The 922,746-nt window shown below is 37.5% G+C and carries 802 protein-coding genes, 14 tRNA genes and 1 riboswitch (1 of these 817 only partly in view); of the genes, 449 read left to right on the forward strand and 367 right to left on the reverse strand.

Annotated features, from left to right (window positions below):
* The first annotated feature begins 46 nt into the window (after positions 1-46).
* A complete protein-coding gene (locus JM84_RS03120; RefSeq protein ID WP_144782697.1) occupies positions 47-721 on the forward strand; it encodes a haloacid dehalogenase type II in 675 nt (224 codons plus the stop codon).
* Positions 722-728: 7 nt separating this feature from the next.
* Here the strand turns inward: JM84_RS03120 and JM84_RS03125 are convergent, their stop codons facing one another.
* Complete coding sequence (locus JM84_RS03125; protein WP_144782699.1) at positions 729-1,877, reverse strand: lycopene cyclase family protein; 1,149 nt, start codon at positions 1,875-1,877, stop codon at positions 729-731.
* Between the two features lie 56 nt (positions 1,878-1,933).
* Here JM84_RS03125 and pdeM point away from each other — a divergent pair, with 56 nt between their 5' ends.
* The 3 genes from pdeM to JM84_RS03140 all read left to right on the forward strand — a co-directional run bounded on the left by pdeM (position 1,934) and on the right by JM84_RS03140 (position 5,001).
* A complete protein-coding gene (gene pdeM / locus JM84_RS03130; RefSeq protein WP_144782701.1) occupies positions 1,934-2,566 on the forward strand; it encodes a ligase-associated DNA damage response endonuclease PdeM in 633 nt (210 codons plus the stop codon).
* Between the two features lie 118 nt (positions 2,567-2,684).
* Positions 2,685-4,112, forward strand: coding sequence for a pyridoxal phosphate-dependent decarboxylase family protein (locus tag JM84_RS03135; RefSeq protein WP_144782703.1), 1,428 nt, complete (start codon positions 2,685-2,687; stop codon positions 4,110-4,112).
* 88 nt (positions 4,113-4,200) lie between these two features.
* Entirely contained in the window at positions 4,201-5,001 is an 801-nt protein-coding gene (locus tag JM84_RS03140) for a tryptophan-rich sensory protein (RefSeq protein WP_144782705.1), read from the forward strand.
* On the opposite strand, the gene JM84_RS03145 is transcribed toward JM84_RS03140, so the two are convergent.
* Complete coding sequence (locus JM84_RS03145) at positions 4,998-6,347, reverse strand: dihydrolipoyl dehydrogenase family protein (protein ID WP_013750517.1); 1,350 nt, start codon at positions 6,345-6,347, stop codon at positions 4,998-5,000. The two genes, JM84_RS03140 and JM84_RS03145, sit on opposite strands and share 4 nt — an antisense overlap.
* 122 nt (positions 6,348-6,469) lie before the next feature.
* Positions 6,470-6,904, reverse strand: coding sequence for a DoxX family protein (locus JM84_RS03150; protein WP_144782707.1), 435 nt, complete (start codon positions 6,902-6,904; stop codon positions 6,470-6,472).
* A 112-nt stretch (positions 6,905-7,016) separates the two neighbouring features.
* Here JM84_RS03150 and mfd point away from each other — a divergent pair, with 112 nt between their 5' ends.
* Genes mfd through JM84_RS03165 form a run of 4 tightly spaced genes read left to right on the forward strand, consistent with a single transcriptional unit; the run spans position 7,017 to position 11,841 of the window.
* The gene (mfd, locus tag JM84_RS03155; RefSeq protein WP_144782709.1) at positions 7,017-10,430 is read left to right on the forward strand and encodes a transcription-repair coupling factor; all 3,414 of its coding nucleotides are present in this window, start codon (positions 7,017-7,019) and stop codon (positions 10,428-10,430) included.
* The gene (locus tag JM84_RS15345) at positions 10,417-10,569 is read left to right on the forward strand and encodes a hypothetical protein (RefSeq protein WP_158306999.1); all 153 of its coding nucleotides are present in this window, start codon (positions 10,417-10,419) and stop codon (positions 10,567-10,569) included. The genes mfd and JM84_RS15345 overlap by 14 nt, the downstream gene beginning before the upstream one ends.
* On the forward strand, positions 10,559-11,158 hold the full coding sequence (locus tag JM84_RS03160; protein WP_144782711.1) for a hypothetical protein: 600 nt from the start codon (positions 10,559-10,561) through the stop codon (positions 11,156-11,158). Before JM84_RS15345 ends, JM84_RS03160 begins: the two co-directional genes overlap by 11 nt.
* A 2-nt stretch (positions 11,159-11,160) precedes the next feature.
* Complete coding sequence (locus JM84_RS03165) at positions 11,161-11,841, forward strand: DUF2490 domain-containing protein (RefSeq protein ID WP_144782713.1); 681 nt, start codon at positions 11,161-11,163, stop codon at positions 11,839-11,841.
* A 45-nt stretch (positions 11,842-11,886) separates the two neighbouring features.
* Here the strand turns inward: JM84_RS03165 and JM84_RS03170 are convergent, their stop codons facing one another.
* Genes JM84_RS03170 through JM84_RS03190 form a run of 5 tightly spaced genes read right to left on the reverse strand, consistent with a single transcriptional unit; the run spans position 11,887 to position 14,734 of the window.
* Positions 11,887-12,771 carry a YitT family protein gene (locus JM84_RS03170; protein ID WP_144782715.1) on the reverse strand — a complete coding sequence of 295 codons (885 nt, stop codon included), beginning with the start codon at positions 12,769-12,771 and terminating at the stop codon, positions 11,887-11,889.
* A gap of 25 nt (positions 12,772-12,796) precedes the next feature.
* Positions 12,797-13,108: a phosphoribosylpyrophosphate synthetase gene (locus tag JM84_RS03175; protein ID WP_144782717.1), complete on the reverse strand. Its 312-nt coding sequence runs from the start codon at positions 13,106-13,108 to the stop codon at positions 12,797-12,799.
* A 47-nt stretch (positions 13,109-13,155) separates the two neighbouring features.
* Positions 13,156-14,118 (reverse strand): sodium-dependent bicarbonate transport family permease, encoded by a 963-nt coding sequence (locus tag JM84_RS03180; RefSeq protein ID WP_144782719.1) that lies wholly within the window; start codon positions 14,116-14,118, stop codon positions 13,156-13,158.
* Between the two features lie 30 nt (positions 14,119-14,148).
* Positions 14,149-14,457, reverse strand: a complete 309-nt coding sequence (locus tag JM84_RS03185; RefSeq protein WP_144782721.1) for a hypothetical protein — start codon at positions 14,455-14,457, stop codon at positions 14,149-14,151.
* A gap of 28 nt (positions 14,458-14,485) precedes the next feature.
* Complete coding sequence (locus tag JM84_RS03190; RefSeq protein WP_144782723.1) at positions 14,486-14,734, reverse strand: hypothetical protein; 249 nt, start codon at positions 14,732-14,734, stop codon at positions 14,486-14,488.
* Between the two features lie 86 nt (positions 14,735-14,820).
* Here JM84_RS03190 and JM84_RS03195 point away from each other — a divergent pair, with 86 nt between their 5' ends.
* Together JM84_RS03195 and JM84_RS03200 are read left to right on the forward strand one after the other, a co-directional pair.
* Positions 14,821-15,744, forward strand: coding sequence for a LysR family transcriptional regulator (locus tag JM84_RS03195; protein ID WP_144782725.1), 924 nt, complete (start codon positions 14,821-14,823; stop codon positions 15,742-15,744).
* A gap of 174 nt (positions 15,745-15,918) precedes the next feature.
* Positions 15,919-16,743, forward strand: a complete 825-nt coding sequence (locus JM84_RS03200; protein WP_144782727.1) for a helix-turn-helix domain-containing protein — start codon at positions 15,919-15,921, stop codon at positions 16,741-16,743.
* Positions 16,744-16,757: 14 nt separating this feature from the next.
* On the opposite strand, the gene JM84_RS03205 is transcribed toward JM84_RS03200, so the two are convergent.
* From JM84_RS03205 to JM84_RS03215, 3 genes are read right to left on the reverse strand one after another with little or no spacing between them, the layout of a single operon-like run.
* Complete coding sequence (locus JM84_RS03205) at positions 16,758-17,117, reverse strand: YraN family protein (protein ID WP_144782729.1); 360 nt, start codon at positions 17,115-17,117, stop codon at positions 16,758-16,760.
* Positions 17,118-17,132: 15 nt separating this feature from the next.
* Positions 17,133-18,017: a hypothetical protein gene (locus JM84_RS03210; RefSeq protein WP_144782730.1), complete on the reverse strand. Its 885-nt coding sequence runs from the start codon at positions 18,015-18,017 to the stop codon at positions 17,133-17,135.
* On the reverse strand, positions 18,010-18,909 hold the full coding sequence (locus JM84_RS03215; RefSeq protein ID WP_144782732.1) for an LD-carboxypeptidase: 900 nt from the start codon (positions 18,907-18,909) through the stop codon (positions 18,010-18,012). Before JM84_RS03215 ends, JM84_RS03210 begins: the two co-directional genes overlap by 8 nt.
* A 341-nt stretch (positions 18,910-19,250) precedes the next feature.
* On the opposite strand from JM84_RS03215, the gene metG reads away from it, so the two are divergent.
* The 3 genes from metG to JM84_RS03230 all read left to right on the forward strand — a co-directional run bounded on the left by metG (position 19,251) and on the right by JM84_RS03230 (position 24,499).
* Complete coding sequence (gene metG, locus JM84_RS03220) at positions 19,251-21,338, forward strand: methionine--tRNA ligase (protein ID WP_144782734.1); 2,088 nt, start codon at positions 19,251-19,253, stop codon at positions 21,336-21,338.
* Between the two features lie 4 nt (positions 21,339-21,342).
* A complete protein-coding gene (locus tag JM84_RS03225) occupies positions 21,343-23,466 on the forward strand; it encodes a Tex family protein (protein ID WP_144782736.1) in 2,124 nt (707 codons plus the stop codon).
* 130 nt (positions 23,467-23,596) lie between these two features.
* Positions 23,597-24,499, forward strand: a complete 903-nt coding sequence (locus tag JM84_RS03230) for a histone deacetylase (RefSeq protein WP_144782738.1) — start codon at positions 23,597-23,599, stop codon at positions 24,497-24,499.
* A gap of 20 nt (positions 24,500-24,519) precedes the next feature.
* Here JM84_RS03230 and JM84_RS03235 read toward each other — a convergent pair whose 3' ends face one another.
* The 7 genes from JM84_RS03235 to JM84_RS03265 all read right to left on the reverse strand — a co-directional run bounded on the left by JM84_RS03235 (position 24,520) and on the right by JM84_RS03265 (position 35,725).
* Positions 24,520-26,991 (reverse strand): ligase-associated DNA damage response DEXH box helicase, encoded by a 2,472-nt coding sequence (locus JM84_RS03235; protein WP_144782740.1) that lies wholly within the window; start codon positions 26,989-26,991, stop codon positions 24,520-24,522.
* Between the two features lie 65 nt (positions 26,992-27,056).
* Positions 27,057-27,419, reverse strand: a complete 363-nt coding sequence (locus JM84_RS03240; protein ID WP_144782742.1) for an endonuclease domain-containing protein — start codon at positions 27,417-27,419, stop codon at positions 27,057-27,059.
* Positions 27,420-27,564: 145 nt separating this feature from the next.
* Positions 27,565-29,190 (reverse strand): ATP-dependent DNA ligase, encoded by a 1,626-nt coding sequence (locus JM84_RS03245; protein WP_013750496.1) that lies wholly within the window; start codon positions 29,188-29,190, stop codon positions 27,565-27,567.
* Entirely contained in the window at positions 29,187-30,215 is a 1,029-nt protein-coding gene (locus tag JM84_RS03250) for a ligase-associated DNA damage response exonuclease (RefSeq protein ID WP_013750495.1), read from the reverse strand. The genes JM84_RS03245 and JM84_RS03250 overlap by 4 nt, the downstream gene beginning before the upstream one ends.
* Before the next feature lie 124 nt (positions 30,216-30,339).
* Complete coding sequence (locus tag JM84_RS03255) at positions 30,340-30,651, reverse strand: hypothetical protein (protein ID WP_144782744.1); 312 nt, start codon at positions 30,649-30,651, stop codon at positions 30,340-30,342.
* Between the two features lie 158 nt (positions 30,652-30,809).
* The gene (locus tag JM84_RS03260) at positions 30,810-33,239 is read right to left on the reverse strand and encodes a hypothetical protein (protein WP_144782746.1); all 2,430 of its coding nucleotides are present in this window, start codon (positions 33,237-33,239) and stop codon (positions 30,810-30,812) included.
* Positions 33,240-33,298: 59 nt separating this feature from the next.
* Positions 33,299-35,725, reverse strand: coding sequence for a hypothetical protein (locus JM84_RS03265; RefSeq protein ID WP_144782748.1), 2,427 nt, complete (start codon positions 35,723-35,725; stop codon positions 33,299-33,301).
* Positions 35,726-35,842: 117 nt separating this feature from the next.
* On the opposite strand from JM84_RS03265, the gene JM84_RS03270 reads away from it, so the two are divergent.
* Positions 35,843-36,229, forward strand: a complete 387-nt coding sequence (locus JM84_RS03270) for a DUF2721 domain-containing protein (protein WP_144782750.1) — start codon at positions 35,843-35,845, stop codon at positions 36,227-36,229.
* Between the two features lie 34 nt (positions 36,230-36,263).
* Here JM84_RS03270 and JM84_RS03275 read toward each other — a convergent pair.
* Positions 36,264-36,344: transfer RNA gene (locus JM84_RS03275), tRNA-Leu, on the reverse strand.
* A 147-nt stretch (positions 36,345-36,491) separates the two neighbouring features.
* On the opposite strand from JM84_RS03275, the gene JM84_RS03280 reads away from it, so the two are divergent.
* The 5 genes from JM84_RS03280 to JM84_RS03300 all read left to right on the forward strand — a co-directional run bounded on the left by JM84_RS03280 (position 36,492) and on the right by JM84_RS03300 (position 41,228).
* A complete protein-coding gene (locus JM84_RS03280) occupies positions 36,492-37,433 on the forward strand; it encodes a ribose-phosphate pyrophosphokinase (protein ID WP_013750490.1) in 942 nt (313 codons plus the stop codon).
* Positions 37,434-37,459: 26 nt separating this feature from the next.
* The gene (locus JM84_RS03285; protein WP_144782752.1) at positions 37,460-38,095 is read left to right on the forward strand and encodes a 50S ribosomal protein L25/general stress protein Ctc; all 636 of its coding nucleotides are present in this window, start codon (positions 37,460-37,462) and stop codon (positions 38,093-38,095) included.
* Positions 38,096-38,232: 137 nt separating this feature from the next.
* The gene (pth, locus tag JM84_RS03290) at positions 38,233-38,862 is read left to right on the forward strand and encodes an aminoacyl-tRNA hydrolase (protein ID WP_041295622.1); all 630 of its coding nucleotides are present in this window, start codon (positions 38,233-38,235) and stop codon (positions 38,860-38,862) included.
* A gap of 2 nt (positions 38,863-38,864) precedes the next feature.
* Positions 38,865-39,794 (forward strand): bifunctional riboflavin kinase/FAD synthetase, encoded by a 930-nt coding sequence (locus JM84_RS03295; RefSeq protein ID WP_144782754.1) that lies wholly within the window; start codon positions 38,865-38,867, stop codon positions 39,792-39,794.
* A gap of 9 nt (positions 39,795-39,803) precedes the next feature.
* Complete coding sequence (locus tag JM84_RS03300) at positions 39,804-41,228, forward strand: HTTM domain-containing protein (RefSeq protein WP_144782756.1); 1,425 nt, start codon at positions 39,804-39,806, stop codon at positions 41,226-41,228.
* Positions 41,229-41,360: 132 nt separating this feature from the next.
* Here JM84_RS03300 and JM84_RS03305 read toward each other — a convergent pair whose 3' ends face one another.
* From JM84_RS03305 to JM84_RS03340, 8 genes are all read right to left on the reverse strand, one after another.
* A complete protein-coding gene (locus tag JM84_RS03305) occupies positions 41,361-42,110 on the reverse strand; it encodes a PoNe immunity protein domain-containing protein (protein ID WP_144782758.1) in 750 nt (249 codons plus the stop codon).
* Between the two features lie 647 nt (positions 42,111-42,757).
* Complete coding sequence (locus tag JM84_RS03310) at positions 42,758-43,321, reverse strand: hypothetical protein (RefSeq protein ID WP_144782760.1); 564 nt, start codon at positions 43,319-43,321, stop codon at positions 42,758-42,760.
* A gap of 126 nt (positions 43,322-43,447) precedes the next feature.
* On the reverse strand, positions 43,448-43,876 hold the full coding sequence (locus JM84_RS03315) for a hypothetical protein (RefSeq protein ID WP_144782762.1): 429 nt from the start codon (positions 43,874-43,876) through the stop codon (positions 43,448-43,450).
* 89 nt (positions 43,877-43,965) lie between these two features.
* Complete coding sequence (locus JM84_RS03320) at positions 43,966-44,211, reverse strand: hypothetical protein (RefSeq protein WP_144782764.1); 246 nt, start codon at positions 44,209-44,211, stop codon at positions 43,966-43,968.
* A 92-nt stretch (positions 44,212-44,303) separates the two neighbouring features.
* The gene (locus JM84_RS03325; RefSeq protein WP_144782766.1) at positions 44,304-44,864 is read right to left on the reverse strand and encodes a hypothetical protein; all 561 of its coding nucleotides are present in this window, start codon (positions 44,862-44,864) and stop codon (positions 44,304-44,306) included.
* 782 nt (positions 44,865-45,646) lie between these two features.
* Positions 45,647-45,892, reverse strand: coding sequence for a hypothetical protein (locus tag JM84_RS03330; protein WP_144782768.1), 246 nt, complete (start codon positions 45,890-45,892; stop codon positions 45,647-45,649).
* Between the two features lie 92 nt (positions 45,893-45,984).
* The gene (locus JM84_RS03335; protein WP_144782770.1) at positions 45,985-46,545 is read right to left on the reverse strand and encodes a hypothetical protein; all 561 of its coding nucleotides are present in this window, start codon (positions 46,543-46,545) and stop codon (positions 45,985-45,987) included.
* Between the two features lie 119 nt (positions 46,546-46,664).
* Entirely contained in the window at positions 46,665-46,964 is a 300-nt protein-coding gene (locus JM84_RS03340) for a hypothetical protein (protein WP_144782772.1), read from the reverse strand.
* Between the two features lie 362 nt (positions 46,965-47,326).
* Between JM84_RS03340 and serS the strand changes: the two genes are divergently transcribed.
* From serS to JM84_RS03420, 17 genes are all read left to right on the forward strand, one after another.
* On the forward strand, positions 47,327-48,598 hold the full coding sequence (serS, locus tag JM84_RS03345; protein ID WP_013750482.1) for a serine--tRNA ligase: 1,272 nt from the start codon (positions 47,327-47,329) through the stop codon (positions 48,596-48,598).
* Between the two features lie 70 nt (positions 48,599-48,668).
* Positions 48,669-50,462 (forward strand): tetratricopeptide repeat protein, encoded by a 1,794-nt coding sequence (locus JM84_RS03350; RefSeq protein ID WP_144782774.1) that lies wholly within the window; start codon positions 48,669-48,671, stop codon positions 50,460-50,462.
* 12 nt (positions 50,463-50,474) lie between these two features.
* Positions 50,475-50,783, forward strand: a complete 309-nt coding sequence (locus JM84_RS03355) for a DUF4286 family protein (protein ID WP_013750480.1) — start codon at positions 50,475-50,477, stop codon at positions 50,781-50,783.
* Positions 50,783-51,649 (forward strand): 16S rRNA (adenine(1518)-N(6)/adenine(1519)-N(6))-dimethyltransferase RsmA, encoded by an 867-nt coding sequence (rsmA, locus tag JM84_RS03360; RefSeq protein ID WP_144782776.1) that lies wholly within the window; start codon positions 50,783-50,785, stop codon positions 51,647-51,649. The genes JM84_RS03355 and rsmA overlap by 1 nt, the downstream gene beginning before the upstream one ends.
* Positions 51,650-51,720: 71 nt before the next feature.
* Positions 51,721-53,070 (forward strand): magnesium transporter, encoded by a 1,350-nt coding sequence (mgtE, locus tag JM84_RS03365; protein ID WP_108877627.1) that lies wholly within the window; start codon positions 51,721-51,723, stop codon positions 53,068-53,070.
* Positions 53,067-53,492 (forward strand): acyl-CoA thioesterase, encoded by a 426-nt coding sequence (locus JM84_RS03370; protein ID WP_144782778.1) that lies wholly within the window; start codon positions 53,067-53,069, stop codon positions 53,490-53,492. Before mgtE ends, JM84_RS03370 begins: the two co-directional genes overlap by 4 nt.
* Before the next feature lie 75 nt (positions 53,493-53,567).
* Positions 53,568-53,954 carry a cupin domain-containing protein gene (locus tag JM84_RS03375; protein WP_144782780.1) on the forward strand — a complete coding sequence of 129 codons (387 nt, stop codon included), beginning with the start codon at positions 53,568-53,570 and terminating at the stop codon, positions 53,952-53,954.
* 4 nt (positions 53,955-53,958) lie between these two features.
* On the forward strand, positions 53,959-54,120 hold the full coding sequence (locus tag JM84_RS15350; RefSeq protein WP_186439098.1) for a hypothetical protein: 162 nt from the start codon (positions 53,959-53,961) through the stop codon (positions 54,118-54,120).
* 10 nt (positions 54,121-54,130) lie between these two features.
* A complete protein-coding gene (locus JM84_RS03380; protein ID WP_144782782.1) occupies positions 54,131-55,078 on the forward strand; it encodes a 2-hydroxyacid dehydrogenase in 948 nt (315 codons plus the stop codon).
* A 30-nt stretch (positions 55,079-55,108) separates the two neighbouring features.
* Complete coding sequence (locus JM84_RS03385) at positions 55,109-55,621, forward strand: DUF4199 domain-containing protein (RefSeq protein WP_013750473.1); 513 nt, start codon at positions 55,109-55,111, stop codon at positions 55,619-55,621.
* A gap of 21 nt (positions 55,622-55,642) precedes the next feature.
* Positions 55,643-56,035, forward strand: a complete 393-nt coding sequence (locus tag JM84_RS03390; RefSeq protein ID WP_144782784.1) for a VOC family protein — start codon at positions 55,643-55,645, stop codon at positions 56,033-56,035.
* 66 nt (positions 56,036-56,101) lie between these two features.
* The gene (locus JM84_RS03395) at positions 56,102-56,497 is read left to right on the forward strand and encodes a TM2 domain-containing protein (protein WP_013750471.1); all 396 of its coding nucleotides are present in this window, start codon (positions 56,102-56,104) and stop codon (positions 56,495-56,497) included.
* Positions 56,498-56,605: 108 nt separating this feature from the next.
* Positions 56,606-56,935: an ArsR/SmtB family transcription factor gene (locus JM84_RS03400; RefSeq protein WP_013750470.1), complete on the forward strand. Its 330-nt coding sequence runs from the start codon at positions 56,606-56,608 to the stop codon at positions 56,933-56,935.
* Positions 56,935-58,356 carry a pyridoxal phosphate-dependent decarboxylase family protein gene (locus JM84_RS03405; protein WP_144782786.1) on the forward strand — a complete coding sequence of 474 codons (1,422 nt, stop codon included), beginning with the start codon at positions 56,935-56,937 and terminating at the stop codon, positions 58,354-58,356. The genes JM84_RS03400 and JM84_RS03405 overlap by 1 nt, the downstream gene beginning before the upstream one ends.
* Before the next feature lie 187 nt (positions 58,357-58,543).
* Complete coding sequence (locus JM84_RS03410) at positions 58,544-60,037, forward strand: PAS domain-containing sensor histidine kinase (protein ID WP_144782789.1); 1,494 nt, start codon at positions 58,544-58,546, stop codon at positions 60,035-60,037.
* Positions 60,034-60,438 (forward strand): response regulator, encoded by a 405-nt coding sequence (locus JM84_RS03415; protein WP_144782791.1) that lies wholly within the window; start codon positions 60,034-60,036, stop codon positions 60,436-60,438. Before JM84_RS03410 ends, JM84_RS03415 begins: the two co-directional genes overlap by 4 nt.
* A gap of 126 nt (positions 60,439-60,564) precedes the next feature.
* Positions 60,565-61,278 (forward strand): flavodoxin family protein, encoded by a 714-nt coding sequence (locus tag JM84_RS03420; RefSeq protein ID WP_144782793.1) that lies wholly within the window; start codon positions 60,565-60,567, stop codon positions 61,276-61,278.
* 35 nt (positions 61,279-61,313) lie between these two features.
* On the opposite strand, the gene JM84_RS03425 is transcribed toward JM84_RS03420, so the two are convergent.
* The 3 genes from JM84_RS03425 to JM84_RS03435 all read right to left on the reverse strand — a co-directional run bounded on the left by JM84_RS03425 (position 61,314) and on the right by JM84_RS03435 (position 65,087).
* Positions 61,314-63,128 (reverse strand): GNAT family N-acyltransferase, encoded by a 1,815-nt coding sequence (locus JM84_RS03425; protein ID WP_144782795.1) that lies wholly within the window; start codon positions 63,126-63,128, stop codon positions 61,314-61,316.
* A gap of 85 nt (positions 63,129-63,213) precedes the next feature.
* Positions 63,214-64,464 (reverse strand): aspartate kinase, encoded by a 1,251-nt coding sequence (locus tag JM84_RS03430; RefSeq protein WP_144782797.1) that lies wholly within the window; start codon positions 64,462-64,464, stop codon positions 63,214-63,216.
* 137 nt (positions 64,465-64,601) lie between these two features.
* Positions 64,602-65,087, reverse strand: coding sequence for a GNAT family N-acetyltransferase (locus JM84_RS03435; RefSeq protein WP_144782799.1), 486 nt, complete (start codon positions 65,085-65,087; stop codon positions 64,602-64,604).
* A 122-nt stretch (positions 65,088-65,209) separates the two neighbouring features.
* Here JM84_RS03435 and fbp point away from each other — a divergent pair, with 122 nt between their 5' ends.
* The 5 genes from fbp (at position 65,210) to JM84_RS03460 (ending at position 69,516) form a co-directional block, all read left to right on the forward strand.
* Complete coding sequence (fbp, locus tag JM84_RS03440) at positions 65,210-66,214, forward strand: class 1 fructose-bisphosphatase (protein ID WP_144782801.1); 1,005 nt, start codon at positions 65,210-65,212, stop codon at positions 66,212-66,214.
* Between the two features lie 84 nt (positions 66,215-66,298).
* Positions 66,299-66,649 carry a hypothetical protein gene (locus tag JM84_RS03445; RefSeq protein ID WP_013750461.1) on the forward strand — a complete coding sequence of 117 codons (351 nt, stop codon included), beginning with the start codon at positions 66,299-66,301 and terminating at the stop codon, positions 66,647-66,649.
* Between the two features lie 21 nt (positions 66,650-66,670).
* Positions 66,671-67,471: a cell envelope biogenesis protein OmpA gene (locus JM84_RS03450; RefSeq protein ID WP_144782803.1), complete on the forward strand. Its 801-nt coding sequence runs from the start codon at positions 66,671-66,673 to the stop codon at positions 67,469-67,471.
* Positions 67,458-67,952, forward strand: coding sequence for a Rab family GTPase (locus tag JM84_RS03455; protein ID WP_013750459.1), 495 nt, complete (start codon positions 67,458-67,460; stop codon positions 67,950-67,952). Before JM84_RS03450 ends, JM84_RS03455 begins: the two co-directional genes overlap by 14 nt.
* Positions 67,945-69,516: an ATP-binding protein gene (locus JM84_RS03460; protein ID WP_144782805.1), complete on the forward strand. Its 1,572-nt coding sequence runs from the start codon at positions 67,945-67,947 to the stop codon at positions 69,514-69,516. The genes JM84_RS03455 and JM84_RS03460 overlap by 8 nt, the downstream gene beginning before the upstream one ends.
* Before the next feature lie 76 nt (positions 69,517-69,592).
* Here the strand turns inward: JM84_RS03460 and JM84_RS03465 are convergent, their stop codons facing one another.
* Positions 69,593-70,021 carry a fructose 1,6-bisphosphatase gene (locus tag JM84_RS03465; RefSeq protein WP_041295807.1) on the reverse strand — a complete coding sequence of 143 codons (429 nt, stop codon included), beginning with the start codon at positions 70,019-70,021 and terminating at the stop codon, positions 69,593-69,595.
* An 89-nt stretch (positions 70,022-70,110) separates the two neighbouring features.
* Here JM84_RS03465 and JM84_RS03470 point away from each other — a divergent pair, with 89 nt between their 5' ends.
* From JM84_RS03470 to JM84_RS03485, 4 genes are all read left to right on the forward strand, one after another.
* Complete coding sequence (locus JM84_RS03470; RefSeq protein WP_013750456.1) at positions 70,111-70,704, forward strand: HupE/UreJ family protein; 594 nt, start codon at positions 70,111-70,113, stop codon at positions 70,702-70,704.
* A 97-nt stretch (positions 70,705-70,801) separates the two neighbouring features.
* On the forward strand, positions 70,802-71,230 hold the full coding sequence (locus JM84_RS03475) for a deoxycytidylate deaminase (RefSeq protein ID WP_013750455.1): 429 nt from the start codon (positions 70,802-70,804) through the stop codon (positions 71,228-71,230).
* A complete protein-coding gene (locus JM84_RS03480; RefSeq protein ID WP_013750454.1) occupies positions 71,231-72,820 on the forward strand; it encodes a S41 family peptidase in 1,590 nt (529 codons plus the stop codon).
* 9 nt (positions 72,821-72,829) lie between these two features.
* A complete protein-coding gene (locus JM84_RS03485) occupies positions 72,830-73,117 on the forward strand; it encodes a hypothetical protein (protein WP_237699384.1) in 288 nt (95 codons plus the stop codon).
* Positions 73,118-73,323: 206 nt separating this feature from the next.
* Here the strand turns inward: JM84_RS03485 and JM84_RS03495 are convergent, their stop codons facing one another.
* The gene (locus JM84_RS03495; RefSeq protein WP_013750451.1) at positions 73,324-73,908 is read right to left on the reverse strand and encodes a MarC family protein; all 585 of its coding nucleotides are present in this window, start codon (positions 73,906-73,908) and stop codon (positions 73,324-73,326) included.
* A gap of 266 nt (positions 73,909-74,174) precedes the next feature.
* Between JM84_RS03495 and katG (JM84_RS03500) the strand changes: the two genes are divergently transcribed.
* Positions 74,175-76,391: a catalase/peroxidase HPI gene (gene katG / locus JM84_RS03500; RefSeq protein ID WP_144782808.1), complete on the forward strand. Its 2,217-nt coding sequence runs from the start codon at positions 74,175-74,177 to the stop codon at positions 76,389-76,391.
* A 160-nt stretch (positions 76,392-76,551) separates the two neighbouring features.
* Here the strand turns inward: katG (JM84_RS03500) and JM84_RS03505 are convergent, their stop codons facing one another.
* Positions 76,552-78,051 (reverse strand): M20/M25/M40 family metallo-hydrolase, encoded by a 1,500-nt coding sequence (locus tag JM84_RS03505; RefSeq protein ID WP_144782810.1) that lies wholly within the window; start codon positions 78,049-78,051, stop codon positions 76,552-76,554.
* A 210-nt stretch (positions 78,052-78,261) separates the two neighbouring features.
* On the opposite strand from JM84_RS03505, the gene JM84_RS03510 reads away from it, so the two are divergent.
* The 3 genes from JM84_RS03510 to JM84_RS03520 all read left to right on the forward strand — a co-directional run bounded on the left by JM84_RS03510 (position 78,262) and on the right by JM84_RS03520 (position 81,966).
* The gene (locus JM84_RS03510; RefSeq protein ID WP_144782812.1) at positions 78,262-80,058 is read left to right on the forward strand and encodes an AMP-dependent synthetase/ligase; all 1,797 of its coding nucleotides are present in this window, start codon (positions 78,262-78,264) and stop codon (positions 80,056-80,058) included.
* Positions 80,059-80,166: 108 nt separating this feature from the next.
* Entirely contained in the window at positions 80,167-80,733 is a 567-nt protein-coding gene (locus JM84_RS03515) for a DUF3109 family protein (protein ID WP_013750447.1), read from the forward strand.
* A gap of 90 nt (positions 80,734-80,823) precedes the next feature.
* On the forward strand, positions 80,824-81,966 hold the full coding sequence (locus JM84_RS03520) for a methionine aminotransferase (RefSeq protein ID WP_013750446.1): 1,143 nt from the start codon (positions 80,824-80,826) through the stop codon (positions 81,964-81,966).
* Here the strand turns inward: JM84_RS03520 and JM84_RS03525 are convergent.
* Positions 81,963-82,475, reverse strand: coding sequence for a DUF1440 domain-containing protein (locus JM84_RS03525; RefSeq protein ID WP_013750445.1), 513 nt, complete (start codon positions 82,473-82,475; stop codon positions 81,963-81,965). The genes JM84_RS03520 and JM84_RS03525 overlap by 4 nt on opposite strands.
* A gap of 215 nt (positions 82,476-82,690) precedes the next feature.
* Here JM84_RS03525 and JM84_RS03530 point away from each other — a divergent pair, with 215 nt between their 5' ends.
* Positions 82,691-83,161, forward strand: a complete 471-nt coding sequence (locus tag JM84_RS03530; protein ID WP_013750444.1) for an ankyrin repeat domain-containing protein — start codon at positions 82,691-82,693, stop codon at positions 83,159-83,161.
* A gap of 76 nt (positions 83,162-83,237) precedes the next feature.
* Here JM84_RS03530 and JM84_RS03535 read toward each other — a convergent pair whose 3' ends face one another.
* From JM84_RS03535 to JM84_RS03545, 3 genes are read right to left on the reverse strand one after another with little or no spacing between them, the layout of a single operon-like run.
* Positions 83,238-83,900 carry an HAD family hydrolase gene (locus JM84_RS03535; RefSeq protein ID WP_013750443.1) on the reverse strand — a complete coding sequence of 221 codons (663 nt, stop codon included), beginning with the start codon at positions 83,898-83,900 and terminating at the stop codon, positions 83,238-83,240.
* Positions 83,901-84,599 (reverse strand): PolC-type DNA polymerase III, encoded by a 699-nt coding sequence (locus JM84_RS03540; protein WP_144782814.1) that lies wholly within the window; start codon positions 84,597-84,599, stop codon positions 83,901-83,903.
* A complete protein-coding gene (locus tag JM84_RS03545; protein WP_144782816.1) occupies positions 84,600-86,510 on the reverse strand; it encodes a DUF294 nucleotidyltransferase-like domain-containing protein in 1,911 nt (636 codons plus the stop codon).
* A gap of 67 nt (positions 86,511-86,577) precedes the next feature.
* Between JM84_RS03545 and JM84_RS03550 the strand changes: the two genes are divergently transcribed.
* A complete protein-coding gene (locus JM84_RS03550) occupies positions 86,578-87,357 on the forward strand; it encodes an amidohydrolase (RefSeq protein ID WP_041295805.1) in 780 nt (259 codons plus the stop codon).
* Here the strand turns inward: JM84_RS03550 and JM84_RS03555 are convergent.
* Positions 87,344-89,008 (reverse strand): Ig-like domain-containing protein, encoded by a 1,665-nt coding sequence (locus JM84_RS03555; protein WP_013750439.1) that lies wholly within the window; start codon positions 89,006-89,008, stop codon positions 87,344-87,346. The genes JM84_RS03550 and JM84_RS03555 overlap by 14 nt on opposite strands.
* A gap of 41 nt (positions 89,009-89,049) precedes the next feature.
* On the reverse strand, positions 89,050-89,730 hold the full coding sequence (locus JM84_RS03560; protein ID WP_013750438.1) for a ComF family protein: 681 nt from the start codon (positions 89,728-89,730) through the stop codon (positions 89,050-89,052).
* Positions 89,731-89,767: 37 nt separating this feature from the next.
* Between JM84_RS03560 and JM84_RS03565 the strand changes: the two genes are divergently transcribed.
* The 3 genes from JM84_RS03565 (at position 89,768) to JM84_RS03575 (ending at position 95,154) form a co-directional block, all read left to right on the forward strand.
* Entirely contained in the window at positions 89,768-90,667 is a 900-nt protein-coding gene (locus JM84_RS03565) for a hypothetical protein (protein ID WP_144782818.1), read from the forward strand.
* 166 nt (positions 90,668-90,833) lie between these two features.
* Positions 90,834-92,369: a glycine--tRNA ligase gene (locus tag JM84_RS03570; RefSeq protein ID WP_013750436.1), complete on the forward strand. Its 1,536-nt coding sequence runs from the start codon at positions 90,834-90,836 to the stop codon at positions 92,367-92,369.
* A gap of 118 nt (positions 92,370-92,487) precedes the next feature.
* On the forward strand, positions 92,488-95,154 hold the full coding sequence (locus JM84_RS03575; protein ID WP_144782820.1) for a GEVED domain-containing protein: 2,667 nt from the start codon (positions 92,488-92,490) through the stop codon (positions 95,152-95,154).
* A 108-nt stretch (positions 95,155-95,262) separates the two neighbouring features.
* Here JM84_RS03575 and JM84_RS03580 read toward each other — a convergent pair whose 3' ends face one another.
* Positions 95,263-95,604, reverse strand: coding sequence for a hypothetical protein (locus tag JM84_RS03580; RefSeq protein WP_013750434.1), 342 nt, complete (start codon positions 95,602-95,604; stop codon positions 95,263-95,265).
* A gap of 38 nt (positions 95,605-95,642) precedes the next feature.
* Positions 95,643-99,068, reverse strand: coding sequence for a hypothetical protein (locus tag JM84_RS03585; protein ID WP_013750433.1), 3,426 nt, complete (start codon positions 99,066-99,068; stop codon positions 95,643-95,645).
* A 118-nt stretch (positions 99,069-99,186) separates the two neighbouring features.
* Here JM84_RS03585 and JM84_RS03590 point away from each other — a divergent pair, with 118 nt between their 5' ends.
* From JM84_RS03590 to JM84_RS03600, 3 genes are read left to right on the forward strand one after another with little or no spacing between them, the layout of a single operon-like run.
* The gene (locus tag JM84_RS03590; RefSeq protein WP_013750432.1) at positions 99,187-99,951 is read left to right on the forward strand and encodes an exodeoxyribonuclease III; all 765 of its coding nucleotides are present in this window, start codon (positions 99,187-99,189) and stop codon (positions 99,949-99,951) included.
* A 14-nt stretch (positions 99,952-99,965) separates the two neighbouring features.
* Positions 99,966-100,949 (forward strand): flagellar motor protein MotB, encoded by a 984-nt coding sequence (locus JM84_RS03595; protein ID WP_013750431.1) that lies wholly within the window; start codon positions 99,966-99,968, stop codon positions 100,947-100,949.
* Positions 100,950-101,009: 60 nt separating this feature from the next.
* Complete coding sequence (locus JM84_RS03600; RefSeq protein ID WP_013750430.1) at positions 101,010-102,044, forward strand: aldo/keto reductase; 1,035 nt, start codon at positions 101,010-101,012, stop codon at positions 102,042-102,044.
* A gap of 92 nt (positions 102,045-102,136) precedes the next feature.
* Here the strand turns inward: JM84_RS03600 and JM84_RS03605 are convergent, their stop codons facing one another.
* The 7 genes from JM84_RS03605 to panC form a co-directional block, all read right to left on the reverse strand.
* On the reverse strand, positions 102,137-103,282 hold the full coding sequence (locus JM84_RS03605; protein ID WP_013750429.1) for a M23 family metallopeptidase: 1,146 nt from the start codon (positions 103,280-103,282) through the stop codon (positions 102,137-102,139).
* A 121-nt stretch (positions 103,283-103,403) separates the two neighbouring features.
* Complete coding sequence (gene radA / locus JM84_RS03610; RefSeq protein WP_013750428.1) at positions 103,404-104,774, reverse strand: DNA repair protein RadA; 1,371 nt, start codon at positions 104,772-104,774, stop codon at positions 103,404-103,406.
* 131 nt (positions 104,775-104,905) lie between these two features.
* Positions 104,906-106,336 (reverse strand): LuxR C-terminal-related transcriptional regulator, encoded by a 1,431-nt coding sequence (locus JM84_RS03615; RefSeq protein WP_013750427.1) that lies wholly within the window; start codon positions 106,334-106,336, stop codon positions 104,906-104,908.
* Positions 106,337-106,564: 228 nt separating this feature from the next.
* Positions 106,565-107,710 (reverse strand): alpha/beta hydrolase, encoded by a 1,146-nt coding sequence (locus JM84_RS03620; RefSeq protein ID WP_013750426.1) that lies wholly within the window; start codon positions 107,708-107,710, stop codon positions 106,565-106,567.
* Between the two features lie 47 nt (positions 107,711-107,757).
* The gene (locus tag JM84_RS03625) at positions 107,758-108,663 is read right to left on the reverse strand and encodes a YbhN family protein (protein ID WP_013750425.1); all 906 of its coding nucleotides are present in this window, start codon (positions 108,661-108,663) and stop codon (positions 107,758-107,760) included.
* Between the two features lie 53 nt (positions 108,664-108,716).
* The gene (panD, locus tag JM84_RS03630) at positions 108,717-109,067 is read right to left on the reverse strand and encodes an aspartate 1-decarboxylase (protein ID WP_013750424.1); all 351 of its coding nucleotides are present in this window, start codon (positions 109,065-109,067) and stop codon (positions 108,717-108,719) included.
* A gap of 21 nt (positions 109,068-109,088) precedes the next feature.
* The gene (panC, locus tag JM84_RS03635; RefSeq protein ID WP_013750423.1) at positions 109,089-109,937 is read right to left on the reverse strand and encodes a pantoate--beta-alanine ligase; all 849 of its coding nucleotides are present in this window, start codon (positions 109,935-109,937) and stop codon (positions 109,089-109,091) included.
* Between the two features lie 110 nt (positions 109,938-110,047).
* On the opposite strand from panC, the gene JM84_RS03640 reads away from it, so the two are divergent.
* The 5 genes from JM84_RS03640 to JM84_RS03660 all read left to right on the forward strand — a co-directional run bounded on the left by JM84_RS03640 (position 110,048) and on the right by JM84_RS03660 (position 116,627).
* Positions 110,048-110,860 carry a glycogen/starch synthase gene (locus tag JM84_RS03640; protein ID WP_013750422.1) on the forward strand — a complete coding sequence of 271 codons (813 nt, stop codon included), beginning with the start codon at positions 110,048-110,050 and terminating at the stop codon, positions 110,858-110,860.
* Positions 110,861-110,867: 7 nt separating this feature from the next.
* Positions 110,868-112,625 carry a DUF4270 domain-containing protein gene (locus JM84_RS03645; RefSeq protein ID WP_083811790.1) on the forward strand — a complete coding sequence of 586 codons (1,758 nt, stop codon included), beginning with the start codon at positions 110,868-110,870 and terminating at the stop codon, positions 112,623-112,625.
* An 11-nt stretch (positions 112,626-112,636) separates the two neighbouring features.
* A complete protein-coding gene (glmS, locus tag JM84_RS03650; RefSeq protein WP_013750420.1) occupies positions 112,637-114,484 on the forward strand; it encodes a glutamine--fructose-6-phosphate transaminase (isomerizing) in 1,848 nt (615 codons plus the stop codon).
* Between the two features lie 307 nt (positions 114,485-114,791).
* Positions 114,792-116,300, forward strand: a complete 1,509-nt coding sequence (gene atpD / locus JM84_RS03655; RefSeq protein WP_013750419.1) for a F0F1 ATP synthase subunit beta — start codon at positions 114,792-114,794, stop codon at positions 116,298-116,300.
* A gap of 48 nt (positions 116,301-116,348) precedes the next feature.
* Positions 116,349-116,627, forward strand: coding sequence for a F0F1 ATP synthase subunit epsilon (locus JM84_RS03660; RefSeq protein WP_013750418.1), 279 nt, complete (start codon positions 116,349-116,351; stop codon positions 116,625-116,627).
* Positions 116,628-116,708: 81 nt separating this feature from the next.
* Here the strand turns inward: JM84_RS03660 and JM84_RS03665 are convergent, their stop codons facing one another.
* The 4 genes from JM84_RS03665 to JM84_RS03680 form a co-directional block, all read right to left on the reverse strand.
* On the reverse strand, positions 116,709-116,921 hold the full coding sequence (locus tag JM84_RS03665) for a helix-turn-helix domain-containing protein (RefSeq protein ID WP_013750417.1): 213 nt from the start codon (positions 116,919-116,921) through the stop codon (positions 116,709-116,711).
* Positions 116,922-116,924: 3 nt separating this feature from the next.
* Positions 116,925-117,398, reverse strand: coding sequence for a DUF2975 domain-containing protein (locus JM84_RS03670; protein WP_013750416.1), 474 nt, complete (start codon positions 117,396-117,398; stop codon positions 116,925-116,927).
* 9 nt (positions 117,399-117,407) lie between these two features.
* Positions 117,408-117,914, reverse strand: a complete 507-nt coding sequence (locus tag JM84_RS03675; protein ID WP_013750415.1) for a hypothetical protein — start codon at positions 117,912-117,914, stop codon at positions 117,408-117,410.
* 130 nt (positions 117,915-118,044) lie between these two features.
* Positions 118,045-119,817, reverse strand: a complete 1,773-nt coding sequence (locus JM84_RS03680) for a M61 family metallopeptidase (protein ID WP_013750414.1) — start codon at positions 119,815-119,817, stop codon at positions 118,045-118,047.
* Positions 119,818-119,902: 85 nt separating this feature from the next.
* On the opposite strand from JM84_RS03680, the gene JM84_RS03685 reads away from it, so the two are divergent.
* From JM84_RS03685 to bioA, 4 genes are all read left to right on the forward strand, one after another.
* The gene (locus JM84_RS03685) at positions 119,903-121,087 is read left to right on the forward strand and encodes an aminotransferase class I/II-fold pyridoxal phosphate-dependent enzyme (RefSeq protein ID WP_013750413.1); all 1,185 of its coding nucleotides are present in this window, start codon (positions 119,903-119,905) and stop codon (positions 121,085-121,087) included.
* 36 nt (positions 121,088-121,123) lie between these two features.
* Complete coding sequence (locus JM84_RS03690; RefSeq protein WP_013750412.1) at positions 121,124-121,540, forward strand: DUF2007 domain-containing protein; 417 nt, start codon at positions 121,124-121,126, stop codon at positions 121,538-121,540.
* A complete protein-coding gene (gene bioD / locus JM84_RS03695; RefSeq protein ID WP_013750411.1) occupies positions 121,527-122,156 on the forward strand; it encodes a dethiobiotin synthase in 630 nt (209 codons plus the stop codon). Before JM84_RS03690 ends, bioD begins: the two co-directional genes overlap by 14 nt.
* 65 nt (positions 122,157-122,221) lie before the next feature.
* A complete protein-coding gene (bioA, locus tag JM84_RS03700; RefSeq protein WP_013750410.1) occupies positions 122,222-123,487 on the forward strand; it encodes an adenosylmethionine--8-amino-7-oxononanoate transaminase in 1,266 nt (421 codons plus the stop codon).
* Positions 123,488-123,490: 3 nt separating this feature from the next.
* Here the strand turns inward: bioA and JM84_RS03705 are convergent, their stop codons facing one another.
* Positions 123,491-123,928, reverse strand: a complete 438-nt coding sequence (locus tag JM84_RS03705; protein WP_013750409.1) for a cytochrome c oxidase assembly factor Coa1 family protein — start codon at positions 123,926-123,928, stop codon at positions 123,491-123,493.
* 133 nt (positions 123,929-124,061) lie between these two features.
* Here JM84_RS03705 and JM84_RS03710 point away from each other — a divergent pair, with 133 nt between their 5' ends.
* The 9 genes from JM84_RS03710 (at position 124,062) to JM84_RS03750 (ending at position 134,194) form a co-directional block, all read left to right on the forward strand.
* Positions 124,062-125,216, forward strand: a complete 1,155-nt coding sequence (locus JM84_RS03710; RefSeq protein ID WP_261375694.1) for a beta-ketoacyl synthase N-terminal-like domain-containing protein — start codon at positions 124,062-124,064, stop codon at positions 125,214-125,216.
* A gap of 139 nt (positions 125,217-125,355) precedes the next feature.
* Entirely contained in the window at positions 125,356-126,450 is a 1,095-nt protein-coding gene (gene bioB / locus JM84_RS03715; protein WP_144782824.1) for a biotin synthase BioB, read from the forward strand.
* 123 nt (positions 126,451-126,573) lie between these two features.
* Positions 126,574-127,410 (forward strand): cupin-like domain-containing protein, encoded by an 837-nt coding sequence (locus JM84_RS03720; RefSeq protein ID WP_013750406.1) that lies wholly within the window; start codon positions 126,574-126,576, stop codon positions 127,408-127,410.
* Between the two features lie 190 nt (positions 127,411-127,600).
* Entirely contained in the window at positions 127,601-128,032 is a 432-nt protein-coding gene (locus JM84_RS03725) for a response regulator (RefSeq protein WP_041295618.1), read from the forward strand.
* Positions 128,029-128,421 carry a response regulator gene (locus JM84_RS03730; RefSeq protein WP_013750404.1) on the forward strand — a complete coding sequence of 131 codons (393 nt, stop codon included), beginning with the start codon at positions 128,029-128,031 and terminating at the stop codon, positions 128,419-128,421. The genes JM84_RS03725 and JM84_RS03730 overlap by 4 nt, the downstream gene beginning before the upstream one ends.
* A gap of 14 nt (positions 128,422-128,435) precedes the next feature.
* Positions 128,436-131,138 carry a TonB-dependent receptor domain-containing protein gene (locus tag JM84_RS03735; protein WP_144782826.1) on the forward strand — a complete coding sequence of 901 codons (2,703 nt, stop codon included), beginning with the start codon at positions 128,436-128,438 and terminating at the stop codon, positions 131,136-131,138.
* Between the two features lie 16 nt (positions 131,139-131,154).
* Entirely contained in the window at positions 131,155-132,954 is a 1,800-nt protein-coding gene (locus JM84_RS03740; protein ID WP_013750402.1) for a YfiR/HmsC family protein, read from the forward strand.
* Between the two features lie 124 nt (positions 132,955-133,078).
* Positions 133,079-133,669, forward strand: a complete 591-nt coding sequence (locus JM84_RS03745) for a methyltransferase domain-containing protein (RefSeq protein WP_144782828.1) — start codon at positions 133,079-133,081, stop codon at positions 133,667-133,669.
* Between the two features lie 12 nt (positions 133,670-133,681).
* On the forward strand, positions 133,682-134,194 hold the full coding sequence (locus JM84_RS03750; protein ID WP_013750400.1) for a GTP cyclohydrolase: 513 nt from the start codon (positions 133,682-133,684) through the stop codon (positions 134,192-134,194).
* Positions 134,195-134,223: 29 nt separating this feature from the next.
* Here the strand turns inward: JM84_RS03750 and JM84_RS03755 are convergent, their stop codons facing one another.
* The 7 genes from JM84_RS03755 to JM84_RS03785 all read right to left on the reverse strand — a co-directional run bounded on the left by JM84_RS03755 (position 134,224) and on the right by JM84_RS03785 (position 144,603).
* Positions 134,224-135,666: an SLC13 family permease gene (locus tag JM84_RS03755; protein WP_144782830.1), complete on the reverse strand. Its 1,443-nt coding sequence runs from the start codon at positions 135,664-135,666 to the stop codon at positions 134,224-134,226.
* 27 nt (positions 135,667-135,693) lie between these two features.
* Positions 135,694-137,784, reverse strand: coding sequence for a DNA helicase RecQ (recQ, locus tag JM84_RS03760; RefSeq protein ID WP_144782832.1), 2,091 nt, complete (start codon positions 137,782-137,784; stop codon positions 135,694-135,696).
* Positions 137,785-137,875: 91 nt separating this feature from the next.
* Positions 137,876-139,417, reverse strand: coding sequence for an acyl-CoA carboxylase subunit beta (locus JM84_RS03765; RefSeq protein WP_144782833.1), 1,542 nt, complete (start codon positions 139,415-139,417; stop codon positions 137,876-137,878).
* A 3-nt stretch (positions 139,418-139,420) separates the two neighbouring features.
* Positions 139,421-140,872 (reverse strand): acetyl-CoA carboxylase biotin carboxylase subunit, encoded by a 1,452-nt coding sequence (gene accC / locus JM84_RS03770; protein WP_261375695.1) that lies wholly within the window; start codon positions 140,870-140,872, stop codon positions 139,421-139,423.
* Positions 140,873-141,367, reverse strand: coding sequence for an acetyl-CoA carboxylase biotin carboxyl carrier protein subunit (locus JM84_RS03775; RefSeq protein WP_144782835.1), 495 nt, complete (start codon positions 141,365-141,367; stop codon positions 140,873-140,875).
* 109 nt (positions 141,368-141,476) lie between these two features.
* Positions 141,477-141,815 (reverse strand): single-stranded DNA-binding protein, encoded by a 339-nt coding sequence (locus JM84_RS03780; protein WP_108877702.1) that lies wholly within the window; start codon positions 141,813-141,815, stop codon positions 141,477-141,479.
* 556 nt (positions 141,816-142,371) lie between these two features.
* Entirely contained in the window at positions 142,372-144,603 is a 2,232-nt protein-coding gene (locus tag JM84_RS03785) for a response regulator (RefSeq protein WP_013750393.1), read from the reverse strand.
* Positions 144,604-144,976: 373 nt separating this feature from the next.
* Here JM84_RS03785 and acs point away from each other — a divergent pair, with 373 nt between their 5' ends.
* Positions 144,977-146,890 (forward strand): acetate--CoA ligase, encoded by a 1,914-nt coding sequence (acs, locus tag JM84_RS03790; protein WP_261375779.1) that lies wholly within the window; start codon positions 144,977-144,979, stop codon positions 146,888-146,890.
* 53 nt (positions 146,891-146,943) lie between these two features.
* On the opposite strand, the gene JM84_RS15355 is transcribed toward acs, so the two are convergent.
* Complete coding sequence (locus JM84_RS15355) at positions 146,944-147,087, reverse strand: hypothetical protein (RefSeq protein WP_013750391.1); 144 nt, start codon at positions 147,085-147,087, stop codon at positions 146,944-146,946.
* 282 nt (positions 147,088-147,369) lie between these two features.
* Here JM84_RS15355 and trxA point away from each other — a divergent pair, with 282 nt between their 5' ends.
* The 9 genes from trxA to JM84_RS03830 all read left to right on the forward strand — a co-directional run bounded on the left by trxA (position 147,370) and on the right by JM84_RS03830 (position 154,452).
* Positions 147,370-147,666 carry a thioredoxin gene (gene trxA, locus JM84_RS03795; RefSeq protein WP_013750390.1) on the forward strand — a complete coding sequence of 99 codons (297 nt, stop codon included), beginning with the start codon at positions 147,370-147,372 and terminating at the stop codon, positions 147,664-147,666.
* Positions 147,667-148,269, forward strand: coding sequence for a thiamine phosphate synthase (locus JM84_RS03800; RefSeq protein ID WP_013750389.1), 603 nt, complete (start codon positions 147,667-147,669; stop codon positions 148,267-148,269).
* Positions 148,270-148,288: 19 nt separating this feature from the next.
* Positions 148,289-148,453 carry a hypothetical protein gene (locus JM84_RS15360; protein ID WP_013750388.1) on the forward strand — a complete coding sequence of 55 codons (165 nt, stop codon included), beginning with the start codon at positions 148,289-148,291 and terminating at the stop codon, positions 148,451-148,453.
* A gap of 125 nt (positions 148,454-148,578) precedes the next feature.
* Positions 148,579-150,090, forward strand: a complete 1,512-nt coding sequence (locus tag JM84_RS03805; RefSeq protein WP_013750387.1) for a carboxypeptidase-like regulatory domain-containing protein — start codon at positions 148,579-148,581, stop codon at positions 150,088-150,090.
* Positions 150,091-150,198: 108 nt separating this feature from the next.
* The gene (locus tag JM84_RS03810) at positions 150,199-150,816 is read left to right on the forward strand and encodes a DUF4230 domain-containing protein (protein ID WP_013750386.1); all 618 of its coding nucleotides are present in this window, start codon (positions 150,199-150,201) and stop codon (positions 150,814-150,816) included.
* Entirely contained in the window at positions 150,816-151,304 is a 489-nt protein-coding gene (locus tag JM84_RS03815) for an AAA family ATPase (RefSeq protein WP_013750385.1), read from the forward strand. The genes JM84_RS03810 and JM84_RS03815 overlap by 1 nt, the downstream gene beginning before the upstream one ends.
* Positions 151,301-151,657 carry an MmcQ/YjbR family DNA-binding protein gene (locus JM84_RS03820; protein ID WP_013750384.1) on the forward strand — a complete coding sequence of 119 codons (357 nt, stop codon included), beginning with the start codon at positions 151,301-151,303 and terminating at the stop codon, positions 151,655-151,657. Before JM84_RS03815 ends, JM84_RS03820 begins: the two co-directional genes overlap by 4 nt.
* Position 151,658: 1 nt before the next feature.
* Positions 151,659-153,431 carry a MutS-related protein gene (locus JM84_RS03825; RefSeq protein ID WP_013750383.1) on the forward strand — a complete coding sequence of 591 codons (1,773 nt, stop codon included), beginning with the start codon at positions 151,659-151,661 and terminating at the stop codon, positions 153,429-153,431.
* Between the two features lie 19 nt (positions 153,432-153,450).
* Entirely contained in the window at positions 153,451-154,452 is a 1,002-nt protein-coding gene (locus JM84_RS03830; protein WP_144782837.1) for a metal-dependent hydrolase, read from the forward strand.
* On the opposite strand, the gene JM84_RS03835 is transcribed toward JM84_RS03830, so the two are convergent.
* The 4 genes from JM84_RS03835 to JM84_RS03850 all read right to left on the reverse strand — a co-directional run bounded on the left by JM84_RS03835 (position 154,449) and on the right by JM84_RS03850 (position 157,769).
* Positions 154,449-154,868 (reverse strand): response regulator, encoded by a 420-nt coding sequence (locus JM84_RS03835; protein ID WP_013750381.1) that lies wholly within the window; start codon positions 154,866-154,868, stop codon positions 154,449-154,451. The genes JM84_RS03830 and JM84_RS03835 overlap by 4 nt on opposite strands.
* 4 nt (positions 154,869-154,872) lie before the next feature.
* Complete coding sequence (locus tag JM84_RS03840; RefSeq protein ID WP_013750380.1) at positions 154,873-156,285, reverse strand: sensor histidine kinase; 1,413 nt, start codon at positions 156,283-156,285, stop codon at positions 154,873-154,875.
* A 3-nt stretch (positions 156,286-156,288) separates the two neighbouring features.
* On the reverse strand, positions 156,289-156,837 hold the full coding sequence (locus JM84_RS03845) for a response regulator (protein WP_013750379.1): 549 nt from the start codon (positions 156,835-156,837) through the stop codon (positions 156,289-156,291).
* A gap of 98 nt (positions 156,838-156,935) precedes the next feature.
* Positions 156,936-157,769, reverse strand: a complete 834-nt coding sequence (locus tag JM84_RS03850) for an AraC family transcriptional regulator (RefSeq protein ID WP_144782839.1) — start codon at positions 157,767-157,769, stop codon at positions 156,936-156,938.
* A 133-nt stretch (positions 157,770-157,902) separates the two neighbouring features.
* On the opposite strand from JM84_RS03850, the gene JM84_RS03855 reads away from it, so the two are divergent.
* From JM84_RS03855 to JM84_RS03920, 14 genes are all read left to right on the forward strand, one after another.
* Positions 157,903-158,817 (forward strand): dihydrodipicolinate synthase family protein, encoded by a 915-nt coding sequence (locus tag JM84_RS03855; protein ID WP_144782841.1) that lies wholly within the window; start codon positions 157,903-157,905, stop codon positions 158,815-158,817.
* Positions 158,818-158,876: 59 nt separating this feature from the next.
* The gene (locus JM84_RS03860) at positions 158,877-160,373 is read left to right on the forward strand and encodes an aldehyde dehydrogenase (NADP(+)) (RefSeq protein ID WP_144782843.1); all 1,497 of its coding nucleotides are present in this window, start codon (positions 158,877-158,879) and stop codon (positions 160,371-160,373) included.
* 6 nt (positions 160,374-160,379) lie between these two features.
* On the forward strand, positions 160,380-162,092 hold the full coding sequence (locus tag JM84_RS03865) for a DUF885 domain-containing protein (protein ID WP_144782845.1): 1,713 nt from the start codon (positions 160,380-160,382) through the stop codon (positions 162,090-162,092).
* 12 nt (positions 162,093-162,104) lie between these two features.
* Positions 162,105-163,109 (forward strand): 4-hydroxyproline epimerase, encoded by a 1,005-nt coding sequence (locus JM84_RS03870; RefSeq protein ID WP_144782847.1) that lies wholly within the window; start codon positions 162,105-162,107, stop codon positions 163,107-163,109.
* Between the two features lie 21 nt (positions 163,110-163,130).
* The gene (locus tag JM84_RS03875; RefSeq protein WP_144782849.1) at positions 163,131-164,378 is read left to right on the forward strand and encodes an NAD(P)/FAD-dependent oxidoreductase; all 1,248 of its coding nucleotides are present in this window, start codon (positions 163,131-163,133) and stop codon (positions 164,376-164,378) included.
* 163 nt (positions 164,379-164,541) lie between these two features.
* Entirely contained in the window at positions 164,542-165,702 is a 1,161-nt protein-coding gene (locus JM84_RS03880) for a homogentisate 1,2-dioxygenase (protein ID WP_013750372.1), read from the forward strand.
* 8 nt (positions 165,703-165,710) lie between these two features.
* Entirely contained in the window at positions 165,711-166,184 is a 474-nt protein-coding gene (locus JM84_RS03885; protein ID WP_013750371.1) for a CCC motif membrane protein, read from the forward strand.
* Positions 166,185-166,302: 118 nt separating this feature from the next.
* Entirely contained in the window at positions 166,303-167,463 is a 1,161-nt protein-coding gene (gene hppD, locus JM84_RS03890; RefSeq protein WP_013750370.1) for a 4-hydroxyphenylpyruvate dioxygenase, read from the forward strand.
* A gap of 160 nt (positions 167,464-167,623) precedes the next feature.
* Positions 167,624-168,442 carry a DUF3108 domain-containing protein gene (locus JM84_RS03895; RefSeq protein ID WP_013750369.1) on the forward strand — a complete coding sequence of 273 codons (819 nt, stop codon included), beginning with the start codon at positions 167,624-167,626 and terminating at the stop codon, positions 168,440-168,442.
* A 103-nt stretch (positions 168,443-168,545) separates the two neighbouring features.
* Positions 168,546-169,484 carry a tryptophan 2,3-dioxygenase family protein gene (locus JM84_RS03900; RefSeq protein ID WP_013750368.1) on the forward strand — a complete coding sequence of 313 codons (939 nt, stop codon included), beginning with the start codon at positions 168,546-168,548 and terminating at the stop codon, positions 169,482-169,484.
* On the forward strand, positions 169,484-170,791 hold the full coding sequence (locus JM84_RS03905; RefSeq protein ID WP_144782851.1) for a M23 family metallopeptidase: 1,308 nt from the start codon (positions 169,484-169,486) through the stop codon (positions 170,789-170,791). The genes JM84_RS03900 and JM84_RS03905 overlap by 1 nt, the downstream gene beginning before the upstream one ends.
* A 17-nt stretch (positions 170,792-170,808) precedes the next feature.
* Positions 170,809-172,419 carry a glucose-6-phosphate isomerase gene (pgi, locus tag JM84_RS03910; protein WP_013750366.1) on the forward strand — a complete coding sequence of 537 codons (1,611 nt, stop codon included), beginning with the start codon at positions 170,809-170,811 and terminating at the stop codon, positions 172,417-172,419.
* A gap of 172 nt (positions 172,420-172,591) precedes the next feature.
* Positions 172,592-175,810, forward strand: coding sequence for a carboxypeptidase regulatory-like domain-containing protein (locus JM84_RS03915; protein WP_013750365.1), 3,219 nt, complete (start codon positions 172,592-172,594; stop codon positions 175,808-175,810).
* 112 nt (positions 175,811-175,922) lie between these two features.
* The gene (locus tag JM84_RS03920; protein ID WP_013750364.1) at positions 175,923-176,357 is read left to right on the forward strand and encodes a hypothetical protein; all 435 of its coding nucleotides are present in this window, start codon (positions 175,923-175,925) and stop codon (positions 176,355-176,357) included.
* Positions 176,358-176,471: 114 nt separating this feature from the next.
* Here JM84_RS03920 and JM84_RS03925 read toward each other — a convergent pair whose 3' ends face one another.
* Positions 176,472-177,548: an endonuclease gene (locus JM84_RS03925; RefSeq protein WP_013750363.1), complete on the reverse strand. Its 1,077-nt coding sequence runs from the start codon at positions 177,546-177,548 to the stop codon at positions 176,472-176,474.
* A gap of 101 nt (positions 177,549-177,649) precedes the next feature.
* Here JM84_RS03925 and JM84_RS03930 point away from each other — a divergent pair, with 101 nt between their 5' ends.
* Positions 177,650-180,445, forward strand: coding sequence for a TonB-dependent receptor (locus JM84_RS03930; protein ID WP_144782853.1), 2,796 nt, complete (start codon positions 177,650-177,652; stop codon positions 180,443-180,445).
* A gap of 13 nt (positions 180,446-180,458) precedes the next feature.
* Complete coding sequence (locus tag JM84_RS03935; protein WP_041295796.1) at positions 180,459-181,958, forward strand: DUF5689 domain-containing protein; 1,500 nt, start codon at positions 180,459-180,461, stop codon at positions 181,956-181,958.
* 8 nt (positions 181,959-181,966) lie between these two features.
* Here JM84_RS03935 and JM84_RS03940 read toward each other — a convergent pair whose 3' ends face one another.
* Positions 181,967-182,950, reverse strand: coding sequence for an endonuclease (locus tag JM84_RS03940; RefSeq protein WP_144782855.1), 984 nt, complete (start codon positions 182,948-182,950; stop codon positions 181,967-181,969).
* 69 nt (positions 182,951-183,019) lie between these two features.
* Between JM84_RS03940 and hflX the strand changes: the two genes are divergently transcribed.
* The 7 genes from hflX (at position 183,020) to JM84_RS03975 (ending at position 189,727) form a co-directional block, all read left to right on the forward strand.
* Positions 183,020-184,249: a GTPase HflX gene (gene hflX / locus JM84_RS03945; RefSeq protein WP_144782857.1), complete on the forward strand. Its 1,230-nt coding sequence runs from the start codon at positions 183,020-183,022 to the stop codon at positions 184,247-184,249.
* A gap of 169 nt (positions 184,250-184,418) precedes the next feature.
* Positions 184,419-185,027 (forward strand): uridine kinase, encoded by a 609-nt coding sequence (gene udk, locus JM84_RS03950; protein ID WP_013750357.1) that lies wholly within the window; start codon positions 184,419-184,421, stop codon positions 185,025-185,027.
* A gap of 21 nt (positions 185,028-185,048) precedes the next feature.
* Positions 185,049-185,381, forward strand: a complete 333-nt coding sequence (locus JM84_RS03955; RefSeq protein ID WP_013750356.1) for an FtsB family cell division protein — start codon at positions 185,049-185,051, stop codon at positions 185,379-185,381.
* Positions 185,371-186,729, forward strand: a complete 1,359-nt coding sequence (locus JM84_RS03960) for a methylmalonyl-CoA mutase subunit beta (protein ID WP_013750355.1) — start codon at positions 185,371-185,373, stop codon at positions 186,727-186,729. Before JM84_RS03955 ends, JM84_RS03960 begins: the two co-directional genes overlap by 11 nt.
* A 4-nt stretch (positions 186,730-186,733) precedes the next feature.
* Positions 186,734-187,318: a hypothetical protein gene (locus JM84_RS03965; protein ID WP_013750354.1), complete on the forward strand. Its 585-nt coding sequence runs from the start codon at positions 186,734-186,736 to the stop codon at positions 187,316-187,318.
* A complete protein-coding gene (scpA, locus tag JM84_RS03970) occupies positions 187,311-189,437 on the forward strand; it encodes a methylmalonyl-CoA mutase (protein WP_144782859.1) in 2,127 nt (708 codons plus the stop codon). Before JM84_RS03965 ends, scpA begins: the two co-directional genes overlap by 8 nt.
* Entirely contained in the window at positions 189,437-189,727 is a 291-nt protein-coding gene (locus JM84_RS03975) for a YciI-like protein (protein WP_144782861.1), read from the forward strand. The genes scpA and JM84_RS03975 overlap by 1 nt, the downstream gene beginning before the upstream one ends.
* Before the next feature lie 7 nt (positions 189,728-189,734).
* Here JM84_RS03975 and JM84_RS03980 read toward each other — a convergent pair whose 3' ends face one another.
* Both JM84_RS03980 and JM84_RS03985 read right to left on the reverse strand, forming a co-directional pair.
* Positions 189,735-190,586 (reverse strand): hypothetical protein, encoded by an 852-nt coding sequence (locus tag JM84_RS03980; protein WP_144782863.1) that lies wholly within the window; start codon positions 190,584-190,586, stop codon positions 189,735-189,737.
* A gap of 61 nt (positions 190,587-190,647) precedes the next feature.
* A complete protein-coding gene (locus JM84_RS03985) occupies positions 190,648-191,202 on the reverse strand; it encodes an alpha-ketoglutarate decarboxylase (RefSeq protein WP_095522103.1) in 555 nt (184 codons plus the stop codon).
* 97 nt (positions 191,203-191,299) lie between these two features.
* Here JM84_RS03985 and JM84_RS03990 point away from each other — a divergent pair, with 97 nt between their 5' ends.
* Both JM84_RS03990 and odhB read left to right on the forward strand, forming a co-directional pair.
* Entirely contained in the window at positions 191,300-194,047 is a 2,748-nt protein-coding gene (locus JM84_RS03990) for a 2-oxoglutarate dehydrogenase E1 component (protein WP_144782865.1), read from the forward strand.
* 110 nt (positions 194,048-194,157) lie between these two features.
* Positions 194,158-195,408, forward strand: coding sequence for a 2-oxoglutarate dehydrogenase complex dihydrolipoyllysine-residue succinyltransferase (odhB, locus tag JM84_RS03995; protein ID WP_041295617.1), 1,251 nt, complete (start codon positions 194,158-194,160; stop codon positions 195,406-195,408).
* A 291-nt stretch (positions 195,409-195,699) separates the two neighbouring features.
* Here odhB and JM84_RS04000 read toward each other — a convergent pair whose 3' ends face one another.
* Genes JM84_RS04000 through JM84_RS15365 form a run of 3 tightly spaced genes read right to left on the reverse strand, consistent with a single transcriptional unit; the run spans position 195,700 to position 198,487 of the window.
* Entirely contained in the window at positions 195,700-196,365 is a 666-nt protein-coding gene (locus JM84_RS04000) for a response regulator transcription factor (RefSeq protein WP_013750347.1), read from the reverse strand.
* A gap of 9 nt (positions 196,366-196,374) precedes the next feature.
* Positions 196,375-198,285, reverse strand: a complete 1,911-nt coding sequence (locus JM84_RS04005; protein ID WP_013750346.1) for an ATP-binding protein — start codon at positions 198,283-198,285, stop codon at positions 196,375-196,377.
* A gap of 49 nt (positions 198,286-198,334) precedes the next feature.
* The gene (locus JM84_RS15365) at positions 198,335-198,487 is read right to left on the reverse strand and encodes a hypothetical protein (RefSeq protein WP_013750345.1); all 153 of its coding nucleotides are present in this window, start codon (positions 198,485-198,487) and stop codon (positions 198,335-198,337) included.
* Positions 198,488-198,757: 270 nt separating this feature from the next.
* Here JM84_RS15365 and JM84_RS04010 point away from each other — a divergent pair, with 270 nt between their 5' ends.
* Positions 198,758-199,165, forward strand: coding sequence for a hypothetical protein (locus tag JM84_RS04010; protein WP_013750344.1), 408 nt, complete (start codon positions 198,758-198,760; stop codon positions 199,163-199,165).
* Between the two features lie 4 nt (positions 199,166-199,169).
* Here the strand turns inward: JM84_RS04010 and dnaE are convergent, their stop codons facing one another.
* The 3 genes from dnaE to JM84_RS04025 all read right to left on the reverse strand — a co-directional run bounded on the left by dnaE (position 199,170) and on the right by JM84_RS04025 (position 205,341).
* Positions 199,170-203,561 (reverse strand): DNA polymerase III subunit alpha, encoded by a 4,392-nt coding sequence (dnaE, locus tag JM84_RS04015; RefSeq protein ID WP_144782867.1) that lies wholly within the window; start codon positions 203,559-203,561, stop codon positions 199,170-199,172.
* Positions 203,562-203,706: 145 nt separating this feature from the next.
* Entirely contained in the window at positions 203,707-204,153 is a 447-nt protein-coding gene (locus JM84_RS04020) for a ferritin-like domain-containing protein (RefSeq protein WP_013750342.1), read from the reverse strand.
* A 375-nt stretch (positions 204,154-204,528) separates the two neighbouring features.
* Positions 204,529-205,341 (reverse strand): DUF6252 family protein, encoded by an 813-nt coding sequence (locus JM84_RS04025; protein WP_013750341.1) that lies wholly within the window; start codon positions 205,339-205,341, stop codon positions 204,529-204,531.
* A gap of 130 nt (positions 205,342-205,471) precedes the next feature.
* Between JM84_RS04025 and JM84_RS04030 the strand changes: the two genes are divergently transcribed.
* The 4 genes from JM84_RS04030 to JM84_RS04045 all read left to right on the forward strand — a co-directional run bounded on the left by JM84_RS04030 (position 205,472) and on the right by JM84_RS04045 (position 208,708).
* Complete coding sequence (locus JM84_RS04030) at positions 205,472-205,987, forward strand: 30S ribosomal protein S16 (RefSeq protein WP_013750340.1); 516 nt, start codon at positions 205,472-205,474, stop codon at positions 205,985-205,987.
* Between the two features lie 197 nt (positions 205,988-206,184).
* A complete protein-coding gene (gene rimM / locus JM84_RS04035; protein ID WP_013750339.1) occupies positions 206,185-206,709 on the forward strand; it encodes a ribosome maturation factor RimM in 525 nt (174 codons plus the stop codon).
* A 57-nt stretch (positions 206,710-206,766) separates the two neighbouring features.
* The gene (locus JM84_RS04040; protein WP_237699381.1) at positions 206,767-207,471 is read left to right on the forward strand and encodes a tRNA1(Val) (adenine(37)-N6)-methyltransferase; all 705 of its coding nucleotides are present in this window, start codon (positions 206,767-206,769) and stop codon (positions 207,469-207,471) included.
* 58 nt (positions 207,472-207,529) lie between these two features.
* The gene (locus JM84_RS04045; RefSeq protein WP_013750337.1) at positions 207,530-208,708 is read left to right on the forward strand and encodes an acyl-CoA dehydrogenase family protein; all 1,179 of its coding nucleotides are present in this window, start codon (positions 207,530-207,532) and stop codon (positions 208,706-208,708) included.
* Positions 208,709-208,784: 76 nt separating this feature from the next.
* On the opposite strand, the gene JM84_RS04050 is transcribed toward JM84_RS04045, so the two are convergent.
* Positions 208,785-209,687, reverse strand: a complete 903-nt coding sequence (locus JM84_RS04050) for a NifU family protein (protein ID WP_013750336.1) — start codon at positions 209,685-209,687, stop codon at positions 208,785-208,787.
* A 305-nt stretch (positions 209,688-209,992) separates the two neighbouring features.
* On the opposite strand from JM84_RS04050, the gene JM84_RS04055 reads away from it, so the two are divergent.
* Entirely contained in the window at positions 209,993-210,994 is a 1,002-nt protein-coding gene (locus JM84_RS04055; protein WP_144782869.1) for a type IX secretion system membrane protein PorP/SprF, read from the forward strand.
* 95 nt (positions 210,995-211,089) lie between these two features.
* On the opposite strand, the gene JM84_RS04060 is transcribed toward JM84_RS04055, so the two are convergent.
* Both JM84_RS04060 and JM84_RS04065 read right to left on the reverse strand, forming a co-directional pair.
* Positions 211,090-211,971, reverse strand: a complete 882-nt coding sequence (locus tag JM84_RS04060) for a flagellar motor protein MotB (RefSeq protein WP_013750334.1) — start codon at positions 211,969-211,971, stop codon at positions 211,090-211,092.
* Between the two features lie 134 nt (positions 211,972-212,105).
* Entirely contained in the window at positions 212,106-213,275 is a 1,170-nt protein-coding gene (locus JM84_RS04065) for a VWA domain-containing protein (protein ID WP_144782871.1), read from the reverse strand.
* Between the two features lie 208 nt (positions 213,276-213,483).
* On the opposite strand from JM84_RS04065, the gene JM84_RS04070 reads away from it, so the two are divergent.
* Positions 213,484-215,682, forward strand: coding sequence for a histidine kinase (locus JM84_RS04070; RefSeq protein WP_261375698.1), 2,199 nt, complete (start codon positions 213,484-213,486; stop codon positions 215,680-215,682).
* A 3-nt stretch (positions 215,683-215,685) separates the two neighbouring features.
* Complete coding sequence (locus JM84_RS04075; RefSeq protein ID WP_144782875.1) at positions 215,686-216,420, forward strand: LytR/AlgR family response regulator transcription factor; 735 nt, start codon at positions 215,686-215,688, stop codon at positions 216,418-216,420.
* A 9-nt stretch (positions 216,421-216,429) separates the two neighbouring features.
* On the opposite strand, the gene murI is transcribed toward JM84_RS04075, so the two are convergent.
* The 8 genes from murI to JM84_RS04115 form a co-directional block, all read right to left on the reverse strand.
* Complete coding sequence (murI, locus tag JM84_RS04080) at positions 216,430-217,236, reverse strand: glutamate racemase (protein ID WP_144782877.1); 807 nt, start codon at positions 217,234-217,236, stop codon at positions 216,430-216,432.
* 80 nt (positions 217,237-217,316) lie between these two features.
* Entirely contained in the window at positions 217,317-217,829 is a 513-nt protein-coding gene (locus JM84_RS04085) for an OmpH family outer membrane protein (RefSeq protein ID WP_013750329.1), read from the reverse strand.
* Positions 217,830-217,868: 39 nt separating this feature from the next.
* Positions 217,869-218,876 carry an OmpH family outer membrane protein gene (locus JM84_RS04090; protein WP_144782879.1) on the reverse strand — a complete coding sequence of 336 codons (1,008 nt, stop codon included), beginning with the start codon at positions 218,874-218,876 and terminating at the stop codon, positions 217,869-217,871.
* Between the two features lie 37 nt (positions 218,877-218,913).
* Positions 218,914-221,586: an outer membrane protein assembly factor gene (locus JM84_RS04095; protein WP_144782881.1), complete on the reverse strand. Its 2,673-nt coding sequence runs from the start codon at positions 221,584-221,586 to the stop codon at positions 218,914-218,916.
* Positions 221,519-222,259: an isoprenyl transferase gene (locus JM84_RS04100; protein WP_013750326.1), complete on the reverse strand. Its 741-nt coding sequence runs from the start codon at positions 222,257-222,259 to the stop codon at positions 221,519-221,521. The genes JM84_RS04095 and JM84_RS04100 overlap by 68 nt, the downstream gene beginning before the upstream one ends.
* 7 nt (positions 222,260-222,266) lie before the next feature.
* Complete coding sequence (locus JM84_RS04105; RefSeq protein WP_013750325.1) at positions 222,267-222,941, reverse strand: DUF6089 family protein; 675 nt, start codon at positions 222,939-222,941, stop codon at positions 222,267-222,269.
* Positions 222,942-223,096: 155 nt separating this feature from the next.
* Complete coding sequence (locus tag JM84_RS04110; RefSeq protein WP_144782883.1) at positions 223,097-223,981, reverse strand: NAD kinase; 885 nt, start codon at positions 223,979-223,981, stop codon at positions 223,097-223,099.
* Between the two features lie 6 nt (positions 223,982-223,987).
* A complete protein-coding gene (locus JM84_RS04115; protein WP_013750323.1) occupies positions 223,988-224,644 on the reverse strand; it encodes a CBS domain-containing protein in 657 nt (218 codons plus the stop codon).
* 78 nt (positions 224,645-224,722) lie between these two features.
* On the opposite strand from JM84_RS04115, the gene JM84_RS04120 reads away from it, so the two are divergent.
* The 8 genes from JM84_RS04120 to clpX all read left to right on the forward strand — a co-directional run bounded on the left by JM84_RS04120 (position 224,723) and on the right by clpX (position 233,096).
* Entirely contained in the window at positions 224,723-225,436 is a 714-nt protein-coding gene (locus JM84_RS04120) for a pyridoxine 5'-phosphate synthase (protein WP_013750322.1), read from the forward strand.
* A gap of 3 nt (positions 225,437-225,439) precedes the next feature.
* Positions 225,440-226,204, forward strand: coding sequence for an alpha/beta fold hydrolase (locus JM84_RS04125; RefSeq protein WP_144782885.1), 765 nt, complete (start codon positions 225,440-225,442; stop codon positions 226,202-226,204).
* A gap of 128 nt (positions 226,205-226,332) precedes the next feature.
* Positions 226,333-227,604 (forward strand): OmpP1/FadL family transporter, encoded by a 1,272-nt coding sequence (locus tag JM84_RS04130; RefSeq protein WP_144782886.1) that lies wholly within the window; start codon positions 226,333-226,335, stop codon positions 227,602-227,604.
* An 11-nt stretch (positions 227,605-227,615) separates the two neighbouring features.
* The gene (locus JM84_RS04135) at positions 227,616-229,202 is read left to right on the forward strand and encodes an SGNH/GDSL hydrolase family protein (RefSeq protein WP_144782888.1); all 1,587 of its coding nucleotides are present in this window, start codon (positions 227,616-227,618) and stop codon (positions 229,200-229,202) included.
* Between the two features lie 103 nt (positions 229,203-229,305).
* Positions 229,306-229,656, forward strand: coding sequence for a phage holin family protein (locus tag JM84_RS04140; RefSeq protein WP_108877774.1), 351 nt, complete (start codon positions 229,306-229,308; stop codon positions 229,654-229,656).
* Between the two features lie 71 nt (positions 229,657-229,727).
* On the forward strand, positions 229,728-231,050 hold the full coding sequence (gene tig / locus JM84_RS04145; protein ID WP_144782890.1) for a trigger factor: 1,323 nt from the start codon (positions 229,728-229,730) through the stop codon (positions 231,048-231,050).
* Between the two features lie 87 nt (positions 231,051-231,137).
* Positions 231,138-231,812 carry an ATP-dependent Clp endopeptidase proteolytic subunit ClpP gene (gene clpP / locus JM84_RS04150; protein WP_013750316.1) on the forward strand — a complete coding sequence of 225 codons (675 nt, stop codon included), beginning with the start codon at positions 231,138-231,140 and terminating at the stop codon, positions 231,810-231,812.
* 51 nt (positions 231,813-231,863) lie between these two features.
* Positions 231,864-233,096 (forward strand): ATP-dependent Clp protease ATP-binding subunit ClpX, encoded by a 1,233-nt coding sequence (gene clpX / locus JM84_RS04155; protein ID WP_013750315.1) that lies wholly within the window; start codon positions 231,864-231,866, stop codon positions 233,094-233,096.
* A 193-nt stretch (positions 233,097-233,289) separates the two neighbouring features.
* Here clpX and JM84_RS04160 read toward each other — a convergent pair whose 3' ends face one another.
* Positions 233,290-234,801: a GH3 auxin-responsive promoter family protein gene (locus JM84_RS04160; protein ID WP_013750314.1), complete on the reverse strand. Its 1,512-nt coding sequence runs from the start codon at positions 234,799-234,801 to the stop codon at positions 233,290-233,292.
* Positions 234,802-234,902: 101 nt separating this feature from the next.
* On the opposite strand from JM84_RS04160, the gene JM84_RS04165 reads away from it, so the two are divergent.
* Positions 234,903-235,700, forward strand: coding sequence for a DUF2797 domain-containing protein (locus JM84_RS04165; protein WP_144782892.1), 798 nt, complete (start codon positions 234,903-234,905; stop codon positions 235,698-235,700).
* On the opposite strand, the gene JM84_RS04170 is transcribed toward JM84_RS04165, so the two are convergent.
* On the reverse strand, positions 235,697-236,311 hold the full coding sequence (locus JM84_RS04170; RefSeq protein WP_144782894.1) for a LysE family translocator: 615 nt from the start codon (positions 236,309-236,311) through the stop codon (positions 235,697-235,699). The two genes, JM84_RS04165 and JM84_RS04170, sit on opposite strands and share 4 nt — an antisense overlap.
* A 51-nt stretch (positions 236,312-236,362) precedes the next feature.
* A complete protein-coding gene (locus JM84_RS04175; protein WP_013750311.1) occupies positions 236,363-236,992 on the reverse strand; it encodes a LysE family transporter in 630 nt (209 codons plus the stop codon).
* 164 nt (positions 236,993-237,156) lie between these two features.
* On the opposite strand from JM84_RS04175, the gene der reads away from it, so the two are divergent.
* The 3 genes from der to JM84_RS04190 all read left to right on the forward strand — a co-directional run bounded on the left by der (position 237,157) and on the right by JM84_RS04190 (position 242,676).
* Positions 237,157-238,464, forward strand: a complete 1,308-nt coding sequence (gene der / locus JM84_RS04180) for a ribosome biogenesis GTPase Der (RefSeq protein ID WP_144782896.1) — start codon at positions 237,157-237,159, stop codon at positions 238,462-238,464.
* Positions 238,465-238,895: 431 nt separating this feature from the next.
* Positions 238,896-241,676 carry an outer membrane beta-barrel protein gene (locus JM84_RS04185; RefSeq protein WP_144782898.1) on the forward strand — a complete coding sequence of 927 codons (2,781 nt, stop codon included), beginning with the start codon at positions 238,896-238,898 and terminating at the stop codon, positions 241,674-241,676.
* Positions 241,677-241,758: 82 nt separating this feature from the next.
* Entirely contained in the window at positions 241,759-242,676 is a 918-nt protein-coding gene (locus JM84_RS04190) for a patatin family protein (RefSeq protein ID WP_144782900.1), read from the forward strand.
* Between the two features lie 62 nt (positions 242,677-242,738).
* Here the strand turns inward: JM84_RS04190 and JM84_RS04195 are convergent, their stop codons facing one another.
* Complete coding sequence (locus JM84_RS04195) at positions 242,739-245,420, reverse strand: AsmA-like C-terminal region-containing protein (RefSeq protein ID WP_144782906.1); 2,682 nt, start codon at positions 245,418-245,420, stop codon at positions 242,739-242,741.
* A 109-nt stretch (positions 245,421-245,529) separates the two neighbouring features.
* Entirely contained in the window at positions 245,530-246,243 is a 714-nt protein-coding gene (locus JM84_RS04200) for a queuosine precursor transporter (RefSeq protein ID WP_144782908.1), read from the reverse strand.
* Between the two features lie 96 nt (positions 246,244-246,339).
* On the opposite strand from JM84_RS04200, the gene folK reads away from it, so the two are divergent.
* Positions 246,340-247,476 (forward strand): 2-amino-4-hydroxy-6-hydroxymethyldihydropteridine diphosphokinase, encoded by a 1,137-nt coding sequence (gene folK, locus JM84_RS04205; protein WP_144782910.1) that lies wholly within the window; start codon positions 246,340-246,342, stop codon positions 247,474-247,476.
* A 1-nt stretch (position 247,477) separates the two neighbouring features.
* Here the strand turns inward: folK and JM84_RS04210 are convergent, their stop codons facing one another.
* Positions 247,478-248,890, reverse strand: a complete 1,413-nt coding sequence (locus JM84_RS04210) for a CotH kinase family protein (RefSeq protein WP_144782912.1) — start codon at positions 248,888-248,890, stop codon at positions 247,478-247,480.
* Positions 248,891-248,985: 95 nt separating this feature from the next.
* Between JM84_RS04210 and JM84_RS04215 the strand changes: the two genes are divergently transcribed.
* Positions 248,986-249,471 carry an OmpA family protein gene (locus tag JM84_RS04215; protein WP_144782914.1) on the forward strand — a complete coding sequence of 162 codons (486 nt, stop codon included), beginning with the start codon at positions 248,986-248,988 and terminating at the stop codon, positions 249,469-249,471.
* Positions 249,472-249,483: 12 nt separating this feature from the next.
* On the opposite strand, the gene JM84_RS04220 is transcribed toward JM84_RS04215, so the two are convergent.
* Positions 249,484-250,458, reverse strand: a complete 975-nt coding sequence (locus JM84_RS04220) for a polyprenyl synthetase family protein (protein ID WP_144782916.1) — start codon at positions 250,456-250,458, stop codon at positions 249,484-249,486.
* A 161-nt stretch (positions 250,459-250,619) separates the two neighbouring features.
* On the opposite strand from JM84_RS04220, the gene JM84_RS04225 reads away from it, so the two are divergent.
* The 4 genes from JM84_RS04225 to JM84_RS04240 are packed head-to-tail and all read left to right on the forward strand — an operon-like array spanning position 250,620 to position 257,330.
* The gene (locus JM84_RS04225) at positions 250,620-251,225 is read left to right on the forward strand and encodes a TetR/AcrR family transcriptional regulator (RefSeq protein WP_013750300.1); all 606 of its coding nucleotides are present in this window, start codon (positions 250,620-250,622) and stop codon (positions 251,223-251,225) included.
* The gene (locus JM84_RS04230) at positions 251,225-252,565 is read left to right on the forward strand and encodes a TolC family protein (RefSeq protein ID WP_144782918.1); all 1,341 of its coding nucleotides are present in this window, start codon (positions 251,225-251,227) and stop codon (positions 252,563-252,565) included. The genes JM84_RS04225 and JM84_RS04230 overlap by 1 nt, the downstream gene beginning before the upstream one ends.
* Positions 252,566-252,614: 49 nt before the next feature.
* The gene (locus JM84_RS04235) at positions 252,615-253,781 is read left to right on the forward strand and encodes an efflux RND transporter periplasmic adaptor subunit (protein WP_144785131.1); all 1,167 of its coding nucleotides are present in this window, start codon (positions 252,615-252,617) and stop codon (positions 253,779-253,781) included.
* 3 nt (positions 253,782-253,784) lie between these two features.
* Positions 253,785-257,330, forward strand: a complete 3,546-nt coding sequence (locus JM84_RS04240) for an efflux RND transporter permease subunit (RefSeq protein WP_144782920.1) — start codon at positions 253,785-253,787, stop codon at positions 257,328-257,330.
* A 143-nt stretch (positions 257,331-257,473) separates the two neighbouring features.
* Here JM84_RS04240 and JM84_RS04245 read toward each other — a convergent pair whose 3' ends face one another.
* Both JM84_RS04245 and JM84_RS04250 read right to left on the reverse strand, forming a co-directional pair.
* Positions 257,474-258,799: a RagB/SusD family nutrient uptake outer membrane protein gene (locus JM84_RS04245; RefSeq protein WP_144782922.1), complete on the reverse strand. Its 1,326-nt coding sequence runs from the start codon at positions 258,797-258,799 to the stop codon at positions 257,474-257,476.
* A 9-nt stretch (positions 258,800-258,808) separates the two neighbouring features.
* Entirely contained in the window at positions 258,809-261,787 is a 2,979-nt protein-coding gene (locus JM84_RS04250) for a SusC/RagA family TonB-linked outer membrane protein (protein ID WP_144782924.1), read from the reverse strand.
* Between the two features lie 561 nt (positions 261,788-262,348).
* On the opposite strand from JM84_RS04250, the gene mutS reads away from it, so the two are divergent.
* Positions 262,349-264,940, forward strand: coding sequence for a DNA mismatch repair protein MutS (mutS, locus tag JM84_RS04255; RefSeq protein WP_186439144.1), 2,592 nt, complete (start codon positions 262,349-262,351; stop codon positions 264,938-264,940).
* 257 nt (positions 264,941-265,197) lie between these two features.
* Here mutS and JM84_RS04260 read toward each other — a convergent pair whose 3' ends face one another.
* The 3 genes from JM84_RS04260 to JM84_RS04270 form a co-directional block, all read right to left on the reverse strand.
* On the reverse strand, positions 265,198-268,797 hold the full coding sequence (locus JM84_RS04260) for a ShlB/FhaC/HecB family hemolysin secretion/activation protein (RefSeq protein ID WP_144782928.1): 3,600 nt from the start codon (positions 268,795-268,797) through the stop codon (positions 265,198-265,200).
* 166 nt (positions 268,798-268,963) lie between these two features.
* A tRNA-Leu gene (locus JM84_RS04265) sits at positions 268,964-269,047 on the reverse strand.
* A 71-nt stretch (positions 269,048-269,118) separates the two neighbouring features.
* A tRNA-Gly gene (locus JM84_RS04270) sits at positions 269,119-269,190 on the reverse strand.
* Between the two features lie 513 nt (positions 269,191-269,703).
* On the opposite strand from JM84_RS04270, the gene JM84_RS04275 reads away from it, so the two are divergent.
* From JM84_RS04275 to JM84_RS04285, 3 genes are all read left to right on the forward strand, one after another.
* A complete protein-coding gene (locus tag JM84_RS04275) occupies positions 269,704-281,460 on the forward strand; it encodes a gliding motility-associated C-terminal domain-containing protein (protein ID WP_144782930.1) in 11,757 nt (3,918 codons plus the stop codon).
* Between the two features lie 70 nt (positions 281,461-281,530).
* Positions 281,531-282,493 (forward strand): type IX secretion system membrane protein PorP/SprF, encoded by a 963-nt coding sequence (locus JM84_RS04280; protein ID WP_013750291.1) that lies wholly within the window; start codon positions 281,531-281,533, stop codon positions 282,491-282,493.
* A 36-nt stretch (positions 282,494-282,529) separates the two neighbouring features.
* Entirely contained in the window at positions 282,530-284,479 is a 1,950-nt protein-coding gene (locus tag JM84_RS04285; RefSeq protein ID WP_013750290.1) for an OmpA family protein, read from the forward strand.
* A 119-nt stretch (positions 284,480-284,598) separates the two neighbouring features.
* Here JM84_RS04285 and JM84_RS04290 read toward each other — a convergent pair whose 3' ends face one another.
* Positions 284,599-285,876, reverse strand: coding sequence for a metal-dependent hydrolase family protein (locus tag JM84_RS04290; protein ID WP_013750289.1), 1,278 nt, complete (start codon positions 285,874-285,876; stop codon positions 284,599-284,601).
* A 3-nt stretch (positions 285,877-285,879) separates the two neighbouring features.
* Positions 285,880-287,013: a DegT/DnrJ/EryC1/StrS family aminotransferase gene (locus JM84_RS04295; RefSeq protein ID WP_041295613.1), complete on the reverse strand. Its 1,134-nt coding sequence runs from the start codon at positions 287,011-287,013 to the stop codon at positions 285,880-285,882.
* Positions 287,014-287,150: 137 nt separating this feature from the next.
* On the opposite strand from JM84_RS04295, the gene JM84_RS04300 reads away from it, so the two are divergent.
* Positions 287,151-288,383 carry a 3-deoxy-D-manno-octulosonic acid transferase gene (locus JM84_RS04300; protein ID WP_041295790.1) on the forward strand — a complete coding sequence of 411 codons (1,233 nt, stop codon included), beginning with the start codon at positions 287,151-287,153 and terminating at the stop codon, positions 288,381-288,383.
* Positions 288,384-288,408: 25 nt separating this feature from the next.
* Here JM84_RS04300 and JM84_RS04305 read toward each other — a convergent pair whose 3' ends face one another.
* Entirely contained in the window at positions 288,409-289,068 is a 660-nt protein-coding gene (locus JM84_RS04305) for a DUF2461 domain-containing protein (RefSeq protein WP_013750286.1), read from the reverse strand.
* 138 nt (positions 289,069-289,206) lie between these two features.
* Here JM84_RS04305 and JM84_RS04310 point away from each other — a divergent pair, with 138 nt between their 5' ends.
* From JM84_RS04310 to JM84_RS04320, 3 genes are read left to right on the forward strand one after another with little or no spacing between them, the layout of a single operon-like run.
* On the forward strand, positions 289,207-289,428 hold the full coding sequence (locus JM84_RS04310; protein ID WP_013750285.1) for a hypothetical protein: 222 nt from the start codon (positions 289,207-289,209) through the stop codon (positions 289,426-289,428).
* A gap of 50 nt (positions 289,429-289,478) precedes the next feature.
* Positions 289,479-289,706: a hypothetical protein gene (locus tag JM84_RS04315; protein WP_013750284.1), complete on the forward strand. Its 228-nt coding sequence runs from the start codon at positions 289,479-289,481 to the stop codon at positions 289,704-289,706.
* 40 nt (positions 289,707-289,746) lie between these two features.
* Positions 289,747-289,986, forward strand: coding sequence for a hypothetical protein (locus JM84_RS04320; RefSeq protein ID WP_013750283.1), 240 nt, complete (start codon positions 289,747-289,749; stop codon positions 289,984-289,986).
* 54 nt (positions 289,987-290,040) lie between these two features.
* Here JM84_RS04320 and JM84_RS04325 read toward each other — a convergent pair whose 3' ends face one another.
* Complete coding sequence (locus tag JM84_RS04325) at positions 290,041-290,811, reverse strand: helix-turn-helix transcriptional regulator (protein ID WP_013750282.1); 771 nt, start codon at positions 290,809-290,811, stop codon at positions 290,041-290,043.
* A 239-nt stretch (positions 290,812-291,050) separates the two neighbouring features.
* Between JM84_RS04325 and JM84_RS04330 the strand changes: the two genes are divergently transcribed.
* A complete protein-coding gene (locus JM84_RS04330; RefSeq protein ID WP_013750281.1) occupies positions 291,051-291,443 on the forward strand; it encodes a hypothetical protein in 393 nt (130 codons plus the stop codon).
* 105 nt (positions 291,444-291,548) lie between these two features.
* On the opposite strand, the gene fabD is transcribed toward JM84_RS04330, so the two are convergent.
* The 3 genes from fabD to JM84_RS04345 all read right to left on the reverse strand — a co-directional run bounded on the left by fabD (position 291,549) and on the right by JM84_RS04345 (position 293,457).
* Positions 291,549-292,433 (reverse strand): ACP S-malonyltransferase, encoded by an 885-nt coding sequence (gene fabD, locus JM84_RS04335; RefSeq protein ID WP_013750280.1) that lies wholly within the window; start codon positions 292,431-292,433, stop codon positions 291,549-291,551.
* Positions 292,434-292,528: 95 nt separating this feature from the next.
* Positions 292,529-293,014, reverse strand: coding sequence for a dihydrofolate reductase (locus JM84_RS04340; protein ID WP_013750279.1), 486 nt, complete (start codon positions 293,012-293,014; stop codon positions 292,529-292,531).
* Positions 293,011-293,457, reverse strand: a complete 447-nt coding sequence (locus JM84_RS04345) for a 2TM domain-containing protein (protein WP_013750278.1) — start codon at positions 293,455-293,457, stop codon at positions 293,011-293,013. The genes JM84_RS04340 and JM84_RS04345 overlap by 4 nt, the downstream gene beginning before the upstream one ends.
* 63 nt (positions 293,458-293,520) lie before the next feature.
* Here JM84_RS04345 and JM84_RS04350 point away from each other — a divergent pair, with 63 nt between their 5' ends.
* Complete coding sequence (locus JM84_RS04350; protein WP_013750277.1) at positions 293,521-294,591, forward strand: aminotransferase class V-fold PLP-dependent enzyme; 1,071 nt, start codon at positions 293,521-293,523, stop codon at positions 294,589-294,591.
* A 228-nt stretch (positions 294,592-294,819) separates the two neighbouring features.
* Positions 294,820-295,113 (forward strand): isoamylase early set domain-containing protein, encoded by a 294-nt coding sequence (locus tag JM84_RS04355; RefSeq protein WP_013750276.1) that lies wholly within the window; start codon positions 294,820-294,822, stop codon positions 295,111-295,113.
* A 63-nt stretch (positions 295,114-295,176) separates the two neighbouring features.
* Here the strand turns inward: JM84_RS04355 and JM84_RS04360 are convergent, their stop codons facing one another.
* The 11 genes from JM84_RS04360 to JM84_RS04410 all read right to left on the reverse strand — a co-directional run bounded on the left by JM84_RS04360 (position 295,177) and on the right by JM84_RS04410 (position 305,194).
* Positions 295,177-295,458, reverse strand: a complete 282-nt coding sequence (locus JM84_RS04360) for a DUF427 domain-containing protein (protein WP_013750275.1) — start codon at positions 295,456-295,458, stop codon at positions 295,177-295,179.
* 50 nt (positions 295,459-295,508) lie between these two features.
* Positions 295,509-296,474, reverse strand: coding sequence for an L-histidine N(alpha)-methyltransferase (locus tag JM84_RS04365; RefSeq protein WP_013750274.1), 966 nt, complete (start codon positions 296,472-296,474; stop codon positions 295,509-295,511).
* A gap of 39 nt (positions 296,475-296,513) precedes the next feature.
* The gene (egtB, locus tag JM84_RS04370) at positions 296,514-297,680 is read right to left on the reverse strand and encodes an ergothioneine biosynthesis protein EgtB (protein WP_013750273.1); all 1,167 of its coding nucleotides are present in this window, start codon (positions 297,678-297,680) and stop codon (positions 296,514-296,516) included.
* 170 nt (positions 297,681-297,850) lie between these two features.
* Positions 297,851-298,312 (reverse strand): hypothetical protein, encoded by a 462-nt coding sequence (locus JM84_RS04375; RefSeq protein ID WP_013750272.1) that lies wholly within the window; start codon positions 298,310-298,312, stop codon positions 297,851-297,853.
* A 1-nt stretch (position 298,313) separates the two neighbouring features.
* Positions 298,314-298,724: a hypothetical protein gene (locus tag JM84_RS04380; RefSeq protein ID WP_013750271.1), complete on the reverse strand. Its 411-nt coding sequence runs from the start codon at positions 298,722-298,724 to the stop codon at positions 298,314-298,316.
* Between the two features lie 20 nt (positions 298,725-298,744).
* A complete protein-coding gene (locus JM84_RS04385) occupies positions 298,745-299,569 on the reverse strand; it encodes a thymidylate synthase (protein ID WP_013750270.1) in 825 nt (274 codons plus the stop codon).
* Between the two features lie 153 nt (positions 299,570-299,722).
* The gene (locus JM84_RS04390) at positions 299,723-301,003 is read right to left on the reverse strand and encodes a carboxypeptidase-like regulatory domain-containing protein (protein WP_013750269.1); all 1,281 of its coding nucleotides are present in this window, start codon (positions 301,001-301,003) and stop codon (positions 299,723-299,725) included.
* 200 nt (positions 301,004-301,203) lie between these two features.
* The gene (locus JM84_RS04395) at positions 301,204-302,604 is read right to left on the reverse strand and encodes a NupC/NupG family nucleoside CNT transporter (protein WP_013750268.1); all 1,401 of its coding nucleotides are present in this window, start codon (positions 302,602-302,604) and stop codon (positions 301,204-301,206) included.
* Between the two features lie 12 nt (positions 302,605-302,616).
* Positions 302,617-303,231 carry a bifunctional nuclease family protein gene (locus tag JM84_RS04400; protein ID WP_013750267.1) on the reverse strand — a complete coding sequence of 205 codons (615 nt, stop codon included), beginning with the start codon at positions 303,229-303,231 and terminating at the stop codon, positions 302,617-302,619.
* Between the two features lie 167 nt (positions 303,232-303,398).
* Complete coding sequence (locus tag JM84_RS04405; protein ID WP_013750266.1) at positions 303,399-304,361, reverse strand: electron transfer flavoprotein subunit alpha/FixB family protein; 963 nt, start codon at positions 304,359-304,361, stop codon at positions 303,399-303,401.
* 92 nt (positions 304,362-304,453) lie between these two features.
* Complete coding sequence (locus JM84_RS04410) at positions 304,454-305,194, reverse strand: electron transfer flavoprotein subunit beta/FixA family protein (protein WP_013750265.1); 741 nt, start codon at positions 305,192-305,194, stop codon at positions 304,454-304,456.
* Between the two features lie 251 nt (positions 305,195-305,445).
* Here JM84_RS04410 and JM84_RS04415 point away from each other — a divergent pair, with 251 nt between their 5' ends.
* The 6 genes from JM84_RS04415 to JM84_RS04440 all read left to right on the forward strand — a co-directional run bounded on the left by JM84_RS04415 (position 305,446) and on the right by JM84_RS04440 (position 314,338).
* The gene (locus JM84_RS04415) at positions 305,446-306,423 is read left to right on the forward strand and encodes a pyruvate dehydrogenase complex E1 component subunit beta (RefSeq protein WP_013750264.1); all 978 of its coding nucleotides are present in this window, start codon (positions 305,446-305,448) and stop codon (positions 306,421-306,423) included.
* Positions 306,424-306,596: 173 nt separating this feature from the next.
* Positions 306,597-309,140 (forward strand): DUF5686 and carboxypeptidase-like regulatory domain-containing protein, encoded by a 2,544-nt coding sequence (locus JM84_RS04420; protein ID WP_013750263.1) that lies wholly within the window; start codon positions 306,597-306,599, stop codon positions 309,138-309,140.
* Between the two features lie 254 nt (positions 309,141-309,394).
* The gene (locus JM84_RS04425) at positions 309,395-309,922 is read left to right on the forward strand and encodes an inorganic diphosphatase (RefSeq protein WP_013750262.1); all 528 of its coding nucleotides are present in this window, start codon (positions 309,395-309,397) and stop codon (positions 309,920-309,922) included.
* 140 nt (positions 309,923-310,062) lie between these two features.
* Positions 310,063-312,489: a sodium-translocating pyrophosphatase gene (locus JM84_RS04430; RefSeq protein WP_013750261.1), complete on the forward strand. Its 2,427-nt coding sequence runs from the start codon at positions 310,063-310,065 to the stop codon at positions 312,487-312,489.
* Between the two features lie 165 nt (positions 312,490-312,654).
* The gene (locus JM84_RS04435) at positions 312,655-313,185 is read left to right on the forward strand and encodes a peroxiredoxin-like family protein (protein ID WP_013750260.1); all 531 of its coding nucleotides are present in this window, start codon (positions 312,655-312,657) and stop codon (positions 313,183-313,185) included.
* Between the two features lie 145 nt (positions 313,186-313,330).
* Positions 313,331-314,338, forward strand: coding sequence for an App1 family protein (locus JM84_RS04440; protein ID WP_144782932.1), 1,008 nt, complete (start codon positions 313,331-313,333; stop codon positions 314,336-314,338).
* Between the two features lie 64 nt (positions 314,339-314,402).
* Here JM84_RS04440 and JM84_RS04445 read toward each other — a convergent pair whose 3' ends face one another.
* The 3 genes from JM84_RS04445 to JM84_RS04455 form a co-directional block, all read right to left on the reverse strand.
* Positions 314,403-314,921 (reverse strand): hypothetical protein, encoded by a 519-nt coding sequence (locus JM84_RS04445; protein WP_144782934.1) that lies wholly within the window; start codon positions 314,919-314,921, stop codon positions 314,403-314,405.
* Positions 314,922-315,053: 132 nt separating this feature from the next.
* On the reverse strand, positions 315,054-315,668 hold the full coding sequence (locus tag JM84_RS04450) for a deoxynucleoside kinase (protein WP_144782937.1): 615 nt from the start codon (positions 315,666-315,668) through the stop codon (positions 315,054-315,056).
* A 1-nt stretch (position 315,669) separates the two neighbouring features.
* A complete protein-coding gene (locus tag JM84_RS04455) occupies positions 315,670-316,431 on the reverse strand; it encodes a hypothetical protein (protein WP_144782939.1) in 762 nt (253 codons plus the stop codon).
* Between the two features lie 77 nt (positions 316,432-316,508).
* On the opposite strand from JM84_RS04455, the gene JM84_RS04460 reads away from it, so the two are divergent.
* A complete protein-coding gene (locus JM84_RS04460) occupies positions 316,509-316,898 on the forward strand; it encodes a group III truncated hemoglobin (protein ID WP_013750255.1) in 390 nt (129 codons plus the stop codon).
* Here the strand turns inward: JM84_RS04460 and JM84_RS04465 are convergent.
* Complete coding sequence (locus tag JM84_RS04465; RefSeq protein WP_261375700.1) at positions 316,895-317,572, reverse strand: response regulator transcription factor; 678 nt, start codon at positions 317,570-317,572, stop codon at positions 316,895-316,897. The genes JM84_RS04460 and JM84_RS04465 overlap by 4 nt on opposite strands.
* Positions 317,565-319,229, reverse strand: coding sequence for a sensor histidine kinase (locus JM84_RS04470; RefSeq protein WP_144782943.1), 1,665 nt, complete (start codon positions 319,227-319,229; stop codon positions 317,565-317,567). The genes JM84_RS04465 and JM84_RS04470 overlap by 8 nt, the downstream gene beginning before the upstream one ends.
* Positions 319,230-319,362: 133 nt before the next feature.
* Between JM84_RS04470 and JM84_RS04475 the strand changes: the two genes are divergently transcribed.
* The 5 genes from JM84_RS04475 (at position 319,363) to JM84_RS04495 (ending at position 325,251) form a co-directional block, all read left to right on the forward strand.
* Positions 319,363-319,854, forward strand: a complete 492-nt coding sequence (locus JM84_RS04475) for a hypothetical protein (protein ID WP_013750252.1) — start codon at positions 319,363-319,365, stop codon at positions 319,852-319,854.
* Between the two features lie 23 nt (positions 319,855-319,877).
* Positions 319,878-320,717: a GLPGLI family protein gene (locus JM84_RS04480; RefSeq protein WP_144782945.1), complete on the forward strand. Its 840-nt coding sequence runs from the start codon at positions 319,878-319,880 to the stop codon at positions 320,715-320,717.
* An 82-nt stretch (positions 320,718-320,799) separates the two neighbouring features.
* Positions 320,800-321,708: a GLPGLI family protein gene (locus JM84_RS04485; RefSeq protein ID WP_144782947.1), complete on the forward strand. Its 909-nt coding sequence runs from the start codon at positions 320,800-320,802 to the stop codon at positions 321,706-321,708.
* 165 nt (positions 321,709-321,873) lie between these two features.
* Positions 321,874-324,612: a TonB-dependent receptor gene (locus tag JM84_RS04490; protein ID WP_144782949.1), complete on the forward strand. Its 2,739-nt coding sequence runs from the start codon at positions 321,874-321,876 to the stop codon at positions 324,610-324,612.
* 96 nt (positions 324,613-324,708) lie between these two features.
* A complete protein-coding gene (locus JM84_RS04495) occupies positions 324,709-325,251 on the forward strand; it encodes a CIA30 family protein (protein ID WP_013750248.1) in 543 nt (180 codons plus the stop codon).
* Between the two features lie 168 nt (positions 325,252-325,419).
* On the opposite strand, the gene metK is transcribed toward JM84_RS04495, so the two are convergent.
* Entirely contained in the window at positions 325,420-326,673 is a 1,254-nt protein-coding gene (gene metK / locus JM84_RS04500) for a methionine adenosyltransferase (RefSeq protein ID WP_144782951.1), read from the reverse strand.
* 439 nt (positions 326,674-327,112) lie between these two features.
* A riboswitch (SAM riboswitch) is annotated at positions 327,113-327,234 on the forward strand.
* Positions 327,235-327,413: 179 nt separating this feature from the next.
* On the opposite strand from metK, the gene JM84_RS04505 reads away from it, so the two are divergent.
* The 12 genes from JM84_RS04505 (at position 327,414) to JM84_RS04560 (ending at position 340,381) form a co-directional block, all read left to right on the forward strand.
* Complete coding sequence (locus tag JM84_RS04505) at positions 327,414-328,706, forward strand: O-acetylhomoserine aminocarboxypropyltransferase/cysteine synthase family protein (RefSeq protein ID WP_144782952.1); 1,293 nt, start codon at positions 327,414-327,416, stop codon at positions 328,704-328,706.
* Between the two features lie 74 nt (positions 328,707-328,780).
* Positions 328,781-329,758, forward strand: a complete 978-nt coding sequence (locus JM84_RS04510; protein WP_144782954.1) for an alpha/beta fold hydrolase — start codon at positions 328,781-328,783, stop codon at positions 329,756-329,758.
* Positions 329,746-330,828 carry an aspartate kinase gene (locus JM84_RS04515; protein WP_144782956.1) on the forward strand — a complete coding sequence of 361 codons (1,083 nt, stop codon included), beginning with the start codon at positions 329,746-329,748 and terminating at the stop codon, positions 330,826-330,828. Before JM84_RS04510 ends, JM84_RS04515 begins: the two co-directional genes overlap by 13 nt.
* The gene (locus tag JM84_RS04520) at positions 330,828-332,000 is read left to right on the forward strand and encodes a trans-sulfuration enzyme family protein (RefSeq protein WP_144782958.1); all 1,173 of its coding nucleotides are present in this window, start codon (positions 330,828-330,830) and stop codon (positions 331,998-332,000) included. The genes JM84_RS04515 and JM84_RS04520 overlap by 1 nt, the downstream gene beginning before the upstream one ends.
* Positions 331,997-332,995 (forward strand): homocysteine S-methyltransferase family protein, encoded by a 999-nt coding sequence (locus JM84_RS04525; protein WP_144782960.1) that lies wholly within the window; start codon positions 331,997-331,999, stop codon positions 332,993-332,995. Before JM84_RS04520 ends, JM84_RS04525 begins: the two co-directional genes overlap by 4 nt.
* On the forward strand, positions 332,995-335,724 hold the full coding sequence (gene metH, locus JM84_RS04530; protein WP_144782962.1) for a methionine synthase: 2,730 nt from the start codon (positions 332,995-332,997) through the stop codon (positions 335,722-335,724). Before JM84_RS04525 ends, metH begins: the two co-directional genes overlap by 1 nt.
* Before the next feature lie 3 nt (positions 335,725-335,727).
* A complete protein-coding gene (gene metF / locus JM84_RS04535; RefSeq protein WP_144782964.1) occupies positions 335,728-336,693 on the forward strand; it encodes a methylenetetrahydrofolate reductase [NAD(P)H] in 966 nt (321 codons plus the stop codon).
* Positions 336,694-336,795: 102 nt separating this feature from the next.
* Positions 336,796-337,221: an RrF2 family transcriptional regulator gene (locus JM84_RS04540; protein ID WP_144782966.1), complete on the forward strand. Its 426-nt coding sequence runs from the start codon at positions 336,796-336,798 to the stop codon at positions 337,219-337,221.
* Between the two features lie 113 nt (positions 337,222-337,334).
* A complete protein-coding gene (locus JM84_RS04545) occupies positions 337,335-337,598 on the forward strand; it encodes a DUF2061 domain-containing protein (RefSeq protein WP_041295612.1) in 264 nt (87 codons plus the stop codon).
* Entirely contained in the window at positions 337,598-338,221 is a 624-nt protein-coding gene (locus tag JM84_RS04550) for a phosphoadenosine phosphosulfate reductase family protein (protein WP_144782968.1), read from the forward strand. The genes JM84_RS04545 and JM84_RS04550 overlap by 1 nt, the downstream gene beginning before the upstream one ends.
* 12 nt (positions 338,222-338,233) lie before the next feature.
* A complete protein-coding gene (gene cysD / locus JM84_RS04555) occupies positions 338,234-339,133 on the forward strand; it encodes a sulfate adenylyltransferase subunit CysD (protein ID WP_013750236.1) in 900 nt (299 codons plus the stop codon).
* Between the two features lie 3 nt (positions 339,134-339,136).
* Complete coding sequence (locus JM84_RS04560; RefSeq protein WP_144782970.1) at positions 339,137-340,381, forward strand: sulfate adenylyltransferase subunit 1; 1,245 nt, start codon at positions 339,137-339,139, stop codon at positions 340,379-340,381.
* 81 nt (positions 340,382-340,462) lie between these two features.
* On the opposite strand, the gene pruA is transcribed toward JM84_RS04560, so the two are convergent.
* On the reverse strand, positions 340,463-342,094 hold the full coding sequence (pruA, locus tag JM84_RS04565; protein WP_144782972.1) for an L-glutamate gamma-semialdehyde dehydrogenase: 1,632 nt from the start codon (positions 342,092-342,094) through the stop codon (positions 340,463-340,465).
* 192 nt (positions 342,095-342,286) lie between these two features.
* Between pruA and JM84_RS04570 the strand changes: the two genes are divergently transcribed.
* Positions 342,287-343,003 (forward strand): NRDE family protein, encoded by a 717-nt coding sequence (locus tag JM84_RS04570; RefSeq protein ID WP_144782974.1) that lies wholly within the window; start codon positions 342,287-342,289, stop codon positions 343,001-343,003.
* A complete protein-coding gene (locus JM84_RS04575) occupies positions 343,000-344,010 on the forward strand; it encodes a DUF6695 family protein (RefSeq protein WP_144782976.1) in 1,011 nt (336 codons plus the stop codon). The genes JM84_RS04570 and JM84_RS04575 overlap by 4 nt, the downstream gene beginning before the upstream one ends.
* On the opposite strand, the gene apaG is transcribed toward JM84_RS04575, so the two are convergent.
* The 3 genes from apaG to JM84_RS04590 form a co-directional block, all read right to left on the reverse strand.
* On the reverse strand, positions 343,979-344,365 hold the full coding sequence (gene apaG, locus JM84_RS04580) for a Co2+/Mg2+ efflux protein ApaG (RefSeq protein ID WP_013750231.1): 387 nt from the start codon (positions 344,363-344,365) through the stop codon (positions 343,979-343,981). The genes JM84_RS04575 and apaG overlap by 32 nt on opposite strands.
* A gap of 2 nt (positions 344,366-344,367) precedes the next feature.
* The gene (locus JM84_RS04585; protein ID WP_144782978.1) at positions 344,368-345,561 is read right to left on the reverse strand and encodes a DUF3667 domain-containing protein; all 1,194 of its coding nucleotides are present in this window, start codon (positions 345,559-345,561) and stop codon (positions 344,368-344,370) included.
* Between the two features lie 77 nt (positions 345,562-345,638).
* A complete protein-coding gene (locus tag JM84_RS04590) occupies positions 345,639-346,892 on the reverse strand; it encodes a type IX secretion system plug protein domain-containing protein (RefSeq protein ID WP_144782981.1) in 1,254 nt (417 codons plus the stop codon).
* Between the two features lie 456 nt (positions 346,893-347,348).
* Here JM84_RS04590 and JM84_RS04595 point away from each other — a divergent pair, with 456 nt between their 5' ends.
* The 8 genes from JM84_RS04595 to JM84_RS04630 all read left to right on the forward strand — a co-directional run bounded on the left by JM84_RS04595 (position 347,349) and on the right by JM84_RS04630 (position 354,903).
* Entirely contained in the window at positions 347,349-348,695 is a 1,347-nt protein-coding gene (locus JM84_RS04595; protein WP_144782983.1) for a Na(+)-translocating NADH-quinone reductase subunit A, read from the forward strand.
* A gap of 3 nt (positions 348,696-348,698) precedes the next feature.
* Complete coding sequence (locus JM84_RS04600; protein WP_013750227.1) at positions 348,699-349,922, forward strand: NADH:ubiquinone reductase (Na(+)-transporting) subunit B; 1,224 nt, start codon at positions 348,699-348,701, stop codon at positions 349,920-349,922.
* 2 nt (positions 349,923-349,924) lie between these two features.
* Positions 349,925-350,671: a Na(+)-translocating NADH-quinone reductase subunit C gene (locus tag JM84_RS04605; RefSeq protein ID WP_144782985.1), complete on the forward strand. Its 747-nt coding sequence runs from the start codon at positions 349,925-349,927 to the stop codon at positions 350,669-350,671.
* Positions 350,671-351,318, forward strand: a complete 648-nt coding sequence (locus tag JM84_RS04610; RefSeq protein ID WP_013750225.1) for an NADH:ubiquinone reductase (Na(+)-transporting) subunit D — start codon at positions 350,671-350,673, stop codon at positions 351,316-351,318. Before JM84_RS04605 ends, JM84_RS04610 begins: the two co-directional genes overlap by 1 nt.
* Before the next feature lie 50 nt (positions 351,319-351,368).
* Positions 351,369-352,100, forward strand: coding sequence for an NADH:ubiquinone reductase (Na(+)-transporting) subunit E (gene nqrE, locus JM84_RS04615; RefSeq protein ID WP_013750224.1), 732 nt, complete (start codon positions 351,369-351,371; stop codon positions 352,098-352,100).
* Positions 352,101-352,102: 2 nt separating this feature from the next.
* Positions 352,103-353,410 (forward strand): NADH:ubiquinone reductase (Na(+)-transporting) subunit F, encoded by a 1,308-nt coding sequence (nqrF, locus tag JM84_RS04620; protein WP_144782987.1) that lies wholly within the window; start codon positions 352,103-352,105, stop codon positions 353,408-353,410.
* 135 nt (positions 353,411-353,545) lie between these two features.
* Entirely contained in the window at positions 353,546-353,908 is a 363-nt protein-coding gene (locus JM84_RS04625; protein WP_013750222.1) for a hypothetical protein, read from the forward strand.
* On the forward strand, positions 353,908-354,903 hold the full coding sequence (locus JM84_RS04630) for an FAD:protein FMN transferase (protein ID WP_144782989.1): 996 nt from the start codon (positions 353,908-353,910) through the stop codon (positions 354,901-354,903). Before JM84_RS04625 ends, JM84_RS04630 begins: the two co-directional genes overlap by 1 nt.
* 11 nt (positions 354,904-354,914) lie before the next feature.
* Here JM84_RS04630 and JM84_RS04635 read toward each other — a convergent pair whose 3' ends face one another.
* The 9 genes from JM84_RS04635 to JM84_RS04675 all read right to left on the reverse strand — a co-directional run bounded on the left by JM84_RS04635 (position 354,915) and on the right by JM84_RS04675 (position 362,362).
* Entirely contained in the window at positions 354,915-355,679 is a 765-nt protein-coding gene (locus tag JM84_RS04635; RefSeq protein ID WP_013750220.1) for a class I SAM-dependent methyltransferase, read from the reverse strand.
* A gap of 3 nt (positions 355,680-355,682) precedes the next feature.
* Positions 355,683-356,504, reverse strand: coding sequence for a type I methionyl aminopeptidase (map, locus tag JM84_RS04640; protein ID WP_013750219.1), 822 nt, complete (start codon positions 356,502-356,504; stop codon positions 355,683-355,685).
* Entirely contained in the window at positions 356,504-356,962 is a 459-nt protein-coding gene (locus tag JM84_RS04645; protein ID WP_013750218.1) for a BT0820 family HAD-type phosphatase, read from the reverse strand. The genes map and JM84_RS04645 overlap by 1 nt, the downstream gene beginning before the upstream one ends.
* A 108-nt stretch (positions 356,963-357,070) precedes the next feature.
* Positions 357,071-357,457 (reverse strand): DUF805 domain-containing protein, encoded by a 387-nt coding sequence (locus JM84_RS04650; protein WP_013750217.1) that lies wholly within the window; start codon positions 357,455-357,457, stop codon positions 357,071-357,073.
* A gap of 128 nt (positions 357,458-357,585) precedes the next feature.
* On the reverse strand, positions 357,586-358,158 hold the full coding sequence (locus tag JM84_RS04655) for a thioredoxin family protein (protein WP_144782991.1): 573 nt from the start codon (positions 358,156-358,158) through the stop codon (positions 357,586-357,588).
* Positions 358,148-358,759: a thioredoxin family protein gene (locus JM84_RS04660; RefSeq protein WP_013750215.1), complete on the reverse strand. Its 612-nt coding sequence runs from the start codon at positions 358,757-358,759 to the stop codon at positions 358,148-358,150. Before JM84_RS04660 ends, JM84_RS04655 begins: the two co-directional genes overlap by 11 nt.
* 12 nt (positions 358,760-358,771) lie before the next feature.
* Positions 358,772-360,286: a 2,3-bisphosphoglycerate-independent phosphoglycerate mutase gene (gpmI, locus tag JM84_RS04665; protein ID WP_013750214.1), complete on the reverse strand. Its 1,515-nt coding sequence runs from the start codon at positions 360,284-360,286 to the stop codon at positions 358,772-358,774.
* An 81-nt stretch (positions 360,287-360,367) separates the two neighbouring features.
* A complete protein-coding gene (locus tag JM84_RS04670; RefSeq protein WP_013750213.1) occupies positions 360,368-361,153 on the reverse strand; it encodes a M48 family metalloprotease in 786 nt (261 codons plus the stop codon).
* 144 nt (positions 361,154-361,297) lie between these two features.
* A complete protein-coding gene (locus JM84_RS04675; RefSeq protein ID WP_013750212.1) occupies positions 361,298-362,362 on the reverse strand; it encodes a branched-chain amino acid aminotransferase in 1,065 nt (354 codons plus the stop codon).
* Between the two features lie 81 nt (positions 362,363-362,443).
* Here JM84_RS04675 and JM84_RS04680 point away from each other — a divergent pair, with 81 nt between their 5' ends.
* Both JM84_RS04680 and mnmD read left to right on the forward strand, forming a co-directional pair.
* On the forward strand, positions 362,444-362,968 hold the full coding sequence (locus JM84_RS04680; RefSeq protein ID WP_013750211.1) for a DUF4920 domain-containing protein: 525 nt from the start codon (positions 362,444-362,446) through the stop codon (positions 362,966-362,968).
* 74 nt (positions 362,969-363,042) lie between these two features.
* Positions 363,043-363,726, forward strand: coding sequence for a tRNA (5-methylaminomethyl-2-thiouridine)(34)-methyltransferase MnmD (gene mnmD / locus JM84_RS04685; RefSeq protein WP_144782993.1), 684 nt, complete (start codon positions 363,043-363,045; stop codon positions 363,724-363,726).
* Here mnmD and JM84_RS04690 read toward each other — a convergent pair.
* The 11 genes from JM84_RS04690 to JM84_RS04740 form a co-directional block, all read right to left on the reverse strand.
* Positions 363,710-364,093, reverse strand: a complete 384-nt coding sequence (locus tag JM84_RS04690; RefSeq protein WP_144782995.1) for a DUF2809 domain-containing protein — start codon at positions 364,091-364,093, stop codon at positions 363,710-363,712. The two genes, mnmD and JM84_RS04690, sit on opposite strands and share 17 nt — an antisense overlap.
* The gene (locus JM84_RS04695) at positions 364,093-364,755 is read right to left on the reverse strand and encodes a DUF1361 domain-containing protein (protein WP_144782997.1); all 663 of its coding nucleotides are present in this window, start codon (positions 364,753-364,755) and stop codon (positions 364,093-364,095) included. Before JM84_RS04695 ends, JM84_RS04690 begins: the two co-directional genes overlap by 1 nt.
* Before the next feature lie 2 nt (positions 364,756-364,757).
* Positions 364,758-365,063 carry a hypothetical protein gene (locus JM84_RS04700; protein WP_035334607.1) on the reverse strand — a complete coding sequence of 102 codons (306 nt, stop codon included), beginning with the start codon at positions 365,061-365,063 and terminating at the stop codon, positions 364,758-364,760.
* The gene (locus JM84_RS04705; protein WP_144782999.1) at positions 365,032-366,456 is read right to left on the reverse strand and encodes a DUF4153 domain-containing protein; all 1,425 of its coding nucleotides are present in this window, start codon (positions 366,454-366,456) and stop codon (positions 365,032-365,034) included. Before JM84_RS04705 ends, JM84_RS04700 begins: the two co-directional genes overlap by 32 nt.
* The gene (locus JM84_RS04710) at positions 366,453-366,923 is read right to left on the reverse strand and encodes a Coq4 family protein (RefSeq protein ID WP_144783001.1); all 471 of its coding nucleotides are present in this window, start codon (positions 366,921-366,923) and stop codon (positions 366,453-366,455) included. Before JM84_RS04710 ends, JM84_RS04705 begins: the two co-directional genes overlap by 4 nt.
* A gap of 48 nt (positions 366,924-366,971) precedes the next feature.
* A complete protein-coding gene (locus JM84_RS04715) occupies positions 366,972-367,265 on the reverse strand; it encodes a winged helix-turn-helix domain-containing protein (protein WP_013750204.1) in 294 nt (97 codons plus the stop codon).
* Between the two features lie 59 nt (positions 367,266-367,324).
* Positions 367,325-368,035: a hypothetical protein gene (locus JM84_RS04720; protein WP_144783003.1), complete on the reverse strand. Its 711-nt coding sequence runs from the start codon at positions 368,033-368,035 to the stop codon at positions 367,325-367,327.
* Positions 368,025-368,684, reverse strand: coding sequence for a hypothetical protein (locus JM84_RS04725; RefSeq protein WP_013750202.1), 660 nt, complete (start codon positions 368,682-368,684; stop codon positions 368,025-368,027). The genes JM84_RS04720 and JM84_RS04725 overlap by 11 nt, the downstream gene beginning before the upstream one ends.
* A gap of 341 nt (positions 368,685-369,025) precedes the next feature.
* The gene (locus JM84_RS04730; RefSeq protein WP_013750201.1) at positions 369,026-369,943 is read right to left on the reverse strand and encodes a glutaminase; all 918 of its coding nucleotides are present in this window, start codon (positions 369,941-369,943) and stop codon (positions 369,026-369,028) included.
* Positions 369,944-369,946: 3 nt separating this feature from the next.
* Positions 369,947-370,432 carry a hypothetical protein gene (locus JM84_RS04735; protein WP_013750200.1) on the reverse strand — a complete coding sequence of 162 codons (486 nt, stop codon included), beginning with the start codon at positions 370,430-370,432 and terminating at the stop codon, positions 369,947-369,949.
* A complete protein-coding gene (locus JM84_RS04740; protein ID WP_144783006.1) occupies positions 370,432-372,243 on the reverse strand; it encodes a sodium:solute symporter family protein in 1,812 nt (603 codons plus the stop codon). Before JM84_RS04740 ends, JM84_RS04735 begins: the two co-directional genes overlap by 1 nt.
* A gap of 199 nt (positions 372,244-372,442) precedes the next feature.
* Here JM84_RS04740 and JM84_RS04745 point away from each other — a divergent pair, with 199 nt between their 5' ends.
* On the forward strand, positions 372,443-372,787 hold the full coding sequence (locus JM84_RS04745; protein ID WP_013750198.1) for a DUF1801 domain-containing protein: 345 nt from the start codon (positions 372,443-372,445) through the stop codon (positions 372,785-372,787).
* Between the two features lie 17 nt (positions 372,788-372,804).
* On the opposite strand, the gene JM84_RS04750 is transcribed toward JM84_RS04745, so the two are convergent.
* The 14 genes from JM84_RS04750 to pyrH form a co-directional block, all read right to left on the reverse strand.
* Complete coding sequence (locus JM84_RS04750) at positions 372,805-373,434, reverse strand: response regulator transcription factor (RefSeq protein WP_013750197.1); 630 nt, start codon at positions 373,432-373,434, stop codon at positions 372,805-372,807.
* Entirely contained in the window at positions 373,431-374,216 is a 786-nt protein-coding gene (locus JM84_RS04755; RefSeq protein WP_013750196.1) for a sensor histidine kinase, read from the reverse strand. The genes JM84_RS04750 and JM84_RS04755 overlap by 4 nt, the downstream gene beginning before the upstream one ends.
* Positions 374,217-374,349: 133 nt before the next feature.
* A complete protein-coding gene (locus JM84_RS04760) occupies positions 374,350-374,991 on the reverse strand; it encodes a hypothetical protein (RefSeq protein WP_013750195.1) in 642 nt (213 codons plus the stop codon).
* Between the two features lie 285 nt (positions 374,992-375,276).
* Positions 375,277-375,933 (reverse strand): hypothetical protein, encoded by a 657-nt coding sequence (locus JM84_RS04765; protein ID WP_013750194.1) that lies wholly within the window; start codon positions 375,931-375,933, stop codon positions 375,277-375,279.
* Between the two features lie 36 nt (positions 375,934-375,969).
* Positions 375,970-376,140, reverse strand: coding sequence for a hypothetical protein (locus tag JM84_RS15370; protein WP_158306998.1), 171 nt, complete (start codon positions 376,138-376,140; stop codon positions 375,970-375,972).
* 489 nt (positions 376,141-376,629) lie between these two features.
* Entirely contained in the window at positions 376,630-377,286 is a 657-nt protein-coding gene (locus tag JM84_RS04770) for a hypothetical protein (RefSeq protein ID WP_013750192.1), read from the reverse strand.
* Positions 377,287-377,458: 172 nt separating this feature from the next.
* Positions 377,459-378,106: a hypothetical protein gene (locus JM84_RS04775; protein ID WP_013750191.1), complete on the reverse strand. Its 648-nt coding sequence runs from the start codon at positions 378,104-378,106 to the stop codon at positions 377,459-377,461.
* Between the two features lie 18 nt (positions 378,107-378,124).
* Entirely contained in the window at positions 378,125-378,646 is a 522-nt protein-coding gene (locus tag JM84_RS04780; protein ID WP_013750190.1) for a hypothetical protein, read from the reverse strand.
* Positions 378,647-379,559: 913 nt separating this feature from the next.
* Positions 379,560-381,002 carry an asparagine--tRNA ligase gene (gene asnS / locus JM84_RS04785; protein ID WP_013750189.1) on the reverse strand — a complete coding sequence of 481 codons (1,443 nt, stop codon included), beginning with the start codon at positions 381,000-381,002 and terminating at the stop codon, positions 379,560-379,562.
* 177 nt (positions 381,003-381,179) lie between these two features.
* Positions 381,180-381,725 (reverse strand): pyridoxamine 5'-phosphate oxidase family protein, encoded by a 546-nt coding sequence (locus JM84_RS04790; RefSeq protein ID WP_013750188.1) that lies wholly within the window; start codon positions 381,723-381,725, stop codon positions 381,180-381,182.
* 35 nt (positions 381,726-381,760) lie between these two features.
* On the reverse strand, positions 381,761-384,169 hold the full coding sequence (locus tag JM84_RS04795; protein ID WP_013750187.1) for an efflux RND transporter permease subunit: 2,409 nt from the start codon (positions 384,167-384,169) through the stop codon (positions 381,761-381,763).
* 150 nt (positions 384,170-384,319) lie between these two features.
* The gene (locus JM84_RS04800) at positions 384,320-386,440 is read right to left on the reverse strand and encodes a DUF5686 family protein (RefSeq protein WP_013750186.1); all 2,121 of its coding nucleotides are present in this window, start codon (positions 386,438-386,440) and stop codon (positions 384,320-384,322) included.
* A gap of 77 nt (positions 386,441-386,517) precedes the next feature.
* On the reverse strand, positions 386,518-387,075 hold the full coding sequence (frr, locus tag JM84_RS04805) for a ribosome recycling factor (protein ID WP_013750185.1): 558 nt from the start codon (positions 387,073-387,075) through the stop codon (positions 386,518-386,520).
* A 53-nt stretch (positions 387,076-387,128) separates the two neighbouring features.
* Complete coding sequence (pyrH, locus tag JM84_RS04810) at positions 387,129-387,833, reverse strand: UMP kinase (protein WP_013750184.1); 705 nt, start codon at positions 387,831-387,833, stop codon at positions 387,129-387,131.
* Between the two features lie 281 nt (positions 387,834-388,114).
* Here pyrH and JM84_RS04815 point away from each other — a divergent pair, with 281 nt between their 5' ends.
* The 4 genes from JM84_RS04815 (at position 388,115) to JM84_RS04830 (ending at position 391,962) form a co-directional block, all read left to right on the forward strand.
* Positions 388,115-388,627, forward strand: a complete 513-nt coding sequence (locus JM84_RS04815) for a hypothetical protein (protein ID WP_013750183.1) — start codon at positions 388,115-388,117, stop codon at positions 388,625-388,627.
* Positions 388,628-388,985: 358 nt separating this feature from the next.
* A complete protein-coding gene (locus JM84_RS04820; RefSeq protein ID WP_013750182.1) occupies positions 388,986-390,503 on the forward strand; it encodes a hypothetical protein in 1,518 nt (505 codons plus the stop codon).
* 53 nt (positions 390,504-390,556) lie between these two features.
* On the forward strand, positions 390,557-391,057 hold the full coding sequence (locus JM84_RS04825; RefSeq protein ID WP_144783010.1) for a hypothetical protein: 501 nt from the start codon (positions 390,557-390,559) through the stop codon (positions 391,055-391,057).
* A gap of 443 nt (positions 391,058-391,500) precedes the next feature.
* On the forward strand, positions 391,501-391,962 hold the full coding sequence (locus tag JM84_RS04830) for a hypothetical protein (protein WP_186439099.1): 462 nt from the start codon (positions 391,501-391,503) through the stop codon (positions 391,960-391,962).
* A 62-nt stretch (positions 391,963-392,024) separates the two neighbouring features.
* Here the strand turns inward: JM84_RS04830 and tsf are convergent, their stop codons facing one another.
* The 4 genes from tsf to rplM form a co-directional block, all read right to left on the reverse strand.
* A complete protein-coding gene (tsf, locus tag JM84_RS04835) occupies positions 392,025-392,990 on the reverse strand; it encodes a translation elongation factor Ts (RefSeq protein ID WP_013750179.1) in 966 nt (321 codons plus the stop codon).
* Positions 392,991-393,081: 91 nt separating this feature from the next.
* The gene (gene rpsB, locus JM84_RS04840; RefSeq protein ID WP_013750178.1) at positions 393,082-393,918 is read right to left on the reverse strand and encodes a 30S ribosomal protein S2; all 837 of its coding nucleotides are present in this window, start codon (positions 393,916-393,918) and stop codon (positions 393,082-393,084) included.
* Between the two features lie 207 nt (positions 393,919-394,125).
* Complete coding sequence (rpsI, locus tag JM84_RS04845; protein WP_013750177.1) at positions 394,126-394,512, reverse strand: 30S ribosomal protein S9; 387 nt, start codon at positions 394,510-394,512, stop codon at positions 394,126-394,128.
* Positions 394,513-394,968, reverse strand: coding sequence for a 50S ribosomal protein L13 (rplM, locus tag JM84_RS04850; RefSeq protein WP_013750176.1), 456 nt, complete (start codon positions 394,966-394,968; stop codon positions 394,513-394,515).
* Positions 394,969-395,261: 293 nt separating this feature from the next.
* On the opposite strand from rplM, the gene JM84_RS04855 reads away from it, so the two are divergent.
* The 3 genes from JM84_RS04855 to JM84_RS04865 all read left to right on the forward strand — a co-directional run bounded on the left by JM84_RS04855 (position 395,262) and on the right by JM84_RS04865 (position 399,684).
* Positions 395,262-397,955 carry a DUF5916 domain-containing protein gene (locus JM84_RS04855; RefSeq protein WP_186439100.1) on the forward strand — a complete coding sequence of 898 codons (2,694 nt, stop codon included), beginning with the start codon at positions 395,262-395,264 and terminating at the stop codon, positions 397,953-397,955.
* Between the two features lie 120 nt (positions 397,956-398,075).
* A complete protein-coding gene (locus tag JM84_RS04860; protein ID WP_144783014.1) occupies positions 398,076-398,888 on the forward strand; it encodes a hypothetical protein in 813 nt (270 codons plus the stop codon).
* A 292-nt stretch (positions 398,889-399,180) separates the two neighbouring features.
* A complete protein-coding gene (locus JM84_RS04865; protein ID WP_144783016.1) occupies positions 399,181-399,684 on the forward strand; it encodes a hypothetical protein in 504 nt (167 codons plus the stop codon).
* Between the two features lie 82 nt (positions 399,685-399,766).
* Here the strand turns inward: JM84_RS04865 and polA are convergent, their stop codons facing one another.
* The 4 genes from polA to JM84_RS04885 form a co-directional block, all read right to left on the reverse strand.
* Positions 399,767-402,616, reverse strand: coding sequence for a DNA polymerase I (gene polA, locus JM84_RS04870; RefSeq protein WP_144785136.1), 2,850 nt, complete (start codon positions 402,614-402,616; stop codon positions 399,767-399,769).
* A gap of 1,264 nt (positions 402,617-403,880) precedes the next feature.
* Positions 403,881-404,909 (reverse strand): isoaspartyl peptidase/L-asparaginase family protein, encoded by a 1,029-nt coding sequence (locus tag JM84_RS04875; protein ID WP_013750170.1) that lies wholly within the window; start codon positions 404,907-404,909, stop codon positions 403,881-403,883.
* Between the two features lie 24 nt (positions 404,910-404,933).
* Positions 404,934-405,734 carry a sulfurtransferase gene (locus tag JM84_RS04880; protein WP_013750169.1) on the reverse strand — a complete coding sequence of 267 codons (801 nt, stop codon included), beginning with the start codon at positions 405,732-405,734 and terminating at the stop codon, positions 404,934-404,936.
* A gap of 10 nt (positions 405,735-405,744) precedes the next feature.
* Positions 405,745-408,687 carry a GH92 family glycosyl hydrolase gene (locus JM84_RS04885; protein ID WP_144783018.1) on the reverse strand — a complete coding sequence of 981 codons (2,943 nt, stop codon included), beginning with the start codon at positions 408,685-408,687 and terminating at the stop codon, positions 405,745-405,747.
* A gap of 100 nt (positions 408,688-408,787) precedes the next feature.
* Here JM84_RS04885 and JM84_RS04890 point away from each other — a divergent pair, with 100 nt between their 5' ends.
* Positions 408,788-409,504, forward strand: coding sequence for a copper homeostasis protein CutC (locus JM84_RS04890; protein WP_013750167.1), 717 nt, complete (start codon positions 408,788-408,790; stop codon positions 409,502-409,504).
* A 57-nt stretch (positions 409,505-409,561) separates the two neighbouring features.
* On the opposite strand, the gene lepA is transcribed toward JM84_RS04890, so the two are convergent.
* Positions 409,562-411,358: a translation elongation factor 4 gene (gene lepA, locus JM84_RS04895; protein ID WP_013750166.1), complete on the reverse strand. Its 1,797-nt coding sequence runs from the start codon at positions 411,356-411,358 to the stop codon at positions 409,562-409,564.
* Positions 411,359-411,493: 135 nt separating this feature from the next.
* Here lepA and JM84_RS04900 point away from each other — a divergent pair, with 135 nt between their 5' ends.
* Both JM84_RS04900 and dusB read left to right on the forward strand, forming a co-directional pair.
* On the forward strand, positions 411,494-413,905 hold the full coding sequence (locus JM84_RS04900; protein ID WP_144783020.1) for an outer membrane beta-barrel family protein: 2,412 nt from the start codon (positions 411,494-411,496) through the stop codon (positions 413,903-413,905).
* 227 nt (positions 413,906-414,132) lie between these two features.
* Complete coding sequence (dusB, locus tag JM84_RS04905) at positions 414,133-415,125, forward strand: tRNA dihydrouridine synthase DusB (protein ID WP_013750164.1); 993 nt, start codon at positions 414,133-414,135, stop codon at positions 415,123-415,125.
* Here dusB and JM84_RS04910 read toward each other — a convergent pair.
* Together JM84_RS04910 and rbfA are read right to left on the reverse strand one after the other, a co-directional pair.
* On the reverse strand, positions 415,122-416,327 hold the full coding sequence (locus tag JM84_RS04910; protein ID WP_144783022.1) for an ABC transporter permease: 1,206 nt from the start codon (positions 416,325-416,327) through the stop codon (positions 415,122-415,124). The two genes, dusB and JM84_RS04910, sit on opposite strands and share 4 nt — an antisense overlap.
* Entirely contained in the window at positions 416,328-416,720 is a 393-nt protein-coding gene (rbfA, locus tag JM84_RS04915; protein WP_144783024.1) for a 30S ribosome-binding factor RbfA, read from the reverse strand.
* Positions 416,721-416,879: 159 nt separating this feature from the next.
* On the opposite strand from rbfA, the gene mce reads away from it, so the two are divergent.
* The 3 genes from mce to JM84_RS04930 all read left to right on the forward strand — a co-directional run bounded on the left by mce (position 416,880) and on the right by JM84_RS04930 (position 417,907).
* Positions 416,880-417,287 carry a methylmalonyl-CoA epimerase gene (gene mce / locus JM84_RS04920; RefSeq protein ID WP_144783026.1) on the forward strand — a complete coding sequence of 136 codons (408 nt, stop codon included), beginning with the start codon at positions 416,880-416,882 and terminating at the stop codon, positions 417,285-417,287.
* A gap of 79 nt (positions 417,288-417,366) precedes the next feature.
* Positions 417,367-417,440, forward strand: a tRNA-Ile gene (locus JM84_RS04925).
* A gap of 239 nt (positions 417,441-417,679) precedes the next feature.
* Complete coding sequence (locus JM84_RS04930; RefSeq protein WP_144783028.1) at positions 417,680-417,907, forward strand: hypothetical protein; 228 nt, start codon at positions 417,680-417,682, stop codon at positions 417,905-417,907.
* Here JM84_RS04930 and JM84_RS04935 read toward each other — a convergent pair.
* Complete coding sequence (locus JM84_RS04935; protein WP_144783030.1) at positions 417,891-418,478, reverse strand: riboflavin synthase; 588 nt, start codon at positions 418,476-418,478, stop codon at positions 417,891-417,893. The two genes, JM84_RS04930 and JM84_RS04935, sit on opposite strands and share 17 nt — an antisense overlap.
* 59 nt (positions 418,479-418,537) lie before the next feature.
* Here JM84_RS04935 and pdxA point away from each other — a divergent pair, with 59 nt between their 5' ends.
* From pdxA to accC (JM84_RS04965), 6 genes are all read left to right on the forward strand, one after another.
* On the forward strand, positions 418,538-419,620 hold the full coding sequence (gene pdxA, locus JM84_RS04940) for a 4-hydroxythreonine-4-phosphate dehydrogenase PdxA (RefSeq protein ID WP_144783032.1): 1,083 nt from the start codon (positions 418,538-418,540) through the stop codon (positions 419,618-419,620).
* Positions 419,621-419,728: 108 nt separating this feature from the next.
* A complete protein-coding gene (locus JM84_RS04945) occupies positions 419,729-420,268 on the forward strand; it encodes a YceD family protein (RefSeq protein ID WP_144783034.1) in 540 nt (179 codons plus the stop codon).
* Positions 420,269-420,277: 9 nt separating this feature from the next.
* A complete protein-coding gene (gene rpmF / locus JM84_RS04950; protein ID WP_013750156.1) occupies positions 420,278-420,475 on the forward strand; it encodes a 50S ribosomal protein L32 in 198 nt (65 codons plus the stop codon).
* Between the two features lie 163 nt (positions 420,476-420,638).
* Entirely contained in the window at positions 420,639-421,637 is a 999-nt protein-coding gene (locus tag JM84_RS04955) for a beta-ketoacyl-ACP synthase III (RefSeq protein ID WP_013750155.1), read from the forward strand.
* Between the two features lie 27 nt (positions 421,638-421,664).
* Positions 421,665-422,159, forward strand: coding sequence for an acetyl-CoA carboxylase biotin carboxyl carrier protein (accB, locus tag JM84_RS04960; protein ID WP_144783036.1), 495 nt, complete (start codon positions 421,665-421,667; stop codon positions 422,157-422,159).
* Between the two features lie 106 nt (positions 422,160-422,265).
* A complete protein-coding gene (accC, locus tag JM84_RS04965) occupies positions 422,266-423,618 on the forward strand; it encodes an acetyl-CoA carboxylase biotin carboxylase subunit (protein ID WP_144783039.1) in 1,353 nt (450 codons plus the stop codon).
* Between the two features lie 58 nt (positions 423,619-423,676).
* On the opposite strand, the gene JM84_RS04970 is transcribed toward accC (JM84_RS04965), so the two are convergent.
* Positions 423,677-424,150 (reverse strand): hypothetical protein, encoded by a 474-nt coding sequence (locus JM84_RS04970; protein WP_013750152.1) that lies wholly within the window; start codon positions 424,148-424,150, stop codon positions 423,677-423,679.
* Between the two features lie 131 nt (positions 424,151-424,281).
* Between JM84_RS04970 and JM84_RS04975 the strand changes: the two genes are divergently transcribed.
* The gene (locus JM84_RS04975; RefSeq protein ID WP_041295606.1) at positions 424,282-425,244 is read left to right on the forward strand and encodes a lipid A deacylase LpxR family protein; all 963 of its coding nucleotides are present in this window, start codon (positions 424,282-424,284) and stop codon (positions 425,242-425,244) included.
* Between the two features lie 100 nt (positions 425,245-425,344).
* On the opposite strand, the gene JM84_RS04980 is transcribed toward JM84_RS04975, so the two are convergent.
* From JM84_RS04980 to JM84_RS05010, 7 genes are all read right to left on the reverse strand, one after another.
* Positions 425,345-426,271 carry a DUF4240 domain-containing protein gene (locus JM84_RS04980; protein ID WP_013750150.1) on the reverse strand — a complete coding sequence of 309 codons (927 nt, stop codon included), beginning with the start codon at positions 426,269-426,271 and terminating at the stop codon, positions 425,345-425,347.
* Positions 426,272-426,343: 72 nt separating this feature from the next.
* Complete coding sequence (locus tag JM84_RS04985; RefSeq protein WP_013750149.1) at positions 426,344-426,886, reverse strand: DinB family protein; 543 nt, start codon at positions 426,884-426,886, stop codon at positions 426,344-426,346.
* Positions 426,887-426,891: 5 nt separating this feature from the next.
* The gene (locus JM84_RS04990; protein WP_013750148.1) at positions 426,892-427,581 is read right to left on the reverse strand and encodes a GNAT family N-acetyltransferase; all 690 of its coding nucleotides are present in this window, start codon (positions 427,579-427,581) and stop codon (positions 426,892-426,894) included.
* Positions 427,582-427,683: 102 nt separating this feature from the next.
* On the reverse strand, positions 427,684-427,989 hold the full coding sequence (locus JM84_RS04995) for a dATP/dGTP pyrophosphohydrolase domain-containing protein (protein WP_041295605.1): 306 nt from the start codon (positions 427,987-427,989) through the stop codon (positions 427,684-427,686).
* Positions 427,990-428,010: 21 nt separating this feature from the next.
* The gene (locus JM84_RS05000; RefSeq protein WP_013750147.1) at positions 428,011-428,739 is read right to left on the reverse strand and encodes a DUF4328 domain-containing protein; all 729 of its coding nucleotides are present in this window, start codon (positions 428,737-428,739) and stop codon (positions 428,011-428,013) included.
* 236 nt (positions 428,740-428,975) lie between these two features.
* Complete coding sequence (locus tag JM84_RS05005; protein ID WP_013750146.1) at positions 428,976-430,610, reverse strand: 4Fe-4S binding protein; 1,635 nt, start codon at positions 430,608-430,610, stop codon at positions 428,976-428,978.
* Between the two features lie 21 nt (positions 430,611-430,631).
* Positions 430,632-431,972: an NAD(P)/FAD-dependent oxidoreductase gene (locus JM84_RS05010; RefSeq protein WP_013750145.1), complete on the reverse strand. Its 1,341-nt coding sequence runs from the start codon at positions 431,970-431,972 to the stop codon at positions 430,632-430,634.
* Between the two features lie 356 nt (positions 431,973-432,328).
* Between JM84_RS05010 and JM84_RS05015 the strand changes: the two genes are divergently transcribed.
* The 5 genes from JM84_RS05015 to JM84_RS05035 all read left to right on the forward strand — a co-directional run bounded on the left by JM84_RS05015 (position 432,329) and on the right by JM84_RS05035 (position 438,034).
* Positions 432,329-433,051 (forward strand): DUF547 domain-containing protein, encoded by a 723-nt coding sequence (locus JM84_RS05015; protein WP_013750144.1) that lies wholly within the window; start codon positions 432,329-432,331, stop codon positions 433,049-433,051.
* A gap of 185 nt (positions 433,052-433,236) precedes the next feature.
* Positions 433,237-434,127, forward strand: coding sequence for a hypothetical protein (locus tag JM84_RS05020; protein ID WP_013750143.1), 891 nt, complete (start codon positions 433,237-433,239; stop codon positions 434,125-434,127).
* Positions 434,128-434,345: 218 nt separating this feature from the next.
* Entirely contained in the window at positions 434,346-435,356 is a 1,011-nt protein-coding gene (locus tag JM84_RS05025; RefSeq protein WP_013750142.1) for a glycoside hydrolase family 113, read from the forward strand.
* Positions 435,357-435,485: 129 nt separating this feature from the next.
* Entirely contained in the window at positions 435,486-436,712 is a 1,227-nt protein-coding gene (locus tag JM84_RS05030) for a POTRA domain-containing protein (RefSeq protein ID WP_261375703.1), read from the forward strand.
* Between the two features lie 62 nt (positions 436,713-436,774).
* A complete protein-coding gene (locus JM84_RS05035) occupies positions 436,775-438,034 on the forward strand; it encodes an outer membrane protein assembly factor (RefSeq protein ID WP_144783043.1) in 1,260 nt (419 codons plus the stop codon).
* Positions 438,035-438,051: 17 nt separating this feature from the next.
* Here JM84_RS05035 and JM84_RS05040 read toward each other — a convergent pair whose 3' ends face one another.
* On the reverse strand, positions 438,052-440,238 hold the full coding sequence (locus JM84_RS05040; RefSeq protein WP_186439101.1) for an ATP-binding protein: 2,187 nt from the start codon (positions 440,236-440,238) through the stop codon (positions 438,052-438,054).
* Positions 440,239-440,462: 224 nt separating this feature from the next.
* Here JM84_RS05040 and JM84_RS05045 point away from each other — a divergent pair, with 224 nt between their 5' ends.
* The 3 genes from JM84_RS05045 (at position 440,463) to JM84_RS05055 (ending at position 442,710) form a co-directional block, all read left to right on the forward strand.
* A complete protein-coding gene (locus JM84_RS05045) occupies positions 440,463-440,618 on the forward strand; it encodes a YqaE/Pmp3 family membrane protein (RefSeq protein ID WP_013750138.1) in 156 nt (51 codons plus the stop codon).
* A gap of 221 nt (positions 440,619-440,839) precedes the next feature.
* The gene (locus JM84_RS05050; protein ID WP_144783047.1) at positions 440,840-441,946 is read left to right on the forward strand and encodes an acyloxyacyl hydrolase; all 1,107 of its coding nucleotides are present in this window, start codon (positions 440,840-440,842) and stop codon (positions 441,944-441,946) included.
* Between the two features lie 2 nt (positions 441,947-441,948).
* Positions 441,949-442,710, forward strand: a complete 762-nt coding sequence (locus JM84_RS05055) for a head GIN domain-containing protein (RefSeq protein ID WP_041295604.1) — start codon at positions 441,949-441,951, stop codon at positions 442,708-442,710.
* A gap of 90 nt (positions 442,711-442,800) precedes the next feature.
* On the opposite strand, the gene JM84_RS05060 is transcribed toward JM84_RS05055, so the two are convergent.
* The 17 genes from JM84_RS05060 to JM84_RS05140 all read right to left on the reverse strand — a co-directional run bounded on the left by JM84_RS05060 (position 442,801) and on the right by JM84_RS05140 (position 459,772).
* Positions 442,801-443,400 (reverse strand): nitroreductase family protein, encoded by a 600-nt coding sequence (locus tag JM84_RS05060; RefSeq protein ID WP_144783049.1) that lies wholly within the window; start codon positions 443,398-443,400, stop codon positions 442,801-442,803.
* Between the two features lie 195 nt (positions 443,401-443,595).
* The gene (locus tag JM84_RS05065) at positions 443,596-444,306 is read right to left on the reverse strand and encodes a TIGR04283 family arsenosugar biosynthesis glycosyltransferase (protein ID WP_144783051.1); all 711 of its coding nucleotides are present in this window, start codon (positions 444,304-444,306) and stop codon (positions 443,596-443,598) included.
* 53 nt (positions 444,307-444,359) lie between these two features.
* A complete protein-coding gene (locus JM84_RS05070; protein ID WP_144783053.1) occupies positions 444,360-445,160 on the reverse strand; it encodes a DUF547 domain-containing protein in 801 nt (266 codons plus the stop codon).
* Between the two features lie 91 nt (positions 445,161-445,251).
* Positions 445,252-446,151 (reverse strand): DUF547 domain-containing protein, encoded by a 900-nt coding sequence (locus JM84_RS05075; RefSeq protein ID WP_144783055.1) that lies wholly within the window; start codon positions 446,149-446,151, stop codon positions 445,252-445,254.
* 49 nt (positions 446,152-446,200) lie between these two features.
* Entirely contained in the window at positions 446,201-447,091 is an 891-nt protein-coding gene (locus tag JM84_RS05080) for a sterol desaturase family protein (protein WP_013750131.1), read from the reverse strand.
* A 129-nt stretch (positions 447,092-447,220) separates the two neighbouring features.
* Complete coding sequence (gene arsM, locus JM84_RS05085) at positions 447,221-448,189, reverse strand: arsenosugar biosynthesis arsenite methyltransferase ArsM (protein ID WP_013750130.1); 969 nt, start codon at positions 448,187-448,189, stop codon at positions 447,221-447,223.
* Positions 448,190-448,270: 81 nt separating this feature from the next.
* Positions 448,271-449,083, reverse strand: coding sequence for a purine-nucleoside phosphorylase (locus JM84_RS05090; RefSeq protein ID WP_013750129.1), 813 nt, complete (start codon positions 449,081-449,083; stop codon positions 448,271-448,273).
* 33 nt (positions 449,084-449,116) lie between these two features.
* Positions 449,117-449,719: a TIGR04282 family arsenosugar biosynthesis glycosyltransferase gene (locus JM84_RS05095; RefSeq protein ID WP_144783057.1), complete on the reverse strand. Its 603-nt coding sequence runs from the start codon at positions 449,717-449,719 to the stop codon at positions 449,117-449,119.
* A gap of 178 nt (positions 449,720-449,897) precedes the next feature.
* Complete coding sequence (locus JM84_RS05100; RefSeq protein WP_013750126.1) at positions 449,898-450,089, reverse strand: hypothetical protein; 192 nt, start codon at positions 450,087-450,089, stop codon at positions 449,898-449,900.
* Positions 450,090-450,584 (reverse strand): rhodanese-like domain-containing protein, encoded by a 495-nt coding sequence (locus tag JM84_RS05105; RefSeq protein ID WP_013750125.1) that lies wholly within the window; start codon positions 450,582-450,584, stop codon positions 450,090-450,092.
* Between the two features lie 3 nt (positions 450,585-450,587).
* Entirely contained in the window at positions 450,588-451,415 is an 828-nt protein-coding gene (locus JM84_RS05110) for a metallophosphoesterase family protein (RefSeq protein WP_013750124.1), read from the reverse strand.
* Complete coding sequence (locus JM84_RS05115) at positions 451,400-452,734, reverse strand: sodium:solute symporter family transporter (protein ID WP_013750123.1); 1,335 nt, start codon at positions 452,732-452,734, stop codon at positions 451,400-451,402. The genes JM84_RS05110 and JM84_RS05115 overlap by 16 nt, the downstream gene beginning before the upstream one ends.
* Before the next feature lie 114 nt (positions 452,735-452,848).
* Complete coding sequence (locus tag JM84_RS05120) at positions 452,849-454,288, reverse strand: SusD/RagB family nutrient-binding outer membrane lipoprotein (RefSeq protein WP_013750122.1); 1,440 nt, start codon at positions 454,286-454,288, stop codon at positions 452,849-452,851.
* A 34-nt stretch (positions 454,289-454,322) separates the two neighbouring features.
* On the reverse strand, positions 454,323-457,538 hold the full coding sequence (locus tag JM84_RS05125) for a SusC/RagA family TonB-linked outer membrane protein (protein ID WP_144783059.1): 3,216 nt from the start codon (positions 457,536-457,538) through the stop codon (positions 454,323-454,325).
* A gap of 66 nt (positions 457,539-457,604) precedes the next feature.
* Positions 457,605-458,210: a DUF2064 domain-containing protein gene (locus JM84_RS05130; RefSeq protein WP_013750120.1), complete on the reverse strand. Its 606-nt coding sequence runs from the start codon at positions 458,208-458,210 to the stop codon at positions 457,605-457,607.
* Positions 458,211-458,301: 91 nt separating this feature from the next.
* Positions 458,302-459,357, reverse strand: a complete 1,056-nt coding sequence (gene arsS, locus JM84_RS05135) for an arsenosugar biosynthesis radical SAM (seleno)protein ArsS (protein WP_013750119.1) — start codon at positions 459,355-459,357, stop codon at positions 458,302-458,304.
* A 79-nt stretch (positions 459,358-459,436) separates the two neighbouring features.
* Positions 459,437-459,772 (reverse strand): arsenosugar biosynthesis-associated peroxidase-like protein, encoded by a 336-nt coding sequence (locus tag JM84_RS05140; RefSeq protein WP_013750118.1) that lies wholly within the window; start codon positions 459,770-459,772, stop codon positions 459,437-459,439.
* Between the two features lie 130 nt (positions 459,773-459,902).
* On the opposite strand from JM84_RS05140, the gene JM84_RS05145 reads away from it, so the two are divergent.
* The 11 genes from JM84_RS05145 to JM84_RS05200 all read left to right on the forward strand — a co-directional run bounded on the left by JM84_RS05145 (position 459,903) and on the right by JM84_RS05200 (position 471,632).
* A complete protein-coding gene (locus tag JM84_RS05145) occupies positions 459,903-460,904 on the forward strand; it encodes an aldose epimerase family protein (RefSeq protein WP_013750117.1) in 1,002 nt (333 codons plus the stop codon).
* 178 nt (positions 460,905-461,082) lie between these two features.
* Positions 461,083-461,155: transfer RNA gene (locus JM84_RS05150), tRNA-Phe, on the forward strand.
* A 387-nt stretch (positions 461,156-461,542) separates the two neighbouring features.
* Positions 461,543-462,136, forward strand: coding sequence for a hypothetical protein (locus JM84_RS05155; protein WP_013750116.1), 594 nt, complete (start codon positions 461,543-461,545; stop codon positions 462,134-462,136).
* Positions 462,137-462,285: 149 nt separating this feature from the next.
* Positions 462,286-463,134, forward strand: coding sequence for an alpha/beta hydrolase (locus tag JM84_RS05160; protein ID WP_013750115.1), 849 nt, complete (start codon positions 462,286-462,288; stop codon positions 463,132-463,134).
* 19 nt (positions 463,135-463,153) lie between these two features.
* Positions 463,154-463,930: a zinc-dependent peptidase gene (locus JM84_RS05165; RefSeq protein ID WP_013750114.1), complete on the forward strand. Its 777-nt coding sequence runs from the start codon at positions 463,154-463,156 to the stop codon at positions 463,928-463,930.
* 63 nt (positions 463,931-463,993) lie between these two features.
* Positions 463,994-464,719 carry a type III pantothenate kinase gene (locus tag JM84_RS05170; RefSeq protein WP_013750113.1) on the forward strand — a complete coding sequence of 242 codons (726 nt, stop codon included), beginning with the start codon at positions 463,994-463,996 and terminating at the stop codon, positions 464,717-464,719.
* Entirely contained in the window at positions 464,712-465,959 is a 1,248-nt protein-coding gene (locus tag JM84_RS05175) for a hypothetical protein (protein ID WP_013750112.1), read from the forward strand. The genes JM84_RS05170 and JM84_RS05175 overlap by 8 nt, the downstream gene beginning before the upstream one ends.
* Before the next feature lie 17 nt (positions 465,960-465,976).
* A complete protein-coding gene (locus JM84_RS05180; RefSeq protein ID WP_013750111.1) occupies positions 465,977-467,356 on the forward strand; it encodes a hypothetical protein in 1,380 nt (459 codons plus the stop codon).
* The gene (gene lptC / locus JM84_RS05185) at positions 467,356-467,925 is read left to right on the forward strand and encodes an LPS export ABC transporter periplasmic protein LptC (RefSeq protein WP_013750110.1); all 570 of its coding nucleotides are present in this window, start codon (positions 467,356-467,358) and stop codon (positions 467,923-467,925) included. Before JM84_RS05180 ends, lptC begins: the two co-directional genes overlap by 1 nt.
* Positions 467,926-468,115: 190 nt before the next feature.
* Positions 468,116-469,414 carry a hemolysin family protein gene (locus tag JM84_RS05195; RefSeq protein WP_144783063.1) on the forward strand — a complete coding sequence of 433 codons (1,299 nt, stop codon included), beginning with the start codon at positions 468,116-468,118 and terminating at the stop codon, positions 469,412-469,414.
* A 76-nt stretch (positions 469,415-469,490) separates the two neighbouring features.
* Positions 469,491-471,632, forward strand: a complete 2,142-nt coding sequence (locus tag JM84_RS05200) for a peptidylprolyl isomerase (RefSeq protein ID WP_144783065.1) — start codon at positions 469,491-469,493, stop codon at positions 471,630-471,632.
* A 113-nt stretch (positions 471,633-471,745) separates the two neighbouring features.
* Here JM84_RS05200 and JM84_RS05205 read toward each other — a convergent pair whose 3' ends face one another.
* Positions 471,746-472,660, reverse strand: coding sequence for a GYDIA family GHMP kinase (locus JM84_RS05205; protein ID WP_144783067.1), 915 nt, complete (start codon positions 472,658-472,660; stop codon positions 471,746-471,748).
* A gap of 26 nt (positions 472,661-472,686) precedes the next feature.
* A complete protein-coding gene (locus JM84_RS05210) occupies positions 472,687-474,000 on the reverse strand; it encodes a hydroxymethylglutaryl-CoA reductase, degradative (protein ID WP_144783069.1) in 1,314 nt (437 codons plus the stop codon).
* A 174-nt stretch (positions 474,001-474,174) separates the two neighbouring features.
* On the opposite strand from JM84_RS05210, the gene JM84_RS05215 reads away from it, so the two are divergent.
* From JM84_RS05215 to JM84_RS05225, 3 genes are all read left to right on the forward strand, one after another.
* Positions 474,175-476,364: a S9 family peptidase gene (locus tag JM84_RS05215; protein ID WP_144783071.1), complete on the forward strand. Its 2,190-nt coding sequence runs from the start codon at positions 474,175-474,177 to the stop codon at positions 476,362-476,364.
* Positions 476,365-476,404: 40 nt separating this feature from the next.
* Entirely contained in the window at positions 476,405-477,994 is a 1,590-nt protein-coding gene (locus JM84_RS05220) for a peptide MFS transporter (protein WP_013750103.1), read from the forward strand.
* Positions 477,995-478,098: 104 nt separating this feature from the next.
* The gene (locus JM84_RS05225) at positions 478,099-478,641 is read left to right on the forward strand and encodes a thioredoxin family protein (protein ID WP_144783073.1); all 543 of its coding nucleotides are present in this window, start codon (positions 478,099-478,101) and stop codon (positions 478,639-478,641) included.
* Positions 478,642-478,649: 8 nt separating this feature from the next.
* Here JM84_RS05225 and JM84_RS05230 read toward each other — a convergent pair whose 3' ends face one another.
* From JM84_RS05230 to surE, 5 genes are all read right to left on the reverse strand, one after another.
* A complete protein-coding gene (locus JM84_RS05230; protein ID WP_144783075.1) occupies positions 478,650-480,590 on the reverse strand; it encodes a ComEC/Rec2 family competence protein in 1,941 nt (646 codons plus the stop codon).
* Between the two features lie 142 nt (positions 480,591-480,732).
* On the reverse strand, positions 480,733-481,230 hold the full coding sequence (locus JM84_RS05235) for a C40 family peptidase (protein ID WP_144783077.1): 498 nt from the start codon (positions 481,228-481,230) through the stop codon (positions 480,733-480,735).
* 23 nt (positions 481,231-481,253) lie between these two features.
* The gene (lpxB, locus tag JM84_RS05240; protein ID WP_144783079.1) at positions 481,254-482,378 is read right to left on the reverse strand and encodes a lipid-A-disaccharide synthase; all 1,125 of its coding nucleotides are present in this window, start codon (positions 482,376-482,378) and stop codon (positions 481,254-481,256) included.
* Positions 482,378-482,665: a hypothetical protein gene (locus tag JM84_RS05245; RefSeq protein ID WP_035334512.1), complete on the reverse strand. Its 288-nt coding sequence runs from the start codon at positions 482,663-482,665 to the stop codon at positions 482,378-482,380. Before JM84_RS05245 ends, lpxB begins: the two co-directional genes overlap by 1 nt.
* Positions 482,666-482,812: 147 nt before the next feature.
* Complete coding sequence (surE, locus tag JM84_RS05250) at positions 482,813-483,586, reverse strand: 5'/3'-nucleotidase SurE (RefSeq protein WP_144783081.1); 774 nt, start codon at positions 483,584-483,586, stop codon at positions 482,813-482,815.
* A 147-nt stretch (positions 483,587-483,733) separates the two neighbouring features.
* On the opposite strand from surE, the gene JM84_RS05255 reads away from it, so the two are divergent.
* Genes JM84_RS05255 through JM84_RS05265 form a run of 3 tightly spaced genes read left to right on the forward strand, consistent with a single transcriptional unit; the run spans position 483,734 to position 487,811 of the window.
* Positions 483,734-485,890, forward strand: coding sequence for a carboxy terminal-processing peptidase (locus JM84_RS05255; protein ID WP_144783083.1), 2,157 nt, complete (start codon positions 483,734-483,736; stop codon positions 485,888-485,890).
* Positions 485,891-485,893: 3 nt separating this feature from the next.
* On the forward strand, positions 485,894-486,994 hold the full coding sequence (locus tag JM84_RS05260) for an ABC transporter permease (RefSeq protein ID WP_144783085.1): 1,101 nt from the start codon (positions 485,894-485,896) through the stop codon (positions 486,992-486,994).
* Positions 486,995-487,001: 7 nt separating this feature from the next.
* On the forward strand, positions 487,002-487,811 hold the full coding sequence (locus JM84_RS05265; RefSeq protein WP_144783087.1) for a DNA/RNA non-specific endonuclease: 810 nt from the start codon (positions 487,002-487,004) through the stop codon (positions 487,809-487,811).
* 71 nt (positions 487,812-487,882) lie between these two features.
* Here the strand turns inward: JM84_RS05265 and JM84_RS05270 are convergent, their stop codons facing one another.
* Complete coding sequence (locus JM84_RS05270) at positions 487,883-489,025, reverse strand: acyl-CoA dehydrogenase (RefSeq protein ID WP_013750093.1); 1,143 nt, start codon at positions 489,023-489,025, stop codon at positions 487,883-487,885.
* 82 nt (positions 489,026-489,107) lie between these two features.
* Here JM84_RS05270 and JM84_RS05275 point away from each other — a divergent pair, with 82 nt between their 5' ends.
* The 12 genes from JM84_RS05275 (at position 489,108) to JM84_RS05330 (ending at position 502,093) form a co-directional block, all read left to right on the forward strand.
* A complete protein-coding gene (locus JM84_RS05275) occupies positions 489,108-490,190 on the forward strand; it encodes an anhydro-N-acetylmuramic acid kinase (RefSeq protein ID WP_144783089.1) in 1,083 nt (360 codons plus the stop codon).
* A gap of 65 nt (positions 490,191-490,255) precedes the next feature.
* Positions 490,256-491,488 (forward strand): Glu/Leu/Phe/Val dehydrogenase dimerization domain-containing protein, encoded by a 1,233-nt coding sequence (locus tag JM84_RS05280; RefSeq protein WP_144783091.1) that lies wholly within the window; start codon positions 490,256-490,258, stop codon positions 491,486-491,488.
* Between the two features lie 24 nt (positions 491,489-491,512).
* Positions 491,513-492,916, forward strand: a complete 1,404-nt coding sequence (gene nhaD, locus JM84_RS05285) for a sodium:proton antiporter NhaD (RefSeq protein WP_013750090.1) — start codon at positions 491,513-491,515, stop codon at positions 492,914-492,916.
* Positions 492,917-492,975: 59 nt separating this feature from the next.
* A complete protein-coding gene (locus JM84_RS05290) occupies positions 492,976-493,680 on the forward strand; it encodes a MotA/TolQ/ExbB proton channel family protein (RefSeq protein ID WP_013750089.1) in 705 nt (234 codons plus the stop codon).
* 1 nt (position 493,681) lies between these two features.
* Positions 493,682-494,074 carry an ExbD/TolR family protein gene (locus JM84_RS05295; protein WP_013750088.1) on the forward strand — a complete coding sequence of 131 codons (393 nt, stop codon included), beginning with the start codon at positions 493,682-493,684 and terminating at the stop codon, positions 494,072-494,074.
* 66 nt (positions 494,075-494,140) lie between these two features.
* The gene (locus tag JM84_RS05300; RefSeq protein WP_013750087.1) at positions 494,141-494,974 is read left to right on the forward strand and encodes a hypothetical protein; all 834 of its coding nucleotides are present in this window, start codon (positions 494,141-494,143) and stop codon (positions 494,972-494,974) included.
* A gap of 104 nt (positions 494,975-495,078) precedes the next feature.
* Entirely contained in the window at positions 495,079-496,296 is a 1,218-nt protein-coding gene (locus JM84_RS05305) for a bifunctional folylpolyglutamate synthase/dihydrofolate synthase (RefSeq protein WP_013750086.1), read from the forward strand.
* A gap of 109 nt (positions 496,297-496,405) precedes the next feature.
* A tRNA-Val gene (locus tag JM84_RS05310) sits at positions 496,406-496,480 on the forward strand.
* 38 nt (positions 496,481-496,518) lie between these two features.
* Positions 496,519-496,593: transfer RNA gene (locus tag JM84_RS05315), tRNA-Val, on the forward strand.
* A 131-nt stretch (positions 496,594-496,724) separates the two neighbouring features.
* Complete coding sequence (locus JM84_RS05320; RefSeq protein ID WP_144783093.1) at positions 496,725-497,261, forward strand: hypothetical protein; 537 nt, start codon at positions 496,725-496,727, stop codon at positions 497,259-497,261.
* Positions 497,262-497,520: 259 nt separating this feature from the next.
* The gene (locus tag JM84_RS05325; RefSeq protein WP_144783095.1) at positions 497,521-498,411 is read left to right on the forward strand and encodes an ABC transporter ATP-binding protein; all 891 of its coding nucleotides are present in this window, start codon (positions 497,521-497,523) and stop codon (positions 498,409-498,411) included.
* 1 nt (position 498,412) lies between these two features.
* On the forward strand, positions 498,413-502,093 hold the full coding sequence (locus JM84_RS05330) for an ABC transporter permease/M1 family aminopeptidase (RefSeq protein ID WP_144783097.1): 3,681 nt from the start codon (positions 498,413-498,415) through the stop codon (positions 502,091-502,093).
* A gap of 98 nt (positions 502,094-502,191) precedes the next feature.
* Here JM84_RS05330 and JM84_RS05335 read toward each other — a convergent pair whose 3' ends face one another.
* From JM84_RS05335 to JM84_RS05350, 4 genes are read right to left on the reverse strand one after another with little or no spacing between them, the layout of a single operon-like run.
* Positions 502,192-503,595: a TolC family protein gene (locus JM84_RS05335; protein WP_013750082.1), complete on the reverse strand. Its 1,404-nt coding sequence runs from the start codon at positions 503,593-503,595 to the stop codon at positions 502,192-502,194.
* Positions 503,592-504,947, reverse strand: coding sequence for an HlyD family secretion protein (locus tag JM84_RS05340; RefSeq protein WP_013750081.1), 1,356 nt, complete (start codon positions 504,945-504,947; stop codon positions 503,592-503,594). Before JM84_RS05340 ends, JM84_RS05335 begins: the two co-directional genes overlap by 4 nt.
* Positions 504,948-504,954: 7 nt before the next feature.
* Positions 504,955-506,613 carry a peptidase domain-containing ABC transporter gene (locus JM84_RS05345; RefSeq protein WP_013750080.1) on the reverse strand — a complete coding sequence of 553 codons (1,659 nt, stop codon included), beginning with the start codon at positions 506,611-506,613 and terminating at the stop codon, positions 504,955-504,957.
* Between the two features lie 53 nt (positions 506,614-506,666).
* Entirely contained in the window at positions 506,667-507,335 is a 669-nt protein-coding gene (locus JM84_RS05350) for a TetR/AcrR family transcriptional regulator (protein ID WP_013750079.1), read from the reverse strand.
* A 680-nt stretch (positions 507,336-508,015) separates the two neighbouring features.
* Between JM84_RS05350 and JM84_RS05355 the strand changes: the two genes are divergently transcribed.
* Entirely contained in the window at positions 508,016-508,702 is a 687-nt protein-coding gene (locus JM84_RS05355; RefSeq protein ID WP_013750078.1) for a hypothetical protein, read from the forward strand.
* 112 nt (positions 508,703-508,814) lie between these two features.
* Here JM84_RS05355 and galE read toward each other — a convergent pair whose 3' ends face one another.
* The 5 genes from galE to gldJ all read right to left on the reverse strand — a co-directional run bounded on the left by galE (position 508,815) and on the right by gldJ (position 518,094).
* Positions 508,815-509,831, reverse strand: coding sequence for a UDP-glucose 4-epimerase GalE (gene galE / locus JM84_RS05360; protein WP_013750077.1), 1,017 nt, complete (start codon positions 509,829-509,831; stop codon positions 508,815-508,817).
* Between the two features lie 113 nt (positions 509,832-509,944).
* Positions 509,945-511,588 (reverse strand): solute:sodium symporter family transporter, encoded by a 1,644-nt coding sequence (locus JM84_RS05365; RefSeq protein WP_144783099.1) that lies wholly within the window; start codon positions 511,586-511,588, stop codon positions 509,945-509,947.
* A 133-nt stretch (positions 511,589-511,721) separates the two neighbouring features.
* Positions 511,722-514,901, reverse strand: a complete 3,180-nt coding sequence (glpK, locus tag JM84_RS05370; protein WP_041295777.1) for a glycerol kinase GlpK — start codon at positions 514,899-514,901, stop codon at positions 511,722-511,724.
* 110 nt (positions 514,902-515,011) lie between these two features.
* Positions 515,012-516,286 (reverse strand): UDP-N-acetylmuramoyl-tripeptide--D-alanyl-D-alanine ligase, encoded by a 1,275-nt coding sequence (murF, locus tag JM84_RS05375; RefSeq protein ID WP_013750074.1) that lies wholly within the window; start codon positions 516,284-516,286, stop codon positions 515,012-515,014.
* A gap of 71 nt (positions 516,287-516,357) precedes the next feature.
* A complete protein-coding gene (gene gldJ / locus JM84_RS05380) occupies positions 516,358-518,094 on the reverse strand; it encodes a gliding motility lipoprotein GldJ (protein WP_013750073.1) in 1,737 nt (578 codons plus the stop codon).
* Positions 518,095-518,306: 212 nt separating this feature from the next.
* Here gldJ and porU point away from each other — a divergent pair, with 212 nt between their 5' ends.
* The 10 genes from porU to JM84_RS05430 all read left to right on the forward strand — a co-directional run bounded on the left by porU (position 518,307) and on the right by JM84_RS05430 (position 531,719).
* The gene (porU, locus tag JM84_RS05385) at positions 518,307-522,116 is read left to right on the forward strand and encodes a type IX secretion system sortase PorU (protein ID WP_144783101.1); all 3,810 of its coding nucleotides are present in this window, start codon (positions 518,307-518,309) and stop codon (positions 522,114-522,116) included.
* 45 nt (positions 522,117-522,161) lie between these two features.
* On the forward strand, positions 522,162-523,355 hold the full coding sequence (gene porV / locus JM84_RS05390; protein ID WP_144783103.1) for a type IX secretion system outer membrane channel protein PorV: 1,194 nt from the start codon (positions 522,162-522,164) through the stop codon (positions 523,353-523,355).
* Between the two features lie 31 nt (positions 523,356-523,386).
* Positions 523,387-523,869, forward strand: coding sequence for a cytidine deaminase (locus tag JM84_RS05395; protein ID WP_013750070.1), 483 nt, complete (start codon positions 523,387-523,389; stop codon positions 523,867-523,869).
* Positions 523,870-524,077: 208 nt separating this feature from the next.
* On the forward strand, positions 524,078-525,076 hold the full coding sequence (pdhA, locus tag JM84_RS05400; protein WP_013750069.1) for a pyruvate dehydrogenase (acetyl-transferring) E1 component subunit alpha: 999 nt from the start codon (positions 524,078-524,080) through the stop codon (positions 525,074-525,076).
* A gap of 3 nt (positions 525,077-525,079) precedes the next feature.
* Positions 525,080-526,768: a pyruvate dehydrogenase complex dihydrolipoamide acetyltransferase gene (locus JM84_RS05405; RefSeq protein WP_013750068.1), complete on the forward strand. Its 1,689-nt coding sequence runs from the start codon at positions 525,080-525,082 to the stop codon at positions 526,766-526,768.
* A 62-nt stretch (positions 526,769-526,830) separates the two neighbouring features.
* On the forward strand, positions 526,831-527,826 hold the full coding sequence (locus JM84_RS05410; RefSeq protein ID WP_041295776.1) for a M28 family peptidase: 996 nt from the start codon (positions 526,831-526,833) through the stop codon (positions 527,824-527,826).
* Complete coding sequence (locus tag JM84_RS05415; protein ID WP_013750066.1) at positions 527,826-528,506, forward strand: SDR family NAD(P)-dependent oxidoreductase; 681 nt, start codon at positions 527,826-527,828, stop codon at positions 528,504-528,506. Before JM84_RS05410 ends, JM84_RS05415 begins: the two co-directional genes overlap by 1 nt.
* A 35-nt stretch (positions 528,507-528,541) precedes the next feature.
* Positions 528,542-529,138 carry a SprT-like domain-containing protein gene (locus JM84_RS05420; protein WP_013750065.1) on the forward strand — a complete coding sequence of 199 codons (597 nt, stop codon included), beginning with the start codon at positions 528,542-528,544 and terminating at the stop codon, positions 529,136-529,138.
* 5 nt (positions 529,139-529,143) lie between these two features.
* The gene (locus tag JM84_RS05425) at positions 529,144-530,229 is read left to right on the forward strand and encodes a mannose-1-phosphate guanylyltransferase (protein WP_144783105.1); all 1,086 of its coding nucleotides are present in this window, start codon (positions 529,144-529,146) and stop codon (positions 530,227-530,229) included.
* Positions 530,229-531,719, forward strand: a complete 1,491-nt coding sequence (locus JM84_RS05430; RefSeq protein ID WP_144783107.1) for a DUF389 domain-containing protein — start codon at positions 530,229-530,231, stop codon at positions 531,717-531,719. The genes JM84_RS05425 and JM84_RS05430 overlap by 1 nt, the downstream gene beginning before the upstream one ends.
* A 101-nt stretch (positions 531,720-531,820) precedes the next feature.
* On the opposite strand, the gene JM84_RS05435 is transcribed toward JM84_RS05430, so the two are convergent.
* The 7 genes from JM84_RS05435 to gcvP all read right to left on the reverse strand — a co-directional run bounded on the left by JM84_RS05435 (position 531,821) and on the right by gcvP (position 540,158).
* Entirely contained in the window at positions 531,821-532,579 is a 759-nt protein-coding gene (locus JM84_RS05435) for an ABC transporter ATP-binding protein (RefSeq protein ID WP_108878004.1), read from the reverse strand.
* Complete coding sequence (locus JM84_RS05440) at positions 532,580-533,317, reverse strand: MlaE family ABC transporter permease (protein ID WP_144783109.1); 738 nt, start codon at positions 533,315-533,317, stop codon at positions 532,580-532,582.
* A gap of 70 nt (positions 533,318-533,387) precedes the next feature.
* Positions 533,388-534,482, reverse strand: a complete 1,095-nt coding sequence (locus JM84_RS05445; protein WP_144783111.1) for an alkaline phosphatase — start codon at positions 534,480-534,482, stop codon at positions 533,388-533,390.
* Between the two features lie 65 nt (positions 534,483-534,547).
* The gene (locus tag JM84_RS05450) at positions 534,548-535,399 is read right to left on the reverse strand and encodes a glycosyltransferase family 2 protein (RefSeq protein ID WP_144783113.1); all 852 of its coding nucleotides are present in this window, start codon (positions 535,397-535,399) and stop codon (positions 534,548-534,550) included.
* Entirely contained in the window at positions 535,399-535,926 is a 528-nt protein-coding gene (locus JM84_RS05455) for a methyltransferase (protein ID WP_013750058.1), read from the reverse strand. The genes JM84_RS05450 and JM84_RS05455 overlap by 1 nt, the downstream gene beginning before the upstream one ends.
* Positions 535,927-535,984: 58 nt before the next feature.
* Positions 535,985-537,043 carry a 3-oxoacyl-ACP synthase III family protein gene (locus tag JM84_RS05460; RefSeq protein WP_144783115.1) on the reverse strand — a complete coding sequence of 353 codons (1,059 nt, stop codon included), beginning with the start codon at positions 537,041-537,043 and terminating at the stop codon, positions 535,985-535,987.
* A 265-nt stretch (positions 537,044-537,308) separates the two neighbouring features.
* Entirely contained in the window at positions 537,309-540,158 is a 2,850-nt protein-coding gene (gene gcvP, locus JM84_RS05465) for an aminomethyl-transferring glycine dehydrogenase (protein ID WP_144783117.1), read from the reverse strand.
* 130 nt (positions 540,159-540,288) lie between these two features.
* On the opposite strand from gcvP, the gene JM84_RS05470 reads away from it, so the two are divergent.
* The gene (locus tag JM84_RS05470) at positions 540,289-541,143 is read left to right on the forward strand and encodes a hypothetical protein (protein WP_144783119.1); all 855 of its coding nucleotides are present in this window, start codon (positions 540,289-540,291) and stop codon (positions 541,141-541,143) included.
* Here JM84_RS05470 and JM84_RS05475 read toward each other — a convergent pair.
* The 7 genes from JM84_RS05475 to JM84_RS05505 all read right to left on the reverse strand — a co-directional run bounded on the left by JM84_RS05475 (position 541,124) and on the right by JM84_RS05505 (position 544,691).
* Positions 541,124-541,375, reverse strand: coding sequence for a hypothetical protein (locus JM84_RS05475; protein WP_013750054.1), 252 nt, complete (start codon positions 541,373-541,375; stop codon positions 541,124-541,126). The genes JM84_RS05470 and JM84_RS05475 overlap by 20 nt on opposite strands.
* Positions 541,376-541,402: 27 nt before the next feature.
* Positions 541,403-541,954 carry a sigma-70 family RNA polymerase sigma factor gene (locus tag JM84_RS05480; RefSeq protein ID WP_013750053.1) on the reverse strand — a complete coding sequence of 184 codons (552 nt, stop codon included), beginning with the start codon at positions 541,952-541,954 and terminating at the stop codon, positions 541,403-541,405.
* A gap of 133 nt (positions 541,955-542,087) precedes the next feature.
* On the reverse strand, positions 542,088-542,999 hold the full coding sequence (locus JM84_RS05485) for a TIGR01777 family oxidoreductase (RefSeq protein ID WP_144783121.1): 912 nt from the start codon (positions 542,997-542,999) through the stop codon (positions 542,088-542,090).
* Between the two features lie 11 nt (positions 543,000-543,010).
* Entirely contained in the window at positions 543,011-543,388 is a 378-nt protein-coding gene (locus JM84_RS05490) for a hypothetical protein (RefSeq protein ID WP_013750051.1), read from the reverse strand.
* 3 nt (positions 543,389-543,391) lie between these two features.
* Positions 543,392-543,748, reverse strand: coding sequence for a hypothetical protein (locus JM84_RS05495; protein WP_144783123.1), 357 nt, complete (start codon positions 543,746-543,748; stop codon positions 543,392-543,394).
* The gene (locus JM84_RS05500; protein ID WP_013750049.1) at positions 543,738-544,100 is read right to left on the reverse strand and encodes a hypothetical protein; all 363 of its coding nucleotides are present in this window, start codon (positions 544,098-544,100) and stop codon (positions 543,738-543,740) included. Before JM84_RS05500 ends, JM84_RS05495 begins: the two co-directional genes overlap by 11 nt.
* An 87-nt stretch (positions 544,101-544,187) precedes the next feature.
* On the reverse strand, positions 544,188-544,691 hold the full coding sequence (locus JM84_RS05505; RefSeq protein ID WP_013750048.1) for a GbsR/MarR family transcriptional regulator: 504 nt from the start codon (positions 544,689-544,691) through the stop codon (positions 544,188-544,190).
* Between the two features lie 91 nt (positions 544,692-544,782).
* Between JM84_RS05505 and JM84_RS05510 the strand changes: the two genes are divergently transcribed.
* Positions 544,783-546,009 (forward strand): glycosyltransferase, encoded by a 1,227-nt coding sequence (locus JM84_RS05510; protein WP_013750047.1) that lies wholly within the window; start codon positions 544,783-544,785, stop codon positions 546,007-546,009.
* Between the two features lie 34 nt (positions 546,010-546,043).
* Here the strand turns inward: JM84_RS05510 and JM84_RS05515 are convergent, their stop codons facing one another.
* From JM84_RS05515 to purK, 3 genes are all read right to left on the reverse strand, one after another.
* A complete protein-coding gene (locus JM84_RS05515; RefSeq protein ID WP_013750046.1) occupies positions 546,044-548,071 on the reverse strand; it encodes a M3 family metallopeptidase in 2,028 nt (675 codons plus the stop codon).
* A 252-nt stretch (positions 548,072-548,323) separates the two neighbouring features.
* The gene (purE, locus tag JM84_RS05520; protein WP_041295602.1) at positions 548,324-548,806 is read right to left on the reverse strand and encodes a 5-(carboxyamino)imidazole ribonucleotide mutase; all 483 of its coding nucleotides are present in this window, start codon (positions 548,804-548,806) and stop codon (positions 548,324-548,326) included.
* A gap of 8 nt (positions 548,807-548,814) precedes the next feature.
* Positions 548,815-549,978, reverse strand: coding sequence for a 5-(carboxyamino)imidazole ribonucleotide synthase (purK, locus tag JM84_RS05525; RefSeq protein WP_144783125.1), 1,164 nt, complete (start codon positions 549,976-549,978; stop codon positions 548,815-548,817).
* Between the two features lie 249 nt (positions 549,979-550,227).
* Here purK and JM84_RS05530 point away from each other — a divergent pair, with 249 nt between their 5' ends.
* From JM84_RS05530 to JM84_RS05545, 4 genes are all read left to right on the forward strand, one after another.
* The gene (locus tag JM84_RS05530; RefSeq protein WP_144783127.1) at positions 550,228-551,343 is read left to right on the forward strand and encodes an adenylate kinase; all 1,116 of its coding nucleotides are present in this window, start codon (positions 550,228-550,230) and stop codon (positions 551,341-551,343) included.
* A gap of 52 nt (positions 551,344-551,395) precedes the next feature.
* On the forward strand, positions 551,396-552,394 hold the full coding sequence (obgE, locus tag JM84_RS05535) for a GTPase ObgE (RefSeq protein ID WP_013750042.1): 999 nt from the start codon (positions 551,396-551,398) through the stop codon (positions 552,392-552,394).
* Between the two features lie 64 nt (positions 552,395-552,458).
* Positions 552,459-552,983 (forward strand): DUF4136 domain-containing protein, encoded by a 525-nt coding sequence (locus JM84_RS05540; RefSeq protein WP_144783129.1) that lies wholly within the window; start codon positions 552,459-552,461, stop codon positions 552,981-552,983.
* Positions 552,984-553,029: 46 nt separating this feature from the next.
* Entirely contained in the window at positions 553,030-553,992 is a 963-nt protein-coding gene (locus JM84_RS05545; protein WP_144783131.1) for a tetratricopeptide repeat protein, read from the forward strand.
* Here the strand turns inward: JM84_RS05545 and JM84_RS05550 are convergent.
* The 8 genes from JM84_RS05550 to JM84_RS05585 form a co-directional block, all read right to left on the reverse strand.
* A complete protein-coding gene (locus JM84_RS05550) occupies positions 553,989-554,726 on the reverse strand; it encodes a M15 family metallopeptidase (protein WP_013750039.1) in 738 nt (245 codons plus the stop codon). The genes JM84_RS05545 and JM84_RS05550 overlap by 4 nt on opposite strands.
* Positions 554,723-555,688: a GNAT family N-acetyltransferase gene (locus tag JM84_RS05555; protein ID WP_013750038.1), complete on the reverse strand. Its 966-nt coding sequence runs from the start codon at positions 555,686-555,688 to the stop codon at positions 554,723-554,725. Before JM84_RS05555 ends, JM84_RS05550 begins: the two co-directional genes overlap by 4 nt.
* Positions 555,688-555,969 carry a GNAT family N-acetyltransferase gene (locus JM84_RS05560; RefSeq protein ID WP_013750037.1) on the reverse strand — a complete coding sequence of 94 codons (282 nt, stop codon included), beginning with the start codon at positions 555,967-555,969 and terminating at the stop codon, positions 555,688-555,690. The genes JM84_RS05555 and JM84_RS05560 overlap by 1 nt, the downstream gene beginning before the upstream one ends.
* A gap of 67 nt (positions 555,970-556,036) precedes the next feature.
* On the reverse strand, positions 556,037-557,185 hold the full coding sequence (locus JM84_RS05565) for a gliding motility-associated C-terminal domain-containing protein (protein ID WP_013750036.1): 1,149 nt from the start codon (positions 557,183-557,185) through the stop codon (positions 556,037-556,039).
* Between the two features lie 4 nt (positions 557,186-557,189).
* On the reverse strand, positions 557,190-557,843 hold the full coding sequence (locus tag JM84_RS05570) for a hypothetical protein (RefSeq protein WP_144783133.1): 654 nt from the start codon (positions 557,841-557,843) through the stop codon (positions 557,190-557,192).
* Between the two features lie 3 nt (positions 557,844-557,846).
* Complete coding sequence (locus JM84_RS05575; RefSeq protein ID WP_144783135.1) at positions 557,847-558,569, reverse strand: hypothetical protein; 723 nt, start codon at positions 558,567-558,569, stop codon at positions 557,847-557,849.
* A 7-nt stretch (positions 558,570-558,576) separates the two neighbouring features.
* The gene (locus JM84_RS15510; protein WP_144783137.1) at positions 558,577-559,932 is read right to left on the reverse strand and encodes a collagen-like protein; all 1,356 of its coding nucleotides are present in this window, start codon (positions 559,930-559,932) and stop codon (positions 558,577-558,579) included.
* Between the two features lie 9 nt (positions 559,933-559,941).
* Positions 559,942-568,773: a beta strand repeat-containing protein gene (locus JM84_RS05585; protein WP_144783139.1), complete on the reverse strand. Its 8,832-nt coding sequence runs from the start codon at positions 568,771-568,773 to the stop codon at positions 559,942-559,944.
* A gap of 335 nt (positions 568,774-569,108) precedes the next feature.
* On the opposite strand from JM84_RS05585, the gene JM84_RS05590 reads away from it, so the two are divergent.
* Positions 569,109-569,184 (forward strand) — tRNA-Gly (locus JM84_RS05590).
* A gap of 130 nt (positions 569,185-569,314) precedes the next feature.
* Here the strand turns inward: JM84_RS05590 and pepE are convergent.
* On the reverse strand, positions 569,315-570,019 hold the full coding sequence (pepE, locus tag JM84_RS05595; protein ID WP_144783142.1) for a dipeptidase PepE: 705 nt from the start codon (positions 570,017-570,019) through the stop codon (positions 569,315-569,317).
* A gap of 125 nt (positions 570,020-570,144) precedes the next feature.
* Here pepE and JM84_RS05600 point away from each other — a divergent pair, with 125 nt between their 5' ends.
* From JM84_RS05600 to JM84_RS05620, 5 genes are all read left to right on the forward strand, one after another.
* Complete coding sequence (locus tag JM84_RS05600) at positions 570,145-570,948, forward strand: hypothetical protein (RefSeq protein ID WP_144783144.1); 804 nt, start codon at positions 570,145-570,147, stop codon at positions 570,946-570,948.
* Complete coding sequence (locus tag JM84_RS05605) at positions 570,948-571,745, forward strand: carboxypeptidase-like regulatory domain-containing protein (RefSeq protein ID WP_144783146.1); 798 nt, start codon at positions 570,948-570,950, stop codon at positions 571,743-571,745. The genes JM84_RS05600 and JM84_RS05605 overlap by 1 nt, the downstream gene beginning before the upstream one ends.
* Entirely contained in the window at positions 571,738-572,511 is a 774-nt protein-coding gene (locus tag JM84_RS05610) for a carboxypeptidase-like regulatory domain-containing protein (protein ID WP_144783147.1), read from the forward strand. The genes JM84_RS05605 and JM84_RS05610 overlap by 8 nt, the downstream gene beginning before the upstream one ends.
* 70 nt (positions 572,512-572,581) lie before the next feature.
* Positions 572,582-573,082, forward strand: a complete 501-nt coding sequence (locus JM84_RS05615) for a DUF6702 family protein (RefSeq protein WP_144783149.1) — start codon at positions 572,582-572,584, stop codon at positions 573,080-573,082.
* A 59-nt stretch (positions 573,083-573,141) separates the two neighbouring features.
* On the forward strand, positions 573,142-575,445 hold the full coding sequence (locus JM84_RS05620; RefSeq protein WP_144783151.1) for a M1 family metallopeptidase: 2,304 nt from the start codon (positions 573,142-573,144) through the stop codon (positions 575,443-575,445).
* A 100-nt stretch (positions 575,446-575,545) separates the two neighbouring features.
* On the opposite strand, the gene JM84_RS05625 is transcribed toward JM84_RS05620, so the two are convergent.
* Entirely contained in the window at positions 575,546-576,511 is a 966-nt protein-coding gene (locus JM84_RS05625; protein WP_144783153.1) for a hypothetical protein, read from the reverse strand.
* Between the two features lie 102 nt (positions 576,512-576,613).
* Between JM84_RS05625 and JM84_RS05630 the strand changes: the two genes are divergently transcribed.
* The gene (locus JM84_RS05630; protein WP_144783155.1) at positions 576,614-577,192 is read left to right on the forward strand and encodes a hypothetical protein; all 579 of its coding nucleotides are present in this window, start codon (positions 576,614-576,616) and stop codon (positions 577,190-577,192) included.
* Positions 577,193-577,201: 9 nt separating this feature from the next.
* On the forward strand, positions 577,202-577,840 hold the full coding sequence (locus tag JM84_RS05635; RefSeq protein WP_144783157.1) for a hypothetical protein: 639 nt from the start codon (positions 577,202-577,204) through the stop codon (positions 577,838-577,840).
* A 199-nt stretch (positions 577,841-578,039) separates the two neighbouring features.
* On the opposite strand, the gene JM84_RS05640 is transcribed toward JM84_RS05635, so the two are convergent.
* The 6 genes from JM84_RS05640 to JM84_RS05665 all read right to left on the reverse strand — a co-directional run bounded on the left by JM84_RS05640 (position 578,040) and on the right by JM84_RS05665 (position 581,634).
* Positions 578,040-578,345: an immunity 53 family protein gene (locus JM84_RS05640; RefSeq protein ID WP_013750022.1), complete on the reverse strand. Its 306-nt coding sequence runs from the start codon at positions 578,343-578,345 to the stop codon at positions 578,040-578,042.
* A complete protein-coding gene (locus JM84_RS05645; RefSeq protein ID WP_144783159.1) occupies positions 578,336-578,887 on the reverse strand; it encodes an NUDIX hydrolase in 552 nt (183 codons plus the stop codon). The genes JM84_RS05640 and JM84_RS05645 overlap by 10 nt, the downstream gene beginning before the upstream one ends.
* A gap of 192 nt (positions 578,888-579,079) precedes the next feature.
* Positions 579,080-580,126, reverse strand: coding sequence for an ACR3 family arsenite efflux transporter (arsB, locus tag JM84_RS05650; RefSeq protein ID WP_144783161.1), 1,047 nt, complete (start codon positions 580,124-580,126; stop codon positions 579,080-579,082).
* A gap of 1 nt (position 580,127) precedes the next feature.
* Positions 580,128-580,760, reverse strand: a complete 633-nt coding sequence (locus tag JM84_RS05655) for a low molecular weight phosphatase family protein (RefSeq protein WP_144783163.1) — start codon at positions 580,758-580,760, stop codon at positions 580,128-580,130.
* Between the two features lie 25 nt (positions 580,761-580,785).
* Positions 580,786-581,253: a DUF6428 family protein gene (locus JM84_RS05660; RefSeq protein ID WP_144783165.1), complete on the reverse strand. Its 468-nt coding sequence runs from the start codon at positions 581,251-581,253 to the stop codon at positions 580,786-580,788.
* Positions 581,254-581,301: 48 nt separating this feature from the next.
* Positions 581,302-581,634, reverse strand: a complete 333-nt coding sequence (locus tag JM84_RS05665) for an ArsR/SmtB family transcription factor (protein WP_144783167.1) — start codon at positions 581,632-581,634, stop codon at positions 581,302-581,304.
* Positions 581,635-582,177: 543 nt separating this feature from the next.
* Here JM84_RS05665 and JM84_RS05670 point away from each other — a divergent pair.
* Positions 582,178-582,852 (forward strand): class I SAM-dependent methyltransferase, encoded by a 675-nt coding sequence (locus JM84_RS05670; protein WP_144783169.1) that lies wholly within the window; start codon positions 582,178-582,180, stop codon positions 582,850-582,852.
* On the opposite strand, the gene JM84_RS05675 is transcribed toward JM84_RS05670, so the two are convergent.
* From JM84_RS05675 to gldA, 14 genes are all read right to left on the reverse strand, one after another.
* Positions 582,849-584,297 (reverse strand): FAD-dependent oxidoreductase, encoded by a 1,449-nt coding sequence (locus tag JM84_RS05675; protein ID WP_222428938.1) that lies wholly within the window; start codon positions 584,295-584,297, stop codon positions 582,849-582,851. The genes JM84_RS05670 and JM84_RS05675 overlap by 4 nt on opposite strands.
* Positions 584,298-584,507: 210 nt before the next feature.
* On the reverse strand, positions 584,508-585,383 hold the full coding sequence (locus JM84_RS05680) for a CPBP family intramembrane glutamic endopeptidase (RefSeq protein ID WP_144783173.1): 876 nt from the start codon (positions 585,381-585,383) through the stop codon (positions 584,508-584,510).
* Complete coding sequence (locus JM84_RS05685; RefSeq protein WP_144783175.1) at positions 585,384-585,890, reverse strand: hypothetical protein; 507 nt, start codon at positions 585,888-585,890, stop codon at positions 585,384-585,386.
* A 206-nt stretch (positions 585,891-586,096) separates the two neighbouring features.
* Positions 586,097-586,648: a DUF2262 domain-containing protein gene (locus JM84_RS05690; RefSeq protein ID WP_144783177.1), complete on the reverse strand. Its 552-nt coding sequence runs from the start codon at positions 586,646-586,648 to the stop codon at positions 586,097-586,099.
* Between the two features lie 71 nt (positions 586,649-586,719).
* Positions 586,720-587,331 (reverse strand): hypothetical protein, encoded by a 612-nt coding sequence (locus JM84_RS05695; protein ID WP_144783179.1) that lies wholly within the window; start codon positions 587,329-587,331, stop codon positions 586,720-586,722.
* A gap of 107 nt (positions 587,332-587,438) precedes the next feature.
* A complete protein-coding gene (locus JM84_RS05700; protein WP_144783181.1) occupies positions 587,439-589,289 on the reverse strand; it encodes a DUF3732 domain-containing protein in 1,851 nt (616 codons plus the stop codon).
* Positions 589,286-589,729, reverse strand: a complete 444-nt coding sequence (locus tag JM84_RS05705; RefSeq protein WP_144783183.1) for a three component ABC system middle component — start codon at positions 589,727-589,729, stop codon at positions 589,286-589,288. The genes JM84_RS05700 and JM84_RS05705 overlap by 4 nt, the downstream gene beginning before the upstream one ends.
* Positions 589,726-590,931 carry a hypothetical protein gene (locus JM84_RS05710; protein WP_144783185.1) on the reverse strand — a complete coding sequence of 402 codons (1,206 nt, stop codon included), beginning with the start codon at positions 590,929-590,931 and terminating at the stop codon, positions 589,726-589,728. The genes JM84_RS05705 and JM84_RS05710 overlap by 4 nt, the downstream gene beginning before the upstream one ends.
* Before the next feature lie 358 nt (positions 590,932-591,289).
* Positions 591,290-592,096, reverse strand: a complete 807-nt coding sequence (locus JM84_RS05715) for a GLPGLI family protein (protein ID WP_144783187.1) — start codon at positions 592,094-592,096, stop codon at positions 591,290-591,292.
* A gap of 18 nt (positions 592,097-592,114) precedes the next feature.
* Positions 592,115-594,637, reverse strand: coding sequence for a carboxypeptidase-like regulatory domain-containing protein (locus tag JM84_RS05720; protein WP_144783189.1), 2,523 nt, complete (start codon positions 594,635-594,637; stop codon positions 592,115-592,117).
* Positions 594,638-595,107: 470 nt separating this feature from the next.
* A complete protein-coding gene (locus JM84_RS05725) occupies positions 595,108-597,333 on the reverse strand; it encodes a polyribonucleotide nucleotidyltransferase (RefSeq protein ID WP_144783191.1) in 2,226 nt (741 codons plus the stop codon).
* 446 nt (positions 597,334-597,779) lie between these two features.
* Positions 597,780-598,049: a 30S ribosomal protein S15 gene (gene rpsO / locus JM84_RS05730; protein WP_013750004.1), complete on the reverse strand. Its 270-nt coding sequence runs from the start codon at positions 598,047-598,049 to the stop codon at positions 597,780-597,782.
* Positions 598,050-598,308: 259 nt separating this feature from the next.
* Positions 598,309-599,151 (reverse strand): bacteriorhodopsin, encoded by an 843-nt coding sequence (locus tag JM84_RS05735; protein WP_144783193.1) that lies wholly within the window; start codon positions 599,149-599,151, stop codon positions 598,309-598,311.
* A 137-nt stretch (positions 599,152-599,288) separates the two neighbouring features.
* The gene (gene gldA / locus JM84_RS05740; RefSeq protein WP_144783195.1) at positions 599,289-600,185 is read right to left on the reverse strand and encodes a gliding motility-associated ABC transporter ATP-binding subunit GldA; all 897 of its coding nucleotides are present in this window, start codon (positions 600,183-600,185) and stop codon (positions 599,289-599,291) included.
* Between the two features lie 395 nt (positions 600,186-600,580).
* On the opposite strand from gldA, the gene JM84_RS05745 reads away from it, so the two are divergent.
* From JM84_RS05745 to JM84_RS05760, 4 genes are all read left to right on the forward strand, one after another.
* The gene (locus JM84_RS05745; protein ID WP_144783197.1) at positions 600,581-601,399 is read left to right on the forward strand and encodes a prephenate dehydratase; all 819 of its coding nucleotides are present in this window, start codon (positions 600,581-600,583) and stop codon (positions 601,397-601,399) included.
* Complete coding sequence (locus JM84_RS05750; RefSeq protein ID WP_144783199.1) at positions 601,396-602,538, forward strand: pyridoxal phosphate-dependent aminotransferase; 1,143 nt, start codon at positions 601,396-601,398, stop codon at positions 602,536-602,538. Before JM84_RS05745 ends, JM84_RS05750 begins: the two co-directional genes overlap by 4 nt.
* A 78-nt stretch (positions 602,539-602,616) precedes the next feature.
* The gene (locus JM84_RS05755) at positions 602,617-603,468 is read left to right on the forward strand and encodes a prephenate dehydrogenase (RefSeq protein WP_144783201.1); all 852 of its coding nucleotides are present in this window, start codon (positions 602,617-602,619) and stop codon (positions 603,466-603,468) included.
* A gap of 59 nt (positions 603,469-603,527) precedes the next feature.
* Positions 603,528-604,610 carry a bifunctional 3-deoxy-7-phosphoheptulonate synthase/chorismate mutase type II gene (locus JM84_RS05760; protein WP_144783203.1) on the forward strand — a complete coding sequence of 361 codons (1,083 nt, stop codon included), beginning with the start codon at positions 603,528-603,530 and terminating at the stop codon, positions 604,608-604,610.
* 78 nt (positions 604,611-604,688) lie between these two features.
* Here the strand turns inward: JM84_RS05760 and JM84_RS05765 are convergent, their stop codons facing one another.
* On the reverse strand, positions 604,689-605,342 hold the full coding sequence (locus JM84_RS05765) for a hypothetical protein (RefSeq protein ID WP_144783205.1): 654 nt from the start codon (positions 605,340-605,342) through the stop codon (positions 604,689-604,691).
* 146 nt (positions 605,343-605,488) lie between these two features.
* Between JM84_RS05765 and rsgA the strand changes: the two genes are divergently transcribed.
* The 8 genes from rsgA (at position 605,489) to queA (ending at position 616,223) form a co-directional block, all read left to right on the forward strand.
* Complete coding sequence (gene rsgA, locus JM84_RS05770; protein ID WP_144783207.1) at positions 605,489-606,445, forward strand: ribosome small subunit-dependent GTPase A; 957 nt, start codon at positions 605,489-605,491, stop codon at positions 606,443-606,445.
* A gap of 2 nt (positions 606,446-606,447) precedes the next feature.
* Complete coding sequence (gene dtd / locus JM84_RS05775; RefSeq protein WP_144783209.1) at positions 606,448-606,900, forward strand: D-aminoacyl-tRNA deacylase; 453 nt, start codon at positions 606,448-606,450, stop codon at positions 606,898-606,900.
* 63 nt (positions 606,901-606,963) lie between these two features.
* Entirely contained in the window at positions 606,964-608,865 is a 1,902-nt protein-coding gene (locus JM84_RS05780) for a DUF3857 domain-containing protein (protein ID WP_144783211.1), read from the forward strand.
* Positions 608,866-608,961: 96 nt separating this feature from the next.
* The gene (locus JM84_RS05785) at positions 608,962-610,968 is read left to right on the forward strand and encodes a DUF3857 domain-containing protein (protein ID WP_144783213.1); all 2,007 of its coding nucleotides are present in this window, start codon (positions 608,962-608,964) and stop codon (positions 610,966-610,968) included.
* A 469-nt stretch (positions 610,969-611,437) separates the two neighbouring features.
* A complete protein-coding gene (locus JM84_RS05795; RefSeq protein ID WP_144783215.1) occupies positions 611,438-613,441 on the forward strand; it encodes a DUF3857 and transglutaminase domain-containing protein in 2,004 nt (667 codons plus the stop codon).
* 51 nt (positions 613,442-613,492) lie between these two features.
* A complete protein-coding gene (locus JM84_RS05800; RefSeq protein ID WP_013749990.1) occupies positions 613,493-613,819 on the forward strand; it encodes a nucleotide pyrophosphohydrolase in 327 nt (108 codons plus the stop codon).
* Between the two features lie 6 nt (positions 613,820-613,825).
* Positions 613,826-615,073 carry a 3-phosphoshikimate 1-carboxyvinyltransferase gene (locus tag JM84_RS05805; protein ID WP_013749989.1) on the forward strand — a complete coding sequence of 416 codons (1,248 nt, stop codon included), beginning with the start codon at positions 613,826-613,828 and terminating at the stop codon, positions 615,071-615,073.
* 100 nt (positions 615,074-615,173) lie between these two features.
* Positions 615,174-616,223: a tRNA preQ1(34) S-adenosylmethionine ribosyltransferase-isomerase QueA gene (gene queA / locus JM84_RS05810; protein ID WP_013749988.1), complete on the forward strand. Its 1,050-nt coding sequence runs from the start codon at positions 615,174-615,176 to the stop codon at positions 616,221-616,223.
* Positions 616,224-616,419: 196 nt separating this feature from the next.
* Here queA and JM84_RS05815 read toward each other — a convergent pair whose 3' ends face one another.
* Positions 616,420-617,892: a helix-turn-helix domain-containing protein gene (locus JM84_RS05815; RefSeq protein ID WP_013749987.1), complete on the reverse strand. Its 1,473-nt coding sequence runs from the start codon at positions 617,890-617,892 to the stop codon at positions 616,420-616,422.
* A 125-nt stretch (positions 617,893-618,017) separates the two neighbouring features.
* Between JM84_RS05815 and aceB the strand changes: the two genes are divergently transcribed.
* The 5 genes from aceB to JM84_RS05840 all read left to right on the forward strand — a co-directional run bounded on the left by aceB (position 618,018) and on the right by JM84_RS05840 (position 624,963).
* Complete coding sequence (gene aceB / locus JM84_RS05820) at positions 618,018-619,613, forward strand: malate synthase A (RefSeq protein WP_013749986.1); 1,596 nt, start codon at positions 618,018-618,020, stop codon at positions 619,611-619,613.
* Positions 619,614-619,706: 93 nt separating this feature from the next.
* The gene (locus JM84_RS05825; RefSeq protein WP_013749985.1) at positions 619,707-621,317 is read left to right on the forward strand and encodes an isocitrate lyase; all 1,611 of its coding nucleotides are present in this window, start codon (positions 619,707-619,709) and stop codon (positions 621,315-621,317) included.
* A gap of 262 nt (positions 621,318-621,579) precedes the next feature.
* A complete protein-coding gene (locus tag JM84_RS05830; RefSeq protein ID WP_013749984.1) occupies positions 621,580-622,743 on the forward strand; it encodes a pyridoxal-phosphate-dependent aminotransferase family protein in 1,164 nt (387 codons plus the stop codon).
* Between the two features lie 168 nt (positions 622,744-622,911).
* Complete coding sequence (gene rlmN / locus JM84_RS05835) at positions 622,912-623,952, forward strand: 23S rRNA (adenine(2503)-C(2))-methyltransferase RlmN (protein ID WP_013749983.1); 1,041 nt, start codon at positions 622,912-622,914, stop codon at positions 623,950-623,952.
* Positions 623,953-623,985: 33 nt separating this feature from the next.
* Positions 623,986-624,963, forward strand: a complete 978-nt coding sequence (locus JM84_RS05840) for a polyprenyl synthetase family protein (RefSeq protein WP_013749982.1) — start codon at positions 623,986-623,988, stop codon at positions 624,961-624,963.
* A 66-nt stretch (positions 624,964-625,029) separates the two neighbouring features.
* Here the strand turns inward: JM84_RS05840 and accD are convergent, their stop codons facing one another.
* The 3 genes from accD to JM84_RS05855 form a co-directional block, all read right to left on the reverse strand.
* Positions 625,030-625,887, reverse strand: coding sequence for an acetyl-CoA carboxylase, carboxyltransferase subunit beta (gene accD / locus JM84_RS05845; RefSeq protein WP_144783217.1), 858 nt, complete (start codon positions 625,885-625,887; stop codon positions 625,030-625,032).
* A 207-nt stretch (positions 625,888-626,094) separates the two neighbouring features.
* A complete protein-coding gene (gene fbaA, locus JM84_RS05850; RefSeq protein ID WP_144783219.1) occupies positions 626,095-627,162 on the reverse strand; it encodes a class II fructose-bisphosphate aldolase in 1,068 nt (355 codons plus the stop codon).
* Between the two features lie 178 nt (positions 627,163-627,340).
* Positions 627,341-629,911: a BamA/TamA family outer membrane protein gene (locus tag JM84_RS05855; protein ID WP_144783221.1), complete on the reverse strand. Its 2,571-nt coding sequence runs from the start codon at positions 629,909-629,911 to the stop codon at positions 627,341-627,343.
* Between the two features lie 37 nt (positions 629,912-629,948).
* On the opposite strand from JM84_RS05855, the gene JM84_RS05860 reads away from it, so the two are divergent.
* On the forward strand, positions 629,949-630,689 hold the full coding sequence (locus JM84_RS05860) for a TrmH family RNA methyltransferase (protein ID WP_144783223.1): 741 nt from the start codon (positions 629,949-629,951) through the stop codon (positions 630,687-630,689).
* Between the two features lie 3 nt (positions 630,690-630,692).
* Here the strand turns inward: JM84_RS05860 and JM84_RS05865 are convergent, their stop codons facing one another.
* Together JM84_RS05865 and ubiE are read right to left on the reverse strand one after the other, a co-directional pair.
* Positions 630,693-631,397, reverse strand: a complete 705-nt coding sequence (locus JM84_RS05865) for a porin family protein (RefSeq protein ID WP_013749976.1) — start codon at positions 631,395-631,397, stop codon at positions 630,693-630,695.
* Positions 631,398-631,401: 4 nt separating this feature from the next.
* The gene (ubiE, locus tag JM84_RS05870; protein WP_144783225.1) at positions 631,402-632,130 is read right to left on the reverse strand and encodes a bifunctional demethylmenaquinone methyltransferase/2-methoxy-6-polyprenyl-1,4-benzoquinol methylase UbiE; all 729 of its coding nucleotides are present in this window, start codon (positions 632,128-632,130) and stop codon (positions 631,402-631,404) included.
* Between the two features lie 249 nt (positions 632,131-632,379).
* On the opposite strand from ubiE, the gene trkA reads away from it, so the two are divergent.
* The 4 genes from trkA (at position 632,380) to ctlX (ending at position 637,300) form a co-directional block, all read left to right on the forward strand.
* The gene (trkA, locus tag JM84_RS05875; protein WP_108878082.1) at positions 632,380-633,729 is read left to right on the forward strand and encodes a Trk system potassium transporter TrkA; all 1,350 of its coding nucleotides are present in this window, start codon (positions 632,380-632,382) and stop codon (positions 633,727-633,729) included.
* 4 nt (positions 633,730-633,733) lie between these two features.
* Positions 633,734-635,230 (forward strand): TrkH family potassium uptake protein, encoded by a 1,497-nt coding sequence (locus JM84_RS05880; protein ID WP_013749973.1) that lies wholly within the window; start codon positions 633,734-633,736, stop codon positions 635,228-635,230.
* Complete coding sequence (locus tag JM84_RS05885) at positions 635,230-636,204, forward strand: YpdA family putative bacillithiol disulfide reductase (RefSeq protein ID WP_013749972.1); 975 nt, start codon at positions 635,230-635,232, stop codon at positions 636,202-636,204. The genes JM84_RS05880 and JM84_RS05885 overlap by 1 nt, the downstream gene beginning before the upstream one ends.
* Before the next feature lie 157 nt (positions 636,205-636,361).
* Complete coding sequence (ctlX, locus tag JM84_RS05890; protein WP_013749971.1) at positions 636,362-637,300, forward strand: citrulline utilization hydrolase CtlX; 939 nt, start codon at positions 636,362-636,364, stop codon at positions 637,298-637,300.
* A 309-nt stretch (positions 637,301-637,609) separates the two neighbouring features.
* Here ctlX and JM84_RS05895 read toward each other — a convergent pair whose 3' ends face one another.
* Both JM84_RS05895 and JM84_RS05900 read right to left on the reverse strand, forming a co-directional pair.
* Positions 637,610-639,043 carry an SDR family oxidoreductase gene (locus tag JM84_RS05895; protein ID WP_013749970.1) on the reverse strand — a complete coding sequence of 478 codons (1,434 nt, stop codon included), beginning with the start codon at positions 639,041-639,043 and terminating at the stop codon, positions 637,610-637,612.
* Between the two features lie 5 nt (positions 639,044-639,048).
* Positions 639,049-639,480 (reverse strand): hypothetical protein, encoded by a 432-nt coding sequence (locus JM84_RS05900; RefSeq protein WP_013749969.1) that lies wholly within the window; start codon positions 639,478-639,480, stop codon positions 639,049-639,051.
* 177 nt (positions 639,481-639,657) lie between these two features.
* On the opposite strand from JM84_RS05900, the gene argS reads away from it, so the two are divergent.
* Complete coding sequence (gene argS / locus JM84_RS05905; RefSeq protein ID WP_013749968.1) at positions 639,658-641,436, forward strand: arginine--tRNA ligase; 1,779 nt, start codon at positions 639,658-639,660, stop codon at positions 641,434-641,436.
* Positions 641,437-641,507: 71 nt separating this feature from the next.
* Here argS and JM84_RS05910 read toward each other — a convergent pair whose 3' ends face one another.
* Genes JM84_RS05910 through recF form a run of 3 tightly spaced genes read right to left on the reverse strand, consistent with a single transcriptional unit; the run spans position 641,508 to position 643,356 of the window.
* On the reverse strand, positions 641,508-641,801 hold the full coding sequence (locus tag JM84_RS05910) for a DUF721 domain-containing protein (RefSeq protein ID WP_013749967.1): 294 nt from the start codon (positions 641,799-641,801) through the stop codon (positions 641,508-641,510).
* Positions 641,801-642,217 carry a hypothetical protein gene (locus tag JM84_RS05915; RefSeq protein WP_013749966.1) on the reverse strand — a complete coding sequence of 139 codons (417 nt, stop codon included), beginning with the start codon at positions 642,215-642,217 and terminating at the stop codon, positions 641,801-641,803. The genes JM84_RS05910 and JM84_RS05915 overlap by 1 nt, the downstream gene beginning before the upstream one ends.
* Positions 642,218-642,264: 47 nt before the next feature.
* Positions 642,265-643,356 (reverse strand): DNA replication/repair protein RecF, encoded by a 1,092-nt coding sequence (gene recF, locus JM84_RS05920; protein ID WP_013749965.1) that lies wholly within the window; start codon positions 643,354-643,356, stop codon positions 642,265-642,267.
* Positions 643,357-643,499: 143 nt separating this feature from the next.
* On the opposite strand from recF, the gene JM84_RS05925 reads away from it, so the two are divergent.
* The 7 genes from JM84_RS05925 (at position 643,500) to JM84_RS05955 (ending at position 649,848) form a co-directional block, all read left to right on the forward strand.
* Positions 643,500-644,285, forward strand: coding sequence for a tetratricopeptide repeat protein (locus JM84_RS05925; RefSeq protein ID WP_013749964.1), 786 nt, complete (start codon positions 643,500-643,502; stop codon positions 644,283-644,285).
* 50 nt (positions 644,286-644,335) lie between these two features.
* Complete coding sequence (ribH, locus tag JM84_RS05930) at positions 644,336-644,833, forward strand: 6,7-dimethyl-8-ribityllumazine synthase (protein ID WP_013749963.1); 498 nt, start codon at positions 644,336-644,338, stop codon at positions 644,831-644,833.
* A 180-nt stretch (positions 644,834-645,013) separates the two neighbouring features.
* Positions 645,014-645,301 (forward strand): hypothetical protein, encoded by a 288-nt coding sequence (locus JM84_RS05935; RefSeq protein ID WP_013749962.1) that lies wholly within the window; start codon positions 645,014-645,016, stop codon positions 645,299-645,301.
* A 12-nt stretch (positions 645,302-645,313) separates the two neighbouring features.
* Entirely contained in the window at positions 645,314-647,188 is a 1,875-nt protein-coding gene (gene mutL, locus JM84_RS05940; RefSeq protein WP_013749961.1) for a DNA mismatch repair endonuclease MutL, read from the forward strand.
* Between the two features lie 2 nt (positions 647,189-647,190).
* Positions 647,191-647,925: a rhomboid family intramembrane serine protease gene (locus JM84_RS05945; RefSeq protein ID WP_013749960.1), complete on the forward strand. Its 735-nt coding sequence runs from the start codon at positions 647,191-647,193 to the stop codon at positions 647,923-647,925.
* Positions 647,926-647,934: 9 nt separating this feature from the next.
* The gene (locus JM84_RS05950; RefSeq protein ID WP_013749959.1) at positions 647,935-648,819 is read left to right on the forward strand and encodes a rhomboid family intramembrane serine protease; all 885 of its coding nucleotides are present in this window, start codon (positions 647,935-647,937) and stop codon (positions 648,817-648,819) included.
* Positions 648,820-648,822: 3 nt separating this feature from the next.
* Positions 648,823-649,848 carry an endonuclease/exonuclease/phosphatase family protein gene (locus JM84_RS05955; RefSeq protein WP_144783227.1) on the forward strand — a complete coding sequence of 342 codons (1,026 nt, stop codon included), beginning with the start codon at positions 648,823-648,825 and terminating at the stop codon, positions 649,846-649,848.
* Here JM84_RS05955 and JM84_RS05960 read toward each other — a convergent pair.
* From JM84_RS05960 to JM84_RS05995, 8 genes are all read right to left on the reverse strand, one after another.
* Positions 649,832-650,467: a WbqC family protein gene (locus JM84_RS05960; RefSeq protein ID WP_144783229.1), complete on the reverse strand. Its 636-nt coding sequence runs from the start codon at positions 650,465-650,467 to the stop codon at positions 649,832-649,834. The two genes, JM84_RS05955 and JM84_RS05960, sit on opposite strands and share 17 nt — an antisense overlap.
* Positions 650,468-650,470: 3 nt before the next feature.
* A complete protein-coding gene (gene lepB, locus JM84_RS05965) occupies positions 650,471-652,090 on the reverse strand; it encodes a signal peptidase I (protein ID WP_144783231.1) in 1,620 nt (539 codons plus the stop codon).
* A 54-nt stretch (positions 652,091-652,144) separates the two neighbouring features.
* Positions 652,145-652,849 carry a 4-hydroxy-tetrahydrodipicolinate reductase gene (dapB, locus tag JM84_RS05970; protein ID WP_144783233.1) on the reverse strand — a complete coding sequence of 235 codons (705 nt, stop codon included), beginning with the start codon at positions 652,847-652,849 and terminating at the stop codon, positions 652,145-652,147.
* Positions 652,850-652,852: 3 nt separating this feature from the next.
* Positions 652,853-653,455: a DUF5683 domain-containing protein gene (locus JM84_RS05975; RefSeq protein WP_144783236.1), complete on the reverse strand. Its 603-nt coding sequence runs from the start codon at positions 653,453-653,455 to the stop codon at positions 652,853-652,855.
* Positions 653,445-654,350: a ParB/RepB/Spo0J family partition protein gene (locus tag JM84_RS05980; protein WP_144783238.1), complete on the reverse strand. Its 906-nt coding sequence runs from the start codon at positions 654,348-654,350 to the stop codon at positions 653,445-653,447. Before JM84_RS05980 ends, JM84_RS05975 begins: the two co-directional genes overlap by 11 nt.
* A gap of 1 nt (position 654,351) precedes the next feature.
* A complete protein-coding gene (locus JM84_RS05985; protein ID WP_013749952.1) occupies positions 654,352-655,119 on the reverse strand; it encodes a ParA family protein in 768 nt (255 codons plus the stop codon).
* Between the two features lie 178 nt (positions 655,120-655,297).
* Positions 655,298-655,723 (reverse strand): c-type cytochrome, encoded by a 426-nt coding sequence (locus tag JM84_RS05990; protein WP_144783240.1) that lies wholly within the window; start codon positions 655,721-655,723, stop codon positions 655,298-655,300.
* Positions 655,723-656,838 (reverse strand): PQQ-dependent sugar dehydrogenase, encoded by a 1,116-nt coding sequence (locus JM84_RS05995; RefSeq protein ID WP_144783242.1) that lies wholly within the window; start codon positions 656,836-656,838, stop codon positions 655,723-655,725. The genes JM84_RS05990 and JM84_RS05995 overlap by 1 nt, the downstream gene beginning before the upstream one ends.
* Before the next feature lie 282 nt (positions 656,839-657,120).
* Here JM84_RS05995 and trxB point away from each other — a divergent pair, with 282 nt between their 5' ends.
* Both trxB and JM84_RS06005 read left to right on the forward strand, forming a co-directional pair.
* On the forward strand, positions 657,121-658,128 hold the full coding sequence (gene trxB / locus JM84_RS06000) for a thioredoxin-disulfide reductase (protein WP_144783244.1): 1,008 nt from the start codon (positions 657,121-657,123) through the stop codon (positions 658,126-658,128).
* 321 nt (positions 658,129-658,449) lie between these two features.
* A complete protein-coding gene (locus JM84_RS06005; RefSeq protein WP_013749948.1) occupies positions 658,450-658,836 on the forward strand; it encodes a hypothetical protein in 387 nt (128 codons plus the stop codon).
* 169 nt (positions 658,837-659,005) lie between these two features.
* Here the strand turns inward: JM84_RS06005 and JM84_RS06010 are convergent, their stop codons facing one another.
* The 5 genes from JM84_RS06010 to JM84_RS06030 form a co-directional block, all read right to left on the reverse strand.
* The gene (locus JM84_RS06010; RefSeq protein WP_144783246.1) at positions 659,006-663,883 is read right to left on the reverse strand and encodes a DNA repair ATPase; all 4,878 of its coding nucleotides are present in this window, start codon (positions 663,881-663,883) and stop codon (positions 659,006-659,008) included.
* A 153-nt stretch (positions 663,884-664,036) separates the two neighbouring features.
* Positions 664,037-666,103, reverse strand: a complete 2,067-nt coding sequence (locus JM84_RS06015; RefSeq protein WP_013749946.1) for an SPFH domain-containing protein — start codon at positions 666,101-666,103, stop codon at positions 664,037-664,039.
* A gap of 65 nt (positions 666,104-666,168) precedes the next feature.
* Positions 666,169-666,885, reverse strand: a complete 717-nt coding sequence (locus tag JM84_RS06020; protein WP_013749945.1) for an OB-fold-containig protein — start codon at positions 666,883-666,885, stop codon at positions 666,169-666,171.
* A 59-nt stretch (positions 666,886-666,944) separates the two neighbouring features.
* Positions 666,945-667,658: a PspA/IM30 family protein gene (locus JM84_RS06025; protein ID WP_013749944.1), complete on the reverse strand. Its 714-nt coding sequence runs from the start codon at positions 667,656-667,658 to the stop codon at positions 666,945-666,947.
* Positions 667,659-667,669: 11 nt separating this feature from the next.
* A complete protein-coding gene (locus JM84_RS06030) occupies positions 667,670-668,065 on the reverse strand; it encodes a molecular chaperone Tir (protein WP_013749943.1) in 396 nt (131 codons plus the stop codon).
* Positions 668,066-668,331: 266 nt separating this feature from the next.
* Here JM84_RS06030 and JM84_RS06035 point away from each other — a divergent pair, with 266 nt between their 5' ends.
* Positions 668,332-669,087, forward strand: coding sequence for a helix-turn-helix domain-containing protein (locus JM84_RS06035; protein WP_013749942.1), 756 nt, complete (start codon positions 668,332-668,334; stop codon positions 669,085-669,087).
* Positions 669,088-669,169: 82 nt separating this feature from the next.
* Here JM84_RS06035 and JM84_RS06040 read toward each other — a convergent pair whose 3' ends face one another.
* The 6 genes from JM84_RS06040 to JM84_RS06065 all read right to left on the reverse strand — a co-directional run bounded on the left by JM84_RS06040 (position 669,170) and on the right by JM84_RS06065 (position 674,141).
* Positions 669,170-669,907: a head GIN domain-containing protein gene (locus tag JM84_RS06040; protein ID WP_144783248.1), complete on the reverse strand. Its 738-nt coding sequence runs from the start codon at positions 669,905-669,907 to the stop codon at positions 669,170-669,172.
* Between the two features lie 128 nt (positions 669,908-670,035).
* Positions 670,036-670,785 carry a hypothetical protein gene (locus JM84_RS06045; RefSeq protein WP_013749940.1) on the reverse strand — a complete coding sequence of 250 codons (750 nt, stop codon included), beginning with the start codon at positions 670,783-670,785 and terminating at the stop codon, positions 670,036-670,038.
* Between the two features lie 106 nt (positions 670,786-670,891).
* Positions 670,892-671,338 carry a nuclear transport factor 2 family protein gene (locus JM84_RS06050; RefSeq protein WP_013749939.1) on the reverse strand — a complete coding sequence of 149 codons (447 nt, stop codon included), beginning with the start codon at positions 671,336-671,338 and terminating at the stop codon, positions 670,892-670,894.
* Positions 671,339-671,347: 9 nt separating this feature from the next.
* Positions 671,348-673,144, reverse strand: a complete 1,797-nt coding sequence (locus JM84_RS06055; RefSeq protein WP_144783250.1) for a PspC domain-containing protein — start codon at positions 673,142-673,144, stop codon at positions 671,348-671,350.
* Entirely contained in the window at positions 673,141-673,482 is a 342-nt protein-coding gene (locus JM84_RS06060; protein ID WP_013749937.1) for a PadR family transcriptional regulator, read from the reverse strand. The genes JM84_RS06055 and JM84_RS06060 overlap by 4 nt, the downstream gene beginning before the upstream one ends.
* A gap of 125 nt (positions 673,483-673,607) precedes the next feature.
* Entirely contained in the window at positions 673,608-674,141 is a 534-nt protein-coding gene (locus JM84_RS06065; RefSeq protein ID WP_013749936.1) for a DUF4870 domain-containing protein, read from the reverse strand.
* 342 nt (positions 674,142-674,483) lie between these two features.
* Between JM84_RS06065 and JM84_RS06070 the strand changes: the two genes are divergently transcribed.
* The 3 genes from JM84_RS06070 to JM84_RS06080 all read left to right on the forward strand — a co-directional run bounded on the left by JM84_RS06070 (position 674,484) and on the right by JM84_RS06080 (position 676,912).
* Complete coding sequence (locus JM84_RS06070) at positions 674,484-675,110, forward strand: hypothetical protein (RefSeq protein ID WP_041295596.1); 627 nt, start codon at positions 674,484-674,486, stop codon at positions 675,108-675,110.
* 78 nt (positions 675,111-675,188) lie between these two features.
* A complete protein-coding gene (locus JM84_RS06075; protein WP_013749934.1) occupies positions 675,189-675,656 on the forward strand; it encodes a DUF4442 domain-containing protein in 468 nt (155 codons plus the stop codon).
* Between the two features lie 80 nt (positions 675,657-675,736).
* Positions 675,737-676,912 (forward strand): GlmU family protein, encoded by a 1,176-nt coding sequence (locus JM84_RS06080; RefSeq protein WP_013749933.1) that lies wholly within the window; start codon positions 675,737-675,739, stop codon positions 676,910-676,912.
* A 14-nt stretch (positions 676,913-676,926) separates the two neighbouring features.
* On the opposite strand, the gene JM84_RS06085 is transcribed toward JM84_RS06080, so the two are convergent.
* From JM84_RS06085 to ribD, 3 genes are all read right to left on the reverse strand, one after another.
* Complete coding sequence (locus tag JM84_RS06085) at positions 676,927-677,235, reverse strand: hypothetical protein (protein WP_013749932.1); 309 nt, start codon at positions 677,233-677,235, stop codon at positions 676,927-676,929.
* 211 nt (positions 677,236-677,446) lie between these two features.
* Complete coding sequence (locus JM84_RS06090) at positions 677,447-678,313, reverse strand: EamA family transporter (protein ID WP_144783252.1); 867 nt, start codon at positions 678,311-678,313, stop codon at positions 677,447-677,449.
* A complete protein-coding gene (ribD, locus tag JM84_RS06095) occupies positions 678,310-679,311 on the reverse strand; it encodes a bifunctional diaminohydroxyphosphoribosylaminopyrimidine deaminase/5-amino-6-(5-phosphoribosylamino)uracil reductase RibD (RefSeq protein WP_013749930.1) in 1,002 nt (333 codons plus the stop codon). Before ribD ends, JM84_RS06090 begins: the two co-directional genes overlap by 4 nt.
* Positions 679,312-679,337: 26 nt before the next feature.
* On the opposite strand from ribD, the gene JM84_RS06100 reads away from it, so the two are divergent.
* From JM84_RS06100 to JM84_RS06125, 6 genes are all read left to right on the forward strand, one after another.
* Positions 679,338-679,823 (forward strand): GNAT family N-acetyltransferase, encoded by a 486-nt coding sequence (locus tag JM84_RS06100; protein ID WP_013749929.1) that lies wholly within the window; start codon positions 679,338-679,340, stop codon positions 679,821-679,823.
* Positions 679,820-680,686: a peptide chain release factor N(5)-glutamine methyltransferase gene (prmC, locus tag JM84_RS06105; RefSeq protein WP_013749928.1), complete on the forward strand. Its 867-nt coding sequence runs from the start codon at positions 679,820-679,822 to the stop codon at positions 680,684-680,686. Before JM84_RS06100 ends, prmC begins: the two co-directional genes overlap by 4 nt.
* 63 nt (positions 680,687-680,749) lie before the next feature.
* Positions 680,750-681,346, forward strand: a complete 597-nt coding sequence (locus JM84_RS06110; protein WP_013749927.1) for a TIGR00730 family Rossman fold protein — start codon at positions 680,750-680,752, stop codon at positions 681,344-681,346.
* Positions 681,347-681,460: 114 nt separating this feature from the next.
* Positions 681,461-683,455 (forward strand): NAD-dependent DNA ligase LigA, encoded by a 1,995-nt coding sequence (ligA, locus tag JM84_RS06115; RefSeq protein WP_144783254.1) that lies wholly within the window; start codon positions 681,461-681,463, stop codon positions 683,453-683,455.
* Entirely contained in the window at positions 683,448-684,164 is a 717-nt protein-coding gene (locus tag JM84_RS06120) for a hypothetical protein (protein ID WP_041295595.1), read from the forward strand. Before ligA ends, JM84_RS06120 begins: the two co-directional genes overlap by 8 nt.
* A gap of 539 nt (positions 684,165-684,703) precedes the next feature.
* The gene (locus JM84_RS06125) at positions 684,704-685,036 is read left to right on the forward strand and encodes a hypothetical protein (RefSeq protein WP_144783256.1); all 333 of its coding nucleotides are present in this window, start codon (positions 684,704-684,706) and stop codon (positions 685,034-685,036) included.
* 54 nt (positions 685,037-685,090) lie between these two features.
* Here JM84_RS06125 and JM84_RS06130 read toward each other — a convergent pair whose 3' ends face one another.
* Together JM84_RS06130 and JM84_RS06135 are read right to left on the reverse strand one after the other, a co-directional pair.
* Positions 685,091-686,014 carry a bifunctional metallophosphatase/5'-nucleotidase gene (locus JM84_RS06130; RefSeq protein ID WP_144783257.1) on the reverse strand — a complete coding sequence of 308 codons (924 nt, stop codon included), beginning with the start codon at positions 686,012-686,014 and terminating at the stop codon, positions 685,091-685,093.
* Complete coding sequence (locus JM84_RS06135) at positions 686,011-686,784, reverse strand: 5'-nucleotidase C-terminal domain-containing protein (protein WP_144783259.1); 774 nt, start codon at positions 686,782-686,784, stop codon at positions 686,011-686,013. The genes JM84_RS06130 and JM84_RS06135 overlap by 4 nt, the downstream gene beginning before the upstream one ends.
* 56 nt (positions 686,785-686,840) lie before the next feature.
* Between JM84_RS06135 and JM84_RS06140 the strand changes: the two genes are divergently transcribed.
* From JM84_RS06140 to JM84_RS06200, 13 genes are all read left to right on the forward strand, one after another.
* Positions 686,841-687,362: a DUF6913 domain-containing protein gene (locus JM84_RS06140; RefSeq protein ID WP_144783261.1), complete on the forward strand. Its 522-nt coding sequence runs from the start codon at positions 686,841-686,843 to the stop codon at positions 687,360-687,362.
* Entirely contained in the window at positions 687,362-688,246 is an 885-nt protein-coding gene (gene dapA / locus JM84_RS06145) for a 4-hydroxy-tetrahydrodipicolinate synthase (RefSeq protein ID WP_013749920.1), read from the forward strand. The genes JM84_RS06140 and dapA overlap by 1 nt, the downstream gene beginning before the upstream one ends.
* A 113-nt stretch (positions 688,247-688,359) precedes the next feature.
* Positions 688,360-689,172: an outer membrane protein assembly factor BamD gene (locus tag JM84_RS06150; protein ID WP_144783263.1), complete on the forward strand. Its 813-nt coding sequence runs from the start codon at positions 688,360-688,362 to the stop codon at positions 689,170-689,172.
* Between the two features lie 11 nt (positions 689,173-689,183).
* Positions 689,184-689,525, forward strand: coding sequence for a DNA-directed RNA polymerase subunit omega (locus JM84_RS06155; protein ID WP_144783265.1), 342 nt, complete (start codon positions 689,184-689,186; stop codon positions 689,523-689,525).
* Positions 689,526-689,529: 4 nt separating this feature from the next.
* Positions 689,530-690,738, forward strand: a complete 1,209-nt coding sequence (gene coaBC / locus JM84_RS06160) for a bifunctional phosphopantothenoylcysteine decarboxylase/phosphopantothenate--cysteine ligase CoaBC (RefSeq protein WP_013749917.1) — start codon at positions 689,530-689,532, stop codon at positions 690,736-690,738.
* Positions 690,735-691,622, forward strand: a complete 888-nt coding sequence (locus JM84_RS06165; RefSeq protein ID WP_013749916.1) for a DUF4835 family protein — start codon at positions 690,735-690,737, stop codon at positions 691,620-691,622. The genes coaBC and JM84_RS06165 overlap by 4 nt, the downstream gene beginning before the upstream one ends.
* Before the next feature lie 120 nt (positions 691,623-691,742).
* The gene (gene recN, locus JM84_RS06170; protein ID WP_013749915.1) at positions 691,743-693,395 is read left to right on the forward strand and encodes a DNA repair protein RecN; all 1,653 of its coding nucleotides are present in this window, start codon (positions 691,743-691,745) and stop codon (positions 693,393-693,395) included.
* A 91-nt stretch (positions 693,396-693,486) separates the two neighbouring features.
* Positions 693,487-694,314, forward strand: a complete 828-nt coding sequence (locus JM84_RS06175; RefSeq protein ID WP_013749914.1) for an enoyl-ACP reductase — start codon at positions 693,487-693,489, stop codon at positions 694,312-694,314.
* Positions 694,315-694,428: 114 nt separating this feature from the next.
* Positions 694,429-695,439, forward strand: a complete 1,011-nt coding sequence (locus JM84_RS06180) for a glycosyltransferase (RefSeq protein ID WP_013749913.1) — start codon at positions 694,429-694,431, stop codon at positions 695,437-695,439.
* Positions 695,440-695,453: 14 nt separating this feature from the next.
* Positions 695,454-696,398, forward strand: a complete 945-nt coding sequence (locus JM84_RS06185; RefSeq protein ID WP_013749912.1) for a CdaR family protein — start codon at positions 695,454-695,456, stop codon at positions 696,396-696,398.
* Positions 696,399-696,402: 4 nt separating this feature from the next.
* A complete protein-coding gene (gene coaE, locus JM84_RS06190) occupies positions 696,403-697,002 on the forward strand; it encodes a dephospho-CoA kinase (protein ID WP_013749911.1) in 600 nt (199 codons plus the stop codon).
* A gap of 106 nt (positions 697,003-697,108) precedes the next feature.
* Positions 697,109-698,656 (forward strand): sensor histidine kinase, encoded by a 1,548-nt coding sequence (locus tag JM84_RS06195; protein ID WP_237699375.1) that lies wholly within the window; start codon positions 697,109-697,111, stop codon positions 698,654-698,656.
* Between the two features lies 1 nt (position 698,657).
* A complete protein-coding gene (locus JM84_RS06200) occupies positions 698,658-699,368 on the forward strand; it encodes a response regulator transcription factor (protein ID WP_013749909.1) in 711 nt (236 codons plus the stop codon).
* Positions 699,369-699,419: 51 nt separating this feature from the next.
* On the opposite strand, the gene miaA is transcribed toward JM84_RS06200, so the two are convergent.
* The 7 genes from miaA to JM84_RS06235 all read right to left on the reverse strand — a co-directional run bounded on the left by miaA (position 699,420) and on the right by JM84_RS06235 (position 706,516).
* Positions 699,420-700,331, reverse strand: coding sequence for a tRNA (adenosine(37)-N6)-dimethylallyltransferase MiaA (miaA, locus tag JM84_RS06205; protein ID WP_013749908.1), 912 nt, complete (start codon positions 700,329-700,331; stop codon positions 699,420-699,422).
* Positions 700,324-701,187, reverse strand: a complete 864-nt coding sequence (locus JM84_RS06210) for an ion transporter (RefSeq protein ID WP_013749907.1) — start codon at positions 701,185-701,187, stop codon at positions 700,324-700,326. Before JM84_RS06210 ends, miaA begins: the two co-directional genes overlap by 8 nt.
* Positions 701,188-701,232: 45 nt before the next feature.
* On the reverse strand, positions 701,233-702,609 hold the full coding sequence (locus JM84_RS06215; protein ID WP_144783267.1) for an exonuclease domain-containing protein: 1,377 nt from the start codon (positions 702,607-702,609) through the stop codon (positions 701,233-701,235).
* Positions 702,610-702,678: 69 nt separating this feature from the next.
* Positions 702,679-703,326 carry a YggS family pyridoxal phosphate-dependent enzyme gene (locus tag JM84_RS06220; protein WP_013749905.1) on the reverse strand — a complete coding sequence of 216 codons (648 nt, stop codon included), beginning with the start codon at positions 703,324-703,326 and terminating at the stop codon, positions 702,679-702,681.
* Positions 703,326-704,546, reverse strand: coding sequence for a DUF1015 domain-containing protein (locus JM84_RS06225; RefSeq protein WP_041295594.1), 1,221 nt, complete (start codon positions 704,544-704,546; stop codon positions 703,326-703,328). The genes JM84_RS06220 and JM84_RS06225 overlap by 1 nt, the downstream gene beginning before the upstream one ends.
* Positions 704,547-704,606: 60 nt before the next feature.
* Positions 704,607-705,497: a 3-hydroxyacyl-CoA dehydrogenase family protein gene (locus tag JM84_RS06230; RefSeq protein WP_013749903.1), complete on the reverse strand. Its 891-nt coding sequence runs from the start codon at positions 705,495-705,497 to the stop codon at positions 704,607-704,609.
* Positions 705,498-705,556: 59 nt separating this feature from the next.
* Positions 705,557-706,516, reverse strand: a complete 960-nt coding sequence (locus tag JM84_RS06235; protein ID WP_013749902.1) for a Gfo/Idh/MocA family oxidoreductase — start codon at positions 706,514-706,516, stop codon at positions 705,557-705,559.
* A 145-nt stretch (positions 706,517-706,661) separates the two neighbouring features.
* Here JM84_RS06235 and JM84_RS06240 point away from each other — a divergent pair, with 145 nt between their 5' ends.
* The 4 genes from JM84_RS06240 to JM84_RS06255 all read left to right on the forward strand — a co-directional run bounded on the left by JM84_RS06240 (position 706,662) and on the right by JM84_RS06255 (position 710,590).
* The gene (locus JM84_RS06240; RefSeq protein ID WP_013749901.1) at positions 706,662-707,303 is read left to right on the forward strand and encodes a protein-L-isoaspartate(D-aspartate) O-methyltransferase; all 642 of its coding nucleotides are present in this window, start codon (positions 706,662-706,664) and stop codon (positions 707,301-707,303) included.
* A 58-nt stretch (positions 707,304-707,361) separates the two neighbouring features.
* Positions 707,362-707,979 carry a recombination mediator RecR gene (recR, locus tag JM84_RS06245; RefSeq protein ID WP_013749900.1) on the forward strand — a complete coding sequence of 206 codons (618 nt, stop codon included), beginning with the start codon at positions 707,362-707,364 and terminating at the stop codon, positions 707,977-707,979.
* An 87-nt stretch (positions 707,980-708,066) separates the two neighbouring features.
* On the forward strand, positions 708,067-709,200 hold the full coding sequence (locus tag JM84_RS06250; protein WP_144783269.1) for a glycosyltransferase family 2 protein: 1,134 nt from the start codon (positions 708,067-708,069) through the stop codon (positions 709,198-709,200).
* Positions 709,201-709,279: 79 nt separating this feature from the next.
* On the forward strand, positions 709,280-710,590 hold the full coding sequence (locus tag JM84_RS06255; RefSeq protein WP_144783271.1) for a dihydrolipoamide acetyltransferase family protein: 1,311 nt from the start codon (positions 709,280-709,282) through the stop codon (positions 710,588-710,590).
* A 91-nt stretch (positions 710,591-710,681) separates the two neighbouring features.
* On the opposite strand, the gene JM84_RS06260 is transcribed toward JM84_RS06255, so the two are convergent.
* Complete coding sequence (locus JM84_RS06260) at positions 710,682-711,341, reverse strand: hypothetical protein (RefSeq protein ID WP_013749897.1); 660 nt, start codon at positions 711,339-711,341, stop codon at positions 710,682-710,684.
* Positions 711,334-711,804 carry a hypothetical protein gene (locus JM84_RS06265; protein WP_013749896.1) on the reverse strand — a complete coding sequence of 157 codons (471 nt, stop codon included), beginning with the start codon at positions 711,802-711,804 and terminating at the stop codon, positions 711,334-711,336. The genes JM84_RS06260 and JM84_RS06265 overlap by 8 nt, the downstream gene beginning before the upstream one ends.
* A gap of 99 nt (positions 711,805-711,903) precedes the next feature.
* On the opposite strand from JM84_RS06265, the gene JM84_RS06270 reads away from it, so the two are divergent.
* From JM84_RS06270 to JM84_RS06300, 7 genes are all read left to right on the forward strand, one after another.
* Positions 711,904-712,677 (forward strand): 3'-5' exonuclease, encoded by a 774-nt coding sequence (locus JM84_RS06270; protein WP_013749895.1) that lies wholly within the window; start codon positions 711,904-711,906, stop codon positions 712,675-712,677.
* Positions 712,678-712,680: 3 nt separating this feature from the next.
* Positions 712,681-713,295 carry a fumarylacetoacetate hydrolase family protein gene (locus JM84_RS06275; protein WP_013749894.1) on the forward strand — a complete coding sequence of 205 codons (615 nt, stop codon included), beginning with the start codon at positions 712,681-712,683 and terminating at the stop codon, positions 713,293-713,295.
* Positions 713,296-713,298: 3 nt separating this feature from the next.
* Entirely contained in the window at positions 713,299-713,634 is a 336-nt protein-coding gene (locus JM84_RS06280) for an Hpt domain-containing protein (RefSeq protein WP_013749893.1), read from the forward strand.
* Positions 713,635-714,882 (forward strand): competence/damage-inducible protein A, encoded by a 1,248-nt coding sequence (locus tag JM84_RS06285; RefSeq protein ID WP_013749892.1) that lies wholly within the window; start codon positions 713,635-713,637, stop codon positions 714,880-714,882. It abuts the gene before it with no gap.
* A gap of 195 nt (positions 714,883-715,077) precedes the next feature.
* A complete protein-coding gene (rpmB, locus tag JM84_RS06290; protein WP_013749891.1) occupies positions 715,078-715,317 on the forward strand; it encodes a 50S ribosomal protein L28 in 240 nt (79 codons plus the stop codon).
* Positions 715,318-715,337: 20 nt separating this feature from the next.
* Entirely contained in the window at positions 715,338-715,520 is a 183-nt protein-coding gene (gene rpmG, locus JM84_RS06295) for a 50S ribosomal protein L33 (protein ID WP_013749890.1), read from the forward strand.
* Between the two features lie 3 nt (positions 715,521-715,523).
* Positions 715,524-715,676 (forward strand): DUF4295 domain-containing protein, encoded by a 153-nt coding sequence (locus tag JM84_RS06300; protein WP_013749889.1) that lies wholly within the window; start codon positions 715,524-715,526, stop codon positions 715,674-715,676.
* A gap of 265 nt (positions 715,677-715,941) precedes the next feature.
* Here the strand turns inward: JM84_RS06300 and JM84_RS06305 are convergent, their stop codons facing one another.
* From JM84_RS06305 to JM84_RS06335, 7 genes are all read right to left on the reverse strand, one after another.
* Positions 715,942-716,439 carry a DUF192 domain-containing protein gene (locus JM84_RS06305; RefSeq protein WP_013749888.1) on the reverse strand — a complete coding sequence of 166 codons (498 nt, stop codon included), beginning with the start codon at positions 716,437-716,439 and terminating at the stop codon, positions 715,942-715,944.
* Entirely contained in the window at positions 716,426-717,364 is a 939-nt protein-coding gene (lgt, locus tag JM84_RS06310; RefSeq protein WP_013749887.1) for a prolipoprotein diacylglyceryl transferase, read from the reverse strand. Before lgt ends, JM84_RS06305 begins: the two co-directional genes overlap by 14 nt.
* A gap of 113 nt (positions 717,365-717,477) precedes the next feature.
* Positions 717,478-717,732, reverse strand: a complete 255-nt coding sequence (gene yidD / locus JM84_RS06315) for a membrane protein insertion efficiency factor YidD (protein WP_013749886.1) — start codon at positions 717,730-717,732, stop codon at positions 717,478-717,480.
* On the reverse strand, positions 717,732-719,216 hold the full coding sequence (gene cysS / locus JM84_RS06320; protein ID WP_013749885.1) for a cysteine--tRNA ligase: 1,485 nt from the start codon (positions 719,214-719,216) through the stop codon (positions 717,732-717,734). The genes yidD and cysS overlap by 1 nt, the downstream gene beginning before the upstream one ends.
* 117 nt (positions 719,217-719,333) lie before the next feature.
* On the reverse strand, positions 719,334-720,035 hold the full coding sequence (gene folE / locus JM84_RS06325; protein WP_013749884.1) for a GTP cyclohydrolase I FolE: 702 nt from the start codon (positions 720,033-720,035) through the stop codon (positions 719,334-719,336).
* 118 nt (positions 720,036-720,153) lie between these two features.
* The gene (locus JM84_RS06330; protein ID WP_013749883.1) at positions 720,154-720,852 is read right to left on the reverse strand and encodes a LytR/AlgR family response regulator transcription factor; all 699 of its coding nucleotides are present in this window, start codon (positions 720,850-720,852) and stop codon (positions 720,154-720,156) included.
* Positions 720,852-721,901, reverse strand: a complete 1,050-nt coding sequence (locus JM84_RS06335; protein WP_013749882.1) for a sensor histidine kinase — start codon at positions 721,899-721,901, stop codon at positions 720,852-720,854. The genes JM84_RS06330 and JM84_RS06335 overlap by 1 nt, the downstream gene beginning before the upstream one ends.
* Positions 721,902-722,175: 274 nt before the next feature.
* Here JM84_RS06335 and JM84_RS06340 point away from each other — a divergent pair, with 274 nt between their 5' ends.
* Complete coding sequence (locus tag JM84_RS06340) at positions 722,176-722,550, forward strand: MotA/TolQ/ExbB proton channel family protein (protein WP_013749881.1); 375 nt, start codon at positions 722,176-722,178, stop codon at positions 722,548-722,550.
* A 1-nt stretch (position 722,551) separates the two neighbouring features.
* On the opposite strand, the gene JM84_RS06345 is transcribed toward JM84_RS06340, so the two are convergent.
* From JM84_RS06345 to JM84_RS06365, 5 genes are all read right to left on the reverse strand, one after another.
* Positions 722,552-723,397: a phosphatase PAP2 family protein gene (locus JM84_RS06345; protein WP_144783273.1), complete on the reverse strand. Its 846-nt coding sequence runs from the start codon at positions 723,395-723,397 to the stop codon at positions 722,552-722,554.
* A gap of 65 nt (positions 723,398-723,462) precedes the next feature.
* Entirely contained in the window at positions 723,463-724,203 is a 741-nt protein-coding gene (gene lptB / locus JM84_RS06350; RefSeq protein ID WP_013749879.1) for an LPS export ABC transporter ATP-binding protein, read from the reverse strand.
* A 220-nt stretch (positions 724,204-724,423) separates the two neighbouring features.
* A complete protein-coding gene (locus JM84_RS06355; protein ID WP_013749877.1) occupies positions 724,424-724,783 on the reverse strand; it encodes a carboxymuconolactone decarboxylase family protein in 360 nt (119 codons plus the stop codon).
* Between the two features lie 68 nt (positions 724,784-724,851).
* A complete protein-coding gene (gene tatC / locus JM84_RS06360) occupies positions 724,852-725,691 on the reverse strand; it encodes a twin-arginine translocase subunit TatC (protein ID WP_013749876.1) in 840 nt (279 codons plus the stop codon).
* Positions 725,691-726,656 (reverse strand): SIS domain-containing protein, encoded by a 966-nt coding sequence (locus JM84_RS06365; RefSeq protein ID WP_013749875.1) that lies wholly within the window; start codon positions 726,654-726,656, stop codon positions 725,691-725,693. Before JM84_RS06365 ends, tatC begins: the two co-directional genes overlap by 1 nt.
* An 87-nt stretch (positions 726,657-726,743) precedes the next feature.
* On the opposite strand from JM84_RS06365, the gene JM84_RS06370 reads away from it, so the two are divergent.
* The 30 genes from JM84_RS06370 (at position 726,744) to JM84_RS06515 (ending at position 759,510) form a co-directional block, all read left to right on the forward strand.
* Positions 726,744-728,942 carry a RecQ family ATP-dependent DNA helicase gene (locus JM84_RS06370; protein ID WP_144783275.1) on the forward strand — a complete coding sequence of 733 codons (2,199 nt, stop codon included), beginning with the start codon at positions 726,744-726,746 and terminating at the stop codon, positions 728,940-728,942.
* Between the two features lie 127 nt (positions 728,943-729,069).
* Complete coding sequence (locus JM84_RS06375) at positions 729,070-729,300, forward strand: hypothetical protein (RefSeq protein WP_013749873.1); 231 nt, start codon at positions 729,070-729,072, stop codon at positions 729,298-729,300.
* Positions 729,297-730,316, forward strand: coding sequence for a potassium channel family protein (locus tag JM84_RS06380; RefSeq protein WP_013749872.1), 1,020 nt, complete (start codon positions 729,297-729,299; stop codon positions 730,314-730,316). The genes JM84_RS06375 and JM84_RS06380 overlap by 4 nt, the downstream gene beginning before the upstream one ends.
* A 96-nt stretch (positions 730,317-730,412) precedes the next feature.
* A complete protein-coding gene (locus JM84_RS06385) occupies positions 730,413-732,104 on the forward strand; it encodes an alanine/glycine:cation symporter family protein (protein ID WP_013749871.1) in 1,692 nt (563 codons plus the stop codon).
* An 11-nt stretch (positions 732,105-732,115) separates the two neighbouring features.
* Positions 732,116-732,997: a ComEA family DNA-binding protein gene (locus tag JM84_RS06390; RefSeq protein ID WP_144783277.1), complete on the forward strand. Its 882-nt coding sequence runs from the start codon at positions 732,116-732,118 to the stop codon at positions 732,995-732,997.
* Positions 732,998-733,125: 128 nt separating this feature from the next.
* On the forward strand, positions 733,126-734,310 hold the full coding sequence (locus JM84_RS06395) for an acyl-CoA dehydrogenase family protein (RefSeq protein ID WP_013749869.1): 1,185 nt from the start codon (positions 733,126-733,128) through the stop codon (positions 734,308-734,310).
* A gap of 83 nt (positions 734,311-734,393) precedes the next feature.
* The gene (gene rpsU, locus JM84_RS06400; protein ID WP_013749868.1) at positions 734,394-734,588 is read left to right on the forward strand and encodes a 30S ribosomal protein S21; all 195 of its coding nucleotides are present in this window, start codon (positions 734,394-734,396) and stop codon (positions 734,586-734,588) included.
* A 157-nt stretch (positions 734,589-734,745) separates the two neighbouring features.
* Positions 734,746-735,633: a tyrosine-type recombinase/integrase gene (locus JM84_RS06405; RefSeq protein ID WP_013749867.1), complete on the forward strand. Its 888-nt coding sequence runs from the start codon at positions 734,746-734,748 to the stop codon at positions 735,631-735,633.
* A gap of 69 nt (positions 735,634-735,702) precedes the next feature.
* Entirely contained in the window at positions 735,703-735,999 is a 297-nt protein-coding gene (locus JM84_RS06410; protein ID WP_013749866.1) for an HPF/RaiA family ribosome-associated protein, read from the forward strand.
* A 118-nt stretch (positions 736,000-736,117) separates the two neighbouring features.
* Positions 736,118-736,191, forward strand: a tRNA-Thr gene (locus tag JM84_RS06415).
* Between the two features lie 102 nt (positions 736,192-736,293).
* A tRNA-Tyr gene (locus JM84_RS06420) sits at positions 736,294-736,375 on the forward strand.
* A gap of 43 nt (positions 736,376-736,418) precedes the next feature.
* Positions 736,419-736,491 (forward strand) — tRNA-Gly (locus tag JM84_RS06425).
* A gap of 49 nt (positions 736,492-736,540) precedes the next feature.
* Positions 736,541-736,612: transfer RNA gene (locus JM84_RS06430), tRNA-Thr, on the forward strand.
* A 118-nt stretch (positions 736,613-736,730) separates the two neighbouring features.
* The gene (tuf, locus tag JM84_RS06435; protein ID WP_013749865.1) at positions 736,731-737,918 is read left to right on the forward strand and encodes an elongation factor Tu; all 1,188 of its coding nucleotides are present in this window, start codon (positions 736,731-736,733) and stop codon (positions 737,916-737,918) included.
* A 168-nt stretch (positions 737,919-738,086) separates the two neighbouring features.
* Positions 738,087-738,159: transfer RNA gene (locus tag JM84_RS06440), tRNA-Trp, on the forward strand.
* 106 nt (positions 738,160-738,265) lie between these two features.
* Entirely contained in the window at positions 738,266-738,469 is a 204-nt protein-coding gene (gene secE / locus JM84_RS06445; RefSeq protein ID WP_144783279.1) for a preprotein translocase subunit SecE, read from the forward strand.
* A 10-nt stretch (positions 738,470-738,479) separates the two neighbouring features.
* On the forward strand, positions 738,480-739,034 hold the full coding sequence (gene nusG, locus JM84_RS06450; RefSeq protein WP_013749863.1) for a transcription termination/antitermination protein NusG: 555 nt from the start codon (positions 738,480-738,482) through the stop codon (positions 739,032-739,034).
* A gap of 81 nt (positions 739,035-739,115) precedes the next feature.
* A complete protein-coding gene (rplK, locus tag JM84_RS06455; protein ID WP_013749862.1) occupies positions 739,116-739,556 on the forward strand; it encodes a 50S ribosomal protein L11 in 441 nt (146 codons plus the stop codon).
* Between the two features lie 20 nt (positions 739,557-739,576).
* Positions 739,577-740,275: a 50S ribosomal protein L1 gene (gene rplA, locus JM84_RS06460; protein ID WP_013749861.1), complete on the forward strand. Its 699-nt coding sequence runs from the start codon at positions 739,577-739,579 to the stop codon at positions 740,273-740,275.
* Between the two features lie 15 nt (positions 740,276-740,290).
* Complete coding sequence (gene rplJ / locus JM84_RS06465) at positions 740,291-740,812, forward strand: 50S ribosomal protein L10 (protein WP_013749860.1); 522 nt, start codon at positions 740,291-740,293, stop codon at positions 740,810-740,812.
* Between the two features lie 56 nt (positions 740,813-740,868).
* Entirely contained in the window at positions 740,869-741,240 is a 372-nt protein-coding gene (gene rplL, locus JM84_RS06470) for a 50S ribosomal protein L7/L12 (RefSeq protein WP_013749859.1), read from the forward strand.
* A gap of 194 nt (positions 741,241-741,434) precedes the next feature.
* The gene (gene rpoB, locus JM84_RS06475; RefSeq protein ID WP_186439102.1) at positions 741,435-745,256 is read left to right on the forward strand and encodes a DNA-directed RNA polymerase subunit beta; all 3,822 of its coding nucleotides are present in this window, start codon (positions 741,435-741,437) and stop codon (positions 745,254-745,256) included.
* 96 nt (positions 745,257-745,352) lie between these two features.
* The gene (gene rpoC / locus JM84_RS06480; RefSeq protein ID WP_144783281.1) at positions 745,353-749,654 is read left to right on the forward strand and encodes a DNA-directed RNA polymerase subunit beta'; all 4,302 of its coding nucleotides are present in this window, start codon (positions 745,353-745,355) and stop codon (positions 749,652-749,654) included.
* A 650-nt stretch (positions 749,655-750,304) separates the two neighbouring features.
* Positions 750,305-753,907 carry a CheR family methyltransferase gene (locus tag JM84_RS06485; protein WP_144783283.1) on the forward strand — a complete coding sequence of 1,201 codons (3,603 nt, stop codon included), beginning with the start codon at positions 750,305-750,307 and terminating at the stop codon, positions 753,905-753,907.
* A 7-nt stretch (positions 753,908-753,914) separates the two neighbouring features.
* A complete protein-coding gene (locus JM84_RS06490; protein WP_144783284.1) occupies positions 753,915-756,122 on the forward strand; it encodes an ATP-binding protein in 2,208 nt (735 codons plus the stop codon).
* A complete protein-coding gene (locus tag JM84_RS06495; protein WP_144783286.1) occupies positions 756,122-756,529 on the forward strand; it encodes a response regulator in 408 nt (135 codons plus the stop codon). The genes JM84_RS06490 and JM84_RS06495 overlap by 1 nt, the downstream gene beginning before the upstream one ends.
* Before the next feature lie 2 nt (positions 756,530-756,531).
* Positions 756,532-757,077, forward strand: coding sequence for a response regulator (locus JM84_RS06500; RefSeq protein WP_144783288.1), 546 nt, complete (start codon positions 756,532-756,534; stop codon positions 757,075-757,077).
* 309 nt (positions 757,078-757,386) lie between these two features.
* Positions 757,387-757,707: a DUF3467 domain-containing protein gene (locus tag JM84_RS06505; protein WP_013749852.1), complete on the forward strand. Its 321-nt coding sequence runs from the start codon at positions 757,387-757,389 to the stop codon at positions 757,705-757,707.
* A 106-nt stretch (positions 757,708-757,813) separates the two neighbouring features.
* A complete protein-coding gene (locus JM84_RS06510) occupies positions 757,814-758,389 on the forward strand; it encodes a biliverdin-producing heme oxygenase (RefSeq protein ID WP_013749851.1) in 576 nt (191 codons plus the stop codon).
* Positions 758,390-758,493: 104 nt separating this feature from the next.
* The gene (locus JM84_RS06515) at positions 758,494-759,510 is read left to right on the forward strand and encodes a helix-turn-helix domain-containing protein (protein ID WP_013749850.1); all 1,017 of its coding nucleotides are present in this window, start codon (positions 758,494-758,496) and stop codon (positions 759,508-759,510) included.
* Here the strand turns inward: JM84_RS06515 and JM84_RS06520 are convergent.
* Together JM84_RS06520 and JM84_RS06525 are read right to left on the reverse strand one after the other, a co-directional pair.
* Positions 759,507-759,803 carry a putative quinol monooxygenase gene (locus JM84_RS06520; protein WP_144783290.1) on the reverse strand — a complete coding sequence of 99 codons (297 nt, stop codon included), beginning with the start codon at positions 759,801-759,803 and terminating at the stop codon, positions 759,507-759,509. The genes JM84_RS06515 and JM84_RS06520 overlap by 4 nt on opposite strands.
* Complete coding sequence (locus JM84_RS06525; protein WP_013749848.1) at positions 759,800-760,636, reverse strand: S-adenosyl-l-methionine hydroxide adenosyltransferase family protein; 837 nt, start codon at positions 760,634-760,636, stop codon at positions 759,800-759,802. Before JM84_RS06525 ends, JM84_RS06520 begins: the two co-directional genes overlap by 4 nt.
* 184 nt (positions 760,637-760,820) lie before the next feature.
* On the opposite strand from JM84_RS06525, the gene JM84_RS06530 reads away from it, so the two are divergent.
* On the forward strand, positions 760,821-761,777 hold the full coding sequence (locus JM84_RS06530) for a PhoH family protein (RefSeq protein WP_013749847.1): 957 nt from the start codon (positions 760,821-760,823) through the stop codon (positions 761,775-761,777).
* A 112-nt stretch (positions 761,778-761,889) separates the two neighbouring features.
* Complete coding sequence (locus JM84_RS06535; protein WP_041295590.1) at positions 761,890-762,840, forward strand: phosphoribosylaminoimidazolesuccinocarboxamide synthase; 951 nt, start codon at positions 761,890-761,892, stop codon at positions 762,838-762,840.
* A gap of 84 nt (positions 762,841-762,924) precedes the next feature.
* Here JM84_RS06535 and JM84_RS06540 read toward each other — a convergent pair whose 3' ends face one another.
* A complete protein-coding gene (locus tag JM84_RS06540; RefSeq protein WP_144783292.1) occupies positions 762,925-764,004 on the reverse strand; it encodes a DNA topoisomerase IB in 1,080 nt (359 codons plus the stop codon).
* Between the two features lie 106 nt (positions 764,005-764,110).
* On the opposite strand from JM84_RS06540, the gene JM84_RS06545 reads away from it, so the two are divergent.
* Entirely contained in the window at positions 764,111-765,502 is a 1,392-nt protein-coding gene (locus JM84_RS06545) for an alanine/glycine:cation symporter family protein (RefSeq protein ID WP_144783294.1), read from the forward strand.
* Between the two features lie 125 nt (positions 765,503-765,627).
* On the opposite strand, the gene JM84_RS06550 is transcribed toward JM84_RS06545, so the two are convergent.
* On the reverse strand, positions 765,628-767,256 hold the full coding sequence (locus tag JM84_RS06550) for an acyl-CoA carboxylase subunit beta (RefSeq protein ID WP_144783296.1): 1,629 nt from the start codon (positions 767,254-767,256) through the stop codon (positions 765,628-765,630).
* Positions 767,257-767,417: 161 nt separating this feature from the next.
* Between JM84_RS06550 and JM84_RS06555 the strand changes: the two genes are divergently transcribed.
* The 10 genes from JM84_RS06555 (at position 767,418) to JM84_RS06600 (ending at position 780,111) form a co-directional block, all read left to right on the forward strand.
* Complete coding sequence (locus tag JM84_RS06555) at positions 767,418-767,600, forward strand: CAL67264 family membrane protein (protein ID WP_013749842.1); 183 nt, start codon at positions 767,418-767,420, stop codon at positions 767,598-767,600.
* A gap of 9 nt (positions 767,601-767,609) precedes the next feature.
* The gene (gene tilS / locus JM84_RS06560; protein WP_144783298.1) at positions 767,610-768,917 is read left to right on the forward strand and encodes a tRNA lysidine(34) synthetase TilS; all 1,308 of its coding nucleotides are present in this window, start codon (positions 767,610-767,612) and stop codon (positions 768,915-768,917) included.
* A complete protein-coding gene (locus JM84_RS06565; RefSeq protein ID WP_013749840.1) occupies positions 768,914-770,923 on the forward strand; it encodes a protein-disulfide reductase DsbD family protein in 2,010 nt (669 codons plus the stop codon). Before tilS ends, JM84_RS06565 begins: the two co-directional genes overlap by 4 nt.
* Positions 770,924-772,801, forward strand: coding sequence for a CocE/NonD family hydrolase (locus JM84_RS06570; protein WP_013749839.1), 1,878 nt, complete (start codon positions 770,924-770,926; stop codon positions 772,799-772,801). It abuts the gene before it with no gap.
* 497 nt (positions 772,802-773,298) lie between these two features.
* A complete protein-coding gene (locus tag JM84_RS06575; protein WP_013749838.1) occupies positions 773,299-774,837 on the forward strand; it encodes a YifB family Mg chelatase-like AAA ATPase in 1,539 nt (512 codons plus the stop codon).
* 163 nt (positions 774,838-775,000) lie between these two features.
* On the forward strand, positions 775,001-776,536 hold the full coding sequence (locus JM84_RS06580) for a PAS domain-containing sensor histidine kinase (protein WP_013749837.1): 1,536 nt from the start codon (positions 775,001-775,003) through the stop codon (positions 776,534-776,536).
* Positions 776,537-776,607: 71 nt separating this feature from the next.
* The gene (locus JM84_RS06585) at positions 776,608-777,831 is read left to right on the forward strand and encodes an Nramp family divalent metal transporter (RefSeq protein ID WP_013749836.1); all 1,224 of its coding nucleotides are present in this window, start codon (positions 776,608-776,610) and stop codon (positions 777,829-777,831) included.
* Entirely contained in the window at positions 777,828-778,559 is a 732-nt protein-coding gene (gene pxpA / locus JM84_RS06590; RefSeq protein ID WP_013749835.1) for a 5-oxoprolinase subunit PxpA, read from the forward strand. The genes JM84_RS06585 and pxpA overlap by 4 nt, the downstream gene beginning before the upstream one ends.
* Positions 778,559-779,251, forward strand: coding sequence for a 5-oxoprolinase subunit PxpB (pxpB, locus tag JM84_RS06595; protein WP_144783300.1), 693 nt, complete (start codon positions 778,559-778,561; stop codon positions 779,249-779,251). The genes pxpA and pxpB overlap by 1 nt, the downstream gene beginning before the upstream one ends.
* Positions 779,248-780,111 carry a biotin-dependent carboxyltransferase family protein gene (locus JM84_RS06600; RefSeq protein WP_144783302.1) on the forward strand — a complete coding sequence of 288 codons (864 nt, stop codon included), beginning with the start codon at positions 779,248-779,250 and terminating at the stop codon, positions 780,109-780,111. The genes pxpB and JM84_RS06600 overlap by 4 nt, the downstream gene beginning before the upstream one ends.
* On the opposite strand, the gene JM84_RS06605 is transcribed toward JM84_RS06600, so the two are convergent.
* Together JM84_RS06605 and JM84_RS06610 are read right to left on the reverse strand one after the other, a co-directional pair.
* Complete coding sequence (locus tag JM84_RS06605; RefSeq protein WP_144783304.1) at positions 780,094-780,399, reverse strand: hypothetical protein; 306 nt, start codon at positions 780,397-780,399, stop codon at positions 780,094-780,096. The genes JM84_RS06600 and JM84_RS06605 overlap by 18 nt on opposite strands.
* A 100-nt stretch (positions 780,400-780,499) precedes the next feature.
* Entirely contained in the window at positions 780,500-781,873 is a 1,374-nt protein-coding gene (locus JM84_RS06610; RefSeq protein WP_144783306.1) for an aldehyde dehydrogenase, read from the reverse strand.
* Between the two features lie 337 nt (positions 781,874-782,210).
* Between JM84_RS06610 and ilvD the strand changes: the two genes are divergently transcribed.
* The 5 genes from ilvD (at position 782,211) to ilvA (ending at position 789,280) form a co-directional block, all read left to right on the forward strand.
* Positions 782,211-783,890 carry a dihydroxy-acid dehydratase gene (gene ilvD / locus JM84_RS06615; protein ID WP_144783308.1) on the forward strand — a complete coding sequence of 560 codons (1,680 nt, stop codon included), beginning with the start codon at positions 782,211-782,213 and terminating at the stop codon, positions 783,888-783,890.
* Between the two features lie 127 nt (positions 783,891-784,017).
* Positions 784,018-785,742, forward strand: a complete 1,725-nt coding sequence (gene ilvB / locus JM84_RS06620) for a biosynthetic-type acetolactate synthase large subunit (RefSeq protein ID WP_144783310.1) — start codon at positions 784,018-784,020, stop codon at positions 785,740-785,742.
* A 75-nt stretch (positions 785,743-785,817) separates the two neighbouring features.
* Complete coding sequence (gene ilvN / locus JM84_RS06625; protein WP_013749828.1) at positions 785,818-786,375, forward strand: acetolactate synthase small subunit; 558 nt, start codon at positions 785,818-785,820, stop codon at positions 786,373-786,375.
* A gap of 87 nt (positions 786,376-786,462) precedes the next feature.
* Positions 786,463-787,935 carry a ketol-acid reductoisomerase gene (gene ilvC / locus JM84_RS06630; protein WP_144783312.1) on the forward strand — a complete coding sequence of 491 codons (1,473 nt, stop codon included), beginning with the start codon at positions 786,463-786,465 and terminating at the stop codon, positions 787,933-787,935.
* Between the two features lie 79 nt (positions 787,936-788,014).
* Positions 788,015-789,280: a threonine ammonia-lyase IlvA gene (ilvA, locus tag JM84_RS06635; protein WP_013749826.1), complete on the forward strand. Its 1,266-nt coding sequence runs from the start codon at positions 788,015-788,017 to the stop codon at positions 789,278-789,280.
* Between the two features lie 99 nt (positions 789,281-789,379).
* On the opposite strand, the gene JM84_RS06640 is transcribed toward ilvA, so the two are convergent.
* The 5 genes from JM84_RS06640 to JM84_RS06660 form a co-directional block, all read right to left on the reverse strand.
* On the reverse strand, positions 789,380-790,786 hold the full coding sequence (locus JM84_RS06640) for a glycosyltransferase (protein WP_013749825.1): 1,407 nt from the start codon (positions 790,784-790,786) through the stop codon (positions 789,380-789,382).
* A 200-nt stretch (positions 790,787-790,986) separates the two neighbouring features.
* Positions 790,987-791,886 carry a hypothetical protein gene (locus JM84_RS06645; RefSeq protein WP_013749824.1) on the reverse strand — a complete coding sequence of 300 codons (900 nt, stop codon included), beginning with the start codon at positions 791,884-791,886 and terminating at the stop codon, positions 790,987-790,989.
* A 174-nt stretch (positions 791,887-792,060) separates the two neighbouring features.
* Positions 792,061-798,972 carry a choice-of-anchor D domain-containing protein gene (locus JM84_RS06650; RefSeq protein WP_144783314.1) on the reverse strand — a complete coding sequence of 2,304 codons (6,912 nt, stop codon included), beginning with the start codon at positions 798,970-798,972 and terminating at the stop codon, positions 792,061-792,063.
* 409 nt (positions 798,973-799,381) lie between these two features.
* Complete coding sequence (locus tag JM84_RS06655) at positions 799,382-799,576, reverse strand: PID-CTERM protein-sorting domain-containing protein (protein ID WP_013749822.1); 195 nt, start codon at positions 799,574-799,576, stop codon at positions 799,382-799,384.
* Between the two features lie 15 nt (positions 799,577-799,591).
* Positions 799,592-805,501 carry a M14 family zinc carboxypeptidase gene (locus JM84_RS06660; protein ID WP_013749821.1) on the reverse strand — a complete coding sequence of 1,970 codons (5,910 nt, stop codon included), beginning with the start codon at positions 805,499-805,501 and terminating at the stop codon, positions 799,592-799,594.
* A gap of 383 nt (positions 805,502-805,884) precedes the next feature.
* On the opposite strand from JM84_RS06660, the gene JM84_RS06665 reads away from it, so the two are divergent.
* From JM84_RS06665 to JM84_RS06770, 22 genes are all read left to right on the forward strand, one after another.
* Positions 805,885-807,291 (forward strand): vanadium-dependent haloperoxidase, encoded by a 1,407-nt coding sequence (locus JM84_RS06665; protein WP_144783317.1) that lies wholly within the window; start codon positions 805,885-805,887, stop codon positions 807,289-807,291.
* A gap of 245 nt (positions 807,292-807,536) precedes the next feature.
* Positions 807,537-808,052, forward strand: coding sequence for a DUF3124 domain-containing protein (locus tag JM84_RS06670; protein WP_144783319.1), 516 nt, complete (start codon positions 807,537-807,539; stop codon positions 808,050-808,052).
* Between the two features lie 39 nt (positions 808,053-808,091).
* Entirely contained in the window at positions 808,092-809,168 is a 1,077-nt protein-coding gene (locus tag JM84_RS06675) for a sensor histidine kinase (RefSeq protein WP_144783321.1), read from the forward strand.
* A 6-nt stretch (positions 809,169-809,174) separates the two neighbouring features.
* The gene (locus tag JM84_RS06680) at positions 809,175-810,515 is read left to right on the forward strand and encodes a sigma-54-dependent transcriptional regulator (RefSeq protein WP_144783323.1); all 1,341 of its coding nucleotides are present in this window, start codon (positions 809,175-809,177) and stop codon (positions 810,513-810,515) included.
* Between the two features lie 481 nt (positions 810,516-810,996).
* Positions 810,997-812,295: a Glu/Leu/Phe/Val family dehydrogenase gene (locus JM84_RS06685; RefSeq protein ID WP_144785142.1), complete on the forward strand. Its 1,299-nt coding sequence runs from the start codon at positions 810,997-810,999 to the stop codon at positions 812,293-812,295.
* A 26-nt stretch (positions 812,296-812,321) separates the two neighbouring features.
* The gene (locus JM84_RS06690; RefSeq protein WP_144783326.1) at positions 812,322-812,741 is read left to right on the forward strand and encodes a GreA/GreB family elongation factor; all 420 of its coding nucleotides are present in this window, start codon (positions 812,322-812,324) and stop codon (positions 812,739-812,741) included.
* An 11-nt stretch (positions 812,742-812,752) separates the two neighbouring features.
* Positions 812,753-813,178 (forward strand): hypothetical protein, encoded by a 426-nt coding sequence (locus tag JM84_RS06695; protein WP_144783328.1) that lies wholly within the window; start codon positions 812,753-812,755, stop codon positions 813,176-813,178.
* Between the two features lie 19 nt (positions 813,179-813,197).
* Entirely contained in the window at positions 813,198-813,587 is a 390-nt protein-coding gene (locus JM84_RS06700; protein WP_144783330.1) for a hypothetical protein, read from the forward strand.
* Positions 813,588-813,597: 10 nt separating this feature from the next.
* Complete coding sequence (locus JM84_RS06705) at positions 813,598-814,440, forward strand: hypothetical protein (protein WP_144783332.1); 843 nt, start codon at positions 813,598-813,600, stop codon at positions 814,438-814,440.
* Between the two features lie 435 nt (positions 814,441-814,875).
* Positions 814,876-817,179, forward strand: coding sequence for a chondroitinase-B domain-containing protein (locus JM84_RS06710; protein WP_261375706.1), 2,304 nt, complete (start codon positions 814,876-814,878; stop codon positions 817,177-817,179).
* Complete coding sequence (locus tag JM84_RS06715; RefSeq protein ID WP_144783334.1) at positions 817,179-819,413, forward strand: heparinase II/III family protein; 2,235 nt, start codon at positions 817,179-817,181, stop codon at positions 819,411-819,413. The genes JM84_RS06710 and JM84_RS06715 overlap by 1 nt, the downstream gene beginning before the upstream one ends.
* A 6-nt stretch (positions 819,414-819,419) precedes the next feature.
* Positions 819,420-821,717 carry an alginate lyase family protein gene (locus tag JM84_RS06720; RefSeq protein ID WP_144783336.1) on the forward strand — a complete coding sequence of 766 codons (2,298 nt, stop codon included), beginning with the start codon at positions 819,420-819,422 and terminating at the stop codon, positions 821,715-821,717.
* Positions 821,718-821,721: 4 nt separating this feature from the next.
* Positions 821,722-822,069: a cupin domain-containing protein gene (locus tag JM84_RS06725; protein ID WP_013749808.1), complete on the forward strand. Its 348-nt coding sequence runs from the start codon at positions 821,722-821,724 to the stop codon at positions 822,067-822,069.
* A gap of 265 nt (positions 822,070-822,334) precedes the next feature.
* Positions 822,335-825,403 (forward strand): SusC/RagA family TonB-linked outer membrane protein, encoded by a 3,069-nt coding sequence (locus JM84_RS06730; protein WP_144783338.1) that lies wholly within the window; start codon positions 822,335-822,337, stop codon positions 825,401-825,403.
* A gap of 18 nt (positions 825,404-825,421) precedes the next feature.
* Positions 825,422-826,855 (forward strand): RagB/SusD family nutrient uptake outer membrane protein, encoded by a 1,434-nt coding sequence (locus tag JM84_RS06735; protein WP_013749806.1) that lies wholly within the window; start codon positions 825,422-825,424, stop codon positions 826,853-826,855.
* A gap of 16 nt (positions 826,856-826,871) precedes the next feature.
* A complete protein-coding gene (locus JM84_RS06740) occupies positions 826,872-827,708 on the forward strand; it encodes a PKD domain-containing protein (protein WP_013749805.1) in 837 nt (278 codons plus the stop codon).
* Between the two features lie 7 nt (positions 827,709-827,715).
* Complete coding sequence (locus tag JM84_RS06745; RefSeq protein WP_013749804.1) at positions 827,716-828,630, forward strand: polysaccharide lyase family 7 protein; 915 nt, start codon at positions 827,716-827,718, stop codon at positions 828,628-828,630.
* Positions 828,631-828,742: 112 nt separating this feature from the next.
* Positions 828,743-829,447 (forward strand): FadR/GntR family transcriptional regulator, encoded by a 705-nt coding sequence (locus JM84_RS06750; RefSeq protein WP_013749803.1) that lies wholly within the window; start codon positions 828,743-828,745, stop codon positions 829,445-829,447.
* Positions 829,448-829,577: 130 nt separating this feature from the next.
* Positions 829,578-830,879, forward strand: coding sequence for an MFS transporter (locus JM84_RS06755; protein WP_013749802.1), 1,302 nt, complete (start codon positions 829,578-829,580; stop codon positions 830,877-830,879).
* Positions 830,880-830,903: 24 nt separating this feature from the next.
* Positions 830,904-831,665, forward strand: coding sequence for an SDR family NAD(P)-dependent oxidoreductase (locus tag JM84_RS06760; protein ID WP_013749801.1), 762 nt, complete (start codon positions 830,904-830,906; stop codon positions 831,663-831,665).
* A gap of 22 nt (positions 831,666-831,687) precedes the next feature.
* Entirely contained in the window at positions 831,688-832,710 is a 1,023-nt protein-coding gene (locus tag JM84_RS06765; RefSeq protein WP_013749800.1) for a sugar kinase, read from the forward strand.
* A 2-nt stretch (positions 832,711-832,712) separates the two neighbouring features.
* Complete coding sequence (locus JM84_RS06770; protein ID WP_013749799.1) at positions 832,713-833,384, forward strand: bifunctional 4-hydroxy-2-oxoglutarate aldolase/2-dehydro-3-deoxy-phosphogluconate aldolase; 672 nt, start codon at positions 832,713-832,715, stop codon at positions 833,382-833,384.
* 374 nt (positions 833,385-833,758) lie between these two features.
* On the opposite strand, the gene katG (JM84_RS06775) is transcribed toward JM84_RS06770, so the two are convergent.
* The gene (gene katG, locus JM84_RS06775; RefSeq protein ID WP_013749798.1) at positions 833,759-836,053 is read right to left on the reverse strand and encodes a catalase/peroxidase HPI; all 2,295 of its coding nucleotides are present in this window, start codon (positions 836,051-836,053) and stop codon (positions 833,759-833,761) included.
* 555 nt (positions 836,054-836,608) lie between these two features.
* Between katG (JM84_RS06775) and JM84_RS06780 the strand changes: the two genes are divergently transcribed.
* Together JM84_RS06780 and JM84_RS06785 are read left to right on the forward strand one after the other, a co-directional pair.
* Positions 836,609-837,229, forward strand: a complete 621-nt coding sequence (locus JM84_RS06780; protein WP_013749797.1) for a MarC family protein — start codon at positions 836,609-836,611, stop codon at positions 837,227-837,229.
* 95 nt (positions 837,230-837,324) lie between these two features.
* Complete coding sequence (locus tag JM84_RS06785; RefSeq protein WP_144783340.1) at positions 837,325-838,188, forward strand: alpha/beta fold hydrolase; 864 nt, start codon at positions 837,325-837,327, stop codon at positions 838,186-838,188.
* Between the two features lie 49 nt (positions 838,189-838,237).
* Here JM84_RS06785 and JM84_RS06790 read toward each other — a convergent pair whose 3' ends face one another.
* From JM84_RS06790 to JM84_RS06800, 3 genes are all read right to left on the reverse strand, one after another.
* Positions 838,238-839,116 carry an SdiA-regulated domain-containing protein gene (locus JM84_RS06790; protein WP_013749795.1) on the reverse strand — a complete coding sequence of 293 codons (879 nt, stop codon included), beginning with the start codon at positions 839,114-839,116 and terminating at the stop codon, positions 838,238-838,240.
* 63 nt (positions 839,117-839,179) lie between these two features.
* Positions 839,180-839,908, reverse strand: a complete 729-nt coding sequence (locus JM84_RS06795; protein ID WP_144783342.1) for a phosphatase PAP2 family protein — start codon at positions 839,906-839,908, stop codon at positions 839,180-839,182.
* Between the two features lie 280 nt (positions 839,909-840,188).
* A tRNA-Met gene (locus tag JM84_RS06800) sits at positions 840,189-840,262 on the reverse strand.
* Positions 840,263-840,446: 184 nt separating this feature from the next.
* On the opposite strand from JM84_RS06800, the gene JM84_RS06805 reads away from it, so the two are divergent.
* Positions 840,447-840,833, forward strand: coding sequence for an START-like domain-containing protein (locus JM84_RS06805; RefSeq protein ID WP_144783344.1), 387 nt, complete (start codon positions 840,447-840,449; stop codon positions 840,831-840,833).
* Between the two features lie 51 nt (positions 840,834-840,884).
* Positions 840,885-841,730: an aminotransferase class IV gene (locus JM84_RS06810; RefSeq protein ID WP_144783345.1), complete on the forward strand. Its 846-nt coding sequence runs from the start codon at positions 840,885-840,887 to the stop codon at positions 841,728-841,730.
* Here the strand turns inward: JM84_RS06810 and JM84_RS06815 are convergent.
* Entirely contained in the window at positions 841,727-842,287 is a 561-nt protein-coding gene (locus JM84_RS06815) for a YqgE/AlgH family protein (protein WP_144783347.1), read from the reverse strand. The two genes, JM84_RS06810 and JM84_RS06815, sit on opposite strands and share 4 nt — an antisense overlap.
* Positions 842,288-842,571: 284 nt before the next feature.
* Here JM84_RS06815 and JM84_RS06820 point away from each other — a divergent pair, with 284 nt between their 5' ends.
* The 6 genes from JM84_RS06820 to JM84_RS06845 all read left to right on the forward strand — a co-directional run bounded on the left by JM84_RS06820 (position 842,572) and on the right by JM84_RS06845 (position 848,519).
* The gene (locus tag JM84_RS06820; RefSeq protein ID WP_013749790.1) at positions 842,572-843,606 is read left to right on the forward strand and encodes an o-succinylbenzoate synthase; all 1,035 of its coding nucleotides are present in this window, start codon (positions 842,572-842,574) and stop codon (positions 843,604-843,606) included.
* Positions 843,607-843,609: 3 nt separating this feature from the next.
* On the forward strand, positions 843,610-844,548 hold the full coding sequence (locus JM84_RS06825; RefSeq protein ID WP_144783349.1) for a CPBP family intramembrane glutamic endopeptidase: 939 nt from the start codon (positions 843,610-843,612) through the stop codon (positions 844,546-844,548).
* Positions 844,549-844,619: 71 nt separating this feature from the next.
* Positions 844,620-845,714 (forward strand): AMP-binding protein, encoded by a 1,095-nt coding sequence (locus tag JM84_RS06830; protein ID WP_144783351.1) that lies wholly within the window; start codon positions 844,620-844,622, stop codon positions 845,712-845,714.
* Between the two features lie 138 nt (positions 845,715-845,852).
* Entirely contained in the window at positions 845,853-846,554 is a 702-nt protein-coding gene (locus JM84_RS06835) for a hypothetical protein (RefSeq protein ID WP_144783353.1), read from the forward strand.
* A gap of 73 nt (positions 846,555-846,627) precedes the next feature.
* Positions 846,628-847,116 carry a hypothetical protein gene (locus JM84_RS06840; RefSeq protein ID WP_013749787.1) on the forward strand — a complete coding sequence of 163 codons (489 nt, stop codon included), beginning with the start codon at positions 846,628-846,630 and terminating at the stop codon, positions 847,114-847,116.
* Between the two features lie 92 nt (positions 847,117-847,208).
* Positions 847,209-848,519: a M24 family metallopeptidase gene (locus JM84_RS06845; protein WP_144783355.1), complete on the forward strand. Its 1,311-nt coding sequence runs from the start codon at positions 847,209-847,211 to the stop codon at positions 848,517-848,519.
* A 36-nt stretch (positions 848,520-848,555) separates the two neighbouring features.
* On the opposite strand, the gene xerD is transcribed toward JM84_RS06845, so the two are convergent.
* The gene (gene xerD / locus JM84_RS06850; RefSeq protein WP_144783357.1) at positions 848,556-849,458 is read right to left on the reverse strand and encodes a site-specific tyrosine recombinase XerD; all 903 of its coding nucleotides are present in this window, start codon (positions 849,456-849,458) and stop codon (positions 848,556-848,558) included.
* Between the two features lie 116 nt (positions 849,459-849,574).
* Here xerD and JM84_RS06855 point away from each other — a divergent pair, with 116 nt between their 5' ends.
* Complete coding sequence (locus JM84_RS06855; RefSeq protein WP_144783359.1) at positions 849,575-850,183, forward strand: porin family protein; 609 nt, start codon at positions 849,575-849,577, stop codon at positions 850,181-850,183.
* A gap of 110 nt (positions 850,184-850,293) precedes the next feature.
* The gene (gene aroQ, locus JM84_RS06860; RefSeq protein ID WP_013749783.1) at positions 850,294-850,716 is read left to right on the forward strand and encodes a type II 3-dehydroquinate dehydratase; all 423 of its coding nucleotides are present in this window, start codon (positions 850,294-850,296) and stop codon (positions 850,714-850,716) included.
* Positions 850,717-850,745: 29 nt separating this feature from the next.
* Here aroQ and JM84_RS06865 read toward each other — a convergent pair whose 3' ends face one another.
* The 4 genes from JM84_RS06865 to msrB (JM84_RS06880) form a co-directional block, all read right to left on the reverse strand.
* Positions 850,746-852,038 carry an ectonucleotide pyrophosphatase/phosphodiesterase gene (locus JM84_RS06865; RefSeq protein ID WP_261375707.1) on the reverse strand — a complete coding sequence of 431 codons (1,293 nt, stop codon included), beginning with the start codon at positions 852,036-852,038 and terminating at the stop codon, positions 850,746-850,748.
* A gap of 110 nt (positions 852,039-852,148) precedes the next feature.
* Positions 852,149-853,525 (reverse strand): dihydrolipoyl dehydrogenase, encoded by a 1,377-nt coding sequence (lpdA, locus tag JM84_RS06870; RefSeq protein ID WP_144783361.1) that lies wholly within the window; start codon positions 853,523-853,525, stop codon positions 852,149-852,151.
* A gap of 140 nt (positions 853,526-853,665) precedes the next feature.
* On the reverse strand, positions 853,666-854,055 hold the full coding sequence (msrB, locus tag JM84_RS06875) for a peptide-methionine (R)-S-oxide reductase MsrB (RefSeq protein WP_144783364.1): 390 nt from the start codon (positions 854,053-854,055) through the stop codon (positions 853,666-853,668).
* A gap of 1 nt (position 854,056) precedes the next feature.
* Positions 854,057-854,536, reverse strand: coding sequence for a peptide-methionine (R)-S-oxide reductase MsrB (msrB, locus tag JM84_RS06880; RefSeq protein ID WP_144783366.1), 480 nt, complete (start codon positions 854,534-854,536; stop codon positions 854,057-854,059).
* Between the two features lie 297 nt (positions 854,537-854,833).
* On the opposite strand from msrB (JM84_RS06880), the gene JM84_RS06885 reads away from it, so the two are divergent.
* From JM84_RS06885 to JM84_RS06925, 9 genes are all read left to right on the forward strand, one after another.
* Positions 854,834-856,261, forward strand: a complete 1,428-nt coding sequence (locus tag JM84_RS06885) for a glycogen synthase (RefSeq protein ID WP_144783368.1) — start codon at positions 854,834-854,836, stop codon at positions 856,259-856,261.
* A gap of 25 nt (positions 856,262-856,286) precedes the next feature.
* Positions 856,287-857,558, forward strand: coding sequence for a glucose-1-phosphate adenylyltransferase (locus JM84_RS06890; protein WP_041295587.1), 1,272 nt, complete (start codon positions 856,287-856,289; stop codon positions 857,556-857,558).
* On the forward strand, positions 857,558-859,471 hold the full coding sequence (gene glgB / locus JM84_RS06895) for a 1,4-alpha-glucan branching protein GlgB (protein WP_144783370.1): 1,914 nt from the start codon (positions 857,558-857,560) through the stop codon (positions 859,469-859,471). Before JM84_RS06890 ends, glgB begins: the two co-directional genes overlap by 1 nt.
* 309 nt (positions 859,472-859,780) lie before the next feature.
* A complete protein-coding gene (locus JM84_RS06900; RefSeq protein ID WP_013749774.1) occupies positions 859,781-862,183 on the forward strand; it encodes a glycoside hydrolase family 31 protein in 2,403 nt (800 codons plus the stop codon).
* A 39-nt stretch (positions 862,184-862,222) separates the two neighbouring features.
* Positions 862,223-863,044 carry a M48 family metallopeptidase gene (locus JM84_RS06905; protein ID WP_013749773.1) on the forward strand — a complete coding sequence of 274 codons (822 nt, stop codon included), beginning with the start codon at positions 862,223-862,225 and terminating at the stop codon, positions 863,042-863,044.
* Between the two features lie 64 nt (positions 863,045-863,108).
* Positions 863,109-864,425, forward strand: a complete 1,317-nt coding sequence (locus tag JM84_RS06910) for an MFS transporter (protein ID WP_013749772.1) — start codon at positions 863,109-863,111, stop codon at positions 864,423-864,425.
* 113 nt (positions 864,426-864,538) lie between these two features.
* Positions 864,539-864,973, forward strand: a complete 435-nt coding sequence (gene mscL, locus JM84_RS06915) for a large-conductance mechanosensitive channel protein MscL (protein ID WP_013749771.1) — start codon at positions 864,539-864,541, stop codon at positions 864,971-864,973.
* Positions 864,974-865,039: 66 nt separating this feature from the next.
* Positions 865,040-866,098 carry a hypothetical protein gene (locus tag JM84_RS06920; RefSeq protein ID WP_013749770.1) on the forward strand — a complete coding sequence of 353 codons (1,059 nt, stop codon included), beginning with the start codon at positions 865,040-865,042 and terminating at the stop codon, positions 866,096-866,098.
* 97 nt (positions 866,099-866,195) lie between these two features.
* Positions 866,196-867,032, forward strand: coding sequence for a GIN domain-containing protein (locus JM84_RS06925; RefSeq protein ID WP_186439103.1), 837 nt, complete (start codon positions 866,196-866,198; stop codon positions 867,030-867,032).
* Positions 867,033-867,110: 78 nt separating this feature from the next.
* Here the strand turns inward: JM84_RS06925 and JM84_RS06930 are convergent, their stop codons facing one another.
* The 4 genes from JM84_RS06930 to JM84_RS06945 are packed head-to-tail and all read right to left on the reverse strand — an operon-like array spanning position 867,111 to position 870,009.
* A complete protein-coding gene (locus JM84_RS06930; protein WP_144783374.1) occupies positions 867,111-867,836 on the reverse strand; it encodes a head GIN domain-containing protein in 726 nt (241 codons plus the stop codon).
* A gap of 26 nt (positions 867,837-867,862) precedes the next feature.
* Positions 867,863-868,951 carry a hypothetical protein gene (locus tag JM84_RS06935; RefSeq protein ID WP_144783376.1) on the reverse strand — a complete coding sequence of 363 codons (1,089 nt, stop codon included), beginning with the start codon at positions 868,949-868,951 and terminating at the stop codon, positions 867,863-867,865.
* A 19-nt stretch (positions 868,952-868,970) separates the two neighbouring features.
* Positions 868,971-869,531: a hypothetical protein gene (locus JM84_RS06940; protein ID WP_144783378.1), complete on the reverse strand. Its 561-nt coding sequence runs from the start codon at positions 869,529-869,531 to the stop codon at positions 868,971-868,973.
* Positions 869,500-870,009: an RNA polymerase sigma factor gene (locus JM84_RS06945; RefSeq protein ID WP_013749765.1), complete on the reverse strand. Its 510-nt coding sequence runs from the start codon at positions 870,007-870,009 to the stop codon at positions 869,500-869,502. The genes JM84_RS06940 and JM84_RS06945 overlap by 32 nt, the downstream gene beginning before the upstream one ends.
* Before the next feature lie 383 nt (positions 870,010-870,392).
* Between JM84_RS06945 and lon the strand changes: the two genes are divergently transcribed.
* From lon to JM84_RS06965, 4 genes are all read left to right on the forward strand, one after another.
* Positions 870,393-872,846: an endopeptidase La gene (gene lon / locus JM84_RS06950; protein ID WP_013749764.1), complete on the forward strand. Its 2,454-nt coding sequence runs from the start codon at positions 870,393-870,395 to the stop codon at positions 872,844-872,846.
* Between the two features lie 158 nt (positions 872,847-873,004).
* Positions 873,005-874,021 (forward strand): type IX secretion system protein PorQ, encoded by a 1,017-nt coding sequence (gene porQ / locus JM84_RS06955; protein ID WP_013749763.1) that lies wholly within the window; start codon positions 873,005-873,007, stop codon positions 874,019-874,021.
* 251 nt (positions 874,022-874,272) lie between these two features.
* Positions 874,273-874,974, forward strand: a complete 702-nt coding sequence (cmk, locus tag JM84_RS06960) for a (d)CMP kinase (protein ID WP_013749762.1) — start codon at positions 874,273-874,275, stop codon at positions 874,972-874,974.
* On the forward strand, positions 874,974-875,363 hold the full coding sequence (locus JM84_RS06965) for a DUF4345 domain-containing protein (RefSeq protein ID WP_013749761.1): 390 nt from the start codon (positions 874,974-874,976) through the stop codon (positions 875,361-875,363). Before cmk ends, JM84_RS06965 begins: the two co-directional genes overlap by 1 nt.
* Before the next feature lie 171 nt (positions 875,364-875,534).
* Here JM84_RS06965 and JM84_RS06970 read toward each other — a convergent pair whose 3' ends face one another.
* From JM84_RS06970 to JM84_RS07005, 8 genes are all read right to left on the reverse strand, one after another.
* Positions 875,535-876,596, reverse strand: a complete 1,062-nt coding sequence (locus tag JM84_RS06970; protein ID WP_013749760.1) for a mandelate racemase/muconate lactonizing enzyme family protein — start codon at positions 876,594-876,596, stop codon at positions 875,535-875,537.
* Between the two features lie 3 nt (positions 876,597-876,599).
* Positions 876,600-877,673 carry a DUF1611 domain-containing protein gene (locus tag JM84_RS06975; RefSeq protein WP_013749759.1) on the reverse strand — a complete coding sequence of 358 codons (1,074 nt, stop codon included), beginning with the start codon at positions 877,671-877,673 and terminating at the stop codon, positions 876,600-876,602.
* 60 nt (positions 877,674-877,733) lie between these two features.
* Entirely contained in the window at positions 877,734-878,795 is a 1,062-nt protein-coding gene (locus JM84_RS06980; protein ID WP_013749758.1) for a pyridoxal-phosphate dependent enzyme, read from the reverse strand.
* Between the two features lie 133 nt (positions 878,796-878,928).
* Positions 878,929-879,231, reverse strand: a complete 303-nt coding sequence (locus tag JM84_RS06985) for a hypothetical protein (RefSeq protein ID WP_013749757.1) — start codon at positions 879,229-879,231, stop codon at positions 878,929-878,931.
* Positions 879,232-879,393: 162 nt separating this feature from the next.
* Positions 879,394-879,711 carry a hypothetical protein gene (locus JM84_RS06990; protein ID WP_013749756.1) on the reverse strand — a complete coding sequence of 106 codons (318 nt, stop codon included), beginning with the start codon at positions 879,709-879,711 and terminating at the stop codon, positions 879,394-879,396.
* A gap of 38 nt (positions 879,712-879,749) precedes the next feature.
* The gene (locus tag JM84_RS06995) at positions 879,750-880,724 is read right to left on the reverse strand and encodes a deoxyhypusine synthase family protein (protein WP_013749755.1); all 975 of its coding nucleotides are present in this window, start codon (positions 880,722-880,724) and stop codon (positions 879,750-879,752) included.
* Positions 880,717-881,646, reverse strand: coding sequence for an agmatinase (gene speB / locus JM84_RS07000; RefSeq protein WP_013749754.1), 930 nt, complete (start codon positions 881,644-881,646; stop codon positions 880,717-880,719). Before speB ends, JM84_RS06995 begins: the two co-directional genes overlap by 8 nt.
* Positions 881,647-881,758: 112 nt before the next feature.
* Complete coding sequence (locus JM84_RS07005; protein ID WP_013749753.1) at positions 881,759-883,150, reverse strand: arginine decarboxylase; 1,392 nt, start codon at positions 883,148-883,150, stop codon at positions 881,759-881,761.
* A 601-nt stretch (positions 883,151-883,751) separates the two neighbouring features.
* Between JM84_RS07005 and JM84_RS07010 the strand changes: the two genes are divergently transcribed.
* Entirely contained in the window at positions 883,752-884,777 is a 1,026-nt protein-coding gene (locus JM84_RS07010) for a hypothetical protein (RefSeq protein WP_144783380.1), read from the forward strand.
* 68 nt (positions 884,778-884,845) lie between these two features.
* On the opposite strand, the gene JM84_RS07015 is transcribed toward JM84_RS07010, so the two are convergent.
* The 8 genes from JM84_RS07015 to JM84_RS07050 form a co-directional block, all read right to left on the reverse strand.
* Positions 884,846-885,574 carry a YebC/PmpR family DNA-binding transcriptional regulator gene (locus JM84_RS07015; protein ID WP_013749751.1) on the reverse strand — a complete coding sequence of 243 codons (729 nt, stop codon included), beginning with the start codon at positions 885,572-885,574 and terminating at the stop codon, positions 884,846-884,848.
* 140 nt (positions 885,575-885,714) lie between these two features.
* Complete coding sequence (locus JM84_RS07020; RefSeq protein WP_013749750.1) at positions 885,715-885,996, reverse strand: 4a-hydroxytetrahydrobiopterin dehydratase; 282 nt, start codon at positions 885,994-885,996, stop codon at positions 885,715-885,717.
* 92 nt (positions 885,997-886,088) lie between these two features.
* On the reverse strand, positions 886,089-886,586 hold the full coding sequence (locus tag JM84_RS07025) for a hypothetical protein (protein ID WP_144783382.1): 498 nt from the start codon (positions 886,584-886,586) through the stop codon (positions 886,089-886,091).
* Positions 886,587-886,840: 254 nt separating this feature from the next.
* Positions 886,841-888,289: a TlpA family protein disulfide reductase gene (locus JM84_RS07030; protein ID WP_013749748.1), complete on the reverse strand. Its 1,449-nt coding sequence runs from the start codon at positions 888,287-888,289 to the stop codon at positions 886,841-886,843.
* Positions 888,290-888,566: 277 nt separating this feature from the next.
* A complete protein-coding gene (locus JM84_RS07035; RefSeq protein WP_013749747.1) occupies positions 888,567-889,556 on the reverse strand; it encodes a hypothetical protein in 990 nt (329 codons plus the stop codon).
* A gap of 371 nt (positions 889,557-889,927) precedes the next feature.
* A complete protein-coding gene (locus JM84_RS07040; RefSeq protein WP_013749746.1) occupies positions 889,928-890,521 on the reverse strand; it encodes a hypothetical protein in 594 nt (197 codons plus the stop codon).
* 256 nt (positions 890,522-890,777) lie between these two features.
* Positions 890,778-891,341 (reverse strand): hypothetical protein, encoded by a 564-nt coding sequence (locus tag JM84_RS07045; protein ID WP_013749745.1) that lies wholly within the window; start codon positions 891,339-891,341, stop codon positions 890,778-890,780.
* A gap of 404 nt (positions 891,342-891,745) precedes the next feature.
* On the reverse strand, positions 891,746-892,780 hold the full coding sequence (locus JM84_RS07050) for a cellulase family glycosylhydrolase (protein ID WP_186439104.1): 1,035 nt from the start codon (positions 892,778-892,780) through the stop codon (positions 891,746-891,748).
* Between the two features lie 682 nt (positions 892,781-893,462).
* On the opposite strand from JM84_RS07050, the gene rpsA reads away from it, so the two are divergent.
* The 3 genes from rpsA to JM84_RS07065 all read left to right on the forward strand — a co-directional run bounded on the left by rpsA (position 893,463) and on the right by JM84_RS07065 (position 897,192).
* On the forward strand, positions 893,463-895,295 hold the full coding sequence (gene rpsA / locus JM84_RS07055) for a 30S ribosomal protein S1 (protein WP_013749742.1): 1,833 nt from the start codon (positions 893,463-893,465) through the stop codon (positions 895,293-895,295).
* A gap of 203 nt (positions 895,296-895,498) precedes the next feature.
* Positions 895,499-896,341, forward strand: a complete 843-nt coding sequence (locus JM84_RS07060; RefSeq protein WP_144783386.1) for a glycosyltransferase family 2 protein — start codon at positions 895,499-895,501, stop codon at positions 896,339-896,341.
* 23 nt (positions 896,342-896,364) lie between these two features.
* A complete protein-coding gene (locus JM84_RS07065) occupies positions 896,365-897,192 on the forward strand; it encodes a hypothetical protein (protein ID WP_013749740.1) in 828 nt (275 codons plus the stop codon).
* Positions 897,193-897,270: 78 nt separating this feature from the next.
* On the opposite strand, the gene JM84_RS07070 is transcribed toward JM84_RS07065, so the two are convergent.
* The gene (locus tag JM84_RS07070; protein WP_013749739.1) at positions 897,271-898,272 is read right to left on the reverse strand and encodes a Stealth CR1 domain-containing protein; all 1,002 of its coding nucleotides are present in this window, start codon (positions 898,270-898,272) and stop codon (positions 897,271-897,273) included.
* Position 898,273: 1 nt separating this feature from the next.
* A complete protein-coding gene (locus JM84_RS07075; RefSeq protein WP_013749738.1) occupies positions 898,274-899,089 on the reverse strand; it encodes a 2,3,4,5-tetrahydropyridine-2,6-dicarboxylate N-succinyltransferase in 816 nt (271 codons plus the stop codon).
* Positions 899,090-899,412: 323 nt separating this feature from the next.
* Here JM84_RS07075 and ruvX point away from each other — a divergent pair, with 323 nt between their 5' ends.
* The 5 genes from ruvX (at position 899,413) to JM84_RS07100 (ending at position 903,615) form a co-directional block, all read left to right on the forward strand.
* Positions 899,413-899,823: a Holliday junction resolvase RuvX gene (gene ruvX / locus JM84_RS07080; protein WP_013749737.1), complete on the forward strand. Its 411-nt coding sequence runs from the start codon at positions 899,413-899,415 to the stop codon at positions 899,821-899,823.
* Between the two features lie 2 nt (positions 899,824-899,825).
* Positions 899,826-900,416, forward strand: a complete 591-nt coding sequence (def, locus tag JM84_RS07085; protein ID WP_108878311.1) for a peptide deformylase — start codon at positions 899,826-899,828, stop codon at positions 900,414-900,416.
* A 99-nt stretch (positions 900,417-900,515) separates the two neighbouring features.
* On the forward strand, positions 900,516-900,941 hold the full coding sequence (locus JM84_RS07090; protein ID WP_013749735.1) for a DUF5606 domain-containing protein: 426 nt from the start codon (positions 900,516-900,518) through the stop codon (positions 900,939-900,941).
* Between the two features lie 164 nt (positions 900,942-901,105).
* Complete coding sequence (gene mazG / locus JM84_RS07095) at positions 901,106-901,879, forward strand: nucleoside triphosphate pyrophosphohydrolase (RefSeq protein WP_013749734.1); 774 nt, start codon at positions 901,106-901,108, stop codon at positions 901,877-901,879.
* Between the two features lie 281 nt (positions 901,880-902,160).
* The gene (locus tag JM84_RS07100) at positions 902,161-903,615 is read left to right on the forward strand and encodes a vWA domain-containing protein (protein ID WP_144783388.1); all 1,455 of its coding nucleotides are present in this window, start codon (positions 902,161-902,163) and stop codon (positions 903,613-903,615) included.
* Between the two features lie 60 nt (positions 903,616-903,675).
* Here the strand turns inward: JM84_RS07100 and JM84_RS07105 are convergent, their stop codons facing one another.
* Together JM84_RS07105 and JM84_RS07110 are read right to left on the reverse strand one after the other, a co-directional pair.
* On the reverse strand, positions 903,676-903,897 hold the full coding sequence (locus JM84_RS07105; RefSeq protein ID WP_013749732.1) for a VF530 family DNA-binding protein: 222 nt from the start codon (positions 903,895-903,897) through the stop codon (positions 903,676-903,678).
* Between the two features lie 21 nt (positions 903,898-903,918).
* Positions 903,919-905,529 (reverse strand): class I SAM-dependent methyltransferase, encoded by a 1,611-nt coding sequence (locus JM84_RS07110; protein ID WP_144783390.1) that lies wholly within the window; start codon positions 905,527-905,529, stop codon positions 903,919-903,921.
* A gap of 127 nt (positions 905,530-905,656) precedes the next feature.
* On the opposite strand from JM84_RS07110, the gene pabB reads away from it, so the two are divergent.
* From pabB to ettA, 3 genes are all read left to right on the forward strand, one after another.
* Positions 905,657-906,958: an aminodeoxychorismate synthase component I gene (gene pabB, locus JM84_RS07115; protein WP_144783392.1), complete on the forward strand. Its 1,302-nt coding sequence runs from the start codon at positions 905,657-905,659 to the stop codon at positions 906,956-906,958.
* 20 nt (positions 906,959-906,978) lie between these two features.
* The gene (locus JM84_RS07120; RefSeq protein WP_144783394.1) at positions 906,979-907,395 is read left to right on the forward strand and encodes a hypothetical protein; all 417 of its coding nucleotides are present in this window, start codon (positions 906,979-906,981) and stop codon (positions 907,393-907,395) included.
* A 137-nt stretch (positions 907,396-907,532) separates the two neighbouring features.
* Positions 907,533-909,227 carry an energy-dependent translational throttle protein EttA gene (gene ettA / locus JM84_RS07125; protein ID WP_013749728.1) on the forward strand — a complete coding sequence of 565 codons (1,695 nt, stop codon included), beginning with the start codon at positions 907,533-907,535 and terminating at the stop codon, positions 909,225-909,227.
* Positions 909,228-909,584: 357 nt separating this feature from the next.
* Here the strand turns inward: ettA and JM84_RS07130 are convergent, their stop codons facing one another.
* Entirely contained in the window at positions 909,585-912,122 is a 2,538-nt protein-coding gene (locus JM84_RS07130) for a M14 family zinc carboxypeptidase (protein ID WP_013749727.1), read from the reverse strand.
* 130 nt (positions 912,123-912,252) lie between these two features.
* Here JM84_RS07130 and JM84_RS07135 point away from each other — a divergent pair, with 130 nt between their 5' ends.
* Complete coding sequence (locus JM84_RS07135) at positions 912,253-913,620, forward strand: hypothetical protein (protein ID WP_013749726.1); 1,368 nt, start codon at positions 912,253-912,255, stop codon at positions 913,618-913,620.
* Here JM84_RS07135 and JM84_RS07140 read toward each other — a convergent pair.
* Positions 913,607-914,080, reverse strand: coding sequence for a hypothetical protein (locus JM84_RS07140; RefSeq protein ID WP_013749725.1), 474 nt, complete (start codon positions 914,078-914,080; stop codon positions 913,607-913,609). The genes JM84_RS07135 and JM84_RS07140 overlap by 14 nt on opposite strands.
* Positions 914,081-914,331: 251 nt before the next feature.
* Between JM84_RS07140 and JM84_RS07145 the strand changes: the two genes are divergently transcribed.
* The 6 genes from JM84_RS07145 (at position 914,332) to JM84_RS07170 (ending at position 921,617) form a co-directional block, all read left to right on the forward strand.
* Positions 914,332-915,720, forward strand: coding sequence for a tetratricopeptide repeat protein (locus tag JM84_RS07145; protein WP_013749724.1), 1,389 nt, complete (start codon positions 914,332-914,334; stop codon positions 915,718-915,720).
* A gap of 80 nt (positions 915,721-915,800) precedes the next feature.
* Positions 915,801-916,775: a DUF368 domain-containing protein gene (locus JM84_RS07150; RefSeq protein WP_013749723.1), complete on the forward strand. Its 975-nt coding sequence runs from the start codon at positions 915,801-915,803 to the stop codon at positions 916,773-916,775.
* The gene (locus JM84_RS07155) at positions 916,765-917,787 is read left to right on the forward strand and encodes a DUF368 domain-containing protein (protein WP_013749722.1); all 1,023 of its coding nucleotides are present in this window, start codon (positions 916,765-916,767) and stop codon (positions 917,785-917,787) included. The genes JM84_RS07150 and JM84_RS07155 overlap by 11 nt, the downstream gene beginning before the upstream one ends.
* Positions 917,759-918,547 carry a shikimate dehydrogenase family protein gene (locus JM84_RS07160; RefSeq protein WP_013749721.1) on the forward strand — a complete coding sequence of 263 codons (789 nt, stop codon included), beginning with the start codon at positions 917,759-917,761 and terminating at the stop codon, positions 918,545-918,547. The genes JM84_RS07155 and JM84_RS07160 overlap by 29 nt, the downstream gene beginning before the upstream one ends.
* 78 nt (positions 918,548-918,625) lie before the next feature.
* A complete protein-coding gene (locus JM84_RS07165) occupies positions 918,626-920,650 on the forward strand; it encodes a DUF349 domain-containing protein (RefSeq protein WP_144783396.1) in 2,025 nt (674 codons plus the stop codon).
* A 421-nt stretch (positions 920,651-921,071) separates the two neighbouring features.
* Positions 921,072-921,617, forward strand: coding sequence for a SixA phosphatase family protein (locus JM84_RS07170; RefSeq protein ID WP_144783398.1), 546 nt, complete (start codon positions 921,072-921,074; stop codon positions 921,615-921,617).
* Here the strand turns inward: JM84_RS07170 and JM84_RS07175 are convergent.
* Positions 921,614-922,366 carry a DUF6503 family protein gene (locus tag JM84_RS07175; protein ID WP_144783400.1) on the reverse strand — a complete coding sequence of 251 codons (753 nt, stop codon included), beginning with the start codon at positions 922,364-922,366 and terminating at the stop codon, positions 921,614-921,616. The genes JM84_RS07170 and JM84_RS07175 overlap by 4 nt on opposite strands.
* A gap of 183 nt (positions 922,367-922,549) precedes the next feature.
* On the opposite strand from JM84_RS07175, the gene smpB reads away from it, so the two are divergent.
* Positions 922,550-922,746: the beginning of an SsrA-binding protein SmpB gene (gene smpB, locus JM84_RS07180; protein WP_144783402.1), read on the forward strand. The gene runs 265 nt beyond the window's last position; the window shows 197 of its 462 coding nt (coding positions 1-197); its start codon is at positions 922,550-922,552; its stop codon lies off the right edge, out of view.

Genomic DNA, 922,746 nt, shown 5'->3' on the forward strand with positions numbered 1-922,746 from the left:
GATACATTGTGTAAAGCACTGACTAACTTTGCAGCAAAACAATGTTATGAAGACGCCTTCCGTATTATTTTTTGATGTTAACGAGACTCTTTTAGAGCTTACAGCTTTGAAGAAGAGTGTCACTACTGCTTTAAATGGAAGAGAGGAGCTTGTGCCATTATGGTTTAGCACGTTATTACATTACTCATTGGTGGAAAATGTAACAGGAGATTATAAAGATTTTAGCGAGATAGGTGTCGCGGCATTGCAAATGGTAGCCGCAGGCAATGACATTACCATTACAAAGGAGCAAGCTGAAGATGCGGTGATTAAACCTTTTAAGAGTTTGATGCCTTACAAAGAGGTAAAACAAGCACTAGAGGAGCTCAGGGATCAAGGCTTCAAGCTCGTTGCGCTCACAAATTCATCAACTTCTGGACTAGCCGATAAGTTAGCATATGCTGGAATAAAAGATAACTTTGACACATTGCTAAGTTGCGAAACTGTAGGAGCCTTTAAACCTAGTTTAGAAGTTTATAGTTGGGCGCTTTCAAAATTGAATGTAGAGGCAGAAGATGCTATGATGATTGCTGCTCACGGTTGGGATATTACTGGTGCAAAAAAAGCAGGAATGCAAACTACGTTTATAAGCAGGCCAGGCAAACAAATGTATCCACTAGCTCAAAAGCCAGATTATACTGTCGATACACTCGATGGTCTGGTAGACATCTTCTCAAATTAATAAGCTACTACTTTTTAAATAACACCTTAAATGCTCCTTTTATAAAAGGAATTTTAGGCGCACTTAAAATAACTTCAAGCTCATCTTTAAATGAAGACTCTTCATCTAGAAATCTAAAGATATGTGCGGCTTTTCCTTTTTTAAACATGCGTGTAAAAATTTCTGCACCTCTTTCATTGTGTGCAGCCAGCACCTCAAGTAATACGCCATCATAAAAAGTCCAGCGATTTTTAAGGCTATAATTTTTTAGAGGTTTACCACTTTTTAAAAAATCAATAAGCGCCGCCGATTTTTTCAAGGTATGTTTAAACGTATATCCTGTACTCGCTTTTGTCCACCCACCTGCGGTACCTATGTGTAATATATGCTTGCTATTATGTTGTGTAAAATCATAAGTGGTCATAGGGATGCTACCATATTCTCGATCTGTGATTTCATAATCTGTCACTCCAAGATTATTTAAATAATCTTTTATAGCTTCTTCGTATTCTTCCTTTGGTAGTAAATCTTTAGAAAACAATGTGTACTCTACAAGTGCTTCGTGCGTCGAAGTAGGAAGTACATACATAAATCTGCAATTACCTTTTTGAGCTATGCTAAAATCCATGTACGTTGCTACTTTTGGATTAAAAACAGCCTTGTCAGTTTTTACAAACCAGCCTACAAAATGCTGCTGTAATACCACAGCTTCTTGCTGAGTTTCTAGTTGCTCTGGCTTGTAAAAGCTGTTTAAAATTGTGGTAGCATGATATTCATGATCAACAGTTTTTACTATTGCTCCGTTTTCTTTTTCAGTGACATGGGTTACTTTACCGTTTATAAACGTGATATTGCTATGTTGCGATAATTCCGCTTTCGCGAAAGCGTACAATTGCTCGCTTTCTACTTTCTTGTAAGCGTATGGAGCGATATCTATGGTCGTGCTATTTTCATTTCCTTTAATTAGTACCGAAGGCCAAGAATAAGAAATTATGCTTTCAAATAGATCTAGAGTGGTCTCCCAAAAACACCAAGTGCGGTCATTTTTCTTGTTAAGATTCTGGTCAATGATAGCGATAGATACATTCTTAAAAAAAGGATCTCTTGCCATACGAAGTGCCGTCGTTAGTCCAGAAAGACCAGCACCTAGAATAATATAATCGTATTTATTTTGCACGATATAAAGATACGGGGAAGTTGTAAAAAAAGCGACGTCATTTGTAACTTTACAAAGTGACTCAAACTACAATTTCCAATAATGCATTTTTACTACATCCTACTGGCGCAATGTACTGGAAGGAGCAAGATATATTACTCATCGCCGATGTGCATTTTGGAAAAGTAGCTCATTTTAGAAAACACGGTAGTGCCGTTCCTCAAGAGGCGATACAAACTAATTTTGAGCAGTTGGATAAAGCAATTGCTTATTATAACCCTAAGGAGGTTTGCTTTCTAGGAGACTTATTTCACTCTGATCTTAATATAGAATGGGCTTATTTTGAAAAATGGATAAGTAACCAGACTGTTAGATTCACGCTGGTGATTGGAAATCATGATATCATCTCTCCATTACGATTTGAAAAGCTAGGCATAACAATTTATGACGAAAGAATCATTGATGGTTTTTTACTCACGCACCATCCTGAAGAACGAGATGGGCTATATAATTTTTGTGGTCATATTCACCCAGGAGTTCGACTGCAGGGTATGGGAAGACAAGCGCTAAAAATGCCTTGTTTTTTCAAAAAGAAAACCCAACTGATATTACCTGCCTTTGGAACTTTTACAGGTAATTATTTACTAGAACCAGAAGAAGGTGATGAGGTATTTGTACTAACTCCAGATGAAGTGATTTTAATTGCATAATTGATGTGTAGCGTCATGAGGAAATACTAGTTCCTGCAATCTTCTTTTTAATTACCACGGCACACATTTTTAATGGTCTGAGCAATAGTCTAACTTTGCAGCATTAATACAACAGGTGATGGATAAAGACAAATTAGAACTGTCAAAAGAAGAAATGACAGCTTACGGATACCGTATTGTAGATGCTGTAGTAGAACATTTGGACACACAAAACAGTAAGTTTCCTTTGGCTTCGGGAACTCGAGAAGAAATGGACTCTTTGTTTCTAGAAGAAGCACCAGAAAAAGCCTCAGATCCGCAAGAAGTACTTGAATTTGTGATAGAAAAAGTGATGAAACAAAGTGCGATTTCTACGCACCCTAAGTCGTTTTCATTTGTCCCTGGACCTAGTAACTACGTAAGTGCTATGTCTGACACGCTAGCTACAGGATTTAATATATTTTCTGGCGGCTGGTCACAATCACCACCTGCAGCAGAGCTAGAGATTGTAACCATAAGTTGGTTACTTAAGATTTTTGGCTTTCCAGTAAAAAAAGGTGGAGGGATTTTTACAAGTGGAGGATCTATGGCAAACCTTACTGCTATTGTTACCGCTCGTCGTGTGATGTGTGGGGAAGATTTTGCAAATGCAGTTATCTACCTTTCAGATCAAGCACACTCGTCAAACATAAAGGCGTTGCGCATTGTAGGTTTTACAAAAGATCAAATACGATTAATACCAACAGACTCTGAGTTTAAATTTTCTACTATAAAACTTCGTAGTGCTATCGCTCGTGATAGACTGGAAGGTTATAATCCGTTTTGTGTAATTGCTACCGCAGGAACTACAAATACGGGAACAGTAGATCCTCTTACAGAAATTTCAAAAATTTGTAAAGAAGAGAAACTGTGGTTCCATATAGATGGAGCATATGGAGGAGCTGCGATTCTAGCAAAAAACGGAAAAGAACTTTTAAAAGGAATTTCTAAAGCAGATTCTCTTACTGTAGATCCGCACAAGTGGTTTTTCCAGCCTTACGAGATGGGTTGCTTGTTAATACGTAATCACAAATACTTGAAAAGTACTTTTGTTGAGAAGCCAGAGTATTTGAGAGATATAGAAGGCAATGAATCTGAGATTAATTTTTATGATCACGGTGTCCAACTTACAAGACGTTTTAGGGCACTTAAATTCTATATGTCTTTAAAAACATTTGGACTAGAAGGATTTAGAAACGCCATCACCTATAACATCAAAATAGCCGAAAAGACCGAGAAGCTACTCCGTAAAAGTAAAAAATGGGAGATCGTATCACCTGCTACGCTTGCGATTATTAACTTTAGGTATAACCCTATTGGAAATAAATTTACAGAGAAGCAACTAGATGAACTCAATCAGAAAATTTCTGGTATGGTGACAGCATCTCGTGAGGCTCAACTAGTAACAACAATACTCAATAAGCAAGTAGTACTGCGTATGTGTTTAATAAACCCACGTACTACTTTTGATGATGTACAAGATACGCTTAGACTTTGTGAAAAATTTGCAGACGAAATCTTAGGATAAGAAAAGCTTCGGTTTTATGAATATTTTATCACTTTTCAAGAGAGGTATAGTCTAGTAGCGTATGTAACTTTACTAAAAATCAGTGATTATGAAAAAGACCTATGCGATTGTAAATTTTCTTTCTGTGTTATTGGTTCTTGCTGTAAACGGACTTTCACAAGCCCAGCGCTGGAACGATACTACCATAGGCGAGGCATCTGATAGGTATGAGAATTTATTTACGCCAGCAGGATATGCATTTTCTATCTGGGGTGTCATTTTCTTAATGCTATTAGGATATTCGCTTTTTCAAATACGTCGCGCTTTCTTTAGTAAAAAAGAATCTCCTTTCATTGTACAGACTGGCTGGTGGTTTGCTATTGCAAATTTTCTTAATGCTGCATGGGTGGTTGCCTTTACGTATGAATACGTAGGATTATCTGTACTTATCATGCTAGGGATTTTATCGAGTTTATTACTTGTAATCTGGCGTACTAATATGGAGCGTTGGGATGCTCCTATTGAGGTAATTGGTCTAGTGTGGTGGCCTATTTGTATCTATTCTGGGTGGATTGCAGTAGCAACCATTGCAAACTTTTCTGCTTTCTTTGCAAGTATAGGTTGGACTGGAGGACCGCTTAACGAAGTAGTGTGGACTATGGTAATGATTACTATTGCAGTACTTATAAATGTTCTTATGGTGTGGATGCGTAATATGCGAGAGTTTGCATTAGTAGCTGTATGGGCACTCGTGGCGATATTTATAAGACATAAAGACCAGCATGAAAGCATTGCTTATTATGCATTATTAGGCGCAATAGTATTAGTAGTAATTACAATGTTACACGCCTTTAAGAATAAGGAAACCGCTCCTCACTTAAAATTTAAGGAACGGTTTCTTGATAATTAAACCATACTCTGCATATCACTAGCAAACGTAGGATATGCAAAAATGGTTTCTCTAAACTGTGTACACGTCATCTTCTGCTGTATTGCCATTGCAAATAAATTGATCATCTCACTAGCTTCTGGTGCGAGTATCTCGGCACCTAGTATTTCATCATTAGGGCCCTTCAATGTCTTATAGCAATAATATGGCGAGTTAAGTCTCTTAATACTAAACCAATCTGGCACATGTTCTGACAGCACTTTATACTCGATCCCCTCGGCTTTAGCTTGTTGTTCGGTGATACCTACAGTAGCGAGTTGTGGCGTGGTATAAACCGCGGTAGGAATCGCAGGAAAGGTATATGCTTTGCGCTCGCCGGTTGCAAGCTGCATACCTACATGTTTTCCTTCTAAACTTGAAAGCGGAGTTAACGGTAAAGAACCACTATCTGCCACATCACCACATGCATATACATTAGGGTTAGAGACACTCTGTAAGTATTTATTCACTTTGATTCCTCGCGGAGTGGCTTCTACATTCCCTTTGTCAAGAGCAAGCATGTCAATTGATGGAACACGTCCAGAGGTATTAAAAACCATTTCGGCTTTTAGTTTATGCTCTTTTCCGTCCTGCTTATAATGTACTCGTGTGTTTTTTTGAAGCATTTCTGCTCCTATCACATCTGCTTCAAAAATGAACTTAATTCCTATATCTGTTGAAGCTTCTTGTAGCAAACTCGTAATACTTTCGTCAAACATTTTTAGCACACGTTCACCACGCTCTATAATAGTCACATCTACACCGCACCGAGCAGCAATATGTGCAAATTCCATGGCGATATAACCTCCACCTACAAAGATGATACTTTTTGGAAGCTCTGGAAGCTCAAGAAAATCGTCTGAGGTTTTAAAAAGCTCAGCTCCTTTAAAGTGAAGTGGTCTTGGGATAAGTCCAGTAGCAATTACCACTTTATCTACAGTAACCTTTTTTCCTTCTACAATGAGTAGTCCTTCTTCTATAAATTCTGGAGACTGGTGATACATGGTAATCCCAGCTTGTTCGAGAGAATCTTCTGTTTTTACAGGCATTGCAGAAACAAATTTTTCTTTGAATTGTTGCAGCGCTTGCCAGTTTATAGTAGCGACTTCAGTTACACCTACTTCTGCCATGTGTGAGGTGCGAGCTATGATTTCGCTAGCGTTGAGTAATACTTTTTTGGGATCGCAGCCTCTGTTTGCACACGTACCGCCATACTCACGATTATCTGCAATGGCTACTTTCATTCCTGCCTTTGCGCAGCGTGTTGCCACCTGTCTTCCCGCACTTCCTGTGCCTATAACAAATATGTCGTAATGTTCAAATCCCATCCTTTTCTTTTTTTATAAAGGTAGGGAGCATGCACTTTTGTTGCTGTTATGAAAATGGTAAAATGTTAGTTACGCTTTGGCGAAAGCGTATTGTTCACCATTAAAAACCAGTAAAGTTGTAGTTACTCTTGGCCTGTAAATCCGTCTACTACCGTCTTTGATGTACCGTCTATTGTAAAGGTATTATGGCGTAAATTTTTAATAAAGATGAAGAAGAAAATCACATAAATCATTTGTGAGCCTACCAGATCCCAGTCTTCTTTAAAAGAAGTACCCGCCATTAATAATGTGATTAATATGAAACTCAATGCCGCAGCAAGTCGTGTCTTAAAACCTATGATGAGTAGCACACCTAGAACAAGCTCTACAATAGGAAGTCCAAAAGCAATAGGCTCCACAAGCGCAGGTGGTAACATAGTTCCTTCAAAACCTTTTGATAGTCCGCTAGCAAAACCTTCCATTTTAGGAAGTCGCACTACACCATTCAATAAGAAATTAATACCTATAGTAATACGCGCGATTACAAATGCTAGCTGATTATCGGTCCAGTTTTTCATGATTTAAAATTATAGAACCTTGAGGCAGCTTAGTTTTATGAAAATGGTAAAAAGTAAATAACGCTTTCGCGAAAGCTGCCACACTCCGTATCTTTGTAAAAAATCTAATTACTTGAGTAAAAACGAACTCTCGCAACACTTTGCACAGTCTCTGCAACTGCAGAAACTAGGGGAAGCTATTTCCCATTCCCAAGAAAATAATAAAAATATTCAAGCAAAAGGCCTCGTAGGATCTGCACTATCTTTTACCATAAGCAGTGCTTTTGAATCCGCCGAAAGTCCTTTTCTCATTATCTTAAACGATAAGGAAGAAGCTGCTTATTTTCTTAATGATCTAGAGCAGCTAGTTAAAGAGGCAAATGTGCTTTTTTACCCTGGCAGCTATAGAAGACCTTACCAGATAGAAGAAATAGACAACGCAAATATCCTGCTGAGGGCAGAGGTTTTAAACAGAATAAACTCTCGTCGCAAGCCAGCCTTGCTAGTTACCTATCCAGATGCGCTTTTTGAAAAAGTAGTTACTCGTAAAGAACTAGATAGACAGACACTCAAAATAGCGGTGAGTGATCAACTGTCGCTGGATTTTGTAAATGAGATGCTGTTTGAATATAAATTTAAACGTGTTGATTTTGTTACAGAGCCGGGAGAATTTTCGGTACGTGGAGGGATTGTAGATGTATTTTCGTTTTCTCATGATGAGCCGTATCGTATTGAATTTTTTGGTGATGAGGTAGATAGTATAAGGACGTTTGATGTGGAGAGCCAACTCTCAACTGGGCAGGTAAAAAAGATTTCGGTGATGCCTAATGTGGAGAACAAGGCATTAACAGAAGTACGCCAGAGTTTTCTAGAGTATATCTCACCTAAAACGGTAGTTTTTATAAAAAACAGATCACTTCTTGTAGATCGTACTGATAAAAATTTCGCGAAAGCGGAAGAAGCATTTTCTAACCTTGACTCAGAGATAAAGCGCAACTCACCAGAGGAGCTTTTTATGCATGGAGCTGCATTACAGCAGCAGCTAGATACGTTTGCCACAGTAGATCTCACCTCAAAAATAGATGGTGCGATAGCTGATACTACAATCAATTTTGAGCAACAACCACAACCTTCTTTTAATAAGCAGTTTGACTTATTGACTGCAAACTTGAATGAAAACTCCGCAAAGGGTTATAAGAACTATATTGCCTGTGTGACGGAGCAAGCGGCAAAGCGTTTTCACGACATTTTTGATGATGCAGATGCGATTGTAAAGCAATATGAAACGGTTGTATTGTCTTTATATCAAGGTTTTATAGATGATGAGCAGAAAATAGCGGTCTACACAGATCACCAGATTTTTGAGCGTTATCACAAGTTTAATCTTAAGAATGGGTATGCAAAAAAGCAATCCATTACGCTTAAGGAATTGAGCCATCTCTCCGTAGGTGATTATGTGACGCATATTGATCACGGGATTGGAAAATTTGGTGGATTACAGAAGATTGATGTAGAAGGGAAGCCGCAAGAAGCAATCAAATTGATCTACGGAGAGCGAGATATTTTATACCTCAGTATTCACTCGCTACATAAAATTACCAAGTATAACGGTAAAGATGGCAAGCCGCCACAAATTTATAAACTAGGTAGCCAGGCATGGAAAAAGCTTAAGGCAAAGACCAAGTCTAGAGTGAAGCACGTTGCGTTTAACCTCATTAAATTATATGCAAAACGTAGACTTCAAAAAGGCTATGCCTTTGGGCCAGATACGCACATGCAGCATGAATTAGAAGCTAGTTTTATTTATGAGGACACACCAGATCAAAGTAGTGCTACCGAAGATGTAAAGCGTGATATGGAAAGTGAGCGTCCTATGGATCGCTTGGTATGTGGGGATGTAGGTTTTGGTAAAACAGAGGTTGCCATTCGCGCCGCGTTTAAAGCGGTTGATGGTGGTAAGCAAGTTGCTGTACTTGTACCTACAACGATTCTAGCCTATCAACATGCACGAACATTTAAGGAGCGTCTCAAAGATTTTCCTGTAAAAATTGACTATCTCAACCGTTTTAGAACAGCAAAAGAAAAGCGCGAAGTGCTAGCAGGATTAGAAAGTGGGGCAATCGATATTGTGATAGGTACGCACCAGCTTACGAGTAAAAATGTAAACTTTAAAGACCTAGGACTTCTCGTTATTGATGAGGAACAAAAATTTGGCGTTGCGGTAAAAGATAAGCTCAAAACCATCTCTGAAACCGTCGATACGCTCACGCTTACAGCAACTCCTATCCCAAGAACACTGCAGTTCTCACTTATGGCAGCAAGGGATTTAAGTACCATAAATACGGCGCCACCTAATAGATATCCTATAGAAAGTAATGTAGTGCGCTTCTCTGAGGAGGTGATACGAGATGCGGTGCAGTATGAAATACAGCGTGGCGGCCAAGTATTCTTTATCCATAACCGTATCGAGAATATTAAGGAAGTTGCGGGTCTTATTCAACGTCTTGTACCCGATGCAAAAGTGGGTATAGGTCACGGGCAAATGGAAGGGAAAACACTTGAAGCAAAGATGTTATCGTTCATGAACGGTGAGTTTGATGTACTGGTGTCTACCACTATTATTGAGAGCGGACTTGATGTGCCTAATGCAAATACGATTTTTATAAATAACGCAAATAATTTTGGACTGTCAGACCTCCACCAGATGCGAGGTCGTGTGGGACGTAGCAACAAGAAAGCGTTTTGTTACTTTATTACTCCTCCATACAGTGCTATGACAGATGATGCTCGTAAGCGCATCCAGGCGCTGGAGCAATTTTCTGTTTTAGGTAGTGGTTTCAACATCGCCATGAAGGATCTTGAGATACGTGGTGCTGGAGATTTATTAGGAGGAGAACAGAGCGGATTCATCAATGAGATAGGGTTTGATACATATCAAAAAATCCTAAATGAAGCCATTGATGAGCTTAAGGAAGATGAATTTTCAGAGTTGTATAATGATGATCCCGCTTTCGCGAAAGCAGAAAAAGATTATGTAAAAGACACAGTGATTGATACTGACTTTAGTCTGCTATTTCCAGATGACTACGTCAACAATATCACTGAACGCTTAAACTTATACACGCAGCTCAACAATGTAAAAACAGAGGAGCAACTGGACGATTTTGAACGCCAACTCGTAGACCGTTTTGGACCATTACCAGAAGAAGCTGAAGATTTACTGGATTCTGTGCGTATCAAGTGGGTAGCGACTAAAATAGGCCTTGAGAAAGTGGTTCTCAAAAATGGAAAACTCACCGGCTTTTTCATTGCAGACCAGCAGAGTGCTTTCTATCAAAGTCCAGCATTTGGTCGTGTTCTTAAGTTTGTACAAGAAAACGCATATCGCATAGGGATAAATGAGAAAAAGCTATCTAAAGGATTGCGATTACTCCTAAAATCTGACGATGCTAAGACTGTGAATGATGTGGTAGCATTACTACGACCATTAATGCCAGAAAGCACCAAGAAAAAAGCAGCAGAGCTGCCTATGGATGATGGCGAGTAAATCTTGGAAATCAACACTAGCGGTAATCGCTGCAATTATTACCATTGTAGGCTTGGTAACTGGGAAGTTTCTATTCTTTGTAGTCTGGTTGCCATTAGGGTGGCTATTTAATTCAAAAAAGGGAGATCGTGCAGACTAAGTATTCTTTTTTCTTAATGTGTATTTGTGTCTTGCTACAGACATCTATGTGTCGTGCGCAAGTACAAGATGCTGTAAAAACGGAAAGAGAATACCGAATTAAACCCGAGCTTGTTCCACAAAAAGCAAAAGACTTTATTGCCACCTTCAATATAAATCGGTCCATAAAATGGCTACAAGAAGTAGGTGATGATGGCGCTAGTATTGAAGCAAAATTTAGATACAAAGGACAGCGTCATAGTGTAGAATTTACTAAAGATGGAGTTTTAGAAGATATAGAAATCGTTATTGGGTTAGGAGAATTACCTGAAGAGACAAAACAAGAGATAACCAGCTATTTCACGCAAGAATTTGATTATTTTAAGGTAGAGAAAATACAAGCGCAGTATAATAATACGGTAAAAGAAATAATAAATAGGACTGCAAAAAATCTCGTATCCTCATCACTTATTCCGCATTACGAGGTCGTTGTAAAAACACGTAATTCTGGTAAAAAATCAAAGCGTTATGAAGTTCTTTTTAACGAGAAAGGAGCCTTCATAAGTAGGTCTCAAGTAAGCATACGACGTGATAATATTCTACGCTTTTGACTATGTTTAAATTCACATTCTTTATCCTAATGTTTTCTGTAAGCACCTTGCTTTACGGGCAATCGCTGTATGAAGTTGGCATACTCCCCGAATTAAATATAGGTACAAAAATTAATGAGCTGTGGAATATTAATGTAGAATTCGCGCCACGTTTTGAAGTAAGTGAAGGAGATTTTAAAGGCAATAATAATACAGATGTATTTTACTCCTTGCTTGATGTCACCACGGTTGCCACGCGTACAGTGGGAGTAGATGCAAAAGTGGGTATGGGATATTTAGCTCGTTTCCGCGATAAAGAAATTATACATCGCGCGATACAACAGTACTCACTTACCGTCCCTTATTTTGGTTTTCGTTTGGGACATCGCTTACGTACAGATCAAACATTTAACGCTAGGCAAAAAGTTGAGTTTAGAGCGCGGTACAGACTATCTTCAGATATATCACTTAACGGCGAGTTTATTGACCCAGGGGAAGTGTATTTAAAATTAGGGAATGAGTACGTGTATTCTATCCAAGGAAATATAACAGATCTGGAAGTCAGGATTGTTCCTACTGTAGGCTATTTCGCAAACGATGCAAATAAACTAGAGATTGGCGTAGACTACCGTATGGATTCATTTCTTGATGCTACTGCAAATCATCGATTCTGGATAAATATGGGATATTACTTGAGTTTGTAGGATTGCGATTTCGCGAAAGCGTAAGTAATGCTTTATTAAATAACCCTAAAGACTAGCCAATTTTTTTGAACTTTGTGGATTCAGATACCTTTTTAAAACTCCTCCTTTTACGTTATTCACGTCAAACTCTACGATAAAAGCATCGGGATCGCAGGAGTCTATGAGCTTGTGTATTTTGCGCAGGTGTATACGGTTTATCACGGTTTGTATCACGCGGCGTTCACTATTTTGACCCGTACTGCCGTAACCTGCCGCCGCTTTGTAGACGGTGATACCAGTGCCAAGCTCATTAAGAATCTTTTGTTCTATTTCTTCAGATGACGGGGATATGATGGTAATACCTATAAAATCTTCAAATCCTTCTATAAAAAAATCGATAAACTTCGCGGTCACGATATAGGTAAGTATGGAATATAGTGCGACTTCTACACTAAGTACTAATGCGGTGATAATAAATAGAATAATATTGAAAGCCAGAATAGTTTTACCTATGCTTATTCCAAAAAGATCAAAGACATAAATTCCTAGAATTTCAGATCCGTCAAGCACCGCACCGTTGCGTATACTGATACCAATACCAGCTCCTAAAAACATACCGCCAAAAATCGCAATGAGCAACTTGTCTTCAGTGATAATAGGAAATGACTCAACACCTATAAGTACTGCTAGTATCAAGATGGACATGGTACTTTTTAAAAGAATATTTCGCGAAAGCTTATAAAAACCCAACACTAGAAACGGAATACTCACAATAAAGAGCAGTAAGGAGATGTCTAGATCTAACTTTTTACTTAATAAAATAGCGATACCCGTTGCTCCGCCATCCAGAAACCCATTAGGTAGCAAGAAGGCCTTGAGGCCTATACTCGCGAGGGCAATACCTATAGCAATTTGTACATACTCAGAAAGTGATTTTAATATCTTTGCCATACCTTTTGGTTTTATGTTAAGATAGTTATTTCTCTTTCTTTTCTAAGCTCATTACAAAATCAATAAGGTCAGTATCTGCATCTTTACCATAGGCACTCGTAAGGCAACCTTTTATAGAATCATTAGTCTCTATCAAAAATAAAATCGAACTATCCCCTGGATCATTCATTCCCTCGTGCCTGCAATATTCTATAAGTGTGAGGTCTTCTATTTGATACCAGCGATTATTAGTTCTACACAATAAACGGCCGTCCCGATACATAAAATCTGAGGTAAAACCTGCTACTCTCGCTGCTGCTATATCTTCTGTTAGGGTGTTGCTTTGTGAGAGAATCATAAAGTAAGGTTTTGAGTACGCTTTCGCGAAAGCGTGATTAAAAAATATTAACTCCAGTTTATAATGCAGAGGTAAAGCGGCATTCCCAGTGTGATATTAAAGGGAAAGGTAATGGCAAGCGCCATAGGTAAGTATAGGCCTTCGTTTGCCTTAGGCGCAGCGAGTTTCATAGCGGCAGGGACTGCAATATAGGAGGCACTTGCTGCAAGTATGGCAAACAGCAATCTGTTACCTATAGATTCTGTTATAAACCCACTTAGTAAACTCACGATAACACCATTTACGATAGGGACGGCGATTGCAAATACATAAGGAAAAGCGCCATACTCCTTTAGGCTTCCTATTTTTTTACCACTTGAGATGCCCATATCTAGTAAAAAGACAGCTAGAAAACCTTTGAAAATATCTGTAGTAAAAGGCGCAATACCTTGTGCTTGTGCATCGCTTGCCATAAAACCTATGACGAGACTTCCTATTATCAACAGTACACTTCCGTTTGTAACAGAATGTTTAATAATACTGCCCATTGAGACTGTCTTGTCACGGTTTGCCGTAAATAGCATCATAAGGAGTACGCCTATTATAATAGACGGCGCTTCCATAATGGCCATAACTGCAACCATATACCCGCTATATGCAATTTGCTCCATATCAAGATAAGCAACTGTAGTAACAAAAGTTACAGCACTTACAGAGCCATATGCCGCAGCGATTGCTGCGGCATTTTGTACTCCGACGCGCTTTTTAAGCGTAAAAAACGCATATAATGGAACCACAAGAGCTAGAACGATTCCAAAAATTAAGGACCAAACAATCTCCATATTTAGCTCTGAGTGAGCAAGCTCTTGCCCTCCTTTAAATCCTATAGAAAGTAGGAGGTAAAGAGAAATAAACTTTGAAGAACTAGGCGGTATGGCTAAGTCACTTTTGAGTTGTACCGCTAGTAATCCTAAAAAGAAAAACAAGAGTGCAGGGTTGGTCAAGTTATCAACCAGTAGGTGTAAGTCCATAAAAGAGGGTTAGGTATCTTAGTGTGGTAATTACTTTTTGATGCGTATCTCTACAGTGCTTTTTATTTCTAGTTTACCTCCATCTGCACGCACGTCACTTAAAAAGCTTTTTAATTTTTCTTTCTCATTTAGTAGCTCTATGATACGCCCACTATCATACTCACAGGCATCATCTATGTTACCTTCGGTGCGGCTTAAGCGTTGTAATTTGTGAAAGTTGATCTTCTTGTCAAGCATTGCGTGTAAGATATCTCCAGCTTCGGTTGCTGTAAATACTCCATCTATGAGGTTGATTTTTTGATCTGTCATTGTGAGTACGTCTGTTGTTTGTGTGTTCATGATAGTATTGATTTAAAGTGTGAAAGAATTATGATTTTCCGCCAGCAATTTTGATAAACGAGATAAGTATGATTAAAAATGAAGCAGATGCTATTTCCTTAAAAAACAAATAATCAGTCAAGATAGAAAGTGTTATTGCCGCTATAGGAATTGCAAGAAGCATTAAGTTTTTCAAGATTTTAAATAGTAAAGCCCATTGAATGATAATTGAGGAAGAGCTGTCCCTCTGAGAGTAATCACGAGCATTAAGCGTGTTGATTTTAAGTTTTTGTAACATATCTCTATTTTTTGATGGTGCAAAGATGTGGGCTAGAGTTCATATATTTTTATTTATATTTATAATGAATTACATAAATTATTTTAATGCACTATACGTTACACCAGCTTCAGGTCTTCTTAAAAGTCACAGAATTTAAGAGCATTACAAAAGCTGCCGAGGAGCTACATCTCACGCAGCCAGCGGTCTCGATACAAATCAAAAATTTCCAAAATCAGTTTCCTATACCGCTTACGGAAGTTGTGGGGAGACAATTATTTGTAACAGATTTTGGCGAAGAAATTGCAGCTGCAGCACGTAAAATAATTGCCGAAGTTGATGCAATTAATTATAAAACGATGGCTTATCAAGGTCAGCTATCGGGTAAATTAAAGATATCCATTGTCTCTACGGGTAAATATTTGATGCCCTATTACATCACAGATTTTATGAATATGCACCCTGGTGTAGACCTAGAGATGGATGTAACAAATAAAACTAGAGTGGTGCGTCATCTTGAAAAAAACGAAACAGATTTTGCACTGGTATCTGTAGTTCCAGATCACATCGCGATAGATAAAGTGACACTTATACCTAACAAATTATTTTTAGTAGGAGGTAGGCAGCACACCTACTCAGGTAAAACCATATCAAAAAAAGACTTTGATAAACTACCCGTGGTATACAGAGAAAAAGGATCTGCAACACGGGCCGCTATGGAAAATTATATTGCAGACAGACAACTTCCTACTCGTAAAAAAATAGAGCTCACCTCAAATGAAGCGGTAAAGCAGGCTGTGATTTCTGGAATAGGGATTTCTATACTCCCGCTAGTGGGACTTAAAAATGCACTTACGAGCGGTGATGTTCAAATCATCCCAAGCAAAGGATTGCCTATAACCACACACTGGAATCTCATCTGGCAAAAAAGTAAGCAGCTTTCTCCCACCGCACAAGCCTTTGTGAGTTATCTCGAAGAGCATAAAACAGCACTTAATGTGAAGCATTTTGGATGGTTAGATACGTATTAAAGGGTACGCTTTCGCGAAAGCATAATATGTGTAAAACGTTGTCTTTACTGAAATGACGTGTAAATGTCGGGTTAAATACTGTTTAAAAAATGAAACAAATGATCTTACTGCCCTACTATTGCAGTGTAGAACTTCTTGTACATTTGATGCGCATCATTACAAGGCAAAACATTTATGATGAAACAACCACAATTAGGACAAAAGATTTTAGAACTGCGCCAGCAGAAAGGATTAACGCAGGAAGAACTTGTGGAGCAATGTAATATCTCTGTGCGGACGATACAACGTATAGAAGCTGGAGAAACAATGCCACGTATTTACACGATTAAAACAATCCTCTCTGCGCTAGATAGAGATCTAGATGATTTACAAGAAGATACGGTCTTTGAGACTAAGGTCAAAGAGGTAATGCTTTTTGAGATAGATGAGACAAAAGATGTGTCATTTCTTTTTACACAATTACATATTGGATGGATTGCAGGAATCTTAAGTATGATAGTTTTTATTTTTGAAGCTATTGACGACTTCTATCTAGTCGCTCAACAAACTTATTATTTCGGAAAAGTTTTTACTATTATACTTGGGGTGCTTTCTATTATTTTCTTTTCAGTATTTATGCGCACTTTTATACTTATTGGAAACTTATTTAAGAACACTTTTTTAAAAATAATTGCAACGCTATTTATTATTATTAATGCAATTCTTGCTGGATATGCCCTTATCGACATGAATTATGTTGTAATGCCTATGGAGGCTTACGGTGTTATGTACATAGTGTTTTTTGGTGTGATGTCCATGTTTTTTGGCTATAGCTTATTTAAACTTAAAGGGCTGGGACAGTTGCCACAAGCATCCGGTATTTTGCAAATGGTACTCGGCTTTATGATGCTTACCATATTTTTAGCTATTGTAGCAGGACCAGCAAGTATACTGGCACAAGCTGTAAATGTCGCACTTATTCTCAGAGTGTATGAGATAATTAAAAAGCAAGTAGGTTAATAAGAACTATCATTTTAAAAAAAGTAAAACGCATCCTCAAAATGCTCAAGGCGTTCTTGCTTTGAGTTTTTGAGTACTGCGATAATGTCAAAACGTACTTCGACATTTAGGTCATTTTCTAGTACATACTCGTTTGCTACTTTAACGATTGTTTTCTGCTTCCCAGGGCTTACAAAACTCTGCGGATCGCCAAAGAAATCTGAGTTACGCGCTTTTACTTCTACCACAACCAGCACATCTTCTTCCTTCTGGCAGATAATGTCGACTTCATTTTTTCCAAAAAACCAATTACGTTCAAGAATAGTGTAACCCTGCTTTATTAAATGCAGGGTTGCTAGTTCTTCACCGTATTCGCCTAATTCTTTTGGGGTCATAATTTAGTTGTATAATTAGTAATCATAATAAACCCGTCTTAGTGAATCAACTCGTTTCTTTAACTTCCAAGGAGCAAGACCTACTGCAATACGCCTTTTGTCAATATTTTTAAAATCAAGAATATTGGTGCTATCGACATTATCATAAATCCCATAATCATAAAAACCACGAGAGCGCTGTCTACTGTCAATCATTTTACCTAATATGTCTGCTGGAGCTTCGCCATCTTCAATCATTTTTAAAAGCACCGGTTTAAAGTATATCGTGTCGTCAAAATGAAAAAATAGTGTTTTTACACCCACACGCTCACCTTGATCAAAATTATCTTTGCCCACAAGTTGAGCTGAAGGATAGCCATGTTCTTTAAAAATCGCTTTAATTCTCTTTTGATGAATGCTATCTACACGCTCCATCTCTATAAAATCTATAGGAGGCTGTCTCACTTCTTGATCAAGACGGTTCATTGCAATTATTTCTGCCCTTAAATCTTGGTTAATATTTGCGTTAAACTCATCTGCATAAGAAGCAGCGTTACGCGCTAGATAATCCCACTCCTCATATTCCTTGAGGATATTATATATTTCATTGTTTTTAAAAGTATCAAAGCTCATTCCTTCCTTAAGCATACGCTCCATATATGGAAATGCTTTTTGCGGTTCACCTACTTTGATGGAGAGTTTGGCCATCATTTCTGGCTCTCTTATGAGTGTCTGGTTTAATAGACCGCAACGCGCTTCTACCTCTTTAAAAAGATTATATGCATTCTGATAATCTTCCTCATAAAATGCAAGCTCTGCTTGATAAACATCTTGATAGTAGGAGTCTATAAAATTGCAAGAAGGTTTTTCGACGCAAGAAAATAAGCATACTATTATAAGGATAGATACGATTCTATTCATACCGTATACTTGCTTTAGTTGCCGTTACTTCAAGAGTAATCTCACTCCCCAACTTCAATGCGTTATTATTATCTACGTGACCCGCAGGGAAGTCAAAAGCTACTGGGAAGTCACATTCTTTTACAGCATCAAGCACAATTTCTTGTGCCGTTTTACCAAAGGGGATTCTATTATCGTGCATCTTAGTCATACCACCCACTACCATTCCCGCACAGTGATCCAGCATTCCGTTGCGTTTTAAGTTGACGATCATTCTATCTATATGATAGAGGTACTCATCAAGATCTTCTATAAATAAAATTTTACCAGCCGTATCAAGGTCAGAGCTGCTTCCGCAAAGGCTGTAAAGAATAGAGAGATTTCCGCCTACGAGCGTGCCTTTTGCAGTGCCTAGTCTGTTAAGCTTATTTGTGGTGTTGTAATCGAAGTTCGGTTGCTCGCCAAAAAGAGACTGTTTTAATGACGCTTTCGCGAAAGCGGTATTGTCATCAAGAGAAACCGGCATCGTGGCGTGTATCGTTTTGAACCCTATTTTATGGATGTGGCTATGTAAAACAGTCACATCAGAGTAGCCAACTACCCATTTAGGATATTTGACAAACTTGTAAAAATCAAGATCATCTACTATGCGCACGGTCCCGTAGCCGCCACGAGCGCACCATATGGCTTTAATCTCCGCATTATCCATCATTTGCTGAAAGTCTTGTGCTCTCTGAAAATCTGTGCCAGCATACTGATTATCTTCTAGCCCAATGGTGGTTCCTAACACGGGCACTAAGCTCCAGCTTTTAAGTAAGGCAATGCCTTCTTCTAGCTCTTTTTTAGAGATTTTACGTGCCGTAGCAACGATTGCGACTTTGTCGCCTTGTACAAGATAAGGAGGTGTAATCATTAGTGTATTTTTCACACCTCAATATACTAACTTAACGGCAGTTTGGATTTTAAACCAACTGGTAATTTGGTGATAGTTTTCATTACTCAATATTATAAAACAAAGTGATTTGAGAGATGCTTATAACTCATAAACCATGCTCCATAGCCCCGATAGGAATGAAAATCCCGCAACCTAGCGATAGCGTGGTGAGGAATTGCAATGAATAGCGCGAAGAGGCAGCTGCTTACTACAACTACTGCAGCGCTCCTAGTATAACAATACCGAGCTAAAGCTAGATTACTTTATAGATACTCCTTGCTTGTTTTTCTTTATTTTTGTCGCTTCTTAAAGAATATAATATGTCTCAGAATCCACAACGATATACAATTACAGCGGCACTGCCGTATACTAACGGACCTATACACATAGGCCACCTTGCAGGAGTGTATGTTCCGGCAGATATTTATGCGCGTTACCAGCGTATGCAAGGAGCAGATGTTGCTTTTATATGTGGAAGTGATGAGCACGGTGTGCCTATCACAATCAAAGCAAAAAAAGAGGGTGTAACTCCACAAGATGTGGTAGATAAGTACAACGCGATAATCAAAAAATCTTTTGAAGATTTTGGGATCACCTTTGATAACTACTCACGCACCTCTGCAAAAATTCACCACGATACAGCGTCTGAGTTTTTTAAGAATATGTACGATCAAGGTAAGTTTATAGAAGAAACAAACGAGCAGCTGTATGATGCAGAGGCAAACCAGTTTCTTGCAGACCGTTTTGTGACGGGAACTTGCCCTAAGTGTGGTTATGAGGAGGCTTACGGAGATCAGTGTGAGAGCTGTGGTACGTCGCACAACGCAACAGATCTTATCAACCCAAAGAGTGCCATAACAGGAGCTGTACCTACACTTAAGGAAACAAAGCACTGGTTTTTACCACTTGATCAATATAATGACTTCTTTAAGGAGTGGATTATAGAAGGACATAAAAAAGACTGGAAAACTAACGTTTACGGGCAGTGTAAATCATGGATAGATGATGGACTACGTCCTCGTGCCGTAACTCGTGATCTGGACTGGGGAATCCCTGTGCCAGTAGAAGGAGCAGAGGGCAAGGTATTGTACGTTTGGTTTGATGCGCCTATTGGCTATATTTCTTCTACAAAGGAGTGGGCAGCACGTGAAGGAAAGGATTGGGAACCTTATTGGAAAGATGAAAACACAAAATTACTTCACTTCATTGGGAAAGATAATATCGTTTTTCACTGTTTGATTTTTCCTGCGATGCTCAAAGGTCACGGCGAGTATATCTTGCCAGATAACGTACCTGCAAACGAGTTTTTAAACCTAGAAGGCCGCAAGCTTTCTACTTCAAAAAACTGGGCGGTGTGGTTACACGAGTATCTGGAAGAATTTCCAGATCAGCAGGATGTGTTGCGTTATGTACTTACGGCAAACGCGCCAGAATCTAAGGATAATGACTTTACTTGGAAGGATTTTCAAACTAGAAATAATAGCGAACTCGTAGCGATTTTTGGTAATTTAATTAACCGCGTGACGGTACTTACACATAAGTATTATGGAGGTGTTGTGCCTACGCCTGGAACTTTTAACGAGCTAGATAAAGAAGTGCTAGATGCTATAAAAGCATATCCAGCGGTGATAGGTAGTAGTATTGAAAAATACCGCTTTCGCGAAAGCCAAACAGAATTTATGAACCTCGCCCGTCTAGGAAACAAATACCTAGCAGACGAAGAGCCGTGGAAGACAATCAAAACAGATGTAGAGCGCACTAAAACAGTAATGTATGTAGCCTTACAAATTGCAGCTGCACTTTCTGTTTTGAGCGAGCCATTACTACCTCATACAAGCGGAAAACTGAAAGATATTCTCAATGTGAGTCCAAGTGCAGATGAGAACGCATTACAATGGAGTGATATATCATCTAAGGAGGTCTTACTTCCAGCTGGTCACACCATTAATAAATCTCAATTGCTCTTCTCAAAAATAGAAGACAGTCAAATCCAGATTCAACTAGATAAACTAGAAGCAAGTAAAGCTGCAAATGAAGCAGAAGCTGCTGCCGAAAACGCAGTTGTAGAGCCACAAAAAGAGCTTATAAACTTTGACGATTTTACAAAACTCGATATGCGAGTAGGTACCATCATCGAAGCTGAAAAAATGAAGAAGACAAAGAAGCTCCTCATCTTAAAAGTAGATACAGGTATTGATGTACGTACTATCGTTTCTGGTATCGCAGAGAGCTTTACTCCAGAAGAAGTAATAGGGAAACAAGTAACGGTACTTGTAAACCTGGCTCCTAGAGCACTACGTGGTGTAGAGAGTGAAGGAATGATCTTAATGACAGAGGATGTTAGTGGGAAATTGGTTTTTGTAAACCCTGATACGGATGGGGTGAGTAATGGGAATATGATAAGTTAAGCGTGTGGAGGTTTTACAATACGTAATCAAAAGCTCAGGCTTATCAGAAAAAGGTGTAAAAAACACACTAGATCTCCTCAACGAAGACTGCACACTCCCATTCATAGCGCGCTACCGTAAGGAAGCGACGGGTGGACTAGACGAGGTGGAGATTGGGAAAATTATCGAGTTTAAAGAGCAGTTTGAGACTTTAGAAAAACGTAAAAAATCAATTCTTAAATCACTAGAAGAGCAAGACGTTCTTACCAGCGAACTCAAAGATAAGATTGAAAAAACGCAAGATCTTACTACGCTAGAAGACCTGTATTTACCGTACAAGAAAAAACGTAAAACGAAGGCTGAGATAGCACGTGTAAACGGACTAGAACCACTTGCCAAAATTATTATGTCTCAAAATGTGCAAGACCCAGAAGGGCTAGCGCATCGATATACTAATAAGGAGGTTCCAGATGCACAAAGTGCGCTAGAAGGAGCACGTCACATTATAGCCGAGTGGATTAACGAGCGTGCAGATATACGTAATAATATACGTGAGCAGTTAAAACGTTTTGCCACCATAGAGACGAAGGTGGTTAAGAAATTGGCAGATGATGAGAAAGCGCAGAAATTCCGTGATTATTTTGACTGGTCTGAGTCGTTAAGCCGCTGCCCTTCACACAGACTACTCGCCATTTTAAGAGCCGAAAACGAAGGCTACATCCGTGTAAAAATTGTCATTGACGATGAGCGAGCGCTTGACAAAATAGAACGCAAACTCATACGCTCTCGTGGCGACAGTGCCACACAGATTGAACTTGCCATTAAAGATGCTTACAAACGACTATTATTCCCTGCATTGAGCAATGAGCGTCTCTCAGAAGCAAAGAAAACAGCAGATGAAACTGCTATTCAGGTTTTTGCAAAAAATTTAAAACAATTACTCCTTGGTTCGCCGCTAGGTGAGAAGCGTATTCTTGCGCTAGACCCAGGTTTTAGAACAGGTTGTAAACTGGTGTGCCTCGATGCACAGGGACGGTTATTACATAATGAAACCATCTATCCACACGCACCAAAAAACGATGACAAAGGCGCGATAAAAAAGATCTCAAGTCTTACAGATGCTTATAAAATTGAAGCAATTGCCATCGGTAACGGTACGGCTTCCCGCGAGACAGAAAGACTCGTAAAACGCATCAATTTTAAGAATGCGATGGAGGTTTTTGTAGTGAGCGAGGCAGGTGCGTCTATCTACAGTGCGAGTAAGATCGCGCGTGATGAGTTCCCAAATTATGATGTGACAGTTCGTGGTGCAGTTTCTATAGGTCGTAGATTGCAAGACCCGCTGGCAGAGCTGGTGAAGATAGATGCAAAGTCCATTGGTGTAGGACAATATCAGCACGATGTAGATCAGACTGCACTTCAAAAATCGCTAGATCAAACGGTAGAAAACTGTGTAAATGCCGTGGGTGTAAATATAAATACGGCAAGTGCTCCGCTGTTGAGTTATGTGTCAGGTATTGGACCAAAACTTGCTGAGGGAGTAGTACGCTTTCGCGAAAGCGAAGGACCCTTCAAAACACGTCAAGAGATTAAAAAGGTACCACGTCTGGGAGGAAAAGCATTCGTACAAGCCGCAGGCTTTTTAAGAATTACTGGCGCCGAAAATCCGCTAGATAACTCGTCGGTACATCCAGAAAGATATAAGTTGGTTGCAAGTATTGCCAAAGATCAAAAAGTCTCTGTCGCCGAAATGATAGGAAACACAAGCCTTCTTAAATCGATAGACCTTCAAAAATATGTAACCGATGAGGTAGGACTTCCTACACTCACTGATATTATAAGCGAACTAGAAAAACCAGGGCTTGACATTAGAGAAAAAGCAAAGGTGTTTACTTTCAATCAAAACATACGCACCATAGAAGATGTACAGTCAGGCCAGTTACTGCCAGGGATTGTAAATAATGTAACCGCTTTTGGAGCTTTTGTAGATATTGGTATTAAAGAAAGCGGCCTCATACACATCTCAAACTTGGCAGATGGTTTTGTGAGTGATGTAAGTGCACACGTAAGTTTACAACAGCAGGTAATTGTAAAAGTACTGGAAGTAGATATTGCTAGAAAACGGATACAATTGAAGTTGGAGAAGTAAAAGTTTTGTCACCTTGAGCGTGTAGAGAGGTCACACGACTAGTTTTATATGTACTTACTCCTATGCGATTTCTCGACAAGCTCGAAATGACGAGTGATTGTATATTTGTATACTCACCATAATATACTTAATGCTCAAAATCGCATTCCATCCCATTTACAAACACCCATTGCCGGAGGGGCATCGTTTTCCTATGGAGAAGTATGATTTGCTTCCTAAGCAGTTAGTATATGAAGGTACGTGTGATGGAGATAATTTTTTTGAACCAGCACAGGTAGCTCACGAGCATATTTTGCGATGTCATACTACAGAATATGTAGATAATCTTAAAGCGCTAGCTATCGACCCTAGAGCACAGCGAAAAACTGGTTTTCCGCTCTCACAAGAACTTGTAGATCGCGAATTAATCATAACTCAAGGCACCATTGATGGGTGTCACTACGCGCTAGAAAATGGTATTGCAATGAATATTGCAGGTGGTACGCACCACGCTTATACAGATCATGGAGAGGCGTTTTGCCTTCTCAATGACCAAGCGATTGCTGCGCGATATTTACAAGCAAACGAGCTTGCAAAAAAAATTCTCATTGTAGACCTCGATGTTCATCAAGGTAACGGAACGGCAGAGATTTTTACGGGTGACGATTCGGTGTTTACGTTTTCTATGCACGGTAAGGCAAACTATCCTTTTAGAAAAGAAATCTCAGATCTTGATATTGCATTAGAGACTGATACAGGCGATGTGGAGTATCTCGATACTCTCAAAAAAACATTGCCAAATCTCATTAAAGAACAACAACCAGATTTCATCTTTTACCTATGCGGAGTCGATATTTTAGCGAGTGACAAATTGGGTAAATTGGGGTGTAGCATAGAAGGTTGTAAAGAGCGCGATCGGTTTGTTTTGCAAACCTGTTATGATTTAAAAATCCCCGTGCAATGTAGTATGGGCGGCGGCTATTCTCCAGACATAAAAGTGATAATTGACGCCCACGCAAATACCTTTAGAACGGCACAAGATATTTACTTTTAGAACAATCTTTCGTAGGGCTGTTATTTCTTTTTTCGCATCAACTTCGCAGTCATCTTCTTGATTCTGTCGGCTAGTTTTTCGCTGCTCAATTTTTCGCGTAAGCGGTCTGTAATTATTGGAAAAGATAAAGGCGTAGGTTGCTCGCAATCCATCCAGACAATTTCTTGCGTCTCTATACGCTCAAGCGCTTGCTGCAATCGACCTTCTTCTAGCTGATGCTCAAAAGTCTCTGTAAATGCTTGTTGAAATAATAAATTATCTGCCTCATAATCACGGAACACATCAAAAAACAGCTGACTACTACTTTGTAGATGTTTCTGCTTGATTTGCTTGTTTGGGAAGCCAGTAAAAACAAGCCCAGAAATTACCGCGATATCTCTAAATTTCCGCCTAGCCATCTCCGTAGCATTGAGACTATTTTGCAAGTCGTCGTGCATATATGCCGTCGTAAATAGGTCGTTATCTAGTAGCTGCTGTATGTCTATAGGTTGGTCTGAAAGTAGCTCAAAACCGTAGTCATTAAAGGCAAGAGAGAAGGTGATAGGGTCTAGTAAACTAAGACGATACCCGAGTAAACTTCCCATAGCCTCGTGCACAAAACGACCTTCAAAAGGGTAAAAAACGTGATGATAACCATCACGTGTTTTAAATGTCTCAATAAGCAGTTGCTCATCACTTGGGATGATACTCTCTACCTTTTGCTGTCTAAAAATATGCTCTAGCGCATTAATCTCTAGAGACCGCTTTCGCGAAAGCGAATTCCCAGTATAAAGTTCCTCCCGTAGCAGTTGGGACATCTGGCTGCTTAAGGTAAGTCGGCCGCCCATCCACGAAGGAACTTTATTAGTTTTCTTTGAGCTGTTGCGCACGTGTACTTCCATATTTTTAATACGGATAAATTCTAGGTTGCGACCTGCAAAAGTAAACACATCACCACGCGTTAACTTACTGATGAAAAACTCCTCTATTGTACCAATGTAACCACCTTTTTGATATTTGACTACAAGATTTGCATCGCTCACAATCGTCCCTATTTGCAGGCGATGGCGCATTGCCACCATACGAGAATTCACTTTAAATCTGCCGTCCTCAATAATCTCCACCTTCTTATACTCATCATAAGCTTGCAGGGATTGCGCACCCATCGTCATAAAATTAAGGCACCATTCCCATTGCTCTTTTGTCATTGCTTGAAAGCAAAACGTTGTCTGTATCTCTGGCCAGATATCTTCGGGTAAAAATCCGTCAGACACGGCTAGCGTCACGAGATATTGAATCAGTACATCAAAACTATTGAGATACGGAATTCTATCTTCTACCGTGTTTTCCTTAACGGCGCGCTGCAAAGCAGAGGCTTCTACTAGCTCTATGGCGTGCGTAGGCAAAAAGTAAATCACACTCTCCTTACCAGGGCTGTGACCAGATCGCCCAGCACGTTGTAAAAAGCGAGCGACACCCTTTGGTCCACCTATTTGGATAATGGTTTCAACAGGCGCAAAATCCACTCCGAGATCAAGACTAGAAGTACAAACTACCGCCTTGAGAGAGCCGTTCCGAATGGCGCCCTCAACCCACGTACGCGTCTCTTTATTAATACTCCCGTGATGCATTGCAATCTCACCAGCATACTCAGGATGTGCCGCAAGAATGCGCTGAAACCAGATCTCACACTGGCTTCGCGTGTTCGTAAAAAGTAAGGTCGTCTTGCTGTTGTTGATAATGGGTACGACGTATTCCAGCAAATGCAATCCCAAATGACCACGCCAAGGAAAGGTTTCCATCTCGTCTGGAATGATAGACTTGACGGTAATTTTTTTGTTGATGTTTGCTTTGATAATTACGCTTTCGCGAAAAGCGTCGCTTTCATAACCCAGTAGTACTTCTCGAGCTTGCTCAAGATTTCCAATCGTTGCCGAAATTCCCCAGATACGCATATTTGAAGCGACAGTTTTCAATCGGCTCAACGCGAGTTCCATCTGTACACCTCTTTTTGTGCCTAGTAATTCGTGCCACTCGTCAATAATTATAGCCGAACAATTTTTAAAAACCTTTTCATACCCTTTTGAAGCAATTAAGAGCATCAAGCTCTCGGGTGTGGTGATGAGCAAGTCAGGCATAGAACGCTTTTGCTTGGCACGCTCAGATTGTGGAGTATCTCCATTGCGTATTCCTACCGTCATCTGTGTGCCGAGATCTTGTGTGATACGAGAAGCCGAAAGCTCAATCTCATTAGAAAGCGAGCGTAGCGGAGTGATCCAAATGGCCTTTAGTCCTTTTTTATGTTTGGTCTTGTAATCAGGGTGTTGTTTGATGTAATTAAGAACCACCGGAAACCAAAGTGCATACGTCTTACCACTCCCCGTAGGCGCATTAAGCAATCCATTTTTACCGGCAAGAAACGCCTTCCACGTTTGTTTTTGAAACGGAAAAGGTTTCCAGTCTTGCGACTGGAACCAGTTATTTGCGATATCTAGTAGTTCTTTTTGGGTCATATTTATAAAGTTCCCCTCCTTGAAAGGGAGGGGTGGCCAAGCCTTAAGCGTGGACGGGGTGGGTGCTATTTGAAATTATCACTAATATCTTTTAAAACACTTGATAAAAGATCAAAAACCATTTTGTTTTCAAAACGAATTACTCTTAGTTCTTGATTTTCCAAGTATTTTGTTCTCATTTCATCGTACTGTTGTGCCTGCTCATTCATATGTACTTGACCATCTAGCTCAATAATTAACTTCTCTGATGCACAGTAAAAATCCACAATGAATGGCCCTATGCCGTGTTGTCTTCTAAATTTTCTGCCCTCAAGCTGTTTGCGTTTTAAGTGTGACCACAAAAATGCCTCTGCAGGAGTCAAATTTCTTCTCAATTCTTTTCTGAATTTCAAAGTTTCTTCTGGATTGTGAAGCTTTTGCTTTTTCATTTTTATTTTGGCTTTAACCCCATCCGACCTAGATCCTCTAGGTCACCTTCCCCTTTCTGGGGAAGGAGCTTTTGTTTAACTCTTTAAACTTTAGAAGCCTTCTATTCTTAACCTGGGGAGATTCTGACATTGCTTTCTTGCACCATTATTTTGTGGGCGGGAGAGATTCCTTCGCTGCGCTCGGAATCATCCCTTTTAAATCCTCTAGTGTATTTGCATCTTCTATCTGCTTATCGTGTCGCCAGCGTAGCATCCTTGGGAAACGCGTGGCTATACCACTTTTATGTCTTTTTGATAACGCTATACCTTCAAAAGCAATCTCAAACACGTGATGAGGCGTTACAGATCTCACTGGACCAAAACGTTCTAACGTGTTTTTTTTAATCCAGTTGTCTACTTTTCTAAACTCGGCATCTGTGAGGCCTGAATATGCTTTAGCAAAAGTAACAAGCTCTGTTTTATCTTCATTCCATAAACCAAAGGTGTAATCTGTAAATAAATTACTTCGTCTACCGTGACCACGCATTGCATACGTGAGTACCGCATCAATGGTGAGTGGATCAACTTTCCATTTCCACCAGTCGCCTTTTTTTCTACCTACGCGATAGGGGCTGTCTTTACGCTTAATCATTAACCCTTCAGAGCGCATCTCTCTACTACGATCTCTTTCTTGTGCCATTGCTTCCCAACTATCAAACTCCATCGTTTCAGAAATGCCTATAGGCAGTTCTTTATCTGTGATATTGCGATATAACGATTCGAGGATAGTCCTTCTTTTCGCGAAAGCGGTTTCACGCAAGTCTTTTCCTTCCCATTCTAGAATATCATAAGCCTTGATAATTACAGGCACTTCTTTGAGCATTTTCTTGCTCACGGTTTTACGTCCTATACGCGCTTGTAAGTCGTTAAATGTGCCGATCTGCCCATCATAAAAAGGTAGTAACTCACCATCTATGACGGTTCCGTCTGGTATATGTTCTTTGAGAATCTCAAGTTCTGGGTACTTATCTGTCACTAGCTCTTCACCGCGACTCCAGATAAAAATCTCCCCATTACGAAAGATGGTTTGTGAGCGTATACCATCCCACTTATGTTCGGCAAGAAAATCTGTTACATCACCCAGCGCCGAAGGTTCATCTTCAACTGCATAGGCAAGGTAAAACGGATACGGCCTTGAAAATTCTTGACTTGCATCTTCTTCGATAACCAGATCGTGAAAGGTGACCGTCTGTGGTTTCCAGTCGCCCATTAATTTATAAGCAAGCACATCTTCTTCTATGTCTGTCGCTTGTGATAATGCACGCGTCATCAACTTTTGACTCACACCTATTCTAAAGCCTCCTGTAATTAATTTTGTAAATACAAAACGTTCATAATAGTTGAGATTTGCCCAGTTATCAAACAGGTATTCCTTTTTCTCTTCATCCGTTTTTCGCTTAAGCGAAATCATCTCTTCCAGAAACTGAGTAAGCGACTTCTCTGAAGATGCTGTTGCTGCGGGAACCACAAGTGCAATCGTTTCTGCGAGGTCACCCACGATGTGGTAACTTTCTTCAAATAGCCATAACGGGATGTTTGATAGTTCGCTCGCCCATTCCCTGAGTAAGGTGGTGTTTACGGGTCTTGGAGGGCGACGGTGCGATAAGATGGCAATAGTCCACACCTTGTCTTTATCTGACGCTTCTCTGAAGTAATGCGCAAGCGCCTTGACCTTCTCGTTAGTCTTATTTGTAGAATCGAGTGTCTTTATGAGTGCTGCAAATAGTTTCATACGCTAGTTTCCTCCTCCTCTTTTTTTGCATCCATTTCTGCTAGTTCGCCTTCATATTGCGTTTCTTCTGTGCGCGCATCATAGCCTATACTGCGTAGGTATTTGGAAAATATATCTGTGTATCCATGAGTGCAAATGATTTTTTCGGCACCCGTAGCTTCTATACTTTCTAGTAAGCTAGGCCAATCGCAATGATCGCTCATTACAAACCCTTTGTCGATAGCTCTGCGTCTTCGTGCTCCTCTAAAAGCCATCCAGCCGCTTGCGCTTGCAGTTACATATGGCACCATCTTGCGTATCCATGTACTGCCGTGAGTGGCTGGTGGTGCTAGGACGATACTTCCTTTAAAATCTTCCTTTTTAGTATCTCTAGTGACTAATTCTGTTGCCGGCATATCGATCATAGGGCGCAGTACTTCGGTCATTTTTTCGATAGCGCCGTGTGTGAGGATCTTGCCTATACTCGGGTCAAGGTGTTTCAATAATCGTTGTGCTTTACCTAAACTGTAAGCAAATAGTACAGAGCACTTTCCTTCGGCTTTATTTTTCGCCCACCAAGTATTTATGTCGTGCATTACTTCGGCTTGTGGTGTCCATTTGAAAGCTGGGAGTCCAAAGGTACATTCGGTAATGAAAGTGTCGCATTTCACGGGTTCGTAGGGTTGAGAGATACCATCTACTTCAGTCTTATAATCTCCTGTAAACACCCACACTTCGCCCTTGTGTTCTACACGTATCTGACTAGAGCCAGGAATGTGGCCAGCGGGATGAAAGGTGAATTTTACATTGTTGATGTTTACGCTTTCGCGAAAGCGTACCCCAGAAACATTGATATCTCCCAACCTATGAGAAATAATAGGAACGTTACTCTCGTGAGTGATGTACTGTTTATGTCCCCACCGACTATGGTCTGCGTGGCCGTGCGTGATGAGGGCTTTATCTACAGGTTTCCACGGGTCCAGATAGACCTTTGCGGGCGGGCAATAGATGCCCTTATCTGTAAATTCTAGAAGTGGCTTTTTCAAATTTTTTTCTTTTTCATCTTAAAGATACGGGTCGACATACCTTTACATTAGGGTTTTAGGAAAACTTTAGGGCATAAAAAAGCCTCTTTTTGCAAGAGGCTTTTAGGTGTTATAAGTTCAATTATTATTCGATTACTTCTAAATGAAGTATGATTCCATCACTTGAGCTATCTTCAGATTTTTCTATGGTTTTATAGTGAACTAGATACTCTAAACCTACATTATCATTCTTTGTAAGTAGCTTACCATTGATACTGGTAGTAGCATCTATTTCTAAAATTCTAGGCTCATTATCGCCATCTGTAAAGAAGAAATATCCTCCCTCGTAAGCGTCAAATGTAAGATGCTCTGTAAATGCTTCTTTAGAATTCTCTGTTGTCTTAAAAGGGCTCACTCCTAATAAAACAGTGCTGAATAATATAAGTATGGTCTTCATAATATCGATGGTTTAGTTAGCTTCGGTAAGCTGATATAGTTGCTTACTGAGTATAAATATAGCGCTAGTCTTAGCCTATCGATTTTTAATTAACCATTGTTTGTGAGAGAATGTTAAGGGTATGAAAAATTAACATTCTCTAATAAGGCACTACTTAATTAATTTTCTGAATTATCCAATTCTATTATTTCTGTTTTAGAAATCACAGCTCCATCTTCGCTAATCCCCTCTATAAAAAGTGTGATAGATTTAGTATTTGTATTGATTATATTAAAAGTGTTGACCCTGTTTTTACTTAAGATTACTTCTGGCTCCCAGTGAATTGTACCATAATTTATAAAGCCTTTATCGTTCAATACGGTATATACTGGATTGTAGAATTTTTTAGCAACGGAATACCCTTCACGTATAGCATAAGTGAAAATGTTGTTTTGAATTTTCTTGTTATTAGTTGTGGACGGTAAATCAATATTAAAATTACGTCTAGAATATAATCTTATAACACCTTCTCCTCCTCTTGAACCGCTTCTAGAGTCAAATTTGTTGATATAATAGCTTTCAATAAAATCTGTGCGCAATCCATATAGTATATCAAGATCTAATAACTCTACATCATCTAAATAAACTAGAGGCGCACGAGCACCAGAAAAACCTGAAATTCTACGCGATGAAATAGAAATTCTACTTGTTGAACCAAAGGAAAGCTCTTCTGTAACTACATATCCATTTTGGCGTATAACATCTGTAACAAAAGGGTACAATATGGTGTCATCCTCAGTAACGATCTTAATTTCATTTTTTAAATATGAAGGAACATTAGGATTGTCAATTATTTCTGATTTCTTTTTTTCAAATTCTAATATAACTTCGTTTAGTTCAATAAGCGATTGGTCAATCATTTGAGGCACTACTATCTTTTCCTCTTTTAGTGGTTTTCTAATAGGAATGTGCTTGGTTGTCGTTGAAGAGATATTGATAGGATTTACACGATTCGTTTCTTCATAAACGAATAGGCTAGGTCTTGATAATTGCCCTTTCTTATTAATAAGGGAAAAGGAAATTGTCTCGTTAGTTTTCGTATACAAGCCTCCCAAAGCAAACATATTGTTTTCAGGAGAGATAGTCAAACCTTCATTATGTAGTGTGGGATGAACATAAATATTATCCTTTAATCCGATATTTCTATTAAGCTTACCTACTACGGTAGTTCCTTGTTCAAAATCAAATTCTTTTTTTGGAGGACTACTATTAATGTTCTCCCAAGTATATGTGCTCCAACCTTGTGTAAGTAGCAATAGATCTAGGTTATCCTTGTTGTCATTATTACTATTAAAATATTGCTTAGGATTTTCTACAGTGCCTTGTATATATGGTTTTAAATAGAACGAACTAAGTATATTATTTTCCGGATTATAACCTTTAGTATTTGTAGGAAGAACGGAAACGCTGAGATTTTTTTTAGAAATGTTTTTTCCTAAGTTGTTTAAGGTAATTGTGATGGAGTCTGATTTTTGATTGATTAAAGAGGATGCCGCTACATCAAAATCAAGTTCATCTGCCCAATTAAAGTAGAGTCTTTCTGATAAGGGATTATCATTAGCATCAAATAAGGTAATAGTATTCATGCCAGAAAATAGGGATGATTTACTCACTACAAATGCTGAGATATTTGCTTCTTGATTAAGAGGAGTTTTAATTTTTTTTGCAATTCCATTTTTGTGTAGTAATACATATAATCCTTGACGGTTTATAGTATTCCTTATTTGATAGTTACTCTTAATTTTTATTGATATTATACCTCCATCTTCTTCGACTACTGCAATGCTGGGCGTGGTGTTTACTACGTTGGGTAGAGGTACAACGACTTCAGTATTGTCATCAAATGTAAAGTGTGCTGTATAAGTTTGCGTTGGTACAGGGATAATATCAAATTTTGCAAACCCGTAGGGTTTACCTTTTATTTGCAGAAGATTTATACCATTTTGATTTCTTATTGTTGCGCTTTTAAAAGAAGCTCCAAACCCATCCTGATCTAAAACTTTTACACCTACCGTATTAGTTGTGCTATGTATCAAGTGGCCTCCTTCTGGTAGTAATTGAATGTCGTACGCTTTTTCTTTCTCAATATTATTGCCAGATATTTTATTACTGACAATTGTTATTTTTTGCATGAAAGAGTCGTCTTCCTTAAAATTTTTCATCCATTGCGTAGAGCCTCTCAAGTAATAGGTGCCACTCTGCATAGTGGAATCTATTTTAATGTTACCATAACTTACTCCATTATCGACTATAAATTTTTCTGATTTGAAAAGTAATCCGTCAGGTTTAAAAATGTCTATATACAATGTTGTCTTTTCTGAGAAAGCTTTTTCTAATTGTCTAGTTCGTAAGTAAGCCTTAAACCATATCTCTTCATTTTCTGTAAAATGAGTTTTATTTAAATGGATATAAGCGCTTTGTCTAGGCAATTCAAAATAAGAACTATAGTTTTCTATTAATTCGCTTTTATTAGAGTTTTGGGCGAAAAGAAAGCTTGTAAATAGAAATAAACTAATAGTAAAGAGTTTAAAGAATAATTTTGAAAACATGTTTTTTGATTGAGATATCTGATGATTAAACAGATGGTTAGTAATTGATGAATTGAAATTTAATTTGAGTTATGAAGGTTTAAAGTTTTAATGGTAGAAATGAGTAACCCATCAAGAGTCATGCCTTCAATGTGTACCATAAGTTTTTTATTTCCAGTGTCTTTAATGTTGAATGAGGAAGACTTCTTGCCGTCTAGAATGAGTTGTGGTTCCCAGTGAATAACTCCAAAATTTGTAAAAGATTTATCGTCATAGGTTGAGTAATCAGGTTGTATAAATTTTTTCTCTTTTTCAAAACCATTTTTTATTGGGTAAGCAAAAACTTCTGACATATTAGAAATCTCTTTTTTTGAATCTGATTTTATAGGCTTATTTAAATTACGTCTTGTATAAATCCTAATAACGCCTCCAGTCCCGTTTACACCTTCCGAGGCTCCATTTCTTTGAAAATAAAAGCTTTCTAGGTCTTCTGTTCGTAAGCCGGTTAAGATGTCAAAATCTATTAGCTTAACATCATTAAAATAAATCACAGGTTGTGGAAAAGCTCTTTCAGATCCACCACTTCCTAATCCAAAAGATTGTTGAGTCCGCACTCTTATTTGGACACGAGTTGTACTTGCAAATTGTAAATCTTCTCTTACAGTATATCCTCTAGATCTAATAATATCTAAAAAACTAGGTTGTTTAAAAACAAGGTCTTCTGTAACCACTGTAACTTTATTTTTGAGAAAAGAAGGAACTAGAGGGTTGCTAGACTCGTATGAGACCTTCTTCTTACCAGTTAGTATAACCTCGTTGAGTTGTTCTATATCATCAAAATTTGATACGACAGGCAGTATCTTGGCCTCATTAGAGAATGAATTAGTTTTATTGAATATTCTTTCTGTTATAAAATCTTTCTCTAAAATATCTGCTGAGAGAATGCTGAGTGATGGTTTTGTTAATTTACCTCTACCTGAAAGAATTGAAAACTGTAAAGCTTGCTCTGTTTCAGGAAAAATCAAAGGAAGTGTAAAATTGCCATTTTCTAATTTTAGAGTTTGCGCAGGATACGTAGTGCCTGCGTGCAAGAAAAGCTGTTCATTACTTCTTAGCTTCTTATTTAATGTCCCCTTGATTGATACTCCTTGTGAGAAAGTGTATGTCTTCTTTGGAGGATTATTTAATATTCTCTTCCATAAATACCTGCTTTGCCCCTGTGAGATTAGTAAAGCATCAAGTTCTAATGAGTCTATGGTGTTTTTTGAAAAATAACGATTGTAAGAGATAGTTTGATTTTTCAAATAGGGTTTTAAATAAAATGCAGATAGTATGTTTTGTGAGGGCGTATTACTTATGGTTTCAAATGGTAAGACAGATACGCTCAAATTTGAGAGCGAATTTGATGTTTTTTTAGAAAGCGAGATAAGAAGAGAGTCAGTTTGGGTTTTTGTGATAGTTGGTTTTTGAATTTCTTCGTATTTGATGCCTTCAGTATTAAAGTAAATACGCTCTGCAATGGGCTCGTTACTGTCATGAAATAAAGAGAAAATATTTACTCCTTGATGTAATTGAGATTTATCAAATAAATAAGAAGCGTAATTTACATCCTTAGGTATTATTAGGTCTATTTTTTTTGCCATTCCATCCCTATGGATTAATAGGAGTAATGTGTCATTAGTGATTGATGTTGTTGTTTTCTTATCTAATCTTAAGGTTATGGCTATCTTATCCATAGAGTGGCTTGCGATAGCAAGTCCTACAGCATTCTTTTTTGGAGGAGCTATCTTCTGTAGCTGTTTACTTCCATCCTCATGTTCAATTTCTAAAGAATACTCAAATGTAGCTCGAGGCGAAAATGTTACAACGGCGATATTGTTTTTGCCAGGGGTAAAAGTTGTTAAGTGATACCCATATTGATCCTTGATAATTCCTTTTTTAAAGGGTTTTGAATAGCCGTGTTTATCAGAAACTCTTATCGCAACATTATTTGCTACATCATTTACAAGGGAGCCACCTTCTGGAGTAAATTCTATTTTTTTAACTGATGATATGTTGCTTAGATCCTTACTTACGCTGCTGTTGTAGATGGTTATTTTTTGCTGAAAAGAATCGTCCTCATAAAAATTTTTCATCCAGTTTGTAGATGCTTTAATGTAATAGCTTCCACTTGGAAATGAAGAATCTAATTCAAAGTGACCGTTCCCAAATCCGTTACCGGAAATAAACTGCTTTTTGATTACCTGATTCCCTAGGGAATCATAAATACCAACGATTAGATTTGTGGTTTCAGAAAATGGTTTTCCCGTTTGCCTATTATAGATGTACGCTTTAAAATAGATGTCTTCCCCAGTTATGTAGGTCGTTTTGTTTAAATGTAGAAAGATGCTCTCTCTTGGTAGTTCAAAATAATTACTATAAACAGTGCCTAGCTCTTGACTTTTCACTTGAAGTGAAAATGAGAGAATTATAATAGTGACTATTAAGAACCTTATATTTTTCAGCATTGTTTATATTGAATACTAAATGTAAATAACTCACTCAAATAAAAAGCAGTCAGTACTGTTAAGTTAATTGAGGATAAACTTATTGCTAAGCTTTAATTTTTTAAAAAAGATATAATTATGAATCTTTCCTTAAGTATTCCGGCATTACTATTTCCAGCGATTTCTCTTACGATGCTTGCTTATAATGCGCGTTATCTGGCTATTGCAGGTTTGATACGTAGTTTGCATGCTTCTTATCAAGAAACACATGCAGAAGGAGTAGGTCTTCAGGTAAAAAAATTGAGAAAACGCCTTACGATCATAAAAAACATGCAAGCAGTAGCAATTGTAAGTTTTTTACTCGCGGTACTTACTATGCTTTTAATTTATATAGAAGAGGCAGTTTATGCAAAAATCGTTTTTGGGATTAGTCTTTTTGCACTAATGCTATCACTTATACTTTCTTTAATTGAAGTTCAGCTTTCTACAAAGGCGCTTTCTATACAGCTACGAGATATGGAATAAAAAAAGCCTCAATCGTTACAGATTGAGGCTTTTGTACCTAGGATGGGAATCGAACCCACACTTCAAAGAAACTCGAGTTTGAGTCGAGCGCGTCTACCAATTCCGCCACCTAGGCTTTTTGGAAGTGCAAAATTAAAGAATAATTTAAATTACAGCGTATAAAACATCATTTATTGTACTGCTCTACTCATTTTTAATTCCTATTTTTGCACCTCCTTAGAGGGAAAAGAATTGTAATTAAACCATTTAACTGTCACAACTGATGACCGCTACCGTACCGCAACCGAAGATATTTGCTTGTCAAAACAGCAAACCACTGGCCGAAAAAATCGCAAAAGCCTTTGGGCAGCCGCTGGGTAACGTCATAACATCGACATATAGTGATGGAGAATTTCAACCTTCTTTTGAAGAATCTGTACGTGGATCACGTGTATTTATAATAGGAAGCACAATGCCATCATCAGATAATATGATGGAAATGTTATTGATGCTAGATGCTGCAAAGCGTGCTAGTGCAAGACACATAACGGCAGTGATACCTTATTTTGGATGGGCGAGACAAGACCGTAAGGATAAACCTAGAGTGCCTATTGCTGCAAAGCTTATGGCAAGCCTACTAGAAACAGCAGGTGCTACGCGTATTATCACTATGGACTTACACGCAGATCAAATACAGGGATTTTTTGAGAAGCCAGTAGATCACTTATTTGCCTCTACTATATTCTTACCTTATTTAAAAGGGCTAGGATTAGAAAACCTTACAATTGCTTCTCCAGATATGGGAGGTAGTAAGAGAGCTTATGCATATAGCAAGGCGATGGAAAGTGACGTAGTTATATGTTACAAACAACGTGCAAAGGCAAATGTAATCTCACATATGGAACTTATAGGTGAGGTAAAAGGACAGCACGTGGTGCTTGTAGATGATATGGTAGATACTGCTGGAACCTTAACAAAGGCAGCAGATTTAATGATAGAAAAGGGTGCGCTTAGTGTACGAGCGATCTGTACCCACGCTATTTTAAGCGGTAACGCTTATGATAAAATAGAAAACAGTAAACTGGCAGAATTAATTGTAACAGATTCAATTCCTAAGGAACACAAAAGTGGTAAAGTGCGAGTGATAACTTGTGCACCACTTTTTGCAGATGTAATGCACCGTGTAAATAGTAACACGAGTATTGCTTCGAAGTTTATTATGTAATATTTTTTTAACTATAATTATTTAATATGAAATCAGTTTCGATCCACGGATCTAAAAGAGAAAGCGTAGGCAAGAAAGCTACAAAGGCCTTACGTAATGCTGGACTGGTACCTTGCGTTGTATACGGAGGGGACACACCATTGCATTTTAGCGCACCAGAACTAGCGTTCAAAGAATTGGTATACACTCCAGACGCGCACACAGTAGAAATCGAATTAGACGGTGTAACCGTAAAGGCGATTCTTCAAGATATCCAGTTCCACCCGGTAACTGATCGTATTTTACACATAGACTTCTACCAGATTTTTGAAGGTAAAGAAGTAACTATGAATATCCCAGTACACTTTACAGGTAACTCTCGTGGAGTAATGAACGGTGGTGTTTTACGTAAAACTAACCGTGTATTACGTGTGAAAGCACTTCCTAAAGATCTTCCTGATTACTTAGTTGCAGATATCACAAACCTTAAAATAGGTAACAAGTTATACATAGGAGCTTTACCACAAGAAAACCTAACACTTATGCACCCTGATAACACAGTAGTGTGTCAAGTTAGAACTTCTCGTACAGCAATCCTTGATGCTGACGATGATGATGATGAAACTGAAGCAGGAGATGTTCCTTCTACACAAACAGATGATGCCGCTGCAGTAGCAGAGTAATCAATCCGTTATATTTAATACAAAAGCATCTCGTTCTTCGAGATGCTTTTTTTATTTTTATACGATAGTAATAAGCAGTGTCTTTAACGTAATTAGTAAAGCCTTGACGCAAATTACATTCTAACAAACAGCAAATGATGCGCTCTTTTTTCGGTAGATTATTTAGAAAAGTAACGATAGAAGAGGAAGCAATAGACCCCATGAAAAAATTTCTTATCGTTGGTTTAGGAAACATAGGTCCTAAGTACACAGAAACTAGGCATAATATAGGATTTAAGGTGGTAGACGCTTTCGCGAAAGCGCAAGAAACCACTTTCGAAACTGAAAAACTAGGTGACATCGCGCGTACCAAAGTAAAAGGTAAAACCGTTATCTTATTAAAGCCTAATACTTTTATGAATTTAAGTGGTAAGGCTATACGATACTGGTTGCAACAAGAAAAAATCCCTGTAGAAAATCTTCTAGTAATTACAGATGATTTGAACTTGGAATTCGGAACCATAAGAGTGAAAACCAAAGGTTCGGCGGGAGGACATAATGGACTAAAAGACACGCAGGCTCAACTTAATACTTCTGCATATAATAGATTCCGTTTTGGCATAAGTGATGCTTTTTCTACGGGACGTCAAGTAGATTATGTGTTAGGAGAATGGACGCCAGAGGAGCAAGCTAGTCTTCCAGAGCGCTTAGATAAGAGTTGCGAGGTAATCACTTCTTTTGTGAGTGGAGGAATTAATAATACAATGAACGCGTACAACGGCAAATAATCTTGAAAACTCACAATAGCGCACATACATTTAACTCAGAAAAAGGAACTGTCGTTACGATAGGTACTTTTGACGGAGTACATTTAGGACATCGCCAGATTATTAATAGGCTTAACGAAAGTGCGCGAGCAAATGACTGGGAGTCATGCGTACTTACCTTTTTTCCGCACCCTAGGATGGTGTTGCAAAAAGACACTTCGCTCAAGCTTATAAACACCATAGATGAGCGAGCGCAACTGCTTGAAGGTCTAGGTTTAGATCACCTTGTGATTCATCCTTTTACCTTAGATTTTTCAAGATATCATGCAGAGACTTTTGTTGAGGAGATTCTTGTGAATTCTCTTAACGCAAAGAAAGTAATAATAGGATACGATCACCGTTTTGGTCGCAATCGTAATGCAAATATTGAAGATCTCAAACGTTTTGGAGAGCAACTAGGTTTTGAGGTGGAAGAGATATCAAAGCAAGAACTAGAAGATGTAGCTGTAAGTTCTACAAAAGTGCGTAAATCACTAGAGGTAGGAGACGTTGCACTCGCAAATAACTATCTCGATCAAGCATTTATGCTTACGGGAACCGTTGTAAAAGGCAGGAGTCTAGGTAGAACCATAGGCTACCCTACTGCAAATCTTGAGATAGCCGAAGATTATAAATTAATACCTGCACAAGGCGTTTATGCCGTGCAGTCTCGTATTAATGGCAAGATTGTATATGGAATGATGAACATAGGCACAAATCCGACAGTGGGAGGAAGTGCGCAAACTATTGAAACCTATTTCTTTGATTTTAGTAAAGACTTATATGGACAAGAGCTAGAGATACAATTGCTAGACCGTATACGTGATGAGAAAACCTTTGCGAGTGTAGATGAGCTTGTAAAAGCGATGAAAGAGGATGAGAAGTATGCACGGGATTATATAAATAATATTTAATCAAATAAGATGTCACTTAATAAGCTCCTCTTTACTAGAATAGATAACAGCGCGCTCATTGTGTTTCGCGTTTTTTTTGGTTTTCTTATTACTTGTGAGGCTTGGGGAGCGCTTGCTACAGGGTGGGTGAGACGTATACTCGTAACACCAGAATTTACCTTTAACTTTATAGGGTTTGACTTTTTACAAACATTTCCCGGACCTGGACCACAAATGTATGCGTGGTTTGGTTTAATGGGAGTTTTTGGAGTGATGGTAATGTTAGGTTTTAAATACCGCGTAGCAATTATTGGCTATGCAATTATGTGGAGTACCGTGTATTTCATGCAAAAAACCGCTTATAATAACCACTATTATCTATTAATGCTGCTGTTATGGATTATGGCTATACTTCCTGCAAACGCTGCGTTTTCTATTGATGCACGCTTTCGCGAAAGCGTAAGAAACATAAGCATGCCGCGCTGGGTGACTTTGTTTATCATTTTCCAACTGTGGATTGTTTATACCTACGCGTCTATTGCCAAAATATATCCCGACTGGTTAGATGCGACGGTACCAGAAATATTAATGCGTGGTAAGAAAGATTATTGGCTCGTGGGTGGTGTGCTTCAAAAGGACTGGACACACTGGATTATTTCTTACGTGGGAATTCTTTTCGATGGACTAATCATCCCATTATTGTTATGGAAGCGTACACGTACGTGGGCATTTTTTATCTCCATATTCTTTCATCTCTTTAACTCTTTTGTGTTTCAGATTGGGATTTTTCCATACATGTCGCTGGCATTTACGGTGTTCTTTTTTGAGCCGAGAACCATTCATAATTTATTTCTTAAACGCTGGAAACCTTTTTACGAGCGTAGCAAAGTGAATCCTTATAATCAAGGAATTACAACTGGTTCAATTACTGGCTCACCTCAAATTTTAATTATCCCTAAATATAAGACAGCAATGCTCACTGTATTTGCAGTGTATTTTGTAGTGCAAATAGGCTTGCCGCTGCGACAGCATTTTATACAAGATAATGTGCTGTGGTCTGAGGAAGGACATCGCTTGAGTTGGCGTATGATGCTCCGTTCTAAAGGTGGAACGGTAACGTTTACGGTAGAAGATAAGGCAACTGGTAAGCGAACTACACTAGACCATAAAGAGTACCTTACAAAAAACCAACAACGCAATATCAGGTCAAAACCAGATGTGATATGGCAATTTGCACAATACATAAAACAGCTCAAAAAGGCAGAAGGACAAGACGTAGCGGTCTACGTAAAATGTAGAATTCGCATAAACGGACGCAAGTCACAGGAGCTCATAGATCCAGGAGTTGATCTAGCAAGTGTAGATTGGAACTGGTTTTCTCACAATCCTTGGGTGCTAGATAGTGATGGTTATCTGGATGATAAGGGGTTGTTTCCAAGTTTTGGAGGTGACTAATAAAGTACTCTCCTCTACAATCTAGAAATTCGTTTAAAAATTTAGATTAAAGAGGAGAGTTTGAATTTTTATGATTTTGCTACTACATGAAAACCTCAAAGATAAATTTAATAGTATTGTGGTTGCCAATGATTATAATAATTGACTTGGATAATATTTATGATCTCTAAAAGAGCTATCGTCTAGCCCTTTTATTTTTACTATTGCGGCTACTTCAAAGGCCCAGTAGCCAGGGAAAGTTGGATGTTCTGGAGCTTGCTTGTGAAGATTATAACTCCCAGTTCCTTTTAGATTTTGGTACCAATTTTTTTCTAGATAAATTTTTAAAAAATCTTCTAGTTCCTCTTGAGTGCTTACCCTTAAGTGTTCCCTAAGTTTTCCAAATTTTTTCTCTCTAAAATCAAAGGGAGACTCACCTTCTTTTAAAACTATGAATTCTTGGTTTACAAAAAAGTTAAGAAGATTATCATTAATATTCATTTTTTGAAAAAATGCTCCTAGTTTTTTTCTTGACGATTCATCCTCCATTAAAATACTTATAGATAATATATTCATAAATACTAGTGTATCATCAAACCAGAAATGATCATATCGTATTTTTTTTGTCCCCCTTCCTTTTGTCGCAATTTGAATTACGTCTTCTTTATCTAGCGATGTGATTTCATCAATGACTTTGTTCAGAAGTAATTTGCATTGGTCTGGCAGCCTGTTTTTGTAGCTATATGATGCAATGCAATAATTGTAGAAAGTGTTTAAGCAATGTACTTTAATAATAATACTTTTTTCATAACTTAATTCTCCATCTTTCAATGATTTTAAACATTTGTCAAGTGAATTTCGCTTATTTTCTTTTACAATCTTAAAGTATGATTTATCTAACATTTTTAATAAAGTTATGGATTAAAAACTCCCGCGTTCCCGAGTATCGCATACCCGTCACTGTCTGCTAACCTATAAGCAATAGAGCCATCGGGTTGCACTCTAGCAATTACTCGAAGATAGTCACTTAAAAGAATTTCATTAGCCAATTGGATATTACCATCAACGGCATTTAGTATTCTGTTATTATTCTGAATCCAAGAATCTGATATTTGCCTTCCGGATAATGTGGTGCTAATGGGAGTGTTTCTCCACTTTGTTTCTACAATGATAAACGCTACTGTTTGTTCATTTTTAAAGATATAATCTATACCGTGATGATTGGGATGGGCTATACTATTGATATTACTCAGGTTTTAAGGGGTGCTTTCGCGAAAGTTTAATATGACATTATTAGTTTCATAAAGCCATTTTTATTTACTAAAAACTAACTGGTAGCCCCATTCCTTTAAGAATAAGGAAGAATTCGAAATTTTGAATACCATATATACTTCAAGATAATTTGTTTTTATTGCTTAGTCGATAACATAACTTGTAGTATGTTTTCCTTCAAAATTCTTATCCTTTATTTCTATCTCAAGTGGATAATAAGAAGATAGGTCTATAGCATTTGATAGTGAAGGATGATACTTAATTTGATGAAGTCTTTCCTACTGCATCACTCTATCTAAAACAATAGAGTGTGGTATTACAACCTCATATTCTCCTTCTTTTTTTAATAATACTTTTTCATTTTCTACGTAAGGGCTCAAAAGGCTTAGACTATTTCCTCCTGCCATAAAAATTAAATATGATGGAGAATTAGATCTTAGGTTACAAAAATTAAATAAATAAAACATATCGATATGAATTTTAAACGGAGAGGGTACAAGACATTGACCGTTATTTTTATTTATATCGTTATATACTGTAATACCATTCTTAATATATTTAACTTCTATATCTGCAGTATCATAATATGCATTTTCAAAGTGACTTACTTTTTCATCATATTTTATTTTGTATTTAGGTGTTATTTTCAAAGTCAAAGTGTCAGATGCATTCGTCCAAAGCCATTGTCCCTTCAATCTTTCAAAGCTTCTGTTTTTGTCTTTCATATAAAAATCTTTTTTTGAGATTTTTTTATATGTTGGTTTATGAATGTCTATAATTTTTAGTTTTGAGCTACAAGAAGAAAATAATAAGATGCAAAATAATAGTTTAAGTATTTTCATTTTAGTTTTTTTAAATTTCTTCTGCAATCCCTATTACCTCATAGAAAATATAGTGCTTGGCGATTTTTTTTATAAAAAATAATGTCTTGCCTCTAATTGATCACATTATTATAATGGGATAATATTTCAAGGCCTATTTTTCTTTATCCAGTCTTCCAAATTACCAATCTTATTTTCAACAAACCATTCCCAATCTGTTGTATGAGTTAAGCCTAAATTCTTAAGTGCTTCGATATACCACTCCTGAGAACCAAAAATCACTATATCATAGAAATCATCTAGCCTTGACCTTGTGAGCCATAAACTCTCTATTTTAGACAGTATTTCTAGTTTTGATAATTTTGTTTTGTTTAATTCAGAGTTATTAACCCACTGGTAAACATTTAAAATTTCAATTTCGAATAAAAGTTTTAAAACATCGATAGCGTCTTCTTGAACAGATTTTTTATCATATTCCTTAGAATTATACTTAAGTTGGTTTAAAAGCATATGGATGTACTCAAAAGAGTGCGGTGCAAAAAGGTTGACGTTTTTATAAATATCTTCTTTTCTCATGAGGGAGTAAATTTTATTACCTGTTTTACACCTTCGAAAATATCAGGAAGTATTATCCTAGATGCGAGATTAAAAATTTTCATAAAGTTCTAATTGTAATTTATCAAAATTTTTCCCGTAAAATCTTGCTCTGAGGCACTTATAAGATCTGTAATTCTAGCTTTTTTGTCTAAAATTCCTATTGAGGTAATTGGATCAAACGATGCTTTTTCAAAAAAAACGCTATCTATAAATCTTTTATCATCAACGCTACATCTATGTTTCACTTCATTAATCTGAGTAAATTTGCCTACAATTTTTCTATCTGTACTGTGTCTAATTCGGTAATAGTTCATTTTAAAAAATTATATCATTGAGATAAAAGTGAATAGAGAATAAGATAGCGAGTTTAATACACTTTTGCGTCTCAGAAATAATATAGTCTCACCTACTGCATTACTCTATCTAGCATAATTGAATTTGGTATAACAACGTCATACTCACCTTCTTTTTTTAATAATACGTTTTCTTTTTCTAAGGCAGGATTTAGAAGGCTTAAACTATCACCTCCATCCATAAAAATTAGATATGAAGTGTCTAATACTTCTTTGCAAAAATTATTTAGATAAAATATGTCTGTGTAAATTTTATAAGGAGTAACCTTTAAGCACACTTCATCAGTTTTATTATCTATACTATTAAATATAGTAATACCATTTTTGATATACTTAATTTCTATTATCGCAGTATCGTAGTAAGCATTTTCAAAGTGACTTACTTTTTCATCATATTTTATTTTGTATTTAGGTATTATTTTCAAAGTCAAAGTGTCAGATGCATTTGTCCAAAGCCATTCTCCCTTTAATCTTGTAAAGGTGGCTTTATCTTTTATGTAAAAATTCTTTTTTAAGTTCATACCATAGGTGGGCGTATGAATATTTATAATTTTTAGTTTTGAGCTACAAGAAGAAAATAATAAGATGCAAAATAATAGTTTAAGTATTTTCATTTTAGTTTTTTTAAGGTTTAAACCATCTATCTGCATCGATATCAAATTGATATGCTAATAAGGGTAGAAAATCTTATAAGAATTCGTAATAATAACGCCATTGCGGGTGTTTTAAATTGAATCACAACTTTAGAATTCTAGCGATCCTTTTTAAATACTCTCCTATACAATCTAGAAACTCTTTTATAAAATTAAAGAGGGAAGTTTGAATTTCTATAGCTTTATTTTGATAAAACTTTTATTTCTCTTTTATAGATTAATAATTGCAGCGCTAATAAAACTGTGGGTTGCCATATCAGATATAAAGAGTTAATCATTTTTGAGTATATGCCTAACATTCCAATGATGAATAAAATGCAATTGGTCGAAATAACAATGCAATTGAATAAAAAGTCTTTTTTAATGTCAAATAAAAATGTGTAACCAAAAACAGTTAATAACGGGGAAATTACCCCTACGCTAAGAGATATAAAGAATTTATTTTCTGGAAAATTACTGTATGCTTCACGATTTACAATATCAACTGCACCTGTGATCAGATAAAATGGTATTGAAGATATAAGAATGGAAAGAAAAAAAATGAGAACAGACAGTAGGATTGATAATAATAAACTTACTGAAGTTAAGTATTTCAGTTTATTTGTATTGAAAAGGATTACTATCAATGCAAAAATCAGGATAAACTGAAAGCCTCCCATGAAATCTTTTATAAGAAGTAAAAGAAAGCATATGATTACAGGAAGTATTATCCTAGTTGCGAGGTTAAAAATTTTCATAAAGTTCTAATTGCAATTTATCAAAAGTTTCCCCATATAACCTTGCCCTGAGGTACTTATAAGATCTGTAATTTTAGCTTTTTTGTCTAAAATTCCTATTGAGGTAATTGGATCAAACGATGCTTTTTCAAAAAAAACGCTATCTATAAATCTTTTATCGTCAACGCTACATCTATGCTTCACTTCATTAATCTGAGTAAATTTGCCTACAATTTTTCTATCTGTACTGTGTCTAATTCGGTAATAGTTCATTTTAGAAAGTTAAATCATTGAGACAAAAGTGAATAGAGAATAAGATGGCGAATTTAATACACTTTTGCGTCTCATAAATAATATAGTCTTTCCTACTGCATCACTCTATCTAAAACAATAGAGTGTGGTATTACAACCTCATACTCTCCTTCTTTTTTAACTAACACTCTTTCTTGTTTGACATAAGGACTTATAAAAAAAAGTTGTTCATTGTCACCTCTTAATGCTAAGTAAGATCCATTATCTTTTTGACACCTATTTTTCAAATAAAAAACATTTGTTTGTACTTTGAATGGACTGACGACTAAGCAGCTATCTCCTTTTGATGGACCTATATTATCAATTATTGTTTCACCTTTTTTCACATATTTAACATTTAAAATACAAGTGTCATAAAATACATTTTCATAATCTCTAACTGGACTTTGACGTCGTTTTTTATAAAAGGGAGTCGCTTCAATAATAAGAGAATCTATATTATTAGACCACAGCCATTTACCACTTAATCTTTCAAAACTTCTATTCTTATCTTTTAAATAATAATTTTTTTTTAAATTTTCGTTGTCTGTTGTTTTATGAATGTCAATGATTTTTATTTTTGAGCTACAAGAATAAAATAAGAAGATGCAAAATAATAGTTTAAGTATTTTCATTTTAGTTGTTTTAAATTTCTTCTGCAATCCCTATTACCTCATAGAAAATATAGTGCTCGGCGTTTTTTTTACAAAAAATAATGTCCTGCCTCTTAAAAATTTCCAAAATTCTAGCGTTTTTACGTATAAATTATCTTTTCAATTAAAAGATTATTATTATTTAAAACATCTTTAAAATCTTGAGTATCTCGACTGATACTATTCTTATGGATTCCCTGAATTTCAAAAAAGAAATTTCCTTGAATTTCTGGTGTCGCCCTTAAATACAACCGATCCTTTTTATTTCCAAAATCGACGGATATTTCTTTCAAATAATCAGTATTATACTCAAAATATAAAGTATCAGATATATGTGGCTCTTGAGCGCTAGTTTCTTGGAAAGAAAGAATAATTAAGAATAGTGTTATTACTTTATTCATGATATTATTAATTAGGCAATTTGTTTCTGTTGCTTAGGTTCAAAAATTTTTGCTTCGTAACTGTTATATGTAACTCTAAAATATAAATCATTTTGTATATGATTAATAGTAGTAATTCTACAAAATATATCCGCGTGAATATAGTCGTGCAATAGCTCTAACAACATCTAAACCAGAAATTGAAGCTGCTAGTTACGTGTTAACCTCAAAACTACATCACCTCATATTAACTATGTTACGGATTTCCTTTATTTGAGTAGATTTTTTTATTTCTAGAGAAATAAAAAAATCTAAGCCTTCTGTCACTGTATTCTTAGGAGCATTTCCTTAAATTTACCTTTTCCTTTAAAAACCATTCCACTATGCTAGAAGTAGCACACATTAGAGAAAACAAAGAAGCTTTCGCGAAAGCGTTATCTAAAAGAAATATAGACGCCGCAACCTTACTTGATCAAGTAGTGGCGGCAGATGATCTTCGTCGTAGTTCGCAAGCGCAACTTGATGAAGTGCTTGCAGATAGTAATAAGTTTTCCAAGGAAATAGGAATGCTTTTTAAGAGTGGAGAAGCTCAAAAAGCTAATATTCTCAAAGAGAAAACTGCAGGTTTAAAAGAGCAATCTAAAACCCTCCAAGAGCAATTAAACACTGCTTCTGAGGATTTGCAAAACTTGCTTTATCAAATCCCAAACATCCCACATGACAGTGTTCCTGAGGGTAACAGTGATGAGGATAATGAAGAAATCTTTCGCAAGGGAGATATTCCTGAGTTGCATGAAGCAGCACAGCCACACTGGGAGCTTGCAAAGAAATATGATATTATTGATTTTGAACTAGGAACTAAGATTGCTGGGGCTGGTTTTCCAGTATATAAAGGCAAAGGAGCACGATTACAACGTGCGCTTATCGCTTACTTTCTAGACAAAAATACAGAGGCTGGATATACAGAATACCAAGTGCCGCACCTTGTAAATGAGGCGTCAGGTTTTGGTACTGGCCAACTTCCAGATAAGGAAGGGCAAATGTATCACGTGACCGAAGATGATTTATATTTAATCCCTACGGCAGAGGTGCCAGTGACAAATATGTTTCGCGGTGATTTACGCAATCATAATGAGTTGCCTATAACTTGTACTGGGTACACACCATGTTTCCGTCGTGAGGCTGGTTCTTATGGAGCACACGTGCGTGGCTTAAATCGCTTGCATCAGTTTGATAAAGTTGAGATTGTACGTATAGAACGTCCAGAAGATAGTGCAGCCGCACTAGACGGGATGGTAGATCACGTAAAAACAATACTGGATGAGCTAGAGATGCCTTACAGAATTTTACGTCTTTGTGGTGGTGACCTTGGGTTTACAGCGCACCTTACGTATGATTTTGAATTATTTTCTACAGCGCAAGATCGCTGGTTAGAAATTAGTTCTGTGTCTAACTTCTTGACCTTTCAAGCAAACCGTTTAAAACTTCGTTTTAAGGATGAAGATGGACAGAACAAGCTTGCACATACACTTAATGGTAGCTCACTAGCGCTGCCACGCGTACTTGCAGGAATTCTTGAAAACTGCCAGACGCCAGAAGGAATAAAAATTCCTAAGGCACTTATCCCTTATTGCGGATTTGATATGATTAACTAATAACGCATTAACAGTGATAAGAAACGTGTCAGAGCAATTGCTATGGCACGTTTTTCGTTATCTTTAGGATATGAAGAAAAATTGGTTTTTAATACTCATCTGTGTGTTTGGGTTTTTCGCTTTCGCGAAAGCGCAAACAGAACAACTTGCTCGCAATTATGCAGATCAAGGTGAGTTTGAGAAGGCCATCATTTCTTACAAAAAAGCATTACTTAAGCAGAAGGGTAATCACGTACTCATTACCGGTCTTGTAAAAAGCTACCAGCAGTTAGAAAAATATAAAGAAGCCGAAAGTGTGCTTAACGAAAACCTTGCCGCTACTCGCGATAAAGGTTTTTATTATGTAGAGATAGGTTATAATCATCAATTACAACAGCGAGATTCTATCGCTCAGGATTATTATAATCAGGTAATTGCAGGCATAGAGAGTAATACTATGAGTGCATATCGCGCTGCTCGAGCTTTTCAAGAGCATAGCTTGCTTACAAGGGCTGTTCAAGCATACGAGATTGCGATGGCTAATAATCCGAGAGCAAACTACAATGTGCAACTAGCGAGACTCTATGGGGAGCTAGGAGAGGTAGAGAAGATGTTTAATGCCTACTTAGACTTAATTAATAAGAGTGAAAACTATCTACAAGCCGCTCAACGTAATTTTGCCCTTTATGTCAATGATGATCCGCTTAATGAGGCTAACATCATCTTTAGAAAGACCTTGTTAAAACGATTACAAACAGAACAAAATGTGCTTTATAATGAGTTGCTTAGTTGGCTTTTTATACAGCAAAAGGATTATAGAAAGGCATTTGCACAAGAAAAGGCGATTTATCGTCGTACAGAAGGAAGACATGAAGGTATCGTAAATCTAGCCGAAATAGCGATAGAAGAGAATGCTATTGAAGATGCGACAGAGATATTAGAATTTCTAAGAGATAACGTAGTTGCTGGTAGTGTTAAGCTTTATGCAGAGCAACAGTTAATACAACTAGCGGTAAAAAAAGCAGTCACGGCAGAAGATGAAGCGCTTGTTAAAACACGTTTTGAAGCCTTGCTAGATCAATATATTAAGAAGGAATACACGGTACCTTTGCAAATAGATTATGCGCATTTTCTTGCGTTTAACATGGAGCAGCCAGATGAGGCTATTGCTTATCTTAAAAAAGGGATTGAAATCCCTCGTGATAGGTTTGACCATGCTCGTCTTAAGATGGAGCTAGCAGACATTTTGGTGCTTACAGAAAAGTTTAATCAAGCGCTCATCTATTATTCTCAGATACAAAATGAAATCCAGAATAATGTGATCTCGCAGGAAGCACGATTTAAGGTGGCAAAGACTAGTTACTATAAAGCAGATTTTGACTGGGCAGAGTCGCAACTTAATGTCTTGAAGGCTGGTGCAACACAACTTATTGCAAATGATGCACTAGAGTTATTACTCGTTATTAGAAATAACTCCATGGATGATAGTTTACAAACGGCACTTAAAAAATATGCCACTGCAGATTTGCTAGCTTTCCAAAACAAGCCTGAAGAGGCTATAGCATTATATGATGATATTTTAGAGAAGCACAAGGGAGAAAAGATAGAAGACGAGGCATTGCTTTCTCAAGCTAAGCTTTATGAGCGTAAAGAAGCTTTTGCGAAAGCAGAAAAAAACTACCTCACAATTATAGAATATTATAGCGATGGCGTACTAGCAGATGATGCATATTATCGCCTAGCAAGATTATACGAAGGACCACTCAATCAACCAGAAAAGGCAAAAAATAATTACGAACGCATTATTTTTGACCTTGCAGATAGCATCTATTATGTAGAGGCACAGAAGCGCTTTAGGAACTTGAGAGGCGACGCAATTAATTAGAAAACATAGAAAATGCTTATATATAACGTTACCATAAACATAGAAGAATCTGTAGAAAAAGAATGGCTCGCCTGGATGCAACAAGTGCATATTCCAGAGGTGATTGCTACAGGTAAATTTGTAAAAGCATTAATGACTAGAGTGCGCACAGAAGAAGAAATGGGCGGAGTGACATACTCTGTTCAATATGGTTGCCCTAGCCAGCAACATCTAGATGCTTACTACGAGCAAGATGCAGATAGACTAAGACTTGCGAGTAATAAGTTTGCTGGTAAGTTTGTCGCTTTTAGAACAGAACTAGAAATAATCAGTCAGCACTAATGGCGAAGCACAGCTCAAAACGTAAGTTTGAAAAGCCACATGCTCATCGTGATACGCACGATCAAGGCATTAAGGCAAAGAAGCACTTAGGACAGCATTTCTTAGGAGATGAATCTGTTGCAAAAGATATTGCAGACACCCTTACTTATGTGGGATATAGTCATGTGCTAGAAATAGGTCCTGGTACAGGAGTACTTACAAAGTATCTTCTTGAAAAACCCACACGTCTTAGTGTGATGGATCTCGATAGAGAATCTATTGCTTATTTACAGAGTGCTTTTACACTAGAGCATAAGCTCAATGATGAGCATTTTACGGTTCTTGAAGCAGATTTTTTACGGTATGATCTCGATACGATATATCCAGGGGAGCAACTTGCAATTACTGGCAACTTCCCTTATAATATTAGTACTCAAATCGTATTTAAGACCATAGAACATAAGGAGCGCATACCAGAGTTTACGGGAATGTTTCAGAAAGAAGTGGCTGCTCGTATTTGTGCAGATCACGGTAGTAAGACTTACGGAATTATGTCTGTACTAGTACAAGCTTTTTTTGATGCAGAATACCTATTTACGGTACCTCCTACCGTATTTATACCGCCACCAAAAGTAGATAGTGGTGTTTTACGCTTAAAGCGAAAAGAAGGATATCAAGATATAGGTTGTACACAAGAGATGCTATTTAAGGTTGTAAAAATGGCTTTCCAGCAGCGCAGGAAGACCTTACGAAATAGTCTGAAAGGAATGGGGCTAAGTGATGAGTTTAGAGAGCGAGAAATCTTAACGAGGAGACCAGAACAAATATCTGTACAAGAATTTATAGCACTTACGGCAGCAATTACAGAAGATATCGCTACTTCGTAAATTCTATGAGGTAACTATTCTATCTCCGTAAGCGCTTTTCCTATATTTGCCCAACTACCAAAAATTACCTTATGCAATTTGAACTCACTAGCGATCTTATCGATCAAATACAAGCATATGTAGCTGTTCAAAATGAGACCGCACTTAAAGAGTTGCTCTCTGAGCTTCACCATGCAGATATAGCCGAAGTATTAGATGAGGTAGATGCAGATGAAGCTGCATACCTAGTTCTTTTACTAGATAGTGAGCAAACCTCAGAAGCTCTTATGGAGCTTGATGAGGATGTGCGTGAAAAGTTACTGGGCAATCTTACTCCAGCAGAAATAGCAGACGAAGTTGATGAAATGGATACTGATGATGCGGTAGACATGATTGCAGAGCTTGATGATGATGTGCAGCTTGCTGTTATTAATCAAATAGAAGATGAGGAGCACAAGGCAGACATACGAGAGATGCTGCAATATGATGAGAATAGTGCTGGTGGGTTAATGGCTAAGGAGCTCATAAGAGTAAAGGATTCTTGGACTGTAGGTGGTTGTGTAAGTGAGATGCGCCGTCAGGCAGAAGAAGTCACTAGAGTACACTCCATTTATGTAGTTACAAAAAGAGACGAACTTATAGGTCGCTTATCTCTCAAGGATTTACTTACCTCTGATACAAAAACAAAAATTGCCGAAATTTATATTCCTAAGGTTGACTCTGTAAATATTAATGACAGTGCAGAAGATGTAGCTAAGCTCATGCAGAAGTATGACCTAGAGGCGATACCGGTGGTGAATGATAAGAATATTTTAATGGGACGTATTACCATTGACGATATTGTAGATTTTATAAAAGAAGAAGCAGAAAAAGATTACCAAATGGCTGCAGGTATCTCTCAAGATGTCGAGGCAGATGATAGTATTCTTACACTCACACGAGCAAGATTGCCATGGCTGTTTTTAGGCTTAGTAGGTGGAGTAGGAGCTGCGACTATCATGGGAGGATTTGAAGATATACTAGAGAGCTATGCACTGCTCTTTTTCTACACACCACTTATTGCGGCTATGGCTGGAAATGTAGGTGTGCAATCTAGTGCGATTATTGTGCAAGGATTGGCTAATGATGACGTAAAAGGAAGTATAGGGAATCGTCTTGTAAAGGAAATGCTATTAGCAGCACTTAACGGACTACTATTAGGACTTGCTTTGTTTGCCTTTACGGCATTGTGGTATGGAGATGTGAGAGCAGCGATTGCAATCTCTGCATCACTTTTTGTAGTAATTATCATGGCAGGAATTATAGGTACGTTTATTCCATTATTTCTGCACAAACGTGGGATTGACCCAGCGATTGCAACGGGACCATTTATTACTACAAGTAATGATATTTTCGGAATATTAATTTACTTCTGGATTGCAAAAATGGTGTTAGGTATTTGAGAAAACAAACGTTTTCATATCACCTCACCGTTCCACCATCTGCTATAGATGTTCTAGGTCACGTAAATAATGTAGTATACTTAGATTGGGTGCAAATAGCTGCATCAAAACACTGGAATGCTGCCACAGCAACTTATTTCAAGGATGAAGACCCAGAGGAAGAACGTCTAGGGATTCATAAAATGGCGTGGGTCGTTATGGATCACCATATCAAATATAAAGCAGAAGCTTTTGAGGGTGATGAGATTGTGGTCACCACTTTCGTGAAAACGTTTACTGCCGCAACCTCTGTCCGTCACACAGAAATACGTCGTAAAGGAGAAGAAAAAATTCTTGTAAGCGCAGTAACAAACTGGTGCTTACTAAAAATGCCTGAAGGCAGACCTATTCGTGTGCCTAAGGAGGTGCTTGAGCTATTTTAATACATAGTTCATTATTGGTTATCTACACAGAAACAGTTTTATAAATCCTTATCTTTATCTTAAAGAAGTCGTTTTATGAAGCCCATCAACATAAAAGAAAAGTACTCCAAATTTGATAAGCAATGGCATCCACACCAGATTGCTACGGTAGATGATATGCAAGTCTTGCTTGCTAAGATTTCTGGTTCCTTTGTATGGCATAGTCATAAGGATGAAGACGAGTTGTTTTATGTGCAAAAAGGAGTGTTAGAAATGCGCTTTCGCAAAAGCGGAAATCCAGAAAATGTGTGGTCTGAAATTGTAAATCAAGGCGAAATCATTGTCGTACCTAAAGGCGTAGAACATTGCCCAACTACAAAAGACGGAGAGGAAGTACACCTATTGCTTTTTGAGAAATCAACTACTGCGCATACAGGTGAAGTGAGTCATGAAAAAACACAAACTAGCTATCCTAAAATTTAAAATAATGAATAATAGAAAGATAATAGGTATTGTTATTATGGCAATTGCGGGAGCATTTATGTTTGCTTTTGATGATGTGTCTGGAGGTATAGGTTTTGTGTCTGGAATAATGATGGCAATAGGACTAGGTCTTTTTTTAGGCTGGATTCCTGTAAGAAAAAAATAAAAAACCCTTAATGAAGATATTACACTTAGATAATAATCACCCACTTCTTATAGAGCAGCTCACGGCTGCGGGTCATGAGAATGTGGAGAATTACACAATAACAAAAAAGGAGACAGAGGCTATCATTGCTCCATATGATGGGATTGTGATAAGAAGCCGTTTTAATATTAATAAGGAGTTTATTGATGCAGCGCCTAATCTCAAATTTATCGCTCGTGTAGGTGCTGGACTAGAAAGTATTGATATTCCTTATGCAGAGAGCAAGGGGATTTATCTCATTAGTGCGCCAGAGGGTAATCGAAATGCCGTAGGAGAGCAAGCGCTAGGAATGTTATTGAGTCTTTTCAATAACTTAAACCGCGCAGATGCAGAAGTAAAAGCTGGTAACTGGAACCGAGAAGCAAACAGAGGTGTTGAGCTAGAAGGCAAGACGGTTGGAATCATAGGTTACGGTAACATGGGAAAGGCTTTTGCAAAGAAACTGCAGGGTTTTGATTGTGAGGTGCTCTGTTATGATATTAAAGAAAATGTGGGAGACGAGCGTGCACGCCAAGTATCATTAAAAGAATTTCAAGAGCAAGTAGATGTTGTGAGTTTGCACACGCCTTGGACTCCGCAAACAGATAAAATGGTTAATGCGGCATTTATAAGTGCATTTGTAAAACCATTTTATCTCATAAATACCGCTAGGGGGAAATCTGTAGTCACTGCAGATCTCGTAAAAGCTTTAAAAAGTAAAAAAATACTTGGTGCAGGACTTGATGTGCTAGAATATGAAAAGCTTTCTTTTGAAAATTTATTTATGACAGACGGAAGTTCAAATTTGCCAGCACCATTGGAATATCTTATTAAGCAAGACAATGTACTACTTACTCCGCACATTGCTGGATGGACAGTAGAAAGTAAAATCAAGTTATCTCAAACGATTGTAGATAAGATATTGAAACGATTTTCTTAGATTCAATCTATTAATTATACATATAATACTATGAGTTTAGTAATAAAGAAGTTTGGAATGATTGCCTTTTTCATAGGCTTGCTTGGTTTTTCACTAGCTCTATATTTAGGTAAGAGTCTCGATTATGGAACACAAGAGCTCGTAGGATGGGGAGTTATGGGTATGACAGCGGCTATGGTATATTTTGGTGTTGCTTATCAGCGCGATACGGTGTATGCTGGAAAAATATCTTTCGGGAAAGCCTTAAAAACAGGAATTATTATTGCGGCTCTAGGAGGGTTAGGTGTAGCGCTGGCAGATATTGTCTATACCTTATTTGTAAATCCATCCTTTTTTATAGAGTATAATGATTATGCCATGGAACTTGCTGTGGAGTCAAATAATCCAGTTGCTATCTCTCAGCTTGAGGCTCAAAGGGAAATGTATAGTCAATATAGCGGTACGGAGATGTCATTTATTGCGGGGCTTATGATGTTTGTAATGACGTTTATATTAGGTTTTATTGTAAGTCTTATTGCAGCATTTATACTCAAGAAAGAGTAAGTCACTTAAATATATAGCGTTATGAAAAGAGTTACTGGAATAGGAGGAATGTTCTTTAAAAGTGAAGATCCAGATGCACAAAAGGAGTGGTATAAAAACCACTTAGGGATTCCCACAGATCAATATGGCTGGACATTTTGGTGGCGAGATGAGAACGGAAAGAAATGCTCCACTCAATGGAGTCCCATGGACGATGATACGACCTATTTTTCTCCTAGTAAGAAGCAGTTCATGTTTAACTTTAGGGTTGATGATTTAATTGCGTTATTGGCTGTCCTCAAAGAAGAAGGTGTAACAATTGTAGGTAAGGTAGAAGAATATAGCTATGGGAAATTTGGCTGGATACTTGACCCAGAAGGAAACAAAATCGAATTGTGGGAACCTATTGATAGTGAGTTTTTAAAGGAAGAATAGCGTAGAAGTATCTCAATCTTTTTTGTAGTTTTAGAGCTAATTAACCAACAACCAACAACCAACCAGATGAGTTTAGAAGATGAAAAAATCCCAGGTGATAAGCCAGGTAATGATGCAAAGAACATGGCAGACGACGCAAAAAAAGCTGCAAGTAATTTTGCAAACGAAGCAAAAGATACTGCCAATGAATTTGGCAATAGTGCAAAAGAAGAATGGAATAAGGTGAACACTGGAGTAAGCAACAAAGTATTAATTGGTATAATGGGAATTATATTCGGATATTTAGGAATCCATAAATTTATGTTGGGTTATACTAAAGAAGGTCTTATTCAGCTTGGAGCAACTATTGTAACATGTGGTGCTGCGGGAATTGTGGGCTTTATAGAGGGTATTATATATCTAACGAAATCTGACGAAGATTTTCATACTACATATGTAGTAAATAAGAAATCTTGGTTCTAGAATTATTAATAAAGCTCAGCTAGTCTGGGCTTTTTTGTTAAATATTGTATCGTAATATAGCGATATTACAATTTATATATATCTTTAGAGTATAAACAACGCAATATTATGGGAGTTACAAAAAGGCATATACATTCTATGAGGGCAAATCAGATTGCAGATCTGGCAAAGATTCTCTCTAATCCCGCACGTGTGGCTATCATAGAATACATAGGTGATTGCGATGGTTGCCTATGTCAAGATATCTCAGAGAAAATAAGACTATCGCAGCCCACCACCTCTCAACACCTACAAGTAATTAAAAGAGCAGGAGTTTTAAAAAGCCAGTTTAAGGGTAAAGCGCAGTATTATAGTATAGATGCTCGCAAATGGGAGCAATTGCAAGGACTGTTTTACGATTTCTTTGAGCATACTAAATCAAAAATGTCTGAGAAGTAATGAGTACATCCCTATTAAAAAAAGCATACGATAGCTCACTCTTTAAAGAAGAAGGAACAGATCTAGTAAATCAGATATCTCAATACCTGTCTGACACTACCTCGGGAAAATCAGAGAAAGTCATCACGTGGACAACACCAGAAGATGAGTATCAATTTTGGAAAGAGTATATTTCATCTAATCACACAACCTCAGACTTTTTTAAGACTGTTATCGCGAGGTCAATACACACGCACCACCCTAAATATATAGGTCATCAGGTGGCACCTACCGTGCCTGTATCTGCTTTAGCCACACTATTGAGCGCGCAACTTAATAATGGGATGGCAGTATATGAGATGGGAGCAGCATCTACTGCACTGGAGCGATTGATTATCGAGCAGTTTGCAAAAGTTATTGGCTTTGATAATGGTGACGGTTTTCTAACTTCTGGAGGAACGCTCGCAAACCTTACAGCCTTACTTGCTGCTCGCAGAGTGATGGCAGAAGGTGATGTTTGGAATGAAGGGCACAGCAGTAAACTTGCCATTATGGTTTCTGAGGAAGCTCACTATTGCGTAGATAGAGCAGCTAGAATTATGGGCCTTGGGAGTGAAGGCATTATAAAAGTGCCTGCAGATGACACTTACAAGACGCGCACAGAACTGTTAGATACTTACTATGATTCGGCTGTAGCAAAAGGTTATGAGGTGATTGCTATTGTCGGGAGTGCTCCTAGCACAAGTACTGGGGTTTACGATGATCTAGAAGCGATTCACGCTTTCGCGAAAGCAAAAAAAATATGGTTCCACATAGACGCAGCCCATGGTGGAGCAGCTATTTTTTCACCAAAGTATAAACATCTCTTAAATGGAGCAGATAAAGCCGATTCTATCATTATAGACGGTCACAAAATGATGGGCACAAGTGCGCTGGCAACTGCAGTGGTCTTCAAAGAAAGTACGGCGAGCTATGCCACTTTTGAGCAAAAAGCACAATATCTCTGGGAAAAGAACGAAGATGCAGACTGGTTTAACCTAGCCAAAAGGACTTTTGAGTGTACAAAAAGCATGATGAGTTTGCGTTTTTATGCTATTATAAATGCATATGGACTTCAGTTTTTTGATGATTTTGTTACTACGCTTTATGATGCGGGAAGGGATTTTGGTGCGCTGGTAGAGCAGCAAGAAGATTTTGAGGTGGCGCTAGCTCCTGTCTCAAATATTGTATGTTTTAGATACAAAGCGAGTGCTGGTGATATCAATCGTATCAATCAGAACATACGAAAAGCACTACTAGAAGATGGAGAGTTTTATATTGTGGGAACCTCTTTACGTGGAGAATTCTATTTAAGAACCACATTTATGAACCCTTTTACGACAACAAAACACACAGAGCGCTTGCTTGACGTTATTAGAGAAATTGCCATTAGAATTTCTTAAAAATTCTATTTAAGCGGCAATTTAATTATTTTAATAATGGCTCTGCTGCGTTAATTATTTCTAGTATGATAAATTTAAAAATGAATAAGGGTTAGCTATTCTATGCAAATTAAAATTAAATTATCTATTTTAGTTAACTAAAGTGGATAATAGTTCTGTTAATCAGAATGTTATGGCAAACCTATAGATGAAAATTTTTACTCCCCCTGCTTCGTTGTTTCCATCATTTGATGAGAACGCATCTTTGTTATTACAAGAAGCGGCATCTATTGGTATGTGGGAGTTTAATGTGGGAGAAGAAAAGGTGTACTGGAGTGCAGGTACAAAAGAAATACACGGGGTTTCTAGTGACTTCCAGCCCAACCTTACTCAGGCTATAAAATTTTATAAAGAGGGTTATCACCGAGAAAAAATACAGCGAGATTTTGAAGATGCTATGTCTAACTCAAAAAAATTTGATGGGCATTATTTAATTATGACTGCTACTGGTAAAGAAAAATGGGTCCGATCTGTCGGGGTTCCTGTTCTTGAAAAGGGAAAATGCGTTAAATTATATGGTGTTTTTCAAGATATTGATTTTCAAAAAAAGGCGCAGTTAGAGCTCAAGCAAAAAGAGCAAAAATTTAGGAAAACTTTTACTAACGCTCCTAATGGAGTTGCGTTGGTTTCTTTAGCAGGAAATTGGATACAAGTTAACCCTCAGGTTTCTAAGATTTTTGGGTATACGGTAGATGAATTTAATACGTTAAAGCTTCATGATTTGAATTATCCAGGAGATGTTCCTATTAATGAAATTCTCACAGACCAACTACTGTCTGGAGACATAGAAAATTATCAAGCGGAGAGGCGCTTTGTACATAAAACAGGTAAAACTATATGGGCATTGCTTTCAGTTTCATTAGTGAAATCTGAGATGTCGGATCCAGATTATTACATATGCCAGATTACAGATATAACATCTCTTAAAAATGCAAAGCATAGAATTGAAGATCTTTTAAGTAAAACAGAAGGACAAAATGAAAAATTATTAAATTTTAAACACATTGTCTCTCATAATCTACGATCACATACGAGTAACTTAGATATGTTGTTGACTTTTTTAAAACAGGATATTCCTAAAATAGAAGAATCTTCGGTGTTTCAAATGCTAGAGAATGCATTTGGAAATCTTGAAGAGACTATTGAAAATTTGAGCGAAGTATCATCTTTTGAAAACGTCACTTCTGAAGATTTTGTTGAGATTAATATTGTTCAAATTATAGATAAAACACTTGCAAGTCTTAATACATTATTTCACGAGGTGGGGGGCACCGTAAAAGTAGAAATTCCTGCAGAGCTTAGAGTAATGGGTATTCCAGAATACTTAAGAAGTATTTTCTTAAATATTTTATCTAATACTATTACGTATAGACGCGAGGATACGTGTTTAAAGGTAGTAATAAGTACTTCCCAAAATGATGATTATACGATTATCCACTTTACAGATAACGGTCTTGGAATAGATTTAGATCTACATGGAGGTAAAATTTTTGGTCTTTATAAGACTTTTCATAGAAATGAAAATTCAAGAGGTCTAGGCTTATATATTGTAAAAAACCAGATTGAAGCATTAGGAGGGTGTGTAAAAGTAGAAAGTACAGTAGGTAAGGGATCTACATTTAAAATTTATTTAAAGCGATGAAGCAAATAGATATAGCCTGCATAATAGATGATGACCCAATCTTTGTTTTTGGTGCACAACGATTAATGAAAATGAGTAACTTCTGTAAAGGGTTTTTAATTTTTCATGATGGAGAACAAGCGCTCAATCACCTTGCTCCGGTATTGAGAGGTACTGTAGAGTCTGCAATTCCAGATGTAATACTGTTAGACATAAATATGCCTATTCTTGATGGATGGCAATTTTTAGACGGTATTATTACAATAGAGGTGATTAAGAAAATTACCATCTTTATTGTAACAAGTTCCATAGACCCTAGAGATAAGGAAAAAGCCAAGTCCTATAGCAACGTAAAAAACTTCATTGTTAAGCCCATTACTCAAGATAAGCTCGACGATTTGATGTCGCAGATGGAAGGTTGATTTAGTGCGCTTTCGCGAAAGCGTAATTCCTATTAAAATAAGCTAAGAGCTGGATAAAATTGGTTTAAGTACAAATCAGGTCGTAAAAATGTAAGTTTTTAAGAGTTTAAACGTCAGATCGTTGATATGAAAGAAAAACCTGATTTCTCAAATCTAAAAGCGCTGTATATAAATTGCACGCTCAAAAAAACACCTCACATGAGCCATACTAAAGCACTCATGGATGTCTCTATGGATATTATGCGAGCTGAAGGTGTTACTGTAGAATATTTAAGATTTGTAAATCATGATGTTGCCTATGGCGTATATCATGACATGACAGAACATGGAGAAGAGACAGATGAATGGCCAGAAATTTTTAAAAAAATAGAAGAGGCAGATATCCTTGTGATAGGAACTCCAATCTGGTTAGGTGAGAAGTCATCTGTAGCAACAAAGCTTATAGAGCGGTTATACGGGGAGAGTGGTAATCGCAATGAGAAAGGTCAGTACTATTTTTACGGCAAAGTAGGAGGTTGTATTATCACGGGTAATGAAGATGGTATTAAGCACGTAGCCATGAGTACGCTTTACTCTTTGCAACATATAGGTTATAGCATCCCTCCACAAGCAGATTGCGGATGGATAGGCGAGGCTGGTCCTGGCGCTAGTTATAACGATGAAGAAAGTGGAGCAAAAAATAACGACTTTACAAATCGTAATACGACCTTCATGACATACAACCTATTGCATCTTGCAAGTATGCTTAAAGCACAAGGTGGATATCCAGCTTATGGAAATTCACGAGGTGACTGGGATGATGGTACTCGCTGGAATTTTGAAAATCCAGAATACAGATAGTATAAGATTTATATAGAGAGGGGAGTAAAATTTTTTTATTCCTCTTCTGTATTACGTTGATTATATTTTTTTTCAAGCTCTTCTTGAAACTCTTCCATAACAGGTTTTACGGTGCTCTCTGGTAGATCTGCTATGCGTATATACATAAGACCATCTATTGCATTATTAAATAGGGGATCTACATTAAATGCAATAACTTTTGCATTTTGCTTAATGTATTTTTTAATGAGAACAGGGAGTCGTAGTGATCCTGGTTCAATTTCTTCAATGAGTTTATCAAACTTATTTAGATCTGCTTTACTTTCGTCAAAAACAAACTCCTTATCGGCATCTTTGAGCTTTACTTTCCATTCCTTTTTAGGACGTATATATTGTGCGATATAAGGGTCGTAATAATGGGATTTCATAAATTCAACCATCATCGACTTTGAGAAGTTTGAAAATTGATTCGAAATACTTACCCCACCTATAAGATATTTATGCTCTGGAAAGCGCAATGTAGTATGTACAATACCTTTCCATAAAAGAAAAAGCGGCATAGGTTTCTGTTGATATTCTTTGATGATAAAGGCACGACCCATTTCAATACTCTCACTCATCATCTTGTGCAGCTCTGGCTCAAAACGGAAAAGATCTTGGAGATAAAACCCATCTATACCGTGCTCCTTATAAATCTTTGATCCTAGCCCCATTCTATAAGCTCCTGCAAGTGCATTTGCTTCATTATCCCATAAAAACATATGGTAATAATATCTGTCAAATTTGTCTAGATCTATAGCCTCATTTGTTCCTTCTCCTATGGCTCTAAACGTGATTTCTCTAAGTCGCCCTATCTCTCTTAAAATGCTAGGTATCTCTTGAGCAGGAGCTAGATATACTTCATAGTTTTTACTAGTGAGGAGGCGACGGTCATTTTCGCGCAAGCGTAAAATTTCGTCTTCTATAAGGTCGCTACTCATTTCTGTAACAATCTTCTTCGGCTCCTTTGGCGGTTTTAATTTTTGAGGAATGTCTTTTAAAATATTCTTTTTCTCAAAGGAATTTGCCAGCATGTACGTTTTCTTGCGTAAAAACTCTGTAAAATCTGCTAGTGACTCGTGTTCCTCTTGAGCGGTTACCTTTATAGGATTTCCTATACGTACCTTTATTACTCGGTTTTTTTGAGTAAGGAGTTCGCTAGGAAGTTTAGCTGTTCTAAGTGTATCGCTCAAGCTTGATAGTTGATAAAACAGTCTGCTATTTTTAGCATGAAAATAAATGGGTACAATAGGCACTTCTGCTTTCTTGACCAGCTTCATAGCAGCTTCTTCCCAAGGTTTATCTATAATGAGTTTGTCATCCTTATACGTAGAGACTTCTCCAGCAGGGAAGATACCAAGGGGATGACCGTCTCTAAGGTGAGATATAGCACTTTTAAAACCAGCGATACTGGACTTTACATCCTTTTTATTTTCAAATGGATTTACTGGCATTACGTATGGCTTGAGCGGCTCTATACGATGCAGTAAAAAGTTTGCTATAATTTTAAAATCTGGACGTTGTTCGAGCATTAACTTGAGCAGTAATATGCCATCTATTCCTCCTAGAGGATGATTTGATATGGTTACGTAAGCGCCGTCCTTAGGTAGTCTTTTTAAATCTTCTTCTGGTATTTCAAACTTGATATTAAACTCATCAAGCAATGCATTAAGGAACTCAAGATCTCCTAAATGTTTATTACGGTCGTAAACTTTATTGAGAGAAGAGATTTTAAGAATCTTCATTAATGACCACCCAGCAAAGGTGCCTATAAAGCCGAATTTATCGACGTTTATAGCTCGTGCAACTTCTTTAGCGGTGACTAGACCCATTATTGTTGTGGTTATTTTAAGTAGGCAAATATAACAAATAGGGTTTGCTATAGTTACATTTTGTTAACCTAGAGAAAACATACTTCTAGTTTTGTGTTACAAGTTGCACTGTGTTTTGAGTGACTTGCTTAAGAAGCACTGTTTTATCCTCTTGAAATTTATCAAGAGCTTCTTGTACAAAATGCCTTATTGTATAAAGAGAAACCCCTGCAGTAACACTTACTTTAAATTTTCCTTTAAGCTGATTTGTAAGTTTTTCTAAGCCATTAAATTTGTTGTCTACACATACAGAAAAGCTTATCGCAGAGTTCTGTATAAGGTCAACTTTAAGCTTGTAAGTAGAAAGTAACTGGAAAACCTCTGCAATATTATCTTCTACCATAAAAGAGAAATCTAGAGCAGATAGTGATATGAGCACTTGGTTTTTCTTGACTATATAACACGGCACCATAGGTGCTAGCGTAGACACACTACTTACCATGGTGCCACTAGCTGTAGGGTTGAGAAAGGATTTTACATAAAGCGGTATTTCTTTACGTTGCAACGGTTGTAAGGTTTTAGGATGAATAACAGAAGCTCCATAAAATGCAAGCTCAATGGCTTCTTCGTATGGGATTTCATGTAATAAAACGGTGTTGTTAAAAACTCGAGGATCACCATTTAAAACACCAGGAACATCCTTCCAGATAGTCAGATTTTCTGCATCGAGGCAGTATGCAAATATGCCACCCGTATAATCAGATCCTTCTCTGCCTAATGTGGTTGTAAAGTTATTACTGTCTGATGCTATAAATCCTTGAGTAATAGTAAGTGCTTTTGGGTCTACATACTCTTTTATCGCTGCTTGCGTTGCCTTCCAGTTTACGCGTCCATCGCGATAACTACTATCTGTTTTTATAAGACGTCTCGCATCTAGCCAGGTATTTGTAAGTCCTTGCTTGTTGAGGTATGCACTTATGATAGTAGTAGATATAAGCTCGCCGTAGCACACAATTTGATCATAAACAAAATCATATTTTGGCGATTTGTTCCAGGCAAGAAAACCTTTGAGCTCTGCAAAAAGTTCTTTTATCTTTTCAAAAACTTCATTGCCTTTTTCAAAAAGATTATTAGTAATCTCTTTGTGATAAGCGACCGTGTGTTCTATATGTTCTGGAAGACTGCTTTTATCACCAAAGTAAGCTGTAACAATTGCTTCCATAGCATTAGTCATTTTTCCCATTGCAGAGACTACAACAAGTTTTTCTCCAGCTCCGATAGTTTGTAGTACCGTTGCTACATTCTTTACGCCATCTGCATCTTTTACAGATGCTCCGCCAAATTTAAATACCTGCATATTGGTAACCTTACTTTTCTAAGTGAGTCGCTCGTTTTAAATGAGCGCTTATTGATAAACAAATGGTGATTTGTGGTTGTATCGGATTTTGTTACGCTTTCGCGAAAGCTAATACATCACAACAGAGCCAAAAATTATTAAGCATTAATTTTTTTAATGTAATCCTGAAGACGTTGCTCATCCATTTGTACAAGATGCCAATCTTTTAAAAACTTTGCGTTACTTTTTTTATAGAATTCAATGGCGCTAGTATTCCAGTCTAGTACAACCCATTCTACACGTTTAACACCACTCGCAGCCCCAAATATCATGATTTGATCATACAACTTTTGTCCTACTCCTTTGCCACGTAAAGATTCCTTTACCACCAGATCTTCTAGGTGTAATGATTTTCCATCCCAAGTAGAAAAGCGGAAATAACATAAAGCCATGCCTACAACCTCTGCTTCTGTTTTTGCAACGAAGCAAGTAAAAAGAGGGTGATCACCAAAACCGTTTTCTAAGAGTGTTTTTTCTGTAATCTTTACCGCATCAGGCTCTTTTTCATAAACTGCTAGTTCGTTTATGAGGCCCAACACAGCGGGCATATCTTGCGGTGTTGCTCTTTGAATGTTAATCTTCATATTCAGGGTTGTTTTTTATAAGCGACGCTAAGGTAAATAATTACATTAACTATTCTTAAACGAAAACGTTGTAGCAAGTTAAGATTAAAGCTACTTTTGCATTAAATCAAAAAACACGTATCGTGTCAAGAAAAAACCAAACATTAGGAGAGTTTATCATTGAAAATCAAGCTGAGTTCCAGTATTCTTCTGGAGAACTTTCTCGATTAATTAACTCTATTCGCCTTGCGGCCAAAGTAGTAAACCACGAAGTGAACAAGGCTGGCCTTGTAGATATAGTGGGTGCCGCTGGGGAGACAAACATCCAAGGTGAAGATCAGCAAAAGCTGGATGTGATGGCAAATGATACCTTTATACGTACACTCACCAACCGCAATATTCTTTGTGGAATTGCGAGTGAGGAAAATGATGATTTTATTTCAATACATGGTCAAAACGAGGATAATAACAATAAGTATGTACTACTTATGGATCCTTTAGATGGCTCTTCTAATATTGATGTGAATGTTTCTGTAGGGACAATTTTTTCAATTTACAGACGTGTGACTCCAGCTGGAACTCCTGTGACTATAGAGGACTTTTTACAAAAAGGTAGAGAGCAAGTAGCTGCGGGATATATTATTTATGGGACTTCTACAATGATTGTATATACTACAGGTCATGGTGTAAATGGATTTACTCTTAATCCAGCCATTGGAACCTTTTATCTTTCCCATCCTAATATGCAGTTTCCAGAAACAGGAAATATCTATTCTGTAAATGAAGGTAATTATGTGCACTTCCCAGACGGAGTAAAAAAATATATAAAATACTGTCAAGAAGAGAAAGATGACCGTCCGTATACTTCCCGATACATAGGGTCATTAGTTTCTGATATTCATAGAAACATGATTAAAGGTGGAATATACATGTATCCAAAAAGCTCGAAAGCAGCCAATGGTAAACTACGTTTGCTGTATGAATGTAATCCTATGGCTTTTATAGCTGAGCAGGCAGGAGGAAAAGCAAGTGACGGTTTTGGAGCTATTTTAGACTTACAACCTACAGAATTACATGAGCGTGTGCCCTTCTTTTGTGGTAGTAAATTAATGGTCGAAAAAGCCGAAAGTTTTATGAAGGAGTCTTAATTGATGAGTTAAGAAAGATTAAAACTCATAAGGCGCGGTATTTTTTTTATATTTGATTAAACAAATATCAAGGCTACTACCATTATGGCTAAAAAAGACCCTACACAGAACGAGCAACTACCTGATGTTGCAAATTCTAAAATTGAGGCTATCAAAAACCTCATTTTTGGTGAAAATATTCAAGAATATAATCACGAATTTGATACGCTTAAGGCAGATATCACGCAAAAACGTGAAGAAATGCTTTCTTATGTAGACGACGCTCGTAAAGAGATTATGACTGCCATTGATAATCTGAGTACAGATGTAAATATTCGTATCTCGGATCTTGAACAGGCACTTGATGATAAAACTCAAGATCTTGATAATAGAAAGGTGAGCCGTGATAGCTTAGGTGATATGCTCATACGTTTAGGTGAGAATATAAAGGCTTAGATCAATCTCTGAAAATTTTTAATGACAACTGATGAACGTCTTGAAATTTTAAAAGAGCTTTTACTCACAGATGAGAAAAAGCCTGAGAATGATATATACAGAAAACTTAAAGACTTAGAAGAGAGGCAGCAACATTTATCAGATAGAGTTGGCCCTATTCTAGATGAGCGTTTGCTAAGCTTTGTTGAAGAAATGCCCAAAACTCTAGGGCCCACCATCACCCAAACTTTAAAATCTGAAATTAAAAATTCTCAGGATGCTGTGGTAGAAGCATTATACCCTATTATGGGTAAAATGATAAAAAAATATATCCAAGCAGAAATAAAAAAACTCAATGATTCTATAAGTGAGAAAATAGACAATGCTTTTTCGTTTAGAAATATATTTAAATCTAAGGGAAAAGAAAGGCCATCCGCAGCGGCACTACTTAAAGAAGAATATAAAGCGTATATTGAACAAATACTTGTAATAGAAAAAGGTTCTGGATTGCTTAAAGCAAGCTATTCAAAAACCAAAACGATGGACAAGGATATGATGGCGGGTATGCTTACGGCGATAAAAAGCTTTGCAGAAGACGCTTTTGAGAGAGGGGAGATGGAATTAGAGAGGATAGATTATCAACTCTACACTATTCATTTACAAAACTTCTCAGAATATTATATTGCCGTAATTTTAAGCGGTATTTATGATGATGAATACAAAAATAAACTTGATGATGTGTTACTTGACTTTGCTCAGTTTGTGATAAACAAAGATGATTTAAGTGACAATCAGAAATTTACCAAAAAATTAAAAGAGTATTTTACAGATGAGCGTATCTAAAAAAATAGTATTACTAGGACATTTTGGTGTTGGTAAGTCTTCACTGCTTCGCAGGTTTGTTGAGAATAATTTCTCAGACAACTATGTAGTTACTATTGGTGTGCATATAATGAAGAAAGAAGTAAACATAAATTCTGATAAGGTAACACTTATTATATGGGATGTTGAAGGAACAGATGATTTTACAAAATACAGGCCATCTTATTTAATGGGAGCTTCTAGCTTTATTTATGTATTTGATGCCTCAAGAGCAGTAACATATAGTGATTTGAAATATAACTTAAGTCACCTAAAAGATAAGTATCCCCAAGTGCCTGTGCACATTATCGGAAATAAAGTAGACTTAGTCGACAAGGATGAAATCATGGCAGCTCTTAAGGCGCAAGATGTTCAACATAGCTATCTTTCCAGTGCAAAGACCGGAGAAAATGTTGAACAGCTGTTTAATGATGTAGCAGCGCAATTGCTTGAAAATGCTTGATAACCTCAGACAGGATTTTTTTAATAAAACCACACAACTACTTATTGTTAATAGAGGACTTAAGGTAGAAGACTCAGATCAAAACCTATTCTCAATTACTAAAGGCTCTGATATTACAGAGTTCCATCCTTTTTTCTACTCACTCATGACCGTCTTTGAGGAGACAAAAAAAGAACATACTTTCTTTTGTGTTCAAGTAGAAGTGCTGGGCAGACTTTATTTCTTAGATATAAAAACCATCTTAAGAGATGACGATATATTAGTCGTAATTTTAAATGATCTTACAGATCACTATAAAACGGTACACCAGATTAAACAAGTGCGTAACGAGTCTATCATAGGTTTTAATATTACTCAAGAGCTTAATCAAGAGCTAGAAATACAGCGTAGCTTCAAGAATAAATTTCTTGCAAACGTAAGTCATGAAATACGTACTCCTCTCAATAGTATCGTAGGTTTTCTTTCTGTTTTAGAAAATACTGATATTACAAGAGAGCAGTTAGACATACTCAATATTGTAAAAGACTCATCTAAGAATCTAGTGACTATTCTAGATGATTTGATGGATATATCTAAGATTGAAGCAGGCAAACTAGAAATTAAGAAGAGACGATTTGATTTCAAAGAATTTATAGAAGTTTTAGGTAAAACCTATCAACTCAGAGCAGATGAGAAGAGACTTTCTTTTGAGTTTGAGATGGGCTCAAAGATTCCACGTTTCTTAGTGGGCGATCATCTTAGAATCAATCAAATCCTTGTAAACTTATTAGAGAATGCATTAAAATATACGCATCAAGGAAATATAAAATTCTGTGTAAAAACAGATTCTCAAAATGCCAGAAGAATTCCTGTAACTTTTGAAGTGACAGATACTGGAATAGGAATACTAAAGGAGAAGATAGACAGTATTTTTGACAGCTTTACACAGCTAGAAAAAAGAGGCCTCTTTGGAGGATCTGGATTAGGACTTAGTATCGTAAAACAACTGACGCAATTGTTAGAGAGTGATCTCGAGGTAAGTAGTGTGGAAGGGGAAGGATCTACATTTAGTTTTACGGTATATATGGGAGTTTCTCATAATCAGAAACGAGAGAAGAAAGAAAAGGCTAAGAAGACAAAGAATAATAAAGCTGCTGGTAAAAAGCCACGTATTTTATTAGGAGAAGATGTCGAGGTGAATCAGTTGTTGATGCTTCGTCTATTTGTAGACCATGGTGCTTATAGTATAGATATTGCAAAAGATGGTGAGCGTGTTCTAGAATTTTTAGACAGAAACACTTATGATTTAGTGATACTTGATCTTACGATGCCTATAATGGATGGGCTTGATACTGCAGTGCAGATACGAAGTCATTCTAATAGTAAAATAAGTAAACTGCCCATTATAGCGCTTACTGCTAGAACAGCTCAAGAAGAGCAAGATGCAGCAAAGGAGGCAGGTATGAATGCTTACTTAACAAAGCCTATAGATGCAGAGCTTCTTTTTGAAACAATAGAGAGACTCTTAACACGGTATAAAAGGAAAAGTAAAGAGGTGGCTTCTCTAGATGAAGAGGAAGAATAAAAATTCTATAAAATCAAAAAGGGGGAAGATCTCATAAAGATCTTCCCCCTTTTTGATTTATGATAAAAGCTACAATCTAGCGGCTCATATTTTTGATTTCATCTTGAAATGTATCAAGATCAGTACCTTCTCTTACAAGAGTAAGTGCTTTATGTGCAACATAAGGTGCATTACTTGTAGCAAAACCTAAACCTATAGAAAGTCTTATTAAAAGAGGCTCTTCTTCCTCAAAATCATGATCAATGTGAATCATACGAGTAAGATCGTATAAACGCTCTAATCTTCTATCATAAGTAGTAGGAGGGTTAATAGGGTGAGACATATAATCTCCTAAAATAATTTCATAATCCTCTGCAGATATAGAAAGATTACGAGCAAGCCTGTCTAAAAAAGCTTTTTCTTTATCTGAAATTACACCATCATCCATTGCCACTCTCACAATAGATGCAAAGTGATCTTCATTTCTCTTGCGGAACCCGCTATCATATAAATCTGAAAAAGACATATTTTTTAATTTAAAGTAAGCTTCAAAGATAGCCATTTAATCAAGATTTTTAATTTGTACATTTGATAAAAACCCCCTAATTTTTTTAGATGGATTCATTCGTATTTTATTTTAAAGAAGGCCTTTTCCACGTACTAGATTGGAACGCTTATGATCATATACTTTTTTTAATAGTTCTCACTGTTCCATACTTATTTTCTAATTGGAAAAAATTATTGACACTGGTAACAATCTTCACATTAGGGCATACACTTTCGCTCGCGCTCTCGGCGTATGGTGTGGTTAGAGTTAACTCATCACTAGTAGAGTTGTTAATACCTATTACCATATTAATAACGGCTTTATATAATATATTTACGGCTGGTAAAAAGAATCGTAATCAGAAGATTGGAATTCACCTTTTTGCAGCATTATTTTTTGGTTTAATACATGGGCTAGGTTTTTCTACGTATTTTAAAATGATGACATCAAGTTCAGAAAGTAAGTTGCTACCATTAATAGAATACACCTTAGGTATTGAAGCTGCGCAATTAATTATTGTATTTGTTGTACTTGTTATAAGTTTTATAGGCCAAGCAATCTTTAGATTCTCACTAAGGGATTGGGTGATGGTTATTTCATCTGTAGTAATTGGTGTCGCTATTCCTGTGTTTAAAACGGCACTATCTAGTATAAATTTTTAATTATTGTTTTACATGCTTTTAGAAGTGTGTAAATAAGTTATATATTATATTTTTTTACGCTTTCGCGAAAGCGTAACAACAGATATCACAACTATTAATGGCTTCAAAACAACATAAATATGACATCGCTTACTTGAGAATGGCTCGGGAATGGGGAAAACTGTCATACTGCAACCGTAAGCAAGTGGGAGCAATTATTGTAAAAGATAAGATGATCATTTCTGACGGTTATAATGGAACACCAACTGGTTTTGAAAACGTTTGTGAAGATGACGAAAATAATACGAAGTGGTATGTATTACACGCTGAGGCAAACGCAATTTTAAAGGTTGCCAGTTCCACACAATCTTGTCATGGGGCTACTCTATATATCACATTAAGTCCTTGCAAGGATTGTAGTAAATTAGTACATCAGGCAGGTATTAAGCGTGTGGTTTATCATAATGCATATAAAGATCTCACGGGTGTAAAATTTTTAGAAAAAGCAGGCGTTGAGATAGTACATCTTCAAGACATCGATTCATAAATGAAAATACAACGCAAATATATTCCTCTACTTTTTGGTTTAGGCATTGCTCTAGGCATCATGCTCGGGAGTTTATTAGATTTTGGATATAAGGATACCGCGTTGTTTACATCAAATGCAAAAAAGGATAAACTTAATAAGCTCATAGATTATATAGATTATGAATATGTAGATGTTATAAACACTGATAGCATAGTAGATGTAACCGTAAATGGTATCTTGGATAATCTTGATCCACATTCTACTTATATTCCACCAGATGAATATAGCGCTATGGAGGAGAATATGAAAGGTGATTTTGTGGGGATTGGAGTAAGCTTTTATCCATATAACGACTCGCTGGCAGTAATACAGGCTATTAAAGGTGGCCCTAGTTATCGTGCTGGGATTAAAGGTGGAGACCGTATTGTCTATGCCGATGGCATCAATTTATCCACTAAAGAAATTACAGATGACTCTCTATCTAGTATTTTAAAGGGTAAAGCAAGAACACCTATTGAAATTAAGATAAAAAGACCTGGAGTTAAAAAACTTATGTCTTTTAATTTTGAGCGTGATCACGTGCCTATTTTTAGTGTTGTAGGAAGTTATATGCTTACTGATAATCTTGGGTATATTAAAATTAATCGTTTTGCAGAGTCTACTCACGAAGAGTTCAGAAAGGCGCTTTTAGACCTTAAAGGTAAGGGTGCGTCAAAAATAGCGTTAGATTTAAGAGATAATCCAGGAGGATATATCTCTAGCGCAGAGGGAGTGGTAAATGAATTTTTAGAAGAGGATAAACTCATACTGTTTACAAAGAATAAAACAGGAAAGATATCTAATAGCTATACTGATGATGGCGGTGTTTTTGAAGACGGAGAAGTCTTTATCCTTATAAATGAAAACTCTGCAAGTGCTAGTGAGATTGTCGCGGGAGCATTGCAAGACAATGATAAAGGAGTAATAGTGGGACGTAGATCTTTTGGTAAAGGGCTTGTGCAGAGAGAAATGGATTTAGGAGACGGGAGTGCAGTGAGATTGACAATCGCCCGTTATTATACACCTACGGGTCGCTCCATACAAAAGCCTTATGAATTAGGAGATAAAGATTATTTTGAAGATTATCTCAATAGATATGAAAACGGCGAGTTACGCAGTGTCGATAGCATTAAAGTTGCAGATTCTCTCAAATTTAGAACTCCTAAGGGTAAAATTGTTTATGGAGGAGGAGGTATCATACCAGATATTTTTGTCCCTAAAAATACAGACTATGAAGTAGAACATCTCAATTATGTATTGCGTTCTGGATATATGCGCTTGTTTATTTTTGAGCAATTAGAGAAAGATAGAACTTATTATAATAGCCTCAGTATGGAACAATTTCAAGAAGAGGTTATCATATCAGATCAGGTAGTAGAAGATTTTATATCTTTCGCACAGTTTAGGCAGATTAATTTGAAAGCAAGTAAATATAGAGACTTGTACAAGAAATATCTCAAAGCTACTATGGCTAGACAGCTTTTTGATAATAATGCATTTGAGATGATGGTAAATAAAGAAGATGCCGTAATTCAAAAAGTGATAGAACTTACTCGTGAAAAAGGATAACCTATGTTAATGGTAGTAGCTATATATATTTATATTGTCGCAATCATATTTAGATTGCTAGATAATAGTGCTGCATTGCTTATACGACATGGTATATCCGTAAGTCCTTTTTACTTGAAGCCACCAATTATTCTAGCTCAAATAGAAAATCTAAATGATGAGAAACTCATTTGGAAATTACGTCGTAATCTATGGTATCAAAAGTTGCATATTGCTTTTACGGCACTAGCAATACTTACATTAATAGCTGGGATTATTTATGAGATTTATAATCCTTACATTATCTATTTGATGTAATTATATCTTATTTATGTTTCTCTGCAATTTTGCGGGAGGTACGTAAAATAAGCAATAATAGTATTGCACATAAGCACGCTATAACTCCTATTAGAGCAATGCTACTTTCTCCTTCAAAAAGATTAGAAAAGTCGAGTAATGTTACATTGTAAATAAGAAGGCCCAGCGCCAGTAAAATTCCAATAGGGATTATAAACTTCATAGATTTACTTAAATAGTTCTTGAATATTTGCTGTAAATAACTTCACAGCGATTGCTAACAAAATTACACCAAAAACTTTATGTATTACAGCAATACCGTTCTTGCCTAAAAAGCGCTCAATATGTTTAGAGGTTTTTAAGACTATGTACACTAGTAATATGTTAAGTATGACAGCTATTATTATATTACTAAGGTCATATTCTGCACGTAATGCGAGAAGCGAAGTAAGAGTGCCGGGTCCTGCTACTAATGGAAAGGCAAGTGGAAATACAGAGACCGTCTTTGCACTTATACCATCATCATCCTTAAAAATACTAACACCCAGAATCATTTCTAGGGCTATAAAGAATAGGATAAAAGAACCAGCCACAGCAAACTCATACACATTTACACCTATGAGACTTAATATACTCTCTCCTACAAATACAAATAAAATCATGACGATAAGCGCGACTAATGCTGCTTTTTCACTTTGAATATGACCTGCTTTTTTGCGTAACTTTAATATAATAGGAATACTACCTATAATATCGATTACAGCAAAAAGTACCATTGCCGCCGTAAGTATTTCCTTTATATCTATATTCATTGCATAATCGTTTTAAAATGCGCTCAAAGGTACCCTTATTTAAAGGATACATAATACATTCTGTTGTAGAATTACAAATACAATACGTAACTTAATTCACTATTAATTAGTTAGTAACAATTTATTAAAAATGGTATGTATTTTTTGGTGAAAATTAGAATTATAGTTTTTGACTATTGAACATTAACTTATTCTAATGATAAACTATAGTTACGTGAGTGGTTATTAAATACTTTTACGCCATCAACCTTGAAAAACCTATTGGAATGAAAAATACAGAAACATTTGATCTTAATGATGAGTCTCAAGCAGCAAAGTGTCCTTTTATGGGAGGAGCACATAAACAAACCTCTGGCGGTGGTACAACTAATCGTGATTGGTGGCCTAATGAACTTCGTTTAAATATACTTAGACAGAATGCGACAAAATCTGACCCATTAGGAGGAGATTTTGATTATGCAGCGGCATTTAATAGCCTAGATTTTAATGCCCTCAAACAAGACGTACTTGATTTAATGACAGATTCACAGGATTGGTGGCCTGCAGATTATGGTCACTACGGAGGGTTTATGATTCGTTTAGCTTGGCACAGTGCGGGTACATACCGTATAGGAGATGGACGTGGAGGAGCAAGCTCCGGAACACAGCGTTTCGCGCCACTTAACAGTTGGCCAGATAATGGTAACCTTGATAAGGCTCGTTTATTATTATGGCCTATCAAGAAAAAATATGGAAATAAAATTTCTTGGGCAGATTTAATGGTGCTTGCAGGTAACTGTGCTTTAGAATCTATGGGCTTCCCAACTTTCGGTTTTGCTGGAGGACGTGAAGATGTATGGGAACCAGAACAAGATATTTATTGGGGAAGCGAGACAGAGTGGGGAGCAAATGATGAGCGTTATGCAGAGGGAGAGTTAGAAGCACCACTAGGAGCAGTAATGATGGGATGGATATATGTAAATCCAGAAGGACCTAACGGAGTTCCAGATCCTATGGGCTCTGCTGCAAATGTGAGAGAGACTTTTGGACGTATGGCGATGAATGATGAGGAGACAGTAGCACTAGTAGCTGGTGGTCACACCTTCGGTAAAGCACATGGTGCAGCAGATCCAAGCGACTATGTAGGAACGGAGCCACACGGAGCTCCTATTGAAGAAATGAGTACCGGATGGAAAAATAGTTATGGTACAGGTGTACTTGATGATGCTATTACTTCTGGAATAGAGGGAGCATGGACTCCTAACCCAACACAATGGGATGCAGATTATTTTGATGTACTATTAAATTACGACTGGGAGCTTACCAAGAGTCCAGCAGGAGCACACCAATGGACACCTACAGAATCTTCAAATGCAAAGATGGCTCCAACAGCTGGAGACGCTTCAAAAAAGCAGCGCCTTATGATGACTACGGCAGATATTGCTTTGAAAGTAGATCCAGAATATCGTAAGATTTCAGAGAGATTCCATAAAGACCACAAGGCTTTTGAAGATGCTTTTGCACGTGCATGGTATAAGTTAACACACCGTGACATGGGACCTATAGAGAGATATTTAGGTCCAGAAGTTCCTAGTGAAGAGTTATTATGGCAAGATCCAGTACCGAGCAATGATGGGTATGCATTAAGCGATGATCAAGTTGCAACATTAAAAGTAAAAATTGCAGCGTCAGGACTTACAGTATCAGAGATGGTTTCTACAGCATGGGCATCAGCTTCTACGTTTAGAAATTCTGACAAGCGTGGTGGAGCAAACGGTGCACGCATCCGCCTGGCACCACAAAATAGATGGGAAGTAAACAACCCTGAGCAGTTATACAAAGTGCTTAATGTATTAGGTGCTATTCAAAGTGATTTTGATGGTGACGTATCTATGGCAGACCTTATCGTTCTTGCAGGATCTGTAGGAGTAGAAAAGGCGGCAAAAGATGCTGGACATGATGTCATAGTCCCATTTACGCCAGGACGTACAGATGCAACACAAGAACAAACAGATGTAGATAGCTTTGGTTATCTTGAGCCTAAAGCAGATGGTTTTAGAAACTATGTGAGTCATACACAAAAAGCAACAGCTGCCGAAGCAATGCTTATTGATCGTGCACAATTACTAGGACTCTCTATTCCAGAAATGACAGTGCTTGTAGGAGGTTTACGTGTATTAGGTACAAACTATAACGGTACTAAAGTAGGTGTCTTTACAGATCGACCTGGACAGTTATCAAACGACTTCTTTACAAACATACTAGACTTTACATACACTTGGAAGGAGCTTTCTTCTGATGAGACATTATTCTCAGGAAGTGACCGTCGTACTGGAGAGATGAAGTTTACAGGATCTCGTGCAGATCTAATTTTTGGATCAAACACAGAGCTTAGAGCAATTGCTGAGGTTTATGGAGCAAATGATGGTGAAGAACGTTTCGTAGCCGACTTTATCAAGGCATTTACTAAAGTCATGAACGCAGATCGTTTTGATATTAAGTAAATAAATAACGCTTTCGCGAAAGCGTAAGTACACAATAAAAACGTCCAACTTGCTACAAGTTGGACGTTTTGCTTTTTATGCAATATTTCTTCAAATTTTAAAGGATGCAGTTGTGCATATTAGTATGCTTTCGCGAAAGCGTAACAGCATAAAAACCTTCCTAAAAAGCTGTTTCAAGTAATGCTAGACATATCTTAATACCTTGTCTAATATTCCCTATGCGTATATTCTCATTAGGATTGTGCTGATTGTTATCCATATTAACCAGCGGAAGTATAACTGTAGGAACATCTAGCGCTTTAATCACGGGAACAATAGGCACGGTGCCACCCATCATTCTAATTGTAATAGGGTCTTCACCAAAAGATTGTGATAGTGCTTTCCTTATTTTTTTGCCAAAAGCATCATCTGGATTTGTTCTAAATGCATTTACAGAAGTTTTACCTGTAAACGTGGCTATTTTAGGATAAGCAAGTCTTTCCTCCTCCGTGGGTGCTCGATCTATAAGGTGATAACCTTGTTTAGTGATGTGCTTTTTAATCTTTTCTAGTTGTGCATCACCATCTGTTTCTGGAACAAGGCGTATGTCAAGGTTTGCAATGGCATACTCTGGAACTACCGTTTTGAGACCTTCACCTGTCCACGAGGTCCCTATTTGTCTAACGTTAAGAGAAGGAAATTGCAGCGCTTCTTGATATGAGTTTCCAACTTTTTCGGCGGTGTGAACACCTAATTTTTTATTAAAATCAGTTGCGTCAAAAGGTACAGAAGAGAGTACTTGAGCCGTTTCTGGAGTAATTGTAATTCCATCATAATAATTTTCTATTAAGACTTTTCCATCATCATCTTTCATTGTAGTTAGTAGGTTTGCAAGTCTAAAAACCGGGTTAGGTGCATAGTTGCCATAATGACCACTATGTTGAGGTAGGCGGGCACCGTAGGTGGTGATTGCAGCAGTGGCAATTCCTCTACAGCCAAAGGTAAGTGTGGGCTTATTAGAATCATGAGCAGGACCATCCATTACCACAAAATAATCTGCAGCATATCTACTTTTATAAGTGTCTAGAGTAGAAAGTAAAGCAGTCGAGTTATATTCCTCTTCGGGATCAAAAATCACCTTGATATTAAAAGTAGGTTCTTTTTGTTGCTCTTTTAAAAGTTGTAGCGCAGTAATAAACATCATTATAGGTGCCTTATCATCTGCAGCGGCTCGGCCAAAAATACGCCAGTCATTATCAATTTTAGTGTCTAGGTGATCCCAAGAAATCGCTTTATAATCCCCAGAGCTGTTTTTCACCTTGAGTACAGGAGTGAAAGGGTCTTCTTGATCCCATGTTGCAGGGTTTACTGCCTGTCCATCTATATGAACATAAAAGAGTACTGTTTTGTAATTTGGGTTGTACTCTTTCTCTACGAGAAGAATAGGGAGCGTACTAGTTTCTAGTAAGCTAGTTGTGAAATCTAGCGCCTTGTAACGCTCTTCTACAAAGGCAATATTTTCTAGCATTAAAGCTGGGTTTGAAGGCAAGTTAGGAATGCTCACAAAGGCTTTGTGTTCAATAAGAGTTTTCTTGAGATTTTGATCTATAAGTGCATCTACGGGAGATTGAGCAACACCTATAAAAGCAGTAAATAAGAGACAGAGAGGCCAGAGTTTCATAGAAGACGATTTTAAGAATTGTTGCTGTGTTAAATACAACCGTATGGTAGATAAATATAAGGTTTTCTGCTAGGATGCTTCACTTCTATTAACAGAGGTTAATAAAAGCGTGTTATTATACGCTACTAAGGCCAATAAAAGAAGAAACGGTCTATTAATGTTTAATTTTGGAAAACCTCAATGATTAAATATCGTAATTAATTACAGTTTATGGATTACAAACACCTAGTAGTAAATGTCAAGGAAAATGCGCTACGCTTTGAAAACAAGAATGCGCTTTATGTAAAGAATGAGACACTTAATACTTGGGAAGGTATAAGCTGGAAAAATATGTATTACCGTGTTGAAAATCTTGCCAAAGGTTTACTGCAGTTTGGTGTTGAAACACAGCATAACGTAGCCATTTTTGCCGAAAATATGCCTAACTGGATTATTGCAGACCTTGCGATAATGAGCATAAGAGCAGTAACGGTACCTATCTATGCAACATGTTCTACAAAGGAAGTAGACTATGTGATAAATGATGCTGAGGTAAGCTTGCTTTTTGTGGGTAATCAGCATGAATACGATCAGGCTTATGAACTTCTAGAAAGCTCTTCATACTTAAAGCTTATTGTAGCTCTTACAGATACCATTAAGTTACAACCCTCTGTTTCTTCTATGTATTTAGAAGACTTTGTTGTTACTAGCCCTACCCAAGAAATTGAAGACATCTATTTAAAAAGACAGCAAGACCTTGATGTAAAAGATCTAGCAAGTATTATCTATACTTCAGGAACCACTGGAGAACCTAAAGGTGTGATGATAGGCCATGCTAATATAGGAGCTTCTCTTGCAGCGCATAAATATGAACTTGATATATCAGATCAAGATGTGTCATTAAGCTTTTTACCACTCAGTCATATTTTTGAGCGTAGTTGGGTGTTTTTCTGTTTGCACATGGGGATTGAAGTGTATTTTAATCAAGATCCAAAGAAAATTGCAGAGGTTCTCAAAGAAGTGCGACCAACGGTGATGTGTACAGTGCCTCGTATTTTTGAAAAAATTTATGCAGCTATACAAGCGAAAACAAAGGAGGCTACGCCTACAAAGCAGAAACTTGCAAGCTGGGCACTAAGTGTAGGTGATAACTACTATAATCAGCACCAAAGGCTTGAGAAAAAAGTGCCACTAGGACTAAATCTAAAATATAAAATTGCCGATAAGATTGTATTGAGTAAGTTGCGTGCACTCTTTGGAGGGCGTATTAAATTTATGCCTTGTGGTGGAGCGCCACTTGCGGCAGATATGGTTTCATTTTTTCACTCCTTTGGTCTTGATGTAAAATGTGGCTACGGACTCACAGAAACGACCGCAACAGTATCTTTATTTGGATACACAAATTTTGAATTCAACTCTGCTGGAAAAAGCATAGAAGGTACTGAGATTAAAATAGGAGATAATGATGAAATCCTTGTAAAAGGCCCTGGAGTCATGCAAGGCTACTATAAAAAGCCAGAAGCAACAGCTCAGGTTTTTAAGGACGGATGGTTTTGTACAGGTGATGCAGGAAGACTAGATGAGCATGGAAATCTATACATCACAGATAGAATCAAGGATTTAATGAAAACATCTGGAGGTAAATATATAGCTCCTCAAAAATTAGAAACAGCGCTTATCAGTGATTCGCTTATTGAGCAACTTGCAGTAATTGGAGATCAGCAAAAATATGTAACAGCACTTGCGGTTCCTAATTTTGAGAATTTGAAGAAGTATGCCCTTGAGCATAGTATCTCATTTGAGAGTATGGAAGAGCTCATTAAGGACAATAAGGTTGTAGCACTTTTTGAAAAACGTTTTGACGAGCTACAGCAAGAATTCTCAGCTTTTGAGAAGATAAAAAAGTTTACGCTGCTTCCTCGTGAGTTCAGTATAGAAGAAGGGGAAATAACGCCTACCTTAAAAATTAAAAGAAAAATAGTTCAGAAAAAATACAAAGCACTTATTGATAAGATGTATGCAGAGTAGTTAATGTGAGATGCTACGCTTTCGCGAAAGCGTAATTTTATATAACCATTAATAATCTCGCTACTCACACATTCTTACTTCATACTTTCCAAGTATCTTTGCCCAACTATGTTCCAACTCAAAAAAACCATCGTTTCTGAAGACATTATCGAAAAAGATTTTGTCTGTAATCTTAATGCTTGTAAAGGAGAGTGCTGCATCGCAGGTGAAGCTGGCGCGCCACTTGAAGAAGATGAGGTTACCATCATGGCAGATATTTACGATAAAGTAAAGCCTTTTCTACGTCCAGAAGGAATTGCGGCAATTGAGGAGCAAGGAACGAGTATTGTGCGTGACGGTGAGCTAGAGACACCACTGGTAAATGGAGCCGAGTGTGCTTATGTGACCTTCAATGATAAAGGATGGGCAAGCTGCGGTATAGAGGATGCTTACAATGCTGGTGAAGTGTCGTGGCGCAAACCTATTTCTTGCCATTTGTACCCTATTCGTGTGCAAAAATACAGCTCATTTTCGGCAGTAAATTATCATCGCTGGCCTATCTGTAGTGATGCTTGTTCTCTAGGGAAAGAACTATCTGTGCCTGTTTATAAATTTACTAAAGATGCATTAATACGTAAATTTGGAGAAGAGTGGTATACAGAACTAGAGAAGACCGCTCAAGAAATGGGTAAATAATGTAGTGCCTTGTGCGGACTTAAGAGTCCTATACTACAAAATTTGTATGTAATCTTTTGAGATGCCTTATCTTTAATCCAAAGATAATACATGCACTTTCATTCAAAACTTCCTGACGTTAGTACTACCATTTTTACGGTGATGAGTAAGATGGCTCACGAACATCAAGCCATTAATCTTGCACAAGGATTTCCGGGCTTTGATAGTGATCCAAAACTGCAACAGCTAGTTACGAAAGCAATGAGTGATGGGTATAATCAGTATGCTCCTATGCAAGGTGTTTACAGCTTGCGAGAACAAATCACTCAAAAGCTCAATACCTTATATGGAAGTGATTATCATCCTGAGACAGAAGTTACAGTAACTGCTGGAGCTACCCAAGCTATTTACACAATCGTATCTGCTTTTATACGTACAGATGATGAAGTAATTATATTAAAGCCAGCTTATGATTGTTATGAGCCTGCAGTAATTGTAAATGGCGGTAAAGTAGTCCCTATCCAACTCAAAGCACCAGATTATAAAGTAAACTGGAAATCGGTGGAAGATGCTATCACGCCTAAGACTAAAATGATATTCATTAATACTCCGCACAATCCTACGGGTACTATTCTTGATAAAGAAGATATGCTGGAGTTAGAGCGCATTCTTGAAGGTACAGATATAATATTATTGAGTGATGAGGTGTATGAGCATATAGTCTTTGATGGCAAGCGTCATGAGAGTGTGGCTCGTTACCCAGCATTAAGAGCACGCAGTTTTATTACGGCATCCTTTGGGAAGACTTTTCATAACACAGGATGGAAAATGGGATATACAGTTGCTCCAAAAGAGTTGATGGCAGAGTTTCAAAAAGTACATCAGTTTAATGTGTTTTCTGTACACCATCCATCACAAAAAGCCTTTGCTCAGTACCTCAAGGAGCCTAGTCATTATCTAGAACTCAACGATTTTTATCAGCAGAAAAGAGATTTGTTTTTAAACCTAATTGAAGGTTCGCGATTTACAGCAAAGCCTGCCGCAGGCACCTACTTTCAGATGCTGGATTATTCTGCTATTACTAATGAGAGTGATACCGCTTTCGCGAAAGCGTTAACCATAGACTATAAACTAGCGTCTATACCAACGTCGGTATTTAATGTGGATCAAGAAGATTTTAAAATGCTACGATTTTGTGTTGCAAAAGATGACGAAACACTCAAAAAAGCTGCCGAAATTTTAACTAGTATCTAGTCGTCTAGTTTACGAGCAACCCATCCACGTATAAGCTCTGCTGTAACCCCAAAGGCTACATGTGCAAGAAATTCATTTGCTTGTAATTTTACTGGTATATCTTTAGGCTCGTCTTCTAGACCCATTAATGGTAGTGAGGTTTCATGTGTTGCTAGATATGCCGTAGTTCCAAAGAGCGCTCCCTCTACAAGGTTGGTTTCTGGTCTATCACGCTTTGCATAGCCTAAACTAGCTCCTAATGTAAGGCCAATAGGGATATTAACTAATTGTTCTGCGAGATCACGATTTGATGTGCTCACAGGTTCTCCGGTAAGCTTCTCAGAGATGTTATCTACTAGCTTAAGTTGTGCACTCTCAGTATTGGGTTGTCTTACTGGTAATACTCGTTCTATAGCGCTTTTAACAATGGTACCTGCTAGACCACCTAATACTCCAGCAATCACTCCGCGAGTAGCGGTAGATGCTATATTATCTTTTTCAAGCCAGTTAGAAAGTGCAGTATTACTCATAGTAGTTAGTGTTTTATGACCCTAAAGTACTTTTTAAGGCCTAGTAGAGGTCTTAAGATAATTATAATTAACAATTAATTAAACAGCTATAGCAACATATAAATATCAATTCTATCAAGAGACGTTAAATAAAACTGAGTATATCATTTTTGTTTTTATCTTTATGTTTTCGGAGCAAGTAGGTAAGGTGCTTCACAAAGTATAGACTGTAAGTTATGAATGACAAATTATTTGACGCAATACGCAACGGAGATCTAGAGATGGTGCAAGCAATTATTACTGCTCATCCAGAACTTGTAAATATTAAAGATCAACGCGGTTCTACCCCTTTATTACTTGCCACTTACTACGGAAATCAGGACATAAGCGAGGCTATTTTAAAGCAAAAGCCAGATCTTAATGCAAAGGATAGTTCTGGTAACACTGCGCTTATGGGTGTTTGTTTTAAAGGATACCCAGTAATTGCAAAACTACTTATCGAGAGTGGGGCAGATGTAAATGCTGTTAATCTTAATCATGCTACAGCCCTCATTTATGCAGCTACTTTTGCGCAGTCAGAAATAGCACAAATGCTTATTGAAAATGGTGCCAACTTGTCTCATAAAGATGAAAAAGGTAACACCGCTTTTGATCATGCAAAAATGCAAGGATCTACAAACCTGATGGAAATCTTAGAGGAAAAATAGATTTGTTGCTGCTATGCCGCTTTCGCGAAAATGTGACCCGTCAAAAACAGTCTCAAGCATAAATAGTTTTCACATCTTACTTTAGTGAGTTTAGGTCAAATTTTCTATAATCTTCTACCCAATTCTTACAGCCATTATCTAGCATCGCTTCACGATTTTTTGTGCCTATACCCAAAAACGAAATATCGAGTTCTTGTGCGGCTTTTAAATCCCAAAGCCCATCACCTACAGCAATGATATTATCAAAGGACGTTCTATTGTAATATTCTTCAGACTTCTGTATTGCTTCTTTTACAAACCCCACTCGAGAAATATTATGTAACGAAGTTGCAAGCACTTCAGGAATAAAAGGAACTTGAGAGCCCTCCATTTTTATAGCAGTAGCTTTTGGAAAAGCACCCGTTCCATAAGCAAATGGAATATGCATTTCTTGCAATTTTAATAATAACGAACGCGCCCCTGGGATTTCACTCACAGGGTTGCATTTAGATAATTCTTCGCCTAATAAATGATCTAGCTCATATCTTAAGTTGGCTGGAGCTTTCTTGTTAAAAGTACGCTCGTAATTATATTCTAGCGCATACAGATCTGTATGGTGTAGATAGTTGTCATAATCGGTGTCTATATCTTGAAGTCCTATATCTGCTAGAACTTTGGTTATAACAGGGAGATATGTTGGGATACTATCTGTAAGTGTTCCATCAATATCAAAAACGAAAAGTGTGTCTTTTGTAATCATTTAGTTTTTTCTGAATAATTGTTTAACGGTAAGTGACCCATCGCTGTTTAATCGCTTTACGATTTTTATGAAAGCAATGGCTGTAATAAGCGCATCTCCGGCAGAGGTATGTCTATCGTGCAAAGGGATTTTGAGAGCCTCGGCAAGTTCATCTAGCGTGTACCTTTTTTCTTGTAAAGGTCTGTTTATAGGATGCACAAGTCTTTTGTACAACGTTTCTGTATCGAGTACTCTGTTTTTTAATTTTCCCAGCTGAGCACGTTTGAGGGCTGAATTAATTACTGCAACGTCAAAACCTATGTGGTGCCCTATGAGAATATCTGTTCCTATAAACTCTAAGCACTTTTCTATGGCCTCTTGTTCATTTACTTGCTCATAACTTCCATTGCGGAGGATGCCGTGTATTTTTGCACTTTCAGGCTTGTATATATCTTGTTTGAGGTATAGCTCTAAGCTCTGTGCTACAGAAATCTCATTATTAATCACGGTTACCGCTCCTATAGATAGAATACGATCTTCTTTATAATGTAAACCCGTAGTTTCGGTGTCAAATACTACAAAACGAGTGGTATGAAGCTTTTTTCCATCTAGAGTACTACCTAAAAAGCCTGCCTGACTTCTCTCCTGAGCAAAAGCAGCAAGATACTGTGTCCAGAAGGAAGGATAATCTCTTTGAGGTGATGTAGTAAATAATCCCATCTAGCTCAAATTTTGAGTTTGAAAGCGTACACGTACCACTTCTTGTAAATCGCGCAGTGGCTTAAAGCATCGTTTTAGTTTGAGACGTTCCTCTTTAGATAAATCTGCTAGTTTAATGAAGCGGCCGCTATCATCGTTGCGCAACCCTTGTTTGACTCTAAATTTAAGAAGTGCTTTAAATGCGTATGCGCAGCTTTCAAAGAGTTCTTTGTTTTGAGGTTCTAGCTCTGCAAGCTTTTCAAAACGTTCTGAGGTATGATTTATGTTGCGTAGGTTATGGTAAAGAGAAAGCACTCTGGCGCCACTTATTAATGGAGCCATAGCTCGGTTTTTTATATCAAATTCATCTTTATGTGCACCATCTGACTCCACAAGAAAGTTGCGAAAGAAACTCACCGGCGGCGGGTTTTTAAGTGCATCCTTTGCCATAAATCTAAAAAAGACAGAAGATGTAGATAGCTGGTCATAAATAGAGGCGGTAAGTTCTCCTACTAATTCCTGAGTTCCATAGACCATTCTATAGTCAAAGAATATTCCCGATAGCAACATGCTTTCTGGAGATGGATCTTTAACCCATGTAGAAAACTGCGCTTTCCATTCAGAAAGTGATAAACAGTATAGCGGATTACTTCCCATCATATCTGCAGGGCAGTAATCATAACCTATTTTATGAAGGCGTTTATTCATCCTATTTGCTAGATGCAGAAAGTAATTTTTAGTCGCCTCATTAGTTTCTGGTGACACATCCTCATAAATAAGAGCGTTATCTTGATCTGTATAGAGTAATTGCTCCTCTCGACCTTGACTTCCTAATGCAAGCCATGTAAATGATACTGGAGGATTATGTGCCATCTTACTTAATGAGAGCTCCATAGTGCGTTGCATGAGAGCATCTTTAAGCTCAGAAAAAATATTAAGAATATGTGATATAGGTAAGTTTTGGTCTAGGTAGCGCCCAAGAAGAAGTGTTGCTTTTTCCCAAGTAAATCGTAGCATTTTGGTTTTTTTTGCTCGTTTTATTTCCTTTACGAGTTCGGCGGGACTGTTACCGTAAGCTACCACAATATCATGTTTACTTAACAGACCTACTACCTTTGTGCTAGCTGTACCGTCCTCGGTAATTATGAGATGACTTATTCCATTTTTGAGGAGTATAAGTTGCGCTTGAGCTACGGTTACTTTTGTAACGGCACAGACAACCTGAGTAATCATTGCATCACCTACTACGTGATCACTAGAGATAATATTATTTGCAATAGCATTGCGCAATTCTCGATTTGTGAGAACACCTACTGGAACTGCATTGACTGTAATTACTAAACATCCTATACGATGTTGTTGCATCAATCTTGCTGCTTCTTGTATGGAAGTTTCTGGAGAGCAAGTGATGATAGATGTGCTATATCGTGCTTGTTCTAACCCTAATAAATGTGCGCTACGTTCGGGCTCATAGGTGTTCAGTAAAGAGCCACTTTGCTGTAAGGTATATGGATCTTTTATGTTTGATGCAAAGCTAGCGATAAGGTAGTTTGAAATGGCTTTGTTCGCTTTCGCGAAAGCGGAAAACTCCTCCATAGGTAATGTATAGAGTATCGTCTCTTCCTTTGCCGTAGCAGTCGTTCTATAAGTATCTGTAGAGGTTACTTTAAGACCAAAAAGGTCTCCTTCATCGCAAATGTCTACCACCTTAATCACATCCTTGGATGGTCTAGTGAGTTTTATAGCCCCTTGCTGAACGATATAAAAACGATCATAATAAGCTTGATCACGATTAAAAATGACTTCATCCTTATCCAAGTAAAGTACAGAAGCTTGGCTACAAATATCCAGCAAATCACCTTCGGCCATAAATTGAAATGGTGGAAACTGTTTTAAAAAATCATAGATTCTTTGAGCAATTGTGTTTTGCATAGCGTGTACGTATTCATTGTAAAGATAGTACAGATGGAAAGTTCTACCATAAATGTATCTTTATACTATGAAATCAGAAACATTACAAGTAAGTCTTATACAAACTTCGCTTTATTGGGAAGACGCAAATCGTAATAGAGCACATCAAGGAACATTGATGGCAAAGGTGCCTGAAGGAACTCACCTTATTGTACTACCAGAGATGTTTACCACTGGGTTTTCTATGAGTCCGCAATCCCTAGCCGAAACTATGGATGGAGATACTGTCCAGTGGATGAAGCGCCAGGCCTTAAAGTCACAAGCAGCCATCTGCGGAAGTTTAATAATAAGTGAAGAAGGTCTCTATTACAATCGGTTTTTATTTGTCACTCCAGAAGGTGAAATAACGAGCTATAATAAACGCCATACATTTAATATGGCTGGCGAGGGAGAGCAGTATAAAGCAGGTAATGAACAGGTACTTATCGATTATAAAGGCTGGAAGATTTTTCCACAGATTTGTTATGACTTGCGTTTTCCGGTGTATGCGCGTAATACATTTGATTATGATCTCATTATTTACGTTGCAAATTGGCCAAAAACTAGAATAGCTGCTTGGGATACGCTACTTAAAGCTAGAGCTATAGAAAACATGTCTTATTGCATTGGGGTAAATCGCGTGGGAGTAGACGGTAATAACCTTGAATATATAGGGCACTCTGCTGTATATAATGTCTTAGGAGAAGAGATAGTCACAGCTCATACTCAAGAAGGTGTAGTGACTACGACATTAACTAAAACGCATATTAAGAATACGAGAAGTAAACTGCCTTTTCTAGAAGACAAAGACAGATTTACTCTTGAATAGTATCCTTAACCTTTGTCTTCTTAGGAAGTAGCTCAAATGTTTCTTTGGCAAACCAACTGGGACGTACATCAATTTCTCCAGGGAAATTGATAATTACTTCTGGTTGTTTTTTCTGCAAATAATTTCCTGAGTCAAAAAGACGGTTATTATTGGCATCCTCTATTAGGCGTATTTTATACGAGCCTGGTTTGAGGAGTTTGAAGTTAAAAACGGTTTCTTGAAGGGAATATTGCGTCTCTATAACCTCATCACTTTTATCCATTAACTGGATGATGTAAGGAAAGTTATTTGCGTTTTTTAGGGTGAGCTCTATATCTCCATAATCTGAGAACTCCTTAGTATTTGCTTTGTAGAAAAGAGTATCATTTTGTTGTCCAAAAAAATCTGTAATCGCATTGGGTAGTGCTTTGATACTATAACTAGCTTTTTCCTCTTTCTCAAAATCAATATCTAGAGAGGTCCTGTTATCTTGTAAAGAATATGTAAAAGGAATCTCGATAGAGTCTTTTACAACGGTTATTAAAGACTCATTAATGGTGTCTATTGGAATATTGCTGAGTATGCGATACGGTTTGTCTAACAACACAGCATTGCGATATTTTGAAGAAAAGGCTAGAGAGTCTAATTTTGGCTTACGTATTCTAGCCTGCAGGGTGTCACTATAACCTGGTGCAGTTACATTAAAGACGAGCGAGTCAAGTGATACTCGTGGCTTGTACCAGTAATATAAAGTGTCCTCTCCTTTTTTTGTGATGGTGGTTTCGTGATTATTTCCCACATCCGTTAAGAGGTTTATAGCGATGCTATCTGTATAACCACTAATACCAAAAGCTATTTTACCCTCGGCAGCATGTTTAGGGCGGGAGGCTTTATAAGAGGGTGTTTCTGAAAATAACTTTAGTGTATAAGACGAGTCAGTTGGGACCGTTACAAAATCTTCTATAAAAGCAACCTTATCTTTTTTAGGTTGAAAAGTATAATTTGCGTCTTCATCTTTTAAAGCTACAAGCGCATACGTTCCAGGTTTTAGATAGTCTAGTTTAAACGTGTTGAGGCTATCTAAAGTGTTTGTAACATATAATGGAGGCTTATTGTAAATAGTAGAATCTGTATACGTGCTATCTGCTTCATAAAGCATCACGGTTACAAAATTATCAGGCTTGTCTAAGATCGCATCTACAATTGTTCCAGACACAGTAAGGCTATCTATATAGTCTCCTGTAGACATCACATACTTAAACGAAGGAAAAGGGTTTCCTTCATTATTATCCACAATGCTAAGCCCAAAATTGAAAACATAGGTCGTATTAGGAGCAAGTGTATCTTGGATTTTAATCTCTATGTATTTTGATGCAGACCCCTGTGGAGAGATTACTCTATTGATAATAGGAGGCGAGATAATAAGTTGTTTCCTAAGATCTTTGAGTTTTACATACTCATCAAAATAAATACGTATTTCGTCTCCTTCAAAGTTTGTAGTAAAGTTAGGAGGTGTAGACTTTACAAAAACTGGAGGCAAACTATCCATAGGTCCACCTGTAGGAGATCCGCGTTTTGCACAGTTTACGAGAGTAAGTGCCATACTCACCATAACTACTATAAATGTAGCTACGCGTCTTCTATTAAAATGATACCAAGGATTATCTGTCATGCGACTACAAAGAAACAATTATTTTAACCAAAACGAAATACCTATTGTGCTATTGCCATCACAGCAATACTTAATTTAATATTAGGTATTTTAAGAAGTTGTAATGCACATGATTCTAAAGTTGCTCCAGTCGTTAAGATATCATCACATAGTATGATATGTTTACCTTCAAGATTGCTATTCATTACAATTGAAAAAGCATCAAGTACTTCATCACTACGTGTAAAACGACCTTTAAATACTTGCGTTTTTGTGTTTTTTGATTTGACAAGCACATCATCTACATAATGAGCATCTAATGCTTTAGCTAGTGATTTACCAAAGCCTTCCACTTGATTGTACCCTCTTTTTCTTTTCTTCTTTGGGTGTATAGGTACTGGAACTACTGCATCTATACGACTATATTCTTCAAGAATTTTAAGATCTTCACCTAGCCATGCTCCTAGAAAGCCGCTTATCTCATGCTGTCCTCTGTATTTGAGATTATGCATGAGTTCTTGCACAGGACCTTTCTTTTCAAAATAAAATAATGCTGTTGCATTTTCTATATTGAGGCGTCCATAAAATACTTTTTTAATTGCAGGGTCGTTGTACCTATGAAAATCTGTGAGAGGTAATGTATGCCTACAATGTGTACATATCATATTTTCGGCAGCGATGAGTTCGCTGTCACAAGATTTACAGGTTTCTGGAAAAAATAGAGAACGGAGCGATTGTAGCAATGGCTTATACTTTTTTTTTCTAAATTAACCCCTTTATGTGAATAATAGAACATCTATGCGTACTAAAAGTACCAATAACACCTTATTACTCCTTGTAATCTTACTCTGCTTAGTTGTAGCGGGCCTAGGATTTCATACCTATAATTTTCAAAATGAAGTGCAGCAACGTGAGGCACAGCTAGTGAATGATAAAGAAAGAGTTACAGCACAGCTGGATGAAGAGTTGTCAAAATACAGCACCCTTATAAAAGAGAGAGATGCGTTAAAAGGAGCGCTTAAACAAGCGCAATCAAGACTCCTACAACTCAAGGAAACACTAAGAGACGACGACTTGAGTAGATCAAAAATGCAGCAGTTTCAAATGGAAATACAAAGACTGCGTCGAGAGCGAGAGTTTTTTATAAGTGCAAATGATAGCTTACAATTAGAAACAAAACGTCTTGTTGCACTACAGCAAGAAACACAAAAAGCGCTAGACCTAGCGACAAAATCTCAAGACAGCATACAGAAATCTAATAGAGATCTAGCAGAGAGACTTACACAAGGAGCACGTCTTACAGTAAGTAATCTCGCAGCAAGAGGAGTGATCCAGCGCAATAGCGGTAAGTTTTTTATGACTTCTAGAGCAAGTCGCGTTGAGATGATACAGGTGTGTTTTACCGTAAACGACAATCAACTTGCAGAGGCAGAGAATAAATCTTTTTACGTACAAGTATTAAATGGCCAAGGTCGCATGATTGGTGTAGAACGTAATGAAAAGTTTGAAGACGGATCTGTGGTGCGCTACAATACAAAAACTACGATTGCATTTAATAAAACCGCATATACCATCTGCGAGCTTGTTCTACCTGTGCAGCAGATGGAAGGTGGTGATTACACTATAAATGTCTACCACGAAGGCTCCATGCTACTCTCTACCATACTTTCTTTAAAATAGGGCAATCGCAATTTCCGTTATTTCGGAGGGATTGCTATTTTTACAGCTTGTTACAAACAGAAACAAATAACTTTATTTTATTGGTTTGAGAGGTTTTTACGCTTTCGCGAAAGCGTAACCTTATACCTCATCAATATTAATAGATTGCATAATTAATCTACAAACTATGGCTCAACAGGACGATCATTTTAAAAAAGTAATATCTCACGCAAAAGAATACGGCTACATCTTTGGTAGTAGTGAGATTTATGATGGCCTAAGTGCTGTGTATGACTACGGTCAAAACGGTGTTGAACTTAAGAAAAACATACGCGAGTACTGGTGGAAGAGTATGGTGCAAATGAACCAAAATATTGTAGGTCTAGATGCCGCAATATTTATGCACCCTACTACATGGAAAGCTTCTGGTCACGTAGACGCATTTTCTGATCCACTTATTGATAATAAGGATTCAAAGAAGCGCTACCGTGCAGATGTACTCGTTGAAGATTATGCAGAAAAGCTCAATCAGAAAGCAGAGAAAGAAATTGCTAAGGCTGCAAAACGTTTTGGAGAAAGCTTTGATAGAGTGCAATATGAAGCGACAAATCCTAGAGTTATGGGATATCGCGAGAAGCAAAAAAGTGCAACCGCACGACTTGCGCAATATCTAGATGCAGAAGATCTACCAGCAGTAAAAGCACTTATAGAAGAACTGGAAATAGGATGTCCAGAGTCTGGATCAAAAAACTGGACAGATGTACGCCAGTTCAATTTGATGTTTGGCACAAAACTAGGAGCATCTGCAGAGACAGCGACAGATTTGTACTTACGTCCAGAAACGGCTCAAGGTATCTTTGTAAATTTCTTAAACGTCCAAAAAACAGGGCGTATGAAAATTCCTTTCGGAATTGCTCAAACAGGAAAAGCATTTAGAAACGAGATTGTTGCGCGTCAGTTTATCTTTCGTATGCGAGAATTTGAACAAATGGAAATGCAATTTTTTGTACGCCCAGGAGAAGAAATGAAGTGGTACGAGCACTGGAAAGAGACACGTTTAAAATGGCATAAATCATTAGGCCTTGGAGAAGAGAATTATCGTTTTCACGATCATGAGAAACTTGCGCATTATGCAAATGCAGCAACAGACATAGAATTCAACTTTCCATTTGGGTTTAAAGAGCTTGAAGGAATACACTCTAGAACAGACTTTGATCTTAAAGCACATGAAGAGCATTCTGGAAAGAAATTACAATTTTTTGATCCAGAGCTCAATGAGAGTTATGTGCCTTATGTGGTAGAAACATCTATAGGGCTTGATAGAATGTTTTTGGCAGTATTCTCTGCTTCACTTCAGGATGAAGAATTAGAAAACGGAACGTCAAGAGTGGTGTTAAAACTACCTGCAATCTTAGCGCCCGTAAAAGCAGCTATTTTACCATTAGTAAAGAAAGATGGACTACCAGAAGTGGCACAAAAAATTATAGATGATTTGAAATACGATTATCGCGTAGCTTACGATGAAAAAGATGCAGTAGGTCGTCGTTATAGACGTCAAGATGCGGCAGGAACACCACTTTGTATTACCGTAGATCATGATACGCTAGAAGACAATATGGTAACTGTAAGAGACAGAGACACGATGGAGCAACAACGTGTGTTAATCACAGATTTACCAGACATCCTTAATAAGAAAGTGAATTTTAGACATTGGACAGCCTAAATCTAATTATTGATATATACCAAAAACACTCATTTCATGGGTGTTTTTTTATGCTTTGGATTCAGATTTTTGTATTTTTAATATCTTTTTAACAAGCAAACCACTAAAAAACTACATTATGAAACAAATTTACTCAATGTTGGTTGCAGGTCTCTTAGCGTTTAGCTTAGGAGTATCTGCACAGCAAACTAATAAAGCCAGTAAAAGTGGGTTACTTTCTGCTCCTGTTGTAATACCGAGTATCGCAGATCAAATTAAAGCAGGGACACTTATATATGCAGATGAAACTCCAAAACTTGGCCGTGCCAAGGGTATCGGTACTCCAAATGTTGTTCCAGGAAAAGGATCAACAGGCAATGATCCACTTGTGAATGCTCAGCGTAGTCAAGAAATCAGTATGACACACACAAAAGCACCGCTTACTACCTTTGTTGCAGATATATCTACTTCTACACCATCAGACCCAACCGGTGCGGCTGGGCCAAACCATTACATAGCTGCTTGGAATGTAGGATTTAAAATATTTAATAAAGATGGGACCGATGCTACTCCAGAAATGAACTTAAGTACACTGTTTCCAGGAAATTCAACGGGAGATCCAATTGTTTTCTTTGATGCAAATGTCGATAATGGTGCAGGCAAACCGAGAGGGAGATATGTAATAACGGAATTTCGTAATGGAGGTGCCCCTGGAGGCAATGGGTTTGATGTAGCTATATCTGCAGGTCCAGATCCAGTTAATGACCCTTGGTATGTTTATGAGGCTCAATTCAATGCGGGAGCTTTTCCTGATTATACAAAATTCTCTGTATTTGGAGAATCTTATGTCGTTACTGCAAATATAAGTTCAACTACGGAGCAGGTATTTTTACTTGAACGTAATAAGATGTTAAACGATGAAGCTGCACAATTTGTAACCTTTGGGCTACCAGGTATACAAAGGAACGGATTTTACAGTCCTCAAGGTTTTCATACCACAGGAGATGAGAGTGTGCCTGCTGGAACACCAGTACCAGTTGTTTATTTACAAGACGATGCTTGGGGCGGAGTTGATGACGATCATTTAAAAGTTTGGGAGGCTACTATAGATTGGTCAGATGCTGCAAATGCAAGTATAGAACTTGCTCAAGAGATTACAACGGCAGATTTTGTAAGCGTTTTTGATGGTGGTTCGTTCTCAAATATACCACAAGGTGGAGGTGGGCCAGATGTAGATGCACTGCAAGCCACAATGATGAATCAAGTACAATATAGGCGTTTTCCTACCTACAATACTGTGATTATGAACTTTGTTGTAGATGTTTTAGACCCAGGTGAAAAGGCGGGAATAAGATGGTATGAATTAAGACAAGATGGTGATGGTCAACCATGGACTATCTATCAAGAAGGTACTTATGTAACTCCAGGAAAGCGTAACGCATATCAAGGAAGTATGGCGATGGATTCACAGGGAAATATTGCTATGGGTTATATATCATCATCAGATGAAGATCGTATTGCAATGAATTATACTGGGCGTTTTGATGGTGATCCATTAGGTGTAATGACAGTATTTGAGCAAGAACTCTTCAAAAGTACAGCAGCCTCTCCTACAGATAGGTTTGCAGATTATGTGCATTTAACGCTTGATCCAGAAAATGAATCTTTTTGGTTTATAACAGAGCAATTTGATCCATCTCGTAGAGATGTAGTTGCTAATTTCACATTGGATGCGGCTCAACCAGATGATCTCAGTGTTTTTAGTATTGTGACTCCTGTAGGAGATGGAGAGTATACAGATGATGAGGATATTATTGTTACCATTAGAAATTATGGTTCAAATGCAATAGCAAACCCAACAGTCCAGTACAGCATAAATGATGGCACAGTAGTAGTTGAAACTTTCACTGGGACTATTGAGCCAGGACTAAGTGCTGAGTTTACATTTGCTCAAGGTGCAGATCTATCTGAGCCAGGTGATTATACATTAAATGTGTCGACTATGCTAAGTAATGATAGTAATGTAGAAAATGATTCATTGGTATGTGTCGCAACAAATACTGTGGGACTTGCATGTCAGCCTGACGGAGATTGTGCAGGTTTTGGTGACGGTGTAACTACCATTACATTAGCTAATCAAAATGACCTAGTTACAAATTGTACAGCTTCGGGTTATAGTGATGATTCAAGTATTGAATTTGCATTCGATAGTCCAGAGTCATTATCTGGAATTCTCCAAGTGGGCTTTGATGACTCTGCATTTGCAATTTGGATTGACATAAATGACGATGCAACATTTAGTGAGGATGAGCTTGTATCTTCGGGGCAGGTAGCGGCAGAAAATACTGATTTTGAATTTTCAATTGATGTTACAGGCTTTGATATGGCACAGCTTACTGCGGGTCCATTGACTATGCGTGTAAGGGGGGAAGATGAAAGTGGTGCTGGCGATGTCAATGACCCTTGTGATGATCTTCAGTATGGAAGAACAAACGATTATACAGCAACCTTTACTCCAGAGGTGTTAGCAATAGAGAATAATGTATTTTTAGAAACCTCTTTAAATATTACAAGTACAGATAATAAATATTTTGACATCAATGTAAATACACCTTTCGAAGGAAGAGCGGCTATTTCTGTTTTCAATACCCTTGGACAAAGACTTGCCCACAACAACCTCAATAAGGAGGGCAACAGTTATAAATATGATTTAGACATGTCATACGTTACAGCTGGTGTTTATATCGTTCAGTTTACTGATATAGATGGTGGATCTAAATTAGTTGAGAAGATAGTAGTTAGATAAATATCTGTTGCAGTTAGTTTATAAGCTATATACAATAATTGAAAAAAAGCTCAACAAGTAATTACTTGTTGAGCTTTTTTTATGAAAATAAATAAATGTCGTCCTAGTCTACATATTCATCTTCATTTCCGTAATCCCTATAGGGCTAGCTTTGTCACATCTATTCATACGGCGTTGTGGAGTATACTTGAACCAAACGCTGGCTCCATCCTTCATAAAATCTTTGTCTATCGTCATGGGGTCAAAATGACGTCCATCCTCAAGTTTAATAGTCCACTCGCAATCGCCTTCTGCCTTAGATTGTACGATTGTTCCAGAAGTATATCCAGTTGTGTCAAAATCCATAAGTGCTGTTTTGGTATCCTCTGTAGCAACTGCTTCTTGACCACGGCAAGAAAAAGCTATGATTGCCACAAGTGACATACCTGTAATGTATAATCTTGTTCTCATAATTAGGTAGTTTTCGTTTCCTTAAAGGTCGTCAAAATTTAGAAGAAAGCCTTAATCTGGATATTACCTGTGTGAATCGTTCGTGTTTCTTCACTTTTACGCCCAAAATATGATACATTCAAATCTAAAAATTTGGTGATCCTTTTTTGTGCAATAGCATTCCAAGTAAAATTTGTTCCTGGTTGTAATCCTTCTAATATCTGATATGCAACTGGACTAAATGCGCTTCCGCGAAAATCGTTATTGATATACGTAAACTCCCCAGTTAAAGATACTTTTTCTAAATCTGCTAATGCAAAGGAGATGCCAAGATTCTGCTGGTCAAGCTGTTCCTGCTCTCCTGATGTGTTATTCTTATTTTGATATTCATAAAATAGCGAAACTCTCGACTGTTTGCCAAAAAGATATGAGAGCTTAGGATTAATGCCGATATTATCGATGTTAAAATTACGAGAGACAAAGTTTTCTGTATTACTTTCTGTTGCACCTAGATCTCCTTGAACATTAAAAAGCCAACTCTCCTTTACTTTGTGTAAAAAGTTAAGTTGATGACTTTGTATCATACTTTCCTGCAACCCCGTAGAAAGAAGAATTTTTGATGTATTTGATAGATATGAATAGGAGGTCGTGTAACGTTGCTTTCCTCTATTATAGAATAGCGTATTTCTAAAGTTAACCGTGGCTCCTATTTCATTCTCATCCTCATTAAATGGGTTGAGACTAAAATCGTTATCAGTGCGCAACACTCGTTTATCTAAGATGTAGCTAGATTGATTGTAGAAGTGAGAGAGGAACTTTTTTATTCCCTTAAGTCCAGACCATTGTCCAGGTTGTAATGTGAGTTGCTGGCTTAATCTGTTTTGGTGAGTTCTTACAAATACTTGGTTGGGCAGTAATATTCTCACATAATCTGCTTGATCTTGAAACTGGGCTATCTCAAACTCATCTAGCTCTTGTATGCCATCTCCGTTGTAATCATTCCATGTATGTGTTCCTTGACCTTCGTCTACTTGAATAAAAGTAAATTCTTGCTGAGGTTGAGTACCACTATTGGTTTCAAAAACAGTATTGAGACGGATGATATCATTTGCAAATCGTTGATTATACAGCAATCTTGAGTTGAGCGAATTCTCATCTTCTCGTTGATCCTCATAGCTGAGATTACGATAATTCAAAAAGAGCGAAACGTTGGTTTTCTCATTCTTTATTAATTGAGATTTTAAGTAATATGTATTGGATGTATTTACACGTGCTATGCGATTAAGTCGCACACTATCATTTACACGATATTTATATCCAGCTTCCATATAGACGTTTGTGCTGTCTCCCACGCCAGCAAAAGCTTTGTAAGCACTAAATCGCTGACTATTTGCCGTTATAGAGTCATTCCTCTTTGTGACTCTAACGTTGTCCTCCATATTAAATGAAGCGCCTATCCATGATTTTTTGAAACCATAAATTGCATTTACGTCTGCTCGTGTAAAGTCTGTATTGAGTTGTACATCATCTGTACTAAGCGTACTTGCATTAATCGCAGTTCTCAATTTGCCTAGTTCCCAGTTGGCATTTAAGCTGTGTCTGAAACCATTATAAGCATCTTGAAAATTTAGATGTTGAAATTGATAGGTAATTGCACCATGTTTTGCATGAGCATAATTGAGTCCTACCGTAGTAAAATGTTGAGTTCCTAATAAGGTTCCACCCGCTTGTGCTAGTGAGTTCTCGACATTCCAATCTCGGTTAAATTCTATATTGTAGAGCCCTTCAATACTTCTAAAATCTTCTTGTATAAAATCCCAACTCCCAAAAGTACGAAAGCTGGATAAACTATCCGTTTTATATAGCAGCTGATTTACGTCTACATGTACAGCATAACCATTATTGTCATCATCATCTAGCGTAGAGAATGTGTTGGTGTCATTGTTACTTCCCGCAGCTTCAAAGTTTATCGTAGTTTTTTCTGAGGGCGTATAGCTTCCATTTACTACGCCTAATTGTAATACGGTAGGAGCAAAAAGTTGTACTTGAGGAGCAAAAGAACCTTGCGAAATACCATTAATAGGGGCAACATATTGAAATGTACGCTGTAAAGTATTTGTCGTGCTTAAAATGTAATCTCCTTGGTTTTCTCCTACATTAGTAAAACGTACTTGAAACAAATCTTCTTCAGGATCAGCGCTAAATTCAAAAGCTTCGACGCCATTTACAACAATCTGTCTGTAGAGAATCTTATTTTCATCAAAGGTGTCTGAGATTGCGCTAGGGGCAATCATTTCTTGCATATCATCACCAGCACCTTGTAAAATAGCAACCTGTTCGGAGGTGAGATTTTGTTGTAGTGGTTGATTCTTAGCATCACTTTCTGAGTATACGTGAGCAGATATTTTGAGTTTATCGCTTTCGCGAAAGCTTCCTCCTCCATACGCCAGAAAGCGAGTGTAACGACGTTCAGAAAATTGATAGGCAACATTAATGCGCATTTCACTAGTGATGGGATAAGTCGCATTAAATCGAATCTCTCCAGCATTATAATCGATAATATAGTCTTCGCTTTCTCCACGTGTGAGCGGAATGCCGTTTACATAAACAGTCTCACTACCCGAAACGACCAAAACAAACAACTCACCATTAGGTCCAGTGAGTTTATAAGGACCTTGATTGCCTTCTTGCCCTGTAAAAGTGCTTTGTGTAAAAACACCTCGCACTAAAGCTCCAGAAGCATGTAAGTCTGTTTGTTTATCATCTGAGTGATTCAAGGTTCCACCTAAGGATAAGCCTTGAATTTTCTTTGTAAACCTACCAAAATAGGTGTCCTTGTTTTCTAGATTAATATCACCAGCTCTTATATTCCAATTATCAGAAAATAGCTCGATAAAAACCTGGTCAAACTCATCTAGATTTTGAGAGTATCCGCCTTGCTGGCTAGGTATATTTGCATCTTGTATAGAAGCGCGTAAGGTAACGCGCTCACTTAGCTTTCCACTTATTTGTAAGTCAAGCTCTGAGTTTAAGGTGCTGTTTTGACTATTGCCTACAGCGACTCCTCTCAGTATACTTCCGCTCACGTTAAGGCCAGAAAATGGAGTGACAGTATTTGTTCTCCTGTCCTCACCTAGGCTTATCACCTTATTAAGGCTCCCAGTACTCGTCACAATCTGGCTAGGGTCATACTGAGAGTAAGCACGCGTGAGAAAATCTGGATAAACTTTATACGTTACAATGAGAGAATCTGGAAGTGCTCCATTTTTCGCGCTAAGCGTAATGATACTTTTTCCATAATCAACACTATAAGCTGTACTGTCTATCCTTGTGCCTTGTAGCGTGGTAATTTTAAATAAGGATGGATTAATACTTACAGAATCTAAAAGTACAGAGTCTCTTACTACAATTCTTTTGGTACGCGTTTGTTGTGCTAGAACAGCACTGGTGCATAATAGTAAAAGAACTGTGTAAAATACGCGCATCAATAGTAAAACTCTAGGCTGAGGTAAATATTACAATGACTCAAAGGTAAACTTTATAAGTTTTTTACGAGGTGTGGAAAAACCTAATTTATAACTTAGCAGTCCAATACAGCATACTATGAAAATTATCTCTTATAATGTAAACGGTATCCGTGCAGCTTTACGCAAAGATTTTGCCACCTGGTTGCAACATACAGATCCAGATGTGGTGCTGTTGCAAGAGACAAAAGCAACGCCAGACCAAGTAGATACAGCAGTTTTTGAAAGTCTAGGATATGAGCATTACTGGTTTAGCGCACAAAAGAAAGGATACAGTGGTGTGGCTATTCTCACAAAGAAAACACCTAAAAATGTAGTTTATGGAACGGGAATCGAATCCATGGATTTTGAAGGTAGAAATATAAGAGTTGACTTTGACGATGTTTCTGTGATGAGCATGTACTTGCCATCAGGAACAAATATTGCCCGTTTAGAGCATAAACTGGAATACATGTCGTTATTACAAGATTATGTAAACAAGATTAAGCAGGATGTTCCAAATCTTGTGATAGGTGGAGATTATAATATTTGTCACGAAGCTATAGATATTCACGATCCCGTACGTAATAAAAACGTGAGCGGATTTTTACCCGTAGAGCGTGAATGGATAAGTAACTTTATGGATAGTGGTTTTATAGATTCTTTCCGTCATCTTAACAAAGAGCCAGACAACTACACATGGTGGAGTTATCGTGCAAATGCGCGAGCAAATAACAAAGGATGGCGCATTGATTATAACATGGTAAGCGAGCCTCTTAAAAATAATATAGAACGTGCTGTTATTCTCTCTGATGCTGTGCACAGTGACCACTGCCCGCATATGGTAGAACTAAAATTATCTTAAAACAAATGAATACAATGTTTAAAAAATCCCTTCTTATAATACTTGCGATAAGCGCACTTACTTCTTGTGTTCCTGCAAAAAAGTTTAAAGATCTTGAAGCAAGCTATAGCAGGTTGCGAAAGGATAATCGTAGCCTTGAAGATAATGTTAAGGACCTGAAAGCTGAGCTCGATAAAAGGAACGAGATTTATGATAAGGTCTCAAAAGACTTAGCCACAAGTATGACTAGGGTAGAGGAGTTAGAAGGTGAGAACGCTTCCGCGAAAGCTAATCTAGAGCAACTACAAGCAAGTTATAATGCACTAGAATCTAATAGTAGTGCGACTATAGCCGAAAATTCTCAGAAAAACAGACAACTTCTAGCCGAACTAGAAACAAAACAAAACGATCTTGCCGAAAAAACTGCTGCTCTTGAAGCAGAACGTACTCGTCTTGAAAAGTTACAAAAGGATCTAGCAGAACGCTCTGCGAGAGTAGATGAGCTAGAAGGTGTCATTGCAGCAAAAGATGCTACAATGAGAGTGCTTAAAGAATCTATCTCAAAAGCACTTACAGACTTTGAAGGAAAAGGACTTACCGTAGAGCAACGTGATGGTAAGGTATATGTGTCGCTAGAAAACAAGCTTTTATTTGATTCTGGTAGCTGGACAGTAGGCGCAAACGGAACAAAGGCGGTAAAGCAATTAGGTAGCGTGCTAGCAGATAATCCCGACATCGCTGTGCTTATCGAGGGACACACAGATAATGTGCCTTACGGAGGCAGCGGAAATCTAGCTGGAAACTGGGACCTCTCTGCAAAAAGAGCAACAGCTATTGTTGAAATTTTACGCACAAACAGAGATATAGACCCTAAGAATCTAACAGCAGCGGGCCGTGGAGAATATGCTCCCGTAGCCGAAAATGATACAGCAGAGAATAAAGCAAAAAATAGACGTATAGAAGTAATCTTAACACCTAAACTTGATGAGGTGACGGCTTTGCTTAATGATATTGATTAGATAAAACGAGAGTTCTATAGTTGTATAAAGACGCAATGATTTGCGTCAAATCCAATACTTATGAAATACACAACAATACCAAATACAGATATAAAAGTCTCAAAAATTTGTTTGGGGTCAATGACTTGGGGTCGCCAGAACACGGAAGCTGAAGGTCATGAGCAAATGGATTATGCACTTACACAAGGCGTAAACTTTATTGATACGGCAGAGATGTATAGCGTGCCTTTTCAAGAGAAAACGTACGGTGCTACAGAAAAGGTGATAGGAAACTGGCTAGCCAAAAATAAGAACCGAGATCAGATTGTTCTTGCTTCAAAGATTACTGGACCTAGCCCAACATTTGCTTCTGTAAGAGATAATCTTGGGTTTTCTAAAGAAGCTATTGATGATGCATTGCATAAGAGTTTAAAACGCCTCCAAACCGATTATCTTGATTTATACCAACTGCACTGGCCAGAACGTAACACAAATTTCTTTGGAAAATTAGGATATGTTCATAATGGTGATGAGCAGTGGAATGATAATATTGCAGAGATTCTTGAATCTCTAGACACCTATGTAAAACAAGGAAAAATTAGAAATATAGGGCTGTCTAACGAGTCTCCTTTTGGCTTGATGCGTTTTGTAGAAGAAGCTAGAAAAGGTGCGCCAAAGGTTGTAACCGTTCAAAATCCTTATAACCTTCTTAATAGAAAGGATGAGATAGGTCTTACAGAAGGCTTACATCGCGAGGATGTAGGTTTACTGCCGTATTCTCCTCTTGGTTTTGGGCAACTTACAGGAAAATATCTAGACGGGTATCCAGAAGATGCGCGTGTGACTCTGTTCCCTAACTACAATCGCTATCACAACGATAATGCTTTTGAAGCAACACGTCGTTATAAAAATATTGCAGATGAGCATGGATTAAGTCTTACACAAATGGCACTTGCATTTGTGACAGATAGACCTTTTGTAACTGGTAATATTATAGGGGCTACAAGTATGGAGCAACTTAAAGAAAACATCGGTAGTGCAGATGTGACACTCTCTGAAGAGGTTTTAAAAGCCATAGACGAGGTGCACACAGCAATACCGAATCCTGCACCATGATAAAAGAAAATTGGAGTATGTAAAAAAGGTGCGCTGTAAAGCGTGCCTTTTTCTTTTCACGCTTTCGCGAAAGCGTAATTATCTACATAAAATCATGTAGATGGAATGGACTTTATAGCCGTTTTATATAGATATCCTTGTAAACTATCATGAGCACGTACATGAAACCAATTGCCTGTTTTTTCTAGCAACAAGACAGTATCCTTTCTCTTTAATGTGCCAATTTTTTCTGAAGTTGAAGTTGGTGATAATCGCATCGTACCATTGTTTATAAGAACTCCTAATTTGCTAGATAGCGAATCTAAAATTGCGGGTATTTCCGTTTTTTTAATATATGGATATGGGTTAATAGCTCCCGTACGATTATAAATGCCAAAATGTAAATGTGGAGGTGTCGTTTTGGCATTCCCAGTATTGCCTACTAATCCGAGCGTATCTCCTATTTTCACGCGCTGTCCAGTAGTAGCGATGATGCTATCTAGGTGCGCATAATATAGCGACTGACCAAAAATACCGTCACGTAACCACACCTGTTTACCTCCTAGACCGCGATTACCTGTGGATGAGACAATACCATCGGTAATCGCTATAACCGGAGTCCCTCGAGATGCAAAAATATCTACACCCTCATGGCTACGCTTTCCACCACTTCTAGAAGCACCCCAAAAGCTTTGAACGGCCTTGTTGCTTTTTCCACTTACTGGAAAGCTGTATTGTGGTGCTGTATAAATTTTTAATGCAAAGGACGAGTTTGTGCTTATTTCAGGCTGTATAAGTAGTGTGTATAATCCTGAAGCCTTAATTTCGGTAGTAATTTTTTTCTCATTAGAAGCATTGGATAATCTAGGCGTTGAATTCATTATAGAATCCTTCTTCCATGTGAAAAGATCAAGAAATATGGCGGTTGAGTCTACATTGTTGTCAATTTCTGCATGAAAAATCTCACCTGCAGCGAGTGTGAATGTATAGCGGTAGGGAATCAAATTGTTGGAAGAATAAGTCCCTACAGTGGTATACGGAAGACCCGAGAGTACGTTTTGGTCTTTAGGCAGTAAATTTTTTTGATACGCTTTCGCGAAAGCGGAATCCCATGATTTATAAATACTATCATCTTTCTTGAAGCCCCGAGCGTAAACTTCGCGAGCCGAGGGTTGCGTGATGGCGTCTGTGGCTTTTTGAATTTGATTACAGCTTATTATGGCAAGAAGTAATAAGGTGTATAGTATCTTTTTAAACATAGCAGTCACTATGCAGAAAAGATGCCATGTGCATGTAAGCGTCAGTCAGATGTTGACGCAATTGATTATATGTGAACGTTTTTAAAGACTGCTGTAAAATGATGCTCGTTTATCTAGTAGCTTATCCAAAAAGGTGTCTCACGACATCATGAACTTTGGCTACTTTAATCACATTGATGTGATAATTAGTATCAGGTATTTTGCAATATTTTGAAATCACGATGCTTGTAAAACCTAGTTTTTCTGCCTCGACAATGCGTTGTTCAATACGGTTTACAGGGCGTACTTCTCCAGCAAGACCTATCTCTGCCGCAAAACACATGGATTTATCTACTGGGATATCTACATTGCTTGATAAAACAGCCGCTACCACTGCCAGATCTATAGCAGGATCATCTACAGTGATCCCTCCCGTCACGTTGAGAAAAACATCTTTTGCACCTAGTTTAAAGCCTGCGCGTTTTTCTAATACAGCAAGAAGCATATTGAGTCGCTTAACATTATATCCTGTCGAGCTACGTTGTGGTGTTCCATATACTGCGGTACTCACAAGTGCTTGAATTTCTATCATGAGCGGTCGCATACCTTCCATTGTGGTTGCGATTGCTGTACCGCTCAAGTCTTCGTCATTTTTTGAAATGAGAATCTCGCTTGGATTACTCACCTCTCTTAATCCTGAGCCCTGCATCTCATAGATGCCTAGTTCGCTAGTACTTCCAAAACGGTTTTTATGCGCCCTTAAAATTCTATAAACATGGTTACGATCTCCTTCAAACTGGAGAACGGTATCGACCATATGCTCAAGAATTTTTGGACCAGCGATGTTTCCATCTTTTGTGATGTGACCTATAAGAATTACAGGTGTTGCAGTTTCCTTAGCAAATCGTATCAGCTCTGAAGTAGTCTCACGTATTTGTGAGATACTTCCAGCGGTACTTTCTATATGGTCAGAATGCAGTGTTTGTATGGAGTCTACAATCACAATATCTGGCTGCATCTCTTCTATGTGCCTAAAGATATTTTGAGTTTTTGTCTCTGTAAGGATATAACACTGGTCGCTTTCTGGATTAATACGCTCTGCACGCATTTTTATTTGCTGCTGACTTTCCTCTCCAGAAACGTAGAGTGTTTTGTAAGGTAGCGCTAGGGATATCTGTAGTAGCAAAGTACTTTTTCCTATTCCAGGTTCTCCACCCAGAAGAGTAAGCGATCCAGGAACTAAGCCACCACCTAGAACACGGTTAAGTTCGCCGTTTTTAGTATTCATTCTAGCCTCAGAAGCGGTAGAAATATCGGCAATCTTAAGGGGTTTGCTGGTGCGTGTAAGTCCAGAAACCTTGGCGGTTTCAGACTTCCAGTCCTTTTTATCTGCTTTTTGTACAACCTCCTCAACAATGGTATTCCACTGCTTACAAGCATTACACTGGCCTTGCCATTTGGCATGCTGTGTGCCACAGTTTTGACAGAAAAAGGTAGTTTTTATTTTGGCCATTGAGAGTTAAACTTTAGGCTAATTTAGCAAATCATCCCTTGTTTTGATATGGAATATTTGATTAAAATCAGTGTTGATGAAGGAGTATGAAGTAGAGGTGTTTTTTACGCTTTCGCGAAAGCGTTTTTCCTTTAACTTATTTTTTCAATCACTTCTGATCGATTTGAGACGTCAAGTTTCGCATAAATATTACTAGTATGGAACTTTACAGTGGCAATTGATATATGAAGTTCTTCACCTATCTGTTTATTTGTGTAGCCCTTAGATAGTTCAAGAAGTACTTCGGTCTCGCGCTTTGATAAATTGTGTGTTGTGCTTAGTTGAGCGACACTTTCTTGTAAAGTTCTTTCTTTTGTGTCTGCTGTAGCCTGTAGTTCTTTTACATAATGCTCTAGCTTTTTTCTGATGTCATGATTCTCTTTTTTCAAATATTTGAATCGATATAAAAGTGCTGCGCTTAGGACAAGCATTTCTGTAATCCCTCCTAATTTTACTTCATTTGAAGTGATGTTAATAAACTGGAACCCGGTTACAGGAAGAGCAAAATGAGCAATAGATGAAAAAAGTAGAATGAGATATGCAACTACTATTATATAGGCATAGGTATATTTTGTAGCAACGTACCAGCAGAGCACCCAGCATCCTATAAGTAGAGAAGAAAGCACGTAACCGGCAATACTAAACAAGTAAAAATTTTCAAATATGAGACTGCTTATGTAAAGTCCTGCCGAGATAATTAATGCGAGATAGAACCAGATTTTTATGCGTGGAAGTATGGTGCCTATTCTCAAAAAAGTAAAACTAAAAAGGGTGGCCATTAAACCGCATAACCAATGTAAAAGCATCTCAATGAAATCATAGTGTGTGATAAGATCAGGAAAGAAGTAGGAAAAGAATCCATCATCGTAAAAAATAGATGCAGAGGTAACAAACAGAAAAAGTACATAGTAGATATAAACCCGTTCCTTAAAAGTAAAGAACATAAATATGTTAAGGATAATAACTAATGATGCAAAACCAAAGTATGCTCCAGAGAATCCAACTGAATTGATGTTGCTGCGTAGATAAGTGTTGTCGTTAATAATGGTAAGTGGGAAGTAGGCTTCATGCCAAAAGAAGGTTTGGATATAAAAAGTATTAATACCTTCTCTCATATAGGTAGGAACGCTTGTTAGCCTTTCTAGCTCTGGTTTCTTGTGAATTGGTATGTCATTTCCAGAAGTGCCTAGGTGAATTATGTTATTATAATTGGCCATAAATAACGAAAAACTTTTAACATGGATTGAGGGTATTTTAAAATGATATAACCCCTCGTTACCCGAACTAACATTAACAGATATTTTAAACCAGTACCATCCGTTCTCACTTCCCCAGTTGAGATCTTTTTCATTAACTGGCTCAAATTCTTTTGAGTCTACTGTAGATTTTGTGATTATATGATCTATGTCTCTTACGTAAGAAAATGAAGAGATTGTTAGTGCTTTATCTATTTCTTGACTGTGTGCAAAAAAATGGCTTAAGAAAAGAATTGATAGTAATAATATATAAGCCGTATTTCTCAATGTCTCAGGATATGATACTTTGGGTACATTTTTAGTGTAATCCCTATTATTTGCACCAAAAGCGGTGGTTTAGGTAAAACCTATACCAAGAGTATAGGTGTTTTGCATCTCATAATTGAGATTTTTATGCTTTGCACATTACAGTGTGGATTGAGGTATGGAAAGCTATTTTAGTAAGTAAATGATTTCTTGAGTTTTTCTTCTACAATACATAAATCCGTAGGGTAATTAATACCCAAAATCCTCTTTAATTTTATTTGCTCGATCAAGCATTAAATCTTTAGTAAGAAATGATACTTCTTCTAAAAGAAATGCATTTTGATAAGTGCGCATCGCTTTCTTAGGTTCCCCAGCCTTTTCTAGAGATAGAGCTAGGTAGTAATTACCTAGCATAGTCTCTGGGTATTGCTTACGAGCTAGCTGTCCTAAACTAGCCAGACCTTCCCAGTCGGCTTTTTTTTCTAAAGCTGTGGCTGTTGCAACGTAATCATTAACACGTATAGGGTCATCTAGGCCAAAAAGCGTTTTTACCGTTGCATACTTATCTATGAGATAATTAAAAGGAGACTCGCTAGGTAGTATCTTCTCTTTGTACTCTTTTTTACTAATAGGGCGATAAATAGAAAACATGTTTTCTAGTGCCTTTGGTATAGCGCGACCCACGAGTGAGTAGTGCGTTGCTCCGTCAAAATTGTCAAAAGTATATTGAACATTCTCATTTTGTACTTGTTTAATCTGAACGTCTAGTTGGATAATAGGGTCGCGTAGTACACTTATGTCGTCACTTGCTGTTGCGAGGTAATAGAATATTTTTTGCTGTGCCTGCCCTAATCTAGCAACAAGGCGCTCTTCCATTTGTGGTGCTAGATCTGGACTTAAAGAAATGTATCCTTGAAAAAGTGCGGGATCTTTCATTAAATAGTAATTCATAAAATTTGCTGTCATATCATGACCTACTGCGATTCTAAACGTACTAGTTCTGTAATTTTCATCGAGATAAGGCATTACTTCTAAGCCTAAAAATTCAAAGAATGAAGCTCCAGTATCAGATGGGAGGTTGCTTACATCATCATAAAAGGTGTCATCATCTCTACTGTCTACTTGATTAATGCCTACTACAATTACTTGTGGCATTTCTTCCCAGTAGCTATAATAATCTACATTACCAGCCACGGGTTCAAATAGGTAGTCACCATCCATAACTACAATTACAGGATATGATTTTTCTATATTCTCGTCATAATTGCGAGGTAACTGTATTTTAAGCTGTCTGGCTGTGCCTAGAATTTCTGATTGAATCTCTTCATAATCAATTTGAGAAGAAGCTAGTACACTGTAAATACAGAGTATTAGGGTAAGTAGGTTTGTTTTCATGTGGGAATAACTTTTTAGTTATTAGGATAGTCCTAAAATATAAAAAATCACCGTCTTTTAATGAGTAGCAAGATAAGTGCGCAAATGCCTCCTATAATTACATTAAAAATAGTTTGAGTTCCCCAGAGGAGCCAGCCAAATGTTGCACCATCCTCAAATCCAAAAAAAGTGAATATTGCCGCCATAGCTATGGGGTATAATCCCATTCCTGCATTTGTAGCACTCATTGCAAATGCACCTATTACAAAGGAAGCAAGAATAACTCCTAATGGCGCTTCAGCGGTTCCAGGCACCGTAAATTTCATGATCCAAAACATGCCTACATACATTCCCCATATAAAAACAGTATGTAGTATAAATGCAATGTTATGCTGCATGTTTAAAATACTTTTTACTCCATCAAGAAGTCCGAGTCCAAAGTTTCTGATTTTCTGAATAAAAGGATGTGACGACTTTTTAAGTAATCGCAAACCAAAAATTCCAGCAGTAAGACCTACAGCAATTAGTATAATGAATCCAGTGGGGTTCGCATTGTCTTTAAAGTAAGCTATGAGCGCTGTAGATTGTAAAACTACGGCTGTAGTCATAATGAGAAGCAGTACGATAAGATCTGCAATACGCTCTGCTACAATAGTTCCGAAGGCTTTTTCAAAAGGAATGTTGTCTGTTTTAGAAAGGCTTACGCCTCGTAAAACTTCGCCAGATCTAATGATGAAGGTATTTGCAAAATAGCCAATCATAATAGCCATAAAACTGGTAGTAAACTTAGGCTTGTATCCTAGCGGTTCTAAGAGAAACTTCCAACGGTAGGCTCTTGAAAAATGACTTAACAAACCAAATAGCAGCGAGATAAGAATCCATAATGGATTAACCATTTTTATTGCTTCCCACATATCGCTGCGCTCTATCGCAGTCATTTTACTGAGTTGGTACCAAACCAAAAAAACTCCCACAAGTGGGAGTATAATTTTAAGTGCGAGACTTTTATGTTTATTACTTATCAACGTTAGTTGAGCAAGTTTGTTTCTTCATTAGGAAAGCATAAAGTAGGTTTAAACTTTTTTGCTTCTTCTACTTCCATAAAGGCGTATACAATTAAGATAAGCGTGTCACCTTTTGCAACTTTACGAGCAGCCGCGCCGTTTAAGGTGATTTCTCCACTCTTTCTTGGTCCAGGGATTGCATACGTCTCAAGACGTTCTCCGTTTGTAACATTTACAATTTGTACGCGTTCTCCTTCAATTATATTTGAAGCGTCCATCAAGTCTTCATCAATGGTAATACTTCCTATATAATGTAACTCGGCACCCGTTACTTTAACGCGGTGTATTTTTGATTTTACAACATTTACTAGCATAGGGCAAAGGTAATAATAAGTTTAATTTAGGGCTATATTATCTATAAGTCTAATCTCACCAGCATAAACGGCAAGAAAAGCTCGGTATTGTTGGTTTTTACGCTTTCGCGAAAGCGTACTTAAATTTTTAATATTTGCAATCTCAAAGTATTCAAGCTCGAGACCTTCCTTTTTCTCAAAAGCCGCTGAAACATACCTTCTCAATTGTATCGCAGAGTGTCTGTCAAAATTACTCTTCACATACCGCAGCACTTCATAAATAAAAGGCGCGATAGCAAGTTGATTCTCAGTAAGTCGTGCGTTGCGACTGCTCATGGCAAGGCCGTCTTCTTGTCTATGTATAGGGCAGCCTATAATTTCTATAGGTAGCTTTTCTTTTTCTACAAGCTTACGCACAATGGCAAGCTGTTGATAATCTTTCTCTCCAAAATACGCTTTATCCGGATTTACTTGTCTAAAAAGAAGATTTAAAACAGTGCCTACACCATCAAAATGTCCTGGTCTGTGCTCTCCCTCCATAACCTTCTCTATGGTTCCAAAGTTATAAGGGGTAGATGAAACTTCATTCCCATAGACTTCTGTAGCCGTTGGTGCGTATACTATTACCTTATCTCCATAATGGGCTAGAAAGTCTAGATCTTTATCGAGAGTGCGAGGATACTTGTCTAAGTCTGAGGCGTTATTGAATTGTGTAGGATTAACAAAAATGCTTACTATGATTAGGGCACAATCTTTGAATGCATAATCAATAAGTGATGCATGTCCATGATGTAGGGCGCCCATTGTAGGGACAAAACCTACGGATTTGCCATTGCTTTTTGCTTGATGAACGATCTTAGAAATCTGTTTATGAGCTGTTATTGCTTGCACTTTATTATAATTTTAACGGGATGCAAACTTACTAATATTAAGACTAAGTGCGTAAAAATTTGTACTTTTGCGTGTTTTTTGAATAGATTAACAACCTAATTTTTACATATATGAAAGATAAGAGGATATTGTACGTGTCATCTGAAGTGATTCCATACCTCCCAGAGACCGAGATTGCCTCTATGTCGTTTGAAGCTCCTCAAATGGTTAATTCCAAGGGTGGGCAAATACGCATATTTATGCCGCGTTACGGTAATATTAATGAGCGTAGACATCAACTACACGAAGTAATTAGATTATCTGGAATGAACTTGGTTATCAATGATTTTGATATGCCACTTATTATCAAGGTTGCTTCTATACCTAAGGAGCGTATTCAGGTATATTTTATAGATAACGAAGAGTATTTTAAGCGTAAAGCTACGTTTACAGATGAAGATGGAAATCTTTTTCCTGATAACGACGAGCGTGCTATATTCTTTGCAAAAGGTGTTGTGGAGACGGTAAAAAAACTGAACTGGGCGCCAGATATTATTCATGTTCAGGGATGGCTAGCATCTTTACTGCCATTATACCTTAAGCATTACTATGCAAGTGAACCATTATTTGCACAAAGTAAAATAGTAACTTCTATATATAATCAAGGATTTGAAGGGGCTCTCAATGAAGAGCTTCTTAATAAAGTTGCTTTTGATGGAATTGATCCAGAGACTATCAAAGAACTAGAAGATCCTACTTATGAAAATCTAATGAAGGTTACTATCAAGAATAGTGATGCTGCAATCGTAGGTTCTCAAGAATTAAATGAAAACTTAATGAAAATCCTTAATACGACTAAAATTCCTGTTTTGCCGTATAAGAAGAAAGAGGAATTTCCTCAGGCTTACGAAGATTTTTACACTACTCAAGTTTTAGAAGAATAGACTAATTATGAGATTGAATAAAATGCTTAAGCAAGCAGCCATGGTTTTGGCACTTGCGCTGTTGATTATTTCCTGTGAGGACGAGTTTGGTTCTATTGGAACTAGTATTGTGGGAGAGGTCAATTTTGATACAGAGCTTGCTCAAGATTTAAAAATAGCGGCTTACAGTCGTAATTATGCCGATGCTTCAGGCTTTAATGGGGTTCAAACTAGCGGTACGTCCGTTGGAGTTGTTGGTTTTTATAAAGACCCAACTTATGGATCAACTACTAGCTCATTACTAACTCAAGTTTCTTTATCGAGTAATAATCCTGATTTTGGTGATGAAACTGAAATTGATTCTGTAGTTTTTTCACTTCCGTATTATTCTTCATTAGAAGAAACAGATACAGATGGAAATTCAACGTATACTTTAGACTCTATTTTTGGTAACACTCCAGGTCAAATGAAATTATCTGTTTACAGATCAAATTTCTTTTTAAATAGTCTAGACCCTGCAGAAGACTTTGAAAGCTCAGCAATATATTATTCTAATGAAATTTCTGAATTTCAAGGAGTAGAAGGAGACTTGTTATTTGAGGTTCGCGATGAGGGTACTGGTGGTATGCAAGAAGAGGGTTTTGTGCTAGATGCTAGCGAAATCATATTAACTACGCCAAATCTTGACGATGCTGGTAATCCAGATGGAACTAATGATGTGGATAGATTAAGTCCTAGAATTAGACTTTCGTACACAAATGGCAATGCTGCCGATGCCGCTGTTTTGGATTATTGGAAACAGGCAATTATTGACCAAGAAGGTCAAGGTACTTTGTTAAATCAAAATACATTCAATGATTATTTTAGAGGGTTATATCTTAAAGCAGAAGCTATAGATGATAAGGGGAGTGCTATTTTATTTGATGTAGCAAACTTGAACGTCACTATATATTATTCTTTTACTAATGAAGATTCTACAACAGATGACTCTGGAGAAACAGTCTCAACAGGAACTGGGAATATTTCTTTAAGGTCTTCTGGTGTTCGCGCAATCGCTTACGACAACGATTTTAGTCAGAGCCCTATAGGATCTACTAGTTTTAATGATTCTCAAAATGTAATTGATGGTGAAGAAAATTTATATCTAAAAGGAGGTGATGGTAGTATTGCTTTAATTGATTTATTTGGTGCAGATGAGGACGATAATGGTGTTGCAGATCAGCTAGAGGCTCTAAGAGCTTGTAATATAATTGTAAATGAAGCAAACTTGCAATTTTACGTTCAACAAGATGAATTAAGTGCTGGTAGTAATGGAGAATTAGAGCCAGAGAGAGTATTTATATATGATTATGATAATAATGCTACCTTGCTAGATGCACTTATTGATAATACAACTGGCGAAGGTGGAGCTGTTAATACGAGAACAAACCACTTGGGAAGACTTTCCAGAGAAGTTGACGGTGATCTTTCAAGTAACGGAGTTAGCTATAGAATACGTCTTACCCAGCACATAAATAATATCATTAAAAATGATTCTACAAATGTGAGATTAGCTTTATCTGTCTCTCAGAATGTCACTATTGATAATACTGCCTTGATAGGTGGGACGGGAGGTATTCAAGATGGGCAGAGAGTTCCGTTTTCTGGAGTAATCTCACCAGAGGGAACTATACTACATGGAACTGCGAGTTCTGATGAAGAGAAGAAATTAAGATTAAGATTGTATTATACAATAACAGAAGAAATTGATCCTAACAGCCCTTGTGGTTTAGCTTTAGGATTGTAATAATTTAAAGTATGTGTGGAATAGTTGGTTATATAGGGCATAGAGATGCCTATCCAGTAGTTGTTCAGGGTTTAGAGAGACTAGAATACAGGGGTTATGATAGTGCGGGAATTGCATTATATGATGGTACTGATTTAAAGTTCTCTAAAACAAAAGGTAAAGTTGCTGATTTGCGTACTAAGCTAGAGTCAGAAATTTCTACGACTGGTGGTATAGGTATTGGGCACACAAGGTGGGCAACACATGGCGTTCCTAATGATGTGAATAGCCATCCGCATTTGTCCAATTCTGGAGAGTTGGTAATCATTCATAATGGAATTATAGAAAACTATGACGCTTTGCGTCAAGAGCTTATAAAACGTGGTTACACTTTTCAATCAGATACTGATACAGAAGTATTGGTAAACTTAATTGAAGATGTAAAGAAAAATGAAGGAGTTAAGCTAGGGAAGGCGGTGCAAATTGCACTTAACCAAACCATAGGCGCTTATGCAATTGCGGTTTTTGATAAAACAAAACCTGACGAAATTGTGGTTGCCCGTTTAGGTAGTCCTCTTGCTATTGGAGTGGGAGAAGATGAATTCTTCATTGCTTCAGATGCTACGCCATTTATTGAGTACACAAATAAGACCATCTATCTTAAAGATGGTGAGATGGCGGTAATACGCAATCATAAGAAATTAAAAGTACGTAAAATTAAAGATGATTCTTTAGTTGATCCGTATATAGAGGAGTTAAAGCTTAATCTTGAGCAAATAGAAAAAGGTGGTTATAATCACTTTATGCTTAAGGAGATTTACGAGCAGCCTCAGGCAATTAAGGATACTTTTCGTGGGCGTATGCTTGTTAAGGAGGGTATTATCAAAATGGCAGGTATTGATGATAATATAGAGAAGTTTAAAAATGCTCGACGTATTATTATTATAGCTTGTGGTACGTCATGGCACGCAGGACTTGTAGCTGAGTATATTTTTGAAGAGTTTGCTCGTGTACCAGTAGAGGTGGAGTATGCTTCAGAGTTTAGATATCGTAACCCAGTAGTCTTTAAGGATGATGTTATCATAGCAATTTCTCAAAGTGGAGAAACTGCAGATACAATGGCGGCAATTAAACTTGCTAAAGAGCAAGGAGCGTTTGTTTTTGGTGTTTGTAATGTTGTAGGTTCTTCTATTTCTAGAATAACAGATGCAGGAGCATATACACATGCAGGTCCAGAGATTGGTGTTGCATCTACAAAGGCTTTTACTACTCAGATAACAATACTTACTTTAATCGCCTTAAGACTTGCTCAAGCAACAGGTAAAATGGCCGATTCTGAGTTTAGAAGTTATCTACAAGAATTAGAGCGTATCCCTGAAAAAGTTGAGAAAGCATTAAAATGTAATGATCAAGCAGAGATTGTTGCAGCGCAATATAAGGATGCACCTAACGCTCTTTATTTAGGGCGTGGTTATAATTTTCCAGTAGCACTTGAAGGAGCTCTTAAGCTTAAGGAGATATCTTACATCCACGCAGAGGGTTATCCGGCGGCAGAAATGAAGCACGGACCTATTGCACTTATAGATGAAATGATGCCAGTTTTTGTTATTGCAATGAAAAAAGGACATTACGAAAAGGTAGTAAGTAATATAGAAGAAATTAAAGCACGTAGCGGTAAGATTATCGGTATTGTTACAGAAGGTGACACGGAGGTTAAGAGGCTTGCGGATCATGTAATTGAGATTCCAGAAACGCTAGAACCACTTACTCCAATTTTGGCTACTATACCGTTACAGTTATTATCTTACCACATAGCATTGATGCTTGGTAAAAATGTAGATCAACCACGTAATTTGGCAAAATCGGTTACGGTGGAGTAATATTTTAATAATCTACTGTTTTGCTTAGGGCATTTTAGAATGCTGGCTAACTAGATTATTTATTTTTTTACAAAAGGACTTATTCGCTAGAAGCTGGATAAGTCCTTTTCTTTTGCATCTATTTTAAAGAAAATCAAATTATTACAGCCGCCGTGTATATTCTTTAATCGCTGAATTATGAATATCATGAAAAGGCTTATAAAAACTTACATTTTGCATTTTTGTATAAAATATTAAACAGTATCTTTGCACCACGAAAAACGATAATTTTTTCGCTTTTATTTCGCTAAACATTAAATAGATACTAATGTCAAAAGTTACAGGTAAAGTTGCACAGATTATAGGCCCGGTAGTAGACGTCGCTTTCGAGAGCGGATCTGAGTTACCAAAAATCTACGATTCACTAGAAGTTACAAATTCAAACGGAGCACTACTTGTTCTTGAAGTACAGTCACACATTGGGGAAAATACAGTACGTACAATCTCTATGGACTCTACAGATGGATTAAGCCGTGGGGTAGATGCAGTTGCGACTGGAGCGCCTATTCAAATGCCTGTGGGTCCAGATATTTATGGACGCCTTTTTAATGTTATAGGTGATGCTATTGATGGAATGGATAACTTGCCTAAGGCAGGTGATGCTGGTTTATCAATACACCGTAGCGCACCAAAATTTGAAGATTTATCAACATCTACAGAAGTACTTTTTACAGGTATTAAAGTAATTGACCTTATTGAACCTTACGCAAAAGGAGGTAAGATTGGTTTATTCGGTGGAGCAGGAGTAGGTAAAACTGTACTTATTCAAGAGTTGATTAACAATATTGCAAAAGGTCACGGTGGTCTTTCTGTATTCGCAGGAGTAGGAGAGCGCACACGTGAAGGAAATGATCTTTTGAGAGAGATGCTTGAGTCTGGTATTATCAAATACGGAGATGACTTTATGCACTCTATGGAAGAAGGAGGATGGGATCTTTCTAAAGTAGATAAAATAGGGATGAGAGACTCTAAAGCTACTTTCGTTTTCGGTCAAATGAATGAGCCGCCTGGAGCACGTGCACGTGTTGCACTTTCAGGACTTACTATAGCTGAGTACTTCCGTGATGGAGCAGGAGAAGGACAAGGAAAAGACGTACTTTTCTTCGTAGATAACATCTTCCGTTTTACACAAGCAGGTTCTGAGGTTTCTGCACTACTTGGACGTATGCCATCTGCCGTAGGTTACCAGCCTACTCTTGCAACAGAGATGGGAGCGATGCAAGAGCGTATTACTTCAACAAAAAGAGGGTCAATTACATCTGTACAGGCGGTTTATGTACCTGCAGATGATTTAACAGATCCAGCACCAGCAACAACATTTGCTCACCTTGATGCAACAACAGTACTTTCACGTAAGATTGCAGAGCTTGGTATTTACCCAGCGGTAGATCCTCTAGACTCTACATCACGTATACTTACTGCTGAGATATTAGGAAGCGAACACTATAACACTGCACAACGCGTAAAAGAGTTGTTACAACGTTATAAGGAGCTTCAAGATATTATCGCCATCTTAGGTATGGAAGAATTATCTGAAGAAGATAAAATGGCAGTAGGACGTGCACGTCGTGTACAACGTTTCCTTTCTCAGCCATTCCACGTAGCAGAGCAGTTTACAGGTATCCCAGGATGTCTAGTAGATATTAAAGAAACTATTAAAGGATTTAATATGATTATGGACGGAGAGTTAGATCATCTTCCAGAAGCAGCATTTAACCTTAAAGGAACTATCGAAGAAGCAATCGAAGCAGGAGAAAAAATGCTTCAAGAGGCTTAAGAGATTTTTAATTACGCTTTCGCGAAAGCGTACTATAAATTATAAACTATGCATTTAGAAATTGTAACTCCAGAGGCATCTCTAGTAAGCGGTGAAGTATCATCGGTTACTGTACCAGGTGTAAATGGTGAATACCAAATGTTAGATAATCACGCAGCAACTGTTTCTTTACTAGGAGCAGGAACTGTAAAATTTGAAGGAAATCCTACAATTGCTGCAGGTCAGGAAGGTAAATTTACCAAAACATCAGACGGTAAATGGTCACTTGTAATTGCAAGTGGCACTGTAGAGATGAACAACAATAAAGTGATTGTGCTAGCAGATTAAAGCGCAGTGAAATAAGTTTAAAAGCCCAAATTCTTCTTAGAATTTGGGCTTTTTTTGTTTTAGAAAAAGTTTTAAAATGTATTATGTGTCTTTTGTGGTATATTCTAGTATATCTCCAGGTTGACAATCCAAGGCCTTACAGATCGCCTCAAGCGTAGAGAAACGCACTGCCTTTGCCTTACCAGATTTAAGGATAGAGAGGTTTGCTTCTGTAATACCTACAATCTCTGCAAGCTCCTTACTCCTCATCTCACGATCTGCCAGTACTTTGTCTAAGTTAATAGTTATAGGCATAGGTTATATAGTTAGATCATTTTCAGATTTGAGTTGATATCCAGTTTGTGCCATATCTGCAATAATTAGAACTATAAAGCCAAGTAATGCAAACATAAAATCCATCAAAATAATTCCCATCATTATGTTTGGGTCGCCTCCACTTTGAACTCTTATAATATCTAAAACGGTCATCAAGACGCCTGAGAAGAAAAAGATGTATCCTGCTATACTCATTAATTTTTTGGCGTTTATTGAAAAGTAGCCCTCTTTAATTATGCTTTTTAGACTAAGTATACTGACAATTAAGCCAATAAAAATTAGTAGAGATTGCGCGTCACTTATGTACATATTATAGCTTCCAAATACTAGATCTTTCCCTGTATAAACATTATTGGCCGAAGCTCTACTTAGTACAACAAATGTGGTTAAGTAACCTATTATATACATAACCGCCATAATAATGGTAGCTACGTAAAGTATTTTAATTTTTTTCATCTGATGTGTTTATATAGTTAAATTGTTTTCTTCATTGATAGTCCGTGCTTTTGCAAATGCTTCACTCAAAAACATAAAGAAAAGCCCAAAAAGAATAAACACAAGCATCCCTCCATCGATGTTTATTTTTAATTCACTCAGGACAAGAAGGTCTACGATAATCTTGACAATAGTTGCTCCAATTCCAATCGCTATAAAGTAGTTGCCTGCTTTTTTAAAATTAGAGATAACCTTTTGTGTAAAATATACACCAGTAGCTAAGGTATCCACTGTATTTTTAATCAACCTAATGGATAGAAAGTATAGCAAGTATAGCGAGCCTATAAGAAAGAGAACGATAGCAGTTTTTGTGGAGGAAAGCGAGTGTATGTTTATTTGATCGCCAAAAAAAGAAACCTCAGTTTTCTTTCCTAGATATAGAAGCAATGGAATGGTAATAAGTCCTATCGCAAATAGTATTACCATTAGGTAGTAGTAAATGGAAATCAGTTTTCTGAGAATTGCTAAATTTTTCATTTTATTATCGTTTTACAATAACAAATATATAAAAATTATTGAAAAACAATAATTTTATTTAAAAATCACACATAAAAAATCCCCGACACTAGTTTTAGTACTGGGGATATAAGTTGTAAAAGCTACCTTTTTATTTTTCTTGAAGCCAGTATTTTCTGAGCTTGCTAGGTTTTTTGCTTGGCTTTGGATCCATTGCTATTGCGTAGGTAGGATCTGCTCTTACAGTTAGTTTAGTTGTAAGCTTTCTACCAAATCGCTCATAGTTGGCAACTACAGTCTGTCCTACGGACAGCGAATTCAAATAGGCTTCATAAGCTTCACTAGTTCTTAACTCCGTGCCATCTAATGCAGTAATAAGATCCCCTTCGTTAAGGCCTGCTGTATAGGCTGGTGTTCCTTTTGAGGTAGCTCGTGCAATTCTTAAACCAGTTTCGGTGGCGTTTACTCGTATTCCTAGGTACGGCTTTGTTTCGTCTTGTGTGATTGTGAGTCCCGCATTTGTTAATAGGTTTTGATAATCTGGCATTTGACTATCATAAATATATTGAGAGAAGAACGTTTTCGCGAAAGCGTCACCCGCATACTCAGCTAGTACATTCTCAAGATCTTGTATGGAATAAGAGATTTCCTTTTTTCCAAACTGATTCCACACCACTTTGAAATAGTCGTCAAGATTAAGTCCTTGCTGGCGTAGTGAGAGGTCAAGCGCAAGCCCGAGTACACTTCCATACGAGTAATATGAGATAAAGGTATTGTTTCTATTTACGGGATCTACAGAGGTCGCGGCATCTACAAAGGGCGCCTGGTAGCTCATCTCAATCGGGTTAAAATAGTCACGTGCAGGTGAGTTCCATACATAGTTAAACGTCCCGTTGAGACTTTTTACATAGTCTTCACTAGTGATAACACCGGCGCGGGCAAGTATAAGATTTGTGTAATAGCTTGTAAAACCTTCGGCAAACCAAAGTGAGCCACTCATATTGGCCGCTGTAAAGTCAAAAGGCTCTAAATCTGCAGGGCGTATGCGCTCTACATTCCAAGAGTGGAAAAACTCGTGAGATACAGTACCTATATTTCCATCCATTCCTCCAGCTGCTAGTGACTCTCTGTCTGTAAGAATCGTGCTGTTGCGATGTTCCATCCCATCTCCAGATACGTGAGGAGCATAACAAGCAAGAAAAGTGTACTCGCCAAAATCATAGGTAGGCAACGTTCCAAAAACCTCTTTTTGCGCCAGTACAATAGCTTTTACCTTGTCCCAATAGGTGTCAAAATCTTCTGAGGTGTCATCACTATGTAATGCAAAACGTATGTTCTGACCATCTACTTTAAATTCCCTAAGCTTGTAATCGCTTACCTCTGTAGGGCTGTCTAAAAAGTACTGCAAGTTTGGTGCGCTGTAACGTGCATCGTCTATTTTTTTGAGTTGGCTCGCTACCTTCCAATTCAAATCTTTCCTTAGTTTAAAATTTATCTCAATTGGACGGTGGTCTTCTCCTTCCATAAACATGAACGTTGCTGGCATATTGAGATGTGCGTGCGACTCATCTACTTGTGAGTAGGTACCATCTGCTCTATTTGCAAATAGTGTGTATGACACGTTTACCTCTCCATCATGATCTTTAATCTTCCAAGAGTATGCATCTGGACGTGTTGCTTCTAGCGCTTCTCCCTTACTGTTTGTAGCCTTAAAATTAAAAACGTTTTTTGCAAACTCATGTATTGCGTAGCGTCCTGGTGAGGATCTACTCATGCGCACCACTACGGTCTTTTTCTTGAGTTCAGGAAAAGTGATAGCTATCTGCGCTTCATGGTGGTGTGCGTTATCAAAAGATATCTCGTACACATTAGTTTGTCCATAACAAAGGCTAGTGAGTAAAAGGGCGAAACATAAAAATCTCATAGTAGAATATTTAGAATTTAAAAGTAAGAAACTAAGATCACTTCCGTGGGTTATATATGTCAAACACGTGAAGTATCTTTACCATATGTTACCAGAAAAACTACAGAAAAAACTTAGCATACGCAGAGACAGTGATTCTTTGCGAACACTTAATACTTCGTTAGGTCTGGTGGATTTTTCATCTAACGATTATTTGGGTTTTTCTAGTAGCCTTCCTATTGCTAGAAATATTGCAGAGCGAACACAAGAGATCTTAGACGAACATCAAATTATTGCAAATGGTGCCACCGGCAGTCGACTGTTATCTGGTAATCATACCCTTTATAGTCAGGCAGAGACCTTAATTGCTGGTGTTCATAATAGTGAGACTGCTCTTATATTTAATAGCGGTTATGATGCAAATATTGGTTTTTTTCAAAGCGTGCCACAGCGCGGTGATCTCATTCTTTACGACGAGTTTATACACGCTAGCATACGTGATGGTATCCAGATGAGCCTTGCTAGAGGTTATAAGTTTAAACACAATGATATTGCAGATATAGAAACTGTAGTCACTCGTCTTAAAGCGATGCATCACCTAGATGATCAAGAAACTACAACGGCGATATACCTCGTTACGGAGTCAGTTTTTTCGATGGATGGTGATACGCCAGATCTCATGGCTATTACTCAGCTTTGTAAAAAACATAACATCTACCTAATAGTAGATGAAGCTCATGCAACGGGTGTTATAGGTACAAAGGGACTTGGTTTAGTGCAGGAGTTGGCGTTAGAAAACGAGACTTTTGCTCGTATTATTACTTTTGGTAAAGGCATGGGAGCACATGGGGCAGCTATTTTATGCAGCGAGCCATTGTGCACCTACCTTATTAATTTTGCGAGATCATTTATTTACACCACGGGACTTCCACCGCATGCCATTGCTACAATAATGGCCGCTTACGAGCAATTAGATGTGCGGAGTGATGCACAGTTACCAGCAGTGGGAAATTTACAAGAGCTTATAATTTATTTCAACAGTTTGATTCAAAAGCACGAACTTGATAGCTTATTCATAGAAAGTAATTCAGCCATACACTGTGCTGTGGTGATGGGTAATGAAAAGGTTAGAACGCTTTCGCGAAAGCTTGAACAAGAAAATTTTGAAGTGAAACCTATTTTATCTCCCACAGTTCCAGAAGGTCAAGAGCGCTTGCGGATATGTCTACACACATATAATACGAAAGATGAAATAACAGCATTGCTGGCTATTTTAAAAGCACAGTTATAGCTTACTAATATGTAATGTGAAGATTATATTTGTGCTATGTCAAACACATTTGTAACCATTGCTCAGTTTCAATACTCAAGTGGAGCTCAAATTTTTAAAGGTCGATTACTTGCAGAAGGTATTCAGGCTTTTCTAGCAGATAATTATACAATAGATACAGATCCGCTAGTGAGTAATGCCATTGGTGGTGTAAAACTACGAGTGCCTGCAGATCAAGAATCAAGAGCGAAAGAAATCTTAAGTGAAATCTCAGAGTATTCTGTTACCGAAGATGGTTCGCCTGTACATTGTCCCAATTGCAATAGTGAGGAAGTTGCACTTTTTACAACCGTTTCAGATATTAGATCTCTGGGAGCTTTTCTCCTAGGTTTTGTTTTTGGCGCGCTTCCATTTTACACAAAATACGAGTATCGCTGTGATAACTGTAAAACAAAATTTAATGAAATCAAATAAGACATATTTTATAACAGGAATCTCTACAGATGTTGGAAAGACGGTAGCTGCAGCAATAGTGACACAGTCACTAGAGGCAGATTACTGGAAGCCAATACAGGCTGGAGATCTTGATAATAGTGATACACATAAAGTAAAGCATTTAGTTAATAATGAAATATCGCAATATCACGATAATAGTTATTCGCTCAAGACACCTATGAGTCCGCACGCTGCTGCAGAGATTGATGGCATTACAGTTACTGCCGCCTCTATAAAACGTCCTGAATCGACTAGACCTCTAGTAATAGAAGGAGCTGGTGGTATACTCGTGCCTATAAATGAAACAGAAACCATAGCCGATTTAATAGTGCCTACAGATAAGGTGATTGTTGTGTCTCGTCATTATCTAGGAAGTATAAATCACACCTTATTGACTATCGAGCTGCTCAAAGCAAGAGGACTAGCTGTGGCGGGGATTATTTTTTCTGGAGAAGAACATCCTACAACGGAGGCAATCATTGAGAATATGACTGGTGTTACCATTATAGGTCGCATTGATGAAGAACCTTATTTTGATGAAAATGTAATAGCAGAATATGCAGAACGTTTTCGCGAAAGCTTACAAGCCCTATAAATCTTTATTAACTAGGGATTTTAGATAATCAACTCCTTAGCTAACTTTACGCAAAAATTATTACTGTGACTACTCAAGAAAAAGATAAAAAACATCTCTGGCATCCGCTCACGCAACATAAGACTGCGCAGGATCCTGTTGTAATTACGAGAGCAAAAGGAGCGGTAATGTATGATGAGCAGGGTAAGGAATATATAGATGGGATTGCCTCATGGTATACAGCCATGTATGGTCACGGCAATGAGCATATTACAACGGCAATGCATAAGCAGATGCAGGCGCTGGATTTTGTAATGTTCAGTGGCTTTACACATCCTCCAGCAATCACCCTTGCCGAAAAACTAATGGAGATACTGCCAGAAAATCAAGAGAAGATTTTCTTTAATGACAACGGCTCTACAGCAGTTGAGGCAGCTATAAAAATGGCCATCCAGTTGTATCACAATAAAGGAGATAAGAGAGATACGCTTATCGCTTTTGAAGACGGTTTCCATGGAGATACCTTTGGGGCGATGAGCGCCTCGGGATTGAGTTCGTATAACGGACCTTTTGAAGATTTTTTACTTAAAGTTGTTAGAATTCCTACGCCTCAAGAAGATAATCTTGAGGAAGTGATGGCTAAGCTAGATGTGATACTCACATCAAATAAGTGCGCCGCTTTTATTTTTGAGCCACTAGTCCAAGGAGCTGCTGGAATGAAATTTCACTCTGTAAATGGTCTTGATGCGTTAGTCAAACAATGTCGTGAGGCAAATGTGCTCACCATTGCAGATGAAATCATGACTGGTTTTGGGAAAACGGGAACCATTTTTGCTTGTGACCAGTTGGGTAACAAGCCAGATATAATGTGCCTGAGTAAAGCACTTACTGCAGGGATGTTTCCGCTAAGTATTACAAGTTGTACGCAGGCAGTTTTTGATAGCTTTTTGAGCGACGAGGTGCACAAAGGTTTTTTTCATGCACATACATTTAGTGCGCACCCTGTAGGCTGCGCCGCTGCAATTGCAGGGATCGAAGTATTGCAAAGCTCAGAAATTACAGACAGTAGAAAGCGTATAGAAAAGGCGCATCAAATATTTGCACAGCAAGTAGCAACACACCCTAAAGTGCGAGATGTACGCACAAAAGGTGTAATCATAGCCATAGATCTCAACATAGAAATGGAACGCTATGGGAATTTACGAGATGAGCTATACCAATTTTTTATGAAACGTGGCGTGGCACTTAGACCGCTAGGAAATACGGTTTATGTACTACCTCCGTATGTGATAGCAGATAGTGAGCTTACTCAGGTTTATACAGCAATACAAGAGGCTTTAGATCATTTTTAAAGACTACTCTATCGCTTTTGGATCTAGCTCAATTACCTGGTCGCTGCCGTCTATAGTTACATTATAAACTTCGTACACTTTCTTATCATCTTCACCGCTCGTGATAAGATGTATCACGCCAGTCCCGTTAGGGCCTTTAATGGGTGTTGTGGCATTAGTTCTTTTTTCTCCATTATTAAAAGAGATATTAAAACTCCCAAAACCGTCACTTTCTATAGGTTCGCCTAGCACAGCAATCACTTCTTGATTGGATTGAACTTGAATGAGCGCTTCCTCACTTCCAGAGGCTGTTTTAATTTTATTTGCAAAAGCAAAGGCGCCACCTACTATCAAAACGACAGCGATAATGATTACGGTAAGGCATCCTCCTACAGGTACTGCCCACTTCCAATTGCGTTTCCACCAGCTAGGGCGTTCTATAAGTTCGTTTTGATTATCCATTGTGATTGATTTTTAGATAGGTACCGTTTTGGCTGCAAAAGTTACAGAACTTTTCAAGAAAACTTAGAAATAGATGGGGTACGCTTACGCGAAATTGTACTTTTGTAGACGCAAACCAAAATTCAATTATACTTTGAAAACTCCCATAGCCATTACCGGTCTAGGTTCTATCTCTCCATTAGGTTCAAATGCTGAAGAGCAGTGGAACGCATACCAAGAAACAACTACAAAAATTGCTTGGGAAGAAGATTTAGAAGCGTTTACGGCAAGGTTAACACCAGAAGGGCAAAAAGCCATCCAAGCTATACGACGAGAAGATAAAAACTATTTACGTATAGATCCATCTGTTCTTTATGCTATATATGCAGGAAGAATTGCAGTAACGCAAGCAGGATGGAAAGATGGTGATTTTGGAATTAATGTAGGTTCATCAAGAGGAGCAACACAGCTTTTTGAAAAGTTTTTTGAGACGTATAAAGAACGTAATATTGTACCTACCCAAGCATCTCCGTCTACCACACTAGGTAATATATCTTCATGGCTAGCAAATGATTTAAAATCTAACGGTCCAGATATCTCTCATTCTATTACTTGTAGTACAGCGTTACACTCATTACTAAATGGAGTAGCATGGTTACAATCAGGAATGGCCAAAAAGTTTCTAGTAGGAGGTTCTGAGGCAGCACTTACGCCATTTACAATTGCTCAAATAAGAGCAATGAAACTTACGCCTACAGAAGAGGGGACGAGTGCATACCCTAGTATGGCGCTCAATCTTTTTAAGAAAAATAATACAATGGTACTAGGTGAAGGCGCAGCAATGGCCTGTCTAGAACTTGGTAAAAAGAAAAATGCACTTGCATATGTTACAAGTGTAGGATATGCTACAGAAAAGCTAGAACATGCAGTTTCTATTTCAAGTGAAGGTGAGTGTTTTCAGAAGTCTATAGCTATGGCACTTAATGGTATTGATCTATCAGAAATAGATGCTATTGTAATGCATGCTCCTGGGACTATTAAAGGAGATACCTCTGAGATGGCAGCTATAAAGAAAGTTTTTGGAGAAGACGTACCAATGCTTACTACTAATAAATGGAAAATAGGACACACTTTTGGTGCAAGTGGCTTGTTAAGCCTAGAGCTTGCTATAAAAATGCTACAAGAACAAACTTTTATAGGAGTGCCTTATCTTAAAGATAAATCTAAGGATAGCGAACTGAAAAAGATACTTGTGAATGCTGTTGGTTTCGGAGGAAACGCGGTAAGTATTATTGTTGAGAAAGCTTAGGCGAATGGTGTGCACTTTTTCGCGAAAGCGTAATTAGAACCACCATATCTTATATTACACAAGCAAGGGTTATTAAAATCTCAAAAAAAATCAAGCGATAGCCGTTTACTTGCTTAAGACTATTTCATATTTTTACGTTATGACAGAAATAAGACACAACTGGACCAAAGAGGAAATACTCGCTATTTATAATAAACCGATGATGGAGCTTTTATATGAAGCTGCAACAACACATCGCGAGCATCACGATCCTAATACAGTACAAGTTTCTACATTACTTTCGATAAAAACTGGTGGATGTCCAGAAGATTGTGGGTATTGCCCGCAAGCAGCAAGATATCACACAGACATAGAGGGGAATGATTTAATGTCTGTACAGCAAGTGAAAGCACAGGCGTTAAGAGCAAAATCGTCTGGAAGTTCTCGTGTATGCATGGGTGCAGCGTGGCGTAATGTAAAAGATGGACCAGAATTTGACAACGTGCTAGAAATGGTGCGCACGATTAATAAGCTTGATATGGAAGTGTGCTGTACGCTAGGTATGGTAACCGAGAATCAAGCAGAACGTCTTGCAGAAGCAGGATTATATGCATACAATCATAACTTAGATACCTCAGAAGATTACTATAAAGATGTAATCTCTACAAGAGCTTTTGAGGATCGTCTTGATACTATCTCAAACGTACGCAAAACAAATGTTACGGTATGTTCTGGTGGAATTATAGGTATGGGAGAAGCTGTAGAGGATAGAGCCGGAATGCTTGTAGCGCTTGCAAAACTTGATCCGCAGCCAGAATCTACGCCTATAAATGCACTTGTAGCTGTACCTGGAACTCCAATGGAAGATATAGATCCTATCTCAATCTGGGAGATGATACGTATGGTAGCAACTACGAGAATTGTATTGCCACAAACACAAGTGAGACTATCTGCAGGTAGAACTGAGATGAGTAGAGAAGGGCAAGCTATGTGCTTCTTTGCAGGAGCAAATTCTATTTTTGCAGGAGATAAATTACTTACTACACCTAATCCGGATGTAAATGAAGATATGAAGATGTTTGACCTACTAGGTCTTACACCTCAAAAACCATTTGTAAAGAAAGCTCAGCCAGCATCTGTAGAGGCGGTAGACTCAAAGTATGAGTCGTTAGGAGAGAAACCTAAATGGTCAAGGCCAGGACACAAAATTGACAGAAACGAAGAAGCAAAGCTTGCAGGGAAATCTTTGAAATAAAGAAAACTGTTATTTTGTAAACATCGTAGGTATATACTATAGTTACATTCTTAGCACTAACTCCCATCAGGGAGTTAGTGCTTTTAGGTATTTAAATATCGAGGTTAATTAATTCTATTACACATGCAGTTACAAGCCATTCCCAGAGTAGATTCTATAACTAAGAAGGAGTTCGTAAGAGATTACGTAAAGCCCCAAAAACCTGTCGTTATTGAGCATCTTGTAGATGACTGGGATGCTTATGACAAGTGGCGTCTATCTTACATCAAAGAAGTAGCGGGAGACAAAGAAGTACCTCTTTATGATGATAGGCCAGTAAAGCATGATGAAGGTTTTAATCAAGCTCATGCTACTATGAGTATGAGTGATTACATAGATCTACTTAAAAAAGGACCTACTAATTATCGCATCTTTTTGTATAACCTCATGAAGGAGGTACCTTCTCTTAAAAATGATTTTAAATTTCCTAAAATAGGTTTGAGGTTACTCAAGCAGATACCTATGCTCTTTTTTGGAGGCGAAGGAAGTAAGGTGTTTATGCACCATGATATAGACTGGGCAAATATTTTGCATTTTCATTTTGAAGGAAGAAAGCAATGTGTATTGTTCCCTCCTAGTGAAACACCTAACCTTTACAAGGTACCTTATTCTTTAATTACGAGGGAGGATATTAACTTTGATGATCCAGACTATACTAAATTTCCTAAGTTAAAAAACGCAAAAGGGTTTATATGCCATCTCAATCACGGCGAGACCTTATATATGCCAGAAGGATACTGGCATTACATGAAGTATGAAACACCTGGATTTAGTATGAGTTTGAGATCGCTTCCGCGAAAATTTTCTAACCTTAGAAAGGCATTGTATAACGTTTTTTACATGAGGCATTATGATAATTTCATGAGACGACGAAAGGGTCAAGACTGGATAGATGAAAAAAATGAGAAGGCACTTTTATAAGAAAGACCCTTATACAATCTTGTGTTATTAACTTTTATTAATACTTTATTCAAACATTTGTTTTTTAATAAGTGATTTGTCGTTTTAATTCGAGCTTTTGTCGAATATTTATTCTTTTTTGCTAATTGGCTACAATGAGTCCCGAACTTTTTGTTATTTGTGAGGGATTCAAATATCCCCTAGCAATAGCATGATGAAAGTCCTCCTTATAGACGACGATAAAGCCGTAAATTTTTTCAATCAACACGTCGTTATTAAGCACAACTCCTTTGAACATATCAAAACTGTTCAAAGCGGACAAGAAGGCCTTACTTTTCTGTCTAAAGTAGAATTAGGAGAAGCCACAAAGCCAGATCTTATTTTTTTAGACATAAATATGCCTGCAATGAATGGCTGGGAATTCTTAGACGAATATGAAAAGATGTGCCCAGATTTTAGAAAAGATATTAAAGTAATCATTCTTTCTAGTTCTTCAAATCCAGAACATGTAAACAAGACAATTCAAAACTATAAGGTTATTGACTTTATAAATAAGCCACTATCATTTGATATACTTGATAATGTGTTGAAGGTTTACAACAACGTATTGTCTACGAGTACTCAAAATAATCCACTAGTTTGACTTATAAAGCCTTAATAGTAGATGATAGCAAACCAATAACTTTCTTCAATAAAATAATTTTAGAGAGGTCCTCGCGTTTTTCTGAAATTTTGGTAGCTGTAAATGGAGAAGAGGCGTTAAAGATATTAGACACAGAATTTAATCCTGATATTATCTTTTTGGATCTTAATATGCCTGTTATGAATGGGTGGGAGTTTTTAGATACATACCACCAGAGAAAAGCTAGGAATAGTCAAATAATCATGCTTTTGGGAACTATGCCGTCACAGGAGAATCAAGATAGATTGAATTCCTATGATTGCATTAAAGGAGTTAGAGAGAAGATGCTTTCTAATACAGTACTTACAGAAATAATCAATAATACCTTAGCTGTAGAGTTAAGATCATAAATTACCCCTAGTTAATGTCTTTTTTATCAAAGATTACATTATTTATTGCGTGCATAGTATCTTCTCTTAGTTTCGCTCAATCTAGAGCTACGATAGAAGGAGTGGTTACAGATAATTTTGGGATATTACCAGGTACTACTATTAGTATAGAAGGTTATAATAAGAGCACCCAGACAGATATTAATGGAGCATTTTCTTTTCAAGTTGATGAAGGAGAGTATGTATTATCTGCAAGTTTTGTAATGTATAATGTACTTTATAAAACAGTTGTAGTAAAAGCTGGTGAAACACAAAAAGTAAATTTTAAATTAGAGACAGGCTTCTCTGTAGATGAGCCTATCTCTCTAGGTACAAGGTCTGATCCTGTTTCCTCATTTCAGAACACAGCTTCTGTAGATATCATATCGCCACAACAAATCACAAACTCTTCTCAAATAGAGTTGAGCCAAATATTACATTACCTCTCACCCTCATTTTATTCGACCAGACAAACCATTTCAGATGGTACAGATCATATTGATCCAGCTACACTACGAGGGCTAGGTACAGATCAAGTTCTTGTACTTATCAATGGAAAAAGAAGACATAATAGTTCTTTGCTCAATGTGAATGGTACCATAGGTCGAGGTGCCGTGGGTACAGATTTTAATGCTATCCCCATAAGTGCTATAGAACGTATTGAGATACTAAGAGATGGAGCGACTTCTCAATATGGATCTGATGCTATTGCAGGGGTTATCAACATCATCCTCAAAAACCAAACGAATGCTGTTTCTTTAAATAATTTATTAAAAGTTAATAAAGAAGGAGATGGTCTCACACAATTTACCGGAGCAAATTTTGGTATGAAGTTAGGCAAGGAAGGATTTTTAAATATTACAGGTGAATATAGAAAAAGAGAGGCTACCAATAGAGCGGGTAACTATACGGGACGTGTTTATGTAGATAATGAAGAAGAGGATAATGCACTTATAGCTCAGAATAATTTCTTTGATCAAACGGGTTATTCAGATAGGCAAGTAATGCAAATAGGCAATTCCGAAACTCAGAATCTAGCCATTCATTTTAATGGAGAAATAAAAGTATCAGACAGTGCTCAGGTATATCTTCACGGTGGACGAAATTATAGAGAAGGAAAATCTGCTGGCTTTTATAGGTTTCCTATAGATGAAGACCGTGTCATTACAGATTTATTTCCTAATGGATTTTCTCCAGAAATCTTAACAGATATTCAAGATGATGCCGTTACATTAGGTTTGAGAGGAAGTAAGCATAATTGGGATATTGATTTTAGTCATACTATAGGGATGAATTCTCTTGATTATACTATTAACAATTCTAACAATGCGTCATTAGGAATTGCGTCACCTACTACTTTTTACGCCGGAGGATTTTTGTATAGTCAGAATACATCAAACTTAGATCTTTCAAAGTCTTTTGATTGGAGGTCAGGTCTTAATTTCTCTTTCGGAGCAGAGTTAAGAGTAGAAAATTATCAGATAGGTGCAGGAGAAGAAGCGTCATATATAAATGGCGGTAGTGTCTTTACCAATAGTGAAGGGCTTGAGGAACCAAGAATAGCAGGAGCACAAGTTTTTCCTGGAATTCAACCAGAAAATGAACTAAATAAATTTAGAACAAACAGCTCGTTTTACGTAGATATTGAGGCAAATGTTAATGATAAGTGGCTCATACAACTCGCCGCCAGAAATGAGCTTTATAATGACTTTGGGAGTCAAGTGATTTGGAAAGTGGCTTCTCGTTATAAGCTAACTAACAATACAAGTATGAGAGGTGGTATTGCTACAGGGTTTAGGGCGCCATCCCTACACCAAGTGTTTTTTCAAAATATAAGCACACAGTTTATTGATGGTAATATTTTGCAGGTAGGTACATTTAATAATGAAAGCGCACTCACTGCTCAAGCATTTAATGTAGATAGACTAAGTCCAGAATTATCAAATCACTATAGCATAGGTTTAAGTAGTAAGATTAGTTCAAATTTTTCGCTTGCACTTGACTATTACTACATAGCAATAAAAGACAGAATAGTACTCTCAGGACTCATATCTGATGGTTATGAAGACATTTTAGCACCATTTGGGGTTGGAGCAGCTCAGTTCTTTACAAATGCAATAGATACGAATACCCAAGGTGTAGATCTAGCATTAGTTTATAAGAATAACGTAGGTGATGGTAATCTAGAAAGTTCTTTAGGTTTTAATATCAATAGTACGACTGTAGGTAGAGATATAAGGGTACCCATTGCTTTTGAGGAAGCAGAAGAAGTCATCATTAGTAGAGAAGAAATAGGTAGACTAGAGAAAGGACAGCCTGCATATAAATTGAGCTGGAGAAGTTTTTATGATATTGATAAGTTTAAAATTCACTTCAATAATACATTGTTTGGACCTGTGGAATATTTTCACCCAGATGATGGAAATAGCGATAACTGGGTTGTAAATGACTTTACAGGAAATATAGAGTCCCGAGATCAAAAGTTTTCGGCAAAGGTTCTTACAGATTTCTCTATTCATTATCAGTTTCACTCACGAGTGAGTGCGGCTATAGGGGGTAATAATATTTTTAATGTGTATCCAGATAAGCACACGCATTCATCAAATACGAGCAACGGTAATTTTACCTATAGTAGACGAGTAGGCCAGTTTGGAGTACAAGGTAGAAACTACTTTGTAAGTTTATCTCTAAGCTTATAATAAGGATGGGTTATTCATGAAAGATTTCAAACTATTATCGGCACTTAAGATTGTGGTCGCTTTAATAATCTTTGGGTCTTCTGCTCAAATTCAAGCGCAGACTAATGTTGAACAAGTCGCTAGAGTGCAACGAGCTATTTATGTTTTTAATATTGCTCAACAAGTAAACTGGTCACCTCAATCTGGAGATACTTTTAAGATAGGAGTTTTGGGTCCTGATAGAACCATTATCGACTTTAAGTCAATAGCTCAAAAACGACAAATACAATCTAAACCGGTTGAAATCATCAATTTTCTTTCTGTAAAAGATATAGCAGATGTAGATATATTATACGTTAACAAAAAATATAATTTCCAAATGCCATATATTCTTCAGTCTTCAGAAGGAAAGGGCATATTAGTAATGTCTGAGGGATATGCATTTAATGCCTCGATGATAAATATTGTTAGAGTTGGAAATACATTTAGACATCAAATCAATGAGGAACTACTGCGCATTAATGATTTTGTTATTGCTCCTTCCTTAAAATTTTATGCCATTAAAACTTCACAAAAGTGGCAATCACTTTTTATAGAAGCACAAGACTCACTTAATCTAGCTAAGCAAATTGCAAAGAGAAAGGACTCTTTAATTATAGCTCACCAAAGAGAGATTAATAGTAAAAACGAGATTATAGATACGATTCAAGAGATTGTAAAACTAAAAAATAACTCCATTCAAGATTTGCTCGATGAGGACGAGATTCAAAAACAGACCATAGAGGAAAAGCAAGAAATTGCAAAAGAACTGGAAATAGAAAATGAATCTCAACTAGAAGAACTTGAAAGAAGACAGCGTATTTTAGTTCAAAATGCAGAAGAAATAGAGCGCAATCAAGATAGTATAGATAATCAAAACTTAAATCTCAGTGTCCAGAAAAAAGTGCTTGACGAGCAGTCTGTAGAGCTATCTCTTAGAGAGAACATCAACTGGCTTTTAGGAATCATCGCCTTCTTATTTCTGGTGGCAGGATTTATAATTTATAAGAATTACCAAAGTAAAAGCAAACTTGCAAAACAGCTTGTATTGCAAAATGCAAAAATACTAGCCCAGGCAGAAGAACTCAGTCAGAAAAATGAAGACCTCGAGCAGTTTGCCTATATCGCAAGCCATGATCTACAAGAACCTCTCAATACCATATCAAGCTTCATTGGGCTTATAAGGAGTGATTATAGTGCACAGTTTGACGATTTAGGCAATCAGAGTCTTGAATTTATAGAAGAGGCAAGTGAGAGGATGGCTAAGCTTATAAATGTGTTGCTAGAATACTCACGCATAGGTAAGACTAGAAGTTTTACGGAGGTAGATTGTAACAAGTTGGTACAAGACTTAGAGAAAGATATTTATGCACTCATAAAAAGAAAAAATGCAACCATTACATATTCCAATCTTCCTACCCTTATGGGTTCTGAAATTGAGCTGCGCTTGTTGTTTCAAAACTTAATCACAAACGCTTTAAAGTTTTGTGCAGAGGATACATCACCCACATTACATATTGACGTGAGCGAGACTGCGAACCTAGAGAACCCTAATGAGAAGATGTGGCAATTCTCTTTTAAAGACAATGGGATAGGTATTCGTAAAGATCATCAGGAGCGTATTTTTTCTATCTTTCAGCGATTACATACAACAGATCAATATAAAGGCACCGGAATAGGACTTGCGCATTGTAAAAAGATTGTCGGGATACATAAAGGAAATATTTGGGTAACTTCAAAAATTAATGAAGGGAGCACTTTTTATTTTACTATCCCTATGAATCCTGAAGCTGAGTAATGTGATTTTTTACGTTTTCGCGAAAGCGTAACTACAAGTAACACATGCTACATTTATCACTCGCTACACGTAATTTACTTAAATTGCTATGCACTAGATGTTGTTTTAAAACTAACCTACATTCATGGAACTCACGTCAACCTATTGGAATAATTGTTATGCAGAGGGAAGTACAGGTTGGGACTTAAAAGAGGTCTCTCCACCTATTAAAGCCTACCTCGATCAATTAGAAAATAAGGACCTTAAAATTTTAATTCCTGGTGGCGGTTATAGTCATGAAGCGCAGTACTGCTGGGAGGAGGGATTTAAAAATGTGTATGTAGTAGACTTTTCTCAACTTGCATTAGAAAATTTGAAACAGAGAGTACCAGATTTTCCTAGCTCGCAACTTATACAAGAAGATTTTTTCAAGTTTGACGGGCAGTTTGATGTAATCATAGAACAAACATTTTTCTGCGCATTACAACCAGATTTGAGACCTGCTTACGTCGCACATATGCGTACATTGTTTAAACCTAAAGGCAAACTTGTAGGCTTACTTTTTAACTTCCCACTCACCGAAAAAGGACCACCATACGGAGGAAGTGTAGCGGAATATGAAAACTTGTTCTCAAAACATTTTGATATTCAAAAAATGGAAACTTCCTATAACTCAGTAGCTGCTCGTGCAGATAAAGAGTTGTTTGTCAAAATGGTAAATAAGCAAACTAATTAATATCACAACACAATGATTGTACAACTAGCAGAAGGAACCATCAAAACTAAATATGGAACTTATAAAGAGATTCTTTTTTATGACGGTATCAAGGAGTGTCACGCGCTAGTGATGGGAGATGTGAGCGGAGCAGAAGATGTGCTTTGCAGGGTACATTCCTCGTGCATTTTTGCTCACCATTTTAATAGTATAGAGTGTGATTGCCGTGAGCAAATGGAAATATCACAGCAACTTATAGAACGAGCAGGAAAGGGTATTGTAATCTGGCTAGAGCAAGAAGGAAAAGGAAATGGTCATTATGCACTCCTCAATACTTTACCGCTCAAAAAACAAGGTATGCCTCAAGCAGATGCGTACGAGGCTGTAGGTTTTCATAAGGATAATCGTGATTTTAGCGTTGCAGCAAAAATCTTAAAACATCTAGAAGTGAATTCTATCACAATGATCACGGGTAATGAAAAGAAAACCAAAACACTCACAGATCTGGGCATTAGTGTAAGTGGTATTCAACCTACAGAGCTATGATATGAGTGTGCTTTCGCGAAAGCGTAATATCAAAACAATACCGGAACCACATAGTAAGCCAGCGCAAATAATAATCCCACCGAAATTAAATTTAAAAACACACCCACGCGCGCCATCTGATCTACACGCACGTGACCACTTGCAAAGACTATCGCGTTAGGCGGTGTTGCCATAGGCAGCATAAATGCACAACTAGAAGCAAGTGTTACGGGGATGACCATTTGTAGCATAGGCACATCCATTCCTATGGCAATACCTACTACTAATGGAACAAGGATAGTGACAAGTGCAACGTTGCTCATTAATTCTGTCATAAAGAGCATTAAGAAAATAAGCACGGCAGTCACCACCCACATACTCCAGTCTTCCTGCTGTGATATGTAGGAACCTATCATATCTATAAATCCAGATTGTGCCAGTCCAGAGGCAAGTGCGAGACCGCCGCCAAAGAGGATTAAAATTCCCCAAGGTAATCTAGATGTGTCTTCCCAGGCAAGCGGGAATTTTCCATCCTTGTAATTAATAGGTATAATAAACATAAGTAATGCTGCAATCACAGAGATAGTTGTGTCTGTAAGTGTGATTTCTGGTAGTAGCTGGTTGAGATAGGAGCGTAGCATCCATGAGATTGCCGTAATTAGAAATATGGTTAAGACCACTTTCTCACCTTTTGAAATAGGACCAAGTTTATCTAATTCTGTCTGTATGATATTTCCAGACTTTCCAATGGTGCCTAGGTTATTCTTGTAGAAGACTCTTGTAATCATAAAATAAGTGATGATCATAAGTATGATGGAGAATGGAACTCCCATTTTCATCCATTGAAAAAAGCCTATGTCTATATTATAACTCTCGTTTAAGAATGCAAGCATTACAGAGTTAGGAGGTGTGCCTATCAAGGTTGCCATTCCTCCTATGTTTGCGCCAAAGGCGATACCTAGCATAATACTTAGGGCAAAGTTGCGGTCGTTTTTTGTAAAACCATCCTCGTCATCTATAAGAAGTTGTATGACAGAAACGGCTATGGGAAGCATCACGACCGTACTTGCCGTATTTGATATCCACATGCTCATTAAACCAGTGGCAATCATAAAACCCAGTATAATTCCGTTTGCTTTGGTGCCTGTGATTTTAAGAATAGAGAGTGCTATGCGTTTGTGCAGGTTAACTTTTTCTAGCGCTAGCGCGATTACAAATCCTCCAAAAAATAGATACACAATGGGATTTGCATAATTACTCGCCACATCCTTAATATCTCCTATACCAAGTAGCGGAAATAGAGCAAGCGGTATAAGTGCCGTAACAGAGATGGAAACAGCCTCAGTAACCCACCAGATAATCATCCATAAAGCGACAGCAATCACCTTATCTATCGCTGGGTTTATGAGCTCAATGGGTGCTGCAAGTAGTACAATGCACAATAATGGGCCAATGATAAAGCCTACTTTTCGCGAAAGCGTAAATTCTTTCATAGCCTTAAAAATAGGCAAAAAAGAAAACTACTTACCTTTTAAATATAAGGCGAGTCTTATTTTCCAATAGGGCATCTCCTCCTTAAAGTATTCATAGAAAGATTTGAGCTTATCTGCGTCTTCTACTTTTAAAATGGCGTCGTGTACCTGCTTTACTTCTACAGGCTGTATAAACTGGTAAAAATCTACCTCCATACCTTCTTCATGTAACTTCATCAAGTGATTGTACACAGAGCCTATAGTGAGTTTACGGGTCTCTGCAATTTCTTCTAGAGAAAGGCCTTGCTGGATGAGTTTTTTAGTCTCTAGATACGTTTTGCTACCGCTTTTAGGTTTTGGTTTTTGGACATGCTCTTTAATGACCTTTATAAAATCTGCGCCATATTTTTCCATCTTTGCTTGTCCCACACCTTGAATGTCTAAAAACTGCTTTTGAGTCACAGGTTCTTGATCTTCCATATCCTTAAGAGAAGCATCAGAAAATACGATATATGCAGCCACATTTGCATCTCTAGCAAGCTCTGAGCGTAGTTCGCGTAATTTTTCAAAGAGCGTTCCTTTTGGTTTTTTAGGTTTGCGTTCTTTGGTAACAGGTTCGGTTTTAACCTTGGTGAGTTTAGCCAGTTGTATGTTTTTTCCGTCGTATAAAACTTCTTTAGCAAGTGGGGTGAGTAATAATCTTCCGCTTTCGCGAAAGCGTATTTCTAACAACCCTTGATTAATAAGTTGCACAATATATTGCTGAAGGTCTCTCCAGGGAACATCTTTTGCGGCTCCGTATGTTTTTATTTCTTGATAGCCTTTGTCATATACTTGAGCGTTTTGCGAACCTCGTAAAACGTCAATTACGGTACCCATCGCTTCTTTTTGTTGCATACGAGCAACGCCCGAAAGTACTTTTTGAGCAAGTACAGTACCGTCAAAATATGCCGGCGGACTGTTGCAAATGTCACAGTTTCCGCAATCTTCAGAGAGAAACTCACCAAAGTAGTTGATAAGCACTTTTCGTCTACAACTCAGCGCTTCTGCATACTGTTGCATGCGGTCAAGCTTAGCCATTTGGTAGTCGGCATTTTTTGCTCCGTCTATAAACTGTCTTAGCTGTAGGGTGTCTGCATAACTATAAAAAAGTAAGGTGTGAGCAGGTAAGCCATCACGTCCAGCACGACCTATTTCTTGATAATATCCTTCAAGATTTTTAGGCATGTTGTAGTGGATCACCCATCGCACGTTACTCTTATCTATTCCCATACCAAAGGCGATGGTAGCACAAATTATGGGCGTCGTATCATTTATAAAATCTTCTTGAACTTTTGAACGTTGCTCTGCGTGCATCCCTGCGTGGTATGCAGCCGCTTTATAACCGTTAGCTTGTAGTTTGGCAGCTAGAGACTCCGTACTTTTTCTAGAAAGGCAGTAAATGATACCACTTTCTCCAGGGTGCTCTTCAAGGAAATCAAGAATTTGATCATTACGTTTTTGGCCAGGTCTTACGTCCAGATAGAGGTTAGGTCTATCAAAGGAAGAAACATATTTTTTTGCATTGCTTATGCCTAATTGGTCTGCAATATCATCTTGTGTTGATCTGTCTGCTGTTGCGGTAAGGGCAATAAGTGGTACTTGTGGAAAGCGTCTTTTTAGATAGCCTAGTTGCGTGTATGCAGGTCTAAAATCGTGACCCCATGATGAGATACAGTGTGCTTCATCTATGGCGATTAATGAAATGGTTGCGGCATTAAGTGCTCCGTCTAACACTTGTAAGCTCTCAGGAGCAACATAAATGAGGTCTATGGCGCCGCTTTGTAAATCTGCTAATACTTGCTGAGTTTCTTCTAGAGGTTGTGTGCTATTGTAGTAGGCTGCTTTTATGCCGTTTGCACGTAGCGCATCTACCTGATCTTTCATTAAGGCAATGAGAGGTGAGATTACAAGAGCAACTCCATCTAGCGCAAGTGCGGGCAATTGAAAACACATGGATTTACCACCACCAGTAGGCATAATAACAAGTGCGTCATCTCCACGACACACAGATTCAATAATTTCTTGCTGGTTAGGGCGGAAATTATCGTAGCCAAAATGAGTTTTTAAAAGGGAGTGTAATTCTTGTGTTGCAACCATCTTACAAAGTTATTAATACCAATTAAAAGAGGCGCTTATTAAAGCGCCTCTTTATACAGCAATGATGTATTTATTTTTCTTAAATAAGACGCTATAAAGGAATGTTACCGTGCTTCTTCTTAGGAAGCTCCACCTTTTTGTTTTCTAGCATACTAAATGCTTTGATGAGTTTGCGTCTTGTGTCTTGTGGCATAATCACTTCGTCTATAAATCCACGTTGTGCGGCACGATAAGGGTTTGCAAACTTCTCTGCATACTCACTTTCTTTTTCAAGTAGTTTTTCTTCAGGATTATCTGCTGCGCTTATTTCTTTTCTAAAGATAATCTCGCTGGCTCCTTTTGCACCCATAACTGCTATCTCAGCACTAGGCCATGCATAGTTAAGGTCTGCACCTATGTGCTTAGAGTTCATTACATCATAAGCGCCACCATATGCTTTTCTTGTAATTACCGTTACTCTTGGTACGGTTGCCTCACTGAGTGCGTATAATAACTTTGCTCCGTTTGTAATAATACCATTCCATTCCTGATCTGTACCCGGAAGGAAACCTGGAACATCTACAAGAACAAGCAACGGAATATTGAAACAGTCACAGAATCTTGTAAAACGAGCAGCTTTCTTTGAGCTATCTACATCTAGCACTCCGGCAAGAAACATAGGCTGATTTGCAACGATACCTACACTACGACCCCCTAAACGAGCAAAACCTACAATGATATTCTCAGCATAGTCTTTATGGATCTCATAGAAAGAATCCTCATCTATAATACCCGTAATGACCTCGTGCATATCATAAGGCTTGTTTGCACTATCTGGGATAATAGTTGCAAGCTGGTCACGCACTTCATCCTTAAGTGTAAACGGTAAATTCTTAGGTGTCTCCGTATTATTTTGCGGCAAGTAGCTCAATAAAGATTTAAGATCTTCAAGACATTGTGCGTCGTTTGAAGAGGTGATATGTGCCACACCAGATTTTGAGCCGTGCGTACTTGCGCCACCTAGTTCTTCTGAGGTTACTTCTTCATTAGTCACTGTTTTTACAACGTTAGGTCCCGTTACAAACATGTAGCTAGTGTTCTCTACCATCATAGTAAAGTCTGTCATTGCTGGAGAGTATACTGCTCCACCCGCACAAGGTCCCATAATAGCCGAGATTTGCGGAATCACACCAGACGCTTGCACATTGCGGTAAAAGATATCTGCATAACCTCCTAGTGAGCGTACACCTTCTTGTATACGTGCCCCACCAGAATCATTGAGCCCTATTAATGGAACTCCAGTTTTCATAGCGAGATCCATGATTTTACAAATTTTCTCGGCGTGTGTCTCAGAGAGTGCACCTCCAAAAACCGTAAAGTCTTGTGCAAATAAATAAATCAAACGACCATTTACAGTACCATAACCAGTAACTACACCATCTCCATAATAAATCTCGTTTTCCATACCAAAATCTGTAGTACGGTGTGTAACAAGAATACCTATTTCTTCAAAAGAGCCATCGTCTAGTAAGTAGTGTATGCGTTCTCTAGCAGTAAGTTTCTTTTTCTCGTGCTGCTTGTCTATACGTTTCTGACCGCCACCTAAGTGAGCGAGTTCAATTTTTTCGTTAAGCGTTTTTATGTTAGCATCCATAGGTTATACAGTTGGTAGGCGTAAGATATTTTGTTCTTTAATATGTTGTTTGAGAGCGATAAGAGCAGCAATACGTGCTTCTTCCTTAAACCCTTCTTTTAAAGCTTCTGGAGAATAATAATTTTTTACAAAATGCGTATCAAAATTTCCAGAGCGGAAGGCATCATGCTCGCAAACAAATTTTCCAAAAGGAAGTGTAGTTTGTACACCTTCTATTTTATAATCATCTATTGCTTTAGAGAGTAACTCTATTGCTTCTTCACGTGTAGGTGCATAAACAATAAGCTTAGAAAGCATAGGGTCATAATAGATAGGAATATCCATTCCTTGTTCAAATCCATTATCAACACGTATACCTTCTCCTTCTGGGAGTATGTAAGTCGATAAATTTCCTACGCTAGGTAAGAAGTCATTGAGAGGATCTTCTGCATATACACGTAATTCTAATGCGTGTCCTTTAATGCTGAGGTCTTCTTGAGCGATAGATAGCTTCTCACCACGAGCAACGCGTATTTGTAACTCAACAAGATCTGTACCTGAGATAAGTTCGGTTACTGGGTGTTCTACTTGTAATCGAGTATTCATTTCTAAGAAATAGAAATTATGTTGATCGTCCAGCAAGAACTCAACGGTACCTGCGCCGCGATAGTTACATGCTTTTGCCACCTTTATTGCAGCTTGCCCCATTTCTTCTCGTAGTTGCGGAGTAAGGACTACAGATGGAGCTTCCTCTACCACTTTCTGGTGACGACGCTGGATGCTACATTCACGTTCAAAGAGGTGAATCACATTACCGTGATTATCTGCCATTACTTGAATCTCAATGTGTCTAGGTGATGCAACATATTTTTCTATAAAAACAGATCCATCGCCAAAGGCTGCAGTCGCCTCACTAATAGCTGTACTCATTTGTGATGCTAGTTCGCTGTCTTTTTCTACCACGCGCATCCCTTTTCCGCCACCTCCGGCAGAGGCTTTTATGAGAATAGGGTATCCTATTTCGGCAGCGATTGCTTTTGCTTTTTCTACATCTGTGATGGCTTCATCAATACCTGGTACCATAGGGATATCATATGCTTTTACAGCTTCTTTGGCTGCGAGCTTACTTCCCATGATTTCTATTGCGTGTGCCTCTGGGCCTATGAAGATCATTTGTGCTTCTGTTACCGCTTTCGCGAAAGCGGAATTCTCACTTAAAAATCCGTAGCCAGGGTGGATTGCATCTACGTTAAGTTCTTGAGCAACTTTTATGATTTTATCACCTAGTAAATAGGACTCTGATGAAGGCGCATTACCCACGCAAACGGCCTCGTCTGCATAGCGCACGTGTGGTGCATTACGGTCTACAGTAGAATAAATGGCTACTGTTTTAATACCCATTTTCTTAGCCGTACGAATTACCCTAATGGCTATCTCACCACGGTTTGCAATTAATATTTTCTTTATAGTTTTCATCTATTTTTCTTCTTCAAATTCTACAAGTAATTGCCCTTTATCTACCGCGTCATCCTTTACAACATGCACGGCCTTGATAACTCCGTCTGTATGGGATACAAAGCTGTTTTCCATTTTCATGGCGCTTAGAATCACTAGCGTGTCACCTTCTTTTACTTCTTGACCAGCAGAGACCTGCACATCAATAATAAGACCGGGCATAGGAGAAATGAGATTGTTGAGCTGCTTTGAACCTCCTACCGTGAAGCCCATCTCTTTAATAAGAATGTCAATTTCGTCTTTGATAACAACTTCATAATTGTTGCTATTTACCTGAATGTTGTACGTCTTTTTGCTGAAATCTGAAGAGACTACAGTTGCTTTAAAAGAAGAATTATCCTCCAGAATATGGTGAGAATTCTGAGAGGTGTTTACCGCATCTAGTTGAGATAGTTGGTCACGAGAAACCTCGAACTCATGCTCCTCGTTTACGGTGGTTTTATAGGTGTTGCTCATCGCTTGTATTTTAAGATATAAATATACGTAATTACGATATTGTTATCCTAGAGCAAATAAAATAAGAAAAGGCGCTCGTGAGAGCGCCTTTGTTGTCAAAAATGTAATATTAATTGTTTTTGCTAAGCATCAATAACTCGTTGCAAACAATCTCTGTCATATATCTTTTTATGCCATCCTTATCTTCCCAAGAGCGGTTAGTAAGTTTTCCTTCTATCGCGATTTCTTGTCCCTTCTGGATGTAGCTTTCTACTACTTTAACAAGACCACCGCGTACTACTATGTTGTGCCAGTATGCACGTTCTACTTTCTGTCCATTCTTGTCTTTATAAGAATCATCTGTTGCCATAGAGAACTTGGCAATTTTATTTCCGTCTGGAAATGTTGTGATTTCGGGTTCTTGACCTAGTCTTCCAATTAACTGTACTTTGTTGCGTAATGCGTTCATAATAATGTGTTTTTCTTGAGTAGGTTAAGCCTACCAAATTGAGTTATATTTCTTTATCGAGCCGTTCTCGAGAAAATCATTTGTTCTTAGTGAGTGAATTATAACAACCACTTGTAAATAAGAACACTGCAAATATGCGACAGCTTATAATCCCTAGCCGACTTTTAAACGTTTACTTACGTTTATAGTCGTTTGTAAGTATTTGTAAACGTTTAAAAACGTTTTAATATACTGAATTAGAGTGTGTTGTGGTTTTTGGTGTTTGTTGAGTTAGAACTGCTTGTTTTAGAGAATTTTTAGAAGAATAGAGGTTAATTGCTTGGTATAGAGTGAAGAAGAGACTTGGATATCCTTAAAAACTTGATGATTTTTAAAATCTTTTAGAGGATTAGTTATTGAAAAACACCCTCTTTCTAACAACATTCAGGCTAGAAGAAAACTTAAATGAAAGAGCCATTTTCGCGAAAGCGGAAAGAGTAAAATAACCCATATTATAAGTAGGTCAGATTCTATAAGAAGTAAATAAGGAAGTTAAGTGAAATGTATATCTCACCCATTACGTGGAGCTATACATTAAGAGCATGTCTAAAAGAATTTCTGTCTTATAGGGTTTAAGTATGCTATTATTAATGCCGTGTTTTGTTAGTTCTTTATTCCCATCTTTATAACTGGTGGCTGTAAGAGCAATGATGGGAGTTATGCTGTCAAACTTTCTTATAACAATGCTGGCATCAATACCGTTCATTACAGGCATATTGATATCCATTAATATGAAATCATAGGCATTATTCTTTACTGCGCTCACAGCTTGTTGTCCATTACTGGCACTTTCGTTTTTTATACCGTATTGTTCAAGTACCTTTTTAGTTACTAGTTGGTTGATACTGTTATCGTCCACGATAAGTACTTTTTTGCCTTTGAGACGTTCGTAGCTTGAGATATCTGATTGGACTTCTAGGTAGGAGTTAGATCCAGTTTCTAAGTCAATTGTAAATGAAAAAGTAGATCCTTTATTTGGACTGCTTACAAGTGATAATTTACTCCCTAGAATGTGCAAAATTTTCTTTACAATAGGAAGACCTAGGCCTGTACCTTGATGGTCTGAACTGGCCCCTACTTGAGCAAACTCAGTAAATATTTTTGCTTGTTCTTCTTTGGCAATGCCTTGTCCTGTGTCTGCTATACTAAAGAGAATACTGTTTACATCTTTATTCTTTTCTTGTAGTGTTGCTTTTATGGTGATTGTGCCATCCTCTGTAAACTTGCTGGCATTACTCGATAAGTTCATGAGGACTTGAGAGATTTTAGTTTTATCGCCCAGTAAGGTGTCTGGAATATTAGGGTCAATAATCACCTTTGTAGTGTTATTGTTTTTCTTATTTATAAACTCAAGAGTTTGTACTATATGAGGTATTAATTTATGTAGTCTAAAGTTAGTCTTCTGGACGCGCTCGCCTTCTTTTGAGGCAAACTTATTTAAGCTCAATATGTCATTTACGAGTGCTAGGAGATAGTCAGCAGAAAATTTTAAGGATTTTAAATCTTCCTTATGATTTTTGAGCGCTGGGTCTTCAAGAAATACAGAAGAAAGTCCTATTATTCCATAAAGCGGAGTTCTTAACTCGTGACTTACAGTAGAAAGGAATTTGGTATTGCTTCTGGCTAACTTTTGAGATTTCTTTTTGGCTTGTAGATATTGTTTGTTTTTTGATTTTAAATTCTCAAGAAGCCTTTTTCGTTTTTTTCTGCCGCGTAACAGTAATCCTATAAATAATAGCAAGATAGCTGCTAGCACAAGTGAGGTTCTTAAAAGTAATTTATCCTCATCAGCCTTTTGAAGTGCGAGCTCATTTTCTAATTTTGAAGCTCGTAGTTCTTGTTTAAATTTATTGAGATTAAAGCGAGAAGTAGCATTTTTTTGCTGCTTTATCTTGTTTGCTTCATATCTCTTTTCGACGAGTACATCATAGATTTTTCGTATGTTATTTACTTGCTCGAAGTTACCTAAGCTTTCATAGGCTTTCATTAAGTTTTTATAATTATCAATCTTGTAATTGTCATCTTGCTCATCACCAGCGACCTCCATAGAGTAGTTAATTGCATTAATTGCCTCTTTGGGTTTGTTTTGTAATAGGTAGATAGAACTTTGAACGTGGTAGACAGTTCCCTCAAAGTTGTTTTTCCTCCCATTAAAGTCATCTTTTGTAAGCAATTCCTTTGCTTGGTTTAGATAATATTCTGCTTCATTTGGCTGTTCTTTAATTACGTATAGTTCAGCTAGGTTATTATTTGCAATAAAATCAACTAGAATGCTATTCTCAATTTCTGGGCTTATGGCGAGTGCTTCTTCAAAATAAGTGATTGCCTTGTCTGGATCTTTCTCAAAAAAAGTGTTGCCTAGATTTGTAAGATTTCTTGCCAAATTAAAGGTGTCATTAGACTTTTTATTTTCCTCTATGGCGTTATTAAAAAGATCTTCGGCACCCTGAAAATTGTCTACTTGTATAAATGCATTTCCTAGAATACTTCTTAAACGAGATGTAGTGATAGGTGATTTGACTCTCTTAGCGTTATCTAGAAGGTGTGGTACAACCTCAATAACTTTTTCATAACTGGACTCATTAAATAAGGCAAGTATGGTAGGCATCAGAGAGTCTATCTCTGCTACGGTGAATTGCTTTTCTTTTATTAATAAGATTTCTTCTTGAGAGATTGTCTCTTGACTGTAGGATTTAAAAGAGTATACAGTACTTAAAACAACTAGCAGTAGTATGGTTAGTCTAGTCATAAATATTGATTTGGGAATTAAAATTTAAGCAAATGTCCCTAGAGTAGTTGTTATATTATAAAATGTATGCAATTAGCTAATAATGTTCTTTTAATCTTTAAAATACTACTTTTCGTCGATTATTTAAGATATTTAATGAGTTTTTTGTTTATCAAGATTGATTTTAAATTTTTTGTAAGCTGGTAATTATCAGTATTGAATAATTTTCATATTATAAAAAAGCTCTCTGTTGTACATTTATAGCTTGACTAGTTAAAATTTTATATTTATAGCAGATTGTGATGGGAGTTGTCTTTGGTGCGCTTTCGCGAAAGCGTTAAATGTTTTCATTATTAGCCTCATACTCTATATCTTTTATCAATCAAATAGATACATAATGAGTAATTACCACATAAAAGGTCTAGAAGAGTATTTTCAAGTCTACCGAAAGTCTGTAGACAAGCCTGAGCAATTCTGGGAAGAAATTGCCGAAGAAAACTTTGTCTGGCGTAAGCGCTGGGATACCGTATTAGATTGGGATTTTAAAAAGCCAGAAGTAAAATGGTTTGATGGAGCCCAATTAAATATTACAGAAAATTGTCTCGATAGACATCTCTACGCTCGTGGTGATAAAACAGCATTGCTCTTTGAGCCAAATAATCCTGATGATCCTGCCGAACATATTACTTATAAAGACCTTCATGAGCGCGTGTGCAAGTTTGCAAATGTGCTTAAGGCTAAAGGTGTGACACGCGGTGATCGCGTGTGTATTTATGTACCCATGATACCAGAACTTGCGGTATCTATGCTTGCATGTGCGCGTATAGGAGCAGTACACTCTGTGGTATTTGCTGGTTTTTCTAGTACTGCATTAAGTACTCGTATTAATGATGCAAGCTGTAAAATGGTTATTACGAGTGATGGCTCATACCGAGGTAATAAAACGATTGACCTTAAAAGTATTGTAGATGATGCATTAGAAAATACTCCATCTGTTCAGAGCGTACTTGTTGTTAAGCGCACTGGTGGCAATGTAGTAATGAAAGAGGGGCGTGATGAATGGATAGCACCACTGTTAAAGGAAGCATCAACAGAATGCCTTGCAGAAACTATGGAAGCAGAGGATTCTTTGTTCATTTTATACACTTCTGGGTCTACAGGCCAACCTAAGGGGATGTTGCACACTACCGCTGGATATATGGTGTATAGTGCATATACGTTTAAAAATGTATTTCAATATAGAGAAGATGATGTGTACTGGTGTAGTGCAGATATAGGATGGATTACTGGGCACAGTTATATTGTCTACGGGCCACTTGCAAATGGTGCTACCTCTGTACTTTATGAGGGAGTTCCAAGTTTTCCAGACTGGGGACGCTTTTGGGAAATAATAGATAAACATCAAGTAAACCAATTTTATACAGCACCCACAGCGATAAGAGCACTTGCAAAGGAGAATTTGAGTTATGTGGAGAAGTATGATTTATCATCTCTTAAAGTATTAGGAACCGTAGGCGAACCCATAAATGAGGAAGCCTGGCACTGGTATAATGACAATATAGGAAAGAAAAAATGTCCAATTGTTGATAGCTGGTTTCAAACGGAAAACGGTGGGATTATGATCAGTCCTATACCATTTGCAACACCTACAATACCCACATTTGCAACCTTGCCATTACCAGGAATACAACCCTGTTTAATGGACGAACAAGGCAAAGAAATCAAAGGAAACCAAGTAGAGGGAAGGTTGTGCATTAAATTTCCATGGCCTAGCATAGCTAGAACGATATGGGGAGATCACAAAAGGTATAAAGACACGTATTTTTCGGCATTTGATAATATGTATTTTACTGGAGATGGCGCTTTAAGAGATGCGACAGGTTATTATAGAATCACGGGACGTGTAGATGATGTCATTATCGTTTCTGGTCACAACTTAGGTACAGCACCTATAGAAGATGCTATTAATGAACATCCAGCTGTTGCCGAAAGTGCTATTGTAGGTTTTCCTCATGCTATTAAAGGAAATGCTTTGTATGGTTATGTAACCTTAAAGGAATCTGGAGAAGGACGTGACCACGACAATTTACGCAAGGAGATTAACCAGCTTATCACAGAAAAAATAGGACCGATTGCTAAGCTGAATAAAATCCAATTTACAAACGGATTACCTAAAACGAGATCTGGTAAAATCATGCGTCGCATACTACGTAAGATTGCCTGTGGAGATGGAGATAATCTAGGCGATATAAGTACGCTACTTAATCCCGAGGTGGTGAAGAGCGTAAAAGACAACGTACAATTATAAAATAACAAACCCCGAAGATTATTTCTTCGGGGTTTCATATATATAGTAAGTGATTAACTCTTTAGATTATCTCGTGGCTGGGTAAACTCTTTTTTATCCTTTACCTGATTATTAATCTCTTTGCCGTGAGTTGCCTCTAGATTAATCGCTTGTTCTTTCTTGCTTGTTTTCTCTGGATTAGGTGTTGTATTACTCATGATTATAATTTTAATGTTCACTTAAAGATAATTTGAAACTAGTCTTTTACAGAAGCAATTAATAAACCTTAACCATCCATTGTTAAAAAATGTGAACAGTGGTGCTTGAAGATTAGAGCTGTAGGTGTGAGTGGTTTTGAGAGAGTTTGTTGATTCAAAAATGTGCTAATTTGGATATTAAGGAACACACATCAAAAACGACTAAGGTTATAAATCTCTTAAAGCCATTATTGGTACAGAGGTATTTTATTATATTTCAATAAATCTAAAATATACACAACGATGAAATCATCCTTTTTTGATATAATCCAATCTGAAACTCCTGTCTTAGTAGACTTTTATGCAACATGGTGCGGGCCTTGTAAAACACTAGGACCTATTCTAGAACAAGTAAAAGACGAGCTAGGTGATCAAGTAAAAATTGTAAAAATAGATGTAGATAAAAATCAGCCGCTTGCTGCTCAATATAATGTGCGAGGAGTACCTACCATGATTCTTTATAAAGCAGGAAAGCAGGTGTGGAGACAATCTGGAGTGCTAGAGAAAAATACTATCATTGATGTTGTAAAAACTGCATAGATGATCATATTAATTTCTCCTGAGGAAACGAGTGAAAACGAGATTGCCACACTGCATCAACTATTTGAAGCTGGGCTATCTCATTTTCATCTTAGAAAACCAAATGCGAGTCTTGATGATCACATAGCATACCTGAATATGGTTAATGCTACGTATCATAATCGTATAATGACGCATAACTTTCATAAAGAGCTGTGTAATCAGTTTAACATTATGGGTGTGCATCTAGAGGAAGCGATGTGGAGAGCCCAAGGTGATCGTCTAGAAGCCTATGTGAACTCATTTACCAGCAAAGATAATAGCGTATCTTCCTCGTACCACGAGCCAGAAGATCTTGCATCGCAAGCAGTACGTTTTGCGTATACATTATTAAGTCCTGTGTTTTCGGCAATTTCTAAGAGTGATATGCAAGGAAGAGGTTTTGATGTGCGTCACATCAATAAAGATATTGTAGGTATGGGAGGAATAAATGCAACTACTACTCCAGAAGCACTAAAACTTGGCTTCAAAGGTGTAGGAGCTCTAGGTGGTGTGTGGAATGCAGATAATCCTGTAGCAGCATTTATTGAGATGAAAAATGCTTTCGCGAAAGCGAATACCTAACCTTTACTATATTTGCACCATGGCAAAACGAGGAACTCCTAAAAACACGAAAAATAAAGCTAAGCATTCTAAGCTTATGGATCGTAAGAAAAAGAAAGAGCGCGAGAAGAGAGACGCTAGTGAAGCGCGATTACTCGAAGCAAAAGAAAAGATGAAAGCTCTTAAAGAGAAAGAAGAAGAATAACAACAGCGTCCAGATGGGCGCTTTTTTAGTTTTAGAGCGTAACATATTGACAATTAAGACGTCATTTTAATAGTTTAGACAACCATTTTAATTTTTCTAGCGTCTATATATTAAATAACCATCTTATGACGACACTTATAAAATTCATTCTCACATTACTTACAATAACCTGCGCTACTACAGCGGTAGCACAATCTTATAGTGTAACCGTAATTGATGAAAGGACTAAAGAGGCCATACCTTTTGCGACTGTAAAATTATCTAAAAACACAGGCACAATCACAAATGAAGAAGGCATCTTTACTCTTGGAGAGCATAAGCTATCTACACTTAGGGACTCTGTGTATATCTCATCTATGGGATATGAAGAGGTGGCTATTTTTCCTAAGAAAGTCATGGATACCATTATATCGCTGCGTGTGAAAACAAACGAACTAGATAATGTGTTTCTTACAAATAATCCGCTAGATGCAGAGGAGATTATAGAGCGCGTTAAAGAGAATATTGCTATCAATTATCCCAATGCACTCACTGAGAAAAAAATATTCTTCAGACAGTCTGAGTCAGATCGTATTGATAAAATGGATATCGAAGTAGAAAAAACGACTATTCCAGAATTTAACCAAGTCTTTATGGATAGTCTAGTGGGGTCTGTCGCAAAGAAGAGTGATTACTACAGTGAGTCTGTAGGAACACTTTCTGGAAATTATGACAATCAAAAGCTCGTTATAGATAAAGCCGCAAAGCTCTACGACAAAACTAAAGAAAATGTAGGGGTGGAGAGTTTTGGAAAAAGGCTTGAAGAAATTATTGAGAAAAATGTAAAAGCAGATTCTTACTTTAAAATAAAATCTGGAATCATAGGTACCACTATTGAAGTAGATGACTCTACAAAAATGGGCAGTTCAAATGGCGGACTTAAAATAGAGGTAGATACAGAGCAAGAAGAAAATGACAAGGAGAAAGCCATTACAGAAAGTATAAAATCTGACCTTTCTGATCTGTTTGAGGCTATGTTTTATAAGGAGGATACAAAGCTTGACTTCTTAACAAAATCCAATCGCTATCAGTTTACTAAAAGAGAATTTACGGCAATAGGTGATGATATTGTTTATGTAATAGACTTTGAACCTAAGGGAAGAAAAGATTTTAAGGGAACCCTTTATATAAATACTGATGACTTTGCAGTAATGCGACTAGAATATGAAAATGTGCGTAAGCTGTCAAGTTTTGGGATGTTTGGTATAAGCTACAAGAAGTACTTGTATAAGGGTAAAAGCATCTATGCAAAAGATGATAATGGTGGTTACTCATTGCGATTTATGGAGATAGAAAACGGAGAACGCGTTGGTATAGATAGGCCTTTAAAAATCATTGAAAAAAACAAAAATGTAGGAGGTCGCCGAAAGCAAAATGAAGTAGCGATGGAGATTGAAATAGCAAACACTAGCTATTCAAAAAAGGAGCTCGTTGTTTTTAGCACCACAAGTATTGATCAAAGTACGTATGATGCTGTAGAAGAAATTAAAGAGATGGAGGCAACATACTTGTCTAATTATGATCCTGATTTCTGGAAAGGGTATACCATTATGGAGCCTAATGCGGCAATACAAAGCTTTAAGTCTGAGAGTAAATAATAGACTAGCTTAAAGATTCTTGATATTAAATTATGATGCCAGTATCCCATTGTGGTTACTGGCATTTTATATGGTGAAGTCTTTGAGGGCTTTTAGTATCTTTACTTTATGGAATTAGTATTTATAGGGCTCGCCGTAGGAGCGATACTCTCTTATTTTGTATTTAACTTTATATCTGGAAAATCTAAAACGCCAGATGCTCAAGCACAATCTGTTGTGCTTATGGAGCGTATAAGAACGGTGTGTAAATTTATCACCGTAGAAGGCGACTTTGCAGAGATATATCACTACGAAAGTTTAAAAAATAAATGGATGAACCTGCTCTTAGGTTCAAAAAAGGCTATTGTCCTCATAGATGCAAAAGCACACATAGGTTTTGACCTTACTAAGATTAAAATGGAGGCAGATGATAAGAATAGAACCATAAAACTATTTGATTTCCCAGAGCCAGAACTACTATCTGTAGAGACAGATTTTAAGTATTATGATAAGAAAGAAGGGTGGGCAAACCCTTTTACAAGCACAGATCTTACAGAGATAAATAGAGAGGCAAAGCAACACATACGCGATAAAATCCCACAGAGCGGACTCTTTGAGGAAGCAAAAACACAGGCGCTAGAAACAGTACAGTTAATGCAAAAGCTTGTAGAAACTATAGGGTGGAAATTAGACTACTCATCGCTAGAAATACCTGCGAGTAAAGAGCCTAAGAAAATTGAATCTTAGTGATATATCTCATTACTGGAAATACAGGAGCTGGAAAAACTACGTATTCATTAAATCTTAAAAAAAGCGTTAATGGTGTCTTATTTTCCATTGATAACTGGAATAAAACATTATTTCTAGATGATAAACAAGAGACAGACGGAGTTGACTGGTTTTTAGAACGCATCGCACGTAGCGACCAGATGATTCAATCACTAGTATTACAGCTTGAAGAGGCTGATACTCCCGCAATTTTAGATTTGGGTTTTGCAAAGCGAGATAGAAGGGAACGTTTTTACGCTTTCGCGAAAGCGCACCAAATACCATTCGAGCTCCATTTTCTAGATATTGATAAGGAAGTGAGAAAAGAAAGAGTACAACAGCGCAATCAAGAGCAAGGAGCCACCTACGAATTTGACGTTTCGGAAGAAGATTTTGAATTTATGGAAACTTGGTTTGAGCCGCCTGTAGAAGATGAACTCATAGAAGCAACAATAATTACCAAGTGAATATAGAATCGTTTAGAACATATTGCCTTGATAAAAAAGGAGTGACGGAAGAATTTCCTTTTGATGCAGACACCTTAGTTTTTAAGGTGATGGGTAAAATGTTTGCACTTTGCTCTTTGAAACGAATTCCACTTTCGGCAAATTTAAAATGTGATCCAGATCAAGCTGTCATTTTGAGAGAGACTCACGATGGAGCTATCATTCCTGGATGGCATATGAATAAAACTCACTGGAATACCTGTGTTCTAGAAGAGTTGCCGTCGCAATTACTAGCAGAGCTTATTGATCATTCTTACAATCTGGTCGTATCAAAAATGACAAAAAAACAACAAGCCGAACTTGCGGCTCTATAATATGACAGCACCTACAGCCTTCTATGAAGGACAAATTAAAACATATCAGAAAGAATTATCTGAGATTAAAAGGAAACTTAATATTTCAAGTACCATAAGACTTGTAGTGTTCTTAGCTACAGGAGCAAGTGTGTACTTTACTTTAGGTAACACACAATTACTTATGGGTTGTATAATCGCAGGTATTATTTCTTTTTTATTACTTGTGAGTCGGCACAGCCAGTTGCAGCACAAGCGTGATCTTTCTAAAGCACTTCTAGAGCGCAATGAGACAGAATTAAAAGTACTAAGTAGGGATTTTTATGACCTGCCAGATGGGGGTGAATTTCATAATCCAGAGCATGTGTTTAGCCAAGATATAGACCTTTTTGGGCGTGGCTCCTTCTTTCAGTACTTCAATAGGACAGCCCTTGATAGTGGTTCTTCAAAGCTTGCTTCCATGCTTCTTTCAAATGATATTGATGGAATATCACAAAAGCAAGAAGCTGTAAAAGAGTTAGGCGAGCTGCCAGAATGGAGACAACTATTTAGTGCGATAGCATCATTAGTCACCACAGACATTTCTGCAGACAGTGTGCTCGTGTGGTTAAAAGAGTACACCTCTTTTGTGCCTAAACAAATGAAACTTATCTCACGTATATTTTCTGTAATCTCATTACTTACGCTTGGAGCTTATTTTATAGGATTTATTGCTGGATGGTGGGTGTTTGTAGTGTTTGGGATAGGTTTATTAATAAGCGGCAGGTTCTTTGGTAGAATCAATATGCTCTCTGCACATACAGGTAAGATTCAAACCACATTTACACAATATGCGAGCTTATTATCTAGAATAGAAGAGCAAGAATTTACAAGTGATTTGCTAGTAAATAAGCGTAAAATGGTCATTACATCAGAGCAATCAAGTTCGTCCATTTTGAGAGCTTTTTCAAAACATCTGGACGCACTTGATCAGCGTAACAATTTTATAATTGGACTCATATCTAATGGATTTTTTCTTAGAGATTTAAGTATTGTACACAACATCGAAGGGTGGATTGCAACACATCGCGATGCAGTAGAAGATTGGTTTGAAGTAATCGCTTTTTTTGATGCTTATAACAGTTTAGGAAATTATGCTTTTAATCATCAAGCTCATGTATTTCCAGAGATTACAGAAACTGGAACTACACTAGTTACCACTGGAGCAGCGCATCCTCTTCTAGATCCCAAAACGGCTGTGCGTAATGATATCACTATAAAAAACGATGAGTTCTTTATCATCACAGGCGCAAATATGGCTGGTAAAAGTACCTTCTTAAGAACGGTAGCTCTGCAAATTGTGATGGGCAATGTTGGCTTGCCCATATTTGCAACGAGCGCTTCATATACGCCTATAAAGTTAATTACTAGTATGCGCACCACAGATAGCCTTACAGATGATGAGAGTTACTTTTTTAGCGAACTCAAACGTCTTAAGTTTATTGTAGATCAGATAGAAACAGATCGTTACTTTATCATCTTAGATGAAATTTTAAAAGGAACCAATAGTACAGATAAGGCAGAGGGTTCTCGCAAGTTTATAGATAAACTTGTAGGTGCTGGAGCTACTGGTATTATTGCCACGCATGACCTAAGTTTATGTGAGGCGGCAAATGATCTTAAAGAGGTGAAGAACTACTACTTTGACGCACAAATAATAAACGACGAGCTCTTTTTTGATTACACTTTTAAAGAAGGTATCTGCCAGAATATGAATGCTAGTTTCTTATTGAAGAAAATGGGGATTGTGGTATAATAGTATTTAATAAGTTTGTATGGATAGTTTAACTCAGATAGTCCTTGGTGCCGCAGTAGGCGAGGCGGTACTTGGTAAAAAGATAGGTAATAGAGCAATGCTCTGGGGAGCCGTAGCGGGTACCATACCAGATCTTGATATAGTATGGAGATATCTTACAGATACTATCACGGCGACCGAGATGCACCGTGGCTTTAGCCATAGTATTGTATTTTCTATTCTCGCAGCACCCTTGCTTGGATGGCTTGTTCATCAGCTCAAGAAAAGATCAGATGTAGGATGGCAAGGATGGTCAAAGCTTTTTTTCTGGGGTCTTTTTACACATCCATTGCTAGATGCCTTTACTACATGGGGAACACAAATATTTTGGCCATTTAACTGGAGAGTAGCTTTTAATAGCATCTTTGTTATAGATCCATTGTATACCGTGCCTTTCTTAATATGTGTTCTTATTGCAGCTACTAGAAAATGTGGTACGCTTTCGCGAAAGCGTACTAACAACCTTGGCATTTACATAAGCACTGCATATTTATTATTAACGGTTGTAATAAAGTATATCGCACATCAAAAGGGGGTTCAAAATCTTGAGCAGCAGCAAATAGCATATACTCAAATTTCAACGCGTCCAGCCCCAATGAATACTGTGTTGTGGAATATAAACGTAGATGCAGGTGAAAATTATCTTATAGGTGATTACTCTCTGCTTGACTCCAAGCCTATTACTTTTAAGGCATATCCTAAAAAGCGCTCAGAAAGTGAAGCGCTTATCAATACGTCAGAAGTACAAAGGCTTATAACCATTTCTGAAGGATGGTATATTTTAGAAAGAAATCAAAATGAGTGGATTTATAATGACCTCCGCTTTGGACTTATCACTATAGATCCAGATAATCCTCAGTTTGTTTTTAGATACATGCTAGAGGAAAATAATGGTACCATCACCGCCACAGAAGATCGCCCAGACACGTCAAACATGGATGCCGTTTTGGGTAATCTATGGACAAGGATTAAAGGGAATTAATCGTCAAAACGTCCTGGAAATTGCTCTTTTAAAATTTTAAGAAGATTTTCTTGAGTAAGCGGTTTGTTATCAAAATGTTGCAATAGGTCATACTTTTCGGCCTTCTTTTTATCTACTGGAGATGTAGAGGTCGTAAGCATCGCAATCACTACTCCTGCTTTTTGCACATCTTCTAAGTCTTCATAATGCTCTAAAAATTCGAAACCATCCATGCCTGGCATATTGATGTCTAAGAAAATAAGATCAGGACGTGGGTAATCTTCATCTATAAGAGTTTTAAGATAAGTAAGTCCTTCCTCGCCAGAATATTTGATAGTCACTTTTGCAGTCACTTGTGCCTTTTTTATTACACGTGAGTGTACAAAATTATCAGACTCAGAATCATCTATAAGTAATATCTCTCTTAGTGGTTGCATACTATTATTTTTTTAAAGTAAATGTAAATGTGCTGCCCTCACCTACGGTAGATGCAACACTTATTTTTCCCTTGTGTAATTCTACAATTTTTTGACAGAAGGCAAGACCTATACCTGTTCCTTCATATTCTTTTGCACTGTGGAGGCGTGTAAACATATTAAATACCTTATCTAAGTGCTCTTTTTTAATACCTAATCCGTTATCAGAAATTTTAAACGTATAATATAGTCTCGAGTCGCTTACACTTATATGAATTTTTGGAGAGCGTTCTGGAGGAGTAAACTTGATGGCATTTGTTATTAAGTTTACAAAAAGCTGTCGTAATTCTACAGGATAACCAGATACCGTAGGGAGTGTGTCCTTAGTAATAACTGTTCCACTCTCTTCTATACGAGTGCCTAAGTCTGCATTAATATCGTTTAAAAGTTTATTGAGGTCTATTTTTGAACGCGTCCCAGAGCGGCCCAGTCTACTATAATTGAGTAAGCCGGTAATCAGACTTTTCATACGTGCCGTAGCCCCTTTTATAAAGTTAAAATATGTGCCAGCCTCACCGTCTAATTTCTCACCATAATCTTCTTCAAAAAGCGCGATAAAGTTATCTACCGTGCGCAGGGGTTCTTGCAAATCGTGAGAGGCTATATAGGCAAACTGGTTGAGCTGTTTGTTCTTGTCTTCCATCTGGTGAATGAGATCTTCATTCATTTCCATTTGAGCTTCTTTGAGAGCAATTTCTTGATCTCGAGAATGCACTAACTCTATTAGAGCGTCATTATTTTCTGCAAGTTTTATGAAGAGTGGTATAAGCCTTTTTCTTACAGCATATACGTTATATAGCATTAATAACAGGGCTATTGACAATGCAATGAGACTTAAGACGTAAATAGTGTCGTATGTAGACTTACGCTCAAGAAGGAGTGCGTTTTCCTCAATAAGCATAATATCACGCATATTATTAATAGCATCTATAAGTCTTAATGTTTCTGTTCTTCCGGTGCGTTTTCTATTTTCTTCTGGAGTACGGAGGACATAATTCTCCATATTGTTATCCATACCCAATACGCGCTCATTTACCAGTGCTTCAAACTTTCTTAAGTTTTCTTGCTGAGAAGGGTTATCTAGCGTCTTTTTTTTGAGTTGATCAATCTCACCTCTCAATTTCGCTATTTGAACTTTGTAATCAATACGGTATTCCGGGTCTTTACTAATTAAATACCCTCGTAGCATACTCTCAGCTTTCAATAATGTCTCAGATACATTGTGTATTTGAGTGGTTGTTTCATTTGCGTGAACAATCCATTTTTGAGAATACTGTGACGCGAGATATAAGAGCGTAACTAAAACAATTACAGCAAGCGTCGAAAAAAAACTTAAGTAAAGAGACCTGACTATATTTTTAGATTCAGTAGTATCCATAGATTATTTTATGGATAAAAATTTGAGAACTTTGTCTTTAAGTGATTCTATTGCTTCCTTGTGCTCGTAAGCTTCAAAGTCATGATGACGCAAGTAATCTGTAAGCTCGCGCTCTCTAGCATCTTTTTCACGTTGTCTTTCTAAACGTGTGATAAGCTCTTGCTTTTCTGAAATAAATTTCTCAAAAAGCGGTTGTAGTTTTTGTTGTAAATTTTGAAGATTTTCTTTCAAGAAAAATCCAGAAGCACCTTGTAAGATAAGCTCTGCTGCTTTCTCTTCATTGTTGAGGTTTCCTGTAATAATAATCACAGGGATCTCACTATTAAATTCCTTGACTTGTTTAATCACATCAAACCCAGTAAATCCCTCAAGATTAAAGTCACTTACCACGATGTCTGGTAAAAACTGTTTGAGAGCTACAGCAAGTGAAAGCTCTTTGTCTGAGATGCTGATTTCAACATTGTTACAAAAGCGTTTAATCTGTTTTTGTACGAGAAAAGCATCAGATACTAGGTCTTCTACAATAAGTATGCGTAGTGGAGTATCAATCATTTTGGTTAGTCTAGGTTGTTTATGTAAAGATATGAGATATTATATCGTAGGTTTCTTAACATTTTTATAAATATCTAAGAAAGGAAAAATAGAAATAATTACGATCTATCCTTGTCTCTATAGGCGCTAGGAGTGATTTTCATCAATTTTTTAAAGCTTTTATTAAAATGCGACAAGGTCTTATAACCGCAGCGATCTGCAACATCTGCTATAGAAATTTCTTGTTGAGCCTCTAGTAAGGAGCAAGCATGTGCAATGCGAACTTCAGTAAGAAAGCTAAAATATGACTTATTGGTACGCTGTTTAAAATACTTGCAAAAGCTATGAGGCGTCATAGATGTTAAGGATGCGAGATCATTTAAATGCACCTCTCGTCTGTAATTTGCTAGTGTAAAGTCAAAGATTGCGCTCATGCGTTTTCCATCTTTTTCGGAAATATGACGTTCATAAATAAACGTTGAGAGTGAGATGCTTTTCTTGATTTTCAAGACAGTAATTAGGTCTATAAAATGCCCTAATCTATGCATTCCTTGAGCCGTGTTTATATGCTGGAATAAAGAGGCAATTTCAGGAGTGATAGATGTTTTAAATCCCGCTTTCGCAAAAGCGTTAAAATCCGCAATACCTTTTCCTTCTTCTAGTTGTAAAAATATATCGCCAAAAGATATTGTACTAAAAAATACAGAATACATCAAGCAATCTGCAGTGTCACTATTAAATACGTGGGGCTGAAAGCTGCCTAAAACAATCACCTCTCCAGCCGAAAATGAATGAACAGTATCTCCTGCCACTAGAGTTCCCGTTCCTTTCTTAATGTAGCTTATTTGGATTTCCTCATGATGATGGAGTGCATTGTATAATACACCTTGATCTACTTGAAATAGAATAGCAGCATTGCTAGGCTTCGGAATTTTAAAAGGAAGTACACGCATATTTAAAGGTACTTTTTTGTTTTAAATAATTAGCAAGTCAAATTAATTTGGATAATATACTATTAGTGATGGATAAAACAGTATTTAATCTTAGGCTTATAGCGCCATTATCTTTGACCAAAATAATATCATTATGAGTATAGAATGGAGAGGTGTCATGCCTGCGGTCACGACAAAATTCACAAAAAAAGACGAGCTGGATCTTGACATGTTTGCTGTAAACATCAAAGCCCAACTTGACGCGGGAGTGCACGGTATTGTACTAGGTGGCACACTAGGGGAGGCAAGTACTCTAGAAGATCATGAAAAGCGCACACTTACTACGGAGACGGTAAAACTTGTAAATGGTAGCGTACCGGTTATGATAAATATTGCGGAGCAATCTACAAAAGTAGCCATCGCTGCCGCACAGAAAGCTGAGGAAGATGGAGCAAGTGGCCTTATGATGCTTCCTCCTATGAGATATAATGCAGGAGATGCCGAAGTGGTTACTTATTTTCAAGATGTTGCAAGTAGTACTAGCTTACCTATCATGATTTATAATAATCCTGTAGATTATAAAATAGAGGTCACTCTTAACATGTTTGAGACCTTGCTAAAACATGATAATATTCAAGCTGTAAAAGAAAGTACTCGCGATATTTCCAATGTAACACGCATTAAAAATAACTTTGGAGATAGGCTTAAAATAATGACTGGCGTTGATACACTAGCGCTAGAGTCATTGTTGATGGGAGCAGATGGCTGGGTCGCAGGTTTAGTATGTGCTTTTCCAGCAGAGACTGTAGCAATATACGAGCTGCAAAAGGCTGGTAGAATTAAAGAAGCAATTGAGATTTATCGCTGGTTCTTACCACTACTAGAATTAGATATAAATCCTAAACTGGTGCAAAACATAAAACTTGCAGAAGTCCACACTGGAATAGGGACAGAGAATGTGCGTAAACCTAGACTGACACTTTCTGGAGATGAGAGAGAACATGTCTTGCAAGTAATAAAAAGTGGACTGGCTAGTAGACCTTCCTTACCTAATTATAGAAATTTATAATGCTACAGATAAGATCATTGTTTAAGTATTGCTCTGCATCAGCAAAAAATTAAAGTATTATGATTACAGGAAAAAATCAAATAGGTTTTACACAAAGCGCTACGGGTAGTGTGACTTATAAAACTATAAATCCTCTACTAAATAAGGAAAATCCAACCGTATTTTACGAGGCTACTCAACAAGAAATAAACACTGCTTGTGCGCTTGCTCACAAAGCCTTTCACTCCTACAGTCAAATAAAGGGAAGTAAACGCGCAAGCTTTTTAAATGCTATTGCAGATGAGGTAGAGGCTTTAGGCGCTAGTCTTACAGATATATATATTCAAGAAAGTGGCCTTCCAGAAGGTAGAGCACAAGGAGAACTAGGTCGAACATTAGGACAGCTTAGAATGTTTGCCGAGTTAGTGTCACAAGACAAATGGCGCAATCCAATAGGAGTCGGTAACTCCAGCGGACTTAAAAAAGCATTGATTCCTATAGGGCCTGTGGTAGTTTTTGGGGCTAGTAATTTTCCGCTGGCTTTTTCTACGGCTGGTGGTGATACTGCAAGTGCGCTTGCAGCTGGATGTCCTGTTATTGTAAAATCTCACTCTATGCATTCTGGTACAGGAGAGATGGTGGCAACTGCTATTATAAAAGCTGCACAAAAAACAGGAATGCCAGAGGGTGTTTTTTCTAATCTTAATAGTGCGGGTATTGAAGTAGGAGAGCAACTCGTAAAACACACGGCAATAAAAGCAGTTGGATTTACGGGTAGTCATACTGGTGGTCGTGCACTGTACAATCTCGCGGCACAAAGAGATACTCCTATTCCAGTTTTTGCAGAGATGGGAAGTATTAATCCAGTGATTATAACGCAGGAGGCTTTAGAAAGTAGAGGCTCTCAAATAGCCGAAACATATGCAGGTTCTATTACGCAAGGTGTAGGCCAGTTTTGTACAAATCCAGGACTAATTATTACCGTTGCTAGTGATGAAGCTCAAGCTTTTGTAAATGATCTAGCAAATAATCTGAGTAAGGTAGATGAAGGGTGTATGTTGCATCCACGTATACAATCTGGATTTACTAGCGGAGAGAAAGAAATGGCAAAAGTACCTGAAGTCACTTTTGTGATGAGTACTAATAGCAGTAAAGAAAACCATGCAGCTCCCACACTGGCGGTAGTAAATGGAGTAGATTTTATAAAAAATTCTCAGTTGCACAAAGAAGTTTTTGGTCCCTTTTCTATGGTTGTGCTTGCAAAAGATGAAGCAGAACAGTTAGCGATTATAAAAAATCTAGAAGGGCAGCTTACGGCTACTCTTATTGCTCAAGATGAAGAGGTTGCCACATTACAAGATATTACACTAGCTTTACAAGACAAGGTAGGTCGCATCATTTACAACGGAGTTCCCACAGGAGTTGCGGTAGAAGATGGCATGACACACGGAGGACCATATCCAGCAAGTACAGATAGTCGCTTTACGGCGGTAGGAAATCATAGTATTTTGCGTTGGGTGAGACCTTTTAGTTTTCAAGACTTTCCTTCGGCGCTGTTGCCAGATTATCTAAAATAATATTTTATGAAGCATATAATTATACTGCTTGTTTTCTGTATTTCAATAAATGTTTGCGCTCAGAATTCTTCGGAGCAGCTTGCAAAAATTATAGAAGATAGTCAGGAGTTCAAGTGGCAAGATGATTTAGCAGATGAGCATCCTATGGGTGTATTTTCAAAAGAACGGTTTGAAAAGGAGTCCGCTTTCGCGAAAGCACAACTTAAAAAACTACAAGCTATATCATCAGAAACATTGTCTGAGACGGAGCGTATATCTCTAGAACTCTTGAAGTTTAAACTTCAGGAGACGGTAGATTATTATGAATACGAAAGTTACCTAAACCCGCTGTTGTCAGACTCGGGTTTCCACAGTAGTTGGAACTATATGGTGCGTCCCATAAGTACGTATAAGCAAGCGGTTTCATACCTCAATAAGCTGAAAGCGTTACCAGAAGTAGTAGATCAATATTTACCATTATTGAGAGAGGGAGTAGAAAAAGGTGTCTCGCAGCCGCGCGTAATATTTAATGGATATGAGAGTACGTATGATTCACAAATCGTAGCTAATTATAAAGATAGCTTCTATTATGGACCATTCTTAAACTTACCAAGTTCAATCAAAGGCGCGCAAAGAGATTCGTTATTGGTAGCCGCTAGAAGCGCCATTGAGAAGCAAGTGATTCCATCTTTTGAACGTGTAAAAACATTTTTTGAATCAGAATACCTCCCAAAAACGCGTACAACACTTGGAGTTTCAGAAACACCCAATGGAAAAGCATATTATCAAAACAGAATAAACTATTACACCACCCTAGATATCACTGCAGATGAGGTGCATAACAAAGGACTCGCTGAAGTTGCGCGCATTAAAGCCGAAATGGAACAAATCATTGAGGAAGTAAAATTCGAAGGATCCTTTGCAGATTTTTTACAGTTTCTGCGTACAGATAAACAATTTTATGCTACCTCTCCAGAGGAACTGCTTATGATTGCTCGCGACATGGCAAAAAGAGCAGATGCTCAGTTACCTCGATTTTTTAAAACCTTACCTCGCAAACCATACGGAGTGGCGCCAGTACCGGATGCAATTGCTCCAAAGTATACAACAGGACGATATGTAGGTAGTGCAAAAGGAAGCACAAATCCTGGATACTACTGGGTAAACACCTATGATTTACCTAGTCGTCCGGTGTATGTGCTGCCATCACTTACAGTTCATGAAGCCGTTCCTGGGCATCACTTACAAGGATCGCTTAATCAAGAGCTGGGGGATAGCATTCCAACATTTAGAAAAAATATGTATGTAAATGCATATGGAGAGGGATGGGGATTGTATTGTGAATACCTCGCTGCCGAAATGGGAATGTATACAACACCGTATGAACGTTTTGGACAACTTACTTATGAGATGTGGCGTGCTTGCAGACTTGTGGTAGATACTGGATTACATGCAAAAGGATGGACAAGGGAGCAAGTGGTAAATTATATGTCTGAAAACACAGCGCTTTCCATACATGAAATTAATACGGAGACAGATAGGTATATCTCATGGCCAGGACAAGCGCTTGCTTATAAAATGGGCGAACTCAAAATAAGAGAATTAAGAACACTAGCAGAGAAAGAGCTAGGTGCTAAGTTTGACATTAGAGAATTCCATGAGATCATCTTAGAGCAAGGAACGGTAACACTCGCTATACTTGATAGACGAGTGAAACACTGGATTGAGAAAAATAGTTAGCACCTATTTAATATGAAACACACTTTTACTTGCATAGACGCACACACCTGCGGAAATCCCGTAAGACTTGTTGCTCATGGCGGGCCAGATCTCAAGGGGGCAACGATGAGCGAGAAGCGACAGCACTTTCTCAGAGAGTATGACTGGATACGCAAAGGGTTGATGTTTGAACCACGCGGTCATGACATGATGAGCGGGAGTATCTTATTCCCTCCGCATGATCCTGAAAATGATTTCTCTATTCTTTTTATAGAGACTTCAGGATGTTTGCCTATGTGTGGTCACGGAACTATCGGGACGATAACAATTGCAATAGAAGAAGGGATCATCACACCCAAAGTGCCTGGAATTATCAGAATGGAAGCCCCAGCAGGATTAGTTGAAATTGAATATCAGCAAACGGTAACTAAAGTTGACTGGGTACGTCTCACAAACGTAGCCTCTTTTCTAGCTGCCGAAAATCTAACCGTTGATTGCCCAGATCTGGGTGAGATTTCGTTTGATGTGGCTTATGGAGGGAATTATTATGCGATTGTAGATTCACAAAATAATTTTGCTGGCGTACACGAGTTTACTGCTGGTCAGATTATACAAATGAGTCAAGTGGTGCGTGAGCGTATTAATGAGAAATACCCTAATCAATTTATCCATCCAAAAAATGAGACCATAAGGGATGTAACTCATATGTTATGGACGGGTAATCCTATAGATCTAACATCAGATGGGCGCAATGCTGTTTTTTATGGAGATAAAGCAATTGATCGCAGCCCTTGTGGTACGGGAACTTCGGCTCGGCTTGCACAATTATATGCAAAAGGGAAATTGAAAGTAGGAGAACCTTTTGTACACGAAAGTTTTATAGGTTCAAAATTTATAGGTCGTGTAGCAAAAGAAACAATGATAGGTGATCAAAAAGCCATTGTACCTAGCATACAAGGATGGGCAAGAATATATGGGCATAATACCATTACCATAGACGAGGAAGATCCCTATGCTTTAGGGTTTTCTGTAATATAGCATTGGATAAAAGAAGTATTTATGGCAAAAAATGTTATCATCATAGGTGGAGGGATTATAGGGTTAAGTTGCGCCTATTTTCTACAGAAGTCTGGGCATCATGTTACGGTAATAGACCAATCTAAAATGGATGGCGGCGCGAGTTATGTAAATGCTGGATATATGTCGCCTAGTCACCTTGTGCCGCTAGCAGCTCCCGGAGTCATGAGGCAAGGAATAAAGTGGATGTTTAATAGCAAGAGTCCACTCTATATTAAGCCACGTCTTGATACAGATTTCTTAAAATGGTCGCTAGCTTTTAATAGGTCGTGTACTCAGAAGCATGTAAATAGCGCTGTTCCCGTAATGAAAGAAATTGCGGTGCTGGGCCGTGATTTATATCATCAGATCAAGCAAGAAGAAGGATTTTCTTTTCACTTAGAAAAAAAAGGTTTGCTTATGCTCTGCCAAACAGAAGCAACACTTCATCACGAGGACGAACTCGTGCAAATTGCAATAAAAGAAGGGCTAAGTGCAAGAACTATTTCTGCGCTAGATGTTAAGAAGATGATGCCAGATGCCACCCTTGATGTAGTGGGCGCCTCGTATTTTGAGTGTGATTATCACAGTACTCCTGGCGAATTTATGAAAGAAATGAAAGCGCATCTTTTATCTAAAGGCGTTGTCATTCGACAAGAGGAGAAGGTGATTGATTTAGAAGTCAATAATGGTAAAATTATCAGTGTAAAGACAGATAAAGAAGTTCTTAAAGCAGATGAGGTTGTGATGGCAGCAGGAAGTTGGACAAGTACGCTTTCGCGAAAGCTAAACATTAACCTACACCTTCAGGCTGGAAAAGGATATCGTATCCAAACCACCAAAGAAACAGGAATTACCTATCCATCTATACTTGCAGAAGCAAAAGTGGCAATAACTCCAATGAATGGATTTACACGTTTTGCAGGAACGATGGAGATTGCTGGAATCAATCACACAATTAACAAGGCTCGAGTAGACTCTATTGCAGATGGTGTCAATAAGTATTTTCCAGAAGTACATATTACAGCAGAAGAAAGAGCTGGTGCTGCCTGTGGCTTGCGACCAGTATCTGCAGATGGAATGCCATATATAGGTAAAAGCTCAAAATGTAAAAACCTCACTATCGCTACGGGTCATGCGATGATGGGATGGACGTTAGGACCTAGCACAGGGAAGTTAGTTCAAGAAATTGTAGATGAGGTAACACCTTGTATGGATATGGCTATGTTTCATCCAGATAGAACTTTCTAATTTCCATTTTTACAACACGGTAAAAATCCCCTATATTTACGCTCATGAACGCACAAGGCTGGATAAACTTACCTATACTTCTTAATTTCCTCATAAAGAGGAACCCAGAATAGATTGCTTTACTTGATTTTGAGTAACTTTAAGACAATCTAAAAACACAACAATGCCTTTTTATCATAAGTTGGGAGATATCCCTCATAAGCGTCACACTCAGTTTCGTAAACCAGATGGTTCATTATATTCCGAACAATTGTTTGGTACCATAGGTTTTGACGGGATGAGTACAAATAGCTATCACGTACACAGACCTACGCAAGTAAAGGAAATACGCAAGCAATACTCGGTAAAACCAGAAATTGCAAAGGAGAATAACATGCAATCGTATCGTTTTCGTGGTTTTCAAATAAAGCCAGAAAAAGATTATTTAGAAAGCAGGAAAGCCGTGCTTACTAATAGCGACTGTACTATCATACTTGCTGCTCCCCAAGAACGTACACAAGATTATTTTTATAAAAATACAGATGCAGATGAGCTTATTTTTGTTCATAAAGGCACTGGAAAATTGCGTACACACTTAGGAAATCTTGATTTTAAATATGGAGATTACTTACTCATTCCTAGAGGAGTTATCTACAAGGTAGATTTTGATACGGATGATAATAGACTCTTTATAGTAGAGTCGCGCAGACCTATTTATACTCCTAAGCGTTACCGTAATTATTTTGGACAGCTGCTAGAGCACTCTCCATTTTGTGAGCGCGACTTAAGACAGCCTTACGAGTTAGAAACTAACGATGAGAAAGGGGAGTTTTTAATCAAGGTGAAAAAGCAAGACGATATTTTTGAGATGGTATATGCTTCTCATCCATTTGATGTGGTAGGATATGACGGGTATAACTATCCATATGCTTTTTCAATTCACGATTTTGAGCCTATTACTGGTCGCATCCACCAGCCGCCTCCAGTGCATCAAACATTTGAAACAGATGCCTTTGTAATCTGTAGTTTTGTGCCTAGAAAGTATGATTATCACCCGCTCAGTATTCCAGCGCCATACAATCATAGTAATATAGATAGTGATGAGGTGTTGTACTATGTAGACGGTGATTTTATGAGCCGCACAGATGTAGAGGCGGGACATATTTCTTTACACCCAGCAGGGATTCCTCACGGTCCGCACCCAGGAACTGCAGAGAAGAGTATAGGAAAAGAGGGAACGGAAGAGCTTGCAGTGATGGTAGATACTTTTAAACCACTTATGGTTTGTAAAGATGCTATGACAATTGCAGACGAGAGTTATTATCAAAGCTGGCTAGACCACTAAACATCAATATGCAAAATAAATTACCTGCAGATCCGTCTGCCTTAATATTAGGAATCGTTGGCCTCGTGATAGGTATTGCCGGTTGCTGCTGTTATGGATTTACAGCAATCATTCCATTAGGCTTAAGTATCGCAGGACTTGTGATGGCAAATAAGAGCATGAAACTCTATCGCTTAAATCCAGAAGAGTTTTCTGAATCAAGCAGGAGTAACGTTTCCATAGCACGAGTTCTCAATATCATTTCCATCATCTTAAATGCATTATTCTTACTTATCGTGATAGGAGCACTTGCATTTTTAGGAGTTGCGGGCATGACAGGAGCATTTGATGATTTTACAAATGACGCATACAATACAGATAACAACTGGGAGTACGAAGATGACTTTAATGATGATGTTTTTATGGAAGAAGAAGTAGATTCTATAAGTACAGATTCAATTTTCTTAAACGAGGTATTTCCAGAAAGAGATAGTATTGATTAATTACGCTTTCGCGAAAGCGTAACAAAAACAAATAATAATCTGCTACGGCAGAAGACTTATAAATTAGTATTAATAGTGAAGTAATAGCTTAATCTAACTTCACCGAAAAGTAACAACTATGAGCAAAGACTTAAAATCTGTAGACTACGGATTAGAAAAAATATTTGAAGGAGCGCAAGATTTTCTTCCGCTTTTAGGGACAGACTACGTAGAGTTTTATGTGGGTAATGCAAAACAAGCAGCTCACTTTTATAAAACGGCATTTGGTTTTCAATCATATGCTTACAAAGGTCTTGAGACGGGATCCCGTGATGAGGTGAGTTATGTGCTTAAGCAAGATAAAATACGCATCGTACTAACGACGCCACTTAACAGTAAGTCGCCAATAAACGATCACATTGTAAAGCATGGTGATGGTGTAAAGGTGGTTGCTTTATGGGTAGAAGATGCAAGAAGTGCTTATGAAGAAACTACAAAACGTGGAGCAAAGTCATATTGCGAGCCATTTGTAGAAACAGATGAGCATGGAGAAACGGTACGCGCAGGAATCTATACGTATGGAGAAACGGTACACATGTTTGTAGAACGTAAAAACTATAATGGTGTATTCTTACCAGGTTTTAGAAAATGGGAGTCTGATTACAATCCAGAGCCTACAGGGTTAAAATATGTAGATCACATGGTAGGTAACGTTGGCTGGAACCAGATGAATACATGGGTGAAGTTTTATGAAGAAGTGATGGGGTTTGTAAACTTCTTGTCTTTTGATGATAAACAAATTCACACAGAATACTCGGCACTTATGAGTAAAGTGATGAGTAATGGGAACGGCCGTATTAAATTCCCGATAAACGAACCTGCAGAGGCAGCAAAGAAATCTCAGATAGAAGAATATCTCGATTTTTATGAAGGAGCTGGTGTACAGCACCTCGCACTTGCAACAGATGATATTGTCAAAACCGTAGCGCAGCTTAAGGCTCGTGGTATCGAGTTTCTACCACCACCACCACAAACGTATTATGATGATATCCCACAAAGACTGGGTGAGCACATGAAGGTGATGAAGGAGGATATAGAACGTTTACAAGAGCTTTCTATCCTTGTAGATGCAGATGAGGATGGATATTTACTTCAGATATTTACAAAACCATTAGAAGACAGACCAACCCTATTTTTTGAAATCATACAACGTATGGGAGCAAAAGGATTTGGAGCAGGAAACTTTAAGGCACTCTTTGAGTCTATAGAAAGAGAGCAAGCACAGAGAGGAACTTTATAACTTCTTAAGTACGCTTTCGCGAAAGCGTAACGCTGTTATTTACACAATTACAATTATTTAACTAAAACTTCGTCTTAGAAATAGGACGGAGTTTTTTGTTATTCTATTTTTGGAATAACAATTGTATTATATGCTTTGTACAACCAAATAACGACCTAAGATGAAGTCACATAACAAATACATACCTGCCTTATTAATAATGATAGTATTTCTTGTGAGTACTGCCTTTATGCAGGCGCCAGTAAGTAATAGTGTTATGAAACACAAGGATACATATCAAGCGGGAGAATGGCTTAAATTTAGAGTGCACTATGGGCTACTCACAGGAGGTTATGCTACTATAGACATTAAAGATGCTACTTATAAAGGAAAGCCAGTGCATCACATTAAAGGTTTTGGTGAGACTACAGGTATTGTGGGTTTAGCTTTTGGTGTAGAGGACTATTATGAGAGTTGGGTAGATAAAAAGACAGATTTGCCATATAAGTTTTTACGTAAAATAGATGAGGGTGGTCACACCAAAAATAAAGTTATAGAGTTTGATCAAGTGGCACATAAAGCACATATAAACGATTTAAAGCGAAATAAGAAAACCACTATTGATACAGAACCAGGCATTCAAGATATGGTCTCTGCAATGTATTATTTGCGTAACAATCTTACTACAGAGGAACTAAAGGCCGGTGATGAAGTCAATCTCACCATGTTTTTTGATGGAGAAAATTATCCATTTAAAATGCGTTTTTTGGAAAGAGAGACGATTCGTACGAAGTTTGGAAAGGTAAAGACATTAGTATTTAGACCACTCGTACAGTCTGGTCGGGTTTTTCAAGAAAAAGAAAGTCTTACGATATGGGTGAGTGACGACGATAATAAAATACCACTACGTATTAAGGCAGAATTATCTGTAGGTTCACTTAAAGCAGATCTAGATGCTTATAAAGGACTTAAGCATCCTTTTGAGATCGTGTTTGATTAAGGATTTTGTAAATTGCCACTTAATAAATTAGGCAACACAGCGTTGATGTTTATCATATATGAAGTATTTGATAAGCTCAATATTTACGGTCCAATAACTACTCATGAAAAAGCCCATTCAGCCAGACATAGAAAAAATTATCAATCAGCTTGATGATAAGTACGAGAAGATAGATCAAGATCTTGATGATCATCTTGAAGGATTACTGCAAAGTAAGCCTATCACTTATTGGGACTATATCCATACGGATGCATTATTAAGCCTGCAGTTGCCACGAACGAGCATGCCAGATGAAAATGTTTTTATCATGTATCATCAGGTTAATGAGTTACTTTTTAAAATGGTGCTATGGGAGATTGAGCAAGTAGCTCATCATCCTAACCTTACGGTAGATTTTTTTAGCTCTCGCTTAGGACGTATAAGTCGTTACTTTGATATGCTCACAAGTTCTTTCTCGATTATGCAAGAAGGAATGGATGTCGAGCAATACATGAAATTTAGAAAAACCCTTACTCCTGCCAGTGGTTTTCAAAGTGCACAGTATAGAAAAATCGAATTTGCAAGTACAGATTTAATAAATCTTATAGATAATCGCTTTCGCGAAAGCATAGACCGCAATACTCCGTACGAACATGCGTTAGAACATCTATATTGGCAAGCCGCCGGCAAGGATTATCATACTGGTAAAAAATCTTATTTGCTCACAGCCTTTGAAGAGAAGTATAAAAACGACTTTGTAGCGTTTACAAAAGAATATAATACTATAAATTTGTATGCCCGCTTTAAAAGTTTACCTCAAGAAGTCCGTGAGAATCAAAAGTTACGTGATGCTATGCGTCACTACGATTACACAGTAAATGTTACTTGGGTAATGTCTCATTATCATGCTGCAAATCACTACTTAAATAATGGTGAGAAAGTGGTAGAGGCAACAGGCGGAAGCGAATGGACAAAATATATGCACCCTAAATACCAGCGACGTATTTTCTTTCCAGAAGTCTGGACTGCAGAAGAGCTTGCAAACTGGGGGCATGATGTATAATGAATGACAACTTATTTTTTGTGAAATATTACCACCACTATCTTTTAGTTTTTTTTAGTTTTTTAGTTTTTGCTTGCGGTGACGCTACCTCAGATACGGTAGAAGATGAAGAAATTTATATCGCGCCACCAGAAGTAGTTAAGGAGTACGGCTACGTGCTTGATGATTATATTGTAGAGCGAGATACCGTGCAATCTGGAGATAGTTTTGGGAAGATTCTTTTTGATGCAAATGTAGATTATGCTACAATTGAAGAAATTTCTGATTCTGTAAAATCAGTTTTTGATACGCGCCGTATTAGAAAAGGAAAGCCATACGTCTTACTTAAATCAAAAGATTCTCTTGAGGCCGCTCAGGTATTTATTTATGAGCAAAATAGAGAGGATTATGTTGTTGTCGATTTTCAAGAAAATGTAAAAGCAGCTGCAAAAAAGCATCCTACAACAACTTATGAGCGTGAGATTTCTGGAGTAATAAACAGCAATCTATCATCCACTTTTGATGATCTTGGAGTAAGTGTGAATGTCGCTTATAAAATGGCAGATATTTATGCGTGGACTATTGATTTCTTTAAGCTTCAAAAAGGAGATCGCTTTAAAGCAATATATGAAGAGCGCTTTGTAAATGATACTATTCCAGCAGGAGTAGGTAAAATTAAGGCTGTTCTTTTTGAACATGCGGGACGTGAGATTTACGCATTTAGATTTGCAAATGACTCGCTAGCTGGAGGTTTTGATTACTTTGACGAAAATGGAGACAATTTACGTCGTGCATTCTTAAAAGGGCCACTCAAATTCAATAGAATCTCATCTAGATATAACCTTAAGCGACGTATAAAATATTATGGCTATAAGTTACGCCCACATAAAGGTACTGACTTTGCTGGAGCTATAGGAACACCTATCCTTGCTACTGCAGATGGAGTGGTGACTAAATCTGAAAGACGTGGAGGTAACGGTAATTATGTAAAAATACGCCACAATGCTACTTATGATACGCAATACCTACACATGCAAAAAAGAGCTGTAAAAGTAGGTCAGTCTGTGCGTCAAGGAGATGTAATAGGAACTATAGGTATGACTGGAAATTCTGGTGGTCCTCACGTGTGTTATCGTTTTTGGAAAAATGGAAAACAAGTGGATCCTTTTAAAGAAGATCTTCCAGCATCAAAACCGCTAGATGACCACTTAAAACCTATTTACGATAGTATACGCAAGCCTCTCAGACGTCAACTAGATAATATCCCATTCATGTCTGAAGCAGAAATGGAATTTTCACAACAGCAAGCAGAAGAAAAACAACTATAATCTCAAGAACCTACCTAATGAAAAGTATAAACCCAACTACGACGGCAGCTTGGAAAGCATTAGAAACGCATTACAAGGAAACAAAAGATACGCTATTAGTAGATCTTTTTAAGGATAGTGCTCGTGCAGAAGAGTTCACAATCATTTGGGATTCTTTATATGTAGATTATAGTAAAAATAGAATCACAACAAAAACTCGAGATCTTCTTGTGCAACTTGCAGAGGAAGTTGGCTTGAAAGAGGCAATTGATAGTTATTTTGGAGGAGATGCAATAAACGCAACCGAGGATCGAGCAGTTATGCATACTGCATTACGTGATGAAAAGAGTGATGCCTTTGCTAAGGAAGATGTGGATGAGGTAAAGAAATCAACAGAACTATTTACAGAAAAAGTGATATCTGGTAAGCATAAAGGAGCTACTGGTAAAGAGATTACAGACGTTGTAAATATAGGAATAGGCGGTTCTGACCTGGGGCCAGTGATGGTTGTTGAGGCATTGCAGTTTTACAAAAACCATTTGACTACTCATTTTATATCAAATGTAGATGGTGATCATGTGATGGAGACTATTAAGGATCTTAATCCAGAAACAACGCTTTTTGTAATTGTATCAAAAACATTTACAACTCAAGAGACATTGAGTAACGCTACAACAGTAAGAAAGTGGTTTGTAGACCAACTAGGAGAAGAAGCAGTTGGCAGCCATTTTGTTGCAGTGTCAACAAATGAGGAAGCTATTGCTAGCTTCGGCATTTCTTCAGATAATGTATTTCCTATGTGGAACTGGGTGGGAGGACGCTTTTCTCTTTGGAGCTCAGTAGGCTTATCTATTGCGCTTGCTGTGGGGTACAAAAACTTTGAAGGTTTACTTCATGGTGCATTTAAAATGGATGAGCATTTTAAAAACACTTCATTTGATCAAAATATACCTGTGATAACTGCGCTTTTAAGTGTGTGGTATAATAATTTTTATGGTGCAGAGACAGAAGCTGTAATTCCTTACTCTCAGTACTTACATAGGCTTCCGGCATATTTGCAGCAAGCAATTATGGAAAGTAACGGGAAAAGTGTAGATCGCAACGGTGACCGCGTTACCTATGAAACTGGAAATATTATTTGGGGTGAACCTGGAACAAACTCACAACATGCATTTTTCCAATTGATACATCAGGGAACAAAATTAATCCCTGCAGATTTTATTGGTTTCAGAAAGTCACTTCACGGTAATCAAGATCACCATGATAAGCTTATGGCAAATTTCTTTGCACAAACAGAAGCACTCATGAATGGTAAGACGGCATCTCAAGTGGAGCAGGATTTTGAAGGTAGTACGCTTTCGCGAAAGCGTATAGAAGAACTTACCCCGTTTAAAGTTTTTGAAGGAAATAAACCTACTACCACTATTTTAGGGGAGAAGCTTACTCCAGAGAGCTTAGGGTCACTGGTAGCAATGTATGAGCATAAAATCTTTGTACAAGGTGTTGTCTGGAATATATACTCTTATGATCAGTGGGGAGTGGAGCTAGGGAAACAACTTGCAAAAAAAGTGCTTAATGAGTTTAGTACTGGAACAAGTGAAAATCATGATAATTCTACTGAGAATTTAATTAAATACTATAAGGAATGATAGTAAATAATTGATTATTAGTATTTTAGTAATAAACCCTTCAGGATAATGTTTGAAGGGTTTTTTTAGTTTTACAAAATGAAAGAACTTTCGTGTATAAGTTAACGTTAAGTTAATATTGGCACTCCACAAATTTAGAGTAATTTTGCAGCGCTAATTATTAACAAATATCATGAAGAAAATTACATTTTTATCATTGATCGCCATGTTTCTAGTGACGGTATCGTCATTAGCACAAGGGGTAACGACAAGTTCTATCTCTGGACGTGTGTTAGACAACACAGAAGGTCCATTGCCTGGAGCAAACATTGTTGCAACACACGTACCTACAGGTTCTGTGTATGGAGCAGTAACAGATTTTGATGGTTTTTACCGTCTAACGAACTTAAGACCAGGTGGTCCTTACAATGTTACGATTACTTACGTAGGATTTGAGGATTATGCACTTAATGGTTTTTCACTTACTCTTGGGGAGACTAAGAGAGTTAGTACTACAATGGCAGAGAATGCAAATTCTCTAGATGAAATTGTAATTACTGCACAACCTAACAGCATTTTTGATGCTAACAAAACTGGATCTGAAACTGCTATTAGTCAACGTCAAGTAGATGCGTTACCTAACATTTCTAGATCTATTTCAGATTTTGCACGTCTTACTCCTGAAGCACAGGTGAGAGGTGATAACCAATTATCTATTGGTGGTCAAAACAATCGTTACAATGCTCTTTATGTAGATGGAGCAGTAAATAACGATGCATTTGGTCTTTCTGGATCAGGAACAAATGGAGGTCAGACTGGTGTAAACCCAATCTCTATTGATGCAATTGAATCTTTTCAAGTAAATGTTGCTCCTTATGATGTAACTATTGGAGGTTTTGCTGGAGGTGCGATTAGTGCCGTAACAAAATCTGGTTCTAACGAATTTGAAGGTTCTGCTTATTACCTTTTCAGAAACGAATCGCTTGCAGGAAAAACTCCTGGTGATTTTGAAGATGATAACGATAGAGAAAAGCTTGCTGAGTTTTCAGCAAAGACTTTTGGTATACGTGCTGGAGGACCTATTATCAAGGATAAATTATTCTTCTTTGTAAACTATGAAGGTCAAAATGATGAAACTCCACAACCATTTGATGGTAACTACGCAGGAGATTCAGGGTTAGAAGGAGTTGCAACTTTTAAGCAATTCTTAATTGATGAATACGGATACAACCCAGGAACATTTGATAACAATACTAGAACATTAGAAAGTAATAAAATTCTTTTCAAGTTAGATTGGAACATCAATGAGAATCATAAGTTATCTCTACGTAACAACTTGGTAAAAGCTGATTTCTTTGGAATAGGTCGTTCTAGTGCAAGAACAATCAACTTCACTGGAGCTGCTCAAAACTTTGAATCTAATACAAATACTGCATCTTTAGAGCTTAACTCTACTTTTGGTAATAAGTATGCAAACAGATTCATACTTGGTTACACAAGAGTGCGAGATGATAGAGGTATTAATGGCGATCCTTTCCCAACTATTGAAATCAATGATGGTGATGCAAGAATTTTTGCTGGATCTGAGCCTTTCTCAACAGCAAACTTACTTGAGCAAGATATCTTCACACTAACAAACAACTTTCAGATATTTTCTGGACGTCATACAGTTACTTTAGGAACTCACAACGAGTACAGTAAAGTGAAGAACGTATTCTTTGGTCGTAACTTTGGAGAGTATACTTATAACTCATTAGAGGATTTCTTTAATGATGATGCAAACGAATTCCGTAGTAGTTACTCACTTTTAGGTGGAGTAGGTGATGATTCTGTTGGAGCTGCTGAGTTTGATTTATTCCAATTAGGATTTTATGCTCAAGACGAAGTACAAATGTCTGAGACTTTTAAAATGACTGCTGGTTTAAGAGTAGATTTACCTGTTTGGGATGATGGAAGAGGAAACTCTGACTTCAACACAAGAACTGTTGGTTTATTAGAAGCTGCAGGAAAAGATTTACAAGGAGCACGTGTAGGTCAAGGGCCTAAAACAACAGCACATATCTCTCCACGTTTAGGATTTAACTGGGATGTAAAAGGAGACAAGACTACGCAAATACGTGGGGGTCTAGGATTATTTACATCTAGAATACCATTAGTATGGCCAGGAGGAGCTTACAACAATACTGGTACAGTTGTAGCAAACACAAGAATTTTTGGAGACGGAGTTCCAGATTTCAATCCTGATGTAAACAACCAATTTCAACAAGAAGGTGAGTTCCAAGGAAACATTGATTTACTTGCTGAAGATCTTAAATTACCACAGGTATTTAAAAAGAGTTTAGCGGTTGATCAAAAATTAGGAAATGGATTTACAGTATCTGCCGAGGTTTCTCACAGTAGTGTGATTACTGGGCTTCAACTTGAAAACTTAAACCTAGAAGGACCACAGTTTATGACTACAGGAGCTGGAAGCCGTGCAAATTATGGTGGACAAGACGTAGACGGTACTTATGGAGGAATTTTCTTAATCTCTAACACGAATGATGGTGAGGCATTTAATACATCTGCTACATTATCTAAGAATTTTTACTCTACAATGGTAGATGTGAGAGCTAGTGCTACTTATTCTTATGGACGTTCAACTACAGTGTTTGAGGGAACATCTTCTCAGAATATTTCTAACTGGGCATTTAACGAAAGTGTAAATGGATCTAACCAACTTGGAACTTCAGTTTCTGACTTTAGCCAAGGACATAGAACACTTGCAAATGCAGTAGTAGATATTAAGTGGTCAGAAAATATCAAAACATCAATTGGTCTTTTCTATGAAGGGGCTGAAGGAACTCCATATAGCTACGTTGTAGGTGGTGGAAGCAGTAACCGATTAATCAATGATTCGGGTGAAAGTTTTACGGCATTACCTTTTGTTCCTGCAAACTTTGCAGATGCAAATCTTGTAGATCAAACAGATAGAGACGGTAACGTTACTGCTACTGCAGAGGAGCAATGGGCTGCGCTTGACGCATTCATAGAAGGTGACGATTACCTAAGTACTCGTAGAGGGAAATTTGCTGAACGTAACAGAAGTAGAGCAAGATGGAGTCATGTAGTGGATTTAAAGTTTACTCAAGATTTTGCGCTTCAATTCGGTGAGAAGAAACATGCTTTCCAATTATCTGCTGACGTATTTAACTTCACAAACTTAATTAACAAGGATTGGGGTAGAAGATACTTTACAAGTGGATTTGATACCGCTTCTCTTGTTAACTTTGCAGGATTTGCAGATGACGGAACAACTCCACAATACACATTTAATGATGGTGTAGAAAGAGGTCTTAATCAGATTGATGACGCAGGATTTAACTCTTCAAGATGGCAAATGCAAATAGGTCTTCGTTATATCTTTAACTAAGAGCTATTATCACATAATTGCATACGCAATAATAAAGCCGCAACTGGAAACAGTAGCGGCTTTTGTTTTTATGGATTATCTTTGAGCTTTAAACTTATTAAACCATTTATTTATGTACTCAGTTGTTCAATTTGTCCATTCGTACTGGGCGTACCTTGTAGTTATCGTTCTTGTGGTTGCCACATTTAATGCACTCACAAAATTCTTTGGAAAAAAAGAGTATGGCGGGAAGGATATGAGCTTAGCTTTATTTACTCTTATAACGATGCACATACAACTGCTTATAGGTGTTGTGCTATGGTTTGTTTCACCTAACGGATTGCAAGCTATAAAAGCAAATGGTATGGGAGGACTCTCTAGCCAAGCAAGACAACTTGCGGTAGAGCATCCATTTTTAATGATTATTGCAGTGGTGCTTGTAACAATTGGTTATTCTAAGCATAAAAAACAACGCCTATCTACACCTAAATTTAAGAAGATAGCTATCTTTTATACACTTGCACTTATCGCAGTGCTAGCAATTATACCATGGAATCAATGGTTTTAAAAGCCATGATTAAATATTTATAAAGGTTATTAGTACGCTTTCGCGAAAGGGTACTAGGAGGCACAAAGCCCAAAATCAAAATTGATTTTGGGCTTTCTCATGTAGGGTGTACTGTTAGTCGGCAAATTCTTTCTTGATTACATAAATATAAACTGGAAAGTGGTCGCTATAGCCGCCTGTATATCCACCATTTGCAAAGCTTCTGTAAGGATATCCTTTATAGCGACCCTTGGGGTTGCTCAAGTAGCTTTTGTTGTAAATACCGGCTTTATAATATCTGAAAGAGGTGTAGTCATCATCTAGTAGCGGCGCACTTATAATTATCTGGTCAAAGAGGTTCCACCCATCACGATACGCTAGCGTGCCTATCCCTTTTTTGAACATAGATTCCATAGGGTTATAGAGTTCCTTATCTCTTACTTTTTTAATCTTGCGCTGTGTTTGTAATACCTTTTTTACACTAGCATTTGTTGGGTCATCATTAAGGTCTCCCATGATAATAATCTTTGCATAAGGATCATTGTTTTGTAAGCTATCTGTAATTTTCTTAGTAAGTGAAGCTGCGTCCATACGCTTTTTCCTGCTTTTTGCTTCTCCACCAGATCTAGAAGGCCAGTGGTTTACAATGATGTGAATCATATCGCCATCGAGTAGGCCAGATACCAGAAGCTGATCTCTTGTATACTTACGTTTTGACGGATTATCAATCTCGTAAATGAGTAACTCATGTTTACTAGTAAATAATGGCTTAAATAGCCTCTTTTGATACAACAGTGCTACGTCTATACCTCTTCTATCTGGTGAGTCGTAATGCACGATACCGTAATCTCTCGGCAGTAATTGTGGGTCATTAGCTAGCGCTTCTACGGTTTTTCTGTTTTCAATTTCTGCGAGGCCTATAATTGCGGGGCTATTTTTTGTAACGTCTTTTCCTATATCGGCAATTACTCGGGCAATGTTGCTCACCTTGTCTTGATATATCTTTTCGGTCCAATGATCCTTACCTTCAGGAGTGCGATCATCATCATAAGTGATAGGGTCATTGATGGTGTCAAACAGATTTTCTACGTTATAAAATGCGATAGTGTAGGCTCTATAATTATTGGTTTGTTGCGCTTTCGCGAAAGCGTAAAGACAAAACAATATCACAAGTAATAATAATCTCTTGGTTTTTAATTTTATTGAAAGCATTTGTGTTTTATGTAAGATTTTTCGTAATATGCAATTCAAATGTAATGAATTTCAGTGCGTTACGAATTTATAATTTTTCCTAGGAAATATTTAAAACTGAAATGTTACGTCAATTAGAGGCTATGAATAACAATTTATTGCGGTATGTTTTCTTATTGTTTAGTGGCGTTTTATGGTCTCAAACACAACTCAAAGGAACGATAATAGACGCCATTACTTCACAGCCGATTCCCGATGTGAGTATAATAATTCAAGGAGAAAATAGCAATGTAAAAACTGATGCTCTTGGTGTATTTGTGTACAATAATATCGAGTTGTATGGAGATCAAATTCTCATTGTTGAAAAAAATGGTTTTGTTACAAAGAGACTGCCCGTCATTATAAAAGCTAAAGGAATTTTAAAACTTCCTATAATAACCCTTGACATTGATATTACTGAAGAGCAGCGGCAGATAGGGTTAATCTCGTTATCAGATAATGATTTTAATAGCGATGATACACAAGAGACTTTTAATACCTCAGGCTTATTAACTGCTGGACGAGACGCTTTTTTGAGCGCTGCAGCATTTGATTGGAGCGCTACCTTTTTCCGACCAAGAGGGTTGGATAATGCAAATGGTAAGCTACTTATAAACGGGATAGAAATGAATAAACAGTTTAACGGTAGGCCTCAATGGGGAAGTTGGGGCGGCCTTAATGACGCGCAACGCAACCGTGAGTTTACCCAAGGCTTAAAAGCGAATGAATATAGCTTTGGAGGACTGGCTGGAGTAACAAATATCATCATGCGAGCATCACAGGAGCGAAAAGGAGGTAGGATTTCATATGCCGCAGCTAGTGCTTCTTATCAAGGGCGGTTAATGGGAAGTTACAACTCTGGGTTATCTCAGAAAGGATGGGCTTACAGTCTGCTGTTGTCTCGTCGTTTTGGCAAAGAAGGTTTTCAAGATGGCACTTTATATGATGCAAACTCCATATACCTATCTGTAGAGAAGAAAATTAATGACAACCACAGTCTTAATTTTTCTTCTTTTTACACGCCTAATCGGCGTGGTCGAGCTTCTTCACTTACACAAGAACAAGTTGATCTTAAAGGACGCACTTATAATCCATATTGGGGTTTGCAAAATGGAGAGCAGCGAAATGGTAGAATGCGCAAGATTGAAGAGCCAGTATTTATGATTAATCATTACTGGGATATAAGTAATAAGACAAGTATTAATACAAACTTAGGGTATCAAGTAGGCACCATAAAAAGTGGTAGAATAGATAACGGAAGCCTTAGAAATCCAGCACCAAATTATTATCAGCTCTTGCCCAGTTTTGCACTTCAAGATCCAAGCCCTACTGCGGGAGATTTTCAAACAGCATATGTATTGCAACAAGACTTCATAAATGATGGTCAGCTAGACTGGGAATCCATATATCAGGCTAATGTAGGAGGAGGTAACTCAAAAATAATTCTTCAAGATGACGTTGTGGGAGATAAGCAAATGTCTGCAATTATGATTTTGAACTCTCAGCTTACGGATGCAATTACCATAAATGGAAATCTTTCTTATAGAGATTTGAAGAGTGAAAACTATGCACAGGTAAGTGATTTACTAGGAGGTGAGGGATTTCTTGACATAGATAATTTCTCCGTAAGCGAGAGTCAGGATGGTCAAGAAGGCGATCTCGCACAGAGTGATGTGCGCAACCCTAACAGAATTGTTCAAGTAGGAGATCGGTATAAGTATAACTATAATATTAATTCAAGTACAATAAGCGGATTTGCTCAAGCACAGTTTACTTTTAAGGATACAGATTTCTTTATTTCTGGTACGGCAAGTAATACAAGTTATCAGCGAGAGGGATTATTTGAGAACGGAAATTTTGTGGGGGTGAATTCCTTTGGACTAAGTGAGAAACTTTCATTTACAGATGGAGGATTGAAAGCAGGTGCGACTTATAAATTTACAGGTAGACATATAGTAACAGTAAACGGAGCTTACTATACCACTGCTCCTTCTATTAGAAATAGTTTTAGCAATGCTAGACAAAATAATGATGTAGTAAATAACCTAACATCAGAGCAAATACAAAGTGTTGATGTTAGCTATATTTATAGATCCCCTATTGTAAAAGCACGTGTTACTGGGTTTTATACAGGCTTTCAAAATGGAACTGATTTAGGATTCTTTTTTACTCAAAATTCAATAGCGCAAACGGAGGCATCTTTTGTACAAGAAGTACTTACCAATGTTGAGCGGCAAAACATAGGTATTGAGATAGGCATAGAGGCGCAGGTACTACCTACACTTAAGTTGAAGGCAGCTGCATCTGTAGGTCAATTTACCTATACAAATAACCCAGATATTTACTATACCTCTGATGATTTTGATGGGCCTCAAACCTTTGGAGGTGGCAAAGTTGTACTCAATAAATTGCATGTTGCTGGAGGGCCAGAAAGAGCCTATCAATTAGGTCTTGAGTATAGAGATCCAGATTTTTGGAATTTTGGCATTACGGTAAATCGCTTTTCTAATGCTTACATAGACATTAGTAATCTAGCACGTACAGCAAATTTTAACCAAGACATAGACGGTCAACCATTCAACGACTTTGATGCGGAGGTGGCTAAGGGTTTGCTTAGGCAATCACAAATAGATAGCTATAATCTCGTAAATATTATAGGAGGGAAGTCTTGGAGGATAGGAAGTTACTTTGTCGGCTTTTTTACAACAGTAAACAACGTACTCAATGAAAATTATATTACGGGAGGCTTTGAGGATTCTCGTAGGGTAAATTATAGGTCAAAACTTGAAGAATCTGAGCGAGCGACTCCCATTTTTGGAGATCGTTTATTCTTTGGAAGAGGAACCACGTACTACGTAAATGCTTACGTTAGATTCTAACTTTAAAATTAAGATGATGAAATTATTCCAGAAACTGTTAGTTGTTGTATTACTCTTCTTAATTGTAAGTTGCGTAAATGATGATGAGTTTTCAACACCAGTACTTGAAATCACAGATCCAGATCTAGATGGAGAAATAATCACCATCGCACAACTAGTAAATCTCTATGAGCAAGCTGTTTTGATTGAAGCAGATAATCTTGGTATCAATGCTACTAGCGAGGCAGATATTACAGCCTTACGTAGCACATTTAGACTTGATCTTGCTGAAACCAATCGTTATGTAGAAGGTTTTGTGATAAGTAGTGATGCCTCTGGAAACTGGTTTGAGGAGCTCATCATACAAGATAAAGCAAATAATCCTACGGCAGGCGTCCGCGTACTCATTGACGAAAGTCCATTGTTTACGTATTACGAAGTGGGTCGCAAGGTGTTTGTAAAGCTAGGTAATGCAACGCTAAACAATCAAGCCATAGGAGGTTTGTGGATAGGAGATAGCAACGGAGTATTAACGCTGGGCATGACAGATAATCTAGATAAAATTCCAGCGCCAGCACAGTTTAGCTTTATGCAGAGATCAGCCATTATTGAAGAGATAATTCCGCTGGAGGTGACTATAGAAGACTTTAGTAATGAGTTAGAAAATATATTCGTCAAGCTCACAGATGTTCAGTTTATAAAGGAGGATGTCATTGATGGGAGTGTTACCTACGCGGGAGAACCTCTTGATGAGTTTGATGGAGAGCGAGAACTGGTGCATTGCGCCACTGGACAATCTACTATTGTAAGTACAAGTACCTTTGCAAATTTTAAATCCATATTGCTGCCCGATGGACGTGGGAGTATATCGGGAGTGCTCACGCGTAACTTTTTTGGAGACACCTACAATATTGCAATTAACAATCCAGAAGCCCTTATTTTTGATGAGACAGACCGTTGTGATCCCGTAGAAATAGATTGCGGCCCAGCTAGTGGAATGGGAGAGAACATACTATTTGAAGAATTTTTTGAAACTCAAACTAATAACAACCCTATAATGGGTAATGGCTGGACTAATTATCATGAAGAAGGAACCCAAGCATGGGAAGCTTATACGAGTACTGGTCAGAATGCCTCATTGGGTAGGTCTGCGAGAATTGCATCTGCTTTTTCTGGAGATGCAAGAACGGTGTCTTGGTTAATCACTCCGCCGTTAGATTTTACATCAAATACGGGAGAAACGTTGCGATTTAGAACATCAAATAGCTTTGCAGACGGCAGTAGGTTGACCATCCTTTTTTCTAACGACTGGGATGGTGATGTCACAACAATTGCTGCTTCTACTTGGGATGTCCTAGCAGCAGCAGATATTGTAGCAGATAATGATTTCTTTGGAAACTGGATTGACTCCGGTATTGTTGATCTCTCCTGTGTCACAGGTACTGGCTATGTTGCATTTAGATATAACGGATCTGGAAATGCAAGTTTTGACGGTACTTATGAACTTGACGAGATTCAAATTAAAGCAAATTAAAAATCTTTTTATTCAGGTCTTTTAGATAAAATACTATACACAGGAAAATGATCACTATAGCCGCCTAAATATCTTTTTCCTGCATAGGTGCGAAAGGGTGTTCCTTTAAACTTCCCTTCATATTCAGTGAGGAAAAAGTCATTGTAAATATCTGACTTCTCGTAAAGAAGTGTGTTTTCGTGTAGCTGTACAAAATTGTTTGAAAAGATTATCTGGTCAAAAATGAACCACTCAAATCTGTAATTTAAGCTTCCTTCATATCTTGTTCCTAAGTAAAGCATCGGATTGTAAAACTCCGTTTTAACAAGGTTGTTTTTTACGCTTTCACTGTGTGGCCCGTCATTAAAATCGCCCATGATGATAATCTTCACTTTATGGTCTTCATTCATGAGTTTATCAATAACTTCCCTATTGCGCTGTGCTGCTGTAATGCGCTTTTGTGAGGTTTCATTCTCACCAGATCTTCGGGAAGGCCAGTGATTTACTAGTATGTGAACAGGATTTCCTAAAAGTTCTCCTTGAACATAAAGAATGTCACGCGTATAGTCTCTGTCACCTTCTTCGGCTTCTAGGTAGAGTGTGATGGGCTCACTCTGTGTTACTTTAAAATCTGCTTTTTTGTATAATAAAGCTACGTCAATACCACGCTCATCTGGAGAGTCATAATGAACAATATCATAGCCTTCATCTTTGAGGTTGTCTGTCGCAATAAGAGACTCTAGTACGGCTCTATTTTCCACTTCGGCAACGCCAAGGAGAGAAGGTGAGGTCTTAGTGTCATCCTTTCCTATGTTTGAGATGACTGTTGATAGTTTGGCTATTTTCTTATTAAACTTATAGCTATTCCACTCCTTAAAACCGTTCGGTGTGAAGTCGTCGTCTAGCGTTTCTGGGTTGTTTGTCGTGTCAAAAAGATTTTCTAGGTTGTAAAAGCCTACTGCACATTGTATTTTTTCTTGTTGCGCTTTCGCGAAAGCGGAATCATCCTCCATAATGAATAGTGTCTATGAGTGTTACAATTTAGTCAAAAAGACTGCAATCCATTTGCTACCTTTGTTAATATGATCGAAACAGAAAAAATAGATTATGAAAAGTGTGTGCTGGTGGGGCTAGTTACCCAAAAGCAATCACACGATAAAATGACGGAATACCTTGACGAACTTGAGTTTCTAGCATACACAGCTGGAGGAGAAGTTTTAAAGCGTTTCTCTCAAAAATTAGAAAAACCTAATCCCAAAACTTTTATAGGGACAGGCAAGATGGAAGACGTTGCTGCATATGTAGAGCAGCACGATGTGGGTACTGTGATCTTTGATGACGAACTTACTCCTGGACAACAACGTAACATAGAAGCAATCTTAAAATGTAAGATTGTAGATCGCACCTATTTGATACTTGACATTTTTGCTCAGAGAGCTCAAACGAGTTATGCACGCACGCAAGTGGAGCTTGCTCAGTATGAGTATTTGTTGCCTAGACTTACGGGTTTATGGACACACCTTGAGCGCCAGCGTGGAGGTATAGGTATGCGCGGTCCTGGAGAGACAGAGATTGAAACAGATAGACGTATTGTGCGTGACCGTATTACCTTGCTTAAAAAGAAGATGCTTACTATAGATAAGCAAATGGCTACGCAGCGTGGTAATCGTGGTGCACTTGTGAGAGTAGCTCTCGTAGGTTATACGAATGTGGGTAAGAGTACCCTCATGAATGTAATAAGTAAGAGTAAAGTATTTGCCGAAAATAAACTTTTTGCAACCTTAGATACTACCGTACGTAAAGTGGTGGTAGGGAATCTTCCTTTTTTACTTTCAGACACGGTAGGATTTATACGTAAGTTGCCTACACAGCTAGTAGATTCTTTTAAAAGTACGCTTGATGAAGTGCGTGAGGCAGATTTACTACTGCATGTGGTAGATATTTCTCACCCGCAATTTGAGGATCACATTAATGCTGTAAACCAGATTCTTGATGAGATTGAGAGTATGGACAAGCCTACGCTTATGGTTTTTAATAAGATTGATGCTTATACGGCAGAGGCTTATGATGATGAGGATCTTATGGTAGAGCGCACTGGTGCGCATTACACACTTGACGAGTGGAAAGAAACATGGATGTCTCGTACTAATGGTGATGCTATCTTTATATCTGCACTTAACAAAAATAATTTTGAGGAGTTCAGAAAGAAAATCTACGAACGAGTAAGAGAGATTCACGTAACAAGATTTCCTTACAATGCATTTTTGTATCCAGAATATGAAGAGCAAGTAGGGAATAGCGAGGAAGAATAAGATTATTTATTCTTAATAGCGTAAAAGAAAAAATCGAAGGCTTTAAGAAAGCCTTCGATTTTTTTTGTTCAAAAACGATGGTTGAGCTTTTACCATTATTCTTGATTTTTTGAAACCACTCATAAAAGACTAATCCGTAAATAGTACCTTTACCTCAAAATAATATTATATGCTTATTATAGGAATAGGCGGTGGTACCGGAAGTGGTAAGACTACCGTTGTAGATCAGATTGTGTCAGATCTTCCAGAAGGACAAGTAACAGTAATTTCTCAAGACTCATATTATAAAGATCTCTCTGCATTATCGATGGAAGATCGTAAGAAGGTGAACTTTGATCACCCTAATGCAATAGATTTTCCTTTGCTGTGTCAACACCTTGTTGAGCTCAAAGAAGGAAGAAATATTTTACAACCTATGTATTCATTTGTTGCGCATAATCGCATTGATGAGACTGTGCTTACAAGTCCTACGAATGTGCTTGTGGTAGAAGGAATTCTTATTTTGACAGACCCTAATATTCGTAATCTTTTTGATATTAAAGTATTTGTGCATGCAGATAGTGATGAGCGTTTAATACGTCGTCTCAAAAGAGATATAGCAGAGCGTGGTCGTGATCTAGATGAGGTGTTAAATAGATATCAAACTACATTGAAACCTATGCACCAGCAGTTTATAGAGCCTACAAAGGAATTTGCAGATATCATTATACCTAATAATAGGTACAATACAGTGGCTGTAGATATCGTTCGTAGTATCATAAACGAACGATTACATTAAGGTTTTGTTATATTTACAACAATGAACATCAAGGAGCTAAAACAGAAAAAATGGTTTAGAATAATGAGTAATAAATATTTGCTCATTTTCTTCATTTTTATAGTCTGGATGCTATTTTTTGATGGAAGTTCATATCTGTTGCACAGAGAGCTTAATCAAGAATATGACAAGCTAGAAGGTAATAGAGCTTATTTTAAAAAAGAAATAGCAAAGGATAATGCACAAATCTTACAACTTAAAGATAGCGCAGGTTTAGAAAGGTTTGCTCGTGAAGAATACCTTATGAAGAGGGACAATGAGGAGATTTATATAATTGAATATCAAGATAGTTTATCTACAGAGAATGAAGACTAATTTATTTTCAGAGTTTGACGCAGTTTCGGCAAAAGCCTTCAAGCAAAAAATACAGTTTGACCTGAAGGGTGCAGACTACAATGAGACGCTTGTTTGGCAAAGTCTAGAAGGAATACATGTAAAACCTTTTTATCACAGTGATGAAATAAAAGAATCAGTAGCTGTTGAAGCTCCCGAACAATGGTTTATTGGGGAGAAAATATTTATTGTAGATGCGGTTAAGTCTGCGCAATCGGCAAATAAAGCTATAGAGAGCGGTGCAGAGGCTATTTACTTTCAGGCAGATACGCTGTTTGATCTTGAGCAGTTATTTAAAGGTTTAAAGCACAAAGATATCCCTCTTTACTTTGAGCTCAGTTTTCTTGATGAAGATTTTTATAAAAGTTTTCACGCTTTCGCGAAAGCGTATCATATCACCACAAAGCTTGATATAATCAATCATCTTGCACTTGATGGTAACTGGTATCACAACTTGCAAAATGATCACGATATAGTAAGTAGTTTATTACAGGGAGAAGAAAACAAACTTACTGTAGACACAACCTCATATCAAAATGCTGGTGCCACCATGGTACAGCAACTGGCTTACGGTATGGCACATCTTACCGAATATTTAAACCATTGTGAAAAAGAGAAGCTTAGTATAAATATTGTCACTTTTGAAGTCGCGGTAGGAACTAACTACTTTTTTGAAATTGCAAAGCTAAGGGCGCTCAGAAAGCTTGCCGCTGTAGTATTATCTGCATTTAATTATACGGATGCAGCTATTAACATTATAGCGCACCCATCAAGACGCAATAAAACGATTTATGATTATAATATAAACATGCTGCGCACCACAACGGAATGTATGAGTGCTGTGCTAGGTGGCGCAAACTGGGTGGTAAATATGCCGTATGATGCATTGTATCACAAGACCAATAACTTTGGACAGCGCATATCTCGTAACCAGCTCATTGTTCTCAAAGAAGAAAGCTATTTTGATGTAGTTCAAAACCCTGCAGATGGTTCTTATTATGTAGAAGAGCTTACCTCGCAATTGGCTGAAAAAGCACTTACGCTTTATAAAGATATAGAAGCGCAAGGAGGATTTTTGAGACAACTTAAAGAAGGAACCATACAACGAAAGATAAAAGAAAGTGCTGCAAAGGAGCAGGCTAAGTTTGACGAAGGAGAGCTCATTCTTCTAGGAACAAATAAGCACCCTAATCCAAAAGACGTTATGAAAGGTGAGTTAGAAATTTATCCTTTTGTAAAAATTAACCCTCGTAAAACATTGCTTGAGCCTATAATTCCAAAACGCCTAGCCGAATCATTAGAACAAGAACGCATTAAAGCAGAAAAGTAATCATATGAAAAAAATATATAGCCTTGGCGTTGCGATAGCTATTGTATTAGGAGTGTTGTCATGTGAAGACCAGTCTTCTCTCGAATATAAACACGCAGATAAGGAACAGATAATTAATTGTGAAAATCAAAATAATGCACTGCTAAACGAAGCATTGTATCAATTCGAACAAGACATTATTAGTGCTTATGATCCAGAATCACGATTGAGGAATAAAGCGTACGCAAATTTTGTTTACGTGGGTTTTTCAGGAGATGCAGAATATGAGCGACTAGCTACACCACACACTTTGGCAATAAGAAAAGAGCTTGTGAAAGCAGGGATTATAAAAGATGGAGGTCTAAAGAGTAATTTAATGTATAGTAATATTCCTTGTGTCCTTAAGAATATAGAAGACCCGCAGCTTGCTCTTATGATAGAAGCGCTTGTTGAATCCAACACAATGGATCCAAAATTATTTAACTCTCGAATGAGAAATTTTGCATATAAATCTCAAACAGATAGATATACAGCATTATATGTTGCTTTAGATACCTATTATCAACAGCTTACTATGACTGAGCTTCCTATAAAAGAAAGTAATGAGTAGAAGAAATATTCAACATATCACACTTTCTTCTCAAGAAGAAAATTTATCTTCAATTGCAGAAGTTAAGCTTACTACAACCGCAGAGAAGATTGATGTAAAGTCTCGCTATACAAAGGACGATGTAAAAGGATTAGAGCATCTTGATTTTATCGCAGGTGTCGCCCCTAATTTACGAGGTCCTTACAGTACTATGTACGTAAGACGTCCTTGGACGATACGTCAGTATGCAGGTTTCTCAACAGCCGAAGACAGTAATGCATTTTATAGAAGAAATCTTGCGGCAGGTCAAAAAGGGCTTTCGGTTGCATTTGATCTTGCTACACACCGCGGTTATGATAGTGATCATGAGCGTGTGGTGGGAGATGTAGGCAAAGCAGGTGTTGCCATAGATTCTGTAGAGGACATGAAAATCCTCTTTGATCAGATTCCATTAGACAAGATGTCTGTGTCCATGACTATGAACGGTGCCGTGTTACCTATTATGGCGTTTTACATTGTAGCAGCACAAGAGCAAGGAGTGGATCCAGCATTACTTTCTGGAACCATACAAAATGACATTTTGAAGGAGTTTATGGTACGCAACACGTACATATATCCACCTACTCCTTCTATGAGAATTATCTCAGATATATTTGAATATACGGCTGCAAAAATGCCTAAATTTAATAGTATATCTATCTCAGGATATCACATGCAAGAAGCCGGCGCTACTTGTGATATAGAACTTGCTTACACACTCGCAGATGGTCTAGAATACATAAAAACCGGACTCGCTGCAGGAATGGATATTGATAGCTTTGCTCCAAGATTATCTTTTTTCTGGGCAATAGGGATGAACCACTTTATGGAAATTGCCAAAATGCGTGCAGCACGTATGCTTTGGGCAAAAATTGTAAAGCAATTTAATCCTAAAAATCCTAAATCTCTTGCTCTTAGAACACACTGCCAGACAAGTGGGTGGAGCCTTACGGAGCAAGATCCTTTTAATAATGTGGCTCGTACTACCATTGAAGCAGCTGCGGCTGCCTTTGGAGGCACACAGAGTTTACATACAAATGCACTGGATGAGGCTATTGCCTTACCTACAGATTTTTCTGCGCGTATTGCAAGAAACACACAGATATTCTTACAGCAAGAAACGCATATTACAAAAACAGTAGATCCTTGGGCTGGTAGTTATTATGTAGAGTCACTTACAGATGATATTGCTCACCGAGCTTGGGAACTTATTGAAGAAGTTGAGGAGCTAGGCGGAATGACTAAAGCGATTGAAGCTGGGATTCCTAAACTGCGTATTGAAGAGGCCGCTGCTAGAAAGCAAGCACGCATAGATAGTGCGCAAGATATTATTGTAGGAGTAAATAAATACCGACCTACAGAAGATGAGCACCTAGATATTCTTGATGTAGATAATACAAAAGTAAGAGAAGGGCAGCTTAAGCGTTTAGCAGATATTAGAGCAGCTCGTAATACCGAAAATGTAAAAAAAGCCCTCGCTGCACTTACAGAAGCGGCTCGTACGGGTAATGGTAATTTACTTGCACTGGCGGTTACAGCTGCACAGGAGCGAGCAACTTTAGGAGAGATTTCAGATGCGCTGGAAGATGTATATGGAAGGCACAAAGCACAAATCCAATCCTTTAGTGGTGTATATAGTAAAGAGATGAAACAAGATCCCGCTTTCGCGAAAGCGCAACAACTCGCAAACCAGTTTGCCGAACAAGATGGACGCCGTCCAAGAATTATGGTTGCCAAAATGGGTCAAGATGGTCACGACCGTGGTGCCAAAGTAGTAGCAACAGGATATGCAGATATAGGATTTGATGTAGATATTGGTCCGTTATTTCAAACGCCTAAGGAAGCAGCAAAACAAGCAGTGGAAAATGATGTGCATATTTTAGGAGTGTCATCACTTGCGGCTGGTCATAAAACATTAGTGCCTCAAGTAATCGAAGAATTGAAGGCGTTAGGAAGACCAGATATTATGGTAATTGTAGGTGGGGTTATTCCACAGCAAGATTATCAATTTCTATTTGATGCTGGTGCTGCAGCTGTTTTTGGTCCTGGAACAAAAATTAGCGAGGCTGCAATAGGCCTTCTAGAAATCATGATGAACTAATGAAACATTACCTTCTTATATATCAATACGTAGAAGATTACCTCGAGAAGCGCACGCCGTATCGCCCAGACCATTTTACACTAGCAAAAGAAGCAGTTGCTGCTGGCTATTTATTACTAGGTGGTGCCACGGAAAACCCAGCAGACCAAGGAATCTTAATTTTTAAAGTGTCTGATAAAAGCCTCATAGAAGAATTTATCTTTAAAGATCCTTATGTACAAAACGGCATCGTTTCTTCATGGGAAATTAAAGAATGGAATGTGGTCGTGGGAAGTATGTTAGAGGTATAATCTTTCGTTAATCGTCTCCCCAAGAGCTTCCACCACTATAAGTCTGGAAAAAATATTCTGGACGTGTTTTAATGAAATCTGTATCCTCAAACTTAAATAACGAAGGATTTACCTCACCGCGCTGGATGCTTTTTACCTTGTTTTCTTTGATGCTTAATTCATTAAAAACTTGATTTATCTTGTTTTTCCAGCCCTTTTCTGAAAGATTTGTTTTGTCGTCAATACCATTATCTCCAATGTTCTTTGAGACCTTAAAAAGTAATGGGAAGTGCACATTTTCTGGCATGTTAGGAAAAACAAGCGCTATCATTTCTCGTCTTACTTTAATCTCGTCGGTGTCAAAATTCTCTTGACGGATACTAAGATTGCTATATAGTTTATAGTCAAGTTGGAGAGATTTAATCTTTAGTGCATTTTCTTTGTTTGCGTTGGTGGTGTAATCATCAAGGAAGCTATAGGTGTAATCGTAAGAAGTTACAATAGGTGCGTATGGAAAGGTGTCTATGGCTAGCGCATTTTTATACCCTTCAATGGTATATATTGTCCATTTTGCTCCTCCATACGTGTTATATAAAATAACTTCGTCCTTTTCATAATTTACGATGATACCTGCTTTATCACCTAGCAGACCTTCACCGCCTTGATGAGTTTGCTCTCTTCGTATACTATTAACATCTATGTGAAAGGTAACTTCGGTTTTTGTGTTGTTTTCAATATTTTCAAGAACAATTTTGCCTACGAAAGGCTCATTTGCGTCACTTAGTTCTATAATTGGAGTTTTAGTTTCTGATGAGAAACCACAAGAATTGAGAACACAGAGTGCTGAGAGTAGTAAGAAAGAGCAAAGTTTTCGTATCATAATAAAGCTTGCATGTAATGTCTAGCAAACTTAGCAAAAACGACTTGTTATAAATGTTTCTTTAAAAATACACCCTCACAAAAGGTTGCCATGCATCTGCATAAACAGAATCGTCATTATCAAAAAGCACATTGTAACGCACTCCGATAGCGCCTAGGCTATTTCCTCCTACGTTAAGACGGTATCCCGCACCAAGAAAAAGGGCAGTATTCCAAGAGTTAGGAATATCTGGTTGTCCAGAAACCGATTGAAAAACGCGAAGCTGCTCAAACTCTCCAGAAAGTTGTAAGAAATCAAGGGGATTTGAAATTACAATGGCACTTGCTCCCACAAGTGTTGTTTTAAAATCTCCAAATTTTTGATACGTGTAATTAAGCCCTGGTCCAAAAGCTACATATTGATTGGGTTGGTAAAGTGCACTAGGTGCCACTGTAATATTAGTATTGTTTCTTCCAAAATTTAATCCTAATCCACCACCAAAACGCACCTTACTCCAGAAATCACTTTTTTGGGTCGTAGTGGTTTGTTGGGCAACAAGGATATTGTTTCCTAAAAACAGGCAACTCAATATTAATATAGCGCAGGAAATTCTCTCTCTCATTGTTAATCGTATCATAATTAAGTGTTATAAATATAAGGATTATATGGGCGAAAATGTTAATTATTGTATTTTTGCATTTCTATTGTCTCATGACGCAGAACAAAAATATCAAATGGATAGATTTTCATTTCTGAATGCCGCACATACCGCTCACTTTGCTGAGCTTTACGATCAATATTTATTAAATCCAGATAATGTAGAAGCTAGCTGGCGCGCTTTTTTCCAAGGTTTTGACTTTGGAATGGAGAATGCTGAGCCAGTTTCTGATGATTCAGGAACAACTCCAGCTGCTATTCCAGAAGCAATACAGAAGGAGTTTCAAATTGTAAAATTGATTGACGCTTATCGTAACAGAGGTCACCTCTTTACGAAGACAAATCCTGTGCGTGAACGTCGTAAGTATGCACCTACTCTTGAAATAGAAAACTTTGGATTGTCACAATCTGATATGAGTTTGCATTTTGAAGCTGGCTCTATTCTAGGTTTAGGTAAATCTAGCTTACGCGAAATCGTTAATCACCTTGAAGCTATCTATTGTGATCATATTGGGATAGAATATATGTACATACGTAATCCAGAAGAGATTGCGTGGATACAAAACTGGCTCAATAAAAATGATAACCACCCAGAATTCTCTGTCGAAGAGAAAAAACATATTCTTAAGAAACTAAACCAAACAGCTTCTTTTGAAGGATTCTTGCACTCTAAATACGTAGGTCAAAAACGTTTTTCGGTAGAAGGACTTGACGCTATGATTCCTGGATTAGACACCCTTATTGAGCGTGGTTCAGATAAAGGAATTGAGCAATTTGTGGTGGGAATGGCTCACCGTGGACGTCTTAATGTACTTGCAAATATCTTCGGAAAATCGCCAGAGGCCATTTTTTCAGAATTTGATGGTAAGGAATATGCAGAAGATGAACTCTTTGATGGTGATGTAAAGTATCACATGGGTTGGACGAGCTTTCGCGAAAGCAGTAAAGGAGAAAAAATCCGTATGGATCTAGCGCCTAATCCGTCTCACCTCGAGACTGTAGGAGCAGTAATAGAAGGAATGTCTCGTGCTAAGATTGATAATCAATTAGGTGGAGACGAAAAGAAAATATTACCTATAGCAATACACGGTGATGCCGCAGTAGCTGGGCAAGGGATTGTATATGAGATTGTGCAAATGGCACAGTTAGAAGGTTACCGTACTGGAGGAACTATCCATATTGTAGCAAATAACCAAGTAGGTTTTACAACAAACTATCTTGACGCAAGATCATCTACTTATAGTACAGATGTAGGTAAAGTTACACTGTCACCAGTACTACACGTAAATGGAGATGATGTAGAGTCTGTATGTCATGCATTTGCATTTGCATTGGATTTTAGAATGAAATTTGGTCGTGATGTGTTTGTAGATATTTTAGGATATCGTAAGTATGGACACAATGAAGGTGATGAGCCACGTTTTACTCAGCCATTGTTATATAAAGCAATTGCTAAACATGCAAGCCCAAGAGATATCTATGCTGAGCGCCTTATCAAAGAAGGTGTTATACAAGATGGTCATGTAAAGCAACTAGAAAAAGAATATAAAGACGATCTAGAAGAAGATCTAGAGGAGTCTCGTAAAAAAGATAAAACAGTCATTACTGAGATTCTTGCAGATGACTGGGAAGGGTATGAGTTAGGTAGTAGAGAAGATATTCTTGCTCCTATCGATACTACTTATGATCAGAAAAAGCTTGATACCATTGCAGATGGTATTACAAAGCTCCCTGAGGATAAAAAATTTATACGTAAGATACAGCGTATTGTAGCAGACCGTAATAAACAATATAGAGAGACTAATAAGTTAGACTGGGGTATGGGCGAGTTACTTGCTTATGGCTCATTAATGGAAGAAGGTTTTAATGTGCGTATATCTGGTCAAGATGTAGAGCGTGGGACGTTCTCTCACCGTCATGCTATTATTAAGACAGAAGATGATGTTGAGGAGATTAATCTTCACAATCGCTTAGGTGTTGAAGGTAGAATGGATATTTACAACTCACTACTTTCTGAGTATGGTGTTGTAGGTTTTGATTATGGTTATGCAATGGCATCTCCAAAAACGCTTACAATCTGGGAAGCTCAGTTTGGAGATTTTTCAAATGGTGCTCAGATTATGTTAGATCAATACATAAGCGCTGCAGAGTCTAAGTGGAAGACACAGAATGGTCTTGTAATGTTATTGCCTCATGGATATGAAGGACAAGGTTCTGAGCATTCAAGTGCTCGTATGGAACGTTATCTTCAGCTATGTGCTACAGATAACTTAATCATGGCAGATGTAACGACGCCAGCAAACTTTTTTCACCTGCTACGTCGCCAGATGAAGTGGAATTTTAGAAAGCCACTCGTTGTCTTTACACCTAAATCATTATTGAGACATCCTCTAGTAGTAAGTAGTAAAGAAGAACTTGCGACTGGAAGCTTCCAGGAAGTTTTTGATGATGTAACTGTAGATAAGAAGAAGGTTACATCTCTCGTATTTTGTACAGGTAAGTTCTATTACGATTTATTAGAGCGACGTACAGAAAATGAGCGTGAAGATGTCGCGTTAGTGCGTATCGAGCAACTATTCCCATTACCACAAAAACAACTAGAAGAGATTATTGCTAGCTACCCGAATGTAACAGATTACGTATGGGCACAAGAAGAGCCTAAGAATATGGGAGCTTGGGGTTACATGCTTATGAATTTTGAGCAAGTAAAACTTAGAGTAGCCTCACGCCGCGTGTATGCTTCACCAGCTGCAGGTAGTAGTACAAGATCAAAAGCACGTCATAAAAAAGTAATAGATAGCGTTTTTGACGCAACATTAAAATAAAAGTTCTTTTTAAGGAACAAGTAGTAAAAGCCTACAGAGATAATTGAAATGATTTTTGTAGAAAATAATGAATTAAACTCCGCTTTCGCGAAAGCGTAATTATAACAACTATGGTTTTAGAAATGAAAGTCCCTTCACCGGGAGAATCCATCACAGAAGTTGAAATCGCACAATGGCTCGTTGCAGACGGCGATTATGTAGAAAAAGATCAGGCTATTGCCGAAGTAGACAGTGACAAAGCAACTTTAGAACTACCTGCAGAAGCAAGTGGAGTAATTACCCTTAAAGCCGAAGAAGGTGATGCTGTTGAGGTTGGTGCCGTTGTGTGTCTTATTGATACATCTGCAGAGGCTCCAGCAACTACTACTTATGAAGGTGGTGACGAAGGTGGTGGTGATGCAAATGTAGAAGAGAACCTTAAGAAGGAACAAGCAAAAACTGCAGACACTGGAGCAAAAGCTCCTGCAGAAACTCAAAAAACGTATGCATCTGGATCTGCTAGCCCTGCCGCAAAGAAAGTGCTTGCAGAAAAAGATATCGATCCTAAAACTGTTACAGGTACAGGTCGTGATGGACGTATCACTAAGGACGATGCTGTAAATGCAAGACCATCTATGGGAACTCCTGGACCTGGAGCTCGTGGAGAATCTCGTACTAAGCTATCAATGTTACGTCGTAAAGTAGCAGAGCGTCTAGTAGAGGCAAAGAATACCACTGCAATGCTTACTACCTTTAATGAGGTAAATATGCAGGCTATTTTTGATCTTCGTAAGGAATACAAAGAAGACTTCAAAGCGAAGCATGGTGTAGGACTTGGATTTATGTCTTTCTTTACACTAGCTGTAGTAAGAGCATTAGAAATGTATCCTTCTGTTAATAGTATGATAGATGGTAAGGAGATGATTACTTTTGATTATAAAGACATCTCTATCGCTGTATCTGGACCAAAAGGTTTAATGGTGCCTGTTATGCGTAATGTGGAGAACCTCTCTTTTAGAGGTGTAGAAAGCGAAGTGAAGAGACTTGCAATAAGAGCTCGTGATGGACAGATTACAGTAGATGAAATGACAGGAGGAACGTTTACTATCTCAAACGGAGGTGTATTTGGTTCTATGTTATCTACTCCTATAATCAATCCACCACAATCTGGAATATTAGGAATGCACAACATTGTAGAGCGTCCTGTTGTAATAGACGGTGGTATCGTTGTAGCGCCTATTATGTATGTAGCATTATCTTACGATCACCGTATAATCGATGGTAAAGAATCTGTAGGATTCTTAGTAGCAGTAAAAGAGGCGTTAGAAGATCCTATCAATATATTAATGAATGGAGATATCAAGAAGGCATTAGAAATGTAATCTGATATCATCTAAATTTTCAAAAAAGTCTGCTTTCGAGCAGACTTTTTTGTTTGCAAAAAAAACACCTGTCGGTACATCGACAAGGTGTTTTTTGGTTGGGGGACCGTAAAATAATCACACTAGCATAATCAAATTATGCCACGCAGTTTCTTCCAAAAAAATCAATTACATGTACTTAATAAAATTATTCTCTTGGAAGAGAAACTGTAGGGTGTTATAAAGATAGTAGTGGATGGAGATAAAATTTTACGCATTTCCTTTATTTGGGCTAAATTTTTTCAAAAAAAATCACAAAAGATGTAAATCTGCAAGTATTCTTATGAGATGAATGGTGGTTTTTGCCCCAAATTCATTGCGCAGTTCCCTTAATCTTTTTTCTATGGAACTTCTGCTATTGGGCTTCATGTTCTTAGATTTAAAATGAAATTGTATCTCATCTTGTGTTGCCCCTTTTGCTAGAAGATTGAGGAGTTCCATGTCATAGTTATCGAGTTCGACAAGATTTTTTTGTTTTACTGTGTCTGCTAGTGATTGAGTAATGTAAGTTTCATTTTTAAAAACTAGTTCCATGGCCTCCCTTAGGTTTTCTAGTCCATGACGATCTTTGCATACGTAAGCGTCTATAAGTCTAGTATTCCAAAGGTTTACGAATCTTTGAGGGTGATCTTCCATGGTGTATACAATGACTTTAATAGAGGGGTACTCTGCTTTTAGGGCTTTTAAAAGATCTGCTCCTGAAGTTAATCGCTCTTTGCGATGAGATTCCTTAAATGATAGGTCTGTAATGAGTAAATCGTAGGGTTCATTTGCTGCTAGACTATTTTTAAAATATAAGAACGCATCATCGCAATATTGGGCATGCGTGATGGTAGGAATTTTAAATTGATTTACTATAGATGATACGCCTAGCTGTATGCTATCTATATCTTCGGCTATTAATATTTTTTTAAACATAAATATTAGTTATGTAGTAACAGTAAGTGCTGCTCTAAATCCTTCATTCAACTTAGATTCAAAAGTGATTTGACCGTTTATAGCATCTATTCGAGATTCAATATTATTAAGTCCAGCATTTCGCTTATCTGGTGATAATGTTGTTCCAACTCCATTGTCACTGTAATTGATAGTAAGAATATTGTCTTCGTGTTTAAAAACTAATGCTATAAAGGAGGCTTTGCTATGCTTCCTCATATTAGTCATAAGCTCTTGTAAAACACGATAAATTTCCACTTTTTTTGTAGGAGCTATTAAGTCCCATTGCACAGATTCTAGGCCTTTCAAAATTAATTTTCTATGCGCTGTGATATATGTTTGCAAACTCATAGATAGTGCCTTGGGGAATGTGCTATCTGTTTGTATGGGTTGCGTCTCTCTAGATAAATCCCTACTCATCTTATAAATATGATCTAATTTTTCGGATACTTGAGGTGTGGTGGTGTCACTTTCCAGTTGTGACATGACTAAATAAATTTCATTGGCCAACTCATCGTGGAGTTTTTTGGCCAAACGTTTCTCAGTATTGTATTGATCTTGTAGGCGTTGTTTCTTTGAGCGCTCTTTTTGATATAATATCCAGAAAAAGGCTAGTAGACCAAGTCCAAGAAGTGCTGTTAAGGCCCAGTTACGTTTTCTCACAGCCGTTTCCTCTCTTTGTTTACTAGCAGATTGTGACTGTATCGCAATAGATTCTCTCTCCTCTGCTTTTTCTACATCATAACGAAGCTTAGCAAATTCAAACTTGGCTTTGTTTTGAGCATTCTTTAGGGAGTCTGATAAAACTACATATTCTTCAAATAAAGAGGAAGATTTCCTTGTGACGGGAATTAAAAGATCGAGCGCTTTAATAACAGCTTGTGGGTTGTTTAATTTTAATGCAAGGTCATATGCTTCTTGTGCATGGAACCGTGACTTTTCATTATTACCTCTGCTTTTGTGAATTTCTGAGAGATGCATATTACTTGCATATTCTCCATCTATGTCATTTATTTTTCCTCTTGATAATAACACTTGTTCAAGAAGGCTAATAGCTGTTGGATCGTCGAGTTTCCCTTTCGCGAAAGCAAAGTTATCTAAAAGTCTTAGTCTCGTATTCTTGCTTATTACTTCTCCATATCCAAGAGCAATCTCAAGTTGTATAATCGCTTCTTCAAAATTACCTGCAAGTATTAAAGTCAATCCATAATTATTCAACAATGAAGCTTTCGATACGGGGCTATCTTCAAACTGTAGTGCTTTTTTATGATAGTTTACAGCCTCTTCCCAAAGTGCACGCTGACGATATACTCTGCCTAAAATATCATAGAGCCATGCTAATTCTGATATGTTTTTTACAGCATCGCCATATTTTAAAGCATTAACTATTGTATACTCTGCTCCGTCGTAATCTCCTTGATCTGCTTGAATAAAGCTTGCTCTTTTGGAAACCTTGATAACACTTAAGCTATCTCCTACCTCTGCAAAGAGATCAATGGCCTTTACATAAGATGTAAAAGCTGGTATAGGTTCTTGCTTTACATTGAGATACCAGCCTAGTTTATTGTATGCTATAGCTTGATAATATGCATTGTTTAATGTTTTGGACTTATCTAGTAGTAATCTAGTTTGTGTAATGGCACTATCGTAATCTTTTCCATTACTATAGATTCTAGTTTTATAGGCAAGTTGAGATAGTAATGTTGAGTCTGTTGCGTTTTGTGCTAGGTATATCGCGCTATCTATAGCTTTAATCCTTTCACCTATCGATAACTTCTTGTCTTCACTTATTTTTCTGTACTTAATTATGCTATCTAATTGCGATACGTTTGATGCAAAACTAAGGCTTGAAGTTGAGCAAAATAAAACAATTAAAAAGAGGAATGATACATCACGTTTCATTCCTCTAAAATACAAAATTAGTAAAATAGCGTACCGTTTAATTTACCTCTTATTCACCGCTATCATCTGGATCTTCCTCATTTCCTCCTACATCGGTTGCTCGCTCAATATGATCGCTCCTATCACTTATTTCATCTGGAGTACATGATGAAAAATTTATAGTAAAAAAAGCTAGTAGTAAAAAGTAAAGTGTAGTTTTCATAGTGTTGTAAATTTTAGAATTAGAAATAATTTTTAGTGAAGTCAATATTGATTTGGGCGGTTTGGTGAAATTTAATGTTAGAGTCAATTATTTATTTTCAAGAAAAGCGTAGTCTTTTACGTATTTCCTTTATATAATTTTATCGACTTGACGTACCTTAATGGCTGTAAACTAATTGTTTATACAAATAAACAATTAGGAGATTAATGTGTGTGGAAATTTCATGGAAAAGAAATTCCATAAAAGATGTTTACCAAAAAATAAGGCGTTATGATGTACAGAGAAATTGTGTTATCTGCCTTTGCAAAAGCAAATGCAGAAACACCAGCAGCTACAAAAACCCAATGGGCAAATTATTTAGTAGATGTATTGTGGGAAGATTACAAAATTCAAGTGTCAAGACGAACACTTTTAAATTACTACAATCATTATAAAGAAAATGATGAGGGAGAGCTAACCCCAAAATCAAGAATAATCGAGTCGCTGTGCAAATTCATGCGTTACCCTAACTATGCTGCATTTTTAATTCACCATAGTTCATTAAATAGAAAACATAGCTCTGCTGTGCACACTGCTACTTATGTAGTATATGGAGATTGCCACAGAGATGTAGTTACCATTAAAATAAGAAGAGAGGCTGTATCTCAGTCATCTAAAGAAATTTTACAAAGTGCTTAGCATATTAGTTTAATTTATAATGAACGCTATTTTCTTCTAAGGTGTCAAGAAGCTCTTGGCAAATTTTTACTTTCATGCGTTTACTAGGCATTTTTACAAAGAGTTTTTCAAGTGGTTCAAAGACTTGAAAGTGAAGTTTGGCCTCGCCTACATGTAGGTCAAGAATATCCTTTATTTCTTCAATACGAGCTTCTGCAACTTCATTAATGTCAATATTAATGGTTAGTTTCTTAGCATTTGTTTCCATCACATCCTGCAGTTGCTGGATGCTATTAAACTGCGTTCTTGGATCACTTTTTCTTCCAGTTTCCCTATTTGTAAAGCCATCTTTTATGAACACTTTTGCGTGTATAAAGCTATTAGGAATTAAAAAGTGACGCATCTTGAGGTACTCTTCTCCAAACATTCTAAACTCGAAGGTATCTGTAAAATCTTCAACAGTAAAAGCGGCCCATCCTTTCCCATTTTTGGAAACGCGATGTTGTACATCAGAGATTACACCGCCAAAGGTGAGCTCTCGATTTATAAAAGATTCCATCTGACTAAAGTGCGCAACAGTCGCATTACAAAATGTCTCCATTTCTGTTTTAAAGTCATCAAGTGGGTGGCCAGAGATATAAACTCCTACTACCTCCTTCTCGCGCTTTAGTTTTTCCATTGTTCCCCATTCTTCACATGGAGGAACTTCGGGTTCTGGTATTTGGACTTCGCTTGATTCTCCAAAAAGACTTACTTGTGAGCTATTTTCATTTTCTTGGTAACGCGCACCATATTTTACTGCTTTTTCTAAGAAAGTTATACCATCACCATCATGGTTAAAGAATTGAGCTCGGTGTGTATTTCTATCTAGTTCATCAAATCCTCCAGCAAGAGCGAGACTTTCAAAAGCTTTTTTATTTGCAGCACGCAAATCTACACGACGAGCAAAGTCAAAGACAGATTTATAATTTCCATCCTTTCTATTTTCTACAATAGTCGCGACGGCTCCGGTACCTACACCCTTTACGGCACCCATACCGAAACGTACAGCACCATTGTCATTTACCGTAAATTTTCTGAAAGATTCATTTACATCTGGACCCAATACTTCAAGACCCATACGTTTTGCCTCTTCCATAAAGAAGGTAACTTGCTTGATGTCGTTCATGTTATTAGATAGTACAGCAGCTAGATACTCGGCAGGGTAGTGGGCTTTTAAGTATGCAGTTTGGTATGCAATCCATGCATAACATGTAGAGTGTGACTTATTAAATGCATAAGCGGCAAATGCCTCCCAGTCTTTCCAGATTTTTTCTAGTTTTTCTGGGTCATGCCCTTTCGCAGAAGCTTGCTCTATAAACTTAGGCTTCATTTTATCAAGAACGGCAATTTGCTTCTTACCCATTGCCTTACGAAGTACATCGGCCTCACCCTTTGTAAAGTCGGCTAGTTTTTGAGAAAGTAGCATTACTTGCTCTTGGTAGACAGTAATACCGTACGTTTCCTTAAGATACTCTTCCATGGCAGGAAGGTCATATTCTATCTCTTCTTCCCCGTGCTTTCTTCTTACGAAAGATGGGATATATTCCATAGGCCCAGGACGATATAATGCATTCATTGCAATTAGATCCTCAAACACGGTAGGTTTGAGCGATTGCATGTGCTTTTGCATCCCAGGTGATTCATATTGAAATATACCTACAGTATCACCACGCTGGAAAAGTTCATATGTTTTCTCATCGTCAAGAGGAAAACTCTCTGGATCGAGATCTACGTCGTGACGATACTTCACGAGCTTTACAGTGTCTTTTATTAAAGTAAGTGTCTTCAGACCCAAGAAGTCCATTTTAAGTAGCCCAGCTTCCTCTACGACGGAGTTATCAAATTGTGTTACGTAGAGATCAGAATCTTTTGCAAGTGCTACAGGAACAAAATTTGTAATATCACTAGGTGTGATAATTACCCCACAGGCATGAATTCCCGTGTTACGCACAGATCCTTCAAGCTGTCTTGCTTGACGTAGCATCTGCCCTTCAAGATTATCTGCTTGTTCTAGTGTAATTAGTTCTTGAACTTTAGGTAAATCGTCAGACCTAAAAGCACTACGTAGCTCTGCATCTGTTTTACCAAAAATCTTTCTAAGCTTACTCATCGTAGGGATGAGCTTAGCTATTCTATCTGCATCACCTAGGGATAAATCTAGTGCTCTGGAGGTGTCACGTATGGATGACTTTGCAGCCATAGTACCGTAAGTGATAATCTGTGCTACTTGATTTGCGCCGTATTTGTCAATTACATATTGCATTACTCGCCCGCGACCTTCATCATCAAAGTCAATATCAATATCGGGCATACTTACACGATCCGGATTTAAGAAACGCTCAAAAAGTAAATCATACTTAAGCGGATCAATATTTGTAATCCATAAACAGTATGCTGCCACAGATCCCGCTGCAGATCCACGTCCTGGACCTACCGAAACGTCCATATTACGAGCTTCTCGTATAAAATCCTCTACAATCAGAAAGTATCCAGGGTAACCCGTCTTTTCAATAACATCTAGCTCAAAGTCTAGGCGCTCTATAACTTCTTCAGAGAGTTCTTCTCCGTAACGCTTTTTTGCTCCTTCATAAACAAGATGTTTCAGAAATGCATTTTCACCTCGTTTTCCTCCGTCAATAGCATCTTCTGGAGAAACAAATTCTTCTGGAATGTCAAATGCAGGAAGAAGTACGTCACGAGCAAGCTCGTAAGATTCGATTTTATTTACTACCTCCTGTACATTAAGAATGGCTTCAGGTACATCTGCAAAGAGCGTTTTCATCTCATCTGCACTCTTAAAGTAGTATTCGTCATTAGGTAATCCAAAACGATATCCTCTACCGCGACCTTTTGGGGTGGCTACTTTTTCACCATCTTTTACACATAATAAAACATCATGCGCATCTGCATCAGACTTATCAATGTAGAATGTATTGTTAGACGCGATAAGTTTTACATCATGCTTTCGCGAAAGCGTAATTAAAACAGGCATCACACGATCTTCATCTTCTTGCCCGTGACGCATGATCTCAACATAAAGGTCGTCACCAAATTGTTCTTTCCACCAAATAAGGGCCTCTTCGGCTTGTTTTTCTCCTACATTAAGAATCTTACTTGGCACTTCACCATATAGATTTCCGGTAAGTACAATAAGATCTTCTTTGTACTGCTCAATAACTTGCTTGTCTATACGAGGAACGTAATAAAAACCATCTGTGTAGGCTATAGAAGCCATTTTACAGAGGTTTTGATATCCGTTTTTATTTTTGGCTAAAATGACAATCTGGTATCCATTGTCCTTTTGGCTCTTGTTTTTGTGATCAACACATACATTAAACTCACAACCTATGATGGCTTTAAGTGGTACATGCTCTTCTGCTTCTCCTGCTTCTGTGAGTTTTGCATTTTCCGCTTTCGCGAAAGCGTTATGACTTTTTACCGCTTTTGTAAAGTGAAAAGCCCCCATCATGTTACCCATGTCTGTCATAGCGACAGCAGGCATTTTATGTAGTGCAGCGGCTTTTACAATATCTTGAACGCTCGCAGTAGATTGTAATATAGAGAACTGAGAGTGGTTGTGAAGGTGAGCAAACTTTACATCAGAAAGTTGTTCTTTATTTTCTTCTATCTCTGCCTTAGAAATTTCTGGAGTATCATCTTGAGCAGCGAGCGCTTGAGCAATTTTTGCAGAAGCTTTCTTAAGATTTATGTGCTTAAGCCCAATAAAAGTAATAGGCTGCGGATTAGATTGGGAGAATCTTTCAAAATAATCTGGCGCAACGTCTAGCTCTTCTTTTGTGTAAACTCGCTGGCGTATAAGCTCTAGAAAGCAACGAGTAGTTGCCTCCACATCTGCCGTGGCATTGTGCGCCTCACCAAATCCTTCGCCAAACAGGTGTTTGTGTAATTCTGTAAGCGTAGGTAATTTAAATTTACCACCACGTCCTCCAGGTAGCTGGCACAATGTCGCTGTTTTTTCTGTACAAGTGTCTAGCACTGGTAACTCTTGAAGATCATTACCTATGTTGAGTCTGTGAAACTCGGCTCCCATGATATTTGTATCAAAACCAACATTCTGACCTACAACATACTTTGATTTTGAAAGTGCAATATTAAATTTTGAGAGTACTTCGGAAAGTTCAATTCCGTCTCTTTCGGCAAGTGCTGTGGAGATGCCGTGTATGCGCTCTGCATCATAAGGAATATCAAATCCATCTGGCTTGATAAGATAATCTTGATGCTCTATGACGTTACCCATCTCATCGTGTAACTGCCAAGCGATTTGAATCGCTCTAGGCCAGTTATCTGAGTCTGTAAGTGGAGCATTCCAGTTTTTAGGAAGTCCTGTGGTTTCGGTGTCAAAAATAAGGTACATAGGCGTAGAAAAAGTGGATATGAAAAGTACTACATTTTAGTGCTTTTTACATGAGATTACGGCTATGAGTTATCAACTTTTATGCACAAAAAAAATCCAGCCATTATGGCTGGATTTTAAATTTTATATAAGCTCTATAAATTGCTTATGCCCACTCTTCTAAAGTTTTTACCTCATTTAATGCACTCTGAATGCTATTGCGTTGCTTCTCTAGTATACTTCTCGTTGAGCTAGGTAGGGACGTCTCTGCTAGCACTTCATTATATGCTTCTACTGAAGCTTTTTCTCCACGAATCGCTTCTTCTAGTGTTGACTCGTCATCATCTGTAGAAAAGGCAGTTTTTACGTCCATCCATGCTCTGTGCATATCTGCTTGGAAGCTTGTTCCCTTATCTACTTCTTGTCCAAAACTTCTTACTTCTTCCTTAATTTCATGTCCAAAGTTATATCTGTCTTGTGCACGGTTTTGAAAAAAGTTTTTTAGTCCGCGATTTTTTACATTTTCTGCTGCTTTTTTGTATCCAGCTTCTGCATCGTATGACTTAGTTAATAGACTATTTAATTTATTTGCAACTTCTTCTGTATAGTTCATAATGTGTGTTTTTGTTGTTAGTATTGATGTAAAGATATGAGCATAAAACACTATACAGAAGTAGTTTAACTACCTTTAACCAGAACGGTTTATAATTGGCTTCTTTTAACGTAAATCGATGTTAATTGTCTTAATAGTATGATAAGGCGGGAAGCAATGGAAAGTAGCACTGGTAAAACAGAATGGTTATAAGTTAGTAAACAGTCTTTCTTGATAATTTAGGTTTCTTAGCCTAAGATACGGGTAGTTGTTAGATAATTATGATAGCTACCTAGTGGAGAAAATCATTTTAATTTAGAACGAGAGGCTATAAGATGAAAGCAGATGCCTATAAAATTAGTTACGCATTAAATGAGAAACGCATTGTTGAGTACACTAGTAATTGATGGTGAATGAACCGTCGGTAATTGAAAAACCTTCAGCAGTCATAAAGCTAAATGTTCCAACAGCAATATTGTTTTCTTGATCATTTGCTATGATTGTAATCTCACCAGATATGGCATTTGAGATTCCAGAAGGAGTTGTATAAGCGGCAGAAAAATCAGGGTTAGATCCTATGTTGTAAGTGCCAGGATTGCTATTAAGAGGAAAACTTACCGCTATATTTGTTGAAGATGTGCGGCCTAAAACCGTAAGAACATTACCAGAGACAACATGATTGATAACTATTGAGTTAAAAACCGTTGTATTGATAAGAGCTTCAAAATTATCATCTACATCCTCAATTTCTGGTTGAATTACTACTGGAGTAAGGATAGGTACTCTATAAACAACACCTTTACTAAATACTACAGTATCTGAAAAAGATGGAGTAAATGCAGTAAATTTAAAATTACCAGTCACCGCACTGCTTCCATTAAATGAAAAGTCTAATAAACCACTGGCTTGTGATGACTCAGTAGTGAATACTTTGCCATTTTCATCTATATAGGTTGCGATACTAGGATTATTCTGACCGCCAAATGTAATTTGAGTCTGCGCTTGATTTTTTATTTGAAAGCTTATTACCTCTGCACCGCGTTCTCCACGTATTAATAAATCACCGTCTTCATTAAAGATTGCTCGACTGTCTTGAGTGCGCAGTAACACAGTATCACGCACCCCTTGAAGTGCAGGTGTGTTATCTTCTATGGTACTACAAGAAATAAATGTGATAATAGAGATGAGAGCAAAAAGAAAATTACGCATAATCAAAATTCAAAAATAGAGGGCAAAAGTACTTTATATTAAAGATATAACGTGATGAGTGCCAGAAAAATTATAGTATATTTGCAGACTTATTTAAAAACGGGGTCGGGTACCCCACAAATTAACTTTTATGTCAGTTAAAATTAGATTACAGAGACACGGTAAGAAAGGTAAACCTTTTTACTGGGTTGTAGCAGCAGATGCTCGCGCAAAGAGAGATGGTAAATACTTAGAGAAAATAGGTACTTACAATCCTAACAGTAACCCAGCAACAATTGATCTTGATGTTGATCTTGCTGTAACTTGGTTACAAAACGGAGCGCAGCCTACTGAGACTGCAAAGCGTCTTCTTTCTTATAAAGGAGCAATGCTTAAAAATCACCTAGCTGGTGGTGTACGTAAAGGTGCACTTACTGAAGAGCAAGCAGAAGAAAAATTTAATGCTTGGGTAGAGGAGAAAGCTGGTAAAGTAGAAGCTAAGAAAGGAAATCTTTCTCAAGCAGAAGAAAAAGCAAAATCAGAAGCTCTTGCAGCTGAAAAAGCTGTAAATGAGGCTCGTATCGCAGCAGCTCAACCAGAAGTGGTTGCAGAGACTGAAGATGCGCCTGCAGAAGGTGAAGCAGCAGCTTCAGATTCTGAAGAGTAAAAAAAGCTAGTGGAAGTGTAATGCTTTCGCAACATTTTGAAAATGCCCTAATTTAATTATTGGGGCATTTTTTATGGTCTATGTTTATTACCACTTAATTGCTTGCAAAGTCTCTTATAGAATATGCTGGCAATGTGAGATTGCTTATCGATTAACTTTTACGTCTTTTTATAAGATATCCCGTATTTTTACACCCTATGAAAAAAGAAGATTGTTTCTACCTCGGAAAAATAGTTAGAAAGTATAGCTTTAAAGGAGAACTCCTTGCTAAACTTGATACTGACGAACCAGAAATATACGTAGACATGGACTCTGTGTTTATTGATTTTGGTCCTAGTCTTGTACCATATTTTATAGAGTCTTCTCAGTTACATAAATCTAGTTTACTTCGAGTAAAATTTGAAGATATAGATACAGAAGAGGATGCAGATGATATGATAGGCGCAGGTCTGTACTTGCCACTAGACTTACTACCTGAGTTAAAGGGAGATCAATTTTACTTCCATGAGGTAGTAGGATTTACTGCCGTAGATAAAGACTTTGGTGAGATAGGTACAATCACATATGTAAACGATAGTAACACGCAGGCTATTTTTGAAATTGACAGAGATGGTAGTCAAGTGCTTATACCTATGGTAGACGAGTTTATCAAGAAAGTAGACCGCGAAAACAAGCAAATGCACTTCGAACTTCCTGATGGACTGATTGATCTATACCTGTAGATGTCTTTAAAACCTTTTCAATTTAAAGAATTTACGGTAGCCCAAAATCGCTGCGCTATGAAAATAGGCACAGATGGTGTATTGCTTGGCGCTTGGACTTCAGTGGCTCAGTATCCAGATAGTATATTAGATATAGGCACTGGTACTGGTGTTATCGCATTAATGCTTGCGCAACGCAGTGATGCTATGACTGTAGACGCTGTAGAGCTAGATGATAGCGCTTATGAGCAGGCCGCAGATAACTTTGAAAATAGTGTGTGGGGAGACAGACTCTTTTGTTATCATGCGCATTTATACGAATTTGCAGCAGAGATAGATGATGAGTACGACCTCATTGTCTGCAATCCACCCTTTTATATGGAAACGCTCAATGATGAGTCTACAGCGTTGCAGCGTTCACGTTCTATTAAAGATGGAGCAGCTATAGAAGCTAGAGAACAAGCACGCTTAGAAGAGTCAATGCCTTTTGAATTACTCGTAGGTGCCGTGGCAAAGTTACTATCAGAAGATGGGGCGTTTAGTGTGATTATTCCTCATGAAAGGGAGGATGACTTTATATTGTTATGTTCTCGTGCTGGTTTATTTCCCTCTAGAATTACACGAGTAAAGGGGAACCCAACTTCGCCTATTAAAAGGAGTTTGATGGAGTTCCGCTTTCGCGAAAGCGTACCAAACACCACAGAACTTACTATTGAGTATAAACGTCAAGATTATACAGATGACTACATTTCTCTAGTTAAAGACTTCTATCTCAAAATGTAGTAGGAATTTTGGGCAGTGAAAACGTTTTCGTTATTTTTACTTTGCTAAAATATATGCTATGAAACCAGATCTTTTTGAAGCTCCCGATTATTACAATATAGATGACCTTCTTACCGAAGAACATAAGTTAATACGAGATGCTGCGCGTGCGTGGGTTAAGCGAGATGTTTCTCCTATAATCGAACAAGCTGCACAAGATGCAAAATTTCCAAAATCAATCATTCCTGGTCTCGCAGAGATAGGAGCTTTTGGTCCTTATATTCCTGAACAATATGGTGGTGCTGGCTTAGATCAAATTTCTTATGGTCTTATCATGCAAGAGATAGAGCGTGGTGACTCTGGTGTACGATCTACTGCATCTGTACAATCATCACTAGTTATGTATCCAATATACAAGTATGGTTCTGAAGAGCAGCGTAACAAGTTTTTACCAAAACTAGCTTCTGGCGAATTTATGGGATCCTTTGGGCTTACAGAACCAGATCACGGATCTAACCCTAGTGGAATGGTGACAAATTTTAAAGATATGGGAGACCACTATCTTCTCAATGGAGCCAAATTATGGATTTCAAACAGTCCTTTTTGTGATGTGGCTGTAGTATGGGCAAAGAATGAAGAAGGGCGCATACACGGACTTATAGTAGAAAGAGGAATGGAAGGATTTTCTACTCCAGAGACACACAATAAATGGTCACTCAGAGCAAGTGCTACAGGAGAATTAATTTTTCAAGATGTAAAAGTTCCTAAAGAAAATTTATTACCTAATAAATCCGGATTAGGCGCGCCGTTAGGTTGTCTTGATTCGGCTCGTTATGGTATTGCTTGGGGAGCTATAGGCGCTGCAATGGATTGTTATGATACTGCGTTGCGCTACGCAAAAGAGCGTATCCAGTTTGGGAAGCCTATTGCTGCATTCCAACTGCAACAAAAGAAGCTTGCAGAGATGATCACAGAGATTACAAAGGCGCAATTGCTTGCGCTAAGATTAGGCCAACTTAAAAATGAAGATAGAGCAACCTCTGCTCAAATCTCAATGGCAAAACGTAATAATGTTGAAATGGCCTTAAAAATTGCTCGCGAAGCACGACAGATATTAGGTGGTATGGGAATTACTGGAGAATACAGTATCATGCGCCACATGATGAATCTTGAGAGTGTGATTACTTATGAAGGAACACATGATATTCACCTTCTGATAACAGGCTTAGATATCACAGGCGAGAATGCTTTTAAATAGTGGTTCAGATCACAAATAAAATGCCCTTTACATTAATGTTGTAAAGGGCATTTTTATTTAATATAATGGAAGACGGTTAGCCGTTTATAGCTTCTACCATATTTATTTTTCCAGGTAACATTTGCTTAAGCATGTTTTCTATACCATTTTTAAGTGTGAATGTACTAGAAGGACATCCACTACAAGCTCCTTGAAGTATCACAGAGACGTTCTGTGTTTTTGGATCATAGTTTTTGAACATAATATTACCACCATCACTTGCAACTGCTGGTTTTACATACTCTTCAATAATATTTACTATTTCCTTAGAAATATCGTCTAAAGTCTCAAACTTTTCTTCGGCTATTGCTTCTGCTTGCTGTGGTGTTTTAAGTTGAGCTGCTGTTACAATTTCTTTACCATCCTGAATGTAATCACGTATAAACTCTCTAGTTTCAGTAACAACTTCATCCCACTCTGCAACATCATATTTTTGAACAGAAATATAGTTTTCATCAAAGAAAACCTCCTTTACATAAGGAAGGTGGAACAAAGCCTTTGCCATAGGAGCATTTGCAGTGTCATCTATACTTTTAAACTCAAAAGCTGTAGTTACAAGCTTTTTATTTGCAACAAATTTAAGCGTTGATGGGTTAGGTGTAGACTCTGCATAAACTGTTACCGGTATTTTCTTTGCAGCAACATCTTCTATGATAACAAGTCCATTGTCATTAAGATAGTCTTCTATTTGATTTGCAACTTCTTGTTGTACATCTATCCACTCTACAATGTTGTACTTTTCTATAGCAACAAAGTTTTGAGTGATATATACTGTCTTTACAAATGGAAGATAAAATAACTGTTGAGCAAGCGGCGAATTTGCAGCTTCATCTATATTTTTAAATTCGTAGCTGTTATGATTAACTAGAAACTGATCTGCCTGAAATTTTTTAATAGCAGGGTTAGAAGTTCCTTCTACAGATATACTATATGTTGACATTGATAATTTTTTTACAAAGGTATGGAAGATGGAGCGTACTTGGTATATAAAGTATAGGTAATGGCTTTATGAATATTTATGCTTTGTGTACTTCATGATATAGTTCATTCACTAATAAATAATAGCCATTTTTGAGGGTATGTGTGTCGTAGTTGGGGAGTTATATGGCGTGAGGTATTGTAAAAAGTCCTATATTTGAGAGCTATGGAAGTATTGTCTTTTATAGATTTTACTCAAGTTAAAAGTATACAGTCGTACGAGGCATTATTCCTTCGATTTGTAGCCGTATAGAAAAAGAAAAGTCCATGAGTTTAAAGAAATCCTACTTTCTAATAGCATTGTTTTTTGCACAGTTTGCGATGGCGCAAGAAGGTATTCCAGTATATCTTGATTATTTACAAGATAATTTATATTTACTTCATCCATCAATGGCTGGAGCTTCTCAAACTACTAAGTTAAGAGGGACCGCTAGATCACAATGGGCAGGTGTAGATGACGCTCCAGCACTTCAAACAGTAAGTTTAAATGGTCGAGTAGGAGATAATATAGGGGTAGGCGGTGTTCTATTTAATGATAGTAATGGCTATTTTTCTCAACAAGGGGTGTATGCTACGTTTGCATATCACTTAATGTTAGGACGTAACTATGTAGATTTAAATCAGCTTTCTTTTGGGATAAGTGCAGGAATTATTCAAGGTAAGCTTGATGAAACTAGCTTTGATCTTACAGATTTTGATCCTATTATAGCTGGTATAGAGCAGAGTGATTCTTACTTGAATATAGACTTTGGAATGTCTTACAATTTTTTAAATTTCTCAACGCACTTTACCGTTAAGAATGCAATCCCTGTGAAGCGTGATATCTTTAGTGAGGATTTTGAGCCAAATAACCAACGTCGTTATCTACTATCTATGGCATATACGATTTCTCCTAATTATTCTGAATGGAGTTTTGAACCATCAGTGATGTTTCAGGCAACAGATAGTACAGGAGAAGCTACTTTAGATGTAAACGGTAAGGCATATTATAAAACAGACTGGGGTAGATTATGGGGAGGACTTTCTTATAGAAGAAGTTTTGACGGAGCAGAATTTACTACTAATGGTGAATCTGTAGATACTCAAAAACTTCAATATGTAACACCTTTTGTAGGAGGTATGTATGATCGTTTTATGTTAGGCTATACATATTCATATCAAAGTAACTCAGTAGTGCTTACTAATGGTGGTTTTCATCAGATCACACTTGGTATCAACCTTGGTAAAAATAAAGAGCCTTATGATTGTAACTGTCCAGCTATCAACTAGCATTCGGTTAAATAATCTAGTTTAAAATGTAAAAAATCCCTCGCCAGTTATGGCGGGGGATTTTTTAGTTTGCTAACTGTAAAGGAATATAGCTCTTATTCATTTGAAGCCATTAGTGCTAGAAATTTATCAAGGTTAGGAAGAATTAAAATTCTCGTTCTTCTATTTCTTGACATATTCTCTTTACTATCATTTTCTACTAAAGGAACATAGCTACTACGTCCAGAAGCAATTAGTTTTGATGGATCTACATTGTGCTTAGTTTGCAGCTCACGTACGATTGCTGTAGCGCGCTGTACACTTAAATCCCAGTTGTCTTTGAGGTATGAACCTTTCTTTACAGTACGGCTATCTGTGTGACCTTCTACCATTACTTCTACAGCTGGTTCGGAATTTACAACGGCAGCAATACGTCTCAAAAGAGCATCTGCTTCCTTGCTTACTCTATAACTCCCAGAGCGGAATAGCATTTTATCTGAAATAGAAATCTGTACTACAGTATCATCTATGTCAATGTTAATATCATCAAGTGCATTGGCGCCGTAAATATCTTTATTAAGGTTACGTTTAAGTTTATGAGAAACTGCAAGATTCATAGAGTCCTCTAGAGTTTGTGCTTGTGCTAGTTCACTAGGATCTACATTTGCGAGTGCTGCTCTTAACTTCTGCTTTGTGTTTTCTGACATTACAGTACCATTCGTAGTAATTTCAAATTTAGCATCGTTAGAAGCTTGCAAATCTACGTTAGTGTCACGTAGAGAATTGATTTTAGTATTGTAATCATCTACACGTTGCTCTATAGCTGCATATTTTGCTTCTATTTCCTCTTTTTCTACTTTAGTTTTAGTCAAAGTAACTTTTGTAGTGTCATACTCAGATTGAAGTTGAGTGTATTTCTTTTTAGAAACGCAAGAGGTAAGTGCTCCAGCGGTCATTGCAATAAGTAGGGTATTCTTTGTAACTCTTGAAATAATCATAAGTGTTTAGTTTAGTGTTTACTTCTTAGTTATACGGTGAGAGGTTTTTATGTAGACGTTAAGAATATCACAAAGTCAAACACCTTGCAGATGCTGTGTCATGCAAAGTGTTTATAATGAGTGTTTTGTGTTGATTATTCCCAGCTATAGTTTTTTGCATGACCTTGCTTTTTTATAGCGTCTACTAGTGCATTGCGCAATTCATTATCTTTAGTATTGGTTTTAGATTCAAGAAATTCTTTACGTTTAATGTTGAGCTTGGCAATTTCCCCTTGTATTCTTGTTCGCTGTTTCTTTTTCTCATAGACATACTTTCTTATTTCTTTTTCGGTTTTTCCTTTGAGTTCTTTAGGTAGGCTAGTTTCTTTAAGTTCTACTACCACAGCTTCATTTTCTTCCATCGCATCTACAAGGTCCCAGCTAGTATTTTTATATAGTCTAGAGCTTTTACTTACTGCTCTTTTTACAGCATTTGCATTACCATAAGATTGTGCATTGCTGTCTTGACTACTTTGCAGAGCGAGCTTAGATGAGGCGAGATTTCCATATCCTACATAGGTTTTGTTAAGCTCTTCATTCTTTTGTAAGATCTTATCGTCATATGGTGATGGTACGTGTACAGTAGCGCGATCACTATTTATTGCTATGTAATCTCCTTGAGTAAGTGATGCGCCATCTTTCCAATTTGTGTTGAGCCCTTCATTATAATCACCACAAAAAATTGTGTTTATAGTGACATCCTTTCCGCAGGCATTGCTGGAAGCATCTTGGTAACGCACTGGGCCTTGATCAAAAGGCTCATTACCTGCTATAAAAATAAGGTTGAGGTCATTTTTATTTTTACCCCACTCTAGTTGGTTAAGCGAATTTTCAATCACATTACCGCAGTACTCGTTACCTCCATTTGTTGTGAGAGAAAAGAGGTTTTTAGAAATTTCATCAAGATCTGTACTAAAGGAACTTACCATACGTATATATCCTTCTCTAGCATTAAGCCTGTCATTTCCATATTCATAAAGTGCAATTTTAAGGTCTGGACGGCTTTCATTTCCACACTTAGCTTCTGCTAGTTCGTTGACTAGCTCCCACAATTGTGCTCGTGCTTGATCTATAAGACCATCCATACTATTAGAAGTATCTAAAAGTAGAGCTACTTTAATGGTATTTTGAACGGGATCTTTTGTAAATGATGGGATATGATTTTTTTCCGCTTTCGCGAAAGCGTACTCAACCCCATGTAAGTTTGTTGCGAGTAGTCCATTGTGCATAGCTAGTGTAATTGCTAGGATAAAAAGAGTTTTCATTTGCTGATTTTTATGATGAATAGAGTTTAAAATTATCATTATGAAAAGTCAAATTTTAGGTAGAATGAGGGAATAGGACGTATGAATGAGTAAACGACTTTAGATGATTAGTAAAAGGAACGTTTTTGTACGTAAAAGCATGAAAATAGGCGTGTTTGCTTCTTTTATGATTTTAAGATGCTATTTTTTTAGAGTAAGTTTGAATACAATGAAAACTAGAAATAACATATTATTTATACTTATTCTTTTATTAGGATCGTACACAGCTTTTGCACAACAAGAACGTGAGGCGGTTAGTAGGAGCACTAATAGAGTTTTTACATTGAAGGGAAGTATACTTGATACTGAGTATATGAAGCCTGTTGCCAAGGCAAATGTAGAGGTAACTGGTGGGGCCTACACCACCTCAGGGAGTGATGGTGAATTTAGAATAGCCGCCAAAGTAGGTGATGAGCTTGTAATACGTAGTGAAGATTTTGAGACGGTATTTTATACGATAAAGGATCAACAACGCATAAAATTAGAGGTGCGACCTATAGAAAAAATAGTGGAGTTTGAGGAGGTTTCAGATCTTCAAGCGCCACCTATTACTTTTAACTCCCTCATTAATCAAGCAAGGCAGATTTATAAAAAAAATGCTGCTGCTGGGGTTGATAAAGTTGCACAAGCACTTTCTGTCCCCACCATTTCAACAAGTGAACGAGCTAAAAGTTTTAAATTACTGGGAGATATTTATAGTCACTGGAAGCAGTACGATCTTGCGGTGACTAATTATAAGTTGAGCATTAAAAATGAGGCAAGTGTTGCAGTAGAAATTGCGCTTGCTCAGGCATATTACAATAATAAGAACTATCAGGAATGTATAAGATTATACACCAGGCTTGCAGAGATGAATCTTACTGCAACACAACAAATAACTGTAAAGGAAGGACTAGGTGATGCTTATGTTGCAACTGGAGACTATGTAACTTCTATTACAAATTATGAAGAAGTGGAGAAGAAAGTCACCCAACTTCAAAAGCCATCAGACGCAGCAAGGCTTAATACAAAAATAGGAGATGCTTATGATCAACAAGGTGCACCTCAAGCAGCTGCTTTAAATTACTCTAAGGCTGCCGAGTTATCTAATATCGAAAAAACAGAGTCTGCTGTAAGAGCAAAGACAAAAGTAGCAGATTATTATAGTAGGAATAAATCTTATGATGCAGAGATTGAATTGCGTAAATCTGCTATAGAAGATATTAATCTTGTGGCACCAGATTCTATAGCTAATGATGATGTGATCACTGTCCAAAAGCAAAACTATAAGATAGGATTTGCACTGGCCGCACAAAATAAATATGAAGAGTCTATTCCTTTTTTAGAGAAGAGTATAGAAGAAGCACGTGATAAGGAAGACATTGTAGTCGAGAAAAATGCAAGACGCAGACTCTCTGAAGTATATCGTGATAAGGGCGATATCGATAAAGCAAAGGAAGCTTATGAGGCATATAAAAATATTGTAGACCTTAGTTATAGTCGCAAGGAGCAAGAAATCTCTCAAGCCACACGCTTTGCAAAGGACATTACCGAAAAGCAGAATAGAATTATTAGTCTTGAAAAAGACAGACAGCTTAATGAAAATCGATATCAGCTTGCTTTCCAAGAACAAGAACTTGTAGAGGCTAGAGATACCAGGCAAAAAGTAATTATTGGATCTCTCATACTTGTTACAGCATTATTGCTACTTACGGCATTTTCTATGTATAGAAGTAGTAAGAAGCAGCAATATGCAAATAACCTCCTGGCTCTTAAAAGTTTGCGATCACAAATGAATCCGCATTTTATTTTTAATGCATTGAATTCGGTTAATAGTTTTATAGCTACTAATGATGAGCGTACGGCAAATAAATATCTTTCAGATTTTTCTATTCTCATGAGAGCCGTGCTAGAGAATAGTGAGGAAGATTTTATACCGCTATCTAGCGAGATAGATCTTATCAAGAGGTACACGATGCTAGAGCATTTTAGATTTAAAGATCGTTTTGATTATGAGATAGAGGTAGATGAAGCGCTAGATGTAAGCTCTTTTATGATTCCGCCTATGTTATTGCAGCCTTATGTAGAAAACGCCGTGTGGCATGGAATGCGTTACAAAGAAGAGAAAGGTATGCTGCGCATTAGTTTTGATCAAAAGGATGAAAATACGGCAATGATAACCGTCTCAGATGATGGAGTAGGACGTACACGTAGTAAAGCATTAAAGACTGAGAACCAAAAGAAACAAAAATCTAAGGGGATGGGAAATATTAAAAAGCGAATTGCCATTCTCAATGAGATGCACGGTGATCGTATCGCTGTTACTGTCTCTGATGTATTTGATTCAGGAGAAGGAACAAAAGTGGCGCTCACGCTTAAAAAAGTATAATACATGAAGCTCAAAACCATTATAGTAGAAGATGAAGAGACTAGTAGAGAGATCTTACGTAACTATCTCACTAAGTACTGCCCTAAAGTTGACATTGTAGGTGAGGCAGGAAATGTTGATGAAGCGTTGATATTGATAAGAAACCATGAACTTGATTTGGTATTTCTAGATGTAGAAATGCCTAAGGGCAACGCCTTTGATTTGCTAGAGCAGGTAGGTGACCGTAGTTTTGAGACGGTTTTTGTAACGGCATATAATCAGTATGCCTTGGATGCGCTTAATACGCACGCATCTTACTATTTGCTAAAGCCAGTTTCTATAGATGAACTCATTAAAGCGGTAGATTATGTATGTGAGGTCAAGACTAAGGAAAATGCTTTAGATAATAAAGTACTCACTGCACATACCATTGACAAGCAAGGTAAAATCACTATTCCAGTACAAGATGGTTTTGAAGTACTATCTGCACAAGATATTTTATATTGCAAAGCAGATGATAACTACACAGAGATTTTCCTGAAAAATGACGAGAAGAAATTGGTAAGTAAAACACTAAAGTTTTTTCAAGATGCGCTTACAGATTTTGGATTTGCACGTGTTCATAAATCATATTTAGTGAATGTAAATGAAATCACTGCCTATAAAAAGGGTAAAGGAGGAAGCGTCGTATTAAGTAGCGGGAAAGAAGTGATGGTTTCTGCTAGTCAAAAAGCAAACTTACTCACGTATTTTCAATAATGAATGCGACTAAAAATCAAGTTTCTTGATAGTGATATCAAGTGGAGGTGTTACGCTTTCGCGAAAGCGTACTAATACTTTTTCTAAAATACTGGGATCCCCATTTGTAAATAATTGATGATTTCCAGTCGTTGCAGTATTCAAGGCTTTTATTTCTGTAAGAACAGACTTAGTCTGGCGAGCAACGGCTAGTCCAGAATCTATGATAGTAACTTCTTCAGGTAATAATTCAGTTAGAAGTGGGATGAGGTATGGGTAATGACTACATCCTAAAACGAGATAATCTATTTCTTGGGTAATCATAGGAGCTACATATGACTTAAGAAGTTCTTTTAAAACGGAACTCTCAAGATCTCCCCTCTCAATAAGCGGTACGAGGCCTTCTCCTATAACTTCTATAACTTTAGTTCCCTGTGTCCATTTTTCTGAAGTATCTTGAAATAGAGTGCTGTTTAGCGTTCCTTTGGTCGCTAGAATACCAATGGTCTTATTTTTAGAATTGAGTGCCGCAGGCTTGATAGCTGGTTCAATACCTATAAATGGGATGTCATAATTTTTCCTGAGGTAGTCAATGGCGTTAGTGGTTGCGGTATTGCAAGCAACAACAATAATTTTTGCGCCTAGTTGTATAAGCTTTTCTGTGTTTTTTACAGATAGCGCAATTATTTCCTCTTTTGATTTTGCACCGTAAGGAGCATGCTTACTATCGGCAAGGTATATGGTGTTTTCATACGGTAGGTGTGTGACTACTTCTTTCCAGATGGAAGTGCCGCCTATACCACTATCAAAAAGTCCAATGTTACCTTTGTGTTGCATGTATCTAAAATAAAAAACTGCCCTTTAAAAAGGGCAGTTTTCAATATTTGTTTTCGCTTAAGCGAAAGAATATTTTAAAATTATATTCCTAAAGAAGCTTTTGCATCTGGCATTAAATCATAACCATCTGCCATGATAACTCCTCCAGCTCCAGGTGTAGAATCAAGTACGAAGTCATATCCTTTTGCTCTTGCAACTTTTTGAATAGCTACTCTTGCTTTTTCAATGATAGGCTTGATGAGTTCTTGCTCTTTAGTTTGAAGTGTTTGTAATGCCGTTTGTTGGTACTTTGCAATGTTAGTACGAGTTTCTTGAACTTCCTGCATGCGTCTTCCATTTTCCTCATCAGTTTGAGTTTCTGCCTCACGGTTATAACGCTCATACGTCTTTTGAAGCTCTGCACCCATAGCAGAAATTTCTGTATCATATGATTTCTGTAGCTTTTCTAGCTCAGACATTGCGTTCTTATAAGTAGGCATAGCTTCTACAAGAGACTGTGAGTTAATGTGTGCAACTTTGCTTTGTGCTTGCATAGCGCTACTCATTCCTACGATAAGTGCAATTGCTGCTAATACTTTTGTAAACTGTTTCATTTTAATCTAATTTGAGTTAAGTGTAATAATTAATAAGGGTTATCTGCCGTCTCCGTTGTTCCCATTTTGTGCTGGAGGTGTAGTTTTCTTTTTTCTTGCTTCTAAAATTGAATCTCTCTTTGCTTTTCTTACAGCAATAATAGAATCTTTTTTTCTTTTTCTATCTGCAATTGCAGCTTCTTTGGCTGCTTTAGCATTTGCAGGATCTGTGCCTAATGTTGGCGTGCCTCTTCCGCTAGAGGTTGTGGTTTTTGCTTCACGTACAGCTTGTATAGAATCTTTCTTGCGCTGGCGTTCTTCAAGTAATAATCTTCTTCTCTCTTGAAAAGCCGCTTGACGTTCTGCCTTTTGCGTTTCTCTATCTTTATTGCGAGCTTCAAGTGCAGCTTCACGTTCGGCAGTTTTTGCATCTATTGCTCGTTGTCTATCTTGACTAGCTTTATCTTGCTCAACCGTTTTTGCCTCATCGATATCAAAATCTCTTTCATCTTTCTTACTGTTGATTTGATTACGTTTTGCAGCTCTAGTAATACTTCTAAGGACTTGGTCGCTTATGTTTAATCTGTCTGCAGTATATAACATCATTAAGTCTGATGATTTATCAAAGACAAGGTCAAACTTTTTTGCTGCAGATATTTCTTGTACAGCGTTAAATACTTGGTCTTGTACTGGCTCAACAAGCTGTCTTCTTTGGATAGCTAAATCTCCACCTGGTCCAAAACGTTTCTGTTGATATTCTAGTATTTGATCTCTTTCAAAAGTAATTTCTTCATCGCGTTCCTCAATAAGTTCTTTTGTGAGTAACGCTCTTTCATTATCCAGTTGCTTTTTCATTGCAGCAACTTCTTCAAGTCTAGTTTCAATCTCACCTTTCCATTTTCCAACTTTATCATCTAATTGTGTAGATGCTTCTTGGTATTCAGGAACATTTTCAAGTATGTAATCCATATCAATGTATCCTATACGTACGCCACTAGCTCTTTGAGCTCCTAGTGAAGTAGATAGCAACATTGTTGCGATTAGTAAAAGAAAAACAGGTGTCTTCATAATTTCAGAATTGCATTAGAAATAATCGTGCCAAAAATTAGAACTGCTGACCAATAATGAAGTGTGTTTCCCATCCATTTGCTCCTACAGTACCCGGAATTGGGTCGAATCCATATCCAAAATCCAATCCTAATAAACCAAAGGCTGGCATAAATATACGAATTCCTGCCCCAGCAGATCTACTCAATTGAAACGGGTTATAGTCTCTAAAATTGTCATAAGATGATCCGGCCTCTGCAAAAGTTAATGCGTAAATAGTGGCTTGAGGATTAAATGAAATAGGGTAGCGTAGTTCTAAACTGAATTTATTATAAATAGTTGCACCATCGTTAGCTTGATTCGTACTAGAAAGTGCGGCTCCTCTATCTATAGGAGTCACTGCTTGATTAGGATAACCTCTTAGTCTCACTATCTCTCTACCATCTAGTGAGAAACCACCTAGTCCATCTCCTCCTAAGAAGAAACGCTCAAATGGAGGTACGCCTCTATCTTGATTATAAGCTCCAAGCCATCCAAATTCAATTCCCGTTTGTAGGACAAATTTGCCGACTATCGGAGTATACCATTTACCATCAAATTTCACTTTATAATATTCTAGCCAATTAAAACGCTCTTGGTCAATACGGCCTATCTCGTCACTATCTTGATTCTCCACAGCTACCTCGCGATCTGCAGCAAGTTGTTTGTAGTCTGTGCCGTTCCAAGCAGAGTACGGTAGTGTAAGTTTTGCTGTAAAACTTATTTCTGATCCACCAGTTGGGAAAATACGTCCACCAAAAACTTCCTGACGACTTAAACCTACAGTATATGCTAAGTTTTCTGATGATCCATTACCAAAGGTAAAAAGGCCAGTGTTATAGTTTTGTAAATCAAAGTGCTGGAAACTTATAGCATGCGAAAGGAAAAAGTTCCTATCTGGCCAAGAAAGACGTTTTGAAAGCCCTATCGAACCACCTGTAATTAAAAACTTTCTGTCTCTATCAACACGATCGCTAGCATTACCACTATTAATTCCTGTAAATAGATACTGTATCGTATGTGAAAAAGAGGTTGAAAATTGCACTGGTTGTTTCCCTCCGAACCATGGATCTGTAAGTGAAGCACTATATGTCTGAAAAAACTGACTTGCTTGTGCTCTTAAAGAGAATTTCTGACCATCTCCCATAGGAAGAGGCTGATATGCATCCTTATTAAATATGTTTTGAATAGAGAAGTTATTGAAAGAAAGTCCAAGTGTTCCTACAAAACCACCACCGCCAAAACCTCCTTGAAGTTCTATCTGGCTGGCACCTTGTTCTACTACATTGTACTCTAAATCTACTGTACCAGCTACAGCGTCAAAATTATCAAAATTAGGAGTGAGTTGTTGTGCGTCAAAAAATCCTAATTGTCCGAGCTCTCTAATTGTTCTTACTACTGCATCTTTACTATAACGTTGCCCAGGCTTTGTAAGTAATTCTCTATAAATTACTTTATCCTTAGTTTTATCGTTACCTTTTACAGTTACCTTGTTAAAATAGGCGAGTTTTCCTTCTGAAATACGTACTTCAAAATCAATAGTGTCATTTTGGACACTTGTCTCTACTGCATTAATATTAGAGAAGAGATAACCACTATTTTGGTAAAGATTTGCAATGTTGTCTGAATCTGGATCTGTATCATCTTGTATACGTTCTTTTAGCAGAACTCCATTGTACACATCTCCTTTAAATAGTCCTAGTTGGCGGCTTAATTGGTCATCTGTATACACAGAGTTTCCTATAAAGTCGATATCACCTATGTAATATCTATTACCTTCCTCTACATTAATTTCAAGAGTAATACTTTTGTCATTATTTTTAATAATGGTATCAGATATTACACGTGCATCACGGTACCCTTTTTCTTTATATTTATTTATAAGAGCAACTTTATCTTCTTCGTAATCTGCTTTGATAAATTTTGATCGTTTCCATACACGCCAGATTTTTTTCTCTTTGGTGTTTTTCATAGAACCTAAAAGAGTTCCTCTTTTTAACTTCTCGCGCCCTGTGATATTGATGTCGGCTATTTTTACGCGCTCACCTTTATCAATATTTACAGTCATGTTGACTTTATTTGTACCTATACTATCTGCAGTCGGAACAGTATTGATAAAAACCTTAGAGTTAAGATATCCTTTTTTCTTGTAAGTATTCTCAATGTAATTTTTAGCTGTAGTTTCTAGATTTTCTGTAACCTTAGCCCCTTTATTAAGTCCGTTGTCCTTAATAAAATTAGCCCCTTTTTTCTGCTTAATTCCTTTAAATCTTACTTCATTAAGCTCTGGGACTTCTTTGATGTCTAGCTGTAAGTCTACTTTATTTCCATTTATATCAGTAACATATAGATTAATATCTGAAAAAAGTTCTAGCGACCATAGTTTTTTGATTACGTCTGTAATCTTTTGTCCAGGTAGAAATATCTGTTCTCCTACACGTAATCCTGTAAATGCAATTACGGTATTCTCATTATAAGTGGATACGCCACTTACTTTGATGTCTGCAATTTCATATTTAACTTCAGGATCTAGCGGTAATTCTCTTTGCGCTTGTGCAAAAGTGAAGCTCAAAAGGGCTAAAAAAATCATCCATTTGCCTGTCACTTTTGAAAAAGTAGACGCACTATTTAATTTGTTCACTTGTCTTTCCAAATCTTCGTTCTCTTTTCTGATAATTGTAAATAGCGTCATGTAAATGTTCCTTTCTAAAATCTGGCCACAATATTTCTGTAAAATAAAACTCAGCATAGGCTATCTGCCACAACAAAAAATTACTAATTCGTTGCTCTCCACTCGTACGAATTAACAAATCTACATCCGGCATATCATGGGTGTAAAGATGCTCATTTATACAAGATTCATCTATTTCAGCTGGCGAAATTAGGTTATTTTTAACTTTATCGCTTATTTCTTTGACAGTTTTTATTAGTTCTTCTCTGCTTCCGTAACTTAATGCAAGTGTGAGCTTAAGCCTTTTGTTGTTCTTCGTTTTTTCTATAACCTCGTTGAGTTCTCTTTGCGCTTTTTTAGGTAAAGAGCTCGTATTACCAATAGTGTTGAGGGAAACATCGTTGTCTTGTAAAGTAGAAATTTCTTTCTTTAAAGAAGATACAAGAAGATTCATGAGCGTGTCTACTTCTGCCTTAGGGCGATTCCAATTTTCTGTAGAAAAAGCATAAAGGGTTAGGTAAGGTACACCAAGTTCGGCTGCCGCTTCTACCGCTTCTCTTACTGCTTTAGACCCTTTCTTGTGACCTACAGCTCTAAGAAGGCCTTGTTTTTTTGCCCACCTACCATTACCATCCATAATAATGGCAATGTGCTGGGGTAACTTTTCTTTATTAATCTGGGCAAGTACGTCCATTATATTATTAAAATCCGCAGTAACAAGGTCTACGGCCAAAGGTAAAACTCACGGTTAATCCCGTGAATACATACCAATCATTATTATTTTTATTTCCTAAACTTAGCGCATCTTCTCCCGCAGGATCGCTGCCATCTATATTATCTGTAAATGTATAACGTGCACCACCTTCCAGAGCTATGACCATCTTACTATTTACTGCTACTTTATAACCTAATACTATTGGAATTGCAACGTCTAGCGCGTTTCCACTCGCTGTAACACCATTTATATTTGAAATATTTTCTTGATTAAAGACTGTAAGACCAGTATATAAATATGGCGCGTTTGCGTTACGATCTTTAAACATGTCAAATTCCCAAAAGGTATATTCTAAGCCTAATGAAACCTCCTGAAGACTATTAGTAAAGGATAATCCTCTGCTCTGTCTCCTAGCCTCATGGCTATCTTCGTCACTTCCTTCCAACTCTGTGAACAGTGCTGTAAATCTAAATGAATGTCTGGAGCTTCTATTCCACTTAAAAATAGCGCCAAAAACAGGCTTATTTGGAGAAAAGTAGCTAGTAGACCCTATGTCACTTACAACATTAGATCCTCCTAAAAACCCTCCTATTTCATAAGTCTGAGCTTGTGTTTTAGTATTCCAAAAAATGGCGATCAAAATAATCGTCAAGTACTTCATATAGCGTTAAAAGTTTGCAAATATAACAATTCTGTGTTGGTACTAGCAATTAGGGGTTGCTAAGATGTTGTCGGTTAGTTTACGCTTTCGCGAAAGCGTAATTAAATACGTACTAGTTGCCCTTACAGAAAACACATTAAACGCATAAATATTGTTTAGTTTCTTTTATCTTCTCCCCAAAGGAGTTTGCGACGAAGTGTTTTTAAAAAACTATCTCCTTCCAATCGTATGAGGCTTATTTCAAATGGCGCCTTTTCCAAAGTGATAATGGTCTCATTATCTAGTGTAGCTATGCGGGAATCAAGCGAAATCAAATGTTGTTCTTCTCTTCCAGAAACGCTAAGCTCTATTACCGTGTTATCTGGGATCACTAGTGGTCTTGCATTTAAGTTATGCGGAGCGATAGGTGTGAGTATAAGACTAGAGGTATGCGGAGTGATTACTGGGCCTCCACAGCTAAGCGAGTATCCAGTAGAGCCTGTAGGAGTTGCAACAATAAGTCCATCTGCCCAATAATTTGTTAAGTCTTCACCATCAAGCTTAGTCTTTACCGAGATCATAGAAGTAGTGTTTTTTCTACTCACCGCAATCTCGTTAAGTGCAAAGTTAAGTTCCCCTATTTCTTCTGAGAGTTTACTTGTAGTGATTTGCAGCAAACTCCTTTTAGAGATGCTATATTTTCCAGTTAATATCTTATCAATAGAAGCTTCAATGTCATTTCTCTTGATGGTTGCTAGAAAACCTAATCGCCCAGTGTTAATACCTACTATTGGGATGTTAAGGTCTCTTACGTAGGTAACTGTCTTAAGTATGGTTCCATCACCACCTATGCTCACAAAAAGATTGTAACTGTTGTCTAACTCCTTAAACGTAGAAAAATGATTGTAGTCTCTTTCAATAGCGTCATTCTCATGTATGAGTTTAAGGAAGTTTTTTTCTATAATAACTTCTACTTGCTTTTTGTCAAGAATATCAAGAAGTTGCTGAATGTATTGTCCCGCTTCTTTATGATAAAACTGACCGTAAATACCAATTTTCATAATCTATTAGATATTAAGGTATTTTTCTAGGTACTGAGAGCGCTCTCTTAAGTCTGTCAGGAAGGTATCTTCTTGGTGACTAGACACCACATTATAGCTATACCTTCTAAAGGCTGCGAGAATGTCATTAAAATTTGATCTACCAATTTTTATCGAAATTTCGGCAACGTCATTTTCTATTCTAGAGATAAACATTCCCCAGATTTTGCCATCATTAGACTCTACAATCTGACTTATTTCACTAAAAGAGTAATCTTGGATGCCTTTTTCTATTACTACCACGCTTCCTGGCTCACTTATAAAAGGAGTGCTGTTAAAGAAGCTCATTACATCTTCTAACTCATAGTAGCCTAAATATGTGTTTTTCTCGTCTAGCACTGGCATCATGTTAGAACCATGTTGTGCAAAAGTCTCAAGTACGTCTAGCCAGTTTGTGTCATAACGCACAAAAAATTGCTCATATCCGTGGCTATATTCACTTATGGGAGTATCTGCATCTAGACAATGTGTGTCATTTTCAGGTAGTGATCCTACATAAACACCTTCTCGTTCTATAGGAACATGAGAGTAAGTAGTTTGACTAAAAATAGACTGCACTTCACCTATATTCTGCTTTTCAGAAACTGGAGAAATATCATTTATAATGAAATCTGTTAACGTCATACTGCAAAATAATGAAAAAATAACCGCCTAGCAGCGGTCTCTTTGTATTTTTGTGATATCAAATAATACCATATTGCTATGACAAAATTAAGTGTAAACATAAATAAGGTTGCTACATTACGTAACGCAAGGGGAGGTAATGTTCCAGATTTATTAAAAGTAGCGAGTGACCTTGAAAAAATGGGTGCTCAAGGAATAACCATTCATCCCCGTCCAGATGAGCGCCATATAAGATATCAAGATGCGAGAGACCTTGTAGATGTAGTTACTACAGAGTTTAATATAGAAGGTAATCCTATCCAGAAGTTCATAGACCTAGTTCTCGAGACTAAGCCTACACAAGTTACCCTCGTTCCAGATGCTGTAGATGCTATTACGAGTAATGCTGGCTGGGATACCATTAAACATAAAAGCTTCTTGCAAGAAGTAATTCAAGAGTTTAAAGAAGCAGGAATCCGAACCTCAATTTTTGTAGATCCAGTATTGGAAATGGTTGAGGGTGCAAAAGAAACAGGTGCAGATCGTATCGAGTTGTATACGGAGTCCTATGCAGATGGTTACGTGCTTAATAAGGAAGAAGCTATAAAGCCATTTATCGCTGCCGCTTTTCATGCAAGTGATATAGGAATAGGGATTAATGCTGGGCACGATTTGTCACTAGATAATATCGAATATTTTCATAATAGCATTCCAGATTTGCTAGAGGTTTCTATAGGTCATGCGTTGATGGCAGAGTCTTTATATCTAGGTTTTGAAACAGTGATAACTTCTTATCTTAAAAAACTTCAATAATTCATGTTGCATTCTAATATCATAGGGGAAGGTGAGCCTCTCGTCATATTACACGGCTTTCTAGGGATGGGTGATAACTGGAAAACACTATCAAAACAATTTGCAGAAGATGGTTTTCAAGTTCACCTTGTGGACCAGCGTAATCATGGTCGTAGTTTTCACAGTGACGAGTTTAGCTATGAATTAATGGTAGAAGACCTCAAGTCTTATTGTTTAGAAAATGGACTTGAAGAATTCTATTTGCTTGGACACTCAATGGGAGGTAAGGTTGCTATGCTTTATGCTACTACACATCCAAATATGGTAAAGAAATTAATCATAGCAGATATAGGTGTAAAAGAATATCCACAACATCATCAGACCATTCTTGAGGGACTAACTGCCTTGTCAAATGATGCTCCAGCAATGACGAGTCGTTCAGGAGCAGATGATTTTCTTTCGCAATATATTACAGATGATGGTACGAGAATGTTTTTGCTCAAAAACCTTTATTGGAAAGAAAAGGGCGTTCTTGGTTTTAGAATGAACCTCAAAGCGCTTATAGGAAATATAGAACAAATAGGAAAAGCACTTCCAGACAGAGTTTCATATGGAGGAGAGGTGCTTTTTTTAAGAGGAGATAGGTCTAATTATATTCTTAACGAGGATGAAAAAGGTCTTTATAACGCTTTCGCGAAAGCGCAATTAACTACCATTTCAAACGCTGGTCACTGGCTTCATGCAGAAAATCCTAAAGATTTTTACAAAGAAGTGATAAATTTTTTATAACATTGTTTCAGCAAATTTACTATGTATGCATAGTAAATTGGTAATAAAACTATGAATCCCTTATAAATACTGTATTTTTGAGGGAGGATTATTAAGAATAACACATTTCCCTTAACCTAAATTAAATTATGAAAAAAGTATTAAGTGTCGTTGTGCTACTACTCGTATGTGCTGTAACGTATGCCGGTGGATACCGTGTAAGTTTACAAGGACAACGCGGTCTAGCGATGGGTCACACTGGTGTGGCAATGGTTAATAATGCAGAGATTGCATTCTTTAACCCAGGAGGTCTAGTTCATCTAGAAGGAAAATTGAATATAGCCGTAGGAGGTTTTGGTGTATTCTCTGATGTAAAGTTCCAGAACGCTGAGTTTGGGCAAACTTCACAAACAGAGAGTCCTACAGGAACGCCTTTGTATTTATATGCAAGTTATAACGTGAGTGAAAAACTAGCAGTAGGTCTAGCTGTATATACCCCTTACGGAAGTACGGTAGAGTATCCTACAGATTGGTCTGGATCACATTTAGTTAATAATATTGATCTCTCGGCTATTTTTGTGCAGCCTTTAGTTTCTGTAAAATTACTTGAAGACTTAAGTATTGGAGGAGGGCCTATCCTAGCTATTGGAGGCGTAAACTTTAATCGTAATCTTTCTCGTAACCTTACAGATATTGATGGTAATCGCTCAAATGTTACGATTGATTCTCAAGGTCTAACTGCTTTTGGTTTTTCTGTAGGAGCTATGATTACTCCTAATGATCAGTGGTCATTTGGTGTTAACTACAGGTCTAGAATCGATATCGATGTAGAGCAAGGAGATGGTGATGCAGTATTCTCAAATGTGCCTAACTCTCCGCTTGCTCCTATTGCAAATGGAACTTATGATTTTACAGCAACATTACCTTTACCAGCTGAGTGGACAGTAGGAGTTTCTTATAAGCCATCAGATAAGTGGACACTTAACTTTGACTGGAACTACGCAGAGTGGGATGCTTATGAAGCATTAGACATTATGTTCCTTAACACAGACGGCTCTCTTGCTTTAGAGTCTATAAACCCTCGTAATTATAAGAATGCTTCCAGTTACCGTATAGGTGCTCAGTTTGATGTGAGTTCTAAATTTGTTCTTCGTGGAGGTGCTTACTTCGATGAGTCTCCAGTACAAGATGGTTTCTTTGCTCCAGAAACTCCACGTAACGATTCTTACGGATTTACAGGTGGATTTACTTATAATGTAACAGATAAGTTAGCAATTGACGCTTCTTTCCTTTACTTAACATTTAAGGAAATTGATGCTTCTTACGATTCTTATGTAGAAGGTGGAGAGCGTGTTCCTTTTGGAGGAACTTATAAATCAAGTGCATTTGCACCAGGTTTAGGTCTTAGTTATAAATTATAAAAATAGCATTGATGAAAAAATATTTCAATTATATAGCACTTCCGGCACTCGCACTTGGATTAGTTGCGTGTGAGCCAGAATTTGACAACGACATCACAGAGAATCAGGATTTTTACACTAGTGGTAGTGCAGATTTCTCAAGCTACGTTTCTGTAGGAAACTCTCTTACTGCAGGTTTTGCAGATGGCGCTTTGTACATCACAGGTCAAGAAAACTCTTACCCGAACATTATGGCGCAGCAATTTGCGCTTGCAGGAGGTGGTAGTTTTTCTCAACCTTTAGTAAGTGATAACCTTGGTGGACTTACTTTAGGAGGTATGCAAATTACAGAAAATCGTTTTGTACTTGCCACAGACGCAGATGGCAACCCAGGACCTGCACGTCTTGCAGGAACTCCTACTACAGAGGTTTCAAACATTGTTGCGGGACCATTTAATAACGTAGGTGTACCAGGAGCAAAAAGTTTTCACCTTGTAGCACCAGGTTACGGTAATGTTGCTGGTGTAGCTACAGGTCAAGCAAATCCTTATTTTGCTCGTTTTGCTAGTTCAGCAAACACGACTGTAATGGCAGAAGCCCTTGCAGCAAACCCAACATTCTTTTCTTTATGGATAGGTAACAATGATATCTTAGGTTTTGCAACATCGGGCGGAGCAGGAGCAGATCAAACAGGAAACCCTGATGCGACCACTTATGGTCCTAACGATATTACAGATCCTACATTATTTGCAGGTGTATATGCTCAAGAAGTAGCGGCACTTACAAGTACGGGAGCAAAGGGGGCATTAGTAAACATTCCAGATGTAACTTCTATTCCTTTCTTTACTACGGTTCCGTCACAGGCAATACCGCTAGATGAGGAAACAGCAGCAACACTCAATGCTAGTTTTGCAGCTTATAATACACAAGTATTGCCAGGACTTGCTTCTTTTGGGGTTATTACAGCAGAAGAAGCTGCTGCTCGTCAAATTAATTTTAGTGCTGGATCAAACTTTATCACTATTCAGGATGAAGATTTGACTGATATTTCAACTATAGTCCAAGGAGCACCTTTTAACTTAGATCCTATTACAGCTGCTTTATTATCTCAGTTACGTCAGACTACAAATGATGACTTAGTCCCTCTTACAACTGCTGGAGTTTTAGGAACTATAGATGAGGCTTATGTAGGATTTTTAGTTTCTCAAGGTGTTCCTGTAGAACAAGCTGGATTATTAGCAATAAACGGTGTGTCTAGACCATTACAAGATCAATTTGTGCTTACTACGCAAGAGCAAGCACTGGTAACTGCGGCACAAACACAATACAATGCAACAATCCAAGCCCTAGCAGACGCTAATGGACTTGCTTACGTAGATGCTAGAACTGCGCTACAAAATGTAGCAAATGGTGGTGTGGCTTTTAGTGGAGGTATTCTTTCTTCACAATTTGTGACAGGAGGAGCGTTCTCTTTAGATGGAGTACATCCAACGCCTAGAGGTTATGCATTTACTGCAAATGCGGTTATTAATGCGATTAATAGTACTTATGGATCAACGATTCCAGGAGTAGATATAGGAAACTATGCTTCGGTAACGATAAGTAATGACGTAAACTAAAATCGGTTTACTTATAATATCTAAAAAGCGCCTTTATTAAAGGCGCTTTTTTTATGTGTAAATTTACGCTTTCGCGAAAGCGTAACCCTTAAAATTCAATCTTATGAAATCTATAATCAAAATTTTACTAACAGCTGTGGCGGTAGTGGTGCTTTCAAAGCTGCTTCCAGGTGTTGCTGTAGATGGTTTTGTGACGGCAATTATTGTCGCTATAATATTAGCATTACTTAAATTTATCGTTAGACCTATACTTGTTATACTGACGCTTCCGGTAACGATTTTGACCTTTGGTTTGTTCCTTTTTATCATCAATGCTTTCATAATATTGATAGCAGATTACTTTATAGGAGGCTTTTCGGTGAGTGGTATTTGGGTGGCATTACTCTTTAGTATCTTACTTAGTATTTTTCAAAGTATATTGTTTTCACTTATTAAAGACGACAGCAAGAGCTAGTTAAGCACATCTTAAAAGATTGTTGTACTCGTAAAAATATTGTATTTTTGCGCCCTCAAAATTACATCATAATGAATATTACAAAAGAGCAAATAGACGACCTGAACGCAGTAGTAAAGGTAGAAATCGTTAAAGAAGATTATAACGAGAAAGTAGAGTCTATCCTTAAAAACTACCGTAAAACGGCAAATATTCCTGGTTTTAGAAAAGGTCATGTCCCTATGGGAATGATTAAAAAGCAGTACGGAACAGCTGTAAGAGTTGATGAGGTAAATAAAATACTTCAAGAAGCTTTAGGTAAGTTTTTACAGGAAGAAAAGCTAGATGTGTTAGGTAATCCACTTCCTAAAAACCAAGAAGGTTTTAATTGGGATACAGATGATTATAATTTTGAATTTGAATTAGGAATGGCTCCTAAGTTTGATGTAAATCTTACGCCTAAGAAAGCCGTTACAAGTTATAAAATCAAAGTAGATGACAAGATGGTAGATAGCCAGGTCACTACCATAAGAAAGCAATACGGTACGCTAGTTTCTCAAACTGAAGTTGCAAAGGATAGTGAAATCACTGGTACTTTTGTAAACGAAGAAGCGGGAATTGATAACCAAGCGACTTTTGAAATAGAGCAAGTAAAAGGAAAGAAGAATGTAGATGCATTAGTAGGAGCAAAGCCTGGTGATGTAATTACGTTAAAAACTAAAAGTTTATTTTCTGAGCCTGGAACCTACCAAGCGGCTTTAAAGATCTCTGAAGATCAAGCAAAAGAAATGAATGCAGAACTTACTTTTACACTAACCGAAACAAACAAGCGTGAGCAAGCAGACCTTGATCAAGAGTTATTTGATAAGTTATTTGGTAAGGATGTTGTAAAAAGTACAACGGAGCTTAAAGAAAAGATTAAAGAAGATGGAGAGCGCCAGTTTGTACAGCAGAGTGATCAACAACTTATGAATGACGTTACTGAGCGTCTTATAGATGAAACTAAGTTTGATCTTCCTTCAGAATTCCTTGCTAGATGGATACAGACTAGTGGTGAGAAGCCTATGACAGAGGAGGAGGCAAAAGAAGAGTTTACTCGTTCTGAAAAAGGCCTAAGATGGCAACTTATAGAAGGGAAAGTAGTAACAGATAATAAACTTCAAGTAACTTTTGAAGAATTAAAAGATTACGCAAAAGATATGATCAAATCGCAGATGATGCAATACGGTCAGATGAACCCTGAAGATAAGGAGCTAGAAGATATTGCAGCACGTATCCTTGGTAATCAAGAAGAGGTAAAGCGTTTATCTGAGCAGCTTATGAATGTGAAAATGCTTACGTTCTTTAAAGAAAATGTAAAACTTAAGGAGAAGGAAGTAACCTTTGACGAATTTGTTAAGGAAGTTTACAATTAGAATACTTCCTATATAATAAGTATCTTTAAAGCGTTTTACTTGTATTAGTAAAACGCTTTTTTTTAAAATATATATTGCTATAAAAATATGGATTACGGAAAAGAATTTAAAGATTTTGCAATCAAAGATCAGGGTGTAAACTCTAATTATTACGATAAAATTATTACGAGTATGTTGCCACAGGGCCTTACTCCTAATATCATTGAAGAGCGCCAGATGAACATCGCTATCTTTGATGTATTTTCTCGTTTAATGATGGATCGCATCATTTTCTTGGGAACAGGAATTAATGATCAGGTTGCAAATATTGTACAGGCACAGTTACTATTTTTAGAAAGTACAGATGCAAATAAGGATATCCAGATTTACATCAACTCTCCAGGAGGAAGTGTGTATGCTGGTCTAGGTATTTATGACACTATGCAGTTTATCAAGCCAGACGTTGCTACCATTTGTACAGGTATGGCAGCATCTATGGGAGCTGTATTGCTTTGTGCAGGCGCAAAAGGTAAGCGTAGTGGTTTACCACATAGCCGTGTGATGATTCACCAGCCTATGGGTGGAGCGCAAGGTCAAGCATCAGATATCGAGATTACTGCAAAGGAGATCTTGACGCTTAAGAAGGAACTTTACGATATTATTGCAAAGCATTCTGGTCAGGATTACGATAAGGTATATAACGATAGTGATCGTGATTACTGGATGAAAGCAGATAAAGCGCTTGAGTATGGTATGATAGATGAAATATTGAAGAGAGACTAATGAGGTTTATGCTTTCGCGAAAGCGTATAATATCTCAAAACAGTAAATAAAATGGCAAAGGAAGATTTAGAATGTTCATTTTGTGGTAGAAAAAAACCGGAGACTAGCTTACTAATTGCTGGGCTTGACGCGCACATCTGTGATAGATGTATCGAGCAAGCACATGGTATTGTGATAGAAGAGTCTAAGGATGTTGCTACAAATGATCTTGAAGGAGAGCTTAAGTTAAGAAAGCCACAAGAAATTAAAGAGTTTCTTGATGGGTACGTTATAGGTCAAGAATTTACAAAAAGAGTAATGTCTGTAGCGGTATACAATCACTACAAACGATTATTACAGCCTGCGACAGATGATGATATAGAGATCCAAAAGAGTAACATCGTGATGGTGGGACAAACAGGAACTGGTAAAACACTTATCGCAAAGACAATCGCTCGTATGCTTAATGTGCCTCTTGCTATTGTAGATGCTACAGTGCTTACAGAAGCAGGTTATGTAGGTGAGGATGTTGAAAGTATACTAACACGTCTTTTACAAGCAGCTGACTATAATCTTGAAAAAGCACAGAGGGGAATCGTTTTTATAGATGAGATAGATAAAATTGCTCGTAAGAGTGATAACCCATCTATTACTCGTGATGTGAGTGGAGAAGGTGTGCAACAAGCGTTATTAAAACTATTAGAAGGTACCGTAGTAAACGTGCCGCCTAAGGGAGGACGTAAGCATCCAGATCAAAAGTTTATTGAGGTAGATACAGAGAATATCTTATTTATCGCTGGAGGAGCCTTTGATGGTATTGAACGCCACATTTCTAAGCGTTTAAATATGCAAGCAATGGGGTTTGTGGCTAGTAAAAGTGAAGATGTAGTAGAGAAGGATAATATGCTTAAATATATTATTCCTAAGGATCTTAAAGATTTTGGTCTTATACCAGAAATCATAGGTCGTCTGCCAGTATTGACACACATGGACCCATTAGATGCTGGAACGCTAAGAGCTATCCTTACAGAGCCTAAAAATGCTATAATAAAGCAATATAAAAAGCTTTTTAGTATGGATGATATTGAGCTTACCATTACAGATGAAGCTTTGGATTATATGGTAGGTAAAGCTATTGAGTACAAACTTGGCGCAAGAGGATTGCGTAGTTTATGCGAGGCTATCCTTACAGACGCTATGTTTGATCTTCCTAGTTCTGACGAGAAATCGCTGAATGTGACTAAGACGTACGCAGAGGGTAAATTGAATAAATCTACGCTCAAAAAATTGAAAGCAGCTTCATAATAATGAGGTCAGATAAATAGATTAAAAAGGTACTCTTGTGAGTGCCTTTTTTTATGGTTTTGAGTGAGCATTTTAGGTTTTAGAAACAGAATGTATTGTGGTGAGTACGCTTTCGCGAAAGCGTAAAAAAACCAACGATTTCGGTTAGTGGTGAAGTTTATTGTGTGAGATCTTTTTTAAAACTTGATTGATATTATGCAAGTTCAAGCAGTGCTTCTACAAAATCTCTCTTATTTGATAATCTAGGTACTTTATGCTGTCCTCCAAGTTTGTTGTTTTCTCTGAGCCAGTCATAAAATAGATTTTCTCTCGCGCTGTGGATAGTGGGCGCGTTTAAGGTGGTGTTATTAAAACGCTTTGCTTGATAATCACTGTTTACTTCTTGAAGTGCAAGGTCTAGTTTGTGATTAAAAAGTGCGATATCATCTGGCGGATTCTTAAATTCTATAATCCACTCGTGAGCACCTTTTTCCTTTCCTTCCATGAATATAGGTGCGGCGGTATAGTCTTTTATTTCGGCACCTGTCTCGCTTGTCGCTCTCTTGAGTGCTTCTTCTGCATTCTCAATTATAAGCTCTTCTCCAAAAACGTTGATGTGATGTTTTGTTCTCCCCGTAACTTTAATTCTATATGGGCTGGTGCTTGTAAATCTTACGGTGTCGCCTATTTTATACCTCCACAACCCTGCATTTGTAGTGATAACAATCGCATAATTTACTCCTACTTCTACCTCTGTAAGCGGTATCACGTTTTGCCCAGGAGTTCCATAGGTAGTCATAGGTATAAATTCATAAAAAATACCATAATCGAGCATGAGCAATAATTCCTTAGAGTCATTCTGACCTTGTATGGCAAAAAATCCTTCTGAGGCATTGTAAATCTCGTAATATTTAAATGAATTAGACGGGATCAACTTTTGGTATTGCTCCATGTAAGGGTCAAAACTTACGCCTCCATGAAAGTACACCTCAAGGTTAGGCCACACTTCAAGTAAATTTGATCTGCCCGTAGTCTCAAGAACATTATTTAACAAAACAAGCATCCATGAAGGTACTCCAGACAGGCTAGTTACATCCTGCTGGATAGTCTCGTCTACAATGGCTTGCATCTTGGTTTCCCAATCACTTAGCAGGGAAACCCCGTTAGTTGGTGTACTGCTGAACTCTGCCCAGAAAGGCATATTATCAATTAATATAGCCGAAAGATCACCATACACAGTTCCATTATCCTGGTACAACTGCTTGCTGCCGCCTAGCCTTAGTCCTTTGCCAGAAAATAATTGTGACCCCTCATTATTATTGAGGTACATGCACAGCAAATCCTTACTTGCTGCATAGTGGCAGTTTTCAAGTGATTCTGGGCTTACAGGAATGTACTTGCTGCGAGCATTTGTAGTACCACTACTTTGTGCAAACCATTTTATAGGTGTAGGCCACATTATGTTTGTCTCACCTTTACGGCTTCGCTCTATATATTCTTGATTTTCCTCATATGAGGTTACTGGAATGCGATCTGCAAACTCACGATATGACTTGATTGATTTAAAGTCATAAGCCCTGCCTATCTCGGTATCTTTTGCTTTCTCTATGAGTTTAGTGCGCAATTCTTCTTGAACCTCAGAGGGGTACTTCATAAAAAGTTCCATCTGGTGAATGCGTTTTTTTAAGAACCAAGAAGCAATGGAATGCACTAAAGGGATAGCCATAAAGTTGGTATATTTACACGTATATAACGGGATAGGTTATTGCTTTCGCGAAAGCTAATTTAACCTTATTTCCCCACATTTTGTAATCAAAGTTTTCTTAAATGCAATACCAAGGTGTCCTTAGAAAAATGCAAACGGAGCACACAGATCCTATAAATTACTATTTAGTTATGGATGGTGACTTCATACAAATGAATCAACTCTTAGGAAAAAGGTTGCATATAGAATTTGTAAGATACGAATGCCTGGCTTGTGGCGAAAATAAAAAGATTTTCCGTCAAGGGTATTGCTATGATGACTTTTATAAAGTCCCACAAGCTGCCGATTGGATCATGAAGCCTGAGCTTTCTAAAGCCCATTTAGACGAAGAAGAGAGAGATCTAGAATATGAGAAAAAGGTGCAGCTACAACCACATATTGTATATCTAGCAAACTCAAGTAATGTAAAGGTAGGAGTGACTCGTAAGACCCAAGTTCCTACAAGGTGGATAGATCAAGGTGCTCATGAAGCAGTAGAGATTGTTGAAGTGCCTAATAGATACCTGGCGGGTATAACAGAACTAGCACTAAAAGAGCATGTTTCAGATAAGACTAACTGGCGCAAGATGCTCAAAAATGATATAGAAGACTTAAGTCTCACAGAGTATAGGGATGCGCTTAAAAAATATATACCAGAAGAGGCACAGCAGTATTTTATACCTAGCAATGAAGAAACTCACATTCACTTTCCGGTAGATAAATATCCAGAAAAATTAAAAACTCTTAATCTTGATAAAACTCCGGCTTATGAAGGTGTTCTAAAAGGGATTAAAGGACAGTATCTCATTTTTGAAGATGATACCGTATTTAATGTGCGTAGCTGGGAAGGATATGTAATACGCTTAGAAGTACTTTCTTAAGTAACAGTGAGTTTAATGACTTGCATACAGGCCAATATTATGAGCGTAATACCTATGTAGCGATTAATATTACTTCCTGATGAATGTTGCTTTTTTTTTATATGAGTGCCAAATCTACTATAACCGTATAGTGTCACAACCTTTCCTATAAAAACACCACTAAGGAATAATGTGATGAATAAAGCTGAGTGTGATTCATTACTTGATAACCACCTGCCTAGTAGAGAGAACACTAAAATCCAATAAATAAGAACAGGTGGATTGATAACACTAAGAGTAAATCCTAGAAGATACTTAGATGATTTTTTTCTTTCTGGCCTTGTGCTTTCTTTCTTATTAAGAGCAAAGTAAAGCCCAACAGTTGCAAGAACTGCAGCAACTACATATTGTACCCAAAGATTCATCTCAAAAAAATCTTGTACAATCATGCCAAAGGAAAATGCTATAAAGGCTAGTAATACTTCTCCTAGTCCAGCACCATAACTTATTTTTAATGACTCTCTGTGAGATTCATTTAGAGAGGTTTTTATTACAGCAAGATTTGATGCGCCAGGAGGAAGTGCTCCCAAAATGGTAGTCATAATGCCCAGAAGTAATGCTGTAAGAATCATAAGCACTTAGTGGTACACTTTTGAGAAAGCTTACTTTTAATAATTAAAATTTTAATCGATTATGAGTTTGATGGCTTGGATTGCTCCGGCAACAATAAGAACAACACCTATAATTTTATTGAGCGTTCCCTTGAACTTTGAAAAATTTGAAGTCATATACTCGCTAGCTTTACCGTAGAGATAAAGCAGTCCAAATTTACCAGCAAAAACCCCGACTAAGAAAAATATGATGAGTAGCCATGGGGAGTTTTTATCTAAAATAACATACCTAGAACTTATAGAAAATATAGCAGTCCAGTAAATAAACATCGGGATGTTCAGTCCGCCTAATAAAAGACCATTGATAAATCGTTTAGGCCTACTAGATGAGTCATTATCATTATCAGTATTCTTTTTAATAAGAAAATAGACCCCTACAGCTATCATGATAACGATAAAAGTAATCTGTATCCACTCGTATTTTTCAAATATTCTCTTCGCAAGCACGCCAAAAGCAAGCGCTAGTCCAGCGATTATGATCTCTCCTAGCGCAGCTCCATAGGCTAGGTGGAGTCCTTTAGTGAGATTTTTATCACTTGTGTATTTTACAACAGCAAGATTAGTCGCGCTAGGTGGTAGCGTGGCAATTATGGCTCCTATAAGTCCTATAGAAAGTGTAAGTATGTATGCGATAATGATCATAGCAGATAGCAAAGCTACGTTATAACCATATGTATTGACAAGAGTTTATCATATCCTTAGGATTTAAGAAATTTACTTCCCAAAATGTTGGTATAAAGAGAACAATCATTTAAATGCATAAGACTGTAGATTAACGCTATCTTTGCACACCTAAAAAATTTACAATGAGTACCATAGTAGCTATCGTAGGACGCCCTAATGTAGGGAAGTCTACTTTTTTTAATCGTCTAGTGCAACGTCGTGAGGCGATTGTAGATGCCGTAAGTGGAGTGACGCGTGATCGTCATTACGGAAAAACAGACTGGAACGGTCGCGAGTTTACCGTTATTGACACAGGAGGATATGTAGTAGGAAGTGATGACGTTTTTGAAGCCGAAATTGATAAGCAAGTAGAACTTGCTATTGATGAGTCTGACGCTATTATATTTATGGTAGATGTAGAGCATGGTGTAACAGGTATGGATGAAGAGGTTGCAAAACTACTTCGTAGATCAAAAAAACCTATTTTCCTTGCTGTAAATAAAGTAGATAATAATAAAAGAGCAGCAGATGCTGTTGAGTTTTATAACCTAGGACTAGGTGATTATTATACCATTGCCGCTACAAATGGTAGTGGGACTGGAGATCTTCTCGATGCTGTTGTTGAAGCTCTTCCAGAGCAAGTAGAAGAGGAGGAAAAAGATGAATTACCAAGATTTGCTGTAGTAGGTCGTCCTAACGCAGGAAAATCATCTTTTATTAATGCACTGATAGGTGAGGACAGATATATTGTAACAGATATCGCTGGTACTACTCGTGACGCAATGGATACAAAGTACAATCGCTTTGGATTTGAGTTTAACCTTGTCGATACGGCAGGAATACGCCGTAAGGCAAAAGTAAAAGAAGATCTTGAGTTTTACTCAGTAATGAGATCTGTAAGAGCTATTGAGCACGCAGATGTGATTTTACTAGTAGTAGATGCAACAAGGGGTTTTGATGGCCAGGTTCAAAATATATTTTGGCTAGCAGAGCGTAATAGAAAAGGAATCGTGATTCTTGTAAATAAGTGGGACCTTGTAGAAAAGGAGACAAACACTATGAAGAATTTTGAAAAGCACATCAGACAACAGATAGAGCCTTTTACAGATGTACCTATTGTATTTATTTCTGTACTGGAGAAACAACGCATCTTTAAAGCAATTGAAACTGCGGTAAAAGTATATGAAAGCAAAACGAAGCGTATTAAAACAAGCGAACTTAATGAGTTCTTCTTGCCGCTAGTAGAAGCCTTCCCGCCACCAGCAATTAAGGGTAAATATGTGAAGATTAAGTACTGTATGCAACTTCCTACACCACAACCTCAATTTGCGTTGTTCTGTAACTTGCCACAGTATCTTAAAGAAGGGTATAGAAGATTCTTAGAAAATAAACTTCGTGCAGCTTACGACTTCTCAGGAGTGCCTATTTCTATCTATTTTAGAAAAAAATAATTAAAAGTACACTTTCGTGAAAACGAAACATAAAACAAAAAGCTATCAGACCTCTGATAGCTTTTGTTGTTTATAATAGTTTTCTAACGGCTCCTTGCAGCCTATAATACATCTCCCGAATGTTAGCCTAGTAACCCTAGAAGCCAAAAAATAATAAAAAAGATGATGATGGTGCTTATGCATCCACCACCTAGTTTTTTTGCGCCATATGCGGCAATAAGTCCTTTAATGATTTTATTCATGATAATTGGTTTAAGGGTTAGTGATGCAAACTTACATCACTCTTATTCTTGTATGAGTTAATAATCTGTTATGTGTTTAAGATTCCAAGAGAAGAGCGTGTTAAATTTTTATTAAAATCCCACTAGAAGCATAGCATTTGGAAGTAATCATTGTTTATTTGATAGACATCAATCAATCAGCTGTTTATAATGCGAATTAATCAACTAGTACTCCTTGCGATAGGGCTATTCTTATCTGTAGCTATGCAGGCGCAAAACTTTTCAATTACTGGAACTCTTAAAGACAAGGATTCAAAACAAACGCTGGAAGCAGCAACGGTATTTTTAGAGACCGTAAAAGATAGTACACTCATTACGTATACGATTACAAACCAAGAGGGGTTTTTTCAACTAGAAGGTCGCGCACAAGAGAAAGATGCACGTGTAAATATCTCCTTTCTGGGTTATGAGAACTTTACAAAAAATGTAGATTTAAGTACGGGTGATATTGTGCTTGGAGATATAGAAGTAGCACCTTCTACAAATACCTTGGGCGAAGTTATTGTAAAAAGTAGAGCTCCGGTAACCGTAAAAAAAGACACGTTAGAGTTTAATGTTTCTTCTTTTAAAACTAAGAAAGATGCAAATATTGAGGACTTGCTTAAGGAGCTGCCAGGCGTTGAGGTAGATGAAAGCGGCAAGATTTTAGTAAATGGTAAGGAAGTAAATAAAATTCTAGTTAATGGTAAGCCGTTTTTTGGTGATGATCCAACCATTGCTACACGCAACCTCACTAAAGAAATCGTAGAGAAAATACAAGTAGTAGATACTAAGACAGATGATGAGGCTTTTGCAGGCGAAGATGGTGATCAAGAGAGTAAGACTATCAATCTCACTATCTCAGAAGAAAAAAATAAAGGAGTCTTTGGTAGAGTGGCTGCTGGTGGTGGGACAGATAATCGTTTTGAATATGCAGGTATTGTAAATGCTTTTGATAACGAGCGACGCATCAGCGTGCTTGCTGGTGGTAACAATATCAACTCAGCTGGGTTTAGTTTTGGAGAGATAAGAAAAATGTTTGGAGGAGGAAGAAGCGTTTACTTTAATGGCAACGGAAGCTTTGGTATTGACGGAAGGAGCTTTGGAGGTGGACAAGGAATTGTAAATAGCCGCAGTGTAGGAGCAAATTATACAGACGAGTATGCAAAAGGCTTTGATGCCAATATGGATTATTTCTACTCGGCTGCAAACTCTTTTGATGAGACTCGTGTAGAGCGCGAGAATATTTTACCAGACAGACGGTTTTTTACAAACAGTGATTCTCGTAATGACTCAAACTCAGATAACCATAGTATTAATACCACTATCAATATTAAAAAGGATTCTACACTACTCATTAATATCAAGCCCAAATTCTCTTTTGCAAATAGTGAGACGCGCTTCCGCCGTACAGAGGAGTCACTTAATGAAGACGGTGAGAGAATCAATGAGTCGGCAACAAACAATTTTGTAACAGACGAGGGGAAGAATTTTGAAAACACCTTAAGTGTTACCAAGAAATGGGGAGACAAAGGAGCTTATGTGAGAGCACGTGTACAAAACGAAATCAATAGACAAGAGAGTGAAGACTTTATAGTGTCAAACACAGAGATATTTGGCGATAACCCGTCAGTAATTAATCGTAATCAGTTTACAGATGGAGAAACTAAACTTGACGGTTATAATCTCAACCTCACATATAGAGTTCCTTTAGTTGCCAAAAAGTTATTCCTTGATGTAGATTTTGGTCACCGTAGCGATAGTAGAAAGCGCAAGCGAAGCACCTTTGACTTTGATGAGGTAACACAGCAATATGCTATTCTCAATCAAGAATTAAGTACAGACTTTGAAGGTCGTAATTCGCGCACAACGCCTAAGCTCGGACTTAATTACGACAATGAGAAACTAAATGTAAACGTAAGTGCAGGATACGTTTTTCGCACCTTAGAGAATAACGACAACTTGCGCCCAGAACTAGATATCAAACAAAATTTTGAAGCTTTAGAACTTGATACGTACGTAAATTACAGGTTTAGCCCTAAAGCATCTATGTATGCAAGTTTAGGTAAGAGCAACAGACCTCCAGAAGTCACGCAGCTCAATCCATTTGTAGATGTGTCAGACCCACTTAATATTGTGGAAGGGAATCCTAATCTTGCTCCATCAAATGATTATAACTTTTATGGAGGATTTAATAACTATGATTTCCAAAAAGGAGGAGGGTGGTATCTCAATGGAAATGGAAGGTTTACAAACGATGCTATTGTGCGTAAAACCACCATAGATGATAACCTAGTAAGTCGCACTACTTATGTAAACGTAAATGGTAATTATAGCGTAGGAGCAGGAGGAGGTTATAATAAGAATGTAAAAATAGATTCCTTACGTAGTATAAAATATGGCGGAGGTATTTACACAAACTTTGGACGTAACGTAAACTTTAATAACGAAGTGCAATATGCTAGTAAAACGAGATCACTTACGCCACGTATAAATTTTACATACACATGGAAAAAGTTATTTGAGGTTAGGCCTAGTTATAACATCTCGATTTCAAAAACTCAATTTGGTCTAGACGCTTTTGAAGATCAAGATTTCATATCTCATAATGTTTCATTGGGAACGGCTTTGTTTGTTCCCAAAAATTGGGAATGGCGTAATGATATTAACTATAATTACAACCCAAACATTGCATCAGATTTTCAGCGAAGTGCAGTGTTTTGGAACTCGACACTTGCTTATTCATTTGCCAAAGAGCGCGCTACCGCAACCTTGAAAGTGTATGATGTACTAGATCAAAATACAAACGCAAGGCGTACTGCAAATGCAAACTTTATACAAGATGTGCAGAGCACCGTATTAGAGCAATACTTTATGCTTAGCCTAAGTTGGAAGTTCAATACGCTAGGAAAAAAAGGAGAAACAAATGATGGTGGGGTATTTTTCTTTTAACGCTTTCGCGAAAGCGTACCTCAACAAAACACTCATTTCTTAATTAAAAACCTTATTTTTCTGAGCTCAAAGAGAACCCACAATGCGAGCATTAGTCATTTCAGGAGGAGGAAGTAAAGGCGCTTTTGGCGGAGGCGTAGCTCAATACCTTATGCAAGAAATGGGTAAGGATTATGACATGCTGGTGGGAACCTCTACAGGCAGTTTGCTAGTGCCTCATCTCGCACTTCAAAATATTGAAAAGATAAAGGATGTGTATACTTCTGTTAATCAGAACGCCATTTTTAATGTGTGTCCATTTGTAATCAAAAAAGATAAATGGGGAGAGCAAACCATCGCTATTGATCACTGGAGTGTACTGCGTAATTTTCTTAAAGGCTCTAAGACTTTTGGAGAAAGTAAAAAGTTGAGAAAACTTATAGAAAAAACCTTTACAAGGGAAAATTATAAACAACTACAAGATAGTGGCAAAGAAGTGCTAGTCACTGTTTCAAATCTCTCACTTCATAAAACGGAGTATAAGTCTAGTAAAGAAGAAACTTACGAAGATTTTTGTGACTGGGTATGGATGTCGTGTAATTACATCCCTTTTATGAGTCTTGCGTCAAAAAACGGATGTGAGTATGCAGATGGTGGTTTTGGCGCGCTAGTACCTATTAAGGAAGCCGTAGAGCGCGGTGCAACAGAGGTCGATGTAATCATACTTGAAACAGAAGTTACTTATTACAATAACCTCCCTTCTACTAATGTTTTTTCTCTGCTTAGTAACCTTCATGGTTTCATGATGGACCGTATTGAGAAGCAAAACATCACCATAGGTAAGTATGCAGCAAATCAAAAAGAGGCAATAATTAACTTCTATTATACGCCTACAGTACTCACCACAAATTCATTGATTTTTAACAAAGAAAAGATGAAAATATGGTGGCAAAGTGGCTTTGACTATGCCAAGTATAAAAACGAAGAACTCAACGAGATTAAGGTGGATGATGAGGGGTAATACCCTGCTTTTGCTAAAGCAGAGAATTAATATGTCACATCATAACTCGTATTGCTACATCATTAATTAACCGTATCCTTCACCGTTTCTTTAGTTGTTTTCTTCTTCCCAAAGAGACCACCTAATATTCCCGTTGCGACATCTTTAATAGCATCTTCAGCTTTAGGCTTGGTAGTGCTATTTTGAGGGGTTTGTGTGTCAGTAGTTGTGCTATCTGTCGCAGTAGTGTTTGGCGTTGTTTTGTTTCCGCCTAAAAGCCCTCCTAATACATCAGTAAGTTTATCTTCTACTTTGTCTTTTGCTCGTTGCTTCTGGATTTCTATTATCTGGTTAGTAAGTGCAGTTGTAGCTGCCTTTAGATTAAGATCTACCTTAGGTGCAGTAAAATTTCCCGAAAGGGAAACAGGGACATCTATATGGATATTCTCTTTTTCGGCATCTGTAAGTTTTGAAAGTAATCCGCTCACATCACCTCCTAGGTATTTTGCAGGGAGATCGAGGTTGAGGGTGTAGTTCATCTCGTTTGTAAAGCTATGTCCACCGCTTACCTGCACATTAATTCCTTTTACGTCAAAATCAAATGGCTTTACAGCCACCTGGCCATCATTAAATGTAAGACTGGTTTTGAGCTTGTCTAATTTAAGGTCGTCAAGGTTTATAAAATCAAGTTTTTGCGATAGGAGATTAAGAAGCGGCATCTTATCTGCATCTACATCTGCAGTCAAAATTTCGGCAAATGCATCTCCAGAAATGGTGCTAAGTATAGGGCTAAAATTATCATCAAGCTGTCCCTGTAATTGTATTTTAGTATTGAGCGCCCCTTGTAGTGCTTTTGCAATAGGAGCAAGTCCTTGCAGCATATCTAGCTCCTTAAATGAACGGTCTATATCTATACTGCTCAAATCTACAGTCATATTAAAAGTAGGAGCACCATCACGTGTGGTGACAGAGCCAGAGAGCCCCGCTGCACCACCAAAAATGCCAGAGTTAAGATTGCTTAATGATGCCTGCTCATTTGCAATAGTCACACTTCCTTTAGTATTGCTAAGTTCAAGGCCATCATAAATCACCTTTGTAGCATTAAAGTTTACAGAGGCATCAAGAAAGTCTGGAATTTTTATTGCTGTGTCGCTTGAGCTCTTGCTCGCTTGGGTAGTGCCAGATGTGGTTGTTGTGCTAGTCGCAAAATCATCAAGGTTAAACACCTTTGAGGTAACATCAAAACGACCTTTTAAATCCTCTTTAGACATTACAAATGGGATGAGGTTCTCAATAGATCCCGTTGCATTTATATCTGAAGTCCCACTTGTTGCAGCAAATGACTTAAGCGTGATATTTCCTGTTTTAAAACTTACAGCTGCATTTTGTATGGCAATGGGATTTGGTAGTTCTGGAGTGCTGTAGGTGAAGTTACTAAGCGTAGCATTACCAGTGCTTTTTATATTTTGATACTGTTGCTTCTCAACCGAGTTCATATCAAAACTCGTCATCACATCTGCAACAAGTCTCCCTTGTAGTGGTTGGTCTAGATTAAGTGGGTAGACTTTGTCAATGTTACCCAAATCTAGCGCACCATCTAGGTCTAGATTTACTAGCATATTACCCATCAAATTCTTGAGCGTTCCCTTTGCAGTAAAGGTGTCTTGGTCAATTTTAAAACGTAAGTCGTTTATCTCAATATAAGTAAGTTCTGTGATGCCTGTATCATTTTTAATCTTTATATCTATATTGATGTTGTTCATTCTTTTAGGCAGGTCTGGATACTTAAAAGAAGCATTGTTAGACACAATCTCAATATCAAGATTTGGGATGTTAGTCTCCGTTGTTTTTCCTTTAATAATTCCGCTTACTCGAAAATCGCCACTCGTCTCCACGCCGTCGAGATTTGCTCTATATTCCTTAGGAATGAGGGCTAGAAAGTTCTTAAAATCTGATGAAGGCGTTTTAAACGATAAGTCCATAAGATTACCATCCTCTAGAAGCTGTATGAAGCCATTAAACTCTAGTGGGAGTTCGTTTATTTTGGCTAGGTTTTCTTTAAAGGTATACTTCTGCTTTTCTAGCTCCATTTGGATTACAGCTTCTAGGTCGAGCTCGTGTCCGTCTAGATAATGCGTACCACCATAATCAAAAGATACTACAGCGTGGGTATTTGTATCTAGCGCACTCTCAATAGCCGAAAAATCTCCAGACCCAGTATGATTTACTTCTGTAAGTTCTAGGTGGGTTTGTGTAGAGCGATCGTCATAAATTATTTTTGAGTCTATAAGACTGTACTCTTGTAAGTTAAAAACAAACGGTTCTGAGTTTTCCTCACTATCAGTTTCTGTAGTTGCTGTTTCTTTTACAATATCATAATTTGCATTGCCTAAAGAATCTACTTGTACGTGTATGTTTGCTTCCAGAAGTGATAGTGCATCTATAGCAATAGGCTCATCTGTTGTGTTTTTGAAGAGTTGAGTAACACCCATCTCAATGCGTAATTCTTTACCACTAGCAAGTGTGTCACCGGCAAACGGTGCGTTGTTAATTACCGTAAAGTCGTTTACTATAACCGTAGCGTCAGGAAAACTCCTAAATAGGCTTAGGTCGAGAGAAGACCACTCTACCTGTGCATTTAAATTATTATTAATGGTCTTCTTGAGTAAGCCTTCTAGTTTTCCTCTAAAAAGGAAAGGTGATGCTACAAGCAGTATCACAATAACGAGAAGTATAATACCTGTAATTTTTAGTGCTTTTTTCATAATATGAGTTATCTCTTTCGAGTAGGATTTACATCCTTTTTTATTGTAATATTTTTTGTTTTTAGTACGCTTTCGCGAAAGCGTATCTGTAATTCTTGTAAACAACCTCCTAAATAGGTAGCTTTAGTTCCTCACCTTCCTCTAGCTCAAATCTCTTCCTAAATAATCCTACGGCTAAGTATAACAATGGTGTGTCTAAAGCGGCAATAATCACTTTAAAGAGAAAACCTCCTAAAAGAAGACCTCCAAACAACTGCCACTCAATGAGTCCAAAGATACAGAGTAAAGAAAGGACCGAAAATGTATCTATAAATTGAGAAAAAAACGTAGAAAAATTATTTCTGAGCCAAAGGTGTTTACCCTTAGTTATGCGTTTCCAAAAGTGATAGATGTGAATATCTACGTATTGTGCTAGTAGATAGGCAATCATACTTGCAAAAACTGCTAGTGCAGTGACTCCAAAAACCTTAGTAAATAGCGTGTCGTCTACGGGAGACCAGCTTGTTGCAGGAACAGCGTTGCCTACATAAACGATTAAGAGCGAAAATAATGAGGCAAAAATACCAGCAGTAACCATCTGGTTTGCTTTTTTCTTACCATAAATCTCGCTTACGACATCTGTAATTAAAAAGGTTATTGGGTAGGGAAGTATCCCTACCGAAATCTCAAAGGTGTAGATTCCGAAAAAATCCCACGAAAAGAATTTTTGGAATATTAAATTCGACACAACTAATGCACAGATAAAGAGAGCACCTAGAATGACATAAATGCGATAAGCAAGTTGTAAATCCTTTGTATTTAAATCTTTAGAGGGTAGTTGCATTTTCTTGATAACTTCAATTTCAAAATTAGCGCATTGTGATTTTGATTTCCTTAATTTGTTGTGAAATGTTATTCTCGTAAATCAATAGCTAGATCTTTGCATACCACATTCTTATCATTAGGCAGTAATCAAGGAAACACTTATGAAGCACTCGATAAAGCAATACAATTGCTTTTTGAGCGTGTAGGTAGGGTTGTAAAAATTTCTCCTGTGTATCAAAGCCCTGCTTGGGGTTTTGATGGGCCAGATTTTCACAACTGTGTGGTAAGGATGGAAACATCACTACCTATTAAAAAACTCTTAGACACGACACAGGCTATAGAGCAATTACTAGGTCGTAAGGAAAAGGAAGGAACAGCTTATCAATCAAGAATAATAGATATAGACATATTGCTTTATGACGATGTTGTAAAGCTTTCAGAGCAACTCTCGGTTCCTCATAAGCATATGCAAGAGCGGTTGTTTGTATTACAGCCACTTGCAGATATCGCAGGCGATGAGGTTTGTGAGGCATTATCTACACCTGAAAATCCAGTCACTTATTTAGAGTTATTAGAAGCTTGTAACGATGATGGTATTCTTACAAAACAGGCTAAATGGCTTAAGAAACCACAAGACAGTATTGATTTAGGTGGTTACAACTATATCACCATAGAAGGAAATATAGGAGCGGGAAAAACAAGCCTCGCCACGATGATCTCAGATGAGTTTAATGCAAAGCTTATACTTGAGCGCTTTAAGGACAATCCTTTTTTACCTAAGTTTTATAAAGACCCAGATAGGTTTGCCTTCCCTCTAGAAATGTCTTTTCTAGCAGATAGGTACCAACAGCTGCTCGATGATTTAGGACAGTATGATCTTTTTAAGGATTTTATGTGCGCAGATTATGATCGTTATAAATCGCTCATATTTGCACAGGTAACATTACAAGAGGAGGAGTTTTTGCTTTACAAACGTCTCCATGAGATGATGTATAAAGATATGCCGCAGCCAGACTTATACGTTTACCTTTATCAAAATACAGAGCGTTTACTTAAGAACATAAAGAAGCGTGGTCGTAGTTATGAGAAGAGTATTGATCCTACGTATTTAGAAAAAATAAACCAAGGGTACCTTGATTTTATAAAGACTCAACACAATCTCAATGTTAAGATTATTGATATTTCAGAGTTAGATTTTGTCAAAAACAGAGCTGACTTTTTATCTATTATCAACCAATTTGCAAATGAGTAATTTAGAGTTTAGAAATATAATCGTCTAGAAACGCAAGTCTTTCTTTAGTCCATTGTTGCATATAGTTTAGCCCTTCTCGGTCAGATTTAAAATCTTTCCATACCAGCTGTTCTCTTTCAAAAACTAGATGTGACGAGAGTTTTTCATATACATTTTGTTGTCTAGTGAGTAGTTCTTCTTGACTCAATACTTGAGCTCGAAGTGTTTTCCATCGTTCTTTAAAACGCGTATTAAAAGCATCTGCATTTGTTTTTATAAGTCTTCTCACGAGACCATTTGTAAGAAAATCATCAGTGGTTTTTATTCGTTTACCACTAAAAATGGTTCCGAAGCTTCCATCTAGATCCCATGGTGCATAGAAGTAAGGTTCTCCTGCATCGTAACGTATGAGATATAAATTCTTACCTAAATTATCTGGGGCGCGCACAGCATTGATGTATAGGAAATAATCAATCGCATTATCGATTACAAATTGTTTTGAAATTCTTTTCGCGAAAGCGTCATCATCACTGTGCACTACAAAATCTGTAAATGGGTATACATTGTCCCAAGGAGCATTTGTTTCAGAAGGGTATTTAATATCATAGCCACCCCAACTTGCTAAGAAATTCTTTTTAGGAGGTATGGAGTCAAAAGAGCTAGCGCCTAGGTAGCGCGCCCCTTGAAAAATCTCACCACGCACCGTGTCGCCACGATTCTTTTTTACTTGTACCAGTTTGCGATCTACTTGTTCTTGTAGTAAGAAGATGCCTTGGTAACTCCCGTTTACAACAACCTCGGCATAGGCTGCTGTTGCGCCAGCTTTGGCTGTTGGTTCTTTATCTAGATAATGCGGTTTGTAAATATCATTCCATAAATTGAGAGAGAGGTAAGAACGCATACGTAGCGGTTCGTTGTAAAGCCCATCCAGAATCCAGTCGTCATCACTGCGCATACCTGCAAGTTCATAATCTTGATTTTCAAAACCTAGGCTGTCTTTATAAAAGTTGAGATCGTAGGTTTTTTTAGGAAACACAAGAGAGCTGCTTCCTCTCAGTTCTATCCCTGCATAACTTGTAAACTGCGTGTCTTTATCTGCATAAGATATTGTTGCCATACGTTTAGGCTCATTTACAATCCCCTGTGGAGCATCTATCTGTATGAGTGGATATGAGGTGAGATAGGTTTTGTAAGTAGTAGCACCATGCTTTAATAGGTGAGAAGCAGTATAAATAGCATCGTTACTTGAAAGAGTAAGAGTGTATGATAGTCCGTTAATCTGGAAATCTCCATCTGTTACTGTGGTCCCTTTAGGTATTTGGATAATGGCAATATTAAGAGAATCGTCTATTGCCAAGGTTTGTGGAGTAAAGGTTACTTGCGCACAAGAGTTAATAGAAATTGCTAGTACTAATAAAAAAATTGAATATCTCACAATAGATTGATTTACAGTAAAGATAATGCAATTGAAATGCCACAAATGAATGTTAAGGAAATTTTGAGAGTCTTATAAAATTGTACTTTTATGCTATGAGATTGATAACTAGTTTTTTACTCTGCCTTTTTGCTACTATTTTGACGGGGCAAGAAAGTGCAAAATCAAGTATAGCGCTTGGTCCTCCTAACCCAAAACCAGGGGTTTGCTACCTTTCACGTGACGGTGGAGGAGAAGATAAACTATGGAAAGCGGTACTCTGTGAGTGGAAAGAATATCAAACTTTAGAGATTCTTAGTGATAGTATGGATCCGCGATTATCTAATTATGATAAACATTACATTAATAAACGAGTGCGTTTATTATTGGAACGAAAGCTCTCATTAGAAGTAGAAAGTTATTATTCATCAAGTGCCAGTGACACCACAGATGCTTGCCTTGCTCAGGCAAGAGCTAGGGAGGTAGGAGAATATCTTATAAGTCAGGGACTAGAAAGAAATCAGCTTAAGATTACCGTGCTCCCTGTTAAAGACAGCGTGGGATTAAGTTTGAGAGTAAGGGCAATTAATGCATTACCATAGCATTACGTTTTCTTAGTAAGTACGCTTCATTAAACTCTCTCCAAAAAGGCGCAATACCTCTTTCTTATATTCAGAGATATCAACGTTATCTAGTGCTGTAAATGCTTTCTGCGTGTATTTGGCGATTTCTTGTTCTGTAGCTTTTGCGGCACCGGAGTCGAGAAACTGTTGCTTTACGGTTTCAATTTTTTCTGCAGGATCTGCTGGTGAGATAGAGAAGAAATGCTCTAGTTGTTGTGCATCATCTTTGTCAGAATTGATAAGTGCAGTAAGGTATAAGAAGGTCTTTTTATTTTCTATAATATCACCGCCCACTTGCTTCCCAAAACTCTCTGGATCGCCAAAGGCATCTAGATAATCATCTTGTAGTTGGAATGCTAGACCTAGATCACGACCATAATTATAAATTGCTTCTTGACAAGTTTTTGAAGCGCCAGCAACTATGGCTCCCATTTTTAGGGCAGCCCCTACAAGTACAGCTGTTTTGTACTCAATCATTTTCATATATTCTGGGATGGTAACATTGTCACGAGTTTCAAAATCTACGTCATACTGTTGCCCTTCACAAACCTCAATTGCCGTTTTAGAAAAGAGTTTTGCAAGTTCTTTAAAGGTATCACCTTCATAATTTTCAAAGAGTTGGTACGCTCTTATAAGCATTGCATCACCAGAAAGGATTCCAGTGTTTATATCCCATTTTTCATGAACAGTTTCCTTACCTCGACGCAGTGGAGCGTCATCCATAATATCATCATGCACTAATGAAAAGTTGTGGAAGATCTCTATGGCTAGGGCAGCATCAAGGGCGATAGCATGGTCTTTTTCAAACAGCTCACAAGCCATAAGTGTAAGTACAGGACGCAGCCTCTTACCTCCTAAGCCTAGTATATAATTTATAGGGTCATATAAATTTTTTGGCTTTTTCTCTAAGGTGTGTTTATTTAAATAATCAATAAATACCTCTGTGTATTCTTGTATGCTACGCATGAATTGCAATTTTTTGTAAAAATAAGTGATAAGAGGTGATTATGCCCTATTACGCTTTCGCGAAAGCGTATGGTAAATCCCTACAACTGTTAAAATTTATGTAAATAAATTGGAAACTATAAAAACTTTAAAAGTTTCCTACGTACTTTTGCGCTCGAAATATGAAAGATCAATTATTAAATACTGCCACAGAGTTGTTTTTAAGCCAGGGGTTTAAGAGCATAACAATGGATGATATAGCCCGAGAGATGGGTATGTCAAAAAAGACAGTGTATAGCTACTATTCAAATAAGGAGGCGATAGTTTCGGCAAGCGCTATGCAAATGTTTACAAATGTATGTGGAGGAATAGATACCATCTTTGAACGGGAGTTAAATCCTATAGAAGAGTTATATGATATTAAAAAATATGTACTTGAGCATATTAATGGCGAGCGCACGTCTTCTATGTATCAGCTTCAAAAGTACTACCCTAAAATACATCAGACCCTTAGAAAGAGTCAATATGATTACATGAAAAGTAGTGTGACTAGAAATGTACTTAGAGGAATAGAGCAAGGATTATTTATAAGTGATATCAGTGTAGAATTTGTAGTAAGTATTTACTTCACGGGAATGACTGGAATTAAGGATGAAACTATTTTTCCAAAATCTGTTTTCCCCGTTTCAGATTTACATGATATGTATCTAGAGTATCACATACGTGGTATTGTAACCCCTAAAGGAAGAAAAATTTTAAACAAACTCATCAAATCTAACCACAACTAATGATACAGAGATTATCGATAGCGATATTATTACTAGTAAGTGTTGCAACAATAGCACAAACTAGAAGTTTTACCGTAGAAGAGGCTGTAACCTTTGCTTTAGATAGCAATTATACAGCTATTAATAGCCGCCGAGACATCGCAAAGGCAATTAAGAAAAAATGGGAGACTACCGCCAGTGGATTACCACAGGTAAGCGCAAGCTTAGATTATAACTACCAGATAAAACAGCCTACACAGCTTATTCCAGCCGAATTTACGGGTGGTGAGCCTGGGACATTTATTCCTGTAGTTTTTGGAACACAACAGAATGCTACTGCAACGGCAACATTAAGTCAGCTTATTTTTGATGGTTCATACCTTGTAGGGTTACAAGCTGCCAAAACATTTCTTGAGTTTTCTAAAAATGCAAACGAGAAAACGCAGCTAGAAGTTCGTAAGGGTGTAATAAATGCATACGGAGGAGTACTACTTGCAGAGGAAAGCGTGGCAATATTAGATAAGAATATTGCGACATTAGAAGACAACCTCAGGGAAACTAGAATCATTTTTAAAAATGGATTTGCAGAGGAGGAGGATGTGGAGCAACTACAGATTACGTTTTTATCACTTCAGAATCAACGAGCAAATGCAAAGCGTATGGTAACCATTGCTAAGCAAATGTTTAACCTAGCAATAGGGATTGATGTAAATGAAGAAACGGTGCTCACGCAAACCCTAGAAGGACTAGCATTACCTGCATTAGGACTTCTTAATGATACGGTAAACTTAGAGCAAAATGTAGATTACAAGATTGCAAATAATCTTAATGAACAACGTGAGCTCGAACTTAAACTTGAAAAAAGTAAAGCACTGCCTACACTAGGTGCTTTTATAAATGTAGGAACATTTGCAGGGCGTAACGAGTTTAACTTCTTTGATAGTGACGAGAAGTGGTTCCCGCAATCTATTACCGGTTTCCAACTGAACATTCCAATTTTTAGTTCTGGGATGCGTAATGCAAGAACTGCGCAAGCGGCAATAGCGCTAGATCAAGCCAAAACTCAAAAAGAGGAGACAGCACAGCAAATTAAACTTGCATATGCCTCTGCCAAAAGTGATCATGAGCTTGCCATAGATAACTACAATACATCTCTTAAGAATATCACGCTAGCAGAGCGTATCGAGAATAAAAATCAAGTAAAATTTAGAGAAGGCTTGAGTACGAGTTTTGATTTGAGACAAGCTCAGACACAGCTTTATCAAGTGCAACAGGAGTTGCTACAAGCAATGTTGCAAATAATCACAACAAAGGCAGATCTTGAGACTATACTTAATGTGCCTAATTATACCAATAACTAGTTTTCTTAACAAGGAATTTTAATAGAGTACCAACCAGAAATAAACAATGATGAAAAAATATATAACACTTGCTATCTTAAGTATTGCACTCGTTTCTTGTGGAGGAGACACTAGCGGAAAATCTGTAGAAACACTCATAGAGTCTGGCTCAGTAGAAGAGCTTCAAGCTAAGAAAGAAGCACTTAAGGCAGAGATAACAACTAGTAATGATCAACTTGCACAAATTGAAAAAGTGCTAGAAGAAAAAACACCGAGAGACAAGAAAGAGGTTCTTATTACTACAATGACGGTTAAGGATACTTTGTTTAATCACTTTATTGAAGTACAAGGTAATGTGGAGACTAAGCAAAATGTGCTTATTTATCCAGAATACCAAGGGACGCTCTCTAGAGTCCTTGTAAAGGAAGGGCAGCGTGTGAGAAAAGGACAAACACTAGCTCGCATAGATGATGGAGGTTTAGGAAGTCAAGTAGCACAAATGGAATCACAACTTGCACTTGCCAAAACTACCTTTGAACGCCAGCAACGTTTATGGGATCAAAAAATAGGATCTGAAATCCAATACCTACAAGCAAAAACTCAATATGAATCATCACAAAACATGGTGAGTCAAATTAGAAGTCAGCTGGGTAAGACTACTGTAAATGCACCTTTTTCTGGTGTGATAGACCAAGTAATTACAGACCAAGGAACGGTAGTTGCTCCAGGAATGGCGTTATTTAGAATTGTAAATCTTGACAATATGTATGTAGCTGCAGAGATTCCTGAGAGCTACTTACCTACAGTAACTGCCGGTAAAAAGGTAAAAGTAGATTTTCCTGTATTAGGAGAAACGGTTGAGACTACTGTGCGTCAGACTGGTAATTACATTAAACCATCAAACAGAAGTTTTGCTATAGAAGTAGATGTTCCTAATAAAGATGGTAAGGTAAAACCTAACCTTACTGCGCGACTTTCTATTAACGATTATACAGCAGATAACGCGATTTTAATCCCTCTCAATGTAATTAATGAAAATGCAGACGGTGAGCAATTTGTATATATCGCTTTCGCGAAAGCGGACGAAATGATAGCGCAGCAAAAAATAATTACTACTGGTAAATCTCAAGGAGATCGCATTGAAGTGCTTTCTGGAGTAGAAGTAGGCGATAAAATAATTGTAGAAGGAGCAAGGTCTGTAAAAGACAACCAAGCGGTAAAAATCTTAACATACTAAGCGATGACAGATAAGAAAAAGAAAAATGTAGATAAGGAATTTGCAATCTCCAGCTGGGCGATTGATAATCCTACCATTATTTACGTTCTTATGGCGCTGTTTCTGGCCTTAGGAATGGGTGCATACTTAGGTATGGCACGTGAGAATTTCCCAGAAATCAATGAGACTAAAATTTATATTTCGGCACCATATCCTGGGAACACCGCAGAGGATATTGAACGTCTCATTGTAGATCCGCTAGAGGATAAACTTCAGAACTTGTCAGATGTGGTTGAGGTGCTTTCTACTTCGCAAGAAGATTATGCAATCATCACCATAGAGTTTAAGGAAGGAGTTGATGTACAGGAGGCAAAGCAACGAGTAAAGGATGAGGTAGACTCAGAAACAGCAAATGAAGACTGGCCTACGTTTAACAATGCAAAGGTAGAGCCTAACGTATTTGACCTAAGTATCTCTGAGGAGACACCTATTCTTAATGTAAACGTATCTGGTAATTACCCTACTATAAAGCTTAAGGAATATGCAGAGTACCTGCAGGATGAGATAGAAAGCCTTAAGGAAATCAAAGAAGCAACTATACGTGGTGCGCAAGAGCGTGAGGTAGAAGTAGCAGTAGATGTGTATAAAATGATAGCTGCTCAAGTAAGTTTTAATGACATACTTGCTTCTATAGGAAATGAAAATATGACCCTATCTGCTGGTAACCTTGTGAGTAGCGGGCAACGTCGTAACATTCGTGTGATAGGAGAGATACAAAGTCCAGAAGAGCTTGAAGATTTTGTAATAAAATCAGATAATGGGGCGGTATACCTTAAGGATATTGCAGAGGTAACTTTTTCTGAAGAAGATAAAACTACCTACGCTAGAGATCTCACATTATATGAAGGAGATACTGTAAATGATGAGGAGATAAGCGAGACGGTGGTAATGCTAGATGTAAAGAAAAGATCTGGCGAAAATATGATTGAAGCTGTTGAGCAAATCAACGAGATCATAGCAAATGCTACGGCAGAGGTATTTCCTCCAGATGTAGTTGTGCGTACCGCAAATGATCAGAGTGCAAAGACAGAAAATCAAGTAAACGACCTTGTAAACAATATCATCTTTGGTATTATTCTCGTGGTAGGTGTACTTATGTTCTTTTTAGGATTTAAAAACGCACTTTTTGTAGGGTTTGCTATTCCTATGTCTATGTTTATGAGTTTTATGATCCTCAACTTGATGGGTTATACCATGAATACCATGATCCTTTTTGCCCTTATTATGGGACTTGGGATGCTAGTAGATAATGGTATTGTGGTAGTAGAAAACGTGTATCGCCTCATGGACGAAGAAGGAATGGGACGTATAGAAGCGGCCAAAAAAGGTATCGGAGAGATAGCATTCCCTATCATTATATCTACACTTACTACGGTAGCTGCCTTCGTGCCATTAGGACTTTGGCCAGGGATTATGGGGCAGTTTATGATTTACTTCCCTATCACATTATCTGTGGTACTAGGGTCATCATTATTTGTGGCAATCTTTATAAACTCGATGCTCGTATCACAGTTTATGAAAACAGATGAGAAAGCGCTTACGCGAAAATTTCTTATCCGCACCTCACTCATCATGTTGCCTATTGGGTTAATGATATTATTTTTAGGAGGAAGCATACGTGGACTAGGAAGCCTTGTGATTGCAACCATCATCTTTATGTGGATCTACAAATACCTGCTTAAAGGTGCTGCCGATGTTTTTCAGCAGCGTTTCCTTACGTGGCTTGAGAAGGTGTACAAAAACTTCTTAGGATGGTCTATTAGAGGCTACAGACCTATTGCATTTGTAGGAGGTATTTTTCTACTGTTAATTTTAACTTTTATGGCGTTCGGAGGTTCTATAGGAGCAGGTCGTACCGCTATAGAGTTCTTCCCAGATAATAAGCCTAACCAGATTACGGTGTATGTCGAGTATCCAGAAGGAACAGCCATCAAGAAAACAAATGCCATTACTAAAGAAATAGAGCAGCGCGTCTTTAAAGTATTTAATGACGAAGCATATCTAGAGGGTGAAGATTACAATGCTCTTGTAGAAACTTCTGTATCACAAGTAGGTGAAGGTGCAGGTAATCCTCAAACAGATGGCGGTAGTGCTGCCGAGATGCCGCATAAAGCAAAAATTACGGCAACAATGCGTGAGTATAAGTACCGTAATGAGGCAGATAGTGAAGAGCTACGCTTTAAAGTGCAAGACGCCGTGAGAGGTGTGTATCCAGGGGTTGTAATTACAGTAGAAAAAGATGCTGCAGGACCACCACAAGGATACCCTATTAACATCGAGCTAGAAGGTAAAGATTACCAAGAACTCATTATCGCAGCAGAGCAAATGCGTAACTATATTAATAGCCGCAACGTTCCTGGAGTAGATGAGCTTAAGATTAATGTAAATAGAGGTAAACCAGGAACAGAAGTTCTTGTAGATCGCCAGAAGGCAGGAGAACTGGGTGTAGCTACTGGTCAAGTAGGGCTGCAACTACGTCGTTCTATCTTTGGTGATAAAGCTGGGGTTTATAAAAAAGATGGGGAAGATTATGATATTTACGTGCGCTTCAATGAAGAGCAGCGATATGATAAGTCGGCTTTATTTAATCAGAACATCACTTTTAGAGATCCTGCTACGGGGCAAGTAAAAGAAGTACCTGTAAGTGCAGTAACCACTACAAGAAACACATCTTCATTTAGTGCGATAAAGCACAGAGATTCTAAGCGTGTAGTGACAGTATATTCTAACCTTGCCGCTGGTTTTACAGATGCAGGTGTGGTAGTAGCTGCTGTACAAGAGGAGATGAAAAACTTCGACGAAATACCAAAGGATATTAAGGTAAACTATACAGGCCAAATCGAAGAGCAAGCAAAGGAAATGAATTTCTTAGTAAGTGCATTTTTTGGCGGACTGGCATTAATATTCTTCTTATTGATATTTCAATTTAGTTCCATATCAAAGCCAGTTATCATTATGATAGCTATTTTCTTAAGTTTTATAGGAGTATTTGGTGGTATCATCATAAGTGGGTCGCCATTTGTAATTATCATGACCATGATGGGAATTATATCTCTTGCAGGTATTGTGGTAAATAATGGAGTGGTACTACTTGATTATACACAGCTACTTGTAGATCGTAAAGAAGTAGCGCAAGATCTGGAAGGAAAGCAAATGCTTGATAAAAAGACCATGCAAGAACTCATTATAGAAGGTGGTCGTGCACGTTTACGCCCAGTATTGCTTACTGCCATCACAACCGTTCTTGGTCTAATACCACTTGCAATAGGAATTAACATTGACTTCTTTGGGTTGTTCCAAGAGTTTGATGCAGGGATTTATGTAGGAGGTGATAACGTGATTTTCTGGGGCCCACTAGCGTGGACAGTAATTTACGGATTAATCATAGCGACTTTCTTAACGCTTATTATTGTACCACTACTATACTACATAGTATATCGTATTAAATTTAAAATACGAGGTGGTAAAGATGAGGTAGAAGAAGAAAAAGAGCTGCCAGAAGCAGCATAAGTAATTAGTTAGTTAATTAGTGTAGAAAAGCGCATTCGGCAATAAGCTGAATGCGCTTTTTTAATGAGTAATTACGCTTTCGCGAAAGTATAAAAAAACCCTCTCAATATCTATTGAGAGGGTTTGAATGAATTAGGTGTTACTTATTGGTTCTCAGTAAGTGGTATTGGGAATTGAGAAAATACATCATCATTTGCTCTATCAATAGGTAACTCGTCAAGGCGATTGTAACGACGTACATCGATCCATCTGTGTCCTTCTGCATAGAGTGAGTACCTACGTTGTGTAAGCATCTCATCTGTAAGAGAAGCAGCATCCATAGCTCCAGCATAAGAATCCAGTCCAGCGCTTTCGCGTATGATATCTAAAGCTGTAACTGCCTCCATAGGATTAATGGTAATGTTTGCCTCTGCGTATAATAAGAGTAGTTCTTCTTTACGTATGATTGGAATAGGGTCTACGTTACTAGTATATCTAAACACATCATACTCTCCAGTAAGACCATCTAGAGTAAGAGCAGATTCTCTAAGCACAACTTTGTCAAGACGTTGGTCATCTGTCTCGGCATCTGTGATAAAAGATGGTTGTGCGATACGTGCACCTGCAGTAGATGAGTTGAGAGCAAAAAACATAGGGTTAAGAATATCTGTCTGGTCTTGAGAAAAGTTGTGATAAACACCTAAATCTAATTCATTATTATCTAGTGTTAAAAATGAATCTTCAAGAGATGATAGTACACCAGCAAAATCGCCTTGATATGCAGCTACACGTGCCGCAAGCGCATTACTTACTTGGCTAAAGCTTGCTGGAGTATTAAAATCTCCAAAGCCAGAAGAAAGTACAAATGGAAAGGCATCACCACCAGCACTTAGGTCTAAGGCAGCAGCATCTAGTGTTGATTTTATAAAGCTTAACGCTTCACTTTTTGAAACAATAGGTCCTAGATTAGTCTCATCTGCTACATCTATACGTATACCACCTTCATCTGTAAGATTAAGGTTGAGCAGTAGCTCGTGTGCAATCATTGTATTAAGAAATCCTCTTGTTGCACTAAGCTCTTCGTTAGTAAATATGGCAGAGAGATCTTGTGCTTCAATGAATCCTAAGATAAGATTGGCGTTTTTTACGGTTCTATACCTTGCAGCCCATGGGGTTGTGATATAGAAGGTATTGTTATCTAAAACGGCATTTTCTCCACCTAGTAAATCACTTGTAAATCTAGGGTCTGAGCTTGAGAATCTATAGTATTCTCTACCTATAACGCCACAATCATCAAAGTAAGTTCCCAGACCTACGCGAGAGCTGTATAGCACTCCGCCCACTAGGTCTTGTAAGTCTCCGCGAGTTAGATTGTCTTCAAAGGCATCAACCTCGGGGTTGTTTAAGTCTGAATATTCTTGTACGTCACAAGAATAAAGCCCAGCACAAATACTCAGTGCAAGTAAGCTTTTAGTTATATATTTTTTCATCTTTTTATTTTAAAAGTTTACAGCGAGATTAAATAAGAAACGCTTTGATGATGGGAAAGGCGTAACCTCTACACCTGTAAAGATACCTCCACCTCCAAAGTTTGAAACTTCTGGATCATAACTGTTGTAATCAAATATGTTGATTAGGTTTGTTCCAGAAAATCCTATTTTAATGTTATCTATATTTCCTCCTAAGAAGTTTTCTAAAGTTGTTGTAGGTATTGTGTAATATAATCCCACTTCACGCAATCTTAAGTAAGATGCATCCTCTACAAATACATCTGCAGATGAACCAAGCTGGCTCACTCTATATGGGCCATTTGCAAGAGCTCCAGAAGGATCAAGTCCAGAATCATCATAATCTGCACTAGTACCGTTTAAATCAGATAATAATGTAGTTAAATTAATGTTGTCACCACCTTTTTTCCATTGCCATAAAAATGATAATTGGAAGTCCTTGTATTGAAGACTGTTATTGAATGCCATTTGAAAATCTGGCTCTGAATCTCCAAATTTCTGGAATCCATTTGCACCAGGGTTAGGGCCTATTCCTACTATTTGAGTAGCGCTAGAACCTTCTTCAATTCTAAATGTACCAAGTGTCGCTCCAAAGGCTCCTACATTGAATGGGTCAACATCTAAACGAGTGATTTTAGAAGTGTTTTTAAACCAGTTTACACTAGCATTCCACACAAAATCCTCTGACTCAATAATATTACTATTCAATGATAGTTCAAGTCCTTTGTTTTGCAATTCACCTGCATTCACAAATTCGCTCGTAAATCCAGAAGATGGAGGTAATGCAGAGTTAAGAATTAAGTCATCAACAGTTTTAATATAATATGTTGCAGAAAAATCTACTTTACCATCAAGAATACTAAGGTCTGTACCAAATTCTAATTCTTTTTGGCGTTCAGGGCTTAAGTCGCCATCTCCACGCACGCCTACAAGGCTTATCCCTAAAAGACCGTCTGTAGAAAACGAAGTGTATGATGTGAATAATGCACCAAAAGGAGCAAAGTTACCTGCTTCTCCATAAGCTACACGAAGTTTGAACTTGTCTACAAAGCTATCTTCTTTCCAGAAATCGAACTCATTAAAGTTTGCAGCGAGTGATGCTTTTGGGTAATAGTTAAGTTCGTTTGCATCTCCATTATTTGAAGATTTATCTCCTCTTAATCCTATCGCTCCTATAAGCTTATCTTGAAAATTGATTTCTTCTTGTACAAAGAACCCAGCATCTTCTTGAAGTAATCTAAACTGGTTAGTTCCAGTGTTAGCCGCTTGATCAACATTAGTTTCTGAAGCTACAAGTCCACTTGCAGTAATAAGTTGAGAATTTCTGTCAAAATACTCTCTTGTAACACCTGCTTGAGTCCTAAAAGATAAATCATTATCCGTTCTATAATTATGTACTAAGAAAGCTGCTAGATTGTAGTTTCTATTTTGAGTATCTCCTTGCACAGCAACTCCATTTTGTCCACCATTAGCAGGTTTTTGAAACTGTAAATCCTTTGGGAAAATAGCTCTAGATTTCTGTCCGTAAGTGTCTAAACCTCCACGTAAAATTAATTCAAGGCTTGATTTTTCTTTTTTGAAGATATCTAGATTTGCAGAAGCACCAATAATAAAGCGATCTACAATCTCTCTGTTAGTTACTCTGTCTCTAGTTTGTAAAGGGTTTGATGCTCCTGAAGGATTATCTGGGTAAACACCATTTTCATCTGGAAATAACTGTAACCATGGAGTTGTACCCGTTAAAGTCACACCAATAGTGGTACCTGAGTTGTCATTATTAAAGAAACCACGGTTAGATCTTGAATTGATATAGTTTGTATTAAGTGATACTTTTAAAAAGTCTGTAGCTCTGTGATCTAAGTTAAGACGAAGTGAAGTCTTTTCATAACCTGTGTTTTTTACAATACCATTTTCATTACTGTGCGTAACCCCAGCATAAAAGCGAGTTTTTACATCTCCACCGCTCATGCTAAAGTTAGTTCTACTTATAAGACCTTTTTCTCCATAAATCTCTTCTTCATAATCTACTAATCTTCCTTCATCTCTAGCGGCTACAAAAAGCGGCACAGCTTCCGCACCAAAGCTATCCTCTACGCGTTGCTCATTATAATTACGTAAACCTAAAAGCCTTGTTACTTGTGTCCACCCAAAAGATTGACCAAATTTAAACTGAGTTTCTCCAGCTTTACCTTTCTTAGTTGTGATAATAACAACCCCAGCAGCAGCTCTAGAACCATATATAGCAGCAGCAGATGCTCCTTTTAATATTTCGATATTTTCAATGTCATCTGGATTTATATCTGCTATTCTGTTTGTAGGGTTATCTTGGTTTGAAGCACTTCCTCCAGCCGATGCTGCAGAAACTGCATTAAGACCAGCAGAAATAGAAGAGTTATCTACATAAACACCATCCACAATATAAAGCGGTTGTGTGTTACCTTGGATAGAAGTAGCTCCACGAAGTTTAATAGAAAGCCCTCCTCCTGGTGCTCCAGAATTCTGGCTTACGAGTGCTCCAGCAAATTTACCATACAGCGCTCCATCTAATGTAGGTGGTGGTGTGGTACCAGTAATTTGCTCTGCTGAGACTGATGCCACAGCATTAGCGGCATTAGATCTCTTTACTGAAGATGCTAGTCCAGAAATAACAACTTCATCTAGTGACTCAGAAGATTCTTCTAGAGTTACATTTAATGTTTGTGAGCTTGAAATCACTTGTTCTTGTGTTGCATACCCTAGATATGAAAATTCTAAGGTTCCAGAATTACCATTTAAGGTAATGGAGTAATTACCATCAAAATCTGATGTAGTTCCGTTTGAACTTCCTTTTTCAATAACGTTGACAAAGGGAATTGGATTATTACCAGCGTCTTTAATAACTCCTGTTACAACAGATTGACCCATCAGGGCGCAAGGAATTAAAAACAACAAGAAATAAGCCATTTTGAGTAATGGGTACTTTTGTTTCATTTGTTCTTTGATTTAGATTATAATCCAAATTATAAATAATATTTAACTTATTAGGCTAATAGTTAACTATATGCTAATAATATTCTAAAAATTACACGAAATAAGCGAATTTGCCAATCATCATCTTGATTTCTCAAATAAATCAGCTTTGTTTTGAGAACTTTTCATGTAATTATTGATTAGATGTAAGAGAACAAGGGTGTTGTCAAATTAGCTCCAGCATTTTTACGCTCATATTTTTTAAATAGGACCTTAAATTGTTAAATAATTAATCACTAAATTTTATCTATTGAATTAAAAGTGTTGATAATTATAATCTATTAAATTTCAATCTCTAGGCTCTTTTTTAAGAGAAAATATTTAACTTAATTAAAGAGACAGTCATGGTGGGCTCAAAGTGTTGTTAAAACGCTTTATTTTGCGCTTTCGCGAAAGCGTGTATATAAAATGTGGAAAAACTAGGAAAGTCTGATCATATTTGAGAAAGCCAACCCAATAGAATAGCGTACTTTTATTTTTCTTAAAATATATGATTTGGCTAAGAAAAAAGTAACCCCCTTAATGCAGCAGTATAATGGTATTAAAACTAAATACCCAGATGCGCTATTGCTTTTTAGAGTAGGAGATTTTTATGAAACCTTTGGAGAAGACGCTGTAAAAGCAGCTGCCATTTTAAATATTACATTAACAAGTCGTAATAATGGTGGAGATCGTACGGAGCTCGCTGGTTTTCCTCATCATTCTTTAAATACTTATTTGCCTAAGCTTGTAAAAGCGGGTTGTAGAGTGGCTATTTGTGACCAGCTAGAAGACCCAAAGCAGACTAAGAAAATAGTTAAGCGTGGGGTGACAGAGCTAGTGACACCGGGAGTTGCGATGAACGATGATATTCTTTCTGCTAAGACAAATAATTTCCTTGGGGCTGTATTTTTTAATAAAGAAAAAGTAGGTGTGGCATTCTTGGACGTGTCCACGGGAGAATATCTTACTGCACAAGGGGATATAGCATATGTAGATAAATTATTGCAAAATTTTGCACCTAGCGAGCTGCTAGTTTGTAAGAAGCAGAAGAAGGGATTTTTAGAAGCATATGGCTCAGATTATCATACTTTTTACCAAGAAGATTGGGTGTTTCATATAGATTATGCTACAGAATCTTTACACAAGCATTTTGACGTTAATTCCTTAAAAGGCTTCGGTGTAGAACACTTGTCTGAAGGTGTAGTTGCGGCTGGTGCAGCGCTTCATTATTTAGGAGAAACCCAACATCATAAACTACAGCACATCACAAGAATACGCCGTATTGCGGCAGATGATTACGTGTGGATGGATCGCTTTACTATAAGAAATCTCGAGTTATATAACTCGGCTTCTGGTGTTAAGGCTATTACTTTGATAGATATAATAGATAAGACGACCTCTGCAATGGGAGGTCGTTTACTCAAACGATGGCTAGCATTACCTCTCAAACGTCTTGATGAGATTGAAAGGCGTCATGATGTGGTGTCTTTTCTCTCAGATAATGGAGAGATATTTGATAAAATGCAGTCTAACATTAAGAAAATAGGAGATTTAGAACGTCTCATAAGTAAAGTTGCTACAGGTAAAATAAGTCCGCGAGAGGTTATACAACTTAAGAATTCGCTAGAAGCAATTGTTCCTATAAAAGGACTTGCTCTTAATACCGATAATGAGTCACTCAACATCATAGGCGAGCAACTTCAAGACTGCGTTGTGCTACGTGATAAAATAAAGGAAACACTTAAAGAAGAGGCTCCAGTTTCTATTATAAAAGGCGGAGCAATTGCAGCTGGTTTTTATAACGAACTAGATGAATTAAGAGTATTATCTCAAGGAGGTAAAGATTATCTAGAGAAAATGTTAGCTCGTGAGACTGAGCGCACTGGGATCACCTCGCTTAAGATAGCATCAAATAATGTTTTTGGGTACTATATAGAGGTGCGTAATACGCATCGTGACAAAGTGCCAGAAGAGTGGATAAGAAAGCAAACACTAGTTAACGCAGAACGATACATTACTGAGGAGCTTAAGGAATACGAAGGAAAGATTTTAGGAGCCGAAGAGCGTATTCAAGCCATAGAACAGCAACTATTTGCAGCACTGGTAAACTGGATGAGTAGTTTTATTCCTCAAGTACAGGCAAATGCTTCCCAGATAGCACAACTAGATTGTTTACTCGGTTTTACACAACTCGCTAGAGAAAACAATTATGTGAGACCTACGCTAGACGAGTCACAAGCAATAGATATAAAACAAGGGCGACATCCCGTAATAGAAAAGCAGCTACCGCTAGGTGAGGCTTATGTGACAAATGATGTGTATTTAGATAGTGGTGATCAGCAAATGATTATGATTACTGGGCCTAACATGTCTGGTAAGAGTGCCATTTTAAGACAGACCGCTTTGATTGTCTTGCTAGCTCAAATGGGTAGTTTTGTGCCAGCGCAAGCAGCACATATAGGTGTTGTAGATAAAATATTTACACGAGTAGGAGCCAGTGATAATATTTCTATGGGTGAAAGTACCTTTATGGTAGAGATGAATGAGACGGCTAGTATTCTAAATAACCTAAGTGACCGAAGCTTAGTATTACTGGACGAGATAGGTCGTGGAACAAGCACGTATGATGGGATATCTATTGCCTGGGCTATCAGTGAGTTTTTACATGAACATCCTGGACGTCCCAAAACATTATTTGCAACCCATTATCACGAGCTTAATGAAATGTCAGAAACTTTTGAGCGTATTAAAAATTTTAATGTCTCTGTAAAAGAACTTAAGGATAACGTGCTCTTTCTACGCAAGCTAGTTCCTGGCGGTAGCGCCCATAGTTTTGGGATTCACGTTGCAAAAATGGCAGGAATGCCACAACAAGTACTTCGTCGTGCTACTAAGATGATGGAAAAACTAGAGAAATCTCACGGCAGTGAGGAGCTCACTGGCACACTTAAAAAAGTGGGAGAAGAAGAAATGCAACTCAGTTTTTTTAACTTAGATGATCCCTTATTAGAAGAGATAAAGGAAGAAATTCTACACATAGATATTGATACCCTTACACCAGTAGAAGCTCTTATGAAACTCAATGAAATCAAAAGGATGTTAGTAAGTAAAAAAGGTAGTTTAAGAGCTTAATTACCATAGAGAGCCATCACTTTACATTAAATGGACCTTTTTAATTTCCCACATTAGAAAGCTTACGTTAGAACGATCTGCATTTCTATAGTAGCATATAAATAGGTGGGCCACTCATCTATTTGAAGTTATGGTATAGCGTTTACAATTCCTTATTCAAGGTTATAGCCCTCATAACCATTATACTTTATCAGCATTTTAATAAAGTAGCATAAGAACATTAGTAAATAATGAGGTTTTAGATTGTAAGCATACGCTTAAAATCTAAAACCTGCACTTACCAAAATTCTACTGTCTTCCTTACTCACGTAATACCCAAGATTTGCAGTAATAGCTTTAAAGCCATTAATAAATACAGAACCCCCATAACTATTATGCCACTGTTCTGAATTGTCATTATCCTCCCATACACGTCCATAATCAAAGCCAGCAGTGACACCTAAGCGTAACGGCACAAAAGATGTTCTAAACTGTGCTAAGCCTACTCTAAGGTCTGTAGAATGGTAGAATGAAGACTTACCTTGAAAACGATTGTTACGGAAACCTCTTAAACTAGTATTGCCACCTACGCTAGCTGCATGATAAAATTCATAATCATCACTCAGATTAAATTGTGCACTAGCCATTGTAGCTAGAGTTGCTGCACCACTCTCGTGTATAGGATATATAAAAGACACCATTGGTTTTACATACCCAAATTTATTATTAAATTTATCATCAATAGTAGTTTTATACCCTGCCACCAGTTTAAGTTCCATACCTCTCCTAGGTAGGGCCATCATAGTGCGTTTGTTATTGTAATGTAGTCCCACTTCTCCTCCAGCATAAATCTGCTCTTCAAAGACATCATTAGTAGGCTCAAAAAAGTCATTTACAAATCCATTCTCAGTATTATCTACCTCGTGTGACTCCAAGCGTCCTTCTACATATATTAAAAAGTCATCATTTTTCTTGTAATGTAATGATGGAGCTACGTGCCATTGCTTTATACGAGTTCTATTAAAATCTATATCTGTGTCATCTTCATCATATTCAGTATCATTACCAAGCCCAAAGAAATTTGTTGCATAGTTGTCTGTAGTGAACCTAGTGTCTACATTAAGATTCCAGTTATAAAAAAAGTGAGCAAACTCCCCTAGGTACTTAACTTCAAATCCAGATGTAGCAGAATAGTAGTTTACTGCGAGAGTATGTTGTGTTGTAAAAGGATTACGTAATAGACTGTACGTTGTATAAGTGTCTGCGAGACCTACACTTAATCCTCGATCAGGATCTGAGGCAATGCTCGGAAAAATAACATTCGTAGAATACTTACGTTTACGAGGGTCATAATTATTGATCTCATAAGAGTCCGTGAGATTTTTAGAGCCCACATTTTTAAATGTATTTTCCTTTGATTTATAGTCAAACACTTTTGTTTTACGCGCATTTTTTAAATCGTAAATATCATTTTCTTCTCCACCAAATATCTTGAGTTTGATCAGGTCATTACCGTCTCCAGTTACAGTAAACGTATCATCACCATCTAATCCATAGAGCCAGATTTCTTTTGTCTCTTTTGCATCATACGTATTTTTGAATATAGTGAGTTCATCATCTTTTATTTCTATAGATGTTTTCCCATCGCGTTCTCGTGATATGTCAATTAGATTATCTTTATTAGTAGCTACAATAACTTCGTGTTTTTTAAAATAATCATAATAATTCTGAGCAACGGCAACCAGGTTTTCCCTGCGTTGTTTCATAAGACTTTTTATATTTTCTATACTTTGGTCTTTGGTCCCTTCTGGCAGGTTTGCAAATGCATTGTCTATCGCTGCATCTGTCATAGTATTCTGTAGGAACTCTGCTTGTGACTTCCAGACATCCCAACCCGCTTCATTGATAAAGCTCTTATCTAAATAGAATGCTGCATAATTGAGCCATTTTGTACTCTTTACATTTTTAGAGTACGTTTGCATAGGGCGCAAGGCAGGTACAGCAATCTTAGCAAGTGATATTAATGCACCATCATATTTAGGGAACGCTTGATCTCGATCACGCGGTATAGGTTTGTAAAGCTCCGTGCCATCTTCTTGGGTAAAAAGAGCCCATCTCCATTGATCTTCGTGACGATCCCAATCACCTATAAGCATATCAAAAAGACGCGCTTTTATATAGGCCTCTTCATCTATCTGTGCTTCCTTATCATCTAGAAGTACTTGAAGCATATCTGTAGTACTTATGATATCTTCAGAATTTCCAAAAGTTTCGAACTCCTTATTCTCATCACCTACGTGCTCTTCTAACATATAAAGTTTGTCACCATAAGAATCATTAAAGCGCCCCAAGCGCTCTTGTTTCGGTACATAATAAATTTCTGGGTTTGCATGATAAATAGCGGCCTGTTGCATAAGGTCTGCAACTGCAAATGGGGCATAGGGATGTGCTGTAGTATAGTAATCCTGTACAACATCTTCTGCAACAGTATTACGAACATAGTCTTTAATGTAATGATCATCTACAGAAGATTGTAAAAAGCGCACGGCGCTTTTTCTAAGCTCACGCAAGCTATACTCATGTTCTTCATCGTCTATGAGACGTAGCGTTCTTGATTGATTACCTCCTCCAGCAGTCTTTGCTTTTACATTATTAGGCAAATCTTCTAAAAATAGTACGGGTGCATCTATATCACGACTGTAAATTGTACGGTAGTGATCACCCCATAACCACTTGTAAAATCCTGATTTTTTAGTTTCTTCTTTTGTATAAATAGAGGAGGTGAACGTATCGCTAAAGTCTGTTTTTGATTTGAATTTAAAATCCCCAGTTGATCTTTTTTTACTCTTTATTTCTTTTGTAAAAGCTAGAGTAGGCGAGTTTCCATTCATTTCAAATAATTGAACCTCTGAGCTTCCGTCTTTAAAAACATTTAATTTTGCGTAGCCTGGTTTATCACTTCCATAATCACCATTTTTTGTCTTTGCTCTAGTTTTTTCGGTTTTTCCAGTGGCACCACTTATAACTTGAGGAATATCCTTATCCATTATAAATTGGAGATTTTTATCTGCCCCAGATATAAATATTACATCCTCAGATAGACTTGCGATCGTTTCAAGCTCACCTATAAAAGAGTTCATCTCATTATTAAAGTAAGATTGGTCAGAAAATCCTCCCATTCTTTCAAAAAAACCGCGTCTCGTAGAACTTAATACAGAATGGTACAGTGCAACAATTACAGTCTTGTTTTGTTCGTCTTTGAGCTCATCTTTAAAGGCAGCCATAAACTGGTCACGCGTTTTTATCTCACATTTATTATTGATATATGGATGTTTGTCCCAATCTTCTAAGTACCATTGAGAGTCGACCATTACAAGCTCAACCTCATCACTTAGCGTCTCGCGTTCTATAGGACATCCATCATTAGGCCAAAATTTACCTTCACCATTATCTTGCAAAAATGATTCTAAGTCGTCTATATTTTTGTGCCCACCTTTATTCCACTCATTAGTACCCGGTATATAAATGATCTGTCCATTAAATCCTGACAGCGGCGTTAAAAGGTTGTTAGTAAGAAAGTTTTCTTCTGCTTCACGTTTGCTTGAATTTTTTGGATATCCATCCTCACGGGTATTGTTACCTAAAGAGATAAACACAGCCTCTTTATCTTTTTGTGAAGCCTTAACGATAGCGCTAAGTATAGATTGTGAATTTTCTCCTACGCTATTACCTACGTGAGAAGTAAAATAAAGGGATTTTGAAATTTCTCTACCTTCTTGAGCACTTACAAGTAGTGTGCTTAGTAATAAAAAGGCACTAAGAAATGCCTTAAGTACATATTGATCCTTAAGCATTGTGGGAGAGGTAGTAATTTTCATATAACGTATTTAAAGGACTGAAATTTGAAGACTTATAACTTTTAATATATGCCTAATCATCTCAAGATAATTTATTTCTATTTAATTCTTTAACACTTTTAAACTAAAATAAAAGTGCTATATAATAAAAAACCCTTGATAATCTGTAGATTAACAAGGGTTTTAGTACTCGAGACGGGACTTGAACCCGTACGTCCTAATGGACATTGGATTTTAAGTCCAACGTGTCTACCAATTCCACCACTCGAGCATTTTCACTTACGTGAAAAATTGGTATTTATTTTTATACGCTTTCGCGAAAGCGTTATAATTTCAAACTAGAGCGAAAGACGAGATTTGAACTCGCGACCCCCACCTTGGCAAGGTGATGCTCTACCCCTGAGCTACTTTCGCATTGCATTCTATCAGAACGACGCTATTTCTCGTAGCGGATGCAAATTTAATCTTTTTCTTGTTTTAGCAAAGAGTTTTCCTAGTTTTTTTTTAAAACTATTTTAATCACTATAGTTAGAGAGTATACGCAGGGATAAGCATTGTTTTTATCAATATTTACATCCTGTCTCTGTAAGAAAAAACCTGTAATTATGCCAAAGTCAAAAGCTATTATTGGTAAATAGCTGATATTAAGTGTATTATTTTTTACAAGTAATATGCCACTCGTCCATATAAAAGTGCATTTGGTCGAAAAATACATGTATATTATCTACAAAGAGATCAAATTAATCGATAAAGTGCTTATATTTAAGTTAAGTTTAAGAATATCATGTAGTTTTGCTTAAGTGATTAAAGAAGTTCTACTTTTAAATTTAATATGATATTAAGATAACGTAGATAAAAGTCTAATATCTGATGTTTGTTTAAGCCTCAGATTCTATTAAAAGTTAAATTAAGTTATAATTTATATATATGGGAAAAATTACTATTCCTTACGGACAGATTAAAAAGTTGCAATTATCATTTATCTCAAAAAAGATGATTGTATTTCTTGCGATATTTGGTTGTGTTACATTGTCCTCTTATGGTCAATGTGTTGGTACTGCTACAGATTGTGATGGTGACCTTGTATTAAATGAAAATGATTTAGATGATGATAATGATGGAATACTAGATGTAGCTGAGGGGTGTAATCAACCTGGGACACCGATTGCTTTCAATCAAATTTCAGCTATACCTCCATCAGCATTTATTCCAGGAGGTGGAACTATACCAAGTGGCTCTTCTGGATTGAGAGTTTCTGATGCGTCGGGAAACTATTCAGTTGATATTTATATTGGACCTCAGACGGTTGAAGCTGCGGGTCAGAATAATGCAGCGACTTTTAACCTAACTACTGGATTGATTGGTAATGGCGCTACTGGTCTTAACGATAATGAATTTGTAGAACTTATTTGGACTAGTACAAATTCAATTATTCCTTTTCAAATCCCAAGTTTGAGCATTAACAATATCAATAGTTTGACCGCACCGCTAAATAATACAGATGTCAGAGATGCCTATGCATGGAGCGAAGGTGGGGTATGGTCGATAAATACTGACCCATTAGATACTGCCAATCCAGGTGGTGCAATTGTAACTGTAAATGATGCGCAAATTGATGATGTAGGAGTTTTTGTTATACCTGATAAAGATGGGAATAATGTTCTCAATAACGTAGGACGTTTTACAACATTAGTTAATGTCGACGATAGCACTTCAGACGTATTACTTAATATGACAGGTGTTCCTAATGGACATACTGCAATATTTACATTCGATAATCCTCAAACCACTGTTTCTCAATATATTTTTGATAGTAGAAACTTAGGCAGTGTTGTGGTAATGTTATGGAATTTTTTCCCTCAATCAACTATTTTTGTGGCGCCTGTTAATCCTGATACAGATAATGATGGTATTGCAGATTGTTTTGATTTAGATTCAGATGGTGATGGCTGTAGTGATGTTTTAGAGTCTGGAGGTCTTGATCCAAACGGAGATGGAATATTGGGGGCAATACCAACTATGGTAGATAGTGATGGGCTAGTAATAGGAAGTTCTCCTGCAACTGGAGGTTATGATGGAGCAAACGGAAATGAAATTGTAGCAACACAAGTTAATGTTACAGCAATGGAACCTGCCGACCAAACGGCTACAACTGGTGAGTCTGCTACGTTTACAATTACGGCAACAGCAGATAATTCGACTGGATTTACAGCAGGTGTTCCAGATTACGGAACTCCTGGAAATGCAAATGCCGGAATAAACTATATGTGGTACATAGGTGATCCAGATACATCAGGAACTCTTATTACTGCAGCCGATACTAATTATAGTGGCGAGAATACAAATGCTTTAACGGTTAATGATGTAACAGGCTTAGATGCTACGGAGTATTTTGTTGTAGTTACTCATGATGATAATGTTTGTTTTACAGAAACTCGTTCAGCGACGCTTACTATTGCGCAGGCTGATGTAAGTATTGATAAAGTATTGGTTGATAGTAGTCCTTATGTAGTGGGGGGTACAGTGACCTATACATTAACAGTAAGTAACGCAGGGCCTGATGGAGCAACAAATGTTGTTGTAACAGATATTCCTGAAAACTTAACTATTACAAATGTATCTGGAGGAGGATGTACAGCATTCCCATGTACTATAGCAAGTATTGCTGCAGGTGTTGCTAATGATGTGACGATAACAGTTACAGCAACAATTGATAGTGAGGGAGCCTTTTCAAATGGTGCGACTGTAGAAGCAGATCAAGATGATCCGAATACTGCCAATAATCAAGATTTATCAACAGATGCAAATAATCAAGGAGCAGTTCCTAGTGTTCCACCAGTGGTACAAAATGATGTAAGTGCTCCGAGTACTCCAGGAGCTACAGTAAGTTTAGATCCAACCGCCGATAATGGTTTTGGAATAGATGATGATGCTGACGGTACATTAGATGTTACGAGCGTGAGCTTAGTTGTTCCAGCTGGAGCTACGATGGTACAAACGGATGCAGATGGCGATATTATTGGGTACACAGTTCCTGGTGAAGGAGTTTGGGAAGTTAATCCTGTAAACGGTGAGATTAGTTTTGCACCAGTAGCTGGTTTTAATGATGATCCAACATCTCCTGCCACTTATACAATAGATGATAATGCGGGTAATACTTCTAATCAGGCTACTGTAACAATTGATTATGTGCCTATTGCAACAGTAGATGAGATTACTGACGTTATGCCTGGCATGGACGCTGTAATTGATGTATTAGCAAATGATGTTGATGGTGACCTTGTTGATCCAACTACTGTAATGATAATAGACCCAGCAAATCCGGGAGTTCCTGTGACAAGTTTGGTAGAGCCTGGAGTAGGAGTATGGACTGTTGATTCTTCAAGTGGAGCGATTACGTTCGCACCTTGTACTGCTGCTGGAATTCCAGACGCTAGTTGTGCAGGATTATTTGAAGGTAGTCCGATGGACATCTCTTATATAGTATCAGATAATGAAGGTAATACGACAATTCCTGCCACAGTAAGTGCAGCTTATGCTGTTCCACCAGTAGCACAAAATGACGTAAGTACTCCGAGTACACCTGGGGCTACGGTAAGCGTAGATCCAACAGCTGACAATGGTTTTGGAGTTGATGCCGATCCTGATGGTACTTTGGATGTAACGACTGTGAGTTTAGTAGTTCCAGCTGGAGCAACGATGGTACAGACGGATGCAGACGGTGATATTATAGGATACACAGTATCTGGTGAAGGCGCTTGGGAAGTTAATCCTGTAACTGGTGAGATTAGTTTTGCACCAGAAGCTGGTTTTAACGATGATCCAACGGATCCTGCTAGATATACGATAGATGATAATGATGGTAACCCATCGAATGTAGCTACTGTAACAATTGATTATGTTCCTGTTGCAACCTCGGATGTGAGTGCTGGTAATGACACTGGTCTTCCAGTAGTGGTAGATGTACTTGCCAATGACGTTGATGGAGATGTAGTAGATCCAACAACGGTTCAAATCGTAGGTACTGCAAATCCTGGTGATGACTTAGTGGTTGTTGGTGAAGGTACTTGGAGTGTTGATCCAGTAAGTGGAGCCATCACGTTTAGTCCTTGTACAGTAGTTTCATTACCTGATTGTCCTGAGATTTTTACAGCAGACCCTACAGATATTGAGTATGTGGTTGCGGATGATGAAGGTAATGTTACAGACCCTGCAAGTGTAAGTGTGAGTTTTATTCCAGAGCCACCAGTTGCAATGGATGATGCTAGTGTTAATAATATGACTGGAGATCCAGTGGTTGTTGATGTTGCATTAAATGATATGGATCCTGATGGTACGTTAGATTTGACGACTGTACAAATCGTGGGAACTGCCAACCCTGGAGATGATTTAGTAGAGCCTGGCGTTGGAGTTTGGAGTGTTGATCCAGTAAGTGGAGCGATTACCTTCACTCCTTGTAGTGCAGCTGGCGTTCCTGATGCTAGTTGTGTTGGAGTATCTACACAAGATCCACAAGACATTACTTATACAATAAATGATAATGATGGTAATGTATCTAATGCAGCTACGGTATCAGTGATGTATGATGCAGAGCCACCAGTAGCTCAAAATGATGAGAGTTTAGCCAATACACCTGGCGCAACGGTAAGTTTAGATCCAACGGCTGATAACGGTTTTGGAGTAGATGCAGATCCTGATGGTACTTTAGATGTAACGAGCGTGAGCTTAGTAGTTCCAGCTGGAGCAACGATGGTTCAGACGGATGTAGATGGAGATATTATAGGGTACACGGTACCTGGTGAAGGAGTTTGGGAGGTTAATCCTGTAAATGGTGAGATTAGTTTTGCACCATTAGCTGGTTTTAACGATGATCCAACAAATCCTGCAAGTTATACCATTGATGATAATGATGGTAACCCATCAAACACAGCTACCGTAACAATTGATTACGTTCCTGTTGCAACCTCGGATGTGAGTGCTGGTAATGACACTGGTCTTCCAGTAGTGGTAGATGTACTTGCCAATGATGTTGATGGAGATGTAGTAGATCCTACAACGGTACAGATTGTAGGTACTGCAAATCCTGGAGAAGACTTAGTGGTTGTTGGTGAAGGTACTTGGAGTGTTGATCCAGTAAGTGGAGCCATCACGTTTAGTCCTTGTACAGTAGTTTCATTACCTGATTGTCCTGAGATTTTTACAGCAGACCCTACAGATATTGAGTATGTGGTTGCTGATGGTGAAGGAAATGTCACATCTCCTGCAAGTGTAAGTGTGAGTTTTATTCCAGAGCCACCAGTTGCGATGGATGATGCTAGTGTTAATAATATGACTGGAGATCCAGTGGTTGTTGATGTTGCACTAAATGATATGGATCCTGATGGTACGTTAGATTTGACGACTGTACAAATCGTGGGAACTGCCAACCCTGGAGATGATTTAGTAGAGCCTGGCGTAGGAGTTTGGAGTGTTGATCCAGTAAGTGGAGCGATTACCTTCACTCCTTGTAGTGCAGCGGGAGTTCCTGATGCTAGTTGTGTTGGAGTATCTACCCAAGATCCACAAGACATTACTTATACAATAAATGATAATGATGGTAATGTATCTAATGCAGCTACGGTATCTGTGATGTATGATGCAGAGCCACCAGTAGCACAAAATGACGTAAGTACTCCGAGTACACCTGGGGCTACGGTAAGCGTAGATCCAACAGCTGACAATGGTTTTGGAGTTGATGCCGATCCTGATGGTACTTTGGATGTAACGACTGTGAGTTTAGTAGTTCCAGCTGGAGCAACGATGGTACAGACGGATGTAGATGGAGATATTATAGGGTACACGGTACCTGGTGAAGGAGTTTGGGAGGTTAATCCTGTAACTGGTGAGATTAGTTTTGCACCATTGGCTGGTTTTAACGATGATCCAACGAGTCCTGCGAGTTATACCATTGATGATAATGATGGTAACCCATCAAACACAGCTACGGTAACAATTGATTACGTTCCTGTTGCAACCTCGGATGTGAGTGCTGGTAATGACACTGGTCTTCCAGTAGTGGTAGATGTACTTGCCAATGATGTTGATGGAGATGTAGTAGATCCTACAACGGTACAGATTGTAGGTACTGCAAATCCTGGAGAAGACTTAGTGGTTGTTGGTGAAGGTACTTGGAGTGTTGATCCAGTAAGTGGAGCCATCACGTTTATTCCTTGTACAGTAGTTTCATTACCTGATTGTCCTGAGATATTCACAGCAAACCCTACCGATATTGAGTATGTAGTTGCGGATGATGAAGGTAATGTTACAGACCCTGCAAGTGTAAGTGTGAGTTTTATTCCAGAGCCACCAGTTGCAATGGATGATGCTAGTGTTAATAATATGACTGGAGATCCAGTGCTTATTGATGTTGCATTAAATGATATGGATCCTGATGGTACGTTAGATTTGACGACTGTACAAATCGTGGGAACTGCCAACCCTGGAGATGATTTAGTAGAGCCTGGCGTAGGAGTTTGGAGTGTTGATCCAGTAAGTGGAGCGATTACCTTCACTCCTTGTAGTGCAGCGGGAGTTCCTGATGCTAGTTGTGTTGGAGTATCTACCCAAGATCCACAAGACATTACTTATACAATAAATGATAATGATGGTAATGTATCTAATGCAGCTACGGTATCTGTGATGTATGATGCAGAGCCACCAGTAGCACAAAATGACGTAAGTACTCCGAGTACACCTGGGGCTACGGTAAGCGTAGATCCAACAGCTGACAATGGTTTTGGAGTTGATGCCGATCCTGATGGTACTTTGGATGTAACGACTGTGAGTTTAGTAGTTCCAGCTGGAGCAACGATGGTACAGACGGATGTAGATGGAGATATTATAGGGTACACGGTACCTGGTGAAGGAGTTTGGGAGGTTAATCCTGTAACTGGTGAGATTAGTTTTGCACCATTGGCTGGTTTTAACGATGATCCAACGAGTCCTGCGAGTTATACCATTGATGATAATGATGGTAACCCATCAAACACAGCTACGGTAACAATTGATTACGTTCCTGTTGCAACCTCGGATGTGAGTGCTGGTAATGACACTGGTCTTCCAGTAGTGGTAGATGTACTTGCCAATGATGTTGATGGAGATGTAGTAGATCCTACAACGGTACAGATTGTAGGTACTGCAAATCCTGGAGAAGACTTAGTGGTTGTTGGTGAAGGTACTTGGAGTGTTGATCCAGTAAGTGGAGCCATCACGTTTAGTCCTTGTACAGTAGTTTCATTACCTGATTGTCCTGAGATTTTTACAGCAGACCCTACCGATATTGAGTATGTGGTTGCTGATGGTGAAGGAAATGTCACATCTCCTGCAAGTGTAAGTGTGAGTTTTATTCCAGAGCCACCAGTTGCGATGGATGATGCTAGTGTTAATAATATGACTGGAGATCCAGTGGTTGTTGATGTTGCACTAAATGATATGGATCCTGATGGTACGTTAGATTTGACGACTGTACAAATCGTGGGAACTGCCAACCCTGGAGATGATTTAGTAGAGCCTGGCGTTGGAGTTTGGAGTGTTGATCCAGTAAGTGGAGCGATTACCTTCACTCCTTGTAGTGCAGCTGGCGTTCCTGATGCTAGTTGTGTTGGAGTATCTACACAAGATCCACAAGACATTACTTATACAATAAATGATAATGATGGTAATGTATCTAATGCAGCTACGGTATCAGTGATGTATGATGCAGAGCCACCAGTAGCTCAAAATGATGAGAGTTTAGCCAATACACCTGGCGCAACCGTAAGTTTAGATCCAACGGCTGATAACGGTTTTGGAGTAGATGCAGATCCTGATGGTACTTTAGATGTAACGAGCGTGAGCTTAGTAGTTCCAGTAGGAGCAACGATGGAGATTCTTGATGCAGATGGAGATATTATAGGATATACAGTTCCTGGAGAAGGAGCTTGGGAAGTGAGTGAAACGACAGGTCAAATTAGCTTTATACCATTAGCTGGTTTTAACGATGATCCAACGAGTCCTGCGAGTTATACCATTGATGATAATGATGGTAACCCATCAAACACAGCTACGGTAACAATTGATTACGTTCCTGTTGCAACCTCGGATGTGAGTGCTGGTAATGACACTGGTCTTCCAGTAGTGGTAGATGTACTTGCCAATGATGTTGATGGAGATGTAGTAGATCCTACAACGGTACAGATTGTAGGTACTGCAAATCCTGGAGAAGACTTAGTGGTTGTTGGTGAAGGTACTTGGAGTGTTGATCCAGTAAGTGGAGCCATCACGTTTATTCCTTGTACAGTAGTTTCATTACCTGATTGTCCTGAGATATTCACAGCAAACCCTACCGATATTGAGTATGTAGTTGCGGATGATGAAGGTAATGTTACAGACCCTGCAAGTGTAAGTGTGAGTTTTATTCCAGAGCCACCAGTTGCAATGGATGATGCTAGTGTTAATAATATGACTGGAGATCCAGTGCTTATTGATGTTGCATTAAATGATATGGATCCTGATGGTACGTTAGATTTGACGACTGTACAAATCGTGGGAACTGCCAACCCTGGAGATGATTTAGTAGAGCCTGGCGTAGGAGTTTGGAGTGTTGATCCAGTAAGTGGAGCGATTACCTTCACTCCTTGTAGTGCAGCGGGAGTTCCTGATGCTAGTTGTGTTGGAGTATCTACCCAAGATCCACAAGACATTACTTATACAATAAATGATAATGATGGTAATGTATCTAATGCAGCTACGGTATCTGTGATGTATGATGCAGAGCCACCAGTGGCTCAAAATGATGAGAGTTTAGCAAATACACCTGGTGCAACGGTAAGTTTAGATCCAACGGCTGATAATGGTTTTGGAGTGGATGCAGATCCTGATGGAACCTTAGATGTAACGAGCGTGAGCCTAGTAGTTCCAGTAGGAGCTACGATGGAGGTACTTGATGCAGATGGTAATATTATAGGATACACAGTACCTGGCGAAGGAGCTTGGGAAGTGAGTGAAACAACGGGTCAAATTAGCTTTATACCATTGGCTGGTTTTAACGATGATCCAACAAGTCCTGCTAGTTATACGATAGATGATAATGATGGTAATCCATCAAATGTGGCTACGGTAACAATTGATTACGTTCCTGTTGCAACCTCGGATGTGAGTGCTGGTAATGACACTGGTCTTCCAGTAGTGGTAGATGTACTTGCCAATGATGTTGATGGAGATGTAGTAGATCCAACCACGGTACAGATTGTAGGTACAACAAATCCTGGTGATGACCTAGTTGAACTTGGAGTAGGAGTTTGGAGTGTAGATCCAGTAACGGGTGCAATTACTTTTACACCTTGTACTGCTGCGGGTATTCCAGATGCTACTTGTACAGGATTATCTGTAGAAGATCCAGCACCTATCGCTTATACAGTAATGGATAATGATGGGAATATAAGTGATCCAACAGAGGTTTCTGTTTCTTTTGACGAATGTAATGGACAAGGATTTGGAGATTGTGATGGTGATGGTGTTTCAAATGATGATGAAGTAAATGGTGGTACTGATCCTAACGATCCTTGTTCTTATAATGCTATGGATCAAGATTTAACTATCGTTACTAGTGAATGGAATAGTATTGATTGTGATATGGATGGTCTTACTAACAATGAGGAGACTACAGGAATCGATGATCCTTCAACTCCAAATGATCCAAATGGTAATACAACAGATCCACAAAATCCAGACACGGATGGTGATGGTGTAACAGATGGTGATGAAGCTGGAGATATGACAGATCCTAATGATCCTTGTGCTCTTGAGATAGCTAGTCAGACAGTTATTCCTACCATGGCATGGAATGATCTTGATTGTGATATGGATGGGTTAAATAACGGTGAAGAACTTACTGGAATAGATGATCCAACAACGCCTGGAGATCCTAATGGTAATATTACAGATCCATTAGATATTGATACTGATGGTGACGGTGTAACAGATGGTCAAGAAGCACTTGATGGTACAGATCCTAATGATAACTGTAGTTTAGTAGTAGCAAATCAGACAGAAACGACTGATGCTGCTTATAACAGTGCAGATTGTGATATGGACGGTCTTACTAATAGTGAGGAGACTACAGGAATCGATGATCCTTCAACTCCAAATGATCCAAATGGTAATACAACAGATCCACAAAATCCAGACACGGATGGTGATGGTGTAACAGATGGTGATGAAGCTGGAGATATGACAGATCCTAATGATCCTTGTGCTCTTGAGATAGCTAGTCAGACAGTTACTCCTACCATGGCATGGAATGATCTTGATTGTGATATGGATGGGATAAATAACGGTGAAGAACTTACTGGAATAGATGATCCAACAACGCCTGGAGATCCTAATGGTAATATTACAGATCCATTAGATATTGATACTGATGGTGATGGTGTAACAGATGGTCAAGAAGCTCTTGATGGTACAGATCCTAATGATAACTGTAGTTTAGTAGTAGCAAATCAGACAGAAACGACTGATGCTGCTTATGACAGTGCAGATTGTGATATGGATGGTCTTACTAATAGTGAGGAGACTACAGGAATCGATGATCCTTCAACTCCAAATGATCCAAATGGTAATACAACAGATCCACAAAATCCTGATACGGATGGTGATGGTGTAACCGATGGTGATGAAGCTGGAGATATGACAGATCCAAATGATCCTTGTGCGCTTGAGATAGCTAGTCAGACGGTTACTCCTACAATGGCATGGAATGATCTTGATTGTGATATGGATGGATTAAATAACGGTGAGGAACTTACTGGAATTGATGATCCAACCACGCCTGGAGATCCTGATGGTAATATTACAGATCCATTAGATATTGATAGCGATGGCGATGGTGTAACAGATGGTCAAGAAGCACTTGATGGTACAGATCCTAATGATAACTGTAGTTTAGTAGTAGCAAACCAGACAGAAATGACTGATGCTGCTTATAACAGTGCAGATTGTGACATGGATGGTCTTACTAACAATGAGGAGACTACAGGAATTGATGATCCTTCAACTCCAAATGATCCAAATGGTAACACAACAGATCCACAAAATCTTGATACGGATGGTGATGGTGTAACCGATGGTGATGAAGCTGGAGATATGACAGATCCAAATGATCCTTGTGCGCTTGAGATTGCAAGTCAGACAGTTACTGCGACAATGGCATGGAATGATCTTGATTGTGATATGGATGGATTAAATAACGGTGAGGAACTTACTGGAATCGATGATCCAACAACGCCTGGAGATCCTGATGGTAATATTACAGATCCATTAGATATTGATAGCGATGGCGATGGTGTAACAGATGGTCAAGAAGCACTTGATGGTACAGATCCTAATGACAACTGTAGTTTAGTAGTAGCAAATCAGACAGAAATGACTGATGCTGCTTATGACAGTGCAGATTGTGATATGGATGGTCTTACTAACAATGAGGAGACTACGGGAATTGATGATCCTTCAACTCCAAATGATCCAAATGGTAACACAACAGATTCACAAAATCCTGATACGGATGGTGATGGTGTGACAGATGGTGATGAAGCTGGAGATATGACAGATCCAAATGATCCTTGTGATTTACAAGTAAGTAGTCAATCTCTAGATCCTTCTCAAATGTGGAATGATCTTGATTGTGACCTCGATGGGTTAACTAACGCAGAAGAAATTACAGGAATTGATGATCCTGATACTCCTGCAGATCCTAATGGTAATACAACAGACCCTGCTAATCCTGATACAGATGGTGACGGAGTTTCTGATGGTGACGAGGCAGAAGATGGTACTGATCCTAACAGTCCTTGTGATTTCTTAATAGACAGTGTGACATTGCCTATGGATACTGATTTTGCGAGCCTTGATTGTGATGGCGATGGTGTAACTAATGGAGACGAGATAGCAGATGGTACAGATCCATTTGATGTTTGTGATTTAATAGTTGATAGCCAAACTGTAACAACAACATCAGCGTTTAACAATGCAGATTGTGATAACGATGGGTTGACTAATCAAGAGGAGATTACTGGAATAGATAATCCGCTTACTCCTTCAGATCCTAACGGTAACACTACAGATCCTACTAACCCTGATACAGATGGTGACGGAGTTTCTGATGGTAGAGAAGGATTGGATGGAACAGACCCTAATAACTCATGTAGTTTAGAAGTAGGTAGCCAGACACTCGATGTTAGTTTAGAATTCCTTGATGGTGATTGTGACGGTGACGGTATCTTAAACGGTAATGAATTAGGTGACGAGAATGATAATGGTATTCCAGACTTCCTAGAAGTAAATAATGGAAATCCAGATGCAACAGACGGATTAGAAGTCTTTGATATTATGACTCCTAATGGAGACGGTCTCAACGATGTCTTCGTAATAAGAGGGATTGAGCAGTTTCCTAACAATAAGATGCGCATTTATAATAGATGGGGAGTACTTGTTTGGGATGCAGACGGATATGGACAAGATAACGTCTACTTCAGAGGAGAGTCTAATGGACGTGTAGTGGTAGATCAAGACAGGTTATTACCCGTAGGTACATATTATTATGTACTTGACTACACAAATGATGCTGGTTCACTCAAGCAACTGGCAGGACCATTATATATTAATAGATAATAAAACAATAATATTTGGTACGCTTTCGCGAAAGCAAAAAAGAAAGTGTACCAAAATTAAATAAACACCTATGAAAAAAACATACATCGCCATAGTAGCCCTGGCAGTAGTCGTTTTAGGTCTTACAACTGAAACTGCAGTAGCACAACAAGATGCTCAGTACACGCAGTATATGTATAATACATTGAGTATAAACCCAGCCTATGCCGGTGCAAGGGGAGGTCTAAGTGTATTAGGATTACATCGTAGTCAGTGGGTAGGTCTAGATGGAGCTCCTAGAACGCAAACGGTTTCCATACATTCTCCAGTAGGAGAGTCAAAACGTGTAGGACTTGGTTTAAATATTACTAATGATGAGATATTTATAAGTAATGAGACATATATAGATGTAGATTTTAGCTATACAATACCTACCAGTGATGAGGGAAAGCTAGCTTTTGGATTAAAAGGAGGTGTACATTTACTTGATATTAATTACAGCGAGGCAAACCCATTTCAAAATGGGGATAATCTAGCTACGGCTCAAAATAATATTGATAATAAATTTTCTCCACAAGTGGGACTTGGTATGTTTTATTATACAGATAAGTACTACTTAGGATTAAGTGCTCCTAATTTATTGCGTACAGAACACTTTGACGACAGTGATAACTCAAACAGCACAAACTCGACGTTTCTAGCACGTGAGAGAATCAATTATTACTTGACGACGGGATACGTATTTGATATTACTCAAGACTTCAAATTCAAGCCTGCAGGACTTGTAAAAGCTGTTCAAGGAGCACCACTACAAGTAGATGTAACTGCAAATGCGTTACTCTATGATAAATTAACACTTGGTCTTGCATATAGATGGAGTGCAGCATTAAGTGGTCTGGTAGGTTTCCAGATTACAGATAGTTTAATGATAGGATTTGCTTATGATAGGGAGACCACAGAGCTACAACAATTCAATAATGGTAGTTATGAAGTGTTCTTAAGGTTTGAAGTATTTAAGCAGCCTAAGCAATTAATATCTCCACGTTTCTTTTAATTCTTTGTAAGTAGAAGATTTTTAAAACACATATTTATGAAAAAAGTATTCCACTATATAATTATTTTATCCTTCATTTTTGGTGGTGCCCTTGGGTATGCTCAAGAAGGTAAGGTTAAAGTTGCAGGAGAAAAATTTGAAGAATTTGCATACGTAAATGCACGTGATTTGTACTTACGAGTTGCAAATAGAGGATTTACCTCTCCAGAGGTTTTTTCAAAACTAGGGGACTCTTATTATTTTACAGCAGACTATGCAGATGCAGTACAATGGTATGAAAAGTTAATTGCGACAGGAGGAGATATCGCACCTGAGTATTATTTTAGATACGCGCAATCACTTAAAAGTATAAAGAAATACGACAAGGCAGATAAAATGATGGCTGTATTCGTACAAATGAGCGGTACAGATACTCGAGGGGAAATGTTTGAAAAGGAACGTGACTATCTCAAGGAAATAGAAGCACAGTCTGGAAGATATGCTATACAGCAGGTTAATTTTAATACAGAATTGCAAGATTTTAGTCCAAGCTTTCTTGGTGAAAGAGTTGTAATTTCTTCAAATAGAAAGAGTAGCACTGGTGACTACATCCACGATTGGAATAATCAGCCTTTCTTAGACTTATATGTTGTAGATAACGCAAAAGGTGAAAACCCTACTATTGAAAAATTTTCAAAAAATATAAACACTCCTTATCATGAGAGTAGCTCTGTCTTTACAGAAAGTGGAGATGAGATGTATTTTACGCGTAACAATTACAGTAAAAAAACAAAACTCAAAAGAGATGAAGATGGAACTACAAAATTAAAACTATATCATAGCTATAAACGAGGCGGTTCATGGAGCATTCCAGAAGAGCTTCCTTTTAATAGTGATGAGTACTCTACAGCGCATCCTGCATTGAGTCCTGACGGTTCAATATTATACTTTGCATCAGATATGCCAGGAACAAAAGGATTAAGTGATATATGGATGTCTACTATAAATGAAGATGGCACTTATGGAGCACCTGTAAACCTAGGAAGCGAGATTAACACAGAAGGAAGAGAAACCTTCCCTTTTGTGAGTAGCGACAACAAATTGTTTTATGCCACAGATGGCCACATAGGTCTTGGAGGATTAGATGTTTTTGTTACGCAATTAAGTGATGAGGGTAAGGTAGGAGCTTCATATAATATAGGAAAGCCTGTTAATAGTAGTGCAGATGATTTTGGACTTATTTTAAGCGAATCTAGAGGAACTGGATATTTTTCATCAAGCCGAGCATCTGGTTTAGGCAATGATGATATTTATAGCTTTACAAGAGATAGAAAGATCCTAACTAATTGTGCTCAGAATATTGTAGGTACGACAAGAGATGTAAAGACAGATGAAATACTTCCTCAAACTACAGTGACATTAAGAGATAAGGTAAACCAAGTTGTAGCAACGGTAACAAGTGATGATCTAGGGAATTTTACTTTTAGTGATGTAAATTGTAATGAAACTTATGTGGTGCGAGGTACAAAGGATAATTATGAACCATTTGAAGTGATATTAACAACTAGTACGGATGTTGGAGGCGTTATTAACAGAGATCTGTATCTTAAGCCAGACGCCAGACTTGATATAGGTGGAGACCTTTCTAAAATATTAGAACTTAATCCTATTTATTTTGATTTTGATAAGTCAAATATACGTCCAGATGCCTCTCTTGAACTTGAGAAGGTGATAGCAGTGATGCAACAGTATCCTGCGTTAAAAATTGACGTTAGATCACATACAGATAGTCGTGCGCCAGATGCTTATAACATGAAACTTTCTCAACGTAGAAATGTATCTACTATACGTTATATTGTGCAACAAGGAGGTATTGAAGCTTATAGACTCACAGGTCGCGGCTATGGAGAAACGCAGCTTACAAATGCGTGTGCTAATGGAATAGAGTGCACTGAAGAAGAGCACCAGCTTAATAGAAGGTCAGAATTTATTATAATGGCAAAATAAAATCTGTCTATAACTATAAAAAAACCTCGCTCAGTAATGAGCGAGGTTTTTTTATGGGTAATGTCGAGCTTCTTAAACTCTTAAGAAAATGTGTGTCAATTAATATTACTTATATGTCTTTACTGCTTGTATACAACACCATCTTTCATAACAAAAGAAACACTTTCTGTTGTTGCTATGTTTCGGGTTGGGTCATCATCTGTTGCTACAATGTCTGCAAGATAACCAGCAGCTATTACCCCTAACTTACCTTCCATATCTAATAGCTTTCCATTTGTGATGGTAGCAGATTGGATAGCGAACATAGGTGACCATCCATATTCTGTCATGTAGCGAAACTCTTTTGCATTCTCTCCATGAGGAAATACTCCGGCATCTGTTCCAAAAGCTATGTTTACTCCAGATTGTGCAACCATGGTAAATGTCTTTTTAAGTGTAGCATCTACTTTTTCAATCTTAGGAATAATAATGTCTGGATAGTATCCTTTTACTTTTGCCTTAGCTGCAACATATTTTCCTGCAGATAGTGTAGGCACTAGATAGGTTCCATGTTGTTTCATGAGTTTTACGGTTTCTTCATCCATAAAGGAGCCGTGTTCTATAGTTTGTACACCAGCTTTGATAGCGCGTTGCATACCTTCTTTTCCGTGGGCATGCGCAGCGACGTGCATTCCGTATTCTTTGGCGGTGCGCACAATCTCATCTACCTCCTCTTGGCGAAACTGTGGGTTGTCTCCGTTCTTACTCACGCTAAGTACTCCACCAGTTGCGGTAATCTTTATTAAGTCGGCGCCATTTTTATAGCGTTGTCTTACTGCTTTTCTAGCATCGTCTACACTATTAATAACTCCTTCGGCCGGACCAGGATCACCCATATTAACCTTTTTAAAGCCATTTGTGGGATCTGCATGACCTCCAGTGGTTCCTATAGCCTTTTCGGCAGTAAAGATGCGTGGACCTCTCGTTGTGCCGTTATTTATAGCATTTCTTAAAGATACATTTACACCGCTTCCTCCTAAATCTCGTACAGTAGTAAATCCTGCCATGAGTGTTCTCTCTGCAATTTCGGCAGCAGTAAAAGCTACGTCTGCTTCATTTTTAGTAAAGGTTTCCAGATATTGTTTCGGATTGGTCTCACTCTCGACGTGCACGTGCATGTCTATAAAGCCAGGCATTACTGTCTTTGACTTAAGATCAATGATGGTCTGGCCACTTTTCGCGGAAGCGTAACCTTTCTCAACTTTTATAATGCTATTGCCTAAAATGGTTACTGTTTGTTCGGTTAAAACTTTTCCATTTTCTGTGTCAATCAGTTTCCCGCAATGGAGAAGGGTTTCTTGACCTGATAGCATAAAACTTGTAAATACGACAAGTAGTAGAGAGAGGTGGTATTTCATAGCTTATTTATTTACAAAATCAATAATAGTTTTAGTTATAAATGCAATTTGATCATCCTCTAGTTCTGTGTGCATAGGTAAGGAGATACAATCCTTCACAATAGCATTAGTCACTGGGAAGTCTGCCTCATTATAGCGAGTGTCTTTATACGCCTTCTGGCTGTGTAATGGTATTGGATAGTACACTCCACAAGGAATACCATTTTCATTAAGATGTTTTACTAGCGCATCGCGATCTGTATCATTTACTCTAAGTGTGTACTGGTGAAAGACGTGGCAATCACAGCTGTCACATATAAATGGAGTTATAATTTTAGGCTCATTTGTAAAAGCGGCAGTGTATTTACGAGCAGCATCTCTTCTGGCCTTATTGTAACTGTCTAAATGAGGTAATTTTGCTCTAAGTACCGCAGCTTGTATGGAATCTAGCCTACTATTAACACCTACTACATCGTGGTGATAACGCTCATACATACCGTGGTTTACTATTCCTCTAATGGTGTGAGCTAGCTCATCATCATTTGTAAAAATAGCACCACCGTCGCCGTAGCATCCTAGGTTTTTAGATGGAAAGAAAGACGTTGTACCTACGTGTCCTATACCACCAGTTTTAACTTTCTGTCCGTCACGGCCAGTAAATGTAGAACCTATTCCTTGTGCGTTATCTTCTATTACGTAAAGATTATGCTCCTTAGCAAGATCCATAATGGCATCCATATTTGCTGCCATCCCAAAAAGGTGCACAGGTACTATTGCCTTAGTTTTTGGAGTAATTGCCTTTTTTATGGCTTCAATATCGATGTTAAAGTTTACAGGGTCAACATCTACTAGTACCGGTGTAAGCTTTAAAAGCGCGATAACTTCTACAGTAGCGGCAAATGTAAAATCTGCAGTGATTACTTCATCACCTTGCTCTAGACCTAGGCCCATCATAGCAATTTGTAAAGCGTCTGTGCCGTTTGCACAAGGAATAACATTTTTTACCCCTAGGTATTCCTCTAGTTCTTTTTGAAAGGCGTGTACTTCCGGTCCGTTTACAAAAGCGGTATTTTCAATCACCTCCATGATTGAGCTATCAACGCGTTCTTTGATCTGTGCATATTGACCTTTAAGGTCGACCATTTGGATTTTTTTCATCGTATAGTGGGAGGGAAGCAAGTGGCAACCCTGCAAGTGTAGTTATGAATACATGTGATTTTTCACACAAAACGAAATTACAAAAACTACAACCGCTTAACAATCTATTTATAGAACAAAGCACTATTTTTGAAACCATGCATAAATTGTATTCTCTTTTAATCACGCTTATTCAAGCGCTAATTCCAGTAGCTGGTTTTTTTAATGCAAAGCTTAAAAAGTCTATAATTGGGCGTAGGCACACCTTGAAAACCCTTAAACGAGAACTCATAGCTGGCAAGCCTACTATCTGGATGCATGCAGCCTCTTTAGGAGAATATGAGCAGGGAGTGCCCGTTCTTGAAGAGTTAAAAAAGAAGTATCCAGAACACCAGATGGTAATAAGCTTTTTCTCCCCTTCTGGTTATGAGATTAAAAAGAATAACGCTTTCGCGAAAGCTACCGTTTACCTGCCATTTGACACCCCAAAAAATGTTTCTAGGTTTTTAGATATAGTATCTCCAGAGATGGTGTTTTTTGTGAAATATGAATTCTGGCCGAACTATTTAAGCGAACTCAAACGCCGAAAAATTCGTACGTTTTTGATTTCAGGGGTATTTAGGGAGAGTCAGCCATTTTTTAAGCCTTATGGAAAGTGGATGACGCCATCATTAAAGAGCTTTGAGTACTTTTTTTTACAAAATGAAGATTCTGCTATTGCATTGCAGAAGTTGGGATTTAAAAATTTTAGCGTAAGCGGAGATACCAGATATGATAGAGTAAGTCATCAAATTGAAATGGATAACACTTTAGATTTTGTTCATACTTTTAAGAATGACAAAACATGTGTAGTATGCGGCAGTACTTGGGCAGAAGATGATAATGTGATTGTAAATTTTATTAATCTTAATGAAGGAATAGCAAAATTCATAATAGCACCACATGAAATTAAGCCAGATAAAATTGCGTTGCTAGCCTCAAGTATTAAGGGTAGAGTAGTCCTATACTCTCAAATGAGTGCAGCGTCACTGGCGTCTTGCGATGTATTGATTATAGATACTATAGGTCTTCTTACTAAAATATATAGCTATGCAGATATTGCTTACGTGGGTGGAGCGATGGGAACTACAGGACTGCATAATATTCTGGAGCCAGCAACCTTTGGTGTACCCATAATTACAGGAGGCAATTTTGATAAGTTTCCGGAAGCAAAAAAGCTACAGCAACTCGCAGGACTTTATGCCGTAACTAATCAGGCCGAATTTGATGAGCGTTTATCCAAATTAATCTTAGATGAAAAATTTAGAGCGCAAACAGGGATGATTGCGGGACACTTTATTAATAGTAATACGGGTGCCACAAAAGCGATTGTTGACTACTTGAGTAATTAGTTTACTCAAAACTAAATGACGGTTTCTAAGTTACTATAGATACAGCCTCTCTTAAGTATCTTCTAAAGGGGAGCATCTCTTTATAGACTGTTATAATTCTTTTTTCAAAATCATCTGCTAGTACTTGTTCTTGTGAGAGTGTCACTTCTACTGCAAACGTTTTATTTCTTAATAAATCTATGTGTGGGTGCTCTTTTGAAAATCCTTTTGGAGCTGTTTTAAGTTTATCGTCCTCCCATAAACCACCAAAGGTTTTTATAAAACTAGGTTTGTTAATAATAGCTTTTAACTCCTCACCATTATAATCTATGGCTTCGCGTATACTTTGTAATATCTCTTTTTTAGGCCTCCAAAAACCTCCTGCTAGTAAATTCTGACTGAGACCTATTTCAATATAAAAATCTCCTTGTTTTGTTTTCTGGTCTAGTCCGGCACCTATGTGATTTTTGTAAATAGGTTTGTTAGGATGAAACATCAAATTGTTATTGATGCGATTGATTGCTTTTTTACCTGGGGTGTCAAAATACTCAGTATCAAATTGCGCGAGTTGGTCATTTAAGTGATTAAGCCATTTGATGTGATTGTCTCGTATATGATGATACTCATTTCTATGAGTATCCATCCACTCTTTTGAGTTGTTCTGTTGTAGTTGTTCTAAGAAATTGTAAGTGTCTCTAAAATCCATAAAATAAAATTAACAGTTTTTATCTATAAAAGATCTAGATATTCAAAAGTTAACGAATGATTTAGAAAACATTGGTTATAAATTATGTTTATGGATGTATAACTAATATACATTTGTACTCTAAACAACCATCAAATTATGAAAACAAGAAATATCACACTCATCGCTCTATTAATTGCATCGTTTACAATAGCAAGCTGTAGAGAGACTGAGGTAAAAGAAACTACAGTTGTTAAAGAGGTCCAAGTAGAAACTGAAAGAGACAATGAAGGCATTTTAGAAAGAGCAGCAAAGAAAGTAGATAATAAAGTAAATGAGGAAATTGACGAAGAGATAGAAAAAATAGGAGACGACAACTAAAAGTCGCTCACGTTCGTATATCACTTAATTAACTATTTAATTTATTTAAAATGAAAAGAATTTTTTTAAGTCTAACACTTGTAGCTCTTTTAGGAACCTCATTTACACTTACTTCTTGTAGAGAGAATAAAACTGTGGAAGTATCTACAGACAATGATGATGTAGAAGATGCAATGGATGATGTAGAGGACGCTATGGATGACGCTGGAGATGCTATAGAAGAAGGTGTTGACGAGATTAAAGAAAATACAGGAACTGGTGGTACAGACGATAATTAAGTCTAATAACCACTTGTTTTAACAACCAAAATTTAAAATTATGAAATCATTAAAAATAGGAGTTTTGGCTCTTGGTATCCTTGCGGTATCATTTACATCTTGTAAAGAGAAAAAAACTGAAGCCGAAGTTATTATTGAAGAAGCAAAGGCTAAAGGTGACGTAACTAAGGAAAAAGATACTGATGATGGCTACAAATTAAAGGTAGAAGGCGTAGACGGTTCTGAAACTAAGGTTAAAGTAGATGAGGACGGAGAGGTAAAAGTAAAAACTGATAACTAATTATCAAGTTTATATTGTAAAAGGTCGATAGCTCACGGAGTTATCGACCTTTTTTTATGCTTTAAATTGTGTCATCTGTGCCTTAAGATCTAGCATTGATTGCTGCAGTTCTTTGAGTAAACTATTGCTACTTCCTTCGTCAAGACTAAAAGTGAGCTTACTATTTACCTGCCATATTTCTTGAATGTCACTTACCGCTACTTCGTAAGGCACATATTCTTCATTTATAGATATTAATAGCACCTTCTTGGAATCTGGCATTTTCTGTAGTTTCTTTACAACTACGGCGTCTTGTAAGACAATGACATACACTTTATTATCACTAGCATAGTCTAAGCTCTCTACTCCTTTTGCAAGTACCCAATCGTCTGGTCTAAAACTAGGCATCATACTGTCGCCTTCTATTTGAAAACCTCTGTAAGTAGCGTTACGATACTGTGGGATAGGAAAATCAAAGGCTGGTAGTTTTTGATACCACTCTACATCTGCAATATTATTAGGATATCCGGCAGCTGCTTTTTGATTTACCAGCACCATGTTTTCATTATCATCTTTATCGACTACAACAACCTTAGGACTTACATCACTTTTGTCTGTATTGAGATGTTTTTGCTTGCTATAGCCATAAATCCATAATGGATTGATATTGAAGAGTCTCAATAGCTCAGTAATAACTTGTCCAGATAGTTTTGTTCTACCACGTTCTATATCTGCCGTGCTATTTTTTATTCCTAATTTATCTGCAAATTCTGCCTGTGTGAAGTCGTGATCTTCGCGTACTTCTTTAAATCTGCGTATTTCTGAAGGTAAATCATTTATGCCCATAGGGTAAATGTATGAAAATTAGGAATAATTCCTACCATAAATTGTTTTATTAATTTTTTTAGAAAAATTCAAGAAATGCATTCCAAATCAAGTTTTTTCTTAAATCGTTAATATATTGACATATTACCTAAGAATTTTGCATTTAGTCGATAATCAGCTTATAATACAGAGCTATCATGCTATGAGAATGTGAAATTATGTTAAATTCGCGCATCTAATTATCCAAACAAATTTCAATTATGAAAAGATTTATTTTAAATGTTGCTGCTTTAGCATTAATCGTAGGAGCTGTTTCTTGTAGAGAAATGGAAGAAAAAGCAAACGAGGCTGGAAATGCTGTTGAAAACGCTGCAAATGCAACTGGTGATGCTCTTAATGACGCAGGAAACTCTGTAAAAGATGCCGCTGGTGAAGCTGCTGATGCTGCTGGCGATGCTGCAAATGAAGCTGGAAATGCTATCGAAAACGCTACCGATGCAACTGTAGAGGGTGCAAAAGATGCTGCGAATGCAACTGGTGATGCTATAAACGATGCTGCTAATGCAACCAAAGATGCTGCAAACGATGCTGCAGATGCAACTAGAGATGCTGCAAATAAAGCTGGTGATGCTGTAAAAAAAGCAGTAAACTAATTTATATATAGTTTACAAAAATTATAATGTATTAAGACATTGTAATTTTTAGACAATAAAAAACCAGCCCTAGGGCTGGTTTTTTTATGGCTATGTGTTGATACTTTATTCTGGAAGCGCTGCGCTACTTGCCGTCACATCTCTGTTTATTTTTCTCATAAGACCTTGTAAAACTTTACCTGGTCCTACTTCTATAAAATCCGTTGAGCCATCGGCAATCATTTGTTGTATAGTTTGTGTCCATTTTACAGGAGCAGTAAGCTGTGCGATAAGATTTTTTTGAATCTCGCTAGCACTTGTAACAGCACTAGCAGTCACATTTTGATAAATAGGGCATACTGGGTTTTTAAAAACTGTATTCTCTATCGCTGCTGCTAGTTCTTCACGAGCTGGCTCCATCATAGGAGAGTGAAAGGCACCACCTACTGGCAGCACTAGAGCACGGCGTGCACCTTTTTCCTTCATAGCCTCACAAGCTTTGTTAATCGCTTCTACCTCACCAGAAATAACAAGCTGACCAGGGCAGTTGTAATTTGCTGCTACAACAACACCAGCAATTTCATTACAAACTTCTTCTACGACGTGATCTTCAAGACCTAAAACGGCCGCCATAGTAGAAGGTCGTAATTCACATGCCTTTTGCATCGCTTGAGCACGCTTACTTACTAGTTTAAGACCATCTTCAAAGTCTAACGCACCACTTGCCACTAGTGCAGAGAACTCCCCAAGAGAGTGACCAGCAACCATAGAAGGTTCAAAATCTGTCATCACTGTTTTAATAGCAATTGAATGGATGAATATGGCAGGTTGTGTAACGTTAGTTTGCTTTAAATCCTCTGCAGACCCTTCAAACATTACATCTGTAATATTAAAACCTAATACATCGTTTGCCTTTAAAAAAAGGTTCTGTGCAAGAGGGTATTTTTCAAAAATATCTAGACCCATTCCTGAGAATTGGGCTCCTTGTCCTGGAAATATATATGCTTTCATAAATTAGAATTCATTAGTTGGCGTAAAAATACAAAACCTAGAAGATACCTGTTGTTATTACGTTTTCGCGAAAGCGTTAAAACTATAAGACGGGGTTATGAGCTTTTTTTCCAGCTTTGAAACGTAAACCCATTTTTATGTCTATCATCTACGTCGTGAAAAACACTGCTTACTAACTCCCATTGGTTTGTGTTAATCTCTGGGAAAAAAGCATCTGCTTCAAATTCATTATGAACGCGTGTGAGTTCTATGTGTGTGGCATAGTCCATCCCTAATTTGTAAATCTCACCACCACCTATAATATAAGTATGAGCTTCATCCTTACTGTAAGCTAGTGCATCTTCAAGAGAATGTACTACAATAGCATTTTCTGCCTTATAATTTACGTCACGAGTGATCACTATGTGCGTGCGATTAGGTAATGGTTTAGGGAAAGATTCCCACGTTTTACGTCCCATTATAATGTGGTGCCCAGTGGTTAATTGCTTAAAATGTCTAAAATCGTCTGGCAAATGCCAAGGGATGTTACCATCTTTTCCTAAAGCATTATTTTCTGCAGCTGCAGCAATCATCGTTATCATAGGAGCGTATTCTGGTTGTCTAGTGGTAGGGATGGCCCCCTCATTAATGGACTTTTTTTTTCTGGTAATGGATTTGATAAAGCGACATTTTCTTCCAGCTCTGCTATGCGTACTTTCTGTTTGGCAACAAGTCTATCGAGGTGCTTTTGTTCCCACTCTTTATTCATAAACTTGCTCATGAGCAATACGTTTATAAGGTGTATGAGGAAAAAGAAGGTCCATATAAGTATTGCCCACACAAACCATGGCCTTTGGAATGGTTTAAATTCTTCACCTACATGAAGTACTTGGTTAATAACAATAAGTAAGATTGCGCCAGCAAGAAATGTAACAAAGTGTCTATAGAGATTCTTCTTTTGACGCACGCGTGCTTGCGCGTTTTCAATAAGTTCTTTTTGAACAGGGTCAATAGAAGTAGTAGTTTTCTTTGAAAATAGTGACATAAAATGCGACCTTTAGATGGTTATATAAAATTAGCCATTTTGAGCGTCAATAGTAAATAGCTTATGAAAAATTTTGCAAAACTCTTTCCTATTTTAAAACAGTACGCATATCTCAACACTGCGGCATCGGGCTTATTATCACTGCCTGTGATGGAGTGGCGTCAAGAGCATGATCTCGATTTTCTTATACAGGGTAGTATACTTAAAGAGAATCAAGCAAAAGTGCTCACAGGCGTACGAGAAAAGGTAGGCAAGCTTTTTTCATGTAAAGCAAACAGAGTCGCACTTGTGCCTAATTTTTCTTACGGATTCAACACGCTTATAGAAGGGATAACAACGCATAAAAAAGTACTTCTTTTAGAAGGAGATTACCCTTCGGTAAACTGGCCTTTTGAGAGTCGCGACTTTGACCAGAGTTATATAAAAATTAAGGGTGCTATTGAGGAGGAGATAGCAACCGCTTTCGCGAAAGCGCAACCAGATATATTTGCATTTTCTATGGTACAGTGGTTATCTGGTATAAAAATCAATCATGAGTTCCTTAAAGAGTTAAAGTCAAAATATCCCGACACCTTATTTTTTGCTGATGCTACGCAATATCTAGGCACCGAAATGTTTGATTTTGATAATTCTGCATTTGATGTGATAGGAGGAAGTACTTACAAGTGGATGAATGCTGGATATGGTAATGCATTATTTTTATTTAAAGAGTCTGTAGCAGAGCGTGTAGCTCCTAGAACTACAGGTTTTAATTCTATACAAGGAAAGTACAAACCTCAGGAGGGTAGTTTTTTAGGAAGGTTTGAGCCAGGTCATCAAGACACACTTAACTATGGAAGCTTAGGAGTTGCCATCGATGTGATACGACAGCTAGGTATGAAAACCATAGATGAAAAAGTAAAAACTATAAACGCTAAAGCAAAAGAAGCCTTTGCCGAGAGAGGACTTATTTCAAAAGAAATTATAGATCGAGTAGATCATGGTTCATTTTTTAATATCAAGGGAAATGACCAGCTTGTCGCACGATTAAGGGATGAAGGAATAATAACTATTGCACGAGGTGAAGGTGTGCGGGTAGGATTTCATTATTTTAATACAGAAGAAGATCTCAATAAATTGCTAGCTCTTGTGTAGCATCAAATAAGGGTTGCGTGTAGAGTTTACGATTAATACAGTACTAACTTTGTGATGTTCGATAAACAATTACGACACTTTTAGGAAGTGCAAACGTTTTCGCTTTGTGGCTTTTTAATTTTAAAGCTCCCAAAATTGTTATATCGTAAAAATAAGGTTAAACTATTGATATGATGTTTTTTAAGTAAATATCCTGCTATATTTGGGTGTATTTTTAAACCTCTTATTATGGCAGTCACAAAGAAATTTTTAAAAACAAAACCTGTTTGTAAAGTTACATTTGCAATACCTGCAGCACACGCAAGTACTGTAGCTGTTGCTGGTGATTTTAATAACTGGGACACATCTACATCTCTTAAGAAATTAAAGAATGGAACTTTTAAAGGAACTTTTGACATTCCTACAGAGAGTTCTTACGAGTTTCGCTATGTAGTAGACGGTGAGTGGGTAAATGAAGCAGAAGCAGATCGTTTTCAATATAATCCTTATGCTGCTACAGAAAATAGTGTCCTTGAGTTATAGTACATAGAAAAAGCCATTTCTTATTAAGAAGTGGCTTTTTCTATATCGTTTAAACAAGTTGTTTTAATCAACTACTTGTATCCCTCGCCAGAAGGCAACATGGTTTTTAATTCCTTTTGCTAGTTCGCTCACTTCTGGATAAAACCAAGCGGCGTCTTTATTTTCTTTTCCATCTACGGTAACGGTGTAATAAGAAGCAACACCTTTCCATGGGCAGGTGCTTTGCAGTTCACTTGATGTAAAAAACTCTTTCTTTATAGCATCATGAGGAAAGTAGTGATTGTTTTCAATTACAACGGTATCATTACTTTCTGCTATTACTTGATCATTCCAAATTGCTTTCATAATATTTTTTTTTAAAATTTGAGAAGTTGCTTCTGTACTTATTGAACTATTTATTTTTTCTTGAATAAGTAGTTTTTATAATAAGCTTTGCTGTCAGAGAATTCATTGACTATCTCAAGTCCAGATTCACTAGCTAGCCACTCTACAATGTTATCATCATATTTCTGACTAATCTCTGTATGTATGGTTTCCCATGCCGTAAAATCTACTTTAAGGTCTAGCGATTTTATTGTAACAGACTGGTCTTTTGTACTTACAAGATAACTTTTGGCAGTGCCAGTTTCTGGATCATAAACTTCCCAATGTTTAAAATTATCAGGATTAAAATCTGCATCCATTTCATTATTTATGCGGTGCAGTAAGTTTTTATTAAATGCCTCAGTGATACCTTCTGGATCATTATAAGCATCAAGAATAGTCTGCGGATTTTTCTTTTGATCAAACCCCATATAAAGCAAATCTCCTGGGGTCATTGCTTTCTGGATATTTGTAAGGAAATCTATAGCCTGTGGGTGTAGTAGATTCCCTATGTTTGAACCTAGTACCATGATTACTTTCTTACGTTCATTGTATCCTGCAACATCTTCAAGGACTTCAAAATAAGTTCCCTGCTGAGGTTTTATGACAATATCTGGTATTTCTCTTTCTACACTTTTTTTAAGTCCATCCAGCACATTCTGACTAATATCTATAGGTAAATATGCAAAGGTATCTCCTCTTTCTATTAAGTGCTTTAAAAGGACTTTAGTTTTCTTGCCATCTCCAGCGCCCAGTTCTATAAGGTCAAAACCTTTGCTATCTGTAAAAGCTTTTGAAATCGCTTCCTTATGCGTTTCAAAAATTTCAAACTCACAGTCTGTGAGGTAGTAAGTAGGCATTGCCATAATATCTTGAAAAAGCTTATCGCCTTTTTTATCATAGATATATTTTGAAGAAAGGAACTTCGGGAAGGAGGTGAGCCCTTCTGTTACTTCTTGACTAAATGCAGATGTGATGGTAGTAGTTTTGGTCGTCATAGACGTTTATGTCGTGTGTTTTTAAAAATACTTTCAATATTATTTGGCGAGGCGTAATCCTGTAAATTGCCAGCGTAATCCGGTCTGAAAGAAATTGCGATAGGTATGTCTTGTATGTTTAGCTGGCGTGGCTACAGAGCCACCTCTCAAGACTTTTTGATTAACCATGAACTTCCCGTTATATTCCCCTAGTGCTCCTTCTTCTTTAGTGTAGCCAGGGTAAGGTAAGTATGAGCTTTCTGTCCATTCCCAGCGATCACCCCAGTCTAGTTGGGAGCTAGCGACCTCCCATTCAAATTCTGTAGGTAACCTCATTCCTTTCCATTGTGCAAAAGCAAATGCTTCGTAATAGGAGATATGAACAAGTGTCTCATCTGGATTAATTTTTTGTAATCCATTATTGAGCGTGTATTGGTACCATTTATCATCTACTAGATGCCAGTACATGGGAGCAGTTATCTCGTTAGTGTTTACCCAGTCCCAGCCTTCGGCATGCCATAAGAGTGTTTCTTGATAACCTCCAGCTTCAATAAATGCTATCCACTCACCATTAGTTACTAGTTTGTTTGATATTTCATAATCGTGTAAGTATACTTTATGACGGCCTAATTCATTATCGTAACAAAACTCTTTTCCTGTGTGACCTATTTCATAAACTCCTTCTCTAATAGAGATGAAGCTTGATGGTGTTTCTTTTTCGCTTTCGCGAAAGCGTAATTCTCCACCATAAATAGGCGTAAGAGGATTGTTGCCTAAAATGTATTTAATATCTGTAACAAGTAATTCTTGATGTTGTTTCTCGTGGTGTATGCCAATAGTGAGTAGCTTTTTTACCGTGGGTGTAATTTCTTCCTCAAGTAGCTCTTGGAGTGCTTGAGTGACGTATTTACGGTATGCATATACTTGGTCTACCGTTGGTCTTGATAGGTTGCCCCGATCTGTGCGCACCACTCTTTTTCCTACGCTCTCATAATAGCTATTAAATACGAATGCAAAGTCTTCACTAAAAAGGGTGTATCCTTGCTTATGATGCTTAAGAATGAATTCTTCAAAAAACCAAGTCGTATGGCCTAGGTGCCATTTTGGGGGAGACACGTCTGCAATGGGTTGCACAACGTAATCTTCAATTTCTAGTGGTTTACAGATGTTCTCTGTGTGTGCTCGAGTCTCAATAAAGAATTCGACAAGGTTTTCTATAGCAATCATATATATGACTTTTATGAGTCATATAAATTTACGGGTTTTTACTATGCCGTGCTTGTGAGAAGCCCGTGACAGAAAGAATAACGTAATAAATGTTTGTTAAATGAGCAGGATGAGATACTCAAACGAAAAAACAGGAGTAATTCCTTATAATAGCTAAGCGTGTAAGAAATCTAATTCTTATCGTCTTCTGTAGCTGTAATGCCTTCGTTTACAACAACAGTAAATGCTGTAGCAAATAGTGCGTTTCTAGGTTTGTCGTTATGCATCGCTCCTTCAAAACGCGGTAATTTTGATAAAACATTGAGTGTCTCTTTTTCTACAGACTTATAAGGTGTGCGTGCAGATAGTTGGTCATAAGTGCCGTCCTCTAAAATCCTTAATTGAACAAAAACTCTGTGATTTCCTTTAGGTAGAAGTGCCTCAAATTGTTTGAAATTAAAATTATTTGCAATAAGAGATTCAACTTTGTTGCGAAAACATTCCTTGAGAAAGTTAGAATTTGCTCCCTTGCATCCAGGATATCTAGGAGGAGTGTCTACTATAGTAAATGAAATGTCTTTTTTAGTTTGTCCATGAGCGCTTTGTGAAAAAAATGTACATGCACAAACTAAGCTTAATAGGAGGTAACGCACATTAAAATGTAAATGGAAGTTTGAGCTTACTCTCCTTAGGAGTCCCTCCTATATTTCCAGGTTTTAATTGTGGGATAGTCATAATTGCTGTTTTTACAGCCTTTTGCATTCCGGGAGTGCCACCAGTTATATTATTGACTACAGGCTTTCCTTCTTTATTAATAAGCATATCTACTACAACACGTGCACCTTTTTGATAATCACTTGGAAACTTCATATTGCGCACAACGTGTGTTGCAAGCTTTTGTCTTAGGCAATTGTTTTTGTCATTTATAGATCCAGTACAACCAGGCCACGTAGGAGGAACTTCTTCAAGTCTCAGTGTGGTAGACTTTTTCATGTAAACTCCTTCTTGAGCATTCATTGTTGTGATTCCAGCTACAAGTGCGAATACAAATAATATTTTTTTCATTAGGTGGGTTAATTTGGGGATTAAATAGCCACTGCTCCTTTAATATGTGGATGCGGATTATAGTTTTCTAATGTAAAGTCATCAAAAGTGAAGCCAAAGATGTCCTTTACGTCAGGATTAATTTTTAATGTAGGTAAAGTACGGAATTCTCTTGAGAGTTGAAGCTCAACTTGTTCCATATGGTTTGAGTAGATATGAGCATCTCCAAAGGTGTGTATAAACTCTCCAGCTTCATAACCACAAACCTGAGCCATCATCATTGTAAAGAGCGCATAACTTGCGATATTAAATGGAACTCCTAAAAAGATATCTGCACTGCGCTGGTATAGCTGGCAACTCAACTTGCCATCTGCAACATAAAACTGAAAGAAAGCGTGACATGGTGGAAGCGCAGCTTTACCATTTGCAACATTCTCTGAGAAAGATGCCGAGGTGTCTGGCATCACAGAGGGATTCCATGCGCTCACGAGCATTCTACGGCTGTTAGGATTTGTTTTAAGAGTTTCTACAATATCTTTTATTTGGTCAATCTCATCACCATTCCAGTTGCGCCATTGGTATCCGTAAACGGGACCAAGATCACCATTTTCATCTGCCCATTCATTCCAAATACGTACACCATTTTCTTGTAAATATTTGATGTTTGTATCTCCTTGTAAGAACCATAACAGTTCGTATACAATAGATTTGAGATGCAATTTCTTAGTTGTCACCATTGGGAATCCTTCAGAGAGATCAAATCGCATTTGATACCCAAAAACGCTCTTTGTTCCTGTACCTGTGCGGTCACCTTTTTGATTCCCGTTTTCTAAGACATGTTTGATGAGGTCGTGATATTGTTTCATAAATGGCTATTATGTTCTTTGTAAAGTAAGAAGAGCTAGTGAACTACTGGTATCTGTTTATTTTGAATATAATTATACAAATATAACAATAAAAAGACCCTCTCAATTAAGGCTGAGAAGGTCTTGAAAAAGTTGCTTTACATTAATATGAGATTATTTACCTCCTAGAGAAGCGCGATAATTATCATCTTTTTCTAGGTTTCGTTTTATCTTTTTTATGGCTGCTTCAATAGATCTTTCGGGTTCAATCACATTATATTCTCCCCAAAATTCTGGATCGCCAAAGCCTAGATTTTCATCTGCCATGATGATTGATGGTGATATCTCTCCATCTTTACTAAATGCATCGGCTGAGGTTACTTTCCAGTCTGTTACTGCCATCTCACAAGAGAGTGTATAAATTGATTTAAAAAGTCGTCGTCGCTTCTTTACTTCAAATGATAAATTTGCTTTCCCATAGCCGTAATACCATTTTCCATTTTTCTCGCGATAATCTACTTCATAAGAGATGTCTCTAGCTTTAACTCGAACGCCATTGGGTTTGCTTTTTACAAACATTTTATTGACTTCAATTTCGTTAGCCAAGTCTAGAGTAAATGTTGCTTTTTGTAATGCTAGCGATGTGGCACTTACATAGAGTTGACCAGTGTATAAAGGACCTACTATATTTGGTTTTGGTTCAAAGCCCACTACTAATACATCTTTTCCATTGAGCTCTGTAGGGGTTTCAAAACTAAAATTATAAGCTTCCATGGTTTCTGGTGTAAAGATGTATTCTGGATACTTCATTACATCTACGTATAATGTACTAAAAGGGCCTCCTTGCAGTTTTAAAGCAATAGTATCTAGCTTAGCGTAATCTGTGCTTTTTCTTGATTTAAGTAAGCGTATTTGGTCTTCCTTGTTGCTTATGTATCCTTCCTTTTGGATAGAGACAACAGCCTCGGCTAGTGATGCATTTTTGTTCTTTTTCTTGATAGTCTCTCGATAGAATGCCGTCATCTTAAGCGGTTCATCTATGTAGTTTTCTCTCTTCTTATTAAAGACTTTTTTTACAAGTTCTTTGGCAGATTTATATCCCACAACTTGCACCTCGCTTAGGTCTACGCTCTTTGGAGATAGGCGTATGTCAATATCATCATCAACATCTGTAATATCTTGTATGCTGTTTTTATATCCTAAGGCTTCAATAAGTAGGGAAGGACTAGTTGTGGCTTCCATTATTTTTAAAGCAAAATCTCCTTCGGTATTTGAGATGGTACTTATGTTTGTGCCTACTAGCGTGATAGTCGCTCCGCTTATAGCCTGCCTAGTTTCGCGGTCGTTAATGGATCCTGTGATGTTTGTTGTGGAAGTTTGAGCAAGTATGAGTAATGGGAATAGCATGAACATACTTCCCCAAGCTAATTTGGTAACATTATAAATAGTTTTCATAGCAATGAGTTTAATTGAATTCGCAAGAAGTCTTTTTAGTACTATAAGTTACTATATTTTCATGGTATATTGAAAATCTCGCTGTTAATTTATTAAAACTAAGATTTAAAAAAAGGCACAATGAATAGGCACGCTTTCGCGAAAGCGGACTTGTATAAACGAAAAGAAAATCTATTTTTTACAATAATGGATGTGGTTTCTTAACCAATAATCATCCCTGCAATAGTCGCCGAAATTAATGAAGCGATAGAGCCTCCTATAAGAGCTTTTAAGCCAAAACGAGACAGCTGCGTGCGCTGCCCAGGAGCTAGAGATCCAATACCACCTATCTGAATACCAATAGAAGCAAAGTTTGCAAAACCACAAAGCATATAAGTAGCCATAATGATAGACTTCTCATTGTTGAGGTGAATTGCATTTGCAGTATTTTTCAATTCGGCTAGCTGGATGTATCCTACAAATTCGCTGGCTGCTAGTTTGATTCCAAGTAGTTGTCCCATCATTGTGGTGTCTTCACTTGCAACACCTATCAGCCACATTAGAGGGGCAAAGATAGTTCCTAATATAGCTTCAAGGGAAAGCTTAGGATATGCCGAATTTTCTGCAATCCAATCATTAATTGTGGTGATTTCACCTATCCAACCTAAAACTCCGTTTGCCATTGCAATAAATGCAACAAATACAAGAAGCATTGCTCCTACGTTTACCGCAAGTCTAAGCCCTTCTGTAGTTCCATTTGCAATTGCATCAAGTACGTTTGCACCTATTTTATCATTAGATACACTTACGTCTGTATTTACCTCTTCAGTTTGAGGATATAATATTTTTGAGATCACAATTGCACCAGGTGCAGCCATAACAGAAGCAGCAAGTAAGTGTTTTGCAAACACAAGACGTAAAGCTTCATCTTCACCACCTAGAAATCCTATATATGCAGCAAGCACAGCTCCTGCTACAGTTGCCATACCCCCTATCATAACAAGTAGAATCTCTGACTTGTTCATTTTTTCTAAATAAGCTTTAATTAAAAGAGGTGCTTCGGTTTGACCTAAAAAGATGTTACCTGCAACACTTAAACTTTCAGCTCCAGAGATGCCTAATAACTTAGAAAGCAACCATCCAAAAGCTTTTACCACTTTTTGTATTACTCCAAAGTAATACATGACGGAGGTAAGAGCAGAGAAAAATATAATGGTAGGTAATACTTGAAAAGCAAAAATGTACCCAAAGGTAGACGTGTCACTTACTAATCCTTGAAAGAGGAAGTCACTACCAGCAAGCGTAAAGTTTAATATAGCAACAAATATTCCTCCAATAAAATCAAAAATCTTTTCTATAAAAGTAACCTTAAGTACTCCTACGGCAATAACAAGCTGGAAGGCAAGACCTACGGCTACTGTTTTCCAGTTTATCGCTTTGCGATTACTACTAAATAAAAAGGCAATTAGTATAAGCGAGAACATCCCTAAAACACCACGTCCTAAGCTTTCAAGAGAAAACCCTTGAGACGGAACCACATCTATAATGGCTTGAGGTGCCTCTTGCGCAAATGCGGTAAATGAACTTAATAATACCAATAGGGTAAGTAGTAATTTGCGCATATAATAAGTAAGTTAGTTGCGTTTTGAGATTTCATCTCTTAACTGGGCAGCAGTTTCATAGTCCTCACTATTTACCGCTTGATCAAGTTTATCGTGTAAGTCTTGAAGTGACAATTTGTTATAATCACTATCGCTAGAAGATGTCTCGTCTTCTAATAAGATTTCATCCATTAGGATTTCGTCATCTTCTGTAAACTCTTCAGGATTTGTGTTTCCCTTTAAGAAGATCCCTGCTTTGTCTAGAATGTTTTTATAAGTAAAAATAGGCGCTTGGAAACGTAAGGCTAGTGATATAGCATCACTAGTACGCGCGTCTACTATTTCTTCAATGTTATCACGCTCGCAAATAATGCTAGAGTAAAAAACGCCATCAACAAGTTTATGGATAATCACTTGTTTAATAACCACATCAAAGCGATCTGCAAAATTTTTAAACAGGTCGTGCGTAAGAGGACGAGGTGGTTTAATTTCTTTTTCTAAAGCGATTGCAATAGATTGTGCCTCAAAGGCTCCTATAACTATAGGTAATTTACGCTCTCCTCCTTGCTCAGTGAGAATCAAAGCATATGCTCCATTCTGAGTCTGGCTGTAGGATATTCCTTTTATATTTAAACGCACTAAGCTCATAAGTTGCAAAAATAGGAAAAAGGCTGCACAAGTAAAGAAGTTTATCTGTCTAGAGTTGGACTCTTAAAAATAGCAGCTATCTATCAGATTTACAGTGTGAAAGGGGTTAAATAAAAATGAGCTTAAAGAAATATTTAAGCTCATTTTTTATTTTAGGGAGTCGTTATCTAGCTATTTGCAGCTTTAAACGCTCTTAATTTTTCGTTAAGTTCTGGGACAACTTCAAAAGCATCACCTACGATTCCATAATCGGCTGCTTTAAAGAAAGGAGCTTCTGGATCATTGTTGATTACTACTTTTACTTTAGAAGAGTTAATCCCTGCAAGGTGCTGTATCGCTCCAGAGATTCCTATTGCGATATACAAGTTAGATGCTACTGGCTTACCAGTTTGTCCTACGTGCTCACCATGAGGTCTCCATCCTAAATCCGAGACAGGCTTAGAACAAGCTGTTGCTGCTCCAAGAATATCTGCCATTTCTTCTATCATCCCCCAGTTTTCTGGTCCTTTAAGTCCGCGACCTGCTGATACTACAACTTCTGCATCTGCAATAGACACTTTATCTGTTGCTTTATCTACAGATTGTACTTCTACACCAAAATCTCCAAGCTCTGGAGAAAAATCTTCTGTTGCAGCAGCTCCAGAAGCTTCTTTAAGACCGTAAGCGTTTTGCCCAAGTCCTACTATTTTAATTTCAGTAGAGATTTCCGTGTGGCTAAAAGCCTTGTTTGTAAACGCTGTACGCTTTACAGTAAATGGAGAAGCACTTTCTGGAAGTGATACTACATTTGATGCATATCCTGCCTCTAGCGCTACTGCAAGAAGAGGTGCAAGATACTTAGCATTTGCGCTCTGTGTAAGTACTACTACTTGAGCACCTTCTGCCTTTGCAGCGGCTGCGATTCCTTTTGCATAAGCTGCAGCATTAAATGCATCTAGCTTTGCGTCTTTTATGTTAAGAACTTTATCTACTCCGTAAGTTCCCAATGGTGCAGTATCTCCACCATTTACGGCAACTGCAGTTACAGATGTTCCCATCATATCTGCAATTCCTTTTGCATAAGAAGCAACTTCTAAAGAAGCCTTCTTAAACACTCCGTTTTCTGATTCTGTATATACTAAAACTGACATATTTATAAGAATTTCCAAATAGCCAAACTCTAAGTTTTGCTTTTTGGGATTATTATTAGATTAAAAAGTCTCCTATCTTTCGATAAGTTAACTTAGATAGCTTTTGCTTCGTTGTGTAACAGGTCGATTAACTCGTCTACTGTTTCTACAAGTTTTACAGCCCCTTTAGGTGCAGGCTTTTCAAAAGAAACAGCATTTGTTTCGGTTCCAGCTCCAGAAGGTTCTACTACGCTTAATGGTTTTTTACGAGCCATCATAATTCCTCTCATGTTAGGAATACGTAGATCGCTTTCTTCTACAAGACCTTTTTGACCTCCTATTACTAGAGGAAGCGAAGTCTTTACGGTTTCTTTTCCGCCATCTATTTCTCTAGTCGCAGTAACAGCCGTGCCGTCTACATCTAGTGATATACATGTGTTTACAAAGTTTGCTCCTGTAAGTCCAGCAAGCATTCCAGGTACCATACCACCGTTGTAATCAATAGATTCACGACCAGCTATAACTAGATCATACCCTCCATCTTGAACAACTTTTGCAAGTTCCTTTGCTACTTGAAAACCATCTTTTGCTTCCACATTCACACGGATGGCAGTATCTGCTCCTATTGCAAGTGCTTTACGTAATGTAGGTTCTGTTTCTGGTCCTCCTACGTTAATCACGTCTACAGAGGCTCCTTGTTTTTCTTTAAACCACATAGCACGTGTCAATCCAAACTCATCGTTTGGGTTGATTACAAATTGAACACCGTTAGTATCAAATTTTGTATCTCCGTCTGTGAAGTTAATTTTTGATGTCGTATCAGGTACGTGACTGATGCACACTAATATTTTCATAGAATTTATATTTTATATAAAGGTACGCTTTCGCGAAAGCGTAATCCTAAACTATTTCGTTTTCGTAACAAAAATAACACAAAAAAGTATAATTTACTGTGCGTGCATAGTAAAATTTTACAAAAATGTAATTTATTGAGGTTTTGGAAATGCTTATTTTTGTGCTTGTTAAAAGAATACAATATTAATAAGGTGTTTCTTCTAGTTATGAGAGACCTTAATTAAATTTCCGCTAGAGCGGTTTATATACTATGAGAACAATCCAGTTTAGAGAAGCCATTTGTGAGGCAATGAGCGAAGAAATGCGCCGTGATGAATCTGTTTATTTAATGGGTGAAGAGGTAGCAGAATATAATGGAGCTTATAAAGCGTCAAAAGGAATGCTAGACGAGTTTGGAGCAGATAGAGTTATTGATACTCCTATTGCAGAGCTTGGTTTTGGAGGAATAGGTGTGGGTAGTACAATGACAGGATTACGTCCTATTATTGAGTATATGACCTTCAACTTCTCTTTAGTGGGAATTGATCAAATAATAAATAACGCTGCCAAAATTAGACAGATGTCTGGTGGTCAGTTTCCTTGCCCTATTGTTTTTCGTGGCCCTACAGGATCTGCAGGACAGTTAGGTGCAACACATTCTCAAGCCTTTGAAAACTGGTTTGCAAATACGCCAGGTCTTAAGGTAGTAGTGCCTTCTAATCCTTATGATGCAAAAGGACTCTTAAAAGCAGCAATACGTGATAACGATCCTGTGATTTTCATGGAGTCGGAGCAAATGTATGGTGATAAAGGAGAAGTGCCTGATGGAGAATATGTATTACCAATAGGTGTTGCAGATATTAAGCGTGAAGGAACAGATGTAACTATCGTTTCTTTTGGAAAGATTATTAAGGAAGCTTACAAAGCGGCAGATCAACTTGCAGAGGAAGGAATTTCTTGTGAGATTATTGATTTACGTACGGTAAGACCTTTAGATAAGGAAGCTATTTTTGAATCTGTAAGAAAAACAAACAGACTAGTGATTCTTGAAGAGGCTTGGCCTTTTGGGAACGTTTCAACAGAAATTACGTATCAAGTACAAGCACATTGTTTTGATCATTTAGATGCTCCTATACAACGTATAAATACAGCAGATACACCTGCGCCTTACTCACCAGTATTACTCAAAGAGTGGTTGCCTAACAGCGACGATGTAGTAAATGCAGTTAAAAAGGTGATGTATAAATAATATTTTCGCGAAAGCGGAACCATATTTGATCCCTTTCTTAACCGGAAGGGATTTTTTAATTTATTATAATCTTAAGTAAGGTTGTGATAAATATGATGTCAGAGTCTTGACATTATATAATGTTAAACTGATGATGACCCCAATTTATAGGCTATCCTCATAGATTATTTATTATGAAATATAATTTTTTAATCATTATTGCTAGTATGCTCTGCGCTGCAAATTTATTTGGTCAAACCAAAGTGAGTGGTGAGATTTTTGACGCAGATGGTAATGGTCTGCCTTTTGTAAATGTCATATTTGTGGGGTCTAATGAAGGGACGATAACCAATGAGGATGGACGTTTTTACCTAGAGTCTGACCAGACTTGGAATCAAGTACGATTTTCTTTTATAGGCTTTTCAAATAAGGTGATAGACCTAAGTGAGAAGGTGAATTATGAGATGAAAGTGACGCTAGAGGAAGAGGCAGGAGCACTAGACGAGGTAGTCATATTTACAGGAAAGACAGATAAGAAAAATAACCCAGCGGTAGATATACTTCGTAAAATATGGGCAAATAAACGCCAGAACGGATTAAGACAGTACAAGCAGTATGCTTATGACAAGTATGAAAAGCTAGAGTTTGATCTCAACACTATTGATAGTTCGCTTATCAATAGCCGCATCTTTAGAGGGATGGAGTTCATATTTGAGCAAACAGACACGAGCCGTATTACTGGAAAAACCTACCTGCCTATTTTTGTAAATGAGGCATTCTCAAAAGTATATGGTGATAATGAAATTAATAAAGAAAAGGAGATTCTAGAAGGAAATAAAAACAGTGGTTTTAGTGAGAATCAAACGATTATAGGTTTTGTAAAAAGTCTATATAGTGATTATGATATCTATGACAACTACCTACAGTTTTTTGACAAGAGTTTTACCAGTCCAATTTCTCGTACAGGTATCCAAACCTATAATTACGTACTTGCAGATAGTGCTTACATCAATAATAAGTGGTGTTATAACATCATCTACTACCCTAGACGTAAAAACGAACTTACCTTTAAAGGAGATTTCTGGGTGAATGACTCTACATGGGCTATTAAGGAAATTAATATGCAGCTTTCTAAAAGTGCTAATGTAAACTGGGTAAAAGAGATTTACATGGAGCAAGAATTTGATATCGTAAATGATAGCACCTTTTTACTTTCAAGAGATTATTTCTTATCTGATTTCGCTTTGCGCGAAAAAGAGGAGTCTAGAGGTATGTACGGTAAGCGCACTACCTTATACGATAACCATAATTTTGACAACAAGCTAGAAAAGGACTTTTATGACAGACAGGTATATAACTACGATAAGGATGTTTTTAATCGTAGCGATGAGTTCTGGCAAGAAAATAGAAAAGAGGCACTTAGTAAAGATGAGCTAGGAGTTTATAAGATGCTTGACACCTTAAAAACGGTAAAGAAATTTAAAAACCTTTACAACCTAGGATCCATTCTTGCATCTGGATACTATGAGATTCCAAGTTTAAACTTTGATTACGGGCCTATATTTTCAACCTTTGGGTTTAATGAGGTAGAAGGACTACGTGTGCGCACAGGAGGAAGAACATATTTCTCACAGAATGATCCATGGAGACTTGAAGGGTTTTTAGCATACGGATTTAAGGATAAAAAAGGAAAATTTGGAATCTCAGGAAAATGGCTGCTAGATAAGAAAAGTAGATTTATCGTCTCTGGTGGATATAGACAAGACGTGGAGCAAATAGGAGCGAGTCTTACGACATCTAGAGACGTGCTTGGAAGAAATCTAGCCTCGTCATCACTAGTGAATACTGCGACCAATGATAAACTAACCTCTATCAAGCTGGCAAATATCGCAGCCGAGGTAGAGATTGTGCGCAACCTTCAAGTGAGAGCCGACTTCTCTTTGAGAACGTTAGAGTCGGCTTCAGAAACTTTTAGCCTCGATTATTTTACAGATGCTACGCAGACAACTACTACAGGTGAGTTAAAACAAGCAGAAGTGGTTCTTACCACTATCTGGGAGCCAGGAAAGAAAACTTCAGGGTTTGGAGTAGAGCGTAGAGTAACTAATGAGTGGTTCCCAAGTTTTTATGCAAGTTATACACGTGGCCTAGAAGGAACACTTGATAGTGATTTTGCTTATGATAAAGTGCAATTTTCTGCAAGGAAGGCAATTCGTATAGGAGGTCTTGGCACATTAACAGCCTCTACAGAAATAGGTAAAACATTTGATGAGGTGCCACTAGCGCTATTAAGTCCAGTACCAGGTAACCAGTCGTTATTTTCAATCTTTAATACCTTTAGCCAGCTTAACTTTTATGAGTTTACTACAGATGAGTATGCCTCGCTACAATTAGAACACAATTTTGGAGGACGTATTTTTAATCGTATTCCATTACTTAAAAATTTGAATCTACGCGAGATTGTAAGCGTCCGTGGGGTGATAGGTAATATCTCTCAAGGGAATATTGACTTAAACCGTCCAGCATTTGAGAGTTTACTTTTTGAAGAAGGACAACCCGTCACTGCGATTACTCCGAGCATGATAGCGCCATCTGTAGAGCCATATTATGAGTATAGTGTAGGAGTGGGTAATATTTTTAAGGTGTTCCGTATTGATCTTAACTTTAGAGGAAATTATAATTCTGTTCCAGATGCGAGGAAGATAGGAGTGACGGGTAGTTTTGGGTTTTATTTTTAAGGGGAGACTTCTTGTAGGATAGTTTGTTAGCCTTTTTTTAAAAGCGAGTTTTTTTTAAACACCTAACCTAATCTTAACGCACCAATATTTGGCTAAATCGCTATTTCAGCGTATTTTTGCACGCCTTAAGAAATATGTTTTAAAGTAAATGGTTGTTATGCAGTTGTTTAATAAAGTGTAAGCTTAAGAAATTGTGATTTAATTGATACATTTCTCATGTGTTTAAGTACAAGAGATTTGAAATATAATATATTATGACAGCAGATAAAGTAACAACATTTGACGTATTAGTAGAGATTCCTAAGGGGAGCCGTAACAAGTATGAGTACGATTTTAAATTAAAGAGAATGCGTTATGATCGTATGATTTTCTCTTCTATGATGTACCCAGCAGATTATGGTTTTATTCCAGAAACTCTTGCGCTAGATGGTGATCCTCTTGATGTATTAGTGTTAGTTACAGAACCTACTTTTCCAGGTTGTGTAATCGAAGTAAAGCCTATTGGAGTATTTCACATGGCAGATGAGAAAGGACCAGATGAAAAAGTAATCTGTGTACCTGTAAGTGATCCTTCGGCTAGTAAGCTTACAGATCTTTCTGATTGTAATCCACACTTAATAAAAGAAATTGAGCACTTCTTCCAAGTGTATAAAGATCTTGAAGAAAAGAAAGTAGACGTAGGAGGATGGGGAGATGTTCATGAAGCAAAAGATATTATCCAAAAATGTATCGAACGTTACGAAGAATCTGATATTCCTGTAGAAGAAGTTACTATCAAATAGATACTTTTTTACAGTATAGAATAGTTAAAAAAACAGCCTTAAAAGCTGTTTTTTTTGTTCTATCTAATTTCCTACATTAGTAGTTGTTAAATATTTTAAGGATTTATTTAAGAATCCCTTATAAAAACACCTAATAATATATGGAATCAATAATGATTTACGTGCCTATCGCACTAGCATTACTCGGGTTGATCTACATGCTCGTAAAAAAATCTTGGGTAATGAAACAAGACGCCGGAGACGGTAAGATGAAAGAGATTTCTGATCATATCTATGAAGGAGCGCTAGCTTTTTTAAATGCAGAGTATAAACTACTCACTATTTTTGTGATTATTGTAAGTGTCTTACTTGCAATTGTATCCTTTGTAGTTCCCACTACACACTGGCTCATTGTAATCGCATTTATATGCGGCGCTGTTTTTTCTGCTTTTGCAGGAAATATAGGAATGAAAATAGCCACAAAAACAAATGTGCGTACTACGCAAGCTGCAAGAACCAGTCTGCCTAATGCTCTTAAAATCTCCTTTGGTGGAGGTACGGTGATGGGTCTAGGAGTTGCAGGCCTGGCAGTATTAGGACTTACGGCGTTCTTTATCTTCTTCTTTCACTTTTTTATGGGAGGTGTTTGGACTAATACAATGGATATGACGGTAGTTCTTGAAACGCTAGCAGGTTTTTCACTGGGAGCAGAGTCTATCGCTCTATTTGCCCGTGTAGGAGGAGGTATTTATACCAAAGCAGCAGACGTAGGTGCAGATCTTGTAGGTAAAGTGGAAGCAGGTATACCAGAAGATGACCCACGTAATCCAGCGACTATCGCAGATAATGTGGGAGATAACGTAGGAGATGTTGCTGGTATGGGAGCAGATTTATTTGGTTCTTACGTAGCTACTGTGCTTGCGGCAATGGTTCTTGGGAACTATGTGATAAAAGATATGGGGGGAAGCATCACCGATGCTTTTGGAGGAATAGGCCCTATTCTATTGCCCATGGCAATAGCAGGTGTAGGGATCATTATTTCTATTATAGGTACTATGCTCGTAAAAATTAAAACTAACGATGCAAAAGAGTCCGAGGTGATGGGCGCACTTAATATAGGTAACTGGACTTCTATAGTATTAGTTGCTATCGCTTGTTTCGCACTTTGTAAGTGGATGCTTCCAGAAAATATGCAAATGGAATTCTTTGGAGAAGGGTTACAAGAAATATCTTCTATACGTGTTTTTTATGCAACCATCGTAGGATTAGTCGTAGGAGCGGTTATATCATCTGTGACGGAGTACTATACGGGCTTAGGTAAGTCACCTATTCTTAAAATTGTACAACAATCAAGCACAGGAGCTGGAACAAATATCATTGCAGGTCTTGCAACGGGTATGATTTCTACATTCCCATCCGTGCTATTATTTGCAGGTGCCATTTGGGCATCATATGCTTTTGCAGGATTTTATGGTGTAGCACTAGCAGCTTCTGCCATGATGGCAACAACGGCAATGCAACTAGCAATAGATGCTTTTGGGCCTATATCTGATAATGCTGGAGGGATCGCAGAGATGAGTGAGCAAGAGCCTATCGTACGTGAGCGAACAGATATTTTAGATTCTGTAGGTAACACTACAGCAGCTACAGGAAAAGGTTTTGCTATAGCATCTGCGGCGCTTACATCACTTGCTTTATTTGCAGCTTATGTAACGTTTACAGATATAGATGGTATTAATATTTTTAAAGCACCTGTTCTTGCAATGTTATTTGTGGGTGGTATGGTACCCGTAGTATTCTCTGCCCTTGCCATGAATGCGGTGGGTAAAGCAGCCATGGAAATGGTGGAGGAAGTACGCAGACAGTTTAGAGAGATTCCGGGTATCATGGAAGGTACTGGAAAGCCAGAGTACGATAAATGTGTTGCTATTTCTACCAAAGCTTCTTTAAAAGAAATGATGCTTCCTGGAGTTCTAACTATAGGTTTTCCATTAGTCATAGCCTTTCTACCTATGTTATTTGGCATGGAGCATAAAGCAATTGCAGAGATGTTAGGCGGTTATATGGCTGGAGTGACCGTAAGCGGTGTGCTATGGGCGATCTTCCAGAATAACGCTGGAGGCGCATGGGATAATGCAAAAAAATCTTTTGAAGCAGGAGTCGAAATTAATGGTGAGATGACGTATAAAGGTTCAGATGCTCATAAAGCTGCTGTAACCGGTGATACAGTCGGAGATCCATTTAAAGACACCTCTGGACCATCTATGAATATATTAATAAAATTAACCTGCCTTATAGGTTTAGTAATTGCGCCTATTTTAGGTGGTCATAGTGAAGATGGGCTTACTATTACTACTCAAGATGGAGCCGTTGTTGAGATTACTCAAGATGGTCGTATAGTAGAATCTAGAGAGGTACAAAAAGAAGTACGCTTCTCCATAGCCGAACAAAATGGACAATTTGTAGGAACAGTCACCACTATTACAGATGATAACGGGGATGTAACTACAGAGGTAAAGGAATTTACGGGTACAGAAGCTCAGGTTAAACAGCAAATGGATGACTATGAAAATGAAATAAGAAACTAACATCTAGGCAATTCAAAACTAAAGCGAGCCAATTAGGCTCGCTTTTTTATAACTAATTGGTATGGAGGTATAATAGTGTGTGTAATATAATTTCTTAACAAACCTTTATTGTCATATTAATATACTTTAACCTTCATCTCGGGTATTTTTATAAAAAACAAGATTATGATATTACCTAAGACTAAAGTACCTTCACTAGAAGTGCCTTTAATAAATGATACAAATTGGAAATTAAGTGAGCAGAATGCCGAAAATTTTACACTCATTATTTTTTATAGAGGATTACACTGTCCAGTGTGTAAAGCACAGCTTGAGGATCTGGCGTCACAATTAGATAAATTTACGGAGCGAGGAATAAATGTAATTGCCATAAGTGGAGATACAGAAAAGCGTGCAAAAATAGCTGGGAAAGATTGGGACGTTCCATCACTGCCTATTGGATATAACTTATCACTAGAAAAAGCTAGAGAGTACGGATTGTATATTTCTAAAGCAGTTTCAGATAAGGAACCAGATTACTTTACAGAGCCTGGACTATTTCTAATCAAGCCAGACGGAACACTTTTCTTTTCATCAGTGCAGTCTATGCCATTTGCAAGACCGCAATTTGATGACCTTCTAGGGGGGATTGATTTTATTATGAAAAAAGATTATCCTGCAAGAGGGGAGGTAAAAGATATTACAGCAGCAAAGTAAAATCCATACCTAAAATATTAAAAGGCGTACCATCTTATGTGTACGCCTTTTTTTTGTATTGTTTAAGTTTACGCTTTCAGTGTGCTGAAGTTTATGCTGAGCCTGCCGAAGTACGAAAGCGTAATTTTATAAAAAACCACAAACTATGTTTTTTTCATCAAAGTCTGATCCCATACAGATAGACGGATACCAATCTTACGGATCATCAAATCACTTGTATTTAATAGGTAGAGCGCTTGAGCATGAGGGGGTAGATCTTAAGAAAACAAGCTTTCTCTCTACTCTAAAAAATGCTTACAAGCAATTTGATAGTGATGAGTTACGACATACAAAGTTAAAGGTGACACTGCCAGACAATAGGTCATTTTATACCATTACAGATACCGAAGGATATTTTAAAATTGATGAAAAGGTTGATGGGCTAGGAGTAATAGCAAATGATGAAGGCTGGCTACAAATGGTGATAAGTTTTGATGATGTCCAAAAGGGAATTACTGTGCTAGGAGAGAACAGATTTCCTATTGAGATGCTTATTCCAGCAGAGACAGCCTCTTATGGGGTGATAAGCGATATAGATGACACTATCTTACACACTGGTGTTGCCTCTTTATTAAAATGGAGGGTTATTATAAATACGTTTTTTAAAAATGTAGGGAAGCGCACTTCGCTGGAGGGAGCACCAGAACTCTATAGAAAATTACATAGAGGGAAATCTGGACAAGATGCAAATCCTATGTTTTACGTGAGTAACAGTCCGTGGAATTTATATAGTTATCTCGAGTCGTTTGTAAGAAATCAAAAATTCCCCAAAGGCCCTATTTTATTGAGAGATCTACGTGGTCCTTTTGAAAAAACGCCAAAACCAGAAAAGCCTCATAAACAGCATGAGATTAGAAATATATTAAATGCATATCCTAATCTTAAGTTTGTACTTATAGGAGATAGTGGAGAGCACGATGTAGATATTTATCTAGAAGTGGCTAAAGAATACCCAGAACAAATAATAGCTGTGTATTTGCGTAGTGTAAAGCACAAGAAAAAGGTGCTTAGAGTTAAGAGTGTTTTGAGTCAGTATGAGACTACTCCTGCGGTACTAGTAGAAAAAAGTGCTTTTGCAGAGGAGCATGCAAGGTCCATAGGGCTTATAAAATAATAGAAAAAAAACGGCTACTTTACATAAAGTAGCCGTTTTTGTGTGTTGTTAAATTGCTTTGTGACTACTGTCTTTCAAAACGTAATTCTTGATTTGTTGTAGATGTTCTATCTGTACTTACGTCTACATCCATAAATTCTATTCTCAATTGGCTATTGTTAAATAAAGTCACATCACCTGTGCTATCACCGTCAAAAGTTATTGTTTGATCTGCATCGTTTACAGTATAACTACCTGTATCAGAATCGACAATTATTTCAGTTTCTTCTACTGGGTCGTTGTTTTCTAGTTGAGTAGTTGTTGTTAAACGGTATTGGAAATTAGTAGTGTAAGTTCCGTTTGCGTTAAAAACGATGTTTGATGATCCAAAGGTGTCACCTACCTCAGTGATAGTTGTCGTAGCCGTCCCTCCTGTTACTTGCTGTTCTATTACCTCCTCACTCTCAAAAAATGTGAAGTTATATGTTCCTTCAAGAAGTGCTGGAGTTAATGTAGGTCCCGCTGGTGTACCGTCATCATCATTACCACAAGAAATAGCCATTACGGAAATAGCAAGGATTAAAATAAATTTAAGATTTTTCATAATATTTGTTAGTTTTTGAAGGCGCAAAACTAGCCTATTTTATTCAATTAGAAAAGCTTTTTACAGATGTAAAAAGCTTCATTTTTATTTGTAAATAACTGAAATTAAGTAAGTAATAATAGATTCTAGTTCCTAGAAAAGACCGTTTAACTCAGCATCTATTCTATTAATAATATCTCCTAAGTCTTCAGGATTATCTACAAAGTTAATATTATCTACGTCGATAATGAGGAGCTTCCCTTTTTTATAACCATGTATCCAAGCTTCATAACGCTCATTAAGTCGACTTAAATAGTCGATAGAGATAGAATTTTCATAATCTCTCCCTCTCTTATGTATTTGTGATACTAGGTTAGGAATAGAGCTACGTAAATAAATCATCAAGTCTGGTGCATCTACTACACTTTCCATCAAGTCAAAAAGAGACTTGTAGTTATTGTAATCACGATTAGTAAGAAGACCCATCGCATGAAGGTTAGGAGCAAAGATGAATGCATCTTCATAAATAGTACGATCTTGAATAATCGTTTTGTCACTATCTTTTATGTCTAGCAATTGTCTAAAACGGCTATTTAAAAAGTAAATCTGAAGATTGAACGACCAGCGTTCCATCTCATTATAAAAATCATCTAGATATGGATTATCTACAACATCTTCATATTGTGGAGTCCAGTTAAAGTGTTTAGATAAAAGTTTAGTTAAGGTAGTTTTACCTGCTCCGATGTTACCGGCAATTGCAATGTGCATGTTAAGGTTTTTTAGGAAGTTTTAGTCGGAAAGCAGCTAACTTTTGACCGGTGTAAAGATACAGGATTTCGCCATTCAACGAAAGTTGTTTTATGGTAAAATCTGGAGTTTTCAATGCTATAAATTCATTAGATTCTTTTGGCTTATAGTGTAATTTACCCTGTGAGAGCAAGATAACAGCGCCTTTGCTTTGAGAAATGAGCGTGATATCTTGTAAGGCTGTTTTACTTAAAAAGCTACCGTAGTTATTGTAATGAAACAACCCTATTTCATTTACTACCCACGCAAAATTAAAATTAGTAGCTAGTGTCGTAGCATTAACTGGCATAGGTGGGAATTGTGTGGTTATTTGATCTGTATTCCAGTCAAAAATCTCAAGTTGTTGTAGGTCTGTATTAAATACCCATAAACGTCTATCACCATTTGTCGCAACATGACTTATGTTCCTAAAATCATCTATGGCAGAAAAATTAATGCGGGTAATCTCACTTAATGTATTGTCTAGTATTACTGCGGTATTTGTAGCTTCATAAAACACACTTATTTTAAGCGGATTAAGAATATCAACCGAAGTGATAGCACCTAGCTGTAGTGCTGTAAATTGATAACCTTCATTAACATCATCTTTATATAAAACATCATTTTTGATATGGTACAGCGCATTAAAAGCATCAATACCTATAAAGGCATCAGTATCGAGTGTCACCTCATTAATCTTTTCTAAGGTGTAATTCTGGCTAGTTGCCGTGATGGTGGCAAGCAAAAGTAATATGTTAATCAGTTTATGCATTAATGAGCAAAGTACAAAAATCTAGCCGTTATAGTTAATACCTTTGTAAGGTGAAAAAGGATATTGAAAATAGAGAAGATGTATATACACTTGTAACCACTTTCTATGGTCGCATACGTAGTGATGTTTATTTGGGACCTATTTTTAATAAACACATTACAGACTGGCCACACCACTTTGAGCATCTCACAGATTTCTGGGAGGGCAATTTATTCTTTAAAAAGATTTTTACGGGAAGACCTTTACAAACGCACAAACGTGTAGATAGGGATGAAGGCTACACTATAAATGAGCAACACTTTGGTGTGTGGCTTAATCACTGGGTACAAACGGTAGATGAGCTATATGAGGGCGAACTGGCAGAGATGGCAAAGTTTAGAGCTCGTAAGATTGGCACCTTTTTTCTAGTAAATATGTTTCAAGCAAAGCCTTCACACTAGCAGATGAGCTTATAGCCGTATCCACGTACGTTTACGATTTCTATAGTAGCGTCGTCCTTTAGTTTTTTTCTAAGTTTTGATATAAAGACGTCCATGCTTCTTGCAGAAAAGAAGTCATCATCACCCCATAATTTCTTAAGAATAAGTGATCGGTCTAGAACGGCATTACGATTTTTATGAAGATGAAATAGTAAATGAGCCTCTCTATGGGTTAACTTTTGTACGCTTCCGCGAAAGCGTAATTCTTGCCTTGTGAAATCAAAAATATAACTACCGATGGTAATAGCCTCAGTCTTTTGTTGCAATGTTTTACGTTGTAGTAAATTCTGAATTCTTACAATAAGCTCTTCTACGCTGAAAGGTTTTTTGAGATAATCATTACCACCTATACTAAACCCCTCAACCACATCTGCCGTTTGAGACTTTGCAGTGAGAAATATTATAGGAATCTCATCATCTTGTTCACGAACCTCCTTTGCCACAGTAAACCCATCCTTTTTAGGCATCATCACATCGAGCACTAAGATGTCAGGCTTTTTAAGTTGGTATTGATTTATCGCTTGAACACCATCTGTGCAGAGTGTTACATTAAAGCCACGACTCTCCAGACTTTCTTTTACAATGAGTCCAAGTGCTGGCTCATCTTCTGCGAGTAAGATATAAGGTTTAGTCATTACCATTTGGAATTGTAATTTTAAATGAAGTTTGTGGAACAGTAGACACCTCTATGGAACCATTATGTTTTTCAATAATAGTTTTGGTGTAGTATAGTCCTATCCCAAAACCTTTTACATCATGAGTATTTCCTTTGGGCACGCGGTAAAACTTTTCAAATAATTGAGATGCTTGATCTTTTGTAAGTGCTTTTCCTGTATCTGTAATCGACAAGTGGATGTTACTATTTGTATTACTTATTGCTATGGTTACTGGTGGTTTACCGTATTTAGTGGCATTATCTACTAGATTATCAATAGCATTTTCTAGATGAAAAACATCTACTGTGGCCCATATTGAAGATGTTGAACTTTTAAGCGTAATAGGAATCTCAGGTGCAATTTCTTTATATTTTTTAATCAAATGTTCAAGCACTTCCACTAGGTTGCAACGCTCTTTTTTCAACGATAAATCTTCTTTGTCTAATGTTGCGGTGTCTAGAATGCGTTCCACCATGGTATTAAGTTTACCTAGCTGTGTGGTAGACATGGCAAGGTATTTCTCTGTTTTTTCTTTGTCGTTTTCTTTGTTAAAATGCTGTATGCCTTCAATAGCTGCGCTTATAGTGGTTATAGGTGTTTTAAACTCGTGGGTGATATTGCTTATAAAATCATTTTTAATCTCGGCGAGTTGTTTTTGTTCTCGTATAATTTTGAGTAGGTATAACAGTGAGGATATAACTGCAACCATTAACACAAAGGAGAGTAAAATCCCTAACAGGTTACGTTTCAGGATAATGGACGTAACATCATTAAAACCAACGGATAAAATACTCTCTGATGGCAGAAGTTTTGAAGTAGCGATAACATTGAGTTGATAAGTTGGGTCTACATATTTTGGTGATCCAGGGATTACTTTAGTTATAGTATCCCCTTTTGGGGAGTAGGTAAGGCTATGTGCTTTCCTATCAATACCGATAGCTTTGAGTTGATTTACAACAATGGTGTCAAGTCTTTTTACATCTATTTGATCATCTTTAAAAGAGACAATAATTTTTGTCGTAAGATCTGTAAGAGCACTTAAACGAGTTGTGTCTCTAATGATTGAGTCTAAGGCTTTTTGATCACCTTCTCCTTTTTTCTTGTTATTTCTTAAAACGTTTTGCTCGATTCTATTGTATAAAGAATCAACGACCTCTTGATTATCACCAGTGATTTTCCACGACGTTCTTCTAGAAGAATTAGGGGAAACTTTCTCTAGGGTTTTTGAAAAACGCTCCTCAACTTTTAATTTAGATTTATTTATGATACTATCAATTTGATGAGGACTGGCTCCTTGAATCGATAAAAAGCCATTTGTATTGGAGGTGTCATTTATTGTGATACCTGTTACACGTTTGTTAATGGTATCAAGGCTTTTTATCCAAGAGGAAATACCAGTTCTAATACCGTCAGTGTCTGGGGTGTCATCTGAACTATATAAACCTAAAGTATTTCTAATAGCTACTTCCTCGTAGTAAGCATCTACTGCTTGATTGAGAGATATTTGTACTTCTCTTTTAAGTTGTTCTTTTCCAGACTCATAATTTTTATAGTTCCAATAGATCTGTATAGCAAGAGTTATGAAAATAACAGTGGCTATTGAATAAATGATATAAGTGTATCTATTTGATTTCATAATTCAAAGATGCTTTATAAGGAACTTTAAAACAAATCGGTTAACACTCGTTAACGGTTGTTAACTCAAATAGCCGATGATCTTCTCCATATTTGTACTGTTCAATAAACAAACATTTTAAAATCAATCTATTATGAAATCTATGAAAACGGTTATCGCAATTTGTTTTATTTTAGTCGCTACTGTGACTTCGGCTCAAAACACAATAAATTTAAAAGATAGTACTCTGACTGTTTCAGAAAAGAGACAGGAGGGTAGCTCACTTAAGTTGCTTGTAAAAAGTTTAAAACAGATAGGAGAAGAAGATATTCTTTTTCACAAGGACAGTCTCAAGCATTACAAGAGTAATGTATCTACCACATACAAAATAAAAGATACTACAGACAACTTTAAGCGTGTATTAAGAAGATTTAAAGACAGCACGCATCAACCTGAAGTTTCTTACCATATACACATAAAAGATACGATTACGCTTGAAAATTTTAAAGATCTCCAGATCCCAGAATTTGAAAGTTTGAAAGAAAATTTACGCAGCTTTGTCACTACACTTCAAGAAAGTTCAAAGTTAAAAGAGCTAGCAGCCGCTTTAAAAAAGCTCAAACATTCAAGTGATTTAAAAAATTAATAAAGATTAAACATCAAATAAGGATGAAAACAACAATCATAACGGTAATTATATGCATGTGCGCTTTCGCGAAAGCAAACTCACAGCAATTAAGTGGTGTAGCAACCTATCAATCACAACGGTCTATCGATCTAAAGCTAGACGAAAACAAGGCAAAAAATGTTTCGTCAGAAATGCAAAAAGAAATAGAAGAACAATTAAGAAAGCAATTCCAGAAGGAGTATATACTCACTTTTAAAGGTAAGGAGTCTTCATATCGACAAGAAGAAAGTCTTGCTGTACCTACACCTTCTGCAAATGGAATAAGAATTACTGTGACCGGAGATAAAGGAGTGACATATCGCAATCTTGCAGAAAACCTCCTTTTAAAAGAAAGTGAAATTATGGGGAAACTTTTTTTAATAAAAGATTCTCCCAAAAAACCAGAATGGGTTCTAGAAAAAGAGGTGAAAAACATAGGAGTATACACTTGTTTTAAAGCTACTACCTCTGAAGAGTATGAGCAGCCATCTTTTAATGAAGAGACAGGAGAGGAGGAGGAGTCTGTGACTAAGACTAGAACAATCACTGCATGGTACACACTAGATATACCTGTAAATCATGGCCCGGATGAGTACTGGGGATTACCTGGCTTAATACTAGAAGTGAGTGATGGTAAATTCTCACTTATGTGTACAAAAGTAGTTTTGAACCCAAAAAAGGGAGTGCAAATAGTACTGCCAGAAAAAGGTAAAGAGGTTACCAAAGATGAATTTAATAAGATTCAAGAAGAAAAAATGGACGAAATGATGGAGCGTCAAGGAGGTAAAAGAGGAAAGAATGGTAGTCGTGTGTTTACAACCACAGAAATAATACGCAACTAGAGTTCTTAAAGTTTTCTTAAAATTTGAATACCTTTCAAACTATGCGGTACTTTAAAAGTCTAAAGTATAAATAATTAGAAATATGACTCTTAAAATATCTCAGTGGTTGTGTGTTGCGTTTGTAACGCTTACAATAAGTACAGCCGTTCAAGCACAGAAAATAGAAGGTGTTGCAACTTACCAAACCAAGACTACGATAGATATGTCGCGCTTTAATCGTGGTGGGCAACAACTAACAGAAGCTCGTAAAAAACAGATTGCAGAGCGCATGAAAAGCTTTTTAGAAAAGGAATATATACTGAGCTTTAATAAAGACGAGTCTTACTATAAGGAGGAAGAACAACTTCAAGCACCTGGACAAGGTGGAGGTGGACGTGGTTTTGGAGGAGGATTTACTCAAGGAGGGATTTACTCTAACCGTGCATCAAATGATTATGCTCGTGAAAATGATATGATGGGTAAGATTTTCTTAGTAAAAGACACCTTAAACAATTTAAACTGGGAACTCGTAAAAGAGAGTAAAGTAATAGGGCAATATCCAGTTTTTAAAGCGGTAGCGACTAGAAATATCGAGCAGAACATGTGGAGCCGCATGGGAAGAGGAGCGAGACAAGGGCAGAGAGATCGTGAGAAAAAAGAAGATAGTACAGCTACTGCTAGTACAACAAGCGACATTGAAGTAGCAGAAGAGGAACCTAAGACAGAAACTATAGTTGCTTGGTACACACCTATGATCCCTGCGAGTCACGGACCAGATGAGTTTGGTGGTTTACCAGGACTCATTTTAGAGCTTAGCACAAACAATACGACTATCCTTTGTACAAAAGTGGTACTTAATCCTAAGGAGCCTATTGCTATCGAGCCGCCTGTAAAAGGGAAAGAAGTGAGCAGGGAAGAATACCAAGTCATCGTTGAAGAAAAAGCAAAAGAAATGGCAGAACGTTTTGGCGGAGGTAATAGAAGAGGGCAGCAAGGAGGAAGACGTTTTTAAAATTACGTAGACTTTCATTTTAATGAAATTATAAAAAGCTTATCAAAATATGAAAGCGAGCAAACAATAACATCAATCAATATAATGATCATACCTAATATCTTTTGATAACAGGTGTGACTAATCCAACCAATCCAAATGATACTAAAAAAAATAATTTTGGTAATGCTTCTCGCATTACCCTTGACGCTCTTTGCCCAGTCTATAACGCTTAGAGGCGTTGTAAAAGATTCAATAGGGTCGCCACTTGAATTAGCAAATATCATCGCTACAAATAAAGCCGAAGGTACATTAGAATCTTATGGTATTACCGATGCATCAGGACGCTACCGCCTTGATCTTACCACGGGAATTACCTATGATATTAAAGTAAGTTACTTAGGGTTGCAATCTGTAAATGAAGAAATAATCGTTGCTCAGGATGCTCAAGATATTACTAAAGATTTTACACTGAAGGAAGATCCTAATCAACTGGATAATGTGGAGTTGGTCTATGAAATGCCAGTTACCATTAAAGGTGATACCATTGTCTATAATACGGATAGTTTTACAAATGGAACAGAGCGTAAACTAGGCGATGTACTTAAAAAACTTCCAGGGATTGAAGTAAATGATGACGGCCAGATAGAGGTAGAAGGGAAGGTGGTTTCTAAAGTGATGATAGAAGGAAAAGATTTTTTTGATGGTGACTCTAAACTTGCCACCAAAAACATCCCTGCAGATGCACTTAAGAAGGTTGAGGTTCTTAAAAACTATAATGAGGTATCTCAAATGCGAGGTCTAGGTAATGATCAAGATAATGTGGCGATTAATATTAAGCTTAAGGAAGGAAAAACAAATTTCTGGTTTGGAGATCTTACAGCAGGTGCTGGTGATGGAGAGAAGCTTAGATATTTAGGGAAAGCAAAACTATTTTATTACAGCCCTAAGGGAAGTATTAATATTATAACAGATTTTAATAATACAGGAGAGGTTCCATTTACGTTTAGAGACTACTTTAATTTTACCGGAGGTTTTAGAAATTTTAACCAGCGAGGAGGTACTTCTTTTAATGTAAGTGATAGCGGATTAGGATTCCTTACAACACAGAACAATCGAGCAAACGAAATTGAAACGGGTTTTGCAGCGGCCAACTTCACTTATACAATAAATCCAAAATGGGATATAAGCGGTCTTGCGTTACTTTCAGATAACAAGACAAACTTTGTAAATAACTCACTAAATACATTTATTAATCAGGGATTTACACAAGGATTTAACGAGAGTACAGATCAACGTAATCAGTTAGGTATGGCAAAACTAAGTTCTGTATATAAGCCTAATGCAAACTTGCAGTTTGATTATGATGTGCTCGTAAAAAAGTCTAAGCAAACAGAATTTTCAGACGGTACTAGTATCGTAACACGCGATGGTGCTGTACAAGAGGATGTGGTAGATCAGGACAAGGAGAATGAGCCATTTTCTATCAATCAAAATGTAAATCTATATTACACACTTGATGAGAACAACATATTCTCAGGGACTATCCAGCATTTGTATCAAGATGAAGATCCGTTTTATAACGCTACGCTTTCTCAAGAGCCATTTACAGCTCCTGACCCAGCAGATATGACAAATGAAATAAGCTCTATTGATTTTATGCCTGGTGCAAATGGTCTTTTTGATATCAATCAAAACAAAAATATCAAAACCAATAAACTAGATGCAAAATTAGATTACTACTACATTCTTAATAAAAAGAGTAACATTAATATTACTGCAGGAACAACCTTAAGTCGCCAAGACTTTAATTCTAATCTATTTCAAATTTTAGAAACAGGAACGGTAGATGATCTTACCGAGACTCTGGATGGTACTATTATAGGTAATGATGTTGCATTTAACTTTAGTGATGTGTTTGTAGGACTTCACTATAAACTTAAAACGGGAATTTTTACAATTACTCCAGGATTGACATTACATAATTATACTACAAAGAGTGAGCAACTAGGCACAACAACAGAAGATAGTGATGTGAGATTACTGCCAGACTTATTTACGGTATTAGATTTCTCTCAAGGGAAAAGTTTACGAGTAAACTACCAGATGACAGCGCAGTATACAGACGTAAATAATTTCGCCGAAGGCTTATTGTTTAATAACTACAACAGTTTGTATCGTGGTAACAGAGAGATAGAAAATGCTATTTATCATAATGCAAGTATCAATTACTTTAGCTTTAGTATGTTCAACTTTACGAGTCTCTTTGGAGGAATAAATTATTCTCGTAGGGTGGATCCTATAAAAACTTCTGGATCATTTGTAGGGATCAACCAAGTTGCTAGTCCTATAAATAATACCAACTTTGCAGACCAAACACTGAGTGCTAACGCACGTTTTTCAAAACGTTTTAAGAAATGGAAACTTAACTTGAGTGCAAATGGAAGCTACAGTGATCTTAATAATATTATCAATGGTGAAGATAGAAACACAAAGAACCTAACGCAGAATTATAGAACTAGTGCAGAGACTAACTTTAAAGAAGCTCCTAATTTTGAAATTGGCTACAACTTTACAAGCACAAACTCTGATAATGGTGTGACAGATAGAACATTCTTTACAAATAGACCTTTTGCAAACGCAGAGTGGAATTTTGGTAAAGGTTTTACAATAGGTGCAGACTGGAGTTTGTATAATTATGATGATAATGATGATAGTACAGAGATAGATAACATGTACTCTTTTCTAGAAGCAAACATATATTACCAGAAGCCAGATAGTCAGTGGGAGTTCCGTATACAGGCTACAAATCTCTTGAATGTGGACACCATTTCAAGTAACAATGTAAATGATTTTACAATCTCAAATACAGAGTATTTTGTGCAACCTAGAATCGCAATGTTTACGGTGAAGTATAATTTATAACGAGTATGCTAAGGCTTGTGGCTATCTAGCTCGTTAAAAGTCTTTTAAATTGAAGGATTAAGCTTTCGCGAAAGCGTAACTTTAAAGAAAAAAGCTATGAAATATCTCTTAGCCTTACTGATCACAACTACTATGAACACGACAACACTCTCTTTTAATTTTGGAACCTCTTGTGATAATTGTGATGACTGGTTCGTCGTTCTGGACGGTGTTATGGGAGGATTATCTACAGGCGAGGTGGAGCAATCTGCAGAAAGTATCATCTTTCGCGGAAGCGTAAGTCTTGAGAATAATGGAGGTTTTGCATCCTTGAGAACTCCGTATCAATCTTATGACTTATCGCCATATACCAAAGTAACTGTGCGATATAAATCTACAGGGCAAGACTTTGCACTTACGCTCAATAAGTACAAAAGATTCTGGAGACCGAATTATAGAATCAATTTGCCGATAACAGAAGGTGAGTGGAAAACTGTCACTTATAATCTTTCAGATTTTGGAACATATAGACTTGGTGAACCTTTGGAAGGTCATCCAGACAAAGATGACCTAGCATCAATCATTCGCCTCGGACTGATCTCAAATACAAAAGCTGCTACAGATTTTGAGATTGAAGTAGATAAAATCGTATTCGAGTAATTAAACTTCTGTCATTTCAAGCCTGTCGAGAATTACATAACATTGAGAAGGCCGAGAAATCACATAACAGTGAGCGCATGCGAGTAATCATAAAGCTATCGCTATGATAATGTATAAACCAAAAAAAGGGAGCCATTAGGCTCCCTTTTTAATACGTATATAAGTGAATTATATATTGAAAGCTTCTTTTACTTTCTCTACATAATCAAGTTTTTCCCAAGTAAATAATTCTACTTCGATATTCTTTTCTTTACCGTCAAAGCTCTTGAAGGTTTTTGTAACTACTTCGTTTGTGCGTCCCATGTGTCCGTAAGCAGCAGTCTCGCTGTACATAGGAGAACGTAGCTTTAATCTACTTTCAATAGCAGCTGGTCTCATGTCAAATAGTGCAGTAACTTTCTTTGCAATCTCACCATCAGATAAGCCTACTTTAGAAGTACCGTACGTGTCTACAAAAATTCCCATAGGCTCTACAACACCAATAGCATAAGAAACCTGCACAAGAATCTCATCTGCAACGCCTGCAGCAACAAGATTTTTTGCAATGTGACGTGTAGCATAAGCAGCAGAGCGATCTACTTTTGATGGATCTTTTCCAGAAAAAGCACCACCTCCGTGAGCTCCTTTACCACCATAAGTATCTACAATAATCTTACGACCTGTAAGACCAGTATCTCCGTGAGGTCCACCTATTACAAACTTCCCAGTTGGGTTAATGTGATACTTAATATCATCATTAAAAAGATTTGCAATATTTTCTGGTAATAAACCTACTACGCGAGGTATTAAAATATCTTGAATATCTCCACGTATGCGACCTAGCATTGCTTCGTCTTCATCAAAATCATCATGCTGTGTAGAAACTACAATAGCGTCAATACGTTGAGGAACGTTTTCATCACTATATTCTATAGTCACCTGCGCTTTTGCGTCTGGGCGTAAATAAGTAATCTCGTCATCTTCACGACGTAGGTTACCTAGTTCAATAAGCAACTTATGAGAAAGCTCAAGTGCCAGTGGCATAAAGTTTTCTGTCTCCTTAGTAGCGTAGCCAAACATCATTCCTTGATCTCCTGCTCCTTGCTCTTCCTTAGTATCGCGATCTACACCACGATTAATATCGTCGGACTGCTCGTGTATGGCAGATAATACACCACAAGAGTTTCCGTCAAACATGTATTCACCTTTCGTATAACCTATTTTATTAATGGTCTCACGAGCGATTTTTTGAACATCTAAGTAAGCACTAGATCTCACTTCACCAGCGAGTACTACTTGTCCAGTGGTAACTAGGGTTTCACAAGCAACTTTAGATTGCGGATCAAAAGCGAGAAAATTATCAATAAGTGCATCAGAAATCTGATCTGCAACCTTATCTGGGTGTCCTTCAGAAACAGATTCTGAGGTAAATAAATAAGCCATTTTTTAATTTTTTGTCAAGAAGTAGATTTGACGTATGCTGGGTAGAAACATAACATAAGAAACGTTAAAGTCTTATGTTTGATTTTAGCCATTTTTTATTGAGGTTGCAAGCAGTCAAATCTGTCCTCGTAATTATGGCACAAAGGTAAAGAAACTTTAATAATATAAACAATCCATTATCCTACCAATTTAGTAGGGTTATGTTATTGTTTTGTGAAAATTTAAAGAGTAAATTTCAACGTCTCATTATCTTAATTAGAATATTATACTGTATTATTTATTAAAGCTGAATATTTTACTGAAATAGTTGTTTTAATAAAACTTTTTAGAAAAATATTCTAAAAAGTTTGTTTTTGTAGATTTGTTTTTACAATATTTGTGCTCACAAAGTTCAATGACAGTTCAGATTTTCGCGAAAGCGCAATAATGAACAGAATAAATGTTATCAAGAAAGGCTGAGGGAATGACCCTATGAAGCCTTAGCAACCCTTTCACTTAGAAAGAAGGTGCTACATTCTACCCCAGAATCGCTCATTACCGAAACTTGAGGATAGATAACATCGAGCAAGTACCTCACGGGTATGCGCTTATGTTTTTTCTTATAATATTTTTCTTTAAACATTTCCTCGACCTTGAGATAAGGGTTCGTATTGGAAATATTTGGCTTTTGTTTTTAATCCGTTCACACGAAGTGAATGGCTAAAATTAATCCTAGTAGTACTGGGACAAAAAAGAGAAAAATGAGTACACAAAAATTAGCAACCAAAGCGTTGCACGCAGGACACGATTATGCAGCAAATGGAGGAACTCGAGCGGTGCCTATCTACCAGAGCACGGCTTATGTTTTTAAAGATGCAGACCATGCAGCAAACCTATTTAACCTGTCTGAGCCAGGTTTTATTTACACACGTCTCAATAATCCAACAAATGATGTGCTGGAAAAGCGCCTTACAGACATAGAGGGCGGACTAGCAGCTGTTGTGACCGCCTCAGGAACTGCGGCCATTAATACCACATTGCTTACTTTACTAAAGCAGGGAGATCACATTGTAGCTTCTAGTAGTCTTTACGGAGGCACATGGAATCTTCTCAGTGTGACATTACCTCGCTTTGGGATTACAACCACTTTTGTAGATCCTTCAGATCCTAAAAATTTTGAGAAAGCAGCCCAGGAAAATACGAGAGCTTTCTTTGTAGAGTCATTAGGTAATCCTAAGCTTGATGTATTAGATTTAAAAGGTATTTCCGCTTTCGCGAAAGCGCACAAAGTCCCTTTCATTGTAGATAACACCGTAGCAACACCAGCGCTACTCAACCCATTCGAGCACGGTGCAGATATCGTGATTCACTCTCTTACAAAATACATAAATGGTAATGGTACCGCACTAGGCGGAGTTATTATAGATGCTGGAAAATTTGACTGGAGTAACGGTAAATTTCCAGAATTTACAGAGCCTTCCGCCGGATATCATGGCCTAGTTTACTGGGATGTGATTAAGGAAGCATCGTTTATTGCTAAGGTGCGTATAGAAGGATTGCGTGATCATGGTGCCGCTTTGAGTCCATTTAATGCATTCCAAATCTTACAAGGTTTAGAAACACTAGAACTTAGGTTGCAGAAACATTCAAAAAATGCGCTAGAACTTGCAGAGTGGTTACAAACTCGTGATGAGGTGGCATGGGTAAACTATCCAGGTCTTGCTTCTAGTAAGTACAACGACCTTGCAAAACAATACTTGCCTAAAGGACAGAGTGGGATTGTGACCTTTGGTGTAAAAGGAGGTTTTGAGAGTGCAAAAACAATTTCAAATGAAACTAAACTTTTCTCACTGCTAGCAAATATAGGAGATAGTAAATCGCTCATAATTCACCCTGCAAGTACCACGCATCAACAGCTTAGTGATGATGATCAGGTAAGCACAGGCGTGACTAAAGATTTAATACGTCTTTCTGTAGGTCTTGAGGATATAGCAGATTTAAAAGAAGATCTCGTAGCAGCATTTGCGCGAGTAGATAAAAACGTCTTAGTGTAATTAATCTTAGTTAATTAATTAGTGCGGGAGTCCCCTGTTCATAGGGACTCCCTTTTTTAACTTATAGATAGGCTATGCTTTTACACATTGATTTACAGGATTTTAAAACACACTCGGGATATACGTGTCATTTACATGTCACGTATCAATTATTTGGTGAGCCATTAGGTACAGCGCCTGTCGTGCTAGTAAATCATGCGCTTACGGGAAACTCTTCTATAACTGGAGAAAACGGTTGGTGGAGTGACTTGATTGGTGTAGATAAAGCGATTGACACAAGTTGCTATACCATACTTGCAATGGATATTCCTGGGAATGGTTATGATAATAATCAAAATCATCTAGTGCTTAATTATAGAGCATTTACTAATAGTGATATTGCAAAGGTTCAAATTGCCTTACTTGAGCATTTAGATATTAAAAAACTCTTTGCCATTATAGGAGGTTCGCTTGGTGGTCAGATTGCTTGGGAACTTGCAACACAAAGACCTAATCTCGCAGAGCATCTTATCCCAATAGCGACAGACTGGAAAGCAACAGACTGGGTGATTGCGCAATGCCACATTCAAGATAGTTTATTGAATCATTCTCAGAAACCTATCTATGATGCACGCATTCATGCGATGACTTTTTACCGCACGCCTGCCTCTTTTAAAGAAAAATTTAATCGCACCAAAAAAGTAGATTCACTATATAATATTCAAAGTTGGCTAGATCATCACGGCAAGCGATTATCAGAACGATTTTCTATTGCCTCCTATAAATTAATGAATCAATTATTGCTTACGGCAGATATCACAAAGGGTAAACAAAGCTTTAATGAAGCAGTGAGCCCACTTACAGCAAAAGTGCACCTTGTCGCAATAAATACCGATGGACTTTTTCTAGCAGATGAGATATATGACACTCACCTTGCGCTACAAGAAACGAGAATTACATCTAGCTATCATGAAATAAATTCCATCCACGGTCACGATGCCTTTTTAATTGAATACGAGCAGCTCGCTGCTATCGTACAACCTATTTTTCAAAAACAGTTATGTCACAAATAAATATAGTCATCTTTGGGATCGGTAATGTGGGGAGCACGCTCATCACGCAGATCACAGATTTTAATAAAAAAACAACAAATAGAAAGCTCAACATTTTTTGTATTGCAAATTCTAAGTTGGCGCTATTTAAAGATAACGTCGCTTCTGGTTGGAGTTCTAATTTTGAGACTGCAGCGCAGCCTTATACGCTAGACGATATTTACGCTTTCGCGAAAAAGTTAAAGGAGCAAAACAATCATGAACAGGAACAAGAATTTGTAGCAGTAGATGTGACGGCTAGCGCAACCTTTGCAAATAACTACATAGACCTCGTAGAGCATGGTTTTCATATCGTGACGGCAAACAAAGTTGCAAACACACTGTCATACGATTTCTATAAAAAGTTGAGAGCATCTCTTACACTTAATAAGAAGAAATTTGGTTACGAAACAAACGTAGGAGCTGGATTACCTATTATAGAAACCATTAAAAATCTCTATGAAAGTGGAGAAGAGATTCATAAGATAAGAGGAGTCTTTTCTGGATCATTGAGTTACTTGTTCAATAATTTTTCTAAGGAAGATAAAGATTTTTCAGACATATTATTAGAAGCAGACGCGCTTGGACTTACCGAGCCAGACGCAAGAGAAGACCTTTCAGGGAAAGATGTTGCTCGCAAGCTATTAATTTTAAGTAGAGAGATAGGCCTTGCAAAGGAGTTTGGAGATGTAAAAATTCAATCTTTAGTGCCTAAGGAACTTAATGGAAAAACTACTTTATCACAGTTTCGCGAAAGCGTAAAAACACTTGACACCATTTTTACAGAGAGTAAAAGTAAACTTTCAAAACACGAAGTGCTACGTCACGTGGGTGAACTCAATGTCAAAACGCAAGAACTCGAGGTAAAACTAGTACAAGAATCTAAGTTTACAGCACTAGGTCAAACGCAAGGGGCAGATGCTGTTTTTGAGATTTATACCGCTTCATATGGAGATCAGCCGCTTGTGATTCAAGGGGCGGGAGCTGGTAAAGCGGTTACGGCAAGAGGTGTTTTAAGCGATATAATTAAGATAACGCAAAGCCTTAATTAATGAGCAAGCATCACCCAGAAACACTTGCCATACGCACGCAGCTTGAGCGCTCTGTGCATCAAGAGCATGCCGCGCCGGTATATCTCACTTCGAGTTTTGTATTTGATAGCGCCGAAGAGATGAGAGCCTCTTTTGCCGAGGAAAAAAAGCGTAACATCTACAGCCGTTACACAAACCCGAACTGTGCAGAGCTGGTGAAAAAAATCTGTTTGCTAGAAGGCGCAGAGCAAGGCGTGACTTTTGCCACTGGGATGAGTGCTATTTTTAGCACGTTTGCTGCCTTACTTGATAGTGGTGATCATGTGCTTTCGGCGAGAGCGATTTTTGGGAATACGCACACATTATTTACAAAACACCTACCTAAATGGGGAATCACTCATACCTACTTTGATATTACTGAGCTAGACGAAATCTCCTTAAAAATACAGCCTAACACAAAAATCATATATGTAGAGTCTCCTACAAATCCGGCTACAGAAATTGCAGACTTAGAACGTCTGGGAGCACTTGCGCAAAAGCATAATCTCATATTTATAGTAGATAATTGTTTTGCAACACCGTATCTACAGCAGCCTATACACTATGGAGCAGACCTTGTAATACATTCTGCTACAAAATTACTGGATGGGCAGGGGCGCACCATGGGAGGAATCACCGTGGGAAGTGCGCAATTAATAGATGCGATATATCGATTTGCAAGAGTGACGGGACCTGCATTATCTCCATTTAATGCTTGGACAATTTCAAAAAGTCTGGAGACACTAGCGGTACGCGTGGAGCGTCATTGTAAAAACGCGCACGAACTTGCTATATCGCTAGAATCTCACGCTAAAGTGAAGCAGGTGCGCTACCCATTTTTACCATCGCATCCACAGCATGAACTTGCTCAAAAGCAAATGAAAGCTGGTGGGAATATTGTTACCATTGAGATACACGGAGGTTTAGAAAATGGACGTGACTTTCTAGATGCTATCACAATGTGTTCCCTCACTGCAAATCTGGGAGATACTAGAACGATAGTAAGTCATCCCGCAAGTACTACTCATGGAAAATTGTCAAAAGATGAGCGTGAAGTCGTAGGAATCACTGATGGATTAATCCGTATTTCTGTGGGTCTAGAACATATTGAAGATATTAAAAGTGACATTTTTCAAGCTCTTAATCAATTATGAAAAGCCAACTAACACGCGCATTACAAGAAAGAATCTTGGTTCTTGATGGGGCTATGGGAACCATGCTGCAAGCATATAACTTCTCTGAAGAAGACTTTAGAGGAGAGCGCTTTAAGGATTTTCAGCTCTCTGTAAAAGGGAATAACGACATGCTCTCACTCACACAGCCTGCTGCGATTGCAGAGGTGCATCGCAAGTATTTTGAAGCCGGAGCAGATATTGTGGAGACTAACACCTTCTCAAGTACCACCATCGCAATGGCAGATTATGAGATGGAGGCGTATGTCTATGATTTAAATTATGCTTCCGCGAAAATTGCTAAGGAAGTTGCTCAATCTTTTACAGAAAAAGAACCGCACAAACCACGATTTGTAGCAGGAAGTATAGGGCCTACAAACAAAACAGCAAGCATGTCTCCAGATGTAAATGATCCAGGATTTCGTGCAGTGAGCTTTGAAGAACTCAGAGTAGCTTATAAACAACAAGTAGAAGCCTTGCTAGATGGAGGTGTGGATATGTTACTTGTGGAAACTGTGTTTGATACCCTTAATGCAAAAGCTTGTCTTTTTGCAATAGAGGAAGTAAAGGAAGAACGCAACTCAGGCATACCAATTATGGTGAGCGGTACGATTACCGATGCCTCGGGACGCACGCTTTCTGGGCAAACAGCAGTAGCTTTTTTGATTTCTATCTCTCATATTCCACTACTTAGTGTTGGCTTTAATTGTGCACTAGGAGCTTCTCAATTACAACCACACCTCGAAGCCATTGCAAATGTTACTAACTACGGGATTTCTGCTCACCCTAATGCGGGCTTGCCTAATGCCTTTGGTGAATATGATGAAACACCAGAACAAATGGCGACGCAGATTAAAAAATATATCGATAAAAACCTCGTGAACATAGTGGGTGGTTGTTGTGGCACTACACCTGCTCACATTAAAGCTATTGCTCAACTTGTAGAGAATGTAACACCTAGAAAATGTAAGCTATAATGAATGTGACTCCCAGATATATGCGTCTTTCAGGCTTAGAGCCACTAATAATTACTCCAGAAAGTAATTTTATAAATGTGGGCGAACGTACAAATGTAGCGGGTTCAAAGAAATTTTTACGGCTTATAAAAGAAGAGAAATTTGACGAGGCGCTATCTGTAGCTAGAGATCAAGTAGAAAATGGTGCGCAGATTATAGATATCAATATGGACGACGGCCTTATTGATGGAAAGGAGGCGATGGTTAAGTTTTTAAACCTCGTCATTGCAGAGCCAGACATCTCTCGTGTTCCTATAATGATAGACAGTTCAAAATGGGAAATTATAGAAGCTGGTCTTCAAGTCGTACAAGGGAAGTGCGTAGTAAATTCTATAAGTCTTAAAGAGGGTGAGACGCAATTTATAGAGCAAGCAAAAAAAATAAAACGATACGGCGCTGCCGTAGTCGTCATGGCTTTTGATGAGGAGGGACAGGCAGATAATTATAATCGTCGTATCGAGATTTCAAAACGTAGTTACGAGATTTTGGTTAATGAAGTCAATTTTCCACCAGAAGACATCATTTTTGATCTTAATATTTTTCCAGTGGCGACGGGAATGGATGAGCATAAACGCAATGCCATTGATTTTATAGAGGCTACGAGATGGGTGCGTGAGCATCTTCCACATTGTTCTGTAAGTGGTGGGGTGAGTAATGTTTCTTTTAGTTTTAGAGGTAACAACGCAGTGCGCGAGGCTATGCATTCTGTGTTTTTATATCATGCGATAAAGGCCGGGATGAATATAGGTATTGTAAACCCTGCTATGCTGGAGATTTATGATAACATTCCAGAAGATTTACTTGTGCGTGTAGAAGATGTAATTCTCAATAGAAGAGATGATGCCACAGAACGATTATTAACATTTGCAGAAACCGTAGGCCAAAAAGAAATTACAGAAAAGGAGGCAGAAGCCTGGAGAATAGAAGATATCCAAAGTCGTATCACCAGAGCACTTGTAAAAGGAATAGATGCCTATATTCTAGAAGATGTAGAAGAAGCCCGCTTATCTGTCGATGTTCCTATTAAAGTGATAGAAGGTCACTTGATGACGGGGATGAATGTAGTGGGAGATTTGTTTGGAAGTGGGAAGATGTTTTTGCCACAGGTGGTTAAATCTGCTAGAGTAATGAAGAAAGCCGTTGCCTATTTGTTACCATTTATAGAAGAAGAAAAACTTAAGAATGGAACCTCTGGTCAAAGTCAGAGTGCTGGAAAAGTACTCATGGCAACCGTAAAAGGAGATGTACATGACATAGGAAAGAATATTGTTTCTGTAGTACTTGCTTGCAATAATTATGAGATTATTGATCTTGGCGTGATGGTCTCACCAGAAAAAATCATCCAGACAGCGATTTCCGAAAATGTAGATATCATAGGCTTAAGTGGTTTAATAACGCCTAGCCTTGATGAGATGGTATATCTAGCTAAGGAGTTGCAACGTCTAGATATTAAGATACCGGTTTTAATAGGCGGTGCAACCACGAGCAAAGCCCACACCGCTGTAAAAATTGACACTCATTATAATAATGCTGTTGTACACGTAAATGATGCCAGTAGAGCAGTGACTATTGTAGGTGATTTATTAAAGAAAGACTCAAGTATCCTTTTTAAAGATCAATTAAAAGATGAGTATGCACGCTTTCGCGAAAATTTTAACTCAAGACAACGTATCAAAGAATACATAACGATTGAGCAGGCGAGAGCAAATAAATTAAAAATAGATTTTAGAGCCGAAGATATTGTGGCTCCAAAACAATTAGGTGTACAAGTAATGGAACATTTAGATCTCAATAAACTGGTGCCTTTTATAGATTGGAGTCCGTTTTTTAGAAGTTGGGATTTACACGGTAAGTATCCAGAGATTTTGACAGATGAGGTGGTAGGAACACAAGCCAGCGAACTTTTTGCAGACGCACAACAAATGCTCCAGCAAATCATTGCCGAAAAATGGCTTACTGCCAAGGCGACTTTTGGACTATTTAAAGCAAATGCAAACCATCAAGATGATATCATAATTCCCCCAACCCCCGAAGGGGGCTTTAAGCAAGATGATAAAAAGTCTCCTTTCGAAGCTGGAGGAGTCATTTTCCGAACGCTACGCCAGCAATCCAAAAAGGCAGCAGGAAAGCCAAATATTTCACTGTCAGATTTTATTGCACCACTTGAAAGTGGATTACAAGATTATATGGGAGCCTTTTGTGTCACGACAGGATTTGGAACAGCCGAAAAGGCAAAAGAGTTTGAAGATGCATTGGATGACTATAGCGCCATCATGATTAAAGCACTTGCAGACAGACTCGCCGAGGCCTTTGCCGAATATCTACACAAGGAAGTACGCACAAAGTACTGGGGCTATGCCACGAGAGAAGCGCTAGCTAATACAGATTTAATTAAAGAAAAATACCAAGGAATACGTCCAGCACCAGGTTACCCGGCTTGTCCAGATCATTTGGAGAAAGAGACTATCTGGAAGTTGCTTGGTGTGGAAGAATCAATTGGTGTTTCACTTACCGAAAGTTTGGCAATGTGGCCTGCGGCAAGTGTAAGTGGTTATTATTTTGGACACCCTGAGGCGAGGTATTTCGGACTAGGAAAAATAAAAGAAGATCAAATAAAGGACTATGCGAGCCGCAAAAATATTGCTTTCGCGAAAGCGGAAAAATGGCTCACCCCAAATATAGCAGAGTAGATTATGACAAAAGTAAGAGATCACATAGCAAAAGCAATAGAAGAGAAGAGAACCGATTTTTCATTTGAAATCTTGCCACCTCTCAAAGGGCAAAATATCAACACCATTTTTGATAATATAGATCCGCTTATGGAATTTAAGCCACCCTTTATAGATGTAACCTATCATCGTGAGGAATACATTTATAAGGAGCGAGAAGATGGATTGCTAGAGAAAAAGGTAGTGCGTAAACGCCCGGGTACCGTAGGTATTTGTGCTGCGATACAAAACCGCTATCAGGTAGATGCAGTGCCGCACGTGCTTTGCGGAGGATTTTCTAAAGAAGATACTGAGAATTTTTTGATAGATATGGATTTTCTAGGTATTGAGAATGTGATGGCTTTACGTGGTGATGCAGTTAAGAGTGAAACTTACTACAAGCCCAATAAAAATGGGAATATCTATGCACAAGACCTCGTGGAGCAAATCATTGATTTAAATAACGGTACCTACTTAGATGAAGATTTGCAGAACAGTGCAAAAACAGATTTTTGCATAGGCGTGGCGGGTTATCCAGAAAAGCACCTGGAAGCGCCCAGCCTAGAAAGTGATATTCATTTTTTAAAGAAAAAGCTAGAAGCTGGAGCCTGTTATGTGGTAACTCAAATGTTTTTTGATAATCAGAAATACTTCGACTTTGTAGATAAGTGCAGAGCCGCAGGTATTACAAAACCTATTATTCCTGGATTAAAGCCACTGGCGACAAAGAAGCAACTCAATTTAATTCCACAGCGTTTTAGTGTAGATGTTCCAGATGCTTTAGTCATGGAAGTTGTAAACGCAAAAGATGCTGCAGCCATTCGGCAAGTAGGGATAGAGTGGTGTATCCAGCAAAGTAAGGAGCTCAAGGCCGCAGGTGTGCCCGTACTTCATTACTACTCTATGGGGAAGAGTGATAATATTAGACAGATAGCAGAGGCTGTTTTTTAATTGAAATGTTGTCATGGGAATTTACATGATTGTGATATTATCATTTATATACTGTTCATATCTCTATTTCTAAGTGCAGTTTTTAGTACTTTCGTTTTAGATATGCTTTCGCGAAAAACTAAATACGGCATTAAAGCCCTAACGTACATTGCCCGTGAACAACGGGAAGATACCTTGGTCCAAATAGGCACCATTGCCGAAAGTGAGAATATATCTCAAAAATTTCTTGAAAGCATTATGCTCACGCTTAAAAAAGCGGGTTTCGTATCTAGCCGAAAAGGTAAAGGCGGTGGTTATCAACTGCGACGTGAGCCTAAGGATATTAAAATGGTTGAGGTTATGAGAGTTCTCGAAGGACCCGTAGCCATGCTACCATGTGTATCTCTTAATTATTATGAACGTTGTGCAGATTGTAAAGATGAAGATGCATGTTCTGTTCATAGTTTAATGATTCAAATAAGGGACAATACATTACTCGTTCTAGAGAAAAACACCCTTGCAGACCTTGTAGCGGCTGCTAGTTCGTAGTTCTATTCACTCGCTTTTTTCTTTAAAACAACAATTATTCTTGTTAACCTAAGTTAATAATTTTACATTTGCCGATTAACCCTAGTAATCCTATAGGAATAAACAATTCTGAAATGATTATCGATTCACTTGTTTTAAAACAATCAAAAAATACTTCTAAAGAGAAAACCTCTGCCTCGGCAGAAAAACCTATGCGCAGTATCGTGAAGTCCATAAGCTGGAGAGCAATAGGGACTCTTGATACAATCGCAATTTCGTGGTTTGTAACTGGTACGCTAGCCTTAGCGTTGAGTATAGGGGCAGTAGAATTAGTATCAAAAATGGCGCTCTATTTTTTTCATGAGCGTGTTTGGAATTTAATAAAATGGGGAAAATAATGAAGTTTACTGAAGAGCAAATAGTACAATTTAATAGTGCTTTAAAATCACAAAGCCCATCAGACGTTGTAAAATGGGCATTAGAACATGCTGGAAGACCTGTAATAACAACAAATTTCAGACCTTATGAGGCAGCCATCTTACATGTGGTTTCTCAGGAGTTTGATAAGATTAATGTAGTATGGTGTGATACAGGTTACAATACTCCAGAAACCTATAAGCACGCAGAAGAGGTTATTAATCAACTAGCGCTTTCTGTTGATTTATACGTGCCACGACAAACACGTGCACATCGTGATGTAGTGATGGGTAATCCTTCAGTCACAGATGAAAGTCATAAAGAGTTTACAGAGCAGGTAAAGTTAGAACCTTTCCGCCGAGCTATGGAAGTACATAAGCCAGATGTGTGGTTTACTAATTTAAGACAAGGGCAAACGGCACATAGAGATAATCTAGATATTTTAAGTTTAAGTAAAGATGGCGTTCTTAAAGTAAGCCCTTTTTACTATTGGTCAGATAGTGAGTTAGATAAGTACTTAATAGATCATGAATTACCCAATGAGCATAATTATTCTGACCCAACAAAAGTTTTAGAACATAGAGAATGTGGTTTACATCTCTAAGCAGAGAGACATATGAAAGAGATATTAAAGACTAATGCACTCGAGAGTGAGTCCATTTATATATTTAGAGAGGTAGTTGCTCAGTTTGAAAATCCAGTGTTATTATTTTCGGGAGGAAAAGATAGCATCACTTTAGTGAGACTTGCTCAAAAAGCATTTTATCCAGCCGCGATTCCATTTCCATTATTACATGTAGATACTGGTCACAACTTTCCAGAGACCATCAAATTCAGAGATGATTTAGTAAAGGAACTTGGACTCAATTTAATTGTACGTAATGTGCAAGATGCAATTGATCAGGGGAAAGTGACAGAAGAAACTGGTAAATATGCTAGTAGAAATAGTCTACAAACAACTACACTACTTGATGCTATTGAGGAGTTTAAGTTTGATGCATGTATAGGTGGCGCTCGTCGTGATGAGGAAAAAGCACGTGCAAAAGAACGTATCTTTTCAGTACGAGATGATTTTGGACAGTGGGACGAAAAAAATCAGCGACCAGAATTATTTGACTTGCTCAACGGTAATATAGAATTGGGACAAAACGTGCGCGTTTTTCCTATCTCAAACTGGACAGAGCTTGACGTGTGGAGCTACATACAACAAGAACAAATTGAAATTCCAAGTATTTACTTTTCACACACAAGAAAAACGTTTGAGCGTGACGGAATGATATGGAGTGCTTCAGATTGTGTGTATAGAGATGACAATGAAGAGGTAGAAGATCGTGTAGTGCGTTTTAGAACCGTAGGTGATATGACATGTACTGCCGCTGTAGCTTCTGAGGCAATTACCATCCAACAGATAGTAAACGAAATTAAAGTAAGCCGTATTTCAGAACGTGGAGCTCGTATAGATGATAAACGAAGTGAGGCAGCAATGGAAAAACGTAAACAACAAGGTTATTTTTAGATTATGGAAGTATTGAAATTGGCAACTGCTGGAAGTGTAGATGATGGAAAGAGTACTTTAATAGGTAGGTTGTTATACGACACGCAATCACTTACTGATGATAAACTTGAGGCTATAGAAAAAAGCAGTAAAAAGTTAGGGTATGATTACCTAGACTTTTCACTAGCAACAGATGGATTAGTGGCAGAACGTGAGCAAGGAATCACGATTGATGTAGCACACATTTATTTCTCGACACCTACTAAAAGTTATATTATAGCAGACAGCCCTGGGCATGTAGAGTACACTCGTAATATGATTACTGGAGCGTCAAATGCTTCTGTGTCTATTATTCTCATAGATGCTAGAAAAGGCGTTATCGAGCAAACATTTAGGCATTTCTTTATCAATGCGCTTCTACAAGTTAAGCACGTGGTAATTGCAGTAAATAAAATGGACTTGGTAGATTATGATCAGTCTGTTTTTGATAGCATTAAAAATGACATTGATGCACTTCGAGCAAAGAGTGGTTATAAAGATCAAGAGATAACGTTTATTCCTATAAGTGCACTTACTGGTGATAATGTGGCTTCCGCTTCCGCGAAAATGGACTGGTATCAAGGACCATCTATTTTAGAATATTTAGAAAATGTAATTCCAGAAGCAGCTAGCGATACGCCAATGCGTTTTCCAGTGCAATCGGTAATACGACCAAAAACCAATGCATTTCATGATTTTAGAGGGTATGCGGGTAAGGTGTATGGAAGTTCAATAGCAGTAGGAGACGAGATAACGGTACTGCCTAGTTTAAAATCTTCAAAGGTTCAAGATATATTCAGCTACAAAGATTCTTTTAAAGAAGCACCAGCTGGTAACTCAATAACACTCACGCTAGAAGATGATATTAATGTAACTAGAGGTGATGTCATTGTGAAGTCTACCGAAGTGCCTCAACAAACAAAAGAGCTTACAGCAACCGTATGCTGGATGGATGACATGGTGCTTACGGCGGGTAAAAAGTACGAGCTACAGCATACAACGCAGCGCATACTTGCAAAGGTGTCTCAAATACAAGAAATTATCCCTACAGATTTTTCTATACCAGAAGCTGGCGCAAGTGAAGTAACAATTAATGAAATTGCAACGGTACATTTTAAACTTGCCAAATCACTTTTTTATGATCGTTATACAGATCATAAACAAGGAGGTTCATTTATCATTATTGACCCCATTACAAATACAACAGCTGGAGTTGGGTTCATACAGTAAGCCAATCATAACAGTGTAAAAAAAAATAAAGCCCATTCTTTTTAAAGAATGGGCTTTATCATTAATAGTTGTCTTAGTCTATTACTTCTTTGCTAAGAAAGGGTATCTGTAATCTGTAGGAGTTACAAATGTTTCCTTAATCATACGTGGGCTTACCCAGCGTAGTAAGTTAAGCATAGAACCAGCCTTATCGTTAGTTCCAGATGCACGAGCTCCACCAAAAGGTTGTTGCCCTACAACTGCTCCTGTAGGCTTGTCATTAATATAGAAGTTACCAGCAGCATTTTTTAGAGCTTTAGTAGCCTCTTGTACAGCATAACGGTCTGTAGAAAGTATAGCTCCCGTAAGTGCATACTCGCTAGTCTCATCTACTAGTGTAAGCATCTCACTCCAATCCTTATCTTCATATACGTAGATAGTCATCACTGGGCCAAAAAGCTCTGTGTGCATCGTTGTATACTTAGGGTCTGTAGTTACAATAACAGTAGGCTCAATAAAGTATCCTTTTTTCTTGTCATGTCCACCACCTACGATGATCTCTGCATTTGCATCTTCTTTCGCTTGGTCAATATATTTTGCAAGCTTGTCAAAAGATCCTTCGTGTATTACCGCAGTAATGAAGTTAGTCATATCCTCTGGAGAACCCATTTTAAAAGACTTTACATCTTCTATAACGTACTCTTTTACTTCTTCCCAGATAGAAGCAGGGATGTAACCGCGACTTGCCGCACTACATTTCTGTCCTTGGAATTCAAAAGCACCACGCGAGATTGCTGTTGCAACTTGCTTAGCAGGAGCACTAGGGTGAGCAACGATAAAATCTTTACCACCAGTTTCACCTACGATACGTGGGTATGTCTTGTAATTGTGAATGTTCTCACCTATTTTTTTCCAGATATCCTTAAATACGTGTGTAGATCCTGTAAAGTGTAGTCCAGAAAAATCTGGGCTTGCAAGTACTGTATCTGTAATCATGATAGGATCTCCGTGTACAACTTGGATTACACCATCTGGTACACCAGCTTCACGGAAGATGTCAAGAATAATCTTAGCAGATAGCATCTGGCTATCAGAAGGCTTCCATACTACTACATTCCCCATAAGTGCACAGGCAGCAGGAAGGTTTGCAGCAATCGCTGTAAAGTTAAAAGGAGTAATCGCATAGATAAATCCTTCTAGTGGACGATATTCTAATCTATTCCAAGCTCCAGAAGTAGACTCTGGCTGCTCGTTATAGATGTCTGTCATAAACTGCACGTTAAAACGTAAGAAGTCTATAAGCTCACAAGCAGCATCAATCTCTGCTTGATAGATTGTCTTAGACTGGTTGATCATCGTTGCAGCATTAATCTTTGCACGGTATGGTCCTGCAATAAGCTCTGCAGCTTTAAGAAAGATACCTGCACGTTGCTCCCATGGAAGCTCTGCCCACTCTGTACGAGCTTCTAGTGCTCCAGCGATTGCTTGATCAATATGTGTTTTTTCTGCAAGATGATACTCACCTACCACTTTCTTGTGATCGTGTGGTGGAGTGATCGTGCGTGTGTTTTTTGTGCGCACTTCTTTACCGTTGATGTACATCGGTACTTCTGTATGTGCATTAAATAATTCTTTATAAGCTGCTGCTACCGCCTCGCGTTCTGGAGAGCCTGGAGCATACGATTTTACCTCTTCGTTTACAGCAACTGGAACTTGAAAAAATCCTTTTCCCATGATGTTTTTTTGTTTTGTTTTTTACGAATTGTAAAGTTACAAATTTAAGATAGGATGATACAGGTCTTTGGCAAGAGTGTAACAAGTGGGGTTTTTATGCTTTCGCGAAAGCGTAACTTAGAAACATGTTTAAGGAAACCGTACCATTCTTTTTTTCGTAATTTCACCCATTAAACTGCGACTTATCCCTCAATGTGCACTGTAACTTATATTCCGAAAGAAAATAATACGTTCATTCTTACGTCTAATCGTGATGAGGCGGTGGGTAGAACTACGCTCGCTCCAGACTTTTATGATGTAGATGGAACAAAAATGCTATTCCCAAAAGACGCCGTCGCTGGTGGAACGTGGATAGGTATTTCCGAAAAAAATAGGATGATATGCTTGCTTAACGGAGGTTTTGAAATACACGTGAGAAAAGAAAGTTACAGAATGAGCCGTGGCATCGTTGTAAAAGAACTTCTTAAGGCAGCCGATTTGTCTGAGGCTATCGATACGTTCAATTATGAGGGTATTGAACCTTTTACAATTGTTGCTATAGATTGGAGTGGTGATCTCAAAGCGACAGAATTAGTTTGGGATGGTGATAAAGCACATATAACATTATTAGATAATGAGCCTAAAATATGGTCCTCATCTACCTTATATGATGCTACTATGAAAGAAAAACGTCGTACGTGGTTTGCTGCATTTAAAGAAACTACAGATTGGAGTAAAGAGAGTTTGTTTGAATTTCACACCAAAGCAGGAGAAGGAGATGCGCATGTTGACTTACAAATCAATCGCGGACTTTTAAAAACAGTAAGTGTTACTCAGGTGGAGAAAATAGATGATACATGCGTGATGACGTATAATGACCTTCAAAAGGAAGAAGTTCACACCGCTCAATTTGAAATGATACCTGCGTGATATATAACGGGAAGATTATAGTGCTCGCGTTTCCAGATACGTTTGTAAAAATGTCTGATGAGCTCATGTGTAAAATTTTACCATTGATGGGTCTTGGTACGCGTACTCACATTAAAGCGGGTCATGCGGCACTTGTGCTTATAGAAAATAAGACTGGTAAAGCACAATATTTTGATTTCGGAAGATATATTACTCCCAAAGGAAAAGGGCGTGTGCGAGGAGCTAATACAGATGTAGAGCTTGAAGTACCTGTAACGGCTATTGTGGAGGGTGGAACACTTGAAAATCTAGATGAGCTTTTGCTTTGGCTAGATGCACATCCAGAAAAAACGCATGGATCTGGAAGACTTGTAGCTTCGCTTTGCTCGGCTATTAATTATGAGAAAGCACTTGCTTACATTCATTCACTACAAAATCAGGGCAGTGTTCCTTATAAAGCCTTTGGAAAAATAGGAAGTAATTGCGCTCGTTTTGTTACAGAGACGATACTAGCTAGTACAGAGGATAAGACTATTATTAAATACCTTAAGCGTAACAAGAAGTTCACACCGAGTACCGTAGGTAATGTTGAGAAAAGCGCTTCTGAAGAAGGGGTTTATCAGGTGTTTAATGGTGTAATTGCGCCATATAACTCTACTGCGCTACGCGAGAATCTTACAAATTACTTTGATAGACGAGTTCCCGCTGCATACACTGTTGAAAATGAGGGTGTGTTGCCAGAAAACGTTTACTTTCTAGAGGGCACAGGTAGTAGTGCTTATTTTCATCTTGAGATTCTCTCTGAGATAAAAGGCATTGTTAGAAGATTTACTGAGTTTGGTGAGCAGGATTTTGAGGGTGTGACCACTTTTCCAAAGGATTTTTCGGTGATGGGTAATTATCGTTTTGTATACGATAGTAATTGTGCTTTTTGTACGCTTGAACAGGGGAATTCACATTTTCGCCTTGAGCTTACTTCTCAAAAATTCTCGGCTATTAGTTTAAAGCAAACGGTGCACTCAGCTTAAATACTGGGATTTTTACTCTAAAATTACGTGTAGTAGTAAAGTTTACCATTTGGTAAAAACCTTGCATTGCCCCAAAGGCAGAGTTGAGCAAGCATCCAGAACTGTAGGTGTGGCTTTCGCCAGGTTTAAGAACAGGTTTTTTACCTATGACACCTTCTCCGGCAACGGTCTCTGGTGCGCTAAGGGCATCTGTTATTCTCCAGTGACGAGCCATAAGTTGCACGCTATCTTTACTCTGGTTTGCAATCGTTATTTTATAGCCAAAGGCGTAGCGCATTTTATGATTTTTATAAAATGTGCCCTCAAAGGTAGTCTCTACAGAAATTTTAATTCCTCTTGTAACTTGTTGTACCATTCTTAAAATAAAAATGCAGTGATTGCAAAGAAAATCACGGCAAATAATGTTGCTCCTAAATAGAATATGATATTTAAAAATACAAATTTTAGTAACGTCCACCTTCGTTTTTGTTTGTAAAAATTACGAAGTGCCTTGTAAAAGTAAAAAGGACCTACTAATAGAAGTAGGAGTGATGCAACTATTTCATCCCCAATAAGTAGGTCTGGAATTAAGGCAATGAGTAGTACTAGAAAGACCCAACTAAAGATATGGAATATGAATACTAGATGTTCCATATAGTTGAATCGTTTTTTTGAATAAATCAGCCACAAAAAGAGTGCAAAAATTGGTGCGAAAAAGAATAAGAAAAAGGGAATTTTAGAAGCTAGGAACCTTAAAAAACGTGCTGGATTATCTTTTATACGTTTTATATCTTCATTTTTGCTATATAAAAAAATGTTTGTTCTAGTCTTGCTAAAGTTTAAACTATCGAGAGCAGTTACTGGATCACTTATTTCTGTATACTCAAAGAAATCATAAAAAATTTCACCCTTTGTGGCGATTCTAGAAAGGTACATCCCGTCAATAGAAGCTTCAGAGCGGGTGCTGTAAGGAACTTTTTTGACGGCTCTCTTTGTGGAGTCCTTTATCTTTTTTCGCTCATTAAGTTTTGAGACACTATTTTCTATAGTATTATTAATTCTTTCTTCTAGCAGATCTGCATCTTCTTGGTTGAGGTTTTGAAATTCATTTATGTTGATATCTTTAGTAATGTCTTTTATTGTGTCAATATCTCCTTGTGCATCATCAACACTGAGCTGTATGACTCCATCATCTGTGAAGTCTAAGTCATTATTACCGTTTACAAAGCCGATGATAGCAAGTATAATAAAGTAAGAAATAGAGGCGCTTAGAAAAAACCGAAAAGGGTTTGCATACTTAAGACGCTTGCCGTCTACATAATACCTGGTGATGGTGCCGGGTTTGAAGAGTAAATCTTTTACAGTGTATCTAAAACGAGAGTCATAAGTAAACACGCTCAGTATAAACTCATTGAAAAAATCTTTGAGAGTAAGTCTCTTAGTGGTGTTAATCTGTCCGCAGTATGCACAAAAGCGGTCGGAGAGTTCTAGAGGGTGCTTGCAGTTTAAGCACTCTACTCCTCTATATCGCATTGCCTTTCGGCTAGTTGATTTGATTTCTGTTTCCTTCACGATATAAATATAGGATTTTTAGAAGGATACGCTTTCGCGAAAGCGTAAAGAAGTAATACTAACTGTTTACAACAGGATTAATTTGTAATCTGGCTAGAATTTGTAGTGCCATATCCTAGGAGTTCATCACAACGTCCACCTGGTCTGCGGTAGTACACTAATATTTGATAATCATTTTCTGTCTGCCAGAAATTGCCGTCTATATTCTTTTTTTCTTCTATGCTTCCATCTGCATTCACTAGTACGTAGCGATAGTTATAAAAACCTTGCTTTAGTAAATAAGGTAATTCATAACGGCGTGAGTCACCATTATAAGTTAGTGCAGTGCTCTTGTCGATTACATAATTATTGAAGTTACCATAAATATGTATAGATTGCCCGTCGCTAACTTCTGGATATTGTAAAGAGAAGTGAATCCACACATACTCTGCTTCTGTAAGTGGTGTGCGACCTTGCAAAGTGTTGATTAAGAAATTACCGTTAATGTCTGGATTGTAAGTGTATGGTTCATCATAACGAGCGGGACTTGTGTATAGATAATTGTGGTAAAGACTTTTAAGCTCTATGCTGCGTATGGCAAATGTAGAAGATCGCACATCTTTATTTTCAAAGTTAAAAAACTCATTACCACCCCAGAAAGCTGTTTCTTGATCATAGCGATACTCAAGTTTGCTCCCTATATTATATTGAGGATTTATGCCTGTAATAGCAGTTTTTAAGTTGTTATTCTGGATGAGAACGGTATGTAAATTAGTTTTTGGATTGATAATGAGGTCATCACCAGAGTCTACGAAAAAGCGTAGCACCTGTTTATTATCTATGTATCTCAAGTCGCGAGACCTCTTAACCTCTGCTCCCACACTATATTGAGGATTAAAAATCATAAACTTACGGGAGAAAACAAGATTGTCATCTTCATCATAAATACTCAAGAGGTAATTACCTGTTTTAGTAAGTCTCTTAGTCATCTGGTTAGGGATGCTTAGGTCGTAATGGGTGTAGAGTTGCAGGGTGGCAACCGAGTTTTCAAACCCGAGGATACGCACATTATCCATGCCATCCATAAACTCAGACCGCACGAGATTACTAGGTGTCCAGTCTGCATTATGATGCGTTATTTTATAAAAATAATCACGCTCATCTCCTATAATATCGTCAAAGGAAAGGCGCAAACTGCTTCCTAATTTTATAATAGGCAATGAGGTTCCAGTAGTGCTGTTCTCATTAAACTGTACAGTTTTAATAAAAGCAGGTTCCGGAAGTTCTTGCACTGCTTGAGCAGCAACAGACAACGAAATGGCAATCAGAAATAGGGTAAAATAATGTCTCATAAAACATGGATGGATATCAAATATAAACAATTTTGATGCCGAGATATTGCGTTAATCAATATGGCGTGGCAAATGATAATGTTTGATCATTACGCTTACGCGAAAATATGATAGCGGGTAGTCAATCTGAAAAAATGGAGCGTAACTTGAGATTGCAAGGTTTTTGCATTCTTTTTTGAGAATTGTGTACCTCAATGTGATGTTACTTAAAAATTAATTTTGCCTAGGCCTAAGCAAATACGCTTAACAAGAATCTTAAAAAGAGATATTTTTTACGGTGAAAACGTTTGAAATATAGTGTTTTGAGAAGCTTTGTTTAATGAGTCGTGTAAAACATTATTTAGAAGTGTTATAAATAATACTTTCACTTAGTCACACTCGGAAATACGGACGGTATTATGTAAATTTGCAAACCTCAATTTAAGAGGATTTTAGATAACATAAATCTACTGACATATGTCAAAAGACATCAGAATCAAAAAAGGTCTTGATATCCGATTAGTAGGCGAAGCAGAAAAAACAATTTCTGAAGCGCCTAGATCGCGTACCATTACTATTAGACCTTCAGATTTTCATCTCATTACCCCTAAAATGGTCGTAAAAGAAGGAGCGACCCTACAGGCTGGGGATGTAATATTTTACTCAAAGTCTCAAGAAGAAATCAAATTTGTATCTCCAGTTGCTGGAACAATTACAGAAATCAAGCGTGGCGCACGCCGTGTGATTACTGATATTGTAATTGAAGCAGATTATGCTGGTGCTACTCGTGATTTTGGAGCTTTAGGAGCATCTGCAAGTGCAGAGGCGGTAAAAGCGAGATTACTTGAAGGAGGAGTTTGGCCATTTATCAAGCAACGTCCTTATGATGTTGTTGCAAATCCAACAGTAACTCCAAAGGCGATTTTTATCTCTGGATTAAACACTGGGCCACTTGCTGCAGATCTTGATTTTGTTCTTGCAGGGAAGGAGGCGCACTTACAAGCAGCAGTTTCTGCGCTTGCAACGCTTACCTCTGGAGGTGTTCATGTATCTATAGGAGCAAGCTCTTCTATTTTTTCTGGACTTAAAGATGTTGTAACTCATACAGTAAAAGGACCACACCCAGCTGGGAACGTTGGAACTTTAATAAATAAAACGAGCCCAATTAATAAAGGTGAAACTGTGTGGACGATTGCTGCGCAGGATCTAGCTATTATTGGAGAGTTGTTGCTTACGGGTAAGTTTAGTGCACAACGTGTAATATCTGTATCTGGTTCATCTATCAAAGCACCTAAGTATTATAAGACAATGATAGGGGCAGAGGTTTCTACATTCGCATATGCTGCAGGAGTAGAGGGAGATAATAATCGTTTTATTTCTGGTAATGTACTTACTGGTAGTAAAGTGAGTCCAGAAGGAGCTCTAGGTTTTTATGCAACAGAGTTTGTAGCTATCCCAGAAGGAGATGATTATGAATTCTTTGGGTGGAATAAGCCTGTTTTTGATAAGATATCACCATCTAGAGCACTTACGTTCTCATGGATGCAACCTAATAAGAAATACGATCTTGATACTAATACAAATGGTGAGCACCGTGCGTTTGTAGTAACAGGAAACTATGAAGAGGTTTTTCCTTTAGATATTTACCCTATGCAAATCCTTAAGGCTTGTATGGTAGAAGATCTAGATGAGATGGAAGCACTTGGGATGTATGAAGTAGCTCCAGAAGATTTTGCACTTACTGAATTCATGTGTGTGTCTAAACAGCCACATCAAGAAATTATCAGAAAGGGATTAGATGTTATGTATAAAGAAATAGGATAAGTTATGGGAATGAAAGAAAGTTTACATAAGCTTAAAATGAAGTATGAAGGGAAGAAGATGGCTCCGGCTTTCAACGCACTTCACACTTTTTTATACGCTCCTAACGAGACTACACACAGTGGTGGTCACATAAGAGCGGTAGATGATTTAAAGCGAACAATGAATACGGTAATCATCGCATTGATTCCTTGTTTGTTATTTGGAATATTTAATGCTGGATACCAGCATTACTACGCAGTTGCAGAAGTAGCTGGAACAGCAGCAGAGTATAAGGCTGTAGGTTTCTTTGATGGAAATTTCTGGAACTGGGATAACTTTGCAATGGGAGCTTGGACAGTATTACCACTTGTGGTGGTTTCTTACGGTGTAGGTCTTCTTGTAGAATTTATTTTTGCAGTTATAAAAGGACATGAAGTAGAAGAAGGTTACCTAGTAACGGGAATGCTTGTGCCACTTATTGTTCCTATTGATATTCCATTATGGATGCTTGCGGTAGCAGTAATCTTTGGTGTGGTAATAGGTAAGGAAGTATTTGGAGGAACAGGGATGAACATCCTTAACCCTGCACTTACTATCCGTGCTTTCTTATTCTTTGCATATCCTACTTGGATGTCTGGAGATAAAGTATGGGTACACCAAGCAGTAGATATGGCTGGACAGCCAGATGCAATCTCTGGAGAAACTATCTTAGGTAGTTATGCACAGAATAGTACTGTTGCTTATGACTACTGGGACATGTTTGCTGGTTTTATACCAGGTTCTGTAGGAGAAACTTCAAAGCTTTTAATCATTTTTGGAGCGGCATTTTTGATCTTTTCAAAGATAGCAAGCTGGAGAATCATACTTTCTGCGATAGCAGGAGCGCTAGTAATGGGGCTTATCTTTAATGGTGTAGTTGACGCAGGATGGATTGATAGCTCAAGTAAGTTTTACGGATTAATGAGTGTTCCTTTCTGGCAACACCTTATTATAGGTAGTATCTTATTTGGTGCTGTGTTTATGGCAACAGATCCAGTTACAGGATCGCAAACTAATAAAGGAAAATACATCTACGGATTCTTAATAGGATTTATCTCTATCATGATTCGTGTATTTAACCCAGCATACCCAGAAGGAGTATTCCTTGCGATCTTATTAATGAACGTATTTGCTCCTACTATTGATCACTACGTGGTTCAAGGTAATGTGAAGAAGAGAATGAAACGTCTTAAACTTAAAACAGCATAACGATGGCAAAGACAGACGGAAACGGATATACGATTCTATTTGCAACTATTATGGTAGTTGTAGTAGGAGGAGTGCTTGCAGGACTTGCAACAGGTCTTAAGCCAGCAATTAAAGAAAATGAACGCTTTGAAAAGCAACAGAACATTCTGTATGCAATGGGTGTGAATGAAAATGTTCAAGGTGAAGGTGGTGTTAACTTTATCCCTACTGATAAGGTAGAGGCAGAGTATGATAAATACATCAAGGAAGCTTACATTATACAGAGTGGTAAAATCACACAGAGTGATGAGGCTTTTACTGTAGATATGAAGAAGCAAAGTAAATTACCTAAAAATGAGCGTAAGATGCCTTTATTTGTAGGAGAGAAAGATGGTCAGAAGTTTTATGTTGTACCTATGTACGGTAAAGGGCTTTGGGACGCTATCTGGGGTTACGTTGCTCTTGATGATAACTTAGTAGTACAAGGTGTATACTTTGATCACAAAGGAGAAACTCCTGGACTTGGTGCAAACATCAAGGAACGTTACTTTATGGATGACTTTACAGGAGAGCAGATAATGTCTAAGACACAATATTCTGGAATCACTGTAGCAAAGGGTAATAACGATCCAAAAAACGAACGTAAAGGAGATAATAAAGTAGATGCTCTTGCAGGAGCTACCATCACAGGTGATGGTGTAAGTGCAATGATTAAGAGTACACTTAAGAATTACGTTCCATTTATTCAAGATTTTAAAACCAAAGCATAATGGCGATACTATCAAAAAAAGATCAAAGACTTATACTTGATCCGCTTGCAGATGATAACCCAATTACTATTCAAGTATTAGGTATCTGTTCTGCACTTGCAATTACAGCGCAACTAAAAGCATCTATTGTAATGGCAATTTCTGTACTCTTTGTACTCGGGATTGGTAACGTAGTAATATCGCTTTTACGTAATGTGATTCCTTCAAAAATTCGAATCATTGTACAACTTATCGTTGTAGCAACGCTAGTAATTGTGGTAGATCAAACGCTTAAGGCATTTGCTTATGAGCTGAGTAAAGAGCTATCTGTCTTTGTAGGACTGATTATTACAAACTGTATTATTATGGGGCGTTTTGAAGCATTTGCTTTAGGAAACGGGCCTTATAGATCATTCTTAGATGGGATAGGTAATGCACTTGGTTATGGTGTGATACTTATTATGGTAGGTTTCTTTAGAGAGCTCCTAGGTTCAGGAACACTTCTTGGATTTAAAGTACTTGGAGATCCTATTGAAAAAACAGGACTGTACAGTATAGGATATGAGAACAACGGATTTATGTTGCTATCACCTATGGCACTTATTGTGGTAGGTTTGATTATCTGGGTACAGAGATCAAGAAATCCTGCTTTAGTAGAAGAGAACTAAGAATTAATTTTCACGCTTTCGCGAAAGCGTAAACCTATAAAATCAAAGATATGTTAGAGCATATTGAATTATTTTTTAAATCCATTTTCATCGATAACATGGTATTTGCAACATTCTTAGGAATGTGTTCATACCTAGCGGTGTCAAAAAAAGTTACTACTGCTGTAGGACTTGGAGCTGCAGTAATATTTGTACTTGCGGTAACAGTGCCTATTAACTGGTTACTTGATCAGTACATATTACGTGACGGTGCTTTAGCGTGGTTAGGTCCCGAGTATGCAGATTATGACTTAAGTTTCTTATCGTTTATATTATTTATTGCAACTATTGCAACAATGGTACAACTGGTGGAAATTGTAGTAGAGAAATTCTCGCCATCACTGTATAACTCACTTGGTATTTTCTTACCACTTATTGCAGTAAACTGTGCCATCTTAGGAGGGTCATTGTTTATGCAATCTAGAGATATCCAAACGTTAGGTCTTGCCTTCAACTACGGTATATCTTCTGGTATAGGTTGGTTCTTAGCAATTCTTGCAATTGCTGCCATTCGTGAGAAAATACGTTACTCAAATGTTCCTGCGCCTTTAAGAGGATTAGGGATTACATTTATCATCACAGGATTGATGGCAATAGGATTTATGAGTTTTGGAGGAATGCTTACTGGAGGTGATGAAGAAGAAGCTCCAGCAGTAGAAGCTGCACAGATAGAAGTAAAAGAAGAAGGTCAACCGGTAGCTATGATCGCTGTTGACAAAATTGCTAACGAAAAAGAAAACTAATTATGATACTAGCCGCATCAATGTCCGGCGTTGTCATCGCGACAATCGCTGCCTTTTTGGTACTTACGTTACTGCTCGTGGGATTATTGCTTTTTACAAAGCAAAAGCTATCTCCATCGGGGCCTGTAACAATTACAATAAACGGAGAGAAACAAGTAGAGGTTGCCTCAGGAAGTACATTACTTTCTACATTAGGTAACAACAAAATATTCTTACCATCTGCCTGTGGAGGTGGAGGTACTTGTATACAGTGTGAGTGTCACGTTCTTGAAGGAGGTGGAGAAGCATTGCCTACAGAAACGCCACACTTTTCTCGTAAAGAACTTGCTCATGGAGCGCGTCTTGCTTGTCAGGTAAAAGTAAAGCAAGATATGAATATCACTATCCCAGAAGAAGTATTTGGGATCAAGAAGTGGGATGCAACCGTAGTACGTAACTATAACGTAGCATCATTCATTAAGGAGTTTGTAGTAGAGATTCCAGAGGATATGGGCTACAAAGCTGGAGGTTATATTCAGATTGAAATCCCTGAATGTACAATCAATTATAAAGATATTGATATCACGGCTCACCCAGAGGAGCATGAAACTCCAGATAAGTTTCAAGCAGAATGGGATAAGTTTGGTTTATGGCCACTTACCATGAAAAATAATGAAACCGTAGAGCGTGCATACTCAATGGCTTCCTTCCCAGCTGAAGGTCGTGAGATTATGTTGAACGTACGTATTGCTACTCCACCATGGGATAGAGCAAAAAACCAATGGATGGATGTTAACCCTGGGGTTGCCTCATCTTATATATTTGCACAAAAGCCTGGTGATAAAGTAGTAATTTCTGGTCCTTATGGAGAGTTCTTCATAAACGAGTCTGAGTCTGAGATGCTTTACGTAGGTGGTGGAGCAGGAATGGCGCCTATGCGTTCTCACCTGTATCACTTATTCAAAACTCTTAAAACAGGACGCACGGTTACTTACTGGTATGGAGGACGTTCTAAGCGTGAATTGTTCTACCTTGAGCACTTCCGTGAGTTAGAAAGAGAATTTCCTAACTTTAAGTTCTACCTAGCGCTTTCTGAGCCTATGGAAGAAGACAACTGGAAAGTAAAAGAAGATACAGATGCAGAGGGAGATGGATTTACAGGATTCATTCACCAAGTAGTAATTGATCAATACTTAAGTAAACATGAGGCTCCAGAAGATATCGAGCTTTATTTCTGTGGTCCTCCACTTATGAATAACGCTGTTCAAAAGATGGGAGAAGATTATGGAATTCCAGATGAGAACATTCGTTTTGATGACTTTGGAGGATAGTATATAATTTCGCTTTCGCGAAAACCTAAAAACCCGATACAGCAATGTATCGGGTTTTGTGTTTCTACCCTCCTGAGTGCTTTCAAAAGTAACGGGTGGTTAGGTAGAAATAAACATGAATATTATCTTTGTATTATGGCAGAACTCCTCACAGAACAAGAGCTTCATAACCTCGCGATGAATATCGTGGGAGATGATCTTACTAGTCAAGGCTACGAATTTATGGCAGTAAATTCTAAGCTTAAAAAGGATCCACAGTTTGTGGCTCTCAAGGATAAAAAATTACATTTTGTTATCGTGCGAGCTCGTACATTCCCAGAAGATGCAAATCTGTATGACGAGGCGCAAATGATAAGAATGCGTGATCATGCTATAAAGTTTGAAGCCCGCACTTTTTATGCTGGAGTAGGGCTAGGACATGGTGATAATTATCAATTACCAGTAGAGAAGGATAAGCCTTATCGAGAGATATACAACGGACTTCAAGAAATAACTTAATGAGATTACTTTTACTTTTTCTAGCCATTACTATTCTTTCTTGTAAGCAAGTTAATGTAGCAGATGAGATTACCATCCAAGGAGATGCATTTGGAACTACGTATGCAGTAAAATATTTTGGTCCAGAGCAAGACGCAATTCGTATCAAAAAAGGAATTGATTCTGTTATTTATGCAGTTAATAAATCAATGAGCACCTATTTGCCCGATAGTGATATTTCTAAGATTAATAGAGGAGATAGTACTATTGTAATAGATGATATGTTTAAGGATGTGTATTCGCTTTCGCGAAAGCTTAATAAAGCCACATCAGGCTATTTTGACCCTACAGTAGGAACATTGCGTAATGCGTATGGATTTGGAGATACAGAGGCGCTTAAGGTAATTGATAGCACGGCTCTTGATTCATTAATGAAGTATGTAGGTTGGGATAAGGTAACGCTCAGTGAAAATGATAAAATCGAAAAGACTTATCCAGAGATATATTTTGATTTTAATGCTGTGGCAAAAGGTTATGGTGTGGATAGAGTTGGCATCTTTATGAATGAAGAAGGATACCGTAATTTTCTTGTAGATATAGGAGGAGAAATAGTGGCTTCTGGATTTAATGAAAGAAAACAAGAGTCTTGGATAGTTGGAATAGAAAATCTTGACTCGCCTTTAGAAAAACGTACACATAGCGTATTGGTAGGTCTAAGAGACAAGGCAATGGCTGGATCTGGTAATTATAGGAAGAATCGTATTGATGAAACTACAGGCGAGCAATACGTTCATACTTTAAATCCACTTACGGGTTCTGCAGAACGCAGTGATGTCCTTAGTGCAACCATTATCGCAGTAGATTGCGCTACGGCAGATGCTTGGGCAACTTCATGTATGGCAATGGGCCTTGATCGTGCTAAGGAAGCTTTAAAAGGTCAAGACGTAGAGGCTTACTTAGTTTATGACGGTGGAGTGTATATGACGGAGGGGTTTGAGGAATATATTCAGGATTAAAACCTCGTAGATTACTTATAACAAACAGGTAGTATCTCACCTTGAGCTAGTCTATATCTATCTACTTCTTCTTGAGATAGGGTGTTTGTGTAATCAACTTCGTCTACTTTAAACCCTATACTTCTTAGCTTGTCAAAATAGTCGCGACCGTAGACACGAACGTGATCATATTGTCCAAAAATCTTAGCTCTTTCGTCACGATCTGTGATGGTGTCATCTTCAAAGGTTGAGGCTCTATCTAGCTCTTGAGGAATTTGTAAAATCGCCATCCCACCTGGTCTTAACACGCGATATAATTCTTGCATCGCTTTAGTATCATTTGGGATATGCTCTAATACATGATTACAGAATATGAGATCATAACTGTTTTCGCCGAAAGGCAAATCACATATATCTGCTTTTACATCTGCTAGCGGAGAGTTTAAATCTGTGGTAGTATAATCAAGGTGTGCGCTTTCGCGAAAGCGTTTATAAAAAGCTTGCTCTGGAGCAAAATGCAACACTTTTCTTGGGGAAGTAAAGAAATCTGTTTCCCGTTGTAACCAAAGCCATAAGAGTCTGTGACGTTCTAGTGAGAGCGTAGATGGAGACAGTACATTCTCTCTTGGTGTACCATAACCGTACGGTAAAAATTTCTTAAATGTTTTTCCGTCTATAGGATCCTCGTAACGGTCACCTTTCAAAAAGGTAGCCATAATAGGTCTCACCACATAACTAGCCCTTATTAATAAAGGTCGCGGAATGGCGTTTAAGAAAAATTTGAAAAGCTTTTTCACTAGTTAAAGCACTAAAGCTTGCTGGCGAAAAGGAGTTTCCTCATCGCTCTCAATTCCTAGTGCTTTATAGATGTAAGCAAAAGTAGATAGTAATTCCGGCTTGCCATCTAGTATAGCTACGTCATGTTCAAAATGAGCGCTTGGTTTATTATCGCGCGTAGTAATCGTCCAGCCATCATTGTGCTGTGTGATATTGCGAGTTCCCATATTAGTCATAGGTTCGATGGCTACTACCATCCCTTCTATAAACTTTTTACCACGTCCACGTTTACCATAGTTAGGCATTTCTGGATCTTCATGCATGGTAGTTCCTAGACCGTGACCTACAAGTTCGCGCACTACACCATAGCCATGATCTTCTGTAAATTTCTGAATAGCATACCCTACGTCACCTACGCGATTCCCTATTTTAAGTTGTTCTATTCCCACATAAAGAGATTGCTTAGTAACTTCAAGTAATTTCTTTACTTCTGGTGCTACTTCGCCTACTTCAAATGTGTAGGCGTGATCGCCATAGAAGCCATTTTTGATAGCTCCACAATCTATAGAGATAATATCTCCTTCTACAAGAGGTTTGTTGTTAGGAATTCCATGAACAACCTGGTCATTAGGACTCATGCAAAGTGTGTTCGGAAAATCGTATAAACCCAAGAAACCTGGAATCGCATCTTGTGAACGTATATAGTCTTCTGCTATCTTATCGAGATATAGTGTGGTTACTCCTGGTTTTACCTCTCCAGCAAGTATGCCTAAGGTACGAGATACTACTAGCGCACTTTCACGCATTAATTCTATCTCTTCTCTTGTTTTCTGTATAATTGCCATTATGCGTTTTCGTCTTTAAAAAGCTCCTCTATGCGAGACATAAAGCTCTTCTTTGTTTTATTTCTAGCAGGTTTACTGCGTTTCTGTTTTAGCGTAGGTGATTTCTCGGCACTGCTGCCTAATATTTGATAGATTTCTCCCCAGCCCATCATACCACGTACATCGCGATCATCAATAAAAATATCTGCGTTGATCTTGCGGCTTATCTCTTCGCTTAAAACTTCTTCTGGATAGCTTTTATTTATGGCATAAAATGTTATGCCATTATCCTTACAAAACTGAACCGCTTCATCTAAGCGAGCGCCACTTCTATAGGTCCATAGAATAAGGCGGTTTCCTTCTTGTTGTAATTTTTTAAGGGTATCAAAAGCAAATAACATAGGCTTACCAATCCCCGGGTACGCATTTTCTACAATGGTTCCGTCAAAATCTACAGCTATGGTTTTTGTTGTTTCGATTGCTTTAAAGTTTATGCAAAATTACAAAAAGATCAACGGTTAGTTATACATAATAGCAAAGGGCTTCTAATGAATTATTAGAAGCCCTTATTTATAAATAAATAGTTGTTATTGTATCAAGTCACCTTTTGGGTCTGAACCGTATTGATTAGGGCCGTGAGTTCCTTCTGTAGCCATAAGTATCAATAACCAAATACCGCCTATAAATGGCACAAAGCCTATAAAGTACCAAGTGCCGCTTTTACCCTGGTCATGAAGCCTGCGCACTACTACCGCAATACTAGGTATGAATAGAGCGACTATGTACAGAAAAAGTAATAGACCTCCTATCATCATTAGCGCTTCACTCTCCATAATTGCTCCAACAATAAGTGGAATATAAGAAAGCATTACGAAAATAATATTAAAAAGCGCAAACATCCAATACTCTTCCCTGCGCGCTCTTCCTTCAAAGTTTGCATAATTGTCTCTTACTACTTTTAAATACCATTTCATAAATTGATTGTTTTTTGATTAATGTTTAAGGCGCTAAGCTAATAAAAATCATAGCTCCTTTGAAATTATATAAAAAAATAAAACCCTCATGAAGATGAGGGTTTTAAGATTAAGTATTAATCGTCTATTTACTCAGCATAAGCATGCTTATAATCTTCGCCAGATAGAATCTTTGCCATATCTTTCTCTAAGCTTTCTAGAGGATACTCTACAATGCGACCTAGTTCTTGACCATCTTTCATGAAAATGAATGTAGGCACATTTGTTATATCTTTTCCTTTTACTAGTTCTTCTGGAGCTGTTTTGTCCTCTGAAACAGTGATAAGTTTTACAGTTTCACTTTCATAATCTACTTCATCAAGAATTTTGAAAAAAGCAGGTACCTCACGCTGACTGTCCTCACACCACGTTCCCATGAATATGGTAATTCTTACGTCTTTGAGACCTTCTTTTATAGCCGTAAGAGACTCCATGTTTATAGTATGATTCTTATAGCTATTCATAAACCATTCGTTATATGGTTCAGACTCTAGGGTTTCTCGCTCTTGTGCGCCTAAAAGAATGGCAATCCCATTGTCGTCCACATTTTTATCTACAACTTCTACTTCTTCTACCACCACAACTTCTTCGGTAGGGGTTTTTTCTTTACAAGAGAAAGTGAGTGCTATAATGGCTGCTAAGGCAATAATATTAGTTTTCATAAGAGTGTTTATAAGGTTCTCCATTTAAAATTTTAAGCATGTCTTCTTCTAGACTTTCTACTGGACGCTCCACAATACGTCCTATTTCTTTACCATCTTTTTTAAAGATAAAAGTAGGTACACGTATGATGTTATTCCCGTCGGTATATATTGTAGGTTTTTTCTTGGTACGATCTACTGTGATAAGCTCTAAGTCTTGATTTTTAAAAGAAGCTTCATCAAGTATCTTAAACATTCTAGGGGTCTCACGTTTACTATCTCCACACCATGTTCCCATAAAAGTAGTGATAGTAACACCTTCTAGCCCTTTCTCTATGTCTTTTATGTAATCTGTATTTACTACATATTTTGCATAGTTAGGATTAAACCAACTATCAAAAGGAGCTTGCTTGAGCGCACTTCTATCTTCCTTGCCTACGAGCATAGTCTTTTGTTTTGGAGCAGGTTTTGCCACTACCGCTGGGAGTGCAGGCTTGGCAGGTTTTTTTGGTTCTACAGTTTCTGCAACTTGAGGGGTAGGAGTGGCTTCTACTGCTTTTTTTGAGCTATCACAACTTGACATAAGAGCAAGAAGTGCGAGTGTTATATAAAAATGTTTCATTGTCTTTGTAATTTATATTAGTGGTGTGCAATCCATAACCCCCGGTTGATTCACGCCTAATAGTTTTAAAACCGTAGGAGCAATATCAGATAGAATACCATTATTAATTTTCTTGATATCCTTGTCAACTAGAATTACGGGTACAGGGTTTGTTGTGTGAGCCGTATTTGGAGAGCCATCAGGGTTAATCATTACCTCGGCATTTCCATGGTCGGCAATGATGATTACGGTGTAGTCATTTTCTTCGGCGGTGGTAACGATGTCTTTAACACAAATATCTACAGTCTCACAAGCTTTAATTGCTGCCTCCATAACACCGGTATGACCTACCATATCTGGATTTGCAAAGTTGAGACAAACAAAATCTACCTCTCCTTTGTTTATTTCTGGAACTATCTTATCACGTATTTCAAAGGCGCTCATTTCTGGCTGTAAGTCGTAGGTGGCAACCTTTGGTGAAGGTGCGAGCAATCTAGACTCTCCATCAAAAGGTTCTTCTCGGCCTCCAGAAAAGAAAAATGTTACGTGTGGGTACTTCTCAGTCTCGGCGATGCGTATTTGCTTTTTTCCAGCATTTGCAAGTACCTCTCCTAAGGTATTTACTAAGTTATCTTTATCATAGATGACTTTCATACCTGTGAACGTGTCATCATAATTTGTCATGGTAACGTAGTACAAGTTTAGCTTTTGAGTGTCTTGCTCAAGAAAATCTTTTTGAGACAACATTTCTGTTAGTTCGCGACCACGATCTGTTCTAAAGTTAAAGAAGATCACCACATCACCTTTTTGAACGGTAGATATACTCTCGTTATCTTGGGTTACAAATATCGGGTCAATAAACTCATCCGTTTTTCCGGCATCGTAGCTATCTTGAATAGATTGTACAACATCTTTAGTAGGTGTTCCAGCACCTTTGGTAATTAGATTATATGCAAGAGCAACGCGTTCCCATCGTTTGTCTCTATCCATCGCATAGTAGCGACCTATTACAGATGCTAGTTGTGCGTTGTGCGCTTTCGCGAAAGCAGAAATATCTCCTATAAGTTCTTTTCCAGATTTTGGATCTACATCACGACCATCTGTAAATGCGTGAATGTAAGATTGAGGAACTCCTGCATTTTCGGCAGCGAGAATAAGACCTTTAAGGTGGTTGATGTGTGAGTGTACACCTCCATCAGAAACAAGACCTAGAAAGTGAACAGATTTATTGTTTTCTTTCGCGAAAGCGAAAGCATCTTTCAATACTTGCTCATCTTTAAGCGTATCATCTTTGAGTGCTTTATTGATTTTAGCAAAATCTTGATATACAATACGACCAGCACCTAGGTTCATGTGGCCTACTTCGCTATTACCCATTTGACCTTCTGGGAGGCCTACATTCTCACCATGAGTGAGTAATTGAGCATGTGGGTACTTATTGTAAAGGCTATCTATAAATGGCGTTTGCGCTTGGTCTACAGCAGATACTTTCTTGTCTGGAGCCATGCCCCATCCATCAAGTATCATGAGTATTGTTTTCTTATTCATTTTCTTAGGTTATAACGTAAAGATAAAAACAAAACCTCGCGAGAGCGAGGTTTTATAAGGGTTTTAACGAAAACGGTTGCGCTACATTGTAGCTGGACCCGTGTAACCATATTTCTGGATACTCTCCTTTATTTGCTCAATACGATTCTCTGGATCTGGGTGTGTGCTAGAGAATTCTGGCTGGCTACTGCCACCACTTGCTGCTTTAAGTATTTTCATCACACCTATCATCTGGTATGGGTCATACCCAGCGCGTATCATAAAACGTACCCCTAGGTCATCACTTTCTAACTCATCATCACGGCCGTTACCTAGTAACACACTCTGACCTATAGAACCAGCAGCACCGCCCATGCCGCCGCCTACCTCTGCACCCATAGAGATGGTAGACCACATGCTAGAGTTTTCGGCACGCTCTGCGCTGTGCTTACCTAGAACGTGACCTATTTCATGTCCAAGAACACCTGCGACTTGATCTTCATTTTCAAGTTTTGAAAGTAGGGCATACGTAATAAATATTTGCCCTCCTGGGAGTGCAAATGCGTTTACGGTTTGTTCATCTCGCAATAAATGGAAGTCATATCTATAAGGTGTCTCACGAGCCATACTTTCTTGTACAAGTTTGTTTCCCACTTGGTCTACAAAAGATTGAAGTTGCTGGTCTGGGTGTAAACCGCCATGCTGCTCTGCCATTTGCGGGGCATATTGAATCCCCATTGCTATCTCCTCGTCTGGAGACATACTTATTGCCTGTACCTTTCCTGTATATGGATTTTCCTCGCGATTGCTGCAATTTTTAAAAAGTGCAAAAGCAACAATAGCAACACCAATAAGTAATCTGATCTTAAGACCACTGCCTCTTTTCATAATATGATGGTTAATTTATTTGTGGCTCTAAGTTACTTAAAAAGTCTTTAGTTCGTATTTAAGATACATGAATAGCCTTTATTTATAAGCAAAAAGTCCCAAAACCCTTGCGGGATTTGGGACTTGATATAAGTGCACTGGGTGTTACTTTACAGCAACTCTCCAGCCATATTTATCTTCAGAACGGTTGTACTGTATGTCGTTTAAAGCTTTCTTAAACTTCATACCGTAGCTATTTTCTGGTGCGTTTAGTTTGTGATCTTCACCTTTATAAGCAAAACTTTTAAAAGGAACCACTACTGCTGCTGTACCTACACCAAAAATCTCTTTAAGGTCTCCAGCCTCAGATGCAGCAACAATTTCTTTTACAGCTACTGGGCGCACTTCTACAGTGATTCCAGCATCTTTAGCCAGTTGGATAACACTCTTACGTGTGATTCCGTCTAGGATTGTATCGTTAGTAGGTGCTGTAAGAAGTGTATCTCCTACGCGGAAAAATACATTCATTGTTCCTGCCTCTTCTAAGTATTCGTGTGTGTTTGCGTCTGTCCAGATAATTTGTTGGTATCCTTCTTCCTTAGCAAGGTTAGTAGGGTAAAACTGGGCTGCATAGTTACCTGCTGCTTTTGCAAATCCTACGCCACCGCTTGCTGCCCGGCTATATTTTTCTGCAAAAACTACACTTACTTCTCCAGAGTAGTAAGACTGTGCAGGAGCAAGTATGATTAAAAATTTATAACGATCTGCAGGTGATGCAGAAACTCCAGATTGTGTTGCTATGTTAAACGGGCGTATGTATAATGAGTTACCATCACCAGCCTTTATCCAAGCTTCGTCTAGTTTTAAAAGTTCAGTAAGTCCTTCCATAAAGATATCCTTAGGAAGTTCTGGCATAGCAAGACGGGCAGAAGATTTATTTATACGAGCCCAGTTATCTTCTGGACGGAATAAAAAGACATCTCCGTTGTCATCTTTAAAGGCTTTCATTCCTTCAAAAACGGCTTGACCGTAATGAAAAACTTTAGCACTAGGCTCCATAGGTATCGGTCCGTAAGGAACGATTTCTGGTTGTTGCCATGCACCATTTGCATATTCTATAGAGAACATATGATCAGTAAAAACGCTTCCAAAAGCAAGGTTACTAAAGTCCACATCGCCTATTTTTGAGGCGTTGCGCTTTTCGATACGAAGTGTAGAGGTTGTTTCCATAACTACAAATTTAGCGATTTACCGTCCTCAATGAATGATTTTTGCATAATTTTGCGATGTACAAACTAAAATGAACTAATTATGAAGATATTAGCAACAATATTCTTAATTGCCTTGACTATAATGAGCTGTAAGGAGCATGAAGGTGCTAATGATAACGCTTTCGCGAAAGCGGAATCTGCAAATACCACGCTACAAGATGAGTATGTGAGTTATGGAGCTGCAATTTCTTTAGAAAATTCATTAACCAAAAGCGAGGTAGCAGAAAGATATGCAGCACTTGCCGAAGGTGATACTGCAGTTGTGAAATTTGAAGCACCTATTAATGATGTTTGCGCCTCAAAAGGTTGCTGGATGCGCTTAGATATAGCAGATGAGGAACAAGTGTTTGTAAAGTTCAAAGATTACGGATTCTTTGTGCCTACGGATACTAAAGATGGAAATGCCGTTGTAGAAGGTAAAGCTTATCTAGAAGAAGTATCTGTAGATGAGTTACGTCACATGGCTGAAGATGCTGGGAAATCCAAAGAGGAGATTGCTGCAATCACAAAGCCAGAACGCGAGTTGCGTTTTATGGCAGATGGTGTGTTAATTAAAGCAGAGTAATTCCTATTTTATAAAATCATTAAAAAAGGGTAGGCGCAGGCTTACCCTTTTTTTACTAGTATTATCTAACACAAATGAAAAGAGAAATTATCACGACAGGAGACGGCTCAAAGACGATACACATTGCAGAGTGGGATGAGCAGTATCATTCTAAACACGGAGCGATACAAGAAGCGCGTCACGTATTTTTAATGACAGGACTAGAGCACTACGTGGGACAACATCGAGATCAAAAAGAAATTGCGATATTAGAAATGGGTTTTGGAACGGGACTCAATGCATTGCTCACCTATTTTGAAGGAGATAAATATCAAGTTTCTTTTAATTATTTGGGAGCAGAAGCTTATCCCGTTTCTCAAGAGGAAGCTGCAGCGATGGATTATGCCAGTCAGCTTGAGGAAGAGGATGCAACAAGCATTTATAATAAGTTACACGATGCTACGTGGGAAGAGGAGTCAAAAATCAGTGATCATTTTAAGCTTACAAAACGCAAGCAGCGTTTTGAAGATATTACGGATAATGAGGTTTTTGATTTAATCTATTTTGATGCCTTTGGTCCAAGAGTTCAGCCAACATTATGGACAGAAGAGATTTTTACAAAAATGTTTAATGCACTAAAACCTAACGGTGTGTTGACAACATATTGCGCTCAAGGAGCTGCAAGGAGAGCAATGCAAGCTGTAGGTTTTCAAGTAGAACGGTTACCTGGACCTCCAGGAAAACGCGAGATGTTGAGAGCGACTAAGCTTGGTCTCTAAGTTTTTCGACAATTATAATAAAGAGATATCCGCCTACATAAGCAAGCATATTCCACCACGAGAAAGAGGTGCCTAGAATAATGCGCGCGAGTTTATTATCTGCTAGGCCTGTGTAGTTTATAAAGGAAATTGCTTGTAGGCCTTCTACTATAAAAGCAAATAGTAATACCGCCAGCGCCGTAATGTTTTTGCTTTTAAAACTTCTCGGAATATTAAACAACCCCATTATAAGCACATAGATTAACACTACAACAATACTATCGCCTAAGTAAGGTCTTATGAAATCGTCATGTACGTAAATGGCAATAAATATTTCCATTGCTAGTAGGACTAAGAATGCGATGATGTATTTAAGTGATAAGCGCATTAGTTTTTGTGTTTTGAATGAGTGAATTGTAGCCCAAAAAAGGAAAGTATTATGATAGCTGCATAGCCAAATGTGACCATCCAGGTTTTACTATTTATATATGGATGTCTAATTTGATTCCATATGTCGTTAGTAAGACCTAAGGGGTTCTGAATAATATCCCAGCTATTCCATCTTAAAAATCTACCTAGATAAATGCCAAAGCCACAGAGGATAAATATGCCTATGGTAACGTAAAAAATATATTGAGGTCTCAATTTTAAAACTAGGAGCTTTTGCATGTCACTTACCGTTAAGTACATTATAAATAGCGCATACCATACAAAGGTTGTGAGCATTAAGATGTCGTACCAAATAACATCTGGGGTGCTATGTTGCAAATGCTGTAAATCACTTATTAAATAAGGCGTATTAGGCAAAAACAGTAACCATATCATTGCTATTGGAATCCACTTCCAGCTAGATTGCATCCATTGTTTTTTTGATACTAGAAGTAGTGAGCAAGCATAGGGTATAAATGCAAGAAACAGGTTCCACACCAAAAAGAGAAAGAAAAATGAACCAGTCATCTTAATGCGTATTGCAAGTAAAATGAAGCATAGTAAAAGACCTCCTATGAGAATATAGAACTCTCTAAGTTTTGAGATGATAATTTTTTCCATGACTATAAAAAATTAAGAACAATTGCCCCGCATGCAAAAGCTAGCGGAATATTTAATAGCATAATGACTAGTGTCAAAAAATGCTCTGGAAGTTCATTGCGATGTATTGCAGCATTAAAGAATACCCATATAAAAACCACGAGATGTACGATTATTGTTGGGATCAAGTGTAAGTAACCTACCATAGCAACTTCACTATCTTTTGTGATCATATATACAAATACAAATAAGATCCCAAGACAGGCACTAAATGCTGCTAGCTTTATCGCAAATCGATTAATTGCGTGCTGCGGTGTCGGTAATTTCATAAGTTGAGGTGTTTGGGTTTAGTAGGCCTAGAAGTGTTTTGGATTGCCAGGTTTCTTCAGATAAAGAAGTTTGCCATTGCTCATATCTATGTTGAATACTTGTACGATTCATAGGTTTTTCGGGGTGCGCTTTCGCGAAAGCGTATAAAATATCTCCATTGCTACTCCCCATAGAGAGGAGATAATTCACATCTGGAGAGGCTACTTCATGCAGATTATATGTAGTAATCACACGATCCCAACTAAAACTTGAAATCATGATAACAAGCACAAAAGCAGTACGGGTATTTGCTTTGAGCATAAATAATAGATTGAGTTTACGAGCAATTTTTACATAAGTGGTAATCATACCAGCAATACATAGTGCGAGGTAGATAAAGACACCTATTCTTTTGTAAGTAAGCCCGAAACCACTGCTGTACATATAGTTTTTGTAAGCCGTGAATAGGATGATAATTATGTTAAGCGCAATCCATACATAGGTAAAACGCCTTAGTGTCTCACTTTTTTTGTAAAAATTAAGATCACCTCTAAAGAGAATTAATATCGTAGTAATCGCAATAATAATAGAAGTGATAAGCGCACTCACGCCATCGTGTACCGTGTTAGAAAGTGTAGCTGCATCCGCAAGCGGATCATGAAGTATATACCAAATATCTGTAGTGATAAATATTATAATGAGCGCATTAAGTGCTCCTAATAGAATGGTGCCCAGTAGTTGTTCTCTATTAAGGGTAGTAGCTTTAATGTCAGATATAGGTTGTTCAGATAGAGTAGTGGAAGCATTGCGATCTATTGTGGTAAGAACATCAAGCTCTGCTTTTGAGGTTAGATTTATAATTAAATAATACCCCATAGCTGTAGTGAGTATCCAATTAAAGTTTATAAAATCAAGATTAATAGCCGCAATCCATTCACCTAGTATAGGGTTTGCTTTACCATAAAGCATCGCAAAAACCACTACCAGCGTAGTGACAATAGCTGTGGTAAGGATGATAAATTTATAATTGTGATTACTTTTTACCTTAGGGATGTCTTTATTGGGATTCATCGTACTATGTAAAGCACCTAGCAAAGATTGATACAGTCCGTTGAGCCACTGGACATATACTGCGTTTTTAATTCCCGAGATACTACCTGCGAATACAATAAAAGCCAAAATACAAGTGGTGATCGCTAGCAAACTATTTACTGTAAATACAAATACGGTACTCAATAGATAGAGCCCTGCAGCAAGGAGAAATGATTTGTTGGACTTGGTTTCCGGACGAATGATAATAACAGCTACTACTGAAATTATTGAAAATAATAGCATATTGAGGCCAAGGCTTTGACCGTAAAATAGAAGACTAAAAAGTATAGCGCCTAGACATCTGATTATTGAATTTTTCATAAAAGTTTGATTTTTAAAGTATGTTGTAAATCTGCGAGTGGTTCTGTGAGAAGCTCTAAGTAATTGAGGTTATAAAATCGATTTGCCTTTTTTCCTCTCTTGAAGGCTTTTATAAATGACTTAAAATGATCTATAAATAATGTTGTACCTACGGTGAGTGCAATAAAGAGGTATAGAGATCGCTTTCCATTCCCAAAGAGTAGCCATTGCATGGCGATTTCGTCAGGCACAGCAATACTAGTAGCAGTAAGTACGTGAAAGACGTCGTGATCTTCTAGTTGAGGTTCTGGAGTGAAGTGATGGATAAGTAAGAAGCAACCTAGATGGTACCCTAACGTCTGTGGCCTATAGGCTAGTAATTCTCTTACAGAAATATCCCAAGCAGCTTCTTTTTTAAAAAGCAATCTATACGGGATTTTACTCCATTCATATAAGCGTTCTAGTAATAAATAGCGAAGTGTCTCCATAATTATAAAGTACTTTGTATTTCAAAGTAAAATGATAAAAAAATATAGTTAGTTGTTGCCTAGTAATTTTTCAAGCGCTTCAATATGTTTTTTAAATGCATTTTTACCTGTGGTTGTAACACTATAACTCGTGTTAGGCTTGCGGCCTATAAATGATTTTTGAACAACGATATACGCCTCTTTTTCTAATGCCTTTGCGTGACTAGCAAGGTTACCATCTGTCGCTCCTAGAAGCTCTTTTAATTCTTTAAAATCTGCTTTTTCATTCACCATAAGCACGCTCATAATCCCTAGGCGGATACGATGATCAAAAGCTTTATTAATGTTGTTTATGATGGACATTCTTGTGATTTTGAATAGGCTATTTACTGTGGTGTGTAGTTTACGCTTTCGCGAAAATATTAGTTGCTTGGATTATAGTCTATTATTTTGTTAATACCTAAAATAATAAATTGATAAATTACTTCATCTTCCCTATCGAACACACTATTTTTATTAGAGTCTGACACACTCTTGAAGTACAAACGATTTAATTCTGGTATAGTTTTATAGTCTATTAAGTTGCTATTCTTTTTAGTTAATTTTCGAAAGCCAACTCCATCGCCATTACTTAAATAAAGGGAAAGTATATCGTTATTGTCTAAAGTATGATCATTATTTGTATCAGAATCTATTACCTCATAGGTGATGTGATTTTTCCCAGATAATTCCGCTACGTCTCTCAAATAATTTACTTTTTGAATTTCAATATTTTCATCAGTCAATAATGTTGTCTCTCCATTTTTAATGTTTTCAAATAATAGATTCTTCATTTGACCAAAAATCTCATCCCCTCTTTCTGTTGCAAGTTGGAAGGTGGTATAATTATCCGCTCCGTAACTGTAAGTATTTTTTTTATTATTCTCCGAATCTGCTATTTCTCCAATTGGATGAATTAAATAATCTAAACTATCAATTTTAATAGGTAAATCTCCTATTTGATACTTCAAGGTATCTTTTACTGTCTCAGAAGTATTGACTTTGTCATCTTCATCATAAACTATTGTCGGCGTATTTTCTGAACAAGAACTTATAAGAAGAAGTCCTAAAATTAGTAGTAAGTTATTTCTCATCTTTTTGTCTATCATATTTATTATACATGATTGCTCCATAGATAATATGAAATACGCCAAAGCCTAATGCCCAAAAATACAATCCGTATCCTATAAATTGAGTAGCAATAAGGCCTATAATAATATTTGCAAGTCCTAGGTATTTGATATCTCCTAGTGTGTATTTACTTGCGTTTACTAAGGCAAGGCCATAGAAGATAAGTGTTGCTGGAGCAATAAGACCTATTATACCATATTGTATAAGTACGATAGAGAAGACTCCTCCCGTAACTAATGGAATGGCAAAATTTGCAATAAGTCGTTTTGACGAACTGTCCCAGATGGACTCTTTATTTTTTGCCGCTTTTTTATAGGTCAAAATAATACCAGTGCCTATTGCGAGAAGTAATGTAACTAGAAATAGTATAATTAAGTTTCCTGCAAGCTCTGCTGTTGCAAAAATGCGTAAAATGAGATTTAAAAAATCTTCTCTACTTGAAGCAAATAATTGAATATGCCCTTGAATTAAATAATGTGCAACAACGGCAGCTATAAGAGCATACACTCCAGCAAGTATACCAGATAATCCACTTAAGGACATAAAACGGGAAGATTTGCTCATCATCGTTTTGATGCTGGCAATGTCTTCTAGATATTTTGATGACTCCATAATAAAGTACTTTGAAATTCAAAGTTAAACTTTAATTTTGATTTTACGCAAACATTATAAGTTATTTTTTTCTAAGTGTTTGTGAGATATGTGCTTAGGGTAATCTAGGTAGGTGATGAGCGAAGTTTGTATTTTAAAAGAAATTATGATTGGTGATACTGCGATACATAAGTACCTTCTTTAAGAAACAACTGCATGACTCCATAGCCCCGATTGCAATAAAAATCCCGCAATGGAGCGCTAGCGTAATGAGTAATTGTAATGTAAAGCGGGTGGTACCTCGCAAAATAAACAATGTCCCTTCTGCTCAAAAAAGGAAAGTAAAAAAGGGTAGGGAATTCTTAAAACACCGTATCCTGAGTCTCGTCTGTAAAGTACTCTAGGAATTTCATGCCACGGTAAGAGTTACCATGCTTATTGAGTTTTGGACTCCATACGGCGATAGAAAATGCGTTAGGTAAAATGGCAACCATGCCGCCACCCACGCCACTCTTCCCTGGAAGACCCACACGGAAGGCAAACTCACCAGCCTCATCATAAAAGCCGCAGGTTTGCATAATGGCATTTATGCGTTTTGCCTGAGCGGGTTTTACTACTTTCATATCTGTTTTGATCTGCTTACCTTGATTTGCAAGAAACCCAAAAGTATAAGCCAGCTGCTCGCACGTCATCTCTATAGAGCAGAGGTGAAAGTATAAATCTGTTACTTGATTACATGTGTTATGAATGTTCTCAAAGGACTTTATGAAATTTGCTAGTGCATAATTTCGATATCCCGTTGCCTGCTCTGAGGCTGCGATATCAGTTGCGTATTGTAAATCCTTAATTCCTGATACTTCTCGCACGTAATCTAATAACGCCGTTTTAGGGTCATCAAAGAGGTCACAAATGATATCACACATTACAATTGCCCCAGCATTAATAAGAGGATTTCTCGGAATCCCATTCTCACTCTCCAGTTGTACCAGCGAATTAAAAGCAGTTCCAGAAGGTTCAAAATCCATGCGATCCCAGAGCTTATCACCTATTTTTGATAGCACCAGGCTCAGGGATAATACCTTAGCAATACTTTGTATAGAAAACTTTACCGTGGCATCACCACAGGTAAACTGTTCTCCGTTTTTTGTAATGAGACAAACGCCAAATTGATCAGGATTCACTGTCGATAGCTCAGGTATATAGCTGGCAACGGCTCCTTTATTTTCCATTTTCAACACCTTTTGATAAGTGCTGTCTAGTATGTTTTGGCAATCTATCATGCGCTAGTTATTCTGCAGCGTTAGTGTTTCAACAAGTCGAACGCCTGTTGCTGTTTTTTCAAATAAAAATGAGGTACTTCCTCCTTGATAAAACGTAGGATACTTTGCGGTACGTTTACGCTTTCGCGAAAGCATTTCTATCACAAACATATCATTCTCGGTCTCAGAAACATAAAGCTGGTAGCGAGATCTTCTCTTTTCTCGCACTTTTTTGAAAGCTGGAATCTCAATAGGCTGATATAAATCACCAAAGAAATTCTCAAAATCCTTATCTGCAAAACGTGTGTCCATTCCATCTAGCCAGAAGGCATAGGCTTGGTTTGTAAAACTCACTGTTTGCTTAGAAGCTGTGATAGCTGTGGCTCCCGTCTGTTTGAACTCTGGCGTTTTTTTTAATAAAGAGATAGCCTTTTGATATGTCTCTGTAGTTTCTTGCGCTTGTAGTCCTAAGCTTAAACACAAAAGGGTAATAAATATTGATAGTCTCATTATAGTACTTTTCCTTTAATTTTTTTCCAAACACTAAGCAGTAATCCTCCAGATATAGCGCAAATACTAAGGCCGATGAATGCATTAGTAAGTTGGCCATAAATGAAGTAACCAGTAGTAAATAAAGCTCCATAAATTAATACACAACCTAGTAACATGGCGACAATTCCCATAGGGACACTCCACTTTTCTGTAGTTTTTATGATGTTTACTTGTTCTTGGTCTGCTTGAAGTATAATTTTCTTCCATCCTGGGCCTCCAGGTTGTGTTTTTTTATAGAACGCATAAAGTGTTTCTTTAGTTTCTGGTTGTGTAAGATAAGTGACAACAACCCAAATAAGCGTCGAGCTAAATACCACAAAAGGAAATTTTGCATACGCTGGTAACATTCCGCTAGCTCCAAAAAGCGTTTCTCCCAGTGAAGTAAACTCTATGAGGATAGAAATCACACCAGAGGCAAGCATGGCGCTGATCTCTGTCCACGCATTAATACGCCACCAGAACCATCTCAAAATAAAAATGAGTCCTGTACCTGCGCCAAACATTAGTATAATATCAAAGAGTTGCTTTGCATTTGTAAGCGCCAGTGCTATAGCTGCACTCACTATCATAAGTATGGCTGTGGTGATGCGACCTACAACGACTAACTGCTTTTCCGTTGCGTCAGGTTTAATTTGTTGTGCATACACGTCATTTACTACGTAAGATGCTCCCCAGTTGAGGTGCGTACTTATGGTACTCATATATGCGGCAGAGAGTGATGCGAGCACGAGACCTAATAATCCGCTAGGTAGCATCGTGAGCATTGCAGAGTAGGCTAGATCTTGGCCTAGTTTATCTTCAGATATATTTGGGAAAGCCTCTTGTATACTTGCGAGGTCTGGAAATACTACAAGTGACGCTAATGCTACTAAAATCCACGGCCATGGACGTAATGCGTAGTGCATGATGTTATAGAAAAATGTTGCTCCTATGGCGTGGTTTTCATCTTTGGCAGCAAGCATACGTTGCGCCACATATCCACCACCTCCAGGCTCAGAGCCAGGATACCAGGAACTCCACCATTGCACCGCTAGCGGTATAATGAGCAAGGTGATAAGCATCTCTGTATCGTTAAAATCTGGAAGGAGATTGATTTTATCTTTTACATTTTCATGCGAAATTAATGCCTCTAGTCCGCCTATTTCTGGCATACCTACGATGTAATATGCAGCTCCAAAAGCTCCTGCCATTGCGACGAAGAATAATATAAAATCGGTGTAAACAACTCCTTTAAATCCTCCTATGGCACTAAAAACAACCGTAATCACTCCAGCAACAACAACAGTAGTCACAGGATCAAGCCCTAGCATCACTTCGCCTATTTTTATTGCGGCAAGAGTTACACCAGCCATGGCGAGTACGTTAAATACAATCCCTAGGTAGATCGCTCTGAATCCTCGTAAAAAACGAGCAGGAGCGCCACCGTAGCGCAGTTCGTAAAACTCAATATCAGTCTTTACCTCAGACTTGCGCCATAGTTTTGCATAGACAAATACCGTAAGTAATCCAGTGACTAAAAATGCCCACCATACCCAGTTACCTGAGACGCCGTTAGTACGTACAATATCTGTAACAAGATTAGGAGTATCTGTAGAGAATGTTGTAGCCACCATAGAAAGCCCTAAAAGCCACCACGGCATATTACGACCCGATAGAAAGTACTGCGTGGTATTTTTTCCTGCGCTTTTCCCTACGTAAAAACCTACGCCTAAAATGATTACAAAAAGAGCAATAATAATGGCAACGTCTAAGCCAGATAAGTCAATCATAAAGAATCAGGTATTTTGTCTTATATTGAAGTGAGATTACTAGGCGAAAGATAAGCATTCATCACAATAGTTTTTTTGAATAGCTACAATCAATGTCACATCACAATGTCATTTTATCAAGTTAGTAATGTAGTAGGAGTTGTTTTGCTTTCGCGAAAGCGTAAAAAAAATATAGATTACAGAGAAAAAAAATAAAACAATGAACCCAGCCGAAGAATACATCCTCGCTAAACCAGAGCCTTGGTGCTCTATGCTTATGGAGTTGCAAGCAGTGATTAAGCGTACCGTTCCTGACGTAGAGGAGGGTTATAAATGGCATTTACCATTTTATAGCTTAAACGGTAAAATGTTCTGCTTTTTAAATTTCAGAAAGACTTTTGTAGATATAGGTTTTCCTAAGGGGATACTTGTACAGGGATTTGATGATGTTTTAATTGCTGGAGAAGGCCGTAAGCAATTGCGCTCGCTTAGATATCATTCACAAGAGGAGATTGATGTGCCTAAGCTAGAGCAAGTACTTAAAGCAGTGGCTAGATTAACGTAACCTATATTTTCATCTTATTAGGGTCTAAATAGCCCATTTTTAAGTGCATAAATCACCAAGCCTGTCCTGTTTTTTAAGTTGAGTTTTGAGAATACGCTATCACGATATCCTTGCACAGTTTTTGGACTCAAAAACATAACATCTGCAATCTCATTATAAGTCATCTCTGTACAGGCATGTTTTATAAATTCGATCTCTCGATCTCGCAATGCATCTTTGTTGTTGCCATTTAGGCTTTTTACAAGTAGTTGGCTCACCGTATTGGTGTGATAATAACCATTTAATGCAAGTTCGTTGAGAGCATTTTCAAGTGTCTTTTTTTCGGTGTCCTTAAGTAAATATCCTTTTGCGCCTGCGCGTATCATTTGTAAGATAGTGTGGTCATCCTCTTCAACAGAGAGTGCTAGTATGAGAATAGTAGGGTAAAGCTCCTTTACTTGTGCGGTAGCTTCTATACCATCCATAATGGGCATGTTTACATCCATTAAGATAATGTCTGGACGCTTATTTTCAAAACGAAGATTGTCCAGAAGTTCTTGCCCATTTTTACAAGTGTAGAGTACTTCAAAATTATCAAAAGAATTAACTAAGCCGCTTATTGCCTGGCTCAATAAGGTATGATCATCTACAATAACGATAGTTTTCATTGTGGTTGTGGTTTGTATGTAAGTGATAGTGTTGTGCCCTCGCCTACGTTTGATTTGTAGTCTACAAGAGCTCCTATTAGATTTGCTCTTGTCTCGATGTTAGTAAGCCCGATGCCGTTTTTTGCTCTTGCTTCTTTATAATTAAAGCCTACGCCATTATCTTTTATGGTAACATTAAGTGTGTCCATTTTATAGTTTAGGTACACATCAAGGTTAGTTGATTTGGAGTGTTTTATTGTGTTTGTAAAAAACTCTTGTAAGATTCTAAAGATGATGGTCTCTATCTTTTTATCTATAGTAATAGGGCTTCCTGTAATTTTGAGAGATGGTTTTAGATACGCCATTCTGTTAAAGCGTTCTAGTTCTAAGTTTAATGCTTCCGGTAGTGACATATTTTTGAGTGCCTCTGGATTTATGAGCTTAGAGAGCGCTCTTATTTCTGTAAGGCCTTTGCCTATAGTAGCTGCTGCCTCGTCAAGATCTTGCTGGCTGCCACCACAATTTTGGGTTTGTATTTTGGCTAGCGTAAGTAGCTGTCCTATGTTATCATGGAGCTCCCAGCTTATATTGCGTAGCGTTTCTTCACGTATTTCTATCTGCGTCTCTGCAATTTCTTTTTCAAACTTTTTCTTTGTGTGCTCCTGTTCTAAGAGTAAGGTGTTCTTACGTTTCATAAACACAGAGAAGAGCACCACTACAACAACTAGTAGCAATAGTAATATGGTAATAGCCACTAAGACTATAAACAAGGTGCCATTATCTTGATTTTGGATAAAAAGCATAGTTTGGATTGGAGTAATTATAATGAATGTTGAAGGTACTTATTTTGGTATTGATTACCCATAGGGCATTTACCCCAAAGTCAATGTGTGATGGTTTTAGAAATACGCTTTCGCGAAAGCGTACTATAAACACCTACATTTCGTAAGCACTTAATTTTTTAGGGTCTGTCCATATAAACCCAAACACTAAAATGATATTAGTTACTACGAGAGAAAATGTCTGGATTGCTCGTAAGGTGTTCAATAATTCTTTTGAATACTGAAAATCCATCTGGCCTACCATAAATGGAGCTAATGGAATAAAGGTGATACCAAATAATAAGTATCCAGCAAAAACAAAAAGTTCGAGTTGGTTTTTAAGCCTAAGAGGTGCATCGCTCTTAAGACGGTCTATGGCATAATACATAAGTAAAACGACCAATAAGATCATGGCAATATTATAGATAATACTCATATAGTGCGTGACCACAGGCACTGTAAAAGCTCTAATAATAATGGTTATGATCATCGCTGTAGATAACCATGTTACAATACGTTTTCTAGTCGTATTTTCTATATGATCATACACCATCTTATAAAACAAGATGTAGAATAAGAATGCATAAAGGTTATATGCCCAGTGATTATTGTGGTAGTAGTGTGAGTATATTTTAGCCATACTTTCTGTGATGACCGCTATCCAGAGAATATACAGTATGGTTTTTATAGGGAGGTGTTTGTACTTAGAAAAGAAGATAGTTGCCACAAGTGCCACTATAATTTCTGAGATATACATTAGAGTACTCAAGTAGGGGTTTCTTTAAGTTAGTGCTGAAAGGTAATAAATTATAAAGATGGATTTTGTAAGATTTTTACTCGTGGAGCGCTGTATTACGCTTTCGCGAAAACGTACTCAACATTAAAATTTCATATCAAAATAAGAAAAACTGTATTTACGGCAATCGCGGCTTATTATCAAACCGATAATATAACGCAATCGCACAAAATAGGGTAGCTACTAAAAACAGTAGAAACAAAATAGTCACGCAGACCAGCCATATGACAAGAACTTCCTCCTTAATCATAAGATGCGCCTTATTAAAGTTGCTGAATGTACTCCTCTATAAAAACCAAATGCAATCGTGCCATAACACGCAATTACTGCAATGAATTGAATAAGAAAAATTGCCTCATATAGAAAAACACTATCCGTAACAAGGAAGTATCTCGAAAACATTATAACGGGATATGAGATATGGAATATTAAAAAACCAATACTCACCCACAAAAAGATATCTCTGCTATATGCTGCAATTTTATTACTTCTTAATTGCTCTACTAGGTATAGCGTGAGTGCTATAATGATTAATATGGTAGATAACGTAAATGAGTACACAGGCCAGTCATTAAAAGGGTCTTGAGTAATCGCAGTAATAGTAAATGCAATAGCGCTTATTGCAATTAAAACATTTGCTATAGCGATGCGTATATGATGTGATAAATGCAATCTTGTGATTATTAATAAGCCTAAACAAACGATAACCTCGTAAAAATTATAAAGTATCTCAAATCTATAGGGTGCTAGTAGTATGTGGCAAGTAAACTCATTAATGGCGATATACCATAACAGCGGTAGCATCCATTTTAAGGGGGTTGACTTGTACTTTTTATAATATACAGTGGCAGAGATTGCGGCAGCAAACTCAAATAATAGCACTATGTATATTAGGTAGTCCACAGGGTGTACAGTATGTTGTTTTTAAGTATGACTGTTTTAGTTTTCGATTTCTATCTTATTGCCATAATAGAAGCCAAAGGCAATAGTGAGGTATGATAAAATGGCCACTGTAAACTGTATGTTATTAAGTAACCCATTAATTTTTGGATCTTCACTTATAAACTCTCTGGCTAGACTTATAACTGGATAAGCAATAAAAAAGATCAAAAAACCGAGATTGATAATTAAGAATAAATTTTTGCTCAGTAGTAGGATTTTATCAGAATTTAAGAGGTCAATAAAATAAATTAATAATGCAGTTATTACTAAGACAGTGAAAATTGTGAAATTCGATTTAGAAAATTCTTTAAATGGATTAAAGAAGAATAAACTTATTAGAAATATTGTGATACATAGGACTAGAAGAACAAGAACTATGTTTTTTCTAGCTTTTAGTCTAATTTGAGTTTTCAACATAATAAGTATCGTGCTCGAAACAATTAAATCATAGAGATTGTATAATAGGTAACCAATTTCAGATCTTGGAAATATGTATTGACATAACATCTCATTAACAGGGATATACCATAGTAACAATATCAAAAAATTGATGTCAGTATTTTTATACTTATAAAAATAAAAAGTTCCAAATAGCGCTGCTATGAACTCAGACGTAAACATCGCTATTTGAAAATTCTCGTACATAAATCACGTAGTTTATTGATAATCATCCTCATTATATGGAGGTGGCGGTGTCCATGGAGATTTATTTGATGCTAAACTCTGTACTCCATTCTGTATGGGCATTGTTAAGTCTGCTCTATTAGATTTCTCAGATGGAATCTTAATAAGCTTCCCTACAGGTACAGCTGTACTTTTATTCCCATCTGTTTTAATTGCAAAAGCGACATCATCTCTTATGTCTCCTTTCTGTCCTGCCTCCATTATAGGATTTAAAAAAACGGTTGCCCTGCCGTCATTTTTACCTTTCTTATATTGAGAAAAATAAATACGTAATCCTGAGATATCTGTTTTTGTGGATTTAGCTTGCTGCTCAATAAAAGCCAGATATGCCTTAAGACCTTTATAGTCCATAGATAATGCGCGAGTTGCCTGAACGTAACGTTCATCATCCGGCTTGATAGAGTCACCATCTTTATCAATGTTTACTGATTTTTCTATAAGCGGTACTCGTTGGTTACCGTATCTGTGGTACATATCTTCAGCTTCTTGCAATGAAATTATGGTGTTAGGAGCAGCCAGAGGTTCTTCATCGTGATCATCTGTGTGAGGTGTGCCCTTGGGGTCACCGCCGCAGCTTAGCATTAAGAATCCGCCCAATAAAAGGAAGGTTAGAAATTTACATGTTTTCATGTGTATTAGAATTTTGGTTAGTATTAATGTAAATAAAACGTTAACCAAGCTAGGGAAATACAAGTATACTATCCCTACTACTCATGAGGTAGGGGTAAATGTCCCTTTATAGGAAGTCAGTGCTAATGCTATTATTGGTAGAGCATGTTGTTGCATAAATAAAGGAAGCAATCTAGTTCTCTTCTAAGTCAGATGCTTTTTTAGAATAGATAAACCCAAAGGAGAAGATGGTATACATAAGAATTGCAATTGCTCCCATAATGTAGGAGAGGTTGTAACTCATCGTGAGATTGTTTAAGTAATAGATACGAGCCATAAGGATTACTGGTGAGGCAACGAAAAACAGTGCAAAACCTATTAAAAAATAAGTAACAGTTTCTTTAAACGGATTTATGACAGAGGCGCTTTTGAACAAATTAATTAAATAAATAAAAAGAGCTACTACTCCTAAAAGTGGGCCTATCGTTTTTGAAATAGCCCAAGGCTCATCAAAGCCTTTTATGACAAACTCAGCTATATGGGTGATGCCGATTATGAGCATCAGAAATTTAATAATTCTATTGAGATATAATGTTCTCACATATCTCAGGCAAATCCAGGTTACATAAAGTGATGTGATTAATCCGTAAATATTTGTGAGGTGATAACTAACGATACCTTTTGGTATAAGAATACTTGCTAAAGCTTCATTAATAAGGACATACCATAAATAAATGTAGAAAAACTTTATAGGTGTCTTTTTGTATTTAAAATAATAAATAGAGGCCAAAATAGCGGCAAGCAGTTCTGCAATATGTACTGCATAAATTATTGTTTTCATTATTCTGGCCTCTTATTTCTAGTGGTAATCGTTAGGATCGTTTTGAATTGGTGGTGGTGGCCATATAACATCATCACCTGCTAAACTCTGTATGACTCCATTACTTAACTTACTATCAGAAGGCTTTGGTATTTTACCATCAATCACATCTCCTACCGTGATTGGTTCTTTATTGCCGTCTACATCTGTATGAATTGCATAAGAAATATCTCCATCAATTCCTTTAAATGCAGCGACTGGATTTAGAAAAACAGTTTCTCTTCCAGGATTCCCTTTTGCAGGTTTTGTAGCGCCAAAATAGATACGAAGCCCTTTTGGAGTTACTCCAGCTTCTTTGGATTCTTTCTCGATAAAAGCCATATATGCTTTCATCTTTTCATAATCTGCAGTCACAAATCTTGTCGCTTCATAAGGTTTGTCAAGATCTTCATACAGTTTGTTTACTCCACCCTCTATAAAAGGTGCTCTGTTTTGTCCATAAGTCCTGTAAAGGCTATCTGCCTCTTCAACAGGGATAATATTATCTGGTACGTCTTCCATTGTTTAATTTGGTTGGTCCATTCTTTCCTAACAGTCCTAAGTTTATTTATCACAATCTAATGTGAAGCAATATTTAAAAAAGAAAGAACACGCATTAATAATTTGATTCTAGAAATAGTTTGGATTGTTATTTCATTACAAAATACAACTTATGATTGTAATTGATACAATATGAAATATATGGAGACGAATATGCCCTTTTTAAGTTGAACTTGAACCTGAACTTGAAGTCGAAGTTTAAGTCGAACCTAAAACTGAAATTTAAATCATTGTCATTTCGACCTTGTGGAGAAATCGCATAACGGTGAGCACACTCAAGTAATAACTACTAGTAAGCAACTTCCCTAAGCCAAATAATGAGATCTCTCCTTCCGTCGAGATGACAATAGTTGAACTTGAACTCAAGTCCCCTCCTTTGAAGGAGGGCTAGGGAGGATGTTCCACAATAGTAAGCACGCAGAAGTGAGAACAGTTGGATTTGAGAACTTGAATCTGAACTTGAAGTTGAAGAAAACAAGTCATCGTCATTTCGACCTATGGAGAAATCACATATGAGTAAGCACACCCGAGTAAGAACCCCAACATAGCAACTTCTCCAATCTAGATAACGAGATCTCTCCTTACGTCGAGATGACAATAGTTGAACTTGAACTCAAGTCCCCTCCTTCGAAGGAGGGCTAGGGAGGATGTTCCACAAGAGTAAGCGCGTAGGAGTGAGAACATTTGGATTTCTGTACTTAAATTCCCTCCTTTGAAGGAGGGCTAGGGAGGATGTTTCGCATATGAGTAAGCAGGCAAGAGTAAGCACACATAATTGAGGATGTTCCACAAAAAAAATCCAACATACCTAAGTACATTGGATTTATAATAGTTGATATATTCAAATTTTCGCGAAAGCGAAAGAAAGTATATTCTAAAACTCCGCGTGACCAGGAAAACGTGGGTAAGGTATTACGTCACGTATGTTTGTCATTCCCGTTACAAATAGCACAAGGCGCTCAAAACCAAGACCAAAACCACTGTGCGTACACGTTCCAAACTTGCGAGTGTCTAGGTACCAAGAAAGCTCTTCCTCAGAGATATCTAAGGCAGCCATTTTTTCTTTAAGAACGTCTAGACGCTCCTCACGCTGTGATCCTCCTACCATCTCACCTATTCCAGGGAAAAGTACATCCATAGCACGTACGGTCTTACCATCTTCGTTAAGACGCATGTAAAACGCCTTGATGTTTGCTGGGTAATCAAATAAGATTACTGGGCAGTTAAAGTGCTTTTCTACAAGGTAACGCTCATGCTCAGACTGTAAATCTGCTCCCCATTCATTGATCGGGTATTTGAACTTTTTCTTCTTGTTAGGCTTACTATTACGCAAGATGTCAATTGCCTCCGTATAGCTTACACGCTTAAAGTTGTTGTCTACTATAAAGTTAAGTTTCTCGCGCAGTGGCATAGGCGCACGATCTGCTTCTGGCTTACTTTTATCTTCTTGAATTAATCTGTTTTCTAGAAACTCAAGATCATCTTGACAGTTTTCTAGCGCGTAGTTAATTACATACTTGATAAAATCTTCGGCAAGATCCATGTTACCATCTAGATCACAAAAAGCCATCTCTGGTTCTACCATCCAGAACTCTGCAAGGTGACGAGAAGTGTTACTGTTTTCTGCTCTAAAGGTTGGTCCAAAGGTATAAATCTTCCCAAGTCCTAATGCATAAGTCTCTCCTTCTAGCTGTCCAGAAACCGTAAGGTTCGTTTCTTTACCAAAGAAGTCTTTGCTGTAATCAATCTTTCCATCTTCTGTGCGCGGCGGATTTTCTGGATCCAGTGCGCTTACGCGAAACATCTCACCAGCTCCCTCTGCATCACTACCGGTAATGATAGGCGTATGTGCATGGAAGTAGCCATTTTTATTAAAATACTCGTGTATGGCAAACGATAACTTTGAGCGTAAACGCATTACAGCGCCAAAGGTATTAGTGCGAACTCTTAAGTGTGCCTGCTCACGTAGTTTCTCTAGTGTGTGACGCTTAGGAGAGAGTATCGTGTTTTTTAATTCTTGAGGATCTGCATCTCCCTCAATCTGGATATCTTTTACTTTTATTTCTATACGTTGCCCTCCACCTTGACTTTCTTCTAAGGTTCCTTTGATGGCAACGGCAGCACCTGTCGTGATACGCTTTAAAAGTGCTTCGTCTGTATTTTCAAAATCGACTACACACTGAAGGTTATTAATAGTAGAACCATCATTAAGTGCGATAAACTGGTTTCCGCGGAAGGATCTTACCCATCCTTTTACAGTAAATTCTTGATGAATTTTGTCACTTTCGAGTAGCGCTATAATAGGCGTATGTGTCATTGTATCTTATTTAAATGAATTCTCTAGATAGAGGGCAAATATAAAAGATTTTTGTGGTAGGGTAAGGGGTAAATGGACTGAAATATACGCTAAGGCGCATTACTCTTTATTGAGATTTGGAGCAGTACTCAAGTTGAGGTGTAAAAAAGGTTTTTACGCTTTCGCGAAAGCGTACCCTTAAGGGTTTAAAAACTGCCCTTTCCATGTTCCATCTTCAAGTGTAAAACTCGCTCTAATATGGTTAGGTCTCTTAAGCTGAAGAAACTCTAAATGTGTAGGTGCAATCTCAATAATAGTAAAGTAGTGGGTGTTCTCAAGGTAGTCTACTGCATCTGGGTTTGAAATCTCTGCGCCAGGAGCATCAGTAGTAGTGTAATCTTTTTTTGATGAAGGCTGCACGCCGCTGTAGTAGCGTTGCAACTCTACGGGATCTGTAATGATAGACGCGTTTCCTGTAACTTTAATCTGCAGCAACTTTTTAGGATGGTAGAAGAGCAAGCTAGTGACATCATTCTGTAGTAACTGAGCTACTTTATTGGATCTACTGTCAGTATAAATTCTCAGTTTAAAATCGTCTGTAACTTGTCTTAGTATAACTGTTCTAAGCGCAGGAACTCCAGAAGCATCTACCGTTCCCATAGTGGTGTACCTAAACGGGTGTCCCTTTTTGTTGACGCCAAGTTGTAACTCGTCTTGTGCTTCCTTAAAATACTGATCTGTCATACCTTTTTGTATAAAGATACAAAGGGAATATCTAGTTACTCAAGCTCTTTGTCAGCAGTTTCTTCATCACCCTCACGTTCTACAATTTGTAGTGCAGGTTCTTTAAAGGTGTCCTTGTTTGCAATCTCTTTTTCTAGGGATAACAACAGTGACGGTAATAGTAAAAGGTTAGCTAGCATTGCAAATAATAGAGTAGCACTTACAAGACCACCTAGTGCTACAGTTCCCCCAAAGCTACTAATCATGAACACAGAGAAGCCAAAGAATAATACAATTGAGGTGTAAAACATACTTACACCTGTCTCACGTAGCGAACCGTAAACAGATTTTTTGATCTTCCATTTGTTAGCTTTGAGCTCTTGACGGTATTTGGCCAGAAAGTGAATCGTATCATCTACAGAAATACCAAAGGCAATACTAAAAACAAGTATTGTAGATGGCTTGATAGGGATGCCTATAAAGCCCATCATGCCCGCCGTAACTAGCAGTGGTAATAAGTTGGGAATGAGAGACACTATAATCATACGTAGCGACTTAAACATCCACGCCATAAATAATGCGATGAGTAAGATGGCAAGTGATAGACTTATCACAAGGTTCATTACTAGGTAATCTGTTCCTTTCTGAAAAACGAGTGCAGTACCTGTCATGGTAACCTCATATCGTTCTTCTGGAAAGAGCTTGTCTATTTTTAATTGGATATTTTCTTCAGCGCGCTCCATTTTATCAGTACCTACATCTTTCATGAAGGTAGTAATTCTAGCATATTGACCCGTACTATCTACGTAGGCTCCCATGAGATTTTGATCATTGTCAAAACTCTTTGCATACGGCAGTATAAAATTGCGCTCGTTACTTGTAGGTAGTTGGTAATATTTAGGATTCCCATTAAAGTATGCTTGCTTTGCATACTTCACAAGGTTTACAATAGATATAGGAGCAGAGAGTTCTGGTTGCTCCTCTATGGTAGCGCTTAGCTCTTCCATGCGTTTAAGCGTGGCAAGCTTCATGACTCCTTGTTTTTTCTTGGTGTCAATCAGAATTTCTAATGGCATGATCCCATCAAATTCTTCCTCAAAAAACTTTATATCCTTATAGAAATCAGCTTTTTTAGGCATGTCTTCTATAAGCGAACCAGAAATACGTATTTGATATATACCTACAATACTCAGTGCAAGTAATAATACACTTGATCCATAAATTGCAGTACGTCTTGTACGTACCATGCGCTCCATCCAGTTTACAAACCCTTCTATCCAAGTTTTACCTAGGTGTTTAAGGTGCTTCTCCTTAGGAGGAGACATGTAACTGTAAATGATAGGAATGATAAGTAAGCTAAGTAAAAATATAGCGATGATATTAATACTCGCGACAACACCAAACTCGCTTAGTAGCGAACTCTCAGTAAGAATAAAAGTAGCAAATCCAGATGCCGTGGTAATGTTAGTCATCAAGGTCGCATTACCTACTTTGGTAATTACACGTTGTAATGCTTTCACTTGGTTACCGTGATTTTTATATTCTTGCTGGTATTTATTAATCAAGAAAATACAGTTAGGAATCCCAATCACAATAATAAGCGGCGGGATAATAGCTGTAAGTACTGTGATCTCATATCCTAGTAATCCTAGAAACCCAAAAGCCCACATCACACCTATTATTACCGTAATCATGGAGATAAAGGTTGCTCTGTATGATCTAAAGAAAAAGAAGAATATAAAAGAAGTAACTAGCAATGCTGCACCTACAAATATGCCTATCTCATCAATAATATTTTGAGCATTGAGCGTTCGTATGTATGGCATCCCACTGGTGCGCACATCGATATCGTAGTCTTTTTCAAAAGTCGCGATAGCGGGCATAAGATCATTTACTACAAAGTCTAAACGCGCTGGGGTGTTGATTAAATCTTTCTTAAGATACACTGCAGAGCGCACCGTACCTGTCTCTTTGTTGTAAATCAGATTTTCATAAAATGGTAAATCATCAAAGAGTAATTTTCTATAACTAGCAGCACTTTCGGCAGTGAGCGTGCTGTCTGTCATGAAGGGAACAAGATCAAATCGCTGCGGATTTTCTTGTTTATCTAATATCTTGAGATCTTTAAGAGAAAGGGATAATGCAACAGCGTCTGCCTTTGCAATCTTTGCAGATAAGTCATTCCAAGCAGTGAGGACTTCAGGAGTAAATAGACGTTCGTCTTGTATTCCTAACACGATGAGGTTTCCCTCTTCACCAAATTTATCTTTAAAATTCTGGTATTCTAGATTTACTTCATGGTCGTCAGGAAGTAAGTTTGCCTCTGTATAGGTAAAGCGCATATTGCGCCATTGGAAACCTAAGAAAATGGTGAAACCCACAATAAGAATGAGAATCAAAGGACGATTGCGTAGTATTAAACTCGCTACAGACTCCCAAAAACCTTTACTCAGAAATTTTGCCATTGACTTGTTTTAGCACCGCAAAGATATTCTTTTGGATGCAGATATGCGGGCAAATTGAAAAAGGCTTGTAGGTGGTAGGGGTTACGCTTTCGCGAAAGCGTAAAAAATTAACCTAGGTTCAGTAGATTGAATAAGGTTACGATGGGTTTACTACAGTTTGAGATTGAATGTAAACTTAAACGCAATGTTATCTCCCCAGTTAGGTAAATGGTAAGCTCCGTAACGGTAGGTGAGACTCGTTCCAAAACCAAAAAGCAGCTTGTTGAGTTCAAAACCAGTTTCTGTATAACCTTTACTAAGCGAACCAAACTCTCCAATGTCGAGATGATCTTCTGGGTTACTTATATCTCCTATGGCAAATCGGCTTATAAAAACCAATTCTGGTTTAAAGCTCTTAGAGATATTAAATGGCGCCAGTCTATGTTTTACCTGAGCAGTAAGCAGCTTGTCTGAAAAGAATTCACCAAAAAACATAGTCTCAAAACTATTAACCCCAGCCACCGAAAAACGCTGAAGTATCGTTTCCTTAGTAGGAGCATTAGGAAATGCGTGGAATAGGTGGGTGATAGGTAAATCTCCAAAACCAACATTTCCTTCTACCAGAAACTCCGTAGCAGATTTGTTGAGTCTGTCTACTCTGTAAAATACTTTGGCGGCAAGTTTTGTAAATGCAAGATCCCCTCCTAGACCATCAATAGCTTGAGATACCTGACCAGAAATTATAGGGTAGCCCTCATAAACAGGGACAATATCATTTTCTGTTTTTAAATATTTATTAGATGGACTCCAGCGGAAAGAGGCTGTTGCTTCAGAAATATCATAATTACGTATGATGTTCCCATCGTTATTATAGCGATAAGGTGTTGTCTGATCTAGTCTTCTATGAGCAATTTGCAACTCAGAAAGCAATTGTGGTGTTAATCTGTATTCTAGATTTAAACGGGTAGTGCGGTGTTTATAAAACTGGGTGATGTTTACTAGGCGCGGTTCAAAGAGGGAATACACACGGCGATCTGTTAAGTATGCATAATTACCTACTTCTTCTAGGTCACTGTTGTACGTTCCAGAAATCCATGCTCCCTTGTCTGGATCGAGAAGATAACCAGCACCTATACCATACTTGATATCTTGGTCTTTAAATCCATAAGCAGCATAGCCTTCTATGCGGAAACGCTTAGAGAAAGACTCATTAGTCACTCCGCCAAGTCCAAGTCTCAAACCCTCATAATTATTGAATTTTACAGGATAGGTAAGGTCAAAATCAAAGGCGTCAAAGCTAAAATAACCAATACTAAAATTATTAGTAGTCCCTAATCGACGTTCTATGTTTTCGGCATTTACAATGCGCTCTAGTTCTGAGAAACTGCGTTCATCTTTGCTAGATAACGGTGTCGTGCGATAGTTTTGCCAGAACGATTCTGGTTGCTCGCTTGCACCTTCCTTAAAAGTAATCGCATACTTAGAATCTGGAATGGTAACCTCCTTGTTCACATTGTAATTACTCATTCTTGTAGTAGCTACAAGAAACTTACGAGTGACCATATCTTCCAGCACTTCGTTTTCTATAGTACCTATAGAGATACGCCCTTTAAAGAAAGAAAGCTTGCGATCTTCACTTCCTTTATCAAGAAATAATTCTCGCTGTTTCGGTAAATAAATGTTTGCGTCTTCTATGTAGGTGTACTCTTGATTAAGAATAATGTTAAGCTTATCTGTAATACGCACTTGCACGCCTTTTATAGCGAGTGTGTTTTTATCTAAGGTCATTGTCCCAGTAAGCCCAGGAATTTTCTTAGGTTTTTTAGGGCTAAAACTTACTTGGTAATCACCATTTACAGCGCTAGAAGTAACACTGTAATTATAATTGCGCATTCCTCTTGTTGAGAGAATTCCCGCATATCGATTATTGAAAATTACAAAGTCATCATCATAAAATGATCTTGATTGTACGTTTACAGCAAACACCTCGTATCGCGGATTCTTAAAACCAGCAAGCTGATATCCAATAATATTCTCCGAAAACTGTTGATCCCCTGTAAATTGAAGTTGGCTTACTTTTTCAGAAAAGAAGTTATGCGTACTTCCATTAAGGCTGTCTGTAATTACCGTTTTCTCATAAACGTCATATGTATAAGAAGCGAGTACCTCTCTCGGGTCGTTCTTAACTTTATTTTCAATTGCTTGATTGATAATGCGCTGCACGTCTGGCTCATTCTGAGCTATCGCAGTAAAACTTAAGCATAAGAGATAGACAATTATAAACTGACGCATAGAGTAGGTTGAAAGGTAAATGTATCAAAAAAGCGACCATGAGGTCGCTTTTTTATAATTGTTTAACGTCTGTACTATTATACAGTCATGATCTCAGCTTCTTTCTTGCTAAGAACGTCTTCTATTTTCTTGATATGAATATCAGTAAGCTTCTGGATATCTACTTCTGCATTTGCCTTTTCATCATCAGATGCGTCATCTACTTTTTTGATATCATTATTTGCGTTTTTGCGATCATTACGCACACCTACTTTTGAGTCTTCTGCCTCTGCACGCGCTTGTTTTACAAGATCTTTACGTCTTTCCTCTGTAAGTGGCGGTACATTAATGATAATGTTTTCCCCGTTATTCATTGGGTTAAAGCCTAGGTTTGCATTTATAATAGCCTTTTCAATCTCTTGCATAAGGCTTTTTTCCCATGGTTGTACAGTAATCGTACGACCATCTGGAGTGTTTACATTTGCCACTTGACTCAAAGGAGTAGGGCTTCCGTAATAGTTAACCATTAAACCTTGTAGCATTGCCGGGCTTGCTTTTCCAGCACGTATAGTAAGTAATCGTTTTGCTAAGTGTACAATGGCATCGTCCATTGCTTCTTTGGCAGTATCTATTATAAATTTTAAATCTTCGTTCATGGTAATATAATTATGATAGCAAGTTTACAAAAATTGAGCCAATTCTCTTGGTATTAGTTTACGGTAGTACCTATAGCGTCACCAGAGACCACTTTCATCAAGTTGCCACGAGTATTCATATCAAAAACAATAATAGGTAACTCATTTTCTTGACTTAATGTAAAAGCCGTAGTGTCCATCACCTTTAATCCTTTGCGTAGCACATCGTCAAAAGAGATATGATCATACTTAATAGCATCTGTATTTTTCTCAGGATCCGAGTTGTAAATACCATCTACTCTCGTTCCTTTTAAAATAACATCTGCCTCTATCTCGATTGCTCTCAATACCGCAGCAGAGTCTGTAGTAAAGTAAGGATTACCTGTACCTCCACCAAAGATAACCACACGTCCTTTATTGAGATGTGCCATTGCTTTACGACGTATAAAAGGCTCAGCCACTTCATTAATTTTAATAGCTGTTTGCAATCTTGTTTTTACGTTTGCTTGTTCTAGTGCGTCTTGAAGTGCAAGACCGTTTATTACAGTGGCAAGCATTCCCATGTGATCACTTTGTACGCGATCCATTCCTTTGCTAGCTCCCGCTACACCTCTAAATATATTTCCGCCACCTATAACAATAGCAACTTCAACACCTTTTTCTGTTACTGCTTTAATGTCTTCTGCATATTCTGCAAGACGGTTAGGATCTATTCCGTACTGGCGATCTCCCATTAAGGCCTCACCAGAAAGTTTAAGTAATATTCTTTTATATTTCATAGTCTGTGTAGTTATGCAAATATACTATTTAAACAGAATGATTTAAAAATGTGTGGCAATGGTTTTCACGCTTTCGCGAAAGCGGACTTTTATAAAACAGAGATCTTCTTAAGGTCAATTAACTTGATAAAGACCGAATGTTCAATGTATTTATGGGATTTTAGAGGGGTTTTAAGGCACTGGTAATAAGTATTTTAACGTTATGTTTTAAGGGTGGAGTGATATTGAATTGTATGTGTCTCGTTATAATTTTGGAGTAGTAATCATAAAAACAACATACAATGGCAAAACTACAAGCTACATTATTAAAAGTTATTGGTAACGCGTCAAGCGGTATTGATATAGAGATTAAAACAGATATTATTTTCAGTAATCTAGATAAGCAACTCGATGTTATCTACTACGTACAAGGATTTGTTTACGACGTAGATGGAGAGGAAGATATTATGATGCCGCTCATTAATGAGTTGCATTGTCAATTAGATGTTGAGCAAGTAAAAGACGCTTACTCTAACGAGGATGATATGATTTATAACAAGCTTGGTAAGAGTTATAAGGCAAGTAATGGTAATGTTACCGCCCGTTTTAAATTCCAATTACAAAAAGACCCTAGCTCCGTTAGACCTGGTAATTCCCTTGTAAGTAATAAGGTTATTGAGGCAATGCGAGATGAAAAAGACGGCTATGCTCTTGAACTCAAAGCAATGTTTGTGCTCACTAATGAACTTAATGGCATTGCCATAAGTAGGAGTAAAGAGGTGTCTGTGCCGATAATGGATCAGTATATTTCGTAGGCCTCTTTAAAGAATTAAACAAAAAACGCCTTCATCTGGAGGCGTTTTTAATATCAATAAAGTTTGTAAAGCGATTAAGCTAGAGAAACTCTTTAGGTTTGATGTTTTATGTATACGCTTTCGCGAAAGCAGACTTTTTTTAAGAAAAATATCTTCATTTTACGGATTTCCTTTTTTTTAGCTCACTGATTTGTAGTACGTTTACTCCAAATTATAAATTATGCAACAAGCAAACAAACAAATGAAACAAAACAAAACATCATTTTTGAAAGGCTTATCCTTATTTTTCATGGCAATAATTATTGTTTGTTGTCAAAGTGACAACTAAGTAATTGACCTCGTGGTTCAAGATGAGTTTATGTCTATTCAAACAGTTGAGGAGAGCGACGCTTTAAAATATGCTACCAAAATTTTAAATAATGGCGCACGCACTAAAAATAATATCATTTTACCTTCCCTTGATGGGAAGTCATTAACTTATAAGTCGATAGTAGGAAGTAATGTGACTCTTCCTGTTTTTAATACTAATACTGACTCTAATGTGCTTGGTGAGTTTTTCTTAATAAAGGAAAATAATGAGATTAAAGGTTATTATTCGTTTTTCTACGCCTCAAAATCTGAGGATGAAATAAATAAGGGCACAAATATATTAGTGATTTTAAACGAAGATGGAGAATTTGTTAATGGATTTCGCTTAAGAGGTGGAGTTTTTGTTTCAAGATTTGTAGGTAGCTTGTCATCTCCAAAGTCCAAATCTCTAAGGGTAGTCGAGCTTGAATCATGTGATGAGTTTTATTATACTTGTGGAGTGCAAGGAATTGATGAAATTATTTTAACAAGTAGCGGTAGCGGGAGTGCTATAAATAATGGATCTGTGACAATATTTACATTTCCACCACGTGGAGGTGGGATAAGTATAGGTGTTAATAATGGTGATGTAGAAGTGCCATTGGGCGGTAGTTCTGGTAATTCACATTACAACCCAGGAGGTTCTAGTGCTGGTGAGCCTCTCTTTCCTTGTGGAGACTCTTTGCACGGTTGTGAGAAAATGAAGTGTGAAGATGGAAGCAATCAAGATTATTATGGGAACTGTGAGGAGGTTGAAAACATAATTTACACAGAAAATTTACGTTCTAAGCCTTGCCACAAAAATATTATAGAGGTTGCTATTGGTTTAAGTTCTCCTTTAACTACTCTAATCAATAGGACTTTTGAAGTGAATAGTGAAACAAATTTGACATTAGATTCTAGTGATGATGTATCTGGAAACGCAGCAACAAGACCAACCTTTCTTTACAATACATCTACAAGAACTTGTGATGTCAAAATAAAGTTCAGAGAATCATATCTGACTACTACAACAAATTTGTCTTTAGCTAGAACAGCTATACACGAAAGTCTACACGCAGTTTTAGTTTATATGCACGAAGATGGACATCTGGTAAATGATGATGGAACACCATTAGAGGGGTATGCGGATTTAGTAGAGGCTTACAGTGAATATAGGGCTGGATTGGATGTTGATTTAAATATTACTCACCATGAAGCTATGTCAGAATTTGTTTCTTCTATAGCTACTTCTGTTTCTGAATATGGTAGAGGTATAGGTTTAGATGAATCATTTACTTATTATGAAAAATTAAGCTGGGCGGGACTGACCGAGACAGAATCTTTCAAAAATTTATATCCAAAATATTTAGTTCCAGACGATGAAACAGATAACCCTGATAACGTTAATACAGAATGGCTAGATATTATTAATACTATTGCAGTAGAACAGGATAACAGTAGTTTAGAATTTCACCATCCAGATGGAACAATCTATTCTTATGAGTCTAAAGGAAACAATATCAATACTACAGAGCCATGCGACTAATTTTATTTTTAATAGTACTACTTTTAAGTTGTAAAACCTATAACAGTGATTTTTTGCAAAATAATGAAGCAGCAGATGTTTCAAACGTTGCGGCTTCTCATTTAGAAAACGTTTATAAAGATGAAAAAGTAAGCTTTGTTTTAAATGTTAATACTAGAGTTGATGAATTAATAGAAATGCTTGATGAGGATAAGCCTTATTATTTGCAACAAACAATTTTATTATCTCAAGAAAGTAGTGTTGAACTAAGCAAATCTAAAAGTACAATTAGCAGGCAGCTTCAGGGCTTAAATGCACTTAACTGTGATAATTTAAAAATCAATAAAAAATTTATCTGTTATAGCAATTTTGAATTGTACCCTCATAAGAAAAAAGGGGATCCTAGAGAATTAAAAAATCCTTTTATATATCTTTCCAAGCCATTTTTTACAGTTAGCAAGGATTATGCAATTATTTTCTATTCTATAGGTACTAACAATACTTCTCAAAGTGCTCTTATGATTTTAAAATATGATGAGAACTCTTGGGTTTTTAAAGAAAGAATGATTTTCTAATAAAATATTATCGAATATCTGTATAAATTCCCATTTTCAGAAATATGTTATTACTTAGTTATTTAAATCGTACTCATGTCATCGATATTTGTCCATTTGTACTGCATTTTACTGACTAGGATGGTTGTGCTTCTCATTTCAAAGCATATGGGGACAAAGAGGTCATTTTCAAGGTCAGTATGGATTTTTAGAATATGATGTAAATTGTTGGCTCGAGGATAGGCTCAAAAGAGTGTTTAGAGAGAGAAGTGATGGTGGTCGTGTACGAAGAGGTAATCCATATAATATTAATGTTAACGAGTATAAAAATGGTCGGATGGGTGGGTGCGAATAACTCCTATAGAAAATACACCTCAATATCAGAATTTCACGCTGTACGGGGTAACAGTGGGGACAAGTGGTTTTACAAATAATTGTTCAGAATGAGAATCTATAAATTTATAGTGATAATATTGTTAATGAGTTCTTGTGAGTCTAAAGACTTTTTATCCACTTACAATAAAAACGAAATAGCCATTTTTTATTTTGACGAGAGTATTGAGGGAATGTCAATCTCTAGAGATTCGTTACCTAATAATAGGAAATGGAATTATAATTTTGAACTGGAGAATTATAAAGATAAGTCTCAATTAAATCTTCCATTGAAATTAGTATTTAAAGATTTTAAAAATTTTGACTACCAGTTTGCTTATGATAGTACCACAGTATTTCGGCTAAGATCCGAGAATATGGTTAAATATGATGATAAAATCTGGACTTTGGAAAGGTTATCTTCACTTTCTAAAAATGATCTTTTAAAGCTCTTGTTTAGCACAAAAAATAAGTTTATTCTAGATGTTTCTGAGTTAGAGGAAAATACTATTGTTTTAAGAGAGGTGTATCGAGAACATCTTTCGGTAGAATAATTCTAAACAAAAAACGCCTCCATATGGAGGCGTTTTTAATATCAATAAAGTTTGTAAAGCAATTATGCTAGAGAAACTCTTTTAAAAGCTACTACAGATGCATCACCTTTTGAAGCAACAAATTCTGCTACGTTCTGGCTTTCATCCATAATAAAACGTTGGTCAAGTAACGCTTGCTCGTGATCAAGAGTCGTGTTGTCTGCAACAAAACGAGCTACTTTACCAGGTACAATGTTATCCCAGATTTTTTCTGGCTTACCTTCAGCTTTTAATTGTTCTTTAATATCTGCTTCTGCCTGTGCCATTACTTCTTCAGTAAGTTGTGACATAGAGATATATTGAGGTACGTTTTTAAGAGTTTTCCCAAGACGACCTAGTTCAATATTGTCCTTTTCGATAGCAGCAATACGTGCATCAGTTTCTGATGCTACAAATGCAGCGTCAAAATCTTTGTAAGAAAGCGTGTTTGCTCCCATAGATGCAACTTGCATAGAAACGCTCTTTGCAACCTCCTCAGCATTATCTGTGGCAGCGCTAAGACCTACTAAGGCACCTATTTTGTTACCGTGTACATAAGAACCTACAAAAGGAGCTTCTAATGTCTCATAACCTCCTATTTCGATTTTCTCACCTATGACACCAGTTTGCTCGATAAGCTTTTCTTTAACAGTCATTCCGTCAAAATCTGCAGCAAGCATTTCTTCTTTAGAGTTTACGCTTAATGCGATATCTCCCATTTTTGTAGCTAGCTCGATAAAAGAATCGTTCTTTGTTACAAAGTCAGTCTCACAGTTAAGTGATACAACAACTCCGCGTGTGTTATCTGCATTGATCTTTGCAATAACTACACCTTCAGAAGAATCTCTATCTGCTCTCTTTTCTGCAACTTTCTGTCCTTTTTTACGAAGTACAGTGATTGCATCATCAAAGTTACCTTCGGCTTCAACTAGGGCTTTTTTACAGTCCATCATTCCAGCTCCAGTAGCTTCTCTTAATTTCTTTACGTCTGCGGCGGTAATGTTTGCCATGATATATAAGGTTTTAAAATTGAAAAAAGTCGTCTATTCGTTTTCAACAAAGAAAAGAAGTAGACGACTCTTAAGTATTATCAAATAGTTATTATTCTTCTTCTTCGCTAGCCGCTACAGGTGCTTTTGCAGCCTCAGCTTTAGGAGCTTTTGCTTCTGCCTTTGGAGCATCTGCTTTTTTAGCTTTCTTTTCAGCTTTTGGAGAATCATCACCTTCTTTTGCTGCGTCTTTACCAGCTTTGCGATCTGCAAGTCCAGCACTAACAGCTTCAGAAACGAAACCTACGATTTTGTCTATAGATTTAGAAGCATCATCATTTGCAGGGATAAGATAATCTACTTCTCTTGGATCAGAGTTAGTATCTACCATTGCAAAAATTGGAATGTTTAATTTTTGAGCTTCTTTAATCGCGATGTGCTCTCTCTTGATATCTACTACAAATAGAGCGCCTGGAAGACGAGTCATATCTGAAATAGAACCAAGGTTTTTGTCAAGCTTCTCACGAAGACGGTTCATCTGTAGTTTTTCTTTCTTAGAAAGTGTATCAAAACGACCGTCTTTTTTCATCTGGTCGATTGTCTGCATTTTCTTAACAGCCTTACGTATTGTAACAAAGTTAGTAAGCATTCCACCAGGCCATCTTTCTGTGATGTACGGCATGTTTGCGTTACGTGCTTTTTCAGCTACGATATCTTTAGCTTGTTTTTTGGTAGCTACAAAGAGTATTTTTCTACCTGAAGCAGCAATCTTTTGAAGAGCCTCGCAAGTCTCTTCTATCTTTGCTGCAGTTTTGTAAAGATTGATGATGTGTATCCCATTGCGCTCCATATAGATATACGGTGCCATGTTTGGATCCCATCTTCTTGTGAGGTGTCCAAAGTGTACACCTGCATCAAGCAATTCTTTTATTTCGATGTTGTTTGCCATTTTTGTAATAGTTTACGTTCCGTTGGACATTAAAATTAGCAACTCCGAGTTCACGAAGTTTAGATGCTAAACTAACCTTATTAGACTTCGCTTTCGCGAAAACATAATAAGCAACGACAACATTTCAATTAATTTTAAATTTTGATAGTAATCAGTTTCCAATAGTCTCTCTGTAGTAATAAAACCACTTGAGAGCAAAGCGAAATATTAACGCTTAGAGAATTGGAATTTCTTACGTGCTTTCTTCTGACCAAATTTCTTACGTTCCACCATTCTTGGGTCACGAGTAAGAAGTCCTTCTGGCTTAAGGATAAGACGATTTTCTTCGTCTAGCTCACACATTGCTCTAGAAAGAGCAAGTCTGATAGCCTCAGCTTGACCAGTAATACCACCACCATAAACGTTTACTTTAATATCAAAGTTACCCTCATTGTTAGTCATAACAAGTGGTTGGTTTACTTTGTACTGAAGTGTTCCTGTAGGGAAGTAGTTGTTCAGTTCTTTTTTGTTAATAGTGATGTTTCCTTTTCCTTCAGAAAGGTAAACACGAGCTACTGCGGTCTTACGACGACCGATTTTGTGTAAAGTCTCCATTTACTTAATTTCGTTTAGGTTAATGGCACGAGGCTTCTGCGCTTCCTGATCGTGCTCTGCTCCTGCATACACTTTAAGGTTACGGAAGATAGCACTCCCCAATTTGTTTTTTGGTAACATCCCTTTCACGGCAGCTTCTACTACACGTGTAGGATCTTTATCGTAAAGCTCTCTAGCTGTAAGACTACGTTGCCCACCTGGATAACCTGTGTGACGGATATATGATTTTTCCGTCCACTTGTTTCCTGATAATTGCACCTTTGCAGCGTTTATGATAACAACGTTATCTCCACAATCTACGTGAGGTGTAAAGCTCGGTTTGTACTTACCGCGTAAAAACTTAGCTACGATAGAAGACATACGACCTAGCGTTTGTCCGTCTGCATCTATCAAAACCCACTCCTTGTTTACGGTAGCTTTGTTTGCAGATACTGTTTTGTAACTTAATGCGTCCACACTAATTAATTTTAATTAAACATTCCATTTCCCGCCTAAAAACGGGTTTGCAAAAGTACATAAATTTATTTATCACACAAACGTCTGTCTGACTATATTTTGTATTGTTCTTTTTCTTGGTCAAATAAGTATTATAAGGTAGTCCCAAAAATGCTCTTAATCCTTGATTTTTCACGCTTTCGCGAAAGCGTATATCTTCATTCTAAATGTTAAGATAATCATAAAGATTATTTGTTGCTGTCACATTTACAGCGCTATAGAGTCTTTCTAGTAAATCAATCAAAACCAAACCAATGTTACTTACTATCAATCAACTCCGAGCAGTAATCGCGCTCTTTTTTCTAAGTTCCCTAAGCTTAGTAGCCCAAACAGAAGCTACTGAGCTTAACATCCCCAAGAAAGTATACAACACAATTGCTGTAAAAGGAGAGGCTCCAGATATAGATGGAGACCTCTCTGATGCAGCCTGGAATGACGTAGCATGGTCTTCTGGATATGTAGAATTTCAGCCAGATGTGGGTACACCTCCCACTAAGCAGACTAAAATGAAAATCACTTATGATGATAAAAATCTTTATGTGGCTTTCTATTGTCTTGAAAGTGATAAATCTAAAATAGAAAGAAGACTAGGGCGTCGAGATGATTTTCCAGGTGATTGGGTAGAGATTAATATAGACAGTTATAATGACGATCGTACGGCTTTTTCTTTTACTGCCTCTGCCTCAGGAGTAAAAGGCGATGAGTTTGTGTCAAATAACGGCAATTTTGATAGTAGCTGGAATCCTATCTGGTATCTAGCCACAGGAGAAAATGAGGAGGGCTGGACTGCAGAAATGCGTATACCTTTGAGTCAGCTACGCTTTAGTGCAGAAGAGATTCAAACTTGGGGTATACAATCTACAAGGCGCTACTTTGCAAATGAAGAGCGTTCTACCTGGCAGCCACTTCCTGCCAATCCTCCAGGATGGGTGAGCGAATTTGGAGAGCTACGAGGTATCAAAGGAATTAAGCCACAAAAGCAATTAGAGATTCAACCCTTTGTGCTGGGGCAGTATGACACTTTTGAGGAAGAAGTGGGTAACCCTTTTAGAGATGGAGATGATTTTGGAGGGAATGTAGGTCTAGATGCTAAGATTGGAATAACAAATGATCTTACTCTCGATCTTACGGTAAATCCAGATTTTGGACAAGTAGATGCAGATCCTGGCGCTATTGCATTAGACGGGTTTGAAATATTTTTTGAAGAGCGTCGCCCTTTCTTTGTAGAAAATAAGAGTGTCTTTGACTTTAGAGTGGGTGGTGGTGCAGATAACGTATTTTTTCCTAGACGTATAGGGCGCACTCCACAAGGAGGAACCACCTTTGATGCCTCAAAAGGAGAGTATGAAGACTTTCCTACTAATACTACCATATTAGGAGCAGCAAAGTTTAGTGGTAAAACGAAAGATGGCTGGACTATAGGCGTGCTAGAAAGTGTAACAGGAAAAGAATTTGCCGAGATTGAACTAGACAATCGAGAAGAGATTACAGACCCTCTTGATCTAGATGGGCTTCTGGGTGAAAAGCGTAAGGAGCTGGTAGAGCCACTCACTAATTACTTTGTAGGTCGTGTTCAAAAAGATTTTAATGACCGCAACTCTTTTGTAGGCGGGATATTTACTACTACTCACAGAGATATGGAGCGTAGCCTAGACTTTTTACATACGCAAGCCTACACTGGCGGTATCGATTTTAGACACAACTGGAAAGATCGTAAGTATTATATAGAAGGGCGTGGTATTATAAGCCGTGTAAACGGAGATCCTCAAGCTATTTTAAATACACAGACATCGCTTACGCACTTATTTCAGCGAGTAGATGCAGAGCATCTAGAAGTTGATCCAGACGCAACGAGTCTGTCTGGTACTGGTGGTAATCTTGCTATAGGTAGAGGAAGTGGCAAGTGGCGATATGAGCTAGGAGGTAACTGGAGGTCTCCAGGATTAGAGCTTAATGATATAGGCTTCTTGCGTCGCGCAGATAGAATTGTACAGTTTGCAAGCGTAAGACGCTTCTGGAATAACTCAACTTCCTGGTATAGACAAGCTAATGTAGGTGTTGAGCAAACAACACAATATGATTTTGATGGAAATTTTAACCGTATACAGTATGAAGGTAGGGCAGAAATTAACTGGAAAAACAATTGGTTTACTGAAGTAGGAGGCGCTCATAAACCTCGCATATTTATTAACTCCTTCTTGCGTGGTGGACCACGCTGGAGATTTAATGAAGAGAACTTTTACTTTGCAGCCGTGGGGACAGATCAACGTAAGAAGTTAAGTGCTATTGCTGTTTATGTAAATTCTCAAGCAAAACAAGATAACTTTTCTTTAAATAGGTATGAGTTACGTCTCAACTACCAGCCACTTGATGCATTGAGTTTATCTCTTTCTACAGAATATGAGATGAACCCTAATAAAACACAATACGTATCACAGCAATCGTATGCGCCTGCTACTTTTGGGACGAGATATATAACAGGTGAAATTGAGCAGGAAACCTTGAGCGCAACCTTGCGCGTTAATTATAATATCAATCCTAATTTTACCATACAGTATTATGCACAGCCATTTATAGCAAAAGGGACTTATACTAATTTCAATTTTGTAGCAGATAGTGATAATGAAAACCTCAATGAGCGAGTTACACTATTTAATCAGAACCAAATAAGTGAGGTAGACGGTGGCTATGCAGTAGATGAAAATGTGGATGGTACTACAGATTATAGTTTTGGAAATCCTGATTTTAACTTCGTGCAGTTTCGCTCTAATCTTGTTGCGAGGTGGGAGTATATTCCGGGGTCAGAAGTGTTTTTAGTGTGGTCACAAGGAATAGAAGGAGGCGCATCTCCTAGAGAAAGTCTTACAGATGCTTTTGATAGTCAAGTGCTAGGGCAGCAAATTAGAAATACGTTTTTAGTTAAATGGACGTATCGATTTGTGTTGTAACTGTCTTTTGTCTGCTTGATAATACCTTACGTCGAGTTCTTGGTTTTTTAAGTTTAAGAATTTCTTAATAAAAATTTCTATAAGTGTATAAACGTATAGTTTAGCATCAAAAGAACATTTATGAAATTCACCCCTTTAGTTTTATTGATTGTTAGTTTACTGGTTACAAATACTTATGCTCAAGTAGGTGTAGGGACAGTGTCACCCTATGCTGCTCTAGATATAACAAGTAATAATAGTGGTCTTTTGATTCCGCGAGTAGATTTAAGTTCTATATCAGATATTACAACAGTAATAAATCCTAATGGGCCTACTCTTGTAGAGGGTACGATGGTATACAATACAGGAGCTGGGACATTAACTTCAAAAGGATTTTATTACTGGCAAGACGGCCAGTGGAATCAAGTAGCGCAAGCTAATCAAAGTCCAGTGCGTTTCGGTAAAATTCTTATAGATGGCTCTGGAACAATTGATGTAACGGGAATAGGCTTTGAGCCTAGCTCTGTTGAGTTTACAGCAATAAATAGAGTCCAAGGTTTTGATGAAGGTACAGCTAGATCTGGTGCAAATAATTCAAACGATATTAGAATGGCTGGAGGAATGACTACGGGTTATGCTATAAATGGCGGTACTGGTGCAATAGATCAACAAGTGATTTCTAATGCCTTTAGTGGTTCAAGTATTAATAATATAGGGACATATGCGTCAGAAGATTATTGTATAGCAGCTTACTTTGTTAACAATAATGGATCACCACTTTCTGATGATGGTACAAGTGGTGGATCAAGTGGCACTACACAACAAGGCTTTATTAGAGCTTCTTTAGATAGTTTTAATTCAGATGGATTTGCACTAGATGTAGATCGTTTTCTTAGTGCAACCGCTGGTGAACGAACTAATCAGATAGTAGTAATCTATAAAGCATATCGATAAGTTGTTAACCTTAATATCGTGTGATATTTAAGTTTTGGAAATTGAAATTTTAAAAACTAAAAAACCACATGCTAATAATAAGAATGTGGTTTTTTTTAAGGGTTACGCTTTCGCGAAAGCGTAAAAAAGGAAGTACTCATTTATACGTATCTAGGCGTTGAAAAATTTAATTAGTGCTTTAATGTCAAATATCTTCTATCTGTTAATGTTATAGTGAAAAATGTTATTTTTTTTCTAGTTACTTAATAATGTAACGATAGAACGCTCTATATTTGATAGCGTAAATTTTATTATGAAACGGATTATTATTTTTTGCATCGTAACTCTTAGCATTTCAAGCTGCGGTAATGATGATGTGAATAAGAAAGACAGCATTAAGGGAGGTGTGTACAAGCAAATATCTTACGATCTTACGGTACCATTAGATTTAAATAATGATGGTATTTTTTCTACTAACTTATTGGAAGAAAACGGAGCAGTTTTGAGTCCGCAACAAATTACTTTTAGTTTAGATAACACGGTGATACCACCTTATCCTATTACTACATGTGTAGATGATGATGGCAATGGTCATTTAAACGAATTTATATGCCTAGTAGTAGTCAACTATGTAAATCCTCCGTCGTATGTTCAGAACGAGAGAACAGTAACTATTAATAATAGTATTGTAGGACTGCTCTCTGAAGATAGGGATACATTGAGATTTGAAGAAACACTTACTAGAGACTTATTAAATAATGCACCCTCGGGAGGTTTTCATGATACAATGGCAATATCTACATACGTGAGAGAGTAACTTATAGAATGTAAAATAGCAAACATAAGAAAGCCCAAACATCGTAAGATGTTCGGGCTTTCTTTATTGTAAAGAGTTTGGTTTAATGCGCCTCTAACCAATTCTGTCCTAAACCAACCTCAACATCAAGCGGCACGGCCATTGTAAAGGCACTTTCCATTTCTGTCTTGATTAGCTCTTTAATGGCATCTAGCTCATCGTTAGGAACATCAAAAACAAGTTCATCATGTACTTGAAGAAGCATCTTTGTTTTATAGTCGCTATTTTCTAGCTTCTCAAAAATATTAATCATCGCGATTTTAATAATATCTGCAGCGCTTCCTTGTATAGGAGCATTGACTGCATTTCGCTCGGCTGCGCCTCGCACAACTCCGTTGCTGGAGTTAATTCCGTTAAGGTAACGGCGACGATCTAACACTGTTTTTACATATCCATTTTCCCTCGCAAACTCAACAAGCTCACTCATGTAGTTGCGTAGTTTTGGGTATGATTTGTAATAGTTATCTATAAGTTCTTTAGCCTCGCCACGAGATAAATCGGTCTGATTAGAAAGTCCAAAGGCAGACACACCATATATAATCCCAAAGTTTACAGTTTTTGCATTACTACGTTGCTCGCGAGTAACTTCTTCTAGCGGCACATTAAAAACTTTGGCAGCTGTACTAGCGTGAATGTCTTCTCCATCTGTAAATGCTTGGATCATGTTTTCTTCCTCACTTAACGCGGCAATAATGCGCAGTTCTATTTGAGAATAATCGGCAGCAAGTAGGGTGTGATTTTCATCTCTAGGTACAAAAGCCTTACGCACTTGGCGACCGCGTTCTGTACGTATCGGAATGTTCTGTAAGTTAGGATTGTTTGAGCTCAAACGCCCCGTAGCTGCAACTGTTTGCATATAATCTGTATGGACGCGTCCATCTTGAGCTACTTGCTCTGGAAGCGCGTCTACATAGGTAGATTTTAATTTTGATAAGCCGCGATAGTCTAGTACTTTTTGGATAATGTCGTGATCCTTTGCAAGGTACGAGAGTACATCTTCGGCAGTAGAGTATTGACCTGTTTTTGTCTTTTTAGGTTTGTCGACAAGTTTCATTTTGTCAAATAGAATCTCACCTAACTGCTTAGGAGAGCCTATATTAAATTCTTCTCCCGCTTCCGCGAAAATTTCTGATGTAAGACGCTCTATATCTGCATTGAGATCTCCAGAAAGGCTTTGCAAGAAAGATACATCAAGATTGATTCCTTCCACTTCCATAGCCGCTAGCACACGTAATAGCGGAATTTCAATATCGTCAAATAACTTACGAGTACCAGCCTCATCTAGCTCTTTTTCAAAATGTTGTTTGAGTTGTAATGTGATGTCTGCATCCTCTACCGCATATTCTGTTTGGTCATCTACAGAAACATCGCGCATAGACTTCTGGTTCTTTCCTTTCTTTCCTATAAGTTCTGTGATAGATACAGGTGTGTAGTTAAGATAGGTTTCTGCGAGTACGTCCATATTGTGACGCATATCTGGGTTGATGAGATAATGAGCGAGCATGGTATCAAAAAGTTTCCCTTTTACCTTTACGTTATACTTCGCAAGTACTTTGATATCGTATTTTAAATTCTGTCCTATCTTTTCAATCGCTGTGTTTTCAAAGAAAGGTCTCAACTCTTCTATAAGTGCCTGTGCTTCTTCCTTACTTTCTGGAAAGGGTATGTAATATCCTTTTCCTGCTTCCCATGAAAAAGCAATTCCTACTAGTTCTGCAACGAGCGGATCGAGACCTGTAGTTTCTGTGTCAAAACATACAGAAGACTGCTTGTTGAGGTTTTGTATGAATAATTTTCGCGCAAGCGGACTATCAACTTTTTGATAAAAATGCTGCGTGTCTTTTATTGTTTTGCGAGTTGACGCATCAGAAACTGCGGCTGCAGTCGCTCCGCTATCACCACCAAATAATGAAAACTGACCAGCACCAGCATTTGAAGCCACCGCTTTCTTTGCTGTAGGCGTAGAAGAAACTTGCGTACCTTGATCTGCTTCTCCAGAAAATATTTTGATAAATTGATCTTTCATTCGGCGGAACTCAAGCTCCTCAAACTTTTTTCCCACTGCCTCAGCATCTGGTTCAGAAAGTTCGTAGTCTTTTGCATTAAAAGTCACGTCGCAATCTAGCATGATGGTCGCAAGTTTTTTAGAAAGTAAGCCTAATTCGGCATTTTCTATAACCTTCTCTTTCATCTTACCCTTGAGCTTATCTGTATTTGCCAGTAAGCCTTCCATAGATCCGTATGCAGCTATAAATTTCTTTGCGGTTTTATCGCCCACTCCTGGAAGTCCAGGAATGTTATCTGAAGCATCACCCATCATGCCTAAGTAATCAATAACTTGCTCCGGACGTTCAACTTCAAAACGTTTTTGCACCTCTGGTATACCCCAGATTTCTATACCATTACCCATTCGGGCAGGCTTGTACATAAATATATTTTCAGATACCAGCTGTGCATAATCTTTATCTGGAGTGACCATATACACCTTAAAACCTTCCTTTTCGGCTTGCTTAGATAGGGTTCCTATGAGGTCATCTGCTTCTACACCTTGACGTTCTATGATAGGTATGTGCATAGCCCTAAGGATCTCTTGGATATGAGGAATCGCAATACGTATTGCCTCTGGAGTTTCATCACGGTTTGCCTTGTAATCTTCAAAAGCCTCCACACGTGCAGAGCTTCCACCTTTGTCAAAAGCCACAGCAAGGTGATCTGGACGTTCTCTCTTTATAACGTCAAAAAGACTATTAGTAAATCCCATAATTGCACTCACATCCATTCCGGAGCTTGTGATACGTGGGTTTTTTATAAGCGCATAATATCCTCTAAAAATGAGAGCATATGCATCTAGTAGAAATAATCTCTTCTGGGTATTCTCTGTGGTATTGGTCACGTGAAGTTGTTTTGAATTACGCTTTCGCGAAAGCGTATGACGGCTAAAACTCAAATGTAAGAAGATGTACTTAGATATAGCAGCGGTGTTGATAAATAGTGACGCCAAACATATGACCTAAGCAAGTTTTACGTAAAAAATGAAGTAAGTGGAGGGTTAAGCAAACTAGCTACAGCCTCACAATGATTATTTGCTAGTCATATTTCGAAGTTAGCAGAACAAGACAAAATCATCTATGGCTTTTAGTTTGCGCCGTAACGAGGGAAATTTTTAGTAAAGTTCGGTTAAGTCTAGACTTTTTTGGTTCGTTTTTTTGTCAATGAAAAAAATGAACGACTTCTTTGAAAAGGACTCAATTAATGGAATGAAAACTATTGTTTTTAAAACTACAATTGAATCCATAATTTTTTAAAAATAAACATTTTAGTTCACAATCATTTTAAATGACCTAAGCGAATTTTACGTAAAAAATGAAGTAAGTGGAGGGTTGAGCAAACTAGCGATAGCCTCCTCAATATTTTACAATAGACATATTTTCAATATAAGCTTAGAAAGACATAATCGGCGATGACTTTTAGTTTGCGCCGCAACGAAAGAAATTTTTAGTAAAGTTTGATTAAGTCTAGACTTTTTTGGTTCGTTTTTTTGTCAATGAAAAAAATGAACGTATCGGATATTAGAACTTAACCTTGATCACAGTAAAAGCCAAGCAAGAATGAGAAATACATGAAACCGCTCGTTTTAAAATAGTGCTAGCATTAAAACTTATCTACTCGCGACCCCAATATGATTTGTTGTGAAAGCCAATCCTTGACTTTTGGGCATAAAGAAAGCCAAGCAAGAATGAGAAATATGTAAAACCGCTCGTTTTTAAATAGTGCTAGCATTAGAGCTTGTCTACTCGCGACCCCAATATGATTTGTTGTGAAAGCCAATCCTTGACTTTTGGGCATAAAGAAAGCCAAGCAAGAATGCTTGGCTTTCACCCCAAATCATAATTGATTATTTAAAGTCAATTACAACAGTCTTAAATATTTTTTGCCTTACCGGCTTGCGCAAATATATAACAAATCTTTAAATAGAATATTGTGTATTATTTAATTCTGAGATGATGTTGGTGTTTAATTGATTGAAATTCAGTGTTTAAAAAAGCGTATTTCAGATTTTACAATTAACTAAATCTTAGTAAAATAGCGTCTTTTGTGTATTTTAACGATGCAAATAGGTATCGTGTCTATTTCATGTGACAAATATGTGTGATGAACTAGCTATTTTTTGTGTCGTAAAAAGAAGATGAAATATTTTCATTTTTTTTATTTTGATACTTCATCATTGTAAATCCCTTATGAATACAATGACTTCCAGTCTCACCAGATTTATTCATAGCGATGTAGGCGATTTGGAAATCCTTATAACGAGCTCCCTTCTTTGTAATTCTATGGATTGCTTCCTCACAAGCAGCTTGTGGTGACATTCCAGAACGCATTAACTCTACAATTAAAAAACTGCCAACTGTCTTGAGTACTTCTTCTCCCATTCCTGTGGCTACAGCACCACCTACTTCATTATCTATAAAAAGTCCAGATCCTATAATGGGAGAATCTCCTACGCGCCCTTTCATTTTATAGCCTAATCCAGACGTAGTGCAAGCACCTGCAATATCACCATTGTTATCTATAGCAAGCATCCCGATGGTATCGTGATTCTCTATGTTAATTTCCGGTTTGTAATCACTTGTTTTCAACCACTCTTTCCAAGCTTCTTTGCGTTCTTCTGTGAGAAGTTTTTGTTTAGTAAATCCCTGCTCATAAGCAAATTCTTCGGCGCCTTTTCCTGCTAAGATGACGTGTGGCGTTTCCTCCATAACCTTACGAGCTAATGCAGCCACATTTACTATATTTTCAACAGCAAGCACAGCTCCGCAATCTCCTTCTGGATTCATCACGCAGGCATCTAGCGTTACATTGCCCTCTCTGTCTGGAGTGGCTCCTATTCCTACGGTGGTATTTTCTATATTTTCTTCTTCTACAGCGACACCTGCTATAATTGCATCGAGTGCAGAGCTGCCGCCATCTAGGAGTTCGCCAGCTTTTGCTGTAGCTCCAGAAAAGCCCCATGTACAAATGGCAATGGGAGATGGTTTTTTGATGTTTTCTTTTTGCGCTTTCGCGAAAGCGGTATTATCCACATCACCAGTGCTTGTGCTTAGGTCATTGCATGCCATCAAACTTGCGCCTGTAGCAATCCCAGCTCCCGCAACTGCAGATTTATTTATAAATTTTCTTCTGTTCATAATGCGATATGTACTACAGTGATATTAAACAAATAGTTCTTGTTTTTCTGCCCATTCTGTCCATGAGCCATCATAGACACTACACTTTCTATCTGAAATTAAGGCCCAAGCAAATAAAATGATACAAGCAGTAATTCCAGAACCGCAGCTAAAAATAATTGGCGTGTCTGCAAGATTAAGATTATTAAAAATGAGTTTTAATTCTTCCTTAGACTTAAACTTTCCGCTATCTAAAACTTCTGTATATGGTAAGTTTAATGAGTTTTTAATGTGGCCGCTTTGTATATGTGTCCTAGGTTCTGGATCAGTTCCATTAAATCTACCACTAGATCGAGCATCAATGAGTTGGCAGTCTCCGCTATTGGTATTTTGAACTACTTGTGTGTAGCTCTTAATAGCAGACTCATCAAGGTGAGCTTTAAAATTACCAGTGGTTCTTTTTACTTGGACAATAGTTGTAACTAGAGAATTGTTTCCTATCCATTCTGGGAGACCACCGTCTAATACAGATACATTGTGATGTCCCATTGTTTTAAACATCCACCACACGCGCGGACTGGTAAAAATCCCTTTGTCATCATATATGATAATATGACTGTCACTATCTATGCCTAAGGTTTGGCATTCTTTTTCAAACTGTGCAGGTTGAGGGAATGTGTTAGGAAAAGCACTTTTTGTGTCGCTAAAAGTGTTTTTAATATCAAAGTGTTGCGCTCCACGGATGTTTGAAGCAGTATTAAAATGAGCGCTTGCATCTAGTAATACCATATTGTCATCACTAAGATGTTTCTCAAGCCACTGTACTGAAACTAATTGATCTACCATAATTATTCTGTTACTGAACTACAATCTCGTCTACAAATACCCAACTTTTTCCTTGATATGGAAAGCCTAAGTGCCACTCTGGAAGATCTCCTAGTGTCTTTGCGATAAGCTTTATATAGCGCGCTTGTGTACCTTGTTGTATCCCTTTAATACTTTTAATAGCAATGTCCTCATCACGAGAAGCAGCATCAATTTCCTCTTGGTGATAGATTTCAAAATTTTCACCGTCCATAGATGTAAGCAATGTTACTTCTGTTGGGTAGAAAATCCAACTGCGTTGATCTTGTAAAAAAGCAGTTTCAATATTAGTGATGGTTTGTGTTTTGCCTAAGTCTAGCGTAGCTACTACATCTTGGGCATCATAGCCCTGCCATGTGCCTGAACGGAATTCTTTTACTCCTCTTACTCCATCTATCAATGCATTATCTCCACCGGCATTATAAGCATTTGCGTAGGTAGCGTCTAGTGTGAGACTGTAGTTTTCATTTAGTTTGAACAACGGAGTTTCTATGGTAGCACTTTGTCCATGACGACCCATCGCATAGGTGCGTAAGGTGTTGTGATCTTTAATTTTAATGGGTAGTCTGTATTTTTTGAAGTTATTACCATCTTCTTCTAGTGCATAAAAAACATCCACATTTTTATCTGTGGTGGCGAGTGTGATTTCTGTGTCTTTTTTAAAGTTGGCTTCTCCTTTTGCTATAAAAGGCGCTACTGTAAATTTATTATCCTCAATACTTGTTTTAGGACTATGAGCGGGGTGTTTTGCCCATCGGGAATGAGTAGCTGCCATATTAAATATGAGTTCGCCGCCATCCATTATATCTCCGTGTTTCAAGTATGAATATGGGTACGCCTTATCATTCATATACGCACTTTCTATGTGTATATTTTCTTCAGAGAGATTTTGTGCAACAATGGTAAAACTATTGCCATTTTCTAAATGTATGGTAGCCTTATCAAATAATGGCGTGCCAATAACATACTCATTACTTCCAGGGGTTACAGGGTAAAAGCCTAAAGAGCTTAGTACATACCACGCGCTCATTTGCCCACAATCTTCATTACCAGAAATTCCATCTGGAGAATTGGTATATAATGTAGTAAGGATCTCGTGTACACGCTTCTGAGTTTTCCACGGCTTCTGTATATAATTATATAAATATGCCATATGGTGGCTAGGTTCATTGCCATGTGCATATTGTCCTATTAATCCTGTGATATCTTGCTGGTGACGACCAGAAGTTGCAGTCTCGGCCGTAAATAGTGTGTCTAGTTTTCTTTCAAAAACCTTATTTCCTCCAGAGAGATGAATAAGCCCACTTATATCTTGAGGTGCATAGAGACTATATTGCCAGGCATTTGCTTCGGTATAATTAAAATTTACTTCAAAGGGATCAAAAGGAGAGAACCATGTGTTGCGCATGCGACCTCGCATAAAACCAGAAGAAGGGTCATATACATTTTTATAAGACTGTGCACGTTTTGTAAATTCTTGATAGATTTCATCATTACCCATTTCTTGAGCCATTTGAGCTATGGTCCAGTCATCATAAGCATATTCTAGTGTCTTTGATACAGACTCTGCTTCGTCATTTGCAGGTATAAAACCGTATTTCTTGTAAGAGTCAAGACCAAGTTTGTCTTGCGAGGCGCTATGAAGCATCGCTTTAAAAGCTTTATCTGTATCGTAATCACGTATTCCTTTTAGATATGCATCTGCGATTACGGGTACTGCATGATAACCTATCATACAGCCAGTATAGTTGCCAGCTAGATCCCAGATGGGCATAATACCACCTTCATCATACTTGGCAAGAAAAGTATTTATAAAATCATTGGTGCGCTCTTCTTCTATAATAGTATACAAGGGATGCGCTGCGCGATACGTATCCCACAGTGAGAAAACAGTGTAGTAATCAAATGCGTCTGTTTGGTGAATTTCTAGATCCATCCCTCGGTAGCGGCCATCCACATCTTGATAAAGGTTAGGGGCTAGCATGGTATGATATAGCGAAGTATAAAAATTAGTTTTGTAATCTGAGTTTTCACTTTCTACAACAATTTTTTCTAGCTGACTTTCCCAAGTACTTTGTGCTTCTTGCTTTACTTGGTCAAAGGTTTTGTTTCCTATTTCGGTTTCTAGGTTCTTTCGCGCCCCAGCTTCATCTACGGCAGATATTCCGATTTTTATGATGATTTCTTCATTCTTGGGATTGTCAAACTGCAATGCAGCTTTGTGTGATGTCGCGCCGTTCTTCGTCCCTTTTGGTTGCTTTAGGTATTTGAAACTGTGTGATGTTTTAATGTAATAAAACAGCTTTTGGTTGCTAGCCCAAGCCTTGGAGTGTCTATGTCCCGAGAGTTCTGTGCTAGAGAGTGTATCTATTTTGGTGCTCAGTACTTCATCACGGTGCTCAAGATCTAAAATCACAAAGTTTTTTAAAGAGTCCGCTTTCGCGAAAGCGTACTTATGCACACCGCTACGAGCAGCAACAGTAAGAGCTACGTCTATATTTGAGTTGTCTAGATGTACGCTATAATATCCTGGTTGTGCTACTTCATTATCATGCGTAAAATGATCCCGATACCCAGGTTTTCCATCTGCACCATTATTAAACATTATGGAAGTAGAAGGCATCAAGAGGATATCTCCATAGTCTGAAACTCCCGTCCCGCTCAAATGTGTGTGGCTGAAGCCATAGATAAACTCATCATCATAATGATACCCAGAACAACCGTCCCAGCCATCAAGGCGTGTGTCTGGACTAAGTTGCATCATGCCAAAAGGCATGGTCGCCCCAGGGTAGGTGTGACCGTGACCGCCTGTACCTATAAAAGGATTTACGTAGCCTATGAGGTCTTGGTCTTTTTGAGCGGGAGTAACCTCCGTAATATGCTCGCAACTAGTGATAATAAATAGGAGAACAAAAAGAGAGAGTAGGTAGCGCATTGATATGGTAGGTTTGTGTCTAAGATACAGAAAAGCAGTAATTCTTTAAACCGACTTTTACATTAAAGAAAGGGCACATATGGTTTAGTATCTTTAAGGAATGAAATTAGAAATCTGTGCAAACTCGTTTGAAAGTGCGCTGGCTGCTCAAGATGCAGGAGCACATCGTATTGAACTTTGTCAAGAGCTGTCACTTGGAGGGATAACTCCTAGTAATGGTTTGATAGAGAAAGTGATGCAAGAACTAGATATCCCTGTATTTGTACTCATAAGGCCAAGATCTGGAGATTTTATGTACTCGGAAGCCGATTTTGATGTGATGTTGCGGGATATTGCTTTCGCGAAAGCGCAAGGTGCTCACGGAATAGTTTCTGGAATATTAAACACAGATTTTAAAATTGACGCAGAGAGGACTGAACGCTTAATAACCGAATGTGGTGAACTACCTTTTACCTTTCATCGTGCTTTCGATTGGACGCCTGATGTTCTTGCTGCCTTAGAGCTACTCATAGATATGGGCGCTCAGAGGGTTTTAACTTCTGGAATGAATGTTAATGTGAATGAAGGTTATGAAACCTTGGTGCAATTACTAGCTGCGGCTAGAAATCGTATAGGTATTTTACCTGGCGGAGGAATCTCTGTTGATAATGTTATGAAATTTAAGAACGCAGGTTTTAGCGAAGTGCATGGTAGTTTGAGTAGTAATGCGTTTGGATATAATCATCCTATAAAAATGCATTCGCTAGCAGGTCATGAAAATAACTTACTTCAAACCTCTGATGTTTTTAAAATAAAGGCACTCTTAAATATGCTATAAAAAAAAGGGTGCAGTTTTAAAACTGCACCCTTTGATATTAATTATTGTAGTTGATGATTAATCATTCAACTTAAGAACCGCCATAAATGCTTCTTGTGGGATTTCTACATTACCCACGGCACGCATACGCTTCTTACCTTTCTTTTGTTTTTCTAGTAGCTTACGCTTACGAGAGATATCTCCACCATAACACTTAGCCGTTACATCCTTACGAAGTGCTTTAACCGTCTCACGAGAGATGATCTTAGCCCCAATAGCTGCTTGTATTGGAATGTCAAACTGCTGGCGTGGTATTAACTCTCTTAATTTTTCACACATACGCTTACCTATATCGTAAGCATTGTCTTGGTGTAATAACGCAGATAATGCATCTACCGCTTGCCCATTAAGCAGCACATCAACTTTTACAAGTTTTGAAGCGCGTAGGCCTATAGGAGAGTAATCAAAAGAAGCATACCCTTTTGAAACTGTTTTAAGACGATCATAGAAGTCAAAAACAATCTCTGCAAGTGGCATGTCAAAATTAAGTTCTACCCTTTCTGTAGTAAGGTATGTCTGGCTTACAATCTGTCCTCTTTTTTCAATACATAAAGACATTACAGGTCCTACAAAATCAGATTTTGTAATGATAGTTGCTTTAATGAATGGTTCTTCTACACGGTTTAATGAAGAAGGTTCAGGAAGATCTGAAGGATTATTGACTAGAATAATCTCCTCAGGGTTTTTATGTGTAAAGGCATGGTAAGACACGTTAGGTACCGTAGTGATAACCGTCATGTCAAATTCACGCTCAAGACGTTCTTGTATGATTTCTAGGTGAAGCATTCCAAGGAATCCACAACGGAAACCAAAACCTAGTGCAGCCGAACTCTCTGGCTCAAAAACTAGAGAAGCATCATTAAGTTGTAGTTTTTCCATAGAGTTACGAAGCTCTTCGTAGTCCTCGGTGTCTACTGGATAGATGCCAGCAAAAACCATTGGTTTTACATCTTCAAAACCTTCAATAGCATTTTGCGTTGGGTTCTTGGCATCTGTAATTGTATCACCCACTTTTACTTCGCGGGCATCTTTTATTCCAGTGATTAGGTAGCCTACATCACCAGTTTTTACTTCTTGCTTTGGGGCTTGTGTAAGTTTTAACGTACCTACCTCGTCTGCGCCGTATGTGTTTCCTGTTGCGACAAACTTAATTTGTTGGTTTTTCTTGATACTTCCATTAATAACGCGGAAGTAAGTCTCCACACCACGGAAAGGGTTGTAAACACTGTCAAATATCAAAGCTTGAAGAGGTTCATCTGGATTTCCTTTTGGTGCAGGAATACGATTGATTACCGCAGCAAGAATCTCTTTGATACCAATTCCAGTTTTTGCAGAAGCGGGTATAATGTCTTCTGGTTCGCATCCTAGAAGGTCTACAATATCATCTGTAACCTCTTCTGGATTTGCACTTGGAAGATCTATTTTATTAAGAACAGGGATAATCTCAAGATCATTTTCTAATGCTAGATAAAGATTTGAAATTGTTTGTGCTTGTATACTTTGAGCAGCATCGACAACAAGTAAAGCTCCTTCACAAGCCGCGATACTTCTAGAAACTTCATATGAAAAATCCACATGTCCAGGAGTGTCAATGAGATTGAGAATATAATTTTCTCCCTCATATACATATTCCATCTGTATAGCGTGGGATTTGATCGTGATTCCACGCTCACGCTCTAGGTCCATACTGTCTAGCAGCTGTGCTTGAGACTCACGTTTTGTAACCGTTGCAGTCTCATCAAGTAGACGATCTGCAAGTGTACTTTTGCCGTGATCAATATGGGCAATTATGCAAAAATTTCGGATGTTCTTCATAGTCTCTCAAATAGAATGCAAATATACGAGATATGACATCATATTGTCACGGTATTAGAGATTAGAATATTTATTATAAAAAAATGTTAAATACATTATACTCATTATTAGGTTTCTACCTATTTTTATCAACTTATGACAGAAATTAAGAATTCCCTCATTCTCATATTCATAGTGTTAACAGCGTTTTGCTCTTACGGTCAAGACTTTAACATTAATGGTAAAGTGCAAGACGTTAATGCACAACCTATTCCTTTTGCAAACGTAGTGTTGCTAGATGCAGAAAAAGAAATTGTACAAGGTACTATTACAGAAGACAATGGGTCTTTTGTGATTTCTTCCATAAAACCATCTGAAGAATATTACATTAAAGTGAGCTTTGTAGGGTTTGAAGACGTAACGACCAATGTAATTTCCCTTTCGGGAAATAGAACGCTTTCACCTATAGTTTTACAGGCAAGTGAGGAAAGTTTGGGTGAGGTAACAATTACCGCAAAAACTCCAACCGTTGATCGCAAATCAGATAGACTTGTGTTTAATGTGGAAAATAGTATTCTCTCTACTGGAAGTACACTAGATATCTTAAGACGTACACCTGCTGTAGTTGTAACTCAAGGAGGAATAAATGTTAGGAATCAACCTGTTACTGTATATCTTAATGATAGAAAAGTACAACTTAGTGTTGAAGAGATAAGAAGTTTACTAGAAAGTCTGGACGGGAATAATATAAAGTCTGTTGAGGTGATTACAAATCCTCCAGCTAAGTATGATGCAGAGGGAGGAGCTATTTTAAATATCAATACATCTAAGGCTGTTGCAGCTGGTTACAAAGGAAATGTGAGTGCTACAGGCACTTATGCTATTTACCCAAAACATACTTTTGGTACTAGTCATTTCTTTAAAAATGATAAGGTAAGCTTGTTCTTTAATTATAGTTATAATCCTCTTAAAGCTACAAAGCAGAGTGATAATTCAATTAATTATGTAGATCAAGGTGTTACTAAGATTTGGGATCAAGATTTTGAGCGCAAAACGTGGTCTAAGGCACACAATGCAAATCTTGTAGTCGATTATGAGCTAACGGAGAAGTCACAACTTAGCTTGTCTGTAATAGGTTTGTTTTCTCCAGATGTTTTTGAATTTACGAGGGCAACGACAGATGTTGTCTCTCCTTCTGAAAATCCTTTTTTTATAAGAACACAAAGTAATATAGACAGTGATCGTAACAATGTAGCTTTTGATTTGAAGCATACGTACGCTTTAGAAAAAGGTGAACTGAGTACAAGCGCACACTTTACTAGTTTTAATCGCAGTAAACTACAGCGACTGGGGTCAGTCTATACAAATGAAATTAATGATGTGCTCAGTAACATAAGATTTGCAACAGATGCTACTCAAGATATTGAGATTTTTACTGGACAGGTAGATTACAATAGAAGTTTTGGCGAGGTGCTTTTTCAATCAGGTGCCAAAGTTGCGATTATAGATTCTCAATCTAAGATTGATTTTTTTGATTTAAACAATGTTGAAAATACTGGACTTGAGCAGGCACAAAGCGATAACTTCTTATATGATGAAAATGTATACGCTGCATATATTTCGTTTAATAAAGATTGGGAAAAATGGTCCATAAAAGGTGGCTTGAGGGCTGAGCAGACAAATAGCATAGGGAATTCTATTGTTTTAAATACTAAGACAGAGTTAGATTATTTTGAATTATTCCCTAGTGCTTATGTGCAGTATAGCCCTTTTGAAAATCACAGCTTTGCGATAGATTATTCTCGTAGGTTAGAAAGACCGCGTTACCAAGACCTTAATCCATTTGCATATTTTATAAATGAGAACAATTTCATAATAGGAAATTCTGGACTACAACCATCTTTTAGTCATCAATTCAATGTGAATTATTCATTAAAAGATGAATACTTTTTTGATGTTTACTATAGAGATAATGGAGAGAACATTGTTAGGGTGGCTACACAAGACAACGAGAATCAAGTGTTGAGGTCAGACAGCCAGAATGCTCTAGGTAGTAAATCATGGGGACTAGATTTTAGTCATGGTCGCTCTGTAAGTAGCTGGCTTTATACGAGTGTGTATGTAAGTGCTTTTCATGAAGAAGATTCATTCCTTATAAATAGATCTACAAACACTAGCTTTAAAAATGACGTAAATGGATTTTATGCTTATGTGGGAAACTATCTTACCCTAGATAAGGCAGAGACCTTAACGGGTTTTGTGACCTTCGAGTACTTATCTAAATTTATCGTAGGTTCTTATACTCAAGATGAAACCATTCAACTGGACCTTGGCCTTCGTAAATCTTTATGGAATAAAAGAGCTTCTGTGAGCTTATCTGTAGGAGATATTCTTAATCAGGCAAATGCTGTTGTGTCAGCCAAATATGAGGGACTAGATAATCAATATTTTCCTGAATTGGAGACTCAATTTCTTAGAATTGGGTTCAAATATAATTTTGGTAACTATAAGTTGAAAGATAATAATCGCGATTTAGATAAGGCAGAGCGGGATAGAATTAATAATTAAGACAAGTATTCATCGATAATACTATTACAAAACCACTTCAACGAAGTGGTTTTGTTGTTTAGATACAAATCCGTTTTGCAATTACTTCTTGAGCGCTTCGTTTTATTCACTTGGAAAAAGAAAGTACCTTTGCGGTTGTTACGCTTTCGCGAAAGCGTACCTAAAAACAAATACGTTTACAATAAAACAGTGGTGATATTTATTACCACACTTTTTAATACTGAATAATGGCAAAAATAGGAGATATAGATGTAGGAGATTTTCCGTTATTACTGGCGCCTATGGAGGATGTGAGTGATCCACCTTTCCGTGCATTGTGCAAGGAGCAAGGGGCAGATGTAGTGTATACAGAGTTTATCTCTAGTGAAGGCTTGATAAGAGATGCTGCCAAAAGTGTCATGAAGCTTGATATTTATGAAAAAGAACGCCCTGTCGGGATTCAAATATTTGGAGCTGTAGAGGAGTCTATGCTACGTAGTGTGGAGATTGTAGAAGCGAGTGGTCCAGATATCATAGATATCAACTTTGGATGTCCAGTAAAAAAGGTAGTTTCTAAAGGCGCTGGGGCTGGAATTTTAAAAGATATTGATTTAATGGTAAGTCTTACTAAAGCAATGGTAAATCATACCAAACTGCCAGTAACGGTAAAGACTCGTCTAGGCTGGGATCACGATAGTATAAAAATCGTTGAGGTTGCAGAGCGATTGCAAGATGTAGGTTGTGCTGCCATATCTATTCATGGGCGTACACGTGCACAAATGTATAAGGGAGATGCAGACTGGGGTCCTATTGCAGAGGTGAAGAATAATCCTCGTATGCAAATTCCTGTGTTTGGTAATGGTGATGTTAATACACCAGAACGCGCTGTAGAGATGCGTGATAAATACGGACTAGATGGCGCGATGATAGGTCGCGCAAGTATAGGGTATCCTTGGTTTTTTAATGAAGTAAAGCATTTCATGGAAACTGGGACACACAAGGCGCCCCCTACTATGAAAGAACGTATAGAAGCCGCAAGACGTCACCTACAGATGTCTATAGATTGGAAAGGTGAAGTGCTAGGTGTTTTTGAAACACGAAGACATTATACAAATTACTTTAGAGGGATTCCTCACTTTAAAGAATATCGTATGAAGCTTGTGACATCAGATCAGAGTGAAGATGTTTTTAGCGCACTTGACCTTATTGAAAAAGAATTTGGTGATTACCAGTTCGTCTAAGAGTCTTCTATAAGTTTTCTATTTATTCTAGTAGCTGCAAGTCTAGCTGCTAGAAAGCCTAGTATTAATATAGTGGCGTATACGAGCACAATATTAATTACTTCAAACTTTACAGGATAAGGAAGTTCGGCAGTGATAGGTATAAAGCCAAATTGCTGCTGCAGGACTATAAGTATCGCTCCTAGTAGGATGCCAATAGCTCCGCCTATAACAATCATGAGCGCGCCCTGAGTAAATATTATTTTTCTTATAGTAGGTAGCGTTGCTCCTAAGTCACTTAGTGTCTTGATGTGCTTTCGTTTATCTACAATAATCATAATTAAACTTCCTACGAAACTAAAAAGAGCGATAATAAGTACGAGCGTACAAATAAAGTACAAAGCTAGATTTTCTGTGTTGAGCATTTTATAAAGAGCATCGTTAAGCTCTATTCTATTTTTGATAATGATATTATTATTAAAAATAGCATTTAACTCTTCACGCAGATTATCTTCATCTGCATCTGAATCTAGTTTAAACTCAATGGTGCTTATTTGGTTTGCTGGATAATCAAGGAGAGAGCCTACAAAGTCAATATTGCCAAAGACGTGATCGTTATCTAGTGCATCTCCTGCTTGAAAGACACCGCTTACCATCGCTTTAGAGGAGTTAAAGGCCTGCGTTGGGTCTGTAATTTGCCCTGTGCCTGGTTTTGGCGTCATGATAGTCACAAGGCTTCCATAATCTCCTACGTTTATTGAGAGGCGCTTGCGCACGAGAAGTCCCATAGCAACCTCAGGTTCTCCTGGACTAGGCCAGTAGCCTACAAAAATAGTGCTGTCCATTTGAGTAACATCTAGGTAGCGCTCATCTACCCCTTTTAAGAACGCAAGAGAAGTCCTTCCATCATACTCTAGATATGCACGTTCTTCAATAACTTTAGAATAAGAAGCTACGCCTTTTAAGGAGTTGAGCTGCTGTTCTTGATCTGGAGATAGCGTGATGGTCTTTCCTGAAGCTGGAGCAATTTTTAGATCTGGATCTATAATAGAAGTTATAGATAAATTAAACTCCTTAAGTCCAGAAAAAGCCGAAAGTACTATAAACAGTACTAAGGTTCCTAGTATAATGCTCACCACAGATACTAGTGTGATGATGTTTACGGCATTAGTGCCGCTTTTAGAAATAAGATATCTCTTTGCAATATAATAGGGAAATTGCATTTATATCTTTTTACGTCGCGCTAGTAGGCTAGGATTTTCAAGTGGATTTTCCTCGCGCTTAAGAGAGCGTTCAATACCGTCTAGATACTCTAGCGTATCGTCTATAAAAAATTGTAACTCAGGCATGCGACGCAGTTGGTGGCGTGTGCGTTGAGATATATTGTGTCTTATAATAGGTTTTACTTGATTTACCTCTTTAAGTATATCTGCTGCTTTGTCGTTTGGGAAAACGCTTAGATATACTTTGGCAATAGAAAGATCTGTAGGAACTTTTACCTTAGTAACGGACACAATGATGCCTCCCTTACCACTGTCACGTAGTGCGTTCTGAAGAACTTCTGCAAGATCCTTCTGAAGAACTCCTGCTACTTTTTTCTGTCTGTTTGATTCCATAGACTGCAAAAATACGTTTTTTGAATTGTATTACTTTTGTGTAAGTAAGTTATCATTAAACTTTAGTAGTAATAATGGTTGTAATTACGCTTTCGCGAAAGCTAAACTTGCCTACACGATACTATTAATATGAACAACACATCATAAATTAAATAAACTATGAAAAAAATAGAACATATAGGAATCGCAGTTAAGGATCTCGAGGCGGGAAATGATTTATACGAGAAGTTATTGGGTGTAGCTCATTATAAAATAGAAGAAGTAGCCTCAGAAGGAGTGCGTACATCCTTTTTTCAATCTGGGCCTAATAAAATAGAGCTTCTAGAGGCAACAACAGAAGATGGGCCTATTGCTAAATTTTTAGAAAAGAAAGGAGAAGGAATACATCACATAGCCTTTGCAGTAGATAATATCGTAAAAGAAATGGAGCGATTAAAAAAAGAAGGTTTTATTTTATTAAATGAAAAACCAAAGAAAGGGGCTGATAATAAGCTGGTTGCCTTTGTGCACCCTAAGACTGCTGGAGGTGTTCTAGTAGAATTATGTCAAGAAATTGATAATTTGTAATAAAAACCTTTGGTTGGGTTAAGTTTTATACTAAATTTGCAGCCGTTTTCAACCTCATCTGAGAAACATAGAAAACAACGGTCCCATAGCTCAGCTGGTTAGAGCATCTGACTCATAATCAGAGGGTCCTTGGTTCGAGCCCAAGTGGGACCACTTTTTTAGTTAGAATACTAAATCCATAAACTTTATCGTTTTATTATATATATTAATCAGTTAACCTAGCTGATTAATATTTTACTGTATTCTTATTTTAAATTAAAACTACAAGTAATTTGCTTGTTTTTACGATTAAATGCGTATTATTGACGTTGAAAGACACAATTATACCCAACCTATACTCTGAAGACAGTAAGATTATTTTGCAGTCTAAGAGGTATTACTTTTGAATTATTATGAGCCCCAATCTCAGAACTTTCATTGCAACAATTCTCCTATCATTTGTAGGGGTATGTGGATATGCACAAGATGGACCTCCGCCTCCGGGCACTAGGACAGCCTCTCTGCCTGGACTTGTCGCGCCTATAGATGACAATATCATTATATTGGTAATTTGTGGTGTACTAGCAGGTGCTTTTTATGCTTACAAGAACAATAAAGCTAGATCTAATAGCCCTGCGTAAGACGTTTTACATATTTCCCTATTACATCAAACTCTAAGTTTACCTCCGTGCCTATTTTAAAGTCTTTAAATACGGTATTCTCATATGTGTAAGGAATAATAGCTACGCTAAACCCTCCTTCTGTAGAGTCTACTACGGTTAAGCTTGTCCCATTTACAGTGATAGATCCCTTTTCAATAGTAACATTTCCTAATGAAGTATCATATTTAAAAGTAAATCTCCAGCTTCCATCCTCTTCCTCAATGTTAGTACATGTTCCCACTTGGTCTACATGACCCTGCACAATATGTCCGTCAAGACGGGCGCCTAACTGCATAGCGCGCTCTAGATTTACAGTGTCGTTAGTAGCGAGGCTGTTTAAATTTGTCTTATCAAGAGTTTCTTGTATAGCTGTAACTTTGTAGATGTCATCTTCTATAGCCACTACAGTTAGGCAAACACCATTGTGAGCAACACTTTGGTCAATTTTGAGTTGGCTAGTGATGCTGCTTTTTATCTTGTAGTGTATGTTTTCCTGATCTTTTTCTATTGAAACTACAGTAGCAAGATCTTCAATAATACCTGTAAACATGAATGGATTTTATTTGGTTACTTTTGTGTTGTAAAAATACAAAACGCTAGAAGCATCACATGAATAAAGATCAAAAAGTACGTGTAGGGATTTCTATTGGAGATTTAAATGGAATAGGGGCAGAGGTTGTGATAAAGACATTTTCAGAAGTGATGATGTTTGATTTTTGTACACCTATAATTTTTGCTTCGGCAAAGACACTTTCTTATATTAAGAAGTCTTTGAGTTTACAAGCGGAGTTTCATGGGATAGACGCTTTCGCGAAAGCGTTAGATAATAAAATAAACGTCTATAATTTATGGAAGGAGCCTGTAGAGATTAAATGGGGAGAGGCGACTGAAACAGCAGGCGATTATGCTTTAAAGTCTTTTGTGGAAGCTACTAAGGCGCTTAAAAATGGAGATATTGATGTACTTGTAACCGCTCCTATAAATAAGGCTAATATCCAGAAAGAAGATTTTGCATTCCCGGGTCATACAGATTATCTAGCACAAGAGCTAGAGGGTGATGCGATGATGCTTATGATTACAGATACGCTTAAGGTAGGTTTACTTACAGATCATGTTCCTGTAAAAGATGTGGCTAGTGAGATTACACCAGAGGTGATTGTCAAGAAAGTAAATACATTATATAATGCCTTGAAGCAAGATTTTGGCGTAGATAGGCCTAAAATTGCCTTACTGGGTATTAATCCACATGTAGGAGACAACGGAGTTATAGGGGATGATGATGATAAGGTGTTGATACCTACACTTGAAAAAATGCGTGCAAATGGTCAGTTAGTTTATGGGCCTTATGCTGCAGATAGCTTTTTTGGGTCAGGGAATTATAAAAATTTTGATGCCATTCTAGCAGCTTATCACGACCAAGGATTAATTCCTTTTAAGACATTGTCTTTTGGTAAGGGGGTAAATTATACTGCGGGATTAGACAGGGTTCGCACGTCTCCAGATCACGGCACTGCTTATGAGATTGCGGGGAAAGGTACTGCAGATGAAGGCTCTTTTAGAGAAGCTGTTTTTTCGGCAGTAAAGATTTATAATAAAAGAAAAGAATACCAAGAGATTACAAAGGATGTACTTAAGGTTTCTCCTAGACGTGCTGGTAGAGAGCGATCAGGCAGACCGCCAGCAAAAAGATAAGGTACTAAAGAACATTCTTAGTAGTTATAGAGAATTAAAATAAAATTGAGCTTGTGCTTTGTGATATAAAAAATTATGTATCTTTGCACGCTCCAAACGGCTGATGTGATGAAAGGATTGAAACCATACACCATACAATACGTAGGTTTAAAAGAAGGAGAGCATACATTTGATTACACGATTACAAAATCGTTCTTTGATCTTTTTGAATATGATGACTTTAATGATGCAAACATTGAGGCTACACTTCTCTTAACAAAGAAGTCTACTTTTATGGAGTTTGATTTTAAAATCTCAGGTACTATCAATGTGAACTGTGATGTTACTAATGAGCCTTATGATCAACCTGTGGAAGATGTCTACACTCTCGTAGTGAAGTTTGGTCAAGAGTTTAATAATGATATTGAAGATATTTTAATCTTGCCTTACGGTGAGTATGAAGTAAATGTCGCTCAGTATATTTATGAACTCATTATATTGGCACTGCCTAATAAGAGGGTTCACCCTGGTATTGAGGACGGGACATTGCAGTCAGATATATTAGATAAGCTGGAAGAATTAAGTATTCCAGATCAAAAAGTAAAAGAAGAAAAAGAAGATACAGATCCTAGATGGGATTCTTTAAAAAAACTATTAACAGATAAATAAGAGTACGTAATGGCACATCCTAAGAGAAAAATCTCCAAAACAAGAAGAGATAAAAGAAGAACGCATTACAAAGCTGCTATACCACAAATAGCTGTAGATCCAACAACTGGAGAGGCACACCTTTACCACAGAGCACACTGGTTTGAAGGGAAGTTGTACTATAGAGGTCAAGTAGTTATTGATAAGACGGAAGAAGTAGAGGCGTAAGCTTTGCTTTTATAAAATAGAACTCTCACAACGTGAGAGTTTTTTTTATGCTCACAATTCATCAAAAAAAGTTAATTAAAGGCTGGTTTTGATCAATTTTTAGTATTTTTCCCCTCGTTTTTGACTATAATCGTCAATATTCGAAAAAATTTAACTGAAACAAATGAGTAAAATCTCAGCGGCAATTACAGCTGTAGGCGCTTACGTTCCAGACTATGTCTTGACCAATGAAATACTTGCAGGCATGGTAGATACTAATGATGAGTGGATCACCTCTCGCACTGGTATTAAAGAACGTAGAATCCTCAAGGAAAAGGGAAAGGGAACATCGTTTCTAGCCATAAAGGCAGCCCAAGACCTTCTTGCAAAAAGACAACTTGACCCCTCAGAAATTGATATGGTTATAGTTGCGACTGCGACACCAGATATGCCTGTTGCATCCACAGCAGTATATACTGCAACTCAAATAGGAGCCGTAAATGCATTTGCATTTGATCTTTCGGCCGCATGTTCTAGCTTCCTTTATGGAATGTCTACAGCAGCGAGCTATATTGAGTCTGGTCGTTATAAAAAAATACTTCTTATCGGGGCAGATAAAATGTCCTCTATTATAGACTATACAGATAGAACAACTTGTATCATCTTTGGTGATGGTGCTGGTGCTGTCTTGTTTGAACCTAATCAAGAAGGATTAGGATTGCAAGATGAGCTACTAAGATCTGATGGAATAGGTAGAGAGTATCTTAAGATTGATGCCGGAGGAAGTATATTACCTCCTTCACAAGAAACTATAGATAATAAACAGCACACCGTTTTTCAAGATGGGAAGACTGTTTTTAAATTTGCAGTGTCTAATATGGCAGATGTAAGTGATAAAATAATGAAGCGTAATAACCTTACGGGTGACGACGTAGACTTCCTTATCGCACATCAAGCAAACAAGCGTATCATAGATGCTACCTCAAGACGAATGGGTCTTGATGATGATAAAGTACTTATTAATATACATAGGTATGGAAATACCACGTCAGCTACCTTACCTTTGCTGATGAGTGATTACGAAAACCAACTAAAAAAAGGAGATAATATCATATTTGCTGCCTTTGGCGGTGGATTCACTTGGGGTTCTATTTACTTCAAGTGGGCATATGACTCCAACTAAAACTAAACAAGCTAAATTCAAACACTTATGGATTTAAAAGAAATTCAAAACCTGATCAGATTTGTTGCAAAGTCTGGCGCGAGCGAAGTAAAACTTGAAATGGATGACGTAAAAATCACTATCAAGACTGGCGACGATGATAAGGCACCTACTACTTTCTTACAGCAAATGCCTGCAATGCAAATGGCACCACAAGCGCCTGCCGCAGCAGCACCAGCTCCTGCACCAGAAGCAGCAGCTCCTGTAGCACCAGTAGCACCAGCAGAAGATGAGAATTCTAAATATATCACTATAAAGTCTCCTATTATCGGAACTTTTTATAGAAAGCCTGCTCCAGACAAGCCTATGTTTGTTGAAGTAGGAAAACAAATCTCAGAAGGAGATGTACTTTGTGTTATTGAAGCGATGAAGCTTTTTAACGAGATCGAAAGTGAAGTATCTGGAACAATCGTAAAGATTCTTGTAGATGATTCTTCTCCTGTAGAGTTTGATCAACCATTATTTTTGGTAGATCCGTCATAATCCCCTACGGGTATTTTAATCATTGAGGAGGTATTGTGGTAGTATGCTTTCGCGAAAGCGTAACCTTACTACTCATCTTTACGTACCACAATAAAAAATAAACACTATGTTTAAAAAGATACTTATAGCAAATCGTGGTGAGATCGCACTCCGTGTTATACGCACGTGTAAGGAGATGGGAATCAAAACCGTAGCGGTATACTCTACTGCAGATCGTGAGAGTTTACACGTGAAGTTTGCAGATGAGGCCGTATGTATAGGACCTGCTCCTAGTGCAGAGTCTTATCTTAAAATGTCTAATGTTATTGCTGCTGCGGAGATTACAAATGCAGACGCAATTCACCCGGGATATGGTTTCTTATCTGAAAATGCAAAGTTTTCAAAAATATGTGAGGAGCACAATATCAAATTTATTGGAGCATCTGCAGAGATGATTTCTAAAATGGGAGATAAGGCAACTGCAAAGAAAACAATGAAAGCAGCTGGTGTACCATGTGTGCCTGGATCTGACGGAATTATAAAAGACTTTGAAGAGTGCCAGAAACTAGCAAAAGAAACTGGTTACCCTGTTATGCTTAAAGCTACTGCCGGTGGTGGTGGTAAAGGTATGCGTGCTGTATGGAAGAAAGAAGATCTTCTTAAGGCTTGGGAAGGTGCTCGTCAAGAAAGTGCCGCAGCATTTGGTAATGACGGTATGTATATGGAAAAGCTTATTGAAGAGCCACGCCATATTGAAATCCAGATTGTAGGAGATAGCAACGGTAAAGCGTGTCACCTTTCTGAAAGAGATTGTTCTGTACAAAGACGTCATCAGAAACTTACAGAGGAGACTCCGTCACCATTTATGACAGATGACCTTCGTGAGCGTATGGGAGAAGCTGCTGTAAAAGCTGCCGAATATATTAAGTATGAAGGAGCAGGTACGGTAGAGTTCCTTGTAGATAAGCATCGCAACTTCTACTTCATGGAGATGAACACTCGTATCCAAGTAGAACACCCTATTACAGAGCAAGTAGTAGATTACGATTTAATACGTGAGCAAATACTTGTTGCTGCGGGAGTACCAGTATCAGGAAAAAATTATTATCCACAGTTACACTCTATCGAGTGTCGTATAAACGCAGAAGATCCTTATAACGGTTTTAGACCATCACCAGGGCGCATTACTAATTTGCATGCACCAGGAGGTCACGGAGTGCGTATAGATACTCACGTTTATAGTGGCTATATGATTCCTCCTAATTATGACTCTATGATTGCAAAGTTGATTACTACTGCGCAAACTAGAGAAGAGGCAATTAATAAAATGAAGCGTGCTCTTGATGAGTTTGTGATAGAAGGAATTAAAACAACAATTCCTTTTCACAGACAGTTAATGGATCACCCGGATTATATAGCTGGTAATTATACAACGAAGTTTATGGAAGACTTTGTAATGAAGCCAGCAGAACAAGAATAGATTAAAAAAATCTCGATAGCAATATCGAGATTTTTTTTGCTTAAAGTGTAGCGGTAGATTACTTTACTTGGGCTCGCAATATTTTCTTTATAATCACCATCTGGCCAAAATGATAATGTGAGTGCTCTAGTAGGCCTACTAAGTTATGCTCATAACTGCCATATTTTTCCACTACAAAATCTTCTTTTAATTTCTCTTGAGGAAAATCTTTTGCTAGTTGTGCACAGCGATGTGTCGCCGCATAGAGTTGTTCTTTTTGTAATTGCCATGCTGCTTCCGTATTAATCAAGGGAACATTAAAACTTAAAGAATCCTTAGCAAGAAGTGGTTTGCCTTCTAGTACGTCTCCCACAGCATTTATGTAGTAGTGAATATGAAATACCAGCTGCGCTATACTATTGAGTCCATAGAGACTCGTGATGGCTTCATTTACAGAAACATCATCTAGATGTTGCGATAGATGTGATCCCGTCAGATTAGGCCCTGTAATGAGTTGCTGTAGGTGAACGCCTAGTAATTGTGAAGTAGTCATCTATGTAGTTTTATGACAAGATATTATTTATTACGCTTTCGCGAAAGCGTGCATGGTGATCATATCTTTTATGATATAAAATTTGGCTCTTATTTTGAAAACCTTGAATACAAGTTTCTCGTATACTTAGTATGAAGAATTTGTGTTATCTACTACTTATGTTATCGCTTTCAAGTCAGTATTCTTGGAGCCAAAAAATTGATAATACCACTTCTTATAGAGCAATAAACACAAATCACTATTTTAGATTTAGCTACGACAATGACTACTTTGCTGCAACAGATGAAAATTATACCCAAGGTTATAGTTTTGAATTGGTAGCACCATTCTTAGCGAAAAATCCTGTAAATAAGTTGTTTTATATACCTAAAAATATCGAGCGTCGCTATGGATTATCCATCGAGCATATAGGGTTTACACCTAATCATTATGAGCTCCCAGAAATACAAGTGGGTGACAGGCCATTTGCCGCAGCAATAATGCTAAAAAACTCCATGATTGCGGTAGATGCTTCTGCGAAAAGTATATTTAGTAGTGGTTTAAGTATTGGAATTATAGGTCCTGGAGCGTTTGGAGAAGAAATGCAGCGGGGCATTCATGAGGCTACGGGAAATAAAATTCCGCTAGGGTGGAAAAATCAAATTAAAAATGATCTCGTACTTAACTACGAAGTAGGATATGAAAAGCAACTTGTGCGATATGAAGATCTATTTTCGCTTCAAGCGAGTGCAAATGTAAAGGTAGGAACCCTTTTTACTAATGGATCACTAGGAGTAAATAGTACTGTGGGAATTATTAATAATTCATTTTCATCACTATCAGAGCGTAGCGGTTTCAAACTATATGCCTATGCCGCTCCTATGGTGAGCGTCATTGGTTATGACGCTACATTACAAGGAGGATTGATTAATCGCGATAGTCCATACACCATTGAGTCTGGAGATGTACAAAGAGTAACGGGACAGTTTGATTACGGAATTATTCTTAAAACAAAAACGCTCTATTTTGAATACACTCGCTCCGTAATCACAAAGGAATTTGCAACTGGTAGCTCTTATAAATGGGGAGGTATTAGGATAGGGTTTACGTTGTAAAAGCCTGTCTTGATTTACTAGAGGTTTTACTGCTGTTTGTAAATTACTTCGAGTTAACTAGATATTGTATGTTAATCGATTTTTCATTTCTGAACATGTATCAGCTACTAGAATTTTCCTCAAAAGCCATCCATAGTTTAGGATATTTATTCTTCAAATCATCTCCTTCTTCATTCCATTCATCACCAAAAATAATCATGTTTTGTCGAATTCCTATAGGCATATCTATTCCGGTCTTCTCTTCAAAGGCAACACTTGGTATATAACTTAAACCTTCCCAGTCACCATCATTAGCATCTTCAAGATTAGCTAGGCTTTCAATATCTTCAACTGCATTATCAAAGATTTGTTTTCCTCTGCCTATTAACCAACCTCTGAAGTCTGAGAAGCAATCATCAGAGCACCCTCCATTAATGATATATGCAGCTGCCCAAAAGTCCCAATTGTAAATGCTTCCTTTTAAAAATTTAAAGGTGTTATTAAAAGCAACAATTTCTGGAGGATTAAGAAGTAGTAATTCTTTTTTTAATTGCTCTTGCTGCTGTTCATAATCACCATGACTTTTAGTATTACTGTTTTCGATGATTTGCCAGAACTTATCTAATTGCATCTGTCTCTCGTATAAGCCGGGAGCTTGGGTAATGTTAGTTTTTTGAGATTCAAAAAAGGCCTTAAAACTTTTTGAAAAGCTGAAATGATAAACGGCCAATCCATAGACGAAAATCATTACTAAGAACGGCGTTTTATTTAGAAAATAAGTATCGGTTGTAATGAATCCAAAAATGGCCCCTAATATTCCAAAAGCAAATAGAATTATAGCAATAATCCTTGCCCAATTTTTTCCTTTATAAACCATGAGTAGCAGCCCAATAGTTAATAAGAAACGTATGAATTGTTGAAGGAGTTTCGTAGGTTCTATCTCTAATACACTCACATTGTAAAAATAAATAGTATGTATGGAGACAAGTAAAATACTTAATGAAATAAGCAGTGTTCTTTTCTTTCCAAGTTTAATTAAATCTTTCATTATTGAAATTTATTCGTGATGATTTCATTTTAAAAATATGGTAGTACCCTTTTAAATACGTTCTGTCTTACATTACTGATACAACATATACCGTGGTGGAACTAAGCCATTAAGGCGTAATGCAACTAGCATTTGTGCCCTGTGGTGCGTAATGTGATCGGTGAGGATAAGTAACACTTGGCGCTTTGTGCGTTGCAGATTGCCGTAAGCTACTGTGTCATTTAATTGGGTTGTATCAAGCCCTTGGATTAATTTGACGGTGTGTTCAAAAGTCTTGTTTACAGCAGCAATCATTTCCTCCTTAGTTTTGGAAGCAACTTTAAGTTCGCTATCTGTCTCCCAATTCCTTGCTGGACGACCATTTAAAAGTGATTCACTATGCCAATCCATCGCCCATGCGATGTGCATTAAGTTTTCTTCAAAACTACTAGAGGCTGGTGTCACTCTGTAGCTGTATTTCTCACGAGGCATTGCTTCTGCAACGCGATTGAGATATTCTTGGGAGTTTTCTAAACGCTGTATATAGTCGTTTATGAAATTAGTTTCTTGAGCATATAACAAGGTGTCGCTAGTACTAAAACATAAAATGATTGATAAGATAAAAAGTTGTCTCATAGTATTTACTCTTTTCTACAATATAACCACCAATTCATATCCCTAGTGACCTCAAATCCTAATCTTTTATATAATGGGATTGCAAGGTTTCCTTTATTGGTATGTAAAATGGGCGTTTTGTTTTCTCTTAAAATCTCTTGAGCGTTGTGAGCAATGAGCTGACTAGCTAGTTTTTGCTTGGTGTAATCAGGATGGGTGACTACGGAGCTTATTTCTACAAAGAGATTGGTTTGCATGCGTTGTCCGGCGATAGCAACTAGTTTACCATTTTTAATAACTCCATAGAAATTGCCCATTTCAAAACTGCGCTTTTGATAGAAGCCAGGCATTACTAACCATACGAGCTCATAAATCTCATCAATATAAGACTCATTCAATAATATGATCTCTTCTTTGATTGCAACGTCACTTAACTCTTTCAACACCATCTGACAGCCATCAATTTTTCTGTTTAGAACAATTTTTGTGTCATCTATTTGGGGTGTTTGGTTTTCTGAAACGAAGAAGAAATCTTTTCTGGTCTTTATATATTCCCTAGAAGCGCTTGCAGTCTTCGCCTCATCAAAGAAAGCCCCAAACGAACATACCGCGGGATTATAAAACAGAACGCCATCAAAAGTAACTGCAAACTTTTTATGCGTTTCACTTAAAGAATACCAGACAGGATTTTCTAGTTGTTGAGGTAGGGTTGTCATTGAGCTGAAGGAAGATTGAGTTTTATTAAAATTTTTACAGTTCTGTAGTCGTTTATAAAGTTGATTTCTTAGCCAAAAGTATACCTATAAGAAAGCTTAAAATTATGACTTTATATGTGAATAGCTATTGTTTGAATTCTTCTTCCAAGTTCGCTTCATATTGACGGCAAGCTTCTCTTCATAGGCAATCATGACATCTTCTACACTTATTCCCATTCTAGCTGCTACGTCAAATATGCACATGATAGCATCTGCATATTCGACTGGGTTTTTAATGTCATTGGTAATATCGTCTTCTATTTCTTTTATCTCTTCCTTAGCTTTTTGAAGCGATCCCATTGGGGTTGCTTCAGTAAATGTTCTAAGAGACCATTCTAGTCTTTTCTTTTCTAACGCGATGATATCCATGATTTAGTTGAGTTATGCTATCTACAAAATAGATTTTTGTTTTTCTAAACTTGATATTTTCTCTTCTTTGGACGAATAGTTTTTGATAATAGTTACGGTCACGATAGCTAGGGGTATTCCTAATATTGACATGACCATGTCTGCAATAGTACTACTCATTAAAGTCTCAATAGTCTGTTCTTTAAAGATACTCTTAAGTACATAATTACCTATATAGTTAGATACAATCCATAATGTCCACCAAATTCCGATAACTGTAGTATTGCTGTCTAAGTAGTTAGAATCTTCAGCTTTTATTAAACGTGTTGTTTTTTCCCACATTTCCTTCATTATCTGATACGGACGATACAATGAAATTATAGGTACAAACCAACTACCTGCAGCCCATCCATCTGTGTGGTTTGTTTTTGCTCTGATATTCAGGTTGTAGTAGGCTCTTCTAAACCATTGAATAAAAGTTACTGTAGATGTTATAAATATGATTGTGTAAAGAATGGCTATAATTTGTTCTCTAGTGTCGTTTGCATTTAGTGCTTGCTCGGTAACAAACTCATCGTTTTGTATTGACTGTAAGATGTTATACTGTAAATATGATGATACAATTGAGAAGATGTCAAGAACCATAACTAGCCAGACTAATATCTGAGCAATTTTTGCTCTTTTCAGATTTGGCTTTATGGCGTTGACATTATAAGTTATCCCTGTTTTAATTGGGTTATTGTTAGTGTTTTCTAGGTTTGAATTTTCCAATGGATTAGCCGTTTTTTTAAGGTTATATATTTGTATTTGGTATGTAGCCACCGAAAATACAAAAGCTTAGCGCTTTGTTTTTACGGATTCCCATATAATCATGCTTTTTTTGAAATAAAGTTCATATCACCTTATCAGAAGCAAGCTTTAATACACAGTTTAAAACCCAAAAACCACCACAGTTTCCTGAGGTGGTTTTTGAAATATCACATTTTCGCGAAAGCGTAATAAAATAGTTACGCTACATCTTGATCATTATTTACATAGTCCATAAGGTCTACGTCATTACCTAGTAATACTTGAGTAGGGTTGATACGACCTGCTTCTGGTCCGTTTTCTAACTTAAGTACGCCACGAGGACATACTGCGCTACATACACCACAACCTACACAGCTAGAACGTACGATGTTTTCTCCTTTCTGAGCATATGCACGTACATCAATTCCTTGCTCACAATAGGTAGAACAGTTACCACAAGAGATACATTGCCCTCCGTTTGTAGTAATTCTAAAACGAGATTTAAAACGTTGTACAAACCCTAAGTAGGCTGCTAGCGGGCATCCAAAACGACACCATACACGGTTACCAAAAATAGGGTAGAATCCAGTCCCGATTACTCCTGCAAACCAAGCACCTATCAGGAAGCTATAGGTGTCTTTTATCCACTGCGAGTTGATTCCTAAAAAAGCTTCTGCACCGGTAAAGTAACAGTATAATGTGACGAGTGTCATCACTAGTGAAAACACGAGTACCGAGTGTATGAGCCAGCGCTCAAGCTTCCAAGCTTTCATCGTTTTATTAGAATGCTGGCGGTAGGGATCACCAAGAGTTTCGGCAAGGCCACCACAACCACAAACCCAGCTACAGTACCATCTTTTTCCAAAGAAGTATACCATTACCGGTACAATAACGAGTGTAAGTACAACACCCCATACGAGGATGAAAATACCTAGGCCACCACTTTCTGTAAGTGTTTCTAGATTCCACTCAAAAAAGAAATCATAGTCAAGTGGGAATGCATTTTTAAAATCATATCCTGGCTTTCCTAAGCTAGACATGATCTCTGGAATAAGGAAGGCAAATACTATTTGGAAGAATAATACAGAGGTAGTACGTACAATCTGGTATTTATTGTGACGGTACTTTATATACATACGCATAGCCATCGTGAGCATGATGGTACAGTACAAGAAACCGTACACAAACCACTGGCTGGCATCTCCACCATTAAGCGCATTACTGATAGGGTCGAGTATAAATGTCCAGTTTACTACATAGTCTGCATTAAAATAAAGCACTAGGTAAAATAGCACGAGGTATATGAGTACTAGCCATGCAATCCAGCCGCGGTTTGTAGCTGCGTCGTGGTAGATGTGGTCGTTTTTAATTCCTGGTTTACCTAATAAAACAAGGTTAGGAAAAATAAACATAAGTGCTCCTAAGATGCTAAGTCCAAAAGTTAAGAACCACATGAGCCCTTTATTTTCAACGATGAAGCCTGTTCCTGCTTTTTTGGCTAGGGAGAAGCTAAAGGCTTGAAAGTCTTTATCATTAATGCGATACTGGTATTGTTCTCCTTTTTTATCCCATTCCTTTGCAGCGTCATATTTGGCTATTTGAGTATCATAATAGGTATTATTTTCGGCAAGGGCATTACGTATGGCACCTGTAAAGGCAAAGGTGCCTAGGGTTTTGCCCACTACGTCTTCTGTTATTTTTTTAGTAATGAGTTCGCTTTTAATTCCTTTTTCAGAAACAAAAGCGTCTAGTTGATCTTGTTGTAATGTAAAGCCTCCCATAAACACAGAAGCAGTCCATATTGCTAGTCCGGTAAGAAAGATAACCAGGCCTAAGTTTTTAATAATTTTCATAAATGTAAGTCGTTAGGTAGGTTATGCAAAGATTCTTTTCCAGCTCTTTTTCTTAGGAGCGAGAGAAGTTCCGTATTGTTTGTTGTACTCAGCTAGGATTTCTTTTTCGTAATGCGTGTAGAGCTCCGGATCAAAGTTGGCATCCTTAAGATGCTCTAGTACATAGTCTGTAGTTTGCCCTTCGGTAAGCCAGCGGTCAAAGAGTTCATGACGCAGCCTAATCCCAAAATTATTTATTCCTATAAACTTACGAGTACCTTCTTGCATCTCGATAGTGATACATTTATTATCATCCTTATGCATCCAGTGAAAGTGCGTATTACCTTCTTTAGGTTTTGAGAAAACCCAACCATACGTCTGGTACTCTATATCCATAAATTTTGCACTGTTAAACCAGTGACCAGGGTTATATGCTGTAGGTTTTCCAGTAAGTGTCTGAGCAAGTGCCTCGCCCATCATTCTACCAGTATACCAGACAGCCTCAATCGGTCTGCGACCATTTATACCCTCGTGTTGCTCTGCACAATCACCTATGGCATAAATATCTTTTATATTAGTCTCTAGCATAGGATTGACCTTGATACCTCGTCCTATCTCAATACCGCTATCTTTTAAGAAAGCCACATTAGGAGACACACCAGCGGTAAGCCCTACAACGTTACAAGCAATCTCTTCGCCAGTCTCTTTTATAGTTATAGCGCGCACTTTACCATGATCATCTGCTAGAATACTGTCTAGATTAAAACCTAATCGTAAATCTACATGATGACTTTTTATGTGACGATTGAGCATCTGGCTTTCACCTAAAGGGAGCACTCCGTTCCAGAAGTTATTCTCGCGAACTAAAAAAGTCACAGGGATGTCACGAGTGAGTAACATCTCTACCATCTCAATACCTATAAGACCTCCACCTACTACCACAGCACGTTTACACGTTTTGTTATCTGGAGCATTTGCTTCTAGTTTATCTAAATCTTGTTTTGAATACAACCCTTGTACACCATCGAGATCTTGTCCTGGCCAGCCAAATTTATTAGGTTTTGACCCCACAGCAAGCACGAGTTTATCATAACTCATTTTTTCACCACCAGAGAGTAATAATTGCTTATTCTCGTGATCTACTGTCTCTACAAAAGCGCGTTTGAGATCAATACGGTTTTTCTTCCAGAAGTAATCTTCATACGGTTTTGTGTGCTCATATTTCATATGTCCCATATAGATATACATAAGCGCTGTGCGAGAAAAGAAGTGATCCGTTTCGGCAGAAATGATGGTGATCTTTTTGTCAGAAGCTTTGCGGATGTGACGGGCGGTTGTAACGCCAGAAATCCCGTTGCCTATAATGACGATATGTTCTTGCATAGAGGTTGGTTTTATATAGTTTTCACCTAAGTAAAAATTAAGAAATGTATGGTTGTTGTTGTACCGCTTTCGCGAAAAAATCTTTTTGTTACCCTTTCGCGAAAGCAAAATATATAGTAGTCTAAACAAGCATTTTAAAACTTGTTTCTATGAGATAACATATCCTTGGGTCGTTTTAAAGATAACAAACTTAACGGGATGCTGTCTATTTAGAATTTATCTAAATGCATAAAGTGCTGTAAGGAAAATTTGATGCTCATTATGGAGCGTTACGGACTACATATTTTAAATTTTTAATGATCTGGTTGTAAGTCTCTTTATTTGAGCTCGACCGATTGTGCAGAAAAAGTTTACTTATGAAATCAATTACCAACCTCGCACTACTTCTTGTAATCACCTTGTCAAGTGTGTATATCCAAGCTCAAGATACTACATCATTTTTTGCTGATGCAGATACTTTTTTTAAGGCAAACGTAAAAAATGGGCTAGTGAATTATGCCGCTGTAAAGGCAAACCCGCAAGCGCTAGATGAGCTATTAGAAAATGCAGCATCTATATCTGTAAGCACATCTGATGCGGCAACGTATCAATCGTTTTGGATTAACGCATACAATCTAGCAGTAATAAAAGGAATCACAGAGAAGTATCCAGTAAAGCAACCACTATCTATAAAAGGTTTCTTTGATAAAAACACCTTCAAGTTAGGCGGGACAAATATCACTTTAAATGATATAGAAAATAAGAAGTTAAGAGCACAATTTCCAGGTGAACCTCTTTTTCACTTTGTGCTAGTATGTGCAGGACTAGGATGTCCACCTATCATCAATGAGGCATATACACCAGCCAAATTAAAATCACAATTACAACGCCAGACTACGCTTGCTGTAAATAATCCTAACTTCATTAAAGTGAAAGGAAATAAGGTGCAGATTTCTCAAATATTTGAATGGTATAAAGAAGACTTCGTACGTAATGGTACAGAGATAGATTTTTTAAATAAATACCGAAAAGAGCCTATTTCTAGTGATGCAAAGCTTTCATACTATCCATATGATTGGACGCTTAATGATTTTAAATAGTAGTTTCTACAATATTATAGTAATTATAAATTACTAGCTAAACTCCATTAAAATTTACCTATTACAACTACTCGATACCTGTCGAGGTAGATAACTATTGACTTAAAAAGCCGTTCTTACCAGATAGTATTAAACCCTAGCCATCTGGTGTGTGACGCACAAATAAATAACTAAAAACAACTACAATGAAAAAAACAATCCTACTAGTCGCTTTAATGCTTATTGCAGCAACATCTTTTGCACAAGATGATACAGAAAACCTTGAAGACGGAGGCTCTGTAATACAGACACTCACACCTTCTAAACTTATCTCAAAAGGAAAATTTGACATCAAATGGTTTAATAATCTTTACACAGAAACAAAAGATACTTTTGGCGAAAATGGTGAAGATCGTGATATCCCAAGAAATAATTTCTTTACATCAACACTTGAAGTGTACACTGGTGTTTCAAATAATAACAGAGTAAATGTAGGATTGATTCTAGAGGCTAGATCCAGCACTATAGGAGGTCGCGATGCTTTTGATGTTTTTAAATTTGATGGTGAGCGAGGCACTGCTCGTAGCGGTCTTACTTCTATAGCACCATCTGTAAAGTTTGTTCCGTTTAGTAAAGTAAATAATTTCTCTATCCAGAGTTCGTTTTTTATTCCTCTAGTGGATAATGAGACAGAAGAAGGTGTTTTTCTTGATCAAAAAGGATTTACATGGCAAAACAGATTTTTCTTTGACCACACTTTTGCAGGAGGAGACTGGCAACTATTTGCAGATTTGAATTCTGAGCTCAACTTTGGAGATGATGAGGATAGTTTTGCAAATGATAGTTTGCGTCTTACACCAGGGTTGTTTTTAAGTTATTTCCCAAGTTCAAAATTTACAGTATTAGGGCTTGTACAGCACTCACAACTTCTTGACCTAGGAAACGAATTCTCACAAGACTTTACAGCTGTAGGTGGTGGAGCAAAATATCAACTTACAGATGCTCTCAACCTTGAGGCATTATATACAAACTTTGTAAGAGGAAACGATACTGGATTAGGGCAGACTTTTAACCTAGGGTTGAGAGCTGTTTTTTAACATATAGCTAGAGCGCTTAGGTTCCCCTAATCTAAGCTCTTTACGAGTGCAATGTATATTCATATACCTTAACTACAATGAGTATACAGCACACTATGATAGACCTTGAGAGCTACCCAGTTCTTAAGGTCTTATTGCTTTTAAGATCTTTCGTTATAACTCATATACTTTTCAAATTTTAATCATAAACACATATCTTTAAATCAAAGAATAAGTAGATGAAAAATATTATAGGATGTTTCTTTTTATTGATTTGTCTACAAGCGTGTACTGCTCAAAAAACAGAAGAAAAGAAAATCAATGGGGTGAGTTTTGTTGCAAATCGTAATCCGGTAGATAGCACTCATGTAAGCCCTGTACAACTTGTAAATGCAAACTATGCTGCGGTAATGCCGTTTGGGTTTGTGCCACAAAAAGATAAACCACAAATTATATACAATACAGACAGGCAGTGGTATGGCGAGACCAGGGAAGGAGGTCGCAACTATGTGTCAGAATTGCACAAAGCAGGTATTGAGGTGATGGTAAAACCACAGATATGGATACGCAATGGCGAGTTTACTGGGTACCTTAAAATGGAGACAGAAGCAGAGTGGTTAGCACTAGAAACCTCATACCGCAACTTTATAATTGATTATGCCACACTAGCTCAAGAAGAAGGAGCAACCATCTTTTGCATAGGTACAGAGTTAGAACAATTTGTAACAAACAGACCAGATTTTTGGACGCAACTTATTATTGATATAAGAGAGGTGTACAATGGTAAACTTACCTATGCAGCAAACTGGGATGAGTATAAGAAAACTCCATTTTGGAGTCAGCTAGACTACATAGGTATTGATGCTTATTTTCCTGTTTGTGATGATCAAACACCATCTGTGGAGTGTGTTACAGCAGGATGGCAACTATGGAAGGAGGAGATGTCCGCTTTCGCGAAAGCGGAAAACCGCAAAGTGATTTTCACAGAATTTGGGTACCGCTCTGTAGATTATACAGGCAAAGAACCTTGGAAGGCAGATAGATCTATGACCACCGTAAATCTTGAAGGACAGGCACAAGCGACGCAAGCTCTCTTTGATACAGTATGGGATGAAGAGTGGATGGCAGGAGGATTTATATGGAAGTGGTTCATTAAACATGATGAGGTAGGAGGTCCAGAAAACAACCAGTTTACACCCCAAAATAAACCAGCCGAAGCTGTAATAAGACAGCATTATGGTAAGTATTAAATAAGATGCTCATCATTTATTTAAGTAAATAATGGCGTGTTGCGCAATGATTGTGCATTACTTTCGACCAACGTTTTTAATATAGCTATAGCCTTTATGAAATATTTCTCCCTCGTCTGCGCTCTGTTGATGACTTCATTTCTTTTTTCACAAGAACCTATTATAGAAGAAATTACTTTTGAAGGATTAAAACGTGTAGATGAATCTTTATTGAGAAGGCTTATTAAAGTAAAATCACAAACGGCATATGACTCTCTTAAAGTAGCAACAGATATTGAGCGTTTAAATAGACTACCAGCCATTGCAAATGCTACAGTTGTTCAAACTAAACTTACAGACAGCACGTACAAACTCACCTATAAAATTGTCGAAAATTTTACCATCATCCCGGGATTACGCATCTCGGAAGCAAATGATGGTAGTTTTGCTTTTCGCGTAAGCGCATTCGAATTTAATTTCCTTGGTCAAAGTCAGATTCTTGGTGGCTTTTATCAACGGGATGTTTTTGACTCCTATGGAGCCTACTGGGAAGCGCCTTTCTTAATTACTAACAAATTGGGGTTAGGTGTCAACTATATTAAAAATGTAACTTTTGAACCTATTTACCTAGATCAGGCTCCTATAAACTACCAGAAAGATGATGTGGGTGCAGAGGTTTATGGGTTGTATGAAATAGATTTTCATAATAAAGCAGAGTTAGGAGTGAGAGTGTATAAAGAATCTTACGACATTGATGATACGGAGGTGCAAAGTGTACTGCCAGCAAGACTTGATGCAAATAAAGTTTCTCTACGCGGAGAGTATGAGACTAATTTTTTAAACATTACGTATCAATATGTAGAGGGAGTGCGCAATCTCCTTGATGTGCGATATATTCTAGGTGATGATGGACTCTTAGAGGAAGGGCTAGTAGCACAAAACGCAACAGCATATTTTAAAAAAGTAGGAACAAAGGGTAACTGGGCTAGTAGACTACAGCTAGGATATGCTTCTTATTATGAATCTGAGTTTGCTCCTTTTACGGTTGATAATCAGTTTAATCTTAGAGGTGCAGGAAATGATATTGATAGAGGTACATCCTTTGTTTTTGTAAATACAGAATATAGACACACGCTTATAGAAAAGGACTGGTTTGTCCTTCAAGGAAATGCTTTTGTAGATGCTGGATCAATACGAAGTCCAAGAGAAGGATTTGATGATCTAGCGAGTATCAAAAATGTGGAGTTGTACTCTGGTCTTGGAGTGCGTTTTATTCATAAACGTATTTTTAACGCTGTCATTAGGTTAGACTATGGAGTAGGACTGGGAGCTACTCAAAATCGCGGACTTGTATTCGGGATAGGGCAGTATTTTTAATGTAAGAGAATTTGTAGATTATGAGATAATCTAATTATAAAGCATAGTAAATCCTACAGTACATGAAATACTTTTGGTTATACATTCTACTCATGCTGTATTGCTCTATGGGTAATGCCCAAGAAGGCATTGTGGAGGATTTTACTATTCATGGCAATAAAAAACTTAAGACCTCTTTTATTAAATTAATTAGTGATTTGCGTGTAGATAGTCCTTTAGATTCTACATTACTAGAGGTAGATATTATAAGACTCAAAAGATTGCCAGCAGTACGGCACGCATATTATCAAGTGATTCCTTCATATGATAATTATGAAGTTCGCTATTATATTGAAGAGAATATAACGATAAACCCTCAACTGAATATTTATACTACAAATGATGATGAATTTGCTTTTAGAATAGGCTTATACGAGTTCAATACCTTAGGGAGGAATATAGCCTTTGGAGGATTTTATCAACGAGATATTTTTAATTCTTATGGTGTGAATCTTAGAGCTCCTTTTTTATTTAATAATAAGCTAGGAGTTGCGATAAATGCGCAGCGATTAACTACACAAGAGCCTGTTTTTCTAGACGAAGGTACCGCAGATTATAAGTACAGTAACACCTCTTTTGAAGTATTAGGATTATATGCCATAAACTTTAAGCATCGGGTAGAGGCAGGTGTAAATTTATTTAATGAAAAATATGAATACCTAGCTGGTGCGACTTCTGCAGGGGTTCCTCAAGAATTTAATGTAGACAAGATTCTCATAAAAGGTATCTATGAATATAACGCACTAGATTACTATTACCAGTATATATCTGGTTTTAAGAGCACATTTAATGTGCAGCATGTGATGGCAAATGATCGCAGATTACCCGATTTTACAATCTGGTGGAATGACTTTCAATATTTTACTAGAGTAGGTGATAAGGGTAACTGGTCAAACAGATTACGAGTAGGTCTAGCATCTAATGCAGACTCACCATTTGCACCATTTTCTGTAGATAATAATTTAAATATTAGAGGAGTAGGGAATACGATAGATCGTGGTACAGGAGTAATTGTAATAAACACAGAGTATAGATATGCACTGGTTGATAAAGAATCATTTGTATTACAAGGTAATGTGTTTGTAGATGCTGGATCTTGGAGAAATCCAGGTGGAGATTTTGATGACTTTGGAGATGATCAAAACCTTAGAGTGTATCCCGGACTAGGATTGCGTTTTACTCACAAAAAGATTTTTAATGCAACTTTTAGGATTGATTATGGATATGGAATAACCCCAAACTCCACTAGCGGATTCGTATTTGGAGTAGGGCAATATTTTTAATCAAGAGTGAATAACTATTAAACCTGTAGCTGACTATTAGCAGTAGGTTGTCCAGTATTTAAATGCTGTAAATTGCGCAAGATAGTACGCTTAAAAATGGTGATATCATAAGGCTTAACGATAATATCTGTAAGTCCAGCATTGTAGATTTTATAACGCATTTCCTTTACCTCTACAGCTGTAAGCGCTATGATAGGGATTTTTTTATCAAAGAGTCTTATCTCTTTAGTAGCTTCTAATCCGTCTTTTACTGGCATATTAATATCCATAAGGATAAGGTCATATTCATTATCTCTAGCGCATTCTACAGCTTCTTGACCATTATTTGCAATGCTGCAAGTAACTTCTAGTTTCTGTAGTATCTTCTTTGTCACTATTTGATTAATACGGTTATCATCTACAATAAGGATGCGCTTATTTTTGAGTTGTTTGTCATCTATAATAACTATGGGGTCTACAATTAATGATTCATTTGACATCTCAAAGTCTAGCGTAAAGAAAAATGTAGAACCTTTTCCCACCTTACTTGATAAGTGTATTTCAGCTCCAGAAAGTGCTAGTAGCTTTTGTACAATAGGCAGTCCTAATCCAGTACCTTGATATGTGTAGTGTCTTGAGCTTACTTGAGAAAATTCATCAAATATACTTTGTTGTTTTTCTTCAGGAATCCCTATACCCGTATCTTGGATTGTAAAGTGAATACTAGCCTTTTGATCATTAAGACCAGACGCTTCAAGTAATATATAGATGTCCCCATTTTCTGTAAACTTACATGCATTTCCCACTAAGTTCATTAGTATTTGAGAAAGCCTAGTAGCATCACCCTTTACAAATTCTGGAACGTTGTCATCAATGTTAATGTGAATGTTGTTCTTGTTTTGCTGGCGCATGTATTCAAAAGAAGAAACGATGTTCTTAATAAAATCTCTTGTATTAAAAACTTCATTATTTTCTATAACTGTATTAGAATCAATTTTATTGATTTGTAGTACATCATTTATGAGCGCAAGCAGGTAGTCTGCCGAGAATTTGAGAGACTTAAGATCTTGTTGATGAGATTTTAATTTTGGGTCATCCATCAGGATAGTACTGAGCCCTATAACACCATAGAGAGGAGTTCTTAACTCATGGCTCACCGTTGAGAAAAAGGCCGTCTTAGCTTTTGTAGACTGTTCAGATTCATTCTTTGCCGTAAGATATTCTATGTTCTTTTCAGTCAGGCTTTTCACATAATCTTTCTTACTTCTATACATTCTATAGAGTAGGATTAAGAGCAGAATACTTGATGCGGTAACAACAATTAGAAATTTATTCCAGTTTATCTGGCTTCTTACGATTTCTGCCTGAAGCCTGTTTTTTAATTCATTTCTCTCAATATTCTTTTTGTATTCGGCTACTTGAAAGTTTGCTGCTATTTTTTGAGATTCTTCATTCTGATATTCATCTGTAGTTTCCTCATATAAATTTTGATATTTCACTCCATACTCATAAGCTTCCTTGTACCTCTTTTGACCATAAAGGCTCAAACTATAACTGAGGTAGCTATCTGCAAGTTCAAAGCTAGAAGATTGCAATAAGGTGTCTTTAAAAATCTTTGATAAATGATAATCTACTTTCTTGTAATTTTTCTCATGTAAATAGTAAATGGCCCATTGATTTTCAAGGTTTGCTTTCAGCCCATTTGATAGGTGGTCTTTAAGTTGATCTGCCTTCGTTAGGTACTTTAATGATTTATCAAATCGCTCATGTTCTTGTAGCGTAAGTACTGCGTTTAGATAAGCATTACTTAAGTTAACTGAATCTTTTAATTCTCTGAAAACTATAATAGACTTGTCGTGATATTGAAGAGCTCTATCAAGGGAGTTCTCCGAGTAACCATAAAGATTTGCAAGATCCATATAGGTCAAACCTAAGCCTAGGCTATCTTGAGCAAGGCTAGCATATTCTTGAGACCGCTCAAAGCTTTCTCTAGCTTGTATGGTGTCTTGTAAGATTAAATAGTCATATCCTAAATATCGGAAGCCACTTTGCAAATAGCCAGTATCATTTATTTTTTTTGCTTCTTCAATAATTCTAATATTAAGCTCAAGCGATTTACTGTAGTTGTTAGCCTCGTAATAGATGGCAGAAGAGTCCAAGAGACGCTTTAATCTTTCTTTTATTTTCAAGCTATCAACCTGTGCAGTTCCTATAGAACTAAACATAATTAGTATTAAAAAAAAAGTAATTCTCTTCATTTCAGTGGCTTAATCTATGACAATATACAAAACATTAATAAAAACGGTATTTAATCGTTTGATTCGATATCAATGTTAGGAAAAATCCTACAAATTAGCTTTGATTAGTTAAGACTATCTCAATTAATAATGACTTAACGTTCTCAAACACTGATGCTCGATATATTTGTGACTAACTAAAACCAAAAACAATGTCAATTCTAACCATCATTTTAAATATCATATTTCCACCACTTGCGGTTGCTCTAAACAAAGGCGTAGGTAAGGATTTAATCATAAATATTATCCTTACAATTCTAGGTATAATTCCAGGTATAATCCATGCCTTTTATGTTAATAGTAAATAATTGAATATCAATATATAGTAGGGATGCATGAAAGTGCATCCCTTTTTTTTATAGCAGTTCCTCTCTATAAATTGACTAATAAAGTATTTATTTATACTACGCTTTCGCGAAAGCGTAACTATCCATCCCATTTAGGTTTTCCATTATTAGATAATTAGAATAAAAAGCAAACCTGCACGTTCAAATTTTCGTAAGTTCACAAACACTAACCAGTGACTCTTATGAATTACTTGCGCCAGCTAGGAATTGCGTTTTCTTGTATACTAACCATCACGATATATGCACAAGAGGAAAAAGTGCGTCCTTTTGACCTCGAGGCAGATTTTTTTTATGGTACGCTCTTAGAGCATAATCCAGATATATCTCATCTTATAACAGAGCATCCGCAGGGAATAATGCTTGCCTATAACCGAAAGACTTACGGGTATGAAGTATGGGAGCGACGTTATAATTTTCCAGATGTGGGTTACACTTTTGTGTATCAAGACATGAAAAATGAAAATCTAGGGGAATTATATAGTGCTTATGCGCATTATAACTTTTACTACTGGAAGCGTAGATTGCAGTTTAGAATAGGGCAAGGAGTTGCAATTGCCACAAACCCATATGATAGAGAGACTAACTTTATAAATAATGCGTACGGTACCACTGTGTTGAGTAGTACCATGCTCAAATTTGGTTTCAAACAGGATAATATCTTCAAAAATATAGGAGTACACGCAGGGGTTACCATTATACACTACAGTAACGCAAACCTCAAAGCGCCTAATAACTCCACAAATACATGGGCATTTACTGCGGGGATTAATTATTTTCCAAAAGCAAATGAGTTTCCGGATTACATCCCACTAGGAGAAAAAACAGCATACTCAGAGCCTATACATTATAATCTAGTAGTGAGTGGTGGTGCAAATCAAAGTGATATAAATAATTCTCCACGATATGGCTTCTTAACGCTTACGGCATTTGCAGATAAGCGTATAAATCATAAGTCTAGTTTTACCGCTGGAGTAGATGCCTTCTTTGCAAAGTTTTTAAAAGAGCTCATTCGTTATGAGTCTGTCGCTTTTCCAGATGGTGAAGTTACAGGTGATGAAGACTGGAAACGTTTTGGAGTTTTTATAGGGCATGAGTTGCATTTTAACGAGCTCTCGTTTGTCTCTCAGTTAGGCTACTATGTGTACTACCCTTACGATTTTGAAGGAAGGTTTTATAATCGATTGGGCCTCAAAAGAACTTTTGGAGAGCACTTTTCTGGAAGTATGGTCGTAAAAGCACATGGAGCAAAAGCAGAGGCGGTTGAATTTGGACTAGGATATAGATTTTAAAGATGAAAAATAAATATTTAATAGTAGTGTTGTTGCCAGTTATGATGTGGTTTGCATCATGTGATACTGAGGATACATTATCATGTCTCAAAACAAGCGGATCCATAATCACTGAGGAATATGACCTAGCCAGCTTTGATAGTATCATAGTTTTTGAACGTGTGCAATTAATTGTAAAAGATGCTCCAGAGATATCAGTACTACTAGAAACTGGAGAAAACCTGCTAGAAGATTTTGAGGTTTATGTCGAGGATAATACGCTCATTGTAAAAAATAATGCTTCATGTAATCTCGTGAGAGATTATGATACTTCTATATTACGGGTGTCACACCCAAACCTTAGCCAAATTAGAAATAGTAGCGGCAGCACAGTTTTAGGAGATGGAGTAATAGGTTGGAATACTCTGCGCCTAGTGTCTGATGACCTTATTGAGGAAGACTTTTATCATAAAGATGGTGATTTTGATATGGAGCTAGACTCAGAAGATGTGTTACTTCAATGTAATGGGTTATCTAATTTTTTTATACGAGGTGCTGTGACTAATCTAGACATTAACTTGCTGGAAGGTGATAGTAGATTGCCACTACAGGATTTAGCTGTGCAAAATGTTACTATTTTCCATAGGGGTACAAATGATGTATTGATCTCTCCCCAATTATCAATTACAGGAGAACTTAGAAGTACGGGTAATTTGATATTGAATAACACGCCACCTATTGTAGATGTGGAAGCATTTTTTACAGGAGAAGTTATTTTTGATTAGTCCTGTACTTCAGATATAGACTATAAAAAAGGAGTCACTTATTTAAAGTGACTCCTTTTTTAATGATACTCATGTATTAATCCTAGTGTGTTAGATACTTTCTACTACCTTCTCTAAAGCTATTCTTGACTTTGGTTTTTTACTTGGTTGATTAAAGTCATCCTCATCGCGATATCCTATTGCGACAGCTACTAGCGTTGCATAGCCTTTATTATCTAATATATTATCGTAATTTTCTGGCTCTATACCTTCCATTGGGGTTGCATCAATATTCATTGCAGCACAGGCGCTTAATAATACTCCTAGCGATAAATACACTTGCTTGTCAAACCATGCCTTGATTTCTTGCTCAGGTAACGGTTTTAGGTATTCTTTATAGTAATCTACTGCACCTTGAGGTAGTTCTTCTTCTATTTGTTTTTCAAAAGCTGCTAGATCATTAATCCTGCTAAAAACAACTACAGTATCACTATCGGTGACTTTCTCGGTATTAATCCACGATACTTTAGAAAGTTTTTCTTTAGTAGCTTCGTTAGAAACAAAGGTGAATTTCCATGGCTGGCTATTGATGGAAGATGGACTTAAGCGAAGTATTTCCTTAAGCTCATCTATATGTTTACTATCTATATTTTTTGATGCGTTATACTTCTTTGTAGTATAACGTTCTTGCATTGCATTTATAAAACTCATATCAATTGTTTTTAAACCATATTAGGTATATGAGTAAAATTAAGTATCGCAATGTTGCATTGCAATAACTGCCTCAATAGATAGTACTATTTTAAGAGAACTTTGTGCGTTTAGCTATATTAATAGAGTTCAATTAAGAATTGATCGAGCTTTGGATTTTCTAAAGGAAGATGTTCGGGTTTATTCTTTTACAGATTAAGAAATTTTCTTGAGATAATATTTATGCAAATCTTCTGCACTTGCACCAAAACATTTACGCACATAAATATTCCAGAAGTAAAATTGTAGTTTCCATACTCCATTTTCATCATAACGTCTTGCAGAGGTAGTTAGCCACTCTTGAATCACCACAAATTTACGTTTGGCATATAACTTATTAATAAGGTCGTTATCTTCATAAATAATATAACGCTCGTCAAAAGTGCCGAGCTCCTTAAATAAATCAGCAGTAATAAACTGACTTTGATCTCCTCCTCTACAAGCTCTCCACTTAAATTGTGTAAGCCACCCAGCGAGTCTTAACCACCAGTGACTAGAGTCAAATTTCATTTTAAAACATCCAGCAGGGTTACCAGTAGATACTTGTTCAATGATATGCCTATCATAGTCTTGTGGCGGGTAGGAGTCTGCATGTAAAAAGTAAAGAATTGAACTTGTGGCGATGGCCGCTCCAGTATTCATTTGTTTTGCTCTGCCCTTTTCAGATTTTATCAGTGTAATCTCAGGATTCCAATCGCTATAGCCGCTTACAAGATGGTAAGTGTCATCCTTGCTACCTCCATCTACTACAATTATTTGCTTTACATAATCGCATGAAAAAGCCTTCTCTTTCAAGTGTACTAGTAATTTAATAATCGTTTCAGATTCATTAAGTACTGGTATGACAATCGAAATAGAAGGCTTCATTAAATAATTTATGGTTGCCAAATCTACGGAAAAAGAGTAAAGATGGTTTTTATTTACTGGTTATTTAATCCCCAGTCATAATCTTTGAAAGTTACAAGAGCATCACCTCTTACTTCTACATTACTGTATTTATTTATGTAAGGGATTAAACTTTCATTAGATCCTCTATAAAAATCTTTTGTATAAAACTTGAAAATAGAAGATAGCTCTACTTTATTTGCTGTGATAGTATTCTTGTCGCTGTTTATAAACTCCTTTGTAGCTCTTTCTAGTTGTTCATTAATCTTTCCAGCAGTATAAGCTTCTCTTAATAATGGTGGGCAAGAAATAGAAGCGCAATTTATAGCAAAGTGTATTCTAGGCTCGTTCATCTTGCGTAGCACGCCATTCTCAATTCCTCCTAGGGATAGCTTTCTGTTTTGCACCGTAACGATTCCTTTAGTCCAAATACCGTCTATTTCTTTTATGCTCGTAACATTTGGATTTTTAAGGATTTGATCTACGGTATACGCATTGTAAATATTGATATAATAAGCGAGCAATTCTTGAACGCTCCAGTCATTATTAGGGTCTAGACTCGCAAGTTTATCTAAGTATGCATTAAGGGCTTCTTGATCTTTAGCAAATCCTTTATAATCTACCATTCCTTTTGAGTCTACATGCTTTTTAAGAAGCCTGTCCCAGGCAGAGTGATCTACATTTACAGTAGAATTTGCAGTAGTTGAGGTTAGAGTTCCTTCTACTTGTTTAGTAGGCTGTCCTTGACTTGTAATTCCGCCTGCAGCTAGTGTAGCGCAACTTTGCAGTGTGATTGCAAAGGCACTTATGATAAGTGATCGTAAGAGGTTTTTCATAATATATCTTATTGAGAGTACAATATCGCTTTCGCGAAAGCAAAATCAATACCCATTAACGCGCAGTTAAGTGAGTTTTGTGAAAACATTACTACTTATTCAATGTCCAATCATAATCACGGTAACGCACTTTTGCGTTATCTGAAATTGAAGTCGTTGAGTAGCGATCTAAGAAATCTATGAGTGAACCATCTGTTTTGAAATCTTTGGCAAACCACGTGAAAATCTTTGAAACTTCTACGCGATCACTTGTGATAGTATTGCGAGAAGGATCATTAATAAATTTGCGAGAAAGCATCTCTAGTTGCGCATCTACCTTAGTCGGTGTAAAGGCTTCATTAAGCAACGGCGGGCAAGAAAAAGAAGCGCAGTTTATCCCAAAGTGTATACGAGCATCGCCCATCTTACGTAGAATCCCATGCTCAATCTCATTGAGATTGTACCACTTGTCACCTAATTTCCAAAACCGTTGATCCCAGGGATCTTTAATATCTTTTATACTTTTAAGTGGATAATTACGTAGTATAAGATCTATCGTCATCGCATTATAAGCATTCATCCAGTAGGATAGCTTCTCTTCTTGCGACCAAGTTGCTGTAGGCAGCGATTGCCCTAGGGAAGCGATATATGCACGTAAACTACCCCAGTTAGATTTAATACCACTGTAGTTTACATTACCTTCTTTAGAAACGTATTTCTTTAAAATGGAATCAAAAGCGTCATGACTGAAATTGGAAACTTCATCAATAATTTCAACTTCAACAAACTCTTCGGGTTCATTGTTGTAGACAGCAATTGCAACGGCTTCCTCTGGTTTAGAGATCGTTGTTTCCACTTTTTCTGTTTCAGTAATTACCGTTTGCGGTATTTCAACACGGGACTCGGTAATCACCATAGGAACCTCAGGTTCAGCAGGAGTTGTGACACTTTTAGAACTGCTACAGCTAGTGAGAAATGTAACTGTCAATATGAAGTAAGCTAATTTTTGCATCAGATTTTTTCTAAGATTAGCTCGCTTTCGCGAAAGCGTATGCAATAACCTACTTTTCTTTTTCAGAAAGAGGGTAGGTGATTTGACCTACAAAGTCCGTTGGAAATGTTTCATCTCCATCAAATCCTAATTCGATATCACGACCATCATGAGGAACGTGACTAGTTCCAAAAAGGTAATCCCATACACTCAATGTTAGTCCGAAGTTTACACCATACTTTACACGCTCAGGTAATTCTTTTGCGTGATGCCAGATGTGCATCTTCGGGTTATTGAGAATATACTTAAGCGGTCCGTAGTCCCAGCCTATGTTTGCATGGTTGAGGTGACCTACCGTAAGTGCGGCAAAATGTATGATAGCCACATATGCAAGGTCAAAACCACCTATAATCGCAATAGGAATGTATAAAAAGGACTTGTACATAATAGGCTCTACCCAATGATAGCGCATCTGTGCTGCAAAAGCCATCTCCTTTGTAGAATGATGCACTTTATGAAAATTCCATAAAAATGGTACTCTGTGTAATATTCTGTGCGTGTTCCACTGTACAAAGTCTGATATGATAAAAAAGATGAGAAGCCCTACGCCAAAAGGTAGTGTGTCTACATCAAAAAGTTGGAAATCACTTAATTCTAATCCTACAACGCCCAGAATATCATCAAAGAAGAGTGCTGCTGTATTTGTAAGAGCGATAAATACGATGAGATTGAGGAAGAAGAAATTAAAGAACATATAAAATAAGTCCATCCAGAAGTCTTCACGGAAGATCTTCTGATTCTTACGCCATGGAAATGCAATTTCTAATCCCCAGACTACAAGAGATACAATGATTAATCCCCAGAAATAATTATCCCAGTTATTCTCAAAGAAAATCTCACGCTTAAAATAACTCCAATAGTCGGAGTAAGATTGTAAGAAAGTATCTAAGTATTTGCGCATATTATAAAGTGATAATAACAAATTTACAAAAATGAAAAGGCACAACCTTAGTTGTGCCTTTTGTATTATCCTTACAAGGTTTCAATAGATTTGAATACCTAAAAGGGCAGTAATTTTATGAGTATGGGCCTAGCAACATCCACCACCATCATAATGGTAAGTAGACTCACTTATAAAGATGTCATTACGACCTAAAGCAGCAAGTGCTCCAGCTGTTTTATCACAAATAGCCAACGGCTGATTTTTAAGAAGGATGTGCCCTAGCTTATCATCAAAAAAGTCTTCTTCTCCATAATAAATAGCAGCTTTACCTGTAAAAATACAAGGTCCGTCTGCTGGCATAGGGTCTTTGATTGCTGCTACTTCAATAGACTCAATGTATATGAGCTCATCTGTAGGGTATGCTCCAGGATTAAGTATTCTATATGGCTTACGAGCTCTTATCTCAATAGTTCCAAAACCAGCATCTGTAAGTGCTTTTACATATTCGGCTATGGGTAAACTTCCGGAAAGACAAAGCGCACGTAAACGATCATCATTGCGCAACTCCTCATTCATTTCCTGCTCACAAGTAGGGTCGCTCATTACAAGCTTTCCGTGAGGTTTAAGCACGCGGTACATCTCGGCAATGGCACGTTTTAAATCTTCGGCTTTAAAAATGTTAAAGAGACAATTCTGAGCAGCTACGTCTATTGAGTTATCTGCCACATTAAGGTTAAGCGCATCTCCTTTTTGAAGATCTACAAATTCACTTTTGAACCAAGGGTTTAATTTTTCTGCTTCTTCAAAGTTTTTACGAGACGCCTCTAGCATTTCATCCACCACATCTACACCCACTACGCCACCTGTATTACGATTAAAATATGCAAACTGTAATAGCTCCATACCACCACCTACACCTACATATAGCATTTTAGGTTCATTAGTAAGATCACGAGCGTTTACAGTGCTTCCGCAACCGTAGTTCATCTCCTGCATAATCTTTGGGATCTTTAGTCCAGGTAATTCCCAAATAGGATTTGTAGTACAGCAAAGTCCTACATCTGGTGTAAGTGCTGCTTCCTTATAAAGATCATTTGTAGCATTAAGGTAACTCATAACTCGTTGTTTAAATAGATAGTAGTTCGTTTGTAATGATGATATCTTTAGGTTCAGATTCCGCTTTCGCGAAAGCGTGCTTTACAAAGATTTAATCAATCCCGTAAAGAGCGTAATCATCTCTGGCTCTGCCTTACCAGCCATTGCGATTATTTCTGAAATATCTACTGGCTTGAGGTTGTCTGGGTCACACTCATCTGTAAGAACAGATACTGCCACCACTGGAAGTTTTAAGTGATTTGCTACGATAATTTCTGGTACGGTACTCATCCCTACAGCATCTGCTCCTATAATCCTTAAATAGCGATATTCTGCGCGAGTTTCTAGCTGTGGCCCTACTACAGATGCATATACTCCTTCGTGTAAGTTTATGCCATTGTCTTTTGCAATAGTGCGTAGCGTATTGTTCATAGCAGCATCATAAGGTGCGCTCATATCTACAAAGCGTTCTCCCATTTTTTCTACACCTTTAAAAGCAAGCGGTGACCCTCCTTGAAGATTAATGTGATCATCTATAAGCATTAATTCTCCTTTTTTGAAATCAAGGTTAATCGCTCCAGAAGCATTAGATACTAATAGGTGCTTGATACCTAAAGCGTGCATCACACGTACTGGGTAAGTTACATCTGTAAGCGAGTAGCCTTCATACACGTGAAAACGGCCTTGCATAATGATAACTTTTTTACCTTCTAGCGTACCGTAAATTAATTTGCCGGTGTGGAACTCTACAGTCGCCGTTGGAAAATTAGGGATATGATTATAACTCGCAGTGTGTTCTATCTCAACACGATCAATAAGTTGTCCAAGTCCAGTACCTAAAATGATACCAATTTCGGGACTTTCAAATCCTTTACCTTTTAAATATTCTGCGGTTTCTATGATGTATTTTTCCATAATATGTTTTTTTAAACGTATTAAATTTTCTTGTTATTGTAAATACTGAGCAAACTCAGCATATGGTTTTAAGTCCTCTGCAAAATCAATGTCATTGAGGGTTTCAAGTTGATGAACATTTGCCGTTTCTAGATCATTCATCGTGCTTTTAAATACGGTATCTCCGCCCCATTCTTTGTTGTAAAACACTCCTTTTATAAGCTTACTCATACCTAGTAGATAATAGCCTCCATCTTGCGCTGGACCTATTACGGCATAGTTAGATTGTAGTGCGTCAAAAGCCTCATTTATGTGAGAAGCGCGCAAGTCAAAAAGATCACTTCCCACAATGAGTATATTGTCATACCCATCTGCAAATGCTTGCTCAAATGCATTGTGCATACGTATACCTAGATCTTCACCTTCTTGCTGAAATTTTTCAAAAATAGCATTATCCCACATGTCATCTGGGCGTACCTGCACAGAGTATCCTACGCGTTTTGTGCAATTTAAAGTTGCAACTACGTCCTTAGTATGTGAGAGTAATTTTTTGTAAATCTCAAGAGCGTTTTCTTCACCTACGCCTTTAGCAAGCCTACTCTTTACTTTGCCTAGTTCTGGATTCCTAGTGAATATTAGTAGTAGGTTTTTTGTCATTTTAATTTTCTATAATTTATAATAACATAAATAAACATGAGCGCCATCACGATAAGTTGCTGGTACATACTTGAATTATTTGCCCAACTTAGATTGTCAAAATGTAATTTGCTTACAGTGACTACAATCAATAGTATTATAAATATGATAAAGATGAAAAGAACTTTTTTTCTAGTCATTACTCGTCATCTTTTTTTGTCCACTGGTCACTTTTTTTAATGGCTATAAACATCCCAATATTTGCAATAATAATGAGAATGCTAGAAAGATAGTCTTTCCAAGTGGATGTCTCATTAGTAAGATGATAGGCTAGTAAAGCAAATCCTCCTATGGTGAGTCCTATAAAAATGAGTGGTATATATTTATTCATCTAGTAAACTTTATGTCCTGTTTTTAAATACTTTCCCCATACTTTGGAAAATACGTGAACAGAGTCGGTTGGTTGATTTTTATTGTTTTCAATTTCGTAGCCTTCATCTTTCCAAGCAAATATGCTTCCGTAAAGGTTTTGAACGTTTGTAAATCCCTTTTTCTTTAGTCGCTCGCCAAAATCTTCTGAGCGTATCCCTACAGAGCAATAAACGACGATAGGTTGATCTTTTTTTGCTTTCGCGAAAGCGTACATACTATCATTCACTTTCTCAGAAACCCACACTGCTCCAGGGATATGACTCACATCAAATTCTTCCTTTTTACGAGTGTCTAAAATTAAATAATCACTTATTTCCATCTTGAGTTCTTGCACAGAAATATAAGGAACAGAGCGCGTGTTGTACTGTTTTAAGAGCACATCCATATCTGACTGTCCAAATGAAGCTGCCGAAACCAATAGAAGTAATATGTAAGCGATATTCTTAGTGTTCACGTCTTATAGTTTTATACCAAATCCCTGCAAGCCACTTTCTACAGGCGGCAGTATTTCTGTGTTGTCCCAGATGCCAGTTACGATGGTACGTGCATATTCTTCTGGCAGTAAGCCGTTTTGCATTAACTGGCTCGTGAGCTTGTAATTATATGCAAATGTATGATGTTCATAGCTAAGATTGCCAGAAGTGTCATCTAGAATGGCATACCAGACTTCGGTAGAGCCGTCATTTGCTGGCATCCCAATCACGCCAGGGTTGAGCCAGAGTTTATCTTCTTGCTCCGTATGAAAAGGCAAGCCGCAATGTCCCGCAATGATCACATCACTTTGGGTTGTATCAAAATTTGAGCCTTTTATTTCCCAAGGCGTAGATTTAAATATAAATTCAGAAATATGATTATATGAGCCGTGTACAACCGTCACCTTTTTACCAGTATAGGTAAATGTAATATGTTCTGGAAGCGTTTCTAAGGTTTCTAGCGAATTCTTAGAGAGCTTGCTTTGTGCGTATGGATACCACAGCTGGCTAAAACCATCACAACGCGATCCTTCTCTAAAGTCACATCCACAATCTTCTGCGCCCTCACTCAGTTGCTTTTCTACATTACCAGCGATACCGTGTGTTCCCCATATTTTGTAGAGTTGAACGGTTTCTTCTGGCTGCGCGCAATAACCCACAATGTCTCCGGTGCAGATGCAATTTTCTGGAGCAATCCCTTGTTGCTCTGCAATAGATTTTAGTTTTTCTAGCGCTTGTAGATTGCTATACACACCGCCATAAAGGAGAACTTTACCAGTGAGCTTGCCTATGTTTTTTATCTTTTTATCCATCGCGGTATGAGGTATAATAAGGTGCAGGCTGTGATGCCCCAGACGTTGGTCCAGAGTAGCGCAGCATAAGATCCTGTTGTAAATTGTAATGATAATGGTAAGGCATCAAAAACTAATATGAAGCCAAAAATAATACCCGTCACTACACTCAAGTAATAACTAATTTTTGGGGCTGGCTTTCGCCAAAATAAAAATACTGGCGTAAGTCCAATAACCATCGTTCCAGATATGGTTGTTGCACTCAAAATCTCTGCATTAAGAAATACTGGAATGGTTCCTAAAACAGCAATAATCGCCATAGATAATCTCCCAAACGAAAGATTTTTACCCAAATTCAAATCGACTGAAAGTAGCTTTGAAAATGAGGAGAATGTACTATCTAGCGTAGATGCCGCCGAGGTAATCATAATAAAGTTGATCACTAGTAATATGACTACGCCAAAAGCTTTACCCACTTCTACAGCGGCTTGACCTGCCATTCCTTGTGACTGGGCATACACACCTATTACACTAAATAAGATAATGCAAGCTGCTCCCAATACCGAGGCGATTAGAAAGCTACGTAGAGTAACCTTAGGCGAACTTAAAAAAGCTCTGTCTGTTAATACAGGATCGTGAAAAGGATATGAAAATGACTGCAACAAGGCTGCAAAAAGTAAATTAAGACCAAGATCAAAACTCCACGTTCCAGAAGTTGCAACTTCCTTCACACTAAAATCATCTACCGAAAATATACTCCATAAAATCACACATAGCAGTATGGAAAATAATCCCATCTGTATCACATCTGTAAATATAGAACTGCTCAATCCGCCCTTGAGCGCATAAGCCAGTGTGAGTATGGTAAATACAAGAATCGCCCAATAGTAAGGAGCACTTCCCATTTCTCCAAAATAAGAACCTATCACCATCGTGTTACTCCACACCTCATTAAAAAGCCTAATGGCAATAAGCACAGAAAATAAGCGCATCGCTCCTTTTCCAAACCGAGAAGTCAGAAACTGATGTATACTTGTAAACCCACCTTGCAAGCGCATATGGTAGATAATCACACCAGCCACAGCAAAGGAGAGGTAGTAACCCGCATAAGCCACACCACCCACAATACCAAAACTCAGGCCTAAGTTGGCAGCATTGGTTATACTCTTTGCAAAAATCCACGAGATAATGAGACTACCCGTAAGCATCCAGACATTAGGAGACTTCTTACGATGCGTAGCCTTAAAAAACTCATCAGGACTTTTGGCAAGCGGGGACAGCACAAACATCAACACACTCGATGCTATAATTAATCCCCATTGCCAGATTTCTACATTCATATAGTAATTACTTAACTAGTTGTAATCGCTTTTGCTTTGCAAAAGCTTGGTTCTTGTGTTCCCCTCTTTGAAGAGGGGCTAGGGGAGATGTCCGCAGTACCCTCCCACAATTCATTAATCTACATCCCACCACACGCGTACATTAAGGCTATTGCCATCTGTGGCATCAAATGCTGTCTGATAATTATCTGCATTGAGCGCCTCTTCTTCAGATGGGTAAGGCATACGTACGGGAATTAAACCGTCGTTGAGACTTGCTTGCACATCCATAAACGCAGGAAAACCGGCACGTCTATATTCTATCCAACCTTCATAGCCGTTTATGATGTTTGCAATCCATTTCTGAGTAAGTATTTGCTCTAGCGGCGAACTATCTGCGTTATTGAAAGCAGCATTACCAGTAAGATAATCTGCTGGTAATGGTGTTTGCCAGTATTCAAAAGCGAGAGTGACACCATTCTCATAAAGTGCCTGCGCATCTGCGGTGATAAGTCCGCGCTGGGCAGCTTCGGCTAGAGCTAGCGAAGTTTCCCAAGCCGTCATAAAGTTGGCATCTAGCACAGAGGTATCTTCTCTAAAAGCAGTACCTGCAAGCGATAAGTCTCCTAGCACGGCAGCCGTTGAGGTTGCATCTATTCCATTTATAAGCCCGTTAAAATCGTCAGTATTTGATGCTGGTCTAAAGAACGTACTAAGCCTCGTGTCTTCAAGGTCTACAAGAATTGTTTCCATCGTTTCTGAGAGCACAAAGTTGTTAAAGTCGCCCACACGCAATTGTGCAAGTCTAAAACTGTTAGGCTCTGTATTGCTAAAGTTAAAAACAGCATTATCACTATTACTAGTTATAAAGTTGTCCTCATTAACCAGCGCTTGTAAATCTGCACTTACATCTACACGATCTGAGATACGTAAAAGGTGTTTGATTTTAAGACTGTTTGCAAAGCGTACCCAAGCTTGTAAATCACCACCATAAAGTATATCTCCTTCTAGCGGGATCACATCTTCATAAGCTTCTATAGCAGCAATTCCTGCATCTAGATTTGCCAGAATACCATTTGCTCCAGTATATATCGCCTCCTGCGTGTCATAAGCTGGCGTTACCGTCCCATCTATTCCATTAAACGCTTCTGAGTAAGGAACATCGCCAAAAAGATCTGTAAGCCCAGCAGCGATATAAGCCTTTAAGATAAGTGCAGGACCTTCATACACGGCAAAGGTCACATTAGTTTGCGCCTGCTGTAAGATAATCTCGTTGTCTCTTAAATTCGTATAAAATATAGGCCAAGGATTTCCACCTAACTGAGGTGATTTCAAAGCGTGACGATCAAAGAGGTTAAAGTCAAGAGCCGTTCTATGCTGCGATAGTAAATCTCCAGCCACAAAACCTTCATAGCTCATTTGCTCTCCGTAGTCATAAATAACTTGTCGCAATAACAAGCTAGGTTGCACGCTTACGGGGTCATTTGGGTTGGTGTTTATTTCTTCAAAATCTTCTGTGCAACTGCTCATTCCGAGTAAAAGCAGGAGGGAAGTGATGTATAAAAATTGTTTCATTTGTAATGTTTTATGTTACGCTTTCGCGAAAGCGTTAAAAGTTAAATCCTGCCTTAAATCCGAAGCTTCTTGTTGTAGCGTAGCTCAAATCTTCTACACCGCTTACAAATCCTTGTCCTTGTACTGCGAGTTGCTCAGGGTCAAAATGTGGATTTTCTGTAATAGCAAAAAGATTGCGCCCTATAAGTGAAAGGTTGACGTCTACACCTTCTTTAAGACCGATAAATCCATCTTTAAGCTTGAATGAATATCCTATAGAAAACTGACGAAGTTTTAAGAATGATGCGTCATAAATGTTGTTTTCTTCGTGGTTACGGTCATAAAACTGACGGTAATAACTCTCTGCCGAAACTGCCGTGGTGTTTGGAACAAAATTTGGATTTGCCGCAGTACCTGTGTTTACAACTCCTTGTGCTATAATTCCCTCTTCTGGGCGGAAAGCTGTTTCTGCTAGTTGGCCGCCTACATTACCTAGCGCTCGCGTTCTAGAGACAATATCCCCACCTTGACGCCAGTCAAATAAGAAAGAGGCACTCCACTGCTTGTAACGGAAATCATTGTTCCACCCTAGATTAAAATCTGCGGTGTAGTTTCCTATTTTCTTGAGATTGTTATCTGCAATAAAGCGACCATTATTATCAATGATAAAATCACCATCGTCATTACGTAGGTAGCCTGTTCCATAAATATCGCCAACTTCCCCGCCTTCTTCTACTTGAAAAAATACGGTCTGGTTTGCGCTGTCATAAATACGGCTAAAGGCAAGCGTAAGACGACCATCAGATTGCGGTAGACTCTCAACTACAGACTTATTGGTGCTGAAGTTAAAGGTCGTGTTCCATCTAAAGTTTTCATTTACGATAGGAGTGATGCCTGCAATGACCTCGATACCCGAAGTGCGTACCTCACCACCATTTACCACCTGCTGATTAAAGCCTGAGGAAATAGCAATAGGTAAGGAGATAATCTGATCTTTGGTAAGGGCGTTGTAGTAGGTGAAGTCTATATTAAACCTGTCTTTAAAGAAACGTATGTCTGTACCTATCTCGTACGATGTAGTTTGCTCTGGTTTTAGGTTTGCATTAGGGATAAAGTTTTGTGCGCTAAAGGTGGGCTGCCCTTCAAAAGGAGTTTGTGCGATAAACGCTCCAGAAGTTTGGAAAGGATTAGTGTCATTACCCACTTGAGCAACACTTGCTCTTAGTTGCAAGTAGCTTATCGCTTCTGGAAGTTCCCAAACGTTAGATCCTATAAAACTCAAACTAGCCGAAGGATAGAAAAACGAAGTGTTATCTGCACTAAAAGGTGTTGCAAGTGCGCTTGACCAGTCATTACGTCCAGTAACATCTAGATATAAAAAGTTCTTGTAGCCCAATTTTGCCACTCCGTAAAATGAGTTGATACGCTTTTCAGATTCAAATTGGAATGCTTCTATAGGTGATGCAGCATTGTTAAGGTTAAAGATGCCTGGTTGTGCAAGATTTGTAGTTTGCACTTGTTTTGTAGAAGCTACCTGTGATAAGCGATTACCTCCAAGACTTACATCTAGCGAGAAGTCGCCAAACTTATTGTCATAGTTAAGTAAGAAGTCTGTGTTGATCTCACGATAAAAAACATCGTGCTCAGCATAGCCACCATTCTGGAAACGGTTAGAACTAAAGTTTCTTAAAAACTGTCGTTTCTCACTACTGTAGTCCATCCCTGTGCGTATGGTAAGGTCAAGATTTTTGGCGAGTGTTTGTGTAAGGGCAATGTTTCCAAAAACGCGATCACGGTTAAAAGAGTTTCTGTTTTCTTCTAAAATAAAAAATGGATTATCAAAGAAGGTGTAGTTAAAAGAATACTGCTGCACGCCTTCTAAACCTGGCTGCCAGTAATCACGTAGGCTGTCTATATTAAGAGAGCGAGGTCCCCAGGCTACGAGTGAGTAATTTACATTCTCACTTCCGTATCCGTTTGATGGGCGGTTATCACTACCAGAATTTACATAACTAATGCTCGCCTTAATTTTAGTTTTGTCTGTGGGCTTAAAGTTGAGTTTTGTTGCGATGGTTTGTCTATCTAAGTTTACACCAGGGATGATAGACTCACTACGTAGGTCTGTAAAAGATATACGGAAATCACCTTTATCAAATCCGCTAGAGACAGATACGTTATTTATGGTGGTTACACCAGTTTCATAAAAGTCTTTTAGGTTATCTGGGTTTGACCTAAATTCAGTAGGAGTGATGGCAAGTCCATTGTATAAAGCCGTATCTCCACCACGTACAATCGTTCCATCTGCAAGTGTCACCGGACTATCAAACTGCGGAATTAAATTTCCAGCATCTAGCCTAGGTCCCCAAGAGTACGTAATGTTATCTGAGATTCCTGCTCCGAGGCCATCTACATATTCAAAAACGCCTCCTTGTCCTTGACCATACTCGTTTTGAAAATCTGGAAGTTGGAAAGCACTGTCAAAAAAGATAGAAGAGTTAATGCTTATACCAAGTCCTTTTTTCTTGCTACCATCTTTAGTTTCTATAACAATGACTCCATTTGACGCACGCGTACCGTATAGTGCTGCTGCACTTGGGCCTTTAAGTACAGAAACAGAAGCAATATCATCTGGATTTACTTCCATTGCGCCGTTCCCAAAATCTACTTCTTGAAAACCTGCGGCTGCTTCATTTGTGAAGTTAAAAACAGTGTTGTTGTTAATAGCTACACCATCTACTACAAACAACGGATTGTTATTAGAAAACGAAGCTTCTCCACGTATGCTTATGCGTGATGAAGAGCCTACACCGGTTGCGCCTTGCGTGATGGTGACACCAGCAAGCTTACCAGAAAGGTTGTCCAGAAAGTTTACAGACTTTACCTCGTCTATATCTTTTGCATTGATGGTTTGTACTGTATAACCTAGTTCTCTTGTGTTGCGTTTTACGCCTAGAGCGGTTACTACCACCTCGTCAAGTCCCTCCTGCGAGATGTTTAGTGTTACGTCTATTTGCGTTCTGCCAGCTACAGTAATTAATTGTGAGCTATAACCGAGCGAAGAGAATTTTAAAACGGATGCATCCGTAGGTATGGTGATGGAGTAAGCACCATTTTCGTCTGTAATAGTTCCTTGATTTGTGCCTTCTACAAGGACATTTACAAAAGGTATTGTAGTGTTATCTTCTGCGCTTGTGACGGTTCCGGTAACGGTAGTTTGAGCATACAAACTTGCTGTAAAAAGCAAGAGCATACTAAGATAAAATGATTTCATCTGAGTGTATTAGTTGGTAAATAAGAAAATCTAAGAATAACTGTAAACTGTTGTGGCTTACAAGATCTAAATACGAACTAATGACGGTGAACCTTTATTAAAGTGGCTTTTAGTGAGCGACTCAAAGAATCGGTTGGTAGTGTAATAACCAAGAGAAACACCTTGATTTACTATGTTTTGTATAAGTTGTAATATTCTTTTTGATAATGTAGAAGCCTCTTTTAAAATCTGCTGTAAATCTGCAAATGTGTCAAGATCTGAGAGCGTCTCAAGGAGGTAAAGGTTTGTATGCTTTCGCGAAAGCGTATCAGAAATAATTGCACCCAGTTTACTAGACTGCCACGGTAGATTTTTAAACTGCTCAGGCTTAAAATGGTTCTTTTTAATCCCCATTAGATAACAACCGCCATCTGTACTGGGGCCAATAACAAGCGTAGACTGTTTAAGCTTTTCTTGCGCTAAAAGAATATGCCCCGCCGTAAGGTGCGGAGTGTCATTACCTATGGTTATAACTTGGTCATAACCACTTTCAAAAACTGTTGTAAGCGCATTTGTAAAACGCTCGCCAAAGGTGTTCCCTACCTGCTCATTTTCAGAAAAAAGAACGTAGGGGATTCCTGTCTTGCGTGCCGTAGTAATAGTTTGCCTATTGAGCTCTTTAAATAAAGCCACAGACTGCCCAAGCTTCTTACGAGAAGCTTCTGTAGTTGCTGTTTGAGCAAATATGAGTATGGCGGTTTTTGGTGTCGTGATTTTCTACGTATTAAGCAACGGTTCCTTGACAACTACTTCCTGCTCCTGCAGTACAACCATAACAGTGCTGAGAGATCATAATATTGCGATCATTAAGTAAATCTTCATTATAATCTTTTATGTGCTTTACACTACTCGCGACTGGCAATTCTAGCATTTGATTAAAATCACAATCAAATAAATAACCATCCCAGCTTATTGAGATTGTGTTTTTACACATTACATTTTCTACTGCGGCAGGGTTATATGCCTCTACGAGTTGATACATATAATCCTCATAGTTTTCTGATGCGATGAGGTAATCTAAAAATCGTGCTATAGGTAAGTTTGTGATTGCAAAAAGGTTGTGGAACTGGATATTAAAATCCTCCATAAGTGCCTTTTTAAAATCCTTCTCCATACTTGCTTGGTCTCCCGGTAAGAAAGCTCCAGATGGATTGTAAACTAGGTCTAGTCTTAAGTCGCTTCCTGGCATACCGTAGCCACGCTCGTTAAGCTCTTGTAATGCTTTTATAGACTTATCAAAAACACCATCACCGCGTTGCTTATCTGTCTTTCCACGTGTCCAGTGTGGCATAGATGAGATGACGTGTACGTTGTGTTTTTTAAAGAAATCTGGAAGGTCGTAGTACTTTTTATTTGCACGTATAATAGTAAGATTAGAACGCACAATAAAGTCTTTAATCCCCGCCTTACTCGCTTCTTCTACAAAACGTCTAAAATGCGGATTCATCTCTGGAGCGCCACCAGTAAGATCTAGCGTGTGAGCACCAGTATTGCGTATCACTTCGAGACATTGCTCCATAGTCTCCCAAGTCATAATCTCCTTGCGATCTGGGCCAGCATCTACGTGACAGTGATCACACACTTGGTTGCACATGTACCCCACGTTAATTTGGAGTATTTCTAGCTTGTTAGGGCGTAACGGTAGCTGGTTGGTCTCCTTTATTTTCTTAGCAAACGTAGGTAGTTCATCTTTAAAAATACCATTAGATAAAATTTCTATCTGCTTGTTTGCTTGTGCGAGTTCGCTACCTTCTTTCTTCAGTGATTTTGTTGCTGACATTTAAAAATGTTTGTCGTTTGTAGTGTTGATTTCTTTTGGTTGGAAATCTGTATGAGTACGCTTTCGCGAAAGCGTAAAACTATCCGTCTAGTTTATTTACTTTATTCATCATCATCACGCCGTGTACTAGCGTCGCACCACTTTTTATAGCGGCACCTACGTGTACAGCCTCCATCATCTCTTCCTTAGTGATTCCTTTCTGTAGGCCGTCTTTAGTATATGCGTCTATGCAATATGGGCACTGCTCTGTGTGGGCAACGGCAAGCGCGATGAGCGATTTCTCACGCGCAGTGAGTGCTCCCTCTTCAAAAACTTTACCGTAGTAGTCAAAAAACTTAGTTCCTAACTCTTCACTCCACTCCGTAATTTTTCCGAATTTTCTTAAATCTTTTGGGTCGTAATATTGATCTGCCATAATAACATTGTTGTGTAAACACACGAATATACCTTTAATCGTAACCACTCCCAATTACTTACGTAGAAAATTAGATTGAAGTTTTGATGACACAGGATTCTAGATGTACATTAGCATACAGACCATTAATATGACTATAACTAAAACATCATTTGGCTTTACAGCTAGCGGTGAAGAAATTTTTAAATTTATTTTAGAAAACCCGCTCGGATTGCGCGTTGAGGTACTCACATATGGAGCAACTATCCAAAAGCTGTACGTTCCAAATGAAACTGCTGGTACAGTAGATGTTGTTTTAGGTTTTGATACTTTACAAGAGTATGAAGCTCCACATCCGTATCTAGGGAGTTTTATAGGGCGCAATGCAAACAGACTTAAGAAAGAAGTGGTTATTGAAGGTAAAAAAATAGCGTTATCAGTAAATGAAGGAGAGAACCAACTTCACGGAGGTATTAAAGGTTTTGATAAACGTGTCTGGGATGCAGTAATGAAGGATGACAGCTTAGAGCTTTCTCTAGATAGTGAAGATGGTGATCAAGGTTTCCCAGGTAATTTGAAAGTTCAAATTACTTTTAAGCTTGTGGGCCTACGACTAGAAATGCAATTAAGTGCTACTACAGACCAGCCAACTATCGCAAACTTCACCAGGCATGATTATTTTAACTTGTGTAGTGGAGTAAAGAAGGCTGTTGTACATCATAAGTTGCAAATACATGGCGCCTCGTATACTGAGCTGGATGGTAATATGATAACTACGGGTCACTTATTGCCGGTTGCGGGCACTCCATATGATTTTACTGAAGTGAAAGCCGTGGGAGATGCTGACGAAGGATTTGATTTAAACTATGCGTTAGATAAAACACCCAATAAACTCAGGCTTGCAGCTCAGGTGTGGGCTCCAGATAGCGATATTACTTTAAAAGTGCATTGCACGCAACCAGGATTACAATTTTTTAGTGCAAAATCTATTATGCTTGCTAGTGGTAAAAAAGGCTATTTAGCTTTAGAAAGTCCGGGATTGTGCTTAGAGCCACAATATTTTCCAAATTCTCCATCACATTCACATTTTCCTTCAACAATCCTTTTGCCATCGGAAGTGTATGAGGAACAGATAGTTTATGATTTTGAATGAGATTTACATGATTGTCGGTGTGAAATTAATTTCAAAAAAAATGAATTTTATTTGAAAAAATACTTGCCAGAGTTCAGAAAGGTTTTATATTTGCAACCGCTTACGAAAGCTACTAGAGGTTATCTTAATAATAATTAGAAAACTCGAGTTACAAACGTAAGTAACCTAAAAATATTTAGGTGCCTTAGCTCAGTTGGTAGAGCAATGGACTGAAAATCCATGTGTCCCTGGTTCGATTCCTGGAGGCACCACTAAAAACCCGATCTTTTGATCGGGTTTTTTGTTTTTAGATGAGTTTGAGATTTAATTGGTATTTGAGAGATATTGCGTACTTTTTTATGCGCTATGTAAAATCGAATATAATCTTTTAGCGATCATGAGATAAATAGCTTTTGCCTCGAAAAAGTTTTTGAATGCAAAAAAAATCGTCTAATTAATAAACTTATTAAAATTGAATAGGAAAAGTTATAGTAAAGAGGGTATGAAGTATGATTACTTCGTTGTAGAGGGCTTTTCTCATGGGACCGTCTACTCAAATACAAAATTCATCAATTGCTGGTCCCAAATCAGAGGAGGAGAATCCTATGAAATAGTTAAAGAGCTGGTATTCTTGCGGTGGTTTCGTTTTACCTCAATCTGTGAAAGATTTATTTTGGACTCCTAATTATTTGGATGTTCCTTCTAATTTTAAAATAATAGATAACCAGCTCTATCTCAATATCTCTAGAAAAGTTAAAGAATTCAATTTTTATCTAGACCCTATCGAAGCTCCATTAAAAGTAGATGACTTAACAGATTTAGACTTAGTAAAAATTAAGCGACATTTTTACTTTAAGATGTCAATTACAAAAAACTTTAAAATATTCGACGATTATGATGAGAGATATAAGGGAGGTAGAATATATGGTTCTTCATATAGAATAGGCTGGCTTCATCGAAAATTTATATGGATGAGTCTAGAGGATGGGCAATTAATAGAGTTTATGGATCTTGGGGGCATGTTGCAGCCATACAGGGAGGGGCTAATAAAAAACCCAGATAGCTTTGTAGACCCTAGTTATGACGAAGATCTTATATGGACGGTTTTTAAAAATAAGAGGCTAAGTATTCTAGTGCGTAAAGCATACATAATTGAAGGTTTTGAATCTCCAAAAAACTTTTATGAAAGAAATTCGGAGCATTTTGTTAATCCTTATGATAGTGTTTTTTCAATGTATGCGAAATTGGATTAATTTTTAGTATCGGAAGCTGTGTTAGGTCGCTCACACGAAAGATATCTGTATATCTCATCCTTCTCACTAATTGTGACAATTATAATATTTACTTACCAAATGCTTAACACGCATTTGCAATATTCTAAAGTAGCTTCGCTCAAAAAAATATGCGTCTATATATCTATATAACAATTGCAATCCTAAGTGTAACAATGTTGAGCTGTTCAAGTACTAAACATAAAAACATCTCTTATCTAGGAGCGGAAACTATAACTACTAGTCAAGCAGAAAATCTTGAGGCACCTACGCTTAATATTTATGAGCCTTCTGGCGATAATAAGAAAGTTCCTGTAATTATCTATGTACACGGAGGTAACTGGAATCAAGGTAAAAAAGAAATATACTGGTGGTTAGGTCGTAATTTTGCTCAAAAAGATATACTTGCTGTATTGCCAGGATACACCTTAAGTCCTAATGCTACTTATGATGATCAAGCTGCTCAAATCGCAGAAGCAATAGCGTGGACAAAGGAAAACGCGGCTCGTTATGGAGGAGATCCAAATAAGATTTTTGTGACGGGACATTCCGCTGGTGGGCACCTTGTTGCACTGGCGGTAATGAATCCTAAGTATAATATTAATCAAGAAGATATTTCTGGAATTATTCTCAATGATGCTGCGGGGCTTGATATGTATCATTACTTGAGCGAGAACGAGCCAGAGGTAAGTAATAATTATGACACTACATGGACAACTAATCCTGAGCTGTGGAAAGATGCATCGCCTATATATTTCATAAATGATGAAACGCCACCTATACTCAGTTATGTAGGCAGTAAAACGTATCCATCTATTACGGTAGCAAATAATCGCTTTAAAGAAGAGCTTGTTAAATTTCAACCAAATGCACGCAGGATCACGCTAGACAAAAAGCATGTTCCTATGATTACTCAATATATTTTTGGTTCAAATAATAGGTATGATGAGATTATACAATTTATGAGCGAGCAAGAGTAGGATGGTGTATTTTTAGCAAATGATTTTATTTATAGCTGGAGTAGCTCTTTTTATTTTTATGGGCTTTGGTCTTTTTACGCTTTCGCGAAAGCGTATCCCACAAGAATTTCCTGCGGTATGGGATAAGATATTGAGTGATGAGGTGTTGTTTTACCAGAAACTAACTCCAAAAAAGCAAGCGTTTTTTAAAAAGAGAATGATGGCTTTTCTAGCGGAGGTAAATGTGGAAGCTGTTCAATTTGAGCTTACAGATAGAGATAAGATATTTGTCGCTGCGAGTGCGGTGATTCCTATATTTAACTTTGGAGACTGGCACTATAATAATCTTGACACGGTTTTGATATATCCAGATTATTTTAATGCAGACTTAGAGTTTCACTCTGAGGGAGAAAATCGTATCATAGGTGGTATGGTGGGGTCTGGGCAGTTTGAGAATCATATGATTTTATCGCGTAAAGCGCTAGTGTTTGGATTTACAAATAAAACTGACAAAGGAAATACTGCGGTTCATGAATTTGTGCACCTGCTAGATAAGATGGATGGAGTAACTGATGGCATACCAGAATATCTGCTCGGTAAAGAAAACATTGCTCCTTGGTTAGACCTTATGTATAAGGAGATGGATGCTATAAATAATGATAAGTCAGATATAAGGAAATACGGAGGTACTAGCGAGATAGAATTCTTTGCCGTGGCTTCTGAGTACTTCTTTGAACGTCCAGCATTGTTTAAAAGAAAACACCCGGAACTTTATAAAATGCTAGAACTCTGTTTTGTGACACATGTTTCGGCTTAGTTTTATCATTCCCTTAACATTGCAGGTATATTGCTTTTGTATTTTTGAAGCTTACTATAGTTTATGCAACTTATTATTGATGTAGGGAATACGAGGGTCAAAACGGCTGTTTTTAATGGCGATGTGTTACAGGCTTGGCACCACTTCCTTCTTGAAGATTTTATAGAGGAAGTTGGGGAATTTGCAGGCTTGTATCCTATTAAGAAAGCGATCATATCCTCTGTAGGGAGGCTTTCTAAAGAGCAAGCCCAATCTGTGCAGCTGCGATTTCCTACAATAATTCTCAGTCATAAAACTCCGCTTCCATTTAAAAACGATTACGGTACTCCACACACACTTGGTGTAGATAGGATTGCGCTGGTTTCCGCTTTCGCGAAAGCGTATCCTAAAAAAAATGGACTCATAATAGATACAGGTACTTGTATTACCTATGATTTTATTACTGCAGAAGGCTCTTATAAAGGAGGGGCGATATCACCAGGATTGCGATTGCGATATGAAACTCTAAACAATCTCACGGCAAATTTACCACTACTTGAAAAGCAACTTCCCGAGAGCATTGTGGGTACTACGACTAACGAGGCTATTCATTCCGGGGTAGTACAAGGTGTTTTGTTAGAAATGGATGGTGCAATAACTCATTATAAAGAGCATTATAATGTGGAAATAGTAATAATAACTGGTGGTGATGCCGAATTCTTGGCAAAACGATTAAAAAATAGCATCTTTGCGCACTCAAAATTTTTGCTAGAGGGCCTCAATTATATCTTAACATATCAGAATGATTAAAAAACTTTTTATAGTAGCAGTGTTGATGATGGCCTTTAAGGGTCTTACACAAGAGGGAGCTACAACATCTCCATATTCGTTTTACGGAGTAGGTTTGCAACAGTTTAAAGGTACTGTAGAAAATAAATCTATGGGAGGTATACAGTCTTATAGTGATAGTTTACACTTGAATTTATTAAATCCTGCTTCATTAGGTAAGTTGCGTTATACAACTTTTACAGTAGGTGGTAATCACCAAGAGGTTACGGCAAAAGACGACTTTACGGAAGAGGGTTCTTCAAAATCTACCTTTGATTACCTAGCGATAGGTTTTCCGGTTTCTAAAAAAGTAGGGGTGAGCTTTGGACTTATGCCATATACAACCGTAGGGTATAAGTTAGATGACAGTAACGAAGATGTTGTAAACGCCTTTAGTGGTCGTGGAGGTATAAACAGAGCATTTCTATCTGCAGGATATACTGTGGCGCCAGGTTTAACCGTGGGTGCTAGTACACATTATAATTTCGGTAATATTCAAAACGAAGCTTTAAGGTCTCAAGAAGGTGTTGAGCTTGCTACTCGAGAGAGTAACCGTAGTGATTTTTCTGGTTTTACATTTGATTTTGCTGCTCAGTATGAACGCATGATATCAGACAATTTGCAACTTACTTCTTCTATAAAATATTCACCTTCTACAAGTATAAGTACAGAGAATTCACGTCAGGTAGCTTCTGTGATTTTTAATAATTCAGGTGTAAGTGCAGATGTAGATGCTGAGCAGATTGATGTACAGGATACAGATTTTGACTTTCCTTCAACCTTAACATTAGGTTTGGGTATAGGTGCGGTAAATAAGTGGTATGTAGGTGCAGAATATACATCTCAGAAATCGAGTAATTTTAGTAATAGAACATTTACGTTAGATGATGTTTCTTTTGATGATGCTAGCCAGATGCGTATAGGAGGTTTTTATATTCCTAAATATAATTCTGTTACAAGTTATTGGGATCGTATTACTTACCGCGCTGGATTTAGGTATGAAGAAAGCGGTATTGTGGTGTCTAACGAGGATATAAATGAGTTTGGCATATCTTTTGGAGTAGGACTACCCACGGGGCGAAGAATAAGTAATTTTAACCTTATGTTTGAGATGGGCCAGCGAGGAACCACAAGTTCAGGTCTTATTCAAGAGAACTTTGTTAATGTAGGAATAAGCTTATCAGTAAACGACTTATGGTTCGTCCAGAGTAAATTTAATTAATTGAAAAACCTAACACTATGAAAACTAAATTGACCACACTTTTTGTAGCTATAATAATGACAGTAGGATTTACTGCTCAAGCTCAAATAAGTGAAGAATGTATGACTACAGGTTCTATATTTAACGAAGCTGCAAAAGTTAAGAACTGGGATGCTGCAAGAGCACCATTTATAAAACTTAGAAAAGACTGTCCTAACTGGTCACTTGCATTATACCAGTATGGTGAGAAGCTGCTGAAAGCAGATCTTAAAGCCGCAAGCGGAGAGCAAGAGAAAGCAGTAGCTCAAGATTTAATTTTATTGCTACAGCAAAGAGAGCAGTATTTCCCAGGAAAAACTGACAAAGGTGAAAACGCAGCAGATCAAGCTCAGATAATGTTTGATAGCAAAATAGGAACTAAGAAATCTCAGTTTGATGCATTTCAAAAAGCATTTGAACTAGACGCAGCTTCTATATCAAGTGCAAAAAGCATCTATACTCGTTTTAAACTAGCTGTAGATTTATATAAAGAAGGAGAGCAAATTCCATTACAAGATGTTTTTGATCTTTATGATGATACTCAAAGCAAATTAGGAAAGGAAGCAACTGTTCTTGATACTAAACTACAAGCTCTTTTAGATAAAGAAGAGGCTGGTACAGCACTTAGTGCAAAGGAGAAAAGAAGAGTAAAAGGTTATGAAACTAACCTTAGAGCTTTTGGAATATTTGGAGGAAGTACTGATGGGGCAATGGGAGCATTAGGTAATTGTGAGAACCTAGTACCGCTTTACCAAAAAGATTTTGAGTCTATGAAAAATGACAAGGAATGGATTAAGAAAGCTGCTGGACGTCTTGCTGGAAAAGATTGTACTGATACAGACTTATTTAAGCAAATGGTTGAAAACTTACACAGACTTGAGCCTTCAGCCAAATCTGCAAAATATTTAGGTATTCTGGCTGGAAACAGAGGAGATACAGCTGCGGAGTCTAGATATTACCAAGAAGCTATTGATCTTGAAACAGATCCAAAAGAAAGAGCAAGCGCTTATTACAGACTTGCACTTCAAGCTAAAAAAGCAGGAAGCTATGGTAAAGCAAGAGGCTTATTCAATAAGGCATTATCTGAAGATGGTACTTTAGGTCAAGCTTACTTAAATATTGCAGCAATGTATGCAGCAAGTGCAAATAACTGTGGAGAAAATGCTTTTGATAAAAGAGCGGTATATTGGTTAGCTGCAAGTACTGCAGAAAGAGCAGGACGAGTAAGTCCATCATTAGCAGGGACTGCAAATAAAACTGCAGCAAGTTACAGAGCAATAGCACCAAGCAAGGCAGATATATTTCAATCTGGAAAAGGTGGTCAAACTATTAAAATAGGATGTTGGATTGGATCAAGCGTAAGAGTTCCAGGTAACTAATGTATCTACAACATAGAAATATATTAAAATTCTTAGTCACGGCTTTTGCCGTGACTTTGTTTTTAAGTTGTGGTGATAACGGGGAGGAGATACGTAAAATGAGTATCAAGTCTGACGGGCCTGTTACTGAGGGAAGAGGTATCAACTTAAAATATACAGACTCTGGAAAGGTAACGGCTCACCTTAAAACACCATATATAAAGAATTATGCAAACTCGCCTTTTCCATATGAGGAGTTTCCAGAAGGTGTTGAAGTTATTTTTATAGATGACGATAAAGAGAATGTGATCACCTCAGATTATGCTATACGGTATAAATATACAAATCTTATAGACCTGCAGAAGAACGTGACGCTTGTAACTAGTGATTCTGTTACACTTAAAGCAGAGCAGTTGTATTGGGATCAAACTAATAACTGGATTTTTACAGATCAACCTTATACCATTATTACAAAAGACGGTTCCCGCAATGATGGAGACCTTTTTGATTCTAATGAAGACTTTACAAATTTTGTATCTTTAAACAACGTAAGTAAACAATACGTTAAAGAAAATAAAGAAGACTTATGATGCGATATATAAAATACACGGAGTACGTTTATATCATAGTAGCTGTGCTAGCGGGGTATAAGGTGGCAACACTTTGGGGGGAAGATCAGCCCAAGGCTTATTTCTTTTTGTTTTGCTTTGCTATAAGTGTTGGTATGTATTTCTTTAGACGTCACTTTCGTAAGAAATTTGAAAACAGGAAAAACTCTTAATGGGCAGCGTCGAAGTCCAGATTATTGTCGTTTGTTGCTCATTATTATTATCTGCATTCTTCTCAGGAATGGAGATTGCATACATTTCGGCAAATAAAATCCATATCGAAATAGAAAAAAAACAGAATGATTTTCTTTCTATTGTATTAACTCGCCTTACTGCGAGACCTTCAAAGTTTATCGCAACCATGTTGCTGGGCAATAATATTGCTTTGGTAGTTTATGGTTATTTTATGGGAGCACTCCTACAAGGGTGGCTTGAGAGTTTGCCTTTCGGCGAAAACTTGACGTGGTTAGCTACATTCGTCCAAGAATTTAGTCTATTAAGTCAGACTATTATTTCTACCATTGTCATTCTAATTACTGCAGAATTTTTACCAAAAGTATTTTTTCAGATTTATGCAAATAAGCTGCTTAAGTTTTTTGCTATACCTGCCTATATTTTCTATCTGCTGTTTTATTTTTTAAGTGCTTTTATAATTTGGGTATCAGACTTAGTACTTAAATATTTGTTTAAAACAGATGGAGATGAAGTGCAACTAGCTTTCACGAAAGTGGAATTAGGAAATTATATTTCTGAGCAAATGGAATCTGTAAATGATCAAGATGAAGTAGATACGGAAATCCAGATATTTCAAAATGCTCTCGAATTTTCTGAGGTTAAGTCTAGAGAAGTAATGCTTCCTCGTACTGAGATTATAGCGGTAGATGAACGTACTACGCCAGCGGCGATTAATAAAATATTTATAGAAACTGGGCTTTCTAAGATACTTGTATATAAGGATACAATAGATGATATCATAGGATACGTGCACTCTTTTGAGTTGTTTAAAAAGCCTAAAACAATAAGTAGTGTTCTAATGCCTGTGGTATATGTGCCAGAAACAATGCTTGTTAAAGACGTGTTGAATATGCTCACAAAGAAGCGCAAGAGTATCTGTGTTGTTATTGATGAATATGGTGGTACGAGTGGCATGATGACCGTAGAAGATATTGTAGAAGAGCTTTTTGGTGAGATCGAGGATGAGCATGATACAGCAGAGCTTATTGAGGAGCAGCTAGGAGAAGATCATTATAAACTCTCTGCTAGACATGAAGTAGATTACCTCAATGAGACCTATAGGTTGAACCTTCCAGAGAGTGAAAACTATGAGACTTTAGGAGGTTTAGTAGTGAGCCATGCAGAGGAAATACCACAAGAAGGAGAGAACATAGAGATAGACGGTATAATCTTTCATATCCTTGAGACTTCAAATACAAAAATCGAACTCTTGGAAGTCCGTATTTCTAAAGACTAAATTGGCTTATTTTTTTATTTTTTATTATGGGAGAAAATGGTATTTTCGCCCACTATTATAGCATAAACAACAGACAATGGCAATTTTAAATAAAATACGTAGCAAGAGCATCTTTTTGATAATCATTATTGCACTTGCGCTATTTGCATTCATTTTTTCTTCAATTTTAGATAGTGGAGGTTTTAATGCTGATAAGCAAAACCGAGTAGCTTCTATTAATGGAGTAAGTATTGATCGTGAAGCTTTTGCTTCAAAAGTAGAGGAGCAAACACGTAGATTAGGAGCAAATGCCTCGACTACACGTGCTGTAAATACAGTGTGGGAGCAAGAGATTAATCGTGTTGTTCTTGAAGAGCAGTATGAAGAGTTAGGTATTGAAGTAGGTAGAGACCGCACTCAGGAATTATTAAAGCAAGCATTGCAAAACGATACACGTTTTCAAGATGGTGATGGTTTCTTTAGTGAGGGTAAGATGCAAGAATTTATCGCAACTCTTAAAGAGAGCCAGAATCCTAATGATTACCAAAACTGGTTAAATTTTGAAGAAAACTTAAGAAATCAAGAAAAGCAAAGTATATACTACAACCTTATAAAAGCAGGAGTAGGATCTACACTTAAAGATGGTGAGATTGCTTACAGACTTGACAACAATAATGTAGATATACAGTTTGTACAAGTTCCTTATACTTCAGTTCCAGATGAAGAGGCACCGGTAAGCAAAGAAGAAATTCAAAAATATGTAAATGAGCATAAAGAAGAGTATAAAACAGACGAAACACGTAGCATTCGTTTTGTGAAATTTTCAGAAGAAGCTTCTTTAGAAGATGAAAATGCACTTAAAGCTGAGTTGTCAAAACTTAGAAATGAGTACACCTCACGTAATGGTGCAACTGGAGTGACAGAAACACTTGCTGGATTTGATAAAACAGATAGAGTAGAAGATTTCTTATTAGACAATTCAGATATTCCTTATGTAAATCGTTGGTTCTTTAAAAAGAACTTACCTGCAACAAACGCAGATACATTATTTGCCTTAGGCAAAGGAGGTGTTTACGGTCCTTATAAGGATAACAATTACATGAACCTTTCTCGTGTAATGGATGTGAGAAAAATGCCAGACTCAGTAAAGTCTCGTCATATTTTAATTGATTTTAAAGGAGCGGTTACAAATACTCAGAGAGGACCTGTTCCTTCATCTGCCACTCGTACTAAAGAAGAAGCAAAGAATCTTGCAGATAGTTTGCTTTCAGTTATAAATAGAAACAGTGGGAAATTTGAAGAGCTAGCAAAAGAGTTTTCTTCAGATAAGAGTAACAGCGAAAATGGAGGAGATCTTGATTACCAAAATCCAAATCTCTTTGCTGAAGGATATAGAGACTTTATCGTTGATAACAAAACTGGATCTGTAGGTATAGCCGAAACAAACTTTGGTTACCACGTGATTGAGATTACAGATCAAAAGAATCTTCAGGATGTAATTAAAGTAGCAACGGTAGTAAAAGAGATTGTACCATCAGATAAAACAATTTCATCTATCTACAATACAACTCAAAAATTTGAGCTAGCTGCTGCAGATGGAGATTTCCAAGAAGTAGCTACAGAAAATGGTTATACAGTAAGACCAGTACAACGTATACGTGCAATGGATGAGAATCTTCCTGGTGAGGGTGCTCAACGTTCAATCGTACAGTGGGCTTTTGAAGAAGAAGTTTCTGTAGGAGATATTAAGCGTTTTCCAGTAAACAATGGATATATTGTAGCACAAGTTACTCGTCGCACTCCTAAAGGAACGGAGCGTGTAGAGGATGTATCTACTCAGGTAACTCCTATACTACGTAACATGAAGAAAGCTGCTATCATAAAAGACAAGCTCTCTGGAGCTACACTTGCAGAGATGGCACAGTCACAAAGCCAAACTGTAAAAACTGCATCTGCAATATCTATGAATGCGCCTACGATTGCTGGAGCAGGTAATGAGCCTAAAGTTGTAGGAGCGGCGTTTGGATTAAAAGAGGGAGAAATTTCTGATCCTATAGAAGGTTCAAGAGGAGTATATGTGGTTCAAGTTATAAAAATTACGGAAGCACCAGCGCTTGAAAACTACGCATCATTTGCAACTCAAGAAGCTCAAAAGGCTAGAGTAGCAGTAAGTTCTAAAGTGCTTAATGCACTTAAGGAAGCTGCAGAAATTGAAGATAACAGAGCTACTTTTTACTAGTAGTTGAATTACATAAATATTAAAAAGGCTCGAACGTTATGTTCGAGCCTTTTTAGTTTATCATGGTGTTAGTTCGCTTTCGCGAAAGCGTAAAACTTATCTGTAAATCGTTCTTAGAAGTTTAGTATCATCTCGTTGTACGGGATGATAGTATGAAAGCCTTTGTTTTTAAAATACTCCATTTCTTGAGCTTCTCCGGTAACCATTACAAAATCACCTCCCCAACCTCCTAAACTCTTAATGAGGTGTGGATAGTCAGAAAATAGCTGACTTTTAATAGTAGGAGTTTTTATAATTTTAGAAAGTCTTTCATCGTGCTCCGTAAGCAGTTTTTCAAAAGCTTGGAGTGTTTTGCTTTCTTTGACTGCTGTGGTGAGTTGAGAAAAATGAGAAACCTCGTTGAGGAGTAAGTTGCTGTCTAAGCTTCTATAGTGCTTAATGCTTTCTCTACTATTCTGCTTTTTATTGAGGTGTATAAAGAAGATGTTTTCTTTAAAGTCGGGGTCAAAAGTTAAACTTTTGACGATTGGATCGCTTTTCGTTCTCTGGTAGGTAATGGCGCTCTGTGCTGTTGCAGAGGCAATATCATAACCACTTCCTCCAAAAGTCATTTCAAGTAGCTTATAAGGGTTGACTTGAGCCCATAAAGCAATGTTTGCAATAAGAGTAGAGGAGGAGCCCAGACCCCAATCTCTTGGGAATTCTAAAGTGCTAGTTGCTATAAGCCCTTCTTGCCCTTGTAAAAACTGTGGATTAAGTTCTTGTGCTGCTTGTAATATGGTAAGTAAGCGCTGCGGGATATCCCCATTAGGAACTGCGCAGTCTTTTATGGGTAATGTAAAATGGGTTTCAAACCATGTGGAACCATCATGTAGCTCGCTTTTCCAACGTAAGCCTTGGTCTTGCGTTGTTGTGACTGTAAGTTTTTGACCTCTGGTTGTGGGAAGCGCAAGTGCTTCTGCACCATCAAGAACCAGATATTCTGCGGTTAATAATAACTTACCATGGCTGTAAAAAGATGAGTTCACTTTGTGTATTTGTATTTGTGGGCTACTTATGAGCGTAGTGCTTCTATAAAAGAAACAACGGCGCTGTGTGTAACTGTATTGGTCTTAAAATGAGTGACTGTTTCTTGTTTTTCGGCGTCTGTGGCTTCCATTTGATTAAGGATATTCATGAGGTGCATTTTCATGTGGCCTTCTTGAATTCCCGTTGTAGTGAGTGATTTTAAGGCTGCAAAGTTTTGTGCAAGTCCCGCAACAGCTACAATTTGCATAAGTTCTTGCGCAGATGGATTTTCTAGCAATTCCATAGACCATTTTACCAGCGGATGTAATTTTGTAAGTCCGCCTACGGTTCCTAGTGCGAGTGGTACCTCAATCCAAAATTTAAATATTCCATCATTTACACTAGCATGTGTGAGACTTCTATATTGCCCGTCCCTAGCAGCATATGCGTGCACGCCAGCCTCTACGGCTCTAAAGTCGTTTCCAGTGGCAAGAATTACAGCATCAATACCATTCATTATTCCTTTGTTATGAGTAACTGCACGGTAAGGTTCCTCTTCGGCAATAGCAATGGCTTGGATGAATTTTTTAGCAAATTGTGCACCATCTATATTCTTTTCAGAAAGATCAGCTATTGGGCAACTTACCTCTGCTCGAACAACACAATCTGGAACGTAGTTTGATAAAATAGACATGATAACGGTTAGGTTTGCACCGCTTTCGCGAAAGCGTACTTCTTCCTCAAAACTCGCTTTAAGTGTCGTTGCAAATTGTTCTAGACAACTATTTATAAAATTGGCTCCCATTGCATTTAGCGTTTCAAACGTGCAATGAAGTTGGTAATAATCTGTTACTGCTTGGGTTTTATTTACGAGCGTGATGTCTTTAATCCCACCACCACGTTTCTCCATGTTTTTTGTGATTGCAGCGGTATCTGCAAGTAACTGTGGCTTGATGGATTCAAAAAATGATGTCAAAAGCGATGCATCACCATCATAGGTAAAATGTACTTGGCCTACTTTTGTAGTTCCTAGCACAGTAGTTTTAAAACCACCTCTATCTTGCCAGAATTTTGCCGCTTTACTTGCAGCAGCCACCACAGAGCTTTCCTCAATAGCCATGGGAATGGTATAAATACGATCATTTATAACAAAGTTTGGCGCAACACCTAGTGGTAAGTAGTAGTTAGTGATGGTGTTTTCTATAAACTCATCGTGTAGCTGTTGTAATTTTTTATCATCATTCCAGTAAGATGATAGCACCTCAGTTGCCTGTGTTGGATTTTCAAAATAGGTAGATGTGAGCCACGCAATTTTCTCTGTTTTTGAAAGTCTTGAAAATCCTGATATTGCCTTTGTCATTAAGCTGTATTTATAAAAGTGTCAAAGATACTGAGAATGAGGTAAACCTAGCTTTGTGTAAGTAATCTAGTGATTTTATTTCTTAACAATATGGCGCTATTTAACAGCTTTTACGGGGCTTTTTGCGTTATTTTTAGTAAAATTGAGATACATTACTAGAATTAGCAATTATATATGAAAATACAACTCTTTTTGAGTGCCATTTTACTCATGGCAATCCAGAGCGCAACTGCGCAAAAAAAGCAAATCACCCTTGAAGATATATGGAAAGAAGGCACTTTTAGTGCAGAGAGACTCCAGTCTATTCACTCCATGGCAAACGGACAAGAGTATGCCGTTCAAAACTTTGATAGAGCAACACGTACGGGAAGTGTAGATATTTATAGCTATGCAACGGGAGATAAAGTGCGCACAGCAGTAAGCAGTGCAGACATTGAAGGTCTTGATTATTTCATCAGTTATAAATTTAGTGGTGATGAAAAGCAAGTCTTGCTAGCGACCAAACTACAGTCAATCTTTAGAAGATCTACGCTAGGCGAATTTTATGTTTGGAATACGCTTTCGCGAAAGCTAACAAAGGTATCAGATGATCTTATCCAAGAGCCTACATTTTCTCCTGATGGGACGATGATTGCTTACGGAAAGGGTAACAACTTATATGTATTTAACATCGCAGAAGGTATAACCCAGCAGCTTACTACAGATGGAAAGAAAAATAGTATTATAAACGGTATTACGGATTGGGTTTATGAAGAAGAATTTGGTTTTGTGCGCGCCTTTGATTGGAGTGCAGATAGCAAGAAAATTGCCTATGTACGTTTTGACGAAACAGATGTGCCAGAATTCTCTATGGATATTTATGGTAAAGAATTATACCAGACACAGTCAGTTTTTAAATACCCTAAAGCTGGTGAGGAAAATGCAAAAGTAACATTGCGCCTTCACAATTTAGATAGCGGAGATAGCCGTAAAGCTAAGGATGTTGAGATAAACCTAGGAGATAACGCTGGGTACTATATTCCACGTATATCTTGGTCAAAAGATCCAAACGTACTTTCTGTACAAACTTTAAATCGTCATCAAGATACATTGAAGTTGTCACTTTTTAACGCAGCGACATACCAAACTACACTAGCTGTTCTTGAAACTGATAAAGCGTATGTAGACGTTACAGATAATCTTACTTTTCTAGAAGACAATAGCTTTATCTGGACAAGCGAAAAAGATGGATGGAATCATGTATACCACCACAACGCAGATGGAAGTCTTAAGAGGCAAGTAACTTCAGGCGACTGGGAAGTGACTGGATATTACGGTTATGATGCAAAAACAAAGAGGATATTTTATCAAAGCTCTGAAAATGGTTCAATAAACCGCGGTGTATACGCTATAGGTCTTAACGGTAAAAAGAAACAAGCACTCGCTATAAAGGAAGGAACAAATGATGCCGATTTTAGTGCAGACTTTAGCAACTTCATCCATACATATTCAAATACGACAACGCCTTATCGTTTTACACTTAATGATGCTAAGGATGGAAAGCAAATACGTGTTATAAAAGATAATAATAATCTCAAAGAGCTTTACGCTACTTATGATATCTCTCCAAAGGAATTTTTTGAGATTGATGTAAACGGAGTTTCTCTTAATGCATACATGATTAAACCTACAAACTTTGATCCTAATAAAAAGTATCCGTTGTTTATGACTCAATACTCTGGACCTGGATCGCAAAGCGTTGCAAATAAATGGGATACAAGTAATGATTACTGGTTCCAGATGCTTGCTCAGAACGACTATATCGTGGTTTGTGTAGATCCTAGAGGAACAGGATTAAAAGGACGTGATTTTAAGAAAATCACTCAGAAAGAATTAGGGAAGTATGAAGTGCAAGATCAAATAGCAGCTGCTAAACAATTAAGTGAACGTCCATACATAGATGAAAATCGCACAGGAATCTGGGGATGGAGTTATGGAGGCTTTATGGCGTCTAATTGTCTTTTCCAAGGAGCAGATACCTTTGAAATGGCGATCGCTGTTGCACCAGTTACTTCTTGGAGGTTTTATGATTCTATTTATACAGAACGTTACATGCAAACACCCCAAGAAAATGCAAGTGGGTATGATAACAACTCTCCTATGAGTCATGTAGATAAAATGGAAGGTGATTTATTACTTGTGCATGGAGGTGGAGATGATAATGTGCATGTGCAAAACTCTACGCGTCTCGTTGAGGCTTTAGTACAAGCAAATAAGCAATTTGACTACTTCAATTATCCAGATAGAAACCACGGTATCTATGGTGGGAATACGCGTTTTCATTTATATACAATGATGACAGAATTCATAAAAGAGAAACTTTAAGGATAAACAACTTATATTAGCAGTAAATAAAAAATACAATATGGAATATAAATTCGGTGGTTCTGAAACCAATCAAAAGACAGTTTTAGGGCATCCTTCAGGTCTTTTTGTTCTCTTTTTTACAGAAATGTGGGAACGATTTTCCTACTATGGAATGCGTGCATTACTTGTTTTATTTTTAGTGTCAGCTATTATTGATGGCGGCTGGGGCTGGGAGCGAGCAGAGGCACTACAGTTATATGCGTTCTATACAGGTCTAGTTTATGTGACTCCGATATTAGGAGGTTTAATAGCTGATAAGATTACAGGATATAGAAAAGCCGTAATCATAGGTGCCTTATTGATGACACTAGGTCACGCATCTATGGCTTTTGAGATTAGTTCAGACATTTTCTTTTATGCAGGTCTTATACTACTCATCATTGGTAACGGTATGTTTAAGCCGAATATTTCTTCGATGGTAGGGCAGTTGTATAAGGACCAAGGTAAAGAAAAGGATGCGGGATATACCATATTTTACATGGGTATTAACTCCGGAGCTTTTTTAGGTATTTTACTTTGTGGTTATATTGGAGAATCTGTTGGATGGCATTATGGATTTGGGCTTGCGGGAATTTTCATGCTTGTGGGAATGCTTCAGTTTTATTTTGCTCAAGGTATCTTTGGTAAGATAGGATCAGCACCAGCAAAAGCTGGTGAACTTGATGATGTCTTAGAAGATGGCGTTGAAAATGCTGCAGATAGTATTGAAGATGTTATTGACGATGCCGAAAAGTCTAAAGTAACTCGTGATCGTTTAATTGTAATTAGTGTTCTTGCATTTTTCACTATTTTCTTTTGGTGGGCATTTGAGCAAGCAGGAGGGTCTATGACCATCTTTGCAGCAGATTATACAGATAGAGTTCTTGAAGGTAGTAGTGGTATGACTTTTAAAATAGTCAACACAATACTTACAGTAGTTCCTATGCTTATTATTACATGGGTATTAGCGATGTTATTTAAGCAAACGTATGGTAAATACGCACTTTCTAATATTATCTTAGGCTTAGGTTTTGTTATCATTTGGGGAATTGTAATTTGGATGTTATCTCGTCAGTTTGCAGATGACGCTCCAGAAGTACCTGCTTCTTGGTTCGGAATATTAAACTCATTCTTTATCATTGCATTTGCGCCTTTATTTTCAAAAATATGGAAGAGCAAATACAACCCTAGCGGACCAGTAAAGTTTGCTATTGGACTTATTCTTTTAGGTCTTGGTTTTGGTATTCTTTCTTTTGGATCTATGGGAATCCCATTAGGTGCAAAAACTGCTTCTGTAAGTATGGTATTTCTAGTACTTGCATATTTATTCCATACACTAGGAGAGTTATGTGTATCACCAGTGGGACTTTCATATGTAAGTAAACTTGCACCAGCAAAACTTGTTGGTCTTATGTTCGGTATCTGGTTTGTTGCAAACTTTATAGCAAACTTTGCAGCGGGTATAACGGGTAGTTATATTGATCCAATAGTTGAGGAGCATGGAATGGCAATTTTCTTTTTGATTTTTACCGTAATACCAGCAGCAGCAGGTGTTGTAATGTTATTATTAAATAAAACACTTATTAGAATGATGCATGGTATACGCTAAGCACATTTAATAGTATAATTTAAAAACGTTCCCTATTTTGTGGAACGTTTTTTGTCTGTAAGAATTTGAAACATAAACAGACTACTTCTAAAAGAAAGAATCTAATGAAAAAAGTATTATACCTTCTTCTATTTATTGCGACGGGAACTATGAGTGCCCAGAAGATTAACTGGATGACCATGGATGAGGCGCTTGCTGCCCAACAAAAAGAGCCTAAAAAGATTTTTATGGACGTGTACACTGTCTGGTGTGGCCCTTGTAAAATGCTTGATAGAAACACTTTTGCAAATCCAGATGTAGCTGCTTTTATAAATGAAAACTACTACGCGGTAAAATTTAACGCAGAAGGTACAGAAGTAATTAATTACTTAGGTAACACATATACCAACCCGCGTCATGATCCTAAAAAATCAAGAGGGCGTAACAGTCAGCATGAACTTGCACAGGCTTTAAAACTTCAGGGGTATCCTAGTATGGTCTTCTTTGATGAAAAGGGTAATTACATCCAGCCTATAGTTGGTTATCACTCCCCTAAGCGTTTAGAGATATATGTAAAGATGGTCGGTAACGATGATTATAAAGACATTACCACTCAAGAAAAGTGGGCTACCTATCAAGAAGAGTTTGAGTACTCATGGCCTAATTAAAAATAAAATCACTCAATTATATAAGCTCCCTTTTCATAAGTATTATGAAAAGGGATTTTTTTGATTAAACAAGTCGTTTTCCATCGAGTGATGTAGCTTTTGTAGTTTGATGCATCTGCAATGATTTGAGCTTCTGGAAACCTCTCTGTAAGTCTGTTTATGTTAATCTTGGGAGATTGCGTCAGTAATATATAATCTGGATTTGCATTTGCTAGCTGGTAAACCCCAAGACTATCTATGACGAGTATTTCTTTTCGCTTAAAGCGAAAATAGTGCTGCATGCTTTCTACGGCTACTTCGTCTATACGTAAGCCATTCTTGTAGTTCCTAACTCTGCTATCTTGTATTATGGTATGTAATGAGTCTGTGCTATGTATTTTGAGCGTGGAGTTGTTTAAAACGCCTACCATGGTAGATTTGCTCTTATTGAAAATAGTGAGATGCCTAGCAGGAGGATTGCTTTTCTCATAAATAATAATAGATGTTAAAAGTACTATTGACATAGATGCCGCTACAAGCCTGAGGTTATTATATTTCTTGAGTAGAGAAATACTGAAAACAATACAGAGATATAAGCCTATAAGTAATGCAAAACTTATCGTGATGTGATCTGTGATAAAGGCCTCTTTATTAGCTACCCAAAAAATAAATCCATTCATTAGGTCTATGATAAATCCATAGGCAGCTACAATGTAATCAGGTAATATGCCTATTATAGCTAATAAAGCAACTAGAATGCCACCACCTAAAATGATTCCTAGAAATGGAATGATGATTACATTAGAGAGAAAAAATAATCCAGGAAACTGGTGAAAATAAAATAAACTTAAAGGTAGCACGCCTAACTGAGCAGCTACCGAAACCGTAGCTATACCCCAGAGAAGCCTGTCTATATAATACCGCGGAGTATAAAAAGAGGACAGCCATGGCTGAATCCATAAAATACCAATAACGGCAAGATAACTAAGTTGGAAGCCCACTTGATAAATAAGAAGCGGATTATAGAGTAACAGTACTACTGCAGATATCATGACTGCATCTGTTGATTTTCTTTTTCCGCCTAGCTGTTGTCCTATTTCGAGAAAGCTAAACATAGTAGCAGCCCTCAATACTGAGGGTGATAATCCAGTGATAAAAGCAAAAACCCAAATCATAGCGATAATAATCATAGACCGAAGCCATCGTAGCTTGTAGTCTGCTATTGGTTTGGTAATAAAGCGTAGCAATAATAGTATAATGCCTACATGCAGCCCGGAGACGGCAAGTATGTGCATCATTCCGGCAGATGCATAATGAGTGCTCATTTGCTTATCTATACCATTTTTCTGCCCAAGAACGAGTGCATCTATAACTGCAAGTTGGTCGCTAGTAAATGAATGAGAGTGAATTGCTTTTAGTACGCTTTCGCGAAAGCGTGATGACCACACCCTCAATCCGCTAGAGGTGTGTTGTGATATGAGTAACACGTTTTTATTAATTGACAGCTGCCCGTGTATTTGTTTTCTTTTTAAATAGCTTCCGTAATCAAATTGATATGGGTTTTTGGGTTTGGGGAGAGGTAAAAGTAGAGCTCTTGTGTAGTGCCATTCTCCTACGCGAAGACGATGCGATATGCTATCTCTATTGACATTGAGAATTACCTTGCCCGAAGTAGCTTCTTTGTTTATCGTCTTTAATGTAACAACATATTTGTCTTGATACATTGTGGGTTTTAGTACTTCATCTATCGAGAATAAAAAGGTACTTGGGTTGCTAGTGTTTGTGTGGGTAAAATGCGTCTCGTTGTTTAGCGCGTTTGCTCTTTCTGAGGTTAAGTAGCCTATGGTTATAAATACAATGGCAATACCTACGGTAAACGCTATGGCGTTGAGAGGTCTTTTAAAAGCACGTCTGTGGAGTACAAAAAGAAATGATGCAGCGAGTAGGAGGATAATAGCTATCCAGAACAAGGAGACTTTATAGACGTCGTAACAAATTATCCCAGCAATGAGGGCGAGAAGTATTACTAAAATGGGCGTGTTAATCCTCTTCAATATATTACTAATTAACCTTTTTCGAGGTGTAACTTTCAGTAATATAGTGATTTATAATTTACAAGACACGTCTAGCCATGATGTAGGCGTTATTCCAGTAGCGCTCATTGAGGTTAGAGGTGAGTACGCCTTTTGAAGTAGTCGCGTGTATAAAGTAAATATCATCACTTGTGACTTTAGTGACGAGTCCTACATGATTTATGCGTTTGCTGCTTTTATTTGTTCTAAAAAATAGCAAATCACCCTTAGAAATGTCTTTATCTTTTATAGGTTGACCTCTTTCTGCCATCTGTCTAGAGATACGAGGTAGAACTATATTTTCTTTTTGAAAGGCAATGTAAATCAATCCAGAGCAGTCCATTCCCTTTCTTGTAGTACCACCAAATTTATATCGAGTACCTGCAAATGATTGTGCTTGGTTAATAATGCGATCCATCTTTGATGCGCTTATATCTTTGACCCTAGCAGTAGTTCTTGTTCTAGATGTTGTCGTTTTTGAACTTCCGCAAGAAGTCAGTAAAAAGAGTAAAGAAAGCACTATGAATAATTGTTTCATATAGTAGTTGGGCTCGTAGGTTGTTAATTGCTTAGCTGAGCTTTGGTGGTTGCTACAATGAGCGATGCAGTCTTTTGACTTGCTCCAGCTCCACCTAATTTTTTCTCAAGCGCAAAATAGTCTTCAAACAGCGTTGCACGATAATCATCATTAGTAATCTTGTCAAGTTCCTTTTTTAATTGTGCAGTATTGAGATCTCCTTGTATTAATTCCTTTACCACCTCACGATCCATAATAAGATTTACCAGCGAGATATATTTGGTTTTTATAATGCGTTTTGCAATACTGTATGAGACGGCATTTGCTTTGTAACAAACTACCTGTGGTACTTTAAATATTGCAGCTTCTAGTGTAGCGGTACCAGAAGTGATTAAAGCGGCATTTGCAAAACTCAAAATATCATACGTTTTATTCATCACCAGCTTTACTGGATAATCTTTTAGGAAAGGTTGGTAAAAAGATACCTCTTGGCTCGGCGCTCCAGCGATTACAAATTGATAGTCTGGATAATCATTTACTACACTTAGCATGACATCGAGCATAGCGCTTATTTCTTGCTTACGACTTCCTGGGAGTAAGGCAATCATAGGGCGCTCATCAAGGTCGTGTTCTTTTGCAAAAGCAACCGGATCTGCTTGCTTACGACCTGAAACGGCATCTAGAAGTGGATGACCTACAAAATGTACCCTGTAGTCATGTTCGTCATAAAAGTCCTTTACAAAAGGTAATATCACATACATATGATCTACATATGCTTTAATCTTTTTGACACGACTTGCACGTGATGCCCATACCTGCGGACTTATATAATAGTGCGTAGTAACACCTAATGGTTTTGCCCACTCTGCAATGCGTAAGTTAAAACCAGAGTTATCTATAAGTATGAGCGCATCTGGTTCAAAACGGGCTATATCTCTCTTACAATCTTTAATAAGACCTGTGATCTTACGCAAGTTTGTGACAACCTCCATAAAGCCCATAAAAGCACGTTCTTTGTAATGTGTCACAAGAGTGCCGCCTACTTCCTGCATGAGATCACCGCCCCAAAAGCGTATATCTGCCTCTGGATCCTCTTTATACAATGATTTCATCAGGTTTGCACCATGTAAATCACCACTGGCCTCGCCTGCAAGAATGTAATATTTCATTAGGTAAACATTAATATCATTGTTACAAATGCAATAGTAATCGTAGCAAGAAGAACGCCTCTCGCTCTCGCATCTTGTCCTTGTCTAAGCATCATAAAAAACGCAAGCAGATTAAGAACGGCACCTATTGCCATAATTTTGCCTAGACGACCTTCGGACACTGCTGTTTGAAGTACGTTTGTGATAGTTCGGTCTTGTGTGCTGCCTATGTATAGAGAAAACAGCAGTACACCTATTGCGTTTGCAATGAGTCCTACTATGATTCCTATAATGATGTCTTTTTTCATATGTAATGTTTCGGCTTTCGCCAAAATTTGAATTCTTTACAAATATGCTTATCGTTTTAAAATTTTCGCGAAAGCGGAATTCTCAACCTTAAGCTATAGAAAGATATTGATGCGTTTCAAAGTTACGATTGCTTTGTAAACTTTAGACTAGTCTTCCCACTCATTTAATTCTTGTAAAAAGTGATGCGCCGTGAGGTCAAATTGCACTGGCACAACAGATACATATCCTTGAGATAGTGCCCACTCATCTGTATCTTCTCCCTTGTCTTGATTTACAAACTCGCCAGTGAGCCAGTAGTAATCTCTGCCCATAGGGTTAGTGCGCTTGTCAAAATCTTCTATCCATTGCGCTTTTGCTTGACGGCATACCTTAGTACCTTTAATTTCGGCTGCTGGTAGTTTTGGGATATTTACATTTAAAACAATTCCCTTAGGAAGACCGTTTTTTAATACTTGGCGAGTGATACGCTCCACATATTTTTTTGCCGGCTCAAAATCGGCATCGTGACTGTAGTCTAGTAGCGAGAATCCTATTGCTGGGATGCCTTCTACACCAGCTTCTACTGCTGCGCTCATCGTACCACTGTAAATTACATTGATGCTAGAGTTGCTGCCGTGATTTATACCGCTCACACAGATGTCGGGTCTGCGAGGAACAATCTGCTGGTTTGCAAGTTTTACACAATCTGCTGGAGTTCCAGAGCATGTATATTCTTTATGTGTCGCTGCTGGATCAAGTTTTACAGGGTCACAGTACAGTGTGTCGTTTATGGTAATGGCGTGTCCCATACCACTCTGCGGGCTATCTGGTGCAACAACAATGACATCACCTATCGTGAGCATTACATCGATAAGGTTGCGTATTCCGGGAGCGGTAATACCGTCATCGTTTGTAACAAGTATTAATGGTTTATTCTTCATAAGAGGAGTTGTAAACTAAGCACGAAAATACGTAAATTGTACTTCAATTCGAGCGACAGTCGGGTTTAACAAAAGATTACGAAGGTTAATCTTATCGTGGCACAATTTTTAATGTACATTGCTAGTTACATGCAAATAAAAGATTTTATGAAAAGGAATTTAAAATTAATCGCAGTAGTTCTCCTCTTCTCGGTAGCGAGTTGCAGTTTTACTACAAAGTCATTTGATGATCCAGATAAGGATAAGACATTACTTGATCTTATTTCTTATTTACTTGAGAGAGGTCATTATGATGCAAAAGATATTAATGACGAATTCTCTGCAGCGGTATTTGATGATTACATAGATGCATTAGATCCATATCGCCGTTTCTTTTACAAGAAAGATATTGAAGAATTTGAGAAGTATAAGGATAAAATAGATGATGCTATTAGAGATAAGGACTTGACGTTCTTTGATCTTACTTACTCACGTCTTATGGAGCGTACAAAGGAAGCAAATGAGATTCAAGCTGACTTGCTAGAAAAGCCATTTGACTTTACCGAAGATGAAATCTTAGATACAGATTATGAAAAGCAACCTTTTGCAAAAAATAAGAAAGAGCTTAAAAATCGCTGGAGACAGCAATTAAAACTCAATGCATTGAGTTCTTATTTTGATAAAAAGGAGGAGCAGGAAAAAACACCAGAAGAAGGTGAAGAGGTTGTAAATACAGATGAACCTAAGGAAATTCTTAGCGATGAAGCATTAGAGCTTAAGGCTAGAAATGAAGTAAAGGATAATACAAAAGAGTTTTTTGAATTTACAGATGAACTAGAGCGTCAAGATTACTTTGCTATTTTCTTGAATGCGGTAGTGGAGGAATTTGATCCTCACACATATTACTTTGCTCCAGTAGCAAAAGATCGTTTTGATACTCAGATGAGTGGTCAGTTTCAAGGAATAGGTGCGAGACTTCAAAAGAAAAACGGAGAGATAAAAATTACAGATGTTATTTCTGGAGGTCCAGCATGGAGAGGTGATGAGCTGCGCGAAGGTGATGTTATTATGAAAGTGCGCCAAGAAGACGAGAAAGATGCCATTAGCATTGTTGGGATGCGTTTACAGGATGCAATAGAATATATCAAGGGCCCAAAAGGAACCAAGGTTATTCTTACCGTAAAAACAAAGCTAGATGGAAGCACTCAGAATATTACTATAGAAAGAGACATTGTTGAGCTTGAAGAAACCTATGCAAAATCTGCCGAGGTAGAAAAAGATGGTAAAAAGTATGGAATTGTAAATCTTCCTAAGTTTTACTTTACGATGGACGATTATAAAGAAAAGAACGCTGCAAGTGATGTAAAGAGAGAGATAGAACGCCTTAAAGAACAGGGGATGGAAGGTCTAGTTATTGATCTTAGAAATAATGGTGGAGGTTCTCTTAAAACAGTGGTGGATATTGCTGGATTATTTATTAAAGATGGACCTATTGTACAGGTAGCTTCTAACGGTGATGAACCAGAAGTACTTGAGGATGCAGATTCTTCTATCTTATGGGATGGACCACTTGTGATTCTTGTAAATGAAATATCTGCTTCTGCAAGTGAAATTCTCGCAGCAGCAATGCAAGATTATAAACGAGCAATCATCATAGGAGGTAAACAAACATACGGTAAGGGAACTGTGCAAAATGTCGCAGACCTTAATCAGTACTTACGCAAAAACCCTTATGGAGATCTTGGAGCTCTTAAGTTGACTACGCAGAAATTCTACCGTGTAAATGGTGGGTCTACTCAGCTAGAAGGAGTGAAGAGTGATGTAGTGGTTCCGGATCGTTTTAAGTATATCGACATAGGAGAGCGTGATCAAGAAAACCCACTTCCTTGGGATAAAATTAAAGCGGCAAATTATGACGTTTGGGATGGTTATGTAGATTTTGATGAAACTATCGAAAATAGTGTGCAACGTATGTCTAAAAGCGAGCATTTACAACTAGTAGATGATTATGCTAAGTGGATTAAAGATCGTAGAGATGATCAACAATGGTCACTTAATTATGAAAAGTATAAAGAGCGTCTTGCGCAAAGTGAGGAGTTTGCAAAGAAATTTGATGCGATAGATGATTATGATACGAAGTTGTCATACAAGTCACTTCCTTATGAGCAGAAACTTTTTGAAAGCGATACTATTTTAAAGGAAAAGCGTGATCGCTGGCACAAGAATTTAGCCAAAGATGCTTATGTAGAAGAGGCATTAAATGTGCTTAAGGATCTTAAAATAAATAACATAAGAAAAGATAAACTTGCTGCGATAAAAGATTAATTCATGTCGCAAAGAGCAAATTCTTTAACAGGCTTAGCGCTCCAAAAATTCAAAAAGAATTTTTGGGGCGTTTTGAGTTTACTATATATTGTGTTATGTGGTCTTGCAGCATTGTTTGCCTATGTAATTGCACCAGATAGTAGTGAGAACGCAAATCAAATGCACCTCTCTATTCACTCTCAAGGCCCAGGGTTTGCGGTGGATATACTCACTATACCCGCTCAGGTTGATGCGAGTCAAAGTTTCTTTTCAAAATGGTTTTCTGGCAGTAAGAATGCGAGTACAGAAATTCCCGTCACTTCGTATACTATTTCAGAAAGTAGTATTACTTACACCCAGTATGTAGGCGATGGTGTAGAGGGAATGCCTAAAACGCTGGAGATAGATGGTGTTGAGGATTATAACGCTTTCGCGAAAGCGAATATTTCCTCACGTACATTTTTGTTAGGTACAGATAAGTATGGTCGGGACTTACTAAGTCGTATGCTTATAGGTGCGCGCATTTCCTTCTCTATAGGATTTGTTGCTGTATTTATTTCGCTTATCATAGGCTTACTTATGGGGTCGCTTGCGGGATATTTTGGAGGAAAAATTGACGCTGCAATCATGTGGGTGATTAATGTGACTTGGTCTATACCTACATTATTACTTGTGATTGCTATAACTCTAGCTCTGGGAAAAGGATACTGGCAGGTGTTTATTGCAGTAGGTTTAACCATGTGGGTTGAGGTCGCTCGTGTAGTGCGAGGCCAGGTGATGGGAGTAAAACAAATGCAATATGTAACCGCAGCAAGAGCGCTAGGTTATACAGACGGACGAATCATCATCAAACATATATTACCTAATGTAATTGCGCCACTTATTGTAATATCTGCAGCAAATTTTGCGGGAGCCATCTTAATAGAAAGCGGTTTGAGCTTTCTGGGAATTGGTGCTCAACCGCCAACGCCTAGCTGGGGAGCGATGATTAAAGACCACTATAGCTACATCATTCTTGGGAAACCTTATCTTGCGCTCATTCCTGGTGTAGCAATCATGCTACTCGTTATGGCTTTTATGCTCGTGGGGAATGCGTTGAGAGATGCGCTAGATGTGAAAAGTTAATTTATACATGAAAAGAAAATACACCTATCCATTACTAGTACTATTATTTACACTAGGATGGTACATATTTGAAAATTATGCTCATCAAGCTATTGATGCACCAGTTGTAGAGCAAGGAAAACAGCCTAAGTCTACTACAAATACTTATTTCCTTCCTACATCAACTACGGGTCAGATTGTGCATCATGATTATTACTCCCTTAGTTATAGTGAGAAAGATGAACAAGCAGAGTGGGTGGCTTATGAACTTAAAAAAGAGCACATCGTAAATGCCGATTTTAAACGCCCATACTTTGAAGTAGACCCTAAGGTAGGGACAAAGTCTGCTCACTGGCGTAATTATAAGAAATCTGGCTATGATAGAGGGCATCTTTGCCCAGCAGGGGATAGAGAATTTAGCAAGGCGGCTTATGACGAGACGTTTTTGACAAGTAATATTAGTCCGCAGCGACATGATTTTAATGCTGGTATATGGAACGAACTAGAACAGCAGGTGCGCTATTGGGCAAAAAAGTATGATGGTGTATATGTGGTAACAGGAGGTGTTCTCAAAGATAAAATGGGAGCAATAGGTACAGAAGGAGTAACTGTCCCAGAATCATTTTATAAAATTATCTATGACCAATCAGGAGGTGATGTAAAAATGATTGCTTTTTTAATGAATCACTCGGCATCAAAGAAGTCATTAAAAACATTTGTAACCTCTGTAGATCAGATTGAGAAACTTACGGGTATTGATTTCTTTCCTGAGCTAGAGGATGGAGTAGAAGATAGGCTTGAAGCGAGTACAAGCACTAATGGCTGGAAGCTTAGATAGTAAAGTGATATTATATAAAATAAAAAATGCGGCAATTGCCGCATTTTTTTGTTGATCTATATTGGAAGATTTTATCCTTTGATAACTCCTCTTGAGATTACGATTTTTTGGATCTCACTTGTTCCTTCGTAAATCTGAGTAATCTTAGCATCACGCATAAGGCGCTCTACATGGTATTCTTTTACAAATCCGTTACCACCGTGTATTTGCACAGCTTCTACAGATTGTTCCATCGCTACTTTTGAAGCATAAAGCTTAGCCATTGCACTCGACATATCGTAGTTATTTCCTTGGTCTTTATCCCATGCTGCTTTCATTACTAGATGACGTGCAGCTTCAATCTCCACATACATATCTGCTAGTTTAAAAGCGATTGCTTGGTGATTGCAGATTTCTGTACCAAAGGCTTTACGTTCCTTAGAGTATTTAAGAGCAAGCTCATATGCTCCAGATGCAATACCTAATGCTTGTGCGGCAATACCGATACGTCCACCAGAAAGAGTTTTCATCGCAAACTTGAATCCAAAACCATCTTCTCCTATTCTATTTTCTTTAGGAACTTTCACGTCGTTAAACTGTAGTGTGTGTGTATCACTACCGCGTATTCCTAATTTATCTTCTTTAGGTCCTACCTCAAAACCTTCCATGCCTTTCTCTACGATAAAAGCATTGATTCCGCGGTGACCTTTTTCTCTATCGGTTTGTGCAATAACTAAATATACATCAGAACGACCACCATTTGTAATCCAGTTTTTTGTACCGTTAATTACGTAGTGATCTCCTTTATCTATTGCTGTAGTTGCTTGTGATGTTGCATCAGATCCAGCTTCTGGCTCAGAAAGGCAAAAAGCACCCACCATCTCACCAGTAGCAAGTTTAGTTAAGTATTTTTGTTTTTGCTCTTCACTTCCGTAAGCTTCAAGACCGTAACAAACTAAAGAGTTGTTTACAGAAACTATAACAGAGGCAGAGGCGTCAATTTTAGATAATTCTTCCATAACAAGTACGTAAGAAGTAGCATCCATACCAGCTCCACCATACTTAGGATCTGTCATAATACCCATAAAACCTAAGTCACCCATTTTTTTAACGAGTTCATCAGGAAACTGCTGGATGTTATCACGTTCAATAACGCCAGGAAGTAATTCTGTACGGGCAAAATCGCGAGCCGCATCGCGTATCATTATGTGTTCTTCTGTTAAGCTAAAATCCATCGTGTTTGAATTATTAAGAATTATCTAAAAAATCTACACAAAGATACTTGTTTCTTGCCTTTTTCTCAATAGATTTAGACCAATGGGACAAAAAAACTATAACGTTATAGGAGTGATGAGCGGCACAAGCTTAGATGGTATTGATTGTGCCTATGCAAAAATTGGTGTTTCTCCATCAAAAGATAACTCGATATATCCATTGTTTACCAGTGACATTATTGTTGCAGAAACCATTTCTTATCCTAAAAAGTGGAAAGATATACTTTCTACGGCTCATTTGCTTAGTAGAGAAGACCTAGACGCTCTTAATAAAGATTATACAGCTTATCTAGCCCACGTAATTAAAGATTTTATAAAAAATAACAAACTTGTGGATGTTGATGTAGTCTGTTCTCATGGACACACCGTGCTCCATCAGCCGGATCAGGGAGTTACTTTGCAAATAGGAAATCTACCAGAAATTGCCTCTTTAGTTAACCACCGCGTGGTTTGTGATTTTAGGGTGCAAGATGTAGCAATGGGTGGTCAGGGAGCTCCATTGGTGCCTATTGGTGATCAGCTCTTATTTGGTAATTATGATTATTGCCTAAATCTTGGTGGATTTGCAAATGTTTCTAAAGATGAAAATGGTGTGAGAATTGCGTATGATATCTCTCCTGTAAACGTAGTGCTCAATAAATATGCACAGGAATTAGGTAAGGAGTATGATGATGGTGGCGCTTTCGCGAAAACAGGAACTGTACACCAACCTCTCCTTGATAAACTAAATGATATTTTGTTTTATAAGCTTCCAGCTCCCAAATCTCTTGGGATAGAATGGGTGCACACGCATATATTTCCACTTATAGATGCCGCTCAAACTTCATCTATTGACGTGTTGGCCACGTTTACCGAGCATATTGCTATTCAGCTTGCGGCGCAGTTTAAAGAAGGAGCTACTGTACTTGTTACCGGTGGAGGTGCTTATAATACGTATTTATTGGAACGTGTCCGCTTTCGCGAAAGCGTAAAGCTCGTTGTGCCAGACGCAAAGTTGGTTGAATTTAAAGAAGCGCTTATTTTTGGATTGTTAGGAGTGTTAAAACTTGAAAACCTCCCGAACTGTCTAGCGAGCGTGACGGGTGCAAGGCAGGATCACGCCAGCGGAATGTTATATGAATCTTAAATTATTAACACTTCTTCTACAAGGTGTTTCTAAATTGTATATTTGGGCTTACCTAATCAGAAAGTATGAGAGCTCTTTTACAGCGTTATGAAGATAAATTACCAGAAATAGTTTTCCATTGGAATGACCCAGAAACAGAAGCAGAAGGCTGGGTTGTAATCAATTCATTACGTGGCGGTGCTGCAGGTGGAGGAACACGTATGCGTACGGGTCTGGATATGAATGAAGTATTGTCACTTGCCAAAACAATGGAAGTGAAGTTTACCGTCTCGGGACCTGCTATAGGTGGAGCAAAATCTGGAATCAATTTTGATCCTAAAGATCCACGTAAAAAAGGAGTTTTAGAGCGCTGGTATAAAGCAGTGTCACCATTATTGAAAAGTTATTACGGTACGGGAGGCGATCTTAATGTAGATGAAATACATGAAGTAATCCCAATCACCGAAGAAAGTGGAGTGTGGCATCCTCAAGAAGGAGTCTTTACAGGTCACTTCCAGCCTACAGAGGCAGATAAAATTAACCGCATCGGGCAACTACGTCAAGGTGTGATAAAAGTGATTGAAAATCCAGTGTATTCTCCAGACGTAACACGTAAGTATACGGTTGCAGATATGATTACTGGATATGGAGTTGCAGAGGCCGTACGTCATTATTATGAGATTTATGGTGGTGATGTAAAAGGAAAAAGAGCGGTTGTACAAGGTTTTGGAAACGTAGGAGCAGCAGCAGCTTATTACCTTGCTCAAATGGGAGCAAAGGTGGTAGGAATCATCGATATAGTAGGAGGCTTTATCAACAAAGACGGTTTCTCTTTTGAGGAAATACGTGATATGTACCTAAATAAAACTGGCAATACACTAAATGCAAACTCAGAAGGATTAATCCCTTTTGGAGAGATGAATGAGCAAATATGGAATCTTGAGACCGAGATTTTTGCTCCATGTGCAGCTTCTAGACTTATTACAGAAGATCAAATCAATAATATGATAGGTACTGGACTTGAGGTGATTTCTTGCGGTGCAAATGTGCCATTTGCAGATAAAGAAATTTTCTTTGGCCCTATAATGGAGCACACAGATGCAAAAGTGAGTTTAATACCAGATTTTATATCAAACTGTGGTATGGCTCGTGTATTTGCATACTTTATGGAGCGTCGTGTACAAATGACGGACGATGCAATCTTTAACGATACGTCTCAAACCATCAGAAACGCTATCGAAAATACCTTTAGCAACAATAGCAGCAAACAAAATATTAGCAAAACTGCTTTTGAGATTGCGCTAAAAGAATTACTTTAATATTTACAATTAACCAGACAACTTATGGAATCAGTAATTATTCTCATTTTTATTATTGGGTATCTTTCTATAACCCTTGAACATCCTCTTAAACTAGACAAAACGGTACCTGCTTTAATTATGGCATCGCTTATATGGGCTTTCCTAGCGGTAGGTTTCCATTTGGGCTGGTTTGACGTAATTGATACGTATGAAAATGCATATAGCATTTTCCCTAATGGAACCGCCCTCACGGGAGATGCACTGCACGAAGCAGAGCATGGTTTTGATAACACGCTTTTACACCACTTAGGTAAAACGGCAGAGATACTTATCTTCCTTATTGGGGCGATGACTATTGTTGAGATTATAGATCTACACCGTGGTTTTGAGGTGCTTAAGGGCGCTGTACGCACCAAGAGTAAGAAAAAACTATTATGGATTATAGGGATACTAGCATTCATACTTTCTGCTATTATTGATAACCTTACTGCAACCATTGTACTTATTACATTATTACGTAAGCTTATTGTAAATAGAGAGCAGCGTTTATGGTTTGCAGCAATGGTGGTAATCGCAGCAAATGCCGGTGGTGCATGGTCTCCTATTGGAGATGTTACAACGACAATGCTTTGGATTGCTGATAATGTTACTGCAATGGGACTAGTGAAGTATGTAATAGTACCTTCTGTAATTTGTTTTGTACTTCCATTTATAATTGCTTCTTATTTGCCAGCATTTAAAGGCGAGATTATTGTGGACACCACAGAAGACGAAGAAGCAGGTAGACTACTTAGTAGTAAGACCATGCTGTTCTTAGGTCTAGGTATGATTGTATCTGTACCTATTTTTAAAACTATAACACACCTTCCTCCTTATATGGGAATGATGCTTGCACTAGGAGTAGTGTGGTTAGTATCAGAATATATTCACCCAGAAGAAGATTTTACAAAAGAACGTAAGCATTTATACAGTGCTCATAAAGCATTATCTCGTATTGAGATTTCAAGTATCCTATTTTTCTTAGGAATCTTAATGGCTGTTGCTGGACTTGAAAGTCTAGTATACGGAGTTTCAGAATCTGGAGATCCAGTGGGAACTTTACGTTACGTAGCCGAAATCTTAAACGGAGCAGTACCTAATCAAGATGTGGTAGTAGTACTTCTTGGTATATTATCTGCAATTATTGATAATGTTCCTTTAGTAGCGGCATCAATGGGTATGTATGAAGCGCCTACAGATAGTTTATTATGGCACTTTATCGCATATTCTGCTGGAACAGGTGGAAGTATGCTTATTATAGGATCTGCAGCTGGTGTTGCAGCAATGGGAATGGAGCGTATCGATTTTATCTGGTACCTTAAGAAAATAACATGGTTAGCATTTATTGGATTTGCAGCAGGTGCAATTGCTTTTGTTCTTCTTACGGGAGGAACAATGGGATCTTAATCTCGTACAATTTAATATCATAACCATCGTTTCATATTAAAGTCACAACGACCTAATTTATGATTTATACCTTATTACAAGACGGCGCTCAAGATGCAGCAGACGTTCTTACAACAGATGAGCCTGTAGAGCAGACTTTATCAATAATAGACTTGCTTATCACAGGTGGTACAGCAGGAATCATCATAATAGCAGTACTTTTTGTACTGCTATTTGTTGCTATTTATATTTATTTTGAACGCCTATTTGCAATCAAAGCAGCGTCTAAAGTTGATAGCAACTTTATGAATCAAATACGCGATAATGTCCAATCTGGGAATATAGAAGGAGCAAAAATATATTGCGCTCAGGCAAATTCTCCAGTTTCAAGACTTACGGCAAAAGGAATCTCACGTATAGGTAGCCCTCTAGAGGATATCAATACAGCCATAGAGAATCAGGGTAAACTTGAGGTGTATAAGCTAGAACGCAATGTAAGTGTACTTGCTACAATAGCAGGAGCTGCACCTATGATTGGATTTTTAGGAACTGTAATTGGGATGGTGCTTGCCTTTCATACACTAGCTACTAGCTCAGGACAAGCAGAAATGGGAACACTAGCCGAAGGTATCTATACGGCAATGACCACAACCGTAGCGGGTCTTATCGTAGGTATTATTGCTTATATGGGTTACAACCACTTAGTAGTGCGCACAGATAAAGTAGTGCACTCTATGGAAGCAAATGCTGTAGATTTCTTAGATCTTCTAAACGAGCCAAGCTAGTATGAACCTACGCGGAAGAAATAAAGTGAGTCCAGAGTTTAGTATGAGTAGTATGACAGATATTGTCTTTCTATTACTTGTGTTCTTTCTCTTAACATCACCTGCCATTACGCCAGACGCTCTAGACCTAATTTTGCCTAAAGCAAAAGGGAAAACCAGTAATAAACAGAACCTCTCTGTAAGTATTACAAAAGACTTAGATTACTACGTTAATAAAGAACGTGTAAGTGAAAATAGTATTGAAGGGTTTATTACAAGCCAACTTGTAGGAGTAGAAGATCCTACCATTATTTTAAGAGCAGAGGAGGGAGTTCCTATCGAGAATGCAGTTAAGATAATGGATATTGCAAACCGCAATAAATACAAAATTGTCCTTGCGGTACGTCCTAATTAATTAGTTCATATTTCTTTTTTATACGCTTTCGCGAAAGCTTAATTTTTAATTTTTTCTATTCATCAATTGGCATTCTTAGATACCATACATAAACGTAAATCCTTTACCATAAGCACTATTGTGATGGCTATCATACTATTGCTCATGTTTGTAGTGGGGATGAAATACCTCGATCCACCTGAAGAAGGAGGAATTGCTGTAAACTTTGGTACGTCCGATGTAGGTTCTGGTAATGTGCAACCTACAAAACCGGTGGCTTCAGCACCTAAAAATACGGCTCCACAGCCTAAGCCTACAGTGCAAGAGCCAGAGATAAAGGATGAGGTAGTAACTCAAGATATTGAAGATGCTCCCGTTATAGAAGAAAAGCCAAAAGAGAAGCCTACGCCTAAGGTTGAAAAGCCAAAAGAAAAGCCTATTGAAAAACCAGTAGAGGAGGCAAAGCCAGATCCAAAACCAGATAAATCTACTACGAGTGCTTTAGATGCATTAATTAATGGGCCAAAAAGCGACGGAGCTTCACAAGCAGGAGAAGGTGATGATGGCAAAGCGGGCGATAAAGGTGATCCTAATGGCGACCCTAATGCCTCAAGTTACTACGGAACCGGAAAGGGGCTTGATGGAGATGGTAATTACCAACTAGGAGGTCGTAAAGCACTTGGGAAGCCTAAGCGCCAGCAAGAGTGTAACGAAGCAGGTACTGTAGTTGTAAGTATCGAGGTAGATCGTAATGGAAAAGTTATTAAAGCAACTCCTGGAGTACGTGGAACTACTAATAATACTCGCTGTCTTCTTGAGCCAGCAAAAGCCGCAGCGCTAGCAACAAAGTTCAATGCAGACTCCGGAGCGCCGTCTAAGCAAATAGGAAAAATAGTATATCGTTTTAGTCTCTCAGACTAATAGGTTTACTCATTAATGGAGTGATTTATATAACTCTCAGTTTTTCACGTTAATTACCTAGGTAATATCTACCTATCTTTACATACACTTAAAAGCGACCCACTATCACTTACCAAGAAACTTTAGATTGGCTATTTGCTCAATTACCAATGTATCAACGCAAAGGAGCAGCTGCTTATAAAGCAGATTTAGATAATATTAAATTATTATCAGAATACCTCGGCAATCCACACACTCAGTTTAAAGCGGTACATGTAGCGGGAACTAATGGTAAAGGTTCTACAAGTCATATGATGGCGTCTGTGTTGCAAGAAGCTGGATACACTGTAGGTTTATATACGTCTCCACATCTCAAAGACTTTAGAGAGCGTATCAAGATTAATGGAGAGATGGCAAGTAAGCAATTTGTCATGGGGTTTGTAAAAAAGCACAAAGCCTTTTTTGAGGAGCACCAACTGTCATTTTTTGAGATGACGGTAGGAATGGCTTTCGCTTATTTCGCAACCAAAAAAGTAGATATTGCTATTATTGAAGTAGGTCTAGGAGGTAGACTAGATGCTACTAATATTATAACGCCTGTATTGTCTGTTATTACTAATATAGGTATTGATCACACTCAATTTCTAGGAGATACATTACCACGTATTGCCGCCGAAAAAGCAGGAATTATAAAAGAAAATGTGCCAGTAGTGATAGGAGAGTATCATGAGGAGACAGAAGATGTTTTTAGTACGCTTTCGCAAAAGCGTAACGCAACACTATACAAAGCTTATGATTTTGATTTAATGCCTATGCAATCAGATTTGATAGGTTCATACCAGAAACACAATATTAGAACCGTTCAAGTAGCATTTTCAGTATTGCAAGGCGCAGATTTCCATGTGGGAATACAGCACATTGCAAAAGGACTTAAAAATGTAGTTAAGAATACAGGACTTCTAGGTCGATGGCAAATACTACAAGAATTGCCAAGGGTGATTTGTGATACGGGGCACAATAAAGAGGGGCTGACTTATGTCATTGAGCAGCTAAGTAAGGAGAAATATAAAAAATTACATATTGTATTGGGTGTAGTATCTGATAAGGATCTTGGGAGCATTTTGCCTCTTTTTCCAAGTTATGCAACTTATTATTTTTGTAAACCAGATGTGCCGAGAGGAATGGAGGTGCAATTGTTAAGAAAAACTGCAGAGACTCACCGATTGAATGGAAAAGCGTATCCTAATGTAAAAGAAGCTTTTAGTGCTGCAAAAAAGACAGCTGGCGCAAGTGATCTTATATTTATAGGCGGTAGTACTTTTGTGGTAGCAGAAATTATTTAATTTTTCTTCAAAAAGATTTCAAACTATTAAACTTTAATTCTATATTTGCACCCGCAATAAGAGAAAGGCAGTAGTCAAGATTTTATTGTTACCTGATTATAAAATATCGGGGCGCATAGCTCAGTTGGTTCAGAGCACTTGGTTTACACCCAAGGGGTCGGGGGTTCGAATCCCTCTGCGCCCACAAACAAGAAGCGACACTCTTGTATAAAAAAAATAGTCGGGCGCATAGCTCAGTTGGTTCAGAGCACTTGGTTTACACCCAAGGGGTCGGGGGTTCGAATCCCTCTGCGCCCACAAAGGCTTCCAGAAATGGGAGCCTTTTTTGGTTTGTATGAGTTTCTACATCTACATATTATTTTCTTCTAGTCTCAATCGATATTATATTGGTTCGACAAATCATAAAGAAATTATTTAGAAATTGTAAAATGATTTTAACTGACGGGAATATTGATAGCAAGAAGATTGATAAACTTATAGGTAAAGCACTTAAGTTTAATTGGAAGAACCGCAGGGTAGTAGGTGGTGTTGGAATGTTTCTCAGTTCTTTTGAGAATAAAACGAGTAGTTCAGAAAAATTGAAAGTTAACTCTAAATGCAATTTAGAAATTAGAGGTAAAGGGCTGCTACTTCACTCAAATTTTTCAGGAAAACGGTCATTAGTGCCGATTGTCAAATCAGATATTATAGAGATAAAGTTAATACGAGGTGAAGAGAAGATTAATCCAATTCCTTTCTCTCCCATGTGGATTTTATTAAAGCTTGGTTTTTCAGTATTACAATCACGCTATTTGGGGCTGACAAAACAACAGTATTCTATAGATCCAATGGAGATGAGTTTAAAAACTGATAGTTATGAAATGGTCTTTAATGCAAATGGATTTTTATTAGAAAGACAAGAAGCTTTTTTAGAATGTTTAGACTTAGGCGCAAGATTGGCTATCATAAAAGGTTTTTCCAACTAAGGTTCGTATGCTATTTATTGCTAATGCTTTTTGAGCAATATGAAACTCATATCCTCTTTGAATTACATTGGTTTAGCAAATGATGTAGATGAACGTCTCAAAAGGCATTCTTTTATAAAATTAAATTAAAGGGCGAGCTTTTCTCAAAGCTATGTGCACTCAAATAGGCTGTCTTTAGCTATTTCTTCTTTATTTATATAATTACTTGTAACAAACGCTATATAAGTCATACCTATGCTACAACTAAAAAGCAACAGGTATGATTCTCAGTTTAAAGAATGTTTCAAAAACATATAGCAATGGTGTAAAAGCCTTAGATGATGTAACTATAGATATTAAGGCAGGAATGTTTGGACTTTTAGGGCCTAACGGTGCAGGAAAATCATCTCTTATGAGAACCATAGCCACGCTTCAAGAACCAGATACAGGAAGCATAGAGTTTAATGGACTTGATATTCTTAACAATAAAATTGAGTTTAGAAAAACCTTGGGCTATTTACCACAAGAATTTGGGGTGTACCCAAAAATGAGCGCAAGCGACCTCTTACATTATTTTGCAAGTTTGAAGGGGATTACAAATAAAGCAGAGCGCAACGCAATTGTAGATAAAGCACTTGAGGTTACAAACCTTAGTGATGTGCGGGATAAGCACGTTGCTGGCTACTCTGGAGGAATGAAGCAACGTTTTGGTATTGCACAACTCTTACTTAATAATCCTAAACTTATTATTGTAGATGAGCCTACTGCTGGTTTAGATCCTGCAGAGAGACACCGGTTTTTAAATGTATTACGTGAGATAGGGACTAATCACATTGTTATTTTCTCTACGCATATTGTGGATGATGTTAAGGAACTATGTACTGATATGGCAATTCTCAATGGAGGAAGAATCTTATCGCAAAGTACACCAAAAGAGCTTGTGCAAAGTCTATCTGGTCATATCTGGAAGATAAGTGCTTCTAGAGATAAAATAGATGAGCTACAAAAGCAGTACAATGTGATTTCATCGAGCTTTAATGATACCAATGATTTAGATGTGAGAGTCTATAGTACAACCTCGCCAAGAGAAGGTTTTGAATCTGCTGTAGCAACTCTAGAGGACGTATATTTTACTACGTTAAATCAGAACCAACCTGAAAACGTACAGTAATATGTTCAGCACAATATATCTACACGAAATAAGAACGTGGTTTAAGAAGCCACTTTTTTACATTTTTGCAGCAATCATGTTTTTACTAGGTGTCTTGATTATGGCAGCTGGGTTAGGCGTGTTTAGTAGTGATAATGTCACTGTAACTAGCAATGTATATCTTAATAGTCCGCTGGCAATAACGGGTATTTTATCCCAGCTGGCATTGCTATCTTATTTGTTAATTCCATCAATTACTGGAGGAACTATAGATAGAGATTTTAAAAATAATATGCATAATGTATTGTATTCTTATCCCCTTACAAAGGTGCAGTACCTTCTAGCAAAATTCTCTGCAGCAATAACGGTAAATCTTTGTATTGCCGCTGCGACTATTTTAGGGTTATTGATAGGTTCTATATTGCCTGGAACAAATGAAGAACTTTTGGGGCCTTTTGGATTATGGAACTATATACAGCCATTTGCGTTCATAATTTTCCCTAACGTACTTTTTTATAGTGCTATAGTTTTTGCTATTGTGGTGTTCACACGTAACATGAATATAGGTTTCATGGCCATACTCACCATGATTATCATACAGCTTATCGCTACAAGCATGGCTGATAATGCAGATGACAAATTTTGGTTCTCATTATTAGACCCTATGGCAAATGTGGCACTGGCAAATGCGACAGAGTACTGGACTCCTATTGAACAAAATAATCGTTCTATACCTATGGTGGGAGCATTGCTGTATAACCGTTTATTATGGGCACTCATTTCATTTGCAATTTTATTTGGGATTATTGCACGCTTTAATTTTTCTCAACATGCAATGACCATTCGTCTTTTCAAGAAAAAGACGGTAAGAGCAACTAAGAAAAACTTTAGTGAAGTAAGAAACATTGAAATGCCAGCAGTATCTACAGATTTCTCTCTTGTTGGGCAATTAAAAACCCTATGGCTATTGGTAAAAAGTGATACTAAATATATAATTACAGGCTGGCCGTTTATTATTATCAGTTTTCTAGCCATTGTACTTACCATTGTAATGATGAGTTTTTCTCAGCTCATTTTTAACACGGCTATACTACCAAAAACGTGGACCATGCTTGCAGAGCCATCTGCATACATTATCATATTTTCATTTTTACTTATTCATCTGTATGCTGGATTCTTGATGGATCGCTCTAGGGCAGCTCATCTCAACCAGATAGTCGATGTAACGCCTACAAAAGACTGGGTATTTCTAGTGTCAAAAGGGATATCGCTATTTCTTATGACAGGCTTTTTACAAGTAGTACTTATTCTTTGTGGTCTAGCATTTCAAACGGCAAATGGCTTTTATGATTACCAGATAGACCTTTATGTATTTCAAGCTTTTTTTATCAATATCTGGAAGTATATTCCGTGGATTTTGATGGCGCTTTTCGTGCATACATTGATTAAAAATAAATGGCTTGGCCTAGTAACTTTATTAGTGCTTGCTGTCGCGATTCCGTTATTGCAAAATGCAATTGGAGTAGAGCAAGCTATTTATGATTTCAATTCGGGTGGTACACCTAGCCCTTCAGATTTTGATGGTTATGGTACGGTGTTACCTCGTTTTTATACGTTTAGAGTGTATTGGATTTCATTTGGCGTTATTCTTTTAATGGCAGCTATCTTATTCTACAGACGCGGTGTGGGGACCAATGTAAAAGGTCGTATCGCTTTCGCGAAAGCGAGATTATCTACACCCATCATAGCAACAGCAGCAGTTTCTCTAGTGATATTTTTAGGGATAGGTAGTTACTCTTGGTACGTCAATAATGTAGAGAATGAATTACTCACAGGAAAAGAACGTGAAGAACTACGTGTGCAAGCCGAAAGAGATTTAGGAAAGTATGCAGGAATACCACAACCTAGGCTTATTGCAGTAAATACGTTTATGGATATGTATCCAAAAACGAGAGATTTTAAAGCAGGAGCGACCTTTACAATGGTTAATAAGGATAGTGTAGCCATAGATACTTTACATGTGAACCTCACAGATTATCCTACAGAAATCACGCTAGATAGAGATGCAGAAGTGGTTTATGATAATGAAGACTACAACTATAAAATGTATGCTTTTAGTAAGCCTATGAAGCCTGGAGATACTTTAGTGTTTAAGTTTACCATGCATAATGAGGAGAACAAATTTCTAGATGATAAATCGCCTATTTCTACTAATGGAACCTTTGTCAACTATGGCATGTTTCCTTCTATAGGTTACAATGATAATTTTGAATTAAGAAACACACAACTACGTGAAAAGTATGATCTTGCACCTAAGGACCGCTTACCAGATCCAGATGCTCCTGGAGCAAGAGATCGTAGTTATATAGGAGGTTATAGTGACTGGATAGACTTTGAGGCTACGTTGAGTACTTCCCCAAAGCAAATAGCGATTGCGCCTGGATACCTTATAAAGGAGTGGGAAGAGGATGGAAGAAAGTATTTTCATTACAAAATGGATTCAAAAATGCTCAATTTCTATTCTTTCTTAAGTGCAGAATATGAAGTGATGCGAGAAGAATACCAAGGAATTAATCTAGAGATTTATTACAATCCTGGTCATACGTATAACCTTGATCGTATGATGAATGGTATGAAAAAGGGTCTCGCTTATTATAACGAGAATTATACACCTTACCAGCATAAGCAAGTTCGAATTATAGAGTTTCCTAAGGCTTATGGAAGCTTTGCACAGGCCTTTGCAAACACAATCCCTTTTAGCGAAGGGGTAGGTTTTGTAGCAGATGTAGATGATGATGATCAAGATGCAGTAGATTATCCGCTGGCAATAACTGCTCATGAGCTAGCACACCAGTGGTGGGCTCACCAAGTAATAGGAGCACAGGCTAAAGGAGCAACATTACTGTCAGAAAGTATGTCTGAGTATAGTTCGCTCAAGGTGCTTGAGAAAACCTATGGTAAAAACCAGATGCGTCGTTTCTTAAAAGACGCGATGGATGGATATCTTACTGGTAGAACTGGCGAGCAGATTAAGGAGCAGCCGTTAATGTATAATGAGAACCAACAGTATATTCATTATCAGAAGGGATCATTAGTATTATATGCTATGAGTGATTACTTAGGAGAAGATGTCTTTAACGGTGTGGCAAAACGCTTTGCCGAGAAATATCAATTTAAAGGACGTCCTTATCCAGTAGCTACAGAGTTTGTGGCAGATATAAAAGCGGTAACACCAGACTCGCTTAAATATCTAGTTACAGATATGTTTGAGACCATCACGCTTTATGATAACAAAGTAGAAGATGCCACTTATACAGAATTGCCAGATGGTAGTTATGCTGTACATATAGATGCGATTATAAGTAAGTATCGTTCAAAAAAGAAGGGTAAAAAAGAATATAAGTCCATCACAGGCGATAGTCTTTCATTTACTCCAGAAGGTGAGGAGGATGCCATTGCATCCTTACCACTAGCAGATTATATTGAGCTAGGGGTTTTTGGCGAAGAGGATAAGGAAACAGGAGCAGAGAATGTACTGTATCTAAAGAAAGTGAAAGTGAGCGACATCAACAATGGTTTTGATGTGATAGTTGATGAGAAACCAGTAGAAGCTGGAATAGATCCTTTTAATAAATTGATAGACCGTCGTGGTAGTGATAACCGTAAGAAAGTAAAAGAAAGCGGTAGCGACAAGAAAGAATAACTTCTGATGATTTTTAAAAGTAAAAGCCGTAATTCTTATATAGAATTACGGCTTTTTTATGCTTAATAATAAGTTGCTATCGCAATGTCATGATGGATTTATAGCCCTGCCGCATTATACAACTTTGCCTTTGCCGTAAGTTCCTTTACAGAAAGGGCATTTGCTTTAAGTCTTGCGTCTATTAACTTTTGCTCGCGGGAATTAATGAGGAATAGTGAACTTTCTCCTAGAAAAAATTTACGCTCCTCAGCTTTTACAAGGGCTTCATAATCTACCACAATCTCAGTGATGAGGTTATTTTGTTCTAAAAGGGATGTAATCTCTGCCTCTGTGGCGTCAAGCTTGTTTTTGATAGCCAGGGAAGTTGCTGTACGTTCAAACTCGGCGTCTTGAACTTTAAGCTTAGCGAGATTTAGATCTCCGCGTTCCTTACGCAAGAAAATAGGAAAGCTCACATCTACAAAAGCCTTGTAATTTGCCGTATTAAAACCATCTAAGCGATCTGCATCTGGTGATAGAAAATTGTATTGCAAGTTTACCTTAGGAAGCAACTTGTTTTTCTTTAAAAATCGATCTACTTCTAAGCCATCAATTTTTGCGTCTAGACTTTTAAGCTTAGGGTGATTATTTAAAAAAACCGAGGTATCTGTGATTCCTACTAATAATAGAGAGGCGTCCAGTACTGCAAGTTCAGGTTTTTCTGGATACACCGTTTCTTGTATTTCTAATGGAATACCATCTATCCATAAAAAATTACTCGCAACTAGGCGTGCCTTTTGAGCCTTAAGCGAGGCAGCTTCTAGATCAAGACGTCTTGTTTGAGCAGTGATTCTAGCTTCTGTAATGTCTATGGCCGCTTTGTCACCTTCTGCTACGCTTCTTGTTACGGCGTCTAGTCTGGTGGTGGCATTCTCTAAAAAAGTACCGTAAATAGCTTTTTCATTTTCTGCTTCTACCCAGTCAAAATAAGCCAAGCTCGCCTCATAAATTAAGTTGTTTACGAGTAAGTCACGATCTGCAATGGTTTGCTGTTCAAAAAAGCGTGCTTTCTTTAACGTAGCCATACGTTCATTAATAAGTAGCCCTTGTGCTAGTGCAAAGGAAACTCCGGCGCTATATAATCCATCTTCGGGAACTGTAAGATTAGGATTGAGAAACTCACCTGTGTTTTCTTCAAAACTTCCTTTTAGCTCAATTCCGTACCATGTAGGGATTTTAAAAGTAGCGTTAAGCTGATCAAAATATTCGGTGTCTTTAAACTTTTTACGGTCATAGTCTACCTCAATTTTGGGATCAAAACCTCCTCTTGCTTTGAGCAGATTTGCTTCTCCTGTGCTTAACACTAATTCGGCTTGCTTGATTAATGGATGATGTTGCTTTACATACCCTAAGTATTCCTCAAAAGAAATACTTTGTGGAGAAAGTACAGGTGTTTGAGCTAGTCCCGCTTTCGCGAAAGCGTAACACAACACAAGTACTGTATATTTTATAAGTAACCTCATTTTTTCTCTTTTCTAGGCGTTAAAGTACCTTCTGGCAAATAGTAATCTGGTGGAAACCCGTTAAGCTGTCTCCATAACTCGTACCAGATAGGAACATCTTGTAGTAAGGCGATAGTTTGTGCTCCAGAGCCTACGCGTACATTTTTTGGCCAATCCTCTGCTTCTTTATCTGGTGCAATAAGTACTCTAAATTTTCCATTTGTACTTATGAATGTTTCGACAGCAACTACGGTTCCTCCATAGGTCCCGAAAGAGGCATCTGGCCATCCACTAAAAACGATTGCCGGCCACCCGTCAAACTGAACACGTATTTTTTCCCCAGCATGTATAAGCGGTAAGTCTATAGGTCTCACAAAAGTCTCCACGGCGAGGTCATAGTCTGCAGGCATAATGCCTACTAGTTGCTCTCCTTCTTTAAAAGTCTCACCTATACCTGATTTAATAGCTTTATTTATAAATCCATTTTGAGGAGCTGTAATATACTGCAGTGCACTACGCATCTCGTAGTTGGTACTTGCATTCGCTAGTTTACTCACTTGCGCTTCTGTATCATATTGCGCACTGGATGCGCTAAACTTATCACTTTGCGCTTTGCTTATTTTTTCAGCATATTCCGCACTAGTTCTCGATATATCAATAGAAGCATTAAGAACATTGTTCTTGCTCGCTAGTAATTTATTGTTTTGAGAAATAAGCTTAGCCTCTGTCTCTTGTAGTTTAAGTCTCTTGTCTTCTACATCTGCTGTAGATTTTAAACCTTCTGCCTCTAGCGTAGCAGTACGTTCATATTGTTTTAAAGCAATATCTCGATTAGTAGTCGCCGCAACAAGATCAATACTATCGCTTTGTACTTTAAAACGAGCTTGCTTTAATTTGTTTTCTGCTTGTTCTAGTTTTAGTGCACGTTCACGTTGTAAAGCGCCTAATTGATTTTCAAGAGCTACTACCTTAGATTTATAAGAACCAACAGCATTACTTTTTGCATCGCGTTGTTGTCTCGTACGTTCTGCAAGGAGAGGATCTTGATACTCATTCTTGATTTCAGAAATGCGCAAAATAGTATCTCCTTTTGCTACATAGTCGCCTTCTAGTACGTACCACTGTTCTACACGTCCAGGAATAGGAGATTGTATAGTTTGCGGTCTTTGATCTGGAGTTAATGTAGTGACATAACCTTTGCCATTAACGTTTTGAGTCCATGGTAAAAAGAGTACAATTACACCTATGATAGCAAAGGCTAGTAAGAATCTATTGAAGTATTTATAGTGCCTTGTCTTGTGCGCCTTAGCAAAAGCCGAATAGCCACCTACATCTATCTTCTTATTAAGTTGATTGTTTGATATATTAAGCATCGCTTTATTATGATTTTAAAATGATATTACCTTCTTCGAGTTCTATATGTTGATTACACATAGCTCTCCAGTCTTTGTTATTACTTGCGACTATAAGTGCCCACGGTCTCTCTGGACTAGCGAGATAAGCCATGATCTCTCGAGCTTGAGTTTCTTCAAAATGCTCGAGTGCGTCTTTAAGTAATAGTACCTTAGGTTCATGAACAAATGATCTTGCTAAAAGTATTCGTTTTGAGATTGTGTGCGGTATTTTTTGCCCTTCTGGAAACAATTTCGTTTGTAATCCATTAGGTTGTGTGCGCACAAATTCTTGTAAGCCTACTATTCTAATAACCTCATTGACCCTAGCCGATGACACTTCTGGGTTACCAAAACTAATATTCTCTAAAATGCTCCCCTCAAAAGGATTTTGTTCTGGGAGTACCTGGCCTATCTTAGAGCGATAAGCATTTGGTCGCATCCCTTTAAAAGAGAAATTATTAACATAGATACCTCCAGAAGATGGTTGTATAACACCTGATAGTAATTTTAATAAAGTAGTTTTTCCAGATCCAGATAAGCCTGTTATTAAAATGCGATCACTAGTTTTTAAATTCAAGGTAATATTATTAAGTATAGTACCGGTTTCTGGAGTGCTATAGCTCACACTATCCATGTAGATATCCATATCCTCATTAATTTCAAAAGGGTCTGTACCTTCTTGTGGCTCTAGTTTTTTATCAACCACTTGCCCTATTTTTTCCAGGGAAGTAAGTACATCATAAAAACTTTCTAATCCGGAAATAAGCTTCTCGACAGAACTTATGACTAATAAGATGATGATCTCAGCCGCTACAAACTGTCCTATATTCATTTGCTGATTAAGAACTAAGAGTCCACCTATAACAAGAAGCCCTGCTGTAACGAGTACCTTAAAACCTATCATCTGTATAAACTGTAACATCAATACTCTAAAGTGACCTTCACGGGCCTCTAGATATGATTGTGTGAGCTTATTATTACGATTCATCGCGAGTGAAGTACGTCCAGAAAGCTTAAAGCTTATAAGTGATCGTGCTATTTCTTGTAACCAGTGTGCTACTTTATATTTACTCTTAGACTCTGCAAGACTAGTTTCAAGACCCTTTTTTGCTGTAAACTTGAATACCAAGTACACGAGTATTACGAGTAGAAAACCATATATGATGAAAAATGGGTGGTAAAAAGAAAGCAATATTAACCCAAAGAGTATTTGTAGTATAGCCGCAGGAAAGTCTAATAAAATTTTTGATAATCCTTTTTGAACCGTAAGCGTATCAAAAAAACGATTTGCCAGCTCTGGCGGATAATAATTGTCTAGTTCGCTCATTTTTAATTTAGGGAAGCGATAAGCAAACTCAAAAGAAGAACGGGTAAATATTTTCTGCTGTATGTTTTCAAGGATACGTACTTGCATTAATTGCAAGATCCCTTGAAAGGCTACTCCTAGCGTTACTAGAATAACGAGTACAATCCAAGAAGTACTCACTTGAGCACCTTGAATGAGGTTAATAATAGCTTGGATACCTAGTGGTAATGTAAGCGCTACAAGTCCGGCGAAAATTGCGTAAAATAAAATTTGTTTGATATCTCGTCTATCTAGTTCGAGCATATTTACAAATCGTTGCCAAGGTGTCATTTCTTTCATTGAAAAACGGTGTTTTTCATCTCCATAACAGAGATTTTTGTTTAAATAATATCTTAGTTAATGGCTTTAAAAACCATATCGGTATAAAACTTTTCTATTGTGTTCTGCCCTTCCTCTACATTTGTAAGAGCAGGAAGATGTTTAGAGAAATAACGTTGATGGTGTGCTCCTTCTATGACCGTTGAGATAAGCATATGAGGAAACGCATAATTTGGGTTAATCTCAAGAACAATATCACTTATGCGTTGCACTACACGTTTATATGTTTTGTAAAATCCTTTTGCATTTTCTTTATCTACATCTTTTGTGTGATATGCTTTAGCACTCTCGGAAATGATTATACGATGTAAGAGTATTTCATTTACATATGAGACCGAATTGTCCTGTGTGACATTTTTGGTAATGAGTGCAAGAGCATTTTTAAGCTTTATATCTGGGTCTGGAACGTTTGTGGTAGAGAATACAAGTTTATATTCTACCCAGCTCCAGTACCAGCTAGTAAGATAAACTAGCAAGGTGTGTTTACTATCAAAATATCTATAAATTGAACTTTCATTTGAGTTAATTGCAATACCCAGTTTTTTAAATGTAAACTTTTCAAAGCCTAGCTCATCAATCATTTCTATACTCTTGCACACAATATTTCTACCAAGCTCTGTTGTCTCGGGATTACGTGTATACAACGCTGGATCAATAGTAATCTGTATATGAAGTTGTTCCATTTTACAAAGATATGATAGTAATACTATTATAATAAAAAGTTTAACTATTTATTGTGAAAATATGACTATCAGATGTACATATTTTTTTTAACGGCATTTATGTTTTAAAAGAGAGCGCCTTCGCGAAAGCTAAACATCAATATATACTAGGTAGCGATGAGAAGTATGTTGCTACTCTCTTCTCACTAAATTTATTATACAAAGCTCTGCGCTCCATTGGTATGGGTTGTCTGTAAATACTCAATTAACTATCAGCTAAATAACTATTGAATTTCTACTGTTCATTAGACTTTCTACTTGCTTTTCTAAAAACCTTTATAAAATGAAAATAGGATTGTTTTCATAATCTTGTTACTCATTATTACACAGCAATAGATAAACAGTTACAAGCGACCTTATTGTGTATGATTATATGCTTATTGTATATTTTTCCCTTCCTTGAATTAAAAGAGTTTATTTAGGAGCGATTGGATATTTTGTATTTGCATTGTAGTATCCCGCTTTACATTGCAATTCCTCGCGTCTGGCCGTGCCAGACAGCTGCGGGATTTACATTGCAATCGGGGCTAGATACTACTGCCATTGCATTACTGGGTAATTTATCGTGGTGCAATAATTATATAATTCTTAACTATAACGAGACGAGCATTTGCATACCTTCAAGTAATAAATAATGCACTATGAAAATTAATTTTAAAGTATCACCAGATCACGTAAAAACTATAGAAAAGCTTCCGGGCGCTTGGAGTATAGATGACTATAAGAAGCTGTTAGAGATAATGGATTATGGCGATACTACAGGTATGACGGATGCAGAGCTTGAAGAAATGGCGCTTCTTTCCCTATCTGATAATGAAACCAACGATGCTGCCGAAATCATACTAGAATACCTTTTTAAAGACCAGCTCAATAAAGGGCAAAGAGAGAACCTATCACATGAGATGCTCAACGAGCATCCATGGGAAGAATACTCAGACCTGTCTATGCATGAAGCATTTTTTAATGCAGGTCAAATTTTATACAAAGCCTACAACGGAAAGTTTCCACACCCTAAAGCGATACATTTTAATGTTACTTTTAGTGTAAAGAGTAGTATGATGCTTGATGTATTTAATGAAGATACAGAAGAGCAAGTTATACGTATACTAGCTCAAGGAATGCCAGATAACACACTTCTCAAAAGACTTTTTAAAGATGAGTTAGCACACGGAGGCCTAACTGATGCTGCAAATATTATCTGGCAACTTAAAAAAGTATCACAAGAAGAAACGGCTATAACATTTGATGTACTAAGTTCAAACCGATGGTTTGAAGATATTAAATATGTAGAGGATTTTGAGGCAACTATTGACTTTGAACAAGAATAGGTAGTACTTGCTATCTCAAATAGGAATTTTTTTAAGTGGTGCTTGTTAAAAGCTGCACATAAAAAAGCTCTCAGTAATACTGAGAGCTTTTTTTATTATCACATCATCCTTATTAGGGTCTAATTTTTTGTTCCCATTTCCAGGCAGAAGCCATGGCTTCATCTAGCGAGCTTTCTGCTTTCCAGCCTAGTTCATTATTTGCTTTGTCTGTATCTGCATAAGCAGCTGTGACATCACCTTCTCGTTTATCTACAATCTTATATTTAAGTGATTTTTCGGCTACTTTTTCATAAGAGTTGATCACTTCTAATACTGAGCTACCTGTGCCTGTTCCCACATTAAAAACTTCATAATTAGACGTGTTGTTCTCTTTAATGAGCCGTTCTAGCGCAATTACATGTGCCTTTGCAAGATCTACCACATGTATGTAGTCACGTACAGCAGTACCATCTGGAGTAGGGTAGTCATTACCAAAAACAGATAGCTCCTCCCTTAGCCCTATTCCCGTTTGTGTAATAAAAGGAACCAGATTTGCAGGTACTCCTAGTGGTAATTCACCTATCTCTGCAGTAGGATGCGCTCCTATGGGATTAAAGTATCTTAAGGAGATAGCATTAAGTTGTGGTTGTATACTGCAAGTGTCACGTATGATTTCTTCACCTACTTGTTTTGTGTTTCCATAAGGTGATGTCGCTGGTTTAACAGCTGCATTTTCTGTGATAGGTAACTCATCTGCCTGCCCGTATACAGCGCAAGAAGAGCTGAAAATAAATGAAGCTTTCTCCTTTTTTTGTAATTCTTGAAGGATGTAAATTAAGGTGACAAGATTATTTTCATAGTATAATAAAGGTTCCTTTACGCTTTCACCCACCGCTTTTGATGCCGCAAAATGGATGACACCCGTGATATCATTATGACGATCAAAGAAGTCTTGCACTTTTGACTTATCACGAAGATCAAATTCTTCAAAAAGCGGAGTCGTACCTGTAATATTTGATATGCCCTTTAAGACATCTGTTGAGGAATTTGAGCAGTTGTCAATAATTACCACATCGTGTCCAATTTGTTGAAGTTCAACAACTGTGTGTGACCCTATAAAACCTAGACCTCCTGTTACTAAAATTTTCATTCTATAACCTATTTAGATATCTGCTAAAGTAATTGATTTTGTCAGTCCTCTATTAATACTAAGTACTTAATGATGCCACTTTCCATTTTCGCGAAAGCGGATGTTTACCATATTTAAAAAATGAGGTAGGTACTTAATACTAGTAATACGATTAGTGCGCCTACGATGTATGCATATTTCCACGGAGTAGTATCTATCGCTTCTGTTTGCTTAGGTACGTAAATATCTGTTTTAGGCTTAATAGCCCCTACTATGAGCATGATAATTACATTCACCACAAATAAAATTCCCATAATATGTAAAAAATGAGGGAATGCCTCCGCTTTTATGATTGCGAGTTGTGCAGCATCTGTTATGCCATTTGCATCTGCCTCTGCAAGGGCAGTTGCTTGATAGCTAGGTCTCATAAATATGGTACATACGTACATAATTACACCAGCTATTAAAACAATTTTTGCACCTATGGCGGGTACTTTTTTTGTTATAATACCTACAAGTACTACTGCAAGAATAGGAACACTAAGACTTCCCAAGGCTTGCTGGATGTAATCAAATAACCCTGCAGGTGCATTTGCAATAAACGGGGCAATTATCATTGCGATAATAGCAACAACAACTCCAAAAAGCTTTCCAGCCTTTACCGCTTTATGCTCTGAAGCATCGCGGTTAAAGAATTTTTTATACAGATCAAACCCAAATAGCGTTGCACTACTATTTAATAAACTATTAAAAGAACTAAGTACAGCTCCAAATAAAACAGCCGCAAAAAAACCAACAAGCGCTGGAGGTAGAACCTCTTTTACAAGTTCTGGATAAGCTTTATCTGCAGAGCTTAAATCTCCTTCAAACAGGTGCCAAGCTATGATACCTGGTAATACTACAATCACAGGTATTAAAAATTTCACAAAGGCAGCTAGCATCATTCCTTTTTGACCTTCTTTAAGGCTTTTTGCTCCAAAAACACGTTGTAAAATAGCTTGATTTGTTCCCCAGTAATACATCTGCGCAATCATCATACCTGTAAAAATAGTCCCCACAGGAATAGATGATGTTACATCTCCAGTTACATCAAATTTATCTTGATTTTCTGTCCATAACTCGTTCAGACCAGCACCTACACTACCATCACCTATCATTTTGAGACCAAAATATGGGATTAGTAATCCTCCTATTAAGAGACCAACGGCATTTACTAAGTCTGATACGGCTACTGCCTTAAGACCTCCAAAAATCGCATATATAATTCCTATAACACCTATTGTCCACACACAAAGCCAGATTAATGTACTTTCAGACATTCCTAACAATCTAGGTAAGTCAAACATTGTGCTAAAGGCAAGTGAACCCGAGTAAAGAATAGTAGGTAATAAGACGATACTAAAAGCGATGAGAAATAATACAGAGAGAATAGCCTTTGTGTTTTCATCAAAGCGTTCTTCTATAAATTCTGGAATCGTGGTGATTCCTTTGTGCATATATTTAGGTAGAAAATAAACTGCTGTAATTACCATTGCAATTGCTGCGAGTGTTTCCCATGCCATTACAAGTATTCCTTCTGAGAAAGCTTGACCGTTAAGTCCAACAATTTGCTCTGCAGAGAGGTTTGTAAGTAATAATGATCCTGCAATTGTGAGTGCGCCTAGACTTCTACCACCTAGGTAGTAACCGTCTGCACTTTTTTCATCAGTACCACGTGTTTTCCACCAAGCGTATCCCGCTACAAGTAATGTAAATCCAAGAAATGAAATGAGTCCCATGTAATTAGGTGTTTATTAGTATAGCGTGTAAAATATGACTTTTTAATATAATATTATGAGTTCTATTACGAACCTTTTTACGATAACGTTTTCGCTAGTGAGAGAGAATGAAATGTTTTTTTTAGAGTTTGTGTTACTCAAATTCTTCCTCATAATATTCACTAGCATCTTTTAAGAGAAGATGGAGATATTCATTTTCCTGCAATACTCTCTTTTCATCCCAACCTAAATATCGTATCATATCCTCTTGAACGAGGTCACGATATTGATGCACAGAGTATATATCAAAATATAATCTACCCGTACGTCGCACAAAAAAGTCAGCAAGGCGGTTTGTCATCTCGTGATGGATGCTGTACCAAACTTCTGCACGTATTAAGCGCTCCTCTGGATTTTCATTTAAGAAATAACTCATCTTATCAATGATGGTATTGCTTTGCTTCCCATACGTAGTTGCTAGGTACCAACTTTGATATTCATTTACAATACCTACATGTTCAAGACGCTTTTTAATCTCTTGTTGGTAGATATCTACTTCTACCGTGTTTTTTAAAGGCTCAGAGGTAAGCGGTATTTTTTCTGTGTATGATTTTACGAGGTGTGCTTTCTTCTTCTCCGGCACATCTTTAAGAACGCGATCTATAACTCGCTGTGCCATTTTACGATATCCAGTAAGTTTGCCGCCAGCAATAGAGATCAACCCTGTGTCAGACACAAAAATCTCATCTTTACGACTCAATTCAGAAGGGTCTTTTCCATCTTCATGTATAAGTGGTCTTAGTCCAGCCCAGTTAGACTCTATGTCATCTATGGTGAGGTTAGCACTAGGAAACATATTATTAGTCGCATCAAGTAAGTAGGTTGCATCATCCTGAGTAGCCACAACGCGGTTGAGGTTTCCGCTATAGTTCGTATCCGTCGTTCCTACGTATGTTGATCTACCGCGAGGGATGGCAAAAATCATACGACCATCCGGCACATCAAAATAGATAGATTGGGTTAATGGAAAACGCTCTCTAGAGAATACAATGTGCACCCCTTTTGTAAGGTGCAAATACTTGTTATTCATGGAGTGGTCTTTCTTTCTTAAAAGATCAACCCAAGGTCCTGCAGCAGATACATAGTGCTGTGATTTAAGTTTAAAATTTCTTTGTGTATTGTGGTCAAAACATTGTAAGCTTTTTATTTTTCCTTGCTCATCATATTTAAAGGTTTTCATCTCGCAGTAGTTAATAATAGTAGCGCCAAAACTGGCTGCTTTTTTTAATAACTCTACGGTAAGTCGTGCATCATCTGTGCGATACTCTGCATAATAACCACCACCTATTAATTGGTTTTTATTAAGTAAAGGTTCTCTGGTAGCAGTTTCTTCTGCGCTTAACATTTTACGTTTATCATCACCCTCTACATTTGCAAGAAAGTCATAAACTTTTAAGCCTATTGCCGTCATCATTTTTCCATAGGTGCCACCTTCTATAAGTGGAAGTAGCATTTTTTCTGGAACAACAAGGTGAGGAGCAAGGGTATGCAATATTGCTCGTTCACTTCCCGACTCTTGTACTAAGCCTATCTCCATTTGCTTAAGGTAACGCAGTCCACCATGAATAAGCTTTGTAGATTTATTACTTGTTCCAGAAGCAAAATCATTCTTTTCTATAAGACATACATTCATACCACGAGATGAAGCGTCAAGTACAATTCCAGCTCCAGTAACACCACCACCTATAACAATAAGATCAAATTTTTCTTTTTGTGCACGAGCTATTTGGCGCTGTCTGTCAAGTACAGAGAAACGCATTGGGATATCTTCTTGGGTTGTGAGCATCTGGTTTGTAGTGCTCTTTGTGCGTGCTACGGCATTTTTCCAGCCGGTATATTTCTTGTTACGCTCATATTCAGTGATCGTTGGTTCAAAAATGGAATCTACTTGACGTATTTTAGAAATATCTTTTTTGTTCCAAATGCCTGCTTGAATTCCAGCTAAAAATGCAGCTCCTAGTGCAGTAACTTCTAGCATCTTTGGACGATCTACAGCTATGTTAAGAATGTCTGATTGAAATTGCATAAGGTAATTATTTGCAGTGGCCCCGCCATCTACTCGTAGCGCTTCCATTTGTTTGCCAGAATCTTCAATCATTGCATCTAGAACATCTCGTGTTTGATAGGCAATCGCATCTACCGTAGCTTTGATAATATCTTCTTTGCCTGAGTCTAGTGTTAATCCATAAATTGCTCCTTTTGCATCCATGTCCCAGTAAGGAGCTCCTAGTCCTGCAAAAGCAGGAACTACGTATAAATCATCTGTAGCTGCTGTATTCATACAGATATCTTCTGTGTCTCTTGCATGATCTATGAGGTCAAGTTTATCCCGTAGCCACTGTACAGATGCGCCTCCTGCAAATATGGAGCCTTCTAGTGCATATTTAACTTTACCATCTGGTAAGCTAGCACATAGGGTAGTAAGCAGTCCATTTTTTGAGGTAACAGGTTTTTTTCCAGTATTCATAAGTAGGAAGCAACCGGTACCGTAGGTGTTTTTAGCTATTCCAGATTTGTAACCTCCTTGTCCAAAAAGCGAAGCCTGTTGATCTCCAGCAACTCCACAAATAGGAATGCTTTGGCCGTCTAGTATGATGTTTCCAAAATCTGAGGCGCTATGTTGAACCTTAGGTAGCATTGACTCTGGAATGTTTAATGCCTCTAGCATCTTTTCATCCCATTTTAAGTCTATAATGTTATAAAGTAATGTTCGGCTGGCATTAGAGTGGTCTGTTGCGTGTACAGCACCATTGGTGAATTTCCAAATAAGCCAAGTGTCTATAGTTCCAAAAAGTAAATCGCCTTGTTGCGCTTTCGCGAAAGCGTCATCTACATTATCTAAGATCCACTTGACCTTAGTTCCTGAGAAGTAGGAGTCTATAATGAGTCCCGTATTCTTATTCACATACTCTTCTAGATCTTGAGATTTTAATTGTTCACAAATCTCTTTAGTGCGCTTATCCAGCCATACAATAGCATTGTAGACAGGTTTTCCAGTATGTTTATCCCAGACTACGGTAGTCTCTCTCTGGTTAGTAATACCTATCGCAGCAATCTCATCGATAGATATGTCAGACGTTTCGATAATCTCTTTGAAGGTAGCTTGCTGTGCTTCAAAAATCTCTATAGGATCGTGTTCTACCCACCCGTGTTTCGGGTAATGTTGTTTAAGTTCCTTTTGGGCAATGTTTTTTATGGTGCCTTGATGGTCAAATATGATAGCTCTAGTACTCGTTGTGCCTTGATCAAATGCAATAATATATTTCTTTTCCATAGAGAGAAACTTCATTAATGAAGTCGCCTAAAGTTAAGAATTACATCTTTAATTGATCTAGAGTTAATATTTAGAAAATCAAAAGTTATCTCTATTGAGAATCTTTGGGGTTAATTTTCTAAGAGATTTAATATTCGCTCCATTTTCATTCCTCTAGAACCCTTTATAAGTACGGTTGCGCCGTTTGGAATTTTGCTTGAATACGCTTTCGCGAAAGCATTATAATCTTCATAAACCTCTTGGTTCACTTGAGGTACCGAAGTACAGAAATCTGGACCTATTGCATACACTTGGTCAATACTAAGGTGATGCGCTAAATCTAACATCGCTTGATGTTCTGCTTTTGAGGTGACACCTACTTCAAACATATTACCTATGAACGCAATAGTCGTAGTGTTTGTAGCCTTTAAGTTTTCTAGAGCTGCCGCCATGCTCGTAGGGTTTGCATTATATGCATCTAGAATTATGCGATAAGAATCTTTCTTTATGATTTGAGAGCGATTATTTGCAGGTATGTATTCTTCAATTCCAGATTTAATTTGGTCAATAGACACATCAAAATAAGTGCCCATCGCAATAGCTACAGCAATATTTGAATAATTATAGATCCCTATTAGTTGGCTATTAATAGTGGTGTTTTTAAAAGATAGTTTAAGACTCTCAGATCCATCTACTAAGCTGATAGGGTATTTACTTTCTGTAGAGCCAAATGTTTGTAAAGTAATGCCAGTAGCTTTTTCCACTTGTAGCTTGTCTGTGTCGTTTATAAAAGCCATTTCTTCATTATCTCTAAGATAATTATAAAGTTCACTTTTGCCTTTTATAACACCTTCAAATCCTCCAAAACCTTCTAGGTGTGCTTTTCCAAAGTTTGTAATATATCCAAAGTTAGGTTGGGCAATCTCACATAACATTGCGATTTCTCCTTGATGGTTTGCACCCATTTCTACAATGCCTATCTCTGTAGTGCTGTCCATAGATAAGAGTGTGAGTGGTACTCCTATGTGATTGTTAAGATTTCCTTTAGTAGCTACGGTTACGTACTTCTCGGAAAGCACTGCGTTTATAAGCTCTTTTGTAGTGGTTTTTCCATTGCTTCCAGTAAGACCTATTATAGGTAGGTTAAGATAATTGCGGTGGTAGTTTGCTAGTTGTTGCAATGTTTTAAGAACGTCATCTACCAGCACAGTATAATCATCTTCATATTCTTTTTCATCAATCACTGCGAGCCTAGCGCCATCTTTAAGAGCTTGTTTTGCAAACTTATTACCATTAAAGTTATCTCCTTTAAGGGAAATGTAAATCTGATTTTTTTGTAGAGATCTTGTGTCAGTACAAACTCCGTTACTGTTTAAAAAATGGAAGTGTAGCTCTGCAATGGTCATAATGAAGTGAATTTTTAATATGAAAAAAGCCCTCGGAAGAGGGCTTTTAAATATACTGTAAAAAGAGAGTCTTATCTAGCTCTTTTTCCTGTTTTAGCTTTTGATCCTACACGTGACATAGCACAACGGAAACCAATATCGTCTGTTGCCATTCCTTGTGGAAGAAATCTTCTTTGTGCTGGATCTAGCCAGTATGCTCTGTCTCTCCATGAACCTCCTTTGTAAACGCGTACTTCGTCATTTACAAGTGATGTTCTATTGTTAGACTCGTCATAACGGCGATCCATATTTCCGTCTTCATCTCTCTCGACTTTATGCTGTGGAGCATTATACATGTTTTTTCCTGAGTCTGGATTATCTACATCTTCATTAAAAGATTCAAAATATCTTGTAGATCTTCTGTCACCATCTCTAAAGTTACGGTTGTCACTTGTAGAGAATTGTGTTCTTAAATAAGTCTCATCTTCATCTACAGGTACTTGTAGTATTTCCCCAGGTAAATCTCTAGCAATGATACTTCCATTTGCAAGTGTGTCATAAACGATAGAATCTACAGTAACGATTTTTACTTTACCATCTTCTCCGATAGCGTTCTTTGTATATACGTTACCTCTGTAGTAGTTAAAGTCGTTAAACTCATCATCCACAATAGGACGATAAACATCAGCAACCCACTCAGAAACGTTTCCAGCCATGTCGTAAACGCCAAAATCGTTAGGCTCATAGCTTTTTACTTCTGCAGTAATATCTGCATTATCATCAGACCATCCAGCGATACCACCATAATCTCCATCTGCTTGTTTAAAGTTTGCTAAATGATCTCCACGTGTGCGGCGATCTGAAGATCTTGTGTAAGACCCATCCCAAGGATATTTCTTACGACCACGGTATACATTGTAGCTTCTTAATTCTGTAAGACCAAGAGCTGCATATTCCCACTCTGCTTCTGTAGGTAGTCTGTACTTAGGAAGAAGTATTCCATCAGTGCGTTGTACAAAAATGTCCTTCGCATTAGGGTTTAAAGCGCCATCGCTATCTGCTACTGGATCGGGAGCATTACCATCTGCATCTTTTTTAGGTTTTGGAGTATTTTGCTTCATTCTACGTTCACTAGCCTTACCTCCTCGGGACATCTCATCGTTTCCTCCGTAAGCGAGTGTTGGCGCATTTAAATAAGTTTCTGTGTCAAAAGTTGAGCTTGCATCCACATCAAAACGAGCGCCTCTTGCAGTATAACCTTGTTCTTCTAGAATAAGTTCATTTACTCTGTTTGATCTCCAGTTTGCATATTCTACAGCTTGTATCCAGCTTACACCTACCACAGGGTAGTTTGCATATGCTGGGTGACGAAGGTAGTTTTCTGTCATAGTTTCATTAAAACCAAGGCGGTTTCTCCATACAAGTGTATCAGGTAGTGCACCTTTGTAAATGTTGCGGTAAATTTCTTCTTCTGGAGGAAATACTTTCTTTAAGTAATCTAGGTATTCTAGATACATTCCGTTAGTAACCTCAGTTTCATCTATATAAAAAGATTGAACGTGTTGCTGGTTTGGGGAGTTATTCCAGTCATGCATTACGTCATCTTGTACCTTACCCATAGTAAAAGTACCTCCTTCTACAAACACAAGACCAGGTCCAGTAGCCTGTTCTTCGTAGTCTGTTTTAAGCTTAAAACCTCCGTTTTTACCGTCGACTTTCCAGCCTGTTCCTCTAGAACTGTCTTTGTAATCGTTTGATTTGCTACAACTTGCGACTGTAATCGAAATCACGGCAAGTGCCAGCATTTTTAATGCAAAGTGTAGTTTCATAGGTAATAATGTTCAATGTATTTGGGATTGCAAGATAGTAATAACTCGTTAAAGTGCAAGCATTTTACGATGTCGAGCCCAAAAAAAATTCGTTTGTTATGGTTAACTCATTAGTAACGGCGCTATTTATTCTTTATTATTGTCTTAAGTAAAAAAACTACAGTACAATTATAAGTTAATAATAAGCCGTACAGGCTTTCGTTATCCTACTAATGAAAACGTTACTCTCACTATTTTTAATATTTATAGGGATTTGCACATCTGCTCAGTCAGAGCAAATGGTTATAAACTGGGAAAATGCTTTAAAAATTACCCAGAGAGGTAGTGCTCTAGAAGTAATGAATCTTGTGGTAAATGATCAAGGTGAGTATACGTCTAGTATGCAGTGGGATGCTAGAAGTGCAATTGATCCCCAATCTTCAAAATTTGTTAATGTGAAATTAGAGACTGTTCCTCAGTCTTGGCTCAATGCCATTGATAAAAAGCAATTGTCTTCAGAGGTTAGCTATCAGTTTTATACATCAAAAGCGCGTAATACATATTATACTGTATTAGAAATCTCACCTTTTATAATAAAGAACGGTCAGGTTATGAGAGTGATCTCTGGTGATGTGATGTTCGCTTTCGCGAAAGCGCAACAACTACAACGAGCGTCTCTTGTAATAAGTAATTCGTTATTGGCTACAGGAGATTACTATAAATTTTATGTTGAAGAGTCTGGTATACATGCTATTGATAGAAGTTTTTTACAGAGTTTAGGGGTTGATGTAAACGGAATTAATCCTGAGCAGATAAAAGTGTATGGTTATGGAGGTTCTCCTTTGCCATTGCTTAATAGCGATAATGAGAATTTTGACCTTAGAGAAATTCCTATTCAAGTACTAGGAGGTGGTGATGGGACTTTTGATAATGATGATAGGATTCTCTTTTATGGCGAGAGTACAAGAAAATATCATGAAGAATTAGATACTCATATTAATCCATACGAGGATAGATCGTATTACTATGTAACAGTTACTGGTGTTAACGGTTTGCGTGTGAGTCCTTATGTAGAGCCATCTGGAGCTGCGGTTATCACATATGATACATATAAGGACTATCAATTTCATGAGGAAGATGAAAATAGCTTAGTAAAAATAGGTAGACGCTGGTTTGGAGAACGATTTAGTTTTGAGAATGAGCAATCATTTGATTTTAATTTTGAAAATGCAGTCCCGGGACAAACAGCCACTTTGAGAGTAGAAGTGGCAGCTACATCAGAAAGTGTAACCTCTTTTGATGTGCTCGTTAATGGTGCTTCTGTGGGATCTGTAAATATTCTTGCGATAAGTGATATTGTGCTTGCTAGAGGTGGTTCTCTTGATATTGAGGTGCCTGTATCTGGTAGTGAAATGGTTGTGACACTCATTTATAATAATAGCGGTAATCCATCTAGTGTGGGATACCTTGATTTTATAAGTCTCGATGTAGACTCACAGTTAAGCGGTACTGGGAATCAATTTACCTTTAGTAATCCAGATGCAGGTATGCAGTCAGGAGTAGGTGCGTATTCATTAAGTAATATGCAAGGCTATACTCAAATCTGGGATGTAACCGATCAAACAGCGATAAGAACTTTGGAAGTAGACGGGGCGCAGAATGTCTCATTCAAAAGTTTACTGGGTACAGAAGAATCATTTGTGGCAGTTCACCCATCTGATTATTTGACACCTTTTCGCGAAAGCGGAAATACCCAGTTATCTAATCAAAATTTGAAAGGGACTATTTTTCAAAACAATAGTGGTGATTTTGAAGATGTGGATTACTTAATGATTACAGGTAATACATTATTGTCTCAAGCGGAAAGACTAGCGCAACATAATAGAAATTTTAGAGGACTCAATGTAAAGACAGTTACACTTGAGCAAATTTATAATGAATTTGGAGGTGGTAAAGCAGATATTGGGGCGATTAGAAACTTTATAAAATATGTCTATGATAATGCATCATCAGAGGTTGGAAGATTAAAATATGTGTGTCTTTTTGGCGATACTTCGGTTGACTATAAAAATCGTATTTCAGGGAATAATAATGTCATGCCTACTTATCAAACGTTTGATAGTTTTAGTCTAGTGCGTTCTTTTATGAGTGATGATTTCTACGGTTCACTAGATCCATCTGAAGGAACAATGATTGCGTCAGATAAGTTAGATGTGGCTGTAGGGAGAATTATTGCCGATTCGCCTAGTCTTGCCTCCACCGTTGTTGATAAAATTATTAATTACGATGCTCGTGAATCTTATGGTCGCTGGCGTAATAATTTTGTGCTGGTATCTGACGATGTAGATGAGGTTTTTGAATTTGCTCAGTTGCAAGGTACTTTAGATAATCTTGGTGATCAAATAAGTGTAGAGAAGCCTTTTGTAAATGTTATAAAAATACATAGTGATGCATTCCAGCAGCAATCGTCTGCCGGTGGAGATAGATATCCTCAAGTAAACGAAGCCATTGAAAATGCCGTTGAGGTAGGCTCGCTTGTGGTGACGTATCTAGGTCATGGAGGTGAAGAACTTCTCGCAGCCGAAGCTATAGTGACACAAAACGAAATTAACAACCTAGATAATGGCGGGCGTTTACCACTTGTAGTAACTGTTACCTGTGAGTTTGGAAAGTTTGACAATCCTGAACGTCCTACGGGAGGAGAAGCATTGTTTTGGAATGCCGATGGTGGAGCAGTAGGTCTGGTGACGACTACGAGAGAAATCACAGTAACCCTCGGAGTTAATTTCAATAACTCACTAGTAGAGCAGTTGTTTTCCTTTGGTACAAACGAAGTAAAAAGTGTAGCCGAGAATATTAGAGCTTCAAAAAATGGAATATCAGATCCGCTACGTAGGGTGATTTTCTTTGTAGGTGATCCAGCGATGAAGCTTGCATTCCCTAAGCCAGACATACAGCTATCTGCAATTAATGATGTGCCAGTAGGGGCTGAGCTTCCTGTGTTAAAGGCGCTTGACCTTGTTAAGATAAATGGTCGTGTAACCTCACAAGGAGGTCAGACGCTTACAGATTATAATGGCACACTAGCTGTTACTTTGTATGACAAACGTATAGATAGGCAGACGCTGGGTAATGATGGTGTGGTAATAGGTGGAGAGCTCGCAATTATGGATTTTACAACACTGGGTGCTATTCTTTACAGAGGACAGGCATCGGTGACAAATGGTAATTTTGAATTTACATTCAGAATGCCACGAGATACTGCAATACCGCTAGGTAATGGTCGGCTTAATTTTTATTCAGAGCGACTAGGTGTATTAGAAGATCAGACAGGTGTAGATGAAACTATCATTATAGGAGGACTTAACGAGAATGCCCCAGAAGATAATTTAGGCCCTAGGATTAAATTATTTATGAATGATGAAAACTTTGTAAATGGAGGTATCACAAACGACTCTCCTATTATACTTGCAAAGCTAGAAGATGAAAACGGGATTAATACCGCTAGTGGTATAGGTCATGATATTGTGGCAATAATAGATGGTGACGAGACGAATCCTATTATAATGAATGACTTTTATGAGACAGAGGTAGATGACTTTATGAAAGGGACTGCTGCTCGTAAGATTAGAAATTTAGAGCCTGGACCACATACCTTGTCATTCAAGGCTTGGGATGTATACAATAATTCATCTACGGCAGAACTGCAGTTTGTGGTGCTGGGGGATGAAGAGTTAGAACTCGAAAATGTGCTTAATTATCCTAATCCGTTCGTAAATTATACAGAATTTTGGTTCAATCATAATCGCCCTTTTGAGCCTCTTGATGTGCAGGTTCAAATTTTTACGGTCAGTGGTAAAGTGGTGAAAACCATAAATCAAACGGTAGTGACAGAAGGGTTCTTGTCACGTTCAATTACGTGGGATGGTCTTGATGATTTTGGTCAAGCAATCGGAAAAGGAGTATATGTATATAAGATAATTGTTAAATCTACGTTAACTAACAAGCGAGTGGAGAAAATAGAGAAGCTCGTGATCCTCTAATCATAATCATAGAAAAGTCTATATTTGTTTTAAATGCCTCAACATATGAATAAAGTTTTTACAATATTAGGAGTAGTTTTTTGTAGCGTGTTTGCTACTAGCGTTCAAGCGCAAGATCAACCTAATACTATTACAACGGCAGTACCATTCTTAGTTATAGCGGCAGATGCTCGCGCTGCTGGTATGGGTGAGCAAGGAGTTGCTACCAGTCCAGATGCGTACGGAGTTCAATGGAATCCTGCAAAACTAGCATTCCTGCCTAATCAACATAATGTAGGTATTAACTACACGCCTTACTTAGGTAACTTAGTAAATGATATAGGAATACTTCAAGCAGTCTATGCAAATCGTATTGATGACCGTAGTGCTTTTGCTTCTAGCATAAGATATTTTAGTCTTGGTACTATTAATACTCGAAATGATGCGCAAGATCCAGGTCTTGATGTAAAACCTAATGAATTTGCAATTGATGCAACGTATGCACTTAAGCTTGATGATCAATTCTCTATGGCTGTATCTGGGCGTTTCTTACAAAGTAACTTACGTATACAGCAGTTAGATCAATTTGCAGACGCAAGTCCTGCTAGTTCTTTTGGAGTTGATATTTCAGGATATTACCAATCTGAAGAGCAGGTGTATAGCAATTTTGATGGTAGATGGAGAGCAGGTTTTAATATTTCAAACATAGGGCCTAAAATCAAGTATGATGATGCTGGACAAGAAAATTTTATCCCAACTAACCTAAAGTTAGGTGGTGGATTTGATTTTATATTGGACAGTTATAATAAGATTTTTGTAGGTCTTGAATTTAATAAGTTACTAGTTCCTACACCACCTATTCGTGGTCGAGCAGATACTAATGGTGACGGGGAGATCACGCAAGATGACGACGTCGTGATCTTAGCAGGTCAAGATGATGATGTAAATTTCTTCTCAGGAATCTTTCAGTCTTTTGGTGATGCGCCAGATGGATTTAGTGAAGAGCTTAAGGAGGTTACTTGGTCTCTTGCTACAGAGTATACTTATAACGATGTTTTTGCGTTGAGAGCTGGTTATTTTAATGAAAGTGATATTAAAGGAGCTCGTAAATTTGCGACACTAGGAGCAGGTTTCGAGTTTAATGCGATAGATGTAGATCTTTCTTATCTTTTCTCAACTGGTTCTGTTATTAGTCCTCTAGAAAGTACACTCCGTTTTGGACTTACTTTTCATTTTGGTGATGAGTACGACGAGTATTAAAACATGATATTTGCGAAAGCGAAAAAAGCTTATGAAAAAAATAAAAATTGAATCGTTTCTAGATGTGTACCCTTCAAAAGATGCACTTCCAGAAGCGATTTCATCATTAATGGATGCTGCCTTTGAAGCAAGAGAAAAGGCATATGCACCATATTCAGACTTTTTAGTAGGAGCTGCATTGCTTCTAGATAATGGAGTCGTAGTTACTGGTAATAATCAAGAGAACGCCTGCTATCCTGGCGGTTTGTGTGCTGAGCGTACAGCTATTTTTTATGCATCTTCACAATATCCTGATGCTGTAATGGTGTCAATGGCAATAACCGCGAGAGCAAAGGATAAGGAAACCACGGTGCCTATTCCGCCATGTGGTATCTGTAGGCAAGCAATTGCAGAGTACGAAATAAAGCAGAAGTCGCCTATATCACTCTATTTTATGGGTGAGCGGGGAGAGGTTTTAAAGAGTGATTCTTTAGAAAATATACTTCCCCTATTGTTTACTGCAAAATATCTATAGTATCTATTGAGCCTTGTGAGGCCCAGTATAAGTATTAAAGTAAGCTGTTGTTTTTGTGTTGAGTACGCTTTCGCGAAAGCTTAAAAAACCTATTATAAATCTACGAAACCGTTTGCGTAACTTTTCCTTGCATTCAATTTTACCATATCTTCTTAATTGGTTATTTTTGTTATTCGCTCAAAAATGTGCGGCATTTATACGCTTTTAAATGAAAAAGATAACCAAAGAAACATACCTTAACTGGTACGAGGAAATGCTCTTCTGGCGCAAGTTTGAAGATAAGCTAGCTCAAGTATATATACAGCAGAAAGTCCGCGGATTTCTTCACCTATACAATGGTCAAGAAGCAATCCTTGCAGGTTCATTGCATGCAATGGATTTATCTAAGGATAAAATGATTACGGCATATCGTAATCACGTACAACCTATTGGTATGGGGGTAGACCCAAAACGTGTGATGGCAGAGCTTTTTGGTAAAGCAACAGGTACTTCACAAGGTCTTGGAGGTTCTATGCATATTTTTTCTCGTGAGAAAGGATTTTACGGAGGTCACGGGATTGTAGGAGGACAGATACCTTTAGGGGCAGGAATGGCTTTTGGAGATAAGTATAATAAAACTGGAGCGGTAACACTTTGTTATTTTGGAGATGGTGCAGCTCGTCAAGGATCTTTACATGAAACGTTTAACATGGCAATGCTTTGGAAACTTCCAGTAGTATTTTGTGTTGAAAATAACGGGTATGCAATGGGAACATCTGTAGCTCGTACTGCAAACCATGAAGATATCTGGAAACTTGGATTAGGGTATGAAATGCCTTGTGGTCCTGTAGACGCTATGAATCCAGTTGCAGTAGCAGAAGCTATGGATGAAGCAATAGAGCGTGCTCGCCGTGGTGATGGACCTACATTTTTAGAACTTAAAACATACAGATATAGAGGGCACTCTATGTCTGACGCTCAGCACTATCGTACTAAAGACGAAGTAGCAGAGTATCAAAAAATAGATCCTATTACTCAGATTAAAGAAATTATTCTTGAAAAAGAATATGCAACAGAGGAAGAGATTAAAGTTATGGACAAGCGAGTAAAAGCACGTGTGGCAGAATGTGAAAAATTTGCAGAAGAAAGTCCGTTCCCAGATGTAAACGTGATGTACGATGTAGTGTACGATCAAGAAGAATATCCATTTATACCTCATAGACTTTAAGTTATGGCAGAAGTAATTAACATGCCGCGTCTAAGCGACACGATGGAAGAAGGAACAGTCGCTACTTGGCTTAAAAAAGTAGGAGACAAAGTAGAAGAAGGAGATATCCTTGCCGAAATCGAAACAGATAAGGCAACTATGGAGTTTGAATCTTTTAATGAAGGTGTGTTATTACACATCGGGATTGAAGAAGGTCAAACTGCAAAAGTTGATGTTCTTTTAGCGATCATAGGTGAAGAAGGAGAAGATATTTCTGGATTATTAAATGGTGGTGACGCTTCTGCGAAAAGTGGAGAAGACGAAGCATCATCTTCTGATGAGAAAAAAGAGACTGCATCTCAAGATGAAACTAATGACGCATCTTCTGACGAAGAAGAATCGGCAGATGATGGATCAGATATTCCTGAAGGAGTTGTCGTAGTGACAATGCCACGTCTTTCTGATACAATGGAGGAAGGAACAGTTGCAACTTGGTTAAAGGCTGTAGGTGATAAAGTAGAAGAAGGAGATATCCTTGCTGAAATAGAAACCGATAAGGCAACTATGGAGTTTGAATCATTTCAGTCTGGCACATTATTACATATAGGTATTGATGAAGGTGAGACAGCAAATGTTGATGCGCTTCTAGCAATTATAGGTCCTGAAGGAACAGATGTTTCTAGTGTGGTTAAAAGTGGCGGAGCTAATAAAAAAGAGGCTCCAAAGAAGGAAGAAAAGAAAGAAGCCCCAAAAGCTGATAAAAAGGCAGATGCTCCAAAGGCAGCCCCAAAAAAAGAGAATAATACAAACTCTGCTTCTGGATCTTCAAAACCTGCAACAAATACTACTGGAGGACGCATATTTGTGTCTCCACTAGCAAAGAAAATTGCAGACGAGAAAGGAATTAATCTATCTCAAGTAAAAGGATCTGGAGAAAACGGACGTATCGTTAAAAGTGATGTAGAAAACTTCACACCTAGCGCTAGTCAATCTTCGGGAGCTGGGGTGCAGCAATTTGTTGCAACAGGAGAAGAAAGCTTTGAGGAAATTGAAAATTCTCAAATGCGTAAAGCAATCGCTCGCGGACTTGGTAAATCTAAATTTACAGCGCCTCATTACTACTTGAACGTTGAGTTCAACATGGAGAACATGATGAGCTTCCGTAAGCAGTTTAACGCATTACCAGACACAAAAGTTTCTTTTAATGATATGATTATTAAGGCAACGTCTATTGCTTTAAAGCAGCATCCTCAAGTAAACTCTCAGTGGTTTGATGATAAAATGCGTCTAAATCACCATGTACATATTGGCGTGGCAGTAGCAGTACCTGATGGTCTTGTTGTTCCTGTAGTAGAATTTGCAAACGAAAAGTCATTACAGCAAATTAATGCTGAGGTTAAAGTACTAGCTGGAAAGGCTCGTGATAAAAAACTTACGTTACCAGAAATGGAAGGTTCTACCTTTACAATTTCAAATTTAGGAATGTTTGGTATCACAGATTTTACTTCAATTATCAATCAGCCTAACTCTGCTATCCTATCTGTAGGAGCAATTGTAGAGAAGCCTGTGGTAAAAGATGGAAAGCTTGCTGTAGGACACACAATGAAGCTTACGCTTGCTTGTGATCACCGCACAGTAGATGGTGCAACTGGAGCACAGTTTTTACAAACGCTTAAAACGTACATTGAAAACCCAGTATTAATGCTGGCTTAGTCAATAATAAATATAGAATGATAAACCCACGCAAATGCGTGGGTTTTTTTATCTTTAGCTTTATGAAAAATATCTTAGTATTAGTAGGAGCCCTTGTCTTAGTGGGCTGTGGGTCACCCGCTCCTTTAGTAGGTGTAAAAGGTGAAAACGTGAGTACTGCACCAGCGAGCCAAGTAACGATGGTGATGCCAGACATCAAAAAAATGAAGTCTGTAAAAAGCACGATGGAGTTTCTAGCTTCAGATGAGCTTCAAGGTCGTGATACGGGAAGCAAAGGAATTGAGATGGCTGCGCAGTTTATAGAAGCGCGCTTTAAAGATGCTGGAATAAAACCTTATTTTGAGAATTATCGTGATCCATTTGACGCAAATGGTGTTGAGGCATTTAATATTGTAGGCGTGCTGGAAGGAAATGATCCTAAGCTCAAAGATGAGGTAATTATCATAGGCGCACATTATGATCATATTGGTACCGCAAAAGCTGATGGTGATGATACCATAGCAAATGGAGCAAATGACAATGCTGCTGGAACAACTACAGTACTTGCACTTACAGATTATTTTACTAAAGCAAAGACTAATAAACGTACTATTATATTTACACTATACTCTGCCGAAGAAAAAGGACTTTTAGGGTCAAAAGATTTGTCTAGTAGACTTAAGGCTGCTGGTATTGATCTTTATACGATGATAAGTATTGAGATGGTAGGAGTGCCTATGGTAGGTAAAGATCACTCGTTATATGCTTCAGGATATGAGAAATCTAACTTTGCAGAAAAGTTTAATCAATATGCAGGTGAAAAGGTTATTGGTTTTCTTCCAAAGGCAAAAGAATTTAATCTTTTCAAGCGTAGTGATAACTATCCTTTCTTTTTAGATTTTAATATTCCTGCACATACTATTTCTTCGTTTGATTTTACAAATTATGATCACTATCATGGCGTAGGTGATGAAGCAGATAAAATGGATATCGACTTTATGGAAGGACTTATTAAAAAGTTAATCCCAGGGATCACGGGAATGGCAAATAGTCCTAACAAAGAGATTAAAATGAACTAATGAAAAGAATCATAATTACAGGTACGAGTAGAGGGATAGGTTTTGAGCTTGCTAAGAAGTTTGCAAAAGAAGGGCACCAAGTACTTGCCCTTTCGCGAAAGCATACTCCTTGTGCAGATTTAAATTTACAGAATCTCACTGCTTTTCCATTTGATATTACAGACCAATCACATTTTCAAAAAGTCATAGATTTTATTGAAAGTGATTGGGAAGGAGTAGATGTGCTCATAAATAATGCGGGCGCTTTACTTAATAAGCCATTTGCAGAGACTACCGTTGCAGATTTTGAGATGATATACAAAGTAAACGTGTTTGGCGTTGCCGAGTTAACGCGTACGGTACTTCCATATATGACAGCTGGTGCACATGTAGTAACGGTGTCTAGTATGGGCGGAATCCAAGGAAGCATGAAGTTTCCAGGCCTTGCTGCTTACAGCTCAAGTAAAGGAGCGGTTATTACATGGAGCGAACTCTTAGCTGAAGAATACAAGGAACAGAGCATAGCATTTAATGTACTTGCTTTAGGAGCTGTACAAACAGAAATGCTAGAAGAAGCATTCCCTGGGTATGAAGCGCCATTGACGGCAATACAAATGGCAGATTATCTATCTAATTTTGCGTTAACAGGAAATCAATTTTACAACGGTAAAGTATTGCAAGTTTCTGCTAGCACGCCGTAAGTAGCAAGTAATTTTAAAAACGATTTATAGTTGACGTGGTAGAAGTCCTCAAGAAATATATCCCAGAAAGAGCGGCTGCTCCAGTTTTTGCATTAATAAAGGAACATGCTGTTTATCTCAAGATTGTAAATGAGCGAGTAACAAGGCATGGAGATTATAGAATACTGGCAGATGGACAGCACCAAATCACCATAAACGTAAGTCTTAATCAATACAGGTTTTTAGTCACTTTAGTGCATGAGATAGCGCACTTAGTTGCTTTTAAAAAGTATGGGAGAGCGATAAAACCTCATGGTAAAGAATGGAAACATACGTTTCAATTCTTGATGTTACCCTTTATAAGGCCAGAAATCTTTCCAGCAGATTTATTACCTTATCTAGCAAGGCATTTTAAAAATCCTAAGGCGAGTAGTGATACTGATGCTCATCTTTCTGTAGCACTAAAGAACTATGACCCACCTAGTGATAAAAATTATATATTTGAATTACCCATGGGATCTACATTTCAGATTTATAATGGGAAGATATTTAAAAAGGGTAAAAAACGTGTAAAACGTTATGAATGCATAGAGGTAAGTACAGGTAGAACATATCTATTTCAGCCTAATGCTGAGGTAGACATCATAGATTAGAAATTATGGAAAATACTAAGAATTATTACGCATTGTTAATGGCGGGAGGTGTAGGCTCTAGATTTTGGCCTGTGAGTACTCAGGCTTTTCCAAAACAGTTTCATGATATGCTTGGCACCGGGGAAACCTTGTTGCAAAAAACATTCAACCGTCTAGCTAAGATTGTTCCAGAAGATCAAATTTTAATACTTACAAATACAGATTATAATGATCTTGTAAAGGAGCAACTACCTAATATTAAACAGAAAAACATTGTACTTGAGCCTGCAATGCGCAATACAGCGCCTTGTATACTTCTTTCAGCCTTAAAGGTGGAAAAAGAAAATCCTGATGCGGTGATGGTCGTAGCTCCTAGTGATGCGTGGATAGAAGATGAAGACGCCTTTGTAGAAGATCTTCAGAAGGCTTTTGATGCAGCTCAACAAGAAGAAACTATAGTTACTTTAGGTATACAGCCTAGCTTTCCAAATACTGGTTACGGTTACATAAATTATGATAAAAGTGATAACGCTTTCGCGAAAGCGGTAAAACGTTTTACAGAAAAACCAGACTACCCTACTGCCAAAGAATTTGTAGCAAGTGGAGAATACCTCTGGAATGCAGGTATGTTTATATGGAGTGTAAAAACTGTCGTAAACAGTTTTAAGTCTTTTTTGCCGGATATGTACAGTTTACTCAATGAGGGTAATGCGGTGTATAATCTGCCAGAAGAGCAAGATTTTATAAATGAAGCGTATCCCAAAGCAGAGAATATAAGTATCGATTTTGGAGTGATGGAGAAGCATCAAAATGTAAAAGTAGTCCCAGCAACTTTTGACTGGAATGACCTAGGTACTTGGGGATCTCTCTATGATAAAATGGAAGGGACTTCTGGAAAAGATGCCGTTGTAAATGCGCGTATCATCGCAACAAATACCTCAGGAAACATCATTAGAACTGCTAGTAATAAAGTGGTAGTAGTAGACGGACTTAAAGATTATATTATCGTCGAAAAAGAAGATGTTCTCGTTATTGTGCCTAAAAGCAAGGAGCAAGACATCAAAGAAATACGCAACGAGGTGCAGTCTAAATTTGGTAATAACTTAGGATAGTGGAAAACAAAGATAATATAGGGGCAAATCCAGATCCAAAGCCCAGCGAACTCAATATTGATCCTAACGAGGATATGAGAGACGAGGCAAAGGGTCTCTGGCAAAGCATAAAAGATTTCTTAAGTGACCTTCTTGATATAAGAGAAGATACAGATCGATCTACCACGGTAGAGGCTATTCGTAAAGACATACCTTTTAAGGGTCATAACGCGTGGATTCTTATTTTTTCCATTTTTGTTGCGAGTATTGGACTCAATGTAAGTAGTACCGCTGTAGTGATAGGGGCCATGCTTATAAGTCCGCTTATGGGACCTATAGTCGGTATAGGGCTTTCTATAGCTATAAATGACGCTATCATGATGAAGCGATCATTTGTAAACCTTGCAGTGATGATAGTGCTAAGTGTGCTTACAGCTACCTTATATTTTAGTTTATCGCCGGTTAAAGAAGTCACACCAGAATTAATGGCGCGTACTTGGCCTACTATATTAGATGTGTTTATTGCAATTTTTGGTGGTCTTGCGCTTATTGTAGCAAAGACCAAGTCTGGAACCATAGCGAGTGTAATTTTTGGAGTTGCAATTGCTACCGCCTTAATGCCACCATTGTGTACCGTAGGATATGGTCTTTCTCAATCCATAATAGGAAATAGCGAAGGACTTTACTGGGCGTTAGGAGCATTATATCTTTTTTCTATTAATGCCGTGTTTATCGCACTAGCTACATTTACCGTATCAAAACTTCTCAAATTTCCGTTAGTTAAATATGCAAACCAAAAGACTAGAAAGCGTACGACGCGTATGGCAACTCTTATTGCTGTATTAGTTTTAGTACCTAGTGTTTGGACATTTTTAAGATTGCTTAATCAGCAAATTTTTATAACTAAAGCAAAGGCTTTTGTTACAAATACTATTAAATATGAAGGTGCAGAGATTGTAAAAGAAACAGATGATGCCGACAATAGACGTGTAGATCTTTATCTTATAGGGAAGCTAGTCCCGCAAAATCTCATTGCTCAATGGGAGGATGAATTTAAGAAGACTGAAGACTGTGAGAATTGTACCCTAGTTGTACATCAAGGCGCAGATCAAAGTGGCGAACTTGCAGCAAGATTAAGTACAGAGGTGCGCTCTGGTATTCTTGAGGATTTATATGTAAAAAATCAAGAAGCAATGACTTCTAAAGATGAGCAAATTCGTCTTCTTGAGAATGAGGTGACCCAACTTCGTGGGACAGCCTTACCATTTGCATCTATGCGCAATGAGGCAAAAATTAATTATGATGGGCTTAAAAGATTTGGTTATGCTACAGAGATTACTACAGACTTTTCTGGTGGTATTGATACCTTAACGGTAGTTCGAGTAGAATGGGCAGATAGCTTGTCTCAAAGCGTAAGAAATAAACAGCAGCAAAAACTAGGGCAATGGATAAAAGAGCGTTTTAGTCTCGATACTGTAGTTGTAAATGGTAATGTTTGGAGAAAGAAATAACATCACTGTTCTTTAGTGTATAAGACAGTTTCTTAAATACCTAGGTAAAATATTAAAGCGCTATAATTCTTTATAATGGCGCTTTCGCGAAAGCGTAACAATTAAGAGTTTTGTGCTTCTCTTACCATTTTAAATAGGTTTGAGGAGTACACAAAATTTGTAACGTCTTTATTATCTGTTTTAAAAATTTCATCTTTCGTTCCTTCCCAGGCTAAGTGGCCTTTCTGAAGGTACACAATATGATCTCCTATTTCCATCACAGAGTTCATATCATGCGTATTAATGATGGTTGTAATATCCTGTTCTATGGTAATCTCTCTAATAAGATTGTCAATTACGGTAGCAGTATTAGGATCTAGTCCCGAGTTAGGCTCATCACAAAATAGGTATTTTGGATTGTTTACAATAGATCTAGCGATAGCTACACGCTTTTGCATTCCTCCAGATATTTCTGAAGGTAACTTATGATTTGCATTTTCTAAGTTTACGCGGTTTATAACCACGTTTGCTCTCTCAATGCGTTCCTTCTTTTTCATCTTTGTGAACATCTTGAGCGGGAAAGCGATGTTTTCTTCTACAGTCATAGAATCAAACAAGGCGCTGCCTTGAAAAACCATCCCTATCTGCTCTCTAAGATCACGTTGATGCTCATCATCAAGTTCTGAGTATGGATTACCATCGTAGATTATTTGTCCGCTGTCGGGCTTAAAAAGGCCTAACATCGTTTTTAAGAATACAGTTTTACCAGATCCAGAAGTGCCTATAATAAGATTAGTCTTACCAGATTCAAACTTGGTTGAGAATCCTTTTAAAACTTCGTTGTCACCAAATGACTTTCGTATTTCTTTTACTTCAATCATCTAGCTTAGTAATAATTGGGTGGTTATAAAATTCAATAGTATAATCGCAACACTTGTCCATACGAACGAAGTTGTACTCGCTTTTCCTACTTCGAGAGCTCCACCTCGCATAAAATACCCATGATATGCAGGGATGGTAGCTAGTAGAAAGGCAAATAAGAACGTTTTGAAAAACGCATAGAACAGTTGGAAAGGTATAAAGTCTTGTTGAAGTCCAGATAAAAAGTCATTACTTGGAGCAAAGCCTCCATATACTGCGGCTGTATAAGCACCTATAATTCCTAAAAACATCCCTATTGCAATAAGGAATGGATAGATTAACATCGCAACAATTTTAGGAAATACTAAGTAATTAAGAGAGTTGATTCCCATAACTTCTAGTGCATCTATTTGCTCTGTAACACGCATAGTACCTATGCTTGAAGTTATAAATGATCCTACCTTACCAGCCATAATAACAGATACAAATGTAGGAGCAAATTCAAGTATAATAGACTGTCTTGCAGCAAAGCCTATTAACGATTTTGGCAATAGCGGGTTGTTTAAGTTGAGTGCCGTTTGTATGGCAACAACAGCGCCTACAAAGAAGGATATAAATGCAACAATACCTAATGACCCAATGATTAGATCATCAATTTCTTTAAAAATGAGATCACGAAGAACCTTGCCCTTTGTAGGTTTTACAAAGGTGTTTTTTATCATTAAGAAATATTCACCTATAGAGTGTAGGTACGACATTGACGATGTTTAAGTGGCTAATGTAGGTATTAATACGATTGTTAAAATAGTATTTAAGATAGGTTTATGACTACTGCTGTTTTAGTAATTTCTTCATTTTAGCATGAATAGCAGTATTCTCATAGATTCCCATGAACTCAGAAGCGCCAGGTCCGTAAGCAAAAACTGGTACCATCGTAGCACTGTGTCCACCTGTAGAAAATGATGGTTCTATCGTGTTATAATCTCCCGCTTTTGATGCTAGTGTAAATCCACCCGTTTCATGATCTGCAGTTACAATAACGAGTGTGTTGCCATCCTTTTCAGCATAATCAAGCACTTGACCTATCACTGTATCAAAGTCTATAAGTTCGCTTATTAAGTACTCACTATCATTATTATGTCCGCCCCAGTCTACTTGAGAACCTTCTACCATTAAGAAAAAACCTTTCTTATTTTGAGAAAGTTTCTTGATGCCAAGTTTAGTAGCGTCATACAAGAAAGAACCACGACCATCTAAAAATTTAGGCATCCCACTGTCTGCAAGTAAGAAACCATAGTTTTTATCTTTTTTTAATGAAAGCATAGGATTGAGTCTATCTAAGTACATTTCATAGCCCTTAGATTCGAGTGTTGCTACGAGATTATTTCCATCTTCTCTATTTTCAAAATATTTGCGTCCTCCACCAGCAAAAAAGTCAACGCCAGAGTTGATGATATCTTCGGCAATTTCTAACTCCATCTTTCTAAACTTTTGATGGGCATAAAAACTTGCAGGAGTTGCATGAGTGATGGTTGAAGTTGCTATAACACCTGTAGCAAAACCTCTTTTTTCTAGATCTTCAAGAATAGTTGGTGCAGCGATGGTGTCTGTATTAACTCCAATGGCTCCATTATATGTTTTTAAACCTGTAGAAAAAGCCGTAGCTCCACTAGCCGAGTCTGTAATCAAATCACTTGCCGAAGAAGTTTTAATGAGTCCTATCGTTTTAAAACGATCATAATTAGACGGCTGCGTATTATAATATTGACTAGCAGAAATCTGGCTCAAACCAGTACCATCTGCTATCATAAGTATAATGTTCTTAGGTTTTTTATTTTGTGCTGTACTGCTTACAGATGCACAAGATATGGTCATACCTATTACACATAGCGATAGATATTTTGATATTGACTGTATATTCATTGTAGTAAAGATTTAAGCAAAAGTAATTAATGTCTCAATGACAATTTTAAAGATTAGGTTAAGAATTAGACACCAAGCTTAGATCTTATTCCTTTCCATCGTAAGTTTCTTATAAATGTGCCTTCTTGTGCACTTACAAGGTGATCTTTTTTAGATCGCTTTGCGCGAAAATATCCACGCAAATAATCCTTAGTTAAAAGCAAGTTCCCTTTGCGATTTGCTAACTTGATTGACGCTATCAAAGTAAGCCAAAAGCCGTATCTCATTCCATAGAATGCTTCTCCTTGTTTAAATTGTGCTGCTTTGTTGTAGGTATTGCCTGTTGGTTTCAGGTGTTTTACATGCAGGGTGTCGTTTGTTATAACCTGCCAGTTATAATATTTTGCAAGAAGCTCATCGATGGTGTCCCACCCCATTGCTGGTTTGAGACCTCCTATTTCTTTAAAACATTCTTTTCTATACGCTTTAAGTGCGCCGCGTATGTGGTCTTTGTTAGTTAGGTTTTCAAGAACCCAATCTTCATCTTTTTCTACATAGCAAAATCCTCCAGCCATTCCGATGCGAGGATTTTTTTCAAATTCATGAGCAATGGTCTCTAGGTAATTCACTGGAAAAATAAGATCTGCATCAAATTTGCAAAAGATATCATAGTCTTCATCAAGCGTGTTTATACCTTTTTGAACGGCTTGTATTACTTTACTGCCGGGTAGATGTATATCGCTGCTGGTTGTATTGAGAAGTTCTATGAAGGAGTGCGCTTTCGCGAAAGCGGAAATTATCTTCTCACTGTTATCTGTACTTTGGTCATTGACCACAACTACCTTTTCAGGAAGCAATGTTTGTGCAACTAAGGAGTCTAGCGTTTGTTTTATAAACTCGGCCTCATTGTGACAAGGTATGACGATGTAGAAATTCATTATGACTTGCGTTCGGCGTAAATCAGGTAGTAGCGCGGAGTAAAGATTCTCAATAATGGTCTAATACCTACTTTCTTAACGGGATTTGTAAACTTCTCACGTTTTTTAATTTCCCATCCTGCTTTTTCAAAAAGCCAGTCAAATTGCCAATCTTCAAACTCATGGTAATGTCTATCCCACATATCAGTCTTGGAACGATAGGCAGGGGAGAACCATAGTTTTAAAGGGATACTCGCTACTATTTTATCTGCCTTTATATCTTGCAGGACATTAAAAGGTGCGAGTAGATGTTCAAAAATCTCAAACGCAGTAATCACCGTTGCATCTGCTTGTTGTACAGCACTCGTGTCTATATCTAGATCTTCTCCCGATGTATTTTGTACTGTATATCCTTCTCGTTCCATAAAATCTACAAATGGGTTACGCACACCGAGATCAAGAATTTGCTCATTTGTGTCAGGAATTACTTCCTTGAGAAAATTGATTGTGTGTTTGTATCGTTTGTTTGGAAAAGTGTTTTCGTACACGTTTAATGATAATTTACAGTTAGTAACACTTAAAAAAAAGAGGGTGCTTGTCTCTAAATTAATAGCGATATACCATAGCGTTGATGTTCATTCCAGCACCTACACTTGCAAAAATAACGACATCACCTTTGTTGATTTCGTGATTTTCTAGAGCTCCTTGACGTACTAAGTCAAATACTGTAGGAACCGTAGCAACAGAGCTGTTACCTAGTGTGTTGATGCTCATAGGCATGATATGCTCAGGCATTTCTAAGTCGTGAAGTTTGTAAAAACGACTTACAATTGCCTCATCCATCTTCTCGTTTGCTTGATGGATAAATATTTTCTTTACATCAGCAATTGTACAGCCACTATTTTCAAGGCATGTTTTCATGGCTTGAGGTACTTGTGTAAGCGCAAAGTTATAAATCTTGCGACCATACATTTTTATGTACTTAGTTTGCTGTTCTGCTTCGGTGTTATAAGAAGATCCGTTAAAAAGGAAATATGCCTCATCATAAGTAAATGTAGCTGTCTCAAAAGATAATATTCCAGTATCACTATCATCTTGCTCGATGATAGATGCTCCAGCACCATCACTGTAAATCATACTGTCTCTGTCGTGATCATCTACCACGCGAGAAAGCATCTCAGTACCAATCACAAGACATTTCTTGGCCATTCCTGCCTTGATATAGGCTTGTGCTTGAATCACACCTTCTATCCATCCAGGACACCCAAAAAGAATATCGTAAGCAACACACTTTGGGTTTTGTATACGTAAGTTGTGTTTAATACGTGATGCAAGACTAGGTACAATATCACTAAAGTTTGATCCCTTTTGCACATCACCATAATTGTGAGCACAGATAATATAGTCTAGTGTTTCAGGGTCTACTCCTGAGTCTTTAATAGCTTTTAGGGCTGCTTGCGTCCCCATGTCTGAGGATTGCATACCAGCAGGTGCATAGCGTCGTTCTGAAATACCAGTAATGGCTTTAAACTTTTCTATGATGATACCATTTTCAGATTTAATGGCAGAGCCATCCATATTCAAAAATTGATGTTTTTGAAAGTTGTCATTTTTTGTTACGACTTCTGGAATGTAGCTGCCTAAACCTGTTATCTTAATTGCCATATAGGGTATTTTGTAAGGAAGTAAAGTTAATGAAACAGAATGGGATTGCCCGATGTCATAACTGTTCCTATTTATTTTGTGAAATCCATAATAATTAGCTCTTTTTAGCTACTTATCAGCGAGAACTTTACCGTTATTAAATTAATCTTGATGTATGTATAAAATAGCAAAGGTCAAAATGCTAGATTTTGACCTTTACTTATGAGATCATCTCAATTTTGACGATGTTTTTATCAAAATAATAGATGTTTCAATAATTGTGCATTTATGCTTCCATGTATTCCTCAATAGGAGCACAAGTACATATTAAATTACGATCACCATAAGCGTCATCTACACGACGCACAGTAGGCCAGAATTTATTTTCTGCAACATAGCTTAGCGGGTAAGCGGCTTTCTCTCTAGAGTATGAGAACTCCCAAGTATCTGCAGTGACCATAGCTAGTGTATGCGGTGCATTTTTCATAATGTGGTTAGGCTCATCAGAACTTGCTGTGTCAATTTCCTTTCTAATAGAAAGCATTGCTTCACAAAAACGATCTAGTTCTTCTTTGCTTTCACTTTCTGTAGGTTCTATCATCATAGTTCCTGCTACTGGGAAAGAAACCGTAGGAGCGTGGAAACCATAATCCATAAGACGCTTTGCGATATCTGTTACTTCGATACCATGAGCTTTAAATGGACGACAGTCTATAATCATCTCGTGTGCAGCACGACCGCGTTCTCCTACATATAAACATTGGTAAGCGCCGTCAAGACGCTCTTTGATGTAGTTTGCATTAAGAATAGCATACTCAGTAGAGTGACGTAATCCTGGCTCACCTAGCATAGTGATGTATCCGTAAGATATAAGACATGCAAGTGCAGATCCCCATGGAGCTGCGCTTATTGCAGTAATGGCTTGCTCACCACCTGTAGTAATTACTGGGTTAGTAGGTAAGAAAGGAACTAGTTGCTTTGCAACACATATAGGTCCTACTCCTGGGCCACCTCCTCCGTGAGGAATAGCAAACGTTTTGTGTAGGTTTAAGTGACATACATCTGCGCCAATTGCTCCTGGATTTGTAAGGGCAACTTGTGCATTCATGTTTGCACCATCCATATATACTTGACCACCATGCTCATGTATGAGTGATGTGATTTCTTTTACAGCGCTTTCATATACTCCATGCGTAGATGGGTATGTGATCATAAGTGCCGCAAGGTTGTCTTTGTGCTTCTCTGCTTTTTCACGTAAATCATCTACATCGATGTTTCCGTTTTCTAGTGCTTTTGTAACTACTACTTTCATACCAGCCATTACTGCACTTGCAGGATTGGTTCCGTGTGCAGATGATGGGATAAGGCAGATGTTTCTGTGGCTGTCTCCACGAGATTCGTGGTATGCACGTATTACCATCAGTCCGGCATACTCTCCTTGAGCGCCAGAGTTAGGTTGTAATGATGTACCTGCAAAACCTGTAATCTCCGTAAGTTGATCTTCAAGTTTTTTAAGCATAGTCTGGTATCCTTCTGCCTGATCTAATGGTGCAAATGGGTGCATATTCCCCCATTGCGGATCAGAAAGTGGTAACATCTCAGACGCTGCATTAAGCTTCATTGTGCAAGAACCTAGGGATATCATTGAGTGATTTAATGATAAATCTTTACGTTCTAGTTTTTTGATGTAGCGCATCAATTCTGTTTCAGAATGATAGGTGTTAAATACTGGAAGCTGTAAGAATGAAGTCTCACGAGCTACACTTGCAGGAATCGCGTTTCCTTCGGCAATTTCAGATACAACGATAGTTTCTTTTGAGTACGCTTTCGCGAAAGCGGAAATGATATCATTTACATCTTGTAAGGTGGTAGCTTCATGTATAGAGATTGCCACGGTCTCTGCATCTGGGTAATGGAAGTTGATTTCCATTTCTTGTGCTACGGCAGCTACTTTAGCAGCATCTGCTTTTATTTGTATGGTATCAAAATAACTCTCGTTTGTTTGATACAATCCTAGTTGTTCAAGTGCATCTGCAACAGTAGCTGTAGTGTTGTGAACCTTATTTGCTATATTTTTTAATCCTTCTGGACCGTGATATACACCGTACATTCCCGCCATAACAGCAAGTAATACCTGAGCAGTACAGATGTTTGAAGTTGCCTTATCACGTTTGATGTGTTGCTCACGCGTTTGAAGCGCCATACGCAGGGCACGCTTACCATCAGTATCTTTTGTTACTCCAATGATACGTCCTGGGATGCTTCTTTTATATTCTTCCTTAGTAGCAAAGTATGCTGCGTGAGGACCTCCGTATCCTAATGGAATACCAAAACGTTGCGTAGTACCTACTACCACGTCTACTCCAAATTCTCCTGGAGCGCGCAGTTTTACAAGGCTCAATATATCTGCTGCTACAGCTACTTTAATATCTGCTGCATTTGCATTTGCTACAAAATCTGCGTAGTCAAATACTTTTCCAGATACACCTGGATATTGTAAGATGGCTCCAAAGAACTCTTTAGAAAAATCAAATTCTTCGTGATTTCCTACTACTAATTCAACACCAATTGGGGTTGCACGTGTTTGTAATAAAGAAAGCGTTTGAGGTAAAATCTCTTCAGATACAAAGAATTTATTTACGTCTGCCTTTTTCTGATCACGGCTACGTACAGAAAACAGCAATGCCATTGCCTCTGCAGCTGCGGTAGACTCGTCAAGTAAAGATGCATTTGCAAGCTCCATACCTGTAAGATCTGTGATCATGGTCTGGTAGTTAAGCAATGCTTCTAGACGTCCTTGAGCAATCTCTGCTTGGTAAGGCGTGTAAGCCGTGTACCATCCCGGGTTTTCTAGAATATTACGCTGTATTACCGCTGGTGTAATCGCTTGATTGTATCCTAGACCTATAAAAGATCTAAAAACTTTGTTTTTATTAGACAGTGCTGTGATATGTGCAGCAAACTCATGCTCGCTTAGCGCAGGGTCTAGCGTAAGGTTGTTCTCAAGTCTAATGTTATCAGGAATAGTCTCAAATATGAGTTGCTCGATAGTTTCAGCGCCTACGGTTTTAAGCATCTCAGGAAGATCACTTCTACGCGGGCCTATATGGCGTAATGCAAACGAATCTGTATTCATCGTATTGAATATTTTTAGGTGTCACAAAAATAAGGCAACGAAATCGATTTTTACGACTTATTTGCCTCATAGCGAGCTAATGTTTTCAACGGAAATGCAACCTTATTAACAGTTGTAGTATTTTTGTCTAATGCAGTTGTTTAAACGTGTTTTTGACTTTTATATAAACAGTAGTATCCACGTGAGCTTAGCCGTGGTTGCATTAGGGTGGGTGACTTGCTTGTCTTTAGACATAAACGTTAATTACGAGTTGCTTGCGTTTTTATTTTTTAGCACAGTGACTGGCTATAATTTTGTTAAATATGCTGAAATAGCTGGTTTACACCATCGAAGCCTAGCAAAATCATTAAAATCAATACAAGTTTTTTCTGTTTTTTGCGGAATTGGGATGATTGTAACGGCATTTTGGCTCCCACTAGAAGTGTGGGTGGCTTGTGGTATTTTGGGGTTAATCACGCTACTGTATGCAGTTCCATTTTTTCTCCCAGCAACAAGCACAGATAATAATAAGGGGAATTTGAGGAGCATCTCTGGTGTAAAAATTTACATCATAGGTCTTGTATGGGCAGGAGTGACGGTGTTATTACCAGTTTTAGAGCATGGCCTCTCCATGCACTGGGATGTGTGGGTGTTATTTACACAGCATTTTCTTTTTGTAATCGCTCTCATGATTCCATTTGAGATAAGAGATACGAGTTATGACCTCGCCTCTTTACGTACGCTTCCTCAAGTAGTAGGCATAAAAAAAGCCAAAATCATTGGTGTGATTTGGCTTTTCTTATTTTTAATTCTAGACTTTTTAAAGTACGACTTATCTATGCCGATGTTAACTACACACTTAATTATTGTAGCAGTGGTAGTAGTTTGTATCACGCTTTCGCGAAAGCGTACTTCAGCTAAGAGTTATTTTACATCCTTTTGGATAGAGGGAATCCCGCTACTTTGGTTAAGTCTAGCGTTGTTATTTAATTATTTACTTGATTAAGTTGCTCTTGAAGGCGTTGCTTCATGAGTTCTTTATCAGACATAGAAACTGTTTCTACCGATGGATTTTTTATTGCTTTACTAAGCTTTCCATTACGAGAAGAATATTTTCTACAAGCTCTACAATAGATAAGGTGAAAACTTAATTTTATTTTATCTATTAATGAAGCCTCGTTATACTGGTTCTTGTCGCAGATGTGGTTAGCCTCTTGACATTCAGTTTTTAATTTCATTTTTTTACTTTTAATTATTCTAGATACTTATAGCCAATTTTTCTCCATACAGCTTGCCATGGCTGTACGGGCTCTGTGGATAATTACCCAAAAGTTAGACGGAGTAATATCAAATTCATTACAAATTGCTTCAGTATCAAAGTCGTCTATAGTTTTCATCTTAAAAATACGAGCTTGCTTTTCTGGTAACTTACTTAAGCAATTAAAAATCGCCTCGCCTAGTTCCTCATTTTCTATGCTATCTTCGGCAGTTTTGTCAAAGGGGTCTGCAACGCGCTCCTCTAGCCAGTCGCCTTCACTCTCATCATCTTTGTAATTGATGTGAACTTCTGCCTTTCCTTTCTTAGAGTTTGTTTTGCGGTAGTGGTCAATGATTTTACGCTTTAAAATGGAAATGAGCCACGTACGTTCTGTAGCTTCTCCTTTAAAGTTTTTCATTGACTTAAGACCTGCGAGAAAAGTCTCAGAAATTAAGTCTCTTGCCATGTCGCGATCATTCACGCGGGCGATGGTATAATTAAATAGGTAGTCCGAGTACTGGTCTACCCATTTTGTGGGGTCTATTTGGTTAGTGGACATAAGTAATCTGTCGTATATTTTTTCAAAAATAACATAAAACTGATTAGCATATTGATTTTTAGAGCAATCAAGGGTTTCTGTTCTGTTATTATAGGTTATGCACTAATTAAATTTTAGGTTAGAGTGATGTAATTTAACGTAACAAATCTTTTAATGCCTTATCTAGTTGCTCATACCTAAATGTAAAGCCCTCTTTTAGTAATTGTTCTGGGATTACGTTGCGGCTTTTGAGTAACAATTCGGTTTCTGTTCTTATTACAAAGGCACCAACTTCCAATAATGGTTTAGGAGAAGGGATGCCAAAAGGTATTTTAAGAGTATCACGCATCAATGACATAAGGTAAGCATTTGTGGAGGGCTTAGGTGCCACTACATTAATTGGTCCTTTTATATGGGAATTAGTGATTAGAAAGTCAAGACTACGTAAAAAGTCTTCTTCATGAATCCAGCTAAATTTTTGCTTCCCATCACCTTGTTTTCCTCCTAATCCTAGTTGGGTGATTTTTTTAATGGGTTGCAATGCCCCGCCATTTCTGCCCAGCACAATAGATGTGCGTAACGCAATCTTACGAGTTTGTGGTGTCGTGCTTGAGAACAATGCATCTTCCCATGCTTTTGCCACGCTTACAGAAAATCCAGTGCCTATTTCTCCAGTGCGTTCGGTCATTTCCTTATCTAGCGAGTGACGATATATAGTTGCTGTAGATGAGTTGAGCCAAATGGAAGGAGGATTTTTACATTGTGCAATTGCCTTCCCTATAATCGTAGTCGTGTCTATACGGGAGTTCATGATGAGGTCTTTATTTTTATCCGTATAGCGGCAGTCTACAGAGCGTCCAGCCATATTAATAACTACATCTGCATCTTCAAATTCTCGCTCCCAGCCAGAGAATGTTTTTGCATCCCAAAGAACCGTTCTCACGTTGTTGTGTTGTGGTTTATGCTTTCGCGAAAGCAAAACAATCTCTTCAAAGCTACTTCCGAAATAATCAGTTAAGAGCGACCCTAAAAAGCCGCTCCCACCTGATATGATTAATTTTTTCATGATGTTATAGTTTACACTTGTTGAGGTTGTATAGCTCTAGATTTTCTACGACCTCTGAAAAATAGCAATAAGTTAAGGAACAGCATAGCTCCTAAGTAAATTGAGAAACCACCTATTTTACTACTTAAAATCTCAATGAGACTCTGGTAAGTTTCATCAAAGCGATAATCACTAATCTTTAAGATAAGTAGTCCAAACCCAAGATTAAGGAGGTAGAACCCTACTTCAAAAAGCTTGTTTGTAGCATTTGCAATCTCTTCTTTCCCTTTAAAAATGTCAAGCATAAATGTTTTTCCATTCTTAAAAAGCGTGCGCGAGACAAAAAATGTCAACAATAGAATAACAGGTAAGTAAATAAAATAGCCGATGATGATTTTAGAAGTTTCCATAATTTAAAGTTTAGATAGTGATTGTTTATTAAAAAGAAATTGTACGCCTGCGATGTTTATATAATGAAGCGCTGCAAGAAGCATAATTATTTGTCCAGCATGAGAAGCAATGTTTGATATAATATCATGAAGAGTGGTGATTGCAGTCCAAGTAGAAATCATATACACCGAGTAGCCTAGATTTACGAGGTAATAACCTACTAGTAATACCTTATTGATATAGGAACATAATTCAAGATTGTCTGGCATCAAGCTTGCCACAAACACATTGCCATTGCGATAGCAGATTGTACCTACTCTTATGATAATTGTACTCATTAGAAGACCATAAATACTGTATTCGATGATGTTATAGTACATGACAAGTAGATTTTAATTCATCATTGAGACTAAGTGTCCTTGAGATATAAAGAGAGTAAAATGCAAGGAGTCCAGCTGAAATTAAACTGACTACAAAAACAAAGTCTTTTGCATAAACAAACTCTTCACCAAAGTATAGAAAAGACAATGTAGTCGTAACTAGTAATCCATAAAGAATAAGATGTTTTTTAAATAGGGTAGGCATCTTTTTCCAATAGCACAGGTGAATTAAATAAAGAATGATCTGAGCAGCGCCTGTAGCCATCATAAATATCAATCCAAAATATGGTATAATAAATAGAATCAAATTAATGATTACAGTGACTTTGTTGATTTTGTAGATAGTTCTCATAATATTATACTTTCAGAAAATAATGAAACATTTAATTCAATAAAAAGCACATATTTCAGTGCTTAGTTATTTTGAGTTTGAGAAGTATTACTTCATCAACTTTAATATCGTCTTAGTAATCCAGTTCTCTTTATAATCTGTGATTTTTTCAAGCATGCTGTCGGCTCTGGAGACAAATTCATAAAGCTCTGCTGTTTTTGCTTTAAAGTGAGCAGCCTCTTTTGTGTCTGTGTTTTCTAGGTTTGTAACTTCTTCTAAAACACGTAGTGTAGGTTTGATTTCTCGCTTGCTGCGCTCCTTTGCAATCTTCCTTGCAAGCTCGTCTATATTTCCTTCGGCAACAAAGTATTCTCTTCGCTCGCCGGCTTTGTATTCTTTAAAAATAATGCCCCAGTCTATTAATGAACGTAAATTCATGCTCGCATTACCACGTGAGATATGAAGCTCACTCATGATATCTTCCATGCTAAGTGCTTCTGGCGACACCATTAATAATGCATGAATTTGCGCCATGGTTTTATTAATTCCCCATTGAGATCCTAGAGCTCCCCAGGTTTGTATAAACTTATTTTTTGCTTGACTAAATTCCATAAATCAAATATACGAATGTTATTGTAGTTTCAATAATAAATGAAATAATATTTTTAATCAAAGCAATATTCTTATCTGTATTTTTGATTTTATGAATGTATTAGTGATCTCTACAGTATGGGTTGAGCCTACCTCTTCGGCAGCGGGAAGTAGGATGTTGCAGCTATTAGATATGATGATAGCAAAGGGTTGGAAGATTACTTATGCTAGTACGGCTGGAGTTTCAGAAAATGCTTTTGATCTAGAAACGCTGGGCATCACAACACAAGAGATACGTGTAAATGATGAATTTTTTAACGCTTTCGCGAAAGCGTACCAACCCAATATTGTCCTTTTTGACCGATTCATGGCCGAAGAGCAATTTGGATGGCGCATCGCAGAACAATGTCCAGATGCTATAAAAATTCTAGACACCGAAGATTTACACTGCCTGAGAAAAGCACGCCAACAAGCAGTAAAAGAGGGTAGAGATTTTAACGAAAATGATCTTATCTCTGATGTAGCCAAAAGGGAAATTGCTTCCATATATAGATGTGATCTTACGTTAATGATTTCTCGAGTAGAGATTGCCTTGTTGCAAGACTTCTTTAAAGTGCCTAGCTCACTCTTACATTACCTACCATTTTTATTGCCCAAAGCGCCAGCCGATTGTAAGCCTTTTAATGAGCGACAACATTTTATTGCAATAGGTAATTTTATACATCTTCCTAACTGGGACGCTACGCTAGCGCTCAAAAAGAATATCTGGCCGCTTATTAGAAAAGAAATTCCCACAGCAGAGTTGCATATCTATGGTGCTTATCCGTCAGAAAAAGTGATGCAACTGCATAACAAGAAGGATGGTTTTATTGTAAAAGGAAGAGCAGAAGATGCGCATGAAGTGATAGCCAATGCACGAGTATTACTTGCTCCGTTGCGTTTTGGGGCAGGTTTAAAAGGAAAGTTCATAGATGCAATGCAGTGTGGAACTCCATCTGTGACCACAACAATAGGGGCAGAAGGGATGAAGCAAGGTTTGCCTTGGAGTGGTGCGATAACTGATGATGATGTAACTTTTGCGAGAGAGGCGATTACCTTATACAATGATGAGTTGGTTTGGAGCAAAGCTCAGGAGCAAGGCAAAGAAATCATCAATAAAAATTTTCAAAAAGAAGATTTTGAAGAAGATTTCATAGCGAGAGTCAATTCTATTAAGACGAATCTAGAAACCAGCCGACTTAATAATTTTACAGGTCAGATGTTGCTGCATCATTCCATGCGTAGTACCAAATTTATGTCTAAGTGGATTGAGGAGAAAAATAAAAAGGAGCCCATATAATGAGCTCCTTTTGTAATCTGATTAATGTTTGACCTTAAATAAGTCCTGCACGTCGCAACAATGCTTCTGGTTTAGGTTCTTGTCCACGGAAACGTTTATACAATATCATAGGGTCCTCTGTTCCTCCTTTTGAGAGTACGTGATTCTTAAACTTAGCTGCTACTTCTTTATTAAAAATACCTTCCTCTTTAAAGTATTCAAACGCATCTGCATCTAGTACTTCTGCCCATTTGTAGCTGTAATATCCCGAAGAATACCCTCCTTGAAAGATGTGTGCAAATGCAGTACTCATACACGTATCTGGAGTGTCAGGATATAAAGAAGTATCTCCAAATGCTTTTGTTTCAAACGCTTTTACATCCTTAATGTCACTCGGATCTTGACCATGCCATGACATATCGAGTAAGCCAAAGCTTAGTTGGCGCAGGGTTCCCATTCCTTCTTGGAAGGTAGCGGCATCTTTTATTTTTTGAACTAAATCCATTGGGATTACTTCACCGGTCTCATAGTGCGTAGCAAAAAGCTCTAAAGCTTCTTTCTCATAACACCAGTTCTCTAGTACTTGACTTGGTAACTCAACAAAATCCCAGTATACAGAAGTGCCTGAGAGGCTAGGGTAGGTAGTATTTGCAAGCATACCGTGTAGCCCGTGTCCAAACTCGTGAAAGAGCGTAGTCACTTCGTTAAATGTGAGTAAAGATGGCTTGCTAGGTGTAGAAGGAGTGAAGTTACATACATTAGATATGTGCGGGCGATCATTTACACCATTCTCAATTTTCTGACCTTTAAAAGAAGTCATCCATGCTCCACCACGCTTTCCTTTACGTGGGTGGAAATCTGCATAGAATAGAGATACGTAGTTTCCATCTGCATCTGTCACACGATAGGTTTTCACCTCTTTGTGATAAACGTCCACGTCATATACTTGTTCAAACTGAAGTCCAAACAATCTTGTTGCAATTTCAAAAACTCCGTCAATTACATTTTCTAACTTGAAATATGGCTTGAGTTGCTCGTCATCTAGGCTAAAAAGTTTTTTCTTAAGCTTCTCAGAATAATAAGAGCCATCCCACTTTTCTAAGCGATCAATGTTGTCGAGTTCTTTTGCAAATTTCTCTAGTTGTTCAAATTCTTTCTGTGCGGCAGGTTTTGCTTTTTCTACCAATTCGTTTAAAAAGCTTATTACTTTTTCGGGCGTTTTTGCCATGCGCTCTTCTAGTACAAAATGTGCGTGTGTAGCATACCCAAGTAACTGTGCGCGTTCAAAACGCAGATTTGCAATCTCCAGCGTGTTCTTTTGATTATCGTGCTCGTTGTTTTTAAAGGCTCTACTCCCAAATGCAAGTGATAGCTCCTTACGTAACTCACGATTATCTGCATACTTCATAAACGGAATGTAGCTAGGGTAATCCAGTGTTACTACCCATCCATCTTTTTCTCTAGAGACTGCTTCGGCGGCAAATGCTTCTTTTGCACTATCAGGTATTCCTGCTAGATCTTTTTCATCGGTGATATGTAGCTCGTAGCTGTTTGTTTCGGCTAAAATGTTTTCGCCAAAACTCAGTTTTAATTGTGCTAGCGCAGTATCAATTTCGCGTAAGCGGGATTTTTTATCCTTTGGTAAGTTGGCTCCGTTGCGAGAGAAACTCTTGTATTTTTTATCGAGAAGTGTTTTTTCTTCTACGGTAAGGTCTAAACTGTCCTTTTGAGCGTATATATCTTGAATTCTAGCAAATAACTGCTCGTTAAGAGTTATGTCATTGCTAAAAGCTGTAAGCAGTGGAGAAACTTCTTGTGCTATTTTCTGAATAGCTTCTGAAGTTTCGGCGCTATTTAAGTTAAAAAAGACGCTCGAAATACGATCTAGTTGCTGTCCTGCGTAGTCTAAGGCTGCGATGGTATTTGTAAAAGTAGCAGGCTCGTCGCTGGTGGCGATATCGTCTATTTCTTTACGACTTAAACGTATTGCTTCTTCAAAAGCTGGCTTAAAATGCTCGTCTTTAATTGTAGAAAAAGGAGCTTCATTAAAAGCTTGTAATAGCGGATTGTTTGTAAGCGACATGGACTTTTAATTTTGTAATTTTTTGAAAACATGTACTTTATCGAAAAAAGTAGTGATGTTGTCGGTAAATAGAATGAATTTTTTAAGTTTGTTTACGTAGAAAAAAACTAGAGTACTTTCACTTTAGTTTAAAACGATATTTCCCCCATCAATGTGTAGAAAAGGTTTGGTTAATATTTAGAATGGTTAATAAATACGTTATCATTTCCCAGTATACTGCATTGTTAGAGACCACCTTTTAGGTGGTCTCTTCTATTTTATGCTTTTTGCACCTTCTATAACCTTTTGCTTAAGCCCTTCTTTGTAGGCTATAATTTTATCTTGTACTGCACCATCTCTAGCTCCTAGAATCTGAGCAGCAAGAATACCTGCATTTTTTGCTCCATCTAGCGCTACGGTTGCAACTGGTACACCTCCTGGCATTTGTAATATAGAAAGAACAGAATCCCATCCATCTATAGAGTTACGAGATTTTACAGGAACGCCTATTACTGGTAGTGGTGATAGTGAAGCTACCATTCCAGGTAAGTGTGCAGCACCTCCAGCTCCAGCTATAATCACATTAATACCGCGAGTATGGGCATTTTTACCATAATCAAAAAGTTTTTCCGGTGTGCGGTGTGCGCTCACAATATCTACTTCTGTCTCAATATTCATTTCCTTTAAGAAGTCTATGGCTTCTTGCATTACTGGTAGGTCGCTAGTGCTTCCCATTATGATTCCAACTTTCATAATCTTTATTTTTATTGTGCAATTACACGTATGTTTTCTTTAACCTCTTGAGCTACTTGTCTTGCCTTTGCAAGATTGTGATCTACAATGGTAACGTGTCCCATCTTGCGGAAAGGTCTTGTCTCCTTCTTGCCATAAATGTGTGGTGTTACACCATCCATCGCCATAATTTGTTCTATGTTCTTATATTTTACTGCGCCTGTATGTCCCTCATCACCTACTAGGTTCACCATTACAGATGCTACTTTGCTATCTGTGTTACCTAGTGGTAGGTCTAAAATAGCTCTAAGATGTTGTTCAAACTGATTTGTAAAACTTCCCTCTATGCTGTAATGACCGCTATTGTGAGGTCTAGGAGCAACTTCATTTACAAGAATCTCATTATCTTCTGTTTGAAACATCTCGACAGCAAGCAGACCTACGTGGCCAATTGCGTTTGAAACCTGCTCTGCTATAGCACGAGCTTTATTTGCAACATTCTCATCTATACGAGCTGGGCATATTACATACTCAACTTGGTTTGCTTCTGGATGAAATTCCATTTCCACTACAGGGTATGTCTTTACTTCGCCAGATACACTACGAGCTACAATTACTGCAAGCTCATTTTTAAACGGGATCATTTTTTCGGCGATGCATGGTACTTGAGGTAGGTGGTCTAAATCTTCGGCGTTTCTTACGACAGAGACTCCTTTTCCATCATATCCTCCCGTACATGATTTCCAGATAAATGGAAACTCGATATCACTTGATGCTGTGCCTAAGTTTTCTTTTACCGCTTTCGCGAAAGCGTACTTTGTATATCCCGCTGTTGGAATGTTGTGTTGTGCATAAAAGTCTTTCTGTATCCCTTTGTCTTGTATGTTGCGCAACACAGATGGTTGCGGAAACACTTTCACCCCCTCTTTTTCTAGTGCTTCAAGGGCTTCTATATTTACACTTTCTATCTCAAAAGTAAGTACATCTACTTTTTTGCCAAAAGCGACTACCGTATCATAATCCATAAGACTTCCTTGCTCAAAATAATCACAAGCAATCTTGCTAGGAGCATCATCACTAGGGTCAAGCACATATGTTTGAATATCATACTTTCTAGTATCGTAAAGCATCATCTTACCGAGCTGGCCACCGCCTAAAATTCCAAGTTTAAACTGTGAAGAGAAGTAGTTTGTCATAATATTAAATCCCTTTTTAGGGGTTTTATGTGCAGACCTATGAGATCTAATTAAAAGTTATTTCTTTGATCAAACACAGCAGACTAACCACCAAAGCTCGATTTTTTATAGCATCTAATTACTGTTTTCAAAAGTACAAATTTCCTTAGGATGGAGTTTGAGAAGTGATTGAAAAAAGTCCTTTTGAGATTTGGGTTTTGGGTTTAAGGCAATTGTCATTTCCTCTTGGTATCTTTGCCCTTTGTTATTATGAAAAATACCATCACACTACACGACCTCTCTTTTGAGAAATTTATTACAAAAACAAATGTGCAACATGCTGTAAACGGTGTGGCTGTGCGTCTTAATGAAGATTATAGAGGCAAATGTCCTGTATTTCTTACAGTACTTAACGGTGCATTTCTCTTTAGCTCAGAGCTCATTAAAAAGTTCGATCACGACTGTGAATTGAGCTTTATAAAGGTAGCGAGTTATGAAGGAACGCAGCAAAGTGATGAAATTCATACCGTAATGGGAGCAGAGCCGTCACTTAAAGGACGCGATGTGATTGTAGTAGAAGATATAGTAGACTCTGGGAATACTGTAGAGACCATTATAAAAATACTTAAAGACGAAGAGGTTGCTTCTTTTACGATAGCGACCTTACTTTATAAGCCGGAGGCTTATAAAAAGCCTTATAAAATAGATTATATAGGGCTAGAAGTACCTAATGATTTTGTAGTAGGATATGGTCTAGACTATAATGGTCTAGGACGTAATCTTACATCCATTTATAAACTTAAAGAATCTACGATGACTAATCTGGTTTTATTTGGCCCTCCAGGTGCCGGTAAAGGAACACAAGCCGAAGTTTTAAAAGAAAAGTATAACCTAGTGCATATAAGTACTGGTGATGTTTTTAGATATAATATCAAAAATGCTACAGAGCTTGGAACTCTAGCAAAGTCATATATTGATAAAGGACAGCTTGTCCCAGATAGCGTAACTATTAAAATGCTCAACGCAGAGGTAGAGAAAAATGCTGATGCCAAAGGATTTATTTTTGATGGTTTTCCTCGTACAGAAGCTCAGGCAGAAGCGCTAGCAGTATTACTAGCAAGTAAGAATACTGGAGTTTCTGGTATGGTAGCGCTTGAGGTAGATGATGAAGTACTTGTGCAACGTTTACTAGAACGTGGTAAGACTTCTGGTCGTGCAGATGATGCAGATGAGGCTGTGATACGTAACCGCATAAAAGTGTATTATGCAGAGACTGCTATCTTAAAAGGATTTTATGAGAAGCAAGATAAGTACCATGGTGTTGACGGCGTAGGTACTGTAAGTGAGATTACAGACAGATTAAGTAAGGTGATTGACACCTTATAAATAGTACTAGTGTACTTATATACAATTAAAGAAATAAAAGGCTAGCTGAAAGATGACTGAAGGAAATTTTGTAGACTATGTAAAGATTCACACCACCTCTGGAAATGGAGGTTCTGGTTCTGCGCATTTACACCGTGAGAAGTTTATTGAGAAGGGTGGTCCAGATGGAGGAGATGGAGGTCGTGGAGGCCACATTATTATAAGAGGAAATACTAACCTATGGACCCTTATACATTTAAAATTTAAAAAACACTTGCGTGCTGGTCACGGAGGAAACGGTGCAAAATCAAGATCAACAGGTCATGATGGTGTAGATGAATATATAGAAGTGCCACTAGGGACTACTATAAAAGACACAGAGACTGATCAGGTGCTTTTTGAAATCACAGAAGATGGTCAAGAGTTTATTGCTGCTAGAGGTGGTATGGGAGGTCGTGGTAACTGGCACTTTAAGACGAGTACAAACCAAACTCCTAGGCATTCTCAACCAGGTATAGATGGTTATGAAGTACACCTTACTTTAGAACTTAAAGTATTGGCAGATGTAGGTCTTGTAGGATTTCCAAACGTAGGTAAATCTACATTGCTTGCGGCAATTACAGCGGCAAAGCCTAAAATTGCCAACTATGAATTTACCACACTTAAGCCTAACTTAGGGATTGTTGCTTATAGAGATTTTAGATCTTTTGTAATGGCAGATATTCCTGGTATTATAGAAGGAGCTGCTGAGGGTAGAGGATTAGGACATCGCTTCTTACGTCACATAGAACGCAACTCTACACTACTTTTTATGATCCCTGCAGATGCAGATAGTATTGCAGAGCAGTATGAAATACTACTTAACGAGCTTCAAAAATACAATCCAGAATTACTTGATAAAAGTAGACTCATCGCTATCACAAAAAGTGACATGCTCGATGAAGAACTAAAAGCAGAAGTCTCTGAGGAGCTTGATAGAGAACTTCCAATACCGTACTTGTTTATTTCTTCTATTGCACAACAAGGTCTTGTAGAGCTTAAAGATGCATTGTGGAAAATGATGAATGAGTAGATAAGAACTACTTAAATACAACAATCTGCATAATCCTTTGTTATCTTTATACAAAACAAAGGATATGCGGATTTTTTTATGTCTTATCGCCTCATTAATGCTCACTAGCTGCGGGACGATGTATGTAGATTATGATTACGATACTAAGAAAGATATTGCTGGTTACAAAAGTTACGATTACGACTTCTCTGAGCCATCGGGCTTATCAGAGTTTGACGAGCGTAGATTCTTAAAATATACAGATAGTATATTGCAATCTCAAGGTTTTGTAAAAACGCAGGAAAATGATATTTTCATCAAAATAAAAGCAGAGGAATTTGAGACTAACTCTAGAAACACCATAGGCGTAGGTCTTGGTGGAGGTGGAGGTAATGTGGGAGTTGGCGTAAGTGGTGGGATTCCTATAGGAGGAGCCGAAAGGCACTTACAGCTTGTCTTTACCATTTATGAGGCTCAAAATGCGCAAGCCACCCTATGGGAGGCGACGAGTGAGAGCGATGTAAAGGTAAAAGCGTCTCTTGAAAAAAAGGAAGCTCATTTTAAGAAGCTGGCCGAAAAGATTTTAAGTAAATATCCACCTCAGAAGTAAATCAGTTTTGGCATCATATTGGTATATATTTGATAAAAATTTGAAAATGATAAAATGGATTCTCTTATTGTGTTTTCCTGTTTTTGTGGTAGCACAAAATGATACCGCTTTCGCGAAAGCGGAAACTCTTTTTAAGAAAGAACAGTATCAACAAGCAAAACCATTTTTTAAAACATACTTATCTACGCATCCTACTCATGCAAAAACTATCGAATATCTAGGCGATATAGAAGGCTATGCAGAAAACTGGAATGATGCCATATCATATTATGAGCAACTAGTTGAGCAGTATCCTAAGAATGCAAACTATCATTATAAATATGGTGGCGTAATGGGAATGAAAGCGCTAGCAGTAAATAAGCTGAGAGCGGCGACCATGATAGGCGATATCAAGGAGGCTTTTGAAACTGCGGCAACACTTGACCCAAAACATATTGAAGCTAGATGGGCACTCATTGAATTTTATATTCAGTTACCAAGTATCATAGGAGGGAGTGAAGATAAAGCTATGAAATATGCAGATCAGCTTGCAAGCATATCACCAGTAGATGGGTATCTAGCTCATGGATATATTGCAGAATATAATAATCGTTCTAATGATGCAGAGGTAAATTATAGAAAGGCAGTTCAAGTAGGTGGTTCTGTAACTTGTTACCAGAAATTACAAGAACATTACGAAAAAAACAATAAGCCGGAAGAGGCACTAGCTACGGTAAAGGCTGCTCAAACTAAGCATGAAGAAGATAATAGATTGCATTATCAGTTTGGGAAAATCGCTGGTCAATACGGAATAGGCCTAGATCAAGGAATATCTTGTTTACATAAATACATTGATAATTATACAGCCAAAGACGGAGTGCCAAAAGACTGGGCTTACTTGCGTCTAGCGCAGATTTATAAGCATAAAGGAGATAAAAGTAAGGCAGAGCAATGGATAGGTAAAGCTCTAGCCAGTCGTTCTGACTTTAAGGAAGCATTGCTAGAACGCAAGGAAATCCAGTTGCTTTAAGAGCGTAAGGCTGGATTGATGTCCATTACATTATGTTGGAGATAGCGGTCTATAAACGCTTCTGTAAAATGCTCGCTTCCTAATAATTTAGCCGATTGTAATTTGCTTTTAATAGGCAATTCTTGGTACTTGTTGAGGTAATCTAGTGATAAGCTTTTAAAGCTGTAATGCCACGGCTCGTAATTAAAACCATTACGATTTTGGTTATCGGTGTAGACTAAGTAAAATCCATAAGTATTTGCATTGTTATCCATCCACTCTTTAAACTTACAGAAAGGGCCATTTCCATGAAATTTAGAAGGAATGAGAAGCCCTCCTGAAACTTTTGGAGTGGCGTCCACAATATCTATATCTGTACCCCAGTGATGTCTTGAAGTTCCTGGAATGGTGGAGTATTGTATTATTTTTTCAATAGCTGCAGTTGGGTTGAGTCCGCTTTCGCGAAAGCTTTTGTATTTGCGTTCCCAGATTCTATTTTGGTGGTTATAGTCTCTATAGCTAGATACTACTTGGAATTTGATTCCTTCCTTAAATGCTGCACTTTTCATCTCTTCATAAGCAACTGCAGCTTCTGGTCGAAGTCTGTATGCTGAGGTCTTAGTAAGAAGCGGAGCACCTTTACCAAGCAATTCATCTTCAGAAATACCTTGAAAAAATGATGTGGTTGCTTGAAGTGGGAGGGAGGCAGCAACTGCTCCTAGCAACGTTAATTTTGAAAATGTGCGTCTGTTCATAATAAGTCTTTTTTCATTCTAACATGAGGCCCTACTTGCGGAATATCAAATTCTTCACCTATCATTTCATAGCCTAGATTTTTATAAAAGTCTAGTGCAACTGTGCGAGCATTAAACCATAAGATAGTGCGTTCTCTTTCCTTTAAGATTTCTTCACCTTTTTTAAGTATTTGTGCCGCTATTCCTTTATTGCGATATTCTGGTAATACAGCCATTCCTCGTAAACGTGTTTGGATGCCTGTAAATTCCTCATGAGTATCTTCCATAAAGCTGGCTACTCCTACAATTTTGTTATGGTGATACATACCTAGGTGAAAGGTAGAAGTTTTTTCATCTGCCTCCATATATACATCTTCAAGTGGTCTTCCAGCTCGTAAAACAGGATGTCTTACTGGCCATGTATCTTGAGCGTCAATTTCCCGAAGTGAGTAATCTTCATTATCTAGACGATACAAGATTGAAGGATTATTGTCGTAATTAATCTTTTCTATTTCATTCATACTACACTTCTCTAAAACCTTGCGAGATTGTAGATTATCAATATGTGCGTGAGCAATTATAAATGGTAATTGTAGATTAAAAAAAGCGTAAGATATACAACCTCTGGTACTTTCTGTAGCATATCCTTGTTTCCAGTATTGCTTATAAAACCGAAACCCTATATCTACTGCTCCTTTATCTTTATGTAGTTTAAGCCCACACCATCCTAAAAATGCGTTATCTTCTTTTCTAATGACAGCATATCTCGCCAAAGATTTTTTTGATGAATCTTTGGTTGTTTTAATAGTGCGCAACCTAATATATTCACTTATGAAATCCTGAGCTTCTTTTAGATTTTTGAACGCGCTATCTCCGGTGTATTTAATAACATCTGGATTGTTATTCATTTCATAAAGATCCAGAGCATCCTCATAAGTAAATGTTCTTAAATACAAACGTTCTGTTTCCAGAATGGGAGTCATTAAGCAAGCACGTCTTTAAATTCTGGATTACGATCAAATTGAACCTCTGCAAAAGGACATAGCGGATTAATCTTAAGATTATGTTCTCTTGCAAATTCTACGGCGTGAGCCATAAGCTTTGAAGCATAGCCTTGTCCTTCCTGTGGGATCTTAGTCTCTGTGTGGTCTATTGTGATTACAGAATTATCATCTTTAGAGTAGGTAAGTTCGGATATAATACCATTTTCACCTTTTATATAAAAGACACCTCGGTCATCTCTTTCTTTATGCTGTATGGTCATCACTTTTTTATTTAAAAATATGAATAAAGAGTAAAGCAGCCTAACAAAGTTCGTTTTTGGGAAATATTTAGCGATTTATGTAAAATGCTCCTGCTAGATCTTTCTGATCTTTAAGTTTGAGCACATAGTAGTAAGTGCCTACTGGCAGTTTATCGTCCTGAGATACAGTCACCCTCCCTTGTGACGTTCCATCAAAAGAGTTGTCGTAGTTTTTCATTGAGAAAACTTCTACACCCCATCTGTTAAAAATGAACAGCTCATTGTCTGGACTAGTAGCTAATCCTTCAATAACAAAAGTTTCATTAATGCCATCACCATTTGGGGAGAAGAAGGTATAAACATTTATAGAGCTTCCCCCTCTTAAGACAGAACCAAGTGTAAGCGCAGCAAAACCATCTGGCTCAAAGATGTCAGACGTTATCTGTCCATTAATTTCATTTCCTGTAATCTGTGTATTTCCTAAGTCTACCCATCTATTTAGAACTTCAGAGTAACCCACAACTCTCAGAGACTCTATGCCATCTGCAAGTACCGGTACCTGTGTGTCCTCATCCCAGGTGAGTCTTGCTTGTACAGGTAGTGTTCCATTTAAATCCCAATATTCATTGGAATCAATAATAGATAATGTATTTTGGAAAGAATCTCTATCAAAAGATCCAGAAAGCGTACTTGGAGTATTAGGATCTTCAAAAAAATATGCTGCTTGATACACATCACCAGCAGGGTCTAGAGGGACTACTGTAAGTTGGCGTATTTTAAAATCATCACCTATAGGGAAGTCAAATTCTAGATTTCCTTGATTTGTGACATAACCGTCCACATGATTATCATCACTTTCTCCTAAGTAAATTGCATCATCAGTAAAATCAAGATTAATTCCTAAGTCTTCTCTTGGGGTTGTGATTCTCCCGTTTATAAAATCTAAAAAATTAGTAACGCCTACAGATACTTCAAAGTTTAGGTCTTCTGGAACATCGACTTCCATATTAAAGAAGACGGGTTTGTTGTTTCCTATAATAAATAGTTCTTCTTCTTGATTGTAAAAACCCGCTAGACCTAAATTATTATCAAAATCTCCGTCATTCACAAGATCACCATGAAAGCCTATAGCCCCATTGTGATGAATTTGAATATTACCAAAATTATGTGCGGTCTCTTGCGCTTTCGCGAAAGCGTATCCACAGCATATCAAGACAATAATTAATATATTTTTCATGGTATTATAATTTTGTTATAGACGCATTGCTAAATACTGCGTTGAGGTTTGATCCTCCGGCATTAATCACATATTGAAAATTGATAACATCACCAGCGTTAAGTGTGTATGATAGAGTTCCAGAAGTCCCCCAATAATCTCGGTTAGGTAATGATACAGAACCACGTGATAAATATCCAATAAGTGACCCATTACGTCTTGCTGCCAAAATATACTTTGTGTTTCCTGCGGGCATATTACTCGTAGATAAAGAGGCAGATATTGCGTAAAGACCATCTTGAGCAACTTCAATCTCTCCAGTACCTATTACAGTAAATAAACCTCCTTCGTTTGCTTGTATGTGAGATGCATTAATAGGCATGTCAAAATAAGTGTTATTAGCAGTGGTAAGTATTCCAGATCCTCCATTCCTATTGAGTATAATACTTCCCCTAGATGGTGTACTCATTGCTTGCCATGTAGTGCCATCATAAATTTTTGCAACTTTTTGTTCATAGTCATAGGCCATAACACCGGCTTCAGCGCCAGTCGTATTATTTATTTCTGCTGTCGTGCCATTATTCAATTTTAATAGCAATTGGGGATTTAACGTTTGCGCTTTCGCGAAAGCGACAGCTAAAAGAAAACAAGCGGTAATATATAGGGATGTTTGTTTCATACTTTATTTATAGGCCGTAAAAATCACTAGAAGTGCTTCATTATTAACATCATCAGGTTGAATATCAACTAGCGCATTAGTACTATTTACTGTAATTACACCGTCTGTATAATTTACATTTACAGTAAATCCATCAGTTGTAAACGCTCCAAATGCTGCTTCTATTTTACCTAGACTGCTTCCATTTTGATCTCCATAGCGTACACCAATGCAATTACTGCTACTCGCATAACGCGAAATATCGTTTATTGAGTTACCATGTCCCCCTGAATACATTACCTGCTGTACTAAAGAGCCATTTATATTGCGTGCAAAACCATTCATTGTCCCATATGAATTGTCAATACCTCTGTCATTATTACCTACGCCATTATCTGAATCAATATCCCGACTCTCCACATTTGCTGCTGCCGAGAAGGTTACCTGTGATGGTGTAAATGGAATGTCGTTTACTGTTACCACTCCTTCGCCAGAGATGATAAACCATCCAGTGTATATATTCTTCTCTGTAAGAAGTTCTAAAAACCCATTATTTGTATATTCAAAAATCCTATTTTCATCTGTATTATAGACTAGCATACCAATCTCTAAATCTGCCGGATCATATGCGTCAATTTCTAACTGTGATGCCTTCTGTACATTAACTAAATATGAAGGGTCTGTGGTTTGCGCTTTCGCGAAAGCGTAAACAAAAAGTATAGTTATATATAAGGTGTTACGTTTCATAGTAATTTTACTCGTATGCTGTAAATAGAACAATTACAGACTCATCTAGTATGTCATTTTGTACTGCTGCCGAACCTGTCGTACCTAGTGTGTATGTTACATTAAGATTAAAACCTGTAGCAGTAAAGCTTGCCAGAGATGCAGAGATAACACCTAGATTACTTCCGTTATTGTTAGTATATCTTAAGCCTATGCATTGCGTGTTATTTGCATATCTAGATATGTTATTAATAGAGCTACCACTTCCGCCAGAAAATATAACCGCCTGTGCAATAGGACTGCCTGCTCGAGCAAACCCATTCATTGCGCCAAAGGTGTTTTCAAGCAATCCAGTATTATTTGCTCCTAGCGCATTATCATCATTAATGTTAAACGATCCTATATTAGGATGCGCCTTAAAAGTAACTTGTGATGGCTCAAAAGGGATACCTGATATACTCTGGCTATATGTTCCAGTGGTGGTTAATGTGCTGTTGTCTATAATAAAAAATCCGTTGTATGTTCCTGATGGTCCTACGGGTCCCTGTGGTCCTTCTACTCCTTGAGCGCCTGTGGGTCCAGCTGGTCCAGTTGCGCCATCTGCACCGGTTGCACCAGTAGGTCCCTGCGGTCCAGCATCTCCTTGTGGGCCAGTGGCACCTGTCGCTCCGTCTGCACCAGCCGGTCCTTGCGGTCCTGTAGCGCCAGTCGCACCGTCAGTTCCTTTTGGACCTATTGGTCCCTGTGGCCCAGTTGCGCCTGTTGCTCCGTCTGCGCCTGCTGGTCCTTGCGGTCCAATCGCTCCAGTTGCTCCAGTTGCTCCGTCTGCACCTGCTGGTCCTTGTGGTCCTTGTGGTCCTTGTGGTCCCTGCGGTCCAATTGCACCTGTTGCTCCATCTGCACCTACCGGTCCTTGCGGTCCAGTTGCGCCTGTTGCTCCATCTGCCCCTGCTGGTCCTTGTGGTCCAGTTGCGCCTGTTGCGCCTGTTGCTCCGTCTGCACCTGCTGGTCCTTGCGGTCCAGTTGCACCTGTTGCTCCGTCTGCCCCTGCTGGTCCTTGTGGACCTACAATGCCTATGGTGACAGCAGTGTTGTTTTCGTTTGTATACGTAGCCGTACCATTTCCATTATCTACAAAAGTGGTTACTGTTTCTGATACATCGGCATCTGTTAGTATTACTAAAAATCCTGATGTTGTATATTCAAATATTCTATTTACATCTGTATTGTATACTAGCATACCTATTTCGAGATCTGCTGGATTATAGGCGTCTATTTCTGATTGTGACGCTTTTTGCACATTTATTAAATATGCAGGATCTGTGGTTTGCGCTTTCGCGAAAGCGTAGCTACATAATAGAATAATAAATAAAAACTTTTTCATTGTGTTGTTTTAAAATCCAGGGATGGTAATTACAGTAAACATAAATTCTGAGTCAAAATCTGCTCTATCAGTTCCGCCATTATCATTGTCTCCAATGTTAACAGTAAATCCATCAGCTGTTTGATTGTAATAGCTTGAATCAGGATCGTCATTACCAGCACCGTTGCGATCTAGGACCGTAAGTTGAATCACATAATTAGCACTTGGTAGTGGTGTTGTGAATGTTATTCTATAATCTCCATTTGTATTTCCTCCACTAGTGTTGTTTGTAGTAACCTTTACTGCTGTAGCGTTAAAGATTGCGCCTCCACCAGCTGGGGCAACTTTACCAGTAGCGTATATAGTTGGCGCAACAGCTAAATATGCACCGCCGTCTGTTCCTACTGAAAGAGCATTATTTGCATCTGCACTTACAATCTGAGCGGTAAAAGGATTACCGGCTTCATCAGTATAAGTAATTTCTCCAGTTGCAGTCGGGGCTGTTGCTGTAGGAGTATCATTTTGTGTAAATGTGGTTACTGATTCATTAATGTTTACAGCGTCTCCATTTTCGTTGTTGTAGACAGCGATAGCATTTCCATCCGCATCTAATACATTCTGTGTAGCAGTAGTAATGGTCTCGTTGATATTTACTGCATCTCCATTTTCATTGTTGTAAACAGCAATTGCATTACCATCAGCATCTAATATATTTTGAGTAGCTGTAGTGATAGTTTCATTAATGTTTACTGCATCTCCATTTTCGTTGTTGTAGACAGCGATTGCATTACCATCCGCATCTAATACATTTTGAGTAGCGGTTGTAATGGTTTCATTGATGTTTACTGCATCTCCATTTTCGTTGTTGTATACTGCGATTGCATTACCATCAGCATCTACTACGTTTTGCGTAGCTGTAGTGATGGTTTCATTAATATTTACTGCATCTCCGTTTTCATTGTTGTAGACAGCGATTGCATTACCATCAGCATCTACTACGTTTTGCGTAGCTGTAGTGATGGTTTCATTAATGTTTACAGCGTCTCCATTTTCGTTGTTGTAGACAGCGATTGCATTACCATCCGCATCTACTACATTTTGAGTAGCAGTTGTAATTGTTTCATTAATGTTTACTGCATCTCCGTTTTCGTTGTTGTAGACAGCGATTGCATTACCATCCGCATCTAATACATTTTGCGTAGCGGTTGTAATGGTCTCATTAATGTTTACTGCATCTCCGTTTTCATTGTTGTAGACAGCGATTGCATTACCATCCGCATCTAATACATTTTGAGTAGCTGTAGTGATGGTTTCATTAATGTTTACTGCATCTCCGTTTTCGTTGTTGTAGACAGCGATTGCATTACCATCCGCATCTAATACATTTTGCGTAGCGGTTGTAATGGTCTCATTAATGTTTACTGCATCTCCGTTTTCATTGTTGTAGACAGCGATTGCATTACCATCCGCATCTAATACATTTTGAGTAGCTGTAGTGATGGTTTCATTAATGTTTACTGCATCTCCATTTTCGTTGTTGTATACTGCGATTGCATTACCATCCGCATCTACTACATTTTGCGTAGCTGTAGTGATTGTCTCATTAATGTTTACTGCATCTCCATTTTCGTTGTTGTATACTGCGATTACATTCCCATCAGCATCTAATACATTTTGAGTAGCGGTAGTGATGGTTTCATTGATGTTTACTGCATCTCCGTTTTCATTATTGTATACTGCGATTGCATTACCATCTGCATCTGATACATTTTGAGTAGCGGTTGTAATGGTTTCATTAATGTTTACTGCATCTCCGTTTTCATTGTTGTAAACAGCAATTGCATTACCATCAGCATCTACTACGTTTTGAGTAGCGGTTGTAATGGTTTCATTAATGTTTACTGCATCTCCGTTTTCATTGTTGTAGACAGCGATTGCATTACCATCTGCATCTAATACATTTTGAGTAGCGGTTGTAATGGTTTCATTAATGTTTACAGCATCTCCATTTTCGTTGTTGTAGACAGCGATTGCATTACCATCAGCATCTACTACGTTTTGAGTAGCTGTAGTGATGGTTTCATTAATATTTACTGCATCTCCGTTTTCATTGTTGTAGACAGCGATTGCATTACCATCTGCATCTAATACATTTTGAGTAGCGGTTGTAATGGTTTCATTGATGTTTACTGCATCTCCATTTTCGTTGTTGTATACTGCGATTGCATTACCATCTGCATCTGATACATTTTGAGTAGCGGTTGTAATGGTTTCATTAATGTTTACTGCATCTCCGTTTTCATTATTGTATACTGCGATTGCATTCCCATCAGCATCTAATACATTTTGCGTAGCGGTAGTGATAGTTTCATTAATGTTTACTGCATCTCCATTTTCGTTGTTGTAGACAGCGATTGCATTACCATCAGCATCTACTACGTTTTGAGTAGCTGTAGTGATGGTTTCATTAATATTTACTGCATCTCCGTTTTCATTGTTGTAGACAGCGATTGCATTTCCATCCGCATCTAATACATTTTGCGTAGCTGTAGTGATGGTTTCATTAATATTTACTGCATCTCCATTTTCGTTGTTGTATACTGCGATTGCATTTCCATCAGCATCTAATACATTTTGCGTAGCTGTAGTGATGGTTTCATTAATGTTTACTGCATCTCCATTTTCGTTGTTGTATACTGCGATTGCATTCCCATCAGCATCTACTACATTTTGAGTAGCTGTAGTGATGGTTTCATTAATGTTTACAGCGTCTCCATTTTCGTTGTTGTAGACAGCGATTGCATTACCATCCGCATCTACTACATTTTGCGTAGCTGTTGTGATTGTCTCATTAATGTTTACTGCATCTCCGTTTTCGTTGTTGTAGACAGCGATTGCATTTCCATCAGCATCTACTACGTTTTGCGTAGCGGTTGTGATGGTTTCATTAATGTTTACAGCGTCTCCATTTTCGTTGTTGTAGACAGCGATTGCATTCCCATCCGCATCTAATACATTTTGCGTAGCGGTTGTGATTGTCTCATTAATGTTTACTGCATCTCCATTTTCGTTGTTGTATACAGCGATTGCATTCCCATCAGCATCTAATACATTTTGAGTAGCGGTAGTGATGGTTTCATTGATGTTTACTGCATCTCCATTTTCGTTGTTGTAGACAGCGATTGCATTACCATCAGCATCTACTACGTTTTGCGTAGCTGTAGTGATGGTTTCATTAATGTTTACTGCATCTCCATTTTCGTTGTTGTAGACTGCGATTGCATTTCCATCAGCATCTACTACATTTTGCGTAGCGGTTGTAATGGTTTCATTGATGTTTACTGCATCTCCATTTTCATTGTTGTAGACAGCGATTGCATTACCATCAGCATCTACTACGTTTTGAGTAGCGGTAGTGATGGTTTCATTAATGTTTACAGCGTCTCCATTTTCGTTGTTGTAGACAGCGATTGCATTACCATCCGCATCTACTACATTTTGAGTAGCAGTTGTAATTGTTTCATTAATGTTTACTGCATCTCCGTTTTCGTTGTTGTAGACAGCGATTGCATTACCATCCGCATCTAATACATTTTGCGTAGCGGTTGTAATGGTCTCATTAATGTTTACTGCATCTCCGTTTTCATTGTTGTAGACAGCGATTGCATTACCATCTGCATCTAATACATTTTGAGTAGCTGTAGTGATGGTTTCATTAATGTTTACAGCATCTCCATTTTCGTTGTTGTATACTGCGATTGCATTTCCATCCGCATCTACTACATTTTGCGTAGCTGTAGTGATTGTCTCATTAATGTTTACTGCATCTCCATTTTCGTTGTTGTAGACAGCGATTGCATTCCCATCCGCATCTACTACGTTTTGAGTAGCGGTAGTGATGGTTTCATTAATATTTACTGCATCTCCGTTTTCATTGTTGTATACTGCGATTGCATTACCATCTGCATCTAATACATTTTGAGTAGCGGTTGTAATGGTTTCATTAATGTTTACTGCATCTCCGTTTTCATTGTTGTAGACAGCGATTGCATTACCATCTGCATCTAATACATTTTGAGTAGCTGTAGTGATAGTTTCATTAATGTTTACTGCATCTCCATTTTCATTGTTGTAGACAGCGATTGCATTACCATCAGCATCTAATACATTTTGAGTAGCGGTTGTAATGGTTTCATTGATGTTTACTGCATCTCCATTTTCGTTGTTGTATACTGCGATTGCATTCCCATCTGCATCTACTACATTTTGAGTAGCGGTTGTAATGGTTTCATTAATGTTTACTGCATCTCCGTTTTCATTATTGTATACTGCGATTGCATTCCCATCAGCATCTAATACATTTTGCGTAGCGGTAGTGATAGTTTCATTAATGTTTACTGCATCTCCATTTTCGTTGTTGTAGACAGCGATTGCATTACCATCAGCATCTACTACGTTTTGAGTAGCTGTAGTGATGGTTTCATTAATGTTTACAGCGTCTCCATTTTCGTTGTTGTAGACAGCGATTGCATTTCCATCCGCATCTAATACATTTTGCGTAGCAGTTGTAATGGTTTCATTAATATTTACTGCATCTCCATTTTCGTTGTTGTATACTGCGATTGCATTTCCATCAGCATCTACTACATTTTGAGTAGCTGTAGTGATGGTTTCATTAATGTTTACTGCATCTCCATTTTCGTTGTTGTAGACAGCGATTGCATTACCATCAGCATCTACTACGTTTTGCGTAGCTGTAGTGATGGTTTCATTAATGTTTACAGCGTCTCCATTTTCGTTGTTGTAGACAGCGATTGCATTTCCATCCGCATCTAATACATTTTGCGTAGCAGTTGTAATGGTTTCATTAATATTTACTGCATCTCCATTTTCGTTGTTGTATACTGCGATTGCATTTCCATCAGCATCTAATACATTTTGAGTAGCTGTAGTGATGGTTTCATTAATGTTTACTGCATCTCCATTTTCGTTGTTGTATACTGCGATTGCATTCCCATCAGCATCTACTACATTTTGAGTAGCTGTAGTGATGGTTTCATTAATGTTTACTGCGTCTCCATTTTCGTTGTTGTAGACAGCGATTGCATTACCATCCGCATCTACTACATTTTGCGTAGCTGTAGTGATGGTTTCATTAATGTTTACAGCATCTCCATTTTCGTTGTTGTAGACAGCGATTGCATTTCCATCAGCATCTACTACGTTTTGCGTAGCGGTTGTGATGGTTTCATTAATGTTTACAGCGTCTCCATTTTCGTTGTTGTAGACAGCGATTGCATTTCCATCTGCATCTAATACATTTTGCGTAGCGGTTGTGATTGTCTCATTAATGTTTACTGCATCTCCATTTTCGTTGTTGTATACAGCGATTGCATTCCCATCAGCATCTAATACATTTTGAGTAGCGGTAGTGATGGTTTCATTGATGTTTACTGCATCTCCATTTTCGTTGTTGTAGACAGCGATTGCATTACCATCAGCATCTACTACGTTTTGCGTAGCTGTAGTGATGGTTTCATTAATGTTTACTGCATCTCCATTTTCGTTGTTGTAGACTGCGATTGCATTTCCATCAGCATCTACTACATTTTGCGTAGCGGTTGTAATGGTTTCATTGATGTTTACTGCATCTCCATTTTCGTTGTTGTATACTGCGATTGCATTACCATCAGCATCTACTACGTTTTGCGTAGCGGTTGTAATAGTTTCATCAATTTCAACTGCTGTTCCATCTGCGTTTGTTACTGTTGCGATCAGGTTACCTGCAATAACATCTGTAATAGCTACACCGTTAGTGTCAATAATTACATCAGACCCATCATTGTTTGTGAATGTGTATGTTCCGTCTGCGTTATCTGTGATGTCTGCTTTAGCTACGGTAATTGTTGCACCTGCTTCATTGGTAAAGGTTACATTTCCGTCAGTTTCATCTGAGATTGTTGTAACTGTTTCTGCAATTGTAAAAGCTGTAGCGTCTTCTGAGTTATAGGTAGCAATGGTGTTTGTAACTGCCGCTGCGTTTAAGTCTGTTACGTCTGTGATTGTTTCATCAATTTCAACTGCTGTTCCATCTGCATTTGTTACTGTTGCGATAAGGTTACCTGCAATAACATCTGTAATAGCTACACCGTTAGTGTCAATAATTACATCAGACCCATCATTGTTTGTGAATGTGTAGGTTCCGTCTGCGTTATCTGTGATGTCTGCTTTAGCTACTGTGATTGTTGCTCCAGCCTCGTTGGTGAAGGTTACGTTTCCGTCTGCTGCATCTGAGATAGTGGTAACCGTTTCTGCGATTGTAAATGCTGTAGCGTCTTCTGAATTATAGGTAGCAATGGTATTTGTAACTGCCGCTGCATTCAAGTCTGTAACATCTGTGATTGTTTCATCAATTTCAACTGCTGTTCCATCAGCGTTAGTTACTGTTGCGATAAGGTTACCTGCAATAACATCTGTGATAGCTACACCGTTAGTGTCAATAATTACATCAGACCCATCATTGTTTGTGAACGTATATGTTCCGTCTGCGTTATCTGTGATGTCTGCTTTAGCTACTGTGATTGTTGCTCCAGCCTCGTTGGTGAAGGTTACGTTACCGTCTGCTGCATCTGATATAGTAGTGACCGTTTCATTAATATCTGTTGCAGTGCCAGCAGCGTCTGTTACGGTTGCAATAGTATTACCTGCTACAGTATTTGTGATATTAAAGCCGTTGGTGTCAATTACTGTAGTTATTCCAGTTTCATCGGTATAACCATAGGTTCCATTACCATTATCAACAAGCGTTGATACAGAAGTATCTGCAATAGTCGTTGTTGTCCCGCTTGCGTCTGTGAAGTCGTATGTTCCATCGCCATTATCTACTAATGCTACTGTTCCTGCTGCTGCATTAATTTCATCAATTGCATCTTGCACGTTTGTAGCAACTAATCCTGAAGTTGCATTGTCATACGGATTTGCTGAAGCGTTAGTGTCCATTACTTGCGTTGCTCCCGTCTCATCTGTATACGTATATGTTCCATCTGTGTTGTCAACTAGTGTAGAGATAGAGGTATCTGCAATAGTAGTTGTTGTTCCGCTTGCATCTGTAAAGTCGTAGGTTCCATCACCGTTATCTACTAGTGCTACTGTTCCAGCTGCTGCGTTTATTTCGTCAATTGCATCTTGCACGTTTGTAGCAACTAATCCTGAAGTTGCATTGTCATATGGATTTGCTGAAGCGTTTGTGTCGATTACTTGTGTTGCTCCAGTTTCATCAGTATACGTATAAGTTCCGTCTGCGTTGTCAACTAGTGTAGAGATAGAGGTATCTGCAATGGTAGTCGTTGTTCCGCTTGCGTCTGTGAAGTCGTATGTTCCGTCACCGTTATCTACGAGCGCTACTGTTCCTGCTGCTGCGTTGATTTCGTCAATGGCGTCTTGAACGTTTGTTGCTGCTAGTCCTGACGTTGTATTGTCATATGGATTTGCAGAAGCATTTGTGTCAATTACTTGTGTAGCTCCCGTTTCATCTGTATAGGTGTATGTTCCGTCTGCGTTGTCTACGAGTGTTGAGATAGAAGTATCTGCGATGGTAGTTGTAGTTCCGCTTGCGTCAGTGAAGTCGTAAGTTCCGTCACCGTTATCTATGAGCGCTACTGTCCCTGCTGCTGAGTTGATTTCGTCGATTGCATCTTGCACATTTGTTGCTGCTAGTCCTGACGTTGTATTGTCATAAGGATTTGCAGAAGCGTTTGTGTCGATTACTTGCGTAGCTCCGGTTTCATCAGTGTAGGTGTATGTTCCGTCTGCGTTGTCTACGAGTGTTGAGATAGAAGTATCTGCGATGGTAGTTGTGGTTCCACTTGCGTCTGTGAAGTCGTATGTTCCGTCGCCATTATCTACAAGTGCTACTGTTCCTGCTGCTGCGTTGATTTCGTCGATTGCATCTTGCACATTTGTTGCTGCTAGTCCTGACGTTGTATTGTCATATGGATTTGCAGAAGCGTTTGTGTCAATTACTTGTGTAGCTCCCGTTTCATCTGTATAGGTGTATGTTCCGTCTGCGTTGTCAACTAGTGTTGAGATAGAAGTATCTGCGATGGTAGTTGTGGTTCCACTTGCGTCAGTGAAGTCGTAAGTTCCGTCACCGTTATCTATGAGCGCTACTGTCCCTGCTGCTGAGTTGATTTCGTCAATAGCGTCTTGAACGTTTGTTGCTGCTAGTCCTGACGTTGTATTGTCATATGGATTTGCAGAAGCATTTGTGTCGATTACTTGCGTTGCCCCAGTTTCATCTGTATACGTGTATGTTCCGTCTCCATTATCAACTAAAGTAGAAATTGAAGTATCTGCAATGGTAGTTGTAGTTCCGCTTGGGTCTGTAAAATTATAAGTTCCATCACCGTTGTCTACAATTGCAACATTACCTATTGCTGTATTAACTTCATCTATAGCATCTTGTACGTTTGTCCCTACAAGTCCTGAATTTGAGTTGTCATATGGGTTAGAAGAAGCTTGAGTATTGATAATTTGAGAGTTTCCATTGGCATCTGTATAAGTGTATGTACCATCGTTATTATCAACAATCATTGAAGCTATCTGGCATAAGCTCTGCCAGTTTGATCCTGTGTATTGGAAAAAGCAATTTTCATCAGTATTGAATACTAAACCTCCAGAAAGTGGTGTGATTGCATTCATTTGACTTGTGCTTACTCTAGTGGCAACTAAGACCTTGTTGGTGCTCTCAAGTTCTAGTAGAGAAGAGCCATTAATTGCATTTGGATTGTCACCTATCTTTACCTGACCAAAGGCAGATATCGATAATAATAAAAAGCACGAAAGGATTAGTAATTTTTTCATTTAAGATGTAATTAAATAGGGTAATTTTATTCTAAATCAGTTGTCTTTATAGATGTTTTTAGGTCAACATATTCATGTCAAGAGCATCGGACTACTTCTAAAATAAACTTTTTTTTTATGTTGAATAATTAGTGTTTACAAGCCCTGTTGGTAATCAGTTAGTTGTAGATTAAGTGTTGTTTAGTATCGACGAAAGGCACTTTTTTGAAAAATGTTAGATAGTAAATATTTTTTGTATTTTTCTTGCAAGTATCTAAAAAAAAACTATTTTTGCCACGCTTTAATATCAAACATGACTTGATGTTAATACCATTTGAAGTTAAACTTCAATAAATGCGGGAGTAGCTCAGTTGGTAGAGCGTCAGCCTTCCAAGCTGAATGTCGCCAGTTCGAACCTGGTCTCCCGCTCCAATAGTAAAGGCTCTACATTAATGTAGAGCCTTTTTTTTATGGATTTAAATCACTACACTATGTATATACGAGATTTAAACGTTTTAGGATCTGTGGGTTAAAAGAAGATGTTTTCGCGAAAGCGTAATTCTTAGAAAGTGAGAAGTGTATTTGTGTCTATCTCGTAGGGAGTTTTGTTTTGTTCAAATACTCTAGCCGAAAGAGTTCCTTCTAAAGTGATTTTTTTTCCTTCTACTCGAATCCAGCTTCCTTCTCTTATACCTATTACGGGTACCGTATTATAAGCGTGGTATTCCTTTATTCTAGTTTCTCTAGTCTCTCCCATGTGCGTAGAGTTTGTGTCTGGATCTAAATAATGCGGATTGATATTAAAAGGAACCATCCCTAGTGTCTTAAAGCTAGGTGGGTAACTTATAGGCATGTCATTTGTAGTTTGCATCGTAAGTCCACAAATATTACTCCCCGCACTAGTTCCTAAGTATGGAGTGCCATTAAGTAATACCTCTCTAAGTGGTTGCATGACCGCATTTTTATATAGCTGGTTTACTAAAACAAATGTATTCCCACCCCCAGTAAAAATTCCTTGGGCAACCTTTATAGCTTCTGCGGCGTCTTTATAAGTATGAATCCCTATTACCTTTTTATTGATTTTTGAGAATGCTTTCTGAGCAATGGCTGTATAATCGTCATGAGTTATGCCTCCTGGTCGTGCGTATGGGATAAATAATATCTCATCGACACCGGTATATAGTTTTTTAAGGGTAGGGAGTAAATATTCTAGATAAGCACTGCCATGAATAGTGGAGGTGCTTGCTATGATAAGGTTTTTAGACATTGTAAAGCTTTGGCTAAAAATACAAACTAGTGATCATGTGATTGCCAATTAACAAAATTTTAGAGCTGTATTGATTGTTTTTTGGGGTAGTTACAGTTTTCTTTGAAAAGACTAACTGATTGTAAATGAGATTCTTTTTGCTGTTAATGTTTATGTATGGCACCATTTTAAATGGTCAAGAATCTCGTGAAATTACGGGGAAGTTACTTAATATAAAGGATGATGTAGGGCAAGTGACAGTAGTTAATATCACAACAAAAAAAGGAACCATCACTAGTGCTAAGGGCACATTCAATATTGAGGTACGCAAAGGAGATACACTAATAATTAAAGCACTGCAGTTTAAAACAGAACAACTTACGGTTACTAATAAGGTATATGATAGTGGGTTTATTGAAGTGTTTATGACTCCTGATGTGAGCGAACTACAAACGGTTCAATTATCAAACAATGGGCTATCAGGTAATATTAAGAAAGATGCAAAGGAAGTAAAACTTGTAGTTAGACCTAAGGCGCTTGGTGTTATGAGAAAACCCATTGCCGTCGAATATCGCAGATTGCATACAGCAACATCGAGGCCATCAGATCAAGTAGGTAGGCAAAATCTTAGGTTAGATGTGTCATTAGATGGAATTCTCAATAAGCTTTCTGGAAAGACTAAACGTCTTAAAAGGGCGGTTGAGATTATGGAATATCAAAAAAGGGTTGATCAACTGAGAAACTATTATGCAGATGCTGTTTTTACTAGTTCGCTACAAATACCAGAAGAATACATTGATGATTTTACATTTTGGGTGCTTAAAGATGAGGAGCAGCTAACAGATGTTGATTTAGGGAATAAGCTCAGTACGCTTGAATATTTACTATCTAAGCAAAAAGAATATAAGAACCTACTGTTAACACAAGATACACAACTCAAAAGAAATTAATGAAAAGACTGTTGCTATATCTAGTGCTTGCTAGTACCTTTTCGGGATTAGGTCAAGAAGTAACAACCCTTACCGGTACCGTTCTTAACGATACGATAGGAGTAAGTCAACTCAATATTGTCAATCTTACGCTTAAAAGAGGTGCTACCACAAATGCAAATGGAGTTTTTGAAATTCCGGTAAGAGTTCATGACACGATTAATATTAGTGCTGTGCAATATGAGAGTAGACAGATTGTTGTGACTCCAGTAATATATGGTAGAGGCAAGATTTCCTTTTACTTAGAACCCAAGGTGAATGAACTTGACGAGGTTGTTTTAAGCAATATAACCTTAAGTGGTGACTTGTCTAAAGATTTAAATGCTGTTCCTTTGCAAGTTTTTATAGATCCTAGAGACTTAGGTATTCCAGCAAATGCTAGACCTACAATGACTGCCGAAGAACGTAGGTTTTATGGAGCAACAGGAGGTGCAGGCCCACTAGGGTCGCTTATAAATGCGATAACTGGTCGCACAAAAATGCTCAAAAAACAGCTCAAAATTTCAAAATTCAGAGCGTTGGTGGAGGGTAATAGAGATAACTTTAATGACAGTATGTACATCAAGTCACTCAATATTCCAGATGAGCTTATTTTAGATTTTGTTTATTATGTTTTTGAAGATGAGCGAGCAGAGGCAATAGCAAACGAAGGTAATACTTTGGGCTTGCTAGACTTTATGCTCACAAAATCTCCCGTATATTTGAAACTAAAAGCCGCCGAAAGCGTCTTACCTAAAAATGATGAGAACAATGAATAAATATCTACTACTAGCACTATTATTTATGAGTGCGCTTACCGCGGTGAGTCAGGATACGATTATGCTAGAAGGACAGGTTCTTAATGACACTATAGATAAGGCAAATCTAACCATTGTAAACCTCAACATGCGACGCGGTACTATTACCTCCAGTAATGGACAGTTTTCTATAGAAACTCGTCTTAATGATACTATTAATATAAGTGCTGTGCAATATGAGCCAAGACAATTTGTTGTAAATGAGACAATGTATAATCGAGGTAAGATTACCTTATATCTTATCCCAAAAATCACAGAGTTAGATCAGGTAAACATAAGCAATACAGACCTCACAGGAGATATTACTAAAGATATAGGGAGTACAACTTATGAGCGCACAATTACACCCACAGACCTAGGTATTCCAGAAAATACTGCACCACCTCGCACTGTTGAAGAACGTCGTTACCATACTGCGATCTCTAGTGGAGCAGGGATACCTCTAGATGGACTCATAAACTCCATTACCGGAAGGTTGAAAATGCTCAAAAAGCATATTGAAGTTTCTCGTTTTGAAAAGTTAGTTCAAGAAAGCAGGTACACATTTTCAGATAGTATATATATGAATGAGCTTAATATTGAGAAAGAATATATAGAGGACTTCGTGTATTACACTTTTGAAGATCCAAAAGCTAAGGAACTTGTAGACGCAAATAATGCATTAGGTTTACTCGATTTCATGATAAAAAAATCTGCTGCATATAAAGCCTTGATGAAAAAAGATTAAGCTGTGGCATATTTGTTGACAACGAATACGTACGCTTTCGCGAAAGCGTAGCACATCCATTAATTCCACTATGAAAAAAATCATCCTACTTCTAGTTGTTTCACCATTAATTATGGCAGCATCAATACATAAGTACTATCTAAGTGTTACAGACCTTAATTATAATGAGGAGGCACAATCCATACAGGTAATCACTCGATTGTTTTATGATGATCTAGAAGCGGTAATCCAAGAGCGTTATGATACTGATGTTGTTGTAGATGCGGCATCAGATCAAGAAGAGCTTGATAAGTATCTCGTAAAATATTTTCAAAAAAAAATGCTTATTACTGTAAATGGCGAGCAACGCGAGGTAAGTTTTGTAGGTAAAAAATATGAAGATGATTACGTGGTTTGCTATCTAGAAGTGCTCGATGTCACGTCAATAAATACATTTGAAATAGAAAGTACATTACTTATGGATGTATTTCCAGATCAGAAAAATATGGTTCATACTACCATAGCTGGAAAAAAGAAAAGCTTTCTACTTACTGCGGCAAATGCTAAAGGCTTGTTAAAATTTACCAAATAAAGCCTTAAGCCCTTTATTGTTTGGCTATTTTTAAGCGATAAAACAAATTCAACAAACTTATGATTCGTTACACGTATATGCTGCTCGCGGCATTTTTACTTCTAGGGACAAGCGCTTTTGCTCAAGAAGAACAAACACAAGAGCGTCCTATGGGACACGAAAACACAAACAGGTTTAGACAACTTTACAATGAGATGTCTACTCCTAATGAGTATAGAACTGCTTCTGGTGCACCTGGTCATGCGTACTACCAGAATACTGCAGACTATAAAATGTCTATCAACCTTAATGATGACACACAGATTATCCAAGGTTCTGAGACTATTACTTATACAAACAACTCACCAGACGATCTAGAGTACTTATGGGTACAGCTTGATCAGAACGTAAGAGAAAAAGACTCTCCAGCAAAGGAGAAAAACGGTGAAGGAGTAGGAGCTGTATCTCAGCCAGGTTCTTTTGTTGGTTCTTTTATGAAAAGTGAGCCTTTTGATGGAGGTTTTAAAATTCAAGAAGTAAAGGCAAATGGTCGTGACTTAAAGCACACTATTAACTGGACAATGATGCGTATCGATATGCCACAACCACTTAAGGCTGGAGATACTTACACATTTTCAATCAAATGGAATTACTTAGTTCCTGAGCACACAGTAGATCGTGCTCGATCTGGTTATGAAACTTATGCAGATGGTAACAAAGGTTACATTATCGCTCAGTTCTTTCCAAGAATGGCGGTTTATAATGATGTAGAAGGGTGGCAGAACTACCAGTTCTGGGGTAATGGAGAATTTGCATTACCTTTTGGTAATTATGAAGTAGATATTACAGTTCCTAAAGACCACTTACTTGACGGTACAGGTGAGATCACAAACTTAAAAGACGTTTACAGCAAAGAAGAAATGAAGCGCTGGGAGCAGGCAAAGAAGTCTTACGACAAGCCTGTAATTATCCGTACACAAGCAGAGGCAGAGAAGCTTGCTGCAGGAAATGTAAAAGCAACACAAACTTGGAAGCTTAAAGCAGAAAACGTACGTGATTTTGCATTTACATCATCTCGTCGTTATATTATGGATGCACAGGCAGTAAAATTTCCAGAGCGTGATGTGATGGCAATTTCTATCTACCCTCCAGAAGGAAACCCATTATGGGAAGAGTACTCTACTAAAGCGATTGTACAAACACTTGATACATACTCAAAATATACCTTTAACTACCCTTACCCTAAAGCGATCTCAGTACACGCAAAAGGACAAGGAATGGAGTACCCTATGATTTGCTGGAACTATGGACGTCCTAACGAGGATGGAACATATAGTGACAGAACAAAATTTGGGATGATTTCTGTAATCATACACGAGGTAGGTCACAACTACTTCCCTATGATTGTAAACAGTGATGAGCGCCAGTGGGGATGGATGGATGAAGGTCTTGATACCTTTATGCAATTTCTTACAGAGCAAGAATTTGGACAGAATTTCCCAGAAGCAATTAAAGGAAATGACGCATACCCATCTAGACGTGGAGCGCCATCTAAGATTGTAGGATACATGAAAGGAAATCAAGAATACATTGCACCTATCATGTCTAATCCAGAAAATGCGTTTAACCTTGGTGCAAATGCATATGGTAAGCCAGCAACAGCATTAAACATACTTCGTGAGACAGTAATGGGTCATGAGCTTTTTGATCATGCGTTTAAAACATATGCTCAGAGATGGATGTTTAAACACCCAAGCCCAGAAGATTTCTTCCGTACTATGGAAGATGCATCTGCAGTAGATCTTGATTGGTTCTGGAGAGGATGGTTTTATAGCACAGAAGCTGTAGATATAGGTCTTAAAGAAGTAAAGCAATATTTTATTACAGATAATGTAACTGCAGCTGGTAAAGAATTACTTGCTCGTTACGGTGTTACAGATCCTAGCGCTATTGACGCAATCTATGTAGTAGATGAGGATAGCCCAGAGTTTACAGAAGATATGAGAGGTAGAGATATCCTTGAATCTTCATCAACTCTTAAAGAGTATCTTATGGATAACTTTACTCCAGAAGAGCGTGCAAAAATCAATACACCTAAGTTCTTATACAAAGTTGTTTTTGAAAAGCCAGGAGGAATCCCAATGCCTATCATCGTAGAGTACGAGTATGCAGATGGAACTAAGAAAAAAGTGACTTATCCAGCGCAAGTATGGAGAAAGAATGATGCAGAAGTAAGTAAGGCAATCGCATCAGATAAGGAAATCGTAAAGATTACCGTAGATCCAGATCTTGAAACAGCAGATATTGATACTGACAACAATAGCTGGCCAAAAGCTGAAAAGCTAGGTGAGTTTGATAAGTTCAAAAATCAGAATAAAGGATAATACTAGTTTCGCTTTCGCGAAAAAGTGAAAAACTGCTTCTCTATCGAGAAGCAGTTTTTTTTTGCTTTTATTTTATTGATTGGAAATAATGAAACTTGAATTACTCAAAACCAAGCGTATCACTTGCCGAAATTAATTGCGCTAACGCATCAATTTTGTCTTGTATTTTTTTAAAGAATATATGCTGCTCTCGCTCTCCTGCAGTATTTAAAAATTTACTCTGTTGTAATTGCTCGGAAATGTAAGCATGCGCTTGATCACAAGTTTGAACGTCAGAAGTTTCAAAATAGCTCAAGAAAGTAAAGGGAACGTAAAAAGCCTTCTTGTGGGGAGTGTCTATTAATACTGTATTATTCATCAATAACAGTTCGTTGTGATAGATATTAAGGTCACCATTTTTGTCATTTACATCTGTAGCAATGTTTTGGAGTAAGTCAGATAGATGTTTACATAGTGAAGAGGCTGTTTCTGGTGTTAGCATGCCTGCTTGGTAATAGAATAATATCTGTTTAAGTGTGCTATTAAAAGTAGTTGTATCCCATATTTCTGTCTTGGGGATACCGGTATATAAATTCCCGAGTTTTTTTGCAGCTTCAATTACAGATAATGGAATTTTATAAGCCTCAAAGGAAATGCGTTTTTCTGAAGACGATAGCAAACGAAGCCAGACATATATTTTAAAACGCGTGAGTAAATTTCCCGCAAGGGTATGAAAAATAGGAATATCCTTCGCCGAATAATAGAGAGTAACATCCTTCAAGCTAGTTAAAGAAGCCACAGAAATGGAAGAAGTATTAAAATAGTCTTCTAAATCTGCCGGTGTTTTTATTTGTTGCGTTTTTCTCATAGCAACAATATTGTTAAGTCCATCCTCTTTAAGAACATCTAGCGAGCAGTTAAAGTAAGAAGCAAGTTGTACACTCTCCTCTAGAGAGAGCTTGCTTTTACCACTGGTTCTTCTATGTGCAGCGTCATAACTTATATCGAGCGCAGTTGCAATTGCATCATTTATAGAACTCCCAGTAGGAAGTGACGAAGTTATAAGATGAATGAGTCTAGCCTGCATATTTTGTGATTTTCACAAAAATATAATGAATATTATGTAATAGCCACCATTAATGATGTGAAAAGTACAATAATTTTACAGTAGTAATCAAAACATACTACTATGAAAATATTTGTAAAGGGAAGCAATATTGTTTTATTATCCATGATGATAAGTTGTGCATCATACACTCCAAGAATGATTAATAAGGCAAGGCATAAGATAGATGCAGCATCTATTTCTTCATTAAATGGCACTTATGATATGGACATCTTACAGCGATATAATCGTAAGGGTTACGCTCAAGAACCTTATGAAAGCGGCTATTATAAAGCTTTTAGACAGCTGGATGTAGATGATAAAGAATATGACAGTTTATCTAATTATGCGATTACCTTAAAACTAGTAAATAATAAGACCTTAAAGGCAATTCTTTTAAAAGAAGGCAATCCAGTGGACACCACAGAAATCGTGGGTAGATTAAAAGGAAATGGCTTATTTCACTTTAAAGGGGAAAACCTAGAGTGCACTGGAATTCCATATATATTGGGTGGATGTACGGCTAGTAAAACACGAATAGGACTGACTAAAGACGGTCATCTTCTTGTGAATTATGCGTATTCTTCAGAAGGTGCATTGTTGTTGATTTTTGGGGCAGGCATGACATATAACACGGTACATAGCTTTTCTAGAATCAAATAATATATAGGTATGAGTAATATCAAGATTATATATACAATATTGGTAGTTTTTTTCTTTGTCATGGGTAAAAGTATTGCGCAAGCTTCTTTACCAGAAGCGGGAAGTTTAGGTGCTCACATAAGCCTCTCGGTAGGTAAATATGTTCCTTTATCAAATCTTAAGAGAGCATTTAATACAAGTCCTTATTTAGGTATTATAGGAGGGATAAAGCTTGATGATAAGTGGCGTTTAGACCCATCACTCACTTTGTTTTTTCCTCAATCTAATGAACGTGTTTTTATTATTGCGAGTGATAGTCTCGTGTTGGGGCGAGTAAATACTTTAAGTGGTCATCTAGGAGGCTCCATAAACCGCGTGGAAAAAGTAGGTAGACGTACATTTATAGAAGCACGAGTAGGAGCTGGTTTTAGTTTTTTGCAAACGGATACTAAGAAACAAGATGTGTCAGAAGATAGTAACGATAACTATTATGGAAGTGAGACAGTATTTTTAAATGCAGGATTGGGAGTTACAGTTTTTGCCTTTGAGCAAAGCTATGTGGGCCTATCGATGAATTATTACTTTACACCTTATAATTTATTTTCTCAAAACTTCAACAGTTCTATTGGTAACCAAGCTATAAGTATTGGGATTACATATGGATTATAAGTTTTATGAGAACTTTTTTGATGTCGTAAATAGATACTAGAGTTGGAATTTAATGTTCCCGATTTACTAAGCCTTATCATTTCTGATTTTGCTACTTGAAATCACGCTTTCGCGAAAGCGTAACCATAAAAAGCACAAGTAGTCATAATACATATGTGGTTATTATAGTTAATTAAAAATGGCTGGTATTAAAAAGATATTAGGCATCCATTCCTTCAATCTTTTCTACAGTTTCTCTAAAGAGACCTAGAAGAAATTTCAATTTTCCAGCATCTCCTGAAGCACTGAATCTTTGGTTTTCAATTTTCACACCGTACCAATCATCTTTACTATTTTCATTAAGAATCCACGGAATGGTAATCATGGCTAGTGAAGTATTTGATACATCTATCTCTAGCTCCCATCCAGGATTATCTGATGTTGTGATCTGGATAGCCTCTCTTTGTTCCCATTCACCATCGCAATTTCCTTTAAACCAATCTTGTATCCAATCTATTATTTCCATGTTGTCTTTTGTAAGTAGTTATTGTTGTTAAGTTGTGCAGCGATAAGAGTGAGTAAATAAGTTTCTCTTACGATAGACATGCCTTGTTTGTCGCTAGTAGCTATAGTATGTTTGTTAAAAGCAATCGCTTCTTTTATGTCTATCCATACTGCTATCATGCCATTCCGTTTCTCGTAGTCTTCAAGGCTGGAATCTCCAAATACCCCATTAACGTCGCAGGTGTAACAATAAGAGATCATGTGCTGCACATCATAATCGGGCTTATACCAAGGTCTATATTCTTCATAAATCCCAAAAGGTTTTATGTTTTGTATTCCTGTTGCTCCAGTCTCTTCGTTGAGTTCTCTCATCATCCCAACAATCATATCTTCTCCTTCATCAAGACCACCTCCTGGAAGGCTGTAGTCTTCATATCGCTCTGTATACATGAGCAAGATGCGGTTACCTTGTGTTGTAATACTTCTAGTGCTCAATCGCTGTATAATCGTTTTATTATCTAGCGTGGTGATATCAGGATGAAAATGGGTTTTTAAGTGTCGCACAAAAGGGATCTCAATGGACTTGCAAAAATAAGAACTGAATCCGATGCAATGGAGCTTTTAAGAAGTAAAATAACTTAACGCTAGAGAGTTTGTGAAGTACAAGATTGCAGCCGCTATTATTAACTTCAAATAAAAAGAGAGGCTTACTTAATGATAAGTAAACCTCTCCTTCTAAAAATTAATACGTTTGCACTACATCGCCGCTTTCTTATAGTACTTTTTACGTAACCAGAAGGAAACGCGTACCAGCAATATCAATGCTGGCACCTCGACAAGAGGTCCTATCACACCGGTAAATGCCTGTCCAGAATTAAGCCCAAATACGGCAATGGCGACTGCAATAGCCAGCTCAAAGTTGTTTCCTGCTGCTGTAAAAGCAACGGCTGTTGTTTTGTCATAATCTGCTCCAGTTGCTTTGGTCACAAAGAATCCTATAATAAACATCAATGTGAAGTATATGAGCATTGGAATAGCGATAATAACAACATCCATCGGTATTTGAACAATGAGTTCGCCTTTAAGTGAGAACATCACAATGATGGTAAAAAGCAATGCAATTAAGGTCAATGGTGATATGGTAGGAATAAAGGTATTTGTGTACCAATGTTCTCCTTTTAGTTTAACTAAGATAAGTCGGCTTGCGATACCTAATAAAAAGGGTAGCCCTAAATAAATGGCTACACTCTCTGCTATGGTTGCAATAGAGATATCTATGATTGCACCTTCAAAACCAAAATAGGGTGGAAGCACCGTTATAAAAAGCCAAGCATAAAAACTATATGCAAATACTTGGAACACGCTGTTAAGAGCGACAAGTCCCGCACCATACTCGCTACTTCCTTCGGCGAGGTCATTCCATACTAATACCATCGCGATGCATCTTGCAAGACCTATTAAAATAAGCCCTACCATATATTCAGGATAGTCTCTCAGGAATGTAATCGCTAGCACAAACATCAATATTGGACCTACAATCCAGTTAAGTAATAGCGAAATAGACAATATCTTAGTGTTTTTAAACACCTTAGGTAATAAGGCATAATTCACTTTGGCAAGCGGCGGATACATCATTAATATTAATCCTATCGCAATGGGGATATTTGTAGTCCCGCTATTAAATGAGTTAATGACATCTGGAAAAGATGGAATAAAATACCCCAACCCAACGCCAATAGCCATTGCTACAAAAATCCATAACGTAAGATTTCTGTCTAAAAAATTTAATCTCTTTGGTGCCATGTTATGCTTTTATTTGAGCGAATACAAATAGTAATTCGGTTGCGATTTGTAGACTTCGTTCTTGATATTTTTGTGCTTGTTGCGGAGTGCTATCAAATGCTTTTGGGTCATCATAAGTAATAGGAAAACGTTTTTCTGCACCAGGTACAAAAGGACAACCTTCATCTGCTTGAGAGCAGGTCATGATTGCTCCAAACATACTACTAGGGTTAAAAGCATGATCCATTGTTTTTGAAAATCCGATCACTGGCTGCTCATTGCTTCCATATTTGATGCTGTACACTGGGTTTTCAGATGGTGATATAACCGCTATTTGAAAACCAGCGTTTTCAAGTGTTTGTGCTGCCATAGGGAAAAGTGCTGTGGCTTCTGTGCCTCCAGAATAGCAGGAAACATTTGTTATATTAAAGTAGCCTGCCATTGCCTGCGCCCATACTTGCGACAGGTGACTCCTACGTGAGTTGTGAGTACAAATAAAATTAAGTCTAATGGCTTCTTTGTTGGAAGCCTTAGACTGTATATAATCTGCTAGTGGTTGCAAGACTGCTTTACGCTCCTCAGATATCGAAGCAGTTGATAATCTTTCTATTGTTGTTACTATTTCTGGAAATAGTGCCGTTCTATTTATAGCCATGATGACAATGTTTATAAGAGATTTACTAGCAACATCCGCTACCTGGTTCACAAGAACTTCCTGCTGGTATATCAGCAAATTGTAGCTTGGTCTTTTCCTCAGGAATACCGCAGTTATCTTTTGCAAGGCAATCTGTTTGCTTACTTGTGAGTAAAAAAGAAGTGCCATCAAACTCAAGCCCAAATTTCCCAATCGTTTCCGCTTGGTATTCCACTTCAATCTCAAGATCTCCCATGTGTAGCATCTTTTGAGAAAGTTGGATGATATCTAATAACTTTTCTGGGTGAAGTCTGTGATCATAATCATCTGCATTCCAAAGTTGGAAATTTGCCACCTCCTCATAACGTACCGTACCTCCGCAATCAATAAAATTCTTAGTGACTTTTCCCACTTCTGTAACGTGAAAGTGATTAGGAACTAAAGAGCCGTCTGGCAACTGGAAAGAAATTGTTTTTAACTCTTGTAAAGCTGTTTTAATTTGTGATAGTTTCATAATGCTATTTGTTTATTGCGATAATGCGATTAATAAAAGTAATTTTTTTTAGCAGCACTCTCCGCTACGCTTAAGATCTTGGTCAAGAAAAGCTGTCATTACATTTTTCATGGCTGTCCAATTTTCTTTATCTATACAGTAGCACACACTCGTACCTTCTACATTTCCTTTAATGAGACCTAAAAGTTTAAGTTCCTTTAAATGTTGTGAGATGGTAGGTTGCGCAAGTCCTATTTCGGCAACAAGGTCTCCGCATACACAAGAATCTATTTTAAATAAATGCTGGAGTATGGATACCCTAGCTGGATGACCAAAAGCTTTGGCAAAAAGAGAAATCTCATTTTGCTCATCTGTAAACATTTCTGTTTTTACTAATCCCATGATTGACTTATTTGTTGATTGCAATATTACGATTAATAAATGAGGTGCTATCTGATTGTACGTTAATTTTTAGTTTTCTCGTGCGAACATCTCCCTAAATCCCTCTTCGAAGAGGGACTTATTTTCTTGTTTGGATTGCTCTTGGCAGAGCATATTATTGAGCTTCTCTTTGCGGACATCTCCCTAAATCCCTCTTCGAAGAGGGACTTTTTATTTTCTTGTGTGGGTTGCTTTTTGCTCTTGACAGAGCAAGGTTTTTTTGTTCTTATTTGTGGTAAGTTGTTGTTGAGGTTCTCATTGCGCTAACATCTCCCTAAATCCCTCTTCAAAGAGGGACTTCTTATTTGTTTTGTAGGTTGCTCTTTGCAGAGCTGGTTTTAGTGACTTGTCTTATAAGGATAATTTTAGACGTTACGCTTTCGCAAAAGCGTGATACTTCAATGCTAACATCGAATTTACCATAACGATATTTTAATCCAACGTATCTGATGGGTTGCAGGTTAAGAATAGATGTTAGTACTTTGAGCTTTATAAGCGTTTTAAATGTCAAAAGATAATCTCTCGGTAATAGCTAAAAAACCATGGCCTACTAAAAAGGCGATGGAGCAGGTCTATGATTTGAAGCTTTGGGGAGCTGGTATTTCTGCTTTTTACTCTGGAGAAGGGTCGCATCATCCTGAGATTGTTGTTCCATATGTGGAGGCAGTCACGGAATTTCTTAGCTCTTTTAAAGAGCCACTTGTAGTATGTGATCTAGGCTGTGGGGATTTTAATATAGGTAGCAAGCTTGTTCCATACACGGAGAAATATACTGGTGTAGATATTGTTGCGTCGCTCATTGAGCACAATAAGGCTACGTTCAAAAATGAGAAGCTCAGTTTTGAATGTATAGACATTGCTACTGAAGTACTTCCTAAGGGCGATTGCGCATTATTAAGACAGGTATTACAACATCTATCTAATCGTGAGATAGCCAGTGTTGTGGGTAAGTTGGTATCCTTTAAATATGTAATTCTCACAGAACATCTGCCTGAAGGTGATTTTGAACCCAATCAAGATATCATATCTGGACAAGGAACTAGACTAAAAAAGAATAGCGGTGTCCAGCTGCTCATGCCGCCTTTTGATATGAAGGTTGTGGGAGAACAAGAGCTGAGTGTCACTCAGCCCACTGATGGCAAAGGGCGAATTGTTACTACCTTATATACGATGTATTAATTTTTAGTTCTAAAGGATTTTCCGCGAGGGGCATTGTTTTTTTCAAGTACCACAGGAGAGTGTAAAAAAGCAGCTGCCTTTGAGGAGTCGGTTACTTTTGAGGCGGTGCGTTCTAGCATGCTTTTTTCAAAAGTGTTGAGTACGCTTTCTCTTAATCCTCTTTCTTGCCAGTTTGATCCCTGTTTACAGCCTGCCGAGATTGCTTTGGCTAGCGCCAGCGCATCAAGAAGTGCCTGATTTGCTCCTTGTCCTTTAAAAGGGCTCATAGGGTGCGCAGCATCGCCTAGCAAGGTGATTGCTCCAGCATTTTGAAAAGTTTCGGGTTCTAATAGTGCTCTGTCATATGCGGGATAGCCAGAAACTAAGGCTTCTGGAGTCATTGCCATAATTTGTGGGATAGGGTCATGCCATTGTGTTCTTTTAATCGCTTCCTCTTTGAGTGCTGCGGGACCTGCTTGATTGAGCGCTATTGCATCTTGCTCTGAAATGGGGAAGCTAAGTTGCCACATGATAGCATCTTTGTCATAAGGCATCATATAGATGCGCTCGTGACCATTTGCTGTTTGAAAAACAGTTGCTTGATCTAGTAGCGTACTTTTCACATCATTTAGTTCATCTAGTGAACAAATACCTAAAATCACCATGCAATCCAGGTATTGTAATGGCGACGTTTTCTCCTCTATGATTGTGTTACGAACTGCGCTGCGTATGCCGTCTGCGCCTACAATGACATGGGCGTTTGTGGTTTTAATATGTCCATCTACTTGGAATTCTAGCGCTACAGTTCCATCTTGAGCGCTGGTATGCCCCATATATTGATGTCCCCATTGTATATGTGGTGAGTCGCCCAGTTGTTCTAACAACGCAAGTCGCAATGACTGCCTGGCTATGTGAATGTTTGTGCGCTTCGGGTTTGCATCATCATCTTCTTCCATCCACTTTCTCATGCCCCATTCTCCTACGACGGTTCCTTCTGGCGTATGAACGAGGTGCCTAGTGGATACAATTCCCTCGTCTAATTGAGTGATCCCAAAACCTTCAATCGCCTTGCTCGCTTGTTGCAAGGTAAGGCCGTAGCCTTGCGACCGTGCGTTAAAACTCTTATCGCGCTCATACAACGTAAACGGAATCCCACGATGTAAGCAGGCCACCGCTAGTGCTACACCGCCTATGCCAGCACCTATAATTGCCACATGAGGATAATGCTCTGTATCTGGTGGAGATGGAGATGGGATGATACCAGAGCCATTACATACATTACATTTGCTTTGGTGTCTTTTTGGTCGAGTAGGAGCGATGCCCTTTTTATCTGATTCCTCATAAGCCGTAACCGCTCGCTGGTAAGCTAAGCGCACTTTCTTACGAAGTCGCTGACTTTTACTTCCCTGCCCATTACATGCGGTACAGGCGGCCCAACTTTGGTTTGTATGTGATGAGGTGTTCACTCGTTTGAGGTACTGTTTGCTTATTCTTTTGTTGGATAAGGTACTTATTTTAGTTGGTAAGGTGGCATTTTTAGAGCGCACCGAGCCGCTTAATTTCTAATTTGTATGACGGTGAAAGAGGTTTGATGTGGGGAATCACGCTTTCGCGAAAGCGTACTCATTCCCCATAAGCTCTTATGAAATCAATACGTAATGGTAGAAAACAGTTAGTTATGCTGTCACTGAAGAGTCCTTGTTTTTCTGGTAATACCACACGATGAGGATAATAGTAATCACCTGAAAAATGATAGAAAATATGGATCCTTCAAAACCGAAAAGGCCGCCGTTGAGTAGGTTGTTTTCTGTGATGCTAATTTCAATAAGGTGATAAGAATCAATGCCACTTACATTGAAACCAAACAAGGTTTGAAAAAGGTTCCAGCTCAAATGCAGCGCAATAGGAAACCATAAATTCTTAGTGTACACATAAGAAATTCCCAGTAAAATACCCGCTAGAAATAAGTTAGCTAGCGCAAACATATCTACGTTAGGATTTGCTGCGTGAAGCAGTGAAAACAGCAGCGCCGAAACAATAAGAGCGATGTACTTATTAAAAGAAATCATCAGGTTGCGCAGTACGTAACCACGCAGCAGCGCTTCCTCCAATATTGCAATATTTACAAACGTGAGGATGGCATACAGCAGCTGTATAGCATCCCAATGGAAGCCCTTAAATTGAATTTCGCCCATCGATAACATGATAAGATAACCCAGCGCCATGATTGCCGCGCCTATAAGTAGACCAGCCATGATGTCTGTCTTCCTGTTTTTTAGCGCAAAACCTAACTCAATAAATGGTTTTCTATCAACAAATTTTATAAAAATCCATATCACCATAAACGTCCCAATTAGGGAAAATATGGAGCCTACATATAACTGGAAGGGTGATTTTTGGGTAGGAATCTCATTATAATCTATGCCAATAATATAGTAGCCTATAAGCTGAAATATACCAACAATAAATAGGTAAGGAAGGATAATGGCAAGTACCCGTATCCAGCCTTCGTGCTTGTTTATGAGAGGTTGAGGTGTGGTGTTTTGGGGCATTTAGTTATTAAATTTCTGTAAATCTATTTCTTCTTGTAAAAATGATAGATCGATATAATAATCATCAAGTATCGAGTGGTTATTTACGTAAACATTTACATAATCTCTTAGTTTAAGTTTAAACTGAGCGACTGTAATATCAATATCCACTGTTTTTGAGAAGCTTTTTATGAGTTCTCCATTTTGGAAATAATTACAGACGAACTTACTTCTAGCTACATCAACTAGATTTACTTTATTATTATCTTTATTCATCCAGTCAAAAAATGATTCTTCTTTATGCTTAGGTTGGTACAATGGTGAGTTTTTATCAATTTGTGTGTCATATTTTATGACTGAGCAGTTACTCGTGTTTATTTCGATTTTCTGCCAATTAGCTCGGACGTTTTCTAAAAATATAGCACCCTTTTCTGATTGTAAATTGCGCTGCTTTCGTTGTGAATGTCTGCGATAATAGAATAGAGCAACTAACAACAAAACGCCAATGATATTAATAGTCCAAGTCATGTAGTTTGCAATTTCTTAAGATTTTTAATTTTTTAATGAAAAACATCTTTGTAATAAGTGAGTTTCAGGATCTATTTTCAATCAATTAGAATAGATATAATTTAATCTGATTTCTTCTTCCTATTTTGATTAATCACAATCGCACCAATAAGTGATGTACTATGACAATTTTTTTAGTGCATATATAAACTGTTTTATCTCATACACTAACCACGTATGGATGCATCTGTTAATTTATTTTTTGTGCTCAAATTTGCTACAATTTCATGTTGCCAAAATAAATCTCCGTCATCAAATATAAGCTCACAACTTACATCCTCAAAAAAGGAAATTGATTTGAGTGTTATTGCTGCGATAAATTGTTCTTTGGTCAGTTGAGGTTGGTTTTCTTCTAACCAACTATCGTTTTTTAAATCGAGTAATTTTTTCGCAATGCGACTATTAATCTTATGTTCGTTTTGTGCAATCCAGTGTAGCTTTAAGTTTATTTGATTGACAAATTCTTCTTCACTAGTTGTAATTTCTGTTGGGTCAAAACGTATTTCTACGTCCTTGCCATATATTGAAACAATGGCTGTCCTAGTGATTAAAACTGCTTTTCCAATACGTGATTCTTCTTTATCTGCCTTAGGAAACTTATCAAAAAAGTCACCGCTAAAACTTACAGACTCAACTTCGTATTTGTCTTTCTCTATTTTGAAATCTGTTATAGATAGTTTAAAATCTCCTGTGTTCTTTAATCTTGAAAATAGTCTCATATTTTTTTGTGTAAGTTGACTTATTTGAAATAGAGATTAAACACCGTTAGCTACCAACTACCAACTACCAACTACTTAGGCATAAACCTAGATGGAACTTCCTTTTCTCTACGGATACGTTCTTTCTCAAGGGCGCGTAGGCGTTCTTCTTCTGGTGTGATCTCTGGAACTGGTGCTGCTGCTTTTTTCTTTGTGCGAGTTTTAATGCTTTTAGGAACTGTTTTAGTTTCGCCGCTAGTAGGAGATTTTGGTGTCTTTGTGCTTTTTATGGTAGCAATTAAGGAGATGAATAATATGATAGCTACCACTCCCCAAACAATCCCTATGAGTAGCTCAGAAATGGAGCTTCCTTTTTCCTTTTCTCTGGCGATGGCTTCATACGGGTCTGCAGCGATAATGCTAGGGTCATCGCTTAGGTAGTAGATGTTGAGTTTGTTAGTATTAGGTACGGCATTGAGCGTGATTTTACCAGTGTAAGATTGGTCATTGAGATTAAATCTATAGTCAAACCTATAAAGCTTTACCACACTTGCGACTGTAGACTCTGTGTATTCATTTGATAAGCTTGCAGTGACAACGGTGTTCTCACTAATCATTTGTTCTAGTTCGCTTATTTTATACTCATCACCACCATTAATATAGTCTGAGACGCAAGTTTTGGCAAGTACAATAAACAAAATCATAAACACGATTCTGTATAGGAAGGATTTTGATTTTTCAAACATGTGGTGGTTGATGTGAGAAGGGCTCTAGTGTAGCGTTGTTGACTTGGTTAGAAAGAACTATTTTTTCACATCATAGTTTTAGGAATTAATGCATTTCCATTCTTAAATTCAGAATCAACGAGGTAAACATTTTTCATATCCTTAAACAGATTCTTTGAAATATGTTCAAAAACAATCATTTGGAATTCGCCTTTATTTTCGTTCCTTTCTGCAATGAATATATCTAACAATTTAAAGGCTTGAGTAATTTTATAATCATCACTATGGTCTTTATCTGATTTTCTTAAACCATCATCACCGTAATAAGGTCTACTTGGTTGGTCGATAATTAAAAAAGGTGCTACATAAGGAGAACCATTTTTAAAAATTATTTCATGCATTGCTAATGAGAAAAATAAATGTAAAAACATATGATTTGAACTACTTCCAACATTTTCATAAAACGTTGTTTTCGGTTTTCTCAGTAATAAAGATTTGTTCTTATAATCAAAAACAGGTAGAAAATCTTTATAATTTTCCATTGCCTTATCAACAGTTATCATATAATCTCTTATAATTTCCTCTAAGAGTTTTATTGTTGCCTCTCTTTTTGTTTCTGTGTCAGTAATTACTATGGATTCTAATTCTTCTTCTATTTTTTCTATTTCTTCTTTTACTGAAGCAGATGGAGATATATTTGATTTTGAATACAAGTCCATCTTAGCTTTAACTTCACCAATAAACATATATTTTTCCTTGTCATTTTCGAATATTTTATTCTCCTTTGGTAAGGATTCTAATCTATTTTCTAAAGAATTCATTTTAAAGTTTAATTGAGAAATTTCGTCTAGAACCTGTTTATCAATTGGAGTTTTTGTTTTTCTAGCTTCTTTTATTTCATTTAATTCTGTTGATAATAGTGAAATAAGAGTTTTGAAATTATTCGTTTTTATTATTCTATCTGTTTCTGTCTGAATAAATGTGATTGGTTTTAAACTATCTTCAACATCTGTTAGATTCTTTTTGAAGATAGAATATTCATTAGTAAAGTCTTTTAAGTTCTTTATTTTTCTCTTAATAATATTTCTTTCTTTTTCTAATTTCTCTCTTTCAATACCTGTTCCAGCTTCTATTGTTGTTCCTCCTATAACTTCGTTCAATTCATTTACAGCATCTTTTTCAATTGTGTCAGGGTTTATTAAGGAAAATTCTTTAGCCTTTCTTATTAATGACTTTTGTTCTTGTTGAAAAAAGTTTGATTTTTTGGATATTTCAGATTCTTTGCTTTTTAGTTTTGCTAGACTCTTTTCTAATTCTACTTTTTTTTCCTTTTTTAGTATGTTTTCAATTTTTTCTATACCAGTTGCAATATCAAAAATTCTAGGTAACGCATCTCTGTATCTTGATTCATTCTGTTTATCAAAAAATATCCTTTGAGAATTTGTTATTAGATCTTGAGAAATAGTATTAAACATCAAAAAATATCGTAAAGAAATTTTAGAACCAACCTTGATATTATTACTACCATAACCAATTGGGAATGATACGGTTTTATCTATACTAAACTCTGTTTCTAATAGTGATTTTATATTATCTTGATTATTATTTGCTTCTGGATTTTCTAGTGGGACTTCACCTATAGATGAAAAATAATATTCATTTGAAACATTTCCTTCAAATAAAGCTTTTCTTCCAATGGTATACGTCTTATCATTTATGTTTATTTTCAAACCATACCAAGAAACATTTTCATTAATAATACTTTCTGAAATTGTCGATTTACTAGAAAAATAACAATAATCTATTATTTCTAAGATTGCTGTTTTTCCAGTGTTACTATCTCCAGTGATCACATTGACTTTGTTTGGTTTAAACTCTAATTCTCTTTTTTTACCATTCTTAAGCCAAAGAATTATTTTTTCAATATTATATTTCATAATTCTATTCTAAGATTTAAGTAAAGTTTTTCTGTATTTTCAATTAGTAATTTTGATACATTTTCAGAAGCTGAATATATTTTATCAGCTCTTTTTCCCATAGATTTATCAAACATAAAGTGTTGATTATTCATTAAATTACCATCAATAATTGAAATCTTATTAGTCTCAATTAAAAATTGTACTGCATTTAAAGAATTTGTCAATGTATCATAATACCTTTTATTAAAATTTGAAAATAAAGTAGTCTTTTCAGATATTAATTTTTCAATACTCTTTATTTCTGTTGTTTTTCTAGATAAGTGTGCTGTTAGGGATTTACTTGAAAATAAAGGCATAATAAGTAAAACTTCAGATAGAGATAGCTCTTGAGATAAAGATAAAACTGAGTGTATAGCTATAGAAGCGATTCCAATGTTATTATAGTTTTGTAAATTCATTTTTTGTGTTTTTCCCAATCTTTTTTCCATCCGATTTCTGGTATATCAGATAGATAATAAAATTCACCATTACTTAACTCCGTGCTTAGTTCTTGCCCGTCAATTTTAAGTTTTTCTTCTCTTAGATAATTTATAATATCCAAACTAGATTCATTATTAAAATCTGATTTTTTCGATAGTGCTCTAAATTTGTTAAACCATTTTAGTTTAGCTTCATCCCTATAATTATTTATCTCTTCGATAGTTATTTCTCCTTCTTTATACCAATGAGCTATATTGTTTTCTAGATTAAGTTTAAAACGGGTGAATTTAGCCATCAGATCTATTTCGTCGATGTCTATATCATTAATCTCCAATAACTGTTTGATAAATATTTGACTTTGTAATTTATCAGGTAAATCAATTGTTAGAGGTACAGTTTCTAGTAGATTTGTTCTGGCATTTTTGAAATACTTACTACATTTTTTTTGAAAATCTTCAAAACTAATTTGAATTTTATTGCCAGTTTTAATTTCTATAAAATTATCTTCTCTTACTTTTGAATCAATTTTTGCAAAAACATCATTAATTTTATTTTTTGGAATGAACTTTGTTTCTATCGCGTCCTTACAATTTTGAAGTATCTCATCTTCACCTAGTTTAAAAGTGATTTTTGATATATAATGATTGAGAACATTTTTATCTAAAACTACAATTTGTTTAATGTAATTTTTTATAATCTTATCTCTTGATTTCACCTCAAATCTCAAGATATTTTGGATAAAATCATCAATAGAAATTATTTTGTTTTTTAATTTATCTATGTTATCAAAAATTTGATTTTTAGAGCTATAATTTTTGTTGCTCCACATCACAAAATGAGATTTATGAATAAATTCTAATTGTGATTTCACGTCTTTTCTATTGTCATTTTCATCACTTATTACCTTTGACCAATTATACAGTGTTTTCCAGAGGTCTACGTCAGAAGATGTCATATTTTTGATTTCGCCGGCTGCGTTCTTTTGAATAGAATGCTTGACTTGATAAAAAATATTTATGTCGTTTTTTAGTTCAGTATGTACATCATCTTTAATTTCTAAACCAACAGATTCACCTTTATTCAGGGTTAATAATTTCCACAAGAAAAAGTAGTATTGAAAATCGAATCCAATTGATTTTGTTTCGGCTTCTGTTTTCTCAAAATGTGTTTTTTTACTCATAAGATATCTTATTTTTGAAATCAGCGTTAACTTTTATACAATAGCAATTCTGATTGCATATCCCTCTGAAATGAGATTGTCTTAGTTGTTTTTATTACATCTGGAGTTTCTAACATTTAGCCATACAAACAACTAAACTACAGCACCTCAAATCATCAGCCCACTAAAATACACTACTAGAACCAATCTCCTTTACGCATTTCCTCATTATGGGCAAATTTTTATAAGTTATTTTTAATGATGCCTTGGGAAGTGGTGTGGTTGCTCACATTTTCGCGAAAGCGTATCACAAAAAAAATCGGCTACCCTGTGAAGGATAACCGATGTGATGTAATGAAATAGATTGATGATGTCTTTTTTATTGATCTCCAAAGACTTCTAAGTAATTGTCTCGTTCACTAAACGGGTGTACTGTGATGCCAAATTTTTTTCCTTGTACCTTCATGGCATTATCATACGCTTGAATATCTTCTTTTTGCAGCTTCTTGTACTGCGTGAATGAGATAAAATCTTGCTCTTTGGTCAATAGTATTTTGTGTGTAGATGGGACTTGTACATGCTGTACGGGGAACTCAATTCCCTTAAAGATAAATTGTACAAAACGATCATTTGAGCTTGCTTCTAAAATCATCCCTGGGAGTCCCTGTAACTTCCATGGTCCATAAGGTAGCGGTATCTGGGTGGTGTACCAGCAAGTGTATGTTCTCCCTCTAAACGTGGTGGTTGCTTTGAGGCATTGAAACTTGCCTATTTGTTTGGTGTCATTAGATAGTTGCCACTGCAATTTAGGTAATGATTCCTTTGTGTATAATAAACCTGCTGTTAAGCTAAATGCATTACTAGAATACATACTGTCTGTACGTTTATTCATATACACTTGTAATCCGTGCTTTCTAGTTTTCTGGACATCACTAAAGTTTACCGCTTCTACAATTAATTGATCACCATTTCCATTATTTACATTGACTGTGTTATTAGATAAACCTAAGGAGTCTTTTGCAGTAACAAAGTGAGCGGTGGTAGGCTCAAAAACTAAGTAAGCGTTATAGCTTTCATCATAATGATTATCAATGTGGTCATAATAGATAATGCCCGTTTGAGCATTTTGAGAGGAAGCGAGGTGTACACTTGAATTCAAGATTAAAAAGAGTAGCGTTTTTTTCATGGTGATAGTATTGATGGATTAAAATATATACTTAACACTAGCAAACGTATAGAACGGTACTAGCGGGATAGATGTGATGGATGTAAAAAATGAATTACGTTGTTGATATAAAAATTGGTTCTCACCCAAGAGGTTATTTACCGTAATTCTATAAGAGAAATTACTCTTATCTGGGGTGTAATTTAAGTTGGTATTTACAATGTTGTAATAATTATTATCAAACTCATAAAATCCTCCATTGAGATCAAAGGTGACCTCTTTATTTACATTCCAAGTAAAGTCTGCAATGAGGTTTTTTGAGTCAAATGCAGAAGAGATATTTTCTGTCTTTTGAGTATTACGTAGATATTCGGCTTGAATATTAAAGTTAAATGGAGACGAGAAGTAGGAGGTAAACTCTGCAGTGTATGTACTGTTATAAATGTCTGTTTCACTAGAAATAGTCCTATTTAATGGTATGGTAGAGAACGACTGTATGGTTTCAAACTTTAAGCCAACGGTCTTAATCAATAGTATAAGCTGCTCTTTAAAAGTGTAGTTTTTACCTAATCTAGATACTAGAAATAAATTATTGAAATTGATATTATCTTCTAGTGAGTAGTTTTCTAATAGAGAGTTTTTTGACTTCGTGTATGTAAAAGATAGTTCGTTGTTATAGGTGTTCTTTTTGTTCTTGTTGTTTAAGCGAAATTTAAAATGCTCGTAGTTAAGAGGTTCAAATAGAGGGCCGCCACGTGTGAGAGTATTATTATTAGTCAAGTAGTAATTTTCTAAGAAATTACGGTTAGGTAAGAATTCTTGTTTTTTTGCATATGATAGCTCAAGCTCGCCGTAGAAGTTGAGAAGAAGCGCTGCATTGTAGTTTAATAATGGTTTTTTAATTTTATTTAGCTTAAAGTTATTCTGACTAATTCCTCCTTTCAATTCTGTTCTTTTTGAGATTTTATAGTGCAGACGTGAATCAAAAATGAGTGAGCTCCTTTTAAAACGTACGTTATTTCCTGTGGTACTGGTGCTAGGAGGTAATGAGATGTCAAAGTCTTCTGTGTTGTTTTTATAAATGGTCTTAAACGTTCCTTTTAATTTTTTTGTAAAAAAATAACTCGCTTCTGTCTGGATATCTATAAATCTAAAGTCACGTTGTATATCTTGATAGATAGCAGCGTCGCTTATAAAGAACGAACTGAGGTTCTCAGAGTTGATGGTAATGTCTTCTTTGGACCTTGCATAGCCTATGTCTACCAAGTTGTTGAGTATAAGCCCATTTTTTAAGCGGGTAGTGTACAATAGATTATTATAGATGGAAGTCCTCTTGCTCTCTATGGCGTCTGTGGTATTGCTATCATTAAATAAGGCTGCAGAAGTAGAGGAGGAGGAGCCCACTTTGTAATTGAGCGTGTTTACAGCATAGTGATCATCGCTGCCGTCATACTTCAACTCTAGATCACCTTCAAATAACAAATTCCTTTTCTTGTTATTATTAATTTCTGTTTGAGATTCATCTTGAAATACAAAATCTGATCTAGTAAATGATTCTTGTTTTTGGGTATCAACACCAATAAAATTAGAGCTCCTCAACGCAACATTTTTAATTTTCTTATTAATTAAAAAAGTATTGCTGAATCCATCATTGAAGTTTGTGATTTCTGGAGTGAGAGGTACGTCTATATTTTTAACCGAGTATAATGGAAGGTCATAGGTTTTATTATCATTATTTGAGAAAGAAATAGGGATGGACTTATCACCTAAGGTGGAGAATTCTTGCGCATTGAGAAATTTGATTCTCTTTTTTATGAGCGCTAGATTAAGTCGCTCATCTATCTCTTGATTGCTATCAAAACTATCACCATAGCCTGCTTCTATATTACCAAACCAAATATTCTTAAAATCATCTTTAACCTTTAAGTTGAGTGCTATTTTATCTGATTTTTGAGTTTTTTTAAGAACGGTATTTTCTTCAAAATTTTTGAGCACCTGTATATCTTTCAGAACCATAGATCTCAAGTTTTTTGAGATAAATGTGTACTGATCATCAGCTAGGTCATCACCATCTATTAATATCTTTTCAATTTCCTTATTCCAGTATTTAATTCTACCCTCATTATCTATAGACATTCCCGGTATTTTCTTGAGAGTTTGCTCTATACTTTCTGTTTTTGTGATGTTATAGTTTTGGATATTAAGGTTTGTAGTGTCTCTATTTATCCTTTTTGAAACAAGTACTACTTCCTTCAGATTTTCTTTCTTAGGAGTTAAGTTGAACACTATTTCTTCTTGACTAGAGGCATCTAAAGCTTTCTCTACATCTTCAAAAAATAAGGATGAGATTTTTACATAAAAGCTACCTGGGGTTTTTTTAAATGAAAATTTACCATCATTATCTGTGTACTGGTAGCTGATGATCGTTTTATCTGAGGAGAGTAATGAAGTAAGTACATTTGATACTGGTTTTTGATCACCATCGAGTACTAGTCCGTTGATTTTAGAACTCTGCGAAAAGCATGCAAAAGAAGTAAATAAAAAGAAAAACGTGTATTTCATTTGTTATGCTTCCTGAATAGGGTGAAATGCATTCATTAGAATTGCCTAGATGCTGTTATTTAAAACTGATTTTGAAATGAAGGTACTTATTTTCAAGTAATAAGCACAAGTATCAATCGTGCTTAATTATTTGAATAGCAGGAGGCTACGTTGTGTAAGTGAGGTGGTGAAATTTATTTACGCGTACGTCAATACGAACTTAAATATCTGTAAAGTTAGATTTTTAAAGGGTTTCTAAGATATTTATTACAAATGAAGAAGTAGGTGAATTAGCTATGCCTTTTCATTTTTAAGAGAAAAATCGATCTATAATTATCAGCTGAACAGCTGGTAGAATTTTTAGTAATTATTTTTCAGGTTACGCTTTCGCGAAAGGATAACGTAAAAAAAAATCGGCTACCCTGTGAAGGATAACCGATTTTCTATTATTGATTAGTGTAAGTGTTTAAAGACTTACAGCTATATGAGAATTAATCTCTCTTGCGATCGTCACGTCTGTTATCGCGACCACCACGGTTGTCACGACCACCACGATCATTGCTGCGCTCTCTAGGAGCTGGTGGAGTGTAACCTTCTGGCTTGTCTAATAACGCCTTGCGAGATACTTTCTCCTTACGAGTACGCTTGTCTATACCGAAGTATTTTACTTCAAGCTCTTCACCCATAGAAAGTACGTCACTAGCATTTTCTGTACGTTCCCAAGCGATCTCAGATACGTGTAATAATACCTCATTACCCGGAGCGTCAAGATATTCTACTACTGCACCAAAATCTAGCATCTTGATTACCTTCACCTTGTATGTGTTACCCACAACTGGCTTAAATGTAATAGAGTCTATCTTTGCAAGTACGGCGTTGATACCTTCTTGACCTGTACCTAAGATTTCTACAATACCTTCTTCTGTTACTGGATCTTCGTTGATAACGATAGTAGTTCCAGTTGCTTTTTGAAGTTCTTGTATTACTTTTCCTCCTGGGCCTATTAATGCACCAATGAATTCATTAGGGATACGTACACCTACCATTTTTGGAGCGTAGTCTTTTACATCCTCACGTGGAGTTGCAATAGTCTCTACAATCTTATCAAGTATGTGTAAACGACCATCTCTAGCTTGCTGTAATGCAGCTACAAGAATCTCGTATGATAATCCTTTTACTTTAATGTCCATCTGGCAAGCAGTAATACCGTCTGCCGTACCTGTTACTTTAAAGTCCATGTCTCCTAAGTGATCTTCATCTCCAAGGATATCGGAAAGTACTGCATACTTTCCAGAAGCACCGTCAGAGATAAGACCCATTGCGATACCAGAAACTGGCTTCGTCATCTGGATACCTGCATCCATCATTGCCATTGTACCTGCACAAACTGTTGCCATAGATGAAGAACCGTTTGATTCTAACACCTCAGACACTACACGTACTGTATAAGGACAATCTGCTGGGATCATTCCTTTAAGACCACGTTGAGCAAGGTTACCGTGACCTACCTCACGACGTGAAGTACCACGTATAGGTCTTGCCTCACCTGTACAGAAAGGAGGGAAGTTATAGTGAAGGTAGAAGTTTTCTTCTCCTTCATATGATGGCATATCTATTTTATTTGCATCTCTAGAAGTACCTAGTGTTACTGTAGCAAGTGCCTGAGTTTCTCCACGTGTGAAGATTGCAGATCCGTGTACAGATGGTAAGTAATCTATCTCACTCCAGATAGGGCGTATCTCTGTAGTCTTACGACCATCAAGACGAAGACCTTCGTTAAGTGTAAGATCACGTATTGCAGCCTTTTCGGCAGCACGGTAATACTTAGATACAAGTCCACCAAAGTCTTCAAGTTCTTCCTCAGAAAAAGTTGCTTTGATTTCTTCTTTAATTTCTTTGAAAGCAGCGCTACGCTCGTGCTTTGCAGATCCGGCTTGTGCAATTGCATATACCTTATCATACGCCATGTCGTGTACCTTTTGCTTAAGGTCTGCATCTTCTCTTTCGGCTGGGTACTCACGTACTTCTTTTTTACCAAAAGCTTCTGCAAGACGAAGCTGTGCAGCACACTGTACTTTAATGTGGTCGTGAGCAAATTTAATTGCGTCTGCCATTTCTTCTTCAGAAATTTCATCCATCTCACCTTCTACCATCATTACAGAATCTGCCGAGGCTCCTATCATCATATCGATGTCAGACTCTTCTAGCTGTGCTCTTGTAGGGTTAATGATAAACTCACCGTTTACACGTCCTACTCTAGCCTCAGAGATAGCACACTCAAATGGGAAGTCAGATAATTGGATAGCAGCACTTGCTGCAAGACCTGCCATTGCATCTGGCATAACGTCGTCATCATGAGACATTAACTGGATCATCACCTGAGTTTCAGAGTGGTAATCTTTTGGGAATAATGGACGTAATACACGATCCACAAGACGCATTGTTAATACTTCACCATCAGATGGACGCGCTTCTCTTTTAAAGAAACCACCTGGGTAACGACCTGCTGCTGCAAACTTCTCACGGTAATCTACCGTAAGTGGTAAGAAGTCAAGATCTTTTTGTTCGTAGTTTGACACTACAGTACAAAGCAACATACACTTTCCAGACTGTACTACTACAGATCCGTGTGCTTGCTTTGCAAGTTTTCCTGTTTCGATAGAGATTTCTCTTCCATCACCAAGGTCAATGACCTCTTTGTAAACCTTTGGAATCATAAAATTTGTTTTTCACCTCGATCTATGTCGAGATATTCCCACGTGCAAAGGATTGCGATAATCCCGCTTTCGCGAAAATTGTTAATGGTAGAATACCCTTCGTGGGTATTCCATGTGTCGTTGCGTTGTGTAGTTGATGTATCTGTAAAAAGATACGGGATGATTAAGGGTAGTTACTTCCCAAAAATCTGACACCAATGAAAAACTAGCTGTGAAAGCTTTCTCTGCCTTTTTGTTATGATGTGTAATCATACAAAAGGACTTATGTAATATGTTTTACCTTGAGGCAAAAATCTGAAAATTTTAGTAACTAACCATTACAGTTTAGTGGTACTGTATTTTCAGAATGTGATCCGTTTTGAAATTTCGCGAAAGCGTATCTCTCAAAACATCGGTATTCAATATATAGAAAAAGGGAGCCGTGAGGCTCCCTTTTTAAAAAATTGTTATTTACGGATACCTAGTTCCTTAATAATAGCTCTGTAACGTAAAATGTCTTTCTTGATTAAGTAATCAAGTAATGAACGACGCTTACCTACTAGCATTACTAGTGAACGCTCTGTAACATAATCTTTACGATTTGTTTTCAGGTGGTTTGATAAGTGTGAGATACGTTGTGTAAAGATTGCGATTTGACCTTCAGCAGATCCTGTATCGTGCTTTCCTTTACCGTGTTTTGCAAAAAGCTCTTGCTTTTGTTCTTTTGTTAAATACATTCCAGTATTATTTTAAATGAAATTCATGTATTGATAGCGTCTCTATCAGCGTGCAAAGATACATTATTCTTTGTATTATCAAACAGTTGACGCTTAATTTACAGCCATTTCTGTAAATAAGACCTTTTAGTGTTAGTTTTTTAATTGCAATTATAGAATTATCAAGTGTTTGTATATCAATAAAATCACGTTAAAGGGTATGGGTAATACCGATTAGCGTGATTTTAATGTTGTTGATGTTTTGAGTTACTCTTTATAATTAGCTATTTGCTTCAACCAACTCTTTGTTTTTACTTAATGTAATTGCTAGGTTACCTAATAATACACCATAGATAACTTTAGAACTTACATCTGCAATAGTGTATACTAGTTGTCTAGCCATCACGCCATCTTCACTATATAAAAATCCGTCTACTCCAGTAAGGTATGGCATTAAGTAAGCTCCTGGATATAAAGTCCATGATATTAAAAATAAGATCCAGATATTAGAAAGTATTTTTTGTCCTGCAGGAGAAATGCCTTCTTTTCCTTCTTTGATTACCTTTTTCATTACCCATAAAATATGGAAGAAAAATGCAGATGAAATAGCTCCCCATACTAAAAAGGCAGTCAAGTTACTTACTTCATAAAACTGACCAATGTATCCAGTAATAATCATCATTGCCCCAGAAAACCAGAACTGATTACGTACAGAGCTAAATTTTGAAGAAGTTAAGCTTACCACAAATAGAATTTGGAATAAAAGCATAGGTACATCGATGAGCCAGTTGAGATAACGATATCCATTATTAAATAAATCTCCACTTGGATCTAGAAAATATCTTCCTACTTCCTCATTATAAGTAAAACTTGATGTCCAGTTTTGTGCCTGCGCATATAAAAGTAAAAATGCCGATACCATCACCACAGCTGATAATATGTTCGACATTTGGAATTTTTTATCTACATTTTTGATAGTAAGGGTAAAGTAGAGTAGCCCTGCGAGCATTACTGCATATCCTAAAGTGAGAATATGTGATGTAAATTGATAAGCAATCTCAGAGAAGCCTTCTGTCGCGCCTATAAAGTTTTCAAAATTTGCATTTCCTAGTTCTTGTGTCATAGCAATTTTTTTATGGTTTTCTTTTTTCCATAAAATTACGACTAACGATTAATTTGTTTAAGTTATTTAATATTTAATTAAACAAAATTAAGAAAACAATAAGAGTGCTAGGTGTATATGCGACTTATAAGGTGCTTTTAGGAGGAGGTGAGTTCTGTAAATAATCCCTCTAGGCTCACGTTTTTTTGATTGAGTTGTAAGATTTTAAGGTCGTTATCATGAGCAAAGTCAAAGACCTTTGCTCTCATATCATATTGAGTACTAAAGGTAATTTCATAAGTGAATCCTGTAGTATTTTTTACAGAAGCTACTTTGTCTAGCCTGCTCAATGCAACTTCTTCTACGCGGTAATCAAATTCGGCAATAACTATTTGCTGCTGTCCATCGCGTAGCTCCGTCATTTTTTTGTCGGCTACTATAGTTCCTTTATTAATAATAATGACACGATCACAAATGGCTTCTACCTCTTGCATGATGTGCGTACTCATTAATATCGTTTTTTCCTTACCTATATCTTTAATGAGATTTCTAATGTCTAATAGCTGATTAGGATCTAGCCCTGTAGTTGGCTCATCAAGAATCAATACTTCTGGGTCATGTAGCAAAGCAGTAGCAAGACCTACACGCTGTCTGTAACCTTTTGATAGTTGGCTTATTTTTTTATGTGCCTCAGAAGTTAGTCCTGTGAGGGTGATAACTTCATCTATGCGTTCTTTTGATACCTTATAAACTCCTGCATTAAACGCTAGATATTCTCGCACATACATTTCCACATAAAGCGGATTGTGTTCTGGTAAGTATCCCACAGCGCGACGCACTTTTTGTACATTATTTTTGGTGTCGTGGTGATGTACTGTTGCTGTTCCAGAAGTAGGAGTGAGGTAGGTGGTGAGTATTTTCATTAATGTACTCTTACCAGCACCGTTAGGACCTAGAAAGCCTACAATCTCACCTTTTTGTAAGGAAAATGAAATGTGATCAAGCGCTTTCTGAGTGCCGTACATTTTTGTGATGTCTGTTACTACAATGGACATAGAGGAGTATTTAATACTGTAAATGTAAGAATTGATAACGGGAGGATACATTTAAAAGTGTGACGATCATCTAAGCTAAAGAGATTTTAAAATAGAAATATATATCATATTCTCATTTTCACTAGTTTATAGATGTTTGATTGATAATTCCTCAAAATCTATGCTTAATAAAAAATATTTCATAAAAGGATATAAATAAATTGGCTCATTAGATATTTTTTCTACTTTAGCAGTCAAATAAGTCAACATGTTATCAAACGTTTATTATTGGAACAATTTTTTCTATTTCTTCTTTTACGGGAAGAGATCAGGGTTGATATTGTGCTAATTTAATAACACTCAATATTTCAATAAGTCCTGATAAATTTTTATCAGGGCTTTTTTTTTGCACAATTATGAAAGTAGCAATACAAGGCGTACAAGGATCATTTCATCACAAGGTGGCTCAAGAATTTTTTGGGGCAGACGTTGCTGTGGTGGAGTGCATGTCTTTTCCTAGGCTAGTAGACGCACTAGTAGAAGGTGAAGTACAAGATGCTGTAATGGCTATAGAAAATAGTATCGCAGGAGCAATACTCCCTAATTATGCATTACTAGATAAACATGATTTACACATAGAAGGAGAGTTCTACCTTGACATCCAGCATCAGTTAATGGCGCTACCAGGTCAAGGCATAGAGGATATAAAAGAAGTGTGGTCACACCCTATGGCAATCTTACAATGTCGTGAGTTTTTTAGAAACTACCCAGACATAAAACTTGTAGAAGATACAGATACCGCAGGCGTAGCCAGAGAGATACAAGAAAAGCAGTTACAAGGAATTGCAGCCATAGCCAGTACAGCCGCAGCAAGTATTTACAAACTAGAAATCATAAGAGCGTCCATACAGACCATCAATGAGAATGCAACGCGATTCTTTATTTTAAATAAGGATAAGAAACAAGTAGAAGGTGTTATTGATAAGGCATCTCTAAGATTTTCGGCAGATCATAAGCGAGGTAGTCTAGCGGCAATTTTAAATGTGCTGAGTGATTGCAAGATGAATCTTACAAAAATTCAGTCCATGCCTATTATCGAGAAGCCGTGGAAGTATGCATTTTTTGTAGATGTCACTTTTGAAAAAATAGAAAGCTTTAATAAGGCAGTACAATTACTAGAGATCATGGCAAATGACTTTAAAGTACTAGGAGCCTACAAAAACAGAAAGCAATGATGCAACCAGCAAATAGGTTACAGGAAACCAAAGAATACTACTTTTCGCGAAAGCTAAAGGAAGTTCGCGCACTCATTGCAAACGGTCATCCTGTGATCAATATGGGAATAGGAAGTCCAGATATGCCGGCGCCTCCGGCAGCCGTTGCAGCTATGCTCAAAGGCTTACATGATAGTGTGGCTCACCAGTACCAGAGTTATACCGGCATACCTGAGTTGCGAGGAGCTATGGCAGATTTCTACAAAAAGCAATATGGAGTAATCGCAAATCCAGACACTGAGATATTGCCACTTATGGGTTCTAAGGAAGGGATTATGCACATCTCGATGGCATTTTTAAATCCTGGTGATAAAGTCCTTTTTCCTAACCCTGGATACCCTAGTTATGCTGCGGTAACAAGACTTGTGGAGGCAGAAGCAATTACATACGATCTTAATGAGGAGAACGGATGGTTGCCAGACTTAAAAGCACTGGCTGCTCAAGATCTTTCGGGTGTAAAAATAATGTGGGTAAATTATCCTCACATGCCTACTGGGACTAAGGTGCCAGATGGATTTTTTGAAGAATTGATCGCTTTCGCGAAAGCGCAACAACTTCTAGTAATCAACGACAACCCATATAGTTTTGTACTTAATGACAATCCGCAATCACTGCTAGCAGTTCCCGGAGCGTCTGAAGTAGCCCTAGAACTTAACAGTCTGAGTAAGACCTTCAACATGTCTGGATGGCGTGTAGGAATGGTACTAGGAAGTGCCGAAAACATAGGACACGTATTGCGTGTAAAATCTAACATGGATAGCGGTATGTTTTACGGCATACAGAAAGGAGCTGTAGCGGCCTTAGGCTTAGGAGATGACTGGTTTGAGCATATCAATACCATTTATGGACGCCGCCGTAAACTAGTTTATGAGCTTGCCGAAAGGTTAGGTTGTACATACGACAGAGATGCTGTAGGATTATTTGTCTGGGCAAAACTGCCAGAAGGAATCGATGCCGAAGTCTTTATAGATAACATCTTGCTCGAGAAATTCATCTTTATTACACCCGGAACCATTTTTGGAACGATGGGGAAAGGATACATCAGGTTTAGCCTTTGTGTAAAAGAAGAAGAAATTAAAGAAGCAATAAGTCGATTTTAAGATAATTAATAGCTGGATATGAGGTGTTTTTATCAGTAAGGCACTGAATTTGAGCAATTAGAGAGTAATATTTAGATAATGAAAGACATTTACATCATAGGGTTGGGGCTTATAGGAGGATCATTTGCGCGAGATTTGCGCGAGCAAGAACCTGCGGCAACTATTTATGGTATAGATGCAAGTGAAGCCCACGTAGCCGAAGCATTGTCATTAGGTTTTATAGATAAAGGCGCCGTACTAGAAGATATTAAAACAGCAGACCTCGTAGTGCTAGCAATCCCAGTAGATGTTGCTATTCATGTACTACCAGACGTTCTTAATTATATAGGAGACGATACGATTGTGGTAGATATGGGTTCTACTAAGCAAGCCATTTGTGAAGTAGTGGCATTACACCCTAGACGTCGCAACTTTCTTGCATGTCACCCAATAGCAGGAACCGAGTTTTCTGGACCTAGTGCAGCGATTACAGGCTTGTATAATGGGAAGACCAATATTATATGCGAGGTAGAGAAAACAGCTTTTAAGCTGCAAGAAAAGGTGCTCGACCTATTTAAGAATATGGGCATGCGCATACGCTACATGGATCCGGTGTCTCATGATAAGCATATTGCATATGTGAGTCACCTCTCACACATAAGTGCATTTATGCTAGGTAAGACGGTCATACAAAAAGAGAAAAATGAGCGTGATATTTTTGACATGGCGGGTAGTGGATTTGCATCTACCGTGCGCTTAGCAAAAAGTAACCCAGTTACATGGACCTCGATTTTTAAAGAGAATAAAGAGAATGTCTTAGAGACGTTAACTGAATATATTGCAAATCTCAACGATTTTAAAATGCTTTTGGAAAATGACGATTTTCAAGGAGTACACGATGAGATGGAAAACACGAACCACATTAAGGAAATATTAAACGGAATTAAATAGTTTTGCGCTTTCGCGAAAGCGTAAATATCAAAAGCCCGAAGCGGCACAAATTAAATGTTATGGAAAATAAGAAAGAACTTAGAAACTGGTTAGACGCTTTTGGCCTTGATCACCCTCTTGTAATTGCAGGACCTTGTAGTGCAGAGACGGAAGCGCAGGTGCTTAAAATTGCTCACCAACTTAAAGATACAGATGCTACGGTATTACGTGCAGGGATCTGGAAGCCAAGAACGCGTCCAGGAAACTTTGAAGGAGTAGGAGCTCTTGGTCTTAAATGGTTGCAAAAAGCCAAAGAAGAAACGGGAATGCTTACTACGACAGAGGTTGCAAATGCAAACCACGTAGATCTAGCACTTGAGGCAGATATTGATATCTTATGGATAGGTGCTCGTACAACAGTATCTCCATTTATCGTTCAAGAAATTGCAGAAGCTCTTAAAGGAACAGATAAAACGGTGCTTATTAAAAACCCAGTAAACCCAGATCTAGCCCTATGGTTAGGAGCGGTAGAGCGTTTTTATACTCAGGATATTAAAAATCTAGGAGTAATACACAGAGGTTTCTCTACGTATGAAAAGACACGCTACAGAAATAATCCAGAATGGCAAATAGCGATTGATCTTCAAAATAAATTTCCAGATCTTCCTTTAATTCTTGATCCGTCACACATTGCTGGACGTCGTGATATTATTCATGATTTATGCCAGACAGGTCTTGATCTTAACTATGATGGTATCATGGTGGAGACACATTATGATCCAGATAATGCATGGAGTGATGCTGCGCAGCAAATCACACCAGCTACGCTCGTACAAATGATGAAGGATTTAAAAATCCGTAAAGAAGAAGGTACAGAGGTAGAGTACAATAATAAATTGAACACATTACGTACTAAGATTGACGTGATAGATCACCAGCTTATTGAAAGCTTAGGGAAGCGCATGAAAATCTCTGATAGTATAGGAGAGCTTAAAGCAGAAAATAACGTTTCAATCTTGCAGACTAAACGCTGGAATGAAATCTTAGGAAAGATGATTCTAGAAGGAGAGCAAAACAATCTAAGTGAAGAGTTTATACTACGTGTATTTAAAGCAGTACACCAAGAGTCTATAAACCACCAGAAGAAAGTTGCTAGATCGTAAGATTTTAGATAACTAACTATAAAAAAAAGGCTCAACATTATGTTGAGCCTTTTTTTTGCTTTTTGGAAAGTGAATTGATTAATCTTTCTTAGTGTAAGCAAGTCTTCTTGAAGCTTTTCTCATTAAGACATTTACCAAGTCTTCAGGAGAGCTTCCAAGTCCACCACGTACTTTTTTGTTGTAGTTCCATAAAAGTTGGCCATCTGCTCCATTATTTACGTTCATGTTTACAATAGCACTATTTGTAGAACCACCAAAGCCTATTAGTAAAGAAAGTGCAACGCTTGCTCCTTCGCTCATAGGTTTGTTAGTTTCATAATCTCCAGATATGATTGCATCTACTTCAAGAATTTTTGCAAGTTCGTCAGTAGTATATTCATACATGTTGTCATAGTCAATACCTTCCTTTTTTAGTAAAGCATTTGTTCTAGAGGGTTGCTGTATTTCTAATGTTGTGAGTTTACCTCTCTTTTTTCTCTTTAAAAACCAAGAAAACATACCAGTTTGTAATCCCTCTCCTTCGGCTTTTTCAAGACGGCTTAGTTGCTCATCTGTCATATCTTTCATTTGCCTAGGTCTAAGCTTTACCTGAGTTTTAAATGGTACGATAGCGATAATTTTATGCTCCTTAGCAATTTCATCAAACGCTGGGTTTTCATACAGGCTTGTTTGAGCTACAAGGAATGGAGCCATTAAAATAAATGCTGCAATAAAAAGAATTGATTTTTTCATTAATATAATTTTTGATTGATTTATTGCGCTAAAATATTAAAATCTTGCTGTAAATTCCTACAATTCTTAAAATTATGGCAAGTAGTTTTTCTAATATTTCTAGTGAGTAACTAAAAAGAAGGTATTTTTGTACCTGACACAAACGTATGACAGGAACTGTTTATAAATCTACTGGAAGTTGGTACACCGTAAAGGCGGATGACGGCCAGTGGTTTGAATGTAGAATAAAAGGAAAATTCCGTATTCAAGGAATTAAGAGTACAAACCCAGTTTCGGTAGGTGATGTTGTAGACTTTGATCTTGACACCAAAAGTGATGTAGAGACAGGAGTAATTACAAAAATTCACGATAGAGATAACTACATTGTACGTAAGTCTGTAAACCTTTCTAAACAAACGCACATCATTGCTAGTAACGTAGACACAGTGTTTTTACTTGTAACGCTTAACAATCCGCCTACATTTACGGCATTTATAGATCGTTTCCTGGTAACTGCAGAGGCCTATCATATTAAAGCTGTATTGCTTTTTAATAAGATTGACACTTATAATGAAGAGGAGATTATGGAGATAAAATATCTTGCGGCAATGTATCGTGAGATAGGGTATGAGTGTGTAGGGATTTCGGCAATTACAGGTAAAAATATCGATACTGTAAAGGAGATGATGACGGGTAAGACGTGTATGTTTACAGGTCATTCTGGAGTAGGAAAATCTACGCTGGTAAATGCTATCGAACCTACGCTAGACCTTAAAACTAAGCAAATAAGCGTGCAGCACAGTCAAGGACAACACACGACTACTTTTGCAGAGATGTTTGATCTACATTTTGATGCACGAATTATCGATACTCCAGGAATTAAAGGTTTTGGAATTGTAGATATGGAGCGGGAAGAAATAGGAGACTATTTTCCTGAGTTTTTCGCTTTAAAAAGCGAGTGTAAATTCAATAATTGTTTACACCTCGAAGAACCTAAATGTGCTGTAAAAGAAGCGCTAGATAATGATGAACTCCACTGGTCGCGTTATAAAAGTTATACCCAAATGCTAGAAGGGGATGACGAACAGCATTACAGAAAAGATCACTACCCAGAAGAGCAATAATAATGAAGGCAGTAATTCAGCGAGTAACAGAAGCCTCTGTCACTATAGATGGAGTTGTAAAATCTGAGATTAACCAAGGGTTACTTGTATTGCTGGGTGTTACTCATGATGACACGAAAGAAGATATTGAGTGGCTCACAAATAAAATAATTGGCCTACGAATTTTTAGTGATAATGATGGCGCAATGAACCTTTCTGTGGGTGATGTTGATGGAGATGTTTTGGTGATTAGCCAGTTTACGTTATATGCGAGTACCAAGAAGGGCAACCGTCCTTCATTTTTAGAAGCAGCACGACCAGATAAGGCAATCCCTATGTATGAGGAGTTTGTAAGTATGCTTTCGCGAAAGCGCAATAGGCCCACCTATTCAGGAGAATTTGGTGCAGATATGAAGGTTCAATTACTTAATGATGGGCCTGTTACGATTGTGATTGATACAAAAAACCGTATTTAATTCTTGTAGGATAATTCTTTAAGTCCTACTTTGGCGCATAATTCATCAATCATCAATCAATTAATGCGTTTTCTTTACTTTCTTGCCTTCTTAGGCTTTACTTCTGTGATGTATAGCCAAGATTTTAACTATGCTATAACTGATATTCCTGAGGAGCTAACAAACAATGCAAATAGTGTAGTACGATTAGATCAATATTTTATAGATATTCCAGATATAGCGCGTATTGCTACTACTCATAAGCGTATCGTTACAGTGCTTAATAAACTTGGTAATAACGATGTTGGTTCGTCAATCTATTATGATAATTCTTCTCGGGTCAAGAGTATAAAGGCAACAGTTTATGATGCTCATGGTAATGAGGTTAAAAAGTATAAGCAGCGTGATTTTAACGATGCGAGTGCTACAGACGGTTTTAGCTTACATTCAGATACAAGGGTTTTATATTTAAATTACACACCCAGTTCTTATCCTTATACAATTGTTGTGGAGAGTGAGAAAATATCTAAAACTACTGCATTTATACCGCCAGTGTATAGTAATACTAATTATTATAGCAGCACACAAAAGATTGAGTACGATATTTCCTATAATCCATCTCTTGGATTGCGATATATACATGAAGGCGATCGTAAGGATTTTTTTATAAGAGAAGAAAGTGGAGCACTACACATCGAGGCAAGAAATATTATGGCCGTCTCTCCCGAAGCATTTGCGCCAAGTTTTAATACCATAGTTGAGCACATCATTTTTGGCCTAGATAGATTTAATTTAGAAGGTGTAAATGGGAAGGCAGATGATTGGTTAGTATTTGGGAAATGGATGGATGATAACCTATTGAATGGAACTCAGGATCTGCCAGAAGACACAATAAAGACTATAAAAGAATTAGTAGTTGGAATTGATGATCCTGTTATTAGAGCTCGGAAAGTGTATAATTTTGTACAAAACAAAGTGAGATACGTGAGTATACAAATAGGGATAGGTGGCTGGAAACCAATGTTGTCATCTAAGGTAGATGAAGTGGGATATGGTGATTGTAAAGCTTTGTCAATGTATACTAAAGCACTGCTAGAGGTTGCAAATGTCCCATCCTATTATACAGTGGTATATGGCGATTCAGATAAAAGAGATATACGCCCAGATTTTGCTAGTGTGCAAGGCAATCACGTTATATTAACACTACCTCAAGAAGACAATAGTTATGTGTGGTTAGAGTGCACAGATCAACAAGTGCCTTTTGGCTTTATTGCGGGATTTACAGATGATAGAGATGTGCTAATAGTCACCCCAGAAGGTGGTGAGATCATTCATACTAAAAAATATACGGCTCAAGATAATTTTCAATATTTAAAAGGAACATATACACTAAATAATAGTGGTGATATTATGGCAGAAGTACGTATGTCATCTGGCGGTATCCAATATAAAGTTAGGAGCAAACTAGATAAAGACAACGATGATGAAAGAAAAAAGTATTACTATGATTTTTGGAATTATATAAATAACCTACAGTTAGGGGATTTTACCTTTAAGAACAATAAAATCGATGCTATTTTTGTTGAGAAAATTTCATTTACGGCTCGCAACTATGCCACTTTAGCAGGTCAAGAAATGATAGTGCCTATAAATGCATTTAATAGATTTTCTGCTTTTCCAGCAGGGGCAATTGAGCGTACACAGGACGTCTCTGTTGCCAGGGGATTTAGTGATACAGATAGTACAGAGATTGTTATTCCGTCTAATTATATCGTTCAATACATACCAGAGAATGTCACATTGGATACAGAATTTGGGAGGTATGCCATTGCGTTTGAAAAGATTTCAGAAAATACACTAAGCTACAAGCGATCGTTAATCCTTAACGAGGGAGCTTATGATAAATCTAATTATAAAGAATTTCGATCATTTTTACGTAAGGTGGCAATCAATGATAAGCAGAAGATGATTTTAGTGAGCAAATGATTAAATAGTCTCTATAAATTAAATTTCGCATTTGTGGCACTTTCGTGAAAGAGTACACTGGCACATATTATATTAAAAATTTACCTACATAATTTTATGAATAAACAACAATTAGTTTTGCTCCTTCTAAGCTTTTTAGCGCAGAAAACTATTTCTCAAAATTATAATTTTGGTAAATTAAATGAAAGTCATTTTGAAGTTAAGTTAACAGATCTACAAAAGAAGGCTTCGGCAGCTATTCTTTTTAAGAACCGTACATCCAAGTTTACTATTGAAGATGATCGTGAAGGATGGTTTGTTGCTTCAACACATTATAAGGTTATTAAAGTTCTCAATAATGATGGTTTAAATGAAGGTGATATTAGTGTGAGAATTTATAAAAATGATGGTAAAGAAGAACGAGTTTTTGATATAAAAGCAAACACTTACACTTTTACCGAGGGGGTTTTGAAAAAAACAAAACTAAATAAAAAGGACATATATGTTAATGAGATAAATAACAACTGGAATGAAGTAAGTTTTGCAATACCTGATGTTAAGGTAGGAAGTATCTTTGAGTTAAGCTATGAGGTTTATTCTCCTTTTTGGAAAATTGATGATTTAGTCTACCAAGAAAATGTTCCAGTACTTAAGTATCATTCCGAAGTTTTTTTACCAAGTTTCTTTACATTTAATAGATTTAAAAAAGGCTATCTACCTTCTCAGTCAAACGATCAATATCATTGGAAATCAGTAAACATCTCCACTTCTTCTGATGGAGGATATGGTTCAGTTAGTCATAGGTCTGGTTTAGCAAACTTAAGTTTTGACCAGCTAGAAAGTACATTAGACCTTACTGATGTGCCAGCCCTTAGAAAAGAGGGCTTTACAAATAATATTGAGAATTATAGAGGTAGTCTTATTTACGAATTAGCTTCCTATGAAATTGAACCAGGAAACAAAGTTCAAATTTCAACGGATTGGGATAATGTTTCTCAACAAATTTTTGATAATAAACATTTTGGAAAAGCAATAAGTGATAGAAAATTCCTTAACGCAGAAGCGAATCGATTTCGTCAGATCGGAACAAGTAAATCAGAATCCATTTCTAAGGTTTTTGAATACATAAAGAAGTCCATGGCTTGGAATGGAAAAAACGGCAAATTTGCAGAAAAATCACTCAAAGAAGCATTTGAAATTGGCAGTGGAAATATTGCAGAAATCAACCTTAATTTAGTCGCATTATTACGACAAGCGGGGTTTATCGCTTATCCAGTACTTGCAAGTACAAAGGCCCACGGTGTTCCGTCATATCCCACATTAGAGGGCTTTAATTATGTCCTTGCAGTAGTTTTTCTTGATGATGAATATATACTTCTAGATGCATCAGAAAAGTTAGCGCCGCCAGGTGTTTTGCCTAATCGTGTTATAAATTGGGAGGGATTGATTCTACGAAAAAATTCAACTCCTAAGAAAATTAATTTATTTCCGACAATAAAGAGTCGTAATGATATTTTAGTAGACGCAACCTTGGGAGCAGATGGTGTCATAAAAGGAAAGTATAAACAAAGAGGGACATTAAATGAAGCATTGGAAATGCGAAACGATATGCTCTTAATAGATAAAAGTAACCTTGAGGAAAGAAAATTTACAGAGTATCAGCTTGCTGACATCTCTAATTTTAAGATCGATAATACATCATTAGATAGACCATTTACAATAGGTTTTGATTTTAAGAGTGACGCATTCGTTGAAAAAATTGGAAGTAAATTGTATGTATCAAGTACATTATTTTTAAAAGAAAAATCTAAAATACTTTTGAGCGAAGATAGACTGTATCCAATAGATTTTGAATACCCTAAAGTGCATAGAAAGTCTGTTATATTAAATATACCAGAGGGTTATAAGGTTGAGTCTTTGCCAAAACCCGTTAATCTTACTTTGAAGGAAGGAGAATTATCTTATATATTAAATGTTAATGTTCAAAATGGAAATGTGCAAATAATATTAGAAGAAACAATTAATACAGCTTTAATGCGTCCACCATCATTTTCAAATATTAAAAAGTTTTTTGAGGGCAAAATGAATGCCGAAAATCAAAAAATTGTACTTATTAAAAAATAAGTTCTGGATAATTTAGAATTGTAACAAGTTGTAGGCGATATGATTTATACTCACCGAGTGCGCTATTTTAATTAACTAACTAATGTGTCTCAGCTCACTGAGTAAGGGAGAAATTCAGGGTGGTGACTAAGGTCAATTCTTGCCGATATTGGCTAAAAGTGAGAAAGAGAGTACTAAAAGGTCTAGGAGAAGAGCTCGCCAAGCTGGAGATTGTAGTGTTATTTTTGGTTAATCAAAATGGAGTGAATTGTCAAATGGCTTTTGGTATAACTTAATATAAATAATAAGATTGATTATCATTTTTGCTACAATATCAAGATATTAAAGTGATATCCTAAGCTTTTAAATAACCACATATGGCTATTAGTATTAGTGGTTATGTGAAAACCACTATTATAAAACACGAAATTTTAAATAAAAAAATCACAGCTTGACAACTCAAAACCTTGCTCAAAAAAACATTACCAATATGAATAAATTAATACTTCTCATTTTTATTACAAGTTTATCTGCAACAACTTGCTTAGCACAAAATTATAAATTTGGAAAAGTCTCTAAAGAGGAACTGATGCAAGATGTGCACCCTAATGAGCCGGAAGCTGATGCTGCAATTTTATATAGATTATTTAGAACAAAATTCAATTACACTAATGACGAGGGCTTCACAGCAACCACAAATTTTCAAGATCGTATAAAAATTTATAACGAGAAAGGTAATGATTGGGCATCAGTTAGCATATTCCTTTATACTGGCTCAGGAGGTGCGGAAAGTATAAGTGGTCTCAAAGCGTACACGTATAATCTTGATGGAAAAATAGAGAAAACTAAATTAGACAGAAAGAATATTTTCGAAGACGAGGTTAATGAGAATTATACTAAGGTAACTTTTTCGATGCCCAATATAAAAAGCGGATCGATTATAGAATATGAATATAGTATAAGGTCGCCGTATTTAACCACTTTTGATAAGTATTACTTTCAAGAATCAATACCTGTTGATGTAGTAGAAATGACTGTAGCTGCCCCTGAGTATCTTGTTTATAAAACTCATCGTAATGGTTGGGTACCTTTTTCTATTGCCAAAAGTTCACGAGAGGGTAATCTTCAAATAAGTTACAAGGAAAAATCAACTTCTAAAATTAAACAACCAGAAAATAGAACTCGAAATATAAAGTATAGAGAAGATGTTTCTGAAGTAAATTTAAAAAATGTACCATCTCTTAAATTAGAGCCTTATGCGGGTAATATAAATAATTACCGTACTACTTTACAGTTTGAATTAGAAATGACTCGTTTCCCTAACGATTCACCAGAATTTTTTACAACAAGCTGGGATGAGGTTGCGAGTACTATTTATAAATCTTCAGATTTTGGATCTCAACTTAATAGACAGAGTTTTTTCAAGGATGAGGTTGATAAATTAATTGCTGGAATGTCCGAAAAGGAAAAGGCAATAAAGATTTATGATTATGTCAGGAATAAAATAACGTGGAATGGCAATTACGGGATTTTTGTAGAGAATGGAACAGCTAGTACCTTCAAAAACAAATCTGGAAACATAGCAGATATTAATCTGTTGCTGGTGTCGATGTTGAAGTATGCAGGAATCAAGGCAGATCCTGTTTTGTTAGGTACAAAATCTCATGGAATTTACCTTTTTCCTACGAGAACTGGATTTAATGCTGTTATAGCGGGAGTAGAGATAGAAGGGGAATTAGTATTGTTAGATGCTTCAGATAAATTAGGTAGTCCTAATGTATTGAAAAGTCAATTACTCAATTGGTTTGGAGGAAGAATGGTTGATGATGATGGTACATCTAAGGCAATAAGCTTAAAAAATGCAACAGCAATACACTATGCCCTTGCTAATGTAAATTTAGATGATACGGGAATTGCCAGTGCATCAGTAAAAAATAGATTTGCAAATAATTATGCGTCTGAAATGCGAAAGTCTTTATATGGTAAAGAAGAGACTGAACTTAATACAGCAGTCTCTGCAGAATTTAATGATACAGAAATAGAAAATCTGAATGTTTCTGACTTATTAAATACATACAAGCCATTAAGTGTATCTTTTGATGCAGATGTTGCTAGTTATTTTGAGACTATAGGTGATAAAATTTATTTGAACCCACTTTTTTTTTATAGTACAGACGAAAATTTATTCAAGTCTGATGAAAGAACACTACCTGTAGATTTTGATTATTCTCGTTCGGATCGAATAACCATCAATATAAGTATTCCTGAGGACTACGTTGTAGAGTCTCTGCCAGAACCATTAGTGGTTTCTATGGTGGATGGTATAGCTTCTTATAAATATAATATCTCGAACGCTACGGCAGGTTTGTCTATTTCAGTGCAACGAACTATAGATACACCATTAGTAGCAGTAGATTATTATAAATCTTTAAAAGCTTTTTTTGAGATGATTATTAAGAAAGAAAGTGAGAAAGTTGTCTTCAAGAAAGCCTAGAGACTGCATATTTTTAAATAGATTGCACTATGTACTAATAAAATGAATTAAATGAACATTTCAGACTCACAACAAGCAGTAGACGATTGGATAAAAGCTCACGGAGTGCGCTATTTTAATGAACTTACTAATATGGCTCAGCTTACTGAAGAGGTAGGAGAAGTGGCGCGCATCATCGCACGTCGCTATGGGGAGCAGAGTGAGAAAGAAAGTGATAAAGGTAAAGATCTAGGTGAGGAACTTGCAGATGTCATGTTTGTAGTATTATGCCTGGCAAATCAGACTGGAGTTAATCTTCAGGAAGCCTTTGATAAAAAGCTTGATATAAAGACTAAGCGTGATCACGATCGTCATCACAATAATGAGAAATTGAAATAATAGCCTATGCTCTTAAAAGTACAACATACTGCAGCCAGCACTAGTGGTGAGATACAAATCACAGGGTCAAAAAGTGAGACTAACAGACTGCTTATTTTACAAGCGCTCTTTGATGGTATTGTAGTAAAGAATATTTCAAATAGTGATGATGCTGCGGTGATGCAAAAGGCACTAGCGTCTACAGAAAGTGAGGTAGATATTTACCATGCAGGTACGGCAATGCGTTTTCTTACCGCTTATTTTTCTATACAAGAAGGTAGAGAGACGTTGCTCACGGGTAGCGAGCGCATGCAGCAACGCCCTATGGCAATATTGGTAGAAGCATTGCAGCAGTTAGGTGCTCAGGTTTCTTATGTAAAAAATGATGGGTATCCGCCGCTTCATATTAAAGGAAGCAAACTCACAAAAAGTGAGGTTACGCTCAAGGCAAATGTGAGCAGCCAGTATATCTCTGCACTTATGATGATGGGAGCAGCGCTAGAAAATGGACTTACCATTCATCTCGATGGTAAAATCACTTCGGTGCCATATATAAACATGACGCTAGCACTATTACACCAGCTAGACATTGAGGCTACATTTGTAGGTCAGATTATAACTATCAAACCAGGAAGAACGAGTAGAGCGCATAGAGAAATCACAGTAGAGTCAGACTGGAGTAGTGCTTCGTACTTTTATAGTATTGTTGCGCTTTCGCGAAAGCGTACTTTAGATACTTCTATCACCATAAGTAGTTATAAAGAGGATAGCTTGCAGGGTGATGCAGTATTGCAAGATATTTACAAGCAGCTAGGTGTAGTTTCTGAATTTAGTGGAGATAAACTTACCTTGTCACTAGCCAAAGATTTTGAACTTCCTGAAACAATCACTTTGGATCTTGCAAATGCGCCAGACATTGCGCAGACTATAGCAGTTACCTGTTTAGGACTTGGTGTAGGATGTCATCTTACGGGATTGCATACCCTCAAAATAAAAGAAACAGACAGGCTAGAAGCACTACGAGAAGAGATTACAAAGCTAGGCGGTGGGATTATGATAACAGATACAGACCTTACGTTACTGCCACAAGAAGCAGCGCTTAACGAGAATATTACGATTGCGACATATCATGATCATCGTATGGCAATGGCTTTTGCGCCACTAGCGCTATCGGTTCCATTGTTGATAGATGATGCGGGTGTGGTGTCTAAGTCATATCCAGATTTTTGGAAAGATTTAGAAACTTTAGGCTTTGGTCAAGAGATAATTGGCTAAACACTTGACAACGCCTATCTCAAGATTGTATCTTTGCGATCTTGCAAATGAGCGGTTCATACTGCTTTTGTGAGCACAAAAACTAAAATAAAAACCCTTTATGAAGTTATCACATTTTAACTTTGATTTGCCAGATGAATTACTAGCAGATCGCCCAGCCGAAAATCGCGACGAGTCACGCCTTATGGTACTTAACCGAAAAGAGCAGACTATAGAGCACAAAATGTTTAAAGACATTATTGATTATTTTGAGCCGGAAGATGTGATGGTGCTTAATAATACCAAGGTTTTTCCAGCACGTTTATACGGTAATAAAGAAAAAACTGGAGCACGTATCGAGGTATTCTTGCTTAGAGAACTTAACTCAGAAACACGCCTATGGGATGTTCTTGTAGATCCAGCACGTAAAATACGTATAGGTAACAAGTTGTACTTTGGTGACGATGAGAGTCTAGTAGCAGAAGTAATTGATAACACAACATCAAGAGGACGTACACTTCGTTTCTTATATGATGGATCTTACGAGGAGTTTAGAAAAAAGCTAACTTCACTAGGAGAGACGCCATTACCTAAATATATTAATAGAGAGGTAGAGCCAGAAGATGAAGATCGCTACCAGACTATTTATGCAACAGAAGAAGGAGCTGTAGCCGCGCCTACTGCAGGTTTACACTTCTCAAAGCACTTGCTTAAGCGTCTTGAGATTAAAGGAGTAGACTTTGCTGAGGTTACACTACACGTAGGTCTAGGAACTTTCAGCGCAGTTGAGGTAGAAGATCTATCTAAGCATAAAATGGATAGTGAAGAGGCATATATACATAAGCCAGCAACAGAAATTATCAATAAAGCGCTAAAGGAAAAACGTCGTATTTGTGCCGTAGGTACAACCTCGATGAGAGTGATGGAAAGTGCTGTTTCTAGTAACCATACACTTAATGAGTTTGGTGGATGGACTAACAAATTCATCTTCCCTCCATACGACTTTAGTATCGCAAACTGTATGATTACAAACTTTCATACACCTAAGTCTACTTTGTTAATGATGGTTTCTGCATTTGCAGGTCACGATTTTATGAAGAGAGCTTATGAAGAAGCAGTAAAAGAGAAATATAAATTCTACTCTTACGGAGACGCAATGTTGATTATCTAATTTCAGCAGATATAATTATAAAAACCCAGACAGCAATGTTTGGGTTTTTTGTTTTAGGAGCATCACCTTGTGGTATTTGTTGTATCTAGTTTCCCGCTTTCATTACAATTCCTCGCGCCGGCTTCGCCAGGCAGCTGTGGGATTTTCATTACAATCGGGGCTAGAGAGTTAAGCTCGTTTGCGTATGCTAGTGTTCTTAATGCTCATCATTAAGTTGCTTCACAATGGCTGCAATTTTTTTGTTTTTTGAAGTTCGATCTAAAACCTTAGGTGGAGCTTGTCGCACTTCGCAATCTATAATAGCACAGCGCTCGCAAGTAACTCCTACGTTACGAGTAGGGATATTTGGATCCTTAAGGAATTTTATTTTACGTTCTAGTTGTTTATTAATAAGTAGACCTATGCTTATGCTTCTAAACTTGTTTTCTTTAAAGGGGTCTTTTGTAGCGGTGGATAGTACCAAGTATCGTACACCTTCATTTTCATAATTAGAAATTTGCAAGTCAAACTTACTATTCTCGCTACTCTTAGGTAGATCTTTAAGCACTTGTAATGACACCCACCTTCTGCAGTAGTGTTCATCACTCTCATTTGCTCGTGGAGCATGCTGGTGTGCTAGGTGTAGCTCCTTTGTGAGGTGAAATTTAGTGTCGTTAAGCTTATGTGTAAACCGTAAGAAAAACAAGTTTTTAATGTTGAATTCTTTAGGTAAGATATTTGTAAGTCGCTGATAGAAAGACTCAGGCGATGCATTGAACTCATTTGTAATGTGCTCAAAAGTATTTTTTTGAAATGTACGCTCCTTAAAAATATCTTTAATTTTCGTCGTCAGATTTTTACTAGGAATGATCAATGCTCCTGCAAAGTAAGAGGCATAAAAATTATTAAGCACTTGGTCAAAAGTTTCAAAAAGAATCCATGGGAAGGTGTATAGCCTTTCTGTAATTTCCAGATAATTATAGGCTATTTCTTTTGCGTAGATAAATGTGCGTTGTGACTCATCTACATCACTTGCAACTAGTAGGGAGCGTGACTTTGGGATAAAAACAGATCGTAGGTTATCTAAATCCTCATGTTTATCTAGTTCATCATTTTTTATAGTGTAGTTATACTCTTCTATGAGAATTTCTTCTAGCTCATTTGATGAGATACCCTGTCCTTGATTTATTTGATAAGACTTTACAAAGTCGAGCACTTTTTGCTCTATGTTGTCAAAGTAGTTGTTGTTTGCCTCTTGAAATGATCGCACAGAGGCTAGAAAAAAGCTTTCTCTGCTAAAGTTATAGTGTTGCGCAATCTCTATAATCGTGCTTATGAAAGCGTTGACTTTAGCTGGTGCATTAGATACAATATCTATCAGGTCACTTTCCTTAATCCCAAAAAGCTCAAGAGGTATTTCTTTAAGAATCTTTGATTTTAAAATTTCACCTATAGGAGCAAGATTTTTATCAAGTTTCAAAGAGACCATTTGATCGTATGGAATGTCTAATTTTTCCGAAAGTGTGACAATCTTATCTGGTTTTGGATATTTTTTTCCATTTTCAATTTCATTTAAATATGATTTTGAAAGGCCTGTGAGTTTTGATAATCCAAATAGGGATAAATTCTTCTCAGTCCTTATCTGCCTTAGCTTTAAGCCAAATATAAGTTTGATATCTTCTTCTTCCATATACACAAATATACCACTTTCTGCGAATAGTCTATTTTAGTGAAAATTAATATTTAGCGAACGTTCGCTTTTTTAATCAAAGTATTTTTTTTAACATTGTGCCATAGAATTTTAAAAAGATAATTATGGCTCCTGAAATAAACCAACATGCACTAAGCTTTAGCAACCAAGTAAATAGCTATTATTCAGAAATACTAACTGATGATGCATTAGACTTCATTAAGGCACTTCATGAAAATTTTAATGCCAAACGTTTAGAATTATTACGTGCTAGAGAGCAACAACAGTTACTATTTGATCAAGGTCATAAGCCTGTCTTTCCTTTTGAAACACAAGAAATAAGAGAAGGCGAGTGGACTGCGGGAGAGATTCCTCAAGACTTGCAAGATAGAAGGGTGGAAATCACGGGACCTACAGATCGTAAGATGGTTATTAACGCACTTAACTCTGGTGCAAAAACCTTTATGGCAGACCTAGAAGACAGTACTGCGCCTACATGGAGAAATGTGATGGAAGGTCAGATTAACTTGCGAGATGCTGTAAATAAAACGATATCATATCATCACCCTACTAAGGATAAAAAATATACACTCAATGATGCTGTTGCTACATTACTGGTAAGGCCAAGAGGGTGGCACCTTAATGAAAAACATGTTCTTGTTGACGGCGTAGAAGTGTCTGGGTCTTTGTTAGATTTCGGATTGTATTTCTTTACAAACGTACGTCAGTTATTAGAAAATGGTACAGCACCCTATTTCTACATAGCAAAACTTGAGCATTACAAGGAAGCGAGACTATGGTATGAGGTTTTTAAATTTTCTCAAGATTACTTAAATATTCCTGAGGGAACTATTAAATGTACCGTACTAATTGAGACGATAACGGCAAGCCATCAGTTGGATGAAATTATTTATGAGTTAAAGGATTATATCGTAGGTCTTAATTGCGGTCGCTGGGATTATATATTCTCGTATATCAAGAAGTTTAGAAATGATCCTGATTTCTTAGTTCCTAACAGGGATCAAGTAGGAATGACGGCGCCTTTTATGGACGCATATTCTAAGTTGGTAATACAAAGGTGTCACAAACGCGGGATCCTCGCAATAGGAGGTATGGCAGCGCAAGTGCCTATTAAAAATGATCCTTCGGCAAATCAAGCGGCTTTAGAAAAAGTAAGAAAAGATAAAGAACGCGAGGTAATAAATGGACACGATGGTACATGGGTTGCTCATCCAGCACTTGTTCAAATTGCGATGGATGAGTTTGATAAACATATGCCTACAGCAAATCAACAGCACATTACAAGAGATGATGTTGTGGTAACAGCAGATGATCTAGTTGCAATTCCTGCGGGGACAGTTACCGAAGCTGGAGTGCGTAAAAATATTAATGTAGGAATACTCTATCTCAACGCATGGTTAAGTGGTCAAGGTGCGGTAGCTCTTTATCACTTAATGGAAGACGCTGCTACTGCCGAAATATCAAGAACACAAATCTGGCATTGGATAAAAAACAAAGCAGTGCTGGAAGATGGAAAAGCATTTACAAAAGAATACTTCAATGAGCTTTTTGATGAAGAAGTTGAAAAAATCATTACTGAAGTGGGCTCTTATGAAATAAAAGAAACTCAGTTTGAGAATGCATTTAACCTCTTTAAAGAACTGGTCTTAGCAGAAGACTTTGAGGAGTTTTTAACCACCCCAGCTTATAAATTTCTTTAGATAAATATCCATAAGCTATTTCTCAAATAAGTATAACAAAACTATCACCGCCTTTTCAGGTACACATTAAATAAATCTTTAAAACTTAGTATTATGTCAAACTACAATTCGGCTCTTGAAGTTGTTAGATCACTTAAAGCAAAGCATGGAAACTCTTGGAGTGCCATAAGTCCAGAAAACACAGCTCGTATGGCTGTTCAAAATAGATTTAAAACGGGCCTTGATATTGCAACATATACTGCTAGTATTATGCGCAAGGATATGGAAGAATACGATGCAAACCCTATGAGTTATACTCAGTCGCTAGGTTGCTGGCACGGTTTTGTGGCACAGCAAAAAATGATTGCAGTAAAGAAACATCATGGTACTACAAATAAAAAGTACTTATACCTTTCTGGATGGATGGTTGCCGCTTTACGTTCAGAGCTAGGTCCTTTGCCAGATCAATCTATGCATGAAAAGACTGCTGTGCCAAAATTAATTGAAGAAATTTATACATTCTTACGTCAGGCAGATGCCGTAGAACTTAATGATTTGTTTCGTCGTCTTGATGCAGGTGAGGATGTGCAAGATCAAATTGATAATTATGAAACGCATATAGTTCCAATTATCGCAGATATAGACGCAGGTTTTGGAAATGAAGAGGCTACTTATTTACTAGCAAAGAAAATGATAGAAGCTGGAGCATGCGCACTGCAGATAGAAAATCAAGTATCTGATGCAAAGCAGTGCGGTCACCAGGATGGAAAGGTGACAGTTCCTCATGAAGATTTTATTGCAAAACTTAACGCACTACGTTATGCCTTTTTAGAGCTAGGCGTAGATGAAGGAATTATTGTGGCAAGAACAGATTCTGAGGGTGCAGGTCTTACTCAGAAGTTGCCTGTAAGTCAAGAGCCTGGAGATCTCGCTTCTCAATACCTCGCTTTTGTAGAGGCAGAGGAAGTAGATATTAATAGCGCAAATGAAGATGACGTACTTCTTAAAAGAGATGGAAAACTGGTGCGCCCAGTGCGATTACCTAATGGTCTTTACAAGTTTAAGAACGGATCAAACATAGATAGGGTAGTGCTTGATTGTATTACAAGTTTGCAAAACGGCGCAGACCTTTTATGGATAGAAACGCCTACGCCTAATGTGAAGCAAATCGCTCATATGGTAAATAGAGTGAGAGCGGTTGAGCCAAGTGCTAAGCTGGTATATAATAACTCTCCTTCTTTTAACTGGACACTTAATTTTAGAAATCAAGCGTATGATGAGATGGTAGAGGAGGGTGAAAATATGACTGCGTATGATCGTAATAATTTAATGGATGTAGCTTATGATCAGACGGAATTGTCTCATAGAGCAGATGAAAAAATTAAAACATTCCAAAGAGACGGGGCACTTGAAGCAGGAATATTCCACCATCTCATTACATTGCCTACCTATCATACTACTGCACTTCATATGAATAATCTTACAGAAGGTTATTTTGGAGAGCAAGGTATGCTGGCTTATGTGAAAGATGTGCAAAGACAAGAGATACGCAATGGAGTATCTTGTGTAAAACACCAGAGAATGGCGGGTTCTGATCTAGGAGATGATCACAAAACGTTTTATGCGGGAGATAAAGCTCTAAAGGCTGGAGGAGCAAATAATACTAGTAATCAATTTCAAGAGAAGAAAACGGTATTAAATAATAAACCTGTTTTGACGGCGTAGCCTCAAACTCATTGTTAATTATTTAGAAGGCGGTGTTCTGTACGCCGCCTTTTTTGTTCAGCAATAATAATTTCGGTGATAATAGTGTCTAGGTTAGGGTTTTTTTATCCTTACATTTTACTAGATTGCTTTTCTCATATATACTTATAGTGGATGATGTTTATTGAGTTGCGCTTTCGCGAAAGCGTTATTAAAACAAACATTTCACAAGGAAATATGAAAAGGAAGGCAAAAAAATATCATTAAAAATCTTAGGAAAAATATGAAAAGTAGAAAATTACTGATGATTCCTGGTCCTATAGAATTTGAGCCAGATGTGTTGCAAGCGATGGCAGTTCCTACTGCGAGTCATGTTGCACCAAATTTTATAGAGATTTTTGGGAATAGTCTAGATATGATGCGTGAAGTGTGGAATGCTCCAAATGGACAGCCATTTGTAGTGGCAGGAAGCGGTACACTTGCGATGGATATGGCAGCCGCAAATCTACTAGAAAAAGGAGATGCTGCGCTAGTTGTTTCTTCTGGTTATTTTGGAGAACGCTTTAAGGATATACTAGAAACTTATGGCGCAGATACTACTATATTAAGCGCGCCTATAGGCCAGGTTGTGCCTTTGAGAGAGATAGAAGCGGCTTTTAAAGCAAAAGAATATAAGGTAGTTACCTTCACGCATGTAGATACATCTACAGGTGTAATGGTTGAACCAGAGCCTCTGTGTAAACTTGCAAAGAAATATAATGTACTCACCATACTTGATGGAGTGTGCTCTGTAGCTGGTCAAGAAATTTTACAAGATGCCTGGGGTGTAGATGTTGTTCTTACTGGGTCTCAAAAGGCAATAGGTGTGCCGCCAGGATTAGCATTGCTAGTAGCATCGCAAAAAGCAATAGAAGTGTGGAAAAACCGAAAAACACCTGTTCAAAATTATTATGCATCATGGAATAACTGGTTGCCCATCATGACAGCATATGAGGAAAGACGTCCATCTTATTTTGGCACCCCACCTGTTAACTTAATTCTAGCACTTGAAAAAAGTCTGCAACTAATTTGTAGTGAAGGAATAGTCGCAAGAGTACATAGGCATGAACGCCTTGCTAGTGCTTTTAGGGCTGCAATCCGCTCTTTGAATTTAGATATATTACCAAAAACAGAGGAGATTGCTGCGAGTACGCTTACTGCAGTGTACTATCCAAAAGGTATAGACGGAGCTGTTTTAAGGGCAAACATGACGCAAGATGATGTGATTGTGGCTGGAGGCTTGCTTTCAGAAATCAAAGCCAATTACTTTAGGGTTGGGCACATGGGATCTGTGTCGGCAAATGATTTGCTTTGTGTTCTAGGTGCATTAGAGCGCTCGCTATCTGCCTTAAATTATTCTTTTGAATCTGGGGTGAGCTTAAAAGTTTTCCAAGATCGCTTGGATTAAAAGTGTAATTATTTTATGAGTTTATAGCGCTAGTTTCTCCCTAAGAAGTCTGGCGTTTTTATTTTTATGGAATACGTATAAATAATTGTTTTGATAGTATTGAAAAGCTTTTAATAGCAAGCTTGTATTCAATGTGAAAACCAACAAACAACTACGTACCTTTGCATTGTGAAAACAGATAAGAGAGACATACGTAAATTAAGTAAGGAAGAACTCAGAGATTTTTTTGTATCTCAAGGAGATAAACCCTTCCGCGGAAATCAGGTATATGAATGGCTGTGGCAAAAGGGCGCACACGACTTTATAGATATGACAAACTTGTCTAAGGATACTCGTATACTTCTAGATGAGAACTTCGTGATTAATCACATACGCGTAGATCAAATGCAGCGGAGTAGTGATGGTACTATAAAAAATGGTGTTGAGCTACATGACGGTCTTATGGTCGAGTCTGTATTGATTCCAACAAAAAATAGAACGACCGCTTGTGTTTCATCACAAGTAGGCTGCAGTCTTAACTGTAAGTTTTGTGCTACCGCACGTTTAAAGCGTATGCGTAATCTCAATCCAGATGAGATTGTAGATCAAGTTGTTGTGATAGATAGACAAAGTAGGCTATATCACGATAAGCCGTTGTCTAACATTGTCTTTATGGGAATGGGAGAGCCTTTAATGAACTATAATAATGTCATTAAAGCAATAGACAAAATCACAGATCCAGAAGGATTAGGGATGTCTCCTAAGCGTATTACCGTATCTACCTCTGGAGTGCCTAAGATTATTAAGAAAATGGCAGATGATGACGTAAAGTTTAATCTTGCCGTTTCATTACACTCTGCACTTGATAATGTGCGTACAGAGATTATGCCTTTTAATGAGCAAATGCCACTTGCAGATCTTAAAGAGGCGCTTATTTATTGGTATGAAAAAACAGGAAAACGTATTACATACGAATACGTAGTGTGGGATGGTATAAATGATCGCCACATTGATATTATGGCACTATTAGACTTCTGTAAAGCTGTACCTAGCAAAGTAAATATCATTGAGTATAACCCTATTGATGATGGTCAGTTCCAGCAAGCAAATCCTGAAGCAATAGACCGTTATGTGTCAGTTCTTGAGGCAAATGGTGTGACAGTAACCGTGCGTAGATCAAGAGGTAAAGACATCGATGCAGCCTGCGGACAACTAGCTAATAAGCAATAGGATGCAAAGTAGTCGTTACTTATCTTTACTATAATGAAAATAGTAGCACAGATTAAAGAACCCATCGCTTATGAAATGGAGCTTTTTGAAGAAAAGTTTTCACTTTCTATGCGCTCTAAGGTGGCACTTCTCAATCGTATCACACATTATATTGTAAACCGCAAAGGGAAGCAAATGCGCCCTATGTTTGTCTTTCTTACCGCAAAAATGATGAACAATGGTGAGGTGAATGATCGTACCTATCGTGGAGCATCGGTTATAGAGTTGATTCATACTGCTAGTCTCGTACATGATGATGTAGTAGATGATAGTAACATTCGTAGAGGTTTCTTCTCGCTTAATGCATTATGGAAAAATAAGATTGCAGTACTTGTTGGAGATTTTTTATTCTCAAAGGGACTGTTGCTTTCTATAGATAATGGCGATACAGATTTATTGCAAATTATATCTGTAGCAGTAAGAGAAATCTCAGAAGGCGAATTACTCCAAATTGAGAAAGCCCGCAAGCTCGATATTACAGAAGATTTATACTACGAGATTATCCGTCAGAAAACAGCAACATTAATTGCTGCATGTTGTGCTATGGGAGCTTGTGCAGTCCATGCTAAGGATAAAGAAGTAAAGCGTATGCATAAGTTTGGAGAGCTTATAGGGATGGCTTTTCAAATTAAAGATGACTTGTTCGATTATGGTACTGCCAAAATAGGGAAACCTACAGGTATTGATATCAAAGAGCAAAAGATGACCTTGCCGCTTATATATGTGCTGAATACGGTTTCTAAAAAAGATAAAAATTGGCTCATTAATAGCATCAAGAATAAGAATACAGACAAGAAGCGTGTAAATGAAGTAATTGCTTTTGTAAGAGATAACGGCGGCCTAGAGTATGCAGTTACAAAGATGAAGGCATTACAGCAAGAAGCGTTAGAAATCCTAATGACATATCCTAAGTCGGTGTACCGCGACTCTCTTGAGTTAATGGTCAACTATGTGATAGATAGGAAGAAGTAATTTAAAAATAGTACACAAAAAAAAGGCTAAACATTACGTTTAGCTTTTTTTGATATGATATAAGAATTAAGCTCTTACTGCTCGATTCATAACTAAATCTAAGTAGAGATTTACTTTGTTTTTTAATTCTTGACGCGGAGTGATAAAGTCTAAGAAACCGTGTTCTTGTAAGAATTCTGCAGTTTGGAAACCATCTGGTAATTCCTTTCCAGTAGTATCACGTACAATACGTGGTCCTGCAAAACCTATAAGTGCTCCAGGCTCAGAGATGTTAATGTCCCCTAGCATTGCAAATGATGCTGTTGTACCTCCTGTAGTAGGGTCTGTACAAAGCGATACATAAGGTATCCCTGCGTCTGCAAGTTGAGCAAGCTTAGCACTTGTTTTTGCAAGTTGCATAAGTGATAAAGCCGCTTCCATCATACGAGCACCTCCAGATTTAGAGATAATCATAAAAGGAATATTGTTTTTAAGAGAGTAATCTGCAGCACGTGCGATTTTTTCACCTACTACACTTCCCATAGATCCACCTATAAAGCTGAAGTCCATACAAGCTATTACAATATCTGCACCCTTAGACTTACCTACGGCAGTTCTAATGGCATCTTTAAGTCCTGTTTTTTCTTGAGCAGCAGCGAGACGGTCTACATACTTCTTTTTATCCTCAAACTTAAGAGGATCCTTAGAAGTAAGTTTTGGGTCTAGCTCTTTAAATTTATTATCATCAAAGAGGATTTCAAAATATTCATTACTACCTATGCGTACATGGTATCCATCCTCTGGTGAGATGTAGAAGTTCTTTTCTAGCTCTTCTGTATCTACTATTTTTCCAGTAGGTGATTTGTACCACAGCCCCTTAGGAGTATCTTTTTTGTCCTCTGTTGCAGTGTGTATTCCTTTTTCTTTACGTTTGAACCAAGCCATATTGTGTTTGAATTTGGTTAATGGTATTTATTCCGCTTTCGCGAAAATGTTATAACTATAAATAATTCCTTTCTACTATTAGAAAGTAAATCCTAGCATCGTTAGGACTCATTAATTACTAATGCAAGCCGTAAAAATACGGAAAACGGATTACATCAAATCAATTTTGATGCAATCCGTTTTTACAATTTTTATAATGTGTTGATACTATAGTGTATCGATATTATTTAAATCTTCAAAAGCCTTTTTAAGACGAGCTCCCATAGTTTGCTCTGCCTTACGTAACCATACGCGAGGATCATAAAACTTCTTGTTTGGAGAATCGTCACCAGTAGGATTACCTATCTGTGTTTTAAGATACTCAGCATTTTCTCCAAAATAATCACGGATACCTTCTGCAGTAGACCACTGTAAATCTGTGTCAATGTTCATTTTGATAACTCCGTAAGAGATTCCTTCACGTATTTCCTCTACTGTAGATCCACTTCCTCCGTGAAAAACAAAATCAATGTGGTTGTGCTCCTTACCATACTTCTCAGAGATATGCTCTTGAGAATTTTTAAGAATCTTCGGAGTAAGCTTTACGTTTCCTGGCTTATAAACTCCGTGTACATTTCCAAAAGCTGCAGCAATCGTAAATTGATCACTTACTTTACTTAGTTCCTCATAGGCATAAGCAACTTCTTCTGGTTGTGTGTATAATTTTGAATCATCTACATCACTGTTATCTACACCATCTTCTTCACCACCAGTGATACCTAATTCTATCTCAAGTGTCATTTCCATCTTAGCCATGCGCTCAAGATATCCTTTGCAAATCTCGATATTCTCTTCAAGTGGTTCTTCACTTAAATCAATCATGTGAGAGCTAAAGAGTGAATGACCGTGTTCTTTATAGTAAGCCTCATTTGCATCAAGCATCCCGTCCATCCAAGGAAGTAATTTTTTTGCACAGTGATCTGTGTGTAAAATTACGGTTGCTCCGTATGCTTTTGCAAGTTCGTGTACGTGCTTTGCTCCAGCTACAGCACCTAGTACGGCTGCTTTTTGGTTGTCATTGTTTAATCCTTTTCCAGCATTAAACTGTGCTCCACCATTTGAAAACTGGATAATTACAGGAGCATTAAGCGCTGCTGCTGTCTCTAGAACCGTGTTGATACTGTTAGACCCAATTACATTAACCGCAGGAAGGGCAAAGCCTTTCTCTTTTGCATAGTTAAAAATTGCTTGTACTTCGTGGCCCGTGGCTACACCTGGTTTTATAGAATGCGACATTGTTGTTGTTTAAAATTAGTGAAGTAAAAATAACAAATATTACTCGGAAAGTAGCCCGGATATAAAGGTTACTACGACAACGTTTTAGCTAGGTTACGCTTTCGCGAAAGCGAAAAAAATAAACAATAGAAACTCTCAATAAAATTCTAGAGTAAAGAATAGGAAGATGGAGGGACTACTAGAAAGGATAATTTATCCCCACGTTATAAACTGCATTTGAGAAGTTGTATTCCTTAAACCAGCGATCACCTTCTGGGAGTGCTGGGTTGTAAGATTTAAAACCTACGTCAAAGCGAAGGGCAAAAAAGTCAAAATCCCACCTTAATCCAAAACCAGAGCCTACCGCAAGATCTTTCAAACTAGCGATATTATTAAAGCGTGATCTAGGGTCTTCTACATTATCAAACACATTCCAGATATTTCCGGCGTCTGTAAATAGCGCTCCTTCTATAGGACCTATTAAATCAAAACGGTACTCAAGGTTGAAGGCAAGTTTCATGTTTGCTTCATTAAATTCATTTGGACTACCGCTACTTCCTGGGCCTAGATCATAAGCTCTCCATGCTCTGTTGTCGTTAGAACCTCCACCAAAAAAACTACGTATGAAAGGGATGCTCGTAGAGTTGCCGTAAGGAATTGCAATGCCGCCAAAGGCTCTTGCTGCAATGATGTTATTACCTCCAAGATCCCAGTGACGTGAGTATTCTATTTCTGTTTTTACGTACTGAGAATACACAACACCAAAAAGGCTTTTGTTTCCATCTTCGTTTTTCTCTGTGTTTGCAATTCCTCCGGCAAGTGCTAGCGCATTACCAGCAAGTTCCACACGAGTTCTAAGTCGGCTAAAGGTTTCATCAAACAGATTTTCCCTATTGTCATAAGTGTGTGATATATTTAAGGATACAATAAGGTTGTCTTCTGTAAGTCGCTCTTGGCGTTCTCCTATCGCTCGTATATCATCTATATCGTCTTGAACTAGATTGTCTACTTGGCTGCGGTTTACGTCATTTATAAACTGCTCTGCTCCTGTGGGTATAGAAAGATTTCTATCGCCATTTTCATCGGTTATAAAATATCCAGGGTTGATATTTGCTTCATTGTTGCGTGCGATGGTATTGAGGTCTTCATAACTATTTCTATAAATATTAAAATAGTTGTCTGGGTTAAGATTACGCACATATTGAGCATTGATGAGGTCTACACTAAAGCTGCGTTTCCATGATGGGCTCCAATTATATGTAAGTCCCGCGGTTACCGTTTGCTTATCAAGACCTATATTTTGTTGTACTCCTATACCAAGATTAAAGCGAGTATTAGGCTGCCATTCGGCTGGAATGAGAGCGCTTGTACTTACCGGAAAAAATATACGAGGGAACGTAAGTCTTACATCTGCACCTATTTCTGAAATATTAAAGAAGCTATCATCAGGATTTGCAGCATCGTCTGACGCTCCTATACTACCACGAGCAGATATTTCTAAGGTTTCGGCACCTCGAAAAATATTACGAATTAATAGAGATCCAAATCCAGCGATCCCAAAATCTTGAATGTTTGAGGTAGACACGTCAAAGTCTGCTCTTAATTTATATTTCTCAAGAGGGGAGAGTCTTATGCTTGCAATAAGATCAGACCTTGTGCTATCTGCAGGGTCTTCCATGTATTGAATACTTGGGTATTTAAAAGTGCCAAGTCTACTTAGTCTGCTTAAACTTTGGATACGATCTCTATCTTTATAAATATCACCTGGTTTAAGAGGGATAATATCTGTGAGGGCCTTAGGTCTGTAATTGATTTTATCATAAGCATAGATCTTAAATCCGTCCTTTACTAAGGAGTCATTAAAAGGCTTATCTCGATTAGCATAACTGTAATCTGTAATAATATTTACTTCAGAAACATTGTGAACTTTAAACGGTACTTCAAAAATAGAATCGTTTATGTTTTCCGTAGGGTTGTCTATAATGTACTCTAAGTTGGCTTTATGATTTGTGTTTACGGTATCCCCTACGAGGCGTATGTATTCTGACTCAAAATGATATAAGCCATTGTTTCTAAAGAGTTCTGTAAGACGCTGTGTTTCGGCATTAATATTTCCAGTAGCATAGCGATCTCCAGCCTTAAGTAAGGAAGCACTTTTGTGAACATTATAGATAGAATCTGCAACTGGTGAAGCTATCATAGGCTTGATACTATCTAAAAAATAGGCTTTACGTTTATTGACCTTATAGTCTACGCTGGCGCGCTGGTTGCTGTCCTTTTTAATTTCATAATCTACAGTAGCATTAAAGTAGCCATTGTTTACATAATAAGAATTAAGACGTTGCGCAGATTTTTGAGTAATTGCATCTGTGACAATAGCAGGAGCTTCACCGGTTTTTTTAATCCCTGTGTTGATGCTCTTTTTGAAGTTACGGGCAGCTTCTACTTGCTTGCGAGAAAGTACGCGTTCCCAGAAGGTGAATTTATTTTCGCTCGCCGCTCTTTGTGCATCGAGTATAGAATCTATGTTAGGTCTCGCAAGATTATAAATATAAAGTCGCAGCGGAATTCCTAACCCAGGTAGTGTAGTGTTGGGTTTTTGATAAAGAAAATTATAAAGTCGGCTCTCATTTACTTTCTCTTCGCCATCATAAATGGTGTTTTCGGTAAGCAAATGCCCATCATCTGGTACACGCTTTGTTGCATCACAACTTAATAGAAACACCGCCACTAGCAGAATTAGTGATATTTTTGTAAAAGTCGTTTTCAAAAGGGCGTTTTCATTATTTCAAAAGTACATCTTAATCGTGGTAAGCAAAAATACAATCAAACGAATAACGAGTTTAGGTCAAAAAAAGTACAGACAGCGTGAACGCGTTTTTGTGGCTGAGGGAATTAAGGTGGTACATGAGCTGCTCAATTCGGACTTAGAACTTGTGGAATTGTATGCAGAAGACGTTTCCTCTTTCGCGAAAGCGTTACAAAACAAAAATCAAGCGATAGTAGAAGAAGTAAGCACTGCAGACTTGAAGAAAATCACGTTCTTAAAAACTACACAAAAAGCAGTGGCAACATTTAGAATGCCAGAAGCTGCACAGCTAGATAGATCTGGGCTTACATTATTGCTAGATGATGTGCGTGATCCTGGGAATCTAGGTACAATTATACGTTTGTGCGATTGGTTTGGGATTAAACAACTCGTGTGTTCTATAGGAACCGTAGATTGTTACAATCCTAAGGTGGTTCAAGCCACTATGGGGTCTCTGACGAGAGTAGATGTTATCTATACCAACCTAGAGGAATATCTTGAAAATGATAGTCGTGAAGTCTTTGGGACCTTTATGGATGGTACAAACATTTACAATATAAGTTTGCCAGCAGAAGGTGTTATTATCATGGGGAATGAAGCAAACGGCATATCTCGAGAAACAGAGGCTGTAGTGTCTAATCGTATTGCAATACCGAGGTTTGGAGATCTACAAGAAACAGAAAGTCTTAATGTCGCGACAGCAACTGCAATCTGCTTAAGCGAATTTAAAAGAGGGTGATTGCTACTGGAAGGTAAAGTTTAAAAATATTCCTCTTGTTTGCATTTTATTGATGTTACCGGTCCAAGGGCTGTTTGGGCTGTTATCTCTCACGAGCTCATCAGACATTGCAAATACTCCTTTTAAGCTAGGGATAAACTTAAAGTAGTAGAGGTAGAGCTCTACACCTATAGCCATCTCATAAAACAAGGGATTTGAAGTTGTACGGAACTGGCCAGCAAAGTTGTCATCTGGGTTTTTCTCGTTACTAGAAAGGTTTGTTACCGCAGCTACCCCTACTTGAACATAAGGACGCACATTATTAAGTCTTCTAGTATTAAATTTTAATGCAAGTGGTAAATATATATAGGTAGACGGCACTTCTCTTAGAAGATCATTTTCACTATCAAAACGAGCATCTGGAGCGTACATTAAATTACGTTGTGTATAGACGAGTCCAGGCTCTGTACGTATGCTTATAAACTCAGAAAGTCTTAGGTCTCCTACAATACCTACATTGAAGCCTAAAGAACGCTCTACTTGAATATCTTCTTGGTCTGTCTGGTAGTCAAAATTATAATCCATGGAGTTGACACCAAAGTAGTAACCCCAAGAGATTGGCTTTTTGTCAAAATTTTGATCATTTTGTACTCGAGCTCTAGAGAGCCATTGACCATGAACCGTTGAGAAGCTTAAAACAAGTGCTATTATAGCAATGTATGTACGCATAAAATTATTTTGTAGCAGTATAAATTGTTGCAACTCCAAAGGTTTGGGGTTTGTGTTGCACGTCTTTAAACCCAGTTTTGCGTAAAATATTGTTTAGCTTCTCTCCAAAAGGGAATGCATTTGCACTTTCACTTAGGTAGCCATAAGCATTTTTATCTTTAGAAAAGAGTTTACCTACGGTAGGTAAAATCACTTTAGAGTGAAAATTATATCCTTGTTTAAATGGTGTTTTTGTAGGTACAGATGTTTCTAAGATAACAAAGATGCCATCTGGTTTAAGTACGCGTAAAATTTCGGCAAGGCCTTTTTCTAGCGTTTCAAAGTTGCGCACTCCAAAAGCGACTGTGATCGCGTCAAAGGTACTATCTTCAAAAGGCATGTTCTCACTGTCTGCCTGCATCATCTCGATGCGGCTATCTAGTTTTTTTGCCGCTATTTTTTTTCTACCTACAGAGAGCATCCCTTCAGAAATATCAAGTCCCACTAGTCTGCTAGCATTTGTACTAGCCATATTAATGATGAGGTCTCCAGTACCTGTCGCAATATCAAGAATAGAGGCTGGATTAGTATCTGCAACTAGTTGCACCACTTTTTTACGCCATTTTACATCGATACCAAAAGAGATTACACGATTAAGTCCATCATATTCTCCAGAGATATTATCAAACATCTGCTCGACCTGATCTTTTTTTGATTGCTCAGAAGACTTATAGGGTGTTACTTTCTTAGACATTGCCTTTTTTTTACAAAGATAAGGCTTTCGCCAAAATGTGATTAACCTCGCCTAAGGTCATTTTGATTGTGCATATTGAGCTATAATTATGACCTTTTAAAGGGGTAATGGTGTGCTTTTTATGTAATGCATTCAAATTTTCGCGAAAGCGAACCAATAAATAAAAGTCCATCAAGAGATTAACGGCTGCATTTTTTTAATCGGCTATCAAAGTATTATCTTTGTAGGCATTTTTGAGCACACCCATTTATGAAAATAATCATTGCAGGAGCAGGAGAAGTAGGCTTTCACTTAGCTAAATTACTCTCTTACGAATCTCAAGATATTACGTTAATTGATACCGATAAAGAAAGTCTATCTTATGCAGATACCCATCTGGATATTAGAACGATAAAGGGTGATGCGACTTCCATATCTATATTGCAAGATTCGCGCGTAGATGGTGTAGATCTTCTTATTGCGGTAACTGCGAGTGAAACGACTAATATTACAGTATGTGTACTAGCTAAACAGCTAGGTGCAAAGCGTACTATAGCGCGTATTTCTAACACGGAGTTTATAGATAATAAAGAATTAGCCGGTTTTCAAAAGTTTGGTATCGATGAGTTGATATCACCAGAAAGTCTTGCAGCTAGTGAAATTGAGTTACTGCTCAATCAAAGTGGTTTTTCTGATAGTTTTGAATTTGATAACGGCGCACTTACTATGGTAGGAACTACGTTATCACGCACAGCCTCTTTTGTAGGTAAAAGCGTTAAGGAAGCAGCTAAGATTTTTCCAAAATTACATTTTATGCCTATCGCAATACAGCGAGAAGGTACGCAATATACACTCATTCCTCGTGGAGATACCATCTTTAAGGAAGGAGATCATATTTACTTTGTAACAGTAAAGGGTGGAGTAGAAGAGATATATAAACTTACAGGTAAAGTAAGACAGCATATAAAGAATGTCATGATCTTAGGTGGTAGTAACATCGGGTCAAAAACTGCCAAAGATCTCTGTAGTAACAGATTTAATGTCAAACTCGTTGAGAAAAATCGCGATAAGGCAATAGATCTTGCAGATTTACTTCCCAAAGCATTAATTATAAATGGTGATGGACGTAATGTAGAGTTGCTAGATGAAGAAAATATACATGATATGGATGCATTTATCTCTGTAACAGGGGATAGTGAAACTAATATTATGTCGTGTCTAGTTGCTAAGTCTAAAGGGGTGCAAAAAACAATTGCACTGGTAGAAAACATGGATTACTTCCAGCTCTCACAGAGTATCGGGATTGATACCTTGATTAATAAAAAATTACTTGCGGCAAATAACATTTTTAGATATATCCGTAAAGGGGAAGTAGTAGCAATGACTAAGCTCAACAATATGAATGCTGAGCTACTTGAGTTTATTGTAAAAAATTCTTCAGAGGTGCAAGGGAAGCGTATAAAGGATATTGATTTTCCTCGATCTGCTACCATAGCGGGAGTCGTGCGTAATGACCAAGGTCTTATTGCTCTAGGAGATTTTAGAATAGAAGTAGGAGATCGTGTAGTGGTGTGCTGTTTACCACGATCGATTAAGAAAGTAGAAGAAATGTTTATCTAGCCCCATGCCTAAACTTAATTACAAGATTATATTTCATTTAATGGGTGTGCTGCTGTTAATTAACGGTGGCTTTATGCTTATATCAGCGCTCGTAAGTTTTATAACGAAGGATGGTGTGATGCTAGAAGTATCTGCAGCGGCGTTAATTACGGCACTTGTGGGTACTTTGCTCATGTTTATCACTAGAGGTCACGAAAAAGAACTCAAGAAACGTGAAGGATATATCATTGTAACTTTTGGTTGGCTTTTTATGTCACTCAGCGGTATGCTACCTTATTTGTTTTCTGGCACTATACCAGGAGTTGCAAATGCTTTTTTTGAAACGATAAGCGGTTATACCACTACCGGAGCTACAATTTTAAGTGAGATAGAGACATTACCTAAGAGTATTTTGTTCTGGCGTTCTATGACGCACTGGATAGGAGGAATGGGTATTATAGTACTTGCGATAGCAATACTACCGTTGCTGGGAATAGGTGGTATGCAGCTCTTTGCAGCCGAAGCTCCTGGTCCTAGTGCAGATAAGTTGCACCCAAGAATTACAGACACTGCAAAGCGTCTTTGGTTAATTTATGTGAGTTTTACAGTAATAGAAACCATCTTGCTTAAGCTAGCAGGTATGTCATTTTTTGACGCAATTAATCATGCGTTAAGTACGCTGTCTACAGGTGGATTTTCAACCAAAAATGCAAGTGTTGCATACTGGAATGACAAGCCGCTTATCCAGTATATAATTATCTTTTTTATGCTTCTTGCAGGTACAAACTTTGTACTCAGTTACTTTGCTTTTAAAGGTAAGATTCAGAAGATATTGAGAGATGAAGAGTTTCGTCTGTACATGGCTTTTGTATTTGGATTTGGGATTATTGCTTCCCTTGTGATTTACTTCAATGTAGATTTAGGAATATCAAGTATTGATCATCCTATGGTATGGGGTAAAGCAGAGGCATCTGTACGTCACGCTTTATTTCAAGTGCTGGCAGTAATTACCACTACTGGTTTTATTACCGCAGATTATACGATGTGGACGCCATTTCTTACTGTTATCTTTTTCGGGTTAATGTTTTTAGGGGGTTCTGCGGGATCTACTTCTGGAGGTATTAAAGTGGTGAGACATTTACTTACCATACGTAATGCACTTGTAGAGTTTAAAAGAACATTGCACCCTAACGCAATACTACCTGTACGTTATAATACAAAATCTGTAGATAGATCTATTATCTTTAATATACTCGCGTTCTTTATACTCTATATGCTATCGTGGATTATAGGAGCTAGTGTGCTAGCTTCAATGGGGCTCGATTTTAGAACAGCACTTGGAGGCGCAGCCTCTGCGCTAGGAAACGTAGGTCCTGCCTTTGGAGGTCTAGGTCCAGTAGATAATTATGGATGGCTACCGCTTGCAGGAAAGTGGTGGATGGCATTTTTAATGCTTATAGGGCGTTTAGAGTTATTTACAGTACTTATTTTATTAACCCCATTTTTCTGGAGAAATAGATAATGTTAGATAAATCAATATACGATCTCGTCATCATAGGAGCTGGTCCTATAGGTCTTGCCTGTGGAATCGCGGCACAAAAAAAAGGACTTAATTATATCATAGTTGAAAAAGGAGTGCTGGTAAATTCTTTGTATAATTTTCCTGAAAACATGACTTTTTTTAGCACCTCAGAGCTTCTGGAAATAGGAGAGGTACCTTTTGTATCAGATCGTGATAAGCCGACCAGGAAAGAGTCTCTAGAGTATTACCGTAGAGTCTTGGAAACGTATAAGCTTAATGTGAGCTTATATACAGCTGTAGAAAAAATGACTCCAAGAGACGGTGGTTATGAAATCGTAACGGGCAAGGGTGATGTTTTTACCAAGGCAGTCGTTGTTTCAACTGGTTTTTATGACATGCCTAGGGAGCTCAATGTGCCAGGTGCAGACTTACCAAAAGTTAAATATTTTTATGATAGTCCGCACCCATATGTAGATCAGCATGTGGTTGTAATAGGTGCAGCAAACTCCGCTTGCGACGTAGCACTAGAAACCTATTATAAAGGAGCCAAGGTGACTATGGTAGTACGTGGATCAGAAATAAATAACCGAACAAAATATTGGATCAAACCTAATATAGAGAACCGAATTAAGGAAGGTTCCATAAACGCACACTTTAACTCAGAGGTCGTTGATATCACTGAGAGAGAAGTAACGATTAAGACTCCAGAAGGCTTAGTAACTATAGAGAATGATTTTGTGCTTGCAATGATAGGTTATAAGCCTAACTACAAGCTTTTTGAAAATTTAAATTTACCTATAGGGAGTGATGATTTTAAGACTCCTATTTATAACGAAGAAACCTTAGAGACCCCTCTTAAAAACGTCTTTGTTGCCGGTGTAGCTGCGGGAGGCCTCAAGACTAGTAGATTTTTTATTGAAAATACCCGAGTACACGCAGAGATGATTATGGATCATTTAGTGACTGAGCTTTAGAACTGCTTTTACTGTTATTTCTTTCTTAAGCTTTTCGAAAAAAAAGTAAGCCAAATCACGCTACTTGATCAAGTTTCAAATTAACTTCGCAATCGATATAGAATTTCCTATTTATAAGCGACTCATGCGCTAGCTATAATTTAAAGAATATACACTCATGGCATTACGACAAATTACCAATACGATCTTGATGATACGCCCTATCCAGTTTAGAATGAACGAGGAAACGGCAGTAAATAATTATTTTCAGGAAGAGCTCAATCTTAAAAATGAAGAGATTAATAAAAAAGCGCAACAGGAGTTTGATGATTTTGTAGCGAAACTGAGATTTGTAGGAGTAAATGTTATTGTGGAAAATGATGATAAGGAGGGTAATACTCCAGATTCTGTATTCCCTAACAACTGGGTTTCTTTTCATGAAAATGGTGATGTTGCATTGTACCCAATGTTTGCCGAAAACAGAAGAAGAGAGCGCAGAGAAGAAGTGCTTATTAGACTCGAGAAAGAAGGTTTTGAGATTAAGAATGTATTTGATTATTCTGAGGCAGAAGAGGAAGATTTTTTCTTAGAAGGAACAGGAAGTATCTTAATGGATCGTCAGAACGAGCGTGCATATTGTGCACTATCTGCAAGAGCAGATGAGCAGCTTTTTATAGAATTCTGTGAGGATTTTGAATATACGCCTATTGTATTTACGGCAAATCAAACTGTAAATGGAGAGCGTCTTCCTATCTATCATACTAATGTGATGATGTGTCTTGCAGAAGAATTTTGTGTAATCTGTCTTGATACTATTGACGATAAGAAGGAACGTAAAAATGTGTTGAAGCATTTAAAGGCGACTAACAAGGAAATTATAGCAATCACAGAAGATCAAATGCATCACTTTGCAGGAAATATGCTTCAAGTATTAGGGGCAGATAATAAGAAGTATCTTGTGATGAGTGCAGATGCGCATCAAAGCCTTACTTCAGATCAAGTAAAGAAAATAGAAAGACACAGTAAGATTTTAAGTAGTGACTTAGGTACTATTGAGACTTGTGGAGGTGGTAGTGCTCGTTGCATGATGGCAGAAGTTTTTCTACCTAAAAAATAGGTATATCTCCTAGCTCCCTTATGAGGATGGCTAGTTGTAAAATCTAAGATTTACGTTTTTTAATGAATGAACATTGTGTTGTTCATCTAATGCATTGGTGAATCATTGGTTTTTAAAAAATAAGACGTTATATTTATCATATAGGCGTTCTAGATATAAGTTTTGAAAGTAGCAATTTTAAAAATGTTTGTAGTTTTCATTTTTATAATTTAACTGCATAAGCAGTACAGGTAAATTTTTTTAGTAGGATTTAAAAAGGAACCATATAATCTTTCAATCATACTTTTTCTAGTGCGCCTTTTTTATATACTACTTAAATCTTTTAGTAGCTATATTTCTAATCATACCTCCAAAAATAAAGTAGTGAAATGGGAGCATACTATACCAGTATAGTCTGCCAAACAATCCTTTAGGTCTAAAGGTTGCTGTTTGATGCAATACGTCGTTTTCATCTATTGTAAACTCTAGCCAGGCTTCTCCAGGTACTCTCATTTCGGCAAAGAGTAGTAGTCGTGGTTCTTCTTTACTTGCGAGTAGTACTCTCCAGAAGTCAAGTACGTCACCGGTGTAAATCTTATTGCTATGCGTTCTCCCTCGGCGCAGGCCTACTCCGCCTGCAAGTTTGTCTACGTATCCGCGAATTTTCCAGAGCCAGTCTGCATAATACCAGCCTCTGTCACCACCTATCGCCCAGATATTTTCTAGAGCAAGTTCCCTGTCTTTAAGCTGTACAGTTTGTCTGTCTTTGAGGCATCCATATGTGGGTATTTGTATATACTCTTCAAGATTCGTTTTGAGTCGGCCACTTACGAGGCTATCTTTCCACGAGCTGGCTACTTGATTTTGTTCAATTTTGGCGAAAGCCAAATTAATAGCCTCCTCATAAGAAATAGGAGTTATCTGTAGTAAATCTTGTAGCCTAGTGTCTTTTGAGACTACTTCTATTTTCATGCTATCTACGAGGTTGAGTGCAAGTTTATAAGATGTAGAGGTTATAAAATACAACCAGTAAGAGGATATTTTTGGACTCATGACTGGTACGGTCAGTATGTATAATTTCAAGCCGCGCACTTTTGCATATCGTTGCATCATATCGCGATACGTGAGTACGTCTGGACCACCTATATCAAACTGGTCATTATACGTTTGTTCATTCCCTAGCACGCCTGTGAGGTATTGCATCACATTACGTATGGCTATGGGTTGGCATTTGGTTTGCACCCATTTTGGGGTAATCATTACCGGTAACTTCTCACATAAATCTCTTATGATTTCAAAAGATGAGCTTCCAGAACCTACTATAATTCCTGCTCTCAATACGGTAAGCGCAGCTTTACCTTTGCGCAATGTAGTCTCTACATTTTGTCTCGATTTTAAGTGCTTACTGAGTGTTTTGTCATTTGCGATACCACCTAGATAAATAACTTGCTTGCAATTTGTGGGAGCGATGTACTTATTGAAGTTTATTGCCGAAAGTTCTTCTTTCTCGTCAAAATCTGACGTGCTTGAGCTCATGGAGTGGAGCAAGTAATAAGCCGCATCAATATCTACAGGTATTTTTGAAATATCTGGTTCATCTAGAAAGTCAATTTCTACAACGGTGATCTGCTCTCTTATTTTTTTTGATACAGAAAGTCTAGCTTCATTGCGCACCGCACAAATAACCTCGTGTTTTGCTTCTAGTAACATGGAGAGCAAGCGCATCCCGATATAGCCATTTGCTCCTGTGAGTAAGATTTTCATATGGTTTAAAGGTCGTCTATGTTAGTAGGAGCTTGTGCAGCTTTTTCTTGAAGAATACGTTTGATAAAGTTATGTACTTTTTTATCCTTTGCTTTTGCCTCTATCTTAATGAAATAACTGTCACGATAGATGCTATATTCCTCGGCGCGTCCTTTGTAGAGGTTTAATTTCCAGTATGGGATTATCAGCGCATAACTGTCTAGTAATGCTCTAAAGCCTACGATAATTCCTCTTGGTCGCAACTCTATGTTGCACTTGTTGCGATATTTATCTAGCGCAAGAAAATTTTGAATCTGTACACTTGATTCTGTGATCACTAAGTGTCCTATTCCTATGCCGCCTTGTTTGATGCGCTCGCGTAGTCCAAAGGCTTCACCCACCTCGGCATCTATTTTGCGTTTTACATCTGGGTTGTTGTAAGATACATTTAATAGCATTTTTTCTTTTAAAGATACGAGTTTCGCTATGGATTCTGTGCGCTAACTTTCAATTTTCACATATCTTTGTGCTTCACGTAATACCCGTAAATAGGGGATTTTTACGTTTTATAAATGTTTCTATTACGCTTTCGCGAAAGCGTAACAAACCCAACCAGTACCAATCATTAAGAATCTATGTCTTTACAATCTACCATTGAAACTCACGTAAAAACGGCAGTAAGCCAACTATTCAACGCAACGCTTCCAGAAGTGGAATTTCAAGCAACGCGGAAAGAATTTGAAGGAGATATTACGGTGGTAGTCTTCCCGATGCTTAGAGTGGTAAAAGGAAACCCTGTGCAAATAGGCACACAAATAGGGGAATACCTTGTGGAGCATGTGGCAGAGATCACTGCATTTAATGTGGTTAAAGGTTTCTTGAATCTTGTAATTGCAGATAGCTTTTATATGTCTTCATTTGCAGATATACAAGCAGCCGAAAATTTTGGAAGAACACCAGAGTCTGGAAAGGCAGTAATGGTGGAGTACTCATCACCTAACACAAATAAGCCACTTCACTTAGGTCACGTGCGTAATGTATTACTGGGATACTCTGTGTCTGAAATTATTAAAGCTGCAGGATCAAAAGTGTATAAAACGCAGATCATTAATGATCGTGGGATTCATATTTGTAAATCTATGCTCGCTTGGGAGCGTTTTGGTAATGGCGAGACGCCAGAATCTACAGGTCTTAAAGGAGATAAGTTGGTCGGGAATTATTATGTGAAGTTTGACCAAGAATATAAAAAGCAAATAGCAGATTTAGTTGCTGCTGGAAAAACAGAAGAAGAAGCAAAGAAGGAAGCACCGCTTATTCTTGAAGCTCAAGAAATGCTACGCAAGTGGGAAGCTGGAGATGCTGAGGTTGTTGCCTTGTGGAAGAAGATGAACGAGTGGGTATATGACGGATTTGAAGTTACTTATAAAAATATAGGAGTAGATTTTGATAGCTATTACTATGAGAGTAACACATACTTACTTGGGAAAGATAATATAGAAGAAGGTCTTGCAAAGGGAGTTTTTGAGCAAGATCCAGATGGTTCTGTATGGTGTGACCTTACAGAAGATGGTCTAGATAGAAAAATTGTGTTGCGTGCAGATGGTACTGCGGTATACATGACGCAGGATATAGGTACTGCAATACAACGTGTAAAAGACCATCCAGATGTAGGCGGTATGATTTATACCGTAGGTAACGAGCAGGATTATCACTTCCAAGTATTGTTCTTGATTCTTAAAAAACTAGGATACGACTGGGCAGAGAACCTGTTCCATCTAAGTTATGGTATGGTAGATCTTCCTTCTGGAAAAATGAAATCTCGTGAGGGAACTGTAGTAGATGCAGATGATCTCATAAACGAAGTTGCACAAACAGCAGGTGAAATCTCTGAAGAATTAGGGAAACTAGAAGGCTACTCTGATGAAGAGAAAAAAGCACTTTATAAGACGATAGGTCTTGGAGCTCTTAAGTACTACATATTAAAAGTAGATCCTAAGAAGCGTATTTTATTTGACCCTAAGGAGTCTGTAGATTTTCAAGGGAATACAGGTCCTTTTATACAGTATACTTACGTACGTATCCAGGCAATCTTGCGCAAGGCAAAGGAAATGAATGTTCCTGTGGAAATTGCTCAGGAAAGAACATTGCATCCTAAAGAAAAGGAATTACTTAAAATCATTCAAGAATATCCAGCAACCATACAACTGGCTGCGGCGCAAAAGAGTCCTGCCATTATTGCAAACTATACCTATGATTTGGTAAAAGAATATAACTCATTCTTCCAGCAAGTACAGATTTTGGGTACAGATAATATAGAGGATCAAAGTTTCCGTGTAGCGCTTAGTAAAGAAGTAGGGCTGGTAATAGAAAGTGCCTTCAGCTTGCTTGGGATTGAGGTTCCAGAACGTATGTAGGGAGATCAATTACACATAAAAAAAGCGAGACTGAAAGTCTCGCTTTTTTTATGCTTATCTATTACGGATGATTACCGCAACACAATCTTCTTCACAACCTCTCTACCTAATTCTTCATTGATCATTTTGAGAATTTTTTCCTTTCCATAAGAGAGTTCTTCTCTAAAGACGGAAGAGCTTAGGTTTACAAATAGTGTTTCCCTCTCAAAACGTATGGAAGTAGTGTAGGTTTCAAAAGCTGGATTGAGTGCAAACCATGCGCCTGTAACATCCACTTTATCCATTCCTTTGTTGAGTTTATTCTTTTCAACAAATTCTCCTAAGGCCTGACTTATGGAAATAGGGTCTGTGTTTCTTTTTGCCATTAATCGAGTGCTAGGGGTGTGTATTTTCTGTAAGTATATATGAGTCCATCTTCATTGATTAAGACAAGCTCATCGGTAGTTGCTTTCTTTACGATTTCTTGCCAGGTGTCCATCGGAGTAGCATATTCTAGTAGTAATAAATCATCCTTGTAAACTACATTGATGTTTTCGCTAGATTGCGACGTTGTAAATTCTCCTACTACGTTAGGTTGTACTTTTTTACGAACACCCTTTCCGTCTGCATTTACTTCAAAGAAGTCAATATTCTGACTCATGCTGAACTCTTTTACTTGTCCGTTAAGGTTTTCAATGGAAGCAATTTCCCAATAACCGCTTATGTGTTTTAGTTTTTCCTCATTAGACTGTGTGCAGCCTAGAGTGATGGCTAGAATGAGTAGTAGGTATAAATTTTTCACGAAAGTGTACTAAAAGTTGAAATGCAAAATACGATAAAAAGAATGTCTTATTGAGCGCGTTCCAGATGAAAAAGCTCATAACTCTGATGAATATTTTTCACCACACTTTCCGTGCGTTCCGGATGGGTGTCACTTATAAATAGTTGGCCAAAATCATTGGTGTTTACTAGCTCAATGATGTGTTGCACTCGACTTTCATCTAGCTTGTCAAAAATATCATCAAGTAACAGTAGCGGCGTGGTGCCACTTTCTTGCTTTATAAAATCAAACTGTGCTAGTTTTAAGGCAATGAGATATGATTTTTGCTGACCTTGACTTCCAAACTTTTTTACGGGATGACCATTAATTTCAAATTGAAGATCATCTTTATGAATACCTACGCTTGTGTATTGCAAGGAGCGATCTTTTGCTAGCGCATTAGTAAGAGAGTGCTTGAGCGGCATGTCGCTTAGTGTACTGCTGTAGGTAAGTGTCACATGCTCTGTGCCGCCACTTATCGCTTTGTAGCGCTCGTTAAATATAGGAGCAAAGCGTTCTAAAAACTGTTTGCGCTTTTCAAAAATAGGAGTTCCAAAGCCTTCAAGTTGCTCATTGTAAACGGCGAGTGTATCTGCATTAAAGGTGCTATTTGCTGCAAAATATTTGAGCAAGGCATTTCTTTGAGCAAGTATTTTAGAATATCCTAGAAGGTTAGAGAGGTAGCTTTTGTCACTTTGTGAGATTACGCCATCTATGAATTTACGGCGGGTGTCACTTCCTTCGGTAATAAGATCTCTATCTGCTGGTGAGATAATAACAAGTGGTAAAAAGCCTATGTGATCTGCAAAACGCTCGTATATCTTAGCATTGCGTTTTATTACTTTCTTGCTACCTTTTTTTGCGCTAACCACGACTTTCTCATCACGACCGTCTTTTTCATAAACTCCGTTTACTACAAAGAAATCTGCATCGTGATTTATGTTCTGACTAGTAACTGGATTAAAGTAGCTTTTACCAAAGGATAAGTGATAAATCGCATCGAGTATATTAGTCTTCCCCACGCCGTTATTTCCGACGAAACAATTTATTTTTGCATCAAAGGTAAAGTCCTTGGACTCAAAATTCTTGTAGTTGATAAGAGAGAGAGATTTCAGAATCATAGGGTGGTGTAGGTGTGCAACGCTTTTACAAAAGCTTAGTACATCTAGTAATAGTGCTTTATTAGTCTTCAAAATTAAGCATTAATTTCCCTTTCATAATTCAATAAATATTATATTTTTGCCCGACTAATAAACGACGAAATATGGCAACATATAATAAAAGAGGATATAAATCGAAAACGAAGCCTGAAAAGGAAGAAGTTGAAGAGTTTATAGATGATAGCGAAAGCACAACGGCAGAGGTCTTTGAATCACTAGATGAAGGAGCGAATAAAGCAGAGGAGTGGTTTGAAAAAAACCAAAAACCTGTGATAGGAGTTATCATAGCTATCCTTGTGATTGCTTTATTGTACCTAGCATACAGTAAATTTGTTGCAGAACCTGCAAGAGCAGAAGCAGCAAATGAGCTTGTAGTTGCTCAAGAAAGCTTTACAACAGCACTAGAAGCAACAAATACTTCTGTTAAAGATTCACTATATATGGTGGCACTTAATGGAAAGAACGGTAAGTACGGTCTTTTAGACGTAGCAGATAACTATGGAGGAACTCCTTCTGGTAACCTTGCTCACTATTATGCTGGAATGTCTTACCTTGAGATTAAAGATTATCAAAACGCAATTACTCACTTGCAAGATTTTTCTAGTGATGATAAAATGCTAGCACCACTTGCAAAAGGAGCAATAGGTGACGCATTCATGCAACTAGGTCAAGCAGATGAGGCTCTTGATTATTATGAGAAAGCAGCAGGGATGAACGCAAATGACTTTACAACACCACGTTTCTTATTTAAAGCAGGTGTAGCAGCAATCGATCTAGGAAAGATGGATGCAGCAGTAAAGCATCTTACTCGTATTAAAGAAGAGTATGCAACATCTGAGTATGCAAGTCAAGTAGACTTATACTTAGGTCGCGCGCAAGCAGCAAAATAACATAGACTAGCGCATTTAAAGCGCTTTGTACTATAACATAAATTACTATTATGGCAACAGCAGGTAACAACCTCTCGGCCTATGATAAAGCAACCATCCCAAACTCGAAAGACTTCAAGTTTGGGATTGTTGTTTCTGAGTGGAACGATGAGATCACAGAAGGACTCTTTAAAGGCGTATTTGACGCTTTAAAGGATTGTGGGGCAATTAACGACAATATTGTGCGCTGGAATGTTCCAGGAGCCTTTGAGCTCATCTATGGAGCTAAAAAGATGATACAGGCATATGACATGCTAGATGCTATTATCGTCATCGGTACCGTGATTCAAGGTGAGACTAAGCATTTTGATTTTGTATGTGAAGGAGTGACTCAAGGAATTAAGGACCTGAACTTGCAACAAGATATTCCTGTGATTTTCTGTGTACTTACAGATAATAACATAGAGCAGTCTAGAGCTCGTAGTGGCGGTATACACGGTAATAAAGGAACAGAAGCAGCGATTGCAGCTATAAAAATGGCGCAATTGAGAAAAGATGCAAAGTTCTAAATGTTGTAGGGTTACGCTTTCGCGAAAGCGTGATAAACAAACAATAATTTTTTATATCTCATAGTAGTTGTTGTACTATTTGTGTTTCCGTTTGGTGTGATTGTTCTTAATTCTCTAGGGAGAATGAATGGAACGGTACGCTTTTTGGATACGATATTGTATCTTTGAAACAACAGTATTATGGGAATTATAAAACGCACAAACAAGAAGTATAGTTACGAGCCGCGCTATTATAATAGCGATAAGGAAGGGAGTCCTTTTAAGATAGAAGGACGCTTTGATGAGCATCGTAAAACGCTTAACTACAATGGTGGACTAAAGAAAAAGTTTACTACTGCGTGGGATGAGCTCCAAGAAAGTCGTAAAGGTGGATATAATCGTACAATCGCAATTGTATTCATTCTCATGGTATTATTATTTCTTTGGATAATAGACTTCGACTTATCCATATTTACAAATCCGCTATAACCGTAAGTCCTAATGGCAGACATTATAAAACTCTTACCCGATCACGTAGCAAACCAGATCGCTGCGGGAGAAGTTGTGCAACGTCCAGCTTCTGTGGTAAAAGAATTACTTGAAAATGCTATAGATGCAGGAGCATCTACCATTAAACTTATAGTAAAAGATGCTGGTAAAACCCTGATCCAGATCATAGATGATGGAAAAGGAATGAGTGATACTGATGCTCGCATGAGTTTTGAACGTCACGCGACATCTAAGATTACTACAGCAGATGATTTATTTAATTTAAATACAAAAGGTTTTCGTGGGGAAGCACTTGCATCTATTGCCGCAGTTGCTCATGTAGAACTTAAGACGCGTCCAGAAGGAGCAGAGGTTGGAACGCGCATAGAGATAGAAGGTAGTAAGATTAATGCACAAGAGGTTTGTGCTACGCCTAAGGGAACTTCGCTTTCTGTAAAAAACCTGTTTTTTAATATTCCAGCGAGGCGTAATTTCTTAAAATCTAATAGTGTTGAGCTACGTCATGTAATTGACGAGTTTCAACGTGTTTCACTTGCGCATCCAGATATTGCTTTTGCAATGTATCATAATGAGGGTGAGTTGTTTCAATTACCTCAAGGGAATCTTAAACAACGTATTGTGGCTATTTTCGGTGGTAAGACTAATGAGAAGTTAGTTCCCGTTCAAGAAGAGACAGACATCCTTACTATTGACGGATTTGTAGTAAAACCTGAGTTTTCTAAGAAGACACGAGGGGAGCAGTTCTTTTTTGTAAATGATCGTTTTATAAAAAGCGCATATCTCAATCATGCTGTAACGGCAGCTTTTGATGGTCTCTTGCCAGAAAGAGCTAGAGCGAGCTACTTCTTATACCTTAAGGTAGATCCAAGTACGATTGATATTAATATACACCCTACCAAGACAGAGATAAAGTTTGATGATGAGCATGCATTATACGCAATGCTACGCAGTACCATCAAGCATAGTTTAGGGCAATTTAGTATTGCGCCAGTACTCGATTTTAATCGCGATAGCGAACTCGATACTCCTTATGATTATAAAAATAAGGGTATTGTGACGCCTAAGATAGAAGTAGACCGCACATTTAATCCCTTTGAAAACGTAGCGCCTCCAAAACGTGGAGCGCAACGTCCAGAATTTGAGAAGCCTAGTGCTGCTGGGTGGGAGAATATGTATGAAGGGATGGAATCTCAAGCAACTGCCGTAAGTACCATGACTTTTGAGAAAGAGGTGAGTACTCCAAATATGTTTGAGAGCGGACTTAATGGTGCTAAGCATAGTACCCCGACTTCGTCTTCTCAAAATGAATCATCTACCTATCAACTTAATAATAAGTATATAGTTAGTACCATCAAAAGTGGGATGGTGATTATAGATCAGCATAGAGCGCACCAGCGTGTCCTTTATGAAGAGTTCTTGCGTAACATCACGGTAAAGGAATCTGTAAGTCAGCAATTGTTATTTCCATTAACCTTGGCTTATAGTACTACAGAGCTAGCCCTTATTGAAGAACTCAAAGCTGGTCTAGAAAACACAGGTTTTATCTTTGGGACTATAAGCGGAGATATTCTTGAGATAAACGGAATTCCTACTTCTATCACAGAGAGCCAAGTGCCAGTGGTGATAGATCAATTACTAAGTGATCTTGAAAACGAGGTGCCAGATAGTGGCTTTAGTCAAACGGATACACTAGCTAAGAGTATGGCAAAAAGTCTAGCTGTAAAAGGTGGCGTATCATTAGATAGTGCATCTAGAGAGCATCTAGTAAATAGCCTTTTTGCTTGTAAAGAACCGAGTATTTCACCTACTAATCGCAAGACGTTTGTGACAATGACAAGTGAAGACTTAGAAAGAAAATTTAAGTAGGTATGGGAAGAATAACTGAAACAGTAAAAATACTACTGATAGTTAACGTGATTTTCTATCTAGGATCTCTGTTTATTATTAAACCAGATCCAGCGATGCAATTATTTGCATTATGGTTTGTTGAAAATCCTAGCTGGCAAGTATGGCAGCCACTCACGCATATGTTTATGCATGATATGGGAAGCCCTATGCACATACTTTTTAATATGTATGCGCTTTGGATGTTTGGAAGCCCTATCGAAAATGCACTTGGACAAAAACGATTTGTATTCTTCTATTTTTCGGCAGGATTAGGTGCAGCACTTATACATACACTCGTCAATTATTATCATTTTAATAGCGCAAGCGATGCTATAATGGCCTTAGGTTTTAATGCTGAGGATATAAAAAGTATTCTAAGTACAGGTTCATTTAGTGAGGTTATACCACGAGAAACCGCTCAGGAGTTATACGAGTCATTCGCTGTGCCTGCAGTTGGTGCATCTGGTGCAATAATGGGATTACTTGTAGCGTTTGGGATGCTGTTTCCTAATGCTTCATTAGGATTACTATTTATTCCTGTACCTATCAAGGCTAAATACTTTATACCTATCATTGTGGGGATAGATTTATTTTCTGGAGTAACAGGCTTTTCAATTTTTGGGGCAAACATTGCACATTGGGCTCACTTTGGAGGTGCTTTATTTGGATTTGTAATGATGTTCTACTGGAAGAAACAAGGATTAGGTCAATATTGATATTTACATATGGCAAATACATCACTAGCATATAAATATAGTACCGCAAATATTGCAATCAAATTGATTGTGATCAATGTAGCTGTGTACTTGCTTTTTAATATTATCCCGTGGATATCTGGTTTAGGATCAGATTTTTTTAGTAGATACTTTGTATTGCCATCAGACTTTGTGAGATTCTTGCAGCAGCCGTGGAGTATACTTACATATGCTTTTTTACATGCTGGTTTTGGGCACTTGTTTTGGAATATGGTGTGGCTTTATGTCTTCTCAAGGTTTGTTTTAAACATTTTTTCTGAAAAGAAATTTATAGCAATTTACCTTCTAGGAGCTATCGCTGGAGGAACACTTTTTGCATTATTATATAATGTACTTCCAGCATTTAGAGGTACAGGTGTGTTGCTAGGTGCAAGTGCGGCTGTAAATGCAATTGTAGTCTTCATAGGTACATACACACCTAATGCAGAGATAAGGATATTTACATTTAACATTAAGCTATGGTGGATTGCAGTATTTGTAGTGCTTAGAGACCTATTAATGCTAGATTCTGGAAACGCTGGAGGATTAATATCTCACTTAGGTGGTGCGGCTTTTGGATTTATATATGCAAAGCAATTACTTAAAGGTAATGACATTGGATTGTGGTTTGAAAAAATCATGGATTCTGTAACAAGTTGGTTTACTAAAACACCTAAAAAAGAAAAGAAATCTCCGCTTCGTACGGTACATAGAACAGCAAAGAATGCAGGGTCTAAAACGAGAAGTACTGCAACTGGATCAAAATCTGAGCAGCAACAACGCATAGATGCTATTCTAGATAAGATTAGTAAAAGCGGTTACGATAGTCTGTCTAAGGCTGAGAAGGATTTTTTATTTAAAGCCGGTAAGGAATAAGAGATGAAAAAGCTCGAATTCTTCGGTAAGATTATCTTCTTTGTAAATAGCATATTTGCCGTACTTCTATTAGCTAGTTATTTATTACCATTTATACCTCCACATATCTTTCCAGCACTTTCAGTGCTTAGCCTTGTGCTTCCTGTATTGCTTATCATCAACTTTTTGTTTTTGATGTATTGGCTTTTCAGAGGAAGGAAGCAATTGTTATTATCTGCTATTATTCTAGCCTTAGGGATTACACATATTTTCTCTCTTGTACGTATAGGTGGAGGTGAGGATATAGGTGATGGAACCACATTAAAAGTGCTTACCTATAATGTGCGACAGTTTAATATTCATGGTTGGTCTGATGAGGTTAAAGTAGGTGAACGTACCATACAGCTAATCTCAGATAAAAACCCTGATGTTGTTTCTTTTCAAGAATATTACCCAGGATTTAAACCTGATGAGAAGGTTTATCCTTATGAGTACAAAGTGATGAAATCTCCTAGTAAATCTTTTGGTCAGGTGATTTTTTCAAAATATCCAATTATCAATAGTGGTTCATTGGATTTTGAAAATACTGGTAATAATGGAATTTACGCAGATATAGCGACTGCTACTGATACAGTAAGAGTGTATAATATGCATTTTCAATCTTTCAGTTTATCTCCTAATTTAGCAAACTTGCAAAAGGAGAACTCAAAAAAATTACTGGGTAGATTGGGTCAAGCTTTTGAAAAGCAAGAAACTCAGGTTGCTAAGTTTTTAAATAACGAAGCTATATCTCCCTATCCGGTTATCGTAACTGGCGATTTTAATAATAGCGCTACTTCTTATATGTATCGCAAGGTGAAAGGTGATAAGGTTGACGCTTTCGCGAAAGCGGGATCAGGAACAGGAGCAACCTTCTGGTTTGACATCATTCCTTTGCGTATAGACTTTATCTTAGTAAATGAGTCTTTACCGGTTACAAACTTTGAAACCTACGATGTGGATTTAAGTGATCACAAGCCTTCTATGGCGACTCTTATGCTAGCTCGTTAGATAGATCAACCTTTGCTAGATAATCTTGTGCGCTTGGGCCGAGATTGAATAGTAAGTCAAGAATAGTTAGGTTAGATAAATAGCCATGATTCTCGTTAAAGAGTTGGTGATATTCCGGTAAAGGATAGCTTGGTTCTTTTTTTGCCTGAACGAGATCTCTATAATCTAGTTGTTCAGGATTTTTAAAAAACTCTTCAGTAAGAATAGGTGTGATTTCTAGTTGCAAGCACTCCATAATAACAGCATGACAAGCGTTATTAAAGTCTATAAGGCTTTCATAAGTCGTATGATATAAATGCTCAAAATCGTCCTCATAATACTCAAAGTATGGTGAGGTTTGATATGCAATTTTTAGAGACCTCCAGTGATCACGTTGCCAGTGAAATTTATTCTCAATCTTTACATCATAATATTGTTGGCGCTCAGTCTTATTCTTTCGGTGAAGAATAGGAACAATGAGTGTTAACTCACCAGTAGATGTAGCAATCTTCATACGCGTGCGGTACGATTGCTTTTGAAAATTCCCCTTAGCTTCAATGTGAAGTTGTTCGGTTTGATAAATTACGGCATATTGTATAATAGGAGCACAGTAGCCTACGGTAATAAGAGCTGGTTTCATAAATTACTTCTTAGCCTGTTTTTTCTTTCTAAAGAAAGACCATCCTATGTATAATAATAAGGCTCCTAAAAACCAGTAGCGATAACTTACTAAAGGTCCATTACCACCTACGGTTGTAAATACACGATCCCATCGTATTCCGTTAAAACCAGGAACGTTTGCGTCTTTACTAAACCATACAAACACAGGCTTACCTACTACGTGATTAAAAGGAACGTAACCCCACGCTCTCGCATCTTGCGAGTTATGGCGGTTATCACCCATTAACCAGTAATAATTTTGCTCAAAAGTATACTCGGTAAGAGGCTCACCATTCATCAATATTTGGTTACCGTTAACTGTGATTTCACGTTCTCTACCCATTTCATAACCTTCATAAACTTCAATGATGCGCTGGTAATAAGGAAGACTCTCTGTATTTATAGCTACTGTGGTACCTTCTTCTGGAATGTAAATAGGCCCAAAGTTATCTACACTAGAAGCTCGGCCTGGCATGGCTCCAAAGATTCCATTGTTATTTTCTCTCACATCATATCGTGTGCGTTCAATACTTATGATATTTGCATTGTTTTTTAATTTTTCAATGGCTGCCTCACTTGCGTGCGCCATGTGTTCATACGGTCCATTCGGTCCTTCTGCCCCAGATAAGTAAATATCAGAAATTTCATAGCGACCATTCACTAGATCTGTAGGTACTACATAATTCCCATTTACATCTGTAGCTCGTTTTACGAGTAGCTCCTTAGATACAATCTTATAGCTAAACTGAATACGAGCACGATCTGGAAGATCGTTTTGCTCTCCATTGATATATACATAGCCATCGCGTACTTCAAGAGAATCTCCAGGTACACCTACAGCTCTCTTTACATAGTTAGACTTCTTGTCTATAGGCTTGCGCACGCTACCGCGCATGTGACCAGGTGTAATATCTGTAAGCGTATCAACTGGCCAGTTAAAAACTACAATATCATTACGCTTGATATCTTGAAAACCAGGAAGTCTAAAGTAAGGTAATTGTGGTCTCGATAAGTAACTCTTGGTTTTTGTACCGTAAATGGTGTCATGCAGCATAGGTGTTGCTACGGTAGTGATAGGTGTTCTTGCTCCGTAATGAAATTTACTTACGAATAACCAATCACCTACAAGTAATGTTTTCTCTAGTGACGAAGACGGGATTACAAATGGTTGCATAAAGTATGTATGCACTAATGTTGCAGCAACTATTGCAAATAATAATGAGCTTGTCCATTCTCCGCTAGACGATTTAGGATTAATATCTCTATCGTGTTTGTATGGAGCATCTGTGGCGTAATTGATGTAGTATAAATACAATCCTCCTGTGAGCACCGTAAGCGCTGTATCTTTAAACGTGTTAAAGCCAAATGATCTAGCAGTTTCTACCCATACTACAGGTATCATAATAAGGTTTACGATAGGTACAAATAACAAAATGGTCCACCATTTAGGACGATTTATAATACCCATGAGTACTACTGCATTGTAAACTGGTACTGCTGCTTCCCATGCTTTACGACCAGCGCGTACGTAGAGTTTCCAAGTTCCAGCAAAGTGTACTGCTTGAACAATTAGAAAAAATATAAACCATTGTATAAGTGTCATCTATAATATTTTGAATCTGTAAGTTGGTCTTACGTTATTAGATATTGTTACAAGTTAAAGACCTAAAACGTCCCTCATAGTGAAAACTCCTTGTTTTCCTTGTAACCATTCTGCGGCAACTACGGCTCCTAGAGCAAATCCTTGCCTAGAATGAGCTTCGTGGCTTAGGGTTATAGTATCTATCTCACTTTTGTAGTTGATAATATGTGTGCCGGGTACAGTTCCTTCCCTTTCGGCAGAAATTGGGAGGTGATTTTCTTGTATGTTCTGTCCTTCATTGAGATCCCAAGCTGTATAATCTGATGCTTCAATAATACCTTCTGCAAGTGTGATAGCGGTGCCGCTAGGTGCGTCTAGTTTTTGAGTGTGGTGTATCTCGGTCATATCGACTTTATAGTCTTTATGAGGCGCCATGATAGCTGCGAGTTTTCTATTAAACTCAAAAAATAAATTAACGCCTACGCTAAAGTTTGAAGCATAAATGAATCCACCTTTGTTCTTAGTACAAAGAGCAATCATATCTTGATAGTTGTCCAGCCAACCTGTTGTTCCAGAAACAACGGGTACTCCTGCTTCAAAACATTTTGTAAGATGGTCTACAGCACTATCAGGGATGCTAAAATCAATGGCAACATCTGCATCTGCGAGAGTAAAGCTCTCAGGAGAGTTTACTCTTGCTACAATCTCGTGACCTCTATCTGTGGCAATGCTTTCAATGGTTTTACCCATTTTGCCATAACCTAGGAGTGCTATTTTCATATACTAAAACTTGTAATTAAAAGAGAGTCCATAATTCATGGTCTGCCCTAAGTCGTCAAAATAAAGTGCTGGACCAAAAGTCAAATCATCATCCACATCATATTGTGATAAGTGTGCATCCACATTTGCTTCTATAATCTGGAGAATATAAACCCCAGCCGAAACTAAGATAAAAAGATCTCTTCTTCTTCTAAATTGATCTTGACCATTAATAAGTGCATCATCAGAAAAGATTTCGGTAGTAGTACCATCTTCATTGATTCTGGTAAACTCATCTAGACGACCGGCAAGTCTATCTTTAAAGGCTGTTCTAAAACGTTCAGACCGATTACCATTAAAGGAGACACCATATATCGTCGAGCCCAGAGCTCCATATACTAATGGAAGCTTCCAGTAATCTTTATTATAAATTTGACCTAGACCAGGAAACACAGCACCGTAAAAAGCGGCTTTAGCTGGTCTCAATGGGTCGTAAGGCTCTTTGCTAGATACGCCTGCTACCTCATCTGCATCTATGATAGTTTCGGCAGGAGCGTCTTGTTGCGCTTTCGCGAAAGCGTAAAAACACAATAAAAAAACCAGTAAGAGGTATTTGTTACTTTGCACCTTTAATTAATTTCTGTAAGCGATTAAAGTCCTCTTCTGAAGAAAAAGGAATAGAAATTTTTCCGCGACCATTTTTTGCCACTTTGATATCTACTTTTGCTCCAAAATACTCAGCAAAGTCTTTAGTTCCTTTTTTAATGAACTTAGGAGTTTCTTCCTTTTGCTCTGTAGGTGTTTCAATGATAGAGGTAGCATGGTAATTTTTTACCAATGCCTCAGTCTGTCTTACCGAAAGTTTTTCTTGTAAGATTTTTTCATAAATATCCAGTTGGTCACTAGTATCATCTACATTGATAAGTGCACGACCATGTCCCATAGACAAGAAGCCATCACGCATACCAGTTTGTACAATAGGATCTAGTTTTAATAAACGTAAGTAATTTGTGATTGTAGATCTATTTTTACCCACGCGGTCACTCATTTGTTCCTGCGTAAGGTTAATCTCATCTATTAATCGCTGGTATGAAAGTGCGATTTCTATAGGGTCAAGATCTTGTCGCTGTATGTTTTCAACAAGAGCCATCGTGAGACTCTCATTATCATTTGCAATACGTATGTATGCAGGAATCGTAGCATTACCTATTAATTTTGAAGCTCTATAACGACGCTCTCCAGAAACCAATTGGTACTTACCGAAACTCATCTTACGCACCGTAATAGGCTGTATAACGCCTAGTTCGCGTATAGATGAAGCAAGCTCTCTTAAAGTTTCCTCATTAAAACTTGTACGGGGTTGAAAAGGATTCACATCAATATCACCTAGATCTAGCTCAATGATATTACCTACAACCTTGTCTGCATTTTTATCTTCGGCGCTCTTAATGTCGTTTTCTGGATCTTTCAGTAATGCCGAAAGTCCGCGACCTAGCGCTTGTTTTTTTGTTGCTTTAGCCATTCTAGCTATTATTTTTTGTAATAAGTTCTTGAGCTAGGCTCAAGTAATTAGTAGCTCCTTTACTTGCTGCATCGTAGTTAATAATGCTTTCGCCATAACTAGGTGCCTCACTTAAACGTACGTTACGTTGTATGATTGTCTCAAAAACCATTTCACTAAAATGTTTTTGAACCTCTTCAACCACTTGATTAGATAATCGTAGTCTTGAATCAAACATTGTGAGCAAAAGCCCTTCGATATCTAAATCTGGGTTGTGAATTTTTTGAACACTTTTTATAGTATTTAATAATTTTCCTAATCCCTCTAGTGCAAAATACTCACATTGAATTGGGATAATTACAGAATCTGCCGCTGTAAGCGCATTAAGTGTGAGTAAGCCCAGTGACGGTGCGCAATCTATAAGTATATAGTCATACTTATCTCTAAGGTGACCTATCGCCTTTTTCATCATGTACTCACGAGCCTCCTTATCTACAAGTTCTATTTCTATAGCAACAAGGTCAATGTGTGCGGGAATGATATCAAGGTTAGGTGAAGACGTCTTTATAATCGCCTCCTCTGCATTATTAGTATGCTCTAGTAGTTGGTATGTTCCTACCTCTACGGTTTCTACATCAATGCCTAGTCCAGAGGTTGCATTAGCCTGAGGATCTGCGTCAATAAGGAGTACTTTTTTCTCTAGCACACCTAGTGAGGCAGCGAGATTAACAGAAGTAGTGGTCTTGCCTACACCACCTTTTTGGTTTGCAATAGCAATTATTTTACCCATAAAATTTGAGGACGATTAGGAGGTAAAAATACAATTTAAAATGGGTAATTGAAATGGATTAGAAATGAAAAAGCCGAGAAGAATATTCTCGGCTCATCGATATTTTAGAAAGTAGTGGATAACACCAGTAAAATCAAGACAACTATTTCCATTAATTAAGAAATAAAATCTGTTGGTTTTATTTTGAGATAGCTTTTACCTCTTCTTCGGTAATCATTTCTTTTTGAGTGTTCCCCCAGTTATTCATGATGTAATTCATCACATCTGCCACTTCATCCTCATAAAGTTCTAGGTTTGCCATCACGCCATTATAGTCAATACCGTTTACAGTTATAGGACCTTGTTGTCCATATTTTACAGCTTTTATTGCCTCTTTATAACGATCTTCTGTGAGCCAGTCTGAACCTGCCAGCGGCGGGAAAGTTCCTGCTACACCTTCTCCTTTGCCTAAGTGACATTGTATACAAAAGTCTTGATATACCTCTGCACCACGTTCTATTGATTCGGCAAGTGGGTCTTGTGATGTGTAAACTTCTTTTTCCGCTATCGCGAAAAATAAAAACACACTAACTCCTGCCGTACATAAACTTATAAGTAGCTTCATTATTTCTTAACTAGTTTAAGGATTCCTTTTCCCTCTACACCTACATAGATAGTGCCATTGTGATTAATCACATTGCGCACACGACCTACATCTTCTAGTAATTTTTCACGAGCAACTACCTTGTCATTTTCTAAAATGGCAAGCTCTAGGTATTCAAATTTAAGCGAACCTATTAATAAGTTACCGTCAAGTTTTGTATCACCAGTGTTGGTTGCAAAAGTCATCCCAGAAGGAGCGATAGAAGGAACCCAGTAATACACTGGCTGCTCCATTCCCTCTTTTTCTGAAATTTCTGTAAACGTAGTTCCGCTATAGTTGATACCATAAGAAATTACTGGCCACCCAAAGTTTTTACCAGCCTCTGGGATATTAATCTCATCGCCTCCACGTGGTCCGTGCTCGTGTATCCATATCTTACCTGTCTCAGGGTGTACCGCCATTCCTTGCGGATTACGATGTCCGTAAGAGAAAACAGCCTCTTTTGCTCCGTCTTGACCTACAAAAGGATTATCTGTAGGGATACTTCCATCTGCATTGAGTCTATAAATCTTACCTCCATCACGAGTAATATCCTGCGGATTTTGATCTCTTTCACCACGATCTCCTATAGAAAAGTAGAGGTATGCATCCTTATCAAAACGCACACGACTGCCAAAGTGATGTCCCTTTCGCGTGTTTGGGCTTCCTTTGTATAATACCTTCTTTTCGGTAAGCGCGCCGTCTTTTAATTTTGCTCTCATAAGTGCCGTCATCGCACCATCTTTTTCGCCTTCTGGTGATGAGTACGTAATGTAAATCCAGCCATTAGTCACATAATCTGGATGCAAGCGTATGTCAAGTAAACCACCTTGATTACGCGTTACCACCTCTGGAGCTCCAGTAATCATTGTCTTCTTGCCATCCTTAAAGTGTATGAGCTCTCCACTTTTTTCAGTGATAAGCATAGACTCATCTGGCAATACCGCCAGTCCCCAAGGGTTAGTAAGTTCTGGAACAATAACCTCATAGGTATAATCTAGGTTTGAGGTTAGTGTGACATCATTTTCTCTAGTTTCTTGCGCGCAAGCCACACTTGTTACTAGCAATATGAGTATATGAGTAATGCGAATTTTCATAAGTTTTAATTTTAATGGCAAATTACAGAATAATCACCACACTCTATGATGTATTAACAATTTGAAAACACGTGTTAGAGGTTAGAATCTTATCTTTAATCTATGCAAGAGTAAGCTCGTAGTCAGTTATATCAATTTTGGTGATAAAGCAATGGGTTTTCTTGATAACTTGATTGTAAGGTTTGGCTTGTAAAACCTACTTTTGTAAGGAAGATATAAATAAGAATTGTGCGATTGTAAAAGTGTTTATTACGCTTTCGCGAAAGCTTAAAATAATATAGTATGTCAGTAGAAAAAGTAAAATGCCTTATCATAGGTTCAGGACCAGCGGGATATACCGCAGCAATATATGCAGCACGTGCAAATATGGCACCAGTGTTATACCAAGGGCAGCAGCCAGGTGGCCAACTTACAACTACAAATGAAGTAGAGAATTTCCCTGGGTATGTAGATGGAGTTACTGGACCAGAAATGATGGTGCAGTTAATGAAGCAAGCACAGCGTTTTGATACAGATGTGCGTGACGGATGGGTGACTAAAGTAGATTTTTCTGGAGACGTGCATAAAGCGTGGATCAACGGAGAAAAGGAAATACATGCAGAATCAATTATCATCTCTACAGGAGCAAGTGCAAAATATTTAGGATTACCTTCTGAGCAGAAGTATCTTAAAATGGGTGGAGGTGTATCTGCCTGTGCTGTTTGTGATGGATTCTTTTATAGAGGTCAAGAAGTGGTAATCGTAGGTGCTGGAGATAGTGCTTGTGAGGAAGCGCACTACCTTTCTAAACTATGTAAGAAAGTAACAATGCTCGTACGTCGTGACGAGTTTAGAGCATCAAAAATTATGGCTGCCCGTGTTAAGAAAACAGAGAATATTGAAATCCTTTTCAACACAGAAACTGTTGAGGTATTAGGTGACGATGTAGGTGTGACAGGAGCAAGAGTAAAGAATAATGTAACTGGTGAAGAGCATGATATTGCTGCAACTGGATTCTTTGTAGCGATAGGGCACAAGCCTAACACAGATATATTTAAAGAATATTTAAAGTTAGATGAGACTGGATATATTATCAATACACCAGGAACTTCTAAAACGAACGTACCAGGAGTATTTGTATCTGGAGATGCAGCAGATCACGTGTACCGTCAAGCAATCACCGCTGCCGGAACAGGATGTATGGCAGCCCTAGACGCAGAGCGTTACCTAGCTTCTAAAGACGAGCTTCCACAAGACGAGCCAGGAGTAGGTTCTACTTATGTGGATGAGGTTCCAGCTGCACGTCAGTAAAGGACATACCTTATATAGAATTTAAAAACGACAGCTAGAGCTGTCTTTTTTTTGCTTGTGATTCTTTGCAGGCATCTCCCTGACTCCCTCTTCAAAGAGGGACACTGTTGTGATTTAAGGCTTTGTATTTTGCGAAGCAAAATACAAAGCCCTCTGAGTGTTCCCCTCTTCGAAGAGGGGCTGGGGGAGACGTTTTTTATCACTTACTTAATTCGTCGAAGTGAAATTCAAAGAGTAATATTATCATGAATTACTTACGACTTCAAAAATCTTATTTTTGAAACTTATCAAATCAAATCAAATCAAATCAAATCAATTCAAATGGATTCTTTACACACCTCATATTTCAATGATAAAAGTGTTGAGCAAATAATTGATTATTTAGTCAAGAAGAAAATGACGGTTGATGAATTAAAAATTCGTTTGAAGTTTTCTAATGCTCATACAATTGATGATGAAAAACTCATTCAAAAATTATCATTTGCAGAGAAAAGAATGAATGAACCCTTAGAATTATCGTTGAAGTTATTCTATCTATTTTTCCCATTTGGTATTGTAAATTTTCTTTCTAATGAAGATGATAACTATAAACGTTTCTCTCAGCTCGGATATATTAAGAAAATTAGGAGCTATAATATTATTTCGCTTTTTGGTGTGCTTCTCTATACAATAGGAGGTTTACTTCTATATATGTACTTCTCAAAATAACTACCTCCAAGAGATTAAATTCGTTTATTATTCTTGCAGGCATCTCCCTGACTCCCTCTTCAAAGAGGGACACTGTTGTGGTTTAAGACTTTCTATTTTGCGAAGCAAAATAAAAAGTATCGTGAGTATTCCCCTCTTCGAAGAGGGGTTAGGGGAGATGTTTTTAAAATCATTTCTCCAACCCCTTCTCAAGCGCCTTTTTTATCCCTTCTAGGTTTTCAGTAAACTCCATCATTTGAGAGAGTACTTGTGCCATCTCGTTCTTATTACCAAATCCTTTGAGTTTATTATTCTTTACAAAGGTTTCTTTCATCGTGTCCCAGCGCTGTTGCTGCGTTTCATCTAGCGAATTGATGAGCTCACGATATTTTAACAAGTTGGCCTCTGCGCTTGAAGTGAGAGTTTGTGACTCACTTTCATAATGTGATAGTAACAAGGTCGCAAGCTCAGTGTCATTCATAATGGGAACTACTTTGGCTACCAGTTTATTCATATCACGGTATGACCCTTGAAGTTCAAAAGAAGGCTCTGTGCGGTAGGCATCTTCTTGCGCAGCACTACGTATGTATTCTGCATTTACTTTAAGAACAGTGTTTCGTATGGTAATTACCTTTTCTAGTACTTTTGTATAATCTGCCACTTCTTGCGCTGTGTGATTCCCTTTGAGCTGACTGTCCTGCGTCCCATTTTCTATGCGGTCTATTAAGGTATACACATCTTCAAAATGACTACTACTCAACTGCTGCAGTAGCGGATTTGCAGTGAGCGAATTCTCAATAAGACTCAATTTAAATAGATGTTCTGTATCTCCTATAATATCTCCCAGGTTATAAATATCTGCCCTGTTTGCAAGCATATCTGGTATACGGAATTTCTCTCCACTCTCTGTATATGGGTTACCCGCCATTATCACACAGAATTTCTTGCTACGTAGGTCATAGGTTTTTGACTTCCCATTGTACACACCCTCTATCTTACGTGTACCATCAGATAAGGAGATGAATTTCTGTAAAAACTCTGGATTACAGTGCTGTATATCGTCTAGATATAGCATCACATTATTCCCCATTTCAAAAGCTACGTTCAGCTTTTTAAGTTCTTCACGAGCGGCACTATTTGTGGCACTTTCTGGATCTACAGAGGTTACTTCGTGACCTATCGCTGGGCCGTTAATTTTTACAAAAACAAGTCCTAGACGGTTTGCGATATATTCCATCAGGGTAGTTTTTCCATATCCTGGTGGCGAGATGAGCAGTAACATACCCATACGGTCGGTACGTTTATTATCGCCCACGGTTCCTAATTGCTTTGCAAGGTTATCACCAAACAATGGGAAATACACTTGGTCAATCAGCTTATTACGCACGAAGGATGTAAGCACTCTTGGTTTAAATTCGTCCAGTTTTAAAGCTTCTTTTAACTCTTCAGTAACCTCGTGTTTTGCTTTCTTAAATGTTTCAAAAGCGGGTACTTGCTCGGTTACAAATAAGTTGAGCCTTGCCGTAAAGTCGTGGTAGTTAAAGTTGAAGACACCTTCGGTTATTGTGCTATGATCACCGCTTAAGCCAGTGATTTTCTCATTTGGAGAAGCTGCTTTTGTTTTTAAAACTGACTCGTCTTCAAAGAGTAATAAACACACTACTTCATCTACGTAGCGCACATCGGTAAGACTTTCTTGGGTGCGTACAAATGCCGTCACCCACTGTTTTACGAGCTGTACTTTCCCTTTTAAGCTAGGGAGGGACTCATAACTTTTCTTAAACTTAAGGTCTGCCTGTTGTTGTTTTAACGCTTTCGCGAAAGCGTCTTTTAAACGTACCGCAACACTACTACGCACAAACTCTGTGTCGCCTTGAAGCTCATCAAAGATATAGGTCGCAATGGTCTGACTTAACTCGGGTGAGAAAAGGGATTCCGCTTTCGCGAAAGCGTGTATCTCCTCACTTAAAGTCTCAAAGATAAATTGGTACTCCTTTGCATCTGGAAAAAACTGTAACACCTCTCCCGAAGCCTTGATCGTTTGATCTAGTGTTTTTTTAGTGCTATCTTCAATACTGTTCCAGAAATACTGAGCGTACGCCCTAATTTCTGGTGCGTAGGTGAGTAGCCCTAGCTCGTTGTGTTTGTGTACGAGTACCTTTAAAATTTTTGAAGCATCTACATCGTGTACGCCTTTTACATAACCCTCTGCATAGTCATTGCGACTTTCTTCTTGCACAATCGCAAGTAGCGCATCATCGCCAGCTTCTAGAAGTGTTTTTTTGTCAAGTTTGTTAAATAACTTATAAGCCAAGTATGCACTGCGATACACCTCGCTAGTTTCTGAAACAAACTCCTGATTCCAAATATGGCGAGAAGCGAGAAGCGTTTCATTTGAAAGTTCTTGGTAAAAATCTGTTCCCGTAAGGTGATAGTTAAGCGCACCATCTTTGAGTACAATAGTGAGATCAAGTGGTTGCTTGTTTACACCAAATTTATGCTTACCAAGTCGTATCACCGTATCTCCATCTTCATAGAGATCTAGTTTGTCTTTGAGCTTGCGCAATGCATCTTCACGGGCTGTTTTAAGTCCAGTCTCGATCTCTTCTGCCTTTCCAGTATCTTCTTGCTCCTTAAGTTGCTGTACGATATCGCGCACCTTATTGATCATAAGATCTGCGGCAAAATATCCGTTTATTTCCGAAGCTGTTTTAAAGCTTTCGGCTTTTTTACGTACACCTTTTAAGATACGTTCTGAGGCATTTTTTAATGCCATCGCCTTTTTATTGCGCTTTTCTACAAGTGCATTTTTACTTGCTTCAAAAGCTCCGTACACTTCCTCGCGCTTTTCAATTATAAGCGTGATAAACTCACCCCAATCTGCAAACTTTCCTTCTAGTTCTTCTAGTTGGATTGAGATTTTAGTCTGGAATTCATCACACTTTTCTGGCGTGGTGGCAATATCTAGGTAGTTTATGATACTTTGATCAATTAACTTAAGCTGCGCAGCAAAATCTGCTTGCGCCTCTGCACTTCCTAGTGATTTTTTCTTATTCTTAATCCCAGCCTTCAACTGATTGATAGTCGCAAAAATGAGCGAGATATCATCAATAATTTTAGTAGAGTGGGAGGTGTCTTCTATATCAAGGTTAGACACAATATCAATAAGTAGTTCTAGATCTGTCGCAATCTGATTTACTTCTTCTTCAAGCTTTTTGGCTTCGATCACTTTCTTGATCTTTTCCATTGCGCCTTTCTTCTCAGCTACCGCTTCATTATAAGGTTTTAACGCTTTGTCGTCTAGTAAGAACTGTACACACTTCTCTGAGATCTTTTGGGTCTGTACCGCGATTTCTTCCTCTAACGTTTTCACGAAAGTGGGATCTACATAGCGTATGTCATTAAGCGAGATGGTCTCGCCACGCAACGATCGTAACTGTGTGAGCAGCGCCACAAAATCATTAATAGATTTAAAAGAAGTACTTTTTATTTTGCCAAAAATCTCATCAGCCTTTTTCTGAATCTCTTGCGTTTGCTTTGCAGCATTACGCTTAAGTTGGACCACTTTTTCAAATTCATCGATTGCTGCATTTGCAGCTCCGTTTATCTCAGTAAGTGGTATGTTAAGCTGTTGCGTTTCTGGCTCTGGAAGCCAGTAATAGGCGTCAAGAATATCTTTAGAAAACTTGGCTAGATCACTATATAATCCATCGTAATTATCCTCCTTGTTGAGTAGCGTGACAAGGCCGTTAACCTCAGCCATTGCTTTTACGATATCTTTATTTCCTATTTTATACAGTAGCGTGTCCTCGTGTTGAGAGGGCATATAATCGCCCTTTAAAAATGGGGTTTGCCAGATCTGTATGACGTGATGCTTGGTCTGCTCATTTTCGGTTTTAAAATAGCTGAGTTCGCCATTTTTTAAAACGGTAAATCCATTACAGATAATAGGAGTTTTAATTTCTTGAGTAATCACATTGTATGACATCAAGTTGTAAAGTCCTGCCTCTGGGGAGTAAAAAACATACAAGAAATCCTCTCCGTTAGGCGAGCTGATTTTCTCTTGAAATTTTACCTTTGGGATTGCATTATCAAAGATGTTATACTCTCCTGTCTGCAAGTAATAACCTGTTGGGAAAATAATACCCTGATCATCTGGAAGTAATACACAAGTATCTTTTACACTTTGTATTTTTTGAACTTGCTTGAGTTTGTGATTATAGACAAAATAACGAGCTTCCTCTTGAAAAGGTTTGATCTCAAGCGCCAGTAAATTACCAAGATCTGCATAACGGTATTGCCCATCATCAAGTGTCTGGTCGATGTGCTCCACAGGTTCATCAAGGATTCCTTTTCCTTCTTCTGTGTTGTCCTCTATTTTAATGGTAAGATCACCACCTATGGTTTCTACAAACACCTTGTCAAGTATAGAAACGTGTGCGTGTACACCATAACGATGCATATCGCGCGTAGCTTCTAACCACTTAAAATCATGTTGTTTTGGAAACTTGTATTCGTGTTCACTACGATTATCTACGTATTTTAAGGTGTCATCGCTTATAAGCCATTTAAATGTTTTAATATCTGTAACACTATCACTTAGCTGAAACACCATGTAAAGGTAATTCCCGATGATGGCAAACTTTGAGAAAATAGTATTACGGTAGTACTTGTATAAATTTGCAAAATCAAGAAGAAAAATATCATCTTCTAGTAATGTTAGTGGCCTTGGCTCAAAACGATTGTCTTTGAACTCATAGGCACTAAAAACATCACTAAGGTGAATGTCTGTGCGCAATCCAAAATGCACATTATATCCAAAAAGGCATAGATTATTGAGAGAAACGATGTCACGAGCAATACAGTTATTCTCTGTATTGATACGGTCATTTGCAATGAGCTTTGTCTCAAGAGAGCCAAAGACATCTTTACGTTCCTCATTCAGTTTTTGAAGGCGTTCTTGGAGATCGATTTTCTGCTTTTGCAGTCTACCTTGTATGATCTCATAAGTACCGCCGTCTAGTGACTGTGATGCTTTAGGTTGTGTATCTGGAGTTTCGTTTGCCATAGATGTTGGAAACTGTGCGTTGATTTAATGATTGACTTATAGGTAGTATAGTTCCACAGAAAATGGAGGTTTACGCTTTCGCGAAAGCGTAAAAAAAACAGCGGGCAACAGTTTACAATCTCACGACTGCAAACTGTTACTGCTTTATTATAATTATCTCAACTTCTTATCAGATAACCCAAGTCCCTTTGCAAGGTTAGATAGGTTGCTGAATAAGGTTTGCTCATCATTATCTGAAGACTTAGATTTTAAGTCCATCAAAAGATTTGCGATGGTCACATTCTTAAGATCCTCAGAAGAGATGCCGTACTTACCTGCAAATTCTTTTACTTTTTCAAGCAAGTTTCCCTTTACATCATCACTACCTAAAATGGCATCTTTTACCTCATGCACGGTGTCAGAATGCTTCACTAGTCTGTCGTATCCTTTGGCCTTTGTAATTTGCCCGATAATCTGGTCAAAGAACATGGTCTCACCACCTACAATATCAATGTTTGCGGCTTTAAGTGCATCACCAATAACTTGTGCTTGAGCATCTGCAATATCTTTCTGGATATTGATTTCAGCAAGGTCAACTTGAAGTTCTTTATCAAGACGTAGTTTAAACTCTTCGTGGTCTTTACCTACACCGTCAAGTTTCTTCATTGCATTGGCTTTCTCTTCGATTCCCGCAGCATCTGCAAGAGCTTTCTCTTTGATTACATCTGCCTCTGCAAGTCCGTCTTGGCGTTTTGCTTCTGCTTTTGCTTGAATTCCGGCTGCTTCTGCAAGTGCCTTCTTCTCAATGATAGTCGCTTCTACAATACCTTGACGCTCGTTTGCATCTGCCTTAGCGTGCATTACTTGCGCCTCAGACATACCTACGGTTGCTTCTTCCTTAGCTTGTGCTTCGGCAAGAATCTTACGTGCATCTGCTTCTTTTTCACTTGCTTCTTTATGTGCAAGCGCTTCGATATTAATTTCTTCAGCTTTTTGCTTAGCAGCTTCTTTAGATGCCTCAGCAGCTTTGATAGTTTTAATCAAATCTTCTTGAGCAGCACTCTCAGCATTTGTGATGGTAACTTGTTTGTTACGATCTGCAGTTTTGAAAGCCTCAATATCTTTCATATTTTCCTGCTCTTCAACCACTCCTTTTTCAAGAACTACGCGGTCTCTTATCACATCTTGAATGTTCTTTTTCTCAACTTCTACTACTTTCTCTTTTTCAATCTGAGCGAGTGTAACTACGCGTTCTCTTTCGGTTGCTTCTAGTAAACGATCTTTTTCTACACGTTCAGTTTCTACAGCCTCGGTACGTTGCTTGTTCTTTTCGGCAACTATAATCTGGCGTTGCATATTTTCTTCGGCAACTTTTACTTTTTCTTCGGTTGCGATACGAGCTGTTTCAGACTTGAGGCGCTCTTCTTCTGCTACCTTTAAAGTTTCGGCACCTTCACGAGATTTTATGTTGGCAATCTCACGGAGTTGTTGTTCTTCTTTTTCAGCAAGTTGTTTGTCTAGTTCAAGGATTGCTTCACGAGCTTCTACATCTTGCTTGCGGATGGTTTTTTCCTCATCACGCTTAATCAAGTTAGATTGCACGTTTTGTGCAGCAGTAAGGTCTGTGATCTTCTTAATACCTTCTGCATCAAGAATATTATCTGCTTTTAAATAAGAAACAGACGTTTGCTCAAGATAATCGATTGCACAATCTTCTAGTGTATAACCATTAAGATCTGTACCGATGATATCTACAATCTCATCACGAAACTCACGACGGGATTCATATAACTGTATAAAGTCAAATTTCTTACCTACGGTTTTAAGTGCTTCAGAGAATTTTGCTTCAAAAAGATCCTCAAGTGTTTCTTGACGTGAAGCTCTTTCTACACCAATCGTTTGTGCCACTTTTTTGATGTACTCAACTTCGTTATTAACACGAACAAAGAATGCCACTTTAATATCTGCACGCATGTTATCCTTACAGATAAGACCTTCGGTAGCGAGACGCTCAATTTGGATTTTCTTTACCGAAACGTCCATTACTTCTACACGGTGGAATACTGGAACTACATAAAGTCCCTTGTCTGTTGCAACTTTTGTTCCTCCAAATCCAGTACGGACCAAGGCTTGACCTTGATGTACTTTTTTGTAGAACATCGCGATGATTGCGAAATAAACGACAACGAGAAATAAGAGGATTCCTATTCCGGTAATTACAAACGATGGGATTGCATCCATAGAAACTGATTTTTTTGGTTTTGGTTAATTTTCTTTTAAATAATAATGATTGGTATCAGCATAGATTAATCTTTACTGACGTAGAAATAATTTTTATCTGTTGATTGTTTGATGATTAGGACGCTTTCGCGAAAGCGTAACTCAGAACCATCTAGTGATTTCACATAAATGCTCATCGTATTGCCATCTGCCTGAAGCTCTGCATTACCCATTTTATCTCCAGAAACTGTGGATAATAAAGTGGCTTGTCTACCAAGAAAATCTACTGCCTTGTCTCCATCTTTATTCAAATTCTTGAAGAATGACTTGAAAGGAGTCGTGATAATTTTATTAATAAATAGCGCAGGAATCATAAAAGCTAAGACGATAAGGTGCCCAAATGTATTCTCGTAACTTCCTGTAATAGATGTTACAATAAGGGAACAAAACCACCATATAAAGATCCAAAAAGTAAACGTAAACATAAATGGAAGTCCGACAAAATTGAAGTAAATCAAAACGACTTGCCACCATTTAAGAGGCTTACGTTTTCTATTTACAACGTGTGATCGATCTACCTCTGCATTTGCTACATCTGAGAAATCCATATTGCCGCCTTCGAGACCAGAATCCAGATCAATATCTGCATCTACGTCCACATCGATATCGATGTCTACATCTACATCTAGATCAAAGTCTACACCGCTGATCATTGTAAATATCCAATAGACAAGGAGTAGAGACAGTAGTATCGTTAACGTGATGTTTACTGGTGAAAATAAAATTTCGAAATAGTTATCCAATGGTTGGTGGTTTTAATGGTTCATAATCCAAAGTGCTAGTAACGCAATGCGGTGCGTGCTTATGCTTTGTCCTTGTCGAGACCTAGTTGTTCCTTAAGCTTTGCAAGTTCGTCGTCTACTTTTTCTTTGCTAGTATCTGCTGCAGCATTAATCTCGTCGTCTATGCTTTTATTTGCATTTGCAATATCGCCATAAGCATCTGCAAGTGCTTCTTCTTGAGCTACTTTTTCCTTCATACGTTCTAGCATACTTACGGTTCCAGTGCTATCAAGAGCAGCCATTTGCTTGTTTACATTCTTAGTGGCAGAGCTTACTTTTACTCTTGCTTTAAGTGTTTTAAGCTCATTCTCCCAGTTGCCTATATTATCTTTTATAGTCTGGATAGTAGATTGCAGCTGGGCTACATTTCCTTCAAATTTTGTTGTGTCTTCACCAGCGCGATCTGCATGCGCTTGTGCTTCTTCCTTTTTGGCAAGCGCTTCTTTTGCTAGACGGTCTGCGTCTGTAGCTTCCATAGAACCTGCGTGTGCTTTCTTAAGAATGGTAATTGCTTTACCTTCATAATCTTTTGCTTTCTCTTGGTGCTCATCGCGCTCGTTTTTTGAGCGTATTGCCATGGCTTTTACTTGAGCCATTGCTTCTACACTTTTGGCAAGATCTTCTTTCATATCTCTTATGCCTTGCTCGGTCATTTTAATAGGATCTTCCATGTTATCTATAGAAGCATTTGCCTCTGCCTGGCCTATTTTAAAAAGTCTTTTAAATATGTTCATAACGTTGTGTTTTAGTATTTTGAAAATTCGATAATGTGATCTGAGTATTCACTCATTAATAAACTGAGCGAGTTTAAGCTTCCTTCTAGTTCGTTTAAATCTAGATTTTCTATTTGTAAGGTATCTCTAAATATTACTTTCTTACCTGTCTCATCTAGTACAAATGCTCCATGAATGATATCGCGGTTTTTTTGTAGCAGACTTTTAAAAATCTTTTCAGACTGATTATTTATGGTAAAAATAAACTGCTCTATGATTAAGATAGGAGGAGCGACGCCTAGAATGAGGTTTTTAATTCCTGAGTTTTCCTTTTGTACTACCATAATACCATCCTCGGTGTTTTCGGTGGTGATATTGAAGTTAAGTTCAAGTAGAAAATCTCGTGTTATGTTAAAGTGGTTCTTCATAAAGAGTGTTGATGTTGTATTCCAATGCGTTGGAAGGTTAATAATACGAAAACTTGTCTCTGTAAATACCCAATTGTTTATAACTGGCTCAGGATGTAAATAATTAAAGTGGTCATAATGATTGTTTTTTGATTGATGAATGTTTGATGATGCAATTACGCTTTCACGAAAAAGCTAAATAAATTAGCAAAATTGAATTCTTTTTGCTAAAATTGTTAGGTAAATATACAGATAAATTTACAATTTGCAAATAAAATTAGCAAAATATGTCATTTTTTGGAAAAAACATACGAAAGATTAGAACTGTCAAGACATTGAGTCAGCAGTCGTTTGCAGAGCTGTTTGACTTGAAAAGAGGGACGTTAGGAGCTTATGAGGAAGGTAGGAGTGAACCTAAAATAGATACTATTATTAAGATTGCTAATTATTTTAGCATACCTATCGATGACTTGCTAACAAAAGAGCTTACGGTAAATAGTTTACTCAAATTCAAAGCAAATCTTACAACAGATCATGATATCATCACAAAGCAAGCCTTTGCAAGTATTCCTTGCATAACGTCAAAAAATGCAAAAGAATATCTTCTCTATAATGATAAAGAAGCTTTTGTAAGTGATATGCAAGTATTACAGTTGCCTATCAATCCTGAAAAGGAGTTCAGAGCATTTACGGTGGATAATCTAGAGATGAGTAGTAATGACAAAGGACTCTTCCCTAAGGATATTGTAATAGGGGAGATGATACCGAAAGATGTTTATAAAAAGCTAAATAATGGTCATCTAGTGCTCGCTGTATTTGAAGATCAGCTCGTATTGAGGCGATGCTATCTTTCTGAAAATACCATAACACTGCGTGCAGATCATAAGAATATAGATGATCTTGAATTCCCTATCCAGGAAGTGAAAGAGCTGTGGCGCATACGCTATGTGTTTTATCATAGAGTGCCAGAACTTGCAGATGGACTTGAGGAAAAAATGGCAATGCTTCAAGCGCAATTCTTACAGATAAAAGGAGAATTATAAGTTTAGCGTGTATTTATAAAATAACAAAGGCTCGATGATATCGAGCCTTTGTTGTGTATTGATTTGATTGATGAGGTAGTATTTAATCTTTTGAACGTATGATACCTCCAGAATAACTTTCCTTTGGTTTGTCTACGTTTGCTGGCTTTCCATAATAATTTATGACACCACCTGATGATGCATCTGCTCGAAGATCTTGTGATGCATATACATCCATCACTCCTCCAGAAGAAGCATCTGCAATAGCAGATACAGATTTGAGCTTACTTATTCTTGCAACACCACCACTAGAAACAGATGCATCTACGCGATTTGCTGTTCCTGAGATGCGTACTACGCCACCGCTACTTACATTTGTCTCTACGTCATTTACAGTAACCTCAACACGTAATGTTCCTCCGGATGATGCGTCCAGATCTATTTCATCTCCAGTGAGCGCTTCTTTTGTAGTAAGACTAGCACCACTGTTTACACTCACTTCGGTAAGGTTTTCTGAGTAGGTTACAAAAACCTTTTTTGAGGTAGCATTTTTTATGTTATCCTCGCAGTATATTTTTAACTTTCCGTCTTTCACATAAATTTCAGCTGCATCTACTAGATTTTGATCGGCTTCAAGTATTACGCCATTTGTATTTCCTTTTTCTAAAAAGACTTCCCAGCCATTACCAGCAACTACTTCGTCAAAGTCTTCTGTGATGTTAAAATCTTCTGTAACTACATTTCCGTCGCCATTTATTTGCCCAAGGTTAATGTCAAACTGACAAGAGGTGACGAGTATTGCAGTAAGAAACCCAATAATAAATTTGATAAGTGTTGTCATGGTGGTTGGTTTTAGATTGATGAATAATTAATTGTTTTGATTGATGATGTAAACTTCTACAAAATTACTTTTCTTTAAAACTTTAAGCTACCCAGTTGTAGATTATGGGTGCTCAACTGTCTATTGATTTATTCTACTTCTAAAAGATCTTTTATTTCTCCGTTTTTGTTAAATGTCTGGATTTTAGGATTTCCTTTATCATCTACATAAATCATCATTTTAGGCGCTCCATCTGGTCCTGCAAGAAATAGCCCAGAACTATTACCTTTTGTTTTACCTATAAACAAACGATTTACGGGTCCTTCGTTTTCCATTAATTCATTTATTTTCTGCTTTCTCTCTTCATCATCTTCTATAGAGCGCAGCTTCATAAGCTTATTGTTGCGCTTCTCCATATTTGATCCAATGGGGTATTGGTTTATTGATATACCTCGTTTTATATAGGCTTTTCCATCTTTATAGTACTCGTCATTAAGGATTTGTACTACTTGGTCATCTTTGTAATTATCCATTGTAAAAGACATTCCGGAGGTTACTTTTCCATTTTTAATTTTTGTTTTATACACTAAGCCTCCACACTCATCACCTTCATTATTAAAGAATATAATTCCAGAAGGCCGCTCTCTTCTATCCATTTCTTTTCCATTCATTCTGCCAGAATGTTGTCTGTCTTCATTACTCAGCACCATTCTAGGTAGGTTATCCTCACCTATGACTGTTAATTTTTTTACAATAAGCTCGTCATACGATTTGTTATTGTCTTTTTTACTAAAACTACTAAGTGCAAATGCGGAAAATACTAATGCACTTACTACAGCGTAAGTAGTTAGAATGTTAATTTTTTTGTCAAGTTTTTGGGTGCTTTGATGGTTGGTCATTTTAGTTGATTTAATGATTGATGATTAGTAATTGGGAACAATTCTGCTTTCGCGAAAGCTTAACCTATGCCAATGTATTTTATGTGCGGCTGAGTTGTAGACATCACTAGTGCAGGCTTATTACACGAGTGATTTTCCAGCCATTTTCTGTTTTTTTAAATATGGTGATAAACTTACTAGGTTCAGAATAGCTGTCTTCCATAAGATTATGAAAACTGTGTTTCCCTAGAGCGATGGCTCCAAAATCCTTAATCTTATGCACTTCAAATGTATCTGGAGTAAGTATTCTTTCCACCTTGCCGCATATATTTGCCTTCATGGAGGTCATATACTCTTCCTTGCTTGTAGCGAGTCCTCCTTTATCATGGTAAAACTCTAAATCTTCTGATATGAGTGAAGCATGAGTCTCGAGGTCACACGTATTGTAGGACTCAAAAAGGGCAGCATCTGTAGCTAGAATCTCTTTGTAAAGATCACTGTCTTTAGAAACCTGTGCTACTCCAATTATAGGGAGTAGCAGCAGGATTGTAATAAAATTAGTGAGCTTGGACATTATCTCTTATTAATTAATCGAATTTCTATCAATTTGAGGAGTCGGTGGAGGCGTAGGAGAGTTTGGAGCTTGATTATTTGTCTCCCATGCTGGTGTATCTTCACCTTCTCTATAACTACGCTCTTCCCAAGCGTCATTATCATCAGACTGTTGCCAAGAATTATCATCATCATTGTCACGATCCTCAGGACAAGTGCTGCATATAAGTTTGCCATTACCTACGGTAAGAAATTTTTCTTCATCACCATTATCTAGAATATCACGATACTGTCTGTCATTTCTATGGTAGGAGTAAGTATTCTCATCTGCGATGAGTGTAGCTCCTTCTGGGAGATACACAATAAACTCAACACTTGGTCTTACATGTCTATATTGTGCATCTCTTTCTCCAGTAAAAAAACCATCTATGGCTAGTTCGTTATCAGATAAGTCATAGTTGAGCATCATGGCTTCTGCTTGTTCCTTTGCAACGTCATATGATGATCCTTTCGTTCTTTTTACTGTTTGCACATATGCAAGACTGTCACGAGTAGATCGTACTATAAGACGCACATTTCTATACACAGCTACATCTTCTGTATTGCTATTAATAAGCTGTACATATTGAGAAGACCTCCCAAAAGGGATATCAAAACGCTCGCTTCCTCTCATTTTGATACGTAGCGTATCGTTCTTTGTAATAGCTAGTGTCTCTGTAGTAGTCACCTTTGATGACTCGAGGTTAGAATACTGTATAGCCTGTTTTACAGAAAATACTCCAATGGTGATTGATGCGATAAGCCATAATCCTAATAGGCTTAGTTTTGCACTTAAAGGCATTGATTTTACATTAGAAGAAAGAATTTTTAATCCTAAGTAAAACAAGAAGAAAAATGGAATCCCAACTGCAAATAATACAAGTAGTAACATGAGCCATATAGGTAAACCTGTATCATTAGAAATCCACGGCATGTCTGCTAAGTTAGGAGTGAAAATATCTACCACTCCTCCAGTAAGTAGTGTGATTAATAATGAAATCACCACTGTAGCACCCGTGATTATTAATAGTACGCCCACAATTTTTGCAATGATTTTAAAGAAGAACATGATGATCTTTCCTAAAGTCCCAAAAACTCCTTGAGCTCCTGTTTTTACTTTATTACCGTACTTATCATAATCTACGTTTTTAACCGTGTCTGCAACATTTTCAAATCCTTCTTTTACTTTCTCTGTGATATTGTCAATGTTAACAGCCTTTCCCCGCATTGCGAGTTTATCTGCAGTAGATTGTGCTTCTGGTACAAATACCCATAACGCAAGATAAATAAGAGCTGTGCCACCAAGTGTAAACCAAGTAAGTGCAATTAGTAATACCCATCCTACACGAACCCACAAAGGATCAAGTCCCATGTAATGTGCCATACCACTAGATACACCACCTATGTATGCGTTATCTGTATCTCTAAAAAACCTTCGGTCTGAGATGCGCTTAGCTTGTTGTGTTTTACTTGAAGAGCGGCTAGATGATTTTTGAGAAGATGCTGTATCTTCAAAAATATCGTCATCTACCATGTAATCTTCTGGCTGTCCCATGATAGCGATAACCTCGTCAAGCTCCTTAGTGCTTATAACCTGGCGTTCGTCTTTAATACGTTCAGAAAAAAGTTCTGAGATACGCGCTTCTATGTCTGCTATGATTTCGTCTTCCCCTTGTACGCCTTCAAAAGAACGTTTGATGGCAGCAAGATATCTCTGTAATTTACCGTAAGCATCCTCATCTACGTGAAAGAAAACCCCTGCTAAATTTATGTTTACTGTCTTATTCATTTTGTTGCGGTTTTAGTGGTGGTTACTACCGTTACTGCGGTCTGTAACTCATCCCAAGTGGTTGAGAGTTCTTTTAAAAATATTTTACCTGTTTCGGTAAGTCCGTAATATTTACGTGGCGGCCCGCTGGTAGATTCTTCCCAGCGATAATTGAGCAAGCCTGCGTTTTTGAGTCGTGTAAGTAGTGGGTATATCGTTCCTTCCACCACCAGCAACTTAGCGTCTTTAAGTGTGCCTAAGATCTCTGCTACGTAGGCATCCTCGTCTTTTAATACAGAGAGGATACAATACTCTAGCACGCCCTTACGCATCTGCGCTTTGGTGTTTTCAATCTTCATAGATGTTCATTTTTTAAATGCATTAAACTGTTCGCTTTTGTCCCAATAACTTTCGGGAGATTGATTGATTGATTGATTGATTGATTTTTCTTTTTTTACGCTTTCGCGAAAGCGTACCTCATATATTAAACTACCGTGTTATCCTCAATAGGTGATGAAGTCTCTTGAGTCTCTCTAGAATCTGAAACCGAAGCCGCAGAAATAAAGTTGATAGTAAGCGGGAATTTATAAATACCTCCTTGCGATGCCTTAACCGCTGCTGAAATCACCGTTATAATTTCTAAAAGAAAAATTCCCAATGCAAGAATGGCAACCACTATTGCGGTAATAAGAAACCCTCCCAAGTCTGCAAAATCACTCGGATCATTTATATAGCCATTTGTGAGTAAACTCTCGCTTCCATTACCTGCACTTATTGCGAAATAAATAAAGAATGGAATGCTAATGACAACTAAGGCAATGAGGTATAATAGAATACTTAATTGAAAATTGATTGCATCTCTACCATGCTTATCTATAAAAGCAGCATTCCTTTTTTGAGCGCTCCATAAAATGAGAGGTGCAATAAAATTTCCAAAAGGAAATAAGTATTTAGAGAATGTAGATAGGTGTATTAATGTACCTATATTTTTTTGATGTGTTGTAATGCTAGTTTCCATAGTCTATTAATGTCTTATGCAAATATATGTCTAAAAAAAGGTACTTTGTAACGCATAGTACTAAAAATTAACTTTTAATTAAGATTTAGGAGTCTGCTTACTTCAAGAGAAATAAATAACTAATGTCTTGTAAATGTGGTGATGTTGCGTATTACAGCTTGTTAAACTGTTCTTTTGTCTGAAAATTTTAGTTTGGAACTTTTTGAAATTTAACATTTTCATGAGCGTCTTAAATTTGCATCATTGAAACCAATTAAGGTTTTTTACAATTAGAAAGTCATGCAAATAAGACATATTTTTAAAACCCCTTTGTGTATAATAGCCATGTTGTTAACTCAATTAATGTGGTCTCAAGTAGGGGTTAATACTACAAATCCTACTACAATGCTGGATGTAAATGGTGATTTGCGCGTGCGCAGTACTACAGCAAGTTCATCTACAGATGATATACCTTTAGTGATAGACAGTGAGGGTAATGTGAAGAAGCAACTTAGTAGTTTGCTAGGTAACTTTAGAGGGAGGCTGCTTACAGATTTTGATTCTCGTCTGTCGATCAATACACCAAATGCTAATGGTATATATAAGATTAATACAATGACAGAACTTATAGATGCGGGAGGAGATTTTGATATTGCCACTAGTAGTTTTACTGCACCTCTTACAGGAATCTATGAAGTTACAATTACGTTAACCATTTCAGGTTATTCTACAGCTAGCACTAATTATGTAGCAGGTTTAATGGATGATACAGGTTCTTGGATAATGAGATTTTCAATGCCTAGGGAAGAGGTGAATGGAACTGGAGCCGTGGGAAGTGCAAAAACATATACAGGTATTGCAGAGCTAACGGCAGGTAAGGTTTATGATTTTGGATTTGCATCAGGTGATTTTGTTCTTCTTGCTAATCCTGTGGGGTCCACAGGTACGGGTATAGGGAGTTACTTAAAAATACAGTTGATAGACAATTAAAGATTTATATATTCTTTCTTAAAAGGTTCTCATTTGGGAACCTTTTTTATTGCCTATTTTTGCTTCAAATAAGATATTATGTCATTCCCCTTACCTGGTAAATTCAACACGTTCACAATGTTTAAGCTTCCATCTGCGTGGCTTTCGGGAGTACGTGTAAAAAAACTTTCTCCTAACTCTTGTACAACTTCTGTAAAACACAGATGGATTAATCAGAATCCATTTAATAGTATGTTCTGGGCAGTACAAGGTATGGCGGCAGAGCTTGCTACGGGAGCTTTAGTAATTGCTCACATACAAGAAAGCGGTCAGAAAATATCAATGCTTGTAGCAAACAATAATGCAAGCTTCACAAAAAAAGCTACAGGTAGAATTAACTTTGTGTGTGATGATGGTCTAGCTATTAAAGAAGCTATAGCAAATGCTGTAGCTACTGGAGAAGGACAAACATGCTGGATGAAAGCTATAGGGACAAATAAAGATGGTGTGCAAGTATCTGAGTTTAACTTTGAGTGGACACTTTTAGTAAAGAAGCCTCGTAAATAATAAGTAACTTCGTTTTCAATAAGTTTTATCCATAAGTCTATCTGTCTCATGCGCTTTATGTAGAGACTAAAATCTAATCCATGAACTTTATCCTTTTTGACGGAAACGTACGCAATCAGCTCTTACCATTCACGTACACAAAACCTGTTGCAGACTTGCGTGTAGGTATTATGACCATACGTGAAAAGTGGGAGTTTGTGCTTGGCTCAACGACCTCAACTGTAACAGAAGAGTATCTTTCAGATAAGTGGCCCATGATAGAGCTTGAAGAAAATGTGATGATTAATGCATCCTATCTTCCTTCAGACAACTTAGCTGATATTATTAAAAATTTGTCATCAAAGCAAGTGTTGCTTGATGGGGAAGAAATAATCGCGTTTTCAGTACAAGAAGGTCAAGAAGTAGCTTTTGACACTTATGAGAGTATTGACTATACGGCTTCAGATATTTTAAGGATCGAGCATACCTGGGATATTTTTGCCAAAAATGGAGAAGCAATCACTAGAGATTTTGAGATGCTTACCGAGGATAGAGATTCTGAAGAGATACCAGCACACGTAATAGCGATAAATAAAGATCAGATATTTATAGAGGAAGGAGCTACGGTTCATTACTCACATCTCAATGCTACAGATGGGCCTATCTATATAGGTAAAGATGCAGAGATTATGGAGGGCGCACTCATACGTGGCCCTTTTGCAATCTGTGATCATGGAGCTGTAAAAATGGGAGCCAAAATTTATAGCGGCACAACCATAGGTCCTCATTGTAAAGTAGGCGGAGAGGTAAATAACTCCGTGCTTATGGGCTATTCAAGTAAAGGTCATGATGGTTTCTTAGGAAACAGTGTACTAGGAGAATGGTGTAATATAGGTGCAGATTCTAATAATTCTAACTTAAAGAATAACTACGCTCCTGTTAAGTTATGGGATTATGAAACAGGTCGCTTTGCAAATACGGGACTTCAGTTTTGTGGGTTGATGATGGGAGACCATTCTAAGTGTGGTATAAATACCATGTTTAATACTGGTACAATGGTAGGAGTGGCGACAAATATCTTTGGAAGCGGATTTCCTCGCAATTTTGTTCCTTCTTTTTCTTGGGGAGGCGCTAGCGGCTTTGTGACACACAAGACCAATAAAGCTTACGAAACTGCAAAAATTGCCATGGCACGTCGTGATCTAGAACTTACAGAACAAGATGAAGCAATCCTTAATCATGTTTTTGAGGAGACAAAGCAATATCGTAGAGAGTAAGCTTGTCAATAATTTTAATGGCTATAAGGATTAAACGTATTTGTGAATATCAAATCCCAAGGAACTACAGCGAGTAGCAAGGTCAGTATTACAAACCCCAAAATGGTGAGGAAAATGATTTTATACAAACGCACTTTATTCTCATAGCGTATCCGCTTTCTTATTTCCATTAACTGATCAAAAGTTGCTTTTTTTGGGTCTACCCATTTCTCATTGGTACTCGAGACAAAAGATAGGTTTCCTACATTTCTCTTATTTTTAAGTAGATTTCTATTATTACGTATTACTTGATTTGCTGCAAGAGCTGCTCCACCGAATCCCATATCATTTTCATTTTGGTTACATAGATATGTAGCTTAATAAAAGTAAATGTTACAGTGTGAATGTTTTGTAGATTCCATGATAGCAGGCGTTAAGAGTTATGTCGTCTCAGAAAACTGCAGTAATATCATAGAGCGAGGATTATTGCGCTTTCGCGAAAGCGGACTTAAAAAATTAAAAATTAATCAGAGAATTTTTAATTTCTGAGGAGGATTAAGACATAGAAACTAGCAAAATACTAATTACTGCTAGTCCAATTCCAACCCAGTTTTTAGTTAGTAATTTTTCTTTAAAAAGTAGAATTCCAATAAAAGTGCTCACCATCACAATGGCTACATTATTTACTGTAAATAATGTAGAACTCTCAAAAGCCGAATCTCGAAGGGCCATCACAAGCATGACAATAGAAAAGTAATTAGGAATCCCAAGACAAATCCCGGCAATCACATTTTTAATCTCAAATTTAAATGTGCCTTTAATGACTTGATACATGATGACCAAAAAACCAATACAAGCAGCTGCTCCAAAAATAGTTGCGCCAAAGATGGGTACATCACTCTCATTTACATAAGCACCTTCTATAAATTTTATACTCGTGTCTATAGCTCCGCTGCCTAAAAACACAAGGATAGGGAAGATGAGGTTTTCTTTCTTTATAGCAATCCCATCTTTTGCTTTTATAGAAGCAAGATACACAGCGACAAGTGCCGTTAGAATTCCTGTAATCTTTAGTATGCCTAGAGATTCTCTGTAATAGAGTACACCAAAAAGTATTGGGATAACCACACTCATTTTAGTAGCAACAGAGACTACTGAGAGTCCGCTGCGTTGTGTGGTTGCTGCCATTAAGTTAAAAACAAGAATAAATAATACTCCTAGCCCCGCCGATGCGTAAAACCAAGATTGCTCAGGAATTACAGCGATAGACGTGGGTCCGTCATACAACAATAGTCCGCAAGAACAGGCAATCACATAATTTACAATGATTGCGTGCAGGGTGTTTACATTAAACTTTGCAAAAAGTTTAAATACTACAAAGATGAAACTAGATGCAGCAATACTAAGAAGTAAGTAAATCAAATGCTTGAGTTTTTATAATAGTGTAGGGTGTCGTCTAGAATCGTGTCTGTTTTTTCTAATAGAAAATGCTGCGAGAGTTGAGGTGCTTTTGTGCCTTTAGAAAAGCTAGTGTTGCCTTTAAAAATACGTGCCTCATCCCAGAGATTTGCATCAATAAAATGTTGTAATGTCTGCGCGCCACCCTCTATAATTACAGATTGGATTCCTTTATCATAAAGTGTCTCACTTATGAGTTGAGAATCTGTTGATGCTATTACAAGTGTCTCAGCTTCCTGATTAAAAACGGTAAGGTTGTTATCTAGATTTCCTTTAGTATCAATAACAACTCGTATTGGGTTTTTACCTTCCCAATCTCGCGTGGTTAAGCTAGGATTGTCTTCTAGTACGGTTTTTCCGCCTACGAGAATTGCCATTTCCTCGCTGCGCCATTTATGAACGAGTTGTCTCGAGTAGGGATTTGTAATCCATACAGGTTGCTGAGCATCTCGTGTTTTTGGAGCGATAAAACCATCTGCTGTTTCTGCCCACTTTAGAATGACGTAAGGTCTCTTTTTCTCGTGATAGGTAAAGAAACGCTTGTTGATTTCTTGACATTCTTTTTCTTGAACACCCACGGTGACATCAACTCCAGCTTGTATTAATCTCTTAATACCAGCGCCTGCTACTTTGGCAAAAGGATCAATGGTTCCTATAACAACTTTTTTTATACCAGAAGCAACTACAAGATCTGCACATGGCGGTGTTTTCCCCCAGTGCGAGCAAGGTTCTAGAGATACATATAAGGTTGATTTTGCTATTAGTTCTGGAGTATTCGCTTTCGCGAAAGCGATACAATTCACCTCTGCGTGAGGCCCACCATAATCACTTGTATAACCTTCGGCTATAATCTTGTTGTTGTGCACGAGTACTGCACCCACAGAAGGATTAGGCATGGCTACGGGAAGTCCATTTTTTGCTAGCGCAATACAGCGATTTATGTAGGTGTTATGTATCTTCACAGCACAAAAATAACCCTTTGTAAGTGATGGACAAACCAATCATTAGACCGATTAAAAAAGAAGACAATGCTCAAGTAGCGGCAGTGGTGAGAAAGGTACTTGTAGATCTAGGCGTTCCTAAGGTAGGGACTGCTTATGCAGATGCTGCTTTAGACACGATGTTTGAGCATTATAGCAGACCAAAAGCTGAGTATTTTGTGGTGGAGGACAACGGAATAATTATAGGGTGTGCAGGTGTTGCGCAACTAGATAATTATGATGGTAATGTGTGTGAGTTACAAAAAATGTATTTTCTAGAAGAGGCGAGAGGCCGCGGTATAGGGTCGCAAATGATGGATGCTTGTCTTAATCAAGCACGTGATTTTGGTTTTGATCAATGCTACCTTGAGACCATGCCTTATATGGAGGCGGCTCAGAAGTTATACAAGCGTACAGGTTTTAGATACATAGACGGCCCTATGGGTGATACAGGGCATTTTTCTTGCCCAGTGCATATGATAATTGATTTATGAATATAGACGAGTTTCGCATTGATTTCAGGCAGCAGCTCGCAGGTATGTACGAGCGAGAAGAGGTGGAAAACCTTTGCTTTCTTACCTTAGAACATGTGCTAAAAATGAATAGGGTAGAGGTTTCGCTTTCGCGAAAAATGGATATCTCCACATCTGCCCTTACACAATTGAATGATGTAACTGGTAGATTATCACGTAGCGAACCTATCCAATATATCGTAGGTACTACAGAATTTTACGGGATAGAATTTCAAGTAAATCCCGCTACCTTAATACCTCGACCAGAAACCGAAGAATTGGTTGATTGGATTATTACAGATAAAGCTGAGAGCTTTGTCAAGAGTGAGACGCAAGAAAAATTGAAAATTCTTGATATAGGAACTGGTTCTGGATGCATCGCAATCTCGCTAGCTAAATATATGTCAAAGGCGCATGTTGAGGCGATTGATATTTCTCAAGATGCACTTGCAACAGCGTATCAAAATGCAAAAAGGAACGAAGTAGATGTTACTTTTTACAATCAAGATGTGCTAGCTGTAGAGGAACTAGAGCACAAATATGATATTATCGTGAGTAATCCTCCTTATGTGCGTATGCTCGAGAAAAAGGAGATGAGAGATAATGTGCTTAGTAATGAACCAGATAGCGCGCTCTTTGTCTCAGATGATGACCCATTGATTTTTTATAGAAAAATAGGTGAGCTAGCTTTTGAAAGTCTTTCTGTAAATGGATTCTTATATTTTGAGATTAATGAATACTTAGGAAAAGAAATGATTGATCTTTTAAAAGTAATAGGCTTTGAGAATGTGGAGTTGCGAGAAGATATGTTTGGAAAAGATAGAATGATTAAAGCGAGTCGCTAGAGATTATTATAATTGAGAAATAAAGGGAAGCACTTTATGCTTGCTTAAAATTAAATAGCTATTATGAAATTAACATCACTATGCGTGTACTGCGGAAGCAGTGCAGGTACAGATCCAGAAATTATAAAGCAAGCTCAAATACTAGGTAAGACACTGGCTGAGCGAGATATTACGCTCATATACGGAGCTGCCAAAATTGGTATTATGGGCGCCGTGGCTCAAGGAGCTCTCGATTACAACGGTGAGGTAGTAGGTGTGATTCCAGAATTTTTAAAAATAAAGGAGGTTGTCCATACAGGACTTACGGAGCTTATCGTAAATGATACCATGCACGAGCGTAAGATGGAACTGCAAGAGCGTTCTGATGGATTTATTACATTGCCAGGAGGCTTTGGAACTATGGAAGAGCTTTTTGAAGTGCTGACCTGGAGCCAACTAGCATTACACCAAAAACCGGTGGGTATGCTTAATGTAAATGGCTTTTATGATGATCTTTTAAGTGCGCTTAGAAATATGGTAGATAAAGGATTTTTAAAGCAAGAAAATTACGATATCCTTCTTGTAGATACCACGGTAGAAGGGCTTCTTGATCAGATGGAGAATTTTAAGCCTATGGCAATGCCTAAGTGGTTAAAGGCTTCACTCGAATCTAAGAAGTAATAGAAGACCTTCTTTTTGTTAGGTGAAAATGACTTATATACACTGTTTGTAAGTGGTTAATTAAACCTCCGATATTCTCTGAATATCGGAGGTTTAATTTTTAATTTTGTTATTATGACAATAGAAGAGCAAATCCTCGCTTTACGCAACGAACTACAATCACATAATCATAGCTATTATGTGCTAGATACACCAACGATATCAGATTTTGACTTTGATCAAAAGCTAAAGCAACTGGAAGCGCTAGAAGCGGCTCATCCGGAATTTGATGACCCTAACTCGCCTACGCATCGTGTAGGTGGAGCGGTGACTAAGAATTTTGAGACTATTGTGCATGAGCATAGAATGTATTCTCTTGATAACTCCTACTCAAAGGAAGATCTTCAAGATTGGGAAGCGCGTGTTAAGAAAATGGTAGATGGAGAGGTGAATTACACCTGCGAACTCAAATACGACGGAGCTTCTATAAGTCTTACTTATGAAAATGGAGAGTTGGTTAAAGCAGTGACAAGAGGAGATGGTTTACAAGGAGATGATGTGACTACAAATATTAAAACAATAAAGTCGGTTCCTTTAAAGCTCAAGGGTGATTATCCTGAAAAATTTGATATACGTGGGGAGATTGTATTGCCATGGGAAGGTTTTCATGCCATGAATGCAGAGCGTGAAGAGCTAGGTTTTGAGCTCTATCGCAATCCAAGAAATACAGCCAGCGGATCTTTAAAATTACAAGATAGTGCTGAGGTTGCTAGAAGACCACTGCAATGCCTTTTGTATAATATTACAGGTAATAATCTAGGTATTGCTACCCAAATGGATAGTTTGCAGAAAGCTCGCGATTGGGGTTTCCGCGTTCCTGAGGCCGCAAAACTGGCAAAGAATATTGATGAGGTATTGGAATTTATCAATCACTGGGATGTGGCAAGGCGTGACTTACCTTATGAGACAGATGGTGTTGTGGTAAAAGTTAATGGATTACAACAGCAAGAAGAGCTGGGCTATACGGCAAAGGCGCCAAGATGGGCAATGGCATATAAGTTCAAAGCAGAACAAGTTTCTACACGCTTGCGCGAAATAACATACCAAGTAGGTCGCACAGGAGCCATCACACCAGTCGCAAACCTGGAACCTGTTGAGCTTGCAGGAACTACTGTAAAACGAGCGAGTTTACATAATGCAGACCAAATAGAGCGACTAGATATACGAGAAGGTGATGAGGTGTTTGTAGAAAAAGGAGGAGAAATCATCCCAAAAATTATAGCAGTAGATCTTACAAAGCGCCCAGCAGATTCTGAACCTACAACATATATTACTGAGTGTCCAGAATGTAGCACGTCGTTAGTGCGTAAAGAAGGCGAGGCACAGCACTATTGCCCGAATGACATGGGCTGTCCCACTCAAATTATAGGTAGAATACAGCATTACATCTCTAGAAAGGCGATGGATATTGATGGTCTAGGTGGGGAAACCGTGGCACTCTTAGTAAACGAAGGGTTGATAGTAAATTATGCAGATTTATATGAACTCACGGTGGAGCAATTATTACCACTAGAGCGTATGGCTCAAAAAAGTGCCGAAAATCTAGTAAGCGGAGTGCAAGCTTCGGTGCAGATTCCTTTTGAGAAAGTGTTGTTTGGTTTGGGGATTAGATATGTAGGTGAGACTGTAGCAAAGAAACTAGCTAAACATTACAAATCTATTAATGCGATTATTTCGGCAACAGAGGAAGAGCTGGTTGCGGTGGATGAAATAGGAAGTAAGATTGCAGAAAGTGTAGTGGCATTTTTCGCGAAAGCGGAACATATTACACTCATAGAGCGTTTAAGATCTTACGGAGTACAATTAGAAATTTCTGCAGAGAAACTTGCCAATCAATCTGACAAACTAGCGGGATACATATTTGTAGTGTCTGGTGTTTTTGAAATGCCTCGCAACGAATTGAAAAAGTTAATAGAAGATAATGGCGGTAAAGTGTCTAGTTCTATTTCTAGTAAAACAACCTACGTTGTGGCAGGAGATAAGATGGGACCAAGTAAGTTGCAGAAAGCAGAAAGCTTAGGAGTAACAATCATATCTGAAGAAGAATTCTTAAATTTAGTTATTGGATAAAATTAATATACAAAACGGAAGGTCATATAGGACAGCTGGTTTAATTACTGGTCTGCTTATTATGCTTATAATGGGGTTTTGGAATATATTTTATTCATTCTATCTGTATCCTATATTTTCACTGTCTTTGTTTATGTACGAATACAAAGAGACCAATAAATTTAATATTGTGTTTTTTTTGTTTTTGCTAAGTACAAATATTACGGAGATATTGTTTTTGTTTGATTATGACACTTACGTTGTAATAGCTTCTCTCTTTTCTGTTATTTCATCTATTTGCCTACTTCTTCTGCTTAAGCCTGTTCTTAAGAAACGTTCTAAGGTTTTTTCTCAGCACTATATTTTAGAGCTTATAATTGGATTTTTAGGTTTTGGGTTCGTGCTAGGTTATCTTATATATTCCATAGCTCCAGTAGTTCCAGATTTAAGCATTTTCATAATTTCTACAATAATATTTATTATTACAATCGGAGCATATTTTATTACGCCTAGCTACAACAAGCATACAGGCAATATTTCTCTTTTTGCTATTGGAGGTGCATATATGGGTGAAATGGTTTTTGCTTTTATATATAAATACATTTACCAAGAAATCGGTTTTCTTCTTGTAGGAGGGATTTTTACTATTTATTTAAAGGTAGTCTTGGCAACTTATTTGACTAAGATAGATGCTATTTCAGATTTTGATGGTAGTGGTACAAATGTTTGATAAATAGGGGATTCTAAGTACTGTATCTTCTTGAAATATTAATTAATAATCACGAGTTGAGGGTTTTATTTCTTAATAGTTACTGGATTTTAGTAATTGAATATTTTGTAAAACACAGATAATGTGGTAGTTAATTGTTTTGGTTTAGTTAGCTTTGAAGTATCGATAGGGTTTATGGCATACACGGACGTAACTATAGACTAGCGGCAATTTCAACTACGATTTTAATTGTAATTGTAACGATTGTTTTAAGTCTTGAGGCTTCCTTTTATCTTTACCCAATATTTGGAATCTTATTGTTTTTATACGTTTTCAAGGCAACTGGACAATTTCACTTTCCTTTCTTGATTACACTTATTTCAGGAATCACTGCAGAGATATTCTTTTTAATCGATTTCAATAAGTACACTTACACCGTATCTATAGCAATGGTTTTTTGTTTTTTATCAATGCTTTATGCGTTAAGGGAGGTTATGCGCTTTCGAGTTGAGAACTTTCCTAGGCACTTGTACCTTGAGGTGTTATTGGGAGTTTTTTCGGTGACTACTTTTATAGGTTATTTAGCTTATGAGATACTTCCAGAAATAGCTCATTTAACCGTCTTTTTGATTTCATTTGCGGGGTTACTTGTTTTTATTTTATTGCTGTATGCAATTCCATTGTTTAATAAGCACCCATCAAACCTTTTATTAACCTTTATTGCTACCGCAGTGCTAGTAGAGTCTGCTTTTGCGTTTATTTATAAGTATATTCTTAACATTGATTTTTTTCTTTTAGTAACGCTCTTTTGTGCAGGAATAGCCAAGGTTGTGTTTGCAATGTTTTTAACGCGCTTAGAGAGCACTAAGAAAATAGATGAAGCGTATATTTAATACGTTTCAATTATTTTTCAGTTTAAAAATTAAGAGAAAATGATGTTACAAGATTTACACGTCAAGTACTAAACTCGATGACTTGAGCTTGTTAGATTCATCAAGATAGAAATCTATCCTCCCTAAGTTAATACCTCCCCAACCCACTTGATTAACAAGCACAAATTTTTCATCTTTATTCTGGACGATTGTTGGTTTTTCTAAGAATGTGTGAGTGTGACCACCTATTATTAAATCAATTCCAGCAGTTTTTGCAGCTAGTGTGAGGTCAGAGATTTTGTCTTCGTTCTTGTAAGAATATCCAAGATGCGATAAACAAATTACGATATCACATTGCTCTTTGTTTCTAAGTGCATCTACGGTGTCTGTGGTTAGTTCTATAGGGTCGAGATAGGAAGTCTCTTTAAACATCGTTTTATTTACAAGTCCGCTGAGTTGTATTCCTACTCCAAAAACGCCTATACGCACGCCATCTTTTACAAAAACTTTATAGGGTTTTGTAAGGCCATCCATAATGGTGTTTGAGAAGTCATAGTTAGAAGAAAGCAGTTCAAATGATGCATTAGGCATTTGGGCAGCAAGACCGCCTATTCCGTTATCAAAATCATGATTACCTATAGTTGCTGCATCATATCCCATCATAGACATAAGCTTGAACTCTAGTTCTCCACCGTAAAAGTTGAAGTATGGAGTGCCTTGAAAGATGTCTCCAGCGTCTAGAAGAAGCGTGTTTGGATTTTCTTTACGCACATTTTGAATAATGTTCATTCTACGAGCGGCTCCTCCTAGATTTGCATATTTAGGGTCGTTTGATGGAAATGGCTCTACATGACTATGTACATCATTAGTGTGAAGTATTGTGATGTGCTTTTTACTTGGTTTTAGGAGTGAATTATTACTCATTCCCATAGTTAACCCTCCTAAACCTATAAGGCTACTAGCAGCTGCAGTTTGTTTTATAAATTTTCTACGTATCATTTGCTATCTCTTGTAAATCTATTGTCTCTCACCGGTGCTATAGTGTCATATTTCTTGAAGTAATCTATGAGCACATTTCTAATTTTATAGTCTAAAGAGAGTACACTTATTGGGTTTTCAAAAAAGGTCATATTATCTCCACCATTCATGAGGTAATCATTTGTGGCGATAAAATAAGTGTTATTATCAGCAACCTCTTTTCCTTGAACTAGGGCTTTTTTTATTTCGCCGTCATCTGATAGTTGAATTTCCATTCCAGAGATAGGGTGAGCAGTTCCATTTTTTAAGTATTGAAACATAGCTTTCATTTGCTTGCCACTTAACTCAACAACGACTACTTCATTTTCAAAAGGCATTAACTCATATGCTGTACCTGTAGTAATAGATCCTTGGTTAAGTGCAGAGCGTATCCCTCCGTAATTTAATAGAACGGCATGAAATGGGTATCCCGCTCTTTTTTCAAACACAGGATTTGTCATTTCATAAACAGCATCTGCCATCATATTTCCCACTGCTGTATTAAACTTGCCATCTTTTTTTGTGTAAGATGCAGGTGCTACAGCAAGCACACTATCCATTTCTGCTCGTATGGCATTTTTATAAGGACTTATAAACGATACAATTTCGGCGTTTTCTTCTGTGTTGCTATTTACAGTAATGAGTTCGCTTTTTATACGTTCTGGTGCGTAGTGGAGGTCTTTTTTGCATGAGACTACTGTTGTATATATAACAATACAACTAATGATAGTTATAAGCGTTGTTCTCTTCATTTTTGTGTCATAAGTAGCAGTATATTTTGGCTACATTTGTATGAAAGTAAAGTTACATGTTTTTAAACGGATTAAAAGCAAAATCTATTCATAAGCAAATAGACAAGCAACTACGCAAACGCGATTATAAGCCTAGTGGGGCAAAGCCGGTTGTTGTGGCATTATTGCAAGACAGTACAAAGCCTTTTGATCCTGTATCCCTAAAAAAGATTCTTAAGATTTTAAATCTTTCAGAAAAAAACTTGATCCTGCTAGCGTATGTGAAAACGATGACTAAAGATCAAAAGGAGCTTCCATCACTTTTCTCAGAAAAGCAATTAGGCTGGAAAGGTGTATTTAAAACGGCAGCTCTTGAAAATTTTAAAAAACAGCGTTTTGATATTTTAATCAGTTATTACCACTCAGATGCGCTTGCTCTTAGGGCTATGACGGCTATGTCTAATGCAGTTTTAAAAATAGGAGTATCTCCAGAAATGGAATCTGTGAATGATCTAACCATTCATGTGAATGATGGGCAAGAATCAATTTTTATAAAAGAGTTTGAGAAGTATTTAAAGATTTTAAAAGTTATACATTAATGAAAGAGTTGAGAGGGACGGGTGTTGCACTTGTAACGCCATTTCACAAGGATTTATCTGTAGATTTTGACGGGCTTACGCGTCTTATAGAGCATTGTGTTACAGGAGGTATTAACTATCTAGTAGCACTAGGTACCACTGCCGAAACAGCAACGCTTACTAGTAAAGAAAAGCAACAGATTGTTGCTCATATTATAAAAGTTACAAATAAGCGTATACCTATAGTGTTAGGTGTGGGTGGTAATAATACCGCTGCAATAGTAGAGGAGTTTGCCACTGGGGATTTTGATGGAATTACAGCGATTCTCTCAGTTTCTCCAGCATATAATAAGCCTACCCAAGAGGGAATATATCAACACTTTGCAGCTATTTCTGCGGCGAGTCCTTTACCTATCATTTTATACAATGTGCCAGGTAGAACTTCTAGCAATATGTCGCCAGTAACTTCGGCAAGACTGGCTAGTGATTTCGAGAACATCGTAGCTATTAAAGAAGCTGTAAACGATATGGCCCAAGTACTACACTTGATACACAAGGTTCCAGAAGATTTTGTAGTGCTTTCTGGAGATGATGCACTTGCATTGCCGTTAGTTTCGGCAGGAGGAAGTGGCGTTATTTCTGTAATAGGTCAAGGATTACCTTCCTATTTTTCTCAGATTATGAATGATGGTTTGAATAACGCTTTCGCGAAAGCGTACCAAAAACACTTACCACTGCTATCAATGATAGATTTAATCTTTGAAGAAGGAAACCCTGCAGGAATCAAATCATTACTGTCTCATCAAGGGATTTGCGAGCCTTACGTAAGATTGCCGTTAATAGCAGCAAGTAATGCGTTACATCAAAAAATAGGTAATGCACTTTCTATTATTCAAAAAAGTTAAACGTGTCATAACAAAATAATTAGCAGGGTCAAAGCGTTTATTTTTGAGCACTATTAATTATGTTATGTTATGTAATTGATTTTACGTAGTTTTGCCTGCTGTTTCAGACCCTTATGAAGAATATATTTTTCCTATTAGTTTCCGTAGTGTTATTGAACTCTTGTTCAACATATCAAGATGTTCTCAAGAACGATGATATTAAAGCAAAATATGAATTTGCAGATTCCTTATATAGTCAAGGGAAATACAAGAAAGCGTTAAGGCTCTGGGAGCAGATCGTTCCTTTGTATAGAGGAAGACCTCAAGCAGAACGTGTTACTTATTTATATGCAAATACGTTTTATGAACTAGGAGATTACTATAGTGGTGGTTACCAGTTTGAGCGTTTTGTCAAGTCCTTTCCTCAGAGTACGAAAAGAGAGGAAGCTGCATTTAAGAGTGCAGAAAGTTATTACAGACGTTCGCCTAGATTTAATCTAGACCAAGGAGATACGTATATAGCACTAGAAAAGCTGCAAGGGTTTATCAACGAGTATCCAGACTCTGAACAGGTGGATGATGCTAATGCTAAAGTACAAGAACTCAATACTAAGCTAGAACGTAAATCTTATGAGATAGCAAAAGGGTATAATAAAATAGGAGCTAGTAGAGGAACGTTTCCAAATGCGATAAGTGCATTTGATAATTTCTTACTCGATAATCCTGGTTCTATTTATAGAGAAGATGCTCTATACTGGAAATTTAACTCTGCGTACCAACTAGCAATGGGCAGCGTAAAGCGTCTTCAAGTAGAGCGTCTTGAAGCTGCTAAAGCAGCTTACAATGCACTAGAAAAATATTACCCTCAAGGTAAATATGCTGATGAGGCAGCAAAGGAAATTGCAGAGGTTAATGAAGAACTGCAGGCAAAAGATTTATTAAATTAAAGATGAATACTATGAATATCAAGGACATTGATGCACCTTTGAGTACAACGACTATTGATAAAAATCTTGTAGATGCACCTACAAATAATATCTATGAGGCGATATCTATTATCGCAAAACGTGCTACACAAATCAACACTGAAATCAAGAAAGAATTATCAGAAAAGTTGGATGAATTTGCAACATTTAATGATAGTCTTGAAGAGATCTTTGAGAACAAAGAACAAATAGAGGTTTCTAAATTTTACGAGCGTCTTCCTAAAGCACACGCACTTGCAGTGCAAGAGTGGTTAGAAGATCGTATCTATCATAGAGATACTACAGTTACTGAAGAAGGAAAAAGTAACGAGTAGATAGATGTCAGTTTTAAGCGGTAAAAAAATACTTTTAGGAGTTACCGCTGGCATTGCAGCATACAAAAGCGCCAGTCTTGTGAGAGCATTCATAAAGGCTGGCGCTTCTGTGCAAGTAGTAATGACAGAGGCAGCAAAGGAATTTGTAACTCCACTTACATTGAGTACACTCTCACGTAATCCAGTACACTCTTCATTTACAATTGAAGGAGATGAGAATGCGGTGTGGACTAATCATGTAGAGCTAGGCCTATGGGCAGATCTTATGGTGATTGCTCCAGCTACGGCAAATACACTCTCAAAAATGGCAAATGGTACTTCAGATAATTTGCTTCTTGCAACCTATCTTAGTGCAAAATGTCCAGTGTATTTTGCTCCAGCAATGGATCTAGATATGTACATCCATCCTTCATCAGAAAATTCTTTTCAGAAATTACAATCCTATGGAAATGTGATGATAGAAGCCACTAGTGGTGAGCTAGCATCTGGTCTTGTGGGAAAAGGGAGAATGGCAGAGCCAGAGGATATCGTTTCATTTATAGAGAAAGATGTTCTTAATAAACTTCCATTTAAAGGGAAGCGAGTGATGATTACAGCCGGACCTACTTATGAAGCTATAGATCCTGTGCGTTTTATAGGTAATCATAGTAGCGGTAGAATGGGAGTAGAGCTAGCTCTTAGAGCGGCAAGCCTGGGTGCTCAAGTAGATTTAATTTTAGGGCCTAGCGCAATAAAAGTTGCCAATAGTGCAATCACAGTGCATAATGTGGTCTCCGGAGAGCAAATGTATGATGCGGCACACACTATTTTTAAAGATGTAGATGTTGCAATAGCATCTGCGGCTGTGGCAGATTATAAACCAGCTACTGTTGCCACAGAAAAAATAAAAAAGAATGATAGCTCAATGAGTATCGATTTAGTAAAAACTAAGGATATTCTAGCTTCACTAGGTGAGATTAAAACACATCAATATCTTCTTGGGTTTGCATTAGAAACTCAAAATGAGATAGAAAATGCACGAAAGAAACTAAAGAAAAAGAATCTTGACGGGATTGTTTTAAATTCGCTTAATGATAAAGGTGCTGGTTTTCAGACCAAAACTAATAAAATTACGTTTATTGATAAAGAAGGTACCGCAACACCATATGAGTTAAAGTCTAAGGCTGCAGTATCTATTGATATATTTGATAAAATAGCCTCCCAAGTACTATGAGAATCTTTACTTTATTAATAGTCTTATTGTTTTCTTTAAATTCTATAGCACAGGAACTTAATGCTGTCGTTGTTATTAATGCAGAGCAGACTAACAAAGCAGATCTTCAAGTTTTTAAAACACTTGAGCGATCACTTACAGAGTTCGTTAATAATACAAAGTGGACAGATCGTAGATTCAAACAGCAAGAGCGTATCGATTGCTCTTTTAATATTATCATCACCCAGCAAGATGGAAATAATTTTAGAGCTACCGTGCAAGTAGGTGCATCGAGACCTGTGTATGGATCTAATTATGATACAGCTACTTTTAATTTTAATGATAAGCAGTTTGATTTTGAGTACACAGAGTTTCAACCTCTTATTTATAATCCTAATACGTTTGACTCTAACTTAGTTTCTGTAATGGCTTTCTATGCTTATACCATCATAGGTATGGATGCAAATACCTTTAAGCTTAATGATGGGGACAAGTATTTTCAAGAAGCAAAGCAAATTGTAACTACGGCTCAACCTAATAGCCAGACTGGGTGGAATCCTCAAGATGGTGCGCAATCTAGATATCGATTAAACGAAGATTTATTGTCTCCTAACTTTAGGGAGTTTGCTGGCATTATGTACAGCTATCACCGTACAGGTTTAGATCTTATGGTTGATGATAAAAAACGTAGTAAGCAAACCATATCTACTACCTTATCTGAGTTTCAATCTTTATATAAGAAGAGGCCCAATAATTTTTTAACTCGAGTATTCTTTGATACTAAGGCAGAGGAAATTGCATCTATATTTTCTTCAGGACCTTCGGTTAACATCACATCACTTGTAGAAGTACTTAATCAAGTAGCGCCAACTAAATCTAATTTCTGGAGGCAGATTAAATTTTAGAATAATTTTATCTAAAATAATCCATGTTTAAAATTCCCGTCTTGCGGGAATTTTTCATTAGCTTTAATCGACTTTTGTAAACGTATAATAGCATTAAGATTAATTAAATATTTATAACTATTGCTTACATCATTATCTATAAAAAATTATGCACTCATCCAGTCTGTTCAACTGAGATTTGATAAAGGTTTTACAGTTATTACTGGTGAGACAGGTGCAGGTAAGTCTATCCTTTTAGGAGCGCTTGGTCTTATTACTGGTAAACGGGCAGATATGTCAAGTGCTGGAGATGCAACACAGAAGTGCATTGTAGAAGGTGTTTTCCATATAGATGGATATCAACTTCATCCTTTTTTTAAAGACCATGATCTTGATTACGAAAATGCGACAATCGTAAGAAGGGAGATTCTGCCTTCTGGAAAAAGTAGGGCATTTATAAATGACACTCCTGTAACACTAGCACAGCTTACTATTTTAGGAGCGAGACTAGTAGACATACATAGCCAGAATAAAACTTTACAGGTAGTAGAAAATGATTTTCAATTTGAGATGATTGATACATTTTCAGACAATCTCAAATTACTTGGGAAATACAAAGAGTCTTTTAAAGCTTGGAAGCTTTTGCAGAGCGAACTAAAAGAATTACTAGAAAGAAAAAAACAAGCGCAGCTTGAATATGATTATCAGTCTTTTCTTTTTACGGAGCTAGATGAGGCTTCTTTAAAAGAAGGTGAGTATGAGTCTTTAGAAGAAGAGCTTAATACGTTGAGTAATGCAGATGAGATTATGCAACAGCTTGCTATAGCTGTTCAAAATATTTCTCTAGATGAAAACGGTGCTATAGATCAGCTCACAGCGGCTAGAGCTGCGTTATCAAGATTAAATAGCTACGGTACTCAGTATACGGCAATTTATGAGCAGCTTAATAGTGCGCTTTTAGAACTAGAAGATATAGGAGCATCATTGAGTGAGATGTCTGACGCGGTAGATGCAGATCCTCTTGCACTTGAGCGACTTAATAACAGAATGCAATTACTGCATTCTTTACTCAAAAAGCATCAAGTAGCGACAGTAGAAGAACTAATAGCTATTAGAAATAATCTTGATAATGGTTTACAAGATATTGCAGGAGTTGATGATAAGATTCAAGCACTAGAAGATAAAATTAAAACGCAACATAACAAAGCAAGTACACTAGCAGCAAAGCTGCATAAAGAGCGCACAACGGCAGCGCCGCATTTAAAGTCGCTGGTTGAGAAATTACTGATAGAGTTAGGAATGCCTAATGCACAATTTCAAGTGTCTCTAGCTATGCAAGAAGATCTTCATGCTTCAGGTAATGATGTGTTGGAGTTTTTATTCTCGGCAAATAAAGGGAGTGAGCTCAAACCATTAGGAAAAGGTGCTTCTGGAGGAGAACTTTCAAGAGTTATGCTCGCACTCAAGTCGGTACTAAGTAAGCACAAGCAATTGCCTACGCTTATTTTTGATGAAATAGATACTGGAGTAAGTGGAGATATTGCAGTAAAAATGGGTGGTATCCTTAAAAAAATGGGTCGTACTATGCAGCTTATAAGCATCACACACTTACCGCAAATAGCAGGTCAAGGCGCTTCTCATTTTAAAGTGTACAAGAAAGATACAGAGGAGCGTACACAAACCTTTATCGAGCAGCTAGATGAAGATGCTCGTATTGTTGAGATAGCGGCAATGTTAGGTGGTAACCAGCAAAGTCAAGCAGCAATAGACCACGCAAAAAATCTACTTAATTAGGATTTTTTACACAGAAACCACGATATTTACACTCTTCTAGCAACAACAAGCTAGAGAGCAAAAAAAAACACATCAAACCATTAATAATATTATGAGTTATAATTTACTTAAAGGAAAGCGCGGAATTATTTTTGGAGCATTGGATCCTAATTCAATTGCTTGGAAAACCGCAGAGCGTGTGCACGAAGAAGGAGGAACTTTTGTTCTTACAAATGCACCTATCGCTATGCGTATGGGACAGATTAATGACCTTGCCGAAAAGACAGGTTCAGAAATCATACCTGCAGACGCAACATCTTTAGAAGATCTTGAAAACCTTGTAACTAAGGCACAAGAAATTCTAGGTGGTAAATTAGACTTCGTTTTACACTCTATTGGAATGTCTATAAACGTACGTAAAGGTCGTGCTTACACAGATCAAAAGTATGACTGGACACAGAAGGGAACAGATGTTTCTGCAATGTCTTTCCACAAAGTGATGCAAACGCTTTATAAGCAAGACGCAATGAACGAGTGGGGAAGCATTGTTGCTCTTACTTATATGGCAGCACAGCGTGTTTTTCCAGATTATAACGACATGGCAGATAATAAGGCATACTTAGAGTCTATCGCACGTAGCTTTGGTTACTTCTACGGAAAAGAAAAGAACGTACGTGTAAATACAATCTCTCAATCTCCTACACCTACTACGGCTGGACAAGGAGTAAAAGGATTTGATGGATTTATAGCTTATGCAGAAAAAATGAGCCCGTTAGGTAATGCTACTGCTCAAGATTGTGCAGATTATACCATTACATTATTTTCAGACCTTACAAAGCGTGTAACTATGCAAAACCTTTATAATGATGGAGGTTTTAGTAATACGGGTGTAAGTAATGAGGTGATGGAATCGTTCATGAAAGCAGAAGGACACGAATAGATTTTTATTTGTTACGCTTTCGCGAAAGCGTACTAAAAACACATTAAAACCATCGATACTCTCTCGGTGGTTTTTTGTTGCTTACCCATTGTGTAACCGTTAGCTTTGTCTTCTATGCAATTATCATATTCTTTTATTGTACCCGTTTTTAATCGTCCAGATGAAATTGCCGAACTACTAGCAAGTTTTGAGGCGCAAGAATCTACGATTCCTTATGAGATAGTAATTATTGAAGATGGATCTACAATCTCTTGTGAGAATGAACTTGCAGCATACCCTAATCTCAATATCACCTATTTACCAAAACCGAATTCTGGACCAGGCAGTTCACGCAACTATGGGATGCAAAGAGCAAGCGGTAATTACTTTATAATTCTAGATTCTGATTGCATATTGCCACCATCATATGTGAGCGTCATGAATGAGCGATTACAAAACAATTATGTAGACTGTTATGGAGGCCCAGACGCAGCGCATCCGGATTTTTCTAATTTACAAAAGGCAATAAGTTATAGCATGACCTCTCTGTTTACCACTGGCGGAATAAGAGGTGGAGGAGAAGATACAGGCAAATTCCAGCCTAGAAGTTTTAATATGGGTCTTTCTAAAAAAGCATTTGAAGCAAGTGGAGGTTTTGGAAATATTCACCCAGGTGAAGATCCAGATTTGGTGTTGAGATTATGGGAGCTTGGTTTCAAAACAGCGCTTATTCCTCAGGCATTTGTATATCATAAGCGTCGTATTTCTTGGAAGAAGTTTTATATACAAGTGAATAAATTTGGACTTGTGAGACCTATCTTAAATAAGTGGCATCCTACGACAGCCAAAATAACGTACTGGTTTCCTACACTTTTTATGCTAGGTCTCTTTGTGAGCTTAGGGTTGCTCTTTGCGGGTTATTATGTTGCAATATTATTTTATGCTCTTTATTTAGTAATTATTTTAATACATGCTTCTATTGTTAATAAAAGTATAGCTATCGGATTGCTTAGTGTAATAGCCACATTTATACAGTTTTATGGCTATGGTAAAGGCTTTCTAGCCTCTGTGATACATATTAAATGGTTGGACAAAGAGCCTCTTAAGCGATATCCACACCTTTTTTTTAGTACATTAGAGCAGTAAAAGGTTTGTAATCTATGTTTAAGGGAATTAAGATTAATAGTGTGACTGCGCGAGAATTCTTATTCTTTTTGTTGCTTACCACTATCGTCGCTGCCCTAATAAAACTTTCAAAAACATATAGTACACAATACGAAGTGACCTTAAGTATTACAGAAGTTCCTATAGATAGAACTGTGCAGGTCATTGTGCCCGAGATTATTAAGATACAAGCAGAAGGATCTGGATTTACTTTGTTTACTAGTGCATTAGATTCACCAGAGATTGCTATTAGTTACGAGCAGTTACAACGTGTGTCGAATAGAGAATTTACATTCAATACTAACGAAAATCAGGAGATAATTAAAAATGCTATTGATAGGGAGCTTTCTATTCTAGCGATGACACCTTCTCAAATTACCGTAACAATTGATTCAGTTGCTTCAAAAAAGGTTCCTGTGATATCTAAAGCAAGCTTGATTTACAAAACCGGATATGGTGGTCGTAATAAAATGATTATAAATCCAGATAGTGTTACCGTTGTAGGACCTAGTTCATTATTGGCAAACATAGAAGCGATACCTACAGAACAAAAGGAAATTACAAATATTAACACAGACCTTTCGGACAATGTGTTGTTGTCACTTGATAAATTACCGGAGGAGCTTAGGGTTTCACATAAATCTATAATGCTGCATCAAGAGATTGCCAAGTTTACGGAGGGTAAAATTACTGTACCTATAACAGTATTAAATGATCCAAAAAAGCGCGTAAAAATACTACCTAAAACCGCTGAAATTATTTATCTGGTTGAACTTGAAAATTTTGAAAGTATAACACCATCAGATTTTCTAGTTACTTGCGATTATGCCACAGCAAATAATTCCGATGCATATTTAACGCTTACAATCGCTAGAGAACCTAAAGGAGTTAAGTCTGTGCGACTTATTAATAAGCAAGTTAAATTTATTATTGTAAACTAAAAGTATGATTATTGTAGGTCTCACAGGAGGAATAGGAAGTGGTAAAACAACGGTAGGCTCGTTTTTTAATGAACTAGGTGTTCCCATTTATATTGCAGATGTGGAGGCTAAGAAACTCATGAATACAGATGAGGTCTTAATAAAGCAAATTTCTTTTTTGCTTGGTGATCAATCTTATAAAGATGGTAAGCTGAATAGAGCTTATATCGCAAATGAAGTTTTTAGTAGTCCTAAGTTATTAAAAAGGCTAAATAGCATTGTGCATCCAGCGGTAAAAACTCATTTTTCAAAATGGGTTTCTGAGCAAAACTCTCCTTACGTTATTAAAGAAGTAGCTATACTTTTTGAAAACGGTGGTCATCTTGATTGTGATTATACTATTCTAGTTACTGCTCCAAAAAGCGATCGAATTAAGCGTGTAATGAAAAGGGATCGAGCTTCAGAAAAAGACGTAATTAAACGCATGAATTCGCAATGGACAGATAATCGTAAGACCGCTATGGCAGATGTACTCATAAATAATGAATTCTTGGAGTCATCAAAAATGTCTGTAAGTCGCATTCACACTCACATCATGTCACGTATAGGTAAGGGGTGGAAGTAGTAAAATAGCTGCTTGTTAACATTTGGTTAAACCGAATCGGCTTCAAATGTTAAAATCTTACTTTTGGATAGTGAATAAAAAACTGTTTTACTTATTAATCATTCTCATGAGTCTTTCACTCATAGGAATCATCTTTGTTCAAGGCTACTGGATAACAAGTAGTGTTGAGACAAAGCGGGAGCAATTTAGCTTTAATGCTAGACAAGCATTATCTGCTGTTGTCGATAAAATTGAAAACAGAGAGTTAGAAGATTACTACTACCCAGTGCAAAATATGGTAGATAGTATTGGAGTTCCAGATGATCTGACATTTGATGAGTACTTTTATTTAAATGAAGATCTGGTAAATAATGAGCTTATTCTTTATACAAGCGGTATACTTCAAGAAGATTTTAAGATAACCGCACCTGGTTTCATAGGTGAAAAAGGTGATAGTATATCCTTTAAACGTTATGCAAACAGAAAGTCTACTCAAATTATAAGAAAGAATAATGTAGAAGGTGGAGAGGAGTCTACATCTAATAGAATTCAGGAGTTCTCAAGACTTATTGATTATGAGAAATTTAGATTTTCTGACATTGTTAGTAGGATTGCAACTAAAATTCCTATCCACAAGAGACTTACTGCAGAAGAGATAGAAAGACTTTTGACGATAGAGCTTTCAGAAAGAAACCTAGAAACAGATTTTGATTTTGGAGTTTATAGTAATGATCTATTAACTAAAGTAAGGTCTGATAATTTCAAATTTAGAAAATCTGCTCCAGGATATAGCGAGCCAATATTTCTTTATAATCAAGATTTAAGTGACTACTCATTATATGTACAATTTCCCGGAGAAAAGAAATTTGTAATTTCTTCAATTTTAGGAATGGCTGGTCTGTCTATAATATTTACTCTTATTATCGTTATCGCATATTCTAGCGCATTGCATCAACTCAATAAGCAACGTCAAATCTCTCAAATAAAGACAGATTTTATAAATAACATGACACACGAGTTTAAGACGCCTATAGCAACTATTAATCTTGCACTAGATGCTTTAAAAAATTCAAAAATATCTTCTAATCCCGAAAAGGTAAGTTATTATCAAGGACTTATAAGAGAAGAAAATAAAAGAATGCACGGTCAAGTGGAAAACGTTTTACGTATTTCAAAACTTGAAAAGAATGAACTAGATATCCAAAAAGAACGTTTAGATATGCACGAGCTCGTGGAGGATGCTAGTAATCATGTTCTATTAATCGTAGAAGATCGTGGTGGCTATATAGACCTTCATCTGGACGCAGAGCGTACTCCAGTACTCGCAAATGAGTCGCATTTTACTAATGTATTAGTAAATATTATGGATAATGCTGTAAAGTATACTCCAGAAGACAGAGCGCCAGAAGTTGATGTGTATACAGAAAACACAAAAGACTCAATTATTATCAAGATTCAAGATAAAGGTGATGGAATGACCAAAGCCGTGCAGAAAAAAATATTTGACAAATTTTATCGTGAGCACACAGGAGACATACATAATGTAAAAGGCCACGGACTCGGGCTTGCCTACGCAAAAAGAATCGTAGACGACCACCAAGGAGAAATCTCCGTTGAAAGTGAAAAAGGAATGGGAAGTACATTCATAATCAAAATACCACTAATATCATATTAATATGGAAACTGAAAACAAAAAGATTTTACTAGTAGAGGATGATCCGAATTTTGGAACTGTTCTTAAAGATTACCTTATGATGAATGACTACAATGTCACTCATGCAAAAAATGGTATGGAAGGATTTGAGAAATTTAAAAAAGACGATTATGATCTTTGTATTCTTGATGTAATGATGCCATATAAAGATGGTTTTACACTAGCCAAAGAAATTAGAGAGAAGAATGAAGATATTCCTATCATCTTTTTAACTGCTAAGGCTCTTAAAGAAGATGTACTTAAAGGTTATAAAGTAGGAGCAGACGACTATCTGAATAAGCCATTTGATAGTGAAGTATTACTTATGAAAATAAAGGCAATCATACAGCGTAAGTCTGTTGATTCTGTTGCAGATTCTAAGCAGTTCGAATTTAATGTTGGTAACTTCCACTTAAATTCAAAACTACGTTTCTTAACGTATAAAGAAGAGGAGCCTATAAAATTATCTCCTAAAGAAAATGAGTTATTACGTATGCTTGCACTTCATGAAAATGACTTGATGCCACGTGAACTAGCTCTTACAAAAATCTGGAGAGATGATAATTACTTTACATCTAGAAGTATGGATGTATATATTGCAAAACTACGTAAGTACCTTAAAAAGGATGACCTTGTAGAGATTTTAAACATTCACGGAGAAGGATTCCGTCTGGTTGTAAAGAAAGATGACTAATAGCCAATATCGGTATAAACGATATTAGTGTACCTATAAAAACGTGCCGCTCTATGAGTGGTGCGTTTTTTTATTTATAAACGATGCTATTTCTTCAAAAGGTGTCTGGTAGTCAAACCAATTGATAGTCTCATCACGGCGATACCATGTCATTTGTCTTTTAGCAAAACGTCGCGTATTGGTCTTTATATTTTCAATAGCTCGTTCTAGGGTGACTGTGCCTTCAAAATATTCAAAGAGCTCCCTGTAGCCTACAGTTATAAGGGCGTTGTTATGCTTTCGCGAAAGCAAACTTTCTACCTCTTTAACCAGACCATTTTCAATCATAAGATCTACACGTAGATTAATACGGTCGTACATAATTTTACGGTCTGCTTGTAATCCTATTTTGATGGTCTCAAAATTGCGCTTAGGTTTAGGTCTATTTCTATAAAATGAAAAAGGCTCATCTGCCGAAAGACATACTTCTAAAGCTCTTATAACGCGCTGTGTGTTATGTATATCAACTTGCTTGTAATACGTTGGGTCTTTGTCTAGTAAGAGATCTTGTAGCGCTTCAATACCCACCCTCTCGTGCAAATCTTTGAGCTTTGCTCGTACACCATCTTTTACTGCGGGAAACTCATCTAATCCATTAATAACGGCGTCTACATACATCCCAGAACCACCTACCATAACCACGGTGTCGTATTTTTTATGTAGTGCGGTAATTTTATCGATAGCGTCTTTTTCAAAGTGTCCCACACTGTAGTCTTGATTTACAGAGAGGTGTTGTATAAAATGATGCGGGGCTGCAGCGAGCTCCTCAGGTTCTGGAACGGCTGTACCTATATACATCTCTTTAAAAAATTGTCTTGAGTCTGCAGATAGAATTTCTGTCTTGAGATATTGTGCTACTTTAATGGAAAGTGCAGTTTTACCTATTGCAGTAGGTCCTACGATGGGGATGAGATATTTACTCATGTGAGACGTTAAGCGTGTGTCCGCATTTATGACAAAATTCGGCATCATCACGATGTTTCTTTGCATTACAGTTTACGCAGGCTTGCGTGTTCATATGCACATAGTCTTCACCATCTATCGTGATTTTTTCTGAGCTCATGTCTTTTGCATATTCGGCACTCACAATACCTGTAGGTACTGCAATGATTCCATATCCTAATATCATAATAATAGCCGCTATAAGTTGTCCAAGTGGAGTAACAGGTGCGATATCTCCAAAGCCTACCGTAGTAAGCGTTACAATACACCAGTAAACACTTACAGGGATGCTGGAGAAGCCACTTTGCTCACCTTCTATCATATACATGATTGTGCCAGCGATAATACAGAGAATAAGTACTGCAAATAAAAATATACTAATCTTTGCTCTACTATCTTTAAGAGCTTTGGAGAGCTTATTAGACTCGCCTACGTATCTCGTGATTTTTAAAATTCTGAATACTCGTAATAAGCGAAGCGCTCTTACGGTAAGTAAAGCATTTGAGCCAATGAAGAAAAAAGCTAAGTACTGCGGTATTGTTGAGAAGAAGTCGATGAGACCATAAAAGCTGAAAATATATTTTGTAGGCTTTTTTATCGTTATAATTCTCGCAAAGTACTCTAGTGTAAAGAAGATGGTGATGATCCATTCTCCTACTTCAAAAACATCGTGATATTTTGCATCTATGCTTTTTACACTTTCGAGCATTACTAGTGCGATGCTGGCAAGTATAAGTATGAGTAATACTACATCAAAAAGTTTTCCCGCAGGCGTGTCTGCCTCGTAAATAATATCGTGCAGTTTTCTGCGCCAAAATGATGTGCCCTCTTTTGTCAAAATATCTAGTTCTTATACAGTAGCCTAAAAATACTGTTTTCTGTGCTAGTTAGTAATCTGATCTAGCGGAATAATCTTAAGTCGTTTTCTGCTACGACAGTAACTCTGGATAATGTGTCTAGCATCTCTATTATCTTCCATAGGGGTTATAATAGATTTAAGCGATTCAAGGTCGTTGAGTTGGAAATCAGATTTATAATAACCTATTCCTACAAAAATACCATCTTCTACAAGTACTACAGAACGTTCAATTGAGGTGCGACCACGCTCAACGATTATCATACTTTTGTTTTTGTAACTATGCTTGTCTAGAAAAGCTTGCACACGCTGGTTATATGATTCTGGTGATTCCTCCCCTATACAAGCGCCATTACATTTTTTAATAGTATAATTAAAGCAGTTGCCACTCTTTTCATTGTACAGTGTCTTGTTTTGGCATAAATCATACGAGTCGATAATGCGCTCTAGATTAGCCTTTGCACTCATAGAGTTGCTATAAGTTGTTATAGATTCCTTGCGACCATCTGCTCTTTCGGTCTTGAGATGTATATAACCTTCACTGTCTGTATAGTGAGTGAGTTGTACTTTAAATTTAGTTCTACGTAAGGCTCTATTAAACTTTGGCTTGTGACGTTTTATTTCTGCATTCTCCTTTAGAAGTGCAATGAGTTCAGTACCTGTAGTCTGGTAGGTAACCGTTTCTACCTGATCTTGTATTTGCTTACTCTTACGATTATCATTAGTAAAATGCTGCGTAAGACGTTTTTTCATGTTTTTACTTTTGCCTATGTAAATGATGGTTCCATTTACATTATGCATAAAGTACACACCAGTCTCAGAAGGCACACTTCTTATAAGGTCCTTAAGTTTGGTGTCCATATGCTTTTTTGGGAAAGAGCGTATGGCTTTAGTTATAATTGTCTTTTCTGGGTCTTTCTCTAGGAGTAACTTGAAAAGTTTGACAGTTGCAATAGCATCACCATCTGCTCTATGTCTGTTAGACATCGCGATTCCTAATGTCTTAGTTAGTTTTCCTAAACTATAGCTATCATGTCCGGGAAGTAATTCTTGAGAAAGCTCTACAGAACATAAGGTCGTTCTTTCATAAGGGTATCCAAGCCTGTCAAATTCTAGACTTAAAATGCGATAGTCAAACTGGGCATTATGAGCCACAATAATACATCCCTCTGTGATTTCAATAATACGCTTTGCTATTTCATGAAACTTTGGAGCATCTGTTAACATCCCGTTATTAATACCAGTAAGTCCTACTACAAATGCTTGTATGGGGCGTTCTGGATTTACGAGAGTAATAAATTGATCTACAACTTGATGTCCGTCAAATTTATAAATGGCGATTTCTGTAATACCTTCTTCGTTGTACTTACCGCCAGTGGTTTCTATGTCTAGTATTGCGTAAATATGCTATTTTTTAAAATTCCAGTTTTTAGGGAATTACGTTATTTTAAAAATGAGTTCAAGTGTTTAAAATTATCTAGCACCAAAAATACTGCTTCCTACTCTAATCATGGTACTTCCTTTGTCAATTGCGAGTTTATAATCACCACTCATTCCTGAGGATAGAATGGTGAGATTTGCGCTTTCGCGAAAGCGTAAAAATAATCCTTCTAGTAACTCAAACTCTGCCGTAATTTGATCCTGGTTGTCAGTAAAAGTTGCCATTCCCATCAGTCCTACCACATTTACATGGGGATAATTTTCTAATGTGTTTTCTTCAAAAAGCTTAACGGCATCTTGAACAGCCATTCCAAATTTTGAATCTTCACGAGCAATTTTAATCTGAATAAGAATATCAATCACTCGGTCATTTGCCTCTGCCTGTTTGTTTACTTCTTTTATAAGTTTTAAACGATCTACAGCATGTATAAGGCTCACGTATGGAGCCATAAATTTAACTTTGTTTGTTTGAACGTGGCCTATCATATGCCACTCTATATCCTTGGGCATTTCTTCCCACTTGTCTGTCATTTCTTGAATCTTATTCTCCCCAAAAATGCGTTGCCCAGTTTCATAAGCCTCCATAAGGTCTGAAACAGGTTTAGTTTTTGAAACAGCTACAAGAGTAACATGTGAAGGAATGTTTTCGCGAAAGCGTAAGATATTTTCTGCTATACTCATTAAAATTCGTAAATGGTTACGCCACTGCGTAGTTTAGGTTCAATATACGTACTTTTTGGTGGCATTTTTAATCCAGCGTCTGCTATTTCTTTTAACTCATTTATAGTGACTGGTAGCATACCAAAGCTTACCGCATATTCCTTATTGTCTATACGGTCTGTTAAGCTTGTAATATCGCGTCTGCCATCTACATATACTATGCGGTCATCATTTCTCAAGTCTATGATTCCCAGAATAGGTTTGAGCACCGTTTCATACAGTATGTGAGTGTCTAGTCTATCTAGTGGAGTGTCAAAGCTACGTAGGCTGTGTCTCAAGTAAAGACTGTAATATTCACCATCTAGATACATATTAAAATGATGTTTCTTGGAAGGTTTATAGGGAGTTTTACCTCGATTTTCAATTCTGAACTTACTGTCAAGAGCAATTAAAAAAGCTTCCTTACTTAAGCCATTAAGGTCCTTTATAAGTCTATTAAACTCATAAATAAGTAACTCTGATTCAGGTATAAGAAAACTCATAAATGAATGATAGCTCTTTTGATCTTTTGTATGTTTTTTAGAAAGTAGGACAGAGGAAGAAGATCTGTGGTGACCATCTGCAATATAAAGGCTATCCATGCTAGCAAAAGCATGTTGCAGCTTTTCTATAGTTGGTGTATCTGTTACTGGCCATAAGTAATGCGTGTCACGATAGGTGGTTGTAAACTCATACTCAGCGCGATTGGTCATTACATTGTTGAGAATGCTCTTAATCTCATCAGAATTTTTATAGGTAAGTAATACAGCCTCTGCATTAAAGCCCACAGTATCTAAGTATTCTGTAAAAAGAGTCTCGCGATCTTCGAGCGTGTCTTCGTGCTTTTTTATAACATCATTCTCATAGTCTTCTACAGAAGCGCTAGCGACAATACCACAAAAGGTGTTTTTCTCTCTATCTACAATTCTATATATATAGAATGCGGGTTGCTCTTCCTTAATAAAAACACCATCATCTTTAAATTCTTGATAGCGATTACGTACTAATTCAAAACGCTGTTTCCCAGTAATTTCTTTTTGAAATTTATATCCAGGATTGATAATGTGCAAAAATGAGAACGGATTTTGTGCCATTCTGTGGTCGCGTCCTACTTGATCATAAAATTGGTAAGCGCGTGTAGCAACCAGCCCTACTTTATCTCTAGTAGGTCTTACCGCACGGAATGGGAGAATTTTTGCCATGTTATATGTACTTAAGGCGCAAAACAATGCGCCTTTATTGAGCTTTGAGTGGTGTGGAGATTATGAAGCAAACATTGCTGCGACTTTCTCTGCCTTGCGACTTTCTTTATAATCGTAAAAACCTTCACTAGACTTCACTCCTAATTTTCCAGCTCTTACCATGTTTACTAAAAGCGGGCAAGGTGCATATTTTGGGTTTTTAAATCCGTCGTGCATTACTTCAAGAATAGATAAACAAACATCTAGACCTATAAAATCTGCAAGTTGTAATGGTCCCATAGGGTGCGCCATTCCTAGTTTCATAACTGTGTCTATTTCGTATACGCCAGCCACACCGTTGTATAATGTTTCTATAGCCTCATTAATCATAGGCATGAGGATGCGATTTGCTACAAAACCAGGATAATCATTAACCTCTACAGGTACTTTACCTAACTTTTCTGAAAGTTCCATGATGGTCTTTGTAGTAAGGTCGCTTGTATTATAACCTCTTATGATTTCTACAAGTTTCATGATAGGCACAGGGTTCATAAAGTGCATTCCTATTACTTGGTCTGGACGTTCTGTAACAGCCGCAATCTGAGTAATTGAAATAGAAGATGTGTTTGTAGCAAGTATGCATGAGTCACTTGTAGCTGCATCTAGAGATTCAAAAATCTTTAGTTTTAAATCTACATTTTCGGTAGCGGCTTCCACTACAAGCTCAGCATTCTTAACACCTTCTGCAAGGTTTGTGTACGTAGTGATGTTGTCAAGAGTTTGCTGCTTTTCTATAGCGGTAATACGCTCTTTGGCAACCATTCTATCTAGGTTTTTTGAGATAGTACTAATCCCACGGTCTAGTGAATCTTGAGAGATATCTACTAGTTGAACTTGGTAACCACTTTGAGCAAAAGTGTGTGCAATACCGTTACCCATTGTTCCTGCTCCTATAACTGCTATATTTTTCATAAGTGAAGTGCTTAGTATGTTTCCTCTTTCAAGGAGTTGTATGTTTGAATATGTGTTTTCTAAAAATCTGCAATAATCATTTTTGCTACTCGTAAAGCTTCGGTTCCAGCCTTCAATGATACGATTGGGGTGGTGTTTTCTTTTATTGCTTTCGCGAAAGCGTCTAGCTCATCAAGTATTGCGTTATTGCTAGGTACATCTGGATTGTCAAAATAAATTTGCTTCTTGATTCCTTCTGCATTCTGAAGAATCATCGCAAAATCATCTGGAGATTCTGGAGCGTCTTTCATCTTTACAACTTCTACTTTTTTCTCAAGAAAATCTACCGAAATGTATGCGTCCTTCTGAAAGAAACGTGCTTTGCGCATGTTTTTCATAGAGATACGACTTGCGGTAAGGTTTGCGACGCATCCGTTTTCGAACTCAATGCGGGCATTTGCGATATCTGGAGTTTCTGATATGACAGATACACCACTTGCGTTCACACTTTTTACAGGACTATTTACCACGCTTAATATTGCGTCAATGTCATGTATCATAAGGTCTAAAACTACAGGGACATCGGTTCCTCTAGGGTTAAATTCTGCAAGTCTATGTGCCTCTATAAACATAGGGCTTTTAATGGAATCGCTCACAGACATAAATGCCGGATTGAAGCGTTCTACATGACCTACTTGACCTAAAACATTATGTTCCTTTGCAAGCGTGAGTAGTTTTTCTGCCTCCTCAACTGTGTTTGTTATTGGTTTCTCAATAAAGAGATGCTTTCCAGCTTTGATTACTTTTTCTGCACTTGCATAGTGATAGGTGGTAGGAGTTACTACATCTACCATATCACAGGCGTTGATTAAATCTTCTTCGGTCTCAAAAGCAGTGTAACCAAATTCTTGAGAGATGGCATCCCTAACCTCTTTTGAGGTGTCGTAAAAACCTACAAGGTCATAGTGTTCAGAAAGGTTAAGAAGTTTTAAGTGTATTTTTCCCAAGTGTCCAGCACCGAGTACGCCAGCTTTAAGCATAGTGTTTGATTTTTATACAAAAATAAGGTTTTAGATACTTTTTAATAGGATACAGCTTTCTACAAAGGTGATTTTTTTATAATGGTTGTAAAATCTTACAGATAGGTATATTGATTTTCCAACTTTTCTTCTAATTTAGTAATCCATGAAAGACACTACTCGCCACCAAGGAAAACGCCGCCAACTTGTTCAAATATTGAGAGATAAGGGAATCACAAATGATCTTGTTCTCAATGCTATTGGGAAGATTCCGCGTCATTTTTTTATGGATAGTAGTTTTGAGCATCATGCATATCAAGACAAAGCGTTTCCTATTGCTGCAGATCAAACCATCTCACAACCATATACAGTTGCTTTTCAAAGTGAATTAATGGAGATTAAAAAAGGAGATCAAGTTCTCGAGATAGGAACAGGAAGCGGTTATCAAACTGCTGTGCTTTGTGAGCTGGGAGCCAAAGTATATTCTATAGAGCGCCAGCAAGAGTTGTATAAGAAAACAAAATTGTTTCTTACTAAGCTTGGCTATAGGCCTCGTTTTTTGAGTTTTGGTGATGGATATAAAGGGTTACCATCTTATGCACCCTTTGACAGTATTATAGTGACAGCTGGAGCTCCTTTTGTTCCAAAACCGTTACTAGCTCAACTTAAGATAGGAGGTAGGCTTATTATACCCGTAGGTGATGACCCACAAATTATGCAGCGCTATATACGAACCTCGGCGACTTCTTTTGAGAAAAAGGAATATGGAGAGTTTAGATTTGTACCGTTACTGGAGGATAAGAATTAGTGCGTCTATCAACTCAGTGATTTTTACATAACGTCACTAAAGAGTTATCTTTACAACTATGGAATTCTCTTCAAAACTTCTTGAAAATGCAGTCTATGAAATGTCTCAACTCCCAGGAGTAGGCAAGCGTACTGCGTTACGATTAGTATTACATTTATTACGCCAGCCTGAGACACAGACACACCACCTTACAGAAGCATTAAATACGATGCGTGATACTATTAAATTCTGTAAAAAGTGTCACAACATCTCAGATGTAGCATTATGTGAGATATGCTCAAATCCTAATAGAGATGAAAGTATAGTTTGCGTGGTAGAAGACGTAAGGGATGTAATGGCGATAGAAAATACGAGTCAGTATCGTGGTTTGTACCATGTGCTGGGAGGTAAAATCAGTCCGCTGGACGGTATAGGGCCTCAGGATTTAAATATCTTTTCGCTCATAGATAGAGCAAAAAGCGGAGTGGTGAAAGAGGTGATTTTTGCATTAAGCTCTACTATGGAGGGAGATACTACAAACTTTTATATTTATAGACAGCTAGAGGCTTATGATATCGCAACATCTACGATTGCTAGAGGTATTGCTGTGGGTGACGAGCTAGAGTATGCAGATGAGGTAACGCTAGGTAGAAGTATTTTACATCGCATACCTTTTGAAAATTCTTTAAAGAATTAAATTAATATATTGTGCTTTGTTAAAAATGTCGCACAATAGTCAGTATAACCTATATACTACTATAAATAATAAATTCCTTTAAGCTTTTTGCAACTCTCCATAATCATTGTAAGTTATAATGTGATGCACTACCTAGAGTTATGTCTAGACAGTGTACAAGATGCAATAGCTTTCACAGATGCAGAGATTATAGTGGTAGATAACGCTTCTGTAGATGGCAGTGTACAAATGGTCAAGGATAAGTTTCCTACCGTAAAGATTGTTGCCAATAAGAAAAACGCTGGTTTTTCGTCTGCAAATAATCAAGGGGTTGCCTTAGCAAAAGGAACTTATATCTGTATTCTTAATCCGGATACAGTGGTTCCATCGAGTGTATTTGAGAGTTTACTAAAAATAACTACCCAAGAACAATATACCGGAGCTCAAGGAGTACGTCTTGTAAATGGTAGAGGGGCTTATTTACCAGAAAGTAAGCGCAATGTTCCTACTCTCAGAGTTGCATTGAGTAAGATGATGGGTTATGGATCCTCTTATTACGCCACTCATATAGTGAGTGACGCTAGGGGTGAAGTAGCTATTCTAGTGGGTGCATTTATGTTTATGTCTCGTAATCTTTATGAGGAAGTGGGAGGATTTGATGAGCGCTATTTTATGTTTGGAGAAGATATAGACTTATCATATACCATAACAAAGGCAGGTTATAGCAATCACTACATAGGCGATGAGACGATATTGCATTTTAAAGGAGAAAGCACTGTAAGGGATGAGCACTATAGAAAGTGTTTTTATGGAGCAATGCAATTGTTTTATGAAAAGCACTTTAATGATAATGTATTCAAAGGTTTTCTTGTGAATATTGGTGTGAGTTTAGCCAAGTTTAAAGCTGGATTTCATAAACGATATTTACAGTCTAATCTCGATGGTAGTAAGTATAACATACAGGAATATTTGTTGCTTACGGATAATAAATTTTTAAGTGACGCTTTCGCGAAAGCGGTAACAAAACCTGTAACAGTTATAGGTGATATGTGTGTTCCTAAGGAAGGGCAAGAGCTTGTTTTTGATGCGGCATATGTAGCGTATAGTGACATAATTAAGGATATTATAACATATCGAGGTAGTGGTGCTACCTATAAAATCATTCCTAAAAATGGTACTTTTGCAATAGGCAGTAATAGTAGTCTAGGGAAGGGCGATGTGATTGAGTTTAATAGAGATTAATAGTTTATAATCACTATTGGATTGATTTAATTACTATTTTTGCAAAAACGAGTATTAAAAACAGCTACATTTTACGAATATGGCAAGATTTGAATTAAAGCTACCAAAAATGGGAGAAAGTGTTGCAGAAGCAACGCTTACAACTTGGTTAAAAGAAGTAGGAGATACTATAGAGGCAGATGAGCCTGTAATAGAGATCGCTACAGATAAGGTAGATAGTGAAGTTCCTAGTGAAGTAGACGGTATTTTAATAGAAAAACTGTTTGAGGTAGATGATGTTGTTGAGGTAGGGCAGACTATTGCTATTATAGAAACCGAAGGTGAAGGAAGCGGTGACGCTGCGCCAGCGCCAGCTCAAAAAGAAACTAAAGAAGAAGAGGTTGCAGTTGCTGCAGTCGCTCAAACTGTAACTGCTGCAAAAGACGCAGTAGCTGCTCCTGTAAGTTCTGGAGACCGTTTTTACTCGCCACTGGTGCGTAACATGGCTAAGGAAGAAGGTATTGATCAAGCAGAGCTTGATGCAATCGCAGGTACAGGTAAAGATGGTAGAGTGACTAAGGATGATATGGTAACATATCTTTCTACACGTGGTACAGCTCCGGCTAAGCCAGCTGCACAAAAACAAGCGCCTGCTGCTAAGGCTGCTCCTGCAGTAAAAGTTGCACCAGTAAGTGTAAATGGTGAAGATGAGATCATAGAAATGACACGTATGGGCAAGCTCATATCGCATCACATGGTAGCATCTGTACAAACAAGTGCACACGTTCAATCATTTATTGAGGCAGATGTAACAAACATCTGGAACTGGAGAAAGAAACACAAGGATAGCTTTAAAGCAAAAGAAGGTCAGAATTTAACCTTTACTCCTATATTTATGGAGGCTGTAGCAAAAGCTATACGTGATTTCCCTATGATTAACATTGCCGTAGATGGTGATAAGATCATAAAACGTAAAAATATAAACCTTGGTATGGCAGCAGCTTTACCAGATGGTAACCTTATAGTACCTGTAATAAAAAATGCAGACCAGCTTAATCTTGTAGGGATGGCAAAGTCTGTTAATGATCTTGCGGGACGTGCTAGAGATGGAAAATTAAAACCAGATGATACTGCTGGAGGAACGTATACGGTAACAAATGTAGGAACCTTTGGATCTATCATGGGAACTCCTATTATCAATCAGCCGCAAGTTGCAATTCTTGCGCTAGGAGCCATACGCAAAGTACCTGCAGTGATAGAAACTCCAGACGGAGATTTTATCGGGATACGTATGAAAATGTACCTTTCACACTCTTATGACCACCGTGTGGTAAATGGAGCACTGGGCGGACAGTTTGTAAAACGTGTTGCTGAGTATCTGGAAGGATTTGATGTAAATCGCGAAGTATAAGTAAAGCGATTAAAATTATATAAGCCAAAGGCGCAACGTGAGTTGCGCCTTTCTTGTTTTATAGGAGTTATTAATATCTGAATCGTAAGGATCAGCTTTTTTTTAATCCTTTCCAGTCGTACTCACGTATGAAGTTTTTAATATCTACAATGCTCCAGTGCTTTCTTCCTTCAAACATTACTACTGGTAAATCTATAATCCCTCCTTTATAGCTTGAGTTTTTGAGATGATCAAACATAAAGTCATTCACCTTGTTGTTAGTGCTTACATCCAGCACACGGTATTTGTAATGATTTTTATTTAAAAAATCTGTTAGCAACTTACATTTCTCGCAATCTGGCTCCGTAAATACAGTGAGTTCATCGTCCTTTAGGGGTCTTATGTTTACAAACTCCTCTCTGTCTGCTCCTTTTCTGGTTGAGATGTCTTGCAATTCGTTCTCGTAAGTAAAAATCTTAGTGTAGGTGGGTTCCACTCCTTTGAGAGGGATAAGCGTAATCATGAGGACTTTTGAGTTAGGAGGAAGTTTTTTTATCACAGGCCTATCAGCACTTCTTCTAAAGCCTTCTCCTTGCACGATTAAAAAAGCTTCTTGCTCCTCATCTGTATTGTTTTGAGCATAGAGTAACCATCTTTTTGGTTGTTTATCTTCTATCAATTCTACAGGAGGCGTGTTGTTTAGTTGCGCTTTCGCGAAAAATTGAAACCCTGACACCAAGGCTATAAAAAGTAACAGTTGTAATTTATTCATCTGTTTTAGGAAGTTTTAAATTCTTAGTTAGTGAGTAATCCGATTCGAAAAATCGAATGTACGTTGGCTGAATTTTAGGCGATTTACTTCGAGGTGACTTCTTGAAGAATCGTGCCTTTGTATTATTTAAATCAATCGTAAATTGATCGTTTATATCATCTTTGGTGGTTGTAAAAAAAACAACTTTACCCTCAAGTCTCCAGTTGCCGCGTGCCCACCAGTGCTCTTCTTCTTGACCTTTGAGTTGTCTAAAATTGTGATACTCAAATCTGCCATTTGGAGATAGGATAAGTGACCTTGTGAATTTTGTACTAGTATTAAATTTAGCATTTTCTGAGGTGGTTTCAAACCCTTTACTATAAACTCCAGAGACATCATCTGTGGTAAATGCTGAGGTTTGTGTATTTCCCATTTTCGCGAAAGCGAGCATTAAAAAGGCTAACAATAAAAATTTATTTTTCATAATTATCTGAAAATCAAAAGACGTACCAAGATACAGAATCTCCTATTTTTAATGAAAGCGGGAGTTAATTTTGTAGATTGAAACAAGTATTTTTGTACCATGCAATTAAAAATTACAAGACCGATTTGCTTTTTTGACCTAGAGACTACTGGAATTAATGTAGCCAAAGATAGAATCGTAGAGATTTCTATTTTAAAGGTGTTTCCAGATGGAAGGGAAGAAGAGTTTACAGAACGTATAAATCCTACAGTGCCTATCCCTGCGGCAACAACTGCGGTACATGGAATAAGCGATGCAGATGTGGTAGACAAGCCTACGTTTGCCGCTCGCGCAAAGGATGTTTATGATATTATAAAGGATGCAGATCTTGCGGGATTCAATTCTAATAGATTTGATATCCCATTACTAGTAGAAGAGCTACTGCGCTCTGGGATTGATTTTGATATGAAAAATCGTAATGCCATTGATGTGCAAAACATTTTTCACAAGATGGAGCAACGCACACTTGTTGCAGCTTATAAATTTTATTGCGGTAAAGACCTTACGAATGCGCACAGCGCCTCTGCCGATACATGGGCGACCTATGAGGTGTTAAAGTCACAGCTTGACAGATATGATGAGCTAGAGAATGATATGAAATTCTTAGGAGACTTTAGTACGCGTAAGAAACAAGCAGATTTTGCTGGTTTCATAGGCTACGATAAGGATGATGTAGAGATTTTTACCTTCGGAAAGCATAAAGGTAAAAAAGTAGAAGAGGTGCTAGATAATGAGCCAGGATATTTTGGCTGGATTCAAAATGCAGATTTCCCTCTTTATACTAAGAAAGTGCTTACGGCTATAAAACTGCGTAAACTTAACACTAAAGCATAACTTATGAAACTTATATGTATAGGTCGTAATTATGCAAAGCATATTGCAGAGCTAGAGAATGAGCGTCCAGAACATCCAGTGGTGTTTTTAAAGCCAGATTCTTCTATTTTATTAAGTAAACATCCGTTTGTGATACCTCCATTTTCTAATGATGTGCATCATGAAGTGGAAATTCTTGTAAAAATCAAGAAGATAGGAAAGTATATAGATCAGAAATATGCTAGCACGTATTATGATGAGATAGGTTTAGGTATTGACTTTACAGCTCGTGATTTGCAAGCACAACTCAAAGAGAAAGGGTTGCCGTGGGAAAAGGCCAAAGGTTTTGACGGTGCGGCTGTGATAAGTCCTAAGTGGTTATCTGTGTCAGATTTTGACTCTGTAAATGATATTTCTTTTCGATTGGAGAGTAACGGTGTTATAGTTCAGGAAGGTTCTACAAGTGAAATGTTATGGAAAATAGATGCTTTGATAAGTTATGTGTCTCAGTATTTTACACTTAAGATAGGAGATGTTATATTTACGGGAACGCCTGCGGGAGTTGCACGCGTACAAGAGAATGATAAATTAAAAGGATATATAGGAGAAACAGAGATGTTCTCTATAAACGTAAAATAAGACATGTTGAGACATTATAATCTAGAAAAAGTAAGAGAGATTGCTGGTGGTGATGAGGATTTTGTAGGCATTATCGTAGCGACATTCTTACAAGAAATTCCGCCAGATTTAGAGTCCATGCAAAGTGCTATTGAGAATAATAACCACAAGATGGCATATCAATTTGCGCATAAAATGAAACCTAATCTCGATATGTTTGGTATTGATTTATTAGATCAAATCAAAGCTATGGAAAGGTGGAGTGATAGCAATAAGCCTACATCTGCAATACAATCTAAGCTAGACGATATAACTTCTACATTAGGTACTGTAATTACTGAGCTTCAAGAGGATTTTTAAATGAAAGCTGAAATTATAACGATAGGTGATGAGATTCTCATAGGCCAGATTGTAGATACTAATAGTGCATATATATCATCTGCTCTCAATAAAATAGGGGTTTCTATATATCAGATCACTTCTATTCAAGATGATGAAAGTCATATACTAGAAGCTTTTGCAGCTGCACAATCTAGAGCAGATCTTGTGATTGTTACAGGCGGTCTAGGTCCTACTAAAGACGATATTACAAAGCATACCATATGTAAGTACTTTAATGATGAGCTTGTGTTTAATCAAGGAGTACTAGATCATGTAGCGCATCTCTTTAAGGAATATATTAAAAAGCCAATGCTTGATGCAAATAAAACGCAAGCTATGGTGCCTAGAAAGGCAGAAGTGCTAGTAAATGAATTTGGTACAGCTCCAGGGATGTGGATTGAGAATGATAACACTATCTTTGTCTCTATGCCAGGTGTTCCTTATGAGATGAAGGGGCTTATGGAAAATGAAGTGCTGCCGCGTTTACAAAAGCAGTTTAAACTTCCTTACATACTACATAAAACGTTTTTAACGTACGGAATGGGTGAAAGCGCCATCGCCGAAAGGATAGAGCGTTTTGAAAGTGAACTTCCTGCCGAAATTAAGCTAGCTTATCTTCCTTCATTAGGTAGAGTACGTTTACGTTTATCTACTTCAGGTCTTTACAAAGAGGTGGTAGAGGTTGCTATGCAAGAACAAGCAGATAAGCTTTTACCATTTATAGACGACATTTTTGTTGGGTATGAAAGCGATGGAGAATTTGAGCAAGTTGTAGCAGGCTTATTTGTTGAAAAAGGTAAAACACTTGCAATAGCAGAGAGTTGTACTGGAGGGCAAATGGTAGAGCGATTTACGGCACACAGCGGTGCTTCGCAATTTTTAAAGGGAAGTCTAGTCACTTATGCTACACAGTCTAAGGTTGATATTTTAGGCGTAGATCCAGAAGTAATTAAAGAGCATTCTGTCGTAAGTGCACAAGTGGCAGAGCAAATGGCTGTAAATGCTAGAAAACTTTATAAATCTGATATAGGTATTTCTACTACTGGTAACGCAGGGCCTTTAAAAGGAGATAGTGATGCAGAGGTGGGAACGGTTTATATAGGTATTGCTACAGAGAACGGTGTTACGGCGCATCATTTCATGATGGGTAATCACAGAGAGCGAGTAATAGGCAAGGCTGTAAATAAAGCCTTAGAGTTACTTAAGGAAGAATTACTCTCTAAGTAGATGTTATATTAAGAGTACGCTTTCGTGAAAAAGTGCCATTTCAGTGCTTGTGCGAGGTGAATTAAAGAGTAAAAGTAAATAAAAGTGAAAGTCACTTGAAGAAACAGAAAAAAAACTACCAATAAGTTTTGTTGTGAGATATAAAATTACGTATTTTTGCAGCCTGTTTTGAAATAACTATTTAAAGTTTTAGGAATGTCTAGAGTTTGTGAGCTTACAGGTAAGAAAGCGATGGTCGGAAATAATGTTTCCCACGCGATGAATAAGACGAAGCGTAAATTTAACGTGAATCTTATGAAAAAACGTTTTTACCTTCCAGCAGAAGATAAGTGGATCACGTTGAAAGTATCAACGTCTGCGTTAAAGAATATCAATAAGAAAGGAATCGATGCGGTTGTTAAAGAGGCACGCGCAAACGGGTTCTTAACTAAATAATCCCATAAAGAAACACCGAGATGGCAAAGAAAGGGAATAGAGTACAGGTAATCTTAGAGTGCACTGAGCACAAAGCGACTGGTCAACCAGGTACGTCAAGATATATCACGACTAAAAACAAAAAGAACACACCGGACCGTATGGAGTTGAAGAAATTCAACAACGTATTGAAGAAGATGACTGTTCATAAAGAAATCAAATAAGTTATGGCAAAGAAATCAGTAGCATCTTTACAGACAGGATCAAAGCGTTTAACTAAAGCGATAAAAATGGTAAAGTCTCCAAAATCTGGAGCTTATACATTTGTGGAGGCAGTAATGGCTCCAGACCAAGTAAGCGATTTCTTAGCTAAGAAATAAGTTATACTATACAATATTTTAAAACCCGCTTCTTAATAGAAGCGGGTTTTTTGTTGCATAAGATTTGATAGGGATATAATCGTTGTCAATAACATAAGGCTGCTACGGTTACTTGACAGACATGTTATGGTTCTTTTTATAGCATGACGGCGCTGTCTGTGTTGTTTATGAACAGATTTACTGAATAGTCTGAATAGTCTGTAAATGTAAAAACCCTCTGTTTAGAGGGTTTTGTATTAACTTAAGCTACGTTGTAAAGTGTATATTAAAGAAACTTCCATTCTACGCGATCTCCTACCTCAATAACCCATTCTTCAGATAAGCCACCGTTGATCTTCAAAACTAGTTGTGACGGCACTTGTGAGGGTAAGAAGGTCTTATCATCTAAAGGCATTGTGTTTTCAGAAAAGCTCACAATCACATTTTCTGCATTGATATGTATAAGGTCTAAAGGAAACCTAATATCTGTCATATAATATCCTCTTAACTCTTCTTGTGGATATAGAAAAAGAACTCCTTGGTGTGACTTGAGTCTATCTCTATTCTTAAGGTCAACTTCCTGCTCGTATGCAGTATCTGCTACTTCAATATCTATCGTGCGTATTACTTGACCAGAAGCTTTGATAAGTGTAAGCTCTCCTTCTTTATTAAAAGCTGGTTTTTCGATAGATATAATACTATCAGTATTTGTGTTTTCTTTACAACTCACTCCAGCAATAAGAAGTGAGAAAAGTGAAATATAAGCAGCGTTACGAAGCTTCATAAGATGACTTTTTAGTAAATGATGTTATAACAAAGTATAAGCCTATAATTATAAAGGGTATACTCAATACTTGACCTGTGTTCAGATTAAAAATCCAATCTTCACGATTTTCTACTTGCTCACGCTTAAAGTTTTCTACTATAAAACGTACGCCCATTAGAAGTAATAAGAATAGACCGAATAAGAATCCTGACTTTTTACGAGCATCTGTCTTCCAATACAGAACAAATAGGATTAGGAATACAAATACATAACCAAAAGCCTCCATAAGCTGTCCAGGATACCTAAAAGGAATGGTGCTTATAATATCTGCAAATTGTGGGTCGCTTGTAAGTGCTTGGTATGCTTGTGCTGGGTTTGGAATATTAGTAAGCGATACTGCTCGGCGTTCAGAAATTTCGTCTTGAACAAATTGAATACCTAAGTTGCTGTCTGTAATTTTTCCTACCATTTCTGAGTTCAAAAAGTTACCTATACGTACAAACACAGCTCCTGATGCACAGGTAATAACTACGCGATCTAAGATCCATAAAACCGATTTATGCAAAACCTTTTTGTTGTACAGGTACAATCCAAAAATAGTAGCAATCGCAGCTCCGTGACTAGCAAGTCCTCTAAACCCGGTAAATTCAAATTCTGGGACAAACCTAAAAGGTAATAATACAGATAGCGGATCTTCCCAAAGTAATTCTGTTTGATAAAAGAATACGTGACCTAGTCGTGCTCCTAATAGAATTGAGACTACAGCATAAATAAATAGACTGTCTAATTTTTCAATAGCAACTCCTTCACGTATAAACATCTTCTTCATCAGGTAAAAACCTAATGAGAATGCAACTACAAACATTAAACTATAAAAATGGATGGTAATAAAGCCTAGGTCAAGTCCTGATATTGGATTCCATGTAAATTTTAATGCAAGCATATATTGGGATTGTTAGCTACTCAGATCATTAGTTAGTGTTTCCACAGTAGATCGAGTGTGTTGTTTATTTTCAATAAGCAATTTAAAACCTTAATAGCAGATACTAAAAGTCTTTATGTATTATTTAATTCTTCTTTTTCGGGAACTGGGTCATATCCTTGACCGCCCCATGGGTGGCAAGAAAATATTCTCTTGATAGATAACCAGCCTCCAGTGATAAGTCCGTGTCTTTCTAGTGCCGTTTTTGTGTAACTCGAGCAAGTAGGGCTATAGCGACACGAGCTTGGCGTCCATGAAGAGATGAATTTTTGATAAAACCAGATAAGTCCTAAAAATGGAGCAATGGCTATTTTCTTGATAGAAACCATTAGTTTACCGAAAAGCTTGTACCTTCTCGACTATCCTTCAGTTGTATTCCTAGTTCAATAAGTTCATCGCGTATTTTGTCACTTAAGGCAAAATCTTTGTTTTCTCTAGCTTCTTTGCGCAGCTTTATTAGTAGTTCAACGGTTCCATTGAGTTTTGAATCGTCCGCTTTCGCGAAAGCGTTATTATCCTCAAGTCCTAAAACGTCAAAAACAAAAGCTTCAAGAGTGTCTAGTAGAAGTTTCAAATCTTCGGCTGTGATTGTCGCCTTGCCATCTTTTATTAAATGGATTTGCTTGACAGCTTCAAAAAGTTGTGCTATGAGAATAGGTGTATTAAAATCATCATTCATGGCATTGTAGCAAGATTGCTTCCATGCTGTCACATCAAAGCTACTTTCCTTAGAAACCGTAAGATTTTTTGCTATTTTGAGTGCTTCCATAAGTCTATGAAAGCCTTTCTCACTAGCAAGTAAAGCGTCATTAGAAAAATCCATGATGCTACGATAGCTTGTTTGAAGTATAAAGAATCTCGCAACACTAGGAGCAAATCCTTTAGAGAGATGCTCGCTATCTCCAGAAAATATCTCCCCAGGATTAATACTGTTCCCGGTACTTTTGGCCATTTTCTGTCCGTTGAGAGTGAGCATATTTGCGTGAAGCCAGTAGCGCACGGGTTCGGTACCTAGGGCTGCCTCGTTTTGTGCAATCTCACACTCATGGTGAGGGAACTTTAAATCCATACCTCCACCGTGTATGTCAAACTGGTCTCCTAAGTATTTTGTACTCATAGCAGTACACTCCAAGTGCCATCCTGGAAAGCCATCTCCCCAGGGACTGGGCCAGCGCATGATGTGCTGTGGTTCTGCTTTCTTCCAGAGTGCAAAGTCTTGAGGGTTCTCTTTTTCATCTTGTGCGTTGAGAGTCCTAGTATTTGCAATCATATCTTCTAGCTTGCGGCCAGAAAGTTTACCGTACTCATGGTCTTTATTAAACTTTACAACATCAAAATATACAGAGCCATTTTTTTCATAAGCATAACCATTATCTATGATTTTCTTAATGATTTCCATTTGCTCGATAATATGACCTGTAGCTGTAGGTTCAATACTAGGAGGTAAGAAGTTGAATTTATTGAGAATATCATGAAAGTCTAGTGTGTATTTCTGCACAACTTCCATAGGTTCGATTTTTTCTAATCTCGCCTTTTTTGCAATCTTATCTTCTCCTTGATCTGCATCATCTGTAAGGTGACCAGCATCTGTGATGTTACGCACATATCGCACTTTATATCCAAGGTGCTTGAGATATCTAAAAATCATATCAAAGCTCATAAAAGTACGTACGTTACCTAAGTGTACATTGCTATATACGGTAGGACCACAAACGTACATGCCTACATATCCTTCAAGAAGGGGTTTAAAAAGTTCCTTTTTTCCCGAAAGGGAATTGTAAACTGTAAGTTCTTGATCTTGGTATAATGGCATTTTATGTGCTATTTATGTGTGTGTGACGAAGGTAAATATCTTAATTGTAAAACTCAAAAAGCGGTAACTAAAAAGAAACCGCTTTTTTATAAGTATTTATAAGCAAGTTGTAGCTTCTTAAAAATCTGTGTCTAGCTTGATGTAATCTAAAAATTCTCTGCGAGTAGCAGCATCTTTAAATCTACCACCAAACTCGCTAGTAACTGTGCTGCTCTCGATGTCTCTTATTCCTCTACTATTTACACAGAGATGCTTTGCATCGATAACGCAGGCTACATCTTCTGTTCCCATTGCGCGTTGTAATTCTTGCACAATCTGCATAGTAAGGCGCTCTTGTACTTGAGGACGCTTTGCATAATAATCTACAATGCGATTCATTTTACTAAGACCTACAACAGTTCCGTTAGAAATGTAAGCCACGTGTGCACGACCTACAATAGGTAGTAAGTGATGCTCACAGGTAGAGTACACTGTAATATTTTTTTCTACAAGCATCTCTCCATACTTATAGTTATTATCAAAAACGGAAACCTTAGGTTTATTATCTGGATGTAAACCTGCGAAGATCTCGTTTACAAACATTTTTGCCACACGCTTTGGAGTACCTTTAAGGCTATCATCAGTCATGTCAAGACCTAGTGTTTGCATAATATGTGCAACATCTTCTTGAATGCTCGCCATTTTATCTGCGTTACTCATCTCAAAAGCATCATCACGCAATGGTGTAATAGCACTTGTAGCAACGTGATTATCGCCTATTTCTTCGTTGAGAAGACTGGCGTCGTCTACTTGTATTCCTCTATCTAAATCTGTTTTCATAGTAATCTGCAATCCTTTTAATGGAATTTATTACGCTTTCGCGAAAGCATAATAAGCACCTTTTTAATCTTTGTCGTAATGATTTTTTAAGGCTTGCAAAGGTACATAATAAACTACATTATTTTATGCGGTTTAATATGCTAAGTACTTGGTCACGGTAGCTACGGCTGATAGGAATTGCTTTATTATTAATATTAATATGTTCGTTTGTAAAACTTTCAATATTACTTATCGCAACCACATATGATCTATGTGTTCTCAAAAATAGGGTAGCGGGTAGTTTTTCTAGAGTGGCAAGTAGGGTTTCCCTAGTGACGATAACGTCATTTGTGGTGTGTATTTTCAAGTAATCACCTATGCTTTCTATGTAAAGTATATTGTTGAAGTCTACTTTTATCATTTTACGATCAGAGCGAAAAAAGCTAAAGGTTTCTTGATTTGTACTCTCAACTTTTGGACTCACTTCCTTATAAAACTTCTGTAAAGCCTTCATTAAGCGCTCTAGGGATATAGGCTTAAGTAGGTAATCTACCGCTTGTAAGTCAAACCCTTCTACGGCATATTCTCGATAAGCAGTAGTAAAAATTATTTTTGTTGTTCCTTGAATTGCCTTGGCAAACATAAGTCCGGTAACCTCTGGCATATTTATATCTAGAAAGACGAGATCAACATCATGCTTACTTAGAGCGCTGAAGCCTTCGGTTGCATTTTTGCAAACAGCAACTACATTCACTTGAGTTATTTTAGCAAGATGATTTTCTAAAATCTCACGAGCCATGGGCTCGTCATCTATAATAATCGCTTGATAAGTTTCCATTAGTTTATGTTGATAATTAGCTCAAGGTAATACCATCCTTTTGAAGTGTGGGTGTTAAGAGTATAAGCGTCTGGATATAAAGTATCCAACCTCTTGATACTATTTTGCATTCCTAGCCCATGATTTTCTTTTGGAGAGGGATCTTCTTTGATAGTATTTTTTATGGAAAAATGTAGTTGGTTGACATTGACTTCAAGAGATATTGCGATGTGTAATATACTGTCATGTGGACTGCCATGTTTAAATGCATTTTCAATAAATGCAATAAATAACATTGGCGGCACTTGTATGTCGTTGTCTATTTTTTTTGAGAATGAAACTTTTAATGTGTCTCTAAAGCGCACTTGCTCTAGTCCTATATAAGAAGATATGTAGAGAACCTCTTCAGAGATTGCAACAGTTTTTTTCTCAATCTGATTAAGAGTATAATCGAGCAGATTGGACAATTTTAAAATCAAGTCAGGAGTATCTTTAGACTCTGTTAGTGCTGCGCCATAAATAATATTTAGTGTGTTGAATAGAAAATGAGGGTGGATTTGCTCTTTTAGGTAATAAAGTTCTTTCTCTTTGAGCGTAAGTTGACCTTCTAGAAGTTTCTTTTCTAACGCGGTATTTCGATTAATCGCTTTGTAGTTGTATCGCAGTACTTGAACAAGTGATACCAATCCAGCAATTATATAGACAAGTATGAATACAAATAGAAAATTACGAGTGAGTAATGGCATTTGCTTCATATCATAATTAGATAAAAATATGAAGTTGATAAAAGTGATAATGATAATAAGAAATAGCGAGCCAACCATGGTGTACAGTAAGTAGGTGCTAAATAGTAGATAGCGCTTTTCAAGCAAGAACTTTGGAATTAAATAGTAGGCTATAATATAAGTTACTGTAATCGTTATTGGCAAAAGACTTGTTGCAAAGTATAAGACAAATTCTTCATTTGCTGCTGCATAGCTAAAAAAGTAAATGTAAAATAGCCATACGACTATCCACAGTATAATATGTAATGGGATAATCGCAAGATTTTTAAGCTTGAATTCATACATCTTTCAAAGATGAGAAAAATATAAGAACGATTTAATTTTTTGAGATGAACGACGAGATTCATTATGGGAATAACACTTTTACCAAGCGAGTAACCACTTAAAAGGCTTATTAGGTTATAATGTGTGTTATAATGGAAGTTGGTCGAGTTTATAAATGAGCATTGTAATACAGTTATATATTTACCTCATAAACGTTTACGAATAACTTGCCCAGCATGTTATTTTCAATCATTTAATATCAAAAGAAATATATTAACCATTAATACTATACACTATGTCACAATTAATTGATCGCATGAACGAGGGAGGGCCATTATTTATGTATCCTATTCTAGTTGTAATTATTGCAATTATCGCGCTACTTGTAATTTCTCTCATGGGAAAAAGAGCTAAGAGAGCAACCTCAGAAATTATAAGTCACCTTAGTTTATTTGCAATGATGTGGGGCTTTCTAGGTTCTACCTTGGGTTTAATTACAGCTTTTGATGCCATAGAAGGAAGCGGTAATATATCGCAACCCATGATGGCAGGCGGACTTAAAGTAGCATTGCTTTGTACGCTATTTGGTCTTTTTACCTTTGTGATTGGTAGGTTGTCTATGTTGGTACTTATTATAAAAGCACAACAAGAAGAGCGAACTAAAGTATAATTTAGAAAGTACCTGATATCCCGGCACGACCTAGACCTACATTAAAATTCCAAGTGATTTTATTCTTTTTAGTTCCGTCGGGATAGACGTTGCTTTTGTTCATGTAGTTGTCTATAGAATCTACAATAACAATACTCAATGCAGCACTAAGGGCAACATCTGTAAGCCAATGGGCTCCTCCCCAAATTCTTTGCAAAGGTGCAATAGATCCTAAGGCGTACACGCCAACTTTTACCCAAGTATTGTCAAATTGCTTTGCAATTGCATGCGCCATTGTAACAGATAGTATAGTATGGCCAGAAGGAAATGATCTAAAGCCCGCCATTCCGCTATAAGGGTTAAATTCAAATTTACCTTTGCCGTTTTCTGGTCTGCTTCTACCTGTAGAGGCTTTGAGAATGGTTTGTAACAGTCCAGCTGTAACTGCCGAAGAAGTCATCAAAGCTCCTGCTCTGCGTACCTTTTGGTTTTTAGTAAATAATCCAAATAAATATGTTCCAGCGGTCAGACCATATATTACCTGCGGACTACCCCCACGTTCTCCAACCTCGTCTAGTACTCCTGGTAAATCATCACTTCTTTTTGAAAAAAAATCATTTACATCATCATCCACAAAATAGAGTAGTGCTGTTCCTCCAGCAATGGTACCAGCCACAATCCAGTCATCTTTTTTCCATCGTAGAGGCCCTGTGTATGCGTGACCTATACCTTTGAGCATAACTTTTGTATCGTACAATGCTAGTTTTAAAACACTCAAGGTGTCTTGAGTTTGTGAAGTAATAGGTGTTTGCGCTTTGCAAAAAATAGAAAAGAAACAAATGAATATGATGGTGAAGGTCGTTTTCAAGAGGATTATAATTTAGTGTGTGAGGTTGACTAGAAAACTCACACTATGGTTGGTTTAATGGTAAACTATGTAAATAGTTTTTTCTTACGCAGTTCAAAGTTCTGGCCTAAGTATACTTTACGTACCATCTCATCTGCTGCAAGTTCCTCCGGTTCTCCATGTTTGAGAATGCTTCCCTCAAACATTAAATAAGTACGATCTGTAATAGCAAGTGTTTCTTGAACATTATGATCGGTAATAAGTATACCTATGTTTTTATCTTTAAGCTGTGCTACGATGCGCTGTATATCTTCTACTGCTACGGGGTCTACACCTGCAAAAGGTTCATCTAGTAATATAAAAGATGGAGAGGTTGCTAGTGCTCGTGCAATTTCTGTACGGCGACGTTCACCTCCAGAAAGTAAATCACCTCGGCTTTTACGTATATGACCTAAGCTAAACTCTTCTATGAGCTCCTCCATTTTATGAAGTTGCTCTTTCTTTGAGAGTTTTGTGAGTTGTAAAACACTTAATATGTTATCCTCAATGCTTAGTTTTCTAAAAACAGATGCCTCTTGCGCGAGATAACCTATTCCATTCTGAGCACGCTTGTACATGGGGTACTTTGTAATATCTTGCTGCTCTAGATAGATATTTCCACCATTAGGTTTTACAAGACCTACAATCATATAAAAGGAGGTAGTTTTTCCAGCGCCGTTAGGGCCTAGTAATCCTACGATCTCTCCTTGATTTACCTCTACAGAAATTCCTTTAACCACCTTTCGGCCTTTATAGGATTTCATTAAATTTTCAGCACGTAGTTTCATAGTAAGTAAATATACAAATTGTTTAATCCTCTGTTTTGACCTTATTATAACGTGTAAAAGTGAAAGCCATTATCAAACCAAAAAACAAAGCTTGAAATAAAATTCCAAACCAGCTTATGTTGTCATTGCTCAAATATTCAAAAGCAGTGAGTATAAGACTGTACGCCATGAAAAAGGACATAAAATATTTTAAAAATCTCTTCATGGCATACCGTTTTAATTATTTACCTGCTTTTCTCTCGTCTAGCGCTTCCCAGTATTCATAAGCGCGGCGTAAGTGAGGTATTACAATAGTTCCTCCTACAAGAGTCCCTATACTTAATGTTTCCATTACTTCTTCCTTAGTTACACCTTCATCATGACAGCTCTCGAGGTGATATTTTACACAATCATCACAACGTAACACTGTAGAGGCCACAAGTCCTAGGAGTTCTTTTGTCTTTTTATCTAGCGCACCTTCAGAAAATGCATTTGTGTCTAGGTTAAAAATACGCTTGACGATTTTGTTGTTATCGGCAAGGATTTTATCGTTCATTGTAGAACGGTAGCTATTAAAATCGTCTATAATATTATTGCTCATAGTTGTGGGGAGTAGTGGTTTTACGCTTTCGCGAAAGCGTTAAAAAATTAAATGTTACTTAAGTGATATTATGCAAGTCCTTGTTTCTTGAGTCGGCGTTTTTCTCTTCTGATAACACCTCTAGAAATAAAAATACTTACTTCATATAATATAATGATAGGTACGGCAACGATTACTTGCGTTGAAATATCTGGAGGCGTTATAATTGCCGCCAAAATTAATACAATAACTAATGCGTACTTGCGATTCTTTTTAAGGAATTCTGGAGTGACAAGCCCTATTTTAGTAAGGAAGTACATAATGATAGGTAGTTCAAATATTAATCCAGATGCTAGCACGGATGCTCTTACAAGTCCTATAAAAGAATCGATATCAAATTCATTTTGAACCGCGTCAGATATCTTGAAAGTTGCCAAAAAATTAATGGATAAAGGAGCTACAACAAAATATCCAAATGCTGCTCCTAAAAAGAAAAGTAGGGAAGCAACTACAATAAAGCCCTTACTAGATTTACGCTCATTTTCATAGAGTCCTGGAGATATAAATTTCCAAAATTCATACAGTATATATGGAAAGCCTATTACAACTCCTGCCATGATAGAAGTCCATATAGCTGCGCTAAACTGGCCAGCTACTTTTCTACTCTGGATGATAAAGTCCATATCGCCATCTGCAATACATCCTTTTTCTGCTCCAAAAAATTGGGAGATTTTACAGAGTATGTCATAAGACACGAAGTCTGGATTTTGAGGTCCAAAAATAATTTCAAAAAGAGTTCCTTTAAATATAAAAGCAACGGTACCTATTATAACTACAGCAAGGGTAGCTCTTATTAAGTGCCATCTCAATTCTTCCAAGTGGTCAAGGAAGGACATCTCATCTGGATGTTTTTTTACTTTTTTTGCCATTATGCGATTCCTTCTTTTATAAGATCGTGTATGTGCACCACGCCAGCATAGTTTCCATCTTTTTCAACTAATAACTGGGTAATATTATGTGCTTCTAAAATTTCTTTTGCATCAATCGCCATAGCATCATGACGTACAGTTTTTGGTGTAGCACTCATGATTGCGGCAGCGGTGAGACCGTCAAGTGAATCATTTTTTGAGAGCATGCGACGCAGGTCGCCGTCGGTTATAATTCCTTGGATAACTCCGTTGAGCACAACAGCGGTTACGCCTAGCATTTTATTGGTAATCTCAATAATAACCTCTTTGATACTTGCGTCGGGAGTTACTTGTGGGTTTTCATGAGTAGCGCAAATATCGTGAACAGTAAGGTACAATCTCTTGCCTAGCGAGCCACCTGGATGGTATCTTGCAAAATCACTTTCTGTAAATCCTCTCAAATCTAGCAAAGCAACAGCTACAGCATCACCTAGCACGAGCTGTACAGTGGTGCTTGTGGTAGGTGCGAGATTATTAGGGCATGCTTCTTCTTCTGTGTTTGCATGTAAAATATAGTCTGCTTCTTTACCTAAAAAGGAATCTCTGTTTGCAGTAATTGCGATGAGCGTATTTTCTGTCTTTTTAATAAGAGGTACAAGGACTTTAATCTCTGGGGTGTTTCCGCTTTTTGATATGCAGATTACAATATCATCTATTAAAATGCTTCCTAAATCTCCATGAATAGCATCTGCTGCATGCATAAATAGTGCAGGAGTTCCTGTACTATTTAAGGTAGCAACGATTTTTTGAGCAATAATTGCGCTCTTGCCTATGCCAGTAATGACCACTCTGCCCTTAGATTTATAGATGGCTTGTACTGCTTGAGCAAATTCTTCGTCTATTAATGAACTGAGATTTGCAATCGCAGTTTGCTCAATATGAATGGTTTTCTGTGCGCTAGCAATGATTTGCTGGAAGTTGTTCAAAACTGGGTTTTGTTAAGATTTGTTTAACGTGCGGAAATTACTATCTTTAGAAAACACAAAGGTATGTAAAAATGTATTTGAATACATATGGGGACAAGGCAAATAGACTTACACGAAGAACTTAAAAGATATTTTGGCTTTAGTCAGTTCAAGGGTCTGCAGGAAGAAGTTATAAGAAGCATCGTAGGTGGTAATCACAGTTTTGTGATTATGCCCACAGGAGGTGGAAAATCATTATGTTATCAGTTACCTGCACTTATTGCAGAGGGTACTGCTATTGTGGTATCGCCACTTATAGCATTAATGAAAAACCAAGTAGATGCACTTAGAGGTATCTCACAAGAAGAGGGAATAGCTCATGTACTTAACAGTTCGCTCACTAAAGGAGAGATAAAAAAAGTAAAAGAAGATATCACTAGAGGAGTGACAAAACTCTTGTACGTGGCTCCCGAGTCACTTACTAAAGAAGAAAATGTTGAGTTTTTAAGGGGAGTTACTGTTTCTTTTTTGGCTATAGATGAAGCGCACTGTATCTCAGAGTGGGGACATGATTTTAGACCAGAATACCGTAATTTACGTAAGATTATAGGTAGAATAGGTGATAATATCCCAATTATAGCGGTAACAGCTACTGCTACTCCAAAAGTACAAGAGGATATTCTTAAAAACTTAGGGATTACAGATGCAAATACTTTTAAGGCGTCATTTAATAGGCCTAATCTATATTACGAGGTACGACCTAAAACGGCACAAGTAGATGCAGATATTATTCGTTTTGTAAAGCAAAATGAAGGTAAGAGTGGTATTATATATTGCCTCGCACGTAAGCGTGTAGAGGAGTTAGCGCAAACATTGCAAGTAAACGGACTTAAAGCGGTACCATATCATGCAGGACTCGATGCAAAAACACGAGTGAGACATCAAGATATGTTCTTGATGGAAGATGTAGATGTGGTAGTTGCTACCATAGCTTTTGGGATGGGAATTGATAAGCCAGATGTAAGATTTGTTATACATCATGACATTCCTAAAAGTATAGAGAGCTACTATCAAGAAACTGGTAGAGCGGGAAGAGATGGAGGAGAAGGACATTGTCTTGCTTTTTATGCATATAAGGACATAGAGAAGCTTGAGAAATTCATGAGTGGCAAGCCCATTGCCGAACAGGAAATAGGTCATGCCTTACTTCAAGAAGTAGTAGCTTTTGCAGAAACTAGTATGTCTAGGCGTAAATTTATACTTCACTATTTTGGAGAAGAGTTTGATAATACTACTGGAGAAGGAGGCATGCTTGATGATAACATGCGTAATCCTAAAAATCAACATGAGGCAAAAGAGGAACTTGTAAAAGTGTTATCTGTAATACGAGATACTAACGAGATCTATAAAAGTAAAGAGATTGTTCTTACGTTAAGAGGAAAGGAAAATGCTATTATTAGTTCGCATAAAACTCATGAGCAGCCATTTTTCGGTATAGGTCATGACCAGAAAAAGGAATACTGGTTTGCCCTTATACGTCAAGCTCTCGTTGCTGGATATATAAAGAAGGATATTGAGACTTATGGCGTTGTAAAAATGACACCACAAGGTCTAGATTATATAGAGAACCCTGTCTCATTTATGATGACAGATGATCATGTATTTGATGCAAATACTGATAATGCAATAGTATCTGCTCAAAAAGCAGGAGCTGGAGCCGATAAGAAGCTCCTAGAAATGCTCAAAGACTTGCGAAAAAAAGTAGCAAAGAAGCTTGATGTGCCACCATTTGTGGTTTTTCAAGACCCTTCACTAGAAGATATGTCTATTAAATACCCTGTAAGCGTAGAAGAACTTGGTAATGTACATGGAGTAGGTGATGGTAAAGCAAAGAAATACGGAAAAGAATTTGTAGCGCTCATCGATAGATATGTTTCTGATAATGAAATTTTAAGACCAGACGATCTCGTTGTAAAAAGTACAGGAGCAAATAGTGGATTAAAATTATACATTATCCAAAACGTAGATCGCAAATTACCATTGGATGACCTCGCCTCTGCAAAAGGTAAGGATATGGTAGACTTTATTAAAGAGATGGAGGCAATCGTTTTCAGCGGTACACGTCTTAATATAGATTACTGGATTAACGACATACTTGACGAAGATCAACAAGAGGAGCTTCATGATTACTTTATGGAGGCAGAGACAGATAAAATCGAAGTTGCAATGGAAGAATTTGATGGTGATTATGAAGACGAGGAGCTTCGTTTGTATAGGATCAAATTTATGAGTGAGGTGGCAAATTAGAAAATAGCTACAGAGGTTTTTGTAATCTTGGGTATGCTTTCGCGAAAGCGTACTTTATTTAAATTCTTATACGTATTGTGTTCCAAAAAGGAAAGATCGAATATCCAGTATTTAAAACCTTCATATCATGTTGAAATTAGTTTACGATATACGGCATTATTTCGAGAAACGTGGATTTTACGTTTCCTCTAGACTTGCAGACCGTCTAGGGATGCGGGCAAAGAATGTGAGACTGTTTTTTATATATGTGTCATTTGCAACATTAGGAGTAGGCTTTGCATTGTATCTTACAGTAGCGTTTTGGCTTAAATTAAAGGATCTTATTTATACAAAGCGTACTTCTGTTTTTGACCTATGAATTTGTTTTCCTTCTTTAAAAATAAAATTTATCTAGCTATAGTACTCCTAGTGACGACGTTACTTTTAGGAGTTGTTGGCTATCGTTTTATTGCAGACTATAATTGGGTAGATGCTGTTTATATGACAGTAATTACTATAACGACCGTAGGTTTTGGAGAAGTGATACCACTCACGCCTGAAGCAAAGATTTTTACAGTAATACTTATTCTATTAAGTGTTGTAATTGTAGGTTATGCTTTGACAGTGATTTCGGAGTACATAATAAGTAAGAGTTCTTATAAAGATTTAATACATAAAAAGGTGCAGCAAGAAATTGATAAAATGACAGATCACATAATTGTGTGTGGTTATGGACGTAATGGACAAGAAGCAGTGCGAAAACTCATGGCTTACAATAAACAATTTGTGGTTATTGAGATGGATTTGGATATTATTGAGCGTTTTGAAATGGACAAGAATATCCATTTTGTATATGGCAATGCAAATGAAGACGAAATATTGGAAAAAGCCGGAATCACTAAGGCATCTGCACTATTATGTGCCTTGCCTGAGGATGCAGATAATCTCTTTATCGTGCTGAGTGCACGTCAACTTAATAGTAAACTTAAGATTATAAGTAGAGCAACCGCCGAGACTTCACAGAAGAAACTAAAACTTGCAGGAGCCGACAATGTAATTATGCCTGATAAAATAGGTGGAGATCATATGGCATCGCTTGTTGTTGTGCCTGATCTTATCGAATTTTTAGATAATTTATCTGTAGTGGGGGAGGAAGATAGCATAAATGTTGAAGAAATAAGCTTTGATCAAATTTGTGCAGATGGCAATGAGGCAAGTATTAAGGAAATCGATTTGCGTTATAAGACAGGCTGTACAATTATAGGTTATAGATCTCCATCTGGGAAGTATGTTGTTAATCCAGAAGCAGATATGCGCCTTGAGAAGGAGTCAAAATTAATAGTCATAGGGCGCCCTGAACAAATCAAAAGATTGCACGAGACTTTTGGTATTTAAATATTGTTAAGGATTTTAAGATAGTTTCCTTTGAATAAGGGGCATTTTTTTGGATATTGCTAGCTGAAATTACAATAACTTAATATATCCATACTAATGAAGAAATACCTTTTATTCATTCTTTCTGTTTTTATCCCGCTGCTTTCATTTGCACAAGAAACTCAAGAAGTAGGAATTGACCAGAAAATTGACCAAGCATTTCAACCCGTTTCAGATTTCTTTTCGGCACTTGTATTTTTTGAAGTTGCAGGAACACCTTTTGTTCTTATTTTATTAGTGGCGAGTGCCGCTTTTTTTACGATTTATTTTGGATTTCCAAACATTCGATTCTTTTGGAGAGCAATTCAAACAGTACGCGGTAAATATGAAGATATCGAAAAGCATGGGGCTTCAGAGCTTTATGGTGAAGATGGTATTGCACAAGGACAAGATTTGTCTAAGGTTGATATTGAAGAGCACATTGAAAATCTAGAGGTGGATGATAGCCTGGCTATTGATGGAGACATTGTAGACACAATAAGAGATGAGAGTTCTGCAGGAGAAGTTTCTCACTTCCAAGCACTAGCCACTGCGGTATCTGGAACTGTAGGTAATGGTAATATTGCTGGTGTTGCCCTTGCTATCGCATTGGGTGGTCCGGGAGCTACATTCTGGATGATAGTTTGTGGTCTCTTAGGAATGTCTACTAAGTTTGTAGAATGTACGTTAGGTGTTCAGTATAGAGATGTGGGAGAGGACGGTACAGTATATGGTGGTCCTATGTATTATCTTACTAAAGGTTTAAAGGCGCGAGGATTTGCTACAATAGGTAAGATTGCAGCAGTAATTTTTGCAATTTTCTGTATAGGTGGTTCATTTGGAGGTGGTAACGCAGCTCAATCTAACCAAGCTACTATTGTTCTTAAGGAGATGTTTAACATGACGAGTGCAGCCTCAGGATTTATTGTAGGCATTGTACTTGCTCTAGTTGTGGGTATTATCATTATAGGTGGTATCAAGCGTATCGCTCAAGTAACAGAAAAAGTAGTGCCTTTTATGGCAATCATGTATGTGGTTGCATGTTTATATATAATTCTAAGTAATTTTAGTCTTATTGATGATGCGGTTGCACTTATAGTTCAAGAAGCATTCAACCCTACAGCTATTGGTGTAGGAGGATTTATAGGAGTATTATTAGTAGGTTTCAAAAGGGCAGCATTTTCAAATGAAGCTGGAGCAGGATCTGCATCTATTGCACACTCTGCAGTACGTACTAAATACTCAGCAAGTGAAGGTCTAGTTGCTTTACTTGAGCCATTTATCGATACAGTACTTATATGTTCGATGACTGCACTTGTGATTATTATTTTCAATTTTGGAGGAGCATTCCAGTATGGAGGTGATGGACTAGGAGCGGTAATGATAGATGGAGAATCTTTTGAAGGAGCTGGTATTACTGCAAAAGCTTTTGCAGAATATATTCCTTATTCTGATGTATTCTTAACAATTGCAGTGGTACTCTTTGCAGTGTCAACGATGATCTCATGGTCTTACTACGGGCTACAATCATGGAAATTCCTTTTCGGGCGTGGTAAGGTTGCAGATTTAGTATACAAATTATTATTCTTAACTTTTGTAGTTGTAGGAGCATCTGCAAGTATGAACTCAATATGGGCATTCTCTGATGCAATGATTTTTGCAATGGTATTCCCTAACATGGTAGGACTATTCTTCCTATTCCCTGTTGTTAAAAAGCAATTAACTAGATACCTTAATGCTATTAAGCTTAAGGAGGAAGCTATAGAGTAACACTTAATAGTATGATAAGTTTTAAATCCCATTTCATTTACGACAGACGTAAGAGGAATGGGATTTTCTTTTTTATGGCAATAATCATTGCTTGTACTGCCGTCGTCATTTTTTATAGTCCAGAATCTGAAGCGATAATATCTGAAGAAGAAGAACTTAAAGTTTTTGCGTTTCAGAAAGAGATAGATTCTCTTAAGGTAATAGAGCTTGAAAAACGTAAGCCTAAGATTTTTCCTTTCAACCCTGCATTGCTTACAGACTTCAACGGTTACAAATTTGGTATGACCACAGAGGAGATAGATAGAGTGTTACGCTTTCGCGAAAGCGGGAAATGGTTTGACTCCACCGCTCAGTTTCAAAAAGTCTCAGGAGTCTCAGATTCTTTACTTGCTGTTATGGAGCCTTATTTTAAATGGCCGAAATGGATTGAAGAGCAAAAGAAATCTCCTAAAAAGAAATCTAGTTTTAAAAATAAATGGAAAACTGCCGAAGAAAAAGGTGATCTCAATAGTGTCTCTTATGAAAAGTTGATAGCTATTGATGGTGTAGATGAAGATATAGCGACCAGAATACTTAGACATCGTGATAAAACTGGAGGATATCTAGTAGATTTTCAGCTTTACAGTGTGTTTGGTGTTGATAAAAATGTGAAACGTGCAATCCTTAATGAATACACTGTAAAGGAAAAGCCAGTGGTTAGGTTAGTAAATGTAAATACGGCAACCGCATCAGATTTATCTACCGTTCCTTTACTTAATTTTGATCTTGCCAAAGAGATAGTAGATTATCGAATTCTCAGAGAAGGGATCAAATCAATAGAAGAATTGAAAAATTTGGATGGTATGACAGACTTTAAATATGATATAATAAGTTTATATTTACATATTGATTGAAATTGCTATAAATAATTATCACATTCTTAGTGACTATTCTTTTTTTAAAGAACTACGTAGAGAATGAGATTTCCGATTGTTAAGAGTTGTAAAATTTTTATAATTGGATCGAAAAAGAAATTTTAAATATGACAAACATGTATTTTACGCAGGAGCATAACCTTTTTCGCGAAAGCTTAAGAGATTTCCTCAAAAAAGAAGTAGTACCGCATATTGATAAGTGGGAAAAGACAGGGCAGATAGAGCGTTTTATCTGGAAGAAATTTGGTGACATGGGATTCTTTGGGATTAGTTACCCTGAGGCCTATGGAGGAATGAATCTTGATTTTTTCTATACTGTTATCTTACTAGAGGAGCTACAACGTATTAACAGCGGCGGATTTGCAGCTGCTATATGGGCACATGCTTATCTTGCAATGACACACCTCAATGTAGAGGGAGATGAAAGAATAAAATCTGAATATCTTACAGCTAGTATTGCTGGAGATAAAATAGGTTGTCTATGTATCACAGAGCCTTTTGGCGGAAGTGATGTTGCAGGAATGAGAACTACGGCTGTGAAGGATGGAGATCATTACGTGATTAATGGTTCTAAAACCTTTATCACAAATGGTGTGTATTCAGATTATTTAATAGTTGCAGCTAAGACGGCTCCTGAATTAGGAGGGAAAGGGATGAGTATCTTTCTTTTAGATAGAGACATGCCGGGTGTAAGCGCTACAAAGCTGGATAAGCTAGGGTGGAGAGCATCAGATACAGGAGAGATTGCATTTGACAATGTGAAAGTACCAGTAGCAAATCTTATGGGTGAAGAGAATGCAGGTTTTGGGTACATCATGCAGCATTTTGCTTCAGAGCGTCTTATTATGGGTATAAATGCTCATGCGAGAGCAGAGTATGCTATTGAGTATGCACTAGATTACATGAAAGAGAGAATGGCCTTTGGTGTTACTATTGATAAATTTCAAGCATTACGTCATAAACTCGCAGAGCGTCAAGCAGAGGTAGAGATGTCAAAAGCTTTTAATTATACAATTGCATATCGCCTTAATAAGGGAGAGTATGTTGTAAAAGAAGCGACGATGTCAAAACTTACTGCAACAAAAATTGCAGATGAAGTAATTTATGACTGTTTACAGATGCTAGGTGGTTATGGTTATATGGAAGAGTATCCACTTGCACGTATGTTACGTGACAGTAGGCTAGGACCTATAGGTGGTGGTACCTCAGAAATACTGCGAGAAATCATTGCAAAAATGGTGATCGATAAGAAGACTTATAAAGCAAAGTCAGAAGAAATTTCAAAAAACTAAAGGATAGGGTTGCAGGGTTACTTTTAAAACGTATATTTGCAGCCTGAAAACCGAATAAGAACTTAAAGAAAGGAGGTCCCACTATGTTAATTATACCAGTAAAAGACGGAGAAAATATAGATAGAGCGCTTAAACGTTTTAAGCGTAAATTTGATCGCACAAAAACTATGCGTAATCTTAGAGAGCGTAAGCAGTTTACTAAGCCTTCTGTAGTAAGAAGACGTGAGATTCAAAAAGCATCGTACATCCAAGGGATGAGGGATGCAGAGAATATCTAGCATTTATTAATCCGTTGTCATGCAAAGCATGATCTGGATTAACAGGGAGATTAAACCTCTCTAAATCATATAAAACCGTTGTGTTGTAAAGTTTATCTTTACAGTGTAACGGTTTTTTATTTTAGACATATGTTAATTTTAATAATCTATCTTATTTATGTCATTGGTCTCTTTTCTTGATTATCTCAGTCTTGAGAAAAACTATAGTAAGCATACAGTTATAGCTTATGAAAAAGATGTGCTTGAGTTTTTGGCTTTCGTCAAAATAACTTTTGATGAAAGTAATCTAGTAGATATTCACTATGCGCAAATCCGATCTTGGATTGTAAGTCTTGTTGATAACGACGTTTCTAACCGAACGGTCAATAGAAAGATATCTTCGTTAAAGGCTTATTATAAATTTTTACTTAAAATAGGTGAGGTAGAAGCTTCGCCACTTGCGAAGCATACATCATTAAAAACTCCCAAGCGACTACAAATTCCATTTTCTGAAGTAGAGGTGGGAGCTGTCTTTGATCGGTTAAAGGAAGCTGATGATTTTGCAACGTTAAGAGACTTATTAATAGTGGAGCTTCTGTATGCAACTGGAATGAGACGTGCTGAGCTAGTGGATCTGACTGTGGGGAGCATTGATGTCGTTCAGAAAACCATAAAAATTATAGGTAAACGTAATAAGGAGCGCATCGTTCCTATGCTTTCTAGTGTGGTTGTTACCTATGATAGGTATATAGCTGTTAGGTCTTCTGTAGCTAGTAGTGGTGAAGATGCTCTCTTGGTGACTAATAAAGGTGCTAAAATTTATAGCACCCTTGTGTACAGGATAATTAATCGTTACTTTAGTGAGACGTCAGATAAGTTAAAAACGAGTCCGCATATATTGAGACACTCGTTTGCAACACATTTACTTAATCAGGGTGCAGATTTAAATATTGTGAAAGAGTTATTGGGACATGCTAGTCTTGCATCAACGCAAGTTTATACTCATAATAGTGTGCAAGCCCTCAAAGATGTTTACTCTAAAGCGCATCCTCGCAATAAGAAATGATAATTGGCGTAATGTAAAAGAACACTTATAAGTAGGTGTTTAAGTTATGAACTTTAAATATATAATCTTATGAAAGTAACTGTAGAAGCGCCAAAATTTGATGCAGATGTAAAACTCATTGAATTCATTGAAAAAAAAGTGGGAAAGCTTGAGCATTTTTATGATAAGATAATTCACGCAGATGTATTTTTAAAATTAGAGCCCAATGTGAAGCCAAATAATAAAATTGTCGAGCTATTAATCAGTGTTCCAGGGGATGAATTTATAGTAAAGAAAACGGCTAAGTCTTTTGAAGAGGCTACTGATGGGTGTGTACAGTCTATGGAGAGGATGCTTTTGAAGAGAAAAGAGAAAATTAGGTCTTAATTTTTTTGATTTTTTATTGAAAAAAAATTGGATAAGTATAATAATTAGTTATCTTCGCAGTCCGTTAGAAATAGCGGACTTTTTTATGCCTCTTAAAAGAGGTGTATGTAAGTAAAAAGCCGATGTAGCTCAGCTGGCTAGAGCAGCTGATTTGTAATCAGCAGGTCGTGGGTTCGAGTCCCTCCATCGGCTCTTTTTTTAACCGAAATAAAAAGGTTAAAAAGTTCTTTAAAATATTGTTTTATTATTCAAAATTAATACGTAGTTTTGCGCACTGAATTTTGACAATACAATGGGGAGATACTCAAGCGGCCAACGAGGACTGACTGTAACTCAGTTGTTTTTAACTTCGCAGGTTCGAATCCTGCTCTCCCCACACCTTTAATTTCATTATCACTTATGTTAGTGAGGTTATAAACGCGGGAGTAGCTCAGTTGGTAGAGCGTCAGCCTTCCAAGCTGAATGTCGCCAGTTCGAACCTGGTCTCCCGCTCTAAATGCCTTTGAGGTGTTGAGCTTTCGCGAAAGCGTAAAAAAAATCCGCCGACGTAGCTCAGGGGTAGAGCGTTTCCTTGGTAAGGAAGAGGCCACGGGTTCAATTCCCGTCGTTGGCTCAAAAAGAATTAATAACAATGAGTGCTGGTCGCACTCACTTTTCGTGTTTAAATGAGAAGGTATTCGATCAATAGTAAACTAGTACACTAATAATAACTAAGATTAAATAATTACATTATGGCAAAGGAAACATACGATCGTTCGAAACCCCATTTAAATGTTGGAACTATCGGACACGTAGATCACGGTAAAACAACTTTAACAGCTGCGATTACAAAAGTATTGGCAGATGCGGGTTATTCAGAAGCTTCTGCTTTTGATCAAATTGATAATGCTCCTGAGGAAAAAGAAAGAGGTATAACAATAAACTCTTCACACGTTGAGTATGCGACAGCAAACCGTCACTATGCACACGTTGATTGTCCAGGTCACGCCGATTATGTAAAGAATATGGTAACTGGTGCTGCTCAAATGGACGGTGCTATACTTGTTGTTGCTGCTACAGATGGTCCAATGCCACAAACACGTGAGCACATCCTTCTTGGTCGTCAGGTAGGTATTCCTCGTATCGTTGTATTCATGAATAAAGTGGATATGGTTGATGATGAAGAATTACTTGAGCTTGTAGAGATGGAGATCAGAGATCTTCTTTCTTTCTACGAGTATGATGGAGATAACGGTCCTGTAATTGCTGGTTCTGCTCTTGGAGCATTAAACGGTGAGCAAAAATGGGTTGATACGGTATTAGAGCTTATGGCTGCTGTTGATGCTTGGATTGAAGAGCCACTTCGTGAGACTGAAAAGCCTTTCCTTATGCCAATAGAAGATGTATTCTCTATTACAGGTCGTGGAACTGTTGCTACAGGTCGTATCGAAACTGGTATTGCAAACACTGGAGATCCTGTTGAGATCATTGGTATGGGTGCAGAAAAACTTACATCTACTATTACTGGTATTGAAATGTTCCGTCAGATCCTTGATAGAGGAGAGGCTGGAGATAACGCTGGTATCCTTTTAAGAGGTATTGAGAAGTCAATGATCTCTAGAGGAATGGTAATTGTTAAGCCAGGATCAGTAACACCACACGCTAAGTTTAAAGCTGAGGTTTACATCCTTAAGAAAGAAGAAGGTGGACGTCACACTCCATTCCACAATAACTACCGTCCACAGTTTTACGTACGTACAACTGATGTAACTGGTAACATCATGCTTCCTGATGGAGTTGAGATGGTTATGCCTGGAGATAACTTAACTATTACTGTTGAGCTTATTCAGCCTATCGCACTTAGCTTAGGTCTTCGTTTTGCTGTCCGTGAAGGTGGTAGAACTGTAGGAGCTGGTCAGGTAACTGAGATATTAGATTAATTCTAGTCTATAGATAAAAAGTAAAGGTGTCTTGTTTTGCAAGACGCCTTGACTTTTGTTAAGAGGGGTTCTATTTAGCTTTCGCGAAAGTGTTGCTTGTTGAAGTCCTGAGTTTATGAATAATAACGATAATTTCTTTTGAAATTTGAGATTCAAAACTTAAAGTATACGGGATTAGCTCAGTTGGTAGAGCACTGGTCTCCAAAACCAGGTGTCGTGAGTTCGAGTCTCTCATCCCGTGCAACTTGAATTAGCTTTAAGATTAATTTTTAGAGCTAATTTATATTTTGAAAACATTAGAACATCTTGGCGCTTGCTAGGTGTTTGTTTAGAAAGAAATAACTATTATGGCTGGATTAATTAATTACGTTCAAGAATCATATAATGAGCTTAGAAACCACGTAACGTGGACACCGCTTTCAGAAGCGCAACGTCTTATGGTGGTGGTTGCTTTGTTTTCTATAATTTTTTCATTGGCTATTTGGGGTGTTGATACCGTTTTTAGTAATGTGATTAAGTTATATTTTGATAAAGTAGTTGGAACAAATTAATTCAAGCAAGATGGCTAAGACAAGTAACACGAAACAGTGGTATGTGGTAAGGGCCGTTAGTGGTCAAGAGAATAAAGTAAAGGCGTATATCGAGCAAGAAATTTCTCGTTTAAATCTTGAGGATAGTATTGAAGAGGTGTTAGTGCCTACTGAGAAAGTTATCCAAATCCGTAATGGTAAAAAGGTTAACAAAGAGCGTGTTTATTTTCCGGGATATATAATGGTTAAAGCTAATCTTGGTGGAGAAATTCCTCACATTATAAAGTCTATTAATGGTGTAATTGGTTTTCTTGGTGAGGTTAAAGGTGGGGATCCTGTTCCATTGCGCAAGTCTGAAGTTAATCGTATGTTAGGTAAGGTAGATGAGCTTGCTGTAAAGCAAGACAGTATATCTATACCTTTCACTATAGGTGAGACAATCAAGGTGATTGATGGTCCATTTAATGGATTTAACGGTACGGTGGAGAAAGTGAATGAGGAAAAGCGTAAGCTTGAGGTGATGGTAAAGATATTCGGAAGAAAAACTCCGTTAGAGCTTAGCTATATGCAAGTGGAAAAAGTATAAGAGATTAATTGTTACATTAATATATTTTAGATTTTGTTCTATGCTTCCACATTATGAACAGGTCTGTTTAAATTTTTAGAAATGGCAAAAGAAGTAAGTAAGGTTGTTAAATTACAAGTACGTGGAGGGGCTGCAAATCCTTCTCCACCAGTAGGACCTGCTTTAGGTGCAGCCGGTGTAAACATCATGGAGTTCTGTAAGCAGTTTAATGCTAGAACTCAAGATAAAGCTGGTAAAGTGCTTCCTGTTGCGATAACTGTTTATAAGGATAAGTCTTTTGATTTTGTAATCAAAACTCCTCCAGCAGCAGTTCAATTATTGGAAGCAGCTAAAGTTAAAAGTGGTTCTGGTGAGCCTAACCGTAAGAAAGTTGCAAAAGTTACTTGGGATCAAGTACGTGCAATTGCAGAGGACAAGATGCCTGATTTAAATGCATTTACAATTGATAGTGCAATGAAGATGGTGGCTGGTACAGCTCGTTCAATGGGAATAACGGTTAAAGGTGGAGATGCTCCAGCTTAACAGCTTAAAACAAAATTAAAATGGCAAAATTAACAAAAAAGCAAAAAGAAAATCAGACTAAGATTGAAGCGGGTCAAACCTACAATCTTGCTGATGCTTCTGCTTTAATTAAAGAAGTAAGTAACGTAAACTTTGATCCTTCTGTAGATATTGCTGTACGTCTTAATGTTGACCCTCGTAAAGCTAACCAGATGGTTCGTGGAGTGGTTACATTACCTCACGGTACTGGTAAGGATGTAAAGGTGCTTGCACTTGTTACTCCAGACAAGGCTGCAGAGGCTCAAGAGGCTGGTGCAGATTACGTAGGACTAGACGAGTACCTTGAGAAAATCAAAGGTGGTTGGACAGACGTAGATGTAATTATTACTATGCCTAGTGTAATGGGTAAATTAGGACCTTTAGGACGTGTCTTAGGGCCACGTGGTTTAATGCCTAACCCTAAGACTGGTACAGTTACTATGGATATTGCAAAAGCAGTATCTGATGTAAAAGCAGGTAAGATTGACTTTAAGGTTGATAAAACTGGTATCATTCACGCTTCTGTAGGTAAAGCATCTTTTGATGCTGAGAAAATTGCAGGAAACGCAAGAGAATTAATAACAACATTAGTAAAGCTTAAACCTACTACGGCAAAAGGTGTTTACATAAAGAGTATTTTTATGTCAAGTACAATGAGCCCATCTGTAGAGGTAGATGCTAAGCGATTCGCTACTGACTAGTTCAAATTTTAAATTATGACAAGAGAAGAAAAATCAATAGTAATTAAAGATTTAACTGCGCAGTTAGGGGATAATGTACATATTTATCTTGCAGATATATCTGGTTTAGATGCAGGTGCGACTTCTAATTTACGTCGTGCATGTTTTAAAGCAGGAGTTAGTCTAGCAGTAGTTAAAAACACATTGCTGTCAAAGGCAATGGAGGCATCAGATAAGGATTTTGCAGAACTTCCAAATGTATTAAAAGGAAACACTGCAATCATGTTTGCCGAGACGGGTAATGCACCTGCTAAGGTTATTAAAGAATTTCGTAAGAAATCTGATAAGCCTTTACTAAAAGGAGCATTTATTGAAGAAGCTATTTATGTTGGGGACGATCAACTTGATAGCCTGGTAAATATCAAATCGAGAGAAGAACTCATTGGAGACATCGTTGGATTGCTTCAGTCACCTGCTAAGAACGTTGTTAGCGCTCTTAAGTCAAGTGGAGGTAAACTCGCAGGTATTATCAAAACCCTTTCTGAGAAGGAAGGATAATTAGTACGCACTATTATTTATTATATAACAATTACAATTTTCAAAAACGATAGAAAATGGCAGATTTAAAAGATTTCGCAGAACAATTAGTTAACCTTACAGTAAAAGAAGTAAACGAGTTAGCTACTATTTTAAAAGATGAATACGGTATCGAGCCTGCTGCTGCTGCAGTAGTAGCTGGACCAGCTGGAGCTGGAGCTGAAGCTGCTGAGGAAAAGTCAGAATTTGACGTGATCCTTAAGGCTGCTGGTAGTTCTAAACTTGCTGTAGTTAAACTTGTAAAAGAATTAACTGGAGCTGGACTTAAAGATGCAAAAGAGCTTGTAGATAATGCACCATCTCCTATTAAGGAAGGTGTTTCTAAAGACGAAGCTGAAGCACTTAAAGCTCAATTAGAAGAAGCTGGTGCAGAGGTTGAGCTTAAGTAAGCTTACCATAATAACTAGATAAAGGTTTAGGTTGATTGTACTTCTTCGGGAGTACGATTATACCTAAACCATTTGTCGTATAAGATGGTTACCTTTTTTGTAACTCGATATTTACTTGATTTTAATCGTACATAATAAATCATATTTAAACTTGCTAAGGGGCAAGTTTAGTTCTAATCAAATTCCGTTCGTTGATGATGCAAGATGCAAAACAAGGAGAAAGAATCAGTTTCTCATCGGTAAAGAATAGACCTGATTATCCAGACTTTTTGGATATTCAAGTAAAGTCTTTCCAAGATTTTTTCCAACTGGAAACAAAGTCTGATGAGAGAGGTGATGAGGGTCTTTATAATACTTTTCTCGAGAACTTCCCAATTACAGATACTCGTAACAACTTTGTACTCGAGTTTTTAGATTATTTCGTTGACCCACCAAGGTACTCTATTCAAGAGTGTATTGAACGTGGTCTTACATATAGTGTGCCTTTAAAAGCACGTCTAAAATTATACTGTACTGACGAAGAGCACGAGGATTTTGAAACTATTGTACAAGATGTATATCTAGGTACAATTCCATACATGACTCCTAGCGGAACATTTGTGATCAATGGCGCAGAGCGTGTTGTTGTTTCTCAACTACACCGTTCACCTGGAGTTTTCTTTGGACAATCGTTCCACGCAAATGGAACAAAATTATATTCTGCCCGAGTAATTCCTTTTAAAGGATCTTGGATAGAATTTGCGACAGATATTAATAGCGTTATGTACGCATATATCGATCGTAAAAAGAAATTACCTGTTACTACACTTTTCCGTGCAATCGGTTTTGAAAGAGATAAAGATATCCTTGAAATCTTTGACCTTGCAGAAGAAGTAAAAGTTTCTAAAACAGGATTAAAAAAATATTTAGGTCGTAAGCTTGCTGCTCGTGTTCTTAACACATGGCATGAAGACTTCGTAGATGAAGATACTGGTGAAGTAGTTTCTATCGAGCGTAACGAGATTGTTCTTGACCGTGATACCGTATTAGAAAAAGAGCATGTAGAAGAAATTCTTGAAGCTGGAGCTAAGACTGTATTACTTCACAAAGAAGATAATCAGCAAGCAGATTATGCGATTATCCATAATACACTACAAAAGGATCCAACAAACTCAGAAAAAGAGGCTGTTGAACATATCTATAGACAACTACGTAATGCTGAACCGCCAGATGAGGAAACAGCACGTGGTATTATTGATAAATTATTCTTCTCAGACCAACGCTATAATTTAGGTGAAGTAGGCCGTTACAGAATGAATAAAAAATTAGGTCTTGATATTGAGATGGATAAGCAAGTGCTTACTAAGCTTGATATTATTACCATTATTAAGTATTTAATTGAGTTAATCAATGCAAAAGCAGAGATTGATGATATTGATCACTTATCAAACCGTCGTGTACGTACAGTTGGTGAGCAATTATCTGCACAATTTGGTGTAGGTCTTGCACGTATGGCTCGTACTATACGTGAGCGTATGAACGTTCGTGATAATGAAGTTTTTACTCCTATTGACTTGATTAATGCAAAGACATTGTCTTCTGTTATTAATTCTTTCTTTGGAACAAACCAGTTATCACAATTTATGGATCAAACCAATCCTCTTGCAGAGATAACGCACAAGCGTCGTCTTTCTGCTCTTGGACCTGGAGGTCTATCTCGTGAGCGTGCTGGATTTGAGGTACGTGATGTTCACTATACTCACTATGGAAGATTATGTCCAATTGAAACACCAGAGGGACCAAACATTGGTCTTATTTCATCTCTTGCGGTATATGCAAAGGTGAATAACATGGGATTCATTGAGACTCCATATAGAAAAGTAGAAAACGGTAGAATCGATTTAAAATCTGAACCACTTTATTTAAGTGCAGAGGAGGAAGAAGGGATGTTAATTGCACAAGCAAACAACCCGATGGATGATAGTGGGGCAATTACTGAAGAAAAAGTAATTGCACGTATGGAAGGGGATTTTCCTGTTGTAGATCCTGATACCGTACACTATGCAGATGTCTCTCCTAACCAGATTGCATCTATATCTGCATCTCTTATTCCATTCTTGGAGCATGATGATGCAAACCGTGCACTGATGGGATCAAACATGATGCGCCAGGCAGTACCACTTATTATGGCAGATGCGCCTATCGTGGGAACAGGTCTGGAACGTCAAGTAGCTACAGATTCTAGAGTACTTATTAACGCAGAAGGTGCGGGTACTGTTGAGTATGTAGATGCAAACATGATTACTATCAAGTATGATCGTACTGAAGATGAGCGTTTAGTTAGTTTTGACGAAGATTCTAAATCATATAACCTTATTAAGTTCCGTAAAACGAACCAAGGAACAAATATCAACTTGAAGCCTATTGTAAAAGTAGGTGATAGAGTAGAAAAGGGTCAAGTATTATGTCAAGGGTATGCTACCGAGAAAGGGGAGCTTGCACTAGGACGTAACATGAAGGTTGCCTTCATGCCTTGGAAAGGGTATAACTTTGAGGATGCGATTGTAATATCTGAAAAGGTAGTACGTGATGATATTTTTACTTCTATTCATATTGATGAGTATTCTCTTGATGTGCGTGATACTAAGTTAGGAAACGAAGAGCTTACTAATGATATCCCTAACGTTTCTGAGGAAGCTACTAAGGATCTTGATGAGCACGGAATGATCCGTATAGGAGCAGAGGTAAAACCTGGAGATATATTAATAGGTAAGATTACTCCAAAAGGAGAATCTGATCCTACTCCAGAAGAAAAACTTTTACGTGCAATCTTTGGAGACAAAGCTGGTGATGTAAAAGATGCTTCTCTTAAAGCTTCACCTTCTTTACATGGTGTGGTTATCAATAAGAAGTTGTTTGCAAGAGCAATAAAAGATAAGCGCAAGCGTGCAAAGGATAAAGAAGATATCGCTGTTCTTGAGAATGAGTATGATGATAAGTTTGATGATTTACAAGCTGTAGTAATTGAAAAATTATTTAAGCTAGTAAACGGTAAAACTGCTCAAGGTGTTATGAATGATTTAGGTGAGGAAGTTCTTCCTAAAGGAAAGAAATTCACACTCAAGATGCTTAACTCTGTAGAAGATTACACGCACCTTACGCAAGGTACTTGGACTACAGACGATAAGACTAATACACTTATAGCAGATTTATTACATAACTATAAGATTAAAGAAAACGATCTACAAGGAAACTTACGTCGTGAGAAATTTACAATTTCTGTAGGAGATGAATTACCAGCTGGTATTATCAAACTTGCAAAAGTGTACATTGCCAAAAAACGTAAGCTTAAAGTAGGTGATAAAATGGCAGGACGTCACGGTAACAAAGGTATCGTTGCTCGTATCGTTCGTCAAGAAGATATGCCATTCCTTGAGGATGGAACTCCAGTAGATATCGTTCTTAACCCACTTGGTGTACCATCTCGTATGAACATCGGGCAGATTTATGAAACGGTACTAGGATGGGCTGGTCAAAAATTAGGAAGAACGTATGCGACGCCTATTTTTGATGGAGCTACATTAGATCAGATTAATGCACTTACTGATGAGGCAGGTATTCCACGTTTTGGACATACTTACTTATATGACGGAGGTACGGGAGATCGTTTTGATCAACCAGCAACAGTAGGAGTTATCTACATGCTTAAACTAGGACACATGGTAGATGATAAGATGCACGCGCGTTCTATCGGACCATACTCTCTTATTACGCAACAACCTCTTGGAGGTAAGGCGCAGTTTGGAGGTCAACGTTTTGGTGAGATGGAGGTTTGGGCTCTTGAGGCATATGGAGCTTCGGCAACATTGCGTGAGATCTTAACTGTAAAATCTGATGACGTGATTGGTCGTGCTAAGACGTATGAAAGTATTGTAAAAGGAGAGCCTATGCCAGAGCCGGGACTTCCTGAATCTTTCAACGTATTGATGCATGAGCTTAAAGGACTGGGACTAGACATTCGTCTAGAGAATAAGTAAATGGTTTTTGGAAAGCGGAGTCTTTTGAGGTTCCGCTTTCGCGAAAGCGTAACAATAACCATTCACAACAATAATTAATTCGACATATACAGAATTATGGCAAGAAATAATGATAATGTACAACAGCCGAAGTTTAATGCTATCTCGATCGGTCTTGCGTCTCCAGAATCTATTCTAGGGGCATCAAGAGGAGAAGTTTTAAAGCCGGAAACAATAAACTACCGTACGCACAAGCCAGAGCGTGACGGGTTGTTCTGTGAGCGTATTTTTGGTCCTGTAAAGGACTATGAGTGTGCTTGTGGTAAATATAAAAGAATACGCTACAAAGGGATCGTGTGTGATCGTTGTGGTGTTGAAGTAACAGAAAAGAAAGTACGTCGTGATCGCGTGGGGCACATTAATCTTGTGGTTCCTGTTGCACACATTTGGTACTTTAGATCGTTACCTAACAAAATAGGTTACTTACTTGGTCTTCCATCTAAGAAATTAGATATGATCATTTACTACGAGCGTTATGTGGTTATACAACCAGGTATTGCAAAGAGTGAAGAAGGTGAGGAGCTTAACAAGATGGATTTCTTAACAGAAGAGGAGTATTTAAATATACTTGATAGTCTTCCTCAAGAAAACCTATATCTTGATGACGAGGATCCAAACAAATTTATCGCCAAAATGGGTGCTGAGTGTTTGATCGACCTTCTTAAAAGAATTGATCTTGATGAGCTTTCTTATGAGTTACGTCACAAGGCAAATAATGAGACGTCTAAACAACGTAAAACGGAGGCGCTTAAACGTCTTCAAGTTGTAGAGGCACTTCGTGATTCAAACAAGAATCGTGAGAATCAACCTGAGTGGATGATTATGAAGGTTGTACCAGTAATTCCACCAGAATTACGCCCACTAGTGCCACTAGATGGAGGTCGCTTTGCAACATCAGATTTAAATGACCTCTATCGTCGTGTAATTATACGTAACAACCGTCTTAAGAGATTGATGGAAATCAAGGCTCCTGAGGTAATTTTACGTAACGAGAAGCGTATGCTACAGGAATCTGTAGATTCACTTTTTGATAACACTCGTAAGTCATCTGCAGTTAAAACAGATTCTAACAGACCATTAAAGTCTCTTTCTGATTCTTTAAAAGGTAAGCAAGGGCGTTTTCGTCAAAACTTACTTGGTAAGCGTGTGGATTATTCAGCACGTTCTGTAATTGTTGTTGGACCTGAGCTTAAATTGTTTGAATGTGGTATTCCTAAAGGAATGGCTGCAGAGCTTTATAAGCCATTTGTAATCCGTAAGCTTATTGAGCGTGGGATTGTAAAGACAGTAAAATCAGCAAAGAAAATAATAGACAAAAAAGAGCCAGTAGTTTGGGATATTTTAGAGAATGTTCTTAAAGGACACCCTATCCTCCTTAACCGTGCTCCTACGCTTCACCGTCTAGGTATACAGGCCTTCCAGCCTAAACTTATTGAAGGTAAAGCAATACAGTTACACCCATTAGTATGTACAGCATTTAACGCCGATTTTGACGGTGACCAGATGGCAGTACACTTACCATTGGGACCTGAAGCGATTCTTGAGGCGCAGTTATTAATGCTTGCTTCTCATAATATCTTAAACCCTGCAAACGGTGCTCCAGTAGCAGTACCTTCTCAGGATATGGTATTAGGTCTTTACTATATGACAAAGGCCAGAAAATCGACTCCAGAATTTCACGTTAAAGGAGAAGGAATCACTTTCTACTCTGCTGAAGAGGTAAATATTGCCTACAATGAAAAGCGTGTAGATATTAATGCTATTATTAAAATCCGTGCTAAGGATTTTAATGAAAATAAAGAGCTTGTTTACAAAGTGATGGAGACGACTGTAGGTCGTGTTCTCTTTAACGAAGCTGTGCCGGAAGCTGCTGGATATATTAACGAAGTACTGACTAAGAAGTCTCTTCGTGATATTATTGGTGGTATTCTTAAAGTGACTAGTGTACCTGTAACAGCAGATTTCCTTGATCGTATCAAAACGATGGGTTATGGATTTGCATTCCGCGGTGGACTGTCATTCTCTCTTGGAGATATTATTATCCCTGCAGAGAAGCATGCTATGATTGACGAAGCAAACGAGCAAGTTGAAGGTATTACTGGATCTTATAACATGGGTCTTATTACTAACACAGAGCGTTATAACCAAGTTATTGATGTTTGGACATCAACAAACGCAACTCTTACGGAGCTTTCTATGAAGCGTATCCGTGAGGATCAACAAGGGTTTAACTCGGTATATATGATGCTTGACTCTGGAGCACGTGGATCAAAAGAGCAGATACGTCAGCTTACTGGTATGCGTGGTCTTATGGCAAAACCTAAAAAATCTAACGATGGAGGTGGTGCTATTATTGAAAACCCTATTCTTTCTAACTTTAAGGAAGGTCTTTCAATTCTTGAGTACTTTATCTCAACACACGGTGCTCGTAAAGGTCTTGCAGATACAGCCTTAAAAACGGCAGATGCTGGTTACTTAACCCGTCGTCTTGTAGATGTATCACAAGATGTTATTATTAATAGTACAGATTGTGGTACATTAAGAGGAGTAGAAGTAGCAGCTCTTAAGAAAAACGAAGAGGTTATTGAATCTCTAAGTGCACGTATAATAGGTCGTACATCTCTTAATGATGTTATCAACCCACTTACTAACGAAGTGATTGTTGAAGCAGGAGCAGAGATAGACGAAGATATAGCAGATCTTATAGGTGCTGCACCAATAGAAACTGTAGAGGTTCGTTCTGCGCTTACTTGTGAGGCTAAGAAAGGAATTTGTGTGAAATGTTACGGTCGTAACCTAGCAACTAATAAAACGGTGCAAATGGGTGAAGCTGTAGGAGTAGTAGCAGCACAATCTATTGGAGAACCAGGTACACAGCTTACGCTTCGTACGTTCCACGTAGGAGGGGTAGCAGGAGGCGTGTCTGAGGATTCTAGTGTAACAGCTAAATTCCCTGGACTACTTGAGATCGAAGATCTTAAGACTGTAACTGGACAAGATAACGAAGGAAACGATGTTCAAATCGTAATCTCTCGTACATCTGAAGCAAAAGTATCTGATCCTAAAACGGGTATCACATTAAGTACAAATACAATTCCTTACGGTTCACAAATATTTGCCAGCTCTGGTGATAAAGTGAAAGCTGGAGATGTAATCTGTAAGTGGGATCCATTTAACGGTGTAGTTATTTCAGAATTTGCTGGAAAAATTAAATTTGAGTCTATTGAGCAAGGTATTACATACCGTGTAGAAACAGATGAGCAAACAGGTTTCCAAGAAAAAGTAATATCTGAATCTAGAGATAAGAAGAAGATACCAACATTGATTATTGAGGATAGCAAAGGAAACGCGCTACGTTCTTACAACTTACCAGTAGGAGCTCACCTTATGATTGATGATGGAGATAAAATTAAAGAAGGTAAGATTCTCGTAAAAATACCTCGTAGGTCTGCAAAGGCTGGCGATATTACAGGGGGTCTTCCACGTGTAACTGAGTTGTTTGAAGCACGTAACCCATCTAACCCAGCAGTAGTATCTGAGATAGACGGTGTGGTTTCATTTGGTAAAATTAAACGTGGTAACCGTGAGATAATCGTAGAGTCTAAACTTGGAGAAATTAAGAAGTACTTAGTGAAGTTATCTAATCAGATTCTAGTTCAAGAAAATGATTATGTACGCGCAGGTATGCCACTTTCTGATGGATCTGTGACACCTAATGATATTCTTAATATCAAAGGGCCATCTGCAGTACAGCAGTACCTAGTAAACGAAGTACAAGAAGTATATCGTCTACAAGGGGTGAAGATTAACGATAAGCACTTTGAAGTTGTTGTGCGCCAGATGATGCGTAAAGTACGTATACAAGATCCAGGAGATACTATCTTCCTAGAGAATCAATTGGTACACAAAGCAGACTTCATTGAAGAAAATGATGCAATGTACGGTATGAAAGTCGTAGAAGACGCAGGAGAATCTGAGAGCCTTAAACCAGGTCAACTCGTTTCACCTCGTGAGCTTCGCGATGAAAACTCTTTACTTAGAAGAGAAGATAAGAATCAAGTTACAGCTCGTGATGTAAGTCCAGCTACAGCTTCTCCTATCCTTCAAGGTATTACAAGAGCATCGCTACAGACTAAGTCATTTATCTCTGCAGCATCATTCCAAGAGACAACAAAAGTATTAAACGAAGCTGCTGTAAGCGGTAAGATTGATCACTTAGAAGGTCTTAAGGAGAATGTAATTGTAGGTCATAAAATTCCAGCAGGAACGGGAATGCGTCGTTACGATAATATACTCGTAGGAAGCAAAGAAGATCTTGAGAATATGATGACTGAAAAGCAAGAAGTAAATTACAACTAGTATATAGTTTGAGTTTTTTAATCTTTTAAGAAACAAAAGCTTTAATAATGTTTAAAACCCGTTCAGCAACGCTGAGCGGGTTTTGTATTTTAATATGACTAATCATTGCTTAGATTATGTTCGTTTTTCCGTGTCAAGAGAAATGCGCATTAGACCATTTATGCTTTCGCGAAAGCGTAATTATTTTTATAATTTATAGTTGCATTAGAACGATTTCTATGATTTTTCACATCGTAAATGGTGATGAGTATTTACCACTATTTGAAGTAATGCTACTATTTTAATGTGAAAATCCTGTTATCAAATCACTCACCGAAAAGTTGAGAAGATCTGCAAGAATTTCAATGTGTAATGACCAATATGAAGGAATTATTTACTTTTTAATCCAGGCGCTACTAGACGTGTCTAGTGCTTTCGTTGTTAGTTTGACTTTTAGCCTTTTCATTTATATAATTGGACTAGAACGTGCTTTATTGAATAAAAGTTGAACACTTTTAAGTGAAAATAAGAATCATTATCTCATTTTTTTTCTGACATAAACGAAATGTTAATTTTAAATCGTAAATTTCTTAAACAAAACTTAATTTGAGATATTTAATATATCTTCGATCATTTTTTAGTACTTTTTTTTAGATTTAACCCCTACTTTTTTGGAAGATACACAAAATAAGAAGCATATAATTGTTGCTGTAGGAGCCAGTGCTGGTGGCCTAGAGGCTCTTAATGCCTTTTTTAATAATGTAGTAGAAAATTATGATTACAGTTATATAATCATACAACATTTATCGCCAGACCACAAAAGCCTCATGGCAGAGTTGTTGTCAAAAAAAACAAACGTTCCTATTGTCGCTGTTACAAATGACTCTGAAATCAAAAGAAGTCATATATATGTTATACCTCCTTCAATGAATCTCATCATTGAAAATGGACATCTTATTTTATTGAATAAACCAGTAGCCAAAACGCTCAATCTTCCTATAGATTTATTCATGAGTTCCCTTGCAGAAGCTTATGGAAAGGAAGCCGTAGGCGTTATATTGAGTGGTACAGGTAGTGATGGTACAAAAGGCGTGCAAGCTATCAAAGAACATGGAGGAGTTGTACTTGTACAGCAACCAGATGAGGCTAGCTTTGATGGGATGCCTACAAGCGCTATAAATAGTGGTGATGTAGACTATATTGTGCCCGCAGGAGAAATGATAGATGAAATACATCGCTATTTTAATAATGAGGATGTGTTTAATTTTAAGGAAGATATTTCTACAGAAGATAATGAACGTTTGCGTTCCATTTTAAATATCCTCCATACTAATACAAATATAAATTTCAATTACTACAAGCGTCCTACGATTCTGAGACGAACAGAAAGGCGTATGCAAAACCTTAAAATGGGTAGTTTTGATCAATATATAGCATATCTTAAAATTCATCCAGAAGAGGTTTCTGTGTTATATAAGGAGTTTTTAATAGGAGTCACAAAATTTTTTAGAGATACAAACGCGTGGAATTTGCTAGAAGCGGAGACCATACCAGGTATTGTAAGAAATAAAAGGGATGGAGATACTATAAAAGTTTGGGATGTGGCTTGCTCTACAGGAGAAGAGGCATATTCAATGGCGATGCTTTTTCAAGAAGAAATAGATCGTCAGGAAAAGGATATAAAGCTCAAAATATTTGCTACAGATATTTCTGAAGAGCACATAGCACTTGCATCTCAAGGAGTTTTTAGTAATACCATTGTTCAGAGTGTTTCTCCTAGTAAATTACAGAAGTACTTTGTTAAAGATGGAGAAGAATATAAGGTTGCTAAAGATCTTAGAAAGAAAATTATTTTTTCTAATCATGATATTTTAAAAGACCCTCCGTTTAAAAATATGGATATGGTCTCATGCCGTAATCTTTTAATTTACTTAAAACCAGAGGTGCAAACAGCGGTGCTGCATACATTACACTACGCATTAAAACTTAATGGATTTTTGTTTTTAGGTTCAAGTGAGTCTATAACGGCATTGCGTAACTCCTTTGAGACAATCAACGGGAAGCTTAAAATTTTTAAGAATATACATCCTTCGGAGAGATTGCATAGTGAGTTACTTACTTCAAATGCAGATAAGAGTAACTTCATGCTTTCGCGAAAGCAGAAAAAAACGGTAATTCACAAGAAAGAAACATTTACCAATGATATTAAAATGAGTATAAGCAATGTGCTTTTATCTCAATTTGATACTGCTAGTGTATATGTCGATGCAGACTTTAAAGTACTAGATGCTTTAGGTTCTTTTTCTAAGTATGCACAATTACCAGAAAGCGGTTTTTCTTTAGACTTACTAAAGATGCTTCCTGATAATTTGAAAACGGCAGTAAACTCGGCTGCGAGAAAAGCAAAGCGTTCTAAAAAAGACTTTATTTACAACGACGTGATTACCCCAAAGGCAGGTGCCGATACCGTTGTTAACGTACTGGTAAAACCTGTTTTTCAAAATAACACAGATGATTGCAACTACGTAATTACATTTATTGAAAAGGAATTAAATCCAGACTCAGCTGTAGCTCGTGGCACAATGAATCTTGCGGTAGCTCCAGACGAGCGTATTAAAGACCTTATAGAAGAGATAGAAGAAACAAGAGGAGAGCTTAAAAAAGCGCTAGAGGATGCAGAGACTAGTAATGAAGAATTACAAACGCTCAATGAAGAGTTGCTTGCCTCAAATGAAGAATTGCAGAGCACAAACGAGGAGTTGCAGAGTGTAAATGAAGAATTGCATACTGTAAATGTGGAGCATATTGAAAAAATGGATGATCTCGCATTGCTTAATGCAGATATGGACAATATTCTTAATAGTACTCAGATAGCTACAATCTTTCTAGATAGGCAACTTACAATTAGAAAATTTACACCTTCCATACAAGAACATTTCAAGTTAATGAAGCAAGATGTAGGGAGACCTATAGATCACTTCTTAACCCAGTTAGGAACAGGGAGAAAATCGTCACTTAGAAGTAAGATTGAAACTGTGATGAGTACAGGTGAGGTAAATGAAACACAAATTGATAAAAAAGGTGGACGCTCTTATATACGACGTATTTCTCCTTTCTATACAGGGACTAATAAAATAGAAGGATCTGTAATCACCTTTGTAGACATTACTAAAACGGTGGATTCACAAAAGAAATTAAAAGAAAGCCAGCAGAAGTTTAAAGATTTTTATGAAAATGATCCTGTGATGCATGTTAGTGTAGATCCTTCTACAGGACGTATTGTGGAATGTAATAAAATTTTCATCGAGACGCTTGGCTTAAATTCTCGTAGCGAAGTTGTAGGCAGGCGTATATTTGATTTCTATACAGACGATTCTAAAGCTAAAGGCCTTGGTCTCTTGGATGAGATTCAAAAAACTGGAGTGATAGAAGGTGAGCAAATGACCCTTATAGATACAGAAGGTAATGAGATTCCTATTATACTTAACTCTGAGCTGGTGATTCCAGAAGAAGGTAGCTCGTACTCACGTTCTACCTTAGTAAACATATCAGACTTGCAGCATGCACAGCAGTTAATGTATGATAAGAATGAAGAGTTACAACGCATAAATACAGACCTAGAACAGTTTGTATCTATATGTTCACATGATTTACAAGAACCTTTGGGTACGATACGCTTTAGTAGTGATGTTATTCTAAAGAAATTTGGAGATGATCTGGACCCTAAGGCTGCCGAATACTTAGGTTACATCTATGGTGCAGCGGGTAGAATGGCAAACCAAATCAAAGGACTTCTTGAGCATAGCCGCATAGGTCAAGAGCTAGAACGTACGGAAGTAAATGTTCAAGAACTTCTAGAGATTGTAAAGTACGATCTCGGTAAAAGACTGAGGGAGTGCGGAGGTAAAATACACCTTAGTAAAATGCCTACTATCCAGGCGTATAATACAGAGTTGAGACTGTTATTTCAGAACTTAATAGGTAACTCACTTAAATATTCAAAGCCAGATGTAAGTCCTGTAGTACGTATTTCATCTTTCGAAGATGAGGGGTACTGGACCTTTGTGATCAACGACAATGGTATAGGTATAGCCGAAGAAGATCTTGACCAGGTTTTTAAAATTTTTGGTCGTGCATCCACCCAGCATAAATATGAAGGTACTGGTGTCGGTCTTGCACACTGTGAGAAAATTGTAAAACTTCACGATGGCTCAATATGGGTAGACTCTCAGTTAAATGTAGGTAGTACATTTTATTTCAAAATTAAAAAATAAGTAAACTATGGGGAGTCCATCTACTTTATACCCAAAAAAGATTGACCTAACTAATTGTGATAAAGAACCTATACATCTCATAGGTCGTATACAATCTCATGCGATGCTTTTTGTGATAGATAGCTCATCTTTTGAGATATCACACATATCTGAAAATGTGATTTCTACGCTTTCGCGAAAGCGTGAAGAGTTTTATTCTAAGCGTCTTGAAGATGTGTTGGGACAAAATGGTACACTTATAGAAACATATATAAAAAGTAAAAATAAGACCTCTCTAGAAGTAACTATTGATGATAAACGTTATGTAGTAGTCACTCACCACAACAATCAATTAGTATATATAGAATTAGAGCCCATACAACAGCAAGAAAGTGCTCAATATATGCAACGCCAGTTATCTGAAATTATATCAGATTTAAGTGAGGCTGTTTCTGTCTCTGCAATGTGCGATAAAACAGCAAAACTCATTAAGGGTTTTACTGCATATGATCGTGTAATGATATACAAATTTGACGAAAACTGGAACGGTAAGATTATATCTGAGGCTCGTGAAGTGCACCTTGATAGCTGGATAGGCATGCATTACCCAGCGACAGATATACCGCAGCAAGCACGTAAACTGTTTTTAAAACAAGGCGTGCGTATCATTGCAGATGTTGCATCACAGACGGTTCCCGTTTATGCAAAGCCTAGTGCAGAAGATGAGCCAGTAGATTTAGGTCTTTGTGAGTCTCGAGCATCGTCTCCTATACATATAGAGTATTTGGAGAATATGAAAGTGGGAGCAACACTCACGGCAGCAATTGTGAGTGATGGAGAATTATGGGGTTTGATAGCGTGTCATCATTATAGTCCTAAGTTTGTAAACTATTATCAAAGACAAACAGTTAAATTTTTAACCCAGGTATTTTCTACGCAGCTCACATTAAGAGCGTCCAATGAAGTGCTCAGCCGTATTAACGTAACCTCTGCTATACGAGCTAGCCTTGTAGAGCAAATGAGTGATGGATGGGACGTGGCAAATGGTCTGACACAGAAGTCTACATCAATGCTCACTATTACAGAAGCTACGGGTGGAGCAGTGTTTTTAGAAAATAATGTGTCCACTGTAGGAGAGACTCCCAGTAATGAAGAAATTACAGCCTTAATAGACTGGATATATGACACCCAGATAGGCGATATATATACCACTCAAAATATTGCAGAAGAGTATGATAAGGGGGCGGCTTTCGCCAAAATAGGCTCGGGATTACTTTGTATTTTTATTGCAAAAGGAGAAAAGGATTGTCTTCTCTGGTTTAAACCAGAACTTAAACAAGTTATATCCTGGGGAGGTAATCCAGAAAAAGCAATGGAAGAAAAGGCGCAAAAACTAAGCCCTAGAAAATCTTTTGAAAAATGGAATAAAGAGCAAGTAAATACATCGCTTCCTTGGAAAGATTATGAAATAGCTTCTGCTCAAGCACTCAAAACTAGTATTTCGAATATTATTATAAGTAGGTATCAAGAGGTAAAACTTCTTAACGATAAACTTAAAGAAGCTTATAAAGAGTTAGAATCTTTTAGCTACAGTGTTTCTCATGATTTGAGATCTCCTTTGCGTGGTATAGATGGTTTTGCACAAATAATTAAAGAAGATTACTTTGAAACGCTGGATGAATACGGTCAAAAAGCCATTCAGACAATCATCGACTCTACAAGCAAAATGAATATGCTTATAGATGATATTCTTGCGTTTTCTGGAATTGGTAAAAACCAGATATCTATGGGAGTTTTTTCTATGAAAGATTTAGTAGAAGAGGTAGTTGCGTTTTTGCAAGTAGATGCCAAATATAAAAATGCACAGATCATTATTGATCCAAGTTTACCTGAAGTATTTGGGGATCGAGGAATGATTTTTCAATTACTTAATAATCTAATAGGTAATGCTCTCAAATATTCTCAAACCGTATTAAAACCTATTGTAGAAATAGGTTTTAATGTATGTGAATCTTCGGTGGTTTATTATGTAAAGGATAATGGGATAGGCTTTGATAATAAATATAATGAGAAAATTTTTGGAGTCTTCAATCGGCTTGTAAAAGACGAGTTTGAAGGCTCAGGAATAGGCTTGGCTATTTCGCAACGAGTTTTAGAAAAACATCAAGGTCGTATTTGGGCAGAAGGTAAGATTAATGATGGTGCGACATTCCATTTTCAACTACCTAATAGATAATGAAAGGATTAGTGATTTCTGTAGAAGATAACCCTACAGACAGTGCGTTAATGAGCCGTGTTTTTCAAAAGGAAATGCCTCTAGTTGAAGTACGCTTCATAGATGATTCTTTAGATGCTTTAGCATGGTTTAGGCAGCATAATAATATTTCCCCTATACCAAATTTAATATTATTAGATATAAAAATGCCTAGACTCAATGGCTTAGATCTATTAAAAGAAATAAGAAAAATTGAGCTATTTAGATATGTGCCTATTGTTATGATGAGCTCTTCAGATCAAATAAGTGATAAGGATATGGCTTATTTTAATGGAGCTAATAGCTACTTAGAAAAACCTAAGAATTATGCTGAATTAAAGGAACACATTCCTATTGTCGCCAAATATTGGTTAACATTAAATAAATAACTATGTCAACAGAAGTACATATACTACTTGTAGAAGATAAAGACTCAGATGCTGCCCTTATTACAAGGCAAATTCACAAGTTAGATAAAGCATATAAAGTGCAGGTTGTTGATAATCTAGCAGATTTAGAGGTTGCCATAAAGACTTTTAATCCGCAGCTTATAATATCGGATTATAACTTACCTACGTGCTCTGGCATGGAGGTGTTGGAGGTAGCTAGAAGCAAGTCTCCTACAGCAACATTTTTATTTGTAACGGGTACTCTTCAAGACGAAGAGCTAGCTGCAGAGACCATATTGAATGGGGCAGATGGTTTTATTCTCAAAAGGCATATTAGTGTCCTTTCTTCAAAGCTGGCTCCACATATTGAGAAGATAAAAAATAGACCTGTCATAGTGCAAAATACTAGAAATCGCATTAAACAAAGTACAGATCTTATAAATGATATAAAAGAGTATATGGAAGATATTACTAAAGAAAACATCTCTCATCAAGAACGAATAGCGAAAATAAGGGCGCATCTTGATAAAATTAAAAGCTCATTATGATGTTATAAATTATTTATATAAGCAGTTTATAAAATTTTAGACTTGCTATGATTTAAAAGTATACAATAAACAAAATATGATATATGTTTAAAACCTGTTCAGAACCACTGAGCAGGTTTTTTATTTCATAAAACTTAATTTTTATGGAAATATTAAGCATTTATTAACGAATATCTAACATTGAGATGAGGATTTACGCTTTCGTGAAAGAAAGGCAATTCTTACCTTTCCAGACTTCTTTATAGATCAAATTAAAAAGACTAAATCAATCAAATTGAGAGTGTTACTCTCGTTACAATACTCGCCCACATGGCTGAAGATAAAAAGACTCAAAAAAACCAACAACAAATTAATATTGAACTAGATGAGGCAGTTGCACAAGGCACTTATTCAAATCTGGCTATTATCAATCATTCTGTTTCAGAATTCGTAGTAGACTTTGTAAATATTATGCCCGGTACGCCTAAGAGCAAGGTAAAGAGCCGTATCATATTAACGCCGCAACATGCTAAGAGACTTGCAAAGGCATTAGCCGAAAATGTAAAACGCTTTGAAAATGCACATGGTGTAATAAAGGATTATGAAAGACAACCTGTTCCATTAAATTTTGGACCAACTGGTCAAGCTTAATTTTATTTATTGGTATAGTTTGTGATGAGCTGATCCATAATTAATTAGCTCTACATAAACGCAAGGTAATATTACATATGAATAGTTTACTTATAAAAACATCCCTATGATTTTAGAAGCACTCAAAAATGGAACGTCGTCTATTCACGATACGGTAGAAAAGAATAATTTAACTAATTATATTATGGATGGTTCTATTGATCAAGATCAATATGAATCATTACTACGTCATAATTTTAAAGTATACAAAGCTGTAGAAGATTTTATAAATGGTCGTTATGAGATGTTGCCACTAGGACTGAAACCTTTTGCAGGTTATGAAAAAACAAATGCGCTTGCCAAAGATATTACAGCTTTTTCAAGTTTACCGCTGCCAGAGCCTATGCGTATCACTGGAGCTAGAGATGAGGCAACTTTAGTAGGTAAGTTGTACGTCATAGAAGGGTCTATGATAGGCGGAATTATGATGAGCAAAAAGCTTAAGTCTTGTAGTAATTTATCACATATTGAGCATCATCATTTTTTTAATGGAAATGTTAATGATGGTTTGTTGAGATGGAACGTGTTCAAAGAGGCTGTAAATTCTTTAGACTTTAGCTATGAAGAAATTAAAACCGCAGTTAAAAGCGCAAAAGCTACTTTCAAATTGTTTAAGAAGGCCTACAAAAAAGAGCTTATCTAGCATTCACATATAATTATACATTCTGGTTAAAGCATGGTTAAAAGTGGCATGATTCATTTTTTATAAGTAAATATTCCTGAACTTCATGGTCAATAAGTAAATACATGAAATCATACAGACTAAGAATTGAACAAGTAGACGACTTCGTACCTGAAATTGCAAAGGCCTTTGGAGTTAATTTCACAAATAATTTTGGTGAATTTGCAATGCAAATTCCAACACATTTGGGTAAAGGTTTCATAAAAGGTATTAATTTTCCTAACGGTATCGGTCTTCACATCATTAATGGTGATATGATAGACGATACCGAACTTTATTTTGAGAATAATGGGATGAATTCCCTGCGTTTCATTTATTGCATGAAAGGGGAGGTAGGTCACAAATTTTCTAGAGATTCTGAAGAAATGGCCATTAGAAGAGCAGAGCATCTTATTGCAGCGCCTAGATATAATGAAGATCAAGTCTATATTATAAAAAAAGAAAAGCCGGCAATTGTTTGCTATTTGGAAATCAACAAGGCGAAATTTCAAGAGCAGCTTTCTTACGACTTATCAAAGGTAGATGAAGTGTATTATCCACTATTTGCAGATGTTAACGCTCTCACTCAAGTTTGCTATAAAGGATACTATAGTTTGCAAATTTCAGATATTATAGACGATATCTTGACTAACGATGATCAAGGTCTAGTGAGAACAAATTATCTTGGAGCAAAGGCATTAGAGTGTACCTCGTTGATGCTTAAATTATTTAAGGAAGATTCTCTTGAAGGTAATAAGCGTACCACACTTAGATTATCAGATTTAGATAACATTGCAGCAGCTGTTCAGTATATAGAAAAGCATATTTCTGAGCTCGTAACTATTCCAGAAATTGCAGAAGTTGTGGGTATCGAAACTTACAGACTGCAAGATGGCTTCAAACGCAATTACGGTATGACTGTAAATGATTATATCAAGGAGTTTAGACTTAAAAGAGCACTGACTATGCTCACCTCAGAGGATAAAAATGTTTCAGAGGTAGTATATGCACTTGGGTTGTCTAGTCGAAGTTATTTCTCAAAAATTTTTAAGGAGAAATACGGTATTAGTCCTTCTTCTTTGCGACGAAATCCAGACATTTAAGATAGTTTTTCTAGAGATGAGGTAGTCCAAGCTTCAGGCTTTGCGCTAAACTTGGTTTTTGTTTCTGCCCAAATTCCCTTAAAAAGTTCTGAGTTCCGATAATTCTGTAGTGCTTCGTCAGATATCCAGTGGCTATGTGTGAAGAAAATGAATGGATCATCTTCACCACGTAATAGTTCTAAATATAGGCATCCATTAGATGCTCTAATTTTCTCTTTTACTTTCTCAAAATTTGATAGAAAAGCTGGTATCTCGCTTTCGCGAAAGCGTAATTTTACAAGTCTTACGATCATTTATCTATAAAGTTAATCATTACAGTATCTCTATAATTGAGGCCAAAGAGACTTGCCGCACTTCCTACAGTACTTGGATTACTCTTATAGATAGCAAGCTCTACATATCCACCAGAATTAAAAACAGCCAGTTTTTTGCCTTCTTCTTCTCGTTTAGATTTATCAATAGTAAAATTTATTGCGTCACTGTATTGATTGTGAATTTTTGAAATATCTGCACCTCTCGCTTGAAGCTTGTAATCACGCCCTTTTCCTATCTCATCAAAGAGTTTTTTTGTGATATTACTAATCACATTACCGTAATTATCAATGTAAATTACATTTCCAGAAATTTGATTTCGAGAGGTGTTTATTACAGGAGAAATTCCTGTAAGTTGTCTGATGGTATCTATATTTTTTCCTATAACTCCTAATGTTCCGCCACGTGCAATGTGGCAAGCAGTTTTTACAAAGACGTCAAGCACGGTGAAGTTGGTTTGCGTGCGGTCATGAATATTTATCTCTACTTTTTCCTCAGGTACTATATCTTTAGTTAGGAGAGAAATAATACCATTGTTAGCACATATAAAGTAATGACCGTCTAGTTTTACAGCAATATGATTAGTCTCTGGTGTAAGCTCACTATCTACACCTATAACGTGTATGGTTCCTTTGGGGAAATTTTGATAAGCATTTTGAATAATGTATGCTGCCTCCATAAGGTGAAAAGGGGAAACAGAGTGCGATATATCTACAATGCGTACTTCTTCTAACTCTGAATATATAGCACCCTTCACAGCACCTGCAAAGGGATCTTTCTCTCCAAAATCTGTAGTAAGAGTGATAATTTTCATCGAGTTATGTGTGTATGCTTATTAAAAAGCATATAATTCTGTTATAGTTATAAACTAAAATTTTTTATTATTTCTTAACTTAGAAAGGCATGAGTTATGCAAATGCTGGTTAAAAAAGACGTATTTTAGTAGTAAACAAATCTAAAATATTTTACGGACGTAACTCACTAAATCCTTCTGCCTTTTGAACGAATTAATCTTAGAACTCTCAGAAATCAATCCGCGCGAATTTTTCGGTCAGCGTAACTCAAATATCGAACTTTTAAAACAGTATTACCCTAAGCTTAAAATTGTTGCCAGAGGTAACAAAATTAAAGCCTATGGTGATGAAGATCTCCTTGAGGAGTTTGATAGGCGTATGACAATGCTTATGGAGCACTTTGGTAAATACAATAAGCTCGATGAGAATTCTATTGAACGCGTATTGACTAGTGTAAGCAAAGCAGATTATGAAACTCCAGTTGAAAGCGGGGATACACTTGTACATGGTGTAAGTGGTAAGCTTATAAAGCCGCAAACTGCAAACCAGCGAAAACTTGTTGAGTTGGCAAAGAAGAATGACTTAACATTTGCCATAGGACCAGCAGGTACCGGAAAAACATATGTGGGAGTGGCACTTGCTGTCAAGGCACTCAAAGAAAAACAAGTAAAGCGCATTATACTCACGCGTCCAGCAGTTGAAGCTGGCGAAAATTTAGGTTTTTTACCAGGAGATTTAAAAGAAAAACTAGATCCCTATATGCAGCCACTTTATGATGCATTGCGCGATATGATACCTCATGAAAAGCTAGAGACTTTTATTGAAAAGGGAGTTATACAGATTGCTCCTATGGCGTTCATGCGCGGTCGTACCTTAGATAATGCGTTTGTGATTCTTGATGAGGCGCAAAACACAACACACGCTCAGATGAAAATGTTCCTTACTCGTATGGGTCGCAATGCCAAATTTATGATTACAGGAGATCCAGGGCAAATAGATTTACCAAGGAGAGTTACCAGTGGTCTCAAAGAGGCACTTCTTATTTTAAAAACTGTACAAGGAGTTGGTATGGTTTACTTAGATGATAAAGATGTAGTACGCCATCCTCTAGTTAAGAAAATGATTGCAGCTTATAGAGAGATAGAAAATAGAAATGATTAATTTTTGTTAAGCATAATGCTTGATTAAGCATTTAGAATTTTACTTTTGAAAAATAAATAATCGTGTTGTTTTAATGCCTTAAAAGGTTTATCACAACTGTTCAAACAAACCTATAGTGAACACTATTACAGACACTAATTTTAACTTCCCTGGTCAGAAATCTATCTATAAGGGTAAAGTGAGAGAAGTCTACACGCTCGAAGATGATTTATTACTGATGGTTGCAACAGATAGGCTTAGTGCCTTTGATGTGGTAATGCCTAAGGGAATTCCTTTTAAGGGACAAATCTTAAATCAGATTGCTACTAAAATGATGAAGGATACAGAAGACCTAGTGCCTAACTGGCTCGTGGCTACGCCAGATCCTAATGTGGCAATAGGGAAGCGATGTGAGCCTTTTAAAGTGGAGATGGTAATACGTGGATACATGTCTGGTCATGCTGCTCGTGAGTATAAGGCGGGACGCAGAGTTCTTTGTGGTGTTGAAATGCCAGAAGGGATGAAAGAAAATGATGCATTTCCAGCGCCTATTATTACACCAGCGACTAAGGCAGAGATGGGTGACCACGATGAGGATATCTCAAGAGAAGATATTATTAAAAAGGCTATCGTTTCAGAAGAAGATTACCTAGTGCTAGAAGATTACACATGCAAGCTTTTTCAAAGAGGAAGTGAGATAGCAGCATCTAGAGGACTTATATTGGTTGACACCAAGTATGAATTTGGAAAAACAGCAGATGGTGAGATTGTTCTCATAGATGAGATACATACTCCAGACTCTTCTCGTTACTTCTATGCCGAAGGTTATGAGGAGCGTCAAGCAGCTGGCGAAGCTCAAAAACAACTATCTAAAGAGTTTGTGAGACAGTGGCTCATCTCAAATGACTTTCAAGGTCTAGAGGGACAAAGGGTGCCTGAGATGACAGACGAGTACATTGAGACTGTATCAGAAAGGTATATTGAGTTGTATGAGAATATTACGGGAGACGCTTTCGCGAAAGCGGATACTTCAAATATCCTTAATCGTATCGAGAAGAACGTGCTCGCATACCTTGCAAAATAAGAGCATAGCATCTTAAAAATTAATAAGCCCTTTCGTTACGAAGGGGCTTTTTTTGTGTTACGCTTTCGCGAAAGCGTACTTATATCACTTACTAAAATCTAATTCAAACTTTGAAATCATTTGCAGTAAGACTTCCTCAGTTTCTGTAAAAAATGGTCTTGCTCCTTGATGAGCATCTACCTTTTTAAACTCAGCGACGATAGATCCAGACTCATAGGCATCTACTATTTGAGGATGCACATAGTACTTGCGACATACGTTGCGTGTGTTACCTAGAGCTTTTGCAGCGGCATCAAAAGCGGTGAGTATGTTTGCTTTGTTTTCTTTTGCGTCTTCTGTGTAGCCTAGGTCGTGCACGGTTTCAAAAAAAGTTTTTGTAGCTCCCCAAGTTCTAAAATCCTTTGCCGAAAACAAGTCTCCGCTTAGCTCGTGTATATAATTGTTTACCATCGAGCTATCTACGCGGTGCTTTTCGCCATTTGCATCATAAAATTGAAATAACTCCCAGCCAGGTATTTCTTCGCAACGGTTTACAAGCTTTGCGAGTTTCTTATTGCGTAGGGTGATGTTGTGCTTTTTACCTTTTTTACCCACAAACTCAAAGCGGATTTTTTCCTTGGTAGTTGTCACGTGTCTGGTGCGTAAGGTAGAGAGGCCGTAGGTTTTATTGCGCTTTGCGTAGTAGTCGTTACCTATGCGTATGTGGGTTTCTTCCATAAGCCTGAGGACAAGTGCAAGTACCTTGCGTTTTGACATCTCTGGAGCATCAAGATCCTCATCTATGCGCTCGCGTATGCTAGGCAGTGCGTTTCCAAAATTGGCTAGTTTATAAAACTTAGTTTGGTTTCTAATTTTTGACCACAGATCGTGATATCGGTATACTTTTCTGTTTTTAGCATCTCGTCCTACCACTTGTAAATGTCCGTTAGGAGGATATGCAATGCGCACTTTCTCCCAGTTAGGCGGTATTACGAGATTATTGATGCGATCTAGTTCCTTCTCGTCCTCAAGAGGTTTATCATTAAAGTAATAATGAAAGTTTTTCTTCTTCTTTTTCCTTCTTATGTTGAGGTCTGCATCAGAGACGTAAATGAGATTTGCTGCGGCTGCAGTTTCCTCAGGATTTCTAAGGATGTTCTCGATTTGGCTAGCGGTGAGTGTCATAACAGTAAATTTAGTTATGAAAACAAATGCCTGTTCAAAAATATATGTGAACGTTTTGGTAAACTGCTCTTAATTTTTGTTACTTCACCATATAAATAGATCTTGTATGCAAGCACAACCATCATTTTACGATCAAGCTAATGAACTTATAGCAGATTTTTCTAGCGCTATGTGGGGAATCCCGCTCGTATGCTTACTTATAGGTGGCGGTCTGTTTTTGCTCATCTATTCGAGGTTTTTGCCATTTAGATATCTAGGTCACGCTGTTGCAGTCTTGCGAGGGAAGTATGATGGAGAAAATGATGAAGGAGAGATTACACACTTTCAGGCGCTCACTACAGCGCTTAGTGCTACTGTGGGTATGGGTAACATCGCAGGTGTGGCAGTAGCAATTGCGATAGGAGGTCCAGGTGCTGTTTTCTGGATGTGGATGAGTGCCATTGTGGGTATGGGAACTAAATTTTTTACAGGCTCACTTGCCATAATGTATAGAGGTAAAGATAGTGAGGGCAAAACACAGGGAGGACCTATGTACTTTATTACACAAGGAATGGGGAAGGCATGGAAACCACTTGCCGTAATCTTTAGTATCGCAGGATTAGTTGGTGCATTGCCGGTTTTTAATGTAAACCAACTCACACAGGCGGTAAATGATATTTTACTCGTTCCGCAGGGTGTTGAGGTAGGTTTTACTTCGAATTTAATTATTGGTCTTGTGCTTGTTGCAATTACTTCTGTAGTAATTTTAGGAGGTCTCGATCGTATTTCAAAAACAGCTGCCAAACTTGTTCCAGCCATGGTGCTCATCTATTTTGTAGCGGTAATGGCAATACTCTTTGTAAACATAGATGTAGTTCCTAAGTATCTAGGTCTCATATTTACAGACGCCTTCTCTGCCGATTTTTATACGGGAGATAAACTGCTGGGTGGCGTTGTAGGTGGTCTCATATTACTCGGTATTAAACGTGGTGCTTTTTCAAACGAGGCTGGTGTAGGTACGGCACCTATGGCGCACGGCGCTGCAAAAACAGCAGAACCTATACGTGAAGGACTCGTAGCAATGCTCGGTCCAGCAATCGATACCATCGTGGTGTGTACTCTTACGGCGCTTGCGATCTTAGTAACAGATGTATGGCAAACGAGCGATGCAAATGGAGTTACACTTACGGCTTCCGCTTTCGCGAAAGCGTTATCACCTGCAGGTAAATACATATTATTATTGTGCATCGCCGTGTTTAGTATCTCATCACTTTTCTCATATAGTTATTATGGTACCAAGTGTTTGAGTTTCCTTTTTGGAGCACATAATAAAAAGTATTATAACATCGCTTATATCGCAAGTATCTTGATAGGTGCAACTACATCACTTAGTATGATGATTAATTTGATAGACGGATTTTTTGCCATCATGGCAATCCCAACAATGATTGCAACCTTGTATCTCGCACCAAGAGTGATGAAGGAAGCGAGGAGGTATTTTAAGGCTTTAAAAGAATAGAAATATTGATGGCTATTTTCTAAAGTTGGCCAACTGAAGAACTAATACTGTAAGACATAAAAAAAGCTAGGTCATTTAATTTAATAAATGACCTAGCTTTTTTTATCTAATATCGTTCTGTTCAATTACACTTGAATCACCCCAAGATTAAAAGGCTTCTCGATAGGAGCGTGGTCTGCGGCTTCGATACCCATTGAGATCCACTTACGGGTATCTCTCGGGTCTATGATGCCATCTGTCCAGATTCTTGACGCTGCGTAGTATGGTGATACTTGATCATCATAACGAGACTTAATACGGTCAAAAAGTTCTTTTTCTACCTCTGGTGTGATTTCTTTTCCTTGCTTTTTAAGAGATGCAGTTTCTATCTGTAGTAATACTTTTGCAGCACTATTACCAGACATCACAGCAAGCTCTGCACTAGGCCAGGCTGCTATGAGCCTTGGGTCATAAGCCTTACCGCACATTGCATAGTTTCCTGCTCCATAAGAGTTTCCTATAACAATAGTAAACTTAGGCACAACCGAGTTTGAAACAGCATTTACCATTTTTGCTCCGTCCTTTATAATACCACCGTGCTCACTTTTACTACCTACCATAAAGCCAGTTACATCTTGTAGGAATACAAGCGGTATCTTTTTCTGGTTACAGTTGGCTATAAAGCGCGTCGCTTTATCTGCACTGTCTGAGTAGATCACTCCACCAAACTGCATTTCACCTTTTTTAGTTTTTACAAGCTTGCGCTGATTTGCAACTATACCTACTGCCCATCCATTAATGCGAGCGTATCCTGTAAGGATTGTTTGCCCGTATCCTTCCTTATACTCATCAAACTCAGAGTTGTCTACCAGTCTGTCTATAATGTCTCGCATATCATATTGATCTGCACGAGAGGCAGGCAGGATACCAAAAAGTTCTTCTGGATCTTTTGCAGGCTTTGCAGGTTCAATACGGTTGTAACCTGCTTTTGTATAATCGCCTATTTTTCCCATCAATTTTTTAATGGTATCAAGAGCGTCTTTGTCATCTTTAGACTTGTAATCTGTTACACCAGAAATCTCACAGTGCGTAGTGGCTCCTCCTAATGTCTCATTATCTATAGACTCGCCTATTGCTGCTTTTACAAGGTAGCTTCCCGCAAGGAAAATACTTCCCGTTTTATCTACTATAAGCGCTTCATCACTCATAATAGGTAAGTATGCACCACCGGCAACACAGCTACCCATTACAGCAGATATTTGCGTAATACCCATACTACTCATCACCGCGTTGTTGCGGAAGATGCGTCCAAAGTGCTCCTTATCTGGAAAAATCTCATCTTGCATAGGGAGATAAACACCTGCACTATCTACTAGGTAGATGATGGGCAGCTTATTTTCCATTGCGATTTCTTGCGCTCTTAAATTTTTCTTCCCTGTTATAGGGAACCAAGCTCCAGCCTTTACAGTAGCATCATTTGCAACAATGAGACATTGCTTGCCAGATACGTACCCTATTTTTACAACCACACCACCAGAAGGGCAACCGCCGTGTTCTTCATACATACCTTCACCCGCAAAAGCAGCAATCTCGATACACTTGTTTGGGTTATCTACTAGGTAATCTATTCGCTCGCGAGCAGTCATTTTACCTTTTGCTTTATGCTTATCTATTCTTTTCTGACCACCGCCAAGTTTTACTTCGGCAAGGCGGTTTCTCATATCTGATAAGAGTAACTTATTATGATCTTCGTTTTTATTGAATTTTAAATCCATAAAATGTGTGTGTGCTTGAATGTTTTTCTGTCTATAAAGGTAAGTATTGTAGCACAAGCTTGAAATGAGAATTGTAAAAATTACCAGCTACCCAAATTCCAATAAATAACCGATATTTGTAGCTTATCTTATTTAATAAGATTTTCCCTAAAAATTAAACTATGGGTATGAATAAAAATACCGTTCTGGCTTGGGCCACTTTTATAATGATTTTAGTAGGCTTAGGACTTATTGCTCTAGGCGTTTTTAGATATACTGATGTAGCCGGCTGGGGTTTTGCATCTGTGGGTATTGGCTTTTTTGCTATTGCTTGGGTATTTAATGCCCTTAAGGGTCGCGTATAATGTACAAGGATGCTTGAGGATTTTAAGCACCATATCGCACAAGATTTACCATTTCTTCTTGATAGTAAGATACTCGTTACTGTAAGTGGCGGGCTTGATAGTATGCTCTTATTATTGCTATGTCGTCAGGCCGGGCTTACCATGAGTGTAGCACACTGCAATTTTAATTTAAGAGGAGTAGAGAGTGACGGTGATCAAGTTTTTGTTGCAAGCTATTGTACGCTCCACAACATTCCTATTTATATAAAAGGGTTTGATACTTCCGCTTACGCGAAAACTTCCAAGACATCAACTCAGATAGCAGCAAGAGAACTTCGCTATCAATGGTTTAAAGAACTTTCGGTTGCCGAAGATTTCGACTACATTTTAACTGCTCATCATCTCAATGATGATTTGGAGACATTTCTCATTAATTTAGGTCGCGGTACAGGTATAAAAGGACTCACAGGAATCCCTGTGGTAAATGGAGAGATTGTGAGGCCGTTGCTCAAATTTTCGCGAAAGCAAATAAGAAATTATGCTTTAAAAGAAGGTTTGCAATGGCGAGAAGATAGCAGTAATGGAACAGATAATTATGTGCGTAATCATATACGCCATCATGCAATACCTAATCTAGAGGAAGCTCAACCCAATATCCTCAAAGGGTTGCAGCATACGCAGGAGCACTTGAAACAAAGTGAACGTTTACTGAAAGTTTATACAGACCAATTACGACAACAATTTATAACCGAATCAAATGGTGAGGAAGTCGTAAATCTAGTAGCACTTAAACAGCATTCAGAGCCGGAAGCCGTGTTGTATCAATTATTATCACCTTATGGCTTTACTGCTTGGGATGACATTTATAAGTTGCCACAGGCGCAGTCTGGAAAAGAGGTTACGTCGAGTACGCATCGCTTATTAAAAGATAGAGATAAGTTAATTATTTCTATAATTAAGATGGAAACCACACGTTCTTATCAATGGCAGCAAGGAGAGGAACGTATTGAAGGAGATTTTGGAATACTGTCTGTGGGAGAAGGACCTGTTGTAACTAGTTTATCGAAGCAAGAGATAGTAGTAGATGCAGCGCATATAGGGTACCCACTCACCATCAGAAAGTGGCAAGATGGTGATTATTTTTATCCATATGGGATGAAGGGAAAGAAGAAGTTGAGTAAGTATTTCAAAGATGAAAAGTTATCTTTGAGAGCAAAAGAAAAGGTCTGGCTTTTGTGCAGTGATAATGCTGTAATATGGGTGATAGGCCACAGAGCAGACGACCGTTTTAAAGTAGTAGATACTACACTAAAAACAATAAAATTTACAATCGTATGACGCGTAAAGCATTCATTATAGCAACTTCTCTACTATTATTTATAGTAAGTGGAGTGGCCGCACAAGGATTTGGCATCACTCAAGTAACACTTGATCCCGTAGCCTGGGAAGGATCTGTAGAGAAAGTGTCAGACACTGAGTATGTCTTGCATTACCAAGCCACTGTAGAAGATGGATGGTATATCTATGCTCAAGAAACTCCAGCTGGAATTCCTTTTAACTTTGAGTTTTTACAAAAGGATGCAGGTGTTATCCGTGAGAAATTTGCACGAGAGAGCGAGACCAAAACCGCTTACGATGAGATTTTTGAAGAGGATGTGATTAAATATGCAGGACAGCGTCCTAAGCTATCTATGCCTATTACGCTAACAGATAAAGATATTACCATTGTCAAGTCGGTTATAAACTATCAGGTATGTAAAGAAGTGTGTATTCCACAAGACTTTTATATTGCTCACAACCTCAAAACGGGTAAAGTCAAAGCCTTTACAGATTATAATGAGTTTGAAAAATATGGAGCAACACCAGCACAAAAAGATAAAGGAGAAGAAGAGGAAGGTGTGATAGATGATAATGGACCTAGTAACAAAGGTTCGTGGGCTACATTTTTTCTATCTTTTCTAGGAGGTCTTGCAGCTCTTTTTACCCCTTGCGTGTTCCCTATGATCCCTATGACGGTGAGCTACTTTACAAAACAAAGTAAATCTCGAGCTGCTGGTATACGTAATGCTATCATTTATGGCATCTCTATCATTATTATATATGTAGTACTGGGACTCACAGTAACTGGTATTTTTGGAGCTACCGCAATTGTTGAGGTCTCTACTAGTGTTACTTTTAATCTAGTGTTCTTTATATTACTAGTAGTATTTGCCGTTTCATTTTTCGGAGCCTTTGAGATTATGCTTCCTCAAAAATGGGCAAATAAGATAGACAGCAAAGCAGATCGTGGAGGATTTGCAGGTATATTTTTTATGGCGCTTGCACTCGCTATCGTTTCCTTTAGCTGTACGGGTCCTATAGTAGGCGTTGCACTAGTACAATCTATCACAGAAGGCGGTATTACCCCAGTTATAAGTATGCTTGGATTCTCTACTGCGATAGCGCTGCCATTTGCATTATTTGCAATGTTTCCAGGGTGGTTAAATAGTTTGCCAAAATCTGGCGGATGGCTTAACACAGTAAAAGTAGTTTTAGGATTTTTAGAGCTTGGACTAGCACTTAAATTTTTATCAAATGCAGATTTGGTAATTGATGGTCATTACCTAGAGCGCGAGGTGTTTTTAGTATTGCTTATTGCAATCATGGTTGGGCTAGCACTATATTTATTTGGTAAAATCCAACTATCACATGACACAGAAGTAAAGAATATCTCTGTGGGCAGATTACTACTTGGGATAATGACTACTGCTTTCATTTTATACCTCATTCCTGGATTATGGGGTGCGCCACTTAAACTTATAAGTGGTTTCCCACCGCCTATGAATTATAGCGAGTCGCCTTATGGAATAGGAGGGCAGCCTACACTCTCTAATAGTACGGCAGAGTTTCCAGAAAATGCAGAAATAGGACCGCACGGATTATTATCCTTTACAGATTATGAAGCAGGTATGGAGTATGCTCGTAATGAGAGCAAACCTGTACTGCTAGATTTTACTGGAAAAGCTTGTGTAAACTGTCGTCGTATGGAAGAGCTAGTGTGGTCTAAACCGGGCGTGTTAAATATCTTAAAGAATGATGTTGTTTTGATATCTTTATACGGAGACTCTCAAGAAGAGCTTCCAGAAGCCGAGCAGGGAGTAAGTGCTTCAGGACGTCGCATTAAAACAGTAGGTAACAAGTGGAGTAACTTCCAGATAGAACGTTATAATCTTGTCGCAGCACCATATTATGTAATGCTGGATCATGATGAAAAACCGTTAAACAAGCCTGTAGCTTATACTCCTGATGCAAAAAAGTATGAAAACTGGCTTAAAACTGCCATCACAACCTTTAACAATCAATAAATGAATTACACCTTTAAACTACTTTGTATAGTATGCTTTTTTGCTTTCGCGAAAGCGTCATCTGCACAATCTCGAGAAACTATTTTGGATACCACCTATCAAGTTTCTGAGCATTATAACAAACAAGAAGTGCGTATCAAAATGAGAGATGGCGTGCATCTTCATACAACCATTTACTCTCCAAAGGATACCTCAAAATCGTATCCTATTCTAATGCAGCGCACGCCATATAGTTCAAAGCCTTATGGTGAGGGGCAAATGCGTACGGCGATAGCTCCTAATGCTTATTTAATGCAGGAGGGTAATATTATCGTATATCAAGATGTGCGTGGTCGCTGGATGAGTGAAGGTAAGTATGATAACATGCGAGCATTTATTCCTAATAAAACAGGAACCCAAATAGATGAAGCTAGTGATACCTATGATACGATAGAGTGGTTAGTAAATAACGTAGAGAATAATAACGGAAACGTAGGGACATGGGGTATTTCTTACCCTGGGTTTTATGCAACTTATTCTTTGTTAAGTGGTCATCCAGCTTTAAAAGCGGCATCACCACAAGCATGTATAGGCGATTTCTTTTTTGATGATTTTCATCATAACGGAGCTTATTTGTTAAGCTACTGGAGAGCAACTGCAGTTTTTGGTTACCAGAAAGATGCTCCTACTACAGAGTCTTGGTATGATTTTCCAGATTTAGATAGTGATGACCAGTTTGACTTTTTCTTGAAAACAGGTCCTTTATCAAACTTGGATAAATATTATGATGAGACTAATGAGTTCTGGACGCAATTAAAAGAACATCCTAACTATGATGAGTTCTGGCAATCTAGAGGGCTTATACAGCACCTAGAAAATATAGAGCCAGCCGTAATGGTTGTAGGAGGACTATATGATGCCGAAGATTTATACGGACCTTGGGAGACGTACAAGAACATCGAGAAACGCAGTAATAATTACAATACGGTTGTTTTTGGACCTTGGAGTCATGGAGACTGGGCTCGTAATAAGCCGAGACAAGCAGTGGGTAATGTATATTTTGGTGATAATATTTCAGATTATTTTCAAAGAGATATTGAGACAAAATTCTTTAATCACTTCTTAAAGGGTGGTGATAAAGACGGAGCTACAGGATTGCCAGAAGCACATATATTTGATTCAGGAAGTAAAGAGTGGAACTCTTTTGAACAATGGCCACCTAAAAAGGCTATGCCGGCTTCATTCTTCTTAGGAAAAGATAATGCACTTACTGGAAGCCCTTCCAGTAAATACGATGCAGAGAAGTTTGTAAGTGACCCAGCAAACCCAGTTCCGTATGCAGAAGGTAAAAAGATGGTATTTACACCACGTAAATACATGTCTGACGATCAGCGATTTGCTGCAGCGCGTGAGGATGTATTGGTATATGAAACACCGGTACTTGATGATGATTTGACGCTAGTAGGAGACATCATGGCAAAACTTAATGTAGCCACTACAGGAACATCTGCAGATTGGATTGTAAAAATTATTGATGTGTACCCAGATGATGTTCCTAATACTCAAGAAACAGAAGAAGGTGTAGAGATGGCAGGATATCACCAGATGGTACGTAGTGAGGTAATGCGCGGTCGTTTTAGAAAGAGCTTTGAGCGCCCTCAACCATTTGTTGCCGGAGAGAAAGATGAGGTTTTTGTTAAGCTACAAGACGTGCTTCATACTTTTAAGAAGGGACACAAATTGCAAGTACAAATACAAAGCACATGGTTTCCTCTTATAGATTTAAATCCGCAAACGTATGTGGATAATATCTTTGAGGCAAAAGAAGAAGATTTTACTAAACAAACACATAGCGTGTTCCACTCTTCAAAAATTGAATTTAATATTCTTACCAAATAAGAGTACTAATCAATAATCACAATAATCAAAAAAGCCTGAGAAACTAATTTCTCAGGCTTTTTTGTGTAAAGTATAGTTTTAAAAAGAAAAACACCCCTGCTAAGCAGGGATGCCTTTCACCCCTAAATTCATGATAGCTAAATGAATAGCTCACAGTCCCCTAATTTCTTAGGAGCGCCAAATATAACTTACATTTTTTACTTAGCGATAATATTTTATTCTAAAAAGGTAATTTTTAATGATTTAAAAAAGAAAAGCACCTCTGCGAGCGCAGAGATGCCTTTCACCCCTAAATAATGTCTATCGTATTGTTATATTCTTAATATGATTTATTGAGTATAGTTTTTTGATAATTGAATTAAGAATCCCTTTATGTACTGTAAAAATAGGGGGATTTTACAAGATGATGTAGGGGTGTTTGCCCCTAAAACAGCTTGTTGAAATTGTAGGGTTTGATTACCAGAGTATTACCTATATTTATGCAAACAATTGATTAGATGCTAACTAAAGTTTATGGAAGTGCTGTTTTTGGGGTAGATGCTACTACAATTACAATAGAGGTAAATGTAGATAAAGGAGTAGGTTACCACCTTGTAGGGCTACCAGATAACGCAATTAAGGAAAGCAGCTATCGTATTGCAGCAGCATTACAGAATAATGGCTACAAGATACCAGGGAAGAAACTTATTCTTAATATGTCACCCGCAGATTTACGTAAAGAAGGATCTGCATATGACTTACCTCTTGCTACAGGTATACTTATTGCCACCGAACAAATTAAGGGAGATGAGGTAGAGAAATATATCCTTATGGGAGAACTTTCTCTCGATGGAGGTTTACAACCTATAAAAGGAGCTTTGCCCATAGCCATAAAAGCAAGAGAAGAAGGATATAAAGGGTTTATTTTACCCGCTCAAAATGCAAAAGAGGCAGCTATAGTAGATGGACTTGATGTTTACGGAGTAGAAAATATAAGTGAAGTAATTGCCTTTTTTGATAAAGGGACACCTCTTGAACCTACGGTTATAGATACTAGAGCCGAGTTTTATAAAAATCTTGAGCATCCAGAGTTTGACTTTGCAGATGTAAAAGGACAAGAATCTATAAAGCGTTGTATGGAAATTGCTGCAGCAGGAGGGCATAATATCATACTCATAGGGCCACCAGGATCTGGTAAAACCATGATTAGTAAAAGATTACCTAGTATTTTACCTCCCATGTCATTGCGAGAAGCGCTGGAAACTACTAAGATTCATTCTGTAGTAGGGCGAGTTAAGGAGCATCAAGGTCTTATGTCTGAGCGCCCTTTTAGAAGTCCGCATCATACTATTAGTGATGTTGCACTCGTAGGTGGCGGAGCTTACCCTCAACCTGGTGAGATATCTTTATCTCACAATGGCGTACTATTTTTAGATGAATTACCAGAATTTAAGCGTTCGGTATTAGAAGTGATGAGACAGCCACTCGAAGATAGAGAAGTTACTATATCCAGAGCGCGATTTACGGTTACTTATCCTTCTAGTTTTATGCTCGTAGCGAGTATGAATCCTAGTCCGGGAGGCTATTTTAATGATCCTAATGCTCCGGTTACTAGTAGCCCTGCAGAGATGCAGCGCTATCTAAGTAAAATATCTGGACCTTTACTAGATCGAATTGATATACATATTGAGGTAACGCCTGTTCCTTTTGAAAAGCTTAGTGATGAGACGAAGGCAGAGTCAAGTGTTGACATACGTAAACGTGTAACTGCAGCGAGAGAATTACAGGTAGAACGCTTTCGCGAAAGCGTAAAAACCAATTATAACGCTCAGATGAATGTGAAGCAAATAAGAAAATATTGCGCACTTGACGATGCATCAAAAGAGTTATTAAAAACTGCGATGGAACGTTTAAATCTATCTGCTAGGGCTTATGATCGTATTTTGAAAGTATCAAGAACCATAGCAGATCTTGAAGGTGCCGCTATCGTAACAGGTACTCATATTTCTGAAGCAATACAATATAGAAGCTTAGATCGTGATGGATGGTTGGGTTAATATTTTCATAACTAGTTAATTCATAAACTATCTATATTTGCACTTTATCGATTAATATTGTATTTAATCGATGATTTTGGTATTTTTTTAATTTATGATAACGGTAAGAGTGTTGCTTTTTATTAAACAATATCTTTGTTTAACATGATAGCACCCCCTTACTATGATATCACAAAAAAAATCTCTAGACCAGACCGCTCACGAGGCAGTAAGCCTCAATAGTTTCAAGAAATTCTTAGATCAAGTAGAAGGTTTTTTCTTTAGAATTGAATTCGATAAGCGGTCTAAAAAATATTCATTTCCCTTTATTACAGAGAATGCAGAATCACTGTATGGTCTCACACTAGAATATCTTCAAGATAATGCGCATGTAGTTTCCGATTTAATATATATAGATGATAGAAAATTGGTTCTAGATGCTATTTATGAATCTATGAGAACCTTTAATCCTTGGATTCAGCAATTTAGATTTCTTTTGCCATCAGGGGCTCACGGATGGGTAAATATACATGCCACACCAGAAAAGCTTTCTGAGAATGTAGTAAGCTGGCATGGTTATGCCACAGATATTACTGAGATGAAAAATACTCAGTTAGAATTGCTTAGAGTTAAGGATCGATTTGAGTTTGCTCTCGAAGGATCAGAAATAGGAGTTTGGGATTGGGATATTAAAAATGATGAAGTTTATTACTCAGACAAGTCATTAGAATTTTTAGAGATTCCTAGAGATAGTATACTGCTAAGCGATAGTACATGGACAGATAAAGTACATCCAGATGATAAGCAAATGTATTTTGATGATATGAATGCATACTTTGAGGGACGTACTAAATACTATTCAGGGCAACATCGTATTTTTTCTTCAAGCGGGACATATAAGTGGATTCAAGATAAGGGCAAGGCTGTAGAGTGGGATGAAAAAGGAAAGCCATCGCGCATGATAGGAACTCATGTTGATATTACAGCGATGAAGGAGTTTGAAGAAGACATTCTTAGCAAGAATAAACTTATAGAAAGTCATAATGGACGCCTTAAAAACTTTGCTCTCATCGTATCACATAACCTAAGAACACATGCAGGAAATCTCAAAAGTATTCTACAGCTCATAGATGATGCCGAGAGTCCAGAGGAGAAGAAAGAGTTAGCTCCTTACCTCAATGATATCTCAGACGGTTTAAGTGGTACAATAAATAATCTTAATGATATAGCTTCTTCAAATAGAAGCTTATCTGATACTCCAAAGCTTATTCTCTTGAGAGAATATATAGATAAAACAATCAATACACTTCAAGCTCAAATAACTGAGAAAGATGTTGTTGTAATCTGTGATATTCCTAATGATATCCAGATTACTTATAATGCTGCATATCTAGAAAGTATTTTGTTTAATCTAATATCAAATGCGGTTAAGTATAGTGATAGTAATAGGCAGTCTATCGTAAAAATTAATGCGGAGATGATATCCATAAATGACTTGTTATTATCTGTAGAGGATAATGGATTAGGCCTTGATCTCAATGCAAATGGAGGTAAGCTATTTGGACTTTATAAAACATTTCACCGTAATGAAGACGCAAAAGGTTTAGGCTTATTTATGACCAAAAACCAAATAGAAGACATGGGTGATGAGATAAGTGTTTCTAGTGTAAAAGGCGAGGGTTCTATTTTTAGTGTACTCTTTAAAAATAAATTACCGTAGGTTATTATATCAAGTGTTCTCCGTACTTTGTGATTATCATATAGATCATTACAATATATTGATTGCAATCGATGAATAATAAATTCAAATTATCAGGTCCTGGTGTATTAGTAGCTGCCGCCTTTATAGGTCCGGGAACAGTCACTGTATGTACAATTACAGGAGTTGCCTATGGATTTACTTTATTATGGGCTATGGTATTATCCATTATAGCTACCATAGTGTTGCAAGAAATGGCAGCTCGCATAGGTCTTGTATCTGGTAAAGGATTAGCCGGCGTTATAAGAGATTCATTATCAAATAAAATTACACAAACTTTTGCCGTTATCTTAATGCTTAGCGCTATAGCGATAGGCAATGCAGCATATGAGGCAGGTAATATAAGTGGAGGCGTTCTAGGTATAGAAGCACTCGGTTTTTCGAGCTCATTAAGCGTGGGTACTTTGGATATTAATAGTTGGTCTTTAGTGCTAGGAATCCTCGCTAGCATCATCCTATTTGTTGGAAATTACAAAGTGCTAGAGCGCATACTGGTCACACTTGTTATTATCATGAGTATAGCTTTTGTAACAACGGCATTTGTAACAAAGCCAGATATACTAGCTGTTTTAAAAGGTAGTTTTATTCCATCTTTTCCAGATGGTAGCTTACTCACTATAGTTGCACTGGTAGGTACTACCGTAGTTCCTTATAATTTATTTTTACATGCCTCATTAGTTAGTGAGAAGTGGCGCAATGCGTCAGATTTACCAGCTGCACGTCGTGATACTATTGTTGCAGTAATTTTAGGAGGTTTGGTTAGTATGGCAATCATCATTTGTGCAGCAGCCATACAGGGAAGTGAGATAAAAAATGCAGCAGATCTTGCTCAAAGCCTAGAGCCTCTATTCGGAGATTATGCGAGGTATTTTATTGGGTTAGGATTAGGAGCAGCCGGCTTAACCTCTGCTATTACAGCACCTCTTGCAGCGGCGTATGTTGTGCAAGGTTGTTTAGGGTGGAAACGAGATCTTAAATCAGCTAAGTTTAGAGCAGTCTGGCTTACAATTCTTATACTAGGCATTGTTTTTTCATCTATAGGGTACAGCCCTGTAGAGATTATTCAGTTTGCACAAGTAGCAAATGGTGTCTTATTACCTATAATTGCTGGTTACTTAATCTGGATAGTAAATAAACGGGATGTACTAGGTAATTATGTAAACTCATCACTTCAAAATGGAATTTCAATCGTTATTTGGTTAGTTGTTTTTGTGCTAGGTGCGCGCACTATCTTAAAAGTATTTGGACTATTATGATGCATATAGATCTCAATAGCGATGTAGGTGAAGGTGTAGGGAACGAGGCTCAGTTAATACCGTATTTGAGCTCTTGTAACATCGCTTGCGGTGGTCATGCGGGAGATACAGCAACGATGTTGGAAGTTCTCGCTTTCGCGAAAATATCTAATGTGAAAATTGGTGCTCATCCCAGTTACCCGGATCGCAAGAATTTTGGTCGTGAGGCAATGACTATTTCTTATGAACTTTTAAAAGAGTCAATAACTTCTCAAATTAAACTTCTTATTAGTTTAGCAGCAAAAAGTGGACAACACGTACATCACGTAAAACCACATGGTGCGTTATATAACGAAGCTGCCAAAAATGAAGAAATAGCTCATCTCATTATAGATACCATACTTGAGATAGATGACCGTCTTGTGCTCTACGTACCTCATAATTCTGTAATCGCATCGCTAGCTGTTTCAAAACTAGCTATAAGCATAGAAGGTTTTGCAGATAGAAATTATAATGATGATTACTCACTAGTATCTCGTAGTTCACCAGCTGCGGTATTAACATCTCATAATGCAGTCTTACCTCACGTATTACGAATGGTAAAGAAGCGCCAACTAAAAACAATCAACAATCTTACACTTCCTTTTGACGTAGATACACTTTGCGTCCACGGCGATACAGAAAATGCATTACAGATTGTAAAAGAAATTCACCAGGCTTTTGCTCAAGAGCATATTTTAATAAAGTGATGTGCCAGTATAATTTTCATATTAGTAGGTTAGGAGACTATTCGTTATTAATTCAAATAGAAAGTCCTCCTTCTCAGGATCTTTTGAATTGGCTGCTCATTAAAAAAGCGACTCTATCAAAGCTTCTTAATGTTGAGCTAGTGCATACATATAATGAGCTTCTAGTAAAGAAATGTATATCTAAGGATACTAGCATAGACGCTTTAGTTCATCAAATCTCTACGGTGCTCAATATTCCGGTGTTAAACAGTGATTATAATAGTGTATTATATAAAATCCCTGTTTGTTATAGTAATAGGTTTGCTCCGGATTTAAAGGAGTATGCAAGCCAAGTGAAATGTACAATACCTGAAATTATAGAAATTCATACAAGTAGAGAGTATCCCATTTACTTCTTAGGGTTTTTACCCGGTTTTCCATATTTAGAAAATCTCGATGATAGATTACATCTTGACAGAAAATCCGTTCCCTCGCGCTCAATAGCAAAAGGAAGTGTTGCCATAGGAGGAACGCAAACTGGAATTTATCCTCAAGATAGCCCTGGTGGCTGGCATGTCATAGGCAGAACTCCTATTTCGTTATTTGACGCAACAAAGGCAACACCTAGTCTGTTCAAGGCAGGTGACATAATTAAATTTTATGCTATTAGCGAGTCTGATTTTGAAGAAATTGCAACGTCTAATAATTTATGAATTGTTCTATTTCCATACTGCACCCAGGATTTTATACAACTGTCCAAGATAATGGTAGAGAAGGCTACGCGCATCTAGGAGTTCCACAAAGTGGTGTTATGGATAAACATGCTTTTATGTTTGCAAATGCTATTCTTAACAATGCACCTGATGCAGCTATGCTAGAGTGTACATTACTGGGACCTACTATAGAATTCAATCATAATGTCAACTTTGTAATTACTGGTAGCAATGCAGGAGCTACGCTAGATGGGGCTCAGGTAATGGAAGGCGTTCCTTTTTTGGCGAAAGCCAAACAAGTATTAAAAATGTCTAAAATAAGCGGAGGATCTAGAAGCTATCTCGCATTTGCAGGAGGACTAGATTCTCAAACAATACTGGGTAGTAAAAGCTGGTATTACCCACTTACACCAGAAGGAAAGCTCACCGTAGGGATGGAGCTACCTTTAGGTATCTCGAAATATGGCAAATCAAAAGGTGCACATCTCAAGATGCAATCACAATCTGAGGTAATACATTCATCTGTAGCTACGATTAAGACTTATGAAGGTCCTGAGTTTTCAAAGCTCACTTATAACCAGCAACAACAATTAAGTGATCATGTATTTACGTTTTCAAACCTATGGAATAGGATGGCAATACAACTTGTTGAGACATTACCAAATGCTCTAAAAAGTATATATACAAGTCCCGTTATTCCAGGAACAGTACAGCTTACGCCTTCTGGAAAATTAATTATTTTAATGAATGACTGTCAGACTACAGGAGGGTATCCTCGAGTGTTACAAGTACTTGATAGTGATCTTAATAAACTGGCGCAAATGCAACAGGGTAGTCAGTTTTTATTGTGTGTTACTTGATTTTCTATGCTCCATGACAATATCACTTAGTAATTGCACAACGTCTCCTGTGCCTAACATTTCGTCAAGTTTTAAAGCATCTTTTTTAATAGCATCGTGCTTCATCATTGTTGTCCACAGGTTGTTGATATAATCTGCATAGTCTTGATCTTCATTCCAGTGAGTAAGTTCAAGACGACGACTACGGGCGTAGATTTTTTGTAAATTCAGTTTGCAAAAAATTAGGGTTGATTGCATAATAATTGGTCTGGCTTCTTTTAAACGTTCTGTTTTTGTTGGTCTTCCCATAAGAATATTATTGTGGGGGGAAAATTGAACATATGTAAATATACTAGGGAAGCGATTATTCTAGTAGGGGCAAATGCCCTCTTTCTACTAGGTATATTATTTACAACCAGTTCATAAACTTCTTGAGTACGCCTATTTTCCCTTTGTAAGGAGCATAACGCATTGGTACATCTATCCATGTGCCACGACTTACAATTGCCTTTGCATGACTAAAGGTGTAAAAGGATTTCTTGCCATGATAGCTTCCTATTCCTGAGTGACCTACTCCTCCAAATGGTAACTTATCATTTACAAAATGAACAAGCGTATCATTCATCGCACCTCCACCAAAAGAAAAGCTATTATTAAACCATTTTCTAAAAGAGCGCTTTTCAGAAAAAACGTAAGCGCTCAGTGGTTTTTCCATAGCATTTATAATTCTTGAGATGTCCTCTTTGTTTTCGTAAGTGAGTACAGGAAGAATTGGGCCAAAAATTTCATCCTGCATTGCTTTGTCTTTTACAGTAACATTATCAAGCACCGTAGGGGCAATGTAAAGTGCATCCTTATCAGTATTTCCACCTTTAAATATTGTGGCGCTTTCAAGCATGCTTGAAAGTCTATCAAAGTTTTTCTCACTAATGATTCTTGCAAAATCTGGAGATATTGCAGGATCTGCACCATATGCATTTGAGATTTCAATATCAAGCGCGGTGAGTAACTTATCTTTTACAGAAGTATGTACGAGTATATAATCTGGAGCGATACAGGTCTGTCCCGCATTTACAAATTTACCCCACACAATTCGCTTTGCTGCTAGTTGTATTTTGGCAGATTCATCTACTACACACGGACTTTTTCCTCCCAGCTCAAGAGTTACTGGCGTAAGATACTCTGCAGCTGCTTTGTAAACTATTTTCCCCACAGGAACACTTCCTGTAAAGAAGATATAATCCCATCGTTGTTCAAGTAGTTCTTGCGCAACTTCCTTAGCTCCTTGAACTACTGCTACGTGTCCATTGTCAAATACTTCGGCAATGATCTTTACGAGTAATTCTGAGGTTTTAGGAGTGAGTTCGCTAGGTTTTAATACAACGGTATTCCCAGCTGCTATTGCCCCTACTAGCGGCCCCACGGCAAGCTGGAAAGGGTAATTCCACGGGGAAATTACGAGCGTAGTGCCATAAGGTTCATATATGATTTTATCACTAGAAGGAAAATTTAAAAGCGAGGAAGAAACCTTTTTTGGCATCTGCCATTTCCAGATTTCTTTGATGGCTTTATTAAGTTCCATCATGACAATACTAATCTCTGTAGCAACACTTTCAAAAGCTGGTTTTTTAAAATCGGCTGTTAGGGCATTGATAATCTCTTGCTCGTGGTTTTTTATGCTTTCGCGAAAGCGTACCAAACAATCTTTCCTAAAAGCAATACTCTTAGTTTGTCCGGTTGCAAAATAATTTCTTTGAGTCTCTAGTAGTTGAGGAATAGTCACGGCAGTGTGTTTTTACCAAAAATAGGGACTTATTAAGGGAGCCTTGGTGATTTTCTGAAAGATTTAATATAAAGTATTGACTAAGGATGTTGTTATTAACTTAAAAGGTGAAGAATTTCGCTCTTTTTAGTTTGTTAAGTATGAATTGTATAACGCTGTTTCTCTATTAAATAAGGCGGTATATTCTTATAGAAGTATGTTTTTAATTTAATCAAGTAATTGTTATTCAGTGATTTAAGTGTAAATGTGTTAAGTTGGTTATCGGCAGCTTTATTATTATAAACTGCCTAGTTGAAATTAGAATAATAATTTTAACCATTCCAAACACACTATACTTTTGAAGGAACTTAATAAATACAGCAAAGCGGTCACTCAAGACCCTACGCAGCCAGCAGCACAGGCCATGCTTCACGCAATAGGCCTCACAGATGATGATTTTAAAAAACCACTTGTAGGTATTGCTAGTACAGGTTACGAAGGTAATCCATGTAATATGCATTTAAATAAGCTAGCTGTCGATATTAAAAAGGGTGTACAGACATCTGATTTAGTAGGTTTGATTTACAATACAATAGGTGTAAGTGATGGTATATCGATGGGAACTCCTGGTATGCGATACTCTCTACCTTCTCGTGACATCATAGCCGATTCTATGGAAACGGTGGTGCAAGCAATGTCTTATGATGCATTAATAACGGTTGTAGGATGTGATAAAAATATGCCTGGAGCTTTAATGGCACAACTACGCTTAGATAGACCTTCCATACTTGTTTACGGAGGAACTATTGCGCCTGGCTGTCATGAAGATAAGAAGCTAGATGTGGTATCTGCTTTTGAAGCATGGGGAGAGAAAGTTGCAGGAACCATAAGCGAGAAAGAATTTAAGACAGTTGTAAAAAAGGCATGTCCAGGAGCAGGAGCATGTGGTGGTATGTACACCGCAAATACAATGGCTTCTGCTATAGAAGCCTTAGGAATGAGCTTACCATATACAAGTTCAAACCCAGCAGTTTCTCCAAATAAAACAGCAGAGTGCGCTAGAGTAGGAGCTGCCCTGAGAAACTTGATAGAGAATGATATAAAACCCTCAGATATCGTGACGCGCAAGTCACTAGAAAATGCAGTAAAGCTCGTGACCGTTTTAGGCGGCTCTACAAATGCGGTATTGCACTTTCTTGCAATCGCAAAAGCTGCGCAAATCGATTTTAAGCTTGAAGATTTTCAGAAGATAAGTGATACGACTCCATTTCTAGCAGACTTAAAACCTTCTGGGAAATACTTAATGGAAGACCTTCACAATGTAGGTGGTGTTCCTGGAGTGTTAAAATATATGCTTGATCAAGGAATGCTTCATGGAGACTGCATGACGGTAACAGGTAAAACTATTGCAGAGAACCTAGCTGAGGTTAACCATCTAAAAGCACATCAAGATGTAATTCATACCGTAGAGAATCCTATAAAAGCTACAGGGCACATTCGTATACTGTATGGAAATATAGCAAGTGAAGGCTCGGTTGCAAAGATTACTGGGAAGGAAGGGTTGCATTTTCGCGGAAGCGCACGTGTATTTAATGGTGAGTATGAGGCAAACGCAGGAATAGGTGCAGGTAAGGTGAAGAAAGGAGATGTTGTAGTAATACGATATGAAGGTCCGCAAGGTGGTCCAGGAATGCCAGAAATGCTCAAGCCTACAGCAGCAATTATGGGTGCAGGACTTGGTAAAGACGTTGCACTTATTACAGATGGTCGATTTTCTGGAGGAACACATGGTTTTGTTGTAGGTCACATTACTCCCGAAGCACAAACCGGTGGTGGTATTGCGCTCATACAAGATGGAGATATCATTGTGATTGATGCAGAAAATAACACCATAAATATGGAGATAAGCGAGGAAGAACTGGCAAGCCGTAAGGCAAACTGGATTGCTCCACCACTTAAGGTACAAAGAGGATCGCTCTACAAATATGCAAGAATGGTTTCCTCTGCAAGTGAGGGCTGTGTTACTGATGAGTTTTAAAAAAATAGACAAGGAATTACTTACGAGTTTTTACTTTTTATTACACAAAGGACACTGAAAGAGTTTACAGCTTTAAGAAGATAATAAACAAGGGCACGTTTTAAAAATGCCACATAAATACCTGTATATGGAGACAAAAACCATACATAATCCAGCAAAGACAACTACCACGATCAGCGGTAGCGAGGCATTAATTCACTGTTTACTGGCAGAGGGAGCAGATTTAATTTATGGATATCCCGGAGGGGCAATCATGCCATTTTATGATCAGTTACATATACATCAAGATAAGATACATCACGTACTCACACGTCATGAGCAAGGTGCGACGCATGCTGCACAAGGATTTGCTAGAGCAACCGGGAAAGTAGGCGTTGCTATTGCGACTTCAGGACCAGGGGCCACAAACCTAATTACTGGTATTGCAGATGCTCAGATAGATAGTACGCCTATGGTTTGTATTACTGGGCAAGTAGGCTCACACCTATTAGGAAGTGATGCTTTTCAAGAAACCGATATTATAGGGATTTCTACACCCGTTACAAAGTGGAATCATCAAATTACAAGTGCTAAGGAAATCCCAGAAGTACTAGCAAAAGCTTTTTATATAGCACGTTCTGGGCGTCCGGGGCCTGTATTAATTGATATCACAAAGGATGCCCAGTTTGAAGAATTTGAATTTTCTTATGAAAAATGCGAACACATACGTAGTTATGTGCCAGTTCCAGAAGTAAAGGAAGAACAATTACAAGCAGCTGCAGAGGCTATTAATAATGCAAAACAACCCATGATTGTATGGGGGCAAGGCGTTATTCTTGGTGAGGCAGAAGAGGCCTTTAAAGCCTTTGTAGAAAAAGCTGGAATCCCAGCTGCGTGGACAATCCTTGGAGTATCTGCAATTCCTACAGATCACCCACTTAATGTGGGTATGGTAGGAATGCATGGTAATTATGGGCCTAATGTACTTACTAATCAATGTGATGTATTAATAGCTATTGGGATGCGTTTTGATGATCGAGTGACGGGCAACCTTGAAAGCTATGCAAAGCAAGCTAAGGTGATCCATTTTGAAATAGATCCAGCAGAGGTTAATAAAAATGTAAAAGCAGACATACCAGTATTAGGTAATTCTAAAGATACGCTTGAACGAATATTGCCGCTGATAGAAAAGAAAGAACATACTGCGTGGCATCAAAGATTTAAAGACCATTACAACATAGAATTTGATAAAGTCATAAAGAACGACATTCATCCTACAAAGGATGGACTAACGATGGGTGAGGTAATTGAACTCATTAATACTAAAACAAATGGTGACGCCATTATAGTAACAGACGTAGGCCAGCACCAGATGGTAGGTATACGTTATGCAAACTTCAAAAAATCTAAGAGTAACATCACCTCTGGAGGTCTAGGGACGATGGGCTTTGCCCTTCCTGCAGCAATAGGAGCAAAAATGGGAGCACCAGATCGCGAAGTAGTAGCGATTATAGGTGATGGTGGTTACCAGATGACCATACAAGAGCTTGGTACTATTTTTCAAACCGGAGCTGCAGTAAAGATTGTAGTGCTCAATAATGAGTTTTTAGGAATGGTGCGCCAGTGGCAGCAACTGTTTTTTGACAAGCGTTATGCCAGCACAGAAATGAAGAACCCCAACTTCTGTAAGATAGCAGAGGCTTATGATATTGAAGCTCAGAAAGTCACAGACAGAAGCACACTAGAAGATGCTATTACTCGTATGATTGCTTCAAAAAATAGTTTCTTTCTAGAAGTAATGGTAGAAAAAGAGGACAATGTATTTCCTATGATTCCTACAGGAGCATCAGTATCAGATATACGCTTAGCATAAGAATATCATTGATTATATAGAACAACCTAAACGGTTTTGCTACAATAAAATAATTAGTACTTAAACTCAACATATATGAGTGAGCAAATAACAACATACACGGTAACAATATACAGCGAGAACAACATTGGGTTACTCAATCGCATCTCTGCTATATTTCAACGTCGTAAAATTAATATTGAAAGCCTCTCTGCCTCAGAAAGTGAGATAGATGATGTTTTTAAATTTACACTAGTGGTAAATATTACAGAACATCAAATGGAGAAAATCAAAGGTCAGATAGAACGTCAGGTTGAGGTCATTAAAGCTTTTTACCATAGTGATGAAGAGACCATTTTTACAGAAAGCGCACTTTTTAAAATCAAATCTGAGTTGCTTTTTGAAGAGCCTCAAATTCAGAATATTATAAAAGATAGCCATGCGCGCATAGTTACAGTAAATAGAGACTTCTTTGTGCTAGAAAAGTCAGGCCGCAGGTCTGAAATTGATTTGGTACACCGCGAGTTAAAACCTTTTGGTATCATGCAGTTTACTCGTTCGGGTAGAATTGCAGTTACTAAGACAGAGATGCCTATCTCTTCATTATTGCAACAAATAAGGAATGAGCAGGAGGCCGCTTTCGCGAAAACGTAACACCTCAAATACAGAGTCTAAAGAAACAATAACTAATCATTATAAAGACGTATTTCTAACCACCGTCTTTACCGAAAATTAATTAGAATGAACTACTTCAATACATTGCCACTTAGAGATCAACTGGCACAACTAGGGAAATGCCGCTTTATGGATGCTAGCGAATTTCAAGACGGAATAGCTGCTATAGAAGGGAAGAAAATTGTGATTGTAGGTTGTGGCGCGCAAGGTCTTAATCAAGGTCTTAATATGCGTGATAGCGGTTGTGATATTTCTTATGCACTTCGTGAGGGAGCGATTACAGATAAACGTCCATCCTTTGTAAATGCTAGTTCTAATGGGTTTACTGTAGGAACATATCAAGAGTTAATACCCAGCGCAGATTTGGTACTCAATTTAACACCAGATAAACAGCACACAGCTGTTGTAAAAGCTGTAATGCCATTAATGAAAAAGGGAGCTACGCTTGCTTATTCTCACGGTTTTAATATTGTAGAAGAAGGAATGGAAATACGTGAAGATCTCACGGTAATAATGGTGGCACCTAAGTGTCCTGGTTCTGAGGTGAGAGAAGAATATAAAAGAGGTTTTGGAGTACCTACCTTAATTGCAGTACACCCTAATAATGATCCAGAAGGGAAAGGGCTAGCGCAAGCAAAAGCCTATGCAGCAGCGACAGGAGGACATAGAGCAGGTGTTCTAGAGTCTTCTTTTGTAGCAGAAGTGAAGTCTGATCTTATGGGTGAGCAAACAATCCTTTGTGGAGTACTACAAACAGGTTCTATTTTATGTTTTGATAAAATGGTAGAAAAAGGAATTGACCCTGCATATGCTGGGAAATTAATTCAATACGGCTGGGAAACCATCACAGAAGCTTTAAAACACGGCGGAATCACAACCATGATGGATCGTCTTAATAATCCGTCTAAGATTAAAGCCTTTAATCTAGCCGAGGAATTAAAAGAAATTATGCGTCCATTATTTGAAAAGCACATGGATGATATTATCTCTGGTCACTTCTCAAAAACCATGATGGAAGACTGGGCTGCAGATGATAAGAATCTTCACAAATGGAGAGCTGCCACTGGAGAAACTGCTTTTGAAAAACAGACAATCACTACCGCAGAGATTTCGGAGCAAGAATATTTTGATCACGGAGTACTCATGGTAGCCATGGTGAAAGCAGGAGTAGAGCTCGCGTTTGAAACCATGACCGCTGCGGGAATTATAGAAGAAAGTGCTTATTATGAGTCGTTACATGAAACGCCTCTTATTGCAAATACTATTGCTAGAAAGAAGCTTTTTGAGATGAATCGTATTATATCTGACACAGCAGAGTATGGTTGCTATCTTTTTGATCATGCTTGTAAACCGTTATTAACTGACTTTATGAAGAGGGTAGATACAAATATTATAGGTTCTGCTTTCGCAAAAGAAAATGATGTAGATAATCAAGAACTTATTGCTGTAAACGATGCCATACGCAATCATCCTGTTGAGGAAATAGGAGCAACATTACGAAGAGCTATGGTCGCAATGAAGAAAGTGAAAACGGCTTAAAGAATAGGTGCTTCATTAATTTGTGGAGGATTTAGATATCAGTAAGGTTGAGATTAATGAGAATGGATAATATGTATAAATGACAGTAGCAACAACAATATTTATTCCCACGCTAAAGTCTATTACAGATGCAGCAAATAGGGTAAAGAAGGTTGCCATAAAAACACCATTTATGCGCAGCTTTACATACTCAACCAAGTTCGATGCAGAGGTTTTTTTAAAGCGTGAAGACCTACAGCAAGTTCGCAGTTATAAAATAAGAGGCGCTTACAATAAGATAAGTACGCTTACAGATGAACAAAAAGGAGTAGGCATCGTATGCGCCAGTGCAGGTAATCATGCCCAGGGCGTAGCTTTGTCGTGCTCTCGTTTAAGTATTCATGGCACCATCTTTATGCCTTCTACAACACCTAATCAAAAGGTGGAGCAAGTAGAAATGTTTGGTGGAGATTGGATTACTGTCGTGTTAGAAGGTGATACTTTTGATGATGCTTTTGCGCGAGCGAGTGATATTTGTACCACAGAAGGAAAAACATTTGTACATCCCTTTGATGACGAAAAAATAATAGAGGGCCAGGCGACTGTAGGCTTAGAGATATTAACACAGTCTGAGCAGCCGTTAGATTATGTTTTTGTTCCAGTAGGTGGCGGAGGGTTGATAGCTGGATTGTCTAGCGTTTTTCATCACCTGTCACCTAAAACAAAGATTATAGGAGTAGAACCAGCAGGAGCTCCTGCGATGCTCACTTCGCTCTCAAAAAAGGAAAATACTACGCTAGAAGAGATTGATAAATTTGTCGATGGTGCGGCAGTGCAACGAGTAGGCGATCGCAACTTTGCAATTGCTCAGCAATTTGTGGATAGGGTAGTTACGGTTACTGAAGGTAAGATATGCCAGACTATTCTCGATTTATATAACAGAGATGCTATTGTAGCAGAACCTGCAGGTGCAATGACGCTTGCCGTATTAGATAAATTTGCTAAAGAAATTAAAGGTAAAAATATCGCTTGCATCGTAAGCGGAAGCAATAACGATATCACCCGTACTGCAGAAATCAAGGAGCGTGCGTTACTACATCAAGGCTTAAAACATTATTTTATTGTGAAGTTTCCGCAGCGAGCGGGAGCATTAAAAGAATTTGTGGCTGAGGTGCTCGGCCCCACAGACGATATCACTTATTTTGAATATTCTAAAAAGACGAGTAGGGAACAGGGACCAGCAATCGTAGGTCTAGAAATAAAATCTTCAAAAGATTTACAGCCGCTTCTCGATCGAATGCATGCACGTAAATTCTATGGTGAATATCTTAATGATAAACCAGAGCTGTTTCAACTGCTTGTTTAAGTGTAATCATATTTTCGCGAAAGCGTAGCAAACTAAGTAAAAACAAAAAGGCTCAAATTCATCATGTGAATTTGAGCCTTTCTTATTTATTATAGTCAATTATACTGCTTGTGGTAAACTACGCGTTAACCAGCCACTTTTACCAGCAGTTGCGATGGCGTAAGGAGTGATCCAGAATAAGCCAAAGGTGTAAAATAAACTGTATGAATATGCATAAAAAGACTCTGCGATATTATATTTTTTACCGTAAAATAGTGCAGGGAATGTAGATAGTACAAGGATACTCACTAGTGTTGACGTTAAGAATAGCACTGGATGAGTCGCTATAAAAAATAACATAAAAGCTAGGAAGGGATATGTCATGATAATCTGCAATGACTGACTCAGAAAAAGTAATCTCGTGCCCGTTTTTGAGCCTTCTCTAAAGTCTGTAAACACATATTTTGCCATTGCGATGTTCTCACGTACGTTACTTCTTCCCCATCTAATGAACATTTTATAAAGTCCTTTATAGTTTTCTGGTACGTTAGTGTAAGCATATGCATTTTTCTGGAAAAGTACATGTTTACCTTGGCTAAGAATCATATTTGTCATCGCGCGATCTTCACCTATATCTGATGGTTTCCCCATGAACGTTTGATCAATCCATTCTTCTAGACAAGCAAAAACAGCATCTCTTCTATAAGCAGCAAGCGCTCCAGGAGTACATAATACAGAATTGAGGTTACTCTCTGCAGATCGTACAAACTCAAAACTAAGTACAAAACTCACGTCAAGCATTTTTGGTAATAATGCCTTCTCATTGTTCAATACTCTTATGTTACCTGCTACAGCACCACAATCTTCATTATCAATAAATGGACTAACTAAATTTCTAAGCGTGTCTGGAGTCACCATAGAATCACTGTCTACAGTGATGAAAACCTCTCCAGTTCCTTCGTGAAAACCACGGTATAATGCATGACGTTTACCCATGTTTTTAGGTTGCTGGCATATAGAAACACGATTACCTAGTTCTTTTTTGGCGACTTGCATCCAATGCCATGTATCATCTTGACTACCATCATCTATTGATAACAGTTGTATTTTTTCTACAGGGTAATCACTGGCAGCAAGACTTTGGAGTGTTGCATATACTTGCTTTCCTTCATTATAGGCAGGTACAATTACAGTTACAGTAGGTAACTCTTCATCTGTAACAGATGCTACGGGTTTGTATCGGAAATAGTTATAAAGTGTATATAAGAAGAAGGCACTTTTATAGGCAAGAAATACGGATGCAACCGTCATAAATGCATAGCCAAAGATAGTACTCTTACGTTCAAAATCTAGTTGTGAAAAGTCATAACGCAACATATATGCTATATAAGCAGATATGACTAGGAGCAAGAATGTTGTAATGAGTACAGTAGTTCCCCAAGGATTTTTAGATATTTTATTTACAACTGAGTTTTTCTCGGTAGTAGTTGATGCTAATTCTTCTGGAAGGTTGTTTTTAATGTCCATATGTTTTAAATCAAAGTTCTATATCAAGGTGAGGTAGTTTTACGTAGAGATAAATCTTTTGGATTTCAACAGATGTCGCTTTTAACAATAAGTTAGATTTCTTAACAGCTATTAAGGAGCTTTATGTTAAATAAAAAAAGCCAACACGCGGTAGCGAGCTGGCTTTAACTTTTATTTCGCTTTCACGAAAGTGTGTTTATTTATTCAATAATAATTGCACCTTCAGGAATGTCAAAGTAGCTTTTTTCTATCTCTGGATTAAAACGGATGTTGTCTATTGTGATAGTAGTTATATGTTCTCCGGCTTCTTCGTCTTCTGTTAACCAGTGTGTGTGGAAACCTGTAGGCAATTCTATACCATTTACTATAGTTGTTCCTTGAACTTCCATGAGTTTTTCTGGAGCAGCGCCGCCGTTAGGAAAATATTTAGGGTATGACACGATGTAACGTACAACAGCTACCTTATGATCTTCTTTACCTACATAAATAATATAATAATCATCTGGGGCGTCGCCAGTACCTTTACTAAAGGTAATTTTAACGACGTCGTAGTTATTATTCTTCCATGTTTTGTCTTCTAGTTTCTCAAGGTTGACACCTTCACCATCTAAAATAAAAGGTGAGCCAGCAAGGTAATAAGGTGTCAGTGCCCAAAAGCGCATATCAAAAGGAAATGCTGTTGAGTCTGATACTTGTTTCCAAGCCTTTTCTCCATCCCATCCAAAACGTTGCGTTGTATCTTCGGGTTTCCAGTGTACCGCTTTATTATTCCACGTGTCTAGTGTCTCATCTGTATAGCGACGAGTACTTCCATCTAATGGAACATAATCAAAACGAAAAGAAAGTGGTCCGTTTTCAAAAAAACGTTGCAGTCCGCCATGAGCCTCCATAGATTGCCATACAATTTTTCCGGCCTCAGTATTATTTAGTCTCTTTTTTGCTTTAGTCACACGTTCGGTAATCCATGAGGTTTCAACTTTTGCAAGATTTTCATTTACAGTAGCTACTTCTAATGTAGGAGTAGTGGTTGTGTTTTCTTGTTTACAAGATGTGATTGTAAGCAGTGCACTGGCTGCTATGGTAAGTAATGTATATTTCATAATGTGGTTAGATTATTAGATAAATGTTGTCTTGCAAAGCTTACTAAACTTACATGTAAGTATGTTATGGTTTTCTTAAAATTTTGATGTAGTAGTACGCTTTCGCGAAAGCGTATAAAAAACAAAAACCTCCTGAAAGAGGAGGTTTTGTCAACGTTGCGATTTGGGGCAATGTTAGTGAATAATTAATTTTTGAGTGTATGTAGTTTGTAATTTCTGCACTTTAATAATGTAAGCACCCGTACTTATATCTTGCACTGGCAACTCTATTCTTGAGGTTTCGCTATCTGGTGTCCACTCTTTTATAAGTTGACCTAACATAGTGAAAAGCTGTATTGACTTAAGGTCATAATCTACTCTTTTGTTAATTACAATATCATGAGACTGGCTATTGAAGTAGATACTCAAGTTATCTGATTCCTCAGTTTCATCAATAATGTCCGTATCAACCACTTCGATATCTTGATTATTTTCTTCTTGTTCATCAGTTTGTTGTGTAGTATCATCAGTATCTTCTTCAGCTGCTGCCGTTTGTTCAAACACGATATAAAATCGGTCTAAGTAAGTTCCAGCCTCTAGCGTTAAAGTGAATTTATCATCAGTCGTGATGTCTGTGTAGGTATCTTGAAGGGCGTCAAACACATAAACAGTTGTATTTTCTGTATTTACATTTTCAAGTGCATCTACACCGATAGAAATTTCACCATCCATAGGTAAACCAATACGTAAAGGGAATTTTCGGTCATTCTCAATAGCAGGAACTCCTAAAATTATGGCTTTATTATCATCTAGCATCCACATCATATCTTCTTGTGGGTGGTTATCAATAACGGCATCATAAGCTCTGTCATATCCAAAAGTCGTATTCTCATCGATAGTCATTAAAAGCTGTCTGTGATAAGCGCTAGGAGAATCAAAACCTATTCTAAATTTTTCTCTTAGGTCCTCATGTTGTACAATATCATCCTCTGCGTTAAGGGCATTTTCTGATTGTGTTGTTTCACCATTAAAGAAAAATGAACCAGAAGATGCTTCTTTTGCAAAGACACGCTGTGTATTGTTAAAATTAGTTGTTCCAGTAGTTGCTGCTCTTACAAAGAACCCTTGACCTACTGCAATAAATTGAGTAGGAGTTTTAGTACCTACACCGCTCGTGTTTTGAGCAGGGTGACTTACTGCAGGAGTACCTCCACTTAAAGTATAGAGTGCATATCCAGCTTCATAATCTGCTAAGAAATGATTACCTCCACCCCAGTGTTCCCAGAATGACAAAGTACCCGTTAGGTGTGGATTATCATTAATAAATTTATTTGCATCAAGGGCAGAAGGAAAAGGATTACCCATCATAAAGTCATTGCCTGCATTTATTAATTTGTCAATAGATGCTGCATCTGTGCCATTATTAGGTCTTCCTATAAAAACATAATTTTGTGGATCTGTGATGCCACCACTACCGGGACCTTTCATTGTAAAGCCATCACCTATATCTAAAGATCCGTAAGGACCTATTTGCTCATAAGCACTATAGGTGTCTGCAGGGTCATTTCTGTAGGTAAATAGCCAATAAGCACTCACCGTCTTAGGTATGGTGTTCGCTCCATTAAATCCAGTACTGAAATTTAATGATTGCGGATTGTTTTCATCAGTCCCATCGTTCATAATAGATGCTATAGTAAATGTGCCATCAGGATTTGTTTTTTCTACGGGGGATGACCAGATATTATATGAAAAGGTATCTGACGTACCTTGCTGATCTCTTTCAAGTCTTCCAATACTAGCAGCTGCCAGATCACTATTTTCTGTCTGTATTAATTGTGATTCTCCAACAAGATCCATAACACCGTCTAATTTTAAATAGTGAGATACTTCCATCTTACTATCATTTCCTACGGTTAACTCGGCAGTACTTACATCAAGTGCTAGAACCGTGTTATTTGATGCTGTAGAAATGTTATGTGCTGTTTGAACAATATTCCAATCAATGGTTTGCGTTGCATCAACTAATGATGGCGCTCCTGGTAGAGCTTGTGTAGCTCCGTTAGTCCATGTGTTAGTATTTGCCCAAACTCCATCTGCAGTTGAAACATAAGGTAGGGGAGCCGTTTGGAAATCTACAGTTTGCAGATTTTTTATGGCTGCTACATAATTATTGTCAGACTCGTCTTTTACGTTTGTAAAAGTGTATTTATTCATAGGTAAATACATTTCAAGATCTGCCCAAGGGATGCTAGCTACTTCATTTTTAGAAATATTTTGAGGTATGATTTTACCATTTACAGAGTCATCGGTAAATTTTTCAATTTCCTGATTCATGATGAACTGTAGTTGCTCTTGTGATAACGCTTGATTCCATACTCTTACCTCATCTATAGTTCCATCAAAGAATCTTGTAGGGTTTTGATAGTTTGCAGCAGCAACCATAAAATGTTGGCTTGAGCTTACAGGGCTATTTCGTACACCTGAATTATCTTCTATACCATCAATATAGAATGTAGCTCTATTTCCGTCATATATTACAGCAATATGGTGCCATTCATCTTGAGGTAGCGCAATAGAAGCACTTAGAGCTTCAGTAGTTCCCGCTGCATTCCTCCATACGATGCGAGGTCTTGAGGCATTATTAAGTATAAGTGCGTAACCTTCAGTAAAAGATCCAAAATTTCTTTTAGAAATAATATCAGTTCCATTTGCATTTGCACCAGGTTTTATCCAAGTTGATATAGTAAATGGTCCCGTGAGGTCTGCAACATCATCTGCATCCATATAATCTCTTGTACCATCAAATGTAATTGATCGCTCATAGATATATTCTGGTGCATATCCGAATGTGATGTATTTAGTACCATCAAAATCGTAAATGGTTTCAATATTTGTTCCGTTTGAAGTCATTACTCGATACTCTGAGGTTGGACTAAATGAAGGCGTGTCTGATATAAACATTAAGAAATTTCCAGGCGGTGTTATTGTGGCAGAAAGTGAGGCTTCAGGAACCGAGATTTTTACGTCTCCAACAGCTCCAGTTTCGACTACTTTCCATGTGCGTAAAATAGAAGAAAAATCTACTAATGTATTTAAACCAGCTATACCATCACTCAAATCAACTTGAATAGGAGCAGAGGCAGCAAAAGAACCGTTGTTATTTCCCCATACAAGAAAGTTTTTATCATTTATAACGTTGGTATTTGCACTGATATTTTCCGAATTAGTGTTGTATATATCTGAAAGTCCCATAGTGACAATTGCTCCTGGATTACTTGAAGTAGATTGTTTTTGGTTTAAAGTAGCAGCATCATCTCTACCTATCCCAGCTATATCATATGTGAAACCATTGTTTATGGTGGTATCCCATATAGTAGTACCATCACTATCAATATAATTTTCATCACCTTGTCTTGTAGTTGTAGTACTATTGGTACGATGAAGTGTTACTCCATTTTTTAAAGCAAGATATGATTGTATTTTTTTCTGATTAAGTAATGAGTTAGGTAAGCTGTAGCTTATGAATTCCGTTATCTTCCCATTAAACCAAGACGATATGTCTGTTCTATTTAAGCCGGCAAAACTTACTCCTAAGGCATAAATTGAGTTGTTAATGTCATCATATGGTAACACATTACCAACTGTATTTGTGTTCTGATTGTATGCAAACGCATCTACGTTATCTACTCTTATACCATTCTTGTAAATTTCTGAACCATTCCCACTAGCGTTTCTCTTAATATTTATAATAATTACTTCATCAGTATAACTGTCTGAATTAGACGAATAAGCACGTCCATATGTATTTGGAGTAGTTGAATTAGCACTAGCTGGAGTAGAACCAATCATGTGGCTTAACATATTATCATTACCAGAGAAGCGTATAGATATTTTACCAGTCCAAAATCCAGTTCCATCTTCAGAAAACTGTCTGTTTGAAGCTCTACCAGCAACAACGCCTTCAAAGGCGTTTGGTGTAGTGCCATCTATTGTGCCGTTTTGTTTTAATACTACCCAATAATCTTGAGAATAGAATCCTCCCTTACCTTTAAGCTGAGTTTTATCTGCCTCATTGAAACTAAGTACAGGATTATGGTTTATATTTTCAGCGCTATTGTTAAAATAAGTAGGTGCGTCAAAACTACTTACGGTAGCATCATTATCTTGAGCTTGATCTGACCACACATTTACTTGATTTCCATCTGTAGCAGTTATTCCAGAATTACTTTTTAACCAAAGTTTTAAGTTTGAAGCTACATCTGCTGGACCCGAAGCTGGATTTCCAAAAGGAATCTGTGGGTTTCCAACAATTATAAAATTATCAAAATTTGCACCATCATCCCTTGTAGCGTCATTATCATCTGAGAATCTCACTCTAAAGCGAGCTTGAGGATTATTAACTAGAGATGCTGGCAAGTCTAGGTATGATGTCATAAACTGTGATTTAGCAGCATTAAAATTACTATCATTAATACCACTCCATCCATTTACGTTAGTTCCTAGACCTAAAACATTAGCATCGTTGTACCACTTATTATCAGCTCCTAGACCTGAAGTTCCTAATACTGTCCAATTAGTTCCACCATTTGATGAATATTCTATATTCATTCCATCTTCTAGATCATTATCGAGATTAAATCTCACATCAATATATAATCTTAAGTCCGTAAAACCAGTAAGATCTATAACAGGGCTTATAGCATAAGTGTCACTTCCTGGTGCGAAGTCGTTATAGTTATTGGTATAAAAGTAATTTCCATCTGTTCCAGGTTCGGTGGTGTTTGCTCCATACGTCCATACGGATGCTCCTCCAAGGTTTGAAACAGTCCAACCTTCTGCGCTAACATCAAAATTATTATAATGGATAGTGTATCGGGGAGATATATCAATTGTGGATGAACCCTCAATATCGAAAGTATAGTCACCTTCATTTATATCGTTAGATGTAACTCTCACAGTCGCATTATGAGTTCCAACAGCATTTGGTGTATACGTTACTTGAAAAACGCTCGATTCTCCAGCAGCTATTGTAGTCGACGGCATTGATGAAATTGCAAAATTACCTCCACCTCCTTGAATTTGAACTTGTGTGCCATTCAGTACTAAATCTGCTGTTCCTGTGTTTGTGATTGTAAAGTCATTTGCATCAGAGGATCCTAAGAACACGTTACTGAAATCTGTGTCGTCTGCAGTATTTGGAGTAGTATCACCGTCTACAATTTCTACAGCATTTCCAAAAATATCTATCTCTGGAGCAACCACCAGCGTGCATTGTCCTTCAATAACAAATGTATAAGGATTTTCGTCACTGTCATTATTATTGATAGTAACTGTAGCAGAGTGATTTCCAACTAAGATAGGATTGTAGGTAACCTCAAAAGAAGTAGAGCCTCCACCTGGGATAATAGTACTAGAAGGTATTGCGGTTACTGTAAAGTAAGGACTTCCAGTTATAATAGCATATGGAGAAGCACCTGTAAGGTTAAGGTTTGCGCTTCCAGAATTTGCAATGGTATAAGTTCGGCTTATACTACCGTTTATTAGGCTGGCTCCAAAATTAGTGCCATTACTAACTAGTGTTGTGGTATCGCCATCATTTATAATATTACCCAGACCATTTAATGATATTTCTGGCTGTGGACCTGTAGCTGTTCCTGTAATACTAAAGTTGTATGGATTTTCATTACTATCATTGTTAGCAACGCTGAATGTAGCATTATGAACACCTCCTACTGTAGGGTTATATGTAATAGTAAACGTTGCCGAACTACCCGCAGCAATAGTTGCAGGTGGAGGCGATGTGATAGTATAACTTGAAGCGCTAGTGCCACCTAATACACTTCCTGATAGGTTGAGAGTTGCAGTACCAGTATTTCTTATGGTGAATGTGCGATTGAGTATCGATCCAGCGGTGATGGTTCCAAAGTTAGTTCCATCCCCAGCATTTGGAGTTGTACTTCCGTCAATGATTTCTATTCCTGATCCGAAAATTGCAATTTCTGGTTGGGGTACTGATGATGTAACATTTATTTGATAATCTTCCGTTTCTCCATAGTATGAATTATTAGCTAAACATGGTGAGGGATTACCTGCAGTTCCATTCCATTTACTTTGAACACGCATCACAGTTGGCCCTAGGTTAGCTCCGGCAGGTACGGTTATATTTAAAGGAGAATTTGAGGTTGCACCATTTGCAACGTTTGATGCTGTTCCAGTATTATATTCTTCTCCGGCGTCATTGAAATCTCCATCTTGGTTCCAGTCTATCCAAGCTCTAGTGTTGAAAGTGAAATTTCCATTTGTGTTTACTTGTACAGTTAATGGATAAGAAGAATTTTGTTCTAAATCTGTAGAGATGGTAGTGAAATCCGAATATCCATTGTTTTGTATTGGCGTATTGTTATCGATAGTGTTAATAGCGACTCTTCGTATTGTAGATGGATTGCTAATTGCTTGAGGAGTGCAATATTCCCCAATTAATCGTCCTCTTATGATTACGTCATCTATGGCTGCTCCGTCGTTATTTATTAAAAGATCACTTGTGTTATCACTACCAAAAACAACACGTAATTGCACATTAGATGCGTTATTAAAATTGGTATTGAAGGTGGTCAAGTCCAATGTAGGTGCAGCAGTAAATGCATTACCACTAAATGGAGTATTATCACCTGACCATCCATCAGTATTATCTGCTATTCCATTTACGTCTGTGTCATTATAATATCCATTGGCTTCGGTTCCCAGTACAGACCAAGCACCTCCATCAATACGATATTGCATTTGAATCCCATCTCGAAAGGGTTCTGTTTTGTAAAAATGACGTAGATCAAGAGTAAGATTCCAATATCCTGTTAAATCAATTATAGGACTTTCAAGAGCAAATAATGCATTGTTTGCATAATTCGGAAATTGATTATTTAAAACAAAGTCTACTGCATCAAATGAACCATTGGTGTTTATGCTCTGAGTCCACGCATTATCACCAGTCGTATTTGAGAAGTCTGCGTTGAATAAAACGGTTTGCGCACTAATGGATGACACAGATTGTGTAATAACCAAAATTACGGAGGCGAGAAGTAGTACTCTACCAATTGAGGGCTTTTTCATTTAATAAGATTTGTCGCTACAAAACTGTTGGGGTGAGTATTGTAGTGAGTTGGGACGGCTAAATTATAAAAAAACTTGGTTTTACAATGGTAAAACAGTAAAAATTGCGTAATTCAACTGCTATTTGTGTATTTCATCGATGTTTTTAGTTGGTGAATGGATGAATTACAAGTAATCTTTTGTAATGATGTGTATTTCATCGGTGATTTTAATCATTTCATTCAAGAGTTTTTGATTAGCCGTTAGTTAGTTAGTTAGTTAGTTTTGGATAGTACAAAAGAGCCAAAATGATATTTTGATTAATTTATTTTAGCGTTTTATTCAATTTTTCGCGAAAGCGTAACTACTAAAAACAAAAAGAGCATCCTAAGTTAGGATGCTCCTCAAGCCTTGAATTAACACTAAATAATTATTTTTCCGACTGTGCGCGTTTCTTTAATCCTAGATACGCGCCTGCAGCGAGGCCAATTGCTATAAATCCATCTATAGGTGCAGCAGGAGCTTCGTCATTTACATCATTTGCAAAGGTGATTTGCGCTTGGACTCCAACAGTTATGAATAAAAGGAGGAGTGTTGTGATGATATGTTTTTTATATGTAGTCATATGAGTTTTATTAGTTTATTGAATAACAATTTTATGAGAAATCTTGATCTTTTCACCTTTAATAGATAGTATATACATACCACTACTTAGTTGGTCAAGATCATGAATTACCGTTTTGTTCCCTCTAAAGGATGCCTCATTACTCATAACTGTTTGTCCTAGTAAATTTGTAATTACGACATCTACATCGCTTCCTGAGAGTGCAGTAGATGTAATGGTTAATCTTCCATTTGTTATAGGATTAGGATACATTGCAAAATCAATCACTTCTTCAGTTGTAGTTGATAATACTTCTCGCTGGTAAACAATTTCAAAACGATTTGTATCGACACTTGTTTCAATGTCATTATCAACCGTAAAAGCGATAGTGTTTAATCCTTCTTCTAGTAAGGTAGTCTCACCTGTGTGGTTGTCTTTAAGATATGTTTCAACCTCATTTAATCCATAGATGTCAAGATCTAATGTGTAATTACTAGTGCGATATAGTGCATTGTAAAGTTGTATTTGATCATCTTCTGTAGGCATAGCTACTTTATCAATGCTTAGGAGTCCGCCATCTTTCAAAACGCCCATGTTCTCATCAATATTAAAGAACTTTGAAACATCTTCTGATGTTACGTCGTTACTATAGCTATCACCATAAAGGATGACAAAGTTATCTTGTAAGCCTATTTCTTCACCATAGTGTTCACTTCTATACAATCTACCTATAAGGTGTGGTGATGTAGCAATAGCATTTGATGAATTACTATAGAGCGGTACTATATTACCAGGAACTTTATCTGTCTCGTTAAAGACAATCTCAGTACTACTATCTGTAACAGTAGCATCTGTTGCTGTAAAAATAGCTTGACCAGGTTGTATGAAATGGTAGTCTTTAGAATTTGCTCCATTACTAGAACCACTTCCGTCTAGAAGAACAGTTACATATTGTCCTCTCGAACCTAGAGTAGCATCCCATACCCAAATCTGACCAGTTCTCACATTTGTAGAAGCTGAAAGTACGGTGTTTATGTTTAAAGAAGCCTGATATGGATTTCCTATAAAGTTAAAAGCTCCCGCATTGTGGTTAAGTGTACTGCCAGTTACACTTACAGGAGAGGTTGCAATAGTTCCTGTTGCTCTTAACTTGGTAGCAGTGGGAGTAGCAGCGTTGCTTGTCACGTTAACACTACGATCACCTCTTACTAGAAGTCTAATCGGTTCACCAGCATTTAAGGTAGTTACATCTGTATTTGTAACATCTTGCCAAGACTGAGATGCATTATCTAATTTAAAGATAGAACCATTTCCAGAAGCCGTAGCATCAAAACCATTTTCACCTGTTAAGGAACCTGAGATATGAGTACCATAACCAGGGTTAGGATTCACATTGTCGGTAGGGAAGGATGTACCTGTGTTATTAACCCCTTCTTGCCAGTTTGCATTAATACTTGTAGTGGTAGTTACAGGACTAGAAAGTAATCTAAAAGCTCTTCTTGCTGGAATGTATCTTTCTGTAGTCACATTACCAGAGATGGTCCCACCCGTAATTATATCAATCATTGCAGTTCTTGTAGGATTACTCAATAGGGTAAGTGTATCTCCAGTATTAAGAGTTCCATCTGTTAACGTCAGTAATTTGTTGATTGAAACTGCCGTGCTTAAGGTAACACCTTGAGTGGTATCACTATTATCAATTACTAAGTTGGCGATTTCAAGAGCATTACCTGCAATTTCTTGAGGAGAGCTTCCCGTCATTAAAAGTGTACCACTTGCTCCAGAGATCTCACCCGAATTAGTAAGGTCACCGTTTACATCCAGCGTAGTAGCTGCTAGATCTAATGTTGCGCCAGCAAGTATCGTTACATTATTTACTATTGTATTTGCAGATAGGGTAGGAGCTCCAGAACGTACTTCAATATTGTCATTACTTGTAGCGATACCACTTGGATCTTGAGGTGTCCAAGCTCCAGCATTATAGATGTAATACGCTGGTTCAATAGTAATAGTGTAATCTTCTACTTCTCCAAAGAAACCAACCTCACAAGGGGTTGATACCTCGTTGAATTTATTACTTACTCTCATTCTTACATTCCCTAGTGTTGCATCTATAGGGACTGTAATTGTGAATGGAGAACTATCTGTAGCTTGATCATTTTTATTAATATCTATTCCTAAATCGTATGATTCTCCAGCGTCAGTAAAATCTCCATTTCTGTTCCAATCTATCCAAACTGTAGTCGTGTGACTATTGTTCCCTAAAGTATTTAGATGTACTGAAAGGTTATGTGAAGATCCTCGGGCAAGCGTTGCTATTTCTGTGGTGAAATCAGTGTATGCGGGTTCGGGTCCAGATGGATTATTTATACCTCCGAGAATAACACGAGTAATTCCATTAGCAAAATCTATACTTCCTTCTGATCCACAATACGTGAGTTGTGTAGTAAAACTAATAGTTTCGCTATATGGAGAATCACTACCTGCTGTGCACGTAGCCTTTACTTGAGCTTCGTATGTTTTACCAACCTCTAGACCAGTTAGGTTAAGACTATTAGTTGTGGTATTTACACTAGTGTAAGTTGTTATTCCGCTTTCGCGAAAGCGTACTGTGTAGGAGTTGTTAGGTGTTGCTACCCAATTAAGTGTAGCGGTCGTCGCTTGAATGTTACTTGCTTGTAAGTTTAGCGGAGCTTCATCATTGACCACGGTCACAGTAGCTGTACATGTATCTATATTTCCTTTAAAATCTGTAACTGTAAGAGTAACAGTATTTGCTCCAACATTTGTACAGTCAAAATTGTCTATATCTAAGCTGTAAGTTTCTATTCCAATGTTATCTGTAGAGCCATCATTAATTTGCGATGGTTGTAATACTACGATTCCATCGTATCCCAAACTCACTGTGATGTTTTTACAAGTGGCAATAGGGTCCGTTGTGTCTGTAGGGTCAATTCTAAGATTATCAATGGCAATATCACTAGACGCGCCATTTCCTGTGGTTATTACAAATCGTATTTGAAAAATCTCATTACTATATGCGTTTAAATTTACGGTTGCATTTTTCCAGTCTGTTCCGTTTGTACTTTGTGCGCCAGATCGAGCAAATATTTGTGTCCAAGCTGAATCGCTACTTAATTTTACCTCTGCGACTAGAGATCCGACGTTTGTACCTAGCATATGATAGTCAAAATCAAATGAGCCAGTAAGACCACCACTCCAGTCTATACATGGACTAGTAATTATCACCTCTGCATTAGAACCTACTCCAATAGAGTTGCTTGATGCCTCTGTATAAAAATAATAAGTTCCTTGAGAAGCAGCACTAGGCCCTGTCCCTGTAGTTGCAGTACTCCCAGATCCATGAGTTAAATCACCGTCATCATTTAAATTTTGGGTCCAGTCGCCTAGACCTATTTCAAAATCTTCATGATTTACGGGTGTAGTTCCAGAAATACAAGATCTATCAGTAGCTACATTTAAGACTCTAAATTCATCAAAGGAAAATCCTGCAAACGTAGTTGTATAACCGTCAGCATTATTTGATGAATCACTATCAAAGACAAAGCGTAGTTGTAGGTCTGATGCTCCTGCTAAGAAATTATTGGCTTCGGGGCTAATTTCTATCTCTTCAAGCACCCATTTATTACCTTTAAAGCCTTCAAATAACGGCAGATTGTCAGGTTGATTATCACGATCTGCTGTTGATTTTGCTATGCCACCAGACCCATTTGCTGGATTGTAGCGCATAGAGGCAAGCGTAGAGCCTGGTTTTGTGTATTTACCACTTAATGGAATCCATTGTCCTGAATTGCCATCTCGACCTTGTAATTGAACATAATCAAAATTACGTTCTAAATCCCATTTAGCATAGAACTGTATAAGGGTAGTAGAAGATAAGTTTGAGATGTCGAAACTTTGATTAAGCGTGAGTTGAACATTTCTATCATTGGCATATGGAGGAGTAGCATCAAAAGTAATACCTCTAGAATTTCCAAAACCACTTGTTGCAGATGTTACCCATTCCGTCCCGCTACCAGAGCTCGTCCAGTTAGAAATTGAGGTAGGATTTATATCATCAATAAAAAGTTCTGATGGCTGGTATGTTTTTTGAATTGTCGATTGATATATAATGTGTGTATCATTGCTTAAGGTCACTTCATATTCAATAGTATCTCCAGCGGCAATCGTTCCTAATTGATAAGAAATAGCAATATCTGTTTGTTCTTGTTTAGCAAGATTAATATTTGGAGTAGTACCTATAGATATAATATTTGTAGATACCGGAGTAACTGTTAAGGTAAGAGGGCTTAATGTCATTCCTAAATATTCAATTCCAAATTTTAAATCACCAGTGAGTGTTGAAATATTAAATGGAGTTTCATCATGTAGTTGCGCTAGTTTTCCAGCAAATAATGCATTCACTAAATTCATTCTTGTTGCCCTAGCTGCTACGATTACAATTTGGGATGGAGATGGCCAGAATCCAGAGTTGAAAAGAGGATCTGCTTCTTCCCCTAAAGCATTTCCATTTTCTGGCGCAAGAGCAAGGATGCCTTTTCCTGATCCTACACTACCACCATTAAGTGGGTCTGGATCACCACCTAGCATCCAGTCACTCATGTCTCCATTTGCAACCGTAAGAACATTAGGAGCTTCCCCATAAATGTACCTATTAAATCTTGTAAGATCATGACAAAATTTCACATAGTCATCTTCACGCCCAGAAGCTGGTGAACCTGGATAGGCATTATAGCCATGAGGTAGTAAGTTAGATGTCGCGTGGTGATTGAGTGCGGTTTTTGCGTCGTGGTTTTCTACAAATATTCTTGTGATTCTTGTCTCTGGTTCAGAAAATGCTGCTGTACCTCTATATACTTGAGAACTAGGTGTGGCACTTGATCCTACTCCATTACCTGTGTAAGCGTTGTTTGCACCCCAAAAGTAGTCGTAATTTCTATTAAGATCCACTCCACGTGCAGAGTTGTCACCTGTATTAGCATCAGGATTTAAATTTTTACGTTGTAATCCTCCACCATTAGGATCTGTTTGCTCATTCCAAAGCAACCCATCTGGATTTGCTACTGGCATAAAGTACATCTCATGATTATCAACTAAATTCTTGATATCTGCGTCAGTTTCATAGTTTTCAAGTATATACCACATGTAGTAGATAAGGTTCATCATACTACTTGCCTCACGGGCATGGCTCATACCACTATAGAAGGATTCTGGTTCGTTTGCCTCATCTGTATTTGGATTATCAGAGATGCGCACATAATAAACAGTTTGTCCAGGCCAAGTATCATATTGACCACCATTAGTAAAGCTATTACCGTGGGTAGTTATAGGAGTACCAGACCCATCTTCAGCTAGTGATGCATCTTTACGGACAGAAATTAAATGAGGATATAATTGCCTCATTCTATCTAATTCTGAAAGCATCTCCCCATAGGTTAGACAACCATTCATGCTTCCTAACTCAAAATTTTGTGGAGTCTGCCAGTTTATTTCAGTCTCCCCTTCGTATTGAATAATGTTAGAAATAGTAGTACCAGTCGTACTTAAGGATCTAGTTTCATTATTAGAATAACTTAAAGATTTTAAGGCATTAAGTTCCTGCTTTGCTTTTGGTAATTCAACCTCATTTTGTTCTTTATAATAAGCCCGTGTATCATCAATAATGGTAGTAAAGGAGATATTAAGTTGCTCGATTATCTCTACCTCTTGATTGCTTAATTCTAATACAAGTTCGTTGCCAAAAATCTCAGCACCACACTTAAGGTCTATACCCGAGGTAGCAATCAATGTGAGTTGGTTTGGTGTTGGATTGGAAATTTTAATACGTTTTCCATTTACGTGATTGTGTTGCCCTTGAACTGTAGCGATTGTACCAAAGACAAGTACAACGATAAGGATAACAACCTTTAAGTAGGTTTGCTTCATAGCAATAGTAGGTTTAAGTCAATTAAGGAATTTGGGATGCCTTAATTCGTTAGGGGTTTATTTTTAAAAGCTGCTAAACTAGAAAAAAACCAAGGATAAATGTTAATAAAAATGTTAAATTGTGTATTTTGTAGACGATAAATGTATTTCGTCGACGTTTTGGTTATATTTAAATTTTAGTACTTGTATATTTACTTGCTGGGCTAATTTGTTGACATTTAGATTTTTAAGGCTTTTTTTATTGTGCTGAGAATATTTAATATTGATAAATAAAATCCGACTATCATTTGAAGAAATAAAAATTTATTTCTAGCCTATTAATAGTATTTTGCGGCTAAGTTTATGGTGATTAGATGTGTAATACACTGCTTAAATAATTCGTTATGAGAATCTCATGTATTAATCCTTTACTACTAGGACTCCTTGTTGTCTTCTTATTTCAATCTTGTCAAGATGATGTAGATGATGTGAGTCTTAATCAAAATGTAGCAGTATCTGATATTATTGATACTTCAATAATAGTTACAGACCCAACCACACAGCTCATTACAGACTGGAATACGCTTTGGTTAGAAGTAGATCAATATGCCTATGGTATGAGACCTGTTGCTACTGCCAGATCCTTAGCTTATATACATCTTGCGGCATATGAAGTAGCAGTTGCAGATGTAGATGGAAACCAGTCTAACGTAAATAATCTTGATGGATTAACTATTGACTTTAGTGAGCGCCCAGATAATGTAGACATTAAAGTAGCTCTGAATACTTGCTATGCACTAGTTTTTGATCACTTCATGTATAATGTGCAATCAGATGTGGATGTGAAAATTGACCAGCATAAAAATGCTCAAGAAATCAGACTTCAAGAAGGTTTAAGTGCAGATGTAATTACAAATTCTATGGATTGGGGAACCTATGTTGCAGAACAAGTAATTTTATACAGCCAAACCGACGCTGCAGCAGAATCTCAAATAATAGAACCACAACCCTATGCTTATGAACCTCCAGCAGGTGAAGGCTACTGGACCTACAGTGCAGATGAGGAAAGAGCTTGGTTTCCTTATTGGGCTAGTGCAAGAACGTTTGTAATATCGTCAGAAGAGACATCAAGTATACCGCCTACAATCAATTATAGTACAAGCATAGATAGTGATTTTTATAATGAAATGATGGAAGTATATACCATCAACAATACAGCAAGAGAAGAAGATAATGATGATCTATGGATAGCAGAGTTCTGGTCTGACGATGTAGAAGGTCTCATGATAAGTCCTCCTGGTCGTCAAATATCAATTGCAAATCAATTGATAGATCAGCTAGATGTGAGTTATGAGCAATCACTTATAATGCTTTTAAAGCTAGGCTTTTCATTGAACGATGCTGCTGTTTCCACTTGGGCAGATAAGTATGAGTATATGGTGATGCGCCCAAGTGTATATATCCAAGAGCATATAGACCCAACTTATCAAACCAATTTATATAGGTTTATTAATTGGCCTAACCCGTCATTCCCAGGATATCCATCGGGGCATTCTGCATTTTCTTCGGCGGCAGCTGGGGTATTTATCAATGAGTTTGGAAATACTATTAATTTTACAGACAAAACACACGAAGGTAGGGCCGAGTTTAGAGGAGCTTCTAGACAATATAGTTCGCTTTCAGAAATGGCTCAAGAAAACGCTTACTCAAGGCTTCCTCTAGGAGTACATGTGAGAATGGACTGCACAGAAGGGTTACGTCTAGGTTATGAAATTTCTGATGCTGTAAATGCTTATGACCTTACTGAGTAGTTGTTACGCTTTCGCGAAAGCTTGATTTAGAAATTTACTTATATGTAAATTTCTAAAGTATTCTTAATGTAAAGAGCTACTTCAAGTTAATCTCTATTAGTAAAAAAGTCAACTATATTTTTTAGAAAGATTCCCTCTAAAACAAGAGATACAAACACTTCATACCAATTTAAATTCAGAAATTTGATATCTTGTAGTACCTATCTATTATAGTGCGTACACCTTACATATATCTCAACCTTATTATGAAATATTTACTTCCCATTGCATTAGTATATCTATTAGTTCTTTCTTGTGAGGAACCTAAGCCACTAAGTTCTGTAGATCCAGTGAACTGGGACAAGAGAACAGTCAAGAGCGCGCTTAGTGATTCACTCGAGTCTGGGAGTACTTTTCTTTCTATTTATTCTCAAATATATTTACGTACAGAAAATGATCAAGCAGACTTAACGGCGACTATAAGTTTGCATAATCCTAATCGAGAAGCGCAGGTGTATGTTGACAAGGCAGTGTATTATAACACTTATGGCGAGCCAATACGTGTGTATTTTGATAAGACCATTTTTATCAAGCCTATGGAGACCGTTCAGATTGTTATAGATGGTGTGGATAAAGAAGGAGGAACGGGTGCAAACTTTATCTTCGACTGGAAAATAGAGCCTAATACAAATGAGCCTATCATTGAAGCGATTATGATAAGTACCTACGGCCAGCAAGGAATTTCTTTTGTCACTACAGGTAAAAAGCTATTGCGTTCTTAGAGATAGTAGCTACTTGTAAATAATTGAAATCCATTGAGTATGACAACTACAGAAGACGAACTTAAAGAAAGGATTAAAGAGCTTACTTGCCTTTATGAAGTGTCCTCTATTATCGTACATGCAGATGTAGATCAAATGCAAGAAACGCTCAATGCTATTGCATTTAGCTTAAAGAAAGGCTTTCAATATCCTAGCAATACAGAGATTTCTATTGAGACCTCATTATGGTCCACTATTACAGAGCGTGCCAATGAAGCCATATGTCTAGAAGCGCCTATTCATGTATTTAATAAGCCTAATGGGATGATTACCGCCTACTTGATAGGTAAGAGCTCTTTTTTAAAAGAAGAAAAACAATTACTAGATAGTGTCGCTCAGAAAATAGGAAATCTACTAGAGCGTATAGAAATACAGCAAAATGAAACCTCTCTCAAGAGGCAGATGGAGCGTGCAGATCGTCTGGGTATTCTAGGTGAGATTACTGCGGGAATTGCACATGAACTTAACACGCCTCTCGCAAATATTTTAGGATTTGCAGAGCTTTTAAAAGAAGATATAGCGAGTAATGAAAGCGCAACAGAAGATCTAGATAAGATTATAAAGAATGCTATTTTCTCCCGTGAGGTTGTAAAAAAGTTAATGTTTTTTGCCTGCGAGATGCCGCAAGAAATGCAAGCGCTTAATATGGTGCCTAGTATTAAAAGTGCCGTAGCATTACTAGAAGCTTCGTTTAAAAAAGCGAAGGTTAATTATTTGATAGATATCGATGATCAAGAATTATGGCTCAAAGCAGATACGATTCAAATCACACAGATTATCTTTAATCTTATCATAAATGCTATTTATTTTTCACCAGAAAACGGACTTGTTACCATCACGGCATCGCAATCTGATCGATCTATTATTTTAAAAATCAAAGACGAAGGCGTAGGATTATCTAGTGAGGTGCTAGATAAAGTGTTCCAGCCTTTTTTTACCACAAAACCTACCGGTGATGGTTCTGGGTTAGGACTTAGTGTAGTACATGGTATTGTTGCGAGCCACAAAGGCACTATTACAGCTAGAAATAATAAAGACAAAGGCGCTACATTTACCGTAATGCTACCTAGATCTTAAGACGCTATGCAACTCAATAAAGAGAACATATTAATAGTAGATGATGATATCAACATCTTAGAGCTCTTGCAGCGTCACTTGCAATCGTGGAACTATCATACTTATAAGGCAGTGTCTGTAAAGGAAGCAGTTCAAATACTACGTGATACACATATTGATTTACTTATCACAGATCTCAAAATGCCTGAAATAGATGGCACAGAACTCATTAATTTTGTGTCTGAGCATTACCCGCAATTGCCTAAACTTATAGTGACTGGCTATCCTTCTGTGCAAGATTCCCTCGCTGCAATCAAGTCTGGAGTTGTAGACTACCTGACAAAGCCTTTTACTAAAATTGAATTAAAAGCGGCTATTAATAAGTCATTCGTAAATGATGACGGAAGTGCAGCTACTAACCGCAAAGAACCGCAGTCTACTAGTAACACACAGCACAAACCCTATGGTGAAATTATAGGAAACTCGGATAAGATTTATAGTGTTATCCAGATTATAGAGCGTGTAAAGGATAATAAAGCAACCATATTTATAAAAGGTGAGAGTGGTACAGGTAAAGAGCTTGTAGCAAGAGCTATTCATTATCAAGGTAAATTTTCGCGAGCACCGTTTATTGCTGTAAACTGTGGCGGTATCCCAGAAAATTTATTAGAGTCAGAGTTGTTTGGGTACACAAAAGGAGCCTTTACAGGCGCCGAAAAAAATCGGGATGGCTTTTTTCAGGCGGCAAATGGTGGGACTATTTTCCTCGATGAGATAGGTAACGCATCTACTGCCGTGCAATCACGATTGTTGCGCGTACTTCAAGAAAAGGAAGTGTTAAAAGTAGGCGCTCAAAAACCTGAGAAAATAGACGTCCGCGTTATCGCAGCAACAAATAGTGATCTCAAGGAGATGATAAAAAAAGGAACTTTTAGAGAAGACCTTTTTTACCGTCTTACCGTGGTTGAGGTCGATGTCGCTCCGTTGCGAGAACGCAAGGAGGATATCCCGTTGCTTATTGAAAAGTTTCTCTTCAAATATGGTGTAGAGTTTAAAGATCGTTTTATAAAAATCACACCAGAAGCAACAGCCATTTTACAACGTTATGACTGGCCTGGTAACATACGCGAACTCGAAAATATCATACAAAGAGCTGTCATTATGTGTGATAAAGTCGTGGAAGTTGCACACCTACCAGAAGCACTTAAATATACTATTGATTTTCCTGAGGATGGCTTACTTTCCCTCAAGGAAATGGAGAAAATTCATATAAGGAAAGTGCTCAGTGCTATGGAAAATAACAAAACCAAAGCAGCCCAAATTCTAGGTATAGATCGCAAGACTTTGCGTAGTAAGTTAGAAGATTAACAGGTTCTTTCAAAAGTGTCTTCATACTCATGCTACCGTATCAGCATGTTATCCATTTTTTCATAAAATAATAGTAAGTACCGATTCATTTTTCCTCAGCTGGGTAATTATTACTCGGCTGTGGTTTCTTGTTACGCTTTCGCGAAAGCGTGAAAACCCTTGTAAACATTGCATTCTTCTATTTGTGCATCTTTCTGGCACACGTGCTGGCATATAGATTGCAATTATCACAGCAAAGTAAAAGGAACTTAAATCATCTGTAGAGATGGCTATTGCTCCTAACCTTTGTGAAACAACAGTATAAAATAAACAATTTAAAGAGTAGTACGATGAATTTCAATTCAATGTTAAGCGCTATAGCTCCAAAAAAAGCGGGTAGCAAAAAACCAAAAAGTAAATATATCACAGAGAAATACAAGGAAAGAAGTATTTCAAATCGTCTTTTTAAATAATATATAAATAGCCACTAGTGGCTTTGATTATGGAAGTAGCAACTATAGATAGGAAGAGTACAAAAGTACCTGTGAGAGGTATGATGGATAATGTGATGGAGCAGTTTAATTGTGCTGCAGATCATATTGAACTTCACCCTAGCATTAGAAAAATATTGAGCATCACAAACAATGAGATTGTGGTTCATTTTCCAGTAAAAATGGATAATGGAGATGTTGAGATTTTTACAGGATATAGAGTGCAGCACAACAATGCCTTAGGACCTTATAAAGGTGGTTTACGTTATCACCCTACGGTAGATATTGATGCAGCAAGAGCTCTTGCCATGTGGATGACCTGGAAAACATCACTTGCAGGTCTTCCTTATGGTGGTGGTAAAGGTGGAATCCAGCTAGATCCTTCAAAATATTCACAAACAGAATTAGAACGTATTACGCGCAGATTTACGTTTGCTCTTGCAGATAATATAGGTCCAGAGCATGATATCCCTGCACCAGATGTAAATACAAATAGCCAGACCATGGCATGGATGGCAGATACGTATATGAGTACGCGCCCTCCTGCAGAGCGCACCGCAAACCAGCATGTAGTTACGGGAAAACCAGATGGGAGTGGAGGTCTAGAAGGCCGTGATCGTGCAACAGGTTACGGTGTATATCTCACAATAAAATACTGGGCAGAGCGCAATGAGGAGTCATTAGACAACAAGAAGTTTATTGTACAAGGTTTTGGTAACGTAGGTTACTGGGCTGCACATTTTCTAGAGCAAGAAGGAGCAAAGCTAGTAGCGGTTCAAGATGCTTTTGGTACGATTGAAAATAAAGAAGGGATTAACGTAGAGGATCTCTTTAATTATAGCAAGGTAAATTATGGAAGCATTGTGGACTTTCCTGAGTCTACTATGTTATCACAAGATGATTTTTATGCAACAGATTGTGATATCTGTATTCCTGCAGCTTTAGGAAACCAAATTACTAAAGAAAATGCGCCTACTATAAAAGCAAGACTCATTGCCGAAGGTGCAAACGGACCTACTAACGGTGACGGTGAGCGTATACTCTTAGATAGAGGTGCAACTATTATCCCTGATATTCTATGTAATTCTGGAGGAGTGATAGGAAGTTATTTTGAGTGGTTACAAAACCGTAACGGAGAGTTATGGCAACTGGATGAAGTGATGGTTAAGCTAGAGAAAAAAATGAGAGAATCATTTAAAAAAGTTCATGCTTTTGCTCAAAGCGAGTCTATGGATATGAGAACGGCAGCTTATTGTATTGCCATAAAGAGAATAGAAAAGGCTTACATACAACGAGGGATTTTTCCTTGATTTTAAGGATATCTAATCACTATAATATGGAATGTAATGGTCTAATATTAGAAAAGAGAGAGTACGTGTTTTTAAAACGCGTACTCAATATCTCGGGATATGTAGATGATTTTGAAACGCAAAAGTCATTGCAGCGGTTAAGTAATGAGCTTAAAAGTGCTCATATAGTAGATGACTGTGATATGCCTTTAAACGTAATACGCTTTAATAGCAAGGTAACAGTGTCCTCAGATCGAGGCTGGGAGAAAACACTACAAGTGGTAGCACCTGCAGATAAGGATGTGGCATTAAGTAAGGTATCTGTACTCACACCTATGGGTTCTGCAATATTTGGTAATAAGGAAGGTGCTATTATAAGTTGGATGTTTCCTTCCGGAATGCAAGAGCTCACCATAACAAAGGTCATACAAGATACACTAGAACACAATATGGAAGTTGTTCTTTAAAAAAATATACTATGAAAGAATTAAATATAGAAATTTATGCTCATGACAGTGAAGTAGATGTTGCCCATCAAATTAACACGATGGAGCTTCATAACTGGATTAACCATCTTACTTACATACGTAAAGAGCTTAGTAATCTTATACATTTTTATAATGCACAGCCAGCTCAAAAAAGATTAGAACAAGAATCTACCTCTCAGCGGTTTGAAATGAAGCAAGTAGATAATGATGTGATCTTAGTAGAACTCCAAAAATTAAAGGTTTCTCGAGATACTATCATAGAGTGTGAGGATGTTCATTGTGACATGACGTTTATACAAGAGCATGAAAAATGCAGGAGAATGTACCTCTTTCACATAGATAAGTATCGTAAACTTAAGGACACTTTTTTTAAAGAGCTTCAAGGAAAAATTTCTCAAGTAGCTCAACCAGCATAATGCCTAAAAATAATACTACTTGGACGCCATATTATCACATAAACTCGACGCTTATAGAAGGTTGTTTATAGAAAAAGATCTCATTGAATTGAGCCAATGGATAGACGCCATTGAAAGTATTAATCTTGAAATTGATCACCTGCAATTAATAGAAAAGCGACTTATTAAAAATAGCACCATTTCTGCAATGCTGCAGGGTTTTAGAAGAAAAAACACCCTCGTTATGGCATCATTGTGTAAATATGAGCAGGAATTAAAACGAGAATATGAATACAGCGCAAGAGCATATGACACAGTAAGAGCAAAGGAACACGAGGGAAGAAGAGTTTTGTATAGCAATCTTATGATTGAATTTAAACAACTAAGAAAGGTTATTTACATGGCGCTCTCTAAATATAAACGCAGCTAACAATAGACGTATGAAAAAGATATTAATACCTATTCATTTAAATCATCATAACTGTGATGCTATAGATTATGCTGTCAAGTTCTTTAAACGAGAAGTGTGTGAATTCTATTTTCTCAATACCTACAATTACAACGTCCAAGGTCTCAATGCAATCCAACTACTACAAGCAGATGAGGATTGGTTTGAACGTCCTAAACAAGAATCGCAAGAACGCCTAAGTCGTTTGATAAAAAAGTATTCTTATAATAATAGAAATAAGAATCACGGCTTTAATGCAATCTCAGAGTGCACCGGACTTATCTCTGGTATTAAAAAAAACATCACCGAGCTAGCAATAGATATTGTGGTAGTTTCTTGTAAGGACAAATTAAATAGAGATGTCAATATGTACTGTAAAAGCACCAGTCTTATCATCGATGAAATAAGAGAATGTCCTATTCTTATAATGCCTACGGCTACCAAACAAAAAAGAAATCCAGTTTTTGCATTAGTGTCAGATTTTAAATCTGAAGTATCTGAAGAAGAAATAGAGAGCTGGTATGAAATCGTAAAACTTTCGAATGGTACTCTCAAGATTGTTGTGAGCAACAGTATGAACGAGATGACTAATCAACAGATAAGTAACCAGACGAAGGTGTGTTATTACTTGAGAACACTTACTAATAGTTCAGTGGTAGTTGACTATCTCAACACGACATCAGACATCAAAGAGTTTGCAAATACACATAGCAACCATATCATTAGCTTGATTGATAAAAAGCCAGATTTTCTCCGTAAATACGGATTAGGTCATTCAACCATCACAAATTTAGGACCCTTATCTTCAAGTCCTTTGATTGCATTACACCAATAACCATTGAGATGAGCAATCGTAAATTTTATATCATTATAATAATTCTTGGAGCGCTAGTAATTCTACTTCTAAGTAGTATTGTATCTGCACCTATATTTGAATAAAACTTTTGAATAAGTAGCTATTTTAATCTACTCTTATTTTCTAACATTCAGCTAGGAATACTTTCGAGTGAGGAAATAAGTGATTACCTCCATATTTTATTATAATTCGACAAATAATTGTGTAAATAATTGTGAGTATCGTAATTATCTATATATTTGAGATTGTAAATTGGTAAACCAGTTTGGATAACCAATTTACATTAAATTCAAATTTAAAATTATTTCACGCTCAAACAGTGATGTTGCAGATGAGTAATTTTAGATAATTCTAATATAAGTGTATTGTTTTTTGCTTTCGCGAAAGCGTACTCTTAGTACTCACAACATATTTATGACTCGATATCTCTTTATTCTTCTTTGTAGCCTTATTGTCTTTACTTCTTGTAAGGAGCCTACGCCTACATTGTCACAGACAGTCACTACCCCAGATGAATTAAAAGAGGCAATTAAGGAAGCAAAGCCAGGAGATGTAATCAGTCTTAAAGATGGGGTGTGGAAAGATCTAGCTATTAAATTTTACGGAGAAGGCACTGAAGCAAATCCTATTACTCTTAAGGCAGAAAATGCTGGGAAAGTAATCTTAGAAGGAAACTCTTCACTTAAACTAGGAGGGAAGCACCTTGTAGTAGAAGGACTTTATTTTAAAAATGGTTATACCACAGAGAATGCCATTATACGTTTTAAAATAGATGATGAGAAGATTGCATATCACTCGCAAGTAACAGATTGTGTAATAGAAGATTTTACAAATCCAGATCGTGATAGTAAAAATCACTGGATAGAATTATGGGGACAGCACAATACTTTTGATCATAATTATATTACTGGTAAAACAAATCAAGGTCCTACACTTCGCGTGTTTTTAAAAGGAAATGAAAATGTAAATACCTATCATCAGATTAAGGATAACCATTTTGGACCACGTCCTAGAAAAGGCGGGCCTCGTGCAGAAACTATGCAACTAGGCGATAGCTATACGTCTATGACACCGGGCTATGTAAATGTAGAACACAATTATTTTGAAAAGTGTAATGGAGAAGTAGAGATTATCTCAAGTAAGTCTAATTATAATACGTTTAAAAATAATGTCTTTTTTGAGTCAGAAGGTTCGCTAGTGCTTCGTCACGGTAATTATGCGACCATAGATGGTAATGTATTTATAGGTAATGATGCATCTGAGTTTATAGGAGGTATACGTGTCATAAATACAGGTCATCTTATTGTAAATAACTACTTCTATAACTTAAAAGGAAATGAATTTCGCGCACCGCTCGCAGTAATGAATGGTATTCCTAAGTCCCCGCTTAATCGTTATAATCAGGTTACAGATGTGGTAGTAGCTCACAATTCATTTATAAATACAAAGACGCCTTGGCATTTTGGAGTAGGAGCAAACCTAAGTCAGGCAGAAGTGCTTCCAGCTTCAGAAATACGCTCGGCACGTGCAGAACGTATGATTGTGGCAAATAACTTAGTGTACGGAGATATTGAAACTACAGAAATCATCAAAAATTACGATAGCATCACTGGCGTTACTTTTAAAAATAACATACTCAATGTAGAAAATAAAAGTGCTTATCAAACAGACGGTTTGTTAACTAAAGAAGTAACATTATCATCACCTACAGAAATCTTCCAATCCCCAGAATCACTAGAGACTGAGATGTATAATGGGTTTGACTTTGATATGATTGAGACTGACATTTTTGGCAATAAAAGAGCGTCCACTAATAAAGTGGGGGCAATTGCAGGTGCTAGCACGGGTGCATCGGCATTGCTCGACGTAACTAATTATGGGACGTCATGGTTCAACCCACATCCAGAAAAGCAAGCAGGAAAAACAATAAAAGTATCAACTGCAGCAGAGCTTACAGAGGCTGTTGCGACAAGTAATGATGGAGATACTATTGAGCTTAGTGCTGGTAATTATGAGATTAATGAAAAGTACGCTTTCGCGAAAGCGGTAACTCTTCAATCCTCATCTTCAGAAAAACCGGTACTTACATTTAGTAACACTGCCAAAGGTTTTGAGCTACAACCAAGAGCAAAACTCAAGCTCAAAAACATTTCACTTAAAGGAACGTCAACTACAGATGCTTTTGCAACCCTTGATAAAAACATGGGACAGTCTTATGAGCTGTGGCTAGACAACGTTGAGGTAGACGGATTTAAAAGTGTGCTAGAAACGAGTAAAGCATCTTTTGCTGATACTATTATGGTTAAAAAGAGTGTGATTAAAAACACGCAGCGTGGTATCCAGCTCAATAAAGAAGTAAATGATAAAGGAGATTATAATGCTGCCTTTGTGTTTATTCAAGATTCTCAGTTTGAAAACGTGGCTAGTGACGTGCTAGATTATTACCGTGGAGGTTATGATGAGTCTACTATAGGTGGAAGCCTGGTGGTTACTGGTAACGCATTTACAAAATGTGGTGCTAGTGATAACGCTAATATATTATTACAAACAAGAGGAATTGTAAATGTTACTCTAGCAAATAACACGTTTACAAATAATCGTGTGAAGTATGTCGCGGTTCTTTGGGGAGAAAAAGGTCAAGAGCCAGTAGACAATACAGTGTCTAACTCTGGTGAAATAAAAGTAGTTCAAAATCTGAAACTTAAACTGGTTTACTAATGCAAAAGCCACAACGGTTCCCTTTATTGAAGTGGTGTTTTTGTTTATTCTCACTTGCGCTTTGCTCTCAGCAATTACCATCAGATGAGGTGGTAGCTGTAGAAGACCTTGCTGTTTATCTAAAAAAAGAGATTAAAGATGAACTTGATGATGACTCACTAGAGGCGCTTGCTGCTCATTTTAGAACTGTTTTTCAAGATCGTTACTTCTACCACTGGACAGAGAATGATAATCGTTTTGAGGAGTATAAATCCTTGTATCCTACGATGGAAGTTTCTCATTCTACTCGTGCTCAAGATCACTTAGATAAATTTGATGCCAGTACGCACTGGAAGTTACCTTTTAATTATAAAAATGATACTCCTATAAATGCATACGGTCTTAGGCACCTAGCGAGACAGCATAAAATGGTGGATATTTCCTTTCTTTATCGCTACAAGGATAAAGATGCACAATACATTGATTACTTCACAGGCCAGCTGCAGTCACTCAATGACGCTTTAATCGCAGGTGAATATGAAACCATTCCCGATGGAAACGGAGTTTATGAAGCCTTTAGATCTGGTTACAGAATCCTTAATTGGTTGCAAATTCATAATTCATTTCTAGGGGAGAAAGCATATTCAGATGAGGAGCAGCTTACTACGGTAGCAACATTGTTGCAACACGCTTCACACCTATATGAGAATAATGCCGAGTTTAAATCTGGTAATCACCAAACGAGAGGATTAAGTGCGCTGGCTATGCTTGCTATTATATTCAGTGATTTTCAGGATGCAGATTTATGGTATGAAAGGGCAATGAGTATTCTCGAGCAGCACTTGCAGCGCGAGATCAATGAGGATGGCTTTCAATTTGAACGTACCATTCATTATCATCAAAGCGATATTGATAACTACTTTTATATCTATCAACTCGCTCAAAAAAGCAATAAGAAAGTAAGCGCCATCTGGGAAGAACGTTTAAAATCTCTTTTTACTACACTTACTAAAATCGCTTTCCCAGACGAATCTGCACCAGTACTATCTGATGATACAGATGCACCTTGGGCAGAGAAAAATGACATTTCTGGAACACTTACCTTGGGGTATCTTTTATTTGATGATCCTGAGATGGGATACTTTGCAAAAAGCACGGTTAAGCCTAAATATTTATGGAATTTAAGTAAGGAACAACTAGGTGGTTTAAAAGAGATTAAAGCTACAGCGCCTCAAGTAGGATCTTATGCTTTTGAAAACACTGGGTATTATATCATGAGGGAAGGCTGGAATGACCAAGATAATATGCTTGTTATAGCTGCCGGACTTGATGCAGATAAGCCTGACCATCAGCATGGAGATATGCTGGGTATTCAAGCAATGGCAAATGGAAAGGTAGTATTACCTAACTACCAAGTACGTTACTCGCTAGAAGACCTTGAGCTCTTTAAAAATAGTATGGTAAAGAATGTGGCGTTTGTAGATAACGAGCTGCAAGGCAAGCAATACACTTCAAATAAAGGTGGAAGCGGCTTCGGGAAATTTAAAGAACTTCCTATGCCAAAGGTCTTAGGATGGAGCGCAAATGTTACAGCAGATGTTTTTGTGGGTTCGCATAACGGATTTGAAAATGTAGGTGTCAACTATAGTAGACAGGTGATAAATGTTGAGAATGAATTCTGGATTGTAAAAGATAATTTTGAATCAGAGGCTCCACATACTTACAAGCAAGTATGGCAGGGTCATTATAGTAGTGAGCATAGCCCAGAGTTACTTAGAGCTACTTTTGATAATGGAAGCGGAATGGACATTTTACAACTACAAGCCGTAGATAAAGTAGTTACAGACGGTAAACGTGGTAAAGAGTGGTCTGTGGTGCAAAAAGCAGCTACAGATAACTTCAGTTTTGTGACGGTGCTTTATCCATTTGACACCTACGATAAGAGGATACATGAAGATAGCATGGGTAGCGAATTTTCCGGTTGGTTAATTATTACTACTAGCGATACTCAAAACAATAGTATCACCTTATCTAAGGATGATACTAACATATCTTTTGCTACTTCCCAATTAACAATAGGCGATGTGATTATTGATTTTTCACAAGAGGCCGATGTGATGGCGCAAGTAGACAACAAGCGTTTATTTATTACCCTATTAAGTGATAAGACGACTACTGTTACGATTACCCAAGGAAAACAAAACATATCTCAGCCGCTAGCTCCCGCAGCTCTGCTAGAATATAAATTTAAGTAAGACTTTATGAAATTAATTAGCAGAAATACGGCTCTTATAGTTGGTATCACACTTTCGACCTTATTCGTTTCTTGTGATGAGCAGGCAGTAACAAATGACACATCTGTTGCTACAGCGAGTGGCACAAACCCAAATGTAGTACTTACCGCAACTGAGGTTAAAGATATTAGAGCTAAGTTAGGGAGCGTTCCGTTGTTTGATAGTTCGCTAGCTGCGGCAAAACAAGAAGTAGATGCGGCTATGGAAAAAGGTATACAAGTGCCTATCCCAAAGGATATGGCTGGAGGTTATACCCACACACAGCATAAATTAAATTATACCATACTTCATAAGGCAGGAGTGATTTTTCAGCTCACGGGAGAAGAGAAATATGCACAGTATACGAGAGATGTTTTGATGAAATATGCAGAGATGTATCCTTCATTACCACGTCATCCACAAGAGCGATCGTACTCACGAGGGAAGATATTTTGGCAATGTCTCAATGATGCAAACTGGCTAGTGCACATGAGCCAAGCATATGATACCATACGTAGTTGGATACCAGAAGAAGATCGTAAGATTCTCGATACTAAGTTATTTCGTCCATTTGCAGATTTTCTCTCTGTAGAAACACCACAATTTTTTAACCGTATACATAATCATAGTACTTGGGGTACTGTCGCTGTAGGTATGATAGGTTTAGTGATGGATGATGATGAGCTTGTAGACCGCGCATTGTACGGCATCAAAAACGATAGTATTTCGGCGACCGCGATGGATAATGATGGCGGACTCATAAAGGCTGAGGGTCAAAAAACAGGGTTTCTAGCAAATCTAGATGAGCCATTTTCGCCAGATGGTTATTATACAGAAGGACCGTACTATCAGCGATATGCGATGTATCCTTTTTTAGCTTTCGCGAAAGCGTTAGAAACCAAAAAACCAGAGCTGAAAATATTTGAATACAATGGCGGAGTTTTAATAAAAGCAGTAGATGCACTACTCAATCTCACCGATCAAGATGGTGAGTTTTTTCCTCTCAATGATGGGCAAAAAGGAATGTCTTATAATACCGCTTCCTTAGTATCTGCAGTAGATATTGCTTATTATTATGGGAATCAAGACGCACGTTTACTATCGGTAGCGCAGCAGCAAGGACAAGTAGAGCTTGATATTACCGGTCTTGCCGTAGCTCAGGCAATTGAGGCGGGTAAAGCAATTCCATTTACAAAAGAATCTGTGTTACTACATGATGGCTCAAAGGGAGATCAAGGTGGTGTTGCTATTTTAAGAGCAAGTTATAGTCCAGGAACGATGGCGCTAGTGATGAAAAATGCTAGTCACGGGCTTAGTCATGGGCATTTTGATAAACTCGCTTATTCTCTTTACGAAAATGGGGAGGAGATTTTACAAGATTATGGTCTTGCGCGTTATGTAAACATCGAGCAAAAGAATGGTGGCGGTTACTTAAAAGAAAATACGACCTGGGCCAAACAAACCATTGCTCATAATACAGTGGTGATTGATGGTACATCACACTTTAAAGGAAGTTTTAAGGAAAGCTCAAAACACCACCCTGAGATTCTCACGTTTGACACTAATGATAAAAAACTACAAGTAGTAAGTGCCTCTGAAAAGAATGCTTATCCTGGAACAGAAATTACACGCACTATGATGATGGTAACACCAGAAGGTGGTAACAAGCCATATATAATAGATATTAATCAAATAAAGAGCAATAAAGCCCATCAGATAGACTTACCAATCTATTATCATGGACAGGTTATCTCAACTAGTTTTGATTTACAGCAGGAAGGAACACTACGTCCATTAGGGACAGCAAGCGGTTATCAACACATATGGAAAGAAGCAACAGCTAGTCCTAAGGCTAGTAGTAGCCAGTTTACGTGGCTCAATAATAATAGATTCTATAGTGTTACTTCACTTTCAGGGACCAAGGATACTTTCATTTTAGGTCGTGTGGGTGCAAACGATCCACTGTTTAATCTACGCAGGGATCCTATGTTGATACATCGTAAAACTGGAGTAAAAAATGCAGTGTATGCTCAAGTAATAGAATCCCATGGTACCTATAATGCGGTTACAGAAAAAGCTCAGGATGCATATGCCTCAATAGCTTCACTGACGCAGGTTGATGCTCCAGAAGGATACTTAGCCATTAAAATCACCATGCAATCTGGGGAGGAGCAACTTGTGGTGTTGGTAGATAACGCTTTCGCGAAAGCGGAACATTCAATAACCCTATCAAATCAAACATACACCTGGAAAGGTAATTACACTTTAAAACAAATTAAAAACTAAAAATATGAAATCATTTGGAGCAAGTAAAGAATTTATTGAAGGCAACGACATTGAGTGGGAAGTTGTAGGAGAAGGAGTAAAACGTAAAATAATGGGCTATGATGACAAAATCATGCTTGTGAAAGTGCACTTTGAGAAGGGCGGAATAGGACCTATGCATGAGCATTACCACTCACAAGTTACTTATGTAGAAAGTGGATCTTTTGATGTGACTATAAATGGTAAGACTAAAACACTAAAAGGAGGTGATTCTTTTTACATACCACCACATGAATTACATGGAGCAATTTGTACCGAAGCAGGGGTATTAATTGACGTATTCTCGCCAATAAGAGAAGATTTTATGGAATAGTTAATATTTTAACACATTAATTTTTGTATTAACAGAATATTATACCCATATTTGGTAAACCAATTTGGTTGACCAGTTTGGTAAACCAAAAAAAAGGACAGCTTCGACACCGTCCTCTTTACTATTACTTCTGGTACGAAGTATAAATAAGCTCAGTAAGCTTACTTGTTGTAAATGTATGAAATCGCATACAGAGTTTAGAACAGTTACTAGGTTTCTGAGGATTATTTAATAAAACAAATTAATTTAATCTAAATCATTAATTATGAATGTAAAAACTAAGTTTTCCTTAGTCCTTTTTCTTTTGTGCGGTGTTTTACTGTATGGGCAGGAAAGTTACTTATTAAAGGGAACTGTTGTGTCTGAGGAGGGGAATTCTCCTATCCCAGGTGTGAATGTATCAGTGCTCAATTCTCAAACGGGAGTTTCTACTGATTTTGATGGTAACTACGAGATTTCTGTTACCGCAAACGATATAGTGCAGTTTACATATGTAGGTTTTACTCCACAAGTAGTAACGATAACTGGACAGACTAGAGCAGATATAGTCTTGAAAATTGATGCAGGAACGCTAGATGAGGTTGTTGTAATAGGCTATGGGTCTCAATCTAGAACAAAAATCACAGGTGCTGTAGGAAAAGTAAAAAATGAAGATCTTGATCAAATAGCTGTAGGAACCGCAAATGAAGCCTTAGTAGGGCAAGTAGCAGGTCTTAATATACAAGCTACAGAAGGAGAAGCAGGATCAAATTCAACTATCAATATTAGAGGTATTGGGTCTATAGCTGGAGCTAGTGGGCCTCTTCTTGTAGTAGATGGTGTTGTATTAGATGCCGAATTTTTAAACACAGTAGATGTAAATGACATTGAATCTGTTGAGGTTCTTAAAGATGCGGCTTCGGCGGCAATCTATGGTTCGCGAGCTTCTGGTGGTGTAATTATCATTTCTACAAAACTAGGTAAGGAAGGTAAAACTCGTTTTAGCTACAACACTTTTACTGGTTTTAAAGAAGCTAGACAGAGTGATGCTTATGACATAAGTGTAGCAAAGTCACATGCAGAAGAGCTCGCACAAACTGGCGAACTTTCTTTGCGTTCTCAGTATAGAGAGCTTATAGGTATAGATCAGTCTTGGCAAGATCGCATTTTTGACGGTGGTATTATAGAGAGTCATTCTCTAAGTGCTAGAGGAGGTAGTGAGAAAACAAAATTTAATACATCACTTTCTTATTTACATGATGAAGGTGTACTTCTTACCGACGATTTCAAAAAATATAACTTTAGATTAAAAGTAGATACAGAGGTAAATGATAAGTTTTCTTTTGGAGCAAATATTGCTCCGTCATACACAAACAGAAGACGTTTTGATGGTTCTACACATGATATTTTAAGACAACAACCTTGGTTGCCTACGTATCACGATGAAAATTCAATTCAGTATGTAGATCGCAATGTCTTTCCAAATGTTCAGATAGGTGATTATGCTCAAGAGCGTCACTTTGATAACTATGATCTTTTTGGAGACGGAAGCGAGTTAGTAGATATAAGTACTACAAGTAACCAAAATCCTGCTGCAAAAGTATTAGAAAGACATAGAACAGATGAGCAGTTTAGAATGTACGGTAACTTCTATGGAAAATACGAACTAGCCAAAGGTCTTAGCTTCAAAGCTACCTTAGGTGGGGATTATCAAAACAGAAAGCAAAGACGCTGGCAAGGTGTTGAAGCTAGTCGTAACGGAGCTTCTGCAGCGCAGTTAGATCTTGATACGTTTGATCAAATTCACATCTTAACGGAGGGATTATTATCTTACGATACCTCTTTTGGATCGCATAATATAAGTGCTATTCTTGGAGCATCGGCAGAGAAGTGGGATCGCGAGTATAGCGCTATTGGTGTAAATGGATTTGAAAACGATTTAATACAAACCCTAGGTGGAGGTACATCTGTAATAGAAAATATTTCATATAATACAGAGGAGCGTTTAGTTTCTTTCTTTGGACGTGTTAATTATTCTTTTGAAGATAAATATTTAGCTTCTGCAAGTTTAAGAACAGATGGACATTCATCTTTTGGTGTAAACAATAAATATGGTTATTTCCCAGCAGTGTCTGTTGGTTGGAACCTTGCTAGAGAAGATTTCTTAAGCGAGAGTGATGTAATAAGCGATTTAAAGCTAAGAGGAAGTTACGGATTTACAGGAAACAAAGATATTAGTCTTGGTAGTGGTGTAATTTCTGATAATATTGAGTTGTACCCTTCTTTACAACTATATGGACCTAACTCTGCAGTCTTTGGAAACGAAGTTTCTAGTGGTTTAGCTCCAATAAATGTTGCAAATCCAGATTTGCAGTGGGAACGTTCTAGCGAAACAAACGTAGCTTTAGATTTTGGTTTCTTTAATGGTAGGATCTCTGGATCTATAGATGCATATAATAAAGTTTCTGACCAATTATTGTTAAATGTGCCTATCTCAACTACAACAGGTTTTAGAGAAGGACTTGCAAATCGCGGAGAGGTTGTAAATAGAGGTATTGAAGTAGAATTGAGAACTCGCAATATTACTAATGAGAAATTCACATGGAGAACGACAATACTGGCATCTACAAATGAAAATGAGTTGACAGACTTTGCTGGGGCAAGCGGACTTATTACTAATGTAGATGATAAAAGAGCTGCAGAGTGGATTACACTAGAAGGACAGCCTATATCCTCTTTCTACGGTTTTGTAGTAGATAGAGAGGTGCCTGTAGAATTTATAACAGATCCTTACGCAGTGGTAGGTGGAGAAGCTCAAGATGTATATGTAAGAGATCTAAATGGAGATGGCTTAATTGATGATGATGATAAAACAGTTATAGGAGACCCTTTTCCAGATCTTGTATGGAGTATAGCAAATGATTTTCAAATAGGAGATGTTGATTTTAGCTTCACCTTTCAAGGAAGCTGGGGAGCAGAAGTGCGTAACATAGCAGATCAATATATATTTAATCACTTCAGTAGTCGTGAGGGTACAAACCTTGAGGTAGCTACAGATCAGAATTTCTTACAACAAAAGATTTTTACAGATGCTATCATCTCAGATGCATCATACGTAGCATTACGCACATTGAATCTAGGTTACACATTAGACTCAGATCTTATAAGTCAAGTAGGCTTAAGTAGTGCTAGGGTTTATGTTTCAGGACAAAATCTTTTATACTTCACAGCAGATGGTTATACAGGATGGAATCCGGAATCATATCAAAATGAAGGTGCTTTAAATGTAGGATATCAGCGTGGAGGAAATCCTATAGCTCGTACCATATCATTAGGATTAAACTTAGAATTTTAAAATTTAAAAGACAGAACTATGAAAACATATAAATTTTTAATGATGTTATTAGTTGTTGTGAGCTTTGCCTCTTGCGGTGACGATTTTTTAGAGCCTGTACCAACAGCTGTGTTAGTAGGTGATACTTTTCCAACAAATGAAAGTGATCTTGAATCTGTTCTTACTACAGTTTACGATGCGCTTCAAGGAGTTAATAGTCTTGAGATTACAAATAACAATCTTAATCATGGGCAGCAAATAGAGTTTTATGTAACAGAAATGTTAAGTGATAACACAAGGTCAAAAAGTGGAGAAGGAGAGGCAGGACAGTTTGATAACTTCACAGTACAGCCTACTAATGGTTTTGTGTTTGATTACTACCGTAGTATGTACAGCGTCATTACAAGAGCAAATCTAGTTCTTGAAAATATTGACCTAGCAATTACAGATGGTGACCGTATTGAAGGAGAAGCTCGTTTTATGAGGGCACTAGCTTATTTTAATCTTGTACGTTCTTTTGGAGATGTACCATTAATAGACGGCCCAATCTCAATAGAAGATGTAGAGACACAATTTACACGCGTTCCTACTAGTGAAATCTATAGCTTTATTGTAGCAGACTTACAATCTGCGGCTTCTAAGTTAGGAAGTACGACTACTGCAAATAGAGCTTCAAAAGCTGCTGCTCAAGGAATCTTAGCCAAAGTGTATTTAACGCAAAGAAGCAACTATGGAGAAGCTCAGAGTTTACTAGAGGAAATTATAGCAAGTCAAGAATATGCTCTTGAGTCTGATTTTAGAGAAGTATTTTATAACGAAGCAAATGGTGAAAACATTTTTACTGTTGGTTATGTAGCAAGTTCTTCACTAGATAGTCAAAACTTTTCGGCAGAGATGCTTAACGGTGTTGGTCGTACGAGTGGTGTAAATTATGTGACAGATGAGGCAATTGCCGCATTAGATGAGTTTGGAGGAGATAGAGCACAATATTCAAAGAGAGTAGATGCAGGACAGCCTACACAAACACAAGTGGTAAAGTATTTACCTAATGGTGATGCGAGTTTAGGAATTGAGCCTACAAGCTCAGATCCTACAAGTGCAGGTAATGATTGGATTATTCTTAGATATTCTGATGTATTACTTATGCATGTCGAGGCTATTTTAGCTGGAGGTGCAGTAACTCAATCATCAAACGCCTTAGAATCTTTTCAAGAAGTAAGAAACAGAGCAGGCTTAACTGATATTGTAGAAGAAGTTACATCAGAGCAATTACTAATAGAACGTCGTGTTGAATTAGCTTTTGAAAATCATAGAATACATGATTTGAAAAGATTTGGAACAGCACAACAAGTACTAACTGATTTTTCTAATGCCAACGGACATAGCTTTAGTGCTACAGATCTCTTATTACCACTTCCTCAGTTTGAGGTTAACTTGAGTAATGGTCTATTAACACAAAACCCTGGCTACTAATAATAAAAATAATACTATGAGATATTTTATAACACCAAGAAAATTCGTTTTTCTTTTAATAGGTATGGTTATTTCAGTTTCTTGTGAGAATGAATTAGATCTTCCAGAGGCGGGAAGTCGCGCAGATACAATGCCTCCAGAAGCTAACTTTTCTGCTACAAGAGATGTAAATAACTTTGATATTTATACGTTTTCCAACCTTTCAACAAGCGCAACAGCATATAGTTGGGATTATGGAGATGGTAATACGTCAACGACAATTGATGGTCAAAATCAATATGCTGCTGAAGGAGTATATACGATTACGCTAACAGCATCAGATGCTTTAGGTATAACAAGTACATTTTCATCAGATATTGAGGTAATTGAGCCAGAAGAACCAGATGCGATTATTCCAGTAATACTAGAAGCTAGTTTTGAAGATAACTCCTTGCCAGATGGTACTGGAGATGGACGTGACTCTTGGAGAAATTCTGACTTAGGAGGCGTTATCCAGATTAATACAAGCTCTTCTGTTCCTGATGGAAGTCAAGCAGCAAAATTTCCAAGTGACGGAAGCAGAATTGCATACCAAGAAATTGAGGTGACTCCTAACACAGATTATACTATTACGTACTCTTATAGATTAGAAGGAGCAGGAGGAGAAGCAACTGTTGCTATTTTACCAGGTGGAGGTTATACAGATCTTACTGTAGCACAAGGAGCTGCAATTGTAGAATTTACAGGATCAGAAGAAGACTACACTCTTACAACGCTTAATTTCAACTCAGGCGTGAGTAGCACGGTAAGTATTCTAATTTATAATGCTAGTGTCGAAGCAAGAGTAGACAATTTTACTGCAGCAGTACAATAATAAAACGATGTTGAAGACTTTTATAATATTATGCACACTATTACTTTCTGCAAGTTTGTCTTTAGGGCAAACTTCAGAAAATAATGGTAACTCACCTTCTGGGCGAGATGAAATTAGTACTAGTAAAATATCAAAAAGGAAGAAAAAACGTAAAAAATATAAGTTACCAAAGGTAGATCTATCTCACTGGAAAGTAACAATTCCAGTAGGTGAGCCGAAGATTATTGAAGTGGATCCTCCAGAGATTTTGAATTATGCCACAAATGAAGTTTTAAAACCCTACATGTACAATGACTCTACAAAAGGAGCTCTTGTTTTTCATGCAGTACCTGCACAGACCACTACAAATACAAAATATTCTAGGTCAGAGCTCAGAGAGCAGATGGTGCCAGGTAATAATTCTGTAAACTGGACTTTTGCACAAGGCGGTAAACTTAAAGTGAAAATGGCCATGGATAAAATTTCTCGTGATGAGAATGGTAAGTATCACAAAACAATTATCACGCAGATACACGGTAGACTTACTAATGAGCAGCGTGATGAGATTGGACAGAAAGATAATAATGCGCCTCCTATTTTAAAAATTTATTGGCAGAATGGTAAAATAAGAGTAAAAACAAAGAAATTGAGAACTTCTAATATTGGACCTGTAGAAATTCTAAAAAAAGAATCGTGGGTTGATGATGAAGGTTTTAATTTTGAACAAAAGGTAGGTTTTAAAAAATTTACTATTGAGGTAGAAGTAGAAGAAGGGAAAATGGTAATCTCTCTTAATGGTCAAGAGTATAAAACTTATGAAGATGTACACATGCAACGATGGGGTGTTTTTGAAAACTACTTTAAGGTTGGAAACTATCTTCAAACAAGAGACGAGAATGCATTTGCAGATGTTAGAGTCTACAATATAGAGGTTGAGCATTAATTAAAATGATAAATCACATTGTTATCTATTATAAATCAATAACTTTCTATAGATTTTAAGTTACTGTTTTAAGAATTAAGAAGAATTATTTTAGGAATTAAATTGTTACGATATGAAACTGGAGACACGTACAAAGACGACAGAAAATAAGGATACAGGTTTAGAGATTATTGGTCAAATTAGAGATATAATAAATTTGAAAAATCTGGAGCCTGGTGATAAGTTACCTTCTGAGCGTATGCTCTCTGATCGGTTTGAAGTGACTCGCAGTAGTGTGAGAGAAGCTATTCAAAAATTAGAATTTTATGGTATTCTTAAATCGATTCCTCAGAGTGGAACTTTTGTGGCAAACATAGGTGTGATTGCCCTTAATGGGATGATAGATGATATTCTTAAACTTGAAGATCCAGACTTCAAATCGTTAGTCGAAACACGTATTCTATTAGAACTTAAAACTGCCAGACTGGCTGCAATAAGGCGTACAGATAGTGATCTTAAAAAAATGCGACAAGCGCTAGACGCTTACACAGAAAAAGTAATTAATGGTGAAGATGCGGTTCAAGAAGACTTGCTCTTTCACCTTGCCATTGCAAAGGCATCTGGTAATAGTACAATGAACAATTTCATGCTGATTATTACTCCAGAAATTATTACAAATTTTGAAAAATATCATGTTTGTGATTCCGGAATGTCACAATCGGCTATAGAAGAGCATGAGAAAATCTACCTCGCAATTGAGCAACAAAATCCTCAAGAAGCAAAAGCAATGATGAAAAAACACTTCAAAGCACTGTATCAATATTGCTATAATATTTAAGTGACGAAATACGCTTTCGCGAAAGCGTAAAACTCAAGAAAAGACTGAAAAAATTGAACGTCATCTACGCATGGCTAGGGTGATTTTTTGCCTTATTTAAAAGAATTAATTAGATATAAAATTATAGTTTATGAAACTTAAAGGACTAAGATGGTGGGTTGTAGGGCTTATTGCACTGGCAACTGTTATTAATTATATAGACCGTCAAGCTCTAGTTGTTTTATGGCCTAGTATAGCAGAAGATTTATATCCAGATAAGACTACAACAGAGAGAAAAGAAATCTACGCTTTGATATCGGTAGTTTTTATGTTTTCATATGCTTTTGGACAATCCATTTTTGGGAAAATCTTTGATAAAGTAGGGACCCGATTTGGTTTTGTATTATCAATTGGATTTTGGTCTATCGCTACAGCACTACATGCACTAGCAAATGGAGTATTGAGTTTCTCAATCTTCAGATCAATATTAGGAGTTTCTGAAGCCGGAAACTGGCCTGGAGCAGCCAAAGGAAATGCCGAATGGTTTCCAGCCACAGAGAGAGCGTTTGCACAAGGATTATTTAATTCTGGAGCGGCTATAGGCGGTATCGTTGCAATCCCCACGATTGCTTTTTTGACTGTTTATTTTAGTTGGCAAATGATATTTGTAATCATCGGTCTTATAGGATTGTTATGGTTAGTTCCTTGGTTAATTTTAGTAAAAGCACCACCTAAGAGTCACCCGTGGTTAACAGAACTAGAAAAGCAGCATATTTTAAAAGGTCAAAAAATAAAAGAAGAGACAGAGAAAGATGAAAAACTAAGGGAGTATAACCCTCCTGTAGGAGAGTTGCTATCTAAAAAGCAAAGTTGGGGAGTTATCATTGCCTCCGCGGCGATAGATCCAATATGGTGGCTGTTTGTTTTTTGGATCCCTATATACCTTTCAGAAGTGTATGGTATGGATGTAAAAGCGATAGGTATCTATGGTTGGGTTCCTTATGTAGGAGCTATGTTTGGAGCTTGGTTTGGTGGTTTATTAGCGCAAAATAGATTGAAATCAGGATGGAATATTAATAAAACCCGTAAGATGGTAATTACTCTTGGTTGTATTATTATGCTTCCAGCACTTCTTGCTTTGTCAAATCCAGGATCACCTATAGCAGCTGTATTGATTATGGCAGTAGTGCTCTTTGGGTTTCAAACAGCAATAGGAAATGTACAAACACTACCAAGTGATTTGTACGGTAAAAAGACAGTAGGTACACTTTCAGGCTTTGCAGGAACAGCAGCAAAACTCACAGGAGCAGGTCTCGTTGCACTAGTGCCTAAATTAACAGTAGGAGGTAATTATACACCAGCATTTGTAATAGGCGCAGCATTAGCATTTATAGTAATAGCAAGTGTATGGATATTGATTCCTAAAATTGAACTTCTTAAATCAAATAGATAATAATAAAAAGTAAAAATTAATATTATGAGTAATAAAGGAAAAGTAGCTATCATAACTGGAGCCACAGGAGGAATAGGATTTGCAGTAGCAAAAAGACTAGGCCACGATGGATATACCGTTGTAATTAACGGAATTCAAGATGAAGATGGTGCAAAAAGACTTGAGGAGCTTAAGGCAGAAGGTATTACTGCCGAGTATTATGGCTTTGACGTTACTAATGATGAAGCTGTAACAGAAAATATCAAGAAAATAGGTGAGAAGTACGGTAAGATAGATGTACTTGTAAACAACGCTGGTGGACTAGGTGGTCGTTCAAGATTTGAAGAGATGACTACAGAGTTTTACAGATTTGTAATGGCGCTTAACTTAGACTCAGTATTCTTTGCTTCTAGAGCAGCAATACCATTCCTTAAGAAAGGAGATCACCCTACAATCATTAACTATACATCTAATGCTGGATGGAATGCAGGTGGACCAGGAGCAGGTATTTATGGTACTTCAAAAGCTGGAGTGCATACAATCACGAGAGCACTAGCAAAGGATCTTGCAGAATATGGTATCCGTGTGAATGCAGTATCACCAGGAACTATTGATACACCTTTCCACAAGCAAATTAAAGAGACTAAGCCAGAAGTGTTTGCTTCATGGGCAAATAATATTATGTTAGGTCGTCTTGGACAGCCAGATGATGTAGCGGGTGTAGTATCATTCCTTGCGAGTAAAGATGCCGCCTTCTTAACTGCCGAAACAATTCAAGTAGGCGGTGGTCAAGCATTAGGTATTTAATAAAACATTATATTCTTAGAATATGAGTAAAGTAGTCACTTTTGGTGAGATTATGTTACGGCTCTCGACAGAGCGATTCTTGAGATTTTCTCAAGCCAAAACCTTTGGGGTAACCTATGGTGGAGGCGAATTTAATGTAGCAGTCTCACTTAATAATCTAGGCGTCTCTGCAGATTTTGTTACTAGGCTTCCTAGTAACGAGATAGGCGATACAGCTCTTCAAGAAATTAAGAAAATTGGAGTAGGCGATAAGTATATTAAAAGAGGAGGTGATAGACTAGGGATTTACTTTCTAGAAACAGGAGCCGGAACAAGAGCTAGCAACGTGGTATATGATCGCGCTGGTAGCTCTATGGCTACTATTACAAAAGGATGTTTTGACTGGGAAAAAATATTTGAAGGTGCAACTTGGTTTCACTGGAGTGGTATTACTCCAGCAATATCAGAAGCAGCAGCGCTAGAGTGTCTAGAGGCTGTAAAAGTCGCAAGTAAGTTGGGGCTCAGCATCTCTACAGATTTAAATTACCGTTCAAAACTTTGGAAATGGGGCAAGGAGCCTAAGGAGGTAATGCCAGAACTTCTTAAGTATAGTAATTTAATACTAGGAGATATAGATACTGCTTTTTTTATGCTAGGTGAGGACAAAGTAGGACCTAACTATCAAGATGAAAAATCACTCCCTGTTTTATATGACAAGCTTTTTAAACTATGCCCTAACCTCAAGCAGGTTGCGACCACATTAAGATACTCTGTGAGTGCATCTCACCAGCGCATAGGAGGATTATTATATGATGGTGAGCAAGTGTATAGGGCACACATTCAAGAAGTAACGCCCGTAGTAGACCGTGTAGGGAGTGGAGATGCATTTATGGGCGGTCTAGCCTTTGGACTCATAGACGACCCTATAAACAAGCAGCGTGCAGTAGATATTGCTGTAGCGTCTTGTTGTTTAAAACATACCATTTATGGTGATTACAATTTGGTCTCTTTACAAGATATAGAACGATTTATGGATGGAGATCAATCAGGAAAAGTTTCAAGATAATTATGGCAAGATTTACAAGATTAGAAGTAGCACAAGCGATGAAAGACACGGGAATTGTTCCTTTGTTTTATAATGAATCTGTTGAGGTAGGCAAGCAATTATTACAAGCTTGTTACAGCGGTGGTGCTCGAGTAATAGAGTTTACAAGCCGTGGTGATAATGCACATAAGGTATTTGATGAGTTGTGCGCTTTCGCGAAAGCGGAATTACCTGAGTTAATACTTGGCGTAGGTAGTGTTACGAACGCAGCAGCAGCATCTCTTTATTTGCAGTTAGGAGCAAACTTTGTGGTAACTCCTGTATTGCGTGAAGATATCGCCTTGGTGTGTAATAGAAGAAAAGTGCTATGGTCACCAGGTTGCGGATCACTTACAGAAATTGCCCGTGCCGAAGAACTAGGCTGTGAGATTGTAAAATTATTTCCAGGAGGTATTTATGGAGCCCAGTTTGTAAAAGCAATAAAAGGACCATGTCCCTGGACGTCAGTGATGCCTACAGGCGGTGTTTCTCCTACCAGAGAAAGTCTAGAAGAATGGTTTAATGCAGGAGTAACCTGCGTAGGACTAGGTTCAAAACTCATTGCTCTAGATGAGAATGGAGCATGGGATTATAAAAAAATAGAAGAAAAGACAGCTCTGGCTATTGATTTAATAAAAGTTATAAGAGGTAAATAAGAGCATCATAAGGCTCACAATTATTTGAATTAGTTTGTTTATTTACATTTAGTTTGTATTTTAAAGGGTATCGAGAGATACCCTTTGTTGTTTCAAATTAGTCTCTCTATAGATGATGATTTTCAAGAAATAATTTTCTGGACATAACAAAGTTCTACAAGAAATTTTATTGGATAGTTTCCTTACTTGTTGATTTATGTATTTGTGATTCATAGTCATTAGTCTTTACATCTGTATTGTATTGCTGTGTTGTAAACTTTTTACTAAGCTTTCGCGAAAGCGTTTGTCTAAGAACATATTTCTACGAGTGAATTTTTTCAAATAAAAAGCCCAACTTGTTTGAAGTTGGGCTTAATAATTAATCTAACTATTTATTATTCATCCTTAACATCATATCTGTCTAGCATCATAACTTTATCCCAAGCAGCGACAAAATCTTTCAAGAATCGCTCGTTACCATCATTGGCGGCATATACTTCTGAGATGTTCCTTAACTGAGAATTTGAGCCAAATATCAAATCACAACGGGTTGCTGTATATTTTATATCTCCTGTAGATCTCTCTCGAACATTGAATAATTGTGCATCATTAGTTTGAGGCTCCCACGCATAATCCATACTCGTTAATACTTTAAAGAAATCATTAGTTAAATGTCCTGGATTTTCGGTAAATAAACCGTGCTTAGAATAATCAAAATTTTGATCTAACACTCGAAGTCCTCCCACAAGAACTGTCCATTCTGGAGCATTGAGCGTTAAAAGCTGAGCGCGGTCTAAAAATATACGTTCAGAAGGAACATGATAACCTACCTTATTGTTATGATAGTTTTTAAAGCCATCTGATACTGGTTTAAGCCAATCAAAACTTTCTATATCTGTAAGTTCTGGAGTAGTGTCATTTCTACCGGGAGTAAAAGGAACTGATATAGTACTCCCCGCATCTTTAGCAGCCTTTTCTATTCCTACACAACCTCCTAAAACAATTAGGTCAGCAAGAGATACCTTTCTTGGGGTATCCATTACATTAAATGTTTCTTTGATTTCCTCTAGAGCTTTAATGACATTATTTAATTCACCAGGTCTATTAAATAACCAACTTCTTTGCGGTTCTAAAGCTATGCGAGCACCGTTTGCTCCACCTCTTTTATCAGAATGTCTATACACTGATGCAGCAGACCAAGCAGCGTTTACTAAAGCAGTAACAGAGATATCGCTTTCTAAAATTTTTGTTTTGAGAAAGGCAATATCAAATTCATTGATAGTATGTTTAATCAGTTTAGGGATTGGGTCTTGCCATAATAATTCCTTTTCAGGAACCTCAGGTCCCAAATATCTATCTGTAGGACCCATATCACGGTGAGTAAGCTTATACCAAGCCTTTGAAAATGCCTGAGTAAAGTACTCAAAATCATCCATGAATTTTTTACATACTTCCCTGTAAGCAGGGTCTACCTTTAATGCTATGTCAGAAGTCATCATCATTAAATCGTTCATTTTTCCCTCTATATGTGCATCAGGAGTTTTTGGAGCGTTAGGGTCTATTGGAGTCCACTGTCCTGCTCCTGCGGGGCTTTTGATTTGTTTCCATTCATACTTAAATAGATTTACTAAGTAAGTGTTGTCCCATTCTGTAGGGTTAGGAGTCCAGGATCCTTCAATTCCATTAGTCATTGTATCTGCACCATTACCACTTCCTACTGGATTATGCCACCCGAAACCTTGAGCCTCAATAGGTGCCTTTTCTGGAGCTGCCCCTATTTTTTCTGGATCAACCATTCCGTGACTTTTTCCAAAAGCATGTCCTCCAGCAATAAGTGCCACGGTTTCTTCATCATCCATCGCCATACGCTTAAATGATTCTCTAATATTTCTAGCAGAGTCCATTGCGTCCATATTTCCTCCAGGACCTTCAGGGTTGACATATATTAAAGACTGGTGTGTCGCAGCCAAGGGGTTTTCTAAATCATGATATTCTTCCTTTACATCTCCTTTCCAACGCAAATTATTGTTTACCATTTCTTCTGGATGGCCTACATGATTACCTGTAGTTTGTGATTCATCATATGCCTTACCATTCCAAAATTCTGGTCCCCAGTACGTACTGCGGTCTGGTTCCCAAGCATCACGTCTTCCACCTGCAAAACCATAGGTAGGGAAGTTCATTATTTCTAGCGCACAATTACCTGTAAGCATAATAAGGTCAGCCCATGAAAGTGACGCGCCGTATTTCTTTTTTATAGGCCATACAAGCCTTCTTGCTTTATCTGTATTACCATTGTCCCACCATGAGTTAATAGGTGCAAATCTCTGCATCGCTTGTGCACCACCTCCACGACCATCTGCTATACGGTAAGTACCAGCCGAATGCCAAGCCATACGTATCATTTGAGGACCATAGTTATTGTAATCTGCTGGCCACCATTCTTGATGAGTGACAAGCATTTCTTTAATATCTTTTTTTAATTCTTGAAAGTCAATTTTATTAAAAGCTTCCTTATAGGATTGATCACTTAGGGGATTTGCAACAGGCTGCTCTTGATGAAGCAATTCTACTTGTAATCTATTAGGCCACCAATCATCAATTTGAGGGGAAGTGCCAAATGCACCACCAATACGTGTCCCACGAAAAGGGCATTTTTCTAAGTTTTCTGGATTGTCAAAATCTTTCATAGTATTATTTTTAGTCTAAGGAAATTAATGATTGGAGTCTAAATTCAACAATAATTGTAATTAATTACCGCAATTCATAAAACTAAGTAAGTTTGGTTTTTCAAATCATACCGTCAAGTTAAAATAGTTTTAAAGTGATCATAATTTCTCACAATTATTTAAAAATTTAATAACGAAGATGACAATAGTTAGTGTTTTGTTAAATAATTAAGAAATTACTTTCATTAGGAAAATCATATTATATCAGCGGAACTACAAGATAAATAATAAGCAATTTGTGTTGTCAATTTTATAGACGCGATGCCTTTTAAGATTCTAATCAGTATTACAGTTGTAAGGTATAAGTTGTACTCTTAACTATTTTCAGAATTGTAAATAAGACTATGTTAATTACTATTTACCCTATGAATTTTCACAAAAATTGTATTTCTCATATATAGATAAAAACGAATATTGATTTTAGTTTAAAAACATACTATATATTTACAGGCTATTAAAACATAGTGTTTTGTGCAGCGCTAACATAAAATAACAGTCAAATCAATCTGGCGATTTATGGATAACCTAATTACGTTTGCAATTACCGTATTTACGGGCTTTTTTGCTATAACAAATCCAATTTCAAATATGACCATCTTTTTGTCCCTCACAGAGGGAGCAGATAAAAAGACAAAGCAAAATATCAATAAAAGAGCAAACATTGTTGCTTTTGTTATTGTGGCTGGTTTTGTGTTATTAGGCAAATTCATTTTCGAGTTATTCCAAATAACAATACCGGCTTTTAAGATATTTGGTGGGATTTTAGTATTTCTTATCGGTTTTGATATGTTGCAGTCTAAGAAGGTAAACGTAAAGCACTTAAAAGAGGTAGATGTAGATGAGAATATAGCAATCTCACCTTTAGCTATCCCAATTATTGCAGGTCCGGGTACAATTGTAACTGCAATGAATTCAGTATCAGATGCAACTTACATGGAGATAGGGGTTGTGATTTTGATTTTTGCTGTTATGTGCATGTTGATGTACATGACATTTAGTGCCAGCAATCTTATTGTTAGGGTTTTGGGTAATAATGTAATCTCTGTAATAGGTAAGATTATGGGGTTGATAATAGGGATTATTGGCACAGGAATGATCATAGAAGGAGTAAAAATCTCTTTTGATTTGATGCCATAAACTGTTAGCTGCATTAATTGTACAGATAATGATATAAGTGCAATTAATAGCTGTACTGCTTAACTTTTGTCATACATACGATTTCTATAGAAAATATGAAAAAGATCTTTCTATATGTTCCTCTATTTCTGTTATTTATAGTAACCTTTTGTTCTTGTAGTGTATTACAATGGCGTAAGTCTGATCAAGAGATTCATGAAAAGTTTACTGCCTTAAAAGTTGAAAGTAACATCTCATATTTTCAAGTTGATAGTCTTGATTTAAAAGTTCGTATCCAGGAGGTTACTACCGCAGATAGCGATGTAAATCTTGTTTTTTTTCATGGAGCACCTAGTTCTATCGCTGCCTGGGAGAGCTATATCTCAAATAATGTTCTCATTAAAAATGCAAATATTTATGCAATAGACAGGCCTGGCTACGGCTACTCTAATTTTGGTAAAGAATTCCCTTCTATTGAACGTCAAGCCCAATTAATGGCCACTATTCTTAAAGAAAAAGGGATAAAAAATATTATAGCTGTAGGCTCATCTTACGGAGGGCCTATTGCAGCAAGAATAGGAGTTTTAAATCCAGAAGTAAAAGCTGTTGTTATGATCTCTCCAGCGATTAATCCTTCTATAGAAAAAGACTTTTGGGTAGCTCGTTTTACACAGTGGAAAATAACGCGATGGATTGTGCCCACAGCTTATCGCGTAGCAGGAGATGAAAAGAAAATACACGCAGCCGAACTAGATTTAATAAAAGCCGACTGGAAGAATCTAAAAGTACCAGTGATTCACATTCATGGCGATAACGATGATATTGTTCCCTATGAAAATGTAAACTTTAGCAAAGAAAATTTTCAGAATGTTGAGATCATCACAGTATCAGGCAAAGGCCATGAGATTTCTTATAGAAATACAGAATTAATTATACCTAAGTTGATAAAGCTCATTAATGAGTTAAAAATGATAAAATAGCCTAGAGAGTGTTAAGTAATACGCAAATGCAGGTGCCAATCTGCGTTTCTTAATTAAAGACAACTTCTACAATCGTAGCTTCGTCCTTTCTAGCTTCATTAGAAATAAAAAGCCTTCCGTCAGGACTAAAAGTAATTCCCTCTGGCTGAGCAAAGTCGTCTTTATCGAGTTGGTATACTTTTTTAACGGTACCGTCGCTATCTAGTATTGCCAGCTTTGGTTTTTTACCTTCAAGCACATAGTAGTCACCCGTCACTGGATGTATTGCCACATCAGAAGGACTAAAAGTGCGATACGCTTTTTTCTTTTTAAAATCCTCAAAAGCTTTGTCATTCATATTTATACGAATGACTGGTTTTACAGGCATTATTTTAGAGTTTAAAGGGATATAATATAGACCTTTAAAATCCTCATTACTATCACGATCTTTCGGAGTTATAACTAAACTATTTTTTTTTGTGTCTAGAGTGAGGGTTTCTATATTGTTGCGACCGCTAAATGCTGTTTGAAAGTTAGTAACAGTTGGATTGCTTTCGCGAAAGCGTAATACCTCATAAATTAGTCCATCACTGCGCATCACGTAGGCATCCTTACCATTAACTGTGATACCTTCATAATCTCCATGACCAGCAAAGGCTACTTCTTGAATGACTTTTTCTTTTTTAAGATCATAAATGAAAATGGTGCCATCCTCATCTTCTACGCAAGCTAGTCTGTTGTCAGAAATCCATGAGATGCCACTTACCTCATTTAAAATTTTGGGCATTTTCCAAGTGTTTACAATCGTATAATCTTTTTTAGATTTTTTTTTAATTGTTATTTTGTCTTTTTCATCGCTCTGACCATTGTAGCTATTTGCACAACTTACAGTGACAATGATTGCGAGAGTGACAATAAATAGGTGAGGTATATATTTTCTATAGTTCATTAGATTTCTTTTTTAATATACGGTGAGTTTTTTTTTGCTTTCGCGAAAGCGTAAAATATAACATTAGGTTGCTGGGTCTCGTTTAAAAATTTGAATTAAATCAAAAACAATCACACAAAACACTACCCAAACAAAGCCTGCAATAAATCCACCTGCGACATCTGAGGGGTAATGAACGCCTAAATAAATACGACTAACGCCGATACTTAATATCAAAATCAAGCACAGAGTGATAAGTAGAATTTTATAAAATTTCTTAATTGGGAATTTACTTACTAAGAATAACAGTGTCCCGTAAAAAGCCATTGCCATCATCGCGTGCCCGCTAGGGTAACTAAGCGTTTCTACTGTTACAAGATGTTCGGCATCTGGTCGCGCTCTATTAATGATTTGTTTCAAAATAAGATTAGAACTCAAAGCAAGCACCATCACAAATGCAAGTTGGGCAACATATCGCCATTTTTTAAATGTAAAATAGAATATAATCGTGCATAATATAAATGTGATAACATAACCTAGAGCATCACCCAGATCTGTTACAAAAATAAAATAGTTTGTGAGATAAGGTGTTCTAAAACTGGCAACGTAGTTTGAAATTGCCGTATCAGACGCAGCTAGATAGGTACTTTTTAAAGTTTCTGTAAGGGATATAAATAATTTTATACCACCTATAAAGAGTGCTAAGGCGATGATTGTGGTGATAATATAAGCCCATCTACCATCATATTTTTTAAATACCTTGACTAATAAACTTTTAATCCAATAAATAAGTGATGCTAGTTTTTGTTTCATGCTTTACAATTACCATTCACTACAAATTTAAGTATCAAATATTAGTAAAGTCTAAAGAAGATTATAATGTTAAGATCTAAATTTCTTTTAAACCTCCCGTCGATACATAGGATAGGGGCATAATTACAAATGATGTTGTGTTTTATATCCTAATTATTTTTAGAGCAGTCAACTTTATTGTTAAATAAGAGAGCGATAAAAATATGTGGGCTAAGACTTTTAAGTGAAATTTTGTACAATAAAAAAGGCTTTACAGAAATGTAAAGCCTTTATAATTATGTAGCGAGAGGGGGGCACGATCCCCCGACCTCCGAGTTATGAATCCGACGCTCTAACCAGCTGAGCTACCTCGCCATAATTTAAAATTGCTATTAATAATAAGAGCAATTTTGTGTGCTCGCATAAGCAATGTGCCTAAGCGGGTGCAAATATAAAATATATTTGTGGTTGTGCAAACCTCTTTCTTAAATAAAATTAATTTAATTGCTTTGTTCTACTAATTACTTTCAATATATTGTCGTACTATTAATACCTTTCTATGAGCGATAAAATAAAATATGAGATTGAGTTTGTTGTAAGAGCTTCTCCTTCTTTATTATACCAATATATAGCTACTCCATCAGGAATGAGTGAGTGGTTTGCAGATAATGTAAATTTAAGAGGTGACCACTACACTTTTATTTGGGACGGAAGTGAGGAAAAAGCAAAACTCCTTACCAAAAAGAACGATGACCGCATAAAATTCCAATGGGCGGCAGATGAAGGAGAGGAATATTATTTTGAATTACGTCTCCAAGTAGATGAGATTACCAAGGATGTATCACTCATGATAACAGACTTTGCAGAAGAAGATGAAGTAGATGAAGGTAAAATGTTCTGGGAAAATCAAATTTCAGAGTTGAAACAAGTAATAGGCTCATCATAACTAAAGCCTAATTAATATCTTTGCACCGCCTCCCTAAAAGGCGGTTTTTTTATGATCAATCACAACGGAACTTTATCCTCACCAGAGGATGCGCAACTTAATCCATTTAATAGAGGGCTACTTTATGGCGATGGACTTTTTGAAACAATTAAAGCAGTAAACGGTAAACTCCTTTTCTGGGAAGACCACTACTTTAGACTTATGGCTTCTATGCGCATTCTTCGCATGGAAATCCCAATGGAGTTCACGCCAGAGTTTCTTGAAGAAGAACTCTTGAAGACTTTGACAGCTTCTGGTCTAATTGATCAAACAGCTCGCATACGTATTACAGTGTATAGATCTGGTGGCGGCACGTATCTTCCAGAAGAGCGCGGTGTGGGTTATTACGCTTTCGCGAAAGCGCACCCTAATCCTTTTTATCTCCTAAACGAAGAACCTTACGAGGTGGAGTTGTATAAAGACCATTATATAAATGCAGATTTAATATCTACGCTTAAAACAACTAATAAGATTGTGTACGTTACAGGAAGTATCTATGCTCAAGAAAATGGATATGATAATTGTCTACTAGTAAATAATGAGAAAAATATAGCCGAAGCATTGCAAGGGAATTTATTTCTAGTAAAAGGAAACCACATTAAGACACCACCACTTACTGATGGTTGCTTACGCGGTGTGATAAGGAAACAACTTATTAATATTATAGGACTAATGGATGAGTACACTTTTGAAGAGGCATCTATATCACCATTTGAATTGCAAAAAGCAGATGAGCTTTTTATTACAAACACCATTATGGGAATACAGCCTATAACAAAGTATAGAAAAAAGGAGTTTAAAATTGATGCTGCTTCAGCTTTGTTAAAAAAACTTAATGTAAAAGTAAGATTAGGTTAGTTATATTGAGGGTTTTCTGGAGCATTAGACCATAAGGCATAATCACCGCCTATTTCTATAATTTTATCTCTCCACAGTGCTGTGTGGTTATCTTTGAGTAGTGCATCTTGTTGGTCATTTTCAAGAATGACCCAGCTGTTTTGCACGATCTCTTGGTTAAGCTGGTTGCTTTCCCATCCACTATATCCTAGAAAAAATTTAATTTTTTCACAGCAGATTTCTTCGTTCATAATTAGTTCTAGGGCTCTCTCAAAATTCCCTCCCCAATAAATACCTGAGGCTATTTCAAGGCTATCTTCTATAAGATCAGGAACGGTGTGTATAAAATATAGATTCTCTTGCTCTACAGGTCCTCCATTGTAAATAGGCATCTCACAATCCTCTATGCCTTCTATTAAGTCTGATAGTTTGACATCCAGCGGTTTATTGAGAATAAACCCTACAGAACCTTTATCATTATGATCTGCAAGAAGAATTACAGACCTTGTAAATGATGTATCACCTAGTATAGATGGTTCGGCAACTAATAAATGTCCCTTTGTAGGATATGCAATCATAATAGTGACGTTTATATAGATAAATCTAGCTATTTTTTAGATTACAAAAAATTTATTTCTAATATATTTAACTAGTAAAAATTTTATGTAACTATTTGTAATTTAATTAATTATAAATTAAAACGCTTTTTTAGTATTTAAAAAACATAGATATAAGGTAATAAATAGGGGATGAACCGCTTACTTCTTGAAGAAAATATATGTAATAAATCATATTGAGAATTCATTTCTGTAGATGTTTTATGCACATGATTAAGTACTTTTACTAGACCAATAAAATCGTATTGAAAGCACATTATAAAAAGCACATATTAGAGTTCAAGAGCCCCAGCGGTACTTCACGAGGTGTCTTACGTACAAAAGAGACGTGGTATATTATCATTGATGATAATGGGAAGATGGGTGTAGGAGAATGTGGAATCCTTAGAGGCCTTAGTTATGATGATGTGCCAGATTATGAGCAGAAGCTGGAATGGGCATGTAGTAATATAACTAAAGGACCTCAAGCTCTTTGGGAACAACTAATAGCCTATCCAAGTATACAAGCGGGTATTGAGATGGCGTTTTTATCACTTAAATCTAATCATCCCTATGTTTTATTTCCATCTACCTTTACAGAAGGAACCTCTGCTATAGAAATCAATGGCTTGATATGGATGGGAGATGAAGATTTTATGAGAGCGCAGGTAGCAGAAAAGCTTGAGCAAGGTTTTGATTGTATAAAAATGAAGATAGGAGCCATTGACTTTAAAGACGAAATGGCGATTCTATCCTCTATAAGAAAGAGTTACAATAATGAGCAGCTTACCTTGCGGGTAGATGCAAATGGTGGTTTTGCTTTCGCGAAAGCAAAAGAAGTCCTATTCCAACTAGCCGAGCTAGATATTCACTCTATAGAACAACCCATTGCTACAAAACAGTGGGAGGCAATGGCATCATTATGTGCGAGTACACCTACACCAATAGCGCTAGATGAAGAACTTATAGGAGTGACAGATCTCCCTTCAAAACGCAAGCTGCTTGAAACTATAAAACCACAATATATTATTTTAAAGCCTAGCTTTATTGGAGGTTTTAAAGGAAGTCAAGAGTGGATTGACGTAGCAGATTCATTAGGGATTGCATGGTGGATAACCTCTGCATTAGAAAGTAATATTGGTCTTAATGCTATCGCACAATGGACCCATGAATTAGGAGCAAAAGGGCCTCAAGGACTAGGTACGGGGAGCCTTTTTACAAATAATATATCTTCACCACTAGAAGTAGTGAATGGAACTTTAAGAACGGATAATAATAAGCACTGGAATTTTAAATTATAACATATGTATATTGAGCAGGCGTATAAGAGTTTATATGAGGGTTGGAGGTATATAATAGGTTTCTTGATTATATTTATTTTAGGCTGGCAAATTTTAGGAGCAATTCCATTAATGGTAGGCTCGTGGATGAGAGCTGGTGATATAAATACTTTTCTAGAAGCAGGAGAAGAGAATTTTTTTCCGCTTTTTGAAGGGGAAAGTAATTTTTACTTAGTACTTGCACTTTGCACCTTTTTAGGGGGTTTACTTGGACTCGTTGTTGTTGTTAAGTATCTACATAAGCAGCGATTTACAAAGCTAGTAACCGCTAGAAAAAAAATAGATTGGTCTCGTTTTTTCTTTGCTTTTGCTATTTGGGGTGCGTTTTCTATAGTATCCACACTTGTAGCATACTATTTTGCTCCAGAAGATCTTGTGTGGAATTTTAATCTTATGCCTTTTCTAGGGCTTCTAGCCATCACATTAATACTACTACCCTTACAAACTTCTTTTGAGGAATTTCTTTTTAGAGGATATTTAATGCAGGGGATAGGAGTTGCTGCTGGTAATAAGCTCGTGCCTCTTATTATTACTTCACTTATTTTTGGACTCATGCACGCGCTTAATCCTGAAATAGAAAAGCTTGGATACAGCATACTATCGGTCTACATAGGTTTAGGTTTCTTTCTCGGGATTATAACGCTTATGGATGATGGAATGGAGCTTGCTCTAGGCTTTCATGCGGCAAATAATATGTTTATTGCACTGCTCGTAACTTCAGATTGGAGTGCATTACAAACTAATTCTATCTTTCGTGATGTGGCAGAGCCTTCGGCTATAGGGCAGATTGTTCCTATATTTATTATACTACCTATTCTCATGTATATTTTTGCTAGAAAATATAAATGGTCTAACTGGAAACAGAAACTCACAGGAAGTGTAAAGCCTCTTGCTGGCGCTTAAATAGTTGAGCAGACTTACATTTTACATTTGCTTAATATTAATCTTACAAGGAACCCGTATATTTAAATGATATGACGGAGCTTGCTGAAAAATACACGCGCTTACACCCTAAATTTAAACTTAATGGTGCTTCATTTACCATTGCTTCATTAAAGGAGCAAGCGCATACCTTTATTAAAGAAGGTGAACCTTATGAGGAATCTGTAGGTGAGTTTATTATAGAGTGGCTAGATGCTAAGAAGTATGTGACGGTACATACATCTGGGTCTACGGGAACACCTAAGCCTATTAAGATAAACAAAGAGCATATGATCAATAGTGCAAAAGCAACTGCAAAGCACTTTGATGTATTTGAAAAAACAACGGCATTGCTTTGTCTTCCTGCACATTACATTGCTGGAAAAATGATGCTTGTAAGAGCAATGACATTAGGATGGCGTATTGATATGGCGCAGCCAAAATCAAACCCGCTGGATGCTGTTTATAGAACGTATGACTTTTGTGCGATGACGCCTTTTCAGCTTGATAATTCCTTATCGCGATTACACTTACTTTCAAAGCTTATTGTAGGAGGAGGAGCGATATCACCAGCACTGTCATTAAGATTACAAGGACTTAAAACCAAGGTTTATGAAACCTATGGAATGACAGAAACTGTAACTCACATTGCAGCAAGAAGAGTCAATCCAAAAAAAAATAAAGAAGGAATCATCCCTTTTAAAGTACTTGACAAAGTTACAGTCGAAATCGATAATAGGGATTGTCTTGTAATAAAAGCTCCTAAGGTGAGCACGGATCCCGTGATTACAAATGATCTTGTAGAGCTCATAACGTATAAGAAGTTCATCTGGCTAGGTCGCATTGATAATGTAATTAATAGCGGTGGAGTAAAATTGTTTCCAGAACAGATAGAGGCAAAGTTGGCGCCATTTATCCATGTTCCATATTTTGTAGCCGGAGTTCCACATGAACTGCTTGGCGAGCGATTAACGTTATTTGTAGAGCAAGAAGAACCTCTTTTTATAAAGGAGCATATTACAGATATATCGGCTTTTGGGTCTTTTGAACTACCTAAACTTGCGGTTTCATTAACCTCCTTTCAGCGTACGGCTACAGGTAAAATACAGAGAGGGCAAACCTTAAAAGAGTATTTAAACAATTTATAGAGTTGAAGTTACGCTTTCGCGAAAGCGTAATAATCATCTTATATTACTTCACTCATTGGTACTAGGCTTTTGCTCATTCTAACTGGAAATGAGATCATATAGGCTATAGGTTTACAATTCATTTAAAATGTATGACCTATGAAAAGCATCTTCACACTTGCCCTATTATTTATTGCATTCCAACTACCTAGTCAAAATGAAATTGAGACCAAATCTGTAGTAATTAAAGCAGAACATCTCATCACCTATGCTGCCGAAAACTTCCCAAGCGAAGATGCCCAGCAACTCTATATCCTGGTAGAGACGGGAAAAGCAGGAATCTCTCCCGAAGATAAATTTTATATAGAGCAAGGAATAAAGCTACTCATTAAAAGGCTTGATGATAATGATATGATAGCGATAGGAACCTATGGAGCGATAAGTGCAAATATTCTTCCCTTTACAGAAGTAAGCAAAGCGGCAGTATTGCGAGAGTCTGTAGAGAGTTTGTTTAAGGGTGAGTTTATGGCGATGACTTCCTCGGGAATTTCTATAGCGTATGATATGATGGAGGCACATTATTATGAGAAAAAATTGAGTAGTGTGATCATGATACGAGGTGCCGGTATTGATGTTATTGAAGATGCTCAAGAGTTAATGGCCAGCGCCAACGATATTAAAAGTCGAGCTAGTAGCACGTCATTATACCAAGGAATAGGAGTTTCTAGTCGGGATAAAAGAAGACAAGAAAGAGAACAGCGCAAACAATCAAGAGCTACAGATCATAAAAATTTAGGCGGAGCGATTGCTTTAACTGCACTCACTTTATTGCCAGAAATACTTGATGTAATTAAGGATTAAAGATTTGGGCATCATTATTGAATATGAGTATTCACGAAATAATTATGCATATTTGCAAAAATAGATAGATAAGATGATGAGATATTTTTTAGTGGTAGTGATGTTGTTGTGTCTAGTGAGTGTTGAAGCTCAAGGATTTGGAGGTCAAAATGGGACTGACTTTAGTGGTAGAGGCAGGCGCTTAGTTCCTTCCACACCAGGAGTAGCAGCATCTTATAATGAGAAACCAGACCCTAATGTGTTAAGTTTAGAGCGATCAAGCGTATACCAGGAAATGTTTGAACTAGACGTTTTTGGTAAAGAGGTGCTTAGAAGTTATTTAAAAGATTACTATACTGTATTATTGGCAATCCAAGATGATAAGGACATGGTTATTGATGATAAGCGCAAAAAAGCGGAATTAGAAAAAAAGAAATTTGAATCTCAATTAAGAGATATTCTCACCGAGGAACAAGTGGTGAAGATCATAGCAGAGGAAGAGTCTGGACGAACTGATAAGAAAGTAGAAAAAGAAAAGAAAAAGGAACGCAAGAAAAAGCGTAGAAATAAAGGTGACAGGTAAAATAGTCTTACATCAATTTATAATTAAGAAAAGAGTGTTCAGATGAATACTCTTTTTTGTTTTTAGTATTTTTAAGGACTAGCAACTTAACTATGAAAACATTACTATTACTTTTACTACTTCCGTTTGCATGCATTAATGGTCAAATCTTAACAGAACGCGATAGAGCGGACGTAATTGATGAGGTCTTAGCAGATAGATTTGATAATTTACTACCTACATTAATGGACCGCACAGATATTGATATGTGGGTTGTGATTTCTAGAGAATATAATGAAGATCCTGTTATAAAAACAATGCTTCCTTCTACGTGGCTTAATGCGAGAAGGAGAACTATTTTAGTTTTCTACAGAAATAAAGAAAAGAATACTATTGAAAAGCTAGCAGTAGCTAGATATAACGTAGGGAAGAATATCATCTCTGCTTGGGATAAAGAAAAAGAACCAGATCAATGGGCACGTCTTCTAGAGATTATAGAAGAGCGCAACCCTTCAAAAATTGGACTTAATTATTCTGATGATTTTGGACTTGCAGACGGAATTGTAAAGACAGATTATGAGGCTTTTATATCAAAACTATCACCTACTCAGCAATCAAAAGTAGTCTCTGCACAGAATCTTGCAGTGGGATGGTTAGAAACACGCACGGCGCTTGAAATGAAATATTTTGAACAGCTAGTAGATGTGACGCATGATATTATTAAGGATGCCTTCAGCTATAAAGTGATTGTTCCAGGAGTTACAACTACAGATGATGTGGTGTGGTATTTACGCCAGCGAGTTACAGATATGGGATTAGAAACATGGTTTCACCCTACGGTTGATATTCAACGATCTGAAGAAAAGCTAGAGAGTCATATTGTTTCATTTTCTAATAGACCAGAAGGAAAAGTAATCCAGAAGGGTGACTTGTTGCACTGTGATTTTGGAATTACTTACCTACGTCTTAATACAGATTGCCAGCAGCACGCATATGTTTTAAAGGATGACGAGAAGGAACTGCCAGCGTTCTTGAGTAAAGCATTTGCAGACGGTAACCGCGTGCAAGATGTACTTGCTTCAAATTTTAAGACAGGTAGAACTGGAAATGAGATTCTATTAAAATCATTAAAGGAGACTAGAGCAGAAGGTCTTGTGCCTTCTATCTATACGCATCCACTTGGACTATACGGTCATGCCGCTGGGCCAACGATTGGAATGTGGGACTCTCAAGGTGGTGTGCCAGGTACAGGAGACTACAAGCTTTATGAGAACACAGCATACGCTATTGAACTCAATACTACAGTAACCATTCCCGAGTGGAATAAAGACATTAGAATTATGCTTGAGGAAGCAGGATTTTGGGGTGAAGATGGCTTTAGATATGTTTCAGGAAGGCAAGAAGAAATACTTATTGTTAAGTAATATAAGTACGCTTTCGCGAAAAATTGAAAGAAAACCCTAAGAGTCCTTTCTAGGGTGATATTGCTCCATCACACGAGCGAGGTCACTGCGATCTACATGCATATAGATTTCGGTAGTTGTAATGCTCTCGTGACCTAGCATTTGCTGAATACTTCTCAAATCGGCGCCATTTTGTAAAAGGTGGGTAGCAAAGCTGTGACGAAACGTATGCGGACTAATATTTTTCTTAATTCCAGCTTTTATTGCGAGATCTTTTATGATTGTAAAAATCATGGCACGTGTGAGCTGGCGACCTCTTCTATTTAAAAATAAAATATCTACATACTCTGGTTTGACGTCTATATGTGTTCGTATTTCATTACGGTATATGTCGATGTACTTTTGAGTATGCTCGCTTATAGGGACAAAGCGCTGTTTGTCTCCCTTACCTATCACATTTATAAAACCTTCTTCAAAATATAAATCTGATAGCTTCAGGCTTATTAACTCTGTTACTCGAAGGCCACAAGAATACAACGTCTCTAGCATAGCACGATTGCGTTCTCCCTGAGGAGTGGAGAGGTTAATTGCCGTGATAAGAGCGTCTATTTCTTCTTCGGCGAGTGTGTCTGGTAGTTTTCTTCCTAGGCGAGGAGATTCAATAAGGTCTAGAGGATTGTCTTTTCTATAATCTTCAAATATCAGGTAATTAAAAAAACCTTTTAGCCCAGAGATGATACGAGCTTGTGATCTCGCTTGTACTTCTTTGGCTATGGTGTATATAAAGTCTTGAATGTCATCTTTAGCTATAGTAATAGGGTCTGGTGGGCTATCTAATTGCTCCAGATGACGCGTTAGTTTTTTTAAGTCTCGAGCATAGTTGTCTATAGTGTTCTCAGAGAGACCACGTTCTATACGTAAGTAACTTTTGTAGTTTGATATGCCTGTTTCCCATTTCACGAAAGTGAAAATACAATTATTAAAGGATTCTCAATTAACAAGAGTTTAGAAAGTGCTTAACACGCATTTAACACGATGATGGATAGCTTTGAATATCATTTAAAACAAACACAAACATGAAAAAAATAGTAGTAGTAGCAATCGCAGCCTTATTTGGAACTGTAGCAGTTCAAGCACAAGATGAGGTGTCTTTTGGAGCAAAAGGAGGAGTTAACTTTGCAACCGTAGGAGGAGACGATTTTGAAGATCCAGATGCAAGAACAAGCTTCCATTTTGGAGGGTTTGTAGAAGTGCCTATCACAGAGAAATTCTCAATACAACCAGAGGTTTATTATTCGGGTCAGGGGTACGATATCCAGAGTGTTGATAACGGAGATGATATTGAGTTTCAGCTAGATTACATTAATGTGCCAGTACTTGCAAAGTATTACTTTGTAGATGGGTTTTATGGAGAAGTGGGACCACAAATAGGATTTAATGTAAATAGTGAGATTGATTCTAATCCTGATGGTGATTCTGGAGATATCAATTTTAATAACGATGCTATAAACACGGTAGACTTTGCTGTTGTAGGTGGTTTAGGATATAAACTTAACAATGGTTTATTTTTTAACGCACGTTATAATCTAGGACTTTCTGACGTTTTTAGTAGTGAAGACTTAGGAGGTTTCGACCTTGATGCTCGTAATAGAGTATTTATGTTAGGAGCTGGATTTGCATTTTAAATCATAAGTAAAAAGAATTATCAAAAGCGCCTCAGTAGAGGCGCTTTTTTTACGCCCTGTAAATCTGTATTTTTATGCACTCGCGAAAGCGCACTCAACAACTATAATCTATGAAATTACTTATAATAAATGGCCCTAATTTGAATATGTTAGGTAAGCGTGAACCAGAAATTTATGGAACCGAAACTTTCGAGGATTACTTCACTCAACTTCAGTTTGCATATAAGGACACTGAGCTTAGCTATTTTCAAAGTAATATAGAAGGAGAGCTCATTTCAAAATTACACGAAGCAAATGACACATTTGACGGAGTGATTTTAAACGGAGCAGCTTATTCCCATACCTCTATAGGATTAGGAGACGCTGTAGCAGCTATAAGTACTCCAGTTATAGAAGTGCATATTTCAAATACATTTGCGAGAGAAGAGTTTAGACATCATTCATACCTTTCTAAATATGTTAAGGGTGTAATAGTAGGCTTTGGTCTTAATAGTTATAATCTTGCTATTGAGAATTTCTTGATGAAGGATTGAAAGAGATTTTAATCCTCTTCATTCACGGGTTATTCTTGTAGCATACCTTTTAAGTAAGATAATTTACCATCTACATTAGTCGGCACAAGAAGCCCTAGAATTTCACATATCATAGGGTAAACGTGAATGTTTTTTACAGAAGGTAAACTACTTCCCACATTAAAAGCAGGGCCTTTTGCATAAAGAATGCCGTGCATATCTTTTAAAGCAGGAGTATACCCATGTACACCAAATACTTCCTGATTTCCAGCCTTTCTTCTTTCGATACTCTTATTTGAGCTAAAGTAATATCCATCATCAGGGATTACTTGTATGGGTCCCCAGTTCTTATTTTTTGCGACATTTTCAAAATGTGGTGTGTCTTTGGTTTTATAAACCGTGAATTTACTTTCTAGTTTCTTTAATTGGTTGAAAATGTTATCAGTTTCCTCATTATTATGAGGGTGTATATTGAGAATGACACCATTATCGATCAGGTTGTAAAGAGCATCATTTACTAATGTATCTGTGGTAATAAGTTTTTCAATAGGTTGCTCTGCCATACCATGGTCTGATACAATGACAATATTTACTGGTAAACCTATGCTGTCAACGCGGTCAAATAAATCTCCTAGCGTGCTATCTAACTTTAATAGCGCTTCTTTAATTTTCACTTTATTGTTAGGGCCGTAACGATGTCCAGTATCATCCATATCAGAAAAATATAGAGTAATGAGATGTGGTCTTGTCTCTTCGGTCATTTCTAGCCATTTTATAGCTTGATCTACGCGTTCTTGATTGGTTACTTTTCCATCGTAATTATAATAGTAAGTAGGGTGTACACCTCGAATATCTGCTTCTGTGCCCACAAAAAAGTAACTAGCTGTTACCATCCCTGTACTATTTGCGTTAACCCATAAAGGAGTGCCTTTGTAGAAGGATCCGTCTGTTACAGTCTCACGATTACCTATACTGTATGTTTTTTTCTTGTTATAATCGTAATATGAGTTTGCAAGCAGACCATGATTATCAGGATACATTCCTGTTGCAATCGTGTAGTGGTTAGGGAATGTTTTTGTGGGGAAAGATGGTATTAATGAAGCAGCTTGAGATCCTTCGTTAATAAATGAACTTAGATGAGGGGGATTGTAGGTATCTACATAATCATGTCTAAAACCATCGAGAGATATTAATATAACATATGGTTTCTCTATAGACTCTGCAGTGTTTACTGTGGTAAGTGGTGCGAAACGATTCGTATTTGAAGCAGGCCCGCACGACACTAATATGAAGGAAATTACAAAGAGATATAATAATTTAAAGAGATTAAGATGTTTCATCATACAGCTGTTAATTACCAATAGTAAAGCTAACTATTTTGAGAGGTTATAAAATAGAAAATCCTGCCAAAGGCAGGATTTTCTAAAAACTTTATATGTATAAAGTGTAGCTCTTATAAGTGAATTACTTCTCCATAAGCATCTGCCACTGCTTCCATTACAGCCTCACTCATTGTAGGGTGTGGGTGGATGGTTTTTAATACTTCATGACCTGTAGTTTCTAGTTTACGTCCTAGAACTGCTTCTGCAATCATATCTGTAACTCCTGCACCTATCATGTGACAACCTAGCCACTCACCGTATTTTGCATCAAAGATTACTTTTACAAAACCATCTTTTGCTCCAGAAGCACTTGCTTTACCAGATGCAGAAAAAGGGAATTTACCCACTTTTAATTCATATCCAGCCTCTTTTGCTTGCTTTTCTGTCATTCCTACAGATGCGATCTCTGGAGTTGCATAGGTACATCCAGGAATGTTGCCGTAGTCTATTTTTTCTACGTTCATACCCGCAATTTTCTCTACACAAGTAATTCCTTCTGCAGATGCTACGTGAGCAAGAGCAGGACCAGGAGTTACATCTCCTATTGCATAATAACCAGGCATGTTAGTTTGATAAAAATCGTTAACGATAATTTTGTCTTTATCTGTTACGATACCTACATCCTCAAGGCCTATGTTTTCAATATTAGTTTTGATTCCTACTGCACTTAGTACGATATCTGCCTCAAGGATTTCCTCTCCTTTTTTAGTCTTTACCGTAGCTTTTACACCAGTTTTTGTTTTTTCTACCTTTTCTACAGAAGAGTTTGTCATCACTTTAATTCCAGCCTTCTTCATAGAACGCTCAAATTGCTTTGATACATCTTCATCCTCTACAGGAACAACGTTTGGTAAGTACTCTACAATAGTTACATCTGTACCCATTGTGTTATAAAAACTAGCAAACTCAACACCTATTGCTCCAGACCCTACTACAATCATAGATTTAGGTTGCTTCTCAAGTGTCATCGCTTTACGGTATCCTATTACTGTCTCACCGTCTTGCTTAAGATTAGGTAGCTCACGTGAGCGAGCACCCGTTGCAATAATAATATGGTTTGCGCTATATTCTTTACCGTTTACATCTACCTTTTTACCAGGCTTGATTTTTCCGTAACCGTTTATAACGTCTATTTTATTTTTCTTCATTAAGAATTGAACACCTTTGCTCATACCCTCAGCAACACCACGGCTACGTTTAACAACTGCAGTAAAGTCTTTTTCTACTCCTGTTGCTTTAAGACCGTAGTCTTCTGCGTGATTTAAGTATTCAAATACTTGAGCACTTTTAAGAAGGGCTTTTGTAGGGATACAACCCCAGTTTAAACAAACGCCTCCTAGGCTTTCTTTTTCAATAACCGCTGTTTTTAAGCCTAACTGGCTTGCGCGTATTGCTGTTACATATCCGCCTGGACCACTTCCTAAAACGATTACATCATATTTGCTCATATCTAGATTTTTTTAAGTCTAATTATTGTAGTTCAAAAATACGGATTATCCCGTCATATATAAAACAGAAAAACCGAAGTGTTGGCCTCGGTTTTTAATGTTGTTTTTACGCTTTCGCGAAAGCGTTATTTTCAAATATCTTATTTTTCAAAGTCTATACTGAGTGAATTTACACAGTAACGTTGTCCGCTTGCAGTAGGGCCGTCATCAAAAACATGTCCTAAGTGTGAACCACAATTAGAACAAAGAATTTCTGTTCTTATCATCCCTAGCGTTTTGTCACGTACATACTCCACAGTTCCCGGTATGGACTCGTCAAAACTAGGCCACCCACAACCACTGTCAAATTTTGACGCGCTTTCAAAAAGCTTTTGATCACAAGCGCCGCAATGGTAAGCGCCTTCTTCATTGTGTAGATTATAAGTTCCAGTAAATGGGCGTTCTGTTCCTTTTTCTCTCAAAATGCGATAACGTTCTGGGCCCAGCTCCTCGAGCCACTCAGCCTCCGTTTTTTCTATTGGGTAGCTCATATTATTTTGATTCTGGCACAAATACGAGTGCGTCTCCATTAATACAATGTCTCTTTCCAGTAGTTTCTTTAGGCCCATCGTTAAAAACGTGCCCTAGATGTCCACCACAAGTAGCACAATGCTCTTCGATTCTTGTATAACCAAGTTTACGATCAGTACTATAGGCTATATTACCTTCTATACCTTTATCAAAACTAGGCCATCCAGTACCACTGTCAAATTTATCTTTTGTTTTAAAAAGCGGCGTATCACAAGCAGCACAGTGAAAAGTTCCTGCTTCTTTTACATTATTGAGCGGGCTAGAATTAGGTCGCTCTGTACCTTCTAAACGCAACACATAATATTGTTCTTCTGTGAGTTGAGCTTTCCACTCGGCATCTGTTTTTGTAATCTCAAAACTTTCTTTTTTGCTCTCTTGAGCAGACCCTTTGCAACTAGCAAAAATGCTCAATAAAGCAACTACTCCTATTATTCTTCTCATAACTATTTCCTTTTAAGTAAAGTTAATTCATTACTGTAGACTTGGTCGTTAAAGCATTGTGAAAATGACATATCATACGCAATTATAAGTTTGCATTTATTGGGATAAAATAGACTTCTGTTCATCATGTATTGTTTTGGTATTATTAAAAAATTATGATATCACTTGATTTTTTATCTTATAAATGTGAATAAATCATGCTTAGTTATTTATGATTTAACCTATATTTAATAGCTCATAAAGAGTCGTAATCTTAATAACCGTTACATTTAAGATATTATCTAATTACCTGAAACTATGAATATTCTTCATGTAAGTGCCGAGTGTTATCCTGTCGCAAAAGTGGGCGGGCTAGCAGATGTGGTAGGTGCTCTTCCTAAATATCAAAATCGCATAGGTCATACAGCGGCAGTTATTATGCCATATTATAAGACTAGCTGGGTGGAGCGTGCAACTGGTTCTATCGTGTTTTTTTATAACCTAGTAATAGAGGGTAAAACTTATTTTAGCGAAGTTATAGATGTAGATAGTGAGCTGGGTTTTCCATTGTTTGTAGTAAGAATTACAGAGCTCACAGATAGGAAAAACGTGTATGGATATGATGATGATCCTTTGCGCTTTGTCGCTTTTCAGCGAGTAGTGATGCAATGGGTGCTCAGTTTAAAGAGAAAATTAGATATTATACATTGCCATGACCATCATACTGGATTTATACCCTTTATGATGCAGCATTGCCCAGAATTCGATAGCCTTATGAAAGTGCCTACGTTGCTTTCTATTCACAATGCACAGTATCAAGGTAATTTTTCTCATGATATGGTAGGGATGTTACCACGCTTTCGCGAAAGCGATCTAGGACTACTAGATTGGTATGGAGAGATAAACCCACTTGCTGCTGCTATAAAATGCGCATGGCGCGTGAATACCGTTTCTCCATCATATATGGTGGAATTACAAGAAAAAGCAAATGGATTAGAAGGTTTACTTCGAGATGAGAAATCAAAGTGCGTAGGGATTCTAAACGGTATTGATGCCGAAACATGGAATCCTGCCACCGACGATTATCTTATTAAAAATTATACAATAAGGACAAGAGCTAAAGGCCGTGAGGCTAATAAAAAGGCTATTTGTGATGAGTTTGGACTAGACGCCTCAAAACCACTCTTTGGGTTTATAGGTAGACTTGTTTGGGAGAAAGGAGCAGATTTACTACCAGAGATTATCGATACTGCTTTGAAACAGCATGATGTCAATATCATTTTATTAGGAAGCGGCTCGCCAGAAGTGGAGCGCCAACTAGAAGAACTTAAAACCACCTATAAAGGAAGATATAATGCTCATATAGGCTACGAAGAAAGAATGTCACACCAAGTATATGCTGGAGCAGATTTTCTTTTAATGCCTAGTAGAGTGGAGCCTTGTGGTTTAAATCAATTGTATAGCTTACGATATGGTTGTATGCCTATTGTACGCCGTACGGGAGGTTTAAGAGATACAGTAGTAGATATAGGTGATGGCGGTCATGGTATTTGTCATGATCAAACTTCTGTATGGGATGTTGTATACAGTATAGAGCGTGCTTCTCTTTTTTATAAGGATAAGAAAGCCTTTAGTGCAAATCAAAAACAAATGATGGAGATAGACCATAGCTGGGAAAATGCAGCCGGTACTTACGCCTCATTATATGAAGAAATGATACCTAAGAAAGTGAATATCAAAAAATAAAATTACCAAACTCTAAAAGCAATAAATAATGAATAAGGAAGTACTAGCGATTATATTAGGAGGAGGTCAAGGCTCAAGATTATACCCACTCACAGCACAGAGATCAAAACCCGCTGTTCCTATTGCAGGTAAATATCGTCTAGTAGATATTCCTATTTCAAATTGTTTGAATTCAAATATTAAAAGGATGTTCGTGTTAACTCAGTTTAATTCGGCTTCACTTAACAAGCATATTAAGCATACCTACCAATTTTCTTATTTTTCTGATGCTTTTGTAGATATTCTTGCTGCAGAGCAAACACCAGAAAACAAAGGTTGGTTTCAAGGCACTGCAGATGCTGTAAGACAGTGTTTGCACCACTTTAAAGGTTATGAGTCTGATTATATTATGATACTCTCTGGGGATCAATTATATCAAATGGATTTCAATGAAATGCTTGATGCTCATAAGGCTTCAGGAGCAGAGATAAGTATTGCATCACTGCCTGTTAATGCAAAAGATGCTACGTCGTTTGGGATTCTTAAAACAAAAGAGGATAATATGATTGACTCTTTTATAGAAAAACCAGCTGCCGAACTTCTTCCAGAATGGGAATCTGAGGTTTCACCAGCAATGAAGAGCGAGGGGAAACATTATCTCGCATCTATGGGGATTTATATTTTTAATAAAGACTTATTGATTAATCTGCTAGAGGGGACGGATACTATGGATTTTGGAAAAGAGATTATTCCGCAATCTATTGAGAATCATAAAGTACTTAGTTATGCCTATGAAGGCTACTGGACAGATATAGGAAATATTGATTCCTTTTTTGAGGCAAACATAGACCTGACGTCAGATATGCCTAAGTTTAATTTATTTAATAAAGGGCAAACTATACTCACAAGACCACGTGTATTGCCACCTACAAAGATTTCAGGAACAACTCTTGAGAAATCTATAGTAGCAGAAGGGAGTATCATACACGGTAGTCGTATTGCAAATTCTGTGATAGGAATACGATCACGTATAGGTAAAGGAACGGTTATAGAAAACTGTTATGTAATGGGTAGCAATCGCTTCTTAGATCTTGAAGAGATTAATGCGGCTCGTGATAAAGGCATCCCACACGTAGGTATAGGAGATCGCTGTTTTATAACCAACTGTATTATTGATAAAAATGCAAAAATAGGAGACGATGTTCGTATTACTGGAGGAAAGCATCTAGACGATGTAGAAACAGATACTTATGTAGTGCGAGATGGCATCGTGGTTGTAAAGAATGGAGCTACTATAGTGTCAGGAACTACTATTTAATGGCAGAAGTAATAGCACATAGCTTATTTACAGCATTTGACATTGACCTTTTTAAGGGAGGAAAACACTATCGTCTTCATGATAAAATGGGTAGTCACCCCATAACTGTAGATGGTGTAGATGGAACTTATTTCTCTGTATGGGCGCCAAGTGCAAAACGAGTATCTGTAATAGGTGATTTCAACTACTGGAATGACCAAGAGCATATTCTCAACGTACGATGGGATGGAAGCGGAATTTGGGAAGGTTTTATCCCGAATGTAACTCATGGTGAAGTATACAAATACAAAATTCACTCCAACCACAATGGTATTGTCACAGAAAAGGCAGACCCTTACGCGAGACGAGCAGAGCACCCACCTCAAACCGCTTCTGTAGTTTATAAAACAAATCACAACTGGAAGGATGCTGCATGGATGAAAAAACGCCATAAGCACAACAGTCTCAATGCGCCGTACTCTGTGTATGAAATGCACCTTGCAAGCTGGAGAAGAAAGCAAAATGAAGGAAATCGTAGCCTTAGCTATACAGAACTAGCCAGCGAACTCGTGGCTTATGTAAAAGAATTAAATTTTACACATGTGGAGTTTATGCCAGTGATGGAGCATCCTTATGATCCTAGCTGGGGATATCAAATCACAGGATATTTTGCGCCTACCTCTCGTTTTGGATATCCTGAGGAGTTAATGACTTTGATAGACGCGCTACATCAAAATGATATTGGCGTGATTTTAGACTGGGTACCTTCACATTTTCCAGAAGATGCGCATGGTCTTGGTAACTTTGATGGAACGGCTTGCTATGAACATCCAGACAGAAAAAAAGGATGGCATCCCGACTGGAAGTCACTCATTTTTAATTACGAACGTAATGAAGTGAGAAGCTTCTTGATTAGTAATGCGCTCTTCTGGTTAGAGCAATATCATGTAGATGGCTTGAGAGTAGATGCGGTTGCTTCTATGCTATATCTCGATTATAGTAGAGAAGAAGGCGAGTGGGAGCCTAATGATCAAGGAGGAAGAGAAAACCTCGCCGTAATATCGTTTCTAAAAGAACTTAATGCAGAGGTGTATGCTAGTTTTCCAGACGTTCAAACCATTGCAGAGGAGTCTACTAATTTTCCAGCAGTGAGTAGGCCAGTATTTTCAGGAGGTCTAGGTTTTGGTCAAAAGTGGATGATGGGATGGATGCATGATACACTTGCTTATTTCAAGAGGGACACTATCTATAGAAATCATCACCACAATGAGATTAGCTTCTCAATGACCTATGGTTTTACAGAGAACTTTATGCTACCATTATCTCATGATGAGGTGGTCTATGGTAAAAAATCTATTATAGGTAGAATGCCTGGAGATGAGTGGCAACGCTTTGCAAATCTCAGGCTTTTGTATACGTATATGTATACGCATCCTGGTAGTAAGTTACTGTTTATGGGAAGCGAATTTGGTCAAGGTACAGAGTGGAATTTTCAAGAGCAGCTAGATTGGTACGTGCTTGAATATGATATTCACAAAGCAGCACTAAGTGCTTTCAAGGATATTAATGGCCTGTATACATTGACACCTGCTTTGTACGAGAAGCAGTTTGAACCAGAAGGTTTCGAATGGATTGCACACGATGATAATACAAATGCCATACTAAGTTACATTAGAAAGGGCAATGATGAGAATAGCGTAGTTGTGTGTGTGTTTAATATGACACCTACACCGCAGCCTCAATATCGCATAGGGTTACCTTTTAAAGGAAGCTTACGCGAAATACATAACAGCGACGCAAGTAAGTATGCTGGAACAGGTGATTATCATAACAAAAAACTCGATGTTACCGAAACCTATTGGAATGGGAAAGACCATTCGGCAGAGGTAAAAATAGGGCCCTTGGCGGGAGTGATTTTTGAGCTGAAAAAGTAGTTGGCATACTACATTTCAATTCGGGAAACTGATAGAATAATTAGGCTTATATAAATGCACACTTGCGGGACTCTATAACCCCGATTGCAATGAAAATCCCACAAGAGCAGACAAAGTCGCGATGAGGAATTGTAATGGAAAGCGGGATTAACATCTAGCAAAAAAGCCATGATTGTGCGTTCCAAACGCTCTAAAGGTGATATGAATACCTTTTCTGAGCTTACGAAAACGTTAGCGTTAATAACTAATTACGAATTAACTTCATTTTTACACGATATAGTGTTTATTTGAAAGGAAATAACAATTACTATGATTGTAAATACAGAATTAGAGCAAAAAGGGAATCAATTTCCTAAAAATGTGGTGGATGTCAAGCAAGAGACAGACATCTTATATTTTACTACTTCAAACGAGGTAATTTTAGAACTTACTGTATTGCGAGATAGTGTGATACGTTTTCGCTTTGCAACAGGTGGCGTTTTTGAGCCAGACTTTTCTTATGCGATAGATGAGGATGCACCTCGTGGCTACAATCATCTAGAACTTACAGATGATGATAAATATTACCATGTCAACACCGCAAAGCTCCATATACGTATTGAGAAAGAGAGTCTACAGACCAGTATTTACGATACAAATGGGAATCTTATTAATGAAGACGAATTAGGTTTTCATTACGAGGAGAGCTTCCAGTATGGAGGTAACATCGTTAAGATGAGTAAAAAAGCACAGCATGCCGAGTCTTATTATGGGCTAGGTGATAAGCCTATGCATTCTAACTTGCGAGGAAAGCGTATGCATAACTGGGCTACAGATCAATATGCATTTGCAAAGGATCAAGATCCAATATATAAAGCAGTTCCTTTTTACATAGGGCTACATCAAAAGAAAGCTTACGGTGTGTTTTTTGACAACACGTTTAAAACGTATTTTGATTTTGCTCATGAGCGTATGGGAGTTACAAGCTTCTGGGCGCAAGGAGGTGAGATGAATTATTACTTTATATATGGTCCAGATATGTCTGAGGTTGTAGCAAGTTATACGAATCTTACAGGTGTTCCTGAGCTTCCGCCATTATGGGCGCTGGGATATCACCAGTGCAAATGGAGTTACTTTCCAGAAAGTAATGTAAAGGAGATTGCAAGTAAATTTCGCGAACTCAAAATTCCTTGTGATGGGATTTATCTAGACATTGATTATATGGATGGCTGGAGATGTTTTACTTGGAATAAAGATCATTTTCCTGACCCTAAAAGAATGGTAAAAGAACTGGCAGATGATGGTTTTAAAACCATTGTTATTATAGATCCAGGGATTAAAATTGATAAGGATTATTGGGTTTATAATGAAGGAGTAGAAAATGACTACTTCTGTAAGCGTGCAGATGGACCGGCTATGAAAGGTAAAGTGTGGCCTGGAGAATGTAATTTTCCAGATTATACAAATCCTAAAGTACGTGACTGGTGGGCAGGATTATTTAAAGAGCTTATACAAGATGTAGGTGTAAAAGGAGTGTGGAATGATATGAATGAGCCTGCAGTAATGGAGGTTCCAGGAAAAACATTTCCTCCAGATGTGCGTCATAATTATGATGGTCATCCTTGTAGTCACTTAAAAGCGCATAACATTTATGGTACTCAAATGGCTCGCGCCACCTATGAAGGTGTGAAGAAATTTGCGTATCCTAAGCGACCGTTTGTAATCACAAGGTCTGCATACTCTGGTGCGCAACGTTACACAAGTTCATGGACGGGTGATAACGTAGCTAGCTGGGAGCACCTTTGGGTAGCAAACATCCAAGTGCAACGTATGTGTATCTCGGGGATGAGTTTTACAGGTACAGATATAGGCGGGTTTGCAGAGCAACCTACTGGAGAGCTTTATGCAAGATGGATACAGCTAGGAGTATTTCACCCTTTCTGCCGTACCCACTCTTCTGGGCATCATGGAGATCAAGAGCCGTGGACTTTTGACGAAGGTGTGACAGATATTGCTCGTAAGTTTATCAACTTGCGTTATAGATTATTGCCTTATTTATATACTATGTTTTATGAGTATATCAAGAAAGGTACGCCATTATTAAAGCCGCTTGTTTATTTTGATCAAGATGATGCACAAACGCATTACCGTACAGATGAGTTTATCTTTGGACATCATATTCTAGTTTGTCCTATATTAGAGCCTAATGCTAAAGGACGTCGCATGTACGTGCCTAGAGGACAATGGTACAACTATTGGACAAAGCAAATTGTGCAAGGAGGTAAAGAGCAATGGGTGGATGCAGATATTGATGAGATGCCATTATTTGTAAAAGAGGGAACCATCCTTCCTAAATATCCATTACAGCAGTATGTAGGCGAACTTACCATTGAGCAGGTAGAGCTTGAAGTGTATTATGGTTTAGGTAAAAATGCTTCCAAATTGTATGAAGATGCTCAAGATGGATATGATTACAAGAAAGATCGTTATAGTTACCGTACTTTTAAAATGGTAGGTCGTGAGAAAGACTGGATTATACAACAACATAAACGCGGTGATTTTATTACTACGTACGATACATTTAGAATTCACTTGATTGGACTTCCTTTTGAAATTAAGGATATAGAATTAGACAATCAGAAAGTAAGTCTAGAAGATGTGCAGTTTGACCCGATAACATGTGCTTTAATCATTAACAAAGATTTCACGGAGCTTCATCTGAGCGGTATTTAACATTTGCGTATTTTTATATTCTGATTTAAAACCATCATTATGAAACTTAAAAATACATTTGTTCTTATCATGACCGTACTTCTGGTATGTGCATGCAAGACGAGTCCATTTACAGGGAAGAAGACTCTTAACTTTGTAAGTAACGATCAATTATTTCCAATGGCATTCCAACAGTATGACGCATTCCTATCGGAAAATAATGTGATTACTGGAACGGCAGATGCTAATATGGTAAAGCGCGTAGGTGAAAAAATAGCCGTGGCAGCAGAGCGTTACCTAACAGCACTAGGAGAGCCGGGATACTTACAAGATTACCGCTGGGAGTACAATCTAGTTAAAGATGAAGCAGTAAACGCTTGGTGTATGCCAGGAGGAAAGATTGTGGTATATACTGGAATTTTACCTATTACTCAATCAGAAACTGGACTTGCCATGGTAATGGGGCATGAGCTTGCTCACGCACTTGCAGATCACGGAGCACAACGTATGAGTGCTGCACAATTACAACAATATGGTGGCGTTGCCACTGCTATTGCAGTAGGAGGTCAAGATCAAGCAAAGCAACAACAAATTATGCAGCTTTATGGTATAGGTACACAAGTAGGAGGAATGCTTCCTTTCTCGCGTAGCCATGAGACACAAGCAGACGAAATCGGAATCGTAATTGCAGCAATAGCAGGATACAATCCAGACGAAGCTGCAGAGTTATGGAAACGTATGAAAGCTGCAAGTGGAGGTGCAGCTCCAGCACAGATTATGAGTACGCACCCATCTTCAGATAGTCGTATTGCAAATCTTACTGCCAAAGCGCCAATGGCGAGAGCAGAAGCTGCAAAATTTGGAGTGACTTCTTTTAAATAGAACTTTACACGAAATATATAGTAAGAAAAGCTGTGCAATCGCACAGCTTTTCTATTTTAGTACTATGAAAGAACAACTCAAAAAAGGTGACAAGAAATTATTAAATGCATGGGCGTTTTATGATTGGGCAAACTCCACTTACAGTCTTGTCATTGCATCTGCTATTTTTCCATTGTTTTACGGTGCTCTTTTTAGAGGAGCCGGCATAGAAGAGATTGAAGTTTTTGGGATGATGTTACGTCGCAGTCCGCTTATATTTTACACTACTGCTGTGGCCTTTTTAATAGTAGCTCTTATTTCTCCCATTCTATCTGGAGTAGCAGATTATTTAGGTAATAAAAAGTACTTTCTTAAGTTTTTCTGTTACATGGGAGCGCTGGCGACCATAGGACTTTACTGGTTTAGCTTAGACCATATTTATTTGAGTTTGCTACTTTATGCTTTAGGACTGATAGGTTTTTGGGGGAGTTTAGTTTTTTACAATTCATATTTGCCAGATATTGCTTATCCAGAGCAGCATGACGCCATTAGTGCAAAAGGGTATTCTCTAGGCTACATAGGGAGTGTGTTGTTACTTATAGCTTGTTTAGCAATGATACTTGGGTATGAGACATTTGGTTTTGAAGACGAAAGTTTTCCTACACGTTTATCATTTGTGCTTACTGGTGTCTGGTGGATAGGTTTTAGTCAGTATACCTACGCTTATTTACCTCAGGGAAACCAAGCGCAAGGAAAACTTACCAAAGATGTATTCTTTAACGGCTTTAAGGAGCTAAGAGCTATTTGGACTTCTATGCAAGACCAACTACGTCTCAAGAAATATCTTATCGCATTCTTTGTATATAGTATGGCAGTGCAGACGGTAATGCTTGCAGCAGCATATTTTGGAGAGCAAGAACTAGAGTGGGGTAGTGATAGCGAGCGCACAACGGGATTAATTGTGAGTATACTTTTGATACAGCTTGTAGCAGTACTAGGAGCCATACTTACGTCAAAACTTTCGGCACGTGTGGGTAATATAAAAGCTCTGGTGATTATTAATGTTATCTGGATTATTATTTGTGCTTGGGCATACTTTGTATATACACCGTTTCAATTTTACATTACAGCTGGATTTGTAGGTTTAGTAATGGGTGGTATACAATCACTATCACGATCTACGTATGCTAAGTTTTTACCAGAAACAGAGGACACCACTTCATACTTCAGCTTTTATGATGTAGCTGAGAAAATAGGGATCATCATCGGTATGTTTTTATACGGTTTCATTGAGGAGCTTACGGGCAGTATGCGCTACTCGATTGTATTTTTAATTCTATTTTTTGCAGCAGGCGTCGTGTTATTACTTCGAGTGCCTAAAGACAGGACGGTAATTACGTAGGTTACGCTTTCGCGAAAGCGTAAATATTCAAATTCCCAATCTTATAATAAGAGAGGGCTTTTCTAAAGTTTATTAATCAATAATTAAGTTGCTACGGCAAACAAGAGACAGTTATGGCTGGATTTATTCAAGAATTCAAAAATTTTGCGATCAAAGGTAACATGATCGACATGGCAGTAGGTATTATTATAGGTACTGCTTTTAATAATGTGGTAAATACTATTGTAAAAAAAGTCGTAATGCCACCACTATCACTACTCACAGATGGTATTAATCTCGCAGATAGAAAGTATCTTTTACGTGCTGCCGAAGGTGAAGGGAAAGAAATCGCAATAGGTTATGGGGAACTTATTGAAGTTTCAATAGACTTCTTAGTAATTGCAATTACCATTTTTGTTGTCATTAAAGGAATAAATAGATTTAAGGACAAAGCAGAAGATCCAAAAAATACAGAAGAAAAAACCCCAAAAAATATTGAGCTGCTTGCAAATATTGAGCATCTTATGCAAGAGCAGAACAACCTGTTAAAGGCTCGCAAGGACTCATAGTCTAAGAGCAAAACAGTGCAATAAATTGATTATGTTTGTGTTTCAGATTTAGAAATTCCTACTACAATGAAAAAACTACACGTTTTATTTTTATTTATAATGATGGTTGCAGTGACGGTTGTCTCTTGTGATGATGAACCACTCGAAGGCGTCTTTAGCGTAACAGGTGACGGTTCTGACCCTATTGAAGTTGATTCCGATAGTGAAGAATGTCAGATAGCGTTTGAAACTTTAACTGCAGCTCAAGCTGCATTTTCAGTGGCATCTAATGAAGGTTATGCTCAAGCATGCACTACCTACGCTATAGCTCTCGAAGCAACAATACAACTTTGTGGTGATGCATCTGGAACATTTCAAGCTGCTCTTACAAGCCTAGGAGACTGCTCTACGCCAGATCCTTGTTTTCAAGCGGAGATTGCTGCAAATGCAGCCTTGGGAGCTTTAAATAATGCTTCTAGTGATAACGAAGAACAATTATGCCTTGCTTATAGCGCCGCTTTAGAAGCTCAAATAGCAGCTTGTGGTGATGTAAGCGGAAATATACAGGCTACCATTGACGCATTGAATTGTGGTGGTGATTGTGCTGCAGCACAGGTAGCTACATCAGAAGCTAGAGAAATATTTAATGCTGTAGATCCTCTTGATGAAGATGCATATACTACGGCTTGTGCAGACTACTCAATGGCTTTACAAGCGCAAATAGCCGCTTGTGGAGATACAGATGGAAGTCTTACTGCTATTGTACAAAATCTAGGAGATTGCTCTCCACCAGAACAAGATGGGCCAGTACAAGTAACCGTAGGAGAAATATTTACAAATTTTAATACAGCAACGGTAAGCATAAGCGGATCTTTACTGAGCGTGATTGCAACTGATATAGATACAGGAGATACGTTTACTTTTGATATCGTATTACAACAAACAGGAGATAATGTAATGCAAAATACGATTCTAACAGTAGGAGGAGTTGTGCACACAGCATCTATAGAAGCAACGACGCCATTTGTAAATAATATTACTGCAAACGATGGTACTGCAATCGTAGGAACTTTTTCTGGAACATTTACAAATCCAGATAACGAAGAAGTACTAACAGCAGGCGGAGTGATTAATATTGTCTATTAATATCCATAAACGACATATTTTAAAAGAGCATCTGTAACCAGATGCTTTTTTTATGCCAATTATAAAAGGATGGCTCATTTATTGTACATTTAATTCTATGAAAAAACTATATATGAAAAGTATAGCTATTGCTGTGCTTATGTTTGTGACTACGGCAGTAAGTGCTCAAAGAGAGCGAGTAAAAGGGAGTAGAAATGTGAAAGATGTATCGGAGGTATTACGTCCATTTACAGATATAAAAGTAACAGATGGTCTAGAAGTAACACTTATTGCAGATTCTCAACCAAGTTATGAGCTTGAGATGGATGATAACCTTATTGAATTGATAAGTTTTGATGTGCGGGATAGTGTATTGCTAGTTTCTGCGAGGAAGGATATCAGAAGTGCAAAACGTCTTAATATTACGGTGCGTTTTGTTACGCTTAATTCTGTAAGCTTAGATGCAAAGAGTAAGGTGAAAGCACAATCTGTTCTCAAATCAGATTTTTTTAGAGGAAGTTTTCTAGATGATAGTCAGTTTGAAGGAGAGATAAAAGCAAAACAAGCTACCATAACTGCAAATTCAAATTCAAAAATTGAGATGGATTATATGGGAGATGACTTGACTATGAATGTTACGGATAACGCTTTCGCGAAAGCGGATATTAATACAAAAAAATTCACCCTCTCTGCATCTGGACGATCAGAGCTAGAGTTAAAAGGAAATGCTCAAACAGTATCGCTGGATCTAAATGATAATGCTGAGTGCAAGGCGGAAACATTTAATACAGATGTGATTAATATAAACGCTACAGGAAGCTCAACGACCATTGTAACTGCAGACCAAGAGATTATTGTTGATCTTGATGAAAAAGCAGAGCTCCATGTGTATGGCGAACCTAAACTAATGATAGAACGTTTTACAGGAACATCAAAAATCTTAAAAAAGGAATAAGTATTACGAGATGTAAGTCAATAAAAAATGCCCTCAGATGAGGGCATTTTTTATAATTATAAAGAAGAGTTTTAAAGATTATCCTTTTGTAATATCTCCAGAACCAGACACCTTAGTGTCTTGTTTTGTTGGGTTTCCCACATATTCTATATCACCAGAACCAGTTACACGGGCTTTAATGCTTCTTTCACAAGCTACGCGTATGTCACCAGAACCTGTAACTTGAGCATCTACCGTTTCTGCTTTAAAACGCCCAGCTTCTATATCACCAGAGCCTGTAACTTTTACAGTGTGGTCTTTTGTGTAGCCTTTAAGAATAAGGTCACCAGACCCTGTAACACGACTCTCGGTACGGTTTGCTTCTACAATAAGCGCAACATCTCCAGATCCAGAGACAGAAACTTCAAAAGTATTTGCTTTTATCACGTCATCACTCATAATCTCCCCAGATCCTGATAATGACACTCGATCTAAATCTCTAAAAGAAATTTTAATTTTAATATCCTTTCCGTAGCTCGTCTTTAGATTTTGCTTGTTTTGAACTTTGATAGTAAGTCTATCGCCGTTTACTTCTGTTTCAACATAATCTAGTAGGTTGCTTTCTCCTTGTAATGTGATTTCTCCTTCCTCTCCGGCAACGAGTGTTACATCAAAGAATCCAGCGATGCTTATCTCATCATATTCTCCTACGTTGCGTGTTTCGGTTTCTACTTGACCATTACCTTTTATACTCTTACCCCACCATTGTGCTTGGATTTGTGTACTTGCTAAAAGAATAATACTGAGTGTGATTAATTTTTTCATGAGTGTTGTTTTTTGATGATTGATTATTAGTTTTTAAATAAAGTGACACCACCGTATTCTGAGTTGATGTTCACATGATTATTAGTATTAGAGTTTCCTCTATATCCTTCGTAGTATTTGTCTGAAGATTCTATGCGCTCCTTATTAAAAGTAAGATCCTCCTTACCGCTTAATTCAGCATACTCAAGTTTAATAGAAAAAGTAAAGTTGTATTGAGAATTATAACCCACTTTAATACCGGTGTAGTCACTTTGTATCGATACGTCTCCAGCATCGCTCGCTAGCTCCTCTATACGTATGCTTCCATAATCTGCATTGATGTTAAGGTCTCCGTGTACTATACCAATTTTTGCAGAGATGTAATCTCCGCGACCTATAATATCTTTACTGTCTCCAGTAATTACAGAGCCGTAGTCACAGTTATAGTTTAGATTATCTATACTTCCAAATTCAGACTTACTATAATCTGCATTAAGCTCAATGTCACCTCCTATTTCTAAGAAAAAGCTTGAGTAGTCTGCATTAATACGTCCACTCTTCATGTATCCTATGGTACTATTCTTAGTGTAGTCAAAGTTGAGGTAGTTATTTTCTGCTAGTAGTTCGCCTATCGTGATTTTCCCATAGTCACAATTTATTTTTGCATTACCTTCTAACCGATCAATATTTATACCTCCATAATCATTGCTTACATCTACCATACTAGTTGCTGGAAGTTTAATAGTATAGTTGATTTCCATATTTACATTGCTATTTTTCCAACTGTTCCACCATGATCTACTGCTGCTTTTTTCGAAGTTTGTTTTTGCGCTCACATAGCTACTTGACCCTTCAAAATTGACATCTATCTCGTCTAGTTTTTCTTTTACACGCTCCTCATCGTTACCATTAGTTTTTACTAGAACTTCAATGACGATTCTGTTTTCGTTCCAGCTCACCATATTGACATTTCCGTAGCTATTGTCAATCACCAGTTTTACATCAGGATTTACAGTATATTCTTTTTTGATTCTCTTTTCCTTAGTGTATTTACCCTGAGGATCTACACTTGCGGCCATCATGATAGAAGGGATCATGAGCGCTATAAGTAAAAGTTGCGTTATTTTCTTTTTCATAAGATTATTATTTAAGTAACTAAAGCGTTACGGCTTTTTCAATAGTATTTAATTCTTTGATGGCATCCATTTGTTCTACTACTTGCTGTAGGAGGTCAATTCTATTCTGGAAGTTGTCTATCATTGCGTAGATCACACGCTTATCTTCTCCACTTTCAGAAAGGTCTTTCTTTAAATTATCATAGTTCTTCTCTAAGATTTCAAGTTGTTTTATGGCATCCATTACCATGGCTTGGTTCTCAGGATTCATGTTCTCTTTAATATCAAAGAGCTCACGTTCTATGGTTTTTGTAAAGAAATCTTGCGTGTTTTCCATCTCTGGAGAAACATCTGCCAGTTCTTTAGCTTGCGGTGTGTTGTTAAACTGTGTGAGCATTAATCCTGCAATAAGAATCACACTTGCCGCAATAAACAGTGGTCGCATCCACTGTATTGCTTTTGTTTCCTTTGCAGGAATATCTTCTGTAGTTTGCGCCTGTAATTTTGCAAGAAAATTAGCTTTGTGATCTGCACTAGGTGCAGCTGTATCGAGACGTCCTTCCAGACGTTTAAATACTTGATCTATAGGTTCCTTTTTCATTATTATTTAATAGTTTGCGTAAGCTATCTTTTGCTCTTGACACCATTGTTCTACAGTTTGCATAGCTTACATTCATAATCTCACTCATTTCCTCGTAGTCGTAGCCTTCTATAAGATGTAAAGACAGTGATTGTCTGTAATTATCCTTAAGCATACTCATAGCTTTTACTACTTCTTGTGCTCTCACACTTGTGAGGTCTACCTCACTCACACCTTCTGCGTCATCTTCTATCTTATATAAATGATCTTCTAGCGGTGTTTCATCTAGTTTCTTTCCTTTATTGTAAGCATTGAGGCTATTATTTACCACAATACGTTTTAACCAACTCCCAAAAGATGCCTCACCCTTATAACTATCCAGCTTTGTAAAAGCACTTAAGAAGGACTCTTGCATAATATCCTCTGCTTCTGCTTCGTGTTTCACAATGCGTAACGAAGTATTGTACATCGCTTTATAGTAGCGGTTATACACCTCCATTTGAGCACCCTGATTACCTTGCTGGCACAGTGTTATTAATTCCGTTATTTGATGGTTGGTAAAATTCACTTTTGGTTCATTCTATAGTAAAGATGCGTGTTTTATTTCTTTGTTACACTTTCGTGAAAATTTGGCAACATTATTTTGAATCTGTTGATTGTAAAGAGGTATTTACTTCATAGATAAAGAACGCGCATTTGTGATGGTTCTTCAAATTTTTGCGAAAGCAAAATACTCCCTTGGCACAACAATTGAATTAAAGCGTACAGTGAGGGTATCCATTATCTTATGATAGGCTAAACTCACTAGATTTAAAGAAAATACTAATAGTTATACATCCACAAGGCGCGTAGCAGTACACGACATTGTGGCACACTTTATATATGGCAAAACCAAAATTTACAACATTAGACAGATTGTCACTGCAAGAGATAGATGGAGATGCAGAATTAATCCCCTTAATGACTCCAGAAGACGAGGAGGCAATTAATAACGAGGAGCTTCCAGAGAGCTTGCCTATTTTACCTTTGCGCAACACCGTGCTTTTTCCAGGAGTAGTCATTCCTATTTCGGCAGGAAGAGATACTTCTATAAAGCTTATAGATGAGGCAAATAAAGGTGGGAAAGTAGTAGGAGTAGTTGCTCAAAAAGATGAAGAGGTAGAAAACCCAGGTGAAGATGACATTCATAAAGTAGGTGTAGTAGCGCGTATTTTACGTGTGCTTAAAATGCCAGATGGTAACGTAACAGTTATTATCCAAGGTAAAAAACGCTTTGAAGTAGATCAAGTAACGCAAGTAGAGCCTTACATGAAGGCTACTATTAAGGAATATGTAGAAGTACGCCCAGAAGCAGGTGATCAAGGTTTTAAAGCAGTTATCGATTCTATAAAAGAATTGTCGCTTAAGATTATCCAAGATTCTCCAAATATTCCTTCGGAGGCTTCATTTGCAATTAAGAATATCCAGAGTGACTCTTTCTTAATCAACTTTGTGAGTTCAAATATGAACCTCTCTGTTGCAGAGAAGCAAGAGCTACTCAATATAGATGACTTACATAAACGCGCGCTAGAAACGCTCAAGTTTATGGATATGGAGCGCCAGAAGTTGGAGCTCAAAAATGATATTCAAAGCAAGGTTCAAAATGATATGAGCCAGCAGCAGCGTGAGTATTTCTTACACCAGCAGATGAAGACTATCCAAGAAGAATTGGGTGGAGCTAGCTCTGAGGATGATCTAGAAGAAATGCGTGTACGTGCAAAGAAAAAGAAGTGGGATGCAAAAGTAGAGAAGCACTTTAACAAGGAGCTTTCAAAAATGCAACGCATGAATCCTCAGGTAGCTGAGTATAGCATACAGCGCAATTACCTTGATTTGTTTTTAGACCTTCCTTGGAATGAGTTTTCTAAAGACAAATTTGATTTAAAACGTGCGATGAAAATTTTAGACCGTGATCATTACGGTCTTGATGATGTGAAGAAGCGTATTATAGAATACCTAGCGGTACTAAAATTACGTAACGACATGAAGTCGCCTATTTTATGTTTATACGGACCTCCAGGAGTAGGTAAAACTTCACTGGGTAAATCTGTAGCAGAAGCGTTAGGTCGTGAGTATGTACGAGTAAGTCTAGGCGGGATGCGTGACGAGTCTGAAATACGCGGGCATAGAAAAACGTACATAGGAGCAATGCCAGGACGTATTATCCAGAGCTTGCGCAAGGCAGGAACTAGTAATCCAGTTTTTGTACTTGATGAGATTGATAAATTAAGTACAGGAAGTCAGGGAGATCCGTCTTCTGCATTACTAGAAGTGCTAGATCCAGAGCAGAATAGTGAGTTTCACGATAACTTCCTTGAGATGGGTTATGACCTTTCTAAAGTGATGTTTATTGCAACTTCAAATAGTTTAAATACCATACAGCCAGCGCTGCTAGATCGTATGGAGATTATAAACGTTACTGGATACACGATAGAGGAGAAGACAGAGATTGCAAAACGTCACTTATTACCAAAGCAGCTTAAAGAGCATGGTATGACAGATGACCAGCTTAAAATAGCAAAGCCACAACTAGAAAAAATTGTAGAAGGATATACAAGAGAGTCTGGAGTGCGCGGACTAGAAAAGCAAGTTGCAAAAATGGTGCGTTACGGGGCAAAAAACCTTGCGATGGAAGAGGAGTATAATGTGAAAATATCTAATGAAGATGTTATCGAGATACTAGGCTCTCCAAAAATGGAACGTAACAAATATGAAAATAACGAAGTTGCTGGAGTAGTTACAGGGCTTGCGTGGACACGAGTAGGAGGAGATATCTTATTTATAGAATCTGCTTTATCAAAAGGTAAAGGAACACTATCTATCACAGGAAACTTAGGTAAAGTGATGAAAGAAAGTGCTACCATAGCGATGGAGTACATTAAAGCAAATGCAGAGGTTTTAGGACTAGAGCCTACCATTTTTGATAATTATAATGTGCACATTCACGTACCAGAGGGAGCAACTCCTAAGGATGGTCCTAGTGCAGGTATTACCATGCTTACATCTTTAGTTTCTTTATTTACACAACGTAAAGTGAAGAAAAATCTAGCGATGACGGGTGAGATTACCCTGAGAGGAAAAGTACTGCCTGTAGGTGGTATTAAAGAAAAGATTCTTGCTGCCAAACGTGCTAGAATCAAGGAAATACTCTTATGTGAGCAAAACCGTCGTGATATAGAAGAGATCAAGCAAGACTACTTAAAAGGCTTAACATTTCACTACGTAAGTGACATGAGCGAGGTGTTAGAACTAGCACTTACTAAGCAAAAAGTAAAGAATGCTAAAACACTAGCTTAAGGTTAGATTGTCAATTTTTCGCGAAAGCGTAAAAATTATAAAAGGGAAACTCATTACGAGTTTCCCTTTTTCTTTATCCTATAGTTCTATTTATTTCCCATCCCTCTCAAAATATACTATCATTGCAATCGTTATGTATCATGATGCAGTACTGATTAATGAAAAAGAGACTCTTTTTATTGTTGTTTGCGTGTTCACTAACGGCTTATAGCCAGTTAGGAGGACGTGCTACCTATCAGTTTCTCAATTTGATGTCATCTCCCAGGCAAGCTGCTTTAGGAGGGAAAATCATTACAAACTACGACTACGACCCAGACTCTGCGCTCTATAATCCAGCCAACATTAATTATAGGATGGATAATCAGCTTTCTGTAAACTATGTAAATTATCTGGCAGACATCAATTATGGGACGGCATCTTATGCCTATTTATGGGATAGACGCACGCAGGTCTTGCATGCGGGAATCACTTACGTAAATTATGGAACCTTTGATGGTAGGGATGAGAATGGGAACTCTACTGGAGATTTTGGTGGTAGTGAGGCGTCGCTTTCATTGGGTTACGCGCTTAATATTCCGTACACAGATTTTCACGTAGGGGCAAACGTAAAATTAATCACCTCCACATTAGCCGAGTATTCTTCGGCGGGAGGAGCGATAGATCTTGGACTTACCTATAATTACGAAGATTGGGATCTCAATGCAGCATTAGTGGTACGTAATATAGGAACCCAGTTTACACCCTATGTAGATACTTTTGAGAAGCTTCCGCTAGAGGTAGACGCTGGTATTTCTCAGATTTTACCTAACGTGCCTATACGCTGGCATGTCACGCTAGAAAACCTTCAATTATGGAACATCGCCTTCGAAAATGAAGCTAGAGGTACCACAGATCTTGACGGCAATACCACCACAGAAAAAATAGGAATTCTCGATAATGTAATTCGTCACGCGATTGTAGGCGTAGAGTTGTTTCCTAAAGGTGGTTTTAACGTGCGACTGGGCTACAACTTCCGCAGGAGTGAAGAGCTGCGTATTATCAATCAGCGTAGTTTTGCTGGTATCAGTGCAGGCTTTGGAATCAAGATTAACAAGATGCGTTTCAATTATGCATATGCTCGTTACAACAGCGCTGCGGCAAGTAGTTTTTTTGGTCTAGGCATCGACTTACAATAATTCTTTTCAATTTTAGGAGCAGTCCATTTTGTGCATATTTGCAAGGTGGTTTCCCGTTTTTCATTACAATTCCTCGTTGCGCTATCGCTACACTGCGGGATTTTCATTGCAATCGGGGCTAGCGAGTCATGCTGTCGCTTTCTTCCATTTAAAGAAGCGAGTATGCTCATCTATACTAGTAGAAATAATCTTTAAATCTATATGGTAAGCACTAGCATACGTTTTCCTATTTTTGTGTAAAACACATACTCTTGAAAATTACCATTGCCATAGACGGATATTCATCCACAGGAAAAAGTACAGTAGCCAAACAACTTGCAGACTGGCTAGAATACATTTACGTAGATACTGGAGCAATGTATCGCGCACTAACCTTATATGCAATGGAAAATAGCCTTATTTCCGACGGTTTTTTTGACAAAGAAACTCTAGTAAAAAGGCTTGATGATATCGAGATTTCATTTACAAGAGATACCGCTTCTGGAAAAGCAGAGGTTTGTCTTAACGGGAAGAATGTTGAGAAGTACATAAGAACCCTAGAAGTTTCTTCCTTTGTGAGTCCTATAGCTACCATCTCAGAAGTGCGCGCTAAACTTGTAGAGCAGCAGCAACGCATGGGAGAAGAAAAAGGAATCGTGATGGACGGTCGTGATATAGGTACCGTAGTATTTCCTAAAGCTGAGCTTAAAATATTTATGACTGCTAGTGCAGAGGAGCGTGCAAAGCGTCGTTACAATGAGCTTGTAGAAAGAGGTGATAAAGTGAGTTACGAAGCAGTACTTTCTAACGTAGTAGAGCGAGATCACATAGATACTACTCGTGAAGATTCTCCACTCGTAAAAGCAGCCGATGCTATTGAGATAGACAATACAGAAACTAATATTGAAGATCAGTTTCATACTATCTTACAACTGGCAAAAGATCGTATTGCAAAACGTCTCGTTAATCGATAATGTCTAGGCTCCCTAAAAATTTACAACTAGCGCTATCTGCATGTATTGTGATAGCCATGTCATTTATTTATGGAGCGCATCCCAGTGTTATACTGCCTTATATATTTGGTTTTGAAGTTCGAGACTTAGAGCTCAAGAATATCTTTAGAGCGATTATGGGAATCTACATCGCCTTTGGTGGTTACTGGATTTATGGTATTATTAATAAAAACCACTGGAGATCTGCAACCATAGTAAACATACTATTTATGGGTGGTCTCGCAGGAGGAAGGCTAGTCAGCACCATTCTAGATGGCTGGTCACCACAATACGGCGCAGGAATGATAGCCGAAGCTGTCATGATGTGGTGGGGTTTATGGAATCTTAGATTTTATGATATTGAAGAATGATATTTACCAATTGATACTTGACAATTATGACATAATCCGAATAATCAACACGATCAATCTTTAAGTGATTGATAAGTTGCTGCTTATTTGTAAATCTCAATATAATAAAAACGTCTACCGCGATAAGTATGAATCACAATAGACGCTTATTTTTACAGTTAGAATTATTCCCTAAAAATCACTCAATCCCAAGCCAGCTTTTCCATTAGGTCTTAAGATTCCTTTCTCTAGGCTAAACAATCCTTTAAAAGGATCATTCTCAAAATCTAGATGTCCATCAAGATCTGCATACACTGTATTAGGACGAGATAATGCAAAGTGCAATCCTGAGGAAATGCCAAGTCTACACTCATCAATACAGCCTATCATTGCTTCTAGTCCAGCAGCTCTCGCTACAGAGTTGATATGCATTGCTTCCATAATGCCACCTACCTTTTGAATCTTGATATTTACCATATTCATACGGCTGTTTTGAGCAAGTCTAAAGGCATCTTTCAGTGATTTTAAACTTTCATCTGCCATAACTGGGATGTGAACTTTTCTCGTTACTTCTCCTAGTTTTTCTTCGTCTGCGACTAGGGTAGGTTGTTCGAGTATCTCTATGCGAGACGCTCTTGTTTGTTCAACAAATGTCACAGCTTGCGCTACGGTGTAGCCTTGGTTTCCATCAAAACGTAGGGTGAGGTGTGGATGATTTTCGCGCAAGCGGTGTATTTTTTCTACATCCTCCTCCAGCGATAATCCTCCTTTGAGCTTAATAATTGTAAATCCTTGGTCTACATATTCTTGAGCTTGCTTCAAAGTCTCTTCTACACTTAAAATACCTATTGTAATACTCGTTGCAATACTATCACGATAACCGCCTAAAAATTGATAAAGCGGCACATTCATCTTTTTTGAAGCAATGTCTAGCAACGCCATGTCCACCATCGCCAGCGCAGAGGAGATAACGCTGAGCAGTGGTTTTAACTCATCAAGAATGCGCGCATAGTTGAGTGCATTTTTACCTTTAAGATATGGAATGATCACAAGGTCTAGCGCTCTAGCCACATCATCACCAGTTTCCTTAGTTACCTCAAGATCTGGAGCAGCGCAACCTAAACCTATGTTGTTGCTGTCTGTCTCTATTTTGAGAATAAAATTAGTTGCCTGCGATACAGTCTCATAAGCAATCGTATAAGGTGCAGTGAGTGTAAGTTCTAGCCGCTCGTAACTAACGTTTGTGATTTTCATTGATTACTTAATGTGTTGTTCAAGAACCTTTATCAACCCTTCTACGCCATGAGCAAGTACATCAAAAGCGGGAAGGCCTGTCTCGTCTGTAATCGCTTTACAAGCTGGTTCAATTTGTTCTGGTGTCATATTCTCGTGGTTTACTGTCACCGCAATGACCTTCTTGCCAGAGATTACCTCGATGGCATTAATCTGCTCTTGTAATGTGTGCAATTTATAGCCAGGGAATCCATCATATTCCAGACGTGTAGGAGCGTGTTGTAAGATTACATAATCTGGTCTTCCAGCTGCAAGTATTTCAAATCCTCCAGGGTATGCTGGGTTCATAAGACTTCCTTGGCCTTCTATCACGATTACATCAGGTTGCTCATTATTGTATGCACTCACTACTGCGTGCTCTATCTCTCCAGACACAAAGTCGTTAATGCAGCTATCCATTACCATGCTGTATTTTGCTCCTTGCATCCACGCAGTTTGACCGGTACCAATCATCTCCGCTTTTTTTCCGCCGTTGCGTAGTCCGTGTACGATTAACCATGAGGTTGTTCGTTTACCAATAGCGCTATCTGTACCTAAAACAGCAATCTTAAGGCAGTTTACTTTTTCTATTTCGCCGGAGAAAAAATGAAGGGTGTCGCGATCTGGAGTTTTACGCACGTCACGTATTTGAATGTTGTGCTCCTTACTTAGCGCTACAAGATGCTCATCATTAGTAAGGAAATCATGCAGACCACTATCGATATTCCAGCCTTGTTTAATCGCTGTTGCAATAGTTGCTCTTGCTTCCTTAGGAAGACGCCCACCATCAGGCGCAAGACCGATCACAAGTGATTTAGGAAACTCTTTTTCGCCTTGTAATGATGAAATAGCAGTCTCGATGTTTTCAAAAATTAGTATTCCATTAGGTTTCCCGTCCAGCACTTCGCCAGCATCTTTGCCAGTATACGTACTATCTATAATTCCCACGACATTATAACGTTCTGTAAAGCGCACTAAGCCGTGAGCAGTTTTTCCGTTTGGAGTGTTAAAAGCGCCTTGACAGTATACAAGAGCATTTCCATCTATTGATTTTTTCATATATGTGTCCTGACTAAACAGGTATGTTTTAAAGTTATATCCAGCGACTGCTGGTAGTAGTTAATTTTTTGCGGTAAGTACTGCTACAAAACGATCTGGAGCGAGGTTCTCCTTCTCATCAAGTTCTAAGAGAGCGATAAGCCCAGCAGTTGATGCAGGAAGAATGCGTAGTCCCTCTTTTTTAAGTAGGAGCGTACTCATCTCTCGCATTTTTTTATCACTAATGTTAAATGCTTTTCCATCAGATTGCTGGATAGCATACAGAGCTTCCTCTCCATCAAAGCTGTGCCAGTTTATAAGTGGCTCATTGTACTTAGTTTCTTTAATCTTATCTGGATCAAGATCACGACAGTGGTCTAGTCCTTCTTTATGAGATTGAATAATAGGATTTTTACCTGTAGAAGAAGCTGCAATCATTTTAGGAATGCGAGAGGTTTTACCTCGTTTGTATAAACTCACAAAGCCTCTATAAATCCCAGCAAATAAAGTTCCATTAGATACTGGAGCAGCACAATACTGTGGCGCATCACCCAGCTCATCTACAATCTCTACAGCAATTTGTGAGTATGCAGATATCTGTAACGGTGTGTTTGCACCTCCAGGATTTGCGTCATACCATTCATGTTCTTGTGCTAGTTTGCTGCTGGCAGTAACTACCTCCTCATAACTACCTTGTAGCCTAAAAATCGTAGCTCCTAGACGTTCCATCTCTATGATACGATCTGTGTGATAGGACTCTGGGATGTAAATGTTACAAGCAATTCCGCCTAACTTTGCAGCAAGTGCAACTGCGACACCGTAGTTACCGCAGGTGGCGAGTGACATGGTGTGAAAATCTCTGCGCAGCGCATCATAAACTTGTGCAAAGGCAATTCTATCTTTTTGTGTTCCCGTAGGGTTATCACCCTCGTATTTGATGTATAATTGTCTAATATCAAACTCACGTTCAAGAGATTTTGCTCTTGTAAGACCCGTATCGCCTACTTCTAAGTTGATAATGTCTTCGTAAGATTCTAAACGGTCTGTAAGTGATTTTGTGGTGTCTTTTACAAACAGACTAAGTGCCATCGCTTCTGAGGATACTTTATTGTCTGATGATTTTACACCGTCTTTAAGATTCATAATTTTAAAACTTAAACTTGTGGAGTGCTACTTAGTGTGGAGGGAATACCGCTTTCGCGAAAGCGTACATTAAATCCATAAAAATAGGGCAGAAGGTATTACCAACTGCCCTATGGTTATAAAGTTATTGAGCTTATTTAATTAACTCAAGAGCAGTAATAGAAAGTACTTCATACTCCTCATCATCTTCATTAATCTCTGAAGTTGTAGTGTACGTTACTTTAAACATTTGCCCTTGAAACGCCTCAGTAGTAAGATCAAATTGCTTTGCAGCAGCATCACTCATGGCATCAAAAGAATGTGTAAGCTCATCTGCATCTTCAAAATAGAACGTACCTTCTGCATAGCCAGTAAAAGTAGCGGTAACGCTATCTGTTGTCTGTACATTAAGAGCTAGTGTAACCACTGTAAAAAGGGCAATAAACATTGTTTTCATAATAGTGTAAATTAAAAAGTGTTGTTAATTTAAAATTGCCGCGTGTGCGACCACTATCAAATAGATTTCCCAATCTAGGATTTTACCCTATACCTTATACGTAGTGGGAGATAAGAATGTTACAAAAGGTGTTACATTTTTTTTAAATAATTGCAATTATTTTTAATCCTCTCGTTCTTCTTGATCCTCGTCTTCTATATCGAGATCTAGATCGTCATCATCCGTATCATCATCGTCATACTCATCTTGGTCAAAGTCCTCCATCGCCACAACTAGGCGCTTACTTACTTTAACAAGGTACAAGGTGTCTTCTGTAGTTACTTCTACACAATCTACCATCTCACCTTGAGCATTTTTAAAAGAGATAATATGATGAGACTCATATCCATCTGGATACTTTGCTACTAGTAAATTTAATATATCATCATTGAGTTTTGCATAGTCTACAATGACGCGTCTTAGGTTACTTGGTTTTTTCATTATGCGTTTATTATTAAAGATGTGTTGAGACACCTTATTTACATATCTAAGAGGTAAGCAAAGATTAATGGCGCTACAATAGTCGCATCACTCTCAATGATAAATTTAGGAGTATCCATATCTAGTTTTCCCCAAGTGATTTTTTCATTAGGTACCGCTCCAGAATAAGATCCATAACTAGTAGTTGAGTCACTTATCTGGCAGAAATAGCTCCAGAAAGGAGTTTCCGTGCGCTCCATATCTTGATAAAGCATAGGCACGACACAAATAGGGAAATCACCAGCAATACCTCCACCTATCTGGAAGAAACCGATTCCTTTTTCTGAGTTTGCTGTATACCAGTCTGCAAGGAATGTCATGTACTCAATTCCAGACTTCATAGTCGTAGCTTTAAGTTCGCCTTTCATCACGTAGCTCGCAAAGATGTTACCCATAGTACTATCTTCCCAACCTGGGCAGATAATAGGTAAGTTTGCCTCTGCAGCTGCATACATCCAGCTATCCTTGATGTCTATCTCGTAGTACTGCTCTAATACTCCAGAAAGTAACAGCTTATACATGTACTCATGCGGTAAATAACGCTCACCAGCAGCCTCTGCATCTTGCCATATCTTTACGATATGCTCTTGAATACGACGAAAAGCTTCTTCTTCTGGAATACATGTGTCTGTAACACGGTTGAGTCCTTTTTCTAGTAAATCCCACTCATCTTGAGGAGTAAGATCTCTATAGTTAGGTACACGCTTGTAGTGACTGTGAGCCACAAGATTCATGATATCTTCTTCAAGGTTTGCACCTGTACAAGAAATGATATGCACTTTTTTCTGGCGTATCATCTCTGCAAAGATTTTTCCTATCTCTGCAGTACTCATTGCTCCGGCAAGAGAAACAAGCATTTTTGATCCTTTTTCTAGTTGTGCTTCATACCCTTTGGCAGCATCTACTAGCGCAGCTGAGTTAAAGTGTAGATAGTACTTCTCAATAAATTGTGATATTGCTCCTTTATTAGTCATTATAATCGTCTTCTTCTTGATTAATTTTTTTGCTTTTTTCTTGTAATCCGCTTACTTCGTACTCTTCTCCAGCATCTTCTTGCTCAAACTTATAGCTAAGCATTTTGTAGTATAATTTTGCCGCTGCAAACTCAGAAGGCTTGCTATTTCCATTAGGGCAAAGCTCTACAATATCAAAACCTACAACATTCTTCTCTGCAAACACGCGACGTAAGAAGTCTAACGTTTCATACCAGAATAATCCTCCAGGTTCTGGAGTTCCAGTAGCAGAAAGTACAGATGGATCAAAGGCATCTAGATCAAATGTTACATATACATTTTCTGTCATTGCCTCAATCGCATTATCCATCCAGTAATCGTCTGTTGCCATCTCGTGAGCAAAGAAAACATTATCTTCATTCATCACTGTTTTTTCAATGGCATCCATACTACGTATTCCTACTTGTACAAGATTTGTAGTTTGGTTTGCTTCATACACGGCACAAGCGTGATTGCAAGTAGAACCTTCATAAGACTCACGTAAATCTGCATGCGCATCTAGTTGTAATACCGTAAGATTATCAAATGTTTCATTAAATGCACGAATAGCACCTATAGATACAGAATGCTCTCCACCAAACATGGTAACAAACTTGTTACGTTTAATGTTTTTCTTTACAATCTTGTGTACAGCTTCCACCATTGCTTCTGGTGATGTATTTTCTTTGATAGGATCTGCAAGGTGTATCCCTTGTTTGTAAACTTCGCTTTCAGTTTCTATGTCGTAAAGCTCCATATTTTCAGAAGCATGTAAAAATGCTTCAGGACCCTTGTCTGCTCCTTTGCCCCAAGTACTAGTTCCGTCATAAGGAACTGGAAGTAAAACAATTTTAGCTTTTTCAGCTCCTGCATATTCTTGTGGTATGCCTGCGTACGTTTTCATGGTGATACTAGATGTTAGATGTAAAGTGAGAATATTGTTTTCTCGGTGTTGTTACTGTTAGTGGTTATATAATTGATTTAATATTTTTTATTTTGCTTTCGCGAAAGCGTATTTAATACCCTAAGATACCTAATAATTGCTCACTCGTTTGCTGTTCTGCAAATATTTCTGTGGTAATCTCTCCATCTTCATTGCGGTCAATGAGGATGTGCTTAGGAGAAGGAACAAGGCAGTGTTGCAGTCCGCCAAAACCTCCTATAGACTCTTGATATGCTCCTGTATTAAAGAAACCAATGTAAAGTGGTTTATCTTTTTTATACTTAGGCATATAAATCGCGTTCATGTGCTGCTCACTGTTATAGTAGTCATCACTATCGCAGGTAAGACCACCTAATAAAACACGCTCATATTCCTCATTCCAGCGGTTTACGGCTAGCATGATAAAACGTTTGTTTATAGCCCAAGTATCTGGTAATGTTGTGATAAATGAAGAGTTTATCATGTTCCACTTTTCACGGTCGTTTTGTTGCTTCTGGTACAGTACTTCATAAATAGCTCCGCCGCTTTCGCCAACGGTAAAGCTGCCAAATTCTGTAAAAATGTTAGGCACCTTTACATCTGCATCATCACAAGCTTGTTTGATCTGTGCGATGATTTCATTAATCATGTATGCATAATCATACTCAAAAGCAAGTGAGTTCTTTATAGGGAAACCTCCACCTATGTTTAGGCTATCAAGTGACGGACAAATCTTTTTAAGATTGATGTACACTTTGATACACTTCATGAGCTCGTTCCAGTAATAAGCCGTGTCGCGTATCCCTGTGTTAATAAAGAAGTGAAGCATTTTAAGCTCAACCTTCTCGTTATTTTTAATCTGGTTATTAAAGAATGGAACGATGTTTTTGTAACCTATTCCAAGTCTTGAAGTATAGAATTCAAACTTAGGCTCCTCCTCAGATGCTATACGAATTCCTACCTTAAATTTGCCATTAATCTGGTTGCTTAGAAGGTCAATCTCTTCGTAATTGTCAATTACCGGAATTGCATTTTTATGCCCGTTATTAATAAGACGAGCAATGTTTTCTACATACCTCTCACGTTTAAACCCATTGCTTATTACGTATGTATCGTCTGTGATTTTTCCCGCAGCTTTTAAACTCTCTACAATATCTATATCAAATGCAGACGAAGTCTCGATATGTATATCATTAGAAAGTGCTTCGTTAAGCACGTGCTTAAAGTGTGAGCTTTTTGTACAGTAGCAATAGTTATAACTTCCTTCATAACCATTTGCCTGGATAGCATCTGCAAACCATTTTTTTGCTCGCTGTATGTTATCAGAGATTTTAGGTAAATAAGTAAACTTAAGTGGTGCACCGTATTGCTCTACAAGTTTCATAAGGTCTATGCCATGAAACTCTAAGTGGTTTTTATTAAGGTTAAATTCCTCTTGTGGGAAATAATACGTCTGCTCGATGAGATCAATGTACTTGGTCTTCATTAATTAGTTTTAAATGTGTAAGGTATAAAAGGTATAGAAATGAGGGAGATATTCCCTTTAAGAAAAAGTTAATTCTATGAACCTCAGATGCGGAAAATAAATACAGTAAATGGAGAGAATGCAAATTCTTCTAAACGCTTTATAGCGATATTGATGTTACAAGCCGGCCATAACATTCGGTTCCCAAATCTTTGGGCAGCTTTTGGATTAGACTTTGTGATCATCCTAAGCCCGAATATGAAATCGTTTTTCATTTTAGAGTAGGCAATAAGCTCGATTGAACGAACTTATTTTGCGCGGCAAACATAAACTCAAATTTTAATTGGTGAAATAGCCTGTCAAGTAATTAACAAAAAATTAACTATTTATTGTTGTTAGTAATATTTGGGCGCTCAAATACGGGTCGCTATATTCTTAATAATGAGGAGGCCATATTCATAAAATTATTGTTAATAAATAAATTTTGCGCTCGTTAAATGACAGCCAAATAGGTGTGTTAATCGTTAAACTGTGTTAATCTCGTATTCCTAGAAAACCTTTCAACCTTTTTTCAACGTACATATGCAGAACAATAATCAATTTAACTTTAAAAATTACGTTTATGAAATCAATAAAAATTTGTGGATTACTTTTAGGAGCAGCATTAGTAGCTGCAAGCTGTTCATCTGACGATGAAGGAGGAACAACTGTTGTAACTGCAGACTCACGTGCAGAACTTTATGCATCAAGTAATAGTGATGGTGATGTAACGGTGTATGATGTGAGAGATACATCAAATATTACAGCTGCTAGCTTTGGAACAGTTTCTACAGATGCAGAAGGTATCTATTATGATGGTTCTAGTGATGAGGTAACTCAGGCATCTAGATCAGGACTACAATTAAACGCTTACGGAAACGTACTACTTTCTACTGCAGGAGTAAACCTTACTGCAACAGTAAGTAGTAGTGCAGTATTAGTAAGCCCACGTGATCTTGCCGTAAGTGGTGATTTCTACGTAGTTTCAGACAATGCAGATGTAGATGGAGATCCAGCAACAGCAGATGGTAGAATCTTTATCTTCCAAAAATCTGGAGGAAACTTTACATTGAGAAACACGGTAACAACTGAATTTGCTTTATGGGGAATTGAGTTTGTGGGATCTTCTCTATATGCAGTAGTTGATAAAACATCTGATGTAGCAGAATTTGAAGACTTTTTAGATAACAGTGCAGATGCAACTGTTTCAGCGAGTAAGAGAATTACTATAGAAGGAATTGTAAGAACACACGGTATTGCAGAAACTGATGGTACAATGATTCTTACAGATATTGGAGATGCAGGTGTTGATTCAGATGGTGGTTTCCACGTTATTTCAAACTTTGCTTCAAAATTTGACGCTGTTGAAAATGGTGAAACACTAGCCGTAGCTGGAAACCAAGTAAGAGTTGCAGGAGCAGCTACGTTCTTAGGAAATCCAATTAGTGCAGAGTATGACGCAGTAAACGATATCGTATATATTGCAGAGAGAGCAAATGGAGGAGGAAGAGTACTAGCATTTGCAAGCGTACAAGCAGGAGGAGACCTTGCACCAGCAGTAAACAATGAATTAGCTGGAGCTTCATCTTTGTATTTATACCAAGAATAGTAATCACATAATTCCAATAAAAAACCCTCAAGATATTTCTTGAGGGTTTTTTTATGCGTTCTAGTTTTTTATTCCTCTTCCTCCGCATTTGCTTGCATAGTAGAGAATACATTCTGCACATCATCATCTTCATCAAGCTTATCGATAAGCTTGTTTACGTCTGCCTCTTCCTCTGGAGTAAGTTGCTTCGTTACTTGTGGAATACGATCAAAACCAGATTCTAAGATCTCAATTCCTTTTTCTTCAAGGGCGCTTTGTATCGCTCCATAGCTTTCAAAAGGCGCATAGATATGTATCCCGTCTTCATCTTCAAAAACTTCTTCGGCACCAAAGTCTATAAACTCAAGTTCTATCTCTTCTACATCTTGTCCCTCTGCATTCACACGGAAAGTACAAGTGTGGTCAAACATAAATACTACAGATCCAGAGGTACCTAGGTTACCGTCACATTTATTAAAAGCAGCTCTCACATTTGCCACCGTACGTGTATTGTTATCTGTAGCGGTTTCTACAAGTATTGCGATACCGTGTTGTGCATATCCTTCAAAGATTACTTCCTTGTAGTCGCCTTGGCTCTTATCTGACGCTCTTTTAATGGCACGTTCTACGTTATCCTTAGGCATATTTACCGCCTTAGCATTCTGTATTACCGCACGTAGTCTCGAGTTTGAGTCTGGATCTGGACCACCTTCTTTAACGGCCATTACAATATCCTTACCTATGCGTGTAAATGCCTTAGACATTGCGCTCCAGCGCTTCATTTTACGTGCTTTTCTAAACTCAAATGCTCTTCCCATGTATATAAAGTAATAGATATTTTCGCGTAAGCAAAAATCTCCTTTTTAATAATAGTGTAATTAAAAACGCGATCAATACAAATAGTATTGACCGCGGTAAAAATATGAAATCGGTTGATTTCTTTAAAATTTATAGTCCTTTATGCGCCTAAAATATCATCTATAGCTGCAGCAAGGTCAAAATCCTTTTCTGTCACACCATCTGCATCGTGTGTGTTAAGAGAGATTTCTAGCTCATTATACGTGTTTGTCCAGGTAGGGTGGTGATCCATTTTCTCACACTCAAAGGCAATGCGCGTCATGGTTGCAAACACCTCGCGGAAGTTTTCAAACTCAATCGTGGTGTGTATCGCGTTATCGTCATACTCCCAGTCTGGAAAATCTTCTAATCTATTGTTGATTTGATCGTCTGTAAGTTTCATATGCTTGTTTTTAAAGTGCTAGATAAAGATAGATAATTACGCTTTCGCGAAAATAGGATTTCGATTAAATCTTTGTTAATGGATGTATGCAGTTATAGTAGTCTAAACTTCATTCTATCCATTAATCGCCAGTTGTCTTTTATTTTAATAGATTTTCTTAAAGTAACTTCAAAGTTAACGTTATTACTGCTGCATACTAGAATAATATCTGCCATCTCAATAGCAATCTTATTATCTCCTAGAGGTTCATGACGTACGGTCTGTAACTGTATATCTTCCCATTGTACGTCAAATGTAGTTCCCTTTCTTAATACTTCTTGAAAATCCTTGGCTGCTTCTGTTTTAAAATTGGCTACTATAGTAGCTACCTCGGGAATGTTTTCACTAGAATTTGCTTGTACTATTGGAATGAGGTATGAGATCTCCTCTTTAGTAGCTAGACTTTCAATGACCTTTGTATCATCTTGGCTTTTCAGCGCAGAGAAGATGTTCTTGACTAGTGTTGTTTTTTCAAAATTTTCTTGTCCAGTGGCAGTGTGAAATGCAAATAAGGTTACAAGAAGAAATATTGTTTTTAGGGAATTTTTCATTGAGGAAATGAGGTGATTTATTGTTTATGATAGTTGTTTACGCTTTCGCGAAAATAGGGAATTGCTCCAAAGCTTAGAAAATCAAAAGTTGGGTTGAATTTACGGAAATGAAGCAGGGTTGATTTTGTTTTTATAGTCCCAATTCCTTTTTAGTCACATTACTCTTTATTAGTTAGGTTGATAATGGTGTGTCAGAATCCTGATTATGAAGTACACCGTGCAACTGCGGAGTTTATAAGTATTAATGGTATTTCTTATAAGTTAGCTATAATCAAGGATGCAAGTTCATTATCACTTGGTCTTGGGGCATTGTCATCAATGATTTTTCCAAATTTATCAAAAAGCAGATACCGTGGTATTGTCTTTATATTGTAATTATTATATAGTTTTGACTTTTTCCAGTTGGCAATTATATAATTATTCTCTTCAGTTGATAGATTTTCTAATGTACTTGCTCGAAGCCAAGCTGCGTATTCTTTGTCAATTGAAATTTGAATAATTTCAAATTCTGTTTTATCAAATCTTGTTTTTAAATCTTCTAAAAATGGCATTTCTTTTCTACAAGGTGCACACCAACTTGCCCAAAAATCAACTAGCACTATTTTTCCTTTTTCTCTTAAAAGAATCTCCTCAAATGTCAATTGGTTGTCATTTACTAAATTTGATAAAACCCCAATAGTACGATCATTTATGTCTAATTTCTCAATGTTTTCTTGTTGATTTTCGACAATTGTCTTCCATTTGTCTTCCAACTTATTGCTAGTATTTAAAGTGTAAAACTTTTCTAAATAATTGTCAAACTTTGATTTTTCTAAAAAATAAATGCTTTTAAGATAAGCGCTTAGTAACATTTCTTTTGTTGACTGATTAAATAGCTTTGTTTCTTTAGTAACAACATCAAATTGTACAGTGTTTGAAACTCTTTTATCGGTTTGAAAATATTTATATAACACCAAAGCTTTTAAAAAACTTACGTATTCATTGCGTTCAAATAATTCTTCACTATTTATTTTTATATCTAAAGTATCAATATCCAATTGTAAATGCTGCTTTCTAGCTTCTCTTACTTTCGATGTTGCGTACTTAAGTTGCTGGTCAAGCTTTGTACTTCTGTAGAACTCATCTGAGATACTATTAATAGCTTTTAGACTATCCAATAGCAAGTTTGAGTTTTCATGTATTTGTTTTATTGAGAACTCTTTGTTTTGAAATTTATCTTCGTCGATTACGATTGCCTCACTATTTAGATTTTGCTTGAACAGAAGATAATCAAAGTTAGTTTCGCTCCATGGTTTATCACTATTTAAGTGTGTAAAGACTGGATATTGAACTTGCTTAGAGGAGTTGACTTTTAAGTTTTCCACGTCAATTAAAATGCTGTCGCCTTTATCAATTTCAAGTTTGTAAAATATTGAAATGAAAGGGTCTCCACCTATTATATAAACTGTAGTGTCTGTAGGAATTGTTATAGATGACTTATTCTCCTTTTTGCCTAGGTATAAAATGTCAGGCATAGCTTGCATCTCATCCAGCGTTAAATTTGTAAAGAAAGAATCCACACTGTCATGTACTTTTATAAATACCTCATTTCTCTTTTCAATTGCATCTTTATTGGTGACTAGAGGCTCGTAGGGAGTGCTTAACTTTTTTTCGGAACAACTTAGAAGTGCAAGAAGTAAAAGTATTGTGTATATATTTTTCATTTGTGAGTGGATAAAAAGCAATCTTATAAAGCAGCCAGAGTTCAAATCATAGAAGGCTCATTGAAAATTTTGATATCACAGAAAAGATATGTAATTAGTTGTTTTTTAATTGATTGTCTAAATATACACTTATTTATAAATCTTGCGCAGCGTGTATCGCTACTAGAAATAGTGGTTGAGAGAACATTTTCGCGAAAGCCTAACTCCACTCATTTTAATCGGAATATGTTGTAGAATGCGAACTTGATAAAGGAGTTATGAACGTCATTTGTAATCATCAAGCATCGAAAAACTCGGCGGTTTTAATGGTGAAACCTAAAGCTTTAAGTTTGGTTCTTAGTTCAGATAACGGGACACTATTAGGACTGTCTCTATATGTTAAGTTGTTTACAGTGATTTCTGTTGCTCCGGCTCCTTTTGCTGGTAGTATATTAGTAAAGACGATTTCGCTACCATAGTCAAAGACCGTGAAGTCGTGCTTAGTGGCTAGTGCGTATTGTTGCGTAGTGTCTAGAGATAAAAGCCGCAGCTGGTTGGGTTGCATTTGTTGTGCTAGCTCCTTTGGGGTTCTATAAACGTTAGCGTGGTATAAAGCGAGCTGTGCTAGGTGAATTTCATCTTCCTTACCTGCCAGCAAATCACTAGGTAACTCATAAGACCTACGCAACATTTTTAATTGACCATAGCTGAGGGTAAAGGTTTCTATCAAAGTAAGTTGTTTGCTTATGCGAGCTTCTCTATTATAAAAGTCATTGATGTATGGCTTAGCCATTGCTATCTCATTGTACCAACCTATGTGGAGGAGTGCCGCTGTTTCTCCTAATGACTCATTTCTGATTCCTCCATACGCAGAGAGGCCAATCCTAATATCGCCAAACCACCAGTGTGCAGCATAAATTACACTGCCGCTACTATATCCCTCGTTATACTTTTTACCATCTGTTAATGGATTTTCTTGAACTTTATCAGGTTCGCCTAGTATAGATATGAGCTGTTTCATATACGGCGAGTGGTGCTGTTGAAACCATCCTTTTTTAATAGGTTTTAATCCAAATGAAATAGAGGAAATAGGTCTGTCATAAGAAGGTCCGTAGAATTCACACGAAACAGTATCTAAGCCTAAAAACTCGTTTGAAGGTACTTTGTGAAGTTTCCAAGAGCTCGTATTCTTGTTAAGGTTTTTGTGTTCAAAGACTTCAAAGACATCATTAAATGTTTGTTCCCACTTAAATATTTTATCGTCTATCTCAAAGCTGCTCCAATCCATGTTGTTCTAATACCAATTAATTTTTGTGTGTAATACAAATATGTGTACTTACGATTGCTAGCTTATTTTAAGGTTTATTTTATCTAAGGTAAAAAATCAATGTTATACTTACGCTCGGTGTAAGAAACTAGTGCAATTTGCTTTCGTGAAAGCGTATCTGTGCAGTTTATGTTATTGATAGACCTAAGTTAAGAGATTGGTTTGAGAGCATCCTTTCCAGATAAGGGAGCTTTAGCCTCTTTGATAACTTTCTCTACACCTTCTATAAATTGAGGTTTTGTCTTTGTTCGAGCTTCAATTTAGGAGTCTGTTTGTTATTTTAATTTGGTTGTTATAGCAAATGGGCCCTACGTCTATGGGTAGAACTAGTTTTAATGAGGAATTGTAACTGTCAAATTTATATCCTCAATGGAGTCAAGTTTGTATTTTGTTGAATTTCTTTTAGCTTCTAAAACGATAAAGTGTTTGGAAGGTTTGATTTTATTGAATAATTGATTCTCAAGAGCAGATAGCTTATATATTGAGAAAAAATCTTCATCAGTTTCTTTAATCTTAAGCTTGTAATTAGCAATTTTTTTATCTCTGTCGTTGAGAATTTTAAAAGTGATTTCCTTATTTCCTTTACGCTGTTCTATTTTAGAGAATTCAAATTTATGTCCATTTACTTTTTTTGATAAGTTTTTTGTTTCAATAAAATTTAAAGAATTCGATTTATCAATGTGAAAGTAATGCTCCTCATTTTCTTTGGTATCAAAAATTCTAGAGACTAGAGAATCATTGCGTTTGTATATATACATATGATATGAATCATCCTCAGAATTAAAAAAATGAGTCCATTCTTGATTGGGAAATAATTGTGTGGAAAAACTGCTCTTTACAATTTTATCAAACTTATAGTTTTGACTATAGCTTATGCTCACTAATAATATAAAAAGTATAAACAGTAGTATTCTTATTGTTTTCATAAGTTTTTTATAACAGTCTACTTATTAGGCAATTGTAAGAAGTAGATTTCTGATGGCAAATCTACAACTATATACGTGAATTAATTTACGGCTTTCCTTTATATGTATTGTTTTTGTAAAATATAAACGCACAATATTATGATTAGTTACGGTAACTGTAGTTCTTTTAATGGAGCTGCTGATAGATGTGTCACACTAGGAAATATTTTTTTGAAGTAGTCCACTTCATAAGTATATGCAATACTTTAAAGTAAGATTAGTTAATCCAGCCAAAGGCTTTTATAGAAATGCCGCTAAAACAATCATCTGCACAATTATTAGGTATGAAACCGCATAATGTAAGTAACCCATTTACTTCAGTCTGTAAGTATATCGTGTTGTTCTCCTGGTCTACTACGAGGTATTCGCTTACACAAGAATCATATAACTCGTCTATTGTGAGCGGAGCAGCGCCTTCTTGGTTTGTTCCTAATGCAGCTTCGTTTTCAGAATAGGTGTCTGTAATCAATCGCTCCCCAGTCTCACCATCTATGGTAAAAGTTTGATATACTCGAGAGACAACACTGTTTTCTATTACTTTAATTTCTGTGGTGCTTCCATCACCTGTAAAGGAGATAATATCTGTTTGATAGATGTATGATTTTCCATGATTACTTTTTAAGTCTGACCACTTGCTTAAACTTTCTTCATAAGATAAACCAGTTTCACCATTCAAGTCTGTTAGAGTTGATAGGTTATCGATATTTGTGGTATCATCATCACTACCACAAGAGATAAGTAGGAGTGTGCAAGCTAAAATTAGGTATAGAAAGAGTTTCATAGTTATGTTTTTTTGACTGCTTATTAAACAACTTACGCTTTCGCGCAAGCGTAAAAAATTAAGCTGTAATCTATGTGTTAGACGAAGTCAATTTGATAGAGCTAATCTACAATTACGTGCTCACATTTCCTTAAGGTTTTCCTTTAGACGTGTTATTTCTTAGTAAATTCAATGTTATACTATAGAAAGCTAAGCTTTAGAACTATAGATAAAAGATAATGGAAGGTTCGAGAAAGAAACTAGCCTCGGTGGAGTTTGTTTGAAGTAAAAAAGTTCTTCTTTAAGTAATCGCTATGCAAGTATTATTTTCAGATTCTCTTGATTAATGTTTGCAACCATTTATCTTTTCGAATAAGATAAGAAAGTAGTAAGTTTTACGTGGCTCTGTTTTTTGTGACCAGTTATTAATCATCAAGAAATTCCTTGTACGTCAATCCCCAATAATTATTATTAAAATTTGAGTTCGGTAATCCGTCATTAGTTAATAAAGCATTACTATAATTACTATTTTGATTCCATAACCATGCTAATGTGCTTACTTGTTCAGAATTAACGGCATTTAGGAAATTTTGAATAGGCATGATATCACCCACATTTTTGACCCCAATCTCGCCTATAAAGAAAGGGATATCATTTTCTTTTAAATTATTGAGTCTAGAAATAATTTGAGACTCAGTAGTATTAACCAGCCACTTCTCATAAGCATGTAGATCAAATAATACATTAAACTTATCCTCTATAAGAGTATTTCCTTTTGCAAGAATAGCTTCTTCAGATTGACCTTGTTCATTTCCAGGAACGATTACTATATTACGAAAACCGGGCACTTGCCTCAAATTTTCTACCATGTCTGTCATATCTGACAGCCACAAATTATGAGTATAATTATTTTCATTATTCCAATGATACGGTTCATTCCAAACTTCAATCCAGACATCTGGTTGGTCTTTAAAATGCTCGGCTATTTCTTTCATTTTTGTTTTATAATCAGCATAAAAGTATTGCGAAGAGGGATTTAGACCAGTAAAGAGTATTTGGTGTCCTTCATTATCAACCCAGCCGAAAGGACAAATTATTGTAATTTTATTGTTGTCTCGATTTTGATTAACAATAGTCTGAAGAGAGTGGTACCACTTGTTATCACTAGCCTGAATAGGGTCGCTATCAATAGGTTGTTCACGAAGATTTCCAACAAACTCTCTTACAATTTCTACCTTCCATTCATTCATCAAACCAGGGTCTACTAAACCAAAGGTTTGCATTGCATTAACTCCTTTGTAGAAAGTGATTTCATTATTGTAAAGTAGATGTGGTCCAGAAATAGTAAAAGGATCAGTGGTTTGTTCAGCAACATTATTATTTGAATAATCATCTTGCGAACAGCTCAAGCAAGTAATAATTAGCAATATAAAAGAGTAGAATGTCTTAACCTGTCTCATTAAAGTTCTATAATTAAGTATGGAAGGATACATAATGCGTTTGTTGCTACTTTTATTCTATATAAGATTATTAGTGTGCATAAATTCCGTCTCTAGCTATTTACCTAACATTACTTGCAATTTAATTTTAGTACTAATTCTCTTTTTAACTACGATAAGCGTTAAAATAGAATTAATCTTATTGTTCATCTAAGCGCTATAATAAATACAGAAGAAAGCTGTAGACCAAAGCAAGGTTGTTTTGTTCAAAAAATTACTGGTAATTATTACAATTATCTATTAGACGGCTTTTCTTTATTAAAGGTTTTTAATGATTCTAAATATACAATGAAATTTACAATAATGAGTTATGTAGAGCTTTGTCTGAATGGGATTTAAGGAGTATATAGCATTGTTGTGATTAGTACTGGTTAGTTTATTAATTAGTTAAACTGATAGTTGTAAGAATACAGCATAATTAGCAGTGCTAATTTTTATCTCAAAACCCCTTTGTAAATCAAGATAAAGGGTGTATTTTTGCACTCCTTTTTGGCCACCTTTAGAAAGCTGCCAGTGAGGTATTTAAAAAACAAAACAAACCCTTTTACGGTTTCTAGGTTTATTAAGCTTTCGCAGAAACGTAAAATACAAAACCCATCTGTCTATAAAACGCTTGTTTTTAGGTAGATGTAAATTTTAGCAAATGGCTGAAGAAACAAAAAATCCTGAAGTTCAGGAAGAAGCTGCAGTAGTAGCACCAAAAGTTGAGCTATCTCCAGCTCAAGAGAACCCAGAACAATTTCTTAAAGACTTTAACTGGGAGAAGTACGAAGAAGGAATCGATACAGTAGATGACAAGCAACTTGAAGAATTTGAAGCGCTTGTAGCAAGTAACTTTGTAGATACACTTGATGACGATGTTGTAGAAGGAACAGTAATTACACTTACTGATCGTGATGCAATCATTGACATTAACGCTAAGTCTGAAGGGGTAATCTCTCTTAATGAATTCCGTTACAATCCAGACCTTAAAGTAGGTGATAAAGTAGAAGTACTTATCGATGTACGTGAGGATGCAACTGGGCAATTGATATTATCACACCGTAAGGCGCGTGTTATCAAGGCTTGGGATCGCGTTAACGCTGCACACGATGAGGGAACTATCGTAAACGGATTTGTAAAAGCACGTACTAAAGGAGGTATGATCGTAGATGTATTCGGTATCGAAGCATTCTTACCAGGTTCACAAATTGATGTGAAGCCTATACGTGATTACGATCAGTATGTAAACAAAACGATGGAATTCAAGGTTGTAAAAATCAACCACGAGTTTAAAAACGTTGTAGTATCTCACAAAGCGCTTATCGAAGCAGATATCGAAGAGCAGAAGAAGGAGATCATCGGGCAGCTTGAAAAAGGACAAGTACTTGAAGGTGTTGTTAAAAACATCACTTCATACGGTGTATTTGTTGATCTTGGAGGTGTTGATGGACTGGTACACATTACAGACCTTTCTTGGTCACGTATCAACCACCCGAATGAAATCGTTGAGCTTGATCAGAAACTGAATGTTGTAATCCTTGACTTTGATGAGGATAAAACACGTATCCAGTTAGGTCTTAAGCAACTTTCTAAGCACCCATGGGAGGCCTTAGGAGAAGAGCTTAAAGTAGGTGATAATGTAAAAGGTAAAGTAGTTGTAATCGCAGATTACGGTGCATTTATCGAAGTAGAAGAAGGAGTAGAAGGTCTTATCCACGTATCAGAAATGTCATGGTCTACGCACTTACGTAGCGCTCAAGACTTCGTAAAAGTAGGAGACGTAGTAGATGCTCAAATCCTTACTTTAGATCGTGAAGATCGTAAGATGAGTCTTGGTATCAAGCAATTAACGCAAGATCCATGGACAGATATTACTTCAAAATACCCTGTAGGTTCACGTCACGAAGGTATCGTACGTAACTTTACAAACTTCGGTGTGTTCTTAGAACTAGAAGAAGGTATTGATGGATTAATTTACATCTCAGATCTTTCTTGGACTAAGAAAGTGAAGCATCCATCAGAATTCTGTGAGGTAGGAGATAAACTAGAAGTAGTGGTTCTTGAGCTTGACGTAGATGGACGTAAATTATCTTTAGGTCACAAACAAATCGAAGCAAATCCTTGGGATAAGTACGAGGATGAGTTCAAAATGGGTACTACTCACAAAGCTGCAATCACAGAGATTGTAGACAAAGGAGCTACTATCGATTTTAACGAGGATATTACTGCATTTGTTCCTACTCGTCACCTTGAAAAAGAAGACGGAACTAAATTAGGAAAAGGAGAAGAAGCAGAATTCCAAATTATTGAATTCAACAAAGACTTCAAGCGTGTAGTTGCTTCACATATGGTTATCCATAAAGAAGAAGAAGCTAAGATCGTTAAGCAACAAGCTAAGAAAGCTAAAACTCAAGCAGATGAGTCTAAGCCTACTTTAGGTGATGCAAACGATGCTCTTGCAGCTCTTAAAAAGAAAATGGAAGGAGGAGAGTAATTCTCACCATCTAGTTCTTATACTAAAAGCCTCTCAGGAAACTGAGAGGCTTTTTTTTTGCTTTCCTTTGAATAATATATTGATTAAAATGGGCATCATCACTTAGCAATAGAGTTAATGCTTTGTGTTATGGTGTACGTTGTTCTATTGTACTAAATATGCTAGCTATTTTATGAATAATTAGCTAGTTTTGTCTCCTGCCTATGAAATCACTTAAGCCATCAGTTTCCGTCATATTAAGCACGTATAATGCTGTTGATTGGTTAGAAAAAACACTTTGGGGATATCAATTTCAAACCACCTTTGATTTTGAAATTGTTATAGCAGATGATGGATCTGGACCACAGACAAAAGAGCTTTTAGAAGAATTTTCAAAAGATTTTCCAGTTCCTATTATACATGTATGGCAGGAAGATGAGGGTTTTCAAAAATCCCGTATTCTCAATAAAGCAATAGTTGCCTGTAACTCGGATTACATATTAATGAGTGATGGTGATTGTATACCAAAAAATAACTTTGTTGAAGAGCATTTAAAACATAGAAGGAAAGGTTATTTTCTTTCGGGAGGTTATTTCAAACTTCCTTTAGATATATCAAATTCAATAAATTATTCAGATATCCAGAATCAAAATTGTTTTGATGTAAACTGGTTAAAAGAACGTGGTTTAAAATCTTCATTTAAAAACAAAAAACTCACGGCTGGCAAATTTACTTCAAGAGCCCTAAATTTTCTTACTCCTACAAATGCTAGTTGGAATGGTCACAACGCTAGCGGTTGGAAAGAAGATATTGTGAGGGTAAATGGTTTTGATGAGCGCATGCAGTACGGAGGACAAGATAGAGAACTTGGTGAGCGCTTGATGAATTCTGGCATAAAATCCATTCAGATACGTTATACTGCAATTTGTGTTCATTTAGATCACGCAAGGGGATACAAGACACAAGAAACTCTTGACAAAAATGCCGCTATTAGAAAAAATACTCGTGACAATAAAGTGACTTACGCAATTCATGGTATCAATAAAAATCATGATGTTACTATTTAGATAGCCGCTATTTTTATTGAATTATGAAGTTAAAAGAATATTTTCCATCCATACTTAAAAGTTTTGCGTTAAAAAACAAATCTGTTAGTAAGATTAAGTCAAGAAACAAGAATACGGTGCCATTGATTGTGTCACTTACCACAATTCCTTCTCGTCTTAAGCTTGTTCAATATACAGTGAGGAGTCTGCTTTGTGCAAATCCTCAGCCAGATAAAATTATTCTTTGGCTTAACGAAGACTTAGAAAGTGCTGTGCCAGCAGGACTCAAAGCGTTAGAAGGTGATGTGTTTGAGATAAGATACTCGCCCTATACTTTTTCTCACCGAAAGCTTATCCATTCTTTAGAGCTTTTTCCTGATAAAATAATCGTGACCGTTGACGATGATGTGATGTATCATCCTAATTTATTAGGACAATTGTATAAGTCCCACCTAGAATATCCAAAGGATGTTATTGCAAATAGAGTAAGAAGTATATCATACAATGAACAAGGAGAAGTCCTTCCTTATAAACAATGGAAACATGTAACCTCTTCTTCCAGAGAAGATATGACGATGATGCCTGTAGGAGTATGTGGAGTTTTATATCCTGTAGGATCTCTTAATAAACAAGTTTTAAATGTAGATCTTTTTCAAGAATTATCTCCCAAAAGTGATGATCTCTGGTTTAAAACAATGGCACTTTTAAATGGGACATTATCTCGATTTGCACCATATACTGTGGAAGACCCTATACCACTAGTAGGTAGTCAAAAGGTTGCTCTTAAAAAAACAAACGTTAACGAAGATCGAAATAGAGTACAGTGGGAAAACCTAGCGTTACATTTTAATATAGACTTAAAAGAAAAGTAGGAATCTTTTTGTGTATCATGGATTTGTTTTTCTATGACTTTGCATAGAAAGTTCTTTTTTCTATCAAAAATTAATTTCCTAGCGGAGATCTTGATCTAGTCTACTAGATATCCAGTTTTTAATATGTGTAAGTAAAGCAGGATCTGCTCTTTCTAAGCTCTGGAAGGTGATAAATATTTTAGATGGATCTTCTATAAATTGAGCCAACTTCTTTTTTACACTTGAAGGTTTCTTGTAAGATCTGAAATAAGTTAGTCGCGTGTCTTTTGAGTAGTGAAAGGTTCCTTTTTTAATTTCGAGATGCTCAGATAAAGAGGACAATAAAAACTGACTCTTATCGCGGAATCTAAATGAAATATTATTTTTGAGCAAGTCCTCATGTGCGTTAAAATAATCTACTAGGGTAGATTTTCTTACACTCATAGGGGTGTGATATCTTCTGACATACTTCTTTGTGCCAGCTAGCATAGCGCTTTGCTGCTGTAGCCTTTTAAAGCTTGGTCTATTTGGGTCAGGTTCCTTTCCTATAAGCTTGAGCAGCTTTTGATAGTATACTCTAAGTGTTCTATCTTCATTAAACTTTTCCCATGAGCCACGCAATACGGGCATGCCATTGATAAAGAAATCTTCTGGGGCCGTAGCTCTCATTAAGAAGAAGTCATCATTAAAAACCACAAAATGCTCAGATAGATTTGGGATTCTATAGAGCATTATCTCTATAGAAATAGAGTTGAAACTAGGTAAAGCCTCTTCATAATTTTTAAAAATCACCGTGTGATCTATAATTTTTAGGTTGACACCTTGTTCTTGAGCCTTTGTAGATAAGACATCAAAATCTTGTGGTACCTGGTTGTCGGTAACGACATATATGTTTTTAATAAACGGAGCAAACTTGATAATCGATGCTATTGCAATCTGCACTTCGCCTATTGCATTGTAGCGAGTACTTTCTGCTTTTTTAGAGAAATCAATTTTAGTATCTAGATACGTATTGATTTTATGTTGCCATGTTAAGTCATCACCATTTACCCATGTGATAACCGCATCTATAATCATGTCATTAGTTTGCTCCGTTGTCATATTAAACTGCTACGTCGTACTCTCTTAAGGCATCATTAAGAGACGTCTTTTTGTTAGTGCTCTCTTTACGTTTACCTATAATTAGTGCACAAGGAACTTGGTACTCTCCTGCAGCAAATTTCTTAGTATAACTTCCAGGGATTACTACAGATCTTGCAGGTACGCGTCCTTTCATTTCTACAGGCTCATCACCAGTAACGTCAATAATTTTTGTGCTCATTGTAAGTACTACGTTTGCGCCTAAGACAGCTTCTTTCTCAACGTGTACACCTTCTACAACAATACATCTAGATCCTATAAAAGCACCATCTTCTATAATTACTGGAGATGCTTGTAGTGGTTCTAGAACACCACCTATACCTACACCACCACTTAGGTGTACGTTTTTACCTATTTGTGCGCAGCTTCCTACGGTTGCCCATGTATCAACCATAGTTCCCTCATCTACATAAGCTCCTATGTTTACATAACTTGGCATCAAGATTACCCCTTTAGAGATATAAGCTCCGTGACGTGCAACAGCATTAGGCACTACACGAATACCGCGATTTGCAAAGTCTCTCTTTAATGGAATTTTATCGTGATATTCAAAGATTCCAGCTTCCAGAGTTTCCATTTTTTGGATAGGGAAATAAAGTACAACCGCCTTTTTTACCCACTCATTTACTTGCCATCCGTCTTCTGTAGGTTCTGCAACGCGTAGCGTACCACGGTCTAGCATGTCTACTACCTCACGTATAGCATTTATTGTTACTGGATTAGTAAGGAGCGAGCGATCCTCCCAAGCCTCTTCGATGATGTTTCTAAGTTGTGTCATTTGATATTTTTAAGCGCTGAGTAAGATAAGTTAGCTCTTCTCAGTAATCGTTAATGGATGTTCAAAGATAAAGTTTCAAATGCTTTTTGATAGTTTCTAGTGGTGCAAAACTTAAACAAGTTAAGGCTTTCTTGTTATATATAAAACAAGAGGTGCGCTCTCGTAATGTGCATTGTGAAGCTATGAAGTAACTTAGCTGTTAAAAGATAGACCACTCTGTAAGTAGCTGCTTTTTTGTGATTGCAAGACCTTGCTATTATGAAAGCTATTGCGATGCACAACCTTATAGCTTGTTTTTCCTTATTTTTGCACAAATTTTACAGATGGCACGCATCATTGCAATAGATTACGGAACAAAGCGCACTGGTATAGCAGTGACAGACGAGTTGCAGATGATCGCTTCAGGTCTTACAACGGTTGAAACAAAAGATATTTTCACCTTTTTAAAGAAATATCTTTCAGAAGAGAAGGTAGAGGCTATGGTGATAGGTGAGCCTAAGCGCATGAATAATGAGGCGAGTGATGTGGAGGTAGATATTGTACGCTTTCGCGAAAGCGTAGAAAAAAAACATCCAGAGTTAACCATCATTAGACAAGATGAGAGGTTTACTTCAAAGATGGCATTCCAGACCATGTTAGACAGTGGTATCGGTAAAAAGAAAAGACAAAATAAAGCACTTGTAGATCAAATAAGTGCAACGATTATCCTTCAGGATTACCTGTATAATAAGTAGATATGATTATACCAATTGTGGCGTACGGAGATCCCGTACTTAAGAAAAAAGCAAAAGATATTACTCCGGAGTATCCTAAATTTAGCGAGCTCATAGAGAATATGTATGATACGATGTATGAAGCTCACGGTGTAGGGCTTGCAGCACCTCAAATAGGTTTACCTATACGTGTGTTTCTAGTTGATACAACACCGTTTGCAGAAGATGAAAGTTATACTCCAGAAGAGCAGGAACAGCTTGCAAACTTCAAGAAAACCTTTGTAAATGCAGAGATTCTTGAAGAAGAAGGAGAGGAGTGGGCATTTTCTGAAGGCTGCTTGAGCATACCTGGTATTAATGAAGATGTTTTTAGAAAACCTAAGGTAACTATTAGGTATCAAGATGAGAACTTTAAAGAGTACACAGAGACTTATGATGGACTTATTGCTCGAGTAATCCAGCATGAGTATGATCATATAGAAGGGGTCCTTTTTACAGATAAACTCTCAAGTCTTAAAAAGCGCTTAATAAAAGGAAAGCTTGTAAATATCTCAAAAGGTAAGTGTAATGCAGAGTATCGCATGCGTTTTCCAGCAGCGTCAAAAAAGCGCTAGTATTCTTAAAGTCTCGTGTAAAGATTAACGAATCCTTGCAAACAAAATTTGTAAATATGTATCGCAAAGTGCATCTTTGCCACCCAATTTGAATAATATATGAGTTTAGATAAAGTAATTGCAATCGCTGGAAAGCCTGGAATATATGAGTTAAAGCAACAAACACGCAGTGGTTTTGTGGCAGAATCTCTAGTAGATGGTAAGAGAATTACCGTAGGTATCCGTCATAACGTAAGTGTACTTTCTGAAATTGCTATCTACACCTTAAGTGAGGAGAAGCCACTTAGAGAGGTGTTACAAGCCATAAAAGACAAGGAAAATGGAGCGCCTACTATTAATCATAAGGTCTCAAAAGATGAACTTGAAGAGTTTTTCTTCAATGTGATTCCAGATTATGACGAGGATCGTGTATATGCTAGTGACATTAAGAAAGTAGTACAGTGGTACAACATTTTACAAGCAAAAGATATGCTTAACTTTGACGCGCCAGCAGCTCCCGCAGCAGCAAGCGGAGAAGAGGAATAGTGCATAACTTTTTATAATATTAAAAAGCCTTTACAGTTTATTTGTAAAGGCTTTTTTAGTTTTAAAGATGAGTACGCTTTTGCGAAAATGTGATAAGCACTCACACCATAAATAACATTAACTTAAGGTAATAGTAAATTATTCCTGCAATTACCACCCTGACTATGAATACAAGAGAGACGCAATTAAAAGCCTTTGATAGATTACTAACCATAATGGACGAACTACGCGTAGGTTGTCCTTGGGATAAAAAGCAAACCATGGAAAGCTTGCGTCACCTCACCATTGAGGAAACCTATGAGCTAGGCGATGCTATTCTTGATAATGATCTAGAAGAGGTGAAAAAGGAGCTTGGTGATCTCTTATTACACATTGTATTCTATGCCAAGATAGGAAGCGAGACTAAGGATTTTGATATCGCAGATGTTGCAAATAGTATTTCTGATAAACTTGTTTCTCGCCACCCTCATATTTATGGAGGTATTGATGTGGCAGATGCTAAGGAAGTAGAGCGCAACTGGGAAAAACTTAAGCTTAAAGAAGGTAAGAAGTCTGTACTAGAAGGAGTTCCAAAGGGATTGCCAGCACTTGTAAAAGCCAGCCGAATTCAAGATAAAGTAGCAGGTGTAGGATTTGACTGGGAAGAGCCTCAACAAGTATTTGAAAAAGTACAAGAAGAACTTGAGGAGCTACAGCACGAAGTCAACGAAAACAATCAAGAAAAGATTGAAGCCGAGTTTGGTGATGTGCTGTTCTCAATGATTAACTACGCACGCTTCTTGAAAGTAGATCCAGAAAGCGCACTAGAGCGCACCAATAAGAAATTTATAAAACGCTTTCAATACTTAGAAGGCAAAGCAAAGGAACTTGGAAAAGATCTTTCAGACATGACACTTGCCGAAATGGATGCTTTCTGGGAAGAGGCTAAGAAGTTGTAATTACTCTGTATTATTGAATTTGAGTTGTTCATCTTGAAGTTATATTTAATTTAATTATGAAGGTGAGGTGTTTTGAAAATTAATTAATATTCAACTTCAACTTCAACTTCAACTTCAACTTCAACTTCAACTTCAACTTCAACTTCAACTTCAACTTCAACTTCAACTTCAACTTCAACATAAGGGTTACTTCCCTCACTCAAACATCCTGTTCCCTCAATCTAGGTTTTTAAAAGGTGATCTCTACTATAACTTCACCTCATAATTAAAAACCAAAGGATATGAAAACACTTAGCACATTCATAACGCTGCTCCTATTTATACTAGGAGTACATGCGCAAGAAATAACAATTTCAGGAACGGTATCAGATGATGGTGAACCTCTTCCAGGAGCTAATATTCTTATAAAAAACAGTGAGATAGTAGTTGTGTCCGATTTTAATGGGAACTACAAGATTAAAGCTGCTGCTACAGATACATTAGTTTTTACGTACGTTGGTTTTAAATCAAAAGAGATTCTTGTAAATGCTCAGACTACTATAAATGTCATTTTAGAATACAGTAGTGAGTTAGATGAAGTCGTGGTTAGAGGTATGGGTTCAATAAGAGAGAAGAAAACATTAGGATATGCTGTTTCTACCGTTTCTTCAAAACTTGAAGGGAAAGCAGCAGGAGCTCGCGTGTCTGAGGTAAAGCCTTCATCTGGAATTCTTGAGAATGATCCAGCTTATGGCCAACTAACAGCTGGTGAAATAAATGATGTAGAGAAATACGCTGAGTTTGTGAAAATTTATACTTCTGGAGAAGCAAGGGAAATCGCAAAGAAGTGGGAGTTTAATCATGATGGTAGAACTGACATCCAAGTAACCGATAATAGCGGACTGCCAATAGCAAACGTTGGTGTTGCTCTTTATAAAAATTATAACCTCTTAATGAAAGGAATGACAGATGCTTCGGGAATGAGTATGCTGTTTAAAGGAAAAAATAGTCCAACTGATACTTATTTAGTACAACTGTATTATAGTGGAAAAATAGAAGGAAAGAAAATTTCTAGAAATCAGAAACAAGTCTCTTTTACAATTAATGAGCATCAAGCTAGTAATGCTATCGACATATTATTTGCAGTAGATGCTACAGGTTCCATGGGTGATGAGATTTCATATCTCAAGTCAGAGCTCAAGAATATAATGAGCAGGATAGATGCTAGTGTTAAGCAAAAGAGAGTAGCGCTTACTGTGTACAGAGACCATGGTGATGATTATGTAACTCGTGCAATAGATTTTAGTAGTGATGTAAATGAAGTAAAAGACTTCCTTTCGGCGCAGCATGCTGCAGGTGGTGGAGATTATAAAGAAGCAGTAGAGGAGGCACTTAAGGTATCATTGTCACAGTCATGGAACGAGAAAGCAAAAGCTAGAATACTCTTTTTGATGTTAGATGCTCCACCTCATTTTAACCAAGAAAACGTTGCGATGATTAAAAGTCAAATTGCAAAAGCAAAAGAGCAGGGTATAAAAATTATTCCAGTAGTTGCCAGTGGAGCAAATAAAGAAGTAGAGTTTTTAATGAGGTCTTTTAGTGTTTCAACTAATGGAACATATGTGTTCTTAACAGACGATAGTGGTATAGGAAATGATCACATAGAAGCCACTACAGAAAGTTTTAAAGTAGAAAAACTTAATGATCTAATGGTGCGATTGATAGAGCAGTATGCAGGTGTGCAAACTGCTGTTTAAGAGTAGTGTTTTTTTTGTGGATGATTAATAGCGCACTGTGTAAAGCAGTGCGCTATTTCTTTATATAGACTGTAAGTATAAATACTCTACTTTCTCTCTTGCCCATGGAGTTCTTCTTAAAAACTTTAAGCTAGATTTTATGGTAGGATCCTTTTTAAAACAATTAATATCTACCTGCAAACTCATTTCTTTCCAGCCATATTTTTCAACTAGAAATTCAAGTATATCTGCAAGCTTTACACCGTGCAGCGGATTATTAGGTTGTGCTTTTTTCTCTTCCATAGGCTGCAAAGATAAAAGAAACTATTGTCTAAAAAGATTTACCGTTACCGTAGCTGCTTCTGTATTTGGAAACTTAGCACTTAAGGTTTCATCTTTTTTCATTCCAATAGCGGCAAGTGTATCATGAAATACTGGCACTTCTACAATATATTGATCAGAATATCCATGTGTAGCATCATAAGCCGTAACTGCTGTGCGTCCTATATTACGAGCGGCTACTGCTGGAGGAATACTGTGTAGTTCTATAAGTAATAACCCATGTTTCCCTACGTAAGGTGACCACTTACTAAAGTGAGCTGCAAGAGATGCCTCCACGTCATTGTTAGATAGTCGTTTCCCTTCATATGAAAATGCTCCCGTTGAGGTGCTTGCATGCTCAAGCTTTTTCTCTGGTGCTTTCCATACACGATTGTGGTCTAAGAAGGAGCGTACATTTAATAAATCGCCCAGCGTGATATCATACTCCTCTTGTAAATTTGTCGCCAGTCTTTCTGGATCACCTATATCTCCCCACATTACTTTTGCCCAGATTTCAGATTGTATTACATTTTGCTTAGTAATATCTATGGCAGCTTGGTTGTAGTCTGCTCCTACTAGTATGAGTGGGTATTCATCTAGATGCTTGCCACGCAGAGTATGACGCTCGATGAGGTTGTAAAGGTGAATTAAAAACGCACCATTACCACAGCCCATATCGAGAATACCTTTAGGTTGTTCATCTAGTGGTTTATTAAAAATATCTAAGATGATGGTATCTACCACTTTGAAATAGGTAGCATGTGCACCACCACTTCCCCAGACGTTCATAGCTCTGTCTACATGGCCTTCTTGTTCGCCATCGCCATGGTTTTTTGCACTCAATGCATCGCCAAAAATAAGATTATCAAGTTTGCGTAATGTTGGTATGTACGATACAGTCACTCCGTAAGAGCTTGCTCTTTTTGCAAAAAATAGTCCTTTGTCTGTAAACTGATACGTCTGTCCTTTCTTATTAAAAAGTTCAAAATACGAGAGTACGTCAAGAAGCTTTTTAAAGTTTTCTCCGTCTGCATGGAACTCCTCAGGCTTAAAGCTGGCTTGCATAAAGTATTTATGAAAGGCACCATTCATTGATAGGTGCACAAGCGTTGGGCCTAGAATATTTCCTTCTATATGCGCAAGTATCTGCTCTTGAATTTCGCGTTCTTGAGTATTTGAAGATAAATTGAGACCATAAGCGTCTTTGTATTTCTTAAAAATATCTTGGAGTTTCTTAAATGGAGCTGCCTCAAATTTCCTGAAATGGTAATTCTCAGAAAGCTTTTGCAATGCAGTCACATCTTCATATAGTGGAAAAAGAGCAAAAGCAATTGGAGATAATTCGTTTACCTTATAAACCACTTCATTATCCTCATTATTCACAGATTGCTCAATCCATCCTTGAGATGCAAGCACACGTAATGCTACGTTCAAGTAGCCTTCGTTTACAGTAAAAGCGTTGCTTAAAGTAGTTAGGCTCACTTCTTTTTCTTGCAAAATAAAATCGGTTACTCCATTTTTATATAGTGAAAACGCAGATGGCGCTGTCACAATACCGTCTAGATGTCTAAAAAGGCGTTCTCTATAAGTGGTTTGTAGTGTTTTTGACACCATAATATCAGTATGTTAGTCGTTAGATTTTTATAAGTCTACTTAGTCGGTAGGATTATGTGCAAATTACTTAATAATTGTTTTTTAACATCAATTTAATTGCGACAGATTCTTATGTATTTTTACAGTAATGAATCGTACTTCAAAAATTATTTCTATTAGTGATATAATAGTGCTTAAAGAGCAATTGTTATCGTGGTCTCAACAATTTGAAGAGGTCGTTTGGCTTGATAGTAATAGCTACGAACGTCAGAATTATCCCGAGTATGAAGCAATTCTTGCAGTAGATGCTTTTACAAGTTTAAAGACTGATTATCAAGGTGCTTTTGATCAGCTGGAGGAGTATCAAAGTACGATAAAGGATTGGATATTTGGCTATTTAAGTTATGACCTTAAGAATGACACAGAACGCTTAACCTCAAAAAATGATGATAAGCTAGACTTTGCAGACCTTCATTTTTTTCAACCTAAAAAGTTATTCTTACTCAAAGGAAACACACTCGAGATGTTATATCTAGGGATGGTAGATGATGAGATGGATGAAGATTTTGAGGAAATAACTGCCACCAAATCTTCTGAAACTAACTCCCAAGCGCAACCATTATCCATAAAACTTAAGATTCACAAAGAGGCTTATAAGGAAAAAGTGCGCAGCATGTTACAGCATATTTATCGTGGAGATATTTATGAGGCAAACTTATGTCAAGAGTTCTATGCGCTGGGAACCATAAACCCATTGGAAATATACAAACGCCTTAATGCGATTAGTTCGCCGCCATTTGGCACTTATCTTAAGCTTGAGGATCAGTTTTTACTTTCGGCTTCTCCAGAGCGATATATTAAGAAAATAGGGAGTAAGATCGTTACACAGCCCATAAAAGGTACGGCAAAGCGAGGAGTGGATGAAAAGGAGGATACCGCTTTCGCGAAAGCGTTACAAGAAAACTCAAAAGAGCGCTCCGAAAATATCATGATAGTAGATTTGGTAAGAAATGACCTATCAAAAACCGCCCAAAAAGGATCTGTAATTGTAGAAGAGCTATGCGAAGTTTATCCTTTTAAGCAAGTGCACCAAATGATCTCTACGGTAACCTCGACGCTTAGTCTTGGTATTTCTCCGGTAGATGCGATTAGAAGTACCTTCCCAATGGGAAGCATGACAGGCGCTCCAAAGTTGCGAGCGATGCAAATTATTGAGTCACTAGAAGAGTCAAAACGTGGATTGTATAGTGGCGCTGTAGGTTACTTTACGCCAGATGGAGATTTTGATTTTAATGTGGTCATACGTAGTATTTTATACAATGCAGAAAATGAATATATCTCATACTCCGTAGGTGGAGCCATCACTGCAGGATCAGATCCAGATACTGAGTACGAAGAATGCTTGCTTAAAGCAAAAGCGATGCGTGCAGTTTTAGAAGGAGATTTGTAAATTAGTGCTTTAAACGACTTATGGCAAATACATTAGAAAATATAAAACTCAAAGAAGAAAGCATATCCATTAACGATAAGCACATAGATAAACTATTACTCTTTAGTAGTCTATCTACTTCGCTGTTTCTTTTGTTATATGCTTACAAAAGTTCTAATAATAGTGATGTTGATATTCTCACTATTATCACTGGATCTTTAGGCGGCATACTTTTAATATTGAGTGTTTCAAGTATTTTTCGCATTTCATGGCAGAAAGAGATTGACCTTTCGGAAATTGCTTATGTTCAAGATAAAACAGCTTTTACGGGACATAGATCTCTGATTTTAAGATTGAAGAATAAGAGAATAAAGAACTTGTACTTAGAGCCTGCGGATATACCAGAAATGCTCAGACAATTAACACAGCATAATATTCCAATTAATGCTAAGGGATGATTGAGTAACTAATTACCTTTGCATCGTAGAATACTATTTTACAATTATAGATATGATACGTAGTGCGCTTTCGCGAAAGCGTACTAACAATAAACCAACTAGCTTAAAGCATACAGCTAAGAGCCTAAAGTAAAACTATGAGCGACGATAAAAAAATAATATTTACAATGTCTGGGGTTACAAAAACCTTTCCAGGCGCACAAACACCAGTACTTAAGAAAATCTATTTAAGCTTTTTTTATGGAGCAAAAATTGGAATTTTAGGTCTTAACGGTTCTGGTAAATCTACGCTGATGAAAATCATCGCAGGATTAGATACCAACTTTCAAGGAGACGTAACTTCAGATAAAGAATTTTCTGTAGGATACCTTGAGCAAGAGCCTCAGCTTGATCCAGAAAAAACTGTACTTGAGATTGTAAAAGAAGGAGCTGCCGAAACGGTTGCTATTCTTGATGAGTACAATAAGATTAATGACTCTTTTGGACTAGAAGAAGTATACTCTGACGCCGATAAGATGGATAAACTCATGGCACGCCAGGCTGTCTTACAAGATGAGATAGATGCACGCGGAGCATGGGAACTAGATACAAAACTTGAGATTGCAATGGATGCATTACGTACGCCTCCTGCAGATCAAAAAGTGGGTGTACTTTCTGGTGGAGAAAAACGTCGCGTTGCTTTATGTAGATTATTATTACAAGAGCCAGATGTATTATTACTAGATGAGCCTACTAACCACCTTGATGCAGAGTCTGTACACTGGTTAGAGCACCACCTAGCACAATATAAAGGAACGGTGATTGCAGTAACGCACGACCGTTATTTCCTTGATAACGTAGCAGGATGGATTCTTGAGCTAGATAGAGGAGAAGGAATTCCTTGGAAAGGAAATTACTCTTCTTGGTTAGATCAGAAGTCTAAGCGTATGGCACAAGAAAGTAAAACAGCTTCAAAACGTCAAAAAACTTTAGAGCGTGAGCTTGACTGGGTACGTCAAGGAGCAAAAGGTCGTCAGACTAAACAAAAAGCGCGTCTACAGAACTATGATAAGATGATGAGTCAAGACCAGAAGCAAGTAGATGAAAAAGTAGAAATCTACATCCCTAATGGGCCACGTCTTGGTACAAATGTGATTGAAGCATCAGGAGTGAGTAAAGCTTTTGGTGATAAATTACTTTATGAAGACTTAAACTTCAACCTTCCACAAGCTGGTATTGTAGGAGTGATAGGACCTAACGGAGCTGGTAAAACTACCATCTTTAAAATGATCATGGGTGAAGAAGCTCCAGATAAGGGGAACTTTACCGTAGGAGATACTGCTCAAATCGCATATGTAGATCAGAGTCACAGTAACATAGATCCAGATAAAACTATCTGGCAGAACTTCTCAGACGAGCAAGAGCTTGTTATGATGGGAGGGAAGGAAGTAAATTCTAGAGCGTATTTAAGTAGATTTAACTTCTCAGGAAGTGAGCAAAATAAGAAAGTTGCAACACTATCTGGAGGTGAGCGTAACCGCTTACACCTTGCAATGACACTAAGAGAAGAAGGAAACGTACTGCTACTGGATGAGCCTACAAACGACCTTGATGTAAATACATTAAGAGCGCTAGAAGAAGGACTAGAAAACTTTGCAGGTTGTGCCGTAGTAATTAGTCACGACCGTTGGTTCTTAGATCGTATCTGTACACACATTCTTGCTTTTGAGGGAGATAGCCAAGTGTATTTCTTTGAAGGAGGATTCTCTGAGTATGAGGAGAATAAGAAGAAGAGATTAGGTGGAGATCTAATGCCTAAGCGTATCAAGTATAAAAAACTAGTGAGATCGTAAATACTCGCAGTTAGCAACAAAAATGCCCAATACTCGAAGGAGTATTGGGCATTTTTATTTTAATTAGGTAGTTAATTTAAGTTCTTAAAGAAAGAAGAAAAATAACGCACATAATGAGAGAACAATTACTGAAACAATAAGGATAGGTTTGTTTTTTATTTCTACTTGCATCTTGAAATAATGTTAGTTATAAAATATAGATGCAAAACTATATAAAAGGTTGCGTGTGAGAATATTAATTTTCTGTAAGAGTAATCTTAACTTAACGTTTCTTGTAGTGCCTTATTGTGATTTTTAACATCCCGCTTTCGCGAAAGCATAAAAAACACATCTCATTAACAAACGTTGCGCTAGCAATTAATCAATGAGACTCCCAAAAAAGATTGCGTTTAAGAAGAGCTTATTGGTTCCATACCAGCTTCCTCTAAAGTTAGGATTATCTGCAAACATCACTATGCGTCCTCGTCCTTTAGGAGAGACCACAATAGATGCGCTCTTTTTCATAAAGTCATTGAGGTTTTTATCAGAAATGTAACCATCAATATGAGGCGTTGCCGAATATTGTGCAACAGTGTTATACTCGTTCTTGCTAGGTTGTAACCAGACATTGTTATTTTTATACACAGGTAGTTGCTTGTAGCGATAACCAAATGCTAGCGGATGAGTAAGATCTAGGTCTACTTCAAAAATAGCTCCACCTAGACGCTCCTTTCCACGATTAGGTCTTTGATTAACGTAAGGCTCTCTCTTAATAGTTTTTGTAGAATCTTTCTTGACTTCTTTAGTAAGTTTTCCAGTAGCTATTTTTGATTTGATAGCCCAGCTGCTAGCGGTTCCAGAAGTAATCAATGTGTTCCCTTGTGAAACCCATGAAGTGAGATTTTCTTGAAATCGCTTTGATAAATCCCCGTAGCTTCCAGAAACCATTACTACTGTGTTGTACTTGCTTAAATCTACTCTGTTAAGGTTATTACTCATCACTTTTGTAATAGGCATGTGGACACGTGTATCAAGTAAATGCCATATCTCACCAGCTTCGTATGAACTTGTCCCATCTCCTATAATCATAAGCGCTTTAGGAGTATCCACTTTTTGAAAATTCTGACTACCTAAGTCAATTCCTTTGATGCTAAAACCTGTATTTGCCGCATAGATAGGTACTTGAAATTGCTGTTGTCCAGCTATTACGATGCGATACACTTCTTCTGAAGTTTTTTCTTGACGGCTTACAGGCAGCATAAGCGTTCCGTAGTTGAAGTCACGATTACCACTCGTTGTTTTTGCAGTAAAAGGTTTAAATGCCGTCGCCACTGTTAGACCTTCACGCTGTAAATAAGCAAGCAAAGCAGGCGCATTATAATCATCATAATCGATGAGGTATGCATAATCTGTTTTTGTTACCATTTGAACTTTAGTGAGCTCATCTGTAGACGTAACTTCGTTACCTAAGTTCGGTGGGCTAGACAATCCCTTGTAACGCATATTATAGAAGTTGCCCACAGACCATGCACTTGCGTCATAATAAACACTGTCTCTGTATGTTTTATAGGTTTCAAAGAAGGATTGTACCATTCTTTTTTGTGCTTGTTGTGTAGGTACTACATAACGTCCATCGCCTTTGTCATATAACTTAATGCGATGCTTGAGTAGCTTGTCTATAAAAGCCTTGGTTCTGTTTGCGTCATAAGGGTCTCCAAATTCATAAGCGGAGGCTTGATCTGTTTTTGCTTTCGCGAAAGCGGACTTAAAAAAATCTTGCTGGTATTTGCGCAAGGTTCCTTTATTCTCTACTGCAGCCTTAACAGTTGCCATCCCAGAGGTGTACTGATTTCTTATGGTAAAAGGGAAACTTATAGTTCCGAAATCTGTGTCTTGAAGATGCCCGCGACTGCTCGCTTGTTCAAAAAGAAGTGCCAGTGCTCCCTGAAGATCCGGATATGAAGATCCATATCCAGGGTAGGTACCGTCAAAAGATTCCTTTGTAAAATAAAAACTACCTATCTCATCAAGCGCACTTGAAAAGTAAGGAGCAAAAAGGTTGTTGAGGTCTTCATAGTTTTCCTTGGGCATAATAGGATTCATACTCCCAATAGGCAGCATAGGCTCAAAAAAGTGACTGCTGTTTGTTCCCATCTCGTGGAAATCTGTAACTACATTTGGATACCACTCGTGATACCAATCTAGTTTACCACGGCTTTCTGGATTTATCGCAAGTAGCCAGTCACGGTTTAAGTCAAACCAGTAATGGTTAGTACGTCCGCGGGGCCACATCTCGGTATGCTCTGCGTCTATATTATCAGATACCAGGGGACTACCTTTATAGCTATTTGCCCACTGTGTATGTCGATCACGCCCATCTGGATTTATGGTAGGATCTATAAATATGATACTGTTCTCTCTATATTTTTTTATTTCTAGATGTTGTGAAGCAACAAGTGTATATGCCGTGAGCAAGGCGGCTTCAGAGCTGGATGGCTCATTGCCATGTACATTATACCCAAGTTGTATAAAAACAGGAATATCATCATAATTAGTCGCACGTTGCTTGGTGTCTACAAAAGCGAGGTGTTGCTTTTTTAGGGCAGGTAGGTTCTCTTGATTATTTATGTTTGTTACGGTAAGCATCACAAGTTTTCTGTTCTCGTGTGTTCTTCCGTACTCACTTATCGTTGCTCTAGGCGATAACTCGGCTAGTTTTTCAAAATAGGAGACTATCTGATCGTGACGCGTGTGTTGCTCACCTATTTCATAACCAAGATATTGTGCCGGAGACGGGATTGCAGCGTCAAAAGGTCCGTACTTTCCTGTAAAGTACACTTGTGCGTGTAGTTGAGGTGATAACGCTTTCGCGAAAGCGAATACTAAAACACTTACAACTAGAATTTTGTATTTCATTTGGATTGGTTTAATTCCTTAAAAATACAGAAATAAATTTTGCACAATCGGTGCCTGAAAAATATTGTTTTTGTGCTACCTTTATTTGTGCACGGTTTTTGATACCTGCTAGACTCATCAAAAAAACGCTATGCGGTACTTTTACATATTCTTGTTTATTTCATCACTTGCAGTTGCACAATCTACACCTATAAAAGGGGTAGTTATCCCACAGGTAACTTTTGATAATGCAACAAATGATTATTCTTTGTTTTTACCCGCAAATTATACGGAAACAGCTACGTATCCTGTAGTTGTGATTTATGATGAACTAGGGCGAGGAGCTAGTGCGGTACAGCAATTTTCTATAGGTGCAGGATTAACTGAAAGTATTGTGGCTAGTCCTAACTACAGGTTAAATGATACCCTTTCTGTAGCTATTGATCAAAGTAAAGAATTTATAGAAAAGCTATCTCAAACGTATGCCGTTAATGAGGATAAAATTATCTTATCTGGATATGGTAGGGATGGTCTTGTTGTTACGGCTCAAGCACAGGGTGATAAATCGATTTATGGTGTCATCGGAATAGGAAATGCATTTTTAGATAAAAAAAGCATGCGTAGTAATGAGAATCTTAAAATAGCTTTACTCTCTCCAGATGAAGGTAGTCAGTATTACAAGTTGAGGTCTTACAGCCGTAATTATGGACTGAGAAAGAATCTAGTAAGTTATCACACTTATGATGGTGTAGACTGGCCTAGTGCAGGCTATACTGCAGAAGCGCTGACTGCTATTTTGATAGATGAAACTACGAGTGATGAGAAACTTCAATCTTATTACAATAGTGATCTTGCTTTCGGTAAAACAATGTACCGAAAGCAAGAAGGTCTAGAAGCCTATGATTTTGTATCAACGCTTAAAGACAAGTATAAAAAGCGACTGGACATCGACGAGCAAAAAGAGCTTTTAAAAAATATTAAAAGACTTAAGAATTATAGATCAAATCGTGACCTCTATACTATTTATAGTTACGGAGAAGACCTCATGGCAGAGGAGTTTCAATATAACATCCGGGAGGATATGAATAATAGTTACTTTAATAATTTAGGGTGGTGGAGTTACCAGATGGACGAACTTGATATGCAAATAGACAGTACAGATAATGCTATTATAAAACGCAAGTCGGCGATGCGTTTGAAGAGATTTGTGCAATCTGAGGTTGAATTGCAGTATAAAATATTACAGCGTAAGGATGCTAAAATCGAGCAATTGCTATTTGCCAACGTATTGAGATCACTTGTGAATCCAAATAATCAGGATGCATTTATTCAATCAATATCCTTAAGTGCAAGAGAAGGTGACGTAAATGCTACGTTGTTTTATCTTGAAGAACTTCTCAAAACTGGATATACAGATTATGAGGCATTGTATAAAATTCCATACACAACCGCAGCTCGCATAAGTAATGAGTGGAATGAAATTATAAAAGCGTACTTAGGGAAGTCTAAGTATTACTAGCGTTTTGAGCTTCTCTTAGAGCGGTTATTATAGATGAAGCATTGCTAGTGCTTACAAAAAACTCATTCATTTTATTTTTAGTTTTAATATGGAGATTACCTCCAGTATGAGTATTATATAAAGTTCCTTCAGGAGTAAACCTGATGCCTATACCCCAGTACCAAGGTATCTTTACACCTCTCGCAGTGGTAATATCTAGCTCATTAATGGCAATCTTTTTGTAAAGTAGTCCTATTCCAAAACTAGCAATAGCATACCGACTTGTAATGATGATTTCTAGCTTGTAAAATAATATGAGAATAACAATAAAAAGAAGGCAGCAAGCAATTAGCGTATAGGGAATGGTATCATTATTAATCAATTGCTTGATAATAAAAAAGGTCATAAGTGCAATCGAGATTGCACATATAATCACAATTAGATGAAATGGCTGCGTCTCTTTGTAGCGTATTTTTCTCATGATTGATAATGCTTGTTATTTGTAATATTGAAAATTACTGATTTTAAAACATTAACCATAATACGGTTAGCTAGTGGTTGTATTCTATTTTAACAATTGATTTTCAGTGTTGTGACGTGCATTTTGTCACATGTTGTATTTGGCTCGATTTTTGGCTGTTCATTATTATGTTGACAACTAAGTCTTAGTTTTAAAGCAGTACTCTTAAGTATTATTACATTTATATAAAGTGTAATTCAAAAATGTCGTTTATGGATTTTGGACAAGAAGGAAATAGTATATCGCTTACGCGCTTTGAGTCTATGTTAAAGACTAATGACGTGATTTTCTTTGATGCTGAGGAATTTGAGGATATTGCTAATCATTATATTGAAAGTGGTAAGATTGCGCTTGCGCGAAAAGCTGTCAAGTTAGGACTAGACCAGCATCCTACATCTTCAAATTTGAGACTTTTTAAAGCCGAACTTTTTATTTTTGAAAATAAATTTGACAAAGCAGATGCTATCCTTACAGAGCTTCACTTGCTAGATCCTCATAACGAAGAAGTTTATATTCAAAAAGCAAATATTTACAGTAAGCAGGATGACCATGAGAAGGCCATCCACCTGCTTGAACAAGCAATAGATCTTACAGACGACCCTGCAGATGTGTATTCTCTTATAGGGATGGAATATTTATTTCTAGAAGACTTTCAGAATGCAAAGCTTAACTTCATGAAGTGCCTTGAGGTAGATGATCAAGATTATAGCGCGTTATATAATGTGATTTACTGTTTTGATTTTCTAGAGGAACACGAAGGAGCGATAGATTATTTAAATATGTTTTTAGATAATAATCCGTATTGTGAAGTAGCTTGGCATCAAATAGGGAAGCAATACTTCGGACTTAAAAATTACGAGAAAGCATTATCATCTTATGAGTTTGCAATCATTAGTGATGATCGTTTTGTAGGTGCTTATCTTGAAAAAGGAAAAGTGCTAGAAAAGCTAGGACGATACAATGAGGCGCTCGAAAATTATCAAATTACTTTAGAGCTAGAAGATCCTACCTCATTTGCGTTACTACGTATGGGTAAATGCTATGATAAGCTAGGAAGCGATGAGCTTGCAATTAAGCATTTTGAACGTTGTGTACACGAAGATCCATTACTAGATAATGGGTGGATGGCAATTACAGATTTTTATCAAAAGAGACTAGATTATCAGAAGGCTTTGTTTTTTATAAATAAAGCAATAAATATCGATAGTGATAATGTGTTATACTGGAAACGCTATGCTACCATAAATCATAAGCTTAAATTTCTAGAAGCAGCAGAGGAAGGATATCGTCGCACCTTAGAACTTGGTAATTATGAGCTTGAAACTTGGTTACAGAGAAGTGATATTCTTGTGCAATTAGGAGAGCCAGACGCCTCTATTACAAATCTTACGCAGGCAATGGAATTCTATCCTGAAAGTGCAGAGATTGCTTTTAGACTCGCAGGACTTAACTATAGCAATGGTAATGATATCCAAGGACGGTATTTTTTAATTAACGGTTTAAAGATAGAACCAGAATTCTCAATTATATTAGGCGAACTATTCCCTTATGCTGCAAGTAAAAAAGAAGTGCTTGAACTAGTACAGCAATACTTAGGTTAATACTATTCTAAAATCTTGATTAAATGTAGGTGCTTATTGTGAAAGCTAGTATTTTAGCTTGACGCGAAAAATATAAACCTATGCCTAAACCATCAGCTTCCTATTTACTTGTAATTTTAAAAGGTATGGCCATGGGAGCGGCAGATGTTGTTCCAGGAGTATCTGGAGGAACCATCGCATTTATATCTGGAATCTATCAAGAGCTTATTGAAACGATTGATAAGTTAGATTTTGGTGTTCTTAAAGTGTGGAAGAAGGAAGGAATCAAAGCAGCTATCAAGGAGTATAATCTTAAATTCCTAGGAAGCCTTTTTCTTGGGGTTGCCATCAGTATTTTATCACTTGCACGCGTTTTTAAGTACTTATTAGAAGTGTATCCAATAATGGTATGGTCATTCTTTTTTGGCTTAGTACTCGCTAGTATTTTATACATAGGTAAACAAATCACTAAGTGGAATCCCACAGTAATTATAGCACTAATTCTAGGTGTAGCTGTAGCTTATTTTATTACCATTGCCGCACCATCTGAAGCGCCAAATGTATGGTGGTTTTATTTCCTTTCTGGTTGTATAGCCATTATAGCAATGATACTTCCTGGAGTTTCTGGTTCATTTATATTAGTGCTGTTAGGTTCGTATGGAATGGTTTTAGGAACTATTACAGATGCTCAAGATGCATTGTTAGCAAAAGATTGGGCATTATTACGCGCTGCAATATTTAAAATATTTCTTTTTGGAATGGGCTGTATCGTTGGGCTCAAGTTATTTTCAAAAGTTCTCAAATGGATGTTTGAACACAAAAAGCAAATCACGCTAGCCGTACTCACTGGCTTTATGATTGGTTCGCTCAATAAAATCTGGCCTTGGAAGGAAGTGCTATCTACTCGAATAGATAGACACGGAGAGGAAGTTCCTGTAGAGGCTGTAAGTATTTTACCATCTTCTTTTGATGGTGATCCTCAAGTGTTATACGCGGTGGTGTTTGCCGTAATTGGATTTGCACTAATCTTATTACTAGAAAGAGCTGCGGTTAAAAAAAATGTATATGCAGACTGAGACTAGATCACTTTCTGATAAAGTCTGGCTAGTTCTCAAAGGGCTGGCTATGGGTGCCGCAAATAAGGTGCCTGGAGTTTCTGGAGGTGTAGTCGCATATGTAGCAGGTTTTTATGAAGAGTTTATTTACTCACTTCAAAAAGTTAATGGTAAAGCTTTAAAGTTACTTTTTGGAGGACGTCTCAAGAGCTTCTGGAGATATATTAACGGTAAGTTTTTAGGGCTACTTATACTTGGTATGCTTATCAGCTATTTTAGCGTGTCGCTACTATTAGATATTGCCATTCGCAATTATCCTTTACTCGTATGGAGTGCTTTTTTTGGAATGATTATAGGTTCCATTTACTATATCGCAAAGGATTTTCAAGAGTGGACAAGGCGTAATATTGTGATGCTCATCTCGGGAATTATATTTGGTGTTGCTATAAGCCTTATGGAGCCAGCCCAAGAAAATGACAACCTATTTTTTGTATTTATATGTGGTATTATAGGTGTTTCTGGTATGACATTGCCAGGGCTCTCAGGCTCGTTTATCCTTATACTTCTAGGTAATTATGTGCTGCTCCTTGTAGACGCTGTAAATGCATTGTTCGTGACGATGACTAGCGTTTTTGGTGGTGATTTCACTTTTATAGATGATCCAGAGCACATGCGATTACTTACGGTGCTTATCGTTTTTTCGCTGGGCTCTCTTACAGGTCTCGTGACTTTATCTCACTTTTTAAGTTTCTTACTCAAGAAATTTAGATGGGCGACTAATGCTGCGATTCTAGGCTTTATTATAGGCTCTCTTGGCGTAGTCTGGCCGTGGAAGCTTGAAGTTTTTAAAAGGGACTCCTTAGGGGAGATAGCGATAGACAGAAATGGTAGCCCCATATTAGATAATTATGATCGCTACATGCCTACAGATATTAATATAGAAAATGTGCTCGCGGTATTTTTTATCCTCACCGGTATTTTTATGGTCGTGGCATTAGGGAAATATGGAACAAGAACAAAAGCTCGTGGATAAGTACGGACTCATAGGAAAAGATATAGGATACTCATTTTCTAGAGGGTATTTTAAAAATAAGTTTGACAAGCTAGCGATAGCGGCAACATATGTAAATTTTGATGTTCCCGAGAAAGAAGCCTTAAAAGATCTTTTTTCTCCCGCTTACGCGAAAGGTTATAATGTAACCATCCCTTATAAACAAGATGTAATACCCTTAGTAGATAATCTCAATTCAGATGCCGAAGCTATTGGAGCTGTAAACACCATAAGAGTTGAAAGTGATGGAACATTAACTGGTTATAATACGGATTTTATTGGTTTTAGAGATACCTTATTGGAGCACTTTGGAGACTCTCTTTTTGAAGATTTTGGCACACCAAACTTTAAAAGTAGAGATTTAAAATGCCTTATTTTAGGAACAGGAGGAGCATCAAAGGCGGTACACTATGCAATGCAACAGCTTGGTGTGCAATGTGTTTTTGTTTCGCGAAAGCGTAAAGAATCAACAATAACCTACGAAGATCTAGATAGAGAACTCATCGAGAGCCAGACTTTTATAGTGAATACAACGCCGCTAGGCACCTATCCGGATGTAGAGGAATCCCCAGATATTCCATATTTATTTTTAAATGAAACACATGTTGCATTTGACTTGATTTATAATCCGGCAGAGTCTTCTTTTTTACGATATGCAGGCGAGCAAGGAGCGACCATAATTAATGGTTTGCGCATGCTAGAATTGCAAGCAGAGGCCTCATGGTCAATATGGAACAGCTAGAAAGCTGCATTATGCCCATATGTGCCCGCTAAATAGTATATTTACCTATATTCAAATAGAACCCTAACATTGAAAGAAATGTCTGAAGAGAAGAAACCCCAAGATCCAAGTATTGAAGAGCATCTAGAAGAAACGGCTCCTGCCGCAGATCGAACTATGAATGCAGAAATAGAAGCGCTCGCTGCCGAGGCAAACGATACTGAGTTATCTACAGAGGAAGTGAGTGGAAACGCTACTACCACGACAGAAGCTCCACCTGCTGAAACTACAGCAGTTACTGAGGAGGCGCCTGTAGAAAAAAAGGAAGTACCAAAAAAAGATTATACCGTTCTTTCAAAAGAGGAGTTAATTGCAGAGCTGCAATTACTGATCAAAAATGAAAGAGTTACAGATATAAAAGATCAAGTAGAAGAAATTAATACCTTGATTAATGCTCAGTTTGACGCAGCGCAAGAGGAGGCTAAACAAGCATTTCTTGCCGAAGGTGGAAATATTATTGATTTTAGATTTTTCTCTCCGCTTAAAAAGGAGTTTAATGAGGTGTATTACGAGTACCGTAATAAGCGTCAAGAATTTTATGAGCGCAAACGTAAAGATCAAAATGCAAACCTTAGAGAACGTCAGGACTTAATAGAAGAGGTAAAAGCATTACGCAATGAACTAGGAGGTGCAGAGAGTGTAAACACTACGTTCAATAAATTTAAGGATATCCAAGAACGCTGGAATAATGCAGGTAACATCCCAAGAGATCGTTACAATCTGGTATGGAACGATTACTATTTCCATATTGATGCATTTTATGAGTTATTGCACTTAAATCGTGATTTCCGCGATAAGCATTTTAAAGAAAATCTAGATAAGAAATTACTGCTTATAGAAAGAGCAGAGGAGTTAGGAGCAGAGCCTAATATCAATAAAGCTTTTAAAGAATTACAATTACTTCACCGCATGTGGAAAGAGGAGATAGGTCCTGTTGCACGTGAGTATAGTGATGAGATCTGGGACAAATTCAGTGTTGCAACAAAGAAGATACATGATGCGCGCGATGAGAAACAGAAGGAAGTAGAGGCTGTGTGGGTTCAAAATCTAGAACAGAAAAATGAAATCATTGCTAAGATAAAAGAGGTAGCTCAAGATGATATCAAGGCTCACAAAACAGTACAAGCCAAAATCAAGAAGGTAGAGGCTTTACGTGATGAATTCTTTAAAGCTGGTAAAGTTCCTAAAGAAAATAACGAGGAGACATGGGCATCTTTTAAAGAAGCAACAAAATTATTCAACCACAAGAAGAATGATTTTTACAAGTCTCAAAAGAAGGAACAATACGATAACCTTGCAAAGAAACAAGCACTTGTAAAAATAGCACAAGAGCACAAGGATAGTGATGACATTCCTGGAACATTAGATGTGATGAAACGCATCCAAGCAGACTGGAAAAAAGTAGGTCACGTACCTCGTAAGGATAGCGATAAGATCTGGAAAGCATTTAAAGAGGCGTGTAATCACTTCTTTGATCGCATGAAGGATTCTAAGAAGCAAGCAAATGCTGGTGAGCAAGACAACCTAGAGAAGAAGCAAGCTTTAATGAAGACTGTAAAAGAAGCTAAGATGACTGGCGAGCGAGATGCAGATCTCATAGCAATCAAGGCTTTTATAGAAGAGTGGAAAGCTATAGGCCGTGTTCCTTATGCAAAGAAAAATATCGATCAGGACTTTAATAAAGTTCTCGACGGTCTTTTCAAGCAACTTGATATAGATAAAAAAGAAGCAGAGCTTATCAAATATGAGAACCGTATGAGTGTTATGGTTGATAGTGATGATGAAAGAGCTATTGAGAGAGAACGTTTCTTTATTCGTAAGAAGATAGATGAGGTAAAAGCAGAGATTAATCAGCTAGAGAATAATCTAGGCTTTTTCCAGCATGTAGCAGATGATAACCCTATGGTGGCAGAGGTTCACAAGAATATTGCACGCCATAAGGAAGATTTAAATATGTGGAAATCTAAGTTACGTAAACTCAGAATGGCAATCACAGAAAGCCAGAAAGTAGAGGAGGAAGAAACAACCGAAACTGAAGAAGCTGAAGATACATCAGATTCATAATTGTAACATTTTGAGCATAGTGTCGTCTTTATAGTATCAATCAATCTTTAAAAATCGACATTATGAAAACTCAAGTACACACAACACAGTTACAGAATCCTAGGCAAGGGAGAAATTTAATTTTAGGGGTATATGTAATATTCTCCACATTCTTAATAACTTCTTACACGCTAGTACAGTATTTCTCTATGTAGAGTAAATGAAAAAAAACACAACGTAAGTTGTGTTTTTTTTTGCGCATAACTCAACGTCTTGCAGTACCTATAAACCACAAAATCCGCTCCCAATTATGGAAGCGGATTTTGCTTTTTCATAGCAGATTTTGTCTATGCTACTTAAACTAAGTAGAAAGACACTATATATGTCGGTTGGTTATAAGAGACCTTACAAAAATGTATCTTTGAGTTTAAAATAAATTATTATGATGCGCATTCTATTATTTCTTTTTGTGGTTACTGCAACAACCATAAGCTGTGATGGTCAGAAAAAGAAGGAATCACCTTCTAACACGATTACAACAAATTATTACTTTATTCGTCACGCAGAAAAAGATTTGAGTGATCCTAGTAACGGTAATCCAGATTTAACTACAGAAGGAGAAGAAAGAGCAGAGCGATGGAAGGCTTATTTCTCAGATAAAGATATAGATGCCGTATACTCGACAGACTATATACGTACAATGCGCACTGCACAACCTACTGCCGTGGCAAATAATGTTGAGATACAATCCTATAACCCGGCGGATTTATATTCAGAAGATTTTAAAATGGATACTGCAGGTAAAAATATTGTAGTGGTTGGGCATAGCAACACCACTCCTAATTTTGCAAATGCTGCATTAGGTGAAAACTCTTTTAAAGATATTGATGAGTCTGAATACTTTCATCTCTATCATGTACAACTGATTGTTAATGATGAAACGGGAGAGGTGATTGATAAAAAGTATAATGCAGTTGTTGTAGACTAGCAGTTATCAGGACAGATAGTTACAGTGATATTCTCAAGCTCAATCTTACTTAAAAGATTGAGCTTGTTGTTTTCAAAGAGATTATCAAGCGTGGTAAGCGCAGGAAATTGCTCTTCAGGTTTGTAATTGCGATAATCTACAAAGCGTATTCCTTCTATGATACGTTCATTGTAAGCTTCTCTAAAACGCGTGCCACCTTCAGAAGTTTGATAGTTATAGGCAAGATAATTTACGTTGTAATTTTCTTTATGAATCCAGTACATGTACTCATCTTGAAAATCCTCACCACCACCTTCTTTTGCAAATGCTACTTTAATACGGTAATAAGACTCGCCTTTTACGGTAACTTCATCCACTAGATTTTTTCTTACTGCTGGATCATTTAACCCATATGGAAGTACAGAAAAGTAATGAACAGAGTTAACGCTATTTGCATAACGATTTTTCATGCTATCTGCTACTGGGATAGGTGCGCTTTCGCGAAAGCGTACAAATTCTCCATTATCTTTAATAACGTCTTGTTGTACCTGACATTCAGCATCCGTACAACGTTCTAAGGTGCGTAAACCTTCATTGCGAGTGGCTCTATAGTAGAAATTTCTAAACTTGAAATGAATACTAGAATGTTCAATTTGAGCACCTCCAGAAGCTGCTATGGCCTTATCTACAATCTCTTGTGCAGTAGGTGTTTTTTGAGAACAACTTGTGATAATGAATAATAAAATAATCGCCGAAAGAAATCGAAACATATAAAGGGTTTTCTGAGTGGTGTGGTCGTTAGAAATAATTACTTCTTACAATGGCTTGTGTTAAGGCTACAAAAATACAATCTCTTTGTTGTTAAAAATAAGACTAGGAGTCAAGAGATGATTTTTTTGATTTGAAGATTAATTTCAGGTTAGATTTCTTTTCAACTTTGTACATTTGTTATAATGTCAAATACGGTTAACATAAAGAATAGAAGGGCGCGCTTTGAGTATGAATTACTCGATAAGCTCGTTGCTGGAATCGTACTTACGGGTACAGAGATCAAAGCAATACGAGAAGGTAAAGCCTCCATCGCAGAGAGTTTTTGTGAGTTTAATGATCATGGAGAAATGTTTGTGATTAATATGACGGTGCAAGAATA

Source organism: Dokdonia sp. Hel_I_63 (assembly GCF_007827285.1).
Classification (GTDB): Bacteria; Bacteroidota; Bacteroidia; order Flavobacteriales; family Flavobacteriaceae; genus Dokdonia.

Excerpts from the sequence above, each read along its gene's own strand:
- JM84_RS07130 (WP_013749727.1), bottom strand. The coding sequence starts at position 912,122 with ATGAAATACAAAATTCTAGTTGTAAGTGTTTTAGTATTCGCTTTCGCG.
- nusG (WP_013749863.1), top strand. The coding sequence starts at position 738,480 with ATGGCTAAGACAAGTAACACGAAACAGTGGTATGTGGTAAGGGCCGTT.
- JM84_RS04715 (WP_013750204.1), bottom strand. The coding sequence starts at position 367,265 with ATGTCCATCATAAACAACATTAATAAAGCTTTTGATCATCGTATCCGC.
- JM84_RS04720 (WP_144783003.1), bottom strand. The coding sequence starts at position 368,035 with ATGAGAAATAACTTACTACTAATTTTAGGACTTCTTCTTATAAGTTCT.
- lepB (WP_144783231.1), bottom strand. The coding sequence starts at position 652,090 with ATGACACTTATACAATGGTTTATATTTTTTCTAATTGTTCAAGCAGTA.
- JM84_RS05760 (WP_144783203.1), top strand. The coding sequence starts at position 603,528 with ATGGAAAATAAGAAAGAACTTAGAAACTGGTTAGACGCTTTTGGCCTT.
- JM84_RS05425 (WP_144783105.1), top strand. The coding sequence starts at position 529,144 with ATGGAAAATACTAAGAATTATTACGCATTGTTAATGGCGGGAGGTGTA.
- JM84_RS04240 (WP_144782920.1), top strand. The coding sequence starts at position 253,785 with ATGACAGATAAGAAAAAGAAAAATGTAGATAAGGAATTTGCAATCTCC.
- JM84_RS05170 (WP_013750113.1), top strand. The coding sequence starts at position 463,994 with ATGCAACTTATTATTGATGTAGGGAATACGAGGGTCAAAACGGCTGTT.
- JM84_RS03175 (WP_144782717.1), bottom strand. The coding sequence starts at position 13,108 with ATGATTCTCTCACAAAGCAACACCCTAACAGAAGATATAGCAGCAGCG.
- queA (WP_013749988.1), top strand. The coding sequence starts at position 615,174 with ATGAAGTTATCACATTTTAACTTTGATTTGCCAGATGAATTACTAGCA.
- JM84_RS04570 (WP_144782974.1), top strand. The coding sequence starts at position 342,287 with ATGTGCACTGTAACTTATATTCCGAAAGAAAATAATACGTTCATTCTT.
- JM84_RS05470 (WP_144783119.1), top strand. The coding sequence starts at position 540,289 with ATGCAGTTGTTTAAACGTGTTTTTGACTTTTATATAAACAGTAGTATC.
- JM84_RS03660 (WP_013750418.1), top strand. The coding sequence starts at position 116,349 with ATGCATTTAGAAATTGTAACTCCAGAGGCATCTCTAGTAAGCGGTGAA.
- JM84_RS04970 (WP_013750152.1), bottom strand. The coding sequence starts at position 424,150 with ATGACTACTTCACAATTACTAGGCGTTCACCTACAGCAACTCATTACA.
- JM84_RS03725 (WP_041295618.1), top strand. The coding sequence starts at position 127,601 with ATGATGAAAGTCCTCCTTATAGACGACGATAAAGCCGTAAATTTTTTC.
- JM84_RS05800 (WP_013749990.1), top strand. The coding sequence starts at position 613,493 with ATGAACATTTCAGACTCACAACAAGCAGTAGACGATTGGATAAAAGCT.
- JM84_RS03975 (WP_144782861.1), top strand. The coding sequence starts at position 189,437 with ATGAAACATTACCTTCTTATATATCAATACGTAGAAGATTACCTCGAG.
- map (WP_013750219.1), bottom strand. The coding sequence starts at position 356,504 with ATGGCAATTATACAGAAAACAAGAGAAGAGATAGAATTAATGCGTGAA.
- rpmG (WP_013749890.1), top strand. The coding sequence starts at position 715,338 with ATGGCAAAGAAAGGGAATAGAGTACAGGTAATCTTAGAGTGCACTGAG.
- JM84_RS03835 (WP_013750381.1), bottom strand. The coding sequence starts at position 154,868 with ATGCAACCACTAAGAGAGATATTACTTATAGATGATTCTGAGTCTGAT.
- aroQ (WP_013749783.1), top strand. The coding sequence starts at position 850,294 with ATGAAATTACTTATAATAAATGGCCCTAATTTGAATATGTTAGGTAAG.
- JM84_RS03750 (WP_013750400.1), top strand. The coding sequence starts at position 133,682 with ATGATTGTACAACTAGCAGAAGGAACCATCAAAACTAAATATGGAACT.
- JM84_RS03355 (WP_013750480.1), top strand. The coding sequence starts at position 50,475 with ATGCTTATATATAACGTTACCATAAACATAGAAGAATCTGTAGAAAAA.
- fabD (WP_013750280.1), bottom strand. The coding sequence starts at position 292,433 with ATGAAAGCATATATATTTCCAGGACAAGGAGCCCAATTCTCAGGAATG.
- JM84_RS06675 (WP_144783321.1), top strand. The coding sequence starts at position 808,092 with ATGACAACTACAGAAGACGAACTTAAAGAAAGGATTAAAGAGCTTACT.
- JM84_RS03120 (WP_144782697.1), top strand. The coding sequence starts at position 47 with ATGAAGACGCCTTCCGTATTATTTTTTGATGTTAACGAGACTCTTTTA.
- rpsB (WP_013750178.1), bottom strand. The coding sequence starts at position 393,918 with ATGGCAAACAACATCGAAATAAAAGAATTGCTTGATGCAGGTGTACAC.
- JM84_RS03870 (WP_144782847.1), top strand. The coding sequence starts at position 162,105 with ATGAAACACACTTTTACTTGCATAGACGCACACACCTGCGGAAATCCC.
- JM84_RS04060 (WP_013750334.1), bottom strand. The coding sequence starts at position 211,971 with ATGATTATTTCAAGAGTTACAAAGAATACCCTACTTATTGCAATGACC.
- JM84_RS04650 (WP_013750217.1), bottom strand. The coding sequence starts at position 357,457 with ATGAAATGGTATTTAAAAGTAGTAAGAGACAATTATGCAAACTTTGAA.
- JM84_RS06920 (WP_013749770.1), top strand. The coding sequence starts at position 865,040 with ATGAAAAAACTACACGTTTTATTTTTATTTATAATGATGGTTGCAGTG.
- JM84_RS15355 (WP_013750391.1), bottom strand. The coding sequence starts at position 147,087 with ATGAGTAATACAACACCTAATCCAGAGAAAACAAGCAAGAAAGAACAA.
- JM84_RS04475 (WP_013750252.1), top strand. The coding sequence starts at position 319,363 with ATGAAATCTATGAAAACGGTTATCGCAATTTGTTTTATTTTAGTCGCT.
- JM84_RS04185 (WP_144782898.1), top strand. The coding sequence starts at position 238,896 with ATGCGAATTAATCAACTAGTACTCCTTGCGATAGGGCTATTCTTATCT.
- JM84_RS04190 (WP_144782900.1), top strand. The coding sequence starts at position 241,759 with ATGCGAGCATTAGTCATTTCAGGAGGAGGAAGTAAAGGCGCTTTTGGC.
- JM84_RS04200 (WP_144782908.1), bottom strand. The coding sequence starts at position 246,243 with ATGCAACTACCCTCTAAAGATTTAAATACAAAGGATTTACAACTTGCT.
- obgE (WP_013750042.1), top strand. The coding sequence starts at position 551,396 with ATGACTGAAGGAAATTTTGTAGACTATGTAAAGATTCACACCACCTCT.
- JM84_RS03765 (WP_144782833.1), bottom strand. The coding sequence starts at position 139,417 with ATGGATGCTAACATAAAAACGCTTAACGAAAAAATTGAACTCGCTCAC.
- JM84_RS03840 (WP_013750380.1), bottom strand. The coding sequence starts at position 156,285 with ATGGATACTACTGAATCTAAAAATATAGTCAGGTCTCTTTACTTAAGT.
- JM84_RS03540 (WP_144782814.1), bottom strand. The coding sequence starts at position 84,599 with ATGGGATTATTTACTACATCACCTCAAAGAGATTATCCTTCCTTCTGG.
- JM84_RS04740 (WP_144783006.1), bottom strand. The coding sequence starts at position 372,243 with ATGATTGACTTATCTGGCTTAGACGTTGCCATTATTATTGCTCTTTTT.
- JM84_RS06580 (WP_013749837.1), top strand. The coding sequence starts at position 775,001 with ATGATATCACAAAAAAAATCTCTAGACCAGACCGCTCACGAGGCAGTA.
- JM84_RS05445 (WP_144783111.1), bottom strand. The coding sequence starts at position 534,482 with ATGAATATACAGTCAATATCAAAATATCTATCGCTATGTGTAATAGGT.
- nqrE (WP_013750224.1), top strand. The coding sequence starts at position 351,369 with ATGTTAGAGCATATTGAATTATTTTTTAAATCCATTTTCATCGATAAC.
- apaG (WP_013750231.1), bottom strand. The coding sequence starts at position 344,365 with ATGGTACAACAAGTTACAAGAGGAATTAAAATTTCTGTAGAGACTACC.
- JM84_RS04160 (WP_013750314.1), bottom strand. The coding sequence starts at position 234,801 with ATGGCTATCCCTTTAGTGCATTCCATTGCTTCTTGGTTCTTAAAAAAA.
- JM84_RS05495 (WP_144783123.1), bottom strand. The coding sequence starts at position 543,748 with ATGTACTATAACATCATCGAATACAGTATTTATGGTCTTCTAATGAGT.
- JM84_RS04215 (WP_144782914.1), top strand. The coding sequence starts at position 248,986 with ATGAGATTGATAACTAGTTTTTTACTCTGCCTTTTTGCTACTATTTTG.
- JM84_RS05040 (WP_186439101.1), bottom strand. The coding sequence starts at position 440,238 with ATGTTTAGTTCTATAGGAACTGCACAGGTTGATAGCTTGAAAATAAAA.
- yidD (WP_013749886.1), bottom strand. The coding sequence starts at position 717,732 with ATGGTTTCTATCAAGAAAATAGCCATTGCTCCATTTTTAGGACTTATC.
- JM84_RS05265 (WP_144783087.1), top strand. The coding sequence starts at position 487,002 with ATGAAAAGAAAATACACCTATCCATTACTAGTACTATTATTTACACTA.
- JM84_RS03990 (WP_144782865.1), top strand. The coding sequence starts at position 191,300 with ATGGATAGATTTTCATTTCTGAATGCCGCACATACCGCTCACTTTGCT.
- JM84_RS04885 (WP_144783018.1), bottom strand. The coding sequence starts at position 408,687 with ATGCGCTACCTACTCTCTCTTTTTGTTCTCCTATTTATTATCACTAGT.
- JM84_RS03470 (WP_013750456.1), top strand. The coding sequence starts at position 70,111 with ATGGATTCATTCGTATTTTATTTTAAAGAAGGCCTTTTCCACGTACTA.
- JM84_RS03405 (WP_144782786.1), top strand. The coding sequence starts at position 56,935 with ATGAGTACATCCCTATTAAAAAAAGCATACGATAGCTCACTCTTTAAA.
- JM84_RS05725 (WP_144783191.1), bottom strand. The coding sequence starts at position 597,333 with ATGATTCCAAAGGTTTACAAAGAGGTCATTGACCTTGGTGATGGAAGA.
- JM84_RS05490 (WP_013750051.1), bottom strand. The coding sequence starts at position 543,388 with ATGGAAACTTCTAAAATCATCATCGGCTATTTTATTTACTTACCTGTT.
- JM84_RS05290 (WP_013750089.1), top strand. The coding sequence starts at position 492,976 with ATGATTTATACCTTATTACAAGACGGCGCTCAAGATGCAGCAGACGTT.
- JM84_RS06370 (WP_144783275.1), top strand. The coding sequence starts at position 726,744 with ATGGGGACAAGGCAAATAGACTTACACGAAGAACTTAAAAGATATTTT.
- JM84_RS04820 (WP_013750182.1), top strand. The coding sequence starts at position 388,986 with ATGTCTATTCAAACAGTTGAGGAGAGCGACGCTTTAAAATATGCTACC.
- JM84_RS05255 (WP_144783083.1), top strand. The coding sequence starts at position 483,734 with ATGAAAAGGAATTTAAAATTAATCGCAGTAGTTCTCCTCTTCTCGGTA.
- JM84_RS05635 (WP_144783157.1), top strand. The coding sequence starts at position 577,202 with ATGAGTAATATCAAGATTATATATACAATATTGGTAGTTTTTTTCTTT.
- JM84_RS05080 (WP_013750131.1), bottom strand. The coding sequence starts at position 447,091 with ATGCGCAAATACTTAGATACTTTCTTACAATCTTACTCCGACTATTGG.
- pepE (WP_144783142.1), bottom strand. The coding sequence starts at position 570,019 with ATGTCTAAAAACCTTATCATAGCAAGCACCTCCACTATTCATGGCAGT.
- JM84_RS03395 (WP_013750471.1), top strand. The coding sequence starts at position 56,102 with ATGAGTTTAGAAGATGAAAAAATCCCAGGTGATAAGCCAGGTAATGAT.
- tatC (WP_013749876.1), bottom strand. The coding sequence starts at position 725,691 with ATGGCAAAAAAAGTAAAAAAACATCCAGATGAGATGTCCTTCCTTGAC.
- JM84_RS07090 (WP_013749735.1), top strand. The coding sequence starts at position 900,516 with ATGAGTTTAGATAAAGTAATTGCAATCGCTGGAAAGCCTGGAATATAT.
- JM84_RS03265 (WP_144782748.1), bottom strand. The coding sequence starts at position 35,725 with ATGCTGAAAAATATAAGGTTCTTAATAGTCACTATTATAATTCTCTCA.
- JM84_RS04410 (WP_013750265.1), bottom strand. The coding sequence starts at position 305,194 with ATGAAAATATTAGTGTGCATCAGTCACGTACCTGATACGACATCAAAA.
- mazG (WP_013749734.1), top strand. The coding sequence starts at position 901,106 with ATGAATACAAGAGAGACGCAATTAAAAGCCTTTGATAGATTACTAACC.
- JM84_RS05885 (WP_013749972.1), top strand. The coding sequence starts at position 635,230 with ATGTTAGATAAATCAATATACGATCTCGTCATCATAGGAGCTGGTCCT.
- JM84_RS05320 (WP_144783093.1), top strand. The coding sequence starts at position 496,725 with ATGATTTTAACTGACGGGAATATTGATAGCAAGAAGATTGATAAACTT.
- JM84_RS05955 (WP_144783227.1), top strand. The coding sequence starts at position 648,823 with ATGAAAAAGCTCGAATTCTTCGGTAAGATTATCTTCTTTGTAAATAGC.
- JM84_RS06780 (WP_013749797.1), top strand. The coding sequence starts at position 836,609 with ATGGATAACCTAATTACGTTTGCAATTACCGTATTTACGGGCTTTTTT.
- JM84_RS05960 (WP_144783229.1), bottom strand. The coding sequence starts at position 650,467 with ATGAAACCAGCTCTTATTACCGTAGGCTACTGTGCTCCTATTATACAA.
- JM84_RS03755 (WP_144782830.1), bottom strand. The coding sequence starts at position 135,666 with ATGAAAGAATTTACGCTTTCGCGAAAAGTAGGCTTTATCATTGGCCCA.
- JM84_RS05570 (WP_144783133.1), bottom strand. The coding sequence starts at position 557,843 with ATGAAACAAACATCCCTATATATTACCGCTTGTTTTCTTTTAGCTGTC.
- JM84_RS03205 (WP_144782729.1), bottom strand. The coding sequence starts at position 17,117 with ATGACCCCAAAAGAATTAGGCGAATACGGTGAAGAACTAGCAACCCTG.
- JM84_RS06640 (WP_013749825.1), bottom strand. The coding sequence starts at position 790,786 with ATGGACATTAAAAACAACCTTCCAGAAGAATTAGCATCAACTACTACC.
- JM84_RS05345 (WP_013750080.1), bottom strand. The coding sequence starts at position 506,613 with ATGAAAGAAATGACACCTTGGCAACGATTTGTAAATATGCTCGAACTA.
- JM84_RS05200 (WP_144783065.1), top strand. The coding sequence starts at position 469,491 with ATGGCAATTTTAAATAAAATACGTAGCAAGAGCATCTTTTTGATAATC.
- JM84_RS07050 (WP_186439104.1), bottom strand. The coding sequence starts at position 892,780 with ATGAGACAGGTTAAGACATTCTACTCTTTTATATTGCTAATTATTACT.
- JM84_RS03980 (WP_144782863.1), bottom strand. The coding sequence starts at position 190,586 with ATGATACGAAAACTTTGCTCTTTCTTACTACTCTCAGCACTCTGTGTT.
- pxpB (WP_144783300.1), top strand. The coding sequence starts at position 778,559 with ATGTGCCAGTATAATTTTCATATTAGTAGGTTAGGAGACTATTCGTTA.
- JM84_RS03585 (WP_013750433.1), bottom strand. The coding sequence starts at position 99,068 with ATGCGCGTATTTTACACAGTTCTTTTACTATTATGCACCAGTGCTGTT.
- JM84_RS15365 (WP_013750345.1), bottom strand. The coding sequence starts at position 198,487 with ATGAAAACTACACTTTACTTTTTACTACTAGCTTTTTTTACTATAAAT.
- JM84_RS04340 (WP_013750279.1), bottom strand. The coding sequence starts at position 293,014 with ATGATAACGATGATTGCTGCAGCTGCAGAAAATAATGCTTTAGGAAAA.
- JM84_RS15350 (WP_186439098.1), top strand. The coding sequence starts at position 53,959 with ATGAATAATAGAAAGATAATAGGTATTGTTATTATGGCAATTGCGGGA.
- JM84_RS04175 (WP_013750311.1), bottom strand. The coding sequence starts at position 236,992 with ATGATCATTATCGCATACATACTTACACTTTCTATAGGACTTATAGGA.
- JM84_RS05945 (WP_013749960.1), top strand. The coding sequence starts at position 647,191 with ATGGGAAGAATAACTGAAACAGTAAAAATACTACTGATAGTTAACGTG.
- JM84_RS04230 (WP_144782918.1), top strand. The coding sequence starts at position 251,225 with ATGATACAGAGATTATCGATAGCGATATTATTACTAGTAAGTGTTGCA.
- JM84_RS06545 (WP_144783294.1), top strand. The coding sequence starts at position 764,111 with ATGCAAGCACAACCATCATTTTACGATCAAGCTAATGAACTTATAGCA.
- JM84_RS04860 (WP_144783014.1), top strand. The coding sequence starts at position 398,076 with ATGAAATTCACCCCTTTAGTTTTATTGATTGTTAGTTTACTGGTTACA.
- lon (WP_013749764.1), top strand. The coding sequence starts at position 870,393 with ATGGCAAAACCAAAATTTACAACATTAGACAGATTGTCACTGCAAGAG.
- JM84_RS05695 (WP_144783179.1), bottom strand. The coding sequence starts at position 587,331 with ATGATTTTGTTTATTGTACTTGCCAAAACTTGCGTCTCAGACTATATT.
- JM84_RS05365 (WP_144783099.1), bottom strand. The coding sequence starts at position 511,588 with ATGGGACTCATTTCATTTCTTGGATTTACATTACTTGTAGCGGGATAC.
- JM84_RS05710 (WP_144783185.1), bottom strand. The coding sequence starts at position 590,931 with ATGAGTAAAAAAACACATTTTGAGAAAACAGAAGCCGAAACAAAATCA.
- JM84_RS04110 (WP_144782883.1), bottom strand. The coding sequence starts at position 223,981 with ATGAAAATTGGTATTTACGGTCAGTTTTATCATAAAGAAGCGGGACAA.
- pdxA (WP_144783032.1), top strand. The coding sequence starts at position 418,538 with ATGAATAAAGATCAAAAAGTACGTGTAGGGATTTCTATTGGAGATTTA.
- JM84_RS03830 (WP_144782837.1), top strand. The coding sequence starts at position 153,451 with ATGGATAGTTTAACTCAGATAGTCCTTGGTGCCGCAGTAGGCGAGGCG.
- JM84_RS03590 (WP_013750432.1), top strand. The coding sequence starts at position 99,187 with ATGAAAATTATCTCTTATAATGTAAACGGTATCCGTGCAGCTTTACGC.
- JM84_RS04975 (WP_041295606.1), top strand. The coding sequence starts at position 424,282 with ATGAAGAATTTGTGTTATCTACTACTTATGTTATCGCTTTCAAGTCAG.
- mutS (WP_186439144.1), top strand. The coding sequence starts at position 262,349 with ATGCAGCAGTATAATGGTATTAAAACTAAATACCCAGATGCGCTATTG.
- JM84_RS03330 (WP_144782768.1), bottom strand. The coding sequence starts at position 45,892 with ATGAACTATTACCGAATTAGACACAGTACAGATAGAAAAATTGTAGGC.
- JM84_RS06255 (WP_144783271.1), top strand. The coding sequence starts at position 709,280 with ATGGCAAGATTTGAATTAAAGCTACCAAAAATGGGAGAAAGTGTTGCA.
- JM84_RS07035 (WP_013749747.1), bottom strand. The coding sequence starts at position 889,556 with ATGGATTGGAGCAGCTTTGAGATAGACGATAAAATATTTAAGTGGGAA.
- JM84_RS05055 (WP_041295604.1), top strand. The coding sequence starts at position 441,949 with ATGAAAAATAAATATTTAATAGTAGTGTTGTTGCCAGTTATGATGTGG.
- JM84_RS03465 (WP_041295807.1), bottom strand. The coding sequence starts at position 70,021 with ATGTCTTTTTCAGATTTATATGATAGCGGGTTCCGCAAGAGAAATGAA.
- JM84_RS06275 (WP_013749894.1), top strand. The coding sequence starts at position 712,681 with ATGAAACTTATATGTATAGGTCGTAATTATGCAAAGCATATTGCAGAG.
- JM84_RS03505 (WP_144782810.1), bottom strand. The coding sequence starts at position 78,051 with ATGAAACTCTGGCCTCTCTGTCTCTTATTTACTGCTTTTATAGGTGTT.
- JM84_RS03475 (WP_013750455.1), top strand. The coding sequence starts at position 70,802 with ATGGCTTCAAAACAACATAAATATGACATCGCTTACTTGAGAATGGCT.
- JM84_RS04225 (WP_013750300.1), top strand. The coding sequence starts at position 250,620 with ATGAAAGATCAATTATTAAATACTGCCACAGAGTTGTTTTTAAGCCAG.
- rpsA (WP_013749742.1), top strand. The coding sequence starts at position 893,463 with ATGGCTGAAGAAACAAAAAATCCTGAAGTTCAGGAAGAAGCTGCAGTA.
- JM84_RS04955 (WP_013750155.1), top strand. The coding sequence starts at position 420,639 with ATGAGTAAAATCTCAGCGGCAATTACAGCTGTAGGCGCTTACGTTCCA.
- JM84_RS06185 (WP_013749912.1), top strand. The coding sequence starts at position 695,454 with ATGTTTAAGGGAATTAAGATTAATAGTGTGACTGCGCGAGAATTCTTA.
- JM84_RS03380 (WP_144782782.1), top strand. The coding sequence starts at position 54,131 with ATGAAGATATTACACTTAGATAATAATCACCCACTTCTTATAGAGCAG.
- JM84_RS03640 (WP_013750422.1), top strand. The coding sequence starts at position 110,048 with ATGAAAGATAAGAGGATATTGTACGTGTCATCTGAAGTGATTCCATAC.
- JM84_RS05095 (WP_144783057.1), bottom strand. The coding sequence starts at position 449,719 with ATGACAAAAAACCTACTACTAATATTCACTAGGAATCCAGAACTAGGC.
- JM84_RS04695 (WP_144782997.1), bottom strand. The coding sequence starts at position 364,755 with ATGGAAAAAATTATCATCTCAAAACTTAGAGAGTTCTATATTCTCATA.
- JM84_RS05755 (WP_144783201.1), top strand. The coding sequence starts at position 602,617 with ATGAAAGACATTTACATCATAGGGTTGGGGCTTATAGGAGGATCATTT.
- JM84_RS06660 (WP_013749821.1), bottom strand. The coding sequence starts at position 805,501 with ATGAAGCAAACCTACTTAAAGGTTGTTATCCTTATCGTTGTACTTGTC.
- JM84_RS06935 (WP_144783376.1), bottom strand. The coding sequence starts at position 868,951 with ATGAAAAAGAAAATAACGCAACTTTTACTTATAGCGCTCATGATCCCT.
- JM84_RS05530 (WP_144783127.1), top strand. The coding sequence starts at position 550,228 with ATGAAAAATACCATCACACTACACGACCTCTCTTTTGAGAAATTTATT.
- hflX (WP_144782857.1), top strand. The coding sequence starts at position 183,020 with ATGATCGAAACAGAAAAAATAGATTATGAAAAGTGTGTGCTGGTGGGG.
- JM84_RS03390 (WP_144782784.1), top strand. The coding sequence starts at position 55,643 with ATGAAAAGAGTTACTGGAATAGGAGGAATGTTCTTTAAAAGTGAAGAT.
- JM84_RS05100 (WP_013750126.1), bottom strand. The coding sequence starts at position 450,089 with ATGAATAAATATATACCACTCATTTTTATAGGACTCACCATAGGAGGA.
- msrB (WP_144783366.1), bottom strand. The coding sequence starts at position 854,536 with ATGAGAAGAATAATAGGAGTAGTTGCTTTATTGAGCATTTTTGCTAGT.
- JM84_RS05145 (WP_013750117.1), top strand. The coding sequence starts at position 459,903 with ATGACTATAACTAAAACATCATTTGGCTTTACAGCTAGCGGTGAAGAA.
- JM84_RS03385 (WP_013750473.1), top strand. The coding sequence starts at position 55,109 with ATGAGTTTAGTAATAAAGAAGTTTGGAATGATTGCCTTTTTCATAGGC.
- JM84_RS06745 (WP_013749804.1), top strand. The coding sequence starts at position 827,716 with ATGTTGAAGACTTTTATAATATTATGCACACTATTACTTTCTGCAAGT.
- JM84_RS06985 (WP_013749757.1), bottom strand. The coding sequence starts at position 879,231 with ATGAAAACAATGTTTATTGCCCTTTTTACAGTGGTTACACTAGCTCTT.
- JM84_RS03215 (WP_144782732.1), bottom strand. The coding sequence starts at position 18,909 with ATGATTACACCTCCTTATCTTGTACAAGGCGACAAAGTCGCAATCGTT.
- surE (WP_144783081.1), bottom strand. The coding sequence starts at position 483,586 with ATGAAGAATAAACCATTAATACTTGTTACAAACGATGACGGTATTACC.
- JM84_RS05020 (WP_013750143.1), top strand. The coding sequence starts at position 433,237 with ATGAAAAAAACAATCCTACTAGTCGCTTTAATGCTTATTGCAGCAACA.
- rimM (WP_013750339.1), top strand. The coding sequence starts at position 206,185 with ATGAAAAAAGAAGATTGTTTCTACCTCGGAAAAATAGTTAGAAAGTAT.
- JM84_RS06795 (WP_144783342.1), bottom strand. The coding sequence starts at position 839,908 with ATGAAACAAAAACTAGCATCACTTATTTATTGGATTAAAAGTTTATTA.
- JM84_RS06665 (WP_144783317.1), top strand. The coding sequence starts at position 805,885 with ATGAGAATCTCATGTATTAATCCTTTACTACTAGGACTCCTTGTTGTC.
- JM84_RS07170 (WP_144783398.1), top strand. The coding sequence starts at position 921,072 with ATGATGCGCATTCTATTATTTCTTTTTGTGGTTACTGCAACAACCATA.
- atpD (WP_013750419.1), top strand. The coding sequence starts at position 114,792 with ATGTCAAAAGTTACAGGTAAAGTTGCACAGATTATAGGCCCGGTAGTA.
- JM84_RS04545 (WP_041295612.1), top strand. The coding sequence starts at position 337,335 with ATGATTATCGATTCACTTGTTTTAAAACAATCAAAAAATACTTCTAAA.
- JM84_RS05180 (WP_013750111.1), top strand. The coding sequence starts at position 465,977 with ATGAAAACTAAATTGACCACACTTTTTGTAGCTATAATAATGACAGTA.
- bioD (WP_013750411.1), top strand. The coding sequence starts at position 121,527 with ATGAAATCAAATAAGACATATTTTATAACAGGAATCTCTACAGATGTT.
- JM84_RS04120 (WP_013750322.1), top strand. The coding sequence starts at position 224,723 with ATGACAAAATTAAGTGTAAACATAAATAAGGTTGCTACATTACGTAAC.
- JM84_RS05480 (WP_013750053.1), bottom strand. The coding sequence starts at position 541,954 with ATGTCCACTAACCAAATAGACCCCACAAAATGGGTAGACCAGTACTCG.
- JM84_RS06970 (WP_013749760.1), bottom strand. The coding sequence starts at position 876,596 with ATGAAAATCACAAACGTTAGTTACGAGCGGCTAGAACTTACACTCACT.
- JM84_RS03880 (WP_013750372.1), top strand. The coding sequence starts at position 164,542 with ATGCCTTTTTATCATAAGTTGGGAGATATCCCTCATAAGCGTCACACT.
- JM84_RS05010 (WP_013750145.1), bottom strand. The coding sequence starts at position 431,972 with ATGCAAGAACATATCGTCATTATAGGCAACGGGATTTCTGGCGTTACA.
- JM84_RS04000 (WP_013750347.1), bottom strand. The coding sequence starts at position 196,365 with ATGTTTAAAAAAATATTAATAGCCGAAGATATAGATAGCATACAGCTA.
- dapA (WP_013749920.1), top strand. The coding sequence starts at position 687,362 with ATGAAAGAGTTGAGAGGGACGGGTGTTGCACTTGTAACGCCATTTCAC.
- JM84_RS05620 (WP_144783151.1), top strand. The coding sequence starts at position 573,142 with ATGATTCGTTACACGTATATGCTGCTCGCGGCATTTTTACTTCTAGGG.
- purK (WP_144783125.1), bottom strand. The coding sequence starts at position 549,978 with ATGACAAACTACTTCTCTTCACAGTTTAAACTTGGAATTTTAGGCGGT.
- JM84_RS05785 (WP_144783213.1), top strand. The coding sequence starts at position 608,962 with ATGAATAAACAACAATTAGTTTTGCTCCTTCTAAGCTTTTTAGCGCAG.
- JM84_RS04290 (WP_013750289.1), bottom strand. The coding sequence starts at position 285,876 with ATGAAATACCACCTCTCTCTACTACTTGTCGTATTTACAAGTTTTATG.
- JM84_RS06885 (WP_144783368.1), top strand. The coding sequence starts at position 854,834 with ATGAATATTCTTCATGTAAGTGCCGAGTGTTATCCTGTCGCAAAAGTG.
- JM84_RS06195 (WP_237699375.1), top strand. The coding sequence starts at position 697,109 with ATGAGTCTTTCACTCATAGGAATCATCTTTGTTCAAGGCTACTGGATA.
- JM84_RS07070 (WP_013749739.1), bottom strand. The coding sequence starts at position 898,272 with ATGACAACGGAGCAAACTAATGACATGATTATAGATGCGGTTATCACA.
- metK (WP_144782951.1), bottom strand. The coding sequence starts at position 326,673 with ATGGCTTATTTATTTACCTCAGAATCTGTTTCTGAAGGACACCCAGAT.
- JM84_RS03185 (WP_144782721.1), bottom strand. The coding sequence starts at position 14,457 with ATGAACACACAAACAACAGACGTACTCACAATGACAGATCAAAAAATC.
- JM84_RS05440 (WP_144783109.1), bottom strand. The coding sequence starts at position 533,317 with ATGTCGTACCTACACTCTATAGGTGAATATTTCTTAATGATAAAAAAC.
- JM84_RS07060 (WP_144783386.1), top strand. The coding sequence starts at position 895,499 with ATGAAATCACTTAAGCCATCAGTTTCCGTCATATTAAGCACGTATAAT.
- JM84_RS15510 (WP_144783137.1), bottom strand. The coding sequence starts at position 559,932 with ATGAAAAAGTTTTTATTTATTATTCTATTATGTAGCTACGCTTTCGCG.
- JM84_RS04220 (WP_144782916.1), bottom strand. The coding sequence starts at position 250,458 with ATGCGTAGCATACAAGAATACACAGAGGTATTTATTGATTATTTAAAT.
- JM84_RS05280 (WP_144783091.1), top strand. The coding sequence starts at position 490,256 with ATGAGAGCTCTTTTACAGCGTTATGAAGATAAATTACCAGAAATAGTT.
- arsM (WP_013750130.1), bottom strand. The coding sequence starts at position 448,189 with ATGAGTTACCTTAATGCTACAAATGATCTTTATAAGGAAGCAGCACTT.
- JM84_RS05735 (WP_144783193.1), bottom strand. The coding sequence starts at position 599,151 with ATGACACAAGAACTAGGAAATGCAAATTTTGAAAACTTTATAGGCGCG.
- JM84_RS06925 (WP_186439103.1), top strand. The coding sequence starts at position 866,196 with ATGAAAAAACTATATATGAAAAGTATAGCTATTGCTGTGCTTATGTTT.
- JM84_RS05715 (WP_144783187.1), bottom strand. The coding sequence starts at position 592,096 with ATGAAAAAAACGCTACTCTTTTTAATCTTGAATTCAAGTGTACACCTC.
- JM84_RS04540 (WP_144782966.1), top strand. The coding sequence starts at position 336,796 with ATGCTTTCGCGAAAAACTAAATACGGCATTAAAGCCCTAACGTACATT.
- JM84_RS03425 (WP_144782795.1), bottom strand. The coding sequence starts at position 63,128 with ATGGGTCTAGTCACCGCTAAAGAAGTTGCACGAGCTATAAACGTCGAT.
- JM84_RS05615 (WP_144783149.1), top strand. The coding sequence starts at position 572,582 with ATGAAAAAAATCATCCTACTTCTAGTTGTTTCACCATTAATTATGGCA.
- JM84_RS05985 (WP_013749952.1), bottom strand. The coding sequence starts at position 655,119 with ATGGGTAAAATAATTGCTATTGCAAACCAAAAAGGTGGTGTAGGCAAG.
- JM84_RS07105 (WP_013749732.1), bottom strand. The coding sequence starts at position 903,897 with ATGGAAGAGAAAAAAGCACAACCTAATAATCCGCTGCACGGTGTAAAG.
- JM84_RS06600 (WP_144783302.1), top strand. The coding sequence starts at position 779,248 with ATGAATTGTTCTATTTCCATACTGCACCCAGGATTTTATACAACTGTC.
- JM84_RS05025 (WP_013750142.1), top strand. The coding sequence starts at position 434,346 with ATGAAAAATATTATAGGATGTTTCTTTTTATTGATTTGTCTACAAGCG.
- JM84_RS05550 (WP_013750039.1), bottom strand. The coding sequence starts at position 554,726 with ATGAACAGACGCACATTTTCAAAATTAACGTTGCTAGGAGCAGTTGCT.
- JM84_RS04980 (WP_013750150.1), bottom strand. The coding sequence starts at position 426,271 with ATGAAAGATTTAATTAAACTTGGAAAGAAAAGAACACTGCTTATTTCA.
- JM84_RS06855 (WP_144783359.1), top strand. The coding sequence starts at position 849,575 with ATGAAAAAAATAGTAGTAGTAGCAATCGCAGCCTTATTTGGAACTGTA.
- JM84_RS05900 (WP_013749969.1), bottom strand. The coding sequence starts at position 639,480 with ATGCTATTAAATGTATCTTACAACAACCCAGATGTAAAACGCAAAATA.
- rplK (WP_013749862.1), top strand. The coding sequence starts at position 739,116 with ATGGCAAAAGAAGTAAGTAAGGTTGTTAAATTACAAGTACGTGGAGGG.
- JM84_RS04085 (WP_013750329.1), bottom strand. The coding sequence starts at position 217,829 with ATGAAACAGTTTACAAAAGTATTAGCAGCAATTGCACTTATCGTAGGA.
- recF (WP_013749965.1), bottom strand. The coding sequence starts at position 643,356 with ATGATTCTGAAATCTCTCTCTCTTATCAACTACAAGAATTTTGAGTCC.
- coaBC (WP_013749917.1), top strand. The coding sequence starts at position 689,530 with ATGTCAGTTTTAAGCGGTAAAAAAATACTTTTAGGAGTTACCGCTGGC.
- JM84_RS03865 (WP_144782845.1), top strand. The coding sequence starts at position 160,380 with ATGAAGCATATAATTATACTGCTTGTTTTCTGTATTTCAATAAATGTT.
- JM84_RS05350 (WP_013750079.1), bottom strand. The coding sequence starts at position 507,335 with ATGGAACAACTTCATATACAGATTACTATTGATCCAGCGTTGTATACA.
- JM84_RS03300 (WP_144782756.1), top strand. The coding sequence starts at position 39,804 with ATGTCACTTAATAAGCTCCTCTTTACTAGAATAGATAACAGCGCGCTC.
- JM84_RS05660 (WP_144783165.1), bottom strand. The coding sequence starts at position 581,253 with ATGAAACTATCACAAATTAAAACAGCTTTACAAGAGTTAAAAACAATT.
- JM84_RS03705 (WP_013750409.1), bottom strand. The coding sequence starts at position 123,928 with ATGGATAATCAAAACGAACTTATAGAACGCCCTAGCTGGTGGAAACGC.
- JM84_RS05030 (WP_261375703.1), top strand. The coding sequence starts at position 435,486 with ATGACTTCATTTCTTTTTTCACAAGAACCTATTATAGAAGAAATTACT.
- JM84_RS03860 (WP_144782843.1), top strand. The coding sequence starts at position 158,877 with ATGATTACAGGAAAAAATCAAATAGGTTTTACACAAAGCGCTACGGGT.
- accC (WP_144783039.1), top strand. The coding sequence starts at position 422,266 with ATGTTTAAAAAGATACTTATAGCAAATCGTGGTGAGATCGCACTCCGT.
- JM84_RS03805 (WP_013750387.1), top strand. The coding sequence starts at position 148,579 with ATGACGACACTTATAAAATTCATTCTCACATTACTTACAATAACCTGC.
- rpsI (WP_013750177.1), bottom strand. The coding sequence starts at position 394,512 with ATGGAGACTTTACACAAAATCGGTCGTCGTAAGACCGCAGTAGCTCGT.
- JM84_RS03320 (WP_144782764.1), bottom strand. The coding sequence starts at position 44,211 with ATGAACTATTACCGAATTAGACACAGTACAGATAGAAAAATTGTAGGC.
- JM84_RS07065 (WP_013749740.1), top strand. The coding sequence starts at position 896,365 with ATGAAGTTAAAAGAATATTTTCCATCCATACTTAAAAGTTTTGCGTTA.
- JM84_RS07155 (WP_013749722.1), top strand. The coding sequence starts at position 916,765 with ATGCAGACTGAGACTAGATCACTTTCTGATAAAGTCTGGCTAGTTCTC.
- JM84_RS06265 (WP_013749896.1), bottom strand. The coding sequence starts at position 711,804 with ATGAAAAATAAATTTTTATTGTTAGCCTTTTTAATGCTCGCTTTCGCG.
- JM84_RS03170 (WP_144782715.1), bottom strand. The coding sequence starts at position 12,771 with ATGGCAAAGATATTAAAATCACTTTCTGAGTATGTACAAATTGCTATA.
- JM84_RS04495 (WP_013750248.1), top strand. The coding sequence starts at position 324,709 with ATGAAATATCTCTTAGCCTTACTGATCACAACTACTATGAACACGACA.
- JM84_RS03430 (WP_144782797.1), bottom strand. The coding sequence starts at position 64,464 with ATGCAGGTATTTAAATTTGGCGGAGCATCTGTAAAAGATGCAGATGGC.
- trxA (WP_013750390.1), top strand. The coding sequence starts at position 147,370 with ATGAAATCATCCTTTTTTGATATAATCCAATCTGAAACTCCTGTCTTA.
- JM84_RS06260 (WP_013749897.1), bottom strand. The coding sequence starts at position 711,341 with ATGAATAAATTACAACTGTTACTTTTTATAGCCTTGGTGTCAGGGTTT.
- JM84_RS05235 (WP_144783077.1), bottom strand. The coding sequence starts at position 481,230 with ATGAAACAATTATTCATAGTGCTTTCTTTACTCTTTTTACTGACTTCT.
- JM84_RS06690 (WP_144783326.1), top strand. The coding sequence starts at position 812,322 with ATGGAATGTAATGGTCTAATATTAGAAAAGAGAGAGTACGTGTTTTTA.
- JM84_RS06005 (WP_013749948.1), top strand. The coding sequence starts at position 658,450 with ATGGATTCTTTACACACCTCATATTTCAATGATAAAAGTGTTGAGCAA.
- JM84_RS06995 (WP_013749755.1), bottom strand. The coding sequence starts at position 880,724 with ATGACTAATAAAGGAGCAATATCACAATTTATTGAGAAGTACTATCTA.
- JM84_RS05910 (WP_013749967.1), bottom strand. The coding sequence starts at position 641,801 with ATGGCAAAAAGAAACACAGACCCTATTTCCATAAGTCAGGCCTTAGGA.
- JM84_RS05815 (WP_013749987.1), bottom strand. The coding sequence starts at position 617,892 with ATGGAAGAAGAAGATATCAAACTTATATTTGGCTTAAAGCTAAGGCAG.
- JM84_RS06235 (WP_013749902.1), bottom strand. The coding sequence starts at position 706,516 with ATGCTTAAAGCTGGCGTACTCGGTGCTGGACACTTGGGAAAAATACAC.
- porU (WP_144783101.1), top strand. The coding sequence starts at position 518,307 with ATGAAAACGTTACTCTCACTATTTTTAATATTTATAGGGATTTGCACA.
- JM84_RS04485 (WP_144782947.1), top strand. The coding sequence starts at position 320,800 with ATGACTCTTAAAATATCTCAGTGGTTGTGTGTTGCGTTTGTAACGCTT.
- JM84_RS03605 (WP_013750429.1), bottom strand. The coding sequence starts at position 103,282 with ATGTTTAAAAAGATACTATACACCTTATTACTTCTTGCCATAATAAGC.
- ribH (WP_013749963.1), top strand. The coding sequence starts at position 644,336 with ATGGCAACAGCAGGTAACAACCTCTCGGCCTATGATAAAGCAACCATC.
- JM84_RS04105 (WP_013750325.1), bottom strand. The coding sequence starts at position 222,941 with ATGAAGTACTTGACGATTATTTTGATCGCCATTTTTTGGAATACTAAA.
- JM84_RS05485 (WP_144783121.1), bottom strand. The coding sequence starts at position 542,999 with ATGAAAAAATTAATCATATCAGGTGGGAGCGGCTTTTTAGGGTCGCTC.
- JM84_RS04815 (WP_013750183.1), top strand. The coding sequence starts at position 388,115 with ATGGCAAAACTACAAGCTACATTATTAAAAGTTATTGGTAACGCGTCA.
- JM84_RS03690 (WP_013750412.1), top strand. The coding sequence starts at position 121,124 with ATGTCAAACACATTTGTAACCATTGCTCAGTTTCAATACTCAAGTGGA.
- JM84_RS05395 (WP_013750070.1), top strand. The coding sequence starts at position 523,387 with ATGAAAAAAATAAAAATTGAATCGTTTCTAGATGTGTACCCTTCAAAA.
- JM84_RS03575 (WP_144782820.1), top strand. The coding sequence starts at position 92,488 with ATGAAACAAATTTACTCAATGTTGGTTGCAGGTCTCTTAGCGTTTAGC.
- JM84_RS06025 (WP_013749944.1), bottom strand. The coding sequence starts at position 667,658 with ATGAACATATTTAAAAGACTTTTTAAAATAGGCCAGGCAGAGGCAAAT.
- JM84_RS05220 (WP_013750103.1), top strand. The coding sequence starts at position 476,405 with ATGGAATATAAATTCGGTGGTTCTGAAACCAATCAAAAGACAGTTTTA.
- rpoC (WP_144783281.1), top strand. The coding sequence starts at position 745,353 with ATGGCAAGAAATAATGATAATGTACAACAGCCGAAGTTTAATGCTATC.
- JM84_RS03985 (WP_095522103.1), bottom strand. The coding sequence starts at position 191,202 with ATGATACGATTAACAATGAGAGAGAGAATTTCCTGCGCTATATTAATA.
- JM84_RS03325 (WP_144782766.1), bottom strand. The coding sequence starts at position 44,864 with ATGAAAATACTTAAACTATTATTTTGCATCTTATTATTTTCTTCTTGT.
- JM84_RS05655 (WP_144783163.1), bottom strand. The coding sequence starts at position 580,760 with ATGGCTATAAATAGAACGGCACTATTTCCAGAAATAGTAACAACAATA.
- JM84_RS04285 (WP_013750290.1), top strand. The coding sequence starts at position 282,530 with ATGAAAAAAGTATTCCACTATATAATTATTTTATCCTTCATTTTTGGT.
- JM84_RS06770 (WP_013749799.1), top strand. The coding sequence starts at position 832,713 with ATGGCAAGATTTACAAGATTAGAAGTAGCACAAGCGATGAAAGACACG.
- JM84_RS06685 (WP_144785142.1), top strand. The coding sequence starts at position 810,997 with ATGGAAGTAGCAACTATAGATAGGAAGAGTACAAAAGTACCTGTGAGA.
- JM84_RS05980 (WP_144783238.1), bottom strand. The coding sequence starts at position 654,350 with ATGGCTAAAGCAACAAAAAAACAAGCGCTAGGTCGCGGACTTTCGGCA.
- JM84_RS06060 (WP_013749937.1), bottom strand. The coding sequence starts at position 673,482 with ATGAAGATTGAAAACACCAAAGCGCAGATGCGTAAGGGCGTGCTAGAG.
- JM84_RS06735 (WP_013749806.1), top strand. The coding sequence starts at position 825,422 with ATGAAAACATATAAATTTTTAATGATGTTATTAGTTGTTGTGAGCTTT.
- JM84_RS07165 (WP_144783396.1), top strand. The coding sequence starts at position 918,626 with ATGTCTGAAGAGAAGAAACCCCAAGATCCAAGTATTGAAGAGCATCTA.
- def (WP_108878311.1), top strand. The coding sequence starts at position 899,826 with ATGATTATACCAATTGTGGCGTACGGAGATCCCGTACTTAAGAAAAAA.
- JM84_RS03420 (WP_144782793.1), top strand. The coding sequence starts at position 60,565 with ATGAAAGAAAAACCTGATTTCTCAAATCTAAAAGCGCTGTATATAAAT.
- JM84_RS04660 (WP_013750215.1), bottom strand. The coding sequence starts at position 358,759 with ATGAAACATTTTTATATAACACTCGCACTTCTTGCTCTTATGTCAAGT.
- JM84_RS07135 (WP_013749726.1), top strand. The coding sequence starts at position 912,253 with ATGCGGTACTTTTACATATTCTTGTTTATTTCATCACTTGCAGTTGCA.
- JM84_RS05065 (WP_144783051.1), bottom strand. The coding sequence starts at position 444,306 with ATGAAGCCTTCTATTTCGATTGTCATACCAGTACTTAATGAATCTGAA.
- JM84_RS04025 (WP_013750341.1), bottom strand. The coding sequence starts at position 205,341 with ATGCGTAATTTTCTTTTTGCTCTCATCTCTATTATCACATTTATTTCT.
- JM84_RS05700 (WP_144783181.1), bottom strand. The coding sequence starts at position 589,289 with ATGAAATATAATATTGAAAAAATAATTCTTTGGCTTAAGAATGGTAAA.
- JM84_RS03210 (WP_144782730.1), bottom strand. The coding sequence starts at position 18,017 with ATGAATAGAATCGTATCTATCCTTATAATAGTATGCTTATTTTCTTGC.
- JM84_RS05275 (WP_144783089.1), top strand. The coding sequence starts at position 489,108 with ATGGGACAAAAAAACTATAACGTTATAGGAGTGATGAGCGGCACAAGC.
- prmC (WP_013749928.1), top strand. The coding sequence starts at position 679,820 with ATGAATATAGACGAGTTTCGCATTGATTTCAGGCAGCAGCTCGCAGGT.
- JM84_RS06975 (WP_013749759.1), bottom strand. The coding sequence starts at position 877,673 with ATGAAAAAATCAATAGATGGAAATGCTCTTGTATACTGTCAAGGCGCT.
- katG (WP_013749798.1), bottom strand. The coding sequence starts at position 836,053 with ATGAAAGATTTTGACAATCCAGAAAACTTAGAAAAATGCCCTTTTCGT.
- JM84_RS03720 (WP_013750406.1), top strand. The coding sequence starts at position 126,574 with ATGCAGTTACAAGCCATTCCCAGAGTAGATTCTATAACTAAGAAGGAG.
- JM84_RS04365 (WP_013750274.1), bottom strand. The coding sequence starts at position 296,474 with ATGACGACCAAAACTACTACCATCACATCTGCATTTAGTCAAGAAGTA.
- JM84_RS04090 (WP_144782879.1), bottom strand. The coding sequence starts at position 218,876 with ATGAAGACACCTGTTTTTCTTTTACTAATCGCAACAATGTTGCTATCT.
- JM84_RS04470 (WP_144782943.1), bottom strand. The coding sequence starts at position 319,229 with ATGAAATCAAATAGATACACTTATATCATTTATTCAATAGCCACTGTT.
- JM84_RS03885 (WP_013750371.1), top strand. The coding sequence starts at position 165,711 with ATGCAAAATAAATTACCTGCAGATCCGTCTGCCTTAATATTAGGAATC.
- JM84_RS03435 (WP_144782799.1), bottom strand. The coding sequence starts at position 65,087 with ATGAAGATTAACATTCAAAGAGCAACACCGCAAGATATGCCCGCTGTG.
- JM84_RS04305 (WP_013750286.1), bottom strand. The coding sequence starts at position 289,068 with ATGGATTTTAGAGACACTTACAATTTCTTAGAACAACTACAACAGAAC.
- ilvA (WP_013749826.1), top strand. The coding sequence starts at position 788,015 with ATGACAGTAGCAACAACAATATTTATTCCCACGCTAAAGTCTATTACA.
- JM84_RS05160 (WP_013750115.1), top strand. The coding sequence starts at position 462,286 with ATGCGTCTATATATCTATATAACAATTGCAATCCTAAGTGTAACAATG.
- JM84_RS04490 (WP_144782949.1), top strand. The coding sequence starts at position 321,874 with ATGCTTCTCGCATTACCCTTGACGCTCTTTGCCCAGTCTATAACGCTT.
- JM84_RS06585 (WP_013749836.1), top strand. The coding sequence starts at position 776,608 with ATGAATAATAAATTCAAATTATCAGGTCCTGGTGTATTAGTAGCTGCC.
- clpX (WP_013750315.1), top strand. The coding sequence starts at position 231,864 with ATGGCAAAGGAAGATTTAGAATGTTCATTTTGTGGTAGAAAAAAACCG.
- dtd (WP_144783209.1), top strand. The coding sequence starts at position 606,448 with ATGAAGGCAGTAATTCAGCGAGTAACAGAAGCCTCTGTCACTATAGAT.
- trkA (WP_108878082.1), top strand. The coding sequence starts at position 632,380 with ATGAAAATAATCATTGCAGGAGCAGGAGAAGTAGGCTTTCACTTAGCT.
- JM84_RS03925 (WP_013750363.1), bottom strand. The coding sequence starts at position 177,548 with ATGCTTTCAATAAAATTAAAAACCAAGAGATTATTATTACTTGTGATA.
- rpsU (WP_013749868.1), top strand. The coding sequence starts at position 734,394 with ATGTTAATTATACCAGTAAAAGACGGAGAAAATATAGATAGAGCGCTT.
- accD (WP_144783217.1), bottom strand. The coding sequence starts at position 625,887 with ATGGCTTGGTTCAAACGTAAAGAAAAAGGAATACACACTGCAACAGAG.
- JM84_RS04990 (WP_013750148.1), bottom strand. The coding sequence starts at position 427,581 with ATGACAACCCTACCTCAACAACTAGAAAATCCTGTCTGGTATTCTTTA.
- JM84_RS04725 (WP_013750202.1), bottom strand. The coding sequence starts at position 368,684 with ATGGAGTCATCAAAATATCTAGAAGACATTGCCAGCATCAAAACGATG.
- JM84_RS06715 (WP_144783334.1), top strand. The coding sequence starts at position 817,179 with ATGCAAAAGCCACAACGGTTCCCTTTATTGAAGTGGTGTTTTTGTTTA.
- JM84_RS06035 (WP_013749942.1), top strand. The coding sequence starts at position 668,332 with ATGTCATTTTTTGGAAAAAACATACGAAAGATTAGAACTGTCAAGACA.
- ctlX (WP_013749971.1), top strand. The coding sequence starts at position 636,362 with ATGGCATTACGACAAATTACCAATACGATCTTGATGATACGCCCTATC.
- JM84_RS05705 (WP_144783183.1), bottom strand. The coding sequence starts at position 589,729 with ATGAATTTACAAAACTATAATAACATTGGAATCGCTTCTATAGCTATA.
- JM84_RS04735 (WP_013750200.1), bottom strand. The coding sequence starts at position 370,432 with ATGAGACTATCAATATTTATTACCCTTTTGTGTTTAAGCTTAGGACTA.
- JM84_RS05745 (WP_144783197.1), top strand. The coding sequence starts at position 600,581 with ATGAAAGTAGCAATACAAGGCGTACAAGGATCATTTCATCACAAGGTG.
- JM84_RS04880 (WP_013750169.1), bottom strand. The coding sequence starts at position 405,734 with ATGGTAGATCAATTAGTTTCAGTACAGTGGCTTGAGAAACATCTTAGT.
- JM84_RS03410 (WP_144782789.1), top strand. The coding sequence starts at position 58,544 with ATGAAAATTTTTACTCCCCCTGCTTCGTTGTTTCCATCATTTGATGAG.
- JM84_RS03510 (WP_144782812.1), top strand. The coding sequence starts at position 78,262 with ATGGATTACAAACACCTAGTAGTAAATGTCAAGGAAAATGCGCTACGC.
- JM84_RS03960 (WP_013750355.1), top strand. The coding sequence starts at position 185,371 with ATGAAGACTAATTTATTTTCAGAGTTTGACGCAGTTTCGGCAAAAGCC.
- JM84_RS03480 (WP_013750454.1), top strand. The coding sequence starts at position 71,231 with ATGAAAATACAACGCAAATATATTCCTCTACTTTTTGGTTTAGGCATT.
- JM84_RS05460 (WP_144783115.1), bottom strand. The coding sequence starts at position 537,043 with ATGGCAATTAAGATAACAGGTTTAGGCAGCTACATTCCAGAAGTCGTA.
- JM84_RS03235 (WP_144782740.1), bottom strand. The coding sequence starts at position 26,991 with ATGACCCAAAAAGAACTACTAGATATCGCAAATAACTGGTTCCAGTCG.
- JM84_RS05780 (WP_144783211.1), top strand. The coding sequence starts at position 606,964 with ATGCGTTTTCTTTACTTTCTTGCCTTCTTAGGCTTTACTTCTGTGATG.
- JM84_RS05215 (WP_144783071.1), top strand. The coding sequence starts at position 474,175 with ATGAAAATACAACTCTTTTTGAGTGCCATTTTACTCATGGCAATCCAG.
- JM84_RS07150 (WP_013749723.1), top strand. The coding sequence starts at position 915,801 with ATGCCTAAACCATCAGCTTCCTATTTACTTGTAATTTTAAAAGGTATG.
- JM84_RS06575 (WP_013749838.1), top strand. The coding sequence starts at position 773,299 with ATGCTAACTAAAGTTTATGGAAGTGCTGTTTTTGGGGTAGATGCTACT.
- JM84_RS03545 (WP_144782816.1), bottom strand. The coding sequence starts at position 86,510 with ATGCAAAACACAATTGCTCAAAGAATCTATGATTTTTTAAAACAGTTT.
- JM84_RS06340 (WP_013749881.1), top strand. The coding sequence starts at position 722,176 with ATGTCACAATTAATTGATCGCATGAACGAGGGAGGGCCATTATTTATG.
- recR (WP_013749900.1), top strand. The coding sequence starts at position 707,362 with ATGGAATTCTCTTCAAAACTTCTTGAAAATGCAGTCTATGAAATGTCT.
- JM84_RS05670 (WP_144783169.1), top strand. The coding sequence starts at position 582,178 with ATGTCAAAAGATAATCTCTCGGTAATAGCTAAAAAACCATGGCCTACT.
- katG (WP_144782808.1), top strand. The coding sequence starts at position 74,175 with ATGAAAAATACAGAAACATTTGATCTTAATGATGAGTCTCAAGCAGCA.
- arsS (WP_013750119.1), bottom strand. The coding sequence starts at position 459,357 with ATGTCAGCAACAAAATCACTGAAGAAAGAAGGTAGCGAACTCGCACAA.
- JM84_RS04790 (WP_013750188.1), bottom strand. The coding sequence starts at position 381,725 with ATGACAGATCAGTATTTTAAGGAAGCACAAGACGAGTTACAACTTGGC.
- JM84_RS05005 (WP_013750146.1), bottom strand. The coding sequence starts at position 430,610 with ATGAAAATTATTAAAAACTTAGGCCTGGTTATCTTTCTTACCGGACTA.
- JM84_RS03785 (WP_013750393.1), bottom strand. The coding sequence starts at position 144,603 with ATGACTAGACTAACCATACTACTGCTAGTTGTTTTAAGTACTGTATAC.
- glpK (WP_041295777.1), bottom strand. The coding sequence starts at position 514,901 with ATGGAAAAGAAATATATTATTGCATTTGATCAAGGCACAACGAGTACT.
- JM84_RS04795 (WP_013750187.1), bottom strand. The coding sequence starts at position 384,169 with ATGGCAAAATTTCTGAGTAAAGGTTTTTGGGAGTCTGTAGCGAGTTTA.
- JM84_RS03400 (WP_013750470.1), top strand. The coding sequence starts at position 56,606 with ATGGGAGTTACAAAAAGGCATATACATTCTATGAGGGCAAATCAGATT.
- JM84_RS07025 (WP_144783382.1), bottom strand. The coding sequence starts at position 886,586 with ATGAAAAATTCCCTAAAAACAATATTTCTTCTTGTAACCTTATTTGCA.
- lpxB (WP_144783079.1), bottom strand. The coding sequence starts at position 482,378 with ATGAAATATTACATTCTTGCAGGCGAGGCCAGTGGTGATTTACATGGT.
- JM84_RS03515 (WP_013750447.1), top strand. The coding sequence starts at position 80,167 with ATGTTCCAACTCAAAAAAACCATCGTTTCTGAAGACATTATCGAAAAA.
- JM84_RS05925 (WP_013749964.1), top strand. The coding sequence starts at position 643,500 with ATGGCAACATATAATAAAAGAGGATATAAATCGAAAACGAAGCCTGAA.
- JM84_RS07100 (WP_144783388.1), top strand. The coding sequence starts at position 902,161 with ATGAAAACACTTAGCACATTCATAACGCTGCTCCTATTTATACTAGGA.
- JM84_RS04755 (WP_013750196.1), bottom strand. The coding sequence starts at position 374,216 with ATGCTTTTTATCCAAAATCAAGATAATGGCACCTTGTTTATAGTCTTA.
- JM84_RS03955 (WP_013750356.1), top strand. The coding sequence starts at position 185,049 with ATGAACATCAAGGAGCTAAAACAGAAAAAATGGTTTAGAATAATGAGT.
- JM84_RS05990 (WP_144783240.1), bottom strand. The coding sequence starts at position 655,723 with ATGAAGCTACTTATAAGTTTATGTACGGCAGGAGTTAGTGTGTTTTTA.
- JM84_RS03825 (WP_013750383.1), top strand. The coding sequence starts at position 151,659 with ATGACAGCACCTACAGCCTTCTATGAAGGACAAATTAAAACATATCAG.
- JM84_RS04505 (WP_144782952.1), top strand. The coding sequence starts at position 327,414 with ATGAGTACACAAAAATTAGCAACCAAAGCGTTGCACGCAGGACACGAT.
- JM84_RS04465 (WP_261375700.1), bottom strand. The coding sequence starts at position 317,572 with ATGACTAAACCTTATATCTTACTCGCAGAAGATGAGCCAGCACTTGGA.
- JM84_RS03245 (WP_013750496.1), bottom strand. The coding sequence starts at position 29,190 with ATGAAACTATTTGCAGCACTCATAAAGACACTCGATTCTACAAATAAG.
- glgB (WP_144783370.1), top strand. The coding sequence starts at position 857,558 with ATGGCAGAAGTAATAGCACATAGCTTATTTACAGCATTTGACATTGAC.
- porQ (WP_013749763.1), top strand. The coding sequence starts at position 873,005 with ATGAAAAAGAGACTCTTTTTATTGTTGTTTGCGTGTTCACTAACGGCT.
- JM84_RS05325 (WP_144783095.1), top strand. The coding sequence starts at position 497,521 with ATGATTCTCAGTTTAAAGAATGTTTCAAAAACATATAGCAATGGTGTA.
- JM84_RS05805 (WP_013749989.1), top strand. The coding sequence starts at position 613,826 with ATGCTCTTAAAAGTACAACATACTGCAGCCAGCACTAGTGGTGAGATA.
- rbfA (WP_144783024.1), bottom strand. The coding sequence starts at position 416,720 with ATGGAATCAAACAGACAGAAAAAAGTAGCAGGAGTTCTTCAGAAGGAT.
- JM84_RS06705 (WP_144783332.1), top strand. The coding sequence starts at position 813,598 with ATGAAAAAGATATTAATACCTATTCATTTAAATCATCATAACTGTGAT.
- JM84_RS15360 (WP_013750388.1), top strand. The coding sequence starts at position 148,289 with ATGGCAAAACGAGGAACTCCTAAAAACACGAAAAATAAAGCTAAGCAT.
- JM84_RS04055 (WP_144782869.1), top strand. The coding sequence starts at position 209,993 with ATGAGTTTAAAGAAATCCTACTTTCTAATAGCATTGTTTTTTGCACAG.
- JM84_RS03165 (WP_144782713.1), top strand. The coding sequence starts at position 11,161 with ATGTTTAAATTCACATTCTTTATCCTAATGTTTTCTGTAAGCACCTTG.
- JM84_RS06040 (WP_144783248.1), bottom strand. The coding sequence starts at position 669,907 with ATGACAACACTTATCAAATTTATTATTGGGTTTCTTACTGCAATACTC.
- JM84_RS06225 (WP_041295594.1), bottom strand. The coding sequence starts at position 704,546 with ATGGCAAAAATTCTCCCATTCCGTGCGGTAAGACCTACTAGAGATAAA.
- ilvN (WP_013749828.1), top strand. The coding sequence starts at position 785,818 with ATGAGTGAGCAAATAACAACATACACGGTAACAATATACAGCGAGAAC.
- JM84_RS04445 (WP_144782934.1), bottom strand. The coding sequence starts at position 314,921 with ATGAAAAATCTTAAATTTATTTTAATCCTTGCTATTTCCGTAATGGCT.
- JM84_RS04625 (WP_013750222.1), top strand. The coding sequence starts at position 353,546 with ATGGCAGAACTCCTCACAGAACAAGAGCTTCATAACCTCGCGATGAAT.
- JM84_RS04005 (WP_013750346.1), bottom strand. The coding sequence starts at position 198,285 with ATGAAACGTGATGTATCATTCCTCTTTTTAATTGTTTTATTTTGCTCA.
- accC (WP_261375695.1), bottom strand. The coding sequence starts at position 140,872 with ATGAAAACTATAAAGAAAATATTAATTGCAAACCGTGGTGAGATAGCC.
- JM84_RS04235 (WP_144785131.1), top strand. The coding sequence starts at position 252,615 with ATGAAAAAATATATAACACTTGCTATCTTAAGTATTGCACTCGTTTCT.
- JM84_RS05340 (WP_013750081.1), bottom strand. The coding sequence starts at position 504,947 with ATGCTTAATATATCAAACAATCAACTTAATAAGAAGATAGATGTAGGT.
- JM84_RS04030 (WP_013750340.1), top strand. The coding sequence starts at position 205,472 with ATGTCAGTTAAAATTAGATTACAGAGACACGGTAAGAAAGGTAAACCT.
- JM84_RS07145 (WP_013749724.1), top strand. The coding sequence starts at position 914,332 with ATGGATTTTGGACAAGAAGGAAATAGTATATCGCTTACGCGCTTTGAG.
- JM84_RS06790 (WP_013749795.1), bottom strand. The coding sequence starts at position 839,116 with ATGAACTATAGAAAATATATACCTCACCTATTTATTGTCACTCTCGCA.
- gcvP (WP_144783117.1), bottom strand. The coding sequence starts at position 540,158 with ATGAATACAGATTCGTTTGCATTACGCCATATAGGCCCGCGTAGAAGT.
- rpmF (WP_013750156.1), top strand. The coding sequence starts at position 420,278 with ATGGCACATCCTAAGAGAAAAATCTCCAAAACAAGAAGAGATAAAAGA.
- JM84_RS04135 (WP_144782888.1), top strand. The coding sequence starts at position 227,616 with ATGAAAAAATATTTCAATTATATAGCACTTCCGGCACTCGCACTTGGA.
- JM84_RS04590 (WP_144782981.1), bottom strand. The coding sequence starts at position 346,892 with ATGAGACATTATTTTACCCTATTTCTGATTGCCATTTCGTTGTCTGTT.
- JM84_RS05795 (WP_144783215.1), top strand. The coding sequence starts at position 611,438 with ATGAATAAATTAATACTTCTCATTTTTATTACAAGTTTATCTGCAACA.
- JM84_RS06655 (WP_013749822.1), bottom strand. The coding sequence starts at position 799,576 with ATGACTACATATAAAAAACATATCATCACAACACTCCTCCTTTTATTC.
- JM84_RS05060 (WP_144783049.1), bottom strand. The coding sequence starts at position 443,400 with ATGAGTTTTATAAATGCAATGCAAGAACGTTATACTACAAAGAAGTAT.
- JM84_RS04435 (WP_013750260.1), top strand. The coding sequence starts at position 312,655 with ATGATATTACCTAAGACTAAAGTACCTTCACTAGAAGTGCCTTTAATA.
- JM84_RS03940 (WP_144782855.1), bottom strand. The coding sequence starts at position 182,950 with ATGGAGGATGATTCCGCTTTCGCGAAAGCGCAACAAGAAAAAATACAA.
- JM84_RS05405 (WP_013750068.1), top strand. The coding sequence starts at position 525,080 with ATGGCAGAAGTAATTAACATGCCGCGTCTAAGCGACACGATGGAAGAA.
- serS (WP_013750482.1), top strand. The coding sequence starts at position 47,327 with ATGCTAGAAGTAGCACACATTAGAGAAAACAAAGAAGCTTTCGCGAAA.
- JM84_RS04605 (WP_144782985.1), top strand. The coding sequence starts at position 349,925 with ATGGCAAAGACAGACGGAAACGGATATACGATTCTATTTGCAACTATT.
- JM84_RS05575 (WP_144783135.1), bottom strand. The coding sequence starts at position 558,569 with ATGAAACGTAACACCTTATATATAACTATACTTTTTGTTTACGCTTTC.
- JM84_RS03135 (WP_144782703.1), top strand. The coding sequence starts at position 2,685 with ATGGATAAAGACAAATTAGAACTGTCAAAAGAAGAAATGACAGCTTAC.
- JM84_RS06180 (WP_013749913.1), top strand. The coding sequence starts at position 694,429 with ATGCAATTATCATATTCTTTTATTGTACCCGTTTTTAATCGTCCAGAT.
- JM84_RS05140 (WP_013750118.1), bottom strand. The coding sequence starts at position 459,772 with ATGGCAGATCAATATTACGACCCAAAAGATTTAAGAAAATTCGGAAAA.
- JM84_RS06740 (WP_013749805.1), top strand. The coding sequence starts at position 826,872 with ATGAGATATTTTATAACACCAAGAAAATTCGTTTTTCTTTTAATAGGT.
- dusB (WP_013750164.1), top strand. The coding sequence starts at position 414,133 with ATGGCAAAAATAGGAGATATAGATGTAGGAGATTTTCCGTTATTACTG.
- JM84_RS07140 (WP_013749725.1), bottom strand. The coding sequence starts at position 914,080 with ATGAGAAAAATACGCTACAAAGAGACGCAGCCATTTCATCTAATTGTG.
- rplL (WP_013749859.1), top strand. The coding sequence starts at position 740,869 with ATGGCAGATTTAAAAGATTTCGCAGAACAATTAGTTAACCTTACAGTA.
- JM84_RS06300 (WP_013749889.1), top strand. The coding sequence starts at position 715,524 with ATGGCAAAGAAATCAGTAGCATCTTTACAGACAGGATCAAAGCGTTTA.
- JM84_RS05475 (WP_013750054.1), bottom strand. The coding sequence starts at position 541,375 with ATGAAATTAAAAACTGAATGTCAAGAGGCTAACCACATCTGCGACAAG.
- JM84_RS03550 (WP_041295805.1), top strand. The coding sequence starts at position 86,578 with ATGAAATCAGAAACATTACAAGTAAGTCTTATACAAACTTCGCTTTAT.
- JM84_RS06495 (WP_144783286.1), top strand. The coding sequence starts at position 756,122 with ATGAAAGGATTAGTGATTTCTGTAGAAGATAACCCTACAGACAGTGCG.
- JM84_RS05225 (WP_144783073.1), top strand. The coding sequence starts at position 478,099 with ATGAAAAAAGTATTATACCTTCTTCTATTTATTGCGACGGGAACTATG.
- JM84_RS04985 (WP_013750149.1), bottom strand. The coding sequence starts at position 426,886 with ATGAGACAACTTTTTATCTTATCAATCATTTTATGTTTTAGTACTAGC.
- galE (WP_013750077.1), bottom strand. The coding sequence starts at position 509,831 with ATGAAAATTTTAGTAACAGGAGGTCTAGGTTTTATAGGGTCACACACA.
- JM84_RS03935 (WP_041295796.1), top strand. The coding sequence starts at position 180,459 with ATGATGAAATTATTCCAGAAACTGTTAGTTGTTGTATTACTCTTCTTA.
- JM84_RS05865 (WP_013749976.1), bottom strand. The coding sequence starts at position 631,397 with ATGCGTACATACATTGCTATAATAGCACTTGTTTTAAGCTTCTCAACG.
- JM84_RS05335 (WP_013750082.1), bottom strand. The coding sequence starts at position 503,595 with ATGAGGTTACTTATAAAATATACAGTACTTGTGTTGTGTTACGCTTTC.
- JM84_RS05090 (WP_013750129.1), bottom strand. The coding sequence starts at position 449,083 with ATGGAAAAATACATCATAGAAACCGCAGAATATTTAAAAGGTAAAGGA.
- tsf (WP_013750179.1), bottom strand. The coding sequence starts at position 392,990 with ATGGCAAACATTACCGCCGCAGACGTAAAGAAATTAAGAGAAGCTACT.
- JM84_RS04510 (WP_144782954.1), top strand. The coding sequence starts at position 328,781 with ATGCTTTTACACATTGATTTACAGGATTTTAAAACACACTCGGGATAT.
- JM84_RS03595 (WP_013750431.1), top strand. The coding sequence starts at position 99,966 with ATGTTTAAAAAATCCCTTCTTATAATACTTGCGATAAGCGCACTTACT.
- JM84_RS05515 (WP_013750046.1), bottom strand. The coding sequence starts at position 548,071 with ATGTCGCTTACAAACAATCCGCTATTACAAGCTTTTAATGAAGCTCCT.
- JM84_RS05450 (WP_144783113.1), bottom strand. The coding sequence starts at position 535,399 with ATGAATTTCTACATCGTCATACCTTGTCACAATGAGGCCGAGTTTATA.
- JM84_RS04250 (WP_144782924.1), bottom strand. The coding sequence starts at position 261,787 with ATGAAACAAAAGTACCCATTACTCAAAATGGCTTATTTCTTGTTGTTT.
- lepA (WP_013750166.1), bottom strand. The coding sequence starts at position 411,358 with ATGAAGAACATCCGAAATTTTTGCATAATTGCCCATATTGATCACGGC.
- JM84_RS05175 (WP_013750112.1), top strand. The coding sequence starts at position 464,712 with ATGATTAAAAAACTTTTTATAGTAGCAGTGTTGATGATGGCCTTTAAG.
- JM84_RS03570 (WP_013750436.1), top strand. The coding sequence starts at position 90,834 with ATGGCTCAACAGGACGATCATTTTAAAAAAGTAATATCTCACGCAAAA.
- JM84_RS05330 (WP_144783097.1), top strand. The coding sequence starts at position 498,413 with ATGTTCAGCACAATATATCTACACGAAATAAGAACGTGGTTTAAGAAG.
- ubiE (WP_144783225.1), bottom strand. The coding sequence starts at position 632,130 with ATGTCTAAGAAAGTAACACCCTATAAGTCTTCTGAGCAATCAAAAAAA.
- mscL (WP_013749771.1), top strand. The coding sequence starts at position 864,539 with ATGGCTGGATTTATTCAAGAATTCAAAAATTTTGCGATCAAAGGTAAC.
- JM84_RS05720 (WP_144783189.1), bottom strand. The coding sequence starts at position 594,637 with ATGAAATACACGTTTTTCTTTTTATTTACTTCTTTTGCATGCTTTTCG.
- JM84_RS06515 (WP_013749850.1), top strand. The coding sequence starts at position 758,494 with ATGAAATCATACAGACTAAGAATTGAACAAGTAGACGACTTCGTACCT.
- JM84_RS06335 (WP_013749882.1), bottom strand. The coding sequence starts at position 721,901 with ATGTATGAATTCAAGCTTAAAAATCTTGCGATTATCCCATTACATATT.
- JM84_RS05210 (WP_144783069.1), bottom strand. The coding sequence starts at position 474,000 with ATGACAAAGGCAATATCAGGATTTTCAAGACTTTCAAAAACAGAGAAA.
- msrB (WP_144783364.1), bottom strand. The coding sequence starts at position 854,055 with ATGAGCTACCCAATAGAAAAAACGGAGGCTGAGTGGCTCGAGGAGCTG.
- JM84_RS04550 (WP_144782968.1), top strand. The coding sequence starts at position 337,598 with ATGAAGTTTACTGAAGAGCAAATAGTACAATTTAATAGTGCTTTAAAA.
- mnmD (WP_144782993.1), top strand. The coding sequence starts at position 363,043 with ATGAAAAGAGAAATTATCACGACAGGAGACGGCTCAAAGACGATACAC.
- JM84_RS04325 (WP_013750282.1), bottom strand. The coding sequence starts at position 290,811 with ATGGGCATAAATGATTTACCTTCAGAAATACGCAGATTTAAAGAAGTA.
- JM84_RS05125 (WP_144783059.1), bottom strand. The coding sequence starts at position 457,538 with ATGAAATCATTTTATCTTAGTATGCTCTTGCTTTTTACAGCAAGTTTG.
- JM84_RS04450 (WP_144782937.1), bottom strand. The coding sequence starts at position 315,668 with ATGCACATTGCAATTGCCGGTAACATCGGAGCAGGTAAAACTACCTTA.
- udk (WP_013750357.1), top strand. The coding sequence starts at position 184,419 with ATGCTTATTATAGGAATAGGCGGTGGTACCGGAAGTGGTAAGACTACC.
- JM84_RS04355 (WP_013750276.1), top strand. The coding sequence starts at position 294,820 with ATGGCAGTCACAAAGAAATTTTTAAAAACAAAACCTGTTTGTAAAGTT.
- lgt (WP_013749887.1), bottom strand. The coding sequence starts at position 717,364 with ATGCTTGCATTAAAATTTACATGGAATCCAATATCAGGACTTGACCTA.
- JM84_RS04020 (WP_013750342.1), bottom strand. The coding sequence starts at position 204,153 with ATGAACTATACAGAAGAAGTTGCAAATAAATTAAATAGTCTATTAACT.
- JM84_RS03745 (WP_144782828.1), top strand. The coding sequence starts at position 133,079 with ATGGAACTCACGTCAACCTATTGGAATAATTGTTATGCAGAGGGAAGT.
- JM84_RS05540 (WP_144783129.1), top strand. The coding sequence starts at position 552,459 with ATGCGGATTTTTTTATGTCTTATCGCCTCATTAATGCTCACTAGCTGC.
- rpoB (WP_186439102.1), top strand. The coding sequence starts at position 741,435 with ATGATGCAAGATGCAAAACAAGGAGAAAGAATCAGTTTCTCATCGGTA.
- JM84_RS06070 (WP_041295596.1), top strand. The coding sequence starts at position 674,484 with ATGTGGTCTCAAGTAGGGGTTAATACTACAAATCCTACTACAATGCTG.
- JM84_RS04945 (WP_144783034.1), top strand. The coding sequence starts at position 419,729 with ATGAAAGGATTGAAACCATACACCATACAATACGTAGGTTTAAAAGAA.
- trxB (WP_144783244.1), top strand. The coding sequence starts at position 657,121 with ATGTCAGTAGAAAAAGTAAAATGCCTTATCATAGGTTCAGGACCAGCG.
- JM84_RS05605 (WP_144783146.1), top strand. The coding sequence starts at position 570,948 with ATGAAAAGACTGTTGCTATATCTAGTGCTTGCTAGTACCTTTTCGGGA.
- JM84_RS03965 (WP_013750354.1), top strand. The coding sequence starts at position 186,734 with ATGAAAAAAATATATAGCCTTGGCGTTGCGATAGCTATTGTATTAGGA.
- argS (WP_013749968.1), top strand. The coding sequence starts at position 639,658 with ATGTCTTTACAATCTACCATTGAAACTCACGTAAAAACGGCAGTAAGC.
- JM84_RS04275 (WP_144782930.1), top strand. The coding sequence starts at position 269,704 with ATGGGAAAAATTACTATTCCTTACGGACAGATTAAAAAGTTGCAATTA.
- tig (WP_144782890.1), top strand. The coding sequence starts at position 229,728 with ATGAATATTACAAAAGAGCAAATAGACGACCTGAACGCAGTAGTAAAG.
- frr (WP_013750185.1), bottom strand. The coding sequence starts at position 387,075 with ATGAACGAAGATTTAAAATTTATAATAGATACTGCCAAAGAAGCAATG.
- nqrF (WP_144782987.1), top strand. The coding sequence starts at position 352,103 with ATGATACTAGCCGCATCAATGTCCGGCGTTGTCATCGCGACAATCGCT.
- JM84_RS06100 (WP_013749929.1), top strand. The coding sequence starts at position 679,338 with ATGGACAAACCAATCATTAGACCGATTAAAAAAGAAGACAATGCTCAA.
- JM84_RS04385 (WP_013750270.1), bottom strand. The coding sequence starts at position 299,569 with ATGAAACAATATCACGACCTCATCAAACATGTCTTAGAAAACGGGAAT.
- JM84_RS05625 (WP_144783153.1), bottom strand. The coding sequence starts at position 576,511 with ATGCAGGCTAGACTCATTCATCTTATAACTTCGTCACTTCCTACTGGG.
- JM84_RS07030 (WP_013749748.1), bottom strand. The coding sequence starts at position 888,289 with ATGAAAAATATATACACAATACTTTTACTTCTTGCACTTCTAAGTTGT.
- JM84_RS06980 (WP_013749758.1), bottom strand. The coding sequence starts at position 878,795 with ATGAATCTTAAAGACGGTGTAAAATCATCAGACAATAAAGTATCCTCA.
- JM84_RS06355 (WP_013749877.1), bottom strand. The coding sequence starts at position 724,783 with ATGAGCAATAATATTATAGACGATTTTAATAGCTACCGTTCTACAATG.
- folE (WP_013749884.1), bottom strand. The coding sequence starts at position 720,035 with ATGAAAACAGATTTAGATAGAGGAATACAAGTAGACGACGCCAGTCTT.
- JM84_RS06725 (WP_013749808.1), top strand. The coding sequence starts at position 821,722 with ATGAAATCATTTGGAGCAAGTAAAGAATTTATTGAAGGCAACGACATT.
- JM84_RS04655 (WP_144782991.1), bottom strand. The coding sequence starts at position 358,158 with ATGAAAACTAATATTATTGCCTTAGCAGCCATTATAGCACTCACTTTC.
- JM84_RS05500 (WP_013750049.1), bottom strand. The coding sequence starts at position 544,100 with ATGAGAACTATCTACAAAATCAACAAAGTCACTGTAATCATTAATTTG.
- murF (WP_013750074.1), bottom strand. The coding sequence starts at position 516,286 with ATGACCATTGCAGAGCTACACTTCCATTTTTTAAACAGTAACGGAGTT.
- JM84_RS03455 (WP_013750459.1), top strand. The coding sequence starts at position 67,458 with ATGAGCGTATCTAAAAAAATAGTATTACTAGGACATTTTGGTGTTGGT.
- JM84_RS05600 (WP_144783144.1), top strand. The coding sequence starts at position 570,145 with ATGAGATTCTTTTTGCTGTTAATGTTTATGTATGGCACCATTTTAAAT.
- JM84_RS03230 (WP_144782738.1), top strand. The coding sequence starts at position 23,597 with ATGCTCAAAATCGCATTCCATCCCATTTACAAACACCCATTGCCGGAG.
- JM84_RS03335 (WP_144782770.1), bottom strand. The coding sequence starts at position 46,545 with ATGAAAATACTTAAACTATTATTTTGCATCTTCTTATTTTATTCTTGT.
- recQ (WP_144782832.1), bottom strand. The coding sequence starts at position 137,784 with ATGGTTGCAACACAAGAATTACACTCCCTTTTAAAAACTCATTTTGGC.
- JM84_RS04745 (WP_013750198.1), top strand. The coding sequence starts at position 372,443 with ATGAACCCAGCCGAAGAATACATCCTCGCTAAACCAGAGCCTTGGTGC.
- JM84_RS03915 (WP_013750365.1), top strand. The coding sequence starts at position 172,592 with ATGAAGAAAATTACATTTTTATCATTGATCGCCATGTTTCTAGTGACG.
- JM84_RS04680 (WP_013750211.1), top strand. The coding sequence starts at position 362,444 with ATGAAGATATTAGCAACAATATTCTTAATTGCCTTGACTATAATGAGC.
- JM84_RS04415 (WP_013750264.1), top strand. The coding sequence starts at position 305,446 with ATGAGAACAATCCAGTTTAGAGAAGCCATTTGTGAGGCAATGAGCGAA.
- rsgA (WP_144783207.1), top strand. The coding sequence starts at position 605,489 with ATGACAGGAACTGTTTATAAATCTACTGGAAGTTGGTACACCGTAAAG.
- JM84_RS06230 (WP_013749903.1), bottom strand. The coding sequence starts at position 705,497 with ATGAAAAATATAGCAGTTATAGGAGCAGGAACAATGGGTAACGGTATT.
- JM84_RS04525 (WP_144782960.1), top strand. The coding sequence starts at position 331,997 with ATGAAAAGCCAACTAACACGCGCATTACAAGAAAGAATCTTGGTTCTT.
- JM84_RS04430 (WP_013750261.1), top strand. The coding sequence starts at position 310,063 with ATGGAATCAATAATGATTTACGTGCCTATCGCACTAGCATTACTCGGG.
- JM84_RS03415 (WP_144782791.1), top strand. The coding sequence starts at position 60,034 with ATGAAGCAAATAGATATAGCCTGCATAATAGATGATGACCCAATCTTT.
- JM84_RS03145 (WP_013750517.1), bottom strand. The coding sequence starts at position 6,347 with ATGGGATTTGAACATTACGACATATTTGTTATAGGCACAGGAAGTGCG.
- JM84_RS03375 (WP_144782780.1), top strand. The coding sequence starts at position 53,568 with ATGAAGCCCATCAACATAAAAGAAAAGTACTCCAAATTTGATAAGCAA.
- JM84_RS04320 (WP_013750283.1), top strand. The coding sequence starts at position 289,747 with ATGAAATCATTAAAAATAGGAGTTTTGGCTCTTGGTATCCTTGCGGTA.
- JM84_RS06200 (WP_013749909.1), top strand. The coding sequence starts at position 698,658 with ATGGAAACTGAAAACAAAAAGATTTTACTAGTAGAGGATGATCCGAAT.
- JM84_RS04315 (WP_013750284.1), top strand. The coding sequence starts at position 289,479 with ATGAAAAGAATTTTTTTAAGTCTAACACTTGTAGCTCTTTTAGGAACC.
- JM84_RS04420 (WP_013750263.1), top strand. The coding sequence starts at position 306,597 with ATGAAATATAATTTTTTAATCATTATTGCTAGTATGCTCTGCGCTGCA.
- JM84_RS05840 (WP_013749982.1), top strand. The coding sequence starts at position 623,986 with ATGAAAATAGTAGCACAGATTAAAGAACCCATCGCTTATGAAATGGAG.
- JM84_RS03280 (WP_013750490.1), top strand. The coding sequence starts at position 36,492 with ATGACCGCTACCGTACCGCAACCGAAGATATTTGCTTGTCAAAACAGC.
- JM84_RS04165 (WP_144782892.1), top strand. The coding sequence starts at position 234,903 with ATGCAATACCAAGGTGTCCTTAGAAAAATGCAAACGGAGCACACAGAT.
- JM84_RS03445 (WP_013750461.1), top strand. The coding sequence starts at position 66,299 with ATGGCTAAAAAAGACCCTACACAGAACGAGCAACTACCTGATGTTGCA.
- JM84_RS04070 (WP_261375698.1), top strand. The coding sequence starts at position 213,484 with ATGAAAACTAGAAATAACATATTATTTATACTTATTCTTTTATTAGGA.
- JM84_RS03270 (WP_144782750.1), top strand. The coding sequence starts at position 35,843 with ATGAATCTTTCCTTAAGTATTCCGGCATTACTATTTCCAGCGATTTCT.
- accB (WP_144783036.1), top strand. The coding sequence starts at position 421,665 with ATGGATTTAAAAGAAATTCAAAACCTGATCAGATTTGTTGCAAAGTCT.
- JM84_RS06905 (WP_013749773.1), top strand. The coding sequence starts at position 862,223 with ATGAAACTTAAAAATACATTTGTTCTTATCATGACCGTACTTCTGGTA.
- JM84_RS07160 (WP_013749721.1), top strand. The coding sequence starts at position 917,759 with ATGGAACAAGAACAAAAGCTCGTGGATAAGTACGGACTCATAGGAAAA.
- JM84_RS03240 (WP_144782742.1), bottom strand. The coding sequence starts at position 27,419 with ATGAAAAAGCAAAAGCTTCACAATCCAGAAGAAACTTTGAAATTCAGA.
- JM84_RS04610 (WP_013750225.1), top strand. The coding sequence starts at position 350,671 with ATGGCGATACTATCAAAAAAAGATCAAAGACTTATACTTGATCCGCTT.
- JM84_RS06015 (WP_013749946.1), bottom strand. The coding sequence starts at position 666,103 with ATGGATGCAATCCCATCGTTTGTAATTACCGGAATAGGAATCCTCTTA.
- JM84_RS06240 (WP_013749901.1), top strand. The coding sequence starts at position 706,662 with ATGAAAGACACTACTCGCCACCAAGGAAAACGCCGCCAACTTGTTCAA.
- JM84_RS04600 (WP_013750227.1), top strand. The coding sequence starts at position 348,699 with ATGGGAATGAAAGAAAGTTTACATAAGCTTAAAATGAAGTATGAAGGG.
- JM84_RS03340 (WP_144782772.1), bottom strand. The coding sequence starts at position 46,964 with ATGAATAAAGTAATAACACTATTCTTAATTATTCTTTCTTTCCAAGAA.
- JM84_RS06150 (WP_144783263.1), top strand. The coding sequence starts at position 688,360 with ATGAAGAATATATTTTTCCTATTAGTTTCCGTAGTGTTATTGAACTCT.
- JM84_RS06765 (WP_013749800.1), top strand. The coding sequence starts at position 831,688 with ATGAGTAAAGTAGTCACTTTTGGTGAGATTATGTTACGGCTCTCGACA.
- JM84_RS04730 (WP_013750201.1), bottom strand. The coding sequence starts at position 369,943 with ATGATAGATTGCCAAAACATACTAGACAGCACTTATCAAAAGGTGTTG.
- JM84_RS06080 (WP_013749933.1), top strand. The coding sequence starts at position 675,737 with ATGAACTTTATCCTTTTTGACGGAAACGTACGCAATCAGCTCTTACCA.
- JM84_RS05510 (WP_013750047.1), top strand. The coding sequence starts at position 544,783 with ATGAATGTATTAGTGATCTCTACAGTATGGGTTGAGCCTACCTCTTCG.
- gldJ (WP_013750073.1), bottom strand. The coding sequence starts at position 518,094 with ATGAAACTACACTTTGCATTAAAAATGCTGGCACTTGCCGTGATTTCG.
- JM84_RS06010 (WP_144783246.1), bottom strand. The coding sequence starts at position 663,883 with ATGGCAAACGAAACTCCAGATACACAACCTAAAGCATCACAGTCACTA.
- ilvC (WP_144783312.1), top strand. The coding sequence starts at position 786,463 with ATGAACTACTTCAATACATTGCCACTTAGAGATCAACTGGCACAACTA.
- JM84_RS04425 (WP_013750262.1), top strand. The coding sequence starts at position 309,395 with ATGACAGCAGATAAAGTAACAACATTTGACGTATTAGTAGAGATTCCT.
- JM84_RS04630 (WP_144782989.1), top strand. The coding sequence starts at position 353,908 with ATGAGATTACTTTTACTTTTTCTAGCCATTACTATTCTTTCTTGTAAG.
- JM84_RS04705 (WP_144782999.1), bottom strand. The coding sequence starts at position 366,456 with ATGAAAAATTCAATAATCAGATGTCTAGGCGCTATACTTTTTAGTCTT.
- JM84_RS05825 (WP_013749985.1), top strand. The coding sequence starts at position 619,707 with ATGTCAAACTACAATTCGGCTCTTGAAGTTGTTAGATCACTTAAAGCA.
- JM84_RS03810 (WP_013750386.1), top strand. The coding sequence starts at position 150,199 with ATGGAATTAGTATTTATAGGGCTCGCCGTAGGAGCGATACTCTCTTAT.
- JM84_RS06540 (WP_144783292.1), bottom strand. The coding sequence starts at position 764,004 with ATGACACTCACCGCTAGCCAAATCGAGAACATCCTTAGAAATCCTGAG.
- JM84_RS03260 (WP_144782746.1), bottom strand. The coding sequence starts at position 33,239 with ATGTTTTCAAAATTATTCTTTAAACTCTTTACTATTAGTTTATTTCTA.
- JM84_RS05950 (WP_013749959.1), top strand. The coding sequence starts at position 647,935 with ATGGCAAATACATCACTAGCATATAAATATAGTACCGCAAATATTGCA.
- JM84_RS05165 (WP_013750114.1), top strand. The coding sequence starts at position 463,154 with ATGATTTTATTTATAGCTGGAGTAGCTCTTTTTATTTTTATGGGCTTT.
- JM84_RS05565 (WP_013750036.1), bottom strand. The coding sequence starts at position 557,185 with ATGAAAAATATATTAATTATTGTCTTGATATGCTGTGGATACGCTTTC.
- pgi (WP_013750366.1), top strand. The coding sequence starts at position 170,809 with ATGAAAAGTATAAACCCAACTACGACGGCAGCTTGGAAAGCATTAGAA.
- JM84_RS04050 (WP_013750336.1), bottom strand. The coding sequence starts at position 209,687 with ATGTCAACATATAGTATATCTGTAGAAGGAACTTCTAACCCTGCTATT.
- arsB (WP_144783161.1), bottom strand. The coding sequence starts at position 580,126 with ATGGCACCAAAGAGATTAAATTTTTTAGACAGAAATCTTACGTTATGG.
- JM84_RS04400 (WP_013750267.1), bottom strand. The coding sequence starts at position 303,231 with ATGAGCTTAGTGCGTTTAAATATAAAAGGAATATCCTACAGCCAGACT.
- JM84_RS07045 (WP_013749745.1), bottom strand. The coding sequence starts at position 891,341 with ATGAAACTCTTTCTATACCTAATTTTAGCTTGCACACTCCTACTTATC.
- dapB (WP_144783233.1), bottom strand. The coding sequence starts at position 652,849 with ATGAAAATAGCACTCCTAGGTTATGGCAAAATGGGTAAAACCATTGAA.
- metF (WP_144782964.1), top strand. The coding sequence starts at position 335,728 with ATGACAAAAGTAAGAGATCACATAGCAAAAGCAATAGAAGAGAAGAGA.
- pyrH (WP_013750184.1), bottom strand. The coding sequence starts at position 387,833 with ATGAAATATAAAAGAATATTACTTAAACTTTCTGGTGAGGCCTTAATG.
- radA (WP_013750428.1), bottom strand. The coding sequence starts at position 104,774 with ATGGCCAAAATAAAAACTACCTTTTTCTGTCAAAACTGTGGCACACAG.
- JM84_RS03740 (WP_013750402.1), top strand. The coding sequence starts at position 131,155 with ATGAAAGATTTCAAACTATTATCGGCACTTAAGATTGTGGTCGCTTTA.
- nhaD (WP_013750090.1), top strand. The coding sequence starts at position 491,513 with ATGGAATCAGTAATTATTCTCATTTTTATTATTGGGTATCTTTCTATA.
- JM84_RS06065 (WP_013749936.1), bottom strand. The coding sequence starts at position 674,141 with ATGGAAACTAGCATTACAACACATCAAAAAAATATAGGTACATTAATA.
- JM84_RS04855 (WP_186439100.1), top strand. The coding sequence starts at position 395,262 with ATGTTACTTACTATCAATCAACTCCGAGCAGTAATCGCGCTCTTTTTT.
- JM84_RS03850 (WP_144782839.1), bottom strand. The coding sequence starts at position 157,769 with ATGCGTGTACTTCCTTTTAAAATTCCGAAGCCTAGCAATGCTGCTATT.
- JM84_RS03675 (WP_013750415.1), bottom strand. The coding sequence starts at position 117,914 with ATGAAAAATTTAGCAATTCTCAGAAAACTGATTTCCATTTACTACTAC.
- JM84_RS05690 (WP_144783177.1), bottom strand. The coding sequence starts at position 586,648 with ATGAGACTATTTTCAAGATTAAAGAACACAGGAGATTTTAAACTATCT.
- JM84_RS04130 (WP_144782886.1), top strand. The coding sequence starts at position 226,333 with ATGAAAAAAGTATTAAGTGTCGTTGTGCTACTACTCGTATGTGCTGTA.
- JM84_RS05630 (WP_144783155.1), top strand. The coding sequence starts at position 576,614 with ATGAAAATATTTGTAAAGGGAAGCAATATTGTTTTATTATCCATGATG.
- JM84_RS06175 (WP_013749914.1), top strand. The coding sequence starts at position 693,487 with ATGAGTTATAATTTACTTAAAGGAAAGCGCGGAATTATTTTTGGAGCA.
- JM84_RS03875 (WP_144782849.1), top strand. The coding sequence starts at position 163,131 with ATGGCAAAAAATGTTATCATCATAGGTGGAGGGATTATAGGGTTAAGT.
- JM84_RS03460 (WP_144782805.1), top strand. The coding sequence starts at position 67,945 with ATGCTTGATAACCTCAGACAGGATTTTTTTAATAAAACCACACAACTA.
- JM84_RS03900 (WP_013750368.1), top strand. The coding sequence starts at position 168,546 with ATGAAAAAGCCCATTCAGCCAGACATAGAAAAAATTATCAATCAGCTT.
- JM84_RS06505 (WP_013749852.1), top strand. The coding sequence starts at position 757,387 with ATGGCTGAAGATAAAAAGACTCAAAAAAACCAACAACAAATTAATATT.
- secE (WP_144783279.1), top strand. The coding sequence starts at position 738,266 with ATGGCTGGATTAATTAATTACGTTCAAGAATCATATAATGAGCTTAGA.
- rpsO (WP_013750004.1), bottom strand. The coding sequence starts at position 598,049 with ATGTATTTAACAAAAGAACAAAAGCAAGAGCTTTTTGCAAAACACGGT.
- JM84_RS03520 (WP_013750446.1), top strand. The coding sequence starts at position 80,824 with ATGCACTTTCATTCAAAACTTCCTGACGTTAGTACTACCATTTTTACG.
- JM84_RS04095 (WP_144782881.1), bottom strand. The coding sequence starts at position 221,586 with ATGACGCTATTTACAATTATCAGAAAAGAGAACGAAGATTTGGAAAGA.
- bioB (WP_144782824.1), top strand. The coding sequence starts at position 125,356 with ATGACAGAAATAAGACACAACTGGACCAAAGAGGAAATACTCGCTATT.
- JM84_RS05545 (WP_144783131.1), top strand. The coding sequence starts at position 553,030 with ATGATAAAATGGATTCTCTTATTGTGTTTTCCTGTTTTTGTGGTAGCA.
- JM84_RS06135 (WP_144783259.1), bottom strand. The coding sequence starts at position 686,784 with ATGAAGAGAACAACGCTTATAACTATCATTAGTTGTATTGTTATATAT.
- JM84_RS06815 (WP_144783347.1), bottom strand. The coding sequence starts at position 842,287 with ATGATTGCATATCCTACAAAGGGACATTTATTAGTTGCCGAACCATCT.
- JM84_RS07040 (WP_013749746.1), bottom strand. The coding sequence starts at position 890,521 with ATGAAAACAATAAGAATACTACTGTTTATACTTTTTATATTATTAGTG.
- JM84_RS04890 (WP_013750167.1), top strand. The coding sequence starts at position 408,788 with ATGAAATTAGAAATCTGTGCAAACTCGTTTGAAAGTGCGCTGGCTGCT.
- JM84_RS04295 (WP_041295613.1), bottom strand. The coding sequence starts at position 287,013 with ATGAAAAAAATCCAAATGGTCGACCTTAAAGGTCAATATGCACAGATC.
- JM84_RS04280 (WP_013750291.1), top strand. The coding sequence starts at position 281,531 with ATGAAAAAAACATACATCGCCATAGTAGCCCTGGCAGTAGTCGTTTTA.
- JM84_RS04010 (WP_013750344.1), top strand. The coding sequence starts at position 198,758 with ATGATGTACAGAGAAATTGTGTTATCTGCCTTTGCAAAAGCAAATGCA.
- JM84_RS04760 (WP_013750195.1), bottom strand. The coding sequence starts at position 374,991 with ATGTATATCTCAGAAATTATAGTGGCACTTGTGGCAACTATCTTCTTT.
- JM84_RS06930 (WP_144783374.1), bottom strand. The coding sequence starts at position 867,836 with ATGAAAAAATTAATCACACTCAGTATTATTCTTTTAGCAAGTACACAA.
- JM84_RS05295 (WP_013750088.1), top strand. The coding sequence starts at position 493,682 with ATGAACCTACGCGGAAGAAATAAAGTGAGTCCAGAGTTTAGTATGAGT.
- lptB (WP_013749879.1), bottom strand. The coding sequence starts at position 724,203 with ATGAAACTACGTGCTGAAAATTTAATGAAATCCTATAAAGGCCGAAAG.
- JM84_RS06390 (WP_144783277.1), top strand. The coding sequence starts at position 732,116 with ATGATAAGTTTTAAATCCCATTTCATTTACGACAGACGTAAGAGGAAT.
- JM84_RS05685 (WP_144783175.1), bottom strand. The coding sequence starts at position 585,890 with ATGACTTGGACTATTAATATCATTGGCGTTTTGTTGTTAGTTGCTCTA.
- JM84_RS04930 (WP_144783028.1), top strand. The coding sequence starts at position 417,680 with ATGAGCCCCAATCTCAGAACTTTCATTGCAACAATTCTCCTATCATTT.
- JM84_RS05680 (WP_144783173.1), bottom strand. The coding sequence starts at position 585,383 with ATGCCCCAAAACACCACACCTCAACCTCTCATAAACAAGCACGAAGGC.
- aceB (WP_013749986.1), top strand. The coding sequence starts at position 618,018 with ATGGCTCCTGAAATAAACCAACATGCACTAAGCTTTAGCAACCAAGTA.
- JM84_RS04065 (WP_144782871.1), bottom strand. The coding sequence starts at position 213,275 with ATGAAAACTCTTTTTATCCTAGCAATTACACTAGCTATGCACAATGGA.
- JM84_RS03535 (WP_013750443.1), bottom strand. The coding sequence starts at position 83,900 with ATGATTACAAAAGACACACTTTTCGTTTTTGATATTGATGGAACACTT.
- JM84_RS06130 (WP_144783257.1), bottom strand. The coding sequence starts at position 686,014 with ATGATACGTAGAAAATTTATAAAACAAACTGCAGCTGCTAGTAGCCTT.
- JM84_RS06030 (WP_013749943.1), bottom strand. The coding sequence starts at position 668,065 with ATGAAGAACCACTTTAACATAACACGAGATTTTCTACTTGAACTTAAC.
- JM84_RS03685 (WP_013750413.1), top strand. The coding sequence starts at position 119,903 with ATGTTACCAGAAAAACTACAGAAAAAACTTAGCATACGCAGAGACAGT.
- JM84_RS05075 (WP_144783055.1), bottom strand. The coding sequence starts at position 446,151 with ATGCAAAAATTAGCTTACTTCATATTGACAGTTACATTTCTCACTAGC.
- JM84_RS06605 (WP_144783304.1), bottom strand. The coding sequence starts at position 780,399 with ATGGGAAGACCAACAAAAACAGAACGTTTAAAAGAAGCCAGACCAATT.
- JM84_RS04390 (WP_013750269.1), bottom strand. The coding sequence starts at position 301,003 with ATGAAAACTATTTATAATGTTACCAAATTAGCTTGGGGAAGTATGTTC.
- JM84_RS05765 (WP_144783205.1), bottom strand. The coding sequence starts at position 605,342 with ATGAAAAAATCAATTCTTTTTATTGCAGCATTTATTTTAATGGCTCCA.
- JM84_RS03485 (WP_237699384.1), top strand. The coding sequence starts at position 72,830 with ATGGTAGTAGCTATATATATTTATATTGTCGCAATCATATTTAGATTG.
- JM84_RS06055 (WP_144783250.1), bottom strand. The coding sequence starts at position 673,144 with ATGAATAAGACAGTAAACATAAATTTAGCAGGGGTTTTCTTTCACGTA.
- JM84_RS05555 (WP_013750038.1), bottom strand. The coding sequence starts at position 555,688 with ATGACTCCCATTCTGGAAACAGAACGTTTGTATTTAAGAACATTTACT.
- JM84_RS04040 (WP_237699381.1), top strand. The coding sequence starts at position 206,767 with ATGAAAATAGGCACAGATGGTGTATTGCTTGGCGCTTGGACTTCAGTG.
- dnaE (WP_144782867.1), bottom strand. The coding sequence starts at position 203,561 with ATGTACCTTATTTTTGACACCGAAACCACAGGACTTCCTAAAAACTGG.
- JM84_RS04935 (WP_144783030.1), bottom strand. The coding sequence starts at position 418,478 with ATGTTTACAGGTATTATTGAAGATCTTGCTACTGTAGTTTCAATAGAA.
- rplA (WP_013749861.1), top strand. The coding sequence starts at position 739,577 with ATGGCAAAATTAACAAAAAAGCAAAAAGAAAATCAGACTAAGATTGAA.
- JM84_RS05115 (WP_013750123.1), bottom strand. The coding sequence starts at position 452,734 with ATGAATGTAGAAATCTGGCAATGGGGATTAATTATAGCATCGAGTGTG.
- JM84_RS03905 (WP_144782851.1), top strand. The coding sequence starts at position 169,484 with ATGAATGACAACTTATTTTTTGTGAAATATTACCACCACTATCTTTTA.
- JM84_RS03930 (WP_144782853.1), top strand. The coding sequence starts at position 177,650 with ATGTTACGTCAATTAGAGGCTATGAATAACAATTTATTGCGGTATGTT.
- gldA (WP_144783195.1), bottom strand. The coding sequence starts at position 600,185 with ATGTCCATTGTAGTAACAGACATCACAAAAATGTACGGCACTCAGAAA.
- ligA (WP_144783254.1), top strand. The coding sequence starts at position 681,461 with ATGACAATAGAAGAGCAAATCCTCGCTTTACGCAACGAACTACAATCA.
- JM84_RS04770 (WP_013750192.1), bottom strand. The coding sequence starts at position 377,286 with ATGAAAACATGTAAATTTCTAACCTTCCTTTTATTGGGCGGATTCTTA.
- JM84_RS06710 (WP_261375706.1), top strand. The coding sequence starts at position 814,876 with ATGACTCGATATCTCTTTATTCTTCTTTGTAGCCTTATTGTCTTTACT.
- JM84_RS04700 (WP_035334607.1), bottom strand. The coding sequence starts at position 365,063 with ATGAAATTACCGACACCGCAGCACGCAATTAATCGATTTGCGATAAAG.
- JM84_RS06760 (WP_013749801.1), top strand. The coding sequence starts at position 830,904 with ATGAGTAATAAAGGAAAAGTAGCTATCATAACTGGAGCCACAGGAGGA.
- JM84_RS04360 (WP_013750275.1), bottom strand. The coding sequence starts at position 295,458 with ATGAAAGCAATTTGGAATGATCAAGTAATAGCAGAAAGTAATGATACC.
- JM84_RS07015 (WP_013749751.1), bottom strand. The coding sequence starts at position 885,574 with ATGGGAAGAGCATTTGAGTTTAGAAAAGCACGTAAAATGAAGCGCTGG.
- JM84_RS06490 (WP_144783284.1), top strand. The coding sequence starts at position 753,915 with ATGGGGAGTCCATCTACTTTATACCCAAAAAAGATTGACCTAACTAAT.
- tuf (WP_013749865.1), top strand. The coding sequence starts at position 736,731 with ATGGCAAAGGAAACATACGATCGTTCGAAACCCCATTTAAATGTTGGA.
- JM84_RS04045 (WP_013750337.1), top strand. The coding sequence starts at position 207,530 with ATGAAACCAGATCTTTTTGAAGCTCCCGATTATTACAATATAGATGAC.
- rsmA (WP_144782776.1), top strand. The coding sequence starts at position 50,783 with ATGGCGAAGCACAGCTCAAAACGTAAGTTTGAAAAGCCACATGCTCAT.
- JM84_RS05110 (WP_013750124.1), bottom strand. The coding sequence starts at position 451,415 with ATGGATAAAAAGATAAAAAACATAGGCAAGCTCACTGGTAAAGTTCTC.
- JM84_RS04260 (WP_144782928.1), bottom strand. The coding sequence starts at position 268,797 with ATGAAAATTACTACCTCTCCCACAATGCTTAAGGATCAATATGTACTT.
- JM84_RS06305 (WP_013749888.1), bottom strand. The coding sequence starts at position 716,439 with ATGAAGCTTCGTAACGCTGCTTATATTTCACTTTTCTCACTTCTTATT.
- JM84_RS04380 (WP_013750271.1), bottom strand. The coding sequence starts at position 298,724 with ATGAAAAAAATATTATTTGTATTCGCACTTGTAGCTGGAATCACAACA.
- JM84_RS06695 (WP_144783328.1), top strand. The coding sequence starts at position 812,753 with ATGAAAGAATTAAATATAGAAATTTATGCTCATGACAGTGAAGTAGAT.
- JM84_RS06755 (WP_013749802.1), top strand. The coding sequence starts at position 829,578 with ATGAAACTTAAAGGACTAAGATGGTGGGTTGTAGGGCTTATTGCACTG.
- mutL (WP_013749961.1), top strand. The coding sequence starts at position 645,314 with ATGGCAGACATTATAAAACTCTTACCCGATCACGTAGCAAACCAGATC.
- tilS (WP_144783298.1), top strand. The coding sequence starts at position 767,610 with ATGCTTGAGGATTTTAAGCACCATATCGCACAAGATTTACCATTTCTT.
- JM84_RS03600 (WP_013750430.1), top strand. The coding sequence starts at position 101,010 with ATGAAATACACAACAATACCAAATACAGATATAAAAGTCTCAAAAATT.
- JM84_RS06835 (WP_144783353.1), top strand. The coding sequence starts at position 845,853 with ATGAAAAGCATCTTCACACTTGCCCTATTATTTATTGCATTCCAACTA.
- rplJ (WP_013749860.1), top strand. The coding sequence starts at position 740,291 with ATGACAAGAGAAGAAAAATCAATAGTAATTAAAGATTTAACTGCGCAG.
- JM84_RS04310 (WP_013750285.1), top strand. The coding sequence starts at position 289,207 with ATGAAAACAAGAAATATCACACTCATCGCTCTATTAATTGCATCGTTT.
- JM84_RS05245 (WP_035334512.1), bottom strand. The coding sequence starts at position 482,665 with ATGAAAAAAGACATCATTATAGGAATCATAGTAGGACTCATTGCAAAC.
- JM84_RS05045 (WP_013750138.1), top strand. The coding sequence starts at position 440,463 with ATGTCAATTCTAACCATCATTTTAAATATCATATTTCCACCACTTGCG.
- JM84_RS04075 (WP_144782875.1), top strand. The coding sequence starts at position 215,686 with ATGAAGCTCAAAACCATTATAGTAGAAGATGAAGAGACTAGTAGAGAG.
- JM84_RS04195 (WP_144782906.1), bottom strand. The coding sequence starts at position 245,420 with ATGAAAAAAGCACTAAAAATTACAGGTATTATACTTCTCGTTATTGTG.
- JM84_RS06910 (WP_013749772.1), top strand. The coding sequence starts at position 863,109 with ATGAAAGAACAACTCAAAAAAGGTGACAAGAAATTATTAAATGCATGG.
- JM84_RS06830 (WP_144783351.1), top strand. The coding sequence starts at position 844,620 with ATGACGGAGCTTGCTGAAAAATACACGCGCTTACACCCTAAATTTAAA.
- JM84_RS04140 (WP_108877774.1), top strand. The coding sequence starts at position 229,306 with ATGAAATCTATAATCAAAATTTTACTAACAGCTGTGGCGGTAGTGGTG.
- JM84_RS03525 (WP_013750445.1), bottom strand. The coding sequence starts at position 82,475 with ATGAGTAATACTGCACTTTCTAACTGGCTTGAAAAAGATAATATAGCA.
- clpP (WP_013750316.1), top strand. The coding sequence starts at position 231,138 with ATGGATTACGGAAAAGAATTTAAAGATTTTGCAATCAAAGATCAGGGT.
- JM84_RS05830 (WP_013749984.1), top strand. The coding sequence starts at position 621,580 with ATGAAAAGTAGAAAATTACTGATGATTCCTGGTCCTATAGAATTTGAG.
- JM84_RS04480 (WP_144782945.1), top strand. The coding sequence starts at position 319,878 with ATGAAAACAACAATCATAACGGTAATTATATGCATGTGCGCTTTCGCG.
- JM84_RS03620 (WP_013750426.1), bottom strand. The coding sequence starts at position 107,710 with ATGAAAACAAACCTACTTACCCTAATACTCTGTATTTACAGTGTACTA.
- JM84_RS06945 (WP_013749765.1), bottom strand. The coding sequence starts at position 870,009 with ATGGAGGTGTATAACCGCTACTATAAAGCGATGTACAATACTTCGTTA.
- JM84_RS03180 (WP_144782719.1), bottom strand. The coding sequence starts at position 14,118 with ATGGACTTACACCTACTGGTTGATAACTTGACCAACCCTGCACTCTTG.
- panD (WP_013750424.1), bottom strand. The coding sequence starts at position 109,067 with ATGCTAGTAAATGTTGTAAAATCAAAAATACACCGCGTTAAAGTAACG.
- JM84_RS06520 (WP_144783290.1), bottom strand. The coding sequence starts at position 759,803 with ATGATCGTAAGACTTGTAAAATTACGCTTTCGCGAAAGCGAGATACCA.
- JM84_RS05410 (WP_041295776.1), top strand. The coding sequence starts at position 526,831 with ATGAAAAATATCTTAGTATTAGTAGGAGCCCTTGTCTTAGTGGGCTGT.
- JM84_RS06900 (WP_013749774.1), top strand. The coding sequence starts at position 859,781 with ATGATTGTAAATACAGAATTAGAGCAAAAAGGGAATCAATTTCCTAAA.
- JM84_RS03920 (WP_013750364.1), top strand. The coding sequence starts at position 175,923 with ATGTACTCAGTTGTTCAATTTGTCCATTCGTACTGGGCGTACCTTGTA.
- JM84_RS06680 (WP_144783323.1), top strand. The coding sequence starts at position 809,175 with ATGCAACTCAATAAAGAGAACATATTAATAGTAGATGATGATATCAAC.
- JM84_RS03450 (WP_144782803.1), top strand. The coding sequence starts at position 66,671 with ATGACAACTGATGAACGTCTTGAAATTTTAAAAGAGCTTTTACTCACA.
- JM84_RS03310 (WP_144782760.1), bottom strand. The coding sequence starts at position 43,321 with ATGAAAATACTTAAACTATTATTTTGCATCTTATTATTTTCTTCTTGT.
- JM84_RS05750 (WP_144783199.1), top strand. The coding sequence starts at position 601,396 with ATGATGCAACCAGCAAATAGGTTACAGGAAACCAAAGAATACTACTTT.
- JM84_RS06650 (WP_144783314.1), bottom strand. The coding sequence starts at position 798,972 with ATGAAAAAGCCCTCAATTGGTAGAGTACTACTTCTCGCCTCCGTAATT.
- porV (WP_144783103.1), top strand. The coding sequence starts at position 522,162 with ATGAATAAAGTTTTTACAATATTAGGAGTAGTTTTTTGTAGCGTGTTT.
- pdhA (WP_013750069.1), top strand. The coding sequence starts at position 524,078 with ATGAAAAAGATAACCAAAGAAACATACCTTAACTGGTACGAGGAAATG.
- JM84_RS05640 (WP_013750022.1), bottom strand. The coding sequence starts at position 578,345 with ATGGAAATAATAGATTGGATACAAGATTGGTTTAAAGGAAATTGCGAT.
- JM84_RS04910 (WP_144783022.1), bottom strand. The coding sequence starts at position 416,327 with ATGCAATTTCCCTATTATATTGCAAAGAGATATCTTATTTCTAAAAGC.
- JM84_RS06380 (WP_013749872.1), top strand. The coding sequence starts at position 729,297 with ATGAATTTGTTTTCCTTCTTTAAAAATAAAATTTATCTAGCTATAGTA.
- JM84_RS05880 (WP_013749973.1), top strand. The coding sequence starts at position 633,734 with ATGCCTAAACTTAATTACAAGATTATATTTCATTTAATGGGTGTGCTG.
- JM84_RS04780 (WP_013750190.1), bottom strand. The coding sequence starts at position 378,646 with ATGGAAGACGTACCAGATAATATTATCCCTGTTGAAGAGGCAGATAGC.
- JM84_RS04395 (WP_013750268.1), bottom strand. The coding sequence starts at position 302,604 with ATGCGCAAATTACTACTTACCCTATTGGTATTATTAAGTTCATTTACC.
- cysS (WP_013749885.1), bottom strand. The coding sequence starts at position 719,216 with ATGCCATTATACCAAGATCAAGAACTTACAGTTTACAATTCCCTTTCG.
- JM84_RS06375 (WP_013749873.1), top strand. The coding sequence starts at position 729,070 with ATGTTGAAATTAGTTTACGATATACGGCATTATTTCGAGAAACGTGGA.
- JM84_RS04350 (WP_013750277.1), top strand. The coding sequence starts at position 293,521 with ATGAAAAATTTTGCAAAACTCTTTCCTATTTTAAAACAGTACGCATAT.
- JM84_RS06810 (WP_144783345.1), top strand. The coding sequence starts at position 840,885 with ATGATCAATCACAACGGAACTTTATCCTCACCAGAGGATGCGCAACTT.
- metH (WP_144782962.1), top strand. The coding sequence starts at position 332,995 with ATGAATGTGACTCCCAGATATATGCGTCTTTCAGGCTTAGAGCCACTA.
- JM84_RS07010 (WP_144783380.1), top strand. The coding sequence starts at position 883,752 with ATGAAATCAATAAAAATTTGTGGATTACTTTTAGGAGCAGCATTAGTA.
- JM84_RS06565 (WP_013749840.1), top strand. The coding sequence starts at position 768,914 with ATGACGCGTAAAGCATTCATTATAGCAACTTCTCTACTATTATTTATA.
- JM84_RS05895 (WP_013749970.1), bottom strand. The coding sequence starts at position 639,043 with ATGAAAATCTTACTCACAGGAGCAAATGGCTATATCGGGATGCGCTTG.
- ruvX (WP_013749737.1), top strand. The coding sequence starts at position 899,413 with ATGGCACGCATCATTGCAATAGATTACGGAACAAAGCGCACTGGTATA.
- JM84_RS05260 (WP_144783085.1), top strand. The coding sequence starts at position 485,894 with ATGTCGCAAAGAGCAAATTCTTTAACAGGCTTAGCGCTCCAAAAATTC.
- JM84_RS05270 (WP_013750093.1), bottom strand. The coding sequence starts at position 489,025 with ATGGATTTTAGCTTAACAGAAGAACACATAATGATACGCGATGCGGCT.
- JM84_RS06825 (WP_144783349.1), top strand. The coding sequence starts at position 843,610 with ATGTATATTGAGCAGGCGTATAAGAGTTTATATGAGGGTTGGAGGTAT.
- scpA (WP_144782859.1), top strand. The coding sequence starts at position 187,311 with ATGAGTAGAAGAAATATTCAACATATCACACTTTCTTCTCAAGAAGAA.
- JM84_RS06045 (WP_013749940.1), bottom strand. The coding sequence starts at position 670,785 with ATGACCAACCATCAAAGCACCCAAAAACTTGACAAAAAAATTAACATT.
- gpmI (WP_013750214.1), bottom strand. The coding sequence starts at position 360,286 with ATGAATAAGAAAACAATACTCATGATACTTGATGGATGGGGCATGGCT.
- JM84_RS04100 (WP_013750326.1), bottom strand. The coding sequence starts at position 222,259 with ATGGACGTACTTGCCCAGATTAATAAAGAAAAGTTACCCCAGCACATT.
- JM84_RS06330 (WP_013749883.1), bottom strand. The coding sequence starts at position 720,852 with ATGGAAACTTATCAAGCGATTATTATAGATGACGAGCCCATGGCTCGT.
- JM84_RS04690 (WP_144782995.1), bottom strand. The coding sequence starts at position 364,093 with ATGCGCTTATCACTTAAATACATCATCGCATTCTTAGTCCTACTAGCA.
- JM84_RS05355 (WP_013750078.1), top strand. The coding sequence starts at position 508,016 with ATGAAAATTAATTTTAAAGTATCACCAGATCACGTAAAAACTATAGAA.
- JM84_RS03645 (WP_083811790.1), top strand. The coding sequence starts at position 110,868 with ATGAGATTGAATAAAATGCTTAAGCAAGCAGCCATGGTTTTGGCACTT.
- JM84_RS05560 (WP_013750037.1), bottom strand. The coding sequence starts at position 555,969 with ATGACCATACAGCATAAAGAAAGAGATGACCGAGGTGTCTTTTATATA.
- JM84_RS06075 (WP_013749934.1), top strand. The coding sequence starts at position 675,189 with ATGTCATTCCCCTTACCTGGTAAATTCAACACGTTCACAATGTTTAAG.
- JM84_RS04115 (WP_013750323.1), bottom strand. The coding sequence starts at position 224,644 with ATGACGTTAACAGATTTCATTATAAATGATATTTCTCCAGTTTCTGAA.
- JM84_RS04515 (WP_144782956.1), top strand. The coding sequence starts at position 329,746 with ATGTCACAAATAAATATAGTCATCTTTGGGATCGGTAATGTGGGGAGC.
- JM84_RS03680 (WP_013750414.1), bottom strand. The coding sequence starts at position 119,817 with ATGAGATTTTTATGTTTCGCCCTTTTACTCACTAGCCTTTGTTATGGA.
- speB (WP_013749754.1), bottom strand. The coding sequence starts at position 881,646 with ATGAAAACGTACGCAGGCATACCACAAGAATATGCAGGAGCTGAAAAA.
- ilvB (WP_144783310.1), top strand. The coding sequence starts at position 784,018 with ATGGAGACAAAAACCATACATAATCCAGCAAAGACAACTACCACGATC.
- JM84_RS06525 (WP_013749848.1), bottom strand. The coding sequence starts at position 760,636 with ATGAAAATTATCACTCTTACTACAGATTTTGGAGAGAAAGATCCCTTT.
- JM84_RS03665 (WP_013750417.1), bottom strand. The coding sequence starts at position 116,921 with ATGCCTATAACTATTAACTTAGACAAAGTACTGGCAGATCGTGAGATG.
- JM84_RS04520 (WP_144782958.1), top strand. The coding sequence starts at position 330,828 with ATGAGCAAGCATCACCCAGAAACACTTGCCATACGCACGCAGCTTGAG.
- murI (WP_144782877.1), bottom strand. The coding sequence starts at position 217,236 with ATGCAACACAAAGGTAACATTGGACTTTTTGATAGTGGTATAGGCGGC.
- JM84_RS06085 (WP_013749932.1), bottom strand. The coding sequence starts at position 677,235 with ATGGGATTCGGTGGAGCAGCTCTTGCAGCAAATCAAGTAATACGTAAT.
- JM84_RS05070 (WP_144783053.1), bottom strand. The coding sequence starts at position 445,160 with ATGAAAAACCTCTTACGATCACTTATCATAAGTGCCTTTGCAATCACA.
- JM84_RS03670 (WP_013750416.1), bottom strand. The coding sequence starts at position 117,398 with ATGAAAAAAATTAAAATACTTTACGTAGCTACCATTATTATGGCGGTT.
- JM84_RS03195 (WP_144782725.1), top strand. The coding sequence starts at position 14,821 with ATGCACTATACGTTACACCAGCTTCAGGTCTTCTTAAAAGTCACAGAA.
- JM84_RS06555 (WP_013749842.1), top strand. The coding sequence starts at position 767,418 with ATGGGTATGAATAAAAATACCGTTCTGGCTTGGGCCACTTTTATAATG.
- miaA (WP_013749908.1), bottom strand. The coding sequence starts at position 700,331 with ATGAGTAAATATCTCATCCCCATCGTAGGACCTACTGCAATAGGTAAA.
- JM84_RS05050 (WP_144783047.1), top strand. The coding sequence starts at position 440,840 with ATGAATTACTTGCGCCAGCTAGGAATTGCGTTTTCTTGTATACTAACC.
- JM84_RS06840 (WP_013749787.1), top strand. The coding sequence starts at position 846,628 with ATGATGAGATATTTTTTAGTGGTAGTGATGTTGTTGTGTCTAGTGAGT.
- JM84_RS06220 (WP_013749905.1), bottom strand. The coding sequence starts at position 703,326 with ATGAGTATAGCAGAAAATATCTTACGCTTTCGCGAAAACATTCCTTCA.
- asnS (WP_013750189.1), bottom strand. The coding sequence starts at position 381,002 with ATGACACATACGCCTATTATAGCGCTACTCGAAAGTGACAAAATTCAT.
- JM84_RS07075 (WP_013749738.1), bottom strand. The coding sequence starts at position 899,089 with ATGACACAACTTAGAAACATCATCGAAGAGGCTTGGGAGGATCGCTCG.
- JM84_RS03855 (WP_144782841.1), top strand. The coding sequence starts at position 157,903 with ATGAGTATAGAATGGAGAGGTGTCATGCCTGCGGTCACGACAAAATTC.
- JM84_RS06165 (WP_013749916.1), top strand. The coding sequence starts at position 690,735 with ATGAGAATCTTTACTTTATTAATAGTCTTATTGTTTTCTTTAAATTCT.
- JM84_RS06385 (WP_013749871.1), top strand. The coding sequence starts at position 730,413 with ATGAAGAAATACCTTTTATTCATTCTTTCTGTTTTTATCCCGCTGCTT.
- JM84_RS06270 (WP_013749895.1), top strand. The coding sequence starts at position 711,904 with ATGCAATTAAAAATTACAAGACCGATTTGCTTTTTTGACCTAGAGACT.
- JM84_RS03190 (WP_144782723.1), bottom strand. The coding sequence starts at position 14,734 with ATGTTACAAAAACTTAAAATCAACACGCTTAATGCTCGTGATTACTCT.
- JM84_RS03285 (WP_144782752.1), top strand. The coding sequence starts at position 37,460 with ATGAAATCAGTTTCGATCCACGGATCTAAAAGAGAAAGCGTAGGCAAG.
- JM84_RS04300 (WP_041295790.1), top strand. The coding sequence starts at position 287,151 with ATGCATAAATTGTATTCTCTTTTAATCACGCTTATTCAAGCGCTAATT.
- pruA (WP_144782972.1), bottom strand. The coding sequence starts at position 342,094 with ATGGGAAAAGGATTTTTTCAAGTTCCAGTTGCTGTAAACGAAGAGGTA.
- JM84_RS06940 (WP_144783378.1), bottom strand. The coding sequence starts at position 869,531 with ATGAAAAAGGAACCTATAGATCAAGTATTTAAACGTCTGGAAGGACGT.
- JM84_RS06670 (WP_144783319.1), top strand. The coding sequence starts at position 807,537 with ATGAAATATTTACTTCCCATTGCATTAGTATATCTATTAGTTCTTTCT.
- metG (WP_144782734.1), top strand. The coding sequence starts at position 19,251 with ATGTCTCAGAATCCACAACGATATACAATTACAGCGGCACTGCCGTAT.
- hppD (WP_013750370.1), top strand. The coding sequence starts at position 166,303 with ATGAGCAAAGACTTAAAATCTGTAGACTACGGATTAGAAAAAATATTT.
- egtB (WP_013750273.1), bottom strand. The coding sequence starts at position 297,680 with ATGATTGCTATAGAAAACCTTGTCGAATTCTTTATTGAGACTCGAGCA.
- JM84_RS06155 (WP_144783265.1), top strand. The coding sequence starts at position 689,184 with ATGAATATCAAGGACATTGATGCACCTTTGAGTACAACGACTATTGAT.
- JM84_RS03735 (WP_144782826.1), top strand. The coding sequence starts at position 128,436 with ATGTCTTTTTTATCAAAGATTACATTATTTATTGCGTGCATAGTATCT.
- JM84_RS05195 (WP_144783063.1), top strand. The coding sequence starts at position 468,116 with ATGGGCAGCGTCGAAGTCCAGATTATTGTCGTTTGTTGCTCATTATTA.
- JM84_RS06645 (WP_013749824.1), bottom strand. The coding sequence starts at position 791,886 with ATGAAATATACATTACTTACCATAGCAGCCAGTGCACTGCTTACAATC.
- JM84_RS06845 (WP_144783355.1), top strand. The coding sequence starts at position 847,209 with ATGAAAACATTACTATTACTTTTACTACTTCCGTTTGCATGCATTAAT.
- JM84_RS06570 (WP_013749839.1), top strand. The coding sequence starts at position 770,924 with ATGAATTACACCTTTAAACTACTTTGTATAGTATGCTTTTTTGCTTTC.
- JM84_RS06395 (WP_013749869.1), top strand. The coding sequence starts at position 733,126 with ATGACAAACATGTATTTTACGCAGGAGCATAACCTTTTTCGCGAAAGC.
- fbaA (WP_144783219.1), bottom strand. The coding sequence starts at position 627,162 with ATGTCGCATTCTATAAAACCAGGTGTAGCCACGGGCCACGAAGTACAA.
- JM84_RS04995 (WP_041295605.1), bottom strand. The coding sequence starts at position 427,989 with ATGGATATCATCGCGTTAGAAAAGAAAAGACTAGAATGGTCTCTTAGA.
- ettA (WP_013749728.1), top strand. The coding sequence starts at position 907,533 with ATGAGCGACGATAAAAAAATAATATTTACAATGTCTGGGGTTACAAAA.
- JM84_RS04595 (WP_144782983.1), top strand. The coding sequence starts at position 347,349 with ATGTCAAAAGACATCAGAATCAAAAAAGGTCTTGATATCCGATTAGTA.
- rpmB (WP_013749891.1), top strand. The coding sequence starts at position 715,078 with ATGTCTAGAGTTTGTGAGCTTACAGGTAAGAAAGCGATGGTCGGAAAT.
- JM84_RS07005 (WP_013749753.1), bottom strand. The coding sequence starts at position 883,150 with ATGAAGACCAAGTACATTGATCTCATCGAGCAGACGTATTATTTCCCA.
- JM84_RS04670 (WP_013750213.1), bottom strand. The coding sequence starts at position 361,153 with ATGAAAAGAGGCAGTGGTCTTAAGATCAGATTACTTATTGGTGTTGCT.
- JM84_RS03255 (WP_144782744.1), bottom strand. The coding sequence starts at position 30,651 with ATGAAGACCATACTTATATTATTCAGCACTGTTTTATTAGGAGTGAGC.
- JM84_RS06865 (WP_261375707.1), bottom strand. The coding sequence starts at position 852,038 with ATGATGAAACATCTTAATCTCTTTAAATTATTATATCTCTTTGTAATT.
- JM84_RS04125 (WP_144782885.1), top strand. The coding sequence starts at position 225,440 with ATGTTGCATTCTAATATCATAGGGGAAGGTGAGCCTCTCGTCATATTA.
- mgtE (WP_108877627.1), top strand. The coding sequence starts at position 51,721 with ATGCAATTTGAACTCACTAGCGATCTTATCGATCAAATACAAGCATAT.
- pxpA (WP_013749835.1), top strand. The coding sequence starts at position 777,828 with ATGATGCATATAGATCTCAATAGCGATGTAGGTGAAGGTGTAGGGAAC.
- JM84_RS07110 (WP_144783390.1), bottom strand. The coding sequence starts at position 905,529 with ATGGTGTCAAAAACACTACAAACCACTTATAGAGAACGCCTTTTTAGA.
- JM84_RS04330 (WP_013750281.1), top strand. The coding sequence starts at position 291,051 with ATGAAAAGATTTATTTTAAATGTTGCTGCTTTAGCATTAATCGTAGGA.
- JM84_RS06730 (WP_144783338.1), top strand. The coding sequence starts at position 822,335 with ATGAATGTAAAAACTAAGTTTTCCTTAGTCCTTTTTCTTTTGTGCGGT.
- JM84_RS03200 (WP_144782727.1), top strand. The coding sequence starts at position 15,919 with ATGATGAAACAACCACAATTAGGACAAAAGATTTTAGAACTGCGCCAG.
- JM84_RS06965 (WP_013749761.1), top strand. The coding sequence starts at position 874,974 with ATGTCTAGGCTCCCTAAAAATTTACAACTAGCGCTATCTGCATGTATT.
- JM84_RS05120 (WP_013750122.1), bottom strand. The coding sequence starts at position 454,288 with ATGAAACAATTTTTATACATCACTTCCCTCCTGCTTTTACTCGGAATG.
- JM84_RS03780 (WP_108877702.1), bottom strand. The coding sequence starts at position 141,815 with ATGAACGCATTACGCAACAAAGTACAGTTAATTGGAAGACTAGGTCAA.
- JM84_RS03150 (WP_144782707.1), bottom strand. The coding sequence starts at position 6,904 with ATGAAAAACTGGACCGATAATCAGCTAGCATTTGTAATCGCGCGTATT.
- JM84_RS06110 (WP_013749927.1), top strand. The coding sequence starts at position 680,750 with ATGAAATTAACATCACTATGCGTGTACTGCGGAAGCAGTGCAGGTACA.
- JM84_RS05665 (WP_144783167.1), bottom strand. The coding sequence starts at position 581,634 with ATGGGATTAGTAAAAACAGAAATGTTTACAGATGAGCAAAATGAGATT.
- JM84_RS05015 (WP_013750144.1), top strand. The coding sequence starts at position 432,329 with ATGAAATCAATTACCAACCTCGCACTACTTCTTGTAATCACCTTGTCA.
- JM84_RS05035 (WP_144783043.1), top strand. The coding sequence starts at position 436,775 with ATGAAATACTTTTGGTTATACATTCTACTCATGCTGTATTGCTCTATG.
- JM84_RS03895 (WP_013750369.1), top strand. The coding sequence starts at position 167,624 with ATGAAGTCACATAACAAATACATACCTGCCTTATTAATAATGATAGTA.
- JM84_RS05610 (WP_144783147.1), top strand. The coding sequence starts at position 571,738 with ATGAATAAATATCTACTACTAGCACTATTATTTATGAGTGCGCTTACC.
- JM84_RS05585 (WP_144783139.1), bottom strand. The coding sequence starts at position 568,773 with ATGAAAAAATTACTAATCCTTTCGTGCTTTTTATTATTATCGATATCT.
- JM84_RS04800 (WP_013750186.1), bottom strand. The coding sequence starts at position 386,440 with ATGCGTCAGTTTATAATTGTCTATCTCTTATGCTTAAGTTTTACTGCG.
- JM84_RS07120 (WP_144783394.1), top strand. The coding sequence starts at position 906,979 with ATGGCAAATACATTAGAAAATATAAAACTCAAAGAAGAAAGCATATCC.
- JM84_RS04775 (WP_013750191.1), bottom strand. The coding sequence starts at position 378,106 with ATGAAAACAATAATTTATGCAGTACATATTGCAGAACTGCTTGCCGCT.
- JM84_RS04440 (WP_144782932.1), top strand. The coding sequence starts at position 313,331 with ATGTTTTTTTCATCAAAGTCTGATCCCATACAGATAGACGGATACCAA.
- JM84_RS05935 (WP_013749962.1), top strand. The coding sequence starts at position 645,014 with ATGGGAATTATAAAACGCACAAACAAGAAGTATAGTTACGAGCCGCGC.
- odhB (WP_041295617.1), top strand. The coding sequence starts at position 194,158 with ATGGTTTTAGAAATGAAAGTCCCTTCACCGGGAGAATCCATCACAGAA.
- JM84_RS07020 (WP_013749750.1), bottom strand. The coding sequence starts at position 885,996 with ATGAAACTTACAGACGATCAAATCAACAATAGATTAGAAGATTTTCCA.
- JM84_RS06550 (WP_144783296.1), bottom strand. The coding sequence starts at position 767,256 with ATGGATTTAAAATTCAATAAAAACGAAGATCATAATAAGTTACTCTTA.
- JM84_RS06750 (WP_013749803.1), top strand. The coding sequence starts at position 828,743 with ATGAAACTGGAGACACGTACAAAGACGACAGAAAATAAGGATACAGGT.
- JM84_RS04245 (WP_144782922.1), bottom strand. The coding sequence starts at position 258,799 with ATGAAAAAATATATAACTAAAAGCTTACTTGCACTGAGTATTTGTGCT.
- cysD (WP_013750236.1), top strand. The coding sequence starts at position 338,234 with ATGAAAGAGATATTAAAGACTAATGCACTCGAGAGTGAGTCCATTTAT.
- JM84_RS04710 (WP_144783001.1), bottom strand. The coding sequence starts at position 366,923 with ATGGAGACACTTCGCTATTTATTACTAGAACGCTTATATGAATGGAGT.
- JM84_RS15345 (WP_158306999.1), top strand. The coding sequence starts at position 10,417 with ATGATGGCGAGTAAATCTTGGAAATCAACACTAGCGGTAATCGCTGCA.
- JM84_RS04170 (WP_144782894.1), bottom strand. The coding sequence starts at position 236,311 with ATGATTCTTACAGCATTACTTCTGGGCATTATGACTACCATTTTGGGA.
- JM84_RS03775 (WP_144782835.1), bottom strand. The coding sequence starts at position 141,367 with ATGAGCAACACCTATAAAACCACCGTAAACGAGGAGCATGAGTTCGAG.
- JM84_RS06050 (WP_013749939.1), bottom strand. The coding sequence starts at position 671,338 with ATGTCCAAGCTCACTAATTTTATTACAATCCTGCTGCTACTCCCTATA.
- JM84_RS03845 (WP_013750379.1), bottom strand. The coding sequence starts at position 156,837 with ATGATTGATACTCCACTACGCATACTTATTGTAGAAGACCTAGTATCT.
- JM84_RS03580 (WP_013750434.1), bottom strand. The coding sequence starts at position 95,604 with ATGAGAACAAGATTATACATTACAGGTATGTCACTTGTGGCAATCATA.
- JM84_RS06990 (WP_013749756.1), bottom strand. The coding sequence starts at position 879,711 with ATGAAAAAACCAAGTAACCTAAGACGCGTCATTGTAGACTATGCAAAA.
- JM84_RS06405 (WP_013749867.1), top strand. The coding sequence starts at position 734,746 with ATGTCATTGGTCTCTTTTCTTGATTATCTCAGTCTTGAGAAAAACTAT.
- JM84_RS04865 (WP_144783016.1), top strand. The coding sequence starts at position 399,181 with ATGAAACGGATTATTATTTTTTGCATCGTAACTCTTAGCATTTCAAGC.
- JM84_RS03530 (WP_013750444.1), top strand. The coding sequence starts at position 82,691 with ATGAATGACAAATTATTTGACGCAATACGCAACGGAGATCTAGAGATG.
- JM84_RS05415 (WP_013750066.1), top strand. The coding sequence starts at position 527,826 with ATGAAAAGAATCATAATTACAGGTACGAGTAGAGGGATAGGTTTTGAG.
- coaE (WP_013749911.1), top strand. The coding sequence starts at position 696,403 with ATGATTATTGTAGGTCTCACAGGAGGAATAGGAAGTGGTAAAACAACG.
- JM84_RS04900 (WP_144783020.1), top strand. The coding sequence starts at position 411,494 with ATGACAGAAATTAAGAATTCCCTCATTCTCATATTCATAGTGTTAACA.
- lptC (WP_013750110.1), top strand. The coding sequence starts at position 467,356 with ATGTATCTACAACATAGAAATATATTAAAATTCTTAGTCACGGCTTTT.
- JM84_RS04345 (WP_013750278.1), bottom strand. The coding sequence starts at position 293,457 with ATGTCACTATTTTCAAAGAAAACTACTACTTCTATTGACCCTGTTCAA.
- JM84_RS03315 (WP_144782762.1), bottom strand. The coding sequence starts at position 43,876 with ATGAGAAAAGAAGATATTTATAAAAACGTCAACCTTTTTGCACCGCAC.
- JM84_RS03305 (WP_144782758.1), bottom strand. The coding sequence starts at position 42,110 with ATGTTAGATAAATCATACTTTAAGATTGTAAAAGAAAATAAGCGAAAT.
- JM84_RS03350 (WP_144782774.1), top strand. The coding sequence starts at position 48,669 with ATGAAGAAAAATTGGTTTTTAATACTCATCTGTGTGTTTGGGTTTTTC.
- JM84_RS06140 (WP_144783261.1), top strand. The coding sequence starts at position 686,841 with ATGTTTTTAAACGGATTAAAAGCAAAATCTATTCATAAGCAAATAGAC.
- JM84_RS07175 (WP_144783400.1), bottom strand. The coding sequence starts at position 922,366 with ATGTTTCGATTTCTTTCGGCGATTATTTTATTATTCATTATCACAAGT.
- JM84_RS03555 (WP_013750439.1), bottom strand. The coding sequence starts at position 89,008 with ATGACAGATAATCCTTGGTATCATTTTAATAGAAGACGCGTAGCTACA.
- pabB (WP_144783392.1), top strand. The coding sequence starts at position 905,657 with ATGAATCGTACTTCAAAAATTATTTCTATTAGTGATATAATAGTGCTT.
- JM84_RS06285 (WP_013749892.1), top strand. The coding sequence starts at position 713,635 with ATGAAAGCTGAAATTATAACGATAGGTGATGAGATTCTCATAGGCCAG.
- JM84_RS03495 (WP_013750451.1), bottom strand. The coding sequence starts at position 73,908 with ATGAATATAGATATAAAGGAAATACTTACGGCGGCAATGGTACTTTTT.
- JM84_RS04560 (WP_144782970.1), top strand. The coding sequence starts at position 339,137 with ATGGAAGTATTGAAATTGGCAACTGCTGGAAGTGTAGATGATGGAAAG.
- JM84_RS04675 (WP_013750212.1), bottom strand. The coding sequence starts at position 362,362 with ATGGAAACAACCTCTACACTTCGTATCGAAAAGCGCAACGCCTCAAAA.
- JM84_RS06510 (WP_013749851.1), top strand. The coding sequence starts at position 757,814 with ATGATTTTAGAAGCACTCAAAAATGGAACGTCGTCTATTCACGATACG.
- JM84_RS06785 (WP_144783340.1), top strand. The coding sequence starts at position 837,325 with ATGAAAAAGATCTTTCTATATGTTCCTCTATTTCTGTTATTTATAGTA.
- JM84_RS06410 (WP_013749866.1), top strand. The coding sequence starts at position 735,703 with ATGAAAGTAACTGTAGAAGCGCCAAAATTTGATGCAGATGTAAAACTC.
- JM84_RS05435 (WP_108878004.1), bottom strand. The coding sequence starts at position 532,579 with ATGATTGAAGTAAAAGAAATACGAAAGTCATTTGGTGACAACGAAGTT.
- lpdA (WP_144783361.1), bottom strand. The coding sequence starts at position 853,525 with ATGAGCAAATATGATGTAATCGTTTTAGGAAGTGGTCCAGGCGGATAT.
- glmS (WP_013750420.1), top strand. The coding sequence starts at position 112,637 with ATGTGTGGAATAGTTGGTTATATAGGGCATAGAGATGCCTATCCAGTA.
- JM84_RS04875 (WP_013750170.1), bottom strand. The coding sequence starts at position 404,909 with ATGAACAGAAGAAAATTTATAAATAAATCTGCAGTTGCGGGAGCTGGG.
- JM84_RS04405 (WP_013750266.1), bottom strand. The coding sequence starts at position 304,361 with ATGTCAGTTTTAGTATATACAGAATCAGAAAACGGAGTGTTTAAGAAG.
- JM84_RS04750 (WP_013750197.1), bottom strand. The coding sequence starts at position 373,434 with ATGAAAACTATCGTTATTGTAGATGATCATACCTTATTGAGCCAGGCA.
- JM84_RS06500 (WP_144783288.1), top strand. The coding sequence starts at position 756,532 with ATGTCAACAGAAGTACATATACTACTTGTAGAAGATAAAGACTCAGAT.
- JM84_RS05505 (WP_013750048.1), bottom strand. The coding sequence starts at position 544,691 with ATGGAATTTAGTCAAGCAAAAAATAAGTTTATACAAACCTGGGGAGCT.
- pth (WP_041295622.1), top strand. The coding sequence starts at position 38,233 with ATGCGCTCTTTTTTCGGTAGATTATTTAGAAAAGTAACGATAGAAGAG.
- JM84_RS06720 (WP_144783336.1), top strand. The coding sequence starts at position 819,420 with ATGAAATTAATTAGCAGAAATACGGCTCTTATAGTTGGTATCACACTT.
- JM84_RS06805 (WP_144783344.1), top strand. The coding sequence starts at position 840,447 with ATGAGCGATAAAATAAAATATGAGATTGAGTTTGTTGTAAGAGCTTCT.
- der (WP_144782896.1), top strand. The coding sequence starts at position 237,157 with ATGAGTACCATAGTAGCTATCGTAGGACGCCCTAATGTAGGGAAGTCT.
- JM84_RS06280 (WP_013749893.1), top strand. The coding sequence starts at position 713,299 with ATGTTGAGACATTATAATCTAGAAAAAGTAAGAGAGATTGCTGGTGGT.
- JM84_RS05995 (WP_144783242.1), bottom strand. The coding sequence starts at position 656,838 with ATGAAAATTCGCATTACTCATATACTCATATTGCTAGTAACAAGTGTG.
- JM84_RS03140 (WP_144782705.1), top strand. The coding sequence starts at position 4,201 with ATGAAAAAGACCTATGCGATTGTAAATTTTCTTTCTGTGTTATTGGTT.
- mce (WP_144783026.1), top strand. The coding sequence starts at position 416,880 with ATGAAAAAAATAGAACATATAGGAATCGCAGTTAAGGATCTCGAGGCG.
- JM84_RS03800 (WP_013750389.1), top strand. The coding sequence starts at position 147,667 with ATGATCATATTAATTTCTCCTGAGGAAACGAGTGAAAACGAGATTGCC.